Consider the following 922,746-nt stretch of genomic DNA (forward strand, 5'->3'; position numbering starts at 1 on the left):
AGGATCGCGAACTCGGCGCGGCGCTCGTTCTGGCGCGCAAGCGCCGTCTGGGTCCGTTCGGCCCGCGCGATGCTGAGCCCCGGGATCGGCCCCGGGACCGGAGAGAACACGAGCGCGCGCTCGCGGTTCTCGCCCGGGCCGGGTTCGGACGGGAGATCGCCGAGCGGGCGCTCACTCTCGATCATGACGAGGCGGAGGATCGCGTGCTCGCGTTCAGATCTTCATGAAAAGGGCCGTCATCGGCTTCGGTCTGTGTCTCGGACTCGCAGCCTGCGGGGGCGGTCCGAGGGAATACAGCCGGGCAAGCTTCAACGGTCCGTTGCAATGCGCGCCCTATGCCCGGGCGAAAACCGGCGTTGCGCTCTACGGCGCGGCCGCGGGCTGGTGGCGGAGTGCCTCGGGAAAATACAGAAAAACCGCGCGACCGGCGAAAGGCGAGATTCTCGTCTTCCGTTCGACGGGACGTCTCCCATCGGGCCATGTGTCGGTCGTCCGGCGTATCGTATCGTCGCGCAAGATTCTCGTGGAACACGCCAACTGGGAACCCGGCCGGATCGATCGCAGCGCACCCGTCATCGATGTGTCGCGCAGGAACGACTGGTCGCTCGTTCGTGTCTACTGGGCGCCGATCAAGGGAATCGGAAGCCGCGCCTATCCTACCTATGGCTTCATCGTTCCCCGCGATCTGGATGACATTGCGCGCTTGCAAGAGACGCCCGATCACGCCATGTGAGAAAGACGGAACAGGACGGATCAGTGACACCGTCACGCAAGGAGAGAGATTATGGGTAGCATGAGTCCCCTGCACTGGCTGATAGTGCTCGCCGTTGTGCTCATCCTGTTTGGCGGTGGCAGCAAGATCAGCGGTCTGATGGGCGATTTCGCGAAGGGCATCAAATCCTTCAAGAAGAACATGGCCGAGGACGAATCGATGGAGCAGCCGGGCCAGAAGCCGGGCGGGCAGATCTCTCCGCCCCCTCAGGGCGAGTTTTCCCCGCCCCACACCACGAGCAACGTCAATAACGTCAATCACTGATCTGCGATGAATTCCGTTGCTGACCGGGGCTGGTCTCTCGCAGCCCAGGATATCGTGCGTGCCGGAGCCCGGATGGACCAGCGTGGCTGGGTTCCCGCGACGGCCGGAAACCTGAGCCGCAGACTCGAGGACGGGCGGATCGCAATCACGCGATCGGGCTGTCACAAGGGGTTTCTCGCACAGGATGACGTGATCGAGATCGATCCGGAGGGCAGACCGCGTGTCGCCGGTGACAGGGCGAGCGCGGAAACCCTTCTTCACACGCAGCTCTATGCGCATGATCCGGCGATCGGCGCTGTCCTGCACGGGCATTCGGTCGCAGCCACCGTTCTGTCGATGATCCTCGCGGAGCCTGCGATCCGTCTTGCGGGATACGAGTTGCTCAAGGTGTTCGAGGGGCAGGCGACACACGAAACCTCGATCCGGGTGCCGGTCTTCGATAACGATCAGGATATCGCACGTCTCGCGACGGTGGTGGCGCCCTCGCTCGGGACCATGCCTGCCGGGTATCTGATCCGGGGCCACGGGGTGTATGTCTGGGGGCGGGATATGGATATGGCTCTGGCCCGTCTCGAGGGGCTGGAGTTCCTTCTGGCCTGTGAGCTCGAAAGGCAGAAACGATGAGCCGACTGACCATCTATCGTGACGATACCCCGGACGGGACTCTGCTCGACACGGAGAATCCGCGCGAGATCGCCGAGACGCTGCAGCCGTTCGGCATCCGTTTCGAGCGCTGGGAAGCCCCGGTGACGCCGGAAAAGGATGCCGCACCGCAGGATATCCTCGAGGCCTATCGCCCTTATCTCGACGGGCTCATGGGCGAGACGGGTGCCGGAAGCGCCGATGTGGTGCGCTTCGACCGCCATACCCCCGGCATCGGTGCAATGCGTGAGAAATACCTCTCGGAACACACCCATAGCGAGGATGAGGTCCGGTTTTTCGTCCATGGTCAGGGTGCCTTCGTGATGCATCTGGACGGTCGGGTCTTCTCCGTCTTGTGTACCCAGGGGGATCTCATCTCCGTTCCCGCCGGAACGCCTCACTGGTTCGATGCCGGAGTTTCTCCCGATGTCGTGGCTCTGCGTGTTTTTACCGATACGACCGGCTGGGTCGCCGAATATACGGGCGACGAGATTGCCCGTCGTTTTCCCGTCACCATTCCGGACGTCGCCGCATGAGCTCCATCCGTCTCGTTCTGCTCGATATCGAGGGAACGACCCTTCCCATCTCCTTCGTCAAGGACGTGCTGTTTCCGTATTCCGACCGGGTGATGCCCGATCTGCTGCGCGAACAGGCAGATCATCCTCTGGTCAAGGTGGCGCTTGCCGATATCGAGGCAGCGCATCCGGGCTGCGACCCGCTGGACCAGCTGCGTGCCTGGACGCAGCGCGATGAAAAGGTGGCGCCGCTCAAGACGCTTCAGGGTCTGGCGTGGAAAGCCGGATTCGAAAGTGGCGCCCTCAGCGCGCGCCTCTATCCCGATGTCGCCGAAGCCCTTCGCGCGTGGCACGAGGCGGGGCTGAGACTGGCCGTCTATTCTTCCGGTTCGGCCAGCGCGCAACGTCTCCTTTACGGCTATTCCGATGCCGGAGACCTGACACCGCTTTTCGAGGCATTCCATGATCTCGATATCGGGGGCAAGAAGATCGCGGAAAGCTACCGGGAGATTTCCGCCCGGGCCGGTGTCGCTCCCCATGAGATCCTGTTTCTCTCGGATGTGGGGGCAGAGCTCGATGCCGCGCATGAGGCGGGTCTCAAGGCCTGTCAGCTCATCCGCAAGGAAGATGGCACCGTTCCTTATCCAGGGGTCCGCCATGCAGCGGATCTTCATGATGTGAGCCGACAGTTCGAGCTGCCCGTGTCATGACCTGCTACGAGGACTGGACCGCGATTCCTCCCGAAGCGCGCGGCGCTGCCGTGGCATTGGGGAATTTCGACGGAGTCCATCTCGGTCATGTCCATCTCTTGCGCTCGCTTCATGCGGCCCGGCCCGATCTTCCTCTGGGGGCCGTGACGTTCGAGCCCCATCCCCGCGAGTTCTTTCGCCCTCAGGACCCGCCCCTGCGACTCATGCTGCCCGGGATACGGGCCCGTATCCTGCATGAGCGAGGCGCGCAGCGTATCTTCCAGCTCGGCTTCGACGCCGATTTCAGCCATCTCGCTCCCGAGGCGTTCGTCGAGCGCGTTCTCGATCGCGGGCTCGGCGTGAAGCATGTTGCCTGCGGGCCCGATTTCGCCTTCGGGCATCGGCGTGCCGGCAGCATCGCCTATCTGGGCCAGAAACTCGAAGCGCTCGGGATCGGCCTGACCATCGTCCCGCCTCTGACCGATATCGGCGGCCCGTTCTCTTCCTCGCGTATCCGGCGTCTTCTGCAGGAGGGTTATCCCGAGCGCGCGGCGGAGGAGCTCGGTCGTCCCTGGTTTATCGTCGGTGCAGTGGCCCATGGTGACAAGCGTGGCCGCCAGCTCGGCTTTCCGACCGCCAATATCCCTCTGGGACGTCATATCGAACCTGCGCGCGGCGTCTATGCCGTCACGATACGTCATCCCGATGGGCGCCTCAGCCGGGGCGTTGCGAATGTCGGACGACGTCCGACCATCGATGACGGGCAGGAGAGTCGCCTCGAGGTGCATATCTTCGATACGAGTGAGGATCTCTACGGCCAGACGCTGGAAGTCAGCCTGCACAGGCTCCTGCGCGAGGAGCGTCGCTTCGATGGGCTCGATGCGCTCAAGGCCCAGATTGCCGAAGACGTGGCCAGTGCCCGGATGGTCCTCTCGACTCTCCCCTGATTTTGCTGGTGTCGGAAATGCCCGAAATCCGACATGCCCCCGCTTCTGCCCACCCGCATGAAAGGCTGATCATTCGACCGTGAGCGGCCTGATACGGACTTGCCTGTTTTGTGAAGTTTTTCATGTTTCACCTAACATGGATAAATGTTATAGATTACCCACGGTTAATGAGATGTGGGGGGCTGTCATGTTTGGCGCGATGCAGATGTATCAGATGCAGGCGATGGAACAGCATATTGCCCATAAGGAAAACCGCCGCCGCGAGAGTGTTTCGCGTCTGGCTCGTCTGCGTGCCCTCCTTTGCAGGGATCTCACATCGCTCGGCGAACAGATCGACACAACTCTCGATACGGTCTGCACCCGCCCCGGGCTGTCGGGATCCGGAATGCGCCGTCCCTGATCCGGAGCGAGCCGGATCAGTTCACGATCGTGCAGGAAAACGGGATCTGGAGGATGCGGTAGAATTCCTTGCCATGCAGGAAAAAGATCAGTCTGATCGAGACATTCCCATCCATGAAAATCTTCATATCCGTATTGCAATAACGATTTGTTGTTGCGTCGTAGAGCAGCTGTTTGAGCTTGTCCCGTGAGAACGTCTGAATGGCGTCATCCGCCTCGCGGGAGAGGTCTATGGTCTCGACGAGGGTCCGTCCGTCGCGGCTGGCACTGGTGATCGTCTCCATCGCGTTCTCGTAAAGGGGGGCCTTCCTGTTCAGTAACGCTACGACCTTATCGAGTGTCGCGATGGGCATGTCGGTGTCGAATCTGAATTCTCCGGCCCGGCATGTGGCGGTCGAGAACCACATCATGGAGATGAGTGCGAAAAGAATGAGGTATTTCATGGAGTATTTCCATTTTTTCCATGATCTGTAGAGCAAAACCGGGCTGGGTAGAACGGGTTTTGCAAATGAAGATCCTGACGGATACCTCGGAATCCGCGCTTTCGGATATGGGGGGCGATCGATCGTCGGATCGAGGCTCGGCACTTGACCCGGAAGCCTGCATCTTCGCATAACTCCCGGTTCCCTGACTCCGTCGATTGATCGAAGATGCCTGATTCCAAAAGCCCCGATCCTCAGGACCGTTATCGCGACACGGTCTTCCTGCCCCGCACCGGCTTTCCGATGCGCGGCAACCTGCCCACGCGCGAGCCGGAAATCCTGGCGCGCTGGGAGTCGATGGGTCTCGATGAAAGGATTATCGAAGGGGGGCAGGGCAAACCCGTCTTCACGCTGCATGACGGCCCGCCTTACGCCAATGGCCATCTGCATATCGGCCACGCGCTCAACAAGATCAACAAGGACGTGGTCAATCGCGCCCAGCGCATGAACGGCGCGCGGGTGCGCTATGTGCCCGGCTGGGATTGTCACGGCCTGCCGATCGAATGGCGCGTCGAGGAAGAATATCGCAAGGCGGGCAAGAACAAGGACGATGTCCCCGTTCTGCAGTTCCGTGCCGAGTGTCGCGACTATGCGCGGCGCTGGCTCGATATCCAGGCCGGGGAATTCAAGAGACTCGGTATCCAGGGCGAGTGGAAGAACCGCTACGCGACCATGGATTTCTCGTCAGAAGCCGCCATCGCCGGCGAGATCGGCAAGTTCCTGCTCAATGGCGGTCTGTATCGTGGCCTGCGTCCCGTGATGTGGAGCCCCGTCGAGAAGACGGCTCTGGCCGAAGCCGAGATCGAATATCACGACATCACCTCGACCACGATCCACGTCGCCTTTCCGATCGAGGCGGACCCGACTCCGGGTCAGGCGCTTCAGGGGGTTTCCGCGGTCATCTGGACCACCACGCCCTGGACCATTCCTGCCAATCGCGCCATCGCCTACGGGCCTGAAATCGCCTATGTCGTGCTGCGTGCCGATGTCATGGGAGAGGCTTCTCTCGTCACTCCGGGATCGCGCTTTCTCGTCGCCGAGGAGCGCGTGGCCGATTTCTGCACCCAGGCGGGAATCGAGAATCATCATATCCTCTACACCCTGCCGGGTGAGGCGCTCGAGGGCGCGATCTGTGCCCATCCGCTACGCGGCTGCGGCTATGAATTCGACGTGCCCATGCTGCCCGGCGATTTCGTGACCACCGATGCCGGTACGGGCCTCGTGCACATGGCTCCGGCCCATGGTCAGGACGATTTCCTGCTCACGCGCCAATATGGCATCGAGGTGCCCGAGCTGGTGCAGGACGATGGCACCTATGCACCCTGGGTGCCGCATTTCGCCGGTATCCATGTGTTCAAGGCGGCCGATCCCGTCTGTGCGGCCCTGACCGAGGCCGCGCAGCGCTGGGCGGCCAATGGCGATGCGGCAGCCGGGCTCGTGGCCCGGTCGAGCATCGTGCATTCCTATCCGCATTCCTGGCGTTCGCGTAAGCCGGTCATCTTCCGCGCCACACCGCAATGGTTCATCCGCATGGATGGAGACCTGGCCCTGCGCCGCAAGGCGCTCGATGCGCTGGCCGATGTGACCTTCGTGCCGGAGGCTGCGCGTAACCGCCTGACCTCCATGATCGAGCAGCGTCCCGACTGGTGCATCAGCCGCCAGCGCGCCTGGGGCGTGCCGATCGCCGTCTTCGTCGAGAAGAGCACGGGCGAGGTTCTGCGCGATCCCGAGGTCATGCAGCGCGTCGTGGATGCGATGGCCGAGCATGGCGCCGATATCTGGTACAGCGCCGATCCCGCCATCTTCCTGGGCGAGGGACGCGACCCCGCGCAATACGAGCAGGTTTTCGACATCGTCGATGTCTGGTTCGAAAGCGGATCGACCCACAGCTTCGTGCTGGGCAGGGACGGTCTGAATTTTCCGGCCGATCTGTATCTCGAGGGGTCCGACCAGCATCGCGGCTGGTTCCAGTCCTCCCTGCTCGAGAGTGTGGGTACGCGCGGCATCGCCCCCATGAAGGCCATCGTGACCAACGGCTTCGTGCTCGACGAGCAGGGCCGCAAGATGTCCAAATCCCTGGGCAACGTGATTGCGCCCAAGGAAGTGACCGACAAGCTCGGCGCCGATATCCTGCGTCTGTGGGTGGTCAATTCCGACAGTAATGAAGATCTGCGTATCGGCCACGAAATCCTGAAGCAGCAGGGCGAGCTCTATCGTCGCCTGCGCAACACGCTGCGCTGGCTGCTGGGCGCGCTCGATGGCTACACGGCGGAAGAAGCCGTTCCATTCGACGAACTGCCCGAGCTCGAACGCTATATCCTCCACCGTCTGACGGATCTCGGCGGGATGGTGAAACAGGCGGTCGAGACGCATCAGTGGGTCGGCGTCTATCCGATGCTGCATGGCTTCTGCACGACCGATCTCTCGGCCTTCTATTTCGACGTACGCAAGGATGCGCTCTATTGCGACGCCCCGTCTTCGCATCGCCGCCGGAGTGCACGGACGGTCCTCGATATTCTCCATCGCGCCCTGACGACGTGGCTCGCGCCGGTTCTGGTCTTTACCGCCGAAGAAGCCTGGACCGCGCGCTTCGGTGAGGAAAGCTCCGTTCATCTCCAGACCTTCCTCGAGCCCGATATGGCATGGCACGATCCGGAGCTGGCCGAGCGCTGGACCCGTATCCGTGCCGTGCGTCGCGTCGTGACGACCGAACTCGAGGGTGCGCGGCGGGGTGGCGTGATTCGCTCCTCGCTCGAGGCACGTCTCTCCCTGCCCCTGACCGAGGCGGAGCAGGCGGCCTTCGGCGATATCGACTGGGAGGAACTCGCGATCGTGTCCCAGGCCGATATCCGTCTTCTGACCAATGCGCCGTCTCTTTACATCGACGAGGCCGGGCCTTCCGGGACCGAGGGGCTGGTCGCGCCCCATCCGGGTCCGGAAGTCGCCGAGGCAGAGGGAAACAAGTGCCTCCGTTGCTGGCGGATTCTCCCCGAAGTCGGCAGCGTCGACGGGCATCCGGGGCTGTGCCTGCGATGCGGCGACGTGGTCGCGGCGTAAGGGGCGGCACGGTTCATGCGTGATTCTCCGAAGCCGCGCGTCCCGGCACGGCCGCGACCCGCAACGCTCGTTGCAGGCTGCGTGACGTTCCTCGCCGTGCTGATCGCCGATCAGCTGAGCAAGTGGTGGATTCTCGACATCTACCGGCTGCCGGTGAAGCAGAGCGTCGCGATCATGCCCGGGCTGAACTTCACGATGGTGTGGAACCATGCCGTCACCTTCGGCATGCTGGGCGGGCTGGGTCGTTTCGGCCCCGCGATTTTCTGCGCGGTGGCCCTGATCGCCGTGCTCGCCCTGCTGGCGCAGACGATCCGGACCCCCCGCATGGTCGTCGCCATCGCCTCCGCCGGGATCGCCGGTGGCGCTGTCGGAAATGTCATCGATCGGCTGCGTTTCGGCGCTGTCGTCGATTTCATCCATGCCCATGCATTCGGCTGGAGCTGGTACGTGTTCAACGTCGCGGATTCGGCCATCGTCTGCGGGGTCGTGCTCTGGATTGCCGATACGATCCTTGCCGACCGGCGTGCGGCGAAACGAGGCCATTGATCTCTTGTCGATGCCGGAACGCTCGACTAGGATCGCTTTTACCATGGCTCAGCATCCCCTCCCGACCGTCTTGCGCATCCTGCCGCTTCTCGGCCTGACAGCGCTCCTTCCAGCCTGCTCAGGCTCCGATGTCTCGCGCGCTTTCGGTCTCGAGCGTTCGATGCCCGACGAATACACGGTCACGACCCGGGCGCCGCTTTCCATGCCGCCGACCGAGAAGCTGAGCCTGCCGGGTGAAGGCGATCATTCCGCTGAGGAAAACCCCCGGATGCAGGCGCTCGAGACCCTGTCTCCCAACGCCGCACTTCATCCCATGTCCGGAAGCACGAGCCCCGGTCAGGAGGCACTGGTCGGTCAGGTCGATCAGGCCTCCAAGGCACCCAATAATGCCGAACTGGGTGCCGCCGGTGCAGGATTGACGGACGAACTGATGTTCTGGCGTGGCGGCAATGCCGGGAGCGTCGTCGATAGCGAGGCGGAAAACCGTCGTATCCAGCGCGCATCCGCGCTCGGACAGAACCCCGCCTCGGGCGCGACTCCTACCAAAAAATCAAAGAGCGCCTTTCTTGGCATCTTCTGATGCTGAGGCATGACCGTGCCTGAATGACGAAATCCGGATGACCGCGCCTGCATGATCGAGGCCGAAACCCTGTCTGACCGGGTATGATGTCCGGACGAGCCTTGCCGCGGTTGCGCCGTCTGTCGGACCGGGTCATCGATCAGATCGCTGCGGGAGAGGTCGTCGAACGGCCTGCCGCGGCACTCAAGGAACTGGTCGAGAATGCGCTCGATGCCGGCGCGACCCGGATCGAGGTCACGCTTTCGGCTGGGGGATGCGACCGGATCGAGGTGGTGGATAACGGGTGCGGAATGTCACCCGACGACCTGCTCATGGCCGTGGAGCGGCATTGCACGTCCAAGCTCGATGACGAGACCCTGACCCGTATCGTCACGCTCGGCTTTCGTGGGGAGGCCCTGCCGTCCATCGGTGCCACGGCCCGCCTGACCCTGATCTCGCGTCAGGCGCATTCCGATACGGCATGGGCACTTCGTGTCGAAGGGGGGGCTGTCACGGCTCCCGCTCCGGTTTCGGGCGCCGTCGGCACCCGCGTGCTGGTCGAGGATCTCTTTTTTGCCACCCCGGCGCGTCGGAAATTTCTCAAGACCGCACGGGTCGAAGGCGGACACGCCGAGTCGGTCATGCGTCGCCTCGCCCTGGCGGCGCCGCATTGCGCCATCCGTTTCACGCTCGAAACCCGGGAGGTGTTCGCTTTTCCCGTCCAGTCCGTACATGAGCGTGTGCAGGCGGTGCTTGGCGAGAGCGACGCCCTGATCCCGCTGGATGAGGAGCGCAACGGGCTTCATCTGACCGGGTTTCTCGGAGGCCCCGCCGCCACGAGGGCAACGGGCGCGGGTCAGTTCCTTCTGGTCAATAATCGACCGGTTGCCGATCCTCTCATGAAGACCGCGATTCGCGTTGCTTACCGACCCGTGATCGAACCGGGGCGCCATCCTGTTCTGGCGTTGCATCTGAGGATGCCGCATGAACGCGTCGATGTGAACGTTCACCCGTCCAAGACCGAGCTGCGCTTCGCCGATGAGGCGGAAGTCAGGGGATTGATGATCGGCGCCATGCAAAGGGCGCTCGGCCATGGCGCGGGAGAGGGCGGCGTGCGTGCGCGTTTCTCCGCGCAGTCCCGCCCTGCCATACGGTATCCCGCGCCCGAGCGGCGCACCCCGTTTCCGGAATTTCCGGGCGCCGTTACTGCTCCCGGTGCCGCGCCGGACGGCACGGCTGCGACAGGATCCGTGCCGGTCTCTCCGCTGCCGGAGCGCGGAGACGCGTTCGAGGCGCACGGCGCATCCGGCTTTGCCGAGCAGTTCCATGGACTCGCGCCCGAGGCACGCCGCCCCACTCCGGTCGATGAGGCCGAACGACTGCGTTATCCGCTCGGCGCACCCGTCGCGCAGGTTCTCGACACCTATATCATCGCGGTGGGCCAGGATGGCGATCTCGTTCTGGTCGATCAGCATGCGGCGCATGAGCGCCTCATGCATGAGAAGCTGCTCGCCCAGCACGGCGAAGGCCGATTGAAGGCGCAGAGGCTGCTTTTGCCCGAGGTGGTCGATCTGCCGCCCGGTCAGGCCGGACGCCTGCTCGAATGGGCGGAGACGCTGGAGACGCTGGGCCTCGAAATCGAATCCTTCGGGGGCGGAAGCGTGTTGCTGCGCACCATGCCGGTGCTCCTGCAGGGAGGAGACGGAACCGCGCTGATGAGAGATCTGTCGGAGGAGCTGGGCGCGGATCCCGATCTCGAGCCCGGAGACAGTTCTGCCATCGAACGGCGCATCGATGCGGTGATCGCCCGTATGGCATGTCACGGCAGTATCAGGGCGGGGCGACGTCTCAAGCCGGAGGAAATGTCCGCCCTGCTCCGTCAGATGGAACAGACACCGCGGGCGGGAACCTGTTCCCATGGCCGTCCGACCTGGCTCCGGCTGGGCCGCGCCGAGATCGAACGCCTGTTCGGGAGAATCCGCTGATCCTCCCGGCCGCTATCCTTGCAGACAGCGGAGTCACTCAGGACGCGTGACGCGTCGTCTTGCTCATCGCATTCTTGTGTCCTTGCTGCGTCCCGTCGGGCTGAACGGTCGTCAGAACGTCATCGGAAACGAACAGGATGCTGTCGACGGCCGATTGCAGTGCGTCTTTCGCCGCTTTCGGATCGCCGCCATCGATGAAGACCGAGGCTCTGTGAACGTCGCCGGACACCATTTCGAGAGGCGCAAGGGCCACGACGTACTGGACATCCGTACCGACGACCTCGAGATCCTGGTTCACGAGCTTCGTATCTCCTGCACGAAGATGCTGGTTCGCCTGGGCCAGAGCGGTCTGTTTTTCGGGTGCAAGCGCCTCTGTCACGGCGTATTCACCGCCGACGGGGAGCCAGTGCAGGGGAACACCGCTCATGGCGACACGCTTCGGAGCCCCGTGGCTCGGCGCAGGCTGAAGCTCACCTTCCACCTTCATGAAGGCCCGGTTGTCCTTGGCCGCTTTCTGGAGACGGGTATCGGCGTCGTCGATGAGGCTCTGGGCCTGCCCGTTCTGATTGCTGGCGAGCGCCTGCTGTGCCTGGAGGATGTCGCCCATGGCTTTCTGTCCGTCCACGGAAAGCCGTCTGAAGTCATGGTCGGCCCTGTGCTGCAGGGAGGCCGCCATCGCAGGCGTAACGGTCAGGGCGAAAAGGGCGGAACCGGCAATCATGAGGCGGCGCATCTTAGGTCTCCATCGTTGGTGTTCCCGCAGGAACCTCGAGGATGAAACGGGCGAGGCACCGAGCTGTTTCATAACGTTGCGGTTAAGATGCTGCCATTCGGCACTATCGAGGCTCAGCCCGGCGGCAGGGCGGTGCCGTCCGGCGGCGGCTTGCGGCTCGTGAGGACATTGCCTGCCGAAGCGCAGGCGATACAGAAAACGCCGGTCCAGCGGGCGATGGAGAGGGATTCGCCCAGAAGAAGAAGGCCGGAGATGGATCCGAGAACCGGCTCGAGGCTGAGAAGGATCCCGAGATCGCGCGGCCCCAGTTTTCGCATGGCCATCATGTCGAGAACATAGGGCACGGCGGAGGAAAGAATGGCAACGCCGACCGCCATGACGCCCTGATGCGGGTAGGATACCGCAGGGACGAGCGCGGGCAGGAGCCAGGGCAGCAGGAGAATCCCCGCCGTGGTCATGCCGAGGGTGGTCGCCTGGGCGGGCGGCAGGATCTTCCCGATCCGCGTGCCGGTCAGGATATAGACCACCCAGCCGACGGCGCTCGTCAGGGCTGCGATCACGCCGATCGGATCCAGATGCCCGGAGACATGATCCGGACGCAGGAGAAGATAGAGACCGGTCAGAACCAGACCTGCCCAGAGCAGATCGAGCAGACGTCGCGAGCCGATCAGCGCAAGAGAGAGCGGCCCCATGAATTCGAAGGCAACGACGAGACCGAGCGGCAGACGGACGAGCGCGACGTAGAACGCGAAATTCATCACCGCCATGGATGCGCCATAGGGCAACAGAAGCCGCCACAGACCCGGACGGAATACGGAGGGGCCGGGGCGGATCACGATCAGGAGAATGATGGCCGCAAGCCCGACGCGCAGCCCCACCATCCCTTCCGGGCCGAAGAGAGGGAAGAGACTCTTGGCGAGCGCGGCGCCGATCTGGAAAGAAGAGATCCCGCCTATGAGCAGCGCAAGACCGCCGAACTTGTCGAGAGGGGTGGCGTGCGGGTGTTCGAACGCTGCCATCAGATATCGAGCAGTTCCGCCGTGCGGGCGTGATCCTGGATGAAGCGGAAGCGTAGCTCGGGTTTGCGCCCCATCAGGCTCTCGACGCGCTCGCTGGTCACGGCGCGCTCCTCGGGTGGCGTGATCACGCGCAGCAAGGTGCGGCGTGCGGGGTCCATCGTCGTCTGCTTGAGATCCTTGACCGGCATCTCTCCCAGACCCTTGAATCGCGAGATCTCGACCTTGGCGCCGGGTTTGAAGTCGCGTTTGAGGCAACGCACCCGGTCCTCATCGTCCATCGCATAGACGGTCTTCGCCCCGTGGGTCAGCCGGTAGAGCGGGGGCTGTGCGAGATAGAGATGTCCGCGGCGGATCAGATCCGGCATTTCACGATAGAAGAAGGTCATGAGAAGCGAGGCGATATGGGCGCCATCGACATCGGCATCCGTCATGATGATGATGCGTCCGTAGCGCAGCCGCTCCGCATCGAACTGGGCGCCTGAGCCGCAGCCCATCGCCTCGATCAGGTCGCGCAGCTCCTGATTGGCCTTGAGCTTGTCGGCCGTTGCCGAGGCAACGTTGAGGATCTTTCCCCGCAGCGGCAGCACCGCCTGTGTCTCACGATCGCGGGCCTGACGTGCGGAACCTCCCGCCGAATCGCCCTCGACGAGAAACAGTTCGGTATCGGCGGCATTCTCGCGCGTGCAATCCGTCAGCTTTCCCGGAAGGCGCAGGCGACGCGTGGCGCTCTTGCGCGGCGTATCCTTGCTTTCCTTGCGGCGAAGCCGCTCCTCCGCCCGCTCGATCATGAAGGCGAGCAGGTTATCGGCCTGGGACGGATTGCCTCCGAGCCAGTGATCGAGACGGTCGCGCAAGGCGCCTTCGACGAGCCGGCTGGCCTCCTGGGTCGTCAGCTTCTCTTTCGTCTGCCCCTGGAAATGCGGATCGCGAATGAAGACCGAGAGCTTCACGGCAAGAGCGCCGAGAATATCGTCCGCCGTGACGGAGGCGGCGCGTTTCATCGAACGCTGATCCCCCCAGGCGCGAAACCCCTTGACGAGGGCGGCGCGGAACCCCGCTTCATGCGTTCCGCCCTGAGGCGTCGGGATCGTGTTGCAATAGGAGGTCATGCTCGAGGCGCCGTGCTCGAGAAACGCAACCGCCCATTCCAGCCGTCCGCCCGTGCGTCCGTCCGCCGCCTGCGGCAGATCGGCCTCGCCCGCCCAGGCAGGCGCCAGCAAGGCCGGGGTCTCACCCAGTTCGGCGTTCAGACTGTCTGCAAGACCGTTCGGGAAGTGGATCGTGGCTTCGACCGGGGTTTCGTCTCCCGCACGGATCAGGGCAGGATCGACGTGCCATCGTATGGTGACGCCACGGAACAGGGCGGCCTTGGAGCAGCAGAGGCGATAGAGCCGCTGGGGCGAGAAGCTCAGCGTCCCGAATATCTCGGGGTCGGGCGAGAAGCGGATCGTCGTGCCGCGCCGGTTCGGCGCCTTGCCGATTTCCTCGAGTGGGGTGACGGGTTTGCCCCGGGCGTAGTCCTGCCGCCAGAGGCGTTTTTCACGCGCGACCTCGACCTCGAGACGATCCGACAGGGCATTGACGACCGAGGAGCCGACACCGTGAAGCCCGCCCGAGGTATCGTAGGCCTTGCCGGAGAATTTGCCGCCTGCGTGAAGGGTTGTGAAAATGACCTCGAGCGCGGAGCGATCGCGGAATTTCGGGTGAGGATCCACCGGAATGCCGCGCCCGTTATCCCGCACCATGAGGAGGCGAGCCCCTTCCAGCGCGACATCGATGACGCTTGCATGGCCTGCCACGGCCTCGTCCATCGCATTGTCGAGAATCTCGGAGGCGAGGTGATGATAGGCAGTATCGTCCGTACCGCCGATATACATGCCCGGCCGGCGCCGTACCGGCTCGAGTCCCTCGAGGACCTCGATCTGCTCCGCACCGTAGGACTCCCCGGAGCCCGGCATTCCCGCCGGTGCCCCCCCGGCCTGAATCGTTCCGGGCTGGGTCGCTTCGGCCTGAATCGTTCCGGACTGGGTCGTTCCGGATCGGGCCGTCCGCGATTGGGTCGTTCTGCGCTGACGGCGCGCCGGAGTCTCGTCGCTCGGGAAGAGGTCGTCGTTCATATTGCGTTCTTGACGGCCTCGCCGGGGCGCCGTCAAGCGCTCCGGGCAGGGTCGGGAGAAGAATTTAGGCGCGGGTCTTGCGATGACCGCGGCGCTTGGAGGATCCGTGGGTGCTCTTGCCGGAATCCGGTGCGGAGCAGGTCTCGAACGAGGCAGGCTGGATCACGTCCTTCGCATCGGCGTAATGGGCGAGATCGGCGCCGTCTTCCAGGGCGTCGACCTCGTCGAACATCGCGACGCGCTGCTGGCAGAAGATCGTTCCGGCCTTCAGCCCGCCTTCCGACTGCACATTGGCGAGCTGGGTGATGTAGTCGTCATGCGCTCTCTGGGCGCCGCGTCCATAGGCCGACTTGAAATAGGTGTTCAGACGCTCTTCCTCGGCGGTGAGCTTGGGGCGGAACTTCGCGACGAAGGCGTTGTAGCGTTCCTGGGCATTGCAGGAGAGTGCCGTCACCATCAGTTCGCTCTTCAGGCCCTGGACATTGAAGGCCTCATGCGCAGGCGACTCGCCGCAGCCGGCAGCACGGGCCGTGCCGGACGCGAGTCCGGACGCAAGCAGCGTGCTGGCGAACAGGCCACAGGCGGTCAGTCGCGCGAACGGGCGCAGGAAGCGTTGCCGGGCTGAAAACGACATCAGGGAACTCCACACGGGCAGGATTTACGACAGGGCGCGACACCGCACCGGAGCGCGCCGGCCGATGCCTGGAAAGCGACAGGACTATGGCAGCGCAATTGCGGCGAGAAAATGCCCTCGTGCAAGACCTCTCGTCGATTCTGCAAAAAAAAACCCATCTTCTCTTTTCTGCGTTCGAACTCTCATATTCCCCTTTCGGCCAGCTCCGGCTTGCGCTAGGGCCATGGGCGAATTCGTTTCCGGAGACAGTTTTCCGGGCCGGAATCGGCAAATGTCGGGCCTGCTGAAGCTTCGAGGCAGTATCGACTTTCGATGACATGTGATCAGTGGAGTTGATGGTGCGACTGCGTGGTTCTGCAATTACTCTCGTTTCGGCCCTGACCCTGGCGGCCTGTGCGCAAAAGCCTGTCGTGCAGCGTGTCATCCCGCCCAACCCGTTCGGCTATCAGAAGGTCTCCGCCGTCTGCAAGACGTCGCCCGTGAAGACCGCGCCCGACGGCAGCATGAGCGTCGACATGACCGTTCGAAGCGATGACGGGCTCTGTGCGCTTTCCGTCCAGAAACCCGGCAATACCAATTACCGTTCGTTCGGCGTCTCGCCCGCTCCGGCGCATGGCAAGGCGTTCCTCTACAATTACGACGACCACACCTACGTCACCTACACGCCGAGCACGGCCTATGCGGGCAAGGACAGCTTCACCGCGATCCTGATTCCCGGTGGCGCCGATCCGAGAGCGAAGCTGACGGTGAACGCGACCGTGGACGCGACGGGCGTCGTGGTCGCCCCCAAGCCCAAGCCCGCAGTGGTCGCGCCTGCGGCGAAGAAGCCCGTGGCAAGACACACCACCCGTCATCGCAAGAGCAGCAAGAAGTAAGACGCCAGAGCAGGGAGGCCAGAGCAGGGGGGCCAGAGCAGGGAAGGCGCCGGTAAAACCGGCTCTTTCATGCCGCCCCTGTCAGGAGCGCCTTTCCGGATGGTCGGCGTCCGGCCCTCCGACCGCCTCCTTCCCGGTCAGATCGAGAAGGAAATCGGCTCGTGTACCGGGCGACGCAGTCCGGCCGTTTCCGCGCGTCTCACCATCTCCTCCAGGGTGAGCGCGGCCATTTCGTTCCGGACGGACTCGTCCAGCACCTGCCAGCACGGCTCGATCACGGCGCGATACAGGGCACCCTGCGTTGCCTCTTCGCTGCCTGTTTCATCGGATATGACGACGCGGACGATCTCGTCGAGACCGATATCGCGTTGCGGACGACCGAGACGATATCCCCCTCTCGGCCCCCGGACGCTTTCGAGCAATCCCGAGCGCGACAGCGCCTGAAGCAGCGGCTCGATGCCGCGCCGTGCAAGGCCCGCCCTCTCGGCGATATCGCCGCCGCTCACGAGGCTCGAGCGTCCGGCGTGGAATGCGACATCGACCATGATGATCACGGCGATCATTGCCCTGTCCCGGCGGAGATACATGCAGTCCATTCCTCAATCACGTATTATGCGCAATATAGCAGTTAATGCCCGGAAATCACAGACCGGCATCGGGCGACACGGCGCGAGGCCGGCACGAAGCGGAGGACAACATCATGGGTACTGAAGCGGAGACGGACGGGCGAGGCGTCGATCCGTTGCGGTGCGCTGCGCCGCGTGGGCGGGTCTTCGGCTCCATTCTCGAGACGGTCGGCGGAACGCCTCTCGTGGCCGTGCCCCGGCTGACTGCTGCGGACGATCTCAGGGCCCGCCTTCTGCTCAAGCTCGAATTCTTCAATCCTCTCGGCTCGGTCAAGGATCGCATCGGTCTGGCCCTGATCCAGGAGGCGCAGGCGAGAGGCGAGATCGTTCCGGGAAAGACGATCCTGGTGGAACCGACATCGGGCAATACGGGCATATCCCTGGCCTTCGCTGCCGCTGCACTCGGATATCGCCTGATCGTGACGATGCCCGAGAGCGCCTCGATCGAGCGTCGCAAGATGCTGCGCCTCATGGATGCCCAGCTGGAGTTGACCCCTGCGGCGCGCGGCATGGCGGGCGCGATTCTCCGTGCCGAGGAGCTCGTCGCGTCCCTGCCCGATGCCTGGATGCCGAGCCAGTTCGACAATCCGGGCAATCCCGACATCCATGCCAGGACGACCGCAGAGGAAATATGGACCGATACGGGCGGCGAAGTGGATTTCGTGGTCGCGGGGCTCGGCACGGGGGGCACACTGACAGGAGTCGCAAGAACGCTCGGCGCGCGCAAACCATCCATGCAGTTCTGGGGGGTCGAACCGGCCGAGAGCGCGATCCTGACCGGAGACGATCCCGGGCCGCACGGAATCCAGGGAATCGGTCCCGGCTTCTGCCCCAACACGCTCGATACCTCTGTCCTGACCGGTGTCATACCGGTCTCGGAGCGCGATGCCATGGCCGCGGCCAGACGATGCGCGCGGATCGAGGGTATCCCCATCGGTATCTCTTCCGGTGCGGCACTGCATGCGGCTCTGACGCTCGCCCGACGCGAGGACCTTGCAGGCCGCACGATCGTATCGATCGTACCGTCCTTTGCCGAACGCTATCTCTCGACCTCTCTCTTCAACGGCCTGATCTGACATCCGCATGCGATCCGGCGGTTCCGGGGTGCAATACTCCGGCAGAGCGCCGGATTCCGAACGGGGTTTCGTGACGATTGACCCTTCCGTATCAATCCGCTGTTAACGGGTTGTCCGGATAATGAAGTCTCACGGAATACTCATGACGGACGCATTGTTTTAAGTAATCGTAAAACAATAAACGTTCCATGAACGCGCATGGTCCCGACAGACCCTGCACGATCGGAATCTGTCCTGTTCGAGAGTGTTTCCGCCTGGTGCAACCCGGTGCAATCGACCTCTCGACAGGGAAAAACATCATATGTCCTACCCGGAAATCCAGATCCGTCCCGGCAATCTCTGGGCGGACGGCAGTGTCGCCGAAGGGGAAACCAAGAAGATCATCGTGCAGGGGATCGACGATGACGGTTCCACGACCGATTCCCTCGGAGGAACGATCTGCAACCAGGATTATCCGACGCTTGCGGACGGGCCGATGGAAATCGGCGGTCATCTGATCATCGACAAGGATTATGCCAGATCCACCGTCTATTTCGGCACGGGCACCACCACGAGCGGCATATGGTGTCGGCCGATCATCGCAACGACCGGTGTTGTCGATATAACGGGAAGTGGCGCCTACGATATCTTCAACTATATCACCTTCCTGAACCAGACGCAGAATTCAGGAGTGATCAATGTTGCGGATATCACGATGTATTCGGGAAGTACGTTCAGCGAGATTACCGGACCCGGCACGCTCAACCTGAACAATGTCCGGCTCTCCGGCGATAACAACAATTACGTTCTGAGCACGATCGGACGCATCACGGGAGGGCAGGTTATCAACATGACCAATTCCGACCTGTCTCTCCTGAGCGAGCTGTCGGACGTGACCATTCACATGACCGGCGGCTCCAACTACCTCGCCCTGCGCAGTACGGCGACGATCCGCAATGTGACCGTGCGCGGCTTCGGCCGCGGCGATATCATCGATTTCGCGTCAGGGAGCGGCGCCGATTCCTGGCAGTACGATCCCGAAACCGGCGATCTGACCGTCAGCCGGGGCACGCAGAGCCATACGGTCAATATCGGTCTCGGATACGACCCCGAGAAATTCCAGTCCGTTCCGACCGGCTATCTCAGCAACCAGGGCATTACCTATCTCGATGCCACACCATGCTTTCTGTCCGGGAGCCTCATCGCGACGCCCGATGGCGCCGTCGCGATCGAATTGCTCGAACCGGGGGATCTCGTTCTGTGTCTCGAAGACGGGATGTTGTCCCCTCGTCCCGTCCAGTCCATCGAACGGGGGGTCATGCGCGTCCCGTCCGTCAGCACGCTCGGCGATGACGAGAGGGGATTCAGCGTCTGTATCGCAAGGGACGCGATCCGTCCGGGGGTGCCCTATCGGGATCTCCGGGTGACGGCCGAGCATTGCATGGCTCTGGACGGCGTGCTCGTGCCGGTCAGGATGCTCGTGAACGGTCGGACCATCCGCTACGATACGGAGCTTCTCGAATATCGCTACTTCCATCTGCGAATGGAAACCCATGCGCTCGTTCTGGCCAACGGGGTCCTGACCGAGACCTTTCTCGAGGAGGGACATCGTTCCGTCACGACGCAGAACGCGCGCCCCGGTCCGATCCGCCCTGTCCTGCCGATCGAGACGGGACGCGCGCGGGTCGAGCCCATCCACCGTCATCTTTCCGCCCGGGCGGAGGCGCTCGGTCATGACCCGGCCCCGGTGGAAGCTGTCGGCCCATGCAATTCCGGGGAAGTTCATCTCGTGGATTGCCGGGGGCGACGTTTCGATCCGATTCGCCGGAACGGCCATGTTCATGTCTTTCGCGTGCCCGGCAGCGCACGCAAGCTCCGTATTGCCTCGGCGGTGGCGCGGCCATGCGACACGATCGGCCCCTTCGTGGACGACCGGCGTTATCTCGGCGCGCTCATAGGTTCGATCAGCCTCTATGAAGCCGAGACCCTGCATGAGCAGGCCATCCATCTGGAAAACCGGGCGCTGGCGGGGTGGAGCGATCTCGACTCCCGGCACTGCCGCTGGACGAGAGGCGAAGCCGTTCTGCCTCTGCCTGCCGGGGACGCGACATCGCCGAGGGTTCTCGCCATCGAGATACTCGCTCAGGCCAGCCGGGGCGAAAGCGGCTGTAATCCCGATCCGCGACACGCGGCCTGACAGACAGGTTCCTTCTCTCTCCTCCCCGGGAAGCGTCTATCCGAAGGCAGCTCTCGCCGGGGGAGAAGAGGGACGAGGGAGAAGTGTCGGAAAAAAGATCTATATACCTAACTAGCCATACCTAACTAGCCTATTCTATCTTGAACCTGCAGAACTTATTGGCTAGCTATAATGCATGAGCGCGCAGTCCGACACCGTGAGCCTCGACCAGTTTTTCCAACGCTTCCCCGGCGAGGAAGCTGCTCGCAAGTATTTCGAGCGCAACCGTTGGGCAGGCGAAGTATCCTGCCCTCATTGCGGCGGCCTCTCGGTCGCCCCGGTGAAGAACGCAAGGCCAATGCCGTGGCGCTGCCGCGACTGTCGCCAGCATTTCAGCGTCCGCACCGGCACTGTATTAGCCGAGAGCCGCCTCCCTCTGCACAAGTGGCTCATGGCGATCTACATGATGACCACTGCGCTAAAGGGCATTCCTTCTTCACAGATGGCCCACGGACTGGGTATCACGCAAAAGACCGCATGGTTCCTCGCTCAGCGCATCCGAGAAACGTGGCTGGGCGGCAGCGGCAACAGCGATGACATGGGCTGCCATGTCCAAGTCGATGAGACCTATGTCGGCGGCAGCGCTCGCTACAAGCACATCCAAGTGAACCACACTGATGGCGAATACGTCCGCGACAGGGCGCATACGAGTGGTATCGAGAGCTTCTGAGCGCTGCTTAAGCGTGGCCACTACGGCATCTATCACTACATGTCGGCGAAGCACCTGCACCGCTAGGTCGACGAAGTTTCGTTCCACCATAACACTGCACGAAGTGGGGCAATAGCGTTCATCGACGCAACGATCAACAAAATGATCGGGAAGCGCCTCACATACAAGGAACCGACCCATGCCCAAGAAGGAAAAACTGATTGAGCCGATCGACGCCGACTTCGACGCTGTTGCGAAGGCAGTGGTCGCATCTGCAGGTAATGACAGCGAGGTCGATGGACCAGGCAAAGGCAATCGCGAGGTAGCCGACGAGAGTCTGCCGCTTGCCAAATGGCGTGGAACAATCGACCTTGGTGGCAACGAACTGGATTGTTACGTTCTCGGAGACGGCAGGCGCGTTTTATCATCGGGATCAACGACCAAGGCAATCGCCGAGGTTGAACGCGGTAGCCTGCAGGATTACATCGGACAGAAGACGCTTAATCCATTCATCAACGTCGATAAAATCCTGCAGGAAACCTTTCGCTTTCGTATACCGGGGACGCAATGGCCCGGCCTTGGCATCACCACTGAGCATTTTGAACTGATATGCAGGGGCTATGTTCAGGCGTTATATGAAGGCGCGCCGCTAACTGACCGTCAGCGACAGATGGCTATCCGGTGCGCCGTCCTTACGGCAGGTTTGACGCGAACCGGTCTTGATGCGTTGGTCGATGAAGCGACGGGCTATCAATACGAGCGGGCGGATGATGCGCTGCAGGTGAAGTTACGTGCGTTCATTGCGGACGAACTGCGCGATTGGGAAAAAACTTTTCCTGACGAGCTATGGGAGGAATTTGGGCGCCTGACAAACTGGAAGGGCTCTCTCCATTCCCGCCCCAAATGGTGGGGCAAGATGGTTATCGAGTTGATCTATGACACCCTCGATCCCGATGTCGCGGCCTACCTGAAGGCGAATAAGCCAAAGCAAGGCGAGCACTGGCACCGGCAGCTGTCCGAGAATCTGGGCGTGCGACAACTCGTCTCTCGCTGCTATGAGGTCATAGGAATGGCAAAGACATGCCATGATATGCGCGAGTTGCGCGACAAAGTCGCGGAGCATTATGGAAACCATACAGTCCAATTTACGCTCTCACTTCCTAAACCCAAGCAGACTTAAGAGGAGGTGCTTAGGTCCCGCCTACCTCCTAGCTAGCTACGTATGTAGATCCCAAAAAAAGGGGCGCGCAGCGTATGGCGCGCCCCGATCGTCCCGCCGGGAAGAACCCGGCAGGACGATTTTCAGCCCAGGACGATCTAGTCCAGGATGATCTAGCGCAAAATGATCTCGACGCGGCGGTTCTGCGGTTCGCGCGTGTTCGCCGCCGTCTGGACGAGCGGGTTGCTTTCGCCAAATCCCCTGGTGGCGATGACCCCGCCCGGCACGCCGTCACGGATCAGCTCGGCGCGCACCGCATCGGCCCGCCTGAGAGAAAGCTTCATGTTATAGGCCGCACCGCGTGGGCCGGGATGGGCCGCGCTGTTGTCGGTATAACCGTTGACCTCGATCCGCGTGAGCTGGGTCCGGGTGGAGTTCTGGGCAGCCGTGCCGATGATCGCGCGTGCCCTGTCCGTCAGATCCGCGCGATCCCAGTCGAAGAACACGAGATAGCTGCGCGCGGGTGCGGGAGCAGGGGCCGGCATGACCGGGGCTGGCGGCGGCGGCGGCGGCGCAGGATTGAATTCGTAACGCAGCCCCAGAAGCAGGGAGTGGTTGAAATCGTTCCGGGTGACCCGGTTGCCTTCCATCGCGCCCGCGGGTCGCGGTGCGTCATAGCCGCCGATGCTGCCCGAGCCGGTCGCATAATGTCCGTTCGGGCCAAGCATCGAATAGAATCGGTACTCGGTCGTGAAGGACAGGCCAACGGCGAAGGGAACGGGGAAGGAGAGGCCGAAAATGCCCTGATAGGCGAAATTGCCGGTCGTCCCGGTGATGTTCTGGTTGAGATAGTTGTTCGGTGCGCGCACCGACGCCTTCATGTGCTGCCAGCCATAGCCGACACCGGCGCCGAAATAGGGATAGACCCAGTTCGCGCCGATATCCATGTCGAACAGGGCGTTGACCATCACGCCGTATTGCTGCTGCCGACCGCCTACCGATGAGGGGAAATAGCTGGATTTGAACTGCTGCAACCGGTTGTTGCGATAGTTGCCTTCCACCTCGACGCGGAAGCCGTTCCCGAGCCCCCAGCCGACGGAGCCGAGCCCCGTCACGCCGGCATCGTAATGGTCCTTGCCGCTGGGCAGAACCGGCGAGAGACGCACGGTCTGATCCTGATTGAAGCTGGCGCCGCCGGAACCGGCCACATACAGCCCCTTGACCACCTGCGCATGGGCGGCCGATCCTGAAAATCCCAGTCCGGCCAGGGCCGTCATGCAGCATACGGTCCTGCGGTAGCGCCGGGAGAAAAGTCCGACTGCGCGCGGGACATCGGAAAACGGGCGGCAAACGGTTTCACCGCGCGTTCGGTGTTCCAGCGTCATATCGTCTTCTCCATCCTTTTCACGCGGCAGACTGAGAGGGGGCCGTCTTGCGGTCCGTCCGCAGCGATCTGAATGCCGTCTTTTCGCCGAACTGTCATCCCTGTGCAACGCATGTTTCCCCGATGGGTGCGTTTGCAGGAATGACGCATTCTTTCTTCCTGTCACGACTGTGGGAACGCTGCAACAGTCGCGGCGATCCGGTGACGTCCCGGGCCGGTGCAAAAGCAGGCTCAGCCGGTGCGTCCCGGCAGATCCCGTTCGATCGGATCGTCGATCCGGTCCATCGTGAACTCGAGAATCCACAGATCCGGATCGTATCGTTTCTGTCGGTCGAGATAGGCACCGAGCGCCTCCTCGGAGTCCATGGCGATGCGATCCCATCCCGCACCCAGTGCCGCCTCCCGCAGCACGGCGTGCCGTCCCGTACGGTCGAGCAGGACGATGAGCAGGGCGCCCGCATCCTCATCCCCCTTGCGTATCAGCATGGCGGATCCTCCCCGGGATTCGAGGCCGCGCATCAGCGCGCGGGCCCAGATGCCGGTGCGCAGCCTTGCCGTCCTGATCGCTTCTCGCATCGTCTCGCTGTCGGAGGGGCTCACGGGGCAGGGTCATCCATATCGTCTGGAATGGCAGCGAGGGCGGCCTTGTAGCTTTCGGGGCGCTCGAGGATCAGGGCCGCGGTGTCGAGATCGGCATCGGTGCCCAGAGCCGCCGGGCAATGGCGTCTTATATCCAGGATCCGGGAGACACTCACCGGAAAACGCAGGGCCCGGCTTGCAAGCACGGTCGGAGCGTCCAGGAGCTTTCCCTGCCCGAGCGAGGCGAGTTGCTGCTCGAGCGCCTGTCCCCCGCGGGAGGTGCAGATCTGCGGCGTGACGCCCAGACCCTGGAGCGGCCATCCGAGCGGCGCGAGCACGCGGCTCCAGGTCACGAAGAGCTCGCCCCCGTCCGGCATCTGACCGACGGCCTGCACGAGACCCTTTCCGAGCGTCGAGCTGCCGATCACCACGGCCCGCCTGTGATCGGCGAGGGCGGCAGCCATGATTTCGGCTGCGCTCGCGGTGCGACCGTCGACGAGAGCCACGATGGGAAGACCGTGGGTCATATCGCCGCCCTGCACGGCCCAGATGTGATTCGATTTCGGATCCCGACCTTTCGTCACGACCGCAATGCCGCGATCGAGCACGAGTGCCGAGGCCGTCACCGCCTGTTGCAGAACGCCCCCGCGATCGCCTCTGAGATCGAGAATCAGTCCTGCAAGTTTCTGGTCCTGCAAGGCCTGGTCGATGTTCTGGCTCAGCTCCTCGGCCGTGTCGGATGAGAAGGAGGCGATGCGCAGAACGACGACATGCCCGTGCATGTAGCTGAAGACGGTCTGCGGCGGAACGACTTCACGGCGCAGGCGCATGATCGCGCCATGCCGTCCCGGATCGGCGAGAAGCAGGCGGATCCTGCTGCCATCCTCGCCTTTCAGCCAGGTTTCGACCGTCGCGGGGTCCTGGTTGCGGGTCGAGCGTCCGTCGACCGCAAGAAGCCTCTGTCCGATATTGGCGCCGGCAGCCCAGGCCGGGCCATTGGCATTGATGGCGGAAATGACGAGCGCGCTGCCCTCACGCGAGAGGGAAAGCCCGACCCCGGCTTCCGCGCCCGACCGGTTGGCGCGGTCGTTGCCCGCGGGCGCAGGACCGACATAGCGCGAATAGGGATCGAGATGGTTGAACAGCTCGTCGAAGAAACTCTGAAGCAGCGCGTCATGCCCCGCATTGCGCAGGGCGGGGGAGGCATCCCACGCCGCTTTCATGGCGGAGACGATGACCCGGACCCAGCCCGTCATGTCGTTTTCGGGCGGCTCGCCGAGTTCCAGCAGCACGTTCTGACCGATCATCAGACGCAGCCGGGCGGGTTTTCCGGCGGGCTGGGGCGGTTCGATCGTCGAGATGGACGGGTCGATCGCTGTCAGCCCGTCAAGGCCCCACAGGCTGTAGGTGCGGCTCGAATGCGCTTCGAGCGTGCGGGGCGAGAGAAAGCGCAAGGCGCTCGACAGGACGCCGGTCAGGAGACCGGTATCGAGGCGTGCGGGTTCCGCGGCCCGGGCCGGTCCCGCCATCAGGGTCAGGAGAACCAGACACAGCGCGCCCAGAAATCTCTCGGACCGCGTCTCAGACAGGAAAGGAACGTGTTTCAGAACCAGAGACCTCGACCAACAGGAAAGGAGCGCTCCTTTCCCCGATCGCCTTAGCGACCGTCTTGCGTCCGCGAAAGGGAGCCTAGCAGCCGCCGCGATGTTTTGGCCACGGTCTGTGACCGGAAAAGCGCAAGCGTCACGATCCGCTTTCGCTTTCCGGCTCGGCCGACGCGTCCCTGGAGGAAGCGGAGGTCTTGCGCGGCGTGCGTTTCGCGGGGGCTTCTCCCGTATCCTTCTTCGCTGCCGTTTTCTTCCCCGTCGCTATCGCGGCTGTCTTTCCGGTCGTTTTCGCGCTTGCCTTCGTGGTTGTCTTCGCGCTCGTCTTCCCGGCGGCTTTCTTCGCAGGCGCCTTGCGCTTTGCCGCGGCTCCGGCCTTTTCCGACGGGCCTGTCTCGTCTCCGGTGCTGGCGGAGGTTTTCGACGCAGCCTTGGCCGTTGTCTTGCGGGTCGTCTTACCCTTCGATTTGAGCGGTTTCCCCTTCTCGTTCAGGAGAGAGACGGCCTCTTCGAGCGTCACCTCGTCCATCTCCTGTCCCTTGGGGAGATTTGCGATCATCTGGCCATGCTGCACATAGGGACCGAACCGCCCCTTGCGGACCATTACGGCCTCCTTGTCCTTGGGATGGGCACCGAGATTGCGAATTGAGGCGAGCTTCTTGGCGAGCGAATCGACGGCGCGATTGAGCCCGACGGTCAGCACGTCATCATCGGCATCGAGCGTGCCGAAGATCGCGCCCATTTTCACATAGGGACCGAAGCGACCCAGACCTGCCTCGATCATTTCCCCCGTTTCGGGATGCGGTCCGAGCTTGCGGGGGAGGGAGAGCAGACCGAGCGCCTGGTCCAGGGTCAGCTTGTCGCCTTCCAGTCCTTTCGGAATGGTGGTGCGCTTGGGCTTGATCTTCTTGTTCTCGGGATCGGCCTCGCCGCGCTGGATATAGAGCCCGTAAGGCCCGCGCCTGACCGTGACCTCCTCTCCCGTCGCGGGATCCTGACCGAGCGTTTTCATGCCTTCCTTGAGGGTTTCCCCCTCGGCGCCATCCTCGGCAACGAGTCGTCGGGTGAACTGGCAGGACGGATAGTTCGAGCAACCGATGAAGGCGCCGAACTTGCCGAGGCGCAGCCCCAGACGCCCGGTTCCGCAGGCCGTGCACTGTCGCGGATCGCCGCCATCCTCCCGCGCGGGGAAGAAATGCGAGCCGAGATCCTCGTCCAGCGCGTCGATCACGTCCGAGATCTTGAGATCCTTCGTCTGGGCGACGGCGTTCGAGAAATCGCGCCAGAAAGCGGCCATGACGTCGTGCCAGTCGGCCCGCCCGTCAGAGATATCGTCGAGCTGCTCCTCCAGCGTCGCCGTGAAATCGGTATCGACATACCGTTCGAAGAAGGAGGTCAGAAACGCCGTGACCAGACGACCGCGATCCTCGGGGATGAAGCGACGGGAATCGAGCCGGACATAGTTCCGCTCCCGCAGCACGCCGAGGATGGAGGCATAGGTCGAGGGGCGACCGATCCCGATCTCTTCCATGCGCTTGACGAGGCTCGCCTCGGAATAACGCGGCGGAGGCTGGGTGAAGTGCTGGGTTGCCTCGGCCCCTTTCCCGTGCAGCGCTTCTCCCTCCTTCATGGCAGGCAGCATCCGGCTCTCGTCGTCATCCGCCTTCGAATCGTCCCGGCCTTCGCTGTAGAGCCGGAGAAAGCCGTCAAAGGCGATGATGGAGCCGTTTGCACGCAACACCGTGCGGTTGGAGGGCTCGGAGATATCCACCACGACCTGATCGAGCTCGGCCGATTGCATCTGGGAGGCGACGGCGCGTTTCCAGATCAGATCGTAGAGACGGAGCTGCTCGCCGGAAAGATGGCGTGCCATCGCCTCCGGCGTCCGCGTCACATCGGTCGGGCGGATCGCCTCATGGGCTTCCTGCGCATTCTTCGCCTTGCTGGAATAGGCGCGCGGCTTGTCCGGAAGATAGGCCGCGCCGTAGCTTTCGGAGATCATGCCCCGGATGGCGCCGATCGCTTCGGCCGCCATGGTCACGCCATCCGTACGCATATAGGTGATGAGACCCACGGTCTCGCCACCCAGATCCACGCCTTCATAGAGCTGCTGGGCCGTACGCATGGTGGTCTGGGCGCTCATACCGATCTTGCGCGAGGCTTCCTGCTGGAGCGTCGAGGTCGTGAATGGCGCGGACGGGTTGCGTCTTGCCTTTCTGCGCTCGACCGAGCGCACCGAGAATCGCGTGGCGGCAACAAGGTCGCGCGCAGCATGGGCCTTTTCCTCGGTATCGAGGTCGAACTGCTCGAGCTTGCGCCCCTCGAGATGCGTCAGACGTGCCGAAAAAGCCGCATCGGCCCCGGTTGCGAACGCGCCGGCGACCGACCAGTACTCGCGACTCCTGAAGACCTCGATCTCGGCCTCGCGCTCGCAGATCAGACGCAGCGCGACGGACTGGACGCGGCCGGCACTGCGGCTGCCGGGCAGCTTGCGCCACAGAACGGGGGAGAGCGTGAACCCGACCAGATAATCCAGTGCGCGCCGTGCCATATAGGCGTCGATCAGCGGCTGATCCAGCGCGCGCGGGTTGGCCATGGCCGTCTGTACGGCGGATTTGGTGATTTCGTTGAAGGTGACACGCTGCACGGTCTTGCCGCGCAGGAGGTTCTTTTCCTCCAGAGCGGCGCGGACATGCCAGGAAATCGCTTCGCCCTCGCGATCCGGATCTGTCGCCAGATAGAGGGTCGATGCCGATTTCACTGCCTTGGCGATGGTCGCCATCTGTCGGGCGCCGCGTTCGTCGGTCTGCCAGTCCATGGCGAAGTTCTCGTCCGGTCGGACGCTGCCATCCTTCGGCGGCAGATCGCGGACATGGCCGAAGGATGCCAGAACGATGAAATTATCGCCCAGATATTTGTTGATGGTCTTTGCCTTCGCCGGGCTTTCGACCACTACGACATCAGTCATCTCTACTCCAGATCCGCTCCGGCCTGTTCGGATACCGGGGTCAGGCAGCGCGTACGACCTGCCCCCCGGGAAGAAAGGTTGCCACGCCGCCCAGTTCCAGTTCGGACAGGGCAGACAGCACCAAGGATACCGAGAACTGGCAGCGTGCCACGATATCGTCAACTGGCATCGGGGTCGGGGAGAGAAGTTCGCGGATATGCGCGATGATCTCTCCGGGGGGAATCTCGGGGGCGAAAACGAGCGCGGGCGGCTCCGCCAGCCCGGGAAGTCGCGTCTGTCCCGCAAAAGCGGGGTGACGATTTTCCGATCCGATCTGGGCCAGAACGTCCTGAACGGTCTCGGTCAGAATCGCACCCTGGCGAATCAGGTCGTTCCCGCCGCGCGAACGCGGGTCGAGCGGAGATCCGGGCACGGCAAAGACATCGCGTCCGTAATCCAGCGCCAGCCGCGCGGTGATAAGCGTGCCCGAGCGCAAGGCGGCCTCGATCAGGATCACGCCGAGGGAAAGCCCGGCGATCAGCCTGTTGCGGCGAGGGAAATGACTGCTCTGCGGAACGGTGCCGAGCGGTGCCTCGGTGATCAGGCAGCCGCGCTCGGCAACGGCGTGATAGAGCGCCTCGTTCTCGGGGGGATAGAAGCAGTCGAGTCCCCCTGCCGCTGCACCGATCGTCATGCCGGGATGAAGTGCCGCCCTGTGCGCGACCGAGTCGATGCCGCGCGCAAGGCCCGAGACGATCACGCAGCCTTCGAGGGCGAGGCTTCCGCTCAGGCTCTCGGCGATACGCAAACCGCCTGCCGAGGCATTGCGCGCACCCACGATTCCGATACTGCGGCGGGAGAGGAGGGAAACATCTCCCTTCACACCGAGCACAGGCGGCGCATCGGGCACCCGGGCGAGAAGAGCCGGATAATCCGGATCTCCCAGAACGAGGAGACGCCCACCCATGCGATGCAGGGCATCCTGTTCGCGCTCGATCGCGTCGCGATCCGGAATGGCGATCCGGCCCCGCCGCCCGGCCCGTTGCAATCTCGCGGGCAGGGCAGCCAGCGCAGAGGCTGCCGAGCCGTGCTCGCGCATCAGACGACGGAAATTGACCGGTCCGATACCCTCCGTCCGGGCGAGACGAATGACATCCAGGCGCTCGGTCCCTTCCATGGCGGAGGGGGTGGGGGCAGGGACCATGCGTGCCTCTCTGTCAGATTTCCTGCTTGTCCTGCGGTGGCGGGTCGATCCTGATCCTGCTTTCTCTCCCGGTCAGGAGACGCCGGATATTGCCGGTATGTCTCAGCAGGATGATCAGGGTCAGGAGCAGCGTCGCAACGGGAAGCGGGCTATGCACCGGCTGTTCGCTCAGGGGAGGCATCAGGAAGGGCGCGACGATGAAGGCCGCAAGCGCGCCGGCTGACGAGATATGCGACAGCTTGGCTACGGCAAGCCAGACCAGACAGCATGCGATCCCGACGGGCCAGCACAGGGCGAACAGGGCACCGAGGCCGGTTGCGACCCCCTTGCCGCCGCGAAAGCCGAGCCAGACCGGAAAGCAGTGACCGAGAACGACACAGACCGCCGCGACCGCCATACCGGTCCGGACGTTCCCTTCGAGCAGCAGCGGAACGATCAGCACAGCGAGCGCTCCCTTCAACCCGTCAAGGAGCAGGGTCGCCGCCGCGAGGCCCTTGCGTCCCGTTCGCAGGACGTTCGTCGCACCGATATTGCCGGATCCGATCTTCCGGATATCGCCGGCGCCGCCGATATGACTGAGGAGCAGTCCGAACGGAATGCTTCCCAGAAGATAGGCGATACCCGCACAGAGCAGGATCGGACCGGAATGGGGGATCGTGATCATGCGGTCTGTTCGCCGAAGACCCGGCGCCCCGATTTCCACGTTCCGAGAACCCTGCCCCGGAGCGTCTCGCCGTCGAAAGGCGTGTTCTGGGCGCGTCCCGGCAGGGCGCCTGCCTGGACGACCCAGGATTCTTCCGGATCGAAAAGACAGAGATCCGCTGCCGCGCCGGGCGCCAGCGTGCCGGCGGGGCTGCCGAGAAGCGCGGCAGGCGCCCCGGTCAGAAGAGCGATGGCCCGCGCGAGAGGGAGATCGCCCTCATGCACCCGGGCGAGCGTGACGCCGAGCAGCGTGGCGAGTCCGGTTCCGCCTGCGCTCGCCTGTGCGAAGGGCAGGCGCTTGTCGTCGGCGTCCCATGGGGCGTGATCGGAGGCGATCGCATCGATCGTGCCATCCGCCAGAGCCGCGCAGACCGCGAGGCGGTCGCTCTCGGCCCGAAGCGGGGGCGAAAGCTTCGCATAGGTGCGAAAGGCCCCGATGGCCGATTCGTTCAGGGTGAAATAGGGGGGCGCCGTATCGCAGGTGATCGGCAGTCCGCGTTGCTTTGCCTGCCGGATCAGCTCCAGCCCCTCTGCCGTCGAGACATGACCGAAATGCAGACGGGCGCCCGTCATCTCCGCCAGACGGATATCGCGGGCGATGAGGATGGCTTCCGCTGCGGCAGGAATCTGGGGCAGGCCCATGCGGGTCGCGAGCGCCCCTGCGGTGGCGGCCCCGCCCCGCGCCAGGGAAGGATCCTCGGGATGCTGCACGACAAGCGCCCCCACGCCCTGCGCATAGGCCAGGAGCTGGCGCATCCGCTTGGTATCGGCAATGGCATGGATGCCGTCGGTGAAGGCGACCGCGCCCGCCTCGCGCAGCAATCCGAGTTCGGCCATCTCCTCCCCGGCACAGTTTTTCGTCAGGGCGCCATAGGGAAGAATGGTGACGAGCCCGGTTTCGTCCCCGCGTCCGCGCAGCAGGCGCACGAGCGCCGGCTCGTCGATCGCAGGTTTCGAATTCGGCAGCACGGCCAGGGTGGTCACGCCGCCAGCGGCGGCTGCCCGCGCGCAGGAGGCAATCGTCTCGCGATACTCGAAGCCCGGTTCGCCTATCGCGACGCGCATATCGACCAGACCGGGGCAGAGAACCGCGCCCGCACCGTCGATGCGTGTCGCATTTTCGGGCGCGCCTTCGGCCCCGGGCGCATCCAGCGCCGCAATATGTCCGTCGCGGACGAGAAGACGCCCGGGACTGTCCTGCCCCGTCCGGGGATCGATCAGCCGGACATTGTCGAAAACGAGATCGGTCATGACGCCGTCCGCATACGTGAGAGGCGATCGAGCACGGCCATGCGCACGGCAACGCCCATCTCGACCTGTTCCTGAATGACACTCTGGGTCGAGTCCGCGACATCCGAGGCGATCTCGACACCGCGATTCATCGGTCCGGGATGCATGACCAGCGCCCCGGGCTTCGCGAAGGCGAGGCGTCGGCTGTCCACGCCGTAGAACCGGTAGAACTCGCGTGCGCTCGGTACGAGCCCTGCGCCCATGCGTTCGCGCTGCAGCCGGAGGGTCATCACCACGTCGGCGTCACGCAGCCCGCTTTCCATGTCGTGGTGAATCGAGACGGCACCGAGCGATTGCATGACACCCGGAACCAGCGTGGGCGGCCCGACCAGACGCACCCTGCTGCCCATGGCGGTCAGAAGATGGATGTTCGAACGTGCGACGCGGCTGTGACCCACATCGCCGCAGATCGCGACGGTCAGCCCGCTCAGCGTGCCCAGATGGCGCTTGATCGTCAGCGCATCGAGCAGGGCCTGTGTCGGGTGTTCGTGCATGCCGTCACCGGCATTAACCACGCTGGCCTCGACCTTCTGCGCCAGAAGCGCCGGCGCCCCCGAGGCCGCGTGACGCACCACCAGCAGGTCGCAGCGCATGGCGTTGAGCGTGGCCGCCGTATCGAGCAGCGTCTCGCCCTTGTTCACCGAAGAGGTGGCGACCGTCATGTTGATGACATCAGCCCCCAGACGCTTGCCCGCCAGCTCGAAACTGGTGCGGGTGCGCGTGCTGTCCTCGAAGAACAGGTTGATCACCGTCCGGCCGCGCAGAGCATCGCGCGGCGCGGTGCGTGAGCGGCTCAGCAGGGCATAATTCGCTGCGAGATCGAGATAAGGGGTGATCTCCTCGGCGCTCATGCCCTCGAGACCGAGCAGATGATGCCGTCGGGCGAGCGTCTCAGCCATGCGCGATCGCGGCTCCTATGCGGGCCAGAACCTCGTCCCGGCCGAGGGCCTGAAGGGTCAGATCGATACCGGGCGAGACCGTGCTGCCGGTCATGGCCGCACGCAGGGGCTGGGCGACCTGTCCCAGCTTGATCGCTCTGGTTTCCGCAAACTCACGTAGAGCGCCATCGATGGCCGGTGCCTCGAACGGCTCGACCAGAGCCAGCGCCTGCGCCACGCCGCGCAGCACGTCCCTGCCGTCTTCCGAAAGCTGCTTCTGCGCCTTGACGTCATAGGGGAAGGGCAGGGACCGACCGAGGAAAGCCGCGCTGTCGGCAAGATCCGTCAGCAGCTTGGCGCGTTCCTTGAGCCCCGGCATCAGGGTCAGTACGCGGGCGCGCAGGGCGTCATCCACCGTGATATCGTCACGTGTCTTCAGACGCTCCAGAACGTCATCGGTCAGACGCGCATCGTCGGCTTCGCGCATATAGACGCCGTTCAGATGGGTGAGCTTGACGTAATCCATGCGCGAGGGCGAGCGACCCACGCCGTCCAGATCGAACAGGCGGATCTGCTCCTCACGGTTCAGGATCTCGGCATCGCCATGACCCCAGCCCAGACGCAGCAGATAGTTGCACAGCGCTTCCGGCAGGAAACCCTCATCGCGGAATTCCACAACCGATTGCGCGCCATGACGCTTGGACAGCTTGGCGCCATCTGGCCCGTGTATGAGCGGCAGATGCGCGAAATGCGGCAGATCCCAGCCCATGGCGCGATAGATCATGGCCTGACGGAACGTGTTCGTCAGATGATCGTCTCCCCGGATGACATGGGTGATCGCCATGTCATGATCGTCGCACACCACGGCATGGAGATAGGTGGGTGTGCCATCCGAGCGCAGGATGATCAGATCGTCCATCTCGGCATTGGCCACGCGGACCTCGCCCTGGACCAGATCGTTGATGACGGTTTCGCCCTCGCGCGGCGCTTTCAGACGCACCGCGAAGGCTGCGCCTTCCGGCGCCTCCGAAGGATCGCGGTCGCGCCACATGCCGTTATAGCGCGGCGGCTGACCCTTCGCGATGGCGTCCTCGCGCATCTGCTTCAGCTCGTCGGCCGTGCAATAGCAGCGATAGGCCAGCCCTTTTTCCAGCAGCTCCTGCGCCACTTCCGTATGGCGCCCCTGACGTGTGGACTGGAAGACGGGCTCCTCATCCGCGGTAATCCCCATCCAGGCCAGCCCGTCGAAGATGACATCGACCGCGCGCTGCGTGGAACGCTCGCGATCCGTATCCTCGATTCTGAGCAGGAATTGCCCACCGTGATGGCGGGCAAACAGGAAATTGAACAGGGCCGCACGGGCATTGCCGATATGCAGCAAGCCGGTGGGAGAAGGGGCAAAGCGTGTGCGAACGGTCATGGCGCGTGCATAGCATGGTTGAGGGCTGCACACTACCGGATGGCGATTTGTTGTCCGGCCCGGATGAGCGACTGCGGCCCAAAAATTTCTGTCATGGGGCCTCGCCCCGCGGAGGCTTCCAGCTACGAGAACCGCCCTCCATGGGGCTCCACTCCATACCCCGCCAAAGGACGGTCGTCCTTTGGAAACCTGCCTGGCCAATCGGGATGAAAGGGACGCGTCCCTTTCCGGGGAGCAGGGCAGCGCCCCGCAGGCAACTCTCTTCACGGGGCTCCGTCCCGCTTGGACAATGGAAGGCCTGCTCAATCAGGCCCCGTTTTTGCGCGCGTGTTTCCTCCTGAAAACCCCTCGGGGTACGGTTTGTGCAAACGGGATTTGCAGAATTCTGTATTCGATGTAACGGTCTCGATATGAAAACACGCTTTCTCCTGTCCTGCCTTGCATCCATTGCCTGTGTCGTCGGTCTGGGGGCATCGGCTGCTGCCGCACCGGTGGCGCCGCGTGTCATTATTGTCGCGGGGTGGGAAAACGGGGCGGATACCGGCGATGCGCCGGGCGAGTATCAGAACTGGGTCGAGCGCGCGCATCTGACACGGCAGATCCCGGTACGGGGCGTGAAAGAGCCGATCCTGAGAGCCAATGACTCGGGCGTCTACGGTCTCGTTCTGCGTTCGGGCGCTGCGGAGCTGATGGCGCTGGCGCTCGATCCGGCTTTCGACCTCAGGAAGACCTACTGGATCTTCACCGGCATCTCGGGCGTGAATCCCAATGTGGCATCTGTGGGCAGCGTGGCCTGGGCACGCTGGGTGGTGGATGGCGATGCCCTGCGTGAGCTGGATGACCGGTCCATCCCGAAGGACTGGCCCTACGGGCTCTATGCGATCGGCGCCGACCGACCCAACACCTTGCCGAAAGACCCCAATCATTATGGCTCGGTCACGGATGTGGCGCAGCTCACCAGGGCCTATCCGCTCAATCAGGGGCTGGCGCGCTGGGCATATGCACTCAGCAAGGATGTCCCTCTGGCCGACGACCCCGGGGTCGCGCGCCGTCGCGCGGCCTGGCCCGGTTCATCGCCTGCCAGCAAGCCCCCGGCGGTCCTGATGGGCGAGACGCTCGGTGCGCTCCGCTACTGGCACGGCAAAGCCCGAAACGACTGGGCCGAGGACTGGGTCAGGCTCTGGACCAGGGCCCGGGGCGTCTTCGTCATGACCAATGAGGAGAGCCAGACCAATCAGAAGACCATGCGCCTCCTCGCCAGATGGGGGTATGTCGATCCCGCGCGCATCATGGTGCTGCGCTCGGGCTCCAACCCTTCCATGCCTCCGCCGGGCGTGCCGCTCACCCGGTCCATGGGCGATGAAGGGCCGGGGCAAAACCTCGCTTTCGACAATAACGAGCGTGCCGGGGCTCCCGTGGTGGCGGAGCTGGTCCGCCACTGGGACCGCTATCGCGATCATGTGCCGACCGCGCCCTGACCTGCGCTTTGCCGCGCCTCGTCATCCGGTTTCGCGCAAGAGGGACATGACGGCATGCGGTGAGCGAACCGAAGGAATATGATGGGCGGGATCGAGGCGATCCTGTTCAGACAGGGACGGGCCCTGTTCGGCTGGATGCCGGTTTTGTGGGCTGCCGGCGTGTTGCTGTATTTCCAGCTCCGGTATGAACCGGGTTGGCAGTCGGCATGCCCGATCGCTGTTCTGGGCGGTACGGTGCTCTGTGCGGGATGGCGGAGGATCGGTTCCAGGGTTGCGGGGTTTGTGCTCCTTCTGCCCGCTCTTGGTTTTCTGGACGCGTCATGGCAGGCGCATCGTCAGACTCCGATGCCTGCGCTGCCGTCTCTTTCGGTCGTTCTCAGCGGTACGATACGGGACGTGCGCGATCTCGGTCGGGAGAGCCCGGATCTTTTTCGCCAGCGTCTCGTCGTGGCAGATGCCGTCTTCGAGACCGGGGTCGATGCCGGTATGTCTCCCCTGCAACGCCGGTTGCTTCTGTCCCTCCGGTCCGAACGGCCCCTGAGCCCGGGCGATCGCATCCGTGCCCGTGCCCTGCTTCATCCGCCTTCTCCGCCCTTCTACCCCGGAGGTCGCGATCCCCAGCGTCGCGCCTGGTTCGACGGAACGGCGGGAACGGGCCGGATCCTGAACGAACCCGTCCTCATCGCACAGACGACGCGGCGCAATCCCGATCTCTGGCGCGCGGCCATCGCCCGCCATATCGGCGAGACGCTGCCCGGCCAGGACGGCGCCATTGCCGCCACCCTGCTTGCCGGGCATGACGAGGGGATCAGTCGGGAGACGCGCGCGTCTTTTGCCGCATCGGGGCTTGCACATATTCTCGCGGTGGCCGGTCTCCATCTGGGGCTCGTCATGGGCGCCGTCTTTGTAGCCCTGCGTCAATGTCTCGTATTCTGGCCGCGTATCGGCCTTCGTCTGCCTTGCCGGGAGATTGCCGCGCTCGTCGCTCTCGCCGTTGGGGCAGGCTATGTCCTGCTGACAGGCGCGCATCTTCCTGCCCTGAGAAGCCTGGGCATGGCCGGACTGGCGACCTGCGCCCTTCTCGCCAGTCGCCGGGTTCTCTCCATGCGCTCGCTTGCGATCGTGGCCCTGCTCCTTCTTATCGTCTCGCCGGTCCTCGTTCTGGATCTGTCCTTCCAGATGTCCTTTGCTGCCGTGATGGCCCTGATCGCGGGATACGATGTCCTGCGCCCGGTTCTCCGGCGCGATGCAGAGCGATTCCGTGGGCGCACGTCCCGCCGGATCCTTCATCATGTGGGGCTTCTCGCCCTGACGAGTGCGCTGGCCGGCGGCGCGACGCTGCCGCTCGTCATGGCCGGTTTCGGCACGGTTCAGCCCTGGTTCATCCTCGCCAATCTCGTCGCCGTGCCTCTCGCGGGGATCTGCGTGATGCCGTTCGGTCTCCTGTCGCTTCTCGCCATGAGTTTCGGTCTGGCAAGCGTCCCGCTCACGATCATGGGGCTCGGGATCCGTGCGATCCGCTTTCTGGCCGATCATGTCGCACAGTCTCCCTTCGCGACCGTTTCGGTGCCGCTCATGCCGGGCTGGGGGATTGCGCTCTATATGGCAGGTCTTGCCGGGCTGTGCCTGTGGCGCGGCAAAGCGAGAGGCCTCTTCCTGCTCCCTGTGAGCGGCGCTGTCCTGTCCTTCCTGTTCGTCGCTCCTCCTCTGGTGCTCGTATCTCCCGATGCGGGGCTTATCGCCTTCCGGGATGGGGGCGTCTTGCATGCTGGTCCGCATGGCGCGCTCGAGACGCCCGTCCTCGAGGCGTGGCAGCGTGCCTTCGCGCTTCCTGTCCGTCCTGCCGCGGCGCATCGAGGCTGCACGGGAGAGGGGTGCAAACTGGTTCTGGATGGATATCCGCTGATCCTGCATTTCGCGGATGGCCGCAGTGGAGCGGATCGAAGCCCGTGTCCGCCGAGCGCCTCGCGTGCGATCGTGATCAGCCGGTCGCCCTTGCCGGAGCCATGTCCGTCGCGGCTGTCCGTCGATCGCTTCACGGTCTGGCGGAACGGTGCGGTCGCCCTGTATCTGCATGATGGCGATCCGCACGAGCGCGATCCGCACGGGAACGGGCCGGTGATGGTGTCCGACCGGAGCTGGCGCGGGACGCGTCTCTGGGTGCCGCCTCCCGGCTATCGCGGGAAGCCCAATCTGCCTCTGGCCCGGACGGAGTAGAGTCCTGCCTCCCTTGCGCCCCGATATGCGAGGCAGAAATATCCGTCATGACCCCGCTGCGCGCAATTCCGGGAGCGGGTTCCGCGCAGCGGGGCCTGTCGGTCGCGTCACTTGCCCGGTTCTCTGCCCGGTTACTTGCCCGGCTATTTGCTCCGGGGATAAAAGCGCAGTGCGACCCGCTCCATGCTCAGACCCTGCACCAGAATGGTGAAGACCACGATGCCGTAACAGATCGGCGCGAGGATGTCCTTCATCGGTCCGGCAGGAAGGGTCAGCGCAAGGGAGAGGGAAATGCCGCCGCGCAGCCCGCCCCAGGTCAGCACCGCCAGCATACGCCCGCGATCCTCTCCGTAGAGATGGATCGGGAGGATGGCGAGGAAAACGCTGAGCGCGCGCGCAAGGATCGAGAGCGGAATGCCGAGCAGAAGCGCCCAGAGGGCCCGCGTTCCGGGAATGGCTGCGAGGATCTCGAAACCGATGAGAAGAAAGAGGAGTGCGTTGAGGATTTCGTCGATCAGGGTCCAGAAACTGTTCAGCTCCTCGCGGGCATGATCGTCCATCGTGCTTTTCGCCCGCTCGCTGCCCAGACAGAGCCCGGCCACCACAACGGCGATCGGACCGGACATCTCGAGCGCGTGAGCAAGGCTGAATGTGCCGGTCGCAAGACTGAGGGAGACGAGAAGCTGAAGATGGCTGTCACGCGCGGTCCGGAAGCAGAGCAGGCCGATCACGCCTGCGGCGAGACCGACCAGAGCCCCGCCGATCGCCTCCATGCCGAAAGCCTGAAGCGCGTCGAGCAATGTGACGTTCTGCGCTTCTCCCGTGACCATCGTGATGGCCAGACCGAACAGCACGATGCTGATCCCGTCATTGAAGAGACTCTCTCCCGCAAAGATCGCCTGGATCGGTCCCGGGAGGCCCAGGCGGCGCAACATGCCGACCACGGAGACCGGGTCGGTGGGGGCCAGAATGGAACCGAGAACCACACACCACAGGAACGGGACCGGCAGACCCACGATCTGCATCACCCAGTACATCGCCCCGCCCAGCAAAAAGACGGCGAGAAGCGTGCCCACGATTGCCAGAAAGAAGATCGAGAATTTCCTCTCCACCAGATAACGCGTGTCCACCTGAAGCGCACCGGCGAAAAGCAGGAAGGAGAGGGCACCGTCGAGCAGGTTCCCGGGCAGATCGGCCGAGGCCAGAAGGCTCATCGGAAGCGTATGCAGATCGACCCCCGGCAGGGCGACATCGAGCCCCTTGAGGATGAGGGATATGACCATGGCAATCAGCAGAATGCCGATCGTCATCGGGAGTTTGAGGATCTTGTAATTGAGAATGCCGCAGACCGTGCACAGGGTGAGCAGCGTGGCGAAGAGGCTGAGTGAGGACATGGAACCTTCGGGGTCTGGCGCGTGATCGTAACGTTCTAACGCAAGAGAACGTGATGACAGCCCCCTCTGTCGTCCGATCAACATTATGTCACGCGAATTTCACCCGGTCTGCGTCCTTGCCGGGTCGGAAAACCTCTCCGCTGGCGCTTTTTTTTTCTTGCGCGCCCATTCGTCCGGATATGTGCCCGGGCGAATGGGGCGCCCGCCGGTCAGACGCCTTCGACGAGGGTCGCCCGGTAGACCGCGCCGAGGAAGCGGTGCTCGCGCACCTTGCGATAGGCATCGCCGTCATACCAGGCGAGGGCAGAATCGCGGTCCGGGAATTCGACGATCACGATCCCTTCCGGTGCTTTCCCCTCGAGCGCTTCCTGTGCGCCATAGGCGACGATCGGCTTTATCGGATGACCCCTGAAGGTTTCGGCCACGAGAGAAAAATAGGTATCCAGCTCTTTCTGGTCGCGCGTTTCCTCACGCATGAAGAGGATATAAGTGCTCATGACGGTGCTCCTTTACGACGGGAGATCTCGTTCCCGAGCAGGATAAAGACAAGGGGACAGCCTCGCTTCTCCAGCATTTCCCCACCAACCTCACGAGACGTGAGGCATGCGATCGAACAGCCTCGCGCGTCGGGATGGTTAGTTCAGAGAATATTCATACAAATAATCGTTACAAATGCAGAAAGATAAACAATTTCGGATCAATTCGCCAAATTTTCATAAGTGAATCATGAGAAAACGTGCTCTATAGATCAGGTGGTTTTCTAAAACCGAAACGAACATCCGGTTCTATATCCTGAGGCTCCCGGTCTGGTCCTGGATGTATCGACACACGAACCGGATTCATGGGGTGAAACGATGGATAAGAGCACGAGGGTGACATCCGATATTACCGTGTCCTCAGGGGCGGGGATGGCGTGGCCCCTGACCGACAAGAGAGTTACCATCCTCAATGGCGGTTCTGTGGCGGGCAATATTCTGACGAACTGCTATGTCACGGTTCACGGAGGGGGCTATCTCGGCTCGGAAAAGGTAAAGGGCGGTTCGGTCACTCTCATGAGTGGCGCGATGATGTACAAATGCGATCTCGATACGGCCGCCAGCGTCAATGCCGCTGCAGGGGCTACGATCCATAACGGCACATTCGGACACGATGCTTACTGTTATGCGGCTCCTACGACCGTATTGAGCGGCACGATAACGACCTCGGGCAAGATGATAGGCGGCACTCTGACAGGGGCAGGCACTGTCGAAACCGTTGCAGACGGCACGGTCACCAATCAGAATGTCGGCTCCGGGGCGAAGATCGTCGTCAGCGGAGGTGCGATCGAAGGGGCGGTCTCCCTCTATGCAGGCGGGTCGGCGGTCCTCCACGGCGCTTGCAACGGTACCCTCAACATGGCGGCCGGATCATATGCCGAGGTCAGCCTGACCGCCGGGGCACTTCCGACCACCATGATCACGGGCTTCAACGGAACCAGCCAGACGGCTTCGGATCAGATCAGGATCACGGGTCTCAAGGTAAGGGACATCGCTTCTGTCACGGCTTCCGGCGACACGCTCACCTTCTTCCTGAAGGCAGGCGGAACCCATGTGCTGAACATACAGGGTGTCGGCACGACCGGGTATTCCTTGCTGGATAATGCCGAAGGTCTGACCGTCGTTGTCTGTTATCTGGCAGGTACTCTCATTCGCACCGCGCAGGGCGATGTGTCGGTGGAAACGTTGAAGCCGGGCGATTCCATCACGGCTGTCGTGTCCGGTGTCGAGGTGGAAAGGGAAATCGTCTGGGTCGGCCGCGGTCGCGCCGTCGTCGATCCTGCCCTGACGGACGATGCTGCCGGATATCCCGTCTGTATCAAGGCAGGCGCCCTCGGCGATTCCGTGCCTGAGCGCGACATGTATGTCACGGCCGAGCATTGCATGCTTGTCGAGGGCAAATTCATTCCCGCCCGGATGCTCGTGAACGGCAAGAGCATCGTCTACGACCGTACGAAGACCGATTATGAATATTTCCACTTCGAGACGAGGGATCATTCGGTCGTCATCGCGAACGGAGCCCTTTCCGAAAGCTATCTCGATACCGGCAATCGCCGGATTTTCGATTTCCAGTCGGCAATGCCCGTCGAGCATATGGGGGGCAGGCGCTGGGAGGTCGATGCGGCGGCACCGCTCACGACACGGCGCGAATGCGTCGAGCCGGTCTTCCGGTCCATCGCAGCGCGTGCCGGTCTCGGTTCCGTCTCGCCGCATGTCCTGACGGATGAACCCGGCCTGTGCATCGAGACGTCCGAGGGCAAGCTGGTTCATCCCCTTCGCCGGAATGCCGGGCGTTACAGCTTCTTTCTGCCCTCCTCGACGCGCTTCATCCGGATCCTGTCCAGAACGGCGCGTCCCTGCGACGTCTGGGGGCCTTTCGTCGATGACCGTCGCGAGCTTGGTGTGCTCGTTGGCAGGATCGAACTCTACGCCTCCGACAGGGCGGAGGTGATAACGGCGCATCTCGACGCCCTCGAAATCGATGGCTGGCACCCGAAATCGGGCGCGGATTGCCGCTGGACCAGAGGGAATGGCTTTCTGTTCATTCCCGACAGAAAGAGCGAGGGCGATGCCATCCTCTCGCTCGAGGTGTTGCAAAGCGGCCCCTATCCGGCACCCCGGGAGGAAGAGTCCGCAAGCGACCTGCGCAAGGCCGGGTAGAGCCTCACATCCGGATCGTTGGGGGGGAGCGTCCGCGTCTCTCCCACTCGCCTCTCTCTGGCTCACGTTTCTCTGGCCCACGTTTCTCCGGCCCACGTCTTTCCGGCCCACGGCTGAACGGCTTCAGCCCCGGTCAGTCGCAGGCATCGCCTTCTCCCGGAGCGGCTTCTTGTCTCGTCCCGGTTTTTTCGATCCGATGTCTTCCTTGAGGGGGAAGAGACACGGCGCGAAAGCCGTGCATCGCCAGCATTCGGGGCTGCGTGCCTTGCACACATAGCGTCCGTGCAGGATCAGCCAGTGATGCGAGGGGCGCAGCATCTCCGGCGGTATGCGCCTGATCAGCCCCTCCTCGACCGCACGCGTGGTCTTGCCCGGTGCAAGGCCGGTGCGGTTGCCCAGACGGAAGATATGCGTATCCACCGCCATGGCGCTTTCACCGAACATCACATTCAGGACCACGCTGGCCGTTTTGCGCCCGACGCCTGCCAGAGCCTCCAGCGCGGCACGATCCGCGGGGACTTCTCCTTCATGCAGGGCCAGAAGCTGCTCCGAAAGCCTGAAAACGTTTTTCGCCTTCGCGCGCCACAGGCCGATCGTGCGTATGTGCGCGGCGATACCGTCCTCGCCGAGCGCGACCATGGCCCGCGCATCGGGGGCGTCGCGGAACAGGCCTTCCGTCACCTTGTTGACCGATCTGTCCGTGGCCTGCGCCGAAAGGACGACGGCAACCAGAAGCGAAAAGGCGTCCCGGAAGACAAGCTCGCTTTCCGCATCGGGATTGGCCTCGGCCAGCGACGTGATGAACTGGCGCGCCTGAGCGCGTGTCATGGCCTTTCTGGCCGGGGGGAGAGACATCGTAACCGTTTCATCATGTTGCATACGGGCGTTTGACACCCCACAATAAGCGCTTCCCGCCTCACACTTCCAGTATGCCCGCCCGGTCGATCGTCAGGCGGAGGAGCTTTCTTTCGTGTCCGACACCGAACAATCCAGGAAGCAGACACGCGATATCGCCTTTGTCGATATCGTGCGTTTCGTCATGCGACGATGGCTCGAGCATCCGGCCTATCTGACCCGCACCGTGCTCGGTATCGCTCTGGCGACGATTGCCGATGTGGCGACGCCGGTTCTCTCGGGGCGGCTCGTGACCGATATTTCCGGCCGCCCCGGAGGCGTTCCGCACGATGCGGCACAGAGCGCGCTGCGCGATGACGCCTTGCTGATGGTCGGCGGACTGATCGCGCTCGGTCTGCTGAGTCTTCTCGGGCGACGATCTTCCTATCTCGGGATCACCCATCTCAGCCTCGCGATCATGCGTCGTGCGCTCTCGCAGGGATTTTCGCGGGTTCAGGCGTTCTCGACGGACTGGCATGCCAATAATTTCGCGGGCTCCACGGTCCGCAAGCTGACGCGCGGCATGTGGGCGATCGACACGCTGGACGACACGCTCCTGCTCCTGATCGCGCCCGAGGTACTCGTTCTGACGGGAACGACGCTCGTTCTGGCGTGGCATTCGCCGTTCATGGGCGCGGTCCTTGCGGTATCGGTAGTGCTGTTTACCTGGCTTTCGGTCATGCTGACCCTGAGATATGTGGCCCCTTCGGCCCGGGCGGCCAATCGCTGGGATACGAAGGTGGGCGCGGCCATTGCAGATGCAGTCACCTGCAATGCCGTGGTCAAGGCGTTCGGCGCCGAAAAGCGGGAGGAGCACCGTCTGGGCCGGGTGCTGCGCGCGTGGAGCGGACGTACCGCACGCACCTGGATCCGGGGAACGAACAGCGCCAATCTCCAGGGACTTGCATCGCTGGTCATGCGCATGACGCTGGTTGCGCTCATCGTGTTCCGCTGGTGGCAGGGCAAGGCGGGGCCGGGCGATGTCGCCTATGTCCTGACCATGGTGTTCCTCGTGCAGGGCTATCTGCGCGATCTCGGTCAGCAGGTCAGCCAGGTGCAGCGTTCCGTCAACGAGATGGAGGAGCTGGTCGCGATATTCGATCAGGCGCCTGGCGTGAAAGATGCGAAATCGGCACGACAGGCCGCGTTTGCCGGAGGAGAGGTCAGGTTCGAAAACGTCACCTTCCGGTATCCCGGTCAGGAGACGCCGCTCTATCGCGATCTCGATATCGCCATCGGTTCGGGGTCGCGCGTGGCTCTGGTCGGCCCGAGCGGCTCGGGGAAGACCACGTTCACCAAGCTGGTCCAGCGTCTCTACGACACGAGTGCCGGCCGGGTGCTGATCGATGGCGTCGACGTGCGCGATGTGACCCAGGATTCGCTCAGAGCCCATATCGCGATCGTCCCCCAGGAGCCGATGCTCTTCCATCGCTCCCTCGCCGAGAATATCGCCTATGCGCGGCCGGGCGCGAGCCAGTCAGAGATCGAGCGCGCGGCAAGGCTCGCCAATGCGAGCGCTTTCATAGAAAACCTGCCCGAGGGCTATGCGACCCTCGTGGGCGAGCGTGGCGTGAAGCTCTCGGGCGGCGAGCGTCAGAGGGTTGCGATCGCGCGGGCCTTTCTCGCCGATGCTCCCCTGCTCATTTTCGACGAGGCGACGTCGAGCCTCGATTCCGAATCCGAAGCCCTGGTGCAGGATGCGATGCATCGTCTCATGCAGGGACGGACCGTGATTGTCGTGGCCCATCGGCTCTCGACCGTGATGGAGCTGGACCGGATTCTCGTATTCAGCAAGGGGAAGGTGGTGGAGGACGGAACCCATGCCGGGCTGATCCGGAAGGAGGACGGTGTCTATCGCCGTCTGTTCGAACTTCAGTCCCTGGAGGGCTGAGGTGGCGGTGACCCCGGGGAAGCTGACACGGTGAGCCTACACGGGGGGGGGCCGACACGGTGGGCAAAACGAGAGCTGAAAGCGCCGCCGCCGCCTTGCCTCGGTCGAGAAGGACGGGCAGAACGACACAATCCCCCTGAAACGGGCACCGGAACACGGTGCGCCCTGTATGTTGGATCCGGTCATGACCCTCCAGGCCTGGTGGCTGTTTCTCGTCACCGTCTCTCTTCTCTCTGCAACGCCCGGACCGAACATGATGCACGCGCTCACCCGGAGCGTTCAGGTGGGCTTCCGGCGCAGCACATTTGCCATGGCCGGATGTATCTCCGCCCTGCTTCTGGCGCTGGTGCTTTCCGTCATCGGGATCGGGGCTGTGCTCGTTGCAGAGCCACGGCTTTTCAGCGCTATACGCTATCTCGGCGCGGCCTATCTCATCTATCTCGGTATCAAGGCCTGGCGTGCAAGGGACGGCGTCGGCCTTGCGCGGGAGGAAACGCCATCCCGACAGGAGAGCGGGCTCTCCCTCTACCGGACCGGGTTTCTGGTGGGGATCAGCAACCCCAAGCTGCTTCTTTTCGCTGCCGCGTTCTTCCCGCAATTCATCGATCACCACCGGCCCGTCCTGCCGCAATTTGCGATTCTGGTCGTGACCTATCTGTGTTCGGACTGCTTCTGGATGTCGCTTTACGGGCTCGGCGGTCGCTCGCTCTCGCGCTTTCTCGAGCGGGCTTCCGTCAGGCGGGCCTTCAACCGCCTGACGGGGATCCTCTTCGTCGCTTTCGGGATCGCGATCCTACGTGCGCGGGCCTGAAGCCGCCCCCGCACCAGTCTGGGCATCAGTCTGGGCACCTGTTTGCGCGTCCGTCCGCGCGACCGCACCGGCATGATGTGCCCCAAGCCCGGTCAGCGTGACCGTGACGCGATCGGGGCTGGTCCCGATATCGTCGATGGCGTGCGCGCCGGTCCGGAATGCAACCGGGGTCATGCGCGCCTCCGGCGTCAGGGAAAACCGGCTGGTCGTTCCGTTGACCACGGCTTTCGCTTCGCCATCGGGCGAAAAGGCGAGTAAGAGCCTCACCCCGTGATCGGGTCCGATCGTGCCGAGAGCCACGGCCTCGGACGGAGAGGCTATGCCCGGCCCGCGCAGAAGCACGCGATCGCCCTCGGTCACGACCGAGAGGATCGGGGCTGCGTCGTCGTCTGACGAGAGCTCGGCCAGGATCATCGCACCGCGTGCGGGGCGTCTGTCGATCCGCAATGCCGCAGAGAGATCCGTGCGACCGTCGACGATGCGCCAGTGGCGGCTCTCGCTCATTTCGGTGCGGGGCTGACGCGCGTGATAGGCGGTCGGTTTGCGGGCCTCGCTCGTGAGGGTCACGCCTTCCGGCCCGAACCGGTAAGACGCCTGATCCGTTCCTCGGTTGGGATGCTCCGCCCCTCGGGTAAGACGATCCGCAGGTGTGACGCTGATCGTCCACTGTCCGGTCTCACGCAGTTCGAACCCGTTCAGTGCGAGGGGAAGGGGGGCCGCCGGTGCCGCATGTGCTGCGATGGGGAGTGCGGCGCAGACGGCAAGAAGGGCTGTCCGAAAGCTCATGATGGGGAAACTCCCTGTCATCCCTGCTCGACGCAGGTATCGACGAAATTTGCCAAGGCGCGACCGCGATGGCTGATGGTATTTTTCTCGTCCGCTGTCATTTCCGCGAAACTGCGCGTCTCGCCTGTTGGACAGAAGATCGGATCGTAACCGTGGCCGCCCGTGCCGCGTGGAGGCCAGACCACCGCGCCTTCGCAGCGTCCCTCGACGCAGCGAGTCTCTCCGTCTGGCCAGGCGATGCACAGGACGGCGACGAAGGCCGCGCGCTGGTCTGCCGTATCGCCCATCTCGTCATGCACCCGACGCATGGCATGATCCATGTCGCCCCCGGGGCCTGCCCAGCGAGCGGAATAGATCCCGGGCCGTCCGTCCAGAGCCGCGACGCAGAAGCCCGAATCGTCCGACAGCGCGGGCATGTCCGCCGCCCTGGCGGCTGCCAGAGCCTTGATGGCGGCATTGCCGGCAAAGCTGTCGGCAGTTTCGTCCGGCTCCGGAAGCGAGAGCGCGGCGGCGGAGACGATCTCGATACCCGTCGGCGCGAGAAGCCGACGGAATTCCTCGAGTTTGCCCGCGTTATGCGTGGCAAGAACGATCCGGCTGTTGCGCGGCAGGCGTCTCGCCGCTGTCATGCCGCATTTTCCAGAGCGGCGCGCTGCGCCTCGAAAAGCCGCGCGGTGCCGATCTTGGCGAGCCCCATGAGCGCATTGAATTCGGCCTCGCTGAAGGGTGCGTCTTCTGCCGTGCCCTGGATTTCGACGATGCCGCCTTCGCTGGTCAGAACGAAATTGGTATCCGCCTGGGCAGAGCTGTCCTCGATATAATCGAGATCGAGCACGGCACCCGCATCGGTCAGTCCGCAGGAGACGGCGGCGACCTGCGCGCGCAGCGGCGATCGCTTGATCGTGCCGGCCTGGACCTGCTTGTCGAGCGCGATCGCAAGGGCGACCCAGGCCCCGGTGATCGCGGCGCAGCGCGTGCCGCCATCGGCATTGATCACATCGCAATCGAGAGTGATGGTCATTTCGCCCAGAGCCCGCAGATCGACACATGCCCGCAGCGCACGGCCGATCAGACGCTGGATTTCCTGCGTCCGTCCCGATTGCTTGCCTTTCGCCGCTTCCCGATTGCCTCGGGTGTGGGTCGCGCGCGGCAGCATGCCGTATTCCGCAGTGATCCAGCCCTGACCCTGTCCACGCAGGAAGGGCGGTACGCGGTTCTCGACCGAAGCCGCGCAGAGAACCTCGGTCCCGCCGACCCGGATCAGAACGGATCCTTCCGCATGGCGTGCAAATCCGGGCTCGATGGAAACGGCGCGACTTTCATCGGCCAGACGGCCTGAGGGGCGGGTGATGGACATGCTGGGATTCCTCTCGTCGGACAGGCAGGCGCCAGAGATATGCGCCGCAGATGTGCATTGCCTTACCGCGTCATGCCCGGCTTGACAAAGAGGGAGAGTCGCTCCCCGAGAATCGGGCCGGAATCACGGACATATCGAAATCAGGGGCCGACCAGGGTCACGGGGTCGTTCAGTGCGATGCGACCCGGTTCGAGAATGACGGCGTTCCGGCCAAACATGACTCCGCCGGGTTGGCGCCGGAATTTCGCGAGGGTCCGGAGCGGTTCGCCCGCGACCGGTATCCTGCCGTCCTCCTGATCGATCGTCGTGACGATGCACCGGCTGCATGGCTTGGCAAAGGCGATGCGCGCCGCGCCGATACGGGCTTCGATCCATCCGTCTTCCGCCCAGGGCAAGGCATGATTCAGCACGATATTGGGCCTGAACCGCGTCATGGGAACCTGCTCGTCAAGACGTTCGTTCAGATCCCTGAGCGAGGCCGTATTCGTGACCAGAAGCGGGAAGCCGTCAGCAAAGCTCACACTGCCGAAATCCGCCTTCCTTGCCGATTCGGGTCGATCCATGAAAACGAGACGGCATTTCAGCCCGAGACTGCGTTCGAGCCATTCTGCCGCGTCGTCGCCTGCGTCCCGCGCCGGTATGTCCCGGTCCTTCCAGACACGCACCGCGCGCAACGCGTGACTCCCGTCGGGGCAGGGGATGCGCAGCGGCCCGGTTTCTGGTCCGCTGAGAACGATACCGCCTCCCGGATCCTCAGGGATTCCGGTGCCGGGACAACTGTCCTGCCTCTCGGGGGTGGAGAAGAGCGCCACATGGATGGTCGCCATAGCCGGATGCTGACGCTGGGTCAGAAACTGGCCCGCCTCGTCGACGATCAGCCATCGACGGTCGTGGGCTGGCCCCCAGGGAGAGAGATCGAGAAAATCGCACGAGACCCGATGCAGGCTCTTGACCGGGTGGGTATATAAGGCGGTGACGCGCGTCATTCCGATGGCTCCGCTGGCCGGGTGGTCCCAGGTCGGCCAGAATGCCGGAAATCGCACGAGGCATAAAGGAGGGGCAGGCATGATCGAGTTCTCCAACCTGCCGGGAGGCATGAACGCCCGATCCGCGAGTATCCTGCGCGAGATCGTCGAGGAATATATGGAGACGGGCGGCCCCGTGGGCAGCCAGACCCTCGCCCAGCGACTGACTCCGTCGCTTTCGGCTGCGACGATCCGCAATGTTATGGCCGAGCTGACCCAGGCTGGTCTTCTCTTCAGCCCGCATGTTTCCGCCGGTCGCCTGCCCACGGAAAAAGGCGTGCGCCTTTTCGTCGATGGGCTGCTCCAGTTCGGGGCGCTGGACGAGATCGAGCGCGCACGGATCGCGACCCGTCTTTCGGTCCGGGGGCGCTCGATGCAGGAGATGCTGACCGAGGCATCTTCGATGCTCTCGGGTCTGTCTGCTGCAGCCGGGCTTGTTCTCGCCCCGAAAGGGGATGGCGCACTCAAGCATATCGAGTTCGTCGCGCTCGGGCCGGGCAAGGCGCTGGTTATTCTCGTTGCCGCCGACGGTCAGGTCGAGAACAGGGTCATCGAGACGCCGCCCGGCCTTCCGCCTTCCGCGCTGGTGGAGGCAGGCAATTATCTGAATTCCCTGCTCGGCGATGTGACCCTTCCCGTCCTGCGTCAACGCGTCTCGGACGATCTCGCCCAGAACCGTTCCGAGCTGGACACGCTGGCAGCCAGTGTGATCGAAAGCGGTCTTGCGACATGGGACGCCCAGCACGGGACATTGTATCTGCGCGGTCAGGGGAACCTCCTGACCGATATTACCGAGATCGAGAAGCTCGCGACCATCCAGATGCTTTTCGAGCGACTGGAGGCGCAGGAGACGATGCTGCAGCTCCTCCAGCTTGCGCAGGAATCCGAGGGCGTGCGTATCTATATCGGGGCCGAGAGCGGGTTTTTCGGTATGTCCGGCGTCTCGATGGTCGTGGCCCCGGCCCGGAACGAGCATGATCGCATCGTCGGGGCCATCGGCGTCATCGGCCCCACCCGCCTCAATTACGGGCGCATCGTGCCGGTCGTCGATTACACGGCGCGGGTGATCGGCCGATTGCTGAGCTGAACCGGATTTAAGGACGATTTTAGGAATGAGTCGCATTTTAGTGTTGAGAGTTATTCTCAAACGCTGTTAGGTTCGGTGCATTCTCAAGCGGGATGACCGATGATCGTCTGTTCATGCAATGCTCTGACCAATCACGATATTGCCGATGCCGTCAGCCGTGGCGCGTCCCGCCCGCGCGACGTCTACGCCGCCAAGAACTGCAAGGCGCAATGCGGCAATTGCGTATCGGGCGTCGTCTGCACGCTTCGCGCTCTTCTGCGCGAGCGCCAGGAGGCCATGATGGTTTTCGGTGCAGGCGGAGCAGGCGACACGACGATGCCCCGCGTTTCGGCCTGAATCGCGCCCGCCTGAACCGTGACCGCCCCGGAGCTCGCCAGCCCCCGAAGCCCGCTTACGGAGCCCGACGGGCCTGACGTTGCCCGGACAGCAGAAAGCCCGGCCGCCTTTCAGGGCGTGCCGGGCTTTTGCGTAAAACAGGCGGTCCGGATCGGCTGAAACCGCTCGGACCGCCCCGGTGTCACTCTGCTGTCTGATCAGGTGCAGCCGAGGAATTCAGCGTGATGTAGCGCTGGATGCCGACCTGCTTGATGAGATCGAACTGGCGATCGATGAAGTCTTCATGCTCTTCCTCATCGGCGAGAATACGGATCAGCAGATCGCGGGAAACATAGTCGCGCACGCTCTCGCAATAGGCGATGCCTTCGCGCAGATCGGCCAGCGCCTTCTCTTCCAGCTTCAGATCGCAGGTCAGGATTTCCTCGACGCTCTCGCCGACCAGGATCTGGTTCAGGCGCTGCACGTTCGGAAGGCCACCGAGATAGAGAATGCGCTCGATCAGCCAGTCGGCATGACGCATTTCCTCGATGGATTCGTCGTACTCCTTCTTGCCCAGTTTGGTGACGCCCCAGTGATTCAGGGTGCGGGCATGAAGGAAATACTGGTTGATGGCTGTCAGCTCGTTCGTGAGCTGGATGTTCAGGTGCTCGACGACCTTCGGATCTTTCAGCATGGAATGCTCCTCTTTCTTTCGTGCGGCGACCGTGCGTCCAAGGCCAGCCAGGACATTGACGAGCGACCATCAACCACGAAAGTCAAAGCGGCGCAACAGAAATAACGAAAATAAAATATAGTGTATAGTAATTGAGAATGCTTCTCTTATGAAAGTAGTATTCGGTTTTGAATTTGATATTTATTTTCAACTCGCTTGTGCCCTGTAGTCTCCTGAACGGCAAACGCCCCGCACGAGGCGGGGCGTTGCACGATGGTTCTGCCGTCGCTGAACCGGGCGCTCCGAGGCGCCCGGTTGTCCGTTACGGACAGGGCTCAGTAGCGCTTGCGCGACGAGCCCTTGCCTGCTCCTGCGGGCCCCTTGCGAAAGGAAGGACGGTCACCCCGGTCACCCCGGTCACCCCGGTCACCCCGGTCACCCCGGTCACCCCGGGGAGCGCCCTTGCCGCGCGGAGCAAATCCCCCCTCGCGCGGGCGGCGCGGACCACGGGGCGGGGCCGAGGGGCCTGTCGGCGCCGCGGCAGGCTCGATCTTCGCCTCGTCGGCATCGCTCCCTGCGACACAGGAGCGGAAACGCTCCGCGCTGTCGGGAGCGATCTCGAACAGCGTATGGTCCGTATTGATATGGATGGCGCCGATCTCGCTCTTCGTGACGCCACCGAGCCGGCAGATCAGGGGGACGAGCCATTTCGGATCGGCGCGCTCGGTGCGTCCGATACCGAGAGAGAACCACTCTCCACCCAGCCGGTCGACACGTCCGGAAAACTCGCGCGGGCCGCGCTCATCCATGCGGCCGCGGCCCGCCGGGGCGTCTAGGCTCACAGGACGGATGTTCTCGACGCTCGGCAGGCGGCTCTTGTAGAGGCGCACCAGAGCCGTTGCGAGCTGATGGGCATCGTGTGCATTCGCAAGCTGCGAGGCGAGCGCGTCTTCTGCGGGCTGCGAGGGGGCGAAGAGGGTCTCGTCTTCCATCAGGCGCCTGGCATCCTGTTTCAGGATCGCCTCGGCGGAGGGCACGCTCTCCCATTCCGCATTGCTGATCTTGGCATAGGAAAGAAGACGTTCCGCCTTGCGACGCTGGTTGACCGGAACCATCACGACGCAGGTGCCCTTGCGTCCTGCACGTCCCGTACGACCGGAGCGATGCAGCAGGGTCGCGGCCTCGCTCGGCATGTTCGCATGAATGACGAGAGAGAGCGCGGGAATGTCGATTCCGCGCGCGGCCACATCGGTCGCGACACAGACCCTTGCCACGCCCGAACGCAGCGCCTCGATGGCACGCGAGCGTTCGTTCTGCCCCATCTCTCCGGAGATGGCGACCGAGGCGAAGCCGCGTTCGACCAGAGCTGCCTGCACCTGCGCGACCATGGCGCGCGTATTGCAGAAGAGCATCGCCGTCGGGCTCTCGTAATAGCGCAGCACATTGACGATACCGCGTCCGATATCGCTGGGCGCCGTCAGCACGCATTTATAGGCAATGTCGTCATGCTGCCGGGACGTCGAGACCGTGTTGATCCGCTCGGCGTTTTTCTGGAACCGGCGGGCCAGATTGGCGATCTCGCGCGCGATCGTCGCCGAGAACAGGAGCGTGCGACGCTCGACCGGGGCGGCATCGAGGAGCTGTTCGAGCTCGTCGCGGAATCCGAGATCGAGCATCTCGTCCGCCTCGTCGAGAACGACCACGCGCAGATCCTTCAGATCGAGCGCGCCGCGCGAGAGATGGTCGCACAGACGACCCGGGGTGCCGACGACGATATGGGCCCCGTTGGAGAGATTGCGCGCCTCGCGTCTGGCGTCGGTGCCTCCGATGCAGCTCACGATGCGCGCGCCGGTCTCGGCATAAAGCCATTGCAGCTCGGTCTGGACCTGAAGCGCCAGCTCACGCGTGGGCGCGATGACGAGGGCAAGCGGCTGATTGGCCGGAGGCAGGCGCTCGCTGCCCTCGGGAAGAAGGGTTGGCGCGAAGGCAAGTCCGAAGGCGACTGTCTTGCCCGAACCGGTCTGGGCCGAAACGAGCAGATCGCGGGTTTCGAGACCCGGCTGCAGAACGGCCTCCTGAACGGCTGTGGGCGTTTCATAACCGCGTGCCGCCAGAGCGCGACTCAGTGAAGGAACGGTATCGGGAAAGGGCATGCGGTTCGAACTCGATCAGGACTGTACGAAAGAGAGAACGCCGGGACACGGATGCGCTGGGAAAGCGGAGCTGTCGGCGTGGGGAACGCGGTCAATAAAGAATATGCGTCGCGAAATCTAGGATTAAACGGTGAGGGCGACGATACGTCGTCCTCCTCACGATGTGATTCGGCGGAAACCCATCTGGTGGGAAACCGGACATGTTTTGACGAAATCGGCGTCGTTTCGCCATTAAAATTCGGGTAAGACCCCGGACATGATCCGTGGATATCTGGCTCGGCTCGACGCCGCCCTCCGTCGCACGCGCACGCCTTCCTTTCCTCTCGCCTGGCTGTTCGCCCCCGGCGCCAATGCGCTCGAATTCGCCTTGCGCAACACCGTGGCTTCTCTGGTCGCGCTCGGAATCGCGTTCTGGATGGCACTGGGCGAGCCGCAATGGGCGGCAATGACCGTCTGGATCACCGCTCAGGGGTCCCGGGGGGAAAGCCTTTCGAAGGGGCGCTGGCGTCTCGTGGGGACACTGATCGGCATGGTCGGTGCGATCGGTCTGGTCGCAGCCTTCCCGCAGACGCCCTGGCTCTTCATTCCGGCGCTCGCCCTCTGGGCCGCGCTCTGCACCGGCCTTGCGACGCTGTTCCACAATTTCCGCGCCTATGCGTTCGTTCTGGCAGCCTATACATGCGCGATCATTGCGACAGCGGCCATTGCCGCGCCGTCTCATGTTTTCGAGATCGCCATGGCGCGAGGCACCTATATCGTTCTCGGTGTGGTCTGCGAGATGCTGGCAGGCGTGGTCTTCTCTTCCTCGCTCGCACGACGCGCCCGTCACAACATGCGTCGCGATCTCTCCGAAGGCATAGCCGCGACCTGCACACTCCTCGCGGATGTGCTCGAGGGAAAGCCGCTCTCCGAGGCCGCGATCGCCGCCGTCTATGCGCGTACGCTCCGTCTGCACGATCAGATGGAATTCACGGTGGTCGAGCTCGGCCATCGCGATCGGGAAATCGCGAATGCCTATGAGGCGATAGGTATGCTGTCCCAGATCGTTTCGCGCGGCCTGGGTATGCAGGCGCGGCTTGCCTGCACGCCGGGGCGATCGCCGGAAACAGCGCATCTCGTGGCGCAGGTCGGGCAGTTCCTCCGGGACCTGCCCGACAGCGTCACCGCCTGCATCGTCGCGTCTCCCCCCGGGAGCTCCGGCAAGACGTTCAATATCCTGCCGCGCAGTTTCTCAGGCCGTTCTCCGGATGGTTCCCGGGAGGGTTCCCCGGGAGGAGCGCCGGGCGCGATCCGCGAGAGAGGTCTCGCGCTGCTCGCCTGTATCGATCGTGCCCAGCATGAAGCCGTTCTGCACGCGGTCGCCGCAGGACGTGCCGATCCCGAAGGTGCCTATCCGGGAGGCGCCTATCCGGGAATCGCCCATCCCGGAGACACCGGTCCGAAGAAGGCAGGTTCCGGAGAAGGCGGTCTCGGGGAGGGCGCTTTCGGGGAAGCCGGTTCGAAAAGGGCTTTCGAGGATGCCGTTATCCTGCGAGGGCTGTCTCTCATCCTTTCGGAATACGATATCCTCTTCTCGCATCTGGAGACCGGTCCGGAGGCGATGCCGACGGAGCCGCGTCACAGGCTCCGCCGGGTCCTGAACTGGCGGGTCTCGCTGCATAACGGATTGCGCTCCGCAATCGCGATCTGCCTTGCAGGACTGGTCTGGCATGTCACGGCCTGGCCGCAGGGTGCTGCGTTCATTTCCTTCATCGCTGTCGTGGTCGGTCGTTTTGCAACGGTCGACAATACCGTTCTGGCCAGCAACCAGTTCTTTTACGGCGCCTGTTTCGCAGCGCTCGCCTCGATCGTGCCCGTCTTCTTCCTGCTTCCCGTGGCGAACGGCTTCGAGGGATTATGCCTTTCGATCGCGCCTTTCATGTTCATGGGCGGGCTCGCTGTCCGCAACCCGTCGACGGCCAACGCCGCCGGATCCTTCGTTACGTTCTTTCCCGTTCTGGTGGGGCTCGATAATTACGGTCGGATGGACGAACTGAGCTGGTGCAATACCACGCTCTCCCTCCTGCTCGGACTGGGCGCAGGGGTCGTCATCTTCCGCTGTGTGCTGCCCTTCGATGTCGATCAGCTTTGCCGCATGCTGAGAGAGCAATGTGCGCGCGGTCTGGACCGGATCTGTCGTCCCAGGCGCAGGATTCCCGATGAAAGACGCTGGGTCGGTCGGATCACACAGGGTATGGAACGCGTCATCCGGTATGCAGGCGCGGATATCACGCCCGTCATGAGGAGCGAATTGCAGGCCCTCCTCTCGGCGATGACCCTCGGGCGCAATCTCCTCTTCCTGCGGTGCTTCATCGGCGATCCGGCCTGCCCCGCATGGTTGTCCGACGAGATCGGGTCGTTTTTTCGCGTGGCATCCGAGCGTCATCGGTGGCGACCCGGACTCGGGCCCGCCACCGATCGTCTGATCGTCAGGCTGGAGCAGGCGCTCGGCACGATGGGCGATGACGAGGCATTCCCTGTCTCGCGTGCGCTCGGCGCGCTGCTGGTCATCCGTCACGAATGGTCGCGATCCCGGGCCTGGCTTGAGGGCCGCACGATGCGGGCCGGTCGTACCGCTGCTGCGCTCCCCGATGCGGATCACAGGATGAACGCCTGATCGAACGCCTCATATGTTAAAAATCACTATAATATGATATAAAAGAGAAAATATGTTCTCATGATGTGCTGAGAAAGGAATTATATTTCCATCGTTTTCGATGCAGTGCGATGCCGCGTCGATTCTCTTGCCATGGTGAACAGATCATGAAACTGGGTTTTGTATCCGATAGTCTCGCTTCGCGTCCTCTCGAAGAGATGCTCGATATCGCCGTCTCGCTCGGCGTCTCGGGTGTCGAGGTGAATACCGGAGGGTGGTCGAATGCCCCGCATCTCGATCTGGCGCAGATGCGTAGCAGTGCCGCCGCCCGGAAGTCTTTCCTCAATGCGTTCGAATCGCGTGGGCTCGAGATCATCGCCCTCAACGCCAACGGCAATCCCCTGCATCCGGTGGACAGGAAACAGGGAGAGGATCTGCTCGAAACGATCCGTCTGGCCGGTGATCTCGGTGTCAGGACGATCTGTACGATGTCGGGTCTGCCCGAAGGCAAGGAAGGCGATACCCTGCCGAACTGGATCGTGAGCTCCTGGCCGCCCGAGGGGCTGGAAGCCAAGAAATGGCAGCTCGAGGCGCGTATTCTCCCCTTCTGGGAAAAGGCCCTGAAACTTGCCGAAACAGCCGGTGTGGAGCGTTTCGCGCTGGAGCTGCATGGAGGGCAGTGGGCGTATAACGTGCCGACTTTCCTGCAACTGCGCGAGGCGGCAGGGCCGATGATCGGCGCCAATCTGGATCCGTCGCATCTTTTCTGGATGGGGGCCGATCCTCTTATGGCCATCGATGCGCTGGGTGGGTCGATCTACCATATCCATGCCAAGGATACCGGGTTCAACGAGTCGCTCATGGGCGTCACGTCGCGTCTGGAAAACGGGCCGCTCGGCCTGCCTTCGGAGCGGGCCTGGTCCTATGTCACGCTCGGTTTCGGCCATGATACGCTCTGGTGGCGCCAGTTCTGCCATCGCCTGCGTTCGGTCGGTTATGACGGATGGCTCTCGATCGAGCATGAGGATTTCCTGCTCAACAGTGTCGAGGGGCTGAAACAATCCGTCGACCTGCTCAACGGGATCATGCCTGTCGGACCGAGCGATTATCGTCCGTCACAGATGTAGGCACCCGCCCAGGGCGCCTTCCGTTGGCGCCCGACTCTGGCGCCCGGCTCTGGCGCCTTCCGTTGGCGCCCGGTGCTGGCGCCCGGCCTTGACGTCTTTCGTCAGGCCGCGAATTTCTTGCGTCCTATCACCGCATGGACCGTATCGTTCCATGCGGTCAGATCTTCCGGTGGGACGACCTCTCCCGTATCGAGGTCGCCGAAGCCTGCCCGTTCCAGAAGCAGGGCGGCCAGACGGGACCGGTCTGCCGGTTCGAGAGCCTGCCAGAGCGCAACCGCCTTCTGGGCGACGAAATTATCGGAAAACGTGACGATCAGCGGCGCACCGGGACGCAGGACGCGCACGCATTCCTCGAACAGCGTGGCGGGCTGGGTGAGATAGGCAAGACCGTCGCACAGGCAGATCGCATCCAGCGAATTGTCGGGCAGATCGAGGGTCGGAACGAGATTGACGTCCTGAACGATGCGCTGCGTGAGCGCCGTATTCGCATCGAGCGCCGCCTTGTTCACATCCAGCCCGATGACCGTCTCATGGCTTGCTTCCGGCGGAATATGGCTCAGATTGCCGCAAAGCAGGTCGAGAATGGTCCCGTTTGCGGGCAATGCGGTCTGATAGAGCGCGGTCACCGCGGTTCGCGCCCCTGCATCCATGCAGGTCGAGGCCCCGCGCCGCGCGTAGAACACGGCATCGGGCTCGTCATTGGCGCGGGTAAAGGCTGCTGGATGCAGTCCTGCCGGGGCTTCGGTCATCGAACCTGTCCTGTCTGTCTGGGCACGGTGAGGGGAGGGATGCAGCCCCTCCGGACGCGCGTCAACCCTTCTCCCGGCGCGCCTCCGATATCAGGCCCCCCATGGATGCGGGGACGGAAAGAGAACGCGCAGGGGGCGGACGGGATCTAGAGGGCGGCGCCATGCCATTCGAACGGACCGTTGGAAATCCCGGCGATCCGGGCGGTGCGGTCGGTTGCGCCGAGGCTGCGTCGAAGCAGGGGCAGCAGCTCCGTTACCACCGCATCGTAGGGCGCACGGGAAGATGGCGCCGTCAGGATGACGTCGCGAAGCCCGAGTGCGCGATACCCTTCGAGCCGTTGCGCGATTTCGGCCGCGTTGCCGATCAGGGCGGATGCCGCGACCGTCGAGGGCAATCCCTGCGCGATCAGGATCTCGGCCGCTTCCCATGCCGCCTCGGTGGTGTCCTCGAGAACGATATCGAGAGCGACCGTCGAGCGCGGGGGATGATCGACGATCTGCGATGGCAGGCAGTTCTCGAACAGGGCCATGGTTTCCGCCACGGTCCCATCCTGACGGAGACGTTCGACGCCACCGCCGCCCAGCCGAAGGAGATTCTGGTCCGGTGCTTCGGCCCGGATCCATGCGCTGTCTTCCGGATCGACCAGCAAGGCGCTCCCGGGTGGCAGTTTCGCAAGACAGGTTCCGATCTCAGCGCGACTCAACGAAAGACACGACCAGACGAGGCGGATATGAGGGGCGGTCGCAGGGCTGTCATAAGGCGCAATGAACATCGGTCTCGAATTCCAGCGCCCCAACCATGCGGCGCATCGGCAGAAAAAATCACCGGGAAACACGGCAGGTTTCCCGTGCCGGACAATGCCGGACGGTCTATAAGTGCGCGAATGACTATCCGGTTTCACAAGATGCAGGGTCTGGGCAACGATTTTGTCGTGATCGACAGGCGCAGTCAGGACTTCCAGGCATCGATACATAATGTGTCAAGGCTCTGCGACCGCCGCTTCGGTGTCGGTTGCGACCAGCTCGTCCTCCTCGACGCGCCGGAAGAGGGAGGGGGCGATGTCGGCGTGCGCTTCTTCAATCCCGACGGGTCCGAGGCGGGGGCCTGCGGCAATGCCTCCCGCTGCGTCGCAGCGCTGCTCGGCGGGGCACCGGTGCTTCGCACCCGGGGCGGGCTGCTCCCCAGTTTCCGCACGGAATCGGGCGAGATCGGGATCGATATGGGTCGTCCTGCCTTCGACTGGAAATCCATCCCGCTCGCCTGTGAAATGGACAGCTCCTCCCTCCCTCTGCCGGGTGCTCCCGCTGCCTGTTCCATGGGAAATCCCCATGCGACCTTTTTCGACGGTCTGGAGCGGGCCGGGCGTGACGGCGCCGCGCTCGAGCGCGATCCGCTCTTTCCGGAGCGGGCCAATATCGGTTGTGTGGACATTCTCGATCGCCGGTCCATCAGACTGCGCGTCTGGGAGCGCGGGGCCGGTCTGACCCTGGCCTGCGGTTCCGGAGCCTGCGCCGCTGTCGTCAACGGAGTGCGGCGGGGTCTGCTCGATCGGCGCTGCGAGGTTCTCATGGATGGCGGCAGTCTCACCATCGCGTGGCGCGAGGCCGATGATCATGTGCTCATGATCGGTGCCGCAACCCATGTCTTCGAGGGGGTGCTGTCCCGGGACGCCCTGAACGGGATCGATGACGACCGGGCCGCTTCGTGAGCGGGGCCAGGGTTCTGACCTTCGGCTGCCGCCTCAACCTGCATGAGAGCGAGCGTATGGAGGCGCTGACCGGTCATCTCGACGATGTCGTGGTGGTCAATAGCTGCGCCGTCACGACCGCAGCGGAGAGGCAGGCCCGGCAAGCCATACGCCGCACGCATCGCGAGCAGCCCGGAGCCCGTATCGTGGTGACGGGCTGCGCAGCCCAGATCGCTCCGGAGCGCTGGGAAACCCTTCCCGGTGTGGCCCGGGTCGTCGGCAATGCCGAAAAGCTCGAGGCGTCGAGCTGGACCGAAGCCGCGCTCGCCTCGCGCCTGTCGGTGGCCGATGTGATGACGACCGCTCCGGCTCCGGCGGCCCCCGTCATCGAGACGGGCGGACATACGCGCGCGCTGCTTCAGGTCCAGCAGGGCTGCGATCATCGCTGCACGTTCTGCATCATCCCCTATGGCCGGGGGCCGTCCCGCTCGGTTCCAGGCGCCCTGGTGGTGGAGCGGGCCAGGAGCCTGGTCGAGAGCGGTCATCAGGAAATCGTCCTGACCGGTGTCGATATCGCGTCATGGGGGCGGGATATCGAGGGTACGCCCTCCCTCGGTCATCTGTGCCGGAAACTGCTCTCGGCGGTGCCCGATCTGCCGCGTCTGCGCCTCTCCTCGCTCGATCCGGCCTGCGTGGATGACGATCTCTGGTGGCTTCTCGCCAATGAGCCCCGTTTCCTGCCGCATCTGCATCTCTCCCTGCAGGCCGCCAGCAACATGGTGCTCAAACGCATGAAGCGCCGTCATTCGGTGGAGGATGTCGAGGCGCTCATCGTCCGCGCGCGCGCGCTCCGTCCGGATATCGCATTCGGCGCCGATCTGATCGCCGGTTTCCCGACAGAAACCGACGCACAGGCCCGGGAGACGCTGGATTTCGTGCGTCGGCACGAACTGCCCTATCTTCATGTCTTTCCCTATAGCGAGCGTCCCGGCACGCCGGCCGCGCGGATGCCGGTCGTGCCCAATGCCCGGCGTCAGGACCGTGCCCGCGCCCTGCGCGAGGCGGGAGACGTCAATCGCCGCGCCTATTGGCGCGGTATGGTCGGCAGGCCCATCGACGTTCTGATGGAAGGGCCGGAAAAAGGACATTCGGCCCATTTCGTGCCTGTCCGGCTCCAGGGCGGACGGGCAGAGCGCGGGAGACGTTATCGTCTTGTGGCGCACGACCTTGACGAGACCGGCCTGGTAGCGGAGATCAGATGACATGGCTGGATTTTTCTCACGTCTCAAACAGGGGCTGACGCGTTCCACGCAGAAGCTGAACGCGGCCCTGACCCATCGTTATCTCGATGAAACCGCGCTCGAGGAGCTGGAGGACGAGCTGATCGCGGCCGATCTCGGTCCGGCCGTGGCCGGGCGGGTGATCGACGGATTCAGGAGCTCGCGCTTCGGTCGCAATGTCACCACCGAGGAGATCCAGGAGGCGCTCGCCGCGGAGATCGCGCATGTGCTCTCCCCGGTTGCCGTTCCGTTCGAGCTGAAGCCGGAGCACAAGCCCCATGTCGTGCTCGTGGTCGGCGTCAACGGCGTGGGCAAGACCACGACGATCGGCAAGATGGCGAAATGGTTCCGCGATCAGGGGCGTTCGGTCATGATGGTGGCTGGCGATACATTCCGCGCGGCAGCCGTGGAGCAGCTCCAGGTCTGGGGAGAGCGCACGGGCGCGCCCGTGATCGCAGGCAAGCCGGGTGGTGACGCCGCGGGGCTGGCATTCGAGGGTATCAAACGGGCGCGTGAGGCGGGAACGGATCTTCTCTTCGTCGATACCGCGGGGCGTCTGCACAACAAGGGCGCGCTCATGGAGGAGCTCGCAAAGATCATCCGTGTAATGCGGAAATTCGACGAGACCGCGCCGCATTCCGTATTGCTCGTTCTCGACGCAACGACCGGCCAGAATGCCATGGAGCAGGTCCGGGTCTTCCGCGAGCTGGTGAATGTGACGGGCCTGATCGTGACCAAGCTCGACGGTTCGGCCCGCGGCGGGATCGTGGTCGCTCTGGCCGACGCCTTCAAGCTTCCCGTGCATCTGGTCGGGGTCGGTGAGCAGGTGGAGGATCTGCGTCCCTTCTCGGCGCAGGATTACGCGCGCGGTCTGGTCGGGCAATCCGGCGGCGATCTCGCAAACCGGCTGGTCGAGGGATCGGACCCGGAGGCCGGTCAGGAAGAGCGTGGCAGCGCACCGGGCTGATCGTGTCCTGTTTGCAACAGGAAAGTAACGATCTGGTCAGGTTTTCGCGCGAGTATTCGGGAAAAACAACCGATTGGTAAAGAATACATAGAACGATACGAATCCGACACGGTATGTCAGATGTCGTTCTGTCATCATTATGTAACCGTTACGTTCCGATCAACGAGAGAACGTAACGGAGCATTCCGACGATGGCATCCAGACTGCGCAGGGCAGCCCTTTTATCGTTCACCGCAATTGCCGGGATGGGGCTCCTCCATCCGGCGCATGCGGCCCCTGTATCCCGAAGCATACCCTCGGATGCCCATCCGGCCGGGCGGAAGGCTCCCGCAAGGCAGAGCGAGACCGGCAGGAAGAAAGCCGAGACGATCGTCGTGACGGGGTCGTATCTGCGGACGTCGAACAATGCATCCGCCAATCCGGTCCAGATCATCACGGCCAGGCAGATACAGCAGACATCGGCCATTTCTCTTGGGGACTATCTGCAGCGTCTCCCCTCCGTCGGGTCGTCCGGCACCACCAATCAGGTGACCAATGGCGGGAGCGGCGTGAGCTGCACCGATATCCGCAATCTCGGACAGAAGCGGGTTCTCGTCCTGATCGATGGCAAGCGCACTGCCATCAATGCGTCATCTGCCTGCGTCGATCTGAACACGATCCCCATCGAGCAGATCGCGAGTGTCGAGATGCTCAAGGATGGCGGCTCCGAGCTCTACGGCGCCGATGCCGTTTCGGGCGTGCTCAACATCAAGCTGCGTCACGATGTGACGAAGGCCAGCATCACCATGCGCGGCGGGATCTCGCAATATGGCGATGCGAAGACTGGCCTGCTCTCGGCCATGAAAGGCTTCAATTTCGATCACGGTCGGGGCAATGTCACCCTGTTCGGGCAGTACAACACCTCCGGTGGCATCATGAGCCAGGATCGCGCCTGGGCGGCCAATCCGCAGCAGAGCAACCCGGTGACCGGAACGCCCGTCTACGGATCGTCGATCATTCCCGCCGGACGCGTTACCAATCCCGATACCGGGGTCAGTCTGGTGCCCAATGGTGACGGGACCTTTCATCGTTATACCAATGCGGATCGCTACAATTTCGCGCGCGATACCATGGTACAGAACTATAACCAGAATTCGGCCCTGTCCGGCGATGCGCATTACGATGTGGACCGGCATTTCAAGCCCTATGCCACCGTGCGTTACAGCCACACGACGACGGCCCGTCAGATGGCCGCATCTCCTGTCTCTGGCGGTATCAAGCCGTCACCCCTGCTCTCGTCATGGACGCTTCCGGCAGGCAGCCCTTATAATATCTGGGGCAAGGACGCGGTCATTTCGCGGCGTATAAGCGATATGGGGCCGCGCAAGTCGGATTACGCGACCGATACCTGGACGGTGATCGGCGGGGCCAAGGGCGAGATCTGGCGCGGCTGGGAATACGATGCCTCCATGACCTACGGGCAGAGCCTGTTCACGGCCAATATTCAGAATATGGGGAATTATCGTCATCTTCTGGAAATGACGGGTGTAAGGCAGCTCGATCCGACCGATCCCGGCAGTGCGATCGTCTACGATCCCGGCGTCTGCACGAGCCAGCCCGGCTGTGTCCTCTCAAATCCGCTCGCGCCCTATTCGCAGGCTGCCGCAGCCTATGGGCGTTTCACCCAGCACGATCACGCCGTGTATCAGCTGCGCGATTTCAATCTGCGCATCAATAACAGCGATGTCGTCACCCTGCCTTACGAACATGGCGGCCCCGTGGGTATCGCTTTCGGCATGGAGCATCGAAGCGAGCAGCTCAGCAACAAGCCGGACCCCGTCGTGATCGCCGGGGATTCCACCGGCAACGCGACGAGCTATAGCGGGGGTGGATTCAACGTGACCGAGGTCTATGCGGAGGGGCAGATACCGCTTCTGCAGCATGCCTTTCTCGCCAGGGATCTGACGATCGACGGTCAGGGACGCTGGTCGGATTACAATACCTTCGGTTCCACCAAGAACTGGAAGGTCTCGATCAACTGGGCGCCCGTGCGCGACATACGCTTCAGGGCGACGCTCGGCACCTCCTATCGTCAGCCCAATGTGTACGAGCTCTATCGGGGGCAGAATCTCGGTTATCCCTCTGCTTATGATCCGTGCAGCCGTGTTCCGAATTACGGCGCCAGCGCTGCGGCTGTGCAGGCCCGCTGCGCCGCAGCGGGGATCGATACGGCGACGTTCGTGCCCGCCAATACCGGGCAGGTTCCGACGATTTCCGGCGGCAATGCGGCGTTGCGTCCCGAATCGGGACGCACCTATACGATCGGCACGGTCGTGACGCCGCGCTGGGTGCCTGGTCTTTCGACCTCCGTGACCTACTGGCATTATTCGCTGAACAACACGATCTCGACGCTGGGGACCCAGTATATTCTCGATAAATGCTACACGGGTGCGGATACGAGCCAATGCAATGCCATTGCGCCCCGTTCCACCTCGCAGCAACTGACCTCGGTCAGTGCCATCTTCCAGAATCTGGGCGGCATCCGCACGAGCGGTATCGATTTCGATCTCGATTATCACATACGCCTGACGCCGCATGACGGTCTGACCGTCACGAACAACATGCAGCAGCTCGTCAGCTACCTGCAACAGAACGTCCCGAACGGGGAATGGTACAATTACACGGGGCGTCTGTTCTATCAGGGAGATAGCGGTCAGCCGCGTGTGAGCAATTACACGCAGGCGACATGGCAGCATGACGATTTCAGCTTCACCTATATGATGCGGTATATCGGTGGCATGGTGTGGAACAACGGCGTGACCGATGTCACGCCGAAAACCGGGGGGCAGTACAAGACCCCCGGTATCTTCACCCATGATATCACGCTTGGATACAGGCTCGATCGCTGGAACTTCCAGGCCGGCGTCAGCAATCTTTTCGACAAGAAGCCGCCTTTCGTGATGGACGCCTCGACCAATACCAATGTCTATCAATATGGCAGCCTGATTGTCGGGCGATTTGCGTTTCTTCAGGCCGGTGTGAGTTTCTGATCCGGTCTGTATTTGGGGAGGGAGCCGTTTTTACGGTTTCCCACCCCGTTACCGATTGACATTCTTCGGCAGGATCAGCAATCACGGATTGGTGAAGACGATCCCTGTACTGCCGGTCCTCCTCTTTCTGCCTCTCATGACACGTCATGGCGTTGGTGCCGGATGTGCCCCCGAACCGCGTATGCCATGGAGGGCGGGCCTCCCTGCAAGCCGGCTTGCGCCGGTCCTGCTTGCGCCGGTCCTGCTCGCTGTCGGGTTATGGGGCTCATCTCCCGCGCTGGCCCAGAGCGCCCAGGGTGGTGCATCCCAGGGAGGAGCATCCATGGGAGGGTTCGCCCCGGGTGCCCGTGCCTCCGCCTCGGCCAACCCGACGCTCGACAGCGTGGTCGGCAATCGTCCTTCTCCGGTCAAGAAACAGGTCAAGCTCAACGGTGCGGTCTATCGTGTCACGCCGGCCGGGACGCTGATCGGCCCCGATGGAAAGCCTGTCTCCGGAGGGTGCCCGGCGCCCGGTTCGGTCGCATCGGGTCAGTTCGTCGCGGGCGGCGCCCCCGCAGAGCCCGCCCTGAAAGGTGTGCCGGGCGCCGGGACCGGGACGCGAAAGGATGAGGCGGTCATGATCGGCGTGACCGGTTTTCCCGTCTCGCATTCTCCGGCTTCTCCGTCCGTCGACCGTGCAACGCTCAATGCATCCTTCGGCCCGTCCGGGGTCTACGTCATGCCCGCGCCCTGTCGGGCGACGGGAAAGGGCAGAAAGGCGCTCATTGCCGATGCCGCGGCATCTCTGGCTTCGGCAGGCGGGAATGTCTTCGCTCTTGCGGGGAATCGCGAGGGGCTGCGCCAGGCGAATGAGGCACATCGCCTGCCCGATGGAGATGTCCTGCTCGGGGTCGAAACGCCGGATCATGCCGAGCCTCGGCTCGAGACCGCCGGAGCGGGACCGTCGGGCGACGCGCGATGAACCGGTCACCCTGGCTGTGTGCGCTGCTGACGTTTCTTCTGCTTCCGGCAGGGGCCTTCGACGCCATGGCGCAGAGAAGTGCGCCATGGTACGGCAGCGTGGCCGATCCGTCTTCCAGCCCTCCCGATCTTTCCCCCCCGACGGCGCAGGGACGCGCCATGGTCCCGGTGGCCCGTCGCTCGACACGGCCGGTTCTCCCGGAATTGCGCGCGCTGGTTTTCGAGGCGCCCGGGCAGACAGCGACCCAGCAGGGGAATGCCGCGATCAGTGCCGGAGGGTTTCCGCTCCTGCAGGATGCGGAATTTACGAGGCTCATGATGCCTTTCATCGGGCGACCTCTGGATTTCGGCGGGGTACAGGCGCTCGTCAATCGTGTCGCAGGCTTTTACCGCAAGGCCGGACATGCTTTCGTGACGGTCACGATTCCGCCCCAGCGCGTGCATCTCGGCGTGTTGCACGTCTCCGTTCTCGATTACCGGATCGGCCATATCCGCGTGACAGGCAATCGCTGGTTTTCCGATCGCACGATCCGGAACCAGAGCGGTCTTGTGCCGGGGCAGACCCTCTCGCTCGACGGGCTCCAGACCGATCTGGCCTGGGTCAATCTCAATCCGTTCAGGACGGTCGATATGGTTTATCGGCCCGGAAGCAGAACGGGGGAGACGGATGTGGATCTCAGGGTCGCCGATCGACTGCCGCTTTATGTCTATGGCTCCTACAACAACCAGCTCGATCCGACGCTTGGCCGCCTGAACTGGACGGCGGGGCTGTCCTGGGGCAACGCGTTCGATCTTGGCCATATCCTGACCTATCAGCTCCAGCGCAGCGTTTCGGGGCGCTTCACCAACCATAATGCGAGCTGGCAGATCCCTCTGGGCCCACGCGATGCGCTCCTGTTCTTCGGGAGCTATTCGGTCTCCTATCCGGTGGCGGATCAGCCTCTTTCCAACAAGGGTATTTCGGGTCAGGCCTCGCTGCGCTGGCTGCACATGCTTCCGCATATCGCATTCGGGCCGAATTTCGGGATCGATGGAACGCTCCAGACCGGCTTCGACTGGAAATCGACGATTTCCGACCAGTTCGCCGCTGCCGTTCCCCTGATTCTCGCAAATGCGGAGACCAACCAGTTCGTATCGGGTTTCATCGGGTCGTTGCAGGACCCCTGGGGAAAGACAGAGATCAACAACCAGCTCGTATACGGTCCCCCCGGGATTTCCGCCTATAACAAGCGGGGCTGGTACGAGACGATCTTCCCGAATGCGAAGCCGAACTACGTCTATGACCGGCTCTCGCTCAACCGCGTCATTTCCCTGCCCTGGGGGCTGAAAGCGAACACGAAGGCAAGCTGGCAGGGCGCAACGCATAATCTGCTCTACAGCGAACAGCTGATGATCGGCGGGATCGGCACCGTCCGGGGGTATTACGTCAACACCTCATTCGGGAGCCGGGGCGTCACCTTCAGCGAAGAGGTCACTGCGCCGGGCTTCTCTCTCGGGAAATGGGCCGGGTTCGGCGTTCTGGATGACACCAATACGCTCGGCGCTTTCTGGGACTGGGGCGATAATTCCCAGGTTCATCCAGCCGGGATCGGACCCAGGGTCGTGACCCTGTCCAGTGTCGGTCTCGACCTCAACAGCCGCGTCAACCGTCATCTGAACATGACATTCGACGCCGGATGGCGCCTGCGCCGGGCTGCGAGCACCGGCTCGCGGGGCATATTCTGCGATTTCAACGTGATTGCCGGTTTCTGAGGGCATCGCATCGCCCATCCATGCCCGGTTGGGGGGGCTGAACCGTTGCTCCGGAGTCCTCTCCGGAACCGGCCCGACAGATCCGGTATGCCGGATCTCGTGCGCCGGGTATCCTCCCGCGCAGATCGCCTCGTGTTTCAGTCCATCGGGATCGCGACGGCCAGACCAGCCGCCATCGAGCCGTGGCCGCGCCTCTGATCGTTGACAGCGGCCCCTCCGCTCAGGGCGTCTCCCACGACATGATGGTTCCGTCTGAAGAAGTCGGGGCGGATCTGCGCGGCATTGTCGGATACGCGCTCCCTGGGAGCGTCGATCTCGTCATCGGGCAGGGGGGCATCCGTGAAGGCGCCGGGGGCCGTGACCGCCCTGGCGGTCGCACGCAATGTCGCCTGTCTGATGAGGGGTTCGACCGCATCGCGGGGAGTGAGCGTATAGGGTGCTGCGGAAGAAAATCCGGATTTCGCCGCATCGTGCTGCGGTGTGGCGGCGTCGGCGCCATGCAGGGCGAGAGGGAGTGTCAAGCCGACGATCAGCGCAGGTCCAAGGCGCATCGCGTCGCCCTCCGTGCCGTTTCAGGATACGGAATCAGTATCGAAGGGCAGGGAGGGAAAGCAAACGGAAAGGGGCGATTGTATCAGAAGGAAACCAAACGTGATGCAACCGCCCCCGGTCGTTCTGTCCGGGCTGGAAATCAGACCGGGAAGACGTGGCGCGCGGCATCCGTCAGGACCGCGATCCCGGGCAGGAGCTTGCCTTCGAGCCATTCGAGGAACGCGCCGCCCGCCGTGGAGACATAGGTCATCCTGTCAGCGACTCCGGCATGACGCAGCGCCGAGACGGTATCGCCACCACCGGCGATGGTCTTGAGCTTTCCTTCGTCGGTCAGGGCGGCCGCCTTGCGGGCGACAGCGACTGTCGCGGCGTCGAACGGAGCGATCTCGAAGGCGCCGAGCGGACCGTTCCAGACGAGCGTCCTGAGGGTTTCCAGTTTCGACTCGATCAGCGCGACGGTTTCCGGTCCGGCATCCAGAATCATGGCGTCGTCCGGCACCCGGTCGATCGCGACGACTTCGGAGGGGGCGCCTGCGCGGAATTCCCGGGCGATGACAGCATCGACGGGCAGGACGATCTCGCATCCACCGGCGCGCGCCTGATCGAGAATCTTCCGGGCCGTGTCGTGCATCTCGGCTTCCTGGAGCGAGGTGCCGACAGCGACACCCTGCGCGGCCAGGAACGTGTTGGCCATCGCGCCGCCGATGAACAGCACATCGACCTTGCCGATGACGTTGCCGATCAGATCGAGCTTGGTCGAGATCTTCGCACCCCCGATCAGGGCACCGACGGGACGCTCCGGCTTTTCGAGCGCGGCCGAGAGAGCGTTCAGCTCCGCTTCCATCAGGCGACCGGCAAAGGATGGCAGATGGCGGGCCAGTCCTTCGGTCGAGGCATGGGCGCGATGCGCGGCAGAGAACGCGTCATTGACGTAGTAATCGCCGAGACGGGCCATCATGGCCGTGAATGCGGCGTCGTTCTTTTCCTCGCCGGCGTGGAAGCGCGTGTTCTCCAGAACGAGAACCTCGCCATCCTTGAGGGAAGCCACAGCTTCCTCAGCCTTGGGGCCGACGCATTCGGGAACGAAGTGAACCTTGTGCTGGATCTTCGATTCCAGCATCTCGGCGACCGGGGCGAGAGACATGCTGGGCACGACCTGGCCTTTCGGTCGATCGAAATGACTCAGCACGATGACGCGCGCTCCCTTGTCGGCGAGCTCGCAGATCGTCGGAATCACCCTGTCGATCCGCGTCGTATCCGTGATCGCGCCTTCGCGCACCGGGACGTTGAGGTCGGCGCGCAGCAGGACGCGCTTTCCTTCGGGTGACAGATCGTCGAGTGTCTTGAAGCTGGTCATGCCCAGTTCTCCTGTTCGTCTTACAGGCTGCCGAAAAGCGCTGCCGTATCCGACATGCGGTTCGAGAAGCCCCACTCATTGTCGTACCACGCGCAGACGCGCACCATCTTGCCGCCATCGACCAGAGCGGTCTGGGTTGCGTCGAAGGTCGACGAGGCGAAGGAGTGGTTGAAATCCGTGCTCACCAGCGGTGCCTCGTTGTAATCGAGCACGCCCTTCAGCGCGCCACCGGCAGCCTCGCGCAGCGCGTTGTTCACGGCTTCGATGGAGGCCGGAGCGCGGGTCGGGATGAAATCGAGCGACACGACCGAGACGTTCGGCGTGGGAACGCGGATCGAGGTGCCGTCCAGACGTCCCTTCAGATGCGGCAGGACGAGGCCGATCGCCTTCGCGGCGCCGGTGGAGGTCGGGATCATGTTCAGCGCGGCTGCACGGGCGCGACGGGGATCGCGGTGATGCGTGTCGACCGTGCGCTGATCTCCCGTATAGGAGTGGATGGTCACCATATAGCCGCATTCGATTCCGAATGCCTCGTCCAGAACCTTGGCAACCGGCGCAAGACAGTTGGTCGTGCAGGAGGCGTTGGAGATCACCGTCATGTCCGGCGTCAGCATGGCGTTGTTCACGCCGTACACGATGGTCGCATCCACATCGGTGCCGGGGGCGGAGATGATGACCTTGCGTGCACCGGCCTTCAGAAGGGCGGAGGCCTTTTCCTTGGTCGTGAACAGACCCGTGCATTCCATCGCCACATCGACATCCTGGAACGGCACGGCTGTCGGGTCGCGCTCAGCCGAGACGCGGATCGGGCCGTAGGTGCGGCCATTGGCCTCGATGATCAGGCTGTCACCCTCGACGCGCACCGTGCCCGGCAGGCGTCCGTGAACCGAATCATAGGCCAGAAGATGGGCGTTGGCTTCGACCGAGCCGAGATCGTTGATCGCAACCGGCACGACATCCGTGCGCCCGCTTTCAATGATACCACGCAGAACCAGACGTCCGATACGTCCAAACCCGTTGATCGCGATCTTCACTGCCATTGTCGTCTCCCGGCCATTTGGCGGTTTCGTTATTAAGAGCGTCTTGCATAGCATTCTTGGATCGCGAGACGAGAGGGGGCGGCTTAAAAACTTTTCGAAAATTTCGTAAAAATTGGTGTTTCTGTTATCGCTCTCCAGCTTGTGTCCGGTCTTCCCGAAAGTTCTTGAGGTCATGACGATGACGAATGCTTCCAGCCGTGCTTTCCTGAAGGTTCGCCTTGCGCGATATGCAGTCGCTGCTCTGGCCACGGTCCTGGTTTCGGGCTGCGCCCCACCCGGACAGCGTCTGTTCAATCCCGATGCGGGAAAGCCGCCCCGGCCCCATATTCCGCCCGCCCCACCCGCGAAGCCCGCCCCTGCGCCTTTTCTTGCGATCGTGGCGGGAACGCCGGAGGAAGCATGGGCACCGGCCGTCGACCGCGCGACGAAACGCGCTCTGGCCAGACAGCCCTCGCTCCTGTTCGTCGTGTCGGTGGTCTCTCCGCGCGTCGGAAGTCCGGGGGCCCAGGTCGAGGCGCTCGAGCATCTGATTCGCGAGGACGGTCAGGCCGTGGCAGACCGGATCGTGAGTGCGGGAGCACGGCCGGAGCAGGTTCAGCTCGAGGCCCGGACAGATCCCGCCGCCCCCCGGGCAGGCGTCCGCGTCGATCTCAGATAGGCGACCGCAGCCGGAAGGCGCCGGGCTTCCCCGGTCCGTCGCCGCTTTCTGCCGGAGTTTCGTCGCCTGACATGATTTGCAACCGAAGGCGTTGGTGGTAACCACCCCTCCCGTGATCGAGGAGGGAAAGCGATATGGCGTTGCGCAAGGATATCTGGAGAACCGGCATTCTGGGCGCGCCCGTCTCCCGCCTGCTTGTCGAGAACGACTGGAGCGATATCCCGTTTCGCTGGCTTCCCGCCATGCCGCGTGCGTTCCAGTTCCGGGCGGATCCGTTCGGCGTGTGGCATGAAGGGCAGCTTCACGTCTTTCTCGAGGTCTATGATTACCGCAACCGGATCGGTGAGATCGAACTCTGCGTCTTCGACCCGGATTATCGTCTCGTCCGCAAGGAGATCGTCCTGCGCGAGGCGTGGCATCTCTCCTATCCGCAGGTGCTCGAGGCGGAGGGCGCGTTCTGGATGCTGCCAGAGGCGCATCGTTCGGGCACGCAGACCCTGTATCGGGCCACGCAGTTCCCCGACCGGTGGGAGCCTGCCTGCGAGATCGATCTGGGAGGTGAGATCGCCGTCGATGCGACGCTCTGTCGCAGGGACGATCTGTGGTGGCTCATCTATACCCCGATGGGCGCTGCAAAAAAGGCGCCGAGCTGCCTGCATGTCGCCTTTGCCGGGTCCCTTTGCGGCCCATGGCATCGGCATCCGCAGAATCCGGTACGCATCGACCCCGCAAGCGCGCGTCCCGGCGGGACGCCCGTCGTGATCGACGGTGTTCTCATGCTTCCGGTCCAGGATTGCTCGCGTACCTATGGGGGCGGCATTCGTCCGCTCTGGTTCGACAGCCTCACCCCCACCCGGGTCGAGACCCGGGCCGGGGAGGTCCTGCCGATCCCGCAGCGTTTCGCACCCTATCTGGAGGGGATGCACACACTCTCCGCCGCCGGGGATGTCACCCTTTTCGACGTCAAGGAAACGGCGCTCTCCGCGCATGGTCTCCTGATCGAGGGAAGGCGCGAGCTGGGCAAGCTGCGCCGGCGCCTCGCTCCGTCGTGACGGGCGCGCGTTCCTGCCCGATCCCGATCCCGAATCCGTGTTCGTATCCGGGTCAGGTGCCGCAATAGGTCGTCGTAACGCGTTCTGCGGGCATGGGCGGGGTCGCGTAATCCGGATCGTCACGAAAGGGTGTGGCGATATGCGTCAGCAGCGTGCGGAACGGGGAATAATCTCCCTGCTCCGCTGCCGCGATCGCCTGGGCGATACGATGATTGCGCGGAATGATGGCGGGGTTGGTTTCCCGCATGGAAGCGAGCTGATCGTCCCGCGACCGGGATTCGCGCGCCTGTCTCGCCTTCCATCGTGCGATCCAGTTTTCTTCCCCGTCATCGGTCTCTCCTTCCGTCAGGGAGAGGCCGTTCGAGAGACGGCGGAAGGTGAGGGTATAGTCCAGTTCCCGCCGCGTCATCATGGCGAGGAGGTCGCTCACGAGGGCCATGTCGGCCTCCTCGCTCAGCTGGAGGCCGAGCTTGCGGCGCATCCGGGCAAGATAATGCGCCTCGTAAGCCGGGCCGAAACCCGAGAGCGCCGTCTGTGCCCATGACAGGGCCCTGTCCTCATCGGAATCGATCAGCGGCAGGAGGGTCTCTGCCAGTCGTGCGAGATTCCAGCCCGCCATGCGTGGCTGGTTCTCGAACCGGTACCGACCGTCCCGATCGATTGCCGAAAAGACCGTATCGGGGCGATAGACGTCCAGAAAGGCGCAGGGACCGTAATCGATCGTCTCGCCCGAAAGCGCCATGTTGTCGGTATTCATCACGCCGTGGACGAAGCCGAGACTCATCCACTGCGCGACAAGATCCGCCTGCGCGTTCACGACTTTTTCGTAGAGTGTCCTGACGGGATGCGCGGTGTCCGCCGCGTCGGGATAATGGCGTTCGATGGCCAGAGCGCTCAGGAAGTCCAGGGCCTCGCGGTTCTCCCGGGCGGCGAAATACTGGAACGTTCCGACGCGCAGATGGCTCGTCGCCACCCGGACGAGGATGGCTCCGGGCTGCGGCGTGTCCCGCCAGACGCGCTCGCCTGTCAGGAGTGCGGCCAGGCTGCGCGTCGTCGGTACACCGAGTGCCGCCATGCCCTCGCTCACCAGATATTCGCGCAGCACCGGTCCGAGCGCCGCCAACCCGTCCCCCCTGCGCGAAAAGGGCGTGGGGCCGGATCCCTTGAGCTGGATATCGCGCGTCTGGCCCGACATATCGGTCACCACGCCCAGAAGATGGGCACGTCCGTCTCCGAGCTGCGGGACGAACTGCCCGAACTGATGGCCGGCATAGGCCTGCGCGACGGGGCGTATCCCGTCCGGCAGGGCCTGCCCCGCGAGAAAGGCCACGCCGTCCGGTCCGGCGAGCCAGTCGGGCGGGAGATCGAGATCTCCGGCCAGGGAAGAATTGAGTGCGATCAGGCGCGGTGTTTCGAGCCGGGCGGGATCGGCGGCGATCGCCATGGTGTCGGGAAAGGGTGCGGCGCGCAGGGAAAGACTCACGATGGACCTCGATCGGGCTGGTTTGTCCTTCACTTGGTCCCGGATGCGCCATTGGCAAAGTTTTTTTCTTCCCTCCCTTTCCATTTGCGAACCGGGCGTTCAAAACCCCTCCATGTCGAAACAGTCCTCTGCCGGACGCCGTATCGTGAACAATGTCAGTTTCCTGACATTGGGGCGTATCGCGACGGCGATATGCAGCTTTGCCTATATCGCCTTTGCCGTCCGGGCCCTCGGCCTCACGCAGTTCGGCTTCCTGATCCTCATCCACTCCCTGGGGATCATGGCATCGACTCTCTCGCGCATGCAGTCCTGGCAGACGCTCATCCGTTTCGGCAACGAGCCCTATGCCCGGCGGGATCTCGAGACCCTGCGCCGCATTCTGGGGTTCTGCATCCGGCTCGATCTGGCCTCCTCGATCGGGGCGCTGGTCATCGGACTCGTCTCGGTCACCATCTACAGTCACGTCGCTCACTGGTCTCCGACGATCCGCGGTCTCGCCTATGGCTACGCTCTGGTGGCGCCCTTCATGTACACGGGCTGGAGCAACGGCGTTCTCCGCCTGACGGAGCGGTTTCATCTCGTTCCGGTCAGCGACAGCATCACGGCAGTTTTCCGCACGATCGGTACCGGCGTGGGCTTCGTGCTGCATCTCGGGCTGGAGTATTTCATTCTCGTCTGGGCCGGAGCGGTTCTGCTCGATTACGGGCTCTTTCTCTTTTTCGCATTGCGGACCCTGCGCGACCGGATCGGATTGCGGATCGGCCCGGAAGACGTTTTCTCCCAGTGGCGCTGGCGCCTGCCCGGCATGTGGCAATTCACCCGCTCCACCACCATCAACCAGACGCTCGGCGCGGTGTCGGGTCATGTCGGGACCCTCATCGTTGGCTCGCTTCTCGGCTCGGCGGATGCCGCGGTGTTCCGGATCTGCCGACAGATCGCAGACGGGATCGTGACGCCGGCCCAGATGCTGGCGCCGGTGCTCTATCCCGAACTGGTCAAGATGCGCGACCGTCAGGACTGGTCCGGCCTCAAGCGGCTCACCTGGAAGATCTTCTTCCTGCTATGCGGCGTGTCGGTTCTGTTGCTTCTGGTCGCGGCCTTTTTCGGCGGGCACATCTTCGCGCTGATGCTTCACATCCATGTACGGGGCACGACCTATTATATCTCGGTCATGCTGGTCTCGGCGGTGCTCACCCTTCTGGTCGTACCGCTCGAGCCGCTGCTGACGGTTCTGGGGCAGATCGGGTTTCTCATGACCAATCGCACCTGGATCACGCTTGCCTATTTTCCACTGCTCGTTCTGCTGACATCGCAATGGTCGCTCGCCGGAGCCTGCTACGCGACGGCGTTCACCAGTCTGGTCATGTTCACGACACGGTTGTGGCGCGCCGTCAGCTCCTCCATGCAACCCGCGACCGAGATCCGGACGCAGGAGAACGCCTGACTTAGGAGAACGCCTGGTGCAGGAAAACGCCCGGCGCTTCCGGTCAGAGTTCGGCTCCGCCGGGATCGAAGCCGAACGAGGCAAGAACGAGCCGGTCATCCTCGCAGTCGCGCAGAAGCGAAGGAAGCACGCAGAGCAGACCGAGCGCCGGATCGCGCAGATAGAATCCGTCGAGACAGGAATCCTTCAGGCGCACCCAGCACCATATCTCGCCATGCGGCCCCTCTACCGCGCCGATCCCTTCGCCGCTCCCCGCGCCCGGCTCGGGGCGGGCGGGGAGCGTGGCCCCGAATTGCGACGAGACGCGCTCGATGCGCCGGAGCGAATCCCGGATCTCGGCAAGCCGCAGGCTTTGCCTGGCCCAGCCGTCACCGGAGAGGTGCGATCCGGCGCGGCCGGGGACGTGGCGCATGTCGTCCTCACGCTGGCGCAGATCGAACGAGCGACCCGATGCGCGTCCGGCAAGTCCGCCGATGCAGTGATATTCGGCGCGCGAAGGGGAGAGGCGCCCGAGTCCCTCGAGCCTCTCGGCCATCCGGCCGTGCAGCCCCTCGAGAACGGGCAGTCTCGGCATCATCGCATCGTGAAGATGCCGGGCGAGCGCGCGGATATCGAGCCCCGGTGCGATCCCTTCGGGCGTGAGGGAATCGGCAAGGCGCCGGTTGCCGCCATGATCGGCGCAGAGAGAAGCGCAGAGATCCTCGGCCAGAGCGGCATGGGTGGCGAGCAGCGGAAAGCCGGCGAGGCGGGCCATGAGGGCGATATCGCGACAATGGACGACGATCCGCTCGACTTCGGACAGAAGGATCCGGGCATCGCGCATCTCTGCCGACGGGACGAGACCCAGGGCCTGTTCGATGGCGCGCGTATAGGCAAGCGGCCCCGCGACGAAGGCAGCCGCGTGCAGACGACCGAGCAGAGGCAGGGCCTCCTCCGGGCGGCGCCCCTGCAGATCCCGCAACAGGCCCCTGTGAGCGGCTCCGGGGATCAGGCGCTGCTTTCGCCAGGCGAGAGGCTGCATGTCGGTCTGGAGGGAGTCGACCAGAATCGGATCGGGTGGCGCATGATCCGACTGGACGGAGCGTCGCGAGAGCGGCGAGATGCTCGCCCAGCCGCCACGATCGATGGCGGGCTCGGTATCGCTGGCGTTCAGAGGCAGGCTCCCCCAGAGATCCTGGGCGATACGTTCGGGCCAGGATGCCGGGGGGAGGGCGGCGGACAGGGCGAAATATCGTCCCTCGATCAGCGGCGTGCTGGCCAGAAGCGGCGTTTCCTGATCGAGGAACAGGGCATAGGCGCGCGTATCGTCGCACCAATGGGCGATGAACCAGCCGGGCGTCCGTGTCAGAAGCGTGCGCCATTGCGCTTCGTCCAGCGCGAAATGGAACGGTGTCAGGGCCTCTCCCTGACGGATGAAACCGGTCATGCCCTGACATGCCCCCCCGGGCGATCGGGATTCCGAGCGGGTCTCTCCGTCATGGCCGGGTCTTGCCGGATCGATGCGTGCAGGAGTCGACGTCATGGGGCCATCCAGATCAGGGGCCAGATGCGGGTCAGGAGGAAAGGGGCGGCGAGCCCGCCCGACAGCAGGAGAGCGAGGAGAACCCTCTCGCGCCGGTCGCGCGGGTCCGGACGATCGAAGCGCGCCCCCGCCGCCTGGATGCCGAGCGCCGTCAGACAGAGAATGACGGGCAGGGCACCCGACCGGAACAGTCCGACCGCAAGACCGCACATCGCGGCAAATCCCGGCCAGGGCGGCAGGCAGCAAGCGATCCATCTGCGCGTCGGTTCCGGCAGGCGCGGATCGGCCGAGAGTGCGAGGCCCGTTGTCAGAAAGAGCAGGGCAGGGACGAGACCGCCGGGGCAGGCAGCGGAAAGCGTGGCGAGTGCGACGGCCATCTGCGCGCCATCCTGCCGCGCGAGGACACAAAGCCATAGCCCGCCCAGACCGGCGAAAAGCAGGACCAGATGGGTGATCTCGCGTTCGGGGAGGCGAAGCATGAGGGCGACGGCACCGATGCACAGAAGCATGTCCAGAACCGCCGCCCTTCTGTCCGCCGGATTGTCGGAGAGCCGCTGCGGCAGGATCGTGCCGGATCCGGCAAGAAGGCACAGGCCGATGGCCAGAAAGAGATCGCCCAGACGCAGGGTGGACGGGTCATGCACGAGGCTGGTCAGGCTCGTCCCGAGAAGGGCCAGGATGAGCCCGAGGAGCCGGGCGCGCATCAGATCCCAGGCGAGACGGGCACGCGTCGTCACGAGCGTCTCGTGCAGGGCGAGAAGCATGGCGGCGCAGGCCGTCAGCGACATCACGATCAGGACGTCATGCGTGACGAGAGCCAGAAGCATGACCGAACAGGCGAGAAAGCAGAGCGACGAGGCGATGCGCCGCGCGTCTTCGCGCCAGGACATGAGCGGAATGACCGAAACCAGAAGACACGACCACCGGGTGAGCAGATCCGCTGCGGGCAGGAAGGGGATCAGGACACAGGACAGTATCGCGCCACCGACGGCAAAACGGCGTGCGGCCGGCGAGACCCGGTTCCCGGGCAGGAGGCTCATCAGGCAGGTCGCAAGGAGCGGCCATGTCGGAACCAGAAACTGCGCGATCTGACGGAGGGTTTCAGACATTGCCCGGGTCCTCCTGACGCAGCCAGGCGAGACGCGGAATGAGCCATGAAGACAGCGCGATGAGCCCGAGCCAGACGAGCAGCGCAGCGAGAACCAGCGGCCAGCTCTGGCAATAGCCGCCAAGGAGCAGCAATCCGTTCAGCATGCAGAGCAGCCCGACGAGCTGGAGCAAGGGGGCGGGGAGCGCAGCGGCACAGAGTCCGGCCAGAACCAGCCCGATGCAGATCAGAACCGGCAGGCCGGGGGTAGCGGCCAGCGCCGTGAGCAGGGTGAGCAGAATGGCCGCCGCGGTTGCGATGGTGGCTGCCTGCCGTATCCGGCGCCGCTCGCGCAGATCGCCGGATTGCCAGGAGGCATGACGTCCGAGCAGGATCCAGCCGATGCCGTTCAGAACCGGCAGAAGAACGAGAACGGCAAGGGCGGGCGGTCCGTGACCGATCAGGGAGACCGAGGCCGCACCGCAGGTTCCGTGAAGCGGCAGGATCCGGGCGTCCCTGCCGATGGCCGCCAGGGCCACGAGAAGGGTCAGGCCGAGCAGAACGATCATACCCCGATCCTCCCGGCGAGGGTGAGCAGGATCGCCCCGCCTGCGAGGACGAGGGCAAGGCGGGTCGGAGGCAGAGGCCTGAGAAGACGGGCCAGGGCGACGAATCCCGTCACGACCGCCAGCTTGACCGGCGCGACGAGAGACCAGAGCAGAAGATCGTGGCGCGTGGAGGTGTCTCCCACGGCGATGGAACCGGGCCAGAGAAGATCGGCGATCATGAGGGTCCAGCCGCAGCGGAGGAGATCGTGATGGATCCGCAGGACGCTGCGATGGCGACCGGTCGTGCGGGCGATCAGGACCTCGTGCCACCGGTCGTCGAGAAAGAGTCCGTCGAGACTCAGGATGAGGGCGGCGGCGATGAAGACAAGTCCGCCCATCAGGGCCGGGGCGGGTTGCAGCTGGCGCTGCTGGAGAAGGCCGGTCAAGGTGCCCGCGCCGGGTAACCCTACCGCGATGAGCGTGCCGCTCAGGGTCAGGAGCGGAACGAGCAGCAGAAGGGTCCGCCCGCGTCGTGCGAGGCCATCGTGAAGCGTGCGCGTGAGGGCGCGTGTCGGCATTCCGGTCAGTGCGTGTATCCAGCAGGGCGCTGCGGCCGCAATGAGCATCACGCCGCAAAGCGCAGGCTCGGACAGGAAGCCGAACAGGGTATTGGCGCGTGCGAGCGGCAGGCCCGACAGGACAGGGAGGGTGAGACAGAAACCGAGCCATGCGACAGGGGGGAGCGGCCCGCCTTGTCGCCAACCGGCGCGTATCTGTCGCCAGCGCCATCCCGGCGGGGGGGCTTTTTCTCCCCCGAGCACGGCGGACGCGCCACGATCCAGATCCGTCAGGAAAGGCGCGAGGAGAGCGAGCAGGATCAGCTGCCCGATACTTGTCAGAAGCGACAGGACGAGGGGGGCGATCATGACGTCCAGCCCAGCCAGGCCAGAGCCATGGCGAGGACGACGATCCAGAGGATCACGCCGGCTCTTGCGATGGTCTTGGCGAATGCGCGTGCCGTCGCGCCGCGATGGCCGAGAGCCACCGTCCCGGCATATCGTCGCCGGAGGAGCACGACGGGACGCCGCATCGCCCAGGGAAGGCGAAGGGCAGGAGAGGAGAGGCCGGACGATACGGGCCAGCGCGGAAAGGGCGGGAGCGATGCCGGAAGGGTGCCGAGGATCGCCGGAGCGAGGAGCGCAGGCAGCAGGAAGATCGCCGCCGGATACCAGAAGGTGCCATCTCCGCCCGCGATCGACCAGATCGGCCAGGAACGCCAGATATCCGGCCCGGCATCGCTGAGCCGCAGCAGCGCAGGATGAACGAGGCCGATCAGCAGGCCGGGACAGACAGAGAGGATCAGCCCGAGCGTGAGGGCGGATACCGATCCCGCTGCGTTTCGTCCGGCCTCGGCTCCCGTTCCGGCCCCGGCTCCCGCTCCGGCCCCGGCGGCCAGACGGTCCCAGCCGGTTTTCCAGCCGCGCAGCATGATGAGACCGATCGCAAGGCCGAGCATCATCCCGCCCGCCGTCCAGGCGGGAGAGAGCGAGCAGAGTCCGTTGACGACGTGCAGCCCCAGCCAGAGCGGCAGAAACCCGGCCAGAGGGGGAAGCGGAATGTGAAAGAGCAGGGACCATCCATGACGGCCCATTGCCTCGAGCGCGAGGGCGAGCACGAGGGCTTCGCCTCCTGCGAGTGCCGTGTCGGGCAGGCCGCCCGCTCTTGCCGCCAGCGTAAGACCGAGAAGAAGAACGGGCCATGCCTGACGGGCGTATCGCGACGGCGCGAGCAGCGTAACGACCGTGCCGGATGCGATCAGGATCAGCGGCCAGGTCATGCCCTTCATGACGAGCAATGGGGGGACGAAAAGAGACCAGGCCAGGATCGGGAATTCGGACAGGGCCGGCAACATGGCCAGACCCGGCACGGCACCGAAACCGAGCAGGGAGGGTATCGATGGCAAAGCCACGGCTGCGCAACCGGCCGGGGCGAAAAGACCCAGACGCCAGCCGCCCGAATGCCCGTTATCCGGTCTCTGGCCATGCGGGTTCTGGCCATGCGGGTGTATGCCGTTCGGGCGGCTGCGCTGCCAGAAGGCGAGGCACAGGGTCATGCAGATGACGGCATAGGCCGTTTCATGACACAGAAGCCCGAGCCCTCCGAAAAGCTCAGTCGCCCCCGAAAGCTGCGGATGCCGCGAGAGCAGTCCGAAGGTCCAGATCAGGAACCAGCACGCGGTCAGAGCGTCGAACGCGAAGAGTCCTGCCGGTGTCCCGTCGGGCAGAAGACAGCCCCAGCAGGCCAGCAGGGCCTGAAGCGCCAGCAAACCGCTCCGTATCGCCCTGCCATGACGAAACGCCAGACGGGATGTCAGGCCGCGCAGCGTCAGGCAGACGAGTACGGGAAAAAGGGGCGAAGCGAGAAACAGGGAGCGATCCTGACGGCACGATTGCGGGTTTCCCTCGTCCTTAGCGCAGATTCGGCTGCCACCCAATCGCGGGGCTCGCCGATTTCCCCCCTACTGCGCTCTCCTCGTACTCTCCCCTGTGCACGCGCGCCCCTGTTCACACGCGCCCCTGTTCACGCGCGTTCGCCACCTTCCTGTCTCGCGCCTTGCGGGCACGCGCGGGATTGGCGACGGATCCGCCTCAGATCATCGCGAGCGGCGTCTTGTGGCGCGGCGGGCCGAAACGCGCATCGAGCCGGTCGCGATCCCCGGAGGTTAGAACGATATCCAGCGCGGCCCTGTTTTCCCTGAAGTGGCGCAGCGACCCTGCCTTGGGAATGGAGAGGACATTGCTGCGGCTTATCGTCCAGGCGAGAGCGATCTGGGCCGGCGTGGCGGGGCCGGACGCCGTTTCATGGTCTCGCGCGATTTCTGCAAGGACGGGATCGTGAAGCAGATCGCCTCCCTGGCCCAGCGGCGAATAGGCAATCGTCACGATATCGTTCTCCCGATCCCGTGCCAGAAGGTCGAATTCCGCGCCGCGTTCTTCCAGATTATAGAGAATCTGATTGGCCGCGCATGTCTCCGCTCCTGCGATCGCGTCCAGCTCCTCCATATCCTCCGTATCGAAATTCGAGACGCCCCACTGGCGGATCAGCCCGTCCTGTTGCAGCGCGATCAGCGTATCGACCGTCTCTTCGAGAGGAACGCTGCCGCGCCAGTGCAGCAGATACAGATCCAGCCGGTCGGTACCCAGCCGACGGAGGGAGTCCTGACAGCTCTGTCGTGTGCCGCTTCGGCTGGCATGGGAAGGCAATACCTTGCTGATGAGAAAAACCTCGTCCCGGCGCCCGGCGATCGCCTCACCCACGAGCTGTTCGGAACGGCCACTGCCATACATCTCTGCCGTATCGATCACGCTCAGACCGGAATCGAGACCGGCTCTGAGGCTTGCCACCTCATCCGCACGATTCGCCTTCGAGTCCCCGAGATTCCAGCTTCCCATACCCAGCGCCGGAACGCTGACCCCATTGCGAAACGTGACCGTTTTCATGAAGATCTCCTCTGACTGTGAAGAGCAGAGCGTTTCGCAACCGGGCACGTTCGTCTTCACGACCGATTAACCGGGCAGCCAGATCATCACGAAAATGCGAGGATAACGCGTTCCTGACCGATCGGACGTTATCGTGCCCATGCCGGATCGCAGTCGGGCCGGATCGCAACCGGGCCGGATCGGGGCTGCGGAGGCGTTCCGGCTTCGGTCTTCGTCATTCGAAGAGGGTCATCCGAAGGGGAGAGCGACCATGAAAGCTCTGGATCGTCGGTTTTTCAGCTTCTTTCGCGGGGGCGCCGTGGCGCGTGCGGAGCGCGCGCCGTCTCTCCCGATCGAAGCCTGTGCCATAGGGCTCTCAGGCAGGACCATCCGGATCGGGGCCGAATGTCACATCGTTCATCGCGCGCTCGGCGCCCGGCACGAGCCCTCATCCTGCCACGCGACCGGTTGGGGGGTCGTGCTCGCCGGTGAGGCCCAGCTGATCCTGAGCGGCGAAGGACCGGAGCCCGCCCGGCTTCTGCGCCTCCGCGAGGGCGATGCCTGGAGCATTCCCTCCCGCATGACGGGACGCATCGCCTGTCTCGGATCGCAACGGGTGCGCTTTCTCGCTCTCGTGAGGGCAGGCGCTGGCATAAGGACGAGCGCTGACATCGGGACGAGCGCGGGCGATTCCGATGCGGGGGTGCCTTCACACCGCCGGGAAGGAGATGATGGCCCGCAGGAGCGCGGCTATTGTCACAGGAAAGACGCCCAGCCCGCCCGGCAGACGGACTGGGGCACTCTGCGCGTGATCGAAGGGGATCGTTTCCACGATCCCGACGCGCCCTCCGCAGCCCTCGTCGCGTTGCATCCCGGATGCAGCACCGGGCTGCACTGGCATCTCAATACCGCGACCTGGCATATCTGTCTCGAGGGCTGCGCCGCGCTCACCTGTCTCGACGATGGGGGCCGGTCACGCGAGACCGGATTCGTGCCGGGGACCGTCCTTCGAACGCCCCGCGCCCGGGGATATTCCATGCGCAATACGGGCCGCCATCCTCTTCTTGCGCTCGAGATCTTCCAGTCGGATCATTATCACGATCTGTCATTGCCCGAATGGCTCGCCTGTTGCCCCGCCGAGGAGATCGCCGCCTATCTGCGCGTCGATCTGCCGACATTGCGGCACTTCGCCCAGCTGTAACCTCCGGGAAGAGGGACGGAGCCCCAAAAGACCCGGGCTTCTCCCGTCCGGAAAAAAAGACCGCAGATCCATCCGCTCCTGGACTCGGCGGGTTGCGTTCGTCCGGTCGGCACGGCCAGATAGCATCCACCCTCTTCGCCGTAGCCCATCCCGCAGGAATGAACTCGCTCAGGCGATATCGTTCATGTGCGGCGAAACGCTCCGCTTTCCACGTTCCGGGACCCGCATGATCAGCCTGTTCGACCTCTTCAAGATCGGTATCGGTCCGTCTTCGTCCCATACTGTCGGGCCGATGCGGGCCGCACAGCGTTTCGCCTCGTCCCTGCCTGCCGACGGTTCGATCCATCGCGCAAGGGTCACTTTGTACGGTTCGCTGGCCTGGACGGCAGAGGGACATGCGACCGACAAGGCCGTCATTCTCGGTCTGTGCGGGGCGCTTCCCGCGACGATCGATCCGGATGAGGCGGAGGCCATTCTGTCGGAGGTTCACCGGACCGGTTTCGTGCGTTGCGACGCGTGGCATCTGGCATTCGACCCCGAATGCGATCTCGTTCTGGATCGGGAGACTTCGCCTCCGGTTCATCCCAACACATTGCAGTTCGAGGCTCTGTCATCCGACGGGCAATGTCTGGCGCTCTCGCGCTTCTGCTCGGTGGGCGGAGGGTTCATCGTGCCCGAATCCGCTACCGAGAGCACGGGATACACCCTGCCATCGGTGCCTCATCCGTTTGCCAGCGGGGCGGAGCTTCTTGCACGGTCGGACGCACAGCAATGCAGCATCGCCCGGATCGTCATGGAAAACGAGATGGCGCTTCGACCCGCTTCGGAAATCGAAGCCTATCTCGACGGGATCGTCGATGCGATGATGCGCTGTATCGCGCGCGGCATGACCCGTCGGGGCCATCTGCCCGGACGGCTCAGGGTGCGTCGCCGCGCGGCTGCCCTGCACGAGAAGCTTCTGGAACGCGAGCGGACGAACAGTCGCTCGGCTCATGGCATCATGGACTGGATCAGCCTGTTTGCGATTGCGGTCAATGAGGAGAATGCTGCCGGGGGGAGGGTCGTCACGGCGCCGACCAATGGCGCAGCCGGGATCATTCCTGCGGTCCTGCGCTATTATCGCGAGTATTGTGCGCCGCTTTCTCCTGCGACGATCCGTCAGGGCACGCATGACTTCCTGCTTACCGCAGCGGCCATCGGAGGGCTTTTCAAGCTCAATGCCTCGATTTCCGGCGCCGAGGTCGGATGCCAGGGGGAGGTCGGCGTCGCCTCCTCCATGGCGGCGGCCGGTCTGGCCGCAGCGCTGGGCGGCACCCCGGCCCAGATCGAGGATGCGGCCGAGATCGGGATGGAGCATCATCTCGGTCTGACCTGCGACCCGGTGGCTGGTCTTGTGCAGGTGCCCTGTATCGAACGCAATGCATTCGGAGCGATCAAGGCCATCAATGCGGCGTCTCTCGCCCTTCACGGCGATGGCGAGCATCTCGTCTCGCTCGATCAGGTCATCAGGACGATGGCGGAAACCGGACGCGACATGAATCACCGTTACAAGGAGACATCGCTCGGCGGGCTTGCGGTCAATCTGCCTGAATGCTGAGAACGGCAGCGGCGCGCGCGGATATCGGGCGGTTCGCGACAGGGGCCGGAAGGGGCGGAAGACCGGGGCGGGTTCGGCCCGTTCCGTAAGGCTCCTTTTCCCCGGCCTCTTGTGCCGGGTTTATTTCGCCCTGCGCCAGCCTTGCGCCTGCTGCTGCCAGTAGGCGAGCTCATGCCCCTCCTCCCTTGCGCGGCTCCAGAGCGCGCGGGCACGTGTGAGGGCGGCCTCATCCTGCCCGTCGAACAGGACGAATACGCGCGCGAAGCGCGCGAGATCGTGGTCGGGCGCCGCATCGGTCAGAAACAGGAAACGCGCCTCATTCGGAACGTCGTCGCTTTCGGTCAGCCAGATGGGCTGCCGGGCAGCATGACCCTGGCTGCGGCTCCCGTGAGGGAGCCAGAGCGGAGATTTCGCCTTCCACAGGGCGTCGTCGAGCTGCTTGACCGTAGCGAGGTCGCGGCAGCGTATGACGGCGCGTTCTCCGCTTTCGAGCGTGCGGCCGAGAAGGGGAGGAAGCGCCTCCCCCGGCGCCGAACGCGTCAGATGATAGAAGCCGATCTCCGCCATGCAGGTCAGGTCGTCCGGCTTTCATGACGCCGCACGAGACTGTCGAGAAGACGCACGCCGAACCCGGTCGCACCCTTGGGGCATTGCGGTGCGGCATCTCCACGCCAGGCCATGCCGGCAATATCGAGATGCGCCCAGGCGGTATCTCCGACAAAGCGGGCGAGGAACTGCGCGGCGGTGATGGCGCTTCCCGGACGGCCGGTGATGTTCTTCATGTCCGCGATATCCGAACGCAGCTGACGATCGTAGGCCTTGCCCATGGGCATCCGCCAGACAGCCTCTCCGGTTTCCTCTCCCGACTGGAAGAGGGCTCCGGCAAGGGCGTCGTCATTGCTGAACAATCCTGCCCGCACATGACCCAGGCTGACCACGATCGCGCCGGTCAATGTGGCGAGATCGACCATCAGCTTCGGCTGGAAGCGCTCCCGCGCATAGGCGAGGACATCCGCGAGGACGAGGCGGCCTTCCGCATCCGTGTTGAGAACCTCGATCGTTTTACCGGCATAGCTGCGCACCACGTCTCCCGGGCGCTGCGCATTGCCCGACAGCATGTTCTCGACCAGGCCGACCACACCGATCACATGAGCTTTCGCCTTGCGGCGCGCAACGGCCTCGAGGGCACCCACGACCGCGGCCGCGCCGCCCATATCGGTTTTCATCTCATCCATGCCCGCAGCAGGCTTGATGGAGATGCCACCCGAGTCGAAGGTGACGCCCTTGCCGATGAAGGCAAGGGGGGCCTCTTCCGAGCCGCGATATCGCATGATGGCCACCCGGGCTTCCTGCACGCTGCCCTGGGCAACCCCGAGAAGCGCTCCGAAACCGAGGCTGCGCAGGGTCGAAGCGTCGAGAATCTCGACTTCCACGCCAAGATCCCGGAGCGTCTCGATCCGGCGTGCGAATTCAGGCGGGGTCAGGACATTGGGCGGTTCGCTGACGAGGTCGCGCGCGCGGAAGATACCGGCAGCGACGGCCTTCAGGCTGTCCCAGTCGCGCTGCACGGCATCGGGGGCGAGCACGCCGAGATTCAGACGCTGCAGCCGGGGAGGAGAGTCCGGATCGGGCGTGCGATACCGGTCGAACTCATAGCGGCCAAGCACGGCGCCGAGTGCGCCATGAGCGGCAAACCCGCCGCATTTTCCGACGAAGGCCATATCGGCATGGGTGGCCCCGCGCAGCGCCTTGACGGCCTGGCCGCCGGCTGCCTCGATGGCTGGACCATCGAGGTCTTCATCGGCGCCGCAGCCGATCAGGACGATTCGGGCCAGAGCCGCACAGGGGGCGAGCAGAACGCAGCTCTGATCGCGTTGCCCCTTGTATCGCGAGATGGCAACAGCCCGGCGCAACGCGCCTCCCGTTACGGCATCGAGCCGGGAGAAGGGGCCGTTTGCGACGTCGAAATCCGGACCGGTCAGGAGAACGAGAGTCTGTTCCGATTCCGGAGCGCCCGTTCCCTGCAATATGGGGAACTGGGCCTGGATCTGGATGTCGAGCATGGTGAGTCCGGTTTTTATGGGCATGGTGTCGGCATATTGGCCGCTGGCAGATGTGGCGGCAAGGCACGGCATGGCATAGCACGCTCTCGGAGCGTTATTAATTCAAACAACTATCATCGTTGATTGTAGTCGGGTTTTATGGCCTAGTCCTTTTCCGTGTCGTTCACACCTCCGTTTAGGCCATCCCATGTCTCTCCTTGCTGACCTCAATCTGCTCTATGTTCTGTCCGGTCTGGGCGTCGGTTTTCTGGTGGGGATGACCGGAGTCGGCGGCGGATCGCTCATGACGCCGCTCCTGATTCTCCTGTTCAAGATTCATCCGCAGGCGGCAGTCGGTACCGATCTGCTCTATGCGGCGATTACCAAATCCGTCGGAACGCTGGTGCATGGACACAGGGGGGCGGTCGAGTGGCGCGTGGTCGGACGGATGCTTGCCGGAAGCCTCCCGGCAACGCTTGTCGCGCTCGTCTTCCTTCACTGGTACGGCAGCCCGTCGCACGATACGACACGGCTGATCTCCACGGCGCTCGGAGTGGCGCTTCTGGTGACGGCTCCGAGTGTGTTCTTCCGCAAGGAGCTTCAGGCCTGGTCTCACCGCAAGGCCGGGGCTCTCTCCCCCGATCAGGCCGCCTGGCTGACCGTGCTGCTCGGCGCCGTCCTCGGAATCATGGTGACGCTCTCTTCTGTCGGTGCCGGTGCGATCGGCATGACGGTGCTCATCCTGCTCTATCCGTCTCTCGGGACGGCCCGGCTCGTGGGCTCCGACATCGCCCATGCGGTGCCTCTGACCTTTATCGCAGGCATGGGGCACTGGTGGCTCGGTGCCGTCAAGCTGCCCATGCTGGTCTCTCTGCTCTGCGGTTCGATCCCGGGAATCATTCTGGGAAGTCTCTGCGTGGGACAGGTCAATGAGCGCTTCCAGCGTGGATTGCTCTCCATCGTTCTGTTCATCGTCGGATGGCGTCTGGTCTGAGGGCGCCCCGGCCGGAAAAAGCCCGGTTTCCGGCGCGCCCTGTTTCTCACATTGCGGTTTTACGCGATCGCCCGGTCAGGCGACGTGCAATGTGCCCGCATCTTCCTGTTCTGCCTCTTCCCGTCCTGCGCAGCTTCTGGCCGGACCCTCGTCCAGGATCTCGATCGAGAGGATCGTCGTCTCCGGCTTTTCGGAGCGATGACAGGGCAGGAGGGCGAGGCCGCGCGTCCAGCGCATCTCCGGGGATTCGACATCGTGCCAGCCCTCTAGCGTCTGGCGCTCGTGATGGCCGGTCACCGGTCGCACACCCGAGGAATCGAATTGCATGATCTGACCGACGAGCACGCCGAGTTCGCGTCGATCATCCACGAAGGGACCCTCGACATCGCAGGGCCGGGCCGTTCCGACACGCAGACGCAGGGGGGCCAGAGAACCGTCGATATGGAAGATGTGACGCCTGCCGTTCACGCGGCGGGCGCGATGGACCTGTCCCTTCCGGTCGATGAGGCAAGGCATCTGTCTCGTCGTGACGCGACCGCGCTTTTCGGCATCGGCGACGAGGCCAAGCTGAAGACTGCGCTCACGCAGCGCCTGCCAGATCGGCTCCACGAAAACGCGGGACGTATCGCGTTCCAGCCCATGGGGATGCGATCGCTCCTCACTGCGCTCGGTCTCGTCGAAATGGCTTTCGGTGCGCACGCCATTGGCGTCGATCACATGATGATCCGCGCAGGAGACATGATAGTAGTCGTATTCGGCGATGTCGGTCTCGTAGCGTATGCTCCCGCCATTCACGAGCATACGGACCGGCACGAAACGCCCCTCGAGCAGGAAGCAGTGTTCGGGGGTCACGAGAAGATCCTCGAAAGGACAGTTCTCGGCGAAGGCATGGCGATGCACGCGCACGGGATATCCGGCACGATCTCCGCTCAGGCGCGTATCGACCCTGAAGCGCATTTTCGTGACGTGCTCCACCACGGCGACCGCGTCGATCCCTCCGTCGAAGACCGGCAGCGTATCGCCGGGCTTGAGGGTCTCGACCGCGCGATAGCCGTCGATCGTGCGGATCAGGGAGCCCGGGAGAAAGCAGGAGGGATCCATCCCGCCCTGAATGGAGGCGTTGCTCCCGGCGCCGATGCTGGGATTGACGATTTTCCCGGTACTCGCCACCCATACGCCAGAGGCCGTGTCTCCGGTGCCGATGATCGGATCGATCGCCGTGCCGTCAATCCTGTTGAAGGTCGTTTGCGCGTAGCCGAGATAGAGATCGCTCTGGGAGACGGCGCCCTGCTGGATCGTGACGCTCCCGGCAAAGACGTTCGAGACGCTGAGCCCGCCCGGATTGATCATGGCCGGTCCGGTGAAGAACGAGTTCCGTACCTCACCGCCGTCTTCCACGACGATCTGTGCATTGGTGGTGCCGTCGATGTAGACATCGCTGACGACGGCGCCGCTCTGGACGACCAGAGCGCCCGCCGTGAAGCGGACCCCACCGGCCGGGGGGGTGACGACCTGGGTCGAATCGGCGCGGTTGACGAAGACGGTCGCACCGCTGACGACCCGTGCGTCCCAGATCCCGCTGAGGGTGAGAGCATAGCCGGGAGCGCTCGGCGCGTTCGACGGAACGGCATCGCCATAAGCGGTCGCGATATTGATGCCCGTGACGCCGGGATCGGCCGTAACGCCGCTGACGGTTGCCCCCGAGGAGATGTAAACGAAGCTTCCCGAGCCGAAATGCGGCTCGAGAATCGATGCGCCGGATTCGACGGTGAAAACGGGCCCCCAACTGGACTGGAACGACCCCGTATAGGTGAAACTGTCCGCGACCGAGCTGCCGCCCGCTTCGATATGCGCGCTGAAGATCTTGTCGAGGCTCGCGCCGGTATAGCTGTTATGGATCGTCGCACCGCCGGAGGAAACGACGAGAGATCCGCCGCTGATCGTCGATTCGGCAAGCGTTCCGCCCGACTGGATCGTGATCGACGCCGAGGTGCCGGTCAGGCCCGATACCGTCGCCCCTCCGGTGATGATCAGGGAGGCGCCATCCAGCGTGACAGAGCCTGTGACAAGGACATCCTGTCCGCCGGGGATGTGGCTGGTATAAGTGAGCTGGCCGTTGCTCATTACGGCGGACCAGGTTCCCGTCAGACTGGTAGTCATCATTCATCCTGTGGTTGAGTTTTCAAAAACAGGAATGATTATCGGGTATGGTATGGTATTCCGTTAGTAGAATTTTAAAACTTTTTGTGTTTGCTCGGTAGAGATAGCCAATTCGCGATTATTGTTACGAAAAGTTGATTGTTTCTGACAAAAAATATCCGGAGCTGTCGTGCAATTGCCGCGCCGGATCCGTTCCTGCCGGTCTCCTCATGCCCGGACCTCTCCCGCCCGGAACCTTCATGCCCGGAACCTTCATGCCCGGGCGCTAGACGGAGAGATCGGACTCTGTGTCGTGGCAGGCGATCCACGCGCTCTCGCCATCGGCATAGCGTTCCCGCTTCCATATGGGCACGCGCCGCTTGATCTCGTCGATCACGTAGCGACAGGCCGAAAACGCTGCGTCGCGATGGGCGGCCGAGACACCGATCCATATCGCCATATCGCCTATGTCGAGCGTGCCGGTGCGATGGATGGCGGCGGCGGCGACGATGTCGAACCGGTCGCGGGCTTCCTCGAGGATGCGCAGGGCCTCTGCATGCGCCAGCGGCGCATAGGCCTGGTAGTCCAGACCGAGTACGGCCCGACCGTCACTGTGATTGCGCACCCTTCCTTCGAAGCTGCAATAACCGCCCGCTTCGTCGCGTCTGAGCGCATGGTCGAGTTCGGCCGGTTCGATCGGGGTATCGACGAGACGGAACATGCTCATCCTCCCGATACCGGCGGAATGAACACGACATGATCCCCGCTGGACGGAGAATGGGTCCAGCAGACGAAGGCACCGTTGACGGCGACACGCAGACGCTGGCGCGGCAGGCTGAAACCGTGACGCCGGGCGAGATCGTCATAGAGATCGGCCAGCGTATCGGCCCGGGTCTCGTGTTCTTCCCGGGCGCAGCGGGCTTCGTCCCGCAGCAGAGCGAAATATTCCAGCGTCACCCGGATCGGCTGCGTCATGTCAGCCCGCCGCTCCGCCGAAATCCCGCTTGCCGCCCGTCTTGCCCAGCAGGCGCACCTCCCTGATCACCATGTCATGGGTCAGGGCCTTGCACATGTCATAGAGCGTGAGCGCGGCGATACTGGCGCCGGTGAGCGCTTCCATCTCGACTCCCGTCCGGCCTTCGCATTTGACACGGCAATCGATCACGGCCTCGTCGCCCTCGATGGCGATATCGACCGTGCACCCCGTCAGCGGCAGGGGGTGGCAGAGCGGGATCAGCTGGGAAGTGGCTTTCGTTCCGGTGATTCCCGCAAGCTGCGCGACCGTGAGAACGGCGCCCTTGCGGGTCATGTATCCCGCCTCGGCCAGAGACCGGGCGACATCCGGCGGAAAGACGAGCCTGGCCTGTGCGTGGGCCTCCCGCCGGGTCACGGTCTTGTCACCGATCTCGACCATGCGGGGGCGCTCGCCTTTCGCGTCGACATGGGTCAGTCCAGCCATCTCAGCCTCCGATATAGAACATCTCGATCCGTTCCGACGGGGCATCCGCCGTTCGGGACTGGCGCTCTTCACTATAGCGATCCCGTCGCCCCTGCCAGAGATCGCTTAAGATCCTGTCCAGAGCCTGCCCTTCCGGCATGTTCTCCTCCGGCATAGGCCCGTCCTGCATGTGCCCATCCGGCACGCCTTTCTTGCGGGCGCGTTCGTCGTCTTCGGCAAGGGCCGGGCGCAGATCGTGACCTTCCGTCGCAAAGAGACAGGTATAGAGACGGCCGTCCGAAGACAGCCTTGCCCGGCTGCACGATCCGCAGAAAGGGGCGGTGACCGAGGAGATGAAGCCGATCTCTCCGCCGCCATCGGCAAAGCGGTAACGTTCGGCGACCTCCCCGCGAAAGGACGGGGCGAGGGGATGGAGCGGCCAGCGGGATGCGATCTCCTCGAGTAGACGTGCGGAAGGGACGACCGCATCCTGCTTCCAGCCATTGCATGTGCCCACATCCATGTATTCGATGAATCGCGGCACGATGCCCGTATGGCGGAAACGTGCGACCAGAGGAATTACGGAGTCCTCGTTCACGCCCTTCTGGACGACCGTATTTATCTTGATTCCTCCCGGAAATCCCATGCGCGCGGCGGCGTCGAGATTGCGCAGGACCCGCTCGCACAGATCCTGACCGCCGCTCATCCTCATGAAGGTGGTACGGTCCAGACTGTCCAGGCTGAAGGTCAGACGTGTCAGCCCCGCATCGTGAAGGGCCGCGAGATGACGATCGAGCAGAACGCCGTTCGTCGTGAGCGCCACATCGTCGATCCCGGGAATGTGCACGAGCCGCGCGACGAGAGCGGGAAGGTCGGGCCGGAGCAGGGGTTCACCGCCTGTCAGGCGGAGCTTCCGGACGCCGAGCCGTGCAGCGGATCGGGCGATCCGGACGATCTGGTCGAATCCGAGACGCGCCTCCGGAGCGAGAAAACGGAAACCGTCATGATAGACGGAGGCCGGCATGCAGTAGGGGCAGCGGAAATTGCAGCGATCCATGACCGATATGCGCAGGTCGCGCCAGGGGCGATGCAGCAGATCGGTCGGCCTGTCCTCACCAGTCATGAAAGGCCACGGCGCATCCTGCTTCGCGCGTCGCGCCGCCGGGAGGAAGCTCGACGATACCGTCGGTCAGGGCCAGACGGTTGAAATCTCCCGAACTCGGCATGGGAAACGGAATGGCCGTCGTCATCCCGCCATCGTCCTGTGTCAGCCTGACGGGAACGAAGCGCGTCATGTCGCGGATCGGGTCGAGCGCCTGACCCAGACGCACCATCCGGATCGGCGCGGCCTCGGCCCCCTGCGCCCGCAAGAGCGCGGGGATGACATGGCGGCTGCAGCATGACGCGGCGGAGACGGGGTTTCCGGGCAAGGCGAAGACGGGTCGGCCGTCCTGTGCGATCCCGAACCAGAACGGTTTTCCGGGTCGCTGGGCGACCTTGTGAAATACCTTGCGGACACCGAGCCGCTCGAGCGCGCGCGGTATGTAGTCGAATTCGCCCATCGAGACGCCGCCGCTGAGGATCAGGACATCATGAGAGGCGAGCAGGGCGCCGAGGGTCTCGACCTGTTGCGCAAGATCGTCGCGGAGGATGCTCTGCGTTTGCCGTACGAACCCCTTGCGGGCGAGCGACGCGCCGATGGCGAATTCGTTGGACCGTCTGATCTGCCAGTTCTCCACCGGCGCACCGGGAGACACGAGTTCGTCACCGGTCGAGACGATGGCAATGGCCGGCACCCGGGTGACGCGCGGGTGTGCGACATTGTTGGCCGCCAGTATCGCCATGGCGGGCGGCGTCAGGATGCAACCCGCACCGAGAAGGCGTTCGCCTGCGCGACAATCGGCGCCCTGACGATGGACATGCTGACCCGGAGAAGGCGCGTAGTCCGTCTCCAGACGGAAGGCATGCCGGCCCTGCCGGTCGCGTTCTTCCTCCACGAGTTTTTCGCGCGGGATGACCGTATCGGCCCCGAGGGGGAGCACGCTTCCGGTCATGACCCGGATGCAGGCTCCGTCTTCCGGAAGCGTCAGGGGAGGCTGTCCGGCCCCCTGAAGACCCGCCGTGAGAAAATGGCGATGCTGCCCGGTCCAGCGGACCGCAATTCCGTCCATGATGACCCGGTCATAGGGAGGCAGTGCGCGTTCGGCGAGAACATCCTGACGAAGGATGCGCGCGGCGGCCCCGGCGAGCGGAACCGTCTCGTCGGCAAACAGGGGCAGGCTGGCCCCGATCAGTCTGTCCGCTTCGGAAAGGCTCAGGAGATCGGTCATCCGGGATCCCGGCAGGAGGAGGGTGGATACAGCCCCTCCCTCTCATGAATGCGGGGCAAGGATCAATGCGTCTTCGCGCCGTCCTGTTTCCTCCGACCGCAGGCACCTGCGTCCGGGATGCGTCCGGCTCGGAGAAGAGCGTGGCGTTTTCGCCACAGAGGCGCCGGGAATATGGGCGCGAGGCGGGGCTGTGCGGAAACCCCATGCCCGATCCGGACTTGAGCGCATGGCGCCCTTCTGCATCCCGGGCGGGCGCCGCAAACGGAGTTCCGGGCCGCATTCCGGTTCCGGGAGGTGCGGTGTCGGCAGCGCGACGGGGCACGATGCGAATCGCGTCAAACTGTTTCGGAAGTCGGGATTGTCTTGTTGTCGCCCCGGTCTGGCTATGCTACGGCATGACCGAACCGAACGGTCATTTTCGTTCCGGAGCGTGACCCGGACGATCCGACCGCCGGGGTTCATGTCTGGGGCAGGAAGCCAGGAATTGCGTCACGTCGCTTTCGGGGCGGCATGACGCCGAGAGGAAGCACATGGCGCAGGGCGACGAGCAGGATAATCGCGCATCTCAGGGTGACGACGACGGGAAAAAGGACAAGGACAAACAGAAGGGGGGCAAGAAACGCAGCCCGCTTCTGCGTGCCGTCCTCATCATCGCCGTCATCGTCGTGGCGATCGTCTGGATCGGATACTGGTTCCTGACCCGGAACGAGGTAGAGACCGACGATGCCTATACGACCGGGCGCAAGCTCGCTGTGGCGCCGCATGTGAACGGTTACGTCACCCAGCTTCTGGTCAATGACAACCAGTACGTCCATGCCGGGCAGCTGCTCGTCAAGATCGACGATCGGGACTATATCGCAGCCCTGCACAAGGCCGAGGCGAGCATCGCGCAGGCCCAGGCGAATTTCGCTGCGGCGACCCAGCTCGTGCAGGTGGCCAGGCAGAACTTCCCCGGTCGTCTGATCGCGGCCAAGGGCGCTCTGGCCTCGGCCCAGGCGCAGCTCTACAAGGCCGAGACGGATTACCGCCGCCAGCACAGCGTGTCGCGCGCTGCCACGACGCAGCAGGACATCGATTATTCCAAGGCCGCACTCGATCAGGCGCATGCCGAGGTGATGCGTGCCGAAGGCGAGTTGCAGCAGGCGACACCCGTCCAGCCCAATATCGAGAACCAGCAGGCGTCGATGAGCCAGCAGAAGGCGGCGCTCAAGGCCGCCGAGGCCGATCTGGTCCAGGCCCAGCTCAATTACGGATGGACGGAAGTCCGCGCGCCCCATGACGGCTGGATCGCGCAGCGCAATGTCGAGCAGGGCAATTTCGTCCAGACGGGTCAGAAGCTCTTTTCGATCGTCGAGCCGGAAGTCTGGGTGGTGGCCAATTACAAGGAGACCCAGATCACCCGTATGCGTCCGGGGCAGAAGGTCGATATCGAGGTGGATGCCTATCCGTCGCTCAAGCTTCACGGCCATGTGGATTCGATCCAGCTCGGCGCCGGCGCTGCCTTCAGTGCCTTCCCGCCCGAGAATGCGACAGGCAATTTCGTGAAGATCGTCCAGCGCGTGCCGGTCAAGATCCTGATCGATAGCGGGCTCGACCCGCAGGTGCCCCTGCCGCTCGGTATCTCCGTCGTTCCCACGGTGACCGTGCAATGAGCGAGGCGTCCGGCGAAAACCACGAGGACTGGAAACCAAAAGCCAACCCCTGGCTGATTGCGGTGGTGGTGACGCTGGGCGCTTTCATGGAGGTGCTCGACACCACCATCATCAATGTGGCGCTCCCGCATATCTCCGGCGCGCTCGGCAGTTCCTACGACGATGCCACCTGGGCGCTCACCTCCTATCTGGTGGCGAACGGAATCGTTCTGACCATCTCCGCCTGGTTCGGAAAACTGCTCGGTCGCAAGCGTTACTTCCTGATCTGCATCGGCATGTTCACGGTCTCGTCCTTCCTGTGCGGCCTGTCGACGAGCCTGCCCATGCTGATCGTTTTCCGGCTCATGCAGGGGTTTTTCGGGGGTGGATTGCAGCCGAACCAGCAATCGATCATCCTCGACACCTTCCCGCCCGACAAACGCGGCGCGGCGTTCGGCCTGACCGCCATCGCCACCATCGTCGCTCCCATTCTCGGCCCCCTTCTCGGGGGATATCTGGTCGACAATTACTCCTGGCGCTGGATCTTCTACGTCAACGTGCCGTTCGGCATCCTGACCCTTATCGGCGTATCGGCCCTGGTGGAGGATCCGCCATGGGAAAAGCAGAAGCGCGAGAAGGTCGATGTCATCGGTATCTGTCTGATCTCCCTGGGTCTCGGCTGCCTCGAGGTCATGGCCGATCGCGGTGAGGACGATGACTGGTTCGGTTCGAACTTCATCATCATCATGGCCGTTCTGGGCGCGGTTGGCGTCATCGGATCGGTCATCTGGCTGTTGAGGGCAAAGAACCCGCTGCTGGACCTGCGTATCTTCAAGGACCGCAATTTCGCCGTCGGGACCTTTCTCATGGCCATGGTCGGAGGCCTGCTCTACGCTTCGGCCATCATCGTTCCGCAATTCGCCCAGCAGGTTCTGGGCTATACCGCGACGATCTCCGGCGAGGTCCTCGCTCCGGGCGGAGCCGTGATCATCTGTCTGATCCCGATCGTGGGAAAGCTGATGGGCGTGATCCAGGTGCGCAACCTGATCGCTTTCGGCTTTTTCATCATGGGGCTTGCGATGTTCTATTCGGCCCAGCTCGTTCCGACGACGAGTTATGCGCATCTGGTCGAATATCGTATCTTCCAGACCTCGGCTCTGGCCTTCCTCTTCGTGCCGATCTCGACCATCGCCTATTCGACCCTGCCCAAGGAGCTCAATTCCGACGCGTCGGCCATGTTCAGCATGTCGCGAAACTACATAGGATCGCTGGCGATCTCGCTCGCCACCGCCGCAATTACCGAGACGAAGCAGATCCGTCAGAACTACATGGCGCATTGGAGCTCGCCCTATAACGAGAACGGTCAGGACTATCTGGATACCGTCCACAAGGTGGCAGTCGATTCCGGCTTCACGTCAGAGGCGGCGCAGCAGATTGCCGTGCATCACTATTACCAGGATTTCCAGCAACAGGTTTCCATGGTCGCCTATAACCAGACGTTCATGATGATCGGTATCCTGGCTTTCTGCGTGGTTCCGTTCTGCTTCCTGCTGTCTCCGGTTGCCAGGAAGGGCTCCGCCGGAGGTGCCCATTGATGCCCCCCTTTTCCCTCATCTGGAGCCACGCCTTGAACACAGGCCGTTCCCCGCGCGCGCTGATGCTGTGCGGTGCTTCCATCGCCATCGCCCTTACCCTGCCGGGCTGCGTGGGGCCGAAATATCACAAGCCCGATCTCTGGTCGCCGACCCAGTACGACATGCATCGTCGATCCGGCGACGTCGCGAGCCAGACGACCCGGGATGCTCCGGATCCGAGCTGGTGGAAGATCTTCAACGATCCGGTCCTGACCTCGCTCGAGACCCGTCTGGCCACGCAAAATCTCGACATACAGCGCGCGACGGCGCAGCTCGCCCAGAGCCGCGCCCAGCTCATGATGGCCGGAGCCGAGCGCTTCCCCGGTCTTTCCGCCAGCGGGTCCTATGCCCGTTCGCAGTACAGCACCAAGGCGCTCCAGCGTATCCTGTCGGGCGTGGCCAAGGATAACAGCGCCGCTCTCGGCGCCCAGCGCGCGACCCTGCTCGACCAGAGTGTGGGCGGGGCCACGATTCCCCTGCTGAACCAGTGGAAATACTCGATCGATGCAACCTATGAGATCGATCTCTGGGGTCGCGTGGCGCGCCAGTACGAGGCGGCAAAGGCCGATCTTCAGGCGACGAACGAGGAGCGTCGGGGAATCCTGATCGCCCAGCAGGCCGACATGGCCAATAACTACCTGACGCTTCGCGGGCTTCAGGAGCAGTTGCGGATCACCCGGGCCAACCGGGATACCCAGTCCCGCACCCTGTCCCTCGCCAGAGAGAGGCAGAAGAGCGGTCTCGTGACGGCGCTGGATGTGACGAGCGCGGAAAGCCAGCTCGATTCCACAACGGCGCAGATCGCGCAGCTCGAACAGCGCATCGACCAGCAGATCAACGCGATCAGCCTGCTTCTCGGCAGCCCGCCGGGCACGCTCAACGAAGAGCTGACACGCAGCGCCGGTATTCCGGTCGTGCCGCCGCGCGTTCCGATCGGCGTGCCTTCCGAGCTGGCCCGTCGTCGTCCCGATATCCGTCAGGCAGAGGCGCAGCTTCACGCAGCCGTGGCCAATGTGGCCGAGGCCGAGGCCGAGTTCTATCCCAAGGTCACGATCAGCGCCGATTTCGGCTTCCAGTCGCTTTCGTTCCGCGATCTCGGGTTCTGGAATGCACGCGCCTGGAATGTCGGCCCGTCGATTTCCCTGCCGATCTTCCAGGGGGGCAGGCTGCGCGGGCAGCTCATGCTCAACCGCTACGCCCAGAAGGCGGCGGCAATCACCTATCGTCAGACCGTTCTGGGTGCCTGGCGCGATGTCGATAACGCGCTTATCGCCTATCGCGACGAGCAGAAGCGCCGCGACGGGCTGCAGGCAGCCGTCGATGCGGCCCAGAGGGCGCTTCATCTCTCCCAGGACCAGTATCGCAGCGGTCTGACCACCTATCTCAACGTGCTTGCCGCCCAGCGCGATCTGCTTTCGGCACAGTTGCAGCTGACCGACAGCACGACCTCCATCGCATCCAATCTGGCCCGTCTCTACAACGCGCTCGGCGGCGGCTGGGAGCAGCAGCTTCCGGACAGTCATCCCGCCGAATCCACGGTGCGTCAGATCGGAGATGGCAGCGCCCATCACGCGTGATCACGCGATCGTTTTGACCCGGGCCGGATCTGGAGGCGATCCGGAAGGGGATGTCGGGCTTTTCTATCCTGCTCATTGAGAAGGATGGAGGAGCACGATGCCGACACAACCGGAAACGCTGCATGAGGCGCTCGAATCGGTCCCCGGTTCAAGGCCATGCCGTCTCGTCGTCTTTGGTGCGGGCGGAGATCTGACCCGGCGCCTCCTGATGCCGTCGCTCTACGATCTGGCCACGGTGGATGCGCTGCCTGACGGTTTCGCCATCATCGCCGTCGATCGTGCGCCCCGGAGCGCAGAGGCGTGGGCCGACGGGCTTTTCACCCTCATGCAGGCCGATGGAAAGGATCCGAGCGCGGAGTTCTCCTGCGACCGGATCGATGAAGAGGCCTGGCGGCGGCTGACGCATGAGGCGTCCTATATCGAGGGCGATCTCACGAAACCGGATGTCTATACGACATTGCGCGATGCGCTGGCGGGAAAGGACGCCATCTTCTACTGCGCGGTTGCGGCGCGGTTTTTCGGCACCATTGCCGATTCGCTCGGCGAGGCCGGGTTGCTGGATGCGCAGGATGGATTTCGCAGGATCGTGATCGAGAAGCCCTTCGGTCACGATCTGGCATCCGCGCAGGCGCTCAATGCCCGGATCCTGAGCCATGCGGATGAAAGCCAGATCTACCGGATCGATCATTTCATGGGCAAGGAGGCCAATCAGGGCATTCTGGTCGCCCGGTTCGCGAATGTGCTGTTCGAGCCGATATGGCGCCGGGAATATATCGATCACGTCCAGATCACGGCCGCCGAGACGATCGGGGTCGAAAAGCGCGGTTCGTTCTACGAGCCGACCGGGGCGCTGAGGGATATGGTGCCCAATCATCTCTTCGTGCTTCTCAGCCTGATCGCGATGGAGCCGCCTTCCTCGCTCGCTTCGGAGGCGGTCAGAGCCGAGAAGACCCGTCTTCTGCAGGCGATACGCCCTGTCTCGCCCGATGACACGGTGCGCGGACAATATGCGCAAGGCAGGATCAACGGGCGCGATGTGCCGGGTTATCGCGAAGAAGAGGGCGTCGCGCCGGACAGCCGGACGGAAACATTCGTCGCGATGAAGCTGATGATCGATAACTGGCGCTGGGGCGGCGTGCCTTTCTATCTGCGCACCGGAAAGCGCATGAACGGACGCAGGACGGAAATCAACGTCGTGTTCCGCAAGCCGCCCTATGCGCTGTTCGACCAGAACCTCGAGGACCCCCGGATCGGCAATGTCATCCGCTTCCTGCTCGATCCCGTGCGGGGGGTCACGATGAATTTCGATGTGAAACAGCCCGGCCTCGAAGAGGTTGTGGCACCCGCGGCGAGCCGCTTCCTGTACGACGACGTTTTCCCCAAGGCGCCGAATGTGGGGTACGAGGCGTTGCTGCATGACTGCATGAAGGGCAACCAGATGCTTTTCCAGAGTGCGGCGACGATCGAGGCGGCCTGGTCGGCTGTTGACCCGATCGTGAACAGTAAAGACATGCCGCATGTCTACGCGGCCGGGACAGAGGGGCCGGATGCGGCGCATGCGCTCCTTGCGCGTGACGGACGGAACTGGCTTCCTGTCACGTGAACCGGCGGCGCTCCGGCGCGATCCGGAAAGGATCGCGGTTTTTGTGCGGACGCGGCTGCGAGAAAACGATGCCCTGCGCGCGAGCCCGGCTCCCGCGCATGGCCCGGGTCGGGAAGAAACCAGAATGAGTATGGCCATTGAAAACCACGCCGTGATCGGCGATCTGCGGACCACGGCACTCGTCGCGCTGGACGGATCGATCGACTTCATGTGCTGGCCGCGCTTCGACAGTCCGAGTGTGTTCGCGTCCCTGCTCGAACCCAGCGCGGGTTTCTTCGCGCTCTCCTCCAGTCTGGATGGCGGCAGCTATCGGCAGTTCTATGTGCCCGATACGAATGTCCTTCTCACCCGCGTTCTCTCTCCCAACGGGGTGAGCGAGATTTCCGATTTCATGACTCTCGCCCCCGATTATCCCGAGCAGCGCGTGATCCGGCGGGTCAAGGCCGTGAGGGGGACGATCACCTTCCGTCTCCATTGCGCGCCACGCTTCGATTATGCCCGTGTCACCCACACGGCGCGTCAGCTCGATGACCGGATCGTTCTCTTCGAGCCGGAGCGCGACGATCTGCCGACACTGCGTCTGAGTTCGACCGTTCCGATCTCGGTGCAGGACGGCGATGCCTGTGCCGAATTCGTTCTCGAAATCAACGAGACGGCGATTTTCATGCTGGACGGTCTGACGGATGGCCGGAATTTCTGCCTGGAGGATCACTGGGCGGCCGAGGCATTCAAGACCACGGCCAATTCCTGGCGCGACTGGGTCGCCCGCTCGAGCTATCACGGACGCTGGCACGACCAGATCACACGCTCGACCCTGGCGCTCAAACTGCTGACTTCGGCCGAATACGGATCGATGGTGGCGGCCGCGACCTTCGGCCTCCCCGAAGATCCGGGCGGCGTACGCAACTGGGACTATCGCTATTGCTGGATCCGTGACTCGTCGTTCATGGTCTATGCCTTCATGAAGACCGGCCATACGGAAGAGGCCACCGCCTTCATCCGCTGGCTCCATCAGCGTCGGCTCGATGCACGTCCGGGCGAGGCCAGACTCAAGGTCATGTATGCGATCGACGGCAAGGCCTTCGTGCCGGAGACGGATCTGCCGCATTTTTCCGGCTACAGGGGGTCGCGACCCGTGCGGATCGGCAATGGGGCGGAGGACCAGCTCCAGCTCGACATCATCGGAGAGATGATGGATGCGATCTATCATGCCGACCGCCATTGCGAGCGTCTGAGCTGGAAGGCGTGGGAGGCACTGGCCGAAGGGATCGACTGGCTGTGTCTCAACTGGAACCAGCCCGATGAGAGCATCTGGGAAGTGCGCGGCGGGAAGAAGCATTTCCTGTTCTCGCGGATCATGTGCTGGGTGGCGCTGGATCGGGCGATCCGCCTCTCGGAGGAAAGAGGCCTGCCGGCGAGGGTTGCCGTATGGACACGGGAAAGAAATTCGATCTATACAGATGTACAGAACAACTTCTGGAGCGATGATCTTCAGTATTTTGTACAGTACAAGGGTGGAACAGCGATCGATGCGTCCTGCCTCCTGATGCCGCTTATGGGGTTTATTGGCGATCAGGACCCGAGATGGCAGGCGACGCTCAAGGCTGTGGGGGAGCAGTTGCTGGATGACAGCCATGTGTTCCGGTACCGGGTCATGGAGGGCGACAATGAGGACGGACTGGAGGGGAGGGAAGGCACGTTCACGATGTGCTCGTTCTGGTACATTGAGTGTCTTGCACGCTCAGGCGACCTGCTGATGGCACGCTTCCTGTTCGACAAGACGCTCTCCTATGCCAATCATGTCGGGCTGTTCTCCGAAGAGATCGGGCCGGCGGGGGAGCATCTCGGCAACTTCCCGCAGGCGTTCACGCATCTCGCTCTCATTCGCGCGGGGCAGTATCTCGATCAGGCTCTCTCCCGTCAGAAGGTGATCAGTTGAGAACAAGTATCAACACGGTATGGGGATGTAGCCGGTCAATGCCCGGATAATGCCCGGATAATGCCCGGATAATGCGATGACGAATTGATAATCGATATCAACAAAATCAGGACCGTTTGACTACCAATAATCACGGCTTCGTGTGCTCTCAGTCAGGTGATAGGCAGGGGCTTGATGTGATGCTAGGCAATGGCGCAGTAAAAAAACCTCTCGACCACTGGCTGTTTTAGTTCGGGAAACGGTGTTGCACGCCGGCTCCCGGGCGCAGGTCATTGGTCCCGTCGGGAATAGGTGGTTGCGCCAGTGTCTCAGTTTCTTGCAGATCATGCTCTAGCGATCTATGTGGCCTTCACGGTCGTTTTTCTCTGCATCGTGGTGGCGCTGTCAGCGGCTCTCGGTCCCCGTCGCGTGGGGGCTGCACGAGGGCGCTCGATGAGCCTTCCCTATGAATCGGGTATTCTCTCGACCGGCTCGGCCCGTATCCGTCTGCCGGTGCAGTACTATCTTCTGGCTGTCTTTTTCGTCATTTTCGACGTCGAGAGCGTGTTTATCTACTCCTGGGCCTCGGTGGTGGTTCAGGCAGGCTGGGCCGCCTTCATCACGGTTCTGACCTTCGTCGTCTTCCTGACGCTCGCTCTGGTCTATCTCTGGCGCAGTGGTGCCCTTGAATGGGGCCCCAAACACCGCCGCATGCCGGTCAAGGTGCCGCCCAACTCCCCCGTTGAACTTGTCAAAATCCCCGAGCGCGAGGTCGTATAACGATGACTTGGACTCTTACCTCCGCCGTCGGCGAACCCCGTCTGCAATCCCCTGAAGATCTTCTGGCGCACGAGGACGTGCGCCGTAACCTCGTTGTGGGCAAGCTTCAGGACTTTATCTCCTGGGGGCAGAAGAACTCGGTCTGGCCGTTCAATTTCGGCCTGTCCTGCTGTTACGTGGAAATGGCGACGGCCTTCACCAGCCGCTACGATATCGCGCGTTTCGGTTCCGAAGTGCTGCGCGCCACCCCGCGTGAAGCCGATCTGATTGTGATTGCGGGTACCGTGTTCCGCAAGATGGCCCCGATCGTGAAGTATCTCTACGACCAGATGCTGGAGCCGCGCTGGGTTATCTCGATGGGCTCCTGCGCCAATTCGGGGGGCATGTACGATATCTACAGCGTCGTGCAGGGCGTCGACAGCTTCCTTCCGGTCGATGTGTATGTGCCGGGCTGTCCGCCGCGCCCGGATGCCCTGCTCGAAGGGCTGATGCTGCTGCAGGATTCCATCGGCAAGCAGCGCCGTCCGCTCAGCTGGATGGTAGGCGATCAGGGTGTGACCAAAGTCACGCCGCCCAGCATGCGCGACCTCAAGCGTGAAGAGCGCATGGCGGTCACCAAGCTGCGCACGCCCGACACGATCTGAGGAGCCTGCAGCAATGAGCGAAGTTTTCGACAACAGCCGGGCAGCAGGCGCGGGCACAGGTAGCATGGGGGCGGCAGTGGCCGCTTTCCCGCCGCACATGCTCATGATGGAGGAGGCCACGCGTGATGGCGTGCCGACCTTCTGGGTGTCGCGCGGCCAGATCCGTGCCGTGCTCCAGGCCGTCAAGGCCGGTGGCGCACTGCGTATGCTGCTCGACCTGACCTGTGTGGACGAACGCCAGCGCATCCATCGCGACGGTCTTCCGGCTTCCGATTTCACCGTCATCTACCACATCCAGTCCTTCGACGGGCCGATCGACGAGGTGCGTTTCAAGGTGCCTCTGGCGGCCGATGACGCGAATATCGCCTCGATTACCGATATCTGGCCCAACTCGAACTGGCTCGAACGCGAAGCCTGGGATCTGTTCGGTGTCGTCTTCGAGGGGCACCCGCATCTCTCGCGCATCCTGACGCCGCCCACCTGGGTCGGGCATCCGCTGCGCAAGGATCATTATGCCCGCGCGACCGAGCGCCCGCCCTACACCCTCTCCGAGGATCAGGTCTTCGACGAGCAGGAAGCGCTGAGATTCGACCCCGAATCCTGGGGCATGAAGCGCCATTCCGACAACAGCGACTTCATGTTCCTCAATCTGGGTCCGAACCATCCTTCGGTCCACGGCGTGTTCCGCGTCGTGCTCCAGCTGGAAGGTGAGTTCATCGTCGATGCGGTGCCCGATATCGGATTCCATCATCGCGGCGCCGAGAAAATGGCCGAGCGCCAGACCTGGCACAGCTACATCCCCTATACCGACCGCATCGACTATGTCGGCGGGGTGATGAACAACTTCCCCTATGTGATGGGTGTCGAGAAGCTGGCGGGCATCACCGTGCCGCCGCGCGCGCAGCTCATCCGCATCATGCTGGCCGAGTTCTTCCGTATTTCCAGCCATCTCGTGTTCTACGGAACCATGGTGCAGGATCTGGGTCAGCTCTCGCCGGTCTTCTACATCTTCACCGATCGCGAGCGCGTTTTCGAGATCATCGAAAAGATCTGCGGTTTCCGCATGCATCCGGCCTTCTTCCGCATCGGCGGCGTGGCGATGGATCTGCCGGAGGGCTGGGATGGCGAGGTTCGCGCTTTCCTCGACTATCTGCCCAAGCGTCTGGACGAGTACAACGAACTCGTCATGAAGAACCCGATCTTCAAGGCCCGTACCAAGGGCGTTGGCGTCTACAATACCGAAGAAGCCATCGACTGGGGTGTTACGGGGCCGGGGCTGCGCGCCACGGGTCTGGAATGGGATTACCGCCGCAAGGCGCCCTATTCGGGTTATGACCAGATCGATTTCGATATTCCGACCGCCGTCAACGGCGATTGCTATGACCGCGCTGCGGTGCATATCGAAGAGATCCGCCAGAGCCTTCGCATCATCCGCTACTGCCTCGATAACATGCCGGGCGGGCCCTACAAGGCCGAGCATCCGCTGGCTGTCCCGCCGCCGAAGCCGCGCACGATGCATGACATCGAAACGCTCATCCATCACTTCGTGGGCGTCAGCTGGGGGCCGGTCATTCCGCAGGGCGAGGTGCGCTCCTGCATCGAGGCGACCAAGGGCCTGAACCAGTATTACCTCGTGAGCGATGGCGGCTCGATGTCCTACCGGACGCGTATCCGCACACCGTCGTTCATTCATCTGCAACAGCTTCCGATGCTGTCACGCGGCACCATGATTGCCGATCTGATCGCCATCATCGGAAGCATCGATTTTGTGATGGCCGATGTCGACCGCTGAACTCACGGCGCAGGACGCCGAACTCCCCAAGGATCTCGTCGATACCTTCATCGACATGGCGGCCCATGAGCATCACCCGCGCGGCGCCGCCATCGAGGCGCTGCGTCTGGTGCAGGAACGCTTCGGCTGGATCAACGACGCGCATCTCGCCCATACGGCACGGATCCTGGGCATGTCCCAGGCCGATCTGGACGGGATCGCCACCTATTTCAACCTGCTGTTCCGCAAGCCGGTCGGCAAGAACGTGGTCATGCTCTGTGACTCCGTCTCCTGCTACATCATGGGTGCCGAGCAGACACGCGAGCGCCTGTGCAGGAAGCTGGGCGTAAAAATGGGCGAGACGACGCCGGATGGTGAATTCACCGTCCTGCCCATCGTCTGCCTCGGTCATTGCGACCACGCCCCGGCCATGCTGGTCGGCAAGGATCTGTTCGGTCCTGTCCGTCCGGAAGACATTGACGGCATCATCGACGACATTCGGGCGAGGAAGAAGTGATGACAGGTCTGAACCCCGAAAAGCAGCCGCTTCTGGCGCTCGTCGATCGCGAGACGCCACTCGACCCGGCTGGCTATGACAGGAAGGGTGGCTGGCGCGGTCTGCGCCGTGCCCTTGGCATGAGCCCTGCGGAAATCATCACCGAGGTGACGGAGTCCAAGCTGCGCGGACGCGGCGGCGCCGGTTTCAGCACCGGCATGAAATGGAGCTTCGTCCCCAAGGAATCCTCCAAGGAGCGCCTCAAATACATCGTCGCCAATGGTGACGAGATGGAGCCGGGCACTTTCAAGGACCGTATGCTCGTCGAGGGCAATCCGCTCCAGCTCATCGAAGGCATGATCATCTCGGCCTACGCCATCCAGGCACGGCACGGCATCATCTTCCTGCGCGGCGAGTATCATCTGGGTCTGGAGCGTCTCCAGCAGGCGGTCATCCAGGCGCGCGAAGCCGGTTTCCTCGGGGAAAACATCCTCGGCTCGGGCTTCGATTTCGACCTGCACGTCCATCCCTCCGCCGGTCGCTATATCTGCGGTGAGGAAACGGCCCTGATCACGGCGCTGGAAGGCCGTCGCGCCAACCCGCGCGCCAAGCCGCCTTTCCCGCAGATCGGCGGTCTGTGGGGCGCGCCGACGGTCGTGAACAATATCGAGACCTTCAGCAATATCCCGCATATCCTGGCCAATGGCACGGAGTGGTATCTGGGGCTGAGCGCCTGCGCCGATGGCGGCACCAAGCTCTACGGCGTCAGCGGTCGCGCCAAGCGTCCGGGTGTGTTCGAACTGCCTCTGGGCACGTCGCTCGGCGTGATCCTGAACGAATGCGCCGGCGGCATGCAGGACGGCTACAAGCTGCGCGCCTTCCTGCCCGGCGGCGCCTCGACCGCGTTCCTCGGGGCCGAACATGCTGACATCATCATGGATTACCCGACGCCGGAAAAGGCGGGCAGCCGCCTCGGCACGGGTCTGGCCATCCTGCTCGACGACAAGACCAGCCCGATCGGGATGATCCGAAATCTCGAGCATTTCTTTGCGCAGGAATCCTGTGGCTGGTGCACGCCCTGTCGTGACGGCCTGCCCTGGGTCGAGCGTCTTCTGATCGCCATCGAGGAAGGGCGCGGCACGCAGGAGGATATCGATCGCCTCCATGACGCGGCCCGCCTGATCGGCCCGATGGGGCGTACCTTCTGCGCCCATGCGCCGGGTGCGATCGCGCCTCTGGCCAGCGGCCTGAAGATGTTCGCCGAGGATTTCCAGCGAATGGTTAGCAAGCCCGCCTCCGGCACCGCAGAGAGCGGCGCCGCAGGGCAGGCGGCTTAGGAGGAACGGCCCGATGGCAAAAATCGTAATCGACGGCCGCGAGGTTGAAGCACGTTCAGACGTGAACCTTCTGCAGGCCTGTCTCGAGGCAGGGGAAGACCTGCCCTATTTCTGCTGGCACCCGGAACTCGGGTCTGTCGGTGCATGCCGCCAGTGCGCCGTCAAGCAATATGCCAATGCCGAGGACACGCGCGGCCGTATCGTCATGGCCTGCATGACGCCGGTGACCGAAGGCGCGATCATCTCGGTCGAGGACCCCGAAGCCAAGGAGTTCCGCGGCGAGGTGGTCGAATGGCTGATGACGAACCACCCGCATGACTGCCCGGTCTGTGAGGAAGGTGGTGAATGCCATCTCCAGGACATGACCGTCATGACCGGTCATCGCGAGCGTCGCTATCGCTTCGACAAGCGCACCCACAACAATCAGGATCTCGGTCCTTTCGTGAAGCACGAAATGAACCGCTGCATCGCGTGCTATCGTTGCGTGCGCTTCTATCGCGACTATGCGGGCGGTCAGGATCTGGGCGTGTTTGCCTCGCATAACAACGTCTATTTCGGCCGTCATGAGAGCGGCACGCTGGAGAGCCCCTTCTCCGGTAACCTCATCGAGGTCTGCCCGACCGGCGTGTTCACCGACAAACCGTTCTCGAAGATGTACAGCCGCAAATGGGACATGCGCGGTGCACCGTCTGTCTGCTCAAATTGCGCAACGGGCTGCAACACCATCATCAATGAGCGCGCCGGCAAGGTTCGCCGCACGCTCAACCGCTATAATGATGAGGTAAACCGCTACTTCCTGTGCGATCGCGGTCGTTTCGGTCATGGCTGGGTCAACGCCCCCACGCGTCTGCGTTCGGCCGGTTATGTGATCAATGGCGACATGACGCCGGTACCGGCCCAGGCCGCGCTGGATCATTTCGGCAAGATCGCGGCTTCGGGCAGGCTGGTGGGTATCGGCTCGCCACGCGCTTCGCTGGAATCCAACTACGCCCTGCGCAAGCTCGTCGGTGCCGGGAACTTCTCGACCGGCATGGCCGAGCCGGAGCACAGCCTGGTCAAGCTGGCCGTGTCGCTTCTGGCCGCTGGCCCGGCGCGCATCGCCACCATGCACGAGATGGAACAGGCCGACGGCGCCCTGATCCTGGGTGAGGATGTCTCGGCAACCTCGCCGCGCATGAGTCTCGCTCTGCGCCAGATCAAGCGTACGGCCTTCAACAAGGCTGCCGATCAGGCCCGCGTTCCGCACTGGATGGATGCCTCGGTCCGCACGCTGGGTCAGGACACGATCTCGCCGCTCTTCGTGGTCTCTCCCACGGTGACCGATCTGGACGGTTTCGCGCAGGACGCCATCCGCGCCATGCCGGAAGATGCCGCGCGTCTCGGTTTCGCCATCGCGCACCGCATCGATGCATCGGCTCCCGATGTGGCCGGTCTGAGCGAGGCCGAGGCGGCTTCCGCTTCGCGCATTGCCGAAGGCCTGCTGGCAGCCGAGAAGCCGCTTCTGGTCTCGGGTCTGCAATACGCTTCCGCCGCCCTGCTTCAGGCGACCGCGAATATCGCGTCCGCTCTGGCCGCCAGGGGCAAGACGCCGCTGATCAGCTTCGTCCTGCCGGAAGCCAACTCCATGGGCCTCGCGCTGATGGGCGGGCTCTCGCTCGACGAGATTGCGGCCCAGACTGCCGATGCCACGCTGATCGTCCTCGAGAACGATCTGAGCCGCCGCCTCGATGGTGCGCAGTTCGAGGCGCTGGTGGGCAGCGCGGCCAGTCTGGTCGTGCTCGATCATTCTGTCACCCCGACGGCCATTCGCTCGCAGGTCACGTTCCCTTCGGCAGCCTATTCCGAAACGGATGGCACGCTGGTCAGCGCCGAAGGCCGCGCCCAGCGTTTCCTCCAGGTGGTCTATCCCGACGCGCCGCTCCAGGCGGGCTGGCGCTGGATTGCCGATATGGCGCAGGCGGCCGGCCTCAGCCATGTGCAGCCCTGGGCCAGGCTGGACGATCTGATCGCGGAAATCGCCGCGACGATGCCGGTCTTTGCCCGTATCCCCGAGGCGGCACCGGCTGCGGATTACGAGCTCGAAGGCACGCCGCTGCGCAGCCAGACGCATCGCGTCAGCGGGCGCACGGCCATCCGCGCGAATATCAGCGTGCGTGACATTCCGCCGCCCAGCTCGCCCGACACGCCGCTGCATTCCACCATGGAAGGCTCCTACAGCACCGATATGCCCGGAACGCTCATACCGTTCTATCAGGTGCCGGGCTGGAACTCGGAGCAGTCGCTGAACCGTTTCCAGCAGGAAATCGGCGGAAAGATGCGCGGTGGCGATTGCGGCGTGCGTCTGATCGACGCGGCGGGAGGCTCCGGCACGTTCTCGTCCGGAATACCGGAGGCGTTCCGCGCCCGTGCGGGGCAGGTCATGCTCCTTCCCGAGGCGCGCGTGTTCGGCACCGATGAGATGAGCATGATGGCCCAGCCGATTGCCGATCGTGCCGCCCCTGCCGTGGTGCGTGTCGGCGGCACGGTGGCCGAGGGTGCCCGGGTTCGCCTGTCGCTCGGCGGTGAGATCTTCACGGTCGATGCCGTGTCCGATCCGTCCCTGCCCGAGGGCGTTGCGACCTGCCCGCCCCATATGGTGTCCCGTTCCTGGTCTGTGCCGGAATGGGTCTCGCTTGAAATCACGGCGCCTGCCGAGCGTGTTGGAACGGAGAGCGCGGTATGATGTCGATCATCTGGCCCATTCTTGTGATCGTCGTGACCGTTTTCGGCGTCCTCGGGGTCGCCGCGGTCTCGACCATGCTGGAGCGGCGCCTGCTCGGCGTGTTCCAGGATCGTCCCGGCCCGAACCGGGTCGGCCCGTTCGGCCTGTTCCAGGTCATCGCCGACGCGATGAAGATGCTGTTCAAGCAGGACTGGATTCCGCCTTTCGCCGACAAGCCCGTCTTTCTCATCGCTCCCATCATCGGCTTTCTGGCCGTGCTGCTCTGCTTCGGCGTGGTGCCCATCACCCCGATCTGGAGTGTGGCGGGCAATCTCAATGTCGGACTGCTCTTCATTTTCGGTATGCTGGGCCTTGGCGTCTATTCCGTCGTTCTTGCCGGATGGTCGTCGAACAACAAATACGCCCTGCTCGGCGGCATGCGTGCTGCCGCCCAGATGATCTCCTATGAGGTCTTCATGGGACTTTCCGTCATGGGAGTCGTGATGGCGGCCGGCTCGTTCAGCATCCGCGACATCGTCGATGCGCAGACGAATTGCTGGTTCATCATTCCGCAATTTCTCGGCGCGGTGATCTTCTTTCTGGCGGGCGTGGCCGAAACCCACCGTCTGCCCTTCGATTTCCCCGAAGGCGAAAACGAGATCGGCGCGGGGTTCCACACCGAGTATTCGGGCATGAAGTTCGGCATGTTCTATCTGGCCGAATATGCCGGGGTCGCGCTCAGCTCCGCTCTCGTTACCACGCTTTATCTCGGTGGCTGGCACGGGCCGCTGCTCCCGCCCTTCCTGTGGTTTGCGATCAAGGTCTTCCTGCTGATCTGCTTCTACATCCTGTTGCGCGCAGCCTTGCCCCGTCCCCGTTACGACCAGCTGATGTCTTTCGGCTGGAAGGTTCTTCTGCCGCTATCTTTGCTCAACATTCTGGTCACCGGCGCGGTCGTTCTGCTGCGCGCGGGCGTCTGAGAGGGGACGCGCCATGCTCGGTATCATCCGCACCATATGGATGACGTTCCTGCATATGTTTCATCGCAATGAAACGGTGCAGTATCCGGACGTCAAACCCTATCTGTCGCCCCGTTATCGCGGTCGCATCGTTCTCACCCGGGATCCGGGCGGCGAAGAACGATGCGTTGCCTGCAACCTCTGCGCCGCGGCCTGTCCCGTGGATTGCATCAGCCTCCAGAAGGGAGAGAGGGAGGGGCGCTGGTATCCGGAGTTCTTCCAGATCAACTTCTCGCGCTGCATTTTCTGCGGCTTCTGCGAGGAGGCGTGCCCGACCTATGCCATCCAGCTCACCCCGGATTTCGAGATGAGCGAGTATGTGCGCCAGAACCTGGTCTACGAGAAGGAAGATCTCCTGATCAGCGGGCCGGGCAAGGTCCACGACTACAGCTTCTATAATGTTTCGGGGCTCAAGATCCCGGGCAAGAACAAGGGTGAAGCCGAAAATGAAGCCAAGCCTGTCGATATCCATGCGCTGATGCCCTGATCATGAACATCGTGCTTGAACTCTATGGGTTGATTGCCATCGGCGCGACTGCGTTGGCGATCACCCGCACCATTCCCGTCCACGGCCTGCTCTATCTGGTCGTCTCCCTTCTGGCGCTCGCCTGCATGTTCGACGAGCTCGGCGCACCTTTCGCGGCGATGCTCGAAATCATCGTCTATGCCGGGGCCATCATTGTCCTGTTCGTTTTCGTGGTCATGATGATCAATCTGGGCCAGCCGGACCAGCTGCGCGAAAAAGGCTGGTTTGCAGGCGGCGCCTGGATCGGCCCTGGCGTCATCGCGGCGCTGCTCATGGGGCTGCTCGTCTATGGCACGCAACGCAGCACGATGGCCGTGGGAACCGCCGGAACGCCGATCGGACCCCAGCAGGTCGGGCTCACGCTTTACGGTCCGTATATCCTGACCGTCGAGCTGTCTTCGTTCCTGCTCCTCGCAGGGCTCGTGAGCGCCTATCACATCGGCCGCCGCATCGGAGGGAAATCCTGATATGAATGCTGCCGATCCCAATGGCGCGCTCATCGTCGCCGTCATTCTCTTTTCGCTCGGTGCGCTCGGCGTGCTCGTGCGTCGCAACCTGCTGTTCATGCTGATGTCGACGGAAGTCATGCTGAATGCGGCCTGCCTGGCCTTCATTGCGGCAGGCAATCGCTGGCATCTCGCCGACGGTCAGGTCATGTTCATCATGATCGTCGCGTTCGCGGCTGCGGAATCCGCCGTGGGTCTTGCCATCATCCTGCGTATGCATGCCGCCGGACGTGCCACGCTTGACGCCGATACCGGCAATCGTCTGGGGGGTTAGTCTCGTGGCTACGCTGCTTCCACTTGTCATCGCCTGTCCCCTTTTCGTCTCCATCATCCTGATGCTGACGGGGGGCAAGCTTCCCGCCCGTGCCACCACACTGCTCGTCGGTGCGGGTATGGGTCTTTGCGCCCTCTTCGCCGTCATTTCGGCCTATAGCTTCCTGACCGGTCCCGATTCGCTCGGCGCGCTGCATGTCGTGCTGTGGAACTGGATGCAGGTCGGCAATTTCACGGCCCAGATCGCACTCAGCCTCGATCGCCTCTCTCTGGTGATGATGCTGGTCGTTTCCTGCGTGGGCTTCCTGATCCTGGTCTATGCCTGCGCCTATATGTATGACGACCCGGACATCGCGCGCTTCTTTGCCTACATGACCCTGTTCGTCGCCTCCATGCTCCTGCTGGTTCTGGCGTCGGATCTGCTTGCGGTCTTCGTCGGCTGGGAAGGCGTCGGTCTGTGCTCTTACCTGCTTATCGGTTTCTGGTATGGCGAGCAGGCCAATGCCGTCGCGGCACGCAAGGCCTTCGTGGTTACGCGCGTCGGCGATGCGCTCTTCCTGCTCGGCATGCTCCTGATGGCCACGGCCGTGGGATCGCTCGATATTCCGACCCTGCTCGCAGTCGGGCCGCATGCGCCTTCCACAACCCTGACCCTGGGCATGTTCCTTCTGCTTGGCGGCGCCATGGCAAAATCGGCACAGGTGCCTCTCCAGACCTGGCTGCCTGACGCCATGGCGGGTCCGACACCGGTTTCGGCCCTCATCCACGCGGCCACCATGGTCACGGCGGGCGTCTATCTGCTGGCGCGCCTGCACGGCCTGTTCGTGCTGACGCCTGCCGCGATGCTCGCCTGCGCCGTCGTCGGTTTCGTCACCATCCTCCTCGCTGCGGGAAGCGCCCTGGTCCAGACCGATATCAAGCGTATCCTGGCCTATTCCACCATGAGTCAGCTCGGATACATGTATCTGGCGCTCGGATGCGGCGCGTGGCACGCCGCCATGTTCCACCTCGTGACCCATGCGTTCTTCAAGGCACTGCTCTTCATGGCGGCGGGTTCGATCATCCTGCGCGTCCATCACGAGCAGGACATCTTCAAGATGGGTGGTCTGCGCAAGGACATGCCCTGGGTCTTCACGGCGTTCCTGATCGGCTCGGCCGCTCTTGCGGGTCTTCCGCTGATCACGGCGGGCTATTTCTCCAAGGAACTCATTCTTGGCAGCGCCTATGAGGTGAGCCCGATCTTCTGGGCGGGTGCCCTGTTCGGTGCGTTCCTGACCTCGATCTATATCTTCCGCTGCGTCTTCATCGTGTTCTGGGGCGGTCATCGCACCCATGCGCATGGCCGCTCCGGCATGGCCATGGCATTGCCCATGGCCATTCTCTCGGTGCTGGCCATCGCGGGAGGTTGGATGGAGATGCCGGATGCGATCGCCAATGTGCACATCTTCTCCAACCTGCTTTCTCCCGTTCTCGGGGCACTGCCCCAGGAACACGGGACCAGTCTGCTGATCGTCGGTTCTCTCGTTCCGATCGCAGGTGTCACCATCGCCTGGACGCTCTGGCGTCCGCGCGACGTGGCACCGACTCCGGCCGAGAGCCCCGCAATCGCCACCCTGCGTGCGGATTGGGGTTTCGATACGCTGTATGACCGGATCTTCGTGCGGCCGTTCATGGTGCTCGCTCATCTGAACCGTCGTGATTTCATCGATCGTTTCTATGATCTGATCGCCGCCCTGACCCAGGGCAGCGGCCAGGCCATCGCCCGTCTGCAGAGCGGCCAGGTGCGTCGCTATGCCGGCTGGATTGCGGCAGGAACGGTTGCAGCTCTTTGTCTGGCGGTATGATGATGTTTGCGCTTCCCGCTCTCGTTCTTATTCCCTTTCTCGGGGGATTCGCCGCCTGGATCGCAGGTCTGCGCGGCGCCACACGTCCTGCATGGGCTGTGTCACTCGTCACCCTGATCCTGATGCTTCTGGTTCTGGTCAATGTGACGCTGGCCTCTCTTTCGGCCGGCACGGGGGGATGGTTCGCCCATTTCTCCATGCCCTGGATCCCGCTGCTCGGAATCAATTTGCGTTTCGATCTCGATGGTCTCGGGCTCGTCATGCTCTGGCTCAATGCGCTGATCTCCTTTCCCTGTGCGCTGCTCAGCGCGCGCAATGTCAGCGAGCGGGCCGGTCTGTTCCATTTCCTCCTCCTGTCGACGATCGCCGGGATCAACGGCGTCTTCATGGCGACCGATCTTTTCCTGTTCTTCTTCTTCTGGGAGCTGATGCTTCTGCCGCTGTTCGGAATCATCCTGATCTGGGGCGATGCAGGGCGTCAGCGCGCGGTTCTGAAGTTCTTCCTGTTCACGCAGGGAAGCGGCCTGCTCATGCTGCTCGCCATTCTCGGTCTGGTCATCGTCAATGCGCAGCGTACGAGCGTGATCACGTTCGACTATTTCCTGCTCTCGCAGACCGCGATGATCACCCCTGTCGCTGGCGTGCTGATGCTGGGCTTCTTCCTCGCCTTCGCGGTCAAGCTGCCCATGGTTCCGTTCCATGCCTGGCTGCCTGACACCTATGCCGCCTCTCCTGCGGCAGCGAGCATCCTTCTTTCGGGTGTTCTGGCCAAGACCGGCGGATACGGCATGATCCGTTTCGTCGTCATGCTGTTCCCCGGACCGGCCGCGCATCTCGCCCCTGTCGCCATGACCCTCGGCGTGGTCGGGATTCTCTATTGCGCCTGGCTTGCGGTCGCCCAGAGCGATATCAAGCGGCTGATCGCCTATTCCTCGATCAGCCATCTCGGCTTCATTCTGCTCGGGGTCTTCTCCGGCACCCGGATCGGCATGGAAGGCGCCATCGCCCAGATGGTCGCGCACGGATTGAGCACGGGTGCGCTGTTCGTGATCGCGGGTCTTCTGGAGGATCGTCTCGGCACGCGCGATATGGCGAAGATGGGAGGCCTCTGGCCCGCCATGCCGCAATTCTCGGCCTTTGCCATGTTCTTCGCTGCGGCCTCTCTCGGCCTTCCCGGTCTCGGCAATTTCGTCGGTGAATTCCTCGTCCTTATGGGGACCTGGCAGGTGAGCCATACCATGACATTCTTCGCCGCGGCGGGGCTGGTTCTGTCCTCGGTCTATTCGCTCACCATGATGCTGCGTGTGTTCTTCGGTCCCCGGCGCAGCGAGGCGTCGTCGCCGCTCGGCGCCCTGTCCGTGCCGCATGTCGCCGTTCTCGGTGTGGCAGCCCTTCTACTCCTCGCGCTGGGCGTTTATCCGCAGCCGGTTCTGAATCTCTCGGTCCCGGCAAGCCCCCATAGTGTGAGCTATGCTCAGGAGCAGGCCCAGTAATGTCTTTCTCGTTCCTTCCCAATGCCGTGCTGGTGTTGTGCCTTGGAAGCCTGGTGCAGCTCGCAGCCATTTCGTGGCGGCGTCATGTCGCGCGCGATGCGGTGCTCTGTGTGATCGTCCTGCTGGCGTCGCTTGCATCCATCATGCTCCCGACGTTTCTGATCATGACCGGATCGCTGCCCCTGTTTTCCTCGGATAGCTGGGGATCCTATGCCGGGGCGCTGATCATTCTCTCGGTCATTGCCATCGTCCTGATGTCGCGCCACGGCGCGATCAGTGCCGATCCGAGCGTCAACAGCGAGTATTTCATCCTTCTGACCCTCGCCACGCTCGGCGGTGTGGCGATGACCTGCGCCGTGAACGTCATCTCGTTCTTTCTCGGCCTCGAGACACTCAGCCTCTCTCTCCTCGGTCTGATCGCCTTCAGGAACGAGCGTCTGGATGCCGGTGAAGCCGCGATGAAATATCTGCTGCTTTCGGGTGTCGCCTCGGCCACGCTGATCTTCGGTTTCGCCCTCATCTTCGCGGAGACGGGATCCCTGCGTTTTGCGATGCCCGATCTGTCGCATCTGCCCGAGCCGATGATCGGCACGATGGGTGTCATCCTCGTTCTGACGGGCATGTTCTTCAAGCTTTCGGCGGTGCCGTTCCATCTCTGGCTGGCCGATGTGCTCGAGGGGACGACCATTCCGGTCGCGTCTCTGGTTGCGGTCACGTCCAAGATCGCGCTTTTCGCGGCCATGCTGCGTTATTTCTCGAGCGTCAATCTGGGCGTTCCCAGCGCACAGGTGAACGAGATCCTGATCGTGGCCGTCCTCAGCATGCTGGGCGGAAATCTCATGGCGGTGGTCCAGACCGATCTGCGTCGTCTGCTGGCCGGTTCCTCCATCGCGCATGTCGGTTATCTTCTGGTCGCCTTCCTTTCCCCCCAGCCTTTCGGTGTCGCCTCCGCTGCTTTCTATCTCGCGGCCTATGCGATCTCGACGCTGGGTGTATTCGCGATCATGAACGGGGTTCTGCCCCAGGGGCGCGACATCCGCGAATGGCACGGGTTGTTCCGCCGCAAGCCCGCTGCGGCTCTGGCGATGTCCATCATGCTGATCTCGCTCGCGGGTATTCCGCCCGCAGTCGGATTCTTCGCGAAGTTCTATATCGTGGCCGCAGGCGTATCGGCGCATCAGATCCTGCTTCTGTTCGTCCTTATCCTCAGCAGCACGATCGGACTTTTCTACTATCTGCGTCTGATCCTCATCATGCTGACCCCCGCTCCCGAGGGATATGTCTCGCGGGCCGAGCTTTCGATGCCGACGCCCGCCAATGCCACGCTCATCGCCGTTCTGGCCTGTGCGACCCTCGTGCTCGGCATCGTTCCGGGCGCTCTGGTCGATCGCAGCCAGGGAATCGTGGTGACGCCCGTGCCCATTCCGGTTCACAGCACCATTCCCTGATGCGGCTTCGCTCCCTCCCGAAAAGGGGGGGGCAAGACGTCTTCCGGAAGCTGCCCGTTTCACGACGGGCAGCTTTTTTCATGCCTTGCGCATCGCTTGGCGCTATCACAGGCGGCATGAGCGAATTTTCCCGCAAGAAGGGCTGGTGTCCCGGCCTGCATGCGCCGATGCAAAGTCACGATGGCTGGATCGTCCGCATCACGCCCGACGTGACAGGCCTCACGCCTGCACAGATGACGTTTCTCGCCGAGTTCGCGCTCATGGAAGGAAACGGGCAGATCACCCTGACCCAGAGGGGAAATATCCAGCTCCGTGGGCTCGGCATGGAAGCGGCCGGAAGTTTCGCCGCCCTTGCTGCCGCGCAGGGCCTCGGACGGGCGAACCCGCTCGAGGAAGCCAGAAGACGCATAGTTTTCGCATCCCCTCTGGCGGGCCTCGATCCGGCTTGTGCCCCGGAGACGATGGCGCTGTTCCGAAGGCTGGAGCAGATCCTGACAGACCCCGCCTGTCGCTGGGTCTTTCCGGAAAAATTCTCTGTCTGCGTCGATGGCGGGGGATACGTTCCCGTGGGTACGCTGCGCGCGGATATCGCAATTCAGGCAGGAAGTGCGGGGTGGTCGATCCGACATGGCGTGCAGCGGACGGAGATTCCGGGCGGCCGGGGCGCGATAGACGATGTCTGCAATGCGGTCCAGGACTTGCTGGCGTGGCACGACGCGCATCGCGATGCCCCGAGGACCCTTCACGCCGCCCCGGATCGCGGCAGCGTGTCCCCTCTGCTTCTGGGGGCGTTTCTTCCCGGTCTGTACGGAGGGGTCGCGGTCATGGGGGTGCTCGAGGCGGAAACCCTGCACGATCTCGGCAGGCAGGGCGTAGCGGCTCGGGTGACGCCATGGAGGGGCCTCGTTCTCGAACGCGATATCGCCCTGCGACACATGATCGTCGCGCAGGACGATCCGCGGCTCGGTCTGCGCGCCTGTCCCGGGCTCGGCGCCTGTTCACAGGCCGAGGCCGCGAGCTACGAGACGGCGCGCGCGCTCGCTCCTTATCTGGGAGGGCGTACCCTGCATGTCTCCGGTTGCGCCAAGAGCTGTGCGGAACGCGGTCGGAGCGACATCACGCTGGTCGGGCGCAGGGGAGGGTACGACCTTATTCTCGATGGCGATGCGGCAACTCCGCCCCTCGAGACTGGTCTTGCGTGCGAGGACGTGCGAATGCGTCTGCTCAGGACAGACAGGAAGGAACCGCAACCCTCATGACGACGGGCGCGTACGATTACATCCGCGACGGAGCAGCGATCTATGCCCGTTCCTTCGCGATCATCCGGGAAGAGGCCGATCTTTCCGGTCTGACGCCGGAGCAGGCGCGGGTCGCGGTCCGGATCATCCATGCCTGCGGTATGGTCGAGATCGTGCGTCATCTCGCCTTCGCCCCGGATTTCGTGCGTGTCGCAGAGCGCGCGCTGAAAGCGGGCGCGCCTATTCTGTGCGATTCCGAGATGGTGGCGCATGGCATCACGCGCGCGCGGCTCCCGGCCGAAAACCCCGTTCTGTGCACCTTGCGCGACATGCGTACGCCAGAGCTCGCGCGCTTCATCGGCAATACGCGCTCGGCAGCGGCGGTGGATCTGTGGGGCAGCGACGTCGAGAATGCGCTGGTCGTGATCGGCAATGCCCCGACGGCCCTGTTTCGTCTGCTCGAGCTGATTCGCCAGGGGGGAAAGCGTCCGGCAGCCATTATCGGCATGCCGGTCGGATTCGTCGGTGCCATGGAGTCCAAGGACGCTCTGGCGGCCTTCGGCGAGATCCCGTGGGCCATCGTCAGGGGGCGGCTGGGCGGAAGCGCCATGGCGGCCGCCTGCGTCAACGCGCTGGCCAGCCACGCGGAATGACAACACGATGACGGGACTTTGCCAGATCGTCGGTATGGGGCCGGGCGATCCGGAATTGCTGACCCTCAAGGCCGTGCGCTGCCTCGCCGAGGCCGATGTCGTCGCCTGGTTCGCCGCAAGGGGAAAACCGGGACATGCGCGTGTGATCGCTGGCGATCACGTGACCAGCGCCGCCCGGACATTGCGCTTCGACTATCCCTATACCACCGGCGTTTCTGTCGACGATCCCGCCTATCTCGAGGGAATGGGGCGTTTTTACGATGACTGTGCCGCGCAGCTTTCGGAGGCGCTCGCGCTGGGGAGGCGGGTGGTGGTGCTGTGCGAGGGAGATCCGTTTCTCTACGGCTCGGCCATGTATCTTTTCGATCGGCTCTCACCGCATCACCGCTGCGAGGTCGTTCCGGGAATCACGGGGATGAGCGGATGCTGGTCGGCTGCCTGCCTTCCGATGGTGCATGGCGACGACATATTGAGCGTTCTGCCCGCGACCCTGGACGGGGACCGGCTGGCGGCGTGTCTGGCGCAGGGCGATGCGCATGTCATCATGAAGATCGGACGCAATCTGCCCAAGGTGCGCGATGCGCTGCGCCGGGCAGGGCGCGAGGCGCAGGCAATCTATGTCGAGCGGGGCACCCAGCCCGAGCAGCTCTGTCTTGCGATGGAGCGTGCGCCCGACCGGGCGCCCTATTTCTCGATGATTCTCGTTCCCGGTCGCAGGCGTCCGCGATGACGCCCGTTCTGTATGTCGTGGGTCTCGGCCCGGGGAATAGCGAACAGGTCACGGCTGAGGCCCGCAGGGCTCTGGCCGGGGCGACCGATCTTCTGGGTTATTTTCCCTATGTCGCGCGCGCAGCGGCGCTGATCGAAGCGGGGCCGGGCCGTTCGGCTCCAGACGAGTCGTGCCCGCGTGGCCCCAACGCGCAAGGTTACGTCCCGCACGCCCCCGTCAGGCATGGCAGCGACAATCGCGAAGAGCTCGATCGGGCACGCCACGCCCTGACTCTCGCGCTCGAAGGGCGCCTTCCCGTTGTGGTGTCCGGTGGCGATGCGGGGGTCTTCGGCATGGCGAGCGCCATTTTCGAAGCCATCGACACGGGCGATCCGCACTGGAAGACGATCGATGTCAGGGTCATCCCCGGGATCAGCGCGGTTCTGGCGGCCTCCGCCCGGCTCGGCGCACCGCTGGGAGGCGATTTCTGCGTGCTTTCCCTGTCGGATAATCTCAAGCCGTGGCCGGTCGTCGCGCGTCGTCTGGGCCTCGCTGCCGAGGCCGGGCTGGTCATAGCCCTGTACAATCCCCGATCGAAATCCCGACCTGACCAGCTCGACCGGGCTTTCGCGCTTCTGCGTGACATTCTCCCACCCGACACCCTGATCGTTTTCGCCCGCGCCATCGGCCGCGAAGACGAACGGGTGCTGTCCACGACGCTGGCGCAGGCGCGTGGCGAAATGGCGGATATGAGCACGCTGGTCATGATCGGCTGTGCGCAGACACGCGAGATCGTCCGCCCGGGGCAGGAAAGCCGGATCTATACCGCGCGCAGCGTATCCTGAATCCAGATCAGCGCGTCCCCGATCGTATGACATTCCTGCGCCGGAGGGAGGGGCGGCCTGTCGATCATGATCACGTCGATCCCGAGATCGCGCGCCGCTTCGAGCTTGGCCGAAACCGCCATGCCTCCGGCATTCTTTGTCACGAGACAATCGATGCGTTCGTCGCGAAACAGGGCACGTTCGCTTTCGGGTGAGAAAGGGCCCCGCGCCTGAAGGATCCGGATATGCGGGGGCAGGAGGGTATCGGGGGAGACGATGCAGCGCAGGAGATACGCGTGAGGAGTGTCCAGAAACGGCGCTGTCTCCTTGCGTCCCGTGCTCAGAAAAACGCGTCGCGGCCGCGATCCGAGCGCGTCGGGGACCGCGGCTATCTCCGGCACATGGTGCCAGTTCCGCCCGGGCGGATCGGGCCAGGGCGGCCGCACCATGCGCAGCAATGGGCAAGAGGCCAGCCGGGCCGCCGCGACGGCATTGCCGCTCATGCGTGCGGCGAATGGATGGGTCGCGTCGATCACGGCATGAATGGCCTGCGCCTCGAGAAAAGCGCGCAATCCGTCCGCACCGCCGAAACCGCCGGTCCGCACGGTGGCGCCGGGCGGGTGCAATGCGGGCGTGACGCCTGCGAACGAAAATGTGATATGGATATCGGGAATATTCGCCAGAGCGTTGCACAGGAGTCGCGCTTCGGGCGTCCCTCCGAGAATCAGGATGTTCATCGCGTGACTGCTTCCCCTCATCCGCACGGAACCGGCTCCTGGCTGACGGTGATCGGCCTGGGCGAGGACGGGTTTGAGGCCCTTTCCGCCTCCGCGCAACGGGCAATCGAGACGGCCGAAATCCTCATGGGAGGGCAGCGGCACCTTGCCCTCGTGGAAGGGCATGGCTCCGCGCAGCGAGTCTGCTGGCCCAGACCGTTCTCGGAAGGAGTCGGGCAGATCGCTTCCTGGTGCGGGCGTCGGGTCGTCGTGCTGGCGTCGGGAGATCCTTTCTGCTTCGGAGCGGGAAGCGTATTGCGCGAGGCCTTCGGCGCCGCGGCCTTGCGCGTCATTCCTGCGCCATCGGCGCTTACGCTTGCCTGCGCGCGTCTCGGATGGTCTGCGCAGGATGTCACGCTCGCGTCCCTGTGCGGTCGCCCGATAGCCCGTCTGCGCCCCCTGCTTCAGCCACGCGCCCGCCTGCTGGTTCTCTCTGCCGATGAAACCACCCCGGCCCGTCTCTGCGCCTGGCTCTGCGAACAGCGCTGCGGGGCATCCCGCATTCATGTTCTGGAGGCTCTCGGAGGGGCGCGGGAACGTATCCGCGTCACGCGCGCCGATGAGGGCGTATCCGGGGAGTGCGACCGGCTGAACATGGTTGCCGTCCAAATCGTGCCGGATCCGGATGCCGCTCTTGTCCCGCTCTCGGCCGGTCTGCCCGATCACTATTTCGAGCATGACGGCCAGATGACGAAGCGCGAGATGAGAGCGGTCACGCTCTCGAGCCTTGCGCCCCGCGCGGGCGAAATGCTCTGGGATCTCGGCGCGGGGTCCGGCTCGATCGCGATCGAGTGGATGTTGCGTCACCCTGCCAACGCTGCCTGTGCCGTCGAACGCGACCCGGAGCGCGTGGCCCGTATTCTCCGCAATGCCGAGGCTCTGGGGGTGCCCGAGCTCCACGTGGAACACAGGACCCTGCCTTGCGCGCTGGACGATCTGCCCCGACCGGATGCCGTCTTCGTCGGTGGCGGCGTTGCGACCCCGGCTCTGCTCGATCTGGGGTGGAGCGCCCTGTCGCCCGGCGGGAGACTTGTCGCCAATGCGGTGACGATGGAAGGAGAGCAGCGTCTTTTCGAGGCTTTTCAAGCCTGGGGCGGTGCGCTATCGCGCATCGCCATGGAGCGACTGGGACCCATAGGTGACGTATCGGCATTCAGACCGGCAATGACTGTAACGCAATATCGGGTCGTCAAACCATGATCGTCGGCGGACTCGGATGTCGGCTCGAAGCCTCGCCCGAAGCCATGGTCGAGGTCGTCAAGCAGGCCATTGCGACATGGGGGCTCCCCCATTGTTTTGCCGTTCCGCCCTTTCGTGCGCGTCACGCGGCGGTTCAGGCCGTCGCGCAGTTCTTTTCCCTCCCTGTGCGGACCGTGGATCTCCTGGCTCTGGCCTCGGCCCAGCCGCGCTGCCTCACGCATTCGGAGCGGGCGCGGATCACGATGGGGTTCGGCTCCATCGCAGAAGGATGCGCCCTCGCGGCGCTCGGTCCGCAGGGGCGCCTTCTGGGTGCCCGGCTCGCGGGCGAGGGGGTGACCTGCGCCTTTGCCACGCGCGCGGGGCGGGTGTTCTCGCGATGACGGTGCATTTCATAGGGGCGGGTCCCGGCGCGCCCGATCTGATGACCTTGCGGGGGCGCGATCTTCTCGCGACCTGCCCGGTCTGTCTCTATGCGGGGTCGATCGTGCCGCCGGACGTTCTGTCGTTTTGCGGCGAGGGAACCCGGCTGGTCGATACGGCGCCGCTCTGTCTGGACGAAATCGAGGCACTCATGGTGGAGGCGCATGCACAGGGCGCGGATGTCGCCCGGCTGCATTCGGGCGATCTCTCCCTGTACAGCGCCGTTGCGGAACAGATCAGGCGGCTGGAAGCGCGTGGCATTCCCTATAGCCTGACCCCTGGCGTGCCTGCCTATGCCGCTGCTGCCGCGCGGATCGGACGGGAGCTGACGGTTCCCGGTCTCGCCCAGAGCATCGTGCTGACCCGTCTCTCCGGACGTGCCTCTCCGATGCCGGAGAAGGAAACGCTCGAGGCGTTCGCTGCGACCGGGGCGACACTCGCCTTGCATCTGGCCATACACAGGCTCGACGAGCTCGTAGAGCGGCTCGTCCCGTTTTATGGCGTATCCTGCCCTGTCGTGATCGCTGCACGTGTCAGCTGGCCGGACGAACTGATCGTCCGAAGCACGCTGGGCGCGGTAAGCGCAGATATGGCGGGGGAAGGCGTGACCCGCACGGCGCTCGTTCTCGTCGGGCCGGCCCTGGATACGGAGGCGTTTCGCGAGAGTGCCCTGTACGATGCGGGATATCAGAGGCAGTTTCGTACGCGGTCCTGAGTGGAGCGCATGGCGTCGGCCCGATAGGGGGCAAAACGCGCTGCGGGGTGGCCGCTTTCAGCTCGCCGCATGCCTCGAGCCCGTTGCGCGTGCAGGCGTCGCGCTGCGCTCGGTGCGTGTATTGGACTGTTTATGCACCTGACGTTCCATCCATTTCTGCGCAGTCAGCTTGTATTCGGGTTTCAGCGCCCGGTAGAGCTGGATGAGATCGTTCTCGTCGGGCGAGAGGATCGCCGGAATGTCTTCCTCGATCATGCCGGTCAGGAAGGCCTCGGTCGAGACACCGAAGAGGTCGGCCAGTTTCGGGATATATTTGCGCAGGCTGCCGACGCGTCCGGTTTCCCAGAAGGCGACGGCCGAACGCGAGACCCCGAGGGCATCGGCCAGTTGCTGCTGGCTCATGCCCTGGCTTTTGCGGAGCATGGCGATGCGACGCGTGAGGGCGGTGCTGGGCGAAAGGCCTCCCGGGGTGGTGACGGACATGTTTCTCGGGTCTCTGGACTGTCACGGAAAACGGGCGAATAAGTATTCACCCTAGCAAGTCTGCGCCGCAATTTCCAGAACCTGCTTCGAAAACCGGATTCCGGCAAGAAATCAGCCCCCCGGAACCGCTCCCCCGGTATTCCGCAGGCTGTTTCCCGCCGGTCGCGTTTCGCCCGTGGCTTTCCTGCCCGCAATGTTCCGGACGAAGGCTGTCAGCGGCGCGGAGGCGCCGGGCAAGCCCTGTACGAAGCCGGATCCGCATCCCATATGCGAAGGGACCCGGACACATCCGACGAAAAAGGACTTCCCCGATGATCGAACCAAGGCCTCTCGCTTCGCTGGGTCGTGCAGATCTCGGCTGGCTGCGCGCCACCTATCATTTTTCCTTTGCAGAGTATCGCGCGCCCGAGAGGATGGGCTGGGGGGCGCTGCGCGTCTGGAATGATGACGAAATCGCGCCGGATGCCGGTTTTCCGGCCCATCCGCATCGCGACATGGAGATCATCACCTATGTTCGCCGGGGCGCCATCACCCATCGCGACTCTCTGGGCAATGAGGGGCGCACCGGTGCCGGGCAGGTTCAGGTGATGTCCGCCGGGAGCGGCATCATCCATAGCGAGCTCAATCTGGAGCGCGAGCCCACGACATTGTTCCAGATATGGATCCTGCCCGACCGGCGCGGCCATGCGCCCTCATGGGGGAGCCGTCCGTTTCCGGTTCGGGCGCGGGAAGGCCGGCTCGTCACTCTGGCATCGGGCATGGAGGAAGAGGAAGACGCGCTGCCCATCAATGCCCGTGCCAGGGTTCGGGCGACGACATTGCAGCAGGGGCAGTCGGTTGCGTGGGCGTTTTCCCCCGGGTGGAGCGGCTATGCCGTTCTTGCCTCGGGTCGTGCCAGTTTCGGACCCTTCGCGCTCGAGGCAAGAGACGGCGTCGCGGTGCGCGACGAAGCCTCTGTGACCGTCCATGCCCTGGCAGATGCGGAGATCGTTTTCGTCGAAACCGCTCCCTGAGCGGTCGCCGATCCGGAAAAAGACTTCCTCAACCCCTCCCCCCCAGGGTATGGGAGGAGAATGACCCAGACGCGCCCCGGACCGACCGACACCCTAGACCACGAGCCGCGCCAACGGCCCACCCGCAGGCCGGGCCGCGGGGGCAGTCACGGGCCCAGCCACGGGGCCAGTCACGAGCCCAGTCACGGGTCCGACCATGGGGCCAGTCACAAACCCAGCCACAGAAATGTGACGATCCGTCTGAAACAGGCTCACGGTCATCTTGCGACAATTCTCGAGATGATCGAGTCCGACCGGAGCTGCGCCGATCTGGCCCAGCAGATCCAGGCGGTCGAGAACACCATCCGCAACGCAAAGCGTCGTCTGATCCGCGATCATGTCGAGCATTGCATCGTCGAGGCGCTGGCCGATGGCGGTCTCAGCAAGGAGCATGCGCTGGAGGAATTCAGCCATTTCGCCAGATATCTCTGATGCGTAAGGTGGCCTTTCTCTTCGCTTCGCACATGGCGTTCCGTTCCCTCGCTGCGACAGGCGTCATCATCGGCTGTGCGGTTCTGGCAGGGGCGCCGGCAGCCAGGGGGGAAGACACGTGGCGCCATGTCTATGAGCTGCCGCTGGAAGCCCAGACCAACGCAAGGACGTCGTTCGCGACCGTGCGTCGCGATACGCTGATCCGGGGTATCGGGGCGATGGCCCGGGTGGATGCGGATACGAGCCGCGTCATCGTCATCCGTCCGGCGGGCAGCGGAAAGGTGACCGACGTGCATGTCACGCCGGGCGCCCGTGTCAGAAAGGGGCAGAGCCTCGTCAGCTACACCGATCACTCCCTTCATGAACTGCATCTCCAGTATGCCCAGATGCAGGCGGCGCTCGATTCCGCGCGTGCAGGCGCTCTCGAGGCGGAGCAGCTCTACAAGCGCGGTCTGGCCTTGGCGGGCAGTGCCGTATCGACCGGGGAACTGCAGAAACGGCGCATGATTCTCGAGCAGCAGCGCGGTCTGGTTGCGGCACGAAAGGCGGATCTCGAGACGCTGGAGCATCGCAGGACCGAGGAATTCACCTCCGTGACAGAGCGGATCGTGGAGGACGAGGCATCGGATCTCGTTTCTCCCGTCGATGGTGTCGTCCAGTCCGTCAACAGCGCTGTGGCCTCGGACATCACGGCAGGAGACAAGGTGGTGACGATCGTCGATCTCTCCCGTCTCTGGCTGGTGGCCGATCTCTCTCCCGACGATGCATCCCGGATAGATCCGGGCGACAGGGCCGTCTTCCGCCCGAGTGGCCAGGGGGGTGGGTCTGGCGGCGAATCGGAGAGCGGACCAAGGGATGCCGGGAAAAATGCCGGGAACAATGCCGGGAGAGATACCGGGGATGATCCGGCGATGGATAATACGGCGATCGTCGCGCGGGTCGATACGATCGAAGGTCTTGCCGATCCTGCGACAGGTCTGGTGCGCGTCGTCTGCGTTCTCGACCATCCGCCTCCGCGGTTGCGTCCGGGCATGATGCTCGATGCCAGATTCGAGACCGGGAGTGGCGCCCGGGGGCTGATCGTCCCGCAGGCTGCCCTGCAGGAAATCGACGGCCAGACCGTTGTCTTCCTGCGTCGCTCGCCAACGCGTTTCGTGCCGGTCGTGGTGCAGGAACTTGCCGGGAACGACGAGGAAGCGGCGGTGAGCGGTGCCCTGCAGGCGGGAGACGTCGTGATGGCGCAAGGGAGCTTCGTTCTCAAATCCATGGCCCTTCTGGGCTCCCTGGCATCGGACTGAGATCTGCCCATGTGGATGGCCCTGCAGAAAAACAGGCTCGCCGTGCTCGGTCTGGCTCTTCTGTGCGTGCTTGCCGGTCTGCTGGCGGTTCCGGGGCTGCCGGTCGAGCCGGTTCCCGATATCTCGCCCAGACAGGTGCTCGTGTCGGTGACGGCGCCCGGGCTTGCGACCGAGGAGGTCGAGAAGGAGATCACCTTTCCGATCGAGTCCAGTCTTACCGGCCTGCCCGGGCTGATCGATCTGCGTTCCGTATCGAGAAACGGCGTTTCGGTCGTCTATCTGCAATTCGAGGACGGCTCGGATATCGATCTCGACCGTAGCCGGGTCAGTGAGCGCCTCCAGCGCGCGCGCGCGGCCATCGTTCCGCCCGTGACCGTCACGATGGGGCCGCTCGCGACCGGAATGGGCGAGATCATGCAGATCGAGATCAGGGGCGATTCCCGGTATTCTCCCCTCGCGCTCAATCGTCTCATGACCTGGTCCGTCGCGCCGCAGCTGCGTCTCGTTCCCGGGGTGGCCGATGTCAATGTCAATGGCGGCGCCGAGGAGACCTATCTGCTCACGATCGATCCGGCCCGGCTGCGCAGCCATAACGTGAGCCTCGAGACGGTCTATGCGGCGATCGAGCGTGACAATGCCGCTTCGGGCGGTGGCTGGATCGCCCATCAGGCGGAGCAGCGGGTCGTGGTCGGGCGGGCGCTGATCGGGTCTCTTGCGGCATTCGGTGCGATCCCTGTCGCAAACGGTCCCGATGGCAGCACCATACGCCTGCGCGATCTGGGGCGGGTTTCCCTGGGGGGACGCCAGCGTCTGGGTGCTGTGACGCGCGACGGAAAGGGAGAGATCGTCAACGGCGTCGTGCTGATGCAGGAGGGGGCCAGTTCGAACGCCGTTCTCGCTTCGATCGCAAGGGCACTCCCCGCGATAGAAAAGCAGCTCCCTCCCGGCGTCACGCTCAGACAGCTCTACAGTCGCGCCACGCTGACGGACGAAACGATCCGGACGATCAGGGAAAATCTCGCCCTCGGCGCGGTTCTCGTCTTTCTGACCCTTCTGGTCGTGATCGGGGACTGGCGCGCGGCGCTCGTCATCATCTCGGTCATCCCGGTCTCGCTTGTCATGGCCTTCGTCGGGATGCGGTTTTTCGGGATTTCGGCAAATCTGCTCAGTCTCGGGGCAATCGATTTCGGCATGATCGTCGATGGCTCTCTCGTGATCGTGGAGCACATGATGGTCGAGCGTGCCCGGGACGGGGGGCGCCGCTCCATGACGGAGCTGGCGGTGAGGACCGTGCGCCTCGTGTCGCGGCCCGTCATCTTCGCGGTGCTGGTCATCATCGTGGTGTATCTGCCGGTCCTGACCCTCGAAGGGGTGGAAGGACGCATGTTCCGCCCCATGGCTCAGACCATCATCATGGGATTGCTGGTCTCGCTGACCTATTGTTTCGTCGTCGTGCCGGTCCTGTCGGCCCTCCTGCTGCGGGGGCGAGGCGACGACAGGGAAACCCGTTTTGTGCGGCTGTGTCGCCGTTTCTACGAGCCGGCTCTCGTCTGGTGCGGGCGCCATGCCCGGGCGGTCTTCGGCGCGACCGGCCTTCTCATGGGGGTGGCGTTGTTCCTTGCGGCAGATCTGGGAGGGGAATTCGTCCCCCAGCTCGAGGAAGGCGCTCTGGTCGTGAGCGCGATGCGTCTGCCCAGCGCCTCTCTGCCGACGGTGCTGGCATCGGTCACGGCGGAGGAGAGGATTCTCAGGCAGTTTCCCGAAGTCGAAACCGTGGTCAGCAACACGGGTACCGCTGCGATCCCGACCGATCCCATGGGCGTTGGAGAGACGGACAGCTTCGTCTTCCTCAAGCCGCGATCGACGTGGCGCGCGGGCATGACGCAGGCACGTCTCGTTGACGAGATGAATGCGAAACTGACGCATGACATGCCCGATGCCGCCTATTCATGGACCCAGCCCATCGAGATGAGAATGGACGATCTGTTATCCGGCGTCCGGACCCAGCTTGCGATCTCCATCTATGGAGACGATCTCCCGGTGCTCGATACCCTTGCGGCACAGGTCGTGCAGGCCGTCTCAGGCGTACGCGGAGCGGCCGATGTCGCCAGACAGGGCGAGGGAACGGTTCCCTATCTCCATATCGACGTCGATCGGGACGCGGCAGGCCGGTTCGACATAGCGGTGCCGGAGATACTGGCCACGATCGAGGCCATCGGTGGGCATATCGGACGGCCAGTCATTCTCGACAATGCCCTGATTCCGACCCAGATCCGTTTTCCGTCAGCCGTCTCCCGGTCTATCGACCGGATCGGCCGGTTGCAGCTGCGACGACAGGACGGCAAGGGATGGGCGCTCCTGAAGGATGTGACGCGGATCCGCCTCGATCAGGGGCCGTCACGCATCGATCGTGACGGATTGCATCGGCGTGTCGTCGTGCAGGCCAATATACGGGGGCGGGATGTCAGTTCCTTCGTCGCCGAGGCGCGCCGAAAGGTGTCGGCGATCGCTCTGCCGCCGGGATATCGTCTTGCCTGGTCGGGACAGTTCCGCAACCTGCAGACGGCCATGGCGCGGCTCGAGCGCGTCGTTCCGGTCGCGCTGACGCTTATCTTCGTGCTGCTGGTTGCCGCACTCGGATCGCCCAGGGCGGCTGGTCTCGTCTTCTGCAACCTGCCCGTGGCGGCGATGGGAGGCGTTTTCGCGCTGGCGCTGCGCGGGCTCCCTTTCAGCATCGCGGCAGGTATCGGCTTCATTGCCCTGTTCGGGGTCGCCATTCTGAACGGGGTCGTTCTACTCAGTCAGATCGGCACGTTTCGCGCGGCAGGATCGAGTGCGGCAGAGGCCGCCTTTGCGGCGGCGCGAAGCCGTTTCCGTCCGGTTCTCGCCACGGCCTCAGTTGCTAGTCTCGGCTTTTTCCCGATGGCATTTTCGGGCAGTGCCGGGGCGGAGGTCGAACGGCCGCTCGCCACGGTCGTGATCGGTGGGCTGGTGAGTTCGACCGCCCTGACGCTTTTCGTATTGCCCGTGCTTTACGCACGGCTCTTCGGCGGAAGCGGGGCCATACGCGGTTCCGGAACCGGCGGATCCCGGAAGCCGGAATGATCGGCACGATGCGATTCCCGGGGAAGCTGTGGGCGCGCAGGCGGAGTTAGGGAAGGGGATGAGATTGCGGATCGGGGCGCAATCGCCCCGTCCGTCAGCGTCGTTCAGCCTTCCTTGTAGAAAGCGCAGAGCTTGTTGCCGTCCGGGTCGCGGAGATAGGCGAGATGGAGCGTACCCATTGCGGTTTCGCGCGGGCCCGGCGGTGCCTCGATGGGGGTGCCGCCATGTGCCGCTCCCGCCTCGTACCAGGCTTTTACGGCCTCGGGGGAGGAGGCGAGAAAGCCGATCGTGCCGCCATTGGCACCTGTTGCGGGTTTGCCGTCGATCGGCTTCGTGATGATGAAACGGCCGCCGTCATGGCTGTAGAACAGACGTCCCTTGGGGTCCGGCGTTGCCGGAGGACAGCCGAGCGCACCGAGCGCGGCGTCGTAGAAGGTCTTTGAGCGTTCGAGGTCGTTGCTTCCGAGCATTACGTGGCTGAACATCCGAATTCCTCTCTATGGGCGGTGTGTCGCGTCAGGAAGGTCGGGCCTGGCAATGCGGGTGTCAATCCCTGCCCGTCAGCCCGGCGCATCCGAAGCTGCATCCGACGATGCAGCGTGCGTTGAGGTTCATGATGCGCTCCCGGGGCAAGGCCCCCCGGGTGAGACATCCGGTGGCACCCGGGGCGCGTTACTGGCGCATTGCAGGCGCAGTACGGAGGCGCAGTGGTGAGGTGCAGACAGGCCGGGCCCCGTTTCCATGAAGGCCGAACCGGCCCGGGAGGATGTCGCTCCCGGAAGGAGAGACCGCTCCCAGAGGCTGGCGCTCAGAGGCTGGCGCGTCTCAGAGGCTGGCGCTGACGCGGCCGAAATAATAGCCCCCGGTAAAGGGAACCTGGTTGGAGAACTGGTCGTACATCGAGCCGCCTGCCGGGACCAGAACGCCGGGAAGACGACGCGGGCGCACATTGAACACGTTGTTTACGCCGAGGCTTGCATGGATCCGGGAGGTGATCCTGTAGCCGATCTCGATATCCGTGAGCCAGCGCGGGGTGTTCTTGAACTGTCCGAAACAGCTGTTCGAATAGCGCAGGGCGCCGCCCTTCTCGCAGCGTGCCGATGCCGGTGTCCAGTCCTGATAGGTCATCATGTTGGTGGTTTCGCCGTAGCGGGTCTGACGCAGGTTGATGTCCCATTTCCCGACGGTCCAGAGCGCATTCAGGATGATCTTGCTGCGTGGGGTCGCCGTGGTGATATAGCCGATGGTCTGCTCGTTCAGCAGAGGTCTGCCGAGGGTCGAGAGACCGTTATGATGCAGGCGCGTCCGGTTGAGGTTGAGAGCCCCGGTAAGCGCAAGATTGCCGTAGCTGTGCATGCGAACCAGATAATCCGCCTTGATATCGAGGCCCTGCGTTCGCGTGCTGGCGCCGTTGGAAAGGAAATAGGCCGAGGATGCGGCTGCATTCGTTGCAGTCGGCGAGACGTCGAACCCGAAGGAGCGTATGGCGTCCAGAGCCTGCGGCCCGCGTATCGTGCCGCCCTGGACGATGCGATCGCGCAGGTTGATCTGATAGACGTCGGCCTCGACATGGAACCCGCGTACCGGCTCCATCGTGAAACCTGCGCTCGCATTGACAGAGCGCTCCGGCTTGAGACCCTGCGCCCCGAGGGAGCGCGCGGCATCGGACTGGACGGGAAGCTGCCCGCCGACGCTGCCGGTTCCCGCATAGATGTTGAGTCGGCTGAAATGGGATTCCTGGAGGGTTGGCGCACGGAAGCCGTTCGCGATCGTGCCGCGCAGCGCGAAGCGGTTGGTGAAATCGTATCGTGCCGAGATCTTTCCGTTCTCGGTATTTTCCGTGTCCGTATAGTATTCGTACCGTCCGGCAACATCGATCGAGAGTTTCCGCGTCGGCCGGAAGGTGGCATCGACATAGGCCGAATAGATATTGCGATACCATGTTCCCGCCGATTGGGGAGGGATGCCGGCATGTTCGACCGGGCCGCCATCGAGATAGGATTCCGGGTTGCCCGATACGATCTGATAGGAGTCGAGGCGGTGTTCGCCGCCGAAAGCGAGGCTGACCGGCATGGTCCATATCTTCAGACCCCGGCGCAGATCGAGATTATTGGTCCATTGCGTGTTTTTCTGGGTATAGTCCCAGAACTTGCTCGGCGAGTATCCGGTGCGGGCCAGCTGCCCCAGATTCACGACGTCACGAATGCTGATGCGTGAATTGTCGCCGCCATAGACGCTGGAGAGGTTCCAGTCGAAGCCGAAGAGATCCTCTCCCTTCAGGCCGAGCTCGGCTGCATAATCCAGCTCGTCATCGGCTGTGATCGGGCGCAGTTCCTCGATACCGGCGGCGGGGACGATATAGGGAAATTTATAGGCGCGCATTTCCGCGTGGCGATAGGCCAGCGTGGCCTGCCCGTAGAGCTCGACGCCCTCGGCAAGGGGTTTGCCGAAATTCAGGGCAAAGGTCTCACGCGTTTCCTTCGGGGTGCTCAGATAGTCTGTCTTTCGTCCCCGCCAGCTCTCGGAGCCGGGTCTGACGCCCACGAAATAGTTCTTCGTATCGGCGCCCGCAGGCCAGGCACCGAGCAAAGCGTGATCGGGACCCCAGGCGATCGCATGTTCGGTGTGATAGAACTGCGCGCCCAGATGAACGAACCCGTCCTTGCCGAGCTTGAAACCCCCATCGGCATCGAGTTGATACTGCACGCCATTGCCGAGATAGGCATTTGCGCCACCCTGACCGCTGAGCGACAGGCCGTGATCCTTCTTCTTGGTGATGATGTTCACCACGCCGGCAATCGCGTCCGAGCCGTACATGGCCGCTGCGCCATCCTCGAGTACCTCGATATGATCGATCATGTTTCCGGCGAGCATGTTGAGATCGACACCGGAGGAGGCAAATTGCGGCCCGGGTTTCTGGACGATATTGGCCGTCGAATGGCGGCGCTTTCCGTCCACGAGCACGAGCGTCTCATTCGGGCCGAGCCCGCGCATCTGCACGGAGGAAACGAGCGAGTTCGTGTTGGAACCGCGCGCGCTCATGGTGATCGACGGATAGGTGCGGGTGAGGGCGTTCGACACATTGAGTTCGCCCGTGCGCTCGAGAGTCTTGGCAGAGATCACGACCACGGGGCTGATGCTCTGCCGGGCCTTTACGTGGCTCTCGCGCGTGCCGGTCACGATCACCTGCTCGGCATCGCCCGTCGATTTGAAGAACTTGTTCTGCTTTGTCATGGCCGTCGTCTTGTCGGCCCTTTTCTGATGCAGATCCTCCGGAGCGCCCGTGACGCCGGTTTCCGCGCGGGCTTCGGCCCGGGCCCTGTCGCCGAGAGCGGGGGTGATCGCCGTGGTGGCAACAAGGAACAGTACTGATTTTCTCACCGGTCTCTCCGACACATATGGTCATGGATGCAGCGGAAAATCGTTATTGCGCCGGTAAGGGTAAAGTTAAGCTTTTATGTAATCGTGTCGTTATCGGTCTGGAATATTTCACAATATATAAACATCATATTGTGAAATAAGACGAAGATCGGGAGACGACGGCCGGGCCTTTGATCGGCAACGGAATTTTCCCGTTTATCGCATTCGTAACGGTCCCGAAGTGAGACGGAGCCCGTCGGTCGGGCAGAGGAGATTTTCGTGATTGCAAGGACGATTCCAGGCGTGGCTCGGGATGCGACCCGGTATCCCAGTGAGACAGCGAAGCACCGAAGGCACTGAAGGCACGGGCGGCAGCGAAGGCACGGGGCGATGCGAAGGGCCTGAGCGACAGGAGCCTCATTTTCCCTGATCCTTGCGTCTCGCCGCGAAAAGCCGCCCGGCGCGATCTCCGGACCAGCGACCGGTCCGGCGCCAGAAACGGGCTTCCACCATCATCGCCCGGGCGACGATCCTCGGAACGCCCATGCTCTGGAGTCGTTCGCTGTCCCCCGTCTCGCTGAAGGCGATCTTCAGAATGCCGATCAGCAACAGGAATTCGATCGCTCCCGCCAGCGCACCTCCCATCGCTCTCAGAGGATGCAGATAGAGCAGGAGAAACCGTTCGTCTTTCGGCACGATACGCTCGCAGATCCAGATACCGAGGCAGGATAGCAGGCATGTTCTGAACAGGATTTTCCTGCAAGAGGCCGGGCGGTAGCACGAAACGAACATGACCGGCATGAGCAGGCACCAGCACAGGAGCGCGTCGGTTTCCCGATATCGGGTATCGAAAACCGGGGCGGGCGAGATATATCCGATCGAAAAGATTGCGATAACAGAAGAAAAAACAGGAACGAACCAGTGCCGGGAGAGGATTCTCGTCATGAAATCTACAGTGATTTTTTTTCGAATGACGATATCTTTGCAGAGCATCGCCAGGACAACCAGAATAATCTCTTCTGTCTCGTTCAGATGTCCCTGTTGTCGCCGGAATTCCGTGCGCGTTTCGCTGTCGTGCCGGTAGCGTGAGGATGCCCGGAAAACGCCGCCTCGGGGTCATGATCGTCGATACGATTTGCAAACTGTGTCAGGATGTGAATTGATATACTATATCATTCACTCCGGAGAGAAGTTCCTGCATGTCCCGGTCTCCCCTGTTATTGTCCACGGCCCTTCTTTCGGCTCTCGTCTTCGCGTCTTCCTCACGCGCGGATGAGGGGATGTGGACATTCGATCATCTGCCCAGGGCTGCACTCCAGAAGCACTATGGCTTCACGCCGGACCCGGCCTGGATCGAGCACGTCGTTCAGTCCTCGGCGCGTCTGGCGGAAGGATGTTCCGCCTCGTTCGTCTCGGCTGACGGTCTCGTCATGACCAATCACCACTGCGCCAATGCCTGCCTCTCGGCTTTGTCGGACGGGGGACATGACTATTTCCGCGACGGGTTCTACACGAAGGATCCCGCCGAGGAACGTCAATGCCCCGGGATGGAGCTCGACCGTCTGGACAGCATGAAAGATGTCTCGCAGGCGGTGGCCGATGCGACGAAAAACCGTGAGGGCGCGGCTTATGCATCCGCGATGCAGGAGGTCGAAAGCCGTCTGACCCATGACTGCGTGGGCAATGATTCCGAGCATTGGCGTTGCGATATGGTCGCGCTCTATCACGGTGGGCAAACGGCCCTGTATCGCTATCGCCGCTACAAGGATGTGCGGATCGTCATGGCACCCGAACAGGGCATCGCCTTCTTCGGTGGAGATCCGGATAATTTCGATTATCCCCGATACGATATCGATCTCTCCATGTTGCGGGTCTATGAGAACGGAAAGCCGGTCCACACACCTTACCTCCAGATCGACCCGGCAGGGCCGAAAGCGGGCGAGCTCGTCTTCACTTCCGGAAATCCCGGTCGCACGCAGCGCGGTTTGCCCGCCGCTGCGCTCGCGTTCCAGCGCGATGTCGCAAATCCCGCGATCATCGCGGCGCTTTCCGTGCGGGAAGGTATGCTCTGGCAATATGGCCGCGAGAGCGCGGAGCACGCCAAGCAGGCCGAAAATCCCCTGTTCGGCATACAGAACGGGCTGAAATCCTATTCGGGCACGCAGGCGGCCCTGCAATCGGGCGATATCGTCGCAAGGCGCGAGGAAGAGGACAAGGCGCTCCAGTCATGGATCGATGCGGCTCCGGACCGGAAGGCAGAATATGGAACACCTTTCGAGACCGTTGCGAAAGCCATCGCGCTCGAGAAGGACATCTTCGCCCGCAATCTCGCGCTCGGCCTCGTTTTCCGCGGGCTCCCGGCCCATGCCATGACCCTGGTCGAGGCCGCGCATGAGCGCGCGCAACCCGATGCGCGTCGTCACAGCGGTTTTCACGATTCCCAGCTCGGCGAGATCGAAACGAGGCTGGCCGCGAAAGAGCCGGTCTATCCCGAGCTCGAGACGGCCAGCCTCGCCCTGTCCCTGACCGGTATGCGTCAGAGTCTGGGCGAGGACGATCCTCTCGTCCGGAATGCACTGGGCAAGAGCAGCCCCGATAGGGTTGCCGCCCATCTGATCCGCTCATCCGGCCTGTCCGACCCGCAGAAGAGACTGGCCCTGTGGAAGGGCGGTCTCAAGGCGATCGAGGCCTCTTCGGACCCGATGATCGTTTTCGCAAGGACGCTCTATCCGGCTTACGAAAAGCTGCGGGAGACGATGCGCAACGAGGTTACGTCTCCCTTGCACAAGGCCCAGGGCGATATTGCGCGCGCCCGCTTCGCCAAGGCGAAAAAGGAGGGAAAGCAAGACGGTCTCTATCCTGATGCCACGTTCTCGCCGCGGCTGTCCTACGGAACAGTCAAGGGCTGGCGCAAGAATGGCGTGGAGGTCGCACCATTCACCGATTTCGCGGGGATGTATCGTCATGCCACGGGCAGCGAGCCATTCGCGCTTCCCGAACGCTGGCTCGATGCGAAGCCGCGTCTCGATCTTTCGACCCATCTCGACTTCGTTTCCACGAACGATATCGTGGGCGGCAATTCAGGATCGCCCGTGCTCGACCGCAAGGGCCACGCTGTGGGTCTGATTTTCGACGGCAATCTGCCCAGCCTGGCAGGGACGCTCTATTACGATATCGCCAGCAATCGCGCCGTTGCGACGGATACCAGCGCGATCGTTGCGGCGCTCAGGGATGTCTATGACGAGCCCGCTCTCGCCCGGGAATTGTCGCAGGGTCATCGCTGACCCGCATGGCCGACCCGGGACAGAAAGCAATGTCCCGGGTCCGGTCCCGGTCCGGATGGAACCGGGGAAGATCAGATGACGGGAGTCCCGCCGGTCACGGCGATATTTGCGCCGGAAATATAGCTCGCCTCATCGCTGGCGAGCATCACATAGGGCGCGATCAGCTCGACGGGCTGACCCGGACGACCGAGCGGCGTTCCGGCTCCGAATTCATGGACGTGATCGCCATGCATCGTGGCGGGAATGAGTGGGGTCCAGATCGGCCCCGGCGCCACGGTGTTCGAGCGGATTCCCTTCTCGCCGAGAAGCTGGGCAAGCCCGCCACTGAAGTTCAGAATGGCCGATTTCGTGGCCGAATAGGCCAGAAGACGCGGCTTGGGGCTGTCGGCATTGACGGAGATGGTATGGATCAGGGAGCCACCGCGCGGCATATGGGGAACGACATTGCGCGTCAGGCGGAAGGTGGCCCCGATATTGGTCGCGAACGTATCGTCCCACTCGTCTTCGGAGATTTCTTCCAGAGACAGGCGCTCAACCTGGAACGCGGCATTGTTGACGAGAACATCGATCCGACCGAAGGTCTCGACCGTCTTGTCGACGATGGCGCGGCAGGTTTCGCGGCTTTTCAGATCGCCGGGAAGAAGCAGCGCACGACGTCCCGCTTTCTCGATCCAGGATGCGGTCTCTCGCGCGTCCTCTTCCTCCTCGAGATAGGAGATCGCGACATCGGCACCCTCGCGGGCGAAGCCGATGGCTACCGCACGACCGATTCCGGAATCGCCGCCGGTGATCAGGGCGATCTTGCCCTCGAGGCGGCCCGACCCCCGATATCGCGTCTCCCCGTGATCGGGCAGGGGGGTCATGGCGTCGGTAAGCCCCGGGATATGGTCCTGGAGTTTCGTGTCGAAGGGAGGCTTCGGAAAATCGGTCATGCGTATCACCGCTGGCTGGAAGAGGACGGGAAATCGGGGCCTCCGTATCGCGGTCTGTGGACCGTATCCGGGGGCGCTTCTCGCAGGGCACCGTGCCATCGGCAAAATGGCAGGGCCGGGCGTTGCGTGGCGGGCGGGGATCGGACGAACGGGGCACGAGGCCCCGCTTGCCCGATCGCTCCGCCGTCAGGCCATGCGGATCAGCTTGTGGTTCACGAATTCCTGGATACCCATGAAGGAGAGCTCGCGGCCGTAACCGGAGTTCTTCACACCGCCGAAAGGCAGCTCGGGCGATGTGCCGGTAATGTCGTTGACGAACACCATGCCGGTCTCGATCTGTTCGGCAATCCTGCGTCCGCGCTCGGGATTGCTGGTATGGACCGAGCCACCGAGCCCGAAGGGAGAGTCGTTGGCGAGCGCGACCGCTTCCGCTTCGTTCCCGACAGGATAGACGATGGCCACCGGACCGAAGATCTCCTCGTAGAAGACCGGATTGTCCTTGGTCACGCCGGTCAGAAGCCCGGCCTGCATGAAGAACCCGTCCCGCTCGAGCCTCTTGCCGCCGGTGACGAGCTCGGCACCGTGCGAGACGGCTTTTTCCACCTGGCTCAGGGCCAGTTTCATCGCGTTCTCGCTGCTCATGGGGCCGTGGGTGGTGCCCTGGTCGAGCGGGTCGCCGTACTGGAACTCCTTCAGCGCATCGGACAGGCGACGCACGAATTCGTCTGCGAGGGAGTCGTGCACGATCATGCGCTTGGAGGCGGTGCAGACCTGTCCGTTATTGGACATGCGTCCTGCGACGGCTCTGGGGATCACCTCGTCGAGATCGGCATCGTCCAGCACGATGAAGGGATCGGATCCGCCAAGCTCCAGCGTCGTCTTCTTCAGGGACTTGCCCGCGGCGGCCGCCACGGCGCTGCCTGCGCGCTCGCTTCCGGTCAGGGCGACACCGCGCACCTCGTCCCGGGCGATGAGCGCATCCGATACCTCGTTCTCGATGAAAAGGTTCGTCCAGGCGCCCTCTGGCGCACCCGCTTCACGGAACAGGGCTTCGAAGGCCAGAGCGCATTGCGGCACGCCCGGAGCGTGTTTTGCAAGCACGACATTTCCGGCCATGAGGTTTGGCGCGGCAACGCGGGCGAGCTGGTAATACGGGAAGTTCCAGGGTTCGACGCAATAGATGACGCCGAGCGACTGGCTCACCACGGTCGCACGGCCCGTTTCCACCTCGATCTCGCGCGGTGCGAGGAATTTTTCCGCGTTCCGGGCGTAATAGGCGAGGATCTGCGCGGAAAGTCGCGTCTCGGCGACAGCCTCCGAAAGAACCTTGCCCATTTCGATCGAGATCAGCCGGGCGTATTTCTCGGCATTCTGTTCGAGGATATCGGCCGCCTTCGCGACGATTGCGCGCCGTTCGGCGAAGCTGCGATGACGCCAGTCCTCGGACCAGAAGCGATGGGCAGCCTCGAGTTTCTCGAAAGCCTGGGCCTGGCTATGCAGCTCGAATTCACGCTCCGTCTTTCCGGTCGACGGGTTGATCGTGCGGTAGAGGCTCATGGTTCTGTCTCCTGTTCGGCTCACGTTCCACGCAGAGGTGGAGGCTTCGCGGGTTACAAGGCACGACCGCGCCCCGGGTTGCGTCGAAACCGGGATCGCTCTGAAAATCGCGGGCAGGATCCGGGCGACAGGATTTCTGCCTTCGGGCCGGGCGGCGCGAGACCGCGTGGTCCGGGGGCGACAAGGCGGCATGGCCGGGGAGACGGAAGGCTTTCGTTTTTCTGCGGCAGCCGCTACCCCGGTCGGGATCGAAGGTCTCGCGCGAGCGAGCGTGAAAGGGAATGCCGGAACGTCTCGCGTTCATTCGCGACAAGAGGCGGAGGCGGCAGCTGCCCCCGCAACTGTAAGCGGTGAGCCATCATGCAAAAACCACTATCCCCTGCAGCGGGACGGGAAGGGGCACGATGGCGAGGATCCGTGAGCCAGGAGACCTGCCTTCGTCGCGCGAACCTGTCCGGGCGGGGTGAACCGGCATAATGGAGAGACGATCATGATCCGCATTTCCCGTTCCCCGGCGCCCTGCATACCGGCGCCCTGCATACAGGTGCCCTGTATACCGGTGCTCTGCATACCTGCGTCCTGCATACCGGCATCCCGTGCGCGTATGCCCCGTTTCCGTGCGCCCCGCTTCCGTGCGTTTTGGTTCCGTGCGCCCGGTTTCCCGGCTTCCGGCGAATTCCGCGCCCCGGAGGGACGTCGATGAGCGGTGAGGCCCGTATCCCGTCGCGCCTGCGGACGCGTGTCCTTGCCCTCGGAGGGGGATTGTTTGCGGTCAATCTCGGGTTGTGGGTATGGACCTTCCTCCTGTTTCGCGGTCACCCCCTTCTTCTGGGCAATGCGCTGCTCGCCTATGGTTTCGGGTTGAGACATGCCGTGGATGCCGATCATATCGCCTCCATCGACAACGTGACGCGCAAATTCGTGCAGATGGGCCGGATGCCGGTCCTGACCGGATTCTGGTTCGCCATCGGGCATTCCCTGATCGTCGTTCTGGCTGCACTCGGGACCGCCCTGCTGTCCCATGCGCTTCAGGATCGTTTCGGGGCATGGCGCGATATCGGGAGCGTGGCCAGCACGCTCGTCTCCGCGGGGTTTCTATTCGCTCTCGCCGTGACCAATTTCGTCGTTCTCTGCGGAGCCTGGAAGGCATATCGGGCGCTCCGGCAGGGGCGCTCCGTCGCGCAGATCGAGCAGGACGCCCTGGCACGCGGCGGCCTTCTGGCGCGCCTGCTGTCGCCGCTTTTCCGGCTCGTGACCAGAAGCTGGCATATGGTGCTGCTCGGTTTCCTGTTCGGGCTGGGCTTCGATACCGCAACAGAGGTCTCTCTGCTCGGGCTTTCGGCGTCGGAAGCCACGCGCGGCGTCTCGGTGGCGTCCATCATGATCTTCCCGGCGCTTTTCGCGGCCGGGATGGCGCTGATCGATACGGCGGACGGCGTGCTCATGCTCGGCGCCTATCGCTGGGCGTTCGTCGATCCGATGCGCAAGCTGCGCTACAATATCGCAATCACGCTGGTTTCGGTCATCGTCGCCGTCGGCATCGGCAGTATCGAGACGCTCCGTCTCCTCGGCGATCGGATCGGATTCAGCGGCGCGGCCTGGCGGGTCGTGATCGCCCTCAGCGACAGCTTCAACACGATCGGTTTCATCGTGATCGGCGTGTTCATTCTCGCCTGGGGCGCATCGCTGTTTCTGGCCCGGACGCGTCGCAAGGCGTCGGACTGAGCCCACCCCGCCAGCGAGACCGGGCGCGCGGTCCGCGCCGTCGCGTCTCTCGTCAGTTCTCCTGTGCGGAGATGGTCTTTTCGGATGGGTGCTGGCCGGGTTTGCGGCCACGCATCAGCCAGTAGACGATGCCCAGAGCGAGCACCGAAGCAGACAGGGCCAGCATCTCCATGACGTTGACGCCATTCAGATCCAGAACGATGAACTTGCGCACGGTGGCCATCATGCCGATGAGCAGCACCGAGCGCATACGCACGAGGCTGTGAGACGGCGTTTCCGGCTGGACGAGGATGGAATGCTTGAATTCCAGCGCGATCAGCACGGTAAAGCAGAGACCGAACAGCCCCTGCAGAATGACCGGGTCGGTCGGGGTCAGTCTGGCCGTGGCGATCATCGAGATAACGGCATAGAGCACGTGAACCAGGCCGAGCAGAGCGACTGCGGTCACGCAGAGCGTCAGGACCAGCATCGCGAATTCCTCGAAAAGATCGAAGAATCGCGCCAGTCGCGAAAATCCCGGAATGCTCCTGATCATGGGTCGTTCTTGGCTCCAAAAAACACGAAATCGTGATAATGGCGCCGAATTATATCAATCCGTCATGGGAGGGAAGCGCTCATCCTTCACGTCACGCGCCGTTTCCCCGCCCGGACCCGTCTCGCGCCGCAGCATATAGACATCCATCACCCAGCCGCGCTTTTCCTTGATGGCGCGGCGCGCCGTCTGGATGCTCGCGAAAACCTCGCATAACCGACCGGAGATCACGCGCTCGTCTCCGGTCCCGAGATTCGCTCCCCAGAGCACGGTAAGCTCGGTATTCGTCCGGAGCCGTTCGAGCGCGGCCCCGCTATCGAGCATGACGATGGCGCTTCCGAGATCGTCCGGCCACCCCCGGGCCAGAAGCCGCGCAGGCAGGATCGTGATCTTCTCTCCGATGGCGCCGAGCGTCGTTTTGTGGCGTGCGGCCAGGGTCTGGACGCTCGTGATTCCGGGAATGACCTCGAATGCGAAGGATACGCCCCGTCTCCGGACCGTCTCGATGATCCGTAACGTGCTGTCGAAAAGAGACGGATCGCCCCAGACCAGAAATGCCCCGCAGCCGTTTTCGGGCAAGGCCTCCACGATCATGGTCTCGAACCGGTCGGCGAGGGCGTCATGCCAGGCAGCGACCCGGGCACGATACTCCGCAATGCGCGCATCGCGTTGCGGCACATCGTAGCACACCCATCGATACCGGTCATGGGTCATGACCTGACGGCACAATGCCTCGCGAACGGCGCGCAGCCCGGCTTTTTCGCTTCCCTTGTCCGGCAGGAAAAAGATCCCGGCCCTGTTCATCGCCTTGACGGCCTGCAGGGTCAGCTGATCGGGATCTCCGGCGCCAATGCCGATGAGAAGAACGGTCTTCGTCATCCTCGCCTGTTTCTCCTTGCTCGATGTCCGGTGGGCCGGTCCCGCCCCGATCCCTGTCCGACGCGAACGCTCTAGGCGCGACACTTCGGAGAATCAATCCCGGTCCCGCCGGGGAAGCGCCCCGGATCGAGGGAGATTTCCGGCACAGGAATCCGGAACAGGAACTTGAAAACTGAATCGTTGGTCAGAATCATGTTGATTTGTTCTTCAGACGGACCGTATCGTCAAGGCAACGAAACACGAGAGGCCTGCTTGCGATGATGCCGGATATTGCCTGTGGCCGACTGACCGAATCGCAGCTCGAGCGGAATTTCTCCGACGCGCATCCCGGTCTGACCCGCGATCAGGCAGCGCTCGAGGCGGAGCGGTGTTTCTACTGTCACGACGCACCCTGTATCGAGGCCTGTCCGACCGGCATCGATATTCCACGTTTCATCAAGGCCATTGCCGTGGATAATCCCGGCGGCGCGGCCCGTATCATTCTGGACGCCAATATTCTCGGCGGGTCCTGTGCCCGTGTCTGTCCGACCGAGATATTATGCGAGCAACGATGCGTCCATACGGCCATCGAGTCCGGTCGGCCCGTAAGGATCGGAGCACTCCAGCGTCATGCGACGGACTGGCAGATGGAGCAGGACGATCATCCCTTCACCCGGGGGGAGCCGACAGGAAAGCGCATCGCCGTCGTGGGGGCGGGGCCTGCGGGGCTGGCCTGTGCGCATCGTCTCGCCATGCGCGGTCATGAGGTGGTCGTGTTCGATCGCCATGAAAGACCGGGCGGACTCAACCAGTACGGGGTCGCCGCCTACAAGCTTGCCGATGATTTCGCGCAAAGGGAGGTCGATTTCCTCATGGCGATCGGCGGGATCCGGTTCGAGGCTGGGTGTAGTCTGGGGCGCGATATCACGCTGGCATCGCTGCGCAACGCCTATGATGCCGTTTTTCTCGCGCTCGGTCTTGGCGGCGTGCGGGCGCTCGGCCTCGATAACGCGCAGAACCCTTCCGTGATCGATGCGGTCGCCTTCATCGAGGCGTTGCGATCCGCACCGTACCGGCAGGCGCGGGTCGGCAGGCGTGTCGTCGTCATAGGGGGCGGAAATACCGCAATCGACGCAGCGGTCCAGGCCAGATTGCTCGGCGCAGAGGAGGTCACTCTGGTCTATCGTCGCGGCACGGAGTCGATGTCGGCCACGCCGGAGGAACGGGACTGGGCACGGGTGAACGATGTCACCATCCGGGTCTGGGCACGCCCCGATCGCCTCCTGATCGAGAACGGAACGCTTCGGGGCGTGTCCTTCCTGCGCGGCAGGCCCGGTCCGGATGGCGCGCCGCTCTACGACCCGGAGGCAGGCTTCGTGCTCGAGGCCGACATGGTGCTCAAGGCGATCGGGCAATCCCTCCTCCCGCTTTCGCCGGAAGGGGAGATGCCGCGCGTGCAGGACGGGCGCATCGTCGTCACGCAGGGCGGGAGAACCACGCTGCCCGGGGTATATGCCGGCGGCGATTGCACGATCGGCGCGGATCTGACGGTCGTTGCGGTACGGGATGGGCGCGATGCCGCCGAATCCATTCATGCCGCCCTTGCCGGTGCGGTCCGCAATAACGGGCAGGATCCCGACGGGAAAGGAGCTGGCTCTCATGGCTGATCTGGGCATCGATTTCGCGGGGATCCGCGCCCCCAACCCTTTCTGGCTCGCCTCTGCGCCGCCCACCGACAAGGAATACAATGTCAGGCGGGCGTTCGAGGCCGGCTGGGGCGGCGTCGTCTGGAAGACGCTCGGCGAGGATCCGCCTGTCGTGAATCTGAGTTCGCGTTATGGCGGGCTGGCCTATGGGGGACGGCGCCTCATGGGGCTGAACAATATCGAGCTCATTTCGGATCGGCCGCTTGCAACGAATATAGCGGAGATAAAGCGGGTAAAGCGCGCCTATCCCGATCGCGCGCTCGTCGTGAGCCTCATGGTGCCATGCGAGGAATCGCGCTGGCAGGCCATTCTCCCTCTCATCGAGGAGACGGGGGCGGACGGGATCGAACTCAATTTCGGCTGTCCCCATGGTATGTCGGAGCGCAATATGGGGGCCGCGATCGGTCAGGTGCCCGACTATGTCGAGATGGTGACGCGATGGTGCAGGCAGAACACCCGTATGCCCGTCATCGTCAAGCTCACGCCGAATGTGACCGATATTCTCCAGCCCGCGCGCGCAGCCCGCAAGGGAGGGGCCGATGCCGTCTCGCTCATCAATACCGTGCAGTCGGTCATCGGTGTGGATCTGGATGTCATGGCGCCGATGCCGGTCGTGGACGGGAAGGGGACGCATGGGGGGTATTGCGGCCCGGGCGTCAAGCCGATTGCGCTGCGTATGGTGGGCGAGATCGCTCGGGACCCGGCGATGCACGGCATTCCGATCTCGGGCATGGGCGGAATCGGTTCGTGGCGCGATGCTGCGGAGTTTCTCGCCATGGGGGCGGGGTCGCTCCAGATCTGTACGGCTGCGATGCATTACGGGTTCAGGATCGTCGAGGACCTGATCGACGGGCTGTCGCGCTGGATGGATGGCAAGGAGTACGGCGCCGTGCGCGACGTGACGGGCAGAGCCGTTTCGCGTTACGTGCCATGGAACGCGCTCAACATGAATTTCCGCACGCTCGCCCGGATCGATGCGGATCGCTGCATAGGATGCGGTCTGTGCCATATAGCCTGCGAGGATACGTCGCATCAGGCGATCGCGAGGCAGGACGACAATGGCCGCAGGACCTATGAGGTGATCGGGGAGTCCTGTGTCGGGTGCAATCTCTGCGCTCATGTCTGCCCCGTAAGCGACTGCATCACCATGGAGCCCCAGCCCTGCACCCATGAGCTGACCTGGCCGTATCATCCGTCCAATCCGAACCGGATCGTTGCGTAATCGCGAAAATTGCTGGAGCATCGATGCGTGGAGAAACAGGCAGATCGCAGGCGAGGCAGGAGAGGCAGCTCATGAGTGACACGAACATGCGTATCGACGGACCGGCCCTCTGGGCGGACCTGCTGGAGACGGCGCGTTTCGGCGGAACGCCGAAAGGGGGGATCCGCCGTCTCACCCTGAGCGAGGAGGACCGGCAGGTCCGGGACTGGTTCGCTTCCGCCTGCGAGAAACTGGGATGCCGGGTCGAAGTGGATTCGATGGGCAACATGTTCGCCCGTCGTGCGGGTCAGGACGATACCCTGCCGCCGATCACCATGGGGAGCCATCTGGATACCCAGCCGACCGGCGGGAAATTCGACGGCATACTCGGCGTACTCGGCGGGCTTGCCGTCCTGCGGGCGCTCGAGTCCTCGGGTTACGAGACGCGTCATCCGCTCGAGGTGATCAACTGGACGAATGAGGAAGGCGCGCGGTTTTCTCCTCCGATGATGTGTTCGGGTGTGTTTGCCGGCGTCTTTGACGAGCAGGAGGTGCTCGACAAGCGCGATCGCGCGGGAGCGCGGTTCGGCGATGCGCTGGAGGCCATCGGCTATCGGGGCGAGACACGATGCGGCGAGCGCCCGCTTGCGGCCTATTTCGAGCTTCATATCGAGCAGGGGCCGGTTCTCGAGGCGGAATCGCGCGTGATCGGCGCTGTGAGCGGCGTGCAGGGTATGCGCTGGTTCGAGGTCTCGCTGACGGGGCGGGACGCCCATGCCGGTTCGACCCCGATGGCCATGCGATGCGATGCGCTCCTGACCGCGGCATCGATGATCGAGGCGGTGGCGGCGCTGGCCCGCGCCCATGGCTCTGCCGCCCTGGGGACGGTCGGACTGATCGAGAACCGGCCCAATAGCAGCAATGTCGTGCCGGGAGAGGTGTTCTTCACCGTCGATCTCCGTCATCCCGACGATGCGGTGCTCGCGCGTATGGAGGAGGATCTCCGGGCGCGTTTCGAGCGGATCGCTGCAGGGAGCGGAACCGTCATGACGCTGACCCGTATCTGGGATGCCCCTGCCGTTCATTTCGATCCGCGCTGTATCGAGATGGTCGCGGAGGCCGCGCGAGAGGCCGGATACGATCCGAGACCGATCGTGTCCGGGCCGGGTCACGATGCGGCCTATCTCGCCCGCGTGGCCCCGACCGCGATGATTTTCGTCCCGTGTCGCGACGGGCTCAGTCATAACGAGGCCGAGAGCATCACGGAAGAAGAGGCCGAAGCCGGCGCCAATGTGCTTCTCGGTGCGGTGTTGCGCGCCGACCGGCTCCTGTAAGGCCATGAGCGGGGAAGCTGCGAAACAGCCGGGGGGATGCAGGGGCGGCGCGCCGAGGCGGGCGATCCTGCCCCGGATTCTCGGTGCGGCCGAGGTGACGTTTGCGCGGCTCGGTCTGAAAGGTGCCCGCATCGAGGATATCGCGCAATGCAGCGCTGTTCCCAAAGCCACGATCCTCTATCATTTCGGAACCAAGGAGGCGCTGTACGAAGCGACGCTCCAGCGCCTCCTCGATATCTGGCTCGACGATGCCGATCGGTGGCTTTCCGCCGCGCAGGAGCCACTGGCGGGGATCGAGGGCTATATCCGCGCGAAGATCGCGTTTTCCCGCGCCCGCCCGGAAGGATCGCGCCTTTTCGCACAGGAACTTCTTTCCGGTGGAGAGCGGATAGGCACTTTCCTGCAGTCAGAGCTGAGGGCCCATGTCTCGAGACATGCGGCGATTTTCGAGGCGTGGCAGGAGCAGGGAATCATGAAACCGGTTCCCGCGAGACATCTGCTGTTCCTGCTGTGGTCCGGCACCCAGGCCTATGCCGATATGCAGGTGCAGTTCGAAGCGGTTCTGGAGCGCGCCGCCCTGACCGATCGGGATTACGAGGATGCGATCGAGACCCTCATGACACTGGTCCGGCCGCTTTTTCCGGATCCTGTATCGCAGGCGCGCTGCGACCGGATGGGAGGAGAGATGCGGGGAGGAAAGACGCTATGATTCTCGTTCGGGGTGGAACGGTCGTAACGGCAGAGCAGCGCTACCGGGCCGACATACTCTGCGGGGATGACGGGCAAATCGCCGCGATCGGTCCGCAGCTGGAGATACCGGGCGGCTGCACGGTGGTCGATGCCGGAGGGATGCTCGTCATGCCCGGAGGCATCGATCCGCATACCCATATGGAAATGCCGTTCATGGGCACCACGGCGAGCGAGGATTTCTTTACCGGCACGGCGGCAGGGCTGGCGGGCGGAACCACGAGCATCATCGATTTCGTCATTCCCGACCGGGATCAGCCCCTGCACGATGCCTATCTCGACTGGCGCTTCAGGGCAGGGAAGGCCTGTGCCGATTACGGGTTTCACGTTGCGGTGACGCGATGGGACGAGCGCGTCAGCCGCGACATGGCCCTTCTGGTCGAGAAATGCGGCGTGAATTCCTTCAAGCATTTCATGGCTTACAAGAATGCCCTGATGATCGACGATCCGGTGTTTCTGCATTCCATGCAGCGTGCGGCCGAGCTCGGGGCGCTCTGTACCGTCCATGCGGAAAATGGCGAGGCTGTCGCGTTTCTGCAGGAAAACCTTCTGGCACAGGGCGTTTCCGGTCCGCAGGCCCATCCGCTTTCCCGCCCGGCTGCACTCGAGGGCGAGGCGACCCGGCGGGCCATTACCCTTGCCGGGCTCGCGCATGTGCCGCTTTATGTCGTTCATGTCTCGACGCGCGAGGCAACGGAGGCGATCGCTGCGGCGCGTCTTGCGGGGATGGAGATCTATGGCGAGGTTCTGCCCCAGCATCTCGTTTTCGACGCAGGGGTGTACGAGGGGAGCGACTGGCTGGCTGCGGCCCGCCATGTCATGAGCCCGCCTTTCAGGGAAAAGGCTCATCAGGAGGCGCTATGGGGCGGGCTGGTCTCGGGGCAGTTGCAGACGACCGCGACCGATCATTGCTGTTTCTGCCGCGGCCAGAAGGAGCGCGGCATCGGGGATTTCACCAGAATTCCGAACGGCGTTCCCGGGATCGAGGACCGCATGAGCGTGCTGTGGCATTTCGGCGTGGCGTCCGGCCGCCTGAGCGAGGCGCAATTCGTGGCGATGACCTCTACGAACGCGGCGCGCATCTTCAACCTCTATCCCTTAAAAGGGGCCATCGCGGTGGGGTCGGATGCCGATCTGGTTGTCTGGGATCCCTGCGCCACAAGGCGGATCAGTGCGGCGACCCATCATCAGAACGTGGATTACAATCTCTATGAGGGCATGGAGCTGACAGGCGTCGCCATGAAGACGATCAGCCGTGGAAAGCTGGTCTGGGACGACACGAAGCTCGATGTCCTGCGTGGTGCCGGTCGCTATGTCGGTCGCCCTGCCTTCCGGCGAAAAGGATAGAAGACGATGACGACGATATCGGAACCTGTAACCCGCCCTGTGACCCTGTATGTGTACGATCACTGTCCCTTCTGCGTTCGGGCGCGTATGCCTCTGGGGCTGAAATCCATACCGCACGAGCTGGTCTTCCTTCCCAATGATGACGAGGCCACGCCGATCGGCATGATCGGACGCAAGATGCTGCCGATACTCGAGGATGGTGCGGGGTTCACCGCCGAAAGCCTCGATATCGTCGCGAGACTGGACGAACGTGCCCCGGCCCGGATGTTCGGGCAAAAGCCGCGCGATGTAATCCTGTCCTGGATCGAGCGGTGGGATCATGCGGTGAACGGTCTGGTCATTCCGCGTACGCCCGACCCCGTGTTTCCGGAATTCGCCCGGCTCTCCTCCCGTCAGTATTTCACGCGCAAGAAGGAAGAGAGCTTCGGTGCCTTCTCCGGTCTTCTGGAACGGACCGGGGATTTCCTTTCGCAAATTGCGGAGGGGCTGGAGGCGCTGGTGCCAGTCCTGCCGGATCCGGAAAAACCGAGTATGGACGACATCGTGCTTTTTCCGGTGTTGCGGTCGCTCACCATTCTGCCGGATCTCCTGTTTCCAGCCCCTGTCGAACGCTATCTCCAGCGCATGGCGGAGCGCTCTGCCGTGCCGCTCGTATCGACCTTGCGAGAGCGGCAGAAAAACGCGGCCCGACCATGAGCGCATTCGCGGTGCGAACCGGTCGGGGGCGAGCGGTGATCTTACCAGGAAAAGCCGATACTGGCCTGCGCGTTACGACGCTGACCGTAATAACAGAAAGCCTGACCGTATGAGGCATAGGCGAGACAGTTGGTGACATAATTCGTGTCGAACAGGTTCCGCACGCTTGCATTGAGCGTCCATCCCTTCAGCGCGCGCGACGCCTCGCCGAGATCGTAGCGAATCGAGGCGTCGAACAAGGCGTATTGAGGCACCTTGACACTGCCGTAATCGGCCTCGCCGCCATAGGCCGAGGCGGCATATCGCATACCGCCACCGAAGCCGAACGATTTCAGCCGTCCTGTCGGCACGGTATAGAAAGCGAAAAGCGAGGCATTGCCGCGTCCGGACTGGATGAGCGGCTTGCCCGTGGAATCGTCCTGGACGCGCTGGGTGCTGACTGCGGCCTCGATCATGAGGTTGCGCCAGGCCTCGATATGGGCCTCGAACTCGAATCCGTCGGAATGAACCAGACCGCTCTGGGTGTTGTAGATCGTATTGGGAACCGAGACGAGCACGTTCGTCTGTTCGATGTGAAAGCCTGCGGCGGTCAGCAGGATCGTGGTGCCGGGGAACTGGTATTTCACCCCGCCTTCGAGCTGCTTTCCGATGGAGGGGCTGGCCTGGTTGCGGGTTCGTCCGCCATCGTCGGACACGATCCCGGTCTGGGGCTGGAACGATGTCGAATAGCTCACATAGGGCGCGAGACCGAACCGGAAATGATACAGCCCCGAGGCGCGCCATGTGATCTGGCCCGGACTCTGTTTCGTGTTCGACGGGGTGTCGTATTCGATCTGACGCGAACGGAACCAGTCGTGACGCAGGCTCCCGGTCAGGATCAGGCCGCCCCAGTGGATCTCGTCCTGTCCATAGGCGCCGATCTGATGCGAATTGACCTTGTACCGGGCATAAGGCGACAGGGGAGCGATCCCCGCATCGTAATCCGGAGAGAAGATGTCCAGATCGGGCGCGCTGCTCTGTCCAGCCACTTCATTGGCCCATTGCTGCTGATAGTCGAAACCGGCCATGAGATGATGGAGCAGGGGGCCGGTGCGTACACGACCGCGGAGATTGCTGTCGAATGCGAGATTGCGGGTGTGCTCGGTCGTGCCGAAGGCATAGCGGGGCAGGAGCGAAGGAGACTTCCAGTATCCGGCATTATAGACGCTGCGATATTGCGTTTTCAGATCGTCGTAGCGACCGCGGGTCGAGACGCTCCAGTCATTATCGAAGCGATGGGTGTAGATATAGGTGAATGCGCCGTGCTTTCGGTTGAATTTCTCGAATCGTGCGTCGCCGTCGTAGAAATTGCGGGGCAGATACCCCCCGAAAGGTGCCGGCTTCAGGGAGCCTTCCAGAGGAACGCCACCATAGGTGCCCGCTTCGGGCTCGTACTGGTAATTGCCGAGCAGGGTCAGCGTATCGCGGCCATTGCCGCCGAAACTGACGGAGGGGCTGATCGAGAAGCGGCGGCTCCCTGTTTTCACGAGCTGGGTATGCTGGCCGTTGACCGTTCCATAGATCCGGTACCGGATCGTTCCGTCACGGTTTGCATATCCTCCGGTATCGCCATCGACCCGGTAGAGATCGAACATGCCGCCCGTCGTCTCGATCCCGCCATAGAAGCGTTTGTCGATGGGCAGCTTGCTCGAGAGGGCAACGAGCCCGCCGGGGCTCGATTGCCCGTACAGAGCCGAGGCCGGGCCCTTGAGCATCTCGATCCGCTCGAGGCGCGATGTGTCGATCTGGGCGATGGCGTAGCCGGTCGGGCTGTCCTGCAGACGGAGCCCGTCCAGGAATTCGGGGATCGTGAATCCTCGCAGCTGAAAGAGATCGTAGCGCGTTCCGACGCCGCCGCGCAGATCCGGTGTGACCCCGGCGGTGTAGCGCACGGCCTGATCGAGAGAGAGTACGCCCCGGATATCCATTTCATTGCGGGTGATGACCGTTACGGATTGCGCGGTCTCGATCAGCGGTGTCGTGCTCTTCGTCGCCGAAGAGGCGAGAACGGCGCCCCTCTGGGCGTGAACGTGAATGACCTCGTCGGTATCAGGGGCGTCGGTTTTGGGAGCAGCGGTTTCGGGAGCAGCGATTTCGGGGGCAGACCGGATGCCCGATGCCCGGATCGGTTTTCCTGTTATCCCCGAAGCCGGGTCGTTCTGCGTGTGCCCGGAGGCTTCATGAGGCGTCGTCCCGGTCCTTGTCCGGGACGCCGCATGAGCCTGCTGACTGGTGAAAAGGGCAAGGAGTGCGGCCGTCATCGCGCGCCTGCCGGTTGCCTCATGCATATATCTGGTTCCTGCCTCGGATTGAGCGGCAGTCATTACATTGAATGATAATCAGTCGCAACAAGGCGTTAATGCATTCCTGCAAATTGTGGCTTTCCGGCAACGAGCCTCAAGCCCCAAGCCCCAAGCCCCAAGTCCCAAGTCCCAAGTCCCAAAGCCCTGAGACCCAAGCCGATACGCGCTCCGGTCGGAGGCGCTCGAACCGGGCGTATTCTCCTGCCCGTGTCGGAAACAGGCGCGCCCTGTTTTTTCCGGACTATCCTTGCATGATGCGCAAGCGGTAGCCTCAGGGCGGTCGCGCCAGCCGGGTGTCTCCGGTCCGCCCTTGCAGGAGTGCGTAATGCGCAGAAACGATGCCGGAGCCGTCTTCTCGCGGCGACTTCTCCTGAAGGGGGGAAGTGCGTCGGCGCTTCTCTCCATGGAAGGCTGCGCGACGAGGGCCACGTCTTTCGCCCCGGTGGATCGTCTCGCCCGCGATGCGGTCGCGTCGGGTCAGACGCCCGGGGTCGTCGTCGCGATCGGTCATCGGGGGCGGATCGTTCATCGCTTCGTTCATGGCGATCGCGCGCGCGTGCCGCATGTCGAGGGCATGAGCTGGGGGACGCGTTTCGATATGGCCTCGCTGACGAAGCCGACCATGACCGCACTTGCGATCATGCAGCTCGAGGAGGAGGGGCTGGTCTCGCTCGAGGATCGCGCAGCGCGTTATCTCCCGGAGTTTGCCCTATGCGGAAAGACAGCGATCACGCTGCGGATGCTGCTGACGCATTATTCCGGATTGCCGCCGGATCTGCCGCTCGACAGGCCCTGGCAAGGTCGGGACGAGGCCGTCCGCCTCATGGCGGAAACCCGTCCTTCGCAGGCGCCCGGGGAGGGTTTTCTCTATAGCGATATCAATTATATTGCGCTCGGGTTCATTGTGGAGCGTGTTTCCGGGCGGGCTCTTGCGTCCTGTGTCCGCAGCCGCATCCTCGTGCCGCTCGGGATGACGGAGAGCGGCTATTGTCCCGACCCGGCCTTGCGCCCCCGGATCGCCCCCACCCAGTTCGACGGGTCGGGCCTCATGCTGCGCGGCATCGTGCACGACCCGACCGCACGCCGGATGGGAGGCGTCGCAGGCCATGCCGGGCTTTTTTCCGATGCCCACGACATGACGACATATGCGCAGGCCCTGCTCGACCGTCTGGCCGGACGCGAAAGCCGCTTCCCTCTTCGGCGGGAAACTCTGGCACGCATGATCGTCCCCCAGCAACCCAGAGGCAAAGCCGCGCTCAGAGGTCTTGGCTGGGATATCGACACGCATTACTCCTCGGCGCGGGGGAAGGTTTTCTCCCGCATGTCGTTCGGCCATACCGGTTTTACGGGTACGTCTCTCTGGATCGACCCGGCGAGCGACAGCTATGTGCTCATTCTAACGAACAGGGTGCACCCGCGCGGCGGTCATAGTGTCGTGGCGCTGAGACGGGATGTGGCGACGCAGGCCGCTCTGGCGCTGCGCCGGCTCTGACCGGAAAGAGGAGGGGGCGAAAACAACGCGCCCGGGCGGGAAACCGGTTTCCCGCATTCTCGTCCGGGCGCGCGCTGTCAGGCTAAGGCTGCGCTCCCTGGTGTTCCGGCAGCGCAAAGGCCACCACTTCGTCGCCGTTGCGCGTTTGCAGGCCGCCGTGACCGCCCACGGCAATCACGATATATTGCCGCCCGTCGCGCCCCATATAGGTGAGCGGCGTCGCATTCGCTCCGGCATTCATCTCGCGCTCGTACAGGATCTTCCCGTTCCGGCCGTCGATCACGCGGAAGCCCTGATCGGCCGTCGCGCCCATGAAGATCAGGCGCGATGCGGTGTTCACGGTGCCCCCCATGCTGAAGATCCCGGTCGGCAATCCGATCGGCATACGCGGTTCGCCGGTATGTCCGACATTTTTCGTCGTGCCGATGGGACGGTGCCAGATGACCTTGCGGGTCACGAGATCGATCGCCTGCGTTTCGCCCCAAGGAGGTGCGATGCACGGTGCCCCGAAGATACCGAGCCAGGATTTGATGATGGCGCCATAAGGCAGACCGTGCTGCGGATTGTAGATGAAATCCGGCTCGGGGTAACGATGGCCCCAGCCCTTCCACGGCTTGTAGAGCCCCTCGCGAAGGGCTTTCCCCTGCGGGACCAGCTTCATGAGGAACGGAATGAAGGTCGTGTTCACATAGAGCACGCCTGTCTGCGGATCCACGCTTGCGCCGTACCAGTCGGCAACGCCGTCGAAGGCAGGAAAGCCGATCGATCCCTCGAGGCTCGGCGGCGTATAGAGCCCGTCATAGCGCAGCTTGTGGAACTGGATCTTGCAGGCCATCTGATCGAAGGGCGTTGCACCCCAGAGCCAGTCCGTATCCAGCGGATGGGTCCGCAGATTGGGCATGTCGACGGAAAATGGCTGCGTCGGCGCATAACGCTCCCCCGGGATGTTGCCCTGGGGGACGTTCTTTTCCTCGACACGGTAGAAGGGCTTGCCGGTTCTTCTGTCGAGGACGAAAAGCTCGCCCTGTTTCGTCGTCTGGACCAGAGCGGGTACCGTATTGCCCTGGCTGTCGGGAAGATCGATCAGGGACGGCCCGACTGGAATGTCGAAATCCCACAGATCGTGATGCGTCGTATGGAAATGCCATTTTTCCTCGCCGGTCGTCATGTCCAGAGCGACGAGGGAGCTGCCGAACCTGTCGTCGAAATCCCGCCGCTTGCCGCCGAAATAATCGGGGGTCGCGATGCCGAGCGGCACATAGACGAGATTGAGCGCAGGATCGGCGGTATAGACGCCCCATCCGTTCGGCGTGCCGCGCGTGAAGACCTCATCGGGTTTCAGGGGGCGGTTTGCAGGGGTGTGCCCGAGATCCCAGGCCCAGGAGAGGGCGCCCGTCCGGGCGTCGAATGCGCGGATGACCCCTGACGGTTCATCCACCGTCTGGTTGTCGAATACCCATCCGCTCAGCATGATCCTGTCGTTCATGACCATGGGTGGCGAGGTGATGAAGTGAAACCCGGGGGGCATCGGCCCCATGTTCTGCTGGAGATCGACGACACCGTTCTGCCCGAAGCCGGGGCAGAGCCTGCCCGTCTCGGCATCGAGCGCGATCAGGGTCGGAGGCGAGCCGGAGACGGTGGAAATGACCCGGTGCACACAGGGTGCTCCGGCCTCGACCGACGCCGATGCATCGTAATAGGAAACGCCGCGGCAGGCCTGATAGGTATTTTTCGACATGTTGCCTTGGGCGCGGTATTTCCAGATCTGCTTGCCGGTCGTTGCGTCGAGTGCAACGACATCCCGGTGCGGCGTGCAGAAGAACAGCTTGTCGCCGATCTTGATCGGGGTCGCCTCGAAGCTGAACTCGCGTCCGCGTGTGTTTTCGCCCGGGAGCGGCATATCGCCCGTATGGAAGCTCCAGGCCGGTTCCAGCGAGGCGGCATTCCGGGCGGTGATCTGCGTCAATGGCGAGAAACGCTGCCCCGAGGGCGCCCCGCCATAGAATTGCCAGTCATCCTTTTGTTCCGCCTCGGCACCGACCGCGTTATGTGCGATCATGCGCTCCGGAAACGGGGAAACCTGCGTGTAGCGCGATGCCGTGATGGTCCAGCCGAAGGTGAACATGAGCGCAAAAAGGAGCAGGCAGCCTCCCATACCCGCATAGACTGTGGCGTTCAGCGATGTGCGGCGTGTCGCGCTCGAAAGCCTGCCCGCAACCCAGGGGCCGAAAACCCAGAGTCCGATCCCTGCGGGAAAGGCGATCGGAGGAAGCAGGCGCCATCCGTCTAGGCCCACGCGGGACACCGCCCAGATGACGGTCATCAGAAGCATGAGGGCATAGACCCACAGGCCAGAGCGTCTTCCAGCACCGATGAGACCGGCACTCACGAGCGTAAGAAGCCCGGCGGCGGCATAATACCACGTGCCCCCGAGCGCCAGAAGATAGAGTCCTGGCCCGGCGAGTGCCAGCCCTATGATCAGAAGGAGGAGGGCGGTGAGGACGAGCAGCGGTGAGGTCGATCGGAACCACGTCATCGTATTGATCACTCCGGAATGGAAGTCTGTCTGTCCATTCTCGCGTGCGTCACCCGGATCGCGCGGGACGTTCGGCTCGTACCCTGCGACACGGGCGAAACGATACCCGACGGACCTGAGTGTAACTTACGGTTGCAGGTCCGGTTTTGTTGAGTCGCTGCCCCGGATGGAGAATAAATTACTATTTAGCCATACGGGATGTGCCGCCAGAGACCGGCTCTCGCCCGTTGCCGGAGCGCTCAGGAGGTGGCGCCGTGTGCGATGATGCCGTCGAGCACCGAGAGAAAGGAGTCGAGAGCCGGCGAGATAGGCCTGTTCAGGGGCAGGATCAGCCCGTATCCGACGCAGGTCATGTCGATATCGACCGGGATGATCGCGAGTTGCCCGCAGCGGGCCTGCTGTTCGGCGACCGGCGCCGACATGACGGAGAGCGCATCGGTCCGGTTCAGATAGGCGAGCGTCATCAGAAGCGAGTCCGAGCTGACGATATGGTCCGGCAATGTCTGGTCCGCATGATCGAACAGGGCGTCGAACCAGTTGCGGAGTGTCGATCCCCGCTTCTGCACGATCCAGTCCTGCTGCTGCAGGATCCCGACCGATAAAGGCGACGTGCCGACAAGCGGGTGGTCGTGACGCCCGACGATCGCGAAATGTTCCGGACCGATCGCGCGATAGCTGTATTCGCGCTTGTTGAACTCGGGGGTGATCCGTCCGAGCATGAGTTCGACATCGCCGCGCACGAGCATGTCGAACAGCACGATGCTCGATCCCTCCATGACCTCGATCTCGATCAGCGGAAAGCGCCTGCGCATGGCCGCGAGGGCATCTGCGAGGAAATTGACCGTCGGGCCATCGATCGCGCCCACGACGATCCGCCCGCCGCGACCGTCGACAAGGGCACTCATTTCCTCCGAGGCCTGTTCGAGCTCGCGAAGCATGGCCTTGGCGCGTCTTATGAGCACTTCGCCGATGCTGTTCGGCACGATATTGCGCCCGCGGCGCTCGAACAGGGCATGGCGTACCGCCGCCTCGAGATCGGCGATCAGTTTCGAGGCTGCGGGCTGTGAGATATCTATGGCTTCGGCTGCCCGGTTGAGCGTCGGAAACGTACCCAGGGCCGAGAGCAGTCTCAGATGCTGCAGCTTGATACGCCGCTGCATGAACCAGTTCTGGGGAGGCTGTGGCTGGAGCTGGGGCGGTGGTGGGGCGGTCATGACGGCACAGTATCACCGGTCGGTTATTAATCAATCAGACAAGCATATTGGACGCCTGCTTCGTAGCGCTCCAGACTCACTTGCGTTGCATTTGCGCCGTATTGCCCCTGTCCGTCGACCGGCTCCTGTTCGCTGGCGGCGCCGGGCCGATCGGACGTTCCTGCACGTGGTGAGGAAGGAAAAACCGACGATGCTCAGAGATTTCGGCTCGCTCAACAGGGATACATGGCCTATCGCCGCCGCAATGATCCAGTATCAAAACTGTCTACCAGACGGGCGCTCGGTGCAGGATCAGAGCGCCGAGGAATGGGAGGCAACGCTCGGTGAGATCGTCGAGGCGGGGTTCGATGCGGTCGATCCGACGGATTGCTGGTTGAGGGTCGGCGATCTTTCCCCGGCGCGACTGGAGGCATTCCGCAAGGTGCTCGCCCGTCTCGGTCTTACCGTACCCGGTGTGTCAACGGCGCGAAAATGCCTCGTCGAGCCCTCGACCGTGGTCGAGATGACCGCCTATTGCCACAGGGTGATCGATGCGGCGGCGGCACTCGGCGCGCGAACCGCCTGTCTGGGTCTGTTCGGCGCGCTGACGGAGCCGCAGAAACATGCCCTCTGGTTCTGGACGGCGCCGGGTTATCGCAATCCCGACGACCCGGCGATCCGCCAGGCGACGATCGCGCGGCTGCGCGAACTCGGTCGCCATGCGGCGGAAGTCGGGGTCGATATCGCGCTGGAAATGTATGAGGATACCTATATCGGCACCGCGCGGGACGCCGTGCGGTTCGTCGAGGAGGTCGATCATCCGAGCGTCGGTCTCAATCCGGATCTCGGCAATCTCATCCGGCTCCATCGCCCGATCGAACCCTGGCAGGAGATGGTTGCCCTGACAGCGCCGTGGACCCGATACTGGCACGTCAAGAACTATTTCCGCGAGGAAGACGCCACAGGCAGCGCGATATCGACGATCCCTGCGCCTTTGCCGATGGGACTCATCAATTATCGTGTCGCGGTCAGGGCCGCTATCGACGCGGGATTCCGGGGCGGGTTCTGCTGCGAGCACTATGGTGGAGACGGCCTGACAGTCAGTGCCGCCAATCGCGATTATCTCCGCACCATTCTTCCGAAATCCTTCGTCTGATCTTTCTGGCGATCATGACGGGCGCTCGATCGAACGGGCGCCATTTTTTTTCGTCGGAAATGCCATCGGAGTTTACAGGCTCCGACATCGTCTCCCATCTCCGAGCCGAAAATCCGATGCCACCATCGACCGTCACGACATGTTGCGTTCCGTCGTCCCAATGGCTCATCGGGTTCGTTTGTCCGCCCGTAGGGAGGCAATCTTGCCATAGCTGTTTCCCCGTCCTGACATCGAAGGCACGGATATAATCCTGCTGCCTAGAGGTCAAAAATACTACCCGCGCCCCGCGTCACCAGCAGCCCCTCGACGCTCGGCGGGTAGAAGGGGGCTCACAACGCAGGTGATGAAATGCGATGCGGCATACCTCTATCTTAGGCTCTGGCTGGCTTCCGTCAGTTGAGATGACAGCCTCCCGGTGGCTTGCCCGCGAATCGCTCGAGCCGAAACGGGTAATTCAGGACGTCTCGAATCGTTTCTATGGATGATTCCCAATAGGCTCCCCGACTGAGGTCATGAAAATTTATATCATAATTTCAATAGCATAACATTTTTCGAATAAATTAGTAAGTTTTATTACTAGTATTATACAAATACCGTATTATTAACGTCATGTGCCCTGGGGTAGCCATTCCAGAACGCTTTTTTCGGAGGAGCCTGTGTATAAAAACCGCTGTTACATGCCTTTCATCCTTTACCCGCCGGACATGTACGATGTCTCGGGCCCGGAACGGTCGCAGGCGCTGGAAAACAGCCTCGAGCTGACTACCTCGGGCGCAGATTTCGTGATGTATCTGTCAGTTCCCTATTGCCGTGTCCGCTGCAAGGCATGTCCCTATTTTGTGGACCTGCTGCCGAAGGATAGCGACAAGAAGGCGTACCTGATGGATCGTTATGTCGATGCGCTGGTGCTGGACCTCAAGCGCCACGCGGCGACCGAACGCTGGGGTAATGCGAGCCTGCGTGGGGTCTATATCGGCGGCGGCACCGGCTCGCTGCTGGAAATCCACCATATGAACAAGGTGCTGGGCACGTTGTCGCGCTATTTCCGTCTGTCAGATGATTGCGAGATCACGCTGGAAGGGAATGCCGAGGACTTCACTCCCGAAAAGGCTGCCTATGTGGCCAGCTCGATCATCAACCGGGTATCGCTGGGCGCGCAATCCTTCCAGCCGGAGGTGCTGAAGACCGTAGGCTCACCACACAAGGCCAACCAGACCATCGAGGCGATCCGCATGCTGCAAGCGGCGGGTCTGGAACATATCTCGCTCGATATGATGTACAACATGCCAGATCATTCGATCGAGGCCTGGCGTCGCGATTTCGAGGTCCTGCGCGAGCTGGGCATCAAACATCTGACGACTTATCTTTACCGCGTCACGCCCGGCACCCAGCAGGACAAGCTGATCAAGGAGGGCAGAGTCAGTCAGGTCGCCAGTCCCGAAAGCGATGACGTCCACAAGATGCGGGCGATGATTGCCGAATTCGCACGGGATGCGGGCATGACGAATTACATGCTCGAGCATTATGCAATGCCAGGATACGAGTCGAAGTACAATCATTACACCATGCGTAATTGCGTGGACGCGCTTGGCGTCGGTGCCGGGGCCTATTCCTTTATTAACCAGCGCCGTACCGGCACGTCGAAGGATGTCGACGGCTATATCGCCGCCGTCGAAAACTGCGATCCGACCTTCACCACCGCTTCGATCCCGCTCACGCCGGTGATGAGCCGACAGCGCTACATGATATTCAACCTGCTCTATTACCGGGTCGACAAGGATCACTATGCCCAAAGCTGGGGCAGCGATCCGCGCACCGATTTCCCAGGCATCATGGACGGGTTGCTGCACGATTGTCTGATGCGGGACGAGGGAGACGCCTATGTTGTCACCGAACTGGGCCAGTCCTGGATACAGAACATTATGCTCGAATTTTTCGACGAGAGCATGTGGGAAAACTCTGTCGCACTCCAGCAGCAGCAAAGCAGCTGGGCCATGAACGATCACATGATCACCCTTGGCGCGTCCAAGAAACACCATTGGCTTGAGAGGGCCTGACGTCATGCTGAAGCAAATTGATCTACATCGCAGTGCCAGCGATGTTACCAATGTCCTGTTCGAACTGGGCGTGCTGGATGATGCCTTTCGGCAACCCGATCTGAAGGCCAATCTGCGCGACGACCTGGGCTGCGACAGTCAGGAAGTCGTCTCGGCCTGCGAACTCGTGTCGGCGCTCGCGCTCAGCGCCCCTCCGCTGGATGATGCCGATGTCGAGACCGTCGAGGATCTGGTCGGCTATCTCAGCGCGGCTCGCGACCCATGGCTGCCAGAGAATGAGCCTTTCGTAATGCAGGGCTCAATCGTGATCGATCAGGATATCGAAACGGTTTTCGGCTATATCCGCGATTATCGCATCTGGCCCGACGTTCTGGGACATGTCACCCGTATCGAGCCCGAGACAGACGACGGCACACTGCAAAGCTTCCGCATGCACATCGCCGAGCTGGGTACGGAAACCGAATATTTCGTGCAGTCCTGGCGCTACGTGAACGCGCAGCATCGTATCATCGATTTCCTTCAGCCGCGTCCGCCCGAGGGCTTTACCGTCCACAAGGGCGGCTGGCGGTTCGAGGCGATCGGCCGAGGCAAGACGCGGCTGATCAGCTTCCACGGGTTCCAGCTGGACGACAAGACTTCGGCCGAGGACAGCGTGGCGCTGATCCGCAAACACATCAATGCGGCACTGAACACATGGGCGCGTCGGGGCAATGTCTGATCTGTGTCTCAATCTGCTGACCCGGATCGACACAGCGGCAGGTGACGCGCCGCTTGACCGGATCTGGTCTCTGGACTTGTGGCTGGCCTCGCTGGCCCGGGTCAAGGCGGTCCACCGCCTTGAGGAGCGCGCGGATTATCAGCGCTTCGATCTGGTCTTTGACGCCGGACGAGTCCAACCCGACCGCGTCAGCGTCGAACGCCATCGCCGCGAAAATGCCGTGGATGTCGTGCATATGGTGCCGCCTCCGGGAGTCAGGGGACTAACGGCGACCTGGTGGACTGAGCCAGGTCAGGGCGCGGTACTGTTCGCTCGCCGCCGTATCCTGCTTGCCGAGGCTGACTATTCGCCAGCTCTGGCGCGCAGGATGTTCGGACTGCTGCGGGAAAACGTCGAAACCCTGATTGCAGCCGAGCGGAGGCCCTCATGCGTCTGCGCATAGCTATCGTGGGTGGTGGGGTAGCCGCCGGTCTGGCTGCCTCGATGTTGTCCCGGAACAATGATGTGGTGCTGTTCCGGCCGTCCCGCCTTAACGCTAGCCCTATCCCGGAAATCGTGCCCCGACGCGTGTTCTTCGAACGTGCTTTCCTGTCCCGCCGAGCCGAGGATCGGATTATTCAGGCGGCGGAAACCCCGGTCCGATCGGTGACCTGGCGCAAGAGCGGGGGCACCCGGACGCGCCGCCTTCGCACGGACAGTCGATATCTCGTCTATGACAAGGGGCGTCTGGCCAAGGCGTTGCTGGAGGAAATTTGCCTGCTGGATCTGGCCGAGAAGGATGTCCCCGAGATCGGCGCGGTCACGGGCTTTCATACGGTGCTGGACTGTCGCGGCGCCAAGGCCGTGCAGGCCGATCCGGCCTATCGGACCGAGATGCGTGGTTACGCCCGGACCCGATGCCGCTACATGCTTGCCGAGCGGCCCGATTATCTGGACCCCGCCACCATGGAATTCTGGTCGGAAACCACGGCTCTTGGCCACCGGCGCACCTTTTATATCGTGCCAGTGGGCGACTGCACGGTGTCGCTGGGCTGCTCGAGCCACCCTTCCGATCCAGTTGGGCATGAAGAGCTGATGCTGGCTGCCCGCGCCGCGGGAGTAGAGATCGCCGAGACGGCGATCCGCGTTCTCGGCGAGGCCGAGCCCAGACCGACCGTCACGCGCAAAAGGCTGAGCCAGGTCTACCCCTTGGGCGATGCCAACGGCCTGCCCTGCCCGCTGACGGAATACGGCACGCTTAAGGCACTGTCGCAGCTCGCGGTTATGTGCGGCGGTCAAAGCTTGCCGCATGATGTGCTGGCACGTCCGATCAGCAGCGAGGTGGATCCGCATATTCCGATGGAGCTGTTCGCATGAATGCATTTCAATGCATCTCGACTGCGCTTTATCCCGGCAATGGCGAGCCGGTGACGATCAAGGTCGACACGCTCGATCATGTTGCAGGGGTGGCGCATCTGTGTCGCGGCTTCGATATCGCACCGCAGGATTGGCCCGACGGCTACGGCATCTCGAACGAGAACGTTACGCTTTCGACGCATCAGGGCACGCATATCGACGCGCCGCTGCATTACGCACCGGGGTTATCCGACATCGCCGCCGCTCCAATCGACAATTTCATGGGCCAGGCGGTGGTCGTGACGGATACCGTCTCGGGTGGCGACACAGTCGACATTGATTTTGGTGTCTATCTTCAACTGCTTGACAGCCATGCTGGCAGCGCCCGGGCCGTCTTTTTCATCACCGGCGCTTATCGGCGCTATGGAGAGACAAGTTATTTCACCGATTTCAAAGGCGTTCCTGCCCGCTATGTCGAGGCGGCGCTGGATCGCGGATACACGCTCATCGGCACGGACGCGTTCAGCCTCGATCCGCCCTTCGCCGTCATGTCGCGTGCCTTTGTCGAAACCCGCGACCAGGCCGTGCTCTGGCCTGCGCATGTTCTGGGGCGCACCCGACCCTATTACCAGATCGAGCGTCTGTGCAACCTCGAGGATTTCGAGGGTGCCGAGCTGATCGAATTCATCGCTCTGCCTGTCAAGATTCATTGCGGGGCCGCCTGGACCCGCGCCATCGCCAGGAAACTGAAATGACGAAACTATTTATCGAAAACGCTGCCGCGCTCAGCCCACTTGGAGCCAGCCTGGATGAAATCTGGTCGGCGGTGATGGCCCGCAAGACCGTCTATGGCAAGGTCTCGCTGCCCGGGGACCGAAGCTTCTACGCGGCCGAGACGCGACCCGGCACCGGCTCGGACATTTCTGTCTATGCGCCGCTCTTCAACGACGCGATCCGCGGCATGGTCGCCGATTTGGGTATCGCTGAACCGGTCGACGCCGTCTTCTTTGCAACCGCAGTCGGCAACCTCGGCCAGGTCGAAAACGAGGTCTATGCGGGTCGCTCGATCACGCTGGATGATCTGGATTTTGCACAGGTCGAGGCAGTGTTTGCCGATACCCCTGCCTGGGGCCCCGAAACCCGCTTTGTTTCGGTCCCTACCGGCTGCTGCGCCGGACTTCAGGCAACCGGTCTTGCCAAGGCCGTGATGGAGCGCATGGGCATCAAGCGCGCCATCATCATGTCGCTGGATTTCGGGCTGACGCCGCTCGCCTTCGAAGCCTTCCACAAGATCAACGCCACGACCGGCTATGACCGCAGCGCCAATGCCAGCCCCTCGCGCCCCTTCTGCCGAAATCGCAACGGTTTTCTGTTTTCCGATGGTGGCGGCGCCATTCTGGTCAGCACCGAGCAAAGCTTTCCGGACCAGCCGTGTATCAGCGGCTATGGCTGCGTCTCCAGTGCCTATCATATGACCGATATCGCGACCGACGGCGACGCTATCGGTAAAAGCATTATGCTGGCCCTGCAACAATCGGGCCTCGCCGGGCACGAGATCGGCCATGTCAATCTGCACGCCTCGGGTACCCAGCAGAATGACGAGGCCGAATATAACGCTCTGCTGGCCACTTTGGGCAGCGACCTGCCGACAATCACTGCCTTCAAGGGCAATCATGGCCACGCGCTGGGCGGCGCCAACATGATCGAGTTGGCGTTGTCGTGGAAGATCCTGCGCGAGGCTACGATCCCGCCCACCCCCGAGCATTTACCCATCGACGCCTATGACGCCGTCACGCCGCGTAGCACGCCGCAGGCGCTGGACCGCCTGTCCATCCTCAAGACCGCCAGCGGTTTCTCGGGGATCCATGCCAGCCTCATTATGGAAGCGTCAATATGTGCATGACCTTTACCTGTGTCCTCTCGGGTGAGAACGCAACGCTGTCGGACATGAAAACAGGTGCGCAGTCGATCATGTCCCGTAGATCCTTCGACGGGCTGATCAGCCGCCGTCAGCGCGGCAAGCTGTCGACGGGCGCGCGTATCGCGGGCGGCATGTACAGTCATTTCGGGCTGACCGCGTTGCTGGAGGAGCTGGGGGCCGATCCGAAGGATACACCCATCGTGATCTACAACCGTTACGCCAACTGGGATTATGTCGCCGACAGCATGTGCAAGGATCAGCGCATGACGCTGGACGGGGTGAACAACTATGTCGCTACCGCTTGGTTTCCCGCGACCGTGCAGGGCTATCTGACCATCGTGAACGGCAACAAGGGTGAGGCGATCACCATTGCCAGCAAGGATCGCGGTCTTCGGGCCGCAGCGGCCGACAGCCTTTTCAAGCGCGATGCCAGCGGCGCGCGTCGAGGCGTCGTGCTGGTCGGCACCTTCGAGGCCATTCCCGCGAAAATCGGCCCCATTTCGGTCGATCGGGCCCTTTCCTGCGCCTTTGGCGCCTTCAGCCTGGTGACCGCCGAGAGCACCGAAGAGCAGATCGAAACCGCGCTGGACGCGCATCAGGAGCTTTACAGCCATGTCGCAATCTGAAACCAGAACCGCCCGCGTATTCGAGCACAGCATCGAGATCCCCGCTGAGGCCTCTCTGCAGATCTGGCAGGCCTGGTGCGCCCTGTCTCGCTGGCCCGATTGGGACACTTCGCTGCGTGGCGTCAACGCCGCCGAGGATGGGCTAGCGCTTGGCAAGGGCTTTACCGTTGTCCCCAAGGCGACCGCCGCGCCGATCCCGGTCAACGTCACCGCTTTCCAGGAAGGACGACACTTCACCACCAGTTCGATCAGTCCGCTGGGGTTGCTTTCCTTCGGTCATTCGATCTGCAAGACCGCCAGCGCGCAAGTGACCCACTCGGTCTGCGCCGTCGCGACGGGCGAGGCGCCGATTCCGGACACGATCTGGGAACGCCTGCGGTCGGATGTCGTCGAGAGCGTCACGGCTCTGGCGCGCATCGCCACGCTGCAAAATGATGAGGTCAGCGCATGATCCACTGGATCGCTGTCATCTCCCGCGCGCATGCCCGCATTGCGGCCGCGTCGGGATTTCTGCAGGTATGTCACGGCAAGGCGGGCCCGCTTCGGCGGACCCGCGCCGGGGACGAGGTTTTCATCTATTGCCCCCGCGAAGGCATGGGGGCCGGAGACGTCCTGAAGCGCGTGGAATTCCGCTGCACCTTCGACGATGACTGCATCTATTCGGTCGAGCAGGCGCCGGGCTTCACCCCTTTCCGCAAGGATGTCTCTTTCGATAAGGGGTTTCAGGGGGTGGCAATTCATGACGTCGCCGGGTTGGAGCTGACCGCATCTCCCCAGTGGGGCTTGCTGGCGCGGCGCGGTTTCTTCACCATCAGCGCCCATGACGCCGAGCTTCTGCGCAGTCATGACAGGGCTGCACGATGAGCGTTTCAGACAAGATCGTCGTGCTGTTCGACCAGATCACCGCGCCCGAGTTCTTTCGCCGGCTGGAATGGCCCTTTCTGGTCAAGGCATGGTCCAAGGCCATAGGCTGGCGACATCTCGCGCCGCACAAGGTAGAGCTGGAGCTGGCGGGCCTTGACGGCCTCGACAAGATCACCATCAGTCGGCGCGTGCGTGGGCAGAACATCTTCATCGGCGCGCGCGATGCCCAAGGTGATCTGATCCAGTCGGGCCTCTGGACCTTCGATGCCGAAGCGGGCCTGGGTGTCTGCTATCGGCGCGTCTACAAGCCCGAGCTGGCTGAGACGTTGCGCGAACGGCTGGCTGATTTCTGCTGCGCGACCTTCCTGAAGAAGGAACGACCCGATGTCTAATCCCTCGATTGCCCTCGGACAACGCACCATCGCCGACCCCTCGGTTCTGGTGCTGGCTCTGACTACCTTCGCGATCGGCCTATCGGAGTTCATCGTGATTGGCTTGATGGGGCAGATCACCGGCGATCTGGGGGCGACTCTCTCCAGCGGCAGTTGGCTGGTTGCGGCCTATGCTCTGGGCATCTCGGTCGGGTCACCTTTGCTAGCCTTCCTCAGTCTTGGTCTGTCTGCACGTCGCCTGTCTGTTATGCTGATCGGCGGCTTCACGATACTCAGCCTGGGCTGCGCCCTTGCACCGACGATGGGCTGGATGATCGCTTTCCGGGCGCTGGCGGGTGGGCTGCACGGCGCGTTTTTCACCGTCACCACGGCTAGCCTGCCCTCGTTGTTCGACGAAAGGCGCGCACCGATGGCGTTGGCGCTGATGTTCTCGGGGCTGACGGTGGCGATGGTGTTGGGCGTGCCGATGGGAATGGCTCTGGCGGGATCGTTCGGCTGGCCGCTTCCCTTCATCCTCATAGCGCTTTGCTCGGCCATGGGCGCGGTGCTTCTGTCGCAAGTGTTGCCCCAGGATTTCGGTCAGTCGCAAACGCCACGGATCAGGCTTTTGCGTCAGGCCGCGCTGCGTGCCGACCTGCTTTGGCCCTATGGCTTTACGGTCTTTGGCTTCGGCGGCGGCTTCGCCTTCCTCACTTATGCAGAGGCCTGGCTAACGTTGCAGGCAGGCCTCCCGGCCAGCGTCGCCAGGGGCATGCTGGGCGTCGTGGGTCTGGGCGCGCTGGCTGGAAACGTGCTGGGCGGGGCCTTGCCGCAAGTGCTGGGGCGGCCGCAGGCACTGCTGTTGGCCGTCGCGGCCCAGCTTCTAGGCCTGGCGCTGCTTCCGATGGCCTCTGGCATTGCTGCCATCGCGCTGGCGCTTCTCTCATGGTCGATGGGGGCCTTCGCCTCAGCCCCGATGGTGCATAGCTGGGCCATCGATATCTCGCGTGACACCAACGCCCGGATCGCTGCCAGCTTCAACGTTACCGCGTTCAATACAGGTCTCTCGATCAGCGCCATGATCGCAGGGTGGCAACTTGCCGCAGGTGCGGGGGTGCAGTCCTTGCCTCTGACCGCACTTGTCCTGGTCGCTCCCGCGCTGGCCATTGCGCTTGGCTTCGCGGCCATGACGCGGCCCCGTTAAGACTCCGTTATCGCAATCTCTCTCATAGGATTTCCTGAGATGTTTACATGGACTCATTCTGAAACCGTGACGACCCCAGCCAGTGCCAGCCAGATCTGGGCGCGGTGGGCAGATGCCGCTAACTGGCCCGAGTGGGATAGAGAGGTCGAATGGGTTCGGCTGAACGGCCCTTTTTCGAAAGGCACGACCGGCAAGATGAAACCCTCGGGTGGGCCGGAGGTTGCCTTTGAACTAACAGAGGTAACTCCGAATGTAAGTTTCACCGATACAGCGCGGTTGCCTTTGACCGAAATGGTGTTCACTCATGAATATCTGCCGCAGGAGGATGGAGAGCAGGCACGGATCCGACATTCGGTCACCCTGACCGGCCTTCTGGCCCCACTGTTCGGCAAGGTGATCGGGACCAAGATCAAGGCTCATCTGGCGGAAGCGATGGAAAAGCTCTCTTGCCGGGCAATGGCCGAAACCGACAGCATTAGCGAGACGACCCGAAGAAGGCGCGTGAAGGTGTAATGACAGACGAGAACAACCTAAACACGGAGTACGCCAGTCCGATGGACAGTCCCGGTTTCCGGTTTTGGCAGACCTTCCTGAATTGGCAGCGCCGGATCGACGTCGTGCTGGCACCCTATGACCTGACGCAGCCCAGTTTCAGCCTGCTGGCGATCTCGGCCTGGCTCTCGGAAGACAGCCACAAGGCGACCCAACAGCGCGTCGTGCGGCAAAAGGTCATCGTCGAGATGTCGCGACTGTCCAAGATGCAGGTCTCGCAACTGTTGCAGCGGCTCAACAGCAGCGGGCTGGTGACGGTTGAGCCTTATGAACTGGACCGTCGCGAGCGTCTGATCGAGCTGACCGAGAAGGGCTGGTCCGTCCTCCGCAAGACCATCGTGTTGGTCGAGGCCACCGACCGCGAGTTTCTGTCGAATGTTCGCATCAAATGACGATCGAAGGCCCCACGCCGGTGCCGATGCTCCTATACTCGTCAAATGGCTGATTGTGCTGTCAGAGGTTGGCAGGAGGCATGTTTTCAGTGTGGACCCTGTGTCTATGGCGGTCACGCGGTCTGGGCAGGCGAGTTGGTCTGCCCCCGCTGTAGCGGGTGGAAGGGGAGCAAGCCTACGTAACATGTCGCAATTCCACCCGAGATGTCGTATCGTAGCATGCCCTCCAAGGGAAACTGGCGGAGAGTTTCATGACTGAAACAGCCTCCCTTCTGATCGGGATGCCCTCGCAATGGCGGCTCGCAGGCGGGGTACGGCTGGCCCGCAGCCAGTTCGCGCTGCAAGGTCTGCGCGGCGGTGATGCGGTCCTGTTGGCGCGGGCGAACCTCTCGCAGGCACATCCCAAGCGACAGGCCGAGTTTCTGGCCGGTCGTCAGCTATGTCGCGCGGCCTTCGGGATCGAGGAGCTGGGCCGAGGGCCCATGCAGGAACCGATCTGGCCCATGGGCCGTGCCGGGGCGATCAGTCATAGCGGGGCTTCGGTTGCCTGTATCGCAGGGTCGGACAGGCGCCTGCTGGGCGTCGATCTTGAGGCGGCGTTGCGCCCGACCGCGCAGCAGGTCGTGGGAAAACGGGTGTTGACCGAGGAGGAGGCACGATGGCTCGCACCTTTGCCGGATGAGGCGAGGGCCTTGCTGCTGGGCGTGATCTTTTCGGCCAAGGAATGCGCCTATAAGGCGGTTTTCCCATGGATCGGGCGACGCTTGCCCTTCGATTGTGCGGCGCTTTTGCCCATGCCCGCTCGCTCGTGGGGGCGCTGGCGGATGAGGTTGACAGGTGATCTGGCTCCGGGATTTCTGCAAGGAGCGGTGCTGCGTGGTGGGTTTGTCTGGGAGGGGGATATGGTCCTGACCTGGATGAACCAGCCGCGCGATACTTGCCCGGTCGCGATGACCGTGGCGAAATAGTCTCGCAGCGCGGTGATGTCACGTTAATTGAAGTGAGGTAGCGGAAGTCCGCGAGAAGGATATTCAGACACTGAGAGCGGTTACGTTGCTCCATCGAGCGACACCCCTGGCCAGATAAATGTGCCGGGAAAAAGTGATGGTGATGGAAGCGGAGGGGACGAAGAGATTTCGGATTGGGCAGGAGACAGAGATTAAGCGCTGAAACCCGTCCGGCGAAAGGAAGCGCCATTTCGCGCCGTTCTGGTAGGGCAAGAAGGTTGCTATTACCATCAGGCGCGGACTGCTTGGCGGCGTTTTTCCTCTGGGGGTGCGCTGCCCCAATTAAAGGCCCCCAGACGCGCCATGCGTCATCGGAAATCACGGATCGCATCGTGATATAGGCCGATGACGTCTCACAACCTGACGGCCAAAATCGATGAGTCAGGGATTCGCGATCGGAGAGGGACCGAGCGTATCGAGAAGCTGCTTCATCGCCGCATAGGCCTTGTTGCGATAGGCGATGAGGGTGGCAAGCTGTTGGGGATCGAATTTTCCTGTAAAACCCTCGCCGGATTTCGTGCCGAATTTTCCCTCGGCCACGAGCGATTTCAGCAATTCGGGCGTTGCCATGCGGTCGCCGAAAGCCTCTTCGAACGTTTTGAAGCAGTTTGCATAGACATCCAGCCCGGCCATGTCGGCGATCGCAAACGGACCGAAGAAAGGCAGGCGGAAGCCGAAAGTGCTGCGCACGATCGTGTCGACATCTTCGGGTGACGCAATTCCTTCCTCGACGATGGAGTTCGCTTCCTTGAGCAGGACATATTGAAGCCGGTTGAGAACGAAGCCCGGTCGGTCCGCCACGATTGCCGAGCTGCGATTGGCCCGGGCGAGCATGTCCTTGACTGTCGCAACCGCCTCAGGCGTCGTGGCTTCGCCGCAGACGAGCTCGACTCCCGGGATGAAGGGCGCCGGATTGCTGAAATGGACGGTCAGGAAACGCTCCGGATTGGTGACATAGGGTGCGAGCGTATGTACGGGCAGGGTCGATGTATTCGTGCCGATGATGGCATCCGGGCGTGCCGATCCGCAGATGCGTCGGAAGACGTCGGATTTGATGGACGGAACTTCGGGCACAGCCTCCTCGATGAAATCGACATCTCGTACAGCGTCCTCGATGGAGGTGGCAGCACTCAGATTGGTCCGGATCGTCTCCGCCGTACCGGTCGGGAACAATCCCTGTTCCTCGAATTCCGATGCCTCGCGCAGGAGACGCTGGAAATTCGTCTGGGTCGTCTCGGGCGATGCGTCTGCAATGACGACCTTCATGCCACCATTGGCCAGAACCTGAGCGATACCGCCGCCCATGTAACCGGCGCCGATCACGGCGACTGTTTCGATCCGTTTGTTCATGTCTCGTCTCTCTCGTTACCTGCCGCATGCGTCGCGACAGAAGGGGCTCTGCGTGACGCAAAGCGCCGTTTCATTCCATGTCCGGATGAGTCCAAGTCTTCGTCCGCCGGAGAAGGACGTTGCACAAGATGCCATGCAGCTATCGGAATGGGATCATGCTCTTTCCCCCATGAATACGCGCAATGTCCTTGCGACGGGGAAGAGCGAGATAGCGTCGGCATCGGGATGCCCGACGTTGCGCTCCGCTCCGCCATTGGCCGTGCGCGCCCATCTCGCACCCGGGATGCCGCCTGCGCGATCGGCCCGGAAATCGGCCGCCGCCGCGAGAATGCCCGGAGGACCGGCATCGATCCTGGCGGCATTCCTGCGACTCACGCCTCCGGAAAGCGGGCTGAAGAGATGGCGACAGGACGAACAGGCGCCCTCCAGCGCATCATGCGCGAATGCGCCGGGTTCGTTGAAAACATGGGTCATGTCAGATCAACGGGGCAGAAATGACGGGGAGAACCGTGCCGCAAGATCCCTGCCCGGACGTTATCGGAGATAACGATCCGGATGCGGTGTGGTCTTGCCGGGGTCGGGTACTGCCGCTTTTTCTGTTGCCCTCTCCTTGCATCGGGACTGATAATCACAAAGAAAAGTTACGAATTATCATTATCGTGTGAGAGAGGCGTCGTCCAATACGATTAGCTGATAAGACCATAACGCTCTTCCGATAGCCCCTATGGCGGATCGGTGCCATGCTGCGCCTCCCCCGGAAGGGGGAGGGAACAGGTTGCGTGTCACGCGCGATATCAGACCCCGATATGGCGGAGGGCTTTGCCCGCCATGAGATTGCGCTCGATCTTCTCGAGGCTCATGCCTTTCGTTTCAGGGACGAACAGGAACGTCAGGATGATGAACAGGGCATTGAGTGCGGCATAGAGGAAGAAGGTCGGCCCCGGTCCTGCCGCCTGCAGAAGGGTGAGGAAAGTGGCGCCGACCACGAAATTGGCGATCCAGTTCGTGGCTGTCGAACAGGTGACGCCGAAATCGCGCCCGTTGAGTGGCTGGATTTCCGAGCACAGGATCCAGACCATAGGCGCTGCCGACATTGCATAGCTGATCACGAAGACGATCAGGACCGCGATGGCCGCCATGGCCAGACCCGGTGACCCGACACCGGCGTTCAGAATGACGCCCATGCCGATCATGCACAGGCACATGACGAAAAATCCGGTATAGAGCAGGGGCTTCCTGCCGAGCCGGTCCACCACACCGATGGCAATGAGGGTCGCAAGGGTCATCAGCGCACCGATGGCGACCGTTCCCCACATCTGGTCCGTGGCCGAGGAGAGACCGGCCAGCCCGAGTATTTTCGGCGCGTAATACAGGATCACGTTGGCACCGGTGAATTGCTGCATGAACTGGAGCATCATGCCGAGATAGGTGGAGCGGCGAAAATCGGGGTTCCTCGCGAATAATGCCGGACCCATCTGCTTGATACGGAGACTCTCGCGGATGCTGTCCCGTTCCGCCGTGGCCGCCTCCACGTCGTTCTGTCGCAGCTTGAGCAGAACGGCGAGCGCCTCATGGTCGCGGCCTTTCGTCATCAGCCAGCGCGGACTGGTGGGCAGGAAGATCATGGCCGCGACCATGATTATGGCGGGCAGAGCGATGATACCGAGCATCAGCCGCCAGTTCTGGTAATAACCGAGCCATGCGTCGCTGAGATAGGCGACGAGTATGCCGGCCATGATCGCGAACTGATAGCAGGAGATCAGGGAGCCGCGCTGTTTTTCGGGTGCGATCTCGGACAGGTAGATCGGCGCGATATAGGACGAGATTCCGACCGCGATCCCCAGTACGATACGAGCGCCGATCAGGGTGTCGGCATTCGGCGCCAGAGCTGAAACGAGCGCGCCGAGGGCGAAGATGAAGCCGCTGACGAGCAGCGTTTTCCTCCGTCCGAAATGGTGGGAAAGCCATCCACCGATGACGGCACCGCCGATCGCTCCCAGCATCATGGCGCTGACGACCGCCTCCTGACGTGCACTCGACAACGCGAATGCCCTGGCGATCAGATCGAGCGCACCGGAAATGACTCCGATATCCATGCCGAACAGCAGACCGGCAAGCGCCGCGATCGGCCCGACAATATAGATGATGGGGATACCCGTGGCACGCGAGACCGGGATATCCGGACGATCCTTGTTTTCACGAGACGATGGCGGGTGCGTAACCATTTGGGAGAATCCCTCAATCAGAGTGGCTGAGTGAGGGTAGCGATAGCGAAAATCACAGGAATTACGTTATATTTCTCGTTATAACGAAATAACCTGTGATTAACGGGTTAGATATCCCATAACGTCAGTCCGTCCCTTGCGTCACCGGAGCGTATCCCCGATGGCGCATCCGGACTGCGTTCAGCCTGCGTCTTGCTGTGCAGCCGGTCCGGTCTCGAAATCCGCGGCATCGTGACGTTCGACAATCTGGCCGGGCTCTCCGGTCGTCCGGTTGACAAGACGCCCTCTCTGCACGGCCGGGCGTTCGAGCAGTCGCGCCGCCCAGGCCTTTACATGAGGATAGTCATCGACCTTCAGGAAACGGGCGGCGTCGTTGTAGAGCCATCCCTCGACCAGACCGCCGTACCAGGGAAAAATGGCCATGTCGGCAATGGTATAGGTGTCGCCGGCGACATAGTCGTTTTCCGCCAGTTGACGGTCGAGCACGTCGAGCTGCCGCTTGACCTCCATCGTGAACCGGTCGATCGCATATTCGATCTTTTCGGGGGCGTAGGCATAGAAATGTCCGAAGCCGCCACCGAGATAGGGGGCGCTTCCGACCTGCCAGAAAAGCCAGTTCAGGCAGGATGTCCGGGCTGCGATATCGGCCGGAAGGAAGGCGTCGAACTTCCCGGCCAGATAGAGCAGGATCGATCCGGATTCGAAGACATTCAGCGGCGTTGACCCGCTGCGATCCACGAGGGCGGGAATCTTCGAGTTCGGGTTGATGGCGGTAAAACCCGATCCGAACTGATCGCCTTCGCCGATCCGGATGAGCCAGGCGTCGTACTCGGCGCCAGTATGGCCCGCTTCCAGAAGCTCCTCGAGCAGGATCGTGACCTTTATCCCGTTGGGCGTACCCATGGAATAGAGCTGAAGCGGATGGCGCCCCACGGGGAGAGCCTTCTCGTGGGTGGGGCCGGCGACCGGACGGTTGGTGCTGGCGAACTTGCCGCCATTTTCCTTGTCCCAGCTCCAGACTCTGGGCGGGGTATAGGTGCTCGGATCTGTCATGGCTGCTGTCTCGCTGATCTGTCTCTGATATGGGGGCGACGCGACGTGTCCTGTTCGCGCATCCGGCCCCGGGCGAATGGACCGGATTCGGGAAGCTTTACGCAGGCGAAGGCCCGACGTTCAGACGGCGGCTGCGCCACCATCGACGATCAGGTCGATTCCGGAGACGTAGCTGCTTTCGTCCGATGCGAGGAAGAGCGCGGCGGCAGCGAGTTCCTCGGGGCGACCGAGACGCTTCATCGGCACGGCCGCTGCCCATTTCGCCCTGACGGCCTCTGCACCTTCTTGCGTATCGGCCTGCCCGTCCATGATCGGCGTATCGAACGGACCCGGGCTCAGGCTGTTCACACGGATCCCGCGCGCCACCAGCTCGGCCGTCCATGTCCGCGCGAGGCTGCGTATCGCGGCCTTGCTGGCGCTGTAGGTGCCGTAGCCCGGCACGCCCTTGTTCGCGGCGATCGACGAAAGCAGGATCACCGAGCTCCCCGGTTGCAGGAGGGGGAGGGCGCGCTCGATCGTGAAATAAAGGCCGCGCAGATTCACATCGATCGTGCGGTCGAAATTCCCGACGGTTGCCCGGTCGAGCGTTTCGGGAAGGACGATGCCCGAATTCGCGACGAGCACGTCGATCCGCCCCTTTTCCCGACGGATCAGCTCCATCAGACGATCGAGATCCGCCATCGAGACGACATCGCCCTGCACACCCGCAGCATGGGCGCCCAGTTCGGATACGGCACGATCGAGCGCGTCCGCTCTCCGGCCCGTGATATAGACGAAAGCCCCTTCGGCGATGAAGCGTCTGGCCATGGCAAGGCCGAGCCCGCTCGTGCCGCCGGTTATCAGGACTGTTTTTCCATGCAGTTTCGTCATGGTTCTCTCCCTCTGGAGATTTCGGATAAACGACCGGGCCGATCCGGCCCGATCCTGAGCGTTTGGGACCGGGCCGGCACGGCAGCTGCACGCCGACCGGCTGCGGTTTTCAGGGGGTGTCCGGGCGGCGGGCTCAGCCGGGAGTCTGAACGGCGCGACGCAGGGCCGGAAGCATGTCCGCGGGTTCCGGGCGGCGCGTGTAGTCGGGGTTCACTTCGGCGTAGAGAATGACGCCGTCCTGACCGATGACGAAACGTCCGGGCATGGGGAGCGTCCAGCTGTCGTCACCATTGAAGCCGGGCAGATCGTTTTTGAGATTCCTGTAAAGCTCGATCAGATAGTCCGGCATGGTGAAACGCAGGCCGAATTGTGCTGCAACGTCGTTATGCGTGTCGGACAGGATCGGGAAATCCAGATCGTTCTGGCGGACGGATTTCCGGCTGTTCGCAGCCGTCTGCGGCGAGATCGCGACCAGCTCCGCACCGAGATCGCGGAATGAAGGAAGTGCCGCCTCGAGAGCCTGCAATTCCATGTTGCAGTAAGGGCACCAGACGCCACGATAGAAGCTGACGACTAGAGGTCCCCGGGCGAGAAGATCGGCAGAGGATACGGGATTGCCGTCGGGATCGTTCAGCGTGAAGGCCGGTGCCTTGTCTCCCGCCTTGAGGGCTTTCTCTGCGGCGCCCGAGGCAACCAGCTCGGCAGTGGCGCGGTGCATGGTCTCGATGACCGCGTGCGGGACGTTGTAAGGGGGCTTTCCGGCTTCGAAATCGGCCTTGAAAGCGTCGAGTTTTGCCTGGAGTGTCATGGTTTCGTTTCCCTGGTTGTGGTGTCGGATCCGACGATATGCGGTCGCCGGACGGGAGGGATGACGGCGTGGCCGACTAACGCTCATTCCGTGACGGAATGAGCGCTCCGTCTCTCATTCCGCCGTTGCTGTTGCTGTTGCTGCCGCTGTTTCGGAGAAAGGATAGTCGGTGTAGCCATGGGCATCGCCGCCATAGAAGGTCGAGCGGTCATAAGGGGTCAGGGGAAGACCCAGACGCAGCCGCTCGGGAAGATCGGGATTGCTGATGAAGTGCCGACCGAAGGCGACCGCATCGGCATCGCCGGAATCGAGCAGGGCTCCTGCACTGTTCCTGTCGAACCCGCCTGCCGCGATCAGCGTGCCCCGGAACCTCTTGCGCAAGTCGCGCGCGGCGACAGGCGCGCTTTCGGCAATGAGTTCCGTGCCCTTGATGCGAGGCTCGACCACATGCAGATAGGCGATTCCGAGCGCATCCAGCCGCTCTGCCACATAGCCGAAGGTTTCCTCGGGATTGCTGTCCGACATCGAGCCGTAAGTGCCGCTCGGGCTCAGACGAACACCTACGCGATCTGCCCCCCAGACGGATATGGCGGCTTGCGTCACCTCCAGAAGGAAGCGGGCGCGGTTCTCGACAGGGCCGCCATACTCATCGGTGCGGTGGTTGGTGCCATCCTGCAGGAACTGGTCCGGCAGATAGCCATTGGCGCCGTGAATCTCCACGCCGTCGAACCCTGCCAGTCTGGCCCTTGCGGCGCCTTTCCTGAACTGCTCGATCACGGCAGGAATTTCCTCCAGCGTGAGGGCGCGCGGCATGGAGAACGGGGCGGGGCCGCTGGGCGTGTAGGCGTCTCCTTCCGCCCGCAGGGCAGACGGAGCAACCGGAGCCGCGCCGCCGGGTTGCAGATCGTGATGCGACTGCCGCCCCACATGCCAGAGCTGCATGACGATCCTGCCACCGCGCGCATGAACGGCCTCGGTGACCGCGCGCCAGCTTTCGATCTGGGAGTCGTCATAAATGCCCGGTGCGCCCGCATAGCCATACCCTTCGAGTGCGACGGGTGTCGCCTCGGAGACGATGAGTCCGCCGGGCGAGCTGCGCTGGCTGTAATACTGCGCCATCAGCGCATTGGCCTTGCCGGATGCGTCCGATCGCATACGCGTCAGCGGTGCCATGACGATTCTGTGGCCGAGCGACAATGCTCCGGCCCGGAGCGGGGTGAAGAGTGCGTTCATGGGAATGTCTTTCCTGAAATGAGACGGGTTCAGTTCCTGGCGGTGAGCGCCTCGACGCGGTCGATACCGCGCTGCACGCCGGGTCGGGCGGCGATCTGCTCGTACCAGCGGGCGACATGAGGGGTGCGGTCGAGCGCGATGCCGGGAAAGCTGCGTCGCCACAGCCAGCCGAAATGCGCGATATCGGCAATGGAGAAGGCATTGCCTGCCACGAAGTCGCGATGCGCCAGCACGCCGTCGAGTACACCCAGCACGCGTCTGGCCTCGTTGTCGAAGCGTTCGATGGCGAGCGGCAGGGTTTCGCTGGCAAAACGCCGGAAGAAGCCGGCTTGTCCGAAAGCGGGGCTCAGCGCGGAGGCATGAAAGAAAAGCTGTTCGAACACGCGCGCCCGTGCAGGGGCATCTGTGGGCAGGAGACGGCCTGTCTTTTCTGCCAGATGGACGAGTATCGCTGCGGATTCTGTCAGAAGCAGCTTTTCGCCCCCAGCGTCCCGATCGATCAGGACCGGAACCTTTCCGTTCGGGTTGAGCGCAATAAAGGATGCGCCGCCCTGCTCGCCCTGGCGGATATTGATGCCATGCAGCGTATAAGGCAGGCCGAGTTCTTCCAGCGCGATGGTGACCTTGACGCTGTTGGGCGTCGCAAAAGCGTAGAGCTCATACATGAGCGTTTCCTTCACGGGTCCTGTTGAGAAGCGTGGAAAGAACCGGGAGAGCGGCGGCAATCAGTGCCTGGGGAAGATCGCCGGTGAGCTGGTAGGTCGAGAGAAAGGCCGAGACCGGTCGTCTTGTCGTGGCTCTGGTGAAGGGATCGACCATCTGAAACCGTGCTCCTGTGTTCTCCCGGTTCGTCCGGGTTGCAGGAACGGTTTGCCTCTGTTTCACTCGGCATGGCAGACAGCCAGATGCGATAAGCATCATTCCCGGAAGGAATGGAATGGACCGGTATCAGGCGATGGCCACCTTCGTTCGCGTGGTCGAGACGGGCTCTTTCTCCGCAGCGGCGCGGCAGCTTCATGTCGGACAGCCGGCAGTTTCGAAAACCGTGGCACAGCTGGAAAGCCGGTTGCAGGTCAGCCTGCTGATACGCTCGACGCACGGTCTGACGCCGACAGAGGCGGGGCAGGCGTTTTACGAGCGCGCGCGCAATGCGCTGCTGGAAGCCGACGAGGCCGAGCTGGCGGCGCGCGGCGCGGGAAGCGGTCTGTCCGGACGGCTGCGCGTATCGGCCGCCACGACATTCGCGCGGCTGCATATCATACCCCGGCTTCCGGCTTTTCTCGATGCGCATCCGCAGCTCGATGTCGATATCCTGCTCGATGACCGGATGATCGATCTGGTGGCAGAGGGCGTGGATATCTCGCTGCGTATGGGCGCTCTGGCCGACTCGTCAGCGGTGGCGCGCAGGATCGCCACGGGTGGGCGCTCCGTGCTGGCGACTCCGGCCTATCTGGCGCGTGCGGGAATTCCGGAAAGCCCTGCCGATCTCGCCGATCGCGAAGCGATCGTTTACAGCCAGCTCCCCAATGTCTGGTCGTTTCACAGGGATGGCTCGGCCGTCTCGGTGTCCGTTGCGGGACGGCTCAGGGTCAGCGCCGCCGAAGGCCTGCGGGCAGCAATACTCGCCGATATGGGCCTGACCATCACCTCGGACTGGATGTTCGCCCCGGAACTCGAAAGCGGCGCGGTAACGCGCGTGCTCGAATCCTGGTCTCTGCCGCAGCTCGATTTATGGGCCGTCTTTCCGACCGGACGCATGATCACGGCAAAGGCCCGCCGGTTTGCAGACTTCGTGCAGGAGATCATGGCGCCTCCCGTGTGACGTTATCGGATCGCCTCCGGAGACAAACCCGTCCCGGCCCCGTTCCTGACGCCGCGCCCTGTTCCCGGATCGGCCCCCGCTACAGGCGCCGCCTTGCCGCTCTCCGGCGTCTGATGAGCACGATTCCCAGCGATACCAGAGCGAGAGCCAGGATCGTCCCGCCGAGTGAAACCATCCTCTCCGTCGTGACAGACAGAGAGAAACGGCCTTCGTTGCGGATGTTCCTCACGTCTTCCTGTGTGATGCGGACCTCCGGATCGCCGAAGCTGGTTTCGACTTCGTTGACGACGTCAGCGATATCCTGATCCGAAAGATGATCGATCGGACTCTCAGGACCGAAACCGGGCATATAGACGATCCGGCCATCGATGTTCCGGCGGACGCCATGCAGGACGACAGAAACCAGATTCCCCGGATCGGGGGCTCCCGTAGCGGTATTGTGGAAAAGCGGCGGATAATAGCCGTCGCGACTCCCTTTGCCGGAAGGCTGGTGGCATGAGGCGCATTCGCGTGAATAGAGCAGTTCGCCATGCGTGCGTGTATCGACACGGCTTCCCCTTATGGCGGCCTCCATATGGGAGGGTGCACCAAAGCTGTCACGCGGTCGTTTATAGGCAGGATCGCCAACCGGAGGCACCTGTCTGAGATAGGCGATCAGAGCGTCGATATCGCGCCCGGAGAGATGCTGGAAACTCTTCTCGACAGCCTCCGCCATGGGACCTGCCGCCTGCGCCTTGTCCGGTGCGTTTCCCGTCTGCAGGTAGAGTCGCAACTGTTCGTCCGTCCAGGTGCTGATCCCGCTCGGATAGTCAGGCGTGATATCGGGCGCATACCAGCTCGAAAGCGCCGCACCGCCGAGGTTCCGATCCGGTATCTCGGCCATCAGGAAGTTGCGTGGCGTGTGGCAGACATCGCAATGCGCCAGCGCTGTCGCGAGATAGGCCCCCCGGGCCACCTGCGAGGTGGCGGTGCCCGGAACAGCCATGCGCTGCTTCTTCAGGTAAAGCCAGTTCCACCCGATCATGAGAAACCGCATGTTCAGCGGGAACATCAGCCGCGTCGGCCGACTCATCTGCTCGACGGGTTTCACGGCATTCATGAAATAGACGTAGAGACTGCGGATATCTGCGTCGGTCAGATTCGTGTACGAGGTATAGGGCATCGCGGGATAGAGGTATTTGCCCTCCGGCGTGACGCCCCGACGAAGAACACGGGCGAAATCGGCCTCCGAATAGGTGCCGATCCCGTAGGATCTGGATGGTGTGATATTCGTGCTGTAAATGGTGCCGAACGGAGACGGAATGCCATATCCGCCTGCATAGGGCAGGCCGGAATGCGCCGTGTGACAGGCAGCACAGTCGGCAGCGATGGCAAGATAGCGCCCTCTCCCGATTTCCCGGGCGGTCGCATCGGCGCCCGATGCCGTTTCTGCAAGACTGCCTGCCATCCCGAATGAGAGAGCAGCGACGAGTATGCGGAGCCTGTCGCCGTGCCGGGCGTCTGAGCACTTCATGATGTCTTGCCCGCAAGGCGCGAACGGATGGCATCGGCCGCGCGCAAACCGAGCGCCGCCATGCTCAGGGTCGTATTGACCACACTTGCGGATGGCATGGCACCGCCTCCCGGCAGCCAGAGATTCGGATGATCATGGGCCCTGCAGGTTCCATCGACGACCGAATCTCCGGGATTTGCTCCCATGATGGTGCCGCCCATGATATGATTATTCGCATTGTACTGCTCGGTCACGTGCAGCTCCGTTCCGCCCAGCAGTCCAGCGATTTCCCTGACCTGCTCGACGGCTGCCTTCGTTCCCCTGCGCACGTAATCTCCGACATCGTATCGGATGTCTGGGCAGGCCAGGCCAAGCGCGTCCCTGCGCGTACGGCTCAGCGTCAGCCTGTTTCCGGGAGATGGGAGGGGTTCGAGGCTGATGGAGAGATCCACGCCACATGCTGCCCTGCGGCGGATTTCGCGGTCGAGGGCATCGCCGGTCAGGCCGAGCGCAAGGGCCTGCTCTGTGGCAGGCGGTACGCGGCTGATATTGTTGAGGATCATCTTGTTTGCAGAGTATCTGCTGCGGAAATTTCCGTCTCTCGAACCGACGATGCAGCTGCTCTGGGCCGGTCCGCGTCCGAACCAGAGGGGCTCTCCGGCCAGGAAAGTGGCATGGATACCGGAGTGATCCATCATGTTCCTGCCGACCTGATCGGAACTGTTGGCTATTCCATTCGGGTTGCGGGCATTGGCTGCCAGAAGCAGCAGGCGTGGCGTTTCGATGCCATTGCAGGCGAAGACGAAAATCTCTGCCGTTGCCTTATGCGCGTTTCTATCCCTGTCGTACCAGTATATCGATGTGACCCTGTTGGTCTCGTCCGTATCCACACGATAGACGACCGACTCCGACAGGATGGATGCGCCTTTCCGTTCGGCGCATTCGATATGTCTGATGCCGTTATACATGGCACCGATGGGACAGATCGGCTGGCAGTTATTGTTGCCGCAGCACGCCGGTCGGTCTCCGAAGGGAGCGACGCTGCGTCCCTGGGGTATCGGGACCAGCCTGAAACCGTGAGGATTTACAGCCTCGCCGACGCGGCGATCCGCATAACCGAACGGGATCATGTTTCTGGGATAGGGGCGGCTGCGTTGGGAGGGAGACTGCAGGGCGACATCCCAGGGGCCCGAAACGCCCATTTCCTCTTCGGCCCGGCAGTAATACGGTTCCAGATCGTCATAGGATATCGGCCAGTCCCGTCCGACACCGTAACGGGTATGCATCTGGAAATCCACCGGGAGGTGGCGCCAGCAGGAAGCCGCCCAATGCCATGTCGTTCCTCCGACGATACGCAGATATCCCTGCTTGAAAGCATCGCCGTCCGGTCCGGAAAGGGAGATATAGTCGTTGGGCGGAAAATAGAGGGGGGCCGAGGCGAGCGGTGATTGCGGATAAATGCCCTGGAAGTCGGAATGAAGACGATTATGAAACGAGATGTTGCGCCAGTTTTCCGTAAATTCTCCACGGGGCCTGCGCAGACCGGCTTCCAGAACGGCAACCGAATGCCCGGCGGAGACGAGTTCGTTTGCGATCATGCCGCCCACGACGCCAGAGCCAACGATCACGACGTCGGCCGACAGATCGCCACCGGAAGTGAATGACGGTTTTCTCACTCTATCTGGTATCCTTGGTTTCACGCGGCAATGCCGAGAACGACGACCGACCGGCAGGCGGGATGATGGCGCTCTGGCGTGGGGTGGATCCGAGAACCCCGACCGGTGGCGGCGGCGGCGGGGCTCTGTCCGTTTCAGGTGAGGCGATATGATCGAGCGGAGGCGTTTGCGACCACCAGCCAGGTTCTGCCCGACAGTAGGTCGGGACCGGCAACGCGTCTCTCACAGGTCGGTACATGAGCGCATCCGCATAGGCGACCATCGGAGCGTTCGTACGATTCCGGACGGAGCCGATATACCACGCAGCATTGACCGTGAGCAGGGCATCGTGGGCCGCGCCTGCATCGGTCATCAGAAGATCCGACGTGGTGTTCGTGTCGAGCGTCGTGGCCAGCGCGCATATCTGACGAACCTGCTCCGGAAAGACGCCCGTCAATGCGTGTCTCAGACGCCGCGACAATACGGGGTCGAGATCCCTGCACCCCGTCAGGACGCGGGAGACGGCGAGAAACTGCTCATCCTCGATCCCGGAGGATGTTTCCCCGGCTGAGGCAGGATCGACGGGAAAATCGAGATTGGTCAGCGTGGCGAGAATTGCAGTAATGCCCGCCTTGCGCAGGAACTCCCGTCTCTCCGGGGAGTGGGCGGTCTTCGCGCCGGAAACGGAAGGTGTCATGCGCTCGGCCTCGTTCTGCATGGCTCAGTCTTCAAGAAGAAATCGGCTCTCATCACGGATTTTCATGAGATTTCTTGCGGAAATCCCTATTGTATCCAGCTTGGTGCCTGAATAACGTGTGCAGCACTTATAAGGTTCGATAAAGTTAAATATAATCAACATAATGTACTGGATAAATGATCGTTTTTTAACTTTTAAAAAATCCATATATGTAGATTATCGGATTGTACAAACATAAGCATGAAGATTTCCGGGTGTGGGGAGATTATACTCGTATATTTCCGGATATTCCCCGCTTATGTGGATAATTGCGCGCTGAATTCGAACGGAGCGCGGGCCTGATATGCCTGAAGAACGCGCCTTCCTGAGCACGCGTGAATGGATGCGCCTGAATGGATGCGCCTGAATGGATGCGCATCTCCGGAATAGCGCTCTGGAGACGGGCTCGCGTTATGGGGCGGATCGATGTTTTGGATCGTGCAGGTCGAATAACCGGCAAGACGATGATTACTGGAATAGTCATGCAAGAAAAAAGCGTTGCCGCTCCGAAAGAGATCGCCCTATCCGGACTCTCCGATACGGAAACGCCCGTTCGACAGACCGGCAGGGTCGCCGATACTGGCAGGTGGCTGTTTCTGCCCAGAACGAGCGATCCCGGCCCGGAAGCGGATGTGCCCCGCGATCGCCGCGCCGGATGGGCGACCGGCCGGCCCTGTCCCGATCGCTTGGGCGAACGCCTTTCCGGCAACGTGTTCCATGCTGCAAGCACGTGTCGTCCGACGTGATTGCCCGTTTCCGCTCCTGTGCCCGTTCCTGTGCCCCTTTCCGGGCGATGTCTGCTTTGCGCTCTCCCTCGTCATATGCGGCGCATGTTCATCGGCTCCTTGCAGCGACGACCATGGTCTGGTGCGTCCTGCCGGTTTCCGATGCACAGGCCCAGTATCGCGGGCCTGTCTCGAGGTCCGCACCGCTTTTCGAACTCGATACGCCGACGTCTTTCGCAAATACACCCTTCACGCCGAAGGTGGAGAACAGCGTCGAAGCCTGGGGGACTCTGGTCAGAAAGCTCAATGAAAAAGGTATAGGCATCGTCGTGGATTATACCTCCGAGAGCGCCATAGCTCTCGACACGGCGCATGCCGGCGATGCCGCTTATGCCCATCAGATCGGTGCCGAACTCGATCTTGACTGGGGTCGTCTCGTCGGATGGCAGGGGCTGCGGACCCACGCCGTGTTCGTGAACCGGGCCGGCCACAATCTGGCAGCGGATCTAGGGGATCATTCGCTGAATGGATATCAGGAGATTTTCGGGTCCGGTGGCGATGTGGGGGTCAAGCTGGTTTATGTCTATGCGACGCAGAACCTGCTCCGCAATCATATGCAGATTGCCATGGGGAAGATGCCCGTCAATATCGATTTCGCAAACTCGCCGCTTTACTGCGTTTTCATGAATAAATCGAATTGCGGCGTGCCCAAGTCTCTCACCAGGAACGACGCCGGATTTGCGACCTATCCCGGATCCGTCTGGGGTGGACGCGTGCGCTACTGGCCCGATAGCGGCGTCTACGCCCAGACCGGTGTGTATGGGGTCAATCCCGATCTGAACACGAACCGCTACGACAGATCCGGTTTTCGTATGGGAACCAGTCTGTACACTGGGGTTTATGTGCCGGTCGAGTTCGGGTGGATACCCTCTTTCGGAAAGAACCACCTCGTCGGACATTACAAATTCGGTGTCGCCTACGACTCGTCGAATTATCCGGATCTGTATTTCGATACCGATATGAACTCCGCAGTGCAGTCCGGGAAGCCGCATCGCCAGACGAACGGCAAGACGCAATTATGGCTCGAGGCGGATCAGATGATCGTCCGCCATGGAGACGGTCCCTTGCATGGAACCTACATACTTGCCGGGATGACACGAGGGCAGGAGAATAACAGTCCCTACGGTTTTCAGGTCTTTGCGGGTCTTGTCGATCGCGGGTTCTTCAAAAGGCGTCCGAAAGATACGATCGGCGTCGAATGGTCGGAAACCTTTGCAAGTTCATCCCTGATCGCTGCCCAATGGGAGCGCTATCGCAAGGGGGATCCCCTTCCGGGGAACGCGACCTATCCCCAGAGCCATCTCATGACGCTGGAAGCGACCTACGCCTTCCAGCTCTATAAAGGCGTGTCGGTGCAGCCCGATTATCAGCATATCTGGCGCACGAACCTGCAACGGAACAAACCGCAGGTCGATGTTATCGGCCTGAGACTGCACGCTGTCCTGTAGATAGCGCCGATATCGGTGTCGTCCGGTATCGCCACCGGACCGGTCGGGCGGATCCGGTTATCCCGTTCGTCTTCGCGCGGGACCGGGAGTTTTTTTTCAGCACGGGGCTGCCGATACGCCAGTCATGAACCGCGTCCGGCGCCCCGGGCGTTTTGCTGCGCCCATTCCGCGAGGGTCAGCAACCCGGGATAGGTGCGCCGCAGGGCCTGGATGTCGGCGCGGAACCCGTCTCGTGCGATCCACGCGAACATCAGCCGGAAATCCTCGGGCAGGCGCGCCAGCATCATGCCGGGCAGCGTGAAGCCCCGGCTCGGACGTGCACCGGATGCCCTGAGAACGGATGCAGCCGATCCGGGCGTCACGCTGTCTCCGGCAAGCTCGATCGACTGGCCGATATAGCGGTCGCGGCGTTCGAAGGCCTCGGCTGCAAACCATCCCACATCCTGCACCGAGACGAGCTGCATCGTCTGGTCCGGACGGAGGAAGGTCTTCATCATGGAGAGCATGGTGAGACGGAATACCGCACCCGAGAAATTTTCCATGAAGGCCGCCGGACGCAAGATCGTCGCAGGCAGTCCCAGATCTGCGATATGTCGCTCGATCGCCCTCTTGCTTTCGAAATGCGGCACACCGCTCTCTCTTTCCACACCCCCGGCGGAACACTGGACGAAATGGCGCACGCCGTGCTCGGCCGCGAGGCGTGCGAGCCTCTTTCCCTGTCGTTCCTCTCCGGCAGGCCCGATCTTCATGGGCGACTGAACCGACAGAACGCCGCTGACATCGGTAAGCGCCGCGTGCAGGGATCGCTCGTCATCGAGATCGCCCTGAGCGAGCGCGACGCCGCTCCGTGCCAGCGCGACCGCTTTCGGGGCCTGCGGGTTGCGGACGAGCGCGCGTATCCGGCCATATCCGCGGCGCTGCAGCGCGCGGATCGTGGCTCCTCCCTGCTGTCCGGTGGCCCCCGTGATCAGAACGATTGGTTTGGACATCTCCGCCCTCCTTGTTGAATGTCAGGTTAGGCCGTTCCTGCTTTGCAGATCAGGGGGAGTATCGTAGACAGGGCGTTCCATTTCTGGAACGATGCCATGAACTCGGACGACCTCCGCACTTTCGTGAGAATTGCCGATTCCATGAGCCTCAGCACGGCCGCGCGTGTCGGGGCTACGCCGAAATCGTCGCTGAGCCGCAGCTTGTCCCGTCTCGAGAGCGAGATCGGGGCAAAGCTTTTCGAGCGCGGCCCGCGAGTCCTGAGGCTGACGGAGGCCGGCCGGATCCTGCTGATTCACGCAAGACGCATCATGGACGATCTCAGCGAGGCCGAGGCCGCGCTCGACGGCGTGACCGGACAGCCCCGCGGTCTTCTGAAAATCAGCGCGGCGACCACGTTCGCGATCGGTCTGATCGCGCCGATGCTGCCCGAATTCCTGCGTTGCTATCCCGAGCTGCGCGTTCATCTCGAGGCCGAGAACCGGCTTGCCGATCTGGCGAATGAGGATGTCGACGTTGCGATCCGTATCGGTGCCATGCGGGATTCCGATCTGATTGCCCGTAAACTTGGCGGCATTGCCTTATGGCCATGTGCCAGTCCGTCCTATCTTTCACGGAATGGCACGCCGGTCGTGCCGTCCGATCTTGCCGGTCACACCCTGATCGGATGGAGCGACCAACCCTCGATCTGGCGCTTTCACGATCATGCCAATCGTGAAAGCCGCGTCTCCGTCGGAGTCGGAACCGTCGTTCCGGAGCCCGCCGTGCTGCAAATCCTGCTCGAACAGGGCGGGGGCATAGGGCGACTCCCCGCTTTCATCGCCCGGCCCGCCGTCGCGCAGGGGAGGCTCGTGCACCTGCTTGCCGGTTTCAGGACGGAAATCGTCGAGGCTCATGCGGTTTATGCGGCGCATCGAAGCCTGTCGACCAAGGTTCGCGTTTTCGTCGATGCGCTGCGGACCCATCTGATGACGCCCCCATAGCGCTCATTCCCTCGTCTTTCATGCGCGTATGGTGGAACGAAAAGCGGATCGACGCCGCGTAGTGCGGGGTGCACGTCCCTCCCGGTCCGCTCCGATGAGCGGCGCCCCGGTCGGGATGCAAATAGTTCTCATGTCGTTTTATTCTGATATCGGATCAGTTTGACGCGAGATCGAATCTGCTGTTAGGATCCAGAAAAAGAGCCACATCGCGTCAATGGCGGCGTCGGGGCAGGGTGGCGATCCATATCGAACTCAGGGCCAAGGAAGACCCTGATGCCGTGAAGGCTTGACCGGCAAGTCCCGAGGGCGTGCCGTCATCTGGAAACCGCCATGGACAGGGCTTTTTTCAAATCCGGTCATCTTCCGACCCTGATCGCTGCCTTCCTCTATTTCGATATTTCCTTCATGGTCTGGGTTCTTCTGGGGCCGCTCGGCATTGCGATTTCCCATGCCCTGCATCTGAATGCGAGCCAGAAGGGTCTGCTCGTCGCAACACCGGTACTGGCAGGGGCAGGATTTCGGGTCGTGCTCGGCGCCTGCGTGGATCTGTTCGGCGCCCGTCGCACTGCGATCGTCGCCCAGATCGTTGTCATCGCCGGGCTGATGGTGACCTGGTTTCTCGCGCCCTCATCCTATGGGGCCATGTTTCCGGTCGCGTTGCTGCTCGGGGTGGCGGGCGCCTCCTTTGCCGTCGCGCTGCCTCTGGTGTCCGGCTGGTATCCTCCGCAATATCAGGGGACGGCGCTCGGCATTGCCGGCGCAGGGAATTCGGGCACGGCTCTGGCGGCGCTCATCGCTCCGGTGCTTGCGGTGAAGCTCGGCTGGGTGAATGTGCTCGGGCTTGCCGTTCTGCCGCTTCTTCTGGTGCTGATCGTCTTCGTCATGCTTGCAAAGGAGCCACCGAAGCGACGCGTCTCGGGCGGCTTGCGCGCATGGCTGCCCCTGCTGCACGCGCGCGGTGCCTGGACGTTGATGGGGATCTACGCCGTCACATTTGGCGGTTTCGTGGGGCTGGCCTCGTTTCTGACCATCTATTTCAACGATCAATATGGCCTCGGACCTGCGACCGCCGGGTTCTGTACCGCCGTGATCGTGTTTGCCGGGTCTTTCGTGCGTCCGCTGGGTGGGGCGCTGGCCGACCGGATCGGGGGAACCCGCGCCCTGTCCATTCTCTTTGCTGCTGCCTGCATCGTCTATCTGTCGATCGGGCTCGGTCTGCCGTCCTTCCTGCTTGCGCTGCTTGCTTTCTTCGTCGGCATGATGGCTCTGGGTCTTGCGAACGGGGCTCTCTTCCAGCTCGTTCCGACCTGGTTTCCGAACTCCGTCGGTATCCTGACCGGACTCGTCGGTATGAGCGGCGGTATCGGCGGATTCTGTCTGCCGGTTCTCCTGGGTACGATCCGTCATGCCACGGGAGGATATGGGGCGGCCTTCCTTCTGTTCGCGGCTTTCACCTTCCTCGGGCTTCTGACCTGCCTTGCATCGCGCGCGCGTCCGGCAGCCGCCCGGAACGCCGTCTCCGGGGGACAGGCATGAGGACGTGCCTGTGTGCGCTGTCCTCGCTTCCGGCCTTTCTTGCAATCTTCCCTGCCCGGGCAGCAGCCCCGCCTTATGGCGTTTTCAGCAAGGGCGATGGCGCAGCAGCGGGATTCGGAACGGTCGGCGGCTTCGGGCAGGTGTCCTGGGCGCAGGACTGGTCCACGATCACGACGCCCCCGGGTCGCAAGCGCCCCTATGACGGATTCGCGCGCCTGAAGAACCTGTCGCTGAGTGACAAGGCGTATATCCGGATCAGTTTTTCCGGCGAGGAACGGCTGCGATATGTCTTCGAAAACCGTCCCCTGATGGGTACGGCAGGCAAGACGAACGCGTCCCGTCTTCTGCTTCGCAGCCAGTACGGCGCGGATCTGTCCGTCGGGAAACATGTCCGGGCCTATGCGGAGTTCCTGCAGGCTTTCGCCGGTGGCGCGCATTATTATGGCTATCAGAGCGGGACACAGCGCGTGCGGCTGGATCTGCAACAGGGCATCCTGGAGATTCGCGGTACCGTGCTGGGGGCGAAGGCGGGCGTGATCGGCGGTCGGCAGGTGTTTCTCGACGCGCCCGTTTCCATGCAATCCGCGCGCGATCTGACCAATGCGCAGCTGACATGGGACGGCGTGCGCGGCTATGCGATCTGGAAGCGGACACGGCTCGACCTGTTCGATTTCGCGCAGACCGACAAGCGCCCTGTCGGCGTTTTTTCAGACGGGACGAATTACGCGGCACGGATGTTCGGGGGATACAGCTCGACGGCTCTTCCGGGTTTCAGCCTGTGGGGCAAACCGGGACAGCTCTTCGCGGATCTGTTCTATATCGGATATCTCTTTTCCGGGCCTCTTGCCGCCCAGCCGCTTCCCGCACCGGGGCGGGCGCAAGCCGCATCGAGCCGGCGCGACAATATAGGGGCACGCCTCTGGGGCAAGGCCGGTCCGATCACGGTCAATCTGACTGGTGTGTTTCAGGGCGGTCGATATCGTCCGGCCGACCGGCTCTTGCCGGGCCGGGCCGTGCGGGCCTATGCCGTCAATGCAGCTGTATTGTACGCTGCGCCGGACAAGGCCTGGAAGCCCAGTCTGGGCATACAGGCAGATCTGTTTTCCGGCGGCTCCTTTCGATCGCAAGGCGGCGCCGTCGGCACCTTTGCCGCGCCGTATTTCCCGCTTCCCTATTATAACGATGTGACCCTCTCGCTTACATCGCAAAATCTGGTCGGTGCAGGGCCGTCATTCGATCTGGCTCCCTCTGCGACGTTTCACATCAAGTTTCATCTTCCGTTTTTCTGGCGCGAGAGCACAGATGATGCTGTCTATGCTGTGGGCAAGACCTATGCCTGGCGCGACACGCTCTCAGGCGGTTATATCGGCACCATACCCCAGGCCCAGCTCGCCTGGAATTTCGCGCCGCACTGGGCCTGGACACAGGATCTCGCGGGCTTTTCCGCGTCGCATGCCATGCGTCGGGCAGGTGCCCGCAGCGGCGCATTCGTCATGCAGACCATGATGCTCAAGTTCTGAGAAGGACATTCCGGACATGACCGACAAGACCAATCTCATCATCATCGGCAATGGCATGGTTGGCCATTACTGTGCGGAGCAGCTCGTCGGTCACGGGCTGCATGAGAGCCATCATATCCATGTATTCGGAGCCGAGCGTCATGTGGCCTATGATCGGGTGCATCTGACCGAATACATGACCGGACAGGACGCCCTGTCTCTTCGCCTGCACCGGGAAGGCTTTCATGAAACGCACGGTATCGCGCTTCATCTCGGTGTGGCTGTAACGGCGATCGACCGTGAGGCGTGTCTGGTTCGCACCGCGGAAGGAGATTTTCCCTACGAGACGCTGGTGATCGCGACGGGTTCCTTTCCTTTCGTGCCAGCCGTGCCGGGCAATGCGGGGACAGCGGGTCTCGTCTACCGTACGCTCGATGACCTCGATGCAATCCGCGAGGCGTCGCAGGGTGCAAGGCACGGGGTCGTGATCGGTGGGGGGCTTCTGGGTCTCGAAGCCGCCAACGCGATCAGGTCGCTCGGACTGGATGTGGCGGTCGTCGAATTCGCCCCGCGTCTGATGCCGGTTCAGCTCGATGAGGATGGCGGCCGGGCCCTGCGTCACAGGATCGAGCGTATGGGGATCGATGTGCGCGTCGCGCATGCAACGCAGGCCATCGAGCCGGGAGAGACCCTGAGGCACAAGCTGGTCTTTGCAGACGGATCGACGCTCGAGACCGATCTCGTCGTATTCTCTGCCGGTATCCGGCCCAATGACGGGCTTGCGCGCGAATGCGGACTTGCGATCGGCCCGCGCGGAGGGATCGCGGTGGACGATCGGTGTTGCACAGTCGATCCGCATATCTTCGCCATTGGCGAATGTGCGTCCTGGCAGGCGCGCGTGTTCGGTCTCGTTGCCCCGGGTTATACCATGGCGCGCACGGCCGCAGCCGTCATCGCGGGAGAGGAGGCGGTTTTCTCCGGGGCGGATATGTCCACGAAGCTGAAACTGCTCGGTGTGGATGTCGGTTCGATCGGCGATGCACAGGGTGCCGAACCCGGATCGACCAGCTATCGCTTCGTCGGAGAGGCGGAGGGCGCCTATCGTCGCCTCGTGATCTCTGCCGATGGCAAACGTGTCACCGGTGCCGTTCTGGTTGGCGACAATTCCTATTACGATACGATCCTGCAATTCGTGCAGAATGCGATCCGGCCGCCTGCCGATCCGGCCGCCCTGATCCTGCCACGCGGCGAGGGGGCAGCGCTTCTCGGGTCCGATTCCCTTCCCGATACGGCGACGATCTGCTCCTGCCATAACGTCACCAAAGGCGCGATCAGCGCCGCCATCGACGGAGGATGTCTGGATCTTGCGGCCCTCAAGGCGCAGACCAGGGCCGCAACCGGCTGCGGCGGGTGCGTCGGACTGCTCAAATCCGTATTCGAGACCGAGATATCGGCGCGCGGGATCGAGGTCGATCATTCCCTTTGCGAGCATTTTTCCCATACGCGGCAGGAGCTCTACGCGCTGGTCCGGGTGCACGATATCCGGACATTCGACGCGCTGATGGAAAGATACGGCAATGGCGGGCTGGGCTGCGATATCTGCAAGCCCACCGTCGGATCGATCATGGCATCTGCCTGGAACAGGCCGATCACCGATCCTGCCTATATTCCGCTGCAGGACACGAATGACACGTTCATGGCCAATATGCAGAAGAACGGTACCTATTCGGTCATGCCGCGTATCGCGGGGGGAGAGATCACGCCGGACAAACTCATCGTCCTCGGACAGGTCGGCAAGAAATACGGGCTCTACACCAAGATCACCGGCGGTCAGCGTATCGACCTGTTCGGCGCGCAGATTCATCAGCTTCCGGATATCTGGGCCGAGCTGATCGATGCAGGCTTCGAGACGGGGCACGCCTATGGCAAATCGACCCGCACCGTCAAATCCTGTGTGGGCAGCACATGGTGTCGCTACGGCGTGCAGGACAGTGTCGGCCAGGCGCTCGACCTCGAAAACCGGTACAAGGGCCTGCGCAGCCCGCACAAGCTGAAATTCGCCGTCTCGGGATGCACGCGCGAATGCGCGGAAGCGCAAAGCAAGGATGTCGGCGTGATCGCCACGGAAAATGGCTGGAACCTTTATGTCTGCGGCAATGGGGGCATGCGCCCGCGCCATGCGGAACTCTTCGCGACCGATCTCGATTCCGCAACCCTCGTCCGGTACATCGATCGCTTCCTGATGTTCTACATCCGCACCGCAGACAAGCTTCAGCGCACGTCTGTATGGCGTGAGACCCTCGAAGGCGGGCTCGATTATCTCAGGGACGTCATCATCAGGGACAGTCTGGGCATCGCGGACGAACTCGAGCGACAGATGCAGAGTGTCGTGGACAGCTATCAATGCGAATGGCGCGATGCGCTTTCGGATCGGGACAAGCTCAAGCGGTTCCGGACCTTCGTCAATGACGCGCGACCCGATCCGGACGTCCGGACCGAGGCCGAGCGCGATCAGGTCAGACCCGCCCGAAATGCTTCCGGCGGAAGCGTCTGCAGCGGTCCGCATGACTGGCAGACGCTGTGTGAGGAGACCGATCTCGTTCCCGGTTCCGGGGTGGTTGCGTGGTGGGAGGGCGCACAGGTGGCCCTGTTCCAGCTGCCTGCGACGAAGGACATGCCTGCACGGATTTTCGCCATAGACAATCACGATCCGTTTTCGAAGGCCAATGTGATCGGACGCGGTATCGTCGGCGATCTGAAGGGGGAGATCGTGGTGGCGTCCCCCCTCTACAAGCAGCATTTCCGCCTGCGTGACGGGATGTGCCTTGAAGACGAGCGCGTTTCCCTGCGCGTATGGGATGCCCGGATCGCCGGGGGGCGTGTCCAGATCCGTGCAAGGGAGCCGGTCCTGGCGCAGGTCTGACGTGGCGATGCACAAAACCGTTCGTTCCGCCTGTCCGTATTGCGGGGTCGGATGCGGGATCATCTTCGATGTCGAGGGCGACCGGATCGTGAAGCTGCGCGGCGATCCGGATCATCCGGCCAATCGGGGGCGGCTCTGCACCAAAGGCAGCTCCTGCGACAAACCCGTCTCGGCATCCGGGCGTCTGACCCATGCAGCGATCCGCACGGCGCGGGAGGAAAAGCCGCAGCCTCTGGGCATGGACGATGCGATCGGGCGGACCGCGCAGCGTCTGCGTGCAATTCTCGATGCCCACGGCCCCGATGCCCTGGCGCTCTACGTTTCGGGCCAGATGACGATGGAGGCGCAATATCTCGCCAACAAGCTGGCAAAGGGATACTGGCGCACGCAGCATATCGAGTCCAACTCGCGCCTTTGCATGGCATCCGCAGGGGCGGGGTACAAGACGTCGCTGGGCGCGGACGCTCCGCCGGGCTCCTACGAGGATTTCGATCATGCCGATCTGTTCTTCGTCATCGGCGCGAATATGGCGGATTGTCATCCCATCCTGTTCCTGCGCCTGCTGGATCGCAGGCGTCAGGGCGCCCGGCTCATCGTGGTCGATCCGCGCCGGACCGCGACGGCAGAGAAGGCCGATCTGTTCCTTCAGATCCGGGCAGGCACCGATCTCGCCCTGTTGAACGGTATCTTGCACCTGCTGGTGGCATGGGACGCGATCGACCGCGATTTCATAGCCCGCCACACCCGCGACTGGGACGCGATGGTCCCGTTTCTGGCGGAGTACGGGCCGGAACGGGTGGCGACGATAACGGGTATCTCGATCGACGACCTCAAACAGGCCACCTACTGGATTGCGGAATCGGGCGCGTGGATGAGTCTCTGGACCATGGGGCTGAACCAGAGCGTGACAGGCACATGGAACACCAATGCGCTGTGCAATCTGCATCTGGCGACCGGGGCGATCTGCAAGCCCGGGAGCGGACCGTTCTCACTCACAGGCCAGCCCAACGCGATGGGGGGGCGGGAAATGGGCTATATGGGCCCCGGTCTGCCGGGCCAGCGCAGCGCGCTGGTGGCAGCGGATCGCGCCTTTGCCGAAACAATATGGGGTCTGCCCTCCGGCACGATTCGCGAGGCGGCCGGGTACGGAACCATCGGCATGTTCGACGCGATGGCGCGCGGCGAGATCAAGGCGGTCTGGATCATATGCACGAATCCGGTGGCGAGTGTCGCGCGGCGCGAGGGCGTGATTGCAGGTCTGAGAAGCGCCGAATGCGTGATCGTGCAGGATGCGTTCGAGGGGGCGGAAACGGCCGCCTATGCCGATATCCTCCTGCCGGGGGCGCTCTGGGCGGAAGGGGAGGGGGTTCAGGTCAATTCGGAGCGGACCCTGACCCTGACGCCCGCCGCCGTGCCGCCTCCGGGCGAAGCCATGCCGGATTGGGAGATCATCGCCCGTGTCGCGCGTGCAATGGGGTATGAGGGGTTCGATTTCGAGAGTGCAGCCGGGGTGTTCGCCGAAGCAGCCTGTTTCGCCAACCCGCAGACAGGCTACGATATTTCGGGCATCAGCCATGCCCGGCTGGCACAAGGGCCGGTGCAATGGCCGAGCCCGTCTGGCGACACGCAACCGCGCCACCCCATTCGTTACAGGCCCGATCCGCAATCCGGACCGCATTTCGCGACCGATGACGGTCGCGCCCGGTTTCTGGCGCGTCCCTATCTCGGGGCGGGGGAGCAAACCGATGCGGAGTATCCCTATGTGCTCGATACAGGCCGTTTGCAGCATCACTGGCATACCCTGACCAAGACGGGCACGGTCGAAGCCCTGCGCAAACTGCATCCCGGGCCGTTCGTGGAGCTGCATCCCGATACCGCGTGCGATCTGGCGCTCGATCCTGCCGATCGTGTCCTGATCCGCTCGCGTCGTGGCTCGGCAACCCTGCCGGTGCATATCAGCGACCGCGTGCCCCCTGACCTGTGTTTTGCCCCGTTTCACTGGAACGATGCCTTCGGGGCAGATCTGGCGGTCAATGCCCTGACCCCGGATGAGGTCGATCCGGTGTCGCTCCAGCCGGGATTCAAGCTGTGTGCGGTCAATCTCACCCGGGTGCCGGCCCCCGCTCCGGAAGGCACGCCCGATCCCGCTGCGCGACTGGCGGATTATGCCGGATTGGTGGAGGCCCCGCCCCCGCCTCTGTCCGGCACCGTGCGGCGGTGGCTCGGCGGTTTCCTCGAGGGGCTGCGTCTTTCGCCACCACTCCCGGGCGAGGTGCCGGTCGTTCCGCCTCATGCGCCGCTGGACGAGAACGATCGTCTGCGGATCGATGGGCTTCTGGCGGGCCTGTACGCGCGCAAGCCTCGTGAGGCGCCTGTCGGATCTGCCGGAGGCGCGACCGTTTTCTGGGCGTCGCAGACCGGACGGGCCGAGGCAGCCGCGCGTGCGCTGGCAGCGGCTCTGGAGCGACCCTGCATCGCGCTCGATGCGGTTTCAGCCGATGATCTGCCGCGGGGGGACGCCATTTTCGTGGTGTCGACTTTCGGGGATGGCGACCCGCCCGACAGCGCGGCCGTCTTCTGGGCTGCGCTTCGCGCGCGCACGGCCTCGCTGAGCGGTATGCGGCATGCTGTGCTCGCTTTCGGGGATTCCGCCTATGCCAGTTTCTGCGGATTCGGTCGGGCTCTGGACGGCCGGTTGTCGGAGCTCGGGAGCCAGCCATTGCTCGATCGGCAGGAATGCGAGCCTTTTGACGACGAAAACATTGCCGCATGGCAGACCCGCCTTCTTGCGTACCTGAAGACGGGCGGAGGAAATCCCGGGACGCCATCTTCTCCCGCTGGCAGGTCGTCCCCTCTCACCGTCGCGGCCCGGCTTTGCTGCAATGGGCTTCTCACGCCCCCGCATTCCGCGCGCGAGACCCGGTTGATCGGTTTCGACATCGAAGGGACCGGCCTGTCCTACGCGCCGGGAGATGCGCTTGGCATATGGCCGCGCAACGGGGCGGGCATCGTCGCGCGTGTCCTGCACGCGATCGGTCACCCGGGCGAGAGCGAGATCGTTCTGGGCGCCTCGGGTAAAATGACATTGAGGGAGGCTCTGACGGATCATCTGGATCTCTCACGCGCGAGTGCCGCCATGAGCGCGCATCTCGGGATGGAGGCCGGGTATCTGCCGGATATGCTCGACGCGTCTTGTCGAGCCATGGCCCTGACCGATATCCCGGATCTGTTCCGCCGGATCCAGCCACGTCTGTACTCCATCGCCTCCTCTCCGCTCGCGCATCCGGGCGAGGTTCATCTGACCGTAGGCGTCGCGCGCGATCCCTATCCCGGGGCCTGTTCGACCTGGCTTGCCGGTCTCTCCTGCGGCGACGAAGCCCGGATCTTCGTCCGGAAATCGGGCCATTTCCGTCTGCCCGAGGATCAGACGATACCTATCGTCATGATCGGGCCAGGCACGGGGATCGCTCCGTTTCGCGGATTTCTGCATCACCGTGCCGCCCTCGGGGCTGCGAGCGTCGGGGCTGGGGGCGCCGGGGCTGCGGGTGTCGGAGCTGTGGGCGGCGCCTGGCTTTTCTTCGGCGAACGTCATGCCGCCTCGGGCTATTATTTCCGCAAGGAGCTGGACGCCCTGCGTGGATCGGGTGGGCTTGCACGCCTCGATCTGGCATTCTCGCGCGATCAGGAGGCCCGTATCTATGTTCAGGATCGTATGAAGGCGGCAGGAGCTGATCTCTGGGAGTGGATCGCGCGAGGCGCTCATGTCTATGTGTGTGGGGATGCGGCACGCATGGCGCGCGATGTCGATGCCGCATTGCGCGGTATCGTTGCGCTGCACGGGCAGATGGATCCCGCGCAGGCCGGGCGCTATGTGGATGAAATGGCCCGGGCCGGACGCTATGTTCGTGACGTCTACTGAGCCATGCGTGTCCTGATTGCCGACTCCAATCCGCGTCGGGCTGTTGCCCTGTCGGATCAGCTCGCCTCCGATCCGGCGCTCGAAATCATGCGTCTGGCACCGGGCATGACGCTGATCGAGGCCGTTGGCAAAATGCAGCCCGATATCGTTCTGGTCGATCTGGAGATGGCGGATCGCGATTCCCTCGACAGCGTGCGCGCGCTCTCGAGTTCGGAACTGAACCGGCCGGTGGCGCTGTTTGTCGACCGGGACGACGAGGCTCTGATGTGCGATGCATTCGATGCCGGTATCTGCTCCTATAATCTGGTCGACACGCTCCCGCGAGACGTGAAGCCGGTCCTGCGTGCCGCAATCGCGCTCTACACGCGGTTCCAGAAGCAGAGCCGGGCCCTGAACGAAGCGCAACGTCACCTGTCCGAGCGGGAGGCGATCGACCGTGCAAAGAGAATTTTCATGAAGCGTGAATCGACCGGAGAAGCTGCCGCTCATCGCTGGTTCCAGAAGCGCGCCATGCAGGAAGGGCGACGTATGGCCGATCTCTGTCGACAATATCTCGAGCTCCATGAACCCGGAGCCGGTTCATGACGATCCCCCTGCGTATCGGCCTGCTGCGTCTGAGCGACAGCGTGCCGGTTCTGATGGCCAGAGAGCTGGGATTGTTCGCGCAGGCGGGGATAACGGTCGAGATCGTGATCGAGCCTTCCTGGGCGAATATTGCGGATGGGCTGAGCTGGGGGCGGCTGGATGCGGCTGTCGTCTTTCCGCCTCTCGCGATCATGACCTATCTGGGCAAGCGCGGTCGTCCGACGCCGCTGGAGGTGGTCAGTGGCATTTCCCGTGGCGGCAACACGATCGTTCTGCGTGACGGGGCTCTCGAGGGCGGAGCTACGCCGCGTCTTGCCGTCGTGCATGCCTATTCGACCCATTACCTGCTGCTGCGCCGGTTCCTTCTGGCAAATTGTCCACACGCTTTGGGGAAGGTGGTCGTCATGCCGCCCGATACGATGCTGGATGCGCTGGCAAGCGGGGAAATCGACGGTTTCTGTGCGGGGCCGCCCTGGGGCGTTGCCGCCGGATATGCCGGGCTCGGGCGCGTTGTCAGCGGTTCGGCCATGATCTGCCCCGGTCATCCCGAAAAACAATGCGTCGTCACCTCGGCCTGGGCCAGACGTCATCCCTGTCACATTGCGGCGCTGCGCGACGTTCTGGAGACGTCGATTGCCCGGTCTCTCGATCCGGCCTTCCGGGAAAGGACGATCGACCTCGCGACACGCTCTCTCGACGCAGGGGGCCTCGCCCTGCCTCGGGATGCGACCTGCGCAACGATGCCCTTTGGCGCCCATCCACATGCGTTCGAAATGTCGCCCTCGAGCGACATGTCCTGCGGATGGATCATCGGGGAAATGCAGGCTCTGGGCTGGCTCGACGGGAAAGACGACCCTCGCCCCTGGACGACAGGATAGAGGTGATATCGACCGGACAGGATCGCGATGTCCGGATATTGTTTGTGGAAAGATCTCGGAACGATGCGACTTCCGACGTGCTCCCTTTTTTGTATGCGCTCAAAAGGAGAGTTCCCTGCTTTTATGGGCTGATGGTGATGTGATGGCAACGCTCCTGGGGGCATGCCCCCAGGAGCGTTGCCCGGCGATCTGATCGGGCGTCTTGCCACCGAGCTGTGAGTGTGGGCGCACGGTGTCCTAGGCTCAGGACTCATTACGGCGTCCAGTAGATGACTGTTGCGGCGAGGCAGATTGCCGAGAAGAAGGTGTGGGCGCAGCGGTCGTAGCGCGTGGCAATGCGGCGCCAGTCCTTGAGGCGGCCGAACATGTTCTCGACCTTGTGCCGCCGGCGATATCGGGACTTGTCGTGCGGGATCGGCACTTTCCGGCTCTTCGTGGACGGGATGCATGGCTCGATGCCTCTTTCGGTCAGATTGCGCCGGAAACAATTGCTGTCGTAACCGCGATCGCCGACCAGGTGGCGAGCGGAGGGCAAGCGTGGCAGCAGCAGGGCTGCGCCCTTGTGGTCACTCATCTGACCTTCGGTGAGCAGCATCGCCACTGGACGGCCATGCCCGTCGCAGACGGCGTGCAGTTTCGAGTTCAGGCCGCCTCTTGTGCGTCCGATCCGACGCGCAGCACCCCCTTTTTGAGCAGACTTGCGGCAGTGCGATGCGCCTTCAGATGTGTGCTGTCGATCATCAACTCCTCCGGAACGCCAGCATTACCCGTCAGGGCGGAAAAGATCCGGGCAAATACGCCAAGACGGCTCCAACGGATGAAGCGATTATACAGCGTCTTATGCGGACCGTAGCCCGACGGCGCGTCCTTCCATTGCAAGCCATGCCGGATCACGTAGACGATGCCGCTCAGCACGCGGCGATCATCTACGCGTTTCAGGCCGCGCGTTTTCGGGAAATATGGTCGTAACGCGCGCATCTTGCTCACAGGCAGCATCGGCAGATCAGACATCGGGTTCTCCTTCCGATGACCGTCGAGTCACATCATCCTAGTCTCGTAAAGGGTCCTGAGCCTAGCGTAGTTCATGACAATTTCCGGCGTGATGTTTGTGCCGAAACCATCTTCCTCCGCTTTAGCCTGCACCCAACGCCAGATATTGAAATAAGCGGCTTCTTCTGCGCCACTTACGTCACGGGATGGCAGTTGTGGGATCTTCACAAGGCCGGATTCGATAGCGTCCAGCAATCCGAAGTCGGACACAACCCACGGGAAGGGCTTTCCTACCTCGTTGCCTGAACCTTGAATGTAGAAAGGCGTGGCGGACAAATCGACGCAAAGGTTGACGCCACGCCGACGGCTGCCGGCCGCCAGCTTGTGGATACGGTCAAGTCCCTCGATCCAAATAGTCGCCTCACGGGCATTCTTCTTGGCGAGGTCTTTGTCCTCATCCAACGTCTGTTCGTCGCCTTCGGCACTATCACCGCGCCTGTAGGCGTGGTGGGCTTCGTCGTTGAAAATCAACCAATGCGAACTGCGGCCTTTACCACTACCAAGCTCGCGACGGATGCGTTTGAACCATGCAGCGTCAGACTCAAAATACTTGGTTTCGATAGTTTCGTTTGCCTTACCAGCGTTCTTTACCACTTCGACCCGTTCACCTGCCTTAACGACCTTGGCAGAATCGCCGTTGACAGTGTTGCTTTCCTTCTTGGCAAGACGGTGCCAGTTGGCAATCATCACCTCGCCACGCCGTAATTCCTCCATGCGGTGCGGCGGCACAAGCTGGCGGGTTCGGTAAAGGCTTAGGTCACCAAGAGCGGGGTCCAGTTCCTGAAGGCGCTCCCGAATGGTGACGTTGGGGCAGACGATCAGGATCGTATCAGAAAAACGGTCGTCACGTGGCGCAGCGACGCGATTGAGGATCGACCATGAGGCGAGCATTCCCATGACGGTCGTTTTGCCGGAGCCGGTTGCCATTTTGCAGGCGTAGCGGAGGAAGGTACGCACCCCGTCTGCTTTTGCCGCCAATCCCGGTTCATCCTTCGGGATTTCGGGGATGCCCTTGCGATAGATGTCGGCGCCCTCGACCAGAAAGATGACCGTCTCGGCGGCCTCAATTTGCGCGAAGAACAGGCGCTGCATTCTTTCGTTGCTGCGCCAGAGGTCTAGCAACTCCTTCGTCACTAACGATGCGCCATCATAGGTGACACCACCGGGGCGCGTGCCTTCGCGCCATTCCTTCACGCGCTCGCGGATGAGGTTGACGATTTGCAGTTCAACCTCTTCGCCCTTCACATCTTCGAAGATATCGGCTTCAGCACGGCCACGCCGTCCCCGCCCCGAATGTTCAGGCACGCGATAGAAGTAGCTGGCCCGCCGCCGCCCGTTGGCCTTCATCGGCACCTTGCCGCGCTCAATCTGCCAATGGCATTGGGGCTCGATGAAGGGCGAATTGATGATCGGAGATTCGACCTCAGGAACCGTAACCGTCGGTTCTTGCTTTTGCCGCGCGCCCATCAATTATCGCCTCCCGGCGTCTTGACGGTCATCAATTCATTGCCGCGCTCGTCGATGACCTTGACCGCGATGCGTCGCTTGTCGCCAAGCGTGAACGGCTCGCTCACCGTCCCGGCCAGATGTTCCCATACGTTTTCGGCGAACTGTCCTTTGAGGGATTTCTGCAGGTTATCCCACGCGCTTGTCTTTGGGAAAAATACCTGCGAGGCGAAGAATGCCATGCCATTATAGTTGGTGTCGAGCATCCAGCATGGTAGATTTTCTGCCTTCACTTCGTCTGTCTCCATCGTATCGGGGCGGAAAATGTCCAGTCCCTTGATAACGACGCGGTGAAGCGGGGTTCCGTCCTTGTTCTTGCCAGCTGCTTCTAGCCGCACGTCCGGGAGACCGGTAATCGAGAAAATCTCGCTCGACTTGCTGGTTTTGAGTAAATCGGACATCACCACGTCCGGCGTGACGGCGATGTAGACGGTGGGCAGTTTCAACTTCGCCAGCATCCCCCGTGCATTGACGTCGATGGCGAAGCCGAACAGAAAGAGTTGGCTATAGCCCTGCCGTAACGCCTCAGTCTGGGCGTTAAACACATAATCGGAACCGATCGCGCCATCTTCGGGACCGAACACGATGGCTATACGCTTTTCCGTGCCGTTGCGGGCGATTCCCTCGGCATGGAGATATTCACGGTCGGCAAGCGGGCTGACGGTTTCCAGTTCCACCGTGGTATTGCCGGGTAAGTTGAGCGTTTTGCTCTGGCGCAGCACCTCGATCATGCGATCCAGGTAGGCGCGGGGACTATCGGTTATCGGTTGCGACGACGAGGCGGTGGAATCTTCCTCCATATTCATCGCCGCCTGAATGGTGGCTTCGACCGTGAAGGGACCACAAACGCGAGTGATCTTGTCGTTCACCTCCGCGCGGTCGATGATTGTTTCCAGCTTCGGATCTTCATCATTGGCGATGGACTTAAGCGTGATACGTGGGACAAGGCCGCCGACTTCCTCTCCCTTGTTGTTCCGCCTGCGCTCGTAGATGAAACCTCCTGCTGGTCCCTTCCCCGGTTCCTGCAAGCGATACCAAGGGAACGTGCTGGTCAGGAGGCGCTGCCGGGCTAGCGCAATCGGCACGCGCGACGTATCTACGGTGATCCAGCGACGCCCCCATTGTTCGGCGGTGTATGCGGTGGTACCAGAGCCGCAAGTGATGTCCAGCACAAGGTCGCCCGGCTCTGTCGTCATATGGATGCACCGCTCGACAACCTTCACGCCGGTCTGGACGACATACACTTTATCGTCGGTGAAATTGCCGGTGATGGTGTCGGTCCAGATATTGCCCAGCTGCTGGAAGGGAAAATCGTCTGCGTAGCGGCGGTAGCGGATGCTGTTTTTGGCGACATGAATGCGCCCAGCCTTGCCCAGTCTGTTCATCCCATCCGGGTAGTTGGCTTTCCAGTGGGAATTGCCGCCGGGCAGATACGTCTTGCCTTCAAACTTGAAGGGTTGAGGCTCGGAGGCGGCGTTCTGCGACTGAATGTTATCGGGATTGTAGAGCTTGGCATCTTTAGGCAATTCGGCTTCGCCGCGCTTTTCGGCGGCATTCACCCCCCGGTAGCTCCCATCCGGCAACAAAACCCATGTCGCATTACCTTTTCCGAGTTCGATGGGCTGCGGCTGGAAAATCTTATTATAGCGCACGGTATCCTTGTCCTTGGAATACCAAAGCAAAAAGTCGCCCATCGTGGGTAAAGTCGTAGAATCGAAACCTGATGTCGTTTGAAAGCTGATTTGCGAGACAAAACCACCGGGAAATACCTCATCCAGAATTTCCCGAACATGATGTACGTTGTCGTCAGAAATCTGAACAAAGATTGAACCGGAAGGAGTCAGTAGCTCACGCGCCAGCATTAATCGGTCACGCAGATAGGTCAGGTAGGAGTGAAGTCCCAGTTCCCATGTATCCCGGTAGGCTTTCACCATTTCTGGTTCACGGATCATTTCATCGTCGGAGCCGTGGTTGACCCGATTCTTGCGAACGAAGGGCTGAAAGTTCGATCCGTATTTCACGCCGTAGGGTGGATCGAAGTAGAGCATCTGCACCTGACCACCCATCCCCTCATATTCGAGCAAGGAGTTCATCACCTGCAACGAATCCCCAAGGACAAGGCGATTGGTCCATGGCCCCTTATGCTCGTAGGCATCCAGTCTGTCGGCAACGTCCAAGTCCATGTCGCCGAACAGGTCGAGATTGGTGCCGACTGCCTTGTGAGATTGCAGGGTATCGAGGATAGCTTGGGTGGAATGGCGCTCGTGAACGAACAGAGGAAGCGTGGGTACTGAGATCTGTCGGCGCTCGGCCTTACCTGCCCAATTCAGGAAGGGTTTCGTAAGGCTGCCTAACCGGGCCGCGCATTGCGAAAGAGAAAGAAAGCGCTCATTTGTTCCCTGCCATACCTGCGGCTGGGCAAACACGGTGGCCTCACCCTTGTCTGCGGCTTCGGCTATCAGCGCCAGCAGCCACTCCGCAAAGTCACGCTCCGCATTTTCATCCCATGCCAGTTCGGGGGCGAGGCTTGAATCGTAACGATAGGTTTTCGGTGCCTTCTTATTTGAGAACTGTGCTTCCATCCCAACATCCGGGCGCGTTATTGCCTTGTCCGGGTAAAGATATGCATTGGCACTGGGGGCACCTACTGTCGGCGATACGTATGGCTGTCCCGACGTTAGGTTGCTGCGCGACCGGACGACGGGTTTTGCGCGAGCAACGGAGCCACCGCGCCCTTTGCCCTTTATGAGCAGGCCTTCGGCAGCTAATTCATCCCTCTCCGCCTGATAGCGGCCTTCTTTCAGCTTCGGTAGATGCTCTTGCAAAGCAGTCAGCATGCGCTGATTTCCGATGGTCGATCCGTCTTCGGGGAGGAGAAAAAGAATGAGGTCGCGCAAGGGGGCAGCCATAGGAGTGTGTTCAACTTTCGGTGTTAGCCTTGATTGTGGGGAGCATATCCTCTCTGGAATACTGTGTCAGTCCTGCGAGAGAAAATGTCCCGGTTTTTCGAAAAGTACGAAAACTATAATTTAGCCTGAGAGGAGCAGCTTTGTGGCCAGAGCTCCACATAAACAGATCGCATTTCATACGGCAAAAGGGGTCAATGGAGGAGGTACTCCCCCTTGCCAGCTGCTTCGTGCACCCCACGGGTAGCCACGAAGCACTGCTGGCTCAGGGGGCAGAAGGCTACAGCGTGTTACTTGCAAGCAGATGGGCCGGATAGGTAATGGCCTCGACTGTCTGTCTGAGATTCTGTGGTGTGATGCAACCCAGATAGGTTGATGTGCCCTGACTGCGATGCGTGGCCTCGTGCCCCAGCAGACGGTCAATCCAGACCTCCCTGATTTCTGCTGAGGCGTTGCGCAACTGCGTGGAGACTGTGTGACGGAAAGAGTGAAAGGTGATTTCAGCAGGCAGTCCCAGCCGGGTTTTCAGGAGGGAAAAGGACCTGCCGAAATTGGCCCCGCGCATACCCTGCTTCGACATATCGAGACCCGGCACGAGCCACGGTCCTTCGATTGTTTCGGCCAGAGACAGGATTCCGGTGGCGATCAGTCGGGAATGGACAGGTACGACGCGTGTGCCTGCTTCCGTTTTGGGCGACCACCCTTCACCGGGATGCGGTCGGATGACGAAGCAGGGAACGCCCTCGATGGTCTGTAAATCCTCCTTGCGCAGATGACAGATTTCGCCAAGGCGCATTCCGGACCAGGCAGCAATGCGGGTGACGAGCCGGAAACTATGCGCAGATACGATGGTGCTGGGCCACAACGTGGTCGAAGCCAGCAAGGTCAGCTCGTCTTCCGTCCAGCCCCGGCGTATTGTTCTGATGCCGTTTTCGAAGGACCAGCCGGTCTACGGGTTCTTGCTCACCAGCTCGCGTTGCAGGAGCTGGTTCCACAAGGCCGAGAGACGCATGATGTGGTTTTTTACACTCTTGCCACTCAGTAAGGGGGCGTTTGTGTCTCTCGCCTTGCGGGCTTCCCTCGATACTGCCGCGTTCCTTGCGTTTGCCAAGGGAAGCCGGAAGGGAAAAAGAGCAGGTCACGGAACGCCCCCGCCGTCTCGCCGCCGATAAGGGCGACAGGCGTATCGCCATAAGCTTCGACAAACAGGGAGACGGCTCTGGATGCGCCGTTGCGAGTGTCTGCGCTGGCACGAGGATTGTCCAGAACGAATTGTTGCAGGGCTGTGGTCATCAGCAGGGACCGTGGATGGGGCGGCAGTGACTTTGACCGCGACTGTGACCGGGGTGATGGCGGTCGTCGCGATTCGGGCAGCATGGATGGCAGCGGGAAAGTCTTCGCGGCCCTGGACGAGGCCGTGCGGGGTTTGTTGGAAGATTTTCTAACCGATGACGAGGTGTCATCAACAGCGGGCATGCGTCGTCGAGCTGTTGTCTTGTCGGCTGTCTCGGAACCATCAGCCTGACTGGGCACAAGGCCGCCCAGTGTCGCCAGAGTTTCACGCAGGGCTACGAACTCTCTGGCATTGCGACGAAGGCCGCTGACCAAACCGGCCTGTTCGAAGAGTTCCGTGGTTCTGGCGTGCAGGACTGAAGCGCGTTTGCGGGCTTCGAGCTGATACCCCGTACGCAGGGAGACCCAAATTTCGCGTTTGTCGAGAACAGGGCGCAGGGCAGGGCGAACGATACGGCGAAAATGGTAAGTCGTGCCGCGAATGCACAGCATGAAAAGTCCCTCGATGGGGAAGGACAGTGGAGCAAAGCGGCACTTTGCCCCATCCAGACCGGAAAGTCGTTCCATCTCAGCGAGTTGTGGTGCGAACTATGGGACTCGAACCCATACGCCCTTGCGGACTCGAGATTTTAAGTCTCGTGCGTCTACCATTCCGCCAAGTTCGCACACAGCCGGACAGTGCTCTCGCACAATGCCGAACAGTGCTCTAGCACGGGCGTGCAGGGGGAGGAAATCCCCCGTCACAGCGCGAGGATTTCCGCTCCGTTCTGTTTGAGCCAGGTCTGTGCGTGCGCTCTTGCGGGATGGAACCTGTCCACCAGAGCCCAGAACCGTTTCCCGTGGTCGAAATGCTTCAGATGGGCCAGCTCATGCACGAGAACGTAGTCTCGTACCGCTCGAGGCATCAGGACCAGTCGCCAGTTGAGCATGATGCGGCCGGTGCGCGAGCAGCTTCCCCAGCGCGAGCGAGCGTCACGACAGATGACGGCAGATGGCGAACACTGCATGAGATCTGCCCAGTATTCGAGCCGGACCGGGAGCGTGCATGAGGCTTCCTGACGGGCGTAGCACAGGACCCGGATCGCGAGACGATCGGCAGGTGCCCTGACCATCAGAAGCCCGTCCCGCTCGTGAACCGTCCGTATCTGCGCCGGATCGGGTGTCACGGTCAGCGAGCGATCGTTGAGAGTGATCACGGAGCCGGGTTCGATCCCCCGATATCGGGGCAATGTCGATAACGCATTGGCGAGCCAGTCCCTCCGGGCCTCGACGAAAGCCATCGCCTGCTCCTGCAGCGTGCCGGCAGGCCGGGTGACAACGATCTCTCTCGAAACCGGATCGATGCGCATGCTCAGCCTGCGGGCGCGGGTGGAAACCCTGAAACGCATCGGGATATCTGCCGGAACGCCCGTCATCCCGGCCACGACCTCATCCGTTGCGATGGCCGCGCCGGTACGCGTCGGGCTCGTTCGCTTCACTTCCGCCGGTCACTTCCGCCGGGATTGGCGCTGGCGTGCGGTCATGGGCGCTCCCGGCCAGTCGACGAGATGATCTTCCAGCATGGCGGCATCGCGTTCGCTGACGATCCTCCCGCGACCCGATATGCCCGCTTCATGGACGCTCTCGTCCGAGCCTGAGCGCAACGGATGCCAGAAGGGCAGATCCTTTCCTTCCCTGACCAGGCGATAGGCGCAGCTGGGCGGCAGCCAGTCTATTTCCCGCAACAGGGCGGGCGAGAGCGAAACGCAATCCGGGACCTTCCGGAAGCGTGTCGCATATTCGGAGCAGCGGCAGGTTTCGAGGTCCAGCAGGCGGCAGGCCACATTGGTATGGTGGACCTCGTCCGTATCCTCATCGCGCAATTTGTGAAGGCAGCATTTCCCGCAGCCATCGCAGAGGGATTCCCACTCATCCTTGCTCATCTCCTCCAGGGTCTTGGTGCGCCAGAACGGGAGGGAACGATCGTCAGTCATGAAAAAATCCGGCGAAGCCCAGAAAGAGCACGAGGCACAATGCGTAGATCGACAGGCCGATCGCTAGAGGCAGGCGCAGAAGCGGCACCCAGAGATAGCGCAGGCGCGCGGCGCGATCCGCCCCGAGGCCTGCCGCCGCGCGGGCGAGAGTCTCGGTGCGGGACGAAACCATCGACCTCACGGGAAGAAGGCAGAGGGGCGAAATCAGGAAACCGGCAAGAAAACCCGAGCCCCTGATCGCGAGGTGACTGCTCGCCAGCCATAGAAAGCCGACCGCACCTCCCGAGGCGAGGCTGGGCAGAAGGGGGCCGATCCGGTTGTGGGCCGCCGGAACGACCGATGCAAGCGCCAGGCAGAAGAGAGCGGCCAGCGTGCCGGATATGAAAGACAACAGGGCGAGTGTCATGGCTGGGACGTAAGCCATGACTGGAAGCGTTTCAGCAAGGCGTCGTGACGATCGGCCCAGAATCCGTCATCGATGGCGAGGATATGAAGGGCCTGTCCGTTCTGGGGCGCGTCCTGCGTGTCGTCATGCACGGGCGTCTGATCGCGCAGCATGGCGACCACGGCACTCCTCTGTTCGGGCGGTACGTTGCGCAGGACGATCCAGGAGAGTTTCTGCCGCAGGGATTGCCGCCACTGGGCGGAAAACGATGCCTTGTCCCCGGATGCCTTGTTCCCGAGCGTGGCGAGACGGTCATGCGGCGTGGCCAGCATCAGCGCCGCGCCGCTTTTCATGATGCGCGTCGCCTCCGAAGGCGTGCGCCACCAGACAAGATAGGGGCGCAGCTGGTCCAGCTTGTGAAACGCACGATCGATCCCGGCAGGGGTCGCCAGAAGCGCATAGATGTCATCGGAGGACACACCATCGGCCATCAGGGCGATTTCCAGCGTCCCGCGCGGGTCCATGCGCAGGGCGCGTTTCCCCGGATGGCGCGCAATATCCCAGAAATCCCCCCAATCCGGCGCTGCGTCGCCCAGACGATTGCGGTCCCAGGCAAGGACGATGCTCTCCTCGCCTGCGGGGATGGCACATGGAGTCACGCCGGTCCGGGCGTTCTGCCCGGCCGGGGCCGGGGGGAGGGGTTGCGCAAGGCCGCTCCGGCAGGCCGCGATTCCGAGCGTGTTGTTGACCATCACGGCGAGCCAGGCCGGCTTGCGGCTCTTTGCCTCCGCGTCGAGCGCGGCGGAAGTGCCATCCCATTCCCGCAGGGGGTAGGGCTGGTCCGGCATGAGAAGGGAGTGAGCGCCCAGACTGCCCGCCGAAACCGCGAGAGCGGGTTTCGGGGCAGCCGGGCGTTTGTGCTTGCGGGTCTTATGACGATGGCTGCTGTGATGGGCGTGATGGGTGTCCGCAAGGGCCTGCGCCATGCCGGGGGAAGCGACAAGGGCGAGCAGACACGCGACGAGGCGCGTTGCGGCAAGCAGGCGACGAACGGGGCGTCCCATCGAAGAGGGGGGGGATACGTGCAGGAAAAGCCCTTCCCGGGAGATGAACAGCATCGGTCTGCGTCTTATAGATCGTCTTTCATGGGAAAGGCCACAGCCTGACTGGCCTGCCAGGCAAGTTGTACGGTCGCGCCCGGCGTAACCCCGCGCATGGCCTGCAGGAGCGGGCGTCTGATCTCGATTTCGCTCCCATCGGCCAGGCGCAGCCGCAGTCTGATCTGATCGCCCGCATGAAGAACGGTCTGGATGGTGGCCATGAGCGGGGGCGTATCCTCCTCCATGGCCATCGTGGAGCCTATGAGCGGCGCGATGCGGTCCGGGCGGATGCAGAGAACGCACAGCGCGTCGGCTTCGAGCCTCTCGTCGGCAATCGCCTCGACCACACCCCCGCAGGCGAGATGGATGCGTGCGATATCGTCGTCGATCGACAGAACCCGGCCGGCAAGCGTGTTGGCCTCTCCGAAAAGGCTTGCGATCCGTTCGTCTTCGGGGCGATCGAGCAGCGTCCCCGCATCGGCGCATTGCACGAGCGTACCGCTATCGAAGATCGCGATGCGTCCTCCCAGCCACAGGGCATCGTCCCGGTCCTGCGCCACATGGATCAGCGTCAGCCCCAGGGCGCGCTGAAGCGTGACGATCATCTGCCGCAATCGCCGCACCGTTCTCAGATCGAGCCCGGCGAAAATCCTGTCGAGCAGGAGGATGGATGGCGTGCCGGCAAGGGCCCGGCCGAGGGCGAGACGGATTCTCTGCCCTGCGTCCAGCGCGGAAATCCGCGTGCGGGCGACACGCTCCAGCCCGACCAGGGCCAGTATGCGCGTCGTGCTTGCCTCGATCTCCTGTTGCCCCTTGCCGCGTACCCTGAGCGGAAAGGCGATATTGCCCGCCACATCGAGATGCGGAAAGAGCGGGTCGCGCGGCGAGACGAGTACGACGGGACGCGACTCGGGAGGGAGGCCGTCCAGCATGATACCCTCGACCGCGAGCGAGCCGTACGACGCGGAACGGAAACCGGCGATGACGTCACAGAGCATCGAGGGCAGGGCCGGATCGTCGCTCAGAAGGCTGACGGCCTCGTTTTTGTGGATGTCGAGGCAGAACGCATCCAGGCGCGTCCCGAGTTTGCAGGACTCGATCCGGAGCCGGGGCCCGGGCCGGGAGCTGAGCCGGGGGGAGGGGGCGTCCCGGGTGCTGGGGTGGCGTGGTGAAGCCGACATGAAACCTGCCTCTCCCTTCTGCGTTGGACGTTAAACCATAATGCACGGCCTCAACCGTGCGAGGAGTTGTGACATGAGCAAGACCGACGTCAAGAACAGTGTGGACAACGCAGCCAAATCTGCCCAGGAGCAGATCGACAGCCTGAAGGATCAGCTCGAGCAGCTGCTCAGGGACCGGATCAACCCGGCGCTTCTCGACGTGGCCGGCAGGGCCGACCACGCAGTGGCCAATGCCCGCGAGATCAAGGATGTCCAGCTTCACAACGCGGAAGCCCGTGTCCGGGCGCGCCCTCTCGCGGCAGTTTTGATTTCTGCCGTCATTGGCTTTATTGCAGGACGTATCTCGAAATAGGCTGTCTTCGCGTGGAGCGTGGCGGCCTCGTCAAAATCATCCGTCCCCCCGTGAGGCGGCGCGTCGTATCCGCAGGGATGTGGCGCGGCCTCTCCGGGGGAGACGCACAGACATGAAGGCTAGCGAAACTCCATGAAGGTCTTTGATGTTGGACAGGAAGTCCTGCAGGCCCAGGGCGAGGTCATGCAGCGTGCGGCCATGCGGATCGGCCGTCGTGTCGCCTATTTCGTCATTGCCGCCATCTTCGGCTTCTTCGCCCTGATCTCCTTTCATGCCGTGCTCTGGGCCTTCGCCTACAGCGTTCTGCATTTCTCGGCCTTTGCGGCGGCGAGTTCGGTCCTCGGGCTCGATATTCTCTTCATCATCATCTTCGGCCTTCTCGGTACGCGCAATGTCGCCGATCCGGTAGAGTTCGAGGCGCGGCTGCGGCGTGACCGGAAAGTCATCGAGTTCAAGCAGACGCTTGCGGTCTCCACGCTGGTCGGAATCCTGCTCGGTCCGCTCGGCCGGTTCACCGGGCGTCAGGCTATGGGTGGATTGCGGAACATCTTCACCCGCAAATAAGGCCATGGTCGCACGGGCCATCGCCGGTTCCAGCGATCGCCGGTTCCCCTGGGGGCAACGCAGGCGGGTTCCAATCTTGCCGGAAAACTAATCCAGTTTTCAGGTTTACCCGCTGGAAGCCCTGCGCCCTTTCCCGTAAGACCTCCCGGGAGAGGCAGCGCTCCATCGGGTGCGCGACCAATTCGGGCTTGGGTCAGGCTGAGTTTTCCTCTATCTGTGTCTTGCAGGTGGCAACGGGGTTTCGTCCTCCGTTCGTCTCCTCCGGGTCGCTTCGTCCTGACTTTTCCAGCCTGCCCGGTTCCTGCTCGGTGTGAGGGAGGCTGATGCTCGCAGAATTCAATCTATTTGGCGTATTCATCTCCCCGATCGCCGTCTATGCGATTGCAGCGATTCCCGTAACGCTCATGATCCGTTTCGTGCTCTGGCGCACGGGTGCCATCGAGTGGTTCTGGCATGTCGCGCTGTTCGAAGTCGCGCTTTACGTCTCCGTGCTCTGCCTGCTTGTGCTCTATGTCTGAGGCACCCCCGTTCCCCGGCCCCGTCGCCCCGTTCCCTGAGGAAGATTGTCCGTGCTGCTCGCCCGTACGCTGATTCGCGTGTTCCTGACCCTAGCGGTGCTGCTCGTGACGCTTCTCCTCGGATATACGCTGTGGGAGACCTACATGATCGCCCCCTGGACCCGCGACGGCCGCGTGCGGGTCTATGTCGTGGATGCGGCGCCGGAGGTTTCCGGCACGGTCGTCGCCGTTCCCGTGCATGACAACGATTTCGTTCATCGGGGCGATCCCCTGTTTGTCATCGATCCGGTGCGGTTTCGTCTGGCCATTCGCGAGGCCGAGGCACGGCTGGCCAGCGCCGAGGAAGACCTGAAACTCCGCAAGAACGATGCGAAGCGCCGCATGGGGCTCAGCGGTATCGTTTCCGCCGAGGAGCAGGAAATCTACAATTCGAATGTCGAGACCCAGGAAGACGCCGTGAACGCCGCCCGGGCTGCGCTGGATGTCGCCCGTCTGAACCTGCAACGCTCCATCGTTTATTCATCGGTCGATGGCTATGTTACCAACCTGAATCTGCGCGTGGGCGATTATGCCAAGGCGGGGCAGTCGCGCATGGCCGTGATCGATGCGGACAGCTTCTGGATCAATGCGTATTTCGAGGAGACGAAGATGTGGGGCGTGCATGTCGGAGACGTGGCGCGGGTCAAGCTCATGGGATATCGCGAGATCATCCCGGCTCACGTCGTCTCGATCGCGCGCGGTATCAACGATCAGAACGGCACGCCCGACAAGCTCGGCCTGCAGGACGTCAACCCGATCTTTACCTGGGTGCGTCTCGCACAGCGTATCCCGGTGAGAATCCATCTCGACCGGGTGCCGCCCGAAGTCATTCTCGCGGCAGGGATGACCTGCACGGTCACGGTCGGCAATCCGCCCCGGGGGCAGCGGGGGCGCCTTACGACATGGCTGCAGAACCACCTCTGATCATGAAGACCGCCCCCCGAAACCTGACTGCGTTCTGCCTTGGCAGCCTCCTTTTCGCCGGATGCACGGTCGGGCCGGACTACAAGCCGGATCATATGAAGCTTCCCTCGGGCTTCGTGGAAAGCGATCATGCGGCGACCCCGGAGGAAATCGCCCGGACCGAAGAGGAAATGAAGGAATGGTGGGGGCAGTATAACGACCCCCTCCTCAACCGGCTCGTGGCTCAGGCCATCAAGGGTAATTACGATCTCCTCATCGCGGATCAGCGGATCATCGCCGCCCGGGCCGTGCGTGAGGAAGCCGCGTCCGCCTGGTATCCCCAGCTCGATGCCAATGCCGGGGGCGGGACCAACCGCTACTCGATCGCGGTGGATAACTGGCCGCTCCGCCCCGGCAATCCGGCAAATCAACCCCAGGCATCGGTGCTCACCTATGGCGCCCAGGCAAGCTGGGAGATCGATGCTTTCGGACGGATCCGGCGCGAGGTCGAGGCGAGCGAACGGGCCATCGATGTCAGCATCGAAGCCCGGCGCGCGACCCTCATGACCCTGCTTTCGGATCTCGTGCGGGCCTATATCGCGCTGCGCGGGGCCCAGCTCAGATTCTCCATCGCCCAGGCGAATGTGAAGAATGCGCAGGACGAGGTCGATCTGGCGAAGAAGCTCTATCTCGAAGGCATCGGCAACACCCTGCAGATCGCTCAGGCCTCGAGCGAACTCGATAGCGAGACTGCTACGCTCGAGCCGCTCAGGGCCCAGATTGACCAGCTGACCCACGGTGTCAGCGTGCTTCTGGGGGATATGCCCGGAGACCTCAAACAGGAGCTCGAGGCATTGCCCGGAGGGGTCGCAAGCCTGCCCGTCACGCCACGTTTCCCGGCCACGCTCCCCTCCATCGTCGTGGCGAACCGGCCCGATATCCGCGCGGCCGAGCGTGCCTATGCGGAGTCCACGGCACGGATCGGGGTGGCCGTGGCCCAGCTCTATCCGAAATTCTCGATCCCTCTCAATTTCAATCCCAACGCATCGGCCATGTACCAGGCCTTCCAGATCAATGCGATGAGCTGGTCCTTCATGATGCTTGCAACCTTGCCTGTCATGCATGGCGGTCGCTTCACCTCGCAGGTGGTCGAGGCAAGGGCGCGGGCCGAGGCGAGCAGGCTCGCCTATCGCAAGACGGTGCTGACCGCATTTCGCGAGGTTGAGGACGCCATGACGTCATGGCTCCATAACGACCGCTATGTCGCCCAGCTTCACAGGGCATCGCAGGATAGCGGGCTCGCGGCCGACCGGGCCAGACGCCTCTATGCGGCGGGTCTGACGGATTATCTCAACGTGCTGACGACCCAGAGAACGCTGCTGAATGCCCAGGATCGCGAGGCCGTTGCGCGCACCGCGCGGCTGCAGGATACGGTGGCGCTCTACACATCCATGGGGGCGGGGTGGCAGGGTATGGCGCTGCGCACGACCGAACTGCCGATCGATGCGGCCAAGCAGAGCATTCTTGCCAAGGCGTTCTCGCGCTGATCCGATGGCTCCCTTGATTCACCGTCCGACGCCCACAACATAGAACATATGGAATCTGTAGTATTCATCCCCAGAAGGAGGGTATCGGCGTGAAGGATCCTTATGAGGCGCTCGGGCTGAAGCGCGGGGCGACGGACAAGGAGATCCGCAGCGCCTATCGCAAACTCGCAAAGGCCCATCATCCAGATCATAATCCCGGCGACAAGAAGGCGGAGGAGCAGTTCAAGGCCGTAGGCGCGGCCTACGCCATTCTGGGAGACAAGGAAAAGCGGGCGCGCTTCGATCGGGGTGAGATCGATGCCGAGGGCAACGAGCGGGGGCCCTTCGGTCCCGGCGGGTTCGGAGGTGGAGCCGGGTTCGGAAACGGGCAGGGTTTCCATGGCGGTCCGCAGGGCGCGCAGTTCAGCCAGGAGGATCTGGGCGCGTTTTTCTCCGACATGTTCGGCGGGGGCGGAACCGGGGCCGATTTCGGGCCTGGCGGGTTCGGCGGCCAGCGTCGTGCCCGGCGCGGAGCGGACAGGAGCTATACGCTTCAGGTCTCGTTCGAGGATTCCGTTCTTGGAACCACGACCCGCGTGACCCTGCCCGAGGCAGGAACCGTCGAGGTCAGGATCCCGGCCGGGATCGAGGACGGACAGACCCTGCGTCTGGCTGGCAAGGGCGCGCCCGGCATGGGAGAGAACGCACCGGCCGGCGACGCGCTCGTTACGGTTACGGTCCAGCCGAGCAAGCTCTATACCCGTGACGGACGCGATCTTCGCGCCACGGTGCCGGTCGACCTGCGAACCGCCGTGCTCGGTGGCAAACTGGTGGTTCCGACGCCCAAGGGGCAGGTCACCATGAAGGTACCCCCTCATTCCGATAGCGGTACGGTGCTCCGTCTCGGAGGGCGTGGCGTGGCTGCGCATGGCAAGCATCAGGCGGGCAATCTCTATGTCACGCTCCAGGTCCGGATCGGCAAGGTCGACCCCGCGCTCGAGGCATTTTTCGAGACGCATGGCGCCGATGCGGATGAGAAAGCGGAAAAGGTCTGAGCCATGGCCTGGCGGGCGGTTCTGGACTGGAAACTGATTTTCACCCGCGAGGTGGCAGGAGGGGTCGTGGCACTTCTGACCACCGCCCTGCTCGTCGTTCTCGGCTTCGGCGGAATGAGAATCTCGGGAATCTGGTCGGGATTGTAAGGCGGGAGAAAAACCGGGAGGCATAGGGGCCTTGTCGCTTCCGGCGCCGCTGATCCATCGCATATCCCTGATTCCAGTTGGAATTCCAACCATCCGGTCGATCCGATCCGGAAGGAAATGGCGATGCGGGGCGAGCGCTGCTCCTGTCGCTTGCCCCAGTTTGGTCTTTGCATAGCGGGGGGATGTGATATCTCCGGCCAACCGACTCCCTACTGGCTGGAACAATTGCATGAGTTCATCTCCTTCTTCCGGAGCTTCGCCCGGATCGCGACCCGGGGCGCCTCCCGGCGCGCTTCCAGAGGTGCCCACCCGGCGTCAGGCCTTTTCTGTCGTCTTCGCAATCGAGCTGTGGGAACGCTTCGGCTATTACGGCATGCAGGCCGTACTCACGCTCTATCTCGTGCAGCGGCTCGGTCTGACCGATGTTGCGGCCAATGTCATGATCGCCGCCTTTGTCGGTCTGACCTATATCACGCCCGTTCTCGGCGGATTTGCCGGAGATCGCATTCTCGGGCCGCGACGGACGATGCTCATGGGGGCGGTCGCGCTCATCTTCGGATATGCGGCACTGGCGCTTGCCGATCAGCATCGTGCCCTGCTCTTTTTCGCAATGGCGCTCATCTCGGCCGGAAACGGGTTGTTCAAGCCCAATGCAGCCAATCTCGTACGCCGCATCTATGAGGGTGACGATGCGGCGCTCGATGCGGCATTCACGATCTATTACATGTCCGTCAATGTCGGCTCCACCGTCTCGATGTTGCTGACGCCGCTGCTCCAGGAATATTACGGCCCCGCCAGTGCGTTCATGACCTGTTCCGGCGGTCTCGTCGTGGGGTTGCTCTATTATCTCTGGCGGAGACGATGGATCCATCATGCCGGGTCCGCACTCGACCGGGGGGCATTCGAAGCGCGTCCCTTCCTGCTCGTTCTTGCAGGTTTCGTGCTGACGGTTCTGGTTCTGACCGGAATTATCGCGAGTCCGGGTATCGCGCGGTTCTGCGTCTGGTGCGCGAGTGCCGCAATTCTCTTCCTGTGGGGGAGGCTCTATCTGCGCTCCGGTGAGTCGGCGCGCCCCGGATTGCGTCTGACGTTCCTGCTCTGCATCGAAAGCATGGCCTATCTCATCTTCTATCAGCAGATGATGACCTCACTCACGCTTTTCGCCCTGCGTGCGGTCGATGGCGATCTGAGGATCGGGGGGGTGACGCTGGTCCATCTGAATGCGGGGCAGTTCCAGGCTCTCAATCCGATCTGGATCATGCTTGCAAGCCCGCTTCTTGCCAGCCTCTACAACCGGCTCTCCGCACAGGGGCGGGATCTGTCTCTGGCCCACAAGATGGTTCTCGGTTTCGGTCTCGTCACGCTCGGTTTCCTCATCTGGTGGATCGCCGCGGCTCATGCGCATCCGCTCGTTTCGGCCTGGGTGATGGTGCTCGGATATGGATTGATCTCGATAGCGGAACTTCTGACGATGGCGCTCGGTCTTGCCATCATCGCCCGGTATACGGCGCCTGAAAGCAGCGGATTCATGATGGGGTCGCTCTATCTGCTCTGGGGGATCGCCATGTATGTCGGCAGCCTCGTCGCCAATTTCGCGGCGTTCGATGGCGCATCGCCTCAGGGAGTTCCGGCAGCAGCGCTGTACGTTCCGCTCTTTCGCGATCTTTTCTTCGCCGGGCTGGTCCTGACCGGGATCCTCGTCGCCTTGCTGCCTCTCGCCCGTCGCTGGGACCGTCAGCACGTTCTGGCGGTTGCCTCCGGTGCCGTTGCCTCGGCAGAGGCCGCCTCCGGTCCGGTCGCAGAGGATGCGCCCGCGGCCATGCCGCTCGATATCGAGCGCTGACATGTTTTTCCTCCCCCGGGATCGCGGGGGAGGGGTCAGAGAACGACGGTGAACTGCACGCCCAGAACCGCGGCATCTCCGAACACGGTAGTCGCGTCAGGTCTCTGGACGTACTGGAAGTCGGGCTGGAGGTTCATGGCCTTGCCCAGATGGATGCTGTAGAACAGCTCATAGACGTTCATGTGCGACTGGACGCCGTACACCGCGCCCCACTGATTGGTGGGGAAAGGAACGCCCGCCCGCAGCGCGGATTCCTGCTGGAGCGCAACGGTACGGCTCATGTCGAAATGCTGTACCATGGCGCCGAGCGTGTCCTTGGGACGCCCCCAGGCGGCGCCGGTCTCGGTAAGGCCCGCCCAGACATGGTCGCGCATGGCGACGGTCTGGCCGTCGTCATGCATCGCACCAGCGAGAAGGATGAGGCCGTTCGTGGCACCCCGGCCGTTGCGGACGATCATCTGGTCCATGAGGAGCCAGAAGCTGTTCATGCCGCTGACCTGCCGTGCCGGCAATCCGGATTCGAGATAGGAGGCGCCATTGCGGTCTTCGTAGAGATGCGGATACCGCGAATTGTCGTAGGCGTAGCCGAGTTTGTAATGCCCGATGAGACGGTCGCGACCGAATTCGGGTATCCAGCCCAGCTCGACCGGGGTCGAGATCTTGCCGAGACCGTCCTGGGCGAGAGCCCAGCCCGAAATGCCTCCGTTATACGGATGCGGACTGACCGCAAAAAGCCCGGCCATGATGTAGCTGTTCGTGGTCGGCATCACGCGAAGCACGGCTCCGATATTGCCTGAGGGCCAGTCCCGTGTGCCGGGTGTATATTTGTTCGGTGCCGGATTGCCGCATATGGCGACGTTCATGAAGTCGCAGAAAAGGGGAGAGGCGGCGAAGAAACTGCCGACGGGAATGACGCCCGCGCTGATATCGATGCGATGATGATAGAATGTCTGTTCGCCGTACATCGCAACGAGATGGGCAACGACATTCCCGCGCGCGCCGTAGATCTCCTGCACCGGTGCGATGCTGTCGCCGAACATGCGGCTCACATTCTGCCCGTGTCCGTTCACGACGAGCATATGGGTCCAGAAATTCCTGAACCCGGCCAGTTTCTCCCAGTCCACATCGAGCTCCATGCCGACCTGCCCGGCATCGGAATAGGCGCGCTGCTTCCCTCCCGTGACATTGCCCGCAAATTCCTCATTGATGGAGGCAAGCAGGTGAATTCCCCGATCGAGCAACCAGGGCTGGATACCGCCCCAATCGCCGAAGAAATGATTGCTCCCCATGGGGGCGGAGAAATGGGGTCTCGGGTCCTGAACCTTGGAGGCTCGCCCCTGCCGCGCACCGATCCGCTCGTTCTGCGTCCCGGCTCTGTCTTCGGGCTCCCGTTCCTCGGTATGTGCGCTGGAGGATGCCGAACTCTGGCCCTGTCGCGCACCGGTCGTCAGCCCGGTCCCGTTATCCGAGGCGGTCTGGGCCTGTGCCGGGCCCGTGAGCCACAGGCCTGCAAGCGCAGCGGAAAGCCCGAGAAGGGCCATACGATGACGAGGCGCGCGCAGGTCGCGAGGATGCATGAACTGGGACCGCAAGGAAGAAAAATCAGGAGGAATAAGGTCAGAATTCTATGAAGCCTGGAGGATAGACTGTCAACGGATTTGGCGATTTTCGAACATGATACTGTTTTCATTTTTATTTAAGAGAATATGTATTTGTATATATTTATGTTCGTTTCAAATAATAAGGAAAGTCGAAAGGACACCCCTCCGGTATTCCTTTCCATTCGCAGGGATGAATCCTGCTGAAGCCGGGGTCGCTACAGGCGAATTTGTTCGGGTCGGGAAAACTGCACATAGCGATAGAGCCGAAGCGCATGTCCTCCGGCTTCGGGGGTGGGCGGAACGCCCTGGCGATGCGGGTTTTGCCAAAGACGCGACTTGATGGCTATGATCCGATCCGTCTTACGATCTCGTGCCAAGGACGTCATCATGAAACCGACCAGCCGTTTCGCATTCGCCGGACTCGCCCTCGTGGCCGGAACCGCGCTTCTGCCTGTTTCCGCCACAACCGGCTTTACGGGTGCGGCCTTCGCGGCCAGCGCTCCGGCACCGGATGCTCCTCTGAAGCTCAAGGTCCTCAAGGTGCAGGGCAACAAGGCGATCCCGACTGCGGATATCATGGCGGCCCTGCCGTACCATGTGGGCGACACCGTCACGAGAGAAACGCTCGATGCGGGCGTCCAGAAGGTGGCCGAGCTTTACAAGGCCAAGAACATGGGCGCGAAGTTCAGCGAGAAGGAGCGTTTCGTCAAGAACACGGTCCAGTTCTATCTGGTGATCGAGGAGCAGGAGCCCAGTGCAGCCCCGGCCCCCGCTCCCTTCGTGCTGGACAAGGTCGTGTTCACGGGCAACAGGAAGGTCCCGACATCGGAACTCGAGGCAGCCACGTCGCTGCGTCCGGGCGCGACCGTTACCGCGGCGGCGGCCTCTGCCGATGCGGCGGCAATCCAGAAAGTCTATCAGAAGCACAATCTCGGCGTGCAGATCCAGCCGGTTGCCACCCAGCCGAACCACGACAATCATGTCGTTCTGACCTATCAGATCACCGAGAAATAGCGTCCATCCCGGACCGGTTTGCCCCTGCAAGCCGGGCTCCGGTCCGGTTCGTCCAGATCCGGGTCGGAGCCGGGTCGGAGCGCCCCGTTTTTCCCGGAGGGGCCTTCGTTCTGTCGGGATGCGGCCTGCCGAACGGGCTCAGCCGCGAAGCCCGGCGAAAAACGCCTCGTCGAGCGCTTCGGGCTCGAGGGAGGCCGGGAGATAAAGCGGGTGCTCCGGGCGTCCGCCCTTGCTCAGGCGCAAGGTATAGAGCCGGATACCGGCTTCGTGCAGGTTCAGCGCCACCCGGTTGCCGCGTTCTCTCAGGGAGGGGTGGGTCGGAGAACCGTAGGCGAGGATGACCTTGTCTGCCAGCCCAGCCATTTCCAGCAATGCCGCATCGTTGCCCGGCCCGACCGGATCGGTGACCTCGAGCAGTCTTTTCTGGTCTGTGCAGCGATAAGCGAAGCTGTTGCCAACGAGAATGGACCCATAGCCCCAGGCCCGGGCGTAACGCTGGCATTTCGCAACGGTCCTGTCATCGCCCTCTTCGGTTGCGACCGAGGGATTCATCATGAGCCACATCACGGTGGGACGCTCAGGATCCCAGACCCGGTGCAGCCGGTAGCGATAGCACGCGCCCACCCCGTCATACACTGCCGAGCTCACGACGTCGTTTGCGAGGCGGAGCGCTTTCGCGGTTCCGACGTGATGGGAGGAGGGTGCGCGACGAACGGACATGAGGGGTCCGTTCATATCACCGTGCAAACAGGAGCGGAAGCCGGGTTCGCGGGAAGAAAGGGGGCAGCGCGACAGCCATGGAGGAGCCCGCAAGGGGCTCGGATGCACCCTAACGCTTCATCTGGTCCTTTTTCCAGGTCCGGAGCGCGGCGAGGGCGCGATCCACGTGATTGCCCGGCGTGTCCGAGGCGATCGTATCGATGATCCGGCCTTGCGGTGCGATCACATAGGTAACGCGGCGCGCGATATCGAGCATCGGCATCTTGGCGTCGTAAAGACGCGTGACCTTTCCCTGTGCGTCGGAAGCGACGATGAATTTCCCGCCGATCTCATCCTTCGAAAAGGCCTCCAGCTTGCTCAGCGAATCCATGGAAACGCCGATGACGCTCGCGCCGAGCGCGGAGAATTCGGGCAAGGCTCTGGCAAAACCATGCGCCTCCATCGTGCATCCCTTGGTGAAGGCGGCAGGATAGAAATAAAGGACGACCGGCCCCTTCGACAGCGCCTCGTACAGGGAAAACCCGGTATCCCTGCCGTCCTGTGCGGCGGGCAGGGAGAAGTCGGGGGCCTTGGCGCCCTCTTTCAGAGCGGCATATGCCGGGGACAGGCCGAGGACGGCGATGGCGACCAGCGCAGGAAGTCGGATAGGCGTCATGGCCGAACGGCCTCCTTTTCGGATCGGACGGTCGGGTCCACCGGGCGAACCCGGGAGAGAAACCGGTTACGCGCCACGCCCGCCGCCGGAGAATGCCTTGCAGGGCGGAAGAGAAGTCAGAAAGACGACCCCGGAGAGACGACGACGCAGGGTGTGTCCCGACCCATCTTGTGGCAGGCAGCGACGGCACCTTCGTGAGAAAGATTGACCAGCCTTGCCCGGTAGAGATGGGCGCGTCCCGACTTGACCGAGGAAATCTGACTACGCGCGCCACGCAGGGAAGTTCCCCCGTGATTCTGTGCCTGGGCGGCGGCGCGCGTTGCCTGAACGGCCGTGTTGAACGCCCCGACCTGGATCGCCCAGTTGCCCGACTGGACCGGCCTTGCGGTCTGGCGTTGCAGGCCGGGCCGGGGGGTCATGACGGCCAGTACGGGTTCGGCCTTGAGATGACGGCCAACCGGAATGGGCTGCACGGGCGCCCGCCCGGCCCAGGCCTGGCTGACATCGGCAGACGATGCCGTGGTTCTGCCCGTATCCGCGCGTGCCATCTGCACCGGAGGGCTCGATCTGACACCGCGCGCAGCCCAGGCCGCGCTGACCGAGGAGGAGGAAGTCGCAGGGGCTTCGGCCACCTGCATGTCCTGGCTGTCGGCCTGATAGGTCGCCGCCTCCGCCTGATGACGCCAGGCAGCCCGGACGCTGGCGGTTTCGCTGGCATTCTGGGCGACCATCGTTGCGGCAGACGGATCGTGCTGCGTGACCAGAAGATCGGCGGCGGAACGGTTGCGCGGCCAGATCCCGGCAATCTGGGGGCCGACATGGGCCACATAGCGACGCGTCTCTCGGGGCAGATTGCGGCCGCGACGGAGATAGGAGTTGAGGCTCCCCGGACCGTCATTATAGGCGGCGAGAAAACCGGGCGATCCGTATATGTCGTACATCTGCCGGATATAGGCCGCTCCAGCCATGATATTGTCATGGGGATCGTAGGCGTCGTCGCCCAGATTGTACTGCACGCGCATATCGTCATAGGTGGGCGGCATCAGCTGCATCAGCCCCATCGCACCGGGGGTCGAGGTCGTGAGCTGGCCATTGCGATCGAACAGGCGTCCGCCCGATTCCTGCATCATCACGGCGCGTATCCAGACTCCGGGCACATCGAACCGCGCTGAGGCCTCCTCGATATAGGGTCCCCAGGGATCCTGCGGTGGGCCGGGCGGCGCGTAATAGGATTTCGCGTGATGGCGATAGCCAGCCGCTTCCTCGGCGACCGGCATGCGGGGGCGCTGCGGTGTGGTGGCGCAGGCAGAGAGCAGGCCTGTCGCGCAGGCCAGAACGACAAGACGAGAGAGCGGGGTCCCCGTAAGAGACAACCGGCCGGATTCTGTCTGTCCGGCTTGAGCGATCGAGGAACGGGTACGGGCCATGGTCGTGTTTCACCTGATGCGAGCCGAGCGTCTTCTGCAATCTGCGGCAGGAATGCGGCGAAACTACGGATTTCGGGGGCGGAAGTATAGTGCATTCGCGGTCCCGGTTCCGGAGGCGCCCCGCCCCGATCGTCCCACCGATCCTGCCGGGCTTCGCGCTGCCGCCGGAGACGGGGCGATGCGGGTCGGAAGGTTGCGAAAAACCAACCGTTCCGCTAGGCGGATTCTGTTAAGGACATGCCGGGTGGCATGGCGAAGAGTGCCCCGGAGGGACATGATCCAGACTCGCACTTCCCGTGCATGGGACGATCTCGTCAAGGGATTGGCTTCATGGCGTCTCGCGGTATCGCTGGGCCGGACCGATATCAGCCTGCGTTATCGCGGCTCGGTGCTCGGGCCGTTCTGGCTCACCCTGTCGTCCCTGATCATGGTTGCGGCGATGGGCGGCATCTATGCCCGGCTGTTTCATATGGTGCTGCGCGATTATCTGCCGTTTCTCGCCCTGTCTCTCGCCCTGTGGCAGGTGGGGCTTGCAAGCATCATCCAGGAATCCTGCACCTGCTTCATCGATGCTGCCTCGACCATTCATGCCATGCGGCTGCCTTTCACGCTCCATGTGATCCGCCTGCTCGTGCGCAATGCGATCGTGTTCGCTCACAGTATCGTCGTGCCCATCGGCGTATTCGTCCTCTATGGGGTCTGGCCGGGTCTGATGGGGCTTGCCAGCATTCCCGGGCTTCTTCTCTGGCTTCTGGACGGGTTTGCCGCGTGTCTGCTTCTGGGGGCGCTCTGCGCGCGTTTCCGCGATATTCCACCCATCGTTGCCGCGTTCCTGCAGATCGCCTTCTATGTCACGCCCGTCATCTGGCAGCCGTCCCAGCTGGGACCGCGGAGCCGCTATCTTGTGGCCAATCCTTTCTACGATCTCATGGAACTGGTGCGGGCCCCTATCCTCGGACACTGGCCCAGCCCCGCAGCGATCGTCGTCGCTCTTGCGCTCAGCGCCATCTGGTGCGCGCTCGGTTTCCTCACCTTCGTCCGGACGCGCGATCGTCTGGCATTCTGGGTCTGAGCGGCATGGCCAGCATTCGCCTGAGCGATTACTCGCTCGTCTATCCGATGTTCCACGGCAGTGCGCGTTCGTTCAAGAAGAGCCTCGTGCGCGGCGTTCGCCAGTCGCTCTCTGCTTCGCAGCGGTCGGACGGGGTGCAGCGCGTGGGGGGCAACATCGTGAGCCAGGCCGACACGACCATGGTGCTCGCGCTCGATTCCCTGACCCTGTCGATCGGCAGCGGCGAACGGATCGGTCTGATCGGTCATAACGGTGCCGGGAAATCGACGCTTCTGCGTGCCCTCGCCGGGATCTACGAATCGCCCCTCGGCACCCTTGCCATCGACGGGGAGATCCATGCCCTGCTCGATCCGCAATCCGGCATGAATCCGGATCTGACAGGACGGGAGAACATCCGCCAGTACGGGCAGATGATCGGGCTCGACCGGAAAGCCATCGCACGGCTCGAGCAGGATGTGGAGGCATTCGCCGAGCTGGGCGCCTTTCTGGATCTGCCGGTACGGCTCTATTCCTCGGGCATGGCCATACGGGTCGGGTTCGGTCTGGCGACCGCGCCGCGGCCGGAAATCCTGCTGATGGATGAGTGGTTCATGGCTGGCGACCATCATTTTCAGGACAAGGCGCGCGAGCGCCTGACCCGCCTCATCGAACATGTCCGTATTCTGGTCATGACGTCCCATTCCCTGCCGATATTGCGCAGCTGGTGCACGCGGATCGTCTGGATGAAGAGCGGTCGCATCCACCAGGATGGCCCGGCGGACGCGATCATCGATGCCTACGAGGCCGAGCAGGGGCAGGCCTGAAGAGCATCAGGCCCGTGCAGCACAAGTTCGGGCAGCACAAGTCCGGGCGGCACGCTTCCGGGCAGTGGCAGTGCGAGGCACGCCCCGTCCTTCCTGTGCCCTGTCCTTCCTGTGCCCCGTCTTTCCTGTCCGGGATGCCCCGCCTCACGACAGGAGGGCATCCCGACCGGAGCCGGGTTGCGGAAGACGAGCGCGTATCTCAGCTCTTGAAGATGTCGGTGATTGTCGACAGCAATGCGAGGGCTTCTTCGCGGGGGCGCTGGAACGTATTGCGTCCGATGATCGATCCGAAACCGCCACCGTCATGGATGCCCCTTACGGTGTCGAGCAGGGCATCGGTGCTCTCATGTTCGCCACCCGAGAAGATCACGATGCGGCGTCCGGCGAATGTCGATTGCACCACATGGCGGACGCGCGCGGCCATGGTGGAGATGTCGATCTTCTCCTGCTCGTAGACGGCCTTCGCCGCCGGGAGAGACAGGACATCGGTCGGCGGCTTCACCTTGATGATATGGGCGCCGCATTCCGCCGCCATATGCGCCGCATAGGCACAGATATCGATGGCGGTCTCACCCTTCTTGTCGAGCATCGGACCGCGCGGATAGCTCCAGACGATGACCACCAGCCCCGCAGCCTTCGCCTCCTGCGCGAGCTCGCGCAGCTCGTTCATCTGATCGAAGCAGTATTCGCTGCCGGGATAGATCGTGAATCCGATGGCCGAACAGCCGAGACGCAACGCGTCCGAAACGGTACCGGTCACGGCCTGGTTCTTCTCTGTCGCGAGAGAGTTCGAGCTGTTGCATTTCAGGATCAGGGGGATCTGCCCTGCGAAATGCGATGCGCCCGCTTCGAGCATGCCGACAGGCGCCGCAAAGGCGTTCAGTCCCGCATCGATGGCGAGAGAAAAATGATAATAGGGGTCATAGGCTGGCGGATTCGCGGCGAAGGATCGCGCCGGACCGTGCTCGAAACCCTGATCGACCGGCAGGATCACCATCTTGCCCGTTCCGGCGAGTTTGCCGGTGTTCATGAGCCGGACGAGATTGGCTTTCGTGCCCGGCGTGTCCGATTCGTACTTGTCGAGGATGGTCCTGACCTGGGAAGTAAGCGACATGGAACGCTCCTTGTGGTGTTGTCCGCCTCGGCGCCTGCGATGGCGCCCGGGTCTCTGCCTGAACTAACAGGTTCGCCCCCCTTCGCGTTTCTTGCGGGAGGAGAACTATCCTTCACGGTTTCGATAGCGGGCATCCGGTTGCCTCCAAAGACGTTACGCGCGCCGCGATATCGGTGGCGGAGCGAAACCACGCCGTGGGATCCTTCCATCGGGGCGAGACGCGCATGGACAGCCGTTTTGCGAAAGGGGCCTGTGTTGCGCGCTGGGCCCGGCGCAACGATCATGCGTCTTTCCGGTTCCCGATGCGCGGGATACCGGAGTCGGTATACCGGAGGCGGTCGTCGCGCAGGATGTCGGAGTTTTTTGGGGATGCGATGTGCTGTGATTCTCGCTGGCGGAGAGGGGCGGCGTATGGGGTATTGCGCCAAACCGCTGATCGCGTTGCAAGGCAGGACAGTGCTCCGCCATCTGCAGGACCGGCTGGCGCCCCGGCTGGATCGTCTTGCGCTCTCCGTCCGGCGGGAGCATGCGGCCTATGAGGAGACGACACTGCCCCTGCTCGTCGATCCGGTCGAGAATGCCGGCCCGCTTGCCGGTGTGCTTGCGGCCCTCGACTGGGCGGCCTCCTGCGGGGCTGCGAGCGTCCTGACGGTGCCGGGCGATACCCCTTTCATCCCCGATACGCTCTATGACGCCCTTGCTCCCGGGCCAGCCTGTGCGATGAGCCGGGGGCGGCTCCATCCTCTCGTCGCCCTGTGGTCCGTCTCCTCTCGCGAGAGCCTCGCCGCTCATCTGGAGCGGGCCATGATTTCGGGAGAGCGACGGGCATTATCGGTCCGGCATTTCTCCGGATCCAACACGATGCGTCGGGTCGCGTTCGACGATACCGCGCATGATCCTTTCTTCAATATCAATACCCCGGACGATCTCCGGGCGCTCGTCTCCCCCGGAGAAATCTGACGGGACGGGCCTACCGGTCTTCATGCCGCCTCGTTTCCCGATCGGGCGAGGCGGCCCGGGCATCGAGCAGGCCGAACTCGATGAGAGCGGGCACGAAGTTCTCATTCTCGTGCTGCGAGCGCGCGAGTTTGACCAGTGCGAAACGTTGCAGTTCCGACAGGCTGCGCCAGGCAGCGGCGTCGGGTGGGGTCACGCGGTCGGTGGCTGCCTGGTCGAGAACGCAGTTGGGAACGCTGTCGGTTTCCCGCCAGAGCGCCTGCTCGTCTTTCAGAAGCAGGCGCGGCGGTTCGTCCGAGCGAAGGGCGATCAGCGCGAGAAGCCGCGCGCGATAGGCTTCCCGCTCGGGGGCGGTCTCGCAAGGAAGATCGAGAAGGTCTTCCCGCTCCTGAGGGAGGAAACGGCTCCATTGTTTCAGGGTGAGCTTGATCGCACACAGATCGAGCTTCCGGCGTACGCTCATGGGGATGCAGCGCAGGGATTCGGCAAAATCGAGTTCGAAACGGAAGAAAGGAGGAGAGGCGAGATCGGTCATGGAGCCTCGTGACTGGAGGTTGGGATCTGAAGGGCGGGATCCGGAGGGCGGGTGTCCGACGTCCGGTCCGGAACGGCAGGATAGCTGAGTGCGTGCGGCAGCGAAGCCGGGGTCAGGAGGTCTGCGGTCGTATCAGACGATGGCCGCCGCAGAAGACGGAAAAACGGTCCGGGCGCGCATTGCCGATCAGGGTCATGTCGGCGCGTTTTGCGATCTGGATGGCCCGGTCCGTCGGAGAGGAGATGGCGACGAGCGTTGCGATGCCGAATGTAAGCGCCTTCTCGACCATTTCGAAAGAACAGCGGCTGGTGAGCAGGCAGAACCCGCCCTCCGGATCGGCACGGGACATGCATAATATGCCGACGAGCTTGTCGAGCGCATTGTGACGCCCGACATCTTCGCGCACGAACTGGATCGATCCGTCGGCGCGTGCCCAGGCCGCCGCATGGACCATATGAACCTTCTGGTTCAGGATCTGCTGCTCCGGAAGCGCGGCCAGAGCCCGACGGATCGAGGCGATCGCAATCGGCGAGGCCGGGAGGGCGGCATGTGTCCCCCGGATATCCTCGAGCGAGGGAACGCCGCACACCCCGCAGCCGCTCCCTCCGGTCATCAGGCGCTGCCCCCTGCGGATGAGACGGCTGAAATCCTGTCCGGAGATCCGGATATGCGCCTGCCAGTCGCCGTCATGGCGCTCGATCTGACAGGCGAGCAGACCTTCGGGTGAGGTCACGATCTTTTCGGTCAGGACGAAACCCAGAACGAAGTCGTTCAGATCGAGCGGGGTCACCATCATCACGCCATAGACGTGAAACTCGTTGAAGATGAGCGTCAGGGGGATTTCCTCGGCGATGCCGAGTTCGAGGCGTTCCTGTCCGCCATCCGACCGGATCTGGATGGCGTGACGCAACACATGGGCGGAGGAGAGGCTGTCCGGTCTGCGCGTCATGATGCCCGGCGGGACGAGACGATCCGGACGGGTATCGATTTCGCGGCGGGGGTGCCGCTGATCTCGTCGAAATGGTTCAGTGGCAGGAGCGGGTTGAGCTCGGGGTAATAACCGGCAATCGCGCCGCGCGGCATGGGATAGGCAATGGCCACGAGATCCTCGACGCGTCGCGTCACCCCGTCGGTGGAAAGGGTTTCCAGTGTGACGATATCCTCCTGTACGATGTCCCGCGCCTCCATATCCGCATCGTTCATGAACACGACCATGCGCGTGTTGTAGATGCCGCGATAGCGATCGTTCATGCTGTAGATCGTCGTGTTGAACTGGTCGTGAGAGCGGATGGTGGAGAGACGCAGCATGGTCGGATCCTCGATGCGATCATCCACGGCAAGCCCGGGAAAAAGCAGAAACCGGGCCTTGCCGCTCGGCGTGCGCCATACCCGGCGACGGGGCGGGATATCGAGATGAAAGCCGGTCGGATTGCGGATGCGCGCGTTGAAATCCGCATAGATCTCCGGATAGACCGCGGCGATCTTGTCCCTGATCAGGCCGTAATCCGTCTCGAAGAGCGACCAGGCGGTCTTGCTGTCGGGCAGGGTGGCACGCGCCATCCCGCAGACGATCGCAACCTCGGACCGCAGATCCGGGCTGGCGGGCTCGAGCACGCCGCGCGAGGCGGTCACGTTCGACATCGCATCCTCGATCGTCACGAACTGCTCGCCCGTCGCCTGACGATCGATTTCCGATCGCGCGATCACCGGCAGGATCAGCGCATCCCGACCGTGGACGATATGCCCCCGGTTGAGCTTGGTCGCGATGCCCACCGTGAGGTCCAGCTTGCGCATGGCTTCATAGGCGCGCGGCGTGTCCGGAATCGCATGCACGAAATTGCCGCCCATTCCGATGAAGACCCTTGCCTCCCCGGCGAGCATCGCCTCGACCGATTCGACGGCATGATGACCGTGCGCACGGGGCGGTTCGAAACCGAAGACATCGCGCAGACGGTCCAGATAGATGTCGGTGGGTTTCTCGTCGATCCCGACGGTCCGGTCGCCCTGCACGTTCGAATGGCCGCGTATCGGGGCGATTCCGGCGCCTTTCTTGCCGAAATTGCCGCGTAGCATGAGAAAGCCGGCCAGCATGCGGATCATCCGGGCGCCCTGCTGATGCTGGGTGATCCCCATGCCGAAACACAGGATGGTGGCCCGGGATCGGGCATAGATATCCGCAGCCCGCAGGATCTGGTCCTTTTCGATCCCCGATATGCCGACGATCTCGTCCCAGTCCTGCTGGCAGATCTCCTCGCGAAAGGCGTCGAACCCTTCCGTATGCTGCGCGATGAAATCGTGATCGAGAACGGGATCGCCGCGCGCGTCACGCTCGAACAGGGCTTTCATGACCCCCTTGAAGAAGGCGAGATCTCCGCCGATCCGGATATGGACGAATTCCGTGGCGATCGCGGTCGAGCCGCCCGTGCTCATCTGAACGGGGTCCTGCGGCTCGGTAAAGCGGATCAGCGCGCGCTCGGGCATGGGATTGACCACCACGATCGGCACGTTGCGCTTTCTCGCATGGGCCAGAAGGCCCATCATGCGCGGCGAATTGGTCCCGGTATTCTGCCCCACGATGAAGATGGCCTCGGCATGGTCGAAATCGTCCATGACGACCGTTCCCTTGCCGATTCCGATCGCAGCGGGCAGGCCGCGGCTGGTCGGCTCGTGGCACATATTGGAACAATCGGGGAAATTGTTCGTGCCGAATTCGCGCACGAAGACGGAATAGAGAAACGCCGCCTCGTTCGAGGTGCGGCCGGAGGTATAGAACTCGGCCTGATCGGGAGAAGAGAGCGCACGGAGATGCTTTCCGATGAGCGCGTAGGCCTCCTCCCAGCTGCAGGGAACATAGTGATCGGTTCCGGCATCGTAGCGCATCGGCTCGGTCAGGCGTCCCTGTTCCTCAAGCCAGTAATCGCTCTGGGCCGAGAGATCGGTCACGCTGTGACGGGCGAAGAACGCCCGGGTGACCCGGCGCTTCGTCGCCTCGACGGCAAGTCCCTTGACGCCGTTCTCGCAGAATTCGATCTTCTTGTGATGAGTCGGGTCGGGAAAGGCGCAGCTCGGGCATTTGAAGCCGCCCGGCTGGTTCATGGCCAGCAAGGCGCGCGATCCCTTGCGGACGACGCTCTGTTCGAGCAGGGCGCGGGCCGTGGCCTTGACCGCCCCCCATCCTCCGGCGGGATGGTGATAGGGTCGATAAACGGTCTCACGCTTGGTCATTGCGGGTCTCTCTGCTGCGCGTGTTTCCGCCGGAAACAGGGTGGTCGGAACAGGATCATTATACGCAACAAAGGTTTACGCGTCGGAACGCCTCCCTCATTTCTACGTGATGTTCATTTCGCGGGGCATGATCAGGGACCGGTTCAGAAGCTGCTCACAGCCGAGAAGAAGGCCCCCCTGCGGCGTCCGTACTGCGCCTGCGTGACCCCGACCCCGCTCCCGTCGCGGATCTGGTAACGATGGTCGAACAGATTGACCACATCGGCGCGCAGACGGATGGCGTGCCCGAAAGGAACATGGGTGAAGCTGTGCGCGTAGCCGATATTGAAGATCGCATAGGCAGGCTGTTTATCGAGATTGGCGAAGCCGCTTCGCAATCCGTATCCGTACAGGAAATCGAGATAGGCCATATCGATCCTGTTGCTGTAGGAAATACCGGCAGAAGAGGTGAATTCCCCCTGGTGGTCGAGCTGGATGCCATGGTGGCGGATATAGGCGAGCTCGGCCGCCTCGAACTGGTACTGGGCAGAGTTGATGTCCTTCGCCCAGGTCTTCACGAAGGAAAAATTGCCGAATACGGACCAGCCGCCATGGCGCCATGAATTGCCGATCTCGGCGCCATAGACCCTGCCCGTGCGGTAGCTGAACGGGGCGAGTATCACCGCGCGTCCGAACTGTCCGAGATCGCCCTGGTCCCTGGCCCATTTTCCGTAGGCGTCGATCGTGATCTGATAATCCTTCGTGATGTGCTGCAGGATACCGGCATCGACATAATTCGATTTCTCTACCCGTGTCGGCGTGTTCAGCATCGTCTCGGGAGCGTTGGTCGTTCCCGCGAATTTCGCGAGGGTCGCGTCGGAGATGTATTGCGGCGAGGGAGGGGCGAAGAACCGCGAATAGCCGAAATGGATCGTGGTCCCGGGGCGCGGTTTCCAGACCATGTTGGCCCTTGGGCTGAGCTGTCCCTCGCTATGGAAGGAGGACGCGAAACGATCGTAGCGAAGTCCGTAATTGAATGTCAGAGTCCGGGTGAGACGATATGCGTCCTGCAGGTACAATCCGGCCTCCACGGCCCAGTTTCCTCCCCGATCCACGATACGCAGCGGATCGATCCCGCTCTGCTCTCCCTCCTCGTCGACGGGAAAGGCCAGCGTATCCGTATCGAGGCGCTCCCTCGTGTATTGTGCGAGAAACCCGAACCGCAACACATGATGGGGCGCGATGTCGCAGGATGTGTCGAACTGGACGCCGCCCGTGGTGAAGTCGTTCACCTCGCGCTGGGAAATGCCCGAAAAGGCCAGATCCCGGTCGGGATCGTTGCGATATCCGATCCGGCCATAGCGGAAGAAGGGCGATATCTGGAGATTCGTCCGCTCGGTGCTGCGCTGGTAGGAGAGAACCGCATAGTAGTTCTGCTCCGTCTGGCTGTCCTGAAGCAGGCGGGACTGGATCGTCGGATCGTCCGGGGCGATGGTCGAGGCGCGATAGAGGATCGGCAGGGCCGTCGTGGTCGGAAGCTGGAAATCGGCGTAGGATGCGCTCGTCAGAAAGCTCAGGCGGCTCTCGTCATCGAGCCGATAGGCCAGATAGCCGAAGGCCTTCTCCTGCTGTGTGAAATCATGGGTCGGACGGAAGGAATCGGTCGGGTTCTCGATGCCGATATCGTTGCGGTTGTAGGAGGCGGTGACGAAATAATCCCAGCGATCCTTTGATCCTCCGAGCTGCAGCGCGGGAAAGAAGGTATTGTAGCTGCCGCCATAGAGAGAGAGCTGGTTGTTTTTCAGTGTCTCGCCCGATTTCGTCGTGACATCCACGATCCCTGCCGTACGAAACCCGAACTGCGCCGGAAGCGTGCCCGTCAGCAGATTGACCGACTGTATGATCCGGCTGTCCAGCTCCTGCCCGAAACCGTTGAGCCCTTCCGGCAGGAGAACGCCGTTCACCCGGTAGGTCAGCCCGCCATGCTCTCCGCGCACATGAACCTCGCCATAGCTGTCCATGACGACGCCGGGCAGACGCAGCAGGATCTGGCTGAACGCCGCGTTTTCTCCCGAGGGCGTTGCCTCGATCTGCCGCTGATCGATCCCGTAGGAGACCGCCCCCAGGCTGGGTGCGATCCGGCCCCGTACCTGATCGAGATGAGCCGTGACCCTGATTTCCTCCGTCCGGGGGGATGGCGCGCGCAGAACGCTGCGAGGGGGGATGCCGTGAGGAGAATCCTCCTTGCGGTCGTGCTTAGGCTTGCCGGTCGGGTGATCGTCGCGATGCGTTGTCGCACCGGTTCCGTTTTCCGCACGGGAGCTTTCCGCACGGGAGCTTTCCGCACGGGAGTTTTCCACATGGGAGCTTTCCATACGGGGGCTTCCCGCCTGGACGATCGCTCCGGAGGATTCCGCCCAGGCGGGGGAAAGCCCGGATGTCAGAAGCATGAAGGCCGGAAAACCGCCCAGCACCGGCGCAAGAAAGATCCTTGCACGAGCATCTGCTTTAACAATGTTCAAACGCTCACTCTGATAGCAATTGCTATATTTAGGGCTGGGCATGTTGCTTGAGCGTTTCCGCATGGTTTTCCGTTTTTCTTATGGCGGTGTGTCGGTGAGGGAAGGAGGAGGCCTACCCGGCGAGTGTATCGTAAAGCAGCTTGAAATTGAGCACGAGAATGATCCCGGCAACGCCCCAGGAGAGCGCCTGCACGCCGCGCCCGATCGTGAACCGGCCCATCTTCCGTCTGTCCGAGACGAACATCACGAGAGGAACGACTGCGAAGGGAAGTTGCAGGGAGAGCACGACCTGGCTGAGGATAAGAAGGGCGCCGACACCGTGACTGCCGTAGAGCGCCGTCACGACCACGACCGGCACGATGGCGAGGCCGCGGGTGATGAGGCGTCTGGCCCAGTGCGGAATGGTCAGATGGAGGAAACCCTCCATCACGATCTGGCCGGCCAGAGTGCCGGTGACGGTCGAGTTTGTGCCGGAGGCGAGCAGTGCCACGGCGAAGAGGGTCGAGGCGATACCGACACCGAGCGTAGGCGAAAGGAGGCGGTAGGCATCCTCGATCTCTGCCACGTCCTGATGGCCTGTGCCGTGAAAGGCCGCAGCCGAAACGATCAGGATCGCGGCATTGATGAACAAAGCGAGCATCAGGGCGATCGTGCTGTCGAGCACGGTCCAGCGAAGCGCCTCGCGCCTGCCGCCTTCCGTACGCGGGTAGTCACGCGTCTGGACGATGGAGGAGTGCAGATAGAGATTATGCGGCATCACCGTCGCGCCTATGATGCCGATCGCGATATAGAGCATCGCAGGATGGGTCACGATGCCGGGATGGGGAATGAAGCCTTCGAGCACCGCCGCGACGGGCGGTGCTGCGATCGCGACCTGGACGGCGAAGCAGAGGGCGATGATCGTCAGAAGGGCGATGATGAAGGCTTCGAGATACCGGAAGCCCCTGTTCATCAGGAAAAGGACGATGAACGCGTCGAAGGCCGAGATCAGCGCCCCGAAGACGAGCGGTATGTGGAACAGGAGCTGAAGGGCGACGGCGGTGCCGATGACCTCGGCCAGATCGCAGGCGATGATCGCCAGTTCGCAGGTCAGCCAGAGCAGGATGGACACCGACGGGCGGAAATGATCCCGGCACGCCTGGGCCAGATCGCGGCCTGTGGCGATACCGAGACGCGCTGCGAGGGCCTGCAGGAGAATGGCCATGAGGTTCGAGATCATGATGACGGAGAGGAGCGTATAACCGAATTGCGCGCCTCCCTGGAGATCGGTCGCCCAGTTGCCCGGATCCATATAACCGACGGCCACCATGTAGCCCGGCCCGACGAAAGAGAGAAAGCGCTTCAGCCAGGTTGCGCCCTCGGGGGCGACACGAACCGAGGAAAACACCTCGGGCAGACTCTCGCTGCCGGGGCCTGTTTCGCGCATGAAGCGCCATGAGCGTTTCTGCCCGGCATCGTCCTCGGTGCGGGGGGGAAGATCGGGCGCGGTCGTACGGGCGGACATGGGGCGCTACTCAAACCTAAGGCTCGATAATATGCAATATGCTATAACGAGTATGGAGGAAAATACCGGACCGGTAACGTCCTGTTGATGAAAGGGTTTGATATAAGAGGTTCGACGCGATGCGATGCGCTGACCCTGCGTCCGCGCGGTTCAGGGGTCCTGCGGGCCTGTCAGCAATCCGGCAAGGCCGGAGGACAAGGCCCGGTCGAACGCGGCGAGCGTCTCCGCGCTGACATAATGCTCGATCCCCTCGGCATCCACACGCACGGTGTCTTCGCTGATTCCGAGCGCGCGCAGGAAGGTCTCGACGATCCGATGGCGGTTTTTCGTCTCTTCCGCGATGCCCTGGCCCTTCGCCGTAAGGAAAACCCCGCGATAGGGCCGACGATGCACATAACCTTCCCCGGCCAGGCGGGTCAGCATCTTCGCAACCGTGGGTTGCGATACCCCCAGCCTCATGGCGATATCGACCTGTCTGGCTTCGCGCCCCTCGGCGATCAGATCGGCGATCAGCTCGACATAATCCTCGATCAGGGCGTTTCGCCTCGCGGCCCGGTTCAGCCGGAAGCCTTCGGACTGGGCATCCGCGTCCGGCAGCGCGATTTCGGGAATCTGCGCCGACGTCATGGGGATTTTCTTCTTCCGTTCTTCGCTGCCGGTCATCGGATGTTCATCGCAGATAATGTCATGGATCTCAACTTATTGTCTCGCGATTGTCTCACCCGGTCACGCCATGCGATGTCTTCCCCGCGGCATCGTGCCGGATACGGGGAGGAGACGGATGGCCGAACTGGGCAGGATCGTCACAGAGATCGTGGAAGAATTGCGGCCGGCGGTCGAGCGGGGCAGGGTGGCCGATTATATCCCGCCTCTGGCGCGGGTCGATCCGCAGAAATTCGGCATCGCCGTCATCGATGCCAGCGGGGCGGCGCATCTCGCCGGGGATGCCGAGGAGGCGTTTTCGATACAGAGCCTCTCGAAAGTCTTCGGTCTGACCCTGGCGCTCAATCTCGAGGGCAGCGAGATCTGGCGACGCGTCCGTCAGGAACCTTCGGGGAGTGCGTTCAACTCGATCGTGCAGCTCGAAAGCGAGCAGGGCATTCCGCGCAACCCCTTCATCAATGCGGGGGCCATCGTCATCGCCGATATCCTCGTTTCCCGCTGGGGACGATACGCCGCGCGTCAGGCCTTGCTCGATCTCGTCTCTCCTCTGGTCGGCACGCCCGGCGGGCTGGGCATCGACGAGGATATGGCGATGCAGGAGCGCGAGACGGGGTTTCGCAATGCCGCTCTGGCCAATTACATGCGGACCTTCGGCAATCTTCACAACCCGGTCGATGACACGCTCGACCTCTATTTCCACCAATGCGCTCTGACGATGTCATGTCGCCAGCTCGCCGAGATCGGCGGCTTTCTCATGAACGGGGGGACCGATCCGCGCTCGGGCCGGGTCGTGACATCGGTATCGAATGCCCGGACGATCATGGCGCTCATGATGATGTGCGGGCATTACGACGGTTCTGGGGCGTTCGCCATCCGTGTCGGTCTGCCCGGAAAATCCGGCGTGGGAGGCGGCATTCTCGCGATCGCACCCGGTCTCGCCTCGATTGCGGTCTGGTCGCCGGGCCTCAATGCGCAGGGGAACTCGCTTCTCGGCACCCTCGCACTCGAAAGGCTGGTTCAGAAGACAGGCTGGTCGGTCTTCAATGCCTTTCCCCTCTCGGTCCAGAAGCCTGGCTGAGCGTGTCGGGCGAGACCGGGGAGGGGCAGTGACGGAGGGCAGTAACGGGGAGGGGAGCAGTGAAGGGAACCCGCCGCGTCTCCCGCGTTTGATGTCTGGCTCCAGACGCCCGGTGCCCGGAGTCCGGCATCGCACGCAGGACCACTCACGACAGGAGATCACGAGGCGCATGAGCAGGATTACCCAGTATTCGACCGTGGGTGCACTTCTGGCCGGGCATTTCGCCGGGGAGAAATCGCTCGCCGCCCTCAGATGCGAAGACGCTTTCGGCCTCGGCTGTTCGGCAGGCATAAACGGCGAGCTGACGATCTGCTGCGGCCGGATCTACGAAGCCTCTGCCGGGGAGGAGGTTCGCTGTCTCTCCACCGACGAGAAGATGCCGTTCCTGCAGGTGACGCAGTTTGCACCCCAGCAGACCCACGTGGTGGAAGATATCTCGCATGAGAACGCCTATGAGCATATCGCGCGCCATATCGCCCCCGACAATATCTTCCTTGCCGTTTCCATAGAGGGACGATTCGACCGTCTCGTTCTCCGACGCCCGCGCAGGGCCGGGGACGAGACGCGCGATGCGCATGCGGTTGCGGCAAGCCAGGAAGTGGAGACGCGCGAAGGCGTGACGGGGCGACTTGTGGGATTCTGGACGCCCGGCCTGTTCGGACGCGTGTCCGTCCCGGGGTTTCATTTCCATTTTCTGGACGATGCCAGACGGATCAGCGGTCATGTTCTGGCGTATCGCTGCGCATCCGCCACGCTCTCTTTCGAGGAAAAGAGCACGATCGAGGTCGTCAACCCGACAAGCGCGGCCTATCGGGGGCTGTCCATCGATCTCGACACGCTGGACGGCGTGATCGAGAAGATCGAGAAATAGCCCGGGGCGCGATTTGTCATCACGAAGATGAAATGACAAGCTCGGCGGGCCGTCTCCCGCCAGCAGGGTTCATTTCATGTCGCCGCTCAATCCTCTCGTCATTACCGGTTATTTCCTCGTCCTTGCGGCTGTGGTCTGGAAGGTTTCGCGCAAGGCGGGCGCATCCGGACATGCGAGGAAAGGCGGCTCCGCGACCGATTTCCTGTCGGCCCGTCACGATCTGCCATGGTGGGCCCTGTCGCTCTCTCTGGTCGCAACCGAGACCTCGACGCTCACCTTCATCAGCATCCCGGGGGTCGCATGTCGTCAGGGTATGGTTTTTCTTGGTCTGGCAGCCGGATATTGCGTCGGTCGCGGTATCGTCGCGATCTGGCTTCTGCCGCGCTATGCGGGCGGCACGCTGACCAGCGTCTATGCGCTTCTCGGTGCGCGCTACGGCGCATCGATGCAGCGTATCGCGTCGGCTGCCTTCCTGCTCACCCGGTTTCTGGCAGAAAGCGTTCGCCTCCTTGCCGGGACGCTGCCCGTCATGTGGCTGCTCGCGCAATCCGGTCTGCCGCTCGCGCGCTGGACGATCCTTTCGGGGATTCTTCTCTTCACGCTGGGTTATACGGTTCTCGGGGGGCTCAAGGCCGTCATCTGGACGGATTCGATCCAGCTCGGTCTCTATGGGGCGGGGGCCGCCTTCTGCGTGCTCTATCTCATGCCTGCCTTGCCGGCCGATGCATGGTCTCATGCAAGGGCTGCGGGGCTGACGCGGCTTTTTCATCCCCTTTCGCCGGGGCATCTTCTGTCCGATCCGTTCACGCTTCCCGCCGCCCTGATCGGCGGTGCCATTCTCTCCATCGCGTCCCACGGGACCGATCAGCTCATGGTGCAGCGTCTTCTTGCGGCACGCTCGCTGCGTGAGGCGCGTCTGGCCCTGATCGGGAGCGCGATCCTCGTTGCAGCGCTTTTCGGGCTGCTTTCCCTGCTGGGCATCGAGATCCGGCTCGCCCGGAACGGTGGCGATCCCGGAATCTCGCTCTCCGGCTCGCCCGATACGCTGTTTCCGCATTTCATCGCAACGGCCCTGCCATCGGGGATTTCGGGCCTGCTGGTCGCCGGGGTCCTGAGCGCGACCATGGGGTCTCTCTCCTCCACCCTGAATGCCATGGCAGGGGCCAGTCTGACCGATTTCGGACCCTTCCTGCGCCTGCGGATCGAGCGGGCACTCTGCTGGCTGGGATACCGGCCCGGTCCGCTCACCGTCGCCCGGCTTCTGACCCTTTTCTGGGGTGTGGCGCTGGTGACGGGTGCCGCTCTTTTCACCATGGGGAGCCATTCCGCGGTGATTGTCGGTCTGTCCATCGCCGGATGGTCGTACGGTCCGACGCTCGGAGCATTCCTGCTTGCGCTTTTCGTTCCGGGAATCGGGATGCGCGAAGCGCGGTTCGGGTTTCTCGCCTCCCTCGCCGGTATGGCCCTGCTCCTTTTCAGTGGTCAGGCTCTGGGCTGGGAGATCGCATTTTCCTGGCTTGTTCCTCTGGGGCTCCTGCTCCACTGTGTCGCGACCGGGTTGTATCGTGCCGCTCATCGGCACCGAAGCCCGTAACGTCACAATCCTCCATCCTTGCAGGAGAGAACGCATGTCCGCCCCCGGTGAGACCGCCGCCCTTCCGGTACAGACCGAAACGCACGATCCGCGCTATGCCTCGATCGAGCTCTGGCCCACGGCGACGATCATCGAGACTCTCGCAGAGGCCCAGATGGCCGCGACGGCTCTGGTCCGAGCGGCCGCCCCGATGCTGGAAAGGGCAGTCGAGGCTGCCCTGCCGCGGCTGCGCGCCGGGGGGCGTCTCGTCTATGTCGGGGCCGGAACCGCCGGACGGATCGGTATGCAGGACGGCGTGGAGCTGATGCCGACCTATGGCTGGCCGGAGGAGCGTCTGGTCATGCTGCTCGCCGGGGGAGACCGGGCCATCAGCCGCGCCGTCGAGGGGGCGGAAGATGACGAGGCGACGGCATGTCGGGAAATTGCCGGTCACGCTGTGGGGCCGGACGACGTCGTTCTGGGCATCGCAGCAAGCGGGAACACGCCCTATAGCTGTGCTGCGGTATCCTGCGCCCGCGCGCGCGGCGCGTTGACGATCGGCGTCTCCTGCGTTGCAGATACCCGCCTGCTTGCCGAGGCGGAGCTGGGCATCCTCCTCCCCACCGGGGCCGAGGCCGTTGCCGGATCGACCCGGCTCAAGGCCGGCACGGCGCAGAAAGCCGCCCTCAACCTGCTCTCGACCACGCTCATGATCAGGCTCGGGCATGTCTATCGCGGTCTCATGGTGGATATGCGCGTCACCAATGCAAAGCTCAGACGCCGTGCCATCGGCATGGTGAAGGCCCTCTCCGGCGGTTCGGATGAGGAGATCTGCGAGGCGCTCGACCGGAGCGGCGGCAACGTCAAACGCGCCGTTCTGCTGCGTGCCGGCATGACGCTTCAGGAGGCCGAGGCGGCCCTGCAGGCGCATGACGGCAATCTTCATGCCGTACTGGGGCGCTGATATCGCGATGGCGACCGGTATGCTCCGTGTCATCGGCCTCATGAGCGGCACGTCGCTCGACGGGGTCGATGCGGCGTTTGTCGAGACCGATGGCAGGCGTGTCGGCCGGCGTGGCGCGTCGCTGAGCCTGCCCTACGATTCCGCGTTGCGCGAGGCCATCTATGGCCTGTTTGCCCGGGCGCCGGACCTGCCGCATGACGATCCGGCGCTGTGCGAGGTGGAGCGCGCGCTGACCGATATCCATGCCGAGGCGGTTCGCCGGATCCTTGCCGTCGAGGGCGGCGCGGATCTCGTCGGGTTTCACGGTCAGACAATCTGTCACGCGCCCCGACGCGGCGTGAGCTGGCAGATCGGCGATGCGATCCGTCTCTCGGGTGCGGTCGGCTTGCCCGTGATCCATGATTTTCGCAGTGCCGATGTTCGGGCAGGGGGAGAGGGTGCGCCCCTCGCGCCATGGTATCACGCCGCCTGTCTCGACGGGCGGCAAGGGCCGGTCGCAATCCTCAATATCGGCGGTGTCGCCAATATCACCTTCGTCGGTCGGGACGGTTCGGTTCTGGCGGGCGATACCGGTCCGGGCAATGCCCTGCTCGATGACTGGGCCTTGCGACATACCGGTATCGCCTGCGATCGCGACGGTGCTCTGGCCCGCGCAGGCCGGGTCGATTCCGCGCGGCTGCACGATCTTCTGGCGCATGATTTCTTCCGCAGACCTCTGCCCAAATCCCTGGACAGGCAGGATTTCATCGCTTCGCTCGAAACCCTGTCCCCGCTATCTCCGGAAGATGGAGCCGCAACGCTCGTCGCCATGACAGTTCATGCCATAGCGCGGACCCAGCTACCCGAGCCGCCCACGGCGTGGTTCGTCTGCGGCGGGGGGCGCCACAATCCCTCGATCATGGCAGCCCTCGCGTCCCGGCTTCCCGGTCGGGTCTCTCCCGTAGAGGCGCTGGGCTGGAATGGCGACATGCTCGAGGCGGAATGTTTCGCTTTTCTCGCCGCGCGCGCCCTGCGCGGTCTGCCGCTCTCGTCTCCGGGCATTACCGGCGCGCCCCGCCTTTCTTCCGGTGGGCGTCTGAGCTCTGCGGGTATCGCGCTGCCCGAGTCTTTTTTGTCATCGGGGACCATCCTCGGGATCGCGCGTTAAGGCGGGGGTGCCGAAACGGGCACCGTAATCACTGTCAGAGCCGGATATCCGCGCCGGATATCCGGATTGTCGAGAGAGGATGACATCTGATGAAAGCGCCTGCCCTGTTCCTGTTTGTCGTCATGCTGGGGCTTTCCGCCTGTCAGGGAATCGATCATGCCGGTTGCCCGAACGACCCGCAGAATATCTCCTACCAGGTCAACAGCCCGAAATCGGTCCTGCATACATGCAACTGAACCACGATGATCGCGGCCCGATCTGATCTTCTCTTTCAGAAGCGTGCGGAAAGCGTTCCGAAAAACTGACGGGGTGCGGCGACATAGAGATTGGCGTTATTGTCGCCCCGCACCGATGCAGCGCCATAGATCCCGCCGATGTAATTCGTATCGAGCAGATTGGTGATCCCGAAATTTCCGGTGAGATGCTCCACGAAGCCGAGCCGTCCGAAATCATGCACGACCGAGAGATCCGCGACCCAGTAGGGGGGGATGAACAGATCGTTCATGAATGTCATGGGGCGGGCACTGATGTAATTCGCATCGAAACTCAAACGCGTGCCGCGCCAGTCATAACTCAGCCCGGTCTTGTACATATATGAGGGATAATAGACCTGTCGTTTTCCCTTCAGGTTATACAGTCTTCCGCCGTAATTGATGCCGGTGCCCTGATAACGGGCATCGTTCCAGCTGAAACTGTTCGTGATTTCCAGCGCGCGAACAGGGCGCAGACTCGCGAGAACATCCGCGCCATCCATCGTCTCGCGGCCCACGTTCAGATAGGCGTTGCGTGTATTGGCCGATGCGCCCTCCGTGATCGAGGCGAGGCGATTGAAATAATCGGTATGATAATAATCGACGGTGCCGGTAAAATATCTGTCCGTATAGCGATAGCCGACGACATAGGTCCAGCTGCGTTCCGGCTTCAGAATTTTCCGGTTCGCGTCGAACACCTGCTGGGCGGGTTGGGAGGCGTTTCCCAGCCCGCCCCATGCGGTGCCCGAGGATGCCTGGGAGTAATAATCATAGGCGCGCATGTTCTCGGCGATGTCCCAGTAAAGCTCATGACGGTCGTCGAGGTGATAGTCGAAACTGAAATGGGGCAGAAACGCCGCTGAGGCCGTCAAAGCGCCCTTTGCGGGCCTGCGATAATAGGCGTTCCAGCCTTCTGCCTTGAGTATGCGCGTGTCGTCACGTTTCGTGCCGCCATGCGTCGTCTGTGTCAGTGCCTTGAACCCCGCAAGCAGGGTCATGCCCGGCAGGATGCGCCAGCGATCCTGAAGGAAAAACTGGAACGTATTGGTATTGTAGCTGTTTTCGAACCAGGTGCTTCCGGTGCCGCGTCTCAGCCCCGACATCATCGAATGGGCGGCAGAGGGCGTATCCTCGTAAAGACGCACATCGTAGATCCAGCGATTGCTTTCATACCACAGACCGGTCTGGACGAGGTTGCGATGCGGCGCCTCCCAGGAGAGTTTCTGGGTAAAGCCCACGCGTCGCATATCGGCATGGTTGCGCTGAAGCGCCATGGGTACGCCGCTGACCGTATTGTCCGGACGGAGATAGGGCACGCCGTAGCTGGGCGAGGTCACGAAGTTGTTCGTGCCGCCATAGATCGCGCTGTTCACGTTTCCATAAAGCACCGTGTCGCTGCGCAGTTTCTTCGTCAGATCGACACGTCCCGAAAGGGAAGAGAGATAGCTGCGCTGGATCTGCGAACCGTCCCAGGCATAATTGGCCGCCTCGTCATGCGAGAGAATGCCCTCATAACCGGGAGGGACCTGAGAGGTATATTGCGCGTAATAGGCCCAGAGCTTCGCCTTTTCGTAATCGGGTTTGAGAAAGGTCGTATCCCGCCCCATACGCCGCCACATGTTCAGCGTGAGAGGGAGGTAGTTTGCCTGCATGAAGTTCCCGTAGCCGAAAAACCCCGTGAGCGTCGCTTTTTCGTGGATCGGCTGGACGAATTTCGCATCTGCCTGCAATTCGCGCTGATATCCTTCCCCTTTCCAGAGATTGTTTTCCGTGCGAGCGAAAGAGGCATAGAATTTCGAGCCGGTGGCATTGAGAACGCCGCTATCGGCCCGCGCATAGGTCCTGAATGCGTTACTGCTTCCGAATGTCTGGCTGAGCCGCCCCCCGGCCCGGTCCGCCGGGTCGGAGGATGTATAGGTCAGGGCACCTCCGAGCAGCTGGGCCGAGAAAATATCGAGCGCGCCCGCGCCTTGCGACAGCGTCATGCCTGCGATGTCGTCCTGGATCATGGCCTGCGTGATCGATACGCCGTTCTGGTTGGGATATCCCTGCGACCCGAGCGGTATGCCGTCCAGTGTCGCGCCGAGCTGCAATTGCGTGAACCCGCGCACGTAGAAAGTATTGGCCGGCAAATCGAGCCCGAACGCATCCGATGAGGTGAAGGTCGCTCCGGGCGTGGTGCGCGCGAGAGCCTTCATCGGATTCGTCCCCGGTACGAACCGGTCGATCGTCTTTCGCGTGACGACGATTTCGGCGGCATGGCTTTTCGTTTTCCGGGCGTTGACCGAGATGGATTCCGATCCCGCTGCGTGTCTCTTTTCCCCGGTCTTTCTCGTCCCGGATGCGATGGGCGCCGGAGCGGCGGGGGAGAGAGAGAGCGGGGGAGGTGGCGCAGAAGCGGACGACATGCCGGGAGACGAGGTCGGAATACCGGGATTCGGCGCGGAAACGGCAGGGAATGCGGCGCATGGAACAAGGAACGGTGCCAGCAGAAAACAGGGCTTCCTGCCGGTTCGCTGTTTTCTGCCTTGCATGACGCCTCTCCCGATTCGGTTTCGCAACGTCATTAAAAATACGTTATAATATCGAACGGAATCAATAGAGGGAGAACAAATCACCCAATCATGCTAGAGTCACGATGAAGAGATAAGCCCGTATTGAAGCAAGTCATGTTATTCACGTCTTTTCGATTCCGGTTCGTTCGCGAATCTCCAGAGAGGAAGGTCTCGTCATCTTGCCCGCAGCGTTTCTGTTTTCCGTTTTTCTCGTTATCGCGATTCTTGCGATCTGTTTCCTGTTCGGCGGGGTCATGATCGTTCCGGGGCGATGGGTCTATGTGGTCGAGTTTCTCGGCAAGCCGCAGAGGCGCCTTCTCGAAAGCGGCCTGCATTTCCGTATTCCCGTTCTCAACAGGGTGGCCTATCGCGTTTCCCTCCAGCAGATGCAGGTCGAGACGTCGTCTCAGGTGAAGACACGTGACGACGTATTCATCGAGATACGCTGGGTTCTGCTCTACAGCGTGCGGGACGATCAGGAGGCCATCTTCAACTACGCCTACAAGGTATCGCAACCGGTCAAACGGCTCGTGTTCCGCGTCGAGAACGAGATACGGCAGATATCCTCGACCATGACGCTCGCCGAGCTCTATTCCCAGCGGAACGAGATCGCCCGTCGGGTGATAGAAGACCAGGTGGCCGATGCGCTGGAGTCCGGGCTCGACATCCACGGCGTGACCATCGAGCAACCGATGCCGCCTTTCGAAATCCAGGAGGCAATGAACAACAAGCTCGCGGCGATCGCCCGCAAGGACGCCGCTCAGGCCGAGGCGGAAGCGGAGATGGTTCGCCGGGTCGGAATCGCCCGGGCCGAGGCGGAAAGCAAGAAACTGCAAGGCGAGGGAATCGCCAATGAGCGCAGGGCCATCGCCGCGGGCTTTGCCGAGGCGGCGGAACTGTTCCGCAAGAGCGTGCCCGATGTCAGCGAAGAGGCAATTCTTACCCTCATGCAGAATGTCAACCAGGCGGATATGGTCGTGACTGCGAGCCGTTCGGGCAAGGCAACGGTCATTTTCGTTCCTGTCGACATGAATGCCGGACAGATTGCCGCAGCCACGTCCGGACAGTTCATTTCCGCCGCGACCGAAGTATCGTGATCAGCGTTCGCCATCGGTCAGGGTTCCGAGAAACGCGATGATCTTCTCCCGCTCCGCTTCGGTGAGGGCGGGCGCGTGTCGCTTGCCGAACGGTGCGTCGAGCGTATCCACATTGGCGCGATATTGCGGCGGAAGATCGTCGTAAAGACGGACCCGGCCGTTTTCGTCGCGTGGGTAGAATCGCCCGGGAGACAGGTCGCGCAGGGCGTAGAAATCCATGACCTGTCTCAGCGTGGTGAAAACGCCGTTATGAAAGAAATGCCGTCTCGTTGCAGTGTTGCGCAGGGACGGCGTTCTGAAAAAGCCGCAATAGGCGCCATTTGTGCCGATGTCCGGACGCCCGGCCTCGCACAGGCCGAGATCGACGATGCCGGGCTCTGCCAGAGGCTGACGCGGCGCGGCAAGTGCCTCGTACTGGTGGTCGGTGAAGAGGGGCGGAAGGTGATCCTTCGTCACTGCGCTTAGATGACACGCCGCGCAATTGCCCTTTGCGGGATCGTTGAACAATCTGAGCCCCTCAGCCTCATCCGGGTTAAGGTGGATCTTCCCCTCGAGCCAGGCATCGAAGCGGCTCGTATAGGGGTGAAAGGCGATATCCTCGATCTGGTAGCGCGCAAGGGCGAAAAGGGCCTCGCTGATCAGCATGTCATCCGAGGCATAGGGGCCGGCCAGTCGCAACAATGCGGCGGTATAGGGCGCATGACGCAGGCGCCCGATCAGAATGTCCCGGTTCGAGGCCATTTCCCGCGGATCGTACAGAGGCCCCGCAGCCTGGGCCTGCAGGGTATCGGCCCGTCCGTCCCAGAACAATCCGCCCTGCGGAACCATGGCGAGCGCGGAGGCGCCTGCGCCCGCAGCCGATTTGGCCGCTCTCGCGCCCGGCCCTTGCGTCGGCGCGGGTGATGGTATGGGGGGCGCCCCCTCATTCGTCGGGTCGTCGGGGCCTATGCTGAAGGGCGGCTGTCTCTCGCGATAGGTCAGGGAAGGCACGGCACGGCGACCGACACGATCCATCGCGGCTCCCCCCCGGGCAAAGACCGCGTCGTCGACGGGCGCATAATGTGCCGAGGGAACGTGGCAGGAGGCGCAGGAGAGGTGTCCCGACCCTGAAAGAGCCTCGTCGAAGAAGAGCGCCTTGCCGAGACGCGCCATTGCGGAGAGCGGCATGGCGACCGGCCGCAAGAGATGCGTCGGACAGGGATTGCGGCCCTGATCGTCCGGTAAGCAGTTTCGGGGAGGCGCATCGTCCGGTCGCGCGCTTTGGGCGGAGGCGTCGCGGGCAGGGACGCTTGCCGGCCGGGAAATGCCCGGAGGCCCGACAGGCGCAGTCTCTTCGCGTGGCGGCTCCGTGGCCGACGCCTTCGCCGCACCGGCGCAGAGCAGGGAGAGGAGAAGCGCGACCGCCCTCCCGGACCGGGGGCGTCGTCGGACCGGTCTTCCGTCCGTCACTGCATCCTGCGCCTCGCCCGCAAATATGTCCCAAGACGTGTCCGGCCCCCGGACCGGTCCCCTGTTCCGCTCTGTAAGCCGACGCGCCTTTCCTTCAGGGCAGTAAGGCTCAGGGATTGTCGGGCGCCTTGCCCAGAATGGCGCCATCCTTCGGGTCGAGATAGAGTGGCTCGGTCCGGGGCGGCGCATCGAAGTCGAACAATCCGTCCAGATCATGCGCATCCGCATCGAAGGAGCCGCCACCGATCCGGGTGCCCTCAAGCCAGTTGTTTTCGATGAATCGCAGAACCGAGCTCTGGGTCAGGAGCGTATGGTCGATGGCGTTGCGCCGCGCCCAGGGCGAGATCACCAGAAGCGGCGTGCGGGTGCCGGGCCCGCACCGTCCGTTGACCGGCTTGCCTTTCAGGCCCGCAGGTGCCGGATGGGCGCCGCAGATGCCCGGAGCGTCGAGCTGATCTGCCTCGGCATCGCGCGAGCTGTGATCGGGAGTCACGAAGGCATGATCGTACCATCCGTCCGAATCGTCATAGGCGACGATGATGGCCGTATCTTTCCACTCGGGCCGCGACTGGATGAAATTGACGAGCCTGACGACCCCCTCCTGCTCGTCCAGAGGATCCGAATAACCTGCATGCGCATCCTGATAGGCAGGAAGCTTGAGGAAGGATACGGCAGGCATATGGCCCGCCCGGGTCGCGGCGAAGAAATCCTCCAGATCGTACTGGTGGTTCGCCGGGTCCCTGGTTTTGCCGTCGATTCCGGTGGTCTGGCCGATCGCGGCGACGCCGGAGGGGCGCAAATGCTGCGGATTGGCCGTGCTCGGGTAATACTGGAACCAGTTGTGATGCGCGATGTAGTCCACAATCGTCTGCGCGACGACCGGAGAATAGGTGGCGCGCTGGCATCCCGTCGATCCGTTGGGGTTGTGGCGGGAGAGGTCGAACCCGGCCATGAAACCGCCCCAGCTCACGCCCCGGGCTGTCAGAAGGTCGCCGATATTGCGCCCTTCCATCCAGACCTGTTCACCGGGGAGCGAGCAGACATCGCCCGCGGGATCGATATCGTTGATCATGGTCAGCCCGCCCTGTCCGTCGGCGATGAAGGGAGACGGGGCGTCGCGCGTCGCGTTCTTCTGGCTCGAGGCCTTGATGTGCAGGCCGTTCGTCTGACCGGAAACGATTTCGATCGCGCCCGGGGTGGAGGGGCCGTAGGTGTCCGTAAAGCTGTTATCGCTCATGGCGAAGCGCTGGGCATAGCGCCAGAGTGCCGTAACCGTATTGCCGTCATAATAGCCCATGACCTGGCCGCGCGTGGCAAAGGCGCCGACGCCGCCCGGCGATCCGTTTCCCGTATGGAGCGGGAAGAGATCGGCTTTCCCGCCATGATAGGCGAGTTGCTCGGCCGTATAGCCGTGATTCTGGTCCGCCGTGCTCGCCTGGCTCCGGTCGAGACGGAACGGGAGTGCGGCATCCGGTCCGTTCGCCGGGTTGGTATTGGGGTTCGTCCGGAGCAGATTGGACCGCAGAAGCGTGTTTGCGGCCGGAGTGCCGAGCGCGGGAAGGAAAACGGGTTCGCCTTCTGGATTCGCCGCCTGCGGATAGGTGGCGAAATAATGATCGAAAGAGACGTTCTCGTCGAAAATGACGACGAGATGCTTGATCGGCGTTCGTGTCGGCGCGGCGGCGAAAGCCGGTGTCAGAGCCGGAAAGCCCAAAGCGAGAGCGCCCAGAGCAAGAGAGCCCAGAGCAAGATAGCCCAGAGCGAGAGAGCCGAGGGTGAGCGGAAAGCGGGCACAATGCGGACGAAACATGACGGGGAACGGCTCTGCCTCTGGTTGCGGTCTCTTTTTCCGGCGCCGGTCAGGTTTTCCCGGTGCCGGAAGAACCCGGGTGGATCAGGTCTGATCATCCTCGTGAAGCACGTCTTCGTCCAGAGGGCTGGCCGGAGGGGCGGAAAGACCGCGTCGGGACTGAAGCGAGATCGTGGTCAGGCGATGCTCCCGCCATGCGGCAACGAGGGTCTGCCGCCACCGGTCGGACGGGGCTGTCGGCGCGGGCGCCGCAGGGGCGGGCAGAGAGGTGGCCAGAGAGGCGGCCAGAGGCGCTCCCTGAGATGAAGCACGCCGGGAGGGCGCGTGTCGCGCAGAGGCGTGTGCGGCGTTCTGCCGGTTTTGTGACGTGTGCTGGCTCCGGGTTTCCATGATGAGGCTCCGTTTCCTAGAGAATGGCGGGACAGGCGCGCAGAAGCAGTCCAGGCGATGGTCCTCCGGCAGATGCTTTCCGGCGGGAAAAGCGCTCCCGGAGGAGGGAAGGCTCAGAGGGGAAAAGCCCGGCAGATTTCCCGGTGGTGGATCCGGAAAGACTGCCGCGGAAAAAGGGTTCAGGAGGATGTGCCGCGGCACGGCGCCTCGATAGAGGATTCGGCGCGCGGCGTGTGTGACCGTTCGATGAATTTGCTCCGAGCGATCCGTACAGCCGAAAGCCACCGCCGATATCCGGGACCGGTATCCGCCGCCGCCGCTATCGCTGCCACAGACCCCGCCCTCGTGCAGGCTGCGATATTGCGTGACGGCGTCCGATCGTCGATGACGGGACATCTCCCCTGCCCAGTCGGGGGACCTGTCGGAAACGAGGACGCGACCCATGGCGGATGCCCCCTATCTGGAGGAATGGAAGGCGGCGCTCGGCCGGGATACGGGCGCCATTTATCTGGCGCTCGTCGAGGCCATCGCCCGTTCCATACGCAAGGGCGACCTGCAGGAGGGGGAGAAGCTGCCTCCCCAGCGCGAGATCGCAGCGCGTCTCGGTACCAATCTGAGCACGATCACCCGCGCCGTGACCGAAGCCCAGCGGCGCGGCCTTCTGGATGCGACGGTCGGGCGCGGCACTTTCGTGCGGCTGAACGCCGGAGACGGCTCCTGGCGCCAGTCCGGCGCCAGCGTGGTCGACCTCACGATGAACCTGCCGCCCTTGCCGCAGGACCCTTCGCTCCAGACGATGATCCAGGGCGAACTCGCGGCCATCTTCCGGCAGCAGGACATGCAGTCGCTCATGTCCTATCGCGTGACCGGAGGCACACGGCATGATCGTGAGCTCGGCGGTCAGTGGCTGATGCCCCTTCTCGGACGCCGCCGCGCCAGCGAAATCCTGCTCGTTCCCGGAGCGCAGGCGGGTCTCGCCGCGATCATGAGTTCGTTGCTCAGTCCCGGCGAGGCCATTGTCACGGACCGGATCACCTATCCCGGTATCCGGTCCATTGCGGCCCAGTTCGGCCTCGTCCTGATCGGCGCCGAGGCGGATGACGAGGGAATGCTGCCCGAGAGCCTCGACGATCTCTGTGCCCGTCACCGCCCGCGTGTGCTCTACTGCACGCCCAGTCTCCAGAATCCGACAACCGCCACATGGTCCCTTTCCCGGCGGGAGGCCATCCTTGCAGTGGCCCGCCGCCACCAGATGACGGTGGTGGAAGACGATCCCTACAGTTTTCTTCTCAAGGCGCCGCCGCCGCCACTCGCCATGCTCGACCCGCAGCGCGTGATCCATGTGGCGACGATGTCCAAGGTTCTCAGCCCCGGCCTGCGCACGGCCTATCTCGTTCTGCCCGGGGCGGAGATGACGCGACGTATCACCTCCGGTGTCCGTGCGATCTGTCTGGCGAAGGCCGGATTGCTCGACGCGCTGGTTTCGCGCTGGATCGAGACCGGCATTGCCCAGCATTGTCTGCGCAGCATCAGGGACGAGCTGGCGCAGCGTCATGTCGTTCTCCGGCAGGTTCTCGGCGAGGGAACAGGCAATCGCGGGCCGAGTCCCCATGTCTGGCTGCCGTTGCCGGAATGGTGGGGAAGCACGGAGTTCGTGGCATTTGCCCGTCGTCAGGGTCTGGCTCTGGTGCCGAGCTCCGTTTTCACTGTGGCGGGAGAACCGCCCCCCGCCGTGCGTATGGCCCTCGGCAGCGCGCCCGATCTCGACGGTCTGCGCGACTCTCTGACCAATCTGCGCTCGGTCCTCGAATATCGTCCGGCGATGGGATTTTCCGATATCGTGTAGGCCCGGACATGAGAGATGTGAGTTCACGAAAAAGAGAGCAAAATAACGAGACAAAACAGTCTCTTGGCGCAGAAAAGAACGATTGTATGAGGAAGATCAGAAAATTGTCCGATATAGATGCACGGGGTATGAGGGCGATCTGCTGAACTGTTTTCATTGTCTGGACATCGCATCCAGACAATGCCTTGCAGGATCGAAGGCCAATCCCCTAATCAGAGGCCTGACGAAAGGTAACCCCCGGCAGGCTGGCCGGTTGCCTTCGATATGCGGGCGTGAACGGCGTGCGATGATGACCCCGCCGGGCCCGCCCCTTGGGAGAGTGCCATTATGTCGATCAGTGCGGAAAGCGTTGATACTGCCGCAAGCGTTGCGGATATCAAGGAAGTCGAGGAAATCAGAGCGCAGCGCCGTCTTCGCTATCGCATGGGTGCGATGGTTCTCGGTCTGCTGCTCTTTCATGTCTGTCTCGCCTGGGCGATCGCAGGCACGACGGTCGATCTCCAGGATCATTTTCACACGAATTACTGGGCGCTGGGCGCGACCCTGTTCTGGGCGATGTTTGCTGTCTATCACATGAGCGTTTCCTGAGATCGTCCAGCCCCCGTTCCCCGCATCGTTGCAATGCGCGGAGCGGGGGCTGGCCGCTCAGAGTTCGGGCGCGTGATCGAGCGGCTCGCTGACGCTTGCATCCGGAAGCTCGGGCAGGATGACGGAAGAGGGATGCGCCTTGTCGTGCCAGATGATCTGCTCGGCCTTTCTGTACCCCTTCGCTGAGGCGAGCGGCGCGCCCGTATTCGGGTTCGGGGCGAACTGGGGATAGTCGCTGGACGAGATTTCCAGGCGGACCCGGTGCCCGGCCAGAAACAGGTTCGAGGTCGGCCAGACCTTGATCCGGTAGCGATAGACCTTCCCGGGCTCGACCGGTGTGGGATGCTCGAGCGAGTCCCGGTACGATGCGCGGATGATGCCGTTGTTCAGATTGATCGCGCTGCCATCGGGCGCGACATCGACGAGCTTTGCGGTGAAATCCGTGTCCGGGGCGTCGGTGCTCGCATAGAGATCGACCGTGATCGGTCCGGTCACATTGAGCGGTCTCGCCAGAGCCTCGCTCGTGAATACCAGGATGTCGGGTCTCTGCTCGATCGGGGACTGGTCGAACTGTCCCTGCGGCCCGCTCGTCCAGGCGCAGCAGGAATGACCGCCAAGGCTCGGAACGGGATTGGCAGGATCGTAGATGAAACGATCCTTTGCAGCGCCGGTCGCGGGCGAGCGGGAGAGGGTCCCGTCTCCCATGGAGGAATTGGCACGACCCGCGCTGCCGAGATACCAGGTCGTATAGCGCGTGCCCCGGACGGGGAAACCGTCGGCGCTGTGCCAGCGATTTTCGCCCATGGTGAAATAATCGACCCTTGGGCCGTCGCGATAGCCGTTTTCCTGTCCCTTGAGCACATGGTCGAGAAACCGGATCGTGAGGATATTGACGGGGCTGTTTCCGACAGACCCGATCGCCTTGAGGCGCGGGCTGACGACAGAGTCAGGACGCCCCCAGCCGATATGCTCCCACGGGCCGATCACGAGGCGCTGGTTCCGGCGGGCCATGTCGCTGCCTCCGGCTACGCGCATCCCGTTGAAATTGTTGATCGCTCCCTGCAGGAACGAATCGTACCATCCGTCGAAGGCGAGAACGGGGATCTTGACCTTGTCGTAATGCGTCCGGATCTCGAAGGCTTCCCAGTACGCGTCCCGAACGGGATGGGCGAGGGTGTCGTAGAAATACGGAGCGACATCCGGATCGTCCGGATGAAGGGGAGGAAAGCGTCCATAGGGCGTAAAGCCCAGCCAGACCGAGGCATTCTTTCCGTCGGCGAAGAGCTGTTTCGACAGGGCGTCGTCTCCCCTGTTGGCAGCGGCAGAGGCGGCGATGGTCTCGAGCATCCAGGGTTCGATGAATGCGAGTCGGAATGCGCCGTCCTCGTAGCTCCACCCGTCGAAATAATCGTCGCCCGTGTTCGAGGGTACGATGGCCTTGAGGGAAGGGGGCGTCGCGGTGGCGGCAAGCCATTGCGTGGCACCGACATAGGACGATCCGTACATCGCCACCTGTCCGTCCGCCCCGGGAAGCCGCGCGGCCCATTCCACGGTGTCATAGCCGTCCAGCCGGTCATGGCGGTATTCGTAGAAGGTGCCGCCCGATTTTCCCTGACCCCTGATGTCCTGCACCACGACGATATAGCAATGCGAGGCGAACCAGGCGGGGCTCTGGTACCGGGACGGAGCGACCTGCGCGGCATCCTTGCCGTATTGCGTGCGCATCAGCAGGACCGGCACTTTCCTGTCGGTGCGGGGCGAATAGATATCGGCGCGCAAGACGGTACCGTCGCGCATCCGGGCGGGAACGTCCGTCTGTCGGGTTACCGCGCACGTCCCCTTGCCTGCATCGTCGGGCCAGGAGGATGCCCGGGCATCGGGCGCCACAACCGCGAGGGCGAGACCGGATGTCCCGGCAAGGGCGGCAAGGAGGAATGCAGGGCGGGTCATGGGTGCCTCCAGTCGGATACGGACCGTGATCCGGTCGTGAGCGCGGCGATTGTCGTGACGACGCTGCCGGAAAACGCTGCCGGAAACCGCGCATGACGCGCGCCTCCCGGTCGAAGCGAAGATGCAGGGCATGGGCAGCGCGCGACGGATGACTGCGCCCATGCCGGAAAAATGGTTTCTGATGAACATATCGGCGATATTGAGCCGAAGAGACGGGTATCGGGCAAAGCACGATTGCTTCATCCCGAAGAACGACACCTCTTTCCGATGACCGGTCGTGGCCATGCGATTCTTCTTCAGGCCGTCATGCTTCGTTCCGCTTCGCGCCGGTTTTCAGGGCTCTTCCTGCGTTGGCGCTGTCATGACGCGCTGCGACCTCGCGCGTTCATGCCCGGGCCGCGCGCGCGGCATGGCGTACGCGGTCATAGAGCGCCTCGCAGGAATCGATCATGCGATCATGCGTGAAACAGGCTTCGACCCGTTTGCGCGGCACGAGGCGATCGATGAGGAGGGCCTGTTGCATCGCCTTTGCCAGAGCGTCGACATCCCCCGGCGGGGCAAAGCGTCCGGCATCGTCTCCCACGATCTCGCGCGTGGCGCCCCGGTCGAAGGCGGCGACCGGTGTCCCCGAGGCCATGGCTTCCACGGCGACGAGACCGAAAGGCTCATCCCAGCAGGGGGTGAACAGCAACACGCCCGCCTCGCGCATCTCTTTCGCCAGAGCCGCACCCGGAACGACCCCGCCATAGGTGATCCTGTCCGAAAGAAACGGCGCGATCTCTTCGGAAAAATACGCTTCCTGCTCGAGATAGCCGAACATACGGAGCGGGATTCCGGCCTTTATGGCAGCCTGTACGGCAAGATGCGTCCCCTTGTTCGGCGTGATGCGTCCGCACCAGAGCCCATGCGTGCCTCCCCTCTCGGCAAAAGGCCAGAGGGCGGGATCGATCCCGTTATACAGGACCGCACTTTCCTGTGGCGGTCCCTCCGGCCACCAGCTCAGTGTCTGACGCAGGGAGGTGACGGTGATGCAATGGGTCGGGCAGAGGCTTTCGCGCACGAAATGATGCAAGGCATCGAAAGGAGGGACATGCAGGGACGTAACACAGGGATGAGCCTTCTCTCTTGCGCTCTGGAGCACGAAGCGATGCAGGGCATTGTTGTGCACCACATCGTAACGACCCGAGAAGATGCGATGGCGGGCGCTGCCGAAGGCCTTGTCCAGCACCGTGTAGAGCACGGGGTCGGCGCGAAAGTTCTCCCAGGGGTAATCGCGGTCGTAATGCACGGGCATCAGGGGGTCGATTTCAAAGCGCGTATCGCTGTCGCCCGCGGCGAACAGGGTCACGTCATGTCCCCGTTCCATCAGGCCCCGGGCGAGATGAAAGCTGTGCGCCTCCATCCCTCCCTTGAACGGCTCGGCAATCGGATGACGCGGATGCGCGACAAGGGCGATGCGTAGCCGGGAACTCATTCGGCGGCCTGAGGCAACGGCCCGGCATTCTCCCGGCGTGCCTCCAGCCGGCCTGCCTCCAGAATGCGAATGACCGACGCCGTGTTGGCGTAGGGCTGATGAGCCTGCTGCGATGTCAGTGCGAGATCATCGGCGTTCGGCGCGCGCAGGATCCTGATCCTGCGTTCGGGGCTGTTGTCGATCAGCCCCATGAGACTGAAGGCATGGAGCCAGTGCCCCATCGTCCGGTAGCCCCATTTGGCCTCGAAAATCTCCGCATTGCGCACGACAGAATGAAGATGGTGGACGGGGGGCATATGGTGCGGGTGGTACTGGTGATAGACCCTGGCGCCGTTCAGCCAGGCGAGACGCCCCCCGGCGAGGGTGAAGCCCTTGGCGTAATCGGTATCCTCACCGCCATATCCGGTAAACCGCTCGTCGAATCCTCCCGAGGCGAGAAACGTCTCGCGCCGGATGGCGAAGTTGAGCGACCAGAAACAGCGATAATCGTTGCAGGTTTCGATTCCCGAGGCGGGCGGCCCGCGCCTGTCGGAATGACGCACGCAAACCGCCTCGAAGCCATCATACTGCCAGTCGTCCCCGGCGGCGCCCTTGGGCAGATACATCACCTCCCCCATGAGCAGGCCGTCGAAGGAGAGAAGCGCCTCGCGATAATCGTCCAGCGCGTCGGGGCCGGGAATACAGTCGATATCGAGAAAGACGAGAAAATCGCCCCTGGCTTCCGCAGCCGCGCGATTGCGTGCGGTGGAAAGGGAGAGACCGACATCCCCGAGCACGATCTGTCGTATTGGAAAGGGCCCATCCGGCAGAGCGTCATAGGCCTCCGCCTGCATGACGACGACGATGAGTTCCACCGGCATGACGCTCTGGCGGCTTAGTCCGCGCACGAGATTGGCGAGATGGGCGGCGCGTCCGCGCGCCAGGGTCAGGACGGACAGGCTCGTCATCGCGAGGGGGTTCTTTCCTTGATGGGGAGGGAGTCGCGCCACAGACGGGCGATCAGCGCTTCGAGCCAGTCGGCGCAGGTCTCCGCCGGTCTGTCATCGATGGCAGCGCGCTGGCGCGCCGGGTCGTGGCGTGCATAGGTTTCGCCGAGCGCGCGGTCCCAGGCCTGGGCCGAGGCGGGAAGATGAGGCCTGCGCACGGCGAGACCCGCCGCGGCAAGGCATTCCGCCTTGCGGTGCTGTTCGTCGAAATAGCGCCATTCGGGAACGGCAAGCCACGGCTTTCCGGCAGCGAGAATCTGCTGGCACGTCGTGTTTCCGGTGCTCGCAATGATGCAGTCCGCGGCCGCGATGTAATCGGCAACGTTACCGACCCAGCCGCGATGATCGATATTGCCGGGCTCGGTGGCATGCCAGTCGCGCTCGACGGTGCCGATCGTAACCCATTGCGCCGCGCTGCGCTGTCGGGCGCCCACCGCCAGAGGCGCCTGGGCGAAGCCGCTGCCGCCGCCGCCGGACATGACGAGTATCATCTCGCGCCCTTCGGCCACGCCGATACGCCGACGCGCCACCTCGCGTTCCGGTATGGTGTCGCTGCGCCCGAGCCCCCCTGCGAAACAGGTTTTCGCCAGCATGGCATCGCTCCATTCCGGCTGGGCGAGTCTGGCGGAAAAGGGAGCCAGAAGCCCGACAGCGCCTTCATAGGCAAGACGATGGCCGTCATCGCTCCGGTCGCCATGCTGGAGAATTTTCACATGCGGAACGCTGCATATGCGGCAGAGCTGGGCGATCTCGGCCGAGACGTCGCAGATCATCAGAGCCGGATCGGCGTCGGAGAACCACCCTGCGATCATGCCCATGGCAAGGCGTATGCCGGGCCAGCCGAGAGGCGCGCAATGCAGGCTGCTCGGTGTCGGCTGATCCGCAAGTCCCGGCGCTTCATGGCCCGTTGGCTCGAAAAGCGAGGGAAGCACGGTCAGGGTAGCCTGGGGAGGAAGCACGGGGAAGAGCGTATCGCGCGCGCAGAAGATACGGACCGGGCGCGACTGGGGGAGCGCCCCGATCAGAGCGAGACAGCGTTCCGCATGGCCACGCCCCTGATGATGAACGAAATATCCGATCGGGCGCATCATGCGCCGATCTCCGCCCCGACGATGGCGGGCAGGCAGAGGCGGGACCCGGTCACATCGGAGGGCAGCGTGCCGGACGGCGGACGAGGCGCCGGATCGGAATACGATCGCATAGGCAGCGGATCGGTCGATGAGCGCGCTCCGGTAACGGTGCGGCCGGAGACAGGGGATCTGCTGCGATAGAAGGCGAGGCTCTCCGCGCCATAGCTCTGCCATCCGAAAAGACCGGCCCTCTCACGGGCCGCACGGGAAAACCCGTGCCACAGGCGGGGAGATGCGAGGATTTGCGAAAGCGCCTCGGTCAGTGCCGGAGCGTCGTCCGGGGAAACCGTGAGACCATGGCCGGTTCCGGCGAGAATATCGATGGGGCCGCCGCGGTCGGTCGCGATCACGGGCAGACCGACGGCCGCAGCCTCGAGCAGGGTCAGACCGAAAGGCTCATGCAAGGCCGGGTTGACGAACACCCCTTTGCTCCTTGCCGCGTAACGGTAGAGCCCGGCCACATCGGCATTGTCATGAGCCGGAGGCAGCGCCATGCAATCCTCCATCCCGTATGTCCGGCGCAGGTCGCACAACCCGGAGATGACACGAGCCTCCTCCGATCCCTCCCTGAGGCCGATATGCTGACCCGCCAGAATCACGAGATTGGCCCTCGCCCGAAGCTGGGGAGACCGGGCATAGCAACGGGCCAGATGGAGCAGGTTTTTCTTTTCGACCGGGCGGGCAATCGCAAGGATCAGCGGTTTTCCGGGTTTGGCGAGGAAGGGGGCGAGGAAGCGGGCGCCATGGGAGGCCGGGGCGGGGTCGAGCGTCGGCGCCCCGGGGGCGATCAGGCGCAGTCGCGTCGTGACATCGGGGCTGTCATAACGTGGAATCTGGCATTCGGCCTCGTCGCGTGTCGAGACGATGACGCCATCGGCGTGAGTGAGCGCATGGCGCTCCCGGGCGATGCGACGATAAAGCGCAGCATTCCGGGGGGCGCCGCAAAGAAGCTTGTCGAGACCGAATGCATGGGGCGTGTAGAAGACGGGAACCGGCACGACCGCACGGACCCCGAGGGCAAGCTGGGCTGCATCGGCGAAATGGGCATGGATCGCGTCGAACCGGCACGCCCGTTGCTTCATATAGGCGAGAAGACGACGGGTCAGATCGGGCACATCGAGGCAGGCTGCATCTTTCTCGCGATAGGGGTTGTTCCCGGGGCCGAGGCGGAGAATGGACAGCTTTGCGGTGACGGGTTCATGCATGGTGTCATGAATGCTGCCCAGAGCAGGGTCGTGGAACCTGCGGGTGAGTATCGTGACATGCTCGACCCCCGGCTGACATGCCTGGGCCCGGGCGGCTTCGAGTACATAGGCGATATGGCCACCCGTATCGGGTGTCAGTCCGTAGGAGACAGGTGGGGCGCGAAGACAGCCGCCCAAGGCAATATGAAGAATATGCACGTGCGACCTCTCCGATGAAAAGTCGTAACGTTTTCTTGAGTAGGCGGTTGCCTTTCGGACCGGATCCCTTCCGCGTATTTTTCGTTCGGTAACCCATAACGAAAAGAACGGCCACGAAACAAAAACTGCTGTAACGTGCCCTGCAAGCGCGCCGATCGGGCACCCAGGCTCGGTCGGTGCTTTCCGGCGCGCCGCGTCAGGGTTTCCTGACGAGGATATCGAGTGGAATGCGGCCGTCGAGATGAGACAGAGAGAGCCGGGTCCCCTCGTCGGTTGCTACCGGATGGAGCAGACTGCGCCATGCGCCGTCGCAGGGAAGCGCCGTGTCGTGCCAGCCTTCGTGCCGGGTGCGCAAGGCCTCGTCAGGCGCGAGGGCCATCATGAGACGCGGTGCGACGACGACGCAGGAGCGCCCTTCCAGATCTCGCCGGAAGGCGACGAGATGCGCTCCGAGCGGCCCTGACACCTCGATGGCTCTGTAATCGCCACGAGAGAAGAGGGCTGGATCGTCGGCCCTGAGGGCGAGCACGGTCTGTATGAGTGCCTGTTTGATGCGTCCGTTTTTCCAGTCGGCGCCGCTTTCGGCGAAGGACGATCCTGCGCGGAGCATGGACTCGCATGCCGCGTAATCGACAGGGCGACGGTTATCAGGATCGACGAGACTGAAATCCCAGTTCTCCCTGCCCTGATAGAGATCGGGAACGCCCGGGCTCGTGAACCGCAACAGGGTCTGGGAAAGGCCGTTCAGGGCGGCGGCCGCGCCGATCCGCTCCACATAACGGGCGATATCTTCCCCCATCGCTCCGGCGCAAAGGCCGCGTGCAAGAGCGAGACAGGCGGCCTCGTAGGTTTCGTCCGGATCCGCCCAGCTCGTTCTCAGGCCGGCTTCCCGCAGGGCTTTGGTCAGATAGGCATCCAGCCGGTCGGGGAGGGAGGCGCGATCCGCGGGCAGGAGCGGCCATGCCGAGACGAGCGTCTGGAGAATGAAATAGATATCGGCGGGAACGGGTCTCGCACCGAGACCCCCTCCGTTCGCCGGTGAGGCAGGATATTCCGTGCTCCCGGCGATCCAGCGTCGGGCCGTTTCCGGCCAGTCGGCAGCCGGTTCGCTGAGAACCGCAAGGCGTGCGCGTCCGTCTTCGCCCCGTTTGTGATCATGGGTCGCGGTCGTGAGCATCGCATCGGGGTGGCTCGCCAGACGCGCCCTGTTTTTCTCGTGAAAATGGCCGACCGACGCGGAAAACACCGCTGGATCGCAACCGACATCGTTACGGGAGAGCAGCCGCGCATAGCGATAGAAAGCCGTATCCTCCCCCGCCTTTGCGGTAAGCGGAGCGGTGAGATGTTCGAAACGCTCGAGTATGTCCTGCCGCTCCGCCGTATCGATGCGAGCATCGGCAAGATACTGACAGATCCGGTCGAGTACGCCGCGCAAAGCCGGCGACAGCAGCGGAGAGGCCGCGCGTCGTCCCCGGTCGATCGCCCGGAAATCGGCTCCTGAATCGCCGCCATCGGCGAAATAGCTGCGATAGACGGGAAAGACACGCAGGAGCGCGCCGAGCGCCGTCGCGCAGGCATGGGCGGTCAGGTCCTGTTCGCGCGGGAAAACGGAACAGATGCGTGCCGCAAGGGTATGAAACGCGTTGTAGAAGGCGGTCTCGAGCTTCTCCTCGCGTGCCCGGCGTTTCTCCGTTTCGAAACAATCGGGAGAAAGACCGGCCCAGAGTTCCGTGAGCGGCGTTTCGCCATCGGGATGGTGGAACAGGAGATCCACCTGATCGAGAAAATCATAGCCGGTCGTCCCCGTGACCGGCCATTCCAGAGGCAGGATCTCGTCACCCTCCAGGATTTTCTCGATGTAGAACGGTGCTTCCTGTCTCAGCCCTTCGGGGCGCTCGCGGGCGAGGGCGGTCAGACGCGCGCGAAGACGCGTGCAATATTCCGCGGGACGCGCAAGCCCGTCGACATGGTCCACCCTGATGCCGTCGATCAGGCCGTCGCGATAGAGATCGAAAACGAGTTTATGGGCATCCTCGAAGACGTCGCGCCGATCCATGCGCAGGGCAACGAGGGATGTGACATCGAAGAAACGCCGCCAGTTGACGAGATCTCCCGCCACGCGCCACCAGACCAGCCGGTAATGCTGCGCATCGAGCAGGGCGAGAAAGCGGGCGCGTCCCTTCTTGTCGGTTGTATCGTAATGCGCGCTCAGCGTCGCCGCGTCGGCCTCCTGGCCGAGTTGCGCGTCGATATCTGCCCGGCTCGCCTCGGAGAGCGGAAAGACATGATCGCCGTAGCGGAGTTCGAGCGCACCGGAATCCCGGTTGCGGATCAGCCTTATCGCATTTTCCTGCAGGAGATCGGCCAGCGGCGCACCGAGAAAGGGCAGGAGCACCTTGTCCTGCAGGCCCGGATCGTCAGGCGACCAGTCGATATCGAAATGCCGGGCGAAGGGGCTTTGCCTGCCCTTGCTCAGCACGTCCATCCACCAGCCATTGGCAGGCCCCACACCCATGTGATTGGGGACGATATCGAGAATGAGGCCCATGCCGTTCTCTCGCAGTGCCGCCACGAGGCGGCGCAGGCCATCCTCTCCGCCCCGGTCGGGATCGATGCGATGACAATCGACCGTATCGTAGCCATGCATCGACCCGGGCGTGGAGGCGAGAAGCGGCGAGGCATAGAGATGGGTGATGCCAAGCCTGCGGAAGTAGGGCAGGAGCGGCATTGTGTCGTCAAAGGTGAAATCGCGATGAAATTGCAGGCGCAGCGTCGCGCAGAGGGGAAGAGGGGTCATGCGGGTCACTCCAGTCCGGCGACGAGACTGCCGGGCGGCAGCTCTTCTACCGTCCGTCGCGCTGCAGAACTATAGAGCAGCATCGGGGGTTCCGAAATCCGGCAGGTATCCTTGTCGGAGAGATTGAGAGCGATGGAGAGGATCGCGCCGTCGTCGAGTTTCCACCGGGCAAGGACGGACCGGTCGCCGATCACCGAGGCGCCGAGGCTATGGGCGCCGGAAAGACGGGGCATCAGGAATCTCTTGCGCAACGCAAGCAGGGTATGCGTCCGCTCGAGCCAGATACGACCGTCTATCGCGTTTCTCTCCTCGCGATCGGGCCGGGAGGCATCGAATGTCGAAAGCGCGTTCGGATCGGGGATCGTCGCGCGTTTTTCCGGGTTCTTGAACGCTTCGAATGTCGCGAATTCCTTGCGTCTGCCCTCGCGCACTGCGTCGGCGAGCGCGTCATGGAAGTCGCAGAAAAAAAGGAACGGAGAGCGGCATCCCCATTCCTCTCCCATGAACAGCATGGGGATCATGGGGCTGAGCAGGAGGAGGGCATAGGCCGCATGAAGGGCCCCGGGATCTGCGAGGGTAATGAGACGCTCGCCGAACGCCCTGTTGCCCGTCTGGTCGTGGTTCTGGAGGAAAAGCACGAATTTCGAGGCTGGCAGATCGCCGCTCGGCATACCCCGTTTCCTGCCGGAATACGGGTTGATCTCCCCCTGATAGGCAAAGCCTTCCTGCAGGACCCGTGCGAGGATCCGGGTCGGGTTTTCCGAGAACATCCCGTAATAGCCTTCGCTCTCGCCCGTCAGGAGGACATGAAGCACATTATGGCCGTCATCGTTCCATTGGGCCGTGAACCCGTCCCGCAGCAATCCGGCGTCGTTGTTCTCGTTTTCAAGGATCAGATGCACGTGCCGCCCCGGTTCGACCACCGCCCGGGTGCGTTCGAGAAGCTTGCCGAACCAGGCGTGATCCTTAATGGCGGAGGCTGCATCGATCCGGACGCCATCGAAGCGGAATTCCATCAGCCAGTAGAGGACGTTGTCGATGAAGAAATCGGCCACCTGCGGATTGGAGAAGGCGATGCCGGTGCCCCAGCTCGAATTGTTCTCGCTGTCGAAGAAGGCCTCCGCGTAGACGGGGAGGAAATTGCCGTCCGGCCCGAAATGATTGTACACCACGTCCAGCAGGACCATCATGCCTTTCTCATGGGCTGTATCGATCAGGGCGCGCAGACTGTCCGGATCGCCATAGGCGCAGCTCGGCGCATAGGGCAGGACACCGTCATAACCCCAGTTCCGGGACCCGCCGAAACTGTTGATCGGCATGATCTCGATTGCGGTGATGCCGAGCGCCAGAAGCTCGTCCAGCCTGTTGGCAATGCCTTCGAACCCGCCGAGCACGCCTGCATGAAGCTCGTAGATCACCGCTTCGCACCACGGGCGTCCGAGCCAGCCTTCACTGCGCCATGCGTAGCGGGAGCCGTCCGTCACGACGCTCGGGCCGTGTACGCCTTCGGGCTGGTCGCGACTGGCAGGGTCGGGTACGGCGAGATCCGGGCGAACGCGATAGCGATAGCGTGCGCCTGTGGGGCAGGACGTCACACAGGTGAATACGCCTTCGGCATCGCGTTGCATGGCAAGGGGAGGCGCATCCTCCACCTCCAGTGCGACGGTCTCGCAGGACGGGGCCCATAGCGAGAACCGTGTGGTTCCGTCGCTCTGGGGCATGGTGCCGAACCGGGTCTGGAAGACATGGGAGCTCATGAGCGGTGCCTTTCCGGGGCCTGAAGACAAGAGGGCGTAAAGCCGGGATGCGTGAGGTGAGGAGGCGTGAAAGCAGGAGCGACAGGGCGGGTATGGGCGTGAGAAGAAGGACGATGCGCGCGGTCTGGTCGGCGCATCATCCGGCGTCGGGCGACAGGTAGAGAACTGCAAGCGGCGGGAGCGTCAGTACGAGGGAGTGGTCCATGCCATGCGCGCCTTCCTGCCATGTATGGAGGGCGTGTCCGCTGGACACGCCCGATCCGCCGAATGCGCGATCGTCCGTGTTCAGACGCTCATGCCACATGCCGCCCCAGGGAACGCCGATACGATAGTCGTGACGGACGACCGGCGTCATATTGGCCACGATGAGAACGGGTGCGGATTCCGGGGCCTGTCTGATCCAGGCGAAGACGGTATTTTCCGTGTCGTCCGCGATGACCCAGCGAAAGCCGTCATGATCGAAGTCGCGTCGATGAAGGGCAGGATGGGCGCGATAGAGCGCATTCAGCCGGCCTACAGTGTCATGCACCCCGCGACCGAGCGGGTCGTCGAGGCGGTGCCAGGCGAGTTCGCGGTCGTTGTCCCATTCCTCCCACTGGGCGAGCTCGCCGCCCATGAAGAGGAGCTTCTTGCCCGGATAGGCCCACATCAGCGCCAGATAAAGACGCAGATTGGCATGACGCTGCCAGTCATCGCCGGGCATGCGCGAAAGGAGAGACCCCTTGCCATGGACCACCTCGTCATGGGAGAGCGGCAGGATGAAGCGCTCGGTATAGGCATAGACCATGCCGAAGGTGATGTCGGACGCATGATGACGCCGCCAGAGCGGATCGTGCTGCATGTAGCGCAGCGTGTCGTGCATCCAGCCCATGTTCCACTTGAAACGGAATCCCAGCCCCCCGGTCTCGGGCGGACGGGTCACGCCCGGCCAGGCAGTCGATTCCTCCGCGATCAGAGCCGCATCCTGACAGTAATCGCGCAGGATGGCCGATAATTCCTGCAGGAAACTGACCGCCTCCAGATTCTCGCGCCCGCCATGGATATTGGGGCGCCATTCCCCCTCCTTGCGGCTGTAGTCGCGATAGAGCATGGAGGCGACCGCATCGACCCGCAGCGCGTCGATATGGAAGGTTCTCAGCCAGTAGAGTGCGCTGCCGGTCAGGAAATTCCTGACTTCCGTGCGGCCGAAATTATAGATCAGCGTATGCCAGTCCTGATGATATCCTTCTGTCGGGTCGGCATGTTCGTAGAGATGCGTGCCGTCGAACCGCGCCAGACCGTGAGGATCGGACGGAAAATGGGCAGGGACCCAGTCCATGATGACGCCGATACCCGCCTGATGACAGCGATCCACGAAGCGAGCGAACTCGGCGGGCGTTCCATGGCGGGAGGTCGGGGCATACATGCTGAGCGGCTGATACCCCCATGAGCCGGAATAGGGATATTCCGTCACCGGCATGAGCTCGATATGCGTAAACCCGAGCGCGACGACGTAAGGGATGAGCTCGTCGCCCAGACGGTTCCAGCTCGTATAGCCGGTCCCTCCGTTCTCCCGCCTCCATGAGGGGACGTGCAACTCGTAGATCGAGAGCGGCGCATCCGGGGCCTGGGCCGCACCGCGTCTGTCCATCCAGTCCGAATCCTGCCAGGCATGTTCGAGCGGAGGGGCGACGATCGAGGCGGTGGCCGGAGGAAGCTCGGCAAAGCGGGCATAAGGATCGGCCTTGGCGGGAAGGGTCGTCCCATCCATTGCCATGATCTCGAATTTGTAGCGTTCGCCCGAGCCGATACCGGGAACGAAGAGCTCCCATATACCGGCCCCGTGACGCAGGCGCATGGGATGACGGCGCCCGTCCCAGATGTTGAAATCCCCGATCACGGCAACCCTGTGGGCGTTGGGTGCCCAGACAGAGAACCGGACGCCCGACACGCCGTCCATCTCGCCCAGATGCGCGCCCATGATGCGATCGATGTCGCGATGATTCCCCTGGGTGAACAGATAGAGGTCGAGATCGCCGATCAACGTGCCGAAACTGTAGGGATCGTGCGTTTCCTGCCAGCCATCCGCCCAGAGGATACGCAGGCTGTACTGTTTCGACTGGAGGCTTATCGGAGCCTCGTAGATGCCGCGCGGGTCGATGCATTGCATCGCGCGTTCGAGCGGCGGCTTGCCCTTGCGCGGAACCACGAGCCGGACCTCCACGGCGTCGGGGTAGAAGACGCGGACAACGCATCCGCGGCCCGCCCGATGGCGCCCCAGAAAGGAAAAGGGATCGTGCATGCGCCCCTCCACGATCGCATCCATCGCGGCCCGGTCGGCCAGGGGGGCGGTCAGGGGGGCGGGCGAGGCGGTGGCTGTCTTCTCGTGTTTCATGTCGTGTGCCGTATTGGGCGCCCTGTCGGGCGCCGTGTCGGACATTGTATCGGGCGTCGTTTCGCGATCGCTCATGGCAGGGCAATTCCCGGGGAAGGCGGCAGGTCAGGGCAGAAAGAGGTCTTCCGGAGCCAGGATCGGCACCGGAAGGCGAGATCAGGCATGTGTGCCGAAACGCGGAAAATCCGTCCGTCCCAGCCCGGGGTTGCGCGGTCGGCTCTGGGGCATTCTCGCCGTCCGTGCGAGCGGAGAGGCGGGCGCAGTTCCCGAGCCCGTATCGCTCAGGCGCGGCGCCATTCCCTCATCGAAATCGCCCTTGCCAGCGCTGCGCCCTGCCATCCTGTAGAGCAGGCGCGCGTAATGTCCGGCTTTGCCATGCCATGAAACATCGTGCAGGGAGCCGTTGCGCTGCAGTCTCGCCCAGACCGATCTCTGCTGGAAAAGTCTCTGCGCCTGTCTTATCGCGCGATACAGCGCATCGCCCTCCGTCGGGGAAAAGAGGACGCCATTGGCGACTCCCTCCTCGATCGCGGCTGTATTGGCATGCACGATCGTATCCGTCAGACCGCCCACCCGTGCCGCAATCGGAACGGAGCCGTAACGCAGGGCGTGAAGCTGGGTGAGACCGCAGGGTTCGAAGCGCGAGGGGATGAGCGAGGCGTCGACCGCCGAATGAAGGCGATGACCGAGGGTCTCGTCATAGCGCAGATGGCAGACGAGATTGCGCGGATAGGCGAGCTGCAAGCCACGCAGGCGCTGCATGATATCGGCATCGCCGACGCCAACGACAGCGAGCTGGATGTTCGACTGGAACAGGCGCGGTGCGATATCGGCGAGGAGATCGACGCCTTTCTGTCGGGTCAGACGGCTGACGATGCCCAGAAGCATCGTATCGGCCGTCTGGGGCAGGCCGAATTCCGCCTGGAAGACGCGCTTGTTGGCGCGGCGTCCCGCGATGTCGCCGATCGGATAGGGAAAGATGACGGCCCGATCCGTCATCGGGTTCCAGTCCTGGATATCGATTCCGTTGAGAATGCCCGTGAGCACGGATGATCTGGCCTGTAGCAGCCCCTCCAGCCCCATCCCGTTTTCCGGAGTCTGGATCTCTTCCGCATAGGTCGGCGAGACGGTGATCAGACGATCCGCAAGCTGGAGGGCGGCCTTCATATAGCCGATTTTGCCGTAATACTCGACGCCCTCCATGGTGAAGGCGCGATCCGGCAGCCCGATGCGTGACAGGATCTCCCGCGGAAAGAGGCCCTGGAAGGCCATGTTGTGTATGACATGCGCGACAGGCGGCGCGGGCCTGTCCCCGGGATTGTCGTCGTAATGCAGATAGGCGGCCACGAGGCCTGCCTGCCAGTCATGGGTCATCACCGCATCGGGACGCCAGCCGGCGGTGCTTCCCCGGGCGAGACATCCCTGGGCTATGCAGGCCGCAACCCGCGAGAGAACGGCGAAGCGCATGTCGTTATCGGGCCAGTCGCGTCCATCCGGGCCCAGATAGGGGCCGCCCGCGCGTTCGTACAATTCCGGGACCTCTATGGCATAGAGGTGATGACCCTGGGCGATGCCTTCCCAGAGCGTGACCCTGTAGCCGAGCATATCCTCGAACACATGGGCTTCGGTGCGGTCGGTCATGGCAGAGAGGACAGCCGGATAACCGGGCAGGAGCGTGCGTGTCCGGACACCGTGATGACGCAGCGCATTAGGGAGGGAGGCCGCCACATCGCCCAGCCCTCCCGTCTTGACGAAGGGGAACATCTCTGCCGCTACGGAGAGCAGATGCAGATCGGTAGGGAGCATGACGATCTGTTCGGATGGCATGGGCTGCCTCACTTCCGGTGCGGGTCAGAGATTTCGGGAAGACGACTGTTTCCGGTTCCAAAACGCGCCGCCCCGGTCTTCGTTATGACCTCTCGGTAATGTTACCTCCATTTTCCGGCGCCTGGACGTTAGGCGAATGGCCGCCCCGGCTCGACCCATGACGATGATGGCGTAGCGGCTCGGAATGGAAAGAAATTCATGAGTAATACGTTCGGAAAACGCCTCAAAGAGGGAACGCCGACTGAGCGCGGCGCTGTCTATGACGGTAAAGGCGTCAATTTTGCAGTCTTCTCCGCCCATGCGACGGCGGTCGATATCTGTCTGTTCGATCAGGATGGCGAGCGCGAGATCGAACGGATCCGGCTGCCGGAATATACCGATCAGATCTTTCACGGCTGGATACCCGATATCCGTCCCGGACAGCTCTACGGCTACCGCGTTTCAGGACCCTACGAGCCGGATGCGGGACACAGGTTCAATGCCAACAAGCTGCTTCTCGACCCCTATGCGCGCGAGCATTTCGGGTCGATCGAATGGAATCCGGCGCTGTTCGGATATCAGATCGGCCATGCCGACAAGGATCTGAGTTTCGACGAGCACGACAGCGCGGCGTTCATGCCGAAATGCGTCATTACCGACCCCAAGGCCCAGAATCTCCGGCCGCTCAAAACGCGCTGGGCGGACACGGTCGTGTATGAGACCCATGTGCGCGGTTATACCCTCAATCACCCGCGGGTTCCGCATCGTCTCAGGGGGACCTATGCAGGACTCGGGAACCGTCATGTTCTCGAATATATCAAATCCCTCGGCGTGACGACGATCGAGCTTCTGCCCGTACAGAGTTTCGTTGCGGACGAATATCTCGTCGACAAGGGGCTGACGAATTACTGGGGATACAACACGATCGGGTTTTTCGCACCCGATACGCGTTATGCGGCAGATCAGGATGACGCGATCTCGGAGTTTCGCCGCATGGTCGCCGCCGCACACGAGGTCGGTCTCGAGGTGATCATGGACGTCGTCTATAATCACACCGCCGAAGGAAACGAGCTCGGTCCGACCCTCTCCTTCAAGGGGATCGACAACGCCTCCTATTATCGCCTCATGCCGGACAACAAGCGGTTCTATATCAACGATACCGGCACCGGAAACACGTTCAATCTCACCAAGACCTATCCCATACAGTTCGTGGTGGACAGTCTTCGCTACTGGGCGAACGAACTGGGGGTCGATGGATTCCGCTTCGATCTCGGCACCATCCTCGCCCGGGAGCAGGACGGGTTCGACAGCGAGGCGGGTTTCCTGCGCATCTGCCGGCAGGACCCGACCCTCGCTCACCTCAAACTCATTGCCGAACCCTGGGATATCGGACCCGGCGGATATCAGGTCGGTCATTTTCCTCCGGGCTGGGGGGAGTGGAACGACAAGTTCCGCGACACGGTTCGCGATTTCTGGCGGGGGGAAGCCAAGGCGGATGTGCTCGCGCCGAGGCTGCTGGGCAGTCCCGACATGTTCAATCACTCGGGAAGACAGGCCTGGGCCAGCGTCAATTTCGTGACCGCCCATGACGGTTTCACGCTCAGGGATTGCGTCTCGTACAACGAGAAGCATAACGAGGCGAATGGCGAGGACGGGCGCGACGGCTCGTCGGATAACCGGTCGTGCAATTACGGCGTCGAGGGGCCGACGGACGACGCGGATATCAATGCCATCCGCTGGCGTCAGTGTCGCAACATGCTGTCCACCCTGATTTTCTCGCAGGGGACGCCGATGATCCTCGCAGGGGATGAGTTCGGGCGGACCCAGAACGGGAACAACAACGCCTATTGCCAGAACAACGAGATTTCCTGGGTCGACTGGAAGATCGACGATGAGGGACGCAGTCTCACGCGCTTCACCCGGCGCCTGCTGTCGCTGCGCCGCCGATTCCCCATTCTCCGCCGGTCCCGTTTCCTGACCGAGGCCTATAATCCCGAGCTGGAGGTCAAGGAACTGACCTGGATCAGCGCGAATGGCGAGGAGATGCAGCAGGACGAATGGGGGCAGGCGCAATGCTTCGGCCTGATGCTCGACGGGCGTGCCCAGCCGAGCGGAATCAAGCGCAGAGGCGCCGATGCAACGCTTCTTCTGGTTCTGAACAGCTGGCATGACGTCGTGGAATTCGTCCTGCCGAAAGCCGAGGGGGAAGACTGGAAGCTGCTGCTTGATACCAATCGCCCCGATGACGGCGAGGCACTGGAGGAAGAGCATTTCACCCAGGGGCAGGTCTATACCGTGACCGGTCGTTCGGTCCTGCTGCTCGAGCTCGTTACCGACCGGTCGGACCCGTCCGCACCCGTCGCTGGCTGAGCCGCTTCGGACGCGTGACGACGCGCCCGTAAGACGGGCGCAGGTTCGCGGCGCCACCCCGGCCGCACAGGGCTGGGGGCGCGATCACGGCAGACCGATACCGTCGGCCGTGATCGCCAAGCCGCCCGGTACGGTCAGAACGGGGCGTCGATATCCACGACGTCAATCAGCTTGTGGTTGACGAATTCCTTGATCCCGAGCCCGATGAGTTCGCGACCATATCCCGAACGTCCGACCCCTCCGAAGGGGAGATCCGCCTTGACCATGGTCGGGTGATTCACGAATACCATGCCGGTGTGGATACGCTCGGCAACGCGAACCCCCCTGCGCGTATCTTTCGTGAACACGGAACCACCGAGACCGAAAGGTGAATCGTTCGCGACGCGAATGGCCTCCGCCTCGTCTTTCACGCGATAGAGCTGCGTGACGGGGCCGAAGAACTCCCAGTGACGCGCCTCGTTGCCGTCATGCAGATTCGTCATGAGCAGCGGCTGGAAGAAGGCCCCCTTCTCCGGCACCGGCGCGCCTATGGTTTCGACGACGGCACCATGCTTGCGCGCTTCCTCGACCTGTGCCCTCAGATCGTCGGCAGCCTTCTGCGAGGATAGCGGCGCGAGCGTCGTCGCCGGATCCATGGGATCGCCCGCCTTCAGCTTGGCCACTTCCGCCTTGTAGAGCGCGACGAAGCGGTCATGGACTGCGTCCACGACGATCAGACGTTTTGCGGAGACGCAGACCTGACCGGCATTCCAGTGGCGACCGAACGCAGCCCATTTTGCGGTTTTCTCGAGATCGGCATCCTCAAGCACGATGAAGGCATCTGCACCGCCCAGTTCCATCGTGGCCTTCTTGAGGGCCTTCCCCGCAATCCCGGCGACGATCGCCCCGGCCCCTTCGGACCCTGTCAGGGCAACGCCGCAGACGCGGGGGTCATTCAGGATCGTCTCCGTGTGGTGGCGCGCAGCATACAGGTTGAGAAATGCGCCTTCGGGCAGACCGGCTTCACGCATCAGCGTCTCGAAGATCGCCGCGCATTGCGGAACGTTCGAGGCATGTTTGAGCAGCACGGTGTTTCCGGCAGAGAGCTGGGGCGCGATGATCCGCGCGATCTGGTAATAGGGGAAGTTCCATGGCTCCACGGCAAAGACGATGCCCTGGGGCTGATGGACGAGTGTCGCCTCTCCTTCAGCCGGGTCCGCGACCGGCAGGGATTCGGGTTCGAGAAGGCGTTCGGCGTGCTCCGCGTAATATTCGAAGATTTCGGCGGAGAGGATCGTCTCGAGCCGGGCTTCCTCGAACAGTTTGCCCATTTCGAGGGTCAGGAGTTTCGCGTAGCGATCCCGCTCGTCACGCAATATCGCTCCGGCCTTCCGCATGACGGCCGCGCGTTCGGCAAAGGACGTATCGCGCCACGAAAGGAAGGCCTCATGGGCGTCGTCGATCGCCTGGAGAATCTCCTCGTCCGTCGCTTCGGGGAAGGTGCGAAGGGTTTCGCCCGTATAGGGGTTCGTCGTGGCGTAGGCCATGCGCGTCTCCTGGCAGCTTCATGCTGCGATATTCATGAAAAACAGGGAAAATCTATCGATTCCCGGTGAAATATTCAGGTAAATCTATAAGTTAACGCATGACGGTATCAGTCATGTTCAGAATGGAAAATTCAATTTATGATGAACTATAAATAACGGGAACTTTTCGATATCCCGATGCGCGCTCCGCCGGACCTGCATCGGCGTGTTCGGCGCATGGCCATGAAACCTTGCATTTCAGAGTGGAAGGTCGCGCTTGTCCGCTATCGCTTCCATGGAGAGACAGGAGGTGACGGTGTCGAGTTCGACCCTGCCGATCAGGGACTGGTAGATGGCGTCGAACGCATTCATGTCCCTGGCCACGATCTTGAGCATGTAGTCGTAATCCCCGGCGAGGCGATGGAAATCCACGATATTGGGCATGGAGAGCACGACCTCCCGGAAATGGGCCAGCCACTCCCTGGAATGATGGCGTGTGCGCACCATCACGAAAACGGTCAGGCCGAGGCCGATCGCTTCCGGATCGAGCCGGATGGTCTCGCCCAGAATAACGCCCTGCGTCTTCAGCGCATGAAGGCGACGCCAGCACGCATTCTGCGACAATCCCACCCGCTCGGCCAGATCGCGTTGGGACAGGGAGGAATCGTTCTGCAGGACGCGCAGGATGGCTTTGTCGATATGATCCATGAAACGGATATAAGCAGATCATATGACCCGAAAAAACTGACAAATACGCAGAAAAAGGCGAAGTTTCTCCACAAGCCCGGTTTTATCGTCTCCGCCACGAGAGAAGGAGACCCCCGATGTTCGATCCCGATACCTGCCTGAGCCAGTTTGCCGAGACCCTGCGAAACCAGGGCGGTGCCGAAGGATTGCGGGAAGGTATCGTGGGCGAGGGGGCGGTCGTGCCGGGGCCGTTCGGCGATCATCCCCTGATCTATGCCGATTACGTCGCCTCGGGCAGGGCCTTGCATCAGGTGGAGCGTTTCATGCTCGAGACCGTTCTGCCCTATTACGCCAACAGCCATACCCAGGCGTCGTTCTGCGGCCGTATGATGACGCGTTTGCGGGCATCCGCACGGGCGCATATCGCCCGGCTCTGCCATGCTCCGTCCGGATATAGCGTGGTCTTTACCGGCTCGGGCGCCACGAGCGGGATCAACCGTCTCGTCTCCCTTCTGGGGGTGAGCGACGAGGTCGCCCGGGGGCGGACGCCACTGGTCGTCATCGGGCCCTATGAGCATCATTCGAACATCCTGCCGTGGCGGGAAAGCGGCGCAGAGATGATCGAACTCCCCGAGGGGCCGGAGGGCGGGCCCGATCCGGATCGGCTCGAGGCGATCCTGCGCGGGATCGATCCTGCAAGACTGGTGATCGGCGCCTTCTCTGCAGCATCCAATGTCACCGGCATCGTGTCCGATGTCGACCGGATCACGCGGATCCTCAACGCTCACGGCGCGCGGTCGGTATGGGATTATGCCGGAGGCGGCCCGTATCTCGAAATCGACATGTGCGCGGATGGCGCGGCGCGCAAGGATGCGGTGGTGATCTCGCCGCATAAATTCCTTGGCGGGCCGGGCGCATCCGGCGTGATGATCGTGCGCAACGACGCCGTTGCCATCGAGCGTCCGAGCTTTCCCGGCGGCGGCACCGTGCGTTTCGTGTCGCCCTGGGGGCAGGATTATTCCCCGAATGTGAGCGATCGCGAGGAGGCAGGCACGCCGAACGTGACCGGCGATATCCGGGCGGCCCTCGCATTTCTGGTGAAGGAGGCAATCGGACAGGACTTCATGGACCGACGTCACGAGAGGCTGCGGCACATGGCGCTTGCGATCTGGCGCGACGTGCCGGAAATCGAGGTGCTCGGCGAGACCGAAGGGCGCAAGGCCCTGCCTGTTTTCTCGATGCGCATCCGGGACCGTCAGAGGGGAGGCTATATCCATCAGCAGCTTTTCACGCGGCTGCTTTCGGATTGCTACGGTATCCAGGCGCGTGGCGGATGCGCCTGTGCCGGCCCCTATGCGCACAGGCTCCTCTCGATCGACGAGGCGGGGTCGGCTCTGCTCCGCCGGGCGATCCTGTCCGGTCAGGAGATCGAGAAGCCAGGCTGGACACGTCTCAATTTCAGTGCCCTCATGGACGATGCCAAGGCCATGACGATCATCGATGCCGTCGCCCGTCTCGCACACCAGCCTTATCCGATGGCCGATATCTATCGCTGCGACGAACGTACGGCGCGGTTCGAGGCCGCTACGGCCTGAGCGCGCGGTTGGCCCCGCGACCGTTCAGGCGTCTTCCTCGGTTTCGGTCTGGGCGATCTGGAAGGCGCCGCCATTGAGTTTCGATGCCGTCATATGACCGAGCGAGACGGCGCCGAGACAGAGAAGCGCCGAAAGGACGATATTCAGCGCGGCGCGTCCCCAGGCTCCCGAGCGCAGAAGATCGAGACTCTGGAGGCTGAAGGACGAGAAGGTCGTATAGCCGCCGCAGAACCCCACCATGACGAAGAGGCGCATGTTTTCCGAGACGGGGAAGCGGCCATGGGCGAGGGTCAGCGTGCCGAAAAAACCGATGATGAAGGAACCCACGGCGTTGATGGGCAGGATCGTGCCCCATGGCATGATCCGGCTGTACGGCGCGGTCGCGACGGTGACGAGATAGCGTGACAATGTGCCGAGCGCGCCACCCAGCATGACGAAGAGACAGGTTGTGAAAGTCATCGTGTCGGTATGTTCCTCGTATAGCGACGCCTCGTATAGCTACGTCCCGGGTAGCGGTGCCCCGGGTAGCGGTGCCCCGGGTAGCGGTGCCCCGGGTAGCGGTGCCCCGGGTAGCGGTGCCCCGGGTAACGGCGCCCCGGGTAACGGCGCAAAGCCGGTGTCTTATCAGATTGCGCTCCCGGGTTGCATGACATTTCCGAAGGATAAGTCCAGTGGACGATCCGTCTCGTTGTGATCCGGGTGTCTCCCCGCTGGCTTCTGCGTGGAGGTGTCCGTATGGCGGGATGTTTCCCGGGGGCAGTGATTTCGTGCGGTCCGAAGCGACCGATCACCGGATGTTGTGATCGGTCGCTCTCCTCCTTTCCCGAAATTGGTTATATATAACATGACAGATGTTATTTATGACCATCTTCAGGATGGGGAGAAAACGACGATGGCCGAAGCGCTGGTTCTCGAGGAAAAGGGAGTCCTCCGTCTGCGCGACATCGCGCTCGAGGACAAGCTCGGTCCCAACGATGTAAGGGTCGCTATTCACACGGTCGGCATATGCGGCAGCGACGTCCATTATTACAAGCACGGGGCGATCGGACCTTTCATCGTGCGTGAACCCATGGTCCTCGGTCACGAGGCGTCGGGCACGATCGTCGAGATCGGCGATGCGGTGTGCACGCTAAAACCCGGCGATCGCGTCTGCATGGAGCCGGGCATCCCCGATCCGCTCTCCCGTGCTGCACGCCTCGGACAATATAACATCGATCCGGCTGTGCGCTTCTGGGCGACGCCGCCTGTTCATGGCTGTCTGACGGCCAGTGTCGTGCATCCCGCTGCCTATACGTTCCGTCTGCCCGATACGGTCAGCTTCGCCGAAGCAGCGATGGTCGAGCCTCTGGCCGTTGGTGTTCATGCCTGCGTCAAGGCCCGCCTGCAGCCGGGGGATGTCTGTCTGGTGACGGGGGCAGGGCCTATCGGCATCGTGACGGCGCTCTCGGCTCTGGCATCCGGCGCAAGCCAGGTCTTCATCAGCGATTTTTCCGCACCCAAGCTCGCGATTGCCGGGCAATACGACAGGATCACGCCTGTCGATCTGGCGAAAGAGAAACCCGCCGACGTGATCGCCGCGCGCTGCGGGAGCGGCTGGGGCGTGGATGTGACCTTCGAGGCGAGCGGCTTCGAGACGGCCTATGACGACGCGCTTGCCTGCACGCGCCCGGGCGGCCGGCTCGTTCTTGTCGGTATGCCGCCCCGCAAGGTCGCGTTCGATATCGTGGCCGCCCAGGCCAGGGAAATCAGTATCGAGACGGTCTTCCGCTACGCGCATGTCTATGACCGGGCGATCGCTCTGATTGCTTCGGGCAGTATCGACCTCAAGCCGCTGATTTCCGCCACTTTCCCGTTTCGTGAGGCGGTCGCCGCCTTCGAGCGGGCGGCGGAGGGACGGCCGGAGGATGTCAAGCTGCAGATAACGCTCTGAGCTGGACGATACGCCGCACGCGCCCGCCCGGAAGGCGCCGGGCCGACCTGCATATCCGGAACAAGGACAATTTCACATGACCGGTGTTCAAGATCGTTTTTCGCTTTCGGGCAGGATTGCCGTCGTGACAGGCGCCTCGCGCGGCCTCGGCGTGACCCTGTGCGACGTTCTGAGTGCTGCCGGTGCCGATATCGTCGCCGTGGCCCGTGACGAAGCGCTTCTCGAGGACGTCGCGCATACCGTGACCGCGCGGGGAAGACGCTGTGTCGCGGTTGCCGCCGATCTTCTCGACAGCGCGGCGGCAGAAATCGTGATGACGCGGGCGCGGGACGAGATCGGTATCCCCACGATCCTCGTCAACAATGCCGGGATGAGCATTCCGAAAACCCTCGCGGAGCAGAGCGTCGAGGAATGGGATGCCATTCTCGCCCTCAACCTCCGGACCCCATGGCTCATGGCGCGGGCCATGGCCCCGGGCATGATCGCGCAGGGTGGCGGCAAGATCGTGAATATCAGCTCCATGGCGAGCAAGGTCGCCCTGACGGAACACGGTGCGTATGTTGCCTCCAAGGCCGGGCTGAACGGGTTGACGAAGGTCATGACGGCCGAGTGGGGGCCGCACAACATCCAGGCGAATGCCGTCTGTCCCACCGTTGTCTGGACGCCCATGGGCGAGCGCGTATGGGGCGTGGGCGACAAGCTGGCCCGCTTTCTGGAGAAGATCCCCGCCGGTCGTGTCGCCACACCCGAGGAGGTGGCCGATCTTGTACTGTATCTCGCTTCTCCCGCCTCGGGGATGATCAACGGTCAGGAGATCTTCGTCGATGGGGGCTATACGGCGCTCTGAACCGGCGTCGCGAGCCGTCGCCGCGAACCGTCGCCCGGCAGCGCCTGAACCGGACCGAACCCGAACCCGGCGCTGCTATCGTAGCTTCCGGACGGTTATCGGATCGGTGCGCCTGGCTTTTCCGCGATGGGAGACAGGGATTGGAGCTGGCGGCTGCACTCGTTATGTTATAACATAACCTCATGTGCCCGACCCTTGCAATCCCTCCATGCCCGACCCGGCAGCGTATGCCCGGTTCCGTTCCTCTGGAGAGCGTCCGCCCTACGGCGGATGCCCTTTCGGTGTTCGGGTGTATGCTCGCTCCGGAGGTGAGGCGAGCCGCGCGCCTGTTTCTCGCCCGAAGATATGGATGTGTCTCCTATCGTGGCTCCCTTGCCGGAATCGAGCACGAGGTGACGCACGCGCTTTGCGGCGTCATGGCGCCTCTTGCACAGGATGTGATCGCCCTCGCGCGGCGCTACAATGCGATCACGGGCCATGAGATCCTGCGTGTGCGGCTCGAACGGGTCGTGTCGGATATGTGCTGTCGGTTCCATATCGATTGTCTGGATCTGCGCCTGCTGCGAACCTATGTCGGCCCGGGCGTCCAGTGGAGCGACGATGACGGCGCGACCGTTCGGCAGACACCGCGCGAGGCCGTCATCCTGCTGAAAGGAACCCATGACCCGCAATGGGCGGCAACCGGGAGAATCCTCCATCGCTCGCCGCCGCTTTCCACCAGCAACGGCGCTGTCCAGGGGCGTGTGCTGTTGACGATCGACGGGACCGATCCATGCCCGGACGGCATGTCGCGGGGGACGGTAGCGGAAGGATAGGGGATGTTTGCAATCGAAAGCTGGCCGGCCCCGGGAACTGCGCGAGGGCCGCGCGTGAGGGCGTCCGGACTGAACGGGGCAATCGCGGATCTGACACGGCTCGATCTCGACATGGTGGTCTGGGCGCGGCGCGTGCCGGCGCACTGGAGCGAAGCCATGCGTGACGCCCGGCTTCCCGATGATATCGTCGTCGGCACAGGGACGATCGCTCAGATGAAAGAGCGGATCGATGCGACGCATGACTCGTTATCGGGGCAGCCGCACTATCCCGGCTTCCTGCTCGAAGACGTGAAGCATACGATGGCGCTTCTCGCGGCACTAGCGGGCGCGAACAGGGTCACGATGCGCCTGTCGCGCTGTGCAACGGAGCATCGGCTTCGTTTGCGCGCCGGCATGACGGTTTTCTGCCTGTATGGCGAGGGCGCGGCGTACTGGAATTCGGGCGTCCCGTCCGGGGAGGCCAGCCTTACCGCTTTCGCGCCGTTCGGTCTGGCGTTCATGCCCGGTCAGGCTTCCGATCCTGTTGCGATCGCTCTGACGGCGCGCGCGCAGGCATGGTATCTGCTGATCGAGACGCACTGACCGCGAGAGGCCTCCCGGGTGAACTGATATCCCCGGGCAAAGGCCGCTCGTTCGTCTCTTCTCACTCCTTCCTGTGCGGCAGGAATGTCGCCAGCATTTCCTTCGCCGAACCGCGGATCATCTCCTTCAGATCCGGCTCCGTCCTGAGACAGGACAGGAAGGCTTTCGCCTGCTCGAGCGTGATATGTGGCGGGAGAGGCGGAACCTCGGGATCGGTGCGGGCTTCAAGTATGACAGGACGATCCGCCTGCAGGGCATCGTCCCATGCCGACGCGATCTGATCCGGATGATCGACGAGAATGCCCTTGAGACCCAGAAGCTCGGCATATTTGTGGTAGGGAAAATCCGGGATGGACTGGGTGGCGGTCGTCTTGCCCTCTCCGAGCTGCACGCGCTCCTCCCAGGTGACCTGATTGAGATCGCGGTTATTGAGGACGAGCACGACGAGGCGGGGATTGTCCCATTGTTTCCAGTATTTGGAGATGGTGATCATGACGTTCAGACCATTCATCTGCATCGCCCCATCTCCCATACAGGCGATGACAGTGCGCTCTGGATAGGCCATCTTGGCCGCGACAGCATAGGGCGTGCCGGCGCCAAGGGAGGCGAGACCACCGGAAAGCGATGCTTTCATGCCGCGGCGTATCCTGAGATCGCGGGCAAACCAGTTGGCCACCGACCCGGAATCGGCGGTGATGATCGCGTCGTCCGGAAGACGGGGAGACAGCTCCCAGAATACGCGCTGCGGGTTGACCGGATTGGCGTCGGTCATCGCCCGCGCCTCGAGGACCTTCCACCAGGTTTCGACCTCACGCTCGATCTTCTCGCGCCAGGAGCGATCCGTCTTGCGTTCGAGCAGCGGCAGAAGCGCCTGCAATGTGGCGGCGCTGTCGCCCTGGAGGCAGACATCCATCGGATAGCGCAGGGAGAGATTGGCAGGATCGATATCGATCTGCACGCCGCGGGCCTGACCCGGGTCCGGCAGGAACTCGCTATAGGGATAGGACGATCCGACCATCAGGAACGTGTCGCATTCCTTCATCAGATCCCATGACGGCTTGGTGCCGAGCAATCCTACCGACCCGGTGACATAGGGAAGCGCATCCGGAACGGCGGCCTTTCCGAGCAGCGCCTTGGCGATGCCGGCACCCAGACATTCGGCGATGGCGATGAGTTCGTCCGTCGCCTCGAGCGCGCCCGCTCCGGCAAGGATTGCGACCTTGCGGCCTGCATTCAGGATCCTTGCGGCTTCTTCCAGCCCCTTGCGGTCCGGAACCGAACTCGTAACGGTTTCCCCTATCCCGGTATGGGTGAAGCCATGCGCGATCGGAGCCTCCTTGTAGGGAAGCTCCTGCAGATCGTTGGGGACGATCACGACGGTCGGTGCGCGCTTGTCACGGGCGATGCGCACGGCCCGATCGATCGCATGACGGATCTGGGTAGGCTCGGTGACCGTGACCACATACTCCGAGGCGACGTCCTTGCAGAGAGACTGGAGATCGACCTCCTGCTGGTAGCTCGCGCCGATACAGCTGCGGGCCTGCTGCCCCATGATGGCGACGACGCCCATATGATCGAGCTTCGCGTCGTACAATCCGTTGAGCAGATGGATGGCACCGGGACCGGAGGTGGCGAAGCACAGACCGACCTGACCGGTGAATTTCGCATGGGCCGAAGCCATGAAAGCGGCCATCTCCTCATGACGGACCTGAACATAATCGATACGCCCCGCATCGATCTCGCGCTGGAGTGCGACATCGATCCCGCCTGCGCCGTCGCCCGGATAGCCATAGGCGCGCCGCAACCCCCATTCCCTGAGGCGTTTCCAGATGAACTCGCTGACATTCATGGACATGGCTCCGGCGCTCCGATTCATCGATTTCGCGTGGCAGTGTGCCGGGGGAACGCCGGGCTCCCGGGAGGTGTTCAGTCCGGCGGGATGAAAAAAGCCCGCGAGAATCCGGACCGGACGGGCGCGAAGGCCCGGAGGGGAAGGGAATCCCGGGCCGGTTCGCTCTCGTTCGCTCCGGTCTCTGGGGGTGAATATCACGCAATCGTGATAATGGCGCGCGCGGGCAAAACCGCGATGGCAACCGTTCCCCGTGGACATGATCCGAACCGGGAGAAGAACTAATGTCCATGACGGCCAGACGGCGCCTGCGCGATATCTATCTGCTTACGGATTTCGAAAAGGCCGTCCGGCGTTATCTTCCAAAAGCCGTGTTCGAATATGTGCGCAACGGCGCCGGTTCCGAGATCAGCCTGAGACGGAACCGGGCGATCTTCGAGCGTTTTCTGTGGCGTCCCTATCGGCTGCGCGATGTCAGTGCCTGCGCGGCAGAGATAACCCTCTTCGGTGAGCGATATGCACAGCCTTTCGGCTTCGCGCCGACCGGTGGCGCTGCGATGACGCGCTACGATGCCGACAGGATAGAGGCCGCCGCAGCGCAGCGTCACGGGCTGTTCTACGCACTTTCCGCCAATTCCCTGACACCGCTCGAGGACATCATCAGGGTCAACCCGCGCGCCTGGTTTGCCGCTTATCTGCCGAGCGATCGGGGCGTGATCGACGGGATGATCGACCGTGTCTCGCATGCGGGCTATACGGTTTTTCTGGTCACTTGCGACGTCCCCGTGCCCGCGCAACGTATCCCCGAAACCCGGGCCGGATATGCGATGCCGATCCGTCCCAATCTGCGTGCGACCCTTGGCGGCCTCCGGCGTCCCGGCTGGACGCTCGGCACGCTGGGGCGGACCATTCTGCGCGATGGAAACCCGAGGATCGTGAATATCCGGCCGCAGGGCGGTCCGGGCCTGTTTTCGAGGGAAATCGCTTCCGTGGGTGGGTCGCCCTGTTTCACCTGGGATCATATCCGCCATATCCGGGCCCGCTGGCGCGGCAAGCTCGTGCTCAAGGGAATCATGCGTCCCGAGGATGCCAGGGAGGCGGCCGCGATCGGCGTGGACGGAATCGTCGTGTCCGATCACGGGGCGCGGCTGCTCGATACGACCGTGGCCCCGCTCGAGATCCTGCGAGAGATCAGGCATGCGTCCGGCTCCATGACGGTCATGGTCGATAGCGGATTTCGCACGGGCGGCGATGTGCTCAAGGCCATGGCGCTCGGTGCGGATGCGGTGATGATCGGACGCCCCTTCCTGCAGGCCTGCGCCCTTGCGGGGGCCGCGGGGCTCGATCGTGCAGTATCGATTCTCCGCACGGAGATCCTGCGCGATCTGGGCCTGCTCGGCATATCCCGGCTCGAAGCGCTGGACATGACGCTTCTCAAGGACCTTCACGAGGTGGGATTTGCGCAGATGGCGCCGGACACGGTCTGAGTCATGTGTGACCGGTCGCGTGACCCGACTGTGCGTCCGGCTGCAACTCCGTTGTCCGGGCGAGGTTGAAGGCTGCGCACCCCGCTGCAACCGAAGGAACACGACATGCTGCCTCCCGTTCTCTACGATCCGGGCCTCGAGATGCCCGCCGCCGATGAGGAAGGCGTCATCCGCGACATCCTGACCCAGTTTCACAGGATCGTCTCGGCCACGCATCGCGATCTCGGACATGCGGAGAGGGGGGTACATGCGAAAAGCCACGCTTTGCTCGAGGGCTCCCTTCATGTGCATCGGGATCTGTCTGCCGAACTGGCGCAGGGGCTCTTTGCGACACCCGGCACCTATCCGCTGGTTGCACGTCTTTCCGCCATACCCGGCGACCCCCTGCGCGACGCCGTATCAGGGCCGCGCGGTCTGGCGCTCAAGATCGACGGGGTCGAGGGAGAGCTGCTCGAAACCGCCGGGGGGAATGCGGTGCAGGATTTCCTGTTCGCCAATGGGACGGCGTTCGGCGCACCGACGGCCTATCAGTTTCTGCAGTCCTTACGCCTGCTGGCCCTGACGACGGATCGGGCTGAAGGCGCGAAAGCCGCTCTCTCGCGGCTGCTTCGCAGGGTGCAGCGTGTGCTGGCGCGTTTCGGGCATCGCTCCGCGATGCTCGATGCGCTCGGCGGTTTCCTGCCGACCCACCCCCTTGGCGACCGGTTTCACTCCCAGGTTCCCCTGCGTCACGGTCGCCATGTGGCCAAATACGATATCGTGCCGGACTCCGAAAATTTCCGACGGCTCTCCGGGGCGACCATCGATATCGATCGCGATCCTTTCGCGATCCGCAACGCAATCTCCCGGGTCATGGCCGCAGAGGGCGGGCGCTGGAGCCTGCGCGTGCAGCTCTGCCGCGACGTCGAGGCCCAGCCGATCGAGAATGGCGCCGTCGAATGGAGCGAGGCGATCAGCCCTTTCCAGAATGTCGCGACCATCGAATTGCCGCCACAGACGAGCTGGAGCCGGGAGCGCGCCCGCTCGCTCGAGGACGCGCTGTGTTTCTCACCCTGGCAGGGGCTCGAGGCGCATCGCCCGCTTGGCAATATCATGCGCGCGCGCCGCGCCGCCTATCCTTTCTCCTCCGGGCTGCGCGGCCGTCTGAACGGCTGTCCCGTTCACGGTCTCTTTCCGAAAACCATCCACAAGAACGGTCGTTCAGATCAGGCTCAGCGCTCGGAGCAGGCGCATGATGCTGACAGTGAGGCTGCGGGCTGAACAGACGACGGTCGGGTCTCTGTTATGGTGCGTGGCGACGCACCGTCACGGCGCAATCCGGGCTGCAGCTGTGCGACAGGATAACGGCGTCGCGATCCACATCTGATGTATAAACGAGCAGATTCGCGCAAAAATCCAGCCTGTAACGCAGAAACAGCTTTCTCTCATCGGAAATTCGGTTCCGGACAGATTGGTATGTGCAGCCGCAGCGAGCCGAAAACCAGCCCGTAGCGGAAGAACGGTCCACGAGGGCGGCAGTGCCTGAAAGATGGTCACCTGGGCAGGCATCCTCATGAAGCCGGACCGTGGATTTCTTTCGACAGGTGTCAGAAGCGACGACCTGTTCACGCCTCATATGCGCCCCCCGAATGGATGACCTGGCGACTTCTTCTCTCCGAAGATCCAATCCAGATCGGTCGTGCCGCTGATGATGCGCTGACGATTCCGCCTGCCTGCCATCGAGCCGGTTTTTCATGCGAACGAAGATACCTATGGATCATCCCGCCAGCAGAGCCTGCTGCAATTCGCGACAATGATCGTGTCCCAAAGGCGTAGGCTGCTTGTCCCGCGGCTAATACCGATCGTTCTGTGCAAGGGGTTCTCAACGCCCGGGGAAATGTGACCTTCATCACCCGCAAGGCGCGGATAAGCGTCGGGTTCTGGCGGCTGAACCCGGCAAAATGTTACATTACGTTACTTTATATTGCAAAAGGTGTGCCTGCGCAGAAAAAAATATCGAAGAAACAAGGATAAATCTCTCAAATATATTTTAGTGCTGTTTTTCAAACCCATTTGAGTGGAAGTAGAGATGATTTGCGGATACTCAAGCAATTACTTGGTTTTAATTATTTGAATATAGATCATATCTGATCGTCGAATATCGGCGGCGACATGATGTGAAGAGCTGGGAAGTTCTAGATCCATGAATAGCAATATCCGGAGTGACGACGACGCTCTTGATGTCGTTCAAACAGACCTATCGAAACAGGCGAGTCTCGAAGGCCTCCTTGGAACCGAGGAATTTCAGTCGTTTGCTGCGATGTCGGTTGGGACGATGACATGGTCAGGCGCGCTGGAATGGAAAATCGGCGCAGGCGCACTAACGGTGGAGATTCAAGGTAATATTGATATCGACGCCCTGAATGCTCAGGTAGACGGTTATACTGGTGGCATCAATACGATGTATTGGGGTATATCGTGGGGATTTGGAAGTTGGCACGCCCAAGGTCAAGCTTGGGATCAGATAAACAGCACATTAGGCACTTCCATAGATAATGACACATCTTTCGACTTTCTCCCTTTTCTGCATTATTGTGATATAAATTTCACAGGTAGTAGCATTGTCTCGGTCCCCGTACTGATAGCAGCGCCTGTTTCCCCGGGCGAAGATCCGAGTCTCGAAATCGCTCCAGTGGACGGTGGCGCTGTAGAGATCAGCGGACAGATTGCCTATGCAGAAGGATTCATTAACGTAAAAATCTCTGCCGGATCCCTGACAATAGACAGAGCATTCAGTGTTCAAGGCGATTTTTACATAGGAAAAGGCGCGCGTTACAATTTTGGGGGGGAGGCGGCGGACACCGGGAGCCTGGATCCCTGGATGCGTAAATACGTCGAAAAAATATCTTACTGTAACGGGGCTGCTTCGGCCAGGTCCTTCAACTGTCAGACGCTCGATCACTCGACCGTATATCTGGATGGAGGCGCTGTATCGGTCGGAACCGACGGTATGATGATACTGGATTCCGGATCCAGTCTCCTCGTACGTCAGCCTAGTAGTATTTCGGGTAATTATATAGTCGGCTTCAATGATAACAAAATCATTCTAGACGCGCTCCTCACACTTGAAAAAGACACGAACGTGTTCGCGTCCTGTGATATCGACCTCACCACCGCCGGTTTCACGGGGGCAGGACAGCTTGTCGTCTGTGGCGACACGTTCAATGGCACCACCTGGTCGACATCTACGCTGGATATTGGCGGAAACGTCGATATTGGCAATGTCGCAGTCGGTTTCAACCCACTTTATACGGCAGGGATTGGAGGTAAGTCTGTAGACTTCACGGGAACAAGTAGTCCTGATGCGAATTCGGGCGGAGCCATCGAGGTCACAAGTAGCTTCACTCTGAACGGAAATATCCAGATAGGGGGCGACTCGAATGGCCGTGGGATACTGGATGTGTCCAAGGAAGGCGTGACTATCAATACAGGATCTGTCTCCGCGTGTATAACATTGGAGAATCGTTACGGGGAGATAGTTCTCGCTCCAAATTCCATCGTTCATCCGGAAATATCTGTGAAAGATGGTAGTTTGACGCTGAATGCTGCGGATCAGCTCGATACACTCTCAATCGCAGGCGGTAGTGTCGAGGAGGTGCCTGACAGCTCCGGCAACAGCCAGGCTGTGATCATCAACAAATACGTACAGACAGGAGGCGTCGCAGATATTGCAAACCTGCAGTTCACTGGGGAGGTGACGATCAGCGGTGGAACTCTGGAGGCGCTCGAGATCAATAGCCTTGGCAATATCGCGGTAACCGGTTCCGGGATGATCGAGGTTACCTCCGGGGATATAGCAACGATAGACATATCGACCAGCCGCAATAACATCATCGGATCTTCCTTCTCTATATTGCGACTTCTTTCCGGAAACGAAGGTGATACGACAGTATCCTCGATAAACAACTCCGAGATCATAGTCGCGTCCGGTCAGCTCGACATCACAGCGGATGGAGGAACGGGCAGTTCGCTGGTGCTGTCAGGCGGGGTCGTGCGGATCGAGGATAATGCGGATCTGAAACAGCTATGTATTTCAGGAGGAGATCTGCAGTTACAGGCATCCCTTACGATTACTGAAGGGCTTACAACATCCGAGGGACAACTGGGGCGACTATCCTTTTCAGGCGGCGGATTGATATTTGAGTGTTCTGGCATTTTCGATATCGCCTCGCATATAGTGATAAGCAGTGCCGGAGGCTCAATAGCACTGCAGGCGAGAGGGAGTTCTCTGAATATTCAGGGGACGAGCGAAATCGACGGGAAGTTCATACTGTCCGGAACAGGAGCTTATATAATAGGCGCGGATTGTAGCGGAGGCGGAGACATCATTTTGGAGAGCGGTGTTTCCATGCTGATCGGCGATGGTATATCGATCGCGCCGACAGTCGTCCTCGAAGGTGGGAACACCCTGGATCTGATGGGTCCCGACGCGAGTTTGTCAAATATAGATATATCTGGAGAAAATAACAAGATAACATTCTCAGGAGTCGTTCCAAACAGAAGTCACGTTTGTCTGGACGTCACCATCACGAATTTCGGATCAGGTGTCTTGATCGATTTTCCTGATATTTCTTCTTCACAATATGAGATCATCAAGGCGGTATTCCACGACGGCAGGATCGTGGTGTCATGGAAAAACGTATCTGACGGTAACATCGGAACGATCGAGATCATGAGCGTCTCCGGCCCGTCGCTGAAAAATGGGGAAACGCTCCGGGTTTCAAACGATGGCAGTGGTGGAATAGAGGTCGAAACGTGTTTTTTGACTGGCACATTGATAGACACGGTCAGGGGGTGGTTACCGGTTGAGGATCTCAGAGTGGGGGATTTCGTTCGTACATACAAAAACAGTGCGACCAGTGTTTCCCGTATAAACTGGATCGGCCATGGACATTCTCGCTTCAGGCCAGGGCTGCCGAAAGACTTGTCAGGGATGCCTGTTGTTGTCCGGCGGAATGCATTTGGCGCGGACAGGCCCTTCAAAGACCTGTTCGTGACTGCCGAACACTGCGTTTTCGTAGAAGGACGTCTCATACCGGTAAGAATGCTGGTAAATAACATAACGATATCATATTGCGACGAGATTACTGACTACAGATATTATCATTTCCAAACGTCGGAACATGAGGTCATCTCTGCAAATGGGCTGTATACGGAGACTTATCTCGATACTGGTAACCGTGGAATGTTTGATTCATGGGAGGGTACGGCGTCTTGTGACGGGGTAAGTCCAATTCAGCTATGCGATGATCGTGTTGTAGTCGAGAAAATCTATAGAACTATTTTTCCGAAGTTTGTCGTCGGTTCGAAGGAATGGACGCTCACCAATGATTTCCTCCATCTGAGACTCTCGACAGGGAGAGAGGTATCAGCAAAAAAAATTGACGGTAATATGATGGTATTCGACATACCGGGCGTGGAGATACAGGTTTCTCTCATCTCTCACGCCGCGAGGCCGTGCGACTGCGTTGCTCCTTTTGTTGATGACAGGCGAATGTTGGGTGCTCTTATCGGTCGCATTGTCGTGTCGGATGGTTCCCTCTCTTGCCCGGTCGACCGTCATTTCCGTGACAATCTGCGGGGGTGGCATTGCCTGGAGCAGGGCCCATACCGCTGGACGAATGGGAACGCGTCGTTGCCTTTGGATGTTCCCTTCGAGAAGTCGAAGCCGTGCGAGATAATTATCGAAGTATTGAGTGGATCTCCACCATGCTGACAAAATGTCCCCGGTGACGCAGATCTGGGGCGGCGAGAAAAAGAGCGGTCGTGTTATCCTTGTCTGGTTCTCCGGTGTTCGCGAAAACAGACAGAGCAAACGAATTCATTTACTTGGGATGGAAAGTATAAAAAAGCTGGGAAAACCACGTTCATATCTACCGTCGTAAAATTATAAATCTAGTCGTTGAACTGGTATTCGACAGAATGTTGGATTGCGTATCAATTATGGCGTTTCAGATGCGATACATCGGTCGAGTTAGATTGTGCAATCTGAAGTCTCTTGACGGCACTGAGGCGCATGTTGTTGGTATTTTCTGTGGGGAAGAAGATAGATGAGACATGATTCCGAATTGTTTTCGGACGGACAAGTAGATCCGGGAGTTATAAAGGTTATCACGGAACACAGTACTCTCGTCAGAAAGAACGCGGGGGATAAGATAAGTTTCAATTTCGAAGACAATAAGATTCTGTTATACGTCTTATCGGGTAGTCAGAAGATTATTCAGTATTCCGAGAACGGTTCGGACGTAATACTGGATTTTTCTGGTCCAGGTTCGTTGATCGGATATGCCGAGTTGTCTTACAAGACATTCAGTGTGGAGTTCCTGAGCGCAACTGACGCCTATATCATTCCTTCCCATATCATGCGTTCGATGATGCAAGCGAGCAGCTCGATGCGAAACTATATCATGTCCAGTATGAGTAATCGCCTCAATCATATGATCGACCATGTGGCCTGTCTGGCCACTTTCACCGCGACTCAGCGGCTCGCAAAATTCCTCGCAAGTCGCCGCTGGGAAGGGAGTGCGCCGATAAGGCACGAAAGTCCGATAATACTTCCGATGTCGCAACGGGATATATCCACCTATCTCGGCTTGAGTCGGGAAACGGTAACGAGAGCATTCGCGACCCTGAACCGCTCTTCGATTATATCGATGCAGGGTTACCGTCGTATTCGCATTAACGACGTAGACAGGCTTCTTCATATTTTCCAACGAGGCTGACACAGTCCCTGATCCGGAATCGCGTCTAGGACATTCCGTCATAAGCCTGCCAGACGTCCAGAGAGCAAGTATGTTCTCATCTGGCAGCAATGCCTCCGATGACGAACGTGACGAGGTCGATGCGATGCGTGCCGTTGGGCCAAACTCGCCTGCATTGGGAGACCTATCCCGCAAGGTCCCGGGAGGCGTTTTCACGGTTGCTTGCAGAACCTCACAGGATCCGACGTTGACGGTTCGATTGGCGGGCTTGCAAGGGAAAATCTCCTGTTTGGCGACAGCATTTTCCCCGTGATTGCGCCCGGGAACACAGGAAGGACCGGGGAGGTAGAAAACGTCTGTTGCTTTCATCGCGCGGAAGTCCGTGGCGCATCGTAAACGAAGCTCTCACCGGAATCCTGCAAGGCGAGGCCGGTTATCATGACGCGCGATGTTTTCTGGGGATCGACGCATCAATCCGCGCAAAGTCTCCTGTTCCCGCCAGACCGATGATCATCGTCTGGCGGTCGAGGTATCGCATCGTTCGAATGCGCTCGAGCACGAGCGGCACCGCTGCGGTTCGGGCCGTCAGAATGTGACACGCATACCGCCCCATACCCGTGTTCCGACCCGGTAATGATCGCCGGCGAGGTTTTGTCGCGGCCCTAATGCGGTGCGATAGGATGCCTGAGTCAAATTCGCCCCTTGCACCAATGCCTGGATCCGTGGGGTAATCGCATAGCGCACATTCACGTCCAGCTTGTTTTGCGGGAGCACATACATGTCCATCCAGGGAACTGCACCGTTCCTGTAAAGGCTCTTTCCCTGCCTGTAGAACAGCACGGCGAGATCGAGCTGCCGGATCTGGTAGCTGAGAGCGACATTCACGATGTAGTCGGGCTGACCTGGCAGATTGGGCAGGGAACGGCGACGCTCTCTGGAATCCAGGATCGTGTACCGTGTCGCCATATAAGTGAGATTCGTCGTGAGGCCGACGATCCCCAGACGGCTGGGGAGCACGGGGAGCTTCAGGGCCATGATATTGAGCTCCACCCCATCGACCGACGCGGAGCCGCCATTTCGCACCTGGGTGAAGTTTCCGGTATATGTCACTCCGTCATAGACATAAGGCGCGCTATAGGCGAGGTTGTAAAACTGATTGCTGAGGATCTTGTGAAAGTACTGAACGCTCAGCAGCGCGTTGCCGCCAAGCAGTGAAAGGTCCAGAGCTGCATCGATGTTGTGGGCGAGACGCGGTTTTATGTCAGGATTTCCCGTGGTAATGTTGATCTGCCCCCCGTTGGGTGTTCCAATCGAGTATTGCGGCACGAATGCCGAATAATCCGGCCGACCGATCGTTCTGCTATAGGCGACATGCGCGCTCAGATCCGGCGTGATCCGGTAGAGGGACACGATATAGGGCAACGGTTTGCGGAACGCGGCGCGGTCGTGGACAAGCCTGTATATCGAAGGTGCAACCAGCTTGTAGCTGCCGAAATGATCCGTCGTGGTCTCGTATCTCAGCCCCAGCATCACTTCCGCGACAGCCGATCTGTAACCTCCCGAAACATATCCGGCCAAACTCCGCTCGCTCAGAGCAAAAACATTGCCGAAATTTTTTGCTGACTGATCGATTGTCGAGAATCTCGATGGATTGGCATAACGGACCGCATCTGCCGCATTCCGGTCGATCATGGGGAAGGGGATATGACCGAAATGATCTGACCTTGCATCGTTCTGGAGGAGGACGTCCGACAGGCTGAACTCTCCCGGTTTTCTGGGTGCGAAGCTGTTATATCGCGGTGTGTAAGATGTGTTGGTCTGTGTGAACTGCATTCCGGATCGCAGGCGAAATCCGTAATCATGCGACGAGGCGTTCCATTCGAACCGCGGGAGGATGGACAGCAATCTCTGCTGCTCCTGCATGTTTTGCGTGATCCAGTAATCCCCGATGATCTTGCCATCCTTCGCGAAAATCGCAGGATCGGTCAGTGACGCGCTCGGCACGAAACGCGACGTATCGTAGGAAAAACCGATATTCGGGGAGGAAATCGTGGAGGTGGAGCCCGAGTTCGACACTCTCACGCCCGCAGCATATTTGATCCGGTTCTGATACTCGTCGGCTGAGGCCTGGGACCCGCTCAGATCCAGAGACAAACGCGCATGAGGAGCGAACTCGTAACTGTTTTTCCAGAGCAGAAATCTGGTGAACGCCCGGATGGGCTGATATTGCAGTCCCACCTCTGCATCCGCGACGGGATAGTATCCGCTTGTCCCCGTGACGTTGAGGGGGGCACCCGTGCCGAAAGCGCCCGTGCCTGCAATGGCGCTGTTCGGCGTGCGGGTCATGAGAAGCTCGTTCCGGGTCTCAATTTCCTGACTGGTATAGTAGCCGCCCGCAACGGTACTCCTCAGCGCTTTGCCGTGCCTCAGTTCGATTTTTCCGAATACGCTGGCCCGCATGGTGTGATCGTCGAATGAATAGCTGTCCAGCCGCGTCGGTACCGCTGCTGAGGCTCCCGGCCCCGGCCCCGCGACGGCCTTCCCGTTCGACCCGTAATATGTCCACCCGACCGAAACCGGATCCGATTTGGACGGTAACCCGACCGAGAGCCCCGTATTGGCGGAGTGGGTCTCCTGATAAGCGCCGGCGACCGTCAGACCCAGCCGGGTTTCTCCGGTTCCGATCCGGTGCGATATGATGGCACTCGATCGAACGGATGGCGCCGCGTCACTTGAAGACGTGCCCGAGGTCGTATCGTAACCCCCATAGGAGATTATATCGACATAGGTTGTCTTTCGCGTCGCGAATGCCGAATGCGTGATCACGTCGGCCTGACCTCCCAGCGCCTGCGGGTCCCATTCCGCCGTCCAGGTTTTCCTCACATCCATGCGCGCCATCAGGCTCGACGGTATCATTGCCAGATTGAAGCTGCGTTTGAGTGTGCCGCTGTTCAGCGAACCGGGATCGATCGAGGCGATCTGCAATCCATCCACCGTAATCAGGTTGTAATCCGCGGCAAATCCCCGGATGGCGATATTCCGGGCGGCACCGCGACCGCGTCCGCTGTTGTTGTTGTAATCGACGGACACGCCGGGAATCCTGCGTGCGGCGTCCACCGCCGTCAGGGCGGGCTGGCGCAGTATCTCATCCCGGGTCAGGGAATCCACGATCACCGTTGCGTCCACCTTCTGCCTGATCTGCCTGCGCTGCGAGGACGATACGCCTCTGACATCGATATATTGATGCTTCGGATGTCGGGCTGCCGGCACCTTCCCGTCATGTCGCTCTGTCGCAGCGGACGGCCGGTTATTCCGGGTAGAGATATCGGTTTCTGCGGCGGCAGGGGGCGGCAAAGCCGCCAGCGCGATTGCGGAAACCAACGAAAGGGAAAGGCGAGCAGAACACGAACAGGCCATTGGACATACCACCCGATTGCAGAGAGCCTCCAATTAACCTGTTACGGGTTTTATTGTTGTGAATATTTCGAGACAGGTGCAATCGCGTTTCCGCTTTGCGAAGCCTGTGTCTAGAAGAAGCCAGGATCCGATGAACCCGAACCGTCTCCCGTCATTCGCCCGATCCCGGCGCCTGCGCCCGGATAATCGCCCGGATAATCGCCTGGGCGACAAGGAAGCACATGGCTGATCCTGCTTCTCCGGCAGAGCGGTATGAGGTCTGGAGCGGACGCCTGAACCGGTCCTATGCACTCGCGCATTTCGGGAAGAGCCTTTTCTGGTATCAGAGCGAGTTTCTCTTCACGTTCTTTCTGATACGCTCGCTTTCCGTTTCGCCACGCGACGCGGCCTTCGTTCTGGCATCGGGCTTTCTCGCTTCAGCCATTCTGGACATGACACTGGGCGCAGGTCTGCGTGCGCGCCTCAACGCGCCGGTCATGTCCTCGAAACTCCAGATGCTCGGGGCGTTCGGAGGCAGTCTGGGTCTCTATCTGCTGCTTTCGTCCCGTTTCGTGCCGCCCGCTCATTCGCTTTCGCTGGCGTTTCTGGGAACGATGGTTTTCAGGGTCTCATACGAGTTTCATGAGATGGGGCAGGACACGCTGCTTTCTCTTTTCCCCCTCACCGATAAAAGGCAAGGCGATCGACTTGTCGGTCTGCGCATGATCGGAAGTGGTGCTGCGGCGCTTCTGGTCGGGCTTGCGATCGGTCTTCTGCTTGGCTGGGGGGAAGGATCACGCGGGGCTCATCGGACCGCGCTGTTCCTCTGCTTCAGCATGACGCCGCTCCTGTCTGTCGGTTCGGCGATCTGGCTATGGCGCGACACGAACGCGCGCTTCGCCCGGAGCGCGGTCTCTCGCAGGACCGGGCGCGATACCGCACGATCCCGGGACCGGGCGGCCGCCATTTCGCGGGCTCCGTTCTACGTCGCGATTTTCTTTTCTGCCTGGATCGGCCCCTGCTTTGCCAGAACACTCCCTTTCCTCGCACAGAAACATGACGCGCAGACGGGGTTGTGCCTGCTGGCCTGCTATCCTCTGGGTATCATTCTGGCTCAGCCGCTCTGGACGCAGCTCGCTTCGCGTCATGAGGAGCGCCGTCTCCTGACGATCCTGTGCGGCATTCTCGCCGCGATGGTTCTTGTCCGCCCTCTCGTTCTGGCGTCCGGAGACGCGATCCTGTCGGGCTGTGCCGTGTTCTTCTTCGGCGGTGCCAGCGGTTGCCTCGGGGCAGCGCTCTGGTCTGGCTTTGCCTATGCCAGCCGCTCATGTCCCGGCGGTATCGCACAAGGATACGGCCGCTACCTCGCCTGCGCCAAATCCGGTCTCGCGATGATGACCCTCTCTCTTGCGACGGGCGTCTCCTTTTCCCCGGTCAGCATGGACCCCGTCTTCCCCGACATACAGGGACTAGCCGCCTGTGCGATACTGGGGGCAGTTTCATCCGCGCTTTGCGCCCAGCGCGAACACGGGGCGATAGGCACTCATATCGTCGAAAACACTGAAAGCCGGGCGTCCGAGTGCGATCGGGGGCATATGTCGCGCAAGACGGTCCTGCCAGGCCAGAAGCCGCTCCCGGCAACGTTCCTTCGTCCGTTCGTCCATCGGGGTGATCGGATAGCCGATCGTCGCGTGGAAAACATAAGGCGGTCGCGCAGGATCGAACATTCCGAGATGACGCCCGATCTTCTCCCTGAGGTGTGTCAGGGCTTCTTCGGTCTCCCGATCGGCCGGACACAGCCGCACGCGCATCTTTCTGCCATCGAGAGCCGGGTCCATATGCGCGGCCATCATCCTGAGGGATGCCGGAACAGGATAAGGAAATGTCGCAAGTTCTTGCGCCATCCATTGATCGCAAAACGATGCGGATGCGTCGCGCCCGAGCGCGCGTGGCCAGCCCGCTTCGGTTCTGAGGCCATCGCTCAATCCTTCGAAGACGGTCATGTGATAGCTCGAAGGCGGCAGGAACGCGAAGGCCGCAGCCCAGGGACCGCGCTGCATCGATTGCGAGAACGCCTCCATTTCCGTGAAGAGAACGCTGTCCTTCCCTGTCCGGGGCAGGGGGCAGATGATCGTGTTGCCTCGATAGGGTCGGACACGCCCGTCGGGATAGAATTTTCTCTGGCTGAGACGCGTCCCCGGTCCGGATGGATCGCCAGATGCGAGAGCGCCGCGCGAAAAGGCGGCCGCCGTGGCGACGGTCGCGACCACCGCTGTTCCCGACAGACGGATCAGCGCCCTCCGGCCCGCGAATTCCGGATCATGTGTCAGTGGGAACCTTGCGGACATTGAGTTAGACTTTCCAGTTCACATCGGAAATTTAACCCGTATCAGGTAAATCAATGCAGTCTGCAATCCTTTCCCCGGTCGTCATGAAAAAATCATCGACCGGCGCCCGGAACTCCTGATGACTGCTGTCGGCTTTGCCCTTCCCAGACTATCGCGCACGGAGCGCTCGGTGCTCAGGCTCATGTGGGGGAAGGAGAACATCTCACAAAAGCGCATCATCGATGCGAGCAATCTGCCCCAGCAAACCGTCTCTCGCATTCTGACGTCTTTCGTGGAGAACGATATCGTGCGGGTCGGCATGACGATGGGTGATCGCAGGCCGGGAAAACCCCAGAGGGCCCTGCATATCGTGCCGGAAACCGCCTACGGGCTCGGTATAGCCATTCTGGCCGATACGATTTCTCTCGCCATCACCGATATGAATGGCGTTCCCGTCCTGCAGGAGATGCACGCCCACCGCTCCTGCACGCCGCAACAAGCCGCGCGCTGGACGAAAGACAGGCTGGAACGTCTCGCGCTCGCCCGTCCGGAGATCATGTCCCGTGTTGCAGGACTCGGGATCGCGATGACCGGATCGTTCGTGGATCGGCGTCATTTCAACACGCCGAACAGTCTCGAATCCTGGGCGAATATCGATGTGCTGGACTGGGCTGCGTCGGTGACGACGCTGCCGGTTCTGGTGGAAAATGACGGAACGGCCGCGGCCCTCGCGGAAGCCAGGCTCGGCAAGGGGCGAGACACGGGAAGTTTCGCCTATCTCTATCTCGCCGAGGGTGTGGGAGGCGGGGTCATTCTCGAGGGGCGCGCCTGGCGGGGGGCTCACGGCAATGCGGGAGAATACGCAGCCGGGTTGCATCTGCCCGTCTATCCCTATCCCAATCTTGATCTTCTGCGCCGGATCCTGGCCCGCGACGGGATGGAGTTTCCTACCGTCACGGATATGGTCAGTGCCTTCGACCCCGACTGGAGCGGCAACAGGGTCTGGGTTTCCAGTGTGAAGGATTCCCTCTCGGTGATCGTTTCCAACGCAATGGGTATTCTGGATGTGGATGCGGTCGTTCTGGGGGGGCAGATCCCCGAGGCTCTCGTCGATCTGGTGCGACCGCATATTGCCGTCTTCGATCAGGAACGACGCGGCGTTCTCAGGCCTCGCGGGTCGATTTTCGCGGCAGGAGTGAAAGAGAATGCAGCCGCGATCGGCGCCTCGACCCTGACGGTGAGAGCCTATCTCGATCTCTGAGGAAAACACCGCGTCGCTTTTCCCCCCGCCATAACCCCCTCCTGCCGGTCTGCGCCCTGTCCGGCATCGCCGGGCGTCTTCGCTGCACTCACGCCGCAGCCCCTCCCGTGCGAGGCAACCGGCCCCTCCGGATGAGGCCCATTCCTGCGCCTGGAGCGGATGGATGAGCCGGAAGCGCAAGGCGGTCGAACACAGAGCGCCCGTCATCAGTCTGACCGGAAAATCGACCGGATTTCGCAGCAGGGTATCCCACATGCATCCTGTTCGACCCGGGTCCGGAACCGAACATGGATCGGGTCGGGTCCTGCAGGATTGCAAGCAGCGCGTGGTGTTTCCGGAGTGGGAACAGGAAGCGGTCGTAGTCTATACATGGGAGAGGAAGTATCGTATTTCTTATTACAAATCATTTCATATCAGAGTATTTCAATTTTATTGTTTTGTCATAAAATGGTCACGCAATCGTCTCAATGGCTCCTCTATAGCTCCGCTTACTTAGTTCAGTTCAGAGTTTATCGAGACCTATGCGCCTGCGCTGCCTTACGACCCTTCTGCTTCTTTGCGGCGCCTGCATGCCGATCCAGACCTTCGCAGCCGGGAAGGAGGATGACATAGCGGCGCTCCGCCGCGAGATGCATGAAATGCGCGCGCAGATGCAGGGAGAGATCGCGGCTCTGCGGCAGGAACTCGCCAGAGAGCGCGCCTCCAGAAAGCTGGCGCCGGGCAAGCTGGCGCTGGGAAAAGGGACGAAGCCCGGGGCGGCGCGAACCCCGGGGCAGCATGAGCACAGGGCAGAGACGCGGATCGCGAAAGTGCAGAGCATTGATGCGCCGTCCGGTCCGACCGGTCGTCGTCCTCCAGCCGTCGGACATCATCCGGAGGCTCACGGGTCTCTTCCCGATACAGGTGCTCTGGATGTTATCGCGCCACAGCCGACACATGGACCCGACCGGGGAAATGCCAGCCATGAAGAGGGGCGGAACGGGGCCATTCGTCTCGCCTCTGCGCGATCGGAAGCTGCCCCGGGTGCTGATCCGGGTGCTGATCCGGGTGCTGCTTCTGGTCCGGGCGGGTCGTCGCCGGCGCGTGGTGGGGGTGCCCACGATGTGCGTCTCGATCCGCCGCCCGATCACGGCCTCAACATGTCCCTCGCCGATTTCCGCCACGCGACGCGCACCGCCGAGACGGTCAGTATCGGCGGAATCCGGATCGGCTTTCCCAGAGGGCGACCGACAATTGCATCCGATGACGGTCTGTATGCCTTCTCCGCCGGTCTGGTCATGCATCTCGATATCGGAGGATTTCCTTCCTCCGGCCCGTCGGACGGGCAGACGGGACGTTTCCCCAAGCTGAACGAGAATGCACGTCGTCTTCGTCTTCCCCTGACATGGCGCTACGGCAACCTCATGGCGAGTCTCACGCCGGAATGGGGGCGGACGGTCGACGGTACAGCAGGATTGTACGAGGCGAACATGGTGTATGCCGGGGTCAGGAACTCGCAATTCGTTCTCGGATATTACCAGCCGCGCGTAACGATGCACGATGCGGAATCCTCCAACGGCTTCATGTTCATGGAGCGCGCCTCGGTGTCCGAAGTGGTGCGCCTCATCGCTGCGGGCGATACGCGCATGACATTCGGCGGGCGCAGCCATGGCGAGCGCTGGTATCTCGGGGCCTATCTCACCGGTCAGACCTATGGCGACCGGACGAACGATCCGACGGTGTCCGACAGCCAGGTCGGCAGCGTCCTGCGCGTGACAGGGCGCCCCATCGCCACGAAGACGACCGATCTGCATATCGGCGTGTCCTCGACCATGTCGTTCAAGCGCAACCAGACGGCACGCGGGCGCGTGCTGTCTCTGAGCGATCGCCCCGAGACCCGCCTGACCAATGAGCGCCTGATTTCGACAGGCACCATCACGGATGTGAAAAACGTCTGGGCGATCGGCCCGGAAATCGGTCTCCGATACGAAAACGCCCTTATCCAGGCCGAATATTATCATATCGGCGTGGATCGCAACGCGTCCGCCTCCCGAAAGGGGCCGGCGCCCGATCTGGGGTTTCAGGGATATTACGTCGAGGGCAGCTATACGCTTCTGGGCAAGCCCCGGCGATACAGCCCCAAGGATGGCGCTTTCGCCGCGCCGGCCCCGAACGAGGAATTCGATCTGTGGCACAATCACTGGGGGGCGCTCGAACTGGTGGGGCGATACAGCGTGATGGATTTCAACAGCCATTTGCGGGGGAGCCTGCCCGCATCGGCAACCGGCGGCGTACGGGGCGGCGTACAGACGGTATGGTCGGGCGGGCTCGACTGGTATCCGAGCCGCCATTACAGGATCCAGCTTCAGTATAACCATATCGAGGCGACCCGGTCCGAAACGGCGGGAAGCGTCAACACCAGAGGGCGCCGGATCGACATGATCGGCAGCCGGTTCCAGGCGGCTTTCTGAGCGAGAGACAGGGGGCTTTCCGCCCCGGAACGAGATCAGCCCCTAAACGCCGCCATGTCGCGACGCGGTCGCCGGGAGGGAGCGTTGCCGGGCTGGGCGTTACCGGGCTGGGCGTTACCGGGAGCCGCCGGACGGAGCGGCAATCCGGTCCGCCAGCTTCGTGAACAGGGTCTGCAGAAGGGCTGCACGCTGGGAATCGTGTGCGACCGGTCCCTCAGCCTCGATCATGGCGTGCTGCGTCGTTTCTGCCGGAAATGTTCGTGCCGGAGATGTTCGTGCCGGAAATGTTCGTGCCGGGGATGCTTTTGCCGGGGATGTTTCCGTCAGGGGCGTCCCGGTCCAGGAGGCGACGAGCCGGGCCTTGCCGTCGGTTGTCAGATCGAAGCGCTCGATGGTGATGCTCAGGCGCGTTGCTGCCGATTCCATCGGGGCGTGACCGGTGACGAATTTTGCGGGCCAGTCCTGTGAGAGCCGGGCGATGACGAGATCGGTTGCAGTACGCGACAGACGGCTGGCCCAGCGCCCGTTCGGACTGCGGATCAGTCTGCTTCCGTCGCGAAGGAGGATATCCTGCGTGTCGAATTCGTCCGGCACGATCAGACGCGGAACGAAGACGGTCTCGGCTGCCGGTCCGGGCGCGGGACTCTGCGCGAGCGGGGGCGAGAGCGTATAGACCTGCACGGGTGGCGCGGCGCATCCGGCGAGAGGCGCGACGAGAAGCGCGATGAGAAGGGCGGAACCCGGATACCGGCATCTCATTGGCGACGTCCTGTCAGAAGAAGTTGCGGATTACGTTCCACGTCGTTGGCGAAGCCTCGCAATGCCGAGGCGGCGGCTGCGATATCGCGCAGGGTGGCGGCAAGATTGGCCCTGTCTTCCGAGCGCGAGCCCGTCATGTCCCGGATATTGCCGAGAGCCTGGTTCGCTGTTTCCATCGTCCGGCGGCTGTTCTCGACAAGGAGATGCAGATCGTGCCCGCGCGCCGTCAGCTGACCCGATCCGTTCCGGGCCAGACGGTCGATATCGGTGAGTGTTTTCTGAAGCTGCGGCTGAAGCGCCGTGATCATGAGCTGCGCGGTATCGACGAGCGCGCGGCTGTGATCGGATGTCTGTTTCACGCTGTCCGCCAGGGCGGGAATGCTCCTGTCCAGGGTTTCGGCGAGATGTTTCAGCGTCACGAGAGTCGAGGCGGCATCTGTGCTGAGTTTGCGCAAGGGAAGATGGGTCAGCGTGTTCGTGATGGCCTGTATCGAGGATTGCCGGGTCGGGATCTCGGTTTCGGACGCGATCTCCGGATGAAAGACGGCCGGTGTCTCCGGTGCGATATCGAGATCGATCTGCGAGGTGCCGGTTACGAAGCTCTTCAGATTCATCTCGCCCCGCAGGCCGTGATCGACCAGCTCCCTGAGGCTGGGAAGATGGCCGTTCTTGCGCCCCGCAACGAGAATGTCGTCGCGTCTGAGCGTGATATAGACAGGAATGAACGCTTCGCGCGTCTTCGGGTCGTAATCGATGGCGATACGATCCACCGCGCCGACCTGTACGCCCCGGAAACTGACCGGCGCTCCGACGGACAGACCGTTGGTGGCCCCTCTGAATACCAGCACGGCCCGGTCCGTATGGGAGAAGGGGTTGAAACTCCCGAACAGGACGAAGGCGCTGACGAGAAGGGCGACACCTCCGAGGACGAAGGCGCCGACGAGTGCTTGCCGGTTCATGGTCTGCTGTCTTTCTCGTTGCGTTGTCTGTTCATGAAGGCATGGACCTGCGGGTCAGTGCAGCGATCGCGGAGCTGCTTCGGCGATCCGTGCGCGATCGGACGTTTGCTCACCGCATCGAGAAAGATGCCGTCATCGGCGATCCGGAACAAACTCGGCAGTTCGTGGCTGACGATCACGATCGTCGCACCCAGCCCGTCGCGCAGATTGAGGATGAGGTCGTCCAGACGCGCGGAGGTGATCGGGTCGAGCCCTGCTGAGGGTTCGTCGAAGAAGAGAATATCGGGATCGAGCGCGAGTGCGCGCGCCAGTCCGGCCCGCTTGCGCATGCCGCCGCTTATTTCCGAGGGCATCAGATCGATCGCATCGAGAAGCCCCACAAGCGCGAGCTTGAGGGAGACCATCTGCCTTATGGAGGCGGAATCCAGTGCGGTGAACATCTGGAGCGGCAGGGCGACATTTTCGCCGAGCGTCATGGAGCTCCATAATGCCCCGTTCTGGAACAGAACGCCGAAGCGGTGATTGAGCTCAGTGCGGCGTCTGTCGTTTCCTGCCCAGTAATCCTCGCCATCCAGCATAAACGTGCCGCAGCTCGGGCGAAGAAGGCCGATCATGCTCTTGAGCAGGGTCGATTTGCCGCAGCCCGAACCACCCATGACCGCGAAGATACTGCCACGCCGGACCGAGAGATCGATATGCGACTGGATGATTTTCGGCCCGAAGGCGAGGGTCACGTCCTTCATGGTCAGGACCGGCCCGCCCGGGCCTGTCTCCGTCGCGTGCGGGTCATGCAGGGTCGATGGCGAAGAGCGGTCCTGCATGACTCAGATCCCCACGCTGTTGGCGATGACAGCGAACACGGCATCGAGGGCGATGACACCTACGATGCCGATCACCACGGCGCGGGTGGCGGCAATGCCGACATCGGCTGCCGAACGACCGGCCTTCATCCCGATGCGACAGCTTGTCAGGCCTATGAAGGCACCGAACACGATGCTCTTGACGAGGCCGAACACGAACTGACCCGGACCGAAAGCGATCACGGTCTGATGGAAATAACCCAGGCTCGTGATGTCGAGCATGGATATGGCCACCACATACCCGCCCAGCATACCGATCAGGCAGCCATACAGATAGAGAAGGGGCATCGTGATCACGAGCGAGAGCACGGCAGGCAGAACCAGATAGGAGGAGATCGGGATGCCGAAGACGCGCAAGGCGTCGATTTCCTCGTTTCCCTGCATGGTCGAGATGCGCGCGGCATAGGCGCCGCCCGTACGACCGGCCATGATGATGGCCGTCATCACGGCGGCCATCTCGCGCACGGAGGCGATGCCGACCAGACTCGCCACATAGATTCCGGCCGCGAATTTCTGGAGCTGCACGGCGCCGACGAAAGCGAGGATGGCGCCGATCAGGAAATTGACCACACCGACAATGAGCAGTGCCGATGGCCCGGCACTGGCGAAGTCGTTCAGGAGATCGCTGCGCCGCATACCCGAGCGACGGGACAGGATGCGCAGGCTGGCCTGCATCGTCTGTCGCGCCAGCGCCGCAATCGCCCCGGTCTCGGCCAGCATGGCGATGAAGCCGCCGCCGATACGTTCCAGAAAGGCAGGACGTCCCTTCCTGCGCGATGCGCCCTGCGCGGGACGGGCGTTTTCGGGCAGGAGGCCGAGCAATCGCTGTACGGGTGAGGGAAGCGGTTCGGAATCGAAGCGTATCCCGGCCTCTGTGCAGGCCTGACGCACATCCCAGAGAAAGGCGATCAGGCCTGTATCCCAGGCCGAAACCCCCGAGAGATCGCAGGCGAGGCGCTGGATTGCGGGCGAGGAGGGGGCGATGTCACCGCGTCCGCCCGGGGCAGGCGTTCGAGCTGTCTCGCGGGACGCGTTCGCCGTGAGATCCTGCGCCGTGAAGCGCGGAAGGGCCGTTTCCCGTCCTATCCAGCGGCCCGAAAGGGTCAGCGATGCTCCGTCACGACCCCGGACGATCGACCAGACCGGCATGTCGGCGGAGGCGGGAAGCGCGCCTTTGCGCGGTTCGGTCATGGGTTTTGCTGTTCGGATGTGTCGGATACGCACATGGAAGCATAGTGGCCCCAGGCGATCGAACTGGCAAGGATGCGCCGGTTCCGCGCGATACAGGCCCGGTTTTTTCAGGGCGCATGCCTGTGTCAGGCAGATGCGCCATGCGTTCGACTCAGCGTTCGTTCATGAAGAACTCGATAGGGACGGTCAGGGTCAGGATCGTCCCCCTGATGGTATCCGGCGGCGCGGGGAGCGGCTCTGCACGGCGGACGAGCGCGAGGGTTTCCTCGTCGAGCAGTGTATATCCCGTCTTGCGAACTAGTCCGGCAGAAAGGACATGTCCGTTGCGATCCATCGAGAACCGCAACAGGGCGGTTCCTTCCTGGCGGTCGGACTGGGCTTCTGCCGGATAGCGTTTGACGCGTTCGAGACGGGCCAGAACGGCACCCTGCCAGCTCGCAGGAGACTCGGAAGCATCTCTTCGGGACGGGGGTCCCTTGGCCGCCTGGGCGGAAACGGTCGAGGGCGGCGCATCGGAAGGCGGCGGGGCCGTATCCGATGTGGCCTGTGTCGGCACGCCGGGTGGCGTGGGTCTGATCACGGGATGCGCCTCGCGCGGCTTGCGATGCAGGGGCGCGGACCGGATTTTTTCCGGCACGGCGACCGGAGGGATCGGGACCGGAGAAGGCGGTGCCATGATCTCAGGGGGTTTGGCGGGCGGCTCCGGTACCGGCGGCGGCCCGGGAGGTTTTTCGAGAGGCGGCGCCTGGATGCGGGCCGGCTCGGGTGCGAGATCGATGGCAATCGCCGCTGGCGGGGGCGAGTAGGGCAGGGGCGGAGGAGGGGTATGATGCAGCAGAAGACCCATACCCGTCAGGCCGCCCAGGGCCGCAGCGACGAGAGAGAGGGCATAGAGGCGCCGGAGTCGTCTGGCCTCGGTTGCGATATGTCGTTCATAGGCGAGGTGGAAGAGCCGCGTTCCGTTCTCTCCGGGTCCGGCGAAACCCGGGAGCGTCTGTGGCCGGGCCGAGGCGCTCACGGTGAGTCTCCCTCGTCCTGTCCCTGGAGATTGACGAGGGCCACTTTCAGAAACCCGGCCTTGCGCATCAGATCCATGGTTTTCATCAGGGTCTCGTAATCGACGGTCTTGTCGGCGCGCAGGAAGATGCGCTCATCCTTGTGTCCATCCGTCAGGCTCATGAGACGGGCCGTCAGGGTCTCGTTCGCAACATCCTCATCGCCGAGAGCGAGGCCGTGATCCGCCTTGATGGTGACGAAAACCGGATCGTTCGGTCGGGGGGCGGGTTTTGCCGTAGATGCCGGAAGATCGACCGGCACGTTCACGGTGCTCAGCGGGGCGGTGACCATGAAGATGACGAGAAGCACGAGCATCACGTCGATGAGAGGGGTGACGTTCAGCTCATGCGCGTCGGGCGCGCTCTCATCGGCATGACGCATACGCAGGGCCATGCTCAGCGTCCCGCCTGTTCGGCACGGGCCGTGGCCAGATGCAGGACCTGGCCGCCGCCGTTCTGCACATGGAGCCGGCTCAGATCGCGCGAGACGATCCGCAGGATCAGGGCCGTGAGATCGCCGAGCTGCGCCTTGCATCCGAGGCATTGCCGCGAAAGATAGTTGTAGATCACGACCGCCGGTATGGCGGCGACGAGGCCGAGCGCCGTGGCGAGAAGAGCCTCTGCGATACCGGGAGCCACCACGGCGAGGCTGGTCGCCCTGGTGGCCGCGATGCCGGTGAACGAGGTCATGATACCCCAGACCGTACCGAACAGACCGATGAAGGGGGCGGTTGCGCCGATGGTTGCCAGCACGCCGGTGCCGCGCAGGAGACGCCGCCCCTCGGCGGCTTCGAGCCTTTCGAGATGCAGCATGATCCGCTCCTTCAGACCGTCGCGGTCGTCCAGAGCATCGATCGATCTGGCCCATTCGCTTGCGGCCGCAAGAAGGAGTGGTCTTACGATTCCCTCCTCCGGGCAGAGATCCTGGGCCGACTGCAGGGAGGATGCCTCTTCGATCCGCCGCTCCGCCACCCCCAGACGCGCGGCAACGCGGCGCAGTTCGATCGTTTTTGCGACGAATACCGCCCAGCTCAGAAGAGCTGCCGCGATGAGCAGCAGCATGACCAGACGCACGACCGGACCGGCGCCGAGGAACATCTCCCACGGTGTGAAAGGAAGCGAGGCGAGGTCGCTGGCGGGCACGGCCATGAGGCACTCCTTCGATACGGTTCGATCGTCGGGACCCTTTCGGGGCGCTGCGATCGGGGCGGTTTGACGACGCCCGTCATCGCGGTCGGCACGGGCGTCGGGCATCGGGCGTCGGGCGGTCGCGCATTCGGGAAAGGCGCGTGTTACCGGCATGTAATCCGGCACCTCCTCCCTGTTAATCAGATTCATTCTCAATTACAAGAAAGCGATCGCCTGAAACGCAATCTCTTGGGGAGGGTCGAAATCATGCTCGTTCACATTCCGGGTGTCCTGACCCGGGAAGAACTCGAATTCTGTCTGGAAACCCTCGAGCGGGCGGCATGGCGCGACGGTCGGGCGACGGCAGGACAGCAATCCGCCAAGGCGAAGAACAATCTGCAGATCCCCCAGGATTCCGAGGAATCCCGGGTGCTGGGCGAGGTCGTGCTCCAGGCGCTCGGGCGCAATCCCGTTTTCAACAGCGCAGCCCTGCCGCTGAGGGTCTATCCACCGCTTTTCAACCGCTACGATACGGGGATGGCGTTCGGCGCGCATGTGGATAATGCGATCAGACCGATCCCCGATACGGGATTCCGGATCCGGACCGACGTCTCATCGACGCTTTTCCTGACAGGTCCCGAATCCTACGATGGCGGCGAACTCGTCATTCAGGACACCTATGGGGAACAGCGCGTCCGGTTGCCGGCGGGCGATATGGTCGTTTATCCCGCGACGAGCCTGCACCGGGTCAGCCCCGTCACGCGCGGAAGCCGATGGGCGTCGTTCTTCTGGAGCCAGTCCATGGTGAGAGACGACACGAAACGCGCTTTGCTCTACGATTTCGATCGATCGATCATCGAGACGCGCAAGGCATTGCCGGACGATCATCCGGCTGTTCTGGGCCTGACATCCACCTATCACAATCTTCTGCGCCAGTGGGCCGAACTCTGAACGCATCGTCCCGGTGATGCCTGTTCCGACGCGCTCCCTCCCGACCCGGGGCAGGGATATCGTCCGGACAGTGATATCGTTCGGACAGTGATATCGTCAGGGCAGGAATGGCGTCAGGTCGGACAAGCTGCATTGCCGGGCTGGCCGGACACGGGGCTGCGCGATAAACCCGATGCATCGCCCCCGATGACGGACTCCTTTCGTTCATGCCAGATCCCGTCCTGCCAGAGCCTGTTTTGCCAGATCCTGTCCTGCCAGAACCTGCGCCCCATATACGGCACGCCAGGCTTTTTCTCGCCCTGATCGTCCCCGCTATCGCGGTGCTGGTGCCCATGCCGTTTCTCTACGGATCGGAACGCGCGGTTTGCGGCGTGCCTGTCGCGCTGGTCTGGCTGTTCTGCTGTATCCCCCTGACGACGCTGTGTCTGTATCTCGCCGAACGCCTGTCGGGCGGGAACGCGTGAGGGCAGTCTTCTTTCTGATCGTGATCGCCTTCGCCATCGGTCTCGCGCTTTTTGCCGGGCGGCAGGTGCAGAAAGGCGACCCGCGCGCCTTTTTCGTCGCGCGGGGCCGTTTCGGGGCCTTGCTCTTCTTCTTCGTCTTCGTCGGAGAAACCTATTCCATAGGCTCGATGCTGGGATTTCCCGGGGGAATTGCGGCACAGGGGCGCGTGGATGTGGCGCTCTGGTTCACGGCCTATATCCTGCTCGCCTTTCCGATCGGGTATCTTCTCTATCCCCGCCTGTGGCGGCTCGGGCAGGAATGCGGTGCCATCACCCTGCCGGATCTGCTCGGGCGCTATCATGGTTCGGTTCTGCTCGAGCGGATGTCGGGGGCGCTCCTGCTGGGGCTCATGCTGCCTCTCGGGACGATGCAGTTCATCGGCCTGACCGATGCCCTGTCCCGGCTCGGTCTTCCGTTGCCTCCCTTTCTTCTCGCGCTGCTCTCCGCCGGTGTCGCTCTGGTTTTCGTCATGGGTGCCGGGATGCGCGGGGCGGCAATGACCGCCATGCTGAAGGACGGTCTGGTGGTTCTGATCATTCTGGGTGTGGCTCTGGCGGCCATGCTGCACTGGACGGGTCATGTGCCGGGCCATATCCCGGGCCAGGCAATCACGGGAGGCGAGCAACGGACGGCGCTGTTCCGCTTCCGGCAGGCGCCTCATCCCGTTCCCTCCTGCATCGCGATCCTGACGATCATTCTCGTCCAGGCACCCGGGTTCTGTATCGCCCCCCAGACCGTTGCCGCCCTGTTCTCTGCGCGCGATCCGCATACGATCCGCCGCGCCCAGATCTGGATGCCGCTCTATCTGCTCCTTTTCCCGTTTCTCCTCGTCATCGCCATGTTCGGTCTGGCCCATCCGTCCGCCATGCAGCGCCCCGATCAGGTCTTTCTCACCGTAGCGACGCGGCTTCTGCCGGACTGGGCGGTCGGTCTGGTTCTCGGAGGGGTGGCGCTGACGGCTCTCGTATGGCTCGGCGGAGTCTGCCTCAGTCTCGGGGCCATCGTGGCCCGCAATATCCTGCCGGACGTGCCGCAGGAGCGGCAGAGAAGGACGGGCCTTGTCGTGATCGTTCTCTATCTCGTCCTGTCGGTCCTGACATCGCTGTCGCCGGGTCTGCTGATCGTGACGCTCAACAGGCTTTTCTATGTCGGGCTCATCCAGCTTCTCCCTGCGACATTGCTCTGCGTTATGGGGAGGCGGACGGCGTCATTGCCGATCCTGTGCGGGATCGGTGCCGGTATTCTGGGTGGACTCGCCCTTTCCTTCGCACCCATGGCGCTGGGGGGCGTGACACCTGCCTTGCCGGCCCTGATGGCGAATGTTCTCGTGCTCGTCGCGATCATGAAAACCGCCTCCCGTGCATGACACGCGCAACCCATCTGCGCATCCTGCAGGCGGTGACATAAAATATAACATTTGGCCATAATCGGAACATTCGACCCTGCGTCTGTGTCTGAAGGGTGTTTTTTGGCGAAATTACAGGCATACCACTGATAATTTTGCCTGTTTTCCATATTTCCCGCCCGGAAACGCTGGGTCGCGCCATTCCGGATCTGTCAGATCCTACATATTAGGTCACGAATATCACTCTCGAGAGTGTGATTTTACGCAGAATGGCTGTTACGGTTAAGACGGACGGGCACACAGGGTGTTTTCCCGGCATTCAGTATGGGGCCCATTATGGATCATTCATTCGAACACGCAGCACAGAGCAGCCATGCTGATGGCGCTGCGTCCCAGTCTTCCGCAGCACGGCCCAAGCTGGACCGCATCTTCAACGATCCCGACGGGGTCGTGGAAGACGGTGTGCGCGGCGCATTGCTTGCTCATCCCGATATCATCGTCGAGACGGCCAATCCGCGCGTCGTCAAGCGCGCCAGGACCACGGGCCGCCGCAAGGTCGGCGTGATCACGGGTGGCGGTTCGGGTCACGAGCCTGCCTTCCTCGGCTATGTCGGCACGGGCCTGCTGGATTCGGTTGCCATCGGCGAGATTTTCTCCTCCCCCACGGCGGTGAGCTTCCTCGACGCCATGAAGGAAGCCGATACCGGCGCTGGCGTCGCCTGTCTCTTCGGCAATTATGCCGGTGACACGATGAATGTCCGCATGGCAGCGCGGGATGCGCAGCAGGCCGGGATCAAGGTCGAGACGGTCGTCGCGACCGACGACGTGGCCTCCGCTCCGGCCAGCGAAGCCGAGCGTCGCCGCGGTGTTGCCGGCGAGATCCTGATGTGGAAGGCCGCCGGCGCCCGCGCCGAGGAAGGCGCTTCGCTGGATGAGGTCATTGCCGTGGCCCGCAAGGCCATTGCCAATACCCGCTCCATCGGTGTCGGCCTCACGCCCTGCACGATCGTCGCCAACGGCCACCCGAATTTCTCGATCGAGCTCGGCACCATGGAAGTCGGTATCGGCCATCATGGCGAGCCCGGCGTCTCCGTCCAGGAACTGGGCCGCTCGCGCGATATCGCCAGGCTGATGCTCGAGCACATCCTGCCCGACCTGCCTTTCACCAGAGGCGATCGCGTGACGGTGCTGCTCTCGGGTCTGGGCGCTACCCCGGTCATCGAGCTCTATGTGCTTTACGCCGATGTGGCCGATCTCCTGAAGGAGAAGGGCATCGAGGTGGCGCATCGCTTCGTCGGCAATCTCTTCACCTCGCTCGAGATGAAGGGCGCCACGCTCACCGTCATGAAGACCGACGAGGAGCTGGACCGCCTGATGGCCGCGCCCGCCGAGTCCATCGGTCTGGTGCGTGTCGGTGCCGGTGCGGCACAGGCGCAGGCTGCTGAAGCCCCCACCGCCACAGCCGAACCGGTCGAGGCGCTGGTCAAGACCGCAACGGGCGAGAAATACGTGCCCAAGGGCGGTATTCCCGTTGCCGAAACCACGAAGGTCGTTCCGGCTCTGGTCGATGCGATCGTCAAGGCGCGCGACTGGCTGAGCGAGATCGATGGCAAGATCGGCGATGGCGATCACGGCATCAACATGGCCAAGGGCTTCGCCCGCTGCGGCGAAGCGCTGGGCGCCAATCCGCCGGTCATGGAAAAGGGTCTCGACGCCCTGTCCGACTCGCTGATGGCCGGCATCGGCGGCTCGATGGGTCCGCTTTACGGCCGCTTCTTCGAAGGCATGGCGATCCCGCTGCGCAATGTCGAGTTCCTCGACGGCAAGCTCTTCGCCCAGATGCTCGACGGGGCGCTGGCCGGGATCAACAGCCTCGGCAATGCCCGCGTGGGTGACAAGACCCTCGTCGATACGCTGCAGCCGGCTGTGGAACAGTTTCACAAGGCTCTGGATGACGGGAAGTCGTTCGAGCAGGCTCTGGTTGCCATGTCGGAAGCGGCTGAACGCGGTCGCGACTCCACGGTCGATCTGGTGGCCCGTATCGGTCGCGCCAGTCGGCTGGGCGAGCGTTCGCGCGGCGTGCTCGATGCCGGTGCAACCTCCTGCTGCCTGATCCTCCAGACCATTGCGAAAGAACTTGAGGCCCCGGCGCGCAAACATAACGCCTGATCCGCCTCAATCCTGAAAGACAAGATCATGAACAAAGTCGTCACACCCGATCTGGACGCCCTGCAGAAAGAAGCAGCCAGCGTCAACCTGCCGGAAAAAATGATGGCCGTCGTCGCCTACGAGCCCGGCGATTATCGCTGGGAAGAGGTGGACGTGCCCCGCGCCGGTCCCGATGACATCATCATCGAGGTCGAAACCGTCGGCATCTGCGCCGGTGACATCAAGTGCTTCCTGGGCGCACCCTCCTTCTGGGGCGACAAGGAGCAGCCCCGCTACGTCAAGCCCCCGATGATCCCGGGCCACGAGTTCATCGGCCGCGCCGTCGAGATCGGCGAGAACCTGCGCGGGCAGTACAAGGTGGGCGATCGTCTGATCAGCGAGCAGATCGTCCCCTGCGACGAGTGCCGCTACTGCAAGGGCGGTCAGTACTGGATGTGCGAGCGTCACGACCTGTACGGCTTCCAGAACAACACGAACGGCGCCATGGCGAAGTACATGCGCTTCCCCAAGACGTCGCGCACCCATCGCGTGCCGGAGGACATGCCCGCCGAGGCGGCAGCCCTGATCGAGCCCTATGCCTGCTCTGTTCACGCCGTGAACCGTGCGAACATCCAGCTCGACGACGTGGTGGTTCTGGCCGGTGCGGGTACGCTGGGTCTGGGCATGGTGGGCGCTGCCCGCCTGAAGAACCCGAGCAAGCTGATCGTGCTCGATACCAAGCAGGACCGTCTGGATCTGGCCAGGAAGTTCGGCGCGGACATCGTGATGAACCCGCTGGAAGAGGACGTGGTTGCCAAGGTCAAGGAACTGACCGGCGGCTATGGCTGCGACGTCTATATCGAGGCGACCGGTCATCCCTCCAGCGTCCGTCAGGGCCTGCACATGATCCGCAAGCTCGGCCGCTTCGTCGAGTTCAGCGTGTTCGGCGATGAAGTGACCTGCGACTGGTCCATCATCTCCGACCGCAAGGAACTCGACGTGCTCGGCGCGCATCTGGGTCCGTATTGCTATCCCTTCACCATCGCCGCCATTGCGGACGGGCGTCTCCCGGTCGAGGGCGTGGTGACCCATTCCCTGCCGCTGGACAAGTGGAAGGAAGGGTTCGACCTGATGAAGAAGGGCGACAAGTCCATCAAGACGGTTCTGATCCCGTAAGACGATCGCGTCAGGGACGCGCCCACCCGGAGGCAGTTCCGGTGGGTGAAAAGGAAAAGGCGGTCCCGGAAGGGGCCGCCTTTTTTCGTCCTGTCTCGCGGGAGTCGTCCGCTGCGCGTAACGGTCAAATTGTTTCTCCGGGCCGGACCGGCTGGCAGATGTCCGAAAACAGCCACAAAAGAACGGTCGTTCCCGGAGGATGGTCGCCGCCCCGGAGAGACGTTCCGCCCCGGAACCGGCAGGCGCCTCGGCAAGGGCGCCTCGACAAGGGCGCCTCGACAAGGGCGCGTCGGCCGGGGGAGGGCATCAGCAGAGGGGGGGGGCGTCTGCAAGGGGCGCGTGCGGCAGGAGAGGGAGGCGCAAGAACACGAATGGCGATGTGGATGACGAAACGGGCGGCAGCTCGTGCAGGCGGGAAGGGCTCACCCGGTGCGGAAAGGGCAGAGGGGTATCGCGGCGCGCACAAGCGCGCACTGCTCGGCTGTCTGCTGCTTTCGTGGCTCCTGTTTCCTGTCACGGCCTTGGCGGATGCGCCTGCGGCAATGGTCGGACTGGGCAGGCTCGCCGGGCGCGGGGTGATCCTGCATCTTCAGCATACCGGTGAGACCCTGACGATGCTGACCGCCCCTCCTGCCGGATGGAAAAAGGGCACCGGGAGCGTCGGGATCGCCACTCTGGGGGCCGATATGGACTGGGAACGTCTGGCCGATGCGCGTGGCGTCAGCACCCATATCGTGCTGGCCAGCGGCTACGGTTCGCCGACCAGCCGGAAATTCGGCGATTTTCTGACCCCGAGCCAGGCGACCTATGGCGGGACAGGCAATGTCGTGATCCATCTCGTCTCGGCCTATGTCGAGCGGGCAATGCTCTACGATCGCGTCAATATCGCTGCGGGGCGGATGACATTTCTTTCGGATTTCTCTGCCAACCCGCTTTACTGCAATTTCATGAATGCGGCGTTTTGCGGCAATCCCCGGGCTGCGAGCGACAACACCGCCCATGCTGCATTTCCCACGGCGAGCTGGGCAGCGCGCATCCGCGTGCAGCTTCTCGAGGCCCTCATCCTGCAATCGGGTGTCTATTTTACCCAGACCAGACATCAATATGCCCTCTCGCAGATGCGCAGCGGCTTCAAGTTCAACGGAGCGACGATCGATGGCGAAGCGATCCCGCTCGAACTGGCCTGGGCGCCGCGCCTCGGTCGGGGGGGGAAACTGCCCGGGCATTACAAGATCGGTTTCGTCTGGGATACGGCCAGTCACGACAGCCTCTTCGAGGACAGGGAAGGAAAACTGATCGCGGTGACCGGCGCGCCGCCGCGGCGCTTTCACGGTGCATGGTCGGCATGGTTCCTGATCGATCAGCGTCTGATGCGTTTTCCGGGGCATGGTCCCGATGCCGGCATCACGTTTCTCGGGGTCGCTTACTTCAACACGCCACGCTCGCAATTACGACAGGCCCAGTACTCCGCAGGACTCGTCGTTCTCGGGGCATTCTCGGGACGCCCCCTCGATTCCTTTGCGATCAACATCGCCTATACGCGGATCGCCACCCCTCTGCGCCGCGCCCAGAAGCGGCTCCGGAGAATCGCGGCAAACGCCGGACCGGCAGATGCATGGCCGAAGCCTGTCACAGGATCGCCCCGGAGCGATGCGGCAATCGTGGAGGCATTCTACCAGTTTCACCTGATGCGCGGGGTGAGCATAGCGCCCGATCTGCAATTCTATCTGTATCCCGATGGACGAAAAAGCCTCGGGAAGCAGCTCATGATGGGCGTGAAGACCCATGTCGAGTTCATCTGAATGCGATGCCCGGCCCCGCCGGTCCGTCATGAAGTATGTGACAAAATTGTCACTTATGGTGTCGCGTTGAGAAAGATTTTAAGAATCGTTTGCATCTATGTGTCACCTGACGGTAACTCGCCTTCGGAGGTCGGGCAGTAATGTGACGTATAGCAGGTTCGGGTCAGACACCGCGAAGGGTTTCCCGGATTGTTTCATAATATATCACGACCTGATCCGGCTTCCGAATGAGAATAAAAACGTCGATCGGTGAGTCCAATGCCTGAAGAAACGCTGTTCCGCTCCTTGAAGCTCGCAGGAAACTCCGGAGAGACTTGCGATGTCTCCGGCGCCGCCCGGAAACGGAAACGGTTATTGTTTCTTGCCATGAGCGCCGGAATGGGTGCCGGAGCCGTTTGCAGCAGCATCGAGGATGCCGAGGCGAAAGAGAGCGATGCGAGCACTCCGGTGAGTGCCTCAATGGATATGTCGGACAGCACGGAGATGCAGCTCCCTGCCGTGCGGATCCATGGTCGCGAGCAGGTCAACACCCTCAATACGAATACGACGCGTCTCGATATCGGACGCATGCCCGATACCGTGCGCGAAACGCCTCAGACGATCACCGTCGTTCCGGAAAAGATCATCGAACAGCAGAGAATCTTCACCCTCGATCAGGCATTGGCCAACGTGCCTGGCATCACGATGTCTGCCGGTGAAGGCAATGGCGGCATGAACGGGAACCAGTTCCGCATAAGGGGGCAGCAGGCGCGAGGCGACATCTACGAGGACGGTCTGCGCGATTTCGGCAATTATGTGCGCGATGTCTACAACACCCAGAGCGTGGAAGTCGTGAAAGGTCCGTCCGGCGAGTATTTCGGCGCTGGAAATGTCGGCGGGGTCATCAACCAGACCCTCAAGAAAGCGCATGAGGGCAACGTCGTCTCCGCCGATCAGTCTTTCGGGAGTGGAATGCTCTATCGCGGCACGGCCGATGCGAATTATCAGATCGGCGCGCATACGGCCCTGCGGGTCAATGGCATGTACAACAAGCAGATGATTGCAGACCGGAACAACGTTCGCACGGACCGTTACGGTGCCGCCGCCGATCTCGGTTTCGGACTTGGAACGAAAACGACCTGGCATCTGAACTATCAGTGGCTCGGCAGTCGCGGTCGCCCCGATTACGGCGTCTCGATGATCAGAACGGGCGATGTCTATCGTCCGATCACGGAATACGGCCTGCCGCGCAGCACGAATTATTCGCGCAATTTCGATCGCGACCGCGGCAACGTGCATATGGTGACCTCGAAATTCTCGTCACAGATCGCGCGCTGGCTCACTTTGTCGAACAGCACGCGCTATTCCCATTATACCCGCAATTTCGCGGCCACGACCCCGTCTGCATGCAGCGGCGCCTGTGCGGCTGCCTTCCTTGCCGGGGGTAATCCGACCCTTCCCTACGGGGCCGGCGGAGGTATGGCCTACGATCAGGCCGGCTGGGGCGTACAGAACGTTTCCATGGGACATTCGAAATTCAGAACCGGATTTCTGCGGCACGATATCCGTGCCGGTGTCGATATCAACTATACCAAGGACAACAGGGCTTACGGCTCCTATCTGAACCGCTCGAACTCCCAGTCCATACGAACGCCGCAATTCGAATATCCCGGCACCGAAATCGTCTACCCGGCAAGCGGGATGCGAACGGGCGATTTTCGTGATCTCGGGCTGTTCCTGGCGGACAAGATCCATCTGACACGCCAGCTCTCTGTCTATGGCACGGTGCGCTGGGACGATTATGCGGCGAGCTACTGGAGCGCCGCGGCAGCCGGAGCGGGAACCCAGAGACAGAACTCCAACCGCTTCAGCCCCTCGGCGAGCCTGATGTACGAGCCGCTCGAGAACACGACCTTCTATTTCACGTTCTCGCAATCCTACAAGCCGGTCGGCACCGATGTCTCTTCGCTCACCATGGGCAGATCGGATATCGGAGACGTTCCCGTCAACGGGCGCGATCTGAAGCCGCAGCGCAGCGATCTCTACGAGCTTGGAGGCAAGGCGGATTTTCTCGACAAGCGTCTTGGCGTGACGGCAGCCATATTCCAGATCGAGCAGAACAATTCCTTCACCTATGACGATGACGGCAATATTCTCGTGGGGTTCCAGGATGCCGGGTCCGGGCGCCGTATCCGCGGGCTGGAAGTCAGCGCCTCGGGCCAGATCACGCGGGACTGGGAAATCTACGGTTCGTACGCCTATATGGGCGGCAAGGTGACGAACAGCCGAAACTATCAGGACAGAAAGGCGCCCCAGCTTCCCGATAACAGTCTCTCGGTCTGGAGCACCTACGATCTTTCCCGTCTCGTTCTCAAACCACAGCAGGGATCGCTGAAGGCGGGCGGCGGTGTGCAATATGCATCGGGATACTGGGCCAATGAGGCAAACACCGGCCGAATGCCCGCAAACATTTCCGTCAATGCAATGCTGTCCTACGATTATGCCCGCTACCATATGCAGTTCAACGCCAACAATCTCACGAACCATCTGAATTACGGATCGGCGTTCTCGACAGGGCGCGCGGTTCCGACCTCCGGGCGTACGTTCCTCGGCTCGATCGGAGTCAGATTCTGAGCCCTGCATTCACAGATGCGCGTCTGCAAGCGACGCTCTATCTTGCCCAATGGCATCTAGAGAATGGCTCTCCGCGCGAGGCGTTTACGTTTTTTCACGCCGCTGCGCGCGGGGGGCATCCTGCAGCCGTCAATATGCTCGGTCGCGCCTATGAACGTGGCTGGGGGGTGAAGCGCAATGCTGCGAAAGCCGCGAAATTATTCCAGCGTGCAGCAGAAGCAGGAGATGCCTGGGCCAGATTCAACCTCGCGGATCTCTTCTATCTCGGTGACGGGGTCGATCCCGACCGCGCGCGGGCCTGCGCGCTCTATGCGGAAGCGGCCCGGGGCGGCATCCTTCCGGCACTCAACATGCTGGGTATCCTGCATGAGGAGGGATACGGGTCTCATGCGCCCGATCCGGTGGCGGCAAGGCTGTTCTATCGTGCGGCTGCCCGGCAGGGCGACGGAAACGCAAAGAGGAATCTGATGCGACTGGAGGCTTCATGTGCCGACGCCCGCGAGGAGGCGTTCGGCACATGTGCGAGGGCCGCGGTCTAGTTGACCGAGGCCTCCTTGCGTTCTCCCATGGCGAAAGCTTTCATGATCGACTCGGCGAGCAGCTTGGCTGCCTTCGGCGTGAGTCTGAGGTGAGCGGTCGGCGCGACGACAATCTCGTTTCCATGCGGCCGCTCGGCGGCGAGCGTCACGGTGATGATTCCTCCGACATGACCGTAAACGGGAACGTTGTCGGCGAATATGATGGGGGCGGATTCTGCATTCAGTGAAGCGATACCCTGGGCGATCTGTTCCAAGATCTTGTTCGACGTATTGTCTGCCATGTGCAGAGAGCCCTGTTTTGATGAAGAAAATCCAGACTCGGAGAGCTGGTCAGGTGGATGTTACAATGAGCCTGCCCTCTCAAGTTCTGCGGAGCAGTGTTTGATTGCAAGGATGGTTCTCATTGTCTTGTCCCGAGTCATTACGGGAAAACGGCAGGTGATTACAAGGGGGTGTTACATGAGGTGGGACTGATATGATTTGTCTGCATAAAATTTAATTATAATATCTTTTCATGAATAATGATCATATATTTCGTAGTTGTGTATGTTTTCTCAATAGAGCGCATAAGACTGATCTCCTCTCATCACAAGAATATCGCGCTTTTAGCTGTCCGGGGGGCGTGAAGAGGCGCTCTGTGACTGTCCTTCGCTTCCTCCGAAGCTGCGCGTTAAAGCCTTTTTCCGGTCTCTGCCGAAGACTTTACATAGTATGTAACGCATATTGACGCTTGGGTTTCCCGGGAGACTTCCGGTGCGCTCTTGCGGGCAGGTCACTCAGCCAATGAAATTGCATTTCCGGCAGATGCGATGTCCGCATCGCTGGAAATCCGTCTCAGATGAGCTGTTCCGGTCCCGAGGCGACCGGGCTTTGCGTATCTCCGGAACACAGAATGGCGCTGTTTTCCTTCAGGATAATCGCAAGAGTCAGATCGGCTCGCACCTTGCCGCTCGGCGTACGGGCGACGAAGCCCTTGCGGATCAGGAAATAGGCAAATTCATCGATCCTGTAGCTGCGCATCACGGTCTGGAGGATGCTGCGGAGACGCGAGGGATCGACCGCGCCATGCTGTTCCACGATGAGGCTCGGGACGGGATTTTCCGGTCCTGTCGGCGGGGCGACGACGCATAGCGCCCCATCGAACGCCTGGCCGAGCGAAAGCGCAATGTCGTTGGTGTAATAGATGCTGCCACGCAGCTCGAATCGCTCGCTCAGCCTGCCGACCACAAAAAGTTCGCCTTGGTGGATGAAGCCCGAATCCTGACTCCTGAGATAGCGTCGGCCGTCTTTCTCCACGAAGCTGCGCGCGTTTCGCAATGCGTTGCCGAGATAGCCGATGCTGACGCTCGGGCCGGAAATCCAGATTTCGCCCACGGTATCGTCGGGCAGAAATGCGCCGGTATCCGGGTCTGCAATATGGACGCTCTGTTCCTCGCGGGCCGTTCCGCAGCTGGCGAGAACGGTCACATTGCCCGGCTCGATTTTTTCACCGGTCCTGACTGCCCGGCCGAGTCCCAGCGCCGCACGGTCGAAACATGCGAGCCCGACGCCACGTCCCTTGACGCCCGACGTCACGAGCAGTGCGTTCTCTGCCAGGCCGTAACAGGAATAAAAGGCTTCCGGTCGGAAACCCTGCGCGGCGTAGCGGGTCGCGAACGAGGATAAGGTGTCTGCCGAGATGGTTTCCGAGCCATTGAACGCGATGGTCCAGCGCGACAGATCCCATGCGGATGACACGTCGCTCCCTGCAAGCCGCGCACAGTAACGATAGGCGAAATCCGGCCCGCCCGAGATCGTGACACCATATCGGCTGATAGCCTCGAGCCAGCGCGCAGGGCGCTCGATGAATTTCTCCGGAGCCATGAAATAGAAGGGATTTCCGGCCGCGAGCGCGGGCAGCACGGCGCCCACAAGTCCCATGTCGTGGGTGAAGGGAAGCCAGCTCAGTCCGGTATCGTGATCCTGATACCGGAACGACAGAAGCTGGGCATGGATATTGTAACAGATATTCCTGTGAGTCAGACAGACGCCCTTGGGACTTTCGGTCGAGCCGGAGCTGTACTGGACCAGCGCCAGTGTTTCTGGCCCGCATGCAACGGGAGTGGAGAGGGGCGATCTGGCGTTACGCGCGGCCTCCATGGGGATCCATCTGATCCTGTCTTGCGATGTCGGATCCGGTTCATGGAACAGGCGCAACGTCTCGCGCAGGCCGATAACCCCCTGGGCCTCGCTGTCGCGAAGAAGGAAGGTGAACCGTTCCCGCGCACCGATGGATGTCGGATAGGCACCGGAGACAGGCACCAGACCTGCGTAAAGACAGGCAAAGAAGGCGACGATGTAGTCGAGACCGTTTTCGAACAGAAGCAGCACCCGGGCGCCGGAAGGCAGGGTTCGCGACAGATGGGCGGCCACCAGACCGGCCTCGTCATGCAGCCGGGCGGCGCTGAGCGATGCGGTGACCGTTGCGCCATCGCCGAGGAACAGGAAGATCGGCTGCTCGCCTCTCGTAAGACGCCGGAACGTCACGAGATCGATAAGCGTTCTTTCTTTCCAGGCGTCGCGCCCGACAAGTGCCTGTTCTTCTTCATACATGGAGCGGTTATCCGTTTCAGGACCCGACCGGAGTCGCGTCGTCGGAGCGGTGCGGATCCGACAGGTCCCGGTCGTCGGGATGCGTTCCGCCGAGCGCGGCATGTACCCGGTCGCACATCGCCGTCACGTAATCGGCCGTGATCAGTCGCGTGCACTCGAAATGCCGCGGCGTGCCCTCATGGCGGGGGCAGAACAGGGGATTGTCGTGCTGGAAAGGGACGCGGATATCGTGCCAGCAACTGTTGCAGACATGCGGGTTGAAAACGCGATACGGCGTTTCGAACTCGTTGAGCGGGTGGGTGAACCCGCTGATCATGACGACCGGCGTGCCCGTTGCCCATGCGAGCCAGGAGAGTCCCGATGACAGGCCGATGAAGAAGGCTGCGTGACGGATCCAGTAGGCGCGTTCTGCAAGAGGGCGCTCACCGGTTTCGTCGCGTGCGCCGTGCGGAATATAATTCCAGTGGTTGCGATGGCCGGCAATGGCCTGACGATCGATGCACACCACGTCGTAACCGAGCCGGTTGAGATGCCGGATCACTTCCGACCAGCCATGAGGATTGTTCCAGTATTTGCACTGGCTGGATGCCTGGGTTGCGATCGCGACATAAGGGCGGTCGAGCGGCGCTGTAGCGATCGGCCATTGCACGATACGGGGCGGTTTCTCGTTTATCCCGAGACCGAGAATATGAGCAGCCGTATGATGGAGGCCGACGAGCCGGAAATCGGAAGGCTGCCAGTCGGCATTCTCGTCCGTGAAAAACAGTCCCATGTAATAGGTGGCATAGGTCCGGTGCTTGAACGTTTCGTACTCGTCGAAGGTACAGCAGCGGATCCGGGGATAGACCCCGGCGAAAAGCTTGCAGGCGGCCTCGCTCATGATGACGGCCAGATGGCAGTCGTGTTTTTCCTGGAATTGCGCGGCATAGGAAAACCACGCAATGGCATCGCCGAGCGTGCCGCCCGGAAAAGCGATAGCGACATCGCGATCGCGGCAGTCGAGCGTGTGGTCGAGAACGATCTCGCCGGTATCGTTGTCGCGGATCTCCACCCGCGTGGGGATGAAATATTTCTTCGATCCGAGAATGGTGCAGGGGCCGGCATCGGCGGCGTAAAGGCAGACCTTGCGTTCGATGTCGGTCAGGGTCACGTGCCAGCGCCCCTCCGGCAGGAGGACGCGCGCGCCGTTATTGAAGTCGAACGCGATGCCTCTGGCGGCAGCCTGTGTCGGAACTTCCGGCGGGAGCGGAAAATTCCCGCGCGTTGCAGGCAAGGGAGGAGACGAGGCCGCGAAGGCGCCCGTCGAATCCTGCGCCGTATCGACCGCGCCGCTCCGGGCCGCATCACCGGTGCCTGCGCCGCCGGATTGCGCGCGTGGCGTGGCTTCCTCGCTTCCGGGTGCGGGTGCGCTGAAATTGAGGATCGAATCGATTATGGAGTCGATGTCGCTCATTTCAGCACGCTATTCCCTGCCCGGCGAGCAATTCTTCGATGACCTGTTCCACATGCGCCGAGGAGATCATTTTCGTACATTCGAAATCCCGCTCGGTGTTCGCGTGGCGAGGGCACCAGAAATAATTCTGCCGCTCGAATTCGATCGTGACATCGTTCGAGCATCCGTTGCAGACATTGCGGTTGATCACCCGATACGGCGTCTCGAATTCGTTGAACGGTTCGGTGAATCCGCTGATCATGACCACCGGGCAGCCTGCGGCCCAGGCGAGCCAGGACAATCCGCTCGAAAGCCCGATGAAGAAAGCCGCATGTTTCAGCCAGCGTGCCCGCTCGCTGAGGGGGAGGGAGCCGGTCATGTCCTCGGCGCCGTGCGGGATATGATGCCAGATCGTGCCGTTTCCCTGCACACGGTCGCGGTCGATACAGACGACGCGAAAACCGCGTTTTTTCAGGTACGGAATGATTTCCGCCCAGCCGAAGGGGTTGTTCCAGTATTTGTTGTGACCTGTTGCCTGTGTGGCGATACAGACATAAGGCTCCTCCATGGGAGGACCGCCTGGAGCGATCGCGATGGAGGGGCGCCGGTCTTTGGGAGGAAGCCCGAGAATATAGGCGCCTGAGACGCCAAGTCCCACCTGGCGATAATCGGTTGGCTGATGGTCGCGATTCGTGTCGTTGAAGAAGATCAGGACCTTGTACCGCGCGTAATAATCCTCTTCCAGACACGACACGTCGTCGGTGATCGTGATCGCCTCGTTGCAGCCTGCGAAGAGCGCCGCCATGCCGGGGCGTACGAGGCACAGAACATGACACCCGTGAAGCGCAGCGAAGGCCTCGACATGACCCATCCAGGCGAGGTGATCGCCGATACCGCCGAGATGCATGTCGATCAGAACGGTATGTCCGCGCAATGCCATGTCGTGGGCGAAGACCGTCTGTCCCTCGCGGGTTATTCTGAAACTGAAAGGGACATGATATTTCTTCGTGCTGCATACGAGACCGCCCTCGTTCGCGCCGGCGAAAATGACGGTCTGGGTCAGGCGATCCCTGAGCTCGATATGCCATTTCCCGGGGGGAAGACTGACGCGACACCCGTCCTGGAAGTCGTAGCGTATTCCTTCCGGGCCGATCTGGCTTGGCGTCTCGTTCATCGGCTCCTGCTCGCGATTCAGAGAGATAGGGACGCCCGGCCGGATTGCGACATGATCAGACCGTATACTTGCGCGAGCGCATTCCGCGTCTCGTCTATAGTATAGCGCCGCGCAGTCTTTTCCGCCTCGTCGAGCATCATGTCAATGCTCGGGTCGCCATGCTCGAACCCGAAGAGCAGCGAGGCGAGCCGATCGACGATCTCCTCGCATTGTTCGGGCGAGAACCAGTGACCGTTCCGGTGGGTGGCGTAATCCTTCCCGCCAGTGCCGTGAAACCCGACGAGCGCGCAACGTGACGCCATCGCCTCCAATGGGGTGAGCGGGGCAGCCTCCTGACGCGAAAGGGCAAGAAAGATCGTGGACCGCCCCATATGCTCGGCGACCTCGTGCTGGGGCATGTTCTCGAGATAGATCCAGGGGAAGCGCCGGGTTTCGGGATATTTGAGATGAAGCATGTTCATGATCAGATGCGCGAGCGCGGGATTTCCGTTCTGGAACGGCCATTTTTTCGGATTCGTGGCGATCCTGTTTTCCTTGGCGCGCGGATAGAACATTTGCGAGTCGATCGAGATCGGCACGACATGCACCTGGTCGAGGCCGAGAACGGTCGTGAGGGAGCGTGCGATTTCCTGTCCGGGCACGATGAAATGCGTGAACCCCATCCGGACGAGATCGGAGCGCTCGATGCCGTAGCTATAGAGATAATACTGGTTCTGACAGAACATGATTTTGGTGGCGCCGAGCGGCGTGCGCGCGAAATCGAGCAGCCAGTCGCGCATGACTTCGGGGAAGACGAGCACCGTTTCCTCGTCGACGGGAAACTGGTCGCAGACCCTGACATCGTCGCCCACATCGAGCCATGGCGGCGCACCAGCGGGCTGATAGACGGAAACGTCATAGCCCAGCGCCCCCAGCATCGAAGCGTGCTGATAAACGACCTTCACGCCGCCACTGACGGATCCCGGTACGAAGGGATTGAGGAAGACGATTTTCTTCATGTGCGTTGTCCGATCGGCAAGCACGCACAGAAGTCACCGGCGCACGTGGATGCGACGGTCTGTTCCGTCCCCGCCCGCAGCTCTGCCCGGTTTCCGGTCCTCTGCCACGATGTCTGCCCACGCTCCGGGCAGGGAGGGCAAATCGCGTTCCGCAAGGATGACAGGGATGATGGAAAACCCGGTTTTCCGCCTTCTCCAGTCGGGTTCCCGCCCTTCTCCCGTCCACCATGCGTGGAGAGACGTGCGGCAAATCCCGGGTTTCTGCCCCGCAGCATCAAAGATCCATCAAACATCGTTTGCCTGCGCTAATTCCCGGTTAAAGAAAGGAAAAGACATGATCGTGAACCATTTGTGAACATTGTGTCAGTTTGTAAAATTATAACGAAACGAGGGGCACAAAAGGTTAACGAACTATTAAAACAAAACTTTGTATTATATAAATAAAGTTTTCCGTAAATATAGTTTACGACATATTTCGTTCCATGTCGTTGACGTATATCGATAAAACGCCAAGCGCCAGAGCCTCTCTGTTGATCGCGGGTTCTTTCTGTTTTATTTGTGTTGTCAAGTTACAAACACACAACCGCATTCGAGATGCGTGGAGCAGCACCCAGGCGGTTCAAGGCCGATCTTGCGTTTCGGCTATACTGTCGCAATGCTGCGGCACATTCGAGAAATCGATTCCGGGGGAAATATACATGGCGATTACTTCGAGCGGCACCGCGAGTGGCGGCACGATCACCAGTAGCGGGGGGCAGTACTCGATCCTGAGCGGGGCGACCCTTGTCGTCGAAAACAGCCCTTATGTCGTCTCGGGCGCCATCGTTTCCGGGTTCGGTCAGGGGCCTGACAATTCCGGTGCCCTTCCGGGCCAGTCGGGCGGCACGAATTATCCCGCGCTTCTGCTCGCCTCCGCTGGCGGCGTCGCCTCCAACGCCCAGGTCGGGTTCGGCGGTGTTGTCATGGGGGCCAATGGTGGGCGCGTCGAGGGCGGCTATGCGACCGATAGCGGGTCCTTCGCCGCCGTGAACAGCGGAACGGTCAATAACGTGACCATCGGCTCGGATGGTGGTGTGCTCGCCAGTATGATGCCGGGTTATGGCGGCGCGGCAGGTCTCGTCACCAACGCGCATGTGCAGGCCGGAGGCTATGGACTGGCCGGAGGCGGCTTCACGATCAAGGGACAGGAATTCGCAGGGTCGGGGATCATCTCGGGAGGGACGTTCGATGTCGGCTCCACCGAGATTCTCGTCTCGGCGGGCACGGATATAGGCAGCCTGATCGGCGGCACGCAGGTCATCTCCTCTGCCGGGTATTCGCTGAGTTCCATTTTCAGCGCCGGAACGCAGTTGATCAGTGCCGGCGGTGTTGCAAGCGCCAACACGGCCTATGCAGGCGGGTCCATCCATGTCCTTTCCGGCGGCGTGTCCTATCGCACGACGGTCGGCTCGGGCGGCAGTGTCGAGGTCGCGGCTGGCGGTATGGTCAACGGTCTCACGCTCCAGGCTGCCGCGGCGGCAACAGCGCGCCCAGCGGCCGTGATCTCGAACGCGACGGTCAATGGCGGTGGAACGCTCACGATCGATTCCGGTGCAACCCTTGCTGGCGGAACCATTCAGGGGACGACCTCCGATGGCGGTGCGGCAGGTCTGCTGATCGTGCAATCGGGCGCGGTACTGAACGGTCTGAGCATCGGATGGAAGGGGCGTATCGACGTCGATACGCTCAGCTATACGTCCGGACAGTCGATCCGGTATGCGAATGGCCAGATCAGCATCGTCGACAGTCAGGGGAATGTTCTCTGGAGTGCGGGAGTCACGGGCTCCGGAAGCAATACGGCTGCGGATTATCACCTCGAGCAGGACGCCGACGGAAGCACGATCATCGTCTATGACAAATGCTTCCTGAAGGGGACCATGATCCGTACTCCCGGGGGCGAGCGCGCCGTCGAGGATATCAAGGTGGGCGACCATGTCTCGACTCTCGTCGATGGTGAGGTCGTCCAGCGTGAGGTCATCTGGGTCGGGCGCCGCTCCGCAACCGTAAGAGACTGGATGACGGATGACGAGGCCGGGTATCCCGTGCGGATCCGCAAGGGCGCGCTCGGAGACAACGTTCCCTACAAGGATCTTCTCGTCACGCCGGAGCATGCGATCTATCTCGATGGAGGGTTCGTGCCCGCACGTATGCTCGTGAACGGACGCAGCATCCTGTACGATCATAAGCAGACGCATTTCGATTATTTTCATATCGAGACGGATATCCATTCGATCCTCTGGTCGGATGGCGCCTTGAGCGAGAGCTATCTGGATACCGGAGACCGTACGGCATTTTCGCAGGACGGCCAGGTGGTCCGGCTGCTGAATGCCAAGGCGCAATGCTGGGAACAGGATGCTGCCGCACCTCTCAGGATCGCGCGCGATTTTGTCGAGCCGCTCTTTCGCAAGCTGGAAGCGCGCGCGGATATGCTCGCCTATGCTCCGGTCGAGCAGGACATCGAAGTCACGGAAGATCCCGATCTGCATCTTCTCGACGAGCGCGGGCGGGTCATTCGCCAGATGCGCGTGGTCGACCGGGCGCGTGTTTTCATGGTGCCGCCGGGAACGCGGGAAGTGCGGATCATGTCGCGCATCTCCCGTCCGGTCGATGTCGTGGGGCCGTTCCTCGACGACCGGCGTCATCTCGGCGTTCTGATCGCCGGGATCCAGATCTGGGAGGCAGAGGAAACGCATCGTCTCGAGGCTTATCTGACCGACGAGACGCTCGAGGGTTGGGCCGAGCCGGAGGGTGGGCGATCGCGCTGGACGGCTGGCGCGGCATGTCTGCCCCTGGATGGCGGCAACGCCGAAACGGTGCGTCTGCTCTCCATAGAGGTCATCGCGGGCGGTCCGTACAGGGTCGAGCGAGACTCCGAGAGGGCAGAAAGCGCTCTGGCGTCCTGACAGCGCCGGATAATCTCTTGCAGGGGGCGGTTTCGGGTAGATCGCGCTCCCTGCCGGACGGGGCCGTTCGGGAGGCATTGTTTGTGAAGCGAAAATCACAGGAATGTGAGGTTTGACCCCCTCCGGTTCGGGGTATCGACCCGATATGTGGTAAAACCATGGAAAACAACAGAAAAAATATATATTTATCAATCTATGAAAAAACTACTCAAGAAAAACGCATGAACTTCTAACAACAGGAATCATTGCGCATGGAAAATCTCTGTGTCAGGGAAGAATTGGTTAACACAAAATGAACGGAACGATGTGGCCGAGCGTCGCAGGGCCGTGCTTCTGGCGGGCGGAGCTTTTCCGTTTCTCAGGAGCGTCTGTCCGGTCGGGCCGCATGGTGACGTGTATCCCGGCAGGAGACTGAGACATGGCATTTGAATCGAGTGGTTTGGGATCGTCGGGCGCGACGATCTATCAGACAGCCGCGAATAGCTGGCGTGTGCTCAGCGGCGCGACCCTCACCGTCATGGGTGCGGGGACCTCCGTCGTCGGTGCCTATATCGAAGGGCTCGGCATGGGAGGAACGACCAACCCTGCAATGCTTCTGATGCGTGGCTCTTCTGTCGCTTCGGGAGCGACGGTCGTATCGGCGGGCGTCGTCATCGCGGCCGACGGCGCGACCGCAATCGGCGGAACCGCCTATGAGAGCGGTTCGTTCGCCGCCATCAATGACGGTGTCGTCAGTGGGGTGACGGTCGGCCCCGGAGGGGGCGTTCTCGCGAGCAAGATTCCCGAACAGGGCGGGGGTGACGGTCTCGTGCTGGATCCGCATGTCCTTGCGGGAGGCTATGGGCTGGCCGGTGGCGGCTTTACGATCAAGGGACAGTTCTTCATCGGCCCGGGCACCATCTCGGGCGGGACATTCGACGTCGGCTCCACAGAAGGGCTGGCGAGCGGCGGCACGGATATAGGCAGCATCATCGGGGGCACCCAGGTCGTTACCTATTCCGGTCATTCCATCAGTTCGATCTTCAGTGCGGGCACCCAGTTGCTGGGCGCCGGAGGATTTGCGGAATACAGCGTCGTTTCCGATGGAGGCCTGATCGAGGTTTCCGGGAGCGGCGCCATTTCCTACCGCGCCAGGGCCGGATCCGGAGGGAGCGTGCGGGTTCTCGAGAGCGGTCAGGCCCTGTACCTTCAGGTCCAGGCTGCGGCCGCGGCAACCGTCGAGGCAGGCGGCACGATGTCCAAGGCGATCATCGAGGGCGGCGGAACCATGACGGTCAATTCCGGAGCGACGCTGGCGAGTGCGACGATTTCCGGTATCGATGCCTCGGGATCGGGAACCGGAGGGCTGCTTATCGTCCAGTCGGGAGCGGTGCTGAGAAAACTGACCATCGGCTGGAAGGGGCGCATCGATGTCGATACGCTCAGCTACGACCAGACGCAGAAGATCGTTTACGGAGACAATACGATCAGCATCGTGGATCAGTACGGCGCGGTGTTGTGGAGCGCCGATGTCAAGGGAACGGACAGCAACGCAGCGAGCGATTATCACCTCGAACGCGATCCGGCCGATGGCAGCTCGATCATCGTCTACGACAAGTGCTTCCTGGCTGGGACGATGATCCGGACCGACCGGGGAGAGGTCAGGGTCGAGGATCTCGCGGTCGGCGATCGGGTGGTCGCCTGTGTCGATGGCGGGGAGGAATATCGCGAGATCCGCTGGATCGGCCATCGCTCCACGGTCGTCAGGTCCTGGCTCGAGGATGACGAGGCCGGATTCCCCGTGCGTATCCTGCGCAATGCGCTGGGCGACAATCTTCCGCACAAGGATCTGCTCGTTACCCCCGAACATGCGCTCTATCTCGAAGGCGCGTTCGTGCCTGCGCGCATGCTGGTCAATGGTCGCAGCATCTTCTACGACCGGACCCTGACCCATTTCGACTATTATCATATCGAAACGGAAAAACACTCGATCATCTGGTCCGATGGCGTTCCGAGCGAAAGCTATCTCGATACCGGCGATCGCAGACGGTTCTCGCAGGAGAGCGCCGTCGTTCATATCCTGAACGGTGCCGCCCTCAGCTGGGAGCACGATGCAGCGGCGCCCCTGAGGACCGATCGCGCGTTCGTGCAGCCTTTGCACATGACATTTGCCGGTCGTGCGGCGCATCTGGGTATCGGTTCCCTGGTCGAGACGCCATCCGTTACCGACGACCCCGATCTGCATCTCGTCGACGATGAGGGGCGCACGATCCGCATGATGCGTTCCGTCAATCGCTGCGCTATTTTCATGGTGCCACCCGGGATCCGGTCGGTTCGTCTCGTTTCGCGGGTTTCGCGCCCGGTCGATGTCGTCGGGGCCTATCACGACGACCGGCGGCATCTCGGCGTTCTGGTCGGTGCAATCCAGATATGGGAGGCGAACGAGACCCGTCATATCGACGCGCATCTGAGCGATGCGGGTCTTGAGGGCTGGGCGAATATCGAGGATGGTCGTCAACGCTGGACGACCGGCGATGCCCGGCTCGATCTGAGTGACCGCGTTTCGGGAGCGGTCAGCATTCTCTCAGTGGAAATACGTGCAGGCGGTCCTTATCTTGCGAGGCCCGCCGAACTCTCCTGCGGGGCTCAGGCTGGCTGAGCCCCCTCACGACCGGTTTCCCCGCATCCTGGGGATTCCGGGGCGATGAAATGGCATCGCTGGATTATCGGGATTGATCGTTTATGTTTCATGTCATGGCTTTGCAGCACGCAAGGCAAAATCCTCAATCCCTCGCTTTCGACAGTCTGGCGCAGGACTGGAGTTTCGCACGGCTGGAGCAGGATGTGCTCGCGGTTAGCCGTGCGCTGGAAAGGCTGCGAGAGGCCGAGCCGAGAATGGTCGGCATCCATTGCAGCAATCTCTACTGGCACTGGGTCCTGATTCTCTCCCTGGCGTCTCTGGGGCTTGCGAGTGCCTCTCTTCCGGAAAGTGCCAGCCCGTCCTTTCTCAGGGATGTCCAGCTTCTCCAGCCGGAGCTCGTGATCTCCTTCGGCGGTCTTTCGCTTCAGGACGTGCAGGTTCTCGTGATCGACGAAGCCTGGCTGGGGCGCATCGGCAAGATTTCCGGCCCTCCTGTCGAGGTCTCCCTTTCCTGTGACGCGATCTGCCGGTACGCGATCGCGTCCGGCACGGATGCCGAACGGGGCGTTCTGTCCATGACCTATCGTCAGGCAGAAACGGCCATCATGCATCTGATGCTCCAGGACCGCATCGTCGGAACCGGACCGGTGGAGCCGTCTCATGTGCTTTCGACCATAGGTCTGATTTCCCTGACGGGCTTCATCATCGGCTGCAGTGCCCTGTGTTCGGGATCGCCGCTGAATTTCGTAAGCCATACCGATATCGGCATCCTGATCGCGCGCAGGGTGCCCACCGTCGCCGTCGTGACGCCGGAGCATCTCGCCCATATCGTCGAGGTTCTCCCACCCGGAATGACGCCGCTCGAAACGCTCACACTGGTCGTGACGGGCGGGCGCCTGAACGATGCCCTGCGCGACAAGGCGCATGCCCGTCTCACAAGCGCGCTTTCCATCGTTTACGGTGCGGATGAATGCGGTGCCCTGGCACTTGGCAGGGCAGGGTCAATGCCGACCGACGATATGGTCGGCTCGGTCCTGCCCTGGGTGACGCTCCAGCTCGTCGATGCGACCGGAACGCAGGTCGCGCAGGGCGAGGAGGGCATCGTGCGGGTCAGCGGCACGGGGGTTCTTTCGGGCTATGTCGGTGCCAGCGAGAAACGGTCGCGTCATTTTTCCGGCGCGTGGTTCTATCCGGGCGATCGCGGCATTCTGGATCGGTCCAACATTCTGCGTATCACCGGACGTGTGGACGATCTCGTATCGCTTGGCGGCGACAAGTTCGATCTGGGGGTGATCGACGATATCGCCCGGTCGATACTCGCAACCCGCGAGCTCGGGAGTTTTCTCGCAGTCGACGAGTCCGGGCGCACGCGGCTCAATATGGCGCTCGCCTCGGGGCGCGACTTCGATGGCGAGCAGCTGGCCCAGGCCTTGAGGGCGTTCTACCCATCGCTCCCACCGGTATGCGTGATGAAGACGGATTATATTCCGTGGTCGCTCGACGGACGTGTCGACCGGGAGCGCCTCGCAGGCGCTTTCTCGCGCGCCGCCGTCGTCATGCGCTGACGCAGCGCCGGTTCCGAAAAGCTGTCGTCCCCGGAGAACATGCGACGCGTGCCGCTTTTGCCTCGCTTCTACCAGATTTAGGGTTTGTCTCTCGTCATGTCGCGCAAGAAAACTACAGATATTGCCATTGTCGGTATTGGCTGCCGCCTCGCTCCGGATATCGGAAACGCCGCAGAGCTGTGGCGTTTCCTGTGCGCGGGAAACGAGGCCGTGACCGATATTCCCGAGGACCGCTGGAGCGTCAGCCGGTTCTATGCGGAGGATATCGAAGCGCCATCCAAGACCTATATGCGTCGCGGCAGCTTTCTCCGGCGCGATATTCACGCGTTCGAGCCGCTGTTTTTCGGGATCTCGCCGCGCGAGGCCCAGATCATGGATCCTCAACAGAAGCTCCTTCTCGAGGTGACATGGGAGGCCATGGAAAATGCCCGCATGGTACCGGCTTCGCTCTCGGGGGCCAGAACGGGGGTGTTCATCGGTATCTTTGCGGTCGACGCCCATGGGCATCACGCCAGTCCGTACAATCTCCCGATCATCCGCGATCACTTCGCTGCCACGGCGACCCCTTCGACGATGCTCTCGGCGCGTCTGGCGCATGTCTACGATTTCCAGGGGCCGTGCATGTCCATCGACACGGCCTGTTCCTCGTCGCTCGTCGCGCTTCATCAGGCCTGTCGCAGTCTGAGCGAAGGGGAGACCGATGTCGCCGTGACCGGTGGCGTGAGCCTCATGTACTGCCCCCAGACATCCATCTTCATGTCGAAAGGCCATTTCATCGCGCGTGACGGGCGGTCCAAGAGTTTCAGCGCGGATGCCGATGGGTACGGCCGTGGCGAGGGCAGCGTCGTCTTCATCCTCAAGCGTCTGGAGGATGCCGAGCGTGACGGCGATACGATCCATGCGGTCGTGAGCGGAACGGGCGTCAATCAGGACGGGCGCACGCAATTCCTGACATCGCCCGATGCAGGCGCGCAGTCGCGGCTCATGTCCGAGGTGCTCGAGGCCGCGCATATCGACCCGCGCGATGTGGATTATGTCGAGACCCATGGAACAGGAACCCCGGCGGGCGACCCGATCGAAACCTATGCCCTGTCCCGGTCCATCGCCCGATTCCGTGACGAACCGCTCGTCATCGGCGCGATCAAGGCCAATCTCGGACATACCGAGGCCGCCGCAGGCGCGCTCGGAACGCTCAAGGCCGCGCTTTGTCTGCGTCATCAGGCCGTACCTCCGCAGCCGGCACTCGAAACCATCAACCCCTCCATAAAGATGGAGGAATGGAATCTCGAAATTCCACGCCGCGGGGTCCACGCGCTCGGTGGGGCGCGTCCTGCGCGTCATGCCGGCGTGAATTCCTTCGGCTATGGCGGGACGAATGCGATCGCCGTGCTGCGGCGTCACGAGGCAGCGGAGAAACCGCTAGTTTCCCCGCCCGAAGGGCGTCGTATCGACGGCAGGATCCCGGTCCTTCTGACGGCCTTCTCCAGACCGTCCCTGCCGATGATGGCGGCGGCCTGTCGCGAGATGCTGGCGGGCGATCGTCCTCCCGCTCTGGGCGATCTCGCCTTCAGCCTCGCCACGACCCGTACGCTTTTCCGGAACCGGTTGCTCGTCCTTGCAAAAGACGAAGTGGAACTCCGCGAGCGGCTCGGTGCCTTTCTGCAGGAGCAGCGCAGCGAAGGCGTGTATCAGGCGAGCATCGAGGCGCAGGACGGCAAGGGGATCGTGTTCGTCTATTCCGGTGTCGGGCCGCAATGGTGGGGGATGGGGCGCCATCTCCTGAAAGAGGCATCCGACGCGGTGCGCGATCTGGCGCGGCGTTGCGACGCACGCTTCTCCAAGCTCGCCGGTTATTCCATCCTCGACGAGATCCTCCGCGAGGAGGCGCACAGCCGGATCGATGCGACCGAGATCCTCCAGCCAGCCATTTTCGTCATCCAGATCCTGGTGACGGCCTATCTGGCCGAACAGGGGATCGTGCCCGACGCGGTGCTCGGTCACAGCATGGGAGAGGTCGCCGCGGCCTATGTGGCCGGTGCGCTCGAGCTGGACGATGCCGTGACGGTCATCTTCCATCGTTCGCGCCTTCAGTCCGGGCTGAACGGCACCGGGCGGATGCTGGCGGTCGGTCTCTCCGCCGAGGCTGCCGAAGCACTGATCGAAGCCGAGGCGCCCGGTCTGTGCGTGGCGGCAATCAATGCGCCGAGCAGTTGCACGCTCGCGGGGCCTGAAGAGGCCATACGTGCCATGGCGGCGCATCTGGCGGGCAAGGGATTGTTCAACCGCATACTCAATGTCGATGTGCCGTTTCACAGCCCGGCCATGGATCGCATCGAGTCGGCGCTGCACCAGGCCCTTGCCGGAATTGCCCCGGTGGCACCGTCGATACCCTTCTTCTCGACCGTGACCGGGGCCGCGCTCCCGCCGACGCAGGCGCTCGATGCGGCATACTGGTTTGCCAATGCGCGTCAGGCGGTGCGTTTTGCCGGGGCGGTCGAGGCCGCTCTTGCAGAGGGATTCACGCAGTTCGTCGAAATAGCGCCGCATCCGGTGCTCGGACGCTCCATCAAGGCTGTGGGCGAGAAGAACCAGACGAAACTCGGCGTCATCGCGACGCTCAATCGTCAGGAAGAAGAAGCACGCTGCCTCCGGAATGCGGTGGCCCATATCATTCTCCAGACGGCGCGCCTCGACTGGCCCGCGATCACGGGCGGACAGCCGATCGATCTGCCCGCCTATCGCTGGGCGCGCGAAGCCTGCTGGATCGAGAACGAGCGGGAAAGGCGGTTCCGTCTCGGAGGAGGGGGGCACCCGCTACTCGGATTCGGCGCGATGACGCCCGGCAAGGCCTGGATCGCCGATCTGACGGCGCTTTCCGTCCCCTGGCTCAAGGATCACTGCATCGACAACGTGGTCCTGCTTCCCGCATCGGGCTTTATCGAGAGCGCGCTGGCTGTCGCCGGAGAAGTGGAAGGGCAGGCGGGCGTCATCCTCGAGAATTTCGAGATCCTGGCACCTCTGGTTGTCCAGCCGGGCGACAATCCGGTGCTCCAGCTCAGCTATGACGAAACGCGCGGTTCGTTGCGGTTCTTCAGCGCGCGCGAGGAATTCAGCGAGATGTGGATCGATCACGGTCGGGTCGATATTCTCTCGGCTCTTCCCTGGGAGGCGCCCGCTCTGGATCGTGACGAGGCGACGCAATGGCTGTCGATGGGCGTCGATGGCGACCGGCTTTACGAACGGATAAGACCGCAGGGATTCCATTACGGACCGCGCTTCCGGACCTTGCGGCGTCTGGCCGTGCAGGAGCAGGTTGCCTATGCGGAGCTGGCCCTGACGGAGGAAGAGAAGGATTCTGTCGAAACCTATCATCTCCATCCCGCTCTGCTCGACGGGGCCATGCATGCCCTGATCGCCCTGGTGCCGGAGCGCTTTGCGGATCACATGTATGTGCCGGTCGGTTTCGAGCGACTGAGTTTCTACGGCAAGGCCCCGGCAGAATTGCTCGTCAGGGTCGAGCTCCTCTCGGTCAGCCACGCTCAGATCGAGGCGTCGCTTCGGCTCTACACCCATGAAGGCATTCCGGTGGCCGAGATGCGTGCGCTTCGCCTTGCCGAAGTGCCCAGATCGCGCGACGACGAAACGACCCGCGCAATCCAGCGGCGCGACTACTACACCAGATGGACGCAGACCGAGGCGGCCATTCTCTTCTCCGAGCCGAAAACCGTTTGTCTCGCAGGCGAGGCGGGGCCGGTCCGCAAGCGGCTGAAAGCCCTGCTGGAAGAAAACGGGGTGACCGTCGTGGTCCCGCCGGCACGTTCGTCCATCACCCCCGAGACCCTGAAGCTCGAGCCGGGATCCGTGCCCGATGCCGTGGTCTATCTCGGCCTTTCGAAGGCGCAGGAGACGCAGGAGGCGCTCGCGGCGCGTATCGATGCGCTCGTTGCGTTCGGCGAGCGTCTTCATATCCCGCAATCCGATCCGGCACCCCGGCTGATCCTGGTGACCGAGGGCGCTCTTTTCCTCGACCGGGAGGAGGCGCTTCTTCCGGCGCGCTGTGCCATACGCCCTGATAATGCGGCCCTTGCCGGTTTCTTCCAGGGGCTCGTCGATGAACGGCCGGAGTTCCGGGGCAAGATCATCGACGTGACGGATCTGGCCAGCCAGGGCGCTCTGGGCGCACTTGCTGCCGAAATCCTTCATGACGATGCGGAGACCGAGGTCGCCTTGTGCGATGACCGGCGTTTCGTGCCCCGTTTCGTTCCGGTCGAGGGACAGCCGGAACGAAGCCTGGAGCAACTCCCGTCCGGCTCGGGAATCAGGCTCGAAAAGAGCCGCACGGGAACCCTGGACGGTCTGCGTTACCGGGCCTTCGACGTGCGGCCTCCCGGGCGCGGCGAGATCACCATCCGTATCCTCGCGACCTCTCTCAATTTCAAGGACATGCTCAAGGGCATATCGGTCCTGCCCGAGAAATTCCTGCGCGATACCTATCACGGCACAGAAATGGGCATGGAGTGCTGTTTCGAGGTCGTGGCGGTCGGTCGCGGTGTGAAGCGGTTCAGGGTCGGCGAGCGCTATCTGACCTGTCATCCGGGGTGTTTTGCATCCCACATGACATTGCCGGTCAAGGGGTTCCGCGTCATGGCGCTCGACCTGTTCGAGACATCGGGACGGCCGGTCACCGTTGCCGAGGCAACTGGCCTGCCGATTGCGATCGCGACCGCGCTCTACACGCTGCACGATCTCGCCCGCCTGAAAAAAGGCGAGACGCTGCTCATTCATTCTGCTGCAGGCGGGGTCGGCCTCGCGGCGATCGAGATCGCCAGAATCATCGGCGCACGCGTCTTTGCGACCGCAGGCAACGAGGAAAAGCGGCAGATGCTGCTCGATCGCGGCTGCGAGGCGGTGTGGGATTCCCGCTCGCTGGCGTTTTACGAGGGGATTCTGGAGAAGACGGGCGACAAGGGCGTCGATGTGGTCCTCAACAGTCTGCCCGGCGAGATACAGAAACACAGCGTGGCGCTACTGCGCAACGAAGGGCGTTTCGTCGAGATCGGCAAGAAGGACATCTGGGAAAAACGCGATCTCTCGCTGTTCGATTTCAACGGCAATGTGGCGTTCTACAGCTTCGATCTCGACCTCATGATGGCACGGGATCATCGCAAGGCGACCGCGATATTCGAGCGTATTCCCCATCTTTCCAGACGGTTCGACACGGTCATCCTGCCTCATGTCGTCTATCCCGCAGCAGAGGTGCGGGACGCGTTCAAATTCATGTCGTCCTCGCGGCATATCGGCAAGATTCTCGTTTCCTACGAGGATCTCGCTGGCGTGCGCGCCCAGCGTCAGCCGGCCCGATCCGTGGATCCCGACGGTGCCTATCTGATTACCGGAGGGCAGGGCGGGCTCGGCCTCGCCACGGCTGAGTGGCTCATCGGGCAGGGCGCGCGCCATATCCATCTCATGGGGCGCGCACCGAGGAAGGAGGCCGATGCGAAGGCGCGGATTGCGGCGCTGAAGCGCAAGGGCGTGAAAATCGCCCTGCATTTCGGCGATGTCGCACAGGAGGCGGATGTCAGCCGCATTCTGTCAGCGATCCGCGATACGGGACGGGCGATCCGCGGTATATTCCACGCAGCCGGTGTTCTGGATGACCGGCTCGTCTCGAATTATACGGGGGAGAGCCTGCGTCGTGTGCTCGCACCCAAGGTCGAGGGAGGGCGACTTCTCGATCGCCTCTCCCGACAGGACAGGCTCGATTACTTCGTGCTCTATTCCTCGATCGTCACCGTTACGGGCAATATCGGTCAGAGCAACTACCGCGCCGCCAATGCGTGGCTCGATGCCCTGGCGAGTGCAAGACGGCAGGAAGGGCTCGCGGCGCTTTCCGTCCAGTGGGGACCGATCGCCGGGACAGGTATGCTCGCGCAGGAGGAAAGCGTGGTGCAGTTTTTCGAGAAGGCCGGTTTCCGCCTGCAATCTGCCGGCGATGCCCTGTCCGATCTCAAGGCGCTTCTGGACCGGGATCGCGATACGGTGGCCAGTATGGCGATCGACTGGGAGACCTGCTTCGAGCATCACGGACAGATCGAACGGAATCCGAAATTCGCGCTCATACGCCGCGAGAAGACGATCAGGAACAGCTCCGCCCAGAAGCTCGCCCATCTCCAGACGCTGACGCCGGAGGAGCGGTACGACTTCATTCTGGACAACGTGAAAACGATTCTGGGCAAGGTGCTCAGAATGGAGCCGGACAGTATCGATCCGGGCGCGCGACCGAACGAGCTTGGGGTCGATTCTCTTGCCGGGGTCGAGATCCAGACGGCGATCAAGACGGAATTCAACGTCGAGATCTCTCTTCTCGTCCTCTCCCGCAACGAGCCGATCCGCGAAATCGCGCGGAATGTCCTGCGTCAGATCAGCCTGAACACGATGGCCGCCATCTGATCCGTTGCGTGTCCTTTCCCCTTCCGCAGGTCGGCGGATGGGGAAAGGCGGCGCCGTTCCCGGCGCCGTATCGCTCTCAGTGTTCGGTTTCCATGGTCTCGCCCGGCAGTTCGGCGGGTCTGATCAGGGCAATCGCCCCGACCACCACGCTCGAGGCGATGACGAAAATCTGCGCGGAGGCGGACAGGCCGACCGTGCGGCCGAGCACGGGCACGAGCTTGCCGGCCAGTCCCTGGCCGAGCGACCCGATGGCATAGCTCAGCCCCATCCCGAAGCTGCGTGTATCGGAAGGAAAGCGCTTGGCGAGATAATGCGGCACGAGGGCGAAGACGCCCGATGCGGCCAGCCCCATGATCGCCGCCGAGACGAGAAGAACCGGATAGGCCTCGGCGCTCAGGAAGGGATAGATGGTCAGCACGACGACGGCGAGAGTGCCGAGGATCACGCGCAGATCCCCGAAACGGCTCGCCAGGGCACCGCAGCCCAGCTTGCCCACGAGGGAACCGATGCAGAAACATCCGATGGGCCAGAAGATCAGAGCGGGCGTCAGATGGTGCACGCTCCGCAGGATGGTCGGATAGAGGCTGTAGATGGCCGCTTTCTGGAACTCCAGGAACGACATCAGCGCGATGGCCTGGATCGCCGCGAGGGTCAGCACGAATTTCGCATGCGGAGCCCGGTCGTCCTGGGGAGAAATGCGCTTTTTCTCCTGCGTCAGCGCCCAGACGGGGCTCTCCTTCACGCCCCAGCGGATAAAGAGCGCGAGAAGCGCGGGAGCGAGCCCGATAAAAAAGAGCAGGCGCCATGAATAATGGGGAAGGATGAGCGCCTGTGCTGCCGTCGCGGCCAGAAAGCCCAGCTCGTACCCCGACATCATGATGGCAGACGCCATCGCCCGGCTGGAGGCAGGAACGCTCTCCATGAGCAAGGCGGCCGAGGCCGTCCATTCCCCTCCGAATCCGATCCCGAAAAGAAACTGGATGACGATCAGGGAAACCAGACCGTGCGACAGACCGGTCGCCGCCGAGAAGAAGCCGAACCAGAGAACGCCGATCAGAAAGGCGAGCCGTCTGCCGTAACGATCGGCAAGCCATCCCCATCCGGTATTGCCGATGGCGCGGCCTATGCTCTGGGCGAGCAGGACCGTGCCCATGGCGCTCAGGGTGACCCCGAATTCATGCGAGATATCGGGCAGGGTGAGAAGAAGCGCAGTCTGGTCGAACGCGTCGAGAAACCAGCCGAGGAACGCGGCGATCGTGACGCGCCAATAGGGGCGCAGGGCTATGAGGGGAGGGTAGGCAAGCGCCTTCGACAGGGCTGAGGGGCGGGCGGAGGCCGACATGGTCTCGTCCTTCAACTGGGTGGAGGCGGAGGATTGGGGGAAGTAAAGCCTGATGCGATAGAATGTGGACAGGTTTCCTCCTCATTCTGGACCCTGTGACGGCTCGCGTCGAGTCCCGCGACGATACCGGAACGAAAAAGACACGATTAACCCGATGTTAGCCCGGGGCTGGTAGAGCTTGCCCCTCCAGACCGGGAGGACGGGGATTTTGCAGGAAGCAGAGGGATCCCCTCGATTATCGATGCGGCGCAAGCCGCGCCGTGCCGCGGCGCGCCAGCGTGAAGAGACGGCGTCGCTCGATACGCAATACCGCTACGAGGTGCGGCAGGGGCTCGTTTCCACCATCGGGTGGGATCTGAGTCCGGCGCTCTCCAAACTGGTGCGCGAGCGTGGGCAGTCCAACCCCCGCAGCCGCCCGCCACGCCTCGAGGAGGGTCCCGATCTGCTCATGATGCGTCAGATCTGCGCGCGTTTCGTGCAGATACCGGGGCGCCATGTCGTATGCGTCACCCTTGCGGACAGGAAGGCGCCGGATGCGTCTTTCGTCGAGGGATTGCAGCGTATATTTTCCGAAACGGGTTTCCCTCCCGGATGCCTCAAGCTGATGATTTATGAGGATCGTTTGATGGAGGAGCGCTGCGAGCGGGCGTATCAGCTCGCTCTTCTGCGCGACTGGGGGGTGGAACTGTGGCTGACCCGGTTCGGTCAGGACCAGTCGAGCCTCAGTCTGGTCCGCGAGCGCGCCGCATCGGGGCTGATCAACGGTGTGAGCTTCGATGCCTCTCTCGTTCTCATGCCCAATGCGGTATGGCATCCGATGGAGGAGCGGATGGAGAATACGGATGCGTTTCTCGACCCGGTCGCGATGCAGTTCGTGGCGGCGTCCTGCGCCGCGATCCGGGCTCTGGGGCTCAAGACCCATCTCGGTCGTATCGCCTCCTCAAGCCAGTGCGCTTTCGGCCTCGATGCCGAATTCGACGAGATTTCCGGCAGGTGCAGCGAGCTCGAGGGCATTGCGCAGAGCGACGGCCTGCCCTGCTGGTAATGCAGGGCACTACCCCCGGGGACGGGGCGGTTGCACCGTGTCGGCAACGGGGACGGCCTTCCATCGATACGCTTAACGCGAGTTTAACTTGCTCTGGAACGTCCGGTGCTGTTCTGCGCTATGGGACCGAAGGAAAGGATCATGTCGATGGCGAACGCCGAAGCGGTCTATGACCGGTTTTTCCAGACAGCGCTGGACGGTCTGAAAGCGGATGGGAGTTACAGGCATTTTGCCGAGCTCGAGCGGCATGCGGGCCAGTTCCCGCACGCCTATCACCATGGTCTTGGCCGGGACATCACGGTCTGGTGCTCGAACGACTATCTCGGCATGGGGCAGAATGCGGCCGTGCTCGAAGCGATGCATCAGAGCCTCGACCGCAGCGGCGCCGGCGCCGGAGGAACGCGCAACATCTCGGGGACGAATCACGAGCATGTCGCGCTTGAGCGGGAACTGGCGGCGCTTCACGGCAAGGAAGCGGCATTGCTCTTCAACTCCGGCTATCTGTCGAACTGGGCGACTCTGGGCACGATCGCGGCACGCATGAAGGGATGCGTCGTCCTCTCGGACGCAGCCAATCATGCCTCGATGATCGAGGGGATCCGTCATTCCCGCGCCGAGAAGATGATATTCCGTCACAACGACGTGGCCGATCTCGAGGAGAAACTGAAGGCGCTTCCGATCGATGCTCCCAAGATCATCGCCTTCGAATCGGTCTACTCGATGGATGGGGATATCGCGCCGATCGAGGAGATCTGCGATCTGGCCGATCGCTACAACGCGCTGACCTATCTCGATGAGGTGCATGCGGTGGGGCTCTATGGCCATCAGGGCGGCGGTGTTGCCGAGGAGCGCGGCATCGCCCATCGCCTGTCGGTCATCGAAGGGACGCTCGGCAAGGGCTTCGGCGTCGTGGGCGGCTATATCACGGGCAGCGCGGCCTTGTGCGACTTCGTCCGCTCCTTCGCATCCGGCTTCATCTTCTCCACCGCCCTGCCGCCCATGATCGCCGCGGGCGCGCTTGCGAGCATTCGTCATCTTCGCCAGAGCCAGAGCGAGCGGGCTGCGCATCGTCAGGCCGTTTCCTGGCTTCGGGAAAGCCTGGATCGGGCCGGAATCCCGCATCTCGCCAACCCGTCTCATATCGTGCCGGTCATGGTTGGCGATGCAGCGCAATGCCGGGCGCTGTCCGACGCCCTCCTCCGGCGCTTCGGCCATTACATCCAGCCGATCAATTACCCGACCGTGCCCCGTGGTACCGAGCGCCTGCGCATCACGCCCGGGCCGATGCACAAACGCGAGGATATCGCCTCGCTCGTGGATGCGCTCGCCGTGCTCTGGCGTGAGCACCGGCTGGCCGAAGCTGCCTGAGAGCCGAGGTCGCCCGAAAGCCGAAGCCGCCTGAGACAAGGCAGGCGCGACCGAGGGAAAACATGTCCTGCACATTGCCTCGGAGGAGAGGTTCGTTATAGGCATTCGGGCATAGCCCTCCCCCTTCACAGCGAGGAAGTGCCTCATGACCCTCTGCCTCCAGGCGTTGTCACGGTGTTGCAGGATCGTTTTCCTGTCGCTGTTCGCGCTCGGTCTCTCCGTTTTCCTTCCGCCCGCAGCCCATGCGCAATCGGGCGATCCGGCATCGGCGCCGCATATTACGGCTGCCCAGGCGAAACAGCTCGCCTCGGTGCTGAATAACGAGGCGAAGCGACGCGAATTTCTCACGACACTGCAGAACCTCACCCAGGCGCAGCAGGGAGGCACGCCCCCTGCCGCAGAGGGCGGAGCAGGCCCCAAGCTGAAGCCCGACGGTCTCGGCGCCGAGCTGCTCGGCAGCGCCGCGGATTGGGGGCAGGCGGCGAGCAAGCAGGCCCATACCCTGCTGCGGACCGTCGTGGATGTCAGGGCGATCGGGCCCTGGTGGCGCCATATGAGAACCAATCCGGCAGACAGGGCGGAGTCGCTCAAGCTTCTGACGCGCGCCGTTCTGCTCGCTGTGATCGCCACGCTTCTCTTTCTGGGGCTACGTCTGGCCCTGCGCGCGCCGCGCCATCGCATCGAGGCGATGGCCAGGGTCAGCGGACGCACGGCATTCGTCGAGGGTGAGGAAGATCGCGAGGCGGCCAGGGAAGCCGCTGACGAGGCGCATGAGGAAGGGCCAGCCCCCACCGCGCAGGAGGAGGAGGCGCAGGAGAAACAGCGCCTGTCCCGTCTGCGTCATCAGGGTGCTCTGGCACGACTGATGCTCGTTCTGCGCAGGCTGCCTTACGCGGCGCTGTGCTTCCTGCTCGATTGCCTGCCGATCCTCGCCGTCCCTTTCGTTGCGTTCGTCATGGTGCTGCTCGACCCCGACGGAGATGCGTTCACCACAGCGCTTCTGCGGGCGCTCAGCCTCACCGCGCTGATCGGCGGAGGGCTCATCATCGTCACGCGCGCCGTGCTCGCGCCCCGTCGTCCGTGGCTGCGTCTTGCGCTGCTGTCGGATTCTGCCGCGCTGTTTCTCTATGACTGGCTGAAGCTTCTGGTCATGACGACCTGTATCTCGGCTGCCGTACTCGAGACTCTCGACGATTGCGGTCTGCCCGGACGGGTGATCGAGGCCCTTCTCAAGATCCTGACGCTCGTCCTGCATCTGATGGTCGCGGTGATGATCGTACGCAGCCGTCCCCGGGTCATGCGTTTCTGCCACAGGGGCGACCGCAAGGGCTTCGGTGCCACCCTGCTGCATCTCTTCGGACGCGTCTGGTGGATCGTGGCCCTGTTCTTCGACATGGGATTGTGGCTGGTCTGGGCGGCGGAAATCCATCACGGCTATGCGGCCATCTGGACGCTTTTCCTGCGGAGTGCCGCAGCGCTCATCATCATGCGCCTCGTCAGTATCGTCCTGTACGGGCTGCTCGAGCGTCTTTTCAGAACCGCCCCGGACTGGGTGGCCCTGAGCGACGAGGCCCAGAAGCGTTTCACGCGCTATTACGGTCCGGCACAGCGTGTCACGGCGGTGGTCGTGACCGTTCTGACCCTGTTCGCTCTGGCGAGCGCCTGGGGAGCTCCGATCCGGGATCTGTTCGGTGCCGGCGGTGTCGGGTACAGGCTCGTTTCCTCGTCGATGACGGTTCTGGTGGCCTGTTTCCTGGGCGTTCTGGTCTGGGAAGCGACCAATATCATGGTCGAGCGCTATGCCCGGAAGGTCGCCGCCCTCGACGATGGCGAGACACGGGTGGCGCGGGTGCGCACCTTGCAGCCGATGATCCGCATCGTGCTCATGGTGGTGCTGGTGGCCGTGATCGGTCTGACCATTCTGAGCGAGATCGGTGTGAATGTGGCCCCGCTCCTTGCAGGCGCCTCCATTTTCGGCGTGGCGCTCGGATTCGGTTCCCAGAAACTCGTTCAGGACTTCATCAACGGCATTTTCCTGCTGATGGAAAATGCCCTGACCGTCGGCGATGCCGTGACGCTCAACGGAACATACGGTGTCGTCGAGCATCTCTCCCTGCGCACGGTTCACGTGCGCGGGACGGACGGATCGATGAATATCTTCCCGTTCAGCGCGTTGGGCCAGATCATCAATTACAATCGTGATTTCGCACGCGCCATGATCGTGACCGAGACAGGATACGAGACGGATACGGACGATGTCGTGAAGGCCATCAACGATATCACGGCCGAGCTGCGCGCCGACGAGACGTTCGGCAAGCTCATCATCGACGACTTCCAGCTCTGGGGCGTCGACTCGCTCAACCAGACCTCGGTTACCATCCGTGGCACCATTCCGACCATCACCTCCGGGCGTTGGCCGGTGCAGCGCGAATTCTATCGTCGTCTCAAGAAGACACTCGAGGCGAGAGGGATGCAGCTGCCTTATCCGACCCGTTATGTCGAACTCACGGGACTATCCGGTGCGATGCCCGGGAGCGGCGCAAGACAGAGTGCCGGTACGCGGTCGGAACCAGGGGAGGGCGCCCGTGCCGTCTCTCCGCCCGGCGGCAAGGAAACCGGCGATCCGGAGGGATGACCCCCGGCCCGCGGGCATGAGGCAGGGCGCCCGTCGCGCGGGCAATGTCTCCTGCGTCAGCCGCCTGCGCGCAGGGCGCCGCGCAGCTTTTCATCGAGCATTTGCGGCGTGAAGGGTTTCGGCAGGATATGGATCTTCTCCGGGATACCCTCCCGGTCGAAGATCGCCTGTTCGGCATATCCGGTGATGAACAGCACGGCCAGACCGGGCCGGAGGCTGCGGGCCGCATCGGCGAGCTGCCGTCCGTTGAGCCCTCCCGGAAGGCCGACATCGGTAATCAGAAGGTCAAACAGGCGTTCCCGGTCGTTGAGCATGGCGAGCGCCGTCGCGCCGTCGGCCGCGTCCTGAACCACAGCCCCCCAGTCCTGCAACGTTTCCCGCACGGTAAATCGCAGGGTTTCCTCGTCATCCACCAGAAGAATCTGCAGCCTGTTCAGGTTCTCGTCGTTGCACGGGCGACGCGCCATGTCCTGTGGCGGTGCGATCGCGGCTTCATGACCGGGAAGCCATATCTGCACGGTCGTGCCCTCGCCGGGAGTTGAGGCGATACCGACGCGGCCGCCGGATTGCTGGGCAAAACCGTAGATCATGCTCAGGCCGAGGCCCGTTCCCTTGCCGATGGGCTTGGTCGTGAAAAACGGATCGAACGCCCGGTCCATGATGTCGCTGCTCATCCCGACCCCCGTATCGGTTACGGTCAGAACGAGATAGCGGCCCGCACGGAGCCCCCATTCCCGTGCCTGTCTCGCGCCGAGCAGGACCGCTGAGGTCGCGATCTGGAGATGCCCCCCATCGGGCATGGCATCCCGCGCATTGATCGAGAGATTCAGCAAGGCATTTTCGAGCTGGTTCGTATCGACGAGTGTGAGGCCGATTTCCGGGGCGAGTGCCAGCTCCAGAACGATGGCCGGTCCGACCGTGCCCTCGATCAGATCCTCCATTCCGACGATCAGCGTATTGATATCGGCAGGCTGGGGATCCAGCGTCTGTCGTCGGGAAAAGGCGAGAAGGCGGTGGGTGAGGGCCGCCGCCCGGTCCGTCGCAGCCTGTGCGGCCGAGATGTAGCGATCGAGACCGGAGAGGCGCCCCTGCTCGATCCTGCGCGACAGGAGGCCGAGTGCGCCGCCGATCCCGGCGAGGATATTGTTGAAATCATGGGCGAGCCCGCCCGTCAGCTGGCCGACCGCCTCCATTTTCTGCGACTGGCGGAGCTGCTCCTCGAGCGCGATACGGTCTGTGATATCCCGACCGATCAGATAGATATCGTCCCCCTCGCGCGATCCCGACCAGTTGAAAATGTGCCAGGTTCCGTTCTGGTGAAGGAACCGCAGATCGACGCCCTGATCGAGGCGGTTCTCCCGCAGGAGACGCAGCGCCTCGGCCGCGCGGGGGCGATCCGCGGGATGAACGAAAAGCTCGAACTTGCTTCCGCTCCACTCCTGGACCTTGCGGCCGAAGCTTCTCTCCCAGCTCGGGTTGAGATAGCGCAGTCGGCCGTCCTGATCCGTCAGGGCGAGCAGATCGGCGCTGATGGCCCAGAGGCGATCGCGTTCGCGCGTGCGCCGTATGGCAAGCTCCTCGAGCGTCTCGTTCATGAGACGCAATGCTTCCTGCGCCCGCACCTGCCGTATGGCGGCCCAGCTCCGGTCGGCGACGGTCCGGACGAAGGCGAGCGTGATCTCGTCCCAGCGATGGCGATGGTCGAAATGGACGATCGCCACGGCCTGGAGTGCGCCGTTTTCCATGAGCGGCAGGTTCAGGAGTGCGGCGATGCCGAGTTTCGCGAAGGACTCCGCCTGTCGCGACGTCAGGGGATGGGTGGCGACATCCGCGATCGCGACGATTTCGCCCCGTTTGAGAGTGTCGATATAATCGCCGAAGGCGCGGAAGGCGTAGAGCCCCGAGATATCCGCCATCGAAGCGTCGCGTCTCCAGGCGTCGACCACATGGGCGAGTTCGCGGCCGCAATCCACATCGGCAAACCCCGCGCGGTCGGCTTCGATCGTTTCGCCCAGGATCTTCGCACAGAGGGAGAGGATCTCGGACTCGCTGTCGAGCGCACGCAGTCCCTCGCCGAGCTGGACGAGCGCTTCGCGCTTCAAAGTCTGGCGTTTATGCGCGTCGATATCGAGCAGAATGCCTGGAAAATGGCTGATATGTCCGCTTTTGTCGTAGGTACAGGCTCCGTTCGCCTCGACCCAGTGGCTGGCGCGCGCATCGTCGTCGAGAAGCCGGAACTCGCAGTGAAAACGGGTTCGATCCCTGAGGGCGCGGGAGAGTGCGGAGCGGACCCTGTTTCTGTCTTCCGGATCGATCCGACGCAACAGCGCCGTGAGGTCGATGCCATTGTTCAGACCGGCTGGAGAAATACCGAGTGTCAATGCCATGCGCGCATCGCCGGTGATCCGCCGGATCCGCGGATCCCAGAGCCACATGCCGACGATCGTCCCGGCCTGGAGCGCGAGTTCGAGGCGTTCGTGTTCCTGATTGGCGATCGTCATGTCGCGCGATACGCCGAGTATGCGCTCCGGTCTGCCATCGGCACCGAAAATCGGAGTGACGATCACGTCCCACAGGCGCATCCGCCCGTCCCGCGTTTCCAGATAGCTCTGGAAATGACTCGTCTCGCCGTTCCGGGCGGCGGCGATCGCATCCAGGCTCAGGGCGCGTCCACGTTCCTGCCAGACATCGGGCCAGAAAATGCCGACCATCTCCGCTGTCGAGCAGAGATCGAGCACGAGAAGAGCTCCCTGATTGACAAAGGTTATGATCCCTTCGAGATCGAGAATCTTGACGCAGTCATTCGCGCTGACGAGCATCGAGTTGAGAAAGGCCTGGCTCGTCCGCAGGGCGAGACGGTCCTCATGCCCGAGATCGACCAGATTGCCCGTGCAGTTCTCGCCATGAGGCTGAACGCGCATGTTCACATGGACGATGCGGCCATCGGCGTGAACGAGACGCAGGCCCGAGGGGCCGATTCCGGTCATCCAGCCGACGGCCGAAACATCCGGCCCGGGTCTTTCGTCCCTGTGGATCAGCTGGCGGAAATCACTCCAGGAAATCCCCTCGCGCAGGGCCGCGCGGTCGAGACCGCAAAGCGTCGCCATATGCGGGTCCCCCGTCATCCGGCCGCGCCGCTGATCCCAGAGAAAGAAACCCAGATTGGCGCGCTCGGGATCGAGAGGGGGGGCGTATTTGGGATAGGTAACGCTCAGACTGTCCCGGGCCACACCGCCTTGTGCCAGAGTGCCAGGCGCCAAAGTGCCGAGCGCCAGAGTGCCCTGGGCGCGAAGGATCCTGCATTGTCGAAGCGAGAGCGTGTCCGGCGGAGTGTCGATCGCGATCGCTCCCGCGATCTGGCCTGCGCTGCGGTCTTTCGCCTCTTCGTGGCACGGGAGGAGCGACCACCCCGCGCAGGGTTCGATCGCACAGGGTTCGATCGGGCAGGGTTCGATCGGCACATGCGACGCCGTTATATCGGCATTCAGCCGGGTCAGTGCGGCGGGAATAGGCTGGCCGGCAGATACGGGGACGGGAACCAGAGCGCTTCCTTCCGTCACGAACACGCAGAAGGTTCGCCCCGGAAAACAGCATTCGAGCGTGTCGCGGATCGCAGCAGGAAACGGATTATCCGTCACCTCCTCGATCGTTCGGGCAGAGTCCCTGAGCGTCACCACGATTGCCACCCGTCGTTATGAGCCGGATCCTCGCTCTCGAAACAGGATGCCGGGAGAGCGGCCGATCAGAAGCTGTCATAACGTCCCGGCGGCGAGACGGTAAACAGGGAATTTACTTTGTCTTAAACCGATGCCGTCAATCCGCCATCGACCGTCAGGATATGGCCGTTGACGAAGCTCGAGGCATCGGAAGCGAGAAAGAGCGCCGCGCCGATGAGTTCCTCGCTCCTGCCCCAGCGTGCGGCAGGGGTGCGCTTGCACAGCCATTCCGTGAATGCCGGATCGGCGACGAGGGCCGCATTCATCTCCGTCTCGAAATATCCCGGAGCGAGGCCGTTGATCTGCAACCCGTGTCGCGCCCAGTCGGTCGCCATTCCCTTCGTCAGCATTTTGACCGCGCCCTTCGTGGCGGTATAGGGCGCGATATTCGGTCGGGCGAGTTCGCTCTGGACCGAACAGATATTGATGATCTTGCCGCTCCCCCGGGAGATCATGCCTTTCGCGACCGCCTGGGCCACGAAGAACACGGCGTCGAGATTGGTGCGGATGAGCCTGTCCCATTCGGCGCGCGGAAAGCTTTCCAGCGGCGCTCGATGCTGTATCCCCGCATTGTTGATGAGGATATCGATCGGCCCCTCCTGCGTCAGCCTGTCGATGCCGCTTCGTACGGCGTCCTGATCGGTGACGTCGAACGCGCAAGTCGAGGCTGCGATGCCCGACCCGCGCAATCCGGAACAGGCCTTCTCGAGTGCGTCCGGCGTCCTGCCATTGAGGATCACATGCGCCCCCGCTTCTCCCAGCCCCCGGGCGAGGGTCAGACCGAGCCCGCGTGAGGCGCCGGTGATCAGGGCGCGTCGCCCAGCGAGGGAAAACAGGGCCGGGTTGGACATCGTGATGTTCCATCGTCTCGTTGCGGGAGGGCACGACCCTAACAGGGTGCATCGTTATGGCCATCCGACGTTTTCGTGTGAACTCTTGCAACGCCTCCCGACGCGACCCGACTGCCCCGGGGGAGTCGGGTCGCGTCGGGCGTGGCCCCCGGGGAGAAAGTCACCCGGGAAGAAAGTCGCCGGGGGAGAAAGTCACCGGGAGGAGGGACGTCGTCCGGACTTGGCGCGCGCGAAACGGCGCGTCATACAGACTCCATGAAGAGCGAAGCGACCTATCTCCCCATCTCCCTGCGTCTCGACGACGCCCGCGCCCTCGTGGTGGGGGGCGGGCAGGTCGCCTCGAACAAGCTCCGCCTCCTTCTCGGTCGCTGTCCCGACATTGCCGTGCTCGGCCCGGTTCACGACCCGGAGATCGTCTCTGCTATCGAGGCAGGACAGGTCACCCATCTGGGCGATGCGATCGTGCCCGATGCGCTTGCCCCCCTGCTGGAAAAGATGCGCATCGTCTTCGCTGCGACCGATGACGCCGCGCTCAACCGGGAGATCGCGGCACTCGGGCGGAAGATGCGCGTCAATCTCTGCGTCGTCGACGATCCGGCGCCCTCGACCTTCATCACCCCGGCGATCATAGACCGGACCCCGGTGCAGATCGCCATTTCGACTGACGGCGCCGCGCCCGTTCTCGCCCGGCGTCTGCGGACCCGGATCGAGGCCCTGCTTCCCGACGGGATATCGCGACTGGCCCGCTTCATGCGGGCACAACGGGAATGGATCCGGGAGGTCCAGCCGGATACGACCGCAAGACGCCGGGCCTGGGAGGCCTTCGTCGATGGCGCCGGTGCAGAGCAGGCGCTGCGGGGAGACGAACCGGCAGCCCGCGCCAGCCTCGAAAAGGCGCTCGCAGGCGTTCCGGTCTCAGGTGAGGTCTGGCTCGTCGGGGCGGGGCCGGGCGATCCGGATCTGCTGACTCTCGCTGCGTTGCGCCTCATGCAGAATGCCGATTCCGTTCTTTACGATCAGCTTATCCCGCCCGCTATCATGGATCGGGTGCGACGCGATGCCGAGCGGGTCTTCGTCGGTAAGAGGAAGAACCACCATACCCTGCCCCAGGACCGGATCAACGAGGAGCTGGTCCGGCGCGCCAGACAGGGCGAACGTGTCCTGCGTCTGAAAGGGGGCGATCCGTTCATCTTCGGTCGCGGGGGAGAAGAGATGGAGGCGCTGGTCGAGGCAGGCGTCACGGTGCGCGTCATCCCGGGGATTACCGCAGCGAGCGGCTGCGGTGCGGCGGCCGGTATCCCGCTGACCCATCGCGATTGCGCCCAGACCTGTGTCTTCGTCACCGGCCATGCGCGTGCCGACGGCACACTCGCGCTCGACTGGCCCAGTCTTGCGCGCAAGGGGCAGACGCTCGCCATCTATATGGGACTCGCCCCTCTGGCGGATCTCTGCGCCCAGCTTCAGGCGCATGGCCTGCCCGGCAACTGGCCTGCAGCGATCGTCGAGCATGGAACCCGACACGATCAGCGGGTGCATGTCGCAACGCTCGCAACGCTTCCCGCGTTGGTGAAGGAACGCCGCGTGGTCAGCCCGGCCCTGACGCTCGTGGGAGAGGTCGTGGAACATAGACGCGAGATCCACAGGGATAACTTGTAAAGATCGTGCATTCCCCATTGCACGTTCGTGTTTGAGGCATTATGTCGAGACTGGTTCTTCAAACAGCGATCTTGAATAGTGGATTGGTTCGGTCATGGCCCTGACAGAGACAGAACGGCAGATCCTCACGCCGCTCCCCGAAGAGGAAATCCTCCCTCGCGCCGTCTCCCTTCTCAGGGGGCGTATTGCGCTGGTCTCGTCTTTCGGTGCGGAATCGGCCTTGCTTCTTGCCATGCTGGCCGATCTCGATCCCGCCTTTCCGGTCCTTTTTCTCGACACGCGGCGTCATTTTCCGGAAACCCTGACCTATCGCGACGATCTGGTGGCTTCGCTCGGGCTGACGAATGTCCGTTCGATCGCCCCGGCCGATGCTGCCCTGCGGGATCGCGATCCACAGGATCAGCTCGCGGATTTCGATCCGGATGCCTGTTGCGCCCTGCGCAAGGTCGAGCCGATGGATGCCGCGCTGGCGGGGTACGATGCCTGGATAACGGGACGCAAGCGCGGTCAGGCCGCCACGCGCGCCGCCATGCCTGTTTTCGAGCCGCTCGGGGACGGGCGCGCCAAGATCAACCCGCTCGCATCCTGGACCCCGGCGCAGATCGAGGCTGAAATGATCCGCAGGGCTCTGCCGCGTCACCCCCTGACTGCCCTCGGATTCCGGTCGATCGGCTGCGCTCCGTGCACCCGGGCGGTCGGGGAAGGCGAAGACCCCCGTGCCGGACGTTGGGCCGGACACAACAAAACCGAATGCGGCATTCATGTGCCGGCGCGATAATGGAGCATAACATGAGTTTGGCGACCCCCGGCGTGGTAAGCCCGCGTGCCATGGACGATCTCGACCAGCTCGAGGCCCAGAGCATCTTCGTCCTGCGCGAAGCCTATCGCAAGCTGCGCCCGCTCTCTCTGCTGTGGTCGCTCGGCAAGGACAGCAATGTCATGGTCTGGCTGGCCCGCAAGGCATTCATGGGCCGAGTGCCGTTTCCGGTCATGCATGTGGATACGGGCAAGAAATTTCCGGAAATGTATGCCTTTCGCGAGGAATACACCAGGAAGTGGAACCTCGATCTCATGCTCGGCGATTGTCCGCCGGTCGAGGAGATCGATCCCTCCCTCCCGCCCGCTGCCCGTTCCGCGGCCCGCAAGACTGCCGGTCTCGCCAGCCTGATCGAGAAGCACAAGCTCCGTGGCGTGATTGCCGGTATCCGGCGCGACGAGCAGGCGACGCGTGCCAAGGAGCGCGTGTTCAGCCCGCGCGGCGCCGGGCATCGCTGGGATGTGCGCAACCAGCCTCCGGAATTCTGGGATCAGTACGCCACCCCCTATGAAGACGGGATGCATATCCGTGTGCATCCGCTGCTGTCATGGCGCGAGATCGATATCTGGCGCTATATCGAGCGCGAGAACATTCCTCTGGTCGATCTGTATTTCGCGAAGAACGGCAAGCGTTACCGGTCTCTGGGCGATCAGGACATCACGAGCCCGATCGACAGCGATGCCTCCACCCTGGCCGAGGTGATCGCCGAGCTGGAGGCGAGCAAGACCTCCGAGCGCGCCGGTCGCGCCATGGATCACGAATCCGAAGATGCTTTCGAGCGTCTGCGCGTTGCGGGTTATCTCTGAGTTATGGGCGACAACATGACAACCAACGACCTTCCCCCCTCGCTGCGCGCGGCTGCCACCCCCATCGTCATCGTCGGCCATGTCGACCATGGCAAGTCGACCCTGATCGGACGCCTGCTCTATGACACGGACAGCCTTCAGGACGGCAAGCTGGCCCAGATCGTCGAAAGCAGCCGCAAACGCGGTCTGACCGTCGAATGGAGCTTCCTGCTCGACTCCCTCCAGATCGAACGCGATCAGGGTGTCACGGTCGATTCCACCCGCATTCCCTTCCATCTCGGCGGGCGTGAGTTCGTCATCGTCGATGCGCCGGGCCACCGGCAGTTCCTGCGGAACATGATCACGGGGGCGGCCGATGCCGAGGCCGCCGTGCTGGTCGTCGATGCGCTCGAAGGAGCGCAGGAACAGACGCGACGCCATGCCATGCTGCTGCGTCTGATCGGCATCCGTCATGTGATCGTTCTGCTGAACAAATCCGACCTGCTCGACTTCGATCAGGAAAGAATAGCCCAGGCCGAAACCGATGTGCGCGCCCTTCTGGGCCGTCTCGAGATCACGGTCGAGGCATTCGTTCCGGCTTCTGCCCGTGACGGAGACAATATCGCGAGCCGTTCGGAGCGCGCCCCCTGGTACACGGGCCCGACCCTGGTCGAGGCCCTGGCCGCCGTGCCTGCGCCGGCCTCGCGTCTCGCGCTCGATTTCCGCATGCCGGTGCAGGATGTGTATCGCTTCGATGACGTGCGCTATGTCGCCGGGCGTATCGATCGCGGGGTGATCCGCGCGGGCGACCGGATCATGATCGGCGTTCAGGGGCAACAGGCGACGGTTGCCGAGATCTGCCGGTGGCATGCCCCCGAAACGCCGGTGGCCGGGGCGGGCGAGTCGATCGCCCTGCGTCTCGAGCCCGATCTCGTTCCGGATCGGGGCGATCTTCTCTTCCCGGTTTCGGGTGCGGGCGAGCCCCCCCTGAAAACGGCGCGGATCCGCACCCGGCTCTTCTGGCTGCGGAGCGAGCCGCTCCGGGTGGGGGAAAGCTTCACGCTGCGCCTCTCCACCGCAGAACACGACGTGACCGTGGCGTCCATCGATGCGGTCGTCGATCTCGACGATCTGACCCTCGCCCCGGGCGAGGAGGTGCCGCCGGACGGATTTGCCGAAGTCACGCTGGTAGCGGCCCATGCGATCCTGTTCGATCCGTTCGCTCCCGGCTATAGCGACGGGCGCGGCGTTCTGGTCGACCGTTTCCAGCGCATCGTCGGAGGCGCGCCGCTTCTCGGCGAGGCGGAGCTTCCGGAAGGCACGCATGCCATCCATCCCACGGCGAGCCGTGTGACCGCGCTCCAGAGGCGCGCCCTGCAGGGCCATGAGGGCGCCGTGTTCTGGCTGACGGGGCTTCCCGGATCGGGCAAGAGCACCATTGCCCGTCTGGTCGAGAAGGATCTGGTGGCTTCGGGCGTCAGGGCATCCGTTCTCGATGGCGATACGCTGCGTGCCGGTCTGTGCGCGGATCTCGGGTTCTCTCCCGAAGATCGCAGGGAGAATATCCGTCGTGCCGCGCATGTCGCGCGTATCCTGGCCGAAAGCGGTCAGGTGGTGATCGTGGCGCTGGTCTCGCCTCTGGCCGAAGATCGCGCTCTGGCCAGCCAGATCGTGGGAGAGGGATTCCACGAGATTCATGTGGATGCCTCGCTCGCATTATGCGAGACGCGCGACCCCAAGGGATTGTACGCCGCGGCGCGTGCGGGCCGTATCCCCGATTTCACGGGGGTGAGCGCACCCTATGACGCGCCTGCCGCGCCCCGGCTCAGGATCGACGCAACCGGATCGCCCGAGAGCGCGGCCGAGGCGCTCGGCTCCTTCATCACGACCCGGATCGCCTGAGCCGGACCGCACGCAATGGCTTCCTGTGCCTGCCGGAACCCTCGATGTTCCGGCAGGCATTTTTTTTGGGAGGAATGCGTCGTGGCAGTCCGTGAAAACCGGGCGGGTCCGGTTGCCCGGACCTCTCGCCTCGCACGGGGCGTGTCCCGGATCCGAACCCGGGAAAGAACCGACCGCGATATCCCGGCTACAAGATCGGGCGCGGCGGGATCGGGTCAATGCTCCGGGGAAACCGGGGCGGTGAACGGCGAATGCGCTGCGGCATCGGCTTCTGCGGCACAACGCGCGGCGTCCGGCTTGTCTCCCTTCTTCTGCATCGCCAGCAGCTCGGCGCGTGCCGCAGGCATGAGCGCACGAATGGCCGGATTCTGCAGCGTGGCGACGGCAAAGGCGCCGGCAGCCTGATATCCGGCAGCGACATCCGACGCCCAGTGGACCCCGCAAACGATCCGGCTCTCACCGATGACGCGGCCGCGCTGCAGAAGCTCGGCCTTGCGTTCGGGCAGCAGCGCGGAAAGGACGAGCGCGGTCGAGTAACCGGCGATCGTGTGGCCGGAGGGATAAGCAGGGCTCTGCGCCAGATGCGCGTCCCTGGGGACGCAGATCGGCGATTCGTTTCCTATGAACGGACGCGGCCGAGACCAGAAATGCTTCTCTTCGGAGGTACGCACCGACTCGGCTTTTCCCATCAGGGTGAGAAGCTGCACCAGATGGGGCGCTTCGGAAGCGTCAATCCGGAATCCCGAAGCGCAGGAAAAACCCCGGAGGAACGGACCGGGTCTCAGATCGGCATCCAGCGTTGCCAGGGTCCAGCGTGGGCTTCCCTCGAGCGCGCGCGTCTGCCGGAAGATCCGGTCGTCTGCCTCCTGCATGGCGCTCTTCCTCTGCGGCGGCGTGGCGAGGGAGAGGCGTTCATCCGGCAGATCCCGGGCGGTCAGGTCGGGGGTCGTCTTGTCGGGGGCAGCCAGATCCCGGGAGGCCGGATGACTGCACGCTGCGAGCAGGGCAGGAACTGCAAGAAGAACGTGTCTCAGGCGCAGGAGAGGCGGGGATCGCATCGACATATGTCCTTTCGGTCGGCGCCTGGAGCTGGCGCAGTTCTGGGGCTGCGCCAGTCTAGGCGCGCGCGCGCGTTTTGACAGCCTCGCATCGAAAGGACGTGTGTCGGGCGGAAGGTGCTGGATGAAGCAGGAAGCAGACCGGGGTCTTTCCGGATTCAGGGTGGCCGGAGCCGGAACAGCATCGAAACGATCGGGCGCAGTATTACCCGATGCGTGATCCTGTTCGTCTCTTCGGACAAAAATTAACGAACGATGATACTTGGTATTTCGCAAACACGTTGTTCGACTTGCTAACAAAAAGTTAAAGCCAAGTACTCATAAAGAAAATCCAAAGTGGACCTGTAGGGTATTCATATAGAGTTCGTTTGTATCGCAATGTGTTCAGGGAGGATAATGTGTCATATGATGATAAATAACGTTTTTCAATTGCCTGCCTCCGGGTGGAGGCGTAGGGAGTTTCCGATGGTTACTTCGTCCGTCAGGTTTTTCCCGACGGACAGGCAATATTCAAAATATGTCTGAATCGCAGGTGATCCGCTCGCGGCGGTAGTGCCTGCCCGGGGCCTTAGGGCGTCATGGGGGAATAGTCGGAATGGCGACGACACTTAACGGAACCTGGTCTGCCGTGAATGTCAGCGGAACCACGCTGTTTCAAAGCGGTAGCGTGTTTGCTGAGCAGCCGGTCACCTTCGCGAATAACGCAAGCCTTGTGGTCACGAGCGGAGCGCTTGTTTCCGGTATCACGGGATCCGGCCTGAATATCACGATAAGCGCGGGTGGAGACCTGACGGATGCCGCCCTGACAGGCGGGCGCGTCAATGTGCTCTCCGGCGGAATGACCACGGGCAACAGCTTTAACGGCGTGACGACCACGCTCAATGGCGGGGCGAGCTCGCTGAACGATACCTGGCTGACGAGCGGGACCGGGGGAACCTGGAGTTATGCCTATTCCGGCGCGACCGTGACAGGGGCGACAGTCGGAACGAGCGGTTTTCTGCAGATCCAGACCGGTGCCACCGCGACCGATCTCACCGCGACCAGCGGCGGTTCGGCTGTAATAGCCGCGGGAACGACATCGGGCATCCATGCGACGGATGGCGGTTACGTTCAGTCCGGCGCTCTGGTGTTCTCGGGATATGCGGGCAATGGCGAGGTCGTCGATACCGGCGCGATCCTCACGGGAACCTGGTCCGCCAAGAACGAGAACGGGCAAACCGTTTACACGAACGGCTCCGTCACCGTGCACGATCCGGTCATTCTCAACGGTGCGACCCTCGTCGTCATGAGCGGTGCGGTCGTCTCGGGGCTTACCTGCTTCAAGGACTCGATTCCGACCATCAGCGTCCTGAACGGTGCCACGCTGACCGATTCGCACGTCACGCGTACCTATGTGCGCGTCGATGGCGGCGGCCTGCTGAGCAACAACCAGTTTCTCGGATGCGACACGACGCTCAATACGGGTGCGGCCTCGATCGGCGACAGCTTCGGCTGGTATGGCTATGCGGTCCAGTCCGTCAAGGTCGCCAGCGGGGCCACGGTCAGCGATGTCACCGTGCTGTCCAGCACGACGATCTCGGCTGCGACCGGTGCCGTGGTCGATGGGGCCAATGTGGCATCCGGCGGTTCGGCGATCATCGCAAAGGACGTCGATCTCAACGGATTGAACGTCTCTGCGGGCGGCTATCTTGCAACCTACACCTCGATCGGCGGGACCATCACGATCCCGACCACCCCCGGAACCCCGGAAGGAACCGTGCTGAACGGCACCTGGAGTGCTGTGCTGTCGAACGGTGCAACCATCTACACCAACGGCGTCAGCTCCTATGCCGAGCCGGTCACGCTCGGCAACGGCGCGGCGCTCTATGTGCAGAACGGTGCGGTCGCTTCCGGTCTTTCCGGGTACGGCGTCACGATTTATGTGCAGGCCGGGGGCACTCTTGCCGATTCCTATATCGCGCAGGGCAATGTGACGGTCAGTGCAGGCGGTGTGACGAGCGGAAACAAGTTCAACTCGGACCCGGTCAATCTGCTGTCCGGAGCGAGCTCGATCAACGATCTGTGGTACAATAGCGGGTACGACATCAACTGGAGCACCGTCAACAGCGGCGCATCGGTCACGAACCCGCAATTCGGATCGGGCGCCTATGTCTCGGCTTTTCCGGGCTCGGTCGTCGAGGGGCCGTCCGTTTCGGACGGGGCTTATCTCGTGGTGGACAAGGCAGCGACCGATACCTGCTTCCTGGCAGGGACGATGATCCTCACCGATCGGGGGGAGATTGCCGTCGAAACCCTGCGCGTGGGCGATCAGGTGGTCTGCCATGTCGATGGCCAGGATCGTCTCCGGGCCGTGATCTGGGTCGGTCAGAGGCAGAACCGTTTCGAGCCGTGGCAACCCGAGGACATGGCGGGTTATCCCGTGCGTATCCGCGCAGGGGCGTTCGGCGAAGGGCAGCCTCACAGCGACCTTCTCGTTACCGCAGAGCATTGCTTCCTGTTCGACGGGCGCTTCGTGCCGGTGCGGATGCTCGTGAACGGCGAGAGCATCGCCTATGATCGCTCGATGCCGATCTACGATTACTATCATGTCGAGCTTTCGCAGCATTCGATCATCTATGCCAATGGCGTGAAGACCGAGAGCTATCTGGATAGCGGCAATCGTCAGGGCTTCCGGACGCGGGAAGGGGTTGCCACTCTCATGCCCGTTCCCGGGGCGGCCAGCTGGGAAAAGGATGCGGCTGCGCCGCTTTGTGTCGAGCGCGGGTTTGTCGAGGGGCTCTACAGGCGCTTCGCCGGCCAGTGTGCCGACAAGGGGTCCGATAATGTCGCTCTGACCGACGATCCGGCGCTCATGCTCGTCGATGACAGGGGAACGCGCTATCTGCCGGTCCGCAAGGGAGGGGACAGGGTGACCTTCCATGTCCCGCCGGGAATCTCGGCGCTGCGTCTGGTGTCGCGCACCATGCGGCCCTGTGACGTCATCGGCCCGTTCGTGGACGATCGTCGTCGTCTGGGTGTTCTGGTGGGCGAAGTCACGCAGTTCGGAGCGCATGGCGCACACGCCCTGCTGACCCATCTGACCGTTCCGGAGCTGGCGGGGTGGCATGACGGTTCGGGCGCTTGCCGCTGGACCGACGGCGCGGGGCTGCTGCTGCTCAACCGGGCGGCGACGGCATCGGAAAGCATGATCAGCGTCCAGATCGTTTCGGCCGGTCCTTACAGGATGGCGCTCGAGCCGGATCGGTCGCAGCCGGTCGCGGCCTGAGGGCACGATCTCCCTCTTCGCGGAACCTGCGATGTTCTCGCGAAGGACAGGGAACGCAAACCGGATGATATCCCGGAAAAGGCAGGCCTCGAGCCTGCCTTTTTGCGTTGCTGCGTTCGGTGCGAGTGGCCTCCATTCGTCAAATAGTCATTACAATATTGATGTTTCAAATTATCTTATCTATTCCGTATCGTTGATGTGTTCCTGTTCACAGACTACTATATCCATGTATTTGTTCAATAAAATAAATAAATGCATGGTTCCTGATCGTCATATCCTCGCAGAGTGAGTGGCGATCCGGTTCGATGTCCTGAACGGAAAGGGCAGAGCGATGGTCGGCACCGAGGGCGTGGCATTATCTTCGGGGGAGCGCGTGAGCGCCCCGGAAAACGTTTCTGGAAACGTTTCTGGAAGCGTTTCTGGAAGTGCCTCTGGAAGCGCCTCCGGGGGCGTTCCGGGGCGTGACACGGATGCCGATATCGATACGCGGGTAAGCGCCTATGCCGGTGCAGGTACGAGGCCGTATTCCGGTCCTGTCATTCTCACCGGCGATTGCTCTGCCGTGATGCGGGACGGGCAGCTCCGGTATCTTCAGGACGGACAGCTCTACGACCCTCCTGTCAGTTTCGGATCGGGGGCGTCCCTCCTCGTGACGAGCGGCGTCACGCTCTCCGCCATCGACGCATTGCCGGACTCGTATCTTCATGTCTCGATCGCCTCGGGCGGGAGGGTGAGCGGCGCTACCCTGGAAGAGACGGATATGCGCGTGAGCGTCCTGTCCGGAGGGGTGACCGAGGGAAACAGATTCACCGGGTCGGTCGATTTCGAGGAAGGCGCTGTTTCCCGCGACGACACGTTCATGCGGAGCGAAGGCGGATATGGCTATGCCTCGGTCATGAGCGGCGCGGTTGTCAGCAATCTCACGATGGAAGAGACGACCTCGCTTCATTGTGCGGGCGGCTCGGTCATCGACGGTCTGACCCTGTCCTCTGGTGCGGCAGGCTATATCGATCGCGGCGTTGCGCTCGATGCCGTCATGATCAGGGCAGGTGCAGACTTCACGACCCACTCCCCCCTCAACGAAGCGTTCGGGATTCCGGCCAGGCCTGCATCCGGCCCGAACATGGTTGCGGGGAATGTCTGGCGTGCGGAGCCGGGCCCCGACGGGAAGACGCGCTATGTTGCTGAGGACAGGGGAGAGGGCGAGGAAATATTTACGGGTGTGCCGGTTTTCCCGCCGGGCGGGTCCCTGCTCTACGTGACCAGCGGCGCCGTCGTTTCCGGACTGGTCGGTGACGATGTCTATATCCATGTTCAGGACGGAGGGATACTGACGGGCTGCTATATCGCTTCCGGCGGTCTGACCGTGCAGGACGGAGGAGTTTCGCGGGGCAATGTCTTGCGCGCCTGTCCGACCTTGATCGAGCCGGGGGGTGTTTCGGAAGACGATCTCTGGGAAGGGTCGGAGAGTCCCTTCATGGTCATGATCCAGAAAGGGGCGCGTGTCGATCGTCCCGGTTTCGGTAACTATGTCATGGTCGAAGCCTACAGGGGCTGCGCGATTACGGCGCCGCGCGTCGCCGAGGGCGGGTCACTCTATATCATGGGCGCTTCTACCGATGCGTGTTTCCTGCCGGGAACCCTTATCCGCTGCGAGATCGGAGATATGCCGGTCGAGAGAGTCGCGCGAGGAGACCGGGTCTGGTGTCTTGAAGGCGGTCGTGAGGTCCTGCGCCGGGTCACGCGCGTGGTGCAGCGCCCCAGAACGGTCGCGCCCACCCTTTCCGACGACTGCGCCGGTTACGCCGTGCGTATTCTCGCCGGGGCTTTCGGAGACAGCATTCCGCAAAGCGATCTCTGCGTGACCTCCGAGCATTGCTTCCTGTTCGAAGGCCGTTTCATACCCATACGGATGCTCGTCAATGGCAGGAGCATCGCTTACGACCGCGCCCGCGTTTCTTATGTCCATCATCATATCGAGCTCGAGCGACATGCGGTGATCTTTGCCAACGGCGCGCCCACGGAGAGCTATCTGGATACAGCCTCCCGGCGGCTTTTGCCCGGTGCCGGAAATGTCATCGCCCTCTCCCCCTGCGTGCCGCGTAGCTGGGAACGGGATTCGGCTGCGCCGCTTTGCGTCCTTCGCGACTTCGTTGAGCCGGTCTATCGGCGTCTTGCGGATATCGCCGACAGGATGGGCTTGCCGGTGGCGGAGGCGCTGCCCGAGTGCGATAGCGATCCGGCGCTTTCGCTGGTCGATGACAGGGGGCGTCAGCTTCCGGTGTTGCGCCGCTCGGGAGACAGGATCACGTTCTCGGTTCCGCGCAGGGCGCGTCATGTCCGGCTGCGATCGCGCACGTCGCGCCCGTTCGATACCATCGGTCCGTTTGTCGATGACAGGCGCGCGCTCGGGGTGCTTGTGGGGGAAATCAGACAATTCGGGAGCCGGCGCGATTATCTGCTGACAACGCATCTGACCGGCGAGGCGCTTGCCGGATGGCACGATCCCGAGCACGCCTCCTGCCGCTGGACGGCAGGAGATGCCCTCATCGTCCTGACGGATGACCCGCAGGAAATGGAGACGCTCCTGACGATCGAGATTCTCGCTGGCGGACCTTATGTCGTGGCGTCCCGGTCTGCCGCTCCTCTGGCGGTTCTTCCGGCCGCTCTTCGGGTGACATCAACCGCGGCAGCCTGAACACAGCCCTGCCTCCCCTATGCCCCGTCTTCACCGCATCCTGTCTTCACCGCGTCCTGTCCGGGTGGTCTCGCCCGTTCGGGGATGCGGCTTGCGGGTCTCGAGTGCTCCCCGGTATCGAGTGCTTGCGGGATGGAGGCGTCTCCGGCGCTATTCGGGGAGGATCGCGGCGAAATGGGCGCCCTGGCTCGGCGGGGCGGAAAGGCCGGGCACCGGGAGCGAAGGCGTGGAGGGCGGGTCGAGCAGGGAGAGCACGGCCATCGCCCGCGCGCGTTCCACCGGGTCTGCATAGGCGTAGAACACCTCTCTCGCTTCGCGTCTGGAGGCGATCAGCCCGGCGCGCCGCAGCTCGCCGAGCTGTTGGGAGAGTGCCGGCTGGCCGATCCCGGTCGTGGCCTCGAGATCCGAGACGCTTCTCTGACGGTCGATGAGCGCCGTCAGTATGGCCAGACGCTGGGGCTGACCGTAGAGGCGGAGCCGTTCGAGCAGGGGAGACTGGTTTCTGGCGACGGGCGATGTCATGCGGCATCGTCCGCCTGCAGGCGGTGATACCAGGGCTGGTCTTCCTGGCCTTCCGTATCGCCGGACGCGTGCAGCCTGCAGGTTTCCGTGGGCGGCGGCAGGAAGACGGGGTCGCCCGGATGCCAGTTTTCCGGCGTGAGCCGTGTCCCGTCTGCCGTATGTTGCAGTGCCCTCACCGTCCTTTCTATCTCGGCGACGCAGCGCCCGACCGAGAGGGGATAGGTCAGGATCGCCCGGATCGTGCCGTCCGGTGCGATGATGAAGGTAGAGCGGACCGTGCTGCTGTTCTGTGCCGTTTCGTCGAGCATCCCGTAAGCCCGGGCAATCGTCATCGAAGGGTCTTCTATGATCGGGAAGCGGATTTCGACCCCGAGATCCCGGTGGATCGCATCGACCCAGGCCAGATGGGCGGGAAGACTGTCCACCGAGAGGCCGAGCAGCGCGCACCCCAGGGCTTCGAAGCGCGGCTGCGCCTTGGCGAAGGCCAGGAATTCGCTCGTGCAGACGGGTGTGAAATCCGCCGGATGGGAAAAGAGAACGACCCAGCCGCCACGATAGTCGCTCAGGGTGACCGTCCCGCGTGTCGAACGTGCCCGGAAATTCGGAGCGGATCTTCCCAGAACAGGGGCACCGCCGGTCTGGTGTGCCTCGGTCTGGCGTGTTTCTCTTGTCTCGACCTTCAGATCCATGTCCTCAATCCTGAAACTGTCCTTGACGCTGTCGTTTATCATATTTACATAAACGACGAAACATCACATTCGCGAAATATGAAACCCGCGAAACGCGCATGAACCGCCAGCGAACCACCCACGAACCGCCATGGATCCCGCTCTTGCGGGAAAAGGGGAGTCACACCGATGGATGACGTCACGATCGAAAGAGCCGCCGCGCTCGTGAAGGCCACCTGCGCCGGGAAAGCGCGGCGCCCCGTCATTCGCAGTTTCTTCGACGAGCCGACTTTCACGGCCTCGCATGTCGTTTACGACCCGGAGACGCGCGAGGCAGCGATCATCGACAGCGTGCTCGATTACGATCCCGCCTCGGGTCGCACCTCCTCCGCCAGTGCGCAGGCGATCCTCGATTTCGTTAAATCCGAAAGTCTCGAAATCGTCTGGCAGCTCGAGACCCACGCGCATGCCGATCATCTCTCTGCCGCGCCCTGGCTGCAGGAGAAGCTCGGGGGCAAGCTTGCGATCGGCTCCGGGATTCTCGAGGTGCAGGATGTCTTCGGCAAGATCTTCAATGCGGGTACGCGTTTCGCGCGGGATGGATCGCAATTCGACAGGCTCTTCACCGATGGCGACAGTTTCCGTATCGGCGGGATAGACGCCATCGCCGTTCATGTGCCCGGTCATACTCCCGCCGACATGGCATTCGTCATCGGCGATGCCGCCTTTATCGGCGATACCCTGTTCATGCCCGATTTCGGTACGGCCCGGGCGGATTTCCCGGGCGGGGATGCGCATCGGCTCTATCGCTCGATCCGCAGGCTTCTCTCGCTGCCCGATGAGACGCGGCTTTTCCTCTGTCACGACTACAAGGCACCCGGACGGGATGTCTATGCCTGGGAGACGACCGTCGGTGCGCAGCGCGCCTCCAACATCCATGTGCATGACGGGGTGACGGAAGACGCCTTCGTCACCATGCGCACCCGTCGCGATGCGACCCTGACATTGCCGAACCTCATCATGCCTTCTGTCCAGATCAACATGCGCGGTGGAAAACTGCCGGAACCGGAAGAAAACGGAACGCGCTATATAAAGATACCGCTCGATACCCTGTGAGCTTCGGTGCGGCCGTCATCTGTGCGAGGCATGGCGTGCGAGGCATGGCCCCGCCCGGATGACGGAGTTTTTTTTCAGGCGGACGATCCGCCCGTTCATGATGCCCCTGCCGGATCGGAAGCGCTCTGCGTCCGGGCATCTCAGCCAGAGTGATCAGAGAAAGGCACGACAATGTCCCTTCGTTTCCTGACGGCCCATTACGCGATTTCCCCCCAGATCAAGGCAGAGGATATGCCGGGGCTCGCCGAGCAGGGCTTCACCGGCATCGTCTGCGTACGCCCCGACGGGGAGGAGAACGACCAGCCCGATGTTGCCACGCTCGGCGTGGCCGCCGAAAAATCGGGGCTGGCATTCGCCTATATTCCGGTCCGTTCCGGAACGACTCCGGATGCGCACAGCGTCTCGGTCATGCGCCGTACCCTTGCGGAGATGCTGGGGCCGGACCGGACCGGAAAAGTACTTGCCTATTGCCGTTCGGGGCGACGCGCTGCCGATCTGTTCGAGCTGGCCAATGCGCCGACGGAAGAGGCGCCCGCGTCGCCGCGTCGTTTCGACGTCGTCGTCGTCGGGGGCGGTGCGGGCGGTCTGGCTGCGGCGTCCAGCCTGTTGCGTCGTCGTCCCGATCTTCTGGTTGCGATCGTCGAACCCTCGACCGAGCATTACTACCAGCCCGGCTGGACGCTCGTCGGAGGGGGCGTGTTCGAGGCGCAGCAGACCAGACGCTCCGAAGTGGGCCTCATACCGCGCAATGCGAACTGGATCCGTCAGGCTGTCACGGCGTTTCATCCCGATCGGAACCGGGTCGAGCTGGGCGATGGCAGCATGATCGAATACAGCGCCCTCGTGGTCGCGACCGGGCTCAAGCTCGACTGGGCAGCCATCCCCGGACTGGTGGAGACGCTCGGCAAGAACGGCGTTACCTCCAATTACCGGTACGATCTCGCGCCTTATACCTGGGAGCTGGTGCAGCAATTGCGGGAGGGAACGGCCCTCTTCACCCAGCCGCCGATGCCGATCAAATGCGCCGGAGCGCCGCAAAAGGCGATGTATCTGGCCTGCGACGCCTGGCGCCGCGCGGATGTACTGGACCGGATCGAGGTGGAGTTCGATGCTGCCGCACCGGCCCTGTTCGGCGTCGCCGCCTTCGTGCCTGCGCTGATGGAGTATGTGCGGGGATACGGTATCGATCTCCAGCTCAAATCGCGTCTCGTCTCGGTGGATGGCGAGCGCAGGATCGCGACCTTCGAGCGGACCACCGAGGCCGGGGTCGAGACGGTCGAACGTGCCTTCGACATGCTTCACGTCGTGCCGCCCCAGACCGCGCCCGATGTCATCCGGAACAGCCCGCTTGCGGGGCAGAGCGGATTTGTGGACGTTCATCCGGACACCATGAAGCACACCGCCTTTGCCAATGTTTTCGCAATCGGCGACGTTGCAGGCACGAGCAACGCGAAGACGGCCGCCGCCGCGCGCAAGCAGGCCCCGGTCGTGGCGGAGAATATCCTGTCGCAGCTTTCCGGCCGGATGCCGGATGCGGCCTATGACGGTTATGGCGGATGTCCGCTGACCGTCGAGCGTGGCCGGATCGTTCTGGCCGAGTTCGGCTATGGGGGGAAATTGCTGCCGACCCTGCCGAAATGGCTGCTCGACGGCGAAAAGCCGAGCCGACTGGCCTGGTTCCTGAAAGAGAAGATCATGCCACGTCTGTACTGGGACTTCATGCTGCGCGGGCGCGAACTCATGGTGAAGCCGGACCGGAAGGGACAGGGCTGATCCAGCGGCCATGATATCGGGCTCACTCGCCTGGTCGAGCGTCCTGCCTGCCCTCGGATCGGGTGGGCTGGTCGGATTGACGCTCGGGCTGGTCGGTGGCGGCGGGTCCATACTCGCCGTCCCGCTTCTCGTTTATCTGGTCGGTGTGCGCAATCCGCATGTCGCGATCGGAACGAGCGCCTTCGCCGTCGCGATCAACGCTCTGGCCGGGCTCGTGAGCCATGCGCGCGAGCACACCGTCAAATGGCGCTGCGCGGGTTTCTTCGCGCCTGCCGGCATGATCGGCGCCGCGCTCGGCGCGCAGGTCGGAAAGGCGGTGGACGGACAGAAGCTCCTGCTGTTCTTCGCCCTGCTCATGATCCTGGTCGGTATCAACATGATCCGCGGGCGGCATGACGAGGGGATTGCAGGCGCCGCATGCAACCGGGACAATGTCTGGAAAGTCGGCCTTTTCGGTTTGTGCACCGGAGGGCTATCGGGATTTTTCGGGATCGGGGGCGGGTTTCTCATCGTTCCGGCCCTCATGGCCGCGACCCATATGCCGGTGCTGAACGCCGTGGGAACCTCGCTGGTCGCGGTCGCGGCATTCGGGGTCACGACCGCGATCAGCTATGCCGCTTCCGGCTTCGTGGACTGGTCCCTCGCCGGATGGTTCATCCTCGGGGGCGTGGCAGGCAGTCTTGCGGGCACGCGCCTGGCAGGCACGCTCTGCCGCGATTCCGGAGCCCGGCTCAAACTGATTTTCGCGGCTCTCATTTTCGTGGTTGCAGGCTATATCGTTTTCCGAAGCATCTGAAAGCGAGATCCGAATGAGTGCCTCCGAGCAGAAACTGACCGAATCCGATATCCTCTCCGCCGTGGAAGGGCTGGTATCCTCGGAGCGGGACCCGATCGCAAACATGGCCAATTGTGCGGCCGTGCTGTTCGAGGCGCTCGAGCGGATCAACTGGGCAGGGTTCTACCTCCTGCGCGAAGGCGAGCTCGTTCTCGGGCCGTTTCAGGGGCGGGTCGCATGCACGCGCATTCCCCTGGGGCGCGGGGTCTGCGGTACGGCGGCGGCAGAACGCAGGACGATACGGGTGGACGACGTTCATGCCTTTCCGGGTCATATCGCCTGCGATTCCGCCTCGGCTTCGGAAATCGTCCTGCCCCTCATGCGTGACGGTGCGCTGATCGGCGTTCTCGATATCGACAGCCCCGTGCCCGCACGTTTCGGCGCGGCGGAGGAAGCGCTGCTCGAAGCGGTCGCCGCGCTCCTCATGCGCGGCTGAGCCGATTGGGCGACCCGCCGGAGCGCGGGTTCAGTTCGCGCCGGGGATCGTCTTTTCGTAACGGGGCCAGTGCGTGGCGAGGGCCCTGACGACCACGCTCCCGACCTGATAGGCGGCATTGACCGAGGGAATGAAGGCCGAATAGCCCTTTTCGCTGGACTCCGCGGCCAGGAAACCGGCTGCGGTCTCGCCGGGCGCCTGCATGTCGAAATTGCTCGTGCTGCGAAGCACGACCGCGCGCTCCGGATCGACCCGGCCAGCCTTTGCCTGAAGGGCGAGGGCCTGGCAGAAGGCGATATCCTCCTCGGCAGTCGTGGCCAGGACTCCCTTGTTGTCGGTCCAGTAGCGCACCCAGCGTTCGGCCCAGCGATTCATCCGCTTGCCCACCCAGAATGTCTCTCCCGAAATCGTGTCGCCGATCCCGACCGAAGGCGGCTTCAGCGCGGCCGGATAGCCGCGATAGCGGGCGCGGATGGTCTTCATGCCCTCGCTGTCGGGCAGGGTGAGGCCGCGCGTCAGCTCATAGGCCCAGCGCGTCAGGCCCGGGTTGAGGGTATAGACCATGTCGCCCGACAGGGAATGCAGAGGCGGTCGGGGCGTTTCGTCGGGACGGCTCCCCTGGACGGGGGTAAAACCGTCAGGCCAGTTTGCCGGGATCTCGCGCGGGTCGATCAGATGGGCCAGACCCCCGTTGATCACTCTCGGCGCCCATACGGCGCTGCCGATGGTCCCGAAGCCGGGATCCACGCCCGCAATTCCGGCAAGGACGAAATAGCTCTTTCGCAGATCGAAGCGTGGATCGAGAATCAGCGCGGTCATCGCCGAGGCCATATGCTCGGGGCCTTCGCCTGTGGCGATTCCGAGAACCTGCAATTCGGGGTTGTAATACATGACCCCATGATCGGTTCCCGGGGCGGCAATCTGGCGGGAGAGCGGGAATTTCTCGATCCAGTTCTGGAATTCGCCGGGTGTATCTCCCGTATCCTTGCCGATCTCGAAGGTGGTGACGACAACGACGCGCACGGGCAGATGCGCGGATGCCGTTTCCGCAGACAGGGCGGAAGGCGCGGCTGCGGGTGCATCTGCGGGTGCGGCCCGGGCCGGGGAGGGCGAGAGGAGGCCCGCAAGAGAGAGGGCGGAGAGGGAGAGAAGGATTTTTTTCACGGTTCGGGCCTTCACTGGAAAAGGGGCTCGTGACTGACCATGGCTTCGAAAGCGGCAAGATTTCTCTCGAGCTGGAACTGGAGACGGGCCTTTTCGCTTTTTCGCAAAAAGTTTGCACAGGCGAAACTCTGTGGGGCGCGACATAATGTGATCACGTGATCTCCGTCCCACAGGCTGGTGCCCGGAATGAAGGCATAGGTCAGGCTGTTGCGCGAGATCGCCTTGAGGTCGGCATAGCCGAGCCGTGCCGTGGCGATCGCCCGGCGATATTCCTGCGTCAGATTGCTGCGCGACACGCCCTGATCGTCCGTCGAGAGCGTGACCGGAACATGCGCGCGCCGATAGACGGAGAGCGGATGGCTCTTGCCGCTGACCCCGAGGATCTGGTCGTTGCTGGTCAGGTTGACCTCGACCGCAATGCGGCGTTGCGCCATCTCGTGCAGGAGGCCGGGCGCGTCGTGTTCCCAGAGTATGTCCACCCCGTGGCCGATGCGGCTGGCTCCCGCAATTTCCACCGCTTGCCGGATGTGATTGTCCAGACCGTTGGCGGGCACCAGTGACGGCGTCAGCTCCCCCGCATGAAGGCTGAGCTTCACGTCCGGGTGACGGGCATTCTGGGCTGCGAAGATCTGCATATGCTGTGCGTAATCCTTCATCGCCACCGGATTGTCTTCCGGTGCGACGAAGTTCACGCCGACAAATCGCGGGTCCTCATGCACCAGCTGATAAGCGGTATCGAGCTGCGCGAAGACCTGTGCGGGGGACATCGTCCGAATGGCCTGGAACAGATAACGCACCGTGACGCTGCATCCCGGATGTGCCTGGGGCGTATCGCAGTGAAGGATGTCCTGTGCGTCATGCTCCATCGTATCGGTCTCCTGACGGGCGAGGGAGACGAGATGCGCGCGATCCGTATCGAGGGCGCGATGGGCGGCATCGTAATCCGTGCCCGGAAGGGGATGCGCTTCGCCTGCCCTGGCCATGGCACCGAGCGCGGGCGAGATCATGAGCTCGAGATAGACGATATGATCGGCCGCAGCCTGATCGCGTGCCTGGGCGAGCATCTCGCCCTGATGGGTGGCCAGAACCGGTGCGAAGCGCCCGAATGTCGAGAAAAAGTGATCGTGACCGGAACGGTCCAGCGGTGTCGGCACGAAGTCGTGCATGGACAGGGAATCGATCATGACCTGTCTCGCCTCGTCATGCGCGGCCAGTTGCGTCGCAGGAAGATCGCCGGGCGTCGCCACGCGGCACTTGCCGGGCAGGATGCGCCCCTGGGGAAGGGAGACGCACAGACCGTCTTCTCCAGCCCAGCGCAGATAGTCTTCGGCCGGGATCGCACCGGCCAGATGGTTGTGAAGATCCCCGCCCTTGGGAAAGGCGCGCAGGAAGAGCGTCAGACGGGCGGGATCGTTGCGCAGACGGTCGAAGACATGCGCGGTCGTCTGACTGTCGGGCGTTTCCGCCCGGGCGGGAACGATAGACAGGGCGAAACCCGTCAGGATAAGGATACGGAAAAACATGGTCCGGAACGTGACGAAGCCACAGGCATTTGGCAAGCGTTCCGTTATGGAAACAAGATGACCGGTCCTGCGGTGCAAGCGGCCCATCGAGGCGGGCTGGTCGGACGATCAGGTGCTGTCATGCTGTCATGAATGAAGGCCGTGCGATGCATCGCGGCCTGGGTCTGTCGTCTCTTCAGGGAAAACGAGCAGACCCGGGAGAGACGCCGTCCCGATGGCCCGGATCGTCACCGGGCGGGAGGGCGTCCGTCCAGCGGCTTACTTGCCTGCGAGCGCGTCCTTGACGTTCTTCGCGGCCGAGTAGCTCAGCTTCTTGGAAGCGGCGATCTCGATCGTTTCACCGGTCTTCGGGTTGCGGCCCTGACGCGCCGCGGTCGAACGGACCTGGAACTTGCCGAAGCCCGGGATGGAAACCTCGTCGCCCTTGGTGGCGGCTTCGATGATGCTCGCCCACACGGTGTCGAGGGCGGTTTTGGCGTCGGCCTTGGTGCCGCCGGTTGCGGCAGCGATGCGGTCGATCAGATCAGTGGATTTCATTGTGATCCTCTTGCGTTGGGAATGGCCGTGGAGCCATAGGCGCAGTTCGAAGGGAGAACAAGGCTGGAAATGCAATATTCCCGATTGTTCTCAGCCGACGAATCCCACAATCATACAAGAGTTTTGCGAATTGGCGAAGGGGCAGACCCCGCTCATTCTGCCAGTCCTGATTTTCGGGGGGTCTTCATGCGTCACGCGATCCGGTTCTATCTCGGGGATACGCTTCATACGGTCGCGGGCGAAGCGTGCTCGATGACCCTGCTCGACTGGCTGCGGCATCAGGGTCGCACCGGAACCAAGGAGGGATGCAACGAGGGCGATTGCGGTGCGTGTACCGTAATCGTCATCCGGCTTCGGCGCGGGCGTCTGGCTGTGCGGGCGGTCAATGCCTGTATCCAGCTGGTCGCCATGCTCGACGGGGCCTGTGTGATGACCGTCGAGGATGTCGGCGGGCCCGACGCGCTCCATCCTGTCCAGAAGGCGATGGTCGCCGCCAGCGGCTCGCAATGCGGGTTCTGCACGCCCGGTTTCGTGATGTCCATGATCGCCTATCGCTGCATGGACGGAGCCCCGGATGACGATGCGTCGATCGACGCCGCACTCGCGGGCAATCTGTGCCGCTGCACGGGTTATGCCCCGATCGTCCGTGCGATGAAGCAGGCGCTCTCCATACCCGGTGCCCCCGGAGGGGTTTCCGGTGGCGCCCCCGGTAACGCCCCCGGTAGCACCCCCGGTAGCACTGCCGGCGACGAAGACGGGGCGGGGGCAGCCTTCGAGGCGCGTATCGCCGCCTTGCAGCCGCGTCTTCTCGCACTCGCTGCCTCTGACGATGTCGAGATCGATACGGGAACCTCCAGTCTCTTCATACCGGCTCATGCGGAGTCGCTCGCCGCGCGGCTCGTCGCTCATCCCGGGACCGTGATGGTTGCCGGGGCGACGGATGTGGGTCTGTGGATCACCAAGGGGATGCGCGCGCTGCCCCGTCTCGCCTTCATCGCACAATGCCCCGATCTCCTGCGTCTGGAGGAGACCCGATCCGGGCTTCATGTCGGGGCGGCGGTGACGTATGAGGAGGTCGCGGCTCCATTCGGACGCATGCTCCCGTCTTTCGGCGCCCTGATCGCCCGGATCGGTTCGACGCCTATCCGCAACAGTGCCACTCTATGCGGCAACATTGCCAATGGCTCGCCCATTGGAGACGGGCCGCCCGCCCTGATCGCAGCGGATGCGGTGCTCCATCTGCGCCATGGCGACGCGCGGCGCGATCTCCCGCTGGACGCCTATTTTCTTGCCTACGGAAAGCAGGATCTCGCGGCTGGGGAATTCGTCGAAGGGGTCACCATTCCGCGTCCCGCTCCGGATACGTTCTATCGCGTCTACAAGGTCTCCAAGCGTTTCGATCAGGATATTTCCGCCGTTTGCGGGGCCTTCGCGCTTCGTCGCGACGCGGAGGGACGTATCGTGCATATCCGGATCGCGTTCGGCGGCATGGCGGCGACACCGTGCCGGGCGCGCGAGACCGAGGCGTTTCTGCTGGGCCGGGTCTGGAACGAGGAGACGCTTGCGAAATCCCGTGACATCCTGACGCGGGATTTCACACCGCTCAGCGACATGCGGGCGAGCGCGTGGTATCGCATGCGTGTCGCGGGCAATCTGCTCATACGCTTCTTCGAGGAGAGCCGGGAGGCGGCGGACGATCCGGACAATCCAAATGTCCCGGGGGCTCCGAACGTGCTGGAGAAGTCACGGGGGCTGAGCCATGTCTGAGGCGCCCACGCATGAGCGCGGCAGGACCGTGAAGCATGAGAGCGCCACGCTCCATGTCACGGGGCGCGCCTCTTATATCGACGATCTCCCCGAGCCGAAATCCCTCCTCCATCTCGCCCCGGGGTTGAGCGCGCGCGCCCATGCCCGAGTGGTCTCCCTCGATTTTTCCGAAGTGCTGGCCGTGCCGGGCGTCGTAAGGGTTCTGACCTGCGCGGACATCGTCGGACAGAACCAGGTCAGCCCGGTTCATGCGGAAGACGAGCCGCTTCTGGCGGATGGCGTCGTGCATCATGTCGGCCAGATCGTGTTCGTCGTCGTCGCGACCGAGCGCGGCATAGCGCGCCGTGCCGCCCGCAAGGCCCGGATCACCTATGAGGATCTCCCTGCCGTGCTCGATATCGCCACGGCGCAATCGGGGGAGGAGGATCTGGTCTGGCGCCCCCTGACCATGGAGCGCGGACAGGCGGAAGCGGCTCTGGAGGCATCGCCCCGTCGTCTTGGCGGATCGCTGACGCTCGGCGGTCAGGAGCATTTCTATCTCGAGGGACAGGTGGCTCTGGCCCAGCCCGGCGAGGCCGGGGAGATGCGGGTGTGGTCGTCGACCCAGCATCCGTCCGAGACGCAGCATCTGGTCGCGTCGGTTCTGGGACGACCGCATCATCTCGTGACGACCGAGGTCAGGCGTATGGGGGGCGGGTTCGGCGGAAAGGAAACGCAGGCCAATAGCTGTGCCTGTCTGGCCGCCCTTGCCGCAGAGCTGACCGGGCAAGCCGTCAAGATGCGTCTCGATCGTGACGACGACATGATGACGACCGGAAAGCGACATGATTTCAGCATTGCCTATGAGGTCGGTTTCACGCCCCGGGGCGATATCCTTGCCGTGGACATGACCCTGTCGGCGCGTTGCGGATGGTCCGCGGATCTGTCGGGACCGGTGACCGACCGCGCCCTGTTCCATGCCGATAACGCCTATTACTATCCCGATGTCCGCCTGCACTCCCGGGCCTTCAGAACGAACACGCAATCCAATACCGCCTTTCGCGGCTTCGGTGGCCCGCAGGGGATCGTGGCCGCAGAAAGGCTGATCGAGGAGATCGCCTTCGCTACCGGGCAGGATCCGCTCGATATCCGGCTGCGCAATCTGTACGGCACGGGGCATCGCGACGTGACGCCCTATCACATGACGGTAGAGGATTCGATCAGCGATCTCGTTCTCACCCGGCTGGCCGAACAGTGCGATTATCGCAAGCGCAGGGCTGCCCTGCGTGCCTTCAACGCACAAAGCCGGATCCTGCGGAAAGGGATCGCGATCACACCCGTCAAGTTCGGAATCTCGTTCACGGCGACCCATTACAATCAGGCCGGGGCGCTGGTTCATGTCTATACCGACGGGTCGGTGCAGGTGAATCATGGCGGCACCGAGATGGGGCAGGGGCTCCATACGAAAATGGTCCAGATCGTGATGCGGGAATTCGCGCTCCCGGCGGAGATGGTCCGTATCACGGCCACGACGACGGGCAAGGTGCCGAATACCTCCGCGACCGCGGCCTCCTCGGGGGCGGATCTCAACGGTATGGCCGTGCTGGATGCCGTGACCCGGATCAAGTCCCGCATGATCGATTATGCCGCCGCGAAATGGCAGGTCTCGCCGCAGGATATCCGGTTCACGACCGATGGCGTGCGGATCGGTCACGAGATCGTCCCTTTCCGTCAGCTCGCCTGGGAGGTCTATTTCGCGCGGATCTCGCTTTCGGCGAACGGATTCTATCGCACACCCAGGATCTCGTGGAACCCGGCGACCGGGCGCGGGCGTCCCTTCTATTATTTCGCTTACGGCGCTGCGTGCGCCGAAGTCACGATCGATCGCCTGACCGGCGAGAACACGATCGACCGGGTCGATATTCTTCACGATGCGGGAGAGTCGCTGAATCCGGAGATCGATATCGGACAGATCGAAGGGGGGTTCGTTCAGGGGGCGGGCTGGCTCACGACCGAGGAGCTCGTCTGGGATAAGGAAGGCGTGCTGAAAACCCATGCGCCGAGCACCTACAAGATCCCCGCCTGCTCCGACCGGCCGCGGATCTTCAATGTCTCCCTGCTCGAAAATGCGCCCAACCGGGAGGAGACGATCTATCGCTCCAAGGCCGTGGGCGAGCCGCCTTTCGTGCATGGCGTCGCGGTGCTCCATGCCTTGTCGGATGCGATCGCGAGCGTGGACGATTACCGGCGCTGTCCGCGTCTCGATGCGCCTGCGACCCCCGAAGCCATTCTGCGCTGCCTCGCACGGCTCGAGGGAGAGCCGCTCTGATCGATCTCGCTCTGATCGGAGTCTGGCGGCGTGAGCATGTGCCGGTCATGCGTGTCACCGTCCTTTCGGTGCAGGGATCGACCCCCCGGGAGGCGGGGGCATTCATGCTCGTCTCCCCAACCGGGCAGACCGGCACCATTGGCGGCGGCGATGTGGAATGGACATGCCTCTCTCTCGCGCGCGCGGCGCTCGCCAGCGGCACCGACGGGGAGGGGGCATGTCCCGGGGAGATGCGCTTCGTTCTCGGCCCGGAGACCGGCCAGTGCTGCGGAGGGGCGATGGTGGTACGCTTCTCGTTCGTCGGCGATCTCGCCGAGGAGGAAGAGGCAGAGCGATCGGCGCGCGGCGCCTGGCCCCGTCTTGCCGTGTTCGGGGCGGGACATGTGGGGCGCGCCTTGATGCGGTGTGCCTCGTTCCTCCCGCTTTCGCTGCGCTGGATCGATCCGAGGGAGGAGGAGTTCGGGCCGGTACCCCAGGGTGTCGAGACCCGGGTGAGCGATGCATGGGAAGAGGAGCTTGCGGCGCTGCGTGCCGGCGATGGCGTGCTTGTCATGACGCCCAGCCATCGTCTGGATGCCCTGATCGCCGCGGCCGCACTCGAGCGGGGCGATCTGGCCTATGTCGGGCTGATCGGTTCACGCACCAAACGTCGGCGATTCGAGGCGGCCTTCCTGCGCACAGGTCTGTCGCAGGCGCAGATCGCCCCCCTTGTCTGCCCGGTGGGCGATCGTGGCGTTCGGGACAAGCGTCCCGAGATCATCGCAGCTCTGATCGCAGCCGAGCTTGCCGTGACACTCGTCGCACGGGACGGATACCGGGCCCCGCTCCGGACGCGGAGGACCGAAACCGGCGACACGAACCCCTGAGAGAGCCCTGTCGCCGGAACCCCCATCCGGAACCGGGCGCGCGCGGCTGCGTCAGACGAACGGGTCCGACAGGATCCGTGCGGGCTGGAGACGCCCTGCGCATTTATCGAGAGCGGGCGTATGTGCGCCGAGCCGATTTCCGGCGGCCAGAGGTCCGGAGAGGAGTGCAGGATGTCAGCGAAGACGACAGGGGCGTGTCGGCCCGCCCTGAGTACCGCCCAGAGTGCCGATCGGGGTGCCGTCCGGACGACCACGGACACGGACCACCTTGCCGGAGCGGGCGATCCCGCAGGCAGTCTCGGCCCGGTCAGAGGGGTCCTGTTCGATATGGACGGGCTGCTGCTCGACAGCGAGACACTCTCGCTCGATGCCTTCGCCCTTGCGGTCCGGGATTTCGGCCATGACATCCCCGCCAGCATCGCCCGACGCATGATCGGACTGCCGGGCGATGCCTGTATCGCGCTCGTTCTCGAAACCTGCGGTCGATCCTTTCCCGTGGAGGCGCTGTTTGCCGCCCAGGCCCGTCATATGAGCGATCTGGTCGAGGCCGGACGGCTCGTCCTCAAGAACGGGGTGCTTCCCCTGCTCGATGCGCTGGATGCGCGAAAGACGAAGCGCGCCATAGCGACGTCATCGGGTCGGGCGCGCACGCTCGCCCATCTCGATCATGTCGGGATCCGGGCGCGCTTCGATGCGATCGTCACGCGAGATGACGTGACGCGCGGCAAGCCCGATCCCGAGCCCTATCTCAGGGCGGCCGACGCGATCGGTGTGCCGCCCGCCGAATGTCTGGCGCTCGAGGATTCCCATAACGGGGCAAGGGCAGCCCATGCCGCCGGAATCAGGGTCATCGTGGTGCCCGATCTCATGGAGCCGGATGAGGAGATCAGGGCGAAGGCCCATGCGATCATGCATGATCTGCACGAGGTGCGTGAGTTTCTGGATCGTTCGCCCGGCTGAGACGGGTTTGCGGGCATGATGCCCGCAGGCGATTTCCGGTTGTCTTCCGGGGTGCTTTCCGTACTTGTTCCCCGGGGCCGCTTTGCCGCGGTCGCGCCGCAGTCAGAGATAATAGCCGAAAATGATGAGAAACGAGGATTTGTACCGGTTGTCGCCCCCGAATCCGGCGCCGTTCGTGAACTGTCCGGCGCCGATATAGGGATCGTTGCGACCGAGATAATATTCCGACCAGACGCGGAAGCGATTGGTGGCCTTGTCGGACCAGAAGGCACCGACGCTCAGACGGTCGGTATCGGGGGCGTTATGGCCGATATCCTTCCAGACCCGGGCATAATTGACGAACATGTCGAGTTTCACCGGGAGCTTGCCCGTATCGATCGTGCGCGCGATTTCCGCGAAACCGATCGTTCCGCGCGCGGCGATGTTATAGGGGGAGTCGTAATCTCCCACGGTCACCACTTCGTTCGTCCCCGGATTCTTGAGATCCATATCCTGGCGCGCGCCCATCAGCTTGAAGCGCCAGGGCCCGCTCTTTCGCTTGAGACTGAGCGAAAAGGCCCGACGCTGGCCGTTGCGTCGGGTCGTGTAGTTGTGCACCGTCGAAACCCAGGCCGAGCCGGTGAGGACGAGCCCGTCAGCATCGTCGGGCAAAAGATGATAGCGGACGCGCGCAACGCCGATATATCGCTCGTCATTGCTTGAACCGTATTGCAGCGCGGTCCCCCCTCTGACGAAGTTCACGGAATAGCGGGCGCTGTCGGCGCTCCTGCCGATCGCATTGGGAATGGTGGTCGGGAAGAACCCGGCATCGAACGACCAGCGTTTATGCACATGGCTGAAGACCGCCCCGACATCGTAGACTTCCTCGAGGCCGTAGACGAAACCGACACTGTTGAGAAAGGACGATCCCCACCAGCGATCGTCGAAGGGGACGGGCGCGAGGCCGAGGGTGATCTTGGTCGATTTGTCGATCTTGGCGCCGACATAGCCGTACATCGGAAAGCTGATCTCTCCCGGATAGCCTTTGTATCCGGAGCTCGAGCCGTAAATGAAACTGCCGCCATAGAAACGATATTGCAGCGATCCGAACAGGAAGGAGGAATCGTAATCCGCTGTCAGGATGATCGTGTCGTAGGAGAGATGACTCGAGGTTCGGCCCTGTCCGTTTTTGCCGACATCGTTGAAACGCAGATCGTAGCGTCCGCGAACGGCGATTCCGAGATCGAGCTTGCCATCTCCCTTGCCGTGCGATGCAGGAGGAGCCACAGGCGCCTGTGTCTTCTTTCTCTGCACCGTTGGTTTGACGTCGACGGACTGGCTGGTCGCGCTGACCTTGCTGTCCTGGGCGGCGGGTCGCGCCTGCATGGTCCCGACCGCGTCCCGCTGGGCTCGCTGTGAGGCTTCCTGAGGAGCCTCCTGAAAGGAAGGCTGGATGAGATTGGCGAGGGCGAACATCTGGAGCGCTGTCGTCATGACAGGTTACCTGCCCTTAATTCATGGGTAAGTCTATATCGGGCAGGGGGAAACACGGCGCACACACAGTATTTGATCGTCAGAAAGCGTCAGCGGCTCCGTTTTTCATCAGGAATCCGGAAGGGTTGCAAGGCATTTCACTGCATTGCGGGGCGGGCACGACATCGCAATTCGTCGCAGGTCGTGCCGGTTGTGCCGCCTCGAGACGCGCTCTAGTGGCAGCCGCCGCCCTTGCAGCCGCGACAATTGTCACAGCCCTTGCGGATTTCTCCGGGCCCGGAGACGCGACTGCCCAGCCCGATCCGCGATCTGAACCCGGCCGCACCGGCCGGAAAGAGCCTGCCGAGCCAGAACAGCATGGCGGCAAGGACGATAAAGGCGACGATCAGTGTCTCGGTCATGGCTGGTTATCCGGTCAGAGCAAGAGTCGCATGATAGGTAAGAAACGCCGCCGCGTACGCAAGTCCGAAAAGATAGGCTGCGGCACCGATCACGACTTTCAAGGAGCGTGTCTCGCGGCGCATGACCGCCAGTGTCGAGATGCATTGCGGCGCATAGACATACCAGGCCAGAAGGGCGAAGGCGGTGGCCATGCTCCAATGGGCGCTCAGAAGCGGTGTCAGCTGCGTTGCGGCGCTGTCTTCCGTGGCCCCGAGGGCATAGACGGTGGCCAGTGCGCTGACAGCAACCTCGCGGGCGGCGAGCCCGGGGATCAGCGAGACGCAGATCTGCCAGTTGAAGCCGACCGGCGCGAAAACAGGCAGCATCCAGTGACCGATCATCCCGGCGAGGGAATAGTCGATGGCCGATCCCGTCGCCCCGGCGGGCGGGGCGGGGAAACTCGACAGGGCCCAGAGAAGCACGTTGAGAGAGACGATGATGGTTCCCACACGGGAGAGGAACATGACCGCACGCTGCCACAGGCCGAGGGCCAGGCTGCGGAGATTGGGCCTGCGATAGGGAGGGAGTTCGAGCAGGAGCGGATGTTCGTCCGACGTGACCCCCCGTGTCATGAGCCGGGCCGCCACGATGCCGCTGACGATGGCCACGAAATACAGGGCGAACAGGACGAGGCCCTGCAAGCCGAATATGCCGCCCACCGTCCGGTGCGGAACGAAGGCTGCGATCAGCAGCGTATAGACCGGCAACCGCGCCGAACAGGTCATCAGCGGCGCGATCAGGATGGTGACGAGGCGGTCTCTGGGGTTCTGGATCGTGCGTGCCGCCATGATTCCGGGAATGGCGCAGGCAAAGCTCGAGAGCAGCGGTATGAAGGATCGTCCGCTGAGACCGGCGAGCGCCATGATCCGATCGAGCAGGAAGGCGGCGCGCGGCAGATAGCCGCTCTCTTCCAGAGCGAGAATCCACAGGAAGAGGATAAGGATCTGGGGGAGAAAAACGATGACGGTACCGGCCCCGGCAATGACGCCGTCGGCAAGAAGGCTGCGCAGCAGACCTTGCGGCAGGGGAGACAGCAGGATCTCGCCCAGGGCGGTGATGCCCGCCTCGAGCGCATCCATGACCGGCTGCGCCCAGGCGAACACTGTCTGGAACATGAAGAACAGGACGACGAGAAGAATGACCGGCCCCCAGACCGGATGCAGGAACCAGCGATCGAGCCGGTCCGCGAGACGATCTCCCCGGAGAGACAGGGCATTCGTGTAGCGACCGATCAGCGCCGCGACTTCCGCATGCAGGTCGGCGCCTTCGGGAATCGGTGCGGGTGGCGGCGGATCGGGCCGGTCGAGCGCCTCGAGCAGATGGGTGACGCCACTGCGGCGCAGGCTGATCGCAGGAACGACCGGCAGACCGAGGGCAGAGGCGAGACCGGGCACATCGATGGTGAGCCCTATCCTTTCCGCCTCGTCCATCATGTTCAGAACCACCATGATCGGCCGACCGATCTGACACAGCTCGAGCAGGAAGCGCAGATGCAGGGCGAGATTGGTGGCGGAGACGACGCAGATGATGAGATCGGGCCGGGGTTCCACCGCATGGCGGCCGGTGCAGACATCGCGCGTGACGTCCTCATCCGGGCTGGTCGCGCTCAGACTATAGGCCCCGGGGAGGTCGAGCAGCCGTATCTTCCGGCCTCCCGGTGTGGTGAGAGCGCCTTCCTTGCGCTCGACCGTCACGCCGGCATAATTCGCGACCTTCTGCCTGCTTCCCGTCAGCTGGTTGAACAGCGAGGTCTTGCCACAATTCGGATTGCCCACGAGGGCGGCCCGCAACGGTTTCGTTGCAGGGTCGGGGGAGACGACCGCATCCATGATGGATCAGAAATCGTGTTTCAGTGCGATCCTCGACGCTTCTCCACGACGAAGGGCGAAGCGGGACGATCCGAGCCTGACGGCAATGGGATCGCGACCGACGGGGCCGGTCGCCACGATTTCGACCGAGGCACCGGGTATGAAGCCGAGCTCACCCAGACGGGTGGCTATGGGGTCGTTTTCCATGCGGGCCACGACCTGACTGACCACAGCCTGTGCCCCTTTCGGGAGTGTGTCGAGTGTCATGGATATACCCACCTGTGTCCGTACGCAGCATTCCCTGAGAACGCTTCTCAATCGCCTAGATAGTCCTTCAGCGCTTTTTAGGGAAGAGGGGAACACAGAGGAGCGTTCGGACGCCTTCCGGGCGACCGGCGGCGTGTCGGGGGCCTGGGACGGTCAGGCCAGGGACGGTCAGGCCGGGACGGGAGGGTCGAAAGCGAGACGGGCGAGCGGATGCCAGGGCCCGTTCTCGTATCGCCACAGACGCAGAGCCGCCGCATGGCTCTCTTCCGGACGGGGCGCTGAACGCAATGTCGCGAGAAGGGTTGAGGCGGTCTCGGCGGAGACCTTGTTCTGTACTGTCAGATGCGGTCGCCAGGGCGCGCGATCCTGTGGTTTGAGGCTGGCGGATGGGAACAGGGCCGCAATCCCCGAGCGGATGACAGCGATTTCAGGGCAGGAGAGCCGGAAAGCCACGCCGCCGCCGAGCGAGAACGGGGCCTCGATGCGTACACCGGGGGCCGGGCGGTTCGTAACGATGTGATCGAGCACTTGCGGGGCGCTATCGAAGGGCAGGGCATGAAAGAGCGTGACATGGGCAGGCACGATATTACGCGCCGGGGGAAAATGGGCCGTGCGCAGATCCTGTGCCCATTTCTGCGCTTGCGGCTCGAGTTCGACGGTCAGGACAAGGGGGGCATTGCTCATGGCGCTCGATCCCGGGTGAGCCAGTCTGGGTGAGCCAGTCTGGGTGAGACAGTCTGGATGAGGCGCCACGATGCTCCCTTCCGGGCGCTGCGCCAAGGCTCACGATCCGGAAGAAGGCGGGGGCGGGCGGCTGGCCTCGCGGGCGATCCCGATCGCCGTTTCGATGGCCTGACGTGCCTGGGGGCTGTTTCTCCAGCAGGGTGCTGCAAGAGTCCGGCTTATGAGATCGCACAGTGTCCCGGCGGACCATCCTGCCAGAGCATCGAGACGGGTAATCCCGGCCTCCTCGATCCGCCGGAGCACTGTCGGACCGATCCCCTTCCCTTCGAGGAGCAGGGCGCGCTCGGCTTCGGTAAACCCCGCTCCCGTTTCGTTCCCACCCGGGGGAGGCTTGCGTCGGGGTGAATGCGGTGCGCGCGGCACGGTATGCGAAGGCAGAGGTTTTCCGACCATGGTCATGTCCGTGTAAAGTTTTGTAATAATAGATCCGGATCTCGTAAAAAGAACGAATTTTTGATCCCGGGCGCCGAACAGTCTATAATGAATGTTCTGCAAGGCAGGTATCACGAAATGTGATGGCCTCGTTCCGATCGATTTCGTGCATTCCTCCCCGCTGCCACACGGATCGACGGTGCGGTTCCGGTGCGGATACCGGAATTGCCGCCAGGAAAGAAAAAAGAGCAAGCAACATGTCCACCAGTGAAAGCGCGACGCCGGTCTATGATGTGCTGATCGTCGGCGCGGGTCTTGCCGGCCTGACCCTGTCGCAGCAATTGCTGGACGCAGACCCCGCGCTCAGGATCTGTCTCGTCCATAATCGCCGCTTCCCGAATGCGGAGAAGGTTCACAAGGTCGGTGAATCCACGGTCGAGATCGGGGCCTATTATCTGCGGGAAATCGTCGGATGCGGACATCATCTCGAGGGGGATCATCTGCGCAAGATGGGTCTGCGTTTCATCCGGACATCGCAGACCGGTTATCGGGAAATGGGGCTTCCGACCTATCCCTATCATCGAACGTACCAGATCGATCGCGGGCGTCTCGAGAATCATCTTCATGAAAGGCTCATCGACCGGGTCACCTTGCTGGAGACGATGAAGGCGGTCGATACGGTCCGTGAGGAAGATGCGTATCGCACCTGTGTCAGGGACCAGCGTGGGGCGCTTTCGACCCTGCGATCGCGCTGGATCGTCGATGCTTCGGGACGCGGCCGGATGCTGATGCGCAAATTCGGCCTCCAGACCGATACCGGGATCGATCATTCGGCGGTCTGGTTCCGTCTTGCGGGCAAGGTGGATATCAACGCGTTCATGACCTCGGAGCGCGATGACGATCCGTTCCGTGCGGTTCCGGATCGCTCGGCGAGTACGACGCATTTCGTCGGCAAGGGATATTGGGTCTGGATCATCCGTCTCGACGAGACGGCGACGAGTATCGGGATCGTTTTCGACAATACCCTGCACGATCTTTCTGCGATGAGCAGCCATCCGCTCGCAATGGCATGGCTCGCCCGGCATGAGCCGAGGCTTCACGCCTATCTGGAAGGTGAGGAGTTCGAGCGGCTCGATTTCTCGATGATGCGGAATTACTCCTATCTGGCCTCGTGTTTTCTCTCGACGGATCAGTGGGCCGTGACCGGCGAAGCCGCCGGGTTCGTGGATCCGATGTATTCGAACGGGATCGATCTGATCGGCCTGACCAATACGATGATCACCAATGCGATCACCGGGCGATGCGATCGCGCCGAAATCACGCGCATGAACGATCTCCTGCGCGACGTTTATCATGGCTTCATCGCCACCCATCGCGATTCCCTGCGCCGCTTCGACGAGTGGGACTATCTCTTCGTCAAGTCGAACTGGGACACCACATTCTATTTCCTGTTCATGTGCGTTCTCTTCATGAACGGAAAATTCGCGACCCTCGATTTTCCGCACGGTATCTATGCCCTCATCAAGGAGCTTTATGCGCTCCACGATGAGGTCATGACCTGTCTGCGCGATCCCGAACGTATGGGGCGTTATGACGATCTTCCCGATTTCATCAGTCTCGTCGGGTCGATCCAGGATTACGCCAACAGGACCATCGTCTCGGCGGATCGGTCCGATGCGGCGATCATCGCCAAACTCGAGCACAACGCGGATATTTTGCGGCATCTGGCGGCCTCGATCCTCGAGCGCAAGGATTTCGATGTGGAATTCCGCGCGGTGTTCGACCGTCTGGATGCGGGCATGGGCGCTGCCCCTGCGGTGCGGGCAGCGTGAGACGCGTCGTGTCGTCGGAAACGCTTGCGGAAAGATCTTCCCGGAATATGTCTGGCGGGAACATGTCTGGCCGGAACATGTCGGGCCGGGGTATGTCGGGTTTGTAAGTGCCCGCACCCCGTCCTATATGGTGGGACGGTTCACAGCGGGAGCAGATGATGCGCCATATACTCACCCAGCGGATCCGGCAGGGCGCGGGCGAAGAAAAAGCGGATCTCGTCATTCGCAATGTGCGGCTGTTCGATTTGGTGACGGGAGAGCTGCTCCCGACCGATATCGCGATCTCGGGCGATCGCGTGGTGGGTCTCTTCGAACATTATGAAGGCAAGGCGGAAATCGACGGTGGCGGGCGTATCGCGGTCCCGGGATTTATAGACACGCATCTTCATGTCGAATCCTCGCTCATCACGCCCTTCGAGTTCGATCGCTGCGTGCTGCCGCATGGTGTCACGACGGCGATATGCGATCCGCACGAGATGGCGAATGTTCTCGGCGGCGGAGCTTTCGACTATTTCCTGAATTGCGCCAATCGCATGATCATGGATCTGCGGATCAATCTCTCGAGCTGCGTTCCGGCTACGCCGATGGAGACATCGGGCGCCACGCTCTCGGCCGAGGATCTCGAGATCTACCGGCTCAATCCCAAGGTGATCGGCCTTGCGGAATTCATGAATTTCCCGGGCGTGATTGCCTGTCAGCCCGAATGTCTGGACAAGCTCGTTGCCTTTGCCGACGGCCATATAGACGGTCATGCGCCGCTGCTGCGCGGACGAAGGCTCAACGGCTATCTCGCCGCAGGCATACTGACCGATCATGAGGCCACCACTGCGGATGAGGCGCTGGAAAAAATCCGCAAAGGGGTGACGATCCTCATTCGCGAAGGATCTGTCTGCAAGGATCTCGAAGCGCTCGCGCCGCTTCTGACACCGGAGACATCGCAGTTCTTCGCATTCTGCACGGATGACAGAAATCCGCTCGAGATCGCGCATGAAGGTCATATCGACTTCCTGATACGCAAGGCCATCGGCCTCGGCGTCGCCCCCCTCGCAGCCTACAGAGCGGCATCCCTTTCGGCCGCGCGCGCCTTCGGGCTGCGCGATCGCGGTCAGATCGCGCCGGGTCAGCGGGCCGATATCGTGCTTCTCGACGATCTCGATCGATGCGACGTGGCGCAGGTCTTCTCGGCCGGGCGGCTCGTCGATGACAGGCTGTTCGGCAACCGCCATGTCGTGCCGCCTGTCGGCTACGGAAGCGTGCGGCTGGCAAAGGCCGTGAAGCCGGAGGATTTCCGGGTGGCGGGAGCGGGAGGCGAGGTTCCTGTCATCGGTATCGTGCCGGGGCAGATCATCACGGAACATCGTCGTTTCGAGCTGCCGGTCGAAGCAGGCATGATTCTTCCCGATCCGTCGCAGGATATCGCCAAGATATGCGTGGTGGCGCGGCATGGCCGAAACGGCAATATCGGGCGCGGTTTCGTGCAGGGATTCGGTCTGGCAGAAGGCGCGCTGGCATCCTCGGTCGGACATGACAGCCATAATATCTGCGTGGTCGGCATGAGTGACGACGACATGGCGCTCGCGGTCCGGCGGCTGAACGAGACGGGCGGCGGGTTCGTTGCCGTTCGCGGGGGGAAGGTTGTCGCCGAACTCGCCCTTCCGATCGCCGGGCTCATGAGCGATCAACCTTATGAGCGCGTCCGCGACGATCTGATCGCCCTGCGTGAGCAGGTAAGGCAGATGGGTGGAACGCTCGAGGAGCCGTTTCTCCAGCTCGCCTTTCTGCCTTTGCCGGTTATCCCCCATCTCAAGATAACGGATCTGGGGTTGATCGACGTCGACACCATGACCCTGTTATCCTGGGCAGGCAGTGAGACTGCCTGAAGCCCGGTCGCCTGATGTTCCGTTTCCGGAATTCGATGCCCGACAGGTGCGTCGGGCAGATCATCTCCTAGAAATGGGTTGTGAATTGACCGCCCAGTATGGCCGCGTCGCCGAAGGTCGTGGTTGCGCCGGGATGTTGCAGGTACTGGAAATCGAATTGTAACGCCGTGGCGGGTGCCAGATGAACGCTGTAGAAAGCCTCATATACCTGTTCCCAGCGCTGCACGCCGTAAACGTCGCCCCACTGGTTCGAGACGAAGGGCAAGCCGAGCGCGACCGAGGATTCCTGTTGCAGTCGGATCGAGCGGCTCATGTTCATGTGCTGGAACATGATGCCGATCTGGTCCTGCGGGCGGTGCCAGGGGGCGCCGCTTTGCAGCAGGCCGATCCATTCGTGATCGCGCATGGCCACGACATTGCCCTGCGCGTACCCGACACCGCCGATGAGGATCAGACCGTTCGAAAGCCCTTCTCCGCTGCGCATCAGCATCTGGTCGAACATGAGCCAGCTCGACCAGACGCCGGATTGCATCCGGGCCGGCAAACCGCTCGCCTGATAGGAGCCTCCATAGCGATCCTCGTAGAGGTGAGGATAGCGCGAATTGTCGTACCAGGCGCCGATCTTGTAATGGCCGAGAAGCTTGTCCTTGCCGAAGGCCGGGTCCCAGCCGATTTCCACCTGGGAAGAAAGCTTGCCCAGCCCGTCCTGCGCGAGGGCCCAGCCCGAGATGCCGCCATTATAGGCATGGGGACTCACCGCGAAGAGCCCGCCCATAATGTAGGTTCGCTCCGTCGGGCGTATGCGAAGAACGGCCCCGATATTGGCCGAGGGCCAGTCTCTGCCGCCCGGGACATATTTCCCCGGAGCGAAATTGCCGCAAACGCTCACATTCATGAAGGAACAGGCGAGGGCGTCGAAGTTGAAGAAGGTCCCTGTCGGGATGACGCCGGCCGAGACGATGATCCGGTCGTTCAGAAAGCTCTTGTCGGCATACATGGAAACGAGATGGGCCACCACATTGCCGCGTGACCCGTAGATCTGCTCCGGATTTGTGACGTAATCCCCGAGGGTGTGGCTGAAACTGTTTCCATGACCGTTCACGACCAGAAGATGAGTCCAGAACCCCTGGAGTCCGGCGAGTTTCTGCCAGTCGATATCCAGCTCGGCGGCGACCTGTCCGGCGAGGACGTGGTCGCGCGTGCGCCCTCCCGTGATGTTGCCCATGAATTGCTCGTTCACGGCGATATTGAGGAAGATGCCGCGATCTTTCATCCAGCTTTGCGCGCCGCCCCAATCGCCGAAGAGGTGAGGGTTGCCATAGAGCGAAGGAACCAGCGGCCCGATCGGCACGGCCCCCTTGCCCGCAATCGGGAATCCCATGGCCTCGTAATCGCCCGCTTCGAGCGTTTTCGCCGTCTCGGACTGGGCCTGTGCGTTGCTCGTCGGGATCGTGCCGAGCGTCAGGGCGCACAGGACCGAAAAACCGAGTCGTCGGGCTCCGGTCCGTATGATCCGGCGACGGGAGGGCGCCGGCGCAGCATTGTCCTTTATCAACTCGAATATGCCTCTCATGATCGTCTGTCCCAGGGCGGCTCCCCTTGCGGAGGACCCTCATGGCGTCAGCCATTAACAGAAAGTCATGAATGAGCAACACTATCTTTAACGACACAATGCCGTGTGATCATGTTACGGAAATATGGTCTTGTTGTGCAGAATCTCTCACAAGACGCGAGAAGCGTCAGACCCGCCAGGTCCGGTTCCCTCCTATCCAGACCTCCTCGAGCTGCAATGCGGAATCGAGCACGACGAAATCGGCCATTCGGCCCGGCGTGAGAGCGCCCCGATCGCTGAGGCCGAGATAACGCGCCGGATTCCCGCTCAGAAGCTTGCTGGCTTCGGGAAGCGATGCCCCGTGAGCCACGGCGTTGCGCAAGGCCTGATCGAGGGTCAGAACGCTTCCGGCGAGAGAGCCATTCGGTAGCCGCACCACGCCGTCCCGGATCAGGACCTCCTGCCCCCCCAGCTGGCTGGGGCCGTCTTTCTGCCCTGCCCCCCGCATCGCATCCGTTACAAAGACGAGACGATCGCGCAGGAGGCGCGAGGCCAGGCGGAAATTCGCGGGATGCACGTGATGCGTATCGAAGATCATTTCGGCATAGCTTGCATCATGGCACATAAGGGCGGTCGCCGGACCGGGGTTTCTGCCCTCGATCGGACCCATCGCATTGAAGAGATGTGTGCCTCCCGCCACGCCGCCACAGGCGCAGATACGGTCGATCGCCTGCCAGGCAAGATCGTGATCGGCCGTGGTGTGACCGAGGCTTACCCTGACTCCGGCGCGGGCAAACAGCTCCATCGCCTGCCCGGCATGAGGGATTTCCGGCGCCAGTGTGACGACCCTGACGCAGTCGAGCGCCAGGATTTCCCTGACGCGCTCGGGAGTCGGCTCGATCGTGAAAGGAGGCTGCGCGCCGAGCTTGTGCGGGCTGACGAAAGGCCCCTCGAGATGCGCGCCGTGGATGCGGGGCGAGAGTGGGGGCGGAGATTTCATGACCCCGGCCACCGAGCCGAGCGCGGCGATAACATCCGGCCAGGGGCGGGTGATGGTGGTCGGCAGGATCGTGGTCGTGCCGTGACGCATATGGAACCGCGCAAGGGTGACGATGGCCTCGGTTCCGTCCATCGTGTCGGCCCCGTCTCCTCCATGGACATGGCCGTCGATGAAGCCGGGCAGAATGTAGCGGTCTTCGCTGGCCGTTTCGGCTTCGACCGAGCGGATACGGGAATCGAATGTGATGCGCCCCGTCTGGATGCGGTCGGGAAGAACGATATGGCCTCTGAGATCGGACGTCCGGGAAGGAAGGGTCATGAATGTCAGGCAGTCTGGCTGAGGCCTATGCGACCGTAGCGATGCGCATAGACGAGAATGACGAGATAGGCCGGGATCACGATGGCAGCGAACATGGGCTGGAACCCGTATAGCGGCTTGAGCCAGACATAGAACTGGGGGACGATCGCGCCGCCGCTATAGGACATGACCATGACCGCCGAGGCCATGGCCGTCATGGCGCCTGCGCCGCGGATCGCGATCGGGAACAGGGTCGGCATGATCATCGCATTGGTGATCCCGAGAAGGGCGATGCAGAAGACCGAAGGATATCCCCGCGTGAAGACGGCGAGAAGCGTAAACACGCACCCGGCCAGACAGGAAATCTGCACATAGCGCTCCTGCGGAATGAAGCGCGGGACGATCACGAATCCGAGGATATAGCCGACGAGCATGCAGCCCAGCGTGAGCGCCGTGAAATATTTGGTTTCGTCGAGCGGCAGATTGAAGCCTTGTCCATAGGTGCCGATGGCATCTCCCGCCATGACCTCGATCCCGACATAAAGGAACATCGCGATGAAGCCGAAGACGAGATGAGGCTTGAAGAAGGCGCCCGTTTTTCCGGGGGAATTCCCGATCGGCGGGGCCTCCAGATTGGGAAGCGGCACGACGAGCACGATGGCCGCGATCAGCACGAGCAGCGCTGCCATGGCGAGATAGGGCCCATACAGGGCATGGACGAAGGTGCCGAGGATCGCCTCGCGTGCCTGCGGGTCTGTGGCTTTGGCTGCCCGTTCGGCGACGTCGCCCACATTGCGCATGACCATGAGACCGAGCACGATCGGGGCGAGGATACCGGCGGTCTTGTTGCAGATACCCATGACGGAAATGCGCTGGGCCGCGCGCTCCGGCGGGCCGAGAAGACTCACGAGCGGGTTGATCACGACCTGCATCAGGGAAATGCCCGCGCCGAGCACCAGAAGCCCCGTAAGGGCTCCGGAATATATCCGCCATGCAACGAACTGCCCGAAAAGCGCGACGCCCAGAGCCGAGACGAGAACCGACAGGGCGAGACCCTTCTTGAGTCCGAGGCGTCTGGCCAGCAGAGAGGTCGGAATGGAAAAGAGGAAGAACGAGAAATAGAAGACGAGCGGAATGAAAAAGGCACTGAACTCGTCGAGAGAAAAAGCGACGCGTACGAAAGAGATGAGCGGTCCGTTGAGCCATGTCACGAAACCCATGGCAAAGAAGATGAGCGCGGCGACGCCGAGCGCTCCATAGCCATAGGACCCGACGAGCCGGTCGTCGGAAGAGGGCACCTTGGTCATGTCGGTCGATCCTCACCCTGAAGGGCAATCTGTTTATTCAAATAATAAACTATCTGGATTATAAGAAAGAAGCTCCGATCAGGCCAGCGTCCTGACCAAGTTCCGCTTTCACAATAATCGGCGCTGTGCCGGAGCGCAGGATCTTGTGTCGGACCGCCTCGTCCAGCGCGTGAAGAAGCCTGTCGTCCGAAGCGAGGCCGCCCCCTGCCACGATGCGGGTGACGCCGGTGGTATTGATCGCGACCGCGAGCGCATCGCTCACGAGGGCGATATAGCGGTGCATGGTATCTCCATAGCGCGCGGGAGCCGACCGCCACCCTTCGAGGATGGCCCGGCTGTTCCGGGCATCGCCCGTCAGCCATTCGTGCAGACGCTCGAGCCCCCGTGCGCCGCCGAGGGTGTCGAGACAGCCCGTCTGGCCGCATCCGCAGGGAAGGCAGGGATAATGCGTGTCTCCTGGCCTGACCAGCGGACCGTGGCCCCATTCGCCGGCAAGGCCATGCATCCCCTGGACGAGGGAAGAGGAAATGATCAGCCCCCCGCCGATACCGGAACCGAGGATGATGCCGAGCGCCGAGGCATGATGCCGCGCCGCGCCGATACGCGACTCCGCGAGTGCGAAACAATCCGCGTCATTGGCGATCCGCACCGACATGCCCAGCCGCTCGGCGAGGAGTGGCCGAAGGGCCACGCCCTTGAGACAGGGTATGTTGGCGGCGAGGCAGAGATCGGTTTCCGGGTCCTGGAGTCCGGCGAGAGAGATATGCAATGCGCCGGGATCGACTCGACATTCCTGCCTGTCTGCCTTCTCCAGGCTGGCCGCGATCAGGGCGCACAGAGTGGCGATGAAGCGTTCGAGATCGTCGCCGGGCGTGGGGCTTCTTTGTTCATGCTGCGGTTTATGGGTGTGGTCGATCCGGGCAACACGCATATAGGACCCACCAATATCCGCGCAGAAAACGGCCTCTCTTCCGGGATTGAGAGGCGGGTTCGGCGTCGATCTGGAAGATGACAAAATATTTCCCATCTTTCTACTTACAAAAATCATGAAAAACTAAAATCGTGATTGATCGAAGAGATATCGTCATTTGAGGTGTCCGCTTTTCCTTTTTGTGATCGTGAATCACATCGCCTTGCTTATGGACATCTTCCTCTTCGTTTCGCTAGTATAAAATCTGACTCCTGAGGCAGGTCCGGCTGGAACCGGCCTCTGCTATTGTTCGAAACCTGTAAGCCGGGTTTTTTCACCCTAGAAACACCCGGGTTAGTTTAGCAAACGAAATAGAGAATGTTCTCCACAGGCCATCACCGTATCCTCAGTGTGCTCAGCCGGTCTGGTCCCCAGAGCCGCACCGATCTCGCCCGCATTCTCGACCTCAGCAAGGCGAGCGTCACCGCTCTGGTGCGGGAACTGATCGAGCGGAATATTCTGGACGAGCGCGAAAGGGTGTTCGGTTTCGGTCGTCCTGCGGTGATGCTCGGCCTGCGTCGGGATGCGGCGAGCTTCATCGGCATTTCGCTGCAATCGGATCCTGCTCATATCGTCCTGACCGATCCGCACGGACACGTTCATGCCCGCCGGACGATGCCTTTGCTGCACGATGTCGAGGCCTGCATCGCGGCCATGGCCGCAGGCGTACGCGCGCTGATCGAGAGCGCATCCGACGGTATCGGCTCCGTGGCCGGTATCGGGGTCGTCATTGCCGGAATCGTCGCGCAGGACCGTCAGACCTGTCTGGTCTCTGCAACGCTCGGATGGCACAATGTCGAGATCGGTCGGAGATTGTCAGAACTGACCGGGCTCCCTGTTTTCGTCGAGAACGATGCGAATGCGCTGATCGTCGGCGAACAGCTGTTCGGCAATTCCGGAGAGCTGAGGGATTTCAGCCTCGTATTCGTGAGCGAGGGGATCGGTGGCGCGCATATCGTCAACCGGCAGCTTCATCGCGGACATCATGGCGGCGCCGGAGAGATGTCACATGCGCCCGTCGCGATCGACGGGGAGGCTCTGCCGTGTCGTTGCGGCAATCGCGGATGTCTCGAGACCCTGGCCGCCCTCCCGGCCATCATGGGCGCGGCGCGGCAGGCCGGTCTGCCCGACGATATCGCCAGGGTGGTTGAGTTCGCTGCCGAGGGTCAGACCCAGGCCCTTACCATTCTGCATCGTGCGGGCACGGCGCTGGGTGTTGCGTTGTCCCAGGTCATCCAGTTCGTCGATCCCGAGCGTATCGTCGTGATGCTCGATCCCGATCTCGTCGAGAGCGTTTTCGCGCGCGCCTTGCGTCAGGCGGTCGAGGCGCACGTGCTGCGTCGCGAGAGCTACGATACCGAGCTCGTTCTCCTGCCTCTCCGGCCGGAGGATTTTGCGAGCGGTGCCGCAAGTCTCGCCGCCCAGCATTTCCTGTTCGGTAATGCGTATCTCTGACGGCGGCCGCTCTCCGGAAGCGGAGAGGGCGCGCAGTGAGGCTGTCTCGCGCGGCACCGTCCCCGATCTCGAAATCTGCGTCGATGAGTCCTGCGGGCTGACGGCGGCCCAGCGTCCCTGCGTTGCCCGTATCGAGTTGTGCGCGGCCCTCGCCCAGGGCGGTCTGACACCGTCTCCCGGCCTGATCGCCCGGGCCGGAGGCTCCTCTGTGCCGGTCTTCGCACTGATAAGGCCGCGGGCAGGCGATTTTATCTATTCCGATATGGAAACGGATCAGATGCTGGACGATATCGCCCATATGCGTCAGGCGGGGCTGGCCGGCGTGGTGATCGGCTGTCTGGATGCCGAGGGCAGGCTCGATCGCGCGCGTCTCGCGCGGTTGCGCCGCGCGAGTCTGCCTCTGCGCTGCCAGTTGCATCGCGCGATCGATCTGTCGGTCGATCCGCTGCAGGCCATCGATATCGCAATCGATCTGGGCTTCGAGCGCGTGCTCAGCTCGGGGGGTGCGCGCTCGGCGGCGGAAGGGGCTGCGTGTCTGGGAAGGATGATGGAGCATGCCCGGGGTCGGATCGAAATCATGGCGGGTGGAGGCGTCCGACCGGACAACGTCGCGGAAATTTATCGCACAAGTGGCGTGAACGGCTTTCATGCCTCTTGTCGTATTGCGTGCAGGGTGCAGGATGATCGTCTCGATCATTTCGGATTCGCAGCGAGACGGGGCGTGACATCGGCGGGTGAGATCCTCCGGCTGAGCGATGCACTCTGCGCCCTTGCCGCAGCATGAACCGGCGCGGGCGCGCGCTTCGGCGCCCGCGCCGCACAGGAATCCGGACCGCACAAGAAGAGGGAAGCTGAACGTGAAGTCACTTTCTCGGAGAAACCTGCGCTCCAGCCTCGTCCGGAAGCTTGGGCTTGGACTTGGGCTTGGGCTTGGACTCGAGCTTGGACTGGGACTCGGCGCGTTATCCGGCCTGTCGCTGTTTCCGCCACCGGCGCAGGCGGCCTCGTTCGCCCCCGCGCTGATGCCTCGGCCCGCACATGTCGCGCTCGGGTCACAGCGCGTCTCCCTGACGGGAATGCCGCCTATCGTCTGGAAGCAGGCGCCGTCCCCGCGTCTCAGGCGCGCCGTTGCACGGTTCGAGGCCCGTCTTGCGCGGCTCGGCGTGAAGAGCGCTCCCTCGACCGCGATTCCGCTGGTTCTCGATATCGGAGCGGATCCGGCCTATCTCACGATTGACGAAAAGGAGTCGTACAGGCTCGATGTGACTCCTTCCGGGATCGTGCTCTCGGCGGAGGGGCCGGCAGGTCTCATGCACGGTCTCGCGACACTCGTGCAGATGATCGACATGCGTGGAATGACGCCGGAGATCCCGACCGGACATATCGTGGATTCGCCACGGTTCAAATGGCGCGGGATCATGCTCGATGTCTCGAGGCATTTCATGTCGACGGACACGGTCAAGAGGCAGCTCGACGCCATGGAGCTGACCAAACTCAACGTACTTCACTGGCATCTCAGCGATGGCACGGGCTTTCGTGTGGAGAGCCACCGTTTCCCCCGGCTCCAGCAGGTCGGAGGACATAACCAGTATTATACCCAGGCCCAGATCAGGGATGTCATCGCCTATGCGTCCGATCGAGGGATCAGGATCGTGCCGGAATTCGATATTCCGGGTCATACGCTTGCGATCCTTGCAGCCTATCCCGCTCTTGCGGCGCAAAAGCCGGTGCCGACCACCGCGGACTGGCAGCGTAACTGCGAGGTCGCCTCGGGCAACGGGGAAATCACGACCCGTTGCACCAGGCACATGAATCTCAATCTCCCGGCATTCGACCCGACCAATCCTCAGGTTCTGGTCTTCGCCAAATCACTGTTCCGCGAGATGGGGCAGCTTTTTCCGGACCGTTATTTTCATACGGGGGGCGATGAGGTCGAGCCCGGCCAGTGGACCGGAAACCCGGAGATCGTCGCCTATATGAAGGCCCATGGCAATGCCGACGTTCCGGCATTGCAGGCCGCTTTCACGGCTGAGGTGGAAAAGCTGCTCGCTTCCGATGGCAAGATCATGATGGGATGGGATGAGGTCAGCGAGGCGCCGATTCCGAAAAACGTCGTCGTGGAGGCATGGCGCGGCTCGAAATGGATCGGATCGGCGACACGAGGCGGTCATCCCGTCGTGGTTTCCTCGGGCTATTATCTCGATCTTCTGACGCCATCGACCACGCATTATGCCGTCGATCCCTACGATACGCGTGCCGATGGCCTCGATCCGGAGGAGGCTGCCGCGCAGCGGGAAAAATCGGGTCCCATGATCGACGCCTTTACCCGCGATCCGAAGGCCGCGCCGCTCACGCCGGAACAGGAGGCTCTGGTTCTGGGAGGGGAGGCACCGCTCTGGACGGAAATCGTTTCCGATGAAATGGTGGATTCCCGGCTCTGGCCCCGATCGGCAGCGATCGCCGAGCGCTTCTGGTCTCCGGCCGCTATGCGGAACCCCGGCGCTCTCGAGGCGCGTCTTCCCGCCGTGCAGCAGCGTCTTGAAAAACTGGGACTGGAAGCATCGATGCACCGGGCCCGTATGATCGCCCGTCTCACGCCCGGGAACGTCGCGCCATTGACGATGCTGACGGAACTGACCGTTCCCGTTCGTAACTATGCGTTGAACAGGCTGGCCCTGAAACAGGGCGACGCCATTCTTCGCAGCCCGGCAGCGATTTCGTCTCCCGACAGTTTCGAGGCAAATGCCTTCAACGCGGATGCGCGGCGCTATGCGGCGGGCGATCATGCGCTGGAGGGGGCGCTGCGCGAGCGGCTGCTGCGCTATGCCGGAAACGACATCGCCTTCCAGGCGCTTCGTGGCCCGCATGCGATCGATACGGCCAAGCCCGTATCGCAGGCCATCGCACAGCTTGCCCGACTGGGGCTCGAGGCCATTGACGGTCGCTCCCATGGTGCGGCATGGCGACATCGCGCGCAGGACGAGATCGGGAAACAGGAGGCTCTCTTCGCCGCGAGTGCCGATCATATCGTATCGTATCGGGAGGATCAGCCGCCCTCGGGGCTGTTGATCGCAATCACCCCCGGTATCCGCAGTCTCGTCGACGCGGCCCGGTGAGATTCTCCTGCCATCCGGACTGTCACGAGGGTCCGGATGGCGAGAGAGCGGGTATCGACACCCGGGAGACCCGGAGGGTCGGATGAAGGACGACCGGTCCTGCGGTCGTGCGGGATCGTGTCCTTATGCGTGCGCCGCGCGAAGCTGCGGAGACAGGGCGGACGCACTCCGAGCATCGAGAATGACGGTGCAGCGCGGATGCAGGCGAATGGCCGATGCGCTGATTTCGGGGCCGACAGGGCCTTCCAGCGCGCGGGCCACGATCTCCGCCTTGGCGCTTCCCAGAGCCAGCATGAGAAGCGAATCCGCTTCGAGGATGGTGCCTACGCCCATCGTCAGGGCCCGGTCCGGAACGGCGTCCGGATCGTTGCCGAACATCGCGGCATTCTGCTCCCGGGTCTGCCTGTCGAGACGGACGCAGCGCGTGCGGCTGTCGAAGGGCGAGGGAGGCTCGTTGAACCCGATATGGCCGGTATCGCCTATTCCAAGCAGTTGCAGATCGATGCCGCCGGCCTCGCGGATTGCCTTTTCATAGGCGGCGCACTCGGCATCCGGATCATGCGCCGTGCCGTCGGGCAGATGGGTGTGCGATGAGGGCATACCGACACGATCGAACAGAAGCGAGCGCATGTAGTGATGATAGGATCGGACATCCTCCGGCCCGAGCCCGACATATTCATCGAGATTGAAACTCGTAACCCCGGAGAAGTCGAGCCCTTCCTGCTCATGCCTTGCGACGAGTGCGCGATACACATCTTCCATTGTGCGTCCCGTCGCGAGGCCGAGCACCGGGTCGCCTCGTTGTGCCACGAGTCCGGCGATGAAACCGGCGGCGCGGTTTACGGCCTCTTCCCGGGTGTCGGTGACGATCAGGTGCATGGAGGGCATATGCATGGGCGGGACGTTCTCCTGAGAACACGAAAACCGGGCAGGGACAGGCGCGTGGCGAGTCGCTGCTCTTCCCCTTAGAAACTCTCCCTTAGTTTATCACCATAAACTAAACAGAATCCCTCTCTTCAGCGATAAAATCCCCGGGAACAGGCTTTTTCACCCGTATTTCTCCCAATTTTAAAAAAAAATTCTTAATTTTGAATATAAACAATTGCGAGGGATAAAAGCTGCCGATAACGTCCCCCTGTATCGAGGTGAAACGATATCGTATCGCAACGAACTGCGATCGTTATGCACATCCTCCAACACATCGTCCGGGCAGGAGCGAATCATGGGTCGTTTCGGGAAATATCTGCTTCTCACATGTTCCGTATTGGCAACGAAATGCACGGTGCTCCCTGCTGTGGCAGCCTCCTCGAAAACGACGGCAGAAACGGGACCGCATCCCGCCGGCCCGCACGGACAGGCCGTATCGCGCAGGGGGGTGCCCGGGACGGACCGGGCGACGGAAGGGTCGGTTCTCGGGGCGAATCCCCAGGCCGAGGAGATCTCGGTCAGAGCCGCCGGACGTCACGCGGATGGAACGACGAACACGACGCCGGGAGGCGGATTGATGCCGAGGCAGACGGCTCCCCGATCCCAGAGCGGTGTCACCCGGGATTTCATCGCCAAACAGGCGCCGACCGGGAATATCTCCTCGATGATCGCGAATTTGCCCGGGGTGGTGTACGCCAATCAGAGTCCTCTCGCCACGGCGGGCGACAACATCACGATGCGTGGCATGAACCAGACCCAGATCGGTTATCTGTTCGAGGGGGCGCCCCTCGCCGATCCGATCAATTACGAGCCTTACACGGCCATGCTGATCGATACTGAAAATCTCGGCAGCGTGACCGTTTCGCAGGGCTCCCCCGACCTGAACGCCCCGACCTTCAACGCGGTAGGGGGGCAGATCTCGGCCACGGCGCTGAACCCCTCGCACAGATCCGGCGGGTTCATCAATCTGATGGGCGGGAACAAGAGTGCCAACAAGGAATTCATCCGGCTGGAGACAGGCGATATCGGACGCTCCGGAATACGCGGATTCGTCTCTTTTTCCCATCAGTCCAACAATAACTGGCGCGGTCCGGGAGGGCTGAGGCGCTACCATGTGGATGCGAAATTCGTGAAGGAATGGGGGGACGACAACTCGATCACGGCGATCTTCGGATATAACAAGCAGGAGCAGACGCCATTCCGTTCGCCCAGCGCTGCCCAGTGGAAACAATGGGGCGAGGGGCTGAGCTACACCGATCACTATACCCCGGGGGATGCGAATTACTACAAGCTCCAGCTGAGCAATCTCAACTCGCAGGACGTCGTCGTCCCCATGCATTTCACCCTTGCCCGGGGGCTGAAACTGAGTGTGACGCCCTATTTCGTCCATCAGTTCGGTCCTGCGGTGGGGGGCGAGAATATTCCGGCCTCCGGCGGCGCGTTCGGTACACAGACCTATGGCGATCTCGGGCAGCCCTATGTGACCGGTGGCAGGATAACGACAGTCGCCGTCGATCCGTGGAACCAGAAAGTGGGCGCGGTCAACACGTCGCTCAACTGGACATCGGGGCATAATACCCTGTCGGGCGGATACTGGTATTCCTACGCCATGCATGAGGAGCATTCGACGTTCGCAACTGTCGATCCGAGCGGCAAACCGGCCAATTCATACGGGAAATACGGGATACGGGTCGATGGCGGTGCGCTGCTGAGCGGGTACAATCTCAATTTCATGCAGCAGATCAACGCGCTCTATCTCGCCGATACGCTGAAGCTTCTCGATGACCGGCTGACCCTGAGTGCGGGGTTTCGCGCGGTCATGGTCTCACGTCAGGGAACGAACGATATTCCGGGGGCCGATCCCTACAAGACGGTCCGCAATTATTTCGCGCCCCTGCCTCAGCTCGCCGTGAGCTATGCGATCACGTCCGAGGACCAGATCTATATCAACGGCACCACCTCCTTCAGGGCGCCGGGTTCGGTTCAGGCCTACAGCCAGATTTTCGATCCCAATTCCGTCGGGGCCACCTCGCAGCCCGGAAGTCTGAAAGGGGAGTACGGTATCGGTGAGGAAATCGGCTATCGTCACAACGGAGCCCTGGTGCATCTCCAGCTCTCTGCCTTCAACATGAATCTCACGAATCATCAGGTCAGTTCGACCGCCTATATCCCCGGAACCAACACGCTCATTTCCATGCCGATCAATGCCGGAGGGGAAACCATACGCGGCGTGCAGGGCGAGCTGGGTCTCAAGCCGTGGCATCATTTCAGCCCCTATGTCTCGGCGCAGTATCTTCACGCCACCACCGACAACAACCTGCCCGTCTCGGCCACGAACGCCGCCGGGCAATCCGTGATCGACTATCTGCCCACGGCCGGAAAAACCATGGTGGCAACGCCCCATGTCACGGCCTCGGTCGGTCTGGCCTATGACGACAACCGGCGGTTCTTCGGCAATTTCAGCCTTCGTTACATCAGCGCGCAATGGGCGACCTTCATGAACGACCAGCGTGTGCCTGCCTATGTCCTGTCCGATATCACGCTCGGCTATCGCCTTCCCCACGTTGCGCATCTCAAAGGCCCCAAGATCCAGCTCAATCTCGTCAATATCGGCAATAATCTCTATCGCTCGGCGCCGGCCAGCATTGTCACCAGCGCGCGCAGTCGTGTCGGTCTCTTCGGAAACAGGACGAATGCGGGAAGCCCGATCTATCTCGTGGGCGGGAATTTTGCGGCTCTGGTCTCCCTTTCCACCGGCTTCTGAGACGGCGGAACCGGCTTGACACCCTCATGAGGCTCGGGAAAAGCTCCGGGCGCGGCTTCATCATCAGAGACAGATCGACGTGCAGAGATCAGATATCCTCGCCCTCGACGGCGGTGGGACGAAAACCCTCCTCCTGCGCGTCCGACGCGATGCGAGCATCGCCGAACGACGTATCGCGGGAGGGAGCAACCCTTTCGACGTTCCCGAATGGCGGGACGTTCTCACCGCTTTGATGGACGGGCAGGACGCAAATTGCGTCTCCGCTGCTTTCGGCATGGCGGGGTATGGAGAAAGCCGCCGCCTGACGCAGGAGGTCGGCGCCCATATCGGGGCGCTTTGCTCCGCGCCTCACGTCATCTGCAACGATGTCGACATGGCCTGTCGCGGTGCGTTTCTGGGGGAGGCGGGCATCCTGCTCCTTTCGGGAACCGGATCGATGGCCTGGGGACGGGACGGAAGGGGAGAGACCTGCCGGGCCGGAGGATGGGGCAGTCTGTTCGGCGATGAAGGCAGCGCCTACTGGATCGGTCGTGAGGCGTTGTCGCTCTTTTCCCGTCATCTCGACGGAAGGCTCCCGGGAGGCACGGGGTATTGCCGGGATTTCGCCCGGCTCAGGGAGTGGCCCGAGGATCCCGCACGCTGGGGCGCCGCGCTACAGGACTGGTATGCCGGACTCGACGAGCCGCGTCCCGTGGTTGCGGCGCTTGCGAGGGATGTCGGCGCCCTTGCCGGGTCGGGATGCGACGTGTCCCTCGCGATCCTTCATCGCGCGGCAGATCATCTCGCCCGGCATGTCGAAGCCCTGCGACACAGGCTTGGCGACGAGAATCTTGCCTGGAGCTACGCTGGCGGAACCATGCGCAGCCTTGTCCTGCGCGACGCGATCGCGAGACGATGCGGCCCCGCCCGCGCGCCGGCCCTGCCGCCCATAGGCGGTGCCGTCATGGCCGCGGCCGAACATGCGGGGTGGCAGATCGACGCGGAGTTTATCGGGCGGCTGGCGCGCGCCCTGGAGGAAGCCGGACTGACATGAGGGGAGATCGTGTCCGTTCACAGGCATCCGGCTGCATGATCGGCAGACATATCATCGGCAGGCATATCATCGGCAGACACGGGATCGGGAGAGAGACGCGATGCGGATCGTGATCGGACAATTTGCCGTTGCCCGGTCCTGGGAGGACAATCTGGCGCGGTGTCTGGATCTTGTCGAAAAGGCGCGCGCCCGGGGTGCTGGGATGCTGGTCCTGCCCGAGGGCGTTCTTGCACGCGATCCGCAGGATCCCGATCATGTCCTGAGCACCGCCCAGTCGGAAACAGGTCCGTTCATGACGGCGCTTCTGCACGCGAGCAAGGCGCTCGCCATCGTCTTCTGCGTCAATGTCCCGGATGGCGCCGGGCGGTTTTTCAACACGCTTTACTGTCTTCGTGATGGGGAAATCACGGTCCGTTATCGCAAGCTCCATCTTTACGATGCGTTTTCGATGCAGGAATCCCGTCTGATCGCCCCGGGCAATTCACTGCCGCCTGTTTATGATTTCGGGGGCGTCAGATGCGGTTTCCTGACGTGCTATGATGTGCGTTTCCCGGAAATCGCCCGTCATCTGGCCGTATCGGGGGCGGAGGTGCTGATCGTCCCCGCCGCATGGCTGCGCGGTCCGGGAAAGGAACGCCACTGGGAGGTCATGCTTGCAGCACGGGCGCTCGAAAACACGTGTTATGTGATCGGTGCCGGGGAATGCGGCAGCCAGAATATCGGTCACAGCATGGTGATCGACCCGCTCGGGACCGTTATCGCTGCGGCGGGCATCGAAGAGACCGCGCTCGAGGTGGATATCGATCTCGGGCGTGTTGCGCGGGCAAAGGCGGTGCTTCCTGTCCTTGCCAATCGTCGTTTTGCCGATCCGGTGCTGAGCGGATCCGAACCGCGATGAGCGGATTGTGACACGCTGCGAGACATGTTTCACGACGAGGTGACGGCACGGACGGTTGAGGAAACCTCCTTCACGTTTTTATCTTTGCAGTCATGTTTCGGGCGCTGTCATGCGATGCCGCATTGCGGGAAGCGGTCGGGAGAGGCGGAGGAAGCGCTTGCGCGGAGGCGCGGTGCGGAAGGCCGTTTTCGAGAAACAGGAGTACGATCCCATGTCGACGAATTATGCAGAACCGCCTTTTCGCGAGCGTTACGGTAATTATATCGGTGGGAAATGGCACGACCCGGTCTCGGGCAGATATATGGACGATCATTCGCCCGTCGATGGGCGTCTGCTGTGCCAGGTGCCGCAATCCGACGCGAAGGATGTCGATCTGGCCATCGATGCAGCCGAGGCAGCGCGTGCGGCATGGGGCAAGACGCCCGCCGCCGATCGGGCGCAGATCCTGCTCAGGGCCGCCGATCGCATGGAGGCGAATCTCGAACTGCTTGCCCGGGCCGAGACCTGGGATAACGGCAAGCCCGTTCGCGAGACCCTGAACGCGGATATTCCGCTCGCTATCGACCATTTCCGGTATTTCGCAGGCTGCATCCGTGCCCAGGAGGGAGGGATCAGCGAGATCAACGAGACCACCGTCGCCTATCATTATCACGAGCCGCTCGGTGTGGTCGGGCAGATCATTCCCTGGAATTTCCCGATCCTGATGGGAGCATGGAAGCTGGCACCGGCCCTCGCTGCCGGGAACTGCGTCGTGCTCAAACCCGCGGAGACCACGCCCGCCAGTATTCTCGTCATGATGGATCTGATCGGCGATCTCTTTCCGCCCGGCGTGATCAATATCGTCAACGGCCTCGGCAAGGACGTGGGTGCGGCGCTGTCGAACAGCAAGCGTATCGCCAAGATCGCCTTCACCGGATCCACTGCGACCGGCAGGATGATCGGTCATGCCGCCGCCGAGAACCTGATTCCGGCGACGCTCGAGCTCGGGGGCAAGTCGCCGAACGTCTTCTTTGCCGATATCATGGACAAGGATGACGACTATCTCGACAAGGCGATCGAGGGATTTGCCATGTTCGCGCTCAATCAGGGGCAGGTCTGCACCTGCCCGAGCCGCGCACTCGTGCAGGAATCGATCTTCGAGCGTTTCATGGAAAAGGTTCTCCCGCGTGTCCGGGCCATACGGCAGGGGCATCCGCTCGACCCCGAGACGATGATGGGCGCGCAGAATTCGCCGATGCAGCAGGAGAAGATCCTGTCCTATATCGAAATCGGCAAGCAGGAAGGCGCGAAGGTCCTGACTGGTGGGGGCGTGCCCGATCTGGGAGGCGATCTTGGGAGCGGTTATTATATCCAGCCTACCGTCTTCCAGGGCAGGAACGACATGCGGATCTTCCAGGAAGAAATCTTCGGACCCGTACTGGCGGTCACGACCTTCAAAACAGAGGAGGAGGCGCTCGCTCTGGCCAATGATACGGAATACGGTCTCGGCGCGGGTGTGTGGAGCCGCGACACCAATATCTGTTATCGCATGGGGCGAGGCATCCAGGCCGGACGTGTCTGGGTCAATTGCTATCACGTCTATCCGGCTCATGCCGCTTTCGGCGGCTACAAGAAATCCGGCATCGGTCGCGAAAATCACAAGATGATGCTCGATCACTATCAGCAGACGAAAAACCTGCTCGTCAGCTACAGCGAAAAGAAACAGGGCTTTTTCTGATATGATCCCGCCCCGGAAGCACCCGGGAAGCCCCCCGGGAGCGGGCAGTTTTTTCAGGACCAACGGGAAGGTCTGTGCCCTCCCGTTGGCATCTGCGTCTATTGCGCGGTTTCCTTGTAGAAGGCAGCGACATCGCGCGAGAGCGCAGCGCGGCTCGCAGGGCGGGTATAGAGCATATGACCGCCCTCATAGAGGTGCAGCGAGATCCGGTCGGCCCCGACAGGAATATGATCCTTCGTCCAGCGCGTGGTGCCGAAAGGGCAGGCCATATCGAAATAGCCATTGGCGATGAAGATATGCAGGCTGGGGTCGAGCGCCAGCATCTTGCGCAGGATGCCGACCTGATCGGTAAGCTGCGAGCCCTGGCTCGTGAACTTCCACGCGCCGTTCACTTCCATGCTCAACAGGTCATAGGTCAGAGGCGTCCTGAACTTCAGTTCGTTACCGACATATCCCGCATAGGCATTGCCATAGGCACGGCCGAACCCTGAGAGGGTCATTTCGGGGCTCTGGCTGTTGTCGATTCCATCGGCATAGGGATCGGGAATCGACTGCGTGAAATCGTAGATGCCATAAAGACGCCCGTTGCGGCTGCGGACATCATGAGCGAAGGGATTGGGCTCCCCCATTTCCTTTGTGATGACTTCCACCGGCAAGCCCGTGCGCGCGGCGAGATCGGCGTAGAACTTCTTCGCATCATCCCCCTTTGGCGGGGCATTGGCGATCGTGGTCAGATACGGGCCGAGCGCATAGCGATAGGCCTCATCCACGGCCTGCGGCGTCAGCTTGCCGGTCTGGGACAGATGCGAGGCGATGAAGGTGGGCAGCGCCATGGCCGAGGCCATCGGGTTGTTCGTGTTGTCCAGAAACTGCATCTGGATGGCAGGTGAGATCATCACGATACCGTTGACGATCAGGTTCTGCTGCTGCTGCAACGCATCGGCCACCTGTGCCGAGCGGATGCCGCCATAGCTCTCGCCCACCAGATAATGCGGCGAGGCTTCGCGCCCGTTCTGTCCGATCCACAACGCGATGGCCTTGGCAAAAGCCGCACCGTCCTTGGTGACGCTGTAGAATTCCTCAGCGGCCTTTTTGGGGTCGGTCGGCTGCGAGTAGCCTGTGCCCACGGCATCGATGAACACCATGTCGGTGGCGGGCAGCCAGCTATCCGGATTATCCGCCAGATGGGCACGCGCGCCATCTTCCGGATGATCTGCCGGGAATTGCAGCATACGCGGCCCTGCTGCACCGAGATTCAGATAGGCAGAGCCAGCGCCCGGACCCCCATTGAAAAAGAAGGAGACCGGACGGTTCTGCGCGTTCGATCCGTCCTTCGTATAGGCGATATAGAAGACCTTGGCTGAGGGCTTTCCCTCCTTGTCGCGCAGGGTCAGGGTTCCGGCATGGGCCGTATAGGCAATGCTCTGCCCGCCCGCCGTCAGATGATGCTTCGTGACGGAATCCGCGGGCAGCAGGGCGGCCAGCCCCTCCTTGGGAGCCTCGCTCCTGGCAGGCTCAGCCGCGTGAGCGGCGGGGAGAAGAGGCAGGGCGAAGCAGGCCGAAGCCAGCAACGCCGCAACAAGAGTCTTGCGCGACATGCAAAGTCCTTTCGAGTTTGGAACAGTATAACAATCTCGGAAGGGGGTGCAATGCGGGGAGGGGAAGATCAGGGCGCTGCCCTGAAACCCGCCAAAGGGTCGTCGCCCTTTGGAAACCCGTTTCGAAGTTTGGTCTTCGAGTGGTACCTTTCGCCCCGTTACTGTTGCTCCTAGCCCAACAATCTGACCTGAGACTGAATTCTGCGCTCAGAGCCGGTAGTGGCAGTTGAGGTCAACAGGTAGAGGTTGTATTTTAGCTTATGAGAGCGAATAGTTCTGCAATTATTGTGCGGGCATTTAGGCCCTCTGCGAAAGTCTGAGGCGTCGGCGTCCGAGGGGTGTCGTATAGTCAGCCCTCGGGGGGGGACTCGCGCGAAGCTGAATAGGCTGCCGGAGCGGGAAATCATCATTTAAAAAAGAACTACCAAGCTTTGATGGGTAGACTTTTGAGGCTGTAAATGATGGACTTCTTCCCTGATCGCAGTGAAGGTGAATGCTGTAAATGACTCCCACAATATTTCTCTCGCTGTCCTTTGTTGACGAGGCTTTCGTCAGGTCTGTCTATGACCGCCTTCCGCGCGGCGTAGCTCGTTACTTCCGACGGTCTTTCGAGCGAGGAGAGGACCTTGTCGAGGCGATGGAACGCAATCTCGATGCTTCCGAGATTTTCGTTCTTTTTGCATCTCGCGCATCGCTCAGTTCTTTCGCCGTTGGCTTTGAGGTCAGCGAGGCAAAAACCCGCAAGATTTTTGGGAAAATGAAAAGGGTCTTTGTCTTTCCGATCGAAAGTAATCTCATATTCAGTGATCTTCCGAGATGGATACAGAGCTCTTGGCAACCGAACGCGGGTGAGACACCCGCGGACATTGCTCGCTTTCTGACCACCATACTTTTAGAACCTGACCGGGGGCTTTCGATTGCAGCACCTCAAGTGATAGGCCGTGGCGCCACGGTTGATGCTGTCAGACGATTGGCGGCATTACAATTGCAACGAAAGCGCGCGAGTCCGAACGTCTTCATTTTCCCCGGCATATCCGGGATTGGTCGAAGGACATTTGCGGCCTATTATCTGCGGCAAGGTATGGCTACGGATGCGAACCTCCCGTATGGGCCGTCGATTCAACTTTCCACGCAAGCCGAACTCGTCGATCTCTATCGAGCGCTTCGCTCCGAGGTGAGTCCGACAATCGGTCCTCAAGCTATGGCAGAGGATCAAGCCGCGTTCCAAAACCTTAAGCAAGACGGTCAGATTACAGAAATTATTCGGGTGATGGGTCACTTCGAAGCCCTGCAACAGGCCATAACGATCGTTACGGCTGCTGGCCTTTTCGAGGATGTGGCGACGCCCAAAAGTTGGGTAGCTCCTCTTCTTAAGGCTATACCAACCAATCAAGTTCTCGTTGTGGTTAGTAATATTCAGTTCCGAACCGTATTCGTTGATAATCTCGATAATGCAATCCAAATGCGCATCCCTGAACTCGACAATGAGGACATTCGCGCGCTAATGATTTTCACAGCCAATCTCTTGGATGTGAAAGAATTTAAGATCTCCAGTGATCTTGTCCAAGCAATTGGGGGGCATCCCGACGTCGCAAACGCGGCGGTTCGGCTTGCAAAGCAACGTGGCACAGGCATCCTTGAACGAGACCCGCGACAGTTATTCTCAGTTCAACAGGCAATCATTGGTGAGTCTGTTCGGCCGGACGCCTTAAGCATCACAAGCCGCCAGATTCTCGACGTTCTTGGATGGCTGCCGAACCTCGGTTCCGATCTGCTTGAAGCGATTGTGGTCGACGAACTTGGCGTTGAACCGGACGAGTTCAACTTAACGATAGAAAATTTAATATTGGGCTGCTTGCTCTACGCGAACGGGCCTCGCCTAGCTATCGCCAATTCTGTCCGCCAAATCTATCGCCGCTACAATGTGGCAGACGACAAAACCGTCGCCGCTATGGCGAAAGTTTTCAAGGCCGCTTGGGCGAAAGTCCAAGATCAGGGATTTAGAGACGATCTATTTGCTGCGTTCCTATTTATGCATCTTCTCGATCGTTCGGCATTGCCGAAAGAACTTCAGGCGCTCCTGACCCCTAGCAATCTATACGATGTCGTTCGTGAGGTATACGCAAGAGGTAAGCAATCAGAGGACGACTTAGTCATCGAACAGGCGATCAACTGGGGGAGCGTCGCTTTAGAGATGAATATGAGTGAAGGGCTCAGGGAAGAAATTCTCTCTACTGTTACCCGAGCACAAATCAGGCTGCGACGCTATCCGGACGCCGCAAAAACCATCGAATACATGAGAAATCGAGGCTATCGACAAGTGGCCTTCCTCCAGGGCCATTTGCTTCGCAAGCAACGGAATTTTGAGGGTGCCATACCTTGGTTACGCATCGCTTTAGAACACAATCGAGGGAACCGCTCGGCCGTTCATGAACTGGCGATATGCTATCGGCGCTTGCACAATTCACGAGAACTGGAAATTCTGCTGCGCGAGAACGATCACCTCGTTGACGATAGTGCTCAGTTCCTCGACTTTATGATTGGCTTGCACATCGCTAAAAATGATCTTTCGCAGGTTCCTGCCGCAATCGATAGACTCCGCCAGCTCGATGAAAATGCTAATCGGGCCGACCTACGGCAAGCCCAACTTCTGTCTAAACAAAACAACGAAAGAGGCGCCTTCGCGTACCTTACCAACGTGCTTGAGCAAAGCGGTGGCTCTATGCGACTACGCAAGGCACGTGCGATCTATGCTGCACGTATTGGCGAACTAGGGGTGGCACGACAAGATTTGGCACTAATCATTGCTGATAAAAGAAATGAAGGCGCGTCGGTCAGTATAGAAACACAAATTCTTATCGCCGAAGGTCGAGCAAGCGATGCATATGCGCTTAACATCGATACTACTCCACAGGAACCGGGTGATTGGTTGATCCGGGCCTCTGTATTTGATGCTTTTGCTGACGATCCAAGCACGCCGTTGGCCCTTCGAACAAGATTGAAGCAGCAGGCTCTCGAATTTCGCGCAAAGTATGGGCAAGTGCCAAGCTATGATGACGACGACTGAAGATTCTCTGATACTATTCTATCATCACTACGCTAATCGGATCTCTTTTATACCCAGAGTGAGCTAAGAATGGCCGTGAAATCTAACCCTTGACGACCGCTCCCCCCCTAAAAAAGCACTGGATCCCGATAGCCCGTTCTACCCCCGGAGCGGGCGCAACACTATAACGTATTCGTCGGGATGAAAGGGGCCTCCGCCCCTTTCCGGGGAGCGGGGCAGAGCCCCGCTTTCCCTTACTTCCCCTTCAAATTTGGTGCCAGCATGGTGCGCGGGTCGACCAGTCGGTCGAAATCGGCTTCGCTGACCGCATTCAGAGCCAGAGCCGCTTCTTTCAGCGTGCAGTCATGGTCCATGGCGTGATGCGCGACCTTTGAGGCCGTGTCGTAGCCGATGGTCGGCGCAAGGGCCGTCACGAGCATGACGGATTCCGCCACATAGCGTTCGATGCGGGCGCGGTTCGGCTTGGTGCCTTCAATCAGGAAGGTACGGAAATTCTCGCTGCCGTCATGCAGCAGGGTGATGCTCTGCATGATGTTCTGGATGATGAGCGGCTTGTAGACGTTCATTTCCAGCAGGCCACCGGCGCCGCCAAAACCCACCGCCACGTCATTGGCCATCACCTGCACGGCCAGCATGGCCAGGGCTTCGGCCTGGGTCGGGTTGACCTTGCCGGGCATGATGGACGAGCCGGGCTCGTTCTCAGGCAGGTGCAGCTCGGCAAAACCGGCGCGCGGGCCGCAGGAGAGCAGGCGGATATCGTTCGCGATCTTGTAGAGCGCGCCTGCCGTGGTGCGCAGCGCGCCAGAGAAATGCACGAGCGCATCATGCGCGCCTTGCAGGGCAAACTTGTTCTCGCCGCTGATGAAGGCGGCGTCGCTCAGACGGGCGATTTCGGCGCAGGCGCGACCGGCAAAGGGGGCATCGGTATTGATGCCGGTGCCAAGCGCGGTGCCGCCGAGGGCGAGGGGGTAGAGTCCCTTTTCGGCTTCCTGGATACGGGCGATGTTCTCGCGCAGCATTCCGGCATAGCCGTGGAATTCCTGACCCAGCGTGACCGGCACGGCATCCTGCATATGGGTGCGGCCGATCTTGACGATGTCCTTCCACTCTTCGGCCTTGGCCTCGATGGATTCCGCCAGACGCGTCAGGGCCGGGATCAGCCTGCGTCGGCTGCCCAGCACGACCGCCACATGCATGGCGGTGGGGAAATTGTCGTTGGACGATTGCGACATGTTGACGTGGTCGTTGGGATGAACCGGGCGCTTGCTGCCCAGAGCCTCGCCGGAAAGCTGGCAGGCGCGGTTCGAGATGACCTCATTGATATTCATGTTGAACTGCGTGCCAGAGCCGGTCATCCAGACATGAAGCGGGAACATGTCGGCATGCTGGCCGGCCAGGATTTCATCGCAGACCGTCGTGATCAGCGTGTATTGCGTCTCGCCCAGACGGCCGCTCTGGTGATTGGCGTGCGCACAGGCGCGCTTGACGATGGCGTAGGCCTCGATCATCTCGCGCGGCATCAGGTCTCGGCCGATGCTGAAATAGTGAAGCGAGCGCTGGGTCTGCGCGCCCCACAGCCTGTCGGCGGGAATCTCGATTTCGCCGAGGCCGTCGGTTTCGATCCGTGTGTCGCTCATGTCAGACCTTCTCGTAGTGATCGTATTCAGGTGTCCAGACGATGGACCGTATCCGGTCGCGCAGCTCGTCGTCGCTGAATTCAGGACATACGCCATCTTCGCATGCCTGTCTGGCTGCTGCTTCGGCTACGGCAAAGGCAACCCTTCGCAATTGCGTGACCGGCGGGAGGAGATTGCCATCCGGATTGTCGCGCAGCGGCGAAAGCGAGGCGAGACCGCGCGCCGCGGCCATGAACATGGAATCGGTCACACGCGTCGCGCCGGTCGCCAGGAGGCACAGGCCGAGCCCGGGAAAGATATAGGCGTTGTTGGTCTGATCGACGCGATGGGTGCGGCCATGCAGGTCGAGCGGAGGAAAGGGACTGCCGGTGCTGACCAGAGCGCGCTCGTCGGACCAGGCCATGATATCTTCCGGCGTGGCCTCGGAATGCGAGGTCGGATTGGAAAGCGGGAAAATGATCGGGCGTTCGCAGTGTTCTGCCATGTCGCGCACGATCTTCTCGGTGAACAGCCCCTTCACCCCGGAAACGCCGATCAGGATGCTGGCCCGGCTTTCCTGCATCACGGTCCCGAAATCCGTCGGGCGCTCCTTCCAGTCCCTGCGCGCGAAGAGTGCCTGCCCCTCGCTGAGTCCGGCACGGTCAGCGAGGATCAGCCCGTCCTGATCGAGCATGTAGAAGCGCGAGAGCGCCTCCTCCTCGCTGGCACCTTCATCGAGCATGACCTGAAGCAGAAGCCGTGCGATTCCCACTCCGGCCGAGCCCGCGCCGAGCATCACGATGGTTTCGTCCTTCAGCTTGCCGTCATGGGCGGCCTTTGCGCTGAGGATCGCGGCGGTGGTGACGGCGGCAGTGCCCTGGATATCGTCGTTGAACGTACAGAGACGGTTGCGATAGCGCTCGAGGATCGGCGCGGCATTCGCGCTGCTGAAATCCTCCCAGTGCAGGGCCACATGAGGCCAGCGCGCCTGTACGGCGGTCACGAAGCGCTCGATGAAGGCGTCGTATTCGGGCCCGCGTATGCGCTCGTGGCGCCAGCCGATATAGGCCGGATTCTGCAGCAGATCCTGGTTGTTCGTACCGGTATCGAGCACGATGGGAAGGGTCTGATCTGGGGAGATTCCTGCGCAGGTGGTGTAGAGGGAGAGCTTGCCTATAGGGATGCCCATTCCGCCCGCGCCCTGATCGCCGAGGCCGAGAATGCGCTCGCCATCGGTCACGACGATGATCCGGACATCGTCATAGGCCGGATTGGCGAGAACATCGTCCATGGAATCGCGTTCGGGATAACTCAGGAAAAGCCCGCGCGGTCTTTGCCAGATCTCGGAAAAACGCTGGCAGGCCTCCCCGACGGTCGGCGTATAGACAAGCGGCAGCATGGCCTCGATACGCCTTGTGAGCAGCGCGTAGAAGAGGGTTTCGTTCGTATCCTGAACCTCACGCAGATGAACATGGCGTGCGAAAGGGGAGGGCAGGGCGTCGAGGAACTTGAGGGCTGCATCGACCTGCTGGTCGAGCGTCAGCACTGCCCGCGGCAGGAGACCGTGAAGTTCGAAAGCCTCGCGCTCTTCGGGGGTGAACGCCAGCCCCTTGTTGAGGAAAGGGTGATTGAGCAGATCCTGCCCGCAGAGGGCAACGGATAGCGTCTTGTTCATGAACGGTCTCCCCGCAAAACGATGCGCTCGTGAGCGCCAGCCATCGAGAGGGGGGAGTGAACCACAACAAAAACCGGCACGCGAGTCTTCTGACCCTCATATGAACGACATCCGGATGGCGCATCCGGATGTCGTTCCGGTTGGGGAAATGTCAGGATCCGGGCGTGGCGAGATGTTCGGAAAGATTGAAGATACAGGTCATCGGGCGCCATTTCTCGCCTTCGGGGGTGCCCGGGAGGCGCCTTTGATAGCGATCCATCTCTGCCTCCCATCGCTGCACGACAGGAGGTACGTTGCCTGGGGGCGTTTGCACCTCTTCGCATTCGGCGATCATGAAAAGGCGCGTCCCGAAACGCCAGATCTCCATTGCGACGATACCGCGTGCGTTGAGATCGGCCAGTATCCCGGGCCAGACTGCCCCCGGACGATGACGTGCTTCATATGCGGCGATCAGGCTTGCATCGGCGACGAGATCGAGAGCGTAGCAACGGCGTTCCTGCGGCATTTTCGCGTGTCCCTTGTGAATAATCTCTCTGTTATGTGTATTGTAACGTCAATATATCCTGTTTCGCGATATATATAACTCATTATAGAAAGAAAAAAATAACAGAACAGGTCGGGAGTCAGCCGTGACGAAGATCCTTTCTCTCTCGGTGCGCGATATACGGTTCCGGACGTCTTCGGGGCTGCACGGGTCGGATGCCATGAATCCCGATCCCGACTATTCCGCGGCTTATGTGGTGCTCGGCACCGATCGCAACGCTCTTTCCGGGTGCGGCCTGACATTCACGATCGGGCGAGGGAACGAGGTATGCTGTGCCGCGATCCGGGCCCTTGCTCCGCTGGTCGTCGGTCTCGATCTCGAGGAGATCAAGCGCGACCCTGCAGCCTTCTGGCGTCATCTCACTTCGGACAGTCAGCTTCGCTGGATCGGGCCGGACAAGGGAGTCATGCATCTTGCCACCGGCGCCGTGGTCAACGCGGTGTGGGATCTCTGGGCGCGCGACGAGGGGAAACCCCTCTGGGCCCTCGTTGCGGATATGAACCCGGAGCAGATCCTGGCTGCGATCGATTTCCGCTATCTGACCGATGTCATCACCCCCGACGAGGCGCGTGCCCTTCTGCAGAAGCGGGCGGAAGGGAAAACGATGCGCCGCGCGCGGCTGATGGAGGCGGGATATCCATGCTACACCACCTCGCCCGGGTGGCTCGGCTATGACGATGACACGCTCGCAGCGCTGTGCACGCAGGCGATCGCCGCCGGGTTTTCCCATGTGAAGCTCAAGGTGGGACGCAATCTTCAGGACGATATCAGACGCGTGACCATCGCGCGCGATGTGATCGGTCCGGATCGTCATCTGATGCTCGACGCCAATCAGGTATGGGAGGTGGACGAGGCCATAGGCTGGATTCAGCGCCTCGCTTTCGCCAGACCCTGGTTCATCGAGGAGCCGACGAGCCCGGACGACGTATTGGGTCATGCCAAGATCCGCCGCGCATTGCCCGGGATCGGGGTGGCGACAGGCGAGATGTGTCAGAACCGTATCCTGTTCAAGCAGTTCATGGAGGCCGGTGCGATCGATGTCGTCCAGATCGATGCCTGTCGCGTTGGCGGGGTCAACGAGGTTCTCGCCATTTTGCTACTCGCGGCCAAATTCGACCTTCCTGTCTGCCCTCATGCCGGGGGCGTGGGACTATGCGAATATGTGCAGCATCTCGCGATGATCGACTATCTCTGTTTCTCAGGCGAAACGGCGGGTCGCGTCGCGGAATATGTCGATCATCTGCATGAGCATTTCGTAGCACCCTGCATCGTGCGCAACGGTGCGTATATGCCTCCCTCGACGCCCGGATATTCGATCGAGATGCATCCCGGGAGCCTGGAGCGCCATGAGTTTCACGAAGAGGCCCTGTGCCGTGGAGCCGGCTCATGAATCTCGATCTCGCAGGAAAAACGGTGCTCGTAACCGGAGGCGGTCAGGGCATCGGTGGCGCCATTTCCAGCGCGCTTGCGCGTGAGGGCGCCTGTCCGGCGATCCTCGCGCGTCGTCCACCCGAGGCGGATCTCGTGCAGAAGCTCGAGGCTTCAGGCACGAACTACATATATGTGCCTTGCGAGTTGCGTGACGATGCGGCGTGTCGTGCCGCCGTGGAGCAGGTGTTGCAGCAGCGCGGTGCAATTCACGGGCTGGTCAACAATGCCGGAGCCAATGACGGCGTGGGACTCGATGCCGGGACGTCGGAGTTCCTGCGCTCGGTGCAGGACAATCTCGGCCATTATTTCGCGATGGCGCATCATTCCCTTCCTGCACTTCGCGCCACCCGCGGCGCGATCGTCAACATCTCGTCGAAAACGGCGGTCACCGGACAGGGCAATACCAGCGGTTATGTGGCTGCCAAGGGCGCCCAGCTCGCGTTGACGCGCGAATGGGCCGTAGCGTTGCGCGAGGACGGCATCCGGGTCAACGCGGTTGTCCCGGCCGAAGTCATGACGCCGCTCTACGAGAAATGGCTCGCATCCAGCGACGACCCCGTGGCCCGCCGACATCTGATCGAGTCCCGTATTCCGTTCGGCAGACGTTTCACGGCACCGGAGGAGATCGCGGATACGGTGGTTTTTCTGCTGTCGGATCGCGCCTCGCATACGACAGGGCAATTCCTGTTCGTCGATGGTGGCTATGTGCATTTCGACAGATCTCTCGACTGAGCGGGGCAAATGCGTTTTCAGCCCGTAAATCCGGATCGGTGCGGCGGGAGAGACGGAAGGTGGGGCATGACACAGGGCATATCGGAACGGGAGAAACACGTGATGACATCCGGGTTGCGAACCGGGGGGCGCGCCTATCGCGTCGCCATCGCTTTCGTCGTGCTGCTCTTTTTTCTCTGGGGGATGGCGAACAATCTCAACGATATCCTGATCACGCAATTCAAGAAGGCCTTTGCCCTCTCGGATTTCGGTACGAGTTTCGTGCAGCAGGTCTTCTATTTCGGATATTTCCTGTTTTCCCTCCCTGCCGCCCTGCTCATGCAGGGACGGGGCTACCGGATCGCCATCATGACGGGGCTCGGTTGCTACGGGGTGGGGGCGCTCCTGTTCTACCCTGCGGCCGAATTCGGGCGGTACGAGTTCTTTCTGGTCGCCCTTTTCATCATCGCAGGCGGTCTCGCCTTTCTCGAGACGGCGGCAAACCCGCTCATGACGGAGATCGGCGATCCCGCCGGGGCAGCGCGAAGACTGAACTGGGCGCAGGTGGCCAATCCGATCGGAACATTGTGCGGCATTCTCGTCGGGAAGTACTTCATCCTCTCGGGCAAGACGCTCGATCCGACAGATCCGGATCTGACCGAGGCGGCGAAAACGCTGTTCTATCGCGAGGAAATCCTTTCGGTGAGGGGCCCCTATATCGCACTCGGTCTGATCGTGCTGGGTCTCGCGGTGCTGGCGGCCTTCATCCGGTTTCCCCAGGGCGCATCGCACTCGGACGTCGGCACCAGCCCCGTCCGCATTGCGCGTCTTTTCCGTAATCCGCGGCTCCGCTTTGCGGTCATCGCACAGTTTTTCTATGTCGGCGCGCAGATCGGGGTGTGGAGCTATACCATCCGCTATGCCGAGGTGAACGCTCATATGACCGAGGCTGCAGGGGCGGATGCGCTGCTGGCCAGTCTGGTCCTGTTCGCTTTCGGTCGTTTCTGCGGCACGTCTCTCATGGCACGCGTGAGGCCGAATACGATGCTGCAGGTTTTCGCGACTTTCAGCTTCCTGCTCGTCTTCGGCGCCTCCGTCTTTACCGGCGCGCTCGGACTCTATTGTCTGGTGGTGGCGAGTTTCTTTCTTTCCATCCAGTTCCCGACGATCTTCGCGCTGGGAGTCGAGGGGCTCGGCAGCGAGCGGCGTGTGGGCGCCTCTCTCATCATCATGGCCATTATCGGCGGTGCGTTCCTGACGGGGGTGATGGGCCATGCCTCCGACCTCGTGGGAATCCGCGTCGCCATGCTCGTGCCGTGTCTGTGCTTTGCGGTCGTCCTTTCATTCAGTCTCTACATCCGTCACCTCGATGCCCGGAGATCAGGATCCGGTCGTCTCGAAACAGGGAGCTTTTCATGAAACTCGCGAGACTCGGCCCGCCAGGTGCGGAAAAACCGGCCCTGATCGAAGCGGGGGGACGTGCCCGCGACCTTTCCGGAATCGTACCGGACATAACCGCAGAGGCTCTGGGGAGCGGGCTTCTGCAGCGCCTGGCCGCGCTCGACCCGTCCGCGCTTCCATACCTCCCTGACGGAGAGCGGTTCGGGCCGCCCGTGCGCGGGGTGGGGAAGTTTCTCTGTGTGGGGCTCAATTATCGCGACCACGCTGCGGAATCAGGCATAGCGATCCCCGAAGAGCCGGTTCTGTTCATGAAAGCCACGAGTGCCATCTGCGGTGCGAACGATGCGATCGTCATTCCGCGCGGATCGCTGAAGACCGATTGGGAGGTCGAACTCGGTGTGGTCATCGGTCGTACCGCACGCGATATCCCGGTCGAAACGGCGCTTGCGCATGTCGCAGGCTATCTCCTGGTGAACGATCTGTCCGAGCGCGCCTTCCAGCTCGAGCGGGGCGGTCAATGGGTCAAGGGAAAGAGCTGCGACACGTTCGGACCCATCGGTCCCTTTCTGGTCACGACAGAGGAAATTCCCGATCCTCAGGCGCTTTCTCTCTGGCTGGAGGTCAACGGCACGCGTCGGCAGAACGGGCATACCTCCGATATGGTGTTCGATGTCGCGTTCCTGATCAGCTATATCAGCCGCTTCATGACGCTCTGTCCGGGCGATATCATTTCCACCGGCACGCCTGCCGGGGTGGGGCTCGGATTGCGGCCGCCGGTCTATCTCGGGCCCGGTGACAGGATGGTGCTCGGGATCGATGGCGAAGCGGGCGTGTCGCTCGGTTGCCAGACCCAGATCTGCCGGGCGTGGGCGCAATGAACCGTCTCGCGGGCAAGCGCGCCATCGTCACCGGTGCGGGGCAGGGCATCGGGCGCGCCTCGGCTCTGCGCTTTGCCGCCGAGGGGGCCGAGGTTTTTGCAATCGACAGGAACGAGGAAGCGATCGCATCGATGACCTCCTGTCATCCGGTAGCGCTCGATCTGCTGGACCCGGCCGCGATCGCGAGCCATCTCGGTGGACTGGGGCCGGTCGATATCCTGTTCAACTGTGCAGGCTACGTCGATTCGGGCACCGTGCTGGATATGGCGTCGTCAGGATATCGCCTCTCCTTTGCGCTCAACGTCCATGCGATGGTGGATGTCATCCGCGCCGTATTGCCCGCCATGCTCGACAGGGGCGGATCGATCATCAACATGGCCTCGGTCGCGAGTTCGGTGATCGGCGTTCCGAACCGCTTTGCCTATGGCACGACCAAGGCCGCCGTGATCGGGCTGAGCAAATCCATCGCGGTGGATTATGTCACGCGCAAGATACGCTGCAATGTGATCTGTCCCGGGACCGTCCAGTCTCCTTCCCTCGATGAGCGCCTGTCCGCCACCGGAGATGCGGTGGCTGCGCGGGCGGCTTTCGTTGCGCGTCAGCCCATGGGGCGTATCGGGACGGCCGAGGAGATCGCCGAGCTCGCGCTCTATCTCGCCAGCGATGCCTCTGCATACACCACAGGCAGCGTGCATGTGATCGACGGTGGCTGGACGGCAGCATGAGCGCGTCTGCATCTCCGGCTCGCCTGTTCACGGGACGTTTGTCCTCCGGCCTGCGCCGTGATTGACGCGCATCAGCATGTCTGGGCGTTGTCCAACGCGTTCCATGGCTGGCCGGACGCAACGCTCGGTGTCATCCATCGCGATTTCGGCCCCGGAGACTGGCGCGAAGCGGCCCATGCCGCAGGTGTAAGTCGCTCTATCCTCGTTCAGGCGCAGGAGGACTGGCGCGAGACGCTCTGGCTACTGGCCCTGGCCGAGCGCCATCCGGAGATTGCCGGGGTGGTGGGATGGGTCGATCTGGCAGATGCGGAGGCACCCGAGCGTATTGCCTTGCTCGCAAGACATCCCCGGTGCAAGGGACTGAGACCCATGTTGCAGGATATGGCGGATCCAGGATGGCTTCTTTCCCCCGGCCTGCGGCCTGCCTTTCATGCCATGATCCGTCACGGGATGCGGCTCGACGCGCTTGTGCGTCCGGTCCACCTGCCGATGCTGCATCGCTTCCGCCATGCCTGGCCGGATCTGCCTCTTGTGATCGACCACGCCGGCAAGCCTAGTCCCGACGGCGCTGGCTACGATGACTGGCAGGAGTCGATGGTCCGGCTATCGGATCTCGGCGTTGCCTGCAAATTCTCGGGCCTCCTTACCGAGCTCCCGCCCGATGAGGAGGAAGCATTGCTGGAACCCTTCGTCAGGACGCTTCTTTCACTTTTCCCGGACCGGCTTCTATGGGGCAGCGACTGGCCGGTCTGCCTTCTCGCAGACAGGAGCTATGCCGAAACGCTCGCTTTCGCGCGGGACGCGGTCGCCGCTCATGCGCCAGAGCGCGCCGGATCGATCTTCGCGGGCGCTGCGGCCGCGTTCTACGGTCTCGACGGGCGGGGGCTTTCCTGAATCCTCCGGCGTGCTGTCCAGAGGGCAGCGCGGCCGGACGTGCCAGCAGCGACCGGCCAGCGGTCAGCCCGAGGGAGGCAGATGCGACCATGACGTCGCCTTCATGCCCGGGGGCAGGGTCGCGAGATAGACGCTGCGCGCGACTGCACGGGAAAGCACATCTGCCGCCACGTTGCCGAGATGAGCGACCAGGCGCGCATTGTTTTCTGGCGCGACCGGTCTTTTCCCTGTCGCAAGCGCGAAGATCGTATCCCCGTCGAAAGGGGAGTGAACGGGATGGATGGCGCGTGCGAGTCCATCCTGGGCCATCATGGCAATGCGCTTGAGTGCATCCTGATCGAGTGTCGCATCGGTCGCTATGCAGGCAAGGCTGGTATTGGCACGGGGATGCGGATCCAGCTTCGTGCCGGACCAGTCCTCCGGGGCGATATGTGCGGTCGAGACCCCGAGGCCGCCGAATTCCGTGCCCTGTTCGAAAGGCGCTGCCCAGAAATGCCGGTCATGAGGCGGGGTGACGGCGCCGACGCTGTTCGTCGCAACGAGAGCCGCAACGGTATGGCCTTCAGCCGTGACCCACGACGCCGAGCCGATACCGCCCTTGAGCGTGCCAGCCATCGCCCCATAACCGGCGCCGACGGAGCCGAGCATCAGGTGCGAGTCCGCATGATCTGCCGCTTCCATGCCCAGAGCGCGATAGGGTGGAGCGTCCCCCCAGTTCTTGTCGCCCCCGTTGTCGAGGTCGTAGAGAATGGCGGCAGGGACGATGGGTGACGGCGGCACGCCTGCGCGCTTGCCCAGCGCAAATCCCCGCCCTCTCGCGCCGAGCCATGATGCTACGCCATCGGCTGCGGCAAGACCGTAAACCGATCCGCCGGAGAAGGTGAGGGCGTCGATGCGGTGCACCAGATTCCAGCCATTGAGGGCATCTGTCTCGCGCGTGCCCGGACCGCCGCCACGGACGTCGACCGCACAGGGGCATGGAACGTCCGGCAGGATGACCGTGACGCCGGAACGGGCACGGCTGCTCTGGGCCTGGCCGACACGCAGTCCGGCGATGTCGGTCAGGTCGTTGCGGGGGCCTAGATGTCCGCCCGACGATTCTCCGCGTGCGCGGCGCAACGCAGGCAGGAGCGACGTGCCTGCGATCAGGGAAGACAGAAAGATGCGGCGCTTCATGGATCGTCCCGAAAGAGGGGAAGAAACGGGAGAGGGGAGAAACGGGCGTCTTCCGGACGGACGGAGCACCCGCGCCGGAGACAGGTAATGAGATGCGTCAGGAGCGGACGGTCCTGCGGGACATTCGCCCAGGGCGTGCCCTGCCGGTAACGACTGTCGGGTCGTCGCCGGCGAGGGCACTGGAGGAGGCAGCGGAAGGAGTGAGGAAGACTCAGATATAATGTTCGGCCAGAGGCGCGAAACCGTTGAAACCGGTCGAGCAATAGGTCGAGACATAGGCGCCGGTCGTGAGCAGTTCGATGCGATCGCCCGAGCTCAGCGCGTGAGGCAGCTGCACCCTGTTCTTTTCGTACATGATATCGACCCCGTCGCAGCTCGGACCGGCCACCACGGTCTCACCCGTTGCCAGACCGTCATGCGGCGTACGGAAGCGATAGCGGATCGCCTCGCCTTCGGTTTCCGCCAGACCGCCGAAACGACCGATATCGAGATAAACCCAGCGCGGGTCGCTCTCCTTTCCGCCACGGCGACTCACCAGAACGACCTCGGTCGAAACCACACCGGCATCCGCGACCATGAACCGTCCGGGCTCGATGAGCATTTGCGGCAGGGCATTGCCGAAATGCTCGGTCATGGCGCGACCGATGGCCAGACCGAACTGCTCGATCTCGGGGATATCGTCGCGATACCGCACCGGGAATCCGCCGCCGAGATTAACCATCTTGAGATCGATGCCCGCCTCGGAGAGGTCGGTGAACAGCATGGCCACCTTGGCGATCGCCGTTTCATAGGCCGTGGTGCTGGTCTGCTGGCTTCCGACATGGAAAGACAGCCCGTAGGGCTCCAGACCGAGTTCGACCGATTTCAGCAGCAGGGTCTTTGCATGATCCACCGTGGTGCCGAACTTCCGCGACAGCGGCCAGTCCGCGCCCTCGTTTTCGACCGCAAGACGGCAGAATACGCGCGATCCGGGGGCATGTTCGGCGAGCTTGGCAAGCTCCTCCTCGCTGTCGAACACGAAAAGATCGACGCCGAGACCGAACGCCTCGCGGATGGAGGAGACCTTCTTGACCGTATTGCCGAACGAGATATGGCTGGCCTGTGCCCCGGCTGCGAGGCATTGATGAATCTCGCCGATCGAGGCTGCGTCGAAGGACGATCCCAGACGTACGAGGCGCTCGAGGATCTGCGCGGCCGGGTTGGCTTTGACCGCGTAGTAGATCTGCGCCAGCGGGAGCGCATCACGCAGGGCGTGATAGCGGGCTTCCACATGATCGACGTCGACGACGAGGCAAGGAGTGGCCGGCTGCTGCTCGGCAAGATAGCGGACGATTTTCGGAGTCATGAGTCACTCCTCCCGAAATCCGCCCGTCGGCACGGGCGGAACTGTTGCGAAACGGTCGAACGGACCGGCGATCAGGACGAGGCTGAACGTTCGCGAAAGACGAACGGGATCAGCCCGATTGCCAGAACGCTTGACGTCGTTGCGTAACCTACAGAGGGCCAGTGGCACGTGCGTTGCTGCGTGGGGGCGCATATGGGACCAATCCCCCTGTCATGCAACTAAAAAAAGACCCCTTTTGGCTTTTTTTACGTGCCGGTCGTGCATGTGTTGCAATGTAACGCTAAACTTGGTGCAACATTTCCCGAACCGGTGCGTCATCATGTTCCGGGGGCGTTTTCACAGGGCGCCACCGCACAGGGCGCCACTGCACAGGGCTGGTGCCCGCGAAGAAAGAGATTTGCGTCCGCAAGGCCCGTCCGGCCCGCGCGCGCCCTGAACGAGGAGTCCCGTGTGGCTGAGTCCCCGAGCATACGTACCGATATCCGCGAGAATCCGCCTTCGGGGCAGGATCAGGGTCGGACCGATCTCGCCCGCATAATGGCCGGAGGGGATTCGGTCGGAGACAGTGCCGAAGAGACCCGGAGCGATGCCGGAAATGGGACCGATGCCGCCCCGATGTCTGGAGCCGGGACTCATGGGAACGGGGCGCATGAGAACGCTGCCGAGGCGGAAGCGGCACTCGGTCGCGAGGCGCCCGGGACGGGTGCGAAAAGCCCGATTCACATGCCGCTCGGAGGATGGAAGCTCGTTCTGCGCCAGACGTTCAGCAATCTCGGATCCAGCCAGACCAGCCTCTCGGCCGCAGGATGTGCATTCTATGCCACGCTGTCGCTTTTTCCGGCAATTTCGTCGCTTATCTCGGTCTACGGGCTCATTTTCGACCTCCAGACGGTGGAACCGCAGCTGAACGTCTTGCGCAGTCTGTTGCCTCCCACGGCTTTCGAGCTGATCGCCTCGCAGATCCATACCCTGATCGGCCAGCCTCACGCCTCGCTTACGATGGGGCTGATCTTCTCCATTACCGTCGCGCTCTGGTCGGCTTCCGCCAGTACGAAATCGGTGCTTTCCGCACTCAATCTGGCCTATGATACCCTTGAGACGCGCGGGTTTTTCCGTTTCCAGTTTCTGGCCCTTGGTGTGACTTTCGGCGCTGTGCTGGGTGCGTGCCTCACCCTCGCTCTCATGGTCGCCTTCCCGGCTCTGGTGGATTATCTCCCCGAATTGCTGAACCGCTTCGGCCTGCGCAACCTGCCGCCGGAAATCCTGAATCTTACCGATTATCTGATGAGCTACAGCACACGTTATATCGTGCATTTCGGTGCGCCTGCGCTGATGCTGCTCTTCGTCTTCGTGGCGGTCACGTTGCTCTTCCGCTACGGACCGTGCCGGGAAACCGCCGACTGGCGCTGGATCGTCCCGGGTTCGCTCGTTGCGACCTTTCTCTGGGTTCTGACCTCGCTCGCCTTTTCCTATTACGTCAGTCACTTTGCCAGCTACGGATCGACCTACGGGCCGCTCGGCGCCGTTGCGGCAATCATGATGTGGTTCTTCGTGGGCACCTATGTCGTGCTGTTCGGCGCCGAACTGAATGCAGGTCTCGAAGACCGCATGAAGGGATTCAATCCCAAGGTTCCGGGCGCGACGCGCGTGCAGGAAGGCGTCGAGGGAACCGCAGCCGAAGCGTGACGGACCGGTGCGCCGCCCGCTCCCCCGGGAGGCGAGCGGCGCATATGCCGAGCTGCGTCTTGCCGTTCCGGAGAAGATCCGGGAAAAACCTGAAAACGATATCGGAGCGCATCAGGATCGCGACGGCTATCGGCCGTGGTGATCCCGGATCGACAGCATTCCGGGCGCAGATCGCCTAGTGGCGGTGCGAGGTCCTGTGCTGTGCAACGGAATGCGTGGCTGCACCGGCGCCATGCATCCGCCGGGAGGCTTGTTGGTGCGAGGCGCCATGAGCGGAGGCAGCATGCCGGGATGCCGCGTGATGCGACGTGGAAGCGCGGGGCGCGACCGTCGGAGAGACCGCATCGATGGCCTGCTCACTCGTATCGTCCGCCTCGGCCTCCGCGACCTCGAGAGGCTGGTCTTCGGCGATAGCGGTACCCGTGGGGATAGGGGCAAGCTTCACATGCGCGGTCCCGCTGCCGAGCATCCCGATTTCCGCAGCGGCGGCGTGCGACAGATCGATGATCCGGCTGTTGAACGGTCCCCGGTCGTTGATCGTCACGATGACGGATTGTCCCGTATCCTCGTTCTGCACGAGAACCTTCGAGCCGAGAGGCAGGCTGGGATGCGCGGCAGTCAGTTTCTTTCCGTCGAGACGGGCGCCGCTGCTGGTGCGATGTCCCTGGAGGCCACGCCCGTACCAGCTTGCAACTCCGTGTTCGGACCAGGCGAGAACATGATGGCTGGCCAGAGCGAGGCGATGGGCACGGCTGCTCAGCGCGCGCCGGACGGAGGCCGCCCACGGCGTGTGACCTGCAAGGGATGTACGATCCGCCGGGGCGGTGACGATCGTCGTCCCGCCTGCGGCTGCGCCAGCCATCCGGGCATCGGCTTCGGTCGTCGTCCCGGCTGGAGCGTGGGCAAGCGGCACCGAGGCCGCGTGAGCGCCATGTCGGGGCGTGAATGCCAGGCAGAGCAGCGTAACGCCGCCGATTCGCGAGCAGATCCGTTTGCGGATACGTCCGGTCTGTTTCAGGGCGTTGATCTTGCTCATCGAAAGGGTCACTACCGAATCTTGCCTTCTGTTTCAGTCACTCCGGACGGTCGAACGTCCCGGTAATGGCCGGGACAAGCGCACAAGCCTAGCACGAAGCGCAGCGGATGCGAAATTCCGGCCTTGCCTCCTCGGGGAAAAGGCCCGCAGGCAGGCAGAAGCGCGGCGCCCCTACGGGAGGGAAGGAGAGTATTTCCTTGTCTCCCGCTCACCACAGGACAGGGAAAAGGCGGCGAGAATGAGGCGCAAAACGCGCGCAGCCGCCGCAGAGGCTTTTATGGCTGGAATGAAAGTGCTACGGGCTGCATTCATGATTCGCCCGATGATTGCCGTGCTCAACGGTCCCAACCTCAATATGCTCGGTATGCGCCAGCCGGAGATCTACGGCCATGCGACGCTGGACGATCTGGAGCAGGTATGCATCCAGGCGGCCGAGCAACTCGACGTCGCCATCGATTTTCGCCAGACGAATGTCGAGGGCGAGCTGGTATCCTGGATCCAGGAATGCCGGGGTCGGGCACGCGGGATCGTGATCAATCCGGCGGCTTATGGCCATACCTCGATTGCCCTTCTCGATGCGCTTCTTGCGACGGGGCTCCCGACGGTCGAGGTACATATCTCCAATATCCATCGCCGCGATGCCTTTCGCCACCATACCTACACGTCGCAGGCCGCCATTGGCGTGATCTGCGGATTTGGCGTGCGGGGCTATGCCATGGCATTGCGTGCACTTTATGACATGATCGAAGACGAGGACGAACGATGAGCCGTATGCTCGTGGACGCGGATGCCATCCGGGCATTGGCCGATATTCTGACCGAAACCGGTCTGACCGAGATCGAGGTCGCGGAGAAGGACAACCGTATCCGCGTGGCGCGCAATGCCGGCGGTCAGGTGGTCCATGCCGCTGCTCCCGTTCCTGCCGCTGCGGCTCCGGTTGCGGCTCCGGCCGCTGCGGCCCCGGTGGATGCCGCGAGCCATCCCGGCGCGGTCAACAGTCCGATGGTCGGGATTGCCTATCTTGCGCCCGATCCGTCCGCACCGCCTTTCGTGCAGGAAGGACAGGCCGTCACGGCAGGGCAGACGCTCATGCTGATCGAGGCCATGAAGACCTTCAACCAGATCAAGGCGCCCCGCGGCGGCACGCTGAAGCGCGTCCTCGTCTCGAGTGGCGATCCGGTCGAGTTCGGCGAGCCTCTCGCCATCATCGAATAAGTATTCTGACTGAGCCTGGAGCCCGATGTTTTCCAAGATCCTGATCGCCAATCGCGGCGAAATCGCGCTTCGCATCCTGCGCGCCTGCCGCGAGCTCGGCATTGCCACGGTGGCAGTACATTCGACGGCCGATGCCGACGCGATGCATGTCCGCCTCGCCGATGAAGCGGTCTGCATCGGGCCGCCCTCCTCTCGCGACTCCTATCTGAATGTGGCCGCCATCCTTTCGGCGGCCACCATCACCGGAGCCGAGGCGATTCATCCCGGTTACGGCTTTCTCTCCGAGAATGCCGATTTTGCCGAGACGGTCGAGGAGCATGGTTTCGTCTTCATCGGTCCGACCGCCCATCACATCCGTACGATGGGCGACAAGATCATGGCGAAGACGACGATGCGCGAACTCGGCGTTCCGCTCGTCCCCGGATCCGACGGTGCCTTGCGCGATCTGGATGCGGCGCGCGAGGTCGCGGCGAAGGTCGGTTATCCGGTCCTGATCAAGGCTGCGGCCGGCGGCGGCGGACGTGGCATGAAGGTCGCGCAGAACGAAGGCGAGATCGAGGAAGCCTGGTCGGTCGCCAGAACGGAGGCGCGCGCCGCCTTCGGCAATGACGAGGTCTATCTCGAGAAATATCTCGATAAGCCGCGTCATATCGAATTGCAGATCATGGCCGACACCCACGGCAATGTCGTGCATTTCGGCGAGCGCGACTGTTCGCTCCAGAGGCGTCACCAGAAGCTTCTCGAGGAGGCGGGTTCACCCGTGCTCTCCGCCGAGGCACGCGACGCCATCGGTGCCACCGCCACGGCCGCGTTGAAGAAGATGGGTTACCGCAATGCCGGAACCCTCGAATTCCTGTATCAGGATGGCCAGTTCTGCTTCATCGAGATGAACACGCGTCTCCAGGTCGAGCATCCCGTGACTGAGATGGTCTGCGATGTCGATCTGGTGCGCGAGCAGATCCGCGTCGCGGCAGGTGAGGCGCTCGGCTACGAGCAGTCCGACATCACCTTCAGCGGACATGCCATAGAGTGCCGCATCAACGCCGAGGATCCCGAGACCTTCATGCCCAATCCGGGCACGATCAAGGTCTTCCATGCCCCGGGTGGGCTCGGCGTGCGGATCGACAGCGCGATCTATGCCGGATATCGCGTGCCGCCTTATTATGACAGCATGATCGCCAAGCTGATCGTTCATGCCCCGACCCGTGCGGAGGCTATCGCGCGGATGCTCCGGGCGCTCGACGAATGTGTGGTGGATGGGGTCAAGACCGTCATTCCTCTTCACCGCAAGATCCTGTCCGATCCCCAGTTCCAGAAGGGTGACTATACCATTCACTGGCTGGAGAAATTCGTGGAATCCCTGCGTCGATAGGACGCAGGATGCGGGATGACCGGGACGACCGGGGCGACAGGATGAACGGGCGGGCTCAGCGATGACGGATTTTGTCGAAACGACCATCCTCACATGCCGGCCGGGAAGCGTGCCTGGGGTCGTGGCGCATCTCGACGGCCTTCTCGCGGGGCAGCCGGGATTCATCGGGTGCTGGACGACGGAAATCGGCGCGCTCGATCGCGTCGTCGTCTGTTTCGTCTACCCCGCGGAAACGGCGCCGGTGCGCGTGGATTGGCCGGATCACAGGCAGGGCGTAGCGAAAATCGAACGCTCGCTCTGGCAGGTGCATGGAGGCACCGTGCCGCAGCCCGGTGCGCATGGCACGATCTATGAGTGGCGCGTGTACGACATTCTTCCCGGTTGCGAGGCGCGTGTCGTCGGTCTCATGGAAGAGGCGCTTCCGGCCCGTTCGGTCGTCTCGCCCGCCTATGTCGTCATGACCTCCTGCGATGGCGCGTCGCGTCTGTGCCATGTCTGGCCTTATGAAACCCTGGCCGCGCGCGCCGGGAAGCGGCGTGAGGCGCTCGAAAGCGGCGTCTGGCCGCCGCCGGGCATCCTCAACTATATCGGAGCGATGCACAGCACGCTGCTTGTGCCCACGGCCTTTTCTCCAAGTCGCTGAACCGGGTATCCGATACGGCGAAACCCGGAGCGGCCCAAACCCTCACATCAAAGCCTCACACCAAACTCTCATGTGGGTGCAGGGAGCTGGCAACCCATCCGGTTTTTCCGGACTCGTGCGGGCTTTCTCCGTTTTCTCCCCGACAGCCTGCCTGACCGCCGGGCGGGGGCATGGCGAGCCCGCCCCGAACCCGATCCGTTGCGGCCTCAATGGGGGATCGCTTCCGGAGAATCGGTGAACGCCTCGGGCGCCAGCGGCGGGACGGGATGGGCGGCGAGTTCCTGCTGAAGCACCTCGATTGCCGTATCGAGCTGGGCATCCTTGCCGGTAAACGTTGCATTCGGCAGGTTCTCGACTTCGATATCCGGCTCGACCCCGTGATTTTCGACGAGCCAGTGGCCGTTGAGGTCGAAATAGGGGCGCTCGGCCGTGCGGGGGAGTCCGTTATCCGCGAGACGGTCGCTGTCCGAAAGCCAGACGCCGGCCCCTGCCGTGCGCATGCCGATCAGCTTGCCGATCCGGAGCGTTTTCACCCCTTGGGCAAAGGTCTCCCCGTCGGAATAGGTGAAGGCGTCGCAGAGCACGACGATATGGCCGCGGAAGCTCTGCTGCATGTTGCCCTGGGGCGCCTGACCGTGATCCGACCAGAACATCCAGACCTTGCGCAGCAATTCGGACAGGATCCATGAATCGATATTGCCTCCCTTGTTGCGCCGGACATCGATGACCAGTCCGTCCTTGTCGATCTGGGCGAAGAACTGACGGGTAAAGCGTGCCATGTCGTCCGGCCCCATCGCGCGGAGATGCAGATATCCCAGACGTCCTTTCCCGAGGCGCGCGACACGGTCTGCCCGGTCGTTTTCCCAGGCCCGCTGACGGAGGGAGGCCTCCTTCTTCCCGTCGATCGCGATGACCACCGTCTCGATCTTCCGGTTCTGCCTCTTGAGCGTCAGCAGAACCTGCCGCCCGGCCTGATCGGCCAGCAAGGTGGACAGATCGGGCTGCTCCGCCAGCGGGCGTCCGTTGATCGACACGATGAGATCGCCCGGAGCCGCATCCACTTCCGGCGCCGCGAGAGGAGAGCGGTCCTCCGGGAGGTCGGGGTCTCCTTCGAGAATACGATCGATCAGATAGCCTCCCGGCTGTCTGACCAGAATGGCGCCGAGGCTGGCGATCAGGCTGCCTGCCGGGCGGCCGGGCGTTTCGGCGGGGCGGATCTGCGAATGCAGGGCGTTGAGTTCGCCCATCATCTGCCCCATCAGATCGTCCAGATCGGACCGGTCCTGCACGCGGGCCAGAAGCGGTCTGTAGCGGTCCCGTATGGCGGTCCACTCCACCGAATGCAGGGCGGGATCGTAGAAGTGATCGCGGTGGAGACGCCAGGCATCCATGAACAGATCCTGCCACTCCGCGCCCGGATCGATCCTGAGCCGGAAGTCCTTCAGTCCGATTTCGTTCTGCGTCTTCCTGTGTCCGTCTCCCTTGGGCGTTTCGTCCCCGAGGTCGTCTCCATCCGCGATCAGGCGGATCCGGGGGCGTTGCTTCTTCGCACCGGAGACGAGCATGAGGGTCGCGCCATCCGGCGTCATGGCGATATCGCGCAGATGATCGGCCAGATGGCCCTCCAGAAGCTCCGCTGCGGCGCGCTCGTTGCCGATCGCGATCCGTGAGAGCACCATATTTTCCGTATCGTCGGAGGGATGCGCGTCGCTGGAGGCCAGAAGATAGAGCCGCTTGGCCGAGGCGGCGATCTTCCTGTATCTGCCCGCAGGAACCGGAACCTGATAGAGGCGTCTTGCGAGGCCCTCTGCCTCGATGGGCGGCAGGGGGGATGCGGTGCCGGTCGCATCGGGCGCCGTCTTGCCCGGCGTGGGCATCGCCGGAGGCCTTGCCGCATGGGGTGCCGGATCGAGCTCGGTCGGGGACAGGAACGGAAACCGCGTTCCCTTCTGCAGGGTCAGCGCGAAAACGCCCGTTCTCCTGTCATAGACGGGTGCCGGATTGCGATCCCCCCAGGGGCTGCCATTGGCCAGGGTGAACGCCCTGTCGGACAGGAACCAGAGCATATGCCCGTCCGGGCTGAAGGCGGGGCCGAAGGAATCGTAGTTGCTGCTGGTGATCCAGCGCGTGCTGTGATCGGTCAGATCGTACAGAGCGAGCTGGCGGCGGACAGACTCGCCCCGGGCGCGGACGAAAACCAGCGCCCGACCGTCCCGGGACCAGACGAGGGAGTCGTACTCGGCCTGACCGTCGAGGCGGGCATCGTCGATCGTCCTGTCCTTGCCGCTAGCCAGATCGAGCAGCCGCAGGCGTCCGAGACGGTCGGTGTGAGCGAGCGTCTTTCCGTCGGGCGCCACCCACAGGCCGGTCGGCTGACCGCCAAGCCCGTGCGTGATCTGACGCGATTCTCCCCCGCCGATAGCAGGAAAGGCCCAGAGTTCGGATTCGCCCCCCTTGTCGCTGAACGCATAGACGGTCCGGCCGTCGGGGGAGAGGCGTGCGTGGCGCAGTCTCGCATTCCCCGCCTGGGCGAGCTGGACGAGCCTGCGCCCGTTGGGCGCGCCGAGTATGACATGCCCCCTCAGGGTCATCGCGACCTGCCGCCCGTCGGGAGAGAGGGCGGTATCCGTCAGGAAGCGGAACGGGTCGTCGAGCCATTGCGGGCGGCGGGCCGGGTGGTCGCTCGCGATGTCGAGAGCGATGCGCGATCCTGCGTCATGGGCGAGGTCGTACCGGTAGAGGTCGGCGCCGCACTGATAGACCACGGTGTCACCGCTCAGCGCCGCATGGCCCACACCGAAATCCTCATGATCCGTCAGGGCATGCCCGTCGGTTCCGTCGAGGGCGAAGCTCCAGAGATTGTCGCGTCCTCCCTTGTCGCTGACGACGATGATCCGGTCGCGCCACAGCATCGGCCGCCTCAGATTCGCGTCTTGCGGGCCGATCCGTTCGGCCTCTTCGCCGCCCCTGATGCGGTAGCGCCAGAGCTGCGCCATGGCCCCGCCGCGATAACGGCGAAGATGGTCGTGGCTTATCGAGAGACCGAAGCGAACGAAATACAGCCACTCGCCGTTCTGTCCGAGCGCCACGTCATTTGCCTCGGCAAGCGGATAGATCCGTTTCGTCCCGTTGGCGGGCTGGATGGAGGCGACGATCCTGCCGAAGCCGGGATCGGTCTCCGGTGTCGTGCTGTACAGTATGCCTGCTTTCCTGTCCCAGCCGATGGGCATGACGTTCCGGTTCTCGAACGTGATCCGTCGGGGCGAGCCGCCGCCGACCGGCATGGTATAGATTTCCTCCGGCCCGTCGAAATTCGCCAGAAAGGCGACCTGCCTGCCATCGGGAGAGATGATCGGGTGAGGATCGACGCCGAGCGGCGCCGTCAGGCGGTTCGCCCTGCCTCCGGCCAGGGGGGCGCTCCAGACCGATTGTTCGTCATCGAAGACGAGGGAGGTTCCTGCGATGTCGGGATCGCGAAGATAGCCCGGCTCGGCCATGGCGGGATGAGCCGCCAGACCGAGAAAGGCGACGCCGGCGAGAAGTCTGGAGAGTGTCATGATCGGATTCCGCAACGACAGGAAACAGCAAAAACTGGGAACAGGAGCGACAGAATAGAGAAATGACAGGGAAGGGGAATGCCAGGGAAGGGAAATGCCAGGGAAGGGAAATGACAGGATAGGGGAGCGATAGACAGAGGAACGACAGGGAGGCGCGGGGCGGAGAAAGGAAATCCGGGCGTCAGAGCCGGACGGGTCTTCCGACGGGACCCATCACCCGGAAACATTATCCGGATCGCGCCGGAGGCGGCGCATGCGCGAACAAGGCCCGGCGAGGAGCGTGCCAGCGAGGGAGATGTCGACGGAGAAGATGCCGAGGGAGGAGATGACGGAAAAACCGCATCAGGCAGTCGCGGCTCTCAGGCCGCTCCCCGCGGCAAGCGGACATGAAGGCAGGGCAAGGGCGAGAAAGGCACCGAGCCAGTCGAGCTCGATCCCGTGACCCGTCCCGGGCACGGTCGCGTCGGATGCCGCGGCGCCGAAAATCAGCACCGGCGTTGCAAGCGGCAGGACGAGCAGAGGCAGCAGAACCCCGCCGCGCCGCGCACCGAGCACCAGCCCCGCCGCCATGCCGCCGATCAGGGAAAGAAGCGGCGTACCCAGAGCCAGCCCGGCGAGAAGGGGAGCGATATCGCTTCCTTTGCCGCCCAGCATGAGAGAGAGCGGCGCGGCCATGATCAGGAGCGGCAGACCGGTGGTCAGCCAGTGCGCGAGGATTTTCGCAAGGGCGACGAGTGCGGGGGGCAGGCCGACGAGAAGCAGGTGATCGAGCGAGCCGTCCTCGAGTTCGGCGCCGAACATCCGGTCCAGCGGCAACAGCGTTGCAAGGAGTGCGCAGACCCAGATGATACCCGGTGCCATGCGATGAAGAAGATCCGGGGAGGGGCCAAGCGCGAGCGGAAAGAGGCTGCCGCACAGAAGGAAGAACAGCAATGCGGCGAGCGTGTCGGTGCCATGGCGAAGAGCCAGCCGGAGATCGCGCGCGAGCACGCAGAGAAAGAGGCTCAGAACCATGGCGTCGAGGCCTCGATGGCGACAGGAGTAAGGGCGTGGCGACGCGGTGACACCAGAGGCAGGTCGATATGCGTCGTCGCGACGATGAGCCCGCCCTTCCGGAGATGATCGGTCATGACCGCGCCGAGCCGCTCTGTCGCGGCGGTGTCGAGACCGAGGCTCGGCTCGTCGAGCAGCCAGAGCGGTGCGCCGCGCAGCAGGACCCGCGCCAGGGCGACACGGCGTTTTTGCCCTGCGGAAAGAAGGCGTGCGGGCAGGGTGATCGAATCCGCCATATCGAATGCGTCGAGCGCGGAGACGATCGAGCCGCCGCCAAGCCGCGCCGTCAGGGCGAGATTCTCCTCCACGGTCAGGCCGGGCTTGAGGGCGTCCTGATGGCCGAGATAGGCGAGGAGGGGCGCCGTGTCGGGATCGTCTGCCGGTTGACCATCACAGGTGATCTGCCCCGAAAACGGCCGGATGAGGCCTGCGAGGCAACGCAGGAGAGTCGATTTCCCGACACCGTTGGGGCCGGTCAGGATGAGCGCCTCCCCGCGATCCAGATCGAACCCGGTCCTGTCGAGCACGAGGCGACCGCCGCGGATCACGGTTACGTCATGGGCCTGAAGCCAGGCATCGTTAGGCGGGGGGAAACCTGACATGATCGAAGGGTAACATCTTCCTGAGAGGGTTTCATTCGACTCTGTGCGAATTAGGCCCGAGACTGTATAGAGAGCCCAGCCCCTGAGGGCCAGATGAAGAGGCAGGAGGACAAGCCATGAGAACCGTCGGACGGGATTCCCTGGGCGTGATGCGCGATCTCGAGGTCGATGGCCGCGCGTATCGCATATTCTCCCTGCCCGAGGCTGCAGCGAGGCTGGGCGATCTTTCCCGCCTGCCCGTCAGCCTCAAGGTCCTGCTGGAAAATGTCCTGCGCTTCGAGGACGGCCAGACCTACACCGCCGAGGATGCCCAGGCGATCGTGGACTGGGTGGCGAAGGGGCATTCCGACAAGGAAGTGCCTTTCAAACCTGCGCGCATTCTCATGCAGGATTTCACCGGCGTTCCCGCCGTGGTCGATCTCGCTGCCATGCGCGATGGCATTATCGCGCTCGACGGTGACCCGGAGAAGGTGAACCCGCTGGTGCCGGTCGATCTCGTGATCGATCACTCGGTCATGGTCGATGTGGCGGGCAGCGCCGATGCGCTGGAACGCAATGTCGAGATCGAGTTCGAGCGCAATGGCGAGCGTTATGCCTTCCTGCGCTGGGGGCAGGGCGCGTTCGAGAATTTCCGTGTCGTGCCGCCGGGTGCGGGCATCTGCCATCAGGTCAATCTGGAGTATCTGGCGCAGGCCGTCTGGACCGGCAAGGTCGATGGCAAGGACTATGCGTATCCCGATACGCTCTATGGCACCGACAGCCACACCACCATGGTGAACGGCATGGGCGTGCTCGGCTGGGGCGTGGGCGGCATCGAGGCCGAGGCCGCAATGCTCGGTCAGCCCATCGCCATGCTGATCCCCGACGTGATCGGCGTGCGTCTGGAAGGGATGCTGCCCGAGGGGGCGACCGCGACCGATCTGGTTCTGACCATTACCGAGATGCTGCGCGCAGAAGGCGTGGTCGGCAAGTTCGTCGAGTTCTTCGGCCCCGCCCTCGATCATCTCCCGGTGGCCGATCGTGCGACCATCGCCAATATGGCACCGGAATATGGCGCGACCTGCGGTTTCTTCCCGGTCGATGCGCTGACGCTGGAGTATCTGCACCAGACGGGTCGCGATGAGCATCGCATCCATCTGACCGAAGCCTATCTGCGCGCCCAGGGCATGTTCCGCGATGCCGGCACGCCCGAGCCCGTGTTCTCCAAGGTCCTGTCGCTCGATCTCTCGACCATCATCCCCTCGCTGGCGGGCCCCAAGCGCCCGCAGGACCGTGTGGCCCTGACCGATGCGACCTCGGCTTTCGAGGAAGCCCTGACCACGACGCTGGGCGTGAAGCCCGACGATGCGCGCAAGCGCGCCATCGTGGCGGGTTCGGATTACGATATCGGCCATGGCGATGTGGTGATCGCTGCCATCACCTCCTGCACCAATACCTCCAACCCGGCCGTTCTCGTGGCTGCCGGTCTGGTGGCCCGCAAGGCGCGCGCGTTCGGCCTCAAGCCCAGGCCCTGGGTCAAGACGTCGCTCGCCCCCGGCTCGCAGGTGGTGACGGATTATCTCGACAAGGCCGGTCTCAGCGCCGATCTCGATGCGCTCGGCTTCGAGACGGTCGGTTATGGCTGCACCACCTGTATCGGCAATTCAGGCCCCATCGCCCAGCCGATCGTGGATGCGATCGAGGGCAACGGGCTCGTGGCGACCTCGGTGCTTTCGGGCAACCGCAATTTCGAGGGACGCATCTCGCCCAACGTGCGTGCCAATTACCTCGCCAGCCCGCCGCTCGTGGTTGCCTATGCCCTGCTCGGCACGCTGCGCAAGGATATCACCAGCGAGCCGCTCGGCATCTCGACCGATGGCAGGGAAATCTTCCTGCGCGATATCTGGCCGAGCAACCGGGAAATCGCCGATCTGATGAGCGCATCGGTGACGCGCGAGAGCTTCGTCGAGCGCTATGGCAGCATCACCCGCGGCACGCGGCAGTGGCAGGCGCTCGCCGTGGCGAGCGATGCCCGTACCTTCGCCTGGTCCGACAGCTCGACCTATATCCAGAAGCCGCCCTATTTCGAGGGGCTGACCAAGGAGCCGGGCGAGACGCACGACATCGAGAATGCGCGCATTCTGGCGCTTCTGGGCGATAACATCACCACCGATCACATCTCTCCGGCAGGGGCCATCAAGCCGTCTTCTCCGGCCGGAACCTTCCTGAGCGAGCATCAGGTATCGGTTGCGGATTACAACTCCTATGGTTCGCGTCGCGGCAATGACCGCGTGATGGTGCGTGGCACATTCGCCAATATCCGCATCCGCAACGAGATGTTGCCGGGCGTGGAAGGGGGAATGTCGAAATATCTCCCCGATGGCACGGTGGCCTCGATCTATGACGTGGCGCATCGCTATCAGCAGGACGGGACGCCGCTCGTGGTGTTCGGCGGGCGCGAATACGGCATGGGGTCCTCGCGTGACTGGGCGGCAAAGGGCACGAGGCTGCTCGGTATCAAGGCTGTCATCGCCGAGAGCTTCGAGCGGATCCACCGCTCCAATCTCGTGGGCATGGGTGTTCTGCCTCTGACCTTCCGTGAGGGCGTGACCCGCAAGACCCTGGGGCTGGATGGCTCTGAGACGATCACGCTCGGCGGGCTCGACGCCATCACGCCACGCATGACCGTTCCGATGACCATCACCCGCGCCAGCGGCGAAACCGAGCAGGTCGAGCTTCTTTGCCGCATCGATACGCTTGATGAAGTCGCCTATTACAGGCATGGAGGGATTCTCCCTTATGTCCTGCGCGGGATGACCGAAACTGACTGATCACGCCGAGACCGTTCTCGACGCCATAAACATTACCAAGAGCTTCGGGCGACATGTCGTGCTTCACGACATGTCGCTTCGTGTGAAGCGAGGGGAGCTGATTTCCATCATCGGCCCTTCGGGCTGCGGGAAATCGACCTTTCTCCGCTGTCTCAATTTTCTCGAGATCCCCGATTCCGGATCGATCCGGATGGGAGATGTCGAAATCGACAAGAAGAGCGAACAGGGCTGGAACCGCGCGCAGGAGCGCCGTGCCCACCGGTTGCGCGCCCAGGTCGGAATGGTCTTCCAGTCCTTCAATCTCTTTCCGCATCGCACCGTGCTCGACAACGTCATCATGGCGCCGCGTGCGGTCAAGAAGACCCCTCCGTCACAAAGCGAGCCTCTGGCGCGCAGCCTTCTTGCAAAGGTCGGTCTGGAAGGGCTGGCCGCGCGTTTTCCCGCCACCCTGTCTGGCGGCCAGCAACAGCGCGCAGCCATCGCGCGGGCTCTGGCCATGAAGCCTGCGGTCATGCTCTATGACGAGCCGACCTCGGCGCTCGATCCCGAACTGGCCGAAGAGGTGCTGCAGGTCATGCGTCGTCTCGACGAGGAAGGGATGACGCAGATCGTGGTGACCCATGACATGCGCTTTGCCCGCGCAGCGTCCGATCGGGTGCTCTATGTTGAAGGCGGCCGGATCGTCGAGAGCGGGGCGCCCGAAGCGCTGTTCGCCTCTCCTGCGGATCAGAGAACCCGTCGTTTCCTCAGGACGCTGTTGTGAGGGCGTTCTTCCCCCTCCGGCTGCTTGCGGTGTTGCTCGGCGCGATATCGTGCCTCATCGTTCCTGCCGGTTCGTGGGCCAGCTCGTGGCCCGGCTCATGCCCCGGCTCATGGGTCATATCCCCGGCCCGGGCGGAGTCGCGTCCCGCCTCCGTTTCCCCCTCGCCGGAAAAGGCGCTGAGATGGGCTTCGGACGGCGAGGCCAATGTGCCGTATGTCTTTCACGACCCCGAGGATACGACCCGGCTCGAGGGGTTCGAATACGATATGGTGCAGGAGATCGCCCGTCGGCTGGGGCGTCCCTCCCGTTTCGTCCAGAACGACTGGGACGGCCTGATTCCCGGGCTGCAACGGGGCATGTACGACATGGTCGTGGATGGCATCGAGATGACGCCCGATCATCTGCAGGCGGCCCTCTTCTCGCGCCCTTATTACGTGACGGGCGACCGGATCGTCGTGCGCAGGGATCGTCAGGACCTGAATACCCTCGCCGCCCTGCGCGGGCATGTGGTCGGAACCATCAAGGAGACGCTGGCCGAGCGTCTGCTCCAGCGCGAGACGCATGTCACGGTGCGCTCCTACGAGGAGGAGACCTATGCATTCTCAGACCTGCGGAACGGCAGACTGGATGCGTTGCTGCTGGATGAACCGATTGCGCTCTATTATGCGGGCGTGACGGACGATCTCGTGATCGTGGGCGATCCGGTCGGGCAGACCCGTTACGGCATCGCCTTTCGTCAGGACAACACGGCCTTGCACGATGCAGTGGATCGCGTTCTCGGTGCCATGATGCAGGACGGCACCATGCAGGACATATTGGGGCGCTGGAATCTCTGGACCCCCGCAATGGCGCGGATGACCGGCGATCACACGGAGCGCCATGTCGCACCCGTGCAGTGGCTGCGCTATCAGGACGCCATGCGAAGCCAGACCGGCTGGACGGGAAGGCTCCGTCGCTATGTCGGCTTCCTGCCGATCATCGCGAAGGCGGCGGGGCTGACGCTGGTCGTTTCCGCTCTTGCGATGGTTATCGCGGTTGCCCTCGGCCTCGTTCTGGCCCTGGGGCGCCATTACGGCCCCCGTCTCGTGCGGGATCTGAGCGGGCTCTATATCGAGATCGTGCGCGGCACCCCTTTGCTCATCCAGATTCTCTTCATCTTCTACGGCCTGCCGGGCCTCGGTATCAGGCTCTCGCCATTCTTCGCGGGCGTTCTGGCGCTGGGGCTGAACTATGCGGCCTATGAGGCCGAGAATTACCGCGCAGGGCTTTCATCCGTGCCGCGCGGGCAGATGGAAGCCGCAATCGCGCTGAACATGACCCATGCCCAGGCGGTGCGTCTCGTGATCGTTCCGCAGGCTTTCCGGACCGTATTGCCGGTCATGACCAACGACTTCATCGCCTTGCTGAAGGATTCCTCGCTCGTCAGCGTGATCACGCTGACGGAGCTGACGAAGACCTATATCCGCCTCTCGTCGACCTATTACGATTACATAGGCACGGGCCTTCTGATCGGTGCCGCCTATCTTCTGCTCGGTCTGCCTTTCGTCAGATTCGCGCGCCATGTGGAACGTCGGCTCGGCCAGAGCCTCATGCGCTCGGGACATCACTGAGAAAACGGAAACCGGCCTTGCCCGCGCCAAGGAACGCTTTCCGAAGCCGGATCCCTATGTCGGTGCAGCAGGATCGCGGGCGAGGGTTTCGGGAATGGCAGCGTTCGACGTCTCCCGGGTCATGTCGCGGCGCAGAAGGGGAATCCATTTCTCGAACCACTGATCCGTCTTCTGGACGAACGCCCTCGCTGCCGGCGCCTGGGAGAGGGTCTCCTTGTCCCAGTAGGGCAGGGGCGCGAGAAGCTGCACCGTTCCCGCGTTTGTCGGAGACAGCAGATAGGTGACGGCGGAGGTTCCCTTTTCGCTATCGGTGGCGCCCGAGCTGCGGATCCAGCTCGCCACGATGAAAAGCGACGGCAGGGGAAATCCGAGCGCCGAAAGACGCCTGAAAGCGAGCTGGATCAGCTCGTCGGGCGATATGACCCCGTTGGGACCCATGACGGCATTGGCAACGAAGGCGCATTCGCTTCGGCCGTCAGCGCGATCGGCGAATACATGCGCCGCATAATTCCGGTCGTCGTGACAGCGACCGCTCGCTTCCTGGACGATCTCGACGGGCAGCTGCGCGTCTGCGGTCCTCGCGATCGTCACGCCGGTGACGATCCCGCGATCCGTCCGGACGAGGATGTTGATCAGCATCTGCCCGCCAGGGCCGTACTGTCCTGTGAGGACGGGATGCCAGATCCCGGCGGGGAGCGGGAGCGTATGACCGCCAAAAGCGATCGAGCCCACGATCTGCCGCGTGATATCGGGGGTCATGAGCCTGTCCGTGCCATTATCGGCCTGGCTCTGCGCGGCTCCACTGCCCGGGGTGGAAGGGCCGTCATCCCGGGAAGACGCCGCGTCCTGTCCCGCAGGGGAGGTCGGGCGCTGCATGCCCGGAACATGGCCGAGCCAGGGCGCCTTGCGGAGCATCCAGGGCATGGGAAACATCAGGCTCAGAAGCATAAAGGCGAGAGCCACATAGATCGTGGACCGCCAGAGAGGTGCTCGTCGCCATAAACGGGAGAATGCAGACACGTTTCAGGATCCTGGAGACGATCAGGGGCTCAGACGGGCATTGAGCGAGGTTCTCTCATCGGCAATTTCCGCGCGCGCGCCGTCATCGCCCATGACGAGACGGACGAGCTTTGCATCGTTCTGGCGGGCGAGAATCAGACTCTCGCTGACCATATCCTCGATCGAGCGAACCAGATCGCGTGCGGAGGCTCCCGCGCCGAGTTTCTGTTGACGCTGCATCAACTGGAAGAGCAGATGGGCATCGATTCCCCCTGCCTCGACATTCAGACCGTACCCCTTGATCATCGCCTCGATTTCGAGCGCCGCAACGCGGGCCAGATCCAGATCGCGCAGCTGACGGAAAACGAAGATACGATCGAGACGGTTGAGCACCTCGGGTGCGAACCCCGCCTTGCGCAGCGCTTCCGTCGATTCCGCACGCATACGATCGGGATCGTCGTGGAGACGATCGACGATCTCGGTCAGGGCTTCGGTAGCGATATTCGATGTCAGCATGAAGATCGCGCGCGTCGTGGAGATCTGCGCTCCGGTCGAGGCTTCCGTCACATGCCCGTCATTCCAGGCTGTGAGAAACTTCTTGAAGACGTCCGGATGCGCCTTTTCGATCTCGTCCAGCAACACGATGGCATCGGGTTTTTCCTGCAATCCGCCCGTGAGCTTGCCGAAACTGTCTGAGCCGACATATCCCTTGGGCGATCCGAACAGCATGGTCGCTGCGTGAGGGCTGGACATCTGGGTCATGTCGAAATGCAGGAGCGGCCGCTCCATCTGCCGGGCGATCTGCTTGGCGAGATAGGTCTTCCCGGTTCCCGGGGGGCCAGCGAGAAGAAAGATACCGACCGGTCTGTTTCTGACCGTCAGCGCCAGTCGCCGTCTCAGCTGCTGGGCGATATCCTCGCAAACCTGGTCCTGCCCGACCACCTTGGCACGGAGCCCGGCGGCCAGTTCCTCGGCATTGATTGCGACTTCTTTCTGTTCCTGGGCCAGAAGCTCTTCCAGGGCGACGCGATTTGTCAGGCGGGCGAGAATATCCATAACGAAGCCTTTGCGACGACGAAGTCCCTTTCGGGCCAGTCTTGTGGAGCGGACCTCGTAGAGAAGCCCCGAAACGGTGAGGAGAGCTGAGACGCCTGCGATCGGAAGATAGGCATCGCGTGCCCAGGACAAGAAGCGGATCAGCATCCCGCCCGAAAGGTGAAGGGAAACGGCTGCCTGAATGCTCGCCAGAATCAGGAATATGACCATCATCAACGGCATGAGACGGTTCAGCGCGGGCAGAAGGGCTTTCATTGTACGATGACGTCCAGAACGAGCTGCTGGTCGAGGCTGGTGAAACGCGGGAGAAGCTGCGGGCCGAGCGCCGTGAGTATTCCGGTTTCGAGCCCGCCGACAGGCGGGGGCGTTGTCGGATTGATCATGACCTCACCTGCCAGATAGATCGGAAGGACGACGGACTGGAGCGTCGGTCTGAGCAGCAGGGATTGCCGCATCCCGCCCGAGGTGATGGTGACGGACTGCCCGACCGGGCCTGCGATCTGCGCGATCGGCATCCGGACGAGACGCATGCGCCGGTTTTTGACGGCTGCCAGGATATCGGTCTTTTGCTGGCTGCTGAATCCCGTCGTTGCCAGAGCTGCCTTCACCTGACTGGTCGGAACGAGCGCGAGCTGTGCGCCCAGATGTGTCGCATCCGGACGGAGTCCCGGGGCCGGGTCTGGCTGGCCTGCCCCGACGATGCCCGGTCGGGGCGCGGGGGGCGAAGATGACGATGTCTTCCACAGGATACCTCCGGAACACGCGACGATGACGGCCGCCGCCAGCACGAGTCTGGGGGTCATGGAGGTGCGCGCGGAGCCGGCGTGACGAGACGTCGTGCCCGATCCATCTGAGAGCGGCTTGAGTTGGGGTTCGGGAACATCGTTCATCGCACGGGACTGTGACAGGATAACGCGGGACTCGGCAAGCGCCGCTATCTTTCCGCTGTGTAATCAACCTTTGCCAAAGTAACCGGGGCCAAAGTAACCGGGGCCACAGTAACCGGGGGCCAGCAACCGGGGATACGAAGGATGGCAGACGAAGGCGAGGGACGCGACGTCCCCGGGCCGGCCCCTCCCGATGTCCTGCATCGGGCGCGTGCGCCCGGATCCTGCATCAGGCGCGTGCATCCGCATCGTGCATTCGGGCAACTCTTGCATCGGGTGGGACATTGGCTTAAACAGCGCGTATTCCATTCATCTTTCGTCTTATCGGGGGGTGGCCTTGACGGGCCGCCTTTTTTGTCTTGGCCAATGAAATTCCCAGTCTGAACGGTCTCGAGGCGCGTATCGCGCAGCAGATCGAGCCGACCCTGACCGATCTCGGTTACGAGCTCGTGCGCCTGAGCGTTCTGGGTCGCGAGACGCCGACCATCCAGATTATGGCGGATCGCGCCGACGGTTCCCTGATCGGAATCGAGGATTGCGAGCAGATCAGCCACGCTGTGGGCGCCGTGCTCGATGTGGACGACCCGATTCCCGGCGCATGGACGCTCGAGGTGTCGTCTGCCGGTATCGATCGCCCCCTGACGCGACTGAAGGACTGGGAGCGTTTTTCGGGCCATCTCGTCAAGGCAGAGCTCGACCTCCCGCTGAACGGCCGCAAGCGGTTTTCCGGCATCATCACCGGTACGCGTGACGGCAATGCCGTTATCCGTCTCGACGAGGGGGAAGAAGCCGTCCTCCCGATCGGGGCCATCCGCAAGGCGCGCCTCGTCCTGACCGACGCTCTCATCGACGCCAGTGCCGCCATGATGGGCATTGCATCGGATGAGGAAGGGAGTGAAGAAGAAGAGGTGTCGCGTCGCAAGACGCCGAAGCTGAATCCCTCCAAGCCGGGCAAGGGGTCCAAGCCCGGTCGGAAAGCGCACTGAGCCCGAGGGCGCACGCGCGTTATCCGGACCGTTCCGTTTCTGCTGGTGGCGCCGGAAGGCGCACCGTATTTGAGGATTTCGTCTGATGGACACCTCCGTTACCCGTCCTGAGCTGCTTCTGGTTGCAGACGCGGTCTCGCGTGAAAAGAATATCGATCGTGAAGAAGTGCTCGAGGCGATGGAGCAGGCCATCCAGAAGGCCGGCCGCGCCAAATACGGGCACGAGAAGGATATCCGCGCGACGATCGATCGCCGCTCCGGCGAGGTGCGCCTGTCACGCTGGACCGAGGTGGTCGAGGTCGTGGAGAACGAGGATACCCAGATCCCGCTTGCGATCGCCCTGAAGTTCCAGCCGGAAATCAAGCTCGGCGAGCATCTGGTCGATCCGCTGCCGCCTATCGATTTCGGTCGTATCGCCGCCCAGACCGCCAAGCAGGTCATCGTGCAGCGCGTGCGGGAATACGAGCGCAAGAAGCAGTACAACGAGTTCAAGGACCGCGTGGGCGAGATCGTTAACGGCACGGTCAAGCGCACCGAATACGGCAACCTCATGGTCGAGATCGGTCATACGGAAGCACTGCTCCGTCGTGACGAGCTGATCCCCCGCGAGTCGTTCCGCAATTCCGATCGCGTGCGCGCCTATATCTATGACGTGCGCGACGAGACACGTGGGCCGCAGATCTTCCTGAGTCGTACGCATCCGGCCTTTCTGGCCAAGCTGTTCGCGCAGGAAGTGCCCGAAATCTACGATGGAATCATCGAGATCAAGGCTGTGGCGCGCGATCCCGGCTCGCGTGCCAAGATGGCGGTCGTCTCCAAGGATGCGTCCATCGATCCGGTCGGTGCCTGCGTCGGTATGCGCGGCTCGCGCGTGCAGGCGGTCGTGGCGGAGCTCCAGGGCGAGAAGATCGACATCATTCCGTGGAGCCCGCAGGCCGCGACCTTCGTCGTGAACGCCCTTGCTCCTGCCGAAGTGACCAAGGTGGTCATGGATGAGGAAGCCGGTCGCGTGGAAGTGGTCGTGCCGAACGAGCAGCTTTCGCTCGCCATCGGTCGTCGCGGTCAGAACGTGCGTCTGGCCAGCCAGCTCACGCGCTGGGATATCGACATCCTGACCGAAGCCGAGGAATCGGAGCGCCGTCAGGAAGAGTTCCGCAAGCGTACCCAGCTCTTCGTCGATGCGCTCGATGTCGATGACGTGATCGCGGGGCTGCTCGTCACCGAGGGGTTCCACACCATCGAGGAACTGGCTTATGCCGACCCCGACGAGCTGCACGCCATCGAGGGATTCGACGAGAGCGTCGCGGAAGAGCTGATGCGTCGGGCCGAGGAGTTCCTCATGCAGAAGGAACAGGAGCTGGACGACAAGCGTCGTGGCCTCGGCGTCGAGGATTCGATCGCCGAACTCGGGGTGTTTTCGAATACCATGCTGGTCACGCTGGGCGAGAAAGGCGTCAGGACGCTCGACGATCTTGCCGATCTTGCCGGTGACGAGCTTGTCGAAATGCTCGGCAGTGACAATATAGACGAGGATGCTGCCAACGAGATCATCATGGCAGCCCGTGCACACTGGTTCGACGGTGAGCAGGCCGAAGAGGCCCCTGCTGCTTCTGCGGAAGGGGAGGCTTCCGACGTCTGATTTTCACGAAACCGGTGCTGAAGAGGGGGATCGTTTCGACGATCTTCCCGATGGGGCTGAAGAAGGGAACGATACGCAGCGTCGCTGCATCGTGACCCGCCAGACCGGAAATCCGGACGTCATGCTGCGTTTCGTGATCGCTCCCGATGGAACGGTCACCCCGGATCTGGCTGCACGTCTGCCCGGACGGGGAATCTGGTTGAGCGCACGGCGGGATGTGCTAGATACCGCCCGGACGCGTCACCTGTTCTCGAGAGCAGCGCGTCAGCCGGTGAAGGTGCCCGAGGATATTGCGCAAGCAGTGGTTTCGGGCCTAGAAGCGCGGCTTGTGCAGGGACTGGGTCTTGCGCGCCGTGCCGGGCAGGCTCTCTGTGGGTTTGTTAAGTGTCGTGAATGGATCGCTGCCGGCAAGGCGGGTATCGTGATCCAGGGATCGGGCGGAAGCCCGGATGAGTTGCGGCGTCTGATATCGGGGAACGGCAATCTTCCGGTACTGACGTTACCAGCCCGGGTGCTCGCGACGGCATTCGGGCGGGAACATGCGGTCTATGCTGTGGTGGCGCGTGGTGCGCTGGCACAGCGTCTGATGGCTGAGCATGAACGATTTTCGGGGCTGACCGATGGGTTGGTTCCAGAGCCGCGCGATGAGCGGCTCGGACGGGAACAGGCAGGTATATGAGCGAAGGCAACGAACGGGACCAGGGCACTCAGGCTCAGGGCGGCCAGACAGAAGGCCATAATGTCCAGAATCAGGGCGCCCAGGCTCAGGGTGACCAGGGTAAGGGACGTCTGTCCCTGCGTCCGGGCGGGCGCATGGAACTCGGACGAACGGTGGACGCGGGATCGGTGCGTCAGAGCTTCAGCCATGGGCGCTCCAAGGTCGTCCAGGTCGAGGTGCGCAAGAAGCGCGAGACGAACGAGCGCAAGGACGGTCGCGGCCCGGCCGGTGGCGGCCGGGGTGGCCGTGCCGGTGCCGGTCGCGCCCTGACTCCTGCGGAGCTCGCGATCCGTCAGCGTGTTCTCGAGGAGCAGCGCAAGGAAGCCGCGCGGGAAGCCGCGCGTCTCGAGGAAGAGAAGATCCGTATTCTCTCGGCTGCCGAAGAGGCCAAGCGCGAGGAAGAAGCGCGCGCCGAGGCTGCGGCCCGTGAAGCGGAGGCCGCCCGCGAGGCAGCCGAGCATGAAAAGGCCATGGCCGCCGCTGCCGAGGACAAGGTCAAGCAGGAGGCGCTCGAAGCGCAGCGCCAGGCGCGTGCCGCCGAGCGCGAGCGCGAAGAGGCGGCCCGTCGTGCGCCGCTCGAAGCTGCCGAATCCGCACGCCGGACCGGTGGCGTCCAGCTCGCGGCCCCGATGGAACGGCTGCGCCCGCTTGCCGAGCGTGCCGTCATGGCACCCCGTCCTGCGACGCCCAAGCCCGCGGCGGCTTCGGCACCGGCCGGTGCCCGCAATGAAACCCTGCACCTCCGTCGCGGCAGCGAAGGCGAGGATGACCGTCGTGCGTCGCCGCGTCGTGCTCCCGCGGCCCCGCCGCGCCGTGGCGCGCCCGCCGTGCCGAAGAAGAGCGGCGAATCGCGCCGCTCGGGTCGGATCGACGTGCGTGCCGCGATCGAGGGTGACGATGACAAGACGCGTTCGCTCGCCTCGGTACGCCGTCAGCGCGACCGCGAGCGTCGTCAGGCGGAACTCGAGCGCCTGCGTGCCGATCAGGTGCGCGTGGTGCGTGACGTGATCCTGCCTGAATCCATCACGGTCGCCGAGCTCGCCAACCGTATGGCTGCGCGCCAGGCGGAAGTGGTCAAGGCGCTCATGAAGATGGGCGTGATGGCCGCAGCCACGCAGCTGATCGATGCCGATACAGCCGAGCTGGTGATCAGCGAATTCGGACACCGGGTCCGCCGCGTTGCTGAGAGCGATGTCGAACTCGGAATCGAGGGCGTCGACGACCGCGCCGAGGATCTCGTGACGCGTGCGCCGGTCGTGACCGTCATGGGTCACGTCGATCACGGCAAGACGTCGCTGCTCGATGCGCTGCGCACCACCGATGTGGCGGCAGGCGAGGCGGGTGGCATCACCCAGCATATCGGTGCCTATCAGGTAACGGTGCCCAGCGGTGCGAAGATCACCTTCGTCGACACGCCGGGCCATGAAGCCTTTACCTCGATGCGTGCCCGTGGCGCGTCCGTGACCGATGTGGTCGTGCTCGTGGTGGCCGCCGATGATGGTGTGATGCCGCAGACGATCGAGGCCATCAAGCACGCCAAGGCAGCCGATGCCCCGATCATCGTGGCGATCAACAAGATCGACAAGCCGGGAGCCAATCCCGACCGCGTGCGTCAGGCGCTTCTCAGCCATGAGATCGTGGTCGAGGCGCTCGGCGGCGACGTACAGGATGTCGAGGTCTCCGCGCTGAAACGCACGGGTCTGGACAAGCTGGAAGAGGCCATCCTGCTCCAGGCGGAAGTGCTCGACCTGAAGGCGAATCCGCATCGTGTCGCCGAAGGCTCGGTCATCGAGAGCCGTCTCGATCGTGGTCGCGGTCCCGTGGCGACGGTGCTGGTCCAGAAGGGTACGCTCAACCGGTCCGATATCGTTGTGGCCGGTGCCGAATGGGGCCGCGTGCGTGCCATGCTCGACGACAAGGGGCGTCAGCTCAAGGAAGCCGGTCCGTCCATGCCGGTCGAGCTTCTGGGCATCACGGGCGTTCCCGGTGCAGGCGAGCCTTTCGTCGTTGTCGAGAACGAGAACCGTGCCCGCGAGATCTGCGAGTTCCGTCAGCGCAAGCTGCGCGAGAAGGCCGCTGCCGGTCGTGCCGCGGCGCGCGGCACGCTCGACCAGATGCTGGCCCGGATCCAGGCAGGCGAGCAGAAGGAAGTGGCGCTTCTCATCAAGGCCGACGTCCAGGGCTCTGCCGAGGCCATCCAGGCCTCGGTACTCAAGCTCGAGCATGAGGAAGTGCGCATCCGCGTGCTCAATGCCTCTGTCGGTCAGATCACGGAAAGCGACATCCAGCTCGCCAAGGCCTCCAACGCCATCATCGTCGCGTTCAATGTCCGCGCCACGTCGCAGGCCCGGGAAATGGCGCAGCGCGAGGATGTGGATATCCGCTACTACTCGATCATCTATCAGGTGACCGACGATGTGGAGCAGCTGGTCAAGGGCAAGATCGCGCCCAAGCATCGCGAGAAGTTCCTCGGTTACGCCGAGATCCGTCAGGTCTTCAACATCACGAAGGTCGGCAAGGTCGCCGGGTGTTACGTCGCCGAGGGCGTGGTCAAGCGCGGTTGCGGCGTGCGTCTGCTGCGTGACAACGTGGTCATCCATGAGGGCGAGCTGAGCCAGCTCAAGCGCTTCAAGGACGACGTCAAGGAAGTGGCGCGCAATTACGAGTGCGGTCTTTCCTTCGAGGGTTACAACGACCTTCGTGAGGGCGACATGGTCGAGTGCTACGAAATGGAAGTCATCCCTGCATGAGGGGAGGGCGGTCCAAACTCGCCGGGGGCGCTGCCGGACAGGATGCGGCAGGTCCCTCGCAGCGTCAGCTGAGAATGTCGGAAGAAGTGCGGCGGGTCCTCTCGGACCTGTTCGCGCGCACCGAGTTTCGCGATCCGGAGCTGGCGGGCGTTCACGTCACTGTTACCGAGGTCCGGATTTCTCCGGATTTCCGCCACGCGACGGCGTTCGTCTGCCGTCTCGGCCGGAGCGACATCGAGGAAATCCTCCCCGCTCTCAAGCGGGTTGCACCTTTCCTGAGAACAGGTCTTTCCAAGACCCTGCGCTCGCGCATCGTGCCGGAGATCCATTTCCAGCCCGATACGGCGCTCGAACACGCCATGGACATGGATGCGCTCCTGCGCAGTCCCGAGGTCCTGCGCGATCTCGACAACAAAGACGACTGAACGGAGCGACCCGTCTATGGGACGCAGGAAAGGGCAGGATGTCGATGGCTGGCTCGTCATCGACAAGGATCTGCATATCGGCTCCACCGATGTGGTGAACCGGACGCGCCGTCTTTTCGATGCACGCAAGGCCGGGCATGGCGGGACGCTGGACCCTCTGGCGACCGGCATCCTGCCCGTCGCGTTCGGGCAGGCCACCAAGACGATCCCCTACATCATGGATGCGACGAAACGCTATCGTTTCACGCTTTGCCTCGGAGAATCGCGTACAACAGACGATCGCGAGGGCGAGGTGCTGGCGAGATCCGGCATTCGGCCGGAAGACGAGGTGCTGCGCGCGTGTCTTCCCGCCTTGACCGGCCATATCATGCAGGTGCCCCCCGTCTATTCGGCGCTCAAGGTCGATGGGGAGCGCGCCTATGATCTTGCCCGGGCCGGGCGTCCTCCGGATCTGCCGCCGCGACCGGCACGCATAGACAGCATAACCCTCGTGGAAAGACCGGATCGCGATCATGCCGTCTTCGAGGTGCAGTCGGGCAAGGGCGTCTATATGCGCAGCCTTGCCCGCGATATCGCACTGGCCTGCGGCACCGTGGGGCATATCTCCGTTCTACGTCGGACCAAATGCGGCCCGTTCGACGAGCGCCATGCGATTACACTGGACAAGCTGGCGCAAAATGACGACAAGGCCGATGCACTTTTGGCGCTTTTGCGACCGGTCCCGACCGCGCTGGCCGACATCCCGGCTCTGGCCGTGACCGAAGCAGAAGCACAGGCCCTTCGCTGGGGGCAGAGCCCGCCTCTACCTGTCAGCGATGGCCTGATGCCGACGATGGAGGATGGAACCATCTTCCAGGCCCGCGAGGGGGAGTGTCTTGTCGGCTTGTGCCGCGTCCAGGAGGGCCGGATGAAGCCGATACGGATATTCGAGTCGTTGAGATACGGAGACAGAGATGTCGATTACAGCTGAACGCCGCACGGCGCTGATCGAAGAATACAAGACCACCCCGAACGACACGGGTTCGCCCGAGGTGCAGGTTGCCCTGCTCAGCGAGCGCATCGTCAATCTGACGGGCCATCTGCAGACGCACAAGAAGGACTTCCACTCCCGTCGTGGTCTCCTGATGCTCGTCGGCCAGCGTCGTGGTCTGCTTGACTACCTCAAGCGCAAGGATCAGGGTCGTTACCAGACCCTCATCGAGCGTCTCGGCCTGCGTCGCTGATATGCTCGGGCGGAGGTGTCTTCCTCCGCCACCCCTTGCCGCCAGCCCGGCGGCAGGGACACAGGCTGCGTCACTGAACGTAGAAGCTGGAGACAGAACCGGTCTTCGGCGTTTCAGGCCACATGGTGACATGCCGGTCCGATCCCGGTCTTTCTTGCCATGCCGTCCGAAACGCTGCCAGCCAGTCAGGGCCAGTTCCCTCCCTTCTCGCTTCCCTGTGACAAAGCCCTCTGATCAGGACTGAATTATGTTCAATTACTTCCGCAAGGAAATCGAATGGGCGGGACGTCCGCTCGTTCTCGAAACCGGTAAGATCGCCCGTCAGGCCGATGGTGCCGTGGTCGTGACCTATGGCGATACCGTCGTGCTCTGTACGGCCGTCGGCGCCAAGACGGTCAAGCCCGGGCAGGATTTCTTCCCGCTCACGGTCAACTACCAGGAGAAGTCCTACGCTGCGGGGCGCATCCCGGGTGGCTTCTTCAAGCGTGAGGGGCGTCCGTCCGAGTCCGAAACCCTCATCGCCCGCCTCATCGATCGTCCGATCCGTCCGCTCTTCCCGGATAATTTCCGCAACGAAGTGCAGATCACCGCGACCGTGCTCAGCCATGACATGGAGAACGATCCGGCGCTCGTCGCACTGATCGGGTGTTCGGCTGCGCTGACGCTTTCCGGCATTCCGTTCTACGGCCCGGTCGGTGTGGCGCGCGTCGGGCGGATCGATGGCGAACTCGTCGTCAATCCGACCATCGCGCAGATGAAGGAGAGCGCGCTCGATCTCGTGGTCGCAGGCACCAGCGAAGGCGTCCTGATGGTCGAGTCCGAGGCGTCCGAGCTTTCCGAGGATGTGATGCTCGAGGCCGTGACCGCCGGTCATGACTCGTTCCAGCCGGTGATCGATGCGATCATCGATCTTGCCGAACATGCCGCAAAGCAGCCCTGGGATCTCGAAGGGCCGACCAAGGAGCAGATCGCCCTGCGCAAGCGGGTCGAGAAGATCGGCACCAAGCTGATGGCCGACGCCTACAAGGAAAAGGCCAAGCAGGCGCGTTACGAGAAGATCGCGAGCGCCAAGGCCCGCATCGTGGAGGGACTCGAGGAAGAAGGGCTCGATGTCGAGCTGGCCAAGCCGATGCTCAAGGAGCTCGAGGCCCAGGTCGTGCGCGGTGCCATTCTCAAGACCGGACTCCGTATCGACGGTCGCGACACGAAGACGGTCCGCCCGATCGTCTCCGAGGTCGGTATCCTGCCCCGCGCTCACGGTTCGGCGCTTTTCACGCGCGGTGAAACCCAGGCGCTGGTCGTCGCCACCCTCGGCACGACGCAGGACGAACAGATCATCGACGCGCTCGAAGGCGAGTATCGCTCGAACTTCATGCTGCATTACAACTTCCCGCCTTACTCGGTCGGCGAGTGCGGTCGTATGGGCAGCCCGGGCCGTCGCGAGATCGGTCATGGCAAGCTGGCTTGGCGCGCCATCCACCCGCTCCTCCCGGGCAAGGACCGTTTCCCGTACACGGTGCGCATCGTGTCCGAGATTACCGAGAGCAATGGCTCGTCCTCCATGGCCACGGTCTGCGGTTCGTCTCTCGCGCTGATGGATGCCGGTGTTCCGCTGCCGCGTCCGGTTGCCGGTATCGCCATGGGGCTGATCAAGGAAGATCGCGGCTACGCCGTGTTGTCGGATATTCTCGGTGACGAGGATCATCTCGGCGACATGGATTTCAAGGTGGCCGGAACCGAGGCGGGCATCACGGCCCTCCAGATGGACATCAAGATCACCTCGATCACCCCGGAAATCATGAAGGTTGCGCTCGAGCAGGCGCGTGACGGTCGTATCCACATTCTCGGCGAGATGGCGAAAGCGATCGACGAGGGGCGTGAAGGCGTGTCGCGCAATGCGCCGAAAATCACGACCATGACCATCGCGAAGGAAAAGATCCGCGACGTGATCGGGCAGGGCGGCAAGGTCATTCGCGAGATCGTCGAGGTCTCGGGCGCCAAGGTCGATATCAATGATGAGGGTGTGATCACGATCGCGGCCTCGAATGACGAGCAGGCCCAGAAGGCCATCTCGCGCATCGAGGGGATCGTGGCCGAGCCGGAGATCGGTCGCATCTATGACGGCAAGGTCGTCAAGACCGCCGATTTCGGCGCGTTCGTGAACTTCCTCGGCCCGCGCGACGGCCTCGTTCATATCTCCGAGCTGACGGACGGGCGCGTCGCCAAGACGACCGATGTCGTCAAGCAGGGAGATGCCGTGAAGGTCAAGGTCGTGGGCTTCGACGATCGCGGCAAGGTCAAGCTGTCGATGCGGGTTGTCGATCAGGAGACCGGTGCCGATATCTCGGAGAGCGTCGGCGCCAAGCCGTCTCGTCCGTCCAGACAGCGCGACGCTGACTGATCTCCCGTTTCAGGAAGGAGGCCTGCCGAGGCTTTCCTTCCTTGGAGTACAACACAGATTATGATGTCGATTGATACCGTCCGTATGGCTGGCCGGGATGTGCTTCCCCTCGTTGAGGGCGGGAAAGGCGTTTCGGTCTCGACTGGTATTTCCGCTGGCCACTGGGCCGAAGCAGGCGGGGTGGGGACGGTATCGGCCGTCAACGCCGATAGTTATGACGAGAACGGTCACCGCATTCCGCAAACCTATCTCGGACGCACGCGCCGGGAGCGGCATGAAGAGCTGATTCGCTACGCCATCGAGGGCGGTATCACCCAGGTCAGGATCGCGCGTGAGATCGCGGGATCCAGCGGCATGATCAACGCCAATCTTCTCTGGGAGATGGGCGGTGCCGAGCGCGTCATCGAGGGGATCCTCGAAGGGGCACCGGGGCTGATCGACGGACTGACCTGCGGTGCCGGGATGCCTTACCGCCTCTCGGAAATCGCAGCGCGTCACAAGGTTCACTATTACCCGATCGTTTCCTCGGCCCGTGCCTTCAACGCGTTGTGGAAGCGCTCGTACAGCAAGACGGCCGAGCTTCTCGGAGCCGTGGTCTATGAGGACCCCTGGCGTGCCGGCGGGCATAACGGATTGTCGAACACCGAGAATCCTCTCTCGCCGGAAGATCCGTATCCCCGCGTCGCGGCATTGCGACGGTCCATGAACCAGTTCGGTCTGGGTAGCGTTCCGATCATCATGGCGGGGGGCGTATGGTGGCTGGAGGAGTGGTCACACTGGTTCAACAATCCTGAAATCGGCCCCATCGTCTTCCAGTTCGGCACGCGACCGCTGCTCACCCGCGAGAGTCCCATCCCCGCTGCCTGGAAGCGCCGCCTGCGCCGCCTGAAGGAGGGAGACGTCTATCTCAACCGTTTCTCGCCCACGGGTTTCTATTCCTCGGCAGTCAATAACAGCTTCCTCCGCACGCTTCGGGCCCGTTCCGAGCGGCAGGTCGCCTATAGCAGCGAGCCCATCGGCGAGCATGACACGCCGCACGGGATCGGCGCCCGCAAGCGCGAAGTGTTCATGACCGCGGCCGATCGGGCTCATGTGCTCGGCTGGGAGGCGGCAGGCTACACGGAAGCGATGCGCACGCCTGATTCGACCCTGGTGTTCGTCACGCCGGAGGAGAGCCGGACCATCGTGGCCGATCAGGTCGCCTGCATGGGCTGTCTCTCGGAATGCCGCTTCTCGAACTGGAGTCAGCGCGGTCCCGGATACACCAACGGTGCGAAGGCCGATCCCCGATCCTTCTGTATCCAGAAAAGTCTTCAGGACATCGCGCATGCGGATGATCTGTCGGGCGAGGCCGAGGCCGATGCGCTTGTCGATCATAACCTGATGTTCGGCGGCACCAATGCATGGCGTTTCGCTACCGATCCGTTCTATGCTGACGGTTTCACACCGTCGGTCAAACAGCTGGTCGAGCGGATCATGACGGGGCGTTGAACCCCGCTTCATTGCAGGAAGAGGTGGCGTGCATGGTGAAGGGTCGATCCCGTCAATCGTTCATGCCGTTTCTCTCCGCCTTCCTGTCTCTCTCCTCCAACCGCTTCGCCCGCTTTGCCATCACGCTCACTCCGGAGCAGCTCAGCCTGCGTGAAGGGGTACGCGCCGGTGTCATCACGGCGCTCGCTCTGCTCCCCTCTCTGCTTTTCGATGCGCCGCTCTATGCATGGAGCGCCTTCTCCTGTTTCTGGGCCTGTCTGATCGATCCGGGCGGTCCGCAGCGCGAGAGATTCGAGGTGCTGGGTGGATTCACCCTCGCGGGGAGCCTCGTCGTGGCCCTCGCCTCCTGGGGGGCGTCTTTCGGTCCGGTTCTGATCCTTCCGATCGTCGCGCTGATCGGTCTGGGATGCGGCATCTCACGGATTTTCTCTCCGGCCATCATGCAGCTCTGGGTGCTGGTGGGCTGCGCCGGACTGGCGGCGACCGGCTTTCCGTCGCAGCCCGCCGGAGCGCTCGCGATTGCGGGGCTTTTCTTCGGTGGCGGGGCACTTGCCTCGCTTTTCTGTCTGGTGCTCTGGCGGCAGCATCCATACGCACCGGCCCGCCGAAGTCTGGGTGCCGTTTTCTTCGTTCTCGGCCTCATGGCGCGTGAACTCGCGGCGGGTCGCCTTCGTGAAACGGTTCACCGCCAGAGCGTCCGCAATGCGATCGAGCGCGCACGTGCCCTGATTCGCGCGCTCGACGCGCGCCACGGCAATCAGCGCGTGCGTATGCGCATGGAAGCAGCCCTGTCGACGGCGGAGCGCCTCTTCACGGCTCTGCTCGCTCTCGAACATCTTGCCGAGGCGGGGCGTCTTGTGCATGAGGCGCGCGTACCGATACGCGCCATGGCGACGATCTGCCATGAGACGATGCGGCAGCTCGGGCGCTACGAGCCCGATTTCAGCGTCTTGCGGGAGCTGGTTCGCAGCTTCGGCCGTCAGATACATGGCGACAACCTCGTCCAGACCATGCCTTTCGTTGCAAGCGTCACCAGTCTCGAGGCGATGATCGGAGCCTTTTCCCGCCGCTCCGGATCAGAGGCCGGGCGGAAAGGAATCGTCTGGCGGCGTCCGGGGGCGGGACAGTGGCTCTACGCGGCACGGCTTTCCGTGGCCCTGTGTCTTACCGAGCTCGTCTGCCTCTATGGCGGACAGGGTTTTTCCTACTGGGCACTGATCGCAGCGCTGCTCGTCATGCAGCCTGCCGGCCATGTCACCCTCATTCGCAGTGTGGAGCGGGTCACGGGCAGTCTTGGCGGAAGCCTGCTGGCGGCCTGTTTCGCGATCCTCCTGCCGGGAAAAGCCGCTCTTCTGGTCGTCGCCGTCTTTCTCTCGCTCGCGGCCATTGCGGTCAGGGCCGTCAATTACACCCTGCTCGTGTTCTTTCTGACCGGCCTCATCGTGGTGATCGCCGAAGCCGTGATGCCCGGCGAGGGAATCGTCTGGACGCGCGTTCTCGACAACACGATCGGCAGCCTCGTCGCCCTGCTTTGCGTGTCGTTCCCACGGCCCGGACGTGAGCTGGGCGAGCGCGACACCGCCCTGCGCCGCGCGCTCGTCGCCAATTACCGTTACGCTGCGCTGGTGCTTTCGGGAGATTGCGATCCGACGCAGACGGATCGCTTGCAGCGCGAGGCGGGCATAGCGACGATTGCGGCAGAATTCTCCCAGAACGGTCTTCCCCTGTTCGGCGGTCTGGCGGCACAATTGCGGGAGTCGAAAGCCCAGTCGGGAGTCGCCCTGCTGAAATCCCTCCGCTGTCTGAGTGGAGAGATGACGCTCTACCGGTTCGACATGCTGGATGGCCTGCGTGCACCCGCGCCCGCGGCAGCTCGGGAAATGGCATTATACGCAACCCGGCTCGAAGCCGGAGCACCGCTTCCGGACTCCATCGTCATTCCGGGCGATGAGGTAACAGCGCTTCAGGGTCAGGCCCCCGCGAACTGAACGAGGCATTCCGCTTCTGCGTAGCGTGACAACCCGCAGCGCCCCTGGTCCCTGGTCCCGGGCGTTTCCTTTCCTCCGTGCGCAGGGACTGCATTGCCAGATCCCGGGAGGGAACGTCTAGATCAGGCAGAGTTCGGACAAGGCGCGCCGGAGATCGGGGGGCAAGGTATCGAGCCCTTCATGGGCACTTCGCGTGCCGAGATCGGCAGGCGCGTCGTCGGGCCTGAGATAGCGCCAGCCCTGGAACGGCCGCATCGCGCGGGGCTCGACCGGGATGATCTCGTCGGTGACGAGAATATGCGTCCCGATCTGCCCGTCCGGCCGGGTGAAGGGACGAAATCCCGCGACAGGCTGGCGGCAGAGAACCAGCCCGCCCATCACACGATAGAGCGAGCCCTGGTTTTCGATCTCGGCGGCCTGTTTCGGCATGGTCCGGGTGCGGACGACGCCGTATCCGTCGATCCGCTCCCCCTGACGCATCCATGCGGCAAGTTCGTCGAGCGTGGTGCATCCCACCACGAGCTTGATCATATGGAGCAAGGCTCAGTGTTTCCCCATCAGGTCCCGCGCCTGGGCGATGTAGTCCTTCTTGAAGCGTGCGACATCGATTGCCTGCACGATCCGGACCTTCCTCAGCCCCATGGTGCGGGGGGCAAGCGACTCGGGCCAGACCCGCGCATGGCCGTAGAATAGTCCCTTGCCGGTCTCGACATCCATATAGGCCTCCGTCGAGCGCGTGATCAGCGAGGGATCGACCGCAACTGCGCTCGTTACCTCATCCCACATCGCGAGCGGGACATAGTATCTGGTCAGATAGTGCGTGACCGGGGTTTCGTGCCCCTTGCCGATCCCCGCGACATCCTGTTTCGAGAGGGTGACGTCGTTCGAGACATTCGCAACGGACGTGATTTTCGGCCAGGGTGCGCTCAGGGTGATGTGAGCGGCTTCGGGATCGAAGATCAGGTTGAAGTCGGAAGCGTTATCCGCATTGCCCGTGACGGAGGTCATGGAGAGATCGAGATAGCCGCCCATGAAGACGAGCTGTTTCGCCGTTGCCGCGAAACTCGGATCGAGACGGATCGCCAGAGCGAGATTGGTCATGGGGCCGCCCTCGATAATGGTCACCTGATGCGGATGGGCGTGAACCTGCTGGATCAGGAAAAGCGCGGCCGGAATGCCCTGGGGCCGGATGGTCGGCGCGCCGTCGGGCGAGGCGGGCACATCGGGCTGGCTGTCCGGCGTGTGGGCCATCGATCCCATCCCGCCCCAGGCGCCTTTCCAGGGGAGGGTTCCGAATTGCTGCTCGCGCAGGCGCGTCAGGGCAACCGTGTTGATCAGGGGCTGCGTCGCCCCGTCATAGACCGGAATGTCGCGATGGCCGGAGATTTCCAGAAAACGCCTGATCCGGGCGCTTTCCGCATTTTCCCAGTCGTCTCCGGCGACGACCGTGATCCCGAGAAGCGTGACATGCGGGTTGTTCAGAAGCGGGATCACCGACTGGATATTCGACCCGCCCGGACCGAGATAATCGTTATCCGCAATGACCAGTTCCTTCGCCGCCTGCGGGGCGGCGTGGAGCGGCGCGGTCGAAGCGGCACCGAAGGCGGCAAGGGCGAGGCTGGCGAAAAAGCGGCGAATCACGGCGTGTACCTTCCGGACAAGAGGCAGAAGACGAAAGGAAGCGCGAGAGTTCCTTCGGGAAAGCGCCTCCCGCCTCATCCATGCGGGAGAATCGGTCAGAGGACCAGTGCCGAAAGAAGCGCCTCGAGACGCAATCGTCCTTCACGGGTCGCGATCAGCCTCTCGCGATCGAAGGTCAGATAGCCCTCCTCGAGGGCCGCATCCAGAATCCGCGGATCGAGACACTCGCCGATTTCCCTGCTCGTGCGCGTCCGGAACGCCGCGCAGGAAATCCCTTCCGTAAGCCGCAACCCCATGAGAAGCGCCTCGCGACCGCGCTCCTCCGCCGAGAGCGGAATTTCCTCGGTCGATCCGCAGCCGCCCTGTTCGACCCGCCCGGCCCAGGGCTCCGGGGCACGATGACGGCGTATTGCCAGAAGGTCGTCGCCGATGGTGAGACGCCCGTGTGCACCGGGGCCGATACCGATATAGTCCTGATACCGCCAATAGGTCAGGTTGTGTCGGCTCTCGGCGCCGGGGCGTGCATAATTGGAGATCTCATAGGGCAGCAGCCCGTGACGTCCGGCAATGTCGGCCGTACGCTCGTAAAGGCGCGCAGCCTGCTCGTCATCGGGCAGATGGAAGCGACCCTGACGATAGAGCGCCTCGAATTTCGTGCCCTGCTCGATGGTGAGCTGATAGAGCGAAAGATGGTCGGAGGCGAGAGAGAGCGCCCGGTCGAGCTCCCCGGACCATTCGGAAAGACTTTGCCCCGGGCGGGCATAGATCAGGTCGAAAGACACCCGCGCGAACAGGCTGCGTGCCGTTTCGAGAGCTGCAATGGCCTGGGAGGCGGAATGCTCCCGCCCGAGAAAACGCAGCGAGGCGTCGTCCAGGCTCTGGATCCCGAGCGAGATCCGGTTCACCCCGGCCTCGCGAAACGACGCCAGCTTCGCCCGCTCGACGCTGGTGGGGTTGGCTTCGAGGGTTATCTCGAGATCGGGTTCCGCGTCGAAATATCGCGACGCGTCCTCGATCAGGGCTGCGACCGTCTCCGGATCCATGAGGGAGGGCGTGCCCCCTCCGAAAAAGATCGAGCGGAGCGGGCGGCGACCGGTTCGCGCCGCGTCATGGGCCAGCTCCTTTCGCAGCGCCGAGGCGAAACGCTCCTGGGGGATCGTTTCCCTGACATGGGAGTTGAAGTCGCAATACGGGCATTTCGCCAGACAGAAAGGCCAGTGCACATAAAGCGAGAGCGGAGCGGCCCCGGTCAGATCGCGATCCTCACGCCGAGCTCGACCACACGATCCGGCGGAATGCGGAAGAACTCCGTGCTGGGTACCGCATTGCGCACCATGATGAGGAACAGCCACATCCGCCACAGGGAAAGCTTAGGCAGGGTCGAGCGCACAACCAGCTCGCGCGAGACGAAATAGGAAGCCTGGATGGCGTCGAACTCGATCCCCGCAGCATTCAGCTCCTCGAGTGCCCTCGGCAGATTCGGCATCTCCATGAAGCCGTAGCGGATGATGACGCGATGGATATTGGGCGCGAGCTCCTGAACCATGGCACGATGGCCGCGCTCCGCCTCGGGCTGATCGAGATTTTGCACGGTAACGAACAGGACATGATCGTGAAGGACCTTGTTGTGCTTCAGATTATGCAGAAGGCAGGTCGGAACCGTATCGGGATTTGCCGTGAGAAAAACGGCCATGCCCGGGACACGCAATGTACGCGACTGCGGAAGGCGGGCGAGAAACGACGCCATCGGGAGGGAATCGGCCTGCTGACGGGCGCGAACGAGATTGCGTCCTCTGGCCCAGGTGGTCATCAGGATCGTGGCGGTCACGCCGATGGCAAGCGGAACCCAGCCGCCATCGGGGATCTTGAGCACGTTGGCCGCAAAGAACGTCCCGTCGCTGAGCAGGAAAAAGCCGAAAACCAGCCCCGCAACCGGGGCGCTCCAGTCGAAGACACGACGGAACACGACCATTGCCAGCACGGCCGTGCACATGAACGTGCCCGTCACCGCAATGCCGTAGGCTGCTGCCAGAGCCGAGGAGGAGCGGAACGAAACCACGAGCAGAATGGCGCCGATGGCGAGAACCCAGTTGAAGACGGGCAGATAGATCTGCGCCTCTTCCTCTGCATTGGTGTGGGTGATGCGCATCCGCGGGAGATAGCCGAGCTGGATGAGCTGACGGCAGAGCGAGAAGCCGCCCGAGATACCGGCCTGACTCGCGATGACGGTGGCCATCGTGGCGAGCAGGAGCAGAGGGATCTGCGCCCAGTGCGGGGCGAGATGGTAGAAGGGGTTCTGCAGGGCGGCCGGATCGCGCAGGAGGAGCGCGCCCTGGCCGAGATAATTCAGGGTCAAGGCGGGCAGGACGAGAAACAGCCAGGCGTAACGGATGGGGCTGCGTCCGAAATGGCCCATATCGGCATAGAGGGCTTCCGCGCCGGTCACGGCGAGCACGACCGAGCCGAGCGCGATGAAAGCGAGCCAGCCGTGATAAAGGACGAACTGCGCGGCGTAATAGGGCGAGAGCGCCATCAGGATATGCGGCGTCTGGATGATCGAGTGGATCCCCATGACCGCGAGCGAGACGAACCAGACGAGCATGATCGGCCCGAATGCCCGGCCGATCTTGCCGGTGCCGAGCGCCTGCGCACTGAACAGCGCGATCAGGATCACGATGGCGACAGGAATGATGATATGAGAGGCCGAGGGCACCGAGACCTCGATTCCCTCGATGGCCGACAGAACCGAGACGGCCGGCGTGATGATGCCGTCTCCGAAGAACAGACAGGCGCCGCCTATCCCGACGATACCGAAAAGCCACCGGAATCTGGGCGATTTGCAGACGCGCTGGGCGAGTGACATGAGCGCGATGATGCCGCCTTCGCCGTCATGATCGGCCCGCATCACAAGAGTGACGTATTTGATCGTGACGACGATCATGAGCGCCCAGAAGATCAGGCTCTCGATCCCCATGATCTCCCAGCCTTCGGCGGGATGGCGGATGGAACCGACGATCTGGACCGAGGCCTGGAAGGCGTAGAGAGGGCTCGTTCCGATATCGCCATAGACCACGCCGAGAACGCCGAGCAGGCCGGCGAGCCCGACCGGGGCCTTTCTGTGCTGATCGTCGGCGGCGCCGAACTCGCGTATCGGGCCCTGCTCGCCGGCAGCGGTCCGGGGCAAAGGGGTCGAGGCGGGGTCGGGCGAACCTGGCTGACCGTCAGGCCTGTCTGTCATTTCTCTTCCAACTCACGGCAAACACGGGACGGACATCGCGCACGAAGACGTGAGCAATTGCGCGCCTGAGCTTTGCCATACGATCCTTTCGGCAGCGACCGCAAGCGCGTGATGGTTCGCTTCAGGGCGCGGGCCGGTTGCCGAAGATGGCGCTACCCACCCGAACCAGCGTTGCTCCGTGCTCTATGGCCGTTTCGAAGTCTGCCGACATTCCCATCGAACAGCCCATTAATTCATGTTCATGCGCCAGTTTTGCCAGATAGGCGAAATGGGGCGCCGGGTCTTCCGCCTCGGGGGGGATGCACATGAGACCCGCCAGACGGTTTCCGAAACGCTGCCTGCACAGTGTGATGAAGCGATCGGCATCCGCCCGGGGAACGCCCGATTTCTGGGGTTCGTCTCCCGTGTTGACCTGCACGTACAGGGCAGGAAGGTGCCCGAGGCGATCGCCCGCCCGGCTCAGGGCATCGACCAGGCCCGGGCGGTCGACGGTTTCGATGGCATCGGCGATCCGGCAGGCGTCCAGAGCCTTGTTGGTCTGCAGACCGCCGATGATGTGCAGTTCGAGATCGGGCCAGGCGTCGCGCAGGGCCGGGAATTTTTCCCGCGCTTCCTGCACGCGGTTCTCGCCGAACAGTCGCTGTCCGGCCCGGAGGGCTTCCTCCACGGCAGAAGCGGGATGGAACTTGCTCACGGCCACCAGTTTCGCGGCATCCGTTGCGCGCCCGGCCCGGTCGCAGGATTCGGCAATGCGCGACCTGATCCGGTCGAGGCGCGAGGTAAGCGTGTCGCTCGAGGGGGCGCTGGACATGATCGGCTCCGCAGGTTGTGTCCGTTCTGATGCGAGAAGGGGTAGCGCGCCGCTTCGCGAAATGCCATTGGCAAGGCAATGTCCAAAGCACCTTCCCAGATTCCTGCCGATCCGACCCGCGATCTGGCATTCGATATCCTTTGCGGCGTCGTCGAACACCGGCGCATGCTCGAGACCACGCTCGACCGCAGTCCGCTCACCGACCCGCGCGACCGCGCGAGCGCCCATCGTCTTGCGGCGACGGTGCTGCGGCATATGGGCAGCATGACCGAGCTTCTCCAGCCGTTATTGCGCCGTGAGCCGCCCGCACCCGTACGCTGCGCACTTCTCATGGGCGTGGCGCAGCTGCGCCATCTCGAGACCCCGCCCCACGCCGCCGTGGGAACGATCGTCTCCCTGCTGCGTCGCCGGGGGCTCGCACCGTTTGCCGGTCTGGCGAATGCCGTGCTGCGTCGGGTCGCGCGCGAGGGCGACTCCCTTGCCGAGGGGCTGGATCCGGACAGGCTCGATGTTCCGCCCTGGCTCTGGACGGCCTGGGGCCGACGCGCGCGCGCCATCGCGGCGGGGCTGCATCGCGAGGCGCCGCTCGATCTCACCATGAGGCCGGGAGCCGAGGCCCCCGACGGCGGAGAGCGCCTCCCGAACGGCAGCCTGCGCTTTCCGGCAGGCACGCGGGTGACGGAGCTTCCCGGGTTCGAAACCGGTCGGTTCTGGGTCCAGGATGCCGCAGCGTCGATGCCAGCCCGCCTTCTTGCCGCGAGGCCCGGCCAGAGCGTGATCGATCTTTGCGCCGCGCCCGGCGGGAAGACCGCCCAGCTCGCCTCTGCCGGGGCGAAGGTCGTCGCGGTCGAGCGGGAGGCGGCCCGGAGCGTCAGACTCAGGCAGAATCTCGAGCGGCTCGGTCTCGAGGTGGAGTGCGTCGTTGCCGATGCGCTCGACTGGAGGCCGGCTGAGCCAGTCGATGCGGTTCTGCTCGATGCGCCCTGCTCGGCCACGGGCACGCTGCGTCGCCATCCCGACGTGCTGTGGGTCAAGCGGCCGCGCGACGTTCTGGCACTGGCAAAGGACCAGGATCGCCTGATCGATGCGGCGGGGGCGATGCTCAAGCCGGGCGGCACGCTGCTTTATGCAGTCTGTTCGCTTCAGGACGAGGAAGGACCGCAGCGCGTGGCTGCGGCGTGCGAAAGGGGCTGGATCCACGATCCATTCACCGCCGAAGAGCTGGCAGGAATGCCCGAAGCGCTCACAAATGCGGGAATGTTCCGTACCCATCCCGGCATGTGGGCCGAACGGGGCGGGATGGATGGATTTTTCGCCGCCCGGTTGCGTAAGAGCAGCTGAGACGCAACATTTCCTGAAAACGATAGGATCAACATGTCCCAGCTGAAAACGCCTCTGATCGCGCCGAGCATCCTCTCGGCGGATTTCGCCAATATGGGTGCCGAAGTCGACGCCGTGGTGCGTGACGGCGCCGACTGGCTGCATCTCGACGTCATGGACGGGCATTTCGTCCCCAACATGACATTCGGGCCGGGTATGATCGCCGCGTTGCGCAACCGCACGGACAAGCCGTTCGACGTTCATCTGATGATCGACCCGGCGGATGCCTTCATCGAGGCCTTTGCGAAAGCAGGGGCGGATCACATTCATGTCCATGTCGAGAACAACCCGCATGTCCACCGCACGCTTCAGCATATCCGGGCGCTGGGCAAGAAGCCCGGGATCGCGATCTGTCCCGCGACCCCGCCCGAAGCGCTCGAATACGTTCTCGATCTGGTCGATATCATTCTGGTCATGACGGTCAATCCGGGTTTCGGCGGCCAGAAATTCCTCGAAAGCCAGCTCCCGAAGATCCGCACATTGCGCCAGATGGCCGATGCAAGCGGCCGGGACATCCGGATCGGCGTGGATGGCGGGATCGATGTGACGACCGCCTCGCGCGCCACGGCGGCGGGTGCCGATATGATGGTCGCGGGGACTTCCATCTACGGTCAGGACGACTATGCTGCAGCGATCACATCTCTGCGACAGGCAGGGAGTCTCGTTTAAGCCTTCCATCTGGAGATCATGACGTCATGTTCGGACGCTGGGCGCGTGAAGCTCGTCTTTCATTTGCCCGGTTGCCTCCGAGCCTGCCCGGTATGGCCCGCGCGCCGGATCGCCCCGTTCATATGATACGGGATATCTGGCCCGGCGATCCTGACCACGGTGCGCTTCTCGTCAGCGGCGCCTGTCGCTTCGAGGGGCGTGCGATCGCCCTGCGCGCCTATGACTGGGAATATGACGATCTGGCACCCGAGGCCCGGGACTGGCTCCAGAGTTTCACCTGGCTGCGCGATCTGAGGGCGCTCGGCAGCGACGAGGCCCGGCTCTATGCCCGTGCGATCGTCGGGAGCTGGCTCGACCAGCCTCCGATCGATCCGCTCGTCCTGAACGCGCCGACCGCCGGCGCCCGGCTGGCGGCATGGCTCGGACATTTCGATTTCTTCGCGGCGACGGCGAATGTCTCGTTCCGTCAGCGCGTCATGGACAGGATTCTGGTCGAAGGACGTCTCGTTTCGATCCTCCTGCCGCTACCCGAGCAGGGATGGCGCAATCTCACGGCGCTTAAGGGCCTGCTGGCCGCTGCGGTCGCGATACCCTCCCAGACCGGCTTCCTGCAGCGCTTCCATCGCTATCTCGATCAGGAGCTGGCCCGGCAGATCCTCCCGGATGGAACGCTGCGGGAGCGCAGCCCGTCAGCGCAGCTCGAAGCGGTGCGCGAACTGACGGAAATCAGCGTCATCATGCGCATGGCCCAGCTTCCTCCCTCCGAAGCGGTCCAGAGCGCGCTCAATCGTCTCAGCCCCGTGCTGCGTGCCCTGCGTCACGGCGATGGCGGTCTTGCCCTGTTCAACGGCAGCAAGGAACTGGACGACCGCCATATCGACCGCATCATCCAGCATGGCGCGCGTCAGAGATTGCTGGCCCCTTCCATGCCCGATGGCGGTTTCTGGCGGATCGCTGCGGGCAAGGCGCTTCTTTTCGTGGACGGGGCCGGCCCGCCGCCGACAGGTTACGATCGCGACGCCCATGCGGCTCCGCTCGCAATCGAGTTCTCCCATGGGCGGCAGCGTCTCTTCGTCAATTGCGGCAGTGCGGAGACGGGACGGTGGAAGCACGCCCTGAGAGAGACCGCTGCCCATAGCGCTGTCTGCGTCGAGGGGCAGTCCTGTTGCGATTTCTCGCCCGACGGGCATATCGTGCGCAGACCTGCCCATGTCACGATGCAGCATCAGACGCAGGATGGAGCGCACTGGCTCGACGGCCAGCATGACGGGTATCATCCAGGTCACGGAATCACCTGGCGGCGCCGTCTCTATCTCGGTCCGACGGGGGACGATCTGCGCGGGGAAGAGGTTCTTTCCGGTGAGAGAGAGGTCGCCTTTGCCCTGCGTTTCCATCTGCATCCTTCCGTGCGTGCCGAGCTTTCTCCGGAGGGAGACGAGATACTCATGATCGCGGGCGGCGCCATATGGCGATTCCGGCAGGAAGGCGGGCATCTGGGTCTCGAGAGAAGTGTCTATGCGGGAGGGGAGAGACCTGTGCCCTGTTTCCAGATCGTGGTCGGACCGCGCGAGGAGACCGGTCAGATCCGGCCCGCAGCGCCGGGATCCGAAACGCCGGATGAGGGTCTCGCCCCCGCGCTCGGTGCGAACGATGCCGGATCCGAAGCCGATCTGCGCTCGGATCCGCCCGTGACCGGGATCCATCGGGATGGAGCGCCCGACAGCGAGCCTGTCGGCGATACGGGCGGGGTGGGCGAGACCGGCGAGGGCGCTGGCAGCGATCCGGGGGCAATAGATGACCCGGACGAATCGCCGCAGGAACGGGCCGCCTCCGTGAAAACCCCGCCGGAGACATCCTCTGCCGGATCGGGCGCCGGTCAGAGGGATGGCGCCGTTTCGCCGATCCGACCCGTTCGCAGGGTCATCCAGTGGGTGATGGAGCATGTTCCGGAATGACCGGCCCCGATCGCTCCCGTGACGAGAGGCCCGGCAAGACAGCCGGTTCCGGACTGCGCATACTGGAAGTCACGAATATAGATTTCGCGCTCAGGCAGTTCCTGCATCCTCTCATGCGGGTCCTGCGCGACGGCGGTCACCATGTCGAAGGCGCCTGTGCCGAGGGCAGTCATCTCCTGCCGGTGCGCGAGGACGGTTTCGTGGTGCACGGGCTGCCGATGGCGCGGTCCTTCAATCCGCTTGCCCAGTACCGTGCCTTGCGTGCCCTTGTCAGGCTGATCCGTGAAACGCGTCCCGACCTCGTGCATGCCCATATGCCCATCAGCGGCTTCCTTGCGCGGATGGCTGCCTGGTGGTGCAACGTGCCTCTCGTCGCCTATACCTGTCACGGCTTCCTCTTCAACCAGCCGGGTTCGTATCGACGGCGCCTTCTCTCCTTCGTTCTGGAGTATCTCGCCGGTCAGGTGACGGATCGCTACATGACCGTCTCCCAGGAGGAAGCGCGGGATGCCCGCCGCCTCGGGATCAGCCCCCGGGCGATCGCTGTCGGGAACGGGCGGGATCCGGCCCTGTTTCATCCGGATCGCGACGCGAGGGCGGAAATCCGCGCGGCGCTCGGCGTGCCCGACCGGGCCGTCGTGATCGTCGCCGTGTCCCGGCTGGTGCGTCACAAGGGCTATCCGGAATTGCTGCGGGCCATGGAGAGCGTGCCCGGTGCCATGCTGTGGATCGTAGGGGAGCGTTTGCCCTCCGACCACGGCGACACGATGGCGCAGGAATTCTCGCATGCCGAGACTGTGCTCGGGCCGCGCCTCAGATGTCTCGGCTACAGGGACGACATCCCGCGTTTGCTTGCTGCGGCCGATATCTTCACGCTGCCGAGCCATTTCGAGGGGCTGCCCATGTCGATCATCGAGGCGATGCTCTGCGGTCTGCCGGTCGTCGCAACCGATATACGAGGGCCGCGCGAACAGATCGTCCCGGAAGAAACGGGGCTGCTTGTCCCTCCCGGGCTCGCCGCGCCTCTGGCAGGGGCGCTGAACCGTTTCGTCGAGGATCCGGCTTTCCGCGAACGCGCAGGACAGGCCGGTCTCCTCCGGGCACGCGCGCTCTATACCCAGGATGCGGTTCTGACCCGGGTCCGTGCCCTGCTGACCGGAGAGAGCTGAGGCGCCGATCGTATGGCTGGTCTCTTCATCTAGAGCCAGCCATTGCGTCTTGCGATATGGCTCGCTTCGATCCGGTTGCGCGCGCCGATCTTCTGGATGATCTCCGAAAAGCAGTTGCGCACGGTCCCCGGAGACAGCGAGAGCGATGTTGCGATCTGCTGGTTCGACCGCCCCGATTCGGCCATGCGGAGAATGGCCCTGTCCCGCGATGTGAGCGGATCGTGAGACGCATCCCAGACCTGCCTCGCAAGTTCGGGGTCTATCGCACGTCCGCCCCGACCGACCAGACGGATCGACTCGGCCAGCTCGGAGACCGGCGCATCCTTGAGGAGATATCCCCGGACCCCGGCATTGAGCGCACGCTTCATGTAGCCCGCTCGCGCGAAGGTGGTCACGATCACAACGACGGTTTTCGCCTTGTCGCGATGCAGGCATTCGGCGATATCGATTCCGCTCATTCCCGGCATCTCGATATCGGTCAGGAGAATGTCCGGGCGCTCCTCTCTCGCGCGCTCCAGCGCTTCCGGCCCGGATCGCGCGGTTCCGACAATCTCGAAATCCGGCTCGAGGGCCAGAATGGCGGCAAACGCCTCGAGAAGCATGATCTGGTCTTCGGCAAGCACGAGACGCAGTTTTCGCCTCATAGGAAGTCTCCAAGCGTGATTCGCAATGTCGTGCCATGCGCATGACGCGTGATTGTCAGGCTCCCTCCCAGCTCTGTGATACGGGCGCGCATTCCGCTTATACCATTTCCTTCATGAAATGAAATACTTTGTTGTATTTCTTCCGGGCCTTGGTCCCGGATCTCGAGGGTTGTCTCTCCGGCGGAGGAAGAACCGAAAGCGATCGTGCAGCTTTCGGCCCGGGCATGACGAATGACGTTTGTCACCCCTTCACGCAGGATCGCGGCGAAGACGCCCTCCCGATGCGCGGGGATATGCCCGGGATCGCCTGCGATACGGCATGAAACCCCGCTTGTCTGCAGCGCCGTCACGGCCTCCGACAGTTCCTGTCCGAGGGTTGCGATCCTCATGCTCGAGACGGTCTGGCGCGTTTCCGACAGGGCATGTCGCGCAGTCCGTGCAATCGTCTCGAGATCGTCGCGCAGGGCGGCTGTTGCATCCTTGTCCCTGCGCAGGGCGAGGTCGGACCGCAAGACGATCAGGGTGAGGGTTTGACCGAGCGTATCGTGCAGGTCGCGCGCGATGCGCTCCCTCTCCGCAGCGACGGTAAGATGGCGTATCTGGTCCTGGGCATCGGCCAACCGGGCATTCTTCGCGAAAAGGGCCAGTTGCAGACGCGTGCCCAAGAATGTGCCGATGGCGACGATGAGCGTGACCGGAATATCGTAAGGACTCCGTGCGGGGCCGAGGGCGACCGCGGAATAGAGACCCAGCGTGACGATCAGAAGGATCAGTGCCGATCGGAGCGTTCCGATCACGCCGCATGTTGCTGCGGCGAAGATGAAAAAGATGCCCCAGTATCCCCGGAACGGAATGAGAGCGAGACCGATCGCGGCGGTCGCGATGGCTTGCCCCCGGAGGGACGGTCGGAACCGGTCGGGAAGGAAGGGCAAAGCAAGCAGGATCGCGCTTCCGGCCAGCCAGGCAGCGACAGCCGGCAGCGAGGTTCCGTAACGTAGCCATGGCAGCGGGAAGAGCGGGAGATAGACGCCTGAAAGCAGTCTCCAGCGCGTTGCCGTCTGCGGCGAGCCGGGATGCGCTTCGCTTCTCATGTTCCAATGTTCGACGCGGATGCGATCCGGGCGCTGGCCGGGATGGTGCAGCGCTCAGGGCGTTCCGTCAGAAGGCGGATCGCGGCAGTCAGCCACAGGCAGAGCGCCGTTCCGAGACCGGCGACAAGACTGCGAAGCGGGTCCGTGAGTCCGAGAGCGAGGAGCGTCAGGCCGATGATACCGCATCCTGCGATCACGTGGATGGGATCCCGCTTCGTCCGGCCCGGCAGGAAGAAGGAGGCGCCGATCGCGAGTCCTGCTGCGGGGAGCATCAGATCGGAGCGATGCAGGCAGTGAAGGGCGAATCCGAGCAGGAAGAGAAGGGGAATACGCAGACGACGCAAAGATCTCTCTCGCCCGGCCCCGATCGCGCCTCGCGTGCTGCATGGCGCCCGCGAGAGAAACCCATAGGCGAGCGCCAGGCCTGGTGCTGCGAGAAGGGCGGCGATCCGGATCGCGTCGAGCCCCGTCACGCTGAGGCCGCGATAGCCCCACCAGATTGCGAGAGCGAGGCCCGTGAGATCCGTCAGCGCGACGCGGAAGGAGGAAACGATCCCGGTTGTTACGGTCATGACATGTCTATCCCGGAGAAGAGAAACTCCGGGAAGCATGGATAACGATTCGCTCAGGTAACAGTGTCGTCAGTCATGCGGTCGTCATGACCGGACATGAAGAAAAAGAAAGAAACCCCCGCGTTGCGATGCCCGGTTTCACCTTTTCTTCCTGTCGTTCGGTCCTGCGGGCGTGTCTTTATTCCGGGTATCAGGTCCGGGGGCGCAGAAGGAGGTGATGCTTCTTCCCGGAGGAGAGCTTGAGCGCTCCCTCCACGAGATCCCCGGTGCCGATCAGTCGGTTCTCGTCGGAGATCGGGCGATCGTTGAGCCGCGCACCCCCGCCACGGATGAGGCGACGTGCCTCCCCGTTGCTCGCGACCAGCCCGGCCTCTGCGAAGAGACGGAAGGCAGGTATGCCCTCGTTCAGCAGGGCGGCAGGGATCTCCCGGGAGGGAAGATCGGCGGTCAGCGTCCCGGTCTCGAAAGCCTGACGGGCGGTCTCGGCTGCCGCCTCCGCGGCCTCGCGTCCATGGCAGATCGCCGTTGCTTCGGTCGCGAGTATCTTTTTCGCCTCGTTGATCTCCGCTCCCTGCAATGCGCCGAGGCGCGTGCATTCCTCGACAGGAAGATCGGTGAAGAATCTGAGGAACCGACCGACATCGTCATCCTCGGTATTGCGCCAGAACTGCCAGTATTCGAAGACGGGCAGCTTCGCCGCATTGACCCAGGTCGCACCCTTGGCCGATTTGCCCATCTTGGCGCCCGACGACGTCGTGACGAGGGGCGTGGTAAGGCCGAAGACCTGTCTTGCATCCGTGCGTCTGACCAGATCGATTCCTGCGACGATATTGCCCCACTGGTCCGATCCGCCCATCTGGAGCACGGCGCCATGACGACGGTTCAGTTCCCGGAAATCGTAGGACTGGAGAATGGAGTAGTTGAACTCCAGAAAGGTCAGGCCCTGCTCCCGTTCGAGGCGTTGCTTGACGCTCTCGAAGGAGAGCATGCGGCTGATCGAGAAATGCACCCCGACATCCTGCAGCAGCTCGATATAGGAGAGCCGGTCCAGCCAGTCGGCATTATTGACCAGCATCGCGCCGGAATTGCTGCTCTCGAAGTCCAGGAACTGCCTGAGGCTGGACTCGATGCCGACGAGATTGGCGGCGAGTCTTTCGGGGCTCATCAGGGCACGCGCCTCGTCCCTGAACGACGGATCGCCGATCTTTGCCGTGCCTCCGCCCATCAGGGCTATGGGACGATGACCGTGGCGCTGCATCAGGCGCAGCATCATGATGGCGAGCGCATTGCCCACATGCAGCGAATCCGCGGTGGGATCGAAGCCGATATATCCGGTGACAGGACCGGCGCACATGGCGGCGTCGAGAGACGCCAGATCCGTGCACTGGAAAATATAGCCGCGTGCCTCAGCCTCTCGCAGGAAAGGACTTTTCAGCGCGTGCTCTGCCATGTCGGGTCATCCACTCGGTTACGGGTCGGCTCCTGTTCCGCGCCGGTCGATCAGGGTGATCCTGATCCGTAGGCGGTCCTGTCGCGCGACGGATTGGTTTTTCGGGGCGGTATCACGCCTGATCGCGTGCCCCGCTGCGGCACCGGAACGCATCCGGTGCCCGGGGTGCTAGCACGAAAAGCGGGGCTTGCCGAATACCCCGTTCGTTCTGTCCTGTCCTGCAGGACGCGGGCGGTCCGGACGGGACCGGTCCGATCGGGCATATCCGGGGTTGTGTATGGAACGGTCGCCCATTTCGTGCGGGCTGGCCGGGCCGGGCCGGGCTGGTCGGGTTGGCTGAGCTGCGTGACCCGGGTTCACGGACCGGGGCTGACCGATCGGGGCTGACGGCACCCGGTGCGGATGCACGTCAGCCCCCTGACTCGTTCAGTCTGCGGCGAGCGCCAGCGTGCGTCGGCTGCGCATCGTGGTTACGTGATCTTCCAGCGCCGCGGCGACCTTCTCGGCCTCGCTGGCGAAGATGTGATTCGCTCCATCGAAAATGCGATAATCGACTTCGACGTTCTTCTGCGTGTTCAGCTTGTCGACAAGCTTCCGGATGCCGGGCTCCGGTGCCATGTCGTCCTTCTCACCTGCGATCATCAGGCCGCCGCAGGGGCAAGGCGCGAGAAAGCCGAAATCATAGTCGTTCGCCGGTGGGGCGACGCTGATCCAGCCGCTGATCTCGGGGCGACGCATGAGAAGCTGCATACCCACGAACGCACCGAAGGAGTAGCCTCCGATCCAGAGTTCGTTCGAGTTCGGGTTGACCATCTGCATCCAGTCGAGCGCTGCCGCCGCATCGGAAATCTCGCCGATACCGCCATCGTAGCGGCCCTGCGAGCGACCGACGCCACGCGAGTTGTAGCGCATGACCGAGAAACCCATTTTCTCGAAGGACCGGTACATCGTGTAGGTGATGCGGTTATTCATGGTTCCGCCATGGAGCGGATGCGGATGCAGAACCAGAGCGAGCGGCGCATTGGGCTCGTCAGAGTGGTGGTAACGACCCTCCAGCCGACCGTCGGGGCCGGCGAACATGACTTCTGGCATTAAAATGCTTCCGAATTTTGATCCCGCGGGAAAAGCGCAGCGGGAGAGGTGTTTTTGTTACGGATGAATGAGACTGCCCGAAACCGGATAGAGCCGGGGTGTCGTCGTCAATCGGCCGGAAAATGGCTGATCCCGATACGGGCAGATCATGACGAACGATATGGAAGGCGTCAGCCGTAGTTCACCGGAAGGGTGGCAGGTCGCGTGTGAAAACCACGAAGGGAATCTGCAGGCGTCAAAACGCGCATGGACGAGCTCCTCAACGGTGAGAGGATATCGGGTGGATATCCCCCTGACGCAGCATGGGCATTCGGGTGTGCGGAACACGCCCTTATGGCCACCACGCCATCATGGCCGCAGTGTATAACGATGACGAAGGGGTAAATTCCACAGAAATCGTCAGAAAGGCGCCAATTCCCGGTCCGTTGCTTTTGACTTGCGTCTTGCGGGTACAATTCGATCTATAGACGCATGACCGTCTATCTCGATGCCAACGCAACGGAATGCCTCCGACCTTCCGCCATGACTGCCATGCTCGACGCGCTGCGATGCGAGGGGAACCCCTCCTCCGTGCATGGGCCGGGAAGGAAGGCGCGCGCACTCCTCGAAGCCGCGCGCAGCCAGATCGGCAGTCTCTGGGGCATGGGGCCGGAGCAGGTCGTTTTCACCTCCGGCGGCACGGAGGCCAATGCGCTTGCCATTCATGCCTTCGGTCAGGGCAGACGGGTCCTCGTCGGGGCGACGGAACACGACGCGGTACGCATGGCGTCGTCTCATGCCGAGATCGTGCCCGTGCGGGGCGACGGACAGCTTTGCCTCGACGCGCTGGACCGCATGCTGGGTTCGGGAGGGCCCGCGCTCGTCTGTGCCATGATCGCGAATAACGAGACCGGCATTCTTCATCCGCTCGAGGCGATACGGGATCTGTGCCTCCGTCACGGGGCGCTGCTTCATGTCGATGCGGTGCAGGGCGCCGGCCGGATCGCCCTGACTTGCGACGGCGTGACGAGCATGGCCGTGTCGGGCCACAAGGCCGGAGGCGCGAAAGGAGCCGGGGCGCTTCTTCTGGGTGGGGAGCTTCATGTCACGCCCTTGATGCGTGGAGGCGGGCAGGAGCGCGGACGCCGCGGTGGCACACAGCCCCTTCAGATCATCGTCGGAATGGCTGCCGCTTTCCAGGATGCCTGCGCGCAGGACTGGAGGCCCGTTGCGGATCTGCGCGACCGGATCGACGAGTTCGCGCTCTCCTGCGGGGCGCGTGTCATCGGAGACCGGCATGCGCCGCGTCTGCCGAACACCACATCCCTTTCCCTCTGGGGGGTTCCGGCCCAGACCCAGCTCATGATGCTCGATCTTGCGGGTTTTGCGGTCTCGACCGGATCCGCCTGCTCGTCCGGCAAGGTTTCCGCCTCGCATGTCCTGTCTGCCATGGGGCTGGGCGAGGCCGCTGCACAGGCCATCCGTATCTCGCTTCCATGGAACGTGACGGAGGAACAGGTCGTGGCGTTTAAGGCGGCGTATCGCACGATGGCCGAGCGTCTGGGGACGCGCGCCGCATGATCTATCTCGACTACCAGTCGACGACCCCGTGCGATCCTGCCGTGGTCGAGGCCATGCTTCCCTTCTTTTCCGGGCAGTTCGGCAATCCCCATAGCGAGGATCATGCGCCCGGTCGTCTCGCGTCCCGTGCGATCGAGGAGGCGCGTCGGTCTGTCGCCTCCCTGATCGGGGCGTCTCCGCGCGAGATCGTTTTCACCTCCGGAGCGACGGAGGCCAATAATCTGGCGATCAAGGGAGCCGCCCGTTATCTGGCACATCAGGGAAGCGCCCGTCGGCGGATCGTGACCGTCGCGACCGAACATAAATGCGTGCTCGAATCCGTGCGCGATCTTGCCATGGAGGGATTCGAGCCTGTCATTCTGCCGGTCGGGGCGAACGGGCTGGTCGATCCCGCGGCGCTGGCGCGCGCGCTCGAGAGTCCGACGGCGCTCGTCAGCATCATGAGCGTGAATAACGAGACCGGCGTGATCCAGGATATCGCCTCCCTGTCGCATATCGTCCGGGAGGCGGGTGCGCTGTTTCATACCGATGCCGCCCAGGCAGCGGGAAGGATCCCGCTCGATCATGACACGGTCGATCTGATGTCGCTTTCGGCCCACAAGATTTACGGGCCGAAAGGGGTCGGGGCGCTTTATGTCCGGCATCGGCCGAGAACGCGTCTCGTCCCGCTCTTTTCGGGAGGGGGACAGGAGCGCGGGTTGCGATCGGGCACCTTGCCGACGCCGCTGGTCGCCGGGTTCGGTGTCGCCTGTGCCCTCGCCCGGGATCATGTGCAGAGCGAAGGGGCGCGTCTCGGCCGGTTGCGGGATTGTCTGGCAGCCGGTCTCGTTTCGGGCCTGCCCGGGCTGAGGGTGAACGGTGCGGGCGCCGATCGTGTCGCGGGGGCACTCAATGTGATGCTGCCGCCCGGCCATGCGGCCCTGGATCTGATCCGCGCCATGCCCGACGTTGCCGTCTCGACCGGTTCGGCCTGCAGCTCGGCCGAAATCGCACCGTCCTATGTTCTGACGGCAATGGGGATCGACGCAAAAGACGCGGCGCGATGCTTGCGTCTCTCGGTCGGACGTTTTACGTCCGAGCCCGAAATCGTGCGGGCACTGGAGCTGTTTCTGGATGCCGCGCGCAGGATCCATTGCCCGGGGTAACGACAGATATGCCACACATGATTTTCATCGAGCAGGACGGTTCGCGCAGGGAAGTGGACGCGCCGGTCGGGCTTTCCGTGCTCGAGATCGCGCACAAGCACGATATCGATCTCGAAGGCGCCTGCGAAGGCTCTCTCGCCTGCGCGACCTGTCATGTCGTGGTGGACCCGGAATGGGCCGGCAAGCTCTCTGCGCCGACCGATGACGAGGAAGACATGCTCGATCTCGCCTTCGGCCTCGAAAAGACTTCCCGTCTGGGCTGCCAGATCGTTATGACGGAGGCTCTGGACGGTCTCGTCGTCCGTCTGCCCAAGTCATCCTGAGGGCCGAAGCCGCCCCTGGTCATCGCAGGAAAGAGATCTCATGCGTATCCTCGTTGCCATGTCGGGAGGCGTGGACAGCTCCGTAGTGGCCGCCCTTCTGAAACAGGAAGGGCATGAGGTCATCGGGGCGACATTGCAGCTTTACGATCACGGTCAGGCAGTATCGCGGGCGGGATCGTGCTGTGCCGGGCGCGACATACTCGACGCGCGGGCCGTGGCGGACAGGCTCGACATCCCCCATTACGTCATCGATGCGGAAGAACGCTTCCGCAAGAGCGTGATCGACCGCTTTGCCGAAAGCTATGCGCGCGGCGAAACGCCGGTTCCCTGTGTCGCCTGCAATCAGGGCGTCAAGTTCACCGATCTCCTCGGCATGGCACGGGATCTCGATTGCGACGCGATGGCGACCGGACATTACGTCCGTCGCGTCGAAGGGGAGGGACGGAGCGAGTTGCATCGTCCCGCCGATCTCTCCCGCGATCAGTCCTGGTTCCTTTTCGCCACTACGCAGGATCAGCTCGATTACCTGCGTTTTCCGCTCGGCGACATGCCGGACAAGGACGCGGTGCGCGGCCTGGCCGAAACTTTCGGCCTGGCTATCGCTGCAAAGCCCGACAGTCAGGATATCTGTTTCGTTCCGTCGGGCAGCTATGCCGATGTGGTGGAGACGCTTCGACCCGAAACAGGCGGCGAGGGAGAGATCGTCACCGAGGACGGGCGCGTGCTCGGCAGACATGAAGGGATTGCGCGCTACACCGTCGGACAGAGCAAGCGGCTCGGGGATATCCACACGAAGGACGGAAGGCGCCAGATCGTGAAGAGGATCGACGCCACGACCCGCCGTATCGTCGTCGGCCCGCGGGAAGGCGCAGGCCGCACCGAATTCGCCTTGCGGGATATGAACTGGCTGACGGAGCCGGACGCCGCCGGCATGCGCTGCGAGGTCCAGATCAGGGCGCGCGAGGCGTGCCGCGCCGCCTGTGTCTATCCGGTTGCCGGGGGCGCGCGCGTGGTATTAGATGAGCCAGCCATGCCTGCACCCGGTCAGGCCTGTGTCCTGTACCAGGGCAGTCGGGTTCTGGGTGGAGGGTTCATCCTGTCCTGAGGGAGAGTTCCTGTCGTGAATCGTCTCGTCATCGGCACACGCCGTTATTCGTCCTGGTCGTTGCGTGGGTGGCTCGCCGTGAAATGCGCGGGACTGCCGGTCCGGGACGAGGTGATTGCCCTTCGTGGTGGCGGACAGACGAGCGAAATCCACGAGATCTCTCCGAACGGGCTGGTTCCCTTTCTCGAGCATGACGGTGCGCGGGTCTGGGAAAGTCTCGCCATCTGCGAATACTGCGCCGAGCTCGCCCCCGTTCTCTGGCCGGAAGCACGGATCGCCCGCGCCCATGCCCGCAGCATCGCCGGCCAGATGCATGCCGGTTTCGGTGCGCTTCGTCAGGCGCTTCCGATGAATTTCGGGCGTGTGCCGCGCCCTCTCGAAGAAATAACGCAGGCTGTAAGCGCGGATGTCGCGGCCATCGATCGACTCTGGGTGGACACACGCGCGACGTTCGGCGCCGGAGGGGCGTTCCTGTTCGGTACGGATTTCACCTGTGCCGATATCATGTTCGCTCCCGTCGCCTCCCGGTTCACCTCCTATGCAATCGCGCTGTCTGCGGAAGCGGAAGCCTATCGTAACGCTGTCATGACGCATCCCCTGATGCTGGAATGGGCGAACCTTGCCGCTGGGGAACCGGAGTCCTGGCAGCTCGAGCGCTACGAAGCCGTCAGATAGACCAATGCCCCCGGGGAGAGGGCAGGCGCTTTCCGGCCCCGGGGTGGCAGCACCGTTGCATCCGCCCGCGCTGCCGCGACGCTCTCCCGGAAGCGTAATGGAAAATTCATCCAATTTCTGGGATTACTGGATGTCCTGCGAATAGATCGCTTCAGGAAAAGGGCCGGATTGCAAGTGTTTGCCCGGTTTGTGTCCTGAGAACTGGATTTTGCGCGCAGCGATATGAGTATTTTCGTTCGGACGGGCTTGGCGGCGTTGTCTCGCAGCGGTATAAGCCGCGCCAAACCGGCCATACCGTTTTGCTCGGGATACGGGTTTCATGCCTGTCATTTCCGGTTCAGCAGGCGGAGCGGCGGGCCAAGGCGACTTGCATTGAGGACAGACCTGCATGATCACGCTCCCCCCGGATTATCGGCCCTCCGAACATGAAGAGTTCATGAACCCGCTTCAGGTAGAATACTTCCGTCAGAAGCTGCTGCGTTGGCGGACGGATCTGCTCAAGGAGGCCAATCTGACCCTCGCCAGTCTTTCGGAAGGGGGGATCCATGAAGCCGATGTCACGGATCGTGCCAGTGTCGAGACGGATCGCGCGCTGGAACTGCGCACGCGCGACCGGGCACGCAAGCTGATCGGCAAGATCAATCTGGCGCTCCAGCGTGTCGAGAACGGCTCCTACGGATATTGCGAGGAGACCGGAGAGCCGATCGGATTGAAGCGTCTCGAGGCCCGTCCGATCGCGACCATGTCCATCGAGGCGCAGGAGCGCCACGAGCGGATGGAAAAAATCCATCGCGACGACTGAGGGTTTTACGAAAAAAAAGCGCTTTCGGGGCTTGCAGCCTTCGGGCCGAAAAGCTAGGAAGCGCTTCGTTGCTGCTGTAGCTCAGTGGTAGAGCACTCCCTTGGTAAGGGAGAGGTCGCGAGTTCAATCCTCGCTAGCAGCACCATGATTTTCCTGACAATTTGGCCCGGTATTTCTCGCGCTCCCTGAAGGCGGGGCGAAGGCGTTCGGGGACCCGCCCGATATGCTGACGCAGCATGTGCGGCACCGTTTGTCCGGTGCCGCACGGATCGGAAGGCTGCGGGGGGTTAGAGAATACCGCCCGAGATCGGCATCGTCACACCGGTGATGTAGCTCGCATCCTCGCTCAGAAGGAAGGCGACCGTCCCGGGGATTTCCTCGATATCGCCCAGTCGACGCATGGGCACGCCAGCGATCATCTCCTTCTTCACCTGTTCCGGGTCGGTGGAGAAATACTGGGTGTTCGTGCTGGCCTGGAGCTCCGTCTGACGATCCCACATGAAGCCCGGACCCATGAGCGCCGGCGCGATCGCATTGACGCGGATATTATGCGGGGCGAGATCCTTGGAGGCGACCTGCGTCAGCCCGACGACCCCGAATTTCGACGAACCGTATCCGCCCATGTTCGGGGGGCCCTGAAGTCCGGCCATGCTGGCCGTGTTGACGATGCTTCCCGACCGTCGTGCGACCATGCGGCGTGAGACTGCGCGCAGAACATGGAACGCGCCCACGAGATCGATCGACACGACGCGCTGGAAATCCTCGACGGGATAGTCGTGAATGGGCGCGAAGGCACCCTGATATCCGGCATTGTTGAAGAGATAATCGACAGGCCCGATCGCGCTTTCCGCCTTGTCGAGTTCGTTCTCGAGTGCTGCGTAATCGGTGATGTCGCATACGATCGATCCGATCGCCACGTCATCCGTATCGAATGAGGCCGCTGCCTCTTCCAGTTTCGCACGATCCAGGTCCAGCAGGATGACGTTGCTGCCCTCGCGTGCCATCCGTCGGGCGACCGCGAGGCCGATATTGCCTGCCGCGCCCGTAACGAGGGTGGTCTTTCCGGAAAACCGCCTTGTCTCGCTCATGATATTTCCTTTCTTTTTTCGTCTTTGCGGACCCGATTACAGTGTCTTCAGCATGCCTCCATCGACGAAATAGGAGGATCCCACGCTGTAGGACGCCTTGTCAGAACAAAGAAAGACGAAGAAATGAGCAAGTTCCTCAGGTGAGGCGAAACGTTTGATCGGCGCATGCTCGTCCGCCACGGATTGCAGATAGCCTTCCCAGTCGCCGCCGCTTTCCGCCGTGAGCTGTTTCGCGGTCTTGATCCAGTCCGGGGTCAGAACGAGACCCGGATTGACGCAATTGACCCGGATATTGTCGTTGATCAGCTCGGTAGCGAGCGTCTTGGAAAACATCATGAGGGCGGCCTTGGTCACGTTATAGATCGGCTCGTACCACAGAGGCTGCACGGCGCAGATCGACGCATTGTTTATGATGACACCGCCGCCGCGTTTCTTCATGAGCGGTGCCAGACCCCGTGCAAGGCGAACGGCTGCCATGACATGCAGATCCCAGTAGAACTGCCATTTCTCGTCCGGTGCCTCCATGATCGTTTCATTCGAACCGGTGCCGGCATTGTTGATGAGGATATCGACCCCGCCAAACGCCTCCTCCACCTGGCTGACGATCGCGTTGACCCCGTCGGCGGTCGCAACATCGGCGGCGATGGCAAGGCAGCGAACGGAATGATCCGCCTCCAGCTTCGCAGCTGCCGCCTCCAGTCTTTCGCGATCGCGGGCGACGAGAGCGATATGAGCCCCCTCCCGTGCCAGACCTTCCGCAACAGCAAGGCCGATACCCACGCTGCCGCCGGTGATGACCGCAACCTTGTTGCCGAGTCCCATATCCATGTCCGTTTCCTCTCCGTGCGATGATGCCAGCGCCTTTTGCGGCACCTTTCATTCCGGATTGAGACGGGAAAAGAAGCAGCGCGGGAAGAGGGTCCGCCCACACGTTGAGGTGTGGGGCGTACAAAGTGGCGTGAGCAGGCAAGAAGCTGAAAAACAACGTTTTTCCGAAGGTGCGCGCCGTATCCGTGGCCGGTTGTCTCCGGGGGGCATTTAGGGGCAGGATCCGGAACCGGCAGGATGACCGCTCGACGGGCGGGGTTCCAGGCTGCAAGAATGACGACAGGCAGGCTCTGACAGGCAGGCTCTGGGAGAGTCCCGCGCGGGATAAAATCCATGAAGGGAAAAATCCATGAAGCATGAAAGCGTATCGACGACCTGCGGGCGCGTCGCAAAGCAGCTCATTCCGGCTCTGGCGCTTTTCGCTCTGGGCGGATGTGGCGGCGCGTCGCACGCGGCGAAAAAACCGGACATGACCAATCCGGCATCTTCTTATTGCGTGAAGCAGGGTGGGAAGCTCGAGATACGGCGCGGTCCGGGTGGCGAGACGGGATACTGCCATCTCGCTTATGGCCGGGTTGTGGAAGAATGGGTCCTGTATCGTGCGGCTCATCCCGCAACGGACGCGCACTGAGTTCCTCCCGGAACCCGATTGCGGGCCCTGTCCCCGGGAGCGGCCCGCCTTTCGCTCCGGCACTGTCCTGTCGATCATGTGAAGCAATCATGTGGAGCGGGAGGATGAACAGCGCGGGGTTTCAGCCGTTCAGTTCGGATATCTGCCTCTCCGCTGCGGTGCCGCCCGGAATCGGTCCCATACTCCGGACCGGATCCCGCGTCCTTCGCATCCAGAAAAAGGGAAAACAATGCCCGCCGAATTCCTGCCAGATCATCTGCTTTCGACGTCGCAAACGCCGGTCAGGGGTGTCGTGTTCGACATGGACGGCCTTCTTCTCGACAGCGAATCCCTCGCGATGGACGCACTCGTGGCCGCCGGACGCGATCTGGGGGAGGATGTTCCTTTATCCTTCTGCCGGAGGATGATCGGCGTCCCCGCAGATGGATGCCGCGCCCTGGTGCGGGATACCTATGGTGACTCCTTTCCGCTCGAGCGCTTCTTCTCCCTGCAGGAGGAGCATCTGCGTGTCTTCGTCGATACCGGCCGTCTCGTGCTCAAGACGGGCGTTCTTCCTCTGCTCGATCTTCTCGACGAGCGGCATATCCCCCGGGCGATCGCGACCTCGTCCAGTCGCTATCGCACCGATCATCATCTGAAGCTCGTCGGGTTGTTCGACCGGTTCGATGCGATCGTGACCCGTGACGACGTCTCCCGGGGCAAGCCGGATGCCGAGCCCTATCTCACGGCAGCGTCGCGTATCGGAGTGGCCCCGGAGGAATGTCTCGCTCTCGAGGATTCCCGGAGCGGGGCACAGGCCGCACTGAATGCCGGCATCCGGGTGATCGTCATACCGGATCTGATCGCACCCAGCGAGGAGATCCGGGCTCAGGCGCTGGCGATCGTGAAAGATCTGACCGTCGCGCGCGGCTATATCGAGCGCCACACCGCCTGAACCCCGCGAGGGAGGGGCAGGGGAGCGCATATACGGCTGCCCGGATCGGGGGGCGCGCGATCGAGGCCCCCGGCCGGTAGCGAAAACCGGCCTTGTTCGCACAACCCGGGCGCGCGGTTGCACCCGCGCGCGATCATCTAATGCGCCAGACTGCGCAGCAGCGACCCGACATCTTCCTCCGTCAGGCGTCTGAGCATGGTGGCGATGTTTTCGACCTGTCTGTCGTGATCCGGCAGGGGAGGGCCGAAAACGGACTCCATGGCGAGAAAGGCTTCGGCCTGCGCGGCATGGTCGTCGCGGGCCTCGGCACAGAGCTGTCGGAGCGTATCTGCACGCGGGTCGACCAGGGCTATTTCCAGCGCCTCCTGCTCATGGAGGGCAAACCACCGTATCCAGCTCGCAATGAGCAGCGTGGCGCCGGTTACGGCGCGTCCGGCCATCAGGTTCTCGCGCATGGGCTGGATGATCCGGCTGGCCATTTTCGCCGATCCGTTGCGCCCGATCCGTTCGACCTCGTGGACGATACCCGGATTGCGGAACCGGGCCATGAGGTCCCGGGCATAGGCGTCGGTTTCGTTCCCGGGCAGCGCCACACCTGCAGTCTGCTCCTGCCGCATGAACCGCGCCGCAATTGTGCCGAGTGCGGGGTCGGCAGCGGCCTCTGCGATGGTACCGAGCCCTGCAAGGGCGCCGACATAGGCCAGGATCATATGGGTCCCGTTGAGCATCTGGAGCTTCGCACGCTCGAAGACGTCTACATCACTGACGAATTTCGTGCCGGGATGGGCTTCCCAGAATGGCCGCTTCCCTTCGAAATCCTCGATGATCCACTGGAACCAGGGCTCCGCCGAGAGAGGAATGCGATCCTCGAGCCCGCCGAGAAAGCGACGGGCATCCTCCCGGTCGTCGGCACTCGGTATGGGGACGATGCGATCGACCATGGTATTGGGGAAACGCACCGTATCCGCGACCCAGCCGGCCAGGGCATCGTCACCCCGCAGGGCCAGAAAATCCAGTACCGCGCCGCGGAGGGTTTCGCCATTATGCGGAAGATTGTCGCAGCAGAGAATGACCGGCGGCGTTCCGCCCTGCGTCCTGACCCGTGCCAGACCGGCAGCGAGAATACCGATGGCCGTGCGGGGTCGGCTTTGGCCCAGATCCGCGACGATCTCTGTCGCATCCGGATCGAGCGATCCGTCGGCACGCAGATGGTAGCCGCTCGCCGTAACGGTCAGGGTGACGATATGCGTTCCCTCAGCGGCCAGTTCCGCGGCGATATCGGCGGAAGGATCTCCGGCGTGAAGCGCACGCGTGATGGCTCCCATCACCGAAGCGACCGTTCCGGTCGGTTCCCGGGTCAGAAGCGTGTAGAGATTGTCCTGGGCCGAGAGGGACTGCGCCAGATCGGGACGGCGCATGGTGACCGAGGTAATGCCCCAGTCCAGCCCGGCTACGCCCTGCTGGCCGATGGCTGCCTGGGTTGCCGTGACCTGATGGGCCCTGTGGAAGTTTCCGCAACCGAGATGGAGCAGCCCGCTCCGCAGTTTTTCGGGCAGGAAACGCGGGGTATGCACGGTTTCGGGAACAAGCTCGAGCGTTGCGCGTGAAAGTAGCAAAACTGTCCTCCCAGACATAAGGCGGGATTTTCGCCAGACCGGAAGAGGTCCGGACGTCCCGCGTCGCGTGGAGCCACCGATCCGGAAAGCGGTTCACCGATCGGTGCCGGGCATCGGACGCAATGTTGCGCTTTCCCCGATATCGTGCCGAAAATCGTCCCCGGCATCGTTCCGTCGGATCGTATCGGGCGCGATGCCGGCAGAGACGGACCGGACCGGTTGCCTTCGATGAGGGCAGCCGGAAGGACAGACCCGTCGTGATCGGGGCCAGCGCGGCTGGCGCGGACCCGGCTGGGGCAGGTGTGACGTAAGTGGATGTGTTGTGTGGGAAACAACGCGTGTCTGTCTGCCCGGGTCCCGACGATTGCGACATGTGCAGCTCAATTCCCCGTTACCCATACGTCCGGAAACTGTCCGGAGGAGCGAGCCGCGATATGACGAAACCCGTCCGGAATTTCATCTGCATGTTGCGAAACCGGAAGAATTGAGGAGCGATGGATCGAAAGAGCTCTCTGCGCGGCGGATCGTACCGAAGGTCCGGTACGCTCGTTCTCTTCCGCCCGTGTGCTCCCGTCATCGCATGAGACGCCTGACTGCGACCAGTCGGTCGGCGTCTTCGACTATGCCCGTAGTGCCATAAATAGCCCCACCGGCCATTGGTCGGGATGCATAGTAGAACCCGGTATCCGGAATAGTTTCGTAACAACTGTCATGAAATATTCATAAGATCGGAAGAAATCACGAGCTGTACCGTCACAAGGTGTAAAATCGACGCGGTTTCACATCATATCTGTGATCATTGTGGTGATTTTCGATATTTCATCACCGCAATCCTGAGCCCGGCGAAACAGGTCGATCGGACATGTTTTGAAATTTTATCCTTGCATTTCTGCCCTGGATGCCTATGTTTGTGCCATACACACGATTTCGTGATTGCCCAAACCCTGAGTGCCAGTGCGCTTCGTCGCCCGTGTTGCACGCATCGAAAGGACAATGCCATGACCGTCGCTCCTGCAACCGTTCCCGCACCCGCCGCAGCCAAGGATATCCCGGCCGCAATGCGTGTCGATGGCGCGCTCAAGCTCGTGATTTTCGATTGCGACGGCGTGCTGGTGGATGGCGAGCACCTCTCCACTGCCAAGATGGCCGAAGAGGCCCGGAACCACGGCTGGAATCTTTCCAACGAGGAAGCGCACCGCATTTTCACGGGTGGCGAGCTGGTCAAGATCGGCGAGCGTATCGGCCGTGAGACCGGCAAGACCATGCCCGAGAACTGGGATATGATGATGCAGGACCGCATCGTCAAAATGATGGAGACCGAGGCCGAAACCATCGACGGAGCGCATCAGATGCTCGAAGAGGTTCACGCGCTCGGTCTGCCGATCCGGATCGGCTCCAACTCGTCCGGTGCGGAAATGGACGCGAAGTTCTCGAGCACGGGTCTGGACTCGCTGATCGAGGAAGAGCGCATCCATTCGGGGCGCGATCTCGATATGCCCAAGCCGCGTCCTGATCTCTACCTGCACGCGGCCGAGCTGGAAGGCGTCGGACCGGAGCATTGCATCGTGCTGGAAGATTCCGACACGGGCGCAGAAGCCGCCCGGCGCGCCGGCATGGCCTGCGTCCTTCTGCGCGATCTCAGCAAGCCGGCGCCGAGCTGGCCGGGTCTGATCCGGATCGGTCATCTGTCGGAATTCCCGGAGGTGCTCCGTAAGATCCTTGCCGCCCAGTCGGGAGGCAGCAAGCAGGCGGCCTGATCTTCGGCCCATGCGATGGCCGCTCCGGGAGACCGGGGCGGCTTTTTTTGTATCGAGCGCTCCGGCGACGGCAACAGGTGCCTCCGAAAGGCGTTTCCCGGAGGTGACTCCGAGGGAGATGATCATGTCCGGAAAAGAATTCGACAAGGGCGACGATGTTGCCTGGAACACCAGAAACGGCGAGACCGAGGGGCACGTCGTCAAGACGGTGACCAAGCCGATCAGGATCAAGAACAATCAGGTCAAGGCATCGAAAGACGATCCGAAGATCGTCGTCGAAAGTGCCAGGACCGGCGCCAGGGCAGCCCACAAGCCGGAAAGCCTGAAAAAGAAATGAAATCATGGCACAGGAGTGGCCCGGAGACCGTCCGGGCAGGCTCTTCCAGCATTGTCGCCCGCAGGCCCGCCAAGACCCAGGTCCCTGTGCGGAGAAGGTCTCGCCTGCCCGGTCTCTTTCTGCCTCTCATGCTCGCTTTGGGTCTGTCTGCCTCAGCAGGTGAGGCCTTCGCGCAGACCGGGGCCGCATCCTGCGACAATGCCCGGTTCCTGACCGATCAGGCAGGTCTCATGCAGACCGGACCGACCAGAGTCGATTTGCCGGAGCATATTTGCGGCAAGGTGGTTTCGTTCACGCGGCGCGCGCGCAGGACCCATAGCGGCGTGCACGCCTATTTCGTCATAAGCGTTGCCCCCGGTCGGACGATCCGGATCGTATCGGATCTGGACAGGATGAATGCGCCGTCCTGGCCATGGGTGCGGGTCGGCGATCGGGTCGATGTTGTCGGTCGCTATTATTTCGACAGCGCTCGTGCCCAGGGAATCGACTGGACGCATCACGGCACTGGACGCCACTGGTCCATGCCGGGCTATGTCGAGGTGAACGGAACACGTTACGAGTAGGCCGGTCCCGATCGTCAGGAATGTGGTGAGCGCCCGGAGCTGGACGGTCTCGAGCGGCGTAACACGCCCGGACCCGGGTTCCGGCTCGCCTGGCGTTGCCAAGCGCCTGACGCGTCAGGCTCCCGCACTTCCTGTTTCCGGACATGGGAGCAGCGCAGAGCAGCGCGACAGGTGAGCCGTATCAGAGACGCGCGGATTTCAGACAACTTGTAAGAACGCTTCGTATAAAGCGTGGTGATCGGGGCAGATTACCGCGCCCCGATCACGCCCTCCGTCAGCGATGCTGCAATTGCATGCTTTGCGGAGTCATTCCGGTTTCAGTTTTCGCTCGCCGCTTCGGAACGCTCGTCCGAATCCTCCTCCCCCGAGGGAGGCTGGGTGGGCGATGCCTCGAGAAACTCGAAACTCAGAGCATTGTCCTTCAGTCCGATACGCACCGCGCCGCCATTGGCGAGCGACCCGAACAGAAGCTCTTCGGCAAGCGGCTTCTTGATCGTATCCTGAATGACGCGGCCGAGAGGACGCGCGCCATAGTGACGATCGTAACCCCGCTCCGCCAGCCATTCCTTGGCCGCAGAGGTGATCTCGATCGTGACATGACGATCGGCAAGCTGGGCCTCTAGCTGGAGAATGAACTTCTCGACCACGCGCCCCACCGTCTCCGGCGTCAGATTGGCGAAGGGGATGATCGCATCGAGCCGGTTTCGGAACTCGGGCGTGAAGAGCCGCTTGATCGCATCCTCATCCTCGCCCGTGCGGTCCGTCCGACCGAAACCGACAGCCTCCTTGCTCAGATCGGCCGCACCGGCATTGGTCGTCATGATCAGGATCACGTTGCGGAAGTCGATCGTCTTGCCGTTGTGATCCGTGAGACGACCGTGATCCATAACCTGAAGCAGGATGTTGTACAGTTCGGGATGTGCCTTCTCGATTTCGTCGAGGAGCAGAACCGCGTGCGGATGCTGGTCGATGGCATCGGTCAGAAGCCCGCCCTGGTCGAATCCCACATAGCCCGGAGGCGCGCCGATGAGACGCGAGATGGAATGGCGCTCCATGTATTCCGACATGTCGAAGCGGATCAGCTCGATGCCCAGAGACGCGGCGAGCTGCTTGGCCACCTCGGTCTTGCCAACGCCGGTCGGACCCGAGAAGAGATAATTACCGATCGGCTTCTCGGCATCCCGCAATCCGGCGCGTGCAAGCTTGATCGCCGCCGTCAATGCCTCGATGGCCCGATCCTGGCCGAAGACCATGTTCTTGAGGTCGCGGGAAAGCAGGCGCAACGTCTCGCGATCGTCGGTCGAGACCGATTTGGGCGGGATCCGGGCGATCTTGGCCACGATCTCCTCGATATCCTTGAGCGTGACCGTCTTGCGGCGCTTGCTTTCCGGAACGAGCATGCGCGAGGCGCCTGCTTCGTCAATGATATCGATCGCCTTGTCGGGAAGCTTCCGGTCGTGAACGTATTTGGCCGAGAGCTCAACGGCTGCCTTGAGGGCATCATCCGTATAGCGGATCTTGTGATGCTTCTCGTAATTGCCCTTGAGGCCACGAAGGATCCTGATGGTGTCGCTGATCGAAGGCTCGGGCACATCGATCTTCTGGAACCGGCGTACCAGCGCGCGGTCCTTTTCGAAATGCTGGCGATATTCCTTGTAGGTGGTCGAGCCGATGCATCGCAGCGTGCCCGCTGCGAGAGCCGGTTTGAGCAGGTTCGATGCATCCATTGCGCCGCCCGACGTCGCTCCCGCGCCGATCACCGTGTGGATCTCGTCGATGAAGAGAATCCCGCCCGGGGTCTGGTCCAGCTCGGTCACGACCGCCTTGAGGCGTTCCTCGAAATCGCCCCGGTAGCGCGTTCCTGCGAGCAGCGCGCCCATATCGAGGGAGAAGATCGTCGCATCGAGCAGAACCTCAGGCACGTCGCCTTCCACGATGCGCTTGGCGAGCCCCTCGGCAATCGCGGTCTTGCCCACGCCGGGATCGCCGACATAAAGCGGGTTGTTCTTCGTGCGGCGGCACAGGATCTGGATCGTGCGCTCCACCTCGTTGTCCCGACCGATCAGCGGATCGATCTTCCCGTCCTCGGCGCGCTGGTTCAGATTGACGCAATAGGCGGACAGCGCCTCGGGGGGCTTCGGCGTCTTGCCGGGTTTTTCGTCACGCTCGCCGTCCTCCTTGTCCTTGGCGCCCATGGGGGTGCGGCGCGTGGAGCGATCCGGCGCCTTGGCGATGCCATGCGAGATGAAATTGACCGCATCGAGACGGGTCATGTCCTGAAGTTGCAGGAAATAGACGGCATGGCTCTCGCGTTCGGCGAAAAGAGCGACGAGCACATTGGCGCCTGTCACCTCATCGCGACCGGTCGATTGCACATGGATTGCGGCACGCTGGATGACGCGCTGGAAGGCGGCTGTCGGCTTGGGTTCGCTAGGGCGATCGGAGGCGAGTCCGGCCAGATCCTTGTCGAGGAATTCCGTCAGATCGGCGCGAAGCTTCTCGAGATCGATTCCGCAGGCCTTGAAGACCGTCACCGAGTCGGTGTCCTCGGTCAGGGCGAGCAGGAGATGTTCGAGCGTTGCATATTCGTGCCGCCGCTCGCTGGCGAGGGTCAGGGCACGATGGAGCGTCTGTTCGAGCATACGAGACAACATGGGGAACGCTCCTTTGGGTCAGGCGGGAAGAGCCAACAGGAAGGATGTGGGGAGAATCGTCTTTTGTAAAAGGGTTCCTTGCAGTCCTTTTCCGAAAGCTCGGCGAACAGGTGCCGGCGATCAGGCCTTTTCGATCGTACACTGCAACGGGTGCTGGTTCTGGCGGGCCAGATCCATGACCTGGGTCACCTTGCTTTCCGCGATCTCGAAGGTGAATACCCCGCATATGCCGACACCCTTCTGGTGGACGCTCAGCATGATATTGGTGGCTTCTTCACGCGATTTCGAGAAAAATCGCTCGAGTACATGCACCACGAATTCCATGGGCGTGTAATCGTCGTTCAGCATGAGAACCTTGTACATCGACGGGCGGCGGGTTTCGGGCCGCGTCTGGATGACGACACCGATCCCGGGGCCGGTCCCTGAATCGTCACCGTCCCGGCGGGACGGGTCGTTCTCCTCCGACATGCCCCGAACGCATTTTTCCAGGGCGTCTTTCCCCCGGGCGGATATCCCGCGGATCGCCGACACCCGGGCCGCTGCCTGCGTGCACGGCGCGCCCATTGCGCGAAGCTCCCGGGCCATGGCCGGAAAATCGGTTGCGCCGGAGGGGAAGGGGAGGTGTTGCATGTCTGCCATGATATGGGATCGGACGCGGCTTGGGAAAGGTCTAAGAGGCAAAAAGAGCAGATTTCGCGAAACCGCTCCGGTCGACCTTATTTTCCACGCATTTGTTTCAGATCATGATGGACGACACGAAATCCGTCTGACTATGATGGGCAAACGCCAGCGATCCCCGGGGGCACGAGTGACCTACTGCACGCAGTCCGCAACCATGACCGGCCTTCCTACGGCTCAGAAAGCGCGAAGGCGGTGCAAGGGCGCGGGCCGTCTGAACATCCTGCTCGGTTTCGGCTTCGCGCTCGGGGCGATCGCCATGCCGAGGGTGGCCCAGGCGCAGTATCGCGGACATGTCAGCAGCTTCGTCGTGGACGTCAATAGCGGTGCGGTCCTTTCCCAGGTGGATGCGGATCTCCAGCGCTATCCGGCATCGCTCACCAAGCTGATGACCCTTTACGTCGCATTCAAGGCGCTGCGTGCCGGGCAGATAACGCTCGACACCCCCGTGCCGGTTTCCATTCATGCCTCGACGCAATCGCCGTCGAAGCTCGGCCTCGTGCCGGGGAGCAGTTTCGTCGTCCGTCAGGCAATTCTCGGCCTGGTGACCAAATCCGCCAATGACGCAGCCTGTGCGCTCGGGGAACTGCTCGGTGGGGGGGACGAGACGCGTTTCGCCAATATCATGACGCAGCAGGCGCGCGCGCTCGGTATGCCCAATACGACATTCCGCAATGCGTCCGGTCTGCCGGATCCGGATCAGGTCACGACGGCCCGGGATCTGGCCGTCCTGTCCCAGCGGCTCATTCACGACTTCCCCGAATATTATCATTACTTCTCCGAAACGAGCTTCCGCTTTCACGGGCGTCTGATTCCCAATCACAACCCGATGCTGAAGACCTATGCCGGGGCAGACGGGATGAAGACGGGCTATACCGATCTGGCAGGCCATAACCTGGTCGCCTCGGCGGTGCGCAGCAACGTACGCATCGTCGGTGTCGTGCTCGGTGCGCGATCCAATCCCCAGCGCAACAAGATCATGACGTCTCTGCTCGATAGCGGCTTTTCCGCCGAGGGCGTCGCGCCCGTCGCGCCCTTGCATCCCCCGGTCGTGCTCGCACGCAATGCAGCGCGCCACCGTCATCACGCCGCAAAGAGCCATGGCAGCTCCGTGGTGGAGGTGGCGGAAGCTCCGAGCGGATCGCGCCGCTACAAGCCCGTGCATCACGGCAAGGCGCATCACAGCGTGAGCTCGGCCAAGGTGCGGATGGCGACGTCGCGTCACGTCGTTTCCACGAAGAAACATCACCGTCACCAGAAGGGCTGATCCGTCAAGGAGTAATCCGTTTTCCCGGGCCGGTTTTCTCCGGGTCGGTATCTTGGGGCAGGCGGCGTCCCTTTTTCGAAAACCTGCATTCCGGCCTTGCTCCCCGGCGGCAGGCGGCGCATTTTCCCGTGATCAGGGAACGAAACGGAGCGTCGCTCCGGTTACGAGGAAATTGGAGCGAGCAATGGACAGCGTCGCGAACGCGCGGGGTATCCCGCTTTACACGGAAGAGGATTTCGTCGGCCTCAGAAAGGCGGGTCAGCTCGCGGCTGCGACGCTCGACATGATCACGCCCCATGTCGTCCCTGGCGTGACGACCGACGCGCTCAACACGCTGATTCACGCGTTCACGCTCGATCATGGCGCAGTGCCTGCCCCTTTGAATTACAGGGGTTTTCCCAAATCCTGCTGTATCTCGATCAACCATGTCGTCTGTCACGGTATTCCCGGCGAGAGACGTCTGATGGAGGGAGATGCCGTCAATATCGACGTCACATCGATCCTTGACGGATGGTACGGGGATACCTCGCGCATGTATCTGGTGGGGCAGGCGTCGCGCAAGGCGGAGAAGCTCGTCGAGGCCACCTACAAATCCCTCATGCTCGGTATCGCGGAGGTGGCGCCCGGCAAGACTCTCGGAGATATCGGTCATGCGATCCAGAGTTATGCCGAGGGGCAGCGTCTTTCCGTCGTGCGCGATTTCTGCGGCCACGGGATCGGTCGTGCATTTCATACCGAGCCCAGCGTGCTGCATTACGGCAAGCCCGGCAAAGGGCTCGTCCTGCGTGAGGGAATGGTCTTCACGATCGAGCCCATGCTGAATCTCGGTCGTCCCGACGTCAAGATTCTCGAGGACGGATGGACAGCGGTCACGCGCGATCGGTCCCTCTCCGCACAGTTCGAGCACATGCTCGCCGTGACGAAGGACGGATGCGAGATCTTCACCCATTCTCCCGCCGGATACACCAGGCCGCCCTATATCGCCGGCTGAGGGCGCCCGAAACGCGCTTTTGCAGGACCGGCACGTCCGGATCGAGATCGAAGGAAAGACCGTCTTGACGCGAATACGCAGACGAACCGCCATTCTCTCCCTCCTGACGGGCACGCTCCTGTCTCCCGGCGCAGGGTTTGCTGCATCATCGCAGGATGCGGGTCCTGCCGGGCTGGCTTCCGATCCGCTGGCATACGGTACCGTCAATCCTGCCCTCAAACCGCTCGAACCGGCTTTCGGCGAGAGGGGCATGGTCGTCTCGGCCCAGCATCTCGCTTCGGAGGCGGGGCGTCAGATCCTCGCCGCGGGCGGCAATGCGGCCGATGCGGCTGTGGCCGTGGGTTATGCGCTCGCGGTGGTCTATCCCGCTGCGGGGAATCTCGGTGGCGGCGGCTTCATGACGCTGCGTCTGCCGGACGGAAAGACCCGCTTCGTCGATTTCCGCGAGCATGCGCCGGGGGCTTCGACCCCGACCATGTATCAGGATGCGCAGGGGCGGGTGGATCAGGACGCTTCGGTCAGCGGCTGGCGCGCCGTGGGTATCCCCGGTACCGTGGCCGGTCTCGAGGATATCCGGCGTCATTGGGGACGGATGAGCCGCGCGCAGGTGATGGCACCGGCGATCGCGCTGGCCGAGCGGGGATTTGTGCTCGATGCAGGAGACGTCGCCCTCCTGCGGACGAGCACCGAGGTCTTCCGCAAGGATCCGGAGGCGCGGCGTATCTTCCTTCATGCCGATGGCTCGCCGCTCGATGTGGGAGACCGCCTGGTCCAGAAAGACCTTGCGCATTCGTTGCGGGCGATCGCAGCCGGGGGGGCGGATGCCTTCTACAAGGGCGAAATCGCCCGACGCATCGTACAAAGCAGCCGCAAGGGCGGCGGGATCCTGAGGCTTGCGGATTTCGCGGGCTATCGTCCCCGGGAGCTGCCGACCTTGCGCTGCTCGTACAGGGGCTATGTCGTCGATACGGCCCCACCGCCGAGCGGGGGCGGCGTCGCGCTGTGCGAGATGCTCGATATCCTCTCGGGATACGATCTCGGAAAACTCGGGCTGCGGAGCACCGAAGGCGTCCAGCGTCAGGTCGAGGCCATGCGTCATGCCTATTCGGATCGTCGCGATCTGGGCGATCCGGCCTTTGTTAAAAACCCGATCACGCATCTTCTCGATCCGGCCTATGCCGCCCGGATACGCGAGGGAATACCCGCTCATCATGCGCTCGATTCCGCGACGCTGCGTGCGGGAGTGGCTCTTCCCGTCGGGACGGGCGAGACGCAAGCTCCCTCGCGGGAGAAGCATGAAACGACGCAGTTCTCCGTCGCCGATCGTTCAGGCTTTGCCGTTTCTGCGACCTACACGCTCAATGGCTGGTTCGGCGCGGGGGTCATCGGTTCCTCCACCGGCTTTTTCCTGAATGACGAGATGGACGATTTCTCGGCCAAACCCGGCAGTCCGAACATGTTCGGGATCGTCGGATCCAGAGCCAACGCGATCGCTCCGGGAAAGACACCGCTCTCCTCCATGGCGCCGACAGTGGTCTCGCATGACGGCAAACCGTTCATGGTCATCGGAAGCCCGGGCGGGTCGCGCATCCCGACCATCATCCTGTCTGTCGTGCTCGGTGTGATCGACGGGGGGCTCGATATCCAGCAGGCGATCGACCTTCCCCGTATCCATGAGCAGTGGCAGCCGAGCGCGATCGAACTCGAGCCGCGCGCCCTGACGCCCGATGTCATGCAGCAGCTCCAGATCGAGGGATATGCCCTGTCGCCGCACAAGCCCTGGGGAATCGCCGAGGGTATCCTCTTCGGTCGTCCGTCCGCGCATGCGCCGGAGACGGGCGGCCTCTATGGAGGGTGGGACCGCCGTCACGAAGGGGGCGCCGCTATCGGCTTCTGATATCCGGCGGGTCCGGGGTTCGGCGGATCCCGGATACCGCGGATCCCGGATTTGGGCGATTTCGCAAAAAAGAGTGTCGGCCCCCTTGCGCGGGGAGGTCCGAATGGTGTTAACCCTGCACCGGGAGGTCGGCCTTGGACGGGCGCCTTGCGAACCCGGTCAGGTCCGGAAGGAAGCAGCCGCAGTGAGTTTTGTTCGGGTCATGTGTTCGGCCTCCCACCCTCCCGAATCGACGATATGTCCGGTGGATGCATGACGTCCCCGATGGCACCTGACGAGAGCGGCGATCTGCCTCTGCCTCCCGATGAGGGGGGCGGTTTCTTCGGAGCCGGGCCGGAAGCCGGCGCAGCGGGCGATACGCCCGTCGATACCGTTGCACCCCGTGGCAGCCCCTATCGCGTCCTTGCCCGCAAATACAGACCCCTGAATTTCGACGATCTGATCGGCCAGGATGCGACAATCCGCATCCTTCGCCGGGCCTTCCAGCTCGGGCGGGTCGCGCATGCCTTCATGCTGACCGGGGTACGCGGCGTCGGCAAGACCACGACGGCCCGGATCATCGCGCGTGCGCTCAATTGCATCGGCGCGGATGGCAAGGGCGGGCCGACGGCCGATCCCTGCGGAGTCTGTGCGAATTGCACGGCCATACTGGCCGATCGTCATCCCGACGTGCTCGAGATGGATGCCGCCTCACGCACCGGTGTGGACGATATACGCGAGATCATCGAGGCCACGCGTTTCCGCCCCATGCAGGCACGCATGAAGGTCTTCATCATCGATGAAGTCCATATGCTTTCCCGCAATGCGTTCAACGCCCTTCTGAAGACGCTCGAGGAGCCGCCCGAGCAGGTCACGTTCATCTTTGCCACGACGGAGCTGCGCAAGGTTCCCGTCACCGTGCTGTCGCGTTGTCAGAGATTCGATATGCGTCGCGTGTCCCAGGACATCCTGATGCAGCATTTCGCGGCCATCGCGCGCAAGGAATCGGTGGCGTTCTCGGAGGATGCGCTCTCGCTCATCGCGCGCGCGGCCGACGGCTCGGTCCGGGATGGTCTCTCCCTTCTCGACCAGGCGATCGCCCAGGGGGAAGGCGAGGGAGATGGCGGGGGCGATGTCGGGAGTGCACGCGATTCGGACCCGGCTCAGGGTGGAACGCAGGGACACCGGATCGAGGCCGCCATGGTCAGCGACATGCTGGGCCTGGCCGATCGGCAGCTCGTATTCGACCTGTTCGAGGCGCTCATGCAAGGGGCGGCGGAACAGGCTCTGACCCTGACCGGACAGGCCTACGCTCAGGGCGCGGATCTGGGACTCCTCCTGACCGATCTTCTCGATCTGGTTCACACGATATCGCGCCTCAAGGCCATACCGGCGCTGCGCACGAGTCGGGATCTGCCTGAGGCCGAGCGCGACCGGGGGGCTTCGCTTGCGGATCGTCTGCCGAATGCGGAACTCGGCCGCGCCTGGCAGATCCTGCTCAAGGGGGTTCAGGAGGTCGAGCAGGCGCCCGATCGCAGGGCCGCCGCCGAGATGGTCCTTATCCGGCTTTGCTATGCAAGCTCCCTGCCTACGCCGGAACGGGCGGCGCGTCTTGTCATGCAGCTGTCGTCCGGCGAATCGTCGGGGAGCGAACGACCGGGCGGGGAAACCTCCATGCCCGGAGGTTCCGTAGGCTCCGGCTCTGGAAACGTCCCTTCCGGAAACGCCCCCTCTGGAAATGATCGTGCCGGTGATCCGTATTCCGGGGCAGGGCGGTCCGGCCCCGCTTCGCCCGGAGACGGCTCTCCCCATGCGGGGCAGGACGGTTCCGGTCCCGTGGGGCGCGGCATCGGAGGCGGATATCCGGGTGGAGCAGGCCCCGGCGAGGGCACGCGCGCATCGCTCAGGCTCGTCGCCAATGGCGGGGTCGTCTGCGCGGAGGAGGCGTCTCCTGCCCTCGACCGCTCACCCGAACCGTATCTTCCGGATGCGCAGCCCCGGCCCGAATCCGGGCGGGAGAGGGACGATCCGGCGCCTCTGCGTTCATGGCGCGAAATGGTCGCATTCGTTGCCCGCATGGCCGAGCCGATGCTTCATGGTCTGCTGCGGCACTCGGCCCATCTCGTCCGGTTCGACCCGCCTCAGGTCGTCTTGCGCCTTGCGCGCGGCACGCCGCTGCGCACCGAGGCGCGTCTTCAGGCCCTGCTCGAGCGCATCTATCCGGGTCAGTGGCGCGTCGTGCTCTCGCAGGAGGAAGGCGAGCCGACCCTCGATGAGCAGGGGGCGGAGATCGTCGCATTGCGGCGGGAGGAGCTTCACGCCCATCCCTTGCTGAAAGCCATTCTCGAGGTCTTTCCCGATGCACGGGTCGGCGAGCCGAAGGATCTCTCGCTCGACGAATACGGTCTGCCACCGGAAGATCTCGAGGATCTTGCGAGCTGGTCGGCAGAGCCTTCCGTTCCGGATCTGGACTTTGCCCCGCTCGATGCCGATCTGATGGAAGACGGGGACTGGCACGATCTCGACGGGGCCTTCTGACGCCTTCCTTCGGGGCGGAGGCTTTTCCGCAGGATGTCGGCAGACGTCGCGAACCGGACGGCCGGATTCAGGGCGCCGAATTCAGGGCACCGGATGCAGGGTGCCGGAGGTTTCGGGCGTCGCGGGTTTGGGCTACAGCCAGTTCCAGCACAGCAAAGGATCTTGAACAGATGAAAAATCTCGCCGGACTGATGAAACAGGCCTCGCAGATGCAATCCCGCATGGAGGAAGTCCAGAACACGCTGAACGCGATGACCGTGGAAGGCGCCGCCGGTGCCGGTCTCGTCACGGTCACTCTGAGCGGCAAGGGCGACATGAAAAAGCTGCATATCGATCCGAAGCTGGTCGATCCCAACGAGGTCGAGATGCTGCAGGATCTCGTCATCGCGGCCTTTGCCGATGCCCGGACCAAGGTCGAGGCGGCGAATGCGGAGGAGATGCGCAAGGTGACGGGCGGGATCGATCTGCCCGCCGGTCTGAAATTCCCGTTCTGAGCCTTGTCGCCCCTGTCGGGCGGCGGAGAGCGGTCATCCCTGCAATGCACGAAGGAGGGCAATGATGGGTGGTGGTGATGTCGAGCGGCTGATCCAGCTTCTCTCGCGGCTGCCGGGCCTCGGGCCACGCTCGGCGCGTCGTGCGGCTCTGACCCTGCTCCGGTCGCCCCAGACCCGTCTGCTCCCTCTCGCGCAGGCCATGGAGGCGGCTGCGAAATCGGTGCGGACCTGTCATGTCTGCGGAACGCTGGATAGCAGCGATCCATGCAGCATCTGCGCCGATCCGGCCCGGGACAGGGGATTGATCTGCGTGGTCGAGACGGTCGGTGACCTCTGGGCGCTGGAGCGGTCCCGGCTGCATCCCGGTACCTATCAGGTTCTGGGCGGGGTTCTGTCGGCCTTGTCCGGGACGGGGCCGGACGATCTCAATACCCGCTCTCTCATGGAGCGCGTCGCTTCGGGAGGCGTCCGGGAGGTGATCCTGGCACTCGGTGCGACCGTCGAGGGCGCGACCACGGCCCACTGGCTTCAGGACCGTCTTGCCGATAGCGGTGTCACCGTCACCCGTGTCGGTCATGGTGTGCCCATCGGGGGGGCGCTCGATGTGCTCGATGACGGGACGCTCGCAGCGGCGCTTTCGGCCCGGCGGCCGGCATGACAGGGACCGGGGACCCCCGAACCGGCGGTCGGGGCTCTGCGTCTATGCCCTGTATGGCCATGCCCCGTGTGGCCCTCGTCACCGGCGGGGCTCGCCGGATCGGTCGGGCGCTCGTGGAGGCGCTGGCCGCTGAAGGGTTTTCGATCGCATTGCATTGCCGGAGCGCCCCGGATGAGGCGCAGGCCCTGCTCGACACGCTCGACGTGCCGGGTTGCGTGCTCGAGGCCGATCTCGCGCAGGAGGATGAGACCGCAAGGCTGGTCGGACGTGCGACCGAGGCGCTCGGCCCTGTCGGCGTTCTGGTCAATAATGCGTCGGTGTTCGAACGTGACGAGTGGGATACGGTCACCCGATCCTCATGGGATCGTCATATGGAGGTCGATCTGCGCGCGCCTTTCGTGCTGATCCAGGAGTTCGCCCGCCTCCTCCCGGAGGGAGCCGAGGGCATGGTGCTCAACCTGCTCGACCAGCGAGTCTGGAATCTCACGCCGCATTTCACGAGCTACACCCTCGCCAAGGCCGGGTTATGGACCCTGACCCAGACGATGGCAGGTGCGCTTGCGCCCAGAATCCGGGTCAATGCCATCGGCCCGGGGCCAGTCCTGCCCGCGAAGGGGCAAAGCCTCGCGCATTTCGAGGCGATGTGTGCAAGATCGCCTTTGCAAAGGGGCGCGGACCTGCAGGAGATCGTGACGGCCTGCCTCGCCTTCCTCGCGATGCCGTCAGTGACCGGACAGATGCTGGCGCTCGACGGCGGCCAGCATCTGCAATGGCGGGCCTAGATCGTGAGACGGAAACCGGAATGGATACAACGATGAGCTTCGAGTCCCGCCTCGCAAACGGAATGCGCACCCTGTGTCATGTGTCGCGCGTCAGGACCTGTCACGGGACCCTGCTGAGCCTCGACGTGGCAGGGCGAGAGCTGTCGCATCGCGAGGGGCCGGAATCCTCCGGGGAGACACTGGCATTCCGTTTCGGAAACAGGACCGATCTCGCTCTGCTCGTCAGGACCGATCGTCCCTGGCCCGATATGCCGGCTGCGTTCGGTCGTGCGGGATGGGTGCCCGGCCTTCGTCCTCTCTCGATCGTCGCGCTGGATCATGAGGCCGTCGCGTTCAAACCCTGGGGCTCGGCATGTTTTCTCTCGGCCGAGCACAATACGGGGCGCGTGCCGGAAAACCGGACCGCGATTTCCGACTGGGAGCGTTTCCATTTCGAACCGGTTCAGGACTTCCCGACGGTGGAGATGCGCGACTTCGCTGCGCTTTGCGCGGAGCTGTGCCAGAGCCTGGGCGATCCCCGGGGCCTGCTTGCGGTTCTGCTGCGGTTTCCTCCCTCGTTCCAGCCCCTCATGCTCGCGCTCGTGCTCGAGCTCGTGGATGAGCGGGTACGTTCGTCGTTCGTTTCCCTCTTCACGCGCCGTGACGGCGCGGGGCAGGATTCGGTCGGTGGGGCGTGCAGGAGGCTGCTGGACGCCCTTCCTCATGGAGACTGGGTTGCCGAAGCGCTCTCGGCGCTGGGAGAATGGGAAGAAACCCGCGAGACCCGCTCGATCCAGCGCGCCGATGCGCGTTTCGACTTCTTCGGCTTTCACGAGAACGGTCTTGCGGAGAGTCCCTATATGCAGGGCGGGCGACTCGTCAGCGAAGCGCGCCGTCGCCCCGAGCCCCGTCATGCGCTCGCCCTGCTCGCCACGGCGCGGGACGAAGGCCTCTATCTGCTCGAGTGGATCGCCCATCACCGGCGTATCGGTGTCGAGCAGTTCTTCATCTACACCAACGATCTGACGGACGGTTCCGACCATCTCCTGCGTCTTCTGGCCGAGGCCGGCGAGATCGTCTGGATCGACAATACCGGAGCCTCGCCCGCCAGAATCAACATGCAGGACAAGGCCTATAACCATGCATTGAACATGGTGCCGGAATTGCTGGATTATCGCTGGTGTCTCGTGGTCGATCTCGACGAGGTCGTTCTGCCGTCGGAACATAGCGACCATATGCTCCCTCCGCTCGTCGCGGCGCGCGAGCGCGAAGGGGCGGAGGCGCTGGCCATTTCATGGCGCGTCATGACGCCGAACGGGCATATCGAATGGCAGCCCGGCCTCTCGGCGGAGCGATTCGTCCAGACGGAACATCACCCCCTGATCAAGAGCGTCTTTCGTACGGACCGGTTTACCGGGGCCGCCGCACATCACCCGACCTCACGCGAGCGGCGCGTCGTTCCGTTCATGACGATCGACGGGGAGCAGCACAGGACCGGGGATCTGACGGATCACGATATCAATTTCATCGCCCAGCCGACCGTCAACGCCATGGTCTGCCATTATCATGTCCGCTCTCTGGAAGAATATGTCTGGAAGTTCGCCCGGGGTGAGAACGACTGCAACGGCGTTCTGACGCAAAAGCATTTCCGCTACAACAATCCCGGCATATTCGCCCTGTTTACGGAACGCTTCTCCCTGGGTGGCACCCAGCCCGCCGCCGTTCTGGCCGGGGATATACAGCGCGAGATCCGCCGGCTCCGCTCTATCCCCGGTGTCGATGCAGCCGTCGAGGAGATCGAGACGCGGTTTCGCGCGCAGTCCGCCGCCTATGTAGAGCAGAGCGACCAGCTCGTTCAGGCGGATGATCGTATCGCGCCTGCCGTGCGTGCCCGCTGGTCCGAACTCGTCTCGCTCTGGCGCGAGCGGCGGCGTTCGTCCCTCTAGACGGGCGGGGTTATCGCTCCGTCCGGGATTCTGGCGGGGATTCCGGTGAGGATTCCGGCAGGGATCGCGTCGTGCAAGAGGTCTGCGCGCGAGACGGCAATGCAGCGGCGTCGGGGCTGAAGCCGGAGCAGGCGCCCGCGCCCGTGCCCGTGCCCGGGTGGGAGTCGGCGGGATGAGCGTTGCGGGGGCGAGCGAGTGCCGCGAAGCCCGAGGCGAGATAGGTCTCCTGAACGAGTGCGATCGGCAGGTCGTCCGAACCACGCAGGAGAAGGGCCGTATTGCGAAGGAGGACCGCCTCAGGCAGGGCGTTCGTGGCGCTCGTCAGGGGGACCCGCCGAAAACCGAGTGCGGCCACGGCCCGACCGAAAGGGATTTCGGTCGTGTCCAGAGACCTGTTCATGGCCGGGGTCAGGCGGGACGGAACATACCAGTTCCACGCATCCGAGAGCGCGATATTGCCGCAGCGCAGGCTGACATGTCTCAGGGCGATCGGCTCATCGCTGCCAATGGCGAGGTTTTTGCGCAGATCGTCAGGTGGCGCACCGTTTCCGGTCGGGAGCGATACGGCGCGTATGCGAAGCCCCGGAGCCGCATGACGACAATAGTCCTGCAGAACCGCTGTGGCGCTGTCGCGGGTCGCGAGCGCATGGCCGAGATGCGCGGCCGTTTCGGCCATCGAAGGGAAGGGCGTCATGGTCAAAAGAAAAAAGCCGGTCAGACCGGCTTTTCCTGAAAACATCAGTTTTCGTTGTCGTCGTTATCGGTGGTGACTTCGATCTCCGATCCGAGATCGTCGTCATCGTCGTCCAGATCCGAGGCGTCTTCCATGACGTCCTCATCGGCATCGTCGTCGGAATCCAGATCGACGTCGATGTCTTCCTCGTCGCTCTTGGGCTCGTTCTTGGTCTGGTCGGGGGGCACGTCGCCACCGCGCTTGGGCAGGGGCAGATCGCTGGGCTGCTCTGCACCGCATTTGGGACAAATCGCGGGAGCGCGATTCAGGTCGTAGAAACGCGCGCCACAGGAGACGCAGACGCGCTTCAGACCGAGTTCTGGTTTTGCCATGATGACTACCTGTCGATCCTGAACCGGTTGAAAGGAAGGAGAACGGCTCGCGCCGCGAAGCACGGGGCCATGCCAGCTTGTGCCGGGGATGTCAAATGCAACATCCCGCTTCCGTGATAAAAGCGGCGCAAACCCGCCATCGGGCGATTGACAGTTCGATCGCTGCATCGGAATGAACGCTATCATGCAGAACCACTCTTCCAGCCCCGTTCTCCCCCTGACCGTGTCGCGCAACCCGGCCCCGCTCGCGGGCACGATTCGTGTCCCGGGAGACAAATCCATCAGTCACCGGGCGCTGATGCTGGCCTCCCTTGCCGAGGGGCGTACCGTCGTCACGGGATTGCTGGAGGGGGAAGATGTCCTGCGCACGGCCGATGCGATGCGGGCGCTCGGCGCGAGGATCGCACGCGAGGGCGATCGCTGGGTGATCGACGGGAGCGGGGTCGGTGCCCTGCAGGAGCCGGAAGACGTGCTCGATATGGGCAATTCCGGCACTGCCGCGCGGCTGCTCTCGGGTATTCTCTCCAGCCATGCCATCACGAGTTTCATGACAGGCGACGCCAGTCTGCGCAGCCGGCCGATGCGGCGGGTGACGCAGCCGCTTTCGGGGAACGGCTCCTGCTTTGCGACCCGCAAGGGAGAGAAACTCCCCATGGCGATCATCGGGACCGGTGAGGCCGCTCCGCTGACCTATTGTCTCCCGGTGGCATCCGCCCAGGTCAAGTCCGCCATCCTTCTGGCGGGGCTGAACGCCAGAGGCAGAACGCGGGTCGAGGAGCCGGTCGCCACACGCGACCATACGGAAAACATGCTGCGTCATTTCGGTGTGCCGGTCGAGGTCGGTCGCACCGATACGGGCGGGCGGGTGATCACCCTGACCGGGCCTGCGAAACTGACCGCGCGCGATGTGGTTGTCCCGGCCGACCCGTCTTCGGCGGCGTTTCCCATCGTGGCCGCGTCTCTGGTTCCGGGATCGGAAATCCGTCTGCCCGGTGTCGGACTCAATCCGCTCCGGACAGGCCTTTTCCAGACCCTGAGGGAGATGGGCGCGGTGCTCGATATCGAGAATGCGCGCATAGAGGGGGGAGAGCCTGTCGGCGATATCGTCGTGCGCAGTGCCGCCCTGCATGGCGTGGATGTTCCGGCCGACCGGGCGCCCTCCATGATCGACGAATATCCGGTGCTCGCCGTCGCCTGCGCCTTTGCCAGCGGTGTTTCGCGCCTGCGGGGACTCGATGAGCTGCGCGTGAAGGAGAGCGACCGTCTCGCCGCCACCGTGGCCCTGCTTCGCGTCAATGGTGCCGTAGTGCGCGTCGAGGGAGACGACATGATCATCGAGGGCAGAGGTGGGCCGTCCGGTCTCGGCGGGGGGCTCGTCGAAACGAAGATGGATCATCGGCTCGCCATGAGCGCGATCGTGTTCGGTCTGGCGGCGGAGAGCCCTGTCCGGGTGGACGATACGGGTTTCATCAATACCAGTTTTCCCGGTTTTGTCGGTCTCATGGCCGGGATCGGAGCCGAGCTCTGATGCGCCTTATCATTGCCGTCGACGGGCCTGCCGCTGCGGGCAAGGGAACGCTTGCCAAATCGCTCGCCGCCGCTCTCCGCCTGCCTCATCTCGATACCGGGCTTCTCTATCGGGCCGTTGCGCGTCAGATGATCCTTGCCGGTCTCGATCCTGCGCAGGATGCCGGAGAGACAATCGCCCAGCGCCTTCAGCCCGACGATCTGACCCGCAGCGACCTGCGTGTTCCCGAAATCGATCGCGGGGCGAGCGCGGTTGCGACCCAGCCCGCCGTGCGGGCGGCGCTTCTCCGCCGTCAGCGCGATTTCGCGACGGCGAGCGGCGCGGTGATCGACGGACGCGATATCGGGACCGTGGTCTTTCCGGACGCGGATCTGAAGCTCTTCGTGACCGCGAGCGCACCGGTGCGCGCCCTGCGCCGCTTCCAGCAATTGCATGGCGATGCGCCCCCCGACCGGGACGCCCTCGCACGGCTCACCGAGGAGATCGAAACGCGCGACCGCAAGGACGCGGAGCGACCGGTTTCCCCGCTCCGGCGTGCGGAGGATGCGCTTCTGGTCGAGACGGATCATCTCGATGCCGGGGCCGTGCTCGATCATGTACTCGGCCTCGTGAGGGCACGGTTTCCGTCCTGAAGCCAGCTTTATTGCCCGGAAGGCATCGGACTCCCAAGGTTTTGGTTGACATCGGCCCCTTTGCGGGTGTCTGACGATCACCAGCGCATCGCCGCCTGCGCTTGCCTGCCCCTCATCGATGCAGGCAGGTTTCCTTTCCGGCTCATGGGCGGCCGACGATCACGAGCAAGACGTCTGCAATTCCGGCGGGCGCAGACAATGGCCCGATCTTCAGGATCGGCCCAGGATTACGAAAACACATGGCTTCAGCCACCAATACCGTCGAAGACTTCGCTGCTCTTCTTGACGAAACCCTCGGCCAGGACACGGGCTTTGACGGCTCCGTCGTCACCGGTCGCGTCATTCGCCTGACGGATGAATTCGCGATCGTCGATGTCGGCCTCAAGAGCGAAGGTCGCGTTTCGCTCAAGGAATTCGGACCTCCGGGCACTGCGCCCGACGTGCGTCCGGGCGATGTGATCGAGCTTTATGTCGAGCGCTACGAAGACCGTGACGGCTCCATCGTGCTGTCGCGCGAGAAGGCACGTCGCGAAGAGGCATGGACCTCGCTCGAGCGCGCTTTCGCCAACAACCAGCGCGTCAACGGCACGATCTACGGTCGCGTCAAGGGCGGCTTCACGGTCGATCTGGGCGGCGCCATGGCGTTCCTTCCGGGCAGCCAGGTCGATATCCGCCCCGTGCGCGATGTCGCTCCGCTCATGGGCCAGCCCCAGCCTTTCCAGATCCTCAAGATGGATCGCGCCCGTGGCAATATCGTTGTCTCGCGTCGCGCCGTTCTTGAAGAGACCCGTGCAGAGCAGCGTTCCGAGCTGATCCAGGGCCTGAAGGAAGGCATGATCCTCGACGGCGTGGTCAAGAACATCACCGATTACGGTGCATTCGTCGATCTCGGTGGCGTCGATGGCCTCCTGCATGTCACCGACATCGCCTGGAAGCGCATCAACCATCCGTCCGAAGCCCTGCAGATCGGCATGCCGGTTCGCGTTCAGGTCATCCGCTTCAACTCCGACACGCAGCGTATCTCGCTGGGCATGAAGCAGCTCGAGGCCGATCCCTGGGAGAACGTGGCGATCAAGTATCCGCCGGGCGCGCGTTACACGGGTCGTGTCACGAACATCACCGATTACGGTGCGTTCGTCGAGCTCGAGCCGGGTGTCGAAGGCCTCGTGCACGTTTCCGAGATGTCCTGGACGAAGAAGAACGTCCATCCGGGCAAGCTCGTCGCGACCTCGCAGGAAGTCGACGTCATGGTGCTCGATGTGGACAGCGCCAAGCGTCGTATCTCGCTCGGCCTGAAGCAGGTCCAGCGCAACCCGTGGGAGCAGTTCGCCGAAGAGCACAAGGTCGGTTCGACCATCGAAGGCGAAATCCGCAACATCACCGAATTCGGTCTGTTCGTGGGTCTCTCTGCCGATATCGACGGAATGGTTCACATGTCCGACCTCTCCTGGGACGAAGCCGGCGAAGCCGCCATGGCCAAGTACGAGAAGGGTCAGGTCGTTCAGGCCAAGGTGCTCGACGTCGATGCCGAGAAGGAGCGTATCTCTCTCGGTATCAAGCAGCTGCATGAAGACCCTGCTGCCGACACGCTGTCGCGCGTCCACAAGGGCGATATCGTCACCTGCGTCGTGACCTCGGTCCAGACCAACGGTATCGAAGTGAAGGTGGACGACGTCCTGACCGGCTTCATCCGTCGTGCAGAGCTGGCGCGTGACAAGGCCGAGCAGCGCCCCGAGCGCTTCGCGGTCGGCGAGAAGGTGGATGCGAAGGTCGTTTCCGTCGATCGCGCCTCGCGCAAGCTGGCCCTGACCATCCGCGGCCGTGAGGTCGAGGAAGACAAGGCCGCCATCAACGAGTACGGCTCGTCCGATAGCGGTGCCTCGCTGGGTGACATTCTGGGTGCGGCAATCCGTCGTCGCAACACGGAAGCCTGATCGCGCCTCAGCGTTCAGAAACATTATGAAAGGGCTGCTTCGGCAGCCCTTTTATTTTTTCTTGTACAACAGACACCGAACATAATCCGAAATCCGGACACGAAGACTTTTGCGGGCACTGTCTTTCGTTTAAAGCCTTCTTGCATGTGACGGGCGGGCGTGGCTCGGCTCTTACTGGAATGCGCGATCGCTGGCGGGGGATTCATGGCTGTCATCTACAATACGAACTATACCCATAATCCCAACTCCTACCTGACCCTGGCGGTGGAGCGCGCGGCCCGGGCGATCTTCGGTGCCGATCAGATCGTGCTGGCCGACAATATGAGTCTGGCGGCCGCAGCAGCCTCGGGCGAGCATGACACGCTGATCTGTATCGACGGCCAGCGCATCAATACCCAGCTCATGCGCCGTATCCGTCCCGCTTTCAGGACGATGATACTCTGGACGTTCGAAGATCCGTTCATGCGCGATTTCAATGTCGAGAATGCCGGTCTCTTCGATTACGTCTTCACCAACGATCCGTCCTGTGCCGATTACTACCGGGGGAAGGGGCATTATCTGCCGCTCGCCTCGAGCCGGACGATCCACCAGCGCGACGTCAGGGACGCGGAACAGCTCGATTACGACATCTTCTTCGCCGGAACGATGTGGCCGAACCGTGTCGAGACCCTGCGCCGCATCATCGCAGCCTTCCCCGGGGCACGACTCAAGCTGATCTGCCCCGGAAACGAGTATCTGCCTCCGCTTCCGGCCGACCTCGCCGAGCTGGCGATCCAGCGTCCGGTCAGTCACGAGGCATTCATCGATTTCGCCAATGCGAGTGCGGTGACGCTCACCATGTTCCGCGATTATGCGAGCCATGGCGATATCAGCCAGGCGACGGCTCCCGGACCGCGGTTTTTCGAACTCGCCCTCGCCGGCGCCGCCCAGGTCGTCGAAGCGCCCGAGAGCATGGACGCGCAGTATTTCTCCGAAATCGAGGGCACGTTCCTCGCGCGTGACATCGATGGTGTCGTCGCTGCCGTCGCAGCCCTGCTCTCGGATGCCGATCTTCGTCGCAAAACGGCGCAGGCCGCCCAGAAATCGGCGCTGGAGGGGCATCTCTACGAGCATCGCCTGAGGCGCATGGCGGAGATCACGGGAGCGAATTTCGGTCGATCCCTGCCCGGTACCGCGCTCGCCCCGCGCAGGCGGCGTCTGCGCGTGCTCATGTGCACCCATTCGACGATCCACGAAGCGGCCTGGGGGGGCGTGGAGGTCTATCAGCAGACCCTGTGTTCGATGCTCGGTCGCGAGATCGAGTTCTTCTACTGGTTGCGCCGCGGAACGCATTGTCGCCTGACGACGGCAAACGGTCAGGAAGTCGAGCGATACGACGTGCCGGAAGTGGGCTGGATGGACGCCATGTGCGACGGCCCGGAGGAAATGGCCTTCTCCAACGCCATCAGCCAGTACAATTTCGACATCGTCCATTTCCAGCATCTCGGACATCACGCGCTTTCCCTGCCGATCATCGCCAAGGCCTGCGGTGCGGGCGTCGTGTTTTCGGCGCATGATTTCTGGCTGATCTCCTCGCGGTACAATCTGCTGAACCAGGATCTTCGCTATGTCGAGGACGAGGTGAAGTCGGTGGTCGCGAGCGACATCATTCTCAAGGTTGCCGAAAACATCGAATATGGCGGTGAGCAGACCCGTCGCGCCTTCATCGCGAAAATGCTCCATTCCGTCGATCTGATCCTGTTCGGAACACGGCACTCGCGCGATCTGACTCACGAGATCTACCCGGTTCTCGACAGCAAGCAGAGTCTGACCCTCGGCATTCCTTCGCCGGAAAATACCATTCCGATCGTCCCCAAGCGTTATGAGCCTCTGGGAGAGAGACCGTTGCGTGTCGCGATCGTGGGCAATTTCCTGCGGACGAAGGGGGCCGATACCATTCTCAATCTGATCGAGATCGCCCATCCCGATCATTTCGAGTTCCATATCTTCGGTTATATCCACCCCGAATACGATGCCGTGATCAACGGCAAGCCGCGACCGAACGTGAAGGTCTATGGCCGCTACAATGCGGGTGACATCGCAGCACTTCAGGTTGCGGATGTCGCGCTCAACCTGTCGATATGGCCGGAGACTTACTGCATCTCGCTTTCGGAGGCCTGGCAGAACGGTCTCATTCCGATCGTGACCGATGTCGGCGCGCTCGGCGATCGCGTCGAGGACGGCGTGACGGGTTTCAAGGTGCCGATCGGTCGGGCCAATATGGTGCTCGAACGTCTCGAGCTCCTCCGCTCGTCGGAGACGGTCCGTCGCACCATCATGGGGAATATCTCTCCCGCGCTCTGGACCCAGGCAGAGACCTATGTCGAGGATATGCGCGGCGTCTATCAGAGTGCGGCACCCGTGCGCGAGCTCGGCACGGCGGAGATGCAGATCGATGCCGGTCAGGTCCATCTCCTGCCTCACGCCTCCTGGCGTCATCAGGCGCCGCCGCGTCACATCTTCGATCCGCCGACCATCCGCGATCTCTCGGTCGAGCTGCCGGAGCGTGTCACGGACTGGTTCTCCATCCAGGGGGCCGAATACTATATCGACGATGTCTGCCATCTGGTCTTCGCCGAGCAGGAACCCGAGGATTTCGCCGGAGCCTACGAGTTCCACATCCGCGGCTGGCATGTCCTGCCCGGGGTGAGCTCGGCAGGGTCGATGTATGCGGTTCTGATCGGCGACGACAACACGCCCATGATCTTCCTGCCCTGTATCCGCGAGGCACGCGGCGACGTTCTGGCGAGCTATCCGGGTGCGCCGCGTCGCGCCGGCTTTGCCGGTCAGGCCGCGCTCAGGGGCAAGTGGTGCGAGGGCCGTTTCCGGGTTGCGCTCGTCAATATCGTGAACGGGGCCGGCGCGTTCATGGTCACGCCGGTACGGATCTCGATCAAGGACGGCAAGATCGGGGAAATCGACGTGGAGCGCGCCTCCAACGACCAGATCATGCGCGATTTCGACCGTGTCTCCCATGCCGACGGGCAGCTGCGTGGCATCAAGCTAAGCCGCCTCCAGGGCGATCCCGTCTCCCTGCAGGGCGATCACGAATTCCAGCATTATATCGACTCCCTGAGCGGTCTGATCGGCGATCCGCCGCCGCTTCTGACCGATGACAGCAATCTGTTCGTTCGTGGCTGGGGCTTCCTGCGCCATCTCGAGCGGGCCGGAACGATGTCGCTCGCCTGCGTGGACGAACAGGGACAGGGCGTTTTCTTCTTCGCGCTTAACAGGTTCCTGCGCCACGACGTGAAGACCGCGTTCGAGGATGCGCCGCTCTGCGTCGGGTTCGAGGGATGGATTTCGATCGCTTCGGGATATGCGCTCTCCATGGAGGGCCGCTATCGTCTGTGTCTGGTCAATCATGTCGGTGAGCAGATCGGTATCAAGCCGCTCGATATCGTCATGACGGTCGGCCACGGAATCATCGAGGCGGTGAGCCGGGCTCCTCTGGATGGCGAGGTCGTCACCCATGCACGGCGCGCCATCGAGGCGAGCTTCCAGCGCGACCCTGTGCACTGAACCGGCGCGGGGCTCGCTGATGGACCAGGACAGGACACCCGAATGGCGCCGCTTCGATGAGGCCTGGTATCTGGCCGAATACGACCAGGCCCGGACGGAAATCGCCGAGAACGGTTTTTTCGGCGCCGAGGAGCATTACGAGACGATCGGAAAATCGTTCGGTTTTTCTCCGAACCGGTTTTTCGACGAGGCGTGGTATCGTCTGGCCTATCCCGACATCTATGCGGAGATCTGCCGGGGAACGCTCGCTTCCGGTTTCGATCACTATTGCACCCGCGGCTATGCCACCCATGCCCCACACTGGCTTTTCTCCGAGCAGTACTACCGGCGACATGCCGGTGCCGGTGCCGGTGTCGCCGAGGGCATTGCCTCGGGCTTGTATCTGAACGGCTACGACCATTTTCTCGACACGGGCGATGCCGCAGGTCTGAGCGGCCACTGGTTTCTCGATCCGGGCGCTCTGGCGCATCTCGCCCCTTTCGCGCCGGAAGAGGTGGTGTCGCATCGCGGGGCGTTTCGCACGCTGATCGAAACGGCCCCCTCCCTGGCGGACCGCTTCCGTCTTTCGTGGTATTTCGACCCTGTCTGGTACCGCGAGACCTACCCGGAGGTCGCGCGCGATATCGAAGCGGGCCGTTATCTCTCGGCCCTGCATCACTATCTGACGAACCCGACCCCGCGTCAGTACAACCCCCAGGCGAGTTTCAGCGAAACATATTATGCCCGGATGCATGGAGACATCGTCTCCAGTATCGAGGCCGGTCATCTGAGAAACGGCTACGATCATTTCGTCCGGTTCGGTGCGGTCGAGGGACGGAGCCCGAACGAGGGAATCGACCTTGCCCGTTTCATGAAGCGGGCGGATGTCAGGGACATGCTCCGCGCCGGGGTCTATGACAGCGTCTATGCGTGCTGGGTGGCCGAACACCGGAAGCACGGATCGATGCTGGATCTTCCGCCTCCCTCAGAGGAGCAGACCCGTCATCTCTTCGAGCGTGAAGCGGCGCTCCAGGCGGCTGTAATTCGCAGGCAGGGGCTCGATTTTTCATGTTCGCGCGCGCCGGATCTCTCTGTCGTGATGATCCTGCACAACAAGCTGGATCTCACATTGCAGGCGCTGGCCTCGCTCAGGGCCAATTACCGGGGCTCCATCCAGCTCATTCTCGTCGATTCCGCGTCCGATGACGGCACGGCCGGGATCGAGCATCTGGTCCGGGGCGCCGAGATACTGCGTTATCGCTACAATATCGGCTATCTGGACGGCTGCAACGCCGCCCTCCCTCACGTGAAGGCCTCGTCGCTTCTCTATCTCAACAACGATCTGCGCCTCTACCCCAATGCGATCCGCAATGCGCTGGCCCGCCTCTACGAGGATGAGCGCATCGGGGCTGTCGGAGCGAAGCTGATACGAAGCAATATGTGGCTGCAGGAGGCCGGATCGATCATCTGGCGTGACGGCGCCACCTATGGATATCGCCGCCAGGATTCCCCGAACATTCCCGAGGCCAGTTTCACGCGCGATATCGACTACGCCTCGGCGGCATTCCTTCTCGTGCGCAGTGAGATCGCGCGCGAACTCGGTGGCTTCGATCCGATCTACCGACCGGCCTATTTCGAGGATACGGATTTCTGTCTGAGGATCGTGCGGGCCGGGCGGCGGATCGTCTACGATCCCTCGGTGATGGTCGAGCATCTGGAATTCGGCAGCGCGGGCACGGTCGGGTCGCAGGCACAGATCAAGGTCAATCATCGCATCTTCGGAAGACAGCATCAGGACTATCTGCGCCAGCAATATCCCGCCCATGTCAGGAACGCCGTGCTTGCGCGCGCGCATCGCAATACCCGGCTCAAGATCCTTTTCATCGAAGACCGTATTCCCGTGCGTGCGCTCGGATCGGGCTATGTCCGCTCCAACGATCTGCTCTGGTCGATGTCGGCCCTGGGCTTTCAGGTGACCGTTTTCCCGGTTCTGCCGCGCGCCGTGAGCCAGACGGATCTGGCCAGCGATTTTCCCGACGATGTCGAGCTGATGGCCGAGAGCGATCTTTCGGGCCTGACCGGTTTCATCGAGGAACGTGCCGGCTATTACGATGCGATCTGGATCGGGCGGACCCATAATCTCACCCGTCTCCTTCCCGTCCTGACCGAAATGAGCCGTCTCCTTCCGGTGAGCAGCGTGATCCTGGATACCGAGGTGATTGCGGCACCGCGTTCGATTGCCAAAGCGCGGTTCCATCCCGAGGCAGAAACGCAGGACAGTCTTGCCGAGCTGGTGTCACGCGAGCTCGAGGCCGCGCATTACTGCCAGCAGATCGTCGTGGTATCGGAGCACGACGCAAATCTCGTGCGTGAGGCAGGATACGACAACGTGTCGATCCTGGGTCACGCCGTGGCTCTGAGGCCCGATCCGACATCTTTTTCCGAGCGGCGGAATTTCCTGTTCGTCGGTGCGTTGCACGATGTCGATGCGCCGAATTATGACAGTCTCTTCTGGCTCGTCAACGATGTGCTTCCCGAACTGGACGATCATCTCCCCGGGGATATCCGTATTTCCGTTGCGGGTTACGTCAGCCCCGCCATCGATACGGGGGCCCTGCGTCACTCGTCCCGGATCGACTGGCTCGGGCCGGTGGACGATCTTGCCGGTCTTTATGCGTCTCACAGGGTTTTCGTCGCGCCCACGCGGTATGCGGGGGGGCTGCCCTACAAGATCCACGAGGCGGCGTCTCACGGGCTTCCTGTCGTTGCGACGCATCTCCTTGCCATGCAGATGGGCTGGCAGGACGGAGTCGAGCTGGTATCTTCCTCGAGCGAAGATCCTGCGGCCTTCGCTTTTGCCATGGCGGAACTCTACGAAAACGAAGAGAAATGGCTCAGGATACGGAGCAATGGGCTTCTGGCGGTGAAGCGTGACTGCGACCCCGCACGTTTCGGCCAGACGCTCGACCACATCATCAAATCAAGCGTGAGGCCCGAAGGGCGTCAGCACTGAACCGGCGGGCTGGGGCGACCGGCCCTTTCGTCGTAACGAGGAGCGAACTGTACGGACATGTCAGCAGTCAGGAAAAACGCACAATCAGCCGATCCGGGCCGTACACAACGCGTGCTTGTCTGCAGCGGTGGACGTTACGAATCCCAGGCGAATGCCCAGATCCGCGAGTCCATCATGGATGGCTGGGCCGAGTGTTTCGGCGACGAGAACGTCGTGGCGGTTCATATCAGCGGCGCCGCCGCATCGATTGCGGCCTTGCAGCCGACCATCGTCTTCGCCATCGGATCCTATCTTCCCGAGAGCACCTATTTCGGTGAAGTATGCCGGGAGGCCAGGAAGATCGGCGCTACGACCGTGTTCTGGGCGACGGAAGATCCTTACGAGCAGGATGCGAATTACCGGATCACGGACGATTTCGACGTGATCTTCTCCTGCGATCGCTGGGGCCATAATTTCTATCAGCGCGACCGGGTTTTCCATCTGCCGCTCGCCGCGAGCCGCAAGCTGCACTACGCGCCGATCGATGCAGAGATGGAGAAGAGCATCGACGTTCTCTTCTGCGGCGTCGCGTTCACGAGCCGCAAGGATATCGTCCGCAATCTGATGCCGACCCTGCGCAATCTCAACGTCAAGATCATCGGTCCGGGCTGGGGCGAATTCGGCATCGGCTTTTCCGATGCGCGCATCGAGAAGGCCCAGCTGATCGAGCTTTATCGCCGCTCGAAACTCGTGCTCAATCTGGGTCGATCGCTCCATTTCGAGAACAAGCGTTTCATGATCGCGCCCTCGACCCCCGGTCCGCGCACGTTCGAGGCAGCGGCTGCGGGCGCGTTCCAGATCTTCCATGAAGACACTTACGAGCTTCGCCGGTATTTCAGCGCCGAGGAAATCCCGACCTTTTCGAACAAGATCGATTTCGATGCGCTCGTTGCACGTTATATCGACGATATCCCGCTCTGCATCGAAATGGCCCGCCGCGCCCAGGCCCGTACGATGGAGGAACACACTTACGGCCATCGTATCCGTGCGGCCATCGAAGTGCTGAAGCGCGAGGGATTCATGCAGGACTGAAATCCTGCATAATGGCGGGCGATCGATCCGGCCTGTTCATATCGAGACAGGTCGGATGGCATGACCCATGACGCTCCCGAGGATCATCGGATTTTCGAGCTGAGGGACCATCAGTCCGACACGCTGCCACGATGACATCGGCAGATCTGCGTCGATATCAACCGCCTCGGGAATGAATCCCGGGGCATGCCGGGCGATCCGCTCTCGCTCGTTGCTTCTGCGGTGCCGCATCTTCGCGATGGTTACGACGACCGGAGTCTGCTCGGATACATGCAGACCGAGATCCTTGCGGGACCGACAGGGGGAGATGCTTCCCTATGACAGGGCCGTTCTGGCAACGCTTCATGCCCTCCCGGATGACTATGGCCAGTCAGATGGCCAGTCAGATGGTCTGAACTGGATGGCCGATCATTCCTCGCCAGAGGCCCGTTCGCACTGATCGGGACGCGGGTTCAGCCCCGTGTGAGATGATAATGGCTGCGCAGCTCGGCTTCGATCTGGTCCGCATGCATGCTGTCACGGGCTTCGATCATGATTTCCAGCTCAGCCGTCTGGACCGAGGGCGCCGCGAACAGACGCTGATGCGAGACCTCGATGATATTGCCGCCAGCATCGCCGATGCGGGTGGAGATATCGGCCAGAACGCCGGGGCGATCGGGTATCTGCAAGGTAAGCGAGAGGAGCCGCCCGTCACGGCGCAGCGCGCGCAGAAGCGTATTGGCGAAGATACGCGTTCCGATATTCCCGCCCGTGATCGGGAGTGCCACGCGCCTGCCTTCGAAAATCTCCGGATAGGCCATGACGGCTGCGAGTGCGGCCGCCCCGGCACCTTCCGCGACTTGCTTGGCCTGCTCGGCCAGATGCGCGATGGCAGATTCCACCTGCAGCTCCGTCACGACCAGAACCCGATCCAGAAGCGGGCTGACCGTTTCGAAACAGGTATTGCCGATCTGCATGACCGCAATGCCCTCGGCAATGGTGGAGCCACCACGCGCCTGAACGGCCGCCTCGGGGAAGGCAGAGAGCGAGGCATGACTCTCGACCTGAACGCCGATGATTTTCGTGTTGGGGCTGAGCGCCGACGCCGCGATGGCAGAACCGCTGATCAGACCGCCACCGCCAATAGGCAGGACCAGATAATCGAGGGGAGGGCTGTCCTCGATCAGCTCGATGGCAAACGTGCCCTGACCGGCCATGACGGCCACATCGTTGAACGGATGCACCAGAACGAGCCCGTTCTTCCGGCGCAGTTCCTCGGCAACGAGCGACGCTTCCGCAAAATCCTCGCCCTCGGTGACGACATGGGCGCCCCAGCCGCGCGTACGCTCGACCTTGGCCGAAGGGGTATGGCGGGGCATGACGATGGTGGCGTCTATCCCGAGCAGGCTGGCATGGCGTGCCACGCCCTGGGAGTGATTGCCGGCCGAGACGGCGATGACGCCACGCTTCTTTTCGTCCGCCCCGAGGAGCGCCAGCTTGTTGGCGGCGCCGCGCTCCTTGAACGATGCGACGGCCTGCAGGTTCTCGAGCTTCAGCCAGATATCCGCACCCGTCATTTTCGAGAGCGCCGCGCAGCGAATGCTCGGCGTGCGTACGATATGCGGGGCGATCCGCTCATGGGCGGAGAGAATATCGGCGAAGGAGAGAGTGAGGCTTTCGGACACGGTCTTCTTTTCTTGTTTCGGGGCTGGCCGCCGGAAACGGCCAGATGCCAGCCCGTGCTGATGCTGACCCGCTTACTTGAACGTGACGGTCAGGATCTCGTAGCTCTTGTCTCCGCCGGGTGTCGGCACGGTCACGCTGTCGCCCACCGACTTGCCGATCAGCGCCTTGGCGAGCGGCGAGGAGATGGAAAGACGGCCGAGCTTGATATCGGCTTCGTGGACGCCCACGATCTGATAGCCGCTCTCCTTGTCGGTTTCCTCATCGACCAGCTCGACATGGGCGCCGAATTTCACGGTGTCGCCCGAAAGCTGGGAGGGATCGATGACTTCGGCGGTCGAGATCAGTTCCTCAAGCTCGAGCACGCGCCCTTCGATGAAGGACTGGCGATCGCGCGCCGCATGGTATTCGGCATTTTCCGACAGATCGCCGTGAGCGCGTGCCTCGGCGATGGCGCGGATCACAGCCGGGCGATCTTCGCTTTTGAGCCGACGCAGTTCATCTTCTAGACGGGTCAAACCTTCACCGGTCATCGGAATCTTCTGCACAGCGCATTCCCCAAAACGAGTTCGTCCCTCGCACACAGCCCCGGGACGAAGCGTCCCGGGGCCCTGCACGGGGCATCGATGGGCATGAGACAATCCCAGCCCGTAATTTGATCAGTCAAGTTATGTCTTCCGGGGGGTGAATTCAAGGCGAGGCCGGAAAACCGCGCCTGTTTTATGCAGAGTTGATCGCAGGGGCGCGGCGGTTCCGGGGGCTGCGCCCCGGGACCCGCCAGAGGACCGCCCTCTTCCGGAAAACCGCCTTGCGGGGCGGCAGATCCGGCCCCCTGCGAGAGCCGGGAAGAAAGACGGGAGTCTCGAGGGCGCAGGATTGCGCCTCGTTATCCCCACCCGCTCGGAGGAACCGGGCCGGGAAGGCAGAGGCCCGGACCCTGCCGCTTCAGAAGGCGCGTTTGAAGTAGGACTGGAGCGGCGCCACGTCGAGTTCGCCATCCTTGATGGCCGAGATGGCATAGATCGCGGCCCGTGCGCCGGCGAGGGTGGTGAAATGAGGCACCCCCCCGAGCAGGGACGAACGACGTATATCGAAACTGTCACGCACCGCCTGAGCCCCCTGGGCGGTATTGATGACCAGTTGCACCTCGCCCGACCGGATGGCGTCCACGCAATGGGGGCGCCCCTCGAGAACCTTGTTGACACGTTTGACCGCAATCCCCGCCTCTTCGAGACGCGTCGCCGTGCCGCGTGTTGCGAGGATGCTGAACCCCATTTCCACGAGCTTGCGGCCCAGCGCCTGGACCTGCGTCTTGTGGCCGTCGCGCACCGAGAGGAGGACCGTGCCCGCTTGCGGAAGCACGACACCCGCCCCGAGCTGCGATTTCGCAAAGGCCCGCTCGAAGCTGCTGTCGAGACCGATGACCTCGCCCGTCGAGCGCATTTCCGGGCCGAGAATCGTGTCGGTATCGGCAAAACGATGGAACGGGAAGACGGCTTCCTTCACCGCCACATGAGGCGCGATGGCATCGCCATCCAGCTTGAAGGAGGACAGGCTCGCACCCGCCATGACACAGGCGCCGATCTTGGCCACCGGAACGCCCGTCGCCTTGGCGACGAACGGGACGGTGCGCGACGCACGCGGGTTGACCTCGAGCACGAAGACCTCGGAATCCTTGATCGCGTACTGCACGTTCATCAGACCGACGATACCGAGTTCGCGGGCCATGGCCTCGGTCTGGGCCTTGAGTTCGGTCACGATGGCGGGAGAGAGGGTATAAGGCGGCAGCGAGCAGGCGGAGTCGCCGGAATGGATACCGGCTTCCTCGATATGCTCCATGACGCCTGCGACATACACATCCTTGCCGTCGCAGAGGCAGTCCACATCCGCCTCGATGGCGTCGTTGAGATAGCGATCGAGCAGGATGGGGCCGTTCGCAACCTCGGCGCCTGCAAGCTGCAGCGTGCTGCGGAGATAGCGTTGCAGACCGGCAGGGTCATAGACGATTTCCATCGCACGTCCGCCAAGCACATAGGACGGGCGCACCACTACGGGGTAGCCGACCTTCTCCGCCACGGCCTCGGCCTCGGAGGGGGTGCGGGCGATCCCGTTTTCCGGCTGGCGCAGGCCGAGCTTGCGCAGAAGGGCCTGGAAGCGCTCGCGGTCTTCCGCACGGTCGATGGCATCCGCCGGCGTGCCGAGCAGCGGAATCCCGGCGGCCTCCAGCGCACGGGACAGCTTCAGCGGGGTCTGGCCGCCATACTGCACGATGCAGCCCAGGATCTCTCCGTCCGCCTGCTCGGTGCGGATGAGGGAGATCACATCCTCATCGGTCAGAGGCTCGAAATAGAGACGATCCGAGGTGTCGTAATCGGTCGAGACGGTCTCGGGGTTGCAGTTGACCATGATGGTCTCGAACCCGGCCTCGCGCAGCGCATAGGCGGCATGGACGCAGCAATAATCGAATTCGATGCCCTGACCGATGCGGTTGGGGCCGCCGCCGAGGATCACGATCTTCTTGCGGTCGGTCGGACGGCTTTCGCATTCCGGCACGCCGAACCCGCCCTCATAGGTCGAGTAGAGATAGGGCGTATCGGAGGCGAATTCACCCGCACAGGTATCGATGCGCTTATAGGCAGGTGTGACCCCGAGACCGAGACGCAGGGCGGCCACGTCCTCGACGGTCTGACCCGTGAGACGGGCGAGCTGGCGGTCGGAAAAGCCCTGCGCCTTGATGCGACGCAGATTGCGGGCATCCTGCGGCAGGCCATTGGCCGCAATCTCGTTTTCGGTCACGATGATATCGTGCAGCTGGCGCAGGAACCATGGCTCGAAACGGCAGGCGGCGTTGATGTCCTCGAGCGAGAGCCCGGCGCGCATGGCCTGGGCGGCCATGAGAATACGCTCGGGGCGCGGCTCGGAGAGGGCGGCGCGATAGGCATCGAGCGAGCCGTCGCCCGGGGCTTCCACCGGGTCGAGGCCGGTCAGGCCGGTTTCCATCGAGCGCAGACCCTTCTGCAGGGCCTCGGCAAAGGAGCGGCCCACCGACATGGCTTCGCCCACGGATTTCATGGATGTCGAGAGCAGGGCAGGGGCGCCGGGGAATTTCTCGAAGGTGAAACGCGGGATCTTCACGACGACGTAGTCGATGGTCGGCTCGAAGCTGGCGGGCGTCGTGCCGGTAATGTCATTGGCGAGCTCGTCCAGCGTGTAGCCCACGGCAAGCTTGGCTGCGATCTTGGCGATGGGGAAACCCGTAGCCTTGGAGGCCAGCGCCGAAGAGCGTGAGACGCGTGGATTCATCTCGATGACCACGATACGACCGTCGGCGGGATTGATGCCGAACTGCACGTTCGACCCGCCGGTCTCGACACCGATCTTGCGCAGGCAGGCGATCGAGATATCGCGGAGTTTCTGATACTCCTTGTCCGTCAGGGTCAGGGCCGGGGCGACGGTGATGGAATCGCCCGTATGCACGCCCATCGGGTCGATATTCTCGATGGAGCAGACGATGATGCAGTTATCCGCCTTGTCGCGGACGACCTCCATCTCGAATTCCTTCCAGCCCAGCACGGATTCCTCGATCAGAACCTCGGTGGTGGGGGAGGCATCGAGACCGCCGCTCACGATCTGGTCGAATTCCTCACGGTTATAGGCGATACCGCCACCGGCGCCGCCCATGGTGAAGGAGGGGCGGATGATGGCGGGCAGGCCGACCGTATCCAGCGCCGCACGGGCTTCTTCCAGCGTATGGGCGATGGTGCTGCGCGGGGATTCCACGCCGATCTCGTCCATGGCCTCGCGGAATTTCTGACGGTCTTCCGCGCGGTCGATCACCTCGGCATCGGCGCCGATCAGTTCGACATTATGCTTCTTCAGGAAGCCCGACTTGTCGAGCGCCATGGCGGCGTTGAGCGCGGTCTGTCCGCCCATGGTGGGCAGAACCGCGTCGGGCTTTTCCTTGAGAATGATGCGCTCGACGAATTCCGGGGTGATCGGCTCGACATAGGTGGCATCGGCCAGACCCGGATCGGTCATGATCGTGGCCGGGTTGGAATTGATGAGGATGACGCGATAGCCTTCCTCCTTCAGGGCCTTGCAGGCCTGGGTGCCGGAATAGTCGAATTCGCAGGCCTGACCGATCACGATAGGGCCGGCGCCGATGATGAGGATCGACGAGATATCTGTACGTTTCGGCATGGGTCAGGCTGCCTTCTTGTCCATGAGCGCGACGAAACGCTCGAAGAGATAGAATGAATCGGACGGGCCGGGGCTGGCCTCGGGATGATACTGAACCGAGAAGGCATCGCGCTTCGTGCTGCGGATGCCTTCATTCGAACCGTCGAACAGGCTGGTATGGGTGATGATCACGTCCTCGGGCAGGGATTTGTCATCCACGGCAAAGCCGTGATTCTGGCTCGTGATTTCCACGCGGCCCGAAGCGAGATCCTTGACCGGCTGGTTCGCGCCGCGATGGCCGCGCTCCAGCTTGTAGGTCCTGGCACCCAGTGCCTGGGCCAGAAGCTGATGACCGAGACAGATGCCGAAGACGGGAATATTCGCGTCCAGCACGCCCTTGATGGCGGGCACCGCATAAACGGCGGTTGCCGCCGGGTCGCCGGGACCGTTGGAGAGGAACACGCCTTCCGGATTATGGCGCAGGATCTCTTCCGCCGTTGCCGTGGCGGGCACCACGGTCACGTCGCAGCCCGCGGTCACGAGGCAGCGCAGGATGTTGCGCTTGGCGCCGTAATCGACGGCCACTACGCGTCGGCGCGTGCTGCGCTCGGCAGCAGGCTTCTGCCACACACCCAGATCCCAGCGATAGCTCTGCGTGCAGGTTACGTCCTTTGCCAGATCCATCCCTTCCAGCCCCGGCCATGAAACGGCCTGGGCGCGCAGGGCGGCGAGGTCGAACTGGCCATTCTCCGGGAAGGCGAGCACGGCGGTCTGCGGGCCGCCATCGCGCAGGCGGCGGGTGATCAGCCGCGTGTCGATCCCGGCAATGCCGGGCAGGTTCTGGCCGATCATCCATTGCGCGAGCTTCCGGGTCGAGCGCCAGTTGGCGGGGAGAGTCACGTCTTCCTTCACCACCACGCCGCGCGCGGCCACGCGCTGGGCCTCGTCATCCTCGGCATTGGTGCCGACATTGCCGATATGGGGGAAGGTAAAGGTCACGATCTGCCCGGCAAAGGACGGATCGGTGAGCGTTTCCTGATAGCCGGTCATGCCGGTGTTGAAGCAGAGCTCGCCAATGGCCGCGCCATCGGTATGGGCGCCGAAGCCGACGCCCCACAAAACGGAGCCATCGGCCAGGACGAGGGCGGCATTCGCGCCTTCAGGGCAGGTATCGGTCACGGTCGGTCTATCCTCCTGAGGCGTCTGCGGATCGAGGTCCGAAAGGGAAATGCCGGGCAGGCGCAGCAGCGCCGCCCAGTGCTTGCCGGGAATGGCGCGCGACTGGCGCCATTTGCGTATGGCCTCGGTGCCGACGCCGGTCAGGCCTGCCAGCGCCTCGGCGCCGCCTGCCTTCTCGATGATCTCTTCGATATCCATGGCTGTCCTCCCGTCCTTTTCTCTCGGACGCTCGTGGTCTTGGTGCTAGATAGGCGCTTGAGAGAGGAATGGGAAGTTTTTTCCCACTCCTTCGGATAGCCCGAGAGGTGGGAAAAATATTCCCGCGTGCTGAGGGCGAGCAGGCGGACTGGCTTTTGTCGCCAGAGCCGGGAAAGGAAAGACAATGTCCCTGAGAGAGACGATCTCGAACGACCTGAAGACCGCCATGAAGGCCAAGGAGATGGATCGCGTGGCCCGGATCCGCGGCATCACCGCGCGTATCAAGGATCTCGATGTTGCGGCGCGCGCCAATGGCAAGGAAATCGGCGATGAGGATATCCTCCCGATGCTGCGCAGCATGATCAAGTCGCGCACCGAGTCCGCGACCATGTATCGCGAAGGCGGTCGCCCCGAACTGGCCGAAAAGGAAGAGGCCGAGATCGAGACGATCCGGGCCTATCTCCCGCCAGAGATGGACGAGGCCACGCTCAATGCCGAGATCGACGCCGCCATTGCCGAGACCGGCGCGACCGGCATGAAGGAGATGGGCAAGGTCATGGGCGTGCTCAAGTCGAAATTCGGCTCTGCCCTCGATATGGGGCGGGTCAATCCCGTCGTCAAAGCCCGGCTCTCCTGAGTTCCGTCGGGCAGCATGGCGTTCGATCCCGCTTTTCTGGACGAGCTGCGCGCGCGCCTTCCGATCGCATCGGTCGTCGGGCGGCGCACGAAGCTCGCGCGTTCCGGCCGTAACTGGAAGGCATGCTGCCCGTTTCACGGGGAAAAGACGCCGTCTTTCTATGTGTATGACGACCATTTCCACTGCTTTGGCTGCGGGGTGCATGGCGATGTCATATCCTTCGTCATGCAGAGCGAGGGGCGCAGTTTCCCCGAAGCGGTCGAGCAGCTCGCCGGTGAAGCGGGTCTCGAGATGCCGCGGCAGGACCCCCGCAGCGAGGCCCGCAGCCGCGAGGCCCAGTCGATCGGTGACGTGCTCGAGGCCGCACAGAAGCATTATCATCAGGCGTTGTTCCGGCCGGAAGGACGACAGGCCCTCGATTACCTGCGCGGCCGAAGCCTGAACGACGAGACGATCGTGCGCTTCGGTCTCGGCTGGGCGGGGGAAGGGCGCGGCGCATTGCTTTCCGCGCTGCGATCGTCGGGGATCACGGCCGGGCAACTCGTCCAGGCCGGTCTGATGCGCGGCGACGAGAGCGGCGCGCCGCGAGGCGATCTGTTTTTCTCGCGCGTCATGTTCCCGATCCGCGACAGGCGGGGAAAGATCATCTCCTTCGGCGGGCGTACTCTGGGGGATGCCCAGCCCAAATATGTGAACGGTCCGGAAACCCCTCTCTTTTCCAAGAGACGCGCGCTCTACAACCTCGATGGCGCACGCGCGGCGCTGCGCGATCCGTCCTGCGACCTCATCGTCGTCGAGGGATATATGGACGTGATCGCCCTTGCGCAGGCCGGGTTCGAGGGGGCGGTGGCACCGCTCGGAACGGCCATGGGCACGGAACAGCTCGAGCTGCTCTGGCGCGAGGCCAGTCATCCCGTCCTGTGTCTCGATGGCGACGCTGCCGGTGCCCGTGCGGCGCTGCGCGTGGCCGAGCTTGCCCTGCCGCTGCTTCAGCCCGAGCGGAGCCTTCGCTTCTGTCGTCTGGATCCCGGCGACGATCCCGACAGTCTGATCCGGCGCGACGGGCCTCAGGCCATGCGTCGTATCCTCGACTCCGCGACCCCGCTCGTCGAGGAGCTTTACGCGCAGATGAGTGTCGGGGTCGGCACGGACAGTCCCGAGCAGAGGGCGGCGCTCAGGAAACGTCTCGAGGCCGCGGCCGGTCTTATCGCGGACCGGGATCTCGCCTCGGAATATCGAAGAGCCCTCCTGGACCGGTATTTTGCGGCGTCGCGCCGCCAATCGCCACGTCGCGGGTTCTCCGGATCGCCCTCGCGGCCCGCTCGTCCGGCGGTGCGACGCAGCCGGAGCGAAGGCGGGGAGGAAAGCGGGGCGCTCGAGCGGTTGCGTCTTCTGACAGCGCTCGTTCTTTCCCATCCGGCGCTGCTCGGTGAGGTCGAGGACCATTACGGGCGCATGGCATTGCCTCAGCCTCTGGACGATCTGCGCGATGCGGTGCTCGACTGGTTCGCGACCCTGACGCCGGGATGCGATCCGGATGCCGCGACGCTGCTTGCGGCGCTCGACCGCGAGGGGATGGGGGATACGGCGCGCCTTCTCGTCGCCGGAAGGGCCGGGCTGCGCCAGTCGGGTGAGCAGGGCGGGCTTTTCGCCATGGAGCCGATCCAGCAATGGTGGCACTTCTACGGTCTGGTCAATCTTCCGGATTTCGTGCGCGAAGTCGAACGCGACATGCATGCGGCGCTCGCCGATCCGGCGCTCGAGGGGCTGCCCGAGGCCCTTCTGGGGCGGCTTCGCGCGCTCGAGCGGCTCCGGCGAGGCGAGTCGCAGGATGACGAGACATAGGGGCGCAAGTCAGGGTTTCTGCGGGGGCGAGAGGAAAAGAAAAAGGCGTTAACCCTTGACTTCGTGGCGTGGATCGCCCACCTGCACGCTGCCGAAATTGCTAGCGCTGACGCTGGTGGATCGCAATTGAGAGAGATGTCGGAGCCGGGTTCCGACGGTTGGGCCGGCGCTCCGCAAGGGTGGAGCGCTGCGTCGGCGCGTTTCTTTCAGGGCTGGTTTTTAGCGCGTTGCTCGATCAGAGCGGGCGGGAGCAGGGAGTAGGGTATGGCGACGAAGACGGCCACGGGAACGGAGCGGAACGCGCAGGAGCAGGACGGCGATACCAATGTCCTCGATACGCAGTCCGGTGCGGTCAAGCGGCTCATCGCCAAGGGGCGCGAACGCGGCCATATCACGTTCGACGAGCTGAACGCCGTTCTCCCTCAGGACCAGATGTCCTCCGAGCAGATCGAGGACATCATGGCGATCTTCTCCGAGATGGGAATCCAGGTTGTCGAGAACGAGGACAACGAGGAAGCCGAGGAGACCGAGGAAAAGGCCGAGGAAAAGGAAGAGGCGGAGGATTCCGAGGAATCCCCCACCGGCAATGTCAGCGAGAGCGCCGGACGCACGGACGACCCGGTACGCATGTATCTGCGCGAGATGGGCTCGGTCGAGCTTCTCTCGCGCGAGGGCGAGATCGCGATCGCCAAGCGCATCGAGGCCGGTCGGGACGAGATGATCGGCGGCCTGTGCGAGAGCCCGCTGACCTTCCGCGCCATCATTTCCTGGCACGATCGCCTCAAGGAAGGCGAGATGCTCCTGCGCGATATCGTCGATCTCGAGGCGATGCAGGGTGGCCCTTCCGAAGAGGAAGAGGCGGCGGGCGAGAATACCGACGACAATGACGAGTCCCTCGACGAGGAGCCCGCAAACGAGGAAGGGGGCGAGTCCGAGAATTCCGGCCTTTCGCTCTCCGCGCTCGAGGAAAAGCTCAAACCCGAGATCCTGGCGCATTTCGAGGCGATCGAGCCGCTTTACGACCGTCTCCGCGCGCTGCAGGTCCGCCGTATCGAGACCCTGACGAGCGGTTCTGAGACCACGAGCACGTCCGAGCAGGAATATGAGGCGCTGCGGACCGAACTCGTGAAGATGGTCGAGCAGGTCCATCTGCACAACAACCGGATCGAGGAGCTGGTGATGCAGCTCAAGATCCAGTTCCAGCGTCTGAACAATCTCGAGGGCCGGATGCTCCGCATGGCCGAGAGCTGCCGTGTGTCGCGTGACGACTTCCTGCAGAAATATCGCGGTTACGAGCTGGATCCGAACTGGCTGGCTTCCGTATCCGCCCTGACCGGCAAATCCTGGAAGAACTTCACCACGCGTTATGCCGAGCAGATCATCGATCTGCGCAATCAGGTGGCGGATCTCGCGCACAGCACGGGCCTGCCCGTGGGTGAGTTCCGTCGCGTCTATGCCGTGGTTTCGCGCGGCGAACGCGACACGACGCGCGCCAAGAAGGAAATGATCGAGGCCAATCTGCGTCTCGTGATCTCGATCGCCAAGAAATACACTAATCGCGGCCTGCAATTCCTGGATCTGATCCAGGAGGGCAATATCGGCCTTATGAAGGCGGTAGACAAGTTCGAATACCGTCGCGGCTACAAGTTCTCGACCTATGCGACATGGTGGATCCGTCAGGCCATCACGCGCTCGATCGCCGATCAGGCGCGCACCATCCGCATCCCCGTGCACATGATCGAGACGATCAACAAGCTCGTGCGGACCTCGCGCCAGATGCTGCATGAAATCGGACGCGAACCCGCGCCCGAGGAGCTGGCCGAGAAGCTGGGCATGCCGCTCGAGAAAGTGCGCAAGGTGCTCAAGATCGCCAAGGAGCCGATCTCGCTCGAAACGCCGATCGGCGACGAGGAAGACAGCCATCTGGGCGATTTCATCGAGGACAAGACGGCGGTCATTCCGCTCGATGCCGCGATCCAGACCAATCTGCGCGAGGCCACCACCCGCGTTCTGGCCTCGCTCACCCCGCGTGAGGAGCGTGTCCTGCGGATGCGCTTCGGTATCGGCATGAACACCGATCACACGCTCGAGGAGGTCGGTCAGCAGTTCAACGTGACGCGCGAGCGTATCCGCCAGATCGAGGCGAAGGCCCTGCGCAAGCTCAAGCATCCAAGCCGCAGCCGCAAGCTGCGGTCCTTCCTCGACGATAACTGAGGCCGACACGATGGAAGCGTGGCTCAGCGTTCCGCCGGACCGTCCGACGACCGAAATCACGGTCGACGTGACGTTTCTGGAACGTCGCGAGCCGCCGCTTTCCCCGTCGCATCCCTGGCCTGACGGATACGGGCTCCTGCGCTGGACGCCGGATGTCCCGTCCTATCTCGAGCTCTACAGGCGTGTCGGGGCGCCGCATTGCTGGTGGATGCGGCTGATGATGCCGCATGACCGTCTGTCGAAAATCCTGAAATCTCCCGATACCCATATCTACAGGCTCTTCGGACCGCATGGCGTTGCCGGGTTTTTCGAGCTGGATCTGCATGAGCGTGCCGAACCCTATCTGAACTATTTCGGCCTCCTCCCCGAGGCGCAGGGCCAGGGGCTCGGACGGCGTCTTCTCGAGAGCGCCATCGAGACGGCGTGGCAGGCACAGACAACGGTCCTGCGGGTGAATACCTGCACGGCCGATCATCCCCGTGCCCTGCCGGTCTACCGGGCTCTCGGGTTCGAGCCCGTCATGGTCCAGCGCGAGCGTTGGGCCATCCCGGACGATCTCGCGCTCGTACCGCCGCCCTGGCTGTAGGGATGCCGCTCCGGCATCCTCCATACCGAATTTCCTTGCCTGTTTCCCGGGGCTGTGCTTCAAGCCGCCATTCCCTGCCCGGCGAAGGCATCGTCGTGGCTATACCCGAGCCTTGTGGAAGGGGCGCTGTTTTCCGGTCGGTCGCGATCGGACGGTTGGGTTGAAGCAATCCGAAGGGAGCACATATGCCATTGTACGAAAGCGTGCTGATCGCACGTAACGATATCTCGCAGGCGCAGGTCGAATCCCTCGTCGAGCAGATCGAAACCCTGCTGACCCAGGACGGCGGTTCCATCGAGAAGCGTGAATTCTGGGGTCTGCGTTCGCTCGCATACCGCATCAAGAAGAACCGCAAGGGCCATTACGTCCTTCTCGGCCTGAACGCCCGTCCGGAGCAGATCCGCGAGCTGGAGCGTCAGCTGAGCCTGAACGAAGACGTGCTGCGCGTTCTGACCCTGCGCGTCGAGGAAATCAGCCAGGAGCCGTCTCCGATCCTGTCCCGCAAGGGTGACGATCGTGGCGATCGCGGCAATTTCCGCGGCGGCAATGCAAAGCCGGCCGGTCGCTTCGACAGCGGTCGCGGCGGTCGTCGTGGCGACGATCGTGAGGAATACCGCGCCCGTGAGGGTGCCGAAGTGGATGCGGAGTAAGAGCGATGTCTGACGAGATCAACACCGAAATCAACCCGGCCGCCCGTCGCATCGCCGTTGGCGCCCGTCGTCCGTTCTACCGTCGTCGCAAGTCCTGCCCGTTCTCCGGCCCCAACGCGCCGAAGATCGACTACAAGGACGTGCGTCTGCTGAGCCGCTTCCTGTCCGAGCGCGGCAAGATCGTTCCGAGCCGCATCACCGCGGTTTCGGCCAAGAAGCAGCGTGAGCTGGCGCAGGCGATCAAGCGCGCCCGCTTCCTTGCCCTGCTCCCCTATGTGATGAACTGAGGAGACAGGCATGTCACAGACAGAAGTCATCCTGTTGCAGCGCGTCGAGCATCTGGGCCAGATGGGCGACATCGTCCGCGTGAAGCCGGGCTATGCGCGCAACTTCCTGCTGCCGCAGGGCAAGGCGCTCCGCGCCAACGCCCAGAACCGCCAGCGTTTCGAAACCGAGCGCGCGCAGCTTGAGGCGCAGAACCTCAAGCGTCGCGAAGAGGCCGAGCGCCTTGCCGAGCGTATGCACGGCCTGAGCGTCGTCATCATCCGTCAGGCCGGTGACAGCGGAAGCCTTTACGGTTCGGTCACCACCCGCGATATCGCGCTTGCCGTGACCGAAGCCGGTCTGACCGTGGGTCGCAACCAGGTCGTTCTCGCCGAGCCGATCAAGCTGCTCGGACTGGTCGAGGCACGCGTCGATCTCCATCCCGAGGTGTCCATTCCCGTGACGGTCAACGTCGCCCGCTCCGAAGAGGAGGCCGAGCGCCAGGCCCGCGGTGAAGCCATCACCGCCGAGGAAGACGAATACGTCCTCGAGACGGATGTCGAGCCCGTCGAGGGTGAGGAAGAGGTCGAGACCGAAAACACGGTCGCCTGATCGCTTCACGACATATCCGTCAAGTAAAGAAACCCGGCTGTTTTCGACAGCCGGGTTTTTTTGTGTTCATGCCTGCTGTTGACGATCCCTGCCCAAACACGTTTTGATATCAACTGTGTCGAACGATGATCGGGGGGAAATGATGGCGCTTTTACTGGACCGGGTCTTGAAGAAATTCATCGGCATCGGTGCGCTCGATGTCGTTCTTCCCGATGGCGAGGTGCGCCGCTACCGGGGGCGGCAGCCCGGCCCTGTCGCGGCAATCGAGGTCAAAACCGAGCGCGCGCTCAAGGCATTGCTTCTGAACTCCGGCCTCGCCTTCGGAGAGGGCTGGATGGATGGCGAAATCGTTGCCGTGGACTGTACGCTCGAGGACGTCCTGCATGTCCTGATGCTCAACATGCAGGAGAACCATCATTTCCTGAACCGGATCGAGGAGAAGACCCGGTTTCTCACGCGTCATCTGCGACAATGGAACAACCAGAGACGCTCACGCCGGAACGTCGCCCATCATTACGACCTCAACGGTGCGCTGTACGATCTCTTTCTCGACGAGGACAGGCAGTATTCCTGCGCCTATTTCACGTCCGACGACATGTCTCTCGAAGACGCGCAGCGCGAGAAGAAGCGCCGTATCGCGGCCAAGCTCGTTCTCGATCGTCCGGATCTCGAAGTGCTCGATATCGGATGCGGCTGGGGTGGGATGGCCCTGACCCTGGCGAAGGAGTTCGGTGCACGGGTGACGGGCATCACCCTGTCTCGGGAGCAGCTGCAGGTGGCGCGCGAGCGTGCCCGCGCCGAAGGCCTCGACGATCGTGTCCGTTTCGAATTGTGCGATTACCGGCGCGTCGACAGGTCGTTCGACCGAATCGTCTCGGTCGGGATGTTCGAGCATGTCGGCATCGGTCAGTACGACACGTTTTTCGCGACCGTCTCGCGTCTCCTGCGTCCCGAAGGCGTCGCCCTGATCCATTCGATCGGACGCTCGGACGGTCCGGGGTCAACCAATCCCTGGATCAACAAATACATCTTCCCGGGCGGTTACTCGCCAGCGCTCAGCGAGGTCCTTCCCGCTGTCGAGCGATCGGGATTGTGGATGACGGATTGCGAGGTCCTGCGTCTGCATTACGCCCGGACCATTGCGATCTGGCGCACCCGTTTCGCTGCGAATCGCGAGAAGATCAAGGCGCTTTACGATGAGCGCTTCTGCCGGATGTTCGAGTTCTACCTGACCGGGGCGGAGCTGTCGTTCCGCGTGCAGGGGCACATGAATTTCCAGCTCCAGCTCACACGCTCGATCGATGCCGTTCCCTTCACCAGGGACTATCTCTGTCATAACTGAGCCCCGAGCCCGAGCCCGAGCCCGAGCCCGAGCCCGAGCCTGATCCCCGGGCCCCGGGCATGAGACCCGGCCATCGGGGCGCGGGCAGATCTTCCGGAAGGAGGACATGAAAAAAGCCGCCTCGAAGGGCGGCTTTTTCGTCGCATGACGGTCTTTCGACCTTCATGCGTCCTGCCCGGGCAGGATCAGATCGCCTTGAGGCCGACCGCCGACGTCTTGCCGTTACGGCCGACTTCGGTCTCGTAGCTGATCGCCTGACCGTCGGCCAGGTTGGACATACGGGCCTGCTCGACTGCCGAGATGTGAACGAACACGTCGTCACCGCCGGCATCCGGCTTGATGAACCCGTATCCCTTTGTAGAATTGAACCATTTTACGGTGCCTGTTGCCATAACGAGGCTCCTTGAAACCTTGACGGTCACGCAGAAGAATTATGCGTGCAACCATGCCCTGGAGAGAAAGAAACACGGCGCCACATGCGCCAGACATCCCGTATCAGAGCACCCGTCTCTCCCTGTATGACCGCTCGCGGCGCGCGATGCAAGCAAAGCCCGCTTTTCCGGCGTCCTAATCGCAAGCGCTCAGGCGCTCCCGCACGGAACCCCCTGTTTTCCCGGCATTATAGCGGGTCAGCCCGTCTGTCCGGATTTGCCCGTTGCTGCGTCGGTCCAGACAAGAGTCGCAAGAGTCGCAAACTCGTCGATCGAAAGCGTCTCGGCGCGTCGCGTCGGCGCGATTCCCGCTTTTTCGAGCAGGGCCTCGCCGCCGATGGGTCTGAGCGACGCTCTCAGCATCTTTCGTCTCTGCCCGAAAGCGAGATGGGTGACATGCTCCATGGCCCGTAACAGGCCGGGTGCCGGCTGCGCCGCCTTCGGGACGAGATCCACGATAGCCGACTCGACCTTGGGAGGAGGAGAAAACGCTCCGGCAGGGACTTTCATCACAACCGCACAATCCGCGCAGAATTGTGCCAGAACACCGAGCCGCCCATAGGCGCCGGTATCCGGCCGGGCACAGATACGCTCGGCGACCTCGAGCTGGAACATCAGCGTCATCCGCTCCCAGGATGCAGCCTGACGAAGCCAGCCGATCAACAGGGGCGTGCCGACATTATAGGGCAGATTGGCGACGATCTTGCGTGGGGAGGGGCAGAGCGTGGTGCAGTCGAGCGCAAGCGCGTCCGAACGGACGATTGCAAGCCGCCCGTCGGCATGGGCGGCGAGCTCGTCGAGAAGCGGCCAGGCGCGCTGGTCGATCTCGACCGCATGCACGGCGCTGGCAGGAGTGTCGAGCAGGGCGCGGGTCAGACCGCCGGGACCGGGGCCGATCTCGACGACGTGACGTCCCTGCATGTCTCCTGCGAGTGCCGCGATCCGTGCGACGATGCCCGGATCGAGAAGAAAATGCTGGCCGAAGGATTTCCTGGCGTCGAGACCGTGGAGACGAATGGTCTCACGCAGACTGGGAAGGGTCATCCCTGATCGGCCGCAGCATCCGGGCGGTGTCCGGCGTGAGCGCCATGGGCGGCGGCCTTGCCGGTCTGTCCCTCTCTCTTCGCCTCGGCGTCGCGCTCGGCAGCCTTTTCGGCCTCCTTCTCCTTCTGGCGCATCTCGATCACGGACCGGCGTTCGAGATCGCGCTCCAGCTGGCGCGATGCCTGTTCCACGCGTTCGTTCATGAGACTGTCCGCGATCTCGCTCGGGCTCTGCTGGGCGATGTTCTTCTGGGTCTTCGCACAGACCGCAAGAAGAGCGATCCCGTCAGCCGAGACGAGGGGACGGCTTGCCTTGCCCACGGGCAGCGCCGAGAGAACCTGACGCATCTGCGGGTTGAGGCGCTCGAGCACGAGCTGACCGCCCGGATCGGAAGGATGTTTCTCTCCGAGAGAGCGGTTGAGCGCCTCCATGGCCTCGCAGCCATGCGTGGACTGGGCCGCGGCGGTGGCTTTCTGCAGGGTGAGCTTCTGCTGGTCCGTCGGGTTCTGGGGGTTGAGCGGCGAAGAGAACGGGAAGAACGCCTGACGCAGGGTAATCATCGTGACGTTCTGATGGCCGATGGTCCGCTTGCCGTTGACGGTGACGATCACATAGCCGCCTGCGACCCGTACCGGATTGGAGATGGCACCGACAGGCATCTGACGGACGATATCCACCACCGGAGGATCGAGGCTGTCTTCCTGTACCCAGCCCATCGTTCCGCCATCCAGCGCGGTCTGTGCCTGGGAGAACTGCGCCGCGACGATCGGGAACGGCGCACCGTTCCTGAGCTGCGTGATGATCGTCTTGGTGAAATCGAGCTCGTTTTCCGAATGCCGCGGGTCGGCGACCGGGATGAAGATCTCGCTTACATTGTATTGAGGGCGGCCCTCTTCTGCGCGCAAGGCTTCCTCGCGCTGGGCGATCTCGCGCGAGGTGATGCGCCCGCGCCCCGCGATTTCCTCGCGCAGAACCTGCATCCAGCCGATCTGCACACGGATCTGGTCGATCAGGGTGGTGAGCGAGACGCCATCCTGCGCCAGACGGTCGCGCAGGGCATTCTTGGGCATCCCGTTGCGCGATTCGATGTTGTTGATCGCATTGGCGATCTGCTGGGGCTCGACATTGATGTGCCGCTTGAGGATTTCCTGCGTCTTGATGCGTTCGTCGACGAGCTGACGAACGATCTGGGGACGCAGCCTGGCCATCAGGTCGGGGCTGATATGCAGGCCGGTCGAAAGGGCGAAGAGCTTGCCGCGATTATCGACATCGCGCTCCGTGAGCACCTGTCCGTTGATCGTGCCGAGAATGGCATCTTCCGGCGGCGTGGCCGGGCCGGTTGTCGTGCCCTGTCCGGGATGCGCCTTCTTGTGGCCATGCGATGCATGGGCCTGTCCGGCGGGAGCCGCATGGGCGGATGACGTCACGCCCGGGAGGGATGAGGCCAGAAAGGGAAGAGCCATCAGAGGCGCCGCCAGACGCGGAATGGCTGCGACGGTCCGACCCGCAAGCGACGAAAACGCCAGTGCCGTCATGCCTCTGAGCGCGGCACGCAGGGGCAGATGCGGGCCGGGGCGCCCGGCGGTGCGGATGGTGGGAGCAGGAGAGATCATTGCGCGTCCGTCAGCCATTGATTCCGAAGGTACCGATCGTCTTGAAAGTCAGGTTGAACAGCACGGTCGTATTACGCTGCTGGCCACCGATGGAGGTATATTGCTTGATCGCGAGGATGTCCAAGCCGAAGCAGTCGTTGCTGTAGCCGATATCACCGCCGAGACTGACGAATTCATGACGCGACAGGGAGCGTCGGCCATAGACCGAGGCGTGATACTGTCCGATCTGGGTCGAGACGCCCGACGTGATTTCGTTGGTCGGCGTGTAATAGACCTGAGTCGGTCCATTTCTCCGGTAATTCGTGGCATAGAGATAATAGGGCGTGACCGGTTCGTAGATATAGCCCGCATTGACGTGGAATACCGGCACGCCGACGCTCACCAGTCCCTCGCCGTAATCGAAGCGCTTCCGCCAGGGATCGTAGCGGCCGCGCGCTGTCAGATCGAGATAACGGTTCGGGCTTACCCGGATACGTCCCACCGGAGAGGACAGATGATGCGACAGGCCGGAATAGGGGATCCGGTTATGGGTGATGTGCTGCTGGATACTCTCGCCCACGAGGAAATCCACGACATGGCCGCGCCACGTCCAGTTTCCGTGAATGCCGATATTGCCGCGCAGACCGCCATCGAGCCTGTCGGTTCCCGTATAGCGATTGAGCGCGAAAAGCGTGCTGTCGGTGAACTCGTATTGCAGGCTGTCCTCGTTCGGGATCATGCGGGCAGCGCTGTTGCCCATGTTCGGTGCGGCGATGGCCTGCACGATCGGTTCGAGAATCTGGGAGCCATGACCATGCGCGAAGCTGCGCAGGAAAGGCCAGTTCATCTTCAGGGCGACCGTCGGCAGCACCCAGCCTGAGGTATGGGTCCCGGTATCGTTGTAATAGAGCGGTTGCTCGGTCAGATGACTGGCCTGATAGACGGTGGCATCGAGCCGTGCGGTGAGGAGCCACATCTGGCCCAGACTGTTATGGAACGGACGATTCCAGTTCATCTGGATCTGTCCGCGCTGGTCCCGTGCGCCCTCGGGGCGATAGACGTTGAAATTGGTGGTGTTGAGCGAGAACGTGCCGCCCAGTGGATCCGTCTCGCCCTGGAATGCGTAGGAGAGGCGCGGCAGGACGAAGGGCAGGTTGGAGTTCCGGATGACGCCCTGGTTCAGGCCCTGGTAGAACTGCCCGTCGAGGCGCGTATAGGATCCGACGCCGAATCCCTCGAGATAGGCCGTCGAGTTCAGCGTTTCGTTGCCGTAGCCCGAGATTCGATAGTCGCGCATGTAGTTGGCGGATGAGGCGAGATTGACGTTCGCCCCCGCACGCCAGTGCTCGTCCAGATCGAACACCGCGCGTCCGCGCACATAGCCCTGGATTCCGTTGTCGTTCGTTCCGCTGACGGTATTGCCGAACGTATTGACGTAGCTCCCTTCCTTGTGGGTGCTGTACGCGATCCCGCCGGTGAGATTGACCTTGCCGAAATTGAGCTGGTTTCTGTACTGGCCGCTGATCTGCGGGCCGGTCCGGCTCGAGATCAGCCCCTGAACGGTCAGATCCTGCTGCCGGTCGATGGCCCAGAAATAGGGGATCGTGAAATAGGTGCCCAGATAGCGGTCATGCGGGCTGATACCGGGCATCAGAAAGCCGCTCTGTCGCTTCACGCTCGGATCCGACATGGAGAAGAGCGGCAGATACACGATCGGCAGTCCCAGCATGTCGAGATAGGCATGGCTGAACTCGATGCGCTTGTGCTCGGCATCCTGCGTCGCGTTATAGGCGCGCAGCTGCCAGAAGGGAGGGCGGCTCGGATGTTCGGCACAGATGGCGCAGGCCGTATAGACGGCCTTGGCCATGTCGTTGATCTTGCCGTCGGTACGACGCATCCCGTTCGCAGCGAGCTTCGCATTGTCTTCCATACGGAAATAGATCGCCCGTGCGATCCCGTCATGCATCCCGTTGCTCAGCTGGACTTGCTGTGCGTAGCTCGTACTGCCATCCGGCTCGACCATGGCGACATGCCCCGTCGCGGTCAGAACGCCGGTATTGCGATCATAGACGATCTTGTCGGCGCGCAGGGCGTGATCGCCCTGCCAGACCTGGACATTGCCGGTCCAGGTCGCGACACCGGATCTGGTATAGCTTTCCTGATCCGCAAGATAGGTCACCGGGTCGGATTGCGAGGTCGGTTTGCCGATGGCGACCTTGGGGCCGGTCTGTCTCTGCATGGTGGCACCGGCCTGCGGAATCTGGCCGAACGTGGCGCCGCCCGCGAGCATGGAAGCGGCAAGCCAGCTCCTGCGCCTGTTACGCGCATCGCGCATGTTCGACATCAGCCATCCTCCAGATGCAATAGCAGGGCCACAGCCAGACACAGACCCGCGACCGTCGGTGCCCAGGCCGCCATGACGGGCGGCAGGGCGCCGGATTCACCAAATTGCGCGGCCACTTTCGATATTGTGAACAGCGCGAACCCTGCGGCAATGCCCGAACCGAGCATGCGGGCCACGCCGCCGCGCCGGGTCGGGCGCATCGAAAACCCGGCCGAAACGAGCGCCATCGTACCACACAGGATCGGCAGAGCTAACAGAGTCTGGAAGTGCAGTCGATGCCGGATGGATGAAAATCCGGAACGTTCGAGCAGATGAATGAAGCCGGGCAGGGACCAGACGGAAAGCGTATCGGGCGAGGCGAAGCTCTGCTCGACGCGGGTGAGGGTGAGGTTCGTGGGGAGATAATATTCCCCGATATGAAGGGGCAGATGATTGGGGCGCACGCTTGCCGCATCCTCGAGCTTCCATGCGCCCCGGACGAGCTCCCCGCGCGGTGCCTCGATGCGTACCACCATCTGGTCGCGCCCGTTCAGACGGAAGATGCTGATATCGTTGATCCGCAGATGATGGTCGTGCATCAGGACCCTGCGCGCATGGAGGATGGCGACGCCCTTTCCGCTTTCGCTGTCGTCGAGCTGTCTCAGCCACAGGGCACCACCATTGAGCGAGAGCGGTCCGCCTCCGGTCTTGAGATAGGCCTCGTCGAGCAACTCGGCCTTGCGGAACATGGCGGAGGACAGGGGCGAGAGTGCAAGCGTGCCGAAAAGCCCCATCAGGATCGCGCAGGCAAGAGGGGCTGCAAGAAACTGCCAGGCCGAGATACCCGCAGCGCGCGCGACGATCAGCTCGGACGAGCGCGTGAGACGCCAGAAGCAGACGATCCCGCCGAGCAATATGCCGAACGGCATGATCATGATCATGAAATACGGAACGTGCAGCCCCGCGATCTCGGTTACGAGACTCGTCGGAACATCGGGCTTGGTCGCGACGCGACGCAGCAGATCGATGAAATCGAACAGCGAGACGAGCCCTGTGAGCGCCGCGATCATGGCCACGGCAAACAGGGAGAACACACGCGATATATAGAGCGAGAGCGTGACCGAGACCCCCGATCCCGATCCGTGAAGGAGAGGGAGTAACTTACGCACCATCGTTCGACTTCCGCTTGCGTGCGAGGATTTCCCGCCCGAACAGCCAGATCGCCCCGACGAGTGCCGGTGCGACGGCCACCACCCACAGAAGCGGCACGAGGCGCAGGTTCCGGCCTGCGAGGTTCTGGAGCATGAGACTCATCGCCATCAGCCCCACGATGGCCAGGATCGCCGCGAGCGGGCGCTTGATATTGCCATGTCGGGAGAATGCCCCGCTCAGAACGGCAATGAGGGCGATCATCACGAAGGACATCGTCGTCAGGGGCGCAGTCAGACGTCGCCAGCCTTCCACGGCAAACTTGCCCCAGTCGCGCTGCGCGACATAGCGCGGATCGGGATGGAACAGCTCGTGCAGCGACATCTCCGTCGCATCGCGGATCTCGGAATCGGCCTGCTTGCGCGTGGTCAGGTCGATCGTGTTGCGGGCGAAGCTGAGGACGTTCAGGCGGCCCGTATGATGATCGATCTCCTGACGCGATCCGTTGAAGAGCACCACTCTGGGCTGATTGTTCACGACGATCATGCTGCCGCGTTCGGCCAGGATCGTGGCACGGGCCTGGGGTTGCCGGTCATCCTCGACGAAGACGCCATGCATCTCTCCGTTGCGGTCCCGCGAGCGGACATAGACGGTCATATCCTTCGAGAGCTGGGTGAACACGCCATCCTGCAGCAGGAAGGCGGCCATACGGTTGCGAATCTCGAATTCGTAGCGCCGGAACGCGTGATAGGAGACAGGAACGAGCCAGAGCGTGAGCAGATAGCACAGAAGCGTCGTGAGGGCCGCGCATGCAAGCGCCGGACGGGCGAGCTGGAACGGCGAGAGGCCCGCTGCCTGCATGACTGCGAGTTCCCGGTCTCCCGACATGCGCTGATAGCCGAAAAGAACGACCAGAAAGGTCGTGATCGGCAGGATGACCGCAAGAAAAGACGGAACCATGAGCGATGTCAGTTCGAGAAAGACGCGCAGGGACAGACCGCGATCGACCACGAGCGACACGAAGCGCAGGGATTGCATGAGCCAGATGAGCGCGATCGCGCCGCTCGTGATCCCGAGCAACCCGAGCAGAAGCTGGCGCAGGATGTAGCGCTCGCGCAAAGGCAGGGAAATGCGCCGCGCGGGGCGGGAGGCCGGAACAGACATGTTCATGCCCATAGCGGTTCACCGGCATTGCTGAAAGACGCAACTTGTTACTGAACAAAAACCCCCGGGGATCGTCTGTACTGCGCAGGAACGCGCCGAGCGGCGCTTTCCTGCTCTGGAACCCGCTCTTCCCGCGGCGACGGGGGATACCGATCCGGTTGAGACCGTGCGTCGCCTGTGCGAGGCTGACTGTCTGGCGCTCAGCGGGCAGGGCGCTCAGCGGGGGGGCGCTCAGCGAGCAGGGCGCCATGGGCAAGGCCGTGCCCGGTCTGCGGACGGCCTTTTCCCGGAAACCGGCCCCCGAACGCCGGAACCTGAACGCGACATGGTGCGGAGAAGCGAACGTGAAGGCGATCCTGATCGAGAAAACTGCGGATAGGCCTATCGCTTCTCTGGGCGATGTGGACGAATCGCTTCTGCCGGAGGGCGATGTACTTGTCGATATCGCCTGTTCGACCCTGAATTATAAGGATGCCTTGGCGATTACCGGAAAGGCGCCCGTCATCCGCAATTTCCCCATGGTGCCCGGTATCGATTTTGCCGGAACGGTCGCGCAGAGCAGCAATCCGCGATTCCGTCCCGGCGATCGGGTCATTCTCAACGGGTGGGGGCTGGGCGAGACGCGCTGGGGCGGCCTCGCCGAGCGTGCCCGGGTCGAGGGAGACTGGCTCGTATCCCTGCCGGAGGGCATGGATCTGCGACAGGCGGCGGCAATCGGCACGGCGGGTTATACGGCGATGCTGTGCGTGCTGGCGCTCGAACGACACGGAATCACGCCTGACAAGGGCGAGATCGTCGTCAGCGGCGCCGCCGGGGGCGTGGGCAGTGTCGCCGTGGCACTGCTCGCGGCGCGGGGGTTCTCTGTGGTGGCGGTTACAGGGCGTGCCTCCGAGGCGGACTATCTGCGCGCCCTTGGTGCATCCTCCGTGATCGACCGGGAAGTCCTGACCGGAAAGGTCAGACCCCTCGGCAGGGAATGCTGGGCTGCTGGGATCGATGTCGCGGGAAGTCATGTCCTTGCGAACATGCTTTCGATGACGCGCTATCGCGGCATCGTGGCGACATGCGGGCTCGCCGCGGGAATGGATCTGCCGGGTTCTGTCGCGCCCTTCATCCTGCGCGGTGTGACGCTGGCGGGAATCGACAGCGTGATGTGTCCGCTGCCCGATCGTCTGGAGGCATGGTCGCGTCTCGCCAGCGATCTGGCGCCCGAGACGCTCGAGGCCATGATCGCCACATGTCCCCTGTCCGGCGTCATCGAGACCGCACCCCTTTTTCTGTCGGGTGCCGTACGCGGTCGCATCGTCGTGCCGATCGCGCCCTAGAGCGGGAGGGGAAGCCTCCCCCCCCGATCGCTGCGATTAGTCGGCGCTCGTATCTGTCGGCGCCCATGCCGTCGGCGCCCGTGTCGTCAGCGCCCGCGTCGTCAGCGCGGGTTGCGCAGCCACCTGTCGCCGCTGTGACGGCTATGGGCCACGAAGAAACCTGCCAATGTGCCGGTGATCGCAAAAGCGAGCGTCCAGAGGGAAAGCGAGACCAGCAGGAGAGAAAGCGCTGGCGTGGCGACGAGGCCGATCGCGGTGCTGGTCAGGGTCTCGTTTCGTGTCGGCCCGAAATGCCGCTGCGCATGACAATGCGGACACTCCTCATCCGTACGCTGCATCTTCTGACGACAGACGGGGCAGAGAACCACGCTTTCCTGAGCGGGAGGGCGCGGAACCGGAAGATGCCTTCCGGTCAGGATCGAACGCATCTGGTGGCGGGGCGAGATCTGGACCATGAACCGCTCATGCCGCGAGGCATGTCGGCGGCGCAACAGGAAAAACCGACGGTCAGTCCGGTCCTTCGTGTTCTCCTGCGGCGATCCGCGCTTCCACCGCCTTTCTCCAGGGCGCATCGGGCGGCGCCGCATCGAGCGCCCGCCGGTAGAGGGAGAGACTGTCGGGCGAGATATGACCGTCCCGTTTCGACTGGAGCTCGGCGATCTGAAGGGCGAGTTCGGGGATGAAACGCTGGGCGAGGGCCTTGCGATAGATCCGGATCGCATCGTCTTCCTGCCCCATGGCTTCATCCACCTGTCCCAGCAGGATGGCCTGCCGCACGTAATCGGGGTCTGCTGGTGTCATCGAGTCGACCTGATGGGCCAGCCTGTCGAAAAGCGCCTTCATGCCGGGGGGAACGACGCGATCGCGGGTATGATGAGGCTGGCTCGGCAAGGACGGATGACCGTTGACGAGATAGAGCGCCCCACCGCAGAGGGGGAGCGCGAGCAACAGGAGTCCCAGACGCGACATGACGCGGGTTTCCCGGTCGAAACTCTCTTCCTCCAGGGAATCGGCCGCCAGAAGACGCCGCTCGATCTCCAGCCGCGCGCGCGCATATTCTCCCTCCGGAAGCGCCCCGGTCGCCCGGTCGCGTTCCAGCTCGGCCAGTTGCGCCCGGTAGAGCGTCATCGCCGAACGTCGCGCGTCGACGGCATGTCGCGTGCCTTGTCGCGTCACACGCAGCATGAAGATCGTGACGGGGGCCAGAGCAAGGACCGTGACGAGAAAGAAGCCGAACCAGCTCACGAGCGATGCTCTCCCTCTTCCTTCAATATGTCGGCCAGACGCGCCTGCTCCTGCGGGTCGAGCGGTGGTGCCGGGCGCGCACGGCGCAGCATCGTCGCCGCCAGCCCCAGACCGGCGATCAGGGCGAGAGCGGGCATCGCCCAGAGCAGGAAGGTCGCTATCGAAAAGCGCGGGCTGAGCCGTATGAATTCGCCATAGCGTTGTGTCATCCAGCGCATGATCTGCGCATCGCTCTCGCCGCGCGCGACATGGATTCGAACGACGTGGCGCAGATCGCGCGCCAGCCCGGCACTGCTATCCTCTATCGATTCGTTCTGGCAGACGAGACAGCGGAGCCGGGCGCCTATCGCCTCCGCTCTCTTTTCCTGCGCGGGATCGGGAAGCATTTCCGACGGTGCATCGACTGCGAAGGCGGGCGCTGCCGACCAGGGGAAACCCGTTCGCGTTCCTCCGGGCCAGAGAAAGGAGATCAGGGCGAGAAGCACCAGCAAGCGAGGCAGAGCCGGGCGCCGCTGCCGGAGGGAAGCGCCGGTCATTTCGCCTCTCGCGTCAGGGGGAGAACCTTCTCCTCGAACTGGCGGGCGTCGAGCGCCGCACTGGCATGCCAGGCGATATGACCGCCCGGAAGCACGAGGAAACTCTCCGGCACGCCCGTGACCCCCCATTCGATGGCCGTCATCCCGTCCGGATCGAGGCCGATCCGGCGATAGGGCGAACCGTCGCGCAGGACGAAACGCCGGGCATCCTCCGGGCGGTCCTTGTAGGCAATCCCCCAGATGGGCAGGAAACGGGCGATCTTTCGCAGCGCGTCCATCTCGGCGACGCAGGGAATGCACCACGACGCGAAGAAATTGACGAGAACGGGTTCCCCGGTGCGGGAGAGCGTCCGCGTATCGAAGCCCTCTCCCGCGCCGGGAAGACCCCCGAGCGAGAAGTCAGGCAGAGGGTGACGCATCGCTTCCGTGCGGATCGCCCGTGGATCGAACCCGCCTTCCTCCATCGAAGAGAGAATCTTCCAGCATCCGAGCCCGAGTGCGCCGGCTCCGGCGACGGGCAGAGCCATGAGCAGACGTCGTCGTGACGGGATCGTCATGATGCGACTCCTTCGGGGTCTCTTCCGGTTCCGTCTGCCGTCCCGGACGGTGAGCGGGCGATCCTGCCCGCCCCCTGTCCGCCGGGCTTTCGCGGGGCGCCGAAACGATGGCGCCTGTCAGAGAGGGAGAGCGCTCCGCCCAGTGCCATGATCACGCCGCCCAGCCAGATCCAGGGTGCGAGCGGATTGACATGCAGACGCAGAACATGGCGCGCGGCTTTTCCCTCTCCGTGGCTTTCGCCCAGCGCGGCATAGAGATCGCGCAGGAGATTGGTGCGTATCGCCACATCGGTCGTGACCTGATGCTGAGCGGTGAAGTCGCGCCGCGAGGGATGCATGATCGCGATCTCCCTGCCGTTTCGGCTCACGGTCAGATCGGCGAGGGTCGCGCGGTAGTTCGGACCTTTTTCCTGACGGATCGCCGTCAGGGTCCAGTCCAGCGCGCCCTGATGAACCGACTGGCCGATCCCGAGTTCGACGATCCTGTGCTGTGCCTGGGACATGCCCGTCAGACCGAGCACGGTCACACCGGCACCGATATGGGCGATGGCGCTGCCCCAGACGGCGCGCGGCAGATGGGGAAGGCGCTGTTTCAGCATTCCATGACCCCGGCCCAGCCCGAGCCTCAGTGCGAGATCGGTCACGCTGCCTGCGATCACCCAGATCGCAAAGGCGGCACAAAGGGCCGGGATAATCCCCGTGCATGTCGCGAGTCCGCCGATCAGCCCCAGAAAAGCCAGAGCGGCTGCCGGTCGCAGGCGTCGCAGGAGGGGGCGCATCTGTCCGCGCTTCCAGGGGAGGAGCACGCCTGCGGCCATCGCGGCCATCAGGGGAAGGGCGAGCGGGATCGTCGTCGCGTCGAAGAAGGGTTTGCCGACCGAAAGCGTGCGTCCCGTGAGAATCTGCATGAAGGGCGGGTACATCGTTCCCGTGACGACCACCGCGCAAAGCGCACAGAGCAGGATGTTGTTGAGAACGAGCCCGCCCTCGCGCGAGAGCGGCGCGAAGATGCCGCCCGATACGAGCGAGGGCGCGCGCCAGGCGAAAAGAAGCAGCGAGCCGCCGATCACGAGGGCGAGCAGGAGAAGGATGAAAAGGCCGCGTGCCGGGTCGTTGGCAAAGGCATGAACGGAATTGAGTATCCCGGACCGCACCAGAAAGGTGCCTGAGAGGGAGAAGGAAAACGTTGCGATGGCGAGCAGAACGGTCCAGATCCGCAGGGCATCGCGCTTTTCCACCACGATGGCGGAATGCACCAGAGCCGTGCCCGTCAGCCAGGGAATGAGCGAGGCATTCTCGACAGGATCCCAGAACCAGTACCCGCCCCAGCCGAGCACATAATAGGACCACCACGACCCCATCGCGATTCCGAGCGTGAGAAAGCACCAGGCCGTTACGGCCCAGGGCCGGACCCAGCGCCCCCAGGCCGCATCGACCCGCCCTTCGATCAGGGCGGCCACGGCAAAGGCGAAGGGTACGGCAAAGCCGACATAGCCCGTGTAGAGAACGGGCGGATGGAAGGCGAGGCCCGGATCCTGAAGCAGGGGATTCATGCCTTGCCCGTCGGCAGGAGCGGGCCAGACCCGCGCGAAGGGATCGGAGGTGAGCAGACAGAAAAGCTGGAACCCGGTGGAGACCGCCCCGAGAATGGCGAGAACCCGCGCCTTGAGGACCAGAGGCAGGCCGCGACCGAACCAGGCGACCGCCCCGCCGCAGATGGCGAGAATGAGACACCAGAGCAGGATCGACCCTTCGTGGTTCCCCCAGACTCCCGTGATCTTGTACAGCAATGGCTTGCTGAGGGCCGAATTGGCTGCGACGTTCTCGACCGAGAAATCGTCGCGGACCGCGGATATCACGAGGCAGGCGAAAGACAGAAGAAGCGCAGCAAGCTGTGCGAAGCATAGGGCGGGTGCGAGCTCGAGCAGGGTGCGACGACGACGCGCTGCGCCCCAGAGCGGCAGAACGCCCTGTGCTAGGGCAAGCACGCAGGCCAGAGCGAGCGCATAATGCCCCTCTTCTGCACCGGGAAGCGCCATCACTGTGCGGATCGTCCTGTCATCTCGCGGGCCTCGTTCCGGGTCATGCTGTCCCAGCTTCCCGCGCTGGGCGGCTTGCCGAAGCGGGGATCCCATTTGCCGCTGCGTTTCAGCGCTTCGGCAACCTCCCGGGGCATGTAGGTCTCGTCATGTTTCGCAAGCACTTCCGTCGCTGCGAAGGGATGGCCGGGTCTGAAGGTGCCGAGGGCGACCACGCTCTGTCCCTCGCGGAAGAGATCGGGAAGAATGCCGCTGAACCGCACCGTGACGGCCGCCTGTCCGTCTGTGACGTCGAAGACGTTCACGGGCACATTGTCCTCGACCGTTCGCCTGAGCGACCCCGCGACCACCATGCCGCCGAGGCGGATCACCCGATCGGGAACGGGCGGTCTGGCGAGGATCTGCGATGGGGCCATGAAGAAGACGATACTCGACGAAAAGGCGTTGAGAACGAGCGCGGTCGCGGCGGAAAAGCAGATCAGACAGGTCAGGGTCAACCACAGACGGCGGCTTTTCCGTGTCATGCGCCGGGTGGCGGTGCGCCGGCCTCCGTCAGGCCCTGCATTGGTCGCAGGCCCCTCGCGGGCGGGATTCCGGTCGGCAGGCCGGTCATGGGAGGGCGTGCTCATGGGCTGCGTCTTTCTTGCGCGCGCGCCGCACGCTCGAGCCCCGCCAGCCGCGCGCGCGCGCGTTTGAGGCGCAGCCGGAGGGCGATGGACAGCCACAGGGCGGCAATGGCGGTAAGGCCGTAGGATGAGAGGATATAGGGAAGATGGGTCACGCGCGCGCTCCCGCCCGCCGTGTCAGGATCTGCTGGGCGCGGTGTTCGAGTATCGCGGCTTCGAGCCGGCCGGTTACCAAAGCGGCGAAACCGAGGGCGAACCCTGCAAAGCTGATGGCAAGGGGCACGAGCATCGACATGGCCATGCTCGGTGCATGGGTCAGGGTAATGCTGTCCGGCTGGTGCAGGGTATTCCACCAGGCGACGCTGAACTTGATGATCGGAAGGTCGATCACTCCCGCGATGGCCAGGATCGAAGCGGCCCGGAAGCCGCGCTGCGGATCGTCGAATGCGCGGATCAGGGCGATATGGCCGAGATAGAGAAAGAAAAGAACCAGCACCGAGGTCAGGCGCGCATCCCAGACCCACCAGGCGCCCCACATGGGTTTTCCCCATAACGAACCCGTCGCCAGACAGAGCGCCGTCACGACGGCGCCGACGGGGCCGATCTCCATCGCGGCGAGATCGGCGAGAGGATGTTTCCAGACGAGAGAAAGGAGTCCGCACAGGGCGAGTGCGGCATAGCCGGACGAGGCGAGTATCGCCATGGGCACATGAACATACATGATGCGCACGGCATCGCCCTGCTGCCAGTCTGCGGGGGAGAAGAACAGGCCGAGGCCAAGTCCTGCCGCGAGGCAGACGATGGCTGCGATCGAGAGAAGGGGAAACAGCCAGCGCGACAGCCGCAGGAAACGCCCGGGATTGGCGAAGCGGTGCAGCAGGGCGCCGGTTGACGGGCGTCCTGCTGCGGCAGAAGGCGAGGGATGAATCACGCTTCACTTTTCTCCCTTGGAATCACGGCAAGATATAGCCCTGTCTCCGTTTCGTCCGTTATGGGAACATGATCAGAAACCGTCCTGATAGTCTCAAAGCCTCCGTCAAGGCTAGAACGGAGCGTGCAGATTGTTCCGGTGACGGTGATAGAGTTTCCCTGTCAGTCGAGGTGTATCGTGCAGTACTGGTTGATCAAATCCGAGCCGGAGGCCTTTTCCTGGCAGCAGCAGGTCGAAAACGTGACCGAGCCCTGGACGGGGGTGCGAAACTATCAGGCGCGCAACAACCTCTCAGCCATGCGCTGTGGCGATCTCGCTTTTTTCTATCACTCCGTGAGCGATCGCGAAATCGTCGGTGTGGTGGAAATCGTGCGGGAAGCCTATCCCGACCCGACCGCCGCGGAGGAAGGGGCCGTTAAGGAAGGCAGTGGGAAAGAAGGGGGCGGGAAACGACGCTGGGTGTGCGTCGATGTCAGGGCTCATGGCGAGATGCGCAAACCCGTCTCTCTTGCTGTGATCAAGGCCGATCCCGCACTTGCCGGTATGGCGCTGGTGAAACAGTCCCGCCTGTCGGTCGCGCCGGTCACGCATGAGGAGTGGCAGCATATCTGTGCGCTCGGACAATGGCGCGCGCCCTGATCGACCGCGGCACACTGCCTTTTCCCGTGTCTCTCATGCTCCCCCGGCCTCGTGAGCCGGACCCCTTGATCCGGCCCCCATGTTCCGGCTTCGTGGGCATCATGCTCCGAGAACGCGCCGCAGGATCTCCGCGATCCGGGCGGGATCATCGGCACGCAGCGCGGCGAAACCGATGATCAGCCCCTCGTCCTCCGATGCGGATGACGGGTCGTGACTCTGCCGGGCAGAACCGGGCGGCGTGGAATCATCGGGGTCTGACGGCACATGGAGTGCCGAGAGGCGGCCCACGCGATACCCCGCCCGCCCGAGTGCCTCCTGACAGGCGATCTCGTACCCTCTTTTCCGGAGACCGACGCAGAGCTGTACCCCGCCGGAAGGGGGAGCCGTCTTCACGCCATCGAGCGCACGAAGCGCCTCGTGGAGCTTTTGGCCGTTGCGGGAATAGATATGGGCGATCCTGCGCAGATGGGCGCGATACTGACCCGTCTGCATCAGCGCGGCGAGCGCATCTTGCGCATGGAGGTTCGCCGCCATGCCGAAATTGCGATGGATCGCCCGCGCAGGGGCGACAAGCGGCTCCGGCAGGGTCATCCAGCCGAGCCTCAGCCCCGGGAGCAGTGTTTTCGACGCCGAGCCGAGATAGACGCAGCCGGAACCGTCCCCATGGGCGGCAAGAGCCGCGATTTCCCGCCCCTGCCAGAGAAACTCGCTGTCGTAATCGTCTTCCAGAATGAGCGCGCCCTGCGCCCGTGCCTTTGCCAGCAAGGCCAGACGGCGCGGCAGGCTCATGCGTACGCCCAGCGGAAACTGGTTCGACGGGGTGATGTAGATAAGACGCGCCGTCCCGGGCAGGGCGTCGACACGAAACCCGTCCTCATCCACCGGGACGGGAACGATCCGGGCTCCGGCCGAGAGAAAGGCCGCGCGGGCGCCCAGATAACCGGGCGTTTCCATGGCGACCGTCATACCGGAATCGGTCATGAGCTGCGTGATCAGGGTCAGAGAGGCCTGAGTGCCGGGGGTGATCAGGATCTGCTCCGGAGAGACGGTCAACCCGCGATCGCTCCGCAGGCGGACCGCTATGGCGTCTCTCAGCGTCGCACTGCCGTGATAGGACCCATAACCTGCGGAGTCGCCATGGTCCTGACGCGCATGACGCCGCAGAAGCCGCGCCCAGAGATCGGCGGGGAACAGATCCGGATCGGGCATACCGGGTGCGAGACGTCCCTGCGTCACCCGATAGGATGCCGCGCGCAGGTCCTGGATCGCCGCTCTTCCGCGACAGGATACGGTGGGCGGCTCATGTCCCTCCTGCGACGCAGGGCGGATGACCGGCAGGCACAGTTTCGGACGCTTTCCCGGGCGGATGTCGAGGAGCCCCTCGGCCCTCAATAGTTCATAGGCCGATGTCAGTGTGCTGCGCGACAGGCCGAGGCTGCGCGCGGCCTCGCGACTGGATGGCAGGGTCATGTCGCCGCGAAGACGCCCGGCGCGCATGGCTGCGTGGAGCGCGAGAAAGATCTGCACCGGGAGCGGTTCCGCACGCGACGGATCGAGCGGACAGAGCGCGGGCAGATAGACCGGCGCGGGATCGGAGGACGCGGAGACAGAAGGCTTCTGCATGGAAAACCACCCCGAAGAACTGGCCCGAGAGAACTGGCCCGGAAAAACTGGCCCGAGAGAACTGGTCTGAAAAACTGATACGGAACTGGATATCGCTGCGGTCCAGTCAAGGCGTGTAGCGTAAGCGCGTCAAGTCCGAGGAAGGGGAGGGATTGCCATGACGGAACACGACATCGCCGATTTTGCGCGCGCAAGACAGGCAAAGAACGCGCGTTACGACCGCGAGACGATCGACCGGGTTCTCGATACCGGGCTCGTCGCGCATGTCGGCTTCGTGGCTCAGGGACGTCCCATGGTCATACCCATGGCCTATGCCCGGATCGGCGATACGCTGTTTCTTCACGGCGCCTCGAAAACACGTCTGATGCAGCTCGACGGGCAGAAGCTCTGCCTCACCGTGACCCAGCTCACCGGGCTCGTCGTGGCGCGTTCGGCCATGCATCATTCGGTGAATTACCGGAGCGTTGTGGTGCACGGTCAGGCCCGCGCCGTTACGGGAGCGGATCACCCGCGGGCGCTCGATGCCCTGATCGATCACCTGCTTCCGGGGCGCAGCCGGGAGGTGCGGCCCATGACGGAAAAGGAGCTGAAGGCGACCGGGGTGCTCGCGCTCGATATCGAGGCGGTGAGCGCCAAGGAGCGGACCGGCCCCCCTGCGGACGATCGTGACGATCTTCCCTCCGGACAATGGGGCGGTGTCGTTCCGGTTCTGACCGCACTCGGGACGGGCGTGCAGGATGCGCATACGCCGGCGGCCTGCGCAGCTCCGCCCTCCCTCCGCCGGGCGCAGGCACGGTTTCTGGCCTGAACGACGCGCCTCCCGTTTCCGGGCGCTGCACGGGCTCAGCGTGCCGGGCGGTTTTCTTTCCTGCTCCGGTTCCGGCCCCGGACCCGTGCGCGTTGAAAGAGCGATGGCGCGGCAAGGGAGGGATGCCGGTCGAGCCACTGACCCAGCCCGCCGATCGCACCGCCGAGAAGGGGCAGGGCGCGCAGCGCATCCATGACGAGAATTCTGGCGGCCCGCCTGCGTGCGGAACTGTGTCGCGGGGTGAGGCGGAAGGCGGCCAGTCGCGACCGGAAGGCCTGGGGAAACGCGCCGCGCAGGCGATGGATACCGGCCAGAAGGCGGTGATAATCCTGCCGGTCGGGCACGGCTGCGACCAGAAACAGGGCGAGGGCGAGGCTTTCATGGCGTTCGCCGCGGCCCATCAGGACGGCCGCGAGACAATAACGGTAATTCAGGTTTTCAGGATCGAGCGCCACGGCCCGACGTGCCCAGGGTTCCGCCTCTTGGTGGCGTCCCTGTTCACGAAGAAGATTGGCCAGCTGGCTGATATGACCGGCCTCGGGACTGAGTGAAACCGCATGTCTGGCAAGCGCGATCGACCAGCCCGGATGCGTATCCCGCAGCCGGAAGGAGAGAACCTCATAATATTTCGCCACCGTTTTACGCCTGGCCCGGGCCTCGGCGATGAAGGTCGCAGGATCGAATTCTCCGTCGAGCAGGGCCAGCACGCCCGGTACGAGCAGGCCTGCCTCGGACAGGAACGCGATGACCACATGGCCGCCATGGGCGATGGGGATGAGGGTGGAGGCGATATCCCCTGCAATCCGCCGGGCATGAAGACGATCCAGCCTGTCGCAGGGATCGTAGAAGATGAAGGCGCCCTCCGGTGGCGGGACAGGATGCCGATCCGCAGGCTGGAAGGCGATCCGCCGCGCCTGCGGCCAGCGTGTTTCCTCCGGCACGCGTTCGGGATCGACCGAGTATTGCGGCGCGAAGGCGATGGCCGTGGCTCCGAGCGCATGGGCATGGCGGATACAGGCATATCCCCCCATGCTCGATCCGTAGGTGAAGACCCGGTGATATCCCGCGGTGACGGCGGCTATCGCGCGGATGGCCTCGGGAATCTCCGGCTCCTGGTACCAGAGATTGGAGCGTGTCAGGATCAGGATGCAGTCGATATCGCGCTGCGTGAGGAAGCTCTCGCCAAAACCGGCGCGCGCGAGGGAAGGATTATCCGTGAAGCTGTCGAAGCTCACCACAACCCGGTCGCGGCGGTCCGAAAGGAAGGCGCGTACGAGCACGTCCTTGCTCTGGAACAGGATTGTCGATTCGCGCGTCATGAAACGGTTATGGCGAAGCGGTGCGGATTGGCAATGGATCATGAAAGCGTCCTCCGGGGATCGGAGGCGCTTCGTGAGGCGAGGCCTGCAATCGCCCGGGGCTGTCGAGCGGTCGCAGACCGTCGTTTCCGGCGCGCGATGCCCCGGACAGGCAGCTGAACCGGACAGGCAGCTGAAGACGATCCCGTGACGCACACATAGAGTTGACATGAAAATCCGACCGCCCGGGCAGGGCGCGCCGGGAGAACCCAGGAAGCGGGGCAAGCCTGTTGCCGGTAAAGTCGATCTGATGGCGTTCGGGTGTCTGGCGTTCAGGTGTCCGGCGTTCGGGGGGCTGGCGCTCAGGCGTCCGGCGCCAAGGCGGCCCCGATCTCCATATGGCTGCCACCGCCCGTTTTGCCCGCACGCCAGTAGCCCGCTGCACGGATGCGGTCGCGCGGTACGGCCTTCTTCTGTATGAGATGAGAGCGCAGGTGCCGCACGATATCGATCTCTCCCGCGATCCACACATGCAGCTCCGACAAAGGCGGCAAGGTGAGGGCTTCGATCGCCGCGATGAGATCCGCCCCGTCTTTCGAAGGCGCATAACGATGAACCGTGAGCGCGCCGTGTCGGCGCAGGGGGTAGGTCTTCGGCGTTTCCTCCGTTGCGAGCAGCACGGTGATCGCATGATCGACGGGATAGCCCTCGACCATGCGCGCGATGGCCGGGAGCGCCGTATCGTCGCCGATCAGCAGATGAGCCGTGCAGATGGGAGGAGGAAGATAGGACGCGGCCGGCCCCCCCATGCCGAGCCACAGGCCGGATACGGCATGGCGCGCCCAACAGGCGGCGGGCCCGGAATCGTGGAGGACGAAATCGATCGTCAGCTCCCCGCTCGCGGGGTCGAAGCGGCGCGGCGTATAATCGCGCGCAACGACAGGTTCCCCATCCGGCTCGTGCCCATCCGGAGCGTGCCCATCCGGTTTCCCGCGGGGTACGAGTCGTGGCAGGACCGGCCCGGCCTGACCGGGACTCGGAAAAAACAGCCTGACGTGATCGTCGGCGCCCGGGGCGACGAAATCATGCAGATCGGCTCCAGTGAACACGATACGGCGCATCCGGGTCGAGAGCGGGACGATCTGCGACACGACGATCCGCCGCATTGCGAGCCGATGCCGTATCCTGACGGGCAGATGAGAGAGGGGGCCGGTCATCGAAACGGTTTCGCAGGAAATATTGCCGGGGATACTGCCCGTGATTCCGGCGTGAACGACAGCGAATGGCGCCGCCGCGTCACGCCGCGTCAGGACCGGTCAGCGCGACCATATCGTCTTGATGTTCATGAATTCGTGCAGGCCGAGCTCGGTCAGCTCCCGTCCGAATCCGCTCGCCCTGGTTCCGCCGATCGGCAGGGCAGGATCGGACGCGGTGATCCTGTTGATCGAGACGGTGCCCGCGTCGATCTGTCTTGCGAGCGTATGGCCGAGCGCCGTGTCGCGGGTCCAGACACTGGCTCCGAGGCCGTATTCCGTATCGTTGGCCAGAGCCAGGGCGTGTCCGGTGTCCCGGGCGACCGTGAGACAGGCCACCGGGCCGAACAGCTCTTCGCGGAAAGCCGTCATTTCCGGTGTGACGTCGCACAGCACGGTCGGTTCGTACCAGGCGCCGGGCCGCGCGATCGTCTTCCCGCCGAGCACGCATCTCGCGCCTTCGGCAATGCTGCGTTCCACCTGCGCGTGCAGGGTATCGCGCAGATCCAGACGGGCCATCGGACCGAGAAAGGCATCGTCCTCGCAGGGAGTGGCAGGCTCTATGGCCCGGACCCGTTCCACGAAGGCCTCGGTGAAGGCCGGGGCGATGGCCGCATCGAGAATGATCCGCTTGGCCGAGATGCAGACCTGTCCGCAATTTGCGAATCGTGCCGCCACGGCCGACTCGACGGCCAGATCGAGATCGGCATCCGCGAGCACGACGAAGGGGTCCGACCCGCCGAGCTCGAGAACCGATTTCTTGCCGTGTTGTCCCGCGAGCCCGGCAAGAATGCGCCCGACGCGCACGCTGCCCGTCACCGTAACGCCCGAAATCCGCGGATCGGCGATGACGCGCGCAACCTGTTCGCGTGACAGATTGACGCTCTGGAACGCCGGCACGAGACCGCTCTGTTCGGCAAGTTCATGCAGGGACATACCGCAGCCGAGCGTGTTTTCGGCCGGTTTGACGAGAAAGCCGTTCCCACCGAGCAGGATCGGAACAGCGGCGCGCAGGATCTGCCAGAACGGAAAATTCCACGGCATCACGGCAAGGACGGTGCCGGTGGGGGCATAGCTGAGGCAGGCGTCCCCGGAGGGGGGCGTCATCGCGCGGTCCTGCAGGAGGGTGAGCGCCCTGTCTGCATACCAGTCGATCACGGCCACGCATTTGTCGATTTCGGCGCGTGCCGTGGCGATCGGCTTGCCCATCTCGCGTGTGGCCTGCAGGGCCAGCGCGTCGCGATGGGTGTCGAGTGCCTGTCCCATCCGGCGCAGCGCCTCGACGCGCTTGCCGGGCGAAAGAGCGCGCCAGCTGCGAAACCCGGAACCGGCACGCGCCAGCACGCCTTCGAGCGCGTCATCGGCGAGGAACGCATAAGACGAGAGAGTTTCTCCCGTGCTCGGATCGACGGTGGTGACGCCCGTTCGGGTTTCTTCTTCGCTCATGGGAGACTACCTCTGATTGTTGTTCCAAAGCGCCGTTCCGGCCGCGTCGGACTGTGCGACGACATCGGTCTGACCATTGCCCGGCGAGCCCGCATAATTGTGGTAGGCGGAGCTGTTATAGGGAGCCCGGACCGGCGCATTGAACTTCACGGGCATGCCGAGAAACGAGAAATGGGACGGCGCATCGTTCGGGATCTGGGTGCTTTGGTGAGCCTCGCCCCCCGGAAGCCCCAGCGCCTGATGGGAGCGAACCGTCGCCGAGAAGGTTCGGAGCGAGCTGTCGAAATCCTCGGTCACCTCATAGCCATGCGGCGGAGGCGGCGCGCCCCCATCGGGAAGGGCCACGCGCTCGACCGGCGTCAGGGGGCGGGCTGGTGCGCGCATCTCTGCCGCCGGGTCGGCAGAAGCGGTCCGGATGCCCGGCAGCGTCAGGAGGAGCGCCGTGACGGCGCCGGGGAAAAAGGCCAGTGATAGAGAGGTCAGTGATCTGGGCATTCGAGGCATTGCCATGCTCCTGTCGGATTCCTGTCATCCTAACAGGGATGCAGCTCTTTCGTTTTCCTATGACGACAGAGCGTGTAAAAAAACAGTCTTTGTCACAATACCCGGTGACCGCGCGTCTCGCCACGCGTTGCACAGACAAGTTGCACCGACCAGTCCGGGCCCCGTCGGGGGCCTTATCCCAGGGAGACCTCGCATGTCCTCAGCAAACGGAACCACACCCTCGGCTCTGGGGGAAATCGCTCCGATGGCGCTCGACGATGCGTCTCTGGCCCAGTTGCAGGCGGCGCTCGACAAGGTCGAGCACGGGCGGGGCGTGCTCGTGCGTCTGGCCGATCTCATGGGGGGCGCAGTGGGGCAGGCGACCCGGCTCGGATTGCAGGGCCTCGGTATGGCGCCCAATATCCAGGCGAAGATACAGGGGCTGGCCGAGGCTTCGATCGCCCGGGCCTTCGATGTCGCCATTCTGGGCATGAAGCAGGACGGCCCTGTTCCGGCGGGCAGCGCGACTCCGGCAAGCGCATCGCCCGGGCGCTGGCGCGATCCTGCGGCCCAGGCGGCAGTTGCCGTTTCGGGCGCGCTGGGCGGTTTCGGGGGCGTGGTCGGTCTGATGCCCGATATCGGCTTCACCACGCTGACGATCATGCGCGAAATCGCCCGGATCGCCCGCGAGGAGGGGGAGGATCTGCGGGACGAGGAAACGCGTCGCGCCTGTCTGGAAGTTTTCGCGCTCAAGGGGTTCCTTGCCGGCCAGACGCCGGATGAGAGCGAACTCGGTTTCTTCTCCGCCCGGGCGCTCATGCGGGGCAAACCGATCGTGTTGCTGATTGCAGAGGTCGCATCACATTACGGAATCGGGTTGTCGCGGAAATTCGCGATGCAGATGGTGCCCGTCGCCGGAGCGCTTTGCGGCGCCTCGCTGAATGCGGCGTTCCTCTCCCATTATCGCGCTCTGGCGCGCGCCCATTTCACGATAAGACGCCTCGAGCGGCAGCATGGTGGCGCCGTCGTGCGCGATACGGCGACCCATATGCGCCAGACCGCACAGGCAGAGGCCTCTTCGCGCTGAGAACGCGTTCCGTTGCCTCGGGCCGCGCGACCTGCGGCCGCATCAGTCGAGTTTCCGGTTGCGGATCGCTTCGAACGTCCCGACGGGGACGAGCTGGAGAGAGAAAATGGCCGTCATGACGAAGGCGAGGTTCCCGTAATGCGGGGCGATCAGCGCGAGCGCGCCGCAAAGGGCCATACCTGCGAGATAAACGAAGGTCAGGGGCATTTTTCCGGTTCTCCTGCGGCGTGGCGCGGCGGAAGGCGCAGTTTCATGGCCGCGCCTCCGTTCCCGCTTTCATTGCCTTCCTGCAATGCATCAGGATCGCCGGAGTTGCAGTCTTTCGACCCCGGCCCTCATTACGCCGTTAGGCGTATCGATTGCTGCGACACCTGCCACGGGCGTTTCCCCGTTCAGGAAGATCTCCCCGTCGGATATCGCCTTGCGTCGCGTGTCCGAGAGGCGCGGCGGACGATGAGGCGAGGCGCATGATCGACCCGCTTACATCGGAGCGTCTGATCGAGGCCTATCGAATGGGGGTATTCCCCATGTCCGATGGCAGATCGGCGGGCGACATCACCTGGCATCGCCCGCTGATGCGCGGCATTCTCCCTCTCGGGGCGGGCTTTCATCTGTCGAAGCGTCTTGCGCGCACCGTCCTCCAGGGCAGGTTCTCGGTCACTTCAGACAGGGCCTTCAATGCCGTGATACGATCATGCGCCGAAGTGTCCGGACGCGACGAGACCTGGATCAGCCACAGGCTGGAGGCGCGATACGGGGCGCTGCATGCGCTCGGCCACGCGCATTCGATCGAGATCTGGTCGGGATCGGAGCTGGTCGGAGGATTGTACGGGGTTCATCTCGGTGGCGCATTTTTTGGCGAGAGCATGTTCTCGCGACGCACCGATGCCTCGAAGATCGCTCTGGTGCATCTCGTTGCAACGCTGCGGAGGCGTGGCTTCGTGCTGCTCGACACCCAGTTCCCGACGACGCATCTCGAGCGCTTCGGCTGTCAGACCGTTCCCGACACGCTCTATCGCTTGATGCTGGACCGGGCCCTGACGATTGAGGCAACGTGGTCGCATGCTGTCGCGTTGGATGAACTGCGGCAGGAGATTGCAGTCCTGCGTGAGGAATCGGCCTCGAGCCAGGTCCAGTGAAGGGGAAGAACATGTCGTCTTATCGCAGAAAGAGCGTTGCGGCCCTGGCCTTGGGGGTTGCCATGGCAGGCATGGCGGCACCGGCATTCGCACAGCAGCATCCTCGCCTCACTCCGTCGCGGGATGTCACGGTGGTCTATTCCGTGCAGCCCGAAAAACTTCCCCAGCCCGTTCAGGCCACCGTCCATTTCCGTGCGGAAGGCGACAAGCTCAGGATCGATCCTGCCAATCACGCAGGGTCCACGATCCTCGACCGGCCTGCCCAGATGGTCACGCTGATCATGAACAAGCAGAAGGTCTATACGAGCTTCTCGCCCAAGCACGGTCTGCGCAGTCCGTTCCTGCTCGATATGTCGATGCAGTTCGCGCCGGACGGCAAGGGCATGGTCGCCGGAGCCTCCTGCAACAAGTGGTCGATCACCTCCGCTCACGGCAAGGCAGAAGCCTGTGTCACGGATGACGGTGTGATTCTCAGCGAGGAGGGGGTCGATTCGGACGGTCTGCGGGGCAAGCTGGTGGCGGAGCGGATCACTTACGCACCTCTGGACGAATCGCTGTTCCAGCCCCCGGCGGGCTATCAGAAGATCTCTGCCCAGATGCCGATTCCCCATGGAGCGGGACCGCATGGCGCTGGCGTGCAGGGCGCCGGAATGCAGGGCGCGGCAATGCAGGGCAGCACGACGAAGTCTGCGTCCACGCCGTGAATTCAGTATCGTGCAGGGCGCCCCGCAACGGGCGCGCCCCTATTGTTTTCTCCGCCCCTGCTTTCCGTCGTGTCGCCTGTCTTCGTTCGGCTCCTGTTCTATCCCTCCTGTTCCTCCTGTCCGGCGCGGCCACGACGGCGGCCGCCGCTCATGGCGAGCCGGGGGATGAGGGAGCGGCAACGGCGTCCCTTCCGACGCCTCTCGTGACACCTCTGGCCGATATCGACGTGACCTACGAGGTCCGGACTCCGGACGGACAGAGTGCCTCCCAGCGCATGCGCTGGAATGCGGCGCATTGGCGTCAGCGTCTGGATGTGCCGGGTTCCGGTCTCGTGATGCTGACAGATTATCAGGCCCATCGTCTTTCCGTGGTCGATCTGCGATCGAAGACCTTTACGGTGTCCGGCGCGCCCGATACGCGTTTCGCCCCGCCGGGTCAGGCCGCTGACGGCGTCTGGCAGAAAGGGGCGGACGATCGGGTGGCCGGTGTGCCGTGTACGCATTGGACGAGTACGGATACGGACGGGCAGGAGGGAGATTTCTGCTACAGCCGCACCGGGGTGCTTCTCTCGGCGAGCCGTGGCGGCGTGCCGACGCTCAGGGCAACAGCCTATGCCGAGACGCCTCAGGGACCGTCCGTCTTTCAGGAGCCCTCCGGTTTTCACGAGGTAAAGGCGGTAAGGCTGAAGCCCTGACGGCCATATCCTGCCGGTCGCCCGGTATCGATCCACGGTTCTGACCCTTCGGCAGGATAATCGCATGTCCGCATCGCGCCCGGGGCACGCCATGCGTCTCCGGGAACGGGATGCGCTCTGATGTTCTATGTTACATTCTGGTCCGGGTTTTGTCCTGTTCCGTCGCAAAATCGACACCATATCCGGTGCAAGATGACAGTGTGAGATCGCCCCGGCATTGCGGGTGCGGTCTGGCAAGGAGATTTCTTCATGCGTCGTATCCTGAAAACCGGCCTGGCCGTTCTGCCTCTCGCAGGACTCCTCGCAAGCACGCCACTGGCACAGGCCCATCCCTACGGTCCGGGATGGGGCGGAGGTCCCGGCTGGCATGGCGGTCCCGGGCCCGGCTGGCGGCGGGGCGGTGGCTGGCACCGGGGTGGCGGAAATGCGTTCGTCGGCGGTCTCGTCGGGGGGCTGGTGGGCGGAGCCGTCATCGGCGCGATCGCCCGGCCCTATGCCGTCCCGGTTCCGCCGCCCCCGCCGCCGGTCTATTATGCGCCGCCCCCGGTGGTCTATCAGCCGCCGCCGCGCGTCGTATATCCGCCGCCGGTGGTTGCCTATCCGTCCTACCCCGCCTATCCAGGGTACTGAAAACAGCCGGGTTGCCGATAAAAGAAGGTCCAGAGTCATCATGGTAGCGATTGGCGACAAAGCCCCTGCGTTTTCTCTCCCCGCAGCGGGGGGGCAGGTCGTATCCTCGGAGGCGCTCGCAGGCAGGCCCTATCTGCTCTATTTCTATCCCAAGGCGGATACACCCGGATGCACGTCACAGGCCTGCGATCTGCGCGATCACAGGCAGACCCTCGGCAATCTGGGGCTTACGGTCATCGGGGTCAGCCCCGATCCGGTGGAGAAGCTCGACCGTTTCGCAAGGAAATACGATCTGGATTTCACCCTGGTCAGCGATGCGTCCCACGAACTCGCAGACCGGTACGACACCTGGGTCGAAAAGAAGAACTACGGCAAGACATATTTCGGAATGGAGCGAAGCTCCTTTCTCGTCGATGGTGACGGTGTCATCCGGGCCGTCTGGCGCAAGGTGAAGCCAGCCGAACATGTCGCGCTCGTGACGGACGCTGCGGCCCAGCTTTAGGGCGCATGAGGATCGTGCCTCGCGGTTTGTTCCGGCCCGCTTTCCTGAAAGCGCTCCGTATCGGGGCATTGATCGTCGGTATTCCCGTCGCAACGGGGCTTGTGGTGGCGGGCGCCCTCCTGTGGCGCCTTTCGCAGGGCCCTCTCGACGTCACGGCGATCGGGAACCGCTGGGCGCCGGTCGCCGTGCAGGCGTCGTCACGCCCGGGGCATCCTGCCGGTCGTCTTGTCTGGCAACGGCTCCTTCTTTCCTGGAGGCCGGGTCTTCGGCACCGCCACCCGGAGATCGTGCTGGATGCAGAGGGCGTGCGTATCCTGCGTCAGGACGGCCGGGCGGCTTTGACGCTCGGGCGGATGCAGGTGGTGGCGCTGATGGCACCGCTCCTGCGTGGGGCTGTCGTGCCGACCGCAATCGCCCTGCATCGGGGCACCATTCATTTGCGGCGTGCAGCCGACGGTTCCGTGGATCTGGACTGGCCCGGAGCCGTGTCGCGACCGGGGGGGAAATCGCCCGTGCGGCTCGACCGGCTCGGGCGGATCGTTGCATCGGATGTCGATGTCACGCTCTTCGATCCGCAGATCGGCGGGCGACTGCTCGCTCATGCGGGCATTGTCGATCTGCTGCGCCGGTCCGGTGCATCGTCTTTGCCAGCGACCGGGGATACCGGGTTCGCGCTTCTGTCGGGGGGGCGGTGGCAGGGGAGGGTCGAAGGGGGGATCGGTCGCGGGGGAATCGGTCGCACCGGAATGTCTCTGGCGCCATTCCGGCTGACAGCGTCGTCCGGTACCGCCCCGGGCGTCGCTCGCGATGCCGCGTCCGGTAGCGCCCCGGTTGCCGCCCCGGTTGCCCTCTCGGGTGCTTCCTCAGCTGTATCCTCTCCGGGGTGGTCTCTCGATGCGGGGCCGCTTCGCCCGGATATGTTCGGTCGGTTCGTGCCCCATGCCGCTGCCTGGCATCTTCCGGTCACGTTTCATCTCGAGCTGCATCCGGACCGGTCCCCGGCCCGACACGCGCCCTCTGGCCTGTCTGACGGAGCGACGGCGCTCCCTCCGCTTTCAGGTGTCGCGGATGTGACCTTCGGTGCCGGGACGATCGATCAGAAAGCCGACCGCAAGGATGCCCGGGAGACAGAGGAGAAGGCGCGCAGGGAAGATGGCCGCAAACCCGGCGGAGAAATCGCCAGGAAAGACGGACAGGGCGCCGGGGTAACGTCAGGACGACCGCTGGTCGTCGCCCATGGGCGGATCGCTCTGGGTCTCGCAGTGCGGCCCGGATCCGGCCAGGTGATGCTGCATCGTGCGGAAATGACGCTTCGCGACGATACGGGCCGCGAAACCACCTATGCGGCTCATGGCAGCCTTGCGCTGGACGATCCCCTGCATGTCCGGAAGATTTCCGCCCGTGTGAATGCGACCGCAACCGCCCTCGATCTGGCCCATATGGGGCCGATCTGGCCTGAGGCGATCATGAGGGGCGCGCGCCGCTGGGTCGTGCGCAACATGACCGAGGGGATGGCGCGCGGGCTCGATATCGGCGCGGAACTGAAAAGCGATTCGGGCTGGGGGGGACTGCGTCCGGTCGCAACCCGCGCCGATCTCTCGGTCGAGAACGCCGTCGTGCACTGGTTGCGCCCCGTGCCTCCCGCGCGCGATGTCTCGGCCCGTTTCAGTTTTGCCACGCCCGATACGCTGCGCATCCGGTTTCTCGGAGGCGAACAGCCGGTTTCCGACCGGAAAGGGGCCGGGATACTGCATCTGACCGGAGGCGAGATGCTGATTTCGGACCTGTTCGCTCGGGATCAGATCGGGAAGATCTCCCTCGATCTTTCGGGGGATCTTCGGAATTATATCGCGCTCCTCTCCCAGCCTCGCCTGCATATTCTCTCCCGCCACAAGCTGCCTTTCACCGATCCATCGGGGGCGGTGACCGCCTCCGCAACGCTGACCCTGCCCCTCTCCGCCCGTATCTCCGACGACGATCTCCATCTCTCCGCGCGGGCCTCCTTCAGGGATGTCGCGCTCGGCAATGTCGTGATCGGCCGCGGGCTCGAGGAGGCCAGAGGGCTCCTGACCGCCACGGAGCGTCATCTCGAGATCGACGGAGAGGGCAGGCTGGGCGGGGTGCCGACAAAGGCACGGATCTTCGAGAATTTCCGCCGCGAGCCGGACGGGACGCGTGAGACGATCCATGCCGTGTCGCAATTCGACAGGGCGGCCCTCGCGAGAGCCCGGCTCGGAGAGAATGCATATTTCCACGGTGTCGCCGAGCTCGTCTCGGATTACAGGGCCGGGTTCGACGGGCGGGCGTCTCTGTCTCTTGCCCTCGATCTCCGCAATGCCGGTCTGGTCATCCCCGTCTGGCGCAAGGAGATCGGCACACCGGCACGAGCCACCGCGCATATGGCGCTCCGTTCGGGGGAAATCGTGCAGCTGGATCACCTCCTTGCAGAGGGGCCGGACCTGCATATCGACGGCACCGGACAGGTCGCTGCCGGCAGCGTGAAAGGCATGACCCTCGATGCGTTTCGTGTCGGGCGCTCGCACGGGAATGCGACGATCGTCCTGCCCGATGCGCATGAGCGCGCCATCTCCGTGACCGTTCGCGCCGCCACGCTCGATATCGCGCCCTTGCTGCACCCCGGACATCTGGCTCCGGATATTCCGGTCACGAGTACGCTTCCCTCCGATTCTCCGGACCCCTCAGTTTCTCCGGGCGGGCATGGAGCGAAGGCGTCGGTCTCGGTCCCCGATCGCGGCGGCGCAGCGCCCTGGATCGTCGATATTGCCGCAGATCGTCTCTATTACAGCGATACCCGGTCCTTTTCGGGCGTCACGGCACATCTCGAGCACCGGTACCAGCGTCTCGAGCGCGGAACGTTCAGGGCGCGGGCACCGGTCGGGATCGCGCTTTCCCTGACCCCGCAGCGCGAGGCGACATCGAGGGGGCGCCCCAGACATCTCGCGGCCCAGATCGACGATCTCGGCGCATTCCTGTCTGAAACCGGGCTCACCGATCGCCTCGAGGGTGGCAGGGCCCGGATAGACGGCACCGTGGAGGATGGCGGAACGGGCCAGGTTCCGCCGTTCCGGGGGCTCGTATCCGTCTCGCCCTTCACCTTTCGTCAGCCCCCGGCGGCCCTGACCGCGGCGAGCCATCTGGCGATCTTCGACTGGGCACAGGCGAGCAGCGACCGGTTCGCGGTGCGTCATCTGCGTCTTCCCGTGTCGGTAAGGCGCGATGTCATGACGATTCACGAAGGTCATCTCGGCAACCCGGCTCTCGGCGCGACGATCGAGGGCAAAATCGGGCTCGGTTCGGGGGCGCTGGACCTGCGCGGAACGGTGGTGCCCGTATTCGGCATCAATGCGGCGCCCGGACGTCTGCCCGATATCGGCAAGCTGTTCTCTCCCGAGAAGGGGGGAGGTTTTCTGGCTGCGACCTTCACGGTGCGCGGGACGGCGGGCGATCCCCAGCTCTCGGTCAACCCCTTCGCCATGCTATTGCCCGGTGTCATGAGGCAGCTGGCCAAATAGGACCACCCCGGAGGGTTGCCGCCCAAAGGGGCGCCCAGAGAGGGTCGCCCAGCGAGGGCCGTTCTTCCAGACAGGCCGCCAGAGGAGGAGACAGGATCATGCATGACGGCGACAATGCCGATCTTTTCGGCACGCATCCGGCAGGGACCCGAAAGGAAGATACCCGCCGGAGACAGGCCGCAAGCCCCCGGCCGGAGCCGACCGGCCAGGCGCGCGGAATGCCGGATATGCCGGTCGCGCCGGCTGCGAACCGTCCTCTGGCAGACAGGTTGCGTCCGCAATCCCTGGACGATGTCGTCGGGCAGGAACATCTGCTCGGTCCGAGCGGGATGCTGCGACAGATGCTGGCGCGGCGGACCTTGCCGAGCCTCATTCTCTGGGGTGGTCCGGGATGCGGGAAGACGACCATCGCGCGCCTTCTCGCACGCGCCGCGACACTTCGTTTCGAGCAGATATCGGCGGTCTTTTCCGGCGTTGCGGATCTCAAGAAGGCGTTCGAAACCGCGGATCGCATCCAGAAGGAGACCGGCAGGGGAACCCTGCTGTTCGTCGACGAGATCCATCGCTTCAACAGGGCGCAACAGGACGGATTCCTGCCCTATGTCGAGCGCGGTACGGTGGTGCTGATCGGCGCCACCACCGAAAATCCGTCCTTCGCACTCAACGGGGCTCTGCTGTCCCGCTGTCAGGTTCTCGTTCTCAAACGTCTGGACGATGACGGGCTGGAGCGGCTCCTTCAGCGGGCCGAGGCGGAGGCAGGGCGTGCGCTTCCCCTCGACGAGGCTGCGCGTCTGTCCCTTCGTGCGATGGCCGATGGCGACGGGCGCTATCTCCTGAACCTCGTCGAGCAGGTGCAGGCCCTGCCGGGCGATTCGATCCTCGGTCCGGGCGATCTGGCTTCCGTGGTCGCGCGACGGGCCGCCCTGTACGACAAGGATCGGGAAGAACATTACAACCTGATATCGGCCCTGCACAAATCGTTGAGGGGGTCAGATCCCGATGCGGCACTGTACTGGTTCGCCCGCATCCTCGAGGGTGGTGAGGACCCGCGCTATATCGCCCGGCGACTGACCCGGTTCGCGGCGGAGGATGTGGGTATGGCGGATCCGGGCGCCCTGCCGCTCGCGACGGCAGCATGGGAGAGCTACGAGCGTCTCGGCAGCCCGGAGGGCGAGCTGGCTCTGGCGCAGCTGGTGGTCCATCTCGCCACCGCGCCGAAATCGAATGCCGTCTATCGCGCCTATAACCAGGCGCGTCGTCTGGCCCGTGAAACCGGAAGCCTCGGTCCGCCGAATCATATCCGCAACGCCTCCACCCGGCTCATGAAGGAGATCGGATACGGCAAGGGTTATGAATATGACCATGACAGCGAGGAGGGGTTTTCGGGACAGAACTATTTCCCCGATGGCATGGAGCGCGTGAGCCTCTACCAGCCCACCGATCGCGGTCATGAGGGCGATCTCAGAAAAATTCTGGACAGGCGGGCCGCATTGCGGGCAAGCCGTCGACCATGAGTGTCACAACCCGAATTGTCAGCGAGGACGAGGCCGATATGCGCCTCGATCGCTGGTTTCGCCGCCATTTTCCCGATCTCACCCAGGGCGCGCTCCAGAAGCTCTGTCGCACGGGGCAGGTACGTCTGGATGGGGGGCGCGTTACCGGAGCGAGCCGTATCGCGCCCGGGCAGACGTTGCGCATACCGCCGCTGCCGGCAGCACAGGCGCAACAACCCCGCCGCCCCGATCCGCTCGATCCGCAGCTCGCGCGGGAGATCGAGCGGATGGTCGTCTATCGCGATGCCCATGTGATCGTGCTCGACAAGCCCTCTGGCCTTCCCACGCAGGGCGGACCGGGGATTACCAAACATGTCGATATGATGCTCGACGGGCTTCGTGGCGAGGATGACGAGCGACCGCGTCTCGTCCACCGGATCGATCGCGATACGTCAGGGCTTCTGCTTCTCGCGCGCACGCCCGGCGTTGCTGCAAAGCTCGCGGCGGCGTTCCGTGGGCGCGATGTCGAGAAGACGTATTGGGCCGTCGTGGTCGGACGCCCCATGCCGGGATCGGGCGTGATCGACCAGCCTCTGGCAAAGCTCGGCGCCGGGAATGGTGCGCTCATGATCGCGGCAACGCGCGATGACGAGGACGCCGTGGTTGCCAAGACCGATTACGAGGTCGTCGATGCGGCGGGGAAGAAACTTTCCTGGCTTTCGCTCAAGCCGCTGACCGGGCGTACGCACCAGCTTCGCGTTCATTGCGAAACCCTCGGTACGCCGATTCTTGGCGACCCGAAATATGGCGGCAAGGCAGCCCATCCGGAAGGCTTCACGGACAGGCTGCATCTGCACGCGCGCATGCTCGATTTTCCGCATCCTGCAGGTGGCCGCCTGTGTGTGGCGGCACCGCTGCCCCCGCATATGCGCGCAACCTTCCGCGATCTCGGATTTACGGCGGGAGACACGCCGGCACCGAAGCGGAGCGGGCAGAAAGGAAACCGGAAATGAGGCGATTTCTCATCGTTCTGATCGTTTTTCTCGTCCTCGTTACAGGGGCTGCGGTTGCGACCGATATCCTGATCGATCGATCGAATCTTCGTCAGTCGGTGATCGCCGCAGTAAGGCGGCAGAGCGGGCGCGAACTGACGATGAGCCGGTTCTCCGTTCAGGTTCTGCCCTGGCCGGGTTTCAGTGCGCGCAACGTCACGCTGACAGATCCGGATGGCGTGACGCCCATGCTCGAGGCGCGGGATGTCCGCGCCTCTCTGGCACTTCTTCCGCTCCTGTGGCGGGAGATCCGTCTGGAAAATCTCCGGATCGTCCAGGGATCCATCGCCCTGAGGCGGGAGAGACAGGGCGAGGCGAACTGGGTGTTCCATCCGGTATCCCCTGCGCCCGGGAAAGAGAAAGGGACGGCCGGTCGCTCCGCCCATCCCCAGGCCCGCTGGGGGCTGCGGATCGGCTCTGTGCGGCTGGACAGAGCGCATCTGTCGCTCGATGACCGCGTCGCGCATCGCAGCGGGGCTGTCGATATCGATCATGCCGAATTCGACGGTCTCGCCTCGAGCGCACCGTATCTCGATATTCACGGCCATCGCGGGGGAGAGGATCCGGATGCGGTGCCGTTCCGGCTCAACGGCCATATCGGGCCGCTCTCCCTGCTCACGGGAGCCAATCCTCCTTGGGCGCTGAGCCTCGGCGCAACGCTCGGACGGGACAAGGACAAGCAGGACTGGCTGAATTTCGATGGGCAGATTACCGATACGCGTCATCTGCGCGGTTTTTCCGGAGTCCTGCGCGGCGAGATCGCTGCCCTGACGGATCTGGAGCGTCTTTTCCCCCATGCGGCTCTGCCCGATATCCGCGGTCTGGGAGGAGAAATCGGCCTTTACGATGCCGATACAGGGACGGGGACCGATGACCGGGGAGCGGTCAGCCACGATGTTTCAGGGCGCGACAGCGCAACGGGCGATGTGAGGCAGTGGCTGTCCCGCCTCGGGGTCAATCACGTGCATCTTCATGCGGGTTCGGCCCCGCCTGTCAGGGGCGTTGCGGCGAAGGATGTCCATATCGACGCGGACACGCTTTCCTCGGCATTTGCAGTCAGTGCAACGCTCTCCGGCGAGGGCATTTTCCCCGGGGCGCAATCGCTCGCTATGCAGGGCACCTTCGGAACGCTGGCCCAGGCCAATACCGCCTGGCAAACCGCTCTGCAGCAAGGCCTCGATGTCGACGTCACTCTTCGCGACGCGGCGATGGCCGGCCTTTCCTCCGGGCTGAAACTGCAGATCGGCGGTCACGTCTCCGCCGCCGGAAGCTCTCTGAGGCTGGAAGGGGAGGCGGCGAGCCTGCCGGTCCGTGCGGCAACATTCCATGATCTGTCGCTCTCGGCCGCTCTGACCCGGGAGGCGGACAGTATGCTCCGGATACGCGATGCCGAGCTGAAAAGTCATGAAGTCGGGGCGCATCTTACGGGCGTCGCATCGCGCCCCGATTTCTCGGATTTCCAGGGATCGCTCCAGTTCGACCATCTGGATCTCGATGCGCTCGACGGGCTCTGGCATGGAGGAAACGGAACCGCCCGGAGAGACGCGCAGGACTCCCCCCGGGGCGCTCCGCAGGCTGCGATACCGCCCCTCCCGGGGGGACTTGCCAAAGCGGTGACGGGCACGATGAAGGGCGCGGCTCCGGGCGGGGGGACGCCTCCACGCGACACGGCCACGGACAATGCGCCGGGAACGGAACGGGGACCGGTCCCCGCCCGTCATGCCCATGTCTCGTCCTGGTTGAAGCGGGCGGCAGCCCGGCTGGTTATCGGTGCTGACAGCATTCACGTCTACTCGGTCGATTACACCGGGGTGAAGGCATACCTCGTCGCCGATCCGGGTGTTGTCGTTCTCGATCGTGTTTCTGCGAAAGGGCCGGTCACGGCCAGGGGCGGCGATACCGCGCTTTCCGGCACATTGCGCTACGATCTGACAGGTGCGGTCCCCAGACTGTCCGTCGCATTCTCGCCTTTCCTTTTCCCTTCGGGTCTCGCCCAGTCGCTTCTCGGTCTGCCCGGTTATTTCGAAGGCCCGCTCATGCTGGTGGGTGAGCTCACGGCGACCGGAGAGTCGTCTCATGCATTGCGGGATTCCCTGAGCGGTCATATCGGCCTGTCTATGGTGGGGGGACAAATAGAGGCAAAAGCCATAGCTCCCTATCTCGGCAACCAGGCCGGTGCGCTGCTCTCCCACGGCCATCTCCCGGTGCGCTGTTTCGGCGTGCGCGCCGTTATTGCGGGGGGAAGCAGCCGGATCGATCCGATCGGTCTCGAGGCCGGACCGCTGAGTCTCGCCGGGAGCGGCACCTATTCGCTGAAAACGCAGGCCCTCGATCTGCATCTCATGCCCCGCATCGGCTTCGGTGGCACGGGTGCTTCGACGGCGATCGCTGTCGAGGGAACGCTCGAGCGCCCATCGGTGCATCAGGCTGCGAATGGCGATGGCCGGTTCGAGATCACGATAGGAGGAGCGACGCAGGACCCTTGTCCCGCACTCCTCGGCACCACGCGGGAAGGACATGAGGGCGCGGCCCCGGCGGAGAGGAAGAAACACATGCAGGCTTCGGATCTGCTTCATGGATTGGGAATATTGCATTGACCCGCCCGGCTTCACGTTTCTGGGACACGGTCACGGTCGCCCGCGATCCGGAGGATGGCCTCTTTCGCGTGCGGCTCGATGGCAGGCCGTTCCGTCTTCCGGGCGGTACGGAACTCGCCGTTGCGACAGAGGGGCTCGCCGAGGCCATCGCCAGGGAGTGGGATCGTATTCCGAAAAATGCGGCGTTCCGGAGTGCGGATCTCGGGCTTACCCAGATGGTCGGCACGCAGATCGAGCGGGTGGCATCGGACAGAGACCAGATCATCGGTGGATTATGCGCGTTCGGAGAGAGCGATCTGCTCTGCTATCGTGCCACCGGTGCGCTGGGGCGGATGCAGGACGAGGTCTTCGATCCGGTGCTCGACGCCTTTGCCGCACGTTACGGAATTCGACCGCCTGTGACGCGGAGCATGATGCCCGTTGCGATCGATCCTGCGCTCGCGGCCGCTTTTGCCGGAGCGCTCCGCAAGGCGGACGATGCGGAGCTGGCTGCGGCCTCCGTTCTGGCGCCCGCAACGGGGAGCCTCATCCTCGCCCTAGGCCTTGTCGAGGGGTGGGTTGCCCCTGAGGCAGCGTGCGCGATGGCAAGCCTCGAGGAGCGATACCAGATGAAGGAATGGGGTGAGGACGAGGCCTTGCTGGACGAGATCGCCCGGCAGGATGCCGACATACGCACGGCAATGCGTTTTCTTGCCCTCTCCCGTGGAGGAGCCTCAACTGTCGCATGATTTCGCCATGATTGCGGTCTAGTGAGACACGGAGGTCATCACATTCGGTGACCATTGGTTACTCGACCCGCGATAGCGCCGGGCGCTAAGCGATGACAAGTAATCGGATGAACTCGTGTAAGGATGAAATATGTCTTCTCACGTCCATGGCATCATGCAGGATGGCAAGATCGCAAAGACACTGATCCGTCGCATGCCACTCAAGGACCGCTCTGTGCATTTCGTGGCACGATGTGTCCAGAATGTCTGGTTGCTGCTGGCGGCAACACCCGTGATCGTCGTTATCTGCGCGATCAAGGGGTAAGTCCTGCGTTCCGAGGGAGGGGCTTGCAGCCCCTTCTCCTATCGGAAAGATCCGGTCTCACAGGTGACCCGATCCGATAAAAGCCGGGCAGATCCTGGCTTTTTCTATATACGCTGCCTCAAGGCAGCAGGACGGTAGCGACCGCCGTAGCGGCAATGCCTTCCTCACGTCCCGTGAAGCCCAGCCGTTCCGAGGTCGTCGCCTTCACCGAAATACGGTCGATCTCGACCTGCAGCAACGATGCCAGGCGCTCGCGCATGGCCTGGGCGTGCGGGCCGATCTTCGGACGCTCGCAGATCAGGGTGACATCGGCATTGATGAGCATGCCACCGCGCTGACGGATGCGCTCTCCGGCATGGACCAGAAAACGGGCGGAATCCATATCTTTCCACTCATTGTCGCTCGGGGGAAAATGCCGCCCGATATCGCCCTCTGCAAGCGCGCCATATATGGCGTCGCACAAGGTATGGATGCCGACATCGGCATCGGAGTGACCGGCCAGCCCGCGATCGTGGGGAATCGTGATGCCGCAGAGAATCAGGGGGCGTCCGGCCTCGAAGGCGTGAACGTCATATCCAAGTCCCGTGCGTGGCAGGGGCATCGAGCCGAGCAGTCTTTCGAGACGCACGAGATCCTCCGGAAGGGTCAGTTTGATATTGTCCTCGGCGCCTCTCACGAGAGCCACCGGATGACCGGCCTGCTCGAGAAGGGCGGCGTCATCCGTGACCGGCCCCTCGTGATCGCGATGAAGGGCGAGCAGAAGCGGGAAATGAAAGCCCTGAGGGGTCTGGGCCCGGTAGAGCGAATCGCGTGAGACGGTCGATTCGATCAGCCCGTCACGTGCGCGCTTGAGCGTATCTGCGACGGGTACCGCCGGGATCGCTCCCGGCTGCGCCTTCAGGGCTTCGATCACGTTCGTGATGACCTCTGCAGGCACGTAAGGCCGCGCACCGTCATGCACCAGAACCAGATCGGGCGGTTCGGGGAGCTGCGCGAGCGCTTCCAGACCGGCGCGGACGCTGTCCTGTCGCTCCCGTCCGCCGGCGACAGGCGCGAGACACGCCATACCCTCGAGCGCCTCCACGAGCCGCGGATCGTCGCCGACCGGCTGTACGACGCTGACATGACCGCAAAGCGCTTCGGCGGCATGTCTGATGACTGGCTTGCCGCCGAGCAGGATATACTGCTTCGGAAGCGCGTCAGGGGCGGAGAGAGGGCTGGCATCGGCGAAGCGGCGACCCGAACCGGCAGCGAGAAGAATGGCAGCAATACGCATGATGGTCAGGGAATGCGGATTTGCGGGCAAGGCGTCAAGCCCAAGAACGACGTCCCGACCGCCACATGACGGCCGGGAAGGGCGAGCGACCGGGGATCGCTGCAGGGAGCGACCGGTTCGGTCTCAGCGTCCGATATCGCGCAGGCGGACGCCCCTGTTGAGCTTCTGCTCGAGGGATTCGAGCGAGACGCCCCGGGTCTCGGGCACGAAGGCGAGGGTGACGAGAATGAAGGCCGCGTTCAGAGCCGCGTAGAGCCAGAAGGTATGCGAGGCGCCGAGTGTGCCGAGCAGGGTGAGAAAGGTCATGCCCACGACCCAGTTGGCGACCCAGTTCGTCACGGTTGAGCAGGTGATCCCGAAATCGCGGCCCTGGAGCGGCTGTACCTCGGCGCAGAGAACCCAGATCAGCGGTCCGGCGGAGAAGGCGAAGCCGGTGATGAAAAGCAGCAGCACCGCGACGGCGAGATAATGCATCATGACGCTGGATCCGGCACCGAATGACAGCAGCACGGCCAGGGCGCCCATGCCGGTTGCCATGATGATGAATCCTGCGATCAGCATCGGGCGACGGCCCCAGCGATCGACGAAGCTGATGGCGATGAAGGTTGCGAGCATGTTCACGAGACCGACGACGGCCGTGCCCCACATCTGTCCGTCCTGCCCGAAGCCTGCGACCTCGAAGATGCGCGGTGCGTAATACATCACGACATTGATGCCGGTGAGCTGCTGAACGATCTGCAGGCCGATGCCAAGCATCACGGAGCGGCGGAAATTGGGGTTTTCGCGGAACATGGCGAGGCCGCGCTGCTTGTGATCGAGGCTGCCCTCGATCTCGCGGATCTCTGCCTCGGCGGCGTTGCGCGAGGGGCGCAATGCGGCGAGGGTCTCGAGCGCCTCGTCCGGACGGCCCCGCAGCATGAGCCAGCGCGGGCTATCGGGCAGAAAGAGCGATCCGATCAGGAAGACGGCCCCCGGAATGGCGACGATCCCGAGCATCCAGCGCCAGGCGCCGGAGTAGGAGAAGAGCGCGTCCGAAATGAAGGCAAGCAGGATGCCGATGGTGATCATGAGCTGATACACCGAGATCAGCCCGCCGCGATGCTGCTCGTCGGCCACTTCCGAGATATAGAGCGGGGCGACGAAGCTTGCGATGCCGATGGCGAGGCCGAGCAGGGCGCGTGCGACGACGAGCACCGCGACCGACTGGGCGATGACACAGAACAAAGCGCCGAGCATGAAGAGGATCGCGCTGAGCACGAGCGCCTTCTTGCGCCCGAAGCGGAAGGAAAGCTGCCCGGCGAACAGCGCGCCGAGTGCCGCGCCGAGCATCATGGACGAGACGATCTGCTCCTGCTCAGCATCGCTCGCCTTGAATTCCTGCGCGATGAATTTGAGGGCGCCGGAGATCACCCCGATATCGAGGCCGAACATCAATCCGGCCACGGCGGCGAGCACGGCCGCCAGCATCATTTTTCCGACCAGCGGCATCTGCTTGTCGGGTTCGGTGCGCGTTGTAACGTTACTCATGTCTCTGAGACCCTAGTCGATGACGCCCGGGCTCTTCTCACATGCGGAAAATCCCAAGCTGTTTGTGATCTTCGCGCATTTGTCACGTTATTTCAAAGCAATTCAAGCGTCCGGCTCGTGATCGTTCCCGAATACGACTTCGGCGCCACAGCACCACGGTTTGCCCGGGCCAGAGGCATGTGCCCGAGTGTTCGTTAATAAACCATAAAACGGAAAGAGTAAGGCTCACATAGTGAATGCAGGCATTCGCGCGTCGATGCAATTTCGACAAGAAAGACTGGAGTGAATATCAAGCAAAAAACAGAGAAATACATTGACGATTAGGCAAACATGACCGTGAACTAAATATAATGTATTACTCTTTCTTCTCGTTATTTGAATAAAGCATAATAACTCCTCGGTTTCCTGTGTCAGTATTTCTCCAGGCAATCCTGCTTGATTTGATCACTGGAGTAGTTCCATGCAGCATTCTTCTCGTTCGAAACGGGCTCTCACGCTTGCGTTCTCGGCCGCCACTTTTCTCGCGACTTTTTCAGTCGGTCATGCTACTGGGGTCAACAGATCGGGCCTGCTTAAACTCGCCGAACCCGTACAGTCGCACCGGTTGCCCTATAATCCGGGGGAGGCACCGACTGGTAATCCCCATGCATGCACCTGGGGGTTCGACCCGAGATGTGGATCGATAGTGTAGTGATTCCGGCGACAAAGGCAGCGTGAAGCTAGGAGGAGCCTTCCATTTCTTCGGGGAGAGGTCGTCGAATCGCGCAAAGAACCGGCACTGGCGGCTGAAATGTTGCCCGCTCTCGATGCGTCTTCCTCCGCAAAAATGAGAAACACAGCAAACTCATTGCACGTTGCGCGCAGGCTCTTCATGGGCCTGCGACGCTTTTGTGACTCTATGATCCTGGCCGCAATCCTTGTGAATTGGCCGGTATCCTGTTCAGCCGGAAATTTGCATCTCAGGGAGATGGAGTTTACGGAGCAGGACGGAATCGGAAGTACTTACATCTACGATATTACCCAGGACAATTACGGGTATTTGTACTTTCAGACTAGGCGGGGTTCATATTTTCTCGATGGAAAATACTTCGTTCCGTTGCCTGTCCCTGTAGAAAGAGGGAAGACCCCGACTGCCTCTTCGACCAACATCTCATCCGATGGTCTTCTTTATTTCCAGGACCGCAAGACGCTGTTTGTCGCTAGGCAAAAGACAAGCGCCCGGATCTCGCCTCTCGACCTCGTATATCGAAGAATCTCGATCGAGGGCGCTCATGGAGAGTTCCTCGCGTATTACGAGCGGGGAATTATATTCGTCATCGAAAGAGAGGGGCTGCGTCGTTGTATCCTCGATGCTGCCAGGCGGGCCGATTGCGAGCGAGATCTGACGATCAAATCGACTGAACTGAGTGTATCGAAGATAGAAGACAAATTTGTCATTGTAGACGCGAATAGCAATATTTTATTCGATACAGAAGGTCATGTTCTGTTTTGTCTTGGTAAGAGAGGGGTGTTCATTGGGATAAACAAGGTGAGGCGAACTAATCCTGTTCTTTTTTTTGAACAAGGAAGGATCAGGTATCTTGACAGATTTTTCCATTGGAAAGACCTGCCCTATAAACGACTTGAAAACGATGTGCCGGAACGCAGAGCAATATACTCTCTAATGAGAGATCGGAGCTCTTTTCTCTTCTACGATGGTCACAAGATTTCATCATATACAGGAGAAGGGTGGAATGTACTAAATGATGATTTCAATCGCGAGCAGGATATATTCTCCTCGTTTCTCGATCGAGATCATCAGTTCTGGTCTGTCAGGGACGATGTCGACCTGGTCAGATTTATCGGCTGGGGAAGTCTTGAAAACCTCGTCTCGAGCCAGTTCGAAACCGTTTGGCACGTAAGGCAGCTGGGTGACGCTCAGATTCTCAGCGCCGATAGATCCCTCTATTATCGTCGCGGTTCAGGTGCTGAGAAAAAACTCGCCGAGCTGAGTTCAGTGGCCTTTACGTGGGATGGCCCGCCACATTTCTGGATCTCACCATCCCGCGAGTATGTCACCCGTTGTAAAATCGTCGAGAGCCGACTCGTCTGCGACAAGCGCGTGACTGTGAGGGATGCGACACAGCTCGCGCGCGTTTCCGCAGGGCCTCGTGCCGGTCAACTCTGGATCGCGACACTTCATGGATTGTTTTCGTGGGGAGGCGAGGGGGCGAAAGACAATGGTAAAGAGAGTTTCACGTCGAGAAAGAGGTTCGAAGGGGAAATCGATTTTCTGACGCTGCGATGCGGTCGGGACCTCTGGTTCGCTACCCGGAAAGGTCTTTTCCGTCTCGACGGGAATGGTACGCCAGTTCATATGCTTGCTTCCTGGCCGAGCGGACCCAATTTCTGGGTGGTCAGCATGGCTTTCACATCCGAAAACGATCTCTGGATCGGCGGCGCGGGCGCGAGAACCGGGCTTATCCATATTCGTCTCTCCGGGAACCGCATCGTCTCGATCGAGCCTGTTTCTTCCGACAAGATCGGGTCGGAGATGGTATTCACCCTCTTCTGCGATTCCCGCCACTGGCTGTGGGTAGGAAGCGAGAGTATGCTTGCGGGGTATAACGGGAAGGAATGGGTGAGGATCGACAAGGATGACGGTCTCGTCTCCACCGATATTAGCGCCAGGGGCATAACCGAAGACAGAGATGGCAGTCTCTGGGTCGGGAGTAACCGGGGTGCGACCCATCTGCGCCATCCTGAGCATTACTTCCAGTATCAGGACCTGAAGCCTGTCTTCGTAAGGGTCATGCTCGGCGACAAACCCCTGCCCGAGAAGGCGGTCCCTTTCACGCATGAGTCTCTTTCCGTCAAGCTGGGAACCCTGAATACCGAGCTTTCCGCCACCACGCAGTTTCGTTACCGTATGGAAGGCGTGGATAGCCAGTGGATCGGTAGCTCGACCGGTGAGATACGCTACAACTACGTGCCCGCAGGTCATTCCCGTCTGTTCGTCGAGGCGGTCAACGACAAGCGCAATCTCATATCGGCTCCGATCGTGCTCGATATAAGGATGCAGCGCCCCTGGTGGCAGGCATGGCCGCTGATCGTGCTCTATGTCGTCGCTATTCCCGTGCTGCCCTATACGCTGAACCGTCTGCGGTTCAGATATCTGATGAAGCGACAGCGCGTTCTCGAGACGCTGGTCGATGAGCGGACGCGGGAGATGCAGGCGGCGCAGAAGGCGCTCGAGCAGCAGGCCAGGCAGGATGGCCTGACCCGGCTCATGAACCGCCGGACCGCCGAGGCCAGTGCCCGGCGCCTGATGGAGACGATGGCATCTCGAAACGGGAAAGAGCGTTCTGCGACCGGACCGGATGCTGCAATGGCGGCCCTTGCCTTGTTCGATATCGATTATTTCAAGTCCATCAACGACAGTTTCGGTCATACCATCGGCGATGAGATCCTGGTGGAAATCGGAGCCAGGCTTCTTCGCGAGAAAAAGGGAACCGAGATTGTCGGTCGCTACGGAGGGGAGGAGTTTCTGATCCTTGTCGCCGGTCCATTTCCCGATGCCGTAGCGCGAATCTCCGAATTGCTGGCAACCCTCAGCGGCGTTGCGTTCGAAACCCGCGCTGGCACGATGCCCATAGGATGCAGCGCGGGGATCACCGATACCTGGCCGGGCGATGTCTGGTCGGATGCGATCGAGCGGGCGGACAAGGCGCTTTATGAGGCCAAGCTCGGCGGGCGCGGGCGCATCGTCGTCAGTGAATCAGGCCGAGACGATGAGGGCTGTCCAGGCTGAAAAGCGGAATTGCGATTTCGAATCGCGCCCCCGAGCTCGGGTTGATCATGTGGTAGCAGCCCTGCATGAATCCGCACGGCGTGGGAAGCGCCACACCCGACGTGTATTCGAAGCTCTCTCCCGCTGCGAGAACAGGCTGTTCTCCGATCACGCCATCGCCATGCACATGATCGGTTTTGCCGCGACCGTCGGTAATTGCCCAGTAGCGGCTCAGAAGCTGGATGGTCTCGCTGCCGCCGTTTTCGATGCGGATATGATAGGCCCATGCATGATGATGCTCGTCGGGCTGCGACTGGTCTTCCAGCCAGAAAACACGCACCACCACCGTCACGTCATCGGTGATCGCCTCGTAACGGGGGGCGGCTTCCATGGCATCCGCGAGTGCGGCTTCGGGATCGGCGGCAAGACGGGGTGGCACAGGATTTTGCGACATGCCCGCCTTGTAGGACGATGATCGCGCCGAACGCAATCAGCCTTTGAGCGCGTCGAGCCCCCGCTGGAGATCGGCGAGGAGATCAGCACTATCCTCGAGGCCGACCGAGAGCCGGATGGCACCGTCGGTAATGCCCAGTCGAGCCCGTTCCTCGGGGGCGATCTTCATATGCGTGGTCGTGGCAGGATGCGTCGCGAGCGAGCGCGCATCCCCCAGATTGTTCGAGATCGCGATCAGGCGAAGTGCGTTGAGGAAACGGAAGGCCCCTTCTTTCCCTCCGGGGACCTCGAATGCGACGAGAGAGCCCCCATTATGCATCTGCTCCCGGGCGAGTGCGTGCTGGGGATGCGATTCGAGGCCCGGATAACTCACCCGCGCGATCGCTCCCGAACTCTCGAGGAAGCGAGCCACGGTCAGGGCATTCGCAGCCATTGCGTTGACGCGCAGCGGAAGGGTCTCGAGACCCTTGAGCAGGACCCACGCATTGAAAGGCGAGAGGGCATTGCCTGTGTTACGCGTGAAAGGCTGGAGCACCTCCTCGATCCACTGTTTGCGCCCGAGCACGGCACCGCCTAGCACGCGACCCTGACCGTCGATATGTTTCGTGCAGGAATAAAGGACGACATCGGCCCCGAGATCGAGCGGTTTCTGGCCGATCGGGGAGGCGAAGACATTGTCGACCATGAGCAGCGCCCCGGCACCATGGCTCAGTTCGGCAATCCTCCGGATATCCAGAACGTCCAGCATCGGGTTGGACGGGCTTTCGATGAGAACCGCGGCGGTCGGTTCAGACAAGGCGCGCTCCCAGCCTTCGGCGTCATCGCCGTCCACCAGAACCGTCTCGATCCCGTATCGGGGCAGAAGCGCGGTGACGATCCAGTAGCAGGATCCGAACAGCGCGCGCGAAGCCACGACGCGATCGCCCGCCTTGAGTTGGGCGAGCAGCGCGGAGGAGACGGCCCCCATGCCGCTGGCGGTAACGATGCATGCCTCTGCGCCTTCGAGGCGCGCAAGCCGGGTCTGCAATGCGTCGGTCGTGGGATTGCCGAAGCGGGAATACTGATAATGCTCGGTATCGCCAGTGAAGGTCGCGGCGGCCTGTTCGGCGTTGTCGTAGACGAAGCCGGAGGTCAGGAAGATCGCCTCGCTCGTCTCTCCGTGTTCGGTACGCGCGACATGGTCGTGCAGAAGCCGGGTCGACGGTCCGTAGGAAGATTCTGTCATGGGATGACGCTCCAAAATGCCGTCCGGGGTGGAAGGCGATTCTGGCCGTGGAAGTCCAGAGATACAGGGATCCCGGGCCTCTTTAGCGCTGTTTTTTAACCTCGCCGCAATCCGGCCTTCCAAATCGCGAGGACTGCCAGCAGGAGGCAGCGCCCGGACTATGCCCGGAGCGCGTCGATCGCGTCAATACGGCGCGGTCGAGATTGCACAAGACAGAAAGCTGGGGTAAAAGCGCTTCTAGATGCGGGTGTAGTTCAATGGTAGAACGGCAGCTTCCCAAGCTGCATACGAGGGTTCGATTCCCTTCACCCGCTCCATGACCCGTCGTCGGATCTCCAGTGTGGGATGGCAGGCTGGTCTTGCATCCCCGTCAGGGCTGGAACGCCCGCGCCCGGGGATCACGCGATCCCCGCTCCCGGATATCTACCAGGCATAGGCCTGGGGCGCTTGCCCCCCGGGGCCCGGCCAGATCTCGTCCAGCGTGGCCAGATCCTCGCGCGAAAGCTCCAGCGACAGGCTGTCGAGCGCGGCATTGAGCTGCTCCAGGGTGCGCGGCCCTATGATGGGGGCGGTAACGACCGGGTTCTGACGGAGCCATGCCATGGCGACTGCTGCGGGGGGTGCGCCCAGCCCGGCGCAGAACGATTCGTAACGTTCGAGCTGCGGACGATGGCGGTCTATGTTTTCCTTCACATCCGGACGGGCGCGGCGGCCATTGGCGGATGCGTGGAGTACGCCTCCGAGAAGGCCGCGATTGAGAGGACTCCAGCAGACCAGACCCAGACCGTGATGGCGGCAGGCGGGAAGAACCTCGAGCTCGACCGTGCGCTCCATGAGATTGTAATAGCTCTGCTCCGACACGAGTCCCAGCGATCCCCGCGCCTGTGCCGCGAGATGCGTGGTTGCGATCTGCCATCCCGCATGGTTGCTGCTGCCGACATAGAGAATCTTGCCCTGGGCGACCAGAAGGTCCAGTGCCTGCCAGAGTTCGTCCTGCGGGACGCTCATGTCCGAATGATGCATCTGGTAAAGATCGATCCGGTCGGTCTTCAGACGTTTCAGACTCGCCTCGCAGGCTTCCCGGATATGAAAGGCCGAAAGACCGCGATCATTCGGCCCGGTCCCCATGGGCTGATAGAACTTCGTCGCGAGCACGACGGAATTGCGCTGGCCGGATCGTTCGAACCAGTTTCCGATGATCTCTTCGGAGGTGCCGTACCCCTTCTCCATGTCGGGTGTCTGCGGCCCGCCATAGACATCTGCCGTATCGAAATAGTTGATACCGGCGGCCAGCGCCTCGTCCATGATCCGGAAACTGTCCGGTTCGGCCGTCACATCGCCGAAATTCATGGCCCCGAGGCAGAGTGGACTGACCTTGAGGCCGGTCCGGCCGAGTTTGCGGTAGTTCATCGCCTGCATCCTCCCTGTCATTGCACCCAGAACGCGCCTCGACGGTCCGGGTGCATTGAGCGGAATTCAACGCGACGTTTATTCCGGCGCGTCGGATGGGTTCATGGCCATGAGCTCATGCACGATATCGAAACCCGCCCGACCCTGTGCGCTCGTGAAATCGGGCAGGCATCCCATGACCACGGCGATGACGGATGACACGGTCGCTCCGGCACGTTCCACGCGACGCAGGACCGCTGCTTCGGAGCGGGCGGACCGGGCACCGCATGCGTCGAGCGCAACGATCACCCTGAAGTCCCTCTCCAGAGCGTCCAGCGCAGAGAACAGGATGACCGCCTCGACCGAGTAGCCACAAAGGACCAGGGTCCTGCGGCGTGTGGCCGAAAGGGCGTTCATAAGGCCGCGATCCATGAGGGGGCTGGCCACGGTCCGTGTGTGGACGTTGGACCCGGTCGCGAAAGGCGCCAGTTCAGGGCAGTGGGTTGCCTGTTTCCCCTGCTCGGAGATGACACTGAACAGGATCGGCTGACCCAGAAGGGTTGCGGTCTCGGCCAGAGCCTTCGCACCGGCCGCGATCATCCGGGGTGGGTTGGTGAGGCTGTTCCTGACCAGGAATGGCTGGAGATCGGCAAAGAGATAGACGATGTCATCGGGATCGAGACGGAAGCTGTCGGCCATGAACGGGGTCCTCCTTTATCCTCTCAGATATTTCCTTTCCGGTGCGGGTGCTTTCGGCACGGGTTTCGACCTGCGTCTTGCAGGGGTCGGTACGCCCTCCTGATAGGTCGAGCCGTTCCAGCTCCAGCGATCGTTCTTGTCGATCAGGAGATCGTGCATCCCGCGATGCTTCGTGGGCAGAACGGCAATCGCACCGCTGACCGAATCGAGAACCAGTTTCCAGCCGCCCTTGTGACGCAGATAGACGGAGGTCGAGCATCCTGCGGAGCCGCACAGACGCGCGGACTGGATCTGGACGAAAAGGGCCATATCTCCGGGTGCCGAAGAGAGCGGAGCCGAGGCGACGAGGACGACCGGTTGATCGCGATGCTTCGCGTCGTCCGCCAGATCGGCCGCGTTCAGTCGCCGGGCTTCACGATCGAGTTCCGTTCCCGGCTGCTCCGACAGCAGCACGGGGCGGGGCGTCGCCCTGGACGTCGCGTGATGTCCGTGACTGCGTGCCTGGGCGTGACCGGGCGCGAATCCCGCCAGAATCATGACCGACAGAACCAATCGAGCGCGCATTCATACCTCACCGGGCTAGCGGGCCGCACCGGGCGTGCGGCCATTGCTGCCTATATTAGGCGTGGCGCAGCGTTACGACCAGAACGTCGCGATACGCCGGTCGCGCCGGATCGATAGGCTCGACGGGTGTAACGCCATGATAGACGCGATGGTCGTCCACCAGCGCCGTATCGAGCGGTTTCTCCAGCGTGAAGGTCCCGATTTCCTGTCTCTGGTCGTTATGGATCGAGGTAACGCCGGAGGCGACGTTCTCACGATTGACCATGAGCACCAGAACCCAGTCCACGCCGTCGCGATGCATGCCCTCTGGCGTGGGCTGGCCCGTATGGCCGGCCTGTGCCTCAATCCGGAACTGATGGACCTCGGCGTGCCAGCTATCGGGCTGGGTCGGGGCGGGGGTCATGCGCAGGGCGAGAAGATGCGCGGCCCGCAGAATGGCGATCATGGCCGGATGCGTTGCGATCGCATCCTCCACGGGGCCGAACCAGCGTTCGATCCCGCCATTCAGGAGATTGTAGTCGCGGCTCTGGTAATGCGGCTGATGGCGCTTGCGCTCGATACGCGCCTCGCTCAGCGCATAGGTCGCATAGCGTCGTTTCCGATAGCGCCCGCCATCCGCCATGTAGCGATCCAGACCGAGGCGGTTCCAGCTTTCGGCAAAGCGAGGCCAGTCCGCGAACCCGAACCCTTCCAGAAAAGGGCGCATGGCCTCTCCGCGCGTGAAGGTGAAACCGCGCTCACGCAGGATATCCACCATCGAATCGAGCGAGGTGCTCTCTGCGGAAGGAAAGGGGCCGGGTCTCTGCTGGGTCATGTCACAACCATATCGTCACTGATCGAGGCGAGGTCTGGTCGGGCTCAGATGGGCCTTGAGAAACGCGGACACCCCGCGTCCCACGCCCATGACCCCGATCTGATGCTGACGGAAAATCAGATCGTGAAGCCATCTTGGCGCGAGGCCGCGCAGGAAGCCGCCACCGAAACTCGTCGAGGACCCGACCATGCCCCACCCGTTATAGTCGCCGAGCGAGACGACCGCACCTCGGTCGCGGTAAACAAATGTCGACGGCTCCCGACCGGCTGCGATGACCGGAATGGCCCTGCCGAGATAGATCCCCTGCTGACGGGCAACCTGCGCCGTGGCCGGAAGGGGCGAGTCCTTGATACGCGCGCAGTCACCGAGCGCGAAAATCGAGGTGTCGCTCGTGGATTGCATATGATGGTTGACGACGATCTGTCCGCCCTTGGCGATTTCCAGTCCTTCGAAAAGCGCAGTCGCCGCGCTGGCGCGCACGCCGGCTGCCCAGACACGCAGCTCGGCCGGGACGACACGGCCATCCTTCAGATGAAAGCCCTGCTCATCCACGGAGGTGACCATGGCTTCGGTCAGCACGGAAACGCCGAGCGCCTCGAGCTGACGACGGGCATCTGCGGAAACGCGCTCGGGGAAAGCGGGCAGGATACGCGCACCGGTCTCGATCAGGGAGAGGCGCAGTGTCTTGCGTCGTGCTTCCTTGCCGTAGCCCGGAGCAAGGTCGATCGCGCTGCACAGTTCCGCAGCGAGCTGCGTACCGGTCGCTCCTCCGCCGACGATCCCGACCTCGAGCGGACGCCCTTCGGCGACCGCGTCCCGGAAGGCGGTGCGGAATTTCTCGTGGAAGATATCGGCATCTGGCAGGGAATCGATGAACGTGCAATTGGCCATCACGCCTGAAATGCCGAAATCGTTCGAGCGCGAGCCGAGCGAGACGACGAGCATGTCGTAGGGCACGACCTTGTCATTGGTCAGACGGATCTCGTGCTTTTCGCGATCCACGCTTGCAAGAGCGCTCTGGATGAAGCGGAAACCGAAACGGCGGCTGGCTTCCTCGAATGTGGTGCAGTCCCGCGACTGCTCTCCGGTTCCTGCCGCAAATTCGTGCAGCATCGGTTTCCAGTAATGCACGGCACCCTTGTCGATCAGCGTGGTCTCGATCTCGCGATTCCCGCTGCGACCGAGCGTCATCGCAGTCTCCATCCCGGCGACGCCGCCGCCGATGATGACCACGCGCAATCCATTAGCCATGCCTGTTCCCCTGATCTTCGGCCGTCTGGCAAGACGGTGTGTCGATGCGTCGATATCGGTTTCACGGCGTCGGGCGCCGTGGCTTTACCCATAATGTGGGATCAGACAACGCATCCGTCTACCCGTCCGTTCACCTGAAAGCGGTCAAAAACAAGACCGAAACAGTACGAAATATCGGTGCGTCTTTGCTCCCGCTCCCTGCGATGCGGGGCCAGGAAAAACGGCTACGGGACGCGGCCATGACTTGTGGCCATGACGCGCGGCCCCAATTCGCGGCCCCAACTCGCGGCGATGACACGCGACACCGAGGCAATGGCGTCGGAGGGCAGAGGGTATAACCCGGGTTGCGCCTCCGCAACCCGGGGAGAAATCAGCTCCGGTAAGAGCCGTTGATATCGATATAGCCGTGGGTCAGATCGCAGCTCCAGATACGGGCATGCCCGTTCGCCAGTCCCAGATCGACCATGATGTCGATCTCGTCGCCTTTCATATGGGCGACGACGGGGGTTTCGTCATAACCATCGACCACGGTGCCCTGACGGGCGATCCAGGTGCCGCCGATCGCGATGGAGAGCGTATCGCGATTGGCTGCCTCGCCGCTCTTGCCCACGGCCATGACGATTCGTCCCCAGTTGGCGTCCTCGCCAGCGATCGCCGTCTTGACCAGAGGGGAATTTCCGATTGCCAGTGCGATCCTCTTGGCCGAATCGTCCGAGACAGCCCCCGTCACCCGCACCGAGAAGAGTTTGCTGGCGCCCTCGCCATCGCGCACGACCATGAGGGCGAGTTCGAGCAGCAGGGAGTCGAGCGCCTCCCTGAAAGCGGCGAGGGCAGGGTCCTCGGCCGAGGTCACGGGGGTGTTGCCTGCCTGACCGGTCGCGAAGAGAAGGACCATATCGGAGGTCGACATGTCCGAATCGACGGTGATTGCGTTGAAACTCCGGTTGCAGCCGCGCGAGAGCAGGGACTGGAGTACCTCGTTCGGGAGCGAGGCATCGGTCGCCACGAAGCCGAGCATGGTGGCCATGTCGGGGGCGATCATGCCGCTTCCCTTGGCGATGCCCTGCAGCGTGATCTCGGTATCGCCGATCCGGGTCTTGCGGATTGCCGCCTTGGGGAAGGTGTCGGTGGTCATGATGGCTCTTGCCGCGTCCTCCCAGCCATCCGCGGACAACCGGTCGTGCAGGGCGGGCATGGCAGCGCTGATACGCTCGGCATCCAGAGGCTCGCCGATCACGCCCGTCGAAGCGAGAAAGACATCGGTAGCCGCACATTGTGCGACGCGCGCGGCCGAAGCGGCGGTGATCTGGGTTGCGAGAATGCCCGCCCGGCCCGTGAAGACATTCGCATTGCCGGAATTGACCACCAGAGCGCGCGCCTTGCCCTGAGCGAGGGCCGCCCGGCTCCAGTCGATCGGGGCACCGGGGCACTTGCTGCGCGTGAAGACACCTGCAACCGTCGTTTCCGGCGCGAAGGTCATCATCATCAGGTCGGGACGATCCTTGTAGCGGATCTGCGCGGCGATCGCCCCCAGCCGCACGCCTGCAACCGGGACGAGCGTCGGAAGTGGCTGGGCGAGGGGGGAGCGGGGAAGGGCTTCTGCCATGATCTGTCTCCGGACTTGAAACGTTCGGAGGAGGATGCACGGCTGGCCGCTCAGGTCCAGCCCTCCATCCCGCCGGGGGGATGAAAAGACCGGAAAACTGAGAGAGATGTGAGCGGAGGCTCTTATTTCTTCGTCGGGGCGGCCGGCTTGGCGTTCGGGTCGATGGGCTTGCCCTGGGCGTCGTAACGGACGATCTTGACCTTGTCCTGGGCCTGCTGGACGACCTTGCGGACATTGTCGCGGATCAGCTGCTGGCGGATCTCGTCATGGACCTGATCGAGCGGCGGCACAGGCGCATCGCGCGAACCGAGAACCTGAATGACGTGATAGCCGTACTGCGTCTTGACCGGGGTCTGGCTGATCGCATTGGGCTTCATTGCGAAAGCGGCCTTGGAGAACTCGGGCAGCATATCGTCTTTCTTGAACCAGCCGAGATCGCCACCGCTCGCGCCCGAACCCTTGTCGGTGGAGAGCTTCTTGGCCAGATCCTCGAATTTCGCGCCGTGATTGAGCTGCTTGATCACATCCTTGGCCTGCGCTTCGGTCGCAACCAGAATGTGGCGGGCATGGATCTCCTTCTCGCCCTTCTTCGAGGCGTAGTTCTTTTCGTACGCCGCCTTGATGGCGTCCTCGGTGACGAGCGGGGTCACCTTTTCCTGGAGATAGGCATTCTGCAGGGCGCCGTCGGCGGCCTCTTCCATCTGCGCCTTGACCTCGGGCTTCTTCTCCAGCCCTTCCTTCATGGCGTCGATCTGGATCGCCTTCTGGCTGATGATCTGGTTAACCAGAAGTCCGACCAGCGTGTTGGGCTGGAGCTGACGCGCCTGCGGCGGCAGATTGGCCGCAGCGTGCTTCACGTCTTCCAGATAGATGTTCTGGCCGTTGACCGAAGCGATCAGCGGGTTCGGATTGCTCGGGGCTGCCGGAGTCGCCGGAGCGGACGCCGCCTTTGCCGGAGCGGCAGGAGCGGGGGCGGCAAAGGCCTGAGCTGCCAGGGTCGTGCCGGAGATAAGGGCGGCGCAGAAAAGTGCCGGGCGGGAAAGCCGCATGGAGAAACAACCTCGATAAAACTCGTGGAACTTCCTGCAGCATGGCCCAGCCTCTTCCAGTCGGCAAGGCCGCAGCCATGCGGTTCGGCGGTTTTGATCGCGCTCCCCCGAGCGGGATCCCCCGATCTGGCTCCCCCGGCCGGGCTGACCCGATGGTACGGCTCGAGGCCGAAACCGCGCCGGGAGGCCGGGCGGACGTGCAGAGGGCGTCTCGAGCCGGGCTCCCGTGTCCGGTCTTCGCCACCGCGCTCGGTTGACCAAGCCATGGCAGCGCCTTATCTCACTTCACGCGCGGATCGTCCCGATCCTGCTCCGGCAGGTCGGCGCCGCCGCCGCTTGCGTTTCCGCCAGGCATTCCGGATCACCGTCGGCCCCGGTGTCGGCGGACAAGGAAGAAACGCCTCTTCATTTCGCGGTCCATCTCTCCGGACCAGGTCGCCAGAAGGACAGACATGTTCGCACGTATCGCCCGCGCCGTGTTCGGTACCGCCAATGATCGCTCGCTCAAGGGCTATCAGAAGCGCCTGCCGGAGATCAATGCGCTCGAACCCGCGATGCAGGCGCTGGACGACGATGCGCTTTCCGCCAGGACCGAGGCGTTCCGGCAGAGGATCGCCGCGGGCGAGAGCCTCGATGCGCTCATGCCGGAGGCTTTCGCGGTCTGTCGCGAGGCATCGCGTCGTGTGCTCGGCATGCGCCATTTCGACGTTCAGCTCGTGGGCGGCATGGTGTTGCATTCGGGGCGGATCGCCGAGATGCGCACGGGCGAAGGCAAGACCCTCGTGGCCACGCTCGCCGTCTATCTCAGCGCCCTCGCCGGCAAGGGTGTGCATGTGGTCACGGTCAACGATTATCTCGCCCGGCGCGATGCCGAGGAAATGAGCCGTCTTTACGGTTTCCTCGGTCTGACCACCGGTGTCATCGTGCCCAATCTCTCCGATGACGAGCGCCGTACAGCCTATGCCTGCGACATCACATACGGCACGAACAACGAATTCGGCTTCGATTATCTCCGCGACAACATGAAGTACACGCTGGAGGAAATGGTCCAGCGTCCCTTTTTCCATGCGATCGTGGATGAGGTCGACTCGATCCTGATCGATGAGGCGCGCACGCCGCTCATCATTTCCGGCCCCGCCGATGACAGCTCGGAGCTCTATCGCGCCGTCGATGACGTGATGGTCGATCTGGTCAGGAATACCGACGCGTTCGAGAAGGACGAGAAACTCCGCACGGTCATCCTGACCGAGCAGGGCTCCGACCAGATCGAGGCGCTTCTGCGTGAGGCAGGCGTGCTGCACGAGGGCGGACTCTACGACGTGCACAACATCGCGGTGATGCATCATGTGCAGCAATCCCTGCGCGCGCACACGCTTTTCGCACGGGATGTCGAATATATCGTGCGCGGCGGAAAGGTGATCATCATCGATGAATTCACCGGCCGCATGATGGATGGCCGGCGCTATTCCGACGGCCTTCATCAGGCGCTCGAGGCGAAGGAACATGTCGAGATCCAGCCAGAGAACCAGACCCTGGCCTCGATCACCTTCCAGAACTACTTCCGGCTCTATCCGAAGCTCTCGGGCATGACCGGCACGGCGATGACGGAGGCCGACGAATTCGCCGAGATCTACAAGCTCGAGGTCGTGGAGATTCCGACCAACCTGCCGGTCGCGCGCAAGGATACGGATGACGAGGTCTATATCACCGCGCGTGAGAAGTTCGACGCCGTCGCCAATCTGATCCAGGAGGTTTCGGCAACGGGGCAGCCCGTTCTCGTCGGCACGACCTCGATCGAGAAGAGCGAATATCTGTCGAACCAGCTCAAGAAGAAGAACGTGCCGCATAGCGTGCTGAACGCGCGTTTTCACGAGCGCGAGTCCGAAATCGTGGCACAGGCGGGTGCGCCCGGCGCGATCACGATCGCGACGAACATGGCCGGACGCGGAACCGATATCAAACTGGGCGGCAATCTCGACATGCTGCTCCGGCACAGGCTGGAGGGCATCGAGGACGAGGCCGCCCGTGAAGCCGAATCCCTCCGTCTGCGTGAGGAAATCGCGGTCAATCACGGAAAGGTCAAGGAACTGGGCGGCCTGTACGTGATCGGTACGGAGCGTCATGAGAGCCGCCGGATCGACAACCAGTTGCGCGGCCGGTCCGGCCGTCAGGGCGATCCGGGTGCCTCGCGTTTCTTCCTGTCGCTCGAAGACGATCTCATGCGGATCTATGGCGGCGAGCGCATGGGGCAGTTCTGGACGAAACTGGGGATGAAGGAAGGCGAGGCGATCGTCCATCCCTGGCTGAACAAGGCCCTCGAGCGCGCCCAGAAAAAGGTCGAGGCGCGCAATTTCGACATGCGCAAGAACGTCCTCAAATATGACGACGTCATGAACGACCAGCGCAAGGAGGTATACGCCCAGCGCCGCGAATACATGGCGATGGAGGATGTATCCGGCATCATCCAGGAGCTTCGCGAGCAGAGCATCGAGGAAGCCGTTCATGCACGCATCCCGGAGAAGGCCTTTGCCGAGCAATGGGAGAGCGAGGCGCTCGAGAGCGATCTTCTGTCCCTGCTCAATCTCGCTCTGCCCGTTCGTGAATGGGCGCGGGAAGACGGCATGGATGCGGAGCTGATCATCCAGCGCGTGGAAGAGGCCGCAGCCCAGGCCCAGGCGGCGCGTTCGGCCAATATCGGCCCGACCGTCATGCGTAATATCGAGAAGCAGGTCCTGCTCACCTCTTTCGATGCCGTCTGGAAAGAGCATCTCCATGCCCTCGATCAGCTCCGCCAGGGGATCGGTCTGCGCGCCTACGGGCAGCGCGATCCGCTTAACGAATACAAGCATGAGGCTTTCCAGCTTTTCACCGCCATGCTGGACGACATGCGCATCAGGGTGACGACCACCATGTCGCGTATCGAGGTGGTGCAGCAGGCGGATCCCTTCCCCGCATTCGAGGGACATGCGATCGCAGCGGGCATGGAGGGTACCGGCCAGGGCTTCGAACCCAGACAGGTCGGCATCCAGCCCGGCCCGGCGATGGGAGCGAGAGCCGATGACGCTGCGGTCTCCCCGTCCCAGGCTGCGTCGGGCTACGCGCAGGATACGCCGCGCAATGCACCGTGTCCGTGCGGTTCGGGAAAGAAGTTCAAACATTGTCACGGCCGTCTGGCCTGATTTCAGGGGTGAGGAGGGTCTGATGGCCGGTCATTCGCAATTCAAGAACATCATGCATCGCAAGGGTGCGCAGGATGCCAAGCGCGCCAAGCAGTTTGCGAAGATCCTGCGCGAAATCACCGTTGCGGCGCGCTCCGGTCTTCCCGACCCGGCGTCCAACCCGCGGCTGCGTGCGGCCATGATCGCCGCGCGTGAGGCAAACATGCCCAAGGACAATGTCGAGCGCGCGATCAAGAAGGCCAGCGGTGCCGGGGGTGGCGAGGATTATGTCGAGGTGCGCTACGAGGGCTACGGTCCGGCTGGTGTCGCCGTCATCGTCGAGGGGCTGACCGATAATCGCAACCGGACTGCGAGCGAGGTGCGCGCCGCGTTTTCCAAGCATGGCGGGTCGATGGGCGAGAGCAACTCGGTCTCTTTCATGTTCCAGCGTCTTGGCGTGGTGCTCTATCCGGCGGATATCGCCTCGGAGGAGGATATGCTCGAGGCCGCTATCGAGGCAGGTGCCGATAACGTCGAGAGCACCGCGGAAGAGCATGAGATCACCTGCGCGATGGAAAATCTCTTCGCTGTCCGCGATGCGCTCGAGGCCCGTTTCGGCGAGCCGCGTTCTGCCAAACTCGACTGGCGGCCGGAAAACACGGTCACGCTGGATGAGGAGAAGGCCCGTTCGGTCCTGAAGCTGATCGATGTGCTCGAGGATAATGACGATATCCAGGCCGTCTATGCGAATTTCGACCTGCCGGACGAGGTGGCGCAGGCGCTCGCCGCTTGATCAGGCTGCTCGGAATCGATCCCGGTCTGCGTTTTATGGGCTGGGGGCTGATCGATGTGGAGGGGAACCGGCTGCATCACGTCGCCTCCGGGGTCATCGCGACCGACGGTGCCGAATCCGTCCCGCTGCGCCTGTGCGAACTGCATGGCGCCTTGCAGAAACTCATACGCGAGTTCGCCCCGGCAGAAGCCGCGGTGGAGGAGACCTATGTCAACCGGAATGGCGCCTCCACGCTCAAGCTCGGTTACGCGCGCGGCGTTGCGTTGCTGACGCCGGCTTATGAGGGGCTCCCCGTTGCGGAATACGGCGCGATGATGGTCAAGAAATCGGTGGTCGGGACGGGTGCGGCGACCAAGGAGCAGGTTACCATGATGGTCAAGCGACTGCTTCCGGGTGCGGTGATTCACAAGGCAGATGCCAGCGATGCGCTTGCCGTCGCCATCTGCCATGCCCATCACCGGGAAACGGCGCGTCACGTCTCGAACGGGAAACGCAGCGCATGATCGGGCTTCTGACCGGAGTGGTCGCCGGGGTCGAGGCCGATCGCTGCCTTATCGATGTCGCGGGGGTGGGCTATGTGGTCTCGGCCTCTACGCAAACGCTGGCCTCCCTGCCCGAACCGCCCGAGCGCGTGCGCCTCCTGATCGAGACGGTCGTGCGCGAGGAATCGATCCAGCTTTACGGTTTCCGCACAGCCGACGAACAGGAATGGTTCCGGCTTCTCACCACGGTTCAGGGTGTCGGTGCCAAGGTCGCGCTTGCCATTCTCTCGGTCGCGACACCCGGCGATCTGGTGCTTTCCATCGGTGCGGGCGACAAGACGACCCTGACGCGCGCGGCCGGTGTCGGTGCGCGACTGGCCGAGAGAATCGTGACCGAACTCAGGAACAAGGTCGGCAAGATGCCCGGCGGTGGCGCCGCGCCGCTCGGCAAGGCGGCGGGGCTCGCTGCACACAGCATCGAGAACGATGCTCTTCAGGCTCTGGCGGGGCTGGGTTTCCGCCGTGCTGAGGCATGGCCCGTTCTCGGGCGCATTCTCACCGAACATGAGGGCGCGGGGCTCGATACGGTCATACGTCTGGCGCTGAAGGATCTGGCCCGATGAGTGGATATGACACGGGCGCACATGACCGCGGCGCGCTCGATCCCGAGCGGCGCATCGACGATTCGGATCACGGTTTGCGGCCCCAGACCCTCGACGATTTCACGGGGCAGCGGGCAAGCCGGGAAAATCTCGCCGTTTTCATCCAGGCGGCAAAGAGCCGCGGCGAAGCGCTCGATCATGTGTTGCTGCATGGGCCTCCGGGTCTCGGCAAGACCACGCTGGCGCAGATCGTCGCGCGGGAACTCGGTGTCGGTTTCCGTGCGACGTCAGGCCCCGTCATCCAGCGTGCGGGAGATCTGGCGGCGATCCTTACCAACCTGCAGCCGCGCGACGTGCTCTTCATCGACGAGATCCATCGCCTGCAGCCGGCCATCGAGGAAGTCCTCTACCCGGCCATGGAGGATTTCCAGCTCGATCTGATCATCGGGGAGGGGCCTGCGGCGCGCTCGGTGCGGATCGATCTCTCGCCGTTCACGCTCGTTGCGGCAACGACGCGGGCCGGACTCCTTGCGACGCCGCTGCGCGACCGGTTCGGTATTCCGCTGCGCCTCGTTTTCTACACGGCGGAGGAATTGCGGCTTATCGTGTCGCGCGGGGCGGGCAAGCTCGGCATGACCCTGACCGAGGACGGCGCCGAGGAGATTGCCTCGCGCGCACGCGGAACGCCACGCATCGCCGGACGATTGCTGCGGCGGGTGCGTGATTTTGCCGCAGTCGGCGCACCGCGGGATCGGGCGATCACGCGGGTCATGGCCGATGCCGCGCTTTCGCGTCTCGAAGTCGATTCGATCGGTCTCGATTCCATGGATCGCCGGTATCTCCTGCGGATCGCCGAGCACCATCACGGCGGCCCGGTCGGCGTCGAGACCCTCGCGGCCGCACTGGCCGAGTCGCGCGACACGCTCGAGGATGTCATCGAGCCCTATCTGATCCAGGAAGGGCTGGTGCTGCGCACCTCGCGCGGGCGCATGCTCGGTGAGCGCGGCTGGCGCCATCTCGGCCTGACGGCGCCTGCCTCCGCCGCGACCGCGCAATTCGATTTTCTGAAGGATCAGGATGACGGTGCATAAGACCGGGTTCAGGATCTATTACGAAGACACCGATGCGGGCGGGATCGTCTATCACGCGCGTTATCTGGCCCTGGCCGAGCGCGCGCGCACGGAAGCCCTGCGGATGGCGGGGACGTCGGTTGCAAGCCTCCTTGCCGAGACGGGTCTCGCTTTCGTCGTGACCCGGCTCGAGATTGCCTATCAGGCGCCGTTGCGTCTGGATGACTGGGTGGAGATCGCCACAGATCTTCTCTCCATCGGGCAGGCACGTTGCCAGTTGCGTCAGACGCTTTCATGTGGCGACATGCAGGCTGCGATACTGACAGTCGAGCTTGCCTGCATCACGCAGGATTCGGGCCGGCCTGCCCGAATTCCGCCGCGATGGCGTGCTTCCCTCCAGGCCATGTCGAACCGGTCCTGAAAGCGGGCACGATCCCGGGCGGGCAGGTCGTGACGGCGCGGAGCGATTTGGGATATGCGCCGGGCGGGCTTGCGCGGTATAGGCGTGGCGCAGAACGAAACCTCAGGAGGTTTTTTTGGATCGAGCGGTAAATGCGGCTGACCTCGGGGCGGCCGCGTCTGGTTTGTCACCTTTGGATCTGTTCCTCCACGCCTCCATCGTGGTGCAGCTTGTGATGATCGGACTGATCTTGTGCAGTGCCTTCGTCTGGGCCGTGATCATCGAGAAGATCGTTCTCGTCCGGCGCGTCAATCGCGAGGCCACGGCGTTCGAGGACCGGTTCTGGTCCGGCGGCAGCCTCGAGGATCTCTACGACAGCGACGGCGCCAAGCCTTTGCATCCGATGGCGGCGGTCTTCGGCGCTGCGATGGGGGAATGGCGTCGTTCGGCGCGTATCACCGGGATCGATCTCGCCCGGGGCGGGGTGAGGGATCGTGTCGATCGTGCGATCAATATCACGATCGCACGCGAGATGGATCGTCTCAGCCGTCGCGTCGTGGCTCTTGCCACGATCGGCCCCGTTGCGCCGTTCGTCGGCCTGTTCGGGACGGTCTGGGGCATCATGCATGCCTTCGGGTCCATCGCGGCCATGCACAACACCAATCTTGCCGTGGTCGCGCCGGGTATTTCCGAAGCGCTCTTCGCGACGGCCATAGGGCTCGTGACCGCCATTCCGGCCTATGTCGCCTATAACGTGACGAGCAGCGCGCTGGACCATTTTGCCGAGCGCATGGAAGCGTTCGGCACGGAGTTCGCTGCCATCCTGTCGCGTCAGTCTGAAGAGCGGAGCTGAGATCCATGGGCATGTCGGCAGGAGGGGGGCCGATGCGCGGCCGCAGGCGGCGCCCGGCTTCGGAAATCAACGTCACGCCTCTGGTGGATGTCATGCTCGTGCTGCTGATCATCTTCATGGTCACAGCGCCCATGATGACGAGCGGCGTCAATGTCGATCTGCCGAAAACCGACGCCAGTCCGCTCAACGCGGATACCAAGCCGATCACGGTCTCGGTCAAGAGCGATGGCGGGATCTATCTGGGTGACGAGCCCGTTTCGGCCGATCAGCTCGTGGGCCAGCTGCAGCAGGCAGCCCAGAACGACAAGGAGCACCGGATCTTCGTCCGGGCCGATGCTCATATCAATTATGGTCAGGTGATGGACATCATGGGGAAAATCACCTCGGGTGGCTTCACCCATGTGGCGCTGCTGGCCCAGCAGCCCGCCGCAAGCCAGTAACGAGAGGAGAAGCAGCGTTGCTGCGTCCCCGTCGGTCCGACATCCGGCGTTTTCGCTACGCCCTCGGTGCGTCCGTTGCCGGTCACGCCCTGTTCGTCGGTTTTCTCCTCCTGCGTATGCCGATGAGCAAGCCGCCCGAGCCCCCCGAACCTCCGCCGATCGAGATGGCCTTCGAGGAGGCCGGTCCTCCGGCGACGCCGCACAAGGCTGAAAAACCCGCTCCCAAGCCGGCGCCTGCCCCAGCTCCCGTTCCCGACGATGCGCCGCCGGCGCCGACACCGCCGACGCCTCAGCCGGTCGAGGAGCCCCAGCCGCCGCCGCCACCGCCGCAACCGGTTCCGCCTCCCGCAGAGAGTAAGACGCCGCCTTTGCCGGATGTGAAGGCGCCACCGAAAGTGGTGGATGACGTCGCCGAGCCGATCAAGGCCTCGCCGCCGCTTCCGTCTCCGCCTTCGGTCTCGAAGCAGGTCGCCCCACCGTCTCCCCAGACGCAGGCCGTGGACAAGCTTCCGGATACGCCGGAATTCTCTCACATTACCCAGCCCAATCCGGCGAAGAAGACCAAGGCCGAGTCCCATTCCCTTCTGGCGACGCTCGATTCGTTCCGTGCGGACCAGAAGCAGACCCACCCGCCCAAGGCGCGATCGAACCCCAGGCAGGGCGGTGCGCCCAACGGTGGAGGCGCGCCGAATGGCGATATCACCAACGCGCTCAGTGCGGCCCAGCAGAAGGCGATCGGCGGGTCTGTGCGTCGCTGCTATTCGGAGGACACGCAGGCGCGCAATTATGCCTCATTCAGCGCGCATCTGATCGTGACCGTCGATGCGACCGGAGAAGCGAGAATGGCGCGTTTCGCCCCCGATACCCAGGCGAAAGTCAACGCCGATCCCTCCTACAGGGCGCTGGCCGAGCGCGCGCGCGATGCCGTGCTCAGTCCGACCTGCTCGAAACTTCCGATCCCCCGGAATCTTCTCGGCAGGACGCACGAGCTGAAATTCGTGTTCCGACCGTAAACCCACGCTGCGCAAGAGAATAGAAGTCATGCGAGTCGAATTGCCGTTCCTGTCCGACGATCAGGCACAAGGCCTGTCCAACCTGTTATCCCGCCGCACCCTGCTCGGTGTCTCCGCAGCAGCTGGCGGCCTTCTTGCGACCCCGCTCCAGGCTTTCGCCCAGGCAGACGGTACAGGAACTTCCCCCGGCGCGCCGGGCGAGGCCGAGATCACGGTGGATCAGGCGCGCACCGCCCCGATCCCGATCGCCATTCCGTCCTTCGGCCCGGGCCTCGGCGAGCAGATCACCGGCGTGATCGCCGCCGATCTCGAGAGCACCGGTCTTTTCACCGTGCTGCCCGGCGCGCCGGGCGCTCCCGATTTCGCCGCGCTCAAGGGGCAGGGCGCTCGGGCCGTCGTGACTGGCAGCGCGTCGGGATCGAGCAGCGCGCGGGTCGAAATGCGGCTGTGGAACGTCCTGACCGGCCAGCAGATCCAGGGCACGGCCTATACGGCATCGGCTGCCAACTGGCGTCGTATCGCTCATACGATCGCCGATGTGATCTATGAGCGTATGCTGGGAGAGAAAGGGTATTTCGACACCCGTATCGCCTATATCGCCCGTACCGGACCGCGCCACCATCAGATCACCAGACTTGCGATCATGGATCAGGACGGGGCGAACGCCCACACCCTGACTTCCGGCCAGTGGCTGACGCTGACGCCGCGGTTCAACCCGGTCCGCGACCAGATCGCCTTCATGTCCTACGCCAATAACCGGCCCCGGGTTTACACCTTCGATCTCGCCTCAGGCCGACAGCAGATGCTCGGGGAATTCTCCGGCATCTCCTTCGCGCCGCGTTTCTCCCCCGACGGGAATCAGGTCGTGCTCTCCGCGACCCGGGGCGGCGGCTCGGATATCTTCATCGTCGATCTCGCATCGGGTGCCAAACGCCAGATAACGAGCTCGGGTGCGATCGATACCAGCCCGTGTTTCAGCCCCGACGGCAGCCAGATCGTCTTCAACTCGGATCGCGGGGGGTCGCCCCAGCTCTATATCATGAGCGCGTCTGGCGGGGGCGTGCGCCGGATCTCATACGGTCACGGCAGTTATGGATCGCCCGTCTGGTCGCCGCGCGGGGATCAGATCGCCTTCACCCGGATCGCCAACGGGCGTTTCTCGCTCGGGGTCATGATGCCTGACGGCACGGGAGAGCGCATCCTCACCGAAGGGTTTACGGTGGAAAGTCCGACGTTCTGCCCCAATGGGCGGGTCATCGCCTTCTGCCGCCAGTCGGCCGCAGGTGCGGGTGGCGCGGGATTCTCGAGCGGAATCGGTACGATCGACATCACCGGTTTCCATGAGCGTCCCATCCGCACCGCGACGGGCGCATCCGATCCGGCCTGGTCGCCGCTGCGCGGCTGAAAAAACGTGTCTTCGGCGCCGCGTTCTGTGGCGGCGGAGACACGAAAACCGGATTTCTCATGAAATCAGCGCGACCGGCCGCCGTGCCATAATCATGTCGCTTGACCATGCTTCTCTCGTGTGAGTAAGGGCAATCTTGGTCGTCGGGACCAGTGAGCGCCTTGGTTCAGGTAACCAGAAAGCAAAGCGGGAACTCCGACCTGTTTCAATAGTTGTCGTAACGCTTCCTGGTCCCGGATGGGGACTATATTCAGGGTTGGCAAAAATGAATTTCAAGCTTCTCGGTGCGCTTGGTCTCGCAGTCGTTCTCGCTGCGTGCTCGGACAAATCGAACACGGGCGCATCGACCGGTGCGGGCGCTACGGCACAGGAAACCGGCGCAGCGCCGGGCAGTGAGGCCGATCTGGTCGCCAATGTCGGCGATCGCGTGTTCTTCGACCTGAACCGCAACACGCTCTCGAGCGATGCCCAGATGACCCTCGACAAGCAGGCCGCCTGGCTTGCCCGCTATCCGCAGGTCAGCGTCCAGATCGCCGGTAACTGCGACGATCGCGGCACGGAAGAGTACAACATTGCGCTCGGCCAGCGCCGTGCGAATGCTGCGCGCGACTATCTCGTCGCCAAGGGCGTCGCACCCTCGCGCATCACGACGATTTCCTACGGCAAGGATCGTCCGACCGCCGATGGCGATGACGAGCAGGCATGGGCCCAGAATCGTAACGCGATCACCTCGGTTCGCTGATCGGCTCCAGCCGATCCCAACGGTATCCGCGAAACCGGCTGGCGCTTATGCGTCAGCCGGTTTTGTTTTATGATACGTGCAGTTTACAGCGAGGCTCCCGGCTCGCTTCCCGATCAGTCATAAGGATGCGCCATGCGCGGTACCCCCGTTCTCCGCTTCATCGTCCTGTCCGGTATCGCCGTTGCCGCCTTTGCGGGGCCTGCGATGTCCACGGCGCAGGCGCAGATCTCGAGCCGCGAGGGAATCGCGCTGCAGAACCAGATCGAGCAGTTGAGCCAGCAGATGCAGCAGGTCCAGCAGATGCGCGAGACGTCGAACGGCGCAGTCTCCGCCTCATCCCGGGCCGCACCGGCCGCCAGTGGGGATCTGGTGTCCCAGCTTCTCCAGCGCGTAGCGACCCTCGAGAACGAGAATCGCGACATGCGCGGCGCGCTCGACCAGCTGACGAATCAGGTGCAGACGGATATGGCGAGCCTCAAGAAGCAGATCGCCGACATGCAGTTCGCCGCGCAGAACGGAGGGGGCGGGGGCGGAGCTGGGGCCGGAGCCGGGGCCGGGGCAGCGTCCCCGGCCGACATGCAGGCTTCGTCGGCCCCCGCAGCAAAGCCCGTGACGGCGATCGAGCTGCTCAAATCGGGGCAGGAAGCCCTGCGCGCCCATGATTATGCGTCCGCCCAGAGCAGCGCCGAGCAGGCGCTCAGGCGCGCCAGGACCGTCAATGGCAAGATCGATTCCCAGTTCCTTCTGGCCCAGTCCCTGGCCGGGCAGAAACAATACCGGGATTCCGCCGTGGCCTATTTCGATGCCTATAAGCGCGCGCCGAAATCCACCCGTGCGCAGGAAGCGCTTCTGGGTGTATCGGCTTCGATGCTCGCTCTCGGAGACAAAAACTCCGCCTGCGAGGCACTGAAAAAGCTCCAGACAGAGTTTCCCTCCCCGACGCCGCGGGTCAGGTCGGCAATGACCAGTTTCAAGGGACGTGCCAGCTGCCATTGAGAGAAACCGTTCCGGTCAGCGCAGGCGAGTTCGCCGCGCTGATGGCGCGTTTCGGCCCGTTTCCCTCCGACGATCCGGCCTTTCCCATCGGGATTGCCGTATCGGGCGGGGCAGACAGCCTCTGTCTCGCTCTTCTGATGCGACAATGGCGACGCGCCGTTCAGGCTTTCGTCGTCGATCACGGTTTACGGCCCGAATCCGCCGCTGAGGCGCGGATGACCATAGGCAGACTGGAGGAGATGGGCGTTCCCGCCCTTCTCCTGACCCTGACGGGTCTGGACGGGAGGCGGGCGATCCAGTCAGGTGCGCGGGCAGCGCGGTATGCAGCGCTGGACTCTGCCTGCAAGGCCCGGGGGATCCTCGACCTTGCCCTCGGGCATCACGAGGACGACCAGATCGAGACCCTGACGCTCCGGCGCGCCCATGGCAGCACGGCGCATGGCATGGCCGGTATGGCCCGTAGCCGGGAAACGCCGGAGCTTCGCTATCTCCGCCCCCTGCTCGGAATTTCGTCCGCACGGCTGCGCATCACCCTGCGCGACGCCGGGTGCGACTGGATTGAGGACCCGAGCAACCGGAACCGGCGATTCGAGCGCGTGCGTATCCGGCAGGATCTGACCCCGGGCGACAGGGTTGCAGCGCGCGGCGATCTGGCACGATACGGCGCGAAGCGGGACGGGACACAAAGCCGTCTGGGCGCGCTGGCTGGAGAGGTTCTCATGGATCCTCTCGGATTCGCTCTTCTCGGCGAGAAGCTCCCGGAGCCGGATCTTCTGGCGCGGCTGTGGCAGATCGTCAGCGGTGCGGCTTTCCCGCCTTCACCCCGGCTTCTCGCCGCTCTTCATCGCGCGCCGCGTCCTGCAACCCTTGGCGGTGCGTTGCTCGCCCGATCCGGACGACTCGGCAGGACATGGATTCTGATGAGAGAGCCCGCCGCGATCACGGCCCGGACACCGGTGGCGCCGGGTCTCCTGTGGGATCGACGCTTCGAGATGGCTGGATCGGAGGCGGGGGAAATCGCTCCATTCGCAGCGATGGCGGCGGCGCATGGCGAGATCGGACCGCTGGGGCGCGAGGCCTCCGATTTCCGGTCATATCCCTATCCGTTTCGTATTCTCGCCGGTCTTCCGGCACTGCGCATCAAGGGACGGCTGGTGGCCGTCCCCTGTCTCGAGGACCCCGGAGCGGCAACCGGGACTGCGGCCGGGGCAGGGATAAGCATGCGGTTTTCTCCGCCTCTTACCCTGACCGACCGCTCGGAATGGGGAGATGACCCTGCGACTTGCCGGCCCGGAGCCTGAAAACTTGATCGCGAGGGGCTGGGAACGGACCGACGAATGCTTATGTTAACACGAGACCGTATGACGCTTGCCCGCCCGGGCAGGACGCCTTTGAGACTGTCGTCCGCATGGTCGGGCAGTCTTCGCCTGTAGCGATTGGAACAATTGAGACTGTGATGAACAATTTTGGCCGCAATCTGGCTCTTTGGGTGATCATCATCGTTCTGGCGGTGCTGCTTTTCCTGGCGTTCCAGCCGGGCGGCGCCCAGCACGCGTCCCAGCAACTGGCCTATTCTGACTTCATCACGGATGTCGATCAGGACAAGGTGCGCTCGGTGGTCGTGCAGAATCACGATATCACCGGCACCCTCAAGGACGGCACATCGTTCGAGACCTATGCGCCCGCCGATCCGAACCTGATCCCGAGGCTGACCGCAAAGAAGATCGAAGTCGTTGCAAAGCCCATGGAGGCTGACGGAAGTCCGATTCTCAGGGCGATCACGAGCTGGCTGCCACTCGTTTTCCTTCTCGGGATCGGTATCCTCTTCTTCCGGCAGATGCAGTCGGGCAACGGACGCGCCATGGGATTCGGCAAGTCCCGCGCCCGGCTCCTCACGGAAAAGCAGGGGCGGGTGACCTTCGAGGATGTCGCCGGAATCGACGAGGCGAAATCCGAGCTGCAGGAGATCGTGGATTTCCTCAAGGATCCCCAGAAATTCACGCGGCTCGGCGGCAAGATCCCCAAGGGAGCCCTGCTGGTCGGTCCTCCGGGCACCGGCAAGACGCTTCTCGCCCGTGCGATCGCAGGTGAGGCGAATGTTCCCTTCTTCACCATCTCGGGTTCGGATTTCGTCGAGATGTTTGTCGGTGTCGGTGCCTCGCGCGTGCGCGACATGTTCGAACAGGGCAAGAAATCGGCACCCTGCATCATCTTCATCGACGAAATCGACGCGGTCGGTCGTCATCGCGGTGCCGGTCTCGGCGGCGGCAATGACGAGCGCGAGCAGACCCTCAACCAGATGCTGGTCGAGATGGACGGTTTCGAGAGCAATGAGGGCGTGATCCTGATTGCCGCGACGAACCGGCCCGATGTTCTCGACCCGGCACTTTTGCGTCCCGGTCGCTTTGACCGTCAGGTCGTGGTTCCGAATCCCGATGTCGCGGGTCGTGAGCGCATACTGCGTGTCCATATGCGCAAGGTACCGCTGGCATCGGATGTCGATCCGAAGGTGATCGCACGTGGCACCCCCGGTTTTTCCGGTGCGGATCTGGCCAATCTCGTCAACGAGGCGGCCCTGCTTGCGGCCCGGCTCGGAAAACGTACCGTGGCCATGCTCGAGTTCGACAATGCCAAGGACAAGGTCCTGATGGGGGCCGAGCGCCGCTCTCTCGTCATGACCGATGAGGAAAAGCGCATGACCGCCTATCATGAGGCCGGTCACGCCATCTGTGCGCTCCTCACGGCTGGGTCGGATCCGATCCATAAGGCCACGATCATCCCGCGCGGGCGGGCCCTTGGCATGGTGCAGATCCTGCCGGAAGGCGATCGCATCGCGATGAGCCGCATGCAGATCAAGGCGCAGCTGGTTCTGGCCATGGGCGGTCGTGCAGCCGAGGAAATCATCTTCGGCGCGGATAATGTCGGCACGGGCGCATCGAGCGACATCAAGATGGCGACGAATTATGCCCGGCGCATGATTACGGAATGGGGCATGAGCGAGAAGCTCGGCATGATCGCTTATGGCGATAACGGTCAGGAGGTGTTTCTCGGTCACTCGGTGACGCAGAACAAGAACGTCTCCGAGCAGACCGCGCGCGAGATCGATCGTGAGATCAAACAGCTGATCGATGCGGCCTATCACCATGCCCATACGCTCCTGCTCGAGAATATCGACGCCCTCCATCGTATCGCCCAGGCCCTGCTCGAATACGAAACCCTGTCGGGAGACGAGGTGGGCAAGGTGCTGCGCGGAGAGACCTTCGAGCGGGTCGAGGTCGACGATTCGGCACCCGAGAACCGTCGTGCCTCGGTGCCGACGATCAGGCCCGAGAAAGGACCGGAGACTGGAGGAGAAACGGACGCTCTGACGCCATCGCCCCAGCCGGGCTGATGTCGAGGGAGACCGAAGAAAAGAAGAGGGCGAAAGCCCTCTTTTTTTGTGGGTTTTTTCGGGCCGTTGCCTGTGCTTGAAGAGGTCAGGGTGCCCGGTGCGGGACTGTCGGTGAAACAAGGGCGATCATGAGCAACCAAACAAACGCGACGCGCAGGCTTTTCGGGACGGATGGCATCCGCGGCGAGGCAAACAGCTTTCCGATGACGGTCGATATCGCGCTGAAGCTCGGGCAGGCCGCCGGGCTGTATTTCCGGCGTGGAGCCCATCGTCACTCCGTGGTTCTCGGGAAGGACACGCGCCTTTCCGGCTATATGATCGAAAGCGCGCTGGTCTCGGGATTTCTCTCTGCCGGTATGGATGTCATTCTGGTGGGGCCGCTGCCGACCCCGGCAATCGCCATGCTGACGCGCTCGCTGCGGGCCGATCTCGGCGTCATGATTTCTGCATCGCACAATCCGTTCGGCGATAACGGAATCAAGCTCTTCGGTCCTGACGGTTTCAAATTATCCGATGAGGTCGAGGCCGAGATCGAGGCTCTCATGACGATGGACCTCTCAGCCAGGCTTGCGTCGCCCGCAGAGGTCGGACGCGCTTCGCGTCTGAACGATGCTGCAGGGCGCTATATCGAAAACGCGAAGGCCTCTTTCCCGCGCGGCTCGCGTCTCGACGGGTTGCGCATCGTGCTCGACTGTGCCAACGGGGCCGCCTATCGCGTCGCACCGGTCGCGCTCTGGGAGCTGGGTGCGGATGTCATCAAGATCGGATGCGCACCCGACGGGATCAACATCAATGCATCCTGCGGCTCGACCCACCCTGCGGCCCTGCAGGAGGCCGTGATTCGCCATGAGGCCGATATCGGGATCGCCCTCGATGGAGATGCCGACCGCGTCATCATCGTGGACGAGAAGGGCGAGATCGTCGATGGCGACCAGATTCTCGGTCTGATCGCCCTGTTCCTTCACCGGAGCGGTCGCCTGCATTCGACGGATGCCGTCGCGACCGTGATGTCCAATCTCGGTCTCGAGAAGACGCTTCAGGCGCACGGCATCACCCTTCATCGAACCGCCGTGGGCGATCGTTATGTGGTCGAGCGCATGCGCGAGCTGGGGGCGAATCTCGGCGGTGAACAATCGGGTCACATGATCATGTCCGATTTCACCACCACGGGAGACGGTCTGGTCGCAGCGCTTCAGGTTCTCGCGGTTCTGGTGGAGATGCGCGCTCCGGCCAGTGAGATCTGCCGCGTGTTCCGGCCTTATCCGCAGCTCTTGCGCAACGTGCGCTATACGGGCGCGGACCCGCTCGGGACCGAGCGCCTCATCGAGGCGCGGCGCAAGGCCGAGGCGCGCCTCGGGACCCAGGGGCGTCTCGTTCTGCGCAAGAGCGGGACCGAGCCTCTCATTCGCGTCATGGCCGAGGCGGAGGACGCCGCCCTGGTGGAGGATGTGGTGGCGTCGATCTGCGATGCCGTGACCGCGGCAATGACCGGGGAATGAAGGGCCGCGTCCTTATCGTCGCCGGGAGCGATTCCGGGGGAGGGGCGGGCATCCAGGCCGATATCAAGACCGTGTCGGCTTTCGGTGGCTTCGCCATGACGGCGATCACGGCGGTGACCGCGCAGAACACGCATGGCGTGCAGGGCATAACAGCCATGTCGCCCGACTTCGTTGCGTTGCAGATGCGCATGGTTCTGGACGATCTGGGGGCCGATATCGTCAAGCTGGGTATGCTCGGTAATGAGAGCATCGCCGAGGCGGTCGCCGATACCCTGGCGTGCTATCCCGATCTGCGCTGTATCGTCGATCCGGTCATGATCGCGACCAGCGGGGATTCCCTGATGGGAGACTCGCCCTGTCGGGCTTATGGCAGACTGATGAAGCGGGCTTTCGTCCTGACGCCCAATCTGCCCGAACTCGCCGAGTTGAGCGGCGAAAACCCCGGCACTGTCGAGGGGGTCTTCCGTGCGGCCAGAAAGATCTGTCTCGAGCACGGGCCGCGTTACGTTCTGGCGAAAGGGGGGCATCTCGAAGGATCGGTCGTGTCCGATCTCCTCGTCTCATCGGAAAGCAGGAAGATCTTTTCGGCGGACAGGATAGAGAGCCGGCATACTCACGGTACGGGGTGCACTCTGGCGAGCGCTCTTGCGACATGCCTCGCCCAGGGCGAGACGCTCGATCAGGCGGTCATTCGCGCGCGCCGGTATGTGCGTCGTGCCATCCTCGAGGCACCGCCCTTCGGTAAAGGGAGCGCCTGTCCGATGAATCACGCAGTCAGCTCAGAATGATGCCTGAAGCGAGCTTTCGTCTTTCGCTTCGGTTCTGAGCGCTGTCGCCGGCGTCGTCGCGGGTTTCGCTTCGTCCCTCAGCACATAACCACGGCCCCAGACGGTGCCGATCAGCTGTCCGGCTCCGAATTGCTGGAGCTTCCGGCGGAGCTTGCAGATGAAGACGTCGATGATCTTCATCTCGGGTTCGTCGATGCCACCATAGAGATGGTTGAGAAAGGCATCCTTGGTGAGGACGGTTCCGCGACGCAGCACGAGCAGCTCGAGGATCGCATATTCCTTGCCCGTGAGCTGCACCGGATTTCCGTTGACGGTGGCGCTCTTGGCGTTGAGATCGATCGAGAGCGGGCCGACCGTCATGATGGTGGTGCTGAAACCCCGCGACCGACGCAGAACGGCGTGCAGGCGCGCGAGAAGTTCCTCGGAGTCGAAAGGCTTGGTTATGTAATCGTCGGCGCCCGCATGGAACGCCTTGATCTTCGCCTGTGCCCGGCTCAGGCCGCTCAGCACGATGATCGGCGTTTCGATCTGCGTGTTGCGGACGCGCCGGATCACCTCGAAACCTTCGAGATCCTCCAGCGTCAGCTCGGTCAGGGCCAGATCGTAATCGTAATGGCGCAGCATATCGATCGCTTCGTGCCCGGTCTGGGCGTGATCGATAGTAATACCGCCCTGCTTCAGCGTTTTGATCAGGGTATGAGCCGTGGCTTGATCGCTTTCCACAAGAAGGAGGCGCATATCGTCAATCTCCAGGGTTGTTGTGATCGTGTTACTACCTGAGGTTGCTGTCGGCAAGGAAAATACTTTCTTACCTCAAAAACTTTTCTGGTGAGGAGTAACGTGTTTTTAACGAAGTGGGTCTAAAATTTCATTGTATTTACAGTTTGTTCTCATAGTGAACGTTAAGAATAGTTGAACGACATCGTCTGATATGGGGATCCTTACGAACAAATTTCCCTATGCATTATTCACGTTCGTTAACGTAAAAGGTTCCTGAGAATCCGCAATTTGAATCCGGATTCTCTTTTTCCACCCGTTTAGGTTGTATGGTGTGGCCTTTACCTTCTTTCATGATTCTATTGGGTCGTTTGCAAGCATAGATAACGAAATTACGATTCCGGAACGAAACCGGAGTGATTACTTCCCGACCTTCCTCTTCAGGACCTTTATCCGTGAGCGAGATTCGTGCAGATCAAGAGAAATAGTAGGCAGCAGCGTTGGCGCGAGATGCTCGAATGTGCCTCAGCCCTGACCGCAATCCTGCGTCGCGAGACCAGAGCGCGTCACGTGAGGCATGAAGCAGAGGCCGCGATGATCGCGGCGGAGCGGGCCGTGCTCGAATCGAATGATGAAGACAGCGCTGTGGAGGGCTTCGTCAGCTGGCTGCCCGAGGCGCGGGACACGATCGAACGTGCGCGTGCGGCTGAACGCGAGGTCGGGATCGATGTCGCAGTCGCCTATCAGGCCTTCGTGATGGCGCGGAATGCCTCCGAGCATTGCCCCGTGCCGGATGGCGATCTGCGTCCCTGACAGATCTATTGCGACCGGATCGCGGTCGAATGACGGTTTGCGCTCTCGGGCGTCTGATCGTGCAAGGATTTCTCGCGCCGGTCGTCCGGGGGGAAGGCCACGCGCGCCCCGGTGGGGGCGCGCAGGTTTCGCTCCCCCGTCCCGACGGCGACAGGCGGGAGTCAGGGTTGCGCCCGATGCATGTCCGACGGGGTTTCATTCGTGTCGGTCAAGACGGGGCGGCTGCCGATGATGACGCAGGCAACAGCCGTGGACGCGTCGCGTACGAACGAGATCCACGTCTCTCCTTCGTCCTCGAACAGATCTGTCTTCAGCGACAGGCGTGCCGGTACGACGCCTTCGCCGGTCGCCGTCAGCCCCTGGGCCGCGTGAGCGAGCAGATGATGAACGGCGCGTTCCGTCGATGCGACGTCTGCCCCTTCGGGATGGCGGGTCAACAGACGATCCCGGTCGGCGCTTGAGATGAATGCCGGCACACCCCCCTCGGGCGTGGTTCGCTCGGCCCGCAGGAGATGGCCCTCCTGCGCGAGGCGAATGATGTCGATCGGGGGGAGGAGCTCAGGGTCGATTGTTATCGGCATCGTTCGTTTCCGGCGATCGGAGTCAGGGGGGTCAATCGAAGTTCACGGAGTCGAGGACGGTGGCATTCCCATGGCCTGCATCAGGCGCGCGGTCTCAGCCGGATGGGCCTTGAGCAGCGCAATATTCCCCGGATCCGGCGAGGGAAAGCCCGCAGGAGGTTTCTGTCCGTGCATGATGGCCACGGTCATGCCGAAAGCCGTCAGGCCGAGCACGAAATCGCGGGGCGTGAAACCATGTGCAGACAGGATTTGCGGGACACCCGGTGTGGCAGACACCCTGTCTATCGTCTGCTGCAAGGTCAGGCTCGACGAGTCGGGCGGTGCGATCCGGGCCGAGCGGAGCGATTCGACCGTGCCCATGGCGCGGGACATGAAATCGGAGGGCAGCCTATAGGCGAGACCCGACTCCACATCCGCACGCATTCCCGGCGACATGGACGCCCCGCCCCCGGGAGGCGCGTCCTGCCCCCGGGCCGCGGGAGTCGCGAGAAAAGCGCCGCAAAGACCGAGAGTCGCGACGACCGGGGCGAGGCGGCTGCGGGGGCGTTTTGTCATACCCAGGCTCCCTTGCGCATGAGCGGTGTCGCCTTGCCGTCGCAATCCAGCCCATCCACGTCGATCCGGTCCGAACCGATCATCCAGTCGATATGGATCATGCTCGTATTGGCACCCCGCGCCGACAGCGATTCCGGGGTCGCGCCCTCCGTATCGAACAGGCATTTCGTGTAAGCCTGACCGAGAGCGATATGACTCGAGGCATTCTCGTCGAAAAGCGTGTTCCGGAACAGGATGCCGGTTTCCGAAATCGGGGAGGCATGGGGGACGAGCGCGACCTCACCGAGTCGCGCGGCGCCTTCATCGGTGTCCAGGATGCGGCGCAAGGCGTCCTCGCCCTGCCCGGCATGGGCCTCGACGATCCGGCCGTCTTCGAAGCGCACGTTTATGTCGTCGATGAGCGTCCCTTGATGAAAGAGCGGCTTGGTGCTTCGCACGATCCCCTTCACCCGGTGGCTATGCGGAGTGGTGAAGACCTCTTCGGTCGGGATGTTGGGGTTGCACGCCACGCCCGAAGATGTGCGCTCCGAGCCCCCCGCCCATGCATGACCGTCTGCCAGTCCGACCTCGAGATCGGTGCCGGGTCCCGTGAAACGCAGGGCATGGAAGCGTCTCTCGTTCAGCATCGCTGCGCGGGCGTGCAGGGTGGCGTTATGCGCCCCCCATGCGACCACGGGATCGGCTGCATCGAGTCGCGAGGCGCTGAATATGGCGTCCCACAAACGATCCTGCGCCTCGTCCGGAGCAAGATCCGGAAAGACCTGGGCGGCCCAGCTTCGTGTGGCGTAGGCCACGATGGTCCAGTTCGTGTCGAAACGGGTGATGATTTCCATCGCGGCACGGTTGACGCGCGACGCCGCACGGCTTGCACGCGAGACCCTTTGCGGATCCTGCCCGTTCAGCAGGGTAGGATTGGCGCCCGTGATCGCGAGTCGGGCCGCGCCTTGCCGGTAGGCGCGGGCGATTCCGTCGGCGAGCCAGTCAGCGCTGACATCGAGGCTTTCGTCGGAGGCATGGCGGAAACGGGCAAGTGTTGCTTCGTCATCCGCATACTGGGTCGTGACGAGGCTCGCACCGGCGCGATAGGCATGCTCGGTAATCCGCCTGACCAGACTGACCGCCTCGAGCGGCGCGGAGATGAGAAGCTCCTGGCCGGGCTGGAGATTGAGCCCGATTCTCACGGCGACCTCGCCCAGCCGGTCCAGTCGATCGGTAAAGTTTCTGGCGGTCTCGGACATCGTACGGTTTCCTTGGCGCGAAATTGAGAGGCGGGGGCGCAGGTTATTCGCCGAAGGTCTCGGCATGATGGGCACGACGCGGCGCGCGGCGCGGACGTTCGTCGCGCCTGGGGCGATCCTGCGGCTGGGACTCTGCCTTAGATGCCGCGCGGATCTCGACTTCGAGCTCGCGGATCCGGCGCTGGATGCTCTCGCGCAGGGTTGGCGAGGTATGCGGCTTCATCGCGCCGAGCGTTTCCTTGAGATCGCGAAGCTGCTTCTGCTTTTCGGCCAGATTGCGGCGGATCGGCTGGTTGTCGGAAAGCTGTCCTGTATAGGAGCGCATGAATAGGTCCGTTTTCACTCCGGTATCGTCCGGAGAAAGTCACAAGGGGAGTCTCCCCTGGGCGCGGAAAGACCGGCGTATCCCGGGAGAGCGTCCCCGTCTCGTTTGAAAGGCTGCGCCAGCCTTCGATGCGTCAGATGCCCAATGCCTCGAGCGTTTCGACGAGCCGGTCCATTTCCTGGTCCGTGCCGATCGAAATTCGCAACCAGTCGCGGATGCGGGGTGCGCTGAGCTGGCGCACGATCATATGCTGTTCTCGCAATCCGTCGAGCAGGGCGCCTGCATCGCGATCCGGATGGCGCACGAGAACGAAGTTCGCACAGGAGGGCAGAATGTCAAAGCCCAAAGCCTCGATCCGACCCACAAAGCGCGCACGGGTGCGTTTGACGCGCTCCGTCACCTGCGCCAGCCAGGCGGTGTCTGCAATGGCGGCGGCCGCACCTTTCTGCGCGATCCGGCTCAGGGGATAGGAATTGAAGCTGTCCTTGACGCGGGTCATCCCCTCGATCAGATCGGGATGACCGATCGCGTAGCCCACGCGCAGCCCCGCGAGGCCATGGGATTTCGAGAGGGTCTGCACCACCAGCAGATTATCGTAATGCTGCGTCAGCGGAATGGCGGAGTGCGCACCGAAATCGACATAGGCTTCATCGATGATGATCGTACGATCCGGTTGCATCCGGGCCAGGCGCGCGATGGCGTCGAGAGAAACGGCATGGCCGGTATTCGCATTGGGATTGGCGATCGCGATCCCGCCGCAGGGGATGTCGTAGCCGTCGATATCGATCTCGAACGCCCCGTTGAGCGGAATCTCGCGAAAAGGCTGATCGAAGAGCTGGCAATAGACCGGATAGAAGCCGTAGCTCACATCGGCGAAGAGCATCGGCGCGTCCTGGGCGACGAGGGCGCGAAAGGCATGGGCGAGGACCTCGTCCGACCCGTTGCCGACGAAAACCCGCTCGATCGGCATGTCGAAACGCGTCCCGATGGCCTGACGCAGATCCTGAGCGGTCGGATCGGGATAGAGCCTCAGACTGTCGTCGCAGGCGTCCCGCATGGCCGCGATCGCCCGGGGGCTCGGACCGTAAGGCAGCTCGTTGGTGTTGAGCTTCACCACATCGTCGCCGCGAGGCTGCTCGCCGGGGATATAAGGATGGAGTTGATGAACGCGTGCGTTCCAGAACCGGCTCATGCCTGCCTCGTCAGTTCGGCAGACAGAAGATGGCTCTGGCCGTGAGTTTCCGCGATGTCGCGAACCGACAGGCCCTCGGCGTCGCGCTGGTTGGGATCGGCGCCTCGCTCGAGCAGGAATCGCACCAGCTCCACCCGGCCGAACATGACGGCGAACATCAGGGGCGTGCGGCCGAGATGACTGGGAATGTCGAGCGCGGCACCGCGGTCCACGAGGAGTTCAGCCACGGCCAGATGCCCCTTGAATGCGACACCCGAGAGCGCAGTGGCGCCTTTCGCATCCTGCAGATCGGGGTTGGCGCCCCGCTCGAGAAGAAGCCGGGTCGCCGGAAAGACGCCGTTATAGGCAGCGACGATCAATGCCGTGTAGCCGCGGCTGTCCTGGGCATCGACGGCCATCCCGGCATCGAGAAAGCGGGTCAGGAGATCGGTATCTCCGCGCCGCGCCGCGTCGATGAACAGGGAGGTGATCTGTTCGGGCGAAAAACTGCCTGCCGGCATCATTTCGGTCATTGGCGGGTCCGATAGGGTCATAGCTGCGCCAGCATAGACCAGCGCGGGGCGATCAGGAAGCTCTCGACCCCGGGGCCTTTTCCCCGGGTATCCCGTCTGTCCTGCCGGGTAGGAGGATCGTCTCGCCCCGCTCCGGAACCCTGAACCAGTCCGGAGAGCGCCCCGACGCGGCCAGAGCACGGCTCAGCCGCCCGGGAGGCTCCCAGTACCCTTCATCCGTGAGCTGGAAGGTGCCGAAATGCATTGCGACCGCGCGGCGGGCCTCGAGGCGCAACGCGGCATCGAGGGCCTGCTCGGGCGTCATGTGAACGTCGTGCATCAGCGAGACCGGCTCATAGGCGCCAATGGGCAGCAGAGCGAGATCCGGTGGACCGAGCCGGTCGCGTATGAAATCCCAGTGACGCCCATGCGCCGTATCGCCCGCGAAGAAGAGGGTCTCCTCGGCGCTGCGGAGATGAAACCCGCCCCAAAGGGCCTTGTTCGCATCGAACGGGGTGCGTGCCGATCCATGCAAGGCAGGGGTGAGCGTCACGAGCGGTCCCCCCGCCAGGCCCGTGCCGGTGCGGTCCCACCAGTCGAGCGACCGGATGCGCGAGAAGCCGAGACCGCGCAGATGCCTGCGATTGCCGATCGGCGCGATGCAGACAGGATCGTCGCGCCGCGCGATGCGGCGCAGCGTCGGCCGATCGAGATGGTCGTAATGGCAGTGGGAAACCAGCACGAGATCGATCGCGGGGAGAGACCGGAAATCCAGCCCCGGGGCTACGACCCGCGCGGGCCCGAAATGCCGGAACGGAGAGCAGCGTGCGGAGAGGATAGGGTCCGTGAGTACGGCAAGGGGAGGCTGTCCGCGGCGCCCGATACGGATCAGGAAGCTGGAATGGTTGATGAAGGTGACGGAAAACGCACCCGGCGCGAGATCGGGCAGGACGACCCGACGCGGCGGCGGGAGATCGTCGGGCCATCTCGGGCGGAGGCTGCGCTGCCAGGCGAGGATCGACGCGAAGCCGGGATCGATTCTCCTGTCGGCGGGAGGAGAGGCGAGCCGCAATGCGGACGGGTTGTAGAACCTCCGGCCGTCATGATGGTCGGAAACTGGGAAATGGGCCACGGTTATCCCCGCAAAAAAGCGTGTGGTCGAGCACTCGTGAATGGCCCGGCCCTAGCACATTATGGGCAATCGGCGTCTTATACGCAGTGCAATGTATTGCCGGGCCGGTAGGTTTCAGTTTGGTGTCAGTGCTGTCGGGATTTTGAGGCAATATGTGCAGTGCAGCGGAACATCGCCACGATGCAGGCGTATGATCAGGATGTTGGATGGCCGCTCTCGCCATGGAACTGCCATGAGCGGTGAGCGCGGTCACGCAATCTGCATGGTTGCCGGTGGCAAAAGGATCCCCGATGGGGTTGTCTCAGGCAGCAAACCGGTCTTGAACATCCATGTCTGTCCGGCTGATGGTTTTCCATCGCAAAGAGTTAATTCGGAGGTCGATTTTTGATGCGTTCCTTGAGCAACCCGTCCGCGTATGGCGCGGAAACTGGCGGGACGGCCGGCACCGATGCCGTCGATATCGCGCAGCTGAGCATCAATACCATTCGCACCCTGTCGATGGACGGTGTGGAAAAGGCCGATTCCGGCCATCCGGGTACGGCCATGGCGCTTGCACCCGTCATGTACGCCCTGTGGCAGAATGACCTGAAATACGATCCGGCGAACCCGCTCTGGCCCGGTCGCGACCGCTTCGTGCTTTCGGTCGGTCATGCGTCGATGCTTCTCTATTCGACCATCTATCTCACGGGCATCCGCGATGTCGTGAAGGACAAGGTTCTCGAGCGTCCGTCGCTCACGCTGGACGATCTCAAGCAGTTCCGTCAGCTCAATTCCAAGACGCCGGGTCATCCCGAATACCGTCATACGGCCGGTGTCGAGACCACGACCGGACCGCTCGGCCAGGGCTGCGGCAACTCGGTCGGCATGGCGATGGCCGAGAAATATCTCGCCGCGCATTACAACCGCCCCGGTTTCGACCTGTTCGACTACCACACCTATGTCTTCTGCGGCGATGGCGACATGATGGAGGGCGTGTCCTCCGAGGCCGCTTCGATGGCCGGTCATCTCGGTCTGGGCAATCTGATCTGGCTTTACGATTCCAATCAGATCTCCATCGAGGGTTCGACCGATCTCGCCTTCACCGAGAACGTCGCCGAGCGTTTCCGTGCCTATAAGTGGCATGTCGTGACGGTCGATGATGTCAACGATCTCGCCGCAGTGTCCAAGGCGCTCGAGGAAGCCCGCGCGGTCAAGGATCGTCCGAGCCTGATCGTCATGCATACGGTCATCGGCTATGGCGCGCCCAAGAAGGCCGGTACGGCCTCTGCCCATGGCGAGCCGCTGGGCGATGAGGAAATCGCTGGCGCCAAGAAAGCCTATCACTGGCCTTGGACCGATCCATTTCATGTGCCGGAAGGCGTGCTCGAGCATTTCCGCGAGGGAATCGGCGCACGCGGTGCGAAGGCCAGCGCCGAGTGGCAGGCCCTGTTCGACGCCTATGCCAGGGAATATCCGAAGGAAGCCGCGGAACTCACGGCCATCTTCGAGCGTCGCCTGCCGGAAGGCTGGGACAAGGATATTCCGAAATGGGAGGCAGACGCCAAGGGTGTCGCCTCGCGTGCGAGCTCCGGCAAGGTCATCAATGCCGTTGCGAAGAACCTGCCGTGGATGATGGGTGGCTCCGCCGATCTGTCGCCTTCGACCAAGACGAATCTCACCTTCGAGGGTGCCGGTTCGTTCCAGCCGCCGCAATGGGGCGGTACCTATGCAGGTCGCAACGTGCATTTCGGCATTCGCGAACATGCGATGGGTTCGATCTGCAACGGTCTGGCCCTTGCCGGTCTGCGCGCCTACGGGTCGGGATTCCTGATCTTCTCCGACTACATGAAGGCGCCGATCCGTCTCTCGGCTCTCATGGAGCTGCCGGTCATCTATATCTTCACCCATGACTCCATCGGTGTCGGTGAAGACGGTCCGACGCATCAGCCGATCGAACAGCTCGCCCAGCTGCGTGCGACCCCGGGGATCATGACCATTCGTCCGGGCGATGCCAACGAGGTTTCCGAGGCCTGGCGTACGCTGATTCCGCAGACGCACAAGCCTGCGGTTCTCGTCCTCAGCCGCCAGAACCTGCCGACGCTCGACCGCAGCAAATATGCCTGCGCCTCCGGTGTGGCGAAGGGCGCCTATGTCCTTGCGAGCTGTGAGGGCAAGCCGGACGTCATCCTGATGGCTTCGGGTTCGGAAGTGTCGCTGGTCGTCGATGCCTATGAGAAGCTGACGGCAGAGGGCATCAAGGCCCGGGTCGTGTCCTTCCCGTCCTTCGACCTGTTCGAAGAGCAGGACCAGGCCTATCGGGACAGCGTTCTGCCGCCCGACGTCAAGGGGCGTGTGGCCGTCGAGCAGGCAGCTGCTTTCGGCTGGGATCGTTACACCGGTATCGGTGGCGCGATCATCGCCATGAACAGCTTCGGTGCCTCCGCGCCGCTCAAGGGGCTGCTCACCAAGTTCGGCTTCACGCCGGAGAAGGTCTACGAAGCTGCGCGCAAGCAGGCCGAACGCAAGTAATACGAGTGCAGAAGACCCGACCGTTCGCCTCGACGGTCGGGTCCGGTGGTGCCGCGCACGTTCGTAGCACCACCCGTTTCGAGGTCAGGGTCGGAAAACCGGCCTGAGCTGCGACGGGGCTTCATGAGAAGCCCGTCAGAGGGACAGACAGGAGTTACGTCATGGACGTCGATCAGAAGCCGGACGCCGCGAAGGGCGCGAACGTGCTGCGTGACCTTTCCAAATTTGGCCAGTCACCCTGGCTGGACTTCATTCAGAGATCCTACACTGCCGATGGCAGCCTCAAGAAGCTCGTCGATGAGGATGGCCTGCGGGGTGTTACTTCCAACCCGGCCATTTTCGAAAAGGCCATGGGTTACGGCACGGATTACGATGCCCAGATCAAGGATCTGCTGGCAAAGGAAATCCTGTCCCCCGGTGAGCTGTACGAAAAGCTCGCAATCACCGATATCAAGGCGACCGCCAAGGTCATGCACCCGGTCTTCGTCGAGACCAAGGGGCTCGATGGCTATGTGAGCCTCGAGGTTTCGCCCTATCTGGCGTTCGAGACCAAGGCTACGGCCGATGAGGCCCGTCGTCTCTGGGCGGCCGTCGGCGAAGAAAACCTGATGATCAAGATCCCGGGTACGCCTGAGGGGATCCCGGCCTTCCAGGAAGTGACGTCAGAAGGCATCAGCGTCAATGTCACGCTGCTCTTCTCGCTCGAGGCCTACAAGAACGTTCTCGAAGCCTATATCAAGGGTCTCGAGATCCGCCATGCCGCGGGCAAGGATATCAGCAAGATCGCCAGCGTGGCGTCTTTCTTCGTGTCGCGCATCGACGGCAAGATCGACGGTGCCATCGATCGTCGCGTCAAGGAAGGCGACAAGGATGCCGAGGCGCTGAAAGCCCTGCGTGGCAAGGTCGCCATCGCAAACGCGAAGGTCGCCTATCAGCATTATCTCGAAGTCATGAAGAGCGAGCGCTGGAAGAAGCTGGCTGCTGCCGGTGCCAATCCGCAGCGTCTGCTCTGGGCCTCGACCGGCACCAAGGACAAGACCTTCTCAGACGTGCTGTATGTGGAGGAGCTGATCGGAGAAGACACCGTCAACACGATCCCGCCGGCAACGTTCGACGCCTTCCGCGATCACGGCAAGCTGCGTGCCAGCCTGACCGAGAATGTGGATGACGCGTTCAAGGTGCTCGAGCAGCAGGCCAGGCTCGGCCTCGACCTCGACGGCGTGACCAAGACCCTTGTAACAGAAGGCTGCGCTTCGTTCTGCGACGCTTTCGACCAGCTGCTCGGGGCGGTAGCAAACAAGCAGGCCACGTTTCTCGGGTCCAGACTGATCGAGCAGAAGGCCGACCTTCCGGCCGATCTGAAAGCGGCTGCCGACGCCGTTCTCGAGGACTGGCGCAAGACCGGCAAGGGTCGCAAGCTCTGGGCCAAGGATGCGTCCGTATGGACGGGCGGCGACGAAGCCAAATGGCTGAAATGGCTCGATATCGTCGATGAGCGTCTGGCTCATGTCGCTGAACTCGAGGCGTTCGCCAGCGAAGTGAAAGCCAAGGGCTTCAGCGATGTTCTGCTGCTCGGTATGGGCGGGTCGAGCCTCGGTCCGGAAGTGATTGCCGAGACGTTCGGCCAGATCGCAGGTTTCCCGAAGCTGCATGTGCTCGACAGCACGGACCCTCAGCAGGTCAAGACCTTCGAGAATGCGGTCGATCTGAAGAACACGCTTTTCATCGTCTCGTCCAAATCGGGCGGCACGCTGGAGCCGAATATCCTCAAGGCCTATTTCTTCGCAGCCGCCGAAAAGGCGCTCGGTTCGGCACCTGGCAAGCATTTCGTGGCGGTGACCGATCCCGGTTCCCACATGGAAGATGTGGCGAAGAAGGACGGATTCTGGAAGATCTTCTACGGCGAGAAGCAGATTGGAGGCCGGTTCTCCGTTCTCTCCAATTTCGGTCTCGTTCCCGCGGCAGCAGCCGGTCTGGACGTTCGTGCTTTCCTCGAATCCGCATTGCGTTCCGTCAAGGAAGCCTCGGCCAGCACGCCGCCGGCCCATAACGGCGCCATGCAGCTCGGTGCCATTCTCGGCGCGGCAGCCACGAAGTTCGGCCGTGACAAGGTGACGATCGTCGCCTCTCCCGCGATCTACGATCTGGGGGCGTGGCTCGAGCAGCTTCTCGCCGAGTCGACCGGAAAGAAGGGCACAGGCCTGATCCCGATCGACGACGAGACGCTGGGCGCGCCGGGTGTCTATGGCAAGGATCGCGTCTTCGCCTATCTGCGCCTGACAGGGGAAGCCTGTCCGAAGCAGGAGAAGGCTATCGCTGCCCTGATCGCCGCTGGCGAGCCGGTGGTGACGATCGATCTCGCCGACAAGCTCGATATCGCCCAGGCATTCTTCCACTGGGAATATGCCACGGCCGTCGCGGGTTCGGTTCTCGAGATCGACCCGTTCGATCAGCCGGATGTCGAGTTCAGCAAGATCGAGACGAAGAAGCTCACGACCGCCTTCAACGAGACGGGCAAGCTGCCGCCCGAAACGCCGTTCGCGACTTCGGGGGCGTTCGAGTTCTTTGCCGATGACGTCAATGCGAAGGCACTGGGTCAGGGCGATGCGCTCGCAATCCTCAAGGCGCATTTCGGCCGTGTGAAGGCTGGCGACTATGTGGGCGTTCTCGCCTATATCGAGCGCGATCTGAAAACGCGGGAGTGGATCCAGGCCGTGCGCCTGAATCTGCGCGATCAGCTCAAGGTTGCAACGGCGGCGGAGTTCGGCCCTCGCTTCCTTCATTCGACCGGCCAGGCCTATAAGGGCGGCCCCGATAGCGGCGTGTTCCTCCAGATCACGGCTGACGATCATGCCGATCTGGCCGTTCCGGGCGAGCGCTTCACCTTCGGCGTCGTCAAGGCCGCCCAGGCGCGCGGCGATTTCGATGTGCTCTCCGAGCGCGGACGTCGTGCCCTGCGGGTCCATATCAAGGGACCGCTCGAAGCTGGCCTCGCCGAGCTGGCGACGGTCATCGGGAAGGCCGTCTGAGACTGACGCAATCCGCCCCGCTCCGACGGGGCGGATTGTTTTTTGACGTGATAGTTAGAGGGCACAGGAACACTGTGCAGGAGTTTTAGAGATGCAAATCGGTATTGTTGGCCTTGGCCGCATGGGTGGCAACATTGCGGTGCGCCTGACCCGTCACGGTCATGATGTCGTTCTGTTCGACCGCACGCCTGAAGTCGTGACCAAGACGTTCGACCGTGCCGAAAAGGGCCGGGCAGTCGCAGCGGACTCCGTTTCCGATCTGGTCAGCAAGCTCACGGCAGAGCGCAAGATCGTCTGGGTCATGCTGCCGGCCGGTGAGATCACCGAAGCCTGCGTGCAGGAACTGCGCGGCCTGCTCGGCAAGGACGACATCGTGATCGACGGTGGCAACAGCTACTACAAGGACGATGTCCGTCGCGCGCACGAGCTGATGGAAAAGGGCATCCACTATATCGACGTCGGCACGTCGGGCGGCGTCTGGGGCCTCGATCGCGGCTATTGCATGATGTATGGCGGCACGAAGGACTCCACCGATCATATCGATCCGATCCTGAAGGCGCTGGCGCCGGGCAAGGGCGATGTCGTCCGTACCATCGGTCGCGACCGTGAAGGCCTCGATCCCCGCGCCGAGGAAGGCTATCTGCATTGCGGTCCCGCCGGTTCGGGCCACTTTGTCAAGATGGTTCATAACGGCATCGAATACGGCATGATGCAGGCCTTCGCCGAAGGCTTTGACGTCATGAAGTCCAAGAACTCGCCCGCGCTCCAGGAAGACCAGCGTTTCGACCTGAACATGGCCGATATCGCCGAAGTCTGGCGTCGCGGCAGTGTCGTCTCGTCCTGGCTTCTCGACCTGACAGCGGACGCGCTCGCCAAGAACGAATCCCTGTCCGAGTTCTCGGGCGAGGTTGCCGATTCCGGCGAAGGTCGCTGGACGATCGAAGCCGCCATCGAGGAATCGGTGCCGGTTCCCGTCATGACCGCGTCGCTCTTCACGCGCTTCCGGTCGCGCACGGGTAACAACTACGCAGAGAAGATTCTCTCTGCCATGCGCTTCGGCTTTGGCGGCCACGTCGAGAAGAAGTGACATATCGGGGCCGGGACCAGACTGGTTCCGGCCCTTTTTCTTGTACAGGGTAAGAGGGTCGGGGCATTTCGTCCGCGCCGGGCGAAGCGCGTCGGTCCGGTCCAGATCGGACGACTAAAAAGGTTCGGAATATGGTCGAGGTTTCCGCTTCAGCACGTGCATCGCTGTCCAATCCAGAGACAGCCAGGGGAGTGAAGGTCGCTCCGCCCGGATCGCTGGTCATTTTCGGTGGCGGCGGAGATCTGACGAAAAGGCTGCTCATCCCCGCAATCTACAATCTCGATTCTGCCGGTCTGCTGAGCGAGGATTTCTCGATCATCGTCGTCGACTGGGCCGAGATGACGACGGAGGGGCTTCTCGCCCAGCTCAAATCGGCGCTCGACGATTTCGTGAGCAAGCGCGGCACGAGTGCTACGGTGCTGCGTCAGGATGTCTGGGATCGCATGTCCCGGAGCATCACCTATCTGCGCGGTTCCTTCGAGGAGCTTTCGACATTCGAGGCACTGAAGGAAAAGCTGGGCGTACGCTCTGCTGTGTTCTATCTCGCGGTGGCCGCCCGTTTCTTCGGGCCGATTGTCGATCTGCTCGGCGAGTCCGGACTCGCGGAACAGGATGACGGAATCTCCCGGCGCGTCATCATCGAGAAGCCCTTCGGCGCCGATCTCGAATCGGCCAAGGCGCTCAATGCGCGGCTCCTTCGCTCGCTCGATGAAAACCAGATCTATCGCATCGATCACTATCTCGGGAAGGAGACGGTCCAGAATATCCTGGCCCTTCGCTTCTCCAATGGCTTCTTCGAGCCGCTGTGGAACCGGCAGAATATCGACCATGTGCAGATCACGGCTGCCGAAACGGTGGGTGTCGAGCGGCGCGGACGCTTTTACGAGAGCACCGGCGCGCTGCGTGACATGGTGCCCAATCATCTGATGCAGCTTCTCTCGATGGTTGCGATGGAGGCCCCCACCTCGTTCGATGCCGAGGCCGTTCGCGACGAAAAGGCCAAGGTCCTGAGCGCCATACAGCCGCTCGATCTCGGGCAGGTGGTTCGTGGGCAATATGTCAGCGGCTCATTCGGCGTCGGGGACGAGGCCGAGGCGCTGCGCGGGTATCGCGAGGAACCCGATGTGGCCATGGGCAGCCAGACCGAAACCTATGTCGCGATGAAGCTGCGGATCGATAACTGGCGCTGGGCGGGCGTGCCGTTCTATCTGCGGACGGGCAAGCGGTTGCGGTGTCGCAAGACGGAAATCGCGATCCATTTCAAACAGGCGCCTTTCGCCCTGTTCCGCGATACCCCGGTCGACAAGCTTACGCCGAACATCATGGTACTGCATATCCAGCCGACCGAAGGCGTGACGATGCAGTTTTCCGCAAAGGTGCCCGGCCCCTCCGTGCGACTGGGCGGCGTGAGGATGAAGTTCGATTATTCGGACTGGTTCAGCGAAGGACCGAGCACCGGATACGAGACGCTGATCTACGATTGCCTGATCGGCGATCAGACCCTCTATCAGCGTGCCGATACGATCGAGGAGGGCTGGCGGATCGTCGAGCCTGCCCTGGCGCAGGACACGGCAGAAAAGTCGCCCCTGTGCTTCTATCCCGCCGGGCTGGACGGCCCGCGCGAGGCTGATGAACTCCTCGCACGCAACGGGCGTCGATGGCTCGATCTGGGCAACTGAATGCGCAGGATCCGGCCCGTGTCGGGCCGGGTACGAACGACCCGGACGGATTGAACAAGAAGGAACACGAGATGACGATCGATCTGGATGCGATCCATGCAGCCTTGCCGCCCATGACCTCCCGGATCCGTCTCGTGGTTTCCGACATAGACGGAACGCTGCTCGGTCCCGACAAGACGCTCTCCGCCGGGACGATCGAGGCCGCACGCCTGCTGAAGGCGAGCGGCATCGCGCTTTGTCTCGTCAGCTCCCGTTCGGCGCGGGGCATGATACGCTATCATCGCGAACTCGGTCTCGAGACGCCGTTCGGAGCCCTCAATGGGGGAGCGATCGTCTCGGCGGATGACGAGATCCTCTCCCATCTCGTGCTTCCTGAACCCTGTGTCGCCTCTGCCTGTGACGTGCTGTCCGTGCATGCCATCGATACATGGCTCTTCCGGGATCATGACTGGCTGGTTCGGGACCCGGGCACACCCTATGTGGCGCATGAGAGCAAGGTCGTGGGCCTCGCCCCGACCGTCGTTCCCGATTTCTCGGCCTGTCTGGGCGGCGTCGGCAAGATCATGGCGGCGAGCAGCAATGCCGCTTTGCTTGCCCGGATGGAAATCGAGATCGGTGCCATGCTGCGCGGAGAGGCGAGCGTTCATCGCTCTTCGGAGTATTATCTGGATATCACCCATCGTGACGCCAACAAGGGATTTGCCGCGCGGGAGCTTGCGGCGCGGCTGGGCGTTTCGATGGAGGAAGTCGCCTGTATCGGCGACATGTCGAACGACGTGCCAATGCTCGATTGTGCGGGGCTCGGTATCGCAATGGGCAATGCGAGCGCTGAAGTGCGCGCCCATGCCCATGTGACGACCGGCAGAAACGATGCGGAGGGCTGGGCCGAAGCCATGCATCGTTATGTGCTGCCCAGAGCACCGGTAGCGGCCTGAGAGGAAGGAAGAGAAGTTATGACAGGACATGACGTGCCATCAGCCCGAGTGGTCGTTCTGAAGGATGGCGAGGCCGTCGCCCGTGAAATGGCTCGCTGGCTTCTCGAGGAGGCACTGGCGAAGAAGGACGGGCCGTTCGTGATCGCGCTTTCGGGCGGATCGACGCCGAAGCGTCTTTTCAAGATCATGGCCGAGCCCGAATTCGCGAAGACATTCCCGTGGGACAGGACACAGATCTTTTTCGGCGACGATCGCCATGTGCCCTACACCCATGCGGACAGCAATTATACGATGACCCGCCAGCTCCTGCTGGATCATGTCGCCATTCCGCCCGCGAACGTCCATCCGATCCCCGCTGACGGAACGCCGGAGGACGACGCCGCGCTCTATCAGCGGAGTCTCGAGCGGGTATACGGGGGCAGCGTACTCGAGCCCGGGCGTCCGCTTTTCGATGTGATCATGCTCGGCATGGGCCCGGACGGCCATACGGCGTCCCTGTTCCCACGTCAGCCGATCCTCGGGGAGCGCGAGAAATGGGTTGCGGCCTGCACGCCCGACAATGCACCGCATGACCGCGTTTCTCTCACCTATCCGGCGATCCATTCGAGCCGTCACGTCGTCTTCCTCGTCGAGGGCGCGGGCAAAGCCGAGATGCTGGCGCGAGTACGCAAGGGAGAGGACGCGCTTCCCTCTTCGCATATCACCTCGGAAGGGGATGTCACGTTCCTGACCGACGAGGCCGCGGCGGGAGATCTGTAGGATGTCAGAGAGCGAAGAGAGCAAGGCGCGCGTTGCTGCGCTGAAACGCGAAGCCGCGATCAAGGCCGTTTCCTATGTCGAGGACGGCATGGCGGTCGGCCTCGGGACAGGGAGCACGGCGAAGTTCATGATCGACGCGCTCGGAGAGAGGGTGCGCAAGGAGGGGCTCCGGATCCGCGCGATTCCGACATCCGAGGCCAGCGCCAACCAGGCCAGTGCCCTGTCGATCCCGATCACGAATTTCTCGGACGATCCCGAGCTCGATATTGCGATCGACGGGGCCGACGAGGTGCAGGCCGGATCGCTCTTCCTGATCAAGGGACGGGGCGGGGCGCTTCTTCGCGAGAAGATCGTCGCCGTTTCGGCGCGTCGCTTCGTCGTCATCGTCGATGAAAGCAAGCTCGTCGACGATCTCGGAACCCATATGCCCGTGCCGGTCGAGATCATTCCCTGGGGATGGGAGCGTGTCGAGAATCTGCTCTGCAAGACGGGCGCCAGACATTGCCAGCCGCGCCGGAACGACGATGGCTCGCTCTACCAGACCGATAATCACAACATCATCATCGATTGCGATTACGAGCGTATCGAGGATCCCCGTGCTCTGGCCGATCAGATCATCTCGATCACCGGAGTGGTGGATCACGGCCTTTTCCTCGATGTGACAACAGAGGTACTCGTTGCCGGTACCGGCGGATTGAGGAGACTGGCCCTGTGAGCGGCATGACACAAAGCGGCGCACCTTCCCTCTATGTCGTCATGGGGGTCTCCGGATGCGGAAAAACGACCGTGGCGCAGGGGCTGGCCGAGCATTTCGGCTGGCCCTTCCAGGAGGGGGACGATCTGCATCCGAAGACCAATGTCGAGAAGATGCACGCGGGGATCCCTCTCGACGATGCCGATCGCGCGCCCTGGCTCAGATTATGCCATGACTGGCTTGCCGCCCATGCCGAGACGGGCGGGGTTCTGACCTGCTCCGCGCTCAAGCGTGCCTATCGCGACACGTTGCGCTCGGGTCTCGTCGTCACCTTCGTCTATCTCGAAACGACGGAAGAAACGATCGCCGAGCGTCTGGAGCATCGCATGGGGCATTTCATGCCGCCGAGCCTGCTGCCCAGTCAGCTTGCGACGCTCGAACCGCCGATGGATGACGAGCGTGTGATCACGCTCGACAGCGCCGGAACGCCCGATGTCGTGATGGCCGAGCTGATCCGGCGGGTCTCGTCTTCCCGGGGATGATGTCCGGAGTTTCAACCTTGTCCCCTGCCATCAACAGTTTATGCACAGGGTGATCCGCAAGGTTGTTCCCCCGAACTGGGGATAATTTCCTTTATCCCCGACCCTCACTCTGATCCTGACTCTTGCTGGCCCCGCCCCCCACCCCGGGGCCATCTCCTCTGCGGGTTTGCCTTATCCGGGTCACGAAATGGCGCCATGATGAGCCGATACAAGCGGCCGGACCGGACGGCGTGACCGGAGACTACATGGGGGGGCGCGTGCACCCGGTAAGGGCGTTTGCGAAGCCGGGGGCACGGGCGGTGCCGTGCCCCGAGGCCTGTATCCGGCAATATTCACGGGGATCTCGATGAACGTAAGAAACAGGCTCTTTTCCTGGGTGGGGATCACGCTCGCCGTCGCGGCTGTGACGAGCCTGCCCGGATGTCGCCATCGCGAAACCGGATCTTCTGCCGCGATTCCGCCCGCCGTCTTCGCCCGGGGCATGATGGTCAGGGCGGCAGCGGGCGACGGTCCCGGTGTGCGCGACGGAAAGGCAATCGCCTATCGCTACGATCTGTCTTTTCTCGTGTCTGACGGGATGGTCACGCCTCATTTCGAGCGGGCCCGGACATATTGCCTGAAAACCTCCGAATGCAGCCTCATCTCCGCGCAGCAGATGGCCCATGAGGGGGAAGCAGGCGATGCACGGATCACCTTGCGTCTTCCCCATCGGGATGTGGCGGCCTTTCTTGCTCTTGCTGCCTCTCCGCTTCCCGGCGAAACCGGGCAGAAGATCCACGCGATACGACAATCGGTCGATGCCGAGGATCTCGCGCCTGCCTTGCGGGACGTGGCGCGGCGCATCGTTCAGCTCACCGCCTATCGCGATCGTCTCGAGGTGCTCGAAAAGCAGAGCGCCGCGCGGGCGGAAGATCTGATCCGTGTTGCCAAGGAGCTGTCGGAGGTCCAGTCCGAACTCGAATCGATCCAGGGGCAGGAGAGCCAGCTCCGCCGCCGGGTCGATACCGAGGAGATCGATCTCACCTATACGGCGCGTCTTCACGCGACCGGCCCGCTCCGTGAGGCATGGCGCGAAATGGGGCGCGATCTGCTCGCGAGCGCGGCCGATGTCCTCACCTTCGTCATGACCGCCATTCCCTGGCTCCCTCTCGTCCTGCTCGGTCTGGTGTTCATCCGTCTCGCGCTCAGGCGCGGGTGGTTCCGCCCGGGACCATGAGGTCGCTCATGAGGTCGTGCGGTTCTGGACTGAGGCCATGCCCCCGATCGCAGGCAGGATCCGTCTGGTCGCTGCATCGGCGTCTTCATACGACGGATCGGAGAACCGGATTGCGTCTGATGCGTCAGAAATGACAAGAAGATGAAAGATCGGTAATCAGGAGAGACGCGCGCCATGACAGCCATCCCCGATAGTCCCCGTTCCCATGCTCCGGATCCGCACGGGGCGCCTCTCGAGACGGATATTCCCGCACGGCTCGATCGGTTGCCCTGGTCGCGTTTCCACATGCTCGTCGTGATGGCGTTGGGTATCACCTGGATTCTCGATGGTCTGGAGGTCACGGTCATAGGATCGCTGGCCCCGTCGCTACAGCGCGGCGATACGCTCGGGCTCTCAGCCGACGGTATCGGATTTGCGTCTTCGGCCTATGTGGCCGGAGCGGTGCTCGGTGCGCTGATATTCGGATGGATGACGGACCGTCTGGGCAGAAAGCAGATCTTTTTCCTCACCCTCGCCCTGTATGTCGTCGGTGTCGGTGCTTCTGCGCTTTCATGGGGGTTGGGCAGTTTTGCCATCGCGCGCTTCGTGACGGGCATGGGCATAGGCGGAGAGTATTCCGCCATCAATTCGGCAATCGACGAGCTCGTTCCCGCGCGCCTGCGCGGGCGTGTGGATGTCATGGTCAACGGAACCTTCTGGGCCGGTGCGGCCTTCGGCGCTCTGGGTTCAGTGTGGCTTCTCAATACAGGTCTCATCCCGGTATGGCTCGCCTGGAGGCTGGCTTTCGCCCTGGGGGCGTTGCTTGGCGTTGCGGTGCTTCTCCTCCGGGCTTTCGTGCCGGAGAGTCCGCGCTGGCTCATGACGCATCGTCGCGTCGCCGAGGCCGAGTCCATCGTGGCCAGGGTCGAGGCGCGCTGCCCCGCGCCCGCGGAGGGCAGGGGGCAGCCTCTGCACAAGGTGCTGATCTACCCCGCCGGAGCATTCAGCCCTCTCGACATGATCCGGATCATGGCGCGGCATTACCGGAGCCGCTCGCTCTATGTTCTGGTTCTGATGATCTCACAGGCCTTCCTGTACAATGCCGTGTTCTTTACCTACGGCATGGTGCTCACGCGGTATCACGACGTGCCGGCTGAGGCGGTCGGGTGGTATATCCTGCCTCTGGCTCTGGGCAATCTCATCGGTCCTCTCGTTCTGGCGCGCGGTTTCGATAGCTGGGGCCGACGTCGCATGATTGCCTCGAGCTATGCGATATCGGGCATATTGATGGGGCTGGTCGCCTGGGCCATGGGGGCGCATATCCTGACTGCGACCACCCAGACTCTCGCCTGGTGCGGTATATTCTTCTTCGCCTCTGCTGCGGCGTCCTCGGCCTATCTCACGGCAAGCGAGCTTTTTCCCCTCGAGATGCGTGCGTTCGCCATTGCGATTTTCTATGCCGTCGGCACGCTTTTCGGCGGTGTCGCCGCGCCACTCATTTTCGGCCATCTGATCGGCACGGGGCGTCTGTCGCTTCTGCTCATGGGGTATGGCGTTGCCGCACTGCTGATGATCGTGGCGAGTATCGTGGCCTGGATATGGGGCGTGGATGCCGAAAACCGGTCCCTGGAGGAGGTCGCGCCTCCGCTTTCGCAATATTACCGTCCCGGGGCAGGGATGCTCAACGAGGCATAGTCCGAAATCCCCGCTGCTGCTGCATGGCACGGGGAAACGGAATCCGGTTTGTTCCGGTCCGCTCCGGCGCGGATCAGCCCTGATAGAGTTCCAGGGGAAGCCCGTCGGGGTCGGAGAAGAAGGTGTAGAGCTTTCCGGTATAGGGATCCGTGCGGATCGGTTCGCAGGTTATGGCGTTGGCAGCAAGATGGTCGACGGTTGCCTGGATATCGTCCACGGTGAAGGCAAGATGTCGCAATCCGGCCGCCTCGGGATGCGACGGTCGGCTCGGCGGTGTCGGGAAGGAAAAGAGCTCGATCTGCGTGTTGCCGACCGCGATATCGCACTTCCAGGACTGGCGCTGGGCGCGCCAGACTTCGCGTATGATCCTGAGGCCGAGCATCTCGGTGTAGAAGCTGCGCGATTTCTGATAGTCGGACGCGATGATCGCAACGTGATGAATGTTCTGGAACATCCTGCTAGTCCTGTTTCTGGCGGGCTTTCCGGCCATTCGACAATTCGGTCACCACGCCATGCAGCGTGCGCAGCTCCTGCTCGGTCACTTCGCCGCGCTGGAACAGGTGGCGCAGGTTGCGGACCATTCCCGGGCGCTTCTGGGTATTGCGCAGGAAACCGCAGGCGTCGAGATCGCGGGTCAGATGATCGAGGAAGTTTTCGAGCTCACCCTTCGTCGCGACATGGGTCTCGTTCGTCATCAGGGTTCTGGGCGGTGTGGTTTCGCAGGCCATCCACCATTCATAGGCCATGATCAGCACGGCCTGAGCCAGATTGAGCGACATGAAGTTGGGATTGAGCGGATAGCGGATCAGGATATCGGCCCGCGCCATGTCCTCGTTATCGAGCCCCGCTCTCTCAGGTCCGAACAGAAGTCCGGCCCGCAGACCCCGGCTCGAGATGGCGCGCAGCTCCGCAGCCGCCCCGCGTGCGGTCATGACCGTTTTCACGATATGACGCGGTCTCGGGCAGGTTGCCATGACGTGATGCAGGTCGGCGACCGCCTCGTCGACGCTGTCGAAGACCTGTGCCGCATCGAGAATGCGATCGGCGCCCGAAGAGGCATACCAGGCCCGCTCCTGCGGCCAGCCATCTCTCGGGGCGACGAGACGCAGATGGAAGAGGCCGCCATTGGCCATGGCCCGCGCCGTGGTGCCGATATTCTCGGCAAGCTGGGGACGCACCAGGATGACCACCGGGCTGAAAGCACCGATCGGCCCGATATCGGCGCCGCCATCGCGACCGGTCATGCGCGCCTCCAGCTCGTTCCTGAGGCGGTATCCTCGAGAAGGATGCCCTGCTCGGACAACCGGGCGCGTATATCATCCGCAGTGGTGAAATCCCGCGCCTTCTTCGCTTCGGCCCGTTGTGCGATGAGCGCCTCGATCGCCGTATCGTCCGCGCCGGAGCGGAACCAGAGATCGGGAGACCGGGTCAGTATGCCGATGAGCCGCCCGCATGCGCTGAGCGCATCGGAGGCGGCCTGATCGCCCTGCAATGCCGCATCGGCAAGCGGATGCAGGCAGCTCAGGGCGAGCGGCGTATTCATGTCGTCGCACAGGGCGTTCATGAACGGGGCGCAAAGAGACGAGGCGGGTTCGACTTCGGCCAGGGGAGGGGTCCGCTCGAGCGCGCGATAGAACCGGTCGAGCGTTCGCTTGGCCTCCTCAAGTTTTTCCCAGGTGAAATCGAGGACCGAGCGGTAATGCGTGCCGAGCATCAGGAGGCGGAGCGCCTCGGCAGGGGCCCGGGTGAGCACCTGTCTGATGGTGTAGAAATTGCCCAGGGATTTGGACATCTTCTCGCCGTTCGAGAGCAGCATCGCGTTATGCAGCCAGGTATGGGCGAAGCCGCTCGCTGGCGCGCAGCAGAGAGATTGCGCGCGTTCGTTCTCGTGATGGGGGAACATGAGATCGTCTCCGCCCCCATGTATGTCGAAGCTTTCGCCGAGATAGCGTCTCGACATGGCCGAACACTCGATATGCCAGCCCGGCCGCCCGCGTCCATAGGGGCTGTCCCAGCCGGGCTGATCGGCCGAGGAGGGTTTCCACAGGACGAAATCGCCCGGATGACGCTTGTAGGGAGCGACCTCGACCCGCGCGCCTGCGAGAAGATCCTCCGGACTGCGCCCGGACAACGCGCCATAGCTGGCGCAGCGATCGACGGCGAAGAGCACGTGTCCCTCTGCCACATAGGCGTGATCGCTGGCGACGAGCTGGTCGATCATGGCCAGCATGTCGTCGATATGATGGGTTGCGCGGGGCTCGACATCCGGCGGAAGGATGTTCAGCTCGGCCACGTCCTCGTGGAAGATCTCCGTCGTCCGGGCAGTCAGCGCGCCGATCGTCTCGCCGTTTTCACGGGCGCGGGCCGTGATCTTGTCGTCCACATCGGTGATGTTGCGCACGAAGGTGACGTGCGGATACAGGCAGCGCAGGAGCCGGACGAGAATATCGGCGCTGAGCATCGCGCGGAGATTGCCGATATGGACCGCGTCATAGACGGTCGGGCCGCAGTAATAGACACGCACGTTCTCCGGATCGATCGGAGTGAATACCCGTTTCTGCCGGGTCTGGCTGTCATGCAGCGAAAGAGAATGAGAAGGGGAGGCCATGATCGAGAGTAGATGCGACAGCCCCGTCCCCGGTGCAACTCTAATTTGCCGTTATCGACGCTGGTTTTGGGGCGTGAGTGCTGTCAGAAGGGCGCATGGCCGATAACAGTCTTCCTTCCGAAGCGCCGCCGCGCGGGCTGCATCTGCGTGCGCTCATACGGATTGCCGCGCCCCTGAGCTTCTCGCAGCTGAGCGAGATGGCGATGAACGTCACCGATACCGTTCTTCTGGGCGGGCTCGGCGCGACGGCGCTTGCGGTGGGCGGCATGACCACCAATCTCTTTTTCTGCACCTTCATCACGTTTCAGGCCGCTCTTGGCGGGGCGAGCATCCTGATCGCCCGGGCGCGGGGGAGAGCCTATTCAGCCGGGCGCGATCTGGAGGATCTCTCGGGGATCGTGACCTCCGGCGTGGTTCTGGCGCTTCTCTTGTGTCTTCCGGTCCTCGCCATTCTCCTGCCTGTCGGTCCGCTCCTCTCCTTTTTCGACGAGCCGGCTTTTATCGTGAGTCAGGGAAGCCGGTTCATGCATCTGCTTCTCTGGGCGCTCGTGCCGAATCTCGTGATCATCGGGCTGCTTCGGATCGTCCTGCCTGCCTTCGGGGCCGAGCGGCTTCTGCTCTGGACCATGCCGGGCATGGCCGTGCTCAACGGGGTGCTGAATGCCAGCCTGATACACGGTCATTTCGGGCTGCCTGCGCTCGGGCTCTGGGGATCGGCCAGCGCGACCATCGTCACCGGATGGTCGGTGGCGCTCCTGCTTCTCGTCCTTGCGAAACGACAGGCGCATCTGCGTCCCCATCTGAGGCTGACGCGCCCCGATCCGGCGGCGATCCGTGAAATGCTCCGGCTGGGTCTGCCCATGATGGGGGCTACCGGGGCGGAGCTTCTCGCATTCCAGATGACCGGACTCCATGCAGGCGCGCTCGGGGCGGTGGCTTCGGCCTCGCATCAGATCGCACTCAGCGTCACGAGCACGGCGTTCATGATCAGTCTCGCCTTGTCCCAGGCCGTCAATATACGCGTTGCCTACTGGCTGGGTGCGGGGCGACCGGGCGCCGCGACACGCTCCGTTCTGGGCGCGATCCTGCTCGTATTGTGCTGGACCAGCTTTACCGCGTTCATTCTTCTCGCCTATCCCGAGCAGATCGCGCGCCTTTATGTCGACCCCGCGAGCCACGATGCATCGGCCGTGATTCCGCTTGCGGCCACCCTGCTCAGGATCGCGGGACTCTTCCAGATTCTGGACGGTGTGCAATGCGTGTGTTCGGGCGCGCTGCGCGGGTGTCACGATACGTTCATGCCGATGGTTTTCATGATCGCCACCTATGTGCCGGTCGCGATCTTCGGAGGGGACTGGCTGGCGTTTCATCGCGGTCTCGGTGCCGTGGGCCTCTGGGTCGGTCTGGCGAGCGGTCTCGGGCTTCTCTCGCTGATCCTGTCCGTAAGGCTGTTCCTGATCCTGCGTCGGGAAAACAGAAGTGCCGTGGCGGCGCCCGTCTTCGCCTGACTGGCTTCATCCGGAGCGCTCCGGGCCACAGCGCTCCGGGCCATACCGCTCCGGTCCCTCCAGCGCCGGTCCCTTCAGCGCCGGTCCGGGCAGCGCCGGTCTTTGCAGCGCCTGTCTCTGCAGCTCTGGCGCACGTCTTTTCGATTGACAGGAGGCGGTGGCTTCTTTACGCACCGCCGCTATTGCCGGGAACGTGGACAGACCGGCCGCAATCGGACCGGGTTCTGCATCCCGAGATTGCGGTCAGAGGTGTGCGCCCGTCTCTTCCAATCCGGGGAGAGGCCTACCGGCGCAACAAGAGGCCGTCGCGCAGCACTGGACAGCCCGAAATCGAAGCGAGTTCTTGCAGATGAGCAAGCGCCAAGAGAGCAAGTACAAAATCAACCGCCGTCTGGGCGTCAACCTGTGGGGCCGCGCCAAGTCGCCGGTCAACAAGCGGGAATACGGCCCCGGTCAGCACGGCCAGCGCCGCAAGCAGAAGCCTTCGGACTTCTCGATCCAGCTGATGGCGAAGCAGAAGCTGAAGGGCTATTACGGCAATATCAGCGAGAAGCAGTTCCGCAAGTATTACGATGAGGCCGTTCGTCGCAAGGGTGACACCTCGGAGAACCTGATCGATCTGCTCGAGCGTCGCCTCGATGCGGTGATCTACCGCCTCAAATTCGCGATCACGCCGTTCGCCGCCCGTCAGTTCGTCAGCCACGGTCACGTGACGGTCAACGGTCGCAAGGTGAACATCCCGTCCTATCTCGTTCGCGATGGCGACGTGATCGAAGTGCGTGAGAAGTCGAAGCAGCTTGCCGTCGTTCTCGATGCAGCACAGTCCGCCGAGCGCGACGTGCCGGAATATATCGAGGTCGATCATCGCCAGATGAAGGGCAAGTTCATCCGCACGCCGCGTCTTTCCGACGTGCCTTATCCCGTGCAGATGGAACCGAACCTCGTGGTCGAGTTCTACTCGCGCTAAACGCCGGTTCCCAACCGGGTGTTTCTGGCCAATGCCGGATCGGGTCGCCCCGGTCCGGCATTTGTCGTTTCCGGTCCCAAACTGTTTTCTGAAGGGTATTCCCGATGTCCGAAGCCGCGTCCGCTTCCGTTTCCGCCACCGGTCTTTCTGGCGAGATACGCCGACGCCGGACTTTCGCCATCATCTCCCATCCGGATGCGGGAAAGACCACCCTGACCGAGCGCATCCTGCGAGCGGGCGGTGCCATTCAGCTCGCCGGAAACGTGCGTGCGAAAGGGGAGCGGCGCCGGACGAAATCCGACTGGATGGGAATCGAGCGCGATCGCGGCATTTCCGTCGTGACCTCGGTCATGACGTTCGAATATGGCGGCTGCGTTTTCAATCTGCTCGATACGCCCGGCCATGAGGACTTCTCGGAAGACACCTATCGCACGCTGACCGCCGTGGATTGCGCCGTGATGGTGATCGATGCGGCGAAAGGAATCGAGGACCGGACACGGAAGCTCTTCGAGATCTGCAGGCTGCGCGATATCCCGATCGTGACCTTCATCAACAAGATGGATCGCGAGGCGCAGGACTGTTTCGGTCTTCTCGACGAGATCGCCTCGACTTTGGCGCTCGATACCGCGCCTGCCACCTGGCCCATCGGGCGCGCCGCCCATTTTGCCGGAACCTACGACCTGCGTACGCGTGAGATCCGTGGGGAGGCTGCCGCCTTCCCGCAATCCGAGCCGCGGATGATCGCCCTCTCGGAGGATCTCGAGCTGGTGGAAGCCGCTCTTCCGCAATTCGATCGCGATTCCTTCGATGCAGGCCATCTCACTCCTGTGTTTTTCGGAAGCGCCATGAAGGAAATCGGCGTGACCGATCTTCTGGATGCGCTGGTTGCCTATGGCCCGGCACCCCGTGCCCAGCCGAGCGAGCATCGCGAAGTCCGTGCCGAGGAAGAGCAGGTCACGGCGCTGATTTTCAAGATCCAGGCCAATATGGACCCGAATCACCGCGACCGCATGGCTTTCGCCCGGATCTGCTCCGGGCGTCTGACCCGAGGCATGCGCCTCAAGCATGTGCGCACAGGCAAGCAGTTTGCGCTTCACACGCCGCAGTTCTTCTTTGCGCGAGACCGGCAGCTCGCTGAGGAAGCCTTTGCGGGCGATGTTGTCGGGCTGCCCAATCACGGGACATTGCGCATCGGAGATACGCTTTCCGAACAGGAGGAACTCCGCTTTACGGGTGTGCCGCATTTCGCTCCTGAAATCCTGCGGCGCGTCCGGCTCGACGATGCCATGAAGGCGAAAAAACTGCGTCAGGCGCTCGTCGAGCTCGCGGAAGAGGGGGTCGTGCAGCTCTTTCGGCCCCAGGACGGTCTGTCGCCGATTGTCGGCGTCGTGGGGACGCTTCAGCTCGACGTGCTTCAGTCCCGCCTGAAGGGAGAATACGGCGTTGCGATCGGGTTCGAGTCCACGCCGTTCACCATTGCGCGCTGGGTCACGGGTGAGCGCACGCGGGTCGAGACGTTCTCGCTCGCCAACCGGTCGGCGATGGCGGACGATCTGGATGGCGATCCGGTGTTTCTCGCAAGCTCTGCTTTCATGATGCGTCGCATGGTGGAGATGAATCCGGAACTCGGGTTCCACGACATCAAGCAGATCGGTCTGAGCAACTGAATGACACCACACGGACGGCTCATGCGGCAGTAGGCGCGTCTCGTGGGGCAGGGATCGTTCGAAAGCTACGCTTCCCTGTCAGATACCCGACAAGAAAGTGGCCGCCCGGAAGGGCATGGAAGAGCGGTCTTTCCCGGGAGCGATCCCGGAACAGGGATCGTTTCCCGGGGAGGGGTTGCGACTTACATCATCGCGAGAGTTGCAATCGCGAGTGTTGCAAAGCTCACGCCGGTGGCGGCAAGGGTGAGATAGAAGCTTCCCGTACGAGCCGTCAGGGAAGAGTTGCGCAGCGCTGGCATATCGCCCGCGTGATAGACCTGTGCCATCGTAGAACTTGTCCTGCTGAAAAAATCTGAACTCAGGTCTTCTCAATACGGCATGTCGCCGCCGCGGAGCTGGGCGTAAAGCGAATGGCTGCCACGCGTGGAAACGCGCAGGAAAACACGCATGAAAAAAGGCCCGTGGCGAAACCGCCAGGGCCTTTTTTCTTGCGACAGGGGAGAGGGTTGCCCCTCTCCCGGTCGGTCGAGATTATCGCAGGATGATTTCGACGCGACGGTTCTGCGGCTCGCGGGTGTTCGGACCCGTCGGGACCAGCGGGTGCTGTTCGCCATAGCCGTGGATGTCGATCGCAGCGGCGGGGACGCCGTCACGGATCAGCTCAGCCTTGACGGACTGTGCACGACGGATCGACAGACCCATGTTGTACTTCTGACCACGCGGGCCCGGATGGGCTGCGGAGTTGTCCGTGTAGCCGTTGACTTCAATGCGCGTCGTCTGGACGTGCGTGGAAGCCTGGGCTGCCTGGGCGACGATCTCACGAGCGCGGCCGGTCAGGTTGGACTTGTCCCAGTCGAAGAACACCAGATAGGTGCGTGCCGGGGTCGGTGCGGGCGGCACGACAACCGGAGCCGGCGGCGGCGGCGGCGGCGCGGTGTCGAACGCGTAGCGCAGACCCAGGATGAACTGGTGGTTGAAGCGGTGATCGAAATTCACGTTACCCTTGTGAATGCCGGACGAGTTCCAGGTCGTGGAGCGGTAGGCGCCGTTCTGGAAGGTCTGGCCGATCATGCGGTATTCGGTCGTGAGCGCGAGGCCCGGGACGCCCGGAATATCGTATGCCGCACCGACGATGCCCTGATAGGCGAAGCCGCCATTCGTGCCACCGACGCGGTTGGTCACGCCATTGGTGTAGGCCGTGGTGATCGGGTTGTAGTGCTGCCACAGATAGCCTGCACCGACACCGACGAACGGCGTGATCGGCAGGTTGATGCCGAACTGGGCCAGATCGATGTCATACAGAACGTTGACGAAGCCGCCATAGGACTGGTCGGAGCCGCTCGTCGAGCCGTTCGCGAAGGTCGGACGACGGTGGTTGATCTGGGAGTAGTTGTAAACACCCTCGACTTCAGCGCGCAGGCCGTTGCCGAAGCCCCAGCCGAACGAACCGAAGCCCGTGAAGCCGTCCTTGTGGCGGAAGCGCGACTTGCTGCCGGAAGCAACAGTGCCACCATCGGCCATCGTGGTCGGGGCAAAGTTCGCGTGCTGGCTCTGAACCAGATTGTAGCCACCGCCGATATTGACATACGGGCCGGTGATGGTGCTCGCCATTGCGATCGTCGGGGCGGCTGCCATCGACGTCATGGCCAGAAGTGCCGTGCGGAGACGCATAAGTTTCGTCCTCATTAATTCATCCATTCGAGCCTGCCGAACCCCTCCCGGAGGAGTGAAGCAACAACAGGCCCAGCGCGATGCATAAGTGCGTATAGAGCCGTCGGTTCCGGTTCAGGAAGTGAGTTCCCTAGGTATTTGACGATTGGACGAATTAACCGTGTCCAAACTGCAACAGTTCATTCCGGCCCATTAACTAATTCTCATGCAACGCGCTCATTTAGAGCGATTTTTCGTATGTTGTATCATCAAGGGATCGTGAGGATCCGGGCGAATCCCTTTGCGGATTTTTCCGGGCGCTCTACCGAATCGTCACGATATAATCACGCTTCGCACCCGGCGCGGCGCAGCACCTCCGTCACCCGGTCCATATCGACGTCATTGCTCGTGAAGGCGGCACCGATATCCCGGAGAAGGACGAAGGAGAGCCGTCCGTCCTGCATTTTCTTGTCACGTGCCATGTAACCGATCAGTTCCCTCGCGCTGAGAGGGGCGTCGAACCAGTCGAGCCCGGCCGGCATGCCAAGCATGCGCAGATGACGATCGATCCGGTCGCCGAGCTCCTGTCGCGCATGGCCGAGCGCGACGGAAAGGGAGGCCGCAAGGCCCAGGCCGATGGAGACAGCCTCGCCATGCAGCAGGCGTCCGTCATAGTTGAAATGCGCCTCGAGCGCGTGGGCGAAGGAGTGGCCGAGATTGAGCAGGGCGCGCCCGTCCCGGGCGGCGGTCTCGCGCTCGTCTTCCATGACGACCCGCGCCTTGAAGGCACAGGCCCGGCGCACGGCTTCCGTGAGTGCCGCGGGGTCGCCATCCAGAACGCGGGCACCATTGGCCTCGCACCAGGAGAACAGCTCGGGATCGGCGATCAGCCCGGCTTTCACGATCTCCGCATAGCCTGCGACGCGCTGTCTGCGTGGAAGTGTCGCGAGTGCATCGCCATCGGCGAGCACGATGCGGGGCTGATAGAAGGCGCCCACGAGGTTTTTTCCGCTCGAGGCATTCAGCCCCGTCTTTCCACCGACAGAGCTGTCCACCTGCGAGAGCAGGGTGGTGGGGATCTGCACGAACGGAACCCCACGGAGCAGGCTCGACGCCACGAATCCGGAAAGATCGCCGACGACGCCTCCGCCGAGGCCGATCACGGTCGTCTTGCGTTCCATGCCGTGGGCGAGAATGTCATCGACGAGACGGGCATAACGCGAGAGTGATTTCGAACCTTCCCCGACGGGGACGACGAAGGCGCGCGCATCGATTCCCGTTTCCTCTAGGGATGCCATGAAGCGTGGGAGATGAAGGGCGGCGACGGTTTCATCCGTAATCACCACGGCGCGTTTCTGGGGCAGGATCGGGGCCAGCCAGGCGCCGGCCCGTTCGATCAGCCCGGCGCCGATCACCACGTCGTAGCGATGATGATCGAGGGTGACGGGTACCGTCACCGGGTGGGCATAGGAGTCCAGGGCATCGATGATGCGCTGGGTTCCGTGTTCGATGCTGTCGTCTCCGCAATCCACGATGATATCGGCCTCCGCATAGAGTGGATGACGTTGCGCCTGAAGCGCAGCGAGGGTGGTCTCGAGATTGCCCGCCTCGAGCAGCGGTCGACCCGCGCGTCCCGAGACGCGGCGGATCAGGACGGGCAGGGGGCAGCGCAGCCAGACGGAGCGCGCCCGGCTGCGTACGAGCGCACGCGTCTGCGGGTCCATGAAGGCGCCCCCGCCGGTGGCGAGGATCTTGGGCCCTCCCTGGAGGAGGCGGTGGATGACACGGCGCTCGCCGTCGCGGAAAGCCGGTTCGCCATGGCGGGCGAATATCTCGGAAATCGTGCATCCCGCAGCGCGCTCGATTTCGTGATCCGCATCGACGAAATCGAGTCCGAGACGGGCGGCGAGACGGCGACCGATGGTCGTTTTCCCCGCGCCCATCAGGCCGACGAGCACGATGATTCCATTCGGGGCGATTCCACTCGGAGCGGAAGAGATGGCGGCGACCGATCCCGGCAGGGGATCAGGCAAATCGGACATGGTTCGGTTTCAGTCGGTCAGGATGGTGGCGTGATCACAGTTGGGCGTGACAATCCGGCAAGGCTAACATACAGGACAACGACCTGCCACCGATCAGGTCGCGGCCGATCTGCTGCCCCTGTTCCAATGCGCCCGTCACACTCCGCCCGTTCTGGTCCGCCCGTTCCACTGGGCGCTCTCCAGATCGGTGTTCACAACTAGGAGCCTGCATGTCCAATCTGAGTTTTCCGCGGATTGCCGTTGCCCTCGTCCTTCTGCTCGCGCTCGGGCTCGGTGGCGCGTTTCTGAAGCTTGGCATGAATCCGCCGCTTCCTGTCCAGACCGTGGTTCACAAGGATCTGCCGGGGGCCCGGTTCGCGCTGAGCGAGTCACGGCAGGGCGGCGCGAGCCTGCCGGCCATGCCGGAGCCGAAGGCTGCGCCGATGCTGCAACAGCAGCAGCACTGATCGTGAAGCCGGGAGAGTCTTTGCCCCCTGCGGCGGAGGCTTTTCTCGAGATGCTGGCGGCGGAGCGGAACGCAGCACCCAGAACCCGCGCCGCCTATGCGGCCGATCTCGCGGATTTCGTGCGGTTCATCCGTCGCCCCGGACCCCGGCCGGGATCCGCTCCGACATTGCTCGAGATCGATGCCGGATATGTCACCGCCTATGGCGCTGAGCAGGCGAGAAGGCGACTTTCCGCCCGGACTGCTGCACGACGCCTGTCCTGCCTGCGGCAATTCTACGGTTTTGCCCTGAGAGAGGGGTGGTGCCGCAGCGATCCTACCGAGAGCATACAGATGCCGCGTCTTGCCGCGTCTCTGCCCCGTCTTCTCTCCGAGGCGCAGGTCGCGGCGCTGATCGAGGATGGATGCCGCGGTTATGAGGACGAGCGGCGCGCGCTGGTCTGTCGCGCGGCGCTCGAGCTTCTCTACACCACCGGCTTGCGTATCTCCGAGTTGCTTGCCTTGCCGGTGGCCCTGTTCCGCCGCGATACGCCGATGGTCATGGTGCGCGGCAAGGGGGGGCGCGAGCGTCTCGTGCCGATATCGTCCGGCGCGCGGTCTGCGGCTCTCGCCCTCATCGACCACGATCGCGATCTCGAGACGCCCTGGCTCTTCCCCGGGCGTAATCCGATCCGTCCCCTGACCCGTCAGGGATTCGACAAGATCCTCGCTCAGGCCGCACTGCATGCCGGGATCGATCCCGCTCTCGTCTCTCCCCATGTGCTTCGTCACAGTTTTGCGACGCATCTGCTCGAACGCGGTGCCGATCTGCGCGCGCTCCAGACGCTGCTCGGTCATGCCGACATCGCGACGACACAGATCTATACCCATGTGATGCAGGCGCGCCTCAGGCAGGTTCTCGAAACGCATCACCCGCTCTCGCAGAACGCTACGGGCTGAACGCAACGGTCAACGCAACGGATTGTTGAAAGCCGGTGAGGCGTGCTATCGGCGGGTCATGCGTCAGTATCTCGATTTCGAAAAGCCGGTTGCCGAGCTTGAAAACAAGATTGCCGAACTCCGCCAGATGGCGAAGGACGGCGAAGGCATCAACATCGCCGACGAAATCGGCAAGCTCTCCGACAAGGCGGAGAAGCAGCTTCGGGCCGCTTATACCAAGCTGACGCCCTGGCAGAAGGTTTCGGTCGCCCGTCATGCGCAGCGCCCGCGCGCGCTCGATTATTTCAAGGCCCTGCTCGAGGAATACACGCCGCTTGCCGGTGACCGCCTCGGTCATGACGATCAGGCCGTCGTCGGCGGCCTGGCACGGTTCCGCGGTCAGGCCGTGGTCGTGATCGGCACCGAGCGCGGCTTCGACATGGAATCGCGCCTGCGTCACAATTTCGGCATGCCCAAGCCCGAGGGCTACCGCAAGGCCCAGCGTCTCGTGGAGCTTGCCGGTCGTTTCGGTCTCCCGATCCTGACTTTCATCGATACCTCCGGCGCATGGCCGGGAATCGATGCAGAGCAGCGCGGTCAGGCCCAGGCCATTGCGCGCTCCACCGATTGCTGTCTCAGAGCGCCCGTTCCCTTCATCGCCACCATTATCGGTGAAGGCGGTTCGGGCGGCGCCGTTGCCCTCGGCGCGGGCGACAGGGTTCTGATGCTCGAACACTCCATCTATTCGGTCATCGCCCCGGAAGGGGCTGCGTCGATCCTCTGGCGCGACCCGAAACAGGCCTCCACCGCCGCCGAGGCCCTGAAGCTCACGGCGCAGGATCTCCTGAAGCTCAAGCTGATCGACCGGATCATCCCCGAGCCGATCGGCGGCGCGCAGCGTTTCCCTTCCGAGGCGATCGCTTCGGTGGGCGATGCCATCGACGAAGTGCTCAAGGAGCTGCTGCCGCTCGATGGAGAAAATCTGGTGGCAAAGAGGCGGGAGAAGTTCCTGGCCATGGGCAGGGACGCGCTCTGAGGCAGGTCGGGTCTGCGCCCCGTCGCACGCCGCCTGTCCCTCTTTCCTTCCGGGTCTCTTCTCTTCGCCCGGAGCGATGGCTCCGGCTTCGCCCACAGAACCCGGTCGCGACGATCCTCCGGGCCGATTTTTCGGCCCGGTGCCCCTTGCAGACCCGGGCCATCCCGCTCGCGCTATCCTGCTTTCAGGGGCTCGGCTCTCCCGCAACCGGCACCGCGCCGAGCGATTCGATCAGCGCCCTGATCTTCTCTCCCGCTTCGGCAATCGCATCCCGGTCATATCCCTTGGCGACGAGCGTCACGCCTTTCCGGCCATCTGCCCGGTCGAAGGGGTAGGAACCGAGATCGAGCGAAGGACAGGCATTCTGTAGCGCCTCCAGCCCCTCCGCGAGCGTCCCTTCACGCAGATCGCTGTGCCACGCCACCGAGCACAAGGGCGCGCCGCCCTCCAGCGTGGGTATGAGCGCGCGGAACATGGCCTGCATGATGGCGGGCACGCCTGCCATGACATGAACGTTCGCAATGCTGAAACCGGGCGCGATCGAGACGCTGTTCGGGATCGGGCGTGCACCGCGCGGCAGCATCGCCATACGCTGACGCGCCTTGTTAAACTTCTCCCGCCCGAGATAGGTTTCCAGAGCCCGGTAGCTCTCCTCATGGATTTCCAGCGGAACGCCAAGGGCCTCGGCGACACAGGCGGCGGTGATATCGTCATGTGTCGGGCCGATTCCGCCCGTCGTGAAGACATGATCGAATTGTGCGCGGCAGGTCGTCACGGTCTCCACGATCCGGCGCGTCCTGTCCGGTATGACCCGGACTTCCTCCAGCGCGATGCCGGCCTCGGCCAGACCGCTGGCGATGAAGCGGATATTCGCGTCCTGCGTGCGTCCGGAGAGGATTTCATTGCCGATCACGAGCAGACAGGCTGTTGCGGGCATGACAGGCTTCTCCTATTTCAAACTGTGTAGATGACGACAACCATACAGAGTTGCGCGACGTTACGCCTTGCGTATCTGATGACTTTTTCGCGGGAGATGATTCATGACCGGACCGAACCAGGAACAATGGGCAAGCTGCGCCTATGACGTCCGCGCCCAGCTCGGGGAGGGGCCTGTCTGGATCGCCGAGGAAAAAGCGCTCTATTTCGTCGATATCGTCAACAAGCGGGTCCACCGGTTCGAACCCGGAACCGGGAAGGCGACGCATTTCGATGCTCCCGACAAGGTCGCGTTTCTGCTTCCGCTCGAAGACGGAACATTTCTCGCAGGGGTCAAGGACGGGCTCTATCGTTTCGACTCTTCCGATGGGTCGTTCCGCAAGGAAGTCGACGTCGAGCCCGATCTGCCCGGCAACAGGCTGAATGACGGATGCGTGGATATCTACGGGCGCGGATGGTTCGGCACGATGGACGATTCGGAAGAAGCCGCGAGCGGGTCGCTCTACAGCGTTCGTCATGAGGCATCCGGCTTCGTGCTGCGCAAGCACGATACAGGCTATACGGTTGCCAATGGTCCGGCAGTCTCCCCCGATGGCCGTACGCTCTATGCCTGCGATACGCCGAGCGGGAACATCTACCGGTTCGATATCGCGGCGGATGGCAATCTGGTGAACAAGCGCGTCTTCGTCCATCTGCCGGAAGACAAGGGCTATCCGGATGGCGTCGTGACCGATTGCGAGGGAAATGTCTGGAGCTCTACCTGGGGTGGGGGCCATGTCCGCTGCTTCACGCCCGAAGGGGTGGAGCGTTTCGCTGTTCGGGTGCCCGCCACGAACGTGACGAAGGTCGCTTTCGGCGGCCCCGACAGGAAGACCGCCTATGTAACCTCTGCGCGACAGAATCTTTCTGCCGGGACTCTCGCAGGCGAGCCACATGCCGGGAGCGTCTTCACCTTCCGCTCCGACAAGGCCGGGCTGCCGCAGCACCGGATCCGTCTCTCAGCCTGACAGGAGTTCCTGAAGCAGCGGGATGAGAGGGCGGTCGGGGTTTGGCATGGGATAAGCGTGCAATGCCTCGGGAGACACCCAGGCGAGTTCCTGCCCCTCCCGTCCGACCGGATCGTGACGCCATCGCCTGCATATGAAAAGCGGCATGAGAAGATGGCGCCCTCCGGAGTTCTCGGAGACGAAGGTCAGGGGAGCGATGCAACCGGCGCTGAGATCGACTCCGAGTTCCTCGTGAAGCTCGCGGATCAGGGCCTGCTCTGGGGATTCGTTGTGTTCGACCTTTCCTCCGGGGAATTCCCACAGACCGGCCAGGGGTTTGCCCGGAGGTCTGCGGGCGATGAGCACCCTGTTTTCCCGGTCGACGAGAACGGCGGCCACGACGAGCAATATCCGGGGCGCCGCTGAGGCAGGGCGTTTCGTCGCGATGCCGTCCGGGACCGTCCCGGCGCCGGAAGCGGCGGGCATTGCTGTGGCGGTTGCAGGGCCGGTGGGCCGGGGCGTCATGCCCGGGTCATGATCGGCGGAGGTTTCTGCTGAAACGGTGCCGAGCCGGGCCGCGACGGAAGAGAAGCCGGAACGGGCGAGGGACATGGTCAGGACAGGACAGGGTTCGCCGCCACGGGAGAGAAACGCGATGGTCGTGCGTCCCGCCTCGGAAAATCCGAGCCGCCTCAGCAGGGCGATCGATGCCGGATTATCCTGCGCGACATCTGCGAGGATCTGCGAGGCCGGAAGGGTCTCGAACGCCCACGCGACAATGCGGGTGACGCAGAGGGTAGCGATACCGCGGCCCCAATGGGCGCGCCCCAGCCAGTAACCGATCCGCGCCGCCCTGCCGGGGGCATCGAGCGAGACGCCGATGCAGCCGATCAGCGCCTTGTCGTCGCAGATCCCGAAATGCCATGCCTGTCCGGCGCTCTGACGCTGGATGGTGCTGCCGATCCAGCGATCGGCGAGCTCCCTCGGATAAGGAAAGGGGAGATGGCTCAGCATCCGCACCACGCTCCAGTCATTGACCAGACGGTGGATGTCCGCACCATCGGACAGGCGAAGGGGGCGCAGCCGATAGGGAGCGATCTCGATGGAGGCGGTCATGAATCGGCGGCGGCAGGCTTTATTCCCGCGCGGCGAAGGAGATCGCGAAGCGCATTGATCACGGGGAACACCTCCTGGTTCCTGTCGCCGCCGAGGTCGCGCCAGGCCTGCTGCTCGAGCTCCACGATTTCCCGGTCCTCGGCGAAGATGCGGTTCGTGAAGCCGACGAGCAGAGGCCAGGCCAGTTCCAGAGCTCCCTTGAGCCTGGGGCGTCGTATCGAGAGAAGGCCGAAAACGCGGCAACTCATATGCGCCTCGTCCTGCGGGACATAGACAATCCACAGATCCATGACAGGAGGTGCATCCCCGGTGCGGATGCGCAGCGTCTGATAGGGATATTCCGTGCGGATCGTCATGACGTCGCGATGGGCGTATTTTGCGCTCGCATCGCGTCTCTCGCCGAAAATGAGGGTTTCTCCCCAGGGCTGCTTGCCCCCGGTGCGGGCGAAACTGTAGCGCGCCTCGACCATGAGCGGCTCGTTTTCGCCGCCGAGATAGCGCGGCTTCATCTTGCCCATCTGCTTCGAGTGCATGAACTGATGATTCATATCCATCAGGTTTTCATGCATGAAGCTGTAGTGACACTGGACGGTCTCGCCGAAACGACGGGTTTTGTAGGCCGGATCGGCAACCGAGCCCAGCCGCGGGAACGGAACCGTTTCCGCCTTTGCGGGATCTCCCGGGAAGACGAAGATCAGCCCCTCCACCTCGCGGCAGGGATAGGTGCGTACGCCGTTGGGCAGCTTGCCCTTGCCGAGATAGGGAACATCGATACAGCGCCCCGAACGTCCATAGGCCCATCCGTGATAACAGCACTGGACGGCCTCTCCCTCCACGCGCCCCTTGCTGAGTGGCACCTGACGATGCGCGCAGCGATCTTCCAGAGCGAAGACGGCACCTTCCTCGGGGCGGACGAGGGCGATCGGCTGGCCGGCAAAGCGCGTACCGATCGTCTTGCCCTTCCTGAGCTCGTGCGACCAGGCGACCGGATACCAGTAATCCGGGTCGCATTTGACCTGACGCAGGTCGATGGTCTCGCTGCCCAGTCTCATCCGGTCGGAGCTGCCCTGCGGGAGATCTGCGAGGGTGGGCGTGTCGGTCATAAGGCTTTCCGTCATGGGTGTTCTGTCGAGACCTCCATTGGGGCGACCGACCTGCGGGGGCGGGCCGCGCGATACGTGACGCAGTGTTGGACCGGACATTAGCAGGCTTGGAGGGCTGGCGAATAGCGGGTTTATCGCGCCCGCCCGCGACCTCTCCGGCCCGCTCCGCCACCGCAGGCAGGTCGATTCACAAGCGAAACGCAAGCATCGCGTCTCGCCTGTGAGGGGCTTTCGCGCAACATAATGCTGGTCCGCTGCGTCAAACTGTGTTTTTCATGTCTCATTCGGTTCGATATCGAAAGAAAGTCTCCATTTCGATATTGTAACGTATTTCCGGCGCTGCCTAGACTGCCTCTCGTTCCCATCCCATGGAGAGACAGCACAAACGATGTCCACAAAACGAAGAATACTGGCCGCGGCGACGCTTCTCACACTGCCATTCGGGTTCGACTGTGCGCTGGCGGAAACGTCTTCTGCAAAGCACACGACCGCTCGCGCTAAAAAACAGGGCACCGTGCATCACCGGACATCGATCGGATCGGATCAGACTCTCGCCTCGGTTCCCAGCAAGGCCCGCACGCGTCACGCCCGCGATGCGAGCGGGGATTCGGGTGAGTCGGTGATCGTGACCGGGACCCATGCCTTCAACCGCAAGGCCCGTGACAGCGCCGTCCCGGTGACCGTTCTTTCCGGGGCCACCCTGCGCCGGTCGGGACAGCTCAACCTCGCCGATGCCATCACGCGTGTCGATCCGTCGATCACGGTCACGGCGAATGGCGCCGATGCGGGTGCGCTGACTTCCGCCATCCGGATGCGCGGGCTCAATCCGAACGAGGTGCTCGTTCTGGTCGACGGCAAGCGTCGCAACACCACCGCCAATATCTATGCCGATGCAGGGCCGCAGCAGGGCTCGACCCCGGTCGATCTGAACATGATCCCGGCGGGTGCGATCGATCATATCGAGATCCTGCGCGACGGTGCCGCGGCGCTTTACGGTTCCGATGCGATCGCAGGTGTTGTCAACGTGATCACCAAGAAGACCAGTCACGGGATCAACACCGTCGCCCAGACCGGCGCGAATGCCTATAACGGCTCGGGCTGGCAGTATCTCGTCGGTGCCGATGGCGGGGCGAAATGGGGCAAGGACGGCTTCGTCCATCTGAGCGGGCAGGTCTATCACACCGATCATTTCGTCTCGAAGCTGCGCAGCACCAACGATCACCGCTGGACCCCGGGCGCAAGCTGGCCTGCGAATTCCAACAAGATCCTGTCCATGCCGGAGGAAACGCGCGAAAATCTCTCGATCGAATGGGGCAAGGGGATCGTCGAGGGACTCCAGACCTACGGCCTCATCACCTATGCGCATCGCCATGCGGAGTCGATCCAGAATTATCGCCTGCCCAGCGTGGCGCCGAGCGCCTATCCCTATGGATTCTCACCGCTCGAGACGATCGAGGAAAATGACTTCCAGGCCAATCTCGGGCTCAAGGGCGACGATCTTCTGGGGTTCAGCTGGGATCTGAGCACCCTGTACGGCCAGGACGACAACGATATCGGCAACAAGAACACCTTCAACCCGAATTACTACAAGGCTTATGGCTTCTCGCCCACGACCGTGAGGACGCAGAGCTATTCGCTTGCGCAGTGGACGAGCAATTTCGATGCCCGGCGGCGCTTCCGCATTGCCGATACCGTGCCGATGACGCTCGCTTTCGGCGCCGAGCACCGGCTCGAGATGTACAAGATCATGGCCGGCGAGGAAGCGTCCTACGCCCTCGGTGGGACGCAGGGTTTCGCAGGTCTTACGCCGCAGAACGCCGGACGCTGGCAGCGCAATATCTGGGCCGGTTATGTGGACAGCGATTTCCATCTCCTGCCGCACTGGGATCTCGATTTTGCAGGGCGGTTCGAGCATTACACCGATGTCGGAAATACCGAGAACGGGAAGGTCACGACGCGATACGACATCACCAGCCGCCTTGCCGTGCGTGCGACGATCAGCAACGGCTTCCGCGCGCCGACCATGCCCGAGCAGTATTACAGTGCCCTGAACGTCTCACCGACCGGCGCGTCGGGTCTGCTCCAGACCGTGGGCGCGGCCGGTCAGACGATCGGCGCCCAGAGGCTGAAGCCGGAGCGTTCCACCAGCGCGGAAGGCGGAATCATCGCCGAACCGGTCAAGGGATGGCATATCTCCGCCGATGTCTATCAGATCAACATACGCGACCGCATCATCGGGTCGGCGACCGTCAACGGCCAGACGGCTCTGGATGCGATCACCCTGACCGGCGTGCAGCTTCCGGGCTCCGGCGGTGGCGGATTCGATCTCGATAATGTGACCGCGAACTATTTCGCAAACGTCGCGAGCACACGCACCCAGGGTCTGGATATCCAGTCCGACTATCTTCTGCGTCTCCATCGTTACGGGACGCTCAATCTCAGCATGATGCTCAATCTCAACCGGACGCGCATCCATCACGTCAACACCAATGCCTTCGGCGAACCGGCGGCCAATGCACAGACGATCGGCTATCTCACGACCGGCTCGCCCAGAAGCAAGATCATCCTGAATGCCTACTGGTCCTATCATCAGTGGGATGTGAACCTGCGCCAGACGCGTTACGGCGAAACCAAATCGCTCCTCAGCTATCAGGATCTGGCGCCTGCCGGCCTCAAATATTCGAACACGCAATGGGCCGAATTCAAGAATACGCCCGCATGGCTTACCGATATCGAGGTCGGCTACCGGTTCATGGAGCACTGGCACATGGCTCTGGGCGTGAACAACATCTTCAACCAGCGCCCCCGCCATGTGAACCCGATCAACAACTATCTCGGCCCGAAGATCTATGACACCGATTCGTCCGGAATTCCCATCTCCGGCGCCTATTATTACGGCCGCCTCAACGTGACGTTCTGAGGCAGGGACGCGGAGGCGTCGTCTCCGTCAGGTTCCGGCCTGACGGACACGGCCCGGAACGGGGTTTCGTCTTCGTGCCGGGCGCCTATCCGTCCTGTCAGCCGCTTTCTCCCGCCTTGTCGGGCTTTTCGGGGCGGGTCGCTTTCCGGTCGGTTGCCTTCCAGGTGCGGCTTGCGTGACTAGGAGCGGCTTTCGGGGCCCGTCTTCTCGAGGGGCGCGCCGCGCATGTCGCAACAGGCTTCGAAATGATCGATGAATTGCGCTGCGACCCGCCCGGAGCGGCTTCCGCGTTCCATCGCCCATTCGAGCGCCTTGCGATGCAGGATATCGCGCGCCTGATCGAGCCCGCGCGCCGCGGCGTAGGTGTCGACGATGGAGAGATAGATGTCCTGCGAGCATCCATGCAGGCCGATCCAGAGACCGAAACGATCGGAGAGGGAAACCTTCTCTTCGACGGCTTCCTGGGGGTTGATCGCGCTGCCGCTTTCGTTCTCCATCATGTCGCGCGGCATGAGGTGCCGCCGGTTCGACGTGGCATAGAACAGGACATTTGCGGGACGACCGAGAAGCCCGCCATCGAGAACCGATTTGAGCGATTTGTAATCCGCATCCTGCGTTTCGAAGGAGAGGTCGTCGCAAAAGAGAATGCAGCGTCGCGGCTGGTCGCGCAGAAGATCCAGAAGACGCGGGAGGCTCGAGAGATCGTCCCGGGCGATCTCGATAAGGGCCACGCCGTGGGGGATCTCCCGGTTGACGGCTGTGCAGCAGGCCTTGACGAGGGAGGATTTTCCCATGCCGCGCGCGCCCCACAGCATGACGTTGTTCCCCGCGCGCCCCGAAGCGAAATGCCGCGTATTGTCGAGAACGAGGCGCTTCTGACGCTCGATCCCGCGTAACAGATCGAGATCGACCCCGGAAATGCCGGGAACGGCCCGCAGCGTGCCCGTGCTGCCCTGCCAGACGAAAGCATCGGCCGTATCGAGCGATGCGGGTGTGGCCGGAGGTGGGGACAATCTGTCCAGAGCGTCTGCGATCCGGTCCAGTCTGGTGAGTAAATCGGGGTGCATCGTCAACTCCGTCAACCGCAGGACTCCTTGACGTGCTGTCCCGAGGAATTATGGTCCGGACCCTATCCGGCGGGCTTGAGGGCACGTCCGGCCCGGCAATGCACTGACATATGGAATAAAACCATGCTCGCCAACAGCGGGATTATCTCTTTCCTACCGATGATCCTCGTGTTCGTCGTCTTCTATTTCGTGCTCATCCGTCCGCAGCAGGCGCGCCAGCGTGAGCTCAAGGCTCAGCTCAACGCCCTGCGTCGCGGCGATCGTATCGTGACGAGCGGGGGTATCGTGGGCACGGTCCAGCTGGCCCGTGAGGGGAGCAAGGAAATCGAGGTGGAGATCGCGCCGAATACCCGGATCCAGCTCATGCGAGAGAATGTCTCCCAGGTTCTGACCAGCACGGCGAAGCCCGCGAACGACGCAGCGAAGGCCGCCAAATAACGGGCCTTCCGACACGCTGCGCACGAAAAGAAGCTGCGCACGAAAAGAAAAGGCCGCCCGGTTCGGGGCGGCCTTTTTCCGTTGCAGCCGGGGGGCGCCGGGCCGGGTCTCAGGCGGAGAGGAGTTCCGCTTCGGCAAATTCGTAATTCGCCAGCTTGTCCAGATAGTTCGTGATGTAGTCCGGACGACGGTTGCGGAAGTCCAGATAATAGGCGTGTTCCCAGACGTCGAGGCCGAGGAGCGCGCGCCCCTGACCCTCTGCGAGGGGGTTCGAACCGTTGGCGGTCTTGGTCACGGCCAGTTTGCCGTCCTTGCCCAGAACCAGCCATGCCCAGCCGGAACCGAACTGCGTCGTCGCTGCCTGCTTGAAGGCGGTCTTGAAAGCGTCCAGCCCGCCCAGATCCTCGTCGATCTTGGCTGCGAGCTTCGTGGGGATCCGGCCGCCATTGGGGGCGAGATTCTTCCAGAAGAGAATGTGGTTCCAGTGCTGACCGGCATTGTTGAAAACCGGCGCCTGGCTTGCATCGCCCTTCACGGCGAGAATGATCTCGTCGAGGCTCTTGCCCTGAAGCTCGGGCTTGGCTTCGACAAAACCGTTCAGGGCCGTGACATAGGCCTGATGGTGCTTGCCGTGATGAAGCTCGAGGGTTTCCTGGCACATGCCCGAAGCGGCGAGCGCTCCGGTCTGATAGGGGAGGGAGGGCAGTTCGAAAGCCATGGTCTCGTCTCCTGGACTGTCATGGTGAGGACAAAGCGGAGCTGCTTGGTCTTCCAAGCCAGCTATGGTGTGGGACGCAATTCGTCAACCCGTGCGGTGTTCCTGCTGTTTCTGCAGGTCCCTCCGGGGTGAGTCTGTCACCCCTCGTGGTCCGGCGTGGCGGGCGGCGTATGGACCACACTCTTCTCGACCGCGCCGAGAAGGGATGCGTAGTCGTCATTTGCATGGCGCTTCACCAGCAGGGAAAGGGCCTGGTCGGCAACCGCGATCGCAGGGCAGAATCCGTGCGTCTGCCGCACTGCCGAAACCAGAAGCCCCATATCCTTCGACATGAGACGCGCGGGGAACTGGGGGGAGAAATCGTGCCGGGCCGCCGCGGCGAGCTTTCTCTTGTGGTGGGGCGAAATCACGGCGAGTTCCGAGAGCGCGTCATAGAGCACGGTCCGGTCGAGCCCGCTTCCGAGCCCGTATCCGACGGCCTCGGCTATGATGGCGAGCGTACCCCCCATGATCCCGTTGACCACGAGCTTGAGCCGCGTACCGGCCCCCACAGGGCCGGCGTGAATGGTGAGTTTGCCGATCGCATCGAGCACCGGACGGGCCGCCTCCAGATCGGCCACTTCCGCACCGACGAGCATGACGAGCTCACCACGTTCGGCTTCCGGCGTGCTGCCCGACATGGGCGCATCGACGAAACGCAGGTCATGTGACCGTGCCGCGCGACAAAGCCGCTCGGTCGCATCCGGTGAAACCGTGCTGCAATTGACGATCATCGTGCCGGGGGCGCATCCCGCCAGAAATCCGTCTTCGCCTTCGGCAGAGGCGAAAAGGCTCTTGTCATCGGGAACGCAGACCACAACCAGATCGGCGCTTTCGGCGAGACTTTTCGGTGACGGGCAGGTTTGCACCTCGTCGTCGCCCGTCCTGCCGGACGGGGTATAGACGGTCAGCGCGAAACCGGCGTTGCGGAGATTCTTGCCCATCAGGCGGCCCATGGCGCCGTAGCCGACGAAGCCGACCGTCCGGATTGAGGTGTCTTTCATGTGATCGTGTCCCTTTTCGAGCGACTCTTCGGTATGTCGCAGGGTTCAATGCCTGATCCCCCGGAGAGGTTCCGGTCCGGTCTGCCCCGGGTCTTGCCCAGGCCGGCCGGAAGGCGCGGATCGTGTCGGGAAAAATCCGGTCCGGATCCTCTCAGGCACGATTCCCCTGCCGTCGGGTCGTATTCACAGGATTCCCTCACGGCGGAGAACCGGGATCATCCGGGTCAGGGCGGGTTCCATCGTCTCCAGCGGCATGATCCCGAGAGCAGGCAGATTGGCGATGATCAGACCGTCGGGCAAGGCGGTGAGAAGCCCTGCCCGGTAAGGAATGCGCGACCAGGGTATGCCGTAGGACTCGATGGTCGTGAGATGGGCGGTGATACCGAACGTCACGACCAGTCTCAGGCTCGCGAGAGACCGGAGCAGGGCGGTCAGGGGATCGAGTTGCGATGTCGCCATGGAAACCGGCTCATCCGCCTGCGGAGGGGTTCCGCCCAGATCGTGATAGACGGTGCCGTGCGGCATTTCCCGGTTTCCGGGGCGGAAGAACCGGGTTCCCAGCCGGGACTTGTCATGAGGGGAGAGGGCGGTGAGGCTGACGACGAGAATGCGGACATTTCCCTCGGTATCGGCATGGCTATGCATTGCTGAAAGACAGGATAACGCGCGGTTGCTCAGTTCTCGAAATCGTCGTCGACAATATCGGCAGGGTGGCGTATCGGAGCGGCGCGCGGGCGAGGGGGCACGTCGCTCTGACGCCGGGTGAATTCCGCCGCGATGTCCCCCAGTTCGACGAACTGGTCCACCTGGCGGCGCAGATCGTCGCCGATAAGCGCGGGGGAGGCGCGAAGCGAGGAAATCGCCGTGACCCTGATCCCGCGTCTTTGCACGGCATCCACCGCGCGGCGCAGATCGCCGTCGCCGCTGAAGATGACCGCGTGATCGATGCGATCCGCGAGTTCGAGCAGATCGACGGCGATTTCGACATCCATGTTTCCTTTCACACGACGTCGCCCGTTGTGATCGGTAAATTCCCGGGCCGGCTTCGATACGAGCATGTAACCGTTATAGGCGAGCCAGTCGGTCAGCGGCTTGAGGGGAGAATAGTCCTCGGTTTCCGGTATGGCTGCATAGTAACATGCGCGCAAAAGTTTTGTATTTGTCTTGAAGTATTTCAGAAGTCGGCGATAATCTACCTCAAATCCTACCGTTTTTGCGGTATAGTAGAGACTTGACCCGTCTATGAATACGGCGGTTCTTTCGCTTTTCTCGAGCATATCTTGCCTAATGTCATTTCTTGATTCAGGGATAAGCGGCCATCGAAGTGATGGCTTCGATTTTTGCATCTTTAACCAGTTTCGAACTCTTAATATAGTGACAACCTCAGGCAACTTCTTCACGGCTCAGGCTGGGGGCGGTCACTGTCGGGACGCGCCGCCGTCCTCGCGCGCCGAGGAAGTTGTTTGCTCCGGCTTCGGCCTCGTGCTATTTTGGCCAATTCATATGGATCTGCAGAGACTGGTTGGGATAGAGTAATGGCACGTGTAACCGTCGAAGACTGCATCGAAAAGGTTCCGAACCGCTTCGAGCTCGTTCTTCTCGCTGCCCAGCGCGCGCGCGGGCTTTCGCGCGGCGAGGAAATGACGATCGATCGCGACAATGACAAGAATCCCGTGGTCGCATTGCGCGAGATCGCCGATGAAAAGGTCAATCTCGGCGCGCTCAAGGACGGAATCGTGCGGTCTCTGGCGCGGGCCCCCGAGCCAGAGCCGGTCGATGAGGAGGTCATGGATCTGATCCCGACCGATCAGAATATCTTCGGTCTTCAGGATGTCTCCTCCGAAGAGGAGCAGGCCCATATGGCCGAGACATTGTCTCCTGCCGAGCTCGAGGCATCGTTCGAGGCCGAATTCGGCGGTCGCGGCCGCCGCTGAGCCGGGTCTGGGCTCCCGGGAGAACGGTCCCGGGAGCCGCGTTACGGAAAACCGTGAAAGGCCGAACGGCGCATGGGGGTATCAACAGGAGAGGAGAAGCGTATCGTGTCCGAGACAATCCTTCCCACTCCTGAGCCGCCGGCTGCGATCCCCTCGATCAGCGGTCTGTTGCGACGGGTCGCCAGCTACGATCCCGAAGCCGATCTCTCGCGTATCGAGGATGCCTATGCGGTCGCGGAGCGTGCCCATCGGGAACAGAAGCGCGACAATGGCGAGCCCTATATCATCCATCCGATCGCGGTTGCGAATATCCTCGCCGGATTCCGGATGGACGTGCCGTCCATCGTGGTCGGATTGCTCCATGACACGGTCGAGGACACAGGCGTCACCCAAGCGTTCCTGAAGGAGCGTTTCGGAGAGACCGTGGCCAATCTCGTGGATGGCGTCACCAAGCTGACCCGCCTCGAGCTTCAGTCCGATCGCACCAAGCAGGCAGAGAACTTCCGCAAGCTCGTTCTGGCGATGTCGCGCGATATCCGTGTGCTCATCGTGAAGCTGGCCGACCGCCTGCACAACATGCGGACGCTCCATTACGTCCAGCGACAGGACCGTCGTCTGCGCATCGCGCGCGAGACGATGGACATCTACGCGCCTCTGGCCGAGCGTATCGGCATGGACCGGGTGAAGACCGAGCTCCAGAATCTTTCCTTCGAGCAGCTCGAGCCAGAAGCCGATACGACCATCAGGGCGCGGCTCAATTTCCTGCGCGGCCACGGGGCCGATATCATCGAGCAGATCCGGCGCGAGCTCAAAGGGCTGTGTGCCGAGGCCGGTCTCGCCCATGTCGAGGTCACGGGGCGCGAGAAATCGCCGTTTTCCATCTGGGCCAAGATGCAGAAGCGCAATGTCGCGTTCGAGCAGCTCTCGGATATCATGGCCTTCAGGGTGATCGTGCCGACGCGGGATGCATGCTACGCGGCTCTGGGCGCCATTCACGGCGCCTATCCGATGATTGCAGGGCGCTTCAAGGACTATATTTCCACCCCCAAGGCCAACGGGTATCAGAGCCTCCATACCGGTGTGACGCTGCGCCACCCGCGCAACCAGAAGATCGAGATCCAGATCCGCACGCCGGGCATGCATGACTTCGCTGAAAACGGCGTTGCCGCGCACTGGGCCTACAAGGAGCGGGACGAGGCTGCCGCATCGAACAGCGAGGTAGCGGCGCTCGGTCTGAACAAGCTGCGCTGGGTGCAGGATCTGCTCGAGATTCTCGAGGATTCCGAAGCGCCCGACGAGTTTCTGGAGAACACCAAGCTCGAGCTCTATCAGGATCAGGTCTTCTGCTTCACGCCCAAGGGGCAGCTCATTTCCCTGCCGCGTCGTGCCACGCCGGTCGATTTCGCCTATGCCGTGCACAGCCAGGTCGGCGATGCCTGCGTGGGGGCGAAGATCAACGGGCGGCTGATGCCCCTGCGCCACGAATTGCAGAATGGCGATCAGGTCGAGATCATGACCGCGCGCGGCGGAACGCCCTCCGCATCGTGGGAACGATTCGTGGTCACGGGCAAGGCGCGTGCGCGCATCAGGCGTCATGTCGCCTTGCAGCAGCGTCAGGTCAATCTCGATGGCGGTCGCACGGCGCTCGCCAAGGCCTTCCGTCAGGAGGGTGTCGATGGCAGCGAAAAGGTGCTCGAGACGCTTTTGCGCGATCTGCGTCAGGCTTCCATCGAGGATCTCTACGTTGCAGTGGGGACCGGGCAGCTCGGCCCACGCGACGTGGTCAACGCCGCCTATCCGGAATTGCGCCAGACACATCGCGCACCGCGCATGGTCCCCGGTCTCTCGGGGCGTCTGGGCAGCGGGGCAGGCGCGTCGGCCCGGTACGGCGCGCGGACGGGCTCGGTCATCAACGGAATCGGGACCGGTATCGCCACGCATTTCGCCGGATGTTGTCATCCTCTTCCGGGCGATCCGATCGTCGGGATCATCGCGCAGGGTAAGGGGGTGACGATCCATCAGCGCGCCTGCCAGAATCTCAGTGCCTTTTCGTCCACCCCGGAGCGTTTCCTCGAGATCGACTGGGATTACGAGGCGCTCTCCCAGGGTGAGCGCGGTGCGCCCCATATCGGGCGGGTCAGCGTGATTGCCGCCAATGAATCGAATGTGCTCGCGACCCTGACCAACACGGCCTCGAAACATCATGGCAGTGTGGTCAATCTGCGCATTCTCAACCGGCAGCTCGATTTCATGGAAATCCTGGTCGATCTCGAGGTGCGTGATGTGCGGCATCTCTCTGCGATGATCGCAGCCCTGCGATCATCGCAGGGCGTCATGCAGGTCGAGCGCGCCAGGAGCTGAGCGCGACATGATCAGGGGGATCGGCACGGATCTGTGCGACATGCGCCGGATCGCCCGTGCGATAGAACGCTCGGAAGGGCGTTTTCTCGAGCGGAGCTTCACACCGGCCGAGCGGGCTTATGCCGATACGCGCAAGGGCGAGGGGCGGCTCGGGATCCTCGCCAAACGCTGGGCTGCGAAAGAGGCCTTCGTCAAGGCGCTCGGGACCGGGTTTCGCGATGGCATACGCCTTACGGATATCGAGGTGCTGCAGGAGCCATCGGGCAGGCCCTTTCTCTCTCTGAGCGGGGAGGCTGCGACCGTCTTCCAGGCGATGGCAATGCCGGGGCAGCGTGTCGAGGCGCTGTTGAGCCTGAGCGACGAGGCGCCCTATGCCCTCGCCTATGTGGTCATCCAGTCCGTGCCGTCCTCGTCGTGAAGGCGCAACGCACTTAGACTGTCGCCAATTCCCTCCCGCCTGCGCTATGAAGCCGGTATGAACGAAAAGATCCGAGAGGCGCAGACCTCAGACCGCAGACAGGACACGCCGCTCGAGACGGTGCGCTTCGTCCTGTCCTGGCTCCTCGTGCTGGTCGTCATCCGTACTGTCCTGGTCGAGCCTTTCACCATTCCGAGCGGTTCGATGATTCCGACGCTTCAGGTCGGCGACTATGTTTTCGTGACCAAGTTCGATTATGGCTGGTCCCGATTCTCCCTGCCTTTCTCTCCCGATCTTTTCAAGGGGCGGATCTGGGGCGCGGCGCCCCATCGCGGCGACGTTGCGGTCTTCAGATACACGCAGAACACCTCGGAGGATTATATCAAGCGGATCATCGGTCTCCCCGGAGACCATGTGCAGGTGACAGGGGGCGAACTCTACATCAATGGCGAGAAGGTGCCCCGGCGCGCGCTCGGGGCCTATTCGGTCGACGATGAGAGGGGGGATGCACAGACGGGCATGCGTTATCTCGAGACCTTGCCGCCCAGCAAGGGCGGTGTTTCCGTCACGCACCAGATCCTGAAGCAGACCGACGCCGGAGAACCGAACAACACGCGCGAATATATCGTGCCAGAGGGGTATTTCTTCGCGATGGGAGACAATCGCGACAACAGCAGCGACAGCCGCTTCCAGGCCGATAACGGGCGGGATCTCGGCTATGTTCCCATGGTCAATCTGGTGGGCAAGGCCCGGTTCGTCTGGTTCTCCTACGAGGCCCGTCATCCCGTCTGGCAGTTCTGGCAATGGCCCTTCGAAATCCGCTGGAGCCATCTTTTCGCCGTGATGGATTGACGGGACCATGACAGGAGACGACCGGGTTCTCGATGCGCTTCAGGAAGCGCTCGGCCACCGTTTTTCGGACAGGGCGCTGCTCGAGCAGGCGCTCACCCATCGTTCTGCCGTTTCGGTGCGCAAGGGGCGGCGCGGTTCCCGTCAGGCCGGGCGGACGGCAGCTGGCGATTCCCCGGGGAAGGGGTCGAACGAACGGCTGGAATTCATCGGCGATCGCGTTCTCGGCCTGATCATGGCGGAATGGTTGCTCGAGCAGTTCCCGGACGAGCCCGAAGGCGCGCTCGGCCCGCGGCACGCATCTCTCGTCTCGCGCAATGCCCTGGCGCCCATCGCCGAGGAAATCGGCGTTGCTTCGGCCCTGCGTATTGCCGAGCATGAGGAGCAGGCCGGAATACGCGGACTGGCCAATGTGCAGGCAGATGCGATGGAGGCCCTGCTCGGCGCCGTTTATCTCGATGGCGGCCTTGCGCCTGCGCGGCGTTTCGTCCGGGCACGATGGCGGGGGCTTCTCACCGCACAGATCACCCCGCCGAAAGACCCGAAAACGGCCTTGCAGGAATTCGTGCTTGCACGCGGCTATCCTCTCCCGGAATACGAAACCCTCTCGATGGAGGGGCCGTCCCACGCCCCGCGTTTCACGATTTCCGTGACCGGAATGGGGCATACGGGGGAAGGCGTTGCCGGAAGCAAGAGACTGGCCGAGAGCGAGGCGGCGACCGCCCTGCTCCGGCGATTGAACCGTGGCCGGAAAGGCACGAAGGAAAGAACATGACGACACGCTGTGGTTTCGTCGCCCTTGTGGGCGCGCCGAATGCAGGAAAATCGACCCTCATCAACAGGATGACGGGCGCGAAGCTCTCCATCGTGAGCCCCAAGGCCCAGACGACGCGCTTCAGGGTTCTGGGCATTCTCATGCGGCAGACCACCCAGATCCTGCTCGTGGATACGCCGGGCATCTTCAAGCCGCGCCGCAAGCTCGACCGCGCCATGGTCGCTGCGGCCTGGACCGGTTCGCAGGATGCCGATATCTCCCTCCTGCTGATCGACGCCAAGGCGGGTATCCGCGAGGAATCGCAGGCCGTTATCGAGACGCTCGCGAAGCAGAAGCGCCGCGTCTGGCTGGTGCTGAACAAGACCGACCTGGTCAGCGCGCAACAGCTTCTGCCGCTTACGAAGGCCATCACCGACCAGCTTTCCGTCGAGCATGTCTTCATGCTCAGCGCGCGTTCGGGCGACGGGGTGGACGATCTGCTCGATCATCTCGCTGCGGAACTGCCGGAAGGGCCTTATCTCTACCCTGAGGACGATCTCACCGATCTGCCGGACCGCCTGCTTGCGGCCGAACTCGTGCGCGAGCAGATCTTCATGCAGACCCATGAAGAGATTCCCTATCAGGCTACGGTCGAGACGGAGAGCTTCAAGGAACGTCCGGACGGGTCCGTGCGGGTGGATGCGACGATCTATGTCTCGCGCCCCGGGCACAAGGCCATTCTCATCGGCGAGGGCGGTCGCAAGATCCGGAGCATAGGCGAGCGTGCGCGGATCGATCTGGGACGTCTGCTCGAACGCCCGTGCCATCTCTTCCTGAACGTGCGCGAGCGCGCCGGCTGGGATGAGGAAAAGGCGCGTTTGCGTGCAATAGGACTGGATGACGCCTGAGAAGTTCTTGTGAGGACAGGCATCGCCCTATAAGAGGGGCCGGGTTGTGAAACGGCCCTGTTCAGGTTGCAACGTATAGAGGAAGCGATGACCGAAACTTCTGCACGCTACAAGCGCGTTCTTCTCAAGGTTTCGGGCGAAGCCCTCATGGGCAAGGGATCCTTCGGGATCGAGCCGCAAATGGTCGAGGCGATCGCCAATGACGTGGCCGATGTCTCGCGGAGCGGCGTCCAGGTCTGTCTCGTGATCGGGGGCGGCAACATCTTCCGCGGCGTCGCTGCCGCCGCCAAGGGAATGGACCGGGCCCAGGGCGATTACGCCGGAATGCTCGCGACCGTGATCAATGCCCTCATGATGCAGAATGCCCTCGAACGCGCGGGGATCGACACGCGGGTCATGTCCGCCATCCAGATGTCGTCCATTGCCGAGCCCTATATCCGCCGCCGCGCCGTGCGGCACATGGAGAAGGGGCGGGTCGTCATCTTCGCAGCGGGCACGGGCAACCCCTTCTTCACGACCGATACGGCCGCGGCCCTGCGCGCGAACGAAATGGAATGCGACGTGTTGCTCAAGGGCACCCAGGTCGACGGCGTTTATTCCGCGGATCCGCGGCGCGTTCCCGATGCCCGGCGCTATGACGAGCTGTCCTATATGGATGTGCTGTCGCGGGATCTGAACGTCATGGATGCCACGGCCATCTCCCTTGCGCGGGAGAATCGTCTTCCCATCATCGTCTTCAATATCCACGCTGCCGGGGCCTTTGCCAGTGTCATGCGCGGTGAGGGACGTTTCACCCGTATTATCGAAACCGCCTGATTCCGCGTCGTCCGACGCGGTTCGCACGACCCTTCCAAGGAGAGAACGATGCCAGCTGAGCTGAACGACCTGCTCGACGACCTGACGCGCCGTATGGATGGCGCGATCGAGAGCCTTCGTCGCGACCTGTCCGGTCTGCGGTCCGGTCGCGCGAGTCCCAACCTGCTCGAGCCGGTGCGGGTCGAGGCCTATGGGGGGGAGGTTCCTCTGTCGCAGGTCGGATCGATCGCCGTGCCGGAGGCCCGGATGCTGACGGTCTCGGTCTGGGATCGCGGTCTCGTCGGGGCGGTCGAGCGTGCCATTCGCGATGCGGGTCTCGGCCTCAATCCCGCATCCGACGGGCAGATGGTTCGCGTGCCGATCCCCCAGCTGACCGAAGAGCGCCGGAACGAGCTGGCCCGTGCGGCGGGACGTTATGCCGAAAACGGCAAGATCGCCGTTCGCAACGTGCGTCGCGACGGCATGGACCAGATCAAGACCTTCGAGAAGAAGAGCGAGATCAGCCAGGATGACATGAAGACCTGGTCGGACGGCGTGCAGAAGCTGACGGATCAGTACGTCAAGAAGGTGGACGATATGCTCGCGGACAAGGAACGCGAGATCAAGCAGGTCTGATCTCACGCTGTGTCGTCCCTGAGGTCCCGCCCTTCACCGCTTGCCGGTCAGGCCACCGCCGCCGCGCCCCGTCATGTCGCCGTCATCATGGACGGCAACGGACGCTGGGCCAGGGCGCGCGGCAAGCCGATCATGGCCGGGCACCGCGCCGGTGCCGAGGCCGTGCGTCGCTGCGTGAAGGGAGCGATAGAAAACGGCGTGCGCTATCTCACGCTTTACGCTTTCTCCTCGGAAAACTGGCATCGTGCCGCTGAGGAAGTGTCGGATCTCACATCGCTCCTGCGCTTTTATCTGCGCCACAAGGTGGTCGAGCTTCACGAGCAGAAGGTCAGGCTCGATTTCATCGGCGACCTCTCCCGGTTCGATCGGGGGCTGCGCGAGGAGATGGAGCGGGCACGCGCCCTGACCGCGCATAACACCCGGCTCACGCTCATTCTTGCCTTGTCCTATGGCGCGCGCAACGACGTGGCGCGCGCGGCGCGCGACATGGCGCTTGCCGCCGCGAAGGGGGAGATCGACCCTGCTTCGATCAATGAGACCGCCTTCAGGGCGTTTCTCCAGACGTCGCCCTTTCCCGATCCGGATCTGATCGTCCGGACCAGTGGCGAGCGCCGATTGTCCAATTTCCTGCTATGGGAGTCGGCCTATGCGGAGCTGGCATTCCTGGACGTGATGTGGCCTGACTTCACCGAGGCCGATTTTGCCGCGCTGATGGCCGATTTCGCAGGACGCGAGCGACGCTACGGCAAGAGGCTCGCGCCGGACGGTGCGCTGTGACAGGTGCAGGACAGGATGCGCGCTGGTCCGATCTGAGGCTCCGTCTGCTCTCTGCGGCGGCGATCGTGCCGGTTGCGCTCATCTGTATCGTGCTCGGTGGCTGGCTCTACCGGACCATGATCTTTCTCGTCAGCATCGGGCTCGTGTACGAGGCGACGACCATGGCCGGTTTCCGGTGGCGTCGGAACGAGATCAGCTGGCGCGGCGTGCTGCTTCTTCTCTGGCCTGTCATGGCGCTCGTCGTGGCCCTCAAGGGGGAGTGGCGGGTCGCCCTGATGCTGACCATGACCGCCATCGCCTTCGGGGCGGTGCCATGGGCCTGCGTGGCGGTGGCGGGGTTTGGCGGCCTCTCGCTGTTGTGGCTGCGGGATCTGCCGGAAACCGGAATCGTCTCCGTTCTCTTCATCATTCTCGTTGTGATCGCGAGCGATAGCGGCGCCTATCTCTGCGGGCGTGTCTTCGGCGGGCCGAAACTGGCCCCGAGAATATCGCCGGGGAAGACCCGCTCGGGTGCGCTCGGGGGGCTGTGTGCAGCCGGTGCCGCCGGGCTGGCCGTTGCCTGGGTTTTCGGACAGGGCGGTCTGACCGGTGCGCTCGCCTGGGGGGGCATTCTCGGCTTTTCCGCCCAGTGCGGCGATCTGGTCGAGAGTGCCGCCAAGCGCCGGGCCGGGGTCAAGGATTCCGGGCGTCTCATTCCCGGCCACGGCGGATTGCTCGATCGCTTCGACGGTCTGCTGGCCGCGGCGCCGCTCGCCGCGCTCGTCTCTCTTGCCGTTCCCGGCTCTGTATTCTGGAAAGCGGGCCCGGCGGATCTCGTCACTTCTCTCTTTCATCCGCTCGCCGCTTTTTCCTCTTTTCCGCATTGATCTGGAGTATCCTGGGATCATGACCTCCTCAGTCCGTAGCGTAAGCGTTCTTGGCAGTACCGGCAGCATTGGTTGCTCGACGATCGACCTGCTGCTGGCCGAACCGGACCGGTTTCAGGTGCGGGCACTTGTCGGCGGGCGTAACGTGGCGCTTCTGGCCGAACAGGCGCGCGCCCTGCGCGCCGAACTGGCCGTCATCAACGACGAGTCGCTCCTTGACGAGCTGCGCACGCTCCTGAAGGGAAGCGGGGTGCAGGCCGCAGCCGGACGCCGTGCGGTTATCGAGGCGGCCGCGATGGAGGCGGACTGGACCATGGCTGCCATCACGGGGGCAGCCGGACTCGAGCCTACCCTTGCGGCAACGCGCAACGGCAAGGCGATCGCGCTGGCCAACAAGGAAGCGCTCGTGAGCGCGGGCGATGTCATGTTGCGCGAGGTTGCAGCCGCAAAGGCGGAATTGCTGCCGGTGGATTCGGAGCATAACGCGATCTTCCAGAGCCTCACGGGAAGCGCGATCGGAACGGTCGACAAGATCATCCTGACGGCCTCGGGCGGTCCGTTCCGCTGCGCCTCGCTCGAGACCATGCGGGCTGCGACGCCCGAACACGCCCTGAAGCACCCGACCTGGAGCATGGGGGCGAAGATCACCATCGATTCCGCATCGATGGCGAACAAGGGTCTCGAGGTGATCGAAGCGGCACGTCTTTTCGGTCTGGGCGACAGCCAGATCGACGTTCTCGTTCACCCGCAATCGGCGGTTCACGGGCTGGTCCAGTTTCGCGATGGCAGCCTGATCGCGCAGCTCGGCGCGCCCGACATGCGCGTGCCGATCGCGAACACCCTGGCCTGGCCGGATCGCATGCAGACGAATGCACCGCGCCTCGATCTGGCCGCCCTGGCCCGTCTCGATTTCGAGGCGCCGGACGAACAGCGTTTTCCCGCCTTGCGTCTCGCTCGCGAGGCACTGCGTGCCGGCGCTGCATCGCCGACGATCTTCTCCGCGGCCAACGAGATCGCCGTCGAGGCCTTTCTCGCTCGTCGTATCGGATTTCTGGGTATCCCGGAGACGATCGCCCATGCGATGGAGGTGCTCGGTGCGCCGTCGCTCGATACGCTCGACGATGTCCTCCACTGGGACGCGGAGGCCCGTCGTGTCGCGACACTCTTCGTCTCGCGCGATACGGTCGCCTCCATGACCGCAGCGGAGCAGCTTCATGCATGAGTTCGCGGTCACGATTCTCGCCTTCGCCCTGATCCTCGGGATTCTCGTCTTCGTTCATGAAATGGGTCATTATCTCGCCGCGCGCTGGCGGGGCGTGAAGGTGGATGCGTTCTCGATCGGATTCGGGCCTGCCCTGTATCGCTGGCACGATCGGACGGGCACGGAATGGCGCATCGCCGCGATTCCCCTCGGCGGATACGTCAAACCTCACGGTTTCGAGGATCCGGAAGACGCAACGGCGGAGCAGAAGGCAGCCTGGGTTCCGGGTCAGACCTTCCACGACAAGCCTGTCGGCTCGCGCATGCTCGTGATCGTCATGGGGCCGGTCTTCAATTTCCTGTTCGCGATCCTGCTTTTCACGGTGCTGTACGCTTCGGTGGGCAAGCCGGAGATGAAGAACGAGATCGCACAGGTCGCGCCCCACAGTGCCGCCGAAAAGGCGGGGCTGCGTCCGGGCGACGTGATCACCCGACTCGGATCGCTCGATGTGTTCAATTTCGCCGACATCCAGGCTCATGCCGTGAAAATGCCGGGCGAGACGACCACGCTCGGTATCCGGCGGGACGGTCACGATCTGTCGCTGCCCATTACGCTCGATACGGTTCCCGCAACGAAAACCAGCCCGGCGCGCGGGAGCATCGGCATCATGGCCGAGCTCGTCCCGGGACGGCCGATGAGCACGGGGCGTGCCTTCGTCGCCGGGCTGCACGAAACCTGGACGGTATCGGTCCAGACCCTCCAGGGAGTCTGGCAGATCCTGACCGGTCACCGTAGCGCGAAGGAGCTTGGAGGGACGATCAGGATCGCCCAGCTCTCCGGGCAGGTCGCCCATTACGGGCTCGCCAGCATCGTCTCCTTCATGGCTCTGCTCTCGATCAATCTCGGCCTGATCAACCTTTTCCCGATTCCCCTGCTCGATGGCGGCCGTCTGGTTTTCTATGTTGCCGAAGCCGTGAGGGGGAAGCCGGTCTCCAGACGCATTCAGGAGATCAGCTATCAGGCGGGATTTGCCATTATCGCAGCGCTCTTCCTGTTCTCGACGTTCAACGATCTTTCCAATCTCGGATTGTTCCGGTGAAGGGCGCGTTCAGGTAAGGCCAGTCGTGACATAGTGTGTTACGAGAGTTCATGTCTCGTGGCGCTTGCGCAGGGGGGGACAAGTCGGATACGTCCAGTCAGGTCGCGCCAGCTCCCGTGCCTTGCGCCAGATTGCATTGCGCTTAATTGTCTGAAATAAACCTTCACGTCGGGTTGATGAAGTTAAGGAACGTCCGTCTTGTCAGGTAAACGTCTCGTTCTCCTTGCTTCGGTCTGCATTTTACCTGTGTATTCAGGTCAGGCCGAGGCACAGAAAACCCGTCGCCATTCCGCGCATCAGGCCAGCGAACACCGCCAGGCCAACGGTCAGGTGATCGAGGTCATCGATGTGAAGGGCAACAGCCGTATCGAGACCAGTACGGTCCTGTCCTATATGGTGGTGCAGCCGGGAGACCGTTTCAACCAGGACGATCTCGATCGCTCGCTCAAGACCCTGTATGCGACGGGTCTGTTCAAGGATGTGACCCTGCGTCGCTCGGGTTCGACCCTGATCGTCGATCTCGTCGAGAACCCGGTCGTCAACCGCATCGCCTTCGAAGGCAATCACGCCGTCAAGGACGAGGATCTCCGCAAGGAGATCACGATGCGTCCGCGTGCGGTCTTCTCGTCCCAGGCGGCTGCGGCAGATCGCCAGAAACTGCTCGATCTCTATGCGTCGAAAGCGCGTTTCGGCGCGACGGTAACGCCCCAGATCATCAAGCTTTCGCATAACCGGGTCGATGTGATCTTCAAGATCAACGAGGCCCGTCAGACGCTGATCAACAAGATCGTCTTCGTCGGGAACAAGGCGTTCAGCGAGGCGCGTCTCGCTGCCGTTATCTCGTCCAAGGAATCGGAGTGGTACCGTTTCTTCTCCTCTTCCGACGAGTACAATCCCGAGCGCGTGAAATACGACGCCGAACTTCTGCGTCGCTTCTATCTGCATAACGGTTACGTCGATTTTCACATGATCAACGCGACGGGCGAGCTGTCGCCGGATCGCAAGAACTTCATCATCACCTTCACGGTGGATGAGGGGCCGCGCTACCGCATCGGCAAGATGGACGTCCGCTCCAGCCTTCGTCACGTCGAGTCGAAGGACCTGAAGAAGTACATCGATCTGTTCCCGCATCAGTGGTACGACGGTACGGCCATTCGCAACAATGTGACCAGCATGCAGGAACGGCTGCAGGCGACCGGGCACCCCTTTGCGATGGTGCGCTCCGAAATTGCCCGCAACCCGGAAAAACGGGTGGTCGATCTGCTTTTCGATGTGAATGAGGGGCCGCATGTCTATGTCGAGCGCCTCGACATCAACGGCAATACGGTGACGAAGGACAAGGTCATCCGGCGATCCCTGCCTATGGCCGAGGGCGACCCGTACACCCCGTTCGACCGGAAATACTCGAAGGCCGCGCTCGAGGATCTCGGCTTCTTCAAGACCGTATCGATCGATCAGACCCAGGGCTCGGCCCCCGACAAGGTCAACGTCTCTGCCAATGTCGTGGAGAAGCCGACAGGCGAGTTCTCGCTCGGTGGCGGTTACTCGACAGACGTCGGTATTTTGGGCAATGGCTCCGTCAAGCAGCACAATCTGCTGGGTACGGGTATGGATGCCGGTATTTCCGGTACGGTCGCCTATTACCAGAAGCAGGTCGATCTCTCGCTGACCGATCCCTATTTCCTGGATCGCAACATCGTCGCGGGTATCGATATCTTCGGCATTGAGAACAACTACCAGACATATCAGTCGTACAAGGAAGGCCGTTACGGTGCGACCCTGCGTATGGGGTATTCCTATAACAACTATCTTTCGCAATCCTGGAGCTACTCGCTGATCGATCGCCGCGTCGGCAATCTCTACGATGCGCAATATGTCCAGGAATCGGGAAGCTACGAATACGTGCCTTCCTATTACGTTCAGGATTCCGCCGGCTGGTCGCTGCTTTCCCAGCTCAGCACATCGCTGACCTACGATCGGCGCGATAACCGCATGCGCCCGCGCAAGGGATACATGCTCGAGCTCGGGGGCGATTTCGCCGGTATCGGCGGAGACGTGAAATATCTCCGGGCGAAATTCGACGGGCAGTATTATCTGCCGCTCGATTCGATTACCGGCTCCCATGACTGGGGTCTGCAGTTCAAGGGCGGCGCCGGCTATATGGGCGACTGGTCCAAGAGCGGCAATGTCAACATCATCGACAACTTCTATCTCGGCGGCCAGAACCTGCGCGGCTTCCTTCAGGGCGGTGCTGGCCCCCGATCGGGCCACATCAATGCCAACACCCCTCTGCCCGGGCAGGAAGATCTCATCGGTGGGCGCTTCATCTATACGGCGTCTGCCCAGCTCAACTTCCCGCTGCCCATGGGAGACGATGTCGGTATATCGGGGCGCTATTTCGTCGATGCCGGTAGTCTTGCGGGCCTGCGCGTCAAGCACCGCTATACCAATCCTTCCGATGAGAGATACACGCCCGTAACCGGTGACACGCTTACGCCCCGCGTGACCACGGGTGTCGGTATTTCCTGGAAGAGCCCCTTCGGTCTGGTCAATATCGACGCCGCCGTGCCGATCATCAAATCGCGGAACGACCGCCTGTATCCGATCCGTTTCGGCTTCGGGCAGCAGTTCTGATCGCAGTCCTTTCCCATCCCGATCGCGCCATGCTTCCGCGGCGCGATCGTCATGGTCTTGAGTAGAGGTCTCCATGTCCATTTTCTCGGCAGCCCGCTTCATGGCTGCTTCGGCATTACTCGCCTCCGTCAGCCTTCCCGCATTCGCTCAGGCGCAGTCCTCCTCCGGCAATTCCGGTGGCAATGCAGGTTGGTTCGTGCCGAAAACCGCCCAGCCTGCGCCGCCGCCCCGTGCGGCCCGCCGCGTTCCGGTCGCGCAGCCTGTTGCGCCCCAGGCCGAGGAAGCCATGCAGCAGCCCGAGACGCCGCCCGTGCTGCCGGCCCCCCCGATTCCGGATTCTCCCGATCTTCCCAAGGCGGCACCCCCTCCGGCGGCCCTGATCGGTGTCATCAGCATCCCGACCGTGATGCGGATGTCGACGGCCGCGGCAGAAGCCCAGAAAGTGTTGGGTGAGCGCCGCGACAAGCTGGCCGCTGCGGCGCAGAAGGAGCAGGCGGGCTGGCGCGCCGAACAGCAGAAGCTGCAGGAAAGCGCACGCACCCTGACCTCGGAACAGATCCAGATCCGTGAGCGTCATCTGCAGGAGCGCCGGAACAAGGCGCAGCGCGATTTCGCCAATCGCGCCCGGATCATCCAGGAAGCCGCCAATGTCTCGCTCAACCAGATCGAGCGCGAGCTGGTGCGTATCGTGCGCCAGGTGGCGAATTCTCACAGCATGAATCTCGTTCTGCATAGCGAGCAGGTCGCCCTGCATGTGGACGGGCAGGATATCACGGAGGAGACGGCGAAGGTTCTGAACAAGATCCTGCCTCATGTCTTCATCCCGGCCGAGGATGTCGATCCCGAGGTTCTCGCAAAATCGGGCAAGATGCCCACGACGGCGGATGAGGATACGACATCGCAGGTCGGTCCGGGTCCGGCTGCCGGTCAGCAGGCGACCGAGGCGCCACGCTCGATTCTGAGGAAGCACTGATCGCTCATGACGGATACCGACGCCCCGATTTCCAGTGACGTCCTCCCCAGCGACGTCCTTCCCGGCGATCCCCGGTTCTTCGACCGGGCGGGGCCGTTCTCCGTGCGCGATCTGGCCGAATGTGCCGGGGCCGAGATTGTCGGCCTCGACGATGACACCGACCGGACGATGCTCCAGGGCGTCGCTCCGCTGACGATGCTCCAGGGGGTCGCTCCGCTCCAGGCCGCGACCGCTGGCGAGATCAGTTTCCTCGACAACAGGCGCTATCTGCCGCTCCTCGCCGGGACGCGGGCGGGCGCGGTCATTCTCGCTCCGGCGTTCAGGGACAAGCTGCCCCCGGGCGTGATCGGTCTCGTCAGCAAGACCCCCTATCTCGCCTGGGCGCGGATCGCCTCGCGGTTCCATCCGCTTCCCCCGGCGAAGCCGGGCATTCACGCCACGGCCTGTGTGGATCCGACCGCCCGGATCGCGGAAGGGGTGGAGATCGGCCCGTTTGCCGTGATCGGCGCGGGTGTGGAAATCGGCGCGCATAGTGTCGTCGGCGCCCAGGCGGTGATCGGCAGCGGTGTGTCGATCGGGGAGCGATGCAGGATCGGTGCGCATGTTTCCGTGTCGCATGCGATTCTGGCGGATCGGGTCACGCTCTATCCCGGGGCACGGATCGGACAGGACGGCTTCGGCTTCGCCGTGGGGCCGTCGGGATTCGAAACGGTCCCGCAACTCGGTCGCGTGGTCATCGGGCACGATGTCGAGATCGGTGCGAACTCGACCATCGATCGCGGATCCATGCGCGACACCGCGATCGGCGCAGGAACCCGTATCGATAATCTCGTGCAGATCGGACACAACGCCCAGCTCGGTCGCTGCTGCATCGTCGTCTCGCAGGCCGGTATTTCCGGCTCGACGGAGCTTGGCGATTTCGTGACCATCGCCGCCCAGGCGGGGCTGATCGGTCACATCAGGATCGGGGAAAAGGCGCGTGTCGGCGCCCAGTGCGGTGTCATGTCCGATGTGGAGGCCGGCGCCGATGTGATCGGCAGCCCTGCCATGCCGTTCCGGGAGTTCTTCCGCAATGTCGCCTTTCTGCGCCGTCTCGCAAAGAAGGACGGCAAGGGAGAAGGCTGAGAACCGTCGAACCGCTGTATGTCTGCATGGCGGTTCGGGAGGATCGACCCCGAGAGTGGCCAGAATGGCAGAGTTTTGCTAAGGCTGGGCAACATCGTGAAACGACCATCATCGAGGTGATGGAGAGGCGGGGCCGGAATCCTGGTGCCGCGACAAGCAAGAAGTGAGCGGAAAATTGGACGCGCCAGCGGAAGACAAGAAAAAGGTGGCGGCAGCCGGCGACGCTGCGGCCGAGATCGGTTCCATCGATATCATGCGGATCATGTCGGCCATTCCGCATCGCTACCCGTTCCTGATGATCGACAAGATGGTCGATATCAGGCTGGGTGAATCGGCGACGGGTATCAAGAACGTCACCATCAACGAGCCGTTCTTCACGGGGCATTTCCCGGCCCAGCCGGTCATGCCCGGCGTGTTGATCGTCGAAGCCATGGCCCAGACAGCCGCGACTCTCGTCGTGCTCACCCTCGGCGAGGCGTTCGAAGGCAAGCTCGTCTATTTCATGACGATCGAGGGCGCCAAGTTCCGCCGCCCCGTCGGTCCGGGCGATCAGCTGCATATCACGGTGGAGAAGGAGCGCGCCCGCGCCAATGTCTGGCGTTTCAAGGGCGTGGCGCGTGTCGATGGCGTTTCGGTTGCCGAGGCGACCTTCAGTGCCATGATCATGGGTTAAACAGAGGTCTTGGATCATTCCGTGGTAAACTGGCCGAGCTCCGTCCGCATTCATCCCAGCGCTCTCGTCGATCCCGAGGCAAAACTCGGAGAGGGCGTGACCATCGGTCCGTGGTGCTCCGTCGGTCCCGATGTCGTGCTCGGTGAGGGCGTCAGACTCCATGCGAATGTGATCGTCGACGGCCTGACCGAGATCGGCGCCCAGGCCGAGATCTTTCCTTTCGTGACGGTGGGGCTCGCCCCGCAGGATCTCAAATATCGTGGCGAGCCGACGCGTTGCCAGATCGGCGCCCACACCGTCATTCGGGAGAACGTGACGATCCACAGGGGCACGGCCCAGGGTGCGGGGCTGACCCGGGTCGGGTCGCATTGTCTCATCATGGCCAATGCGCATGTTGCCCATGACTGTCTGATCGGCGATGGCGTAATCATCGTCAACAATACGGTGATGGGCGGTCATGTCGAGATTGGCGATGGCGCGCGGATCATGGGCTCCGCAGCCCTGCACCAGTTCGTTCGTATCGGTCGTGGGGCTCTGGTTGGCGGCGTGTGCGGGGTCGAGGCGGATGTCATCCCCTATGGCAGCGTTCTGGGCAATCGAGCGCGTCTGGTCGGCCTGCACTGGATCTGGCTCAGGCGTCAGGGTGTCAGTGCGGGAGAAATCCAGCAGATGCGCCGTGCCTTCCGTATCCTGTATCCCCGTACCGGACGGAACGAGGCCGTTCTCGGGGCGCGCCTGTCCGAAGTAAAGCGCGATTTTCCGGATCACGCGCGTATTCAGGAAATCATCACCTTCATGGAAGCCGAGAGCCGACGCGGGCTCGTGCGGGCTGCGAGCCCGTCCCAGATCACAGCCGAGACAGAGGGCGTGTGACTCCGCTGCCTCATGGTGCGGTTGCTCCTGCGCCCGTCGGTATTCTGGCCGGAGGCGGGCCTCTGCCCTTCCAGGTTGCCGAGGCAGTGCGGGATGCGGGTGGTTCGGTCTTCATCGTCGGTTTTCAGGATTTCGTCGATACCGCGCGTCTCGATGCATGGCCGCATCGCATCGTTCGTCTGGCCGCGGCGGGAGAGATCCTTTCCGCACTGCGTGAGGCCGGTTGTCGCGAAATCGTCCTGATCGGGCCGGTCCGTCGCCCGGCGCTCAGGGATCTTCGGCCCGATGCCGAGGGCGCGCGGCTCATGGCGCGGGTAGGACGGGCGCTGTTTTCGGGCGATGACGGGCTGCTCGGCGCCTTGGTGCGGATCTTCGGCGAGGAAGGATTCGTCGTCAGGGGCGCGCATGAGTTTCTGAACCGCTCGCTCGGCCATCCCGGAATCCAGGGCTGTGTCCGTCCTGACGCACAGGCGATGCAGGATATCCGGCGCGGCGTTGCCGTCGTGCGCGGGCTCGGCGCGCTCGATATAGGGCAGGGATGCGTCGTTCAGGATAATCTCGTTCTCGCGGTCGAGGCGCTCGAGGGCACGGACGCGATGCTCGCCCGTGCGGCGGAGCTCCGGCAGCCCGGGGCCGGGGGTGTTCTGGTCAAGATGCTCAAGCCCGGTCAGGAAAAGCGGGCCGACATGCCGACACTGGGGCCGCGAACGGTTGAGAACGCCCATCGGGCAGGATTGCGCGGGATCGCCTTCGAGGCCGGGGGGACGCTTCTGACGGATCCCGAGGGGTGCAAGGCAACCGCGGACCGCCTCGGGATGTTCCTTTACGGAGTGAGCGACGTCGAACACGACGGCGTTGCCTGAAACGCGTCAGGAGACAGAAAAATGGCCACCTATCTGCATACGATGATTCGCGTCCGCGATCTCGACAAGAGCGTCGGGTTCTACAGGATGCTGGGTATGCGCGAGATCCGGCGTCGGGAAGTGCCCGACGGTCGCTATACGCTCGTGTATATGGGGTTCAACGACAACGCCCATGGCGAGGCGGAAATCGAACTCACCTATAACTGGGATCAGGAAGAGCCCTACACGCTCGGCAACGGATTCGGTCATTTCGCGATCGGCGTTTCCGACGCCGCGGCTTTAGTCGAGACGGTGCGCGGCAATGGCGGGAAGGTCACGCGCGAGGCGGGGCCGGTCAAGTTCGGGACGACGGTCATTGCCTTCGTCGAGGATCCCGATGGCTACAAGATCGAGATCATCCAGAAGGATACGTTCTGACGTTTCCTGCCCGGTGCTGCCGTCCTGCCCGGCGTGCTTTCTGCCCGGCGCTGCTTTCTGTTCGGCGCGTGACGGGCAGGCCGGGGGCATGAATTGCCTCAGCTCCGGGATCTGCTTTGCCTGAGACGGTCGGTGGCCTTCTCGAGGGCGGCGATGATCGTCGCGGCATGGCGTTTCACGCGCTCGTCCGGATCGTTGGAAAGCAGATCGGCCGCGAGCAGGGCCGTGGCCAGATCGTTGCGAAGATCGTGACGCAGCGCCGACAGGCGTCGCTCGGCGTCCGGGTTCTGGCCGGTCGGCGTCCCTGAGGCGGCCGGGGGCGGGGGAGGTGTCATGCTGAAGCTCCTCGATTCGATTGACAGCGTTGACGGGGCCTCGTAAAAGCCCGCCCACAGAGGAAGATGGCGTCAACCTTGTGTCGTCTTCTTGTCAGGGTGGGCCGTGACAGGTTTCACCGTCAACCATTGCCTTGAGGAATGACGCCATGAAGCGTACCTATCAACCGTCCAAGCTCGTTCGCAAGCGTCGTCACGGCTTCCGTGCTCGCATGGAAACCGTCGGTGGACGCCGCGTGATCAACAACCGCCGCGCCAAGGGCCGCAAGAAGCTCTCGGCCTGAGATCGTCTTGGCAGGGCAACCGGAGACGCTCAAGAAGCGCCCAGAGTTTCTCCGCTGTGCGGGGCGTGGGCGCAAGGTCGCGACTCCGGGTCTTGTCCTGCAGGTTCTCAAGCGGGAAGAGGCCGAACCGGCCCGTGTCGGATACACCGTCACGAAAAAAGTCGGCAACGCCGTCGTGCGTAACCGGACCCGCCGCCGCCTCAGGGCGGCCCTGCGTCAGGTGGCGCAGACCCACTCCCTCGAGGCTGTCGATCTGGTCCTGATCGGACGCGATTCGACGCGCTCCCGTCCCTTTTCCCGTCTTGTCGATGATCTGGAGCACGCCCTCAGAAAGGGACAGGCTCTTTGAGAGCGCGTCCGAGGGGCGTCTTTCTCGGCTTTCTGCTGACGCTGCTTCGCTTCTACAAGCGCTATATCAGCCCGCAACTCGGTCAGAACTGCCGCTTCCATCCGGGATGCAGCACCTATGCCGAAGAGGCCCTGCGCAAGCATGGAATCGCGCGCGGCTCGTGGCTTGCCCTGCGTCGTATCCTGCGCTGTCATCCCTTTCATCGCGGTGGCTTCGATCCGGTGCCCTGATCCCGGTTCTCCGGCTGCATGCGAGACCGAACAAATCGCCGAAATCGTGTCCGGGCTATTGTTTTGCGCTCGGAATTCGGTCACTTGAACCGCTGTGATTGCGGCATCGCGCCCGGAATCATGGTTACCTGTTTCATTCACCTGGAAAGACCGGCATTCGGCTGATGGATATCAAGCGCATCATCGTGGCAACCTGTCTCTCGGCCGCGATCCTGATCGGCTTCGATTATTTCGTGCCGCAGCACGCGAAAGACGACGTCGAGACCCCGTCCTCATCCCAGACCCAACCGGCAAAACCGGCTCCTTCGGGCAAGATATCGGCGCTTCCCGCGCCGGTACCCGGAGGGCCTCCGGCAAATGCAACCGACATGCCCCGCAAGGATGCAGGCAAGATCGCGATCGAGGGGCCGGACGCCACGGGCGCCATCAGCCTTCGCGGCGCGCGCTTCGACAGTCTGGTTCTGACCCATTACCGGGAGACGCTCGACAAGGACAGCCCGCTGGTGCGCCTGCTCGAGCCCCAGGGCGGTCCTCAGCCGAGTTTCGTCGAGATCGGGTGGCAGGCGCCCGCCGGATCCACGATCCGCCTGCCGGATGCCGATACGGACTGGACGAGCAGCGACACGGTGCTCTCCCCCGATCATCCGGTGACCATGCAGTGGAACAACGGTCAGGGTCTCGTCTTCAGGATCGCGATCCGTCTGGATCGGCGGTATCTCTTTGCCGTGACCCAGACCGTGCAGAACGATTCCGGTCAACCGGTTGCCCTGACGCCTTTCCAGCGTGTCGAGCGCGACTACAAGCCCGTCGAGACCGGAGGCATGATCGTGCATGAGGGGCCGCTCTCGGTGATGAACGACCGGCTCGACGAGGAAACCTACAAGACGATGCGCAAAGGGGCCACCAAGCCCGATAACGCAGCCTGGTCGGCGCAAGGTGTCGGCGGATGGGCCGGACTGACCGATCGTTACTGGCTCACGGCCGTCATTCCCGATCAGAAAGCCGCGGTGACGGCGCAGTACCGCTACATCCCCGGAAGGACGGATGGCGCCTATATCGTCGATACGCGTTCGAGCCAGCCGATCCAGATCGCGACGGGTTCCGCCGTGCAGACGGCGAGCATGGTCTTCGTCGGTGCGAAAGAGGTAAATCTGCTCGACCAGTACACCAACGATCTGCACATTCCCTATTTCTACAAGGCCGTCGATTTCGGGTGGTTCGCCTTCCTCACGCGCCCGATGTTCCATATCCTTCACTGGCTCTACAGCCATGTCGGCAATTTCGGCATCGCCCTGCTCATCCTGACGCTCATCATCAAGCTGATCCTGTATCCGCTCGCGACGAAGTCCTTCGCGTCCATGGCGCGCATGCGCACGCTTGCCCCGCGGATCCAGGCGATTCGCGAGCATAACAAGGGCGATCAGATGGCGCAGAACCAGCAGATCATGGCGCTCTACAAGGAGGAGGGGGTCAACCCGGCCGGAGGCTGTCTGCCGCTTCTCGTCCAGGCGCCGGTCGCGTTCTGCCTCTACAAGGTCCTGAACATCACCATCGAGATGCGCCAGGCACCGTTCTATGGCTGGATACGCGATCTCTCCGCGCCCGATCCCACCACCATCTTCAATCTCTTCGGTCTGCTGCCGTTCAATCCTAGTTTCCTGCCCGAGATGCTTCATGTCGGTGTCTGGCCGATCCTGTTCGGCATCACGATCTGGCTGATGCAGCGTCAGAGCATGGTCAGCATGGACCCGGCCCAGCAGAAGATCATGCAGTTCATGCCGGTCATCTACACGATCTTCCTCGGGCGGCTCTCCGCAGGCATCGTCATCTACTACACCTGGAACAACGTCCTGAGTTATGGACAGCAGAAGCTCATCCAGATGCAGATCGATCGCGGCCAGAAGGGCGGAAGCGCCGGGAAAAACGATGGCGGGAAGGGCGGCAAGGCCGTGGGCAAGTCGTGACCTGGCAGGACGATCCCACGGTCTTTACCGAAGCGCAGATCGAGGACGGCCGTCTTCTTTTCGCCTCGGAATGCGGTTTCTTCTTCGGGGCGCAGAAGCTGGACCAGCTTCCCCCTCTCGCAGGGCCGGAAATTGCGTTTGCGGGGCGCTCGAATGTCGGGAAATCGAGCCTCATCAATGCGCTTACAGGACGCAAGAGCCTCGCACGCGCTTCTTCGGAGCCCGGGCGCACCAAGCAGCTGAACTTCTTCGATCTCGGCGGGCGGCTCGCTCTCGTCGATATGCCGGGCTACGGTTTTGCCAAGGCCGCCAAGGCGATCAAGGAAGAATGGCAGACGATGATGTTCGCCTATCTCCGCGGGCGTCCGACCCTGGCACGGGTGTTTCTGCTGCTCGATGCGCGTATCGAGCTGAAACAGGCCGATCGTGACGTCATGGACATGCTGGATCGCGCCGCCGTCCTGTTCCAGATCGTCCTGACGAAGGCAGATGCGGTCGGCCCGACGAAGCTTGCAGCCAAATCCGCCGAGGTGAGCGCGGCGATCGCAAAGCATGCCGCCGCCTATCCTCACCTAGCGGTGACGAGCAGCGAGACAGGCGCGGGAATCGAGTCATTGCGTGCCGAGATCGCCCGACTGATCCCGGCGCTGGGGACGGAAGGGAAGCCGGGATGATCAAGAACGTGGCCGATATCATGAATCCTGACATGAACGACGAAGGGCAGCAGCAGGCGGCCCTGCTCGCGAGCGCGCTCCCGTTCCTGCGTCGATATGCGGGCGATACGATCGTCGTCAAATATGGCGGTCACGCCATGGGCAAGGATCACCTGTCGAGCGCGTTTGGTCGCGATATTGCCCTACTCAAGCTGGTGGGCATCAATCCGATCGTCGTGCATGGCGGAGGACCGCAGATCAGCGCAATGCTCGGGCGTCTCGAGATTGCCTCCCGCTTCGTGGACGGGCTCCGCGTGACGGATCAGGCGGCCATCGACGTGATCGAAATGGTCCTCTCCGGCAGCGTCAACAAGCAGGTTGCCGATCTCATCAATCGTGCAGGGGCTCTGGCTGTCGGTATTTCGGGCAAGGATGGCGGTCTGCTCCAGGCGAAGAGACTCCTGCATCGGAGCCGCGATGCGAGTCAGGAGCCGGTGGATCTCGGTTTCGTCGGCGAGCCGGTCAAGATCGATCCGCGCGTTCTCTACTCCCTGCTCGGCTCGGGCCTGATTCCCGTCATCGCACCGATCGGCGTGGGTGAAAAAGGCGAGACCTACAACATCAATGCCGATACGGCAGCAGGAGCCATTGCGGGCAGCGTCAATGCCTCGCGTCTGCTCATGCTGACCGACGTGGCCGGTGTTCTCGATGAGACAGGCAAGCTGATACCCGAACTGACCGCGGAAGAGGCGCAGCGCCGTATCGCCGACGGATCGATTTCAGGCGGCATGATTCCCAAGGTGGAAACCTGTCTTGCAGCGGTCAAGGCGGGCGCGAGCGCGGCGGTCATTCTCGACGGTCGCGTGCCCCATGCCTGCCTGCTCGAGCTGTTCACCCATAAGGGCTCCGGAACCCTGATCCGGGCCAGCTGATCGGGATCACCCGATAAGATTCAGCTTATCCGGGCCGCGCGATCCGGATCGGGCGTGTCTGTATCGGGCGTCCGGCTGGAGCGCCCCCGCTTCTCCGGATCGGGCGTCTCCGGATCGGGCGTTTCCGGAGCGGGTGCTTCCGGGTCAGGCGTTCTCGTGGGCGAAATGCCAGTCCGCATTGCGCTCCCGGGCGATCGAGAGGGCGAGGCGCGCACGCTCGAAAAACGAGTCGAGCGTATCGCTCGAGCCGGGCTCGCGCGTCACGAGGCCGATCTTGACCGAGACTCGCGGATTCGCCCCTGCCGAACAGAGATAACGCCGCCGACAGATCTGTTCCGCTCGTTCGACCGATGCAAAGCGGTCCCCGCCATCCAGCCAGAGCGTGTAGCTCTCCCGGTCGACCTGTCCGATGATATCGGTGGGGCGGATCGCACGTTGCAGGAAGGCGATGGCATCGCGGACATGGGTGATCTGGGTGATGGCATCGTCCGCTTCCACCTCGGCATCGTCACGCACATCGAGAAGCCCTGAAAAGCAGACGAGCATCAGTGTCGCCGGTAGCGTCTCACGGTCGAGCCGCGCGAGCCTCCGTTCCACCCGTTCCTTGAAAAGGGACCAGATCGGCAGATGGGTGAGGGGGTCATAGGGGAGGGAACGCAGCAAGACGCGGTAGCGGTGATCCACCTCGATCATGGCGGCGGCCGTCTGCACGAGCGTGACCAGAACGCGACGGGCGGATTCGGCGTCTCTCGCCGGATAGCGGCGCGGAAAATAGACGATGATGCCGATATCGCCCTGATGCCGCACCGGTGTGATGGCGCGTATGCTGAGATTGGTGCTGATCAGGTTGAAGCCGTGCGGATCGGGGTCGCTCCCTTCCGGCAAGGGGGGCCAGGCCTTGAGAAGATGCAGCTGCGAGCGCGGCGCTTCCGGAACGATCAGCGGGCCGGAACTCATGAGCACGCCCCGATCGGGCCGTGCCGTTGCACAGAAAAGCGTGAATGCGTCCTTCAGCCCGTCGGAAACCGAGACGGCCGCCCGGAGGGCCTCGAGCAGGGCAGTCTGCAACCTGATTTCCCGGGAGCGATGCCCGTTCCTGGCGTTTTGACCGATCGGAGCCGATGAGGAGAGGCTGGGAGGAGAACGCATGATCTTCGAGAAAAATGCGTTCATTCTGGTGGTTCCTGAAAGGATATACTGGAGTTTTTCTGCTCTCTGACCGGTCTGGCTGATGTCCGGGACCGGAACGGCGAACAGGATTCACTATAGGACCGCCAATTTAATTACTCCTTAACGGGATGCTTTTCGGATGCTGCCCGGATCCGGGCTGGGGGGCTCCCAGAAGACCTCCCCCGGGATCTCCCCCAAGTTTCGCCTTAAGATTCGTTGACTTCCGGGGAGGTCCTGAGCATGGTCCGCATCACTTGCGTAACCCTCTCCAAGGAAGCCTGACCATGCCTGGTACCGATCTGCGCCCCGTGATCGAATCCCTCTGGGAGCGTCGCGACACGCTGAATGCCCATACCGAGGGCGAGGCGCGGGATGCGATCGAACATGTTCTCTCCGCGCTCGACGAGGGCCGTCTGCGTGTGGCCGAGCCGGGGAAGGAGGGCTGGGTGGTCCATGAATGGCTCAAGAAAGCCGTTCTTCTCTCCTTCCGTATTACCGACAGCCGCGTGGCGGAGCGTGGCTGCGGCGGTGTTCCGGGCTTCGACAAGGTGCCGCTGAAATTCGATGGCTGGGACCAGTTCCGTTTTGCAGAAGCCGGATTTCGGGCAGTGCCCGGTGCGATCGTGCGCCGCTCCGCCTATATCGCGCCCGGCGTCGTGCTGATGCCGAGCTTCGTCAATGTCGGTGCGCGCGTCGATCGCGGCACGATGGTGGATACCTGGGCCACTGTCGGCTCGTGTGCGCAGATCGGGAAGAATGTGCATATCAGCGGCGGCGCCGGGATCGGCGGCGTGCTCGAGCCACTCCAGGCCGCCCCGGTGATCATCGAGGACGATTGTTTCATCGGTGCCCGCTCCGAGGTTGCCGAGGGTGTCATCGTCGAGCGGGGATCTGTGCTCTCGATGGGGGTCTTCATCGGCGCTTCGACCAAGGTCGTCGATCGTGCCACGGGCGAGATCTTCATGGGACGCGTCCCGGCCTATTCCGTGGTCGTGCCGGGCACGCTCCCCGGCCGCACGCCCGATGCGCCGCATCTCGCCTGCGCGGTGATCGTCAAGCGCGTCGATGAGCGCACGCGCTCCAAGACGTCGATCAACGAACTCCTCCGCGACTGAATCGCGACTGAACCGTGTCCATTGACGTCGTCGAACTCGCCCGTTCCCTGATCGCCTGCCGCTCGGTCACGCCCGCAGATGACGGCGCGCTTGCCGTTCTGGACCGGGCGCTGACGGGGCTGGGTTTCGCCACGGAACATCTTTCCTTCGGCCCCGCGGGAGAAGAGACGCCAAATCTCTTCGCCCGTCTCGGCTCGAGCGGCCCTCATCTGTGCTTTGCCGGTCATACCGACGTGGTGCCCCCCGGAGACGGCTGGTCCGCCGATCCTTTCGGAGGCACCATCCGGGACGGTCTCCTCTTCGGTCGCGGCATCGCCGATATGAAGGGGGGAATAGCTGCTTTCGTCTCGGCCGTGTCGTCTCTTCTCGCGCAGAGGCCTCTGAACGGCTCGGTGAGCCTCCTGATCACGGGCGATGAGGAAGGACCCGCGCGGCACGGCACGAAAGACGTCCTGCCGTGGATGGTGGAGCACGGGCATCGCCCGGATTTCTGCCTCGTGGGCGAACCCACGAACCCCATGCATCTCGGCGAGACGATCAAGATCGGCCGACGCGGCAGCCTCAATGCCTGCATCACCATCGAGGGGACGCAAGGCCACGTTGCCTATCCTCATCTTGCCGATAATCCCGTGCACCGGCTCATCGCCATTCTCGGGGAGCTGACGGGCAGGGAGCTGGACCGGGGCAACGCCCATTTCTCGGCTTCGTCTCTCCAGGTCGTGAGCATCGATGTCGGCAATCCCGCCACCAATGTGATCCCGCAGAAGGCGAGCGCAGTCCTCAACATACGCTTCAATACCGAGCATCGGGGCGAGACCCTGCTTCGCTGGATCGAGGCCTGCGTCGAGCGTCATGCGCCGGGCAGGGGGCGTATCGAGTCCCAGATCAGCGGAGAAGCGTTTCTTACCGAACCGGCCGCTCCGGTGCGGGCGCTTCAGGACGTGATCGCGAGGCATACGGGCAATGCGGCCCTTCTCGACACCGGAGGGGGCACGTCGGATGCCCGCTTCATTACCTCCGTCTGCCCCGTTGCCGAATTCGGCCTTGTCGGCGCAACCATGCACAAGGCCGATGAATGCGTCCCCGTTGCCGATCTCGAAACGCTCGTTGGCATCTATCGTGATTTTCTGGAGGCTTTCGGCCTGTGACATCCCGTACTCCCACGCCTGACGAGACGCCCGCCGGTGCCGCAGCCCGTATCCTTCGTGGCGTCCTGCTTCTCGGGCGGGGCGACCCGCGTGGCATCGCCTCCTTCGGCTCCGGGCCGGAAGCGCTGTTATCCGCTCTCGCCCCGAGTGTGGCGCTGTGTCTCGTTACGATCCTGTCCCAGGCATTGAGGGGCTATGATGCCATCGGGGTCGTCAAGATCTTCCTGCTGATCGTGACCCTGCTGAGCCGCCTCGTCGTCTCGCAGTTCATGGCGGTGATCTGGAAGCGTGACGATCGCTGGATCCGCTACGCCACGGCGTCGCTCTGGTGCAACTGGCTTCCGATCGTGATCATGCTGTTTGCCGTCAGCCTCGTGCAGCTTCTCTCACCGGGGGCGGCATCCGGAGGCTCTGCCGTCGGCGGTGTCGTGCTCGGTGTCGAGCTTTATGAGCTGTGGCTGAGCTGGTTCGTCGCCCGGGCCGGTCTCGAAATCGGTGGCGGCAAGGCGGCGCTGCTCATCGTTGCCGTGAATGTCTCCCTGATGCTGCTGTACGGTTTGGCGGCCCTGCTGCCGCCGCATTACAACGTGATCAGCGAGTTGCTGGCCCCCATGGGAAAACCCCACTGAGGCCACGCCCCCGGCAGGGCTTCGAAGCGGACCCGGAATTGGCCCCGGAATTGGCTTCGACCCGTAGCCCGAACCCGTAGCCCGAACCCGCAGCCCGGACCCGTAGCCCGGTTCGCGGTCCGGGAGAGAACGCGGACGCGCCAAGCCCCTCCCGGCCTTTCCGGCACATGCCTGCGCGGCGCGCCCGATGAGAGGGAGCGGGAGGCCGGATCTCTGGAAGAACGCGTCTTCAGGAGAACGGGTCTTCGGGATAGCCGACCCCGACGAGACACAGCCCCTCGGGCGGTGCGGTCGGGCCTGCCTTGCGACGGTCCCGTGCCTCGAGTACCGATTTCATGCGCTCGACGGGCCAGCGACCGCAACCGACCATCTGTAGCGATCCCGCGAGGTTCCGCACCTGATGATGCAGGAAGGAACGCGCCGTGGCATCGATATGGATATAGACCCCGCTTCTCGACACATCGAGCCGGTCGAGCGTGCGTACAGGGCCGCTGGCCTGACAGGATGAAGCGCGGAAGGATGAGAAGTCGTGACGACCGATCAGGAAGCGGGCTGCGGCATGCATGGCTTCGGCATCCAGCTCGTGCCTGACATGCCAGACGTGATCGAGATCGAGGACGGGGCGCGTCGGGCGGTTGAGGATCGTATAGCGATAGCTGCGCGACACCGCAGAGAAACGGGCATGCCAGCCCGGTCGGGCCGCGGCCGCGTCCAGCACGGCGATCCGGTGCGGCTTGAGGTGGAAACTCAGACCGTCGCGGATCTGACGCGCATCGCGGGCGGCCGTTTCGGGAAGATCGAGCTGAACGACCATGGCCGCGGCATGGACACCGGCATCGGTCCGTCCTGCCGTGGCGGTCATGACCGGCGCATCCGCCACGAGACGCGAAGCCGCATCCTCGAGCCTCTCCTGCACGGAGACGCCGTTGTTCTGGCGCTGCCATCCCACCGTGCCCGTCCCGTCATATTCGATACGCAGAGCCCAGCGTGTGTAGCCCGGGGCAGGGCCGTCATTCGCCAAGGCGCGTCCCTTTCGCAAGCGGCGTGCCGCGCAGAAAGGCCTCGGCAGGCATCATCGCCTTGCCCGGGCGCTGGAGCCGGGTGATGCGCAGGGCGTTGCTCTCGCCCTCGGTGTTTCTGCCGCAGAGAATTGTGAGTTTGGAATCCAGCGTCGTGCCGGGCGTCATGGCCGCATCATCTGCCAGAGCGTGATCGATCGCGACCGGTTCGGCCGCCCCGATTTTCAGCACGACCCCGTCGAGCGTGGTGAACGCGCCGGGCCAGGGGGTAAGCCCCCTGATCTGTCGATCGATCGCGGCAGCGGTGTCGCGCCAGTCGATCCGGCCGCTCTCGCGTGTCAGACGCTCTGCATAGGTCACGCCGTGTTCGGGCTGAGGCGTCGGTGCGAAGGGACGCTGGAGCGTCTCGAGCAGCAACTCGGCACCCAGCAGCGAAAGCCTGTCATGCAGGCCGGATGCGGTCTCCCGGGGCGAGAGGTCGATGGCGGCTTCGGCCAGGACGTCTCCCGTATCGAGGCCGGCATCCATCTGCATGATGGAAACGCCGCTTCTCCCGTCACCTGCGAGAATGGCGGACTGGATCGGAGATGCGCCGCGCCAGCGTGGAAGAAGGCTCGCATGGACGTTGAGGCAGCCCAGACGCGGTGCGTCGAGCATCGTCTGCGGCAGGATGAGACCATAGGCGACCACGATCGCGAGATCCGCATCGAGGGCCCGGAAGAACGCGTGCTCTGCGACGTCGTGGCGCAGGCGGGTCGGACAGCGTACCGGAATGCCCGCGGCCTCGGCGGCGCGATGCACGGGAGAGGGACGCAATGCCTTGCCCCGTCCCGCCGGGCGGGGCGGCTGGGTATAGACCTGAACGATTTCGTGCTGCTGCGCACGCAGGGCTTCGAGGACGGGCACCGCGAAATCGGGCGTTCCCATGAAGACGAGGCGCATCGGCTCAGCGTCCTTTCTGTTCCTTGGCCAGCCGGCGCATGATCATGTTGCGCTTGAGCTTCGAGAGATGGTCCACGAACAGGATCCCGTCGAGATGATCGATCTCATGCTGCAGGCAGGTCGCGAGCAGATCGTCGGCATCCATCTCCTCGATGACGCCATCCAGGGTCCGGTAGCGCATACGCACGCCGACGGGTCGCACCACTTCGGCATACTGGTTGGGCAGGGACAGGCAACCTTCCTCCCGTGCGGCAAGCTGCTCCGTCTCCTCGATGATTTCGGGGTTGATCAGCACCAGCGGGTTCCGCTCGCCCTCATCGGCGACATCGACGAGGGCGAAGCGCAGGCCGAGGCCGATCTGGGGGGCGGCGAGACCGATCCCGGGCGCCTTGTACATGGCCGAGAACATTCCGGGCAGGGTCGCACGGACGAGCGCCATGTCCTCCGGGGTCACTTCGCGCGCAACGGCACGCAGCACGGGCTGGGGCGCGACGAGAATGGGGGTCGGGGCGACGGACTCGATGTCCGCGAGAAAAGGGAGCGCAGTCATGATGCCGGGATGTAGTCGGTCATGCGCCGGAAAACCAGTTCGTATTGACGGTTTTCGATGCAACGACCGGGATTCCCGAAGGGCGCTTCGCTTGCGTTCATGCCCAAACATGCTCATATCGGGCGCGGGTACCCGATGCCTCTTCGAGGGTCGATCCTATCCTATCGTCTCGCTCCTGGAGGAGGCTGCATGTCAGGCCGACTGTTCACGTCACCCATGTTTCTCGGTTTCGATCACCTCGAGCAGATGCTCGAGCGCGCGTCGAAAACCGCTTCGGACGGCTATCCTCCCTATAATATCGAGCAGCTCAACCAGACGACACTGCGGATCACGCTCGCTGTCGCCGGTTTCGTCATGGACGATCTCCAGATCACGCAGGAGGACAACCAGCTCGTCATTCGCGGCCGTCAGACGGATGACAGCCAGGGGCGTGTCTTCCTCCATCGCGGGATTGCCGCGCGACAGTTCCAGAAAGCCTTCGTTCTGGCAGAAAATATCGAGATCGGCGAAGCGTGGCTTGACAACGGGCTGTTGCATATCGATCTCTTCCGTCCCCAGCCGGAAGTCCGCGTCAAGCGCATCGAGATAAGCGCAGGACGCCGGGACCGATCCATGGCCCGCACCACCCATATCGAGGTTCCAAAGCCGCGCCGCACGCGCGCCATCCGCGATCTCGACGACGAATGAACCCGGAACGACCCGCGCCCCGATATGGGGGCGAAAAGGGGCGATCCGGCACCGACCTCACAGGATAGATCCAGATATGACCAAATCAGTTCGTGACGAGGAGACCGGATCGGCGCCCGCGCCGGTTTCGGATCTGCGCCGTATGACACATCAGGACCTCAAGGATTTCGGCATGAGCAAGCTGGCTTATGTCAAACCCGTGACCTATGAGGGCGAGGCCGCGTTTGCCATCCACGCAGCGGATGGAACGCCCATGGCGCTCGCCGAAGACCAGTCCAGCGCTTTCGAGGCCATCATCGATCACGAGATGGTCCCGGCCTGGGTCCACTGAGCCGATCCGGCTCCTCCGGGATGCGTATGCCTGAATGCTCAGGCCCGGATGATCGACAAGGGAGACTGACGTGACGTCTAAGAATGCCGATATCGTGCGCTATGGTGAGGAACATCGTCTGAGCGGCGCTGTGCGACATGGCAATACGCTCTATCTCGCGGGGCAGGTTGCAGACGATGCGTCTCTCGATACCGAGGGCCAGACGGCGGATATCCTCCGTCAGATCGATGCGATCCTGGCCGAGGCCGGTACCGACAAGACCCGTCTGCTCTCCGTTCAGGTATTCCTGACCGATATCACCGAGGTCGATTCGATGAACCGGGCCTGGGATGCCTGGCTCGATCACGATCACAAACCGGCGCGCGCGACCGTCGAGGCACGTCTCGTTGATCCCGACTGGGCTGTGGAAATCACGGCAATCGCAGCGCTCTGACGGGCGGGAACCGGAAGGCGCGCGATCGCGCCCCCGTATCCCCCGGGGCGCCGTGTCCGTCACAGGACCGGGGGTCTCAACCGGCAAGGCCTTTCCTGTCCCTGCGTCTGCGTGCCGATCCCGGAATGCCGAGCGCCTCGCGATATTTCGCCACGGTGCGTCTCTGTATGGCGATGCCCGATGCCTGGAGGGTTCGGGTAACGTCCTCGTCGGAGAGGATATTTTCCGGTGTCTCGTTCAGGATGAGCCGTCTTATGCGCGCCTGAATGGCCGCGGCGCCCAGTCGGGTCTCGTTCGTCCCGTCTTCTGCGGATCTGCGGGACTCACCGGGCGATGCGCCCGGATCGTGCGCATCATTTGAATCCCGGTCAGGAACAGCGACTGCCGGGGCATGACCTTGGCCAGGCGCAGAGGAAAAGAACCGGCGGAGCGGCAGGACGCCACGCGGTGTTCCGATGAAACGCGTCGCGGTCAGGCGGCTTACCGTACTCTCGTGCAATCCCGTCCGTTCGGCGACATCCCTCAGCGTCAGGCGGCGCAGTTCCGACTCGCCATCTTGCAGGAAGCGGGCCTGATGTCTGACGATCGCGCCGCCGACCAGAAGAATGCTGCGCGCCCGCTGTTCGACGGCATGCAGTGTCGCTTCGGCTTCTTCCTTCTTCTCCCGTGCATAGCCCCGATCCACGTCGTTGCCCTGCAGGAGACGGGCGTAGAGGGCCCCGTCGATCTCGAGGCGTGGCCAGCTTCGCGGGTCGAGCCTGACGACCAGACGCCCGTCACGGGGAAAGACATGCAGGTCCGGCAAAATCGTCTGGGGTTCCGGGGTGAAGGCCGCTCCGGGCCGGGGGGTGCATCTGCGCAGCTCCGCGAGAAGATCGGCATAGTCTCCGGCGTCGAGCTGACAGGCCTTGCGAAGGCGAAGATGCTCTCCCTTCGCGAGCCAGTCGAGATGGGCAAGCAGACAGGAAACGGCGGGATCGTAGCGGTTCTTCTCGCGAAACTGCGCGGCGAGGCATTCCTCGAGCGTCAGCGCGAAACACCCGACCGGGTCGAACTGCATCATGATCCGGCGGATGGCGTCCAGTCGCTCCCCGCTTGCGCCGCATTCGGCAGCAAGCGCGGCCGGGGGCGAGGAGAGACGCCCGCTTTCATCGAGCGCAGAAAGCAAGGCAAGGGCGATGCGCCTGTCGTCGCTGTCGGAAAAGGCGAGGGCGATCTGCCCGGCCATGACCGCCTCGAGCGAAGGGGCAGACGGAGCGACCCCGGATGCGCGTCCCTCGGCGTCCGGGACCGTGTCCGCGCGTCCGTGAGAGCGCGCATCGGGGCCGGGCAACGCGCCGTCTTCGTATTCCCCGGTCTCCTCGCGGCTTTGTGCGTCGCGCCTTTCGGGCGGGGCAGGGAATGGGGAAGGGAACGGGGCAGGATATGACGAGGGATCGAGCGAAGGTGGCGTGACAATCAGGAGCGGATTCGTCTCCGCCAGGGCGGTGAGCGTCCCGAGAAGTTCCTGATTGGACTGGGCAAGAAGCGAGACGGCCTGCCGGAGGCGGGCCGACATGACAGGACCGGCCCGCTGGCGTGCCTGTAAGCCGAGCCGCGTCAAGAGAGATCAGAGGGAGAAGTTTTCTCCCAGATAGACGCGCCGCACGTCTTCATTGGCCACGATTTCCTCCGGCACGCCCTCCATCAGGACCTGTCCGCTATGCATGATATAGGCGCGGTCGATCACTTCAAGCGTTTCACGAACGTTATGATCCGTGATGAGCACGCCGATTCCGCGATCCTTGAGATGGGAGACGAGATCGCGGATTTCGCTCACGGCTATCGGATCGATGCCCGCGAGAGGTTCGTCCAGCAGGACGTAATTGGGCTGGCTCGCCAGAGCCCGTGCGATTTCGAGCCGGCGCCGCTCGCCGCCCGAAAGGGCGAGGGAGGGAGAGTGGCGCAGATGGGATATTCCGAACTCGGCAAGAAGCCCGTCGAGCATCGTCTGACGCCGCTCGTAATCGGGCTCGACGACTTCGAGCGCGGCGAGAATATTCTGCTCGACATTCAGCCCGCGGAAGATGCTGGCCTCCTGGGGGAGATAACCGATCCCGAGGCGGGCGCGTCTGTACATCGGCAGCTGGGTGATATCGGCCCCATCCAGTGTGATGGTGCCGGTATCGGGCTGCACCAGCCCCACGATCATGTAGAAGCTCGTGGTCTTTCCGGCGCCATTGGGGCCGAGCAGGCCGACCGCCTCACCACGCTGCACCCGCAGGGAGACATCGCGCACAACCTGTCGCTTCTTGTAGCTCTTGCCGATTCCATGCGCGATCAGGCCCGTCGTGACGGCAGGGTCGTCATGGATCTCGTGCAGAACCAGGGTTTCCGCGTCGTTCATCGCTTTACCGCTCCAGGTTTGCTGCTGCCGGCTTCGTTGGGAATCACGAGACCCTCGATCCTCTGGCCCGGCGCCGGATTCATGATCGCGATGCCTGTCTTCATGTTGACGATGGCCGAGGCGCCGTTGTTCTGGTTCTGCCCGCTCGTGACGTGAACATGGCCGATCAGTCGCGCCATCTGCGTATCGAAAACATAGACACCCCGATCGCCCGTCGCGGTCTCGTTCGGCGTGCGGAGCAGGACGTGACCCCAGGCATAGGCGCGATCGAGCTTGGAAGACCGGGCATTTCCGTCATTCGTGTCCGTCTTGCCGGCTCCCGCGGGTGCGGAATCGGGCTTGCTGATGGCGACGAGAACGTCCGCCTTGATGCGCTTGCCGTCATTGGTCGTGACGGTGGCATCGCCCCGGCCGACCGACATATGGGTCTGGGCGTGATATTCCATGACGTCACGCGCGGTCATGACGTCCTGAGGGGTGGTCAGGCGCAGATGTTTGCCCGTCATGACCAGGGTCGACTGGTCGATGTCGTAAAGCGCCTTGTCCCCCCAGGCCTGATCGGTGTCGGTATAGATATGGACATGGCCGATCGCCTCCATGCGGTAGAGCTCCATCGAGCCCCCCATGGAGGAATCCCCGTTCGCCGCGCCGGTCGTATCCGTATCTGTCTTTCCGGACCCGGTCTCGCCCGTGCCGGTCTCGCCCGTGCTGGCGCCGGGAGCGGGGGCCTTCTTGCGCAGAAAGCCGATGAGCTGGTCCGCATCGATCGTCACATTGCCACGAACCGCCCGTGCGCGATCGGCAAAGGTGATGGTCCGTGCGTTCTGGTCGTAGGTCTGGGGACCGGCCGAACTGATATGAACCTGTTCCCCATGCGACATGTCGAGCCCCTGGCCTCTGGCGACGGAGGGGCTGAGACAGAGGGCGGTCGTGCAGAAGGCCAGGGCCGGAACGAAGGAGAGGCGACGCATCAGGGAGCCTTGTGTGCGGGTGAGGGCAGGGCATCCTGCCGGTCGTCATTGCGCACGACGCGCTGCGGCCCTGTGAATTGCAGCAGATTGGCGTGCTGGTCGATAAAATAGCCTTGTGCGTCCAGGATGCCAAACGGTCCCTCGGCATGAACCCAGTCATTCGATGCGATGACGCCGCGATGCAGATCGATATCGGCGGTCAGACCGTTCAGCAGGGTGCCGTCATCGCGATAGAGAACGACGTGCCCCGTCAGGCCGAGGGTCTGCTCATGCTGCATGTACACCCCCTTATCCGCCCGGATCTCGGCCCAGCCGCCACCGGCCATATGGGTATCGGCCACAGGATCGACGAGATCGATCCGGTCGGGGCCATTCTGATGGGCGACGCGTGCCGTGATCATGTAGGGCCGGTTATGGGCGTCGAGACCGCGATAGACCGCCCCTTCGAGATTGCCGCTCTCGACATGCATCCGCGCCATTTCCTGCATGACGGCGCGGTTGGCGCTCAGCCAGCGGGCGATTTCGGGCCATACGGCGATCGACCCGAGAAGCAGGGCCGCCAGAGCTGGAAGCGCCCATTTGGCGGTGTCCAGCATCTTGCGTCGCGAGGCGAGATCGGCGGAACTCGGGATATCGCGCTGACGCGATTCTCCCTGTTCGCGCATGGCTTCGCGCAGGGCTGCGAGTTTTTCCGCATCCCGGGCGAAATCCTCGCGTCTGGGACGCTGCGGTTTTCCGTCATGTGCCGTATCGGGACGCGCCGCATCGGCGGGCGTGGAGTCCGGCCGCGCGGATTCGGGGGGCGACTCTCCGGAAGCGGTACTCATGCGATTCCCGTGCGGAGAAGGTCGTGAAGATGGATGATTCCTGCGGGACGACCTTCGTCATCGAGCACGAACAGGCTGTTGATGGCCTTGCGCCGCGCCGTCATGAGGTGGATGACCTCCTGCGCGAGCATGTCGCCGCGCGTGGTGATCGGCGCATGATTCATGATCTCGCGGGCACATGTGGTGGTGAGGTCGCGATCGAGTGCGGGGCGAAGATCGCCATCGCTGATCAGCCCGATCAGAATGCCTCCCTCGTCGAGAATGCCAATACAGCCGAAAGCCTTCCGCGTCATTTCGATGATCACGCTGGAAAGCGTCATGTCCGGCGTGCCGAGCGGCAGCGAGTCGCCGGTATGCATCAGCTTTGCGACCGGACGGAGCAACGCGCCGAGTTTACCCCCGGGATGGAAGGCACCGAAATCATTGGCGGTGAAGCCGCGTCGCTCGAGAAGGGCGATGGCGAGGGCATCGCCAAGGGCGAGCTGCATGATCGTGCTGGTGGTCGGCGCGAGGCCCATCGGACAGGCTTCGGGTGCGCGCGGCAGCGGAAGCACGATCGTGCTGGCTTTTGCGAGGGTGGAGCCGGTCGAGGCTGTCATCCCGATGACGGGGAGCGCATGACGGGCCGCATGTTCGAGCAGGGCCGCGAGTTCGCTCGTCTCGCCCGATTGCGAGATCAGGAGAATCACGTCGTTCGTGTCGATCATCCCGAGATCGCCATGGGCGGCCTCTGCGGGATGGACGAAAAAGGCGGGAGTCCCGGTTGAGGCCAGTGTCGCCTGGATCTTCCTGCCGATATGCCCCGATTTGCCTATGCCGCTCACGACGACATGGCCGCGCCCGCATGCGATACATGCGACGGCTTCGGCGAATGCGGCGCCGAGTGCCTCGGAAGGGGCCAGTGCGCCCTGCAGGGCGCTCAGTCCCGCAATTTCGGCCGCAAGTGTCGATTGGGCGCTCGTGAGCGTCGGGAGCGAGGCCAGATCTGCAGGACTGCCTGGTTCGAAACCGGAGAGGGGAAACTCGGTCATGTGTTTTCTTCCCCCTTTGCCGGCCTCAGGTCAATTGCACAGGCGCAGCACCGGGGTGTTTCTCTGTGTGCGCGTGTCAGGCGCGATGCGAGAAGATGTCGGGATCCTCGTAACCGAGGATGTCGAGACGCCCGCGCGCCGGGAGAAAATCGAAACAGGCCTGCGCCAGATCCCGACGGTTTTCCCGGACGAGAAGGGCTTCGAGCTTCTCCCACAGGGCATGGAGATGCAGCACGTCGGAAGCCGCATAGGCGAGCTGCTCGGGGGTCAGGGTCTCTGCGCCCCAGTCGGAGGTCTGCTGCTGCTTGGCAAGATCGACGCCCAGAAGCTCGCGGCAGAGATGGGCAAGGCCATGGCGGTCCGTGAACGTCCGGACGAGGCGGGCAGCGATCTTGGTGCAGATGACCGGCGCCACGGTGATATCGAGGGCATGCTGGAGCAATGCCACGTCGAACCGGGCGAAATGCATCAGCTTCGTGACAGAGTCGTCCTGAAGAAGCGCCTTGAGATTGGGGCAGTCGTCATAACGTCCGCCCAGCGATCTGGGGCGGATCTGGACGAGATGCGCCTCTCCGTCTCCGGCCGAGAGCTGGACCAGACACAGACGATCGCGATGGGGGTTGAGGCCCATGGCTTCGGTATCGACCGCGACGACCGGGCCGATATCGAAACCGTCGGGAAGATCGCCATCATGGAGATGGATTGCGGCGCTCGGAGAAGCCATGTCTGGGAAACCCTGGGGCTAGAAAAAACGGAAGCCGACGATTTCTCGCCGGCTTTTCCGTTTTTCGTATGGTGCCCAGAAGAAGACTCGAACTTCCACGTCCTTGCGGACACAGGTACCTGAAACCTGCGCGTCTACCAATTCCGCCATCTGGGCTCAGAGGCTGTCCGGGAAACCTTTTTTCGAGGCATCCCGTTCGGTGAGGTGGCGTTTACCCATGTGGCGGGGTGTCGTCAACACCCGGAGGGGGTCGAAGAAGGAATTTTTTTCATGAGCGCAGAGCGGGTCACGGTTTTCGGCGGAAGCGGGTTCATCGGGCGGCATATCGTAAGCAGGCTCGCCGCCCTGGGCTATGAGGTCCGTGTCGCAACGCGGTCTCCGGGCCCGATGCCGGATCTCGAACCGGGAGACGCGAAACGACCGGCCGGGACAGAAAAGACCGGGAAAGGAGGCTCCGTCCTGCCGGTCTATGCCTCCGTTACCGATCCCGCATCGGTTCGGGCTGCGCTCCGCGACTGCGATATGGCGGTCAATCTGGTGTCGATCCTGACCGAGCCTGAAGAAGGGGCTTTCGAAGCGGTCAATGCCAGAGCCCCCGGCGATGTCGCCCGGATCGCACGGGAGAGCGGTGTCCGGAAACTGGTGCATGTGTCCGCGATCGGCGCCTCTGCGGACGCGCCATCCGGTTACGGACGCAGCAAGGCGCAAGGCGAGCAGAACGTGCGCGCGCATTTCCCCGATGCCCGTATCCTGCGCCCGAGCGTTGTGTTCGGCCCCGGCGACAGTTTCCTGACCATGTTCGGGCTGATGGCGAAGGTCCTGCCGGTTCTGCCTGTCTACTCCGCCGATACGCGTCTTCAGCCGGTCTATGTCGAGGATGTCGCCGGGGCCGCGATCGCCTGTCTCCTGCAGGAGGATCTCCCGGAAGAGACGGTTTTCGAGCTTGGGGGTCCGGATCGTCTTACCATGGAAGAGATCATGGCGTTCACGGCCCGTGGCGTCGGGCGCACGCCGCGTCTCATCCGTGTTCCGGACCGGCTCGCCCAGCTCCAGGCAGGGCTGTTCGAGCGCCTCCCGGGCAAATTGCTGACGCGCGACCAGCTCGCCATGCTCTCTCGGGACAACGTGGTCTCACCGGATGCGGCAGGGCTCGATACGCTCGGAATCCGGGCGCAGAGTCTGCAGGATCGTGCACCGGATTATCTGTCCAAACTCAGCCTGTTGAGAGCGTTTCGCAAATGAATGGTCCGATGCGGACCTTTTGTCTGGCGGATATCGGAACTTTCCCGTGAAAAAGAGATCTGCGAGCCCGTAAAGGTCAGTGATACTGACTTATACAGTTTGCGGCCTTGCCTTACCTGATCGTCATCATTTCCGGGCAGCGTCTGAAGCGCGTGCTCGCCCATGGGGAGTAATGTGACGTGGCCGAACGGATGCTGCAATTTGTCTCCTTGCCGCAGGAGATGCCCGAGAAACGTCCTGCGGCCGAACGCCGGGAGGATTTCGGCGAGATCTACCGTGCCTTTGCCGTAGATCATGCCGAGCGTCAGGCAAGCCGCTGCTCTCAATGCGGCGTCCCTTTCTGCTCCATACATTGCCCGCTCGGAAACAATATTCCCGACTGGTTGAAGCTCACGGCGGAAGACCGTCTCGAAGAGGCCTACAGGCTCTCGGCGGCGACCAACACCTTTCCGGAGATATGCGGCAGGATCTGTCCGCAGGACCGTCTCTGCGAGGGCAATTGCGTGATCGAGAAGGGCTTCGAAAGCGTCACCATCGGTGCGGTGGAGAAGTTCATCACGGAGACGGCTTTCGAGAAGGACTGGGTCAAGCCCCGCATGCCGTCGCGTGAGCGCGCGCAGAGTGTCGGGATCGTGGGAGCCGGCCCGGCGGGTCTGGCTGCGGCCGAATGGCTGCGTGCGCTCGGCTATCAGGTGCATGTCTACGATCGGCACGACCGGATCGGGGGGCTGATGGTCTATGGCATTCCGAGCTTCAAGCTCGAAAAGGATGTTCTGGCCCGCCGTCATGCGCTGCTTGCCGCGCAGGGTATCGTTTTCCATCTTTCCACTCCGATCGGTTCGGCTGCGGGAGAAACCTCCTTCGAGAGCCTGCGCGAGACGCATGATGCGGTTTTCGTCGGAACGGGCGTGTATCGCTCGCGTGAGGTCTCCGTCCCCGGCAGCGGTCTGGGGGGCGTCGTTCAGGCCCTCGCATTCCTGACGGCGTCCAATCGTCGCGGGTATCACGAGACGCCGGGCGAGGACGCCATTCTGCATGCGGGCGACAAGCATGTCGTGGTCATCGGCGGCGGCGATACGGCGATGGATTGCGTGAGAACGTCCATCCGTCAGGGCGCGAGGAAGGTGACCTGTCTCTACCGGCGCGACCGGGCCAACATGCCCGGTTCGATCCAGGAGGTGAAGAACGCCGAGGAAGAAGGCGTGGAATTCGCCTGGCTCGCCGCCCCTGAGGCGTTTCTGGGCGACGGGACGGTCAATGCCGTTCGGGCGCACCGGATGCGCCTGAGCCTCCCCGATGCGTCGGGGCGCCAGTCTGTCGAGGCCGTGCCGGACAGCAGCTTCACCATCGAGGCCGATCTCGTGATCAAGGCGCTCGGATTCGATCCCGAGGATCTTCCCGGGACATGGGATGCGCCGGAGCTTGCCGTTACGCGCTGGGGTACGCTGAAGGTCAGTCCGGGCCGTTTCGAGACCAGCATTCCCGGTGTTTTTGCCGGGGGCGACATCGTGCGCGGCGCGTCCCTCGTCGTCTGGGCCATTCGCGATGGACGCGAGGCCGCGGCCGAGATGCATCAGTTCCTCTCCGCGAAGGAGAGCAAGTCAGCAGAACCGGCCACCCAGATGGCTGTGGCGGAGTAAGGGTCATGACCGAGAACAGCTTCATCGCGTCCTATCAGGACAATGTCCGCGCCCTCGAAGGCCTGTACGACCCCGCCATGGAGCGCGATGCCTGCGGTGTCGGTCTCGTCGCCGCGCTGGACGGAAAGCGGCGCCGTGACGTGGTGCTCGCCGGAATCGCCGCGCTCAAGGCGTTGTGGCATCGCGGTGCCGTCGATGCGGATGGCAAGACGGGCGATGGCGCGGGCATCCACGTGGAAATACCCCAGGATTTCTTCGCCGAGGCGATTCACAGCGCCGGAGACGATCATATCGAGGGGCGTATCGCGGTGGGGATGATCTTCCTGCCGAAAACCGATCTGGCCGCGCAGGAAGCCGGACGGGCGATCATCGAGAGCGAGATTCTCGATTTCGGTTACGGGATCTATGGATGGCGGCAGGTGCCGATCGATACAGCCTGTATCGGCGAGAAGGCCAATGCCACCCGTCCCGAGATCGAACAGATCATGGTACGCAACCGCCTCAACCGTTCCGAGGAGGCATTCGAACGCGATCTCTATGTCATTCGCCGTCGCATCGAAAAGGCTGCGGCGGCAGCGCAGGTCGATCTGTATGTCTGCTCCCTGTCCTGCCGTTCGCTCATCTACAAGGGGATGTTCCTCGCCGAGAATCTGACGGATTTCTATCCCGATCTTCTGGATGAGCGCTTCGTTTCGCGCTTTGCCATCTATCATCAGCGCTATTCCACGAACACCTTCCCCACCTGGAAGCTGGCGCAGCCATTCCGTCGCCTGGCCCATAACGGAGAGATCAACACGCTCTCGGGCAATGTGAACTGGATGCGCAGCCACGAGACGCGGCTCGCCGACGCCAATCTCGATCCCTATATGGACGACCTCAAACCGGTGGTTCAGGCTGCGGGGTCGGATACGGCGATGTTCGACAACGTGTTCGAGCTTCTCACCCATGCAGGACGCGATGCCCCCATGGCCAAGACCCTGATGGTTCCGGCCAGTGCAGGCGGCAATACCGCCATGACCGAGTCGCAGCGCGCCCTGTTCTCCTACTGCAATGCGGTGATGGAGCCCTGGGACGGCCCGGCCGCCATCTGTGCGACGGATGGACGCTGGGTCGTGGCCGGTCTCGACCGCGCCGGTCTGCGTCCCCTGCGCTACACGATCACGCAGGACGACCTTCTGATCGTCGGATCCGAAGCCGGAATGGTCAGGGTGCAGGACGCCAATACCCGGATGAAGGGGCGTCTCGGGCCGGGCGAAACCCTGGGGCTCGATCTGCAGGAAGCGAAGCTCTATGCGCCGCAGGAGCTTCTCGACCTTCTCGCCGGGCGTCAGGATTTCGTTTCCTGGACCAGGCGCATCCGGAACATCAGCGCGATCGTCCGCGATGACGTTGCCGAGCCGATCCTGTTCGAGACCGAGCAGCTCCGTCGGCGCCAGCTCGCCATGAGTCTCACCCATGAGGAGATGGAGACCATTCTCCATCCCATGGTCGAGACCGCGGCCGAGGCGATCGGCTCGATGGGCGACGATACGCCGCTCCAGGTTCTTTCGAGCACCTATCGCGGTCTGGCCCATTATTTCCGGCAGGGTTTCAGCCAGGTCACGAATCCGCCGATCGACTCCCTGCGCGAGATGAACGTGATGAGTCTCGTCACGCGCCTCGGCAATCTGGGCAATGTGCTCGATCAGACGCCGGATCAGTGCGATCTGCTGCAACTGCCGAGCCCGGTTCTGACCACGGGCGAGTTCGACGCCCTGCGGCGGTTCTGCGGCAAGGACGGGGCGACGGTGGATTGTACGTTCCGCGCTGCCGATGGCGAGGCGGGGCTGCGCGATGCGATCGCGCGTATCCGGCGCGAGGCGGAGGATCACGTACGGGGTGGCTGCACCCATCTCTTCCTCTCCGACGAGGCGCAAAACGACGCGCATGTCGCCATCCCGATGATTCTCGCGACCGCTGCGGTCCACATCCATCTCGTCCGCCAGTCGCTGCGGACCTTCACTTCGCTCAACGTGCGTTCGGCCGATGTCATGGACGTGCACGGCATGGCGGTGACGGTCGGGGTGGGCGCAACGACGGTCAACCCCTATCTGGCCCAGGAATGCATTGCCGATCGTCTTCGTCGCGGTCTGTTCGGCGATCTCTCCCTGCGTGAGGCGGTACAGCGTTATCGAAAGGCCCTCGACAAGGGGCTGCTCAAGATCATGTCGAAATCGGGGATCTCGATCGTTTCCGCCTATCGCGGTGGTTACAATTTCGAGGCGATCGGGCTGTCGCGCGCGCTGGTTGCCGAGTTCTTCCCGGGCATGCCCTCGCGGATCTCGGGGATCGGCCTTCCGGGTCTGGCCCGCAACGTGCTCAAGGCGCATGAAGTCGCCTATGCAGGTGGCGTCGATGCGCTTCCGATCGGCGGGCTCTACAAGCTGCGCCGCAAGGGAGAGGTCCATGCCTTCAGCGGGCAACTGATCCACATGCTCCAGACGGCCGTCTCGACCGACAGTTTCTCGCTGTTCAAGCGTTATGCGGATGCGGTGCGCCGCCAGCCGCCCACCGCTCTGCGCGATCTGCTCGATTTCCGGCGGGTGAGGGAGTCCATCCCCGTCGAGGATGTCGAGAGCATCACCGCAATCCGCCGTCGTCTCGTGGCGCCGGGGATTTCCCTCGGCGCCCTCAGCCCCGAGGCGCACGAGACCCTTGCGATCGCCATGAACCGGATCGGCGCGAAATCCGATTCCGGCGAGGGCGGAGAGGATTCAGCGCGGTTCACCCCGCGCGAGAACGGCGATAATGCGAGCTCGAAGATCAAGCAGGTGGCGTCGGGGCGTTTCGGCGTCACGGCCGAATATCTGAACAATTGCAGCGAGATCGAGATCAAGGTCGCCCAGGGGGCGAAGCCCGGCGAGGGCGGCCAGCTTCCCGGATTCAAGGTCACGGAGCTGATCGGCAAGCTGCGCCATGCCACACCGGGCGTGACGCTGATCTCGCCGCCGCCGCATCACGATATCTATTCGATCGAGGATCTGGCGCAGCTCATCTACGATCTGAAGCAGATCAATCCGGATGCGACCGTGACCGTAAAGCTGGTGGCACGGACGGGAATCGGAACCATCGCCGCCGGTGTCGCCAAGGCGAAGGCCGATGCGATCATGATCTCCGGTCATAGCGGCGGAACGGGAGCGAGCCCGCAATCCTCCATCAAATATGCCGGGCTTCCGTGGGAGATGGGTCTGACCGAAGCCAATCAGGTCCTGACCCTCAACCGGCTGCGTCATCGCGTGACCCTGCGAACCGATGGCGGCCTCAAGACCGGTCGCGACGTGGTCATGGCGGCCATGCTGGGGGCCGAGGAATTCGGGATCGGCACGGCCGCGCTCGTGGCCATGGGGTGCATCATGGTGCGGCAGTGCCACTCCAATACCTGCCCGGTCGGTGTCTGCGTGCAGGACGAGGCCCTGCGTGCCAAGTTCGAGGGATCGCCCGAGAAGGTGATCAACCTGTTCTCCTTCATCGCGGAGGATGTGCGCAACATTCTCGCCGATCTCGGTTTCCGCTCGATGGAAGAGATCATCGGCCGTACCGATCTGCTCCGTCAGGTCTCGCGCGGCGCGGATTATCTCGACGATCTCGATCTCAACTCCCTTCTCGTCCAGGCCGATCCCGGGCCGGATGCGCGGTTCTGCACGCGCGACGGCAGAAACGAGGTGCCCGAGACGCTCGACGCCCAGGTCATCGCCGATGCGAGCCCGCTTTTCGATCATCGCGAGAAGCTCCATCTGCATTACACGGTGCAGAACACCCATCGCGCGATCGGGACACGCGTCTCCTCGCTGATCACCCGCCGCTTCGGGATGAAGACCCTTCCCGAGGGGCATCTCACTCTGCGTCTGCGCGGGTCGGCGGGGCAGTCGCTCGGCGCTTTCGCCGTGCAGGGGCTCAAGCTCGATGTGGTTGGCGATGCCAATGATTATGTCGGCAAGGGATTGTCGGGCGGCACGATCGTCGTCCGTCCGTCGCCGACGGCGCCATGGCGCTCCGAAGAAAACGCGATCATCGGAAACACCGTGCTTTACGGCGCGACGGCGGGGGCGCTCTTCGCTGCGGGTCAGGCGGGTGAACGCTTCGCCGTCCGGAACTCCGGCGCGACCGCTGTCGTCGAGGGCTGCGGGTCCAACGGGTGCGAGTACATGACCGGCGGTACCGTCGTCATCCTCGGCCAGATCGGCGATAATTTCGGTGCCGGTTTCACGGGCGGGATGGCCTTCGTGCTTGACAAGGATGAGCGTTTCGAAAGCCGGGTTAATCCGGACACCGTTCTCTGGAGCCGGATCGAGGCCGGAAGCCGGTGGGAGACGGAACTGCGCGATCTGGTGCAGCGTCACGCGGACGAGACCGGGAGCGCCTATGCAAGCGGGCTTCTCCATCGCTGGGATCGCGTTCTCCCGCGTTTCTGGCAGGTCGTCCCGCGGGACTATGCGCGGATCATCGGGTTTGCCGTACCCCGGACGGCCGAGGCGCTTTCGGCCTGATCTCACGCCGCTCCGCTCCCCCTTCCCGGATGCCGGGAAGGGGGGGCGAACGGTTATATGAGGTTTTCTTTTCGGTATTATTCATCCGGCGCTTTTGCCCCTAGGCTCTTCCGGGGGAGGCAGGATCTCCCTCCTTCCTGAGAGAGTATCCATGATTCGTATTGCCATGATCGGCATCGGCCAGATCGCCAGACAGCAGCATCTGCCGACCATAGCGGCCCACAAGGCGTTCACGCTCGTGGCCGGGGTGTCCCCGGTCCCGGTGGTGCTCGAGGTTCCGGTCTTCCCGACCGTTGCGGCCTTGCGCGAGAGCGGTATCGGGGTCGATGCCGTCGCGATCTGCACACCGCCGGACATACGTTACGCTCTCGCCTGCGAAGCGCTGGATGCGGGCTGGCATGTCCTGCTCGAAAAGCCCCCCGCCACGACGCGGAGCCAGGGGGTGGCCCTTCTCGAGCGAGCGGAGGCGCATGATATCACCCTGTTTTCGGCCTGGCATTCCGTTCATGCGCCAGCAGTCGCATGGCTGAAGGACCACCTGCCCGGATTATCGGTGCGCGATATCGCCATCGTCTGGAAGGAAAACGCGGAAAAATGGCATCCGGGCGCGGAGTGGCTCTGGGCGCCGGGTGCGCCCGGCGTGTTCGATGCCGGGATCAATGCGCTGTCGATCCTGTGCGCCCTGACCCCCGAGGGCGTCGTTTTCCGCAAGGCGGAGCTGGGTTTCTGCCCCGGACGGGGAGCCCCCGCCCGGGCGCGTCTCGCACTCGAGACGAGCGATCGCGCGCTCGGGATCATCGGAGAGTTCGACTGGCTCCACCCTGCCGAAAGCGAAATCTGGGAGATCGTCTGGTCGCTTCACGACGGAACGACGCTGGCGCTTTCGGAGGGCGGAGGGCATCTGTTGCGCAACGGCAAACCCGTACCCATCGGGGATCGACCCGAATATGCCGGAGTGTACGATCGTTTTGCGGCGCTCGTCGCACAGCGCCTCTCCGATCTCGATCTTCGCGCGCTCGATCTCGTTACCGAGGCCCTGGCCTATGGGCGGCGCTACGCAATCGATTGAAAGCCGGGCGGATATCGGCGTTGCGCCCGATCCCGTTTTCGAGATGCGTTGCCGGAAAACAAGGACAGTCGCCGGATCAGGGGCCGTAACGCTGTGGCGTCGCTCCGGCCTCGATATGCGGCAAGGCGCCGTGACGTGCGATGAATGCCTGCTGCTCGAGACGCTCGCAATAATCGAGATAGCGGATCATCGCCCGCTCGGCGCGCGGCGTCGCTCCATGCACCCGCTTGTAGTGACGCCACAGGATCAGGGCGTTGACCGACCAGGCATCGTAGACATGCTCGGCGAGTCTGCGTCTGATCGATGCTGGCAGCGCGTCGAAAGCCGCCCAGGGATCGCCTGCATAGCGCCTCCAGATCGCATTGCGGCACGTTCCATCATTGACGGAACGATCGCCGGAGATGAGGGCGCGGCTTGCCCCGGCTGGGGATCGCCCCTGCGCGGTGGCTTCGGTCGGGCATGCGGAAAGCGGAGACATTATTGTATGTTATAACATAACTTACGCTGCGTCCATCGCTCGTCTATCGCATGTCCGCACAAAGCGTTAACCTCGCCGAAGCGGTGAGAAGAGAGGTGCGCGATGAGCGAGAGGGAACAGACAGCGTCATTCGATCGGGTCGGGAGCGGGTTCGAACCTTTCGATACCGCGGATGCAGCGCTCGATCGTATCGAGGCCCTGTACGAGTCGGGGGCAAGACATCTCCGCGAGGCTTTTGCCGAACGGCGACCCGCCGAGGCTTTCTATCCCTATCTGGCGTTTTCGCTCAGGCCGGGCGATATCCCCGATGACGTCAAGCCGCGTTTCGGGGTCGTTCTCGAGCCGGGGTTCTACGGCACGACCCTGACGCGCCCGGAGCTTTTTCGCAGCTACTGGCAGGCCCAGATCGAAAACCTTCTGCAATGCTACCGTCAGCCCGTTCATGTGGGGCTGTCCCGTCGTCCCATGCCCCTGCCATACGTGATGGAGGAGGCCGTCACCGGACTGACGGAGAGCGATCTCAAGCTGCTTCGCAACAATTATGCGCTTCCGGACCTGCATGCGACCGACGACACGATCGCGAATTGCGAGATCATTCCCGATCAGGGGGCTCCACGCGCGCTTGCCCTGTTTACGGCAGAACGAACCGATTATTCGCTCGCCCGCCTGCATCATTATACCGGAACGGCGCCGCGCCATTTCCAGCGCTTCATCCTGCTGACGAATTATCAGCGTTATGTCGACGGCTTCCGCGACTTTGCCCGAAGCTGCATCGACGGGGAGGCATCCGATCCCGAGCATCGTGCATACGATGCCTTCATCGAGCCGGGAGACGCCGTGTACACCCGCGACGGCCAGCACGGTCAGCCGCTCGAGACCCTGCCCCAGATGCCGGCCTATCACCTGCGTCGTCCCGATGGCGATGGCATCACGCTGATCAATATCGGCGTCGGCCCGTCCAATGCGAAGACCATCACCGATCATCTGGCGGTGCTGCGTCCGCATTGCTGGCTGATGGTGGGTCACTGCGCCGGGCTGCGGCGCACGCAGCTTCTGGGCGATTACGTGCTGGCGCACGGCTATGTGCGCGACGATCACGTGCTCGATGACGATCTGCCGACCTGGGTTCCCGTCCCGCCGATCGCCGAGGTTCAGGTCGCGCTCCAGGAAGCCATGCAGGCGGTGACCGGTCTCGAGGAGCGGGACATAAAGACCCGGTTGCGCACCGGCACCGTTCTTACGACGGATAACCGGAACTGGGAGCTGCGCCTGCGTTCCCTTTTCACCCAGATCAACATGAGCCGCTCGATCGCGGTGGACATGGAATCGGCCACCATCGCAGCCAATGGGTTCCGTTTCCGCGTGCCGTACGGAACCTTGCTCTGCGTATCCGACAAGCCGCTCCATGGCGAACTGAAGCTCAGAGGCATGGCAAACGCCTTCTACAGGGAGCGTGTCAGCCAGCATCTCATGGTAGGGATCGAGACGATGAGGCTGCTCAGACTGCGCGGGGTGGACAGTCTGCATTCGCGCAAGCTGCGCGGCTTCGACGAGCCGGCTTTTCGATAGGCGCATGAAAAGCCATCCCGGGGGGCGAGGAAGCCGGATGATACCCAAGAGACCTCCGGTCGAGCCCTTTCGGGACGCAGCCGCGCTTCCAGGAACCGCTCCCCCGACCCATACCGGAAACCCATGACAGGAAGGACGCCCGCATTCATGGCACAGAACGATTTGGCCGCATTGCCGCGCTGGGATCTCTCCGATCTCTATGACGGGCTCGAGGATCCGGCGATCGAACGCGATCTCGCGCAATGCGAGGAAGAGGCCCGCGCCTTTTCAGGACGATGGAAGGGCCGTCTGACTGCCGCCTCCGCGCAGGATCTGGACGCTTCCATCGCCGGTTACGAGCGCATCGACCAGCGCATGGGGCGACTTGCGGCATTCGCGCAGCTCAGCTTTGCCGCCCGGACGAGCGACGCCGCAACCGGGCGCTTTTCCCAGGGTATGACCGAACGTCTGACGGAGATCTCCTCCCATCTCCTCTTTTTCACGCTCGAGCTGAACCGTATCGGCGACGAGGATCTCGCTGCCCGCGTGCAGGATCCGGCCTTGTCCCGCTGGGCACCCTTCCTGCGCGATTTGCGGGTCTGGCGCCCCTATCAGCTCTCCGACGAGGTCGAGCAGGTTCTGGTCGAGAAATCCGTGACGGGGCGCGCCTCGTGGAATCGCCTTTTCGACGAGACGATGGCCTCCCTCACCGTGACGCTCGAAGGGGAGGAGCGCCCTCTGGGCGATGCGCTCGACCAGCTCTCCAGCCCGGATCGGGAGAAGCGTCGTCTCGCGGCGGGTGAGGTCAGCCGTGTTCTCGGGGCCAATCAGCGCCTGCTCGTTCTGATCACCAATACCCTCGCCAAGGACAAGGCCATCGAGGACGGAATGCGGGGTTTCTCCCGCCCCTGTTCGAGCCGCAACCGGGCGAATATGGTGGAAGATGAGGTCGTCGATGCGCTGGTTGCTGCCGTCGATGCCGATTACGCGCGTCTCGCGCATCGCTATTACACGCTCAAGGCCGGATGGCTCGGGCTGGAGACGCTCGAGCACTGGGATCGCAATGCCCCCCTGCCGGGAGACGATGACAGATCGATCCCGTGGGACGAGGCGAAATCCGTGGTTCGCGATGCCTATACGCGCTTCGACCCGCGTCTCGGCGCTCTGGTCGGTGCGTTCATGGATCGCGACTGGATCGATGTCCCTCCCGTGCCGGGCAAGTCTTCCGGGGCCTTCGCCCATCCTGTGACGCCCGACGTTCATCCCTATATTCTGCTGAACTATCACGGTCGCACGCGCGACGTGATGACGCTCGCCCATGAGCTCGGTCACGGTGCGCATCAGATACTGGCTGCAAAGCAGGGCTATCTTCAGTCCTCGACACCACTCACCCTTGCCGAGACCGCATCGGTCTTCGGAGAGATGCTGACCTTTCGCGCGCTTCTGGACTCAGAGACCGATCCCGCCCGCCGTCGCACCATGCTCGCCGGCAAGGTCGAGGATATGCTGAATACCGTGGTGCGCCAGGTGGCCTTCTATCAGTTCGAGACGAAGGTTCATGACGAAAGGCGCCACGGAGAACTCTCTCCGGAGCGACTGGGAGAAATCTGGCGGGACGTGCAGACACGCAGCCTCGGACCAGCATTTTCCTTCACGCCCGATTACGATATCTACTGGTCGTATGTGCCGCATTTCATCCATGCGCCTTTCTACGTTTACGCCTACGCATTCGGGGATTGTCTGGTGAACGCGCTCTATGGCGTCTATGAAAGCGGAACAGCGGGCTTCCAGGATCGTTATATCGCCATGCTCGAAGCCGGAGGAACGAAGCGCCATGCGGAGCTTCTCGAACCCTTCGGGCTGGATGCCACCGATCCGGGGTTCTGGCGCAAGGGGCTGGATGTCATTTCGGGTTTCATTGACGAGCTCGAAGCTCAGGATAAACAGGACAAGACGGCTTAAGCGATGACGACCCCGAAAGATCTCGATCAGACCGGCCTTTTCGGCGAATTCAAACGGATGGCCCGCGCTTCCGGAACGGTGGGCGGCATCGCCACGCGGGTGATCGGCAATCGTCTGGGTTTCAAGTCCAATCAGGCCATTCATGCCAACGATCTGCGTGCCGCTCTGGGCGGGCTGAAAGGGCCCCTCATGAAGGGGGCGCAGATTCTCTCGACCATTCCGGGCGCGCTTCCGGAGGAATATGCGACCCAGCTTGCGGAGCTTCAGGCCAACGCCCCGCCCATGGCATGGAGTTTCGTGCGGCGTCGTATGACGGCCGAGCTCGGCCCGAACTGGGAGCGGCGTTTCCGGTCTTTCTCGCATCAGGCTGTGGCCGCTGCCAGTCTCGGCCAGGTGCACCGCGCGACCACCGCGACGGGCGAGGATGTGGCGTGCAAACTGCAATATCCCGACATGAACGCGGCGGTGGAATCCGATCTCCGCCAGTTCCGTGTCGTGGTCGGGCTGGTCCAGCAATTCCTCCCTGCGATCAAGCAGGACGAGGTGGTGCGCGAGCTCGAGGAGCGCCTGAGAGAGGAGCTCGATTACGAGCGCGAGGCGTCGCATATGCGGCTTTATCGCGCGATGCTCGGCCATATTCCCGAAGTCACGATTCCTCTGCCGGTCGAGGCGCTTTCGACCCGCCGGCTCCTGACCATGGAATGGGTGACAGGAAGGGGGATCCAGAAGATCCTGGACGCCAATCCCTCGCAGGAAGAGCGCAATGCCATTGCGACCGCGCTCTTCAAGGCGTGGTACACGCCGGTCTATCGTTACGGGATCATCCATGGCGATCCGCATATGGGCAATTTCACGATCCGGCCCGACTGGGGGCTGAACCTGCTCGATTTCGGGGCCATCCGCATTTTCCCCGCCCATTTCATCAAGGGCATTATCGATCTCTTCAACGCCCTGCGCGACAATGACGAGGACATGGCCTTCGCGGCCTATGAGGCATGGGGGTTCAAGGGACTCTCGCGCGATACCGCGGCCGTTCTCAACGAATGGGCGCGCTTCATCTACGGCCCTCTCATGGACGACCGGGAGCGTTTCATACAGGAAAGCGACGACCCCAATTTCGGCCGCGACATTGCCGAGCGGGTCTATGAGGGACTCAAGCGCACGGGTGGCGTCAGACCGTCGCGGGAATTCGTTCTCGTCGATCGGTCCGCGATCGGGCTCGGCAGCGTGTTCCTGCGTCTCAGGGCGAAGCTCAACTGGCACCGCCTCTTTCAGGATCTCATCAGGGATTTCGACGAGACCGCTCTGGCAGAACGCCAGAAAGCCGCGCTCGCCGAGGCGCGCGTTCCGCCACCGCTCCAGGGACTTTAGGCGCCAGCGCCCGGGTTCTTTTCCATCGATGTTATGGATGAAGAGCCCGGTTCCATCGTGTCGAGAGGGCTGGTCCGCCCGAACGGACCCCACGGTGCAGCCGGAGCGAAACGAAGCAGGAATACTCAGCTGAGGGAACCCTCCGGCATCCAGCCGCAGGGCTTCGTCAAGGGCGCTAGTCTACCGGATTTGTAACGATATCCGGCAGATCTTTCTGACCAGAGATTCGTTCATGATGACCTGCTCCGAGTATATCTCGGTTCAGACAATGAAATTACCTCTCTTCAACCACATCCTGTCACATCGTACTGTGTCGAGAGCAGCTCCGCTGCCTACAGATTCGGTCTGAACGGTTCGATGCTATCGGCATGTGCAGTTCGGAATACTGGATCTCCGGACAATCCCCCATATGCGACGACTGATAAGCCTCATCTCGCAGGAGGATATCATATTGTCACCTTCCGATATGACGACAATCACCTATTGTCCATCTATCAGGGGGAAAATGGCTGGGGTCTATAGTAGAAATAATTTAGAATTATTATCAATAAAATATTTGAATATCTCTATTTTCCTGACCGTTGCGGCAGAAATAAGGAATAACTGTATTTTTACTTCTATTCTAGGAAAATAGACATTCTCCTGATGTGTGTCTTTGCCAATTTCTTCTTCTGGTAGGATTCGCATGTCAGATTTTTTTTCGGTTTTGCCCTCCGCCAATCGTTCGGTCGAGGAAGTGCTTGCCATTGGCGAGAAGGGAGGCGGTTTCGCGACCGAGCCGGTTTCCGGATCAGCGATCGTGCAGGAAACTGGGGCGTCGCACGAGATCGTCGCACCGGGGAGTGCGGCCGATCAGCTTGTGGCCCTCCAGATCAGAGATCTCGCAAATGAAGCGGTCACGCCAAGCCCCGGCGTCTCTCGTCATGACCCTTTGGCGTCTTCAACTCCGGAAACGATAGGCCAGTCATTCGATCGGGCAGGCAACGCTGCGGCGAGCGTTCTCGCGGTAGAGGCCAAGGGGATCGGAGCAACACAGGATGCAGGAACCGGACTTCCTCAATTGCAATTCCTTAGCGATGAAACAGTGCTCAGGACTGCGCCAGCACCGTTCATACTGGATTTGAGAGGGCGTCTGGGCGAGATGATTTCTTCGGTTCAGGGACGCGCCGTCAGCATATCCGATGATGCATGGATCGGGACTCAGCAGGGCTCCATCGAGCGAGGTGAGAAAACTGAGTTGCAGGTGCGGCAGGAGCTTGCACGATGGTCTGCACAGCGCGGGATTTACGATCAGACTTTCCGGGATGTGTACGGATTCGATCCGGTGGGCGGAGATCGCGATTATGCGGCTGTCAGGATTGGAGATGGCTGGTCGATACGGGATTATCGCTGGAACGAAGCGCACTCCGAACGGGGGCTGTCGAATCTGCAGACCCTTGTGCCGCGGATCATGGGACGATCCTTCCAGTCTGGAGATAACCCATGGCGCGACAGAACAGCAGATGCGATCGGGTCCGCCAACCTCACTTTCTCACGTGCGCGCCACGATCTGGCTTTCTATCCCCAAACCTACGATCGAGTGAAAAACGCCCTCTACCCGTCCGTTCTCAATCGTATTGGTGATGAGGGCGGAGTGAAGACGGCCCAGAACGATCTTGCAAACGGTATCGATTGGGAAACGCTCCGGCGCAGGCTGGCGTCCTCTACCGAGGCCTATAATCGGATCAAAAACGACCTTTATCCTTCCGTTCTCAATCGTGCAGGCGACGAAGGCGGAGTGAAGTCAGCTCAAGGCGATCTTGCGCGTGGTGAGAGCTGGGAGGGAGTCCGCCGACGGATGGCATTTTCTACCGAGGCCTATAACCGGATCAGGAACGAACTCTATCCCGCCATTCTCGATCGAACGGGCGATGAAGGTGGCGTGAAAACAGCGCAGAACGATCTTGCGAGAGGTGTTGATTGGGGAAAACTCCGGCGCCGCATCGCCTTTTCCGATGAGGCCTATAACCGGATCAGGAACGGACTCTATCCTGCGACACTCGATCGCCTGGGAGATGAAGGAGGTGTCCGCAACGCACAGAATGCCCTGGCTAACGGAAAGAGCTTTTCAGAGATCCGGCGAGACAAGGCCTTCTCCGAAGAAGCGCGCAACACTATCTTGCGGCTTGGCGGAGCAGCGCTCGGGCGACCATTGTCCCAGGCTGAGCTTTTGACTTATCAGAATGAACTTGCGGACGGCAGAACGCTCGAGGATTTGCACAAGTGTGGCTTCAGGCCCATCGTCTCGATTGTTTTCTCGAATCCCAGCGTAGATGGCCCAAATCTCAAGATGAATACTCAGGGGATTTTGAATGGGCAACCGGAGTTTTATGATCGGTACACCACCTTGGATGGTGGCGTTTCGTCCGACTGGGGCGTGGTGCAGTGGAGTGGACAAACCCCTCTGACGCCTGATGCTGGTAAGGCATCGCAGGTCTGGGATAAGAATTATGGTACGTCGATAGGACATTGGAGCCAGGGATCGGCGACATCCGAGCTAGGCAGAACAGAATTCAACGTCTTTCGAGACCCGGCTGACGGTCACTATGTCTATCAGATGGCTGCCCAGGGCGGCGAATTGCTGGACGTTCAGATAGCGACCCTCGGAACGCAAGACCTCAATCTTTCCTTCGATCATCAGGTAACGGCGTCTCTTGTTCAGGGTGTGTCCGGTTATCGCGGAAACACAGGAACGTATCAGGCAGGAGTTAATTTCACGATAAACTATAAGACAAAAAATTTGAGTTTCGGTTTGTTTCTACAATTCGAGTCAATAGATTATACCGGCGATCCAGATGGCTATTTCTATCTTCCTCAAACTCTGGGTGGAAGTATATTCAACGTGTTTGGGCCAACGGCCGATTACATCAATCCGCTCAGGAGCGAGAATGACGGTGTCATGTACAAGACGACCATAGATGTTAATACGGGCCTCATGCGAGCCATAAACGCGCTGAGAGGAATGTATCGAGACCTCCCAGCGGAGATAACCGATCTCCGGAACTGGTATCTCGATGGATGCTATATCGGAGTGGAAACAATAGGGTCAGGACAAATTTCTGATGTGACCGGATATTACAATGTGAAGGATCCGGTCGTTTCCTACGATCGTCATACGAATGTCTCGTTCTCTGAGTCATGTTACGAAAAGAAAGTCGTGACCATGACGAAAGCCTGAGAGGCGGCATGCCCGTAGCGACGAGGGATGACGGGATATCGCCCGTCATCGCGAGAGAACGAGGCAGTGATTTTCCTCCCCGCAGACGGAAGGATGAAAGACAGACTGTCGAGGGATGCTCCGGGCCCGCAGCCCTGGTTCGCGGCGAAGCGATAGGACTACGGCGCCGGAGTGCCGATTGCGTGGGAAGGGTGGTTGTTGCTGATCGGCCTTCTCGTATTTGCGATGCTGCCGGTCATCGTCTCGGTCCTGTTCCACCCCGCGCGTCCCGACCTCGTCTTCGCAGGGTGTTTCGCTTGCGGGATCGGTGGCATCCTCTGCATGGTCCCGCTGGTCAGGAATCGGACCAGGGAAGGATGGCGCTGGCGCTGGGGAAATCCGCTCTGAGAGATGTGTCGCCCCGGCGGGATTTGCGATCCTGCAGCGCGGGCGATACCGGCAGGATCATACGTGCAGGCCGGGCGCTTCCTGCCCGGTTGCTGCGACATAGTCGTGATAGCCGCCCTCGTAGCGATGCAGCCCCTCCGGAGTGACTTCCAGAACGCGATTGGACAAGGCGCCGAGAAAATGCCGGTCATGGGAGACGAACAGCATGGTGCCCTCGTAATTCGACAGGGCGCGGATGAGCATTTCCTTCGTATCGATGTCCAGATGGTTGGTCGGCTCGTCGAGCACCAGGAAATTGGGCGGATCGAAGAGCATGAGCGCCATCACCAGACGCGCTTTCTCGCCGCCTGACAGGACGCTGACCTGTTTTTCGACATCGTCGCCGGAGAAGCCGAACCCCCCGGCAAGCGCCCGGAGCGATCCCTGCGCCGCCAGAGGAAACGCGCTTTCAAGCGTTTCGAACACTGTCTTGCCGCCTTCGAGCAGATCCATGGCGTGCTGGGCGAAGTATCCCGTCTTGACGCTCGCTCCGATGGTGACGCTACCCGAATCCGGCTCGCTCGCCCCGGCGACGAGTTTGAGCAGGGTCGATTTTCCGGCGCCGTTCACGCCCAGGATGCAGCAGCGTTCCTGTCGTCTGATGAGCAGATCGAGATTGTCGTAGATGACGCGCGTGCCATAGGCCTTCCTCACCTGTCTGAGCACGGCGACCGAATCTCCCGAACGCGGCGCGGGGGCGAAATCGAAGGAAAGCGTCTGTCGGCGGCGCGGCGGCTCGACGCGATCGATCTTGTCGAGTTTCTTGACCCGGCTCTGCACCTGCGCCGCATGCGAGGCGCGCGCCTTGAACCGCTCGATGAAGGCGATTTCCTTTGCCAGCATCGCCTGCTGGCGGTCGAACTGTGCCTGTTGCTGCTTTTCGTTGAGCGCTCTCTGCTGTTCGTAGAACTCGTAATCCCCGCTATATCCCGTCAGCGTCCCACCATCGATTTCGAGAATCCTGTTCACGACGCGATTCATGAAGGCGCGGTCATGCGACGTCATGAGAAGCGCTCCCTCATAGGATTTCAGAAACTGCTCGAGCCAGATCAGACTCTCGAGGTCGAGATGGTTGCTCGGCTCGTCGAGCAGCATGACATCGGGTTGCATGAGCAGGATGCGGGCGAGGGCGACGCGCATCTTCCACCCGCCCGACAGCAACCCGACATCGCCCGCCATCATCTCCTGCGAAAAGCCCAGACCGTGAAGAACCTCCCGGGCGCGGCTGTCCAGAGCATAGCCGCCCAGCTCCTCGAAGCGGGCCTGGATATCGCCGAACCGCTCGAGAATCTCCTCCATCTGATCCAGCTTGTCCGGATCGCAGAGCGCTGCCTCCAGGGTCGCCAGCTCGTTCGCGATCCGTGCGACCTCGCCCGCGCCGTCCATGACCTCCGCCACGACCGAGCGCCCGGCCATTTCGCCCACATCCTGGCTGAAGAACCCGATGGTGATGCCCCGATCGTGGAAAACCTGGCCCTCATCCGGCTCTTCCTGCTTCGTGACGAGGCGGAACAGGGTCGTCTTGCCGGCGCCGTTGGGGCCGACGAGACCGGTTTTCTCGCCTTTCTGGAGCGCGGCGCTGGCCTCTATGAAGATGACGCGCTGACCGTTCTGCTTGCTGATCGAATCGAGACGGATCATGGAACCTCTGTAAGACGGGGAAGGGGCGGTGATACGGTTTCGTGTCCCTTCGTGCAATTCCGCCCCCGTCGGAGCGGCTACCCATGGAGTGCGCCTGACCCCGGAGGAAGGGCACCGGGGGGAGAAAGCCGTGTCGAGGCAGGGGCCTCCGGATATGGGCCGAGGAGACGTTTCATGTCATGATCGAAATGCCGCCCGGGAAAGCGTCACCCGGGAAAACGCCACTCGGGAAAACGAAGAACCGAGGGCGAAGCGCGGGAGATGGAGCATGAGAAGAGGTAGCAGACTGCCCGAGCGGCTCTACGGCATCGCCATGTGGGCCGTATCGGCCGTTCTGGCGGTGTTTCTGATCGGTCTGGGCGGCCTCGTCATCGACGATCTCCCCCGGGGAACGCCTTCCATACCGCTGCACCCGGATTATCCGCCCGCTCTGGAGCTCCAAAGAGCGAGTCTTAAAAAGGACCGCGACAGGCGTGTCATGGAGCGCGAAGCCCAGGCCTTGCGTCTCGAAGCCGCGCGCAAGGCGATGGCGAGCGCGAAAGAGGGGTTTTCGACCTGGATCGAGACCCGCAAGGCCACCACCGATCCGACGCAGGATCGCGATGTGCTGGAACGGACCCGTCGTCTCGAGCAGCTTCAGGGCGTCGTGCGCGTCGAGGATCGTCGTCTGGACGAGATCGATGCCGCGATCGAGGCGATCGCGCGGTCGCAACGCGCCGCGCTCGCCCAGCGCAAAGCGCTGGATGACGCCTATCGTCCCATCCGTGCCAGACTGGTCTTCCGGGCCGAGACGCAGGTGTTTCTGCTACGGCTCGCCTTTACCCTTCCCCTGCTTTTCGTTTCCGCCTTTCTTGTCCTCAGGCGTCGGAACAGCGCCTTCTGGCCTCTTTATCGCGGTTTCGTTCTGGCGGCCCTTTACGGTTTCTTCGTCGAACTCGTTCCGTATCTTCCAAGTTACGGCGGCTATATCCGGTACGGCGTGGGCGTGGTCATGACGGTCATGGTCTGTATCGTTCTCGTCAGGAACATGCGGGCCTATCTGGCCCGGAGGCGCGCGGCCGAATCCGAGTCGGAGGTCCTGCGCAGGCAGAGGGTCGATCGGGACAATGCATATGCGCGGATCGATCGGAAGATCTGTCCGGATTGCGAGCGTCCGCTCCGTTTCTCCGAGGGGCAGGAGACCAATTTCTGCGTTCATTGCGGGCTGACGCTCTACCGGCATTGTCCGGTCTGCCAGACGCGCAATCTCGCCTTCAACCGCTTCTGTCTCTCCTGCGGGCATGAGGAACCGGGACGATGGGCTGGGGAACAACGGGCGGAAGAACACGACGTCTCTTCTGCGGCAACGACGCCCGCAAGCCCACATCGATATGGCAGAGACGATGAGAAGGAGCCCGTATCGTGATCCGCACTCCCAGCCCTCTCGCGCTGCATGTCGAAGAGATCACGATCGAAGCCTGTCTTCCCCTGCGCCGGGTCGTGTTGTGGCCGGATCTGACGGAGGATGCGTGTCGCGTTCCCGAAGACCCCGTTGCCCTGCATCTTGGCGCCGTCACAGGCGCCGGACACGGGAAGAGACTCGTCGGGTGCCTCTCCCTTTGTCCGGTGGGCGCGAATGCCGTTCAGCTTCGCAAATTCGCGGTACTGTCCGAATTCCAGAAGCAGGGTATCGGCACGGCACTCATGGAGGCGGCGCTCCTGCGCACGGAGGCCTCCGGCGCGCGCAGCCTGTGTCTCGACGCGCGGATCGGTGCCATTCCGTTTTACAGGCGTTTCGGCCTGAACGGCAGCGGGGCGCCGTTCCTCAAGGGCAGCATGGAGCATCTGCGCATGGAAATCCCGCTCCCACGCGAAACGGGCCCGGGTCGCGGTTGTCGTCTTTCTCCCGCGTCCCTGGGAGAGGGGTGAGAACCATCCGCAGGCGTCGGGCTGGCGGTCGGTTGCAATCCGTGAGAGAGCGGGGCGCGTTGCGAGGAGAAAATTCATGCTGACCCGCGCTTTTGCCGATTCTGTTCCGAATGCGGACCGGAATGGCACAGGACCGGCATCCGAACCGGGATTTTGCACGGGAGATCTGAGGGAGGCGCTGCGTTTTGCCGCCATCCTCCTCCCGGCGCTCTTCGTTTACGGGTCCGTCATCACGACATTCACGATGTCGATCGACAACGAGTTTCCGGATACGTTCGATCAGGATATCGGCCTCGGTCGCTGGGCCATTTCGCTTCTGAAGCGCCTTCTTCTGGCCGATCCCTATGCCGCCTATATCACGCCGGTCGTCTTCGTCGTCTTCCTGTCCCTGGCGGTATACATCGTCGGTCGAACGCTGCGTCTCTCCGACAGCATGCTTGTCGTCTTCGGCTTTCTGTCCGTTTCCTTTCCTGCCCTGTTCTATCAGGTGGATTTCAACGTGCAGAGCGATGCGGTCGGTATAGGGCTCGCCCTCGGCGCCGTATCGGCACCGCTTTTCCTGCAGGCTCTTCGTGCGGATCGCCCGATCGCTCGCCGCATTGCCCTGTTTTTTGCGGCTTGTGCGACTACGGCGATTTCGACGGCGACCTATCAATCGCTCTTCACCATGGGGCCCGGTATCGTCCTTCTCGTTCTGACGGAGAAGATCGCCCGCGGGGGAAAACCACCGGTCGCCCGGCTCGCCGGTCCCGGTATTCTCTGGCTCGCCACCTCCTTCGTTCTGTTTCGCCTCGTATCGCATGGCTTGCAGAGCGTTCTTTCCGTTTCGCCCAGCACCTATTTCGCAACGCAGATCGGCTGGACCCACGCATCGTTTCCCGCCTCCGTCTCCTCCGCCATCCGCAATGCAGTGACCTTGTGTCTCGGTGGAAATTACTACGGGAACGGGATCTATCTTCTCGCCACTCTGGCCTGCATCGCAGGGATCGTGGTCATGCTGCGCCATAGGCGTCCTGTGGGTGCCGTGTTGCTGGCTGCGATTCTCGTCCTGCCTTTCGCGCTCAACATCCTGCTGTCGTTCAGTTTTCCGCCCAGAACCTATGTGTTCCAGGGGTTTTCCTTCGCCTATCTGATCGTTTTCTTCCTCCGCTTCGGTCTGCCCGCGCGTTTCGTTCGTCCGGCAGCATTCGCGGCGACCTGCGGCGCGCTCTGGTTCGGAACCCATGTTCTGGCGTCCCTGGTGTTCGCCGACCAGATGAGCTGGCGGGCGGATATCGTCCTTGCCGAGCAGATCGAACAGCGCCTGCATTCCGCGATTCCCGATTATCGGGACGGCGTCACGCCGGTCTATTTCCATGGCGGCATCCAGCGCGCCAATCGCTGGAAGCCGCGCGGCTCCGATATTTACGGAACGTCGTTCTTTCACTGGGATGGGGGAAATAATCTGCGTATCTCGAACTTCATGCGTGCGAACATGATCGGAGAGGTCCGGATGGCGCCCCTTTCCCGGGTCCGGGCCATCATGGGCCGGATCGGGCCGCAGCCGGTTTTCCCTGCGACCGGATCCGTTTTCATGCTGGGGGGTGTGGCCGTGGTCCGGCTCGGTATCGAACCCGGAACGTTGCAGACCCTTCCGGAGTGAGCGCGCCAGAGTCGGGCGCAGGAGGGCGAGACATACGTCTCGGCCTCCCGGTTCATGCGCTCGTTCCGGCGCGCCGCACGACATGACGGGGCATGGCATGCGGCCTGTCGGGCTTTATCGTGTGGCAGTCTCTCCGCCACAGGGCGGAAGTTTCATGCGGTAGATGGTCGTCGGTCCCTGAAGGGGACGGGAATTGGCGAAAACCAGTTCGTCGAGGCGGGAATCGGAGATGTAGAGCCAGTCATTGGCGATCGCGAAACCGTCCGCCCAGTCGAGCACCGAAGGATCGCGGTAGACGAGATCGGTCTTCGGTTGTTTGGCCCCCGGAGGGAAAGTCAGGGCGTAGAGGCCGTGATTCTCGATATCGCCGACCCATAGCCGGTTGCATCGGTCCATTTCGATTCCGCCGCTCATGACCGACTGCCCCAGATATTCGGCCCGCTTGCTCAGCGCGGCATCGTCGAGGCTGGCATCGCGCAGATCGGCCGCACGGATGCGCCAGTAATGATGATCGGTAAGCGGGCGATAATAGACCCATTCCCTGTCCGGCGAGAGAGCAATGCCGTCATCCTGCGTGACCGGTAACGTGCCGTCCTTCTTCCGGGCCAGTTCGCCATAGATGTGCAGATGCTGTTCGGGATCGGCGACGCCGGAGCGCGTATTCGCCAGAACGAGACGATAGGCGCCGGTGTTCAGGTCGAGCACGACGAGACCGCCGCGGCCCCATTCATTGGTGATATAGGCCGTGCGCGTTCTGGTATCGACCCTGACGTCATTGAGCGAGTCCCCGGGCGTGATGTCGTGTCCGAAGCGGTAGAGACGCAGGAGCTGCCCTGTCCTCGCGTCGAACTCGACGAGTTTGGGCGGCAGCTTTTTCTGATCGACGGAGGGCAGGGACGAATCCAGAACCCAGAGATGATCCCGGTCATCGACCCACAGGGCCGGGACGGATACCCATTCTTCGCGGTCCTTCACGTCTTTGGAAAAACGGTTCCAGTCGGCGTCGGGGAAGGGGATGAGTGCGCCGGTCCGGTCGTCCAGCTGGACGACGCTTGCGCTGTAGCGTTTCATGGTCGCCGGGGCTGAGGCAAAGACGGTGCCCGAATGGGAGACGCCGACACCGATCACGTTGAAATCGGCGGGGAAGCGTTTGACAACCTCGAGGCTGGGCTGGCCGGCCGCCAGGGACAGGCTCGAGGTGAAGGCCATGCCTGCGAGCAGGGCGACGACGTTTCGTGTGATGGAGGTCCTGCTCATGCGAGTCCTGCTCCCTGGGTTGCGACATCGAGGGTGAAAATGGTGTTTTCCGCGCACATGAAGAGGCGGTCGCGCTGGGTCCCGCCAAAGGCGAGATTGGAGACACTGCGCGGCAGGCGCAGGCGGCCGATCATCTTTCCGGCCGGATTATAGACGAACACTCCGCACAGACCGAGCGGCCCGTTAGCCGCGACCCAGAGATTGCCGAGCACATCCGCCTTGATCCCGTCGGGCATGAGCTTGTGCCCGCCGAGTGTCATGTCGGCGAAGACACGCCTGTTGCGCAACGCACCGTTTCCGACGTCGAAGGCGTAGATGTTCCGGTAGCCGCCTCCATCGGGCGCCATGGCGCCTTTCTCGCTCGAGACGACGTAGAGCGTCTTGCGGTCGGGAGAAAAACACAGCCCGTTGGGCCCGGCGATATCCTTTCCGGAAAGGACAGCGGTGAGCTTGCGCGTTTCCGGGTCCAGATGGAACACATGGGTATCCTGTCCCTCGCGTCCGCCAATCTGCTCCGTTGCCTCGAGATCGAGATTCCAGGTCAGATTGTCTTTCGCCTTCTTCCCGTCGAGCGGCGCATCCGGATGCCCTTCCCAGAGGCGGTCGCCATAAGGCGGGTCGGTGAACCATATGCCGCCGGACGGATCCACGACGATGTCATTGGGAGAATTCAGCCTCTTGCCGCCGAAGCTCTCGGCCAGGACGGTGCAGCGACCGTCATGCTCCCACCGGATCACGCGCCTCAGGCCGTGCTCGCAGGTCAGAAGCCGTCCCTCGAGATCGTAGGTGTTCCCGTTCGAGTGATAGCTCTCCTTGCGAAAGACGGTCATGCAACGCTCCTCCGGCAGGTAGCGGTACTGCGTGCTGCCCATCACGTCGCTCACGATGAGGAACCGGCCTTCGCTCGACCAGGCCGGCCCTTCGAGCCAGAGTGCCCGTCCCTGCCAGGCCTGCACCAGCGGTGCGTTACCGAGAATGACTGTGCCGAAAGAGGGATCGTAGAAGATGATATCGGGGTCGGGCGTAAATGCGACCGGTGCCTTCGGCCCCCAGACCCGGGGAGGAGACGTGATCACGGAAGGGGGCGAGACGGCGACGTTCTTCTCTGCGGCGGAAGCCGATGCGCTACGGGTGAGGGCCGCCGCGCCCAGGGTTGAAGCACCCAGGGTCGAGGCACCCAGAGCAAGAAGATTGCGGCGGGAGAAACCGGGTTTCCGGGGAACCGGGGGAGGAGTCATCACACTTCTTGTTCCTTCTTTGCCCGACCGCGTCATCCGGATGGATATCCCGACGGATGCGCTTCGTTTCTTCAGACGATGTCACATTTTTTATGAGACATGTAACAACAATACGGTTTCGTCACCGTCTCGCCAGAAAGAAAGTGGAATGGACCGATCGGAAAACCGGATCGCATCGACTTCCTTCCCCCGGCCGGGTCGTCGGCCCGGACATGCGCTTGGCCGGATCTGCGGTCGAAACGTTCGGGCGATATTCCGTCCCTCGATGAAGAGGTGCATAATTCCCGGCTGGGATCACGAAAGGGTGACTGTCTATGGAAGCGAATATCCTGATCGCGGGTTTCGTTCTTTGTGTCGGAATTGTGTCTACGCTCGTCCTCGATCTGTGGGTGGTGCTTCTCGAACGTTATGCCGGACTGCCTCGTACGGACTGGAGACAGGTCGGGCGCTGGCTGCGCGGCCTGGCCTCGGGAAATCTCGTATTGCGGGAGGACGCTCCCGACCGTGAAGGAGCGGGGGATGCCGTGCTCGGCTGGTGCTTCCATTATGGCGTGGGTCTCGCCTATGCGGCGCTGCTTCCCGCAATCTGGGGGCGGGAGCTGATCGTCTATCCGCAGCCGCTGCCCTATATCCTTATCGGATTCGTTCTGAGCACGTTCGCCGGGCTTGGCATCCTGACGCCCTGTATGGGGGGCGGTTTCATGGGGCGCTTCCTTCCGCGCAAAGCGCCCGTCTATGCCTATGTCCTCGTCGCGCATATCGTGTTCACCCTCGCCCAGTATGCGACGGCACTCGGATACGCGCTCTGGTTCCTCTCCGTCTGATCCGGCTCCGCCCGGCGCGATAACGCCGACCGGGATCGCCCGGTCAGCACCACCGGCAAGAGAGATGGCCGGCGCGCTGTTTCCGACCGGAACCAGCCGAGCGGAAACATGCGATCGCAGGGGGCGGGCCGGAGACAGAGATCCCTCGGCAAGGACATCGCGGCGCAGGGCCTGCCCTGCGCCATCCCGAGGCAGACCGAGCGGTTCTAGGCTGCCTGGCTCTGTCTGGAGGCGTGCCGGGTCGTGCCCGGGGTCAGGGTTCGACGCACAGCATCGTTCCATCCTTCCAGCAGCTCGGCACGCAGAGCGGAATCGATTGCCGGGCGGAAAACGCGCTCCTGCTGCCAGATTGTCGCGATTTCCTCCAGCGACGACCACACGCCGGTCGCGAGCCCCGCAAGGAAGGCCGCGCCCAGAGCGGTCGTTTCGAGATCGGCGGGACGCTGCACGTCGGTATCGAGGATATTGGCCAGAAACTGGGAGAACCAGTCATTGGCCGACATGCCTCCATCGATCCTGAGCGTGCGCGCCTGCATGGCGCCATCCTCGCGCATTGCGTGCGCGAGATCGAAGGTCTGATAGGCCACCGATTCGAGCGCTGCGCGGGCGATATGCGCCTGGGTCGAGCCCAGAGTCAGGCCGCAGATCAGACCGCGTGCATCCGGATCCCAGTGCGGCGCACCCAGCCCGACGAAACCGGGCACCATATAGACGCCATGACTGTCTTCCACCCGGGTTGCCATGTCATCGGTCTGGGAGGCATGGGTGATGAGATGCAGCCCGTCACGCAGCCACTTGATGGCTGCACCGGCGACGAAGATCGAGCCCTCGAGGGCATAGGTGGTCTTGCCGCCGATCCGGTATCCGATGGTCGTCAGCAGGCGGTGATGCGACTCGACCGGCTTTTCTCCCGTATTGAGAAGCATGAAACAGCCGGTGCCATAGGTGGCCTTTGCCATTCCGGGCCGGAAACAGGCCTGCCCGACCAGAGCCGCGTGCTGGTCGCCCGCCATGCCTCCGATGGGAAGAGCGACGCCGAAATGCTCCGCTGCGGTCATGCCCAGCGCACCGCTATTGTCGCAGATCGAGGGAAGAATGGCATCCGGCACGCCGAACAGGGCGAGAAGCTCGGGGTCCCATGTCTGGGTATGGATATTGAAGAGGCAGGTACGGCTGGCATTGGTGATGTCGGTTGCATGGACCTCGCCCCCCGTCAGGCGCCACAGGAGGAAACAGTCGATGGTGCCCATCGCGATTTCTCCGGCTTCGGCTCTGGCCCGCAATCCGGGAACGGTATCGAGCAGCCATGCGACCTTGCTCGCCGAGAAATAGGGGTCCAGCAGTAATCCGGTCCGCTCGCGTACGAGCGATTCCGCGCCGTCGCGCCTGAGATCGGCGCAGAATTGCGCCGTGCGCCGATCCTGCCAGACGATCGCCCGGTGAACGGGCTTGCCTGTTTCGCGCTCCCAGAGCACCACGGTTTCACGCTGGCTCGTGATTCCGAGCCCCGCGATCGTCTCGACCCCGCCCGCTTCGGCAATTGCCTCCCGGGCCGTCGTGAGGGCATCGCGCCAGATATCCTCCACATCGTGTTCGACCCAGCCCGGAGCAGGATAATGCTGGGGGAACTCCCTGCGCGCGAGAGACAATGTCTTCGCCTTGCGGTCGAAGACGATGGCGCGGGTCGAGGTCGTTCCCTGGTCGATGGCGAGGATGTTCGTTTTCTTGGTCATGATCTTGGCTCCGTTTCTTGGCCCCGGGCGAAGGCGGGGGAGGGAAGGGGTGAGGCGTCCGGAAAAATCAGGGAATCGGGGCGATGGTCGGACCGCCCGTGCCGGTGAAACCGCCCCCGGCGGGAGGCTCCGCCCTGGGGGGAGCACCATGGGGAGCAACAGGGGGAGCAGCGGGGTGAGAGGGGGGCGCCCCGATCGCAGCCTGTGCGGTAGCAGCATATTTCGGCATGAAGGGTCGAAGCACATAATGATAGAGCCCGCCGCCGATCACACCACCGACGAGTGGGCCTGCAATGGGCACCCACCAGAAATTCTGCGGAGAGGGGAAAGCCGAGGCGCCCCATCCGGCGAGATAGGCGAAGCTGCGCGGGCCGAAATCACGGGCCGGGTTGATCGCCCAGGCGTCGAGAAAGCCGGAAGACGCGCCGATTGCGGCGACGAGAAGGCCGATGATGAGCGCGCCGGAATTCGCCTCGGGTGCCTGGGTATTGTACTGACATGTGATGGCGAAGACGCCGAAGACGAGCACGCCGGTGAGAATGATCTGTACGCCGAAAGAATGGAGCGCGGTCACCGCAAGGCCCGGATGGGTGAAGAACACGCCGGCTGCGCCGCCGTCACCGGCCCGGGTCAGGTGATGGGTCATGTTGTAATGATCGATCACCGGCGAGAAGTTCATATAGACGAGTGCCGCCCCGGCCATCGCCCCCGCCACCTGCGCCGCGCAATAGGGGAGGACCTTCTTCCATGGAAAGCCGCGATAGAGCGCCAGTGCGAGGGTGACGGCAGGATTGGCGTGCGTGCCGCTCACCGATCCCGTCGCATAGATCGCGATGGTGACACCGAGCCCCCAGACGATGGCAACGCCCCAATAGGCATTCTGATAGGGATTCGGGTCGTAGAGCACGATCATCGCGGCGACGCTGTCGCCGAAGAGAATGATGATCACGAGAGCGAAGAATTCGGCGACCAGCTCGCCGATGAAGCGCTTTCTGTCTGACATGATCTTTCGTCCATCTGCCAGAGGGTGGAAGGGAGGAGAGGAGGGAAGGGGGAAAAAGAAGCGGAGCCGGGACGGGTGCCTAGGCCACCGCGCTTGTCGCGGTTTCGTTGGTTCGTTCCCGCCGGGACATGTAATCCTGCAGGCGCGTGACGTCGTCGGGCGTCAGGAACAGGCCGAGTTTGCTGCGGCGCCAGAGAATATCCTCAGGGGTGCGCGCCCATTCGCGATCCATCAGATAATCCACCTCTCTTTCGTGGAGATCGGCGCCGATGAGCGCACCGAGACCGGGAGCCTCACGGTCCGAACCGATGATCGAGAATGCGAGGGTTCCGTAATTCCGGACCAGTCGGGTCGCGGTGCTCCTGTCGAGCGTGGGCAGAATGCGGATCAGATCGGCAACGAGCGAACCGAAGGCGCTGCGATGGAAATCGCCGCCCGGGAGCGGGGCATCCGCGGTCCAGGAGGGTTTGCGCAGGACCCCGAGATGGGGAGCGAGCTTCTCGAGGGCATGTTCCGCGAGCTTGCGATAGGTCGTGATCTTGCCCCCGAAAACCGACAGAACCGGCGCGGCGGCATGATCGAGATCGAGCACATAGTCCCGCGTGACAGCAGAGGCGCTGCCGGAGTGATCGTCATAGAGCGGACGTACTCCGGAATAGCTCCAGACGACATCGTCCGCAGTGATCGCCTTGCGAAAATAGCGGTTCACGCTGGTGCAGAGATAATCGATCTCCTCGGTCGTGATCGCGACGTGATCGGGATCCCGGTCGAAGGGAATATCGGTGGTGCCGATCAGGGTGAAGCGCCCCTCATAGGGAATGGCGAAGACGATACGCTTGTCCGGGTTCTGGAGGATATAGGCCTGGGGTGTATCGAAAAGCCTGGGCACGACGATATGGCTGCCCTTGATCAGGCGCACCGCGTTGCGGGAGCGGATGTCGAGCCGGTCATGCAGGAGTTCCGCAACCCAGGGGCCGGCGGCGTTGACGATGGCCTTCGCCGTAACGGAGGTGCAGGCGCCGCTCGTTTCGTCCTCGATGATCGCATGCCATGAGTTTTCGTGCCGTGTCGCAGCCACGAAACGCGTTCTCGTGCGGATATCGGCCCCCAGACGCGCCGCATCCATGACATTGAGTGCAACGAGCCTGCTGTCCTGCACCCAGCCATCGGAATATTCGAAGCCACGGACATAATCCGGTTTGAGGACCTGGCCCGCCTTTTCGTTTTGAAGCGCGATATTGCGCGTTTTGGGAAGGGTCATGTGACGACAGAGATTGTCATAGAGGAACAGACCCGCGCGCAGGAGCCAGGCCGGGCGCAGCATCGAGGAATGCGGAAGGATGAAGCGCATCGGCCAGATGATATGCGGTGCGATCCGCAGCAGGCGCTCGCGTTCGTTCAGTGCTTCGCGGACGAGGCGGAACTCGTAATATTCGAGATAACGCAATCCGCCATGGATGAGCTTCGTGCTCGCCGAGGAGGTATGGCTGGCGAGGTCGTCCTTCTCGACGAGCAGCACTTTCGCGCCGCGACCGGCGGCGTCGCGCGCGATACCGGCGCCGTTGATCCCCCCGCCGATGACGAGCAGATCGTAATCCAGCGTCGCGTGCGGAGCGATGATCCGGCGGGGGCTCCCTGACGAGGCCCTGTCAGGCGGGGAAGTTCCGTCATGCCTGCCGGGGAGGCCGCCGGGGAGTTCGCCGGAGAGTCCGGGCGAAGACTGGGTCGGATCTTGAGAGGCGGCGTTTGGCATCCGGGGTTTCTTTCGGCATCGACGAAGAGAAACCCTGAATAAAGGCAAAACGAACAAAAACGAACATAAAACGTTAATGATAACGTCTATGTGTTATATGTTGCGTCTAATCGCGGTCGGGGATGTGAAGAGTCACATTTGCCGCCTCGAGCCGCGCGCAGAATTCCGGCTGGGGCAACCGGTCCGTTACGAAATCATGGATGTTCGAGAGATCGCCCACGCGCCCCACGGGATGACGCGAAAACTTCGTGTGATCGGCCAGCAGCACGACCCGGCGGGCATGGCGCATGATCGCGCGTGCGCACTGGATCTCGTCCAGATCGAAATCGAGAAGGGTGCCGTCCTCCTCTATGCCGCTTATTCCGATCACACCGAATTCCGCCCGGAATCCCGAGAGGGATTCGGTCGCGCCTGCACCCACGATGCCGCCATCCTGCGGCCGCACCAGCCCCCCGGCGATCACGGTGCGGAAATCCCGTCTCCCGGCGAATGCTGCGGCGACGTGAAGGTTGTTCGTGATGACATGAAGGTCGCGATGACCCGTGAGCGCGCGCGCGAAAGCCTCCGTCGTGGTGCCGATATTGATGAAGAGGGACGCGCCGTCCGGAATGAGGCGGGCTGCAACGGCGCCGATGGCATCCTTCGCGCGGGAATGCAGGCCACGCCGCTCGGTATAGGCGATGTTCTCGACCGAAGATGAGGGACTGGCGCCTCCATGATAGCGGGCCAGCAATCCGGCATCGGCGAGATGGGTGAGATCGCGCCTGATCGTCTGGACCGTCACCCCGAGGGTCTGGGCGAGATCCTCGTTGGACATGAAACCGTTTTCCTGAACGAGGGTCACGATCTGTCTGTGGCGCGGAGAGCTCGGTAACGTCTGGTTCATGAACCCCTGTCTGCGATGCGGCGTTGTAGGATGCAATCATGCTCTTGTGACCTCACGACCGGAAGCCCATTTCTCCCCCATGGCGACAGCAAGCAGATCAACGATGGACGCGATCCCCGAACACAGGCTGATGGGGTTCCGTCCCGAACGCCAGCCGGTGAAGGAGAAACTGCGCCGTCTGGTGGTCCAGTCGGATTACGATCCGGCAGGCGACCAGCCCAGAGCCATCGCTGAACTCGTCGAGGGCGTGGTGCAGGGAGAGGCCGATCAGGTTCTTCTGGGCGTCACCGGATCGGGCAAGACCTTCACCATGGCGAAGGTGATCGAGGCGACCCAGAAGCCGACGCTGATCCTCGCACCCAACAAGACCCTGGCAGCCCAGCTCTACGGGGAAATGAAGCAGTTCTTCCCCGAGAATGCGGTCGAGTATTTCGTATCCTATTACGATTACTACCAGCCCGAGGCCTATGTGCCGCGCTCGGACACCTATATCGAGAAAGACAGCCAGATAAACGAGCAGATCGACCGGATGCGCCACGCGGCGACGCAGGCGCTTCTGGAGCGCAACGACGTCATCATCGTCGCATCCGTCTCGTGCATCTACGGTATCGGGTCGGTCGAGACCTATTCGCGCATGGTGGTCAAGCTCGAGACGGGAGGCAGCATCGACCGGGATCGCCTGATCAAGGCCCTGGTCGAATTGCAGTATCGACGCAACGATGCCGCCTTCGAACGCGGAACCTTCCGTGTGAGAGGGGAGCAGATCGATATCTTCCCCGTGCAGAACGAGGATCGCGCGTGGCGTGTGTCGCTGTTCGGAGACGAGATCGAGGCCATCATCGAATTCGACCCGCTGACGGGGAACAAGACGGCGGATCTGTCGGAGATCAGCGTCTATGCGAATTCGCATTACGTGACGCCACGCCCGACGCTCAACCAGGCCATGATCGGCATCAAGGCCGAGCTGAAGCAGCGTCTCGACGAGCTGAACGCGACCGGCAAGCTGCTCGAGGCGGAACGGCTCCAGCAGAGAACGACCTTCGATCTCGAGATGATCGAGACGACCGGCGCCTGCAAGGGTATCGAAAACTACTCGCGCTATCTCTCGGGACGCGGGCCGGGCGACCCGCCGCCCACGCTTTTCGAATATCTTCCCGAAGACGCGCTTCTGATCGTGGATGAAAGTCACGTCACCGTACCGCAGATCGGCGGCATGGCACGCGGAGATCACGCGCGCAAATCCGTGCTGGCCGAATACGGCTTCCGTCTGCCGTCCTGTCTCGACAACCGCCCCCTCAAATTCGAGGAGTGGCAGGCTCTGCGCCCGCAAAGCATTTTCGTCTCGGCAACGCCCGGTCCGTGGGAAATGGAGCGCACGAGCGGCGTCTTCGCCGAGCAGATCATTCGTCCGACGGGGCTGATCGACCCTGTGACCATCGTCCGGCCGGTCGAGGGGCAGGTGGACGATCTCCTCGGAGAAGCGCGCGAGACCATCGCGGCCGGCGGGCGCGTGCTCGTCACCACGCTGACGAAGCGCATGGCCGAGGATCTTACGGAGTATCTCGGCGAGGCGGGGATAAAGGTGCGTTACCTTCACTCCGATGTGGATACGCTGGAGCGGATCGAGATCATCCGCGATCTGCGCCTCGGTGCGTTCGACGTGCTGGTAGGGATCAACCTGCTGCGCGAAGGGCTCGACATTCCGGAATGCGCCCTGGTCGCGATCCTCGATGCAGACAAGGAAGGGTTCCTCCGCAGCCGTACCTCGCTCATCCAGACGATCGGTCGCGCGGCCCGCAATGTCGACGGGCGCGTTCTGCTCTATGCCGACAGGATGACCGGATCGCTCGAATTCGCCATTGAGGAAACCGCGCGTCGTCGGGCGAAGCAGATCGAGTGGAACGAAGCGCACGGGATCACGCCACAGACCGTCCGGTCGCGGATCGGCGACGCCCTCTCTTCGGTTTTCGAACAGGATTACGTCACGGTCGGCCCCGATGCGGCGGGCGATACGAAGGAATTTGTCGGAAAATCGCTCGGCGCTTCCATACAGGATCTGGAAAAGCGCATGCGCGCGGCGGCGGCCGATCTCGATTTCGAGCAGGCCGCGCGTTTGCGTGACGAGATCAAGCGTCTCGAGGCGCTCGATCTCGGTCTCGAGCCGCCCCCCTTGCCCAGTTCGACAGCGGGGCGTAGCTCTTCCAGGCCGGGCGGGAAAACGCCGCGCCCCCTCGGCCCCGGAGGTGGGGGATACGATCCATCGAAAAAGCGTGGGGGCAGGAGGAGACCGGGATGATCGAATTGCGCAATGGCGAGGCCCAGCTCGGGCTGTTGCCCGCTCTGGGGGGAAGCGTGGCTTCCTGGCGCCTGCACGGTCGCGACATTCTGGCGCCGACGATCGACCCCAGCCTTGCCGCACAGAGAGGCGCCGCCATCGCGGCCTATCCGCTTGTGCCCTATTCGAACCGCATCGGGAATGCCCGGTTCTCGTTCGATGGCGAAACCTATTGCCTCAACCCGAATATCGGTGGGGAAAACAATGCCATCCACGGGAATGGATGGGAGCGGGAATGGAGCGTGGCGCAGCACGACAGCGAACGCGCCATATTCACGCTCGACCATGATCCCGGGAAGGGAGACGACCCTGCGCAATGGCCTTTCGCCTATCGCGCCGTGATCTCCTACATCCTCGAACGCGATCGTCTCCGGGTCGAGATCCTGCTGGCCAATCGAGACACGCGCCCCCAGCCGGTCGGGCTCGGTTTCCATCCGTTTTTCGCCCGGACGGAAGAGATGACCCTCCGGTTTTCCGCGCGTGGCGTATGGGAAAATGACGCCAGTCATCTCCCGAAGGGCCTGACCCCCTGCACGGATGACTGGGATTTCAGCGCGGGACGCCCAGTCAGGGCGCTCTCAGTCGATAACTGCTTTGCAGGATGGACCGACGAGGCCGTTCTGGCCGCGCCCGATGCAGGGTATCGCGTGCGGATCTCCGCCGATCCCGTCTTCTCCCATCTCGTCGTTTTTACCGCGCCGGAGAAACCCTTCGTGGCCGTCGAGGCGGTCACGAACATGAACGATGCGATCAATCATCCCGAGATTCTGGAGCGCGGCCTTCATTTGCTCGCGCCGGGAGAACGGCTCTCGGGCGTCGTCTGTTACGATGTGATCGAGCCCCGTGGACAGACGCGATGAGGCGGGCGGATCCGGCGGATGAGTCCCGTGGGTGAACAGGGCAAACCGGCGCTCTCCCTCTATCTCTCTCCCCGGGGCGCCGCACGGATGCGAGACGAGCTGAACGCATTGCTTCAGATCGAGCGACCCAGAATCGTCGAGATCGTCTCATGGGCGGCTGGCAATGGCGACCGGTCGGAGAATGGCGATTATATCTATGGCAAGCGGCGCCTGCGTGAGATCGACCGGCGTATCCGTTTCCTCACCAGAAGGCTGGACAATGCGATCATCGTCGATCCGCGAGAGCAGAGCGTGAGAGACCGGGTGTTCTTCGGCGCGCGCGTCCGTTATCTCGACGAGGACGATACGCTGCATACCGTGACGATATGCGGCTGTGACGAGGCCGATCTGTCGCGACAGGAGATCAGTCTCGTCTCTCCCGTTGCCCGCGCCCTGATGCGCGCAAGAGTGGGCGACGAAGTCAGTCTGCAAAGCCCGCGCGGCGCGGTAACGCTCGAGATCCGGTCGATCGATTATCCCGACTGAGACGGCCGTCTCCCACCCGCTGGCCGGGATGCCAGAGCCGGTATGGCGCGACGAAGGATAAAGCGTCGGCAAGGGCAGGGGGATGGCGACCTGCAACCCGCCGGAGTGATCGTTTCCCGGCCAATCGCTTCCCGGGCGACCGGCGATGGAAGATGTGACGATACGGGTCGTGTCGTCGTAACATGATGCCCGACAGGCTCCCGGATCCAACGGGACAGAACCAGAAAGGACCCGAGAATGGCGCTTCGTATCGCTGTACAGATGGACCCGCTCGAAGACGTCAATATCGACGGGGATTCGACTTTCGCCCTGATGCTCGAGGCCCAGCGGCGCGGCCACGATCTGTTCGTCTATGACGTGCGGACCCTTTGTCTCGGTGAGGGCGGAGCGGAACGCACGGTCCAGCAGGGCCGTCTCTCGGCGCGCGCCCGTCCGGTCCGGGTCTCGCGGGAGAGAGGACGCCATGCGGTTTTCGGCGAAACGGCGCGACTCGATCTTGCGACCACCGACGCGATCCTGATGCGTCAGGATCCCCCGTTCGACATGGGCTATATCACCGCGACGCATATGCTCGAGCATGTGCATGGCACTGGCCCGGGAAAGACGCTCGTCGTGAACGATCCGAAAGCCGTGCGCGACGCTCCCGAGAAGCTTCTCGTCACCCATTATCCCGATCTCATGCCGCCGACCCTGGTCACCTGGGATCGCGAGGCCCTGTCGGAATTCCGGGATCGATACGGGGATGTCATCCTCAAGCCCCTTTATGGCAATGGCGGTGCCGGTATTTTCCGTATCCGCGAGGGCGACGAGAATTTTGCCTCCCTGCTCGAGCTGCATTTCAGCCGCTCGCATGAGCCTCTCATGATCCAGCGCTATGAGCCGCTGGTCCGGAAAGGCGACAAGCGGATCATCCTGGTCGATGGCAAACCCATAGGAGCGATCAATCGCGTGCCTGCATCGGGTGAGGCACGATCGAATATGCATGTCGGTGGACGGGCCGAGGCTGTCGCGCTCACGAAGCGCGACGAGGAGATCTGCGCACGCATAGGCTCACATCTGCGTGATAACGGCCTCATCTTCGTGGGGATCGACGTGATCGGCGACTGGCTGACGGAGATCAACGTGACGTCGCCGACCGGTCTTCAGGAGCTGGACCGCTTCAACGACATGAACAGCGCCGGCCTCGTCTGGGATGCGATCGAGAGCAAGCTGGGCTGAACCGGAAAAGCATCCGGACAGGGAAGTACAGGGAGCGACTTCGCCCGTCACTCTTCCTTGTCCGGTGGCGTGGAATCGTAGCGGAAGGGGAGGGAAACTTCCGGCATTGCCTTGCCCTCGGGCGGGCGCGGCGGCGGCGAACGATCGAACCTGTTGAGATACCAGTCCTTGATCTCGCCCTTGTACCTGACGAGGAAGATCGACGCCCACAGCATCACGGACAACAGGAGAAGGCAGATATTGAGAGTGGACATCGACATACCTTCTCTGTTGGCAACGCATCCGACGAAGGACAGAAAGCAGGCGGTCTCGCGCGCCATCGATCCTCGCAGCAGGACGATGAATTGCAAACCTCCTCTCGCCAGTCCAGAGGAGATCGGCTAAGACCCTTGTCGAAAGGCGATGCTCGTTTCACGAGCCAGCGTCATGTAAAAGCCCATCGCGCCTGGCTCGGCGTGCCGCGAGCGGCAAGTCTCAGGACAGGACCCTTGATTTTGTACGACCAGACAAACGAAGCCTGATGACACGACCGGACCCCCTGACCGACCCTGCTCCTTCGATGGATGACGCTCATCCGCGGCCCCGCTCCGCGCTCGATGCCGATGCCGTGCGCGCTGCGTACAGGCGCTGGGCGCGGGTCTACGATTCCGTGTTCGGGGGCATCTCGGCATTCGGGCGTCGCCGGGCTGTCGCCGCGGTCAATGCCCTGCCGGGGCAGCGCGTGCTCGAGGTCGGTGTGGGGACGGGGCTGGCCCTGCCCCATTATACGAAGGACAAGCACATCACGGGTATCGACCTTTCCGAGGCGATGCTGGAACGTGCGCGGCAGCGTGTCATTCACCAGCAGCTCGGTAATGTCGACGATCTGCTCGAGATGGATGCGGAAGCCACCAGCTTCGACTCGGGATCCTTCGACATCGCCGTGGCGATGTTCGTGGCCTCCGTCGTGCCGAGCCCGCGTCGTCTTCTGGGTGAGCTCAAGCGTGTGGTCAAACCCGGCGGACATATCCTGTTCGTCAACCATTTCCTGGCGACGGGCGGTGTCAGGCTCGCGGTGGAGCGGGGCATGGCACGCGCATCGCGCTCTCTTGGCTGGCATCCGGATTTCGCCATGGAATCCCTCCTGCCGCCGGAAGATCTCAGCCGGGCCACCATAACGCCCGTACCGCCGGCCGGATTGTTCACACTCGTGACATTGCCGCTCGACGGGGATAAATAGAAACGAGACGGCCCTGGTTGCCTGACACATACGTGCCCGACAGTTCACACCAGACTCGGCCTTGAACAGATGGTCCCTCTCTCCCGTGACGGAAAGAGCGGACAATATGGGGAACTGGTCTTGCTGAAGGTACTGAAATCCGGATCCGCAGAAACGACGCGTTTCCGGGCGGACGGTGCGGCGTTTCTCGCACTTGCTCTTCTCTGCGGCTTTCTCGGTGGCGGCCTCGGTGCGCTCGCTCTGGGAAAGCAGATGAGCCCGGCCGTAAGCCACGGTCTTCTTCTCGATCTTTTCGTGCTTGTTCCCGCTTTCATCGGCGGGATGGGGCGGCTCGTCCTGCCCCGTGAGCTTGCTGCAACGCCCGGCGCGCTCGTCGCCCTCGATCGTCTTGCTTTCGCGCTTCTGGCTGGAGGTGCGCTCTGTGCCGCCGGAGGCATCGCGGCGCCGGGCCTGTTTGCGATGTCCCTCCTGTTCTGGACGTTCGGAATCTGTGCGCTTGCCACCTCCACGGTGGTCGATTGCTTGGAGTGTCGCAAAGGTCGGTTCAGGGATCTTTCTCCGTTTGCATGGTCTCAGCTTCTCGCGTCTCTGGGCATCATCGTCATCGCGCCCGTGATGCTGGCCGGTGTGGCACATGATCTGATGGGTGGCATGACCGGAACGTCAGCGGTCCAGTCCTGGCTCGTCCGGGTCCAGACACCGCTTCTTGCGCTGGTCATCACGCTCGCACTGGGCGCGATCGCAACGCTCATCCCCGGTCATTCCCTGTCCAGTCGCCTGATCGTGCCTTCCGCGATGGCCATTCCCTCGGTTCTCGTGCCCGTTATCTGGGCGCATGGTACGATCGTACCCGGGACGTCCGACATCTTGTTGCGCGCGCTCGGGGTTGCCCTTCCGTCCATCGCTCTGATCGGCCTGGTCTGCCTCGGGTTGTGGCGCCGGAATATCGATCTCGATATCGGGTTTTCATGGAGTTTCCCTGCGCTGCTTCTTCTTGCGGCGGGCTGGGCGCTTTCCCTCTTCCCCGATCGTCCTGAACTGTTTCACTCCGCCATGCTTTTCGGCGCCATTTTCGCACTGTTCGGCTGTTATTACAGCTGGCAGGAGGACGCTCTGCACGCACCGGCCCCCGCATGGCTCGCCCGCATCCATCTCGTATCGATGGGGGTTGCCGTATTTGCGATGATGCCGATGTTTCCGGTTCTCTCCCTTCTCGGAAATGCTGGTATGATCGTCTCCATGTTCTGCGTCGGCCTGTTGATCGTGCGTTTCCTGTCCGCAGCCTCTTCACCGGCCCGGGCCGGACTCCGATGAGCGGGGCCCAGAAGGTGATCGGGGAGATGATCGGGGAGACGGTCGGGGCCGCACCCCGGTTCGATGCGGAGCAGGGTGCGACGCTCAGGGACTGGCTCGCCCTGCTCAAGCCAAGAGTGATCTCCCTCGTCGTGTTCACAGGGGTGGCGGGCATGGCGGTCGCGCCGCAATGGCCCTCCGTGCCGCTCGGGCTCATCGATATGCTCTGCATCTGCGTCGGTGCCGGAGCGGCGGGGGCCATCAACATGTGGTACGATCGCGATATCGACGCCATCATGAAGCGGACTTCGGTTCGGCCCATTCCCGATTCCCGCATGGAAGCAGATGGCGCGCTGATCTATGGCGTGGTGCTTTCGGTGGTCTCGGTCGCCTTGCTCTGGCTTGCCAGCAACGCGCTCGCTGCGGGGATTCTGGCCTTTTCGATCGTGTTCTACGCCGTCATCTATACGATGTGGCTCAAGCGCAGCACGCCGCAGAATATCGTGATCGGAGGGGCAGCCGGTGCTTTCCCGCCCATGATCGGCTGGGCCGCCGCAACCGGGTCGATGGGTGTGCTGCCGGTGGTGATGTTCGCGATCGTCTTCCTCTGGACGCCGCCCCATTTCTGGTCTCTCTCCCTTTATGCCTGCAAGGACTACACCAAGGCGGGTATTCCCATGCTCCCTGTGGTCAAAGGGGCGCGGCATACACGCTGGAATATCGTCGCCTATACGGTCGTGCTCATGGCGGTCTCGCTTATTCCGTCCTTCCTGCACCTCTGTGGCGCCATCTATACGGTTGGCGCGACCGTGCTCGGGCTCGGCTTTCTGTGGTTCGCGCTGCGCGTACTCATGGACCGTCAGGATGAGAGTGGCGTAAGCCTGACCGGCGACAAGCCTGCGCGTCAGGCGTTCCGCTATTCCCTTGCCTATCTGTTTTTCCTGTTCTCCGCGCTTCTCGTCGACAGGGTTCTCTTCCCATGACGGATCTTCCCTCCCGTGATAGCCGCGCCGGGCAGGCCGTGAGTCGTCGCAACGGGCGGATCATGGGTCTGATCGGCGGCCTGACAATCGTGATGGTGGCACTTTTCGTGCTGACCTATCTCCGTCTCTAGAGCCTCTTCGACCCTGGGACGATATCACAGCCGGAAGGAAAGGACGCAGGCATCGCTTCCTGCGTCTGGAACGCCCTGTACCCGTCATGTCAGGAGGCCTCTCTCAGGCATGAAACCGGTGGGCCTTGCCGCATACGAAGGACGATGTTCTGGAAAGACACCGCCTCCGGGATTCGGGCGGGGCAGGAGGCGGCGGTAAAACCTCCCGAGGGGCAGGACATGAGGATGAAAGGCGCTTCCCTCGTGGGAGCGCCTTTTGTCCATCCTGGCGGTTCAGCCGGTCTGCTGGATAGCGGAGAGGATCCAGTTGCCCCGACCGTCGGCCCTGACGAAGGTCCACAATTCGGTGACTGTCTGTCGTTCCGTCTTGCTGCCGTCGATGACGTTCCCGAAGGAATCCGTCGTTACGTCGATCAGGGAATACTGCATCGCAACGGTGGCATAGGTCATGTTGCCCTCATGCCATGCCTCGGCGAGATCCCCCTGGAGGAAGCGCACATCGGAAACGATATTGCGGGCCCCACGACTGGCGTAGTCGGAGAGCTGCTCGCTGAAATAGGAAACCATCTCCGGCGTGGCCATCGTCGAAAGTGCGCGCATGTTCTGCGCACTCCACGCTGCCTGGATATCCAGAAGAAGGCGCTGGAAATCCTGATAATCGCTGTTGCTGATGGTGACCTGAGGCGCACCCGCGCCGTTGGGGAAGCCCCCCTGGAACGGCGCACCTCCTGCCGGATTGCTGCCCGGGAAGCTGCCTCCGCCGAACGCGTTCGGCGCGGCGTTATTGCGACGGTTCCCCAGCCAGCGCAGAAGCATGACGATCAGAAAGCCGAAAATCGCGACCTGGAAGAGGAAGCCGAGAAAGGATAGCCCCCCGCCGATCCCGCCAAAAAATCCGTGGCCGGACAGCATGCCGAACAGCCCCGCCCCGAGCAATCCGCCCGCGAAACCCGTGAGGAACGGGCGACGCTGGGCGAAGCCGAGCGGACGATTGGCCGGGCGGGAAAAGGGAGCGTTCATGCCCGGCGTCTGCGTACGCGGTGCATAGCTCCGCTCCATGGGGCGGGCGGCAAAGGGCGAGGTACGCGTCATGGGGGGCGCCGAATAGGTGCGACTTCCACGGCTGCCCATCGAGCGTCCGCCGCCCGGGCGCGCATCGGCTGGCGGCGTCAGAAGCGGGGCGAGTGCGGCCAGTAGAACGAAGGCCTTCAAAACGGGGCGGGTCATGTAAACTCCTGTCAGCTCCCGGCGACGCTCATCGCGTCGATCCTGATCGTCGGGGCGTCGATACCGTAGCGGAACTCGAGATCGTCGGCGGCCTGCATGGATCGGAACATGGTGATGAGATTGCCGGCAATCGTGAATTCGGCAACCGGCTCGGCCAGTTGCCCGTTCCGGATCATGAAGCCCGAGGCGCCCCGGCTGTAATCGCCGGTCAGTTCGTTGATCGACGATCCCATCAACTCGGTGACATAGATGCCTTCGCCGATATCCCCGATGAGCGTCTCGACCGGCGTCTCGCCACCGCTCAGATAGAAATTGGTGACCGAAGGTGCAGGCGGGCTGCCGATCGCACGCGCGGCGCGACCATTCGTGACAAGGCAGAACTGCTTTGCGGAGCGGCTGTCGAGCAGCCATTCCTGAAGAATCCCGCCTTCGACGCAGGCGAGCACGTCCGGTCTGATCCCTTCGGCGTCGAAGGGGCGCGAGCGCAAACCGCGCGGGCGTGTGGGATCGTCGATGACGCTCAATGCCCCGGGGAGGATCGCCTTGCCGAGATATCCCGCAAGAAACGACGTACAGCGCGCGATCAGGGCGCCGTTGATCGCGTTGGCGAGATGGCCGAGCAGGCTTCCCGAGACGCGCCTGTCGAAAACGACCGGCATGTCGCCGGTCCGGGGCTTGACGGGGTTCATGCGTCGCAAGGCGCGTTCGGCGGCGTCCCGGCCCAGCTGTTCGGGCGAGTCCAGAGCGCACAGGAAGCGGGCGCTGTGCCCGGCATAATCGCGCTGCATCCTGTCGCCGTGCCCGGCGAGAACGCTGACCCCGGTGCTGTGGCTCGTCTGGCTGTAATGGCCCTGAAAACCACCGCTTTCAGCGAGTGCTACCGTCACATGGGCGTAGCCTGCGGAGGCACCGTTGCTGTTCGTGATCCCCTCATGACCGAGAGCGGCCTCCTCTGCGATACGTGCCCGGGCGAGAAGGGCATCGAGCGCAGGCGCCGGGGTCGGGTCGAGAATGTCGAGCGCCGCCAGATCCAGCGAGCCCTGCAGGGCCGGATCGGGCACGCAGGCATGGCGATCTTCCGGTACGACCCGCGCCATCGCGACGGCCTGTTCCGCCAGACCTGCGAAGCGCTCCGGATCGAGATCCGTGGCAGAGACGCTCGCGCTGCGCTTGCCGAGGAAGCAGCGCAGACCGATATGCACCGTCTCCGAATGATCCAGCCCTTCGGGGACGCCATTGCGACACAGTGCAGAGAGCGAGCGCGAGGCGACGAACATCACATCGGCGCGGTCGGCACCGGCATGCCGGGCGGCGTCGAGGAGATCCTGCACCCTGTCCATTGGAGCTGTCATGCGGCAAGCCTTTGCGCGATTGCCTCGAGGGAAGGGACCTTGGCGACCGGGCCTATGGTCGCAAGGGTCGGCGTCGCGCGGAAGATGGTCCGCGCGGCATCGATCATGGCCGCCTCATCCACAGCGTCGATTTTCGAGACCGTTTCTGCCGTGTCGATAACGCGGCCGAAAAGCTGCATCTGGCGAGCGATCTGTTCGCAGCGGCTGCCCGTGCTTTCCAGGGACATCAGGAGGGAGGATTTCACCTGTGCGCGTGCGCGCGCGATTTCCTCCGCGCTGATCCCGTCCTCGATGCGCCGCAATTCGTCCAGAAGCACCGGCACCAGCTCGGCCGCCTCCGACTCTCCCGTGCCCGCATAGATTCCGAACAGTCCCGAATCCAGGAAAGGAAGCGCGAAGGCATAGACGGAATAGACCAGACCGCGCTTTTCGCGGATTTCCTGGAACAGGCGCGAGGACATACCGCCCCCGAGAACGGTCGAGAGAAGCATGACGGCGTGATAGGCCGGGTCGCCGTAACCGACCGAAGGAAAGCCGAGAACGAGATGCGCCTGATCGAGCGCCCGCGTCTCACGATGATCCCCTCCCGCATAACGGCCCGGACTGCGAGCAGGAGGACGATGGTCGGGCAGATCGCGGAAATGCGTCTGGACCATCTCGAGCACAGCCTCGTGCTCGAGATTGCCCGCTGCTGCAATGACCATGTTATGCGTCGTGTAATGCGTGTGCATGTAGCGCATCATGGTCTCGCGCTTCATTCCCGCGACGAGCGCCTCCGTTCCGAGGGTGGGGCGTCCCATGGACTGGTCGGGGAAGGCCGTCTCCTGGAAATGGTCGAATATGATGTCGTCCGGAGTGTCGTTGGCCTGACCGATCTCCTGGAGGATCACACCGCGCTCCCGCTCGACTTCCTGTTCGAGAAAGGTGCTGTGCGTGAGGATGTCGCCGATGATGTCGATGCCCAGAGGGAGGTCCTCCTTGAGCAGCTTGACATAATAGGCGGTCTGTTCGCGCGCGGTGTAGGCGTTGATATGCCCGCCGACATTCTCGATCTCCTCGGCGATCCGGGCCGCCGAGCGGCGGGCGGTTCCCTTGAAGGCCATGTGTTCGAGAAAATGCGAGACTCCGTTCTCCTCGGCGCTTTCATTCCGGGTGCCCGTCGCGACATAGGCGCCGAAGGAGACGGTCTCGACGCGCTCCATACGCTCCGTGACGACGGTGAGTCCATTGGGCAGGGTGGTGACGGTGATCGGATCGTTCATCGAGCGCGGGTGGTCCTGACTGGAAAGAGGGTGTGGCAGGGCTGAGATGGCGTCGGCAAAAGGAAAATTCCACCCCCTCCCGGTGTGAAGGCGCGGGCATAGTCCGGGATGCGCACCCGACGATGTCCCGGCCCGGTGCGAGATCCGGTGCCAGATCCGGAGCAAGATCCGGTGGAAGACGACCCCGGGCAGGAAGGCCTCCGTAGAGGAAAATCCCGCGGGAGAACCGAAAGGGACATTCCCTGCGAAAGCCGCCTCCCGGGGGTGGGGCAGCGTCTCGCAAAGCGGCCTTGTGCAAGGCGGCTTCCTGCGGGTGCTACGCGTTCAGGCGAGGCCGACATGGCGCCGCACGGCGTCCTCGACGAGGGTGAGAGCGTTCGGCAGGATGTCGTAGCGCTCCTCGCGATCGAACAGACCGGCGAGATGCGGTGGCAGGGTCGGGTCGATCCCGGTCGCCTTGCAGACGGCTTCGGGAAACTTGGCGGGATGCGCGGTGGCGGCAACGACCATCGGAATGCCCGGCTCCTGCGCCTTGCGTCCCGCTGCGATACCGATCGCCGTATGAGGGTCGGCGAGATATCCAGACCTCTCGAACAGGGTCTTCATCTCGGCGAGTGTCGCATCGTCGTCGAGCATGAGCGCATCGAACCGCGCCGTCGCGCGCCTCCAAACGGCGTCATCCACGCGCATCCGGCCATTCTGGCGGAAGGCGAGCATCGTGTCCCGGCAGGCTTGCGGGTCGCGATCCAGCAGCTCGAAAAGCAGACGCTCGAAATTGGAGGAGACCTGGATGTCCATGGAGGGAGAGAGGCTGGGTGCCACGGCTCTCATGCTCATGTCGTTCTCCGTCAGGAAGCGCGTGAGAATATCGTTCCGGTTGGAGCCGATGGCCAGGCGACGTACCGGCAGTCCCATCTCTCCGGCAGCCCATGCCGCGAGAACATTGCCGAAATTGCCTGTCGGTACGGCAAACGAGACCTCGCGGTCGGGGGCGCCGAGCATGAGGGCTGCGCGCACGTAATAGGGAATCTGTGCCGCGATGCGCGCCCAGTTGATGGAATTGACGGCCGAGAGATTGACTGCCTTGCGAAACCCCGTATCGGCGAACATCGCCTTGACGAGATCCTGACAGTCGTCGAACGTTCCCTCGACAGCAATATTGAGGATATTCGCATCCTGCACGGTCGTCATCTGACGGCGTTGCACCTCCGAAGTGCGACCCATCGGGTGCAGAATCGCAACGGAGAGATGGGGACTGCCGCGAAAGGCCTCGATCGCCGCCGATCCTGTATCGCCGGACGTCGCCCCGACGATCGTGACGCGCTGGTTACGCTCGGTCAGCACATGCTCGAACAGCTGGCCGAGGAGCTGCATCGCCATATCCTTGAAGGCGAGCGTCGGGCCGTGAAACAGCTCCATCGAAAACAGACCGTTCTCGATCTCGGTCAGCGGCGCGATCGCGGCGTGGGAGAACCCGGCATAGGCGCGCGCGCAGAGTGTCTGCAGGGTCGGAAGATCGATGCACCCCGCAGTGAAGACGGACAGGATCCGTGCAGCAAGGTCGGGATAGGAGAGCGTGCGCATCTCGCGCCACTGCTCTGCAGAAAAACGCGGCCACGTTTCAGGCATGTACAGCCCGCCATCATCCGCCAGTCCGGCCAGGAGAATGTCGGAGAAGGAGCGCGGGCTGGTATCGCCGCGGGTCGAACGGTACTGCATGAAGGCCTTCATCGCTGGAGGGTGCAAGAAAGAGTGTACGGCCCGCTCAGGGCAGGGCGGGAAGCCGGAGCTGCAAGAGGGCATTGCCGACCGGGATACAGATCTGTCCGTCATTCGTCACGGCCGGAATGCCCGCCTGAACCAGGCCGGGCGACGAGAAGAGAATACGCGGATGACGCCCGGGGTCGAAGGAGAGGAGGCGCCCGTTTGCGATGTCGGTGAAATACAGGGTGGAATCGGGACCGATGGCGAGGCCGCCGACGGTCGGCGTTCCCCGCCAGGCCGTGACCCCTTCCATCAGCTCCACGGCGGTCACGGAGGGGTCTGTCAGCAGCGCGGTCGAAAGACGATAGAGCGGGCCGGTGGGGGTCATTTCGTACAGCCAGGCGCCGTCCTTTCCGAGTGCCAGGAAAGAAAGATCGCGCGTTTCGGGCCGGCCCTGCCGGTCGATCACGGGGCTGTTGTTGCGTATTAGCGGCGCATGGCCCCGCGCGCTCGGATAACCGGCGAAGAAACGCCTCGCGGTTCCCTTGACGAGATCGAGCGCGACGAGGGCGGCGCCGCCTTCATCGGCCAGATAGGCATGATCGCCATGGATCGCGAGATCGGTGAACCGGCTCGCAGGCGTGAAGGCCTCCGGGGGCAGGGCATGATCAGCGCGAGAGACGAAGGTCACGGGGTCGAACAGCATCATATGGGGGGGGCGGTCGCCGGTTCCGGCGAAGAGGATCCACAGCCCGTCGCCCTCGCCGGATGCCATGGCGATCGCAGGGGCACGAAGCCGGTCCGCCGCGCCGGGCGCCGAAAGGAGAACAGGGGTTGCCTGTCCTGTTCCTGTATCGATCTTCACGAGATCGGGGCGCTCTCCTGCGGCGGAACTGTCGCGCAGGACCAGAACGGCACCGGTCTTCATCGATACGGCCCTGTTCCAGTCCGTTCCGGGGAGCGGGATCGACCGGATGGGTTGCGCCTGGTTCGTATCCGCGACCCAGGGTCGCTCATGCGAGGCCCAGGCCTGCGGGAGCGATGCAGGAAGATGCGTGGCGACAAGCGCGAGGGCCAGAAACCGCCATCCCCGGCGGCGAATGGATGAGAAAAGGACCATGGCTCCTTGTAAGCCCATTCGGTCCCCGCGCAAGCTCGGCCTGCCATGACGGAAGCGATTCTGCCCGCCCCCGGCTCCCCCCCCGGCTTCTTCTCCCCCGGCTTCCTCCCCGGTGACCCGACGTTGAGATCCGGCGCAAGACGCTTCATGGTCGTTTCATGACAGCACATGATTCCCGCGTCGATACGGCCATGGCATTTCTCGCAGGAGGCGCGCCCGAAAGGGCGGAAGCGCTGTTCAGGGAGATTCTCTCGGCTGAGCCCGCTCATCCCGGCGCCTGGCACGGTCTCGCCTGCGTCGCGCGTGACCGGAGCAAGCCCCATATCGCCATTGCCTGCGCCGGACGGGCTCTGCAGGCGCCGCCCGACGACCGGAGCCGCGCTGTCTTCACGCTCACTCTGGCCGCAGCGCTCGACGAGGCAGGCCATCGGCGCGAGGCGCTCTCGGCATGCAGGGTCGCGCTCCTGCTCGAGCCGCGTGACCCGCGCGGTCATATGCTCGAGGGCGAACTGCTTCATGCCTCAGGTGAGAGGCTCGAGGCCCGTCGGGCTTTCGACCGGGCCATCGCACTCGCCTCCGACCCCGCGCCGCTTTTGACGCGGATCGCCGGATTTCTGATGCGTCACGCCGCTTATGCCGATGCGGCAGAGGCCTGGGATCAGCTCGCTCTGCTTCATCCCGGAGATCCGCTCGTTCTCGCGAACCGGGGGGCCGCCCTGTTCGAGGCCGGACAGATGGAGGCTGCGCGCACGAGCCTCGAGCAGGCGATGGCTTCAGGGGGCGACACGGCGGAAACGACGAGCAATCTCGCCCTCGTCGAAATGGCGCTCGGCCATTTCGAGGCAGCGCAGCGCCATTTCGACGAGGCGTGCCGCAAGGCTCCGGACGACGTCGCGATGCGGATCAATCGCGCGAGTTTCCACGCTGAAACCGGTGAGGAAATGCGGGCGCGCGAGACGTTGGCGCCGCTCGCCGCGCTGGACGGTCCGGACGGGAGAAAGGCGGCGTTCAATCTCGCCACGCTCGACCTGTCCCAGGGGAGATACGAAGACGGCTGGCGAGGTTTCGAAAGCCGTCTCGCTCTGGGGCCGAATGCTGTTTCGGCCTCGGCGCGATGGACGGGAGAGAAAACGGAGAAGCGGGTGAGAATCACCGCGGAGCAGGGGCTGGGCGACATGATCCAGTTTCTGAGATTCCTGCCCGAGGCAGCATCCCGGGCGCCTCTGCTTCTCGATCTGCCACCGACCGTTCTGACGCTCATCCCGCTCATGCCCGGGTTGCGTGACGCCCGGGCGAGCGGCAGGGTCAGGCTTGCAGGCGAGATGATCGGGGAGGATGGGATCGCAGGCGCAGGCGCAGGCGCAGGTATAGGCGGCGACGGAAGCTCCGGCCCGAGTTGTTCATTGCTCAGTCTTCCGCACCTTCTGGGCATGAGGTCCATCACGGCCGAGGCTTTTCTGGAGAGACCCGCGCGCCCGGTACGAGGCAGGGTCGGGCTGTTCTGGGCCGGAAGTCCCGCCTATCGTTTCGACGCCCGTCGCAGCGTCCCGCGGGATCTGCTCGCCCCCGTTCTAGCGCTCTCGCAGGATCTTCCGGATGTGGAATTCCTGTGCCTGCAGCACGGTGCGCGCGCGCAGGAGCAGCAGGGAATGATCGTGCCTCCCATGGAAGACCTGGCTGCGACGGCGGAAGCGCTGGCGCGCTGTTCCATCGTCGTGGGGGTCGATACGGCGCTCGCTCATCTCGCCGGCGCGCTCGGTGTCGAGTTCTGGCTTCTGGATCGTTACGGTGGAGACTGGCGCTGGAAGGGGCCGGACTGGTATCCGGCAGTGAGGATCTTCCGCTGTGCCAGGGCAGGTCCCGCCCCGGAGGTCTGGCCTTGCGTCATCGCGCGTCTTGCCGGAGCGCTTCGTGACAGGCTGGCCGGACCGGGATCCTGATCAGGCTGCCACGTGTTCGGTCGGGCGCGAGCTGTCATCGTCGCGCAGGGTCGCAAGCAAGGCGCTGCGTATCTCGGCCATGCGCGTCTCCGAGGTCACCTTGGTACCGACCAGATCCCGCACATAGAACACATCGACGGCGCGCATTCCGTAGGTCGTGATATGGGCGGAGGAGATCTGGAGCGACTGCTCGCTTATGGTCCGGGTAACGTCGTAGAGAAGACCGGGCCGGTCCCTGCCATTGATCTCGATGATGGTGTGACGCTCCGAAGCCCTGTTGTCGATGACCACGCGCGAGGGCACATGGATGGCCCTCATCCTGCGGGCAGCGCGCTGGTTGGCGAGGCGGTCCAGCTCGGCACCGATCGGAAGACGGCTCGAGAGGGCCTGCTCGATCAGGCCGTTGAGACGAGAGAGCTGGAGCGGTGTCTCGAAGGCCCGTCCATGAGCGTCCTGCACCCAGAACGTATCGAGAGCCATGCCGTCGCTCAGGGTGTGGATACGTGCATCGACGATCGATGCACCGGCCACGGCCAGCCCCCCCGCGATCTGTGAGAAGAGACCGGAGTGATCGGCGCTCAGGATCGTGATTTCGGTCACGTCGCGCTGGGGAATCGGCGTCGTCTCGATGGTCAGAGGTGCCTCGTGGGTTTCGGAGTCGAGCACGAGTCTGGCATGTCGCAGATGCGTATCCGCATCGAAACCGAGCCAGTATCCGGCATAGCCCAGCGTGAGGAAATGCTCTGCCTGCGCGCTTGCGAGTCCCTGTTGCAGGAGGCCGTCGCGCACGAGCTCTTTTGCATGGCTCACCCGCTCGTCGCGCTCGGTCGCGGCCAGACCGCCCTCCAGCACCTCTGCAACGCGGGTATAAAGCTCACGGAGCAAGGTTGCCTTCCAGGCATTCCAGACATTCGGGCTTACCGCCCGCATATCGGCAATGGTCAGGATCAGCAGAAGCCGCAGCCGCTCCGGAGACTGGATGATGTCGGCAAGATCGAGAATCGTACGCGGATCGTCGATATCGCGTCGGAATGCGGTCTGGCTGAGCAGAAGATGATGGAGAATGAGCCAGGAGACCGTCTCGGTTTCCTCGGCGTCGAGACCGAGCTGCGGGCATACATGCTGGGCTACCTCGGCCCCGAGCACCGAGTGATCTCCGCCACGTCCCTTGGCGACGTCGTGCAGCAGGGTCGCGACATACATCGCCCGACGCGACTGCATGTCGCGCGTCAGATCGTACACCAGCGGAATCTCGTCGGCCATCGCACCGGCCTCGATCCGGCCGAGCATGCGCACGGCCTCGATATTGTGCTCGTCCACCGTATAGATGTGATAGGTATCGAACTGCATCTGACCGACGATGCGGGACCAGTCGGGAAGGAGCGCGCCGAGAAATCCGGTATCGTTGAGAATGGTCAGCCAGTCCGCGCCGCTCGGCCGGCTGTCCTGCCTGTTCATACGGGTCGGCTGCATGAGCAGCTCGAGAAAGACCTGCATGGTCAGCGGGTCGTCTCGCAGCGAGGCGACACGGCGCTCGTTGCGTATCAGTTGCTGGATCGCGGTCGGATGCAGCGTGAGGCCGTCACGACAGGCCGCCCGGAGCATGAGCACCATCAGGCGCGGATCGTTATCGAAACATGCCCGTTCCGCCGGGGCGATCTCGCCGTTGATCAGCCGGAAATGTCGCGCTTCCTGCGTATCGCAGCCTTGCCCTTCATAGGGTGCCTCGCGCGCGGGGCCCTGAAGCCGCTGCATGATGCCGGGCTCTAGAATGCGGCCGAGACGCATCACTTCGCGCGTCGTCAGGAAATAATGGCGCATGAAGCGCTCGACGCCCTGTTGGCGCCCATGGCCGGCATAGCCCATGCGACCGCCGATCACGGGCTGGACGTCGAAAGCCAGCCGCTCATCGGCCCGGCCCGCGATGTAATGAAGATGCAGCCGGATGGTCCAGAGGAAGTTCCAGGCGCGTCGTGCCCTGTTGCCTTCCTGCTCGGTCAGCAATCCGAGCGTTGCAAAAACGGGATCGTTGCCGCGCGTGCGGATCGCCGGATTGAGCTCATCGCGATCCTGGACGATCCGTGTCATCCAGTTGAGCGTCTGGAGATCGCGCAGCCCTCCGCGTCCCTCCTTGATATTGGGCTCGACCATATAGGGATTGTCGCCGAAGCGGCGGTGGCGCTGCTCGCGCTCATCGATCTTGTCGTGAATGAAGGAGAGCGCGTTTTCCGCGCCCGCACTGAAATGGGCGCCGAAACGGGCGAAGAGCGGTTCCGATCCCGCGATGCGTCTGGCATCGAGCAGGGTGGTGCGGATCGTGATATCTTCGCGCGCCGCTTCGATACATCCTGCGATCGAGCGCGTGGCATGCCCCACCCGGACCCCCAGATCCCACAGGAAATAGAGCATGTATTCGACCTGGGCGGTCGTATCGGGCGTCAGGGGCTCGTCGGTCAGGAAAAGAAGATCGATATCGCTGTACGGAGCCAGAAGACCACCCCCGTATCCACCCGTCGCACAGACGCAGAGACCGGATTCCGCAGCCCCCGTCGTCGCGCGCGCAAGGGCGAAAAGGCTCGAGATTGCTCCGTCCATGAGGCGCGCCAGCGTCGCTGCCGCGGCGATTCCCTTCAGTTGCCGCCCTTCGAAAAGGCGCCGTATCTCGCCATGATGACGGCCGATATGACGACGGAAGATGCTCACGGCATCCTCGCGGGCAACAGTGCCATCCGGTAGCCGGACCCTGTCGAGTGCCGCCGACAGGACTGCGTGCATGTCGCTTTCTTGGAGGGAGATCGGTTCGCGCATCAAGATCCGTCTGTCAGGGGGGCGTGGCTGAAAACCCGGAGTTACCATTCTCAGGTCAAATCGTTCTTTGTTTCAAGCGCAAGTTTGCGCAGGGCATACAGCGTCTCCAGCGCAGCCTTCGGCGAGAGCGTGTCCGGATCCAGCGCCTCGAGCGCCTCGCGCAGCGCATCGCGGCACATCTCCTGCGGTGCGCCCGCTGCCGCGTCTGCCGTCTCGAACAGGGGCAGGGCAGGGATAGCATGGCTCTGGTCGCGCTCGAGCGCTGCCAGCAGGCGCGTCGCACGCCGGACCACCGGCAGGGGCACGCCGGCAAGCTGGGCGACATGAACGCCCCAGCTTCGTCGTGCGGAGCCTTTGCGTACCTCGTGCTGGAACACCACCTGACCCTGCCATTCCCTGACCGCCATGGTGTAGGGCGTCAGGCGCGGCATGGAATCCGACAGGCTGCACAATTCATGGAAATGGGTCGCGAAGATCGTTCGCGACCCGAGCTGGGAATGCAGGGCCTCGAGCGTGGCCCAGGCGATGGCCAGACCGTCGAGTGTCGAGGTGCCGCGCCCGATCTCGTCGACGACCACGAGCGAACGCGGTCCGGCCTGACGCAATATCGCGGCCGTTTCGGTCATTTCCACCATGAAGGTAGAGCGTCCGCGCGCCAGATCGTCCGCCGCACCGACACGGGAGAACAGCCGGTCCACGATTCCGATCCGTGCCCGGGCGGCGGGGACCGGCAGCCCGGCCTGCGCCAGGATCACGGCAAGAGCCGTCTGGCGCAGGAAGGTGGATTTTCCGGCCATGTTCGGGCCCGTGAGCAGCATCACGCGGCTCTCGGGCTGGAGGGCGCAGTCATTGGGAATGAAGCGGGCCGATTTGCCGAGTGCCGCCTCCACCACGGGATGGCGACAGGCTTCGAGCACGAAATCCTGTTCCCCGGTCATTTCCGGGCTGCACCACGAGCCGTCCCTGGCGAGGCGGGCCGCGCTCGTCAGGACGTCGGTCATGGCAAAGAGCGCGGCGAGCTCGGGCAGGGCCGGATGCGCCACGCACTCGGCCACGAGTGCGGCAAAGAGGCGCCGCTCGAGAAGGGCAGCCCGCTCGGCTGCCTCGGCAATGGCGCGGTCGAGTCCGAGCAGCTCGTCCGTCGTGAATCGGACGAGGCTCGCGGTTCCCTGCCGGAACGTGAGCTCGGGCCGCTCGCGCAGCTTTGCGCCATGCAGGGCGGAAGTCTCGATGATATAGCCGAGCTGGGCGTGATGGCGGATCTTCAGCGTGGCAATGTTGTAGTGATCGGCATAACGCTGCTGCAATGCGGCAAGGGTGCGCTTGCTGTCGTCGCGCAGGCTCCGGCAATGATCGAGATCGGGATCGTAGCCGGTGGCGATGGCACCCCCGTCCTCGATCCGGGCGGGCAGGGAATCCGCCAGGGCCTTCTCGAGCGTGCCGAGCAGGGTATCGGCCCGACCGTAAAGGCCTGAAAAAAGCGTACGGATCAGCGCGGGCGTCTCGGCCGAGCAGAGCGGCTCGAGGATTTCCACGAGCAGATCGGCATTTTGCAGACCGTCCCTGATCGCAGCGAGATCGCGCGGCAACCCGCGTCCTGCCGAAAGCCGCCCCAGAGCCCGGGCGAGATCCGGGCAGTGCTTAAGCAGCGGAACGAGCCGGTCGATCAGCCCGGGCTGGCTCCCGATCCAGCGCCAGCCATCCTGACGGTCCCGGATGAGAGCCACATCGGTGGAGGGGGCCGCGATCCACTGGGACAGCAGGCGCTGCCCCGCCGCCGAGGATGTGCGATCGACCGAGGCGAGCAGGGTATGGGTGGTCGTGCCGTCGCGGGCGAGCACCAGATCGAGGCTCGCGCGCGTGGCGGGATCCAGTCCGAGCGTACCGGCTTCGCCACGCCGCAGGGGGCGTGCGATGCGCGGCATGGCGCCCGCCTGACTGCGGCGCACATAATCCAGCACCATCGCACCGGCACGGATTTCCTCATCGTCGAAATCGCCGAGCACCGAGACCTGCGCGACCTCGAAGGCCTGGGCCATGCGCTGTTTCGCGACGTCCTGACGCGGCACCGCGACATTGGGTGCGACCCGCGCCGCGAAGGGGCCGGGAACGATCGCCGGACTGGCGAGGATCTCGGAAGGATCGAGCTGTGCGAGGATTTCCTCGACATGGTCGGGGCCGACGCAGGCGGTCTCGAAGGAGCCCGTCGAGATGTCGATCCAGGCGACACCGATACAGGCCTCGCCCTTACCCGGTTTCTTCGGCGAAGAGAGCGCGAGAAGAAGGTTCTGCCGCCCGGCTTCGAGCAACTCGTCTTCGGTAAGCGTTCCCGGCGTCACCAGACGGACGATCGCGCGTGCGAGCGGTCCTTTCTGGGGGGGCTCTCCCGGCTTTCTGGGCAGTTCCGTCTGCTCGGCAACGGCTACGCGAAACCCCCTGCGGATGAGCCGGGCGAGATAGGCCGGTGCTGCCGCAACCGGAACGCCGCACATCGGAATCGGCAGGTCGTTGTGTTTGCCGCGGGTAGTGAGGCTGATATCGAGGGCCATGGATGCGGTTTCCGCATCGGCAAAAAACAGCTCGTAGAAATCGCCCATGCGGAAGAAGAGCAGGGCATCGGGCTCCTGGGCCTTGAGCGCGAACCACTGCGCCATGGCCGGGGTGGCGCCCTCAGCCGACGGGATCAGGCCCGTGATCGCCGGTGTGGTCATCGATGAGAAATCCGCAGCATGAGGCTCTTATCTAGTCTTCTCCCGGAACTCTGTGAACAACAAGTTAAGGGTATGCTGCGATTGGGCCATGCATGATGGCCTTTATGCAACGCTTCGGCGCGTCCCGGTTCAGGCTCTGTCCTGGCTGCCAGAGCCGGAGCCAGAGCCGGAGCCGGAGCCGGAGCCGGAGCCAGAGCCAGAGCCAGAGCCACTGCCTGTGCCAGAGTCGGCGCCGGACCTGCCGCGATTGCGTTTCAGGACCCTTCTGACCAGCTGGTCCGGTCGCGCCACGCCAAGCCCCCAGAGGGCAGCGAGATAGATGACGCCTGCGAGGCTCATGAGGAAGGCAAGCATCGCCGCGCGGGCGACGCCATGCCAGATCACGAGTCCGGGCGCCAGAAGGCGCGTCAGGCACCAGACGGCAAACGCCATGACCAGAGCGGCCAGCGCGATGCGGGCCAGCCGTCCGAGCAGCGCGCGGTCGGGCTGGAACATGCCCCGCCTGTGCAGAATGACCCCGAGCAGGGCGAGATTGACGGCAGCGGCCAGCGAGCTTGCGAGCGGAGGGCCGATATGCGCGAGAGGACGATAGAGCAGGAGGTTGAGGACGAGGTTCAGCGCCAGCGTGACGAGGCCGATTCTTACCGGCGTCCGCGTGTCGCCCTGCGCGAAGAAGCCGGGTGCGAAAACCTTGACGAGAACGAAGGCGGGCAGGCCGAGCGCGTAGGCGCGCAGCGAGCCCGCCGATGCCAGGGCATCCTCGACCGAGAATTTTCCGTAGCCGAAAAGGGTTGCCATGATTTCGGGCGCCAGGGCGAGCAGGCCGAGACAGGCGGGAAGCGTCAGGATGGACGCGTAATCGAGGGCCCTGTTAAGGGTTTCGCGCGCCGCTTGGGGGTCGTTCGTCTCGATATGCCGGGTCAGGATCGGCAGGAGCGTCGTACCCGCTGCGGCACCGAGAACGCCCAGCGGCAGCTGATTGACGCGATCGGCGAAATAGATCCACGAAATCGATCCGGCCGGAAGGAAGGACGAGATGATCGTATCGACCGTAAGGTTGAGCTGCGTTGCGCCAGAGCCCAGAAGTCCCGGCCACAGACGGTTGAGCATATTGCGCATGTCTGTCGTCAGCCGCGGCCGGGGGAGGGTGAGCCGAAGTCCCGCCCGCCGGACAGCCCAGAGGAGAAGGCCGAGCTGGGCGAAACCGGAAAGCGTGATTCCCCAGGCGGCGCAGGTGACCGTATCCCCGAAGACGCAGGCGCCAAGCACGATCGCTGCGATGCCCACCACGTTGAAGGAAACATAGGCACCGGCTGCCATTGCAAAGCGATGCATCCCGTTGAGCACGCCTGCAACGACCGCTGCGAGACAGATGAGGAGAAGATAGGGAAAGGTGATGCGCGCAAGCGGAACCGCCAGCTCGAAACGCCCGCCTCCGGGCGAGAAGCCCATACCGATCACGCTGATCAGGGAGGGCATGAAGATCTCGCCGAGAATCGTCAGCAGGAGCAGCCAGGCCCCGAGACAGCTCAGGACCTGGGAGGCAAAGCGCGCTGCCTCGTCTTCGCCCCTGTGAGTCAGCCTTTCCGTGAAGAGCGGCACGAAAGCGGCGCTGAGCGCGCCCTCGCCGAACAATCTGCGAAACATGTTCGGCAGTCGGAACGCGATCTGGTAGGCGTCCTGAACGGGCCCTGCGCCCAGAAAAGCGGCCAGGAGCTGATCGCGGATCAGACCGAGCACGCGCGACATCATCGTCCATCCACCGACCGTGATCAGGTTCCGCAGCATTCAGTTATCCAGTTTTCGGGCATCCCGTTTCCGGGGCGGGGCCAGTTTCCAGCAGGGGCCAGTTTCCATCCGGCCAGTTTCCATCCGGTCAGTTTCCATCCTGTTCCGGGTCGCGTCGGAAGCCAGCCGCCAAGGGCGCTGTTTAGCCACAAGATGCGCCCGGACGCCACCCGTGCGCTTTCCTTGTCGGAGGAGCTTTGCTTGTCGGGCGTCTCTTTCTTCGGGCGCGCTCCTGTGGTCCCCGCCCGGAGGGAGGGGGCAAAGGCGTTCCCCGCGCGATCCGATCCGGAAAAAAAACCGGCGCGTGCGAAGCTCAGCGATCCATCAGGGCGCGCTGGATGACTTTCTTCATACGCGGTGAGTCGGGCGAGGTGAGCGGGGTGAACCAGTCGACGAGCTTTCCCTCGCGCGAGACGACATATTTGTAGAAATTCCAGCGCGGACGCGAAAGCATGCCGCCCTCGCGTGCGAGCCAGCGGAAGAGCGGCGTGGCGGCGGGACCCTTTACGACCGATTTCGCTGCCATGGGGAAACTGACGCCATAATTGCGCGAGCAGCTCTGTTCGATCTCCGAGGCCGTTCCGGGTTCCTGCTGCCCGAAATCGTTGCTCGGCACCCCCAGAACGACGAGGCCGTCCTTGGCGTACCGGCTCCACAGATGTTGCAGACCCTCATATTGCGGCGTGAACCCGCATTTGGATGCGGTGTTGGCGATCAGGACGACTTTTCCCCTGAATTCGGAAAGCGGAATCGTGCCCGTACCGAGGGCGGGAATCTCGAGATCGTAGAAACCGGTGGTCATGATACCTCGTCAGGGATATGAGCTGCGGGCGTGCGGCTGCGCCTGTGACATCGCATGTCCGACACTATGTGGCTTTGCGCTGGACACCGCGCAAGCATCTTGACAGAGTATGCCTCCTTGTTGCCTCGGAGAAACAATGTCCATATCGCTGCGCGGCGTGGCCGGAATCGCGGTGCTGATCGCGCTCGGTGTTCTCTTTTCCTCGAACCGCAAGGCCATCGACAAGCGACAGATCGCAACGGCTCTGGCGCTTCAATGCGGCATTGGTGCTCTCGCCCTCTTCGTTCCCTGGGGGCGTCGTGTTTTCGGAGCGCTGGCCGATGGGGTGGGCGCTGTTCTCTCCTATGGCTCGGTCGGCACGCATTTCCTGTTCGGCGGGCTCGCAGGGCCTAGAATGCAGGCGCTTTTCGGACAGGACGGCTTCGTGTTCGCCTTCCAGGTCCTTCCTGCGATCGTCTATGTCTCGGCTCTGATCGCGCTGCTCTATCATCTCGGCGTCATGCAATTCGTGGCCCGCCTCGTCGGGCTGGGCGTCCGCCGCCTTCTCGGCACCACCGCGATCGAGTCCTTCTCCTCCGTCATGACGGTCTTTCTCGGGCAGAGCGAGATGCCGGTCGTCCTGCGGCCCTATGTCGGACAGCTGCGACGCGCCGAGCTCTTCACGATCATGAGTTCCGGGACGGCGTCCGTATCGGGTTCGGTTCTCGCGGGCTATGCAGGGCTCGGGGTTCCGATGCCCTATCTGCTCGCCGCGTCGTTCATGGCGATCCCCGGGGGGCTCCTTTTTGCCAAGCTTCTCTGGCCGACGCCGGAAATGGCAGGGGTGCGCGAGAAAATGCCCGATGCCGTGGTCGAAAGCGCCGGGATTTTCGATGCCCTCGCCGAAGGGGCAATGAGCGGCGCGCGTGTCGCCTTTGCTGTCGGCGCGGTTCTGGTGGCGTTCGTCGGCCTGACCGCGCTCCTCGATGGCTGCCTCCATGGTATCGAGCACCGTTTCGGGCTCGCGGGAGGAAGCGGTCACGCCCCCGGCCTTTCGGAGGTTTTCGGCTTCGTCATGGCGCCGATCGCCTGGCTGATCGGCATTCCCTGGAGCGAGTGCAGCGCGGTCGGCGCTCTGCTTGGTCAGAAGATCGCCTTCAACGAATTCGTCGCCTATGCGAGCCTTTCTCCGATGATCCACGCCCATGCGCTTTCGGGCCATAGTCTTGCGATTGTCTCGGTCGCCCTGTGCGGTTTTTCCAATTTTTCCAGCATCGGTATTCTCATCGGCGGCTTCGGGAGCGTGTCGCCCGGGCGCCGGGCGGAGATTGCGACGATCGCACCGCGCTGCGTCATCGCGGGAACGCTGTCCAATCTGACCAGCGCCGCGATCACGGGACTGTTTGTTTCGGGATGATGCGGCGCGTAGCGAGATCTGACCGGCATGGAACAGGATGATCCCTTACGCGAGCCTGTCGCGTCGAAGGAGGATGCCGGAGCCCGAACCGGCACCCGAACCGGCGCCCGAACCGGCACCCGGGCACGGGAGATCGAGAAACACGTTCTGGCATCCGGGGCGGCCGGGCTCGGTCGGCTCACCCGGGCGCTCTACCCGCACCCCGATGACAGGCCGCTCATGGGGCGGCCCGCGCCGGGGCGTCGCATTCACCCGCGCCTCTATCTCTGCGAATTCTGGGCGACGGCCCTTCTGCTCGTCTGCGGTGTCTGCAGCAATGTCGCGATCGGATCGCCGCTCAGCCCCGTCGCCCGGGCACTCGCTTCTTGTCCGTGGCTTCTGACCGCCCTTCAGGGACTGCTTTTCGGTCTGAGCGCAACGATCGCCGCATTCTCGCCCTTCGGGCGGGTCAGCGGCGCCCATCTCAGCCCCTCCATCAGCATCGCCTTCTGTCTCGGGCGACGGCTGGCCCCGACCGATGCGGCATTCTATGTTTTCTCCCAGATCTCGGGTGCCGTACTGGGTACGGGACTGGTGGCGCTGAGCGGCGTCTTGTGGCCGGAATGGGGACGATGGTGCCGCGCCGGGCATTTCGCGGCGACGATCCCGTCTCCCTCCGTCGCGCCTGTCTGGGCCGCGCTGGGCGAGAGCTCGACGACTGCGATCCTGATTGCACTCATCCTGACCTTCGGCGCTCATCCGGGGCTGAGGCGTTTTGCAGCCTGGGTATCCGGACCGCTCTTTTTCCTGCTCAACCCCTTCGAGGCCTGGCTCTCGGGCGACAGCACGAATCTCGCAAGGAGTTTCGGCCCCGCGCTTTTCTCGGAAAGCTGGAGTCATTTCTGGGTTTATGTTGCAGGGCCACTGTTCGGGGTCTGCGTGGTTCTCGCGACGTTGCGCGCCGAGATGTTCGGGCGGATCCGTCTTCACGAGGCGAGACTCGCCTATTTCGGCCATGACGGGCGGGCGCCCTATTTCGTCCCTTATGTCCTGCGACGTCTCTTCCGGCGTCCGCCCGCTGCGCGGGGTTGAGCCGGAAGAAGAAGGAAAAGCGGATCGCGCGACGAGACGTCAGGCGCGCCGGATGATCATCGCCTGGGTGGTCGGCAGTTCGATCACCCGCTCCGGCTTGTCCGCAAGATAGGCCGAAAAGGCCGAAGCGACCCCTTCGATGATCGAATAGTCATGCGTGACGATAATTCCGCCCGGCACCATGCGCGGGTAGAAATAGGAGAGACCTGCGAGGGTCGCCTCATGCAGATCGACATCGAGATGGACGAAGCTGTAGCGACGTTCCTCGAGGCCAGCCGCGGAATCCGGGAAGAAACCGGGATGATAGCTGACCTGTCCATATCCCGCGAGCTTGCGCCTGACCGTATCGAGTGTGCCGCAGAACTCTCCCTTTTCGAAAATCGCGCGTTCCCTCTCGCCCGGAGGGGGGAGGCCTTCGAACGTGTCGAACAGATGGAGTGTGCGACTGCCCTTCACCATGCAGAGCAGTTCGGCCGAGGCGCCCTGATACACACCGAATTCGGCGAAATCGCCCTCCATCCCGGCCTGGGCATGAGCGAGTTCGTGAAGCAGGAACGCCTCGTCGCTGCTCAGAAGGGAGTCGGTGCCCGAGGCGGCCTTGCGCAGCCGGCGAAGCGTCACCGGATGCTTGTGTCCGGAAAGGAGCATCGCCTGAATACGGTTATGCACGCCGAAGCTCAGGAACCTGACGAGGCGGTTCCGGCTGACGAGTCGTCGCATGGCTTCGTTACGCATCCACATGATCATGTCTCACTGACGTCATTCGGTGGTTGTCGGGCGATGCAGGATCTGGCGATGCGCCTCGTCCAGATCGAGGGATCCCGCAAGAAAGGCGGCGACCGTTTCGGTAATCGGCATCGAGATCGCGAGGCGTCGGGCAGATTCTGCGAGAGCGGGAGCCGTCGCGACCCCTTCTGCAACGGTGTTGCGCGCCGCGAGGATATCGGCGAGTTTCGCCCCGCCGCCCAGCGCGTATCCGAGGCTGTAATTGCGCGATCCGACGCCCGTGCAGGTCAGGATCAGATCGCCGACGCCACTCAGCCCGGCGATGGTCGCTGCCCGGCCCCCAAGGGCGTCCGAAAGACGACCGATCTCGACGATGGCCCTCGTGATGAGCGCCGCCCGGGCGTTTTCGCCATATCCGGCGCCCATGGCGATTCCGGCGCCGATCGCGATCACGTTCTTTGCAGCGCCCGCGATCTGGACACCGGTCGGATCGTCGCTCGCATAGAGGCGAAAGGAGGGAGAGGAGAGAAGGCCCACGTGACTCCGGGCCTGATCGAGGGAGGTCGCCGCTATGGTCGCTGCGGCTGGCGCGCCCTGAGCCACCTCGATGGCAAAATTCGGCCCCGACAGGACGGCGAGGGGACGGTCGGGATGGAACTCGCCCAGAATATCGAGCGGAAGTTTTCCGGTGTCGCGCTCGAGCCCCTTGCAGCAGGCCACGAGTGGTGAAGTCCCGCGCAGTTTCGGCGCCATTTCGCGCAGGGTCTGCATCGGAACCGCGACCAGGGTGAGGTCGGCCTGCACAGGCAGGGAGGAGGTGACAGAAACGCCCTCCGGCAAGACGACCCCGGGCAGCCGCGGGAGGATCCGGTTTCCCTCCGGCACGGGGCTGCGCGACCAGAGCGTCACGCGCGCGCCCGAGCGCGAGGCCGCGCAGGCCAGAGCGATGCCCCAGGCGCCCGCGCCGATGACGGCGATATGAGGGACGGCGATACGGGGTTTGTCTTGCATCATTCTTCCACGATACGGGTAACGGCCCAGTCCGCGCCTGCATCCGCAGGCAGGAGAGGGAGGAGCGCAGCGAGAAAACCCGACGCTTCCTCTTCGAAACGCCAGGGTGGTCCCGCCACGATCAGGCCGCAACCGTTCAGTCGCGCCGGATCGGTCGGCGGTCGCAGGGTCAGGCTGCAATCGACGATGTCCCGCAGCCCGGAGCTTCGCAGGGCATCGTGAAAGGCGCGCACCGGCGCACGATGCTTGACCGGATACCATGCCGCGACGATTCCCATCGGGAAGATCGTCCGCGAGGCGACGATGGCTCTGGCGAGCGCTTCGAACTCGTCTCCTCGTTCGAAAGGCGGGTCGATCAGCACGAGGCCGCGTTTGAGGTCGCGTGGCGGCAGGAACGCCTTCAGCGCGGCATAACCGTCCCGATGATGCACGGAAACCTGTCTCTGCCCGTCGAAGCTGCGACGGAGCGTCGCTGCGTCTTCAGGATGGAGTTCGCAGCAGATCAGCCTGTCCTGGGGACGCTGCAGCGACGCCACGATCGCGGGCGATCCGGGATAGCGCGCGGGCGCTCCGTATTCCCGCACGATCGTCGCGTAATCCGCGAGGGGGCCGGGCGTCTCCTCAATGGCGAGAAGCCGGCCGATTCCGTCTTTCCATTCGCCGGTCTTCAGTGCCTCGCTGCTTCCGAGATCATAGGTTCCGCAGCCGGAATGCGTATCGAGCACGCAGAATCCTGCCGGTTTGCGTTGCAGGTGACGTAGGATGGCCAGAAGGAGGCCGTGCTTCATCATGTCTGCAAAATTGCCTGCATGGTAGGCGTGGCGATAATTCACGCGTCCGAGCCCTTTTCTGTCGCATGGAGTGGCCCGTGGGCAGGAGAGTCCAGCAGGGAGAGCAGGGAGTCCTGATCGGGATGTTCGGCGGTGCGGACCGCAGCGAAAGGCGCCTCGGCGAGAACGTCCGCGATCTGCGTCGAGAGGGCGAGGGCGGTGATCGTGCGCAGGATCGTGCGCCTCTCGCCTACTGCACGCAGAAAGGCCTGTGCGGTCGCGGCGGAGTAGAACAGGGCCGCGCCGATCTCTCCTGCGGAGAGGCGAGCGCACACCGACGAGGAGAGATGGCCGACCGGCTGCGTCATATAGACCACGCGGCGCGAGACGGACCAGCCGGCATTCCGGAGGTCCCGGGCGAGATCCTGCCCGAGATGACGGCCTGTCGCGAGAAGCAGGGTCGGGTCTCCACAGGGTTCCCCGAGATGCGGGACGAGGGAGAGCGCCGTGCCTCCGGCATGATCCACCGAGGTGAAACCGCAGGCCCGTGCGCGCTCCGCCGTTTTTCTGCCGACGGCGGTCAGGGCGATGTCGTGCGGGAGGGTGGCGGCCAGACTGTTCAGGCTCTGCCCGCTGGTGACGACGACGCGGCCGAACCGTGTGGCCCCCTTCAGCGGAAGGGGGATGACATGCAGCATCGGGGCCGCACAGGGCGACCAGCCCCTCCGGGCGAGCTCGGTCATCGTGTCACTGAGGCCGGGCTCCGGTCGCGTGACCAGAACACCGGCGCGGGCGCCCTCAGCCATGATCCTCGAAGATATCGGCAGGCGAATCCGCCCTGAGGGACAGGCCGAGTTCCCGACCGAGACGCAGCGCCTCGGTCGGCTCGCCGCAGATCTCGCGGCGGAGATGGAAAGAGCCGTCCTCGCGTGCCACGAGCCCGGTCAGAACGAGCTCGCGATCGGCGAAATGGCCGCGACCCGAGGGGTTCGCCCTGGCTCTCAGCCGGGCATATCCGCCGATCGGGGTCCGGCAGGAACCATCGAGCACCTCGAGCAATGCGCGCTCGGCCGTTGCGACCGCGCGTGCCTCGGGATCCTCGATGGCCGAGAGCAGGTCGAGCAGTTCCCTGTCTTCCGCACGCACGGTGACGCCGACGATCCCCTGTCCCGCTGCCGGAGTCATCAGCCCTGGGTCGAGAATGAGGTCGGCGCGATCCTCCATGCCCAGACGCCGCAGCCCGGCAAGCGCCAGCAGGGTTGCATCGCAGGCGCCTCCCGCCAGCTTGTCGAGCCGTGTCTGGACATTGCCGCGCAGCAGACAGAACCGGAGATCGGGGCGACGATGAAGGAGCTGGGCCTGGCGTCGTACCGACGAGCAGCCGACCCGCGCGCCATAGGGCAGGGCATCCAGCGGCGAAAGCCCCTGAGCCACGAGCGCCTTTGCGGTTTCCCGCAATGCCGGACTGACGATCAGCACGTCGCGCGCATCCTCGCGTTTGAGCGTGCAGGCAAGCGTGAGCCCCGGAGGCAGCGTTGTCTCGAGATCCTTGAGGCTGTGCACCGCAAAATCGATCTGCCGGGCGAGGAGGGATTCGTGGATTTCCTTCGCGAACAGACCCTTGCCGCCGATCTCGGCCAGACGACGGGACTGGACCTGATCGCCGGTGGTATTGATGGGATGCTCCTGGAAGGCCCCCATATCGCGCAGCAGCGGGCAGAACCGTGTGAGCCGGGTCAGGAAGGCGCGCGTCTGCACGAGGGCGAGGGGCGAACCCCGGGTTCCGACACGCAGGGGCAGGGCATGGCCTGTGGCGGGAGGATGGGGGGAGGCCTGACGGCGCATCGCCTCGGCGGCGACCTGCTGCAATTGCAGGCTCTGTGTCAGGAGTGCATCCGGCAAGATCGTCTGTTTCATGGCTGATCTTGCTACTCCACCGCGTGAGCCGTGAAAAGAGACCGCTCGCCTTCATCGGCGCATCGCGATATCAGGAGACATGGCACCCTCATCGCTTTCCGCCCCCGTTCTTGCGATCGAATCCTCCTGTGACGACACGGCCTGTGCCATTCTCTCCCCGCAAGGGGAGATCCTCGCCGAGCGGGTCCATACGCAGGCAGATCACGCAGCGCTCGGCGGCGTCGTTCCGGAAATAGCCGCGCGCGCCCATCTCTCGGTCCTGCCCGGTCTGGTGCGGGAAACGCTGGAGGAATCCGGTCTGGACATTGCAGGGATAGGTGCCTTCGCCGCGAGTACGGGGCCGGGTCTGATCGGCGGTCTGATCGTGGGCAGCACATTCGCCAAGGGGCTTGCAATTGCCCGGAAACGACCGTTCATCGCCGTCAACCATATCGAGGCCCATGCGCTCTCGCCGCGTCTGCCCGGGCATGGAGGGGATGGAATTAAATTTCCGTATCTTTTGCTTCTCATGTCGGGCGGGCATTGCCAGTGCGTTGCGGTGCGGGGCGTCGGCGATCACGAGAAACTCGGCGGTACGATCGACGATGCGGCGGGGGAGGCGTTCGACAAGGTCGCGAAGCTGCTCGGACTGGGCTGGCCGGGCGGCCCGGCGCTCGAGAGGCTCGCCAGAGAAGGCGATGCGCAGGCCGTTTCCCTGCCTCGCCCCCTGCTTGGGCGACCGGGATGCGATTTCTCGTTTTCCGGCCTCAAGACGGCCGTGGCACGGCAGATCGCCCCCTGGGGTGCCGAGGCCCTGCCGCGAAAGGTCGCCGCCGATCTGGCGGCGAGCTTCCAGCGTTGCATTGCCGATGTGGTGGCCGATCGTGCCCGTCATGCCCTGGAGCAGCTGCCTGCCGCGCGTGCTCTCGTCGTCGCCGGAGGCGTCGCGGCGAACGGCAATGTCCGTGAGACGCTCGAGGCGGTCGCCCGGGACCATGCGGTGCCTTTCTTCGCACCGCCTCTGCGTTTATGCACCGATAATGCGGTTATGGTAGGCTGGGCCGCACTCGAGACGATACGCGCCTACGATGCCGCAGGCATCCCGCTCGAGGATGGAATAGAGATTGCCCCCCGACCGCGCTGGCCGCTTGCCGAAACGGGGGAGCGCCTCAGGGCAACGCGCGGAGCGGGGGCAACGGATTGACCGGGGACGGGACGGGTTCCCCGGGCTGAACATGGATGCCGGGCCGGACACGGATCAGGATGCGGGCATGGAGCGCGGTCCGTCTGTCGGGTCCGGCCTCGTATCGGTTGCGGGGCGCGCCATCCGAGCGGTCACCCGACCGGGTACCGAACCGGCCAATGAACCGGCCAACGGGCCGAAGAGAGATTTGACGTAGGAGACGACAGGATGACGCAGGAAGACAATTCCTGGTTCGACGCCGACAAGACCACGGCGCGGCTCGAGCGTGAGGCCGGAATCGGAGAAGCCGATACTGCGGTGCCGCAGAAGCAACATACGATGAGGGAGGTGGTCGTCTCGCTCGTCCTGCCTTGCATCCTGATCGGAGTCGTTCTGATCGCCCTGCTCTGGGGGGTGATCTTCTGGTTTCGCCTGCTGGGCTGACAGAGCCCGCAGGGAGGAGGGGGCAACCTCTTGCGTCCCCGCACGAAACAGGGCAAAGAAACGCCGCTCCCGAGAAGGGGCGCCCTGTGCGGATCATCATCCGGACAGAAGGGAGAGGTGGCCGAGTGGTTGAAGGCAGCGGTCTTGAAAACCGCCGTGCGTGCAAGCGTACCGTGGGTTCGAATCCCACCCTCTCCGCCATTTCAGTCCCAAAGTGGGCACGCCGATTCCCGACGATCTCCCGCTAGAGACCGAAGTAAGGGCGCGCAGCAATTCGTCCTTCGATCCCATGATGCGAACATGGCCTTCTCCGACTTCAACGCGCTGGGCAAAAGCGCGCAGATGATCCCGCCGGTAGCCGCCACCCTCCAGCCAGAGCCGCCGCCGTGCGGTCGTGGCGAACTTTCGTAAAACAGCCGGCGTCACCGCCATGCTGCCGGAGCTTTCGAGCATGGCCTGTGCTCGCTCGGAATCGACTTGCGCCTGGTCGCGTAGCGCCCGGAGGGCGACGACGTGCTCCTTCAACGCCGGGTCGTTCAGATCGGCCACGCCCGCTTCGATGGCTTCGTAGAGGCGTTTCAGGCGAAGCTCGGTCTCGGCCGCGCGCCGGCTCAACTCGGCGATATGCTCCCTGCGCCGATCCGCCCGCTCCTCGCGTCGATCAAGGATCGAGGCCAGGATCTCCTCCAACCGCTCGGGCTGGAGCAGCCGGTCTCGCCCTGCCGGGCCTTGATCGAGCAAGTGTAATAGCGATAGCGCCCGCCCATGCCGGTGCGGAGTGTCATGCCTCCCCCGCACTTCTCGCAGAAGCAGATGCCTGTCAGCAGGGTCGGCCCGCTGACGCGACGCGGCGGCGTGACCTTGGAGTTGCGGACCCGCAAATGCTCCTGCACGGCATCAAATGTCTCCTGATCGATCAGGCGCGGCACCGGGACAAAGACGATTTCGCTGACCGGCTTCAGCACCTTGGACTTGGAGCGCTTGTTGAACTCATGCTCGCCGACATAGGTGCGCCGGGCCAGAATGCGGTGAAGCTGACCGATGCCTCAACGTCCACCGTCGCGGGTGAAGATGCGGTTGCGGTTGAGATGATTAACGATGGCCTTGACGCCCATCGGCCCTGAGCCGTCTTCGCCCTGCCGGCGCTGGTCGGGGATCGACACGTCAGGCTCGGTCTGACGCGCGGTGGATAGCTGTGATCGCGGTGATCAACATGGGTCGCCGGACATCCGATATAGCCGCCGTCAAGGGGGCTGCGCTTTCGCGAGCAAGCAAGTATCTTGTTTCCTATGTTCAGACCCACGGTTGGAAAAAACGAACTCGTATCGCTCATCGAGGAGATGTCTGAACTCGATGTGGCAAGATTTTTCTACTTTCAGGAAATGGCGGCTACCTATCTGTCCGTTGGCAAATTCGAAAGCATGCTGATCTCAGCGATGCATATGTGCGATCGCGTCAAGGTTCGAAGAGCCCTCGGGCTGGACGAAGATGCGTGGGCACTGTCAGTCGCTAAAAAGTCTCAGCTTGAAGGATCGACCCTCGGCTCCCTGATCAAGATACTCGAACGCCATAACGTCGATCCGGCGGACATAGCGCATGTGCGGTGGATCAAGGATAAGCGGGACTACTTTGTTCATCGACTTTTTTACGACCACGCTTGGCTTGGTGAGATGGACGCAGAGAGCTGCCAATTCATGAGGCGCCGCCTTCTCGCGATCCAGCTATGGTTGGAACGGGGAGAACGTAAAATCTGGCGCATTTTCGAACGCGTCGGATTTATCGAGCTGGATCACCTCGAAGATGGGGGATTGCTCGTCATGAATGGCGGGGTCTACGACCTGATCCAGGCGGATATCACTAAGCTCGGATCTGAAGGAGCTGACGCTTGAATCCGGATCTGAAAGTTATACCGGATCGCATTCTCAACCTCGCGATCGGCGCGCTCAGCCAAGCTAACACACACGCTGTCTATTCCGATCCTGGCCGAGAATATTGGGATCATATGTGCATTCTCAATGCGGCTCACGCAGGTGAGCTCTTTTTAAAGGCAATTATTGCGCGAGAGCATCCACTCCTAATTTTCAAAGATCTCTTCAGCTTGGACGACAACAAAGGCAAGCTTCTTGATATAGAAACTCTGATCAGACGGGGTCGGACGCTCGATTTTGAGCGGTTGCCCCAGGTACTTTGGGCGACGACAGGCAGACGAATTCCCAACCGAAAGTGCTACGAGTGGGTGAGGTTAGCGCGCAATTCCATCCAGCACTTTTGCGCGCCGGAGAAGGACGATCTTCGGGCCTTATCACTCGAGTTCATTTACACCATTATCGATCCACTCATTATGGAGGTGTTTGGTTTATTCGCGATCGAATACCATGAAGATCCAAGCGTCGGGTACGACTATGTCGTCAGCTCGCTGCTCGGCAGAGAACTCAAGTTTAGCATTCCTGACGATTTTACGATCACCGAAATCAGTATGCCCGAGGTACTCGGAGGCGCGAGTGCCAAATATAAAAACTGGATCAAGAAGCAGATGACGAAGATTGGAAGGCTTGACCTCCTATCGTGACTTTGCGGAATGTGATCCAATCTTGGAAGGGGGAGATTGGGCATGACGCAAAGGCCGAAACGCAATGCGGCCAACAAACTGGAACGTTGGGAAATCGCGCTCATTAAGCGCATGATCTCAGCAGGTATTTTGAACGATCAGGACATCCTTGCCTATTTCACGCGGCCAACTCGTAGCATCAACCATGCGCGGATTGCCGAAATTCGGAATCAGGCAAAACACCGCAACGTAGCGGCTGCCAGCCAAGCAGAGCTTGGGGCATTTTTGCAAGCGTGGCCACAGATAGATCCGGTCACTGGAGCTCACCTGCGCGGCGACGAGTTGCTTGTTAAAGCGCGCGAAGCGATGCTCCAGGCGGTGCAGGGCTTCAATAATCCTCGTGCCTATTTCAAAAGCGAAATGTTCATCGTCATCGCGGTAATTGCTTACACTTACCTTCTTCACTGGCACTACCGTCGAAGCGGCGTCGACATCCGCTACAAGCGAGCGGTCGACGGTGTGGAGACCGTCTTGAAGACGCGGCACGGAGCAGACAAACATTGGGAGCTGGAGGCGTGCATCGACTACGCCGAATGTCCTCTCGATGCTCCAACGATTGCGAACCTCAGGTTTTTGATCGCTATTCGGCATGAGATTGAGCACCAGCTAACCAACCAGATTGATGATACGATCTCAGCGAAGCTGCAGGCCTGCTGCTTGAATTTCAACCGGGCTATAAAGGAGATTGCGGGCGCGCAGCACGGCCTGGACCGAGATCTATCCCTTGCCTTACAGTTCAGCGGTATCAGCAGAGATCATCGTAACATCCTGCTCTCCGAGACGGATATGCCGGCTCACATCCAAGCAGCTCATACTGAATATGAGGATGGGTTGACCGACGAGATGGTGGCGGATCCGCGCTATTCTTATCGCGTCGCCTACATCGAGCAGGCGGTGAACTCGCGAGGGAAGGCGGATCAAGTTGTTGAGTTTCTACGTCCGGGTACTGAGAAGGGTGACCATGTTCGACTGGCGTTGAGAGAAGTCGAAAAACCGAAGCTTAAGCCGGGCCAGATCGTCTCTCTGATGAGAGAGGAGGGCTATCCTCGCTTCAATTTGCATCATCATACCCAGCTTTGGCAGACAACGGACGCTAAGGCTCCAGGCAAAGCATTTGGGACGACTCTGGCTGATGGCGCTTGGTATTGGTACCCAGCGTGGGTTGACCAAGTGCGAGCGCATGTGCAGGCAAATGGAGATCGATATGGGCCAGGGCCAGCCGGGTGAAGAAATCGAGCGCCTTCGCGATGCGCATGATCATTGTACTGCGATACCGTGCCAAACCTCCGAAATGGCCGCCGTTAGCCGCATAGTGCGGAGTATCTGTATAATAATCAGAGGTTTATGATGATGTCGTAGTAATCATTTTCATCGGGCGCTGCCCGCCATGATTTCGAAAAAACGAGTGCTAATAAAAAACGAGTGCTCATTCCGTGCATTCGCTGGCCCGGCCCGCAGTAGCGCAGGGCAGAACCGCATCTTCGCGCGTCCTGACTTCCGGTCGGTGGCTGTCCGGCTGGCAATGCGTTGCAAGGAGGCCGCAAGCGGGCGCAGGTAGCGCCAGAGCGAGGCACGCGCGAGCAAGACGCGCCTCTGTGAGGCGCGTCTTGCTGTAGAATCAGGCGTTGCCTGCGGTCTCGGGGAATTGCTGAGCCCGCTTGGCCTGCCACAGAGCCACGAAATCGATGGGCTGGAGAACGATGGGGGGGAAGCCGCCATCGCGCGTCACGTCGCTGATGATGCTGCGCACATAGGGGAAGATGAGACGCGGGACCTCGACGAGCAGGATCGGCTCGACCAGTTCTGCGGGCGCGTCCCCGAGGGTCACGATCGCCGCATAGGTCAGCTCGGCGATGAAGACCGTGCGTCCGGCCGGACCGCCCTCGGTTTCGGGCGCTTCGGTCGCCTCGGCGCGGATCGCGAGTGCGACCTCGAAAACGGGCTGCTCCTCTTCGAGACGATTGGCCTGAACGTCGATATTGACGGAAATCTGCGGCGCCGAGCGCAGCGTCGCGAAGATCGACGCACCTGCGGGAACCTCGAAGGAGAGATCCTTCGTGTATTGCAGATTGACCGACAGCGGCAGGGCGGGCGGGTTGCCTGAGTCGTTGGCCGGGTTCTGGGCGGTTTCGGACATGATTCCTCACAATCAGGATCGTGGTGACGCAGCCAGGGTCGGCTGCGTCCTGTCCCGACCTGCGGTAGCATGATCGTTGCCATGCGCCAACAGTGCGAATTCCGCCGCACGGTGCCGTCGGAATCCGGTGCGATCGCGGGTGCGAAAGGTTGTGCGGCGGGGCGCGCCGCTCTACCTAATATGGATAGAAATACCCGACGTGACCGAGAGAAGCTGAAACCGAGATGTCTGCCCTGTCCGATATTCCCTACGACATCGTCGTCTTTGCCGTTCTGACGGTTGCCCTCGTCTGGCGTCTGCGTGCCGTTCTGGGGCGACGCGTCAATGTCGAGGGAACGGCGCCTGCGACGCGCCCTCTGGGTGTGCCCAATGCGCGCCCCGAGGACAAGCCGGCGCCCCCTGAGGAACCCCGGGCCAAATGCGAGATCCCGCAGCCCGGGACCCGGGTGGGGCAGATCCTCGGGCAGATGAAATCCGTTCAGCCGGGTTTCGAGGCCGAGGCCTTTCTCCAGAACGTCCAGACCGCCTTTCGCGATGTGGTCACGGCGTTCGCCAGCGGAGATCGCGCCCGGTTGCGTCAGTTGCTCACGCCTGCTGCCTTCGACGCCTTCGACGCGGCCATCACGGCGCGGGAGGCCGCCCGGCAGCAGCAGAGAACCGAGATCGTCGGCGTGAACAGCCTTTCCATCATGGATGCCGCGATCGAGCCGGTATCGGGCGGCCAGAAAGGGCGTATCGACGTGCAGATCGTCTCGCGTCAGATCAGTCTTCTGAATGACGAGGGCGGGCAACCTCTGATCGGTACCGAGGCCGTGACCGAATTTCACGATCTGTGGCAGCTCGAATGCGTCTCCGGTCCCGCGCTTGCGCCGCCGAGCTGGCATCTGGCCGCAGCCCGGGCTGCCTGACGAGCTTGAAGACGCGGGCGTTTTCTTTCCCGACGATCCGTTTGCGAACGACATGAGAAAACGACATCGGTGAGAACCATGTCCGCGAAACAGGGAGCCATGAAGCGACAGGCCCTGCGGCAGTGGGGCCTGTCCCGGATGCGTCGCTCTCTGGCCTTTCCCCGGGCGCTCGCCCTCATGGGGGATATCCGGGCGCATGCTTCGCTGTCGCGCTCATTCCAGTATTCCACCTGCCTGACATTCCGGAAGATGATGAAGACAGTCTATCGCCCTTCACTCGCCCTCTGCCTTGCCCTGCTGACTTCCTGCGCTGCGCCCCGGACGCCGGACGATGTTCGTCTCGAGCCGGTTGCCTATGCGACCCTCCCGAATTGGTCTTCGGAGACGGTCTCCGCCGTCATGCCCCAGTTGCGGGCGGAGTGTCAGAAACTCAGCCGCCTGCCGCCGGAAACGGTTCTGGGTGGCAAGGCCGGGCAGATCCCCAACGGGAGCCGGGCGGGAGACTGGTCAGGCGCCTGTCAGGCAATCAGGTCGGTGGGGGGAGGCGAGGCGGCCGCACGCGCCTATATCGAACAGTGGTTCGCGCCCTATCTGGTGTCCGATACGGCGCTGTTCACCGGATATTACGAGCCTCAGGTCGTGGCGTCGCCGACGCGTGAAGGCGCGTTCAGGATTCCGCTCTACGGTCAGCCTTCCGATCTCGTCAGGACAAAGGATACGGCCGGAAACTGGGTTACCGGGCGCTGGAAGAACGGTGCATTCGTGCCCTATTACAGCCGTGCGGAGATCGACGGAGGCGCTCTGGACGGCAAGGGATTGGAGCTTGCCTGGCTCAGATCGCCGGAAGACCTGTTCTTTCTGCAGGTGCAGGGCTCCGGTCGCCTCGTCATGACCAATGGCTCCGTGCGCCGGGTCGGATTTGCCGCCAAGAACGGGCATCCCTATGTGCCGATCGGGCGCGTGCTGGTTCAGCGGGGTGAAATGGCCGCAAGGGATGTTTCCCTCTCTTCCCTGCGTGGCTGGCTTTCTGCCCATCCCGGTGAAGCCCGCAGCGTGATGGAGGAAAATCCGGATTATGTTTTCTTCCGCCGGATCGATACGATCCCGCTCGATCGCGGCGCCCCGGGTGCGATGGGAGTCCCTCTCACCCCCGGTCGATCCGTGGCCGTCGATCGCGATTTCCTGCCCCTTGGCGCCCCGGTGTGGATCGATACGCAAATCCCGGTACGGGCAGGCGGCGAGGGACGCTGGTCCCATCTCACGCTCGCGCAGGATGTGGGGAGCGGGATTCACGATGCAGCCCGTGCCGATCTCTTCACGGGGTGGGGGGATGAGGCGGAATTCGTTGCGGGCGGGTTGCGGCATCGCGGGAGGATGGTCGTGCTCCTCCCGCATCCGCCCGCCTGATGGCACAGGAGAAGGTCCGGGCACGTCGGGAGGCACTCGGTCGCCATGCCCTGATCCGGGGCGATGCGATGAATGTGGTGCGGCGCATGGCAGATCGTTCGGTCGATGTGGTCGTGACCTCGCCGCCCTATAATATCGGCCTTGCCTATCGCAGCTATGAGGACCGGCTGGCAGAGCGGGACTATATCGACTGGATGTCCGTCATATGTGCCCAGATCGCGCGGGTCCTCAAAGCCGACGGATCGTTCTTCCTGAACATCGCCGGGTCCTCTTCGCAACCCTGGCTGCCATTCGAGCTGATCACCCGGCTGCGCGAGCGTTTCGTGCTGCAGAATCATATCGTGTGGATCAAGTCCATCGCGATCGAGGAGACGACATACGGCCATTTCAAGCCGGTGAATTCCTCACGTTTCGTCAATCATAACCATGAACATGTGTTTCATCTCACGCATAAGGGGGATGTCCGGGTCCAGAGGCTCGCAGCCGGGGTCCCCTTCACCGACAAGACGAACATCACGCGCAGGCGGCACGCCATCGATCGTCGCTGCCGTGGCAACACCTGGTTCATTCCTTACGAGACGATCAGGCATCGCAAGGAAAAATATCTCCATCCCGCTCCTTTTCCCGTGGCGCTTCCGACGGCCTGCCTGACGCTTCACGGTTATGACGAGAATACCGTTCTGCTCGATCCTTTCATGGGAACAGGGACGAGCCTTGTGGCTGCCGAGCAGCTGGGCGTTCGGGGTATCGGGATCGACATCGATACACGCTATGTCTGCGTGGCCCGCCGGCGTCTGCGCGCGGCTCTGGCAAATCCCGGATCGGATCCCGGGCCCGCAATGGACATCGATGACGATCGGGCGGACGATCCCCCTTGAGACAGGGATGAAGTGCCCGGAAAGCAGAGATTCCGGAAAACGATGTTTTGACATGTAACACTGCACACGACATTGTGCGCGCAGTTACGATCGAAAAACGGGAGCGAAGTCTTTGTCGGGTGAGGGCAAGAGAAAGAAACTGTTGAAGAGGGCTGTCATAGGAGTCGTCGCGCTGGGGGCGGTCGCCTATGGCGGGACGATCGCCTATCTGACCCATTTCGATCATGAGGGAGCACCGCGTCTCCCGGCCAACAGCCCGACCTGGCATGACCCCAAGGCGCTTGCCGCCTTCAACGCCTTCCGCGAGACGCGCTGCGACTACTGCCACTCGCGCGGCACCGATCTCCCGTTCTATTTCAAGGTGCCGCTCGCAAACCGGATCATGAAACAGGATCTGGTGCAGGGGCAGCGGCATTTCCGCTTCGAACCGATCCTCGCCGCCTTCAGGGACGGCAAGCCCCCCTCGGTCGAGCAGCTTTCGCGTATCGAGGAAGTGATCCAGCAGAACCGCATGCCTCCGGCCGCCTATCTGTTGATGCATCCTCATGCCTATATGACCGAAAAAGAGCGGAGCGATATCCTCGCCTGGATTGCCGATCAGCGTCGGCGCTATTACGCGACGCCCGGTGTCGCACCGCAATTTGCAGGAGAGGTCATCCAGCCGATTCCGGAATCGCTCCCGGTGGACTGGGCCAAGGCCGAGCTGGGTCGTCAGCTGTTTTTCGATCGCCGCCTCTCCGGCGATGGCAAGCTCAACTGCGCGAGCTGTCACGGTCTGGACACGGCGGGCGTCGACAATCTGGTGACTGCGACAGGGATCAACGGCCAGAAGGGGCCGATCAACGTCCCGACCGTCTATAACGCCGTGTTCAACATTGCCCAGTTCTGGAACGGACGTGCCGTCGATCTGGCAGCACAGGCTGCAGGACCGGTGACGAATCCCGTCGAAATGGGGTCCCATGACTGGGAGACGGTCGCGCGGACCATTGCCGCCGTGCCGGAATACGACAAGGCCTTCGCGACGCTTTACGGCCCGGATTCGGTCAGTGTGAAGACCGTGACGAATGCGATCGCCGAATACGAAAAAACCCTGATCACACCGGACAGCCCCTTCGATCTGTATCTCAAGGGAGACAAGAACGCGATCACACCGCAGGAAAAGCGGGGCTATGAGCGTTTCAAGGCGATTGGCTGTTCCGGATGTCACAGCGGCGTCGCAGTCGGCGGCGATGCCTATGAAGTCATGGGGCTTGAAGGGCCCTATTTCGACAACCGCAAGAGCGCGCTGACCGCTGTCGATTCGGGACGCGAGGATTTCACCCACGCGCTGGACGACCATCAGAGATTCAAGGTGCCCAACCTGCGCAATGTCGCATTGACCGGGCCCTATTTTCATGATGGAAGCGCCGCAACCCTGGCGCGGGCCGTGCGCGAAATGGCGCGTTACCAGACTCCGGATCGGGATATCTCGAAACAGGATGTTGACGATATCGTCGCCTTCCTGAAAACCCTGACCGGCAAGTTCCAGGGCGTGCCGTTGCAGCAGGTCGTGGCAGAGCCGCCTCTCAGAGCTCAGGATACGCCCTGAGGCCGGTAAGCCCCGGAGTCTTGCATGTTCCGGTTCTGGCAAGTCCCGGGTTCGGCCTCGGCAAGGAAAGGCCGCGCCTCCGGGATATGGTTCGGGCATGAGGGCCGGCACTGCCCCCCGGGCGCGCCGGGCGAGTTCGAGGAGAAGACGTGGCCCGACGAAGTCTGAGCTCCGAAGAGGAGCAGCTATGGAGCAGTTTTGCCCGGAGCATCCGACCGCTCCGGGCAAAACGCGTTCAGGCCCCGGCGGCGAGCGGCAGTCTCCGCGCCGCGATTCCCGACATGTCCTCATCCGGGATCGCGCAGGGCGCATCGGCCCTGAGGGTTGAGATCAGGGCCATATCTGCCTTGTCGGGGCAGGCGGCGAAGCCGGGGAAGACCTACGAACGCCTGCGGATGGATTCACAACAGCCCGGACTCGATTCAACCTCCTGGAAGGCGCTCGCCTCGGGCAGGATGAAGCCCCAGAGACGACTCGATCTGCATGGGCATTTCGCACAGGATGCCTTTTCCCGGCTTCATCACTTTCTTCATGCCGCCTCTTCTTCCGGAATGCGCTGCGTCGAGGTCATCACGGGGCTCGGAAGCGGGCAGGAGGGGGGCGTCATCCGTCAGGAGCTGCCTCACTGGCTCGAGCGTGGCGATCTGCGTCCGCTGATTCTCGCCGTGGTTCATACGCACAAGCGCAACAAGGGCGCCGTCCGAATCCTGCTGCGCGCCCGCCGCTAGGCCCAGCGGGCGGAGGTCCTGTTCGTCGATAATGCCGGAAGGAGGCCGGGCGGTGCTTTGCGCGCGCCCGGTCTCAGGTCGGGCGTGTTTCCTGGCCGAGACGCCACCGGGGCTGGTTGTTGTTGATCCAGCGCCTGAGCGCCAGAATGGCCGTCAGCTCCGGGACGAGATCGCTCATGACCGGTGCAGCGCTGGCGCCTGCGGCGACGGTGAGCCTCTGTGTCTCGTTCCAGTGAAGCAGATCCGGCTCCGCCACGGCGATCTGCGCTGCATGTCGCCAGCGCGCGACGGCCAGAGGCGGGGTCAGCATGGGAAGAGCGAGCATGAGCGCCGAAGCCGCGGAATCCGCAACGGCATGCCAGGCCTTGTAGAGCGGGCCGGCTGGGGCAAGTCCCCGGGCGAGGCGATAGGTCGTATCGAAATCCGGCACATCCGCGACGTTGGGCCCCGCCTGGAAGATGGGGCGGATTCCCGCCGGGGCGGTCGCGATGTCCTGCGCCAGATTGTCTCCCGGCCCGGGCGTGAGCTGCACGGCATCCACGCTGCCTTCGTGAAGCGCCTGGATGGCCGCCTCCTTGGTGGCGAAGCCGGGCACGGGTACCGGATGAAGCCCCAGCAGTGAAAGCCCGAGAAGACTCGGCAGCTCCACGCCGGTCGGATGGGACATGGCGATCCGGACCGGTCGGTCGTGCAGCAGGCCGCTCAGACGGGTCCGAAGGCTGCGATGCAGCTCCGCCCGGGCCAGCGTCACGATGGGCCTGCGGGCGACGATCAGGGCGATCCAGCGGGAATAATCGAAGTGAACGCGCGCATCGCCCGCAAGAGAGGCGATCAGCGCAGCGCCGGGCACGAGTGCGGTCGTGCCGCCATCGGCTTCCGGGCTGACCGTGTCGAAGAGATTGGCCGCCGTCACGCCGTCCCGTCCGAGATCGTAGCGCGTGCTGATGGGGCCTGTCGTGGAGAGCCCCTTCGCCAGAGCTTCGGCAAGGATCGGGGCGACCTGGCCCGGGAGCGAATCGGGTCCGCCGCCCACGATCATGCGCGGGGAATCGATGAGGGAGGTGGTCGCATCCGGGCGCGCACCCGCATCCCAGGCGAAGGCGGGAAAAGCGGTCGCAGCACTGCCGCCGAGCAACGCTGTCAGAAGGGTCCTTCGGCGCAGGGTGCCGGTCGGGCTGGGGGAACTGAACGTCTTTATCGTCTTGCGCACTGATCTTCCTTTGTCGCCCGCGCTCGCGCCTGTTCCTCGTTCCGGGCCAGATCAGCTCTAGGCCAGAGGAATGCGGCCAAATCGTGTCGCATGTTGCGACCTGGCGGGTTCAGGCATCGGGGCGGGGGCAAGAACCCCGCCTCGTGCATCTCGCTGTCATGTTCCGTTCCGCCTTGCGCCTCGAACCGGAGGGGCGAGGGCGTCAGGGCCATTTCACCTCGGGCGGCATGCTCATGAGGATGGCTTCCGTGTTCCCGCCGGTCTTGAGGCCGAACACCGTTCCCCGGTCATGGATCAGATTGAATTCGACATAGCGTCCGCGACGGATCAGCTGTGCCTCCCGGTCTGCCTCGGTCCAGGGCTGCATCATTCTCGACCGCACGGCGCGCGGATAGGCTTCGAGAAAGGCGAGGCCGACATCCCTTGTGAAGGCGAAATCGGCCAGCGCATCCCCGGTCTTGAGATGGTCGTAGAAAATCCCGCCCAGACCGCGCGGCTCCTGACGATGATGCAGATAGAAATACTCGTCGCACCAGGTCTTGAACCGCTCGTAATAGGAGCTGTCATGCAGGTCGCAGGCCGAACGGAACCGCGCATGGAACGCATCCGCGTCCTCCCTGGCCTCGCGGCTTTCGGGGAACATCGGGGTGATGTCGCCGCCGCCGCCGAACCAGCCATTGCTGGTGATGATCATGCGCGTGTTGAAATGCGCGGCGCTCACATGCGGGTTGCAGGGATGTGCGACGAGGGAAATGCCCGTTGCGAAGAAGCGGGGATCGTCCTGCGCGCCGGGAATGCATTTGCGGAATTCGGGAGAGAACGCGCCCCAGACGGTCGAGACGTTCACGCCGACCTTCTCGAAAACGCGACCGCGCATCACGGACATGACCCCACTGCCATGGAGGGTGCTTTCGGGTTCATCGTCCCTGTTCCACGCCGTGCGCTCGAAACGCCCGGGGGCGGTCCTGTCCCTGAGCACGGGGGAGCCGGAGGCTGCCGCCTCGTCCTCGATGGCTTCGTAGCTCGCGCAGATACGGTCGCGCAGCTCCTCAAACCAGCTGCGCACGTCGTTCTTGAGCGTGTCATGGGCGATATCCTCGCGTATGAGGGTACCGAATGCGCGTGGATCGAGGGTCTCGCTCATGGCCAGCTCCGAACTCTGTTCTGACCGTCATGCCGGTCGTTTCACGATCTTTCCTAGCAAAAGCGGCGCTGCAAGGCCATGAGGCGCGGTATGAAAACACGGACAGGTTGCGCCGTGTCGCGATCTGGTGTTCCTGAGCGCCTGATCCGGATTTGAGTGAGGAACGAAGCCTGTGGCGGATAACGTGACGATTGAACCGGTCATCGGCCTGATCGGCGGATCGGGGCTGTATGACATCGACGGTCTCGAGGACAAGGAATGGCGCCGTGTCGAGACGCCCTGGGGCGAGCCATCGGATGCGCTGCTTTTCGGCAGGCTGGACGGCGTGCGATGCGTCTTCCTGCCGCGCCATGGGCGTGGACATCCGATCCCCCCGTCCGAGCTGAATTTCCGCGCGAATATCGACGCGCTCAAGCGTTCGGGCGTGACCGATATCGTCTCGCTTTCCGCGGTCGGCTCCCTGAGAGAGGATCTGCCCCCGGGCCGTTTCGTTCTGGTGGATCAGTTCATCGACCGCTCCTTCGCGCGGCAGAAGAGCTTTTTCGGTCGGGGATGTGTGGCCCATGTCGGCATGGCCGAACCGGTTTCCGCCCGTATGGGTGACGTGATTGCGGCGCAGGCCGCGCATATCGGCGTGGAGATGACGCGCGGCGGGACCTATCTGGTGATGGAAGGGCCCCAGTTCTCCACCCGGGCCGAAAGCGAGCTCTACCGGCAATGGGGCTGCTCGGTGATCGGTATGACGAACATGCCCGAGGCCAAGCTCGCTCGCGAGGCAGAGCTTTGCTACGCAAGCATCGCGATGGTGACCGATTACGATTGCTGGCACGACGACCACGATTCCGTCACGGTCGATGCCGTGGTCAAGATCATGACCGAGAACGCGGCCAAGGCGAAATCCTTGGTCAAGGCGATCATCCCCGAGCTTGGAAAACCTCGTGGATTGTGCCCTTCGGGCGCCGAGCGCGCGCTCGACAACGCGATCATCACGGCGCCCTCCGCCCGTGACCCCGAAATGCTCGCGAAGCTCGACGCCGTGGCGGGACGGATCCTGCGCATGGCCTGAGGATCCCGGGGCGGTCCCTCTTCCCGTGAGGAGAGGGCCGCCCTGATCAGGCTGTTCGTTTCAGGCTGCCCCGTTCAGGCTGCCCTGATCAGGCTGAAGTGACAGGAGCGTGCCGTCTCCTTCGGTCAGGAACGCTCGTTCTCGCGCTCGGGGAAATGATCCCTGTCGCCCTGATCGGTCTCCCTTTCGGGGAATTCCCCGAGATTTTTCTGGATCTCGGCATTCTCGACCGGCATTTCGGCAAATTGCGGATCCGGCAGGGTGCTGACCGGGATTTCGCCGGCATGGGGATTTTCTTCCATGCCGACCAGTTCGGCAGCGTTTTCGCGATAGGCCTCTGCGCCGCAATCCGGACGGCCATCCGCCTCCCACAAGGCCCGTGCCTTCTCGCGAATGCGTGCATCGCGCTCGGGGCTGTCGGCGAGCGGGTTCTGTGAGTCGGAGGGGGCGGCGCTGCCTGCGGCAGGAGCGGTTTTGTTCATTGGGTCGTCTTTCGGAAATGTTCAGAGATGACGGTCGAAGAACGCCATGGTGCGCGCATGGGCGAGATCGCGTGCGGGCTTGTTGAAGCTCGGACGATCCTCGCAACCGAAGCCATGCCCGGCATCGTCATAGACAAAGATCTCGACCTCTGGCCGGTTTTCCCTGATCGTCGCGATATCCGTATGCGGAATATGCGCGTCCTCGCCGCCGAAATGGAGCTGCGTCGGGCAATGCGGCTTTTCGTGACTGACCGAGGCGATGCCGCCGCCGTACCAGGCGACGGCCGCGGCGAAGTCGCGCGTGCGCGTTGCCGCCTCCCAGGCGACGAGTCCGCCCCAGCAGAACCCGAGCACGCCGACCCTGGTATGTCCGTGCCGGTTGAGGGCATGGGCCGATGCCGTGACATCGGCAAGGAGATCGTCGGGTGCGATACGATCCTTGAGGGCGAGGCCCTTTTTCATTCCTGCGTCGTCATAGGGGAGAACGGTATCGCGTTCCGCCCGGTCGAACAGGGCAGGCGCAATGACGTGATAGCCGTGATGCTCGGCAAGTTCGTCGCAGACCGCGCGGATGTGATCGGTCAGGCCGAAGATTTCCTGGATCACGACGAGGGCGCGCTTGGCATCGGGTGTGCCCGCCTCGTAAGCAGAGAAATGATGGGTGTCCGAAGCGGTCAGGGAAATCATGTGTCCCACGTAAAGGAACCTCCGTCCGATAGGGTCTGTTCAGGGAGATCAACGGTCACGATGAGCGAGATCGTCAATCTGCGTCGCTTCAGGAAACGTCTGGAGCGGGTGAAGGATGCCCGCCGCGCCGATGAAAACCGGCGCAGATACGGGCAGAGGGCTTGCGAGCGGGAAAAGACGCGTTCGGAGCAGGAGCGGCAGATCAGGGTTGTGGACGGGGCGCGTCTGGACGACGAATCGCGCCCCGAAGATGAGGAAAGCCCGCCCGGGACATGAGCTCGAGCGCGGTCGCGGGCCCCGGCGACTCGTTGCGGAGCGCAGGCGGGCGCGGCGGGATAACGTAACGGGCCGCAAGGCCGGGCTGGACCCGCTGTCCGGAGCTCAGGAAATGTCCGGAGTGCAGGAAAAACGGGAGAGCGGTTCCGGGCGAGACTTGACGGAATGCCCGCGTCTTCCTACTTCTTTGGCACTCTCCTTGTGGGAGTGCTAACGCGCTGCGGCTTAGCGGGCGCGCAAACCGGCGGCGTCGCTTTCAGAAGAGGGCGCAGCCTTAAAAGAATGTGGAGCGATCCATTATGACAAATTTTCGGCCTTTGCATGACCGTGTCGTCGTTCGTCGCCTGACGGGCGAAGAGAAGACGGCCGGTGGAATCATCATTCCCGACACCGCCAAGGAAAAGCCCATGGAAGGCGAAATCGTCTCCGTCGGCCCGGGCGCGCGGAATGAGCAGGGTCAGGTCGTGGCACTGGACGTCAAGGCTGGCGACCGCGTGCTTTTCGGAAAATGGTCCGGCACCGAGGTGAAGATCGACGGCGAAGAGCTGCTGATCATGAAGGAAAGCGACATCATGGGTGTGATCGGCTGAATTCCAGCCTCCCCGTATTCGCACACTGAACCTCAACTGGAGAAAATATAATGGCTGCCAAAGACGTAAGATTCGGCGCTGATGCACGCCAGCGTATGCTGCGTGGCGTGGATATCCTGGCTGACGCTGTGAAGGTCACGCTGGGCCCGAAGGGTCGCAACGTTGTTCTGGACAAGAGCTTCGGCGCACCGCGCATCACCAAGGACGGCGTTTCCGTCGCCAAGGAAATCGAACTGGCCGACAAGTTCGAGAACATGGGCGCCCAGATGGTGCGCGAAGTGGCCTCGAAGACCAACGACATCGCCGGTGACGGCACCACGACGGCCACCGTTCTGGCCCAGTCGATCATCCGCGAGGGCGCCAAGGCGGTTGCCGCCGGCATGAACCCGATGGATCTGAAGCGCGGAATCGACAAGGCTGTTGCCGCTGTCGTCGAAGAGCTGAAGAAGAACACCCGCAAGATCACGACCCCGGCCGAAACGGCTCAGGTCGGCACGATTTCCGCCAATGGCGAGAGCGAAATCGGCGAGATGATCTCCCAGGCCATGCAGAAGGTCGGATCCGAAGGCGTGATCACGGTCGAGGAAGCCAAGGGTCTGCACACCGAACTCGACGTCGTCGAGGGCATGCAGTTCGACCGCGGCTACATCTCGCCGTATTTCGTGACGAACGCCGAGAAGATGACGGCGGATCTGGATAACCCCTATATCCTGATCCACGAGAAGAAGCTGTCTTCGCTGCAGCCGATGCTGCCGCTGCTCGAGAGCGTCGTGCAGTCCGGCCGTCCGCTCATGATCATCGCAGAAGACGTCGATGGCGAGGCTCTGGCCACGCTGGTCGTCAACAAGCTGCGTGGTGGCCTCAAGATCGCTGCCGTCAAGGCGCCTGGCTTCGGCGACCGCCGCAAGGCCATGCTGGAAGACATCGCCATCCTCACGGGCGGCCAGGTCATCAGCGAGGATATCGGCATCAAGCTCGAGACCGTGACGCTCGACATGCTCGGTCGCGCCAAGAAGGTGCATATCGAGAAGGAAAACACCACGATCGTCGAAGGCGCCGGTAATACGGACGACATCAAGGGCCGTTGCAACCAGATCCGCGCGCAGATCGAGGAAACCACCTCGGATTACGACCGCGAGAAGCTGCAGGAACGTCTGGCCAAGCTGGCCGGCGGCGTTGCGGTCATCCGCGTCGGTGGCAGCACCGAAGTCGAGGTGAAGGAGCGCAAGGATCGCGTCGACGACGCGCTTCATGCAACCCGCGCCGCCGTCGAGGAAGGCATCGTTCCGGGTGGTGGCACGGCTCTTGCCCGCGCTTCCGTCGCTCTGAAGGATCTGGCTTTCCAGAACGACGACCAGCGCGTCGGTGCGGACATCATCCGCAAGGCCCTGCAGGCTCCGCTGCGTCAGATCGCGTTCAACGCGGGTGAAGACGGCGCCGTGATCGCCGGCAAGGTGCTCGAGATCGCCGAATACACGCATGGCTTCGACGCCCAGAACGCCGAATACAAGGATCTGGTCGCTGCCGGTATCATCGACCCGACCAAGGTCGTCCGTACCGCGCTGCAGGATGCCGCTTCGGTTGCCGGTCTGCTGATCACGACGGAAGCCATGGTTGCCGAGAAGCCCGAGAAGAAGGCCGCTCCGGCCGGTGGTCCGGGTGGCATGGGTGGCATGGGCGATATGGATTTCTGATCCAGAGCCGTTCCTTCCGGTTACTGAAGAGCCGCCCGGTCATGCGACCGGGCGGTTTTTTCATGCGCTGTCGCCGGAAGGGTTTTCCCCTCGGTGCCTCCGACGCCCTTGCACGGAGGAACGGAGATCGCGCCACTCCCTTTTCGTGACGGACTCTGTCCTCCGGGGTTTATCTGCCGGGGTCCGCTCGTCCTGCTTCGGTCAGGGGAGCGAAAATTTCGATGAGCCAGTCCATGAAGATCCGCACACGGGGCGCGAGCTGCCGGTTGCTCGGATAGAGCAGCGTCAGGGGCGTGGGAAGGGGCGGAAAATCCCTCAGGACTTCCACGAGCCTACCTGCGGCGATATCGTCCTCGAACCGGTAGCGCGGCGCCTGGGCCAGCCCGAAGCCGAGCCGCGCGGCGGCGGCGCAGGATTCCGCGCCCGATACGACGAGTCGGGCCGGGAGCGCATATTCCAGAACATCTCCGGCTCTCGTGAATTCGAGGGGGAGGATCTGTTTCGTCCGCGACGAGGCGAAACCGATCATGACATGTCCGTCCAGATCGTCCGGCGTCGCAGGGACGCCGTAGCGCGCCAGATAGTCCGGACTTGCGACCGTGATTTCCGGCAAGACCCCGAGGGGGCGGGCGATCATGTCGCTATCGGGCACAGGGCCGCCCCGTATCACGCAATCCACGCCTTCGCGGAGCAGGTCGATCAGGCGTTCTCCCTCGCCGAGATGGACGACGAGGCCCGGATGACGCGCAAGAAATCCGGGCAGGGCAGGGAGGATGACCGTGCGAGCCAGATGACCGATCGTATCGAGGCGTATCGTCCCGGTCAGCGCCTTGCCGATCGCGCGGTCGGCCTCCTCGAGCGCACCCAGAGCGGAGAGGCAGCGATCGTAATAGAGCTGCCCGTCCTGCGTGGGGCGGACATGACGCGTGGAACGCTGGAGAAGGCGCGTTCCGAGCCGTGTCTCCAGCGCCTGTATGGCGGCGGTCGCTGCAGGGCGCGAGACGCCGCATGACGCGGCGGCTGCGGTGAAGCTCCCGCGCTCGACGATCCGCAGGAAAAGCGCGATGCTCGCCAGTCTGTCCATGTCATTGTTCCGTGGTGGAGAACAATGATGACAGGGTTTTGCGGCTTATCGCAAGCGCATCATCGTGGTCTCTTCCCTCTCGTCTCAATGAGTGGAGGAAACGGTCATGACACAGACAAGCCCCGTCGCCCTGGTAACTGGTGGCAGTCGCGGTCTCGGACGCGCGACGGTCGAGGCGCTCGCCCGGAGAGGCGTGAGCGTCATCCTCACCTATCAGGGCAATCGGCGCGCCGCCGAGGCGGTCAGGGACGCAGCCGCACGCTCCGGAGTGAATGCGGCGGCCCTGCAGCTCGATGTGGCGCAAGCCGGGAGTTTTCCCGAATTCGTCGGGCGCGTCCGGGAGGTTCTCGGATCCTGGGGGGATTCCCGGCTGGATTATCTCGTGAACAATGCGGGAAGCGCACATAATGGTAGCCTTGCGGATACGACCGAGGAGGCGTTCGACCGCATGTATCGTGAGCATCTCAAAGGGCCGTTCTTCCTGACCCAGTCCCTTCTGCCCCTGCTGCGCGACGGGGGACGCATCGTCAATGTCAGCAGCGGTCTCACGCGCTTCAGCTTTCCGGGGCGCATCGTCTATGCCTCGATGAAGGGCGCGGTCGAGACCATGACGCGCTATATGGCAAAGGAACTCGGATCGCGCGGAATCGCGGTCAATGTCGTGGCACCCGGTGCCATCCAGACCGATTTCTCCGGAGGGCTCGTGCGCGACGATCCCGGGATCAACCGCCAGATCGCACAGAATACGGCGCTCGGTCGCGTTGGCATTCCGGACGATATCGGTCCGATGATCGCCTCCCTGCTTTCGGAGGATAATCGCTGGATCAACGCGCAGCGTATCGAGGTCTCGGGCGGCCAGTCATTGTGACGTGTGTCGCAGCGGTCGCCGATCCGGTCGCTGCACTGGTCGCCGCACTGGTCGCTGCGCTGAGCATTGCGCAGGTGGGGGCATATAGCCCCCATGGACGCGCTGCTCAGATCCGGTAGGACTCGTTTCCCGTGACCAGAGGCGTCGTCGCCTTGCGATAATCGCTCCCGCTCCGGGCACGGTGATTGTCCAGTACCGAATAGACGAGGCCATCGCTCTCGGAATCGAATACTCTATGGGCGAAACGCTCCCGGACGGGATGGATCGCCTTGGTATAGGCATGAGGACCCGTGATGTTGAACGTCGTCACCGCTCCGGCACCATGGGCCTCGGGCCTGTAGGACAGGATCTTGGTCGTGACGAGCTGGATGACCCGTCGCAGATAGGGATGGCCCTTGCGCGCGATGAGGAACCATTGCTGATATTCGCCGCCCGGAACATGGGCGATGGACGTGCCGAGTCCCCATCCGGCATGACGGCCCGAGCCCGACATGTTCCATTGCGAGAGCAGATAGGTATCATCGGGCCGGATGATCGTATCGAGTGGGCGATCGGTCCGCGATTTGAGGTCCAGATAGACCCCGCCCACGGCATAGATCAGGAGATAGCGGAAGAAATCGGCTTTCGCCGCGCCATATTCCGCGCCGATCATGAGATAGATCTTGAGCATCTCCCAGCCATAATGCTCCGAGATGAACTGGAACCGCGCGGCTTCGTCCCAGAGATGGATCGTCCAGCCCGGGTTTAGCGCGGCGTTGGTCTCGATATTGGCCATGAGCGCCGGATCGAGCCGGGTGCGGTCGTTGCATATGAAATGCAGCGTTCTGGGGATGGGACCGTTATCCGGGCTGGCGGGGGCGATGATGGGGAAACGGGCCAGAGCGAGGCAGGTGAGCTCGCTCCAGCTCTGCCGTTCTCCTGCGCCGGACACAGTGCCGTCGGGCTGGAACACGCGGGGTGCCGCCGCGTCCTGCATATGCGCGTCCCGAATCTGCCCGTTCCGGATCTCGCCGCCCCAGAGCCCGTAGAGCCGGGGGTGCGACCGTCTTATCTCCACGCCGTGCGGCGCGTGAGCGCTGCCTTCCCGTATCCTGTCGCGCCCGAGCAGGGGATACGATGTCTCGCCGAGTATCTCCGTGGCGATCGCGCTGCCCGTATCGAACAGGACATCGCCGAAAAACGTGACGAAGGCCGTATCCGTCATGCGCTTTCTCCCGTGGCAGGGTCGGAGGGGGGTGTTTCCAGAAACGACCCGATCCGGGTCACGGCTTCCGAGAGACTGACACGTTCGACCGCTACGCCATCGGGAAAGGCTGAGAGAAGGCGCGAGGGCATGCGCCGGTCGAGAATGACGAAGACGCCCCGGTCATCGGCCTTGCGCACGAGGCGGCCAAATGCCTGACGCAGCCTCATCCGGGTGAGACGGTCGTCATAATCGCGCGGATCGTCCGGCGAGAGGGAGCGGCGGCGTTCCCGGTGAAGAATATCCGGCCTCGGCCATGGTGTGCGTTCGAATACCACGAGACGCAGGGCCTGACCCGGCACATCGACGCCATCGCGCATGGCGTCGGTTCCGAGCAGGCATGAGTGCAGCTCGGTCCGGAAAACATCCACGAGAGACGCGTTATCCATCATGTCCACATGCTGGGCATAAAGCGGAATACCGGCCTCTTCCAGAGGGGCGGCGATGCGTTCATGCACGGCGCGCAGGCGGGAGATCGCAGTGAACAGGCCGAGCGCACCGCCTTGCGCGGCCATGAACAGCAGACGATAGGCGGATGCGAGCGCATCCGGGTCGTTTTGCGGAACGTCCGTCACGATGAGGGCGCGCGTCTGTCGGGCATAGTCGAACGGGCTGAGCAACGAGGCGCGAAGAGGCGGCTTGATGAAATGCTGGGTGCCGAGGCGTGTCTCGGCCGCGATCCAGCTCGCTTCCGCGCCGCTTTCGCTCCCCGCTCCGGGTGTCGCTCCCAGTGTCGCTCCCGGTGCTGGTGCCGGGGTCTGGTCGCGCAGGGTGGCCGAGGTGATCAGCAGCCCATGGGCAGGGCCCTGCATGACGGATGCGAACGGGATCGTGGGATCGCGCCAGTGACGATGCAGTCCTACATCCGTCTCTCCCGCGCGTCCGGGAACGTATTCCGACCGCACGATATCGATGAACGCATCGCCCTGGCCGGATTCCGTGTCATCGAGAACCGTGTCGAGCATGGCGATCCAGCCCTGCACGCGCACGATCGCGCGACGCCTGAGGGCCCGTATCATGGCCTCGATCCGGAGGCGTTGCGCCGCCTCCAGCGCATCGTCCGGATCGCTCAGCAGGGCTTTGAGACGTTCGACGAGGGTTTCGAGCGGTGTGAGAAGACGGCGCAGGGCCGTGTCGAAAGGCTGCGTGGCCGCGATCAGGGCGTCGCTTACGGGACGCAGATCGCATTCGGACTGGTCGATCCGGGCCGTGCCCCGGTCATGGGTCGTCCGGCGCGCCTCGAGATGCGTTCGCAGCGCGAGAAAGAAGGATTCCGATGGATTGACGATCAGGTCCGGCACGCTCGCCTGCGGCGCGTCGTCGCCTCCGTGAAGACGACCCAGCCAGCCGGGGGCGGGCAGAGCATGCGCCGCGTTCAGGATCGCATCGAGCGGCGCCTCCAGTGTCGGCATGGTCGCCACGAGATCTTCCAGCCGTCGTCGCAATCCCCGCGCGCGCGAGCGGCTCCCCTCGGCGCCGAGAAGCCAGCGACGCAGCTCTGCCGCCTCGAGCCCGGAAAGCGAGAGGGAAAAGGCGCTATCCGCCGCTTCGGGCAGATGATGCCCCTCATCGAAGAAATACCGGGTGGGGAGCTGCTCCTCCTCGGGGATTTCGTCGCGACCGAGGCTGGTCCAGCTGGCTTGCGAGAGAACGAGCGCATGATTCGCGATGACGAGACGGGCCTGACGCGCCCGTCTGATCGAATGCTCGACATAACAGCTCTGATAATGGGGACAGGCGCCATGAATGCACTCGCCCCGTCTGTCGGCCATGCCATAGGCGATGCTCGTCCCGAAGATATCGCCGAACCATCCCGGGAGGTCGCCCCCCATCAGATCGCCATCTTCCGTCTCTTCCGCCCAGCGCGCCAGCATGGACAGACCGATCAGCGCCGAAGGCGAGGGGCTGGGGCGGGAGGCGAGCGTGTTGACCGCATCTTCCATGTTCAGAAGGCAGAGATAGTTTTCCCGTCCCTTTCTCAGCACTACGGTCTCGCGTCTTTCCCGGGCGTCGGGATAAAGCCGGTGAAGCTCCTGTTCGATCTGGCGTTGCAGATGGCGCGTATAGGTCGAGATCCAGACAGGACCGTCATTCTGCTCGGCCCAGAGGCTGGCCGGTGCGATATAGCCAAGGGTCTTGCCCGTGCCGGTCCCGGCCTCCGCAAGCACGATCTCGGGAATGCCGGCCCCCTCGCGCGGTGCCAGGGCGTGGGACACCGCAGAGGCGTAATCTGCCTGACCGGGGCGGATCTCCGCATCCTGGCCGAGAATGCCGGCAAGGCGTGTGCGTGCCTCGGCCGGGGAGACCGGGCGGGAACCCGGTGGCGGCCTCTGGGCGGTTTCTTCCCAGCGCGGCAGGCGGCGCCAGACCCGAAGCGCCTCATATGGATGCCTGTTCCGGCTCGGAACGGCCTCGAGCACGGATTCGACGAAGGGTGCCCAGGCCCATCCCGCGCGCGAAAGCAGGGGCAGCAGACCGAGCATGGCCCCCGTCCCGGCGCGGGCGGCCCGCTCCTGCAGCTGGCGATGAAGGGTTTCGAGAAGATGGACGAGATAATCCGCCTCGATGACGGCCGGTGGCGAGAGCCCGAGCGCAAGGGCCATGCCCCGCGGTGTGGGTACGACCGGCCTGGTCGGCATGACGAACAGGAAGAGCTCGAGAAGATCGAACCACGGAACGGGCTGGGCGTCCGGCGCGAGGCCGAGACGGCGCAGCGTCGCAGGGCCGTGCACGAGAAGGGGAGGAGGAAGGGTCGCAAGAAAGGCGCCCGCATCGCGCACGACCACCGAAACGAGCTCGCCGTCAGGAGTCAGGATCGAGGCCGCGGCGCGTGTCGTGAGCAGAGCCGGGGCGTCCTGCGGCATCATGCGCCCCGGGCGGGACGGCGGAGCCTCGGGACGCTGGTCTTCGGGGGGCAGGGCGCGGAAGGGAGGGGACATCGCGGCGAGGATAGCCGCGCCCGGGCCGCTCCGCCAGCGAGGAGACACCAGATTGCTTGACCCGGAAGGGAACTATTCCTAATTTTCGTGCAATCATGTCCGATACCCTACCCAATACCGCCTCCCGTCCCTCCGACGCTTCCGATCTGCCGAAAGCCTGGCCTTTCGAGGAGGCGCGGAAAGTCGCATCCCATGTTGCAGAACGCGGAGGCGATGCTCCGGCCCTTCTCGAGACGGGATACGGTCCGTCCGGCCTGCCTCATATCGGGACCTTCGGCGAGGTCGCGCGCACGACCTGGGTACGTCTGGCCTATGAGAAGCTCACAGGGCGCAAGACCAGGCTTCTGGCGTTCTCGGACGACATGGATGCGCTGCGCAAGGTGCCCGGCAATGTGCCGAACCAGGAGATGCTCGCGCAACATCTTGGCCTGCCCCTGAGCCGGATTCCGGATCCGTTCGGCCGTTTCGAGAGTTTCTCCGCGCATAACAACGCGATGCTGTGCGAATTTCTCGACCGGTTCGGCTTCGAGTACGAATTCGCTTCTGCGACCGATTACTATACCTCCGGCCGGTTCGACGACGCGCTGCGTCGCATGCTCGAGGTGCATGATGAGGTCGTCGCCACGATCGTGCCCACGCTCGGTGCCGAACGCCGTGCGACCTACTCGCCGGTGCTGCCGATCCACCCCCGCACCGGCCAGGTGATGCAGGTGCCCGTGCTCGGCGTGAACCCGGATGAGGCGACGGTCCAGTGGAAAGACCCTGAAGACGGGACGCTGTACGAGACATCGGTTCTGGGCGGCCATGCCAAGATGCAGTGGAAGGCCGACTGGGCGATGCGCTGGTATGCGCTCGGGGTCGATTACGAGATGTCGGGCAAGGATCTGATCGACAGCGTCAAGCTCTCGAGCAAGATCTGCCGCATTCTGGGCAAGGCCCCGCCCGCAGGACTGACCTATGAGCTGTTCCTCGATCAGAACGCCCAGAAGATCAGCAAGTCGAAGGGAAACGGTCTCTCGATCGAGGAATGGCTGCATTATGCGCCGCCGGAGAGCCTTGCGCAGTATATGTTCAACCAGCCGACCCGTGCGAAGCGGCTGTTCTTCGATGTGATCCCCCGGGCGATGGACGAGTATCTCGCCAATGTGGACAAGGCGGGCGCCACCCCGGACGAGACCGTCTTGCGGGCCAATCCCGCCTGGTTCATTCACGGGGGCGCGATCGATCCCGCACTGTCCAGTCCCGTTTCCTTCACAGCGCTGCTCAATCTGGCATCGGTGGCGAATGCGGAATCGAGCGAAACGCTCTGGAAGTTCCTGCGGCGCTACGATCCGACCCTCTCTCCCGAGACCCATCCCTACGTGGATCGGCTGGTCGGCCATGCGCTCGTCTATTTCAAGGAGTTCGTGCGCCCGGCGAAAACCTTCCGCGCGCCGAGCGATGCCGAGCGCGTGGCCCTTCAGGATCTCGCGGATGCGTTGAGGCAGGCCGATCCGTCCCTCTCGCCGGTGGAGGTTCAGGATATCGTGTTCGAGATCGGCAAGAAGCATCAGATCCAGCCGCTGCGTGCCTGGTTCGGCTGCCTCTATGAAGTGCTGCTCGGCCAGACCGAGGGGCCGCGTTTCGGTATATTCGCGTCGCTGTTCGGGCTGCCCGAGACGGTCGCCCTGATCGAAGGCGCGCTTGCGCGCGACGCCATCCCGGCCGACCGTCAGACATGACGGTGCGGTTGCAGACGTTCAGCACCTGGATCGAGGCGCCATGACCGTTCTGGAACGACAGGAAAGCGGATGTGACGCAGGGGAGAAAGCCGCCCCCTGCCGCTGGAGGCGCCTTGCTTCGCGGGTTCCGGCCCTGATCGGGCTGGTTCTTCTGGTTGCGGCGGTCTTCGTGATCCAGAAGGAGCTCAAGACGCTCTCCCTGGCCGAGATCCGTCATGCACTCGGGGCGATCTCACCCGAGGCGCTGCTTGCCGGGGCCGGTTGCACCTTCCTGTCCTATTTCATCCTGTCGTTCTACGATCGGCTCGCCTGTCTGCATATCGGCGCGAAACAGTCCTTTCTGAGGACCGCGTTCGCTGCGTTCTGCTCCTATGTGCTCTCCCATAATCTGGGGTGTTCGGCGATATCGGGGGCGGCGGTACGGTTCCGGCTCTATCGCAACTGGGGCGTTTCCGCCGGGGGAATCGCGCAGATCATCGCGTTCTGCTCGACCACCTATCTGCTCGGCGCGCTTGCTCTCATAGGGGGCGTGCTTCTGCTCGAACCCGCGCATATCCCCCTGATCGATCACCTCCCGCATGTGCTTCTCAGGGTCGGGGGCGCTGCGGCCTGGCTCGCCGTGCTCGGCTATCTCGCCGTTTCGATCCGGTACCGCCAGTTGCGGATCTGGCGCTATACGCTCGAGGTACCCCGCTTCCCCGTGGCGATCGCCCAGGTTTTCGTCAGTGCGGCCGACATGGCCGCGACTGCGCTGATCGCCTATGTCCTCCTGCCTCCGACTGTCGCCATCGGATTCGACGCGTTTCTCGCGATCTATATCGCGGCCTATACGGCCGGGCTCGTGGCGAGCGTTCCGGGAGGGCTCGGGGTTTTCGACGGCGCGATGCTTCTCGCACTCGGCCCCTATATGCCGACGCCGCAGATCCTCGGCGTCATTCTCACGTTCCGGCTCTTCTATTACATTATCCCGCTGGTTCTTGCCGGAACGATGTTCGCCGCACATGAATTGTTCCTGCGCGGCGACGCGGCCTGGGCCAGACGGCGCGGCGCGGGCGTTGCGGGCGCGCTTCCCCGCAGGCCAAGCCAGGTGGTGCGCGAATCCGAGGCCGATTTCTCGGTGACCGTGGCCACGGGGATCGTCGCGGGCACGGGCATTCTTCTGGTGTTCTATGCCGTGGCGGTTCCGGCCCCTCTGGTCGGTTCGTCCTTCATGCATCTTCTGCTGCAGATGGCCGAGTTTCTTCTGTGCCTGACAGGCGTCATGCTCGTCGGGGTGGCCGCCGGTCTGGCCCAGCGCGTGACCGCAGCATGGCGATCGGCCCTGCTGCTGCTCGGTCTTGCGATCCCGCTGATCCTCCTGCGTCAGGGAGCACTGGTCATTCCCCTCGGGCTCATGTTCGTGATGTTTCTCATCGCGCCGTTCCGGGCCTGCTATTACCGCAAGGCACGCCTCTTTTCGGAGCCGATGAGTCCGACGCTCGTCGCTCCTGTTTCTCTCTGGATCGTCAGTCTGGCCAGTGTCGGACTTTTCGCCCTTCGTCATCATCTCGGTCACGCATGGTGGCGGTCCCTGATATACGACGCCCATACTTCGGTCGTGCGCTGGGCGCTGGGCATATCGGCGCTTTTCGGTATCATAGCGATCGTCCAGATGCTCAGGCGCTCCCATATTCTGGTGCGTCCATGGAACGGCGAGAGCGAGACCCTCTACCGCAATCTGGCCCATGCGCTCGACGAGCTCGGGCCGCGGCGGCCGAGCGGCCTTCTGCTCAACGATAACGGTCGGGCAGGGATACCCTTCTTCAGAACGGGTCAGTTCATTATCGGCGTTGGCGACCCGGCGGGCGCGGAGCTCGACTGCATCGCCGCGATCTGGCGCCTGCGCGATCTCGCCCTCGAGGAGGGACGTCATCCGGTTTTCATCAGGGTCGGTCAGGCGCTTCTGGGCGTCTATCACGATATTGGCATGACGCTTTGTCCGAACGGTCCGGGCGAGACCGGCGCCGTCTGTTGTCTTGCCCAGGATCTTCAGGACGTCAGAGCCGTTCTGGGCAGTGAGCACAGGCGGTTGAAGCGTATGCTGAATTCGCAGAGCTTTCTGGCGGTCAAGGCGAGGAGCGGGCAGACGCACTGATGCAACTTCCGCAGGTTCTCGCTCATCCGGTCGTGTTCAGGGACGTGGTCGGCATCTGGCTGATGGCGTATTCGGCCCTGTTCTCGATCCTGAATCCCATCGGTGCCTCGCTGATCTTCGCCCAGGCAACGATGGATGCGCCGAGACGGGATATTCTGGTGCTCGCTCGCAATGTCGGGCTTTACGGGTTCATGATCCTGATCGTCTCCATCTGGTTCGGGGGATGGATCCTGAGCTTCTTCGGGATTTCCATCGACGCTTTGCGCGTCTCGGGAGGGCTGGTCGTCGCTTCCTGGGCCTGGTCCCTCCTTCTGGCGCCTGAAGAAAGCGAAGCCAGAAAACAGCGTCAGGTGCTCGACCACAAGCGGGAATCGCCGCGTTCGGAGCTGGCGGATCGGGCCTTTTTCCCCCTTACCATGCCTTTCACGGTCGGCCCGGGCGGCATCGCTGTTGCGATCGCGCTCAGCTCCGGCGGAACGCTCGGGACATCGCCGGGCAGTTTCGAGCTGGGATTGCTGCTTGCGGCACTGAGTATCGCGATGACGATCGTCATCGTTTACAGCTATGCGGACCGGATCGTGACCGCATTGGGCAGAACCGGCGCGCGGATCGTGAGTCGGCTTGCGGCGCTCATTCTTCTGTGTATCGGTATCCAGATTCTCTTCGTCGGGCTGCAGGGCTTCGCCGTTTCCGTCATGCGCCATATCCACGAGATTTCCTGAGGCGCATTCTGCCGAGGAGGCAGAGGGATACTTCCGGACCTGCCCGAAAAGGGGTTCAGGCGAGGGCTTTGCGGATTTCGTCCCTCAGGGCCGGGATGACATCCTCCTGGAACCAGGGCGATTTGCGCTCCCATACACCTGTGCGCCAGGAAGGATGGGGAAGCGGAAAATAGCGTGGCAGATAGTCCCGGAATGCCCGGACGCGGGCGGAGACGGACCCGCGTCCGAGCGTGTAATCCTGGCTGTAACTCCCGACCAGAAGAATCAGCCTCAGGTCCCGCAGATGCGCGAGGATCTCGTCACGCCAGGCCGGCGCACATTCGGGGCGGGGCGGCTTGTCTCCGCCATTGGGAAGACGACCCGGATAGCACAGGCCCATCGGCAGGATGGCGACCTTGCCGGTGTCGTAGAACGTATCTTCCGACAATCCCATCCAGCCCCGCAGGCGACGCCCGGAGGGATCGTAGAAGGATTTGCCGCTCTCATGGGCGATCCGGCCGGGCGCCTGACTCGCGATCAGGATACGGGAACGGGGGGAGACGTGAATGAGCGGGCGCGGGCCGAGGGGCAGCTCGGACGCGCAGATCGTGCATTGTCTCACGCGCTGGACGAGGGCTTCGAGCGTCTCGTTCAAAAGGCAAATCCGCCGGGTTCTCCGGGCATGACGGACATACCGGCTGGCGCAGATATCCCGCCGGAAAACGGATATTCGGCACAGCTTTCGTAAACGGGCGCGTCATGCGAGCGATGCGAGCGGAACAATGTGAAATGCCCGATCGTGGCGGGGGTGCCGCGCATGAGATTATGACCCTGCATCCACTGGATGGTTTCCGCGTCGGGCGCGCCCCCGAGGGCGGCAAGAGCGATATGGGGCTGGAACCGTTTTTTCTCTGCCGGCAAACCGGCGCGTCGGAGGGCTGTCTCTATCCTCGACTGGAGACGCGCGAGCGCGTCGGACGGCCTGACACCCGCCCAGAGCCTCGCTCTTGCTGGGAGTGTCGATATCCCGACGCCGCTTGGTTCTATCGCGAACGCTGCGCCCTCCACAGAGGCGAGCGCATGATCGATTTCCTCCAGCAGCGGTCTGCTGGTGATATCGCCGATGAATCTGAGGGTGAGATGATAGGTTTCCGGTGGATACCACGTCACGCCGGGGATGGGACGGCGGAGGGAAGAGAGAAGGCGCCTGTGTTCGCCGGAGAGATCGAGCGCGGCAAAAAGTCGCATCGGCAAGGATCCTGCGTCCTGTGGGGGCCCCGTGCCGGAGACGGGGCTCGGGGAGGATAGCCCGGTCATGTCTTATCAAAAAAGTGGAATGATCGGAGGTGTTGACGGTATAACGGGAAAAGTAACGCGTGAGAGCGCGCGGGTTTCGGCCCGTCGGCGTTCGTATCGTACAATGTCTGGCGCGCCGGTTCGACTTGACCCTCATTTCAAAAGCGCCACATTGAGAGAACAAAAGGCCAATCGGGCCAGATTTCAGGAAAGGGTGTCATGGCTTTCGCTCCAAAATTTCGGTCTAGCGATCCTTCTCGCAATGCAGGGACCGCCAGTTTCGAGACGGTCGATGCCGGGTTGCGCGCCTACATGCTTCGCGTGTTCAACTGGATGACGGTCGGGCTTCTCGTCACCGGCGGGGTCGCCTATGCGATCGCGGAAACACCGCTCGGCGAGGCATTCTACCATCAGGTCTATACGTCGAATGGCGTCATGGTCAGGCCGACAGGGCTCGGGATGCTGACGATCTTCGCGCCGCTCGTCTTCGTTATGGTCATGTCCTTCGGGGTCAATCGACTGTCCCGTCAGGCCGCACAGGCCCTGTTCTGGGGATTTTGTGCCGTCATGGGGGCAAGCCTGTCGAATATCCTGCTCGTCTATACGCATACATCGGTCGCGCGGGCCTTTTTCGTGACCGCGGCAACCTTCGGCGCGATGTCGCTCTGGGGATACACCACCAAGAAGGATCTGAGCTCGCTCGGTTCGTTCCTGTTCATGGGTCTGATCGGGCTCGTGATCGCGAGTGTCGTGAACATCTTCCTGCACAGCGCCGCGATGGGGTTCATCGTCAGCGTGATCGGCGTGGGTCTCTTCACGCTTCTGACCGCGTTCGATACGCAGCGTATCCGTTCGACTTACCAGTATTATCTGGCTTATGTCGGGCCAGAGGAAATGGCGAAACGCAGTGTTTACGATGCGCTTTCGCTCTATCTCAACTTCATCAATCTCTTTACTTTTCTTCTGCAGTTCATGGGTGTCCGGAATAACAATAACGGATAAACCAAGTACAGAATGCGGTTATTATTTCGAGGGGTGTGCGGACAGCACGCCCCTTTTTATGTTTATCAAGACTATTTCAGTCTGGTTAACTTGCGATTTCTATCTGAACCGAATCTAAAAAATAGGCAATGAAACCGCGCAAAAAATGGTTTCCAGCCGCTAAGTCACTGAAACTGCGCGAGAAGACTTGTGGTGAAAATGTGAACATGGCTTGGAAAAGTCATGATGAACGCTTGCTTTGCGATCCGAACGGGCGGAAACAACAAGGCAGAGCCGGGTACCGATATCCGGCGTGCAGGCGGTCGGTCGGTCATGCGATCGATCCGGTCGCCGAAGCAAAGGCGAGGCAACGATGGCGCTGATCGCAGCCGGAGGCTCCGGGCTGACGGCAAACGTAACGTTACATCTTCGTGCGAGGTTTCTCGTGCGGAAATGTCATGGCGCGGAGCGGGCGGTTCCATCAACTGAGATAGGAGAGATGGATGACATCCCCTGAAGGTGTTGTCGCCATGATCGACCAGACCGGGGTCGGAGTGTGCGGCCACATGGCGCAGCCACGAAGCCTGACGACCGGTTCAACGAGCGGGGCGAACAATGAAAAATAGACTCATGCCGAGATTGCGGCGGCTTCTGCCGCTCACGCCGGCACTTCTGCTGACAGGCTGTACTGTGGATCTGCTCGATCCGCGCGGCCCTGTCGGACTTGAAAACCGCAATGTCATCCTGATCGAACTGGGTGTGATGCTCTGCATCGTCATCCCGGTCATCATCATGACTCTGGTTTTCGCCTGGAAATATCGCGAATCCAACAGCTCGGCCGAATATCTGCCGAACTGGGATCACTCCACGAAGATCGAGTTCTTCGTCTGGGGCGTTCCGGCTGTCGTGATCGTGATCCTCGGTGCGATCGCAATCTGGACGAGCTACACGCTCGACCCGTACCGCCCGCTGCACAGCGCAGAGGCCGCCGGTCGCAAGCCCCTGAACGTCGAAGTGGTCGCACTCGACTGGAAGTGGCTGTTCATCTATCCGGATCAGGGCATCGCCACCGTCAACCAGCTTGCCGTGCCGGTCGATACCCCCATCAATTTCCGCATCACGTCCGACTCGGTGATGACGTCCTTCTTCATCCCGCGCCTCGGTTCGCAGATCTATGCGATGGCCGGAATGCAGACGCAGCTTCATCTGCTGGCCAGCGCGCCGGGCGATTATCGCGGTGAGGCCGCCCATTATTCGGGTCGCGGTTTCTCCGACATGAAGTTCCGCACGCTCGCGATGACGGATGACGACTTCAATCAGTGGGTCGACAAGGTCAAGGCGTCGCCGGAAACGCTGGACGCAGCCGATTATCCCCAGGTGGCAGCACCGCAGGAAGCTGCACCCGTCAGATATTTCGCGCATGTCGAGCCTAACCTCTTCGACGGTATCGTCGCCAAGTACAACAACGGCACGGTCATCGACAAATCGACGGGTCAGGTCCTGCACATGCAGTCCGCCATGTCCGACATGCAGATGAAGGAATAGGGACACATGCTAGGTAAGTTAACCCTTTCGGCGATCCCGCTGGATGTGCCCATTCTTGTCGGCACGTTCACTGGCGTGGTCATCGTCGCACTCGCCGTGCTCGGCGCCATCACCTATTTCGGGAAATGGGGCTATCTCTGGCGCGAGTGGCTGACCTCGGTCGATCACAAGCGTCTCGGTATCATGTATATCGTGCTCGCGCTCGTCATGCTCTTCCGCGGCTTTGCCGATGCGATCATGATGCGCAGTCAGCTCGCTCTGGCCTATGCCGGCAACCCGGGCTATCTGCCCCCGCACCATTACGACCAGATCTTCTCCGCTCATGGCACCATCATGATCTTCTTCATGGCCATGGCGTTCATGACGGGTCTGCTCAACGTCATCGTGCCGCTGCAGATCGGCGCACGCGACGTGGCGTTTCCGTTCCTGAACTCGCTGAGCTTCTGGATGACCACGATCAGTGCGGTTCTGATCAACGTCTCGCTCTTCATCGGTGAATTCGCCCAGTGCGGCTGGCTGGTCTATCCGCCTCTGTCCGAGCAGCAGTTCAGCCCTGGCGTCGGTGTGGATTACTACATCTGGGCCGTGCAGCTTGCCGGTGTCGGTACCTTGCTGACAGGCGTGAACTTCTTCGTCACCATCGTGAAGATGCGCGCTCCGGGCATGGGCTGGATGCAGCTCCCCGTTTTCACCTGGACGGCTTTCGTCACGGTCGTTCTGATCATGGCGGTCTTCCCGGTCCTGACGGTCACCCTGGCCGAGCTCGCGCTCGACCGTTATCTGGGCATGCACTTCTTCACCAATTATGGCGGCGGCAGCGTTCAGCTGTATCTCTCGCTCATCTGGACGTGGGGTCACCCGGAAGTCTACATTCTGGTTCTGCCCGCATTCGGCGTGTTCTCGGAAATCACCCAGACATTCTCGCGCAAGCCGCTCTTCGGCTATCGCGTGATGGTCTACGCCACGCTCGCGATCGGCGTTCTGTCCTTCATCGTCTGGGCTCACCATTTCTTCACCATGGGCGCAGGCCCGAACGTCAACGCCTTCTTCGGTGTTGCCACGATGATCATCGCCGTCCCCACGGGCGTGAAGATCTTCAACTGGCTGTTCACCATGTACAAGGGCCGTATCCAGTTCAACGGCATCATGTACTGGGTCATCGGCTTCATGATCACCTTCTCCATCGGTGGCATGACCGGCGTCATGATGGCGATGCCTGCGGCCGACTTCGTGCTGCATAACTCGCTGTTCCTGATCGCCCACTTCCACAACGTCATCATCGGCGGTGTGTATTTCGGCTATGTCGCAGGGCTGAACTTCTGGTGGCCGAAGGTGCTCGGCTTCAAGATGAACGAATCCTGGGGCAAGCGCGCCTTCTGGTGCTGGTTCATCGGCTTCTATCTTGCATTCGTGCCGCTCTATATCGCCGGCTTCGAGGGCATGACCCGTCGTATGAACCATTACGACAATGCCGACTGGCACGTTCAGATGCTGATCGCGAGCTTCGGCGCCGCTGTCATCGCTGTCGGTGTCGTCTGCCAGCTGATGCAGATCTACGTCTCGATCCGCGATCGCAATCTCCCCGAGAGTCGCGATTTCACGGGCGATCCGTGGAATGCCCGTACGCTCGAATGGTCCATCTCCTCCCCGCCGCCTGCCTATAACTTCGCAGTGGTGCCGGATGTTCACGGTCTGGACACGTTCCACACCGAGAAGCAGATCGGCCGTCGCAGCTATGAGGGCAAGACCCTGACCCCGATCCACATGCCGAAGAACACGGCTGCCGGCTTCTTCGTCGGTGCCTTCAGCTTCGTCCTCGGGTTCTCGGCGATCTGGTACATCTGGTGGCTCGCCGCGCTGGCCCTGATCGGCATCTTCGCTACGGTCATCCTGCGCAGCTTCAACAATGATGTGGATTACTACGTCCCGGTCAGCGAAATCGAACGCGACCAGGCCAAGTATGTCCGCTCGCTGACAGCACAGGCGGCAGAATAAAAATGGCAAACATATCCGCAACGCCGCACGGTACGGCACATGGTATCGACGACCACGAACACCATCACACGAATAATGTGTTCGGGTTCTGGGTCTATCTGATGACGGACTGCGTTCTTTTCGGAACGCTGTTCGCGACCTTCGCCGTTCTGCGTACGCAGTTCGCCGGAGGCCCGACGGGCAAGGAGCTGTTCGAACTGAACGGGGTAGGGCTGGAAACAGCCCTCCTCCTGCTCAGCTCGATCACATTCGGCTTCGGGATGCTCTCGGCCTATGCACGCAAGCAGGGGGCCATGCTCGCATGGCTCGCAGTCACCTTCCTGCTGGGGCTCGGGTTCCTCGTTCTCGAAGTGCGCGAATTCGCTCACCTCATCCATGAAGGGGCCGGTCCCGACCGCTCCGCGTTCCTCTCGGCGTTCTTCACGCTGGTTGCGACGCACGGGCTTCACGTGACCTGCGGTCTCATCTGGATTGTCGTTCTGATGGTTCAGAGCTTCAGCTCGCAGGCCTTCAGCACACGCTATATGGACAAGCTCCAGTGCCTGAGCCTCTTCTGGCACTTCCTGGATATCGTCTGGATCTGCGTGTTCACCTTCGTTTATCTGTTGAGTGTGATCTGATGAGCCAAGCATCGACCCATCAACACGAAGGCGAGTCTCACGGCAGCTTCGCCTCGTACATCATCGGCTTCGTGATTGCGGCCATCCTGACGGTTGCGGCTTTCGCAATCGTCGAGATGCACCTCATGAGCCCGGGCATGACCTTCGGTGTCATAACGGCCCTGGCTGTGGTCCAGATCTTCGTGCATCTGGTCTACTTCCTGCACATGAACAGCAGCTCGAGCCAGTCCTGGAACAACACGGCATTCGCCTTTGCCGTCATCTGCGTCCTGATCATCGTCGGTGGAACGGTCTTCATCATCCACGATGTCAGCATGAACATGATGTCGCGCTAGGCTCTGCCCAGCCGGTCCGATCCCCCCGGGGGTCGGACCTTTCCGGTTACAACCCCGGACAAAAAAAGCCCGGAGGGATCATCCTCCGGGCTTTTTCGTGTTCTGCAGGAAGCTGAAGCGCATCAGTCCTTGTGCGGCTCGGGAGAGAGCATCTCCTCCTTGCCCGGCTTGTCCTTCCATTCATCCGCATCGGGCATCGCATCGATCTTGCGGGTCAGGTTCGGCCAGAGTTCGGCGTATTTGCGATTGACTTCGAGCCAGGGGGTCGCGCGGTCGTCGCTGTCGGGCACGATGGCTTCGGCAGGGCATTCCGGTTCGCAGACGCCGCAATCGATGCATTCGTCGGGCTTGATCACCAGGAAGTTCTCGCCTGCATAGAAGCAATCGACCGGGCAGACCTCCACACAATCCGTATATTTGCAGCGGATGCAGTTTTCGGTGACCACATAGGCCATTGGTGTCTCCGATCGTAAGCTGGGGCCCGAAGGCCCGGACCGTCCCCCGCGGGGCTGAGAGAGACCCCGTGCGGGCGTATCCTAAAGAGGGATGCCGCAGATAGGCGGAACTTTCCTTGTCTGGCAAGCATATGTTTGCGTCAGACAGCGTTATCCCGGCCTAGTGTGCCCCATTTTCAAGCACAATTTCATAAAGCCGGGCGGCCTCTTGCGCATTTCCCCGACGCTCGGCGAGGGCGAGAACCCGCCATATCCGCACCTCGTGGCCCGGATGACCCGGCAGGCCCAGGACATCGCCGATCCGGACCCTGGCGTGCGGCTTGGTCGTGACCTGCCGGTTGAGGCGGACACGTCCTTTCTCGATCAGTCGCGCGCATTCCTGTCTCTGTCGGCACAGGCGGGCATGCCAGAGCCACAGATCCAGACGCTGGTAGTCCGGGACGCTCATCGGGTGGCACCCGATCTGCGCGTCAGTCCGGCGAGCACTGCAAAGGGGCTGTCCGGCTCGCGGGGGCGTGGCGGTCTCTTCCCCTTGTCGTGGCGGACGCGTCCATGGCGCAGCGATCCGAGAATCATGAAAGGGGCAGGGGGACCGTATTGCCCGGGTGCCGGTGTGGCGGCAGGTCTTGTCCTGACCGGCATGTCGCTTAGGATCTGCAGGAGCAAAGACGGCTTGATGCCGAACCGCGAAGCCAGATCCCGCGGCAGGGGGCTCGGTCCGCCACGCACCGTATGTCGCACCGTCTCGAGAAGACGTTCGTAACGGTCGAGGCGCATCCTGACTCCACCGACCGGCACCCAGCCCAGAGCCGACAGCATGGCGTCACCGAGGCCGGGCAGGGTGGTTCGCGTCGCATCATATGCGGGAACGGGTTTCTGGAGCCAGAGGGCGATCAGTCTGGCGCGCAGGGCCATGGGAGCCGGTTTGAGCAGCGCCGGCATGAAGACTGCCCGGCTGCCGACCAGAATTCCGAGTTTTTTCATGCGACTGCGATCCTGATGGGGATGAAGATCGGGCTCGCCGGGCAAAAGCGGAGCGACGCCTCCGTTCTCGATAAGGCGATGCGTCACCCCGCGCAGCGCGGCCGAAGGCCCTGCAACCGCATCGAGCGCAAAGAGCGGTGCGAGAATGCGTCTGATTTCGGCATGGCTGAACCGTACGAGACGCTCCCTGACCTGATCGCGCTGTCTGGAATCCGAGAACTCGCCGCCGGGAATCGTTACCCCGGGAGCGAGCAGGCTGCTGCCACGCGCCAGACGGGCGATCTCGACATCGTTCCAGCTGAGCATACCGCTTTCGGGTGAAAGACCGAACGCCGTGTCCTCGGCGTCGACCAGGGCGCGCACCCTGCGCGGAATCTCGTGCAGCAAGGCCCGGCGCCCCGCCCGCAGCATCAGTTTGCGCTCGGGGAGATCCTCCTCGCGATCGGGGCGGAGCGTGAATCCCTCGATGGTGCCGACTGCGTGTCCCTCGACGATGACCTGCCCGTTCTGCGTGACCGCCGAAAGGAGGTCTCCCGACCCCTCCTGGTCGAGACGACGCAGGAGCGATGTGGCACGTCGATCGACGAAGCGGGCGGTCAGGCGCTCATGCAGGACATCCGAGAGAAGATCCTCGATTTCCCGGGTGCGCTCCTGCCAGTGTCGGGCGCGTCGACTCCATTCGGAACGGGCCGCGACATAGGCGCAGACGCGTATCCCCGTCAGTCGGTGCATGAGTGTGTCGATATCGCCCTCGAGGCGGGAAAACCCGGCGATATGGGAGTCGAACCAGTGGCCCGGTATTTCCCCGTCCTGCTGCAGATGGAGATAGAGCTTCTGGCAAAGCCGCGTGTGCGAATCGTCGCCGAGCTTGCGGAAATCAGGGATCTGGCAGACGTCCCAGAGCAGGCTCGTCGCCTTCTCCCCGCGCGCGGTCTCGAGAATGTCGCGCTCGCCCGCAAGGCTTTCGAGCGTGAGGATATCCGAAGCCGGTCGGCCCGCGACGAGGCCGCGTTGCGGAGGGGGCATGTTCAGACTGGCGAGAAGCGCGCCGGGTGTCGAGAAATCGAGTGCGGCGTTCCGCCAGCTGACCCGCTGCACCGGATCGAAGCGATGCCCCTCGATGGCTTCCACCAGGGTCTCTCCCATGGGGCGGGAGTCGCCAGTGGTGCCGAAGGAGCCATCCTTCATGCCGCGACCGGCGCGGCCTGCGATCTGTGCGCATTCCTGGGCGGTGAGGGGACGAAGCGTCGCGCCGTCGAATTTGGTCAGAGAGGCCAAAGCGACGTGATTGACGTCCATGTTGAGGCCCATGCCGATGGCATCGGTCGCGACAAGATAATCGACATCCTTGTTCTGGTAGAGCTCGACCTGGGCATTGCGCGTGCGTGGCGAGAGCTGCCCCATGATCAGGGCGCAGCCGCCCCGCCTCCTGCGGATGACTTCGGCGATGGCATAGACCTCCGCAGCCGAGAAGGCGACGATGGCCGAGCGGGGCGGAAGTCGCGAGAGCTTGATATGGCCGTCATGGACCAGATGCGAGAGACGGGGGCGGATGTCGATCTCGATCCCCGGAACCAGACGCTGGAGCAGGGGGCGGATCGTCTCGGCCCCGAGAAACAGCGTCTCGACCGCGCCGCGTGCATTCAGCAGGCGATCGGTGAAGACATGGCCGCGATCCGGATCGCTGCTGAGCTGGATCTCGTCGACCGCCAGAAACTCGACCGGCCGCGCCAGAGGCATGGCCTCGGTGGTGCAGGAGAACCATTTCGCCTCGGGTGGGACGATCTTTTCCTCCCCCGTGATCAGGGCGACATGTCTCGCCCCCTTGAGCCGCACCATACGTTCGTAATTTTCCCGGGCGAGAAGCCTGAGGGGAAAACCTATGATTCCGGAGGCATGGGCCAGCATGCGTTCCAGGGCGTAATGCGTCTTGCCGGTATTGGTCGGTCCGAGCACGGCGCGAACGCGGCGGGGCATTGAGTGATGCGGGCGCTTCATGGCCTGATGCTTTCGCAAGGGGACGGGAATTGCAAGACGCGGCCCGGACTGGCACAGCTCGGGGTCTCATGAATCCAGGTGTGAAAGTGGCCGAAATGCGTGATCCGGAACAACTCTGTCTCGTCAGCGAGGGAACGTCCGAAGCGGATACGGCGCGGACCGTACATATCGTGGACGAGGCGACGAACATCAATGATCTGCTCGGGGCCTGTCCGGAGGCGCTGCGGGAAATTCACGGCAGGGAGCAGCCGGGTCGCCTCTATCTCGTGCCGGGAGAGGCGGGAAGTGCGCGCGGGGTGGCCCATGCGGTGTTCGTCTGTGCGACCGACCTACGCGATGCCGCACAGTTCGGCGCGCTCGCAACCGGGCTGCCCGCCGGGCTCTGGCGTCCGTCGATCGGGGCCGAACTCGAAACGCGATGCGGTTTCCTGCAAGAGGATCTCATCCTCGGCTTCTGTATGGGGGCCTATGACTTCGCGATCGGGAGGGATTGCAGCTTCGAGACGAAACTGGTCTGCCCTCCCGGGCCTGTTCCGGCGCCGGCTCTGGCTCTCGCCCGGGCGACATGGCTCGGTCGGGATCTCGTGAACATGCCCGCCAATCTCCTGGGTCCTTCGGAGCTCGCGGCTTCGGCCCGGGACGCTCTCGCAGGGAGAGGGGCCACCTGCACCGTCATCGAGGGAGAGGCGCTGACACGCGCCTATCCCTGCCTTGCCGCTGTCGGGGCAGGAAGCGACCGCCCACCCGTGGTCTTCCATGCGTGCTGGAAGGGAAGTACCGCCGGTGCGGATGCGCCGCTTCTGTCGCTGGTGGGCAAGGGCGTGTGCTTCGATACCGGCGGCTACGATATCAAACCGGCTTCCGGCATGTTGCGCATGAAGAAGGATATGGGTGGCGCAGCCCTGATGCTGGCGCTTGCCTGCGTGATCGTCGAACAGGATCTCCCCATCCGTCTCGAGCTGCGGCTCGGCTGCGTCGAAAACAGCATCTCGGGCCATGCGATGCGTCCGGGCGATATTCTCACCACCCGTGCGGGGCTTACCGTCGAGGTCGGTAATACCGATGCGGAAGGGCGTCTCGTCCTGTGCGATCTGCTCAGCGAGGCCTGCGAGAGCAAGCCGTCCTGGCTTCTGGACGCAGCGACTCTGACCGGCGCGGCGCGTGTCGCCCTCGGTCCGGATCTTCCGGCCCTGTTCACGAATGACGAGAATTTCGGCCGGACCCTGCTCGAGGCAGGGCAATCGGTGGGAGATGCCATGTGGCAATTGCCACTCTGGCATGGTTACGACGCATGGCTCCGCCGAAAAACCGCCAGTCTGGGCAATGTCACCGACAAGCCGATGGCCGGGGCCATTACTGCTGCTTTATTTCTGCAGCACTTCGTATCGGCTGGAACCCGCTGGGTACATATCGACACCTATGCCTGGAACGACTCTGCGAGAACTGGAAAACCCGAGGGAGGAGAGACGCTCGGTCTCAGGGCGCTTCATGCCTCAACATTACGTATGATTAATGAATGAGCAGGGCGCGCGCCATCTACCAGGCTGAGCTTCAACAAAAAGATACTAAACCGATTGCCGAAACGAACCTATATGACCTCGTATCGTTTTACGGTTGCTCGAAGGCTCAGCAACGATAACCGGGAAGTAAACCGGGCCCTTCCTGAGAGCATGCGTAGACAGGACACGCACCCAAGGCGTGGCATCCCCCGAACAACCGCTGGCCGGTCGAGAGCGATCCGGTTTTCCGGTCGGTGAGGGGGTGGCTTACTTGGGCGACGGGTGAGACCACAAGCCGCCGCCTAGTGCGACGCATTTAGGAGTATTTTCATGGCCCAGGCTCAGAACGACCAGATGCTCAACCTTCTGCGTGACACGATCGTCTCCCTCGTGCGCAAGGACGGGCCCGACCTCTCGGCGCGTCAGCTCGGCGTTTTCCTGACCTGTTATCTTCAGGATGGCGCCCATACGGTGCGCGGCCTCGCCCAGGAGCTGAATGTCTCCAAGCCCGCCATCACCCGCGCGCTCGACCGTCTCGGCGAACTCGATCTGGCCCGCCGCAAGGTCGATCCCCTGGATCGCCGTTCGGTCCTCGTGCAGCGCACGCTCAAGGGCTCCGCGTTCCTGCGCGAGATGCGCTCGCTCATGAGCGAGGCCTCAGGCCCGGTGAAGGCGACGACGAAGACGAGCCGCGGCTCCGTCGAGCGCATGAACGTCCGCCGTGTCGCTGGCTGAGTATACATCCCGGTGAAGGCGGGGCGAGGCGCAGGCGTCTCCGCTCCCTCGTTCCCTGATTTCCGGATCCGGTAATCCCGGCCTCGGAAATGCAGAATCGGCAATTGGAAAACCGCCCCGATCGTATATCGGAGGCGGTTTTTTTTGTTCGGGAGATCCGGGCTTCTACCATGCCCCCGATATGTGGCGGCGTGCCCGGGCGAGGACATAGAGACCCCAGCCGAGTTGGGGCGCCAGAAGCAGCGCGAGCCGCGCGGGCATGTCCAGAGGCGCGAGACCGATGGCTCCGCCCCAAAGAACGAATCCCCAGTGCAGCAGGGTGACGGCGGGAGCGGGAATGCCGCTGCGCACGGCCAGCTGGTAGAGATGGCCGCGATGCGCCTCGGTGAGCCTGTTCCCCGCAAAGCCGCGGCGAACCAGCGTGAAGGCCACATCGCCCAGAATCCCGGCGAGGAGGAAGAGCGGCATCCATGGAGCGGTGCTGCGAAGCATGGCTTCGAGACCGAGCCATGAAAGGGCAAGACCCGCGCCCTGACTGCCCACATCGCCCATGAATATGCGGGCGCGGGGGAAATTGAAGGGCAGGAAGGCGAGAAGCGCGCAGCCGAGCAGAAGAGCCGCATTCCGCAAGAGGGTTTCCCCATCGAGGTGGAACAGCAGCGCCAGACCGAGCGAGGAGAGCGCCATCGATCCCGACGCCAGACCGTTGAGCCCGTCGATGAAATTCAGCGCGTTGGTCACGTAAACGAGCCAGAGAAATCCGGGGAGAGCGCAGGCGAGATAGAGGGGCAGCGCAGCTGGACCCTCCGGGAAAGCGAGGGTGACGATCACCACGAGCGCTGCGGCTCCCCCCTGGACTGCGAGTTTCGCCATTGCAGGGTAGGAGTGGATGTCGTCGCGCCAGGAGAAGAAGGCCAGTCCGGCGATGGCGATTTCGGGCAGCAGCAGGGACCATCCGGGCAGATGTCCCGTGAGCCCGATATGATCGAGGGGGAGGGCGATCAGAAAGGCGGTGACGATCCCGACTCCACCGCCTTTCGGAGTCGGTCTCTCATGCGAGCTCCTGTGCCCCGGAACGTCCATTACCCCGACCGAAACCATGCGGCGCACGAGCCCCGCACTGAGAATACAGGCGACAAGGCAGGACAGGATCAGGGGTATCATCGACATATCCGCATTTTTTTGGCGTTCCTGATCCTGCGTGCGGCTTCAGGCCATCGCGAAAACAGGGCTTTGGGGGCTATAAGTGTCCGGTGAACGCGAAGCAACATCCCCAGTCCTCCCGGCGTCCCTCCTCGAGTGTCGCAACACGTCATCGCTCGACAGGGCGTATCGCCGTCAATGTCCTTGCCGACGGGCTGATCTCGGCGCTCGCAGCGCCTCTGGCCCGCTTTCTCGCAGCCCCTCATGACGGGTTGCTCCATCCGCTCTGGTTCGTCCTGGGCGGCGCGATCACCCTTCTGGTGAGCGGGCTTCCTTTTCGTATCCCCCAGCAATACTGGCGTTTCTCAGGTGTGGCCGATCTGAGGGGAATCGCAGCGGCCTCGGTCGGGGGTGCTGCCCTGTTCTCGGGGCTGCTGATCCTTACCGGTTTTCCGCTGCCTTCCCCGACTTTCCCGCTCATCCACGCTCTGGTCCTGCTGGTCGGCCTCGGCGGGGGGCGGGTGCTCACGCGTCTTCTGGCAGGGGTGCGCCAACAGGTGCAGGGCCAGAAAAGTCGCGTGCTTCTCGTCGGCTCCGATCTCAGCGCGGATCTGTTCCTGCGCGGGCTCGAACGCGCCTCCGATCGGCAGTATCTCGTTCAGGGGCTGGTCACGCGCTCTCCCGGCCAGCAGGGGCGGCGCCTGCACGGCGTGCCGATTCTGGGTATCGCCGGGGATATAACGGACGTTCTGGCCAGAATGGCGCAGGCGCGCACATTGCCCGACCAGATCATCATCACGGAACCCGAGTGGCGCGGATCCCAGATATCGACCGTGCTCGATGCCGGTCAGCGTCATGGCATAGCGGTCCAGCGTGCGCCCTCTCTGACGAATCTCACCCCGGCCGAGCAGATCCAGATGCGCCCCATCGCTCTGGAGGATCTGCTCAACCGACCTGAAGTGCCGCTCGACCGGGAAGGAATGGCACGGCTGATCCAGGGGCAGGTCGTTCTCGTCACCGGCGCGGGCGGGACGATCGGCTCGGAGCTTGCGCGTCAGGTCGCGCAATTCGGTCCGGAGCGGTTGTTGCTTCTCGATCATGGCGAGTTTGCGCTCTGGCAGATCGATCTCGAGCTTTCGGAGCTGTATCCGGGCGTTCCGCGCGAGGTGATCGTCGCGAGCATTCGCGATGCCGGGCGCGTGGAGGAGATCTTCTCACGCTACAAGCCTGCGCTCGTGTTTCATGCAGCGGCGCTCAAACACGTGCCGATCGTCGAGGCCAATGCATGTGAGGGCGTGTTGACGAATGTCATCGGCACCCGCCTCGTCGCCGATGCGGCGATCCGGCATTCGGCGTCGGCCATGGTCCTCATCTCGAGCGACAAGGCGGTCAATCCGTCCTCGATCATGGGTGCCACGAAGCGCTGCGCCGAAATCTACTGTCAGGCGCTGGCCGTTGCGGCCGAAGCGCGCGGATCCCGCTTCCGCTGCGTGACCGTGCGTTTCGGAAACGTTCTCGGCTCGACGGGTTCGGTCGTACCGCTCTTCCGCCGTCAGCTCGAGCAGGGCGGACCTCTGACCGTGACCCATCCCGACATGACCCGCTATTTCATGACCGTCCCGGAAGCCGTGGGTCTTGTCCTGCAGGCGAGCGTCCGCGGCACGGCCTCGCGCAAGCTGCGGGACGAGACCGATATCCGGCTTCAGCAAGGCGGCATTTTCGTGCTCGATATGGGTGAGCCCGTTCGTATCCTGGATCTCGCACGACAGATGATCCGGCTTGCGGGCCTCAAGCCGGACGAGGATGTCGCGATACGGTTTACGGGGTTGCGTCCGGGCGAGAAGCTTTACGAAGAGCTTTTTCACGGTCGCGAAGCCCCCGTGCCGACCGACGCGCCCGGGCTCAAGATGGCAACGCCGCGCGCGATCGATCTCTCCGCGGCGGCGGTTCTTCTCCAGCAGATCGAACTGGCGAGCCGGGAAGACGACGAGGGGCGGGCGCTGGCCCTGATACGCAGCCTCGTCCCCGAATTTGCGCACAACCCTTCCGGCGAGGTACGCCGACCCGGGCAGGCGGTGTCCATGCCCGGTCAGGACCCTGTGCCATGAGACCGAACGGGCGGGATTGTCGCGAAAGAGCGATCCCCGGGATCGTCATTGCCAGAACCGTCATTATCGCAACCGTCACTACCGAGATCATCATCACCGAGGTGCAAGAGATATCATGAGCGATCAGCCCCCCATCTCCTTTCTGGACCTCCCAAGGCAGCAGGCCCGTCTCGGCGACGCCTTGCGCCGGCGGATCGATACCGTTCTCTCGCATTGTCGTTTCGTCATGGGGCCGGAAATCGAGGAACTCGAGACGAGGCTCTGCGCCTATAGCGGCGCGAAGCACGCCGTAAGCGTCTCTTCCGGAACCGACGCGCTCCTGATCGTTCTCATGGCCGAGGAGATCGGACCGGGGGATGCGGTGTTCCTTCCGGCGTTCACCTACACAGCCACGGCAGAAGTCGTCCTTCTGCTCGGGGCTACGCCTGTGTTCGTCGATGTCGATCCGCGCAGTTTCCAGATCGATCCCGGAAGTCTGAAGGCGCGTATCGCCTCCATCCGGGCACAGGGGGAGCTCGAGCCCAGACTGGTTATCGGGGTGGATCTTTTCGGGCAGCCTGCTCCCTGGGCGCAGCTGCGCGAGATCGCGCAGGAAGAGGCGCTGTTGCTGGTTGCCGATTGCGCCCAGGCTTTCGGGGCGGCGCTCGAAGGGCGCAAGCTCGGGAGGGAAGCGGTTGCCACGACATTGTCCTTCTTTCCTTCCAAGCCCCTCGGCGCCTATGGCGATGGCGGCGCCATCCTGACCGACGATGAGGAAAGAGCCGCTCTCTATCGCTCCTTGCGTACGCATGGCGAGGGCCGCTCCCGCTATGAGGTGCTTCGTATCGGTCTCAACGGTCGTCTCGATACGCTTCAGGCTGCCATCCTTCTTGCGAAGCTCGACGTCTTCGACGAGGAGCTCGAGCGAAGAAACGACGTGGCCGAGCGCTACGATACCGGGCTTGCCGGTCTGGTGGAGACGCCTCTGCGGGTGCCGGAGTCTGAGAGCGCCTGGGCGATCTACTCGATTCTTCTTCCGGATCGGGCGCAGCGCGATTCCCTTCAGCGATTCCTGTCCGGATGCGGCGTCCCGAGCGTCGTCTATTACCCGAAACCGCTTCATGCCCAGCCCGCCTATCGGGAACATCATGACGAAACCGTCTCCCTGCCCGTCTCGGAAGGGCTTGGCGCACGGATCCTCGCGCTTCCGCTTCATCCCGAGCTCCGCGACGATGAGGTCGCACGCGTGATCGACGCCGTCCGGCGCTGGCACGAGCAGGAGATGGGCAAATGAGGCGCGAGACGCTTCTCGTCATAGGCTTCGTCAGCATCGTTCTCGCGACGGTTGCCGTCATCTGGTATTTCGCCCTTCCGGCGCTTCGGCCCGTTCCCTTCCGTACGGTTTCGGACGTGACGCTGACGATTGCGCAGACCGGCAAAACCCGGGTGCTGGATGCGGAGCAGACGCGAGACCTCAATCGCTGGCTTCAGGACCACAGACATGGCTGGGCGCCGCTCACCTCACCGGCACCCTCTACCGGCGATGTGCTGATCAAGGGGCGGGACGATCATGGCAAGGCCTTCGCCCTGACCCTTTGGACCGGTGTCAGCGGAGCGGACTGGAACAACACGGCGATTGCGAGGGTCACCCCGGATGCGCGTTTCAGGGTTCAGACCTTCAGCAACGACGCGTGGAAGACACTCGGTTATCTGATCGACGGAAGGGGATATGCCAGAACCGATGTGCCGTGAGTCCTGCTGACTGCGGCTGAGGTCTGGCGACAGGCGCTGCCGGGGGTGCCGCGATGCCCGGTTCCGGACGGCTCCGGTCACCCCGGACGGTCCCGATAAGGGGGGGGGGCGCATGAGCGTGCTGCGCCCGGCCTCCGGTATCCTGCTTCCGGCGGCACGCCGTCGAGCGAATGGTCGTCACGGTGACATCTCCAGGACGTGAAGGCCGGATCGCACGAATCAAGTTGCGACGTGCAACAAACTCTCCAGACTAAGGCCACGAGTCACAAGGCCCGGCCTGATGCCGGTTCCTGCGCCTCTTTCACGAGTTGGAGATTTCACCGATGAAATTCGGGACCCTGTATTCCTACTGGAGCACGTCCTGGGCGTGTTCGCCGGATCACTATCTGGCTCTTGCCGAAAAGGTCGCTTCTATCGGTTTCGATGTGCTGGAGATCAGCGCAGATCATCTGTACCGCATGAGCCAGGCCGATATCGTGCGTTTGCGCCGGGCGGGAGAGTCCCTCGGGATCGGCTTTTCGGTCAATAGCGGGCCTTCGCGGGAGCACGATCTGGCTTCGCCGGACCCGGCGGTCCGGGAGAGCGGTATCCGGTATTTCGGAACGATCTTCGAAAAAATGGTGTCTCTGGGGACGGATACGATCGCCGGAGCCATTTACTCCTTCTGGCCGGACGATTTTGTCCGGACGGATCGCGAGGAGAGCTGGGCGTTGAGCATCGACTCGCTCAAGTCTGTCGCCGGGCGGGCCGAATATCACGGGATACGCGTTGCCCTCGAAGTGCTGAACCGGTTCGAGAGCCATATCCTGAACACGAGCGACGAGGCGGTTCGCTATTGCGAGCGTATCGGAAGCCCGAATATGGGAATCCTGCTCGACACTTTTCACATGAATATCGAGGAGGACGATATGAGCGCGGCCATCCGGCATGCGAACGCGCGTCTCTTCCATTTTCATGTCGGCGAAAACAACCGGAAACTGCCCGGTATGAACGGGACGATTGCATGGGAGCAGGTCGGCAAGGCCCTGAATGCCATCGGCTACGATCGGGCGGTCGTGATGGAGCCGTTCATGATCTGTGGAGGCGAGATCGGGCAGTCCATCCGGGTCTGGCGAGATCTGACCTCAGGAGCCGATCAGGTCGGGATGGACGATCATATCCGTCGTTCCCTTTCTTTCCTCCGTGAGGTGTTCTCCGCCTGAAACAGGGGGAAGCGAAGCCTGCAGATAAGGGAGAGGCTCTGCCTCTCCCTTTTTCATGGCCGGTCTGTGCGTTGCTGGCGGAGATGTTCCCCGCGTAACCGGCGACGCGCCTGCACCGCCGCGGCCTCGGCCGGGCGGCGTGGCACGCATTCCGGGCGTTCAGGCCGCGATTTTCTGTTCGACGACAGTTGCCCTGCTCTGACGCGTATGTCCAGGCTGATCCAGCTTGATGAAAACCGTCAGGATTGCGGAGGCGAAATAAAGGACGCTATAGCAAATCACGACCCCTTCGATTCCCCAGACCCCGATCAGTGCGGTGGCGATGGCGGGCGGGGTGAAGTTACCCAGTCCCCCGCCGAGGTTCTGTACCGAAACTGCAGCGCCCTTGTGTTCTGGCGCCAGCGTCGGAAAGATCGCTCCCATCGGTACGAAGGCGGTAATGGTAATGGCGAACAATACGGCGGCAAGGATGCCGATCGCCATGTTGCCCGGCATCCAGAGCGGGAGGTAGTAGAAAGTCAGCGTCGTCACGCCGCATCCTACGAAGCCCGCCCATCGGATCTGCCTCATCCACCCGATGCGATCGCCGATGATGCCCCATGCAATATTGGTGAACAGCTGGACGGCGAAGAGAAGGCTATAGATATGCAGCCATTGCTGCATGGTGAAGCCGCCCTCTTTCGATGTGTAGAAGAGAGGCATGATCACAGGAAAGCCGAACAGGGAAAGATTGCAGGTAACCCTGATCACGAGGGCGAAGAACATGTTCCGATCGGTCGTGATCAGGGTAATGCTCTTCGCGATTTCGCGCAGATGTGTCCTCGGCCCGTGTCCCCCATATGGAGCAGTATTGCGGGTATCCTTCATCGTGAGGACAGCGAGGATTCCCCCTGCGGCGACCCAGAGAATGGACGTCCAGAGAGTCGGCAGAAAGCCGATGGCAGGTATGGTCAGGCTCGGGATGAAGGATGAGAGCGTGCCGTATCCGAGGACGAACATGGACCACACCCAGCCGAGCGCCGAAGCCAGCCGCGCTGGCGGCGTGCGTTGGACGATCCAGTAATAGAAGCCGTAATAGAAAAGAGGATAGGCGATGCCCCTGATCCCGTAAAACACGTTCATCAGAAGAGAATCGCGATGGGCGAGGCCGAAGGTGAGGAAGAGGGCATGGAAGGCGATCCACCAGACCGTACCGAATGCCATGAGTTTCCTGGGATGGAACGTTTCCGCCAGAGCACCCGAGAGCCAGCTCGATACGGCAGCAGTCAGGCCGTAGACCGTAAACAGCTCCGCAGCCTGACCGGGCGAAAATCCGATGCCGGTCAGGTATTTGGACAGGAAGGCGATCTCGATTCCGTCCCCGGTCATGAAGATGGCAACGGCGATGTAGCCCCAGAACAGTTCGACCGGCATACCGGCCACGACTTTGGATTTATCTCGCTCGGACATTGATTGCTTCTTTATGCTCGGGCCCCGCGCGTCTCCATTCCCGGTCTGGCGGTGTCGCCGCACGGTATTTCGCGATCGTTCGAGGGGCCATGCTTGTTTGGTGCATAACGCAACAAAACATTAGGAGCCATGAATGTGACCTTCAACAGATTCCTAACGCCACTCTCACATTCAAATCACACAATAACGTTATTTAAGGGCGGAATTTTTTCGTAGTAAGCATCTGGCCGAGGTGGAACGATCGGAAAGAGATGTATTATGTTGCTCATCGTAACATAGTGGGGTAGCGCCGTTCCGGCTTCCGGCGCAGAGACGCACGCGATATCCGGGCTCAGGAGGTTTCCCCAGCTCGGGGATATCCCAGCACAGGGGCACAGAAGAAGGGGGCACCTTGAAAGCCGCAACGAAACTCGGAGCCAGCGGGAGCGCCGTCCGGCAGCACAACATACAGGTCGCCTTGCGCGCGCTGCATCGGATGGGCCCCATGTCCCGTGCCGATCTTGCGCGCGACATGGGGCTGAACCGGTCGTCATCGGGGCATATCATCGGTCATCTCCTGCAGGAGGGATATGTCAGGGAGACGAACTGTCTCCCTTCATCGGGCAGGCAGATGGGACGCCCGGGAATCATGCTGGAGCTCGTGCCCGAGGCGCTTTACTTCCTGGGTGTCGAGATCGGTGTCGCTCATGTCAGTACCGTCGTTCTGGACTTCACCGGTGCAGTCGTGCAGTCGGAGCGTCGTCTGTACGATACCCGCGGGGAGCCTCCGGCAGCGGCGGTGGAGGACATACTTCGCGATGCGTTCGCGTCTCTCGGGGCTGACATGCTGGCGCGGCTGCGGGGTATTGCGCTGGCCATTCCTGCTCATATTGACCCGGGCGGCCATCTCAGGCTCGCACCGCAGATCGGCTGGCAGGATTTTGCCATCCAGACCCTCGTACGCAAGCTGATACCCTCCGATGTCGCGATCCGCATCGAGAACGACGCGAATGCGCTCGCGATCGGGCATGATTATCGCGAGTTCCATCCGGGTGTGACGCTGTTCCTGTTGATGGAAACGGGAATAGGTGGCGGGATCGTCGTCAACGGAGAGCTCTTTCGCGGAGGACGCGGCCTCGCCGGGGAGATCGGACATCTGCGTTTCCCGCGTTCCGTACCCGGGCAGGAGCAAGGCGAACGTTATGTGAGCCTCGAGGACCTTATCGGGAAGGATGCGCTGGTTTGCGCCTATCGTGGCGCATCGGGCGAGCCTCTCGCGTCGTTCGATGATTTTCTCGCCGCCGTGAGCGACCGCGTTCCCGAGGCCGTCATCATCGCCGAGGAATGGGCGAAGACCCTGGCACAGGCACTCTGTCAGACCATACGGACCATCGATCCCAACCGGATCGTTCTGGGTGGTTGTGTCTCTGCCCTTTATCGGTTCGTGGGCAATCGCGTTCAGCATCACCTGATGCGGGTCGATCCCGAGATGACCGAGCCGCCGCGCATTCTCGTCGAAGGACGGGAACAGTTCGGTGCCGCTTTCGGCGCTGCCTGCATCATGCACAAGGAATTCCTCAGTCGCGAAAGCTGACCGGAGGTGTGTCGCAGGGTCGCCGGGCCTCCCGGGAACCCCGCATTTCAGAAGAGGTGTCCGTCATGGAACTCAAAGGCAAGGTCGCTGTCGTCACCGGAGGGGCCTCCGGGATAGGGCTCGCATCGGCTAGGGCGATGATCGCCGCCGGTGCGGAGGTCATTCTCGCAGACCGGAGTCGCGCTTCGCTCGAGTCCGCCGTAACGCAACTCGGCCCGGCGGCGATCCCGCTCGAAATCGATCTGCTCGATGCGGCGCAATGTGCGGGGTTTCTGGATCGTCTCCTCGCCCTGCGCGGGAAGATCGACATCCTCCACGCGAATGCCGGGACCTATATCGGGGGCGATCTGGCGGAGGCGGATCTCGATCAGATCGATCGTATGCTCACGCTCAACGTGAATGTCGTCTTCAAGAATATCCGCAGCCTGGTGCCGCATATGCGCGAGAATGGCGGCGGGGATATCGTCGTCACCAGTTCGGTGGCAGGACATACCGCCGTTCCGTGGGAGCCTGTCTATTCCGCCTCGAAATGGGCCGTACACAGCTTCGTCCAGACCATGCGGCGTCAGCTGATCAAGGACGACATCCGTGTCGGATCCGTATCGCCCGGCCCGGTCATCAGCGCGCTCCTTGCCGACTGGCCTGAGGAAAATCTCCGCAAGGCAAAGGAAAACGGCGCGCTCATCGAGCCGGAAGAAATCGCCGAGGCGGTTCTGTTCATGCTCACGCGCCGACGTAACGTGAATGTCCGCGATATCGTGATTCTGCCGCGCTGCTTCGATATCTGAGCAACCCCTCCCGGACCGCCGGTTCGGTACGCTTCCTGCATCCGGTCGGGCGCAGGGGCTTGGGGGCGTAGCGGACGAACGGGGCGGAGGATGGAAGGCTCCTCCGCCCTGTCACCTGCGGCATCCGGTTATCGCCACCGATCAGCCATCCTGCGAAACCGGCGTTTCTCCCATGGTCGAGGCCGTACGCATGTCTTCCGCGAGTGGGGCCGTTGCCTTGTCCCCGATTGCGAGAAGTGCCGCGGTCAGTGGCGAGGCGAGGATCAGGCCCGGAACGCCGAGAATGGACCCGAATACCGTCTGCGAGAGGATCGCCAGGGCGGGCGGCATGTGCACGGCATGACGCTGGATGAAGGGGGCCAGGACGTTCCCTTCCAGAAACTGGATGACGCAATAGAGACCCGCGACCATCAGGCCGGTGCGCGTCCCTTGCGACAGGGCGATCAGCACGGCAGGGATCGCCCCCATGATCGCGCCGATATAGGGAATGAAGTTGCACAACCCCGCCACGACCCCCAGAGCCATGGCGAGAGGAACGCCCAGGATCGCAAGACCGATTCCCGAGGCGAGACCGACGGCGAGCATGTCGAAGGCCTGGCCGATGGTCCATGACCAGAGCGTGTTGCCTGCCGAGAGAATCAGCTTGCGGGCGAGCGGTCGGTGACCTTCGGGCACGAGCCGCAGCATGCCGTCGACATAGATGGCGGGCGACATCGCGAAATAGAGCCCCGCGATAAGGATGACGGCGACGGTGCCCAGCAATCCGAAGGCGCTGCTCAGGATTCCCGTCACGGAATTCGCGAGACCGGCGCCGAAGGACGGACCGCCTCCCTGCTCGTTGCCGCCCAGGGATTTCGGCAGATGATCGAGGGCGAACTGGCCCCAGCTCGTCGTGCCCATCCGGGAGCGCAGCTGCCCGTATTGCGTGATCAGGGCCTGTTTGAGCTTGACGAACTGGTCGCTGATCTGCGGACCGCTGAAATAGATCAGGGTGACGATGGCGGCAAGAATAACGAGAGCGACCAGACCGACGGCCAGCTGATAGGGGATGCGTGCCTTGTCGCGCAGAATGCGGGCGAGTCCATGCAGAACCACGGCGAACAGCGTGGCTGCGAAAACCACCATCATCACATCGCCGAGCAGCCAGACGGCCAGAACGACGATCGTGACGATCAGGGTAAAGCGCAGGATGCGAAAGATGGGTGAGAGTTCGTGGTGCGGGGCGTCCGTCTTGGCGGGCTGGGAGTCTGGCATGGGGTCCGGTTCTCGTTGATCGGTTTTGGGGGTCAACGGCCAGGGTCAGCCGTGGTTTGCACGTTCGATTTCGGCTTCTGCCGCCAGCCAGCGCTCTTCCGCAGCTTCTTCCTCGCGTGCGAGAGCCGCGAGGCGGGTATTCAGACACGTGATTTCTCCTGCCTCGCTCGTATCGTAAAGCGTCGGATCGGCGAGGCGGGCCTCGATGCGCGCGCGCTCCTTGCCGAGTTGCTCCAGAAGTCCCTCGGCGGCCTTCGCTTCCTTTCTCAGCGGGGCGAGCGCCCGACGCTGCTCGGCCCGGTCGCGTCGCTGGTCGCGGCGGCCAGTGCTCTCCGTCTGGGTGTCCGAGGGCGAAGAATTCGTGGCCTTTCTCGCGCGCTCGAGGAGCCAGGCCCGATATCCGGCCATGTCGTCCTCGAACGGAACGATCGTGCCGTCATCGACCAGCCAGAGCCTGTCGGCGACCGATTCCACGAGATGCGTGTCATGGCTGATGAGAATGACGGCGCCCTCGTAATCGCACAGAGCGCGGATCAGCGCGTCTCGCGCGTCAAGATCGAGATGGTTGGTGGGTTCGTCGAGAAGAAGGAGATGGGGGGCGTTGCGTGTGGCGAGGGCAAGAAGCAGGCGCGCCTTCTCGCCTCCGGAAAGGTCGCCCACCCTCGATTCGGCCTTCCCGGCATCGAGTCCGAACCTGTCGAGCTGGGCGCGTACGGCAACGGGTGTGGCGTCGGGCATGGCGCGCGCCATGTGGTCGATGGGCGTATCCCCGAGGATCAGGGCCTCTCCCTGATGCTGGGCGAAATAGCCGATCCGCAACCGGGAGGAATGGTCCATCCGACCCGAGAGAGGTTCGAGGCGCCCTGCGAGAAGCTTGGCAAAGGTGGATTTGCCCTTGCCGTTCTGGCCGAGCAGGGCGATCCGGTCATCCAGATCCAGCCGGCAGGAGAGGTCCGAGAGAACGGCGTGTCCGTCATAGCCGACCGAGACCGCGTCAAGGGTGAGCATGGGCGGAGGAAGAGGGGCGGGTTCCGGAAAGGAAAATCGCGTCGGGCTGTCTTCGACCACCGAGTCGATCTGCGGCAGTCGGGCGAGCGCCTTGAGGCGGGCCTGGGCCTGGCGCGCCTTCGTGGCCTTCGCGCGGAACCGGTCGACGAAGGACTGCATATGGGCGCGCTGCGCGGCAAGCCGTTCCGCGGCGCGGTTCTGCTGGAGGGCCTGCTCCGTGCGGATACGGATGAACTCCTCATATCCGCCCGGCGTGAGCCCGAGCTTGCCTTTCTCGAGATGGGCGATCGAATCCACCACGTTGTCGAGAAGGGACCGATCGTGACTGACGATGATGGCCGCGCCGGAAAAGGTCCTGAGCCAGCCTTCGAGCCATATCGTCGCCTCGATATCGAGATGGTTGGTCGGCTCGTCCAGCAGGAGAAGATCGGGATTGAGAAACAGCGCGGTGGCAAGGGCAACACGCATGCGCCATCCACCCGAAAACGAGGAAACCGGACGGAGCTGGGCGTCGTGATCGAAACCGAGACCGGAGAGGATGCTGGCGGCGCGTGCCGGTGCGGTATGGGCGTCGATCACCAGAAGGCGCTCGTGGATATCTGCGAGCATCGCGGGGTCGGTCGTGGTTTCGGCAGCATGCATGAGGCGCGCACGCTCGAGATCGCCGGAAAGGACCGTATCGATCAGCGATGCCTCACCTTCGGGGGTTTCCTGCCTGACCCGCCCCATACGCGCTCGGTTCGAGATCTGGATCGCGCCACCATCCGGGGCGAGATCGCCCGAAATCGCTGCCAGAAGGGTGGACTTGCCGGCGCCGTTACGGCCGACCAGACCGACCTTGCGTCCCGCCTCGACACTGAGCGAGGCAGAATCGAGCAGCACACGTCCCGCGATACGCAGGGTGAGGTCGGTTATTGTCAGCAGGCTCACAGAGATTTCCCCGGCAGTAAGGACGCGTTTTGATGCCAAGCGGACTATCAGGAAGTCCGGTTTTGCTCTAGGGGAGGGGCGTTCATAGCACTTCTTTTTTGAGCAGGAGGTCTCTCATGGCCGTGGAACGCACCCTTTCGATCATCAAGCCCGACGCCACCCGCCGCAACCTGACCGGCAAGATCAACGCCGTGTTCGAGGATGCCGGTCTGCGCATCGTCGCGCAGAAGCGCATCAAGCTCACCGAGGACCAGGCCAAGGCGTTCTACGCCGTTCATGCCGAGCGTCCCTTCTATGGCAGCCTGGTGTCGTCGATGCTGGCCGAGCCGGTGGTCGTGCAGGTGCTTCAGGGTGAGAACGCCGTTGCGCATCACCGCGAGGTGATGGGTGCCACCAATCCGGCTCAGGCAGCCGAAGGTACCGTTCGCAAGCTCTATGCCGAGAGCATCGAGGCCAATTCCGTGCACGGTTCGGACAGCCTCGAAAATGCCCGCAACGAGATCGCGTTCTTCTTCGCCGAGACCGAAATCCTGCCCTGATCCAGCCGGATCCCGCCCGGTGGCCCGGACTGGCGCCATACGAGCGACGGAAAGAGGGGCGGTCCTGGCGACCGTCCCTTTTTTTGTCCTGAGTGGGCCGGGTATGCGGTCTTCTTAACGAAGAAATAAGCCGGGTCGGGTAATCTTCAGAACGGTCGGCGTCACCCCTTTCCCGTTTTCCGGTGTCGTATCCCGCTGCTATCCCGCTACCATCCCGGGGCCGTCATGGTGGGCCCGCGGGAGAAGGGGAGCGTCTTCCGCTGCCGGATCGCCGGGGGGCGGTGAAGAACGTCATTTCCAGGGAGAATAGTGTCGCGATATGGGGGCAGACGGAAAATCCGGGGCGCATAGCGCCCGTATCATCCCTTTTCCCGGCCATCGGACCGGTCGTGCGCGCGACGTTTCAGCGCATTCCTGCGACAGGGACCGCGTTTCGGGTCATACCGGATCCGACGAGCATGAGATGGAGGACCCGGGCCTGATCGTCCGGAGCGAGGATGGAACGCCACTCAGCAAGATCGGTATGGCGGGGCGGGAATGCTGTTTCGTTCTGCGTCCGCACACCGACAGGGTGCGTATCGTCGTGCCGGAGACCGGAGACGCGCTCATCCTGTCGAGGATCGAGAAGATCGTCATCTCCGAAACCGATGGCGTCTCGGAACTCAATGGCGGGCCGGACGCCCCGGGGCCGTCTCCTTTCGCGGATGGAATGCACTGGCAGGACGGAAGCGGCACGCTCGTTCTCGTGCGCAAATCGCCCCATCAGGTCGGTCTTCTCTCGATATGCTTCAGGGAGGATGTCATCGACCTGCCGGAGAAAACCCGGAACGATCCCGGGTGATCTCCCGGGGATAGCACTCCTCCATCCGGATTCCCCCGATCGGAGGCGCCGGAAGAGACGACCCGCCCCGATGAGGGAAACAGGCCGATAGAGAAAACGGGACGCCCGGCGCCAAACGGGCGTCGGAGGTCAGGCAGCCAGAGCGCCGGTCGGAAGTGCGCTATAGGGGCCGCATGCCTTGATCGCCACCGCCATCATCGTTCCGTCCAGCTCGGTTTCCCGGGCGAGCTCTATCTTCGCAGCGCCTGAGGTCCAGCGCATCTGCGCCGTTTCGACCGAGTTCCAGCCCGGTAGCGTGGCGTCAACCAGATGAGAGGTGAGGGTCTGCGTCTCATGGGCGTCGAAGAGCGTGATATCGCCGACCAGAACCCCGAGCAGGCGTCTGTCGTCGACAAATCGTCCCATCGTGTCGCAGGGTCGGGCGGAGCGCGAAATCAGGGTCGCGCTCGTGACACCGGAGGGGAGGGCGAAGAGCACGTGGCTCCCTGTACGGCGATGCGGGAAAAGGAGCGTTCCATCGGCAAGGAGGAGCTGAAGCCGCGGTTCGTCGCATAGTGCGAGCCTCCCGGAGTCCGGCGCGCCGTAAAGCATGGACGCACGATCCGCGAGTGCACGATGGATCGGCTCCACGAAGTCGCGCCCGGTCGCCAGTGGCAGCCTGTCGGAACCGGCGCTTGCGCGGCTCGCCGGGAGATGGAGAGCAGCGATGTCGGCATTGGCAAATTGCGAACGGTTGCCGCTGTCGAGATAGCTCTCGGTCAGGGCGTCCTCCGCCCAGATCGCCTCATGCTCGGCGAACTCGACGTGATAATAGGTATAGTCGCCGATCGAGCGGTCGATGACGATCGAGCGGTCATTGACCAGCATACGGGCCGGGACGAGCTTGCCTTCGAAGACCATGCAATGCTCCTGCGTGACCAGAAGATCCCGTGACGGGATGCCCTCGGCCAGTGCGCCGGCACGGAACCGGACGAGCCAGTTCTCTTCGGGGACCGGCTGGGTCTCAACCGTGATATGACGATGCCCCACCCACAGCACCGGCCTCGGACCCGACAGGGTTTCCACCAGATCTCCCCGGGTCAGATCCTCGACGGCCACGTCGCCGGTCGTTCCGCGGATCATGGTTCCGGCGGCGAAGCACGTCGTATAGAGCGTGCGACCGGTTCCGTCATCCTGCAGGGCGTAGCCGAGGGTCGAGGCATTCCTGACGGCCAGAGTATAGCTGTTTCCGTCGACCGTCTGGAAGGTGATGCCGGACGTCGTGCGGATTACGTTCCTGATCGACGATTTCGGGATGGCTGTCAGATCGATGGTATCGCCCGCGGAGAAACCCGAGATGACATTGGTCGGCATCGTCGTGCCGTTGACCACGAGATGGGCGCCGTCTCCATCGAGACCGATCGTGCCCGAACCGGCCGCGCCGTTGAGCACAAGGGTGCCGCCCGCCGAAACGGCGACCTGGCCGTCGATGCGTGCACCTGAGGTGACGGTGATACGAGCGCCCGAAAGTGCCTGAACGTTCGAGAGGGCCGCACCGCTGTCATAGATCAGGCTGACATTGCTCGATGCGACATACAGACGCGGGTCGGCATAGGCGCTACCGAATTCGACGGTGCCCCCGCGGGAGGTGAAGGTCGTGTTGTTGCTTGCCCCGGTTGCCGCGAGATAGACCTTGCCGCCGTCGACGGTGGTGTAGTTCGTCACGCTCCCGGAGCTGACGAGCAGCGTTGCGCCTGTGCCCACTGTGACCGAGGATGCGACGGCCCCGCCGGCAAGACGAACCGTCGCGCCGCTTCCCGAGAGGCTGCCGCTCGTGAAGCTGGCACTGGTCCCGAAGGCGTTCACCCAACCGTCCGCTGCAACGGTGACCTGTGTCAGTGCGCCGCCATCGAACCAGCCGTCATAACCGGCATCGATCTCGCCGCCGCTGGAAACCGTCGTTCCGCTCAGGTTTCCGCCCTGGCTGACATAACCGTAATTACCATCGGTAATACGGCCACCGCTGAACGTTGCACCGGAAATCACGTTAAAAAAACCGTCGATCCCGACGCTCGCGGCGGCGCGTAGAATGCCGCCGGCGCTGATCGTGGTCGATCCCTCCACACGGGCACCGTCCAGCGCAGACAGCACGCCGCCGGAGAGGATGACGGTATCGTCCGTAACGCCGCCGGAGGATACGACCAGGGTGTCTCCCGACACGACACGCGGATTCGAGGTGGTTTGACCGGAATTAACGGTTTTTATTGTCATTTCTGGCTCATTCAGGGATAGTCGTCACTATATGGAGCATAGTCGTTAATGATCTGTCATCATAAATTACATAAGGTCGCATTCGGATTCGAGTTTTAACGATAATATAATGATTACTTCTGCGAAAGCGCCTGCGAATCGTGCTTCGCAATTCCCGTTGTTTCGCCGATCTGTGTTCGCTTTTGTCTTCAACCCGGAATTGGACCGCGGTGCGAGAGGTCAGGACAGTATCCCGGGGCCAGTATCCCTGGATTAGTATCAGACGGCGCAAGCGATCTCTCCACGACATCTCGCGCGCGACGCGACGACCCTTCCGCGCATCGTGAAGCGCGCCGCGATGCCGTATCGTCCTCCCATGGTGTCCCTGCGGGTCCACTGGCTGGCACAACAGGAAAATGCTACCAAGGCGGGAGTGAAACGTTCCGACAGGGAGAGAAATGAACGCTGGCGAGATTCATCGATCCGGCTCCGCCGAGGCCCCCGCGCGTCAGTCGCCGGATCGCCCGCCGCGCGTTGCGGTCCTCGTGCCCTGTTACAACGAGGAGATCACGATCGGTGCCGTGGTGCGCGACTTGCGGGCAGCGCTCTCCGATGGCGATATCCATGTCGAAATCCACGTCTATGACAATAATTCGACCGATGGCACGACGGAGGCGGCGCGCGCCGCCGGAGCGCTGACCCGCAGAGAGCGGCTTCAGGGCAAGGGACATGTGATCAGGCGGATGTTCGCTGATATCGAGGCCGATTTCTATCTCCTGATCGACGGGGACGGAACCTATGAGGCCGCGGCCGCACCCCGGATGCTGGACCTCGCGCGCACGGATGGGCTCGATATGGTGACCGGGACCCGTCGTCACGAGGCGCGCGCGGCCTATCGTGCCGGTCACGTGCTGGGCAACAGGGTTCTTACAGGTCTTGTCGTCGCTCTTTTCGGGCGCGGCCAGTCGGACATGCTCTCGGGCTATCGCGTTTTCAGCCGTCGCTTCGTCAAATCCTTCCCGGCCCTCTCCTCGGGTTTCGAGACCGAGACGGAGCTGACCGTTCACGCCCTTCAGCTCAATATGGCGGTAGGCGAGGTGGAAACGCGCTATGTCGAGCGCCCCGAAGGATCGTTCTCCAAGCTCAGCACCTATCGTGACGGGTTCCGCATTCTCGGCACGATCGTCAATCTCCTCAAGCAGGAGCGACCGTTCCTGTTCTTTTCGGCGATCGGCACGATCTGCGGCATTCTGGGTCTGCTCGTCGGGTCCAGGGCCATCCTCGATTTCATGGAATTCCATCGGGTGCCGCATCTGCCGTCCGCCGTGCTCGCGATGGGGTTCGAGCTTCTCGCTGCCCTGTCCTTTGTGTGCGGTCTGATCCTGAACAGCGTTGCGCTCGCCCGGCAGGAGGTCAAGCGCCTGAGCTACCTCTCCTACAGGGCGCCCTTGCGGGAGTGGTCCGGATCTTGAGCCTTGCCCGTCGCGTTGCGCGGCTCTGGACCGCAGCCCTTCTGCGCCCGGTCCTAGTCTATGTGCTCTTTGCCGCCCTCATGAGCCTGTCCTGTGTCGTCCTGACACCGCCCGGCCAGACACCGGACGAGCGCAATCACCTCGCACGCATCACCCAGATATCGAGGGGGCATATCGTCGGCACGAAGCTCGGCTCCATCGATGCGGGCGGAGAGATCTCGCAGAGCTTTCCGCTCGAGTTCGAGATGCTCGACGATCTCAGGGGGCATGCCGAGCGGCAGACGGACCTGCAGGCGCTGCACCGTCTGGCGTCCCGCCCCTGGGTCTTCGAGCAGAGCTGGGTCTCCTTTCCGAATACGGTGATCTACGCGCCCTTCACCTACATACCTGCAGCCATCGTCACCTTCATCGCGCGTCACGCCGAGCTGAGCATCGTCGTGACGGATTATGCGATCCGTGCGGTCAACGCGATCGCGAGTGTTACCCTGACCGCCTGCGGTCTTGCCCTGGCGCGCAGGGGTACGCTCTTGCTGCTCCTTCTCGCATGTCTTCCGATGACGATCGCTCTGGGGGCATCGTGCTCGCAAGACGGTATCCTGTTCGGAGTTGCGACCCTTGCGACCGGATTGATGACCCGCCTCGACCCGCGGGACCGGGATTGCACCGGCAATGCCATGCTGTGGGGAGGGCTTGCGCTGTGTTTCGCCCTTCTGGCCGTCAGCAAGCCTACGCTGCTTCCATGTGCCCTGATCGCGTCTGCTCTTTCTGTTCGCGGTCGCAGGGTGAGGGGCTGGATGCCTCTCGCGGCGGGTGTCGCTGCGCTGTCCCTGTGGACGATCGTCGGCGTACGACCGGCCAAGATGCAGTTCCATGCCGGTCTCGGCGTCTCGGATGGCGGTCAGATCGCCTATCTTCTGGCTCATCCCTTGCGTATTCCGGCTCTCGCCTGGGACACGCTTGCCTTTTCCGGCCACGATCTCGTCAGGCAGTTCGTGGGCGTGCTCGGTTGGCTCGATACCAGTTTTCCCGATCCCTTTTATACGGGCGTGTACGTCGTGGGGGCGGCGGTGCTTTCGATTCCGCTATGGGCCTGGTTTTTCGCACCCGGAGAGCGGCAGGATCCGCGTGTGTCCGCTGCGGTTCTCTCCTGTGTGATGCTCGCCGCCGGATCGGTGTTCTTTCTGCTCTACCTCGTCTGGACACCGGTCGGGTCACCGCGGGTGGAGGGCGTTCAGGGGCGCTATTTTCTCCTGATCGCTCCTTTTCTCGCGCTGCTCTTTCCGGCCCAGCCCGGAGCGGGGCGTCTCCTGCGCAGCGCAGCGCTCCATCAATGCGTCATGGTGTTCGCCTGTGCGCTTCTCGCACTCGATACGGCAACGCTCACGGCCGTTCTCATGACACGCTACTGGTAGGTCTCTCCCGAAGGACGGGACCGGACTGCGCGAGAGGGAGAGATCCCGGCGGGATGCGCCGGAGGCGGGAAGGGGGAAGGCGCCTTGCGGATTCCCCCCCCAGGTGTTTCTTCCTTAGCCTTTCGCCTGCGCTCCGGGCTGGCCGTGGGTGCCAGGGCGCCGGGTTCGAGGGGCGGATCAGGATGCCCGGTCGGGGCGTTCGATCAGGGCGTCCGATCAGGGCGCGACGTCGTGCGGGTTCCGGTCGCGCAGGAAGGTCGCGAGAGCCTCCGGATAGAGACGGTGTTCCTCGGCGAGAACCCGCCCGGCAAGCGTTTCAGCTGTGTCGTCAGGGAGGATGTCCACCCTCGCCTGAGCGAGGACGGGGCCTTCATCGACACCGTCGGTGACGAGATGCACCGTGCATCCGTGATGGCTGTCGCCCGAAGCGAGGGCACGCGCATGCGTATCGAGGCCCGGATAGGCCGGAAGAAGGCTCGGATGGATATTGAGCATCCGCCCCGCCCAGCGCGACACCAGAAAAGGGGTGAGAACGCGCATGTAGCCCGCAAGACAGACGATCTCTGCGCCGGCCTGCTGCAGCGCGGCATCGACCGCCGCCTCATGTGCGGCACGGTCGCGCGCAAAGGGGCGATGATCGATTGCATGAACGGCCAGACCGGCACGCCTTGCGGTTTCGAGGCCGGGCGCCTCGGGGTTGTTGCTCAGCACCAGGGCGATGCGCGCCGGATATCCGGGGTCGGCACAGGCCTCGATCAGCGCCTCCATGTTCGAGCCGCGCCCGCTGATGAGCACGGCAATCGGGGTCTTGCTCATGCGCTGAAGTCGACCTCGCCCTTCATGCGATAGGCCGGCCCTCCGGAGGTCACCGTGCCGATGACATGGCCGGTTTCGCCACGCCCGGCGAGAAGCGACAGGACGCGCTCGGGTTCCGAAGTGACGAGTACCATGCCCACACCGCAATTGAAGACGCGCAGCATCTCGTCCTGCGAGACGTTGCCGGTGCGGGCCAGCCAGCCGAATACGGGCGGGACCGGCCAGCTGCCTGCCGCGATCTCGACGCCGAGTCCCTCCGGCAGAACCCGGGGGAGGTTTCCGGGCAGACCACCGCCGGTGATATGGGCGCAGCCATGAAGAAGACCGGCCTCGTGCAGCGCCATCACGGTGCGGACATAGAGCGTCGTCGGTCGCAGAAGGGCCTCGCCCAGGGTTTCGCCCGGGGCAAACGGTGCCGCATCCGACCAGCCGAGGCCGCTGCGCTGGACGATGCTGCGAACGAGGGAGAAGCCGTTCGAATGCACGCCGCTCGAAGGCAGCGCGATCAGTGTATCCCCCGCGCGGATGCCCGATGGCAGAAGGGCCGAGCGCTCCGCCGCGCCCACGCTGAAACCTGCGAGATCGTAGTGGCCCTGCGCATACATGCCCGGCATCTCGGCGGTTTCGCCTCCGACGAGGGCGCATTCGGAGTCCTGGCACGCCTTGGCGATGCCTTCGATGACCCGTGCGGCGTCCTTCACCGCAAGGCGCCCCGTGGCGAGATAATCGAGAAAGAAGAGCGGCCTTGCGCCCTGTACCACCAGATCGTTGACGCACATGGCGACGAGATCGATCCCGACCGTGTCATGATGGCCGCTCTCGATTGCAACCATCAGCTTGGTACCGACACCGTCGGTACAGCTGACGAGCACGGGATCGACGAATCCGGCGGCCTTGAGATCGAAAAGGGCGCCGAAGCCGCCGAGCCCGCCCATCGTGCCGGGACGGTTCGTTGCCTTTGCTGCGGGCTTGATGGCCTCGACGAGGGCATCTCCGGCTTCGATATCGACGCCCGAGTCCCGGTAGCTGGCAGATGGGGGGGTGGGATCGGTCATGCAGTCGCCTCGCTCGAAAAACCTGGCCGGTTGATGTATCATCGCTCCTTCTAGAGGAGCCGCACCGGCTCGGAAAGGACCGGAACAGCTAATCGATGGACAAAGCAACGGGAAATCGCGGATCCTCCGAGGCCCGGTGCATGGCAGAGCAGCTCGCCTTTTCTCTCGCCCCGCCGAGAAGCGTCTCGGAGCGCCATTTCGTGGCAGCGCCTTCGAACGCGACGGCACGGCACTGGCTCAATCAGACCGGCTGGCCCGACAGGCGGCTGCTACTGGCAGGAGAGGACCGGTGCGGGAAGAGCCATCTGCTGCATATCTGGGCACAGAAGCGCAGGACCGAACTGCTTGACGCCGCGACACTCGAGATGGACCTCATCGATCGTTTCGGACATGCGATGCCGCCCTCTCTTGCGATCGACAATATCGAGCGCATCACCTCCGAGCGCAGCCTGCTTCATCTGCTCAATCGCGCGCGTGAGAGCCGGACGACCCTTCTTCTGGCCTCACGGATCTCGCCGATGCGTCAGACCTTCGTCCTGCCGGATCTCGCAAGCCGGCTGAGAGCCGTGACCGTCGTGACGATCGCAGCGCCCGAGGATTCCCTGCGGTTCACCCTGCTGCTGCGACTGATCGCCGAGCGCCAGATCGTCGTTGCCAAACCGATGATCGACTGGCTCCTGCGTCATCTCCCGCGTACCGGAGCGGCCATCGTCGAGGCCGTGGACCGGCTCGACGAGGCGGGGCTCGCTTCCGGTCGTCCTCTGACGCCCGCCATGGCGCGCAACGCCCTGAAGGGGCTTCTCGAGGAGGACGATTCCGTCGCGTTCTGAGGTCGCCGCGACTCCGGGACAGAAAATCGCCCGATGCATGCATCTTCGTGGCGTCAGCAACTTCATGATGTTTGGGTTAAGGGGTTTGACGTATCGGTCGCGCCTGCGATGATGCCTGTCAGGTCGTGAAACAGGACAGGGAACAGAGCGCGTGGCGTCGTCTTCGAAACAGGATTCGGAAACAGGGGCGGTAAGCGCCACGAAGCCCACCCGTGCGCGGCGGCCCCGGTCGCCCCGCACGGCCAGAGCCATGACCCGGATCCCCGATCCCGGGATCGTGACCTCTCCGGCGCGCTTCATCAATCGTGAGCTGTCCTGGCTCGATTTCAACCAGCGTGTGATCGAAGAGGCCGAAAACCGCCGTCATCCCCTGCTCGAGCGCCTGCGTTTCCTGTCGATCAGCGCGAGCAATCTCGATGAATTCTATTCGGTGCGCGTTGCAGGTCTGGTCGGTCAGGTGCGCGAAGGGCTGGTGGCCCCTTCGGCCGACGGGCTGACGCCGGCCCAGCAGCTCGCCCGGGTCAGACGCAGCGCAGCGCGTCTTTTCGCTGCTCAGCAACGGATATGGCGCCTGTTGCGGGGCGAACTCTCCGAGGCGGGCATCCGCCTCTGCGCGACGGGCGATCTCGATGAAGCCGAACTGGCGCTCATGGCCCGCAAGTTCGAGGAAGAGATCTATCCGGTTCTGACACCGCTTGCGATCGACCCGTCCCATCCGATGCCCTTCATTCCCAATCTGGGTATGGCGCTCGCACTCAGGCTGCACGATCCCGCCGTGCCGGGGTTTTCGATGGATGCGCTCATCCTGCTGCCGCAGCAGATCGATCGCTTCATCCGTCTGCCACAGCGTCAGAAGGACGAGTCCGATTCCCGCGGGCCCGTTCCTGCCCCCGAGGTCCGCTTCGTTCTTCTCGAGGATGTCATCCGGCAGAATATCGGCCGTCTGTTTCCCGGCATGGAAATCGCCGAAGGCGGGGTATTGCGCATCATCCGCGATTCGGATGTGGAGTTCGAGGATGAGGCGGAGGATCTCGTCCTCTCCTACGAGACCGCGCTCAAGCAGCGTCGGCGCGGGGTGGGGATCCATCTCGCACTCGACGCGACGATTCCCGAAAGCATGGGGCGCGAATTCGCCGCCGAACTCGATGTCGCACGGGACGACATGGTGGTTCAGCCGGATATGATCGGCGTGGTCGATCTCAAGCAGATGATCGTGCCCGACAGGCCGGATCTGCTTTTCAAGCCCTACAAGCCGCGCTTTCCCGAACGGATCCGCGATTATGACGGCGATTGTTTTGCTGCGATCCGTGCCAAGGATATCGTGGTGCATCACCCGTTCGAGAGCTTCGACGTGGTGGTCCAGTTCCTCAAGCAGGCCGCGCTCGACCCGCAGGTCGTTGCCATCAAGCAGACGCTCTATCGCACCTCGCGCGACAGCCCGATCGTCCGGGCTCTGATCGAGGCCGCGGAACTCGGCAAGTCCGTGACCGCCATGGTCGAGCTGCGGGCCCGGTTCGACGAGGAGGCCAATATCCGCCTCGCCCGTACGCTCGAATCCGCCGGGGTACAGGTCGTGTTCGGGTTCACCCATCTCAAGACCCACGCCAAGCTGAGCCTGGTCGTGCGCAGGGAGGCGGGCGGATTGCGGTCCTATGCCCATTTCGGGACAGGAAATTACCATCCGATCACCGCGCGGATCTATACCGATCTCTCCTTCTTTACATGCGATCCCGGTCTTGCCGGAGATTCCGCAAAACTCTTCAACTACATGACCGGCTATGCGACGCCCGTCGATATGGAGGCGCTGGCCTTCGCGCCCATCACCCTGCGCGAGACGCTCATGGAGCTGATCGAGCGCGAGATCGCTCACGCCACGGCCGGACGGCCTGCGCGGATCTGGCTCAAGATGAACAGCCTCGTGGATTCGTCGCTGATCGATGCGCTCTACCGGGCCTCACGCGCCGGGGTGAAGATCGTGGGAATCGTGCGCGGGATATGCTGCCTCAGACCGGGCGTGCCGGGTCTGTCCGACCATATCGAGATCCGCTCGATCGTCGGGCGTTTTCTCGAACATGCGCGGATTTTCGTGTTCGGAGACGGGCATCGCATGCCCTCGCACAAGGCAAAGGTCTTCATCTCTTCCGCCGACTGGATGGGGCGGAACATGGATCGGCGTGTCGAGGCCATGGTCCCGATCACCAATCCGACCGTCCATGCCCAGATACTGGGGCAGATCATGACCATGGATCTGCGCGACACGTTGCAGAGCTGGACTCTTTCTTCGCGCGGGGACTGGCACCGCGTTTCACCGGGCGCTAATCCTTTCTCCGCGCATGACTATTTCATGCATAACCCGTCGCTTTCCGGGCGCGGCTCGGCCGCGCGCGAGAAGCCGCAGGACAAGGATGCGGGGCGGCGTGAACGGCCGGACCGTCTCCGGGAAGAGTAGGAAAGAGAGTGAAGTGACGCGGTCTGACGCTCCACAAGGCCATCATCGGGCCGCTATTGTCGATCTGGGCTCGAATTCTGTCCGGCTGGTCGTTTTCGAAGGGGTGACACGCAATCCCATCCCCATCTTCAACGAGAAGGCGACGCTGCGCCTCGGCAGGGGGCTCGAACAGACGGGACGGCTGAACGAGGAGGGATTGCTTCTTGCTCAGGATGTCATGAGCCGGTTCAACACGATCGCCCGCGCCATGGACGCCCATCCTTTCGAGGTTCTCGCCACCGCCGCCGTGAGAGATGCGTCCAATGGCAGGGAGTTCGTCGAGACGCTCAATGCCTGCATGCCCGATGTGCCGATCCGTATCCTCTCTGGCGAGGAGGAGGCGGATTACGCTGCGACCGGCGTCCTGTGCGGACTTCCCGATGCCGATGGCGTCGTGGCTGATATCGGCGGCGGCTCTCTGGAACTGATCCGCGTTGCCGACGGGCGCCATCATGCCGCCTGCACGAGGCCGCTCGGGGTCATTCGCCTGTCCGACAGGGCCGGGGGCGATCTCAAGCGGGCACGGGAACTCGTCGAGGGAGATCTCGACGATGTCGCATGGCTTCCGGCATTGAAGGGAAAGCCCCTCTATCTCGTCGGCGGCGCCTTTCGGGCGCTCGCCCGGTTGCAGATCGCGCGCACGCATTATCCGCTCAATATCGTTCATCTCTATACGCTCGGCGCCGACGAGGCGCGCGAGATGGTCACGTGGCTCATCGATACGCCGCGCAAGACTCTCGAGAAAATTCCCGGCTTCCCGCGCAAGCGCCTCGATGACGTGCCTTATGCCGCGACCGTTCTGCGTCGCCTCATGCGGATCGTTCAGCCTTCCCAGATCGTCTTCAGCGTGGATGGCGTGCGCGAAGGCTGGTACATGCGCAAGGTCGGTCTCGATGTCGCATCCCAGGATCCATGCCGGGCGCTCGCGGATGAAGCCGCGGCGCGGCTCGGGCGCAGCCTGGACCTGCCGGAGGATCTGATCCGCTGGACGGCCCCGCTTTTTCCTCATGAGACCCCTTCGGAGACGGATCTGCGGGACATGACCTGTCGCATGTCCGATATCGGTTCCTTCGATCATCCGGAATATCGCGCGGCGCAGACCTATCTGCGCGTGATGAGGATGCACGGGGTCGGCTTCACCCATCGTGCCCGTGCCTTCGTGGCGCTCGCCCTTGCCGTGCGTTATGAGGCCGATCCGGCCGATGCGCTGATGGAAACGTCCCGCCGCCTGCTCCTGCCCGATGAATGCGAGCGGGCCGTGCAGCTCGGTTTTGCCCTGAGGCTCGCCTATACGATCTGCGGGGGCACATCGGCGCTTCTCAAGGATACCACGCTCTCGATAGAGGATGGAATCCTCGGTCTGTCCCAGGAAGGTCCCGGCACCTTCACGACGACGGGCAGTGTCAGGCGTCGTCTCGAAAGACTGGCCCAGAGCCTCTCTCTTGCTGCCGAACCCGCATCATGAGAGCGATCCGGCCCTCGGGGTCGGGTGCGATATCGCGGGTCGGCGCGGGCGTCCGTCCGGGCGTCCGTCTGGGCATCTATCTGGGTGTCGGTCTGGGCTTTCTGTGCCCGGCCGTGTCGTCCTTGGCAGGTGCTGCGGTCACGCCACCGGGGAAGGTGCACAGGCACGATCCCGATGCCCTGTGGCACATTGTCGGCGAGGGCTGCGCAAAATCCGGCAGTCCCTGTGCGGTCTACGATCCGGCACGGGGGTTTCGCCCTTCTGCACAGCGTGGAAGGGCGCGGCCAGTATCTTCTGATCCCGACGGTCCGGCGTGCCGGAATGGAGAGTGCCGCGCTTCTCCTGCCGGAAACGCCGAATTATTTCGCTCTGGCCTGGGCCTATCGCGCGCGTGTCGGCCACGATTACGGTCGTTTCATCGATCCGCGCATGCTCTCGCTCGCCATCAATTCGGTCGGCGGGCGCTCGCAGAACCAGCTTCATATCCATCTCGATTGTCTCGATCCGGCGATTCGCGACGCGCTCGATCGCGCCGCGGACCGGATCGGACCGCGCTGGCGCGTTCTGACAGAGACATTGCACGGGCATCGTTACCGCGCCATGTATCTCGCCACGCTGAACGGATCGCCCTTCCGGATCCTTGCCGCCGATATGGCACATCCAGAGAGCGAGATGGGCGCACACACGCTGGTTCTCGCGCCGCTCGGCGCGGGATACGTGCTTCTGGACGATGTCGCGAAAGACGGAGACCGTGCGTCGGGAGAAGAGTTGCAGGATCACACCTGCCGCGTTCTGACCGACGCGCCCTGATCAGCGCGCCCTGACCGATCTGTCCTGACCGATCTGCCCCGGCCGATCTGCCCCGGCCGATCCGCCCTGACCGGCATGTCTGTCGCTCATCCCGCTCCGGACCGACGACCGCCGCGGGTTGCCCGTCAGCGCGTGCGTTGCGGCCAGGCCAGAGCGAGATAGAGAACGCCGCTGACTCCGAGACCGACGAACCATGAGATCTGGTTCAGCGCAGACAGGGCAGGGAACACGCTGCCGCTGATCGCGCAGAGTCCGCCCAGGACGAAGCTGATCAGGGCAGGAACGCCCCAGCCCCGTTTTCCCTCGTAGCGTCCGTCATGACGATAGAGCTCGGAAACGGCGAGTTTCTCCCGGCGGAGCACGAAGTAATCGGCAAGCATGATGCCCGTCACCGGTCCGAGCAATCCGCTGACGATATCCAGTATGTGGAAGATGCTCCCGGCTTCGCTGAACCAGAGCCAGGGCATGAAGGCGACGCCGAGAATGAGCACCAGATAGCTCGATCTGTGAAAATTCAGCGTGCGCGGCAGCACGTTGATGAGATCGTAGCAGGCGGGCATGATATTCGCCACGACATTGACCGAGAGCGTGGCGAGCACGATGACCGCGCCGCCCGCAACGGTCACGACCGGATGACCCAGAGCCAGAAGCAGATCGACCGGGTTCCAGATGGGATGGCCGAAGAGGAGCACGGTCGCTGAAGTCGTGATGATGGCCATGGGCGTGAAGATGAGGGCCGTAAGGGGAAGGCCGATGGCCTGGCCGATGGCCTGATCGCGCTGCGAGCGGACGAATCGCGAAAGATCCGGAATATTGACGGCGAAGGTTGCCCACATGCCGATCATGCCGGTCACCCCGCCGGCGAAGGCCGTGACGAAGGCCCAGCCATGGAGGGTGGAAGGTGTGGAAAAGAGCGGGCCCAGCCCGTGTCCGACCTTGAGCGCCCATCCCGTTGCGCAGGCGCCGACGATTATGACAAGAGGACCCGCCACGAGCTCGAAATTGCCGATACGCTCGATACCGTGATTCATCACCCAGCCATGAAGAAGCCAGACGAGCGCGAGCGCTCCCCAGCGATGGAGGCTCATGCCCAGAACCGGCGTGGAGAAGGCGTTCCATCCGGGCCATACCGTACCGAGAATGGCGTCGATGGCCTGGGTCGCGGCATAGGCCTGCACCGAAAACCAGAAAATCGCGCAGAATCCGCGCAGGAGCACGGGCACCTGGGCGCCGCGCGTCCCGAACGAGGCGCGGATGAGAACGCAGAACGGAATGCCGTAGCGCGTTCCGGCCCGGGCGTTGAACCACATCGTCACGAACAGGATGGCATAGGCCACGGCGACGATCTCGAGACATTCCATGGCCGAGAAGCCGAGGGCCATGAGACCGGCGGCGGCTTCGTAGACGACGATGTTATGAACCATCCCCATCCAGATCGTCGCCATGTTGATCCAGCCCCATTGGCGCTGGTCCGGGGGAATGGGGGCGAGATCCTCGTTATAGAGGCTGGGATCGAAAGTCTCGTTCATGGCGATCGGCAGCCTGACACGGGACGAAGGCGAGGGGAACCCCACACATTTCCGATACGGAACAATCCGGTCCTGTCACGCCGGAAGGTCGTTCCGGCGTCGCGATCAGGCTGCGTTGCCGGAATCCGCCGGCAGGGCTGCGGATGAGGCCGCCGCTTTCATTGCCGTCTCCGCCGCCGTCTCTGCGCCGACCCGGCCGCCGCCTTCGCCAACGTCGATCCTGTCGGCCGGCCCCGAGCGGGCGACTCCGGTTCGCACGGTCTCGCCGGGCGCCCGTCGGCAGGTGGCAGGTGCCCGTCGGCAGATCTCAGTCCAGGCTGCGCAGGATCGTCCCGATGGTTTCGAAAATCCTGTCGATCTCGGCTTTCTCGATGATCAGGGGAGGAGAAACCGCGATGATGTCGCCGGTGTAGCGCAGAAGCACACCTGCGTGGAACGCGCGCTCGAACACCTCATAGGCCCGGGTGGTGCTGGCCGCGCGCGGCGCCAGCTCGATCCCTGCCACGAGTCCCTCATTGCGTATGTCGATCACATGGGGCGCATCCCGGAGGGAATGGGCGGCCTCTTCGAAATAGGGAGAGAGTGCAGCCGCCCGTTCGAACAGATGCTCCTCGGCATAGGTGTCGAGCGTTGCGATGGCGGCGGCGCAGGCAACGGGATGGGCGGTGTAGGTGTAGCCATGAGGCAGATCGATCGCCTCGCGCGGCCCCTGCATGAACGCGTCGAAGACCTCATCCGACACGATATTGGCGCCCATGGGAATCGTGCCGTTGGTTACTCCCTTCGCGATTGTCATGATGTCGGGCACGACGCCGTATTTCTCCGAGGCGAACGAGGCACCGAGACGGCCGAACCCGGTAATGACCTCATCGAAGATAAGGAGAATGCCGTGGCGGGTGCAGATCTCGCGCAGACGCTTGAGATAGCCTTTCGGCGCGGGGAGAACGCCGGTCGAACCGGCCATGGGCTCGACGATGACGGCGGCAATCGTCGAGGCGTCATGCAGCGCGACGATACGCTCCAGCGCATCCGCCAGTTCGGCGCCGTGTTCGGGGAGCCCGCGCGAGAAGGCGTTGCGTCGGAGATCGAGGGTATGCGGCAGGTGATCGACGCCATTGAGCATCGATCCGTACAATTTGCGATTGCCGGAAATCCCGCCGACCGAGATCCCGCCGAAGCCCACGCCGTGATAACCGCGTTCACGTCCGATCAGGCGGGTACGTGCCCCCTCGCCACGGAGCCGATGATAGGCGAGCGCGATCTTGAGTGCCGTATCGCCCGCCTCGGAGCCGGAATTGCAGAAGAAGACGTGATTGAGTGGGTTCGGGGCGAGACGTGCGATCCGGTCGGCGGCTTCGAAGGCGAGGGGGTGACCCATCTGGAAGGCCGGGGCGAAATCCAGGGTCGCAACCGTCTTCTGAACTGCCTCGACGATTCTGGGGCGCGCATGACCCGCATTGACGCACCAGAGCCCGGCGCAGCCATCGAGAACCTCATTTCCCTTGTCGTCCCGGTAATACATGCCCTTGGCGGAGACGAGCATGCGCGGCGCATCGCGAAACTGGCGATTGGCCGTGAAGGGGAGCCAGAGCGCGTCGTGATTGCTGTCGGGGGTCGGATGGCTCATTTTCGGTCTCGCACTCCGGTTGAGGATTGAAGCGGGACCGTGGCATGGTCCAGCGTCCCTGAAAAGTCAGAAGACCTTGTGCAAGCTTTACCCGGAGCGAAGATATGATGGCGAATCCCAGGCTCGCGATACTGGCCCTCGCCGCAGGGGCTTTCGCCATAGGCACGACCGAATTCGCACCGATGGGGCTTCTGCCCGTCATCGCCAGAGACCTGCACGTCTCCGTCCCCCGGGCCGGAGGGCTCGTCAGCGCCTATGCGTTCGGCGTGATGCTCGGCGCTCCGTTCATGACATTGCTGCTCGGCGCCGTATCCCGCAAGCGCGCGCTCGTCTTTCTGATGTGTCTCTATGTCGTGGGAAATCTGGGGGCGGGATTCAGCGGGACCTATGTCTGGCTGATGGTCTGGCGCGTCGTGACCAGTCTTTCGCATGGGGCATTCTTCGGTCTCGGTGCCGTCGAGGCCTCCAGCCTCGTTCCTGCGGAACGCCGTGCTTCGGCGGTTGCCTCGATGTTCATGGGGCTGACTATTGCCAATATCTTCGGCGTTCCTGCGGCGACATGGCTCGGCACCGCTTCGGGGTGGCGGGTCGCCTTTCTGGTAACGGCCTCTCTGGGCGTTGTTGCGGCACTCGCGCTTTCCCTTGCCCTGCCTGCCAGGGGGCGCGGGGCGCGACCCGATATCCTCGGTGAGTTGCGCGTCCTGATCGGTGCCGACGTGCTGCTCGCCCTTGCCGTGACGACGCTTGGGGCCGGGATCATGTTCGTGCTCTACACCTATATAGCCCCGTTTCTTCACAGCATCACGGGCGCGAGTAACGCCCTTGTGACCGTTGTGCTGATGACGATCGGCGTCGGCTTCAGTCTCGGCGCGGCTCTGGGGGGCAGACTGGCCGATCGGTCCACACGTTTTGCGCTCCTTTGCGTCTTTCCCGTGCTCGGGGCGATCATGCTGATCTATCCCGCTCTCGCCACGACGTCCTTCGGAGCGGTTGGCGGCATCCTGCTCTGGAGCACGGCGTCGTTCGCTCTCATGCCAGCGCTTCAGATGCGCACCATGCAGGCAGCGTCCCGCGCACCCGCTCTCGCGTCTTCCGTCAATATCGGCGCGTTCAATCTCGGAAACGCGCTCGGGGCGTGGATCGGCGGTCTCGTCCTTGCCGGAGGTCTGGGCTACGGCGCTGTCTCGATGAGCGGGACAGTCCTCGCGCTCATCGGTTTCCTCATCGTGCTGTTCACCCGTTCTCCTGTCGCGTCAGCCGATTAGCGTCACCGACCGGAGAGACGGCTTTCTTCCTGTACTGGATGTCATGGAGAAAGCGGGGTTCCTGTTCCAACCGGGCGAGGCCGGGCTGCTTCAGAACGAGAGCCAGGATCGTCTCGGCCGCATCGTCGAAATCCTGCTGATCCAGCTCCGTCTTGTCGAGCAGGGCGACCACCTGGACGCGCATGTCCGCATACCACTGGGTCATCGCCCAGAGGCAGAACAGGAAATGAACCGGATCGGTCCGGGGCAGTTCGTCGCGCGCCATCCAGTAACGCAGCGCGGTGACGATCGGACGGATTTCTTCCCTGAGCACGCTGGTGAGATACTGGGAGATGTATTTGCCCCCGCTGATGATCTCATGCGCGACGAGCCGCGACGCCTCGGCATTGTTGCGGGAAAAATCGAGCTTGGCGCGGATATAGCCCCGCAGCGCGTCGGGAGCGCTTGCGGTCATGGTCAGCCATGTTTCGGCCTCCCCGAGCCATGCATGCATCGTCCGGCGCAGAACCTCCTGGTACAGGATTTCCTTTGTGGAAAAATAATAATGCACATTCGCTTTGGGTATGCCTGCGCAGCGCGCAATCCCGGCGATACTCGCACCGGAAAATCCGTGCGCCGAAAATATTTTCTGCGCCGCTTCGATAATCGACACGACGGCTATTTCGCGAGGCACACCCAAATCGGTCTCCCGGGTCTGTTGTTCTTGCCAAATACGCCCTAATCCACCCCGCTTTATCAGGCAAGAGCGCAAAAATTAATAGGGAATTAACAGAAGGGGCAAGAAATCGTCTCCTGACTGCGTTATCCTGCCGGAGCGGAGGCCATGTTGCGCACTGGACGTTCCCCGCGCCATCTGTTTCATTTCACCATCATGACGATGGCGCCGGAACGAGGCGGTCGAGATCAGGGAGTACGAATCAGGGTGAGTTCGATCGGTCCTTCACATTGCTGCGAGGGGAAAATATTCCGGATACGGTCGCTTCCGTCAGGCCGGGTACGCCCGGACCGCACGAACAAATGGCGCCTGACGCCGATGCTGGTGCCGACGCTTCTGGCGCTTCTGGCGCTGCTGGGCGGAAGCGGATCGGCTCCCGGCTTTTCCGGCACGGCGATGGCCCAGCCGGTCAATGTCGGCGATGCCGTGACGGCGGCCTATGCCTATCACGATAGCGGTCTCTATGAGCGGGACATGCGCGCGGTCATGGCCCGGGCATCCGGCTGGGTAAGGGCACAGGCTGGGAAATACCCGAACCCTGCCGTCATTCTCGATATCGACGAGACCGCTTTGAGCAACTGGCCCGAGCTCAAGGCCAATCGCTTCGCCTATTTCCGCTCGGGGCGCTGCGACGGGCTTCCGGAAGGCCCCTGCGGTGCAGAGGCCTGGGAGCGGGCCGCCAAAGCGGAAGCCATCGCACCGACGCTCGATTTCTACAGAATGGCCCGTCGTCTCGGCGTCGCGGTGTTTTTCATCACGGGGCGATATGAGAACGAGCGCGCCGATACGATCCGCAATCTCGCCAGAGCGGGTTATGCCGGATGGTCCGGCCTCGTTCTGCGTCCGGACGGCAGCCGCACGGCCTCCGCGGCCGATTACAAGGCGGCGGCACGTGCGCGGATCGAGGCGAGAGGTTTCCACATTCTGGCCACGATCGGCGATCAGCCCTCCGACCTCGCCGGGGGACACGCCGAGCGGGGCTTTCTTCTTCCCAATCCATTCTATCGGGTACCGTGATCATGAAGACTGAAGCTCTGGAAGCGCTCGCATGTCGGGTGCGCGACGATCTGGACCATATCGCCTATGCATCGGGGGAATGGGTCGTTCCGCCCCGGCAGGAAGAGGGGAAAACGGTTCTGGACGTCGCCGTGATCGGTGGCGGCCAGGGAGGACTTGCGACCTGCTTCGCCCTGCAAAGGATCGGCGTGCATAATGTCGCCGTGTTCGAACGCGCGGAAAAAGGCAAGGCAGGGCCCTGGACCACCTTCGCGCGCATGATCACCCTGCGTACGCCCAAACACGTCACGGGACCGGATCTCGGTATTCCCTCCCTCACGCCGCGCGCATGGTACGAGGCGCGATACGGCTCCGCGGCGTGGGAGGCGCTCGACAAGATCGACCGCCACGACTGGCAGGCCTATCTCGACTGGTATTCCGAAACCCTCGCCCTGCCCGTGATCCATGACAGGACGCTCGAGGGAATCGAATGGAGGGACAATCTCCTCCATCTCACCTTCCGCGATGCCGCAGGCGCCGTCCATGAGGCGATCGCCCGACGGCTCGTGCTTGCCACCGGAATCGAAGGCAGCGGAGCGTGGCACGTCCCTGCGTTCATACACGAGCGGATTCTCGCCCATCTCTACGCTCACACCCATCAGCCGATCGATTTCGAGGCGCTCAGGGGCAAGCGGGTCGGTGTTCTGGGCGGGGGCGCATCGGCTTTCGACAATGCAGCGACGGCGCTCGAAGCAGGGGCGGCTTCGGTCAGTGTCTGCATCCGGCGCAAGACCCTGCCGCGCATCAACCCCTATCGCTGGATGGAAAATGCCGGGTTTCTGGGGCATTTCCCCGAGCTTCCGGATCTGACGCGCTGGCGGTTCATGCGTCGTATCTTCGATCTCAACCAGCCGCCGCCGCAGGATACATTCTGGCGGTGCAGCCGTCATGATGGGTTCAGTTTCCACGGGGATACGCCCTGGAACGATGCACGATGCGAGGATGACACCGTCATTGTCGAGACACCTCATGGCCCCATGACGTTCGACTACGTCATTCTCGGTACGGGTTTCGTCGTCGATTTCACCCAACGTCCGGAAACAGCGCCATTTGCGGATAATATTGCCCTGTGGGGCGACAGGTTCCAGGCACCCGCAGGGGAAGAAAGCGTCGTGCTCGACTCCTATCCCTATCTCGGGAAGCGTAGCGAGTTCCTGCCTCGCGATCCGTCGCGTTCCGATGCGCCGATGCTGGCCGCGATCCACAATTTCACCTTCGCGGCCACGCCGAGCATGGGTCTTTCGGGCGCATCGATCAGCGGTATGCGCTTCGGCGTCGATCGGCTTGCCCGTTCGATCGCCTGCGCCCTGTTCGTCGAGGATGGCGAGGCGCATCTCGAAAGCCTGTTGTCCTACGACACGGAGGAGCTGACGAGCCTCGGGCGCGAGCGGGATATCCTGCGATGAATGACGAAACCGCTCTGATCATCCGCGCATCGGCGCTCGATCTGACCGTACCGGAGGCCTATCGCGACCCCGTTCTGAGGAATCTCGCCTTGCTCGAGCATTACGCGGCCATTCTCGAGGCGGTGGATCTGCCCGAGCGGCTCGAGCCAGCCTTCGAGTATCGGCCATGACCCTGTCCCATCCGGGAGATCCGGTCAGAAACGGCATGCGATCGGCTGTCTCGATCGTGGAATCCTCCCTCGCACGTATCGGGAGAGAGGATGGCGCGCTCTGCGCCGTCACGCGTCTGCTGTCCGAGCGGGCATTGCGTCAGGCGCGCGAGATCGATCGCGCCGTCCTGCAAGGGGGCGATCCGGGCCCTCTGGCCGGAATGCCGTTCGGGGTCAAGGATCTCTTCGATCTCGAGGGGATGGTCACCACGGCCGGTTCGCGGATCCTCGCAAATGCGAGTCCTGCCCGCAGGGATGCCGTCCTCGTCTCCCGGCTCGTTTCTGCCGGAGCCATTCCGGTCGCGACGACCAACATGGACGAGTTCGCTTACGGATTTGCGACGGACAACGCGCATTTCGGCCTGACGCGAAACCCGCATGACCACGATCATCTCGCAGGAGGCTCTTCCGGCGGGTCGGCAGCAGGTGTGGCCGCGGGATATTTTCCCTTCGCGCTGGGGTCCGACACCAATGGCTCGATACGGGTCCCTGCGTCGCTCTGCGGGGTATGGGGTCTGAGGGCGACACAGAACCGGCTTCCTCTCGATGGGGCCTATCCCTTCGTGGCCAGTCTGGACACGGTCGGCCCGTTCTGTGCCCGTGCCTCCGATCTGCGGACGCTTTTCGAGGTTCTCTCCGCAGAGAGCCTCGCCCGGGTCGATCCCGCCACGCTGAGGCTTGCCCGCCTCGGAGGGTGGTTCGCAGAGAACATGACCGGAGAGATGGAGAGGGCACTCGGCCATTTCTGCGAGGTTCTGGGCATTGGGCAGACGATCACGGTGGCCGATGTGGCCGCGGCGCGGGCCGCTGCCTTCCTGATCAGCGCCTCTGAGGGAGGTGCCCTGCATCTGGATCGTCTGAGGCATGACGCAAGTCAGTACGATCCCGCGGTACGCGACCGTCTTCTGGCCGGGGCACTCGTGCCGGCTCCGACCGTGTTTCGCGCCCACAAGATGCGTCGTGCTTTCCGCACGGCCATGCATGCGGCTTTCGAGAATGCGGATATCCTGGTCGCTCCGGCGGTCATGGGGCCGGCACCGCGCTACGATACGCCAACGGTGACGATCGGCGGCGAGACGGTCTCGGCCCGTGCCAATCTCGGCCATTACACGCAGCCGCTGACCCTGGCCGGTTTCCCGGTTCTTGCCCTTCCTCTGGCGGAGAGCCTGGCCGGAGAGGGACTTCCCCTCGGTCTTCAGCTCGTGGCGCGACCCGGTCGGGAGGATCAGCTCATCGCTCTCGCCGAAAGACTCGAGGCCGACGGACTGGCGCGCGCGCGCCTGAGGGAGGATTGATGCTCTTCAGTGCCCGTTCCTGCCGTGGCATGGTTACCGCACCGCATCATCTGGCGGCTCAGGCGGGTCGCGACATTCTCAGGGCCGGTGGCAATGCGGTCGAGGCGGCGGTTGCCACGGCGGCGACGCTTTCGGTGGTATATCCCCATATGACCGGGCTGGGAGGAGACGGTTTCTGGCTCATACGCCGTCCTGACGGCGCGGTCTGCGCGATCGACGCATGCGGACGGCTTGCCCGATCCGCGACCCCTGCCTTGTATGCCGGTCTCGACGCAGTGCCATGGCGCGGCGGTCTCGCTGCCAATACGGTCGCCGGAACCGTTGCGGGATGGAATCGCGCGCTCGCCTATGCGGGCGGCCAGATGTCTCTTGCGACCCTGCTCCAGGATGCGATCGGTCACGCCGAGCAGGGGATGGTCGTGACCGAAAGCATGGCGGGCCTCATGGCCGCGCATCTCGACACGCTCAGCCATATGCCGAATTTTCCCGCACTTTTCCTGCCGGACGGGGAGATGAAGATCGCCGGAGCGGTTCATCGCAATCCGGCTCTCGCCCGTACCCTGCGGCGTCTGGCCGATGCCGGGCTGGGCGATTTCTATCATGGCAAGCTCGCCGATACGATCGCCGCGGAACTCGAATCATGCGGCTCTCCCGTCCGGCTGGACGACCTCAATCATCATGAGGCCATTCTCTCCGAGCCTCTCGCAGCATCTCTGCATCACGGCCGTTTCTTCAACGTCCATCCGCCGACCCAGGGCGCCGCATCGCTCCTTATTCTCGCGCTGGCCGAGCGGCTCGGCGTGCAGGGTGCCGATACGGTCGAGGACATTCATCGCTGGGTCGAGGCGACCAAGGCAGCCTTTCTGTGGCGCGATCGCACGATTGCCGATCCGGCGATCATGACGGCATCGCCTCAGGGGCTCCTGAGCGATCCGGCAGCCCTCGACGAGCTCGCGGGCGGCATTGCGCTCGATCGTGCCATGACCTGGCCGCATCCGGTCCAGCATGGCGATACGACCTGGTTCGGGGTCATGGATTCCGAAGGCTGGGCGGTGAGCATGATCCAGAGCCTCTATTTCGAGTTCGGCTCCGGTGTCGTCCTCCCCGAAACGGGCATCGTCTGGCAGAATCGCGGAGCGAGTTTCGACCTCAGGCAGGGAATGCTGCGCAGCCTCGTCCCGGGCAGAAAGCCGTTTCACACCCTCAATCCGGCCATGGCGGCTCTGAATGACGAGTCGCTTCTGGTCTACGGGACCATGGGAGGAGAGGGGCAGCCCCAGACCCAGGCGGCGATCGTCGCCCGCAACGTGATCGCGGGGCTGAGCCTTCAGGAGACGATCACGGCGCCGCGCTGGCTGCTGGGGCGAACCTGGGGCGAGACCTCGACCACGCTCAAGCTCGAAACGCGTTTCGATCCGTCGATCGTGGACGGATTGCGGGCTTTGGGTCATGAGGTCGAGACACTGACGCCGTTTGCAACGGCCATGGGTCATGCCGGTGCGATACGCCGCTACCGGGACGGAACGATGGAAGGCGCGACCGATCCGCGCAGTGATGGCGGTGTGGCGGCATTATGAGGGCAGCGTTACAGGAATGAGCGTGATGACACAGGATTACCCCCGCGATCTCCACGGTTACGGCGCGACACCGCCGGAAGCGGCCTGGCCGGGTTCGGCCCGGATCGCGGTGCAGTTCGTGATCAACTACGAGGAGGGTGCCGAGAATTCCATTCTGCATGGCGATGCGGGGTCGGAGGCGTTTCTCTCGGAAATGGTCGGAACGCGTCCCGTCATCGGCGCACGATGCATGCAGATGGAGAGCCTGTACGAATACGGGGCGCGGGCCGGTTTCTGGCGGCTGCACCGGCTCTTTACGGAGCGCGGCCTGCCGCTCACGGTATTCGGTGTCGCAACCGCGCTGGCGCGTCATCCGGAGGTCGTTGCGGCCATGAAGGCAGCCGGCTGGGAGATCGCATCGCATGGTCTGCGGTGGATCGATTATCAGGACATTCCCGAGGCCGTCGAGCGTGCGCATATCGAGGAGGCGATCCGACTGCACCGATCCGTGGTCGGCGAGGCGCCGCTGGGCTGGTACCAGGGGCGCACGAGCCCCAATACGGCGCGCATCGTCTCTGAGGCAGGGTGCTTCGTTTACGATGCCGATTCCTATGCCGACGATCTGCCCTATTACGACCGGAGATACGGACGGCCGCAGCTCATCGTGCCCTATACGCTCGACGTCAACGACATGAAGCTCGTCGCGCTGAACGGCTTCACCGAAGGCGAGCAGTTCTTCCGGTATCTGCGCGATACGTTCGACATGCTCTATCAGGAGGGCGGACGCATGATGTCGATCGGGCTGCATTGCCGTCTGGCCGGACGACCGGCGAGGGCGCTGGCGCTCCGCAGGTTTCTGGATCACATAGGCGCTCACGACAAGGTCTGGGTTGCAACGCGTCTCGATATCGCGCGCCACTGGCTGGAGACCCATCCGGCATGATCGGCGCCGAGACCGAAGACGCTTTCGTCGCACGATTCGGCGATATCTACGAGCACAGCCCCTGGATTGTCCGAGCGGCCTGGCCGGACGCTCCGTTCGTCAGCGTAGGGGCCATGATCGAGGCGACCGCGCGCATCGTGCGGGCAGCGGGGCCGGAAAGGCAATACGCGCTCGTCAGGGCGCATCCCGAGCTTGCACGCCGGTTCGGTGTCGATTTGTCGCTCGGTGCCCTTTCCGCCGCCGAGCAGGAGGGCGCCGGTCTGGACCGTCTTTCACAGGCCGAGTTCGAGGAGTTCCGCAGCCTGAACGATGCATATCGGGCGCGTTTCGACATGCCGTTCGTCATCTGCGTGCGTCGTGCTACGAAAACCCTCATCAGGGACGAGATCAGACGCCGACTGGCGCAGGCGCCAGCGCAGGAGCTGAGCGAGGCCCTCTCGCAAATCGACGAGATCGCCCGGTTGCGTCTCGCGGACAAGGTGACGATATGACGACGCTTTCAACGCATGTTCTGGATACGACCGGCGGATATCCTGCCTCGGATATGGAGGTGACACTCCTCCATGACGATCGGGTCCTTTTTTCCGGCCGGACGGATGGGGACGGGCGTTGCCCGGAGCTGGGGGCGCTCAGCCTCGATGCGGGCGTCTATCGCCTGTGTTTCGGTGTTGCGCCCTATTTTCGCGATCGCGGACTGGATCAGGGCGTGCCGCCCTTTCTCGATATCGTATCCGTCGATTTCGGCATGACCGGAACCGGGCATTATCATGTCCCGCTTCTGGTCTCGCCTTTCGGCTATTCGACCTATCGCGGAAGCTGAGCGGCCCGGAACCGGGAATGACCCGATCAGGACTATCCCCGGGGGCAGGACTATCTCCGGGGGGCAGGACCATCCCCGGGGAGCGGGAGGCGGCCTCGTGTCGTCACGCTGCCGCTACCCGGTATGCCCTCGATGCCGGGAAACCTGCCCGGCATCGCAGTCTTCAGAAGCTGAGACCCGCCTGGAGGAAGACGTAGCGTCCGAGATAGAGGCCGCTATAGGTATTATCCGCCGAGTTGGACGCCGCGTTCAGGACGAAAGGCGGGTTCTTGCCTGCGATGTTCTGCACACCCCCCTCGAAGGACCAGCGCTTCCATGTATAGCCGAGCGAGATGTCCTGCTGGATGATCGCAGGTGTGCGGATCCGGGCATTCGCTGCCGGGTTTTCCTCGCTCAGGAAGGCCGAGCCGTCATTCCAGTTCATGCCGCCGATATACTGGAACATGTACGAGATACGGAAGGCATTATGCTGCCAGGTCAGGGTCGCGTAGTCGCGCACGCGCGGTTGACCGATCCCGCTCTGGTAGAACAGCGCACCGGTCTGGTTCAGATAGGCGCCGCCCGGCTGCTGCTGCTGCTTGTATTTGACCAGCTGCTGGAAGTTGTTGTCCACGATGAAGGAATCGTGCCGCGTGATGCGCCAGCGATAATTCAGGTCGAAATCGATACCGCTCGTGAGAAGATCGCCGAGATTCTGGTCGAGGGCGGAAACGGTATTGATCTGGCCGTTCGGCAGCCGGTTGATGTCGTTGCAATAGGCCTGGACGCCGCCTTCATAGCACTGGTTCAGGATATATTGCGTAGGCAGGGAATTGATCAGCCCCCCAACGGTGTAGTGCCAGTAGGTAACCGATGCAGCGAGGCCGGGGATCCAGCGCGGCGTGATGACCGTGCCGAATGTATAGGTGCGGCCGGTTTCGGGACGAAGGGCCGAATTGCCGCCCTGGAGGGTCGGAACCTGGCCGGAATTGGCAGAAGTGAAGCTCTGCGGATTGGCGATACCGGCCTTCATGCAGTTCGCGATCACGTTCGGGCTCGCGGCACCGGCGCAGGGATCGGAAGCCGCGTTATAGCTCAGCCCCACTCCGCCATAGAGCTCGTAGACGTTTGGCTGACGCAGGGACGTGCCGAGCGTTCCACGGAAGCGGATATCGCGTGTCGGAGCCCAGTCGATTCCGGCTTTCCAGTTCTTTGCCTGTCCGAACGTGTTGTATTCCGAAATCCGGCCCTGACCGTCGATCGACAGATCCTTGGCGAACGGAACATCCTTGAGAAGCTGTGCATGCCCCTGGAGATAGCCCTCGGTGACGTTGAATCCGCCTGAAGTGGGTTCGACCGTGTTGGTAAGGCTGTAACCGCTGACGACAAGCGGATCGGGGTTGTTCGAAAGCTGCTCGCCGCGATGCTCCATGCCCAGCGCGATGCCGAAATCGCCGCCACCCTGCCACGGCATGTGGAAGAGATGGTTGTTGTGGATGCGCAGGTTGAGATCCCGCAGCTGATACATGGTGTGCTGATGGGTCGTATAGTTCGCGTATTGCACCGCGCCGGGCGAGAGACGCGTGAACGCGTTGGACTGCACGCAACCCGGCGATCCGGCGCAGGAATTCGGATTATAGACGAGCGCGCCGTTCGGGTCGTTCGGATCGGCATAGGGTTCGAGACCCCATTCCTGGAGAAGCTTCGAATAATCGCCCACGCCCTGGAGTTCGTTCGTCACCTGGCTGACGCCATAGGTGTAGGACAGGTCGTATTTCCAGTCCTGCACGATATCGCCGCGCACGCCGAACATGCCCGTGACGGTATCGCTCGAATTGTTATTCGTGCGCGGGCCGAACTCGTTCAGACGGCGGTAGAGCTGAAGATCCTCTCCCGTTCCGTTGCCGGGATAACCGGAAGGCAGGATGATGGAATTCGGCAGGGGGGAGGGAGGCACGCTGCCCGTCGCGGGCTCGGGGGCGAGCTGGGTCTTCGACGTCCGGTGCGCGTAGAGAACGTTGGAATAGACATCGAAATGTCGGTTGATCTCGTAATGGAGATCGCCCGTCAGGGTCGAATCCTGCAACGCGTTGATCAGCCACTGGTTCTGGGCGTAATTGTAACGCTTGCTCTTGCTGTAGGGGCTGAGAGAGCCGTTATCGAGATTGCCGACATAGGCATTCCCGCTATCCTCGCCAAAATAGGTCCCGCCCGGAGTGATGATCGAACCGACCTGCAGATTGCTGTTGGTCGGATAGTTCCCGGCAGCGCCGAGCGAGGTGCGCGACCATGAGCGGTCGCGCTGCTTGACCCCGCCCTGGGTCATATAGGAACCGCCAAGGGTCAGATTTCCCTTGCCGTGGTCGAAATTCCAGCCCTTCATGGCCGAAATCATACCGGTGCGATTGTCTCCATGGCCTGTGATGCCGCCGCGCATCGTGATGCTGCCGGTGTCGAGATCGTGACGGAGCTTGATGTTGATGACGCCCGAGACAGCATCCGCACCGTAGAGTTCGGAACCGCCATCGCGCAGGATCTCGACCGAGCGGATCATCTGCACCGGAATGGTGTTGAGATCGATACAGTTGTTGTTGCCGTTCGGGGTCGTACGCTTGCCATCGATCAGGACCAGAACGCGATTCTGGCCGAGATTGCGCAGATCGACGCAGGATGCGCCGTTGCCGCCATTGGTATTGCTGTTGGCCGTACCGCTCGCACCGATGGACGGCAGGCGGGAAAGATAGTCGTTGAGCGTCGTGGCGCCGGTCTGCTGGATCTGTTTTGCCGTGACGATCTGGACCGGGTTCGCGCTCGTGTTGTTTGCCGTGCTCAGCGCCGAGCCCACGACGATCAGTTCTTCCGGCTTGCCGGCCCGTACCGAAGTGCTCTCTCCTGCGGCGGTCGTCTGACGCAATGCCGCTTCCGCACGGGACGTACGCGCCGAGGCGGGCAGAGCATGGATCGGACCGTTGGGGCCCGGCGCGGCAGGCGCGTCGCCCACTGCCAGCGGCGCCCTGACCGGTGCCTTGGCCGGTGTGCGTGTCGACGTGCGCGAAGACGATGTCCTGTGATGGGATTTGACGTGGTGAGGCGCAGGCGAGACCGAAGCGCTCTGGGCGTTCGCCGGTGCCGCCATCGCACAGGGCGTCAGTACGATGGCGGCGCCCAGAAGCAGGCGGTTTCGTCCCCGTATCGTTACAGAAATCGTCATTGATGTCCCTCGTGGAGATTTGTGTGTCACGAGGCTGCGGATTATGACGTTCCATTGCAAGAGCGTTATTGTTCTGTGTCGTTTTCTCTCCGCTTTGGTTAACGATATGTTGCGAAAATGCATCAAAAACGGAACCGTGGTGTCCGGTTTTGACGTTCGGCCCGTATATCTCCCTTCGGAAAACGCTGGATCCTCACGGATTTCCCTCGGGAGCGTCATGACAGATCCCGGAAGTACCGCCGATCGACGGCGGCCGGGAAAGCCCTGTTAATCTCGTTAAAAAGTGACTGGTCGGTCGGAAAATCGGTCGACTCAGTAGGATTTCAGCAGACGGTCGAGATAATCGAGTTCGGTCTGGGGGCGGGTGCGGTCCGCGTCGCGCCGACGCAGCTCGCGCTCGATCGCACGAGCCTTTTCCCGACTATCGGCATCCGGAACCGTCCCGTCGGTATCGGCGCCGGAATGACCCTTGCCGAGTTTCCTGCCAAGAGGGTCGCGGTCTTCATGATGCGCGCCCGAGCCTTCCGACTCGTCGTCCTCGTTTTCACCCTCGCTGGACTGGCCCTTGCCTTTTCCGCCGTGAGCGTGGCCCGGGCTGCCCATTACCGGCAGCATCGCGATCGGGCCGCCGCCATGCTTTTCCCCCTTCTGCGCTTCGCTCATTTCCTTTCCGGTCTCGGCCAGATCCTTGAGCACGCGGCGGATCGCCGCTTCCGCCGGTGGGTCATCGGCTTGCGCCAGGGCATGACGTGCGGCGCGCATATCGGTATCGGCCTTGCCCAGTCCTGCCATGCTCTTGCCGGTCAGGGATTTGATGTCCTCGTTCAGGAAGCGGGCGACCATCTGCAACGCTCTCTGGCTCGCATGATCGTCGCGCCTCTGGGCGTGATTCGGCCCGACATCTTCGGGCGATTCGGGAGCCAGTGGCGCAGGAGCGGGGGGTGTTTCCTCTTTCGCCATATCGGGCGGCGGGGTCATGCCGAGACGCCGGAGCAGCTCTGCGGTGGACATGGAGGCGACGTCCTGACCCGTTTCGTTGCGCTCGTTTTCCTGTGCGGCGCGGCTTCGCGCGCCAAGACGCGACTGCACGTGGTCGAGAAGAACGGTCTCGCGATGCACGAGATCATGAAGCGTTGCCCGCTGCGCCTGGGCGCGGGCGCGTGCCTGCATCTGTTGCGCGATTCTGGCCAGATCCTGCGGCGTGGCCATACGCATGCGCCGGGCCATTTTCCCGAGTTCGTCCAGTCGCTTCAGCGCATCCGATCCGCGTCCGTTGGCGGCGTCGGATTGCAGGCGGCGCATGAGACGCGAGACAGGATCGCTGCCGTCTCCCGTGGCGCCCCCGGTGTCGGGGATGATCGTCCCGAGTTGCATGCTGCGTAGCATCAGCGCCTGCATGCGCCTGTTCAGGGCGTCATGCAGGGTCTTCATGCGATGGGCAAGCTCCTCCTGTTCCGCCTCGCCGTGCCCTTTCGCACCGAGGCTGCGCATGTGATCGATCTGCGCCTGAACGGCCTTCTGGGCGGCTCTGATCTCGAGATTGGCCTGGGCGGTTTCCCGCCCGGAGTCCTGCGCTTCGTCCAGAAAGAGCGCAGTGGCCCATGAAAGCCCCAGAACTGCACCCGGATCGTGATCGGCAAGCGGATCGTCGAGCTGAGCAGCCATGTAGAACAGAGCCAGCATGACGCCCTTGTCCCGTTCGGACACGGCCTGGGCGAGGGTGCGCATTTCATCCGCAGTGCGCGCCGGCGTTTCGAGGCCGAGCCCGAATCTGCGGCGGACACCGATGAGGGCGCGTGCCACCGGGTCGTGAAAGACCCGCTCCGGCAGGCGCAGGGTCTTCGCGTCGCTCGACGCTGTCTTTCCACTGTGACTCGTGGCACGAAGGCGGATCGATACCGTCTCTCCGGCCCAGAGCGATTCTGTCAGATCGGCGGAGAAGCTTCCCTCTGCCTTGAGGGGGGCTCCCTTGAGCGGAATGTCGAGTACGAGCGCGGGTCGATCCGGCTTCGACACCGGCGTGACGATCGCCTCAAGTCGGGACACACCATGGGCCTGGGCGGTCTTCCAGGGGAGAACGGTGTCGTCGCCGTTTTCCTCACGATGGGGCGGCGCGGTCCACGCGACTTCGGGAGGGCGGTCCGGCACGATCTCGAATCGCCATTCCCCGATCGTCCTTCCGCGCGAGCGGACGGAAAGGAGGCCGCTTTGCTCGAGCGGGGCGGTAAAGGTCCAGCTTCCCGGATCGAGCTGGCGGGCCGCGATCGTGCCCGTGTCATTGCCGAGAAAATGAGGGGCCGAGCGTGCGCCGGTGACATGGACGCTCAGTTTCGCCCCCTGGGGCAGGGGCGATGGCGTGCCACGATCCGCGAGAAATACCGGCGCGCCCGGGGCATAATCGGGCATGTCGATCCATGCCTCGATATGCGGCATGGGAACGTCGATATCGTCGACACCGGGGAGAAAAGCCGCTTCGAGCCGCGAGGGGGCTGCCGGTCCGGCCAGAACGAGGCCGAGAGCGAAACAGGCCGAAAAGGCGGCCCATCCGCAAAGACGCGCCCGGCTCCAGACAGGACGGGGCCAGCCGGAACGCAAGGGGCCGATCCCGGCCCGGATGCGGTCGAGATGAATCTGCCACAGACCGTTTTCCCGGCCATCCGAAGGATGATCCTCGAGGGTCGCGAGGGGCTGATGGCGAAGGCCGGAGCGCGTCTCGATCCTTCTGTCGATGCGCGAGAGCGGGATGGGAGGAAGGCGGGAGAGCCCTCGCGCCATCAGGGCGATGGCGCCCCCTCCGGTTCCGGCCAGCAGAAACGCGTGAAGCGTATCGGGGAGCGACTGGGGAATGCGGAACAGGCCGGTAAGGGCATAACCGCCGAGAAGGGCGAGAGGCCACTGGAGAACCGGCCATGCGGCTTCTGCCCGCAGCACCCGTCTCGCCCGCTCCCGGGCGCGGCGGATACGATCCGCGAGCAACGTGCCGGCGTTCGGGTCAGGGGCGGGCGTCGCCATGCTCATCCGGCGCCCAGCCACTCCGGTATGGAGTCGTCCGCCCAGAGGGATTCCAGTCTCTGGCGGGGGGTAATCACTTCCCATGCCCCGTTCTCGACCATGACCTGGGCGGCGCGCGGGCGGGCGTTGTAAGTGGAACTCATGACCGCACCATAGGCGCCCGTATCGAGAATGGCGATGCGATCATCCGGTCGCAGGGGCGGGAGGGCACGATCTCTCGCGAAGACGTCGCTCGATTCGCAAACCGGCCCGACCACGCTGAGCGGCGCGGTTTCGGCATAGGCGAGGTCCGGCGCGAGCGGGATCATGCCGTGCCAGGAATCGTAGAGGCTGGGCCGCGCCAGATCGTTCATCGCGGCATCCACGATCGCGAAATCCGAAATCCCCTCCCTCTGGGCCTTGAGCCCGATGACGGAAGTCAGGAGCACACCGGCAGGGGCTGCGATCCATCGTCCCGGCTCGATGGCGAGACGGAGATCGAGGCTGCCGAGCGTCTCGGCGATCGCGCCCGCCAGAATCGAGGGCGGGGGTGCCAGCTCGTCCCGATAGCGGATGCCGAGACCGCCGCCGCAATCGACCGCATGAACCGGCAGCCCCTCCTGTCGGAGGCCGATCACCATCTCGGCAATCCGGGCATAGGCAGCCCGGAAGGGTGCGGCGGTCAGGATCTGGCTCCCGATATGGGTCGCGAGACCGATCATCTCCAGTCCCGGCAGGGCGCATCCCTCGCGATAGAGCGCCGGTGCCTCGGCCCAGTCTATGCCGAACTTGTCTCCGAGGCGCCCCGTGCTGATCTTGTCATGTGTGTCGGCATCCACATGCGGGTTGACGCGCAGGGCGACACGCGCGACCGCGCCTGCGGCCGTGGCCAGCCGGGAGAGACGGCGCAGCTCCTCGGCGCTTTCGACGTTGATCTGGCCGATATCTTCCTGAAGCGCGAGATTCAGTTCCGCATCGGTTTTTCCGACACCCGAAAAGACGATATCGCCCGGATGAATGCCCGCCTGACACGCCCGTCGCAATTCCCCGCCGCTGACGATATCCGCACCGCATCCTTCCTGTCGCAATACGGCCAGCGTGGCGAGATGGTCGTTGGCCTTCAGCGCGTAATGGATGGACATGCCGAGACCGCGTTCGGTAAAGGCCTTGCGCAGATTGCGCGTGCGTCGCCGCAATGTGCCCGCCCCCATGACCCAGCAGGGCGTGCCCATCTGGCTGGCGATCGTCTGGAGCGGGACCCCCTCGAAGATGAGACCGTCCTGTGCATCCATATGCAGGGACGGCCGCGATGCGAGGAGGTTCATGATATCGGGGTCATGGCGTGTCATGGACGGCAGATTACAGATGCGCTCCCGCCCTTCCAAGCCGGGATTATGCGACGAGAAAGGAATATTCATGCCCGACGACCTGATCGAGACGGCCTGCGCAGCGCGAAGCCGGGCCTATGCGCCGTATTCCCGCTTTGCCGTCGGTGCTGCCTTGCGCTGCGAAGGGGTGATCCACGCGGGCTGCAATGTCGAAAACGCGGCCTATCCGCAGGGGAGCTGTGCCGAGGCGGGCGCGATTGCCGCCATGGTGCTTCATGGCGGGCGTCATATCGAGGAAATCGTCATTGCTGGCGGTGGCGATGCCCCCTGCACGCCCTGTGGCGGCTGCCGTCAGAGATTGCGGGAGTTCGGTGCTCCCGACATGAGGATCCGCATTGTCGATCCCGAGGGCAGGGTGAAGCTCGAGACGACGCTGGGCAGCCTGCTTCCGTGGTCGTTCGGCCCGGACAATCTGACTCGGACGATCTGAGATGATCCGCGGGCGCATGTTTCTTCGGCGCGTGACCTGTCCCGTGATCTGTCCCGTGATCTGTCCGGGCGGCTGGCGGTCGCGAGGTCCGGATGCGCTGCCTCGTCCAGGCGGGGGGTGTCGCGAGGCGGGGTGTCCCGAAGAAGAATGCGCCGGACGCTTGCGGGCCGGGCGATTGCTGGGCAGGCGATTGAGGACAGGGCGCTCGCGGGGCGGGCGACCGGGAAGCGCCTCGTACCGGCTGGTTCTTGCAGCCATGCTGCTCGTTCCGCTCTCTCGCGGATGGGCTGCCCAGTCTTTCTCCCCCTCTCTTTCACGGGCTTCTCTCTCGCCGGACGTGCCGGACAACAGTTCGGCCTTGCAGGAGGATGGCGGAGCGGATGCGGTGATGGATGCCGCTGATATTGCCGGGCGCAGGAAACGTCACGCTGTCGCGCTCGACCGCGCGCCATGGCGTATCCTCGGGCGGGTCCAGACGGAACTTGGCGGACGCTGCACCGGCTTTCTCGTCGCCCCTTCGGTTATCATGACCGCAGCGCATTGCCTCTGGCTGCCTCGGACCGGGCATTATGTGCAGCCTGCGAGCGTTCATTTCATGCTGGGATACGATACCGGCGCCTGGCGCGGTACGGCGCGCGCCATCCGTTTCGTGATTGCACCCGGCTACGATCCCGATCATCCCTTGCGCACCAGCCAGGCGGATCGTGCCACGATCGTGCTCGACAGGCGTCTTGCTGACAGGAAAGAACTTGTGCCTTTCGCGCGCGCCCGAACCGGCGATGCGGCAATGCTTGCGGGATATCAGCAGGACCGGAGAGAGCTTGCGATCGGCGATCTCGATTGCCGGGTCACGGGTGTCAGAGGCGGTCTCGTCGATCATGACTGCAAGGCCACGCACGGCGCCAGCGGCGCGCCCCTGATGATCCGGCAGGGGGAGGAGTGGAAGATCGGCGGGATCGATGTCACCGCCATGGCGCAGGGGAGCGGAGGAACGGCCGTCGCCCTGACGCCGGACTCTGCGGGTGGCACGATGTCCGATCCCGTTCCGCAACAGGATGCAAGGGGGAGGCCCGGGTCACGATAAAGAAATCGCCGGAAGAAAGAACGAATGTCGACAACAATCGTTAATGCCCTCGGAACGTTTTGAGAGGCAGGACGACGATGTCCGCAACCGGGTCATATAATCAGGCGCAGAAACCGATCGGCTCGATCGCGCCGACCGTGCTCGTTGTGGAGGATCAGGTCGTCTTGCGCCTTTTCGTCTCCGAGATGATCGAGCAGGCCGGATACACGGTTCTGCTTGCGGAAGATGCCGACGAGGCGCTTTCGGTCATGGAACGCAACCCCGAAATCCGCCTCGTCTTTTCCGATTTCGAGATGCCCAGCCTGATGAGCGGGCTCGATCTCGGGCATCATCTGTCGCGACTGCGTCCCGATATCGGGTTCGTGCTCACTTCGGGCCTGAAGATGAGGGAGCAGCTCCCTCTGCCGCCCAACAGTCTCTTTCTCCCGAAACCTTTTCTCGAAAGCGATGTCTGTGAGGCCCTGCGCAAACTTGTGCACTGAGCCGGGGCGACTGGCGGACGAACCGTGCCGGTCTGCCTTCCGCTGGCCTGTCTCTCACGCGCTACGATCGTAGGCGGAGTCGTATCGACCGCTTCCGGGCCCGACTACGGAGGGTCGAGGAGCCGTTCGTTCGGGGGAATCGGGTCGAAGCCGGTTCTGTTGTTTCATGGAATATGGCGCACCCGAAAGGACTCGAACCTCTAACCCCCAGATTCGTAGTCTGGTGCTCTATCCAATTGAGCTACGGGTGCGAAGCGACTGGTCTGGCAGTCGCGATTTTACTGGCGCACCCGAAAGGACTCGAACCTCTAACCCCCAGATTCGTAGTCTGGTGCTCTATCCAATTGAGCTACGGGTGCGTCGTGGGGCGGGTTCTACTGTGAGTTTCCCGACCCTGCAAGAGGGAAAAAGATTTTTTTGCAATCAATGCGTTGGTCGCGTCATGACCACATGCGCGCGACAGGATGGCGAGCCGTAGTTGCCGCCGATCGCATTGCCGACCGGATAGCCGTTGAAGACGATGGTGTAGGGTTTGCGTCCGGCATCCTTCATGGCCAGCCGCGCATGATAATGCAGGTTGTCAGGCCCGCGGCGCCCCTTGAGAACGAGCGCGGAATCGCCCGGCGTGAAGGTGATGTCGTTCGCATTGATCTGCAGGGTCGAGTTGCTCTCCGTCGGGCAGGTTCCCTGCTCGGTGACGAGCGCACCGGTCCAGAGACCGCGGGGATCCTTGCTCGGCGCGGGGGGTGTGGCGCAGGCCGAGAGCAGGAGGACGAACCCGCCGAGGGTTGCAGAAGCCAGGGGCAACGCCCCGGAGAGCGAACGGTTGAGCCGCATGTCAGTCTTGTCCGGATGGAAAAGGATGAATTTAAGCACGCATCGGCGTCCTCCTTCGGGATGACGCAGGCGCATGAACATCCTATACGATGGCGCTTGCCTGTTGCACATGCACGACCCGTTGAAAGAGCGCCATGACCAAGACCGATACTCCGAATGCCGAAATCCTCGATGTGACCCTGCACGAGGATCGTATCCTGATTCTCGATTTCGGCAGCCAGGTCACGCAGCTCATCGCACGGCGCGTGCGCGAGAGCGGCGTCTATTGCGAGATATGGCCCTTCACGGCGAGCGATGCGCGTATCCGGGAATTCCATCCCAAGGGGATCATCCTTTCGGGAAGCCCGGCGAGCGTGCATGACGAGAATGCGCCCGCGATCCCGGAAGTCGTTTTCGATCTCGCCGTACCCGTGATGGGGATCTGCTATGGCCAGCAGGCCATGTGCATGCGGCTCGGCGGCAAGGTCGAAACGCATGAGCATCGGGAATTCGGCCGTGCCCATATCGAGATTGCCGAGGATTGCGCGCTGTTCCGGGGTGCCTGGGCGCGCGGGCATCGCGAGCAGGTCTGGATGAGCCATGGCGATCGCGTCACATCCCTGCCGCCGGGATTCCGGGCGGTGGCGTGGTCGGAAGGTGCGCCTTTCGCCATCATCGCCGATGAGGGGCGTCGTCTCTATGGCGTCCAGTTCCATCCGGAGGTCGTTCATACGCCGCACGGTGCCGCCCTGATCCGGAACTTCACGCATGAAGTGGCCGGGTGCAAGGGAACCTGGACGATGGCCGGGTTCCGCGATCTCGAAATCGCGCGAATCAGGGATCAGGTCGGCTCGGGCCGGGTCATCTGCGGTCTGTCCGGCGGGGTCGATTCATCGGTTGCGGCGAAGCTGATCCACGATGCGATCGGAGACCAGCTTACCTGTATCTTCGTCGATCCCGGCATCCTGCGCGCCGGCGAGGCGGATGAGGTGGTCAATACGTTCCGCGGGCGCTTCAATATCCGTCTGGTGCATCGCGACGCCTCCGATCTGTTCCTGAATGCGCTCGCCGGGGTCACGGATCCCGAGACCAAGCGCAAGACGATCGGTCGCCTGTTTATCGAGGTGTTCGAGGAGGAGGCGACGAAACTCGGCGGTGCGCAGTTCCTCGCGCAGGGAACCCTGTATCCCGACGTCATCGAATCGGTCAGCTTCACCGGTGGCCCGTCCGTGACAATCAAATCGCACCACAATGTCGGCGGTCTTCCAGAGCGCATGAACATGCAGCTCGTCGAGCCGCTCCGTGAGCTGTTCAAGGACGAGGTCCGGGCGCTCGGTCGTGAACTCGGTATCCCCGAAGCCATTGTCGGCCGGCATCCTTTTCCGGGGCCGGGTCTTGCCATTCGTATCCCGGGTGCCATCGACCGGGAAAAGCTCGATCTTCTGCGGAAGGTGGACGCCATCTATCTGGAAGAGATCCGCAATGCCGGTCTCTACGATGCGATCTGGCAGGCCTTCGCCGTACTTCTTCCCGTGCGGACGGTGGGTGTGATGGGCGATGGCCGCACCTACGATCAGGCCTGCGCGCTCCGTGCCGTTACCAGCACCGACGGGATGACGGCCGAAGTCTATCCTTTCGATTTCGGTTTCCTGAACCGTGTCGCCGGACGTATCGTCAACGAGGTGAGGGGCATCAATCGCGTCACCTACGACATCACCTCGAAGCCGCCGGGTACGATCGAGTGGGAGTGATCCCGCGTCCGGTATGAGCTGGCACGAACAGGCACCAGAGTGCCACCAAAGCCCGCAGGAATGCGGGCTTTTTTTATCCTGCATGTCTCGCACTGGACGGTAACGTCAGGCAGAAGTTTTCCGCGGCATGCTGCGTGGCAAGGCGTCGGTCTGGGCCGCATCGACAGAAAATACGTCGACACGAAATATGGTCCGGAACGTTACGGTGCTGGCCGTCACATAAGTGGCATCATGGGCGAGGTCGCGGCTGGCCATGACGGCCCGAAATCCCGATTGTACTCGGCCAAGGGGTCCGCAACGCGCCCGGTCGTCCGGTCGTCCGGTCGTCCGGTCGTCCGGTCGTCCGGTCGTCCTGCCCGGCCTGCATCATTTCCCCCGACCCGGTCTTGCACGAAGCCATGGGGCGTCGTGTCCCTGCTCTTTGATCTCACATACAGCATAGCGCGTCGTGAGCCCGGGCTATCCCGGGAGGGGGCGATGGCGTCGATTTCGACGGGGATATCGGGGTGGAACAAGCCAGCCACCCCGATCGGCGCGCTGGCTGGCGGCCGGTCAGGATCGACGCAGCGATTCCGGATGCTCCTGATCGTGGGGAGCTGGGCAGGCTGATAGTCCCGGACGTATATCGTCAGCCTGACCGACATCCGCGACGCCGACGCCAGCGTTTGCCAGCGCGACGGACGCGCGCGCTCCTGCTCCGGGACCAGCCTTGCCGCTCCGGCATGAAATCTCCGGGGAGGCGTCTTCGCAGCGCTGCTCATCGTATCTGCTTTTCCGGTGAACAGCCCAGTGCCGATTGCGGTTCTGTTCGGCAGATGAGCGGAAAACGCGAGTTTCATGAACTCGAATCGAATCAGTTGACCGTCGAAGGGAAATGACTCCCTCAGGGAGCGGAATCGCGGGGCTGCTCGCGTGGGCGACTGATTTCAGGGGGGGAAGATACATGAGTGAAGAGATCGTGCTCTATGGGATTGCGACCTGTGCCACGGTGCGCAAGGCGCGGCACTGGCTGGACGCGCACGGAATTGCCTGTCGCTATCACGATCTGCGCAAGGATGGGTTCACCCGGGCCGATCTCGTCGCATGGGCGGAGGCTTGCGGCTGGGAGAGGCTGGTCAATCGTGCGGGAACGACCTGGCGGCGTCTCTCCGGACAGGAGCGGGATCTTTCCGGAGCCGAGGACGCCATCGCGCTCATCCTGGCCCATCCCGCAGTCATGAAGCGCCCGCTTCTCCGCATCGGGGATCGTTTTCACCTCGGTTTTCGCCCGGAGCAATACGCGGCGCTGTTTGGCGCCGATGGCGGGAAATCGCGTCCAGAATGAGACGATGCAGCCCTGCAGGCGTGACGTCGCGCGTCACGCTGGCGGCGGGTCTTACTCCGGAACGGGAAAAAGGCACCACGACATAGGGGGTGGATCGGTCGGGCCCCGCCTCGCTGTGCTGCGGGATGGACGGTCTGTGATCGCCGAAGAAGACCAGCACGGCGTCGCTCCCTTTTTCGTCCAGTGCATCCATCACGAGGCCGAGCATCGTGTCGCTGTTGCGCCGATGAAGCGCATAGGCCTCCGCCCCGCCAGCCTCCTTCAGACGGCCGTCAGACCAGGGGCCGTGATTCTCCATGGTGACGCCATAGATGAGCGGCGCATGTCCGTCCGGTCCGATCAGGGAGGCGATGAACGCCCCGAAAGCGACGTCGCCGATATAAGGGCCGAAGCGAGGCGCATTGCGGAAGGACTCCTCGCCTATGAGGCGGGTAAACCCGAGCTCCGGCATGATCCGGTCGCGTGCATAAAACTTCATGTCATGCGGGTGGACGAATAACCGCTCCGGATAGAGGCGCGCGAGCTTGTTGCCGAGGCCGTGGCTCGCTTCGCTCCCGGCGGTCAGGAACGGATCGAAGGCGCGGAACCCGAGATCTGTCTCCTCCCGGCCCGACAGAACGCCGTATTCGGTGCGCATGGTATAGGCGCCGAACCCGCTCACGAGAAGGCGGCCGCTCGCTTCTGCCCGTGCTCTCGCCCTTGCGAGATTGGGCAGATCGACCTGCGTTTCCGATCCCAGTGCCATGTCGCAGAACGACTCGCATTGGAGGATGACGAGGGTGGGGGCAGAGGGCGCTGGCGGCTCCTGGGACGCAGGTTCCGGAGGGGGCGTTTCCTTCCAGCGTCGCCAGTAGAGCACGAGCGTCGCCAGCAGACCGTGACGCGCGAAATCCTGCGCGAGGCAGGGGCGGGACATCAGGCTCTTGTCGGAAATCAGCGCGCGGAGGGTCGCGAAAGCGAGAAGGGCGGTGATCGCCCCTGCGATGCGCGTCGTCGTCGCCCCGTGCCACGAAACGACGGCAAGCGTGACGAGCATGAGGGGGAGCCCGACGAGCAGGGCGGCCCGGGCGAGCGGCGAGATTGCGTGCAGATAGAATTTCGGTTCCTTCAGGAAGGATTTCGCGACCACCAGATCGCTGAACACCAGAGGTTCTCCGAGAATTCCCAGCTTCGCATTGGAAGAAAGAGCGAGAATCAGCAGAAGCGCCAGAACCAGCAGACAGGACACGGCCGGCGAGCCGGTCATCGCACTGCAGATGCCGAACATCAGCGCGGAAAGACTGCCGGCCAGTTCGAATCCCCGGCGGCTACGCAGACCGCGTCGCGGGATGGCGAGACAATCGAGTATGCCGCTGCCGGTCACAGCGAGCGTGGCAAAAACCAGATAGCGGAGCATGATCGAGCCGGAGATTTCTCCTGGAAAAGACGGCGTCGCGATGAATCCGCCATACAAATGCAACAAACGGAACCACTTATTGAAGGCCGGTAGTCTTCCAGCGGGGTGTCGTATTGTTTAAGACAGTTGTCAAATGAAGTCGTCTGTTTTCTCCCGCATCCTGTCCCGTTCCGGTGCGCGCATCTGCGCCCGGGAGGAGGCGGATCCGATTTTCCCCGTGCCACCCTGGGGGGAAGATGCCCCTCTCGCCATCGTCTCCGGAACGTGGCCCGGGCACGGAACGCTCACGTCCGTGCAATCCGAAGACAAGGACCGTCTCTTCGCCCGGCTGGCGGCGTCTGGGCTGATCGGCCCCTTCTGGGCCGATCCCGCGCCGGCAATCGGTCCCTTCGCGCGAATCGTCGTCATGCCCGGGCGCAAGGGCGTCTGCGTATCCGTGCTTGCGACCCTCGCCCGGGAGATGCAGCCGCGTGAGACGCTGCTCTATTTCACCCATGCGCCGGATGCGGCCGTGCTCGAGGAAGTCGAAGCGTCCGGCTGGCGATATCTGGTCGGCCCGTATGCGCCCCGAAGCCTTCTTGCGCTTTCCTCCGAGATCCATGTGTTCCAGCCGGGCGCCCTTGCGGTTCAGGGCCTCGTTCAGGGGAGCAGGGTCCGGCTGCGCTCGGAGACGGGCGCGCGCGCACTGGACGCAGGGGAGGCCTATCTGTTCCTGACAGAGGGGCTGACCTGTATCTCGCCTTATTCCGGGCAGGTTTCGGATCTTCATGCGTGCCTCGATTGTCTTGAGACGTGGAAGCGTCAGCGTGAGCGGCTTGCTGGTATTGCCGTCTGCGTCGGTATGTCGTGGTGGAAGCGACGCAGGATCCTGCAGTTCTTTTCCGATGATCGCCGCCCTGTTTTCCGCCGGACTGCCCGTGTTGCGGTCGAAGCGGCGCGACGCAGGGAGGGGGGCATCGCGGTATGGTCGGCGCGGGTTCCGCGCGGACTGGGAAAACAGGCGCAGAAGGCCGGGGTCGGCATAGCTCTCGTGGAAGACGGCTTCCTGCGCTCGGTGGGGTTGGGGAGCGATCTTCTTCCTCCGGCTTCTGTCGTGCTCGATCGCAAGGGCATCTATTTCGATCCTTCGCGGCCGAGCGATCTCGAAGAGATACTTGGACGAACCGAATTCGACGAGGCATTGCTCGCCCGGGCTTCAGCCCTGCGTACGCGTCTCGTTGCCTCGCGAATCACGAAATACGGGATCGAATGCGCTGCCGCCCTGCTTCCGGACCGTATGGCGGGGCAGCGCAGGATTCTGGTGCCCGGTCAGGTCGCCGACGATCTCTCGATCACCCTCGGGACCGCTTTTGCCGGCGAGGCCCAGGTGAGAACGAACGAGGCCCTGCTCCAGGAGGTCAGACGGAGGAATCCGGATGCCTTCATCGTCTTCAGGCCTCATCCCGACGTCGATGCGGGGCATCGCAAGGGAGCGCTCCCGGACGAGACGGTCCTGCGTCATGCCGATATCGTCGCGCGTGGCGGTTCCATCGCCGATCTGATCGCCCAGGTCGACGAGGTCCATACCATGACCTCTCTCGCCGGTTTCGAGGGGCTCATGCGCGGATGCCGCGTCTGTACCTATGGGGCGCCATTCTATGCCGGTTGGGGGCTGACCGAGGATTTCGGGGCGCCGCCGGAACGCCGGAAGCGTGTTCTGACGCTCGATCAGCTCGTCGCCGGCACATTGCTTCTCTATCCTCTTTATCTCGATCCCGTCAGCGGTCTGCCATGCGAGGCGGAGCTCCTCGTGGAAAGGCTGCTCGACGAAACGCTCTGGCATCCCGGACCGGTGATGAGACTGAGACAGTTTCAGGGCCGTCTGCGCCGGAAGCTCGGAAGGTACGGCGTATCCTCGCCGTGGAAAAACTGATGACCGATATCGACCAGCCCTCGCCGGAAGGAGCGCGCGCGCTCGTCGTTCCGCAGATGGCGCCTCTGCCCAGGCGCAATTTCCTTTTCCTGCAGGGGCTCATGGGGCCGTTTTTCCGAAGGATTGGCGCGGCTTTGCGCCGGGACGGCTACGGTGTCTACAAGGTCAATTTCAACGGAGGCGATGTCGCCTTCTGGCGCCTGCCCAATGGAATTGCCTATCGGGGGTCACTCGAGGCTTGGCCGGACGCGCTCAGGGCAATCATCCGTCGCTACGACATCACCGATGTCCTTCTCTTCGGCGATTGTCGCCCGATGCATGTCGAGGCCCTGACGGTCTGCCGCGAGCTTCATCTTCCGGTTCATGTGTTCGAGGAAGGATATATCCGCCCCAACTGGGTGACGCTCGAGCTCGGGGGCGTAAACGGTCATTCGAGCCTGCCGCGCGACCCGGACTATTATCGCAAGCTGGCGGCCAGCCTTCCCGACCCCGGCGGAAATGTCCATGTTCCGTCCTCCTTCCCTCGTCGCGCCGCGGAGGGGGTCGCATATAACGCGGCCGACATCCTGACACGCCGATGGTTTCCGCACTGGAAGGATCATCGTCCCTGGCATCCGCTCAGGGAAGGGGTGGGCTGGCTGAAGCGCCTGTCCCGTCGTCGTCGGGCGGAGCGCAGAACGCAGGCACTCCTCCGCCAGATCGATTCGTTTTCCGGCCCCATGATGCTGTTTCCGCTCCAGCTCGATGCCGATGCCCAGGTCCGGCTTCATTCTGCATTCGACGGGATAGCGAGCGCTATCGAGACCGTGATCGGCTCCTTCGCGCGCCACGCTCCGCGCAATATGCTCCTGGTCATCAAGGAGCATCCGCTCGATAACGGGGTCAAGGACTGGAGGCGCCTGATACGGGAGACCGCGAAGCGCCACAGGGTCGAGGGGCGCGTCTGCTATATGGAGGCGGGGGACATCGCCCTGATCATCCATCGCGCGAAGGGTGTGGTCACGATCAACAGTACGACCGGGACGCTCGCTCTGGCCTTCGGAATCCCGGTGATCACGCTCGGCCATGCCGTGTACGATATTCCGGGCCTCACGAATCAGGGACGCCTCGATCAGTTCTGGAGCGCCCCCGGCGAGCCGGACCGGGCAACATTCGAGGCCTTCCGTCGTGTCCTGATCGAGACCTGTCTGATCCCGGGAGGATTTTTCTCCGAGCAGGGACTGGGCCTTCTGGTCGAGCGCGCCATCGAACGGCTCGAGCGTCACAGCCCGATCGCATTCGCGGATTCGGCGCGTCATGTCGTGCCGGAACATTTCAGCACACCGAAGGCCGTCCATTGATCGCGCCGGTGCAGGGGGCCGATATCCTGCTGGATATCTCACGGCTCATCGCGAGATCCGGGCAGGAGGTTCCGACCGGCGTCGACCGGGTGGAGCTCGCCTGGGCGCGCCATCTCATCGCGCATCATGCCGATCGACTCCATTTTTCTGCGCTTCATCCTGCGGGCCGTTACAACGTCCTGCCTTTCGCTCTTGCCGTACGGTTCTGCGAAGCCCTGTCGCGCCAATGGGAAGGGGGCGCTGTCGATGAGATCTCGGCCGATGCCCCGAAGGCACTGGGACGCAGGTTACGTCGCTCTCTCTGGCTTCCCGCGCGCCGTCGGCCGAAAGCGGGCTGCTTTCATCTCATCGTCTCGCATCATCATCTGACCCGTTCCCGCCTCGTCGGGCGTGTGCTCGCCCGTTTCGAGGCACGGCTCGCGGTCATGATCCATGACCTCATTCCCATCGAGTTTCCGGAATATGGCCGCGAGGGCGAGGATCGCAGGCATCTCGCACGTATGAAAACGGTGCTCAGACATGCCGAGGCTGTGGTCACACCGACGGTTTGCGTCCGGGAGTCGGTCCTGCGGCTCGCGGCCCAGTTCGGGCGTCCGTCTCTTCCGGTCCATGCCGTCGCTCTGGGGACGGATTCCGTGTCCACGAAGCGCGCCTTGCTTCCGGTCTCGATCAGACATCGCGGGCCGTATTTCCTGTTCATCTCCACGATCGAGCCTCGCAAGAATCACTGGATGATTCTCAAGATCTGGCGGCGCCTCGTCGAACGTCTCGGACGGGATGCCCCCGATCTGGTTCTGATCGGCAAGAGAGGCTGGGAGAACGAGAATGTCGTGGATATGCTCGAGCGCTGTCCGGGCCTCGCCGAGCATGTTCATGAATTCAACAGTTTGCCGGATGCGGAGGTGCACGGACTTATCCGCGGATGCCGCGCTCTGCTGTTTCCGTCTTTCAGCGAGGGATACGGGCTGCCTCTTGCCGAGGCGCTCAATTCGGGAGCGCCCGTTCTCTGCTCCGACATCCCTGTCTTCCGCGAGATCGGCGGGTCGATACCGGATTATGTCGACCCGCTGGACGGACCAGGCTGGGAGCGTCTCATCATGAGCTACGTGGAGGATGACGGTCCGCGTGAAGCGCAGATGGTCAGGCTGGGCGACTGGAAGGGGCGCGACTGGGATACGAGCGTGGCCGAAGGGCTCGCTCGCCTCGGGATCCGGGAATGATCTCCGGCGTGCCGGCCCGGCTTCTGACGTGCTCGCGAGACGCGCGGCATATGACTGTCGGTCGAGGCTCCGTCAGCGATCGTCCTGCTGTTGCCGGTCCACAGAACCTATCGCTTCCATTCCCCCAACGGGACCGGGACTTCGAGAGACACCTTGGAAATGGGCCGGTCTGAGACCAGTGTGGCATCAGGCTTCAGACTGCGCAGATCCAGGGTATAGAGATAGCTTTCAGAGCCTTTGTTGATGACCAGAGGCCTTGAACGACCACCGTTTTCAATCGAAAGGCTGGTTCCGGTACCAACCACTATGACGGCCTTTCGGGTGTCAGGCACGAAGGCTGATGCGATAAACCCTGCCTTTTCGCTGATACGGTCGTCGAGTTTGTGCGCCCATTTTCTCAGTTCAGAAACTGGAAGCCTCTCTTGCGGAGCCAAGGGAAGTTCGACCTGTCCGGAGAATACGATAGTCTCGCCCGGCGACAGTGCTGCCATGACACTCGGATTCTGGGCTCTCAGGCTTTGCTGTTCTGGTACGGCAATTCGACAATCCCCCTGACGGGTAATCGCAACGTGACCGCCTTCTGCTGCCAAATAGAGATGGGCGTCGCCGACTGGCTTGTCGCCCGGAGTGATCGTTCCACAGACTGTCAGCTTCATACCGGTCGGCTGGCCGTGATCAGTTTCAATGGCCTCATACACAGCCAGCATTCTGTCGAGGTTTGAAACGGCCGTTTCTGTATAGTGCGCACGGACGTCGACGTCCTCAGCCCATGCGGGAAGTGAAAAAGCAAACAGGCCTGACAACAGGACAAACTCTTTACGCATGAATCATGACTCCATTGCTTACCTGCGCGCTAGAGCATGGTCCGATCAGTCTGGCACATATTACGGAAGAAGAGTTATGCCCACCCCGGCATAGGGCAGACAAAAGAGTTCCCTTTTTGCCTGCGGCCTTGCATCGGAATCGCAAGGCCATCCGCATTCCGTTGCTTCGATCACGTCGAGCGATATCGTGTTTCCAGGCAGTGACCGAGACGCGCCTGAAGCGCGCATAGAACGCGTTCAAAGGGCGAGTTTATAGGCCGCATCCAGCCCGGCGCTGAAACGCCCGGGGCTGAAGGCGTCGGCGCGAACGAGGCCGTTCTGCGTCAGCTTGCCACAAAGCGCGTCGTCCTCTGCTAGCGCCTCCAGACCCGCCTGGATCGAGTCCGTCGAATGCGGATCGACAAGAAGCGCCGATCCGCCCGCGATCTCTTCGGTAGCATGACCGATACTCGTCAGAACCGGCGTTCCCAGAGCCATGGCCTCGATGATCGGCAGCCCGAATCCCTCGGCGAGAGAAGGAAAGACGACAGCCCTGGCTTCGCCGATCGTGCGTAAAAGCGAATCGCGGCCCGACCATGGAACGATCCGTATCCGGTCCCGCTTCTCGCCCAGACGATCGAGCTCCGCGAAAAGGGCATCGGCGCCCAGGCCCGGCTGACCGATCAGGGTGAGCGGGCGTCCGGTGTCACTCGCGGCCCAGGCCCGAACGAGACGCACCAGATTCTTGCGTCGCTCCAGCGCACCGAAAAAGACAAAACCGCCGGGCTCGACGAGGGCGGGCGCTGCCTGCACCTTTTCGACCGGGTAGGCCGACAGGTCGACAGGCTGATGAAGTGTGACGACTTTCTCCGGCGGAAGGTCGTCGAAGGCGAGCACGTCGCGACGTACAGCTTCGCTGACCGTGATGATCAGACGGGCCTTCGCGCAGCACTGCCGGAGCATCCTGCCGAAATGGATGGGAGCGATACCGGTGAGTTCCGGATGCAGAATCGGAATGAGGTCGTGTATCGTCACGACGCCCGGTGTTTCTGACCACTCGAGAGGGAGCGGCGTCGTCCAGTGAACCAGATCCGGTTTTTCGACCGAGCGGATCCGGGTCAATCGCCCCGTTTGCCGGAACCGGACATGAGCGACCCGATACAGATCGGGGCAGAGCCAGGAGGATTCATGAGTCCGGGCGCCCTGAATCCGGGCGAGGCGGGACGCGCTCAGAGCACGGAGCTGTCTCTGGAGTTTCGCACCGGGGCTGTGAGGGGAAGCGAGATTGTCTTCTCCGTCTTCGAGCCAGGCGACTTCATGTCCGGCCCTGAGGGACGCAGCAGCCACATTGCGCGTATAGGTCGCAATGCCGGTTCCGCCACTGCGGCCGGTATTGCGCGTGTCGAGACAGATCTTCACGAAATCGGTTTCGGAATCAGCGTTTGCGTCCGGTCGCCCGGGTTCCGAAGACGCGGTCCCAGAAAATCGCGGTTACCGCGTAATTGCAGTGCTCCGCGATATGGTGATGGCGAAGATGATGCTGCTTGAGTTTCTTGAACAGTGTGAAACGGGACGAATACTGATGCGTCGCATAGTGCACGAAATCGTAAAGGACGTAACCCAGCGCAAATCCGAGGAAGAGCGCCGCGCCTCCGTTCGGATACAGCGTTCCCATGAGCGCCCAGATGAGAAAGGCCAGCGGCAGGGTCACGACCAGAGGCATCATGTTGCGCAGATAATCCGAAGGATCATCGTGATGATTGCCATGAATCAGGAAAATGAACTGCTTGCCCTGACGTGAACGCAGATTGAGATGGAAAAGGAATCGATGCGCGAAATACTCGGTGAGGGTCCATATGGCCAGACCCAGACAGGCGAGAGCGAAGCAGCGCGACAGGGGCAGGGCGCGACAGGACCATCCGGCCGAAGCCAGAATGACACCCCAGACTGGCAGAAACCAGTGCATCGGCATGTAAGTGAGGCGCTCGAGCGCTGCACTGTTGAAAAGCCTGACACTCACGTTTGCATAATCCCGACCCGCGACAACCTGTTGTTTCATAATAGAGGCCTGCATAACGAGCCCGCAATATGGCATCTCGGTGTCGGGAGAGGATAAAAAGGGTAACAGACGCTCTGTGGCCGCGATTCTGCAGGATGGGGGCAGGAGTGTGACAGATATGTCCCTTGCGGGACGATCGGACAGGGTCTTCAGCCTCCCGGGATGAGCGCACGATCCGGCGACGTGTCGGACATGACCGTGTCGGGACGCATTCGCGGCCGGGGATATCCTCCCGGTCCCGGGATCCGTCGGGAAATCGTCGGAGCCTGTGGGGGCAGGGCCCGAAGGATCACCCCTCCAGTTCGGAATCCCAGTAGAGATAATCGCGCCAGCTCTCATGCAGGTAGTTGGGCGGGAAACTCCTGCCGTTTTCCTGCAATCGTCGTGTGGTCGGTTGCATCGGTCTGATTCTGGGATGCATTCCGATTTCGGCCGGGAGCTTCGATCCCTTGATCAGGTTGCACGGGCTGCATGCCGTCACCACATTGCTCCACGACGTGCGGCCGCCCTTGGCTCGGGGGACGACATGATCGAATGTCAGTTCGTGGGTCGGGAAGCGGCTGTTGCAGTACTGGCAGGTGAAATTGTCGCGCAGGAAGACATTGAACCGCGTGAAGGCAGGGCGTCGTGCGGACGGAATATACTCCTTGAGCGCGATGACGCTCGGTACGCGCATCACGCAGCTCGGGGAGTGAACCGCAACGTCGTCATATTCGCTGAGCACCGAGACGCGGTCCAGAAAGACCGCCTTGACACTCTCCTGCCAGGACCAGAGCGAGAGAGGGAAATAGGAGAGGGGCCGGAAATCGGCGTTCAGAACAAGGGCAGGGAAATGCTGGGCGGTGGCAAGCATCGATCGCATCCTCTTTGGGACGACGCGACCGGATCATTGCAAGCGCGACGGGAAACCAGCGCCTTTAGATACGCGCCGTCTGTCTGTAGGATTTGACTATTTCAGCTTTCCGTGAAGAGGGCAAGCGAAGGTTTGATGACAGGTTTTCGTACACGTTTCGCGCCGAGCCCGACCGGATTCCTCCATCTCGGTCATGTCGTTTCCGCCATGTATTCGCGGCAGATGGCCGGACGGGACGGGACATTTCTCATCCGTATCGAGGATATCGATACCCAGCGCTGTCTGCCGCGTTACGAAGACGCGCTCCGCGAGGATCTCGGCTGGCTCGGTATCGTGTCCGATGAACCCGTACTTCGCCAGTCGGAGCGTCGGGCGCTCTACCTCGCCATGCGCGAGCGGCTGCACGGGATGGGTCTGCTCTATCCCTGCACATGCAGCCGGGCCAAGGTCCGCGCCGAAGGACTGGGCGAAGCACCCGACGGGAGCGTCGTTTACGGAGGAGCCTGCCGCAGCCATGCGTTGCGCTCCGGTCGCATACCGGATGCTCCTCATGTCTGGCGGCTCGATATGCAGGCGGCGCTCGAACGCCTCGGGGGGGCGCCCGGCTGGCGCAATGTCGATGGCACACTCTGCGCCGGACAGGCGAACGCCTTCGGCGATGTCGTGATCGGGCGCAGGGAGAGCGGGATCTCCTACCATCTCTGCGTGACATGCGACGACGCATTGCAGAACGTCACCCTCGTCACGAGGGGGGCGGATCTGCTGTCGGCCAGCGGCGTCCATCGCGTATTGCAGGCTCTGCTTGGTCTTCCGTCTCCGCTTTACGCGCATCATCCTCTCCTGCGCGACGAGACAGGACGGAAACTGTCGAAAAGAGATGGTGACGAGGGGATACGGACGCTCCGGGCCCATGGATTCTCTGCGCGAGACGTCCTCGGGCTTGCCGGGGACCGTCTCATGCGCGCCCTCAGGGACGAGGCGCGCCCGGAAGACCGACCGGGCGCGGTCTTCCATGCCCCCGGGAACCTTCCCGGTCCGGGGGATTCCTATTCCGGCGGATAGGTATGCGGATAGGTGATGCGATCGGCGGGGCCGGGCGCATGGGGGGCGCCTTTCTTGCCGCAACCGGCAAGGATGACGCCTCCGGCCAGACAGAGGCAGAACAGGCGCAGCACAGGCTTCACGACCGGTTCTCCCCGAGGCGATCGAGCCAGAGCTGCGCTGCGCGAAGGACGTTTTCAGGTGCCGTTCCGCCCTCGCTCGTGCGCGAGGCGAGCGAGGAGTCGACGGTCAGGACGTCGAAGATCCCCCGATCGATACGCGGCTCGACGCCCTGCATCTCCTCGAGGGTGAGATCGGACAGGTCGCATCCTTTCGCTTCGGCCATGCCCACGAGCCGCCCGGTAACGTGATGCGCGGTGCGGAAGGGAAGGCGCGGCACACGCACGAGCCAGTCGGCCAGATCCGTGGCGGTGGCAAAACCCGTCCCGGCGAGGTCACGCATCCGTCCCGTATCCGCGACCATATCGCGGATCATGCCGTCCATGGCCGCAAGAGAGAGCGTTGCAGCCTCCGTCGCATCGAAGACCGGCTCCTTGTCCTCCTGCGTATCCTTGGCGTAGGCGAGTGGCAGACCCTTCATCACCATGAGGAGCCCCATATAGTCGCCGGCGATGCGTCCGACCTTCGCGCGTACCAGTTCGGCCGCGTCGGGGTTCTTCTTTTGCGGCATGATGGAGGAGCCGGTGGTGAAACCGTCGGACAGGCGAATGAACCCGAACGGCGCCGAGCACCACAGAACGAGTTCTTCCGACAGGCGGGAGAGATGCATACCGAGCAGAGAGAGCGCCGAGAGATATTCGAGCGCGAAATCCCTGTCGGAGACCGAGTCGAGCGAATTTGCGGTCGGCCGGTCGAATCCCAGCTGCGCAGCGGTGAAATGCCGGTCGATCGGGAACGATGTCCCTGCGAGCGCTGCCGAACCGAGAGGACATTCATTGAGTCGCGCGCGCGCGTCGCCCAGACGGCCGAGATCGCGCGAGAGCATCTCGACGTAAGCGAGGAGATGATGGCCGAACGTTACGGGCTGGGCGACCTGCAGATGCGTGAAACCGGGCATGGCATCGGCCGCATGGTCCCGGGCACGGGTGGCGAGCGAACGCATGAGCGCCGCGATCTGTCCGCTGATGCCGTCGATCGCGTCGCGAACCCAGAGACGGAAATCGGTCGCCACCTGATCGTTGCGCGACCGCGCCGTATGCAGGCGCTTTCCGGCTTCGCCGATCCGTTCGGAGAGGCGGGCCTCGATATTCATGTGAATATCCTCGAGCTCCTGCGAGAATTCGAACCGGTCGTTCGCGATCTCTTCGGCGATGCCGTTCAGTCCTTCGCGGATCTCCTGCTCCTCGGACGCGGTCAGCAATCCGACGCGTGCGAGCATCGCCGCATGGGCGAGCGATCCCCGTATATCCTGACGCCACAAGGTCTTGTCGAAAGCAATGGAGGCGTTGATATCGGCCATGATGGCAGCCGGGCCGGCTGCGAAGCGGCCACCCCATTGCGGGTTTGCCAGTCTCGGCGCGCTGGGGGGCGCAGTTTCTGCGGCGTTCGGATCTGTCTCGGTCACAGGGGTGTCCATGGCGTCAGGAATATGGTCAAGAAGGCCGCAATCTAGTCAGTCAGGACAGCGTGCGCAATTGATGAGCGGAACTCTTCCCCTTCTCGGACCCGACGATCCGGCCCCCTACAGGGTCATGCAGGCAGAGACGGACTCGCCCTTCGTTCTGGTGAGCGACCATGCCGGTCGCGCCGTGCCTCGGCGACTCGGAGATCTCGGCGTGTCGGCAGATGACTGGAACCGGCATATCGCCTGGGATATCGGCATTCACGGGGTCGGGGTCGCGCTGCATCGTCTGCTTGGCGCGGATCTGATCGAGCAGGTCTATTCGCGCCTCGTCATCGACAGCAACCGGGCTCCCGGCCATCCCGGGTCGATTCCCGCGCTCTCGGATCGAACGCCCGTCACGGGTAATATCGCTCTCGACGCGATCTGCCGGGCGAGGCGGGAAAACGAGATCCTCCATCCCTATCACGACCGGATCGCAGCCGTTCTCGCAGCCCGTCGCCGTCCGACGGCCCTGATCGCGCTTCACAGCTTCACGCCATGCATGAACGGGGTCGCACGGCCCTGGCATGTCGGCATCCTTCATCATCGCGATACGCGCTCTGCCGGGATCATGCTCGATCTTCTCCGTGCGGAGGGGGATCTCTGCGTCGGAGACAATGAACCCTATGTGCTCACCGCGACATCGGATTATACGGTGCCCTATCATGCGGAGAAGGGCGGATTGCCTTATCTGGAAATCGAGATCCGTCAGGATCTGATAGAAAACGAGGCGGGACAGATATCTTGGGCACGGAGACTGGCGCGGCTGTTGCCGCAATACTGGCACGCTGTGTCGGAAACGACCTGAACCTCGACGCGGCGCGCGAGGCGCTCGCCGCGCTGTTTCCCGCCGGTATCCCGCGTCTTGCCGCAGTGACGGGGTGGCCGCTCACTGCCACGCGATCCCCCCTCTTGCACAATTACTGGTGCGATACCCTCGGGATCGAGGGGCTGTATTGCGCCATTCCCCTGCCGCCCGAGGCCTTCGAGCGGGGGATCAGGACAATGCAATCCCTCGGGTTCAGGGGGAGCAATGTCACGATTCCGCACAAGGAGGCGGCTTTTGCGCTCGTCGATCGGCGCACGCGGGCGGCGGACCGTGCGGGCGCGGTGAATACGCTGATATTCGAAGAGGACGGTACGATCACCGGAGATTGCACGGATGGCACGGGCTATCTGGCAAGCCTCTCGGAGGCCGGCATCGCGATGCCGCGCAAAGCTCTCGTTCTGGGTGCGGGAGGGGCATCGCGCGCCATCTGCGCCGCCCTTCTCGACTCGGGATGTTCGCTTCTCCTCGCGAACCGGACCACCGCCAGGGCTGCCGAACTCGTCGAGGCGCTGGGAGGCGGTACGGTCGTCCCCTGGGAGCGCTGGCCCGAAAGCCTCCCGGAGGTCTCGCTTCTGGTCAACACGACGGCGCTCGGCATGGGCGGACAGGGTGACTATGACTGGAGCGCGGCGCTCGGGGGTGCCGCGCCGGATCTGGCCGTGTCCGATATCGTCTATATGCCGCTCGAGACACCGTTGCTCGCCGCGGCGCGCGCGCGCGGCCTTGCGACCGTCGACGGGCTCGGGATGCTCATCCATCAGGCCCGCCCCGGATTTGCCGCGTGGTTCGGCAGGATGCCGGGCGAGGATCCTGCCGGGGTCACGGAAGAGGGCTCCATGGCAGCCCTGCGCGCGCGTGTCGTCGCGACTTTGGGCTGAGGGGGATTCCGGGCCGTGAACGCGCGCGAATGATCGTCCTTGGACTGACCGGGGGGATGGCGGCCGGGAAGACCACGGTCGCGCAGCTGTTCGCGCGCGCGGGCTGGCCGGTATTCGACGCCGATGCGGAGGTGCATCGCCTCCAGGCACGCGACGGGGCTGCAGTGCCCGCGATTGCGGCGCGCTGGCCCGCTGCCGTGCATGACGGCATGGTGGATCGTGTCGCCTTGCGTCGGGCCGTCATCGGCCAGCCCGGGGAGACGAGGGCGCTCGAGGCGATCGTTCATCCGCTGATCCGTGCGGCGCGGCGACGATTCCTGCATCGCATGAGGCGCCGTCGCGTTGCGGGATGCGTGCTCGATATCCCGCTTCTGTTCGAGACCGGCGCCGACCGGGACTGCGACGTGACGCTTGTCGTGACGGCACCGCTACCGGTTCGTCTGGGGCGCATCCGCAGGCGGCGATCCCTGAGCGAGGCGCAGGCGCGCGCCCTCATCGCCCGTCAGATGGACGATGCCTTGCGGCGACGACGTGCCGATCACGTGATAAGGACCGGGCTTTCCCGCTTCCAGACACGGCGACAGGTCGAGAAGCTGATCAGGACACTGGAGACCCGCGCATGAAGCGATCCATACTTTTCGATACGGAAACGACAGGTCTGGATCCGGCCACGGGCGATCGCGTGATCGAGATCGCGGCGCTCGAACTGATCGACGATCTGCCGACCGGGCAGAATTTTCACGTTCTCATCAATCCCGAGCGCGATGTTCCGCCGGAGGCGAGCCGCGTGCATGGATTTACCCTGGCCGATCTGGAGGACAAGCCGAAATTCGCGGAGATAGCAGCAGGGTTCGTTGCGTTCATCGGAGAGGACGCCCTCATCGCCCATAACGCGCCGTTCGATTTCGGCTTCGTCAATGCCGAACTCGAGCGCTGCGGACAGGCGCCGCTCGCGCGATCGCGCATGATCGACACGCTCGAAATGGCCAAGAAACGCTATCCCGGTCTGCCCAACTCGCTCGATGCGCTCTGTCGCCGCTTCGACATCGACCTTTCGGCGCGCACCACCCATAACGCCCTGCTCGATTGCAAGCTGCTCGCGGAAGTCTATCTGGAGCTGATGGGCGGCCGCCAGCGCGGCCTCGGTCTTGCCGTGTCCGGCAATGGCGGCGGGGTTGCGACCTACCGGCGCGATCCGGACAGGAAACCGCGCCCGATGGCGCCTCCCGCTGAGGGGGACTGTGCCGCGCACGATGCCTTCGTCCGGACCCTCAAGGACCCGATCTGGCTGCGATGAAACGGATCCTGTTCATCACCTCCAACCGTCTCGGGGATGCGGTTATCTCCTCCGGCGTGCTGAACGAAGTGATTGCGAGACAGCCCCGGGCGCGCATCACGGTCGTTTGCGGTCCGGTGGCGGCTTCGTATTTCGAGCCATGCCCGGCGGTGGAGCGTGTGATCGTTCTTGAAAAACGGCGCTTCGATCTGCACTGGGCCGATCTCTGGCGGCGCTGCGTGCTTCGATGGTGGGATATCGTCATCGATCTGAGGGGGTCGGGCATCTCGTTCTTCCTGCCTTGCGGCACGCGCAGGATCATGCGCGGGGGAAGACGCCCCGGCGCGCGTATCGGGCAGCTTTCATCCGTCTTTCCCGATACCCCCATCCTGCGCCCCGCGAGCTGGTCCCGACCCGGGCAGATGCGGCTTGCCGAAGCCATTCTCCCGAAGGGAAAGCGGTATCTCGCCCTCGCTCCCACAGCCAACTGGGACGGCAAGATCTGGCCGGCCGATCGTTTCGTGGCTCTGGCCGAGGCCCTGGATGCGCAGGGGTTGCAGCCTGTGGTGTTCTATGGCCCGGGAGCGTCGGAGCATGCCCGGGCAAGGGCGGTTCTCGATGCCCTGCCCGATGCGCTGGATCTCGGCGGGGATCATCCCCTCGGGCTCGTCGCCGCTTTCCTGCGTCGCTGCACGCTGTTCGTCGGGAACGATTCCGGGCTCATGCATCTGGCGGCTGCCACCGGTATCGCGACGCTCGGTCTGTTCGGTCCGAGCCGCGTTTCCGAATATGCGCCATGCGGATCGCGGGCCAGATCCGTCGTGGCGCCCGGGCCGGAAGGAGAGGCGCCGATCGCCGGGCTTTCGACTGCGCAGGTGATCGCCTCGGCTTGTGCCCTCCTTCGGGATGAAGGATAGAGAAACGATGAGCGAGGTCAGATCATCGCGTTCCAGCGGAATTTCCTCCGGCGCAAGGTGCGGCCTGCGTATCGCCCATGTCATGGCCGGTGCGCAAAGTGGCGGGGCCGAGCTTTTCTATGAGCGGCTCTCCATCGCGCAGACCCGTGCGGGGCACGATGTTCTCTCCCTCCTGAGGCGCGATCCGGCGCGGGAATCGCGTCTCGGCGAGGCCGGAGTGAGGACGGCGGGTTTCCGTTTCGGCGGGCTGCTGGATCTGCGCACGCGCCCGGGACTGTCCAGGGCGCTCCGCGCATTCGCCCCGGATGTGGCGATCGCATGGATGAGCCGCGCCGCCCGCATGATGCCCGACGGGCCCTGGCCGGTCGCCGGTCGGCTCGGCGGATATTACGATCTGGCGAATTACCGGCGCTGCTCCGATCTGATCGGCAATACGCAGGGTCTCGTGCGCTGGATGATCGCAGAGGGGTGGCCGGCAGAGCGCGTTCATCATTTGCCGAATTTCGCGGCTGATCTCGGCAATGTCGATCCGGTTCGGCCTGTGGGGCCGGTCGGGGGCGCACCGTTCATCCTCGCTCTGGGCCGGTTGCATCGCAACAAGGCCTTCGACGTGCTGATCCGCGCGATGCCGGCGCTTTCCGGCGTTCATCTCGTCATAGCGGGAGAGGGACCCGAGCGTGCGGCGCTGGAAGAGCTGGCGCGTCGTGAGGGGGTGGCCGAACGCGTGCACATGCCCGGCTGGACCCAGTCGGGCGGTGCGTGGCTGCGGGCCTGCGATCTCATGGTCTGTCCGTCCCGGATCGAGCCTCTGGGCAATGTGGTGATCGAGGGGCTTTCGGCAGGGCGCCCGGTGGTCGCGAGCGCCATTCAGGGCCCGCAGGAGGTGCTCGGGGGCACGCAGGACGGGGTTCTCGTTCCGCCGGAGGACCCCGCTGCCTTGTCCGCAGCGATCGCCGAGGTGCTCGGCGATCCCGGAAAGGCGGCCGCGCTGTCGCGAAACGGGCGTGCGCGGTTCGAGCGTGAGTTCTCCGAGCCGGTGGTGCTGAGGCGCTGGGATGCGTTCCTGGACGGGATGGCGAAGAGAAACGGCGGGGAACGCTAGGGATGTGCGGTATAGCGGGGATCGCCTGCCTCCCGGGCCATCGCCCCGATCCGGCCGTGTTGCGCCGCATGGCCGACGCCCTGAGGCATCGCGGTCCCGATGGCGAGGGGTTCCATGTGACCGGGGCGGCGGCGCTCGTCCACAGACGTCTGTCCATCGTCGATCTGGAAGGGGGCGCCCAGCCGCTTCTGGACGGGGCGGTGGCTCTGGTGGCCAATGGAGAGATCTATAACGATCCCGACCTGCGCCGCGCGCTTCCCGATGCGCCGTTTCGTACCGGGAGCGACTGCGAATCGCCGCTCTATCTCTGGCCCGGAAAGGGCATGGAGTACACGCTCGCCCTGCGTGGCATGTATGCGATCGCGATACTCGACAGTTCCGGGCCGCAAAGCGTTCTCACGCTCAGCCGCGATCCTTTCGGGATCAAGCCGCTCTATTACGGGCTGGGCGAGGCGGGTGTGGTCTTCGCGTCCGAACCCGGGGCACTGCTTGCCACGGGGCTGTTCGAGCGGCGGATCCGGCCCGATGCGCGCGACCAGCTTCTCCAGCTGCAGTTTACGAGCGGCAGGGAGACGATCTATCCGGGTATCATGCGTGTCCTGCCGGGCGAAACCCTCCGGTTCGTCGATGGCCGCCTTGCCGGATCGCGCCACCAGCCCGGATGCTCGGGGCGGATCGTGTCATCGCTCAGCGAGGACCGGGCGCTTGCAAAGCTCGATACGGCGCTCATGGACAGCGTTGCCGCACATGAGCGCGCGGATGTCCCGTTCGGCATGTTCCTCTCCGGCGGGATCGACAGCACGGCGGTGCTCGCCGCCATGACGCGCCTCGGTGGAGAGGCGCCTCTGGCCTGGACCGCGCGATTCGATAAGGGTTCGGTCGATGAAAGCGCGCAGGCGGCCAGTCTGGCGCGCGTTCTGGGCGCGCGTCACGAGATCCTCACGGTGACCGAGGCCATGGTCTGGCGATTCCTGCCGCAGATCGTCGCCTGTCTCGACGATCCCGTGGCCGATTACGCCACGATCCCGACCTGGTTTCTCGCCCGTGCTGCGCGAAAGGATGTGACGGTCATTCTCAGTGGAGAGGGAGGGGACGAGCTTTTCGCTGGGTACGGTCGTTACCGCAAGGCCATGCGTCCGTGGTGGCGCGGGGGCAGAATGCCCTATCGACGCGGCATGCTCGACGGGCTGTGTCGTCTCGCTTCCGGGGGCAGCTGGCGCGGCGATCTGGCACCGGGACGGGAGGAGACCCGGCTGCGCGCGGCGCAGGCACTCGATCTGAAGGAATGGCTTCCCAACGATCTGCTTATCAAGCTCGATCGCTGTCTCATGGCCCATGGCATCGAGGGGCGAACCCCGCTTCTCGATCCGGCCGTCGCTACGCTTGCCTGGAGCCTGCCCGACGAACTCAAGATCAGGGGCGGGACGGGAAAATACCTTCTGCGGCGATGGGTCTCCCGCCATGTTCCGGAGGCGACGCCTTTCGCGCCGAAACAGGGCTTCACGGTGCCGGTCGGAGACTGGATCGCCGCGCGGGCGGCGAGTCTCGGCCCGCTGGTTGCCCGAAGTCGCGGCCTCGCCGGGGTCGTTCCGCCGGAGACGATCGGGAAACTCTTCCGGGATGCGACCGGGCGGCGAGAGCGCCACGCGGCCTGGGTCCTGCTTTTCTATGCCCTGTGGCATCGCATCCATATCGAGACCGGGCCATCCGATGGCGACGTGTTCGAGACACTCGCCGCGTCCGGCCCCTGACTGACGATCTTGCCTCTCCCCCCGACCCTACCCCCCGATCATGGAGCTTATCATGCATTACGATCTCATCATCCGGCGCGGACACTGTGTCTTTCCCTGGGGAGAGGCACAGGCAGATCTGGGGATCAAAGAGGGGCGTATCGCCAGTCTTGCGGTCGGCCGCGACGATACGGCCGATGAGGTCATCGATGCAAAGGGGCTTCATGTCCTGCCCGGAATGATCGATTCCCACGTCCATCTGCGCGATCCCGGCAATCCGGCCATCGAATCCATCGCGACAGGGACGCGCGCGGCGGCGCTGGGCGGAATCACGATGGTTTTCGACATGCCGAACACGGCGCCATCGATCACCTCTTCCGAGACCCTCGCCGGGAAAAGGGAGACGGTCGAACGGGACGCCTGTGTCGATATGGGGCTCTATGTCGGAGCGACACGCGCCAATACCGGCGCGCTCGCGCAGCTCGAGCAGGAAGACGGCGTCTGCGCGATCAAGGTATTTGCCGGGTCTTCCACGGGCGATCTCATGATCGAGGACGATGCCGGGATAGAGGCCGTGCTCAGGAGCGGCCATCGACGGGTCGCCTTCCACTCGGAGGACGAATACAGGCTGCAGGCACGCAAGCCGCTCTTCAGCGCCGGTATGCCTCATGTCAATCACATGATCTGGCGCGATGAGGAATGCGCGTTCCTGGGCACGCGGCGCATTACGGCCCTTGCGCTGAAAACCGGCCGCCCCGTGCATATCCTCCATACGTCCACGGCGGAGGAACTGGACTGGCTCGCGTCCTATCGCAGCCATGTCAGCGTGGAAGTGCTGGTCAATCATCTGACCCAGGTCGGGCCTGAATGCTATGAAACGCTCGGTGCCTATGCCGTCATGAACCCGCCGATACGCGATCGTCGCCACCATGACGCCTGCTGGGCCGCATTGCGCGACGGTCGCGTGGATGTCGTCTCCTCCGATCATGCGCCGCATCCGCGCGAGGCAAAGGAGAAGCCCTGGCCGAGCTGCCCGGCGGGGCTGACCGGCGTGCAGACGATCCTTCCGATCATGCTCGATCACGTCAATGCCGGGCGACTCTCCCTTTCGCGCCTGGCGGATCTGATGGCGGCCGGCCCGGCCCGGATTTACGGGCTGCAGACGAAGGGGCGTCTCGCGGTCGGCTTCGATGCCGATCTGACCCTCGTCGATCTGGCGGCCGAGCGCGAGATCCGGAACGAATGGATCGCATCTCCGGTCGGATGGACGCCGTTTCACGGTGTCCGGGTGAAGGGCTGGCCGATGGCGACGATCGTCAGGGGACATGTCGTCATGCGCGACGACACGATCGTCACTGCGCCGATCGGCAGGCTGGCCCGATTTGCGCCGTAATCTCCCTGCATTGCGCGACCCGGTTTTTCTCTGGTGAGGTCGGACGACCATGAAACATCCCTGTCTTTTCCTGTCCCTCCTGGCGCTCGCGAACGGGGCGGCCTCGGTCGCTCTTGCCGATCCGCGGGCGAAATGCGGCAAGGAGCCCGCGGCCCCCTCGATCTCCACGGGCGATGCGACGCATTTCAATGCAAGCGTCGACCGGTTCAAGGCGTACGAGAAAGAGGCGCGCAGCTATAACAGCTGCGTGGTGACCCAGGCGCAGAAAGAGGAGCAGGCCATCAGCGAGGAGGCGAAGGAACGTATCGGGAAGGTCCACGCCGTGACCGTGGCCGTGCAGCAGCGTATCGCCACGAATTTCAGCCATATCTCGTCCGAGCTTTCCGCAGCCGGAAAGAAACTGGGACACAAGTAAGGCGCGCGCCCCTCCTCCGCCGGGCGCTTCACGGCGCGTCTGCCGCGCCCGGCGGAGGCGATGACCTCGTCCATCCGGTGTCGCGTCGTCCGGCCTCTCAGGCTATCCGGCGGGTCGCCAATGCGCCGATCTCGCGAAAGGTCGCGTCGAGCAGAGCCGGGCTCGCGGCGCCACCGGCCGTATAGGTGCTTATCACGACCCGGTGCGTCCCGTTATCGACCGGTCGGGCGAAGGCGATGTCGGCGGCGATGTCCTTCCCGTTGCTGCCGGTCTTGTCTCCGCATGTCCAGCCGGGCGGAAAACCCGAACGCAGGCGCGAGGTCCCGGTTCGGCAATGCGTCATCCAGCCCCGCAGAAGCCTTTTCGAATCGGTATTGAGCGCGCTGCCATATAGCAGATGGTCCAGGGTTCCGGTCATGGCGCATGGCGAGGTCGTGTTGGCCAGAGGGTCGGCAGCGGGATGATTGAGCGCGGGCTCGCAGGCATCGAGCCTCGATACGCGATCGCCCTCCTCGCGCCAGAACTGCGTGAGTTTTCTCGGTCCGCAGAGATGACGCAGAAGAAGATTCGCGCATACGTTGTCGCTTACGGTGATGGCGCCGGCGCAGAGCGCGGCGAGACTGAGGCTGCCGGTCTCCCGGTTCTCCCGTATGACAGGCGCCCAGAGCGTGCCGATATCCTCGTCCGTGAAAGGCAGGCGCAGGGTCAGGTCGTCGGCACCCTGTTCGCAGCGCGCAAGAATGCAGGCGACGAGCGACACCTTGAACGTGCTGCACATCAGAAACCGTTCATGGCCGCGCCAGCTCGTCATTCTCCCCGGAGACAATCCCCGGATCGCAATGCCGATGCGCCCTCCGCTCCTGCGTTCGTAATTCCGGGCCAGCCGGGCGAGATCCTGCGCGTCTCTTCGTGCGCGTTCCTGTTCCTCACGGGTGCGGGCAGAGGGCGGGACGGCGCCTCCGCCTCTGGAGGGGAGGGACTGGAGCGGAATGCCCAGGGGAAGGGCGAACAGGGGAAGGGCGAACAGGGGGAGTCGCGCGAGGAAGGACCGTCTCGCAAGCCGGGACGTCGGAGCGTCATTCGTCGACGTATCATTCGTCGGAGCCTCCTCGATGGGGGCATCATTCATGGTCGAGATCGCCTGTTTCCTCCCTGGCTACCGGTTTTTCCCGAACTGGCTTCCGCATTCCGGTTCCCTGCAAGGCTTTTCGGGGCAGGTCCCTGTCATGTCCCGAAGCTTGCCGCGTCGGTGTGGCAGAACTTTGTTACGTTTTGCGGCCGGTCCGGTCACATTTCCCGTGTCGCCGGGCAAGTCTGCGTCGTCGGGCGGGCCTGTGTCTAAGGGCGGGAGAAGAAAGCGATTTGCCGCCCGCACCCCGCGTCTGTATGCTCCGGTCAATACTGTCTCAAGAGGATCACGGTGGCAGACGAGTTTTTCAGTCAGGCTCAGGCGGAGATGCGTGCAGCCGAGCTGCGCCTCACGGCCCGGCGTTACGGAGGGATCGCGATCGGTGTCGCCCTCGTTGCTCTCATAGGCGTCGGAGGGTGGCAATGGCAGGTTCATGCCCGCCATCAGGCGCAGGCGCGTGCATCGGGGCAATATTTCACCGCCATGGAGGCGCTTCAGGCGGAGCAGCCCGATGCCGCACTTCGCGCGCGAACGGAGAAGGAGAGCATCGCGACCCTGACCGCCCTTGCGGCGGATGCGCCCGGTGCGACCCGAAGCTTCGCAGCGTTGCGTCTGGCACAGCTTCTGGCCGGGAAAGGCGACGTCGCGGGCGCCCGCAAGGCGTGGCAGGGCGTGATAGACAATCCGGATGCCGATCCCACGCTACATTCCCTCGCCCAGGCTCTCTCGCTCAACAGCCATGTCGATGACAAGGACCCGGCGGGGCTGAGAGCCGGTTACGAGCAGCTTTCGGGTCGCGGCGGCCCCTGGCGTGCCTTTGCCCAGGAAGGTCTTGCGATGCTCGATCTGCGCAGCGATGCTACCGCCGCCCAGCACGAGGAGGCCAGGAAGATCCTGATCCAGCTCTCCCAGTCGCCCGATGCGCCGGACGGCATGCGTCAGAGAGTGTCCATTCTTCTGCAAACCTTCGATGGAGCCGGCTGATGGTTGCCAGAAACAGCGCTTCTTCCCGCTCCGTGCATAGCCGACGCTTCTTTCTCGGGTCCTCCCTCGCCGGTGCGGCGATGCTGACCGGATGCGGCATCTTCAAGGACGATCCGAAGCCCCTTCTCCCGGGGCGGCGATACGACGTGCTTTCGACCGGCGCAGGTCTCGTCGTGGACGAGGAGGATCATACACCGATCGCTCTGCCCGCGCCTCAGCCCGTGACTGCCTGGCCGCAGGCCGGGCGCGTGCCCACCCATGTGGCTGTGAACACGCCATGGACCGGGGCGACGCTGGCCTGGTCCCACTCCATCGGTCACGGTATTTCCGAACCGGCCTTCCTGCATTTTCTGGCGCTCGGACCGAACGGTCGCGGTGCGATCCAGTCGGCGCCCGTCATCGATGGCGGACGTATCTATACCCGCGACGGAATCGGGACCGTGCGAGCCTGGAACTGGCCCGCCATGACCCTTCTGTGGAGCTTCGTTCCCAAGACGAAAAAGATGCGCTCCAGCGATCTCGGGGGCGGAATCGGCCTCGAGGGCGATACGCTCTATATCGTCGATGGCGTCGGGCAGGTCGTTGCAGTCTCGGCAGAAACGGGCAAGGTCCGCTGGCGCGCCGAGACGACGGTGCCGGGGCGTTCCGCGCCCACCATCGTCAATGGACGGGTCTTCTTCGGGACGATCGACGAGAAACTCTTCGCGCTCGATGCCCAGACCGGCAAGCAGATCTGGACCTATCAGGCGACCGAGGCCGACACGGTCATGTTCGGTCAGGCAGCGCCTGCGGTGTATAACGGTGTGGTCGTGGCCGGTTTCGGCAGTGGCGATCTCGTGGCCCTTCGTGCCGAATCCGGCGAACTGGTCTGGAGCGACAGCCTCGGCGGGTCGAACGGACGGGGCGCCATGCTCGATCTGGCCTGTGTGCGCGGCGCGCCTGTGGTGGTCGATGGCACAGCCTATGCGATCTCCCTCTCCAAGGTTCTCGTCGCGATCGACATGCGGTCCGGTCGACGGCTATGGGAGCGCGAGGCGAGCGGACAGAACACGCCTCTGATCGTGGGGGACTGGCTGTACGTCATCTCTGCCGATCAGCAGCTCGCCTGTGTCGATCGTCTCTCGGGTCATGTGCGCTGGCTGCACGACCTCCGGCGCTTCAAGAACGAAACGAAGCAGAAAAACGCGGTGACCTGGTTCGGACCGGTTCTGGCCGACGGCAGGCTCGTCTGTGTCTCGTCTCTCGAAGAGACCGGATTGCAGGTCGTGGATGCCGTGACCGGCAAGGCCGACGCACCGCTCAAGACCAAGAAACCCACCCTCGTCGAGCCGATCATCTGTGACGGCAAGGTCCTCGTCCTGTCGACCGACGGCGTTCTGAATGCATATGGCTGATCTGTGAACGAAATCGATCAACTCCCGCTCGTCGTCATCGCGGGTCGTCCCAATGTCGGAAAATCGACGTTGTTCAATCGTCTCGTCGGGCGTCGACAGGCGATCGTGTCCGACATGCCCGGCGTCACCCGTGATCGCAAGGAGGGCGAGGCGCTCCTTCGCGGGAAGAGGGTCCGGCTGATCGACACGGCCGGTCTCGAGGAGGCGGCGCCGGATACGCTGTACGGCCGTATGAGAGCCTCGTCGGAATCCGCAGTATCCCAGGCGGATCTCGTCCTGTTCTGTATCGATGCCCGGGCCGGGGTGACACCTGCGGACAAGCATTTCGCGGCGTGGCTGCGGCGTCAGAACAAGCCGGTTCTGCTTCTGGCGAACAAGGCGGAAGGTGCCGCTGCGACGAGCGAGGTTCTCGAGGCCTATTCTCTCGGTCTCGGAACGCCCATGGCGCTCTCTGCCGAGCATGGAGAGGGAATCGCCCATCTGATGGGCGAGATCGCGGATCGTCTGCCGGATACGAAGCGCGAGAAGGCGCCCCGTTCCGATCGCAATGCCAGACGTGACGAAGGCGATGATCCGGAGGAGGATATCCGTCCGGCGGGACCTCTGAGACTGGCTATCGTCGGGCGTCCGAATGCGGGAAAATCGACCCTGCTCAATGCGCTTCTGGGCGAGGAGCGGATGATCACGGGACCGGAACCCGGGCTGACCCGCGATTCCATCGCCGTCGCCCTGCATGACGAGGTGGGGCCCATACAGCTCGTGGACACGGCGGGCCTGCGCCGCAAGGCACGCATCGAGCAGGATCTCGAACGGATGTCGGTTTCCGCATCGATCGAGGCCCTCAAGATGGCTGAGGTCGTGGTGCTGACCCTCGATGCGACCCTCGGCGTGCATGAGCAGGATCTCCAGATTGCCCGCCTTATCGAGCGGGAAGGGCGCGCCTGCGTGCTTGCTTTGAACAAATGGGATGCGGTCGAGGATCGCGCGGCCACGCGCCAGGCCATAGCTGACCGGATCGAGACATCCCTTGCGCAGATGCGCGGGATTCCTGTCGTCACGTTTTCTGCCCTGACCGGGGCCGGTGTCCAGAAGCTCCTCCCTGCGGTGCGGCGCGCGCATGAGGTGTGGAATTCGCGCGTGACGACCGGTGAGCTGAATCGCTGGTTCGAGGCGGCGCTGGAGCGGCATCAGCCTCCGCTCGTCGATGGAAGGCGTCTGAAGCTGCGTTACATGACGCAGGCCAAGTCGCGCCCGCCGACATTCATTCTTTTCGGGACACGGGCCGAGCTGCTCCCGGATTCGTACAAGCGTTACCTCGTCAACGGCCTTCGGGAAACGTTCCATCTCCCGGGGACGCCGATCCGTCTCCAGCTTCGCGGCACCAAGAACCCGTATGCGGAGACCCGTTCGTAAGGGATAGCCAGCATGAATGAAGACAGGGTCGCAGGGCAGGATACCGCGCTTGTCCTGATCGAGTTCCAGAACGATTTCGCCTCTGCCGGCGGGGCATTGCATGAGGGTGTCAGGCCGGAGATGGAACGTACCGGCATGCTGCCGCGGACGATCGATCTGGTGGCCGCTGCCCGCGCGAAAGGGGTCCGGATCGTCTGGGTGCCGATCGTCTTTGCCGAGGGATATCCCGAATTGCGGCAGGACATCTACGGCGTGCTCGCCAATGTGGTTGCCACCCGTGCCTTTCGCCGGGATGGCTGGGGCGGGCAGATCATCGAGTCTCTCACCCCGCATGACGAGGATATCGTCATCTCCGGAAAGCGGGGTCTGTGCGGCTTCGCGAGCACGAATCTCGATTTCGTGCTTCGGCAGAATGGCATCCGGCGTATCGCCCTCGGTGGATTTCTGACGGATTGCTGTGTCGAATCGACGATGCGGACTGCCTATGAGCGCGGCTACGATGTCGTCACGCTCACCGATTGCGTTGCGACCCTTTCCCGGGCGCAGCATGAGGCGGCCATCCAGTACAGCTATCCCATGTTCTCGCATCCCATGACGGCACGCGAGTTTCTGGAAACGGTCTGACCGCCCGGATCGATCGGGCAGGGTCGGAGAAGGAAGACCTTGCCGGATCTGCGGGGGAAGGGCGTGGAGCAGGGCGCAGGTCGTTCGTGCTCGGACGCGCGACTCTCTGGCGCACGCTGTCCGACCATCGGATGATGCCCGGGCGGTGACCCGCAAGGGGGCCCGGGCAGGGATCGGGGCGCCGGATGAGCCCCGGATCGTCAGATGAACAGGGAGGCGAGGAGACAGAATCCCAGTCCGAGAAACGCGATCAGTGTCTCGATCACGCACCATGTCTTGATCGTCTGGGGCACGGTCAGGCCCAGATACTCCTTGATCTGCCAGAAACCGGCATCGTTCATGGGACCGAAGGCAACCGAACCCGCGCCCGTCACGAGTACCATCAGTTCCGGCGAGACGCCGTGACTTTTCAGGAGGATGGGACCGGCGATGCTCGAAGCCGTGCTCATCGCCACCGTGGCGGAGCCACAGGCGACGCGCACGATGACCGCAAGAAGCCAGCCGAGCACGAGCACAGGGACATGCGCGCCCAGTGCCGCATCGGTGATGGCCTTGGAAACGCCGCTATCCACGAGTTCGCGACCGAAGCCTCCCCCGGCACCGACGAGCAGCATGATCAGCGCGGTCGGGCCGAGACATTCATTGGTGAATCTGAGAATGGTATCGCGCGAGAAACCGCGCGCCAGCCCAAGCACGTAAAACGAGAGAATGACCGCGAGAACGAGGGCGATATCGGTATTGCCGATGAAGTGAAGCGCCGTGTTGACCGTCGTGCCGGGGCTGGAAACGCGATCTGCCACAGAGGCGACGAGCATCAGCACCACCGGGGAGAGGATGGTGAAGACCGTGATTGCGAAGCTCGGCATATTGGCGGGCGGCTCGCGGTTGACGAATTGCGCTGCCAGCGGGTTCGCCTCCGTCAGGGGGACACGGGGGGCGATGAAACGCGAGAAGAGCGGCCCTGCTATGATCGCGATGGGCGTGCCGATCAGGATGCCGAGGAAGATCGTATGCCCCGTATTCGCATGATAGGCGGAAAGGGCGAGAAGCGTGGCCGGATGCGGCGGGATCATCGCATGGGTGACGGAGAGGGCGGCGCCCATGGGAAGCGCCACCCGGAGCAAGGGGGTTTCCGTTCGTGCGGCGAGGACGAAGGCCAGCGGGATGAGCAGGACGAAGCCGACCTCGAAAAAGACGGGCAGGCCGATCAGAAGCCCGATGATCATCATGGCCCAGTCGACCCGGGATCGCCCGGCATAGCCCGAAATCGTGAGGGCGATCCGGTCCGCACCGCCCGATTCGGCAAGCATCTTGCCCAGCATGGTGCCGAGCGCGATGACCGTGCCGACATGGCCGAGCACATGGCCTGCCCCCTGCTCGAAGGATTTCACCACCTCGTCGGCGGGCATCCCTGCGGCGAGGGCAAGCGCCAGAGAGACCGTGAAGAGAACGATGAAGGGGTTGAGCCTGAAATAGGCAATGAGCACGACGATCGCGAGAATCGCGGCTGTGGCGAGGGAGATGGCAAAAATCGCAGACATGGCGTGATCTCGAAACTGAAACCGTCACGTGTCAACGCGGCTTCAGGCGGAAATGCGATCACATATTGGGTAATAATCCTGCGATATTCGTGGATCAGGCGGAAAAACCCCGACAATCTTGGATCGATCCAAATATCACATTTCCGCCAACGCAGCGCCGCCCACCGGCAGGGAATGGCGGAGCTGGGCCGCCTCCTTTAAGGGATTACACAGAGTTTTGACCTTCGTCCGCCGGAAGGCGGGCGTGCAGATGTTCCGGGAGACACAACCGTGCTGATTCGCAGTGACGAGAAAAACGATATCGAAACCCCGACCGGCCCGATGCGCGTCCATCTGTACCGGCCTGTCGGCCCGGGACGGTTTCCGGCCATTCTCCTGTTTTCGGAGATCTATCAGGTCACGGCGCCGATCGAGCGCCTCGCCGCCATGATCGCTGGTCAGGGCTATCTCGTCGCCGTACCGGAAGTCTATCATGAATATGAGGCACCCGGATGCGTGCTTGCCTATGATCAGGCGGGCACGGAGCGCGGGAATACGCTCAAATACACCAAACCCGTCGGGCAGTTCGACAGCGATGTCGCCTCTCTTGTCGCGTGGCTTCGCGAGCACGAGGGCTGCAACGGCCGCTTCGGCGCGTTCGGTGTCTGTCTCGGCGGCCATCTCGCCTTCCGGGCCGCGCAGAACCCCGCGATCGAGGCCACCGCGTGCTTCTATGCGACCGATCTTCACACCGGAACGCTCGGCGGCGAGCGCGCAGACGGGACGCTGGCCCGGTGCAGCGCGATCGCAGGGGAGATCATGATGGTGTGGGGCCGCTCCGACCCGCATGTTCCCTATGAGGGGAGGCGGCAGATCAGGGATGCGCTCGAGCAGGCCGGTACGGCTCTCGAATGGCACGAGGTGGATGGCCAGCACGCCTTTCTGCGCGATGGCGCGCCGCGTTTCGATGCAGCACTTTTCCTTCAGGGAATGGCCTTGACTTCGGCTCTCTATCATCGCGTCTTCATCCGCCAGGTCTGACCCGTGAAGGCGGAGCCGGTCCGGGACGGATTGTACGGGGCCGAGCGTGTCCGGGCGATGCTGGCCGTCGCCCTCGCCGTTCTGCTTTCCGTACTCGATTATGCGGTCGCGAATGTGGCGCTTCCGAGCATCGCGCATGATCTCGGCATTGCGTCCTCCCAGTCCATCTGGGTGATCAATGCCTATCAGCTCGCCTCGCTCTCGATGCTGCTCCCTCTTGCCTCGATCGGCGCCAGGATCGGCTTTGCGACGATGTGCCGGTTCGGAATCGCATTGTTCGTTCTCGCCTCGATATTCTGCGCCCTGTCCCATTCGCTGTTGCAGCTTGCCCTTGCACGCGCCCTGCAGGGCGCGGGGGGCGGCTGCATCATGAGCGTCGCCATCGCGCTGATCCGCTTCATCTATCCGCGAAATGCCCTCGGTCGCGGCCTGTCGCTCAACGGTCTGATCATCGGAACCGGCGTGGCGCTCGGGCCGACGGTCGGATCTCTCGTTCTCTCGGTCGCATCGTGGCCATGGATCTTCTGGATCAACGTGCCGCTTGGTCTGGCGGCGCTCCTGCTCGCCCGGTTTGCCTTGCCGACGACGCCCCGCTCGGAAAGGGCGCTCGATCTTCCGGCCATACTCCTCACGATCGCTGCCTTCACGCTTACGGTCATCGGCATAGACGATGCCGTGCATGGAGGATCCGCCTCGGGTGCTGCGCTCGTTCTGTGCGGGATCGCTTGCTGGGCGGGATTGCTCCGCTACCAGAAAGGGCGCGCCGATCCCGTCGTGCCCGTCGATCTTCTGGCCGTGCCGTCCTTTCTCGTCGCTTTCATCGTCGGTCTTGTCGGCTTCATCGCCTCGAATTTCTTCATCATCGCGATGCCGTTCACGCTTGAGACGGTGTTCCATCGTCCGGCGACCGTCACCGGGTTCCTCATCACGCCCTGGGCGGTCGGCGTTGCTGTCATGTCGTTTCTGGTCGGGCGATGGGCCGACCGCGTTCCGGCATCGCTGCTCTCGAGCTTCGGTCTGGCAGTCACGGGCTGCGGTTTTGCCCTTCTGTGGCAGATGCCGCAGGATGCGGGCAATGTCTCGATCGCCTGGCGCGTGGCTCTGGCCGGAGCCGGTTTCGGTATATTCCAGCCACCGAACAACCGGGTCATGATGCTCTCGGCGCCGACCGGGCGGGAAGGGAGCGCCAGCGGGCTGGTTTCCGTGGCGCGGCTCGGCGGGCAGACGCTCGGGGCGCTTCTCGTCGCCAGCGTGTTCCGCTTCAGCACGCATGCTTCCGTACTATGTCTGTTCTGCGCGATGTGCGTCGCCTGGCTGGGTGCCACGCTCAGCGTGGCGAGGCTGCTCGGCCCCGGCTCTGGCCCCGGTTCTGGCCCCGTTCAGCCCGGCAGAATGCGATAGAGCGTGGTGTCGCGCTCCGTCTTGCCTTCGAGCTCGAGTGTCGTGGCGATGCGGCTCCGGCGCAGGATCTCGATCCCTGTTTTCGGGGCATAGGGTCGGCCCGGATCGGCCATCCAGACTTCCATGGAGGCGGCGCATCGCCTGAGCCAGGGAATCAGACGATCGGCCATGGACTGGTTGTAGCAGACATCGCCGCAAAGCAGCAGGTCGATCGGCGGCAGGTCGCCGATATCCGTTCCGCTCAGATCGCCGGGGAGGGGCGTGACGCGGACGTCGTTCAGGGTGGCGTTCAGGCCTGCGCAGTGCAGGGCGAGCGGATCGATATCGTTGACGAACACCTCTTTCGCTCCCGCCCGGGCGCAAGCGATTGCGGCAAGCCCTCCACCGCAGGCGAAATCGAGAACCGACCGACCGGCAATGCGCCCGGGATGATCCAGGGCATAGCGCGCGAGAAGCTGGCTGCCGGGCCAGGAGAACGCCCAGAACGGAGGTTCGATGTTCAGAGCGTCCAGATGCGTTTCCGTCGCCTGCCAGATCGGCGTGATCTCGGTGGCTAGGTGAAGACGGAGTTCGGGCACGCCCGGAGCGACCTCGATGGTCGTCTGCCCCGCGATAAAGCTGTCGGGATCGGGAGGCTGCCGGGAGTCGGGGGCGGATCCGGTCGAGGAGGCGGGCCGGGCGCTCACGCGAGGAACCGCCCGAGCAGAAAGGCCAGCGCCAGAACCATGCCGACCGGGACGTTCTGGCGGAAGAGTGCGAGGCACCCGGCCGGGTCGTGGATATCGAGATGACGGACCTGACGGAAGAGGAGCCCGCAGGCAAGCAGGGCGACAGGCCAGAAGCTCCAGTGCATGGCACCGCCTGCACCGCAGAGCAGGAAGAAGACGCTCGCCCCGCCATAGCACAGGGCGACGAAGAGCCGGGCCTTTCCCGCCCAGAGGCGCGAGGTCGAGCGCACGCCGATCCGGGCATCGTCATCCATGTCCTGAAATCCGTAGATCGTGTCGAAGCCGAGCTGCCACAGGATCGTGCCCGCGTAGAGCATGAGTCCCACCGCGTCGAGCCTGCCCGCGCTGGCCGCATATCCCATCGGGGCGCCGAAGCCGAATGTGAAGCCCATCACGAGCTGGGGCCACCATGTAACGCGCTTTGCTGCCGGGTAGAGGCTGACCAGAAGGAGCGCGAGCGGCGCGAGAGCCCAGCAGATCGGGGGGAGGCAGGCGAGCACCAGAGCGCCGACGCCCAGAAGCCCGGCGAGAAGGACCAGAGCCTGCCGGACAGAGAGCGCACCGCTCGCCAGAGGGCGGCCCGCAGTACGCGAGACCTGCGCGTCGATCCGGCGATCCCAGATATCGTTGACGACGCATCCCGCCGAGCGCATGGCGAGCGATCCGACGGCGAAGAGAATGCCGAGCAGGAGAATATGGGCGGGCCGGGACGTTGCAGGCAGGGCGATCCCCCATAGCCCGGGCAGGAAGAGCAGCCATGTTCCAACCGGACGGTCGAGCCGGGCGAGCAGGAGATACGGCCGCATTCCCTGCGGGAAACGGGCGATCCAGCCATGAGCGCGTATGTCGGTATGGGACGCGTGCGGGCCGCTCATTCTCTTCTCCTTGTCGTCATGAAGGTTCATTGCGTCTATGAAAGCGCAACGTCAATCACGATCACGGTGCAATCATGCAGGACAGTCCGCGTCTCCATCTCGCCCCGGAAACCCTGCAGGGCCAGGCCGGGGAGACGATCGCCCTCGCTCCGGGTCATGTGCGCTATCTGGCGACGGTTCTGCGTCTCGGCGAGGGTGATCTCATCCGGGTGTTCAATGTGCGAGCAGGAGAGTGGGAGGCCCGTCTCGGGGCGTTGCGCAAGGAGCGGGGAAGCGCGACCCTCGTCCGGCAGCTTCGCCCCCCCTCTCTTCCCTCCGGGGACGTGACGCTTCTTTTCGCGCCGCTCAAGCGCGATGCGACCGACCTCGTGATACGGATGGGGACGGAGCTCGGTGTGACGCGGTTCTGCCCCGTCGTGACCGACCGTACCAACACGCACAGGATCAACGACGAGCGGCTCTCGGCAATCGCTGCGGAAGCCGCGGAACAATGCGAACGCCTCGACGTGCCGGAAATCGCTCCTCTCGAGCCTCTGACCCGGCACCTCCAGGACTGGCCGGACACGATGCCGGTCTATCTCGCGCTCGAGCGCCACGAGACCGGCGATCGCGACGGCACACCCGCCCGGCCCTGCGACCCGGTGCCGGAGTCCTATGGATTGCTGATCGGACCGGAGGGCGGATTCTCCGAAGGCGAGCGTCGTTTCCTGCTCGAGCATCCCCGGATCCAGGCGATTTCGCTCGGTGCGCTCGTCCTGCGGGCCGATACGGCGGTGGCAACCGGACTTGCCCAGTTGGCGTTTCGCGCCCGTCGGTCCATATAGGACGAAACTCCCCGGTTTCTATTTACTGATTCCCGCTTTCCCAGGACCCTGCGCTGCCCATGTCCAATCCCGGTGACCTGAACGATACGCCCATCGAGAGCAAGACCCAGCTGGTCGAGCTGCTCGCCGCCGGTGCCAAGCCGCCCTGCGACTGGCGGATCGGTACCGAGCATGAGAAGTTCGGTTTCGTTCTCCCCGACGACCGGTCCGGACGTCAGGATTATGCGCCCCCGCCTTATGCCCCCGGGGGGATCGAGGATCTGCTGATCGCCCTGCGCGGCAGCGGCGACTCCTGGTCGCCGATCGAGGATGGCGGGAAGGTGATCGGCCTCAAGGGGCGCGGCGAGCACAAGGGCGAGTCGATCTCTCTCGAGCCCGCGGGTCAGTTCGAACTCTCCGGTCGGCCGGTCGCGAACCTGCACGAGACGAGTGCGGAAATGACCGGACATTTCGAAGCGTTGCGCGGGCCGGCTGCCGGGCTCGGTCTCGGTTTCGCGCCGCTCGGTTTCCAGCCCCTGTGGTCGCGCGATGCCATGCCGCTCATGCCCAAGAGCCGCTATGCCATCATGCGTCGGTACATGCCGCAGGTCGGGACGCTCGGTCTGGACATGATGACGCGCACCTGCACGGTTCAGGTCAATCTGGATTTCGGCTCCGAGGAGGATATGGCGCGCAAGATGCGTGTCTCGCTGGCGCTCCAGCCTCTGGCCACGGCCCTGTTTGCGAATTCCCCCTTCGTGGAGGGCAAGCCCAACGGTCTTCTCTCCAACCGTGCCCATATCTGGACGGATACGGATAATGCGCGAAGCGGCATGCCGCCCTGCTGTTTCGAGGAGGGATTCGGTTTCGAGCGTTATGTGGACTGGATGCTCGACGTGCCCATGTATTTCGTGATGCGCGACGGGCAGATACGCGATGTTGCCGGCGCGTCCTTCCGGGACTGGATGCAAGGCAGGACGCCCGCGGCGCTGGCAGGACTGACGCCGACCATGGGAGATTTCGAGGATCATCTCACCACGGCCTTTCCCGATGTCCGTCTCAAGCAGTTTCTCGAGATGCGCGGGGCCGATGCCGGAAGCCCCGCAATGATGATCGCCCAGTCGGCGCTCTGGGTCGGCCTGCTCTACGATCCGGCGACACTTCTGGCTGCGGAGGCCCTCGTGAAGGAGCAACCCTGGGAGGTCTATCGGACCTTGCGTGGCGATGTGCCGGAACATGGTATGGATTCCCCTTTCCCCGGCGGGCTTCGCGACCTCGCAGGACGCGTTCTGTCTCTTGCAGCGCAGGGGCTTCGCGCGCGCGGGCTGGGCGAGGGCATCTATCTGGCGCCCCTGCAGGCGATCGTCGCAGGGGGGCGCACCCAGGCAGAGTACTGGCTCGAGCAGTATTACGGCCGCTGGCAGGGCGATGTCCGTTTCATCTTCGCCGAAGCCGCAATCTGAGGAATATGCCATGAAACGGATGCCCACATGGCTTGCCTTGTCTCTTCTCGTTTCCGGTCCGGGGATTGCCGGCGCGACGATATCGGCGGCGGCGGCGCAGACGCCCGGCGATGACGTAGGGACGACCTTCCGGGGCTCGGCCTCCGGGGATTCTGACGTGCGGGGCGCCGATTCCCTGCATCCTGCTGCGCTGCATCCTGCCCCGTTGCGTCCTGCCGATGCCGGCTGGGTGGCGCGCATTCAGGACAGTCTGAACGCGACCCATGCCATAAAGGCCCGGTTCCGGCAGATCGCTCCCGATGGCTCCGTCACGACTGGCACGGCCTTTCTCGACCGGCCCGGACGGATGCGTTTCGAATATGACAAGCCGAGCCCTCTGCTGCTGGTCGCCAATCATGACCAGATCGTCTATCAGGACCGCGAACTGGGGCAGGTGACCACCATTCCCCTCGAGCGGACTCCGCTCGGACTGCTTCTGCGCCCCGACCTCAGATTGTCCGGCGACGTGACAGTGACGGCGTTCAGTCATGAGGGGAATGCGCTTCGCATCACGCTCGTGCGAACGGCGGCCCCGGGGGAAGGAAGTCTGACCCTCGTCTTCGATGCTTCGCCGCTCGCTCTTCGCGCCTGGGTGGTGCGGGATGCTCAGGGCAGGGAGACCCGCATCGAGCTCTCCGCAATCAGCACCCCGCCCGCCTTGCCCGATTCGCTCTTCGCCCTGCCGCAGAGCGGGGACTGAGCTGCCTCCCTTTGCGGCCTGCCCTTTTCCGGGCCTGCTTTTTGCCGCGTATCGCCCGGAGCGCGCGCAATGGACCCGCAACGGGCTCGCAACGGGCAGGCGGAGAGGGACTCAGGATCCCGGCGTCGTTTCCCGGGCCAGCTCGAGGGCGCGTGCGTAAACGACGCGTCTGGGCAGGGAAACGGCTGTAGCGACGAGCGCTGCCGCGTCCTTGACGGAATGCGATGCAAGGGCGGTCCGCAGGCGCGTATCGAGATCCTCGCCCGGTTTCGCCTCGCCCTCTCCCGGCGGGGCGAGGAGCACCGTGATCTCACCGCGCGGCGCGGTCTCCCGGAAATGCGTCCTGAGCGCGTCGAGCGTGCCGCGCCGGACCTCCTCGAAGCGCTTGGTCAGCTCGCGGGCAACGGCGGCATCGCGTTCGCTTCCGAAAACCGCGATGAGATCCTCGATCATGTCCAGAAGCCGATGCGGTGCCTCGTACCAGATCATCGTTGCAGAAAAACCGGCCTGTTCGGCGGCCCGCAGAACGGAAAGCTGGCTCCGGCGTGCGGCGCTGCGGGGCGCAGGAAAGCCGTTGAAGACGTAAGGATGCGGCGGCAGGCCCGAAAGGGTGAGCGCCAGAGTGGCTGCATTCGCTCCCGGAATCGCCCCGACCGGAAGTCCATCCGCAACCGCAGCTCTCACGAGCCTGTATCCCGGATCGGAGACGAGCGGCGTGCCTGCGTCCGAAACCAGTGCCATACGTGCGCCGTTTCTCAGTCTGCCGAGCAGGGAAGGGATCCGGTCTTCCTCGTTATGATCGTGGAGAATCTGTGTCGGTGTGGAAACATTATAGGCCTTGAGCAGTTTTGCAGTGACCCGTGTGTCTTCGCACAGGATCAGGTCGACGGCTTTCAGTGTCTCGATCGCCCTGATGCTCATATCGCCCAGATTGCCGATCGGGGTCGCGACGAGGGTCAGACCTGCGGAAGGCAGGGTCGCGGAAACGGGCGAAGTGTCATATGGATGCGTCGGACCGTCAGGGGTCGAATCGTCAACAGGAGTATGGGTGGCAGATGATAGGTCGGACATTCGGTCCCCGTCAGAACGTGGTTTCCTCCACATCGCGCAGGTCGGCCTCGGCTTGCAAGGTTTCCGCTCTGGCAGGCGTCGCTCTTCTCGGTCTCAATGCATGTAGCGGCCCGACCACCGCACCGCCGCCGGGTGGGTCCGTTTCCCCCGCTGCACAGGACCGGAATGCGGAGAAGCGCATCGGCATGCTCCTGCCTCTGACCGGACGTTTTGCGAAGCTGGGTCAGCAGATGGCGAATGCAGCGCATATCGCCGTTCCGGACGGGCATGGCGTCGTTCTCGATATTCGCGATACCGACGCCCCGGGTCAGACCGCCGAGGGGGTCGCACGCTCTGCCCTCGATTCGGGCGATCGGGTCATACTCGGCCCTCTGACAGCGGCCCAGACCGGGGCCGTCGCAACCGTGACGCAACCGGCGGCGATCCCCGAATTCGCCTATACCAGCGATCAGGCGCAGGCGCGCCCCGGGCTCTGGGTCATGGGCGTGACCGTGGAGCAGCAGGTGCAGCGCCTCGTCGAGGCGGCAGTGGCCGAAGGCAGAACCTCTTTCGCGGCGTTCCTCCCGGAATCGCCCCTCGGTCATGCCCTTGCCGATGCCCTGACCCGGACCTGCGCCAGTAGGGGGCTCGCCACCCCGCGTATCGCTTTTCATGAGCGCGATCCGGCTGCCATTGCCGCGGCGCTCAAGACATTTGCCGATCTCGATGCCCGGGAAACGCTGGCCAGGCAGAAGAAAGCGGAGCAGGCGGGTTCCGTCGGCGCGGCGAACGATCCTGCATCCGGTGGTGCGGCGCGTGGCGCCGCGACGGGTCAGCCCGATGCCGTCAATCCTCTGGGCCTCGATGCGGAACCGGCCTCCCCATCCGCTGCGTCACCCTCTGCTCCATCCTCCTCCGCAACGTCCTCTACGGTCCCGTCTGCCGGCGCCTCTTCAGCTTCCGCATCGTCTTCCGCTGCCGCTCCGGAGGGCGCATCGCGTCAGGATCCGGTTTTCCCGCCCCCCTCTTTCGACGTGCTCCTGCTGGGCGATACGGGGCTTCAGCTCGCCGCCGTGATCGACGGCATGAAGCAGGCCCATATCGACCCGCGGCAGACGCGGATTCTCGGACCGGGCCTCTGGGCGGCTTTCGTTGCAAAACTCGGGGCGCTGCAAGGCGGATGGTTCGCCGCTCCGGATCCCTCCTCGCGTCGCGACTTCGCGCAGCGCTATCGCAGCCGCTACGGCTATACGCCATCCGTGCTCGCCAATGTCGCCTATGATACGGCAACGATGGCGGCAGTGCTCAGCCAGACACCGGACGGCTTCTCCCGGCAATCGCTGCTTCGGCCGGACGGGTTTGCCGGAGCGGATGGGACATTCGTGCTGCGACAGGACGGGACGGTGGCCCGCGGTCTCGCCGTTTTCGAGATCCTGCCCCATGGCGGCATGAAAATGTCGTCCAGCGCGCCACGGCGTCTGACGCAGTAAGGCTCGGAACGCAAAAAAGGGGCGGCCTCCGGTCTTCCACCGGGGCCGTCCCGTGCGGTCGAACCATTGCAATCGTATCAGGCCCCGTCTCGATTCTGCTGTGTTCAATCCGGTTCGTGCCCGGCCTCGTTCCTGTCGGGTCCGGCAATCCTCATGACCCCGGTGGTCCGTAAGCGCCGACAGGAATGCTCGCTCAGCGCGTTCGGGCGCACGGATACCCAGCGAGGCCTGGGCCATGCTTCGGGTCTCGCCTCCCGGCTGTGCCCCTGTCACGCTGTACCGATCATCGCGTCCCGGCAGAACCCGACGGTGACAGCCTCAGGCAGCGGCGATGGATTTGAGCGGGAGAACAGGCCGGATCGTGTGCAGGGCGTGTTCGAGGCTGGGAAACAGGCCCAGCTCATATTCGCGGATATGATCGATGAGCACCCATCTCATGCCGCGTGGCTTGATCATATAGGCCGGATCCGCATTTTCGCGGACCCATACGAGAATATGGGCGACCGTCTCTTCGCGTCCGTTGAGGCATTCCGTCTCTACATCGGCGTCGCACAGCCCCATCGCCAGGCCGGCCTGGAGCCATTGCGAAAGATACTCGCGATGACGGGGCAGCACGTTGAAACGCAGTGGAATCACATTGCTGAGAGGTGCTGGAGTTTCGTGATTGGGAAACGGCAGCGTCTGGGCCATACGTTGCGTCCTCATGTCTGGTTCGTTCATGAGGCTAGACGGCAGAACTGGCGCTTCTCAACGTAAAATTGCGTGTCTCGCCGCTGCGGAGCAATCGTAAACGGATGGTGTTGCCAAAAAGCAATGGTTCGTTTCGCCCGCGCTCATATGACGCAGGCGTAAGCATAATGGTCTTTTCTGGCAGTAATCAGCGCTTCTGTCTGGCGTAAAGCGCCTTGGGCCAGCGTCTGTGAAGCCAGAGCCAGCTTCCCGGGATCTCGCGGATCCATTCCTCCATCTGATCGTTGAGCTGCTGCGTGAGCGCGCCGATCTCGTCCTGTCTCGGCGCCCGGGGATCGGGACGGAGGACCCTGCCCACCTCGAGATGAAGACGCGCAGGCCCGAGACGGACGATACGCCCGGTCACGATGGGGCAGTCATAGCGATGGGCGAAGGTCGCCGCGGCCGAGGCCGTCATGGCAGGCAGATTGAAAAACCGGCACTCGATCCCGTCATTCATCTTCTGGTCACCCAGAATACCCAGATGATGCCCATGAGCCAGATGACGCAGCGCCTGACGGGCGCCCTTCGCGCCCTTGGCGAACATCGGCACGTCTTCCCCCATGGCGCGTATGCGCAGGCGTCTGATCAGCCGGTCGATCAGCGGGTTTCCTGCCGCGCGGTAGAAGGAGGCGAAGGGCAGGCCGTACCGGGCAACCACAGGCGGCAGCATCTCCCAGTTGCCGATATGACCCGAGAAGAAGATGACGGGCCGGTTTTCCTCCCGGATCGCTTCCAGTACCGGGGCGCCATCGATGCTCCAGCCCGGCCCCGAGGGTGTGTCCTGCTTCAGGCGGGAGAGGTGGCAGAACTCCCCGATCGTTCGTCCCAGATTATCCCAGACATCGCGGACAATCCGCTTGCGGGCCGCTTCATCCAGCTTCGGCATGGCGAGGCCAAGATTCATGTCGGCCACATGCGAGACCGGCAGATGGGGGCCGATCGTGCGCGCAACCCATCCTCCGAGATTCGAGGCCCAGACCGGTGGGAGGCAGGACAGGCAGGCGAGCAGGCCGCGCGCCACCGCATATTCGGCGTAATGGCGCAAGGCTGGGAGGTGTTTCTGGCTCATCGGGGGGATCTACTGCGTCAGGCCGAGACGGTCCAGAAGGCGCTCGGGCGCTTGCGGGTCCGACCAGAGAAGTTCGACATCGATGGCAATCACGTCGCTTCTGAGCCAGTCGGGCAATTTGACGAGGTCCTTGCGGGTCGTCACGAGCGAGATGCCGGGTTGTCTGGCAAGGGCGGAGAGCCGACGGCAGTCACGTTCGCTGTACGTGTGATGATCGGGGAAAGAGAGCGTCCTCACCGGGGTTACGCCTGCCTCGATCAGCATATCGAAAAACTTCTGCGGGCGTCCGATTCCCGCAAAAGCGATGACCTGACGCCCGGGCAGACGCCTTATCGTGGCTTCGGGGATGAGGCGTGCGGCAAGAAAGGGGAGGTTTTCCGGCAGGCGTGCTGCCATGCCGGTCTCGTCGCGGCCGATCAGGATGATGGCATCGGCCCGGGCGAATCCCTGGTTTGCAGGCTCGCGCAAAGGGCCGGCCGGAAAAACGCGCCCGTTACCGAGCCCCACACCGCCATCGACGGTCACGAGGCGCAGATCCTGATGCAGGGTCAGGTTTTGCAGGCCGTCATCCATCAGCAGGCATCCGGCTCCGGCTTCCCGGGCGAGCCGCGCCGTCGCCGCACGATCGGCCCCGATCCAGACAGGGAAATCCTGTGCGAGCATGAGCGGTTCGTCCCCGACATCCCGGGCGTCATGATGCTGCGTATCGACACGGATCGGCCCTGTCAGGCGTCCTCCATAGCCGCGGCTCAGAATGTGCGGCCGCGCGCCGCGCGCTGCGAGGCGGGTGGCGAGATCGCGCACGAGAATGGTCTTTCCCGTGCCGCCCATGCTCAGATTCCCGCAACACAGCACCGGGATGTCGACGCGCGCGGTGGTGCTGCGCAGGCGACGGAGGGCAGCAGCGGCGCCGAATGCCCATGAAAAAGGAAGAAGGACCCGCGCCGGCCATGGCAGGGTGCTGCGACGCCAGAACTGCGGGGCTTCGCGTGTTATGCGCATGACAGCGCGTCAAGTCGGGCGAGGAGCGTCTCGGGCGGCATCTCATCGCTCTGGATTGCGGCGCGGGCCATGCGAGCCTGCTCTTTCCTCATCTCGGGGTTTTTCACGCTTTCCACGATCCAACCTGCCAGTTCATCTGCATCGTGTATAGTCGTTACATGGTCGCGGAGTTGCGCAAAGGCAGGGCCGAAATTGTCGTGCCAGGGCCCGGTCGCTATCGCGGTATCGAGTCTCACGGCCTCGAACGGATTATGACCCCCTCCCGGCGGGAGGAGGGAATTGCCGATGAAGGCGCATTGCGCCAGCCGGTAGAAAAGCCCCAGCTCGCCGAGCGTGTCGGCGATCCAGACCGGGTCCGTGGCGGCGGGATCGGCGCGCTCCGACCGGCGCGGCGGTTCGGGCCGGGCAAGACGTGCGATCGCGGCACCGCGCACCGGATGACGCGGAACGAGAATGGCGAGAAGGTCGGGGATGACGCGCCGGGCCTGGCTCGCCGCCTCGAGAACGATCTCGTCCTCCCCCGGATGGGTGGACGCGGCGAGGAAGACGGGACGATGCCCGATACAGGCACGCAGCCGCTCGAGCTCGACCGCGTCGCATCCGGGAGGCGGTGCATTCTGTTTCAGATCGCCATGGGTTTCGACATCGCGCACGCCCAGAGCGCGAAAACGGTGCGCATCGTCGCTGCCTCGGGCGGCGACGAGGGCAAGCCGCTCGAAAAGGGGACCTGCAAGGAAGGAGAGGTGCTTCCACCGGCGCCAGGATCGCTCCGACAGACGCGCATTCAGGACCGCGACCGGAATGGCGCGGCGCGCGCATTGCCTGAGCATGCCCGGCCAGAGCTCGCTATCGGTCAGAAGGAGCATGCCCGGCGACCAGTGATCGAGAAAGCGGCGGGTCCAGTATGCGACGTCATAGGGGATGAACTGGTGCATGACCGTGCCCCGGGTGGCCCGGGTGCCGCTGGCATCCGGGGATTCGTCCTGATCCCGTGCGGAAATGAAGCGCGCGAGGATTTCGGCGCCGCCGGTCGTGGCACTGGTCACCAGGATATGACGCGCGGGATGACGCAGGGACATCGCCTCGATCAGAGGCAGGACGGAGCGGGTCTCTCCGACGCTCGCGGCATGGATCCAGACGAGCTCGCCGGGCGGACGCCGGATCGTTGCGCGACCGCGCCGCTCGCCGAGACGGCTGCGGATTTCCTTGCCGCGACGGAGCCTGTGGAGACTCATCAGACGCAGGGCCGGAACGAGTGCGAGCCCGAGCCCTTCCCAGATCCTGTCCGGGAGCGTCGCCCTGCCCAGACGGTGCCAGTGCCTTGCCCGGGCGGAGAGCGCGTTGAGCCGGGACGTGATCGTCTCGCTCGTGCTCCCCTCCGGGACGGGAGGGCCATAAAGAATTACGCCGCGCCCCCATGGGAGCGGCAACGACAGGCCGTCCCAGCTCGGAAGACGCAACGCCGTCGTCCACGCCCCCAGAGGGACCAGAGGCTTTCCGGTGAGGCGCAGCAATCCTTCCGTTCCGGGCTGGGCGATCTCGGCCGGGCCTCTCGGGCCATCCGGGGTGATGGCAAAGACCGAACCCCTTTGCAGTTCGAGGCAGGCCCGTCTGAAGGCACGGCTGCCGCCCTTGTTCTTGCCTTTACGGTCGCTCGACCCCTCGATTCCCTCAATCCCCCACGGGGCTACGAGATCGCTGATGAAGCGGCCATCGCGGTTCCGGCTGATCATGACCTTGATGACCAGGGTCGGGTTCTTGTTGCGCGCCCAGCTGCAAAGCGCGGGCAGGAGCAGGAGCGAGCGATGCCAGGCGGCGACGATCGCCCCCTGACCGGCACGGTCCCCGGTCTGCGTCAGGATGGGCACACTCGTCGCGGCGCCCGAGATCGTCCAGCGCGTCGTATGCAGGGCGAGGCCCAGATAGGCCCGGGCCAGAGACCGCAGCGCTGTCCGGAGAGTCATCGGAAACCCGCTGCAGGGCGATCTGCGATGGGGAGAACTGCGGCGAGCGGGCACATACCGCGCGGGTAGCATGTCCGGGGCGGTATGGCAAAAAGCCGCGCATCGAGGGGAGGGCGCGCCCTCGGGATGCACGCCCGACCGAAGGCGATCAGCGGCTCATGAGAACCGTGATCGTCGCGTTCTCGAGCACATGGCGGGTCGCGCCGCCGAGAATCATCTGGCGCAGTCTGGAATGCGAATAGGCGCCCATCGAGAGCATGTCCGCGCCGAAATCGCTGCAGGCCTGAAGGATCCCCGCGCCGATATTGCGATCGATGGCGTGAAAGCGCCGTATCTCGGCCTCGACGCCGTGAAGTCTGAGATAGTCCTGTACCGTTTCCGCCTCGGGGCCGCGGCGATGATAATCGACACTCGCGAGAATCTGGACCGCCTCCGCCTTGCGGGCGAACGGGATCGCGCCGCGAAGGGCGGACCCTGCCTCCGCCGTCCCGTTCCAGGCGATGCAGAGCCGTCGCCCCGCGCTCTCGGGCGGGGTGGGCGGGGCGATCACGAGCGGACAGCCGCTGTCGTACAGCACGGCATGCAGAACCTCAGAGGCACGCGCATTGTCGCTTACCCCGAGATGGGGCATCAGGGTCAGGTCCGACAGGCGCGCGCGCCAGGTGACGGCCTCATGTTCGGAGCCGGTGAGGAATTCGAGCGAGGCGCTGAGGCGGGATTGCGCGAGAGGATCCTCTTCCAGAAAACCGTGTTTGGGAACGATATCGTTCTCGCGAACGAAAGCGTCGAATTTCAGCCTTACCTGTAGCATCCTGCGATGCGCCTCATGTTCGGCAGCCTCCATCATCTCGCCGATCATCGCGCTGGAGAGGCCTTCGCCTGTCAGGGCGGCCATCTCGTTCGGGTCGTCCCCGACCATGACCGTCGAGAGATGGGCGTTGAAAGCGCGGGCGTGGAGCAGGCCCACGCGCAGGACAGCGTCGATATTGCCCGCCCCGTTGAGCGGAACGAGGATGTTTCTGACGTCGTTGGCCATGGTGATCTCCTTGGGTTCCGCCGCGGATCCTGCTGCGCCTCTGCATGGAACGGCCGTGGCAAACACGGGTTCGACAGGGCGCAGAAGCGGCGCATGAGCGACGCGGGTGCAGTGGAGCAGAACCCGCGGGATACAGGCAAGAGAGAACCGGAAACCGTCCGACCCCGGACAGTTCCGCCCGGCCGGTCAGGCTCGGTCGGCCCTGCTTGTGTCCTTTCCGGGGTTCCGGCCGTGATTACGGATAGAGGCGGGTCGTGACCCAGTCGTTCTCCTGACGTGTCCAGACGGCGCGATCATGCATGCGATAGGGACGGTCCTGCCAGAATTCCATCTGGTCGGGGAGGACGCGGAACCCGGACCAGTTGGGCGGCCGCTCGGGTTCGCGCCCCTCGTAACGCGCGCTTGCCGCCTCGATTCGACGCTCGAACTCGGCCCGGTCGCTGAGCGGACGGGACTGGTCGGAAGCGATGGCGCCGATACGGGAATTGCGACTCCTGCTTGCGAAATAGCGGTCGGCTTCAGCATCGGTCACTGCTTCGACCGGACCCTCGATACGGATCTGCCGGCGAAGCGACTTCCAGTGGAACAGAAGGGCGGCGAAGGGATTCTCGGCGAGATCCTCGCCCTTGCGGCTCTCGAGATTGGTGTAGAAGACGAATCCGCGCTCATCGAATCCCTTGAGCAGGATCATGCGCACCGATGGCCTGCCAGCGGCATTCGCCGTGGCGAGCGCCATGGCATTCGGATCGTTGGGCTCATGCGTCTCTGCTTCCGCGAGCCAGTCCGCGAAAAGCGCAAACGGATCGGCATCCAGCGGAATCAGGGGGGGGGTCGTTGGCTCGGTCATGGGGAAGGGGCTCCTGCACCGTTTTGTTCTCTGCCTGCATGCGGCTTCACGACCTGAACGTGTCGTCCCGACACTTGTTTGCGTCGCTGGCTTGTGCGACGAAGCAGAGCATTATTATTTCTTTTTCTGACATTAACCGGGATCTGCCTTATGTCCACCGCTTCGTTCGACCTCCCGACCGGGACGCTGATGGCGGGCAAGCGTGGCCTGGTGATGGGTGTCGCCAATGACCGCTCCATCGCCTGGGCCATCGCTTCTGCCTGTGCTGCACAGGGAGCTGAGCTTGCTTTCACCTATCAGGGCGAGGCGTTGGGCAAGCGCGTCAGGCCGCTCGCCGAGAGCGTGGGGTCCAGCCTTGTCCTGTCCTGCGATGTCGGCGACGACGCCGATATCGATCGCGCGTTCGACGAGATCGAGAAGGAATGGGGCAAGATCGACTTCGTCGTGCACGCCATAGGCTGGGCAGACAAGCAATATCTGCGTGGGCGTTACGTCGACACCCCGCGCGATGCCTTCCTCAAGGCCATGGACATCTCCTGTTTCTCCTTCACGGCTGTGGCGCGACGGGCTGCTGCCCTGATGAAGGATGGCGGTTCTCTGCTGACGCTCAGCTATCTCGGAGCCGAGCGCGTCATGCCCCATTACAATGTCATGGGTGTTGCCAAGGCGGCGCTCGAGGCCTCGGTCCGCTACATGGCGGCCGATCTGGGACGCGACAATATCCGGGTGAACGCCATCTCCGCAGGGCCGATCATGACCCTCGCTGCAAACGGGATCGGCGATTTCCGCTATATCCTGCGCTGGAACCAGCTGAACGCGCCCATGGAGCGCAATGTGGCGCTCAAGGATGTCGGCGGTGCCGGGCTGTATTTCCTCTCCGATCTGTCCTCGGGCACGACGGGGGAAATCCATCATGTCGATTGCGGCTATCACCTCGTGGGAATGAAGAACCCCTCCGCGCCGGATATTTCCGTCGCATCGTCCGAAGGCTGATATGTCGGATAACAGTTTCGGTCAGCTTTTCAGGGTAACGACCTGGGGAGAAAGTCACGGTCCGGCAATCGGGTGCGTGATCGATGGCTGTCCTCCCGGTATTCCCCTGTCGGAAGAGGACATCCAGCCCTGGCTGGACCGGCGGCGTCCCGGGCAATCCAGGTTTACGACCCAGCGACAGGAGGCGGATCGTGTCCGAATCCTGTCGGGCGTTTTCGAGGGAAAGACCACGGGTACGCCGATCTCGCTGATGATCGAGAATACGGATCAGCGTTCGAAGGATTATTCCGATATAGCCCTTCGGTACCGGCCCGGTCACGCCGATGTCACCTACGATCTGAAATACGGTCATCGCGATTATCGCGGGGGTGGCCGGTCATCGGCGCGTGAGACCGCCTGTCGGGTCGCCGCCGGAGCGGTCGCGCGAAGGGCGATCGCGTGGCTTCTGGGTCCCGAATGCAGGATCAGGGCCGCGCTCGTGCAGATCGGTGCGCTCTCCGTCGATCGCGAACGGTGGGATTGGGACGAAACGGAACGCAATCCGTTTTTCTGCCCCGACGCCCTGACGGCCATCGAATGGGAGGCGCTGCTGGGCGCCGTCCGCAAGGAAGGCTCCTCCATCGGGGCTCTGGTCGAAATCGTGGCTGAAGGTTTCCCTCCGGGGTTGGGTGCGCCTGTCTATGGCAAGCTCGATGCCGATATCGCCTCTGCCCTGATGGGGATCAACGGGGTCAAGGCGGTGGAGATCGGTGAAGGGCTCGGCGTTGCAGCCCTTCGCGGCGAACAGAATGCCGATGCGATGCGGATGCATGAAGGGGCGTTGCATTTCACCAGCAACAAGGCAGGGGGGATCCTGGGCGGGATCTCGACCGGACAACCGATCACCGCGCGTTTCGCGATCAAGCCCACGAGTTCGATTCTTGTTCCGGTTCCGTCGGTCAACAGGCGTGGCGAGGAAATCGACATCGTGACGAAAGGGCGCCACGATCCCTGTATCGGCATTCGTGCCGTGCCGGTTGCCGAGGCGATGCTGGCCTGTCTGCTGCTCGATCACCTGCTTCGCGATCACGCCCAGAACGCCTGGCACAGGAATGGCTGAGCCCGCAGACCCGGCGAGCGCGGCCCCGCATGGAGCGGGCATGGCAGCGAGCGCTGTCGGCAGCCGGACTGTCCCGCGCCGGATGCTTGGGAAACATCCGGCGCAGAGGTAACGCGTCAGGCGAGCTTCGCCGACAGGCTGATATCGGTCTTGAAGAGCTGGGAGACCGGACAGCCATTCTTGGCCTTGGTCGCCAGAGCCTCGAATTTCTCCTGATCCGCGCCGGGGACCGTCCCGACCAGATCGAGATGGATTGCGGAGATGGCAAACCCGTCATCCGTCTTGTCGAGGGAGACGGTCGCCTTCGTCTCGAGTCTGGTTGCGGTAAGACCCGCCTCACCGAGGATCATCGACAGCGCCATCGTGAAGCAGCCTGCATGTGCCGCGCCGATCAGCTCTTCCGGATTGGTGCCGACCTTGTCCTCGAAGCGCGTGTTGAAGCCGTAGGGCTGGTCGCTCAGTGCCCCGCTCTGGGTGGAGATCGAGCCTTTTCCGTCCTTGAGGCCGCCGCTCCATTCCGCGCTGGCTGATTTCTTGATGGTCATCGCATCTGCTCCTGGGTCATCCGCGCCCGTTACGGGCCGGTTGCCAAGGCAACGCGAAAGCGTCGCAATTGTTCACGGTAAAATCGCGCCCGCCTGTCTCGACCGGCGCGGTCATGTGTTTCCCCGGCAGGAGGAACACGCGCGCCGACCGCCCGGATGGACGATACGGGTGGACGACACGGATGGGCGACACGGATTGACGGCGGGGAGGGACGATCCGCTGCGTCACCCGGATGCCCGGGAAATTTTTCCCTTGAAAAATCTCTCTTCGGGGAACCCCAGTCCTCTCAACGGCTTCTGCCCTGTCAACACCAGATATAGTGGCCGGGATAAAATTTAACCCGATATATTGCTTGTCTGGTGAGGCGGGTTTGCGCCAAGAGGGCACTCAGAGAGTGCGATCATGACATTCGGGAGATGGCCGGTGAGCCTGCTAGACGACACCACACGCGAATCTGTTTCGATGGATCCGGCCTCGACGGCCCGCGCCGCGGCGGAAGACGTTTTGCCCGAACCCTGTGACCGGGCGCCGCAGGAAATCGAGGCGGAACCCGACATGTTCGACGATGTCGTCCAGCTCCCGGGTCATCACCCCGTGAAGGTGAACCGGTCGCGTGACGCCCTGCTCACCGATTTCGGCCGCGCCACCCTCGATAACCGCTATCTCCTGCCCGGAGAGCATTACCAGGATCTTTTCGGGCGCGTCGCCTCCTATTACGGCGCCGATCCCGAACATGCCCAGCGCCTGTACGACTATATCTCCCGTCACTGGTTCATGCCAGCCACCCCAGTCCTGTCCAATGGCGGGACGACGCGCGGCCTGCCGATCTCCTGCTTCCTCAACGAGGCGGATGACAGCCTGCGCGGTATCGTCGATCTCTGGAACGAGAATGTCTGGCTGGCATCCAAGGGCGGCGGGATCGGATCCTATTGGGGCAATCTGCGCTCCATCGGCGAGAATGTCGGCAAGAACGGCAAGACGTCGGGGGTCATCCCCTTCATCCGCGTGATGGACAGCCTGACCCTCGCCATCTCGCAGGGCTCGCTGCGACGGGGCTCGGCCGCCGTCTATCTGCCCGTCTGGCATCCGGAGATCGAGGAGTTCGTCGAGATGCGTCGCCCGACCGGCGGCGATCCGAACCGCAAGGCCCTGAACCTGCATCACGGCGTGCTCGTGACGGACGACTTCATGAGAGCGGTGGAGAAGGACGAGGAATGGGGCCTGCGCTCTCCCAAGGACATGTCGGTCATCCGCAGCGTCCCGGCCCGTCAGCTCTGGATCCGCATCCTCACGGCGCGCATGGAGCAGGGCGAGCCCTATATCATCTATTCCGACCATGTGAATCGCGCCCGGCCCGAGCATCACAAACTTGCGGGCCTCGAGGTCAAGACCTCGAATCTCTGCGCCGAGATTACGCTTCCCACCGGAATCGATCATCACGGCAAGAACCGGACGGCCGTATGCTGTCTCTCTTCCCTCAATCTCGAGACCTGGGATGAGTGGAAGGACGATCCCCGATTCGTCGAGGATGTCATGCTGTTCCTCGACCGGGTGCTGCAGGATTTCATCGACCGCGCGCCTGACGACATGGAGCGCGCCCGCTACGCCGCCATGCGCGAACGCTCGGTCGGTCTGGGGGTCATGGGGTTCCACTCCTTCCTGCAGGCGCGCGACATTCCCTTCGAGAGTGTCATGGCGCGGGTATGGAACAAGAAGATCTTCCAGCAGATCCGCCAGCAGGCAAATGCCGCATCCAGACATCTCGCGGAGGTGTTCGGTCCCTGCCCGGACGCTGCGGAATATGGCGTGATGGAGCGTTTTTCGAACAAGATGGCCATCGCGCCGACCGCCTCGATCTCCATCATCGCAGGCAATGCGAGCCCGGGTATCGAACCCATCTCGGCCAATGTGTTCCTCCAGAAGACCCTCTCCGGCTCCTTCACGGTCCGCAATCGCCATCTGCTCAAGCTGCTCGAGCGCAAAGGCCAGAATACGGATGCCGTCTGGTCTTCGATCACGCTCAACAAGGGCTCGGTGCAGCATCTCGACTTCCTGACCCAGGACGAGAAGGACGTGTTCAAGACGGCGTTCGAGCTGGATCAGCGCTGGGTCATCGAACATGCGGCGGATCGTGCGCCTTTCATCTGTCAGGCGCAGTCCATCAATGTCTTCCTGCCCGCGGATATCCACAAGCGCGATCTGCACCAGATCCATTTCCTTGCCTGGAAACGCGGCGTCAAATCGCTCTATTACTGTCGTTCCCTCTCGATTCAGCGCGCCGATGCCGTAAGCACGATGGCGCTGAAGAAGGATATCCTCGAAGAGGAGGATTACGGGACGACGACACCGGCTTCCGAAGGCAAGCCCGGTGCAACAACAAGCTACGAGGAGTGTCTCTCATGTCAGTGAAAGCCATCCTGCTCTCCAGCCTGATCGCAGGCGGTACCGTGCTCGCGACGCAGGCACGGGCCGATGAGAAAACCCTCTCCGGCATGGTCGGCTACAGCGACAAGGCGCCTTTGCCGGCCGACGCTCTGGTGAGTGTCTCCCTTGACGATGTCAGCCTTGCCGATGCGCCCGCCATCCCTCTGGGCAAGACCGAATTCGCGCCGGTTTCGCGTCAGCCTTTCGGGTACAGTCTGGCCTACGATCCCGCAAAGATCGTGGCAGGTCATCGCTATGCGCTTCACGCGGATATTCACGTGGCCGACAAGCTCCTTTACACGAGCACCATCGCCAATGTCGCGATGGGCAGAGTGCCTGCCGGGACCACGCTGACGCTCCAGCGCGTCGCAAGCCAGATCCCGGCCGAGCTGGTGGGCGTCTGGACGATCACGCATATCGGCAAGACACCAGCCGCTGCTGACGTGCCTGCGTTCCTCGCCTTCCGGCCCGATGGCGCCCTGTCGGGCACGGGCGGATGCAATCGCATGATGGGCCGTGTGACCAGTGCAGGACATCGTTTCAGCTTCGGTCCCACCGCGAGCACCCGCATGGCCTGTTCCGGTCCGCGGATGGATCAGGAGACAGCGGTCGAGAAAGCCATGCAGGCGGTCGTTTCCTGGAAAATGGACGGTGACACCCTCCATTTCGAGGATGCCCATGGCGCGAGCGTCCTTACCCTCGTGGCCCGTCACACCTCCCAGCCGCGCCCGGCGCCGGCAATGCCCGTCATGAAAATGCAGAGCGGACGTAGCAAATGAGCATGGACGAAGCCTCTGTCCCGGGTCAGGCCGGACGCTCGCATGGCGAGGAACCGCATTACGACCTGATGACCGCAAATCCGGTCTACAAGCCGTTCCGTTACCCCTGGGCCTATGATGCGTGGCTGATCCAGCAGCGCGTTCACTGGTTGCCGGAGGAGGTGCCTCTGGCCGATGACGTCAAGGACTGGCACCGCACGCTGAGCGAGTCGGAACGTCATCTGGTCACGCAGATCTTCCGCTTCTTCACCCAGGCGGATGTCGAGGTGAACTCGGCCTATATGAAGTATTACAGCCAGGTCTTCAAACCGACCGAAGTGCTGATGATGCTCTCGTCGTTCTCGAACATCGAGACGATTCATATCGCTGCCTATTCGCATCTCCTCGACACGATCGGCATGCCGGAAACCGAGTATTCCGCATTCCTCAAATACAAGGAGATGAAGGACAAGTATGATTTCATGCAGTCCTTCAACATCGACAACAAGCGCGAAATCGCCAAAACCATGGCGGCGTTCGGCGCCTTCATGGAAGGCCTTCAGCTTTTTGCGTCCTTTGCGATCCTGCTGAACTTCCCGCGGTTCAACAAGCTCAAGGGCATGGGGCAGATCGTCTCGTGGTCCGTTCGCGACGAGACGCTGCATTGTCTCTCGATGATCCGGCTTTTCCGTACCTTCGTGCGCGAGAACAAGGAGATCTGGACGGAAGATTTCCAGCGCGAGCTGGCCGAGATCTGCGCCACCACGGTCGAGCATGAGGACGCCTTCATCGACCTCGCTTTCGAGATGGGCGATGTCGAGGGGCTGAGCGCCGATCAGGTCAAGCGCTATATCCGCTTCATCGCGGATCGTCGCATGACCCAGCTCGGTCTCGATCCGTTCTATGGCATCGAGGAAAATCCGCTGCCCTGGCTCGACGACATGCTCAATGCCGTCGAACACGCGAATTTCTTCGAAAACCGCGCGACGGAGTATTCCAGAGCCTCGACCCAGGGATCCTGGGAAGAGGCCTTCGAGGCGGATGTGTTCGCCTCCTGACAGCCTGCCATGTCTTGCGTATTCCGCCACAGATACGATGCGGAATGCGCGGGCAGGGAAGAGCCCGTATCTCTCCACAGCGGCACGCGATACGCTCTTCCCGGCCCCGGCCCCGGCCCCGGCCCCGGCATCTCCGCTTCGTTGCGCATCGTGGCGACGACGCGGGCGCGGGATGCTTCTGGCGAGGCGACGCGCGCCCGTATCGGCCAGCGACGCCGATATCGTTCCAGCGTCCTTCCTTCATCCTGTAGCAGAAACCGGATCGCCCGGCTTCGACCGGCCCGTTCATGTCAGTTCCTGAACAGAGGGAGGTAGCGCCGATGACAGAGGCCAAGAGACCCTCCTATCACCATGGCGATCTGCCGGCCGCGTTGTTGCGTTCGGCACGCCAGCTTCTGGAGACGGGGGGAATATCCACCCTGAAACTGAGGGCGATCACGCGTCATGCAGGGGTTTCGGCGACGGCCGCCGCACCGCATTTCGGCAGTCTCTCGGGGTTGCTGAGCGCGCTTGCGGCACAGGGATTCCTGGAGCTGGCCTCCGTCATGGCGCCGGAGCACGCTCCGACGCCACGCGATGTCGCCCTGGCTTATGTGCGTTTCGCGATCGCCAGTCCGGGGCTGTTCACGCTGATGTTCCGCAGCGATGCGATCGATCGACAGGACCCGGCTTTGCGCGCGGCGTCGGAGCGTGCTTTCGCGCGTCTTGCAGGGCTTTCGGCGGAGGCCGCGCCCGAGGCCCGCGCCGCGACCATGATCGCGCTCTGGGGCAAGGTGCATGGCGTTGCCGTGCTGGCTACGGACGGTCTGCTGGGCGGTATTGCGGCAGAAAGCGGCGCGCAGACGCTCGATCGGCTCCTCGAGCAGGTGTTCCGCTAGGCCGTTGCCGCCAATCGCCTCGCGCGAAAGGGACAGGGACCGTACGGGGCCGGGAGATCAGGACAGAGAAATCAGGGCAACGGGGATCAGGACAAGGGGGATCAAGGCAAGGGTGATCCGGGCAAGGGAGATCAGGGCAGGGGGGATGCGTGTCGGAGAACCGCTTCGCAGGCAGGCGTGTAACCCCCGTCATCCTCATGCAGGACGAGGCCCGGAAGAAGCCGGAAATAGCCGCGTCCCTGGAAAACCGCACGCAGCAGGACGATCTTGCTGGCACGCCCCCGCTTCGGCCAGAGCGGATACAGGATGAGGCTTCCGAACCCGCAGACACGCAACCGCTCGCAGGCGAGATCGACCACGGATGCAGGCAGGGCGAGGCTGATCGATCCGCCGGGGAGAACCCACTGTGCCAGCGTGTCGATCCAGTCATGCCAGCCTCCTTCCGGCATGGTCATGGCGAGACGACGTCTGTCGTCCTGCGCGCCCGTATGGTCTGCCGGGTGCCAGGGAGGATTGGCCATGGCATGATGGAATCGCCCGTTTGCCCCGGGAGCGAGCTGCCTGAGCGCGGGGGGGATCGAAGGAATGCGACCGTCGAGAACCGTGACACGCCCGCAAACGCCGTTCTCCTCGAGGTTGCGACGGGCGAGGCGAGCAGTCGCGGCATCGGCCTCGAGGCCCACGCCGCGTATCGCAGGAAGCCGCGCGGAAAGACAGAGCAGGCCTGCACCGGCTCCGCAGCCCGCTTCGAAAATGCTCTCTCCCGGTCGTGCCGGTACGAAGGCAGCGAGAAGCACCGGTTCGATTCCTGTGCGATATCCCTGCGTGAACTGCCTGTACGATACCCGACCTCCGAGAAGATGGCCGTCCATCGTCTCGTCCTGAAGCGCTCCGGACGCCGCTTCCGCCTGTGCATCCGGGGCTCCCGGCTTGACCATGGGCGCCTCGCCGCTCATATGGTTTTGGCCATCAGAGGGCTGGTCGTCCGGTCTGGCTGGGTCATGCATGAAGTTCGGTGTCCGGCTGGATAGGATATTCGCCGGATCGCTTCCGGCTCATGCTTTATACTGCATCAGGGTCGTCAGTGGCCAAACAGGAAGTGGAGAGTAGCCTTGGGTGGTCCCGACAGCCTGACCAAAGACACGGCGCATGACGTCGCGTCCCATCGCATCGCAAGCGTCGAGGGTGAAAACGGGGGCGGAAAAGAGGACGCAAAGGACAATGCGCTGCAGGCGCTTTCAACGTTCCTTCGCGACGACATGGAGGCCTGCAATCGCGAAATCGTGGCGCGTATGCAGAGCCCGGTTCCTCTCATTCCCCAGCTCGGTGCCCATCTCGTTGCCGCGGGCGGAAAGAGACTCAGGCCGCTTCTGACGCTCGCCGCAGCGCGTCTCTGCGGCTACGAGCCCTCTCCCGAGCGTCAGCGTCATGTCGGGCTCGCCGCCTGCGTCGAGTTCATCCATACCGCAACTCTCCTCCATGACGACGTGGTCGATGAGAGCACCCTGCGCCGTGGCCTGGCCTCGGCCAACGCCGTCTTCGGGAACAAGGCCTCGGTGCTCGTCGGCGATTTCCTGTTCGCGCGGTCGTTCCAGCTCATGACGGCGGACGGTTCGCTCAAGGTCATGGCCATTCTCTCTGCGGCATCGGCAACGATCGCAGAGGGAGAAGTGCTCCAGATGGCGACCCAGAACGATCTCTCGACACCGATCGAACGCTATCTCGAGGTCATTCACGGCAAGACCGCGGCCCTGTTCGCGGCAGCCTGCCGCGTGGGGGCGGTCGTGGCCGGGCGTCCCGAAGCTGAGGAAGCCGCGCTGGAGGCGTATGGCACCAATCTCGGCATGGCGTTCCAGCTCGTGGACGATGCGCTCGATTATGCGGCAGATCAGCAGGTGCTCGGCAAGACGGTCGGCGACGACATGCGCGAAGGGAAGATCACGCTGCCCGTGCTCGCGGCTTATCAGGCGGGGAACGAGGAAGACCGTGCCTTCTGGCTCCGGGTCATCGAAACCGGAGAGCAGCATGACGAGGATCTGCCGCATGCGCTCGATCTTATCGCGCGTACCGGTGCCATACAGACGACGCTCGAACGCGCACAGTCTTATGCCCGGGCCGCCATGCAGGCGCTCGATATCTTTCCCGAGAGCGAAATCCGCCAGTTGCTGATGGATGCGGCTTCCTACACGGTCAGCCGCGTGAACTGACGGTCTTTCAACTGACGGTCTTTCAACTGAGGGTCTTTCATTTGCGGGGAGGGCCGGAAGAGTTCTCTCCCCGCAAGGCTTCCCGATTCCGCCGGGATCAGGAAGCGCTCACTGCCCCGTCCAGAATCGCAACCCGCTCATAACCCAGACGGTTGACCGCCCGGTCGAGCGCTTCGCGATCGGGGGGAGGGGCGGTCAGGCACATTTCCTCGGCTCGCATTGCGCGCTTCGCCGGAGGACGGTCTTCGAGCACACGTCTGACCTGCTGCGCGACCGGCAGAGCCGGATCGAGCCAGGCGACGTCCGGCGGCGACAGGCGTGCGAAGGCCTCCGCCAGAAACGTGTAATGCGTGCAACCCAGACCGACCGTGTCGATCCTCTCTCCCGACGGTGCAGAAAAGAGATGCGCAAGCTCGTCGAGGATGGCCGCATCCTCGATCCGCTGACCGAGAAAGGCCCGTTCGGCCAGATCGGCGAGCGCACGCGCGCCATGGACGATCATCTCGCAATCGGACGCATATGCCTCCTGCAAGGCACGCAGATAAGGCCGGCGCGCCGTACCCCGCGTCGCGAGCACTCCGAACACGCGCGAGCGACTGACCCGGGCGGCCCAGCGTACCGGCGGGACGCAGCCGACAAAAGGCGTGCCGAACCGGGCCCTGAGCGGATCGAGCGCGATAGTGCTTGCCGTGTTGCAGGCGATCAGAACCACATCCGGCTGAAGCCGCGCAATCTGCGCGTCCAGCAGAGCGATGATGCGCGCGATGAGCCGGGCGTCGTCCTGTTCGCCATAGGGGAACAGGGCATTATCCGCGAGGTAGTCGATATGCGTATCCGATGGGAGCGTATCGCGCAGGGCCCGGACGACTCCGAGCCCCCCGATGCCCGAATCGAAGGCGAGAACCCGGCCCGCAGAATGGTTCAAATCAGCCTTCCGCCTTGGCCTTGAGCGCGGCTGCCTCTTCCGCGCTGCCGACTCCGCCATGGGCCTTCGACCAGCCGCAGGGATCCTCGAGGAAGCGCCGGACTTCGTGGATATCGCTCTCGGAGAAATAATCCGCGCCGGAACAGGCTTCGAGCACGTCCCACCATGTGCAGAGCGAATGCAGGGAGACATTCATCTCGGCAAGGGTCTTCTGGGCGCCGGGGAAGACGCCATAGAAGAACACGACGAACGTGTGATCGACGATCGCGCCTGCATCGCGAAGCGCATTGGCGAATCTGACTTTCGAGGCACCGTCGGTCGTGAGATCCTCGACGAGGAGGCTGCGCATGCCTTCGGGAACATCGCCCTCGATCTGCGCGTTGCGCCCGAAACCCTTGGGCTTCTTGCGCACATAGGCCATCGGCGCCATCATCCGGTCAGCGATCCAGGCAGCGAAGGGAATGCCCGCTGTCTCGCCGCCCACCACGCAATCGAGGCTCTCATAGCCGATATGGCGGCCGATCTTCTCGACAGCGAGTTCCACGATCTTGGCGCGGGCGCGCGGGAAGAAGATGATCTTGCGGCAATCGATATAGACGGGCGACTTCCAGCCGGAAGTCAGGGTGTAGGGCTCTTCGGGGCGGAAATTGATGGCCTTGATCTCGAGCAGGATACGCGCCGTGGTCAGCGCGGCATCCCGGTCCCATTGCGTCTGGCGAACCGATCCGCCGTTGATCTCATTGCTGAGGGCCATCTCTGAATACTCCATGATCTTGAGAGGTGCAGGATTATCCGCCCTTCGTGAGAAAAGTAAGAGAAATAAGGTGAGAAATCCGTGCCGGTCGATCGATAGGCTGCGCTTGCATTTACGATCGGAAAAGATCTAGAATGCGGCAATTGAAAATAATTCTCAACTAAGGCGAGCAGCGTGACTGTCGATCTAAACCGCATCACCCGTAAATGCGAGCGGGCCGTGATCACAGCGTATGAGGAGCTGCGCGAAGTCGGCCAGCCCGATATCCAGGCCTTCACCGCGTGCACGACCCTCTACCGGATTCATCATCCGGAGGCCTCGCTCAATGAGGCGCGTCGTCTGGTCTCCGAATGGATCGATCACCATATCGTCAGGCAGGACAAGGGCACCACGCGGGGCTGCGAGTGCTGACATGCGCGTCTCCCTTCGCCCGGATCCGGGCAGGGGACTACGCTGCTATGCCGCCCGAAGCACCCGATCTCGCTTGATCCGGCTCTTCAGCAAGACTTGGTGAAGAGCACGTCCCGTTCTTGGGGGCGGGACTCTGAAGACTACCCCATTGCCGCCATCCTCCCTCACGCATGAGGATTGGCCGCATGAGGATCGACGCCCTCTCTCCGTACCCGATATGACACGATGCCGCGCGGCCCCGGGCTCGAGTGGCCCCTGGGCCTGAGCGGCTCAGAAGAGTCCGGGCTCATATGGCGACCCCGCAGTGATCCTGTCTGGCCACTGTGCCGCGGATAATCCGGCACAGCGGTTTTGACGAGGCTCAGCCGCGGGCGTCGAGAGGGGTGAACGCCCTCTCTGTCTGTCCGACATAGAGCTGGCGGGGGCGCCCGATGCGTTGACCGGGCTCCTCGATCATCTCCCGCCACTGGCTGATCCAGCCCACTGTCCGCGCAACTGCGAAAAGCACAGTGAACATCGAGGTGGGAATCCCCATCGCCTTGAGGATCAGACCCGAATAGAAGTCGACATTCGGGTAGAGGCGCCTCTGGACGAAATAGGGATCATTGACGGCGATACGCTCGAGCTCTGCGGCCAGATCGAACATGGGATCCTGCTCGAGGCCGAGTTCGGCGACGACCTCGAGATAGGTCTGTTCCATGATCTTCGCACGCGGGTCGAAATTCTTGTAGACCCGGTGGCCGAATCCCATGAGGCGGACACCGCTCTCGCGATTCTTGACCTGCTCGATGAAGGCCGGAATGTTCTCCTTCGTGCCGATCTGCGCGAGCATGCCGAGAACCGCCTCGTTCGCGCCGCCATGGGCAGGCCCCCACAGAGCGGCAATACCGGCGGCGACGCAGGCGAAGGGATTTGCGCCGGTCGAGCCGACGAGCCGAACCGTCGAGGTAGAGGCATTCTGCTCGTGATCGGCGTGGAGGATCAGAATACGATCCATGGCCCGCGCAAGAACGGGATTGACCTTGTACTCGGCGTTCGGCCGGGCAAAGAGCATTTTCAGGAAGCTTTCCGAAAAGCTCAGGCTGTTATCCGGGTAAACGAAGGGCTCGCCGACCGTGTATTTATAGGCCCAGGCTGCGATCGTCGGGACCTTTGCGATCAGGCGACGGGTCGAGAGATCGCGGGAGGCCTCGTTGGAAATATCGACCGCCTCGGGATAGAAGGCGGAGAGGGCGGCGACGGTACCGCAGAGAATGGCCATCGGATGCGCATCGCGACGGAAGCCGTTGAAGAAATTCCGGATCTGCTCGTGCAGAAGGGCCTGTTCCTTCAGGTCCTGCTGGAAACGGAGATACTCCTCGCGGCCGGGCAGCTCGCCATAGACGAGAAGATAGGCGGTCTCGATGAAGCTGGCGCCTGTGGCAAGCTGCTCTATCGGATAGCCGCGATGCAGAAGGACGCCCTTGTCACCGTCGATGAAGGTGATCGCGCTGCGACAGGACGCCGTCTCTCCATAGCCGGGATCGTAGGAGAAAAGGCCCGTCTCTGCGGTCAGCTTGCGGATGTCCACGACATCCGGACCCAGAGTGCCGGACAATACGGGAAGGACGGCCCTCTGCTCGCCAATGCTGAGCGATGCCGTATCGGAAACAGGTCCGTTGATGTCGTGATCAGCCATAGGAACGCCTTACGAGTTACGCCGCAACGGGGCAATTCAACTTATGGGTGAAGAATGTCGCCTAGCATTGCCGTGTTCGGTGACAGACCCGCCCAGTCCGAGGCGACCGTGAAAATTGCCGCGGTCGCGGGGGGGAACCCTTGCAGGAGGCGGCGAAAGACCGGTTCGTCCGACGAATCGCTGCCCAGATGGCGACAGGTCTCGGCCATGGCAGGATTATGCCCGACGAGAATCAGGGTCTTCACGTTTTCCGGCGTCTCCCGGACGAGCTCGAGCACGCCATACAGATCGAGGTCGTAGAGTGCCTCGACCGGGAGCACGGCATCGAGCAAGGGGAGGTGAGGCGCGAGAAGGCGCGCCGTCTCGGTCGTCCGGATGGCCGTGCTGTGCCACAGATGGGCGCCCGACAGGCAGGCCGCACCGAGGCGAAACGCGCCCGGACCCGTTTCGCCCGACGGATCGGTATCCGCCGAACCGGACCTTGCCGGGCCCATATCGGTCGGATCGAGGTCGCTTCCGGCGGCGGACGGTGCGGAGAGAGCCTCGAGCCGTGCCCCCAGCCTGTCGGCATCCAGCCGGCCGCGTTCGGTCAGCGTCCGGGCGCGGTCATTTCCCCCCGCGCGCTCCGGCGCGGCCTCGGCATGTCTGACGAGAATGAGCGTATGCATGGTCTTCAGCCCCTGTCCGGCTCAGCGCGACTGACGCCCGGCGATCGAGTCATGATGACGAATCACCTCCCGGATGATGAAGGCAAGAAACTTTTCCGCGAAATCGGGGTCCAGTCGCGCGGAAATGGCCAGTTCCCGCAGACGCTCGATCTGTCGGGCCTCGCGGGCCGGGTCGGCCGCGGGGAGTCCCGACCGGGCCTTGAGCTCGCCGACCGCCTGGGTCTGGCGGAAGCGTTCCGCGAGCATGTGAATGACCGCCGCATCGATATTGTCGATGCTCTGCCGGTGCTGTTCGAGGAGGGCGAGGGTTTCGGGGTCAGACATCGATATCAATCCAGGCGAGATGGCCGCCTTTTCCGGCGCCAAGGTCAGTGAAGATGGCGCGACCGCCATTGCGACCGTCACGGATCCAGGGACGACCATCCGTCGAGCGCCTGTCATGGCCGCAATACACGACATGATCGGCCGGGATGTGATCGATCCAGCGGAGACGCCGCTCGGGATAGCCGTCAGGCTGCATGCGGCCCGTCGTCTCGCCGAACAGGGCGCGCGAGAGGAGCGGGTTCATGGGACCGAGACCCGAGGGAGGGGCCTCGTGCATCATCGCGGTGTGGAAACCGCCATGGACGAAAATGAGCTTCCCATGGACGATCCATGCCGGTGCGACGGCAATCGCTTCGCGCGCCCTCTCGCGCAACCCCGCCTGAACGGGGCCGGAAAGCTGGGCGATCGTCTCCTCCAGAGGAGGGTCGCGCCGCAATCTGCGGCCCTGTAGGGCCCGGCCGAGCTTGCGGTCGTGATTGCCGAGAATGAAAAGTCCGCGCTCGTCATCGATCAGGTCGAGCATGAGTCGGAGCGTGCCGGCGCTGTCCGGACCGTGATCGACCAGATCGCCGAGCTGGATGATGAAACGCTCCGTGGCGACGGCATGTTCGAACGCGGTCAGATCGCCGTGAACGTCGCCCACCACACGCAAGCCACGACCGGCACTCAGCCTGGAGAGATCTGGAAGGGGCACGGACGGGAGAGAAATCGGGACGACCTTTCAGGAGCTTCTTCGAACGAGTCACCCACTATGAGCCAGATTCCCGGAAAAAGACAATAAAGACATGGTTATAACCGCGATCGCCATCTTGACGCTCAGCGCGGGGCCGTCTCGATGAAACCGGCCGCTGCGGAAAGATCGACGGAGAGGACCTGACTGACGCCGCGTTCCTGCATCGTGACGCCGAACAGGCGGTCCATATGGGCCATGGTGAGCTGATGATGTGTGACGATAAGGAAGCGGGTCTCGGCCTCGGTCGTCATGTCGCGCAGCAATCCGCAGAGACGTTCGACATTCGCATCGTCGAGCGGGGCATCGACCTCGTCGAGAATGCATAGCGGGGCTGGCTGACACCGGAACGTCGCAAAGATCAGCGACAATGCCGTCAGGGCCTGCTCGCCGCCCGAGAGGAGAGAAAGGGTGGAAAGCTTCTTGCCGGGGGGCTGGGCGAAGATTTCCAGCCCCGCCTCGAGGGGATCGTCGCTGCCCACGAGACCGAGATGTGCTCTGCCTCCGTTGAACATGCGGCTGAAGAGGGACTGGAAATGATGGTCCACCTCGACAAAAACCGCCTGGAGCCGTTCCCGACCTTCCTTCTTGAGGAGATTGATCGAGCCGCGCAGGCGGCCGATCGCCGCTTCGAGCTCCTCATGTTCCCTGGCGAGATGCTCGGACCGGGTCCTGGCCTCTTCATATTCCTGCTCGGCGAGAAGATTGACCGGGCCGAGCGCCTCGCGTTCCTTCTGGCAGCGCGAGAGACGACGCCGGAGCGCCGTCTCGTTCCCGTCGACCGGATCCCCTGACATAGCGTCCTGCGCATCGTCCGAAGGTGCCTCGACGCGGTTCTCGATGGCATCTCTCTGGGCGAGCGCCTGGGCGTGACGCTCCTGCAGCAGGATGAGTTCCTCGCGCATCTGCGTGCTGCGGCGTTCTTCCCGTTCGCGCACGGCTTCGAGCGCTTCCATCGCGGTCTCGATATCGAGAAGCCGGGCGCCCGCCTGCGCATAGCCCGTTTCCGCCTCGGCGAGGCGCGTTTCGTGCCGGGCGAGGGCCTCGGCCTGTTGTCGTGCATCGGCCCGTGTCGTCTCGCGCTCCCGGTTCACGCCGTCGATCCGCTCCGTCGCGCGCGTCAGATCCGTCTCGCGCGTCGCGTGCAGCTCCTGCGTTTCGCCGATACGCAGTTCGAGCTGACCGATATCCCGCTCGAGCTGGTCGAGAAGCGCCGAAGCGGCCTGCTCCTCCGCTGCGAGGGCGTCCCGCGTTGCCCGCAGGGTCGTTTCCTGCGCCTCTGCCTCGAGAAGGGAGGCCTCGTCACCGGAAAGATCGGGAACCGGCGCAAGTGCTGCCCGGTTTTCACGTGCCGTTTCGAGGGCCTGGGTCAGCTGCCCATGACGGGGTTGCAGCGCGGAGATACGGCTGGAGAGTGCAAGGAAGCTCGTCCGTTGCGCGTCCAGTTGCGCGCGCGCGGTCCCGATCGTTTCCTCGAGCGCGAGAAGGGCCCGTTTCCGGGTCTCGCGTTCCTCGTCCAGCGCGGAAAGCCGGAGACGCCCCGATTCGCGCTCCGCGCGTGCCGCTTCGGCCCGGGAGTCGATTCCGTCGATGGCGATGGCGGCACAGCGCTGCGACGCGCGCGTCCGCTCTTCCACGGCCCTCAGGCGGGCCTGCACCAGCGTCGCCTCGCGCAGGGCGGTCGTTTCGTCCTCGAGACGCTTCCGTCCTGCCGTTTCGCGTGCCTCCGCAGAATCCTGCTCGAGCGTGTTCAGGCGGGTTTCCGCATCGGCCAGATCGCTCCGGGAGCGGTCACGCACCGCGCGCGTTTCGGCCACGCTGCTGTCGAGCACTGCCGCCGCGGGCAGGGCCGCGCGGGCGGATTCTGCCTGACTGGCGCGGGCAAGCGCCTCGTCTCTCTGGATTGCGGCCTCATCCAGACGCTCGATCGTTCTTGCCAGACGGCTCTCGCCATCGGCCTTCTTCTCGCGAAGCGCCTGTTCCTCTTCACGCGCGCTCCTGCACCGCCTGTCCGCCTCGCGATGCAGCGCATTCAGCTCCGTCAGGCGGGTGGAGAGATCGTGGTCGCGCGCCTTCATGCGCGCGCAGCCGGCCTCGAGCGGGGGGATCGCACACGCAGCCTCGTCTCTCGCCTCCGCAACCTCCCGCAGCGTTGCCCTGAGGGCCATCTGAGCCGATGCCGCGGTCGCTTCCGTCCCGGTATCGCGGAAACCGTCCCATCGCCACAAGGCGCCATCCCGGCTGACGAGACATTGCCCCGGTGCAAGACGTTGCTGGATCGAGGCACCGGTCTCGCGATCGTTCACGAGACCGGTCGCCGCGAGGCAGCGCGCCAGGGCAGGAGGGCAGGACATCAGCGAGGCCAGAGAGGGTACGCCGTCGGGAAGGGAGGGCGAATCTCCGGCAGGAAGAACCGCCCAGCAGCGGCTCTGTTCCTCGAGAAGAGACGCCGTAAGAGTCTCGCCAAGCACCGACGCGATTGCCTTTTCCAGCCCCGGGGGGACGATCAGCGCCTCGATCAGGGGGGCGGGAAGCTGCTCTGCCGGAAGCGATGCCTCGAGTGCCTCGTGGCGGGCCGCAAGGGTGAGATGGCTGGCCCGGGCTTCCCGGAGCGCGGCTTCGTGCCCGTCCAGATCCGAGCGCAGGGAGGCGCGTTCCTCGGTCAGGGAAGCGATTCCGGCATCAAGCCGCTCCAGCGCGTTTCGTTCCTTTCCATGCGCGCCGGAGGCTGCGGCAAGGCGTTCCTCCGCCGGGAGCGACGCTCTCGCATCGTCGCGTTCCTTTTCGAGCTGCGCGATCAGCCCCGTCTGGCGCGTGAGCGCCTGCGTCGCCTGCATGTGATCCTGATCGAGCAGCGTGCGGGTACGGAGTGCGGTCTGGCGCTCGGACTCCGCTGCGAGAACGGCCTGTTCCGCCCGATCGGCTCTGTGCCGGAGCGCGTCGCGTTCGGCGCGCGCGCCTGCGACGGCCTCGTCCAGCTTCTCCGCCCGATCGTCGAGCGCAGCGAGCGCATCCCGGGAAAGGCGGGAAGCGGCGAGCGACCGGAGCGTTTCCTCCTGCGCTGAAATCTGGGCGTCCAGCGCGGCGATCTGCGCTTCGAGCTCCGCGATTTCCTCACGGGCCTTGCGCGCGGTCTCCTCTGTCTGCCCGGCCTCCTGCTCGGCCCGGGCGAGAGCCAGCCTTGCCTCCTGATGGGCGTCGTCGAGCCTTTCGCATGTTTCCACAAGCGCGGCCCGCTCCGTCTGCCGGGTGGCCAGCACGGTTTCCTGCGCTTCGAGATCCGCAGTGAGAGGGAGGGATTCACTCAGCCTGTTCAGCTCGAGGCCGAGGGTGCGATGCTCTTCGTCAAGCGCGGCGACAAGACGCTCTGCGGCGTCGTGCTCCGTCCGGAGCCGGTGCGCTCGCTGTTGCGCCTCGTCCAGGGCGCGGGCGAGGGTCTCGCGTCTGTTTCCGGCCCCGGCGAGGTCGCTTTCATGGCGGGCGCGCTGTCCGGCGAGCGCCGCGAGGCGATCGGGCAGGGCAGCGAGACCGTCCCGACAGCGCTCCCGTTCGGCGTCCAGCTGGGACAGACGCGCGGCACTCTCCGCAAGACGGAGCTGCGCGATATCCCGGTCCTCGCTCGCCGCCTGCAAACGTCGCTCGATCTCGCCGATGGCCTCTTCGGCACGGGCGAGCGCGGCGCGGGTGGTTCCGCTCACGAGGCGCAGCTCGTCCCGTCCCTCGCGCAGGGTCTCGACCGTCTGCCTGACCGAACCGATCGCTTCTGAACGTGCCGCCAGCTCCTGCGCGGCCTGTATGGCGGCATGGGCCGCGTTGGCCGCTTCCGCTTTTGCCGCCTCCAGCCGGGCGGAACACCGCTCGACCTGCTCGTCCGCCTTCTTCTGCCCGAGCCAGGCGAGGCGATGCTCGTCCTTGCGGATCGTCTCGGACAGCTCCCGGTATCGCCGCGCCTGTCTCGTCTGGCCTTCCAGGGAGTCCAGCCGGGTCGCGAGTTGCTGACGCAGATCTTCGGAACGCTCGATATTGCCTTCCGCCTGACGCAGTTTGAGCTCGGCATCGTGGCGTCTGGCATGGAGCCCCGTAATTCCCGCGGCCTCCTCGAGAAGCGCGCGGCGCTCCTCGGGTTTGGCGGCAATCAGGGCGCTGACGCGGTTCTGGCTCACGATGGATGAGCTGCGCGCCCCCGAAGAGAGATCTGCAAAAAGCGTGGTGACGTCGCGTGCGCGCAGGGCACGGCCGTTGAGCCGGAAATCGCTTCCCGATCCGCGCTCCGCACGGCGGCATATCTCAAGCGTATCGGCGGTCGAGAAGGGCGCAGGCGCCACGCCGATCGCGTTTTCGAGCCATAGCGTAACCTCCGCGATCGAACGGGCGGCACGCGCCCGTGTTCCTGCGAAGATCAGATCGTCGAGTTCTCCGCCACGCAGCGCCCGCGCCGAGCTCTCGCCCATCGCCCAGCGCAGCGCTTCGACTACATTCGACTTGCCGCAGCCATTCGGCCCGACGATTCCGGTCAGTCCGGGAAGGATGTCGATCGTGGCGGGATCGGCGAAGCTCTTGAAACCCGCTATGCGCAGGCGCGTGATCCGGGGTGACATACGATGAATGCAGTACGATGGATGCGGTATTCCCGGTTCAGCCGGCTGCCTTGTCGACTTCCGCCTTGAAGGTGGCGAAATCGGGCAGCTCCTGATTATAGGGGTGATCGTTGAACAGGAAGAACGGCGTGCCGTTGATGTTGTACTTGGCCTGATCGGCGTCCTGCTGCGCGACGATCGCCTGTCTGAAGCTGTCGTCGTGGTCGATCCGGTCGAATTGCGCGGCCGAAATGCCGGCGAGCGCCGCCATCATCTGGATCTGGTGCTTGGGATTGACGTCACGCGCGAAGGCCCAGCGATCCTGGCTGGCGAGCATCGAGTCGACGAACGGCACATAGCGATCGACGGGAAGCGAACGGGCCACCATGGCGCCGAGAAGCGCGATCTGATCCAGGGGGAAATCGTGATAGACGTAATAGATCTTCCCGGTATCGATGAGTTCTGCCTTCACCTGCGGAAAGATCGTTTCGGCGAAATGGGCGCAATGGGTGCAGGTCAGGGAGAACCATTCCTGGACCTTCACCGGCGCCTTCGGGTTGCCTACGGCGCGCGGCGTGAGGCGCATGTCTTCTGCACGGGCATCGCGCAGGGAAGGAACCAGGGCGAGGGCGGGCAGCGCCGCCAGTAGGGTGCGTCGACGAACGGACATGAAAAACTCTCCCGGATTGCGATGTCAGAGTTTTGAAGACCGCGAGCGGCGCGGCGTCAAGGGGCGAAGAGGTCCCCGCCCCAGGGGGGACATCCCGGTCGGGGGCCTTCTGTCCGGGGAGACCGCCCGGGAAGACTGCCCGGGAAGACTGCCCGGGAAGACCGCCCGGGCGACCCGCTCAGGGAGCCTCCTCGCTCCGATGCGGAACGGGCGGATCCCTGCGCACCCAGTCGGTCGGGACACGCATGCGCAGACCCCTGATATGGCGGGCATCCGCATCGGTCACGCGAAAGACGAGACCGCTCTCATGGGTGAAGACCTCGCCGCGTATCGGAACATGGCCTGCAAGCCGGAAGACCAGACCGCCGACCGTCTCGATCTCGGCCTCGCGCTCGGCATCGGTCAGAACGGAGCCCATGAGACCCTCGAGCTCTTCGACCGGGAGCCGCGCATCCAGATCGAAGGAACCGTCCGCCCTCTCGACGATCATGGCGGAGACAGGCTCGTCATGCTCGTCCGAAATGTCGCCGACGATGGTCTCCACGAGATCCTCGATGGTCACGAGGCCGTCCACGCCCCCGTATTCGTCGATGACGAGGGCGAGATGCGTCCGGCGCTGCCGCATCTGCAGCAGCAGATCGAGCACGGGTATCTGCGGCGCAACCAGAAGCGGCTGGCGCAGCAGAGGCTCGATATCGAAGGCGTCCGACGTTCCGATATAGGCGATCAGATCCTTGACGTGGATCATGCCTATGACGTTGTCCAGATGCTCCCGATAGACCGGAACACGCGAGTGGTTCTCGCGCCGCATGAAGGCGAGTGCCTCATCGAGCGTGATATCGGCCGACATGGACACGATATCCGCGCGCGGGACCATGACGTCATCGGCGGTCGTCTCGCGCAGATGCAGCACGTTCGTGATGAGCGCACGCTCCTGCCGGTCGAGCTCGGGGCGGGCACCGCCTTCCGGGTGCGGCGTTGCGGCTTCCTCCACGAGCGCTGCGATCGAGTGGCGCAGCCCGTGTTCGCGGTTCTTGCGATTGAACAGTCCGAACAGCCCTTTCGGGCGGCGTTGGGAAAGATCGTCCGACTCGCTCATCCCCGTTTTCCTCCCCCGAGACGCCAGGGATTGGGAATGCCGAGACGCGCGAGTATGCGCGATTCCGTCATTTCCATCTGACGCGCCTCGTCGGGTCGGTGATGATCGTAACCGGCGAGATGAAGTGCGCCATGCACGAGGAGATGGGCGGCGTGATCGCCGAAGCGGCGTCCGGCCGCCTGTGCCTCCCGCCGGACCGTCTCATAGGCCATGGCGATGTCTCCGTCGCCGAACCCGTCCATCTCCTCGAAGGTCAGGACATTGGTCGGCTTGTTCCTGTCACGGAAGGCCGCATTGAGGCTCTGCACGGCGCGGTCCGTCGTCAGCAGGATGGCCGGCAGACGATCGCGATCGAGCCAGGGCCAGGTCGCCTCCACGCAGCGTGGGACCAGCCTGTCCAGCCGGGGCAGGGCGGCGCGCCAGCGCCTGTCCGCCACCAGAAGGTCCGGGTAGGTTCTCAGACGCCCTTCCGGTCTGGAAGGGACGTCTTCGGGGGGTGTCGTATGACTACTTCGAGGTTCCATTGTATTCCCGGCGCGTCCGGCCGCGGGAATAGTCCCGGGCCGCTGCCACGCGTTGATCATAGGCATCCACGATACGGGCAACCAGGGGATGGCGCACCACGTCCGTGGAGTCGAAACGGGTAATACCGATTCCGGGAAGGCCTTCAAGGGTTTCGACGGCTTCCCGGAGACCGGAGGTGATTCCCGCAGGCAGGTCGATCTGGCTGAGATCTCCCGTGATCACCATGCGTGCGCCCTGACCCATACGGGTCAGGAACATCTTCATCTGGGCCGGGGTGGTGTTCTGCGCCTCGTCCAGAATCACGAAGGCATGGGCCAGCGTGCGTCCGCGCATGAACGCGAGCGGCGCCACCTCGATCTCGCCATTGGCCATGCGCCGTGCGACCTGGTCGCCCGGCAACATGTCGTTGAGCGCATCGTAGAGCGGACGGAGATAGGGGTCGATCTTCTCCCGCAGATCGCCGGGCAGGAAGCCGAGACGCTCGCCTGCTTCCACGGCGGGACGGGAGAGAATGATCCGGTCGACCTGACCAGCCTGGAGCATGGCGACGCCCTGCGCCACGGCCAGATACGTCTTTCCCGTGCCGGCCGGGCCGATACCGAAGGTCAGCTCCGTTTTCGCGAGCATTTCCATATAGGCTGCCTGCCCGCGCGAACGTGGCGCGATGGCGCCGCGCTTGGTGCGAATGGCGGGCAGATCCGTCAGCGGGGAGGTCTGACCTGCCTCCGGAGCGGGTGACGGCGTCGTGCGCACCGGCTGGGCGGGGCGCGAGGGACGGGGAAGGGCCGAAAGACGGATGACGCTGTCGACGACGGGGCCGTCTATCTTTCCACCGTGTTCGAGCTGGTTGTATAGCGCGGTGATGGCCGCCTGGGCGCGCGCGACCTGGGCAGCTTCGCCCGTGATGGCGATCTTGTTGCCTCTGCACGTCAGCCGAACGTCGAACCCCTGTTCCAGACGGATCAGATGGCGGTCATGATCGCCAAGCAATTGCTGCAAAAGGATATTGTCGCCAAAGCGAAGCGCGGAGGTTCTCTGGCCCTGTTCCTTTGAGGGACGATCGTCCGGAAGGTTCCGGCCGTTACTGCGTTCATGGGTCCCGTTGCCGGGATATGACTGGGGTGCCGTTGGATGGCTCAAGCGCAGACTCTCTCCCGTATGAGTGTACCGGCCAGCGAGTTGGTCAGTCGCTGGGTTATCGCAACCTGAACGGTCCTGCCGATGAGATCCTCCGACCCCTCGACGTGAACGGGTTGCAGATAGGGTGAACGCCCGGTGATCTGTCCGGGTTTGCGCCCGCGCCCCGTAAAGAGCACGGGAACCGTGCGGCCCACCATGTCAGCGTTGAAGGCATCCTGCTGAACGCGCAGCAGGGCCTGCAGCCTCTGGAGGCGTTCGTCCTTCACGGCCTCGTCGATCTGGAACGGCTGACCGGCGGCAGGCGTGCCCGGGCGGGGCGAATACTTGAACGAGAACGCCTGGGCGAACCCGATATCGCGCACGAGCTGCATCGTGGCCTCGAAATCCTCCTCGGTCTCTCCGGGATGACCGACGATGAAATCGGAGGAGAGGGCGATATCGGGGCAGGCCTCGCGCAGGCGGGCGATAATGGCCCGGTATTCACCGGCAGTATGGCCCCGGTTCATCGCCTTGAGGATGCGGTCGGATCCCGATTGCACGGGCAGATGCAGGAAGGGCATGAGGGCGGGTGTGTCGCGATGGGCATCGATCAGCGCCTGATCCATGTCGCGCGGGTGCGATGTCATGTACCGGATCCGCTCGAGGCCGGGCAGCGCCGCCAGAGCCCGGGCGAGAGTCGGGAGATCGGCCGTGCCGCCTTCTCCGTCATCGCCATGATAGGCATTGACGTTCTGGCCCAGAAGCGTGATCTCGCGCACGCCGCCCTGCACCATGCGCCGGGCTTCCGCCACGACGGAGGGAAGGGAGCGGCTGGTTTCGGCGCCGCGCGTGTAGGGCACCACGCAGAACGAGCAGAACTTGTCGCAGCCTTCCTGGATTGTGAGGAAAGCGGTGAGATTGCCCTCGACCTGGGGGGCGGAGTCCGCAGGCAGGAAGTCGAACTTCATCTCGACGGGGAAATCGGTGTCGATGACCGCGCCGCCCGCCCGCGCCGCACGCGCGACCATTTCCGGAAGGCGATGATAGGTTTGCGGCCCAAGAACGATATCGACGAAAGGTGCGCGCGCGAGGATTTCCTCGCCCTCGGCCTGGGCGACACAACCGGCAACGGCAATGATCGAGCGCCCGAGACCGGCCGCCACCCGTTCGTCGCTTATCTTGCGCAGCCGTCCGAGCTCGGAGAAAACCTTTTCAGCAGCGCGCTCGCGGATATGGCAAGTATTGAGAATGACCATCTCGGCCTGCTGGGGGGTCGCGACCGGCCGATAACCGAGAGGCGCCAGCACATCGCTCATCCTCGCGCTGTCATAGACATTCATCTGGCAGCCCCAGGTGATGACGTGCAGACCGCGCGCGTTCATGTTGTCTCCGGATTGCCCGATCGCGGATTGCCTGTTCAAAGCCTGATTGTCTCCGGGCTGCAGGGCAGCCCCGCTGTCGGAAGAAACCTCGACCGTCACTCTGTCATACCCTTGCCGTTTCAATGTCGTCGAACCTGCCGAAGCGGTCGCGATGGAGGAACATTCCTGCCCGATGCGACGATCGGAGCCGGAACGGGCCTTTCGGCCTTGTAGCCGAACGGGCCGGTAAATGCATGGCTAATATTCGCGCGGATGTGCAACCGTCTCATGCATCCCGTTCGGGTCTTTCCTGCCCGGGTTGCTGGTGCCCGGGACGTTTCTGCGCGCAAGAACCGGTCCTTGGGGGGGGATCCCTGCTCCGGACGCGCCTCAGAGGACAGGCTGCGGGGCCGTAACCGGAGGAGAGGCTCCGAGCGGCTGGACATGCAGCCGGGCCACACCATCCGCCACGATCTTCTGGACCGCGCCCGAAAGCTCCTTGCGTCCGGGAAAATCGGCCGGATCGACAGGCGGATGCAGAATCACGGTCGCCCCCAGAGAGCGCCATTGCGTGACCGACCAGATATGCGGAGCAAGTTCCATATCGCCGTACCAGGCGAGCGCGGTGCGCCGCGCGCGTCCGACAGGGAGACCGTCCAGACGGTCATAGACGATGGAGACGGGCTGGATGAGCACCGATGGAGGGGTGGGAAGGGTGGGATCGACACGGCTCGGTTTGGCCACGGCAAAAAACGACGACATGAAGGGCAGCACATGCGTGCCGTCCGTGGATGTCCCCTCGGGAAAGAGGATGAGGTTGTCGCCATTCGTCAGACGATCCGTCATCGCCTGGAGCTCACGGCCCGTATTGTTGCGCTGACGGCTGACGAAGATCGTCCGTCCCAGGCGTGCGAGCGTGCCGATGATCGGCCAGTCCGCGATCTGCTGTTTCGCGACGAAGACCGTGGGCAGCACGCCGCCCGTGACCGCTATGTCGAGCCAGGAGGAATGATTTGCCACGAAGATGATGGGGCGCTCGCCGTTCTTCACGGCCTGTCCGTCGCGTATCGTCCCTGCCGGCTCGCCTATGAGGGTGACCTTCAGCCCGAGAATGCGACAGATGGTGGCCCAGTAGAAACGCGCGAAGACGATCTTTGCGGCGCCTCTGCGTCTGAGAAGTATGCGCTGGGGTATGCTTGCGAGCAAAGTCCAGAGACATGACAGGAAAATACGCCGCACGGCGCGCAGCGTGCGCACGGTTTGGCTACCCAGCGCAGGCTCGAGCGGGGTAGTCCAGGGATCGGTGCCGGACGCGTCACTCACGGGACGGCGGCGCGTTATCGCGTCTGTCATTACATTGTCCCTAACGCAGAATTGCCGTCATCGACAACAGCCAGCGGGGGATCATTTCGTATTGGCCACAGATCGTTACCGGTAAAACACGCAGCGCGGAGGCAGGGACGATTGACTGCGCCCTACGCCTTTTCATGCCAGGTCACCCGTGACATGATCCGGACACGGTTTCCGTTCAAGGGATGCAAGAGTCAAACACCACAGCAGGAGCCCCTTTGCTGTCGCTTTACCACGTTTCCGCGCGTCATCTGCTCATGAAAGTCCGGTCCCTGCCCCGTATGTCGCGCGGGCGCGCCGGGTGCTTCCTGCTTGCTGCGCTGGCCGTCGATACCATACCGTTTTCCTCTTCCGCTCTCGCCGCAGAGGGGGGCGGGTCGCATCCTGCCGCCGGGAAAAATCCGCCCCATGACGGGAAGAGCGGCGAAGACAATTATCATGTCGATATCGCGCCGAGCACGGACGGGTCTCTGGACTCCATGATCAGAGCGGCTTCGACGCTCGTCTCCCTGCAGAAGACGAAGGCCGTCGATCCCTATGCCCTCGCAGGGCGTATCCGTGGCGATTACGACCGGGTCAGAACCGCGCTCGAGAGCCTGGGCTATTACGATGGCACCGTGACGATCACGGTTCGTTTCCCCGATGGGCAGAAGATCGACGGCCGCGATCCCCGGCTGCCGGATCGCCTTGCTGCGCGCAAGGACGGAAAGCCACTGACGATCACGATCGCGACGAAGACCGGTCCGCGATTTCATCTCGGCGCGATAAGGCTGGTCGAAGGCCCCCTCGCGGGAGAGGCGAGCTCCTCCTCACCGGCAGGGGGGGGCGCCGAAAGCTCTTCTCCTGCCAGCTCTTCTTCGGCCAGTTCTCCTCCCGCCGGGTCGGGTCGTAACCGGAATGCTCCGGGCTCGACGCGCGCCGGGTCGTCCGTATCCGGCGGTACGGCTCCGGCGGGGCCTCGCGGGAGCAAGGCTGCAGGCGTCGCGACGCCCGAAATCCATCTGAACACGACCGAGCGGAAGGCCTTCGGTCTGAAACCGGGTCAGGATGCGATCGCAGCCGATGTGCTGGCGGCTCAGGGCGCGTTGCAGACGGCATTGCAGGAAGAGGGGCACGCCCAGGCCCAGGTCGGGGCGCCTGTCGCCTATCTGCGCCCTGCCACCCATACGCTCGATCTCGAATTTCCGGTCGGTATGGGGCCGGTGGTCGATATCGGTCCCATCAGTTTCGACGGGCAGGAACGGACGCGACTTTCCTTCCTGCGCAAGCGTCTGCAACTGCATGAAGGGGAGCTTTACCAGCCGAGCAAAATCGAGGATGCCCGGCAGGATCTGGCGGCGGTCGGGATCTTCTCGTCTGTCGGTGTGCACGATGCGCCGCCTCTGGTCGCGATTGCGAAGGGAGAGGGGACACCCGGCGTCACCCGGGCCATGCCGCTCCGGTTCACGCTCAAGGAGGCGAAGCGGCATACCGTATCGGGTCAGGTGGGATACTCGACCGATCTCGGCGGGCGGGCCGGTGCGAGCTGGACTCACCGGAACCTGCTCGGTGGAGCCGAGCAGCTCAAGCTCACGGCGCTCGTCACGGGGCTCGGGGGCTCTGCACAACAGGGGCTCGGTTACGATGTGTATGCCGATTTCCTGAAGCCGGATTTCCTGAGACGGAACCAGAATCTCAGTCTCCGGGTCGAAGGGATCAGGCAGCTTCTCTATTCCTACCATCAGACCGCCTTGCTCATCCGGGGCGGACTGGTCCGTCGTCTCAACAAATACTGGAGCGTGTCGGGCAGTCTTCTGGCGGAGCAGGAAAAGATACGCCAGTTCGGCGTTTCGACCGATTATCTGATCGTGCAGGCGCCGCTCGGCGCCAATTTCGACAGTACCGAATTGTCGAACCCGATCGACCCTGCGACCCATGGCGTCCGCGCGCATGTGAATATAACCCCTTCCGTTTCTCTCGAAAGCGGGACGACCTTTTTCACCATCATGAGCGCGGGTGCCTCGACCTATTTCGACTTCCACCGTCTCGGCCTGAGCGCGCCCGGGCGATCCGTTCTTGCCGTGCGCGGCATCGTCGGATCGGTGCAGGGCGCATCGACCTATCAGATTCCACCCGACCAGCGTCTTTATGCAGGCGGACCCGCGACGGTGCGCGGTTTCCGTTATCAGGGTGTGGGGCCGCAAAACGGAAAATACGGGATCGGCGGAACGTCGCTCGATGCCGGATCGGTCGAGTTCCGCCAGCGTTTTCTCAAGAGCTTCGGTGCCGCCGCTTTTGTCGATGCGGGGCAGGTCGGTATGGGAAGCCGTCCCTTCCAGGGAACGGTGCGTGTCGGCTATGGCGCAGGCCTGCGCTATTATACGCCGATCGGCCCGGTCCGTGTGGATATTGCCTTGCCGGCCAATCGTCCTCCCCATGGTGACAAGTGGGAACTCTATATCGGTCTCGGAGAGACATTCTGATGGCCCTCCTTCCGAAACGGACCCCTTCGGACAATGCGGATCAGGCTTCCCCGCGGCCCCGTCGTCTGAGGCGCATTCTCAAATGGGTTGCAGGACTCGTCGTGGTGCTTCCGCTCGGCCTCGCTCTGATCGCCGTCGCGGGCCTGCTGGTCTTCGCCAATATTCCCTACGGCCAGAAGACGATCGAGCGGGAAGTGGCTTCCCTGACCGGAGATATGGTGCATATCGAGGGTCTGAAGGGGGCGTTTCCCTATAATCTGAGAATCCGGCATCTCGCGATTCAGGATCGTATCGGGACCTATCTCACGATCGAAGGCCTGCATCTGCACTGGTCTCCGCTCGCCCTGATCCATTTGTCGGTTCATGCATCGGTTCTCGAGGTCGATTCGCTCCGTTTCGACCGGCTGCCCGTCTCCGATCCGGCGCCCGCTTCGCCTCCCGAGCCAGCATCCGGGCCGTCCGGGCTGCATCTCGCGATCAGGCTGGATGCGGTCAGGGTCGGGAATATCGATATCGGCAAGGCGCTCGCAGGCTTTCCCCTCAGCGCCATGCTCTACGGGCATCTCTCTCTGGGGGATCTCGCCCGGGTGCTCGACGGAATCACCCTGGCGCATCTGCCTGTGGCGGATATCGGTCTCGACCTCAGGCGGCTCGACCGCCCGGGAAGCGTCTCGCTCGCGCTCGCGACCCCGCGTGACCGGGCGGATCTGCATCTTGCGATCAATGACGGTAAAGACGGGATCATGACCCAGCTTGCCGGGCTTCCGGCGCTCGCACCGCTTGCGGTATCTCTCGATCTGAACGGCCCCGTCCACGCGAGCAGGATCGCGCTCTCCGCACAGGCCGGTGCTCTGAAAGCGGGACTCCGTGGCCAGGCCGATCTGCTCGCCCATCGGGGCCATCTCTCGCTTTCCGCCTCGAGCCCCGCCATGACCCCCGTTCCGGGCGTCGCCTGGTCCAGACTGGCACTCGCTGCCGAACTCGACGGCAATCTTCTGGCACCGACCGGAAACGGAACGCTCGATCTCGATACGCTCAGCGCTGGCGGGGCAGGTCTCAATCACCTCGCCGTCAGCTTCGATGGAAGCAAGGGCGGCGCGGCTGGAAAAGCGGGAGATACGGCTTCCGGACCGCAGACGGACGCGCCGCATGAGCGCGGTGAAAACCCAAGGCCGACCGTAGGATCACGCCGGAACGACACCGCAAGCGCCGATCGTATCGCTGTGGCGCTCAGGGCGGATGGACTCCGGATTCCCGGCGTTCCTCCCGCACTTCTCGCCCGGGCTCCGCTGACCGCGCGTATCTCCGCCGAGCCGAGCGCGCCCGGTCGGCCCGTTACACTTGCGGTGGCGCACCCGCTGCTCCAGCTCTCGGGTCGCGCAACGCTCGAACCCGACATCCGGGGCGCGCTCGATCTGATTCTTCCCGAGCTGGCGCCCCTCGCTTCGGTCGGCGGCCTCGATCTCGTCGGCCATAGCGTTACCCATGCCGACTTCACCTATCGCAAGCAGGGCATGTCCAGCCTCGTCCTGACCGACCGTCTCGCCGTGACCGGCGGGATGAAACAGGCGAGCGCCCTGATCGGGAATGAGGGCGCGATCCGGCTCGAGGCCAGGGCGGAGCCTCTCCCGAAAGGTGGAAACCGCGTCCATATCGATACGCTCGAGATCGACGGAAAGGCGATTCACCTGCGCGATCACGGAGAGGTCAGTCTCGGGGACAAGCCGCAGGTCGTGAACGATCTGAGCGTCTCGCTTCCCGAACTGGAGCGTGCTGCCGCGCAGCTTCACGGAGAGGCGACCCTCAAGGCCCATGTCGAAGGGCCGTTCGACGATTTTTCCGCCCTGATCGATCTCGATGGAAAGATCGGCGCTCATGGCGTTCCGAAAGGGCCGCTTTCTCTCGGGATCGTGGCGCATCACCTGCCGTCGACGCCGGAGGGAACGATCAAGGCGCATGGTATGCTCGATGCACATACGCTTGCGCTCGACGCGTCTTTCGCACGGCATGAGGATAAAAGCGCCGATCTGGAACTCGGAACCCTGGATTGGGCGAGCGTGAAGGGGAAGGGGCATCTCAGGCTGCCGGACGGGGCGAAGCTTCCTCTCGGAGATCTCTCCCTCAAGGCGATGAATCTGGCCGATTTCAGCGCGCTGCTCGGGCAGAGGCTCGGCGGTCACGTGGCCCTCGATATACGGACGAGCGAGAGCGACGCGGCGCATCCGCCGGTGGTGACGCTCGCGCTCAAGGGAGCGATCCGGACGGATCAGGCCAGACTCGGGGCGCTCGATCTGGGCGGAACGGTCGGCGATCCCATCGAGCGGCCCGATCTCGATCTCAGGCTCGCGCTCGACGGGATCGAGGCGCAGGGCATGACGGGGCGGGCCCGCCTCGGAGCGAAGGGAACGCTCGATGCCCTCTCCCTGACGCTCGATAGCGCATTCCGCAATGTCATGGGGGCGCCCGCCTCGCTTGCCACGGCGCTCGTCCTCGATCTTCCGGAGCGCCGGGTACGGCTCGATCGTCTGGAGGCTCTGGTCAAGGGCGAGACGCTGCATCTTTCCGGTCCCAGCAGGATCGCCTTCGGCGATGAAATGGGCGTCGATCGCCTGCGTCTGACCGTTGCCCCCCGAGGCGTCAGTCCGGCCAGTCTCGATCTGGCCGGATCGATCAAACCCCGTCTCGATCTTCACATGCGGCTGGCCCAGGTGACGCCAGCGCTTGCCCGGCCGTTCATGCCCTCACTGGATGCGACCGGCACGCTGGGCGCGCAGGCCGATCTGACTGGAACCCTGTCGCGTCCCTCGGGCCATGCCTCTCTCGTCATGCAGGGAATACAGATGCGCACGGGTCCTGCCGCCTCGCTGCCTCCGCTCGCGATGAAGGCCGATGCGACGCTGACAGGAGATGCGGCGCGTGTGGACGTCCGTGCCGATGCGGGCAGGCAGATCGCCCTTCGGGTCAACGGCCGGGTTCCGGTCGATCCGACAGGAGCGATGGCGCTCGGAGTCAAGGGAGGGGTCGATCTTGCGGTCGCCAACCCCGTTCTCGGGGCGCAGGGAATGGCGCTGGACGGGAGAACCGATCTCGACCTGACCGTGACCGGGACGCTGAAGGCGCCTCAGGCCAGCGGGCGCATCCAGCTGAGCGGAATCGATTTTACCCATTACGGTCAGGGTGTCAGGCTGAGCGATATCAACGGGACGATCGTGGCATCGAACGACAGTTTCACGCTCCAGAACGTTCTGGCCCATGCCGGCAAGGGAACGATCGGGCTCGCCGGATCTGTCGGTGCCCTGCGTCCGGGTCTGCCGATCGATCTTCATATCACGGCGAACAAGGCGCAGCCTGTCACGAGCGATCTGCTGACGGCGGTGATCGATATGGATCTGAGGGCGCACGGCCAGCTCTCCACCCGTCTCGATGTGGATGGCACCATCCGGCTGCCTTCGGTCGTGATCAATATCCCGAACTCGATGCCCGCCTCGGTGCCGCAGCTCGACGTGGTGCGTCCGGGGCAGAAGCGTGAGCGGAGCGGTCCCGCTCTTGTGGTCGGCCTCGATGTGAATGTCGTCTCGCCGGGCTCGTTCTTCGTGCGCGGTCACGGTCTGGATGCGGAAATGTCGGGCAGGCTGCATGTCGGCGGGCTGAGCACCTCGCCCGATATCTCGGGTGGGTTCGATCTGCGACGGGGCTTCTTCAACCTCGCCGGTGTCAATCTCAATTTCACCAAGGGGCGCGTCGCGTTCGACGGGTCGGGAGTCAATCACAAGCTCGATCCGTCTCTCGATTTCAGGGCGGATCGCAACGTGCAGGGAACGCTGGCCAGCCTCGTGGTGGGAGGCTATGCGAGCGAGCCCAGGATCGATTTCACCTCGGTGCCGTCTCTCCCGCGCGATCAGGTCCTGTCCATGCTGCTTTTCGGCAGTTCGACGGCGTCTCTCTCGACGACGCAGCTGGCCGAACTCGCCACGGCGGTCGCGCAGATCAGCGGTGTGTCCAGTTTCGACCCGCTCGGCAAGGTGAGGGGGCTCCTCGGTCTGGATCGTCTTGCCGTCGGCGGCGGGAGCGGCGTGAACAATGGCGGTGCGAGCCTGGAGGCCGGCAAATATGTCATGCGCGGTGTGTATGTCGGGGCGAAGCAGGCCACGAGCGGCTCCGGCACACAGGCCCAGGTCCAGGTCGATCTCACGAAGCGCCTCAAGCTCAACACCACGGTCGGAACAGGCGGACAGGTGACCGGGTTCACGACCCCGGAAAACGATCCGGGATCGAGCGTCGGACTGAGCTACGGCTTCGACTACTAGCAGTCGGGGAAGGGCTGGGCCTCGTAAACGGGGCAGATCCAGTCCGCCCGGTCGCGGGTCGCAAGGATGCGCGCCGCGTTCGGCGCATCCGTCCTGTCGATCCATTCCCGTGCGGCTTCGCGGCTCCGACCGAAGCGCATGTGGCGCTCCATGAGCCACGCATCGCGCCGGGTCTCGTCGGTGGCCAGAAACCAGCTTTCGTCCAGAAGCGGGCGAACGCCCTGCCACGGACCGTCGAAGAGGAGATAATTTCCCTCGACGATGACCAGCTCATGATGCAGGAGGACGGGGATCGCATTTGCGATCGGTTCCTCGATCTCGCGTCTGAACACCGGTGCATAGACGATGTCGTCCTTCTGATGCCGGACACGCGCGAGGAGCGCGATGAAACCCGATGCGTCGAACGTATCCGGAGCGCCCTTGCGTCCGGCACGCCCGAGGCGTCGCAGCTCGCATTCGGCAAGATGAAAGCCGTCCATGGGTATGACGACGGCCCTCTCTCCGTAATGCCCGGCCAGATCGGCCGCCAGGGTCGATTTTCCGCTTCCGGGCGCACCGACGAGACCGAGAACAATGCGTTTCGTTCGACCGAGAAGCGTGGCCAGTCTGTCATGTATCGCGTTGCGGTCGTCCGTCATGAGGCATTTCTCCTGAATTGCTCGAGCCGGGTCCGGACCTGCGCGACCACGTCCTCCCACTGCCATGCGCGGCTCTGCCGGATGATCCGGAGCGTCGGATACCAGGGGCTGTCGGTTCTGTCGCTCATCCAGCGCCAGCAGGGATTGACCCGATCCATGAGGATGACGGGCTTGCCCATGGCACCTGCGAGATGCACCATTGCCGTGTCGACGGACACCACGATATCGAGATTGGCGACGAGGGCTGCGGTATCGTCCATCGTACCGATCCTGTCCGTCAGATCGACGATGCGTCCGGCATAGGCGAGACGCTGCCGCGCGGCCTCGCCGATCTGGAGGCTGTAGAAGGTGGTCCGGTCGAGATCGAGAAGCGGCGCGAGCGCCTCGAGCTTCATCGAGCGGCGCTGATCGAGCATCCATGCGTCGCTCTGATCCGGTCTCGGCGCGCCGGACCAGACAAGGCCGACCCTGAGGCGTCCGTCTTCGGGCATGAGCGCGGCGAAGCGCGATATCCCGTCCGGGTCGGCCCGGACATAGGGTACCGGGACGCCGAAAGGATGCGCGGTGGCCGAGAATGCGCGCGGCAGGCTGATGAAGGGGCAGTGATAGTCATAGGAGGGTGTCTCGCCACCGACCTGTACATGATGCACGCCCTCGACCCGCGCGCAGAGCGTCGCCATGTTTTCCGCCCCCCAGACGCGGATGATGGCGCCGCGCGCGGCGAGCAGCGGCAGATAGCGCAGATACATCAACGTATCGCCGAAACCCTCCTCCTGCGTCACGAGAACCTGCCGTCCCTGCAGGTCGAGACGTGGGGTGATGTTGGGGAGAAGGCGATTCATCGGCAGGGTGGTATGGCCCGGCAATCTGAACCGCCACTCATGCTCCGCCCAGCCCTGCTGGAAATATCCGGCCTTGAGAAGGGCGATCGAATAATTGAGCCGCATCTGCGGATGGTTGGGCTGGCGCAGGATCGACTGGCGATAGAGATTGAGCGCCTCATCGACATCGCCCAGGGCGATACGCAGATAGGCGATGTTGGAGAGATTGCTCGGATTGTCGGGATTGAGCTCCTGGATACGCTCCAGCACCCGCAGCGCCTCGTCGAGGCGACCCGCCTGGGTAAGAAGCCGCGCCTGAATGGCAAGGGCAGGGAGGTGAGCGGGGCGTCGTGCAAGTGCCGCGTCTATGGCGCGCCCGGCTTCATCGAAGGCGCCTGTCTGCATATGGAGCGTGGCCGACAGCTCGAGGAGGCGGCAATCCTCCGGATGTTCCTCCTGACAGGCGATAACCAGACCGATCAGATCGTCTCTGCGGTTGAGCTGTTCGGCTACGGGAAGGAGGGGATCGAGCGGGTGGGGGCCCGTCGCGTTGCCGGTGGAAAGGCGCCGCATCGCCTCTTCCCGGCATGCTGCGAGCGCACCCTGAGTGAACAGGGTCACGAGAAGATCGGGCTTGCTGTCTGCAGAGCACATGATGCCGGGACCCTAATGCGTCGGGGCGAGTTCCTGCACCATGCTCAGTATGGCGTCGAGCTGGTAGGGCTTGCTCATGACACGGTCGAACCGCGTCGCGCAGGAGAGGTCCAGACCGTGGCCCGTGGTGTAGATTATCGGCAATTCGGGACGCAGCGCCCGGCTTTCCTGCCCCAGCTCCGTACCGCTGCCATCGGGAAGGGAGACGTCCATGATCAGGACGTCCAGAGTTGGTGTATTCCGTATCAGATCCCGCGCCGTCGCGCAGTTCTCCGCTTCAAGGACCGTGACGTCGCTCTCCTCGAGATATTCGATGAGGCAGGAGCGTATCAGGAAGTCATCCTCGACGATGAGAACGGTTGGAGAGGAAGGCATGGGCGCGGGTCTCGATCATTTCAGGACGACCAGTTCTCCTCGAAATCGGCATAAAGCGTCAGGCCGCCATCGACGAAAAGGGTCTGCCCCGTAATATAACTCGATTCTCCGGAGGCAAGGAAGGCCATGGCATCGGAGATCTCCCGGCACTCTCCCGGCCGCTTCATTGGAATATGCTTTGCGGTCGCCTCGTATTTCTCCGGGTCCTTGACCCAGGAATCGTTGATCGGGGTGACGATCGCGCCGGGTGCCACCGCATTCACGCGGATATTGTACCGGGCATATTCGAGTGCCAGCGTGCGGACGATATTGCCGACTGCGCCCTTGCTCGCGGAGTAGCCGAGATAATGCGGCTTGGGGATCTGCTGATGGACGGAGCTGTTGACGATGATGTTGCCCGGCTGATCGTTGTCGCGCCAGTATCTAAGAGCGGCTCGGGCACAGAGCACGACGCCGGTCACGTTCACCGCCATCACGGCGTTGAAATCCTTGAGGGTTATGTCTTCGGACGGGCATTCGATCTGCATGCCGGCATTGCAGATGAGAACGTCGAGCCCCTGAAAGCCCTCGAGCGTCTCCTTCATGACCCGATCGACATCTTCCTCGACCGACATATCGCCCGCGACGATGAGGTGCTTGCCCTGCGCCGGTTGCGGAAGCTTCTCGAGGAGGGGGCGCAGCTTTTCCGCCTTGCGGCCGTTGATCGCGACCTGGGCGCCCTCGCGCGCAAAATGCATCGCGGCATCTTCGCCGATCCCCTGGGAGGCCCCGGTGATCAGGATTTTCCTGTTGGCGAATCTCTGCGTATTCCGTTCCGTCACGCGCTGCGCTCCTTGTGCCTGTCTGTTTTTCCTGCCGGGCAGGAAAAGGAAGTCAGAACGCAGAACGCCGCGCGTGATGAAAGGATGCGTCGAGGCTCAGACGGATTTCATCGTCTCGGTCAGGGTCTGGAGAACCGCCGTGGGGTCCTTGTTCTCGAGAACGGCGACCTCGCTCACGAAACGTTCCTGTGCCGCTTCGAACAGCTTCCGTTCGCTGAAGCTGCCATCGAGGCTGTCGACATTGCGGCGCAGGTCGCGCAGAACCTCGGCAATCTGGATCAGATCGCCGGAGTTGATCTTCTCCTGATAGGCCACGGCGCGGCGTGCCCACATGCCTTTGCTGACATGCGGCTTTCCCTTGATGATCGACATCGCCTTGTCGACGATATCGCGGGTGACGATCTTCCGCAGCCCCGATTTACGCGCCTTCGAAAGCGGTATCCGCAGGGTCATCTGGTTGCCGGGGAAAGAGATCTGGATGATCTCGAGCTTCGTCCCGGCAATCTCGTCAACCCCGATGCGATCGACCCGACCGACGCCATGTGCCGCATAGACGATCGAGTCTCCTTCCTGGAACGGATCGTCATCTCCGGCATGAGAGTCGGCCTGTGTTGCGGTCAGCGCGGCGGCGCTACGCGCCATCGCGTCTGTCATGCCTCCCTTGGGAGGGGTTTTGAACGTGCTCATAACGCGATGTCATAGCAGAAAAACCACGATCTGTCTCGCCTCCTCGTATCGTGCGATAACGGGCGGGTTCACAGACGGGCGGCACCCGACTTCCGGGGCACCGCCCCCAAGGGCGCCTTCTTTTTCAGGCGTCCCTTTTCTGGCGCCCCTTTCTCAGGTGCTCCGTTTCCCGCTTTTGCCCTGTCTCAGGGCTGCACGCCCCGGCTGGCCGGGATGGGACCGCCGACGGCATCGCCGATCGGCTGGAGAAGATCGATCTCGATATTGCGCGACATGGTGAGCATCGGCAGCGCATGTTTGCTTGGAACGAATGGCTCCTGCAGATCGCGACCGCTCTTGTCCAGAGCCTGGAACAGAAAGCCGACGAGGCTCGAGCCCAGAGGCGTGATCCAGCCGAGAGTCTGCACCGTGGACAGGGGCAGTACGATGCAGAAAAGATGAACGACGAGCAGCGGCAGAACGGAGTACTGGACGGGGAGAGGGGTATTCTTGATCCGCTCCAGCCCACCCTGGGCGTTCGCCAGATCGGAGAGGATACGATCCACCGTACCGTGAACGGCGCCGTCGATATTCTTGATCGCCACCTCTTCCGCAACCCCGAGGCCGATTTCGTAAAGCAGGGCGTTGGGCTTGTTGTTGCGCGACATGACGCGCGCATACATGTCCGGGCTCAGAAGGCGCTTCGCATCCGGACCCTGCTCCGTGCCCGAAAGCGCCGTACGCAGAAGATAGGGATAGGCAGCCATCGCGCGGGCGAGATCGGGACGTCCTCCAAGCAGGGTGGCCGCCTCACGGGCGAAAGACCGGCTGTTATTGGTGATCAGGCCCCACAGACTGCGACCTTCCCACCATCGGGCATAAGCGGCGTTGTTCCTGACACCCAGAAACAGGGCCAGGGCAGATCCCATGAGAGAAATCGGCAGAGAGGGCTGTTCCATCCATTCCTGATGAAACACCTGGTAGAGGATAACGACGACGAAGTCCCAGAGGGCGAGGATACCGAGCGGCAGGGCCGTCTCGCGTAACAGGATCCAAAGGCCGTAATTCTTATCGACGATCAAGATGTCCCGATCCTTCACTTGTTCGATCTGTTCGAGCGTGCATCATAGCGAGCAGGCCCGCGATAAGATGCGTTAAAACAGTTATCGTCATGTGACTTATCATGAATTTCCGCCGCACATGGAGAGAAGACCGATGGATGTAATCGCCGCCCTGGCCCTCGAGGCGGGCCGCCCCCTCGAGATCGACACGGTGCAGCTCGAAGGCCCGCGTGCCGGTGAGGTTCTCGTCGAGATCAAGGCGACGGGACTGTGCCACACCGACAAGTTCACGCTTTCCGGCGCGGATCCCGAGGGGCTCTTTCCCGCCATTCTGGGGCATGAAGGTGCGGGGATCGTCCGCGAGGTCGGGCCGGGCGTGACCGGTCTCGTCCCGGGGGATCACGTCATTCCGCTCTACACGCCCGAATGCCGCAATTGCCCGTCCTGCCTCTCACGCAAGACCAATCTCTGCACGGCGATACGCGCGACACAGGGGAAGGGGCTCATGCCCGATGGCACGACCCGTTTTTCGTACAGGGGCAAGCCGGTCCATCATTATATGGGCTGCTCGACTTTCGCGAATTTCACGGTGATGCCGGAAATCGCTCTGGCCAAGGTGCGCAAGGACGCCCCGCTGGACAAGATCTGCTATATCGGCTGCGGGGTGACGACCGGGATAGGCGCCGTTCTGTTTACGGCGCAGGTCGAGGCCAATGCGACCGTCGTCGTGTTCGGGCTCGGCGGCATCGGGTTGAACGTGATCCAGGGCGCCCGCATGGTCGGCGCCCGCCAGATCATCGGTGTCGATCTCAATCCCGAACGTGCGGAGATCGCGCGCGGTTTCGGTATGACGGATTTCGTCAATCCTTCGGATCTCGGCCCGGATGGCGATCTTGTGGGACATCTGATCGAGCTGACCGGTGGCGGGGCGGATTACACGTTCGAATGTGTCGGCAACGTGAAGCTGATGAGGCAGGCGCTCGAATGTGCCCATCGTGGCTGGGGCGTCTCCTGCGTGATCGGCGTCGCAGGGGCCGGACAGGAGATCAGCACGCGGCCCTTCCAGCTCGTCACCGGGCGGAAATGGATCGGTTCGGCATTCGGCGGCGCGCGAGGCCGTACCGACGTGCCCCGTATCGTGGATATGTACATGGAAGGGCGGATCGATATCGATTCGCTCATCACCCAGCATCTGAAGCTTTCCGAGATCAATCACGGGTTCGACCTGATGAGCCAGGGCAAGTCGATCCGCTCCGTCGTGGAGTTCGACTCGTGACCGTTTCGGTACTCGAGACGCATCGGTGCCATGGCGGCGAGATGCGGGTCTTCCAGCACGACTCGGTCGCGCTCGGACTTCCCGCGCGTTTCTCGGTATTTCTGCCCTCTGCGGCGCTCGAGGGTGAGGCATCGCCCGTTCTCTTCCTGCTCGCCGGTCTCACCTGTACCCATGAGACGTTCCTGCAGAAATCGACGATCATCGCTCACGCTGCGACGCATGGGCTGATACTGGTCGCGCCCGACACATCGCCGCGTGGGGCCGGTATCGAGGGCGAGGATGAAAGCTACGATCTGGGAACGGGCGCAGGGTTCTATCTCGATGCGACCCGATCGCCCTGGTCGTCGCATTACCGGATGGGCCGCTACATCTCCGAAGAACTGCCCGCGCTGCTCGCTGAGGCGCCGGAGGTCCTGCCCGGCCTGTCTTCCGGCCCGGCCTCCGGCAAGGGAGAGAGAGCCTTCGGTATCATGGGTCATTCCATGGGAGGGCATGGCGCGCTCGTTCACGCGCTACGCAATGCCGGGCTCTGGCGCTCGGTCAGCGCCCTTGCGCCAATCGTTCATCCCTCGGTGGTTCCCTGGGGAGAAAAGGCCTTCAGCGCCTATCTCGGTTCCGATCGGAAGGCATGGTCCCGCTGGGATGCGGTGTCTCTCCTGAACGCCGGTCATCGTCATCCGACCGCAATCCTGATCGATCAGGGAACGTCCGACACGTTTCTATCGCAGGAATTGCGACCGGACCTGCTCGAGCAGGCGGCAGCCGATGCCGGGCAGGCGCTGACATTGCGCTATCACGACGGCTACGATCATTCCTACTGGTTCATCCAGACCGTGATCGCCGACCATGTTGCGCATCACGCCGGAATACTGCGCGGTCGCGCATGAAGCGGCTTTTTCTGTCTCTCGCCGTTCTGGCGACAGCCTCCTGTGCGACCGGCCCGGAACCCGATGCGTCGTTCACGGCGCAGCGCAATACCGATTTTTCGCATGAAACCCTTGCCCTGACCTGGCAGCCGGGATTTTGCACGACCGGCAAGGGATGCATGCCGGACCAGCCGGACACGCCCCTCATCGGCCTTCACGGATTATGGGCGTCCGAACCACACAGCCTCGAGGCTCGGGGCGTTCCGGTCGAGAAATGGTGGCAGAATGGCTGCGCCCTGCTCGGAGAGAGGGAAACCGCGCCCGTTCTCGATTCTGCCATGCAGGCCACGCTTTCCGAAATCGTGCCTCATATCGTGCCATCGCGTGCTTCGCCCTCCGGAGGCGCGTCGTCTCTCGTCGATCACGAATGGGGCAAGCATGGCGCCTGTTTCGGCTACAGGCCGGGGCCGTTCTTCGCCGAGGCGGTTTCCCTGCGGTTACGCTTCGCCCGCTCGCCTGTCGGAGCGTATCTGCGCGCCCGGCAGGGCACCCTGATCGAGCGGGACGCGCTCCTCGGCTTCTTCCGCAACGCAACGGGGGTTTCTCATGCGCGCGCGCTGCAACTGCGTTGCGAGAGGGACGATCGGGGGCGCATCGCGCTTACCCAGCTATGGTTCACGCTGAAGCCCGACCGGCTCGATACCTTCCCGGCCGGAGAAAGCTATCTCGAGGCGCCTCACGAACAGGGGAATTGTCCTGCGCAATTCTGGCTCAAGCGATGGGAGAAGACCGGGGCCGTCAACTCCGAGACGCTCCTGCCGCACGGGAACCTGTAATCCGGATACCCGTCGCGCCTTCCTCCGCGCGCTTGGCACGCGGCGCGGGGCGCATCCGATGGGTTTCCTACTGCCCCATCAGATGCAGGACGATCTCTCTCGTATGAGCTGCGCGTCGGTGCTCGAAGAGATAGAGCCCCTGCCATGTGCCGAGAACGGGGCGGCCCCCCATGACCGGAATGCTGAGCTGAACCTGGGTCAGAACGGTGCGGATATGGGCCGGCATGTCGTCCGGGCCTTCGTAATCATGTCGGTAGACCCGGCTCTCGGGCACGAGGTCCTCGAAATAATCCTCGATATCACGCTGTACCGTCGGGTCGGCATTTTCCTGCACGATGAGGGAGGCCGAGCTGTGGCGACACCACAGGGTCAGCAAGCCATCCTCTATCCCTGTCGTTCCGACCCAGTCGAGGACCGGCGCCGTGATCGTCGTGAGCCCCTTGCCGCGCGTTCTCAGCGTCAGTCGGTGGAAAGCCTGCTGCATGGTTGTTTCTCCGCGCGAATCCTGTGTCCCGGGCGGTCCCGGGACGGTATCGTAAGGAAGAGGAGGAGAGATCTTCTCCTCCCGGGACTCAGCGCAGATACCCTACCAGGCGTTCCGCCTCGCTGACGATGGGGTCGGCGATCGCCCCGGCACGCTCGGCGCCCGAGCGGAGAATTGCTTCCAGATGGGGACGGTCCTCGAGCAGACGACGCGTTTCCCGGGCGACGGGTGCGAGCGTCTCCACCAGGAGTTCTGCCAGAGCGGATTTGAAGGGACCGAAACCCTGTCCGCCGAACTCCGAAAGCACATCATCGACCGGGCGCTCCGCCATCGCGGCATAGATGGTGACCAGATTTCTGGCCTCCGGTCGGGTTTCCAGCCCTTCCGCCTCGGAGGGGAGCGCATCGGCGTCGGATTTGGCCTTGCGGATCTTGAGCGCGATCTCGTCTGCCGTATCGGTCAGCTCGATACGGGACTGTGCGGACGGATCGGATTTCGACATCTTCTTCGTTCCGTCACGCAGACTCATCACGCGAGCCGCAGCCGGAGGAATGAGGGGCTCGATGACCGGGAAGAAATCGACGCCGTAATCGTGGTTGAATTTCGCCCCGATATCGTTCGCGATCTCGAGATGCTGCTTCTGATCGTCCCCGACCGGGACACGCGTTGCGTGGAACGCATGGATATCGGCGGCCATCAGCGCCGGATAGACGAACAGCCCCGCCGAATGCTGCTCGCGATCCTTGCCGGCCTTCTCCTTGAACTGGGTCATCCGGTTGAGCCAGCCGAGCCGGACGACGCAGTTGAAAATCCAGCCCAGACGCGCATGGGCGCTCACGGCCGACTGGTTGTACAGAACATGCCGCGAGGGATCGATTCCCGAAGCGATGAGGCAGGCCGCCTGCGCCAGACTATCGGTGCGAAGCTGCTGCGGATCGCGGAAGATCGTCAGGGCGTGCATGTCGACCAGACAGAACACGCAGTCATGGTCGTTCTGGAGTTTGACCCAGTTGCGGATCGCGCCCAGATAATTGCCGAGCTGCGGGACACCGGTGGGCTGAATGCCCGAGAAAACACGTTGCATGAGCGATGTTGTCGAATGCGGCGTCAGAGCGGTCAAGGGCAAAAATCCGTCACCGGGGCCTGTTGCGACAGAGACCGCCCTGGGGAATGCTTGTACGGGGCCGCCGGGATGGATGTCGCCCGCATTGCCTGCGCGGAACGATTGCCCGATCCGGTCGATTGAGGCTATGGCCAATCCGGTTCGCTCCCGGTGGAGGGAACGTCATAGAGAGAAGGAAGACAGGTGCGCGGAACTCTGACGGTCTTTGCCGGTCCCATGTTTGCCGGGAAGTCGGCCCGTCTCCTGCAATCCGCGTCGCTCGACGCTGCGACCCTGTGTCTGTCTCCCGCGTTCGATACGCGCTCGGGCGCGTCCATTCACAGCCGCACGGGACTCACCCATCCGGCCCGCCCGGTCTCCGCCTGGCCGGACGATGCCGGTGCCTATCGCCATCTGCTGCTCGATGAAGCCCATTTCATGGTCGCGCCCCATTACAGGGGCGACGTGGTGGACGATATCCGGAACGCGTTGTCGCAAGGTGTCACGATCTCCGTTGCGGGTCTGGACACGGATTATCTGCGCGAGGCGTTCGACGTCATGACCCGGCTGCGCGGCTGTGCGGATCGTTTCGTTTCCCTTAAGGCGCGTTGCCATTGCTGCGGCTCTCCCGCGCGCTGGACGGCGAAGAAACGTCGTACGGGCCATAAGCTGGAAGCGGGGGACGACGATTTGTATGAGGCACGATGCGACGCCCACTGGTCCGCGCCGGAGGGCGCCTGAACGGCCCGGAGCGGTTTTTTTCCGGGTCTCGCCCGGGCCGTTCGTATCCTGCACGTCTCAGGAGAGTCCGTGCTCTACCCGTGGATTCGGCGCGTGGTCTGCAAGGCGCATGACGTAAGGCACGACCGGGAGATTGCCGACACCGTGAGCGTCCCGATACGGGTCCTTGCGCGCGCGCAAACGCTGTCGGAGGGCTGCATCGCAGACGCAACGGGATCAGGACGATCCGCCGCGCCGGTGATAGCCCCCGGTCATGGCCGCCAGTGACGGCTGCGGGTCAGGGTATCTGGCCCTTTGCAGAGAGCCCCTCGCGGAGGGCATGGACATGGTTCGATCCCATCGGGGTCTGTCTTGCCCGGGCGAAGATTTCCGGGGTCATGACCGGGGCAGGGGTATCGCCCCCATTGCTTCCGGCGTCGTGATGTCCTCTCGCGATCAGCCAGTTGAGAATCAGCGCGAGCTGCGCGTCGCTCAACCGACCGAAGCCGGGCATCGAGAAGTTGTATTTCTGCCCGTTGGCGAGAATCTTCCCGTCAAGCCCGTAGAGCATGACATGGGCCAGATAGTCCCGACCTTCCGCCGTCTGTGCGATCAGATCGAGCCGTCCCACCAGAGGCGGGACCTCGCCCGGCATCCCATGGCCACCGTGATGACAGATGCCGCAATTGGGGCCGTAGAGCTTCTGACCGGCGCTCTTCTTGCCGCACCCCGTCAGAGCGAGGGCGACAAGCGAGAGAGCGGCGAGACGACGTCTCATGTTACTGTTCCTGGCCACCCAGACCCAGAAGCTGGATCTTGAAGACGAGCGGGCTGTTGGGCGGGATGATGCCCATCGAGCGCTTTCCGTATCCCAGCTCCGGGGGCACGTACAGCATCCAGCTATCGCCCACATGCATCATCGGCAGCGCCTCCATCCATCCCTTGACGAGGCCGTCCAGGGGCATCTGCATATAGGCGCCGTTTCCGTGCTGCTCGGAACTGTCGAAGATTCCTCCGTCGGGGAGGCGACCTTCGTAGATCAGCATCATCATGCGTCCCTTAGACGGGGATTCCCCGTCCTTGGGGCCGGATTTCAGGACCTTGTAGGCAAGTCCGTCGGGCAGGGTCTTGACGCCGGGCTCGGCGCGGACTTTCGCCATGAACTGCTCGGGTGTGAGTTCGGGCTCCTCCTTCGGCCCGCCGCAGGCGGAGAGGGCGACGAGGGAGACGCCGAGTGTCAGGGACTTGAGAACGCGGGAGAGTGCCATCGTGATCCTGTCTTTCGCTACGGGTCTCAGGGGGTGCCGCCGGTACGACCGATCTGGCCTCCCAGACGCAGACGGAGCGCATTGAGCTTGATGAAGCCCTGCGCATCCACCTGGTTGTAAGCGCCTTCATCATCCTCGAAGGTCACCACGCGCGTATCGTACAGGCTGTTGGGGCTCTCGCGACCGACGCAGATGACGTTGCCCTTGTAGAGCTTCAGACGGACGCGACCGGTGACGGATTTCTGGCTCGTGTCGATGAGTGCCTGCAACATGTGGCGTTCGGGCGAGAACCAGAAGCCGTTATAGATGATCTCGGCATAGCGCGGCATCAGGCTGTCCTTGAGGTGCATGGCCTCTCGGTCGAGCGTGATGGATTCGATGCTGCGATGCGCCGTGAGCAGGATCGTACCACCCGGTGTCTCGTATATGCCGCGCGATTTCATGCCGACGAAACGGTTCTCGACGAGGTCGAGACGGCCGATACCGTTGTCGTGCCCGAGCTTGTTCAGCCGCGTCAGCAGCTCCGCGGGGGAGAGCGTCACGCCGTTGAGGGCGACCGGATCGCCCTCGTGGAAATCGATGGCGATTTCCGTCGCGATATCGGGTGCGTTCTCGGGCGAGATCGTGCGCTGGAACACGATCTCGTCGGGAGCCAGTGCGGGATCTTCGAGAATCTTGCCCTCGGAGGAGGAGTGGAGGAGATTCGCATCGACCGAGAACGGTGCCTCGCCCCGCTTGTCCTTCGTCACCGGGATCTGGTTTTCCTCGGCGAAGGCGAGAAGCTTGGTGCGGGAGGTCAGATCCCATTCGCGCCAGGGAGCGATCACCTTGATATCGGGCTGCAGGGCGTAATAGCCGAGTTCGAAGCGGACCTGATCGTTGCCCTTGCCGGTGGCACCATGAGCGACCGCATCGGCGCCCACCATCTTCGCGATCTCGATCTGGCGCTGGGCGATCAGCGGACGCGCGATCGAGGTGCCGAGCAGATATTGCCCCTCATAGAGCGCATTGGCCCGGAACATCGGGAAGACGAAATCCTTGACGAAGGTTTCGCGCAGATCCTCGACGAAGATCTCCTTGACGCCGAACATCTCGGCCTTGCGACGGGCAGGTTCGAGCTCCTCGCCCTGGCCGAGATCGGCCGTGAAGGTCACGACCTCGCAGCCATATTCCTTCTGGAGCCAGCGAAGAATGACGGAGGTATCCAGCCCGCCCGAGTAGGCGAGAACAACTTTTTTGACATCCCGGGCAGTCATCAGGCCGAGCATCCCTCTGTTATGATTACGAACCACCCGGTCGTTCTAGCACCGGGTGTGCGATCAAGCCAGAGAGGCCCGCGCCCTGTTCGAGGCCTGCGGGACGTGCCCCATGTCAGAGGGACGCTGTCTCACCCCGGCGCATGCGTTCGCTTTCCGTCTTGAGCTGCCCGCATGCGGCGAGAATGTCGCGTCCGCGCGGCATCCGGATCGGGGAGGCGAAACCGGCATCCATCACGATCGCGGCGAATTTCGCCAGTTGCTCGCGGGTGGAGGGTCTGAACTCGGAACCGGGCCATGGATTGAAAGGAATGAGATTGACCTTTGCGGGCAGACCGCGGATCAGACGCACGAGCTCGCGGGCATCGGCTTCGCTGTCGTTGATGCCACGCAGCATGATGTATTCGAAGGTGATGCGACGCGAATTGGAGGCCGCAGGATAACGGCGGCACGCGGCCATCAGATCCTCGATCGGATATTTCCGGTTGAGCGGCACGATCTTGTCGCGCAAATCGTTGGTGACGGCGTGAAGCGATATGGCGAGATTGACCGCAAGCTCATCGCCGCAGCGATCCATCATCGGCACGACGCCCGAGGTGGAGAGCGTGATGCGACGTCGTGAAAGAGCGATGCCTTCGCCATCCATCACGATGCGCATCGCCTTGGCCACATTGTCGTAATTGTAGAGCGGCTCTCCCATGCCCATCAGCACGATGGTCGAGAGAAGGCGCGGGGTCTCGCCCTTGGGGCTGGGCCATTCTCCGTAGGAATCGCGGGCCGCCATGAATTGCGAGACGATTTCTGCCGCGCCGAGATTGCGCACAAGTTTCTGCGTGCCCGTATGGCAGAAGGTGCAGGACAGGGTACAGCCGACCTGCGACGATATGCAGACCGCACCCCGGTCCTCCCGGCGATCGGGAATATAGACGGTTTCCGCCTCCTGACCGTCGCGGAAGCGGAACAGGAACTTGCGGGTCTCGTCATTCGATGTCTGTTCGAGCGAGGTCGTCGGCCGTCCCACGACATAATGCTCGGCAAGACGCGCCTGAAGCGGCTTGGCGATGCTGCTCATTCGCGAGAAATCCGTGGCGCCCTGGTGATAGATCCAGTGCCAGAGCTGCTTCGCCCGGAAAGGCTTCTCTCCGAAGCGCGCCATCTCCTCGACGAGTTCCTCGCGCGAAAGTCCGACGAGATCGCGACGCCCGTCGGGAAGAATGGCGGGGGGAGGGGCGAACAGGGCGGATTTGGCCAGGATACGCGCGCGTTCCTGTTCGTTAAGATCGGAGGATGCAGAGAGGTCGGACATGGCGCTGCTCTATCACGGAAGCGCCACGCCCGTGCAAGTAAAACCGCGCGACGATCAGTCCGACCGGCGCGCAGCGATCAGGAACTCCCGGTTGCCTTCCGGGCCGGTGATCGGACTCGGCTCGACACCGAGTGTCGTCCAGCCTGGGAGGGAGTCCCACCATGTCCGGATTTCGGTGCAGACGCGCTCATGGACGAGAGGGTCGCGGACGACCCCTTTCGCGCCTATTTCCGCGCGCCCTGCCTCGAATTGCGGCTTGATGAGCGCGATAGCCCAGCCCCCCGGTGCGCAAAGCGCGAGGGCAGCGGGAAGAACGGTGCGAAGTCCGATGAAGCTCGCATCGCAGACGACCACAGAGACCGTTTCTGGGATGAGGCTCGAATCGAGCGTCCGGGCATTGGTCTTCTCGAGCACGGCGACACGGGGATCGGACCGGAGTTTCCAGGCGATCTGACCGTGACCGACATCGACGGCATAGACGCGTGCGGCGCCATGGCTGAGCAGAACGTCCGTGAAGCCTCCGGTGGAGGCGCCGACGTCGATGGCGGTGACGCCTGTCGGGTCGAGGCCGAAAAACGTCAGCGCGTGCGCGAGCTTCAGGCCGCCCCGGGAAACCCAGGGATGATCCTGCCCGCGCAGGTCGAGCGGCGCCTCATCGGAAAGCATGTCACCCGATTTGGCGATGCGTCGCTCCTTGCTGAAGACCAGACCCGCCATGACGAGCGCCTGAGCGCGGGTCCGGCTTTCGACCAGACCGCGCTCGACCAGAAGCACATCGACGCGTTTTTTCGCCATCAGGCAGTCTGCTGGCCTGCCTGGGCACCGAGCGCAGCCTGTGCCGTCGCCACGATCTGCGGGGCGTTCAGTCCGGCTTCGTCGTACTGAACGTCGGGCAGATTGTGATCGATATAGCAGTCGGGCAGTGCCATCGGGCGGAACTTCACGCTGTCGAGCAGCGCCGTCTCGGCGAGATGACGAATGACCTGCGTGCTGAAACCGCCCGCAGCGCCTTCCTCGATCGTGATGAAAACCTCATGCTCGCGGGCCAGCTTCTCGATCAGAGCGGTATCGACAGGCTTGGCGAAACGCGCATCGGCGACCGTGACGGCGATACCCTGCGCGGCAAGATGATCGGCTGCCTTGAGCGATTCCGTCAGCCGGGTCCCGAGTGAGAGAATGGCGACGCCGGATCTGGTGCCTGGCTGCCTTGCGGCCTCACGCACGATACGCCCGCGACCGATTTCGAGGATTTCGCCCTTCTCGGGCAGATCGAGCCCCGTGCCGCTGCCTCGCGGATAACGGAAGGCGATCGGTCCGCTGTCGTGAACGCAGGCGGTTGCCGTCATATGCGTCAGCTCGACCTCGTCGCTCGGCGCCATCACGACCATGTTCGGCAGGCAGCACAGATAGTTCAGATCGAACGATCCTGCATGGGTCGCACCGTCCGCACCGACCAGTCCCGCACGGTCGATGGCAAAGCGCACGGGCAGGTTCTGCAGATCCACGTCATGCACGACCTGATCGTAGGCGCGCTGCAGGAAGGTGGAATAGATGGCGCAGAAGGGGCGCAGCCCCTCGGAGGCCATGCCGGCCGCGAATGTCACGGCGTGCTGCTCGGCAATCCCGACATCGAAGAAACGGCCGGGATATTTCGCCGCGAACTTGTCGAGCCCGGTTCCGGAGGGCATGGCCGCCGTGACTGCCGTGATGCGCTCGTCGCCTTCAGCGTGACGCAGCAGTTCGCGCGCCATGACGGAGGTGTAGCTCGGCGGTCCGGCAGGGGCCTTCTTCTGCTCGCCGGTAATCACGTTGAACTTGCTCACCGCGTGATATTTATCCCCGGCGGATTCCGCGGGTTTGTAACCGCGGCCCTTCTCGGTGATGACATGCAGCAGCACCGGACCTTCGTCGGAATCCCTCAGATTGCGCAGGATCGGCACGAGCTGGTTCATGTCGTGACCATCGACGGGTCCGACATAATAGAAGCCCAGCTCCTCGAACAGCGTGCCGCCGGTGATGAGGCCGCGGGTCAGTTCATCGGCGCGTTTTGCCGTACGTTCGAGACTCGCGGGGAGTCGCTTGGCCAGCTTGCCCGCGAGATCGCGCAGGCTGAGAAACTTGCGCGACGTCATCAGGCGGGAGAGATAATTCGACATCGAGCCGACAGGCGGCGCGATCGACATCTCGTTATCGTTCAGAATGACGATGAGTCGCTTGGCGCCGGGGCCGGCCACCGCAGCATTGTTCATTGCCTCATAGGCCATCCCTGCCGAGATCGAGCCGTCGCCGATCACTGCAATGACATTGCGCTCCTCGTAGGAGGGGTCGTCATTCGCCCGGAGATGATGGGCCACGGCCATGCCCAGACCGGCGGAAATGGAGGTCGAGGAATGCGCCGCGCCGAAGGGGTCGTATTCGCTTTCCGACCGGCGCGTGAAGCCCGAAAGCCCCTCTGGCTGACGGAGCGTGCGAATGCGCTCACGACGACCGGTCAGGATCTTGTGCGGATAGGCCTGGTGGCCGACATCCCAGATGATCCGGTCGTCGGGCGTGTTGAACACGGCATGCATGGCGACGGTCAGCTCGACCACGCCCAGGGAGGCACCGAGATGACCGCCGGTCGTCGAGACGGCATCGACCGTTTCGGAACGCAGTTCCTCGGCGAGCTGCCGGAGCTGCTCGGCCGAGAAATTGCGCAGATCGGCAGGGACGCGCACCCGGTCGAGATTCGGGAAACGACCCATCGTCGGAATGGAAGATGCGGAGTTCGGCTTGCTGGTATCGCTCATTTTCTCAATTCCTGCGCTCGACGATGTATTGTGCCAGGGCTCTGAGCGCGGCTGCTTCGGTCCCGAACGATGTCAGGGCCTGTGTGGCTTGCTGGGAGAGGCGATGCGCTTCCTCGCGGGCACCGTCGATTCCGAGCAGGGAAACGTAAGTGGACTTGCCCGATGCCTCGTCCTTGCCGGCGGTCTTGCCGAGTTCCTCGGCGCTGGCCGTCGCATCGAGCACGTCATCGGCAACCTGGAATGCGGTTCCGATATCGCGTCCATAGGCGATGATGGCATCACGCTGGGCCGTATCCGCGCCACCGAGAATGGCACCGGCTTCGGCCGAATAACGGATGAGAGCGCCTGTCTTCATGGCATGGAGACGCTTCACCTGATCCAGAGGCAGGGATTTGCCCTCGCCCCTGATATCGACGACCTGACCGCCGACCATTCCGGCGGCACCGGAAGCGACGGCCAATGCGGTGACAAGATCGATCCGGATCCGTGCATCCTCATGCGTCGCACGATCCGCAAGGATTTCGAACGCGCGCGTCTGCAGGGCGTCACCGGCGAGGATCGCTATGGCCTCGTCGAATTTGCGGTGTGTCGAGGGCTGGCCACGGCGGAGATCGTCGTCATCCATGGCTGGCAGATCGTCATGCACGAGGCTGTAGGCATGAAGCATTTCGACCGAGGCGGCCACACGCAGCGCCGCATTCCGGTCCGCTCCGAAGATCCGGGCGATCTCCGTAACCAGATAACCCCGGAGTCTCTTGCCGCCGCCCAGCGCCGCATAGCGCATCGCCTCGATCAGGATCGATTCGTCGCCTTCGGCCGGAGGCAGCAGGCGGTCGATGGTCGCTTCGATGTCCCGCGCGGCCTGGCCGAGCGATTCCGTCAGAATCTCCCGGGGCGACGGGGGGGAAGATGGGGTTATGGTCATTGGGCAGTTCCGCCAGTCGGCTCGTCGAATTCGGAAAGTGGAGCGACGTCCACGGTGCCGTCACGCTGGGTGATGGCCCGGACACGCATCTCGGCTTCCGAAAGCTTGGTTTCGCAATGGCGTCGCAGGGCTGCGCCGCGTTCATAGGCACTGATCGCATCCTCGAGTTTCATCTGACCGCTCTCGAGACCGCGGACGATCCGGTCGAGCTCCGCCAGAGCATCCTCGAAAGAAAGCTTTGATAGCTGTGCGTCCATAAAATAAGTGCCGCCCCGCTTCGCTGTTTCATAAGGATTGCCGTCCATCCGA

At 63.0% G+C, this 922,746-nt stretch carries 773 protein-coding genes, 7 tRNA genes, 1 other RNA gene, 3 pseudogenes and 2 riboswitches (1 of these 786 cut by a window edge); of the genes and pseudogenes, 438 read left to right on the plus strand and 346 right to left on the minus strand.

All coding sequences use genetic code 11. From position 1 onward, the window contains the following. The 8 genes from SSA02_RS00250 to SSA02_RS12615 form a co-directional block, all read left to right on the plus strand. A protein-coding gene (locus SSA02_RS00250; protein WP_186807601.1) for a RecX family transcriptional regulator crosses the window boundary here: on the plus strand, positions 1–227 show its 3' portion. It extends 409 nt beyond the left edge of the window; 227 of the gene's 636 nt are visible here — the last part of the coding sequence; its start codon lies beyond the left edge, outside the window; the stop codon is at positions 225–227. Then, positions 224–733, plus strand: a complete 510-nt coding sequence (locus SSA02_RS00255; protein WP_147091946.1) for a CHAP domain-containing protein — start codon at positions 224–226, stop codon at positions 731–733. The genes SSA02_RS00250 and SSA02_RS00255 overlap by 4 nt, the downstream gene beginning before the upstream one ends. Positions 734–784: 51 nt before the next feature. After that, positions 785–1,036 (plus strand): twin-arginine translocase TatA/TatE family subunit, encoded by a 252-nt coding sequence (locus SSA02_RS00260; protein ID WP_147091947.1) that lies wholly within the window; start codon positions 785–787, stop codon positions 1,034–1,036. Between the two features lie 6 nt (positions 1,037–1,042). Next, the gene (locus SSA02_RS00265) at positions 1,043–1,660 is read left to right on the plus strand and encodes a methylthioribulose 1-phosphate dehydratase (RefSeq protein ID WP_147091948.1); all 618 of its coding nucleotides are present in this window, start codon (positions 1,043–1,045) and stop codon (positions 1,658–1,660) included. Beyond that, positions 1,657–2,214, plus strand: a complete 558-nt coding sequence (locus SSA02_RS00270) for a 1,2-dihydroxy-3-keto-5-methylthiopentene dioxygenase (RefSeq protein WP_147091949.1) — start codon at positions 1,657–1,659, stop codon at positions 2,212–2,214. The genes SSA02_RS00265 and SSA02_RS00270 overlap by 4 nt, the downstream gene beginning before the upstream one ends. Beyond that, positions 2,211–2,903, plus strand: coding sequence for an acireductone synthase (gene mtnC / locus SSA02_RS00275; RefSeq protein WP_147091950.1), 693 nt, complete (start codon positions 2,211–2,213; stop codon positions 2,901–2,903). Before SSA02_RS00270 ends, mtnC begins: the two co-directional genes overlap by 4 nt. Beyond that, entirely contained in the window at positions 2,900–3,829 is a 930-nt protein-coding gene (locus tag SSA02_RS00280) for a bifunctional riboflavin kinase/FAD synthetase (protein ID WP_147091951.1), read from the plus strand. The genes mtnC and SSA02_RS00280 overlap by 4 nt, the downstream gene beginning before the upstream one ends. A gap of 199 nt (positions 3,830–4,028) precedes the next feature. Beyond that, positions 4,029–4,229, plus strand: coding sequence for a hypothetical protein (locus SSA02_RS12615; protein ID WP_186807602.1), 201 nt, complete (start codon positions 4,029–4,031; stop codon positions 4,227–4,229). A 16-nt stretch (positions 4,230–4,245) separates the two neighbouring features. Here the strand turns inward: SSA02_RS12615 and SSA02_RS00285 are convergent, their stop codons facing one another. Continuing rightward, positions 4,246–4,671, minus strand: coding sequence for a hypothetical protein (locus SSA02_RS00285; RefSeq protein WP_147091952.1), 426 nt, complete (start codon positions 4,669–4,671; stop codon positions 4,246–4,248). Between the two features lie 207 nt (positions 4,672–4,878). On the opposite strand from SSA02_RS00285, the gene ileS reads away from it, so the two are divergent. The 4 genes from ileS (at position 4,879) to mutL (ending at position 10,857) form a co-directional block, all read left to right on the plus strand. Next, positions 4,879–7,767 carry an isoleucine--tRNA ligase gene (gene ileS, locus SSA02_RS00290; RefSeq protein ID WP_147091953.1) on the plus strand — a complete coding sequence of 963 codons (2,889 nt, stop codon included), beginning with the start codon at positions 4,879–4,881 and terminating at the stop codon, positions 7,765–7,767. A 15-nt stretch (positions 7,768–7,782) separates the two neighbouring features. Further along, positions 7,783–8,313, plus strand: coding sequence for a signal peptidase II (lspA, locus tag SSA02_RS00295; RefSeq protein WP_147091954.1), 531 nt, complete (start codon positions 7,783–7,785; stop codon positions 8,311–8,313). Between the two features lie 43 nt (positions 8,314–8,356). Next, positions 8,357–8,893 carry a DUF3035 domain-containing protein gene (locus SSA02_RS00300; protein WP_147091955.1) on the plus strand — a complete coding sequence of 179 codons (537 nt, stop codon included), beginning with the start codon at positions 8,357–8,359 and terminating at the stop codon, positions 8,891–8,893. 86 nt (positions 8,894–8,979) lie between these two features. Next, on the plus strand, positions 8,980–10,857 hold the full coding sequence (gene mutL / locus SSA02_RS00305; RefSeq protein WP_147092594.1) for a DNA mismatch repair endonuclease MutL: 1,878 nt from the start codon (positions 8,980–8,982) through the stop codon (positions 10,855–10,857). A 37-nt stretch (positions 10,858–10,894) separates the two neighbouring features. Here the strand turns inward: mutL and SSA02_RS00310 are convergent, their stop codons facing one another. The 4 genes from SSA02_RS00310 to SSA02_RS00325 all read right to left on the minus strand — a co-directional run bounded on the left by SSA02_RS00310 (position 10,895) and on the right by SSA02_RS00325 (position 15,360). Next, entirely contained in the window at positions 10,895–11,590 is a 696-nt protein-coding gene (locus SSA02_RS00310; protein ID WP_186807603.1) for a YfdX family protein, read from the minus strand. A 113-nt stretch (positions 11,591–11,703) separates the two neighbouring features. Further along, positions 11,704–12,609 carry an EamA family transporter gene (locus SSA02_RS00315; RefSeq protein WP_147091957.1) on the minus strand — a complete coding sequence of 302 codons (906 nt, stop codon included), beginning with the start codon at positions 12,607–12,609 and terminating at the stop codon, positions 11,704–11,706. After that, the gene (gene parE / locus SSA02_RS00320; RefSeq protein WP_371859150.1) at positions 12,609–14,726 is read right to left on the minus strand and encodes a DNA topoisomerase IV subunit B; all 2,118 of its coding nucleotides are present in this window, start codon (positions 14,724–14,726) and stop codon (positions 12,609–12,611) included. Before parE ends, SSA02_RS00315 begins: the two co-directional genes overlap by 1 nt. 64 nt (positions 14,727–14,790) lie before the next feature. Beyond that, positions 14,791–15,360 carry a hypothetical protein gene (locus SSA02_RS00325; protein WP_147091958.1) on the minus strand — a complete coding sequence of 190 codons (570 nt, stop codon included), beginning with the start codon at positions 15,358–15,360 and terminating at the stop codon, positions 14,791–14,793. Between the two features lie 338 nt (positions 15,361–15,698). Here SSA02_RS00325 and SSA02_RS00330 point away from each other — a divergent pair, with 338 nt between their 5' ends. Further along, positions 15,699–16,235: a hypothetical protein gene (locus SSA02_RS00330; RefSeq protein WP_371859166.1), complete on the plus strand. Its 537-nt coding sequence runs from the start codon at positions 15,699–15,701 to the stop codon at positions 16,233–16,235. Between the two features lie 137 nt (positions 16,236–16,372). Here the strand turns inward: SSA02_RS00330 and SSA02_RS00335 are convergent, their stop codons facing one another. Next, positions 16,373–16,822, minus strand: coding sequence for an RrF2 family transcriptional regulator (locus SSA02_RS00335; protein WP_147091960.1), 450 nt, complete (start codon positions 16,820–16,822; stop codon positions 16,373–16,375). Between the two features lie 113 nt (positions 16,823–16,935). Here SSA02_RS00335 and cysK point away from each other — a divergent pair, with 113 nt between their 5' ends. The 4 genes and pseudogenes from cysK (at position 16,936) to SSA02_RS00355 (ending at position 21,981) form a co-directional block, all read left to right on the plus strand. Next, positions 16,936–17,937 carry a cysteine synthase A gene (gene cysK / locus SSA02_RS00340; protein ID WP_147091961.1) on the plus strand — a complete coding sequence of 334 codons (1,002 nt, stop codon included), beginning with the start codon at positions 16,936–16,938 and terminating at the stop codon, positions 17,935–17,937. A 301-nt stretch (positions 17,938–18,238) separates the two neighbouring features. After that, positions 18,239–20,113: a Hint domain-containing protein gene (locus SSA02_RS00345; protein WP_147091962.1), complete on the plus strand. Its 1,875-nt coding sequence runs from the start codon at positions 18,239–18,241 to the stop codon at positions 20,111–20,113. A gap of 175 nt (positions 20,114–20,288) precedes the next feature. Beyond that, positions 20,289–21,026: pseudogene (locus SSA02_RS00350) on the plus strand (transposase). Then, positions 21,001–21,981, plus strand: a complete 981-nt coding sequence (locus tag SSA02_RS00355; protein WP_147091963.1) for a P63C domain-containing protein — start codon at positions 21,001–21,003, stop codon at positions 21,979–21,981. Before SSA02_RS00350 ends, SSA02_RS00355 begins: the two are co-directional and overlap by 26 nt. A gap of 152 nt (positions 21,982–22,133) precedes the next feature. Here SSA02_RS00355 and SSA02_RS00360 read toward each other — a convergent pair whose 3' ends face one another. From SSA02_RS00360 to gltX, 9 genes are all read right to left on the minus strand, one after another. Next, positions 22,134–23,237: an OmpA family protein gene (locus tag SSA02_RS00360; protein ID WP_147091964.1), complete on the minus strand. Its 1,104-nt coding sequence runs from the start codon at positions 23,235–23,237 to the stop codon at positions 22,134–22,136. A gap of 338 nt (positions 23,238–23,575) precedes the next feature. Beyond that, positions 23,576–23,944 carry a DUF1491 family protein gene (locus tag SSA02_RS00365; protein WP_246103526.1) on the minus strand — a complete coding sequence of 123 codons (369 nt, stop codon included), beginning with the start codon at positions 23,942–23,944 and terminating at the stop codon, positions 23,576–23,578. Next, the gene (locus tag SSA02_RS00370) at positions 23,941–25,452 is read right to left on the minus strand and encodes a S41 family peptidase (protein ID WP_147091965.1); all 1,512 of its coding nucleotides are present in this window, start codon (positions 25,450–25,452) and stop codon (positions 23,941–23,943) included. Before SSA02_RS00370 ends, SSA02_RS00365 begins: the two co-directional genes overlap by 4 nt. A gap of 214 nt (positions 25,453–25,666) precedes the next feature. Then, positions 25,667–28,495 carry a type I DNA topoisomerase gene (gene topA, locus SSA02_RS00375; RefSeq protein WP_147091966.1) on the minus strand — a complete coding sequence of 943 codons (2,829 nt, stop codon included), beginning with the start codon at positions 28,493–28,495 and terminating at the stop codon, positions 25,667–25,669. A gap of 40 nt (positions 28,496–28,535) precedes the next feature. Beyond that, positions 28,536–29,678: a DNA-processing protein DprA gene (gene dprA / locus SSA02_RS00380; RefSeq protein ID WP_147091967.1), complete on the minus strand. Its 1,143-nt coding sequence runs from the start codon at positions 29,676–29,678 to the stop codon at positions 28,536–28,538. Between the two features lie 13 nt (positions 29,679–29,691). After that, on the minus strand, positions 29,692–30,342 hold the full coding sequence (gene plsY / locus SSA02_RS00385) for a glycerol-3-phosphate 1-O-acyltransferase PlsY (protein WP_186807604.1): 651 nt from the start codon (positions 30,340–30,342) through the stop codon (positions 29,692–29,694). Then, complete coding sequence (locus SSA02_RS00390) at positions 30,339–31,631, minus strand: dihydroorotase (RefSeq protein WP_147091968.1); 1,293 nt, start codon at positions 31,629–31,631, stop codon at positions 30,339–30,341. Before SSA02_RS00390 ends, plsY begins: the two co-directional genes overlap by 4 nt. Beyond that, positions 31,628–32,569 carry an aspartate carbamoyltransferase catalytic subunit gene (locus SSA02_RS00395; protein WP_147091969.1) on the minus strand — a complete coding sequence of 314 codons (942 nt, stop codon included), beginning with the start codon at positions 32,567–32,569 and terminating at the stop codon, positions 31,628–31,630. The genes SSA02_RS00390 and SSA02_RS00395 overlap by 4 nt, the downstream gene beginning before the upstream one ends. Beyond that, positions 32,562–33,968 carry a glutamate--tRNA ligase gene (gltX, locus tag SSA02_RS00400; protein WP_147091970.1) on the minus strand — a complete coding sequence of 469 codons (1,407 nt, stop codon included), beginning with the start codon at positions 33,966–33,968 and terminating at the stop codon, positions 32,562–32,564. The genes SSA02_RS00395 and gltX overlap by 8 nt, the downstream gene beginning before the upstream one ends. A gap of 410 nt (positions 33,969–34,378) precedes the next feature. On the opposite strand from gltX, the gene SSA02_RS00405 reads away from it, so the two are divergent. Further along, positions 34,379–35,446, plus strand: a complete 1,068-nt coding sequence (locus tag SSA02_RS00405; protein ID WP_147091971.1) for a purine-nucleoside phosphorylase — start codon at positions 34,379–34,381, stop codon at positions 35,444–35,446. Between the two features lie 78 nt (positions 35,447–35,524). Then, positions 35,525–37,663, plus strand: a complete 2,139-nt coding sequence (locus tag SSA02_RS00410; protein WP_246103527.1) for a ComEC/Rec2 family competence protein — start codon at positions 35,525–35,527, stop codon at positions 37,661–37,663. A 143-nt stretch (positions 37,664–37,806) separates the two neighbouring features. Here SSA02_RS00410 and SSA02_RS00415 read toward each other — a convergent pair whose 3' ends face one another. Together SSA02_RS00415 and SSA02_RS00420 are read right to left on the minus strand one after the other, a co-directional pair. Beyond that, on the minus strand, positions 37,807–39,057 hold the full coding sequence (locus SSA02_RS00415) for a cation:proton antiporter (protein WP_147091972.1): 1,251 nt from the start codon (positions 39,055–39,057) through the stop codon (positions 37,807–37,809). Between the two features lie 209 nt (positions 39,058–39,266). Then, positions 39,267–39,554, minus strand: a complete 288-nt coding sequence (locus tag SSA02_RS00420) for a DUF1330 domain-containing protein (protein ID WP_147091973.1) — start codon at positions 39,552–39,554, stop codon at positions 39,267–39,269. 375 nt (positions 39,555–39,929) lie between these two features. Here SSA02_RS00420 and SSA02_RS00425 point away from each other — a divergent pair, with 375 nt between their 5' ends. Further along, positions 39,930–41,753: a Hint domain-containing protein gene (locus SSA02_RS00425; protein ID WP_186807605.1), complete on the plus strand. Its 1,824-nt coding sequence runs from the start codon at positions 39,930–39,932 to the stop codon at positions 41,751–41,753. A gap of 123 nt (positions 41,754–41,876) precedes the next feature. Here SSA02_RS00425 and nth read toward each other — a convergent pair whose 3' ends face one another. Further along, complete coding sequence (nth, locus tag SSA02_RS00430; RefSeq protein WP_246103528.1) at positions 41,877–42,608, minus strand: endonuclease III; 732 nt, start codon at positions 42,606–42,608, stop codon at positions 41,877–41,879. 115 nt (positions 42,609–42,723) lie between these two features. Here nth and SSA02_RS00435 point away from each other — a divergent pair, with 115 nt between their 5' ends. Then, positions 42,724–44,538: an ABC transporter ATP-binding protein gene (locus SSA02_RS00435; RefSeq protein WP_246103529.1), complete on the plus strand. Its 1,815-nt coding sequence runs from the start codon at positions 42,724–42,726 to the stop codon at positions 44,536–44,538. A 184-nt stretch (positions 44,539–44,722) separates the two neighbouring features. Continuing rightward, entirely contained in the window at positions 44,723–45,349 is a 627-nt protein-coding gene (locus SSA02_RS00440; RefSeq protein WP_147091975.1) for a LysE family translocator, read from the plus strand. Here the strand turns inward: SSA02_RS00440 and SSA02_RS00445 are convergent. From SSA02_RS00445 to SSA02_RS00460, 4 genes are all read right to left on the minus strand, one after another. Continuing rightward, positions 45,332–46,135, minus strand: coding sequence for a hypothetical protein (locus SSA02_RS00445; RefSeq protein WP_147091976.1), 804 nt, complete (start codon positions 46,133–46,135; stop codon positions 45,332–45,334). The two genes, SSA02_RS00440 and SSA02_RS00445, sit on opposite strands and share 18 nt — an antisense overlap. 17 nt (positions 46,136–46,152) lie before the next feature. Then, positions 46,153–46,764, minus strand: coding sequence for an RdgB/HAM1 family non-canonical purine NTP pyrophosphatase (gene rdgB / locus SSA02_RS00450; protein WP_147091977.1), 612 nt, complete (start codon positions 46,762–46,764; stop codon positions 46,153–46,155). Beyond that, positions 46,761–47,492, minus strand: coding sequence for a ribonuclease PH (rph, locus tag SSA02_RS00455; protein WP_147091978.1), 732 nt, complete (start codon positions 47,490–47,492; stop codon positions 46,761–46,763). Before rph ends, rdgB begins: the two co-directional genes overlap by 4 nt. Before the next feature lie 140 nt (positions 47,493–47,632). Beyond that, positions 47,633–48,478, minus strand: a complete 846-nt coding sequence (locus SSA02_RS00460; RefSeq protein WP_147091979.1) for an MOSC domain-containing protein — start codon at positions 48,476–48,478, stop codon at positions 47,633–47,635. A 79-nt stretch (positions 48,479–48,557) separates the two neighbouring features. Here SSA02_RS00460 and hrcA point away from each other — a divergent pair, with 79 nt between their 5' ends. Further along, positions 48,558–49,604: a heat-inducible transcriptional repressor HrcA gene (gene hrcA / locus SSA02_RS00465; protein WP_246103530.1), complete on the plus strand. Its 1,047-nt coding sequence runs from the start codon at positions 48,558–48,560 to the stop codon at positions 49,602–49,604. A gap of 99 nt (positions 49,605–49,703) precedes the next feature. Then, a complete protein-coding gene (locus SSA02_RS00470) occupies positions 49,704–49,940 on the plus strand; it encodes a (2Fe-2S)-binding protein (protein WP_147091980.1) in 237 nt (78 codons plus the stop codon). A gap of 181 nt (positions 49,941–50,121) precedes the next feature. On the opposite strand, the gene bfr is transcribed toward SSA02_RS00470, so the two are convergent. Both bfr and SSA02_RS00480 read right to left on the minus strand, forming a co-directional pair. Continuing rightward, the gene (gene bfr, locus SSA02_RS00475; RefSeq protein ID WP_147091981.1) at positions 50,122–50,613 is read right to left on the minus strand and encodes a bacterioferritin; all 492 of its coding nucleotides are present in this window, start codon (positions 50,611–50,613) and stop codon (positions 50,122–50,124) included. 314 nt (positions 50,614–50,927) lie between these two features. After that, positions 50,928–52,745, minus strand: a complete 1,818-nt coding sequence (locus tag SSA02_RS00480) for a DEAD/DEAH box helicase (RefSeq protein ID WP_147091982.1) — start codon at positions 52,743–52,745, stop codon at positions 50,928–50,930. A 256-nt stretch (positions 52,746–53,001) separates the two neighbouring features. Between SSA02_RS00480 and SSA02_RS00485 the strand changes: the two genes are divergently transcribed. Together SSA02_RS00485 and SSA02_RS00490 are read left to right on the plus strand one after the other, a co-directional pair. Then, on the plus strand, positions 53,002–55,401 hold the full coding sequence (locus tag SSA02_RS00485; protein ID WP_147091983.1) for an FUSC family protein: 2,400 nt from the start codon (positions 53,002–53,004) through the stop codon (positions 55,399–55,401). 146 nt (positions 55,402–55,547) lie between these two features. Then, positions 55,548–56,507 carry a sugar phosphate isomerase/epimerase family protein gene (locus SSA02_RS00490; protein WP_147091984.1) on the plus strand — a complete coding sequence of 320 codons (960 nt, stop codon included), beginning with the start codon at positions 55,548–55,550 and terminating at the stop codon, positions 56,505–56,507. A 101-nt stretch (positions 56,508–56,608) separates the two neighbouring features. On the opposite strand, the gene SSA02_RS00495 is transcribed toward SSA02_RS00490, so the two are convergent. Together SSA02_RS00495 and SSA02_RS00500 are read right to left on the minus strand one after the other, a co-directional pair. Beyond that, entirely contained in the window at positions 56,609–57,256 is a 648-nt protein-coding gene (locus tag SSA02_RS00495; RefSeq protein ID WP_147091985.1) for a class I SAM-dependent methyltransferase, read from the minus strand. A gap of 146 nt (positions 57,257–57,402) precedes the next feature. After that, positions 57,403–58,029: a hypothetical protein gene (locus SSA02_RS00500; RefSeq protein ID WP_147091986.1), complete on the minus strand. Its 627-nt coding sequence runs from the start codon at positions 58,027–58,029 to the stop codon at positions 57,403–57,405. Between the two features lie 111 nt (positions 58,030–58,140). On the opposite strand from SSA02_RS00500, the gene dapF reads away from it, so the two are divergent. The 6 genes from dapF to SSA02_RS00530 all read left to right on the plus strand — a co-directional run bounded on the left by dapF (position 58,141) and on the right by SSA02_RS00530 (position 66,932). Further along, positions 58,141–58,965 carry a diaminopimelate epimerase gene (gene dapF, locus SSA02_RS00505; RefSeq protein WP_147091987.1) on the plus strand — a complete coding sequence of 275 codons (825 nt, stop codon included), beginning with the start codon at positions 58,141–58,143 and terminating at the stop codon, positions 58,963–58,965. Further along, a complete protein-coding gene (mtaB, locus tag SSA02_RS00510) occupies positions 58,962–60,206 on the plus strand; it encodes a tRNA (N(6)-L-threonylcarbamoyladenosine(37)-C(2))-methylthiotransferase MtaB (protein ID WP_147091988.1) in 1,245 nt (414 codons plus the stop codon). The genes dapF and mtaB overlap by 4 nt, the downstream gene beginning before the upstream one ends. A gap of 1 nt (position 60,207) precedes the next feature. Continuing rightward, positions 60,208–61,191, plus strand: a complete 984-nt coding sequence (gene ftsY / locus SSA02_RS00515; RefSeq protein WP_147091989.1) for a signal recognition particle-docking protein FtsY — start codon at positions 60,208–60,210, stop codon at positions 61,189–61,191. A 191-nt stretch (positions 61,192–61,382) separates the two neighbouring features. Further along, positions 61,383–64,220: a TonB-dependent receptor domain-containing protein gene (locus SSA02_RS00520; RefSeq protein WP_246103531.1), complete on the plus strand. Its 2,838-nt coding sequence runs from the start codon at positions 61,383–61,385 to the stop codon at positions 64,218–64,220. Positions 64,221–64,308: 88 nt separating this feature from the next. Continuing rightward, positions 64,309–65,181, plus strand: coding sequence for a hypothetical protein (locus tag SSA02_RS00525; protein WP_147091990.1), 873 nt, complete (start codon positions 64,309–64,311; stop codon positions 65,179–65,181). Then, positions 65,178–66,932, plus strand: coding sequence for a ShlB/FhaC/HecB family hemolysin secretion/activation protein (locus SSA02_RS00530; RefSeq protein WP_147091991.1), 1,755 nt, complete (start codon positions 65,178–65,180; stop codon positions 66,930–66,932). The genes SSA02_RS00525 and SSA02_RS00530 overlap by 4 nt, the downstream gene beginning before the upstream one ends. Before the next feature lie 137 nt (positions 66,933–67,069). Here the strand turns inward: SSA02_RS00530 and SSA02_RS00535 are convergent, their stop codons facing one another. The 3 genes from SSA02_RS00535 to gap all read right to left on the minus strand — a co-directional run bounded on the left by SSA02_RS00535 (position 67,070) and on the right by gap (position 69,881). Next, on the minus strand, positions 67,070–67,483 hold the full coding sequence (locus tag SSA02_RS00535; RefSeq protein ID WP_147091992.1) for a hypothetical protein: 414 nt from the start codon (positions 67,481–67,483) through the stop codon (positions 67,070–67,072). Positions 67,484–67,623: 140 nt separating this feature from the next. Beyond that, positions 67,624–68,841, minus strand: a complete 1,218-nt coding sequence (locus SSA02_RS00540; RefSeq protein WP_186807606.1) for a phosphoglycerate kinase — start codon at positions 68,839–68,841, stop codon at positions 67,624–67,626. Between the two features lie 20 nt (positions 68,842–68,861). After that, positions 68,862–69,881 (minus strand): type I glyceraldehyde-3-phosphate dehydrogenase, encoded by a 1,020-nt coding sequence (gap, locus tag SSA02_RS00545; protein WP_147091993.1) that lies wholly within the window; start codon positions 69,879–69,881, stop codon positions 68,862–68,864. A gap of 178 nt (positions 69,882–70,059) precedes the next feature. On the opposite strand from gap, the gene SSA02_RS00550 reads away from it, so the two are divergent. Next, the gene (locus tag SSA02_RS00550) at positions 70,060–70,539 is read left to right on the plus strand and encodes a hypothetical protein (protein ID WP_246103532.1); all 480 of its coding nucleotides are present in this window, start codon (positions 70,060–70,062) and stop codon (positions 70,537–70,539) included. A gap of 134 nt (positions 70,540–70,673) precedes the next feature. After that, positions 70,674–71,591: a glucosamine inositolphosphorylceramide transferase family protein gene (locus SSA02_RS00555; RefSeq protein WP_147091994.1), complete on the plus strand. Its 918-nt coding sequence runs from the start codon at positions 70,674–70,676 to the stop codon at positions 71,589–71,591. Positions 71,592–71,643: 52 nt separating this feature from the next. Here SSA02_RS00555 and SSA02_RS00560 read toward each other — a convergent pair whose 3' ends face one another. Next, positions 71,644–73,074 (minus strand): protein adenylyltransferase SelO, encoded by a 1,431-nt coding sequence (locus SSA02_RS00560; protein ID WP_246103533.1) that lies wholly within the window; start codon positions 73,072–73,074, stop codon positions 71,644–71,646. Between the two features lie 112 nt (positions 73,075–73,186). Here SSA02_RS00560 and SSA02_RS00565 point away from each other — a divergent pair, with 112 nt between their 5' ends. Then, positions 73,187–74,518 carry a lipopolysaccharide biosynthesis protein gene (locus SSA02_RS00565; protein WP_186807607.1) on the plus strand — a complete coding sequence of 444 codons (1,332 nt, stop codon included), beginning with the start codon at positions 73,187–73,189 and terminating at the stop codon, positions 74,516–74,518. 43 nt (positions 74,519–74,561) lie between these two features. Here the strand turns inward: SSA02_RS00565 and SSA02_RS00570 are convergent, their stop codons facing one another. From SSA02_RS00570 to SSA02_RS00590, 6 genes are all read right to left on the minus strand, one after another. Beyond that, positions 74,562–76,040 (minus strand): NADH-quinone oxidoreductase subunit D-related protein, encoded by a 1,479-nt coding sequence (locus SSA02_RS00570; protein ID WP_186807608.1) that lies wholly within the window; start codon positions 76,038–76,040, stop codon positions 74,562–74,564. Further along, a complete protein-coding gene (locus SSA02_RS12620) occupies positions 76,037–77,149 on the minus strand; it encodes a hypothetical protein (protein WP_186807609.1) in 1,113 nt (370 codons plus the stop codon). The genes SSA02_RS00570 and SSA02_RS12620 overlap by 4 nt, the downstream gene beginning before the upstream one ends. Then, entirely contained in the window at positions 77,142–77,696 is a 555-nt protein-coding gene (locus SSA02_RS00575; protein WP_147091997.1) for a hypothetical protein, read from the minus strand. Before SSA02_RS00575 ends, SSA02_RS12620 begins: the two co-directional genes overlap by 8 nt. Continuing rightward, entirely contained in the window at positions 77,693–78,601 is a 909-nt protein-coding gene (locus SSA02_RS00580) for a hypothetical protein (RefSeq protein ID WP_147091998.1), read from the minus strand. Before SSA02_RS00580 ends, SSA02_RS00575 begins: the two co-directional genes overlap by 4 nt. Beyond that, complete coding sequence (locus SSA02_RS00585) at positions 78,598–80,169, minus strand: hypothetical protein (protein WP_147091999.1); 1,572 nt, start codon at positions 80,167–80,169, stop codon at positions 78,598–78,600. The genes SSA02_RS00580 and SSA02_RS00585 overlap by 4 nt, the downstream gene beginning before the upstream one ends. 154 nt (positions 80,170–80,323) lie before the next feature. Beyond that, positions 80,324–81,175, minus strand: a complete 852-nt coding sequence (locus SSA02_RS00590) for an aldo/keto reductase (RefSeq protein WP_147092000.1) — start codon at positions 81,173–81,175, stop codon at positions 80,324–80,326. Between the two features lie 250 nt (positions 81,176–81,425). Between SSA02_RS00590 and SSA02_RS00595 the strand changes: the two genes are divergently transcribed. After that, a complete protein-coding gene (locus tag SSA02_RS00595; RefSeq protein WP_186807610.1) occupies positions 81,426–82,355 on the plus strand; it encodes a cupin domain-containing protein in 930 nt (309 codons plus the stop codon). 226 nt (positions 82,356–82,581) lie between these two features. Then, positions 82,582–83,952, plus strand: coding sequence for an L-serine ammonia-lyase (locus SSA02_RS00600; protein ID WP_147092002.1), 1,371 nt, complete (start codon positions 82,582–82,584; stop codon positions 83,950–83,952). A 120-nt stretch (positions 83,953–84,072) separates the two neighbouring features. Here the strand turns inward: SSA02_RS00600 and SSA02_RS00605 are convergent, their stop codons facing one another. Both SSA02_RS00605 and SSA02_RS00610 read right to left on the minus strand, forming a co-directional pair. After that, entirely contained in the window at positions 84,073–84,519 is a 447-nt protein-coding gene (locus SSA02_RS00605; RefSeq protein WP_147092003.1) for a DNA polymerase III subunit chi, read from the minus strand. A 5-nt stretch (positions 84,520–84,524) separates the two neighbouring features. Next, positions 84,525–86,015 carry a leucyl aminopeptidase gene (locus SSA02_RS00610; protein WP_147092606.1) on the minus strand — a complete coding sequence of 497 codons (1,491 nt, stop codon included), beginning with the start codon at positions 86,013–86,015 and terminating at the stop codon, positions 84,525–84,527. 187 nt (positions 86,016–86,202) lie between these two features. On the opposite strand from SSA02_RS00610, the gene SSA02_RS00615 reads away from it, so the two are divergent. After that, positions 86,203–86,988 (plus strand): sulfite exporter TauE/SafE family protein, encoded by a 786-nt coding sequence (locus SSA02_RS00615; protein ID WP_147092004.1) that lies wholly within the window; start codon positions 86,203–86,205, stop codon positions 86,986–86,988. Between the two features lie 75 nt (positions 86,989–87,063). On the opposite strand, the gene SSA02_RS00620 is transcribed toward SSA02_RS00615, so the two are convergent. The 6 genes from SSA02_RS00620 to SSA02_RS00645 form a co-directional block, all read right to left on the minus strand. Then, entirely contained in the window at positions 87,064–89,151 is a 2,088-nt protein-coding gene (locus tag SSA02_RS00620; protein ID WP_147092005.1) for a Hint domain-containing protein, read from the minus strand. Positions 89,152–89,413: 262 nt separating this feature from the next. Further along, a complete protein-coding gene (locus tag SSA02_RS00625; protein ID WP_307723406.1) occupies positions 89,414–89,848 on the minus strand; it encodes a molybdenum cofactor biosynthesis protein MoaE in 435 nt (144 codons plus the stop codon). A 2-nt stretch (positions 89,849–89,850) separates the two neighbouring features. After that, positions 89,851–90,102, minus strand: a complete 252-nt coding sequence (locus SSA02_RS00630) for a MoaD/ThiS family protein (RefSeq protein ID WP_147092007.1) — start codon at positions 90,100–90,102, stop codon at positions 89,851–89,853. Position 90,103: 1 nt separating this feature from the next. After that, positions 90,104–90,586, minus strand: a complete 483-nt coding sequence (gene moaC / locus SSA02_RS00635; RefSeq protein ID WP_147092008.1) for a cyclic pyranopterin monophosphate synthase MoaC — start codon at positions 90,584–90,586, stop codon at positions 90,104–90,106. A gap of 1 nt (position 90,587) precedes the next feature. After that, positions 90,588–91,688, minus strand: a complete 1,101-nt coding sequence (moaA, locus tag SSA02_RS00640; RefSeq protein ID WP_147092009.1) for a GTP 3',8-cyclase MoaA — start codon at positions 91,686–91,688, stop codon at positions 90,588–90,590. After that, positions 91,678–92,895 (minus strand): molybdopterin molybdotransferase MoeA, encoded by a 1,218-nt coding sequence (locus SSA02_RS00645; RefSeq protein ID WP_147092010.1) that lies wholly within the window; start codon positions 92,893–92,895, stop codon positions 91,678–91,680. Before SSA02_RS00645 ends, moaA begins: the two co-directional genes overlap by 11 nt. A gap of 530 nt (positions 92,896–93,425) precedes the next feature. Here SSA02_RS00645 and SSA02_RS00650 point away from each other — a divergent pair. The 22 genes from SSA02_RS00650 to SSA02_RS00755 all read left to right on the plus strand — a co-directional run bounded on the left by SSA02_RS00650 (position 93,426) and on the right by SSA02_RS00755 (position 119,541). Further along, positions 93,426–94,547 (plus strand): HlyD family secretion protein, encoded by a 1,122-nt coding sequence (locus tag SSA02_RS00650; RefSeq protein WP_147092011.1) that lies wholly within the window; start codon positions 93,426–93,428, stop codon positions 94,545–94,547. Continuing rightward, positions 94,544–96,121: a DHA2 family efflux MFS transporter permease subunit gene (locus tag SSA02_RS00655; protein WP_147092012.1), complete on the plus strand. Its 1,578-nt coding sequence runs from the start codon at positions 94,544–94,546 to the stop codon at positions 96,119–96,121. Before SSA02_RS00650 ends, SSA02_RS00655 begins: the two co-directional genes overlap by 4 nt. A 62-nt stretch (positions 96,122–96,183) precedes the next feature. Further along, positions 96,184–97,737, plus strand: a complete 1,554-nt coding sequence (locus tag SSA02_RS00660; protein WP_246103598.1) for an efflux transporter outer membrane subunit — start codon at positions 96,184–96,186, stop codon at positions 97,735–97,737. 97 nt (positions 97,738–97,834) lie between these two features. After that, positions 97,835–99,340: a glucose-6-phosphate dehydrogenase gene (zwf, locus tag SSA02_RS00665; protein WP_147092014.1), complete on the plus strand. Its 1,506-nt coding sequence runs from the start codon at positions 97,835–97,837 to the stop codon at positions 99,338–99,340. Positions 99,341–99,464: 124 nt separating this feature from the next. After that, entirely contained in the window at positions 99,465–101,279 is a 1,815-nt protein-coding gene (locus tag SSA02_RS00670; RefSeq protein ID WP_222591041.1) for a glycoside hydrolase family 15 protein, read from the plus strand. Between the two features lie 303 nt (positions 101,280–101,582). Beyond that, on the plus strand, positions 101,583–102,038 hold the full coding sequence (locus SSA02_RS00675; RefSeq protein ID WP_147092015.1) for an NADH-quinone oxidoreductase subunit A: 456 nt from the start codon (positions 101,583–101,585) through the stop codon (positions 102,036–102,038). 2 nt (positions 102,039–102,040) lie between these two features. Continuing rightward, the gene (locus SSA02_RS00680) at positions 102,041–102,682 is read left to right on the plus strand and encodes an NADH-quinone oxidoreductase subunit B (protein WP_147092016.1); all 642 of its coding nucleotides are present in this window, start codon (positions 102,041–102,043) and stop codon (positions 102,680–102,682) included. Between the two features lie 13 nt (positions 102,683–102,695). Then, entirely contained in the window at positions 102,696–104,474 is a 1,779-nt protein-coding gene (gene nuoC / locus SSA02_RS00685; protein WP_186807611.1) for an NADH-quinone oxidoreductase subunit C/D, read from the plus strand. After that, on the plus strand, positions 104,461–104,970 hold the full coding sequence (gene nuoE / locus SSA02_RS00690) for an NADH-quinone oxidoreductase subunit NuoE (RefSeq protein WP_147092017.1): 510 nt from the start codon (positions 104,461–104,463) through the stop codon (positions 104,968–104,970). The genes nuoC and nuoE overlap by 14 nt, the downstream gene beginning before the upstream one ends. Next, positions 104,970–106,286, plus strand: a complete 1,317-nt coding sequence (nuoF, locus tag SSA02_RS00695) for an NADH-quinone oxidoreductase subunit NuoF (protein ID WP_147092018.1) — start codon at positions 104,970–104,972, stop codon at positions 106,284–106,286. Before nuoE ends, nuoF begins: the two co-directional genes overlap by 1 nt. Before the next feature lie 13 nt (positions 106,287–106,299). Next, positions 106,300–109,008 (plus strand): NADH-quinone oxidoreductase subunit NuoG, encoded by a 2,709-nt coding sequence (gene nuoG, locus SSA02_RS00700; RefSeq protein WP_147092019.1) that lies wholly within the window; start codon positions 106,300–106,302, stop codon positions 109,006–109,008. Beyond that, positions 109,005–109,967 (plus strand): NADH-quinone oxidoreductase subunit NuoH, encoded by a 963-nt coding sequence (nuoH, locus tag SSA02_RS00705; RefSeq protein WP_371859153.1) that lies wholly within the window; start codon positions 109,005–109,007, stop codon positions 109,965–109,967. The genes nuoG and nuoH overlap by 4 nt, the downstream gene beginning before the upstream one ends. 13 nt (positions 109,968–109,980) lie before the next feature. Next, on the plus strand, positions 109,981–110,493 hold the full coding sequence (gene nuoI / locus SSA02_RS00710) for an NADH-quinone oxidoreductase subunit NuoI (RefSeq protein ID WP_147092020.1): 513 nt from the start codon (positions 109,981–109,983) through the stop codon (positions 110,491–110,493). A 2-nt stretch (positions 110,494–110,495) separates the two neighbouring features. Continuing rightward, the gene (gene nuoJ / locus SSA02_RS00715; RefSeq protein WP_147092021.1) at positions 110,496–110,999 is read left to right on the plus strand and encodes an NADH-quinone oxidoreductase subunit J; all 504 of its coding nucleotides are present in this window, start codon (positions 110,496–110,498) and stop codon (positions 110,997–110,999) included. Position 111,000: 1 nt separating this feature from the next. After that, complete coding sequence (nuoK, locus tag SSA02_RS00720; RefSeq protein ID WP_147092022.1) at positions 111,001–111,312, plus strand: NADH-quinone oxidoreductase subunit NuoK; 312 nt, start codon at positions 111,001–111,003, stop codon at positions 111,310–111,312. Between the two features lie 4 nt (positions 111,313–111,316). Beyond that, positions 111,317–113,155: an NADH-quinone oxidoreductase subunit L gene (nuoL, locus tag SSA02_RS00725; RefSeq protein WP_246103535.1), complete on the plus strand. Its 1,839-nt coding sequence runs from the start codon at positions 111,317–111,319 to the stop codon at positions 113,153–113,155. Beyond that, entirely contained in the window at positions 113,140–114,648 is a 1,509-nt protein-coding gene (locus SSA02_RS00730) for a complex I subunit 4 family protein (protein ID WP_306345079.1), read from the plus strand. The genes nuoL and SSA02_RS00730 overlap by 16 nt, the downstream gene beginning before the upstream one ends. After that, positions 114,648–116,096 carry an NADH-quinone oxidoreductase subunit N gene (locus SSA02_RS00735; protein ID WP_147092024.1) on the plus strand — a complete coding sequence of 483 codons (1,449 nt, stop codon included), beginning with the start codon at positions 114,648–114,650 and terminating at the stop codon, positions 116,094–116,096. The genes SSA02_RS00730 and SSA02_RS00735 overlap by 1 nt, the downstream gene beginning before the upstream one ends. Positions 116,097–116,212: 116 nt before the next feature. Continuing rightward, complete coding sequence (locus SSA02_RS00740) at positions 116,213–117,355, plus strand: hypothetical protein (RefSeq protein ID WP_186807612.1); 1,143 nt, start codon at positions 116,213–116,215, stop codon at positions 117,353–117,355. Then, positions 117,352–117,987 carry a precorrin-8X methylmutase gene (locus SSA02_RS00745; protein WP_147092026.1) on the plus strand — a complete coding sequence of 212 codons (636 nt, stop codon included), beginning with the start codon at positions 117,352–117,354 and terminating at the stop codon, positions 117,985–117,987. The genes SSA02_RS00740 and SSA02_RS00745 overlap by 4 nt, the downstream gene beginning before the upstream one ends. Before the next feature lie 7 nt (positions 117,988–117,994). Continuing rightward, entirely contained in the window at positions 117,995–118,717 is a 723-nt protein-coding gene (locus tag SSA02_RS00750; protein WP_147092027.1) for a precorrin-2 C(20)-methyltransferase, read from the plus strand. Then, positions 118,714–119,541, plus strand: coding sequence for a precorrin-3B C(17)-methyltransferase (locus SSA02_RS00755; RefSeq protein WP_147092028.1), 828 nt, complete (start codon positions 118,714–118,716; stop codon positions 119,539–119,541). Before SSA02_RS00750 ends, SSA02_RS00755 begins: the two co-directional genes overlap by 4 nt. Here SSA02_RS00755 and SSA02_RS00760 read toward each other — a convergent pair. Further along, a complete protein-coding gene (locus SSA02_RS00760) occupies positions 119,517–120,257 on the minus strand; it encodes a cobalt-precorrin-6A reductase (RefSeq protein WP_186807613.1) in 741 nt (246 codons plus the stop codon). The two genes, SSA02_RS00755 and SSA02_RS00760, sit on opposite strands and share 25 nt — an antisense overlap. A gap of 3 nt (positions 120,258–120,260) precedes the next feature. Between SSA02_RS00760 and cbiE the strand changes: the two genes are divergently transcribed. From cbiE to cobM, 3 genes are read left to right on the plus strand one after another with little or no spacing between them, the layout of a single operon-like run. After that, positions 120,261–121,496: a precorrin-6y C5,15-methyltransferase (decarboxylating) subunit CbiE gene (gene cbiE, locus SSA02_RS00765; RefSeq protein ID WP_246103536.1), complete on the plus strand. Its 1,236-nt coding sequence runs from the start codon at positions 120,261–120,263 to the stop codon at positions 121,494–121,496. Then, positions 121,493–121,876 carry a cobalamin biosynthesis protein gene (locus tag SSA02_RS00770; protein WP_147092031.1) on the plus strand — a complete coding sequence of 128 codons (384 nt, stop codon included), beginning with the start codon at positions 121,493–121,495 and terminating at the stop codon, positions 121,874–121,876. The genes cbiE and SSA02_RS00770 overlap by 4 nt, the downstream gene beginning before the upstream one ends. Further along, a complete protein-coding gene (cobM, locus tag SSA02_RS00775) occupies positions 121,873–122,631 on the plus strand; it encodes a precorrin-4 C(11)-methyltransferase (protein ID WP_147092032.1) in 759 nt (252 codons plus the stop codon). The genes SSA02_RS00770 and cobM overlap by 4 nt, the downstream gene beginning before the upstream one ends. A 57-nt stretch (positions 122,632–122,688) precedes the next feature. Here the strand turns inward: cobM and SSA02_RS00780 are convergent, their stop codons facing one another. Then, positions 122,689–123,114, minus strand: coding sequence for a helix-turn-helix domain-containing protein (locus SSA02_RS00780; protein WP_147092033.1), 426 nt, complete (start codon positions 123,112–123,114; stop codon positions 122,689–122,691). 311 nt (positions 123,115–123,425) lie between these two features. On the opposite strand from SSA02_RS00780, the gene SSA02_RS00785 reads away from it, so the two are divergent. From SSA02_RS00785 to SSA02_RS00800, 4 genes are read left to right on the plus strand one after another with little or no spacing between them, the layout of a single operon-like run. Continuing rightward, positions 123,426–124,127, plus strand: coding sequence for a pirin family protein (locus tag SSA02_RS00785; protein ID WP_147092034.1), 702 nt, complete (start codon positions 123,426–123,428; stop codon positions 124,125–124,127). 60 nt (positions 124,128–124,187) lie between these two features. Beyond that, positions 124,188–124,598 (plus strand): metal-sensing transcriptional repressor, encoded by a 411-nt coding sequence (locus SSA02_RS00790; protein WP_147092035.1) that lies wholly within the window; start codon positions 124,188–124,190, stop codon positions 124,596–124,598. Continuing rightward, a complete protein-coding gene (locus tag SSA02_RS00795; protein WP_147092036.1) occupies positions 124,598–125,896 on the plus strand; it encodes an efflux RND transporter periplasmic adaptor subunit in 1,299 nt (432 codons plus the stop codon). The genes SSA02_RS00790 and SSA02_RS00795 overlap by 1 nt, the downstream gene beginning before the upstream one ends. Positions 125,897–125,905: 9 nt before the next feature. Further along, on the plus strand, positions 125,906–129,001 hold the full coding sequence (locus tag SSA02_RS00800) for an efflux RND transporter permease subunit (protein ID WP_147092037.1): 3,096 nt from the start codon (positions 125,906–125,908) through the stop codon (positions 128,999–129,001). Positions 129,002–129,105: 104 nt separating this feature from the next. Here the strand turns inward: SSA02_RS00800 and SSA02_RS00805 are convergent, their stop codons facing one another. The 3 genes from SSA02_RS00805 to SSA02_RS00815 all read right to left on the minus strand — a co-directional run bounded on the left by SSA02_RS00805 (position 129,106) and on the right by SSA02_RS00815 (position 133,306). Further along, positions 129,106–129,486: a VOC family protein gene (locus SSA02_RS00805; protein WP_147092038.1), complete on the minus strand. Its 381-nt coding sequence runs from the start codon at positions 129,484–129,486 to the stop codon at positions 129,106–129,108. Between the two features lie 340 nt (positions 129,487–129,826). Beyond that, positions 129,827–132,235, minus strand: a complete 2,409-nt coding sequence (locus SSA02_RS00810; RefSeq protein ID WP_147092611.1) for a TonB-dependent receptor plug domain-containing protein — start codon at positions 132,233–132,235, stop codon at positions 129,827–129,829. 543 nt (positions 132,236–132,778) lie between these two features. Then, a complete protein-coding gene (locus tag SSA02_RS00815) occupies positions 132,779–133,306 on the minus strand; it encodes a hypothetical protein (protein WP_147092039.1) in 528 nt (175 codons plus the stop codon). Between the two features lie 254 nt (positions 133,307–133,560). On the opposite strand from SSA02_RS00815, the gene SSA02_RS00820 reads away from it, so the two are divergent. Beyond that, positions 133,561–135,645, plus strand: a complete 2,085-nt coding sequence (locus tag SSA02_RS00820) for a S46 family peptidase (protein WP_147092040.1) — start codon at positions 133,561–133,563, stop codon at positions 135,643–135,645. A gap of 71 nt (positions 135,646–135,716) precedes the next feature. Here the strand turns inward: SSA02_RS00820 and SSA02_RS00825 are convergent, their stop codons facing one another. Beyond that, positions 135,717–136,577, minus strand: coding sequence for an SDR family oxidoreductase (locus SSA02_RS00825; protein WP_147092041.1), 861 nt, complete (start codon positions 136,575–136,577; stop codon positions 135,717–135,719). Between the two features lie 186 nt (positions 136,578–136,763). After that, the gene (locus SSA02_RS00830; RefSeq protein WP_147092042.1) at positions 136,764–138,134 is read right to left on the minus strand and encodes an NAD-dependent succinate-semialdehyde dehydrogenase; all 1,371 of its coding nucleotides are present in this window, start codon (positions 138,132–138,134) and stop codon (positions 136,764–136,766) included. 235 nt (positions 138,135–138,369) lie between these two features. Beyond that, positions 138,370–138,587, plus strand: a riboswitch (cobalamin riboswitch). Positions 138,588–138,833: 246 nt separating this feature from the next. Here SSA02_RS00830 and SSA02_RS00835 point away from each other — a divergent pair. After that, positions 138,834–139,859 carry a HoxN/HupN/NixA family nickel/cobalt transporter gene (locus tag SSA02_RS00835; RefSeq protein ID WP_147092043.1) on the plus strand — a complete coding sequence of 342 codons (1,026 nt, stop codon included), beginning with the start codon at positions 138,834–138,836 and terminating at the stop codon, positions 139,857–139,859. Between the two features lie 52 nt (positions 139,860–139,911). Here SSA02_RS00835 and SSA02_RS00840 read toward each other — a convergent pair whose 3' ends face one another. Further along, positions 139,912–140,394, minus strand: coding sequence for a phosphate-starvation-inducible PsiE family protein (locus tag SSA02_RS00840; RefSeq protein ID WP_147092044.1), 483 nt, complete (start codon positions 140,392–140,394; stop codon positions 139,912–139,914). A 54-nt stretch (positions 140,395–140,448) separates the two neighbouring features. Next, on the minus strand, positions 140,449–141,270 hold the full coding sequence (cobF, locus tag SSA02_RS00845) for a precorrin-6A synthase (deacetylating) (RefSeq protein ID WP_147092045.1): 822 nt from the start codon (positions 141,268–141,270) through the stop codon (positions 140,449–140,451). A gap of 257 nt (positions 141,271–141,527) precedes the next feature. Here cobF and SSA02_RS00850 point away from each other — a divergent pair, with 257 nt between their 5' ends. The 6 genes from SSA02_RS00850 to grxB all read left to right on the plus strand — a co-directional run bounded on the left by SSA02_RS00850 (position 141,528) and on the right by grxB (position 148,280). Further along, positions 141,528–142,916: an NAD(P)-dependent oxidoreductase gene (locus tag SSA02_RS00850; RefSeq protein WP_147092046.1), complete on the plus strand. Its 1,389-nt coding sequence runs from the start codon at positions 141,528–141,530 to the stop codon at positions 142,914–142,916. After that, positions 142,909–144,177 (plus strand): NAD-dependent dihydropyrimidine dehydrogenase subunit PreA, encoded by a 1,269-nt coding sequence (preA, locus tag SSA02_RS00855; RefSeq protein ID WP_147092047.1) that lies wholly within the window; start codon positions 142,909–142,911, stop codon positions 144,175–144,177. The genes SSA02_RS00850 and preA overlap by 8 nt, the downstream gene beginning before the upstream one ends. A gap of 71 nt (positions 144,178–144,248) precedes the next feature. Further along, positions 144,249–145,490, plus strand: a complete 1,242-nt coding sequence (locus SSA02_RS00860; RefSeq protein WP_147092048.1) for a M20 family metallo-hydrolase — start codon at positions 144,249–144,251, stop codon at positions 145,488–145,490. A 4-nt stretch (positions 145,491–145,494) separates the two neighbouring features. Continuing rightward, entirely contained in the window at positions 145,495–146,199 is a 705-nt protein-coding gene (locus SSA02_RS00865; protein ID WP_147092049.1) for a TetR/AcrR family transcriptional regulator, read from the plus strand. Beyond that, positions 146,196–147,584: a dihydropyrimidinase gene (hydA, locus tag SSA02_RS00870; protein ID WP_147092050.1), complete on the plus strand. Its 1,389-nt coding sequence runs from the start codon at positions 146,196–146,198 to the stop codon at positions 147,582–147,584. Before SSA02_RS00865 ends, hydA begins: the two co-directional genes overlap by 4 nt. Before the next feature lie 6 nt (positions 147,585–147,590). Beyond that, on the plus strand, positions 147,591–148,280 hold the full coding sequence (grxB, locus tag SSA02_RS00875) for a glutaredoxin 2 (protein ID WP_147092051.1): 690 nt from the start codon (positions 147,591–147,593) through the stop codon (positions 148,278–148,280). Between the two features lie 41 nt (positions 148,281–148,321). Here the strand turns inward: grxB and SSA02_RS00880 are convergent, their stop codons facing one another. After that, the gene (locus tag SSA02_RS00880) at positions 148,322–150,607 is read right to left on the minus strand and encodes a TonB-dependent siderophore receptor (RefSeq protein ID WP_281287510.1); all 2,286 of its coding nucleotides are present in this window, start codon (positions 150,605–150,607) and stop codon (positions 148,322–148,324) included. Between the two features lie 340 nt (positions 150,608–150,947). Here SSA02_RS00880 and SSA02_RS00885 point away from each other — a divergent pair, with 340 nt between their 5' ends. Beyond that, the gene (locus SSA02_RS00885; protein ID WP_147092052.1) at positions 150,948–152,114 is read left to right on the plus strand and encodes a serine hydrolase domain-containing protein; all 1,167 of its coding nucleotides are present in this window, start codon (positions 150,948–150,950) and stop codon (positions 152,112–152,114) included. 82 nt (positions 152,115–152,196) lie between these two features. Here the strand turns inward: SSA02_RS00885 and SSA02_RS00890 are convergent, their stop codons facing one another. Further along, the gene (locus tag SSA02_RS00890) at positions 152,197–154,650 is read right to left on the minus strand and encodes a membrane-bound PQQ-dependent dehydrogenase, glucose/quinate/shikimate family (protein WP_147092053.1); all 2,454 of its coding nucleotides are present in this window, start codon (positions 154,648–154,650) and stop codon (positions 152,197–152,199) included. A gap of 239 nt (positions 154,651–154,889) precedes the next feature. Next, the gene (locus SSA02_RS00895; protein ID WP_147092054.1) at positions 154,890–155,864 is read right to left on the minus strand and encodes a LysR family transcriptional regulator; all 975 of its coding nucleotides are present in this window, start codon (positions 155,862–155,864) and stop codon (positions 154,890–154,892) included. 190 nt (positions 155,865–156,054) lie between these two features. Here SSA02_RS00895 and SSA02_RS00900 point away from each other — a divergent pair, with 190 nt between their 5' ends. Beyond that, the gene (locus tag SSA02_RS00900) at positions 156,055–156,999 is read left to right on the plus strand and encodes a sugar phosphate isomerase/epimerase family protein (RefSeq protein ID WP_147092055.1); all 945 of its coding nucleotides are present in this window, start codon (positions 156,055–156,057) and stop codon (positions 156,997–156,999) included. Here SSA02_RS00900 and SSA02_RS13050 read toward each other — a convergent pair. Beyond that, positions 156,944–157,267 carry a hypothetical protein gene (locus SSA02_RS13050; protein ID WP_456316334.1) on the minus strand — a complete coding sequence of 108 codons (324 nt, stop codon included), beginning with the start codon at positions 157,265–157,267 and terminating at the stop codon, positions 156,944–156,946. The genes SSA02_RS00900 and SSA02_RS13050 overlap by 56 nt on opposite strands. Before the next feature lie 409 nt (positions 157,268–157,676). Between SSA02_RS13050 and SSA02_RS00905 the strand changes: the two genes are divergently transcribed. From SSA02_RS00905 to SSA02_RS00970, 14 genes are all read left to right on the plus strand, one after another. Next, positions 157,677–159,056 (plus strand): coproporphyrinogen-III oxidase family protein, encoded by a 1,380-nt coding sequence (locus SSA02_RS00905; protein ID WP_147092056.1) that lies wholly within the window; start codon positions 157,677–157,679, stop codon positions 159,054–159,056. A 4-nt stretch (positions 159,057–159,060) separates the two neighbouring features. Continuing rightward, complete coding sequence (locus SSA02_RS00910; protein ID WP_147092057.1) at positions 159,061–159,774, plus strand: SRPBCC family protein; 714 nt, start codon at positions 159,061–159,063, stop codon at positions 159,772–159,774. After that, entirely contained in the window at positions 159,767–160,216 is a 450-nt protein-coding gene (locus SSA02_RS00915; RefSeq protein WP_147092058.1) for a hypothetical protein, read from the plus strand. The genes SSA02_RS00910 and SSA02_RS00915 overlap by 8 nt, the downstream gene beginning before the upstream one ends. Continuing rightward, positions 160,201–161,130 (plus strand): hypothetical protein, encoded by a 930-nt coding sequence (locus tag SSA02_RS00920; RefSeq protein ID WP_147092059.1) that lies wholly within the window; start codon positions 160,201–160,203, stop codon positions 161,128–161,130. The genes SSA02_RS00915 and SSA02_RS00920 overlap by 16 nt, the downstream gene beginning before the upstream one ends. Beyond that, on the plus strand, positions 161,127–161,864 hold the full coding sequence (locus SSA02_RS00925; protein WP_147092060.1) for a cyclase family protein: 738 nt from the start codon (positions 161,127–161,129) through the stop codon (positions 161,862–161,864). Before SSA02_RS00920 ends, SSA02_RS00925 begins: the two co-directional genes overlap by 4 nt. Next, the gene (locus SSA02_RS00930) at positions 161,861–163,012 is read left to right on the plus strand and encodes a beta-ketoacyl-[acyl-carrier-protein] synthase family protein (RefSeq protein ID WP_147092061.1); all 1,152 of its coding nucleotides are present in this window, start codon (positions 161,861–161,863) and stop codon (positions 163,010–163,012) included. Before SSA02_RS00925 ends, SSA02_RS00930 begins: the two co-directional genes overlap by 4 nt. 68 nt (positions 163,013–163,080) lie before the next feature. Continuing rightward, positions 163,081–163,656 carry a hypothetical protein gene (locus SSA02_RS00935; RefSeq protein WP_147092062.1) on the plus strand — a complete coding sequence of 192 codons (576 nt, stop codon included), beginning with the start codon at positions 163,081–163,083 and terminating at the stop codon, positions 163,654–163,656. Then, positions 163,643–164,107: an SRPBCC family protein gene (locus SSA02_RS00940; RefSeq protein WP_147092063.1), complete on the plus strand. Its 465-nt coding sequence runs from the start codon at positions 163,643–163,645 to the stop codon at positions 164,105–164,107. The genes SSA02_RS00935 and SSA02_RS00940 overlap by 14 nt, the downstream gene beginning before the upstream one ends. Continuing rightward, entirely contained in the window at positions 164,104–164,520 is a 417-nt protein-coding gene (locus tag SSA02_RS00945; protein ID WP_147092064.1) for an EVE domain-containing protein, read from the plus strand. Before SSA02_RS00940 ends, SSA02_RS00945 begins: the two co-directional genes overlap by 4 nt. Beyond that, entirely contained in the window at positions 164,517–164,912 is a 396-nt protein-coding gene (locus SSA02_RS12625; RefSeq protein ID WP_186807614.1) for a hypothetical protein, read from the plus strand. Before SSA02_RS00945 ends, SSA02_RS12625 begins: the two co-directional genes overlap by 4 nt. Continuing rightward, positions 164,905–166,095 carry an MFS transporter gene (locus tag SSA02_RS00955; protein ID WP_147092065.1) on the plus strand — a complete coding sequence of 397 codons (1,191 nt, stop codon included), beginning with the start codon at positions 164,905–164,907 and terminating at the stop codon, positions 166,093–166,095. Before SSA02_RS12625 ends, SSA02_RS00955 begins: the two co-directional genes overlap by 8 nt. Before the next feature lie 39 nt (positions 166,096–166,134). Next, positions 166,135–166,608, plus strand: coding sequence for an SRPBCC family protein (locus SSA02_RS00960; RefSeq protein WP_147092066.1), 474 nt, complete (start codon positions 166,135–166,137; stop codon positions 166,606–166,608). Beyond that, complete coding sequence (locus tag SSA02_RS00965) at positions 166,608–167,039, plus strand: MarR family winged helix-turn-helix transcriptional regulator (protein WP_147092067.1); 432 nt, start codon at positions 166,608–166,610, stop codon at positions 167,037–167,039. The genes SSA02_RS00960 and SSA02_RS00965 overlap by 1 nt, the downstream gene beginning before the upstream one ends. 251 nt (positions 167,040–167,290) lie before the next feature. Continuing rightward, positions 167,291–168,007, plus strand: coding sequence for a 4'-phosphopantetheinyl transferase family protein (locus SSA02_RS00970; RefSeq protein WP_147092068.1), 717 nt, complete (start codon positions 167,291–167,293; stop codon positions 168,005–168,007). A gap of 420 nt (positions 168,008–168,427) precedes the next feature. On the opposite strand, the gene SSA02_RS00975 is transcribed toward SSA02_RS00970, so the two are convergent. The 9 genes from SSA02_RS00975 to SSA02_RS12630 all read right to left on the minus strand — a co-directional run bounded on the left by SSA02_RS00975 (position 168,428) and on the right by SSA02_RS12630 (position 176,404). Beyond that, positions 168,428–169,396, minus strand: a complete 969-nt coding sequence (locus SSA02_RS00975; protein WP_147092069.1) for a 3-hydroxyacyl-CoA dehydrogenase family protein — start codon at positions 169,394–169,396, stop codon at positions 168,428–168,430. A 153-nt stretch (positions 169,397–169,549) separates the two neighbouring features. Further along, a complete protein-coding gene (locus SSA02_RS00980; protein ID WP_147092070.1) occupies positions 169,550–169,870 on the minus strand; it encodes a hypothetical protein in 321 nt (106 codons plus the stop codon). Between the two features lie 320 nt (positions 169,871–170,190). Continuing rightward, complete coding sequence (locus SSA02_RS00985; RefSeq protein ID WP_147092071.1) at positions 170,191–171,621, minus strand: sugar porter family MFS transporter; 1,431 nt, start codon at positions 171,619–171,621, stop codon at positions 170,191–170,193. A 180-nt stretch (positions 171,622–171,801) separates the two neighbouring features. Further along, the gene (gene yghU / locus SSA02_RS00990) at positions 171,802–172,674 is read right to left on the minus strand and encodes a glutathione-dependent disulfide-bond oxidoreductase (protein WP_147092072.1); all 873 of its coding nucleotides are present in this window, start codon (positions 172,672–172,674) and stop codon (positions 171,802–171,804) included. Between the two features lie 120 nt (positions 172,675–172,794). Further along, a complete protein-coding gene (locus SSA02_RS00995) occupies positions 172,795–173,544 on the minus strand; it encodes an SDR family NAD(P)-dependent oxidoreductase (RefSeq protein WP_147092073.1) in 750 nt (249 codons plus the stop codon). 133 nt (positions 173,545–173,677) lie between these two features. Then, positions 173,678–174,352 (minus strand): peroxiredoxin-like family protein, encoded by a 675-nt coding sequence (locus SSA02_RS01000; RefSeq protein WP_147092074.1) that lies wholly within the window; start codon positions 174,350–174,352, stop codon positions 173,678–173,680. Positions 174,353–174,466: 114 nt separating this feature from the next. Continuing rightward, the gene (locus tag SSA02_RS01005) at positions 174,467–175,585 is read right to left on the minus strand and encodes an alkene reductase (RefSeq protein WP_147092075.1); all 1,119 of its coding nucleotides are present in this window, start codon (positions 175,583–175,585) and stop codon (positions 174,467–174,469) included. A gap of 29 nt (positions 175,586–175,614) precedes the next feature. Beyond that, positions 175,615–176,250, minus strand: a complete 636-nt coding sequence (locus SSA02_RS01010; RefSeq protein WP_147092076.1) for a glutathione S-transferase family protein — start codon at positions 176,248–176,250, stop codon at positions 175,615–175,617. Beyond that, entirely contained in the window at positions 176,243–176,404 is a 162-nt protein-coding gene (locus SSA02_RS12630) for a hypothetical protein (protein WP_186807615.1), read from the minus strand. The genes SSA02_RS01010 and SSA02_RS12630 overlap by 8 nt, the downstream gene beginning before the upstream one ends. Before the next feature lie 118 nt (positions 176,405–176,522). Between SSA02_RS12630 and SSA02_RS01015 the strand changes: the two genes are divergently transcribed. Continuing rightward, on the plus strand, positions 176,523–177,407 hold the full coding sequence (locus SSA02_RS01015; RefSeq protein ID WP_147092077.1) for a LysR family transcriptional regulator: 885 nt from the start codon (positions 176,523–176,525) through the stop codon (positions 177,405–177,407). A 79-nt stretch (positions 177,408–177,486) separates the two neighbouring features. Here the strand turns inward: SSA02_RS01015 and SSA02_RS01020 are convergent, their stop codons facing one another. Genes SSA02_RS01020 through SSA02_RS01030 form a run of 3 tightly spaced genes read right to left on the minus strand, consistent with a single transcriptional unit; the run spans position 177,487 to position 181,272 of the window. After that, positions 177,487–178,920 (minus strand): c-type cytochrome, encoded by a 1,434-nt coding sequence (locus SSA02_RS01020; protein WP_222591042.1) that lies wholly within the window; start codon positions 178,918–178,920, stop codon positions 177,487–177,489. Beyond that, entirely contained in the window at positions 178,917–180,575 is a 1,659-nt protein-coding gene (locus SSA02_RS01025) for a GMC family oxidoreductase (RefSeq protein ID WP_147092078.1), read from the minus strand. Before SSA02_RS01025 ends, SSA02_RS01020 begins: the two co-directional genes overlap by 4 nt. A gap of 1 nt (position 180,576) precedes the next feature. Next, a complete protein-coding gene (locus tag SSA02_RS01030) occupies positions 180,577–181,272 on the minus strand; it encodes a sugar dehydrogenase complex small subunit (protein ID WP_147092079.1) in 696 nt (231 codons plus the stop codon). A 371-nt stretch (positions 181,273–181,643) separates the two neighbouring features. Here SSA02_RS01030 and SSA02_RS01035 point away from each other — a divergent pair, with 371 nt between their 5' ends. Further along, positions 181,644–182,036 carry a hypothetical protein gene (locus SSA02_RS01035; protein ID WP_147092080.1) on the plus strand — a complete coding sequence of 131 codons (393 nt, stop codon included), beginning with the start codon at positions 181,644–181,646 and terminating at the stop codon, positions 182,034–182,036. Positions 182,037–182,083: 47 nt separating this feature from the next. Beyond that, on the plus strand, positions 182,084–183,523 hold the full coding sequence (locus SSA02_RS01040; protein ID WP_246103538.1) for a carbohydrate porin: 1,440 nt from the start codon (positions 182,084–182,086) through the stop codon (positions 183,521–183,523). Between the two features lie 122 nt (positions 183,524–183,645). Here the strand turns inward: SSA02_RS01040 and SSA02_RS01045 are convergent, their stop codons facing one another. Continuing rightward, the gene (locus SSA02_RS01045; protein WP_147092081.1) at positions 183,646–184,512 is read right to left on the minus strand and encodes an NmrA/HSCARG family protein; all 867 of its coding nucleotides are present in this window, start codon (positions 184,510–184,512) and stop codon (positions 183,646–183,648) included. Between the two features lie 96 nt (positions 184,513–184,608). On the opposite strand from SSA02_RS01045, the gene SSA02_RS01050 reads away from it, so the two are divergent. The 7 genes from SSA02_RS01050 to SSA02_RS01080 all read left to right on the plus strand — a co-directional run bounded on the left by SSA02_RS01050 (position 184,609) and on the right by SSA02_RS01080 (position 196,833). Beyond that, positions 184,609–185,493: a LysR substrate-binding domain-containing protein gene (locus tag SSA02_RS01050; protein ID WP_147092082.1), complete on the plus strand. Its 885-nt coding sequence runs from the start codon at positions 184,609–184,611 to the stop codon at positions 185,491–185,493. A 330-nt stretch (positions 185,494–185,823) separates the two neighbouring features. Beyond that, a complete protein-coding gene (locus SSA02_RS01055; protein WP_147092083.1) occupies positions 185,824–187,029 on the plus strand; it encodes an MFS transporter in 1,206 nt (401 codons plus the stop codon). Continuing rightward, positions 187,026–188,549: an alginate export family protein gene (locus SSA02_RS01060; RefSeq protein ID WP_147092084.1), complete on the plus strand. Its 1,524-nt coding sequence runs from the start codon at positions 187,026–187,028 to the stop codon at positions 188,547–188,549. The genes SSA02_RS01055 and SSA02_RS01060 overlap by 4 nt, the downstream gene beginning before the upstream one ends. 16 nt (positions 188,550–188,565) lie before the next feature. Then, entirely contained in the window at positions 188,566–191,451 is a 2,886-nt protein-coding gene (gene nirB, locus SSA02_RS01065) for a nitrite reductase large subunit NirB (RefSeq protein WP_147092085.1), read from the plus strand. A 7-nt stretch (positions 191,452–191,458) separates the two neighbouring features. Further along, positions 191,459–195,370, plus strand: coding sequence for a bifunctional nitrate reductase/sulfite reductase flavoprotein subunit alpha (locus SSA02_RS01070; RefSeq protein ID WP_147092086.1), 3,912 nt, complete (start codon positions 191,459–191,461; stop codon positions 195,368–195,370). 3 nt (positions 195,371–195,373) lie between these two features. Beyond that, positions 195,374–195,955 (plus strand): ANTAR domain-containing response regulator, encoded by a 582-nt coding sequence (locus SSA02_RS01075; protein ID WP_147092087.1) that lies wholly within the window; start codon positions 195,374–195,376, stop codon positions 195,953–195,955. Beyond that, on the plus strand, positions 195,952–196,833 hold the full coding sequence (locus SSA02_RS01080) for an ABC transporter substrate-binding protein (protein ID WP_147092088.1): 882 nt from the start codon (positions 195,952–195,954) through the stop codon (positions 196,831–196,833). Before SSA02_RS01075 ends, SSA02_RS01080 begins: the two co-directional genes overlap by 4 nt. A gap of 253 nt (positions 196,834–197,086) precedes the next feature. On the opposite strand, the gene SSA02_RS01085 is transcribed toward SSA02_RS01080, so the two are convergent. The 11 genes from SSA02_RS01085 to SSA02_RS01130 form a co-directional block, all read right to left on the minus strand. Further along, a protein-coding gene (locus SSA02_RS01085) for an IS5 family transposase (protein WP_246103539.1) occupies positions 197,087–197,844 on the minus strand; the annotation gives its coding sequence in 2 pieces (ribosomal slippage) (positions 197,087–197,511 and positions 197,511–197,844; 759 coding nt in all). A gap of 27 nt (positions 197,845–197,871) precedes the next feature. Next, positions 197,872–199,350: a DEAD/DEAH box helicase family protein gene (locus SSA02_RS01090; RefSeq protein WP_222591043.1), complete on the minus strand. Its 1,479-nt coding sequence runs from the start codon at positions 199,348–199,350 to the stop codon at positions 197,872–197,874. Beyond that, the gene (locus SSA02_RS01095) at positions 199,350–202,298 is read right to left on the minus strand and encodes a site-specific DNA-methyltransferase (RefSeq protein ID WP_222591044.1); all 2,949 of its coding nucleotides are present in this window, start codon (positions 202,296–202,298) and stop codon (positions 199,350–199,352) included. Before SSA02_RS01095 ends, SSA02_RS01090 begins: the two co-directional genes overlap by 1 nt. 277 nt (positions 202,299–202,575) lie before the next feature. Next, a complete protein-coding gene (locus SSA02_RS12835) occupies positions 202,576–203,178 on the minus strand; it encodes a tyrosine-type recombinase/integrase (RefSeq protein WP_246103540.1) in 603 nt (200 codons plus the stop codon). Between the two features lie 155 nt (positions 203,179–203,333). Continuing rightward, complete coding sequence (locus SSA02_RS12840) at positions 203,334–204,155, minus strand: DUF6538 domain-containing protein (protein WP_246103541.1); 822 nt, start codon at positions 204,153–204,155, stop codon at positions 203,334–203,336. Positions 204,156–204,167: 12 nt separating this feature from the next. Continuing rightward, positions 204,168–204,253, minus strand: a tRNA-Leu gene (locus SSA02_RS01105). Positions 204,254–204,328: 75 nt separating this feature from the next. Beyond that, positions 204,329–205,066, minus strand: a complete 738-nt coding sequence (locus SSA02_RS01110; RefSeq protein WP_147092089.1) for a M48 family metallopeptidase — start codon at positions 205,064–205,066, stop codon at positions 204,329–204,331. A 9-nt stretch (positions 205,067–205,075) separates the two neighbouring features. Next, a complete protein-coding gene (locus SSA02_RS01115; protein ID WP_147092090.1) occupies positions 205,076–205,561 on the minus strand; it encodes a YcgN family cysteine cluster protein in 486 nt (161 codons plus the stop codon). Beyond that, on the minus strand, positions 205,554–205,985 hold the full coding sequence (locus SSA02_RS01120; RefSeq protein WP_147092091.1) for a hypothetical protein: 432 nt from the start codon (positions 205,983–205,985) through the stop codon (positions 205,554–205,556). The genes SSA02_RS01115 and SSA02_RS01120 overlap by 8 nt, the downstream gene beginning before the upstream one ends. Then, a complete protein-coding gene (locus SSA02_RS01125) occupies positions 205,964–207,064 on the minus strand; it encodes an extracellular solute-binding protein (RefSeq protein ID WP_246103542.1) in 1,101 nt (366 codons plus the stop codon). The genes SSA02_RS01120 and SSA02_RS01125 overlap by 22 nt, the downstream gene beginning before the upstream one ends. Before the next feature lie 11 nt (positions 207,065–207,075). Beyond that, entirely contained in the window at positions 207,076–208,227 is a 1,152-nt protein-coding gene (locus SSA02_RS01130; RefSeq protein WP_147092092.1) for an ABC transporter ATP-binding protein, read from the minus strand. 73 nt (positions 208,228–208,300) lie between these two features. Between SSA02_RS01130 and SSA02_RS01135 the strand changes: the two genes are divergently transcribed. From SSA02_RS01135 to SSA02_RS01165, 8 genes are all read left to right on the plus strand, one after another. Further along, positions 208,301–208,579 carry a hypothetical protein gene (locus tag SSA02_RS01135; RefSeq protein WP_147092093.1) on the plus strand — a complete coding sequence of 93 codons (279 nt, stop codon included), beginning with the start codon at positions 208,301–208,303 and terminating at the stop codon, positions 208,577–208,579. A gap of 132 nt (positions 208,580–208,711) precedes the next feature. Next, positions 208,712–209,143 (plus strand): phage holin family protein, encoded by a 432-nt coding sequence (locus SSA02_RS01140; RefSeq protein WP_147092094.1) that lies wholly within the window; start codon positions 208,712–208,714, stop codon positions 209,141–209,143. 323 nt (positions 209,144–209,466) lie between these two features. Continuing rightward, positions 209,467–209,661 (plus strand): DUF1656 domain-containing protein, encoded by a 195-nt coding sequence (locus SSA02_RS01145; RefSeq protein WP_147092095.1) that lies wholly within the window; start codon positions 209,467–209,469, stop codon positions 209,659–209,661. 51 nt (positions 209,662–209,712) lie between these two features. Next, a complete protein-coding gene (locus SSA02_RS01150) occupies positions 209,713–210,624 on the plus strand; it encodes a biotin/lipoyl-binding protein (protein WP_147092096.1) in 912 nt (303 codons plus the stop codon). A gap of 2 nt (positions 210,625–210,626) precedes the next feature. Continuing rightward, positions 210,627–212,150 (plus strand): efflux transporter outer membrane subunit, encoded by a 1,524-nt coding sequence (locus SSA02_RS01155; protein ID WP_147092097.1) that lies wholly within the window; start codon positions 210,627–210,629, stop codon positions 212,148–212,150. A gap of 89 nt (positions 212,151–212,239) precedes the next feature. Beyond that, positions 212,240–213,184, plus strand: coding sequence for a DnaJ C-terminal domain-containing protein (locus SSA02_RS01160; RefSeq protein WP_147092098.1), 945 nt, complete (start codon positions 212,240–212,242; stop codon positions 213,182–213,184). Between the two features lie 3 nt (positions 213,185–213,187). Then, positions 213,188–213,331, plus strand: coding sequence for a hypothetical protein (locus tag SSA02_RS12635; RefSeq protein ID WP_186807616.1), 144 nt, complete (start codon positions 213,188–213,190; stop codon positions 213,329–213,331). Between the two features lie 229 nt (positions 213,332–213,560). Then, positions 213,561–215,174, plus strand: a complete 1,614-nt coding sequence (locus tag SSA02_RS01165) for a peptide MFS transporter (protein ID WP_147092099.1) — start codon at positions 213,561–213,563, stop codon at positions 215,172–215,174. Positions 215,175–215,209: 35 nt separating this feature from the next. Here SSA02_RS01165 and SSA02_RS01170 read toward each other — a convergent pair whose 3' ends face one another. Beyond that, positions 215,210–216,751 carry a carbohydrate porin gene (locus SSA02_RS01170; protein WP_147092100.1) on the minus strand — a complete coding sequence of 514 codons (1,542 nt, stop codon included), beginning with the start codon at positions 216,749–216,751 and terminating at the stop codon, positions 215,210–215,212. A 411-nt stretch (positions 216,752–217,162) separates the two neighbouring features. On the opposite strand from SSA02_RS01170, the gene SSA02_RS01175 reads away from it, so the two are divergent. Further along, the gene (locus tag SSA02_RS01175; RefSeq protein WP_186807617.1) at positions 217,163–217,789 is read left to right on the plus strand and encodes a POTRA domain-containing protein; all 627 of its coding nucleotides are present in this window, start codon (positions 217,163–217,165) and stop codon (positions 217,787–217,789) included. Positions 217,790–217,927: 138 nt separating this feature from the next. On the opposite strand, the gene SSA02_RS01180 is transcribed toward SSA02_RS01175, so the two are convergent. The 3 genes from SSA02_RS01180 to SSA02_RS01190 all read right to left on the minus strand — a co-directional run bounded on the left by SSA02_RS01180 (position 217,928) and on the right by SSA02_RS01190 (position 220,591). Continuing rightward, positions 217,928–218,509, minus strand: a complete 582-nt coding sequence (locus tag SSA02_RS01180; RefSeq protein WP_147092102.1) for a DUF1643 domain-containing protein — start codon at positions 218,507–218,509, stop codon at positions 217,928–217,930. 109 nt (positions 218,510–218,618) lie between these two features. Further along, entirely contained in the window at positions 218,619–219,164 is a 546-nt protein-coding gene (locus tag SSA02_RS01185; protein WP_147092103.1) for a peroxiredoxin, read from the minus strand. Positions 219,165–219,280: 116 nt separating this feature from the next. Continuing rightward, the gene (locus SSA02_RS01190) at positions 219,281–220,591 is read right to left on the minus strand and encodes a lytic transglycosylase domain-containing protein (RefSeq protein WP_246103543.1); all 1,311 of its coding nucleotides are present in this window, start codon (positions 220,589–220,591) and stop codon (positions 219,281–219,283) included. 274 nt (positions 220,592–220,865) lie between these two features. Between SSA02_RS01190 and SSA02_RS01195 the strand changes: the two genes are divergently transcribed. Continuing rightward, positions 220,866–221,663, plus strand: a complete 798-nt coding sequence (locus tag SSA02_RS01195; protein ID WP_147092104.1) for an ABC transporter permease — start codon at positions 220,866–220,868, stop codon at positions 221,661–221,663. 5 nt (positions 221,664–221,668) lie between these two features. After that, a complete protein-coding gene (locus SSA02_RS01200; protein WP_147092105.1) occupies positions 221,669–222,466 on the plus strand; it encodes an ABC transporter ATP-binding protein in 798 nt (265 codons plus the stop codon). Between the two features lie 199 nt (positions 222,467–222,665). Here SSA02_RS01200 and SSA02_RS01205 read toward each other — a convergent pair whose 3' ends face one another. Continuing rightward, on the minus strand, positions 222,666–223,580 hold the full coding sequence (locus SSA02_RS01205) for a class I fructose-bisphosphate aldolase (protein WP_147092106.1): 915 nt from the start codon (positions 223,578–223,580) through the stop codon (positions 222,666–222,668). Between the two features lie 369 nt (positions 223,581–223,949). Between SSA02_RS01205 and SSA02_RS01210 the strand changes: the two genes are divergently transcribed. Next, positions 223,950–224,540, plus strand: coding sequence for a molybdenum cofactor guanylyltransferase (locus SSA02_RS01210; RefSeq protein ID WP_147092107.1), 591 nt, complete (start codon positions 223,950–223,952; stop codon positions 224,538–224,540). A 10-nt stretch (positions 224,541–224,550) separates the two neighbouring features. On the opposite strand, the gene SSA02_RS01215 is transcribed toward SSA02_RS01210, so the two are convergent. The 6 genes from SSA02_RS01215 to mntR form a co-directional block, all read right to left on the minus strand. Beyond that, on the minus strand, positions 224,551–225,072 hold the full coding sequence (locus SSA02_RS01215) for a nitrate reductase associated protein (RefSeq protein ID WP_147092108.1): 522 nt from the start codon (positions 225,070–225,072) through the stop codon (positions 224,551–224,553). Between the two features lie 112 nt (positions 225,073–225,184). Continuing rightward, the gene (gene fdhD / locus SSA02_RS01220; protein WP_147092109.1) at positions 225,185–226,021 is read right to left on the minus strand and encodes a formate dehydrogenase accessory sulfurtransferase FdhD; all 837 of its coding nucleotides are present in this window, start codon (positions 226,019–226,021) and stop codon (positions 225,185–225,187) included. Continuing rightward, positions 226,018–228,297 carry an FdhF/YdeP family oxidoreductase gene (locus tag SSA02_RS01225; protein WP_147092110.1) on the minus strand — a complete coding sequence of 760 codons (2,280 nt, stop codon included), beginning with the start codon at positions 228,295–228,297 and terminating at the stop codon, positions 226,018–226,020. Before SSA02_RS01225 ends, fdhD begins: the two co-directional genes overlap by 4 nt. A gap of 143 nt (positions 228,298–228,440) precedes the next feature. Next, positions 228,441–230,750 (minus strand): TonB-dependent receptor, encoded by a 2,310-nt coding sequence (locus SSA02_RS01230; protein ID WP_246103544.1) that lies wholly within the window; start codon positions 230,748–230,750, stop codon positions 228,441–228,443. 160 nt (positions 230,751–230,910) lie between these two features. Then, complete coding sequence (locus SSA02_RS01235) at positions 230,911–232,302, minus strand: Nramp family divalent metal transporter (RefSeq protein WP_147092111.1); 1,392 nt, start codon at positions 232,300–232,302, stop codon at positions 230,911–230,913. Positions 232,303–232,452: 150 nt separating this feature from the next. Continuing rightward, positions 232,453–232,929, minus strand: coding sequence for a manganese-binding transcriptional regulator MntR (gene mntR / locus SSA02_RS01240; RefSeq protein WP_147092112.1), 477 nt, complete (start codon positions 232,927–232,929; stop codon positions 232,453–232,455). Between the two features lie 154 nt (positions 232,930–233,083). Here mntR and SSA02_RS01245 point away from each other — a divergent pair, with 154 nt between their 5' ends. The 6 genes from SSA02_RS01245 (at position 233,084) to SSA02_RS12640 (ending at position 238,834) form a co-directional block, all read left to right on the plus strand. Continuing rightward, positions 233,084–234,043: a glutaminase gene (locus SSA02_RS01245; protein ID WP_147092113.1), complete on the plus strand. Its 960-nt coding sequence runs from the start codon at positions 233,084–233,086 to the stop codon at positions 234,041–234,043. Between the two features lie 169 nt (positions 234,044–234,212). Next, on the plus strand, positions 234,213–234,914 hold the full coding sequence (locus SSA02_RS01250) for an acetolactate decarboxylase (RefSeq protein WP_186807618.1): 702 nt from the start codon (positions 234,213–234,215) through the stop codon (positions 234,912–234,914). 76 nt (positions 234,915–234,990) lie between these two features. Next, positions 234,991–236,508 carry a sodium:solute symporter gene (locus SSA02_RS01255; protein ID WP_147092115.1) on the plus strand — a complete coding sequence of 506 codons (1,518 nt, stop codon included), beginning with the start codon at positions 234,991–234,993 and terminating at the stop codon, positions 236,506–236,508. 34 nt (positions 236,509–236,542) lie between these two features. Continuing rightward, on the plus strand, positions 236,543–237,451 hold the full coding sequence (locus SSA02_RS01260) for an N-acetylmuramic acid 6-phosphate etherase (protein ID WP_147092116.1): 909 nt from the start codon (positions 236,543–236,545) through the stop codon (positions 237,449–237,451). Continuing rightward, entirely contained in the window at positions 237,417–238,598 is a 1,182-nt protein-coding gene (locus SSA02_RS01265) for an anhydro-N-acetylmuramic acid kinase (RefSeq protein WP_371859155.1), read from the plus strand. The genes SSA02_RS01260 and SSA02_RS01265 overlap by 35 nt, the downstream gene beginning before the upstream one ends. A gap of 89 nt (positions 238,599–238,687) precedes the next feature. Beyond that, on the plus strand, positions 238,688–238,834 hold the full coding sequence (locus SSA02_RS12640; RefSeq protein WP_186807619.1) for a hypothetical protein: 147 nt from the start codon (positions 238,688–238,690) through the stop codon (positions 238,832–238,834). Between the two features lie 35 nt (positions 238,835–238,869). Here SSA02_RS12640 and SSA02_RS01270 read toward each other — a convergent pair whose 3' ends face one another. Continuing rightward, positions 238,870–241,257, minus strand: a complete 2,388-nt coding sequence (locus SSA02_RS01270; RefSeq protein WP_147092117.1) for a TonB-dependent receptor domain-containing protein — start codon at positions 241,255–241,257, stop codon at positions 238,870–238,872. A 326-nt stretch (positions 241,258–241,583) separates the two neighbouring features. On the opposite strand from SSA02_RS01270, the gene SSA02_RS01275 reads away from it, so the two are divergent. After that, positions 241,584–242,501, plus strand: coding sequence for an SPFH domain-containing protein (locus tag SSA02_RS01275; protein ID WP_147092118.1), 918 nt, complete (start codon positions 241,584–241,586; stop codon positions 242,499–242,501). On the opposite strand, the gene SSA02_RS01280 is transcribed toward SSA02_RS01275, so the two are convergent. From SSA02_RS01280 to SSA02_RS01290, 3 genes are all read right to left on the minus strand, one after another. Continuing rightward, on the minus strand, positions 242,502–243,668 hold the full coding sequence (locus SSA02_RS01280; protein WP_246103545.1) for a cytochrome-c peroxidase: 1,167 nt from the start codon (positions 243,666–243,668) through the stop codon (positions 242,502–242,504). A gap of 391 nt (positions 243,669–244,059) precedes the next feature. Further along, the gene (locus tag SSA02_RS01285; RefSeq protein WP_147092120.1) at positions 244,060–245,760 is read right to left on the minus strand and encodes a phospholipase C; all 1,701 of its coding nucleotides are present in this window, start codon (positions 245,758–245,760) and stop codon (positions 244,060–244,062) included. Positions 245,761–245,844: 84 nt separating this feature from the next. Next, on the minus strand, positions 245,845–246,150 hold the full coding sequence (locus SSA02_RS01290; protein WP_147092121.1) for a hypothetical protein: 306 nt from the start codon (positions 246,148–246,150) through the stop codon (positions 245,845–245,847). A gap of 442 nt (positions 246,151–246,592) precedes the next feature. On the opposite strand from SSA02_RS01290, the gene SSA02_RS01295 reads away from it, so the two are divergent. Next, positions 246,593–247,996 carry an aminotransferase-like domain-containing protein gene (locus SSA02_RS01295; RefSeq protein WP_147092122.1) on the plus strand — a complete coding sequence of 468 codons (1,404 nt, stop codon included), beginning with the start codon at positions 246,593–246,595 and terminating at the stop codon, positions 247,994–247,996. A gap of 327 nt (positions 247,997–248,323) precedes the next feature. Continuing rightward, positions 248,324–248,584: a hypothetical protein gene (locus SSA02_RS01300; RefSeq protein ID WP_147092123.1), complete on the plus strand. Its 261-nt coding sequence runs from the start codon at positions 248,324–248,326 to the stop codon at positions 248,582–248,584. Positions 248,585–248,641: 57 nt separating this feature from the next. Here SSA02_RS01300 and SSA02_RS01305 read toward each other — a convergent pair whose 3' ends face one another. The 9 genes from SSA02_RS01305 to glgA all read right to left on the minus strand — a co-directional run bounded on the left by SSA02_RS01305 (position 248,642) and on the right by glgA (position 264,282). Continuing rightward, positions 248,642–250,819 (minus strand): CocE/NonD family hydrolase, encoded by a 2,178-nt coding sequence (locus SSA02_RS01305; protein ID WP_246103546.1) that lies wholly within the window; start codon positions 250,817–250,819, stop codon positions 248,642–248,644. Positions 250,820–250,919: 100 nt separating this feature from the next. Continuing rightward, positions 250,920–252,008 (minus strand): glycosyltransferase, encoded by a 1,089-nt coding sequence (locus tag SSA02_RS01310; RefSeq protein ID WP_222591045.1) that lies wholly within the window; start codon positions 252,006–252,008, stop codon positions 250,920–250,922. Continuing rightward, positions 252,005–252,955, minus strand: a complete 951-nt coding sequence (locus SSA02_RS01315; RefSeq protein ID WP_147092124.1) for a galactosyltransferase-related protein — start codon at positions 252,953–252,955, stop codon at positions 252,005–252,007. Before SSA02_RS01315 ends, SSA02_RS01310 begins: the two co-directional genes overlap by 4 nt. Next, a complete protein-coding gene (locus SSA02_RS01320) occupies positions 252,952–254,085 on the minus strand; it encodes a glycosyltransferase family protein (RefSeq protein ID WP_147092125.1) in 1,134 nt (377 codons plus the stop codon). The genes SSA02_RS01315 and SSA02_RS01320 overlap by 4 nt, the downstream gene beginning before the upstream one ends. Beyond that, a complete protein-coding gene (locus tag SSA02_RS01325; protein WP_147092126.1) occupies positions 254,082–255,527 on the minus strand; it encodes a glycosyltransferase in 1,446 nt (481 codons plus the stop codon). The genes SSA02_RS01320 and SSA02_RS01325 overlap by 4 nt, the downstream gene beginning before the upstream one ends. 196 nt (positions 255,528–255,723) lie before the next feature. Further along, entirely contained in the window at positions 255,724–258,324 is a 2,601-nt protein-coding gene (gene treY / locus SSA02_RS01330; RefSeq protein ID WP_147092127.1) for a malto-oligosyltrehalose synthase, read from the minus strand. A gap of 5 nt (positions 258,325–258,329) precedes the next feature. Then, complete coding sequence (gene treZ / locus SSA02_RS01335) at positions 258,330–260,081, minus strand: malto-oligosyltrehalose trehalohydrolase (protein ID WP_147092128.1); 1,752 nt, start codon at positions 260,079–260,081, stop codon at positions 258,330–258,332. A 136-nt stretch (positions 260,082–260,217) separates the two neighbouring features. Then, positions 260,218–262,386, minus strand: a complete 2,169-nt coding sequence (gene glgB / locus SSA02_RS01340) for a 1,4-alpha-glucan branching protein GlgB (protein ID WP_186807661.1) — start codon at positions 262,384–262,386, stop codon at positions 260,218–260,220. A gap of 225 nt (positions 262,387–262,611) precedes the next feature. After that, entirely contained in the window at positions 262,612–264,282 is a 1,671-nt protein-coding gene (gene glgA, locus SSA02_RS01345) for a glycogen synthase GlgA (RefSeq protein ID WP_147092129.1), read from the minus strand. Positions 264,283–264,480: 198 nt separating this feature from the next. Here glgA and glgX point away from each other — a divergent pair, with 198 nt between their 5' ends. After that, positions 264,481–266,631: a glycogen debranching protein GlgX gene (gene glgX, locus SSA02_RS01350; protein ID WP_147092130.1), complete on the plus strand. Its 2,151-nt coding sequence runs from the start codon at positions 264,481–264,483 to the stop codon at positions 266,629–266,631. A 134-nt stretch (positions 266,632–266,765) separates the two neighbouring features. Here glgX and SSA02_RS01355 read toward each other — a convergent pair whose 3' ends face one another. Beyond that, positions 266,766–268,157: an NAD-dependent succinate-semialdehyde dehydrogenase gene (locus tag SSA02_RS01355; RefSeq protein ID WP_147092131.1), complete on the minus strand. Its 1,392-nt coding sequence runs from the start codon at positions 268,155–268,157 to the stop codon at positions 266,766–266,768. 237 nt (positions 268,158–268,394) lie between these two features. Next, complete coding sequence (locus SSA02_RS01360) at positions 268,395–268,844, minus strand: Lrp/AsnC family transcriptional regulator (protein ID WP_147092132.1); 450 nt, start codon at positions 268,842–268,844, stop codon at positions 268,395–268,397. Positions 268,845–268,960: 116 nt separating this feature from the next. Between SSA02_RS01360 and SSA02_RS01365 the strand changes: the two genes are divergently transcribed. Further along, on the plus strand, positions 268,961–270,418 hold the full coding sequence (locus SSA02_RS01365; protein WP_147092133.1) for an aminotransferase class V-fold PLP-dependent enzyme: 1,458 nt from the start codon (positions 268,961–268,963) through the stop codon (positions 270,416–270,418). A 24-nt stretch (positions 270,419–270,442) separates the two neighbouring features. Here the strand turns inward: SSA02_RS01365 and crcB are convergent, their stop codons facing one another. Then, positions 270,443–270,877 (minus strand): fluoride efflux transporter CrcB, encoded by a 435-nt coding sequence (gene crcB / locus SSA02_RS01370; RefSeq protein WP_147092134.1) that lies wholly within the window; start codon positions 270,875–270,877, stop codon positions 270,443–270,445. A 433-nt stretch (positions 270,878–271,310) separates the two neighbouring features. Here crcB and SSA02_RS01380 point away from each other — a divergent pair, with 433 nt between their 5' ends. The 4 genes from SSA02_RS01380 (at position 271,311) to SSA02_RS01395 (ending at position 274,592) form a co-directional block, all read left to right on the plus strand. Beyond that, a complete protein-coding gene (locus tag SSA02_RS01380; RefSeq protein ID WP_147092623.1) occupies positions 271,311–272,348 on the plus strand; it encodes an NAD(P)-dependent alcohol dehydrogenase in 1,038 nt (345 codons plus the stop codon). A gap of 76 nt (positions 272,349–272,424) precedes the next feature. Then, positions 272,425–273,195 (plus strand): SDR family NAD(P)-dependent oxidoreductase, encoded by a 771-nt coding sequence (locus SSA02_RS01385; RefSeq protein ID WP_147092135.1) that lies wholly within the window; start codon positions 272,425–272,427, stop codon positions 273,193–273,195. 281 nt (positions 273,196–273,476) lie between these two features. After that, a complete protein-coding gene (locus tag SSA02_RS01390; protein WP_186807620.1) occupies positions 273,477–274,010 on the plus strand; it encodes a DUF1826 domain-containing protein in 534 nt (177 codons plus the stop codon). Between the two features lie 3 nt (positions 274,011–274,013). After that, positions 274,014–274,592: a DUF1826 domain-containing protein gene (locus SSA02_RS01395; RefSeq protein WP_147092137.1), complete on the plus strand. Its 579-nt coding sequence runs from the start codon at positions 274,014–274,016 to the stop codon at positions 274,590–274,592. A 61-nt stretch (positions 274,593–274,653) separates the two neighbouring features. Here the strand turns inward: SSA02_RS01395 and SSA02_RS01400 are convergent, their stop codons facing one another. Continuing rightward, positions 274,654–276,441: a thiamine pyrophosphate-requiring protein gene (locus SSA02_RS01400; protein ID WP_147092624.1), complete on the minus strand. Its 1,788-nt coding sequence runs from the start codon at positions 276,439–276,441 to the stop codon at positions 274,654–274,656. A gap of 290 nt (positions 276,442–276,731) precedes the next feature. Here SSA02_RS01400 and SSA02_RS01405 point away from each other — a divergent pair, with 290 nt between their 5' ends. From SSA02_RS01405 to SSA02_RS01420, 4 genes are all read left to right on the plus strand, one after another. Then, entirely contained in the window at positions 276,732–277,928 is a 1,197-nt protein-coding gene (locus SSA02_RS01405) for an alpha-hydroxy acid oxidase (RefSeq protein ID WP_186807621.1), read from the plus strand. 105 nt (positions 277,929–278,033) lie between these two features. Beyond that, on the plus strand, positions 278,034–279,188 hold the full coding sequence (locus tag SSA02_RS01410; RefSeq protein ID WP_186807622.1) for a catalase family protein: 1,155 nt from the start codon (positions 278,034–278,036) through the stop codon (positions 279,186–279,188). Between the two features lie 922 nt (positions 279,189–280,110). Next, positions 280,111–283,683, plus strand: a complete 3,573-nt coding sequence (locus SSA02_RS01415) for a Hint domain-containing protein (protein WP_147092139.1) — start codon at positions 280,111–280,113, stop codon at positions 283,681–283,683. Between the two features lie 334 nt (positions 283,684–284,017). Further along, positions 284,018–284,689 (plus strand): Crp/Fnr family transcriptional regulator, encoded by a 672-nt coding sequence (locus SSA02_RS01420; RefSeq protein ID WP_147092140.1) that lies wholly within the window; start codon positions 284,018–284,020, stop codon positions 284,687–284,689. 564 nt (positions 284,690–285,253) lie between these two features. On the opposite strand, the gene SSA02_RS01425 is transcribed toward SSA02_RS01420, so the two are convergent. The 3 genes from SSA02_RS01425 to SSA02_RS13025 form a co-directional block, all read right to left on the minus strand. Further along, a complete protein-coding gene (locus SSA02_RS01425; RefSeq protein WP_186807623.1) occupies positions 285,254–287,938 on the minus strand; it encodes a TonB-dependent receptor in 2,685 nt (894 codons plus the stop codon). A 931-nt stretch (positions 287,939–288,869) separates the two neighbouring features. After that, complete coding sequence (locus SSA02_RS13020; protein ID WP_186807624.1) at positions 288,870–289,031, minus strand: hypothetical protein; 162 nt, start codon at positions 289,029–289,031, stop codon at positions 288,870–288,872. Positions 289,032–289,563: 532 nt separating this feature from the next. After that, entirely contained in the window at positions 289,564–290,412 is an 849-nt protein-coding gene (locus SSA02_RS13025) for a DUF1868 domain-containing protein (protein ID WP_147092142.1), read from the minus strand. Positions 290,413–290,530: 118 nt separating this feature from the next. Between SSA02_RS13025 and SSA02_RS01435 the strand changes: the two genes are divergently transcribed. Continuing rightward, the gene (locus SSA02_RS01435) at positions 290,531–291,652 is read left to right on the plus strand and encodes an ROK family transcriptional regulator (protein ID WP_147092143.1); all 1,122 of its coding nucleotides are present in this window, start codon (positions 290,531–290,533) and stop codon (positions 291,650–291,652) included. A gap of 521 nt (positions 291,653–292,173) precedes the next feature. Further along, entirely contained in the window at positions 292,174–294,102 is a 1,929-nt protein-coding gene (locus SSA02_RS01440) for an OprO/OprP family phosphate-selective porin (RefSeq protein ID WP_147092144.1), read from the plus strand. Positions 294,103–294,216: 114 nt separating this feature from the next. Here the strand turns inward: SSA02_RS01440 and SSA02_RS01445 are convergent, their stop codons facing one another. From SSA02_RS01445 to exbB, 7 genes are all read right to left on the minus strand, one after another. Further along, on the minus strand, positions 294,217–294,861 hold the full coding sequence (locus tag SSA02_RS01445; RefSeq protein WP_147092145.1) for a PqiC family protein: 645 nt from the start codon (positions 294,859–294,861) through the stop codon (positions 294,217–294,219). Further along, positions 294,858–295,820, minus strand: a complete 963-nt coding sequence (locus SSA02_RS01450; protein WP_147092146.1) for an MlaD family protein — start codon at positions 295,818–295,820, stop codon at positions 294,858–294,860. Before SSA02_RS01450 ends, SSA02_RS01445 begins: the two co-directional genes overlap by 4 nt. Continuing rightward, positions 295,817–296,563 (minus strand): ABC transporter ATP-binding protein, encoded by a 747-nt coding sequence (locus tag SSA02_RS01455; protein WP_246103601.1) that lies wholly within the window; start codon positions 296,561–296,563, stop codon positions 295,817–295,819. The genes SSA02_RS01450 and SSA02_RS01455 overlap by 4 nt, the downstream gene beginning before the upstream one ends. A gap of 81 nt (positions 296,564–296,644) precedes the next feature. Then, positions 296,645–297,871: an MlaE family ABC transporter permease gene (locus tag SSA02_RS01460; protein WP_246103548.1), complete on the minus strand. Its 1,227-nt coding sequence runs from the start codon at positions 297,869–297,871 to the stop codon at positions 296,645–296,647. Positions 297,872–298,022: 151 nt separating this feature from the next. Further along, entirely contained in the window at positions 298,023–298,889 is an 867-nt protein-coding gene (locus tag SSA02_RS01465; RefSeq protein ID WP_246103549.1) for an energy transducer TonB family protein, read from the minus strand. Next, positions 298,886–299,320, minus strand: coding sequence for a TonB system transport protein ExbD (gene exbD / locus SSA02_RS01470; RefSeq protein WP_147092148.1), 435 nt, complete (start codon positions 299,318–299,320; stop codon positions 298,886–298,888). Before exbD ends, SSA02_RS01465 begins: the two co-directional genes overlap by 4 nt. A gap of 2 nt (positions 299,321–299,322) precedes the next feature. After that, positions 299,323–300,075 (minus strand): tonB-system energizer ExbB, encoded by a 753-nt coding sequence (gene exbB, locus SSA02_RS01475; RefSeq protein ID WP_147092627.1) that lies wholly within the window; start codon positions 300,073–300,075, stop codon positions 299,323–299,325. 246 nt (positions 300,076–300,321) lie between these two features. On the opposite strand from exbB, the gene SSA02_RS01480 reads away from it, so the two are divergent. The 8 genes from SSA02_RS01480 to SSA02_RS01515 all read left to right on the plus strand — a co-directional run bounded on the left by SSA02_RS01480 (position 300,322) and on the right by SSA02_RS01515 (position 311,132). Further along, the gene (locus tag SSA02_RS01480; RefSeq protein ID WP_147092149.1) at positions 300,322–301,005 is read left to right on the plus strand and encodes a Fe2+-dependent dioxygenase; all 684 of its coding nucleotides are present in this window, start codon (positions 300,322–300,324) and stop codon (positions 301,003–301,005) included. Positions 301,006–301,211: 206 nt separating this feature from the next. Further along, positions 301,212–301,469, plus strand: a complete 258-nt coding sequence (locus tag SSA02_RS01485; RefSeq protein WP_147092150.1) for a DUF3311 domain-containing protein — start codon at positions 301,212–301,214, stop codon at positions 301,467–301,469. After that, on the plus strand, positions 301,466–302,875 hold the full coding sequence (locus SSA02_RS01490; RefSeq protein ID WP_147092151.1) for an SLC5/6 family protein: 1,410 nt from the start codon (positions 301,466–301,468) through the stop codon (positions 302,873–302,875). Before SSA02_RS01485 ends, SSA02_RS01490 begins: the two co-directional genes overlap by 4 nt. 315 nt (positions 302,876–303,190) lie before the next feature. Further along, positions 303,191–305,023, plus strand: coding sequence for a dihydroxyacetone kinase subunit DhaL (dhaL, locus tag SSA02_RS01495; protein WP_147092152.1), 1,833 nt, complete (start codon positions 303,191–303,193; stop codon positions 305,021–305,023). Between the two features lie 27 nt (positions 305,024–305,050). Next, positions 305,051–306,178 (plus strand): MDR/zinc-dependent alcohol dehydrogenase-like family protein, encoded by a 1,128-nt coding sequence (locus SSA02_RS01500; protein ID WP_147092153.1) that lies wholly within the window; start codon positions 305,051–305,053, stop codon positions 306,176–306,178. A gap of 371 nt (positions 306,179–306,549) precedes the next feature. Next, complete coding sequence (locus SSA02_RS01505; RefSeq protein ID WP_186807625.1) at positions 306,550–307,980, plus strand: carbohydrate porin; 1,431 nt, start codon at positions 306,550–306,552, stop codon at positions 307,978–307,980. Between the two features lie 366 nt (positions 307,981–308,346). Next, positions 308,347–310,593 (plus strand): TonB-dependent receptor, encoded by a 2,247-nt coding sequence (locus tag SSA02_RS01510; protein WP_186807626.1) that lies wholly within the window; start codon positions 308,347–308,349, stop codon positions 310,591–310,593. Positions 310,594–310,616: 23 nt separating this feature from the next. Then, positions 310,617–311,132 (plus strand): tetratricopeptide repeat protein, encoded by a 516-nt coding sequence (locus SSA02_RS01515; RefSeq protein WP_371859167.1) that lies wholly within the window; start codon positions 310,617–310,619, stop codon positions 311,130–311,132. On the opposite strand, the gene SSA02_RS01520 is transcribed toward SSA02_RS01515, so the two are convergent. The 5 genes from SSA02_RS01520 to SSA02_RS01540 all read right to left on the minus strand — a co-directional run bounded on the left by SSA02_RS01520 (position 311,129) and on the right by SSA02_RS01540 (position 317,328). Continuing rightward, positions 311,129–311,413 carry a hypothetical protein gene (locus SSA02_RS01520; protein ID WP_147092157.1) on the minus strand — a complete coding sequence of 95 codons (285 nt, stop codon included), beginning with the start codon at positions 311,411–311,413 and terminating at the stop codon, positions 311,129–311,131. The two genes, SSA02_RS01515 and SSA02_RS01520, sit on opposite strands and share 4 nt — an antisense overlap. Before the next feature lie 553 nt (positions 311,414–311,966). Further along, the gene (locus tag SSA02_RS01525) at positions 311,967–313,724 is read right to left on the minus strand and encodes an AMP-binding protein (RefSeq protein ID WP_186807627.1); all 1,758 of its coding nucleotides are present in this window, start codon (positions 313,722–313,724) and stop codon (positions 311,967–311,969) included. Positions 313,725–313,740: 16 nt separating this feature from the next. Beyond that, positions 313,741–315,177 (minus strand): autotransporter strand-loop-strand O-heptosyltransferase, encoded by a 1,437-nt coding sequence (locus SSA02_RS01530; RefSeq protein WP_147092159.1) that lies wholly within the window; start codon positions 315,175–315,177, stop codon positions 313,741–313,743. A 1-nt stretch (position 315,178) separates the two neighbouring features. Next, the gene (locus tag SSA02_RS01535) at positions 315,179–316,330 is read right to left on the minus strand and encodes an autotransporter strand-loop-strand O-heptosyltransferase (protein ID WP_147092160.1); all 1,152 of its coding nucleotides are present in this window, start codon (positions 316,328–316,330) and stop codon (positions 315,179–315,181) included. A 17-nt stretch (positions 316,331–316,347) separates the two neighbouring features. Continuing rightward, positions 316,348–317,328, minus strand: a complete 981-nt coding sequence (locus SSA02_RS01540) for a glycosyltransferase family 4 protein (protein ID WP_147092161.1) — start codon at positions 317,326–317,328, stop codon at positions 316,348–316,350. 698 nt (positions 317,329–318,026) lie between these two features. On the opposite strand from SSA02_RS01540, the gene SSA02_RS01545 reads away from it, so the two are divergent. The 4 genes from SSA02_RS01545 (at position 318,027) to SSA02_RS01560 (ending at position 330,905) form a co-directional block, all read left to right on the plus strand. Continuing rightward, on the plus strand, positions 318,027–320,270 hold the full coding sequence (locus SSA02_RS01545; protein ID WP_186807628.1) for a Hint domain-containing protein: 2,244 nt from the start codon (positions 318,027–318,029) through the stop codon (positions 320,268–320,270). A 418-nt stretch (positions 320,271–320,688) separates the two neighbouring features. Continuing rightward, positions 320,689–322,908: a Hint domain-containing protein gene (locus SSA02_RS01550; RefSeq protein ID WP_147092163.1), complete on the plus strand. Its 2,220-nt coding sequence runs from the start codon at positions 320,689–320,691 to the stop codon at positions 322,906–322,908. Positions 322,909–323,003: 95 nt separating this feature from the next. Then, positions 323,004–324,455 (plus strand): AMP-binding protein, encoded by a 1,452-nt coding sequence (locus tag SSA02_RS01555; RefSeq protein ID WP_186807629.1) that lies wholly within the window; start codon positions 323,004–323,006, stop codon positions 324,453–324,455. 96 nt (positions 324,456–324,551) lie between these two features. Then, positions 324,552–330,905: a type I polyketide synthase gene (locus tag SSA02_RS01560; RefSeq protein WP_147092165.1), complete on the plus strand. Its 6,354-nt coding sequence runs from the start codon at positions 324,552–324,554 to the stop codon at positions 330,903–330,905. Between the two features lie 76 nt (positions 330,906–330,981). On the opposite strand, the gene SSA02_RS01565 is transcribed toward SSA02_RS01560, so the two are convergent. Next, positions 330,982–332,247, minus strand: coding sequence for an MFS transporter (locus SSA02_RS01565; protein ID WP_147092166.1), 1,266 nt, complete (start codon positions 332,245–332,247; stop codon positions 330,982–330,984). Between the two features lie 241 nt (positions 332,248–332,488). On the opposite strand from SSA02_RS01565, the gene SSA02_RS01570 reads away from it, so the two are divergent. From SSA02_RS01570 to SSA02_RS01580, 3 genes are all read left to right on the plus strand, one after another. Beyond that, a complete protein-coding gene (locus SSA02_RS01570; protein WP_147092167.1) occupies positions 332,489–333,292 on the plus strand; it encodes an EAL domain-containing protein in 804 nt (267 codons plus the stop codon). A 141-nt stretch (positions 333,293–333,433) separates the two neighbouring features. Further along, positions 333,434–334,660: a 5-aminolevulinate synthase gene (hemA, locus tag SSA02_RS01575; RefSeq protein WP_281287511.1), complete on the plus strand. Its 1,227-nt coding sequence runs from the start codon at positions 333,434–333,436 to the stop codon at positions 334,658–334,660. Positions 334,661–334,805: 145 nt separating this feature from the next. Then, positions 334,806–337,295 carry a mechanosensitive ion channel family protein gene (locus SSA02_RS01580; RefSeq protein WP_147092168.1) on the plus strand — a complete coding sequence of 830 codons (2,490 nt, stop codon included), beginning with the start codon at positions 334,806–334,808 and terminating at the stop codon, positions 337,293–337,295. Between the two features lie 56 nt (positions 337,296–337,351). Here the strand turns inward: SSA02_RS01580 and SSA02_RS01585 are convergent, their stop codons facing one another. After that, entirely contained in the window at positions 337,352–340,972 is a 3,621-nt protein-coding gene (locus SSA02_RS01585; protein WP_147092169.1) for a PAS domain-containing protein, read from the minus strand. Between the two features lie 122 nt (positions 340,973–341,094). After that, positions 341,095–341,862 (minus strand): SDR family NAD(P)-dependent oxidoreductase, encoded by a 768-nt coding sequence (locus SSA02_RS01590; RefSeq protein ID WP_147092170.1) that lies wholly within the window; start codon positions 341,860–341,862, stop codon positions 341,095–341,097. 255 nt (positions 341,863–342,117) lie between these two features. On the opposite strand from SSA02_RS01590, the gene cysG reads away from it, so the two are divergent. The 4 genes from cysG to cysC all read left to right on the plus strand — a co-directional run bounded on the left by cysG (position 342,118) and on the right by cysC (position 347,022). Next, positions 342,118–343,518 (plus strand): siroheme synthase CysG, encoded by a 1,401-nt coding sequence (cysG, locus tag SSA02_RS01595; protein WP_147092171.1) that lies wholly within the window; start codon positions 342,118–342,120, stop codon positions 343,516–343,518. 94 nt (positions 343,519–343,612) lie between these two features. Beyond that, positions 343,613–344,296, plus strand: coding sequence for a phosphoadenylyl-sulfate reductase (locus SSA02_RS01600; protein WP_147092172.1), 684 nt, complete (start codon positions 343,613–343,615; stop codon positions 344,294–344,296). Between the two features lie 50 nt (positions 344,297–344,346). Beyond that, entirely contained in the window at positions 344,347–345,141 is a 795-nt protein-coding gene (gene cysD / locus SSA02_RS01605) for a sulfate adenylyltransferase subunit CysD (RefSeq protein ID WP_147092629.1), read from the plus strand. Between the two features lie 3 nt (positions 345,142–345,144). Further along, positions 345,145–347,022, plus strand: coding sequence for an adenylyl-sulfate kinase (gene cysC / locus SSA02_RS01610; protein WP_371859158.1), 1,878 nt, complete (start codon positions 345,145–345,147; stop codon positions 347,020–347,022). Positions 347,023–347,237: 215 nt separating this feature from the next. Here the strand turns inward: cysC and SSA02_RS01615 are convergent, their stop codons facing one another. Then, on the minus strand, positions 347,238–348,080 hold the full coding sequence (locus SSA02_RS01615) for an acid phosphatase (RefSeq protein WP_147092174.1): 843 nt from the start codon (positions 348,078–348,080) through the stop codon (positions 347,238–347,240). A gap of 595 nt (positions 348,081–348,675) precedes the next feature. Here SSA02_RS01615 and SSA02_RS01620 point away from each other — a divergent pair. Next, positions 348,676–351,345: a Hint domain-containing protein gene (locus tag SSA02_RS01620; RefSeq protein ID WP_147092175.1), complete on the plus strand. Its 2,670-nt coding sequence runs from the start codon at positions 348,676–348,678 to the stop codon at positions 351,343–351,345. Between the two features lie 289 nt (positions 351,346–351,634). Beyond that, a complete protein-coding gene (locus SSA02_RS01625; RefSeq protein ID WP_147092176.1) occupies positions 351,635–354,043 on the plus strand; it encodes a Hint domain-containing protein in 2,409 nt (802 codons plus the stop codon). 150 nt (positions 354,044–354,193) lie between these two features. Here the strand turns inward: SSA02_RS01625 and SSA02_RS01630 are convergent, their stop codons facing one another. Continuing rightward, positions 354,194–354,565: an ArsR/SmtB family transcription factor gene (locus SSA02_RS01630; protein ID WP_147092177.1), complete on the minus strand. Its 372-nt coding sequence runs from the start codon at positions 354,563–354,565 to the stop codon at positions 354,194–354,196. Continuing rightward, positions 354,562–355,254 carry a peroxiredoxin gene (locus tag SSA02_RS01635; RefSeq protein ID WP_147092178.1) on the minus strand — a complete coding sequence of 231 codons (693 nt, stop codon included), beginning with the start codon at positions 355,252–355,254 and terminating at the stop codon, positions 354,562–354,564. The genes SSA02_RS01630 and SSA02_RS01635 overlap by 4 nt, the downstream gene beginning before the upstream one ends. Positions 355,255–355,422: 168 nt before the next feature. Between SSA02_RS01635 and SSA02_RS01640 the strand changes: the two genes are divergently transcribed. The 4 genes from SSA02_RS01640 (at position 355,423) to SSA02_RS01655 (ending at position 359,393) form a co-directional block, all read left to right on the plus strand. Then, on the plus strand, positions 355,423–356,349 hold the full coding sequence (locus tag SSA02_RS01640; RefSeq protein ID WP_147092179.1) for an MBL fold metallo-hydrolase: 927 nt from the start codon (positions 355,423–355,425) through the stop codon (positions 356,347–356,349). 171 nt (positions 356,350–356,520) lie between these two features. Continuing rightward, positions 356,521–358,122, plus strand: coding sequence for a bifunctional protein tyrosine phosphatase family protein/NAD(P)/FAD-dependent oxidoreductase (locus SSA02_RS01645; RefSeq protein ID WP_147092180.1), 1,602 nt, complete (start codon positions 356,521–356,523; stop codon positions 358,120–358,122). Positions 358,123–358,132: 10 nt separating this feature from the next. Beyond that, positions 358,133–358,918, plus strand: coding sequence for a sulfite exporter TauE/SafE family protein (locus tag SSA02_RS01650; RefSeq protein WP_147092181.1), 786 nt, complete (start codon positions 358,133–358,135; stop codon positions 358,916–358,918). Positions 358,919–358,931: 13 nt separating this feature from the next. Further along, a complete protein-coding gene (locus tag SSA02_RS01655) occupies positions 358,932–359,393 on the plus strand; it encodes a GAF domain-containing protein (protein ID WP_147092182.1) in 462 nt (153 codons plus the stop codon). 30 nt (positions 359,394–359,423) lie between these two features. Here SSA02_RS01655 and SSA02_RS01660 read toward each other — a convergent pair whose 3' ends face one another. The 3 genes from SSA02_RS01660 to SSA02_RS01670 all read right to left on the minus strand — a co-directional run bounded on the left by SSA02_RS01660 (position 359,424) and on the right by SSA02_RS01670 (position 362,617). Next, positions 359,424–360,449, minus strand: a complete 1,026-nt coding sequence (locus SSA02_RS01660) for a purine nucleoside permease (RefSeq protein ID WP_246103602.1) — start codon at positions 360,447–360,449, stop codon at positions 359,424–359,426. Between the two features lie 119 nt (positions 360,450–360,568). Next, complete coding sequence (locus SSA02_RS01665; protein WP_147092630.1) at positions 360,569–362,080, minus strand: adenosine deaminase family protein; 1,512 nt, start codon at positions 362,078–362,080, stop codon at positions 360,569–360,571. A gap of 258 nt (positions 362,081–362,338) precedes the next feature. Then, a complete protein-coding gene (locus SSA02_RS01670) occupies positions 362,339–362,617 on the minus strand; it encodes an HU family DNA-binding protein (protein ID WP_147092184.1) in 279 nt (92 codons plus the stop codon). Positions 362,618–362,803: 186 nt separating this feature from the next. On the opposite strand from SSA02_RS01670, the gene xdhA reads away from it, so the two are divergent. From xdhA to SSA02_RS01690, 4 genes are all read left to right on the plus strand, one after another. Beyond that, positions 362,804–364,384, plus strand: coding sequence for a xanthine dehydrogenase small subunit (xdhA, locus tag SSA02_RS01675; protein ID WP_147092185.1), 1,581 nt, complete (start codon positions 362,804–362,806; stop codon positions 364,382–364,384). Next, positions 364,377–366,692: a xanthine dehydrogenase molybdopterin binding subunit gene (gene xdhB / locus SSA02_RS01680; protein ID WP_147092186.1), complete on the plus strand. Its 2,316-nt coding sequence runs from the start codon at positions 364,377–364,379 to the stop codon at positions 366,690–366,692. Before xdhA ends, xdhB begins: the two co-directional genes overlap by 8 nt. Positions 366,693–366,706: 14 nt before the next feature. After that, positions 366,707–367,558 carry a xanthine dehydrogenase accessory protein XdhC gene (gene xdhC, locus SSA02_RS01685; RefSeq protein WP_264884063.1) on the plus strand — a complete coding sequence of 284 codons (852 nt, stop codon included), beginning with the start codon at positions 366,707–366,709 and terminating at the stop codon, positions 367,556–367,558. 171 nt (positions 367,559–367,729) lie between these two features. Further along, positions 367,730–368,518 (plus strand): HAD family hydrolase, encoded by a 789-nt coding sequence (locus tag SSA02_RS01690; protein WP_246103550.1) that lies wholly within the window; start codon positions 367,730–367,732, stop codon positions 368,516–368,518. A gap of 102 nt (positions 368,519–368,620) precedes the next feature. On the opposite strand, the gene SSA02_RS01695 is transcribed toward SSA02_RS01690, so the two are convergent. The 6 genes from SSA02_RS01695 to SSA02_RS01720 all read right to left on the minus strand — a co-directional run bounded on the left by SSA02_RS01695 (position 368,621) and on the right by SSA02_RS01720 (position 373,644). Continuing rightward, positions 368,621–369,991, minus strand: coding sequence for a hypothetical protein (locus SSA02_RS01695; protein ID WP_222591046.1), 1,371 nt, complete (start codon positions 369,989–369,991; stop codon positions 368,621–368,623). 212 nt (positions 369,992–370,203) lie between these two features. Beyond that, positions 370,204–370,392, minus strand: coding sequence for a hypothetical protein (locus SSA02_RS01700; protein ID WP_147092188.1), 189 nt, complete (start codon positions 370,390–370,392; stop codon positions 370,204–370,206). A gap of 6 nt (positions 370,393–370,398) precedes the next feature. After that, positions 370,399–372,261 (minus strand): ferrous iron transporter B, encoded by a 1,863-nt coding sequence (feoB, locus tag SSA02_RS01705; RefSeq protein WP_147092189.1) that lies wholly within the window; start codon positions 372,259–372,261, stop codon positions 370,399–370,401. 6 nt (positions 372,262–372,267) lie between these two features. Beyond that, the gene (locus SSA02_RS01710; protein ID WP_147092190.1) at positions 372,268–372,507 is read right to left on the minus strand and encodes a FeoA family protein; all 240 of its coding nucleotides are present in this window, start codon (positions 372,505–372,507) and stop codon (positions 372,268–372,270) included. A 168-nt stretch (positions 372,508–372,675) separates the two neighbouring features. Beyond that, a complete protein-coding gene (locus SSA02_RS01715; protein WP_147092191.1) occupies positions 372,676–373,191 on the minus strand; it encodes a 2'-5' RNA ligase family protein in 516 nt (171 codons plus the stop codon). Positions 373,192–373,290: 99 nt separating this feature from the next. Then, on the minus strand, positions 373,291–373,644 hold the full coding sequence (locus SSA02_RS01720; RefSeq protein ID WP_246103551.1) for a hypothetical protein: 354 nt from the start codon (positions 373,642–373,644) through the stop codon (positions 373,291–373,293). A 236-nt stretch (positions 373,645–373,880) separates the two neighbouring features. On the opposite strand from SSA02_RS01720, the gene SSA02_RS01725 reads away from it, so the two are divergent. Further along, complete coding sequence (locus SSA02_RS01725; protein ID WP_186807630.1) at positions 373,881–375,455, plus strand: NAD(P)/FAD-dependent oxidoreductase; 1,575 nt, start codon at positions 373,881–373,883, stop codon at positions 375,453–375,455. A gap of 155 nt (positions 375,456–375,610) precedes the next feature. Beyond that, positions 375,611–377,335, plus strand: a complete 1,725-nt coding sequence (gene ade, locus SSA02_RS01730) for an adenine deaminase (protein ID WP_371859159.1) — start codon at positions 375,611–375,613, stop codon at positions 377,333–377,335. A 67-nt stretch (positions 377,336–377,402) separates the two neighbouring features. Here the strand turns inward: ade and SSA02_RS01735 are convergent, their stop codons facing one another. The 4 genes from SSA02_RS01735 to SSA02_RS01750 all read right to left on the minus strand — a co-directional run bounded on the left by SSA02_RS01735 (position 377,403) and on the right by SSA02_RS01750 (position 382,506). Then, positions 377,403–378,908 carry a carbohydrate porin gene (locus SSA02_RS01735; protein ID WP_147092193.1) on the minus strand — a complete coding sequence of 502 codons (1,506 nt, stop codon included), beginning with the start codon at positions 378,906–378,908 and terminating at the stop codon, positions 377,403–377,405. 166 nt (positions 378,909–379,074) lie between these two features. After that, positions 379,075–380,205: an N-acetylglucosamine-6-phosphate deacetylase gene (nagA, locus tag SSA02_RS01740; protein ID WP_147092194.1), complete on the minus strand. Its 1,131-nt coding sequence runs from the start codon at positions 380,203–380,205 to the stop codon at positions 379,075–379,077. 5 nt (positions 380,206–380,210) lie between these two features. Further along, complete coding sequence (gluP, locus tag SSA02_RS01745; RefSeq protein ID WP_186807631.1) at positions 380,211–381,491, minus strand: glucose/galactose MFS transporter; 1,281 nt, start codon at positions 381,489–381,491, stop codon at positions 380,211–380,213. A gap of 58 nt (positions 381,492–381,549) precedes the next feature. Further along, entirely contained in the window at positions 381,550–382,506 is a 957-nt protein-coding gene (locus SSA02_RS01750) for an ROK family protein (RefSeq protein WP_186807632.1), read from the minus strand. A 273-nt stretch (positions 382,507–382,779) separates the two neighbouring features. On the opposite strand from SSA02_RS01750, the gene SSA02_RS01755 reads away from it, so the two are divergent. From SSA02_RS01755 to SSA02_RS01765, 3 genes are all read left to right on the plus strand, one after another. Further along, a complete protein-coding gene (locus SSA02_RS01755; RefSeq protein ID WP_147092196.1) occupies positions 382,780–383,916 on the plus strand; it encodes an ROK family transcriptional regulator in 1,137 nt (378 codons plus the stop codon). After that, a complete protein-coding gene (locus SSA02_RS01760) occupies positions 383,903–384,700 on the plus strand; it encodes a copper homeostasis protein CutC (protein ID WP_147092197.1) in 798 nt (265 codons plus the stop codon). Before SSA02_RS01755 ends, SSA02_RS01760 begins: the two co-directional genes overlap by 14 nt. Positions 384,701–384,773: 73 nt before the next feature. Next, positions 384,774–387,032 carry a beta-N-acetylhexosaminidase gene (locus SSA02_RS01765; RefSeq protein WP_246103552.1) on the plus strand — a complete coding sequence of 753 codons (2,259 nt, stop codon included), beginning with the start codon at positions 384,774–384,776 and terminating at the stop codon, positions 387,030–387,032. 123 nt (positions 387,033–387,155) lie between these two features. Here the strand turns inward: SSA02_RS01765 and nagB are convergent, their stop codons facing one another. Next, entirely contained in the window at positions 387,156–387,926 is a 771-nt protein-coding gene (nagB, locus tag SSA02_RS01770; protein ID WP_246103553.1) for a glucosamine-6-phosphate deaminase, read from the minus strand. A 328-nt stretch (positions 387,927–388,254) separates the two neighbouring features. On the opposite strand from nagB, the gene SSA02_RS01775 reads away from it, so the two are divergent. The 4 genes from SSA02_RS01775 (at position 388,255) to exaC (ending at position 394,371) form a co-directional block, all read left to right on the plus strand. After that, on the plus strand, positions 388,255–390,723 hold the full coding sequence (locus SSA02_RS01775; protein WP_147092199.1) for a TonB-dependent receptor: 2,469 nt from the start codon (positions 388,255–388,257) through the stop codon (positions 390,721–390,723). Between the two features lie 79 nt (positions 390,724–390,802). After that, on the plus strand, positions 390,803–391,756 hold the full coding sequence (locus tag SSA02_RS01780) for an N-acetylglucosamine kinase (protein ID WP_246103554.1): 954 nt from the start codon (positions 390,803–390,805) through the stop codon (positions 391,754–391,756). Between the two features lie 100 nt (positions 391,757–391,856). Next, complete coding sequence (locus tag SSA02_RS01785) at positions 391,857–392,654, plus strand: deaminated glutathione amidase (RefSeq protein WP_147092201.1); 798 nt, start codon at positions 391,857–391,859, stop codon at positions 392,652–392,654. A gap of 211 nt (positions 392,655–392,865) precedes the next feature. Continuing rightward, positions 392,866–394,371, plus strand: coding sequence for an acetaldehyde dehydrogenase ExaC (gene exaC / locus SSA02_RS01790; RefSeq protein WP_147092202.1), 1,506 nt, complete (start codon positions 392,866–392,868; stop codon positions 394,369–394,371). Positions 394,372–394,469: 98 nt separating this feature from the next. Here exaC and SSA02_RS01795 read toward each other — a convergent pair whose 3' ends face one another. Beyond that, the gene (locus SSA02_RS01795; RefSeq protein ID WP_147092203.1) at positions 394,470–395,969 is read right to left on the minus strand and encodes a S10 family peptidase; all 1,500 of its coding nucleotides are present in this window, start codon (positions 395,967–395,969) and stop codon (positions 394,470–394,472) included. A gap of 502 nt (positions 395,970–396,471) precedes the next feature. Between SSA02_RS01795 and SSA02_RS01800 the strand changes: the two genes are divergently transcribed. Then, the gene (locus SSA02_RS01800) at positions 396,472–399,036 is read left to right on the plus strand and encodes a toll/interleukin-1 receptor domain-containing protein (protein ID WP_147092204.1); all 2,565 of its coding nucleotides are present in this window, start codon (positions 396,472–396,474) and stop codon (positions 399,034–399,036) included. A gap of 233 nt (positions 399,037–399,269) precedes the next feature. On the opposite strand, the gene SSA02_RS01805 is transcribed toward SSA02_RS01800, so the two are convergent. The 3 genes from SSA02_RS01805 to SSA02_RS01815 all read right to left on the minus strand — a co-directional run bounded on the left by SSA02_RS01805 (position 399,270) and on the right by SSA02_RS01815 (position 402,832). Continuing rightward, a complete protein-coding gene (locus SSA02_RS01805) occupies positions 399,270–400,673 on the minus strand; it encodes a class II fumarate hydratase (protein ID WP_147092205.1) in 1,404 nt (467 codons plus the stop codon). Between the two features lies 1 nt (position 400,674). Beyond that, entirely contained in the window at positions 400,675–402,327 is a 1,653-nt protein-coding gene (locus SSA02_RS01810) for an NAD-dependent malic enzyme (protein WP_147092206.1), read from the minus strand. A 151-nt stretch (positions 402,328–402,478) separates the two neighbouring features. Then, positions 402,479–402,832: an L-rhamnose mutarotase gene (locus SSA02_RS01815; protein WP_147092207.1), complete on the minus strand. Its 354-nt coding sequence runs from the start codon at positions 402,830–402,832 to the stop codon at positions 402,479–402,481. 124 nt (positions 402,833–402,956) lie between these two features. Between SSA02_RS01815 and SSA02_RS01820 the strand changes: the two genes are divergently transcribed. The 6 genes from SSA02_RS01820 (at position 402,957) to SSA02_RS01845 (ending at position 408,911) form a co-directional block, all read left to right on the plus strand. Continuing rightward, positions 402,957–404,261: an L-fuconate dehydratase gene (locus SSA02_RS01820; RefSeq protein ID WP_147092208.1), complete on the plus strand. Its 1,305-nt coding sequence runs from the start codon at positions 402,957–402,959 to the stop codon at positions 404,259–404,261. Next, on the plus strand, positions 404,258–405,034 hold the full coding sequence (locus SSA02_RS01825) for an L-fucose dehydrogenase (RefSeq protein ID WP_147092209.1): 777 nt from the start codon (positions 404,258–404,260) through the stop codon (positions 405,032–405,034). Before SSA02_RS01820 ends, SSA02_RS01825 begins: the two co-directional genes overlap by 4 nt. Before the next feature lie 66 nt (positions 405,035–405,100). Continuing rightward, complete coding sequence (gene fucP, locus SSA02_RS01830; RefSeq protein WP_222591047.1) at positions 405,101–406,432, plus strand: L-fucose:H+ symporter permease; 1,332 nt, start codon at positions 405,101–405,103, stop codon at positions 406,430–406,432. Further along, positions 406,429–407,292: a fumarylacetoacetate hydrolase family protein gene (locus tag SSA02_RS01835; RefSeq protein ID WP_147092210.1), complete on the plus strand. Its 864-nt coding sequence runs from the start codon at positions 406,429–406,431 to the stop codon at positions 407,290–407,292. Before fucP ends, SSA02_RS01835 begins: the two co-directional genes overlap by 4 nt. Continuing rightward, positions 407,289–408,017 (plus strand): SDR family oxidoreductase, encoded by a 729-nt coding sequence (locus tag SSA02_RS01840; RefSeq protein WP_147092211.1) that lies wholly within the window; start codon positions 407,289–407,291, stop codon positions 408,015–408,017. Before SSA02_RS01835 ends, SSA02_RS01840 begins: the two co-directional genes overlap by 4 nt. 57 nt (positions 408,018–408,074) lie before the next feature. Continuing rightward, positions 408,075–408,911, plus strand: a complete 837-nt coding sequence (locus SSA02_RS01845) for an amidohydrolase family protein (protein WP_222591048.1) — start codon at positions 408,075–408,077, stop codon at positions 408,909–408,911. A gap of 63 nt (positions 408,912–408,974) precedes the next feature. On the opposite strand, the gene SSA02_RS01850 is transcribed toward SSA02_RS01845, so the two are convergent. Further along, positions 408,975–410,087 carry a P1 family peptidase gene (locus SSA02_RS01850; RefSeq protein ID WP_147092213.1) on the minus strand — a complete coding sequence of 371 codons (1,113 nt, stop codon included), beginning with the start codon at positions 410,085–410,087 and terminating at the stop codon, positions 408,975–408,977. A 211-nt stretch (positions 410,088–410,298) separates the two neighbouring features. Beyond that, positions 410,299–411,432: a type III PLP-dependent enzyme gene (locus tag SSA02_RS01855; RefSeq protein ID WP_147092214.1), complete on the minus strand. Its 1,134-nt coding sequence runs from the start codon at positions 411,430–411,432 to the stop codon at positions 410,299–410,301. Between the two features lie 723 nt (positions 411,433–412,155). On the opposite strand from SSA02_RS01855, the gene SSA02_RS01860 reads away from it, so the two are divergent. Both SSA02_RS01860 and SSA02_RS12975 read left to right on the plus strand, forming a co-directional pair. Continuing rightward, positions 412,156–413,118, plus strand: coding sequence for a YihY/virulence factor BrkB family protein (locus SSA02_RS01860; RefSeq protein WP_246103604.1), 963 nt, complete (start codon positions 412,156–412,158; stop codon positions 413,116–413,118). Positions 413,119–413,125: 7 nt separating this feature from the next. Continuing rightward, complete coding sequence (locus tag SSA02_RS12975; protein ID WP_264884060.1) at positions 413,126–413,260, plus strand: hypothetical protein; 135 nt, start codon at positions 413,126–413,128, stop codon at positions 413,258–413,260. Between the two features lie 33 nt (positions 413,261–413,293). Here SSA02_RS12975 and SSA02_RS01865 read toward each other — a convergent pair whose 3' ends face one another. Next, a complete protein-coding gene (locus tag SSA02_RS01865; protein WP_246103555.1) occupies positions 413,294–414,154 on the minus strand; it encodes a septal ring lytic transglycosylase RlpA family protein in 861 nt (286 codons plus the stop codon). Between the two features lie 310 nt (positions 414,155–414,464). Between SSA02_RS01865 and aroQ the strand changes: the two genes are divergently transcribed. The 4 genes from aroQ to SSA02_RS01885 all read left to right on the plus strand — a co-directional run bounded on the left by aroQ (position 414,465) and on the right by SSA02_RS01885 (position 417,384). Beyond that, entirely contained in the window at positions 414,465–414,920 is a 456-nt protein-coding gene (gene aroQ, locus SSA02_RS01870) for a type II 3-dehydroquinate dehydratase (RefSeq protein ID WP_147092215.1), read from the plus strand. Next, entirely contained in the window at positions 414,917–415,369 is a 453-nt protein-coding gene (locus tag SSA02_RS01875) for an acetyl-CoA carboxylase biotin carboxyl carrier protein (RefSeq protein WP_147092216.1), read from the plus strand. Before aroQ ends, SSA02_RS01875 begins: the two co-directional genes overlap by 4 nt. Positions 415,370–415,394: 25 nt before the next feature. Next, positions 415,395–416,741 (plus strand): acetyl-CoA carboxylase biotin carboxylase subunit, encoded by a 1,347-nt coding sequence (gene accC, locus SSA02_RS01880; protein ID WP_147092217.1) that lies wholly within the window; start codon positions 415,395–415,397, stop codon positions 416,739–416,741. A gap of 61 nt (positions 416,742–416,802) precedes the next feature. Further along, complete coding sequence (locus SSA02_RS01885) at positions 416,803–417,384, plus strand: NIPSNAP family protein (protein WP_147092218.1); 582 nt, start codon at positions 416,803–416,805, stop codon at positions 417,382–417,384. A gap of 206 nt (positions 417,385–417,590) precedes the next feature. On the opposite strand, the gene SSA02_RS01890 is transcribed toward SSA02_RS01885, so the two are convergent. From SSA02_RS01890 to ccmA, 3 genes are all read right to left on the minus strand, one after another. After that, positions 417,591–420,941: a S41 family peptidase gene (locus SSA02_RS01890; RefSeq protein ID WP_147092219.1), complete on the minus strand. Its 3,351-nt coding sequence runs from the start codon at positions 420,939–420,941 to the stop codon at positions 417,591–417,593. A 342-nt stretch (positions 420,942–421,283) separates the two neighbouring features. Continuing rightward, the gene (gene ccmB / locus SSA02_RS01895) at positions 421,284–421,955 is read right to left on the minus strand and encodes a heme exporter protein CcmB (RefSeq protein ID WP_147092220.1); all 672 of its coding nucleotides are present in this window, start codon (positions 421,953–421,955) and stop codon (positions 421,284–421,286) included. Continuing rightward, positions 421,946–422,596 (minus strand): heme ABC exporter ATP-binding protein CcmA, encoded by a 651-nt coding sequence (ccmA, locus tag SSA02_RS01900; protein WP_147092221.1) that lies wholly within the window; start codon positions 422,594–422,596, stop codon positions 421,946–421,948. The genes ccmB and ccmA overlap by 10 nt, the downstream gene beginning before the upstream one ends. A 116-nt stretch (positions 422,597–422,712) precedes the next feature. Here ccmA and acnA point away from each other — a divergent pair, with 116 nt between their 5' ends. The 3 genes from acnA to SSA02_RS01915 all read left to right on the plus strand — a co-directional run bounded on the left by acnA (position 422,713) and on the right by SSA02_RS01915 (position 427,779). Continuing rightward, the gene (gene acnA, locus SSA02_RS01905) at positions 422,713–425,406 is read left to right on the plus strand and encodes an aconitate hydratase AcnA (RefSeq protein ID WP_147092222.1); all 2,694 of its coding nucleotides are present in this window, start codon (positions 422,713–422,715) and stop codon (positions 425,404–425,406) included. 70 nt (positions 425,407–425,476) lie between these two features. After that, a complete protein-coding gene (locus SSA02_RS01910) occupies positions 425,477–426,169 on the plus strand; it encodes an amino acid ABC transporter ATP-binding protein (RefSeq protein WP_147092640.1) in 693 nt (230 codons plus the stop codon). A 116-nt stretch (positions 426,170–426,285) separates the two neighbouring features. Beyond that, complete coding sequence (locus SSA02_RS01915) at positions 426,286–427,779, plus strand: ABC transporter substrate-binding protein/permease (protein ID WP_246103605.1); 1,494 nt, start codon at positions 426,286–426,288, stop codon at positions 427,777–427,779. 54 nt (positions 427,780–427,833) lie between these two features. On the opposite strand, the gene SSA02_RS01920 is transcribed toward SSA02_RS01915, so the two are convergent. The 3 genes from SSA02_RS01920 to SSA02_RS01930 all read right to left on the minus strand — a co-directional run bounded on the left by SSA02_RS01920 (position 427,834) and on the right by SSA02_RS01930 (position 430,637). Next, positions 427,834–428,742, minus strand: a complete 909-nt coding sequence (locus tag SSA02_RS01920) for a hypothetical protein (protein ID WP_147092223.1) — start codon at positions 428,740–428,742, stop codon at positions 427,834–427,836. A gap of 78 nt (positions 428,743–428,820) precedes the next feature. Continuing rightward, positions 428,821–430,089 carry an AAA family ATPase gene (locus SSA02_RS01925; protein ID WP_147092224.1) on the minus strand — a complete coding sequence of 423 codons (1,269 nt, stop codon included), beginning with the start codon at positions 430,087–430,089 and terminating at the stop codon, positions 428,821–428,823. Beyond that, positions 430,086–430,637 carry a hypothetical protein gene (locus SSA02_RS01930; protein WP_147092225.1) on the minus strand — a complete coding sequence of 184 codons (552 nt, stop codon included), beginning with the start codon at positions 430,635–430,637 and terminating at the stop codon, positions 430,086–430,088. Before SSA02_RS01930 ends, SSA02_RS01925 begins: the two co-directional genes overlap by 4 nt. A 443-nt stretch (positions 430,638–431,080) precedes the next feature. Here SSA02_RS01930 and rimP point away from each other — a divergent pair, with 443 nt between their 5' ends. The 11 genes and pseudogenes from rimP (at position 431,081) to SSA02_RS01980 (ending at position 444,342) form a co-directional block, all read left to right on the plus strand. Then, on the plus strand, positions 431,081–431,707 hold the full coding sequence (gene rimP, locus SSA02_RS01935; protein WP_147092226.1) for a ribosome maturation factor RimP: 627 nt from the start codon (positions 431,081–431,083) through the stop codon (positions 431,705–431,707). Between the two features lie 85 nt (positions 431,708–431,792). Beyond that, on the plus strand, positions 431,793–433,346 hold the full coding sequence (nusA, locus tag SSA02_RS01940; protein ID WP_147092227.1) for a transcription termination factor NusA: 1,554 nt from the start codon (positions 431,793–431,795) through the stop codon (positions 433,344–433,346). Further along, positions 433,318–434,025: an RNA-binding protein gene (locus SSA02_RS01945; protein ID WP_371859168.1), complete on the plus strand. Its 708-nt coding sequence runs from the start codon at positions 433,318–433,320 to the stop codon at positions 434,023–434,025. The genes nusA and SSA02_RS01945 overlap by 29 nt, the downstream gene beginning before the upstream one ends. Further along, positions 434,022–434,553: pseudogene (locus tag SSA02_RS13030) on the plus strand (translation initiation factor IF-2 associated domain-containing protein); the annotation flags it as partial. The gene SSA02_RS01945 and the pseudogene SSA02_RS13030, both read left to right, overlap by 4 nt. Positions 434,554–434,669: 116 nt before the next feature. Next, positions 434,670–436,814 (plus strand): annotated as a pseudogene (infB, locus tag SSA02_RS01950) (translation initiation factor IF-2); the annotation flags it as partial. Next, positions 436,811–437,239 carry a 30S ribosome-binding factor RbfA gene (rbfA, locus tag SSA02_RS01955; RefSeq protein ID WP_147092230.1) on the plus strand — a complete coding sequence of 143 codons (429 nt, stop codon included), beginning with the start codon at positions 436,811–436,813 and terminating at the stop codon, positions 437,237–437,239. The pseudogene infB and the gene rbfA, both read left to right, overlap by 4 nt. Positions 437,240–437,255: 16 nt before the next feature. Then, complete coding sequence (gene truB / locus SSA02_RS01960; RefSeq protein ID WP_147092231.1) at positions 437,256–438,209, plus strand: tRNA pseudouridine(55) synthase TruB; 954 nt, start codon at positions 437,256–437,258, stop codon at positions 438,207–438,209. Then, positions 438,193–438,462, plus strand: a complete 270-nt coding sequence (rpsO, locus tag SSA02_RS01965) for a 30S ribosomal protein S15 (protein ID WP_147092232.1) — start codon at positions 438,193–438,195, stop codon at positions 438,460–438,462. The genes truB and rpsO overlap by 17 nt, the downstream gene beginning before the upstream one ends. A gap of 247 nt (positions 438,463–438,709) precedes the next feature. Beyond that, on the plus strand, positions 438,710–440,863 hold the full coding sequence (gene pnp, locus SSA02_RS01970) for a polyribonucleotide nucleotidyltransferase (protein ID WP_147092233.1): 2,154 nt from the start codon (positions 438,710–438,712) through the stop codon (positions 440,861–440,863). A gap of 60 nt (positions 440,864–440,923) precedes the next feature. Then, on the plus strand, positions 440,924–442,354 hold the full coding sequence (locus tag SSA02_RS01975) for an NAD(P)H-dependent flavin oxidoreductase (protein WP_147092234.1): 1,431 nt from the start codon (positions 440,924–440,926) through the stop codon (positions 442,352–442,354). 32 nt (positions 442,355–442,386) lie between these two features. Beyond that, positions 442,387–444,342, plus strand: coding sequence for an FUSC family protein (locus SSA02_RS01980; protein WP_147092235.1), 1,956 nt, complete (start codon positions 442,387–442,389; stop codon positions 444,340–444,342). Between the two features lie 117 nt (positions 444,343–444,459). Here SSA02_RS01980 and SSA02_RS01985 read toward each other — a convergent pair whose 3' ends face one another. The 5 genes from SSA02_RS01985 to SSA02_RS02005 all read right to left on the minus strand — a co-directional run bounded on the left by SSA02_RS01985 (position 444,460) and on the right by SSA02_RS02005 (position 450,032). Beyond that, positions 444,460–444,882 carry a DUF1489 family protein gene (locus tag SSA02_RS01985; RefSeq protein WP_147092236.1) on the minus strand — a complete coding sequence of 141 codons (423 nt, stop codon included), beginning with the start codon at positions 444,880–444,882 and terminating at the stop codon, positions 444,460–444,462. Between the two features lie 3 nt (positions 444,883–444,885). Next, a complete protein-coding gene (locus SSA02_RS01990; protein ID WP_371859169.1) occupies positions 444,886–445,980 on the minus strand; it encodes a nucleoside hydrolase in 1,095 nt (364 codons plus the stop codon). Positions 445,981–446,078: 98 nt separating this feature from the next. Next, positions 446,079–447,236, minus strand: coding sequence for a radical SAM family heme chaperone HemW (gene hemW, locus SSA02_RS01995; protein ID WP_147092642.1), 1,158 nt, complete (start codon positions 447,234–447,236; stop codon positions 446,079–446,081). After that, a complete protein-coding gene (locus SSA02_RS02000; protein WP_147092238.1) occupies positions 447,233–449,221 on the minus strand; it encodes a potassium transporter Kup in 1,989 nt (662 codons plus the stop codon). The genes hemW and SSA02_RS02000 overlap by 4 nt, the downstream gene beginning before the upstream one ends. Before the next feature lie 121 nt (positions 449,222–449,342). After that, positions 449,343–450,032, minus strand: coding sequence for a YggS family pyridoxal phosphate-dependent enzyme (locus tag SSA02_RS02005; RefSeq protein ID WP_147092239.1), 690 nt, complete (start codon positions 450,030–450,032; stop codon positions 449,343–449,345). Between the two features lie 78 nt (positions 450,033–450,110). On the opposite strand from SSA02_RS02005, the gene SSA02_RS02010 reads away from it, so the two are divergent. From SSA02_RS02010 to SSA02_RS02025, 4 genes are read left to right on the plus strand one after another with little or no spacing between them, the layout of a single operon-like run. After that, positions 450,111–451,373, plus strand: coding sequence for an RsmB/NOP family class I SAM-dependent RNA methyltransferase (locus tag SSA02_RS02010; protein WP_147092240.1), 1,263 nt, complete (start codon positions 450,111–450,113; stop codon positions 451,371–451,373). Between the two features lie 33 nt (positions 451,374–451,406). Further along, positions 451,407–452,081: a ribulose-phosphate 3-epimerase gene (gene rpe / locus SSA02_RS02015; RefSeq protein WP_147092241.1), complete on the plus strand. Its 675-nt coding sequence runs from the start codon at positions 451,407–451,409 to the stop codon at positions 452,079–452,081. Between the two features lie 26 nt (positions 452,082–452,107). Then, positions 452,108–454,036 (plus strand): heparinase II/III family protein, encoded by a 1,929-nt coding sequence (locus SSA02_RS02020; protein ID WP_147092242.1) that lies wholly within the window; start codon positions 452,108–452,110, stop codon positions 454,034–454,036. Positions 454,037–454,089: 53 nt separating this feature from the next. Beyond that, positions 454,090–455,205 (plus strand): glycosyltransferase family 4 protein, encoded by a 1,116-nt coding sequence (locus SSA02_RS02025; RefSeq protein ID WP_147092643.1) that lies wholly within the window; start codon positions 454,090–454,092, stop codon positions 455,203–455,205. Between the two features lie 29 nt (positions 455,206–455,234). On the opposite strand, the gene SSA02_RS02030 is transcribed toward SSA02_RS02025, so the two are convergent. The 5 genes from SSA02_RS02030 to SSA02_RS02050 all read right to left on the minus strand — a co-directional run bounded on the left by SSA02_RS02030 (position 455,235) and on the right by SSA02_RS02050 (position 460,054). Beyond that, positions 455,235–455,849, minus strand: coding sequence for a response regulator transcription factor (locus tag SSA02_RS02030; RefSeq protein WP_147092243.1), 615 nt, complete (start codon positions 455,847–455,849; stop codon positions 455,235–455,237). Next, the gene (locus SSA02_RS02035) at positions 455,846–456,940 is read right to left on the minus strand and encodes a sensor histidine kinase (protein WP_147092244.1); all 1,095 of its coding nucleotides are present in this window, start codon (positions 456,938–456,940) and stop codon (positions 455,846–455,848) included. The genes SSA02_RS02030 and SSA02_RS02035 overlap by 4 nt, the downstream gene beginning before the upstream one ends. After that, positions 456,937–457,512, minus strand: a complete 576-nt coding sequence (locus SSA02_RS02040) for a hypothetical protein (protein ID WP_147092245.1) — start codon at positions 457,510–457,512, stop codon at positions 456,937–456,939. Before SSA02_RS02040 ends, SSA02_RS02035 begins: the two co-directional genes overlap by 4 nt. A 190-nt stretch (positions 457,513–457,702) precedes the next feature. Then, the gene (gene tyrS, locus SSA02_RS02045; RefSeq protein ID WP_147092246.1) at positions 457,703–458,962 is read right to left on the minus strand and encodes a tyrosine--tRNA ligase; all 1,260 of its coding nucleotides are present in this window, start codon (positions 458,960–458,962) and stop codon (positions 457,703–457,705) included. Positions 458,963–459,388: 426 nt separating this feature from the next. Further along, the gene (locus tag SSA02_RS02050; RefSeq protein WP_147092247.1) at positions 459,389–460,054 is read right to left on the minus strand and encodes an alpha/beta hydrolase; all 666 of its coding nucleotides are present in this window, start codon (positions 460,052–460,054) and stop codon (positions 459,389–459,391) included. Between the two features lie 471 nt (positions 460,055–460,525). Between SSA02_RS02050 and SSA02_RS02055 the strand changes: the two genes are divergently transcribed. From SSA02_RS02055 to SSA02_RS02085, 7 genes are all read left to right on the plus strand, one after another. Beyond that, complete coding sequence (locus SSA02_RS02055) at positions 460,526–461,614, plus strand: cysteine desulfurase family protein (protein WP_147092248.1); 1,089 nt, start codon at positions 460,526–460,528, stop codon at positions 461,612–461,614. After that, complete coding sequence (locus tag SSA02_RS02060; RefSeq protein ID WP_147092249.1) at positions 461,611–462,759, plus strand: cysteine desulfurase family protein; 1,149 nt, start codon at positions 461,611–461,613, stop codon at positions 462,757–462,759. The genes SSA02_RS02055 and SSA02_RS02060 overlap by 4 nt, the downstream gene beginning before the upstream one ends. A gap of 8 nt (positions 462,760–462,767) precedes the next feature. Beyond that, complete coding sequence (locus SSA02_RS02065; protein WP_147092250.1) at positions 462,768–463,082, plus strand: ferredoxin family 2Fe-2S iron-sulfur cluster binding protein; 315 nt, start codon at positions 462,768–462,770, stop codon at positions 463,080–463,082. Between the two features lie 40 nt (positions 463,083–463,122). Then, positions 463,123–464,187, plus strand: coding sequence for a tRNA 2-thiouridine(34) synthase MnmA (mnmA, locus tag SSA02_RS02070; RefSeq protein WP_147092251.1), 1,065 nt, complete (start codon positions 463,123–463,125; stop codon positions 464,185–464,187). 15 nt (positions 464,188–464,202) lie between these two features. Further along, positions 464,203–464,862: a glutathione S-transferase family protein gene (locus SSA02_RS02075; RefSeq protein WP_147092252.1), complete on the plus strand. Its 660-nt coding sequence runs from the start codon at positions 464,203–464,205 to the stop codon at positions 464,860–464,862. 388 nt (positions 464,863–465,250) lie between these two features. Beyond that, entirely contained in the window at positions 465,251–465,664 is a 414-nt protein-coding gene (gene dksA / locus SSA02_RS02080) for an RNA polymerase-binding protein DksA (RefSeq protein WP_147092253.1), read from the plus strand. Between the two features lie 70 nt (positions 465,665–465,734). Next, a tRNA-Thr gene (locus tag SSA02_RS02085) sits at positions 465,735–465,809 on the plus strand. Between the two features lie 142 nt (positions 465,810–465,951). Here SSA02_RS02085 and SSA02_RS02090 read toward each other — a convergent pair. After that, entirely contained in the window at positions 465,952–466,752 is an 801-nt protein-coding gene (locus SSA02_RS02090) for an SDR family NAD(P)-dependent oxidoreductase (RefSeq protein ID WP_147092254.1), read from the minus strand. 36 nt (positions 466,753–466,788) lie between these two features. Continuing rightward, entirely contained in the window at positions 466,789–467,580 is a 792-nt protein-coding gene (locus SSA02_RS02095) for an SDR family NAD(P)-dependent oxidoreductase (RefSeq protein ID WP_147092255.1), read from the minus strand. A 349-nt stretch (positions 467,581–467,929) separates the two neighbouring features. Between SSA02_RS02095 and SSA02_RS12850 the strand changes: the two genes are divergently transcribed. Together SSA02_RS12850 and SSA02_RS02105 are read left to right on the plus strand one after the other, a co-directional pair. Continuing rightward, the gene (locus tag SSA02_RS12850; RefSeq protein ID WP_246103558.1) at positions 467,930–468,211 is read left to right on the plus strand and encodes a putative hemolysin; all 282 of its coding nucleotides are present in this window, start codon (positions 467,930–467,932) and stop codon (positions 468,209–468,211) included. A gap of 229 nt (positions 468,212–468,440) precedes the next feature. Beyond that, positions 468,441–469,145, plus strand: a complete 705-nt coding sequence (locus tag SSA02_RS02105) for an HAD family hydrolase (RefSeq protein ID WP_246103559.1) — start codon at positions 468,441–468,443, stop codon at positions 469,143–469,145. Between the two features lie 137 nt (positions 469,146–469,282). Here the strand turns inward: SSA02_RS02105 and SSA02_RS02110 are convergent, their stop codons facing one another. Further along, a complete protein-coding gene (locus tag SSA02_RS02110; protein WP_147092256.1) occupies positions 469,283–470,761 on the minus strand; it encodes a mannitol dehydrogenase family protein in 1,479 nt (492 codons plus the stop codon). 1,058 nt (positions 470,762–471,819) lie between these two features. On the opposite strand from SSA02_RS02110, the gene SSA02_RS02115 reads away from it, so the two are divergent. The 3 genes from SSA02_RS02115 to SSA02_RS02125 all read left to right on the plus strand — a co-directional run bounded on the left by SSA02_RS02115 (position 471,820) and on the right by SSA02_RS02125 (position 473,418). Continuing rightward, a complete protein-coding gene (locus SSA02_RS02115) occupies positions 471,820–472,518 on the plus strand; it encodes an HAD family hydrolase (RefSeq protein ID WP_147092646.1) in 699 nt (232 codons plus the stop codon). A 124-nt stretch (positions 472,519–472,642) separates the two neighbouring features. Next, complete coding sequence (locus tag SSA02_RS02120; RefSeq protein WP_147092257.1) at positions 472,643–472,855, plus strand: hypervirulence associated TUDOR domain-containing protein; 213 nt, start codon at positions 472,643–472,645, stop codon at positions 472,853–472,855. A gap of 128 nt (positions 472,856–472,983) precedes the next feature. Next, the gene (locus SSA02_RS02125) at positions 472,984–473,418 is read left to right on the plus strand and encodes a DUF3465 domain-containing protein (protein ID WP_186807662.1); all 435 of its coding nucleotides are present in this window, start codon (positions 472,984–472,986) and stop codon (positions 473,416–473,418) included. A 317-nt stretch (positions 473,419–473,735) separates the two neighbouring features. Here the strand turns inward: SSA02_RS02125 and clpA are convergent, their stop codons facing one another. After that, positions 473,736–476,072, minus strand: a complete 2,337-nt coding sequence (gene clpA, locus SSA02_RS02130) for an ATP-dependent Clp protease ATP-binding subunit ClpA (RefSeq protein ID WP_147092259.1) — start codon at positions 476,070–476,072, stop codon at positions 473,736–473,738. A 120-nt stretch (positions 476,073–476,192) separates the two neighbouring features. After that, positions 476,193–476,540 carry an ATP-dependent Clp protease adapter ClpS gene (gene clpS, locus SSA02_RS02135; protein WP_147092647.1) on the minus strand — a complete coding sequence of 116 codons (348 nt, stop codon included), beginning with the start codon at positions 476,538–476,540 and terminating at the stop codon, positions 476,193–476,195. 367 nt (positions 476,541–476,907) lie between these two features. Here clpS and SSA02_RS02140 point away from each other — a divergent pair, with 367 nt between their 5' ends. The 9 genes from SSA02_RS02140 to SSA02_RS02180 all read left to right on the plus strand — a co-directional run bounded on the left by SSA02_RS02140 (position 476,908) and on the right by SSA02_RS02180 (position 487,281). Beyond that, positions 476,908–478,017: a D-alanyl-D-alanine carboxypeptidase family protein gene (locus SSA02_RS02140; RefSeq protein ID WP_147092260.1), complete on the plus strand. Its 1,110-nt coding sequence runs from the start codon at positions 476,908–476,910 to the stop codon at positions 478,015–478,017. Between the two features lie 184 nt (positions 478,018–478,201). Beyond that, the gene (gene map, locus SSA02_RS02145; RefSeq protein WP_147092261.1) at positions 478,202–479,008 is read left to right on the plus strand and encodes a type I methionyl aminopeptidase; all 807 of its coding nucleotides are present in this window, start codon (positions 478,202–478,204) and stop codon (positions 479,006–479,008) included. A 118-nt stretch (positions 479,009–479,126) separates the two neighbouring features. After that, the gene (gene ggt / locus SSA02_RS02150) at positions 479,127–480,905 is read left to right on the plus strand and encodes a gamma-glutamyltransferase (protein WP_371859171.1); all 1,779 of its coding nucleotides are present in this window, start codon (positions 479,127–479,129) and stop codon (positions 480,903–480,905) included. 123 nt (positions 480,906–481,028) lie between these two features. Then, positions 481,029–481,125: signal recognition particle sRNA small type (gene ffs, locus SSA02_RS02155), an RNA gene on the plus strand. A gap of 32 nt (positions 481,126–481,157) precedes the next feature. After that, entirely contained in the window at positions 481,158–483,422 is a 2,265-nt protein-coding gene (locus tag SSA02_RS02160; protein WP_246103560.1) for a DNA polymerase III subunit gamma/tau, read from the plus strand. A 170-nt stretch (positions 483,423–483,592) separates the two neighbouring features. Continuing rightward, complete coding sequence (locus tag SSA02_RS02165; RefSeq protein ID WP_147092262.1) at positions 483,593–483,916, plus strand: YbaB/EbfC family nucleoid-associated protein; 324 nt, start codon at positions 483,593–483,595, stop codon at positions 483,914–483,916. A 64-nt stretch (positions 483,917–483,980) separates the two neighbouring features. Beyond that, positions 483,981–484,574: a recombination mediator RecR gene (gene recR, locus SSA02_RS02170; RefSeq protein ID WP_371859172.1), complete on the plus strand. Its 594-nt coding sequence runs from the start codon at positions 483,981–483,983 to the stop codon at positions 484,572–484,574. 53 nt (positions 484,575–484,627) lie between these two features. Beyond that, entirely contained in the window at positions 484,628–485,356 is a 729-nt protein-coding gene (locus SSA02_RS02175; RefSeq protein ID WP_371859173.1) for an SDR family oxidoreductase, read from the plus strand. A 32-nt stretch (positions 485,357–485,388) separates the two neighbouring features. After that, positions 485,389–487,281 carry a glycosyltransferase family 2 protein gene (locus tag SSA02_RS02180; RefSeq protein ID WP_186807634.1) on the plus strand — a complete coding sequence of 631 codons (1,893 nt, stop codon included), beginning with the start codon at positions 485,389–485,391 and terminating at the stop codon, positions 487,279–487,281. Between the two features lie 10 nt (positions 487,282–487,291). Here the strand turns inward: SSA02_RS02180 and SSA02_RS02185 are convergent, their stop codons facing one another. Together SSA02_RS02185 and SSA02_RS02190 are read right to left on the minus strand one after the other, a co-directional pair. After that, entirely contained in the window at positions 487,292–487,957 is a 666-nt protein-coding gene (locus SSA02_RS02185; RefSeq protein WP_147092266.1) for a hypothetical protein, read from the minus strand. A gap of 62 nt (positions 487,958–488,019) precedes the next feature. Then, a complete protein-coding gene (locus tag SSA02_RS02190; protein ID WP_147092267.1) occupies positions 488,020–488,346 on the minus strand; it encodes a TIGR02300 family protein in 327 nt (108 codons plus the stop codon). A gap of 184 nt (positions 488,347–488,530) precedes the next feature. Between SSA02_RS02190 and aroA the strand changes: the two genes are divergently transcribed. The 7 genes from aroA to SSA02_RS12980 all read left to right on the plus strand — a co-directional run bounded on the left by aroA (position 488,531) and on the right by SSA02_RS12980 (position 500,503). Then, entirely contained in the window at positions 488,531–489,874 is a 1,344-nt protein-coding gene (gene aroA / locus SSA02_RS02195) for a 3-phosphoshikimate 1-carboxyvinyltransferase (protein ID WP_246103562.1), read from the plus strand. Continuing rightward, positions 489,874–490,506, plus strand: a complete 633-nt coding sequence (gene cmk / locus SSA02_RS02200; RefSeq protein WP_147092269.1) for a (d)CMP kinase — start codon at positions 489,874–489,876, stop codon at positions 490,504–490,506. Before aroA ends, cmk begins: the two co-directional genes overlap by 1 nt. A 239-nt stretch (positions 490,507–490,745) precedes the next feature. Continuing rightward, positions 490,746–492,440, plus strand: coding sequence for a 30S ribosomal protein S1 (rpsA, locus tag SSA02_RS02205; protein ID WP_147092270.1), 1,695 nt, complete (start codon positions 490,746–490,748; stop codon positions 492,438–492,440). A gap of 204 nt (positions 492,441–492,644) precedes the next feature. Then, a complete protein-coding gene (locus SSA02_RS02210; protein ID WP_147092650.1) occupies positions 492,645–496,001 on the plus strand; it encodes a glycosyltransferase family protein in 3,357 nt (1,118 codons plus the stop codon). 19 nt (positions 496,002–496,020) lie between these two features. Continuing rightward, the gene (locus SSA02_RS02215; RefSeq protein ID WP_246103563.1) at positions 496,021–498,993 is read left to right on the plus strand and encodes a glycosyltransferase; all 2,973 of its coding nucleotides are present in this window, start codon (positions 496,021–496,023) and stop codon (positions 498,991–498,993) included. A 57-nt stretch (positions 498,994–499,050) separates the two neighbouring features. Beyond that, a complete protein-coding gene (locus SSA02_RS02220) occupies positions 499,051–500,064 on the plus strand; it encodes a CgeB family protein (RefSeq protein WP_147092271.1) in 1,014 nt (337 codons plus the stop codon). Positions 500,065–500,371: 307 nt separating this feature from the next. Next, on the plus strand, positions 500,372–500,503 hold the full coding sequence (locus SSA02_RS12980) for a hypothetical protein (RefSeq protein ID WP_264884061.1): 132 nt from the start codon (positions 500,372–500,374) through the stop codon (positions 500,501–500,503). Between the two features lie 13 nt (positions 500,504–500,516). Here SSA02_RS12980 and SSA02_RS02225 read toward each other — a convergent pair whose 3' ends face one another. The 4 genes from SSA02_RS02225 to carA all read right to left on the minus strand — a co-directional run bounded on the left by SSA02_RS02225 (position 500,517) and on the right by carA (position 507,282). Further along, the gene (locus tag SSA02_RS02225; RefSeq protein WP_147092272.1) at positions 500,517–501,728 is read right to left on the minus strand and encodes a threonine ammonia-lyase; all 1,212 of its coding nucleotides are present in this window, start codon (positions 501,726–501,728) and stop codon (positions 500,517–500,519) included. Positions 501,729–501,800: 72 nt separating this feature from the next. Beyond that, positions 501,801–502,274, minus strand: a complete 474-nt coding sequence (gene greA / locus SSA02_RS02230; RefSeq protein WP_147092273.1) for a transcription elongation factor GreA — start codon at positions 502,272–502,274, stop codon at positions 501,801–501,803. A gap of 397 nt (positions 502,275–502,671) precedes the next feature. Continuing rightward, the gene (gene carB, locus SSA02_RS02235; protein WP_147092274.1) at positions 502,672–505,926 is read right to left on the minus strand and encodes a carbamoyl-phosphate synthase large subunit; all 3,255 of its coding nucleotides are present in this window, start codon (positions 505,924–505,926) and stop codon (positions 502,672–502,674) included. Between the two features lie 3 nt (positions 505,927–505,929). Beyond that, entirely contained in the window at positions 505,930–507,282 is a 1,353-nt protein-coding gene (carA, locus tag SSA02_RS02240; protein ID WP_147092275.1) for a glutamine-hydrolyzing carbamoyl-phosphate synthase small subunit, read from the minus strand. 184 nt (positions 507,283–507,466) lie between these two features. On the opposite strand from carA, the gene SSA02_RS02245 reads away from it, so the two are divergent. From SSA02_RS02245 to SSA02_RS02280, 8 genes are all read left to right on the plus strand, one after another. Then, complete coding sequence (locus SSA02_RS02245; protein ID WP_147092276.1) at positions 507,467–507,919, plus strand: GatB/YqeY domain-containing protein; 453 nt, start codon at positions 507,467–507,469, stop codon at positions 507,917–507,919. A 15-nt stretch (positions 507,920–507,934) separates the two neighbouring features. Further along, positions 507,935–509,764, plus strand: a complete 1,830-nt coding sequence (gene dnaG, locus SSA02_RS02250) for a DNA primase (protein ID WP_147092277.1) — start codon at positions 507,935–507,937, stop codon at positions 509,762–509,764. A 264-nt stretch (positions 509,765–510,028) separates the two neighbouring features. Next, complete coding sequence (gene rpoD, locus SSA02_RS02255) at positions 510,029–511,978, plus strand: RNA polymerase sigma factor RpoD (protein ID WP_147092278.1); 1,950 nt, start codon at positions 510,029–510,031, stop codon at positions 511,976–511,978. A gap of 10 nt (positions 511,979–511,988) precedes the next feature. Next, positions 511,989–512,564, plus strand: a complete 576-nt coding sequence (locus SSA02_RS02260) for a GNAT family N-acetyltransferase (protein WP_147092279.1) — start codon at positions 511,989–511,991, stop codon at positions 512,562–512,564. Positions 512,565–512,749: 185 nt separating this feature from the next. Continuing rightward, entirely contained in the window at positions 512,750–513,214 is a 465-nt protein-coding gene (gene rpsF, locus SSA02_RS02265; protein ID WP_147092280.1) for a 30S ribosomal protein S6, read from the plus strand. A 5-nt stretch (positions 513,215–513,219) separates the two neighbouring features. Continuing rightward, positions 513,220–513,501 carry a 30S ribosomal protein S18 gene (gene rpsR, locus SSA02_RS02270; protein ID WP_147092281.1) on the plus strand — a complete coding sequence of 94 codons (282 nt, stop codon included), beginning with the start codon at positions 513,220–513,222 and terminating at the stop codon, positions 513,499–513,501. Between the two features lie 10 nt (positions 513,502–513,511). After that, positions 513,512–514,090 (plus strand): 50S ribosomal protein L9, encoded by a 579-nt coding sequence (rplI, locus tag SSA02_RS02275; RefSeq protein ID WP_147092282.1) that lies wholly within the window; start codon positions 513,512–513,514, stop codon positions 514,088–514,090. Positions 514,091–514,232: 142 nt separating this feature from the next. Then, positions 514,233–515,432, plus strand: coding sequence for an SAM-dependent methyltransferase (locus SSA02_RS02280; RefSeq protein WP_147092652.1), 1,200 nt, complete (start codon positions 514,233–514,235; stop codon positions 515,430–515,432). Positions 515,433–515,617: 185 nt separating this feature from the next. Here SSA02_RS02280 and SSA02_RS02285 read toward each other — a convergent pair whose 3' ends face one another. From SSA02_RS02285 to lptF, 6 genes are all read right to left on the minus strand, one after another. Further along, the gene (locus tag SSA02_RS02285) at positions 515,618–515,824 is read right to left on the minus strand and encodes a cold-shock protein (protein WP_147092283.1); all 207 of its coding nucleotides are present in this window, start codon (positions 515,822–515,824) and stop codon (positions 515,618–515,620) included. A 237-nt stretch (positions 515,825–516,061) separates the two neighbouring features. Next, entirely contained in the window at positions 516,062–516,907 is an 846-nt protein-coding gene (gene rsmA, locus SSA02_RS02290; protein WP_147092284.1) for a 16S rRNA (adenine(1518)-N(6)/adenine(1519)-N(6))-dimethyltransferase RsmA, read from the minus strand. Beyond that, complete coding sequence (locus SSA02_RS02295) at positions 516,904–518,370, minus strand: peptidylprolyl isomerase (protein WP_147092653.1); 1,467 nt, start codon at positions 518,368–518,370, stop codon at positions 516,904–516,906. Before SSA02_RS02295 ends, rsmA begins: the two co-directional genes overlap by 4 nt. Before the next feature lie 160 nt (positions 518,371–518,530). Beyond that, positions 518,531–520,843, minus strand: coding sequence for an LPS-assembly protein LptD (locus tag SSA02_RS02300; RefSeq protein ID WP_147092285.1), 2,313 nt, complete (start codon positions 520,841–520,843; stop codon positions 518,531–518,533). Beyond that, complete coding sequence (lptG, locus tag SSA02_RS02305) at positions 520,843–521,994, minus strand: LPS export ABC transporter permease LptG (RefSeq protein ID WP_147092286.1); 1,152 nt, start codon at positions 521,992–521,994, stop codon at positions 520,843–520,845. The genes SSA02_RS02300 and lptG overlap by 1 nt, the downstream gene beginning before the upstream one ends. After that, on the minus strand, positions 521,984–523,141 hold the full coding sequence (lptF, locus tag SSA02_RS02310; protein ID WP_246103564.1) for an LPS export ABC transporter permease LptF: 1,158 nt from the start codon (positions 523,139–523,141) through the stop codon (positions 521,984–521,986). Before lptF ends, lptG begins: the two co-directional genes overlap by 11 nt. 152 nt (positions 523,142–523,293) lie before the next feature. On the opposite strand from lptF, the gene acuI reads away from it, so the two are divergent. Continuing rightward, entirely contained in the window at positions 523,294–524,460 is a 1,167-nt protein-coding gene (acuI, locus tag SSA02_RS02315) for an acrylyl-CoA reductase (NADPH) (RefSeq protein WP_281287512.1), read from the plus strand. A gap of 101 nt (positions 524,461–524,561) precedes the next feature. Here acuI and SSA02_RS02320 read toward each other — a convergent pair whose 3' ends face one another. The 8 genes from SSA02_RS02320 to SSA02_RS02355 form a co-directional block, all read right to left on the minus strand. Next, positions 524,562–524,915 carry a TFIIB-type zinc ribbon-containing protein gene (locus tag SSA02_RS02320; RefSeq protein WP_246103565.1) on the minus strand — a complete coding sequence of 118 codons (354 nt, stop codon included), beginning with the start codon at positions 524,913–524,915 and terminating at the stop codon, positions 524,562–524,564. A 52-nt stretch (positions 524,916–524,967) separates the two neighbouring features. After that, on the minus strand, positions 524,968–525,705 hold the full coding sequence (gene ccmI / locus SSA02_RS02325) for a c-type cytochrome biogenesis protein CcmI (protein ID WP_186807635.1): 738 nt from the start codon (positions 525,703–525,705) through the stop codon (positions 524,968–524,970). Next, positions 525,702–526,241, minus strand: a complete 540-nt coding sequence (locus tag SSA02_RS02330) for a cytochrome c-type biogenesis protein (RefSeq protein WP_186807636.1) — start codon at positions 526,239–526,241, stop codon at positions 525,702–525,704. Before SSA02_RS02330 ends, ccmI begins: the two co-directional genes overlap by 4 nt. Beyond that, a complete protein-coding gene (locus tag SSA02_RS02335) occupies positions 526,238–526,798 on the minus strand; it encodes a redoxin family protein (protein WP_147092289.1) in 561 nt (186 codons plus the stop codon). Before SSA02_RS02335 ends, SSA02_RS02330 begins: the two co-directional genes overlap by 4 nt. Then, complete coding sequence (locus SSA02_RS02340; protein ID WP_147092290.1) at positions 526,795–528,837, minus strand: heme lyase CcmF/NrfE family subunit; 2,043 nt, start codon at positions 528,835–528,837, stop codon at positions 526,795–526,797. The genes SSA02_RS02335 and SSA02_RS02340 overlap by 4 nt, the downstream gene beginning before the upstream one ends. After that, a complete protein-coding gene (gene ccmE / locus SSA02_RS02345; protein ID WP_147092657.1) occupies positions 528,837–529,361 on the minus strand; it encodes a cytochrome c maturation protein CcmE in 525 nt (174 codons plus the stop codon). Before ccmE ends, SSA02_RS02340 begins: the two co-directional genes overlap by 1 nt. Before the next feature lie 101 nt (positions 529,362–529,462). Beyond that, positions 529,463–529,618 (minus strand): heme exporter protein CcmD, encoded by a 156-nt coding sequence (gene ccmD / locus SSA02_RS02350; RefSeq protein ID WP_147092291.1) that lies wholly within the window; start codon positions 529,616–529,618, stop codon positions 529,463–529,465. Beyond that, positions 529,615–530,391 carry a heme ABC transporter permease gene (locus SSA02_RS02355; protein WP_147092658.1) on the minus strand — a complete coding sequence of 259 codons (777 nt, stop codon included), beginning with the start codon at positions 530,389–530,391 and terminating at the stop codon, positions 529,615–529,617. The genes ccmD and SSA02_RS02355 overlap by 4 nt, the downstream gene beginning before the upstream one ends. A gap of 180 nt (positions 530,392–530,571) precedes the next feature. Between SSA02_RS02355 and SSA02_RS02360 the strand changes: the two genes are divergently transcribed. Beyond that, positions 530,572–531,033, plus strand: a complete 462-nt coding sequence (locus tag SSA02_RS02360) for an EVE domain-containing protein (protein ID WP_147092659.1) — start codon at positions 530,572–530,574, stop codon at positions 531,031–531,033. 99 nt (positions 531,034–531,132) lie between these two features. Here the strand turns inward: SSA02_RS02360 and pdxR are convergent, their stop codons facing one another. After that, positions 531,133–532,656, minus strand: coding sequence for a MocR-like pyridoxine biosynthesis transcription factor PdxR (pdxR, locus tag SSA02_RS02365; protein WP_147092292.1), 1,524 nt, complete (start codon positions 532,654–532,656; stop codon positions 531,133–531,135). 157 nt (positions 532,657–532,813) lie between these two features. Between pdxR and SSA02_RS02370 the strand changes: the two genes are divergently transcribed. Continuing rightward, positions 532,814–533,464, plus strand: coding sequence for a pyridoxamine 5'-phosphate oxidase family protein (locus SSA02_RS02370; protein ID WP_147092293.1), 651 nt, complete (start codon positions 532,814–532,816; stop codon positions 533,462–533,464). A 35-nt stretch (positions 533,465–533,499) separates the two neighbouring features. On the opposite strand, the gene SSA02_RS02375 is transcribed toward SSA02_RS02370, so the two are convergent. The 4 genes from SSA02_RS02375 to SSA02_RS02390 all read right to left on the minus strand — a co-directional run bounded on the left by SSA02_RS02375 (position 533,500) and on the right by SSA02_RS02390 (position 537,971). Further along, positions 533,500–534,825 (minus strand): tetratricopeptide repeat protein, encoded by a 1,326-nt coding sequence (locus tag SSA02_RS02375; protein ID WP_147092294.1) that lies wholly within the window; start codon positions 534,823–534,825, stop codon positions 533,500–533,502. A gap of 299 nt (positions 534,826–535,124) precedes the next feature. Then, positions 535,125–535,979: a siderophore-interacting protein gene (locus SSA02_RS02380; RefSeq protein ID WP_147092295.1), complete on the minus strand. Its 855-nt coding sequence runs from the start codon at positions 535,977–535,979 to the stop codon at positions 535,125–535,127. 99 nt (positions 535,980–536,078) lie between these two features. Continuing rightward, complete coding sequence (locus SSA02_RS02385) at positions 536,079–537,461, minus strand: NAD-dependent succinate-semialdehyde dehydrogenase (RefSeq protein WP_147092296.1); 1,383 nt, start codon at positions 537,459–537,461, stop codon at positions 536,079–536,081. A gap of 6 nt (positions 537,462–537,467) precedes the next feature. After that, the gene (locus tag SSA02_RS02390) at positions 537,468–537,971 is read right to left on the minus strand and encodes a hypothetical protein (protein ID WP_147092297.1); all 504 of its coding nucleotides are present in this window, start codon (positions 537,969–537,971) and stop codon (positions 537,468–537,470) included. 187 nt (positions 537,972–538,158) lie between these two features. On the opposite strand from SSA02_RS02390, the gene SSA02_RS02395 reads away from it, so the two are divergent. Further along, positions 538,159–539,031, plus strand: coding sequence for an EcsC family protein (locus tag SSA02_RS02395; protein WP_147092298.1), 873 nt, complete (start codon positions 538,159–538,161; stop codon positions 539,029–539,031). A 42-nt stretch (positions 539,032–539,073) separates the two neighbouring features. Here SSA02_RS02395 and SSA02_RS12650 read toward each other — a convergent pair whose 3' ends face one another. Then, the gene (locus tag SSA02_RS12650; protein ID WP_186807637.1) at positions 539,074–539,238 is read right to left on the minus strand and encodes a hypothetical protein; all 165 of its coding nucleotides are present in this window, start codon (positions 539,236–539,238) and stop codon (positions 539,074–539,076) included. 260 nt (positions 539,239–539,498) lie between these two features. Between SSA02_RS12650 and aat the strand changes: the two genes are divergently transcribed. From aat to SSA02_RS12655, 11 genes are all read left to right on the plus strand, one after another. Continuing rightward, positions 539,499–540,170 (plus strand): leucyl/phenylalanyl-tRNA--protein transferase, encoded by a 672-nt coding sequence (gene aat, locus SSA02_RS02400; protein ID WP_306345081.1) that lies wholly within the window; start codon positions 539,499–539,501, stop codon positions 540,168–540,170. Between the two features lie 11 nt (positions 540,171–540,181). Next, entirely contained in the window at positions 540,182–540,874 is a 693-nt protein-coding gene (locus SSA02_RS02405; protein ID WP_147092299.1) for a DUF4412 domain-containing protein, read from the plus strand. After that, positions 540,871–541,569: a hypothetical protein gene (locus SSA02_RS02410; protein WP_147092300.1), complete on the plus strand. Its 699-nt coding sequence runs from the start codon at positions 540,871–540,873 to the stop codon at positions 541,567–541,569. Before SSA02_RS02405 ends, SSA02_RS02410 begins: the two co-directional genes overlap by 4 nt. Before the next feature lie 249 nt (positions 541,570–541,818). Further along, positions 541,819–542,199, plus strand: coding sequence for a hypothetical protein (locus tag SSA02_RS02415; protein WP_147092301.1), 381 nt, complete (start codon positions 541,819–541,821; stop codon positions 542,197–542,199). Positions 542,200–542,239: 40 nt separating this feature from the next. Next, the gene (bcp, locus tag SSA02_RS02420; RefSeq protein WP_246103567.1) at positions 542,240–542,701 is read left to right on the plus strand and encodes a thioredoxin-dependent thiol peroxidase; all 462 of its coding nucleotides are present in this window, start codon (positions 542,240–542,242) and stop codon (positions 542,699–542,701) included. A gap of 26 nt (positions 542,702–542,727) precedes the next feature. Next, positions 542,728–546,234, plus strand: coding sequence for an AsmA-like C-terminal region-containing protein (locus SSA02_RS02425; RefSeq protein WP_186807638.1), 3,507 nt, complete (start codon positions 542,728–542,730; stop codon positions 546,232–546,234). Positions 546,235–546,452: 218 nt separating this feature from the next. Continuing rightward, positions 546,453–547,748, plus strand: coding sequence for a replication-associated recombination protein A (locus tag SSA02_RS02430; protein WP_246103610.1), 1,296 nt, complete (start codon positions 546,453–546,455; stop codon positions 547,746–547,748). Next, positions 547,745–548,740, plus strand: a complete 996-nt coding sequence (locus SSA02_RS02435) for an RluA family pseudouridine synthase (protein ID WP_147092305.1) — start codon at positions 547,745–547,747, stop codon at positions 548,738–548,740. The genes SSA02_RS02430 and SSA02_RS02435 overlap by 4 nt, the downstream gene beginning before the upstream one ends. Then, positions 548,737–551,376, plus strand: coding sequence for an AsmA family protein (locus tag SSA02_RS02440; RefSeq protein ID WP_147092306.1), 2,640 nt, complete (start codon positions 548,737–548,739; stop codon positions 551,374–551,376). Before SSA02_RS02435 ends, SSA02_RS02440 begins: the two co-directional genes overlap by 4 nt. After that, positions 551,373–552,104 carry an ATP12 family protein gene (locus SSA02_RS02445; RefSeq protein ID WP_186807639.1) on the plus strand — a complete coding sequence of 244 codons (732 nt, stop codon included), beginning with the start codon at positions 551,373–551,375 and terminating at the stop codon, positions 552,102–552,104. Before SSA02_RS02440 ends, SSA02_RS02445 begins: the two co-directional genes overlap by 4 nt. 130 nt (positions 552,105–552,234) lie before the next feature. Further along, positions 552,235–552,408 carry a hypothetical protein gene (locus SSA02_RS12655; RefSeq protein WP_186807666.1) on the plus strand — a complete coding sequence of 58 codons (174 nt, stop codon included), beginning with the start codon at positions 552,235–552,237 and terminating at the stop codon, positions 552,406–552,408. A 118-nt stretch (positions 552,409–552,526) separates the two neighbouring features. Here the strand turns inward: SSA02_RS12655 and SSA02_RS02450 are convergent, their stop codons facing one another. Further along, entirely contained in the window at positions 552,527–553,684 is a 1,158-nt protein-coding gene (locus SSA02_RS02450; protein WP_147092661.1) for a bifunctional 2-C-methyl-D-erythritol 4-phosphate cytidylyltransferase/2-C-methyl-D-erythritol 2,4-cyclodiphosphate synthase, read from the minus strand. A 123-nt stretch (positions 553,685–553,807) separates the two neighbouring features. Next, a complete protein-coding gene (locus SSA02_RS02455) occupies positions 553,808–555,211 on the minus strand; it encodes a sugar porter family MFS transporter (protein ID WP_147092308.1) in 1,404 nt (467 codons plus the stop codon). Between the two features lie 967 nt (positions 555,212–556,178). Here SSA02_RS02455 and SSA02_RS02460 point away from each other — a divergent pair. After that, positions 556,179–559,001: a ligand-binding sensor domain-containing diguanylate cyclase gene (locus SSA02_RS02460; protein ID WP_186807640.1), complete on the plus strand. Its 2,823-nt coding sequence runs from the start codon at positions 556,179–556,181 to the stop codon at positions 558,999–559,001. Here the strand turns inward: SSA02_RS02460 and apaG are convergent. Together apaG and metZ are read right to left on the minus strand one after the other, a co-directional pair. Further along, positions 558,961–559,434, minus strand: a complete 474-nt coding sequence (apaG, locus tag SSA02_RS02465) for a Co2+/Mg2+ efflux protein ApaG (RefSeq protein ID WP_246103568.1) — start codon at positions 559,432–559,434, stop codon at positions 558,961–558,963. The two genes, SSA02_RS02460 and apaG, sit on opposite strands and share 41 nt — an antisense overlap. Before the next feature lie 36 nt (positions 559,435–559,470). Next, the gene (gene metZ / locus SSA02_RS02470; protein WP_147092310.1) at positions 559,471–560,658 is read right to left on the minus strand and encodes an O-succinylhomoserine sulfhydrylase; all 1,188 of its coding nucleotides are present in this window, start codon (positions 560,656–560,658) and stop codon (positions 559,471–559,473) included. 61 nt (positions 560,659–560,719) lie between these two features. Continuing rightward, positions 560,720–560,799: riboswitch (SAM riboswitch) on the minus strand. A gap of 102 nt (positions 560,800–560,901) precedes the next feature. Here metZ and SSA02_RS02475 point away from each other — a divergent pair. After that, positions 560,902–560,975: transfer RNA gene (locus SSA02_RS02475), tRNA-Gly, on the plus strand. 106 nt (positions 560,976–561,081) lie between these two features. On the opposite strand, the gene SSA02_RS02480 is transcribed toward SSA02_RS02475, so the two are convergent. The 7 genes from SSA02_RS02480 to SSA02_RS02510 form a co-directional block, all read right to left on the minus strand. Then, on the minus strand, positions 561,082–562,068 hold the full coding sequence (locus SSA02_RS02480; protein WP_147092311.1) for an aldo/keto reductase: 987 nt from the start codon (positions 562,066–562,068) through the stop codon (positions 561,082–561,084). A gap of 78 nt (positions 562,069–562,146) precedes the next feature. After that, positions 562,147–562,746 carry an isochorismatase family protein gene (locus SSA02_RS02485; protein WP_147092312.1) on the minus strand — a complete coding sequence of 200 codons (600 nt, stop codon included), beginning with the start codon at positions 562,744–562,746 and terminating at the stop codon, positions 562,147–562,149. Between the two features lie 15 nt (positions 562,747–562,761). Further along, on the minus strand, positions 562,762–563,310 hold the full coding sequence (locus tag SSA02_RS02490) for a hypothetical protein (RefSeq protein ID WP_147092313.1): 549 nt from the start codon (positions 563,308–563,310) through the stop codon (positions 562,762–562,764). A 55-nt stretch (positions 563,311–563,365) separates the two neighbouring features. After that, positions 563,366–564,124, minus strand: coding sequence for a 2OG-Fe dioxygenase family protein (locus SSA02_RS02495; RefSeq protein ID WP_186807641.1), 759 nt, complete (start codon positions 564,122–564,124; stop codon positions 563,366–563,368). Positions 564,125–564,139: 15 nt separating this feature from the next. Continuing rightward, the gene (locus SSA02_RS02500) at positions 564,140–565,375 is read right to left on the minus strand and encodes an NAD(P)/FAD-dependent oxidoreductase (protein ID WP_147092314.1); all 1,236 of its coding nucleotides are present in this window, start codon (positions 565,373–565,375) and stop codon (positions 564,140–564,142) included. A 370-nt stretch (positions 565,376–565,745) separates the two neighbouring features. Beyond that, positions 565,746–566,981 (minus strand): bifunctional glutamate N-acetyltransferase/amino-acid acetyltransferase ArgJ, encoded by a 1,236-nt coding sequence (gene argJ / locus SSA02_RS02505; RefSeq protein WP_147092315.1) that lies wholly within the window; start codon positions 566,979–566,981, stop codon positions 565,746–565,748. Between the two features lie 122 nt (positions 566,982–567,103). Next, a complete protein-coding gene (locus SSA02_RS02510; RefSeq protein WP_147092316.1) occupies positions 567,104–568,030 on the minus strand; it encodes a peptidylprolyl isomerase in 927 nt (308 codons plus the stop codon). A gap of 452 nt (positions 568,031–568,482) precedes the next feature. On the opposite strand from SSA02_RS02510, the gene secA reads away from it, so the two are divergent. From secA to thiD, 16 genes are all read left to right on the plus strand, one after another. Further along, positions 568,483–571,209, plus strand: coding sequence for a preprotein translocase subunit SecA (gene secA / locus SSA02_RS02515; protein WP_147092317.1), 2,727 nt, complete (start codon positions 568,483–568,485; stop codon positions 571,207–571,209). A 22-nt stretch (positions 571,210–571,231) separates the two neighbouring features. Beyond that, a complete protein-coding gene (locus SSA02_RS02520; protein ID WP_147092318.1) occupies positions 571,232–571,981 on the plus strand; it encodes a YebC/PmpR family DNA-binding transcriptional regulator in 750 nt (249 codons plus the stop codon). Continuing rightward, positions 571,978–572,484, plus strand: a complete 507-nt coding sequence (gene ruvC / locus SSA02_RS02525) for a crossover junction endodeoxyribonuclease RuvC (RefSeq protein ID WP_147092319.1) — start codon at positions 571,978–571,980, stop codon at positions 572,482–572,484. Before SSA02_RS02520 ends, ruvC begins: the two co-directional genes overlap by 4 nt. Next, positions 572,481–573,086 (plus strand): Holliday junction branch migration protein RuvA, encoded by a 606-nt coding sequence (gene ruvA, locus SSA02_RS02530; RefSeq protein WP_147092320.1) that lies wholly within the window; start codon positions 572,481–572,483, stop codon positions 573,084–573,086. The genes ruvC and ruvA overlap by 4 nt, the downstream gene beginning before the upstream one ends. Then, the gene (gene ruvB, locus SSA02_RS02535) at positions 573,083–574,156 is read left to right on the plus strand and encodes a Holliday junction branch migration DNA helicase RuvB (protein WP_147092321.1); all 1,074 of its coding nucleotides are present in this window, start codon (positions 573,083–573,085) and stop codon (positions 574,154–574,156) included. Before ruvA ends, ruvB begins: the two co-directional genes overlap by 4 nt. Beyond that, the gene (locus SSA02_RS02540) at positions 574,143–574,556 is read left to right on the plus strand and encodes a YbgC/FadM family acyl-CoA thioesterase (RefSeq protein ID WP_147092322.1); all 414 of its coding nucleotides are present in this window, start codon (positions 574,143–574,145) and stop codon (positions 574,554–574,556) included. Before ruvB ends, SSA02_RS02540 begins: the two co-directional genes overlap by 14 nt. Positions 574,557–574,719: 163 nt before the next feature. Further along, entirely contained in the window at positions 574,720–575,388 is a 669-nt protein-coding gene (gene tolQ / locus SSA02_RS02545) for a protein TolQ (protein WP_371859161.1), read from the plus strand. 5 nt (positions 575,389–575,393) lie between these two features. Then, positions 575,394–575,828, plus strand: a complete 435-nt coding sequence (tolR, locus tag SSA02_RS02550) for a protein TolR (protein WP_147092324.1) — start codon at positions 575,394–575,396, stop codon at positions 575,826–575,828. 17 nt (positions 575,829–575,845) lie between these two features. Next, a complete protein-coding gene (locus SSA02_RS02555; protein WP_147092325.1) occupies positions 575,846–576,841 on the plus strand; it encodes an energy transducer TonB in 996 nt (331 codons plus the stop codon). A 28-nt stretch (positions 576,842–576,869) separates the two neighbouring features. Further along, a complete protein-coding gene (gene tolB, locus SSA02_RS02560; protein ID WP_186807642.1) occupies positions 576,870–578,246 on the plus strand; it encodes a Tol-Pal system beta propeller repeat protein TolB in 1,377 nt (458 codons plus the stop codon). 265 nt (positions 578,247–578,511) lie between these two features. Continuing rightward, complete coding sequence (gene pal, locus SSA02_RS02565) at positions 578,512–578,988, plus strand: peptidoglycan-associated lipoprotein Pal (RefSeq protein WP_147092326.1); 477 nt, start codon at positions 578,512–578,514, stop codon at positions 578,986–578,988. A 132-nt stretch (positions 578,989–579,120) separates the two neighbouring features. Next, complete coding sequence (locus SSA02_RS02570; protein WP_147092327.1) at positions 579,121–579,984, plus strand: tetratricopeptide repeat protein; 864 nt, start codon at positions 579,121–579,123, stop codon at positions 579,982–579,984. Continuing rightward, positions 579,981–581,285 (plus strand): tRNA lysidine(34) synthetase TilS, encoded by a 1,305-nt coding sequence (gene tilS, locus SSA02_RS02575; protein ID WP_147092328.1) that lies wholly within the window; start codon positions 579,981–579,983, stop codon positions 581,283–581,285. Before SSA02_RS02570 ends, tilS begins: the two co-directional genes overlap by 4 nt. A 155-nt stretch (positions 581,286–581,440) precedes the next feature. After that, positions 581,441–583,375: an ATP-dependent zinc metalloprotease FtsH gene (ftsH, locus tag SSA02_RS02580; protein ID WP_147092329.1), complete on the plus strand. Its 1,935-nt coding sequence runs from the start codon at positions 581,441–581,443 to the stop codon at positions 583,373–583,375. 128 nt (positions 583,376–583,503) lie between these two features. Continuing rightward, positions 583,504–584,874: a phosphoglucosamine mutase gene (gene glmM / locus SSA02_RS02585; protein ID WP_147092330.1), complete on the plus strand. Its 1,371-nt coding sequence runs from the start codon at positions 583,504–583,506 to the stop codon at positions 584,872–584,874. Continuing rightward, on the plus strand, positions 584,871–585,662 hold the full coding sequence (gene thiD, locus SSA02_RS02590) for a bifunctional hydroxymethylpyrimidine kinase/phosphomethylpyrimidine kinase (RefSeq protein ID WP_147092331.1): 792 nt from the start codon (positions 584,871–584,873) through the stop codon (positions 585,660–585,662). The genes glmM and thiD overlap by 4 nt, the downstream gene beginning before the upstream one ends. On the opposite strand, the gene SSA02_RS02595 is transcribed toward thiD, so the two are convergent. Next, complete coding sequence (locus SSA02_RS02595; protein WP_147092332.1) at positions 585,654–586,400, minus strand: response regulator transcription factor; 747 nt, start codon at positions 586,398–586,400, stop codon at positions 585,654–585,656. The genes thiD and SSA02_RS02595 overlap by 9 nt on opposite strands. Positions 586,401–586,847: 447 nt before the next feature. On the opposite strand from SSA02_RS02595, the gene SSA02_RS02600 reads away from it, so the two are divergent. Further along, positions 586,848–587,192, plus strand: a complete 345-nt coding sequence (locus tag SSA02_RS02600; protein WP_147092333.1) for a hypothetical protein — start codon at positions 586,848–586,850, stop codon at positions 587,190–587,192. 161 nt (positions 587,193–587,353) lie between these two features. Here SSA02_RS02600 and SSA02_RS02605 read toward each other — a convergent pair whose 3' ends face one another. From SSA02_RS02605 to SSA02_RS02635, 7 genes are all read right to left on the minus strand, one after another. After that, positions 587,354–587,773: a hypothetical protein gene (locus tag SSA02_RS02605; protein ID WP_147092334.1), complete on the minus strand. Its 420-nt coding sequence runs from the start codon at positions 587,771–587,773 to the stop codon at positions 587,354–587,356. Between the two features lie 42 nt (positions 587,774–587,815). Continuing rightward, complete coding sequence (locus SSA02_RS02610) at positions 587,816–588,328, minus strand: hypothetical protein (protein WP_147092335.1); 513 nt, start codon at positions 588,326–588,328, stop codon at positions 587,816–587,818. Beyond that, the gene (locus SSA02_RS02615) at positions 588,325–589,566 is read right to left on the minus strand and encodes an aminopeptidase (RefSeq protein ID WP_147092336.1); all 1,242 of its coding nucleotides are present in this window, start codon (positions 589,564–589,566) and stop codon (positions 588,325–588,327) included. The genes SSA02_RS02610 and SSA02_RS02615 overlap by 4 nt, the downstream gene beginning before the upstream one ends. A 43-nt stretch (positions 589,567–589,609) precedes the next feature. Further along, on the minus strand, positions 589,610–589,891 hold the full coding sequence (locus tag SSA02_RS02620; RefSeq protein WP_147092337.1) for a hypothetical protein: 282 nt from the start codon (positions 589,889–589,891) through the stop codon (positions 589,610–589,612). A gap of 133 nt (positions 589,892–590,024) precedes the next feature. Further along, positions 590,025–591,083, minus strand: a complete 1,059-nt coding sequence (locus SSA02_RS02625; RefSeq protein ID WP_147092338.1) for a pyridoxal phosphate-dependent aminotransferase — start codon at positions 591,081–591,083, stop codon at positions 590,025–590,027. Beyond that, positions 591,080–591,595 carry an ankyrin repeat domain-containing protein gene (locus SSA02_RS02630; protein ID WP_147092339.1) on the minus strand — a complete coding sequence of 172 codons (516 nt, stop codon included), beginning with the start codon at positions 591,593–591,595 and terminating at the stop codon, positions 591,080–591,082. Before SSA02_RS02630 ends, SSA02_RS02625 begins: the two co-directional genes overlap by 4 nt. Before the next feature lie 52 nt (positions 591,596–591,647). After that, on the minus strand, positions 591,648–592,706 hold the full coding sequence (locus tag SSA02_RS02635; RefSeq protein ID WP_186807643.1) for an MBL fold metallo-hydrolase: 1,059 nt from the start codon (positions 592,704–592,706) through the stop codon (positions 591,648–591,650). A gap of 387 nt (positions 592,707–593,093) precedes the next feature. On the opposite strand from SSA02_RS02635, the gene tkt reads away from it, so the two are divergent. From tkt to SSA02_RS02685, 10 genes are all read left to right on the plus strand, one after another. Further along, positions 593,094–595,214: a transketolase gene (gene tkt, locus SSA02_RS02640; RefSeq protein ID WP_147092341.1), complete on the plus strand. Its 2,121-nt coding sequence runs from the start codon at positions 593,094–593,096 to the stop codon at positions 595,212–595,214. Between the two features lie 161 nt (positions 595,215–595,375). Further along, positions 595,376–598,243 carry a bifunctional transaldolase/phosoglucose isomerase gene (locus SSA02_RS02645; RefSeq protein WP_147092342.1) on the plus strand — a complete coding sequence of 956 codons (2,868 nt, stop codon included), beginning with the start codon at positions 595,376–595,378 and terminating at the stop codon, positions 598,241–598,243. A gap of 91 nt (positions 598,244–598,334) precedes the next feature. Then, positions 598,335–599,330 carry a phosphogluconate dehydrogenase (NAD(+)-dependent, decarboxylating) gene (gnd, locus tag SSA02_RS02650; protein WP_147092343.1) on the plus strand — a complete coding sequence of 332 codons (996 nt, stop codon included), beginning with the start codon at positions 598,335–598,337 and terminating at the stop codon, positions 599,328–599,330. A 131-nt stretch (positions 599,331–599,461) separates the two neighbouring features. Next, on the plus strand, positions 599,462–601,009 hold the full coding sequence (zwf, locus tag SSA02_RS02655) for a glucose-6-phosphate dehydrogenase (RefSeq protein WP_147092344.1): 1,548 nt from the start codon (positions 599,462–599,464) through the stop codon (positions 601,007–601,009). Positions 601,010–601,080: 71 nt separating this feature from the next. Continuing rightward, positions 601,081–601,944 carry a Cof-type HAD-IIB family hydrolase gene (locus SSA02_RS02660; protein ID WP_147092345.1) on the plus strand — a complete coding sequence of 288 codons (864 nt, stop codon included), beginning with the start codon at positions 601,081–601,083 and terminating at the stop codon, positions 601,942–601,944. Between the two features lie 18 nt (positions 601,945–601,962). Beyond that, on the plus strand, positions 601,963–602,703 hold the full coding sequence (pgl, locus tag SSA02_RS02665; RefSeq protein WP_147092346.1) for a 6-phosphogluconolactonase: 741 nt from the start codon (positions 601,963–601,965) through the stop codon (positions 602,701–602,703). A 1-nt stretch (position 602,704) separates the two neighbouring features. Then, positions 602,705–603,418 (plus strand): ribose-5-phosphate isomerase RpiA, encoded by a 714-nt coding sequence (rpiA, locus tag SSA02_RS02670; RefSeq protein WP_147092347.1) that lies wholly within the window; start codon positions 602,705–602,707, stop codon positions 603,416–603,418. 5 nt (positions 603,419–603,423) lie between these two features. Further along, positions 603,424–603,939, plus strand: coding sequence for a gluconokinase (locus tag SSA02_RS02675; RefSeq protein ID WP_147092665.1), 516 nt, complete (start codon positions 603,424–603,426; stop codon positions 603,937–603,939). Positions 603,940–604,285: 346 nt separating this feature from the next. After that, entirely contained in the window at positions 604,286–605,155 is an 870-nt protein-coding gene (locus SSA02_RS02680; RefSeq protein WP_147092348.1) for a DUF4349 domain-containing protein, read from the plus strand. A gap of 174 nt (positions 605,156–605,329) precedes the next feature. Next, positions 605,330–606,829: an MFS transporter gene (locus SSA02_RS02685; RefSeq protein ID WP_246103569.1), complete on the plus strand. Its 1,500-nt coding sequence runs from the start codon at positions 605,330–605,332 to the stop codon at positions 606,827–606,829. Positions 606,830–606,902: 73 nt separating this feature from the next. On the opposite strand, the gene gloA2 is transcribed toward SSA02_RS02685, so the two are convergent. Genes gloA2 through cysS form a run of 3 tightly spaced genes read right to left on the minus strand, consistent with a single transcriptional unit; the run spans position 606,903 to position 609,437 of the window. Then, complete coding sequence (gene gloA2 / locus SSA02_RS02690) at positions 606,903–607,283, minus strand: SMU1112c/YaeR family gloxylase I-like metalloprotein (RefSeq protein WP_147092349.1); 381 nt, start codon at positions 607,281–607,283, stop codon at positions 606,903–606,905. Between the two features lie 4 nt (positions 607,284–607,287). Further along, the gene (locus tag SSA02_RS02695; protein ID WP_147092350.1) at positions 607,288–608,073 is read right to left on the minus strand and encodes an RNA methyltransferase; all 786 of its coding nucleotides are present in this window, start codon (positions 608,071–608,073) and stop codon (positions 607,288–607,290) included. Next, a complete protein-coding gene (gene cysS, locus SSA02_RS02700; protein ID WP_147092351.1) occupies positions 608,070–609,437 on the minus strand; it encodes a cysteine--tRNA ligase in 1,368 nt (455 codons plus the stop codon). The genes SSA02_RS02695 and cysS overlap by 4 nt, the downstream gene beginning before the upstream one ends. Positions 609,438–609,532: 95 nt before the next feature. Here cysS and SSA02_RS02705 point away from each other — a divergent pair, with 95 nt between their 5' ends. The 3 genes from SSA02_RS02705 to SSA02_RS02720 all read left to right on the plus strand — a co-directional run bounded on the left by SSA02_RS02705 (position 609,533) and on the right by SSA02_RS02720 (position 613,579). After that, the gene (locus SSA02_RS02705) at positions 609,533–610,945 is read left to right on the plus strand and encodes an MATE family efflux transporter (protein ID WP_147092352.1); all 1,413 of its coding nucleotides are present in this window, start codon (positions 609,533–609,535) and stop codon (positions 610,943–610,945) included. A gap of 349 nt (positions 610,946–611,294) precedes the next feature. After that, positions 611,295–611,912 carry a 30S ribosomal protein S4 gene (gene rpsD / locus SSA02_RS02715; protein WP_147092353.1) on the plus strand — a complete coding sequence of 206 codons (618 nt, stop codon included), beginning with the start codon at positions 611,295–611,297 and terminating at the stop codon, positions 611,910–611,912. Between the two features lie 104 nt (positions 611,913–612,016). Continuing rightward, on the plus strand, positions 612,017–613,579 hold the full coding sequence (locus SSA02_RS02720; RefSeq protein ID WP_147092354.1) for a peptide chain release factor 3: 1,563 nt from the start codon (positions 612,017–612,019) through the stop codon (positions 613,577–613,579). A gap of 182 nt (positions 613,580–613,761) precedes the next feature. On the opposite strand, the gene SSA02_RS12660 is transcribed toward SSA02_RS02720, so the two are convergent. From SSA02_RS12660 to aroB, 3 genes are all read right to left on the minus strand, one after another. Next, a complete protein-coding gene (locus tag SSA02_RS12660) occupies positions 613,762–613,905 on the minus strand; it encodes a hypothetical protein (protein WP_186807644.1) in 144 nt (47 codons plus the stop codon). Between the two features lie 205 nt (positions 613,906–614,110). Then, positions 614,111–615,250 (minus strand): OmpA family protein, encoded by a 1,140-nt coding sequence (locus SSA02_RS02725; protein WP_147092355.1) that lies wholly within the window; start codon positions 615,248–615,250, stop codon positions 614,111–614,113. Between the two features lie 323 nt (positions 615,251–615,573). Beyond that, a complete protein-coding gene (gene aroB / locus SSA02_RS02730; protein ID WP_147092356.1) occupies positions 615,574–617,271 on the minus strand; it encodes a 3-dehydroquinate synthase in 1,698 nt (565 codons plus the stop codon). Positions 617,272–617,480: 209 nt separating this feature from the next. On the opposite strand from aroB, the gene SSA02_RS02735 reads away from it, so the two are divergent. The 3 genes from SSA02_RS02735 to SSA02_RS02745 are packed head-to-tail and all read left to right on the plus strand — an operon-like array spanning position 617,481 to position 619,670. Beyond that, on the plus strand, positions 617,481–617,717 hold the full coding sequence (locus SSA02_RS02735) for a hypothetical protein (protein WP_147092357.1): 237 nt from the start codon (positions 617,481–617,483) through the stop codon (positions 617,715–617,717). A 20-nt stretch (positions 617,718–617,737) separates the two neighbouring features. After that, positions 617,738–618,655 (plus strand): tyrosine recombinase, encoded by a 918-nt coding sequence (locus SSA02_RS02740; RefSeq protein ID WP_147092358.1) that lies wholly within the window; start codon positions 617,738–617,740, stop codon positions 618,653–618,655. A 58-nt stretch (positions 618,656–618,713) separates the two neighbouring features. Next, entirely contained in the window at positions 618,714–619,670 is a 957-nt protein-coding gene (locus tag SSA02_RS02745) for an acetyl-CoA carboxylase carboxyltransferase subunit alpha (protein ID WP_147092667.1), read from the plus strand. Between the two features lie 184 nt (positions 619,671–619,854). On the opposite strand, the gene SSA02_RS02750 is transcribed toward SSA02_RS02745, so the two are convergent. Beyond that, entirely contained in the window at positions 619,855–620,607 is a 753-nt protein-coding gene (locus SSA02_RS02750) for a competence/damage-inducible protein A (RefSeq protein WP_147092359.1), read from the minus strand. A 103-nt stretch (positions 620,608–620,710) separates the two neighbouring features. Here SSA02_RS02750 and SSA02_RS02755 point away from each other — a divergent pair, with 103 nt between their 5' ends. Then, positions 620,711–621,613 (plus strand): SMP-30/gluconolactonase/LRE family protein, encoded by a 903-nt coding sequence (locus SSA02_RS02755; RefSeq protein ID WP_147092360.1) that lies wholly within the window; start codon positions 620,711–620,713, stop codon positions 621,611–621,613. Here SSA02_RS02755 and SSA02_RS02760 read toward each other — a convergent pair. Next, entirely contained in the window at positions 621,605–622,708 is a 1,104-nt protein-coding gene (locus SSA02_RS02760) for a bifunctional GNAT family N-acetyltransferase/(deoxy)nucleoside triphosphate pyrophosphohydrolase (RefSeq protein ID WP_147092361.1), read from the minus strand. The two genes, SSA02_RS02755 and SSA02_RS02760, sit on opposite strands and share 9 nt — an antisense overlap. Next, positions 622,705–623,760 (minus strand): Rieske 2Fe-2S domain-containing protein, encoded by a 1,056-nt coding sequence (locus SSA02_RS02765; RefSeq protein WP_371859174.1) that lies wholly within the window; start codon positions 623,758–623,760, stop codon positions 622,705–622,707. Before SSA02_RS02765 ends, SSA02_RS02760 begins: the two co-directional genes overlap by 4 nt. A gap of 439 nt (positions 623,761–624,199) precedes the next feature. Here SSA02_RS02765 and SSA02_RS02770 point away from each other — a divergent pair, with 439 nt between their 5' ends. Beyond that, positions 624,200–626,731, plus strand: coding sequence for a TonB-dependent receptor plug domain-containing protein (locus SSA02_RS02770; RefSeq protein ID WP_147092363.1), 2,532 nt, complete (start codon positions 624,200–624,202; stop codon positions 626,729–626,731). A 179-nt stretch (positions 626,732–626,910) separates the two neighbouring features. On the opposite strand, the gene SSA02_RS02775 is transcribed toward SSA02_RS02770, so the two are convergent. Continuing rightward, positions 626,911–627,798, minus strand: coding sequence for an ATP-binding protein (locus SSA02_RS02775; RefSeq protein ID WP_147092364.1), 888 nt, complete (start codon positions 627,796–627,798; stop codon positions 626,911–626,913). 123 nt (positions 627,799–627,921) lie between these two features. Between SSA02_RS02775 and yajC the strand changes: the two genes are divergently transcribed. Then, positions 627,922–628,236 (plus strand): preprotein translocase subunit YajC, encoded by a 315-nt coding sequence (yajC, locus tag SSA02_RS02780; RefSeq protein WP_147092365.1) that lies wholly within the window; start codon positions 627,922–627,924, stop codon positions 628,234–628,236. Between the two features lie 109 nt (positions 628,237–628,345). On the opposite strand, the gene SSA02_RS02785 is transcribed toward yajC, so the two are convergent. The 4 genes from SSA02_RS02785 to SSA02_RS02800 all read right to left on the minus strand — a co-directional run bounded on the left by SSA02_RS02785 (position 628,346) and on the right by SSA02_RS02800 (position 631,274). Continuing rightward, on the minus strand, positions 628,346–628,954 hold the full coding sequence (locus SSA02_RS02785; RefSeq protein ID WP_147092366.1) for a superoxide dismutase: 609 nt from the start codon (positions 628,952–628,954) through the stop codon (positions 628,346–628,348). Between the two features lie 137 nt (positions 628,955–629,091). Continuing rightward, entirely contained in the window at positions 629,092–630,039 is a 948-nt protein-coding gene (locus SSA02_RS02790; protein ID WP_264884146.1) for an NAD(P)-dependent oxidoreductase, read from the minus strand. Between the two features lie 141 nt (positions 630,040–630,180). After that, positions 630,181–630,642, minus strand: coding sequence for a hypothetical protein (locus SSA02_RS02795; protein ID WP_147092368.1), 462 nt, complete (start codon positions 630,640–630,642; stop codon positions 630,181–630,183). A gap of 29 nt (positions 630,643–630,671) precedes the next feature. Beyond that, positions 630,672–631,274 (minus strand): LabA-like NYN domain-containing protein, encoded by a 603-nt coding sequence (locus SSA02_RS02800; protein WP_147092668.1) that lies wholly within the window; start codon positions 631,272–631,274, stop codon positions 630,672–630,674. A gap of 258 nt (positions 631,275–631,532) precedes the next feature. Here SSA02_RS02800 and rpoZ point away from each other — a divergent pair, with 258 nt between their 5' ends. The 19 genes from rpoZ to gloA all read left to right on the plus strand — a co-directional run bounded on the left by rpoZ (position 631,533) and on the right by gloA (position 650,153). Further along, a complete protein-coding gene (rpoZ, locus tag SSA02_RS02805) occupies positions 631,533–631,931 on the plus strand; it encodes a DNA-directed RNA polymerase subunit omega (protein ID WP_147092369.1) in 399 nt (132 codons plus the stop codon). Positions 631,932–632,003: 72 nt separating this feature from the next. Next, positions 632,004–634,292 (plus strand): RelA/SpoT family protein, encoded by a 2,289-nt coding sequence (locus SSA02_RS02810; RefSeq protein WP_147092370.1) that lies wholly within the window; start codon positions 632,004–632,006, stop codon positions 634,290–634,292. 7 nt (positions 634,293–634,299) lie between these two features. Further along, positions 634,300–634,710, plus strand: coding sequence for a holo-ACP synthase (gene acpS / locus SSA02_RS02815; RefSeq protein ID WP_147092371.1), 411 nt, complete (start codon positions 634,300–634,302; stop codon positions 634,708–634,710). A gap of 57 nt (positions 634,711–634,767) precedes the next feature. Continuing rightward, a complete protein-coding gene (lepB, locus tag SSA02_RS02820; RefSeq protein WP_147092372.1) occupies positions 634,768–635,562 on the plus strand; it encodes a signal peptidase I in 795 nt (264 codons plus the stop codon). Between the two features lie 7 nt (positions 635,563–635,569). Beyond that, positions 635,570–636,334: a ribonuclease III gene (gene rnc, locus SSA02_RS02825; RefSeq protein ID WP_147092373.1), complete on the plus strand. Its 765-nt coding sequence runs from the start codon at positions 635,570–635,572 to the stop codon at positions 636,332–636,334. Further along, positions 636,331–637,221, plus strand: coding sequence for a GTPase Era (era, locus tag SSA02_RS02830; RefSeq protein ID WP_147092374.1), 891 nt, complete (start codon positions 636,331–636,333; stop codon positions 637,219–637,221). The genes rnc and era overlap by 4 nt, the downstream gene beginning before the upstream one ends. Positions 637,222–637,308: 87 nt before the next feature. Continuing rightward, positions 637,309–638,037: a UMP kinase gene (gene pyrH, locus SSA02_RS02835; protein WP_147092375.1), complete on the plus strand. Its 729-nt coding sequence runs from the start codon at positions 637,309–637,311 to the stop codon at positions 638,035–638,037. A 48-nt stretch (positions 638,038–638,085) separates the two neighbouring features. Beyond that, entirely contained in the window at positions 638,086–638,652 is a 567-nt protein-coding gene (gene frr, locus SSA02_RS02840; RefSeq protein ID WP_147092376.1) for a ribosome recycling factor, read from the plus strand. 18 nt (positions 638,653–638,670) lie between these two features. Next, positions 638,671–639,429 (plus strand): polyprenyl diphosphate synthase, encoded by a 759-nt coding sequence (gene uppS, locus SSA02_RS02845; protein WP_264884147.1) that lies wholly within the window; start codon positions 638,671–638,673, stop codon positions 639,427–639,429. After that, on the plus strand, positions 639,426–640,295 hold the full coding sequence (locus SSA02_RS02850; RefSeq protein ID WP_147092377.1) for a phosphatidate cytidylyltransferase: 870 nt from the start codon (positions 639,426–639,428) through the stop codon (positions 640,293–640,295). Before uppS ends, SSA02_RS02850 begins: the two co-directional genes overlap by 4 nt. Positions 640,296–640,314: 19 nt before the next feature. After that, on the plus strand, positions 640,315–641,517 hold the full coding sequence (gene dxr / locus SSA02_RS02855) for a 1-deoxy-D-xylulose-5-phosphate reductoisomerase (RefSeq protein ID WP_147092378.1): 1,203 nt from the start codon (positions 640,315–640,317) through the stop codon (positions 641,515–641,517). Continuing rightward, positions 641,510–642,595: an RIP metalloprotease RseP gene (gene rseP / locus SSA02_RS02860; protein ID WP_147092379.1), complete on the plus strand. Its 1,086-nt coding sequence runs from the start codon at positions 641,510–641,512 to the stop codon at positions 642,593–642,595. Before dxr ends, rseP begins: the two co-directional genes overlap by 8 nt. A gap of 198 nt (positions 642,596–642,793) precedes the next feature. Beyond that, the gene (gene bamA / locus SSA02_RS02865; protein ID WP_147092380.1) at positions 642,794–645,229 is read left to right on the plus strand and encodes an outer membrane protein assembly factor BamA; all 2,436 of its coding nucleotides are present in this window, start codon (positions 642,794–642,796) and stop codon (positions 645,227–645,229) included. Positions 645,230–645,302: 73 nt separating this feature from the next. Then, positions 645,303–646,202, plus strand: a complete 900-nt coding sequence (locus SSA02_RS02870) for an OmpH family outer membrane protein (protein ID WP_147092381.1) — start codon at positions 645,303–645,305, stop codon at positions 646,200–646,202. A gap of 6 nt (positions 646,203–646,208) precedes the next feature. Further along, the gene (gene lpxD, locus SSA02_RS02875) at positions 646,209–647,327 is read left to right on the plus strand and encodes a UDP-3-O-(3-hydroxymyristoyl)glucosamine N-acyltransferase (RefSeq protein WP_147092382.1); all 1,119 of its coding nucleotides are present in this window, start codon (positions 646,209–646,211) and stop codon (positions 647,325–647,327) included. A gap of 253 nt (positions 647,328–647,580) precedes the next feature. Continuing rightward, the gene (gene fabZ, locus SSA02_RS02880; RefSeq protein WP_147092670.1) at positions 647,581–648,000 is read left to right on the plus strand and encodes a 3-hydroxyacyl-ACP dehydratase FabZ; all 420 of its coding nucleotides are present in this window, start codon (positions 647,581–647,583) and stop codon (positions 647,998–648,000) included. A gap of 9 nt (positions 648,001–648,009) precedes the next feature. Continuing rightward, on the plus strand, positions 648,010–648,873 hold the full coding sequence (gene lpxA, locus SSA02_RS02885; RefSeq protein WP_246103571.1) for an acyl-ACP--UDP-N-acetylglucosamine O-acyltransferase: 864 nt from the start codon (positions 648,010–648,012) through the stop codon (positions 648,871–648,873). Continuing rightward, on the plus strand, positions 648,870–649,736 hold the full coding sequence (locus SSA02_RS02890) for an LpxI family protein (RefSeq protein WP_147092383.1): 867 nt from the start codon (positions 648,870–648,872) through the stop codon (positions 649,734–649,736). Before lpxA ends, SSA02_RS02890 begins: the two co-directional genes overlap by 4 nt. A gap of 21 nt (positions 649,737–649,757) precedes the next feature. Next, positions 649,758–650,153 (plus strand): lactoylglutathione lyase, encoded by a 396-nt coding sequence (gene gloA, locus SSA02_RS02895; RefSeq protein WP_147092384.1) that lies wholly within the window; start codon positions 649,758–649,760, stop codon positions 650,151–650,153. Between the two features lie 98 nt (positions 650,154–650,251). Here the strand turns inward: gloA and SSA02_RS02900 are convergent, their stop codons facing one another. Beyond that, the gene (locus tag SSA02_RS02900) at positions 650,252–650,488 is read right to left on the minus strand and encodes a histidine kinase dimerization/phospho-acceptor domain-containing protein (RefSeq protein WP_147092385.1); all 237 of its coding nucleotides are present in this window, start codon (positions 650,486–650,488) and stop codon (positions 650,252–650,254) included. A 149-nt stretch (positions 650,489–650,637) separates the two neighbouring features. On the opposite strand from SSA02_RS02900, the gene rpmH reads away from it, so the two are divergent. The 6 genes from rpmH (at position 650,638) to argB (ending at position 654,900) form a co-directional block, all read left to right on the plus strand. Beyond that, positions 650,638–650,772, plus strand: a complete 135-nt coding sequence (rpmH, locus tag SSA02_RS02905) for a 50S ribosomal protein L34 (protein ID WP_023978518.1) — start codon at positions 650,638–650,640, stop codon at positions 650,770–650,772. Between the two features lie 7 nt (positions 650,773–650,779). Next, positions 650,780–651,121 (plus strand): ribonuclease P protein component, encoded by a 342-nt coding sequence (gene rnpA / locus SSA02_RS02910; RefSeq protein WP_147092386.1) that lies wholly within the window; start codon positions 650,780–650,782, stop codon positions 651,119–651,121. Continuing rightward, positions 651,118–651,351, plus strand: coding sequence for a membrane protein insertion efficiency factor YidD (gene yidD, locus SSA02_RS02915; protein ID WP_222591049.1), 234 nt, complete (start codon positions 651,118–651,120; stop codon positions 651,349–651,351). Before rnpA ends, yidD begins: the two co-directional genes overlap by 4 nt. 164 nt (positions 651,352–651,515) lie before the next feature. Next, positions 651,516–653,315, plus strand: a complete 1,800-nt coding sequence (yidC, locus tag SSA02_RS02920) for a membrane protein insertase YidC (RefSeq protein WP_147092387.1) — start codon at positions 651,516–651,518, stop codon at positions 653,313–653,315. Continuing rightward, the gene (gene yihA, locus SSA02_RS02925) at positions 653,312–653,989 is read left to right on the plus strand and encodes a ribosome biogenesis GTP-binding protein YihA/YsxC (protein WP_147092388.1); all 678 of its coding nucleotides are present in this window, start codon (positions 653,312–653,314) and stop codon (positions 653,987–653,989) included. Before yidC ends, yihA begins: the two co-directional genes overlap by 4 nt. Beyond that, a complete protein-coding gene (argB, locus tag SSA02_RS02930; RefSeq protein WP_246103572.1) occupies positions 653,986–654,900 on the plus strand; it encodes an acetylglutamate kinase in 915 nt (304 codons plus the stop codon). The genes yihA and argB overlap by 4 nt, the downstream gene beginning before the upstream one ends. Positions 654,901–655,044: 144 nt before the next feature. Here the strand turns inward: argB and SSA02_RS02935 are convergent, their stop codons facing one another. Next, positions 655,045–656,073: a GGDEF domain-containing protein gene (locus tag SSA02_RS02935; protein WP_147092389.1), complete on the minus strand. Its 1,029-nt coding sequence runs from the start codon at positions 656,071–656,073 to the stop codon at positions 655,045–655,047. A 281-nt stretch (positions 656,074–656,354) separates the two neighbouring features. On the opposite strand from SSA02_RS02935, the gene dapD reads away from it, so the two are divergent. Genes dapD through SSA02_RS02950 form a run of 3 tightly spaced genes read left to right on the plus strand, consistent with a single transcriptional unit; the run spans position 656,355 to position 658,962 of the window. After that, positions 656,355–657,185 (plus strand): 2,3,4,5-tetrahydropyridine-2,6-dicarboxylate N-succinyltransferase, encoded by an 831-nt coding sequence (gene dapD / locus SSA02_RS02940; RefSeq protein ID WP_147092390.1) that lies wholly within the window; start codon positions 656,355–656,357, stop codon positions 657,183–657,185. A 14-nt stretch (positions 657,186–657,199) separates the two neighbouring features. Next, complete coding sequence (dapE, locus tag SSA02_RS02945; protein WP_147092391.1) at positions 657,200–658,333, plus strand: succinyl-diaminopimelate desuccinylase; 1,134 nt, start codon at positions 657,200–657,202, stop codon at positions 658,331–658,333. Further along, complete coding sequence (locus SSA02_RS02950) at positions 658,330–658,962, plus strand: hypothetical protein (protein WP_147092392.1); 633 nt, start codon at positions 658,330–658,332, stop codon at positions 658,960–658,962. The genes dapE and SSA02_RS02950 overlap by 4 nt, the downstream gene beginning before the upstream one ends. A 229-nt stretch (positions 658,963–659,191) precedes the next feature. Here SSA02_RS02950 and truA read toward each other — a convergent pair whose 3' ends face one another. Genes truA through def form a run of 3 tightly spaced genes read right to left on the minus strand, consistent with a single transcriptional unit; the run spans position 659,192 to position 661,473 of the window. After that, positions 659,192–659,983 carry a tRNA pseudouridine(38-40) synthase TruA gene (gene truA, locus SSA02_RS02955; RefSeq protein ID WP_186807645.1) on the minus strand — a complete coding sequence of 264 codons (792 nt, stop codon included), beginning with the start codon at positions 659,981–659,983 and terminating at the stop codon, positions 659,192–659,194. Next, a complete protein-coding gene (fmt, locus tag SSA02_RS02960) occupies positions 659,973–660,923 on the minus strand; it encodes a methionyl-tRNA formyltransferase (RefSeq protein ID WP_147092394.1) in 951 nt (316 codons plus the stop codon). The genes truA and fmt overlap by 11 nt, the downstream gene beginning before the upstream one ends. Positions 660,924–660,927: 4 nt before the next feature. After that, positions 660,928–661,473, minus strand: a complete 546-nt coding sequence (gene def, locus SSA02_RS02965; protein ID WP_147092395.1) for a peptide deformylase — start codon at positions 661,471–661,473, stop codon at positions 660,928–660,930. A 189-nt stretch (positions 661,474–661,662) separates the two neighbouring features. Here def and SSA02_RS02970 point away from each other — a divergent pair, with 189 nt between their 5' ends. The 3 genes from SSA02_RS02970 (at position 661,663) to SSA02_RS02980 (ending at position 662,924) form a co-directional block, all read left to right on the plus strand. Next, the gene (locus SSA02_RS02970) at positions 661,663–662,160 is read left to right on the plus strand and encodes an Hsp20 family protein (protein WP_147092396.1); all 498 of its coding nucleotides are present in this window, start codon (positions 661,663–661,665) and stop codon (positions 662,158–662,160) included. Positions 662,161–662,236: 76 nt separating this feature from the next. Further along, positions 662,237–662,491 (plus strand): DUF1150 family protein, encoded by a 255-nt coding sequence (locus SSA02_RS02975; protein ID WP_147092397.1) that lies wholly within the window; start codon positions 662,237–662,239, stop codon positions 662,489–662,491. 70 nt (positions 662,492–662,561) lie between these two features. After that, entirely contained in the window at positions 662,562–662,924 is a 363-nt protein-coding gene (locus tag SSA02_RS02980; protein ID WP_246103573.1) for a RidA family protein, read from the plus strand. 76 nt (positions 662,925–663,000) lie between these two features. On the opposite strand, the gene SSA02_RS02985 is transcribed toward SSA02_RS02980, so the two are convergent. The 7 genes from SSA02_RS02985 to SSA02_RS03015 all read right to left on the minus strand — a co-directional run bounded on the left by SSA02_RS02985 (position 663,001) and on the right by SSA02_RS03015 (position 669,019). After that, positions 663,001–664,527 carry an RNA polymerase factor sigma-54 gene (locus tag SSA02_RS02985; protein ID WP_264884143.1) on the minus strand — a complete coding sequence of 509 codons (1,527 nt, stop codon included), beginning with the start codon at positions 664,525–664,527 and terminating at the stop codon, positions 663,001–663,003. A 6-nt stretch (positions 664,528–664,533) separates the two neighbouring features. Beyond that, complete coding sequence (gene lptB, locus SSA02_RS02990; RefSeq protein ID WP_147092399.1) at positions 664,534–665,310, minus strand: LPS export ABC transporter ATP-binding protein; 777 nt, start codon at positions 665,308–665,310, stop codon at positions 664,534–664,536. Then, a complete protein-coding gene (locus tag SSA02_RS02995; protein ID WP_147092400.1) occupies positions 665,307–666,281 on the minus strand; it encodes an LptA/OstA family protein in 975 nt (324 codons plus the stop codon). The genes lptB and SSA02_RS02995 overlap by 4 nt, the downstream gene beginning before the upstream one ends. Further along, the gene (gene lptC / locus SSA02_RS03000; protein ID WP_147092401.1) at positions 666,281–667,108 is read right to left on the minus strand and encodes an LPS export ABC transporter periplasmic protein LptC; all 828 of its coding nucleotides are present in this window, start codon (positions 667,106–667,108) and stop codon (positions 666,281–666,283) included. Before lptC ends, SSA02_RS02995 begins: the two co-directional genes overlap by 1 nt. After that, a complete protein-coding gene (locus SSA02_RS03005; protein WP_147092402.1) occupies positions 667,105–668,139 on the minus strand; it encodes a KpsF/GutQ family sugar-phosphate isomerase in 1,035 nt (344 codons plus the stop codon). Before SSA02_RS03005 ends, lptC begins: the two co-directional genes overlap by 4 nt. 76 nt (positions 668,140–668,215) lie before the next feature. Beyond that, on the minus strand, positions 668,216–668,863 hold the full coding sequence (locus SSA02_RS03010) for a ribonuclease D (RefSeq protein WP_147092403.1): 648 nt from the start codon (positions 668,861–668,863) through the stop codon (positions 668,216–668,218). 69 nt (positions 668,864–668,932) lie between these two features. Further along, positions 668,933–669,019 (minus strand) — tRNA-Leu (locus tag SSA02_RS03015). Positions 669,020–669,133: 114 nt separating this feature from the next. On the opposite strand from SSA02_RS03015, the gene SSA02_RS03020 reads away from it, so the two are divergent. The 4 genes from SSA02_RS03020 to SSA02_RS03035 all read left to right on the plus strand — a co-directional run bounded on the left by SSA02_RS03020 (position 669,134) and on the right by SSA02_RS03035 (position 677,340). Further along, complete coding sequence (locus tag SSA02_RS03020; RefSeq protein WP_147092404.1) at positions 669,134–670,105, plus strand: complex I NDUFA9 subunit family protein; 972 nt, start codon at positions 669,134–669,136, stop codon at positions 670,103–670,105. Positions 670,106–670,284: 179 nt separating this feature from the next. After that, a complete protein-coding gene (locus tag SSA02_RS03025) occupies positions 670,285–671,745 on the plus strand; it encodes an NAD(P)-dependent oxidoreductase (protein WP_147092405.1) in 1,461 nt (486 codons plus the stop codon). A 5-nt stretch (positions 671,746–671,750) separates the two neighbouring features. Next, positions 671,751–676,271, plus strand: a complete 4,521-nt coding sequence (gltB, locus tag SSA02_RS03030; RefSeq protein WP_147092406.1) for a glutamate synthase large subunit — start codon at positions 671,751–671,753, stop codon at positions 676,269–676,271. Between the two features lie 151 nt (positions 676,272–676,422). Continuing rightward, positions 676,423–677,340 carry a Gfo/Idh/MocA family protein gene (locus SSA02_RS03035; protein ID WP_147092407.1) on the plus strand — a complete coding sequence of 306 codons (918 nt, stop codon included), beginning with the start codon at positions 676,423–676,425 and terminating at the stop codon, positions 677,338–677,340. Between the two features lie 76 nt (positions 677,341–677,416). Here the strand turns inward: SSA02_RS03035 and SSA02_RS03040 are convergent, their stop codons facing one another. Then, positions 677,417–677,818 carry a DUF6525 family protein gene (locus SSA02_RS03040; RefSeq protein WP_222591050.1) on the minus strand — a complete coding sequence of 134 codons (402 nt, stop codon included), beginning with the start codon at positions 677,816–677,818 and terminating at the stop codon, positions 677,417–677,419. Positions 677,819–677,920: 102 nt separating this feature from the next. Here SSA02_RS03040 and SSA02_RS03045 point away from each other — a divergent pair, with 102 nt between their 5' ends. The 5 genes from SSA02_RS03045 to SSA02_RS03065 all read left to right on the plus strand — a co-directional run bounded on the left by SSA02_RS03045 (position 677,921) and on the right by SSA02_RS03065 (position 686,303). Next, positions 677,921–679,387: an AMP nucleosidase gene (locus SSA02_RS03045; protein WP_147092408.1), complete on the plus strand. Its 1,467-nt coding sequence runs from the start codon at positions 677,921–677,923 to the stop codon at positions 679,385–679,387. 147 nt (positions 679,388–679,534) lie between these two features. Continuing rightward, positions 679,535–681,328, plus strand: a complete 1,794-nt coding sequence (locus tag SSA02_RS03050) for a M3 family oligoendopeptidase (protein ID WP_246103574.1) — start codon at positions 679,535–679,537, stop codon at positions 681,326–681,328. Between the two features lie 3 nt (positions 681,329–681,331). Beyond that, positions 681,332–682,699 (plus strand): ABC1 kinase family protein, encoded by a 1,368-nt coding sequence (locus SSA02_RS03055; RefSeq protein ID WP_147092410.1) that lies wholly within the window; start codon positions 681,332–681,334, stop codon positions 682,697–682,699. A gap of 685 nt (positions 682,700–683,384) precedes the next feature. After that, entirely contained in the window at positions 683,385–685,916 is a 2,532-nt protein-coding gene (locus SSA02_RS03060; RefSeq protein ID WP_147092411.1) for a hypothetical protein, read from the plus strand. A gap of 171 nt (positions 685,917–686,087) precedes the next feature. Continuing rightward, the gene (locus SSA02_RS03065; RefSeq protein WP_147092412.1) at positions 686,088–686,303 is read left to right on the plus strand and encodes a hypothetical protein; all 216 of its coding nucleotides are present in this window, start codon (positions 686,088–686,090) and stop codon (positions 686,301–686,303) included. 57 nt (positions 686,304–686,360) lie between these two features. Here SSA02_RS03065 and SSA02_RS03070 read toward each other — a convergent pair whose 3' ends face one another. Continuing rightward, the gene (locus SSA02_RS03070) at positions 686,361–687,983 is read right to left on the minus strand and encodes an ABC-F family ATP-binding cassette domain-containing protein (protein ID WP_147092413.1); all 1,623 of its coding nucleotides are present in this window, start codon (positions 687,981–687,983) and stop codon (positions 686,361–686,363) included. Positions 687,984–688,251: 268 nt separating this feature from the next. Between SSA02_RS03070 and SSA02_RS03075 the strand changes: the two genes are divergently transcribed. From SSA02_RS03075 to SSA02_RS03085, 3 genes are all read left to right on the plus strand, one after another. After that, entirely contained in the window at positions 688,252–689,388 is a 1,137-nt protein-coding gene (locus SSA02_RS03075) for a zinc ribbon domain-containing protein (protein WP_147092414.1), read from the plus strand. Then, a complete protein-coding gene (locus tag SSA02_RS03080) occupies positions 689,385–689,891 on the plus strand; it encodes a GNAT family N-acetyltransferase (protein WP_186807646.1) in 507 nt (168 codons plus the stop codon). Before SSA02_RS03075 ends, SSA02_RS03080 begins: the two co-directional genes overlap by 4 nt. A gap of 76 nt (positions 689,892–689,967) precedes the next feature. Continuing rightward, positions 689,968–691,533 carry a glucosyltransferase domain-containing protein gene (locus tag SSA02_RS03085; protein ID WP_147092416.1) on the plus strand — a complete coding sequence of 522 codons (1,566 nt, stop codon included), beginning with the start codon at positions 689,968–689,970 and terminating at the stop codon, positions 691,531–691,533. A 114-nt stretch (positions 691,534–691,647) separates the two neighbouring features. Here SSA02_RS03085 and SSA02_RS03090 read toward each other — a convergent pair whose 3' ends face one another. After that, positions 691,648–692,790, minus strand: coding sequence for an L-dopachrome tautomerase-related protein (locus tag SSA02_RS03090; protein ID WP_147092417.1), 1,143 nt, complete (start codon positions 692,788–692,790; stop codon positions 691,648–691,650). Further along, the gene (locus SSA02_RS03095) at positions 692,787–694,028 is read right to left on the minus strand and encodes an SMP-30/gluconolactonase/LRE family protein (RefSeq protein ID WP_147092418.1); all 1,242 of its coding nucleotides are present in this window, start codon (positions 694,026–694,028) and stop codon (positions 692,787–692,789) included. The genes SSA02_RS03090 and SSA02_RS03095 overlap by 4 nt, the downstream gene beginning before the upstream one ends. A gap of 362 nt (positions 694,029–694,390) precedes the next feature. Here SSA02_RS03095 and SSA02_RS03100 point away from each other — a divergent pair, with 362 nt between their 5' ends. After that, on the plus strand, positions 694,391–694,852 hold the full coding sequence (locus tag SSA02_RS03100; RefSeq protein ID WP_186807647.1) for a DUF2938 family protein: 462 nt from the start codon (positions 694,391–694,393) through the stop codon (positions 694,850–694,852). A 206-nt stretch (positions 694,853–695,058) separates the two neighbouring features. Here SSA02_RS03100 and glpK read toward each other — a convergent pair whose 3' ends face one another. The 4 genes from glpK to SSA02_RS03120 all read right to left on the minus strand — a co-directional run bounded on the left by glpK (position 695,059) and on the right by SSA02_RS03120 (position 700,227). Then, complete coding sequence (gene glpK, locus SSA02_RS03105) at positions 695,059–696,585, minus strand: glycerol kinase GlpK (protein ID WP_147092420.1); 1,527 nt, start codon at positions 696,583–696,585, stop codon at positions 695,059–695,061. Positions 696,586–696,652: 67 nt separating this feature from the next. Then, entirely contained in the window at positions 696,653–697,588 is a 936-nt protein-coding gene (locus SSA02_RS03110) for an MIP/aquaporin family protein (RefSeq protein WP_147092421.1), read from the minus strand. Positions 697,589–697,667: 79 nt separating this feature from the next. Next, positions 697,668–699,341, minus strand: coding sequence for a glycerol-3-phosphate dehydrogenase (gene glpD, locus SSA02_RS03115; protein WP_147092422.1), 1,674 nt, complete (start codon positions 699,339–699,341; stop codon positions 697,668–697,670). A gap of 106 nt (positions 699,342–699,447) precedes the next feature. Continuing rightward, the gene (locus SSA02_RS03120; protein WP_147092423.1) at positions 699,448–700,227 is read right to left on the minus strand and encodes a DeoR/GlpR family DNA-binding transcription regulator; all 780 of its coding nucleotides are present in this window, start codon (positions 700,225–700,227) and stop codon (positions 699,448–699,450) included. A 79-nt stretch (positions 700,228–700,306) separates the two neighbouring features. On the opposite strand from SSA02_RS03120, the gene uvrB reads away from it, so the two are divergent. The 4 genes from uvrB (at position 700,307) to gshB (ending at position 705,165) form a co-directional block, all read left to right on the plus strand. Continuing rightward, positions 700,307–702,523: an excinuclease ABC subunit UvrB gene (gene uvrB / locus SSA02_RS03125; protein WP_147092676.1), complete on the plus strand. Its 2,217-nt coding sequence runs from the start codon at positions 700,307–700,309 to the stop codon at positions 702,521–702,523. After that, positions 702,520–703,422 (plus strand): aldose 1-epimerase, encoded by a 903-nt coding sequence (locus SSA02_RS03130; protein ID WP_147092424.1) that lies wholly within the window; start codon positions 702,520–702,522, stop codon positions 703,420–703,422. Before uvrB ends, SSA02_RS03130 begins: the two co-directional genes overlap by 4 nt. Before the next feature lie 18 nt (positions 703,423–703,440). Next, a complete protein-coding gene (greB, locus tag SSA02_RS03135) occupies positions 703,441–703,947 on the plus strand; it encodes a transcription elongation factor GreB (protein WP_147092425.1) in 507 nt (168 codons plus the stop codon). Positions 703,948–704,184: 237 nt separating this feature from the next. Next, on the plus strand, positions 704,185–705,165 hold the full coding sequence (gene gshB, locus SSA02_RS03140) for a glutathione synthase (protein ID WP_147092426.1): 981 nt from the start codon (positions 704,185–704,187) through the stop codon (positions 705,163–705,165). Positions 705,166–705,212: 47 nt separating this feature from the next. Here gshB and SSA02_RS03145 read toward each other — a convergent pair whose 3' ends face one another. Beyond that, on the minus strand, positions 705,213–705,425 hold the full coding sequence (locus SSA02_RS03145; protein ID WP_147092427.1) for a hypothetical protein: 213 nt from the start codon (positions 705,423–705,425) through the stop codon (positions 705,213–705,215). A gap of 260 nt (positions 705,426–705,685) precedes the next feature. Here SSA02_RS03145 and SSA02_RS03150 point away from each other — a divergent pair, with 260 nt between their 5' ends. The 4 genes from SSA02_RS03150 (at position 705,686) to SSA02_RS12985 (ending at position 708,791) form a co-directional block, all read left to right on the plus strand. Beyond that, positions 705,686–706,384 carry a class I SAM-dependent methyltransferase gene (locus SSA02_RS03150; protein ID WP_246103575.1) on the plus strand — a complete coding sequence of 233 codons (699 nt, stop codon included), beginning with the start codon at positions 705,686–705,688 and terminating at the stop codon, positions 706,382–706,384. A 120-nt stretch (positions 706,385–706,504) separates the two neighbouring features. After that, the gene (locus SSA02_RS03155; RefSeq protein ID WP_147092428.1) at positions 706,505–707,698 is read left to right on the plus strand and encodes a hypothetical protein; all 1,194 of its coding nucleotides are present in this window, start codon (positions 706,505–706,507) and stop codon (positions 707,696–707,698) included. Positions 707,699–707,724: 26 nt separating this feature from the next. Further along, positions 707,725–708,660 carry a heme o synthase gene (locus SSA02_RS03160; protein ID WP_147092678.1) on the plus strand — a complete coding sequence of 312 codons (936 nt, stop codon included), beginning with the start codon at positions 707,725–707,727 and terminating at the stop codon, positions 708,658–708,660. Next, positions 708,657–708,791, plus strand: coding sequence for a hypothetical protein (locus tag SSA02_RS12985; RefSeq protein ID WP_264884144.1), 135 nt, complete (start codon positions 708,657–708,659; stop codon positions 708,789–708,791). Before SSA02_RS03160 ends, SSA02_RS12985 begins: the two co-directional genes overlap by 4 nt. Before the next feature lie 273 nt (positions 708,792–709,064). Here SSA02_RS12985 and SSA02_RS03165 read toward each other — a convergent pair whose 3' ends face one another. The 5 genes from SSA02_RS03165 to SSA02_RS03185 all read right to left on the minus strand — a co-directional run bounded on the left by SSA02_RS03165 (position 709,065) and on the right by SSA02_RS03185 (position 715,456). Continuing rightward, entirely contained in the window at positions 709,065–710,018 is a 954-nt protein-coding gene (locus SSA02_RS03165; protein ID WP_147092429.1) for a Tim44 domain-containing protein, read from the minus strand. A gap of 11 nt (positions 710,019–710,029) precedes the next feature. Beyond that, entirely contained in the window at positions 710,030–711,370 is a 1,341-nt protein-coding gene (locus SSA02_RS03170; RefSeq protein ID WP_147092430.1) for a TldD/PmbA family protein, read from the minus strand. Next, entirely contained in the window at positions 711,367–712,632 is a 1,266-nt protein-coding gene (locus SSA02_RS03175) for a M16 family metallopeptidase (RefSeq protein ID WP_147092431.1), read from the minus strand. Before SSA02_RS03175 ends, SSA02_RS03170 begins: the two co-directional genes overlap by 4 nt. A 324-nt stretch (positions 712,633–712,956) precedes the next feature. Further along, the gene (gene thrC / locus SSA02_RS03180; protein ID WP_147092432.1) at positions 712,957–714,351 is read right to left on the minus strand and encodes a threonine synthase; all 1,395 of its coding nucleotides are present in this window, start codon (positions 714,349–714,351) and stop codon (positions 712,957–712,959) included. Between the two features lie 46 nt (positions 714,352–714,397). Beyond that, positions 714,398–715,456: an SMP-30/gluconolactonase/LRE family protein gene (locus tag SSA02_RS03185; RefSeq protein WP_147092433.1), complete on the minus strand. Its 1,059-nt coding sequence runs from the start codon at positions 715,454–715,456 to the stop codon at positions 714,398–714,400. A gap of 158 nt (positions 715,457–715,614) precedes the next feature. Between SSA02_RS03185 and SSA02_RS03190 the strand changes: the two genes are divergently transcribed. After that, a complete protein-coding gene (locus SSA02_RS03190) occupies positions 715,615–717,396 on the plus strand; it encodes a tetratricopeptide repeat protein (RefSeq protein ID WP_147092434.1) in 1,782 nt (593 codons plus the stop codon). On the opposite strand, the gene SSA02_RS03195 is transcribed toward SSA02_RS03190, so the two are convergent. The 4 genes from SSA02_RS03195 to SSA02_RS03210 form a co-directional block, all read right to left on the minus strand. Beyond that, a complete protein-coding gene (locus SSA02_RS03195; protein WP_246103576.1) occupies positions 717,397–720,171 on the minus strand; it encodes a [protein-PII] uridylyltransferase in 2,775 nt (924 codons plus the stop codon). Positions 720,172–720,254: 83 nt separating this feature from the next. Continuing rightward, entirely contained in the window at positions 720,255–722,915 is a 2,661-nt protein-coding gene (gene mutS, locus SSA02_RS03200; RefSeq protein ID WP_246103577.1) for a DNA mismatch repair protein MutS, read from the minus strand. Between the two features lie 129 nt (positions 722,916–723,044). Next, complete coding sequence (gene murJ, locus SSA02_RS03205) at positions 723,045–724,703, minus strand: murein biosynthesis integral membrane protein MurJ (RefSeq protein ID WP_147092436.1); 1,659 nt, start codon at positions 724,701–724,703, stop codon at positions 723,045–723,047. A gap of 313 nt (positions 724,704–725,016) precedes the next feature. After that, positions 725,017–725,505, minus strand: coding sequence for a glutathione peroxidase (locus SSA02_RS03210; protein ID WP_147092437.1), 489 nt, complete (start codon positions 725,503–725,505; stop codon positions 725,017–725,019). A gap of 136 nt (positions 725,506–725,641) precedes the next feature. Here SSA02_RS03210 and SSA02_RS03215 point away from each other — a divergent pair, with 136 nt between their 5' ends. Together SSA02_RS03215 and SSA02_RS03220 are read left to right on the plus strand one after the other, a co-directional pair. Beyond that, positions 725,642–726,901: a NupC/NupG family nucleoside CNT transporter gene (locus SSA02_RS03215; protein WP_147092438.1), complete on the plus strand. Its 1,260-nt coding sequence runs from the start codon at positions 725,642–725,644 to the stop codon at positions 726,899–726,901. 27 nt (positions 726,902–726,928) lie between these two features. After that, entirely contained in the window at positions 726,929–727,972 is a 1,044-nt protein-coding gene (locus SSA02_RS03220; protein ID WP_147092439.1) for an MIP/aquaporin family protein, read from the plus strand. 39 nt (positions 727,973–728,011) lie between these two features. On the opposite strand, the gene SSA02_RS03225 is transcribed toward SSA02_RS03220, so the two are convergent. The 5 genes from SSA02_RS03225 to hemC are packed head-to-tail and all read right to left on the minus strand — an operon-like array spanning position 728,012 to position 732,396. Beyond that, the gene (locus SSA02_RS03225) at positions 728,012–728,713 is read right to left on the minus strand and encodes a TylF/MycF/NovP-related O-methyltransferase (protein ID WP_186807648.1); all 702 of its coding nucleotides are present in this window, start codon (positions 728,711–728,713) and stop codon (positions 728,012–728,014) included. A gap of 18 nt (positions 728,714–728,731) precedes the next feature. Continuing rightward, positions 728,732–729,712: an NAD(P)H-dependent glycerol-3-phosphate dehydrogenase gene (locus SSA02_RS03230; protein ID WP_147092441.1), complete on the minus strand. Its 981-nt coding sequence runs from the start codon at positions 729,710–729,712 to the stop codon at positions 728,732–728,734. Continuing rightward, positions 729,709–730,542, minus strand: a complete 834-nt coding sequence (locus SSA02_RS03235) for a 23S rRNA (adenine(2030)-N(6))-methyltransferase RlmJ (protein WP_147092442.1) — start codon at positions 730,540–730,542, stop codon at positions 729,709–729,711. The genes SSA02_RS03230 and SSA02_RS03235 overlap by 4 nt, the downstream gene beginning before the upstream one ends. Next, positions 730,539–731,285 (minus strand): uroporphyrinogen-III synthase, encoded by a 747-nt coding sequence (locus SSA02_RS03240; RefSeq protein WP_147092443.1) that lies wholly within the window; start codon positions 731,283–731,285, stop codon positions 730,539–730,541. Before SSA02_RS03240 ends, SSA02_RS03235 begins: the two co-directional genes overlap by 4 nt. Beyond that, positions 731,278–732,396, minus strand: coding sequence for a hydroxymethylbilane synthase (gene hemC / locus SSA02_RS03245; RefSeq protein WP_147092444.1), 1,119 nt, complete (start codon positions 732,394–732,396; stop codon positions 731,278–731,280). Before hemC ends, SSA02_RS03240 begins: the two co-directional genes overlap by 8 nt. A gap of 79 nt (positions 732,397–732,475) precedes the next feature. Here hemC and tsaD point away from each other — a divergent pair, with 79 nt between their 5' ends. The 3 genes from tsaD to SSA02_RS03260 all read left to right on the plus strand — a co-directional run bounded on the left by tsaD (position 732,476) and on the right by SSA02_RS03260 (position 734,203). After that, complete coding sequence (gene tsaD, locus SSA02_RS03250) at positions 732,476–733,579, plus strand: tRNA (adenosine(37)-N6)-threonylcarbamoyltransferase complex transferase subunit TsaD (RefSeq protein WP_147092445.1); 1,104 nt, start codon at positions 732,476–732,478, stop codon at positions 733,577–733,579. 207 nt (positions 733,580–733,786) lie between these two features. Then, positions 733,787–734,002, plus strand: coding sequence for a hypothetical protein (locus SSA02_RS03255; protein ID WP_147092446.1), 216 nt, complete (start codon positions 733,787–733,789; stop codon positions 734,000–734,002). A gap of 111 nt (positions 734,003–734,113) precedes the next feature. Beyond that, positions 734,114–734,203: transfer RNA gene (locus SSA02_RS03260), tRNA-Ser, on the plus strand. A 410-nt stretch (positions 734,204–734,613) separates the two neighbouring features. On the opposite strand, the gene SSA02_RS12860 is transcribed toward SSA02_RS03260, so the two are convergent. Further along, complete coding sequence (locus SSA02_RS12860) at positions 734,614–735,045, minus strand: recombinase zinc beta ribbon domain-containing protein (protein ID WP_371859175.1); 432 nt, start codon at positions 735,043–735,045, stop codon at positions 734,614–734,616. A 297-nt stretch (positions 735,046–735,342) separates the two neighbouring features. Here SSA02_RS12860 and SSA02_RS03270 point away from each other — a divergent pair, with 297 nt between their 5' ends. The 3 genes from SSA02_RS03270 to SSA02_RS03280 are packed head-to-tail and all read left to right on the plus strand — an operon-like array spanning position 735,343 to position 737,837. Next, positions 735,343–735,891 carry a hypothetical protein gene (locus SSA02_RS03270; RefSeq protein WP_147092447.1) on the plus strand — a complete coding sequence of 183 codons (549 nt, stop codon included), beginning with the start codon at positions 735,343–735,345 and terminating at the stop codon, positions 735,889–735,891. Continuing rightward, the gene (locus SSA02_RS03275) at positions 735,888–736,571 is read left to right on the plus strand and encodes a hypothetical protein (protein ID WP_147092448.1); all 684 of its coding nucleotides are present in this window, start codon (positions 735,888–735,890) and stop codon (positions 736,569–736,571) included. Before SSA02_RS03270 ends, SSA02_RS03275 begins: the two co-directional genes overlap by 4 nt. Before the next feature lie 42 nt (positions 736,572–736,613). Further along, positions 736,614–737,837, plus strand: a complete 1,224-nt coding sequence (locus SSA02_RS03280) for a DUF3644 domain-containing protein (RefSeq protein WP_147092449.1) — start codon at positions 736,614–736,616, stop codon at positions 737,835–737,837. Between the two features lie 391 nt (positions 737,838–738,228). On the opposite strand, the gene secB is transcribed toward SSA02_RS03280, so the two are convergent. Next, positions 738,229–738,747, minus strand: coding sequence for a protein-export chaperone SecB (secB, locus tag SSA02_RS03285; RefSeq protein WP_147092450.1), 519 nt, complete (start codon positions 738,745–738,747; stop codon positions 738,229–738,231). 224 nt (positions 738,748–738,971) lie between these two features. On the opposite strand from secB, the gene SSA02_RS03290 reads away from it, so the two are divergent. From SSA02_RS03290 to SSA02_RS03310, 5 genes are all read left to right on the plus strand, one after another. Beyond that, entirely contained in the window at positions 738,972–739,655 is a 684-nt protein-coding gene (locus SSA02_RS03290; protein WP_147092451.1) for a Tim44/TimA family putative adaptor protein, read from the plus strand. Between the two features lie 99 nt (positions 739,656–739,754). Then, complete coding sequence (mltA, locus tag SSA02_RS03295; protein ID WP_246103579.1) at positions 739,755–741,062, plus strand: murein transglycosylase A; 1,308 nt, start codon at positions 739,755–739,757, stop codon at positions 741,060–741,062. Next, positions 741,062–741,940: a DNA-methyltransferase gene (locus SSA02_RS03300; RefSeq protein ID WP_147092452.1), complete on the plus strand. Its 879-nt coding sequence runs from the start codon at positions 741,062–741,064 to the stop codon at positions 741,938–741,940. The genes mltA and SSA02_RS03300 overlap by 1 nt, the downstream gene beginning before the upstream one ends. Before the next feature lie 142 nt (positions 741,941–742,082). After that, positions 742,083–743,528 (plus strand): cytochrome-c peroxidase, encoded by a 1,446-nt coding sequence (locus SSA02_RS03305; protein ID WP_147092453.1) that lies wholly within the window; start codon positions 742,083–742,085, stop codon positions 743,526–743,528. A gap of 149 nt (positions 743,529–743,677) precedes the next feature. Next, complete coding sequence (locus SSA02_RS03310; RefSeq protein ID WP_147092454.1) at positions 743,678–744,256, plus strand: Smr/MutS family protein; 579 nt, start codon at positions 743,678–743,680, stop codon at positions 744,254–744,256. 73 nt (positions 744,257–744,329) lie between these two features. Here the strand turns inward: SSA02_RS03310 and SSA02_RS03315 are convergent, their stop codons facing one another. Beyond that, entirely contained in the window at positions 744,330–745,466 is a 1,137-nt protein-coding gene (locus SSA02_RS03315) for a hypothetical protein (RefSeq protein ID WP_147092455.1), read from the minus strand. A 202-nt stretch (positions 745,467–745,668) separates the two neighbouring features. Beyond that, positions 745,669–746,610, minus strand: coding sequence for an oxygen-dependent coproporphyrinogen oxidase (hemF, locus tag SSA02_RS03320; protein WP_147092456.1), 942 nt, complete (start codon positions 746,608–746,610; stop codon positions 745,669–745,671). A 184-nt stretch (positions 746,611–746,794) separates the two neighbouring features. Between hemF and SSA02_RS03325 the strand changes: the two genes are divergently transcribed. Beyond that, the gene (locus SSA02_RS03325) at positions 746,795–747,676 is read left to right on the plus strand and encodes an S-methyl-5'-thioadenosine phosphorylase (protein ID WP_246103580.1); all 882 of its coding nucleotides are present in this window, start codon (positions 746,795–746,797) and stop codon (positions 747,674–747,676) included. 125 nt (positions 747,677–747,801) lie between these two features. Here SSA02_RS03325 and SSA02_RS03330 read toward each other — a convergent pair whose 3' ends face one another. Both SSA02_RS03330 and SSA02_RS03335 read right to left on the minus strand, forming a co-directional pair. Then, on the minus strand, positions 747,802–748,158 hold the full coding sequence (locus SSA02_RS03330) for a DUF2934 domain-containing protein (protein WP_147092458.1): 357 nt from the start codon (positions 748,156–748,158) through the stop codon (positions 747,802–747,804). Between the two features lie 21 nt (positions 748,159–748,179). Continuing rightward, on the minus strand, positions 748,180–748,845 hold the full coding sequence (locus tag SSA02_RS03335; protein WP_186807663.1) for a dienelactone hydrolase family protein: 666 nt from the start codon (positions 748,843–748,845) through the stop codon (positions 748,180–748,182). Positions 748,846–748,905: 60 nt separating this feature from the next. On the opposite strand from SSA02_RS03335, the gene SSA02_RS03340 reads away from it, so the two are divergent. The 3 genes from SSA02_RS03340 (at position 748,906) to groL (ending at position 751,405) form a co-directional block, all read left to right on the plus strand. Further along, positions 748,906–749,121, plus strand: a complete 216-nt coding sequence (locus SSA02_RS03340; RefSeq protein ID WP_147092460.1) for a DUF4169 family protein — start codon at positions 748,906–748,908, stop codon at positions 749,119–749,121. A 299-nt stretch (positions 749,122–749,420) separates the two neighbouring features. Beyond that, positions 749,421–749,711 (plus strand): co-chaperone GroES, encoded by a 291-nt coding sequence (groES, locus tag SSA02_RS03345; RefSeq protein ID WP_147092461.1) that lies wholly within the window; start codon positions 749,421–749,423, stop codon positions 749,709–749,711. A gap of 50 nt (positions 749,712–749,761) precedes the next feature. Beyond that, positions 749,762–751,405, plus strand: coding sequence for a chaperonin GroEL (gene groL, locus SSA02_RS03350; protein WP_147092462.1), 1,644 nt, complete (start codon positions 749,762–749,764; stop codon positions 751,403–751,405). Between the two features lie 169 nt (positions 751,406–751,574). Here the strand turns inward: groL and SSA02_RS03355 are convergent, their stop codons facing one another. Beyond that, a complete protein-coding gene (locus SSA02_RS03355) occupies positions 751,575–752,489 on the minus strand; it encodes a LysR family transcriptional regulator (RefSeq protein WP_147092463.1) in 915 nt (304 codons plus the stop codon). Positions 752,490–752,595: 106 nt separating this feature from the next. Here SSA02_RS03355 and SSA02_RS03360 point away from each other — a divergent pair, with 106 nt between their 5' ends. Next, positions 752,596–753,357 (plus strand): SDR family NAD(P)-dependent oxidoreductase, encoded by a 762-nt coding sequence (locus SSA02_RS03360; protein WP_147092464.1) that lies wholly within the window; start codon positions 752,596–752,598, stop codon positions 753,355–753,357. Positions 753,358–753,463: 106 nt separating this feature from the next. Here the strand turns inward: SSA02_RS03360 and SSA02_RS03365 are convergent, their stop codons facing one another. Then, positions 753,464–754,561 carry a glycosyltransferase family 32 protein gene (locus SSA02_RS03365; RefSeq protein ID WP_147092465.1) on the minus strand — a complete coding sequence of 366 codons (1,098 nt, stop codon included), beginning with the start codon at positions 754,559–754,561 and terminating at the stop codon, positions 753,464–753,466. Continuing rightward, positions 754,558–757,539, minus strand: coding sequence for an ATP-dependent DNA helicase (locus tag SSA02_RS03370; protein ID WP_371859162.1), 2,982 nt, complete (start codon positions 757,537–757,539; stop codon positions 754,558–754,560). The genes SSA02_RS03365 and SSA02_RS03370 overlap by 4 nt, the downstream gene beginning before the upstream one ends. 95 nt (positions 757,540–757,634) lie before the next feature. Here SSA02_RS03370 and SSA02_RS03375 point away from each other — a divergent pair, with 95 nt between their 5' ends. Genes SSA02_RS03375 through SSA02_RS03385 form a run of 3 tightly spaced genes read left to right on the plus strand, consistent with a single transcriptional unit; the run spans position 757,635 to position 762,116 of the window. Beyond that, positions 757,635–759,260, plus strand: a complete 1,626-nt coding sequence (locus SSA02_RS03375; RefSeq protein WP_147092466.1) for a lysine--tRNA ligase — start codon at positions 757,635–757,637, stop codon at positions 759,258–759,260. A 40-nt stretch (positions 759,261–759,300) separates the two neighbouring features. Continuing rightward, complete coding sequence (locus SSA02_RS03380) at positions 759,301–761,394, plus strand: lysylphosphatidylglycerol synthase domain-containing protein (RefSeq protein ID WP_147092467.1); 2,094 nt, start codon at positions 759,301–759,303, stop codon at positions 761,392–761,394. Further along, entirely contained in the window at positions 761,394–762,116 is a 723-nt protein-coding gene (locus SSA02_RS03385; protein WP_147092468.1) for a MarC family protein, read from the plus strand. Before SSA02_RS03380 ends, SSA02_RS03385 begins: the two co-directional genes overlap by 1 nt. 55 nt (positions 762,117–762,171) lie before the next feature. On the opposite strand, the gene SSA02_RS03390 is transcribed toward SSA02_RS03385, so the two are convergent. Both SSA02_RS03390 and thpR read right to left on the minus strand, forming a co-directional pair. Next, positions 762,172–762,750, minus strand: coding sequence for a uracil-DNA glycosylase family protein (locus tag SSA02_RS03390; RefSeq protein WP_246103581.1), 579 nt, complete (start codon positions 762,748–762,750; stop codon positions 762,172–762,174). Next, on the minus strand, positions 762,747–763,343 hold the full coding sequence (thpR, locus tag SSA02_RS03395; RefSeq protein WP_186807649.1) for an RNA 2',3'-cyclic phosphodiesterase: 597 nt from the start codon (positions 763,341–763,343) through the stop codon (positions 762,747–762,749). Before thpR ends, SSA02_RS03390 begins: the two co-directional genes overlap by 4 nt. 267 nt (positions 763,344–763,610) lie before the next feature. Here thpR and SSA02_RS03400 point away from each other — a divergent pair, with 267 nt between their 5' ends. The 5 genes from SSA02_RS03400 (at position 763,611) to cyoD (ending at position 768,867) form a co-directional block, all read left to right on the plus strand. After that, positions 763,611–764,393, plus strand: coding sequence for a Bax inhibitor-1/YccA family protein (locus SSA02_RS03400; RefSeq protein ID WP_147092471.1), 783 nt, complete (start codon positions 763,611–763,613; stop codon positions 764,391–764,393). 594 nt (positions 764,394–764,987) lie between these two features. Continuing rightward, positions 764,988–765,917, plus strand: coding sequence for a ubiquinol oxidase subunit II (cyoA, locus tag SSA02_RS03405; protein WP_147092472.1), 930 nt, complete (start codon positions 764,988–764,990; stop codon positions 765,915–765,917). Positions 765,918–765,923: 6 nt separating this feature from the next. Then, on the plus strand, positions 765,924–767,912 hold the full coding sequence (gene cyoB, locus SSA02_RS03410; protein WP_147092473.1) for a cytochrome o ubiquinol oxidase subunit I: 1,989 nt from the start codon (positions 765,924–765,926) through the stop codon (positions 767,910–767,912). A gap of 2 nt (positions 767,913–767,914) precedes the next feature. Continuing rightward, positions 767,915–768,532 (plus strand): cytochrome o ubiquinol oxidase subunit III, encoded by a 618-nt coding sequence (cyoC, locus tag SSA02_RS03415; RefSeq protein WP_147092474.1) that lies wholly within the window; start codon positions 767,915–767,917, stop codon positions 768,530–768,532. Continuing rightward, positions 768,532–768,867, plus strand: a complete 336-nt coding sequence (gene cyoD / locus SSA02_RS03420) for a cytochrome o ubiquinol oxidase subunit IV (RefSeq protein ID WP_147092475.1) — start codon at positions 768,532–768,534, stop codon at positions 768,865–768,867. Before cyoC ends, cyoD begins: the two co-directional genes overlap by 1 nt. A gap of 122 nt (positions 768,868–768,989) precedes the next feature. Here cyoD and fdxA read toward each other — a convergent pair whose 3' ends face one another. The 3 genes from fdxA to SSA02_RS03435 form a co-directional block, all read right to left on the minus strand. After that, positions 768,990–769,322 carry a ferredoxin FdxA gene (gene fdxA, locus SSA02_RS03425; RefSeq protein ID WP_147092476.1) on the minus strand — a complete coding sequence of 111 codons (333 nt, stop codon included), beginning with the start codon at positions 769,320–769,322 and terminating at the stop codon, positions 768,990–768,992. A gap of 160 nt (positions 769,323–769,482) precedes the next feature. Next, positions 769,483–769,770, minus strand: coding sequence for an RNA-binding S4 domain-containing protein (locus SSA02_RS03430; RefSeq protein ID WP_147092477.1), 288 nt, complete (start codon positions 769,768–769,770; stop codon positions 769,483–769,485). After that, a complete protein-coding gene (locus SSA02_RS03435) occupies positions 769,767–772,304 on the minus strand; it encodes a helicase-related protein (RefSeq protein ID WP_246103582.1) in 2,538 nt (845 codons plus the stop codon). The genes SSA02_RS03430 and SSA02_RS03435 overlap by 4 nt, the downstream gene beginning before the upstream one ends. 95 nt (positions 772,305–772,399) lie before the next feature. Between SSA02_RS03435 and SSA02_RS03440 the strand changes: the two genes are divergently transcribed. Together SSA02_RS03440 and SSA02_RS03445 are read left to right on the plus strand one after the other, a co-directional pair. Then, a complete protein-coding gene (locus SSA02_RS03440) occupies positions 772,400–773,824 on the plus strand; it encodes a leucyl aminopeptidase family protein (protein WP_147092478.1) in 1,425 nt (474 codons plus the stop codon). A gap of 309 nt (positions 773,825–774,133) precedes the next feature. Then, positions 774,134–774,538, plus strand: a complete 405-nt coding sequence (locus tag SSA02_RS03445; protein WP_147092479.1) for a MarR family transcriptional regulator — start codon at positions 774,134–774,136, stop codon at positions 774,536–774,538. 165 nt (positions 774,539–774,703) lie between these two features. On the opposite strand, the gene SSA02_RS03450 is transcribed toward SSA02_RS03445, so the two are convergent. Next, a complete protein-coding gene (locus SSA02_RS03450; RefSeq protein ID WP_246103583.1) occupies positions 774,704–775,702 on the minus strand; it encodes an MraY family glycosyltransferase in 999 nt (332 codons plus the stop codon). An 89-nt stretch (positions 775,703–775,791) separates the two neighbouring features. Here SSA02_RS03450 and SSA02_RS03455 point away from each other — a divergent pair, with 89 nt between their 5' ends. The 4 genes from SSA02_RS03455 (at position 775,792) to SSA02_RS03470 (ending at position 780,722) form a co-directional block, all read left to right on the plus strand. After that, positions 775,792–777,789 (plus strand): polysaccharide biosynthesis protein, encoded by a 1,998-nt coding sequence (locus SSA02_RS03455; RefSeq protein WP_147092481.1) that lies wholly within the window; start codon positions 775,792–775,794, stop codon positions 777,787–777,789. A gap of 115 nt (positions 777,790–777,904) precedes the next feature. Continuing rightward, positions 777,905–779,062 carry a DegT/DnrJ/EryC1/StrS family aminotransferase gene (locus tag SSA02_RS03460; protein WP_147092482.1) on the plus strand — a complete coding sequence of 386 codons (1,158 nt, stop codon included), beginning with the start codon at positions 777,905–777,907 and terminating at the stop codon, positions 779,060–779,062. Further along, positions 779,059–779,520, plus strand: coding sequence for a hypothetical protein (locus SSA02_RS03465; RefSeq protein ID WP_147092483.1), 462 nt, complete (start codon positions 779,059–779,061; stop codon positions 779,518–779,520). Before SSA02_RS03460 ends, SSA02_RS03465 begins: the two co-directional genes overlap by 4 nt. A 323-nt stretch (positions 779,521–779,843) precedes the next feature. Beyond that, positions 779,844–780,722 (plus strand): D-psicose 3-epimerase, encoded by an 879-nt coding sequence (locus SSA02_RS03470; protein WP_147092484.1) that lies wholly within the window; start codon positions 779,844–779,846, stop codon positions 780,720–780,722. Positions 780,723–780,881: 159 nt separating this feature from the next. Here the strand turns inward: SSA02_RS03470 and SSA02_RS03475 are convergent, their stop codons facing one another. Then, entirely contained in the window at positions 780,882–782,171 is a 1,290-nt protein-coding gene (locus tag SSA02_RS03475; RefSeq protein ID WP_147092485.1) for an MFS transporter, read from the minus strand. Positions 782,172–782,655: 484 nt separating this feature from the next. Between SSA02_RS03475 and SSA02_RS03480 the strand changes: the two genes are divergently transcribed. After that, positions 782,656–783,744: an ROK family protein gene (locus SSA02_RS03480; protein ID WP_186807650.1), complete on the plus strand. Its 1,089-nt coding sequence runs from the start codon at positions 782,656–782,658 to the stop codon at positions 783,742–783,744. Between the two features lie 65 nt (positions 783,745–783,809). Then, positions 783,810–784,532 carry an SDR family oxidoreductase gene (locus tag SSA02_RS03485; protein ID WP_147092487.1) on the plus strand — a complete coding sequence of 241 codons (723 nt, stop codon included), beginning with the start codon at positions 783,810–783,812 and terminating at the stop codon, positions 784,530–784,532. A gap of 141 nt (positions 784,533–784,673) precedes the next feature. Here the strand turns inward: SSA02_RS03485 and SSA02_RS03490 are convergent, their stop codons facing one another. Both SSA02_RS03490 and SSA02_RS03495 read right to left on the minus strand, forming a co-directional pair. After that, positions 784,674–785,786: an AI-2E family transporter gene (locus SSA02_RS03490; RefSeq protein WP_147092488.1), complete on the minus strand. Its 1,113-nt coding sequence runs from the start codon at positions 785,784–785,786 to the stop codon at positions 784,674–784,676. Positions 785,787–785,831: 45 nt separating this feature from the next. Continuing rightward, positions 785,832–787,724, minus strand: a complete 1,893-nt coding sequence (locus SSA02_RS03495; RefSeq protein ID WP_147092489.1) for an ABC-F family ATP-binding cassette domain-containing protein — start codon at positions 787,722–787,724, stop codon at positions 785,832–785,834. Positions 787,725–787,840: 116 nt separating this feature from the next. Between SSA02_RS03495 and ndk the strand changes: the two genes are divergently transcribed. Both ndk and SSA02_RS03505 read left to right on the plus strand, forming a co-directional pair. Beyond that, positions 787,841–788,263, plus strand: coding sequence for a nucleoside-diphosphate kinase (gene ndk, locus SSA02_RS03500; protein WP_147092490.1), 423 nt, complete (start codon positions 787,841–787,843; stop codon positions 788,261–788,263). A 319-nt stretch (positions 788,264–788,582) separates the two neighbouring features. Next, positions 788,583–789,104, plus strand: coding sequence for a hypothetical protein (locus tag SSA02_RS03505; RefSeq protein ID WP_186807651.1), 522 nt, complete (start codon positions 788,583–788,585; stop codon positions 789,102–789,104). A gap of 129 nt (positions 789,105–789,233) precedes the next feature. Here SSA02_RS03505 and SSA02_RS03510 read toward each other — a convergent pair whose 3' ends face one another. After that, the gene (locus SSA02_RS03510; protein WP_147092492.1) at positions 789,234–791,354 is read right to left on the minus strand and encodes a Hint domain-containing protein; all 2,121 of its coding nucleotides are present in this window, start codon (positions 791,352–791,354) and stop codon (positions 789,234–789,236) included. Between the two features lie 437 nt (positions 791,355–791,791). Here SSA02_RS03510 and SSA02_RS03515 point away from each other — a divergent pair, with 437 nt between their 5' ends. Beyond that, positions 791,792–792,805 (plus strand): glycosyltransferase, encoded by a 1,014-nt coding sequence (locus SSA02_RS03515; protein ID WP_147092493.1) that lies wholly within the window; start codon positions 791,792–791,794, stop codon positions 792,803–792,805. Beyond that, positions 792,802–794,217 (plus strand): DUF2142 domain-containing protein, encoded by a 1,416-nt coding sequence (locus SSA02_RS03520; protein WP_147092494.1) that lies wholly within the window; start codon positions 792,802–792,804, stop codon positions 794,215–794,217. Before SSA02_RS03515 ends, SSA02_RS03520 begins: the two co-directional genes overlap by 4 nt. Positions 794,218–794,433: 216 nt before the next feature. Here SSA02_RS03520 and purN read toward each other — a convergent pair whose 3' ends face one another. After that, entirely contained in the window at positions 794,434–795,033 is a 600-nt protein-coding gene (purN, locus tag SSA02_RS03525) for a phosphoribosylglycinamide formyltransferase (RefSeq protein ID WP_147092495.1), read from the minus strand. After that, positions 795,030–796,088, minus strand: a complete 1,059-nt coding sequence (gene purM, locus SSA02_RS03530) for a phosphoribosylformylglycinamidine cyclo-ligase (RefSeq protein WP_147092496.1) — start codon at positions 796,086–796,088, stop codon at positions 795,030–795,032. The genes purN and purM overlap by 4 nt, the downstream gene beginning before the upstream one ends. Before the next feature lie 95 nt (positions 796,089–796,183). Between purM and SSA02_RS03535 the strand changes: the two genes are divergently transcribed. The 4 genes from SSA02_RS03535 (at position 796,184) to SSA02_RS03550 (ending at position 801,681) form a co-directional block, all read left to right on the plus strand. Continuing rightward, a complete protein-coding gene (locus tag SSA02_RS03535; RefSeq protein ID WP_246103584.1) occupies positions 796,184–796,918 on the plus strand; it encodes a DnaA/Hda family protein in 735 nt (244 codons plus the stop codon). A gap of 250 nt (positions 796,919–797,168) precedes the next feature. Next, entirely contained in the window at positions 797,169–799,367 is a 2,199-nt protein-coding gene (locus SSA02_RS03540; RefSeq protein ID WP_147092684.1) for an RNA degradosome polyphosphate kinase, read from the plus strand. Positions 799,368–799,380: 13 nt separating this feature from the next. Further along, on the plus strand, positions 799,381–800,871 hold the full coding sequence (locus SSA02_RS03545) for a Ppx/GppA family phosphatase (protein ID WP_246103585.1): 1,491 nt from the start codon (positions 799,381–799,383) through the stop codon (positions 800,869–800,871). Positions 800,872–801,096: 225 nt separating this feature from the next. Next, entirely contained in the window at positions 801,097–801,681 is a 585-nt protein-coding gene (locus tag SSA02_RS03550; protein WP_186807652.1) for a CDP-diacylglycerol diphosphatase, read from the plus strand. A gap of 125 nt (positions 801,682–801,806) precedes the next feature. On the opposite strand, the gene SSA02_RS03555 is transcribed toward SSA02_RS03550, so the two are convergent. After that, on the minus strand, positions 801,807–803,210 hold the full coding sequence (locus SSA02_RS03555) for an NCS1 family nucleobase:cation symporter-1 (RefSeq protein WP_147092499.1): 1,404 nt from the start codon (positions 803,208–803,210) through the stop codon (positions 801,807–801,809). Between the two features lie 307 nt (positions 803,211–803,517). Next, positions 803,518–804,837, minus strand: a complete 1,320-nt coding sequence (locus tag SSA02_RS03560) for an aspartate aminotransferase family protein (RefSeq protein ID WP_147092500.1) — start codon at positions 804,835–804,837, stop codon at positions 803,518–803,520. Positions 804,838–804,941: 104 nt separating this feature from the next. Here SSA02_RS03560 and SSA02_RS03565 point away from each other — a divergent pair, with 104 nt between their 5' ends. Next, positions 804,942–806,102 carry an MFS transporter gene (locus tag SSA02_RS03565; RefSeq protein ID WP_222591052.1) on the plus strand — a complete coding sequence of 387 codons (1,161 nt, stop codon included), beginning with the start codon at positions 804,942–804,944 and terminating at the stop codon, positions 806,100–806,102. Here the strand turns inward: SSA02_RS03565 and SSA02_RS03570 are convergent. Next, a complete protein-coding gene (locus SSA02_RS03570; RefSeq protein WP_186807653.1) occupies positions 806,071–806,754 on the minus strand; it encodes a TetR/AcrR family transcriptional regulator in 684 nt (227 codons plus the stop codon). The genes SSA02_RS03565 and SSA02_RS03570 overlap by 32 nt on opposite strands. A gap of 381 nt (positions 806,755–807,135) precedes the next feature. Here SSA02_RS03570 and SSA02_RS03575 point away from each other — a divergent pair, with 381 nt between their 5' ends. Genes SSA02_RS03575 through uraH form a run of 8 tightly spaced genes read left to right on the plus strand, consistent with a single transcriptional unit; the run spans position 807,136 to position 814,102 of the window. Next, entirely contained in the window at positions 807,136–807,834 is a 699-nt protein-coding gene (locus SSA02_RS03575; RefSeq protein WP_246103586.1) for an HAD family acid phosphatase, read from the plus strand. Between the two features lie 2 nt (positions 807,835–807,836). Further along, positions 807,837–809,279 carry an NAD(P)-binding domain-containing protein gene (locus tag SSA02_RS03580; protein ID WP_147092502.1) on the plus strand — a complete coding sequence of 481 codons (1,443 nt, stop codon included), beginning with the start codon at positions 807,837–807,839 and terminating at the stop codon, positions 809,277–809,279. Then, positions 809,276–809,449 carry a DUF4089 domain-containing protein gene (locus SSA02_RS03585; protein ID WP_147092503.1) on the plus strand — a complete coding sequence of 58 codons (174 nt, stop codon included), beginning with the start codon at positions 809,276–809,278 and terminating at the stop codon, positions 809,447–809,449. The genes SSA02_RS03580 and SSA02_RS03585 overlap by 4 nt, the downstream gene beginning before the upstream one ends. Further along, positions 809,446–810,783, plus strand: a complete 1,338-nt coding sequence (locus tag SSA02_RS03590) for an AtzE family amidohydrolase (RefSeq protein ID WP_147092504.1) — start codon at positions 809,446–809,448, stop codon at positions 810,781–810,783. The genes SSA02_RS03585 and SSA02_RS03590 overlap by 4 nt, the downstream gene beginning before the upstream one ends. Beyond that, positions 810,783–812,360, plus strand: a complete 1,578-nt coding sequence (locus SSA02_RS03595; protein ID WP_147092505.1) for a gamma-glutamyltransferase family protein — start codon at positions 810,783–810,785, stop codon at positions 812,358–812,360. Before SSA02_RS03590 ends, SSA02_RS03595 begins: the two co-directional genes overlap by 1 nt. Positions 812,361–812,385: 25 nt before the next feature. Next, complete coding sequence (gene puuE / locus SSA02_RS03600) at positions 812,386–813,282, plus strand: allantoinase PuuE (protein WP_147092506.1); 897 nt, start codon at positions 812,386–812,388, stop codon at positions 813,280–813,282. After that, a complete protein-coding gene (uraD, locus tag SSA02_RS03605; protein ID WP_147092507.1) occupies positions 813,279–813,773 on the plus strand; it encodes a 2-oxo-4-hydroxy-4-carboxy-5-ureidoimidazoline decarboxylase in 495 nt (164 codons plus the stop codon). The genes puuE and uraD overlap by 4 nt, the downstream gene beginning before the upstream one ends. Beyond that, on the plus strand, positions 813,770–814,102 hold the full coding sequence (uraH, locus tag SSA02_RS03610; RefSeq protein ID WP_147092508.1) for a hydroxyisourate hydrolase: 333 nt from the start codon (positions 813,770–813,772) through the stop codon (positions 814,100–814,102). Before uraD ends, uraH begins: the two co-directional genes overlap by 4 nt. A gap of 163 nt (positions 814,103–814,265) precedes the next feature. Here uraH and SSA02_RS03615 read toward each other — a convergent pair whose 3' ends face one another. The 3 genes from SSA02_RS03615 to lysA all read right to left on the minus strand — a co-directional run bounded on the left by SSA02_RS03615 (position 814,266) and on the right by lysA (position 821,632). Next, positions 814,266–817,292 carry a TonB-dependent receptor domain-containing protein gene (locus tag SSA02_RS03615; protein ID WP_246103587.1) on the minus strand — a complete coding sequence of 1,009 codons (3,027 nt, stop codon included), beginning with the start codon at positions 817,290–817,292 and terminating at the stop codon, positions 814,266–814,268. A gap of 312 nt (positions 817,293–817,604) precedes the next feature. After that, positions 817,605–820,304, minus strand: coding sequence for a DUF4175 domain-containing protein (locus SSA02_RS03620; RefSeq protein WP_186807654.1), 2,700 nt, complete (start codon positions 820,302–820,304; stop codon positions 817,605–817,607). Positions 820,305–820,306: 2 nt separating this feature from the next. Next, positions 820,307–821,632: a diaminopimelate decarboxylase gene (gene lysA, locus SSA02_RS03625; RefSeq protein WP_147092688.1), complete on the minus strand. Its 1,326-nt coding sequence runs from the start codon at positions 821,630–821,632 to the stop codon at positions 820,307–820,309. 67 nt (positions 821,633–821,699) lie between these two features. Between lysA and SSA02_RS03630 the strand changes: the two genes are divergently transcribed. From SSA02_RS03630 to SSA02_RS03640, 3 genes are all read left to right on the plus strand, one after another. Beyond that, complete coding sequence (locus SSA02_RS03630) at positions 821,700–822,101, plus strand: cytidine deaminase (RefSeq protein ID WP_147092510.1); 402 nt, start codon at positions 821,700–821,702, stop codon at positions 822,099–822,101. Positions 822,102–822,357: 256 nt separating this feature from the next. Further along, positions 822,358–823,185 (plus strand): trypsin-like serine peptidase, encoded by an 828-nt coding sequence (locus SSA02_RS03635; protein ID WP_186807655.1) that lies wholly within the window; start codon positions 822,358–822,360, stop codon positions 823,183–823,185. A 77-nt stretch (positions 823,186–823,262) separates the two neighbouring features. Beyond that, positions 823,263–823,667 (plus strand): response regulator, encoded by a 405-nt coding sequence (locus SSA02_RS03640; protein ID WP_147092512.1) that lies wholly within the window; start codon positions 823,263–823,265, stop codon positions 823,665–823,667. 174 nt (positions 823,668–823,841) lie between these two features. Here SSA02_RS03640 and SSA02_RS03645 read toward each other — a convergent pair. The 3 genes from SSA02_RS03645 to SSA02_RS03655 form a co-directional block, all read right to left on the minus strand. Further along, a tRNA-Arg gene (locus tag SSA02_RS03645) sits at positions 823,842–823,918 on the minus strand. Between the two features lie 31 nt (positions 823,919–823,949). Further along, a tRNA-Arg gene (locus SSA02_RS03650) sits at positions 823,950–824,026 on the minus strand. 64 nt (positions 824,027–824,090) lie between these two features. Then, positions 824,091–824,543 carry a hypothetical protein gene (locus tag SSA02_RS03655; protein ID WP_246103588.1) on the minus strand — a complete coding sequence of 151 codons (453 nt, stop codon included), beginning with the start codon at positions 824,541–824,543 and terminating at the stop codon, positions 824,091–824,093. 95 nt (positions 824,544–824,638) lie between these two features. Here SSA02_RS03655 and guaA point away from each other — a divergent pair, with 95 nt between their 5' ends. Beyond that, positions 824,639–826,234, plus strand: coding sequence for a glutamine-hydrolyzing GMP synthase (gene guaA / locus SSA02_RS03660; RefSeq protein ID WP_147092513.1), 1,596 nt, complete (start codon positions 824,639–824,641; stop codon positions 826,232–826,234). Positions 826,235–826,449: 215 nt separating this feature from the next. Here guaA and SSA02_RS12665 read toward each other — a convergent pair whose 3' ends face one another. Then, the gene (locus SSA02_RS12665; RefSeq protein WP_186807656.1) at positions 826,450–826,995 is read right to left on the minus strand and encodes a RidA family protein; all 546 of its coding nucleotides are present in this window, start codon (positions 826,993–826,995) and stop codon (positions 826,450–826,452) included. Between the two features lie 182 nt (positions 826,996–827,177). On the opposite strand from SSA02_RS12665, the gene SSA02_RS03665 reads away from it, so the two are divergent. Continuing rightward, the gene (locus tag SSA02_RS03665) at positions 827,178–827,558 is read left to right on the plus strand and encodes a Spx/MgsR family RNA polymerase-binding regulatory protein (protein WP_147092514.1); all 381 of its coding nucleotides are present in this window, start codon (positions 827,178–827,180) and stop codon (positions 827,556–827,558) included. On the opposite strand, the gene SSA02_RS03670 is transcribed toward SSA02_RS03665, so the two are convergent. Further along, positions 827,449–828,954, minus strand: a complete 1,506-nt coding sequence (locus SSA02_RS03670; protein ID WP_147092515.1) for an LTA synthase family protein — start codon at positions 828,952–828,954, stop codon at positions 827,449–827,451. The genes SSA02_RS03665 and SSA02_RS03670 overlap by 110 nt on opposite strands. Before the next feature lie 133 nt (positions 828,955–829,087). Between SSA02_RS03670 and SSA02_RS03675 the strand changes: the two genes are divergently transcribed. From SSA02_RS03675 to SSA02_RS03685, 3 genes are read left to right on the plus strand one after another with little or no spacing between them, the layout of a single operon-like run. Further along, on the plus strand, positions 829,088–830,866 hold the full coding sequence (locus SSA02_RS03675) for a capsular polysaccharide export protein, LipB/KpsS family (RefSeq protein ID WP_147092516.1): 1,779 nt from the start codon (positions 829,088–829,090) through the stop codon (positions 830,864–830,866). A gap of 56 nt (positions 830,867–830,922) precedes the next feature. Beyond that, positions 830,923–832,206 (plus strand): capsule biosynthesis protein, encoded by a 1,284-nt coding sequence (locus tag SSA02_RS03680; RefSeq protein ID WP_186807665.1) that lies wholly within the window; start codon positions 830,923–830,925, stop codon positions 832,204–832,206. Continuing rightward, positions 832,203–833,426 carry a glycosyltransferase family 4 protein gene (locus tag SSA02_RS03685; protein ID WP_246103589.1) on the plus strand — a complete coding sequence of 408 codons (1,224 nt, stop codon included), beginning with the start codon at positions 832,203–832,205 and terminating at the stop codon, positions 833,424–833,426. The genes SSA02_RS03680 and SSA02_RS03685 overlap by 4 nt, the downstream gene beginning before the upstream one ends. A gap of 107 nt (positions 833,427–833,533) precedes the next feature. Here SSA02_RS03685 and SSA02_RS03690 read toward each other — a convergent pair whose 3' ends face one another. From SSA02_RS03690 to SSA02_RS03705, 4 genes are all read right to left on the minus strand, one after another. Then, positions 833,534–834,250, minus strand: coding sequence for a hypothetical protein (locus tag SSA02_RS03690; protein ID WP_147092517.1), 717 nt, complete (start codon positions 834,248–834,250; stop codon positions 833,534–833,536). A gap of 237 nt (positions 834,251–834,487) precedes the next feature. Continuing rightward, the gene (locus SSA02_RS03695; protein ID WP_147092518.1) at positions 834,488–835,648 is read right to left on the minus strand and encodes a glycosyltransferase family 4 protein; all 1,161 of its coding nucleotides are present in this window, start codon (positions 835,646–835,648) and stop codon (positions 834,488–834,490) included. A 16-nt stretch (positions 835,649–835,664) separates the two neighbouring features. Then, complete coding sequence (locus SSA02_RS12670) at positions 835,665–836,249, minus strand: sterol desaturase family protein (protein ID WP_186807657.1); 585 nt, start codon at positions 836,247–836,249, stop codon at positions 835,665–835,667. A gap of 328 nt (positions 836,250–836,577) precedes the next feature. Next, positions 836,578–837,141, minus strand: a complete 564-nt coding sequence (locus SSA02_RS03705) for an HNH endonuclease (RefSeq protein WP_147092520.1) — start codon at positions 837,139–837,141, stop codon at positions 836,578–836,580. 135 nt (positions 837,142–837,276) lie between these two features. Here SSA02_RS03705 and gluQRS point away from each other — a divergent pair, with 135 nt between their 5' ends. Continuing rightward, positions 837,277–838,203, plus strand: a complete 927-nt coding sequence (gene gluQRS / locus SSA02_RS03710; protein WP_147092521.1) for a tRNA glutamyl-Q(34) synthetase GluQRS — start codon at positions 837,277–837,279, stop codon at positions 838,201–838,203. Here gluQRS and SSA02_RS12675 read toward each other — a convergent pair. Both SSA02_RS12675 and argH read right to left on the minus strand, forming a co-directional pair. After that, on the minus strand, positions 838,188–838,325 hold the full coding sequence (locus tag SSA02_RS12675; RefSeq protein WP_186807658.1) for a hypothetical protein: 138 nt from the start codon (positions 838,323–838,325) through the stop codon (positions 838,188–838,190). The two genes, gluQRS and SSA02_RS12675, sit on opposite strands and share 16 nt — an antisense overlap. Next, positions 838,322–839,779: an argininosuccinate lyase gene (gene argH, locus SSA02_RS03715; protein WP_147092522.1), complete on the minus strand. Its 1,458-nt coding sequence runs from the start codon at positions 839,777–839,779 to the stop codon at positions 838,322–838,324. Before argH ends, SSA02_RS12675 begins: the two co-directional genes overlap by 4 nt. A gap of 61 nt (positions 839,780–839,840) precedes the next feature. Here argH and SSA02_RS03720 point away from each other — a divergent pair, with 61 nt between their 5' ends. From SSA02_RS03720 to SSA02_RS03760, 9 genes are read left to right on the plus strand one after another with little or no spacing between them, the layout of a single operon-like run. Beyond that, positions 839,841–840,614: an N-formylglutamate amidohydrolase gene (locus SSA02_RS03720; protein WP_147092523.1), complete on the plus strand. Its 774-nt coding sequence runs from the start codon at positions 839,841–839,843 to the stop codon at positions 840,612–840,614. Positions 840,615–840,646: 32 nt separating this feature from the next. Beyond that, a complete protein-coding gene (gene aroE / locus SSA02_RS03725) occupies positions 840,647–841,513 on the plus strand; it encodes a shikimate dehydrogenase (RefSeq protein WP_147092692.1) in 867 nt (288 codons plus the stop codon). A gap of 29 nt (positions 841,514–841,542) precedes the next feature. Then, positions 841,543–842,136: a dephospho-CoA kinase gene (coaE, locus tag SSA02_RS03730; protein WP_147092524.1), complete on the plus strand. Its 594-nt coding sequence runs from the start codon at positions 841,543–841,545 to the stop codon at positions 842,134–842,136. Continuing rightward, on the plus strand, positions 842,133–842,810 hold the full coding sequence (gene dnaQ / locus SSA02_RS03735) for a DNA polymerase III subunit epsilon (protein WP_147092525.1): 678 nt from the start codon (positions 842,133–842,135) through the stop codon (positions 842,808–842,810). Before coaE ends, dnaQ begins: the two co-directional genes overlap by 4 nt. Next, the gene (locus SSA02_RS03740; protein ID WP_147092526.1) at positions 842,807–843,706 is read left to right on the plus strand and encodes a glycosyltransferase family 9 protein; all 900 of its coding nucleotides are present in this window, start codon (positions 842,807–842,809) and stop codon (positions 843,704–843,706) included. The genes dnaQ and SSA02_RS03740 overlap by 4 nt, the downstream gene beginning before the upstream one ends. Before the next feature lie 7 nt (positions 843,707–843,713). After that, on the plus strand, positions 843,714–844,808 hold the full coding sequence (locus SSA02_RS03745; RefSeq protein ID WP_246103591.1) for a glycosyltransferase: 1,095 nt from the start codon (positions 843,714–843,716) through the stop codon (positions 844,806–844,808). 2 nt (positions 844,809–844,810) lie between these two features. Then, a complete protein-coding gene (asnB, locus tag SSA02_RS03750; RefSeq protein WP_147092528.1) occupies positions 844,811–846,559 on the plus strand; it encodes an asparagine synthase (glutamine-hydrolyzing) in 1,749 nt (582 codons plus the stop codon). 52 nt (positions 846,560–846,611) lie between these two features. Beyond that, entirely contained in the window at positions 846,612–847,931 is a 1,320-nt protein-coding gene (locus SSA02_RS03755; protein ID WP_147092529.1) for a dihydroorotase, read from the plus strand. A 49-nt stretch (positions 847,932–847,980) separates the two neighbouring features. Further along, on the plus strand, positions 847,981–848,346 hold the full coding sequence (locus SSA02_RS03760; RefSeq protein WP_147092530.1) for a hypothetical protein: 366 nt from the start codon (positions 847,981–847,983) through the stop codon (positions 848,344–848,346). A 97-nt stretch (positions 848,347–848,443) separates the two neighbouring features. On the opposite strand, the gene bla is transcribed toward SSA02_RS03760, so the two are convergent. Beyond that, positions 848,444–849,475 carry a class A beta-lactamase gene (gene bla / locus SSA02_RS03765; protein WP_147092531.1) on the minus strand — a complete coding sequence of 344 codons (1,032 nt, stop codon included), beginning with the start codon at positions 849,473–849,475 and terminating at the stop codon, positions 848,444–848,446. A 291-nt stretch (positions 849,476–849,766) separates the two neighbouring features. Here bla and SSA02_RS03770 point away from each other — a divergent pair, with 291 nt between their 5' ends. The 4 genes from SSA02_RS03770 to SSA02_RS03785 are packed head-to-tail and all read left to right on the plus strand — an operon-like array spanning position 849,767 to position 853,890. Then, positions 849,767–850,459 (plus strand): tetratricopeptide repeat protein, encoded by a 693-nt coding sequence (locus SSA02_RS03770; RefSeq protein WP_147092532.1) that lies wholly within the window; start codon positions 849,767–849,769, stop codon positions 850,457–850,459. Beyond that, positions 850,459–851,853, plus strand: coding sequence for a PQQ-binding-like beta-propeller repeat protein (locus SSA02_RS03775; protein WP_147092533.1), 1,395 nt, complete (start codon positions 850,459–850,461; stop codon positions 851,851–851,853). Before SSA02_RS03770 ends, SSA02_RS03775 begins: the two co-directional genes overlap by 1 nt. Before the next feature lie 12 nt (positions 851,854–851,865). After that, on the plus strand, positions 851,866–853,266 hold the full coding sequence (gene der, locus SSA02_RS03780) for a ribosome biogenesis GTPase Der (protein WP_147092693.1): 1,401 nt from the start codon (positions 851,866–851,868) through the stop codon (positions 853,264–853,266). A 12-nt stretch (positions 853,267–853,278) separates the two neighbouring features. After that, entirely contained in the window at positions 853,279–853,890 is a 612-nt protein-coding gene (locus SSA02_RS03785; RefSeq protein WP_147092534.1) for an isochorismatase family cysteine hydrolase, read from the plus strand. Positions 853,891–854,090: 200 nt separating this feature from the next. Here SSA02_RS03785 and SSA02_RS03790 read toward each other — a convergent pair whose 3' ends face one another. After that, positions 854,091–855,431, minus strand: coding sequence for a GntT/GntP/DsdX family permease (locus SSA02_RS03790; protein WP_147092535.1), 1,341 nt, complete (start codon positions 855,429–855,431; stop codon positions 854,091–854,093). Positions 855,432–855,701: 270 nt separating this feature from the next. Here SSA02_RS03790 and SSA02_RS03795 point away from each other — a divergent pair, with 270 nt between their 5' ends. Then, positions 855,702–856,451 carry a dienelactone hydrolase family protein gene (locus tag SSA02_RS03795; RefSeq protein ID WP_147092536.1) on the plus strand — a complete coding sequence of 250 codons (750 nt, stop codon included), beginning with the start codon at positions 855,702–855,704 and terminating at the stop codon, positions 856,449–856,451. Between the two features lie 57 nt (positions 856,452–856,508). Then, positions 856,509–857,852, plus strand: coding sequence for an MFS transporter (locus SSA02_RS03800; protein ID WP_147092694.1), 1,344 nt, complete (start codon positions 856,509–856,511; stop codon positions 857,850–857,852). Here SSA02_RS03800 and SSA02_RS03805 read toward each other — a convergent pair. Both SSA02_RS03805 and ubiA read right to left on the minus strand, forming a co-directional pair. Continuing rightward, positions 857,831–858,538 carry a class I SAM-dependent methyltransferase gene (locus SSA02_RS03805; RefSeq protein WP_147092537.1) on the minus strand — a complete coding sequence of 236 codons (708 nt, stop codon included), beginning with the start codon at positions 858,536–858,538 and terminating at the stop codon, positions 857,831–857,833. The two genes, SSA02_RS03800 and SSA02_RS03805, sit on opposite strands and share 22 nt — an antisense overlap. Next, positions 858,535–859,455, minus strand: coding sequence for a 4-hydroxybenzoate octaprenyltransferase (ubiA, locus tag SSA02_RS03810; RefSeq protein ID WP_147092538.1), 921 nt, complete (start codon positions 859,453–859,455; stop codon positions 858,535–858,537). The genes SSA02_RS03805 and ubiA overlap by 4 nt, the downstream gene beginning before the upstream one ends. 74 nt (positions 859,456–859,529) lie before the next feature. On the opposite strand from ubiA, the gene SSA02_RS03815 reads away from it, so the two are divergent. The 3 genes from SSA02_RS03815 to SSA02_RS03825 are packed head-to-tail and all read left to right on the plus strand — an operon-like array spanning position 859,530 to position 862,460. Next, complete coding sequence (locus SSA02_RS03815) at positions 859,530–860,279, plus strand: RsmE family RNA methyltransferase (protein ID WP_147092539.1); 750 nt, start codon at positions 859,530–859,532, stop codon at positions 860,277–860,279. A gap of 59 nt (positions 860,280–860,338) precedes the next feature. Beyond that, positions 860,339–861,721: a glutamate--cysteine ligase gene (locus SSA02_RS03820; RefSeq protein ID WP_147092540.1), complete on the plus strand. Its 1,383-nt coding sequence runs from the start codon at positions 860,339–860,341 to the stop codon at positions 861,719–861,721. Positions 861,722–861,731: 10 nt separating this feature from the next. After that, positions 861,732–862,460, plus strand: a complete 729-nt coding sequence (locus SSA02_RS03825) for a LolA family protein (RefSeq protein ID WP_246103592.1) — start codon at positions 861,732–861,734, stop codon at positions 862,458–862,460. A 111-nt stretch (positions 862,461–862,571) separates the two neighbouring features. On the opposite strand, the gene rsmI is transcribed toward SSA02_RS03825, so the two are convergent. After that, positions 862,572–863,531 (minus strand): 16S rRNA (cytidine(1402)-2'-O)-methyltransferase, encoded by a 960-nt coding sequence (gene rsmI, locus SSA02_RS03830; RefSeq protein ID WP_147092541.1) that lies wholly within the window; start codon positions 863,529–863,531, stop codon positions 862,572–862,574. Here rsmI and SSA02_RS03835 point away from each other — a divergent pair. Continuing rightward, positions 863,516–865,000 carry a penicillin-binding protein activator gene (locus SSA02_RS03835; protein WP_186807659.1) on the plus strand — a complete coding sequence of 495 codons (1,485 nt, stop codon included), beginning with the start codon at positions 863,516–863,518 and terminating at the stop codon, positions 864,998–865,000. The genes rsmI and SSA02_RS03835 overlap by 16 nt on opposite strands. A 318-nt stretch (positions 865,001–865,318) precedes the next feature. Here the strand turns inward: SSA02_RS03835 and SSA02_RS03840 are convergent, their stop codons facing one another. The 6 genes from SSA02_RS03840 to pdxH form a co-directional block, all read right to left on the minus strand. Further along, positions 865,319–865,705, minus strand: a complete 387-nt coding sequence (locus SSA02_RS03840) for a hypothetical protein (RefSeq protein ID WP_371859163.1) — start codon at positions 865,703–865,705, stop codon at positions 865,319–865,321. 172 nt (positions 865,706–865,877) lie between these two features. Next, entirely contained in the window at positions 865,878–866,801 is a 924-nt protein-coding gene (locus SSA02_RS03845; protein WP_147092543.1) for an LpxL/LpxP family acyltransferase, read from the minus strand. Between the two features lie 9 nt (positions 866,802–866,810). Next, on the minus strand, positions 866,811–867,803 hold the full coding sequence (lpxK, locus tag SSA02_RS03850) for a tetraacyldisaccharide 4'-kinase (RefSeq protein WP_147092544.1): 993 nt from the start codon (positions 867,801–867,803) through the stop codon (positions 866,811–866,813). Next, entirely contained in the window at positions 867,794–869,767 is a 1,974-nt protein-coding gene (locus SSA02_RS03855; protein WP_186807660.1) for a glycosyltransferase N-terminal domain-containing protein, read from the minus strand. Before SSA02_RS03855 ends, lpxK begins: the two co-directional genes overlap by 10 nt. 148 nt (positions 869,768–869,915) lie before the next feature. Continuing rightward, positions 869,916–870,803 (minus strand): universal stress protein, encoded by an 888-nt coding sequence (locus SSA02_RS03860; protein ID WP_147092546.1) that lies wholly within the window; start codon positions 870,801–870,803, stop codon positions 869,916–869,918. Positions 870,804–871,038: 235 nt separating this feature from the next. Continuing rightward, positions 871,039–871,650 carry a pyridoxamine 5'-phosphate oxidase gene (gene pdxH / locus SSA02_RS03865; protein ID WP_147092547.1) on the minus strand — a complete coding sequence of 204 codons (612 nt, stop codon included), beginning with the start codon at positions 871,648–871,650 and terminating at the stop codon, positions 871,039–871,041. 150 nt (positions 871,651–871,800) lie between these two features. Between pdxH and fabI the strand changes: the two genes are divergently transcribed. Continuing rightward, positions 871,801–872,643, plus strand: coding sequence for an enoyl-ACP reductase FabI (gene fabI / locus SSA02_RS03870; RefSeq protein ID WP_147092548.1), 843 nt, complete (start codon positions 871,801–871,803; stop codon positions 872,641–872,643). Position 872,644: 1 nt separating this feature from the next. Further along, positions 872,645–873,742: a chorismate synthase gene (gene aroC / locus SSA02_RS03875; RefSeq protein ID WP_147092549.1), complete on the plus strand. Its 1,098-nt coding sequence runs from the start codon at positions 872,645–872,647 to the stop codon at positions 873,740–873,742. Positions 873,743–873,858: 116 nt separating this feature from the next. Here aroC and SSA02_RS03880 read toward each other — a convergent pair whose 3' ends face one another. After that, complete coding sequence (locus SSA02_RS03880) at positions 873,859–874,287, minus strand: OsmC family protein (protein ID WP_147092550.1); 429 nt, start codon at positions 874,285–874,287, stop codon at positions 873,859–873,861. 556 nt (positions 874,288–874,843) lie between these two features. On the opposite strand from SSA02_RS03880, the gene SSA02_RS03885 reads away from it, so the two are divergent. The 4 genes from SSA02_RS03885 (at position 874,844) to SSA02_RS03900 (ending at position 879,406) form a co-directional block, all read left to right on the plus strand. Beyond that, a complete protein-coding gene (locus SSA02_RS03885) occupies positions 874,844–876,697 on the plus strand; it encodes a ribonucleoside-diphosphate reductase subunit alpha (RefSeq protein WP_246103618.1) in 1,854 nt (617 codons plus the stop codon). Next, complete coding sequence (locus SSA02_RS03890) at positions 876,688–877,491, plus strand: META domain-containing protein (RefSeq protein WP_147092551.1); 804 nt, start codon at positions 876,688–876,690, stop codon at positions 877,489–877,491. Before SSA02_RS03885 ends, SSA02_RS03890 begins: the two co-directional genes overlap by 10 nt. A 2-nt stretch (positions 877,492–877,493) precedes the next feature. Continuing rightward, positions 877,494–878,528 (plus strand): ribonucleotide-diphosphate reductase subunit beta, encoded by a 1,035-nt coding sequence (locus SSA02_RS03895; protein WP_147092698.1) that lies wholly within the window; start codon positions 877,494–877,496, stop codon positions 878,526–878,528. Positions 878,529–878,848: 320 nt separating this feature from the next. After that, positions 878,849–879,406 carry a TetR/AcrR family transcriptional regulator gene (locus tag SSA02_RS03900; RefSeq protein WP_147092552.1) on the plus strand — a complete coding sequence of 186 codons (558 nt, stop codon included), beginning with the start codon at positions 878,849–878,851 and terminating at the stop codon, positions 879,404–879,406. A gap of 131 nt (positions 879,407–879,537) precedes the next feature. Here SSA02_RS03900 and SSA02_RS03905 read toward each other — a convergent pair whose 3' ends face one another. After that, complete coding sequence (locus SSA02_RS03905) at positions 879,538–880,413, minus strand: tRNA1(Val) (adenine(37)-N6)-methyltransferase (RefSeq protein ID WP_246103593.1); 876 nt, start codon at positions 880,411–880,413, stop codon at positions 879,538–879,540. 252 nt (positions 880,414–880,665) lie between these two features. Between SSA02_RS03905 and SSA02_RS03910 the strand changes: the two genes are divergently transcribed. Then, on the plus strand, positions 880,666–881,613 hold the full coding sequence (locus SSA02_RS03910) for a polyprenyl synthetase family protein (RefSeq protein WP_147092700.1): 948 nt from the start codon (positions 880,666–880,668) through the stop codon (positions 881,611–881,613). A gap of 97 nt (positions 881,614–881,710) precedes the next feature. Here the strand turns inward: SSA02_RS03910 and murI are convergent, their stop codons facing one another. Then, on the minus strand, positions 881,711–882,538 hold the full coding sequence (gene murI / locus SSA02_RS03915; RefSeq protein ID WP_246103594.1) for a glutamate racemase: 828 nt from the start codon (positions 882,536–882,538) through the stop codon (positions 881,711–881,713). 1 nt (position 882,539) lies between these two features. Then, positions 882,540–883,292, minus strand: coding sequence for an orotate phosphoribosyltransferase (locus tag SSA02_RS03920; RefSeq protein WP_147092554.1), 753 nt, complete (start codon positions 883,290–883,292; stop codon positions 882,540–882,542). Between the two features lie 174 nt (positions 883,293–883,466). On the opposite strand from SSA02_RS03920, the gene SSA02_RS03925 reads away from it, so the two are divergent. Next, the gene (locus SSA02_RS03925; protein WP_147092555.1) at positions 883,467–883,703 is read left to right on the plus strand and encodes a hypothetical protein; all 237 of its coding nucleotides are present in this window, start codon (positions 883,467–883,469) and stop codon (positions 883,701–883,703) included. Positions 883,704–884,064: 361 nt separating this feature from the next. Here SSA02_RS03925 and SSA02_RS03930 read toward each other — a convergent pair whose 3' ends face one another. From SSA02_RS03930 to SSA02_RS03980, 11 genes are all read right to left on the minus strand, one after another. Next, positions 884,065–885,381: a citrate synthase gene (locus tag SSA02_RS03930; RefSeq protein ID WP_147092556.1), complete on the minus strand. Its 1,317-nt coding sequence runs from the start codon at positions 885,379–885,381 to the stop codon at positions 884,065–884,067. 41 nt (positions 885,382–885,422) lie between these two features. Then, complete coding sequence (locus SSA02_RS03935) at positions 885,423–886,049, minus strand: SixA phosphatase family protein (protein ID WP_147092557.1); 627 nt, start codon at positions 886,047–886,049, stop codon at positions 885,423–885,425. A 21-nt stretch (positions 886,050–886,070) separates the two neighbouring features. Continuing rightward, entirely contained in the window at positions 886,071–886,373 is a 303-nt protein-coding gene (locus SSA02_RS03940; RefSeq protein ID WP_147092558.1) for a chorismate mutase, read from the minus strand. Next, on the minus strand, positions 886,366–887,082 hold the full coding sequence (locus SSA02_RS03945; protein WP_371859176.1) for a metallophosphoesterase: 717 nt from the start codon (positions 887,080–887,082) through the stop codon (positions 886,366–886,368). Before SSA02_RS03945 ends, SSA02_RS03940 begins: the two co-directional genes overlap by 8 nt. A gap of 107 nt (positions 887,083–887,189) precedes the next feature. Further along, on the minus strand, positions 887,190–891,701 hold the full coding sequence (locus SSA02_RS03950) for an AAA family ATPase (RefSeq protein WP_147092559.1): 4,512 nt from the start codon (positions 891,699–891,701) through the stop codon (positions 887,190–887,192). A 37-nt stretch (positions 891,702–891,738) separates the two neighbouring features. After that, complete coding sequence (locus SSA02_RS03955; RefSeq protein ID WP_147092560.1) at positions 891,739–892,350, minus strand: thioredoxin domain-containing protein; 612 nt, start codon at positions 892,348–892,350, stop codon at positions 891,739–891,741. Between the two features lie 178 nt (positions 892,351–892,528). Continuing rightward, complete coding sequence (locus SSA02_RS03960) at positions 892,529–893,449, minus strand: hemolysin family protein (RefSeq protein ID WP_147092561.1); 921 nt, start codon at positions 893,447–893,449, stop codon at positions 892,529–892,531. Beyond that, entirely contained in the window at positions 893,446–893,973 is a 528-nt protein-coding gene (gene ybeY, locus SSA02_RS03965) for an rRNA maturation RNase YbeY (protein ID WP_147092562.1), read from the minus strand. Before ybeY ends, SSA02_RS03960 begins: the two co-directional genes overlap by 4 nt. Further along, positions 893,957–895,114, minus strand: a complete 1,158-nt coding sequence (locus tag SSA02_RS03970; RefSeq protein ID WP_147092563.1) for a PhoH family protein — start codon at positions 895,112–895,114, stop codon at positions 893,957–893,959. The genes ybeY and SSA02_RS03970 overlap by 17 nt, the downstream gene beginning before the upstream one ends. After that, positions 895,111–896,475, minus strand: a complete 1,365-nt coding sequence (gene miaB, locus SSA02_RS03975) for a tRNA (N6-isopentenyl adenosine(37)-C2)-methylthiotransferase MiaB (protein ID WP_147092702.1) — start codon at positions 896,473–896,475, stop codon at positions 895,111–895,113. The genes SSA02_RS03970 and miaB overlap by 4 nt, the downstream gene beginning before the upstream one ends. A gap of 369 nt (positions 896,476–896,844) precedes the next feature. After that, positions 896,845–897,807, minus strand: coding sequence for a lysophospholipid acyltransferase family protein (locus SSA02_RS03980; RefSeq protein ID WP_147092564.1), 963 nt, complete (start codon positions 897,805–897,807; stop codon positions 896,845–896,847). A 215-nt stretch (positions 897,808–898,022) separates the two neighbouring features. On the opposite strand from SSA02_RS03980, the gene SSA02_RS03985 reads away from it, so the two are divergent. Continuing rightward, positions 898,023–900,266, plus strand: coding sequence for an autotransporter assembly complex protein TamA (locus SSA02_RS03985; protein ID WP_371859165.1), 2,244 nt, complete (start codon positions 898,023–898,025; stop codon positions 900,264–900,266). Further along, positions 900,266–904,573 carry a translocation/assembly module TamB domain-containing protein gene (locus tag SSA02_RS03990; protein ID WP_147092565.1) on the plus strand — a complete coding sequence of 1,436 codons (4,308 nt, stop codon included), beginning with the start codon at positions 900,266–900,268 and terminating at the stop codon, positions 904,571–904,573. Before SSA02_RS03985 ends, SSA02_RS03990 begins: the two co-directional genes overlap by 1 nt. On the opposite strand, the gene SSA02_RS03995 is transcribed toward SSA02_RS03990, so the two are convergent. The 6 genes from SSA02_RS03995 to SSA02_RS04020 form a co-directional block, all read right to left on the minus strand. Further along, positions 904,570–905,211 carry a nucleoside/nucleotide kinase family protein gene (locus SSA02_RS03995; RefSeq protein WP_147092566.1) on the minus strand — a complete coding sequence of 214 codons (642 nt, stop codon included), beginning with the start codon at positions 905,209–905,211 and terminating at the stop codon, positions 904,570–904,572. The two genes, SSA02_RS03990 and SSA02_RS03995, sit on opposite strands and share 4 nt — an antisense overlap. Beyond that, positions 905,208–906,686: a tetratricopeptide repeat protein gene (locus SSA02_RS04000; protein ID WP_147092567.1), complete on the minus strand. Its 1,479-nt coding sequence runs from the start codon at positions 906,684–906,686 to the stop codon at positions 905,208–905,210. The genes SSA02_RS03995 and SSA02_RS04000 overlap by 4 nt, the downstream gene beginning before the upstream one ends. Positions 906,687–906,698: 12 nt before the next feature. After that, entirely contained in the window at positions 906,699–907,061 is a 363-nt protein-coding gene (locus SSA02_RS04005; RefSeq protein WP_147092568.1) for a response regulator, read from the minus strand. 20 nt (positions 907,062–907,081) lie between these two features. Further along, positions 907,082–907,882 (minus strand): glucose 1-dehydrogenase, encoded by an 801-nt coding sequence (locus SSA02_RS04010; RefSeq protein ID WP_147092569.1) that lies wholly within the window; start codon positions 907,880–907,882, stop codon positions 907,082–907,084. A gap of 96 nt (positions 907,883–907,978) precedes the next feature. Continuing rightward, the gene (locus SSA02_RS04015; RefSeq protein ID WP_147092570.1) at positions 907,979–908,569 is read right to left on the minus strand and encodes a CarD family transcriptional regulator; all 591 of its coding nucleotides are present in this window, start codon (positions 908,567–908,569) and stop codon (positions 907,979–907,981) included. Positions 908,570–908,754: 185 nt separating this feature from the next. Continuing rightward, positions 908,755–909,630, minus strand: coding sequence for a bestrophin family protein (locus SSA02_RS04020; protein WP_147092571.1), 876 nt, complete (start codon positions 909,628–909,630; stop codon positions 908,755–908,757). A gap of 133 nt (positions 909,631–909,763) precedes the next feature. Here SSA02_RS04020 and SSA02_RS04025 point away from each other — a divergent pair, with 133 nt between their 5' ends. Genes SSA02_RS04025 through SSA02_RS04035 form a run of 3 tightly spaced genes read left to right on the plus strand, consistent with a single transcriptional unit; the run spans position 909,764 to position 912,587 of the window. Next, the gene (locus SSA02_RS04025; RefSeq protein ID WP_147092572.1) at positions 909,764–910,885 is read left to right on the plus strand and encodes an S-(hydroxymethyl)glutathione dehydrogenase/class III alcohol dehydrogenase; all 1,122 of its coding nucleotides are present in this window, start codon (positions 909,764–909,766) and stop codon (positions 910,883–910,885) included. 41 nt (positions 910,886–910,926) lie between these two features. Further along, positions 910,927–911,772 (plus strand): S-formylglutathione hydrolase, encoded by an 846-nt coding sequence (fghA, locus tag SSA02_RS04030; protein ID WP_246103620.1) that lies wholly within the window; start codon positions 910,927–910,929, stop codon positions 911,770–911,772. Beyond that, complete coding sequence (locus SSA02_RS04035) at positions 911,769–912,587, plus strand: ribonuclease T2 family protein (RefSeq protein WP_147092574.1); 819 nt, start codon at positions 911,769–911,771, stop codon at positions 912,585–912,587. Before fghA ends, SSA02_RS04035 begins: the two co-directional genes overlap by 4 nt. 67 nt (positions 912,588–912,654) lie before the next feature. On the opposite strand, the gene SSA02_RS04040 is transcribed toward SSA02_RS04035, so the two are convergent. Further along, the gene (locus SSA02_RS04040) at positions 912,655–913,071 is read right to left on the minus strand and encodes a secondary thiamine-phosphate synthase enzyme YjbQ (RefSeq protein ID WP_147092575.1); all 417 of its coding nucleotides are present in this window, start codon (positions 913,069–913,071) and stop codon (positions 912,655–912,657) included. An 88-nt stretch (positions 913,072–913,159) separates the two neighbouring features. Beyond that, entirely contained in the window at positions 913,160–914,155 is a 996-nt protein-coding gene (trpS, locus tag SSA02_RS04045; protein ID WP_147092704.1) for a tryptophan--tRNA ligase, read from the minus strand. A 222-nt stretch (positions 914,156–914,377) separates the two neighbouring features. On the opposite strand from trpS, the gene SSA02_RS04050 reads away from it, so the two are divergent. Beyond that, the gene (locus SSA02_RS04050) at positions 914,378–914,914 is read left to right on the plus strand and encodes a thymidine kinase (RefSeq protein ID WP_246103596.1); all 537 of its coding nucleotides are present in this window, start codon (positions 914,378–914,380) and stop codon (positions 914,912–914,914) included. A gap of 277 nt (positions 914,915–915,191) precedes the next feature. Here the strand turns inward: SSA02_RS04050 and SSA02_RS04055 are convergent, their stop codons facing one another. From SSA02_RS04055 to SSA02_RS04090, 8 genes are all read right to left on the minus strand, one after another. Continuing rightward, a complete protein-coding gene (locus SSA02_RS04055) occupies positions 915,192–915,671 on the minus strand; it encodes a c-type cytochrome (RefSeq protein WP_147092576.1) in 480 nt (159 codons plus the stop codon). Position 915,672: 1 nt separating this feature from the next. Continuing rightward, positions 915,673–916,161, minus strand: coding sequence for an FKBP-type peptidyl-prolyl cis-trans isomerase (locus SSA02_RS04060; RefSeq protein ID WP_147092577.1), 489 nt, complete (start codon positions 916,159–916,161; stop codon positions 915,673–915,675). Positions 916,162–916,187: 26 nt separating this feature from the next. After that, positions 916,188–917,417: an argininosuccinate synthase gene (locus tag SSA02_RS04065; RefSeq protein ID WP_147092578.1), complete on the minus strand. Its 1,230-nt coding sequence runs from the start codon at positions 917,415–917,417 to the stop codon at positions 916,188–916,190. 115 nt (positions 917,418–917,532) lie between these two features. Next, entirely contained in the window at positions 917,533–918,723 is a 1,191-nt protein-coding gene (gene rlmN, locus SSA02_RS04070; protein ID WP_147092579.1) for a 23S rRNA (adenine(2503)-C(2))-methyltransferase RlmN, read from the minus strand. Between the two features lie 54 nt (positions 918,724–918,777). Then, positions 918,778–919,518 (minus strand): TlyA family RNA methyltransferase, encoded by a 741-nt coding sequence (locus tag SSA02_RS04075; protein WP_147092580.1) that lies wholly within the window; start codon positions 919,516–919,518, stop codon positions 918,778–918,780. Continuing rightward, positions 919,518–921,512, minus strand: coding sequence for a 1-deoxy-D-xylulose-5-phosphate synthase (gene dxs / locus SSA02_RS04080; protein ID WP_147092581.1), 1,995 nt, complete (start codon positions 921,510–921,512; stop codon positions 919,518–919,520). The genes SSA02_RS04075 and dxs overlap by 1 nt, the downstream gene beginning before the upstream one ends. 4 nt (positions 921,513–921,516) lie before the next feature. Beyond that, positions 921,517–922,437, minus strand: a complete 921-nt coding sequence (locus SSA02_RS04085; RefSeq protein ID WP_147092582.1) for a polyprenyl synthetase family protein — start codon at positions 922,435–922,437, stop codon at positions 921,517–921,519. Beyond that, entirely contained in the window at positions 922,434–922,694 is a 261-nt protein-coding gene (locus SSA02_RS04090) for an exodeoxyribonuclease VII small subunit (protein WP_147092583.1), read from the minus strand. The genes SSA02_RS04085 and SSA02_RS04090 overlap by 4 nt, the downstream gene beginning before the upstream one ends. Positions 922,695–922,746 lie beyond the last annotated feature (52 nt).

The organism is Swaminathania salitolerans (genome assembly GCF_007988945.1).
Taxonomy (GTDB): Bacteria; Pseudomonadota; Alphaproteobacteria; order Acetobacterales; family Acetobacteraceae; genus Swaminathania; species Swaminathania salitolerans.

Excerpts from the sequence above, each read along its gene's own strand:
- SSA02_RS00255 (WP_147091946.1), top strand. The coding sequence starts at position 224 with ATGAAAAGGGCCGTCATCGGCTTCGGTCTGTGTCTCGGACTCGCAGCC.
- SSA02_RS00260 (WP_147091947.1), top strand. The coding sequence starts at position 785 with ATGGGTAGCATGAGTCCCCTGCACTGGCTGATAGTGCTCGCCGTTGTG.
- SSA02_RS00265 (WP_147091948.1), top strand. The coding sequence starts at position 1,043 with ATGAATTCCGTTGCTGACCGGGGCTGGTCTCTCGCAGCCCAGGATATC.
- SSA02_RS00270 (WP_147091949.1), top strand. The coding sequence starts at position 1,657 with ATGAGCCGACTGACCATCTATCGTGACGATACCCCGGACGGGACTCTG.
- mtnC (WP_147091950.1), top strand. The coding sequence starts at position 2,211 with ATGAGCTCCATCCGTCTCGTTCTGCTCGATATCGAGGGAACGACCCTT.
- SSA02_RS00280 (WP_147091951.1), top strand. The coding sequence starts at position 2,900 with ATGACCTGCTACGAGGACTGGACCGCGATTCCTCCCGAAGCGCGCGGC.
- SSA02_RS12615 (WP_186807602.1), top strand. The coding sequence starts at position 4,029 with ATGCAGATGTATCAGATGCAGGCGATGGAACAGCATATTGCCCATAAG.
- SSA02_RS00285 (WP_147091952.1), bottom strand. The coding sequence starts at position 4,671 with ATGAAATACCTCATTCTTTTCGCACTCATCTCCATGATGTGGTTCTCG.
- ileS (WP_147091953.1), top strand. The coding sequence starts at position 4,879 with ATGCCTGATTCCAAAAGCCCCGATCCTCAGGACCGTTATCGCGACACG.
- lspA (WP_147091954.1), top strand. The coding sequence starts at position 7,783 with ATGCGTGATTCTCCGAAGCCGCGCGTCCCGGCACGGCCGCGACCCGCA.
- SSA02_RS00300 (WP_147091955.1), top strand. The coding sequence starts at position 8,357 with ATGGCTCAGCATCCCCTCCCGACCGTCTTGCGCATCCTGCCGCTTCTC.
- mutL (WP_147092594.1), top strand. The coding sequence starts at position 8,980 with ATGTCCGGACGAGCCTTGCCGCGGTTGCGCCGTCTGTCGGACCGGGTC.
- SSA02_RS00310 (WP_186807603.1), bottom strand. The coding sequence starts at position 11,590 with ATGCGCCGCCTCATGATTGCCGGTTCCGCCCTTTTCGCCCTGACCGTT.
- SSA02_RS00315 (WP_147091957.1), bottom strand. The coding sequence starts at position 12,609 with ATGGCAGCGTTCGAACACCCGCACGCCACCCCTCTCGACAAGTTCGGC.
- parE (WP_371859150.1), bottom strand. The coding sequence starts at position 14,726 with ATGAACGACGACCTCTTCCCGAGCGACGAGACTCCGGCGCGCCGTCAG.
- SSA02_RS00325 (WP_147091958.1), bottom strand. The coding sequence starts at position 15,360 with ATGTCGTTTTCAGCCCGGCAACGCTTCCTGCGCCCGTTCGCGCGACTG.
- SSA02_RS00335 (WP_147091960.1), bottom strand. The coding sequence starts at position 16,822 with ATGTATCTCCGCCGGGACAGGGCAATGATCGCCGTGATCATCATGGTC.
- cysK (WP_147091961.1), top strand. The coding sequence starts at position 16,936 with ATGGGTACTGAAGCGGAGACGGACGGGCGAGGCGTCGATCCGTTGCGG.
- SSA02_RS00345 (WP_147091962.1), top strand. The coding sequence starts at position 18,239 with ATGTCCTACCCGGAAATCCAGATCCGTCCCGGCAATCTCTGGGCGGAC.
- SSA02_RS00355 (WP_147091963.1), top strand. The coding sequence starts at position 21,001 with ATGCCCAAGAAGGAAAAACTGATTGAGCCGATCGACGCCGACTTCGAC.
- SSA02_RS00360 (WP_147091964.1), bottom strand. The coding sequence starts at position 23,237 with ATGACGGCCCTGGCCGGACTGGGATTTTCAGGATCGGCCGCCCATGCG.
- SSA02_RS00370 (WP_147091965.1), bottom strand. The coding sequence starts at position 25,452 with ATGGCGGGACCGGCCCGGGCCGCGGAACCCGCACGCCTCGATACCGGT.
- topA (WP_147091966.1), bottom strand. The coding sequence starts at position 28,495 with ATGACTGATGTCGTAGTGGTCGAAAGCCCGGCGAAGGCAAAGACCATC.
- dprA (WP_147091967.1), bottom strand. The coding sequence starts at position 29,678 with ATGGTCCCTGCCCCCACCCCCTCCGCCATGGAAGGGACCGAGCGCCTG.
- plsY (WP_186807604.1), bottom strand. The coding sequence starts at position 30,342 with ATGATCACGATCCCCCATTCCGGTCCGATCCTGCTCTGTGCGGGTATC.
- SSA02_RS00390 (WP_147091968.1), bottom strand. The coding sequence starts at position 31,631 with ATGACCGATCTCGTTTTCGACAATGTCCGGCTGATCGATCCCCGGACG.
- SSA02_RS00395 (WP_147091969.1), bottom strand. The coding sequence starts at position 32,569 with ATGGCTGAGACGCTCGCCCGACGGCATCATCTGCTCGGTCTCGAGGGC.
- gltX (WP_147091970.1), bottom strand. The coding sequence starts at position 33,968 with ATGACCGTTCGCACACGCTTTGCCCCTTCTCCCACCGGCTTGCTGCAT.
- SSA02_RS00405 (WP_147091971.1), top strand. The coding sequence starts at position 34,379 with ATGAAAACACGCTTTCTCCTGTCCTGCCTTGCATCCATTGCCTGTGTC.
- SSA02_RS00410 (WP_246103527.1), top strand. The coding sequence starts at position 35,525 with ATGATGGGCGGGATCGAGGCGATCCTGTTCAGACAGGGACGGGCCCTG.
- SSA02_RS00415 (WP_147091972.1), bottom strand. The coding sequence starts at position 39,057 with ATGTCCTCACTCAGCCTCTTCGCCACGCTGCTCACCCTGTGCACGGTC.
- SSA02_RS00420 (WP_147091973.1), bottom strand. The coding sequence starts at position 39,554 with ATGAGCACTTATATCCTCTTCATGCGTGAGGAAACGCGCGACCAGAAA.
- nth (WP_246103528.1), bottom strand. The coding sequence starts at position 42,608 with ATGTCTCTCCCCCCGGCCAGAAAGGCCATGACACGCGCTCAGGCGCGC.
- SSA02_RS00440 (WP_147091975.1), top strand. The coding sequence starts at position 44,723 with ATGACCCTCCAGGCCTGGTGGCTGTTTCTCGTCACCGTCTCTCTTCTC.
- SSA02_RS00445 (WP_147091976.1), bottom strand. The coding sequence starts at position 46,135 with ATGAGCTTTCGGACAGCCCTTCTTGCCGTCTGCGCCGCACTCCCCATC.
- rdgB (WP_147091977.1), bottom strand. The coding sequence starts at position 46,764 with ATGACAGCGGCGAGACGCCTGCCGCGCAACAGCCGGATCGTTCTTGCC.
- rph (WP_147091978.1), bottom strand. The coding sequence starts at position 47,492 with ATGTCCATCACCCGCCCCTCAGGCCGTCTGGCCGATGAAAGTCGCGCC.
- SSA02_RS00460 (WP_147091979.1), bottom strand. The coding sequence starts at position 48,478 with ATGACGCGCGTCACCGCCTTATATACCCACCCGGTCAAGAGCCTGCAT.
- hrcA (WP_246103530.1), top strand. The coding sequence starts at position 48,558 with ATGATCGAGTTCTCCAACCTGCCGGGAGGCATGAACGCCCGATCCGCG.
- SSA02_RS00470 (WP_147091980.1), top strand. The coding sequence starts at position 49,704 with ATGATCGTCTGTTCATGCAATGCTCTGACCAATCACGATATTGCCGAT.
- bfr (WP_147091981.1), bottom strand. The coding sequence starts at position 50,613 with ATGCTGAAAGATCCGAAGGTCGTCGAGCACCTGAACATCCAGCTCACG.
- SSA02_RS00480 (WP_147091982.1), bottom strand. The coding sequence starts at position 52,745 with ATGCCCTTTCCCGATACCGTTCCTTCACTGAGTCGCGCTCTGGCGGCA.
- SSA02_RS00485 (WP_147091983.1), top strand. The coding sequence starts at position 53,002 with ATGATCCGTGGATATCTGGCTCGGCTCGACGCCGCCCTCCGTCGCACG.
- SSA02_RS00490 (WP_147091984.1), top strand. The coding sequence starts at position 55,548 with ATGAAACTGGGTTTTGTATCCGATAGTCTCGCTTCGCGTCCTCTCGAA.
- SSA02_RS00495 (WP_147091985.1), bottom strand. The coding sequence starts at position 57,256 with ATGACCGAAGCCCCGGCAGGACTGCATCCAGCAGCCTTTACCCGCGCC.
- SSA02_RS00500 (WP_147091986.1), bottom strand. The coding sequence starts at position 58,029 with ATGTTCATTGCGCCTTATGACAGCCCTGCGACCGCCCCTCATATCCGC.
- dapF (WP_147091987.1), top strand. The coding sequence starts at position 58,141 with ATGACTATCCGGTTTCACAAGATGCAGGGTCTGGGCAACGATTTTGTC.
- ftsY (WP_147091989.1), top strand. The coding sequence starts at position 60,208 with ATGGCTGGATTTTTCTCACGTCTCAAACAGGGGCTGACGCGTTCCACG.
- SSA02_RS00520 (WP_246103531.1), top strand. The coding sequence starts at position 61,383 with ATGGCATCCAGACTGCGCAGGGCAGCCCTTTTATCGTTCACCGCAATT.
- SSA02_RS00530 (WP_147091991.1), top strand. The coding sequence starts at position 65,178 with ATGAACCGGTCACCCTGGCTGTGTGCGCTGCTGACGTTTCTTCTGCTT.
- SSA02_RS00535 (WP_147091992.1), bottom strand. The coding sequence starts at position 67,483 with ATGCGCCTTGGACCTGCGCTGATCGTCGGCTTGACACTCCCTCTCGCC.
- SSA02_RS00540 (WP_186807606.1), bottom strand. The coding sequence starts at position 68,841 with ATGACCAGCTTCAAGACACTCGACGATCTGTCACCCGAAGGAAAGCGC.
- gap (WP_147091993.1), bottom strand. The coding sequence starts at position 69,881 with ATGGCAGTGAAGATCGCGATCAACGGGTTTGGACGTATCGGACGTCTG.
- SSA02_RS00550 (WP_246103532.1), top strand. The coding sequence starts at position 70,060 with ATGACGAATGCTTCCAGCCGTGCTTTCCTGAAGGTTCGCCTTGCGCGA.
- SSA02_RS00555 (WP_147091994.1), top strand. The coding sequence starts at position 70,674 with ATGGCGTTGCGCAAGGATATCTGGAGAACCGGCATTCTGGGCGCGCCC.
- SSA02_RS00565 (WP_186807607.1), top strand. The coding sequence starts at position 73,187 with ATGTCGAAACAGTCCTCTGCCGGACGCCGTATCGTGAACAATGTCAGT.
- SSA02_RS00570 (WP_186807608.1), bottom strand. The coding sequence starts at position 76,040 with ATGACGTCGACTCCTGCACGCATCGATCCGGCAAGACCCGGCCATGAC.
- SSA02_RS12620 (WP_186807609.1), bottom strand. The coding sequence starts at position 77,149 with ATGTCTGAAACCCTCCGTCAGATCGCGCAGTTTCTGGTTCCGACATGG.
- SSA02_RS00575 (WP_147091997.1), bottom strand. The coding sequence starts at position 77,696 with ATGATCGTTCTGCTCGGCCTGACCCTTCTCGTGGCCCTGGCGGCCATC.
- SSA02_RS00580 (WP_147091998.1), bottom strand. The coding sequence starts at position 78,601 with ATGATCGCCCCCCTCGTCCTGTCGCTTCTGACAAGTATCGGGCAGCTG.
- SSA02_RS00590 (WP_147092000.1), bottom strand. The coding sequence starts at position 81,175 with ATGAAAACGGTCACGTTTCGCAATGGGGTCAGCGTTCCGGCGCTGGGT.
- SSA02_RS00595 (WP_186807610.1), top strand. The coding sequence starts at position 81,426 with ATGAAAGCTCTGGATCGTCGGTTTTTCAGCTTCTTTCGCGGGGGCGCC.
- SSA02_RS00600 (WP_147092002.1), top strand. The coding sequence starts at position 82,582 with ATGATCAGCCTGTTCGACCTCTTCAAGATCGGTATCGGTCCGTCTTCG.
- SSA02_RS00605 (WP_147092003.1), bottom strand. The coding sequence starts at position 84,519 with ATGGCGGAGATCGGCTTCTATCATCTGACGCGTTCGGCGCCGGGGGAG.
- SSA02_RS00610 (WP_147092606.1), bottom strand. The coding sequence starts at position 86,015 with ATGCTCGACATCCAGATCCAGGCCCAGTTCCCCATATTGCAGGGAACG.
- SSA02_RS00615 (WP_147092004.1), top strand. The coding sequence starts at position 86,203 with ATGTCTCTCCTTGCTGACCTCAATCTGCTCTATGTTCTGTCCGGTCTG.
- SSA02_RS00620 (WP_147092005.1), bottom strand. The coding sequence starts at position 89,151 with ATGATGACTACCAGTCTGACGGGAACCTGGTCCGCCGTAATGAGCAAC.
- SSA02_RS00625 (WP_307723406.1), bottom strand. The coding sequence starts at position 89,848 with ATGTTCCGTCTCGTCGATACCCCGATCGAACCGGCCGAACTCGACCAT.
- SSA02_RS00630 (WP_147092007.1), bottom strand. The coding sequence starts at position 90,102 with ATGACGCAGCCGATCCGGGTGACGCTGGAATATTTCGCTCTGCTGCGG.
- moaC (WP_147092008.1), bottom strand. The coding sequence starts at position 90,586 with ATGGCTGGACTGACCCATGTCGACGCGAAAGGCGAGCGCCCCCGCATG.
- moaA (WP_147092009.1), bottom strand. The coding sequence starts at position 91,688 with ATGACTGGTGAGGACAGGCCGACCGATCTGCTGCATCGCCCCTGGCGC.
- SSA02_RS00645 (WP_147092010.1), bottom strand. The coding sequence starts at position 92,895 with ATGACCGATCTCCTGAGCCTTTCCGAAGCGGACAGACTGATCGGGGCC.
- SSA02_RS00650 (WP_147092011.1), top strand. The coding sequence starts at position 93,426 with ATGGCGCAGGGCGACGAGCAGGATAATCGCGCATCTCAGGGTGACGAC.
- SSA02_RS00655 (WP_147092012.1), top strand. The coding sequence starts at position 94,544 with ATGAGCGAGGCGTCCGGCGAAAACCACGAGGACTGGAAACCAAAAGCC.
- SSA02_RS00660 (WP_246103598.1), top strand. The coding sequence starts at position 96,184 with ATGCTGTGCGGTGCTTCCATCGCCATCGCCCTTACCCTGCCGGGCTGC.
- zwf (WP_147092014.1), top strand. The coding sequence starts at position 97,835 with ATGCCGACACAACCGGAAACGCTGCATGAGGCGCTCGAATCGGTCCCC.
- SSA02_RS00670 (WP_222591041.1), top strand. The coding sequence starts at position 99,465 with ATGAGTATGGCCATTGAAAACCACGCCGTGATCGGCGATCTGCGGACC.
- SSA02_RS00680 (WP_147092016.1), top strand. The coding sequence starts at position 102,041 with ATGACTTGGACTCTTACCTCCGCCGTCGGCGAACCCCGTCTGCAATCC.
- nuoC (WP_186807611.1), top strand. The coding sequence starts at position 102,696 with ATGAGCGAAGTTTTCGACAACAGCCGGGCAGCAGGCGCGGGCACAGGT.
- nuoE (WP_147092017.1), top strand. The coding sequence starts at position 104,461 with ATGTCGACCGCTGAACTCACGGCGCAGGACGCCGAACTCCCCAAGGAT.
- nuoF (WP_147092018.1), top strand. The coding sequence starts at position 104,970 with ATGACAGGTCTGAACCCCGAAAAGCAGCCGCTTCTGGCGCTCGTCGAT.
- nuoG (WP_147092019.1), top strand. The coding sequence starts at position 106,300 with ATGGCAAAAATCGTAATCGACGGCCGCGAGGTTGAAGCACGTTCAGAC.
- nuoH (WP_371859153.1), top strand. The coding sequence starts at position 109,005 with ATGATGTCGATCATCTGGCCCATTCTTGTGATCGTCGTGACCGTTTTC.
- nuoI (WP_147092020.1), top strand. The coding sequence starts at position 109,981 with ATGCTCGGTATCATCCGCACCATATGGATGACGTTCCTGCATATGTTT.
- nuoJ (WP_147092021.1), top strand. The coding sequence starts at position 110,496 with ATGAACATCGTGCTTGAACTCTATGGGTTGATTGCCATCGGCGCGACT.
- nuoK (WP_147092022.1), top strand. The coding sequence starts at position 111,001 with ATGAATGCTGCCGATCCCAATGGCGCGCTCATCGTCGCCGTCATTCTC.
- SSA02_RS00735 (WP_147092024.1), top strand. The coding sequence starts at position 114,648 with ATGTCTTTCTCGTTCCTTCCCAATGCCGTGCTGGTGTTGTGCCTTGGA.
- SSA02_RS00740 (WP_186807612.1), top strand. The coding sequence starts at position 116,213 with ATGAGCGAATTTTCCCGCAAGAAGGGCTGGTGTCCCGGCCTGCATGCG.
- SSA02_RS00745 (WP_147092026.1), top strand. The coding sequence starts at position 117,352 with ATGACGACGGGCGCGTACGATTACATCCGCGACGGAGCAGCGATCTAT.
- SSA02_RS00750 (WP_147092027.1), top strand. The coding sequence starts at position 117,995 with ATGACGGGACTTTGCCAGATCGTCGGTATGGGGCCGGGCGATCCGGAA.
- SSA02_RS00755 (WP_147092028.1), top strand. The coding sequence starts at position 118,714 with ATGACGCCCGTTCTGTATGTCGTGGGTCTCGGCCCGGGGAATAGCGAA.
- SSA02_RS00760 (WP_186807613.1), bottom strand. The coding sequence starts at position 120,257 with ATGAACATCCTGATTCTCGGAGGGACGCCCGAAGCGCGACTCCTGTGC.
- SSA02_RS00770 (WP_147092031.1), top strand. The coding sequence starts at position 121,493 with ATGATCGTCGGCGGACTCGGATGTCGGCTCGAAGCCTCGCCCGAAGCC.
- cobM (WP_147092032.1), top strand. The coding sequence starts at position 121,873 with ATGACGGTGCATTTCATAGGGGCGGGTCCCGGCGCGCCCGATCTGATG.
- SSA02_RS00780 (WP_147092033.1), bottom strand. The coding sequence starts at position 123,114 with ATGTCCGTCACCACCCCGGGAGGCCTTTCGCCCAGCACCGCCCTCACG.
- SSA02_RS00785 (WP_147092034.1), top strand. The coding sequence starts at position 123,426 with ATGATCGAACCAAGGCCTCTCGCTTCGCTGGGTCGTGCAGATCTCGGC.
- SSA02_RS00790 (WP_147092035.1), top strand. The coding sequence starts at position 124,188 with ATGACCCAGACGCGCCCCGGACCGACCGACACCCTAGACCACGAGCCG.
- SSA02_RS00795 (WP_147092036.1), top strand. The coding sequence starts at position 124,598 with ATGCGTAAGGTGGCCTTTCTCTTCGCTTCGCACATGGCGTTCCGTTCC.
- SSA02_RS00800 (WP_147092037.1), top strand. The coding sequence starts at position 125,906 with ATGTGGATGGCCCTGCAGAAAAACAGGCTCGCCGTGCTCGGTCTGGCT.
- SSA02_RS00805 (WP_147092038.1), bottom strand. The coding sequence starts at position 129,486 with ATGTTCAGCCACGTAATGCTCGGAAGCAACGACCTCGAACGCTCAAAG.
- SSA02_RS00810 (WP_147092611.1), bottom strand. The coding sequence starts at position 132,235 with ATGACAAAGCAGAACAAGTTCTTCAAATCGACGGGCGATGCCGAGCAG.
- SSA02_RS00815 (WP_147092039.1), bottom strand. The coding sequence starts at position 133,306 with ATGACGAGAATCCTCTCCCGGCACTGGTTCGTTCCTGTTTTTTCTTCT.
- SSA02_RS00820 (WP_147092040.1), top strand. The coding sequence starts at position 133,561 with ATGTCCCGGTCTCCCCTGTTATTGTCCACGGCCCTTCTTTCGGCTCTC.
- SSA02_RS00825 (WP_147092041.1), bottom strand. The coding sequence starts at position 136,577 with ATGACCGATTTTCCGAAGCCTCCCTTCGACACGAAACTCCAGGACCAT.
- SSA02_RS00830 (WP_147092042.1), bottom strand. The coding sequence starts at position 138,134 with ATGAGCCTCTACCGCACGATCAACCCGTCGACCGGAAAGACGGAGCGT.
- SSA02_RS00835 (WP_147092043.1), top strand. The coding sequence starts at position 138,834 with ATGAGCGGTGAGGCCCGTATCCCGTCGCGCCTGCGGACGCGTGTCCTT.
- SSA02_RS00840 (WP_147092044.1), bottom strand. The coding sequence starts at position 140,394 with ATGATCAGGAGCATTCCGGGATTTTCGCGACTGGCGCGATTCTTCGAT.
- cobF (WP_147092045.1), bottom strand. The coding sequence starts at position 141,270 with ATGACGAAGACCGTTCTTCTCATCGGCATTGGCGCCGGAGATCCCGAT.
- SSA02_RS00850 (WP_147092046.1), top strand. The coding sequence starts at position 141,528 with ATGATGCCGGATATTGCCTGTGGCCGACTGACCGAATCGCAGCTCGAG.
- preA (WP_147092047.1), top strand. The coding sequence starts at position 142,909 with ATGGCTGATCTGGGCATCGATTTCGCGGGGATCCGCGCCCCCAACCCT.
- SSA02_RS00860 (WP_147092048.1), top strand. The coding sequence starts at position 144,249 with ATGAGTGACACGAACATGCGTATCGACGGACCGGCCCTCTGGGCGGAC.
- SSA02_RS00865 (WP_147092049.1), top strand. The coding sequence starts at position 145,495 with ATGAGCGGGGAAGCTGCGAAACAGCCGGGGGGATGCAGGGGCGGCGCG.
- hydA (WP_147092050.1), top strand. The coding sequence starts at position 146,196 with ATGATTCTCGTTCGGGGTGGAACGGTCGTAACGGCAGAGCAGCGCTAC.
- grxB (WP_147092051.1), top strand. The coding sequence starts at position 147,591 with ATGACGACGATATCGGAACCTGTAACCCGCCCTGTGACCCTGTATGTG.
- SSA02_RS00880 (WP_281287510.1), bottom strand. The coding sequence starts at position 150,607 with ATGCATGAGGCAACCGGCAGGCGCGCGATGACGGCCGCACTCCTTGCC.
- SSA02_RS00885 (WP_147092052.1), top strand. The coding sequence starts at position 150,948 with ATGCGCAGAAACGATGCCGGAGCCGTCTTCTCGCGGCGACTTCTCCTG.
- SSA02_RS00890 (WP_147092053.1), bottom strand. The coding sequence starts at position 154,650 with ATGACGTGGTTCCGATCGACCTCACCGCTGCTCGTCCTCACCGCCCTC.
- SSA02_RS00895 (WP_147092054.1), bottom strand. The coding sequence starts at position 155,864 with ATGACCGCCCCACCACCGCCCCAGCTCCAGCCACAGCCTCCCCAGAAC.
- SSA02_RS00900 (WP_147092055.1), top strand. The coding sequence starts at position 156,055 with ATGCTCAGAGATTTCGGCTCGCTCAACAGGGATACATGGCCTATCGCC.
- SSA02_RS00905 (WP_147092056.1), top strand. The coding sequence starts at position 157,677 with ATGCCTTTCATCCTTTACCCGCCGGACATGTACGATGTCTCGGGCCCG.
- SSA02_RS00910 (WP_147092057.1), top strand. The coding sequence starts at position 159,061 with ATGCTGAAGCAAATTGATCTACATCGCAGTGCCAGCGATGTTACCAAT.
- SSA02_RS00915 (WP_147092058.1), top strand. The coding sequence starts at position 159,767 with ATGTCTGATCTGTGTCTCAATCTGCTGACCCGGATCGACACAGCGGCA.
- SSA02_RS00920 (WP_147092059.1), top strand. The coding sequence starts at position 160,201 with ATGCGTCTGCGCATAGCTATCGTGGGTGGTGGGGTAGCCGCCGGTCTG.
- SSA02_RS00925 (WP_147092060.1), top strand. The coding sequence starts at position 161,127 with ATGAATGCATTTCAATGCATCTCGACTGCGCTTTATCCCGGCAATGGC.
- SSA02_RS00930 (WP_147092061.1), top strand. The coding sequence starts at position 161,861 with ATGACGAAACTATTTATCGAAAACGCTGCCGCGCTCAGCCCACTTGGA.
- SSA02_RS00935 (WP_147092062.1), top strand. The coding sequence starts at position 163,081 with ATGTCCCGTAGATCCTTCGACGGGCTGATCAGCCGCCGTCAGCGCGGC.
- SSA02_RS00940 (WP_147092063.1), top strand. The coding sequence starts at position 163,643 with ATGTCGCAATCTGAAACCAGAACCGCCCGCGTATTCGAGCACAGCATC.
- SSA02_RS00945 (WP_147092064.1), top strand. The coding sequence starts at position 164,104 with ATGATCCACTGGATCGCTGTCATCTCCCGCGCGCATGCCCGCATTGCG.
- SSA02_RS12625 (WP_186807614.1), top strand. The coding sequence starts at position 164,517 with ATGAGCGTTTCAGACAAGATCGTCGTGCTGTTCGACCAGATCACCGCG.
- SSA02_RS00955 (WP_147092065.1), top strand. The coding sequence starts at position 164,905 with ATGTCTAATCCCTCGATTGCCCTCGGACAACGCACCATCGCCGACCCC.
- SSA02_RS00960 (WP_147092066.1), top strand. The coding sequence starts at position 166,135 with ATGTTTACATGGACTCATTCTGAAACCGTGACGACCCCAGCCAGTGCC.
- SSA02_RS00965 (WP_147092067.1), top strand. The coding sequence starts at position 166,608 with ATGACAGACGAGAACAACCTAAACACGGAGTACGCCAGTCCGATGGAC.
- SSA02_RS00970 (WP_147092068.1), top strand. The coding sequence starts at position 167,291 with ATGACTGAAACAGCCTCCCTTCTGATCGGGATGCCCTCGCAATGGCGG.
- SSA02_RS00975 (WP_147092069.1), bottom strand. The coding sequence starts at position 169,396 with ATGAACAAACGGATCGAAACAGTCGCCGTGATCGGCGCCGGTTACATG.
- SSA02_RS00980 (WP_147092070.1), bottom strand. The coding sequence starts at position 169,870 with ATGACCCATGTTTTCAACGAACCCGGCGCATTCGCGCATGATGCGCTG.
- SSA02_RS00985 (WP_147092071.1), bottom strand. The coding sequence starts at position 171,621 with ATGGTTACGCACCCGCCATCGTCTCGTGAAAACAAGGATCGTCCGGAT.
- yghU (WP_147092072.1), bottom strand. The coding sequence starts at position 172,674 with ATGACAGATCCGAGCACCTATACCCCGCCCAGAGTCTGGAGCTGGGAC.
- SSA02_RS00995 (WP_147092073.1), bottom strand. The coding sequence starts at position 173,544 with ATGACGAAACTGCATGGAAAAACAGTCCTGATAACCGGCGGCACGAGC.
- SSA02_RS01000 (WP_147092074.1), bottom strand. The coding sequence starts at position 174,352 with ATGACACTCCAGGCAAAACTCGACGCTTTCAAGGCCGATTTCGAAGCC.
- SSA02_RS01005 (WP_147092075.1), bottom strand. The coding sequence starts at position 175,585 with ATGAACGCACTCTTCACCCCGCTCCGGGCCGGAGCATTGTCGCTCGGC.
- SSA02_RS01010 (WP_147092076.1), bottom strand. The coding sequence starts at position 176,250 with ATGTATGAGCTCTACGCTTTTGCGACGCCCAACAGCGTCAAGGTCACC.
- SSA02_RS12630 (WP_186807615.1), bottom strand. The coding sequence starts at position 176,404 with ATGGTCGATCCCTTCACCAGAGCCACGACAAGACGACCGGTCTCGGCC.
- SSA02_RS01015 (WP_147092077.1), top strand. The coding sequence starts at position 176,523 with ATGGACCGGTATCAGGCGATGGCCACCTTCGTTCGCGTGGTCGAGACG.
- SSA02_RS01020 (WP_222591042.1), bottom strand. The coding sequence starts at position 178,920 with ATGAAGTGCTCAGACGCCCGGCACGGCGACAGGCTCCGCATACTCGTC.
- SSA02_RS01030 (WP_147092079.1), bottom strand. The coding sequence starts at position 181,272 with ATGCAGAACGAGGCCGAGCGCATGACACCTTCCGTTTCCGGCGCGAAG.
- SSA02_RS01035 (WP_147092080.1), top strand. The coding sequence starts at position 181,644 with ATGGATGCGCCTGAATGGATGCGCATCTCCGGAATAGCGCTCTGGAGA.
- SSA02_RS01040 (WP_246103538.1), top strand. The coding sequence starts at position 182,084 with ATGTCTGCTTTGCGCTCTCCCTCGTCATATGCGGCGCATGTTCATCGG.
- SSA02_RS01045 (WP_147092081.1), bottom strand. The coding sequence starts at position 184,512 with ATGTCCAAACCAATCGTTCTGATCACGGGGGCCACCGGACAGCAGGGA.
- SSA02_RS01050 (WP_147092082.1), top strand. The coding sequence starts at position 184,609 with ATGAACTCGGACGACCTCCGCACTTTCGTGAGAATTGCCGATTCCATG.
- SSA02_RS01055 (WP_147092083.1), top strand. The coding sequence starts at position 185,824 with ATGGACAGGGCTTTTTTCAAATCCGGTCATCTTCCGACCCTGATCGCT.
- SSA02_RS01060 (WP_147092084.1), top strand. The coding sequence starts at position 187,026 with ATGAGGACGTGCCTGTGTGCGCTGTCCTCGCTTCCGGCCTTTCTTGCA.
- nirB (WP_147092085.1), top strand. The coding sequence starts at position 188,566 with ATGACCGACAAGACCAATCTCATCATCATCGGCAATGGCATGGTTGGC.
- SSA02_RS01070 (WP_147092086.1), top strand. The coding sequence starts at position 191,459 with ATGCACAAAACCGTTCGTTCCGCCTGTCCGTATTGCGGGGTCGGATGC.
- SSA02_RS01075 (WP_147092087.1), top strand. The coding sequence starts at position 195,374 with ATGCGTGTCCTGATTGCCGACTCCAATCCGCGTCGGGCTGTTGCCCTG.
- SSA02_RS01080 (WP_147092088.1), top strand. The coding sequence starts at position 195,952 with ATGACGATCCCCCTGCGTATCGGCCTGCTGCGTCTGAGCGACAGCGTG.
- SSA02_RS01090 (WP_222591043.1), bottom strand. The coding sequence starts at position 199,350 with ATGGGCGCGCGGCAAAAGCAAGAACCGACGGTTACGGTTCCTGAGGTC.
- SSA02_RS01095 (WP_222591044.1), bottom strand. The coding sequence starts at position 202,298 with ATGGCTGCCCCCTTGCGCGACCTCATTCTTTTTCTCCTCCCCGAAGAC.
- SSA02_RS12840 (WP_246103541.1), bottom strand. The coding sequence starts at position 204,155 with ATGGAACGACTTTCCGGTCTGGATGGGGCAAAGTGCCGCTTTGCTCCA.
- SSA02_RS01115 (WP_147092090.1), bottom strand. The coding sequence starts at position 205,561 with ATGACTGACGATCGTTCCCTCCCGTTCTGGCGCACCAAGACCCTGGAG.
- SSA02_RS01120 (WP_147092091.1), bottom strand. The coding sequence starts at position 205,985 with ATGGCTTACGTCCCAGCCATGACACTCGCCCTGTTGTCTTTCATATCC.
- SSA02_RS01125 (WP_246103542.1), bottom strand. The coding sequence starts at position 207,064 with ATGCTGTTCATCTCCCGGGAAGGGCTTTTCCTGCACGTATCCCCCCCC.
- SSA02_RS01130 (WP_147092092.1), bottom strand. The coding sequence starts at position 208,227 with ATGTCGGCTTCACCACGCCACCCCAGCACCCGGGACGCCCCCTCCCCC.
- SSA02_RS01135 (WP_147092093.1), top strand. The coding sequence starts at position 208,301 with ATGAGCAAGACCGACGTCAAGAACAGTGTGGACAACGCAGCCAAATCT.
- SSA02_RS01140 (WP_147092094.1), top strand. The coding sequence starts at position 208,712 with ATGAAGGTCTTTGATGTTGGACAGGAAGTCCTGCAGGCCCAGGGCGAG.
- SSA02_RS01145 (WP_147092095.1), top strand. The coding sequence starts at position 209,467 with ATGCTCGCAGAATTCAATCTATTTGGCGTATTCATCTCCCCGATCGCC.
- SSA02_RS01155 (WP_147092097.1), top strand. The coding sequence starts at position 210,627 with ATGAAGACCGCCCCCCGAAACCTGACTGCGTTCTGCCTTGGCAGCCTC.
- SSA02_RS12635 (WP_186807616.1), top strand. The coding sequence starts at position 213,188 with ATGGCCTGGCGGGCGGTTCTGGACTGGAAACTGATTTTCACCCGCGAG.
- SSA02_RS01165 (WP_147092099.1), top strand. The coding sequence starts at position 213,561 with ATGAGTTCATCTCCTTCTTCCGGAGCTTCGCCCGGATCGCGACCCGGG.
- SSA02_RS01170 (WP_147092100.1), bottom strand. The coding sequence starts at position 216,751 with ATGCATCCTCGCGACCTGCGCGCGCCTCGTCATCGTATGGCCCTTCTC.
- SSA02_RS01175 (WP_186807617.1), top strand. The coding sequence starts at position 217,163 with ATGAAACCGACCAGCCGTTTCGCATTCGCCGGACTCGCCCTCGTGGCC.
- SSA02_RS01180 (WP_147092102.1), bottom strand. The coding sequence starts at position 218,509 with ATGTCCGTTCGTCGCGCACCCTCCTCCCATCACGTCGGAACCGCGAAA.
- SSA02_RS01185 (WP_147092103.1), bottom strand. The coding sequence starts at position 219,164 with ATGACGCCTATCCGACTTCCTGCGCTGGTCGCCATCGCCGTCCTCGGC.
- SSA02_RS01190 (WP_246103543.1), bottom strand. The coding sequence starts at position 220,591 with ATGGCCCGTACCCGTTCCTCGATCGCTCAAGCCGGACAGACAGAATCC.
- SSA02_RS01195 (WP_147092104.1), top strand. The coding sequence starts at position 220,866 with ATGATCCAGACTCGCACTTCCCGTGCATGGGACGATCTCGTCAAGGGA.
- SSA02_RS01200 (WP_147092105.1), top strand. The coding sequence starts at position 221,669 with ATGGCCAGCATTCGCCTGAGCGATTACTCGCTCGTCTATCCGATGTTC.
- SSA02_RS01205 (WP_147092106.1), bottom strand. The coding sequence starts at position 223,580 with ATGTCGCTTACTTCCCAGGTCAGGACCATCCTCGACAAGTACGAATCG.
- SSA02_RS01210 (WP_147092107.1), top strand. The coding sequence starts at position 223,950 with ATGCGATGTGCTGTGATTCTCGCTGGCGGAGAGGGGCGGCGTATGGGG.
- SSA02_RS01215 (WP_147092108.1), bottom strand. The coding sequence starts at position 225,072 with ATGACCGATCTCGCCTCTCCTCCTTTCTTCCGTTTCGAACTCGATTTT.
- fdhD (WP_147092109.1), bottom strand. The coding sequence starts at position 226,021 with ATGACGCGCAGACCGGACAGCCTCTCCTCCGCCCATGTGTTGCGTCAC.
- SSA02_RS01225 (WP_147092110.1), bottom strand. The coding sequence starts at position 228,297 with ATGACCAAGCGTGAGACCGTTTATCGACCCTATCACCATCCCGCCGGA.
- SSA02_RS01235 (WP_147092111.1), bottom strand. The coding sequence starts at position 232,302 with ATGTCCGCCCGTACGACCGCGCCCGATCTTCCCCCCCGCACCGAGGAC.
- mntR (WP_147092112.1), bottom strand. The coding sequence starts at position 232,929 with ATGACGTCGGCGCAGATTCCCGAAATCGCGCTGCCGGACGCGGATGCC.
- SSA02_RS01245 (WP_147092113.1), top strand. The coding sequence starts at position 233,084 with ATGGCCGAACTGGGCAGGATCGTCACAGAGATCGTGGAAGAATTGCGG.
- SSA02_RS01250 (WP_186807618.1), top strand. The coding sequence starts at position 234,213 with ATGAGCAGGATTACCCAGTATTCGACCGTGGGTGCACTTCTGGCCGGG.
- SSA02_RS01255 (WP_147092115.1), top strand. The coding sequence starts at position 234,991 with ATGTCGCCGCTCAATCCTCTCGTCATTACCGGTTATTTCCTCGTCCTT.
- SSA02_RS01260 (WP_147092116.1), top strand. The coding sequence starts at position 236,543 with ATGTCCGCCCCCGGTGAGACCGCCGCCCTTCCGGTACAGACCGAAACG.
- SSA02_RS01265 (WP_371859155.1), top strand. The coding sequence starts at position 237,417 with ATGACGGCAATCTTCATGCCGTACTGGGGCGCTGATATCGCGATGGCG.
- SSA02_RS12640 (WP_186807619.1), top strand. The coding sequence starts at position 238,688 with ATGAAAGCGCCTGCCCTGTTCCTGTTTGTCGTCATGCTGGGGCTTTCC.
- SSA02_RS01270 (WP_147092117.1), bottom strand. The coding sequence starts at position 241,257 with ATGTCGTCCGCTTCTGCGCCACCTCCCCCGCTCTCTCTCTCCCCCGCC.
- SSA02_RS01280 (WP_246103545.1), bottom strand. The coding sequence starts at position 243,668 with ATGCCGCTCTCCGCAATGGCGCGTCTCGGCAAGGCGCTCTTCTTCGAC.
- SSA02_RS01285 (WP_147092120.1), bottom strand. The coding sequence starts at position 245,760 with ATGTTTCGTCCGCATTGTGCCCGCTTTCCGCTCACCCTCGGCTCTCTC.
- SSA02_RS01290 (WP_147092121.1), bottom strand. The coding sequence starts at position 246,150 with ATGGAAACCCGGAGCCAGCACACGTCACAAAACCGGCAGAACGCCGCA.
- SSA02_RS01295 (WP_147092122.1), top strand. The coding sequence starts at position 246,593 with ATGGCGGATGCCCCCTATCTGGAGGAATGGAAGGCGGCGCTCGGCCGG.
- SSA02_RS01300 (WP_147092123.1), top strand. The coding sequence starts at position 248,324 with ATGTCGATCAGTGCGGAAAGCGTTGATACTGCCGCAAGCGTTGCGGAT.
- SSA02_RS01305 (WP_246103546.1), bottom strand. The coding sequence starts at position 250,819 with ATGGCCACGACCGGTCATCGGAAAGAGGTGTCGTTCTTCGGGATGAAG.
- SSA02_RS01310 (WP_222591045.1), bottom strand. The coding sequence starts at position 252,008 with ATGAGTTCCCGGCTACGCATCGCCCTTGTCGCGCATCCGCGTCATCCG.
- SSA02_RS01315 (WP_147092124.1), bottom strand. The coding sequence starts at position 252,955 with ATGACGAGCCTGTCCGTCCTGACCCTGGCGCGCGGACGCGCCGCCCAT.
- SSA02_RS01320 (WP_147092125.1), bottom strand. The coding sequence starts at position 254,085 with ATGATGCGCCCGATCGGATATTTCGTTCATCATCAGGGGCGTGGCCAT.
- treY (WP_147092127.1), bottom strand. The coding sequence starts at position 258,324 with ATGACCCCTCTTCCCCTCTGCGCGACGCTGCGCCTGCAATTTCATCGC.
- treZ (WP_147092128.1), bottom strand. The coding sequence starts at position 260,081 with ATGAGCTCCCATGTCTTCCAGACCCGGTTCGGCACCATGCCCCAGAGC.
- glgB (WP_186807661.1), bottom strand. The coding sequence starts at position 262,386 with ATGGATGCGATCGTGGAGGGGCGCATGCACGATCCCTTTTCCTTTCTG.
- glgA (WP_147092129.1), bottom strand. The coding sequence starts at position 264,282 with ATGCCATCCGAACAGATCGTCATGCTCCCTACCGATCTGCATCTGCTC.
- glgX (WP_147092130.1), top strand. The coding sequence starts at position 264,481 with ATGAGTAATACGTTCGGAAAACGCCTCAAAGAGGGAACGCCGACTGAG.
- SSA02_RS01355 (WP_147092131.1), bottom strand. The coding sequence starts at position 268,157 with ATGGCCTACGCCACGACGAACCCCTATACGGGCGAAACCCTTCGCACC.
- SSA02_RS01360 (WP_147092132.1), bottom strand. The coding sequence starts at position 268,844 with ATGGATCATATCGACAAAGCCATCCTGCGCGTCCTGCAGAACGATTCC.
- SSA02_RS01365 (WP_147092133.1), top strand. The coding sequence starts at position 268,961 with ATGTTCGATCCCGATACCTGCCTGAGCCAGTTTGCCGAGACCCTGCGA.
- crcB (WP_147092134.1), bottom strand. The coding sequence starts at position 270,877 with ATGACTTTCACAACCTGTCTCTTCGTCATGCTGGGTGGCGCGCTCGGC.
- SSA02_RS01380 (WP_147092623.1), top strand. The coding sequence starts at position 271,311 with ATGGCCGAAGCGCTGGTTCTCGAGGAAAAGGGAGTCCTCCGTCTGCGC.
- SSA02_RS01385 (WP_147092135.1), top strand. The coding sequence starts at position 272,425 with ATGACCGGTGTTCAAGATCGTTTTTCGCTTTCGGGCAGGATTGCCGTC.
- SSA02_RS01395 (WP_147092137.1), top strand. The coding sequence starts at position 274,014 with ATGTTTGCAATCGAAAGCTGGCCGGCCCCGGGAACTGCGCGAGGGCCG.
- SSA02_RS01400 (WP_147092624.1), bottom strand. The coding sequence starts at position 276,441 with ATGAATGTCAGCGAGTTCATCTGGAAACGCCTCAGGGAATGGGGGTTG.
- SSA02_RS01405 (WP_186807621.1), top strand. The coding sequence starts at position 276,732 with ATGACGGCCAGACGGCGCCTGCGCGATATCTATCTGCTTACGGATTTC.
- SSA02_RS01410 (WP_186807622.1), top strand. The coding sequence starts at position 278,034 with ATGCTGCCTCCCGTTCTCTACGATCCGGGCCTCGAGATGCCCGCCGCC.
- SSA02_RS01415 (WP_147092139.1), top strand. The coding sequence starts at position 280,111 with ATGAATAGCAATATCCGGAGTGACGACGACGCTCTTGATGTCGTTCAA.
- SSA02_RS01420 (WP_147092140.1), top strand. The coding sequence starts at position 284,018 with ATGAGACATGATTCCGAATTGTTTTCGGACGGACAAGTAGATCCGGGA.
- SSA02_RS13020 (WP_186807624.1), bottom strand. The coding sequence starts at position 289,031 with ATGGCGGCCGCCCGGTCCCGGGATCGTGCGGTATCGCGCCCGGTCCTG.
- SSA02_RS13025 (WP_147092142.1), bottom strand. The coding sequence starts at position 290,412 with ATGTCCGCAAGGTTCCCACTGACACATGATCCGGAATTCGCGGGCCGG.
- SSA02_RS01435 (WP_147092143.1), top strand. The coding sequence starts at position 290,531 with ATGACTGCTGTCGGCTTTGCCCTTCCCAGACTATCGCGCACGGAGCGC.
- SSA02_RS01440 (WP_147092144.1), top strand. The coding sequence starts at position 292,174 with ATGCGCCTGCGCTGCCTTACGACCCTTCTGCTTCTTTGCGGCGCCTGC.
- SSA02_RS01445 (WP_147092145.1), bottom strand. The coding sequence starts at position 294,861 with ATGAGATGCCGGTATCCGGGTTCCGCCCTTCTCATCGCGCTTCTCGTC.
- SSA02_RS01450 (WP_147092146.1), bottom strand. The coding sequence starts at position 295,820 with ATGAACCGGCAAGCACTCGTCGGCGCCTTCGTCCTCGGAGGTGTCGCC.
- SSA02_RS01455 (WP_246103601.1), bottom strand. The coding sequence starts at position 296,563 with ATGAAGGACGTGACCCTCGCCTTCGGGCCGAAAATCATCCAGTCGCAT.
- SSA02_RS01460 (WP_246103548.1), bottom strand. The coding sequence starts at position 297,871 with ATGACCGAACCGCGCAAAGGCGCGCTTCCCGCCTCCGCCGACATGCCG.
- exbD (WP_147092148.1), bottom strand. The coding sequence starts at position 299,320 with ATGGCCCTGCGTATGCGTCATGCCGATGAGAGCGCGCCCGACGCGCAT.
- exbB (WP_147092627.1), bottom strand. The coding sequence starts at position 300,075 with ATGGCCGTGCCCGCCAGCGACCTCGCCTCGCTTCCTTTCACACCGTGG.
- SSA02_RS01480 (WP_147092149.1), top strand. The coding sequence starts at position 300,322 with ATGCTCGTTCACATTCCGGGTGTCCTGACCCGGGAAGAACTCGAATTC.
- SSA02_RS01485 (WP_147092150.1), top strand. The coding sequence starts at position 301,212 with ATGCCAGATCCCGTCCTGCCAGAGCCTGTTTTGCCAGATCCTGTCCTG.
- dhaL (WP_147092152.1), top strand. The coding sequence starts at position 303,191 with ATGGATCATTCATTCGAACACGCAGCACAGAGCAGCCATGCTGATGGC.
- SSA02_RS01500 (WP_147092153.1), top strand. The coding sequence starts at position 305,051 with ATGAACAAAGTCGTCACACCCGATCTGGACGCCCTGCAGAAAGAAGCA.
- SSA02_RS01505 (WP_186807625.1), top strand. The coding sequence starts at position 306,550 with ATGGCGATGTGGATGACGAAACGGGCGGCAGCTCGTGCAGGCGGGAAG.
- SSA02_RS01510 (WP_186807626.1), top strand. The coding sequence starts at position 308,347 with ATGAGCGCCGGAATGGGTGCCGGAGCCGTTTGCAGCAGCATCGAGGAT.
- SSA02_RS01520 (WP_147092157.1), bottom strand. The coding sequence starts at position 311,413 with ATGGCAGACAATACGTCGAACAAGATCTTGGAACAGATCGCCCAGGGT.
- SSA02_RS01525 (WP_186807627.1), bottom strand. The coding sequence starts at position 313,724 with ATGTATGAAGAAGAACAGGCACTTGTCGGGCGCGACGCCTGGAAAGAA.
- SSA02_RS01530 (WP_147092159.1), bottom strand. The coding sequence starts at position 315,177 with ATGAGCGACATCGACTCCATAATCGATTCGATCCTCAATTTCAGCGCA.
- SSA02_RS01535 (WP_147092160.1), bottom strand. The coding sequence starts at position 316,330 with ATGAACGAGACGCCAAGCCAGATCGGCCCGGAAGGAATACGCTACGAC.
- SSA02_RS01540 (WP_147092161.1), bottom strand. The coding sequence starts at position 317,328 with ATGAAGAAAATCGTCTTCCTCAATCCCTTCGTACCGGGATCCGTCAGT.
- SSA02_RS01545 (WP_186807628.1), top strand. The coding sequence starts at position 318,027 with ATGGCGATTACTTCGAGCGGCACCGCGAGTGGCGGCACGATCACCAGT.
- SSA02_RS01550 (WP_147092163.1), top strand. The coding sequence starts at position 320,689 with ATGGCATTTGAATCGAGTGGTTTGGGATCGTCGGGCGCGACGATCTAT.
- SSA02_RS01555 (WP_186807629.1), top strand. The coding sequence starts at position 323,004 with ATGGCTTTGCAGCACGCAAGGCAAAATCCTCAATCCCTCGCTTTCGAC.
- SSA02_RS01560 (WP_147092165.1), top strand. The coding sequence starts at position 324,552 with ATGTCGCGCAAGAAAACTACAGATATTGCCATTGTCGGTATTGGCTGC.
- SSA02_RS01565 (WP_147092166.1), bottom strand. The coding sequence starts at position 332,247 with ATGTCGGCCTCCGCCCGCCCCTCAGCCCTGTCGAAGGCGCTTGCCTAC.
- SSA02_RS01570 (WP_147092167.1), top strand. The coding sequence starts at position 332,489 with ATGCGGCGCAAGCCGCGCCGTGCCGCGGCGCGCCAGCGTGAAGAGACG.
- hemA (WP_281287511.1), top strand. The coding sequence starts at position 333,434 with ATGTCGATGGCGAACGCCGAAGCGGTCTATGACCGGTTTTTCCAGACA.
- SSA02_RS01580 (WP_147092168.1), top strand. The coding sequence starts at position 334,806 with ATGACCCTCTGCCTCCAGGCGTTGTCACGGTGTTGCAGGATCGTTTTC.
- SSA02_RS01590 (WP_147092170.1), bottom strand. The coding sequence starts at position 341,862 with ATGTCCAACCCGGCCCTGTTTTCCCTCGCTGGGCGACGCGCCCTGATC.
- cysG (WP_147092171.1), top strand. The coding sequence starts at position 342,118 with ATGAAGAGCGAAGCGACCTATCTCCCCATCTCCCTGCGTCTCGACGAC.
- SSA02_RS01600 (WP_147092172.1), top strand. The coding sequence starts at position 343,613 with ATGGCCCTGACAGAGACAGAACGGCAGATCCTCACGCCGCTCCCCGAA.
- cysD (WP_147092629.1), top strand. The coding sequence starts at position 344,347 with ATGGACGATCTCGACCAGCTCGAGGCCCAGAGCATCTTCGTCCTGCGC.
- cysC (WP_371859158.1), top strand. The coding sequence starts at position 345,145 with ATGGGCGACAACATGACAACCAACGACCTTCCCCCCTCGCTGCGCGCG.
- SSA02_RS01615 (WP_147092174.1), bottom strand. The coding sequence starts at position 348,080 with ATGCGATCCCCGCCTCTCCTGCGCCTGAGACACGTTCTTCTTGCAGTT.
- SSA02_RS01620 (WP_147092175.1), top strand. The coding sequence starts at position 348,676 with ATGGCGACGACACTTAACGGAACCTGGTCTGCCGTGAATGTCAGCGGA.
- SSA02_RS01630 (WP_147092177.1), bottom strand. The coding sequence starts at position 354,565 with ATGACATCGCCCGTCGCCAGAAACCAGTCTCCCCTGCTCGAACGGCTC.
- SSA02_RS01635 (WP_147092178.1), bottom strand. The coding sequence starts at position 355,254 with ATGGATCTGAAGGTCGAGACAAGAGAAACACGCCAGACCGAGGCACAC.
- SSA02_RS01640 (WP_147092179.1), top strand. The coding sequence starts at position 355,423 with ATGGATGACGTCACGATCGAAAGAGCCGCCGCGCTCGTGAAGGCCACC.
- SSA02_RS01645 (WP_147092180.1), top strand. The coding sequence starts at position 356,521 with ATGTCCCTTCGTTTCCTGACGGCCCATTACGCGATTTCCCCCCAGATC.
- SSA02_RS01650 (WP_147092181.1), top strand. The coding sequence starts at position 358,133 with ATGATATCGGGCTCACTCGCCTGGTCGAGCGTCCTGCCTGCCCTCGGA.
- SSA02_RS01655 (WP_147092182.1), top strand. The coding sequence starts at position 358,932 with ATGAGTGCCTCCGAGCAGAAACTGACCGAATCCGATATCCTCTCCGCC.
- SSA02_RS01665 (WP_147092630.1), bottom strand. The coding sequence starts at position 362,080 with ATGTTTTTCCGTATCCTTATCCTGACGGGTTTCGCCCTGTCTATCGTT.
- SSA02_RS01670 (WP_147092184.1), bottom strand. The coding sequence starts at position 362,617 with ATGAAATCCACTGATCTGATCGACCGCATCGCTGCCGCAACCGGCGGC.
- xdhA (WP_147092185.1), top strand. The coding sequence starts at position 362,804 with ATGCGTCACGCGATCCGGTTCTATCTCGGGGATACGCTTCATACGGTC.
- xdhB (WP_147092186.1), top strand. The coding sequence starts at position 364,377 with ATGTCTGAGGCGCCCACGCATGAGCGCGGCAGGACCGTGAAGCATGAG.
- SSA02_RS01690 (WP_246103550.1), top strand. The coding sequence starts at position 367,730 with ATGTCAGCGAAGACGACAGGGGCGTGTCGGCCCGCCCTGAGTACCGCC.
- SSA02_RS01695 (WP_222591046.1), bottom strand. The coding sequence starts at position 369,991 with ATGACGACAGCGCTCCAGATGTTCGCCCTCGCCAATCTCATCCAGCCT.
- SSA02_RS01700 (WP_147092188.1), bottom strand. The coding sequence starts at position 370,392 with ATGACCGAGACACTGATCGTCGCCTTTATCGTCCTTGCCGCCATGCTG.
- feoB (WP_147092189.1), bottom strand. The coding sequence starts at position 372,261 with ATGGATGCGGTCGTCTCCCCCGACCCTGCAACGAAACCGTTGCGGGCC.
- SSA02_RS01710 (WP_147092190.1), bottom strand. The coding sequence starts at position 372,507 with ATGACACTCGACACACTCCCGAAAGGGGCACAGGCTGTGGTCAGTCAG.
- SSA02_RS01715 (WP_147092191.1), bottom strand. The coding sequence starts at position 373,191 with ATGAGCAATGCCCCCCTTGTCCTGACCGTCGAACTCGAGCCGCAAGCG.
- SSA02_RS01720 (WP_246103551.1), bottom strand. The coding sequence starts at position 373,644 with ATGGTCGGAAAACCTCTGCCTTCGCATACCGTGCCGCGCGCACCGCAT.
- SSA02_RS01725 (WP_186807630.1), top strand. The coding sequence starts at position 373,881 with ATGTCCACCAGTGAAAGCGCGACGCCGGTCTATGATGTGCTGATCGTC.
- ade (WP_371859159.1), top strand. The coding sequence starts at position 375,611 with ATGATGCGCCATATACTCACCCAGCGGATCCGGCAGGGCGCGGGCGAA.
- SSA02_RS01735 (WP_147092193.1), bottom strand. The coding sequence starts at position 378,908 with ATGAGAGGCATATTCGAGTTGATAAAGGACAATGCTGCGCCGGCGCCC.
- nagA (WP_147092194.1), bottom strand. The coding sequence starts at position 380,205 with ATGACCCTTCCTTCCCGGACGTCCGATCTCAGAGGCCATATCGTTCTT.
- gluP (WP_186807631.1), bottom strand. The coding sequence starts at position 381,491 with ATGACCAAGGTGCCCTCTTCCGACGACCGGCTCGTCGGGTCCTATGGC.
- SSA02_RS01755 (WP_147092196.1), top strand. The coding sequence starts at position 382,780 with ATGTTCTCCACAGGCCATCACCGTATCCTCAGTGTGCTCAGCCGGTCT.
- SSA02_RS01760 (WP_147092197.1), top strand. The coding sequence starts at position 383,903 with ATGCGTATCTCTGACGGCGGCCGCTCTCCGGAAGCGGAGAGGGCGCGC.
- nagB (WP_246103553.1), bottom strand. The coding sequence starts at position 387,926 with ATGCATATGCCCTCCATGCACCTGATCGTCACCGACACCCGGGAAGAG.
- SSA02_RS01775 (WP_147092199.1), top strand. The coding sequence starts at position 388,255 with ATGGGTCGTTTCGGGAAATATCTGCTTCTCACATGTTCCGTATTGGCA.
- SSA02_RS01785 (WP_147092201.1), top strand. The coding sequence starts at position 391,857 with ATGCGGATCGTGATCGGACAATTTGCCGTTGCCCGGTCCTGGGAGGAC.
- exaC (WP_147092202.1), top strand. The coding sequence starts at position 392,866 with ATGTCGACGAATTATGCAGAACCGCCTTTTCGCGAGCGTTACGGTAAT.
- SSA02_RS01795 (WP_147092203.1), bottom strand. The coding sequence starts at position 395,969 with ATGTCGCGCAAGACTCTTGTTGCGGCGTTGCTGGCTTCGGCCTGCTTC.
- SSA02_RS01800 (WP_147092204.1), top strand. The coding sequence starts at position 396,472 with ATGACTCCCACAATATTTCTCTCGCTGTCCTTTGTTGACGAGGCTTTC.
- SSA02_RS01805 (WP_147092205.1), bottom strand. The coding sequence starts at position 400,673 with ATGAGCGACACACGGATCGAAACCGACGGCCTCGGCGAAATCGAGATT.
- SSA02_RS01810 (WP_147092206.1), bottom strand. The coding sequence starts at position 402,327 with ATGAACAAGACGCTATCCGTTGCCCTCTGCGGGCAGGATCTGCTCAAT.
- SSA02_RS01815 (WP_147092207.1), bottom strand. The coding sequence starts at position 402,832 with ATGCCGCAGGAACGCCGTTGCTACGCTCTCGATCTCGTCGCCGATGCA.
- SSA02_RS01825 (WP_147092209.1), top strand. The coding sequence starts at position 404,258 with ATGAATCTCGATCTCGCAGGAAAAACGGTGCTCGTAACCGGAGGCGGT.
- fucP (WP_222591047.1), top strand. The coding sequence starts at position 405,101 with ATGACACAGGGCATATCGGAACGGGAGAAACACGTGATGACATCCGGG.
- SSA02_RS01835 (WP_147092210.1), top strand. The coding sequence starts at position 406,429 with ATGAAACTCGCGAGACTCGGCCCGCCAGGTGCGGAAAAACCGGCCCTG.
- SSA02_RS01840 (WP_147092211.1), top strand. The coding sequence starts at position 407,289 with ATGAACCGTCTCGCGGGCAAGCGCGCCATCGTCACCGGTGCGGGGCAG.
- SSA02_RS01850 (WP_147092213.1), bottom strand. The coding sequence starts at position 410,087 with ATGAAGCGCCGCATCTTTCTGTCTTCCCTGATCGCAGGCACGTCGCTC.
- SSA02_RS01855 (WP_147092214.1), bottom strand. The coding sequence starts at position 411,432 with ATGACTCCGAAAATCGTCCGCTATCTTGCCGAGCAGCAGCCGGCCACT.
- SSA02_RS01860 (WP_246103604.1), top strand. The coding sequence starts at position 412,156 with ATGCCGCTCGGAGGATGGAAGCTCGTTCTGCGCCAGACGTTCAGCAAT.
- SSA02_RS01865 (WP_246103555.1), bottom strand. The coding sequence starts at position 414,154 with ATGAGCAAGATCAACGCCCTGAAACAGACCGGACGTATCCGCAAACGG.
- aroQ (WP_147092215.1), top strand. The coding sequence starts at position 414,465 with ATGATTCGCCCGATGATTGCCGTGCTCAACGGTCCCAACCTCAATATG.
- SSA02_RS01875 (WP_147092216.1), top strand. The coding sequence starts at position 414,917 with ATGAGCCGTATGCTCGTGGACGCGGATGCCATCCGGGCATTGGCCGAT.
- accC (WP_147092217.1), top strand. The coding sequence starts at position 415,395 with ATGTTTTCCAAGATCCTGATCGCCAATCGCGGCGAAATCGCGCTTCGC.
- SSA02_RS01885 (WP_147092218.1), top strand. The coding sequence starts at position 416,803 with ATGACGGATTTTGTCGAAACGACCATCCTCACATGCCGGCCGGGAAGC.
- SSA02_RS01890 (WP_147092219.1), bottom strand. The coding sequence starts at position 420,941 with ATGACACTCTCCAGACTTCTCGCCGGCGTCGCCTTTCTCGGTCTGGCG.
- ccmB (WP_147092220.1), bottom strand. The coding sequence starts at position 421,955 with ATGGTTCTGAGCCTCTTTCTCTGCGTGCTCGCGCGCGATCTCCGGCTG.
- ccmA (WP_147092221.1), bottom strand. The coding sequence starts at position 422,596 with ATGTCAGGTTTCCCCCCGCCTAACGATGCCTGGCTTCAGGCCCATGAC.
- acnA (WP_147092222.1), top strand. The coding sequence starts at position 422,713 with ATGAGAACCGTCGGACGGGATTCCCTGGGCGTGATGCGCGATCTCGAG.
- SSA02_RS01910 (WP_147092640.1), top strand. The coding sequence starts at position 425,477 with ATGTCGCTTCGTGTGAAGCGAGGGGAGCTGATTTCCATCATCGGCCCT.
- SSA02_RS01925 (WP_147092224.1), bottom strand. The coding sequence starts at position 430,089 with ATGAAAGCCCTTCTGCCCGCGCTGAACCGTCTCATGCCGTTGATGATG.
- SSA02_RS01930 (WP_147092225.1), bottom strand. The coding sequence starts at position 430,637 with ATGACCCCCAGACTCGTGCTGGCGGCGGCCGTCATCGTCGCGTGTTCC.
- nusA (WP_147092227.1), top strand. The coding sequence starts at position 431,793 with ATGGACACCTCCGTTACCCGTCCTGAGCTGCTTCTGGTTGCAGACGCG.
- rbfA (WP_147092230.1), top strand. The coding sequence starts at position 436,811 with ATGAGGGGAGGGCGGTCCAAACTCGCCGGGGGCGCTGCCGGACAGGAT.
- truB (WP_147092231.1), top strand. The coding sequence starts at position 437,256 with ATGGGACGCAGGAAAGGGCAGGATGTCGATGGCTGGCTCGTCATCGAC.
- rpsO (WP_147092232.1), top strand. The coding sequence starts at position 438,193 with ATGTCGATTACAGCTGAACGCCGCACGGCGCTGATCGAAGAATACAAG.
- pnp (WP_147092233.1), top strand. The coding sequence starts at position 438,710 with ATGTTCAATTACTTCCGCAAGGAAATCGAATGGGCGGGACGTCCGCTC.
- SSA02_RS01975 (WP_147092234.1), top strand. The coding sequence starts at position 440,924 with ATGATGTCGATTGATACCGTCCGTATGGCTGGCCGGGATGTGCTTCCC.
- SSA02_RS01980 (WP_147092235.1), top strand. The coding sequence starts at position 442,387 with ATGGTGAAGGGTCGATCCCGTCAATCGTTCATGCCGTTTCTCTCCGCC.
- SSA02_RS02000 (WP_147092238.1), bottom strand. The coding sequence starts at position 449,221 with ATGACAGACAGGCCTGACGGTCAGCCAGGTTCGCCCGACCCCGCCTCG.
- SSA02_RS02005 (WP_147092239.1), bottom strand. The coding sequence starts at position 450,032 with ATGTCCAGCGCCCCCTCGAGCGACACGCTTACCTCGCGCCTCGACCGG.
- SSA02_RS02010 (WP_147092240.1), top strand. The coding sequence starts at position 450,111 with ATGTCCAAAGCACCTTCCCAGATTCCTGCCGATCCGACCCGCGATCTG.
- rpe (WP_147092241.1), top strand. The coding sequence starts at position 451,407 with ATGTCCCAGCTGAAAACGCCTCTGATCGCGCCGAGCATCCTCTCGGCG.
- SSA02_RS02020 (WP_147092242.1), top strand. The coding sequence starts at position 452,108 with ATGTTCGGACGCTGGGCGCGTGAAGCTCGTCTTTCATTTGCCCGGTTG.
- SSA02_RS02030 (WP_147092243.1), bottom strand. The coding sequence starts at position 455,849 with ATGAGGCGAAAACTGCGTCTCGTGCTTGCCGAAGACCAGATCATGCTT.
- SSA02_RS02035 (WP_147092244.1), bottom strand. The coding sequence starts at position 456,940 with ATGAGAAGCGAAGCGCATCCCGGCTCGCCGCAGACGGCAACGCGCTGG.
- SSA02_RS02040 (WP_147092245.1), bottom strand. The coding sequence starts at position 457,512 with ATGACCGTAACAACCGGGATCGTTTCCTCCTTCCGCGTCGCGCTGACG.
- tyrS (WP_147092246.1), bottom strand. The coding sequence starts at position 458,962 with ATGGCAGAGCACGCGCTGAAAAGTCCTTTCCTGCGAGAGGCTGAGGCA.
- SSA02_RS02050 (WP_147092247.1), bottom strand. The coding sequence starts at position 460,054 with ATGCCAGAAGTCATGTTCGCCGGCCCCGACGGTCGGCTGGAGGGTCGT.
- SSA02_RS02055 (WP_147092248.1), top strand. The coding sequence starts at position 460,526 with ATGACCGTCTATCTCGATGCCAACGCAACGGAATGCCTCCGACCTTCC.
- SSA02_RS02060 (WP_147092249.1), top strand. The coding sequence starts at position 461,611 with ATGATCTATCTCGACTACCAGTCGACGACCCCGTGCGATCCTGCCGTG.
- SSA02_RS02065 (WP_147092250.1), top strand. The coding sequence starts at position 462,768 with ATGCCACACATGATTTTCATCGAGCAGGACGGTTCGCGCAGGGAAGTG.
- mnmA (WP_147092251.1), top strand. The coding sequence starts at position 463,123 with ATGCGTATCCTCGTTGCCATGTCGGGAGGCGTGGACAGCTCCGTAGTG.
- dksA (WP_147092253.1), top strand. The coding sequence starts at position 465,251 with ATGATCACGCTCCCCCCGGATTATCGGCCCTCCGAACATGAAGAGTTC.
- SSA02_RS02090 (WP_147092254.1), bottom strand. The coding sequence starts at position 466,752 with ATGAGCGAGACAAGGCGGTTTTCCGGAAAGACCACCCTCGTTACGGGC.
- SSA02_RS02095 (WP_147092255.1), bottom strand. The coding sequence starts at position 467,580 with ATGGATATGGGACTCGGCAACAAGGTTGCGGTCATCACCGGCGGCAGC.
- SSA02_RS12850 (WP_246103558.1), top strand. The coding sequence starts at position 467,930 with ATGAAGCATGAAAGCGTATCGACGACCTGCGGGCGCGTCGCAAAGCAG.
- SSA02_RS02105 (WP_246103559.1), top strand. The coding sequence starts at position 468,441 with ATGCCCGCCGAATTCCTGCCAGATCATCTGCTTTCGACGTCGCAAACG.
- SSA02_RS02115 (WP_147092646.1), top strand. The coding sequence starts at position 471,820 with ATGCGTGTCGATGGCGCGCTCAAGCTCGTGATTTTCGATTGCGACGGC.
- SSA02_RS02120 (WP_147092257.1), top strand. The coding sequence starts at position 472,643 with ATGTCCGGAAAAGAATTCGACAAGGGCGACGATGTTGCCTGGAACACC.
- SSA02_RS02125 (WP_186807662.1), top strand. The coding sequence starts at position 472,984 with ATGCTCGCTTTGGGTCTGTCTGCCTCAGCAGGTGAGGCCTTCGCGCAG.
- clpA (WP_147092259.1), bottom strand. The coding sequence starts at position 476,072 with ATGTTGTCTCGTATGCTCGAACAGACGCTCCATCGTGCCCTGACCCTC.
- clpS (WP_147092647.1), bottom strand. The coding sequence starts at position 476,540 with ATGTCGGAGGAGAACGACCCGTCCCGCCGGGACGGTGACGATTCAGGG.
- SSA02_RS02140 (WP_147092260.1), top strand. The coding sequence starts at position 476,908 with ATGACCGGCCTTCCTACGGCTCAGAAAGCGCGAAGGCGGTGCAAGGGC.
- map (WP_147092261.1), top strand. The coding sequence starts at position 478,202 with ATGGACAGCGTCGCGAACGCGCGGGGTATCCCGCTTTACACGGAAGAG.
- SSA02_RS02160 (WP_246103560.1), top strand. The coding sequence starts at position 481,158 with ATGACGTCCCCGATGGCACCTGACGAGAGCGGCGATCTGCCTCTGCCT.
- SSA02_RS02165 (WP_147092262.1), top strand. The coding sequence starts at position 483,593 with ATGAAAAATCTCGCCGGACTGATGAAACAGGCCTCGCAGATGCAATCC.
- recR (WP_371859172.1), top strand. The coding sequence starts at position 483,981 with ATGGGTGGTGGTGATGTCGAGCGGCTGATCCAGCTTCTCTCGCGGCTG.
- SSA02_RS02175 (WP_371859173.1), top strand. The coding sequence starts at position 484,628 with ATGGCCATGCCCCGTGTGGCCCTCGTCACCGGCGGGGCTCGCCGGATC.
- SSA02_RS02180 (WP_186807634.1), top strand. The coding sequence starts at position 485,389 with ATGAGCTTCGAGTCCCGCCTCGCAAACGGAATGCGCACCCTGTGTCAT.
- SSA02_RS02185 (WP_147092266.1), bottom strand. The coding sequence starts at position 487,957 with ATGGCCGAAACGGCCGCGCATCTCGGCCATGCGCTCGCGACCCGCGAC.
- SSA02_RS02190 (WP_147092267.1), bottom strand. The coding sequence starts at position 488,346 with ATGGCAAAACCAGAACTCGGTCTGAAGCGCGTCTGCGTCTCCTGTGGC.
- aroA (WP_246103562.1), top strand. The coding sequence starts at position 488,531 with ATGCAGAACCACTCTTCCAGCCCCGTTCTCCCCCTGACCGTGTCGCGC.
- cmk (WP_147092269.1), top strand. The coding sequence starts at position 489,874 with ATGCGCCTTATCATTGCCGTCGACGGGCCTGCCGCTGCGGGCAAGGGA.
- rpsA (WP_147092270.1), top strand. The coding sequence starts at position 490,746 with ATGGCTTCAGCCACCAATACCGTCGAAGACTTCGCTGCTCTTCTTGAC.
- SSA02_RS02210 (WP_147092650.1), top strand. The coding sequence starts at position 492,645 with ATGGCTGTCATCTACAATACGAACTATACCCATAATCCCAACTCCTAC.
- SSA02_RS02215 (WP_246103563.1), top strand. The coding sequence starts at position 496,021 with ATGGACCAGGACAGGACACCCGAATGGCGCCGCTTCGATGAGGCCTGG.
- SSA02_RS02220 (WP_147092271.1), top strand. The coding sequence starts at position 499,051 with ATGTCAGCAGTCAGGAAAAACGCACAATCAGCCGATCCGGGCCGTACA.
- SSA02_RS12980 (WP_264884061.1), top strand. The coding sequence starts at position 500,372 with ATGCTTCCCTATGACAGGGCCGTTCTGGCAACGCTTCATGCCCTCCCG.
- carB (WP_147092274.1), bottom strand. The coding sequence starts at position 505,926 with ATGCCGAAACGTACAGATATCTCGTCGATCCTCATCATCGGCGCCGGC.
- carA (WP_147092275.1), bottom strand. The coding sequence starts at position 507,282 with ATGGATATCGAAGAGATCATCGAGAAGGCAGGCGGCGCCGAGGCGCTG.
- SSA02_RS02245 (WP_147092276.1), top strand. The coding sequence starts at position 507,467 with ATGTCCCTGAGAGAGACGATCTCGAACGACCTGAAGACCGCCATGAAG.
- dnaG (WP_147092277.1), top strand. The coding sequence starts at position 507,935 with ATGGCGTTCGATCCCGCTTTTCTGGACGAGCTGCGCGCGCGCCTTCCG.
- rpoD (WP_147092278.1), top strand. The coding sequence starts at position 510,029 with ATGGCGACGAAGACGGCCACGGGAACGGAGCGGAACGCGCAGGAGCAG.
- SSA02_RS02260 (WP_147092279.1), top strand. The coding sequence starts at position 511,989 with ATGGAAGCGTGGCTCAGCGTTCCGCCGGACCGTCCGACGACCGAAATC.
- rpsF (WP_147092280.1), top strand. The coding sequence starts at position 512,750 with ATGCCATTGTACGAAAGCGTGCTGATCGCACGTAACGATATCTCGCAG.
- rpsR (WP_147092281.1), top strand. The coding sequence starts at position 513,220 with ATGTCTGACGAGATCAACACCGAAATCAACCCGGCCGCCCGTCGCATC.
- rplI (WP_147092282.1), top strand. The coding sequence starts at position 513,512 with ATGTCACAGACAGAAGTCATCCTGTTGCAGCGCGTCGAGCATCTGGGC.
- SSA02_RS02280 (WP_147092652.1), top strand. The coding sequence starts at position 514,233 with ATGGCGCTTTTACTGGACCGGGTCTTGAAGAAATTCATCGGCATCGGT.
- SSA02_RS02285 (WP_147092283.1), bottom strand. The coding sequence starts at position 515,824 with ATGGCAACAGGCACCGTAAAATGGTTCAATTCTACAAAGGGATACGGG.
- rsmA (WP_147092284.1), bottom strand. The coding sequence starts at position 516,907 with ATGACCCTTCCCAGTCTGCGTGAGACCATTCGTCTCCACGGTCTCGAC.
- SSA02_RS02295 (WP_147092653.1), bottom strand. The coding sequence starts at position 518,370 with ATGGCTCTTCCCTTTCTGGCCTCATCCCTCCCGGGCGTGACGTCATCC.
- SSA02_RS02300 (WP_147092285.1), bottom strand. The coding sequence starts at position 520,843 with ATGTCGAACATGCGCGATGCGCGTAACAGGCGCAGGAGCTGGCTTGCC.
- lptG (WP_147092286.1), bottom strand. The coding sequence starts at position 521,994 with ATGGTGCGTAAGTTACTCCCTCTCCTTCACGGATCGGGATCGGGGGTC.
- lptF (WP_246103564.1), bottom strand. The coding sequence starts at position 523,141 with ATGAACATGTCTGTTCCGGCCTCCCGCCCCGCGCGGCGCATTTCCCTG.
- SSA02_RS02320 (WP_246103565.1), bottom strand. The coding sequence starts at position 524,915 with ATGGTCCAGATCTCGCCCCGCCACCAGATGCGTTCGATCCTGACCGGA.
- SSA02_RS02330 (WP_186807636.1), bottom strand. The coding sequence starts at position 526,241 with ATGACCGGCGCTTCCCTCCGGCAGCGGCGCCCGGCTCTGCCTCGCTTG.
- SSA02_RS02335 (WP_147092289.1), bottom strand. The coding sequence starts at position 526,798 with ATGACGATCCCGTCACGACGACGTCTGCTCATGGCTCTGCCCGTCGCC.
- SSA02_RS02340 (WP_147092290.1), bottom strand. The coding sequence starts at position 528,837 with ATGGCGCTTCCCGGTGCAGAAGAGGGGCATTATGCGCTCGCTCTGGCC.
- ccmE (WP_147092657.1), bottom strand. The coding sequence starts at position 529,361 with ATGACACGGAAAAGCCGCCGTCTGTGGTTGACCCTGACCTGTCTGATC.
- pdxR (WP_147092292.1), bottom strand. The coding sequence starts at position 532,656 with ATGCAGAAGCCTTCTGTCTCCGCGTCCTCCGATCCCGCGCCGGTCTAT.
- SSA02_RS02370 (WP_147092293.1), top strand. The coding sequence starts at position 532,814 with ATGACGGAACACGACATCGCCGATTTTGCGCGCGCAAGACAGGCAAAG.
- SSA02_RS02375 (WP_147092294.1), bottom strand. The coding sequence starts at position 534,825 with ATGATCCATTGCCAATCCGCACCGCTTCGCCATAACCGTTTCATGACG.
- SSA02_RS02380 (WP_147092295.1), bottom strand. The coding sequence starts at position 535,979 with ATGACCGGCCCCCTCTCTCATCTGCCCGTCAGGATACGGCATCGGCTC.
- SSA02_RS02385 (WP_147092296.1), bottom strand. The coding sequence starts at position 537,461 with ATGAGCGAAGAAGAAACCCGAACGGGCGTCACCACCGTCGATCCGAGC.
- SSA02_RS02390 (WP_147092297.1), bottom strand. The coding sequence starts at position 537,971 with ATGGCAATGCCTCGAATGCCCAGATCACTGACCTCTCTATCACTGGCC.
- SSA02_RS02395 (WP_147092298.1), top strand. The coding sequence starts at position 538,159 with ATGTCCTCAGCAAACGGAACCACACCCTCGGCTCTGGGGGAAATCGCT.
- SSA02_RS12650 (WP_186807637.1), bottom strand. The coding sequence starts at position 539,238 with ATGCCCCTGACCTTCGTTTATCTCGCAGGTATGGCCCTTTGCGGCGCG.
- aat (WP_306345081.1), top strand. The coding sequence starts at position 539,499 with ATGATCGACCCGCTTACATCGGAGCGTCTGATCGAGGCCTATCGAATG.
- SSA02_RS02405 (WP_147092299.1), top strand. The coding sequence starts at position 540,182 with ATGTCGTCTTATCGCAGAAAGAGCGTTGCGGCCCTGGCCTTGGGGGTT.
- SSA02_RS02415 (WP_147092301.1), top strand. The coding sequence starts at position 541,819 with ATGCGTCGTATCCTGAAAACCGGCCTGGCCGTTCTGCCTCTCGCAGGA.
- bcp (WP_246103567.1), top strand. The coding sequence starts at position 542,240 with ATGGTAGCGATTGGCGACAAAGCCCCTGCGTTTTCTCTCCCCGCAGCG.
- SSA02_RS02430 (WP_246103610.1), top strand. The coding sequence starts at position 546,453 with ATGCCGGATATGCCGGTCGCGCCGGCTGCGAACCGTCCTCTGGCAGAC.
- SSA02_RS02435 (WP_147092305.1), top strand. The coding sequence starts at position 547,745 with ATGAGTGTCACAACCCGAATTGTCAGCGAGGACGAGGCCGATATGCGC.
- SSA02_RS02440 (WP_147092306.1), top strand. The coding sequence starts at position 548,737 with ATGAGGCGATTTCTCATCGTTCTGATCGTTTTTCTCGTCCTCGTTACA.
- SSA02_RS12655 (WP_186807666.1), top strand. The coding sequence starts at position 552,235 with ATGTCTTCTCACGTCCATGGCATCATGCAGGATGGCAAGATCGCAAAG.
- SSA02_RS02450 (WP_147092661.1), bottom strand. The coding sequence starts at position 553,684 with ATGCGTATTGCTGCCATTCTTCTCGCTGCCGGTTCGGGTCGCCGCTTC.
- SSA02_RS02455 (WP_147092308.1), bottom strand. The coding sequence starts at position 555,211 with ATGAGTAACGTTACAACGCGCACCGAACCCGACAAGCAGATGCCGCTG.
- SSA02_RS02460 (WP_186807640.1), top strand. The coding sequence starts at position 556,179 with ATGGAGTTTACGGAGCAGGACGGAATCGGAAGTACTTACATCTACGAT.
- apaG (WP_246103568.1), bottom strand. The coding sequence starts at position 559,434 with ATGTCGCAAAATCCTGTGCCACCCCGTCTTGCCGCCGATCCCGAAGCC.
- metZ (WP_147092310.1), bottom strand. The coding sequence starts at position 560,658 with ATGACAGAATCTTCCTACGGACCGTCGACCCGGCTTCTGCACGACCAT.
- SSA02_RS02480 (WP_147092311.1), bottom strand. The coding sequence starts at position 562,068 with ATGAACTACCGCAAACTCGGCCGGACCGGCCTCAAGGTCAGTCCACTC.
- SSA02_RS02485 (WP_147092312.1), bottom strand. The coding sequence starts at position 562,746 with ATGGCCGACAGCTTCCGTCTCGATCCCGATGACATCGTCTATCTCTTT.
- SSA02_RS02490 (WP_147092313.1), bottom strand. The coding sequence starts at position 563,310 with ATGCGCGCTCGATTGGTTCTGTCGGTCATGATTCTGGCGGGATTCGCG.
- SSA02_RS02495 (WP_186807641.1), bottom strand. The coding sequence starts at position 564,124 with ATGACCCAGCAGAGACCCGGCCCCTTTCCTTCCGCAGAGAGCACCTCG.
- SSA02_RS02500 (WP_147092314.1), bottom strand. The coding sequence starts at position 565,375 with ATGGCTAATGGATTGCGCGTGGTCATCATCGGCGGCGGCGTCGCCGGG.
- argJ (WP_147092315.1), bottom strand. The coding sequence starts at position 566,981 with ATGGCAGAAGCCCTTCCCCGCTCCCCCCTCGCCCAGCCACTTCCGACG.
- SSA02_RS02510 (WP_147092316.1), bottom strand. The coding sequence starts at position 568,030 with ATGCGGCTTTCCCGCCCGGCACTTTTCTGCGCCGCCCTTATCTCCGGC.
- secA (WP_147092317.1), top strand. The coding sequence starts at position 568,483 with ATGTTCGCACGTATCGCCCGCGCCGTGTTCGGTACCGCCAATGATCGC.
- SSA02_RS02520 (WP_147092318.1), top strand. The coding sequence starts at position 571,232 with ATGGCCGGTCATTCGCAATTCAAGAACATCATGCATCGCAAGGGTGCG.
- ruvA (WP_147092320.1), top strand. The coding sequence starts at position 572,481 with ATGATCGGGCTTCTGACCGGAGTGGTCGCCGGGGTCGAGGCCGATCGC.
- ruvB (WP_147092321.1), top strand. The coding sequence starts at position 573,083 with ATGAGTGGATATGACACGGGCGCACATGACCGCGGCGCGCTCGATCCC.
- SSA02_RS02540 (WP_147092322.1), top strand. The coding sequence starts at position 574,143 with ATGACGGTGCATAAGACCGGGTTCAGGATCTATTACGAAGACACCGAT.
- tolR (WP_147092324.1), top strand. The coding sequence starts at position 575,394 with ATGGGCATGTCGGCAGGAGGGGGGCCGATGCGCGGCCGCAGGCGGCGC.
- tolB (WP_186807642.1), top strand. The coding sequence starts at position 576,870 with ATGCGAGTCGAATTGCCGTTCCTGTCCGACGATCAGGCACAAGGCCTG.
- pal (WP_147092326.1), top strand. The coding sequence starts at position 578,512 with ATGAATTTCAAGCTTCTCGGTGCGCTTGGTCTCGCAGTCGTTCTCGCT.
- SSA02_RS02570 (WP_147092327.1), top strand. The coding sequence starts at position 579,121 with ATGCGCGGTACCCCCGTTCTCCGCTTCATCGTCCTGTCCGGTATCGCC.
- ftsH (WP_147092329.1), top strand. The coding sequence starts at position 581,441 with ATGAACAATTTTGGCCGCAATCTGGCTCTTTGGGTGATCATCATCGTT.
- glmM (WP_147092330.1), top strand. The coding sequence starts at position 583,504 with ATGAGCAACCAAACAAACGCGACGCGCAGGCTTTTCGGGACGGATGGC.
- thiD (WP_147092331.1), top strand. The coding sequence starts at position 584,871 with ATGAAGGGCCGCGTCCTTATCGTCGCCGGGAGCGATTCCGGGGGAGGG.
- SSA02_RS02595 (WP_147092332.1), bottom strand. The coding sequence starts at position 586,400 with ATGCGCCTCCTTCTTGTGGAAAGCGATCAAGCCACGGCTCATACCCTG.
- SSA02_RS02605 (WP_147092334.1), bottom strand. The coding sequence starts at position 587,773 with ATGCCGATAACAATCGACCCTGAGCTCCTCCCCCCGATCGACATCATT.
- SSA02_RS02610 (WP_147092335.1), bottom strand. The coding sequence starts at position 588,328 with ATGACAAAACGCCCCCGCAGCCGCCTCGCCCCGGTCGTCGCGACTCTC.
- SSA02_RS02615 (WP_147092336.1), bottom strand. The coding sequence starts at position 589,566 with ATGTCCGAGACCGCCAGAAACTTTACCGATCGACTGGACCGGCTGGGC.
- SSA02_RS02620 (WP_147092337.1), bottom strand. The coding sequence starts at position 589,891 with ATGCGCTCCTATACAGGACAGCTTTCCGACAACCAGCCGATCCGCCGC.
- SSA02_RS02625 (WP_147092338.1), bottom strand. The coding sequence starts at position 591,083 with ATGAGCCGGTTCTGGAACGCACGCGTTCATCAACTCCATCCTTATATC.
- SSA02_RS02630 (WP_147092339.1), bottom strand. The coding sequence starts at position 591,595 with ATGACCGAAATGATGCCGGCAGGCAGTTTTTCGCCCGAACAGATCACC.
- tkt (WP_147092341.1), top strand. The coding sequence starts at position 593,094 with ATGCGTTCCTTGAGCAACCCGTCCGCGTATGGCGCGGAAACTGGCGGG.
- SSA02_RS02645 (WP_147092342.1), top strand. The coding sequence starts at position 595,376 with ATGGACGTCGATCAGAAGCCGGACGCCGCGAAGGGCGCGAACGTGCTG.
- gnd (WP_147092343.1), top strand. The coding sequence starts at position 598,335 with ATGCAAATCGGTATTGTTGGCCTTGGCCGCATGGGTGGCAACATTGCG.
- zwf (WP_147092344.1), top strand. The coding sequence starts at position 599,462 with ATGGTCGAGGTTTCCGCTTCAGCACGTGCATCGCTGTCCAATCCAGAG.
- SSA02_RS02660 (WP_147092345.1), top strand. The coding sequence starts at position 601,081 with ATGACGATCGATCTGGATGCGATCCATGCAGCCTTGCCGCCCATGACC.
- pgl (WP_147092346.1), top strand. The coding sequence starts at position 601,963 with ATGACAGGACATGACGTGCCATCAGCCCGAGTGGTCGTTCTGAAGGAT.
- rpiA (WP_147092347.1), top strand. The coding sequence starts at position 602,705 with ATGTCAGAGAGCGAAGAGAGCAAGGCGCGCGTTGCTGCGCTGAAACGC.
- SSA02_RS02675 (WP_147092665.1), top strand. The coding sequence starts at position 603,424 with ATGACACAAAGCGGCGCACCTTCCCTCTATGTCGTCATGGGGGTCTCC.
- SSA02_RS02680 (WP_147092348.1), top strand. The coding sequence starts at position 604,286 with ATGAACGTAAGAAACAGGCTCTTTTCCTGGGTGGGGATCACGCTCGCC.
- SSA02_RS02685 (WP_246103569.1), top strand. The coding sequence starts at position 605,330 with ATGACAGCCATCCCCGATAGTCCCCGTTCCCATGCTCCGGATCCGCAC.
- gloA2 (WP_147092349.1), bottom strand. The coding sequence starts at position 607,283 with ATGTTCCAGAACATTCATCACGTTGCGATCATCGCGTCCGACTATCAG.
- SSA02_RS02695 (WP_147092350.1), bottom strand. The coding sequence starts at position 608,073 with ATGACCGGTCGCGATGGCGGCGCCGATATCGGGCCGATCGGTGCTTTC.
- cysS (WP_147092351.1), bottom strand. The coding sequence starts at position 609,437 with ATGGCCTCCCCTTCTCATTCTCTTTCGCTGCATGACAGCCAGACCCGG.
- SSA02_RS02705 (WP_147092352.1), top strand. The coding sequence starts at position 609,533 with ATGGCCGATAACAGTCTTCCTTCCGAAGCGCCGCCGCGCGGGCTGCAT.
- rpsD (WP_147092353.1), top strand. The coding sequence starts at position 611,295 with ATGAGCAAGCGCCAAGAGAGCAAGTACAAAATCAACCGCCGTCTGGGC.
- SSA02_RS02720 (WP_147092354.1), top strand. The coding sequence starts at position 612,017 with ATGTCCGAAGCCGCGTCCGCTTCCGTTTCCGCCACCGGTCTTTCTGGC.
- SSA02_RS12660 (WP_186807644.1), bottom strand. The coding sequence starts at position 613,905 with ATGGCACAGGTCTATCACGCGGGCGATATGCCAGCGCTGCGCAACTCT.
- SSA02_RS02725 (WP_147092355.1), bottom strand. The coding sequence starts at position 615,250 with ATGCGTCTCCGCACGGCACTTCTGGCCATGACGTCGATGGCAGCCGCC.
- aroB (WP_147092356.1), bottom strand. The coding sequence starts at position 617,271 with ATGTCCGATTTGCCTGATCCCCTGCCGGGATCGGTCGCCGCCATCTCT.
- SSA02_RS02735 (WP_147092357.1), top strand. The coding sequence starts at position 617,481 with ATGTCCAATCTGAGTTTTCCGCGGATTGCCGTTGCCCTCGTCCTTCTG.
- SSA02_RS02745 (WP_147092667.1), top strand. The coding sequence starts at position 618,714 with ATGCGTCAGTATCTCGATTTCGAAAAGCCGGTTGCCGAGCTTGAAAAC.
- SSA02_RS02750 (WP_147092359.1), bottom strand. The coding sequence starts at position 620,607 with ATGCCCGCAACAGCCTGTCTGCTCGTGATCGGCAATGAAATCCTCTCC.
- SSA02_RS02755 (WP_147092360.1), top strand. The coding sequence starts at position 620,711 with ATGACCGGACCGAACCAGGAACAATGGGCAAGCTGCGCCTATGACGTC.
- SSA02_RS02760 (WP_147092361.1), bottom strand. The coding sequence starts at position 622,708 with ATGACCGCCTCCATCGAGATCGCTCCCTATCGGCTGCGCCCCCTTCGC.
- SSA02_RS02765 (WP_371859174.1), bottom strand. The coding sequence starts at position 623,760 with ATGAGACTGGGCAGCGAGACCATCGACCTGCGTCAGGTCAAATGCGAC.
- SSA02_RS02770 (WP_147092363.1), top strand. The coding sequence starts at position 624,200 with ATGTCCACAAAACGAAGAATACTGGCCGCGGCGACGCTTCTCACACTG.
- SSA02_RS02775 (WP_147092364.1), bottom strand. The coding sequence starts at position 627,798 with ATGCACCCCGATTTACTCACCAGACTGGACCGGATCGCAGACGCTCTG.
- yajC (WP_147092365.1), top strand. The coding sequence starts at position 627,922 with ATGCTCGCCAACAGCGGGATTATCTCTTTCCTACCGATGATCCTCGTG.
- SSA02_RS02785 (WP_147092366.1), bottom strand. The coding sequence starts at position 628,954 with ATGGCTTTCGAACTGCCCTCCCTCCCCTATCAGACCGGAGCGCTCGCC.
- SSA02_RS02795 (WP_147092368.1), bottom strand. The coding sequence starts at position 630,642 with ATGCATAGCCATGCCGATACCGAGGGAAATGTCCGCATTCTCGTCGTC.
- SSA02_RS02800 (WP_147092668.1), bottom strand. The coding sequence starts at position 631,274 with ATGCTCGAGAAAAGCGAAAGAACCGCCGTATTCATAGACGGGTCAAGT.
- rpoZ (WP_147092369.1), top strand. The coding sequence starts at position 631,533 with ATGGCACGTGTAACCGTCGAAGACTGCATCGAAAAGGTTCCGAACCGC.
- SSA02_RS02810 (WP_147092370.1), top strand. The coding sequence starts at position 632,004 with ATGGGGGTATCAACAGGAGAGGAGAAGCGTATCGTGTCCGAGACAATC.
- acpS (WP_147092371.1), top strand. The coding sequence starts at position 634,300 with ATGATCAGGGGGATCGGCACGGATCTGTGCGACATGCGCCGGATCGCC.
- lepB (WP_147092372.1), top strand. The coding sequence starts at position 634,768 with ATGAACGAAAAGATCCGAGAGGCGCAGACCTCAGACCGCAGACAGGAC.
- rnc (WP_147092373.1), top strand. The coding sequence starts at position 635,570 with ATGACAGGAGACGACCGGGTTCTCGATGCGCTTCAGGAAGCGCTCGGC.
- era (WP_147092374.1), top strand. The coding sequence starts at position 636,331 with ATGACGACACGCTGTGGTTTCGTCGCCCTTGTGGGCGCGCCGAATGCA.
- pyrH (WP_147092375.1), top strand. The coding sequence starts at position 637,309 with ATGACCGAAACTTCTGCACGCTACAAGCGCGTTCTTCTCAAGGTTTCG.
- frr (WP_147092376.1), top strand. The coding sequence starts at position 638,086 with ATGCCAGCTGAGCTGAACGACCTGCTCGACGACCTGACGCGCCGTATG.
- dxr (WP_147092378.1), top strand. The coding sequence starts at position 640,315 with ATGACCTCCTCAGTCCGTAGCGTAAGCGTTCTTGGCAGTACCGGCAGC.
- rseP (WP_147092379.1), top strand. The coding sequence starts at position 641,510 with ATGCATGAGTTCGCGGTCACGATTCTCGCCTTCGCCCTGATCCTCGGG.
- SSA02_RS02870 (WP_147092381.1), top strand. The coding sequence starts at position 645,303 with ATGTCCATTTTCTCGGCAGCCCGCTTCATGGCTGCTTCGGCATTACTC.
- lpxD (WP_147092382.1), top strand. The coding sequence starts at position 646,209 with ATGACGGATACCGACGCCCCGATTTCCAGTGACGTCCTCCCCAGCGAC.
- fabZ (WP_147092670.1), top strand. The coding sequence starts at position 647,581 with ATGCGGATCATGTCGGCCATTCCGCATCGCTACCCGTTCCTGATGATC.
- gloA (WP_147092384.1), top strand. The coding sequence starts at position 649,758 with ATGGCCACCTATCTGCATACGATGATTCGCGTCCGCGATCTCGACAAG.
- SSA02_RS02900 (WP_147092385.1), bottom strand. The coding sequence starts at position 650,488 with ATGACACCTCCCCCGCCCCCGGCCGCCTCAGGGACGCCGACCGGCCAG.
- rpmH (WP_023978518.1), top strand. The coding sequence starts at position 650,638 with ATGAAGCGTACCTATCAACCGTCCAAGCTCGTTCGCAAGCGTCGTCAC.
- yidC (WP_147092387.1), top strand. The coding sequence starts at position 651,516 with ATGGATATCAAGCGCATCATCGTGGCAACCTGTCTCTCGGCCGCGATC.
- argB (WP_246103572.1), top strand. The coding sequence starts at position 653,986 with ATGATCAAGAACGTGGCCGATATCATGAATCCTGACATGAACGACGAA.
- SSA02_RS02935 (WP_147092389.1), bottom strand. The coding sequence starts at position 656,073 with ATGAACGCATTTTTCTCGAAGATCATGCGTTCTCCTCCCAGCCTCTCC.
- dapD (WP_147092390.1), top strand. The coding sequence starts at position 656,355 with ATGCCTGGTACCGATCTGCGCCCCGTGATCGAATCCCTCTGGGAGCGT.
- fmt (WP_147092394.1), bottom strand. The coding sequence starts at position 660,923 with ATGCGCCTCGTCTTCATGGGAACGCCCGATTTCGCGGTGCCCGTCCTC.
- def (WP_147092395.1), bottom strand. The coding sequence starts at position 661,473 with ATGACTGCGCTCCCTTTTCTCGCGGACATCGAGTCCGTCGCCCCGACC.
- SSA02_RS02970 (WP_147092396.1), top strand. The coding sequence starts at position 661,663 with ATGTCAGGCCGACTGTTCACGTCACCCATGTTTCTCGGTTTCGATCAC.
- SSA02_RS02975 (WP_147092397.1), top strand. The coding sequence starts at position 662,237 with ATGACCAAATCAGTTCGTGACGAGGAGACCGGATCGGCGCCCGCGCCG.
- lptB (WP_147092399.1), bottom strand. The coding sequence starts at position 665,310 with ATGAACGACGCGGAAACCCTGGTTCTGCACGAGATCCATGACGACCCT.
- SSA02_RS02995 (WP_147092400.1), bottom strand. The coding sequence starts at position 666,281 with ATGCGTCGCCTCTCCTTCGTTCCGGCCCTGGCCTTCTGCACGACCGCC.
- lptC (WP_147092401.1), bottom strand. The coding sequence starts at position 667,108 with ATGAGTACCGCTTCCGGAGAGTCGCCCCCCGAATCCGCGCGGCCGGAC.
- SSA02_RS03005 (WP_147092402.1), bottom strand. The coding sequence starts at position 668,139 with ATGACCGAGTTTCCCCTCTCCGGTTTCGAACCAGGCAGTCCTGCAGAT.
- SSA02_RS03010 (WP_147092403.1), bottom strand. The coding sequence starts at position 668,863 with ATGGCTTCTCCGAGCGCCGCAATCCATCTCCATGATGGCGATCTTCCC.
- SSA02_RS03020 (WP_147092404.1), top strand. The coding sequence starts at position 669,134 with ATGAGCGCAGAGCGGGTCACGGTTTTCGGCGGAAGCGGGTTCATCGGG.
- gltB (WP_147092406.1), top strand. The coding sequence starts at position 671,751 with ATGACCGAGAACAGCTTCATCGCGTCCTATCAGGACAATGTCCGCGCC.
- SSA02_RS03035 (WP_147092407.1), top strand. The coding sequence starts at position 676,423 with ATGATTCGTATTGCCATGATCGGCATCGGCCAGATCGCCAGACAGCAG.
- SSA02_RS03040 (WP_222591050.1), bottom strand. The coding sequence starts at position 677,818 with ATGTCTCCGCTTTCCGCATGCCCGACCGAAGCCACCGCGCAGGGGCGA.
- SSA02_RS03045 (WP_147092408.1), top strand. The coding sequence starts at position 677,921 with ATGAGCGAGAGGGAACAGACAGCGTCATTCGATCGGGTCGGGAGCGGG.
- SSA02_RS03050 (WP_246103574.1), top strand. The coding sequence starts at position 679,535 with ATGGCACAGAACGATTTGGCCGCATTGCCGCGCTGGGATCTCTCCGAT.
- SSA02_RS03055 (WP_147092410.1), top strand. The coding sequence starts at position 681,332 with ATGACGACCCCGAAAGATCTCGATCAGACCGGCCTTTTCGGCGAATTC.
- SSA02_RS03060 (WP_147092411.1), top strand. The coding sequence starts at position 683,385 with ATGTCAGATTTTTTTTCGGTTTTGCCCTCCGCCAATCGTTCGGTCGAG.
- SSA02_RS03070 (WP_147092413.1), bottom strand. The coding sequence starts at position 687,983 with ATGATCCGTCTCGATTCGATCAGCAAGCAGAACGGTCAGCGCGTCATC.
- SSA02_RS03075 (WP_147092414.1), top strand. The coding sequence starts at position 688,252 with ATGAGAAGAGGTAGCAGACTGCCCGAGCGGCTCTACGGCATCGCCATG.
- SSA02_RS03085 (WP_147092416.1), top strand. The coding sequence starts at position 689,968 with ATGCTGACCCGCGCTTTTGCCGATTCTGTTCCGAATGCGGACCGGAAT.
- SSA02_RS03090 (WP_147092417.1), bottom strand. The coding sequence starts at position 692,790 with ATGAGCAGGACCTCCATCACACGAAACGTCGTCGCCCTGCTCGCAGGC.
- SSA02_RS03095 (WP_147092418.1), bottom strand. The coding sequence starts at position 694,028 with ATGACTCCTCCCCCGGTTCCCCGGAAACCCGGTTTCTCCCGCCGCAAT.
- glpK (WP_147092420.1), bottom strand. The coding sequence starts at position 696,585 with ATGACCAAGAAAACGAACATCCTCGCCATCGACCAGGGAACGACCTCG.
- SSA02_RS03110 (WP_147092421.1), bottom strand. The coding sequence starts at position 697,588 with ATGTCAGACAGAAAGCGCTTCATCGGCGAGCTGGTCGCCGAATTCTTC.
- glpD (WP_147092422.1), bottom strand. The coding sequence starts at position 699,341 with ATGCCAAACGCCGCCTCTCAAGATCCGACCCAGTCTTCGCCCGGACTC.
- SSA02_RS03120 (WP_147092423.1), bottom strand. The coding sequence starts at position 700,227 with ATGAACCAGACGTTACCGAGCTCTCCGCGCCACAGACAGATCGTGACC.
- uvrB (WP_147092676.1), top strand. The coding sequence starts at position 700,307 with ATGGCGACAGCAAGCAGATCAACGATGGACGCGATCCCCGAACACAGG.
- SSA02_RS03130 (WP_147092424.1), top strand. The coding sequence starts at position 702,520 with ATGATCGAATTGCGCAATGGCGAGGCCCAGCTCGGGCTGTTGCCCGCT.
- greB (WP_147092425.1), top strand. The coding sequence starts at position 703,441 with ATGAGTCCCGTGGGTGAACAGGGCAAACCGGCGCTCTCCCTCTATCTC.
- gshB (WP_147092426.1), top strand. The coding sequence starts at position 704,185 with ATGGCGCTTCGTATCGCTGTACAGATGGACCCGCTCGAAGACGTCAAT.
- SSA02_RS03145 (WP_147092427.1), bottom strand. The coding sequence starts at position 705,425 with ATGTCGATGTCCACTCTCAATATCTGCCTTCTCCTGTTGTCCGTGATG.
- SSA02_RS03150 (WP_246103575.1), top strand. The coding sequence starts at position 705,686 with ATGACACGACCGGACCCCCTGACCGACCCTGCTCCTTCGATGGATGAC.
- SSA02_RS03160 (WP_147092678.1), top strand. The coding sequence starts at position 707,725 with ATGATCGGGGAGACGGTCGGGGCCGCACCCCGGTTCGATGCGGAGCAG.
- SSA02_RS12985 (WP_264884144.1), top strand. The coding sequence starts at position 708,657 with ATGACGGATCTTCCCTCCCGTGATAGCCGCGCCGGGCAGGCCGTGAGT.
- SSA02_RS03165 (WP_147092429.1), bottom strand. The coding sequence starts at position 710,018 with ATGACCCGCCCCGTTTTGAAGGCCTTCGTTCTACTGGCCGCACTCGCC.
- SSA02_RS03170 (WP_147092430.1), bottom strand. The coding sequence starts at position 711,370 with ATGACAGCTCCAATGGACAGGGTGCAGGATCTCCTCGACGCCGCCCGG.
- SSA02_RS03175 (WP_147092431.1), bottom strand. The coding sequence starts at position 712,632 with ATGAACGATCCGATCACCGTCACCACCCTGCCCAATGGACTCACCGTC.
- thrC (WP_147092432.1), bottom strand. The coding sequence starts at position 714,351 with ATGCAGTACCGTTCGACCCGCGGCGATACCAGCCCGCGCTCCTTCTCC.
- SSA02_RS03185 (WP_147092433.1), bottom strand. The coding sequence starts at position 715,456 with ATGGTCCTTTTCTCATCCATTCGCCGCCGGGGATGGCGGTTTCTGGCC.
- SSA02_RS03190 (WP_147092434.1), top strand. The coding sequence starts at position 715,615 with ATGACAGCACATGATTCCCGCGTCGATACGGCCATGGCATTTCTCGCA.
- SSA02_RS03195 (WP_246103576.1), bottom strand. The coding sequence starts at position 720,171 with ATGCACGCAGTCCTGTCGGCGGCACTCGACAGGGTCCGGCTACCGGAT.
- mutS (WP_246103577.1), bottom strand. The coding sequence starts at position 722,915 with ATGACCACACCGGCGATCACGGGCCTGATCCCGTCGGCTGAGGGCGCC.
- murJ (WP_147092436.1), bottom strand. The coding sequence starts at position 724,703 with ATGCTGCGGAACCTGATCACGGTCGGTGGATGGACGATGATGTCGCGC.
- SSA02_RS03210 (WP_147092437.1), bottom strand. The coding sequence starts at position 725,505 with ATGACCACCGGTTTCTACGATCTCGAGATTCCCGCCCTCGGTACGGGC.
- SSA02_RS03215 (WP_147092438.1), top strand. The coding sequence starts at position 725,642 with ATGTCCATATCGCTGCGCGGCGTGGCCGGAATCGCGGTGCTGATCGCG.
- SSA02_RS03220 (WP_147092439.1), top strand. The coding sequence starts at position 726,929 with ATGGAACAGGATGATCCCTTACGCGAGCCTGTCGCGTCGAAGGAGGAT.
- SSA02_RS03225 (WP_186807648.1), bottom strand. The coding sequence starts at position 728,713 with ATGTGGATGCGTAACGAAGCCATGCGACGACTCGTCAGCCGGAACCGC.
- SSA02_RS03230 (WP_147092441.1), bottom strand. The coding sequence starts at position 729,712 with ATGATGCAAGACAAACCCCGTATCGCCGTCCCTCATATCGCCGTCATC.
- SSA02_RS03240 (WP_147092443.1), bottom strand. The coding sequence starts at position 731,285 with ATGGCTGAGGGCGCCCGCGCCGGTGTTCTGGTCACGCGACCGGAGCCC.
- hemC (WP_147092444.1), bottom strand. The coding sequence starts at position 732,396 with ATGAAACAGACGATCTTGCCGGATGCACTCCTGACACAGAGCCTGCAA.
- tsaD (WP_147092445.1), top strand. The coding sequence starts at position 732,476 with ATGGCACCCTCATCGCTTTCCGCCCCCGTTCTTGCGATCGAATCCTCC.
- SSA02_RS03255 (WP_147092446.1), top strand. The coding sequence starts at position 733,787 with ATGACGCAGGAAGACAATTCCTGGTTCGACGCCGACAAGACCACGGCG.
- SSA02_RS03270 (WP_147092447.1), top strand. The coding sequence starts at position 735,343 with ATGTCTGAACTCGATGTGGCAAGATTTTTCTACTTTCAGGAAATGGCG.
- SSA02_RS03280 (WP_147092449.1), top strand. The coding sequence starts at position 736,614 with ATGACGCAAAGGCCGAAACGCAATGCGGCCAACAAACTGGAACGTTGG.
- secB (WP_147092450.1), bottom strand. The coding sequence starts at position 738,747 with ATGTCCGAAACCGCCCAGAACCCGGCCAACGACTCAGGCAACCCGCCC.
- SSA02_RS03290 (WP_147092451.1), top strand. The coding sequence starts at position 738,972 with ATGTCTGCCCTGTCCGATATTCCCTACGACATCGTCGTCTTTGCCGTT.
- mltA (WP_246103579.1), top strand. The coding sequence starts at position 739,755 with ATGAAGCGACAGGCCCTGCGGCAGTGGGGCCTGTCCCGGATGCGTCGC.
- SSA02_RS03300 (WP_147092452.1), top strand. The coding sequence starts at position 741,062 with ATGGCACAGGAGAAGGTCCGGGCACGTCGGGAGGCACTCGGTCGCCAT.
- hemF (WP_147092456.1), bottom strand. The coding sequence starts at position 746,610 with ATGAGCGAGACCCTCGATCCACGCGCATTCGGTACCCTCATACGCGAG.
- SSA02_RS03330 (WP_147092458.1), bottom strand. The coding sequence starts at position 748,158 with ATGAACAAAACCGCTCCTGCCGCAGGCAGCGCCGCCCCCTCCGACTCA.
- SSA02_RS03335 (WP_186807663.1), bottom strand. The coding sequence starts at position 748,845 with ATGATTTCCCTGACCGCTTCGGACACCCATCATTTCTCTGCTTACGAG.
- SSA02_RS03340 (WP_147092460.1), top strand. The coding sequence starts at position 748,906 with ATGAGCGAGATCGTCAATCTGCGTCGCTTCAGGAAACGTCTGGAGCGG.
- groES (WP_147092461.1), top strand. The coding sequence starts at position 749,421 with ATGACAAATTTTCGGCCTTTGCATGACCGTGTCGTCGTTCGTCGCCTG.
- groL (WP_147092462.1), top strand. The coding sequence starts at position 749,762 with ATGGCTGCCAAAGACGTAAGATTCGGCGCTGATGCACGCCAGCGTATG.
- SSA02_RS03355 (WP_147092463.1), bottom strand. The coding sequence starts at position 752,489 with ATGGACAGACTGGCGAGCATCGCGCTTTTCCTGCGGATCGTCGAGCGC.
- SSA02_RS03360 (WP_147092464.1), top strand. The coding sequence starts at position 752,596 with ATGACACAGACAAGCCCCGTCGCCCTGGTAACTGGTGGCAGTCGCGGT.
- SSA02_RS03365 (WP_147092465.1), bottom strand. The coding sequence starts at position 754,561 with ATGACGGATACGGCCTTCGTCACGTTTTTCGGCGATGTCCTGTTCGAT.
- SSA02_RS03370 (WP_371859162.1), bottom strand. The coding sequence starts at position 757,539 with ATGTCCCCTCCCTTCCGCGCCCTGCCCCCCGAAGACCAGCGTCCCGAG.
- SSA02_RS03375 (WP_147092466.1), top strand. The coding sequence starts at position 757,635 with ATGTCCGATACCCTACCCAATACCGCCTCCCGTCCCTCCGACGCTTCC.
- SSA02_RS03380 (WP_147092467.1), top strand. The coding sequence starts at position 759,301 with ATGACCGTTCTGGAACGACAGGAAAGCGGATGTGACGCAGGGGAGAAA.
- SSA02_RS03385 (WP_147092468.1), top strand. The coding sequence starts at position 761,394 with ATGCAACTTCCGCAGGTTCTCGCTCATCCGGTCGTGTTCAGGGACGTG.
- thpR (WP_186807649.1), bottom strand. The coding sequence starts at position 763,343 with ATGCGACTTTTTGCCGCGCTCGATCTCTCCGGCGAACACAGGCGCCTT.
- SSA02_RS03400 (WP_147092471.1), top strand. The coding sequence starts at position 763,611 with ATGGCTTTCGCTCCAAAATTTCGGTCTAGCGATCCTTCTCGCAATGCA.
- cyoA (WP_147092472.1), top strand. The coding sequence starts at position 764,988 with ATGAAAAATAGACTCATGCCGAGATTGCGGCGGCTTCTGCCGCTCACG.
- cyoB (WP_147092473.1), top strand. The coding sequence starts at position 765,924 with ATGCTAGGTAAGTTAACCCTTTCGGCGATCCCGCTGGATGTGCCCATT.
- cyoC (WP_147092474.1), top strand. The coding sequence starts at position 767,915 with ATGGCAAACATATCCGCAACGCCGCACGGTACGGCACATGGTATCGAC.
- cyoD (WP_147092475.1), top strand. The coding sequence starts at position 768,532 with ATGAGCCAAGCATCGACCCATCAACACGAAGGCGAGTCTCACGGCAGC.
- fdxA (WP_147092476.1), bottom strand. The coding sequence starts at position 769,322 with ATGGCCTATGTGGTCACCGAAAACTGCATCCGCTGCAAATATACGGAT.
- SSA02_RS03430 (WP_147092477.1), bottom strand. The coding sequence starts at position 769,770 with ATGAGCGTCCCGGACTACCAGCGTCTGGATCTGTGGCTCTGGCATGCC.
- SSA02_RS03435 (WP_246103582.1), bottom strand. The coding sequence starts at position 772,304 with ATGAAGCGCCCGCATCACTCAATGCCCCGCCGCGTTCGCGCCGTGCTC.
- SSA02_RS03440 (WP_147092478.1), top strand. The coding sequence starts at position 772,400 with ATGCGTGATCCGGAACAACTCTGTCTCGTCAGCGAGGGAACGTCCGAA.
- SSA02_RS03445 (WP_147092479.1), top strand. The coding sequence starts at position 774,134 with ATGGCCCAGGCTCAGAACGACCAGATGCTCAACCTTCTGCGTGACACG.
- SSA02_RS03450 (WP_246103583.1), bottom strand. The coding sequence starts at position 775,702 with ATGATACCCCTGATCCTGTCCTGCCTTGTCGCCTGTATTCTCAGTGCG.
- SSA02_RS03460 (WP_147092482.1), top strand. The coding sequence starts at position 777,905 with ATGAGCGATCAGCCCCCCATCTCCTTTCTGGACCTCCCAAGGCAGCAG.
- SSA02_RS03465 (WP_147092483.1), top strand. The coding sequence starts at position 779,059 with ATGAGGCGCGAGACGCTTCTCGTCATAGGCTTCGTCAGCATCGTTCTC.
- SSA02_RS03470 (WP_147092484.1), top strand. The coding sequence starts at position 779,844 with ATGAAATTCGGGACCCTGTATTCCTACTGGAGCACGTCCTGGGCGTGT.
- SSA02_RS03475 (WP_147092485.1), bottom strand. The coding sequence starts at position 782,171 with ATGTCCGAGCGAGATAAATCCAAAGTCGTGGCCGGTATGCCGGTCGAA.
- SSA02_RS03480 (WP_186807650.1), top strand. The coding sequence starts at position 782,656 with ATGTCCCGTGCCGATCTTGCGCGCGACATGGGGCTGAACCGGTCGTCA.
- SSA02_RS03485 (WP_147092487.1), top strand. The coding sequence starts at position 783,810 with ATGGAACTCAAAGGCAAGGTCGCTGTCGTCACCGGAGGGGCCTCCGGG.
- SSA02_RS03490 (WP_147092488.1), bottom strand. The coding sequence starts at position 785,786 with ATGCCAGACTCCCAGCCCGCCAAGACGGACGCCCCGCACCACGAACTC.
- ndk (WP_147092490.1), top strand. The coding sequence starts at position 787,841 with ATGGCCGTGGAACGCACCCTTTCGATCATCAAGCCCGACGCCACCCGC.
- SSA02_RS03505 (WP_186807651.1), top strand. The coding sequence starts at position 788,583 with ATGGGGGCAGACGGAAAATCCGGGGCGCATAGCGCCCGTATCATCCCT.
- SSA02_RS03510 (WP_147092492.1), bottom strand. The coding sequence starts at position 791,354 with ATGACAATAAAAACCGTTAATTCCGGTCAAACCACCTCGAATCCGCGT.
- SSA02_RS03515 (WP_147092493.1), top strand. The coding sequence starts at position 791,792 with ATGAACGCTGGCGAGATTCATCGATCCGGCTCCGCCGAGGCCCCCGCG.
- purN (WP_147092495.1), bottom strand. The coding sequence starts at position 795,033 with ATGAGCAAGACCCCGATTGCCGTGCTCATCAGCGGGCGCGGCTCGAAC.
- purM (WP_147092496.1), bottom strand. The coding sequence starts at position 796,088 with ATGACCGATCCCACCCCCCCATCTGCCAGCTACCGGGACTCGGGCGTC.
- SSA02_RS03535 (WP_246103584.1), top strand. The coding sequence starts at position 796,184 with ATGGACAAAGCAACGGGAAATCGCGGATCCTCCGAGGCCCGGTGCATG.
- SSA02_RS03540 (WP_147092684.1), top strand. The coding sequence starts at position 797,169 with ATGACCCGGATCCCCGATCCCGGGATCGTGACCTCTCCGGCGCGCTTC.
- SSA02_RS03555 (WP_147092499.1), bottom strand. The coding sequence starts at position 803,210 with ATGAACGAGACTTTCGATCCCAGCCTCTATAACGAGGATCTCGCCCCC.
- SSA02_RS03560 (WP_147092500.1), bottom strand. The coding sequence starts at position 804,837 with ATGAGCCATCCGACCCCCGACAGCAATCACGACGCGCTCTGGCTCCCC.
- SSA02_RS03565 (WP_222591052.1), top strand. The coding sequence starts at position 804,942 with ATGATGGCGAATCCCAGGCTCGCGATACTGGCCCTCGCCGCAGGGGCT.
- SSA02_RS03575 (WP_246103586.1), top strand. The coding sequence starts at position 807,136 with ATGCTGGTGCCGACGCTTCTGGCGCTTCTGGCGCTGCTGGGCGGAAGC.
- SSA02_RS03580 (WP_147092502.1), top strand. The coding sequence starts at position 807,837 with ATGAAGACTGAAGCTCTGGAAGCGCTCGCATGTCGGGTGCGCGACGAT.
- SSA02_RS03585 (WP_147092503.1), top strand. The coding sequence starts at position 809,276 with ATGAATGACGAAACCGCTCTGATCATCCGCGCATCGGCGCTCGATCTG.
- SSA02_RS03590 (WP_147092504.1), top strand. The coding sequence starts at position 809,446 with ATGACCCTGTCCCATCCGGGAGATCCGGTCAGAAACGGCATGCGATCG.
- SSA02_RS03595 (WP_147092505.1), top strand. The coding sequence starts at position 810,783 with ATGCTCTTCAGTGCCCGTTCCTGCCGTGGCATGGTTACCGCACCGCAT.
- puuE (WP_147092506.1), top strand. The coding sequence starts at position 812,386 with ATGACACAGGATTACCCCCGCGATCTCCACGGTTACGGCGCGACACCG.
- uraD (WP_147092507.1), top strand. The coding sequence starts at position 813,279 with ATGATCGGCGCCGAGACCGAAGACGCTTTCGTCGCACGATTCGGCGAT.
- uraH (WP_147092508.1), top strand. The coding sequence starts at position 813,770 with ATGACGACGCTTTCAACGCATGTTCTGGATACGACCGGCGGATATCCT.
- SSA02_RS03615 (WP_246103587.1), bottom strand. The coding sequence starts at position 817,292 with ATGACGATTTCTGTAACGATACGGGGACGAAACCGCCTGCTTCTGGGC.
- SSA02_RS03620 (WP_186807654.1), bottom strand. The coding sequence starts at position 820,304 with ATGGCGACGCCCGCCCCTGACCCGAACGCCGGCACGTTGCTCGCGGAT.
- lysA (WP_147092688.1), bottom strand. The coding sequence starts at position 821,632 with ATGACACGCCATGACCCCGATATCATGAACCTCCTCGCATCGCGGCCG.
- SSA02_RS03630 (WP_147092510.1), top strand. The coding sequence starts at position 821,700 with ATGCCCGACGACCTGATCGAGACGGCCTGCGCAGCGCGAAGCCGGGCC.
- SSA02_RS03635 (WP_186807655.1), top strand. The coding sequence starts at position 822,358 with ATGCTGCTCGTTCCGCTCTCTCGCGGATGGGCTGCCCAGTCTTTCTCC.
- SSA02_RS03640 (WP_147092512.1), top strand. The coding sequence starts at position 823,263 with ATGTCCGCAACCGGGTCATATAATCAGGCGCAGAAACCGATCGGCTCG.
- guaA (WP_147092513.1), top strand. The coding sequence starts at position 824,639 with ATGACCAAGACCGATACTCCGAATGCCGAAATCCTCGATGTGACCCTG.
- SSA02_RS12665 (WP_186807656.1), bottom strand. The coding sequence starts at position 826,995 with ATGAGCAGCGCTGCGAAGACGCCTCCCCGGAGATTTCATGCCGGAGCG.
- SSA02_RS03665 (WP_147092514.1), top strand. The coding sequence starts at position 827,178 with ATGAGTGAAGAGATCGTGCTCTATGGGATTGCGACCTGTGCCACGGTG.
- SSA02_RS03670 (WP_147092515.1), bottom strand. The coding sequence starts at position 828,954 with ATGCTCCGCTATCTGGTTTTTGCCACGCTCGCTGTGACCGGCAGCGGC.
- SSA02_RS03675 (WP_147092516.1), top strand. The coding sequence starts at position 829,088 with ATGAAGTCGTCTGTTTTCTCCCGCATCCTGTCCCGTTCCGGTGCGCGC.
- SSA02_RS03680 (WP_186807665.1), top strand. The coding sequence starts at position 830,923 with ATGGCGCCTCTGCCCAGGCGCAATTTCCTTTTCCTGCAGGGGCTCATG.
- SSA02_RS03690 (WP_147092517.1), bottom strand. The coding sequence starts at position 834,250 with ATGCGTAAAGAGTTTGTCCTGTTGTCAGGCCTGTTTGCTTTTTCACTT.
- SSA02_RS03705 (WP_147092520.1), bottom strand. The coding sequence starts at position 837,141 with ATGCTTGCCACCGCCCAGCATTTCCCTGCCCTTGTTCTGAACGCCGAT.
- gluQRS (WP_147092521.1), top strand. The coding sequence starts at position 837,277 with ATGACAGGTTTTCGTACACGTTTCGCGCCGAGCCCGACCGGATTCCTC.
- argH (WP_147092522.1), bottom strand. The coding sequence starts at position 839,779 with ATGGACACCCCTGTGACCGAGACAGATCCGAACGCCGCAGAAACTGCG.
- SSA02_RS03720 (WP_147092523.1), top strand. The coding sequence starts at position 839,841 with ATGAGCGGAACTCTTCCCCTTCTCGGACCCGACGATCCGGCCCCCTAC.
- coaE (WP_147092524.1), top strand. The coding sequence starts at position 841,543 with ATGATCGTCCTTGGACTGACCGGGGGGATGGCGGCCGGGAAGACCACG.
- dnaQ (WP_147092525.1), top strand. The coding sequence starts at position 842,133 with ATGAAGCGATCCATACTTTTCGATACGGAAACGACAGGTCTGGATCCG.
- SSA02_RS03740 (WP_147092526.1), top strand. The coding sequence starts at position 842,807 with ATGAAACGGATCCTGTTCATCACCTCCAACCGTCTCGGGGATGCGGTT.
- SSA02_RS03745 (WP_246103591.1), top strand. The coding sequence starts at position 843,714 with ATGAGCGAGGTCAGATCATCGCGTTCCAGCGGAATTTCCTCCGGCGCA.
- asnB (WP_147092528.1), top strand. The coding sequence starts at position 844,811 with ATGTGCGGTATAGCGGGGATCGCCTGCCTCCCGGGCCATCGCCCCGAT.
- SSA02_RS03755 (WP_147092529.1), top strand. The coding sequence starts at position 846,612 with ATGCATTACGATCTCATCATCCGGCGCGGACACTGTGTCTTTCCCTGG.
- SSA02_RS03760 (WP_147092530.1), top strand. The coding sequence starts at position 847,981 with ATGAAACATCCCTGTCTTTTCCTGTCCCTCCTGGCGCTCGCGAACGGG.
- bla (WP_147092531.1), bottom strand. The coding sequence starts at position 849,475 with ATGAATGATGCCCCCATCGAGGAGGCTCCGACGAATGATACGTCGACG.
- SSA02_RS03775 (WP_147092533.1), top strand. The coding sequence starts at position 850,459 with ATGGTTGCCAGAAACAGCGCTTCTTCCCGCTCCGTGCATAGCCGACGC.
- SSA02_RS03785 (WP_147092534.1), top strand. The coding sequence starts at position 853,279 with ATGAATGAAGACAGGGTCGCAGGGCAGGATACCGCGCTTGTCCTGATC.
- SSA02_RS03790 (WP_147092535.1), bottom strand. The coding sequence starts at position 855,431 with ATGTCTGCGATTTTTGCCATCTCCCTCGCCACAGCCGCGATTCTCGCG.
- SSA02_RS03800 (WP_147092694.1), top strand. The coding sequence starts at position 856,509 with ATGCTGGCCGTCGCCCTCGCCGTTCTGCTTTCCGTACTCGATTATGCG.
- ubiA (WP_147092538.1), bottom strand. The coding sequence starts at position 859,455 with ATGAGCGGCCCGCACGCGTCCCATACCGACATACGCGCTCATGGCTGG.
- SSA02_RS03815 (WP_147092539.1), top strand. The coding sequence starts at position 859,530 with ATGCAGGACAGTCCGCGTCTCCATCTCGCCCCGGAAACCCTGCAGGGC.
- SSA02_RS03820 (WP_147092540.1), top strand. The coding sequence starts at position 860,339 with ATGTCCAATCCCGGTGACCTGAACGATACGCCCATCGAGAGCAAGACC.
- SSA02_RS03825 (WP_246103592.1), top strand. The coding sequence starts at position 861,732 with ATGAAACGGATGCCCACATGGCTTGCCTTGTCTCTTCTCGTTTCCGGT.
- SSA02_RS03835 (WP_186807659.1), top strand. The coding sequence starts at position 863,516 with ATGATAGGTCGGACATTCGGTCCCCGTCAGAACGTGGTTTCCTCCACA.
- rsmI (WP_147092541.1), bottom strand. The coding sequence starts at position 863,531 with ATGTCCGACCTATCATCTGCCACCCATACTCCTGTTGACGATTCGACC.
- SSA02_RS03840 (WP_371859163.1), bottom strand. The coding sequence starts at position 865,705 with ATGAGGACGCAACGTATGGCCCAGACGCTGCCGTTTCCCAATCACGAA.
- SSA02_RS03845 (WP_147092543.1), bottom strand. The coding sequence starts at position 866,801 with ATGAGCCAGAAACACCTCCCAGCCTTGCGCCATTACGCCGAATATGCG.
- lpxK (WP_147092544.1), bottom strand. The coding sequence starts at position 867,803 with ATGCGCATAACACGCGAAGCCCCGCAGTTCTGGCGTCGCAGCACCCTG.
- SSA02_RS03855 (WP_186807660.1), bottom strand. The coding sequence starts at position 869,767 with ATGACTCTCCGGACAGCGCTGCGGTCTCTGGCCCGGGCCTATCTGGGC.
- SSA02_RS03860 (WP_147092546.1), bottom strand. The coding sequence starts at position 870,803 with ATGGCCAACGACGTCAGAAACATCCTCGTTCCGCTCAACGGGGCGGGC.
- pdxH (WP_147092547.1), bottom strand. The coding sequence starts at position 871,650 with ATGACCGAGCCAACGACCCCCCCCCTGATTCCGCTGGATGCCGATCCG.
- fabI (WP_147092548.1), top strand. The coding sequence starts at position 871,801 with ATGTCCACCGCTTCGTTCGACCTCCCGACCGGGACGCTGATGGCGGGC.
- aroC (WP_147092549.1), top strand. The coding sequence starts at position 872,645 with ATGTCGGATAACAGTTTCGGTCAGCTTTTCAGGGTAACGACCTGGGGA.
- SSA02_RS03880 (WP_147092550.1), bottom strand. The coding sequence starts at position 874,287 with ATGACCATCAAGAAATCAGCCAGCGCGGAATGGAGCGGCGGCCTCAAG.
- SSA02_RS03885 (WP_246103618.1), top strand. The coding sequence starts at position 874,844 with ATGTTCGACGATGTCGTCCAGCTCCCGGGTCATCACCCCGTGAAGGTG.
- SSA02_RS03890 (WP_147092551.1), top strand. The coding sequence starts at position 876,688 with ATGTCAGTGAAAGCCATCCTGCTCTCCAGCCTGATCGCAGGCGGTACC.
- SSA02_RS03895 (WP_147092698.1), top strand. The coding sequence starts at position 877,494 with ATGGACGAAGCCTCTGTCCCGGGTCAGGCCGGACGCTCGCATGGCGAG.
- SSA02_RS03900 (WP_147092552.1), top strand. The coding sequence starts at position 878,849 with ATGACAGAGGCCAAGAGACCCTCCTATCACCATGGCGATCTGCCGGCC.
- SSA02_RS03905 (WP_246103593.1), bottom strand. The coding sequence starts at position 880,413 with ATGCATGACCCAGCCAGACCGGACGACCAGCCCTCTGATGGCCAAAAC.
- SSA02_RS03910 (WP_147092700.1), top strand. The coding sequence starts at position 880,666 with ATGGAGGCCTGCAATCGCGAAATCGTGGCGCGTATGCAGAGCCCGGTT.
- SSA02_RS03920 (WP_147092554.1), bottom strand. The coding sequence starts at position 883,292 with ATGGCCCTCAGCAATGAGATCAACGGCGGATCGGTTCGCCAGACGCAA.
- SSA02_RS03930 (WP_147092556.1), bottom strand. The coding sequence starts at position 885,381 with ATGGCTGATCACGACATCAACGGACCTGTTTCCGATACGGCATCGCTC.
- SSA02_RS03935 (WP_147092557.1), bottom strand. The coding sequence starts at position 886,049 with ATGCATACGCTCATTCTCGTCAGACATGCCGAGGCCGCGCCGGAGCGC.
- SSA02_RS03940 (WP_147092558.1), bottom strand. The coding sequence starts at position 886,373 with ATGTCTGACCCCGAAACCCTCGCCCTCCTCGAACAGCACCGGCAGAGC.
- SSA02_RS03950 (WP_147092559.1), bottom strand. The coding sequence starts at position 891,701 with ATGTCACCCCGGATCACGCGCCTGCGCATAGCGGGTTTCAAGAGCTTC.
- SSA02_RS03955 (WP_147092560.1), bottom strand. The coding sequence starts at position 892,350 with ATGTCCGTTCGTCGACGCACCCTACTGGCGGCGCTGCCCGCCCTCGCC.
- SSA02_RS03960 (WP_147092561.1), bottom strand. The coding sequence starts at position 893,449 with ATGAGCGAGTCGGACGATCTTTCCCAACGCCGCCCGAAAGGGCTGTTC.
- ybeY (WP_147092562.1), bottom strand. The coding sequence starts at position 893,973 with ATGGAACCTCGAAGTAGTCATACGACACCCCCCGAAGACGTCCCTTCC.
- miaB (WP_147092702.1), bottom strand. The coding sequence starts at position 896,475 with ATGAACGCGCGCGGTCTGCACGTCATCACCTGGGGCTGCCAGATGAAT.
- SSA02_RS03980 (WP_147092564.1), bottom strand. The coding sequence starts at position 897,807 with ATGACAGACGCGATAACGCGCCGCCGTCCCGTGAGTGACGCGTCCGGC.
- SSA02_RS03990 (WP_147092565.1), top strand. The coding sequence starts at position 900,266 with ATGGCCCTCCTTCCGAAACGGACCCCTTCGGACAATGCGGATCAGGCT.
- SSA02_RS03995 (WP_147092566.1), bottom strand. The coding sequence starts at position 905,211 with ATGACGGACGACCGCAACGCGATACATGACAGACTGGCCACGCTTCTC.
- SSA02_RS04000 (WP_147092567.1), bottom strand. The coding sequence starts at position 906,686 with ATGTGCTCTGCAGACAGCAAGCCCGATCTTCTCGTGACCCTGTTCACT.
- SSA02_RS04005 (WP_147092568.1), bottom strand. The coding sequence starts at position 907,061 with ATGCCTTCCTCTCCAACCGTTCTCATCGTCGAGGATGACTTCCTGATA.
- SSA02_RS04015 (WP_147092570.1), bottom strand. The coding sequence starts at position 908,569 with ATGAGCACGTTCAAAACCCCTCCCAAGGGAGGCATGACAGACGCGATG.
- SSA02_RS04025 (WP_147092572.1), top strand. The coding sequence starts at position 909,764 with ATGGATGTAATCGCCGCCCTGGCCCTCGAGGCGGGCCGCCCCCTCGAG.
- fghA (WP_246103620.1), top strand. The coding sequence starts at position 910,927 with ATGCGGGTCTTCCAGCACGACTCGGTCGCGCTCGGACTTCCCGCGCGT.
- SSA02_RS04035 (WP_147092574.1), top strand. The coding sequence starts at position 911,769 with ATGAAGCGGCTTTTTCTGTCTCTCGCCGTTCTGGCGACAGCCTCCTGT.
- SSA02_RS04040 (WP_147092575.1), bottom strand. The coding sequence starts at position 913,071 with ATGCAGCAGGCTTTCCACCGACTGACGCTGAGAACGCGCGGCAAGGGG.
- trpS (WP_147092704.1), bottom strand. The coding sequence starts at position 914,155 with ATGCAACGTGTTTTCTCGGGCATTCAGCCCACCGGTGTCCCGCAGCTC.
- SSA02_RS04055 (WP_147092576.1), bottom strand. The coding sequence starts at position 915,671 with ATGAGACGTCGTCTCGCCGCTCTCTCGCTTGTCGCCCTCGCTCTGACG.
- SSA02_RS04060 (WP_147092577.1), bottom strand. The coding sequence starts at position 916,161 with ATGGCACTCTCCCGCGTTCTCAAGTCCCTGACACTCGGCGTCTCCCTC.
- SSA02_RS04065 (WP_147092578.1), bottom strand. The coding sequence starts at position 917,417 with ATGACTGCCCGGGATGTCAAAAAAGTTGTTCTCGCCTACTCGGGCGGG.
- rlmN (WP_147092579.1), bottom strand. The coding sequence starts at position 918,723 with ATGTCCGACCTCTCTGCATCCTCCGATCTTAACGAACAGGAACGCGCG.
- SSA02_RS04075 (WP_147092580.1), bottom strand. The coding sequence starts at position 919,518 with ATGGCGAAAAAACGCGTCGATGTGCTTCTGGTCGAGCGCGGTCTGGTC.
- dxs (WP_147092581.1), bottom strand. The coding sequence starts at position 921,512 with ATGAGCGATACCAGCAAGCCGAACTCCGCATCTTCCATTCCGACGATG.
- SSA02_RS04085 (WP_147092582.1), bottom strand. The coding sequence starts at position 922,437 with ATGACCATAACCCCATCTTCCCCCCCGTCGCCCCGGGAGATTCTGACG.
- SSA02_RS04090 (WP_147092583.1), bottom strand. The coding sequence starts at position 922,694 with ATGGACGCACAGCTATCAAAGCTTTCTTTCGAGGATGCTCTGGCGGAG.